At 47.4% G+C, this 922,746-nt stretch carries 887 protein-coding genes, 25 tRNA genes, 3 rRNA genes, 1 other RNA gene, 3 pseudogenes and 1 riboswitch (2 of these 920 running past the window's edge); of the genes and pseudogenes, 295 read left to right on the top strand and 624 right to left on the bottom strand.

Translation table 11 applies throughout. The features are described from left to right. A protein-coding gene (gene yejK, locus UM402_RS06255) for a nucleoid-associated protein YejK (RefSeq protein ID WP_053953579.1) crosses the window boundary here: on the bottom strand, nt 1-654 show its 5' portion. The gene continues 390 nt to the left of window position 1, outside the view; only the first 654 of its 1,044 coding nucleotides appear in the window; its start codon is at nt 652-654; its stop codon lies beyond the left edge, outside the window. A gap of 67 nt (nt 655-721) precedes the next feature. Between yejK and UM402_RS06250 the strand changes: the two genes are divergently transcribed. Continuing rightward, nucleotides 722-2,365: a DUF3413 domain-containing protein gene (locus UM402_RS06250; RefSeq protein ID WP_053953578.1), complete on the top strand. Its 1,644-nt coding sequence runs from the start codon at nt 722-724 to the stop codon at nt 2,363-2,365. Between the two features lie 82 nt (nt 2,366-2,447). Beyond that, nucleotides 2,448-2,524: transfer RNA gene (locus tag UM402_RS06245), tRNA-Pro, on the top strand. Between the two features lie 9 nt (nt 2,525-2,533). Here the strand turns inward: UM402_RS06245 and UM402_RS06240 are convergent. From UM402_RS06240 to UM402_RS06230, 3 genes are read right to left on the bottom strand one after another with little or no spacing between them, the layout of a single operon-like run. Continuing rightward, a complete protein-coding gene (locus tag UM402_RS06240) occupies nt 2,534-3,571 on the bottom strand; it encodes a Fic family protein (protein ID WP_053953577.1) in 1,038 nt (345 codons plus the stop codon). After that, nucleotides 3,571-3,705: a hypothetical protein gene (locus tag UM402_RS06235; protein WP_268762562.1), complete on the bottom strand. Its 135-nt coding sequence runs from the start codon at nt 3,703-3,705 to the stop codon at nt 3,571-3,573. Before UM402_RS06235 ends, UM402_RS06240 begins: the two co-directional genes overlap by 1 nt. Then, complete coding sequence (locus tag UM402_RS06230; protein WP_058579224.1) at nt 3,699-4,217, bottom strand: biliverdin-producing heme oxygenase; 519 nt, start codon at nt 4,215-4,217, stop codon at nt 3,699-3,701. Before UM402_RS06230 ends, UM402_RS06235 begins: the two co-directional genes overlap by 7 nt. Nucleotides 4,218-4,335: 118 nt before the next feature. Between UM402_RS06230 and UM402_RS06225 the strand changes: the two genes are divergently transcribed. Further along, on the top strand, nt 4,336-5,196 hold the full coding sequence (locus UM402_RS06225; protein ID WP_058579225.1) for a methyl-accepting chemotaxis protein: 861 nt from the start codon (nt 4,336-4,338) through the stop codon (nt 5,194-5,196). Here the strand turns inward: UM402_RS06225 and UM402_RS06220 are convergent. Together UM402_RS06220 and UM402_RS06215 are read right to left on the bottom strand one after the other, a co-directional pair. Beyond that, complete coding sequence (locus tag UM402_RS06220) at nt 5,186-5,593, bottom strand: HIT domain-containing protein (RefSeq protein WP_053953574.1); 408 nt, start codon at nt 5,591-5,593, stop codon at nt 5,186-5,188. The two genes, UM402_RS06225 and UM402_RS06220, sit on opposite strands and share 11 nt — an antisense overlap. A gap of 10 nt (nt 5,594-5,603) precedes the next feature. After that, a complete protein-coding gene (locus UM402_RS06215) occupies nt 5,604-6,113 on the bottom strand; it encodes an alpha/beta hydrolase (RefSeq protein ID WP_058579226.1) in 510 nt (169 codons plus the stop codon). Nucleotides 6,114-6,201: 88 nt separating this feature from the next. On the opposite strand from UM402_RS06215, the gene UM402_RS06210 reads away from it, so the two are divergent. Then, nucleotides 6,202-7,038: a hypothetical protein gene (locus UM402_RS06210; RefSeq protein ID WP_273269602.1), complete on the top strand. Its 837-nt coding sequence runs from the start codon at nt 6,202-6,204 to the stop codon at nt 7,036-7,038. Nucleotides 7,039-7,049: 11 nt separating this feature from the next. Here the strand turns inward: UM402_RS06210 and UM402_RS06205 are convergent, their stop codons facing one another. From UM402_RS06205 to asnA, 3 genes are all read right to left on the bottom strand, one after another. After that, a complete protein-coding gene (locus UM402_RS06205) occupies nt 7,050-7,436 on the bottom strand; it encodes a glutaredoxin family protein (RefSeq protein ID WP_058579227.1) in 387 nt (128 codons plus the stop codon). A 65-nt stretch (nt 7,437-7,501) separates the two neighbouring features. Further along, complete coding sequence (locus tag UM402_RS06200) at nt 7,502-8,485, bottom strand: LLM class flavin-dependent oxidoreductase (protein ID WP_058579228.1); 984 nt, start codon at nt 8,483-8,485, stop codon at nt 7,502-7,504. Nucleotides 8,486-8,514: 29 nt separating this feature from the next. Next, on the bottom strand, nt 8,515-9,531 hold the full coding sequence (gene asnA / locus UM402_RS06195) for an aspartate--ammonia ligase (protein WP_058579229.1): 1,017 nt from the start codon (nt 9,529-9,531) through the stop codon (nt 8,515-8,517). Between the two features lie 134 nt (nt 9,532-9,665). Between asnA and asnC the strand changes: the two genes are divergently transcribed. The 9 genes from asnC to UM402_RS06150 all read left to right on the top strand — a co-directional run bounded on the left by asnC (nt 9,666) and on the right by UM402_RS06150 (nt 21,787). Further along, nucleotides 9,666-10,136 carry a transcriptional regulator AsnC gene (asnC, locus tag UM402_RS06190; protein WP_058579230.1) on the top strand — a complete coding sequence of 157 codons (471 nt, stop codon included), beginning with the start codon at nt 9,666-9,668 and terminating at the stop codon, nt 10,134-10,136. 119 nt (nt 10,137-10,255) lie between these two features. Next, nucleotides 10,256-12,883 (top strand): M14 metallopeptidase family protein, encoded by a 2,628-nt coding sequence (locus UM402_RS06185; protein ID WP_058579231.1) that lies wholly within the window; start codon nt 10,256-10,258, stop codon nt 12,881-12,883. A 158-nt stretch (nt 12,884-13,041) separates the two neighbouring features. After that, nucleotides 13,042-13,212 (top strand): DUF1328 family protein, encoded by a 171-nt coding sequence (locus tag UM402_RS06180; RefSeq protein ID WP_074668909.1) that lies wholly within the window; start codon nt 13,042-13,044, stop codon nt 13,210-13,212. Nucleotides 13,213-13,332: 120 nt separating this feature from the next. Further along, nucleotides 13,333-15,015: a carbon starvation protein A gene (locus tag UM402_RS06175; protein WP_058579232.1), complete on the top strand. Its 1,683-nt coding sequence runs from the start codon at nt 13,333-13,335 to the stop codon at nt 15,013-15,015. An 11-nt stretch (nt 15,016-15,026) separates the two neighbouring features. Continuing rightward, on the top strand, nt 15,027-15,299 hold the full coding sequence (locus UM402_RS06170; protein WP_058579233.1) for a cory-CC-star protein: 273 nt from the start codon (nt 15,027-15,029) through the stop codon (nt 15,297-15,299). A 35-nt stretch (nt 15,300-15,334) separates the two neighbouring features. Continuing rightward, nucleotides 15,335-16,345: an ArsA family ATPase gene (locus UM402_RS06165; protein WP_058579234.1), complete on the top strand. Its 1,011-nt coding sequence runs from the start codon at nt 15,335-15,337 to the stop codon at nt 16,343-16,345. A gap of 90 nt (nt 16,346-16,435) precedes the next feature. After that, nucleotides 16,436-17,452: a zinc-binding alcohol dehydrogenase family protein gene (locus UM402_RS06160; RefSeq protein ID WP_058579235.1), complete on the top strand. Its 1,017-nt coding sequence runs from the start codon at nt 16,436-16,438 to the stop codon at nt 17,450-17,452. A gap of 70 nt (nt 17,453-17,522) precedes the next feature. Continuing rightward, nucleotides 17,523-18,674, top strand: a complete 1,152-nt coding sequence (locus UM402_RS06155; protein ID WP_058579581.1) for an efflux RND transporter periplasmic adaptor subunit — start codon at nt 17,523-17,525, stop codon at nt 18,672-18,674. Nucleotides 18,675-18,685: 11 nt separating this feature from the next. Continuing rightward, nucleotides 18,686-21,787 (top strand): efflux RND transporter permease subunit, encoded by a 3,102-nt coding sequence (locus UM402_RS06150; RefSeq protein ID WP_322295465.1) that lies wholly within the window; start codon nt 18,686-18,688, stop codon nt 21,785-21,787. A gap of 86 nt (nt 21,788-21,873) precedes the next feature. Here the strand turns inward: UM402_RS06150 and UM402_RS06145 are convergent, their stop codons facing one another. From UM402_RS06145 to UM402_RS06130, 4 genes are all read right to left on the bottom strand, one after another. Continuing rightward, complete coding sequence (locus tag UM402_RS06145) at nt 21,874-22,266, bottom strand: hypothetical protein (protein ID WP_058579237.1); 393 nt, start codon at nt 22,264-22,266, stop codon at nt 21,874-21,876. 73 nt (nt 22,267-22,339) lie between these two features. Continuing rightward, nucleotides 22,340-24,013, bottom strand: a complete 1,674-nt coding sequence (locus UM402_RS06140; protein WP_058579238.1) for a M28 family metallopeptidase — start codon at nt 24,011-24,013, stop codon at nt 22,340-22,342. A gap of 23 nt (nt 24,014-24,036) precedes the next feature. After that, nucleotides 24,037-24,558, bottom strand: a complete 522-nt coding sequence (locus UM402_RS06135; RefSeq protein WP_273269099.1) for a DUF192 domain-containing protein — start codon at nt 24,556-24,558, stop codon at nt 24,037-24,039. 75 nt (nt 24,559-24,633) lie between these two features. Then, on the bottom strand, nt 24,634-26,070 hold the full coding sequence (locus UM402_RS06130; protein WP_058579239.1) for a protein adenylyltransferase SelO: 1,437 nt from the start codon (nt 26,068-26,070) through the stop codon (nt 24,634-24,636). A gap of 118 nt (nt 26,071-26,188) precedes the next feature. Between UM402_RS06130 and UM402_RS06125 the strand changes: the two genes are divergently transcribed. Continuing rightward, nucleotides 26,189-27,085: a gluconeogenesis factor YvcK family protein gene (locus UM402_RS06125; RefSeq protein WP_058579240.1), complete on the top strand. Its 897-nt coding sequence runs from the start codon at nt 26,189-26,191 to the stop codon at nt 27,083-27,085. Here UM402_RS06125 and dcd read toward each other — a convergent pair. Both dcd and apbC read right to left on the bottom strand, forming a co-directional pair. Beyond that, complete coding sequence (gene dcd, locus UM402_RS06120; RefSeq protein WP_053953558.1) at nt 27,082-27,669, bottom strand: dCTP deaminase; 588 nt, start codon at nt 27,667-27,669, stop codon at nt 27,082-27,084. The genes UM402_RS06125 and dcd overlap by 4 nt on opposite strands. Nucleotides 27,670-27,715: 46 nt before the next feature. Next, nucleotides 27,716-28,699, bottom strand: a complete 984-nt coding sequence (apbC, locus tag UM402_RS06115; RefSeq protein ID WP_058579241.1) for an iron-sulfur cluster carrier protein ApbC — start codon at nt 28,697-28,699, stop codon at nt 27,716-27,718. Between the two features lie 108 nt (nt 28,700-28,807). On the opposite strand from apbC, the gene metG reads away from it, so the two are divergent. Further along, a complete protein-coding gene (gene metG, locus UM402_RS06110) occupies nt 28,808-30,844 on the top strand; it encodes a methionine--tRNA ligase (protein WP_322295464.1) in 2,037 nt (678 codons plus the stop codon). Nucleotides 30,845-30,857: 13 nt separating this feature from the next. Here metG and UM402_RS06105 read toward each other — a convergent pair whose 3' ends face one another. Continuing rightward, nucleotides 30,858-31,160, bottom strand: a complete 303-nt coding sequence (locus tag UM402_RS06105; protein WP_058579243.1) for a PilZ domain-containing protein — start codon at nt 31,158-31,160, stop codon at nt 30,858-30,860. 97 nt (nt 31,161-31,257) lie between these two features. On the opposite strand from UM402_RS06105, the gene hspQ reads away from it, so the two are divergent. Together hspQ and UM402_RS06095 are read left to right on the top strand one after the other, a co-directional pair. Beyond that, nucleotides 31,258-31,569, top strand: a complete 312-nt coding sequence (gene hspQ / locus UM402_RS06100) for a heat shock protein HspQ (RefSeq protein WP_053953554.1) — start codon at nt 31,258-31,260, stop codon at nt 31,567-31,569. A gap of 61 nt (nt 31,570-31,630) precedes the next feature. Then, the gene (locus UM402_RS06095; RefSeq protein WP_053953553.1) at nt 31,631-31,999 is read left to right on the top strand and encodes a histidine triad nucleotide-binding protein; all 369 of its coding nucleotides are present in this window, start codon (nt 31,631-31,633) and stop codon (nt 31,997-31,999) included. A 1-nt stretch (nt 32,000) separates the two neighbouring features. On the opposite strand, the gene UM402_RS06090 is transcribed toward UM402_RS06095, so the two are convergent. Together UM402_RS06090 and ggt (UM402_RS06085) are read right to left on the bottom strand one after the other, a co-directional pair. Beyond that, entirely contained in the window at nt 32,001-32,444 is a 444-nt protein-coding gene (locus UM402_RS06090; RefSeq protein ID WP_058579244.1) for a hypothetical protein, read from the bottom strand. Between the two features lies 1 nt (nt 32,445). Continuing rightward, the gene (ggt, locus tag UM402_RS06085; protein ID WP_058579245.1) at nt 32,446-34,185 is read right to left on the bottom strand and encodes a gamma-glutamyltransferase; all 1,740 of its coding nucleotides are present in this window, start codon (nt 34,183-34,185) and stop codon (nt 32,446-32,448) included. Between the two features lie 77 nt (nt 34,186-34,262). On the opposite strand from ggt (UM402_RS06085), the gene rrtA reads away from it, so the two are divergent. Further along, nucleotides 34,263-34,832: a rhombosortase gene (rrtA, locus tag UM402_RS06080; protein ID WP_058579246.1), complete on the top strand. Its 570-nt coding sequence runs from the start codon at nt 34,263-34,265 to the stop codon at nt 34,830-34,832. Nucleotides 34,833-34,842: 10 nt separating this feature from the next. On the opposite strand, the gene UM402_RS06075 is transcribed toward rrtA, so the two are convergent. The 14 genes from UM402_RS06075 to pspA all read right to left on the bottom strand — a co-directional run bounded on the left by UM402_RS06075 (nt 34,843) and on the right by pspA (nt 49,383). Beyond that, the gene (locus UM402_RS06075) at nt 34,843-37,335 is read right to left on the bottom strand and encodes a S9 family peptidase (protein ID WP_058579247.1); all 2,493 of its coding nucleotides are present in this window, start codon (nt 37,333-37,335) and stop codon (nt 34,843-34,845) included. Nucleotides 37,336-37,346: 11 nt separating this feature from the next. After that, complete coding sequence (gene maiA / locus UM402_RS06070; protein ID WP_058579583.1) at nt 37,347-37,985, bottom strand: maleylacetoacetate isomerase; 639 nt, start codon at nt 37,983-37,985, stop codon at nt 37,347-37,349. After that, nucleotides 37,985-39,010, bottom strand: coding sequence for a fumarylacetoacetate hydrolase family protein (locus tag UM402_RS06065; protein ID WP_058579248.1), 1,026 nt, complete (start codon nt 39,008-39,010; stop codon nt 37,985-37,987). Before UM402_RS06065 ends, maiA begins: the two co-directional genes overlap by 1 nt. Nucleotides 39,011-39,016: 6 nt before the next feature. Continuing rightward, entirely contained in the window at nt 39,017-40,147 is a 1,131-nt protein-coding gene (locus UM402_RS06060; protein WP_058579249.1) for a homogentisate 1,2-dioxygenase, read from the bottom strand. Then, nucleotides 40,140-41,213, bottom strand: a complete 1,074-nt coding sequence (hppD, locus tag UM402_RS06055) for a 4-hydroxyphenylpyruvate dioxygenase (protein ID WP_058579250.1) — start codon at nt 41,211-41,213, stop codon at nt 40,140-40,142. Before hppD ends, UM402_RS06060 begins: the two co-directional genes overlap by 8 nt. A 224-nt stretch (nt 41,214-41,437) precedes the next feature. Further along, nucleotides 41,438-43,009 (bottom strand): transcriptional regulator TyrR, encoded by a 1,572-nt coding sequence (gene tyrR / locus UM402_RS06050; RefSeq protein ID WP_058579251.1) that lies wholly within the window; start codon nt 43,007-43,009, stop codon nt 41,438-41,440. A gap of 120 nt (nt 43,010-43,129) precedes the next feature. Continuing rightward, nucleotides 43,130-43,471 (bottom strand): 4a-hydroxytetrahydrobiopterin dehydratase, encoded by a 342-nt coding sequence (locus UM402_RS06045; RefSeq protein WP_053953544.1) that lies wholly within the window; start codon nt 43,469-43,471, stop codon nt 43,130-43,132. Nucleotides 43,472-43,510: 39 nt separating this feature from the next. Then, complete coding sequence (gene phhA / locus UM402_RS06040) at nt 43,511-44,305, bottom strand: phenylalanine 4-monooxygenase (protein ID WP_053953543.1); 795 nt, start codon at nt 44,303-44,305, stop codon at nt 43,511-43,513. Nucleotides 44,306-44,365: 60 nt separating this feature from the next. Further along, on the bottom strand, nt 44,366-45,598 hold the full coding sequence (gene megL, locus UM402_RS06035) for a methionine gamma-lyase (RefSeq protein WP_058579252.1): 1,233 nt from the start codon (nt 45,596-45,598) through the stop codon (nt 44,366-44,368). Nucleotides 45,599-45,706: 108 nt separating this feature from the next. After that, nucleotides 45,707-46,702, bottom strand: a complete 996-nt coding sequence (locus tag UM402_RS06030) for a YcjF family protein (RefSeq protein ID WP_058579253.1) — start codon at nt 46,700-46,702, stop codon at nt 45,707-45,709. Continuing rightward, entirely contained in the window at nt 46,699-48,072 is a 1,374-nt protein-coding gene (locus tag UM402_RS06025; RefSeq protein ID WP_053953540.1) for a YcjX family protein, read from the bottom strand. Before UM402_RS06025 ends, UM402_RS06030 begins: the two co-directional genes overlap by 4 nt. Next, nucleotides 48,069-48,452 carry an envelope stress response membrane protein PspC gene (pspC, locus tag UM402_RS06020; RefSeq protein ID WP_058579254.1) on the bottom strand — a complete coding sequence of 128 codons (384 nt, stop codon included), beginning with the start codon at nt 48,450-48,452 and terminating at the stop codon, nt 48,069-48,071. Before pspC ends, UM402_RS06025 begins: the two co-directional genes overlap by 4 nt. Continuing rightward, a complete protein-coding gene (gene pspB / locus UM402_RS06015) occupies nt 48,449-48,691 on the bottom strand; it encodes an envelope stress response membrane protein PspB (RefSeq protein ID WP_053953538.1) in 243 nt (80 codons plus the stop codon). The genes pspC and pspB overlap by 4 nt, the downstream gene beginning before the upstream one ends. 14 nt (nt 48,692-48,705) lie before the next feature. Then, a complete protein-coding gene (pspA, locus tag UM402_RS06010) occupies nt 48,706-49,383 on the bottom strand; it encodes a phage shock protein PspA (protein WP_058579255.1) in 678 nt (225 codons plus the stop codon). A gap of 188 nt (nt 49,384-49,571) precedes the next feature. Here pspA and pspF point away from each other — a divergent pair, with 188 nt between their 5' ends. From pspF to ggt (UM402_RS05970), 8 genes are all read left to right on the top strand, one after another. Continuing rightward, on the top strand, nt 49,572-50,651 hold the full coding sequence (gene pspF / locus UM402_RS06005) for a phage shock protein operon transcriptional activator (RefSeq protein WP_058579256.1): 1,080 nt from the start codon (nt 49,572-49,574) through the stop codon (nt 50,649-50,651). Then, complete coding sequence (locus UM402_RS06000; protein WP_053953535.1) at nt 50,644-52,272, top strand: ABC transporter substrate-binding protein; 1,629 nt, start codon at nt 50,644-50,646, stop codon at nt 52,270-52,272. The genes pspF and UM402_RS06000 overlap by 8 nt, the downstream gene beginning before the upstream one ends. Next, nucleotides 52,269-53,282: an ABC transporter permease gene (locus UM402_RS05995; RefSeq protein WP_053953534.1), complete on the top strand. Its 1,014-nt coding sequence runs from the start codon at nt 52,269-52,271 to the stop codon at nt 53,280-53,282. Before UM402_RS06000 ends, UM402_RS05995 begins: the two co-directional genes overlap by 4 nt. Before the next feature lies 1 nt (nt 53,283). Further along, nucleotides 53,284-54,177, top strand: coding sequence for an ABC transporter permease subunit (locus tag UM402_RS05990; protein WP_063744332.1), 894 nt, complete (start codon nt 53,284-53,286; stop codon nt 54,175-54,177). Then, nucleotides 54,177-55,169 (top strand): oligopeptide/dipeptide ABC transporter ATP-binding protein, encoded by a 993-nt coding sequence (locus UM402_RS05985; RefSeq protein ID WP_058579257.1) that lies wholly within the window; start codon nt 54,177-54,179, stop codon nt 55,167-55,169. Before UM402_RS05990 ends, UM402_RS05985 begins: the two co-directional genes overlap by 1 nt. Further along, nucleotides 55,166-55,978, top strand: a complete 813-nt coding sequence (locus UM402_RS05980) for an ATP-binding cassette domain-containing protein (protein WP_058579258.1) — start codon at nt 55,166-55,168, stop codon at nt 55,976-55,978. Before UM402_RS05985 ends, UM402_RS05980 begins: the two co-directional genes overlap by 4 nt. Nucleotides 55,979-56,002: 24 nt before the next feature. Continuing rightward, nucleotides 56,003-57,532, top strand: a complete 1,530-nt coding sequence (gene putP, locus UM402_RS05975; RefSeq protein WP_286911196.1) for a sodium/proline symporter PutP — start codon at nt 56,003-56,005, stop codon at nt 57,530-57,532. Between the two features lie 108 nt (nt 57,533-57,640). Further along, the gene (gene ggt / locus UM402_RS05970) at nt 57,641-59,350 is read left to right on the top strand and encodes a gamma-glutamyltransferase (protein ID WP_058579260.1); all 1,710 of its coding nucleotides are present in this window, start codon (nt 57,641-57,643) and stop codon (nt 59,348-59,350) included. A gap of 28 nt (nt 59,351-59,378) precedes the next feature. On the opposite strand, the gene rssA is transcribed toward ggt (UM402_RS05970), so the two are convergent. Continuing rightward, on the bottom strand, nt 59,379-60,356 hold the full coding sequence (rssA, locus tag UM402_RS05965) for a patatin-like phospholipase RssA (RefSeq protein ID WP_053953529.1): 978 nt from the start codon (nt 60,354-60,356) through the stop codon (nt 59,379-59,381). Between the two features lie 79 nt (nt 60,357-60,435). Between rssA and UM402_RS05960 the strand changes: the two genes are divergently transcribed. Further along, nucleotides 60,436-61,746, top strand: coding sequence for an anti-phage deoxyguanosine triphosphatase (locus UM402_RS05960; RefSeq protein WP_058579261.1), 1,311 nt, complete (start codon nt 60,436-60,438; stop codon nt 61,744-61,746). 52 nt (nt 61,747-61,798) lie between these two features. Here the strand turns inward: UM402_RS05960 and recA are convergent, their stop codons facing one another. Continuing rightward, nucleotides 61,799-62,881 carry a recombinase RecA gene (recA, locus tag UM402_RS05955; protein ID WP_053953527.1) on the bottom strand — a complete coding sequence of 361 codons (1,083 nt, stop codon included), beginning with the start codon at nt 62,879-62,881 and terminating at the stop codon, nt 61,799-61,801. A gap of 98 nt (nt 62,882-62,979) precedes the next feature. Beyond that, nucleotides 62,980-63,486 (bottom strand): CinA family protein, encoded by a 507-nt coding sequence (locus UM402_RS05950; RefSeq protein WP_053953526.1) that lies wholly within the window; start codon nt 63,484-63,486, stop codon nt 62,980-62,982. A gap of 31 nt (nt 63,487-63,517) precedes the next feature. On the opposite strand from UM402_RS05950, the gene mutS reads away from it, so the two are divergent. After that, nucleotides 63,518-66,094, top strand: a complete 2,577-nt coding sequence (gene mutS, locus UM402_RS05945) for a DNA mismatch repair protein MutS (protein ID WP_058579584.1) — start codon at nt 63,518-63,520, stop codon at nt 66,092-66,094. 55 nt (nt 66,095-66,149) lie between these two features. Here mutS and rpoS read toward each other — a convergent pair whose 3' ends face one another. The 9 genes from rpoS to ftsB all read right to left on the bottom strand — a co-directional run bounded on the left by rpoS (nt 66,150) and on the right by ftsB (nt 72,667). After that, nucleotides 66,150-67,139 (bottom strand): RNA polymerase sigma factor RpoS, encoded by a 990-nt coding sequence (gene rpoS / locus UM402_RS05940; protein ID WP_053953525.1) that lies wholly within the window; start codon nt 67,137-67,139, stop codon nt 66,150-66,152. Nucleotides 67,140-67,217: 78 nt separating this feature from the next. Then, a complete protein-coding gene (locus UM402_RS05935) occupies nt 67,218-68,102 on the bottom strand; it encodes a peptidoglycan DD-metalloendopeptidase family protein (RefSeq protein ID WP_273267971.1) in 885 nt (294 codons plus the stop codon). A 20-nt stretch (nt 68,103-68,122) separates the two neighbouring features. Next, nucleotides 68,123-68,707 carry a YqaA family protein gene (locus UM402_RS05930; protein ID WP_053953523.1) on the bottom strand — a complete coding sequence of 195 codons (585 nt, stop codon included), beginning with the start codon at nt 68,705-68,707 and terminating at the stop codon, nt 68,123-68,125. Continuing rightward, nucleotides 68,704-69,339 (bottom strand): protein-L-isoaspartate(D-aspartate) O-methyltransferase, encoded by a 636-nt coding sequence (locus tag UM402_RS05925; protein WP_380299074.1) that lies wholly within the window; start codon nt 69,337-69,339, stop codon nt 68,704-68,706. The genes UM402_RS05930 and UM402_RS05925 overlap by 4 nt, the downstream gene beginning before the upstream one ends. An 8-nt stretch (nt 69,340-69,347) precedes the next feature. Further along, nucleotides 69,348-70,100 (bottom strand): 5'/3'-nucleotidase SurE, encoded by a 753-nt coding sequence (surE, locus tag UM402_RS05920; RefSeq protein WP_053953521.1) that lies wholly within the window; start codon nt 70,098-70,100, stop codon nt 69,348-69,350. Then, complete coding sequence (gene truD, locus UM402_RS05915; RefSeq protein WP_058579264.1) at nt 70,097-71,152, bottom strand: tRNA pseudouridine(13) synthase TruD; 1,056 nt, start codon at nt 71,150-71,152, stop codon at nt 70,097-70,099. The genes surE and truD overlap by 4 nt, the downstream gene beginning before the upstream one ends. Next, a complete protein-coding gene (ispF, locus tag UM402_RS05910; protein WP_058579265.1) occupies nt 71,152-71,631 on the bottom strand; it encodes a 2-C-methyl-D-erythritol 2,4-cyclodiphosphate synthase in 480 nt (159 codons plus the stop codon). The genes truD and ispF overlap by 1 nt, the downstream gene beginning before the upstream one ends. A 12-nt stretch (nt 71,632-71,643) precedes the next feature. Continuing rightward, the gene (gene ispD, locus UM402_RS05905) at nt 71,644-72,381 is read right to left on the bottom strand and encodes a 2-C-methyl-D-erythritol 4-phosphate cytidylyltransferase (RefSeq protein WP_058579266.1); all 738 of its coding nucleotides are present in this window, start codon (nt 72,379-72,381) and stop codon (nt 71,644-71,646) included. A 4-nt stretch (nt 72,382-72,385) separates the two neighbouring features. Next, nucleotides 72,386-72,667, bottom strand: coding sequence for a cell division protein FtsB (ftsB, locus tag UM402_RS05900; RefSeq protein ID WP_053953517.1), 282 nt, complete (start codon nt 72,665-72,667; stop codon nt 72,386-72,388). Between the two features lie 92 nt (nt 72,668-72,759). On the opposite strand from ftsB, the gene UM402_RS05895 reads away from it, so the two are divergent. Genes UM402_RS05895 through UM402_RS05885 form a run of 3 tightly spaced genes read left to right on the top strand, consistent with a single transcriptional unit; the run spans nt 72,760 to nt 74,273 of the window. Then, nucleotides 72,760-73,485: a sulfite exporter TauE/SafE family protein gene (locus UM402_RS05895; RefSeq protein WP_058579267.1), complete on the top strand. Its 726-nt coding sequence runs from the start codon at nt 72,760-72,762 to the stop codon at nt 73,483-73,485. Nucleotides 73,486-73,503: 18 nt separating this feature from the next. Further along, a complete protein-coding gene (locus UM402_RS05890; RefSeq protein ID WP_058579268.1) occupies nt 73,504-73,809 on the top strand; it encodes a DUF2007 domain-containing protein in 306 nt (101 codons plus the stop codon). Nucleotides 73,810-73,847: 38 nt separating this feature from the next. Continuing rightward, entirely contained in the window at nt 73,848-74,273 is a 426-nt protein-coding gene (locus UM402_RS05885) for an MAPEG family protein (protein ID WP_058579269.1), read from the top strand. A gap of 20 nt (nt 74,274-74,293) precedes the next feature. Here the strand turns inward: UM402_RS05885 and UM402_RS05880 are convergent, their stop codons facing one another. Beyond that, nucleotides 74,294-74,950 carry a Fe2+-dependent dioxygenase gene (locus UM402_RS05880; protein WP_053953513.1) on the bottom strand — a complete coding sequence of 219 codons (657 nt, stop codon included), beginning with the start codon at nt 74,948-74,950 and terminating at the stop codon, nt 74,294-74,296. 79 nt (nt 74,951-75,029) lie between these two features. Here UM402_RS05880 and UM402_RS05875 point away from each other — a divergent pair, with 79 nt between their 5' ends. From UM402_RS05875 to thiH, 11 genes are all read left to right on the top strand, one after another. Next, a complete protein-coding gene (locus UM402_RS05875) occupies nt 75,030-75,824 on the top strand; it encodes a hypothetical protein (RefSeq protein WP_058579270.1) in 795 nt (264 codons plus the stop codon). Nucleotides 75,825-75,981: 157 nt separating this feature from the next. Further along, the gene (locus UM402_RS05870; protein WP_058579271.1) at nt 75,982-76,374 is read left to right on the top strand and encodes a c-type cytochrome; all 393 of its coding nucleotides are present in this window, start codon (nt 75,982-75,984) and stop codon (nt 76,372-76,374) included. 33 nt (nt 76,375-76,407) lie between these two features. Continuing rightward, nucleotides 76,408-77,559: a multicopper oxidase domain-containing protein gene (locus UM402_RS05865; RefSeq protein WP_058579272.1), complete on the top strand. Its 1,152-nt coding sequence runs from the start codon at nt 76,408-76,410 to the stop codon at nt 77,557-77,559. 10 nt (nt 77,560-77,569) lie between these two features. Beyond that, nucleotides 77,570-78,355 (top strand): formylglycine-generating enzyme family protein, encoded by a 786-nt coding sequence (locus tag UM402_RS05860; RefSeq protein WP_058579273.1) that lies wholly within the window; start codon nt 77,570-77,572, stop codon nt 78,353-78,355. Next, on the top strand, nt 78,352-79,002 hold the full coding sequence (locus UM402_RS05855) for an SCO family protein (RefSeq protein WP_058579274.1): 651 nt from the start codon (nt 78,352-78,354) through the stop codon (nt 79,000-79,002). The genes UM402_RS05860 and UM402_RS05855 overlap by 4 nt, the downstream gene beginning before the upstream one ends. Nucleotides 79,003-79,054: 52 nt before the next feature. Beyond that, nucleotides 79,055-79,170, top strand: a riboswitch (TPP riboswitch). A 92-nt stretch (nt 79,171-79,262) separates the two neighbouring features. Continuing rightward, on the top strand, nt 79,263-80,972 hold the full coding sequence (gene thiC / locus UM402_RS05850) for a phosphomethylpyrimidine synthase ThiC (RefSeq protein WP_058579275.1): 1,710 nt from the start codon (nt 79,263-79,265) through the stop codon (nt 80,970-80,972). Next, the gene (gene thiE / locus UM402_RS05845; RefSeq protein WP_058579276.1) at nt 80,969-82,489 is read left to right on the top strand and encodes a thiamine phosphate synthase; all 1,521 of its coding nucleotides are present in this window, start codon (nt 80,969-80,971) and stop codon (nt 82,487-82,489) included. Before thiC ends, thiE begins: the two co-directional genes overlap by 4 nt. Beyond that, entirely contained in the window at nt 82,479-83,237 is a 759-nt protein-coding gene (locus UM402_RS05840; RefSeq protein ID WP_058579277.1) for a HesA/MoeB/ThiF family protein, read from the top strand. The genes thiE and UM402_RS05840 overlap by 11 nt, the downstream gene beginning before the upstream one ends. Further along, the gene (gene thiS, locus UM402_RS05835) at nt 83,221-83,421 is read left to right on the top strand and encodes a sulfur carrier protein ThiS (protein ID WP_058579278.1); all 201 of its coding nucleotides are present in this window, start codon (nt 83,221-83,223) and stop codon (nt 83,419-83,421) included. The genes UM402_RS05840 and thiS overlap by 17 nt, the downstream gene beginning before the upstream one ends. A gap of 1 nt (nt 83,422) precedes the next feature. Beyond that, nucleotides 83,423-84,211, top strand: coding sequence for a thiazole synthase (locus tag UM402_RS05830; protein WP_058579279.1), 789 nt, complete (start codon nt 83,423-83,425; stop codon nt 84,209-84,211). Then, nucleotides 84,208-85,356, top strand: coding sequence for a 2-iminoacetate synthase ThiH (gene thiH, locus UM402_RS05825; RefSeq protein ID WP_058579280.1), 1,149 nt, complete (start codon nt 84,208-84,210; stop codon nt 85,354-85,356). The genes UM402_RS05830 and thiH overlap by 4 nt, the downstream gene beginning before the upstream one ends. Here thiH and UM402_RS05820 read toward each other — a convergent pair. From UM402_RS05820 to UM402_RS05810, 3 genes are read right to left on the bottom strand one after another with little or no spacing between them, the layout of a single operon-like run. Then, entirely contained in the window at nt 85,307-85,984 is a 678-nt protein-coding gene (locus UM402_RS05820) for a hypothetical protein (protein ID WP_058579281.1), read from the bottom strand. The two genes, thiH and UM402_RS05820, sit on opposite strands and share 50 nt — an antisense overlap. Then, nucleotides 85,938-87,230, bottom strand: coding sequence for a phosphopyruvate hydratase (eno, locus tag UM402_RS05815; RefSeq protein ID WP_058579282.1), 1,293 nt, complete (start codon nt 87,228-87,230; stop codon nt 85,938-85,940). The genes UM402_RS05820 and eno overlap by 47 nt, the downstream gene beginning before the upstream one ends. Before the next feature lie 44 nt (nt 87,231-87,274). Further along, on the bottom strand, nt 87,275-88,912 hold the full coding sequence (locus UM402_RS05810) for a CTP synthase (protein WP_058579283.1): 1,638 nt from the start codon (nt 88,910-88,912) through the stop codon (nt 87,275-87,277). A gap of 162 nt (nt 88,913-89,074) precedes the next feature. Here UM402_RS05810 and UM402_RS05805 point away from each other — a divergent pair, with 162 nt between their 5' ends. Next, the gene (locus UM402_RS05805) at nt 89,075-89,719 is read left to right on the top strand and encodes a cation diffusion facilitator family transporter (protein WP_058579284.1); all 645 of its coding nucleotides are present in this window, start codon (nt 89,075-89,077) and stop codon (nt 89,717-89,719) included. A gap of 23 nt (nt 89,720-89,742) precedes the next feature. Here the strand turns inward: UM402_RS05805 and UM402_RS05800 are convergent, their stop codons facing one another. The 28 genes from UM402_RS05800 to rpoE all read right to left on the bottom strand — a co-directional run bounded on the left by UM402_RS05800 (nt 89,743) and on the right by rpoE (nt 108,900). After that, nucleotides 89,743-90,222: an RDD family protein gene (locus tag UM402_RS05800; RefSeq protein ID WP_058579285.1), complete on the bottom strand. Its 480-nt coding sequence runs from the start codon at nt 90,220-90,222 to the stop codon at nt 89,743-89,745. Nucleotides 90,223-90,259: 37 nt separating this feature from the next. Next, nucleotides 90,260-90,562: a type II toxin-antitoxin system RelE/ParE family toxin gene (locus UM402_RS05795; protein WP_058579286.1), complete on the bottom strand. Its 303-nt coding sequence runs from the start codon at nt 90,560-90,562 to the stop codon at nt 90,260-90,262. After that, complete coding sequence (locus tag UM402_RS05790; protein WP_058579287.1) at nt 90,550-90,807, bottom strand: type II toxin-antitoxin system Phd/YefM family antitoxin; 258 nt, start codon at nt 90,805-90,807, stop codon at nt 90,550-90,552. Before UM402_RS05790 ends, UM402_RS05795 begins: the two co-directional genes overlap by 13 nt. Before the next feature lie 193 nt (nt 90,808-91,000). Beyond that, a complete protein-coding gene (locus UM402_RS05785; protein ID WP_058579288.1) occupies nt 91,001-91,354 on the bottom strand; it encodes a DUF488 domain-containing protein in 354 nt (117 codons plus the stop codon). Nucleotides 91,355-91,361: 7 nt separating this feature from the next. Continuing rightward, nucleotides 91,362-91,604, bottom strand: coding sequence for a hypothetical protein (locus tag UM402_RS05780; RefSeq protein ID WP_058579289.1), 243 nt, complete (start codon nt 91,602-91,604; stop codon nt 91,362-91,364). A 254-nt stretch (nt 91,605-91,858) separates the two neighbouring features. Then, the gene (locus UM402_RS05775; RefSeq protein ID WP_322295463.1) at nt 91,859-92,215 is read right to left on the bottom strand and encodes a hypothetical protein; all 357 of its coding nucleotides are present in this window, start codon (nt 92,213-92,215) and stop codon (nt 91,859-91,861) included. Next, the gene (locus UM402_RS05770; protein WP_058579291.1) at nt 92,196-92,414 is read right to left on the bottom strand and encodes a type II toxin-antitoxin system prevent-host-death family antitoxin; all 219 of its coding nucleotides are present in this window, start codon (nt 92,412-92,414) and stop codon (nt 92,196-92,198) included. The genes UM402_RS05775 and UM402_RS05770 overlap by 20 nt, the downstream gene beginning before the upstream one ends. A 99-nt stretch (nt 92,415-92,513) precedes the next feature. After that, nucleotides 92,514-93,128, bottom strand: a complete 615-nt coding sequence (locus UM402_RS05765) for a DUF5610 domain-containing protein (protein ID WP_058579292.1) — start codon at nt 93,126-93,128, stop codon at nt 92,514-92,516. Nucleotides 93,129-93,224: 96 nt separating this feature from the next. Next, complete coding sequence (locus tag UM402_RS05760) at nt 93,225-93,527, bottom strand: monooxygenase (RefSeq protein ID WP_058579293.1); 303 nt, start codon at nt 93,525-93,527, stop codon at nt 93,225-93,227. Between the two features lie 24 nt (nt 93,528-93,551). After that, nucleotides 93,552-94,022: a CPBP family glutamic-type intramembrane protease gene (locus UM402_RS05755; protein ID WP_058579294.1), complete on the bottom strand. Its 471-nt coding sequence runs from the start codon at nt 94,020-94,022 to the stop codon at nt 93,552-93,554. Nucleotides 94,023-94,040: 18 nt separating this feature from the next. Next, on the bottom strand, nt 94,041-94,211 hold the full coding sequence (locus UM402_RS05750; protein WP_322295462.1) for a hypothetical protein: 171 nt from the start codon (nt 94,209-94,211) through the stop codon (nt 94,041-94,043). Continuing rightward, nucleotides 94,208-94,435 carry a hypothetical protein gene (locus tag UM402_RS05745; RefSeq protein WP_058579295.1) on the bottom strand — a complete coding sequence of 76 codons (228 nt, stop codon included), beginning with the start codon at nt 94,433-94,435 and terminating at the stop codon, nt 94,208-94,210. The genes UM402_RS05750 and UM402_RS05745 overlap by 4 nt, the downstream gene beginning before the upstream one ends. Before the next feature lie 12 nt (nt 94,436-94,447). Further along, a complete protein-coding gene (locus tag UM402_RS05740) occupies nt 94,448-94,951 on the bottom strand; it encodes a hypothetical protein (protein WP_058579296.1) in 504 nt (167 codons plus the stop codon). Nucleotides 94,952-95,232: 281 nt separating this feature from the next. Continuing rightward, complete coding sequence (locus UM402_RS05735; protein WP_058579298.1) at nt 95,233-95,682, bottom strand: GNAT family N-acetyltransferase; 450 nt, start codon at nt 95,680-95,682, stop codon at nt 95,233-95,235. Nucleotides 95,683-95,692: 10 nt separating this feature from the next. Continuing rightward, nucleotides 95,693-96,478: a nucleoside triphosphate pyrophosphohydrolase gene (gene mazG / locus UM402_RS05730; RefSeq protein WP_058579299.1), complete on the bottom strand. Its 786-nt coding sequence runs from the start codon at nt 96,476-96,478 to the stop codon at nt 95,693-95,695. A 19-nt stretch (nt 96,479-96,497) separates the two neighbouring features. Then, complete coding sequence (gene relA, locus UM402_RS05725; protein ID WP_058579300.1) at nt 96,498-98,675, bottom strand: GTP diphosphokinase; 2,178 nt, start codon at nt 98,673-98,675, stop codon at nt 96,498-96,500. A 3-nt stretch (nt 98,676-98,678) separates the two neighbouring features. Beyond that, nucleotides 98,679-100,052, bottom strand: coding sequence for a 23S rRNA (uracil(1939)-C(5))-methyltransferase RlmD (gene rlmD / locus UM402_RS05720; protein WP_058579301.1), 1,374 nt, complete (start codon nt 100,050-100,052; stop codon nt 98,679-98,681). Nucleotides 100,053-100,073: 21 nt separating this feature from the next. Continuing rightward, nucleotides 100,074-100,454 (bottom strand): holo-ACP synthase, encoded by a 381-nt coding sequence (gene acpS, locus UM402_RS05715; RefSeq protein WP_058579302.1) that lies wholly within the window; start codon nt 100,452-100,454, stop codon nt 100,074-100,076. Beyond that, nucleotides 100,454-101,182, bottom strand: a complete 729-nt coding sequence (pdxJ, locus tag UM402_RS05710; protein WP_058579303.1) for a pyridoxine 5'-phosphate synthase — start codon at nt 101,180-101,182, stop codon at nt 100,454-100,456. Before pdxJ ends, acpS begins: the two co-directional genes overlap by 1 nt. A gap of 2 nt (nt 101,183-101,184) precedes the next feature. Then, nucleotides 101,185-101,886, bottom strand: coding sequence for a DNA repair protein RecO (gene recO / locus UM402_RS05705; RefSeq protein ID WP_053952657.1), 702 nt, complete (start codon nt 101,884-101,886; stop codon nt 101,185-101,187). Nucleotides 101,887-101,889: 3 nt separating this feature from the next. Then, entirely contained in the window at nt 101,890-102,807 is a 918-nt protein-coding gene (gene era, locus UM402_RS05700; RefSeq protein ID WP_053952658.1) for a GTPase Era, read from the bottom strand. Further along, nucleotides 102,804-103,493: a ribonuclease III gene (gene rnc / locus UM402_RS05695; protein WP_058579304.1), complete on the bottom strand. Its 690-nt coding sequence runs from the start codon at nt 103,491-103,493 to the stop codon at nt 102,804-102,806. Before rnc ends, era begins: the two co-directional genes overlap by 4 nt. Beyond that, entirely contained in the window at nt 103,490-104,410 is a 921-nt protein-coding gene (gene lepB / locus UM402_RS05690; RefSeq protein WP_058579305.1) for a signal peptidase I, read from the bottom strand. Before lepB ends, rnc begins: the two co-directional genes overlap by 4 nt. Nucleotides 104,411-104,413: 3 nt before the next feature. Then, nucleotides 104,414-106,225, bottom strand: a complete 1,812-nt coding sequence (gene lepA, locus UM402_RS05685) for a translation elongation factor 4 (RefSeq protein WP_053952661.1) — start codon at nt 106,223-106,225, stop codon at nt 104,414-104,416. A 119-nt stretch (nt 106,226-106,344) separates the two neighbouring features. Next, the gene (locus UM402_RS05680; protein ID WP_053952662.1) at nt 106,345-106,770 is read right to left on the bottom strand and encodes a SoxR reducing system RseC family protein; all 426 of its coding nucleotides are present in this window, start codon (nt 106,768-106,770) and stop codon (nt 106,345-106,347) included. Beyond that, nucleotides 106,770-107,726, bottom strand: coding sequence for a MucB/RseB C-terminal domain-containing protein (locus UM402_RS05675; protein ID WP_058579306.1), 957 nt, complete (start codon nt 107,724-107,726; stop codon nt 106,770-106,772). The genes UM402_RS05680 and UM402_RS05675 overlap by 1 nt, the downstream gene beginning before the upstream one ends. A 4-nt stretch (nt 107,727-107,730) precedes the next feature. Next, the gene (locus UM402_RS05670; protein WP_058579307.1) at nt 107,731-108,306 is read right to left on the bottom strand and encodes a sigma-E factor negative regulatory protein; all 576 of its coding nucleotides are present in this window, start codon (nt 108,304-108,306) and stop codon (nt 107,731-107,733) included. Between the two features lie 15 nt (nt 108,307-108,321). Beyond that, nucleotides 108,322-108,900 carry an RNA polymerase sigma factor RpoE gene (gene rpoE, locus UM402_RS05665; RefSeq protein WP_058579308.1) on the bottom strand — a complete coding sequence of 193 codons (579 nt, stop codon included), beginning with the start codon at nt 108,898-108,900 and terminating at the stop codon, nt 108,322-108,324. A gap of 144 nt (nt 108,901-109,044) precedes the next feature. Between rpoE and nadB the strand changes: the two genes are divergently transcribed. After that, entirely contained in the window at nt 109,045-110,646 is a 1,602-nt protein-coding gene (gene nadB, locus UM402_RS05660) for an L-aspartate oxidase (protein ID WP_058579309.1), read from the top strand. Nucleotides 110,647-110,653: 7 nt separating this feature from the next. Here nadB and UM402_RS05655 read toward each other — a convergent pair whose 3' ends face one another. Together UM402_RS05655 and UM402_RS05650 are read right to left on the bottom strand one after the other, a co-directional pair. Beyond that, nucleotides 110,654-110,788 carry a hypothetical protein gene (locus UM402_RS05655; RefSeq protein WP_322295461.1) on the bottom strand — a complete coding sequence of 45 codons (135 nt, stop codon included), beginning with the start codon at nt 110,786-110,788 and terminating at the stop codon, nt 110,654-110,656. A gap of 123 nt (nt 110,789-110,911) precedes the next feature. Further along, nucleotides 110,912-111,181: a succinate dehydrogenase assembly factor 2 gene (locus UM402_RS05650; protein WP_058579310.1), complete on the bottom strand. Its 270-nt coding sequence runs from the start codon at nt 111,179-111,181 to the stop codon at nt 110,912-110,914. Between the two features lie 80 nt (nt 111,182-111,261). Between UM402_RS05650 and UM402_RS05645 the strand changes: the two genes are divergently transcribed. Continuing rightward, on the top strand, nt 111,262-112,152 hold the full coding sequence (locus UM402_RS05645) for a YgfZ/GcvT domain-containing protein (RefSeq protein WP_058579311.1): 891 nt from the start codon (nt 111,262-111,264) through the stop codon (nt 112,150-112,152). Between the two features lie 5 nt (nt 112,153-112,157). Next, nucleotides 112,158-112,640 carry an FKBP-type peptidyl-prolyl cis-trans isomerase gene (locus UM402_RS05640; protein WP_053952670.1) on the top strand — a complete coding sequence of 161 codons (483 nt, stop codon included), beginning with the start codon at nt 112,158-112,160 and terminating at the stop codon, nt 112,638-112,640. A 49-nt stretch (nt 112,641-112,689) separates the two neighbouring features. On the opposite strand, the gene UM402_RS05635 is transcribed toward UM402_RS05640, so the two are convergent. The 7 genes from UM402_RS05635 to UM402_RS05605 form a co-directional block, all read right to left on the bottom strand. Then, nucleotides 112,690-113,178 carry a methylated-DNA--[protein]-cysteine S-methyltransferase gene (locus tag UM402_RS05635; protein WP_058579312.1) on the bottom strand — a complete coding sequence of 163 codons (489 nt, stop codon included), beginning with the start codon at nt 113,176-113,178 and terminating at the stop codon, nt 112,690-112,692. Nucleotides 113,179-113,268: 90 nt separating this feature from the next. Beyond that, on the bottom strand, nt 113,269-114,780 hold the full coding sequence (gene lysS, locus UM402_RS05630) for a lysine--tRNA ligase (protein WP_058579313.1): 1,512 nt from the start codon (nt 114,778-114,780) through the stop codon (nt 113,269-113,271). 36 nt (nt 114,781-114,816) lie between these two features. Next, nucleotides 114,817-115,915, bottom strand: a protein-coding gene (prfB, locus tag UM402_RS05625; protein WP_290609215.1) for a peptide chain release factor 2 whose coding sequence is annotated in 2 segments (ribosomal slippage) — nt 114,817-115,839 and nt 115,841-115,915 — 1,098 coding nt in all. Because the reading frame shifts where the segments join, the coding sequence is not laid out codon by codon here. A 39-nt stretch (nt 115,916-115,954) separates the two neighbouring features. Continuing rightward, nucleotides 115,955-117,661, bottom strand: coding sequence for a single-stranded-DNA-specific exonuclease RecJ (recJ, locus tag UM402_RS05620; protein ID WP_058579314.1), 1,707 nt, complete (start codon nt 117,659-117,661; stop codon nt 115,955-115,957). A gap of 13 nt (nt 117,662-117,674) precedes the next feature. Next, a complete protein-coding gene (locus UM402_RS05615; protein ID WP_058579315.1) occupies nt 117,675-118,385 on the bottom strand; it encodes a thioredoxin fold domain-containing protein in 711 nt (236 codons plus the stop codon). A 55-nt stretch (nt 118,386-118,440) separates the two neighbouring features. Continuing rightward, the gene (gene xerD, locus UM402_RS05610) at nt 118,441-119,343 is read right to left on the bottom strand and encodes a site-specific tyrosine recombinase XerD (protein WP_058579316.1); all 903 of its coding nucleotides are present in this window, start codon (nt 119,341-119,343) and stop codon (nt 118,441-118,443) included. Between the two features lie 69 nt (nt 119,344-119,412). Further along, nucleotides 119,413-119,889, bottom strand: coding sequence for a VC2046/SO_2500 family protein (locus UM402_RS05605; protein WP_053952676.1), 477 nt, complete (start codon nt 119,887-119,889; stop codon nt 119,413-119,415). Between the two features lie 111 nt (nt 119,890-120,000). Here UM402_RS05605 and UM402_RS05600 point away from each other — a divergent pair. Continuing rightward, a tRNA-Tyr gene (locus tag UM402_RS05600) sits at nt 120,001-120,085 on the top strand. Nucleotides 120,086-120,097: 12 nt separating this feature from the next. Here the strand turns inward: UM402_RS05600 and UM402_RS05595 are convergent. After that, nucleotides 120,098-121,063: an NAD(P)H-quinone oxidoreductase gene (locus UM402_RS05595; protein ID WP_058579317.1), complete on the bottom strand. Its 966-nt coding sequence runs from the start codon at nt 121,061-121,063 to the stop codon at nt 120,098-120,100. 86 nt (nt 121,064-121,149) lie between these two features. On the opposite strand from UM402_RS05595, the gene UM402_RS05590 reads away from it, so the two are divergent. Next, nucleotides 121,150-122,796: a response regulator gene (locus UM402_RS05590; RefSeq protein WP_322295460.1), complete on the top strand. Its 1,647-nt coding sequence runs from the start codon at nt 121,150-121,152 to the stop codon at nt 122,794-122,796. On the opposite strand, the gene UM402_RS05585 is transcribed toward UM402_RS05590, so the two are convergent. The 16 genes from UM402_RS05585 to rpsB form a co-directional block, all read right to left on the bottom strand. Continuing rightward, on the bottom strand, nt 122,793-123,623 hold the full coding sequence (locus UM402_RS05585; RefSeq protein ID WP_058579318.1) for a pirin family protein: 831 nt from the start codon (nt 123,621-123,623) through the stop codon (nt 122,793-122,795). The two genes, UM402_RS05590 and UM402_RS05585, sit on opposite strands and share 4 nt — an antisense overlap. Beyond that, nucleotides 123,620-124,570, bottom strand: coding sequence for a glutathione S-transferase family protein (locus UM402_RS05580; RefSeq protein ID WP_058579319.1), 951 nt, complete (start codon nt 124,568-124,570; stop codon nt 123,620-123,622). Before UM402_RS05580 ends, UM402_RS05585 begins: the two co-directional genes overlap by 4 nt. 87 nt (nt 124,571-124,657) lie before the next feature. Further along, a complete protein-coding gene (gene lpxB / locus UM402_RS05575) occupies nt 124,658-125,791 on the bottom strand; it encodes a lipid-A-disaccharide synthase (protein ID WP_058579320.1) in 1,134 nt (377 codons plus the stop codon). 38 nt (nt 125,792-125,829) lie between these two features. Continuing rightward, nucleotides 125,830-126,597, bottom strand: coding sequence for an acyl-ACP--UDP-N-acetylglucosamine O-acyltransferase (gene lpxA, locus UM402_RS05570; protein WP_058579321.1), 768 nt, complete (start codon nt 126,595-126,597; stop codon nt 125,830-125,832). Then, nucleotides 126,597-127,052, bottom strand: a complete 456-nt coding sequence (fabZ, locus tag UM402_RS05565; protein ID WP_058579586.1) for a 3-hydroxyacyl-ACP dehydratase FabZ — start codon at nt 127,050-127,052, stop codon at nt 126,597-126,599. The genes lpxA and fabZ overlap by 1 nt, the downstream gene beginning before the upstream one ends. A gap of 17 nt (nt 127,053-127,069) precedes the next feature. Next, on the bottom strand, nt 127,070-128,086 hold the full coding sequence (gene lpxD / locus UM402_RS05560) for a UDP-3-O-(3-hydroxymyristoyl)glucosamine N-acyltransferase (RefSeq protein WP_058579322.1): 1,017 nt from the start codon (nt 128,084-128,086) through the stop codon (nt 127,070-127,072). A 1-nt stretch (nt 128,087) separates the two neighbouring features. Beyond that, the gene (locus UM402_RS05555) at nt 128,088-128,603 is read right to left on the bottom strand and encodes an OmpH family outer membrane protein (RefSeq protein ID WP_322295459.1); all 516 of its coding nucleotides are present in this window, start codon (nt 128,601-128,603) and stop codon (nt 128,088-128,090) included. Nucleotides 128,604-128,640: 37 nt separating this feature from the next. Further along, nucleotides 128,641-131,124: an outer membrane protein assembly factor BamA gene (gene bamA / locus UM402_RS05550; protein ID WP_058579323.1), complete on the bottom strand. Its 2,484-nt coding sequence runs from the start codon at nt 131,122-131,124 to the stop codon at nt 128,641-128,643. A 32-nt stretch (nt 131,125-131,156) separates the two neighbouring features. Further along, a complete protein-coding gene (gene rseP / locus UM402_RS05545; protein WP_053952686.1) occupies nt 131,157-132,512 on the bottom strand; it encodes a sigma E protease regulator RseP in 1,356 nt (451 codons plus the stop codon). Continuing rightward, nucleotides 132,506-133,702, bottom strand: coding sequence for a 1-deoxy-D-xylulose-5-phosphate reductoisomerase (ispC, locus tag UM402_RS05540; protein WP_058579324.1), 1,197 nt, complete (start codon nt 133,700-133,702; stop codon nt 132,506-132,508). The genes rseP and ispC overlap by 7 nt, the downstream gene beginning before the upstream one ends. A 4-nt stretch (nt 133,703-133,706) precedes the next feature. After that, complete coding sequence (locus UM402_RS05535) at nt 133,707-134,573, bottom strand: phosphatidate cytidylyltransferase (protein ID WP_058579325.1); 867 nt, start codon at nt 134,571-134,573, stop codon at nt 133,707-133,709. A 3-nt stretch (nt 134,574-134,576) separates the two neighbouring features. Next, on the bottom strand, nt 134,577-135,350 hold the full coding sequence (gene uppS / locus UM402_RS05530) for a polyprenyl diphosphate synthase (protein ID WP_058579326.1): 774 nt from the start codon (nt 135,348-135,350) through the stop codon (nt 134,577-134,579). Between the two features lie 81 nt (nt 135,351-135,431). After that, nucleotides 135,432-135,989 carry a ribosome recycling factor gene (frr, locus tag UM402_RS05525; protein ID WP_053952690.1) on the bottom strand — a complete coding sequence of 186 codons (558 nt, stop codon included), beginning with the start codon at nt 135,987-135,989 and terminating at the stop codon, nt 135,432-135,434. A gap of 31 nt (nt 135,990-136,020) precedes the next feature. Then, nucleotides 136,021-136,755 carry a UMP kinase gene (gene pyrH, locus UM402_RS05520; RefSeq protein WP_053952691.1) on the bottom strand — a complete coding sequence of 245 codons (735 nt, stop codon included), beginning with the start codon at nt 136,753-136,755 and terminating at the stop codon, nt 136,021-136,023. 98 nt (nt 136,756-136,853) lie between these two features. After that, nucleotides 136,854-137,732, bottom strand: a complete 879-nt coding sequence (gene tsf, locus UM402_RS05515; protein WP_053952692.1) for a translation elongation factor Ts — start codon at nt 137,730-137,732, stop codon at nt 136,854-136,856. Nucleotides 137,733-137,747: 15 nt separating this feature from the next. After that, a complete protein-coding gene (gene rpsB / locus UM402_RS05510; protein ID WP_058579327.1) occupies nt 137,748-138,476 on the bottom strand; it encodes a 30S ribosomal protein S2 in 729 nt (242 codons plus the stop codon). A 317-nt stretch (nt 138,477-138,793) separates the two neighbouring features. Here rpsB and map point away from each other — a divergent pair, with 317 nt between their 5' ends. From map to dapD, 3 genes are read left to right on the top strand one after another with little or no spacing between them, the layout of a single operon-like run. Next, on the top strand, nt 138,794-139,585 hold the full coding sequence (gene map / locus UM402_RS05505; RefSeq protein WP_058579328.1) for a type I methionyl aminopeptidase: 792 nt from the start codon (nt 138,794-138,796) through the stop codon (nt 139,583-139,585). A 12-nt stretch (nt 139,586-139,597) separates the two neighbouring features. After that, complete coding sequence (gene glnD, locus UM402_RS05500) at nt 139,598-142,234, top strand: [protein-PII] uridylyltransferase (RefSeq protein ID WP_058579329.1); 2,637 nt, start codon at nt 139,598-139,600, stop codon at nt 142,232-142,234. A gap of 9 nt (nt 142,235-142,243) precedes the next feature. Further along, nucleotides 142,244-143,068 carry a 2,3,4,5-tetrahydropyridine-2,6-dicarboxylate N-succinyltransferase gene (gene dapD / locus UM402_RS05495; protein ID WP_058579330.1) on the top strand — a complete coding sequence of 275 codons (825 nt, stop codon included), beginning with the start codon at nt 142,244-142,246 and terminating at the stop codon, nt 143,066-143,068. Nucleotides 143,069-143,080: 12 nt separating this feature from the next. Here dapD and truC read toward each other — a convergent pair whose 3' ends face one another. Continuing rightward, on the bottom strand, nt 143,081-143,797 hold the full coding sequence (truC, locus tag UM402_RS05490; protein WP_058579331.1) for a tRNA pseudouridine(65) synthase TruC: 717 nt from the start codon (nt 143,795-143,797) through the stop codon (nt 143,081-143,083). Continuing rightward, on the bottom strand, nt 143,797-144,141 hold the full coding sequence (locus UM402_RS05485; protein WP_053952698.1) for a YqcC family protein: 345 nt from the start codon (nt 144,139-144,141) through the stop codon (nt 143,797-143,799). Before UM402_RS05485 ends, truC begins: the two co-directional genes overlap by 1 nt. 92 nt (nt 144,142-144,233) lie before the next feature. Here UM402_RS05485 and UM402_RS05480 point away from each other — a divergent pair, with 92 nt between their 5' ends. Further along, nucleotides 144,234-145,259, top strand: a complete 1,026-nt coding sequence (locus tag UM402_RS05480) for a DUF3549 family protein (RefSeq protein ID WP_058579332.1) — start codon at nt 144,234-144,236, stop codon at nt 145,257-145,259. A gap of 4 nt (nt 145,260-145,263) precedes the next feature. Continuing rightward, nucleotides 145,264-145,575 carry a DUF3301 domain-containing protein gene (locus tag UM402_RS05475; protein ID WP_053952700.1) on the top strand — a complete coding sequence of 104 codons (312 nt, stop codon included), beginning with the start codon at nt 145,264-145,266 and terminating at the stop codon, nt 145,573-145,575. Here UM402_RS05475 and UM402_RS05470 read toward each other — a convergent pair. From UM402_RS05470 to syd, 3 genes are all read right to left on the bottom strand, one after another. Further along, nucleotides 145,546-145,860: a DUF962 domain-containing protein gene (locus UM402_RS05470; protein ID WP_058579333.1), complete on the bottom strand. Its 315-nt coding sequence runs from the start codon at nt 145,858-145,860 to the stop codon at nt 145,546-145,548. The genes UM402_RS05475 and UM402_RS05470 overlap by 30 nt on opposite strands. Continuing rightward, nucleotides 145,860-146,543, bottom strand: coding sequence for a GNAT family N-acetyltransferase (locus UM402_RS05465; protein WP_058579334.1), 684 nt, complete (start codon nt 146,541-146,543; stop codon nt 145,860-145,862). Before UM402_RS05465 ends, UM402_RS05470 begins: the two co-directional genes overlap by 1 nt. Nucleotides 146,544-146,608: 65 nt before the next feature. After that, nucleotides 146,609-147,160 (bottom strand): SecY-interacting protein, encoded by a 552-nt coding sequence (syd, locus tag UM402_RS05460; protein ID WP_053952703.1) that lies wholly within the window; start codon nt 147,158-147,160, stop codon nt 146,609-146,611. A 59-nt stretch (nt 147,161-147,219) separates the two neighbouring features. On the opposite strand from syd, the gene queF reads away from it, so the two are divergent. After that, entirely contained in the window at nt 147,220-148,050 is an 831-nt protein-coding gene (gene queF / locus UM402_RS05455) for an NADPH-dependent 7-cyano-7-deazaguanine reductase QueF (protein ID WP_058579335.1), read from the top strand. Nucleotides 148,051-148,062: 12 nt separating this feature from the next. Here queF and UM402_RS05450 read toward each other — a convergent pair whose 3' ends face one another. Beyond that, a complete protein-coding gene (locus tag UM402_RS05450; RefSeq protein ID WP_058579336.1) occupies nt 148,063-149,844 on the bottom strand; it encodes a M61 family metallopeptidase in 1,782 nt (593 codons plus the stop codon). A gap of 146 nt (nt 149,845-149,990) precedes the next feature. Between UM402_RS05450 and UM402_RS05445 the strand changes: the two genes are divergently transcribed. The 5 genes from UM402_RS05445 to UM402_RS05425 all read left to right on the top strand — a co-directional run bounded on the left by UM402_RS05445 (nt 149,991) and on the right by UM402_RS05425 (nt 155,974). Further along, nucleotides 149,991-151,538, top strand: a complete 1,548-nt coding sequence (locus UM402_RS05445; RefSeq protein ID WP_058579337.1) for a GGDEF domain-containing protein — start codon at nt 149,991-149,993, stop codon at nt 151,536-151,538. 59 nt (nt 151,539-151,597) lie between these two features. Next, on the top strand, nt 151,598-152,953 hold the full coding sequence (ppnN, locus tag UM402_RS05440) for a nucleotide 5'-monophosphate nucleosidase PpnN (protein ID WP_053952707.1): 1,356 nt from the start codon (nt 151,598-151,600) through the stop codon (nt 152,951-152,953). Between the two features lie 7 nt (nt 152,954-152,960). Continuing rightward, the gene (locus UM402_RS05435) at nt 152,961-153,347 is read left to right on the top strand and encodes a DUF3192 domain-containing protein (RefSeq protein ID WP_053952708.1); all 387 of its coding nucleotides are present in this window, start codon (nt 152,961-152,963) and stop codon (nt 153,345-153,347) included. After that, entirely contained in the window at nt 153,344-154,864 is a 1,521-nt protein-coding gene (locus UM402_RS05430; protein WP_058579338.1) for a hypothetical protein, read from the top strand. The genes UM402_RS05435 and UM402_RS05430 overlap by 4 nt, the downstream gene beginning before the upstream one ends. Before the next feature lie 105 nt (nt 154,865-154,969). Then, on the top strand, nt 154,970-155,974 hold the full coding sequence (locus tag UM402_RS05425) for an isocitrate dehydrogenase (protein WP_058579339.1): 1,005 nt from the start codon (nt 154,970-154,972) through the stop codon (nt 155,972-155,974). Between the two features lie 43 nt (nt 155,975-156,017). Here UM402_RS05425 and rlmM read toward each other — a convergent pair whose 3' ends face one another. The 9 genes from rlmM to UM402_RS05380 form a co-directional block, all read right to left on the bottom strand. After that, complete coding sequence (gene rlmM / locus UM402_RS05420; protein WP_058579340.1) at nt 156,018-157,103, bottom strand: 23S rRNA (cytidine(2498)-2'-O)-methyltransferase RlmM; 1,086 nt, start codon at nt 157,101-157,103, stop codon at nt 156,018-156,020. After that, a complete protein-coding gene (locus UM402_RS05415) occupies nt 157,103-157,483 on the bottom strand; it encodes a DUF423 domain-containing protein (protein WP_053952712.1) in 381 nt (126 codons plus the stop codon). Before UM402_RS05415 ends, rlmM begins: the two co-directional genes overlap by 1 nt. Continuing rightward, complete coding sequence (locus UM402_RS05410; RefSeq protein ID WP_273267552.1) at nt 157,483-158,070, bottom strand: alpha/beta fold hydrolase; 588 nt, start codon at nt 158,068-158,070, stop codon at nt 157,483-157,485. Before UM402_RS05410 ends, UM402_RS05415 begins: the two co-directional genes overlap by 1 nt. A gap of 32 nt (nt 158,071-158,102) precedes the next feature. After that, a complete protein-coding gene (locus UM402_RS05405; protein ID WP_058579342.1) occupies nt 158,103-159,002 on the bottom strand; it encodes a transcriptional regulator GcvA in 900 nt (299 codons plus the stop codon). A 95-nt stretch (nt 159,003-159,097) separates the two neighbouring features. Continuing rightward, nucleotides 159,098-159,862 carry an SDR family oxidoreductase gene (locus UM402_RS05400; protein ID WP_053952715.1) on the bottom strand — a complete coding sequence of 255 codons (765 nt, stop codon included), beginning with the start codon at nt 159,860-159,862 and terminating at the stop codon, nt 159,098-159,100. Between the two features lie 20 nt (nt 159,863-159,882). Next, entirely contained in the window at nt 159,883-160,779 is an 897-nt protein-coding gene (mmsB, locus tag UM402_RS05395) for a 3-hydroxyisobutyrate dehydrogenase (RefSeq protein WP_058579343.1), read from the bottom strand. A gap of 27 nt (nt 160,780-160,806) precedes the next feature. After that, nucleotides 160,807-161,928 (bottom strand): enoyl-CoA hydratase/isomerase family protein, encoded by a 1,122-nt coding sequence (locus UM402_RS05390; protein WP_058579344.1) that lies wholly within the window; start codon nt 161,926-161,928, stop codon nt 160,807-160,809. Between the two features lie 9 nt (nt 161,929-161,937). Then, a complete protein-coding gene (locus UM402_RS05385) occupies nt 161,938-163,095 on the bottom strand; it encodes an acyl-CoA dehydrogenase family protein (RefSeq protein ID WP_053952718.1) in 1,158 nt (385 codons plus the stop codon). 12 nt (nt 163,096-163,107) lie between these two features. Further along, nucleotides 163,108-164,607, bottom strand: coding sequence for a CoA-acylating methylmalonate-semialdehyde dehydrogenase (locus UM402_RS05380; RefSeq protein ID WP_053952719.1), 1,500 nt, complete (start codon nt 164,605-164,607; stop codon nt 163,108-163,110). A 69-nt stretch (nt 164,608-164,676) separates the two neighbouring features. Here UM402_RS05380 and UM402_RS05375 point away from each other — a divergent pair, with 69 nt between their 5' ends. Beyond that, nucleotides 164,677-165,555 carry an EamA family transporter gene (locus UM402_RS05375; RefSeq protein ID WP_058579345.1) on the top strand — a complete coding sequence of 293 codons (879 nt, stop codon included), beginning with the start codon at nt 164,677-164,679 and terminating at the stop codon, nt 165,553-165,555. Between the two features lie 20 nt (nt 165,556-165,575). Here UM402_RS05375 and UM402_RS05370 read toward each other — a convergent pair whose 3' ends face one another. Then, entirely contained in the window at nt 165,576-166,757 is a 1,182-nt protein-coding gene (locus tag UM402_RS05370; RefSeq protein WP_053952721.1) for an acetyl-CoA C-acyltransferase, read from the bottom strand. A gap of 78 nt (nt 166,758-166,835) precedes the next feature. Here UM402_RS05370 and UM402_RS05365 point away from each other — a divergent pair, with 78 nt between their 5' ends. From UM402_RS05365 to rcsF, 12 genes are all read left to right on the top strand, one after another. Continuing rightward, nucleotides 166,836-167,255, top strand: coding sequence for a MerR family transcriptional regulator (locus tag UM402_RS05365; RefSeq protein WP_053952722.1), 420 nt, complete (start codon nt 166,836-166,838; stop codon nt 167,253-167,255). After that, nucleotides 167,252-168,421, top strand: coding sequence for an isovaleryl-CoA dehydrogenase (locus tag UM402_RS05360; protein WP_058579346.1), 1,170 nt, complete (start codon nt 167,252-167,254; stop codon nt 168,419-168,421). The genes UM402_RS05365 and UM402_RS05360 overlap by 4 nt, the downstream gene beginning before the upstream one ends. 14 nt (nt 168,422-168,435) lie before the next feature. Next, nucleotides 168,436-170,043: a carboxyl transferase domain-containing protein gene (locus tag UM402_RS05355; RefSeq protein WP_058579347.1), complete on the top strand. Its 1,608-nt coding sequence runs from the start codon at nt 168,436-168,438 to the stop codon at nt 170,041-170,043. Between the two features lie 16 nt (nt 170,044-170,059). Continuing rightward, nucleotides 170,060-170,845: an enoyl-CoA hydratase-related protein gene (locus tag UM402_RS05350; RefSeq protein WP_058579348.1), complete on the top strand. Its 786-nt coding sequence runs from the start codon at nt 170,060-170,062 to the stop codon at nt 170,843-170,845. A gap of 14 nt (nt 170,846-170,859) precedes the next feature. Next, nucleotides 170,860-172,830, top strand: a complete 1,971-nt coding sequence (locus UM402_RS05345) for an acetyl/propionyl/methylcrotonyl-CoA carboxylase subunit alpha (RefSeq protein ID WP_058579349.1) — start codon at nt 170,860-170,862, stop codon at nt 172,828-172,830. 2 nt (nt 172,831-172,832) lie between these two features. Further along, nucleotides 172,833-173,738 (top strand): hydroxymethylglutaryl-CoA lyase, encoded by a 906-nt coding sequence (locus tag UM402_RS05340; RefSeq protein WP_053952727.1) that lies wholly within the window; start codon nt 172,833-172,835, stop codon nt 173,736-173,738. A 1-nt stretch (nt 173,739) separates the two neighbouring features. Further along, a complete protein-coding gene (locus UM402_RS05335; RefSeq protein WP_058579350.1) occupies nt 173,740-175,683 on the top strand; it encodes an acetoacetate--CoA ligase in 1,944 nt (647 codons plus the stop codon). 3 nt (nt 175,684-175,686) lie between these two features. Then, entirely contained in the window at nt 175,687-177,903 is a 2,217-nt protein-coding gene (locus tag UM402_RS05330; protein WP_058579351.1) for a putative bifunctional diguanylate cyclase/phosphodiesterase, read from the top strand. A gap of 17 nt (nt 177,904-177,920) precedes the next feature. After that, nucleotides 177,921-179,567 (top strand): electron transfer flavoprotein-ubiquinone oxidoreductase, encoded by a 1,647-nt coding sequence (locus UM402_RS05325; RefSeq protein ID WP_322295458.1) that lies wholly within the window; start codon nt 177,921-177,923, stop codon nt 179,565-179,567. A gap of 130 nt (nt 179,568-179,697) precedes the next feature. Further along, nucleotides 179,698-180,153, top strand: a complete 456-nt coding sequence (locus tag UM402_RS05320; protein ID WP_058579353.1) for a hypothetical protein — start codon at nt 179,698-179,700, stop codon at nt 180,151-180,153. A 133-nt stretch (nt 180,154-180,286) separates the two neighbouring features. Then, nucleotides 180,287-180,700, top strand: coding sequence for an H-NS family nucleoid-associated regulatory protein (locus UM402_RS05315; RefSeq protein ID WP_053952732.1), 414 nt, complete (start codon nt 180,287-180,289; stop codon nt 180,698-180,700). 148 nt (nt 180,701-180,848) lie between these two features. Continuing rightward, complete coding sequence (gene rcsF, locus UM402_RS05310; protein ID WP_058579354.1) at nt 180,849-181,130, top strand: Rcs stress response system protein RcsF; 282 nt, start codon at nt 180,849-180,851, stop codon at nt 181,128-181,130. A 4-nt stretch (nt 181,131-181,134) separates the two neighbouring features. Here rcsF and UM402_RS05305 read toward each other — a convergent pair whose 3' ends face one another. Beyond that, nucleotides 181,135-181,773, bottom strand: a complete 639-nt coding sequence (locus UM402_RS05305; protein ID WP_058579355.1) for a hypothetical protein — start codon at nt 181,771-181,773, stop codon at nt 181,135-181,137. Between the two features lie 199 nt (nt 181,774-181,972). On the opposite strand from UM402_RS05305, the gene tsaA reads away from it, so the two are divergent. After that, complete coding sequence (gene tsaA, locus UM402_RS05300) at nt 181,973-182,677, top strand: tRNA (N6-threonylcarbamoyladenosine(37)-N6)-methyltransferase TrmO (protein WP_058579356.1); 705 nt, start codon at nt 181,973-181,975, stop codon at nt 182,675-182,677. Nucleotides 182,678-182,757: 80 nt separating this feature from the next. After that, on the top strand, nt 182,758-184,464 hold the full coding sequence (locus UM402_RS05295; RefSeq protein WP_058579357.1) for a proline--tRNA ligase: 1,707 nt from the start codon (nt 182,758-182,760) through the stop codon (nt 184,462-184,464). A gap of 79 nt (nt 184,465-184,543) precedes the next feature. Here UM402_RS05295 and gpt read toward each other — a convergent pair whose 3' ends face one another. Both gpt and UM402_RS05285 read right to left on the bottom strand, forming a co-directional pair. Next, on the bottom strand, nt 184,544-185,029 hold the full coding sequence (gpt, locus tag UM402_RS05290) for a xanthine phosphoribosyltransferase (protein ID WP_053952736.1): 486 nt from the start codon (nt 185,027-185,029) through the stop codon (nt 184,544-184,546). 7 nt (nt 185,030-185,036) lie between these two features. Next, nucleotides 185,037-186,329 (bottom strand): NCS2 family permease, encoded by a 1,293-nt coding sequence (locus UM402_RS05285; protein ID WP_058579358.1) that lies wholly within the window; start codon nt 186,327-186,329, stop codon nt 185,037-185,039. 108 nt (nt 186,330-186,437) lie between these two features. On the opposite strand from UM402_RS05285, the gene UM402_RS05280 reads away from it, so the two are divergent. Beyond that, nucleotides 186,438-186,758 (top strand): 2Fe-2S iron-sulfur cluster-binding protein, encoded by a 321-nt coding sequence (locus UM402_RS05280; protein ID WP_053952997.1) that lies wholly within the window; start codon nt 186,438-186,440, stop codon nt 186,756-186,758. A 1-nt stretch (nt 186,759) separates the two neighbouring features. On the opposite strand, the gene UM402_RS05275 is transcribed toward UM402_RS05280, so the two are convergent. Genes UM402_RS05275 through prmB form a run of 5 tightly spaced genes read right to left on the bottom strand, consistent with a single transcriptional unit; the run spans nt 186,760 to nt 190,630 of the window. Further along, nucleotides 186,760-187,899 (bottom strand): ATP-NAD kinase family protein, encoded by a 1,140-nt coding sequence (locus UM402_RS05275; protein ID WP_058579359.1) that lies wholly within the window; start codon nt 187,897-187,899, stop codon nt 186,760-186,762. Nucleotides 187,900-187,901: 2 nt separating this feature from the next. Further along, nucleotides 187,902-188,030 carry an entericidin A/B family lipoprotein gene (locus UM402_RS05270; protein WP_074668867.1) on the bottom strand — a complete coding sequence of 43 codons (129 nt, stop codon included), beginning with the start codon at nt 188,028-188,030 and terminating at the stop codon, nt 187,902-187,904. Nucleotides 188,031-188,043: 13 nt separating this feature from the next. Continuing rightward, nucleotides 188,044-188,580, bottom strand: coding sequence for an elongation factor P hydroxylase (locus UM402_RS05265; protein ID WP_058579360.1), 537 nt, complete (start codon nt 188,578-188,580; stop codon nt 188,044-188,046). A gap of 19 nt (nt 188,581-188,599) precedes the next feature. Next, nucleotides 188,600-189,688, bottom strand: a complete 1,089-nt coding sequence (gene aroC, locus UM402_RS05260; RefSeq protein WP_058579361.1) for a chorismate synthase — start codon at nt 189,686-189,688, stop codon at nt 188,600-188,602. 9 nt (nt 189,689-189,697) lie between these two features. Then, nucleotides 189,698-190,630: a 50S ribosomal protein L3 N(5)-glutamine methyltransferase gene (prmB, locus tag UM402_RS05255; RefSeq protein ID WP_058579362.1), complete on the bottom strand. Its 933-nt coding sequence runs from the start codon at nt 190,628-190,630 to the stop codon at nt 189,698-189,700. 87 nt (nt 190,631-190,717) lie between these two features. Between prmB and smrB the strand changes: the two genes are divergently transcribed. Then, entirely contained in the window at nt 190,718-191,284 is a 567-nt protein-coding gene (gene smrB, locus UM402_RS05250) for an endonuclease SmrB (protein WP_058579363.1), read from the top strand. On the opposite strand, the gene sixA is transcribed toward smrB, so the two are convergent. From sixA to UM402_RS05235, 3 genes are read right to left on the bottom strand one after another with little or no spacing between them, the layout of a single operon-like run. After that, the gene (sixA, locus tag UM402_RS05245; protein WP_058579364.1) at nt 191,281-191,763 is read right to left on the bottom strand and encodes a phosphohistidine phosphatase SixA; all 483 of its coding nucleotides are present in this window, start codon (nt 191,761-191,763) and stop codon (nt 191,281-191,283) included. The genes smrB and sixA overlap by 4 nt on opposite strands. Then, on the bottom strand, nt 191,760-192,119 hold the full coding sequence (locus UM402_RS05240; protein WP_053952744.1) for an RnfH family protein: 360 nt from the start codon (nt 192,117-192,119) through the stop codon (nt 191,760-191,762). The genes sixA and UM402_RS05240 overlap by 4 nt, the downstream gene beginning before the upstream one ends. Before the next feature lies 1 nt (nt 192,120). After that, nucleotides 192,121-192,555 (bottom strand): type II toxin-antitoxin system RatA family toxin, encoded by a 435-nt coding sequence (locus UM402_RS05235; protein WP_058579365.1) that lies wholly within the window; start codon nt 192,553-192,555, stop codon nt 192,121-192,123. Nucleotides 192,556-192,663: 108 nt separating this feature from the next. On the opposite strand from UM402_RS05235, the gene smpB reads away from it, so the two are divergent. After that, the gene (gene smpB / locus UM402_RS05230) at nt 192,664-193,143 is read left to right on the top strand and encodes an SsrA-binding protein SmpB (protein WP_053952746.1); all 480 of its coding nucleotides are present in this window, start codon (nt 192,664-192,666) and stop codon (nt 193,141-193,143) included. Between the two features lie 31 nt (nt 193,144-193,174). Here the strand turns inward: smpB and UM402_RS05225 are convergent, their stop codons facing one another. The 13 genes from UM402_RS05225 to queE form a co-directional block, all read right to left on the bottom strand. Then, nucleotides 193,175-193,621: a hypothetical protein gene (locus UM402_RS05225; protein WP_058579366.1), complete on the bottom strand. Its 447-nt coding sequence runs from the start codon at nt 193,619-193,621 to the stop codon at nt 193,175-193,177. Continuing rightward, a complete protein-coding gene (locus UM402_RS05220; RefSeq protein ID WP_058579367.1) occupies nt 193,578-193,967 on the bottom strand; it encodes a DUF192 domain-containing protein in 390 nt (129 codons plus the stop codon). The genes UM402_RS05225 and UM402_RS05220 overlap by 44 nt, the downstream gene beginning before the upstream one ends. Next, on the bottom strand, nt 193,964-194,755 hold the full coding sequence (locus tag UM402_RS05215) for a type II secretion system F family protein (RefSeq protein WP_058579368.1): 792 nt from the start codon (nt 194,753-194,755) through the stop codon (nt 193,964-193,966). Before UM402_RS05215 ends, UM402_RS05220 begins: the two co-directional genes overlap by 4 nt. Further along, nucleotides 194,755-195,603, bottom strand: a complete 849-nt coding sequence (locus UM402_RS05210; protein WP_058579369.1) for a type II secretion system F family protein — start codon at nt 195,601-195,603, stop codon at nt 194,755-194,757. The genes UM402_RS05215 and UM402_RS05210 overlap by 1 nt, the downstream gene beginning before the upstream one ends. Then, nucleotides 195,585-196,808 carry a CpaF family protein gene (locus tag UM402_RS05205; RefSeq protein ID WP_058579370.1) on the bottom strand — a complete coding sequence of 408 codons (1,224 nt, stop codon included), beginning with the start codon at nt 196,806-196,808 and terminating at the stop codon, nt 195,585-195,587. Before UM402_RS05205 ends, UM402_RS05210 begins: the two co-directional genes overlap by 19 nt. Continuing rightward, nucleotides 196,786-198,015, bottom strand: a complete 1,230-nt coding sequence (locus tag UM402_RS05200; protein WP_058579371.1) for a type II and III secretion system protein family protein — start codon at nt 198,013-198,015, stop codon at nt 196,786-196,788. Before UM402_RS05200 ends, UM402_RS05205 begins: the two co-directional genes overlap by 23 nt. Further along, nucleotides 198,000-198,707 carry a Flp pilus assembly protein CpaB gene (gene cpaB, locus UM402_RS05195; RefSeq protein WP_058579372.1) on the bottom strand — a complete coding sequence of 236 codons (708 nt, stop codon included), beginning with the start codon at nt 198,705-198,707 and terminating at the stop codon, nt 198,000-198,002. Before cpaB ends, UM402_RS05200 begins: the two co-directional genes overlap by 16 nt. 184 nt (nt 198,708-198,891) lie before the next feature. Next, the gene (locus UM402_RS05190; RefSeq protein WP_058579373.1) at nt 198,892-199,398 is read right to left on the bottom strand and encodes a hypothetical protein; all 507 of its coding nucleotides are present in this window, start codon (nt 199,396-199,398) and stop codon (nt 198,892-198,894) included. A 38-nt stretch (nt 199,399-199,436) separates the two neighbouring features. Then, a complete protein-coding gene (locus tag UM402_RS05185; RefSeq protein WP_058579374.1) occupies nt 199,437-200,504 on the bottom strand; it encodes a hypothetical protein in 1,068 nt (355 codons plus the stop codon). Nucleotides 200,505-200,506: 2 nt separating this feature from the next. Then, a complete protein-coding gene (locus UM402_RS05180) occupies nt 200,507-201,049 on the bottom strand; it encodes a hypothetical protein (protein ID WP_053952757.1) in 543 nt (180 codons plus the stop codon). Then, nucleotides 201,030-202,202, bottom strand: a complete 1,173-nt coding sequence (locus tag UM402_RS05175) for a Tad domain-containing protein (RefSeq protein ID WP_322295457.1) — start codon at nt 202,200-202,202, stop codon at nt 201,030-201,032. Before UM402_RS05175 ends, UM402_RS05180 begins: the two co-directional genes overlap by 20 nt. Before the next feature lie 43 nt (nt 202,203-202,245). Continuing rightward, complete coding sequence (locus tag UM402_RS05170) at nt 202,246-202,521, bottom strand: Flp family type IVb pilin (RefSeq protein ID WP_058579376.1); 276 nt, start codon at nt 202,519-202,521, stop codon at nt 202,246-202,248. Between the two features lie 92 nt (nt 202,522-202,613). After that, entirely contained in the window at nt 202,614-203,285 is a 672-nt protein-coding gene (gene queE, locus UM402_RS05165) for a 7-carboxy-7-deazaguanine synthase QueE (protein ID WP_058579377.1), read from the bottom strand. A 63-nt stretch (nt 203,286-203,348) separates the two neighbouring features. Here queE and queC point away from each other — a divergent pair, with 63 nt between their 5' ends. Beyond that, the gene (queC, locus tag UM402_RS05160; RefSeq protein WP_058579378.1) at nt 203,349-204,008 is read left to right on the top strand and encodes a 7-cyano-7-deazaguanine synthase QueC; all 660 of its coding nucleotides are present in this window, start codon (nt 203,349-203,351) and stop codon (nt 204,006-204,008) included. Here the strand turns inward: queC and nagZ are convergent. Then, nucleotides 204,005-205,009: a beta-N-acetylhexosaminidase gene (gene nagZ / locus UM402_RS05155; RefSeq protein ID WP_058579379.1), complete on the bottom strand. Its 1,005-nt coding sequence runs from the start codon at nt 205,007-205,009 to the stop codon at nt 204,005-204,007. The two genes, queC and nagZ, sit on opposite strands and share 4 nt — an antisense overlap. A gap of 150 nt (nt 205,010-205,159) precedes the next feature. On the opposite strand from nagZ, the gene UM402_RS05150 reads away from it, so the two are divergent. Further along, a complete protein-coding gene (locus UM402_RS05150) occupies nt 205,160-206,476 on the top strand; it encodes a S41 family peptidase (RefSeq protein ID WP_058579380.1) in 1,317 nt (438 codons plus the stop codon). Between the two features lie 19 nt (nt 206,477-206,495). Here UM402_RS05150 and UM402_RS05145 read toward each other — a convergent pair whose 3' ends face one another. The 10 genes from UM402_RS05145 to hemA all read right to left on the bottom strand — a co-directional run bounded on the left by UM402_RS05145 (nt 206,496) and on the right by hemA (nt 218,336). Then, on the bottom strand, nt 206,496-208,835 hold the full coding sequence (locus UM402_RS05145; protein ID WP_058579381.1) for an acyl-CoA dehydrogenase: 2,340 nt from the start codon (nt 208,833-208,835) through the stop codon (nt 206,496-206,498). A gap of 63 nt (nt 208,836-208,898) precedes the next feature. Further along, the gene (locus tag UM402_RS05140; RefSeq protein ID WP_053952765.1) at nt 208,899-209,525 is read right to left on the bottom strand and encodes a TetR/AcrR family transcriptional regulator; all 627 of its coding nucleotides are present in this window, start codon (nt 209,523-209,525) and stop codon (nt 208,899-208,901) included. Between the two features lie 82 nt (nt 209,526-209,607). Next, a complete protein-coding gene (locus UM402_RS05135) occupies nt 209,608-211,101 on the bottom strand; it encodes a TrkH family potassium uptake protein (RefSeq protein WP_053952766.1) in 1,494 nt (497 codons plus the stop codon). 2 nt (nt 211,102-211,103) lie between these two features. After that, nucleotides 211,104-211,946, bottom strand: a complete 843-nt coding sequence (kdsA, locus tag UM402_RS05130; protein ID WP_053952767.1) for a 3-deoxy-8-phosphooctulonate synthase — start codon at nt 211,944-211,946, stop codon at nt 211,104-211,106. A 15-nt stretch (nt 211,947-211,961) separates the two neighbouring features. Continuing rightward, a complete protein-coding gene (locus UM402_RS05125; protein WP_053952768.1) occupies nt 211,962-213,233 on the bottom strand; it encodes a DUF819 domain-containing protein in 1,272 nt (423 codons plus the stop codon). A 16-nt stretch (nt 213,234-213,249) separates the two neighbouring features. Then, nucleotides 213,250-213,624 (bottom strand): SirB2 family protein, encoded by a 375-nt coding sequence (locus tag UM402_RS05120; protein WP_053952769.1) that lies wholly within the window; start codon nt 213,622-213,624, stop codon nt 213,250-213,252. Nucleotides 213,625-213,646: 22 nt separating this feature from the next. After that, the gene (locus UM402_RS05115) at nt 213,647-215,119 is read right to left on the bottom strand and encodes a DUF3369 domain-containing protein (RefSeq protein WP_058579382.1); all 1,473 of its coding nucleotides are present in this window, start codon (nt 215,117-215,119) and stop codon (nt 213,647-213,649) included. Next, nucleotides 215,119-215,967, bottom strand: coding sequence for a peptide chain release factor N(5)-glutamine methyltransferase (gene prmC, locus UM402_RS05110; RefSeq protein ID WP_058579383.1), 849 nt, complete (start codon nt 215,965-215,967; stop codon nt 215,119-215,121). Before prmC ends, UM402_RS05115 begins: the two co-directional genes overlap by 1 nt. Next, the gene (prfA, locus tag UM402_RS05105) at nt 215,964-217,058 is read right to left on the bottom strand and encodes a peptide chain release factor 1 (protein WP_058579384.1); all 1,095 of its coding nucleotides are present in this window, start codon (nt 217,056-217,058) and stop codon (nt 215,964-215,966) included. Before prfA ends, prmC begins: the two co-directional genes overlap by 4 nt. A gap of 6 nt (nt 217,059-217,064) precedes the next feature. After that, entirely contained in the window at nt 217,065-218,336 is a 1,272-nt protein-coding gene (hemA, locus tag UM402_RS05100) for a glutamyl-tRNA reductase (protein WP_058579385.1), read from the bottom strand. A gap of 134 nt (nt 218,337-218,470) precedes the next feature. Here hemA and lolB point away from each other — a divergent pair, with 134 nt between their 5' ends. The 6 genes from lolB to ychF all read left to right on the top strand — a co-directional run bounded on the left by lolB (nt 218,471) and on the right by ychF (nt 223,435). Next, nucleotides 218,471-219,106 (top strand): lipoprotein insertase outer membrane protein LolB, encoded by a 636-nt coding sequence (gene lolB, locus UM402_RS05095; RefSeq protein WP_053952774.1) that lies wholly within the window; start codon nt 218,471-218,473, stop codon nt 219,104-219,106. After that, nucleotides 219,088-219,948 (top strand): 4-(cytidine 5'-diphospho)-2-C-methyl-D-erythritol kinase, encoded by an 861-nt coding sequence (ispE, locus tag UM402_RS05090; protein WP_058579386.1) that lies wholly within the window; start codon nt 219,088-219,090, stop codon nt 219,946-219,948. The genes lolB and ispE overlap by 19 nt, the downstream gene beginning before the upstream one ends. A gap of 15 nt (nt 219,949-219,963) precedes the next feature. Next, nucleotides 219,964-220,911: a ribose-phosphate pyrophosphokinase gene (locus tag UM402_RS05085; RefSeq protein ID WP_053952776.1), complete on the top strand. Its 948-nt coding sequence runs from the start codon at nt 219,964-219,966 to the stop codon at nt 220,909-220,911. Between the two features lie 142 nt (nt 220,912-221,053). Beyond that, on the top strand, nt 221,054-221,725 hold the full coding sequence (locus UM402_RS05080; protein WP_053952777.1) for a 50S ribosomal protein L25/general stress protein Ctc: 672 nt from the start codon (nt 221,054-221,056) through the stop codon (nt 221,723-221,725). A gap of 15 nt (nt 221,726-221,740) precedes the next feature. Next, a complete protein-coding gene (pth, locus tag UM402_RS05075) occupies nt 221,741-222,337 on the top strand; it encodes an aminoacyl-tRNA hydrolase (RefSeq protein WP_053952778.1) in 597 nt (198 codons plus the stop codon). A gap of 6 nt (nt 222,338-222,343) precedes the next feature. Continuing rightward, nucleotides 222,344-223,435: a redox-regulated ATPase YchF gene (gene ychF / locus UM402_RS05070; protein WP_058579387.1), complete on the top strand. Its 1,092-nt coding sequence runs from the start codon at nt 222,344-222,346 to the stop codon at nt 223,433-223,435. A 44-nt stretch (nt 223,436-223,479) separates the two neighbouring features. Here ychF and UM402_RS05065 read toward each other — a convergent pair whose 3' ends face one another. Genes UM402_RS05065 through UM402_RS05050 form a run of 4 tightly spaced genes read right to left on the bottom strand, consistent with a single transcriptional unit; the run spans nt 223,480 to nt 227,669 of the window. Continuing rightward, entirely contained in the window at nt 223,480-223,887 is a 408-nt protein-coding gene (locus UM402_RS05065) for a group I truncated hemoglobin (RefSeq protein WP_058579388.1), read from the bottom strand. 11 nt (nt 223,888-223,898) lie between these two features. Further along, nucleotides 223,899-224,747 (bottom strand): DUF3034 family protein, encoded by an 849-nt coding sequence (locus UM402_RS05060; protein WP_289116700.1) that lies wholly within the window; start codon nt 224,745-224,747, stop codon nt 223,899-223,901. Beyond that, nucleotides 224,740-227,001: a putative bifunctional diguanylate cyclase/phosphodiesterase gene (locus tag UM402_RS05055; protein ID WP_058579389.1), complete on the bottom strand. Its 2,262-nt coding sequence runs from the start codon at nt 226,999-227,001 to the stop codon at nt 224,740-224,742. Before UM402_RS05055 ends, UM402_RS05060 begins: the two co-directional genes overlap by 8 nt. After that, a complete protein-coding gene (locus tag UM402_RS05050; RefSeq protein WP_058579390.1) occupies nt 226,998-227,669 on the bottom strand; it encodes a hypothetical protein in 672 nt (223 codons plus the stop codon). Before UM402_RS05050 ends, UM402_RS05055 begins: the two co-directional genes overlap by 4 nt. Nucleotides 227,670-227,831: 162 nt before the next feature. Here UM402_RS05050 and UM402_RS05045 point away from each other — a divergent pair, with 162 nt between their 5' ends. The 7 genes from UM402_RS05045 (at nt 227,832) to UM402_RS05015 (ending at nt 230,544) form a co-directional block, all read left to right on the top strand. Then, a complete protein-coding gene (locus UM402_RS05045; protein WP_058579391.1) occupies nt 227,832-229,214 on the top strand; it encodes a class II fumarate hydratase in 1,383 nt (460 codons plus the stop codon). A 20-nt stretch (nt 229,215-229,234) separates the two neighbouring features. Further along, nucleotides 229,235-229,903: an SDR family oxidoreductase gene (locus tag UM402_RS05040; protein WP_058579392.1), complete on the top strand. Its 669-nt coding sequence runs from the start codon at nt 229,235-229,237 to the stop codon at nt 229,901-229,903. A 144-nt stretch (nt 229,904-230,047) separates the two neighbouring features. After that, nucleotides 230,048-230,124 (top strand) — tRNA-Met (locus UM402_RS05035). 17 nt (nt 230,125-230,141) lie between these two features. Further along, nucleotides 230,142-230,226 (top strand) — tRNA-Leu (locus UM402_RS05030). Nucleotides 230,227-230,250: 24 nt separating this feature from the next. Then, nucleotides 230,251-230,325, top strand: a tRNA-Gln gene (locus UM402_RS05025). A 43-nt stretch (nt 230,326-230,368) separates the two neighbouring features. Continuing rightward, nucleotides 230,369-230,443: transfer RNA gene (locus UM402_RS05020), tRNA-Gln, on the top strand. 14 nt (nt 230,444-230,457) lie between these two features. Beyond that, nucleotides 230,458-230,544, top strand: a tRNA-Leu gene (locus UM402_RS05015). Between the two features lie 68 nt (nt 230,545-230,612). Here UM402_RS05015 and UM402_RS05010 read toward each other — a convergent pair. Beyond that, entirely contained in the window at nt 230,613-231,752 is a 1,140-nt protein-coding gene (locus UM402_RS05010; RefSeq protein WP_058579393.1) for an FAD-dependent monooxygenase, read from the bottom strand. Nucleotides 231,753-231,868: 116 nt separating this feature from the next. Between UM402_RS05010 and UM402_RS05005 the strand changes: the two genes are divergently transcribed. From UM402_RS05005 to UM402_RS04900, 22 genes are all read left to right on the top strand, one after another. Further along, nucleotides 231,869-232,738, top strand: a complete 870-nt coding sequence (locus tag UM402_RS05005) for a DMT family transporter (protein ID WP_058579394.1) — start codon at nt 231,869-231,871, stop codon at nt 232,736-232,738. A gap of 82 nt (nt 232,739-232,820) precedes the next feature. Beyond that, the gene (gene miaB, locus UM402_RS05000; protein ID WP_058579395.1) at nt 232,821-234,260 is read left to right on the top strand and encodes a tRNA (N6-isopentenyl adenosine(37)-C2)-methylthiotransferase MiaB; all 1,440 of its coding nucleotides are present in this window, start codon (nt 232,821-232,823) and stop codon (nt 234,258-234,260) included. 11 nt (nt 234,261-234,271) lie between these two features. Continuing rightward, entirely contained in the window at nt 234,272-235,264 is a 993-nt protein-coding gene (locus tag UM402_RS04995) for a PhoH family protein (protein ID WP_058579396.1), read from the top strand. Next, nucleotides 235,261-235,746: an rRNA maturation RNase YbeY gene (gene ybeY / locus UM402_RS04990; RefSeq protein ID WP_058579397.1), complete on the top strand. Its 486-nt coding sequence runs from the start codon at nt 235,261-235,263 to the stop codon at nt 235,744-235,746. The genes UM402_RS04995 and ybeY overlap by 4 nt, the downstream gene beginning before the upstream one ends. Next, nucleotides 235,746-236,627, top strand: coding sequence for a CNNM family magnesium/cobalt transport protein CorC (gene corC, locus UM402_RS04985; protein ID WP_058579398.1), 882 nt, complete (start codon nt 235,746-235,748; stop codon nt 236,625-236,627). The genes ybeY and corC overlap by 1 nt, the downstream gene beginning before the upstream one ends. Beyond that, nucleotides 236,627-238,138, top strand: a complete 1,512-nt coding sequence (lnt, locus tag UM402_RS04980; RefSeq protein WP_058579399.1) for an apolipoprotein N-acyltransferase — start codon at nt 236,627-236,629, stop codon at nt 238,136-238,138. Before corC ends, lnt begins: the two co-directional genes overlap by 1 nt. Before the next feature lie 102 nt (nt 238,139-238,240). Next, nucleotides 238,241-238,438, top strand: coding sequence for a hypothetical protein (locus tag UM402_RS04975; RefSeq protein WP_053952792.1), 198 nt, complete (start codon nt 238,241-238,243; stop codon nt 238,436-238,438). Between the two features lie 35 nt (nt 238,439-238,473). Beyond that, entirely contained in the window at nt 238,474-241,050 is a 2,577-nt protein-coding gene (leuS, locus tag UM402_RS04970) for a leucine--tRNA ligase (protein ID WP_058579400.1), read from the top strand. 41 nt (nt 241,051-241,091) lie between these two features. Then, complete coding sequence (lptE, locus tag UM402_RS04965; RefSeq protein ID WP_273267852.1) at nt 241,092-241,541, top strand: LPS assembly lipoprotein LptE; 450 nt, start codon at nt 241,092-241,094, stop codon at nt 241,539-241,541. A gap of 11 nt (nt 241,542-241,552) precedes the next feature. Then, on the top strand, nt 241,553-242,635 hold the full coding sequence (gene holA, locus UM402_RS04960; RefSeq protein ID WP_058579401.1) for a DNA polymerase III subunit delta: 1,083 nt from the start codon (nt 241,553-241,555) through the stop codon (nt 242,633-242,635). Next, nucleotides 242,632-243,261, top strand: a complete 630-nt coding sequence (nadD, locus tag UM402_RS04955; RefSeq protein WP_058579402.1) for a nicotinate-nucleotide adenylyltransferase — start codon at nt 242,632-242,634, stop codon at nt 243,259-243,261. Before holA ends, nadD begins: the two co-directional genes overlap by 4 nt. A gap of 72 nt (nt 243,262-243,333) precedes the next feature. Continuing rightward, nucleotides 243,334-243,654 (top strand): ribosome silencing factor, encoded by a 321-nt coding sequence (gene rsfS, locus UM402_RS04950; protein WP_053952796.1) that lies wholly within the window; start codon nt 243,334-243,336, stop codon nt 243,652-243,654. Further along, entirely contained in the window at nt 243,655-244,125 is a 471-nt protein-coding gene (gene rlmH / locus UM402_RS04945) for a 23S rRNA (pseudouridine(1915)-N(3))-methyltransferase RlmH (RefSeq protein ID WP_053952797.1), read from the top strand. A gap of 11 nt (nt 244,126-244,136) precedes the next feature. Further along, complete coding sequence (gene mrdA / locus UM402_RS04940) at nt 244,137-246,032, top strand: penicillin-binding protein 2 (protein WP_058579403.1); 1,896 nt, start codon at nt 244,137-244,139, stop codon at nt 246,030-246,032. Continuing rightward, nucleotides 246,019-247,134 carry a rod shape-determining protein RodA gene (rodA, locus tag UM402_RS04935; protein WP_058579404.1) on the top strand — a complete coding sequence of 372 codons (1,116 nt, stop codon included), beginning with the start codon at nt 246,019-246,021 and terminating at the stop codon, nt 247,132-247,134. The genes mrdA and rodA overlap by 14 nt, the downstream gene beginning before the upstream one ends. 15 nt (nt 247,135-247,149) lie before the next feature. Further along, on the top strand, nt 247,150-248,115 hold the full coding sequence (gene mltB, locus UM402_RS04930; RefSeq protein WP_058579405.1) for a lytic murein transglycosylase B: 966 nt from the start codon (nt 247,150-247,152) through the stop codon (nt 248,113-248,115). Beyond that, complete coding sequence (locus UM402_RS04925; RefSeq protein WP_058579406.1) at nt 248,102-248,923, top strand: septal ring lytic transglycosylase RlpA family protein; 822 nt, start codon at nt 248,102-248,104, stop codon at nt 248,921-248,923. The genes mltB and UM402_RS04925 overlap by 14 nt, the downstream gene beginning before the upstream one ends. A gap of 68 nt (nt 248,924-248,991) precedes the next feature. Then, on the top strand, nt 248,992-250,152 hold the full coding sequence (locus tag UM402_RS04920; RefSeq protein ID WP_053952802.1) for a D-alanyl-D-alanine carboxypeptidase family protein: 1,161 nt from the start codon (nt 248,992-248,994) through the stop codon (nt 250,150-250,152). Nucleotides 250,153-250,163: 11 nt separating this feature from the next. Then, complete coding sequence (gene ybeD / locus UM402_RS04915; protein ID WP_053952803.1) at nt 250,164-250,430, top strand: DUF493 family protein YbeD; 267 nt, start codon at nt 250,164-250,166, stop codon at nt 250,428-250,430. Nucleotides 250,431-250,474: 44 nt separating this feature from the next. Beyond that, nucleotides 250,475-251,140 (top strand): lipoyl(octanoyl) transferase LipB, encoded by a 666-nt coding sequence (gene lipB / locus UM402_RS04910; protein ID WP_058579407.1) that lies wholly within the window; start codon nt 250,475-250,477, stop codon nt 251,138-251,140. Next, nucleotides 251,124-252,092, top strand: a complete 969-nt coding sequence (lipA, locus tag UM402_RS04905; RefSeq protein WP_053952805.1) for a lipoyl synthase — start codon at nt 251,124-251,126, stop codon at nt 252,090-252,092. Before lipB ends, lipA begins: the two co-directional genes overlap by 17 nt. A gap of 26 nt (nt 252,093-252,118) precedes the next feature. Then, nucleotides 252,119-252,511, top strand: coding sequence for an MAPEG family protein (locus tag UM402_RS04900; RefSeq protein ID WP_053952806.1), 393 nt, complete (start codon nt 252,119-252,121; stop codon nt 252,509-252,511). On the opposite strand, the gene UM402_RS04895 is transcribed toward UM402_RS04900, so the two are convergent. The 17 genes from UM402_RS04895 to rlmE form a co-directional block, all read right to left on the bottom strand. Continuing rightward, nucleotides 252,490-253,620 carry a hypothetical protein gene (locus UM402_RS04895; protein ID WP_058579408.1) on the bottom strand — a complete coding sequence of 377 codons (1,131 nt, stop codon included), beginning with the start codon at nt 253,618-253,620 and terminating at the stop codon, nt 252,490-252,492. The genes UM402_RS04900 and UM402_RS04895 overlap by 22 nt on opposite strands. Continuing rightward, nucleotides 253,617-254,504, bottom strand: a complete 888-nt coding sequence (nlpI, locus tag UM402_RS04890; RefSeq protein WP_058579409.1) for a lipoprotein NlpI — start codon at nt 254,502-254,504, stop codon at nt 253,617-253,619. Before nlpI ends, UM402_RS04895 begins: the two co-directional genes overlap by 4 nt. Before the next feature lie 105 nt (nt 254,505-254,609). Continuing rightward, the gene (gene pnp, locus UM402_RS04885) at nt 254,610-256,760 is read right to left on the bottom strand and encodes a polyribonucleotide nucleotidyltransferase (protein WP_053952809.1); all 2,151 of its coding nucleotides are present in this window, start codon (nt 256,758-256,760) and stop codon (nt 254,610-254,612) included. Nucleotides 256,761-256,949: 189 nt separating this feature from the next. Further along, the gene (gene rpsO, locus UM402_RS04880) at nt 256,950-257,219 is read right to left on the bottom strand and encodes a 30S ribosomal protein S15 (protein ID WP_053952810.1); all 270 of its coding nucleotides are present in this window, start codon (nt 257,217-257,219) and stop codon (nt 256,950-256,952) included. 95 nt (nt 257,220-257,314) lie between these two features. Next, nucleotides 257,315-258,277 carry a tRNA pseudouridine(55) synthase TruB gene (truB, locus tag UM402_RS04875; RefSeq protein ID WP_058579410.1) on the bottom strand — a complete coding sequence of 321 codons (963 nt, stop codon included), beginning with the start codon at nt 258,275-258,277 and terminating at the stop codon, nt 257,315-257,317. Between the two features lie 3 nt (nt 258,278-258,280). After that, the gene (gene rbfA / locus UM402_RS04870) at nt 258,281-258,664 is read right to left on the bottom strand and encodes a 30S ribosome-binding factor RbfA (RefSeq protein ID WP_053952812.1); all 384 of its coding nucleotides are present in this window, start codon (nt 258,662-258,664) and stop codon (nt 258,281-258,283) included. Nucleotides 258,665-258,672: 8 nt separating this feature from the next. Beyond that, nucleotides 258,673-261,360 carry a translation initiation factor IF-2 gene (infB, locus tag UM402_RS04865; RefSeq protein ID WP_058579411.1) on the bottom strand — a complete coding sequence of 896 codons (2,688 nt, stop codon included), beginning with the start codon at nt 261,358-261,360 and terminating at the stop codon, nt 258,673-258,675. Between the two features lie 26 nt (nt 261,361-261,386). Beyond that, on the bottom strand, nt 261,387-262,886 hold the full coding sequence (nusA, locus tag UM402_RS04860) for a transcription termination factor NusA (protein ID WP_058579412.1): 1,500 nt from the start codon (nt 262,884-262,886) through the stop codon (nt 261,387-261,389). Nucleotides 262,887-262,909: 23 nt separating this feature from the next. Continuing rightward, entirely contained in the window at nt 262,910-263,368 is a 459-nt protein-coding gene (gene rimP / locus UM402_RS04855) for a ribosome maturation factor RimP (RefSeq protein WP_053952815.1), read from the bottom strand. Between the two features lie 171 nt (nt 263,369-263,539). Then, a tRNA-Met gene (locus UM402_RS04850) sits at nt 263,540-263,616 on the bottom strand. Nucleotides 263,617-263,692: 76 nt separating this feature from the next. Beyond that, nucleotides 263,693-263,779 (bottom strand) — tRNA-Leu (locus UM402_RS04845). Nucleotides 263,780-263,786: 7 nt separating this feature from the next. Next, complete coding sequence (gene secG, locus UM402_RS04840; RefSeq protein WP_058579413.1) at nt 263,787-264,128, bottom strand: preprotein translocase subunit SecG; 342 nt, start codon at nt 264,126-264,128, stop codon at nt 263,787-263,789. A 7-nt stretch (nt 264,129-264,135) separates the two neighbouring features. Next, nucleotides 264,136-264,894 carry a triose-phosphate isomerase gene (tpiA, locus tag UM402_RS04835; protein WP_058579414.1) on the bottom strand — a complete coding sequence of 253 codons (759 nt, stop codon included), beginning with the start codon at nt 264,892-264,894 and terminating at the stop codon, nt 264,136-264,138. A gap of 86 nt (nt 264,895-264,980) precedes the next feature. Continuing rightward, a complete protein-coding gene (glmM, locus tag UM402_RS04830; protein ID WP_053952818.1) occupies nt 264,981-266,321 on the bottom strand; it encodes a phosphoglucosamine mutase in 1,341 nt (446 codons plus the stop codon). Beyond that, entirely contained in the window at nt 266,318-267,133 is an 816-nt protein-coding gene (gene folP, locus UM402_RS04825) for a dihydropteroate synthase (RefSeq protein WP_058579415.1), read from the bottom strand. The genes glmM and folP overlap by 4 nt, the downstream gene beginning before the upstream one ends. A 70-nt stretch (nt 267,134-267,203) precedes the next feature. Beyond that, entirely contained in the window at nt 267,204-269,150 is a 1,947-nt protein-coding gene (gene ftsH / locus UM402_RS04820) for an ATP-dependent zinc metalloprotease FtsH (RefSeq protein WP_058579416.1), read from the bottom strand. 39 nt (nt 269,151-269,189) lie between these two features. After that, complete coding sequence (gene rlmE, locus UM402_RS04815; RefSeq protein WP_053952821.1) at nt 269,190-269,816, bottom strand: 23S rRNA (uridine(2552)-2'-O)-methyltransferase RlmE; 627 nt, start codon at nt 269,814-269,816, stop codon at nt 269,190-269,192. 92 nt (nt 269,817-269,908) lie between these two features. Here rlmE and yhbY point away from each other — a divergent pair, with 92 nt between their 5' ends. After that, entirely contained in the window at nt 269,909-270,205 is a 297-nt protein-coding gene (gene yhbY / locus UM402_RS04810; protein WP_053952822.1) for a ribosome assembly RNA-binding protein YhbY, read from the top strand. A gap of 1 nt (nt 270,206) precedes the next feature. On the opposite strand, the gene UM402_RS04805 is transcribed toward yhbY, so the two are convergent. The 10 genes from UM402_RS04805 to grpE form a co-directional block, all read right to left on the bottom strand. Next, complete coding sequence (locus UM402_RS04805; protein WP_058579417.1) at nt 270,207-270,737, bottom strand: hypothetical protein; 531 nt, start codon at nt 270,735-270,737, stop codon at nt 270,207-270,209. 158 nt (nt 270,738-270,895) lie between these two features. Next, nucleotides 270,896-271,372, bottom strand: a complete 477-nt coding sequence (gene greA / locus UM402_RS04800) for a transcription elongation factor GreA (protein ID WP_053952824.1) — start codon at nt 271,370-271,372, stop codon at nt 270,896-270,898. Then, nucleotides 271,369-274,593 carry a carbamoyl-phosphate synthase large subunit gene (gene carB / locus UM402_RS04795; RefSeq protein ID WP_058579418.1) on the bottom strand — a complete coding sequence of 1,075 codons (3,225 nt, stop codon included), beginning with the start codon at nt 274,591-274,593 and terminating at the stop codon, nt 271,369-271,371. Before carB ends, greA begins: the two co-directional genes overlap by 4 nt. 52 nt (nt 274,594-274,645) lie before the next feature. After that, complete coding sequence (gene carA, locus UM402_RS04790) at nt 274,646-275,791, bottom strand: glutamine-hydrolyzing carbamoyl-phosphate synthase small subunit (protein WP_322295456.1); 1,146 nt, start codon at nt 275,789-275,791, stop codon at nt 274,646-274,648. A 185-nt stretch (nt 275,792-275,976) separates the two neighbouring features. Beyond that, on the bottom strand, nt 275,977-276,777 hold the full coding sequence (dapB, locus tag UM402_RS04785; protein ID WP_058579419.1) for a 4-hydroxy-tetrahydrodipicolinate reductase: 801 nt from the start codon (nt 276,775-276,777) through the stop codon (nt 275,977-275,979). A gap of 2 nt (nt 276,778-276,779) precedes the next feature. After that, complete coding sequence (locus UM402_RS04780) at nt 276,780-278,009, bottom strand: dicarboxylate/amino acid:cation symporter (RefSeq protein ID WP_058579420.1); 1,230 nt, start codon at nt 278,007-278,009, stop codon at nt 276,780-276,782. A gap of 147 nt (nt 278,010-278,156) precedes the next feature. Next, nucleotides 278,157-278,993 (bottom strand): M48 family metallopeptidase, encoded by an 837-nt coding sequence (locus tag UM402_RS04775; protein WP_058579421.1) that lies wholly within the window; start codon nt 278,991-278,993, stop codon nt 278,157-278,159. Between the two features lie 45 nt (nt 278,994-279,038). Continuing rightward, on the bottom strand, nt 279,039-280,193 hold the full coding sequence (gene dnaJ / locus UM402_RS04770; RefSeq protein WP_058579422.1) for a molecular chaperone DnaJ: 1,155 nt from the start codon (nt 280,191-280,193) through the stop codon (nt 279,039-279,041). 90 nt (nt 280,194-280,283) lie between these two features. Continuing rightward, entirely contained in the window at nt 280,284-282,212 is a 1,929-nt protein-coding gene (gene dnaK, locus UM402_RS04765) for a molecular chaperone DnaK (protein WP_058579423.1), read from the bottom strand. Between the two features lie 104 nt (nt 282,213-282,316). Beyond that, a complete protein-coding gene (gene grpE / locus UM402_RS04760) occupies nt 282,317-282,976 on the bottom strand; it encodes a nucleotide exchange factor GrpE (RefSeq protein WP_058579424.1) in 660 nt (219 codons plus the stop codon). Between the two features lie 142 nt (nt 282,977-283,118). Here grpE and nadK point away from each other — a divergent pair, with 142 nt between their 5' ends. The 5 genes from nadK to UM402_RS04735 all read left to right on the top strand — a co-directional run bounded on the left by nadK (nt 283,119) and on the right by UM402_RS04735 (nt 292,923). Further along, nucleotides 283,119-284,009, top strand: coding sequence for an NAD(+) kinase (gene nadK, locus UM402_RS04755; RefSeq protein WP_082343116.1), 891 nt, complete (start codon nt 283,119-283,121; stop codon nt 284,007-284,009). A 108-nt stretch (nt 284,010-284,117) separates the two neighbouring features. Continuing rightward, nucleotides 284,118-285,782 carry a DNA repair protein RecN gene (gene recN / locus UM402_RS04750; RefSeq protein ID WP_058579425.1) on the top strand — a complete coding sequence of 555 codons (1,665 nt, stop codon included), beginning with the start codon at nt 284,118-284,120 and terminating at the stop codon, nt 285,780-285,782. Nucleotides 285,783-285,869: 87 nt separating this feature from the next. Next, the gene (locus UM402_RS04745) at nt 285,870-286,220 is read left to right on the top strand and encodes an outer membrane protein assembly factor BamE (protein WP_058579426.1); all 351 of its coding nucleotides are present in this window, start codon (nt 285,870-285,872) and stop codon (nt 286,218-286,220) included. A 26-nt stretch (nt 286,221-286,246) separates the two neighbouring features. Continuing rightward, a complete protein-coding gene (locus UM402_RS04740) occupies nt 286,247-288,958 on the top strand; it encodes an insulinase family protein (protein WP_058579427.1) in 2,712 nt (903 codons plus the stop codon). A gap of 173 nt (nt 288,959-289,131) precedes the next feature. After that, nucleotides 289,132-292,923 carry an EAL domain-containing protein gene (locus UM402_RS04735; protein WP_322295455.1) on the top strand — a complete coding sequence of 1,264 codons (3,792 nt, stop codon included), beginning with the start codon at nt 289,132-289,134 and terminating at the stop codon, nt 292,921-292,923. Between the two features lie 8 nt (nt 292,924-292,931). Here UM402_RS04735 and fadJ read toward each other — a convergent pair whose 3' ends face one another. After that, nucleotides 292,932-295,058, bottom strand: a complete 2,127-nt coding sequence (fadJ, locus tag UM402_RS04730; RefSeq protein ID WP_058579428.1) for a fatty acid oxidation complex subunit alpha FadJ — start codon at nt 295,056-295,058, stop codon at nt 292,932-292,934. After that, nucleotides 295,058-296,368 carry an acetyl-CoA C-acyltransferase FadI gene (fadI, locus tag UM402_RS04725; protein WP_058579429.1) on the bottom strand — a complete coding sequence of 437 codons (1,311 nt, stop codon included), beginning with the start codon at nt 296,366-296,368 and terminating at the stop codon, nt 295,058-295,060. The genes fadJ and fadI overlap by 1 nt, the downstream gene beginning before the upstream one ends. Before the next feature lie 211 nt (nt 296,369-296,579). Between fadI and UM402_RS04720 the strand changes: the two genes are divergently transcribed. Genes UM402_RS04720 through UM402_RS04695 form a run of 6 tightly spaced genes read left to right on the top strand, consistent with a single transcriptional unit; the run spans nt 296,580 to nt 303,503 of the window. Next, a complete protein-coding gene (locus tag UM402_RS04720) occupies nt 296,580-297,536 on the top strand; it encodes an AAA family ATPase (RefSeq protein WP_058579430.1) in 957 nt (318 codons plus the stop codon). Then, nucleotides 297,536-298,495 (top strand): DUF58 domain-containing protein, encoded by a 960-nt coding sequence (locus UM402_RS04715; RefSeq protein WP_058579431.1) that lies wholly within the window; start codon nt 297,536-297,538, stop codon nt 298,493-298,495. Before UM402_RS04720 ends, UM402_RS04715 begins: the two co-directional genes overlap by 1 nt. Beyond that, nucleotides 298,492-298,977 (top strand): DUF4381 domain-containing protein, encoded by a 486-nt coding sequence (locus tag UM402_RS04710; protein ID WP_058579432.1) that lies wholly within the window; start codon nt 298,492-298,494, stop codon nt 298,975-298,977. The genes UM402_RS04715 and UM402_RS04710 overlap by 4 nt, the downstream gene beginning before the upstream one ends. Further along, nucleotides 298,970-299,953, top strand: a complete 984-nt coding sequence (locus UM402_RS04705; RefSeq protein ID WP_058579433.1) for a vWA domain-containing protein — start codon at nt 298,970-298,972, stop codon at nt 299,951-299,953. The genes UM402_RS04710 and UM402_RS04705 overlap by 8 nt, the downstream gene beginning before the upstream one ends. Beyond that, the gene (locus UM402_RS04700; RefSeq protein ID WP_058579434.1) at nt 299,950-301,794 is read left to right on the top strand and encodes a vWA domain-containing protein; all 1,845 of its coding nucleotides are present in this window, start codon (nt 299,950-299,952) and stop codon (nt 301,792-301,794) included. The genes UM402_RS04705 and UM402_RS04700 overlap by 4 nt, the downstream gene beginning before the upstream one ends. After that, a complete protein-coding gene (locus tag UM402_RS04695; protein ID WP_058579435.1) occupies nt 301,788-303,503 on the top strand; it encodes a BatD family protein in 1,716 nt (571 codons plus the stop codon). Before UM402_RS04700 ends, UM402_RS04695 begins: the two co-directional genes overlap by 7 nt. Nucleotides 303,504-303,561: 58 nt before the next feature. Here UM402_RS04695 and UM402_RS04690 read toward each other — a convergent pair whose 3' ends face one another. The 11 genes from UM402_RS04690 to UM402_RS04640 all read right to left on the bottom strand — a co-directional run bounded on the left by UM402_RS04690 (nt 303,562) and on the right by UM402_RS04640 (nt 312,814). Beyond that, nucleotides 303,562-305,430, bottom strand: a complete 1,869-nt coding sequence (locus UM402_RS04690; protein ID WP_058579436.1) for a SurA N-terminal domain-containing protein — start codon at nt 305,428-305,430, stop codon at nt 303,562-303,564. Between the two features lie 146 nt (nt 305,431-305,576). Then, the gene (gene hupB, locus UM402_RS04685) at nt 305,577-305,849 is read right to left on the bottom strand and encodes a nucleoid-associated protein HU-beta (RefSeq protein WP_011234253.1); all 273 of its coding nucleotides are present in this window, start codon (nt 305,847-305,849) and stop codon (nt 305,577-305,579) included. Between the two features lie 303 nt (nt 305,850-306,152). After that, nucleotides 306,153-308,477, bottom strand: a complete 2,325-nt coding sequence (gene lon / locus UM402_RS04680; RefSeq protein ID WP_053952846.1) for an endopeptidase La — start codon at nt 308,475-308,477, stop codon at nt 306,153-306,155. 123 nt (nt 308,478-308,600) lie between these two features. Further along, nucleotides 308,601-309,878, bottom strand: coding sequence for an ATP-dependent protease ATP-binding subunit ClpX (clpX, locus tag UM402_RS04675; protein ID WP_053952847.1), 1,278 nt, complete (start codon nt 309,876-309,878; stop codon nt 308,601-308,603). 25 nt (nt 309,879-309,903) lie between these two features. Continuing rightward, nucleotides 309,904-310,524, bottom strand: coding sequence for an ATP-dependent Clp endopeptidase proteolytic subunit ClpP (gene clpP, locus UM402_RS04670; RefSeq protein WP_053952848.1), 621 nt, complete (start codon nt 310,522-310,524; stop codon nt 309,904-309,906). A 96-nt stretch (nt 310,525-310,620) separates the two neighbouring features. Beyond that, complete coding sequence (tig, locus tag UM402_RS04665; RefSeq protein ID WP_058579437.1) at nt 310,621-311,922, bottom strand: trigger factor; 1,302 nt, start codon at nt 311,920-311,922, stop codon at nt 310,621-310,623. A gap of 187 nt (nt 311,923-312,109) precedes the next feature. Continuing rightward, the gene (locus tag UM402_RS04660; RefSeq protein WP_058579438.1) at nt 312,110-312,334 is read right to left on the bottom strand and encodes a hypothetical protein; all 225 of its coding nucleotides are present in this window, start codon (nt 312,332-312,334) and stop codon (nt 312,110-312,112) included. A gap of 92 nt (nt 312,335-312,426) precedes the next feature. Beyond that, nucleotides 312,427-312,503: transfer RNA gene (locus UM402_RS04655), tRNA-Pro, on the bottom strand. Nucleotides 312,504-312,527: 24 nt separating this feature from the next. After that, nucleotides 312,528-312,603: transfer RNA gene (locus UM402_RS04650), tRNA-His, on the bottom strand. 27 nt (nt 312,604-312,630) lie between these two features. Further along, nucleotides 312,631-312,707 (bottom strand) — tRNA-Arg (locus tag UM402_RS04645). A 30-nt stretch (nt 312,708-312,737) separates the two neighbouring features. Further along, nucleotides 312,738-312,814: transfer RNA gene (locus UM402_RS04640), tRNA-Pro, on the bottom strand. Nucleotides 312,815-313,051: 237 nt separating this feature from the next. On the opposite strand from UM402_RS04640, the gene folD reads away from it, so the two are divergent. Further along, nucleotides 313,052-313,915 carry a bifunctional methylenetetrahydrofolate dehydrogenase/methenyltetrahydrofolate cyclohydrolase FolD gene (gene folD / locus UM402_RS04635; RefSeq protein ID WP_058579439.1) on the top strand — a complete coding sequence of 288 codons (864 nt, stop codon included), beginning with the start codon at nt 313,052-313,054 and terminating at the stop codon, nt 313,913-313,915. 8 nt (nt 313,916-313,923) lie between these two features. Here the strand turns inward: folD and UM402_RS04630 are convergent, their stop codons facing one another. Both UM402_RS04630 and topA read right to left on the bottom strand, forming a co-directional pair. Beyond that, nucleotides 313,924-314,652 carry a TadE family protein gene (locus tag UM402_RS04630; RefSeq protein ID WP_053952852.1) on the bottom strand — a complete coding sequence of 243 codons (729 nt, stop codon included), beginning with the start codon at nt 314,650-314,652 and terminating at the stop codon, nt 313,924-313,926. Between the two features lie 111 nt (nt 314,653-314,763). Further along, entirely contained in the window at nt 314,764-317,379 is a 2,616-nt protein-coding gene (gene topA, locus UM402_RS04625) for a type I DNA topoisomerase (protein WP_058579440.1), read from the bottom strand. A 295-nt stretch (nt 317,380-317,674) separates the two neighbouring features. On the opposite strand from topA, the gene astB reads away from it, so the two are divergent. After that, nucleotides 317,675-319,018 (top strand): N-succinylarginine dihydrolase, encoded by a 1,344-nt coding sequence (gene astB / locus UM402_RS04620; protein ID WP_058579441.1) that lies wholly within the window; start codon nt 317,675-317,677, stop codon nt 319,016-319,018. Between the two features lie 85 nt (nt 319,019-319,103). Here astB and purF read toward each other — a convergent pair whose 3' ends face one another. The 10 genes from purF to fabB all read right to left on the bottom strand — a co-directional run bounded on the left by purF (nt 319,104) and on the right by fabB (nt 330,724). Then, nucleotides 319,104-320,621, bottom strand: coding sequence for an amidophosphoribosyltransferase (gene purF, locus UM402_RS04615; RefSeq protein ID WP_058579442.1), 1,518 nt, complete (start codon nt 320,619-320,621; stop codon nt 319,104-319,106). Between the two features lie 14 nt (nt 320,622-320,635). After that, nucleotides 320,636-321,130, bottom strand: coding sequence for a CvpA family protein (locus UM402_RS04610; protein ID WP_053952856.1), 495 nt, complete (start codon nt 321,128-321,130; stop codon nt 320,636-320,638). A 90-nt stretch (nt 321,131-321,220) separates the two neighbouring features. After that, nucleotides 321,221-321,772: an SPOR domain-containing protein gene (locus tag UM402_RS04605; RefSeq protein WP_322295454.1), complete on the bottom strand. Its 552-nt coding sequence runs from the start codon at nt 321,770-321,772 to the stop codon at nt 321,221-321,223. Continuing rightward, a complete protein-coding gene (gene folC / locus UM402_RS04600) occupies nt 321,769-323,049 on the bottom strand; it encodes a bifunctional tetrahydrofolate synthase/dihydrofolate synthase (protein ID WP_058579444.1) in 1,281 nt (426 codons plus the stop codon). Before folC ends, UM402_RS04605 begins: the two co-directional genes overlap by 4 nt. Continuing rightward, entirely contained in the window at nt 323,046-323,930 is an 885-nt protein-coding gene (gene accD, locus UM402_RS04595; protein WP_053952858.1) for an acetyl-CoA carboxylase, carboxyltransferase subunit beta, read from the bottom strand. Before accD ends, folC begins: the two co-directional genes overlap by 4 nt. Before the next feature lie 83 nt (nt 323,931-324,013). Then, nucleotides 324,014-324,796, bottom strand: a complete 783-nt coding sequence (gene truA, locus UM402_RS04590; RefSeq protein WP_058579445.1) for a tRNA pseudouridine(38-40) synthase TruA — start codon at nt 324,794-324,796, stop codon at nt 324,014-324,016. Between the two features lie 11 nt (nt 324,797-324,807). After that, nucleotides 324,808-327,237: a FimV/HubP family polar landmark protein gene (locus UM402_RS04585; protein ID WP_058579446.1), complete on the bottom strand. Its 2,430-nt coding sequence runs from the start codon at nt 327,235-327,237 to the stop codon at nt 324,808-324,810. Nucleotides 327,238-327,316: 79 nt separating this feature from the next. Continuing rightward, nucleotides 327,317-328,333 carry an aspartate-semialdehyde dehydrogenase gene (locus UM402_RS04580; protein WP_053952861.1) on the bottom strand — a complete coding sequence of 339 codons (1,017 nt, stop codon included), beginning with the start codon at nt 328,331-328,333 and terminating at the stop codon, nt 327,317-327,319. Between the two features lie 9 nt (nt 328,334-328,342). Beyond that, on the bottom strand, nt 328,343-329,488 hold the full coding sequence (locus UM402_RS04575; protein ID WP_058579447.1) for a 4-phosphoerythronate dehydrogenase: 1,146 nt from the start codon (nt 329,486-329,488) through the stop codon (nt 328,343-328,345). 21 nt (nt 329,489-329,509) lie between these two features. Next, entirely contained in the window at nt 329,510-330,724 is a 1,215-nt protein-coding gene (fabB, locus tag UM402_RS04570) for a beta-ketoacyl-ACP synthase I (protein WP_058579448.1), read from the bottom strand. A gap of 134 nt (nt 330,725-330,858) precedes the next feature. On the opposite strand from fabB, the gene mnmC reads away from it, so the two are divergent. Continuing rightward, nucleotides 330,859-332,691, top strand: coding sequence for a bifunctional tRNA (5-methylaminomethyl-2-thiouridine)(34)-methyltransferase MnmD/FAD-dependent 5-carboxymethylaminomethyl-2-thiouridine(34) oxidoreductase MnmC (gene mnmC, locus UM402_RS04565; RefSeq protein WP_058579449.1), 1,833 nt, complete (start codon nt 330,859-330,861; stop codon nt 332,689-332,691). On the opposite strand, the gene UM402_RS04560 is transcribed toward mnmC, so the two are convergent. Then, entirely contained in the window at nt 332,665-332,961 is a 297-nt protein-coding gene (locus UM402_RS04560; RefSeq protein WP_053952865.1) for a YfcL family protein, read from the bottom strand. The genes mnmC and UM402_RS04560 overlap by 27 nt on opposite strands. A gap of 94 nt (nt 332,962-333,055) precedes the next feature. On the opposite strand from UM402_RS04560, the gene fldB reads away from it, so the two are divergent. Together fldB and UM402_RS04550 are read left to right on the top strand one after the other, a co-directional pair. Next, entirely contained in the window at nt 333,056-333,577 is a 522-nt protein-coding gene (gene fldB, locus UM402_RS04555) for a flavodoxin FldB (RefSeq protein ID WP_058579591.1), read from the top strand. Between the two features lie 3 nt (nt 333,578-333,580). Next, nucleotides 333,581-335,986 carry a zinc-dependent metalloprotease gene (locus UM402_RS04550; protein WP_058579450.1) on the top strand — a complete coding sequence of 802 codons (2,406 nt, stop codon included), beginning with the start codon at nt 333,581-333,583 and terminating at the stop codon, nt 335,984-335,986. Between the two features lie 20 nt (nt 335,987-336,006). Here the strand turns inward: UM402_RS04550 and UM402_RS04545 are convergent, their stop codons facing one another. From UM402_RS04545 to UM402_RS04535, 3 genes are all read right to left on the bottom strand, one after another. Beyond that, nucleotides 336,007-336,399, bottom strand: coding sequence for an acyl-CoA thioesterase (locus UM402_RS04545; protein WP_053952867.1), 393 nt, complete (start codon nt 336,397-336,399; stop codon nt 336,007-336,009). Nucleotides 336,400-336,451: 52 nt separating this feature from the next. Then, entirely contained in the window at nt 336,452-338,680 is a 2,229-nt protein-coding gene (locus UM402_RS04540; RefSeq protein WP_322295453.1) for a S9 family peptidase, read from the bottom strand. A 134-nt stretch (nt 338,681-338,814) separates the two neighbouring features. After that, nucleotides 338,815-340,962: a TonB-dependent receptor gene (locus tag UM402_RS04535; protein ID WP_058579451.1), complete on the bottom strand. Its 2,148-nt coding sequence runs from the start codon at nt 340,960-340,962 to the stop codon at nt 338,815-338,817. Nucleotides 340,963-341,116: 154 nt separating this feature from the next. On the opposite strand from UM402_RS04535, the gene UM402_RS04530 reads away from it, so the two are divergent. Both UM402_RS04530 and UM402_RS04525 read left to right on the top strand, forming a co-directional pair. Then, on the top strand, nt 341,117-342,763 hold the full coding sequence (locus tag UM402_RS04530) for a M28 family metallopeptidase (protein WP_058579452.1): 1,647 nt from the start codon (nt 341,117-341,119) through the stop codon (nt 342,761-342,763). A gap of 117 nt (nt 342,764-342,880) precedes the next feature. After that, complete coding sequence (locus UM402_RS04525) at nt 342,881-344,584, top strand: GNAT family N-acyltransferase (RefSeq protein ID WP_058579453.1); 1,704 nt, start codon at nt 342,881-342,883, stop codon at nt 344,582-344,584. Here UM402_RS04525 and UM402_RS04520 read toward each other — a convergent pair. Both UM402_RS04520 and UM402_RS04515 read right to left on the bottom strand, forming a co-directional pair. Next, nucleotides 344,566-345,267 carry a UDP-2,3-diacylglucosamine diphosphatase gene (locus tag UM402_RS04520; protein ID WP_058579454.1) on the bottom strand — a complete coding sequence of 234 codons (702 nt, stop codon included), beginning with the start codon at nt 345,265-345,267 and terminating at the stop codon, nt 344,566-344,568. The two genes, UM402_RS04525 and UM402_RS04520, sit on opposite strands and share 19 nt — an antisense overlap. A 2-nt stretch (nt 345,268-345,269) precedes the next feature. After that, complete coding sequence (locus UM402_RS04515) at nt 345,270-345,767, bottom strand: peptidylprolyl isomerase (protein WP_058579455.1); 498 nt, start codon at nt 345,765-345,767, stop codon at nt 345,270-345,272. 116 nt (nt 345,768-345,883) lie between these two features. On the opposite strand from UM402_RS04515, the gene cysS reads away from it, so the two are divergent. Then, a complete protein-coding gene (cysS, locus tag UM402_RS04510) occupies nt 345,884-347,263 on the top strand; it encodes a cysteine--tRNA ligase (protein WP_058579456.1) in 1,380 nt (459 codons plus the stop codon). 21 nt (nt 347,264-347,284) lie between these two features. Continuing rightward, entirely contained in the window at nt 347,285-348,829 is a 1,545-nt protein-coding gene (locus tag UM402_RS04505) for a M17 family metallopeptidase (RefSeq protein WP_058579457.1), read from the top strand. 79 nt (nt 348,830-348,908) lie between these two features. On the opposite strand, the gene UM402_RS04500 is transcribed toward UM402_RS04505, so the two are convergent. Further along, nucleotides 348,909-349,511 carry a Yip1 family protein gene (locus tag UM402_RS04500; protein WP_053952874.1) on the bottom strand — a complete coding sequence of 201 codons (603 nt, stop codon included), beginning with the start codon at nt 349,509-349,511 and terminating at the stop codon, nt 348,909-348,911. 197 nt (nt 349,512-349,708) lie between these two features. Between UM402_RS04500 and miaE the strand changes: the two genes are divergently transcribed. Then, nucleotides 349,709-350,491 carry a tRNA isopentenyl-2-thiomethyl-A-37 hydroxylase MiaE gene (gene miaE / locus UM402_RS04495; protein WP_063744343.1) on the top strand — a complete coding sequence of 261 codons (783 nt, stop codon included), beginning with the start codon at nt 349,709-349,711 and terminating at the stop codon, nt 350,489-350,491. Nucleotides 350,492-350,509: 18 nt separating this feature from the next. On the opposite strand, the gene UM402_RS04490 is transcribed toward miaE, so the two are convergent. The 3 genes from UM402_RS04490 to UM402_RS04480 all read right to left on the bottom strand — a co-directional run bounded on the left by UM402_RS04490 (nt 350,510) and on the right by UM402_RS04480 (nt 355,362). Then, entirely contained in the window at nt 350,510-351,793 is a 1,284-nt protein-coding gene (locus UM402_RS04490; protein ID WP_058579459.1) for a dicarboxylate/amino acid:cation symporter, read from the bottom strand. A 96-nt stretch (nt 351,794-351,889) separates the two neighbouring features. After that, nucleotides 351,890-352,888, bottom strand: a complete 999-nt coding sequence (gene sohB, locus UM402_RS04485) for a protease SohB (protein WP_058579593.1) — start codon at nt 352,886-352,888, stop codon at nt 351,890-351,892. Between the two features lie 71 nt (nt 352,889-352,959). After that, nucleotides 352,960-355,362 carry a VolA/Pla-1 family phospholipase gene (locus tag UM402_RS04480; protein ID WP_058579460.1) on the bottom strand — a complete coding sequence of 801 codons (2,403 nt, stop codon included), beginning with the start codon at nt 355,360-355,362 and terminating at the stop codon, nt 352,960-352,962. Nucleotides 355,363-355,548: 186 nt separating this feature from the next. Here UM402_RS04480 and UM402_RS04475 point away from each other — a divergent pair, with 186 nt between their 5' ends. Together UM402_RS04475 and UM402_RS04470 are read left to right on the top strand one after the other, a co-directional pair. Further along, nucleotides 355,549-356,301, top strand: coding sequence for a YciK family oxidoreductase (locus UM402_RS04475; protein ID WP_058579461.1), 753 nt, complete (start codon nt 355,549-355,551; stop codon nt 356,299-356,301). A gap of 73 nt (nt 356,302-356,374) precedes the next feature. Beyond that, the gene (locus tag UM402_RS04470; protein WP_290609332.1) at nt 356,375-357,451 is read left to right on the top strand and encodes a WD40/YVTN/BNR-like repeat-containing protein; all 1,077 of its coding nucleotides are present in this window, start codon (nt 356,375-356,377) and stop codon (nt 357,449-357,451) included. Here UM402_RS04470 and UM402_RS04465 read toward each other — a convergent pair. The 12 genes from UM402_RS04465 to UM402_RS04410 form a co-directional block, all read right to left on the bottom strand. After that, nucleotides 357,402-359,513: an aminotransferase class V-fold PLP-dependent enzyme gene (locus tag UM402_RS04465; RefSeq protein WP_058579462.1), complete on the bottom strand. Its 2,112-nt coding sequence runs from the start codon at nt 359,511-359,513 to the stop codon at nt 357,402-357,404. The two genes, UM402_RS04470 and UM402_RS04465, sit on opposite strands and share 50 nt — an antisense overlap. A gap of 62 nt (nt 359,514-359,575) precedes the next feature. Next, entirely contained in the window at nt 359,576-359,788 is a 213-nt protein-coding gene (nqrM, locus tag UM402_RS04460; RefSeq protein ID WP_053952880.1) for a (Na+)-NQR maturation NqrM, read from the bottom strand. An 8-nt stretch (nt 359,789-359,796) separates the two neighbouring features. Beyond that, nucleotides 359,797-360,717: an FAD:protein FMN transferase gene (locus UM402_RS04455; protein WP_322295452.1), complete on the bottom strand. Its 921-nt coding sequence runs from the start codon at nt 360,715-360,717 to the stop codon at nt 359,797-359,799. A 114-nt stretch (nt 360,718-360,831) separates the two neighbouring features. Then, nucleotides 360,832-362,064, bottom strand: coding sequence for an NADH:ubiquinone reductase (Na(+)-transporting) subunit F (gene nqrF, locus UM402_RS04450; RefSeq protein ID WP_053952881.1), 1,233 nt, complete (start codon nt 362,062-362,064; stop codon nt 360,832-360,834). A gap of 40 nt (nt 362,065-362,104) precedes the next feature. After that, nucleotides 362,105-362,713, bottom strand: a complete 609-nt coding sequence (nqrE, locus tag UM402_RS04445; RefSeq protein WP_053952882.1) for an NADH:ubiquinone reductase (Na(+)-transporting) subunit E — start codon at nt 362,711-362,713, stop codon at nt 362,105-362,107. 5 nt (nt 362,714-362,718) lie between these two features. Next, entirely contained in the window at nt 362,719-363,351 is a 633-nt protein-coding gene (locus tag UM402_RS04440; protein ID WP_053952883.1) for an NADH:ubiquinone reductase (Na(+)-transporting) subunit D, read from the bottom strand. After that, complete coding sequence (locus UM402_RS04435; RefSeq protein WP_053952884.1) at nt 363,344-364,120, bottom strand: Na(+)-translocating NADH-quinone reductase subunit C; 777 nt, start codon at nt 364,118-364,120, stop codon at nt 363,344-363,346. Before UM402_RS04435 ends, UM402_RS04440 begins: the two co-directional genes overlap by 8 nt. Continuing rightward, the gene (locus UM402_RS04430; protein ID WP_053952885.1) at nt 364,113-365,315 is read right to left on the bottom strand and encodes an NADH:ubiquinone reductase (Na(+)-transporting) subunit B; all 1,203 of its coding nucleotides are present in this window, start codon (nt 365,313-365,315) and stop codon (nt 364,113-364,115) included. Before UM402_RS04430 ends, UM402_RS04435 begins: the two co-directional genes overlap by 8 nt. 2 nt (nt 365,316-365,317) lie before the next feature. Next, nucleotides 365,318-366,658, bottom strand: coding sequence for a Na(+)-translocating NADH-quinone reductase subunit A (locus tag UM402_RS04425; protein WP_053952886.1), 1,341 nt, complete (start codon nt 366,656-366,658; stop codon nt 365,318-365,320). A 174-nt stretch (nt 366,659-366,832) separates the two neighbouring features. Next, nucleotides 366,833-368,011, bottom strand: coding sequence for an enoyl-ACP reductase FabV (fabV, locus tag UM402_RS04420; protein WP_053952887.1), 1,179 nt, complete (start codon nt 368,009-368,011; stop codon nt 366,833-366,835). Between the two features lie 85 nt (nt 368,012-368,096). Then, nucleotides 368,097-368,420: a BolA family protein gene (locus tag UM402_RS04415; protein ID WP_053952888.1), complete on the bottom strand. Its 324-nt coding sequence runs from the start codon at nt 368,418-368,420 to the stop codon at nt 368,097-368,099. A 125-nt stretch (nt 368,421-368,545) separates the two neighbouring features. Further along, the gene (locus tag UM402_RS04410; RefSeq protein ID WP_053952889.1) at nt 368,546-369,013 is read right to left on the bottom strand and encodes a hypothetical protein; all 468 of its coding nucleotides are present in this window, start codon (nt 369,011-369,013) and stop codon (nt 368,546-368,548) included. A gap of 119 nt (nt 369,014-369,132) precedes the next feature. Here UM402_RS04410 and UM402_RS04405 point away from each other — a divergent pair, with 119 nt between their 5' ends. Next, nucleotides 369,133-370,431, top strand: a complete 1,299-nt coding sequence (locus tag UM402_RS04405; protein WP_058579463.1) for a capsule assembly Wzi family protein — start codon at nt 369,133-369,135, stop codon at nt 370,429-370,431. On the opposite strand, the gene UM402_RS04400 is transcribed toward UM402_RS04405, so the two are convergent. From UM402_RS04400 to UM402_RS04385, 4 genes are read right to left on the bottom strand one after another with little or no spacing between them, the layout of a single operon-like run. Then, the gene (locus UM402_RS04400; protein WP_058579464.1) at nt 370,428-370,967 is read right to left on the bottom strand and encodes a PqiC family protein; all 540 of its coding nucleotides are present in this window, start codon (nt 370,965-370,967) and stop codon (nt 370,428-370,430) included. The two genes, UM402_RS04405 and UM402_RS04400, sit on opposite strands and share 4 nt — an antisense overlap. Further along, nucleotides 370,957-372,600, bottom strand: coding sequence for an intermembrane transport protein PqiB (gene pqiB / locus UM402_RS04395; protein WP_058579465.1), 1,644 nt, complete (start codon nt 372,598-372,600; stop codon nt 370,957-370,959). The genes UM402_RS04400 and pqiB overlap by 11 nt, the downstream gene beginning before the upstream one ends. After that, the gene (locus UM402_RS04390; protein ID WP_286875488.1) at nt 372,597-373,850 is read right to left on the bottom strand and encodes a paraquat-inducible protein A; all 1,254 of its coding nucleotides are present in this window, start codon (nt 373,848-373,850) and stop codon (nt 372,597-372,599) included. Before UM402_RS04390 ends, pqiB begins: the two co-directional genes overlap by 4 nt. After that, on the bottom strand, nt 373,816-375,636 hold the full coding sequence (locus UM402_RS04385) for a cation:proton antiporter (protein ID WP_058579466.1): 1,821 nt from the start codon (nt 375,634-375,636) through the stop codon (nt 373,816-373,818). Before UM402_RS04385 ends, UM402_RS04390 begins: the two co-directional genes overlap by 35 nt. A 171-nt stretch (nt 375,637-375,807) precedes the next feature. Here UM402_RS04385 and UM402_RS04380 point away from each other — a divergent pair, with 171 nt between their 5' ends. The 9 genes from UM402_RS04380 to bfr (UM402_RS04340) all read left to right on the top strand — a co-directional run bounded on the left by UM402_RS04380 (nt 375,808) and on the right by bfr (UM402_RS04340) (nt 384,779). After that, a complete protein-coding gene (locus UM402_RS04380) occupies nt 375,808-376,833 on the top strand; it encodes a Fe(3+) ABC transporter substrate-binding protein (RefSeq protein WP_058579467.1) in 1,026 nt (341 codons plus the stop codon). A 21-nt stretch (nt 376,834-376,854) separates the two neighbouring features. Continuing rightward, a complete protein-coding gene (locus tag UM402_RS04375; RefSeq protein ID WP_058579468.1) occupies nt 376,855-378,483 on the top strand; it encodes an ABC transporter permease in 1,629 nt (542 codons plus the stop codon). Beyond that, a complete protein-coding gene (locus UM402_RS04370; RefSeq protein WP_053952896.1) occupies nt 378,484-379,542 on the top strand; it encodes an ABC transporter ATP-binding protein in 1,059 nt (352 codons plus the stop codon). A gap of 12 nt (nt 379,543-379,554) precedes the next feature. Further along, nucleotides 379,555-380,496: a CorA family divalent cation transporter gene (locus UM402_RS04365; RefSeq protein ID WP_053952897.1), complete on the top strand. Its 942-nt coding sequence runs from the start codon at nt 379,555-379,557 to the stop codon at nt 380,494-380,496. Nucleotides 380,497-380,598: 102 nt separating this feature from the next. Next, entirely contained in the window at nt 380,599-382,473 is a 1,875-nt protein-coding gene (locus UM402_RS04360) for an acetate--CoA ligase (RefSeq protein WP_053952898.1), read from the top strand. 43 nt (nt 382,474-382,516) lie between these two features. Continuing rightward, the gene (locus UM402_RS04355) at nt 382,517-383,491 is read left to right on the top strand and encodes a calcium/sodium antiporter (RefSeq protein ID WP_053952899.1); all 975 of its coding nucleotides are present in this window, start codon (nt 382,517-382,519) and stop codon (nt 383,489-383,491) included. A gap of 85 nt (nt 383,492-383,576) precedes the next feature. After that, nucleotides 383,577-383,801 carry a bacterioferritin-associated ferredoxin gene (locus UM402_RS04350; RefSeq protein ID WP_074668873.1) on the top strand — a complete coding sequence of 75 codons (225 nt, stop codon included), beginning with the start codon at nt 383,577-383,579 and terminating at the stop codon, nt 383,799-383,801. A 34-nt stretch (nt 383,802-383,835) separates the two neighbouring features. After that, entirely contained in the window at nt 383,836-384,312 is a 477-nt protein-coding gene (gene bfr, locus UM402_RS04345) for a bacterioferritin (RefSeq protein ID WP_053952900.1), read from the top strand. Then, nucleotides 384,312-384,779 (top strand): bacterioferritin, encoded by a 468-nt coding sequence (bfr, locus tag UM402_RS04340; RefSeq protein WP_053952901.1) that lies wholly within the window; start codon nt 384,312-384,314, stop codon nt 384,777-384,779. The genes bfr (UM402_RS04345) and bfr (UM402_RS04340) overlap by 1 nt, the downstream gene beginning before the upstream one ends. A gap of 53 nt (nt 384,780-384,832) precedes the next feature. Here bfr (UM402_RS04340) and UM402_RS04335 read toward each other — a convergent pair whose 3' ends face one another. From UM402_RS04335 to UM402_RS04310, 6 genes are all read right to left on the bottom strand, one after another. Further along, complete coding sequence (locus tag UM402_RS04335; RefSeq protein WP_058579469.1) at nt 384,833-385,171, bottom strand: hypothetical protein; 339 nt, start codon at nt 385,169-385,171, stop codon at nt 384,833-384,835. 181 nt (nt 385,172-385,352) lie between these two features. Continuing rightward, nucleotides 385,353-385,440, bottom strand: a tRNA-Ser gene (locus UM402_RS04330). Between the two features lie 46 nt (nt 385,441-385,486). After that, nucleotides 385,487-387,118: a methyl-accepting chemotaxis protein gene (locus UM402_RS04325; RefSeq protein WP_058579470.1), complete on the bottom strand. Its 1,632-nt coding sequence runs from the start codon at nt 387,116-387,118 to the stop codon at nt 385,487-385,489. Between the two features lie 126 nt (nt 387,119-387,244). Beyond that, nucleotides 387,245-387,907, bottom strand: a complete 663-nt coding sequence (locus tag UM402_RS04320; RefSeq protein ID WP_058579471.1) for a gamma-glutamyl-gamma-aminobutyrate hydrolase family protein — start codon at nt 387,905-387,907, stop codon at nt 387,245-387,247. Further along, nucleotides 387,880-388,857 (bottom strand): amidoligase family protein, encoded by a 978-nt coding sequence (locus tag UM402_RS04315; protein WP_058579472.1) that lies wholly within the window; start codon nt 388,855-388,857, stop codon nt 387,880-387,882. The genes UM402_RS04320 and UM402_RS04315 overlap by 28 nt, the downstream gene beginning before the upstream one ends. Next, complete coding sequence (locus UM402_RS04310; RefSeq protein WP_058579473.1) at nt 388,850-390,235, bottom strand: M28 family metallopeptidase; 1,386 nt, start codon at nt 390,233-390,235, stop codon at nt 388,850-388,852. The genes UM402_RS04315 and UM402_RS04310 overlap by 8 nt, the downstream gene beginning before the upstream one ends. Nucleotides 390,236-390,416: 181 nt before the next feature. Between UM402_RS04310 and UM402_RS04305 the strand changes: the two genes are divergently transcribed. Then, nucleotides 390,417-391,259, top strand: a complete 843-nt coding sequence (locus UM402_RS04305) for an SDR family oxidoreductase (protein WP_058579474.1) — start codon at nt 390,417-390,419, stop codon at nt 391,257-391,259. On the opposite strand, the gene UM402_RS04300 is transcribed toward UM402_RS04305, so the two are convergent. The 18 genes from UM402_RS04300 to UM402_RS04215 form a co-directional block, all read right to left on the bottom strand. After that, nucleotides 391,226-392,662, bottom strand: a complete 1,437-nt coding sequence (locus tag UM402_RS04300; protein WP_058579475.1) for an FAD-dependent oxidoreductase — start codon at nt 392,660-392,662, stop codon at nt 391,226-391,228. The genes UM402_RS04305 and UM402_RS04300 overlap by 34 nt on opposite strands. Then, entirely contained in the window at nt 392,662-397,128 is a 4,467-nt protein-coding gene (gene gltB / locus UM402_RS04295) for a glutamate synthase large subunit (protein ID WP_058579476.1), read from the bottom strand. The genes UM402_RS04300 and gltB overlap by 1 nt, the downstream gene beginning before the upstream one ends. Before the next feature lie 134 nt (nt 397,129-397,262). After that, nucleotides 397,263-398,303: a quinolinate synthase NadA gene (gene nadA / locus UM402_RS04290; protein WP_058579477.1), complete on the bottom strand. Its 1,041-nt coding sequence runs from the start codon at nt 398,301-398,303 to the stop codon at nt 397,263-397,265. A gap of 96 nt (nt 398,304-398,399) precedes the next feature. Next, nucleotides 398,400-398,475 (bottom strand) — tRNA-Lys (locus tag UM402_RS04285). A 29-nt stretch (nt 398,476-398,504) separates the two neighbouring features. Next, nucleotides 398,505-398,580: transfer RNA gene (locus UM402_RS04280), tRNA-Lys, on the bottom strand. Between the two features lie 134 nt (nt 398,581-398,714). After that, nucleotides 398,715-399,473 (bottom strand): tol-pal system protein YbgF, encoded by a 759-nt coding sequence (ybgF, locus tag UM402_RS04275; protein ID WP_058579478.1) that lies wholly within the window; start codon nt 399,471-399,473, stop codon nt 398,715-398,717. 23 nt (nt 399,474-399,496) lie between these two features. Further along, on the bottom strand, nt 399,497-400,033 hold the full coding sequence (pal, locus tag UM402_RS04270) for a peptidoglycan-associated lipoprotein Pal (protein ID WP_058579479.1): 537 nt from the start codon (nt 400,031-400,033) through the stop codon (nt 399,497-399,499). Between the two features lie 47 nt (nt 400,034-400,080). Further along, nucleotides 400,081-401,430 carry a Tol-Pal system beta propeller repeat protein TolB gene (gene tolB, locus UM402_RS04265; protein ID WP_058579480.1) on the bottom strand — a complete coding sequence of 450 codons (1,350 nt, stop codon included), beginning with the start codon at nt 401,428-401,430 and terminating at the stop codon, nt 400,081-400,083. A 12-nt stretch (nt 401,431-401,442) separates the two neighbouring features. Next, nucleotides 401,443-402,339 carry a cell envelope integrity protein TolA gene (tolA, locus tag UM402_RS04260; RefSeq protein WP_273268193.1) on the bottom strand — a complete coding sequence of 299 codons (897 nt, stop codon included), beginning with the start codon at nt 402,337-402,339 and terminating at the stop codon, nt 401,443-401,445. A gap of 2 nt (nt 402,340-402,341) precedes the next feature. Further along, on the bottom strand, nt 402,342-402,770 hold the full coding sequence (tolR, locus tag UM402_RS04255; protein WP_053952916.1) for a protein TolR: 429 nt from the start codon (nt 402,768-402,770) through the stop codon (nt 402,342-402,344). Beyond that, nucleotides 402,767-403,477 carry a protein TolQ gene (tolQ, locus tag UM402_RS04250; RefSeq protein ID WP_053952917.1) on the bottom strand — a complete coding sequence of 237 codons (711 nt, stop codon included), beginning with the start codon at nt 403,475-403,477 and terminating at the stop codon, nt 402,767-402,769. The genes tolR and tolQ overlap by 4 nt, the downstream gene beginning before the upstream one ends. Before the next feature lie 3 nt (nt 403,478-403,480). After that, nucleotides 403,481-403,891: a tol-pal system-associated acyl-CoA thioesterase gene (gene ybgC, locus UM402_RS04245; RefSeq protein ID WP_053952918.1), complete on the bottom strand. Its 411-nt coding sequence runs from the start codon at nt 403,889-403,891 to the stop codon at nt 403,481-403,483. Between the two features lie 397 nt (nt 403,892-404,288). Beyond that, nucleotides 404,289-405,308, bottom strand: a complete 1,020-nt coding sequence (gene ruvB, locus UM402_RS04240) for a Holliday junction branch migration DNA helicase RuvB (RefSeq protein WP_058579481.1) — start codon at nt 405,306-405,308, stop codon at nt 404,289-404,291. A 9-nt stretch (nt 405,309-405,317) separates the two neighbouring features. After that, nucleotides 405,318-405,935 (bottom strand): Holliday junction branch migration protein RuvA, encoded by a 618-nt coding sequence (gene ruvA, locus UM402_RS04235; protein WP_058579482.1) that lies wholly within the window; start codon nt 405,933-405,935, stop codon nt 405,318-405,320. Between the two features lie 21 nt (nt 405,936-405,956). Beyond that, nucleotides 405,957-406,493, bottom strand: a complete 537-nt coding sequence (gene ruvC, locus UM402_RS04230; RefSeq protein WP_058579483.1) for a crossover junction endodeoxyribonuclease RuvC — start codon at nt 406,491-406,493, stop codon at nt 405,957-405,959. A gap of 6 nt (nt 406,494-406,499) precedes the next feature. Further along, nucleotides 406,500-407,249 (bottom strand): YebC/PmpR family DNA-binding transcriptional regulator, encoded by a 750-nt coding sequence (locus UM402_RS04225; RefSeq protein ID WP_058579484.1) that lies wholly within the window; start codon nt 407,247-407,249, stop codon nt 406,500-406,502. Nucleotides 407,250-407,283: 34 nt separating this feature from the next. Next, complete coding sequence (gene aspS, locus UM402_RS04220) at nt 407,284-409,053, bottom strand: aspartate--tRNA ligase (RefSeq protein WP_058579485.1); 1,770 nt, start codon at nt 409,051-409,053, stop codon at nt 407,284-407,286. 56 nt (nt 409,054-409,109) lie between these two features. Then, nucleotides 409,110-410,519 carry a diguanylate cyclase domain-containing protein gene (locus tag UM402_RS04215; RefSeq protein WP_273268188.1) on the bottom strand — a complete coding sequence of 470 codons (1,410 nt, stop codon included), beginning with the start codon at nt 410,517-410,519 and terminating at the stop codon, nt 409,110-409,112. A 165-nt stretch (nt 410,520-410,684) separates the two neighbouring features. Between UM402_RS04215 and cmoA the strand changes: the two genes are divergently transcribed. Beyond that, nucleotides 410,685-411,416: a carboxy-S-adenosyl-L-methionine synthase CmoA gene (cmoA, locus tag UM402_RS04210; protein ID WP_058579486.1), complete on the top strand. Its 732-nt coding sequence runs from the start codon at nt 410,685-410,687 to the stop codon at nt 411,414-411,416. Nucleotides 411,417-411,433: 17 nt separating this feature from the next. Then, entirely contained in the window at nt 411,434-412,405 is a 972-nt protein-coding gene (cmoB, locus tag UM402_RS04205; protein WP_058579487.1) for a tRNA 5-methoxyuridine(34)/uridine 5-oxyacetic acid(34) synthase CmoB, read from the top strand. A 13-nt stretch (nt 412,406-412,418) separates the two neighbouring features. Here the strand turns inward: cmoB and galU are convergent, their stop codons facing one another. After that, nucleotides 412,419-413,309 (bottom strand): UTP--glucose-1-phosphate uridylyltransferase GalU, encoded by an 891-nt coding sequence (galU, locus tag UM402_RS04200; RefSeq protein WP_058579488.1) that lies wholly within the window; start codon nt 413,307-413,309, stop codon nt 412,419-412,421. A 68-nt stretch (nt 413,310-413,377) separates the two neighbouring features. Here galU and UM402_RS04195 point away from each other — a divergent pair, with 68 nt between their 5' ends. Further along, nucleotides 413,378-413,725 (top strand): DUF6170 family protein, encoded by a 348-nt coding sequence (locus UM402_RS04195; protein WP_273268183.1) that lies wholly within the window; start codon nt 413,378-413,380, stop codon nt 413,723-413,725. On the opposite strand, the gene UM402_RS04190 is transcribed toward UM402_RS04195, so the two are convergent. From UM402_RS04190 to ccmA, 11 genes are read right to left on the bottom strand one after another with little or no spacing between them, the layout of a single operon-like run. Beyond that, nucleotides 413,694-414,683 (bottom strand): response regulator, encoded by a 990-nt coding sequence (locus UM402_RS04190; protein ID WP_058579600.1) that lies wholly within the window; start codon nt 414,681-414,683, stop codon nt 413,694-413,696. The two genes, UM402_RS04195 and UM402_RS04190, sit on opposite strands and share 32 nt — an antisense overlap. Before the next feature lie 55 nt (nt 414,684-414,738). Continuing rightward, nucleotides 414,739-415,488: a VacJ family lipoprotein gene (locus UM402_RS04185; RefSeq protein WP_058579489.1), complete on the bottom strand. Its 750-nt coding sequence runs from the start codon at nt 415,486-415,488 to the stop codon at nt 414,739-414,741. Continuing rightward, entirely contained in the window at nt 415,485-416,693 is a 1,209-nt protein-coding gene (ccmI, locus tag UM402_RS04180) for a c-type cytochrome biogenesis protein CcmI (RefSeq protein ID WP_058579490.1), read from the bottom strand. The genes UM402_RS04185 and ccmI overlap by 4 nt, the downstream gene beginning before the upstream one ends. Then, nucleotides 416,686-417,144, bottom strand: a complete 459-nt coding sequence (locus UM402_RS04175; RefSeq protein ID WP_058579491.1) for a cytochrome c-type biogenesis protein CcmH — start codon at nt 417,142-417,144, stop codon at nt 416,686-416,688. The genes ccmI and UM402_RS04175 overlap by 8 nt, the downstream gene beginning before the upstream one ends. Continuing rightward, on the bottom strand, nt 417,141-417,692 hold the full coding sequence (locus tag UM402_RS04170) for a DsbE family thiol:disulfide interchange protein (protein WP_058579492.1): 552 nt from the start codon (nt 417,690-417,692) through the stop codon (nt 417,141-417,143). Before UM402_RS04170 ends, UM402_RS04175 begins: the two co-directional genes overlap by 4 nt. Next, a complete protein-coding gene (locus UM402_RS04165) occupies nt 417,685-419,637 on the bottom strand; it encodes a heme lyase CcmF/NrfE family subunit (protein ID WP_058579493.1) in 1,953 nt (650 codons plus the stop codon). Before UM402_RS04165 ends, UM402_RS04170 begins: the two co-directional genes overlap by 8 nt. Next, nucleotides 419,634-420,116 carry a cytochrome c maturation protein CcmE gene (ccmE, locus tag UM402_RS04160; protein WP_058579494.1) on the bottom strand — a complete coding sequence of 161 codons (483 nt, stop codon included), beginning with the start codon at nt 420,114-420,116 and terminating at the stop codon, nt 419,634-419,636. Before ccmE ends, UM402_RS04165 begins: the two co-directional genes overlap by 4 nt. A 9-nt stretch (nt 420,117-420,125) precedes the next feature. After that, nucleotides 420,126-420,329 carry a heme exporter protein CcmD gene (gene ccmD, locus UM402_RS04155; protein ID WP_058579495.1) on the bottom strand — a complete coding sequence of 68 codons (204 nt, stop codon included), beginning with the start codon at nt 420,327-420,329 and terminating at the stop codon, nt 420,126-420,128. Further along, complete coding sequence (locus UM402_RS04150; RefSeq protein ID WP_058579496.1) at nt 420,329-421,066, bottom strand: heme ABC transporter permease; 738 nt, start codon at nt 421,064-421,066, stop codon at nt 420,329-420,331. The genes ccmD and UM402_RS04150 overlap by 1 nt, the downstream gene beginning before the upstream one ends. A 1-nt stretch (nt 421,067) precedes the next feature. After that, on the bottom strand, nt 421,068-421,751 hold the full coding sequence (gene ccmB, locus UM402_RS04145; RefSeq protein WP_058579497.1) for a heme exporter protein CcmB: 684 nt from the start codon (nt 421,749-421,751) through the stop codon (nt 421,068-421,070). Continuing rightward, nucleotides 421,744-422,418, bottom strand: a complete 675-nt coding sequence (gene ccmA, locus UM402_RS04140; protein ID WP_058579498.1) for a cytochrome c biogenesis heme-transporting ATPase CcmA — start codon at nt 422,416-422,418, stop codon at nt 421,744-421,746. The genes ccmB and ccmA overlap by 8 nt, the downstream gene beginning before the upstream one ends. Nucleotides 422,419-422,496: 78 nt before the next feature. Here ccmA and UM402_RS04135 point away from each other — a divergent pair, with 78 nt between their 5' ends. Both UM402_RS04135 and UM402_RS04130 read left to right on the top strand, forming a co-directional pair. Further along, nucleotides 422,497-424,281, top strand: a complete 1,785-nt coding sequence (locus tag UM402_RS04135; RefSeq protein WP_058579499.1) for a flagellar hook-length control protein FliK — start codon at nt 422,497-422,499, stop codon at nt 424,279-424,281. Beyond that, the gene (locus UM402_RS04130; protein WP_058579500.1) at nt 424,278-424,559 is read left to right on the top strand and encodes an EscU/YscU/HrcU family type III secretion system export apparatus switch protein; all 282 of its coding nucleotides are present in this window, start codon (nt 424,278-424,280) and stop codon (nt 424,557-424,559) included. The genes UM402_RS04135 and UM402_RS04130 overlap by 4 nt, the downstream gene beginning before the upstream one ends. Here the strand turns inward: UM402_RS04130 and UM402_RS04125 are convergent. Genes UM402_RS04125 through flhA form a run of 12 tightly spaced genes read right to left on the bottom strand, consistent with a single transcriptional unit; the run spans nt 424,556 to nt 436,818 of the window. Further along, on the bottom strand, nt 424,556-424,993 hold the full coding sequence (locus UM402_RS04125) for a DUF2802 domain-containing protein (protein WP_053952939.1): 438 nt from the start codon (nt 424,991-424,993) through the stop codon (nt 424,556-424,558). The two genes, UM402_RS04130 and UM402_RS04125, sit on opposite strands and share 4 nt — an antisense overlap. Before the next feature lie 21 nt (nt 424,994-425,014). Further along, complete coding sequence (locus tag UM402_RS04120; protein ID WP_053952940.1) at nt 425,015-425,518, bottom strand: chemotaxis protein CheW; 504 nt, start codon at nt 425,516-425,518, stop codon at nt 425,015-425,017. Nucleotides 425,519-425,539: 21 nt separating this feature from the next. After that, complete coding sequence (locus tag UM402_RS04115) at nt 425,540-426,310, bottom strand: chemotaxis protein CheW (protein ID WP_058579501.1); 771 nt, start codon at nt 426,308-426,310, stop codon at nt 425,540-425,542. Between the two features lie 3 nt (nt 426,311-426,313). Continuing rightward, nucleotides 426,314-427,090, bottom strand: a complete 777-nt coding sequence (locus UM402_RS04110) for a ParA family protein (RefSeq protein ID WP_058579502.1) — start codon at nt 427,088-427,090, stop codon at nt 426,314-426,316. A gap of 12 nt (nt 427,091-427,102) precedes the next feature. Further along, nucleotides 427,103-428,269, bottom strand: a complete 1,167-nt coding sequence (locus UM402_RS04105) for a protein-glutamate methylesterase/protein-glutamine glutaminase (RefSeq protein ID WP_058579503.1) — start codon at nt 428,267-428,269, stop codon at nt 427,103-427,105. Nucleotides 428,270-428,284: 15 nt separating this feature from the next. Beyond that, complete coding sequence (locus UM402_RS04100; protein WP_058579504.1) at nt 428,285-430,450, bottom strand: chemotaxis protein CheA; 2,166 nt, start codon at nt 430,448-430,450, stop codon at nt 428,285-428,287. A gap of 13 nt (nt 430,451-430,463) precedes the next feature. Next, nucleotides 430,464-431,213 carry a protein phosphatase CheZ gene (locus UM402_RS04095; RefSeq protein WP_053952945.1) on the bottom strand — a complete coding sequence of 250 codons (750 nt, stop codon included), beginning with the start codon at nt 431,211-431,213 and terminating at the stop codon, nt 430,464-430,466. A gap of 14 nt (nt 431,214-431,227) precedes the next feature. Further along, nucleotides 431,228-431,611 carry a chemotaxis response regulator CheY gene (gene cheY / locus UM402_RS04090; protein WP_053953012.1) on the bottom strand — a complete coding sequence of 128 codons (384 nt, stop codon included), beginning with the start codon at nt 431,609-431,611 and terminating at the stop codon, nt 431,228-431,230. Between the two features lie 36 nt (nt 431,612-431,647). Next, the gene (locus tag UM402_RS04085; RefSeq protein ID WP_058579601.1) at nt 431,648-432,373 is read right to left on the bottom strand and encodes an RNA polymerase sigma factor FliA; all 726 of its coding nucleotides are present in this window, start codon (nt 432,371-432,373) and stop codon (nt 431,648-431,650) included. Next, nucleotides 432,366-433,238: a MinD/ParA family protein gene (locus tag UM402_RS04080; RefSeq protein WP_058579505.1), complete on the bottom strand. Its 873-nt coding sequence runs from the start codon at nt 433,236-433,238 to the stop codon at nt 432,366-432,368. Before UM402_RS04080 ends, UM402_RS04085 begins: the two co-directional genes overlap by 8 nt. Before the next feature lie 56 nt (nt 433,239-433,294). Beyond that, on the bottom strand, nt 433,295-434,653 hold the full coding sequence (gene flhF, locus UM402_RS04075) for a flagellar biosynthesis protein FlhF (protein WP_058579506.1): 1,359 nt from the start codon (nt 434,651-434,653) through the stop codon (nt 433,295-433,297). Nucleotides 434,654-434,670: 17 nt separating this feature from the next. Beyond that, complete coding sequence (gene flhA, locus UM402_RS04070) at nt 434,671-436,818, bottom strand: flagellar biosynthesis protein FlhA (protein WP_058579507.1); 2,148 nt, start codon at nt 436,816-436,818, stop codon at nt 434,671-434,673. A gap of 157 nt (nt 436,819-436,975) precedes the next feature. Between flhA and UM402_RS04065 the strand changes: the two genes are divergently transcribed. The 6 genes from UM402_RS04065 to UM402_RS04045 are packed head-to-tail and all read left to right on the top strand — an operon-like array spanning nt 436,976 to nt 439,047. Next, complete coding sequence (locus UM402_RS04065) at nt 436,976-437,392, top strand: prepilin-type N-terminal cleavage/methylation domain-containing protein (RefSeq protein ID WP_322295451.1); 417 nt, start codon at nt 436,976-436,978, stop codon at nt 437,390-437,392. Then, the gene (locus UM402_RS04060) at nt 437,386-437,910 is read left to right on the top strand and encodes a prepilin-type N-terminal cleavage/methylation domain-containing protein (protein WP_058579508.1); all 525 of its coding nucleotides are present in this window, start codon (nt 437,386-437,388) and stop codon (nt 437,908-437,910) included. Before UM402_RS04065 ends, UM402_RS04060 begins: the two co-directional genes overlap by 7 nt. An 18-nt stretch (nt 437,911-437,928) precedes the next feature. Further along, nucleotides 437,929-438,123, top strand: coding sequence for a hypothetical protein (locus UM402_RS04055; RefSeq protein ID WP_058579509.1), 195 nt, complete (start codon nt 437,929-437,931; stop codon nt 438,121-438,123). Then, nucleotides 438,104-438,448 carry a PulJ/GspJ family protein gene (locus UM402_RS04050; RefSeq protein WP_058579510.1) on the top strand — a complete coding sequence of 115 codons (345 nt, stop codon included), beginning with the start codon at nt 438,104-438,106 and terminating at the stop codon, nt 438,446-438,448. Before UM402_RS04055 ends, UM402_RS04050 begins: the two co-directional genes overlap by 20 nt. 28 nt (nt 438,449-438,476) lie before the next feature. Continuing rightward, the gene (locus tag UM402_RS12740; protein ID WP_416182884.1) at nt 438,477-438,731 is read left to right on the top strand and encodes a type II toxin-antitoxin system RelE family toxin; all 255 of its coding nucleotides are present in this window, start codon (nt 438,477-438,479) and stop codon (nt 438,729-438,731) included. Further along, nucleotides 438,715-439,047: a helix-turn-helix domain-containing protein gene (locus UM402_RS04045; protein WP_058579511.1), complete on the top strand. Its 333-nt coding sequence runs from the start codon at nt 438,715-438,717 to the stop codon at nt 439,045-439,047. The genes UM402_RS12740 and UM402_RS04045 overlap by 17 nt, the downstream gene beginning before the upstream one ends. Nucleotides 439,048-439,059: 12 nt before the next feature. Here the strand turns inward: UM402_RS04045 and ispH are convergent, their stop codons facing one another. From ispH to UM402_RS04005, 8 genes are all read right to left on the bottom strand, one after another. Further along, nucleotides 439,060-440,004 carry a 4-hydroxy-3-methylbut-2-enyl diphosphate reductase gene (gene ispH / locus UM402_RS04040; RefSeq protein WP_058579512.1) on the bottom strand — a complete coding sequence of 315 codons (945 nt, stop codon included), beginning with the start codon at nt 440,002-440,004 and terminating at the stop codon, nt 439,060-439,062. A gap of 31 nt (nt 440,005-440,035) precedes the next feature. Continuing rightward, complete coding sequence (gene fkpB, locus UM402_RS04035; RefSeq protein ID WP_058579513.1) at nt 440,036-440,476, bottom strand: FKBP-type peptidyl-prolyl cis-trans isomerase; 441 nt, start codon at nt 440,474-440,476, stop codon at nt 440,036-440,038. A 9-nt stretch (nt 440,477-440,485) separates the two neighbouring features. Further along, nucleotides 440,486-441,010, bottom strand: coding sequence for a signal peptidase II (lspA, locus tag UM402_RS04030; RefSeq protein WP_053952955.1), 525 nt, complete (start codon nt 441,008-441,010; stop codon nt 440,486-440,488). After that, nucleotides 441,003-443,837 carry an isoleucine--tRNA ligase gene (gene ileS, locus UM402_RS04025; protein ID WP_058579514.1) on the bottom strand — a complete coding sequence of 945 codons (2,835 nt, stop codon included), beginning with the start codon at nt 443,835-443,837 and terminating at the stop codon, nt 441,003-441,005. The genes lspA and ileS overlap by 8 nt, the downstream gene beginning before the upstream one ends. Nucleotides 443,838-443,863: 26 nt before the next feature. After that, nucleotides 443,864-444,802 (bottom strand): bifunctional riboflavin kinase/FAD synthetase, encoded by a 939-nt coding sequence (gene ribF / locus UM402_RS04020; protein ID WP_058579515.1) that lies wholly within the window; start codon nt 444,800-444,802, stop codon nt 443,864-443,866. Nucleotides 444,803-444,863: 61 nt separating this feature from the next. Further along, the gene (murJ, locus tag UM402_RS04015) at nt 444,864-446,426 is read right to left on the bottom strand and encodes a murein biosynthesis integral membrane protein MurJ (protein WP_058579516.1); all 1,563 of its coding nucleotides are present in this window, start codon (nt 446,424-446,426) and stop codon (nt 444,864-444,866) included. Between the two features lie 36 nt (nt 446,427-446,462). Continuing rightward, nucleotides 446,463-446,588 carry a DUF86 domain-containing protein gene (locus UM402_RS04010; RefSeq protein ID WP_322295450.1) on the bottom strand — a complete coding sequence of 42 codons (126 nt, stop codon included), beginning with the start codon at nt 446,586-446,588 and terminating at the stop codon, nt 446,463-446,465. A 14-nt stretch (nt 446,589-446,602) separates the two neighbouring features. Beyond that, on the bottom strand, nt 446,603-446,902 hold the full coding sequence (locus tag UM402_RS04005) for a nucleotidyltransferase family protein (protein ID WP_058579517.1): 300 nt from the start codon (nt 446,900-446,902) through the stop codon (nt 446,603-446,605). Nucleotides 446,903-447,088: 186 nt separating this feature from the next. Between UM402_RS04005 and rpsT the strand changes: the two genes are divergently transcribed. After that, entirely contained in the window at nt 447,089-447,349 is a 261-nt protein-coding gene (rpsT, locus tag UM402_RS04000) for a 30S ribosomal protein S20 (protein ID WP_053952959.1), read from the top strand. Between the two features lie 79 nt (nt 447,350-447,428). Here the strand turns inward: rpsT and UM402_RS03995 are convergent, their stop codons facing one another. The 21 genes and pseudogenes from UM402_RS03995 to UM402_RS03895 all read right to left on the bottom strand — a co-directional run bounded on the left by UM402_RS03995 (nt 447,429) and on the right by UM402_RS03895 (nt 465,471). Then, complete coding sequence (locus UM402_RS03995) at nt 447,429-447,965, bottom strand: helix-turn-helix transcriptional regulator (protein WP_058579518.1); 537 nt, start codon at nt 447,963-447,965, stop codon at nt 447,429-447,431. After that, nucleotides 447,962-448,195, bottom strand: a complete 234-nt coding sequence (locus UM402_RS03990; RefSeq protein ID WP_322295449.1) for a hypothetical protein — start codon at nt 448,193-448,195, stop codon at nt 447,962-447,964. The genes UM402_RS03995 and UM402_RS03990 overlap by 4 nt, the downstream gene beginning before the upstream one ends. A 106-nt stretch (nt 448,196-448,301) precedes the next feature. After that, nucleotides 448,302-448,598 (bottom strand): hypothetical protein, encoded by a 297-nt coding sequence (locus UM402_RS03985; protein ID WP_058579519.1) that lies wholly within the window; start codon nt 448,596-448,598, stop codon nt 448,302-448,304. A gap of 1 nt (nt 448,599) precedes the next feature. Then, nucleotides 448,600-449,022, bottom strand: a complete 423-nt coding sequence (gene fliS, locus UM402_RS03980) for a flagellar export chaperone FliS (RefSeq protein ID WP_058579520.1) — start codon at nt 449,020-449,022, stop codon at nt 448,600-448,602. 19 nt (nt 449,023-449,041) lie between these two features. Next, a complete protein-coding gene (gene fliD / locus UM402_RS03975; RefSeq protein ID WP_058579521.1) occupies nt 449,042-450,433 on the bottom strand; it encodes a flagellar filament capping protein FliD in 1,392 nt (463 codons plus the stop codon). 13 nt (nt 450,434-450,446) lie between these two features. Then, complete coding sequence (locus tag UM402_RS03970; RefSeq protein ID WP_058579604.1) at nt 450,447-450,848, bottom strand: flagellar protein FlaG; 402 nt, start codon at nt 450,846-450,848, stop codon at nt 450,447-450,449. A 208-nt stretch (nt 450,849-451,056) separates the two neighbouring features. After that, nucleotides 451,057-451,293: pseudogene (locus tag UM402_RS03965) on the bottom strand (flagellin); the annotation flags it as partial. A gap of 816 nt (nt 451,294-452,109) precedes the next feature. After that, nucleotides 452,110-452,478, bottom strand: a pseudogene (locus UM402_RS12735) (flagellin); the annotation flags it as partial. 222 nt (nt 452,479-452,700) lie between these two features. Then, nucleotides 452,701-453,921 (bottom strand): flagellar hook-associated protein FlgL, encoded by a 1,221-nt coding sequence (flgL, locus tag UM402_RS03955; protein WP_058579523.1) that lies wholly within the window; start codon nt 453,919-453,921, stop codon nt 452,701-452,703. Nucleotides 453,922-453,942: 21 nt separating this feature from the next. Then, a complete protein-coding gene (flgK, locus tag UM402_RS03950) occupies nt 453,943-455,976 on the bottom strand; it encodes a flagellar hook-associated protein FlgK (protein ID WP_058579524.1) in 2,034 nt (677 codons plus the stop codon). A 93-nt stretch (nt 455,977-456,069) separates the two neighbouring features. Beyond that, nucleotides 456,070-457,029, bottom strand: coding sequence for a flagellar assembly peptidoglycan hydrolase FlgJ (gene flgJ, locus UM402_RS03945; RefSeq protein ID WP_058579525.1), 960 nt, complete (start codon nt 457,027-457,029; stop codon nt 456,070-456,072). Nucleotides 457,030-457,041: 12 nt separating this feature from the next. Further along, a complete protein-coding gene (locus tag UM402_RS03940; RefSeq protein ID WP_416182885.1) occupies nt 457,042-458,097 on the bottom strand; it encodes a flagellar basal body P-ring protein FlgI in 1,056 nt (351 codons plus the stop codon). A 55-nt stretch (nt 458,098-458,152) separates the two neighbouring features. Further along, the gene (gene flgH / locus UM402_RS03935) at nt 458,153-458,827 is read right to left on the bottom strand and encodes a flagellar basal body L-ring protein FlgH (protein ID WP_053952969.1); all 675 of its coding nucleotides are present in this window, start codon (nt 458,825-458,827) and stop codon (nt 458,153-458,155) included. A gap of 22 nt (nt 458,828-458,849) precedes the next feature. Continuing rightward, entirely contained in the window at nt 458,850-459,638 is a 789-nt protein-coding gene (gene flgG, locus UM402_RS03930; RefSeq protein ID WP_053952970.1) for a flagellar basal-body rod protein FlgG, read from the bottom strand. A gap of 37 nt (nt 459,639-459,675) precedes the next feature. Continuing rightward, nucleotides 459,676-460,419, bottom strand: a complete 744-nt coding sequence (gene flgF / locus UM402_RS03925; RefSeq protein WP_053952971.1) for a flagellar basal-body rod protein FlgF — start codon at nt 460,417-460,419, stop codon at nt 459,676-459,678. Between the two features lie 123 nt (nt 460,420-460,542). Next, on the bottom strand, nt 460,543-462,003 hold the full coding sequence (gene flgE / locus UM402_RS03920; RefSeq protein WP_058579527.1) for a flagellar hook protein FlgE: 1,461 nt from the start codon (nt 462,001-462,003) through the stop codon (nt 460,543-460,545). A 15-nt stretch (nt 462,004-462,018) separates the two neighbouring features. After that, nucleotides 462,019-462,702 (bottom strand): flagellar hook assembly protein FlgD, encoded by a 684-nt coding sequence (gene flgD / locus UM402_RS03915; protein WP_053952973.1) that lies wholly within the window; start codon nt 462,700-462,702, stop codon nt 462,019-462,021. A 14-nt stretch (nt 462,703-462,716) separates the two neighbouring features. Then, nucleotides 462,717-463,169, bottom strand: a complete 453-nt coding sequence (gene flgC, locus UM402_RS03910; RefSeq protein WP_058579528.1) for a flagellar basal body rod protein FlgC — start codon at nt 463,167-463,169, stop codon at nt 462,717-462,719. A 15-nt stretch (nt 463,170-463,184) separates the two neighbouring features. Then, on the bottom strand, nt 463,185-463,586 hold the full coding sequence (gene flgB, locus UM402_RS03905; protein WP_058579529.1) for a flagellar basal body rod protein FlgB: 402 nt from the start codon (nt 463,584-463,586) through the stop codon (nt 463,185-463,187). A 95-nt stretch (nt 463,587-463,681) separates the two neighbouring features. Further along, a complete protein-coding gene (locus UM402_RS03900) occupies nt 463,682-464,515 on the bottom strand; it encodes a CheR family methyltransferase (protein ID WP_058579530.1) in 834 nt (277 codons plus the stop codon). 20 nt (nt 464,516-464,535) lie between these two features. After that, nucleotides 464,536-465,471, bottom strand: a complete 936-nt coding sequence (locus UM402_RS03895; RefSeq protein ID WP_058579531.1) for a chemotaxis protein CheV — start codon at nt 465,469-465,471, stop codon at nt 464,536-464,538. A 162-nt stretch (nt 465,472-465,633) separates the two neighbouring features. Between UM402_RS03895 and flgA the strand changes: the two genes are divergently transcribed. The 6 genes from flgA (at nt 465,634) to UM402_RS03865 (ending at nt 469,098) form a co-directional block, all read left to right on the top strand. Beyond that, the gene (flgA, locus tag UM402_RS03890; protein WP_058579532.1) at nt 465,634-466,359 is read left to right on the top strand and encodes a flagellar basal body P-ring formation chaperone FlgA; all 726 of its coding nucleotides are present in this window, start codon (nt 465,634-465,636) and stop codon (nt 466,357-466,359) included. Between the two features lie 90 nt (nt 466,360-466,449). Then, nucleotides 466,450-466,773 carry a flagellar biosynthesis anti-sigma factor FlgM gene (gene flgM, locus UM402_RS03885; protein ID WP_058579533.1) on the top strand — a complete coding sequence of 108 codons (324 nt, stop codon included), beginning with the start codon at nt 466,450-466,452 and terminating at the stop codon, nt 466,771-466,773. Then, nucleotides 466,773-467,174, top strand: coding sequence for a flagellar protein FlgN (locus UM402_RS03880; RefSeq protein WP_058579534.1), 402 nt, complete (start codon nt 466,773-466,775; stop codon nt 467,172-467,174). Before flgM ends, UM402_RS03880 begins: the two co-directional genes overlap by 1 nt. 58 nt (nt 467,175-467,232) lie before the next feature. Beyond that, nucleotides 467,233-467,712, top strand: a complete 480-nt coding sequence (locus UM402_RS03875; protein WP_058579535.1) for an LPP20 family lipoprotein — start codon at nt 467,233-467,235, stop codon at nt 467,710-467,712. Between the two features lie 107 nt (nt 467,713-467,819). Then, entirely contained in the window at nt 467,820-468,983 is a 1,164-nt protein-coding gene (locus UM402_RS03870) for a flagellar assembly protein FlgT (protein ID WP_058579536.1), read from the top strand. A gap of 41 nt (nt 468,984-469,024) precedes the next feature. Next, nucleotides 469,025-469,098, top strand: a tRNA-Arg gene (locus UM402_RS03865). Nucleotides 469,099-469,107: 9 nt separating this feature from the next. On the opposite strand, the gene UM402_RS03860 is transcribed toward UM402_RS03865, so the two are convergent. The 9 genes from UM402_RS03860 to UM402_RS03820 all read right to left on the bottom strand — a co-directional run bounded on the left by UM402_RS03860 (nt 469,108) and on the right by UM402_RS03820 (nt 479,143). Further along, on the bottom strand, nt 469,108-469,905 hold the full coding sequence (locus UM402_RS03860) for a sterol desaturase family protein (protein WP_058579537.1): 798 nt from the start codon (nt 469,903-469,905) through the stop codon (nt 469,108-469,110). Between the two features lie 2 nt (nt 469,906-469,907). Then, entirely contained in the window at nt 469,908-470,525 is a 618-nt protein-coding gene (locus UM402_RS03855; protein ID WP_058579538.1) for a CDP-alcohol phosphatidyltransferase family protein, read from the bottom strand. Then, on the bottom strand, nt 470,518-471,180 hold the full coding sequence (locus tag UM402_RS03850) for an ATP-binding cassette domain-containing protein (protein WP_058579539.1): 663 nt from the start codon (nt 471,178-471,180) through the stop codon (nt 470,518-470,520). Before UM402_RS03850 ends, UM402_RS03855 begins: the two co-directional genes overlap by 8 nt. Next, the gene (locus UM402_RS03845) at nt 471,164-472,819 is read right to left on the bottom strand and encodes an ABC transporter permease (protein WP_058579540.1); all 1,656 of its coding nucleotides are present in this window, start codon (nt 472,817-472,819) and stop codon (nt 471,164-471,166) included. Before UM402_RS03845 ends, UM402_RS03850 begins: the two co-directional genes overlap by 17 nt. Continuing rightward, a complete protein-coding gene (locus tag UM402_RS03840) occupies nt 472,798-473,904 on the bottom strand; it encodes an ABC transporter substrate-binding protein (protein ID WP_058579541.1) in 1,107 nt (368 codons plus the stop codon). Before UM402_RS03840 ends, UM402_RS03845 begins: the two co-directional genes overlap by 22 nt. A 1-nt stretch (nt 473,905) precedes the next feature. Beyond that, the gene (gene lpdA / locus UM402_RS03835; protein ID WP_058579542.1) at nt 473,906-476,047 is read right to left on the bottom strand and encodes a dihydrolipoyl dehydrogenase; all 2,142 of its coding nucleotides are present in this window, start codon (nt 476,045-476,047) and stop codon (nt 473,906-473,908) included. A 9-nt stretch (nt 476,048-476,056) separates the two neighbouring features. Further along, complete coding sequence (locus UM402_RS03830; RefSeq protein ID WP_058579543.1) at nt 476,057-478,372, bottom strand: TonB-dependent receptor; 2,316 nt, start codon at nt 478,370-478,372, stop codon at nt 476,057-476,059. A 113-nt stretch (nt 478,373-478,485) separates the two neighbouring features. Beyond that, complete coding sequence (locus UM402_RS03825; protein ID WP_058579544.1) at nt 478,486-478,788, bottom strand: helix-turn-helix domain-containing protein; 303 nt, start codon at nt 478,786-478,788, stop codon at nt 478,486-478,488. 1 nt (nt 478,789) lies between these two features. After that, nucleotides 478,790-479,143, bottom strand: coding sequence for a type II toxin-antitoxin system RelE/ParE family toxin (locus UM402_RS03820; RefSeq protein WP_058579545.1), 354 nt, complete (start codon nt 479,141-479,143; stop codon nt 478,790-478,792). Nucleotides 479,144-479,326: 183 nt separating this feature from the next. On the opposite strand from UM402_RS03820, the gene UM402_RS03815 reads away from it, so the two are divergent. Then, a complete protein-coding gene (locus UM402_RS03815) occupies nt 479,327-480,049 on the top strand; it encodes a DUF1499 domain-containing protein (protein ID WP_058579546.1) in 723 nt (240 codons plus the stop codon). A gap of 11 nt (nt 480,050-480,060) precedes the next feature. Here the strand turns inward: UM402_RS03815 and UM402_RS03810 are convergent, their stop codons facing one another. From UM402_RS03810 to UM402_RS03740, 15 genes are all read right to left on the bottom strand, one after another. Further along, nucleotides 480,061-480,645: a FlgO family outer membrane protein gene (locus UM402_RS03810; protein WP_058579547.1), complete on the bottom strand. Its 585-nt coding sequence runs from the start codon at nt 480,643-480,645 to the stop codon at nt 480,061-480,063. A 24-nt stretch (nt 480,646-480,669) separates the two neighbouring features. Then, complete coding sequence (locus tag UM402_RS03805) at nt 480,670-481,230, bottom strand: FlgO family outer membrane protein (RefSeq protein ID WP_058579548.1); 561 nt, start codon at nt 481,228-481,230, stop codon at nt 480,670-480,672. 143 nt (nt 481,231-481,373) lie between these two features. After that, complete coding sequence (locus UM402_RS03800; protein ID WP_058579549.1) at nt 481,374-482,351, bottom strand: class I SAM-dependent methyltransferase; 978 nt, start codon at nt 482,349-482,351, stop codon at nt 481,374-481,376. Nucleotides 482,352-482,417: 66 nt separating this feature from the next. Then, entirely contained in the window at nt 482,418-485,150 is a 2,733-nt protein-coding gene (locus UM402_RS03795) for a TonB-dependent receptor plug domain-containing protein (RefSeq protein ID WP_058579550.1), read from the bottom strand. Between the two features lie 169 nt (nt 485,151-485,319). Continuing rightward, nucleotides 485,320-486,234 carry a hypothetical protein gene (locus UM402_RS03790; protein WP_058579551.1) on the bottom strand — a complete coding sequence of 305 codons (915 nt, stop codon included), beginning with the start codon at nt 486,232-486,234 and terminating at the stop codon, nt 485,320-485,322. 102 nt (nt 486,235-486,336) lie between these two features. After that, complete coding sequence (locus UM402_RS03785) at nt 486,337-489,147, bottom strand: TonB-dependent receptor domain-containing protein (protein ID WP_058579552.1); 2,811 nt, start codon at nt 489,145-489,147, stop codon at nt 486,337-486,339. Nucleotides 489,148-489,357: 210 nt separating this feature from the next. Continuing rightward, a complete protein-coding gene (locus UM402_RS03780; RefSeq protein WP_058579553.1) occupies nt 489,358-489,999 on the bottom strand; it encodes a 3'-5' exonuclease in 642 nt (213 codons plus the stop codon). Next, nucleotides 489,999-491,831, bottom strand: coding sequence for a DUF294 nucleotidyltransferase-like domain-containing protein (locus UM402_RS03775; RefSeq protein WP_058579554.1), 1,833 nt, complete (start codon nt 491,829-491,831; stop codon nt 489,999-490,001). Before UM402_RS03775 ends, UM402_RS03780 begins: the two co-directional genes overlap by 1 nt. 72 nt (nt 491,832-491,903) lie before the next feature. After that, nucleotides 491,904-493,619 (bottom strand): sodium:solute symporter family protein, encoded by a 1,716-nt coding sequence (locus UM402_RS03770; protein WP_058579555.1) that lies wholly within the window; start codon nt 493,617-493,619, stop codon nt 491,904-491,906. 6 nt (nt 493,620-493,625) lie between these two features. Then, nucleotides 493,626-493,892: a DUF4212 domain-containing protein gene (locus tag UM402_RS03765; protein WP_058579556.1), complete on the bottom strand. Its 267-nt coding sequence runs from the start codon at nt 493,890-493,892 to the stop codon at nt 493,626-493,628. Nucleotides 493,893-494,046: 154 nt separating this feature from the next. Beyond that, nucleotides 494,047-494,162, bottom strand: a 5S ribosomal RNA gene (rrf, locus tag UM402_RS03760). A 108-nt stretch (nt 494,163-494,270) separates the two neighbouring features. Beyond that, nucleotides 494,271-497,154: ribosomal RNA gene (locus tag UM402_RS03755) — 23S ribosomal RNA — on the bottom strand. Between the two features lie 218 nt (nt 497,155-497,372). Beyond that, nucleotides 497,373-497,448, bottom strand: a tRNA-Ala gene (locus UM402_RS03750). A 115-nt stretch (nt 497,449-497,563) separates the two neighbouring features. Next, nucleotides 497,564-497,640, bottom strand: a tRNA-Ile gene (locus UM402_RS03745). Nucleotides 497,641-497,762: 122 nt separating this feature from the next. Continuing rightward, nucleotides 497,763-499,305: ribosomal RNA gene (locus UM402_RS03740) — 16S ribosomal RNA — on the bottom strand. Together the 16S, 23S and 5S rRNA genes with 2 tRNA genes alongside form the textbook arrangement of a ribosomal RNA operon. A 475-nt stretch (nt 499,306-499,780) precedes the next feature. On the opposite strand from UM402_RS03740, the gene UM402_RS03735 reads away from it, so the two are divergent. After that, complete coding sequence (locus tag UM402_RS03735; protein WP_058576151.1) at nt 499,781-500,566, top strand: hypothetical protein; 786 nt, start codon at nt 499,781-499,783, stop codon at nt 500,564-500,566. Nucleotides 500,567-500,618: 52 nt separating this feature from the next. Here UM402_RS03735 and rplQ read toward each other — a convergent pair whose 3' ends face one another. From rplQ to rplN, 17 genes are all read right to left on the bottom strand, one after another. Continuing rightward, nucleotides 500,619-501,020: a 50S ribosomal protein L17 gene (gene rplQ / locus UM402_RS03730; RefSeq protein WP_053954229.1), complete on the bottom strand. Its 402-nt coding sequence runs from the start codon at nt 501,018-501,020 to the stop codon at nt 500,619-500,621. Between the two features lie 39 nt (nt 501,021-501,059). Next, on the bottom strand, nt 501,060-502,049 hold the full coding sequence (locus tag UM402_RS03725) for a DNA-directed RNA polymerase subunit alpha (RefSeq protein WP_053954228.1): 990 nt from the start codon (nt 502,047-502,049) through the stop codon (nt 501,060-501,062). Nucleotides 502,050-502,074: 25 nt separating this feature from the next. Next, entirely contained in the window at nt 502,075-502,695 is a 621-nt protein-coding gene (gene rpsD, locus UM402_RS03720) for a 30S ribosomal protein S4 (protein ID WP_053954227.1), read from the bottom strand. A 28-nt stretch (nt 502,696-502,723) separates the two neighbouring features. Continuing rightward, nucleotides 502,724-503,113 carry a 30S ribosomal protein S11 gene (gene rpsK / locus UM402_RS03715; RefSeq protein WP_053954226.1) on the bottom strand — a complete coding sequence of 130 codons (390 nt, stop codon included), beginning with the start codon at nt 503,111-503,113 and terminating at the stop codon, nt 502,724-502,726. A 14-nt stretch (nt 503,114-503,127) separates the two neighbouring features. Continuing rightward, nucleotides 503,128-503,484 carry a 30S ribosomal protein S13 gene (gene rpsM, locus UM402_RS03710; protein WP_053954225.1) on the bottom strand — a complete coding sequence of 119 codons (357 nt, stop codon included), beginning with the start codon at nt 503,482-503,484 and terminating at the stop codon, nt 503,128-503,130. A 118-nt stretch (nt 503,485-503,602) separates the two neighbouring features. Further along, nucleotides 503,603-503,716, bottom strand: coding sequence for a 50S ribosomal protein L36 (gene rpmJ, locus UM402_RS03705; protein ID WP_074668972.1), 114 nt, complete (start codon nt 503,714-503,716; stop codon nt 503,603-503,605). Between the two features lie 24 nt (nt 503,717-503,740). Then, complete coding sequence (gene secY, locus UM402_RS03700; protein WP_053954224.1) at nt 503,741-505,069, bottom strand: preprotein translocase subunit SecY; 1,329 nt, start codon at nt 505,067-505,069, stop codon at nt 503,741-503,743. Nucleotides 505,070-505,074: 5 nt separating this feature from the next. Continuing rightward, nucleotides 505,075-505,509: a 50S ribosomal protein L15 gene (gene rplO, locus UM402_RS03695; RefSeq protein ID WP_053954223.1), complete on the bottom strand. Its 435-nt coding sequence runs from the start codon at nt 505,507-505,509 to the stop codon at nt 505,075-505,077. Nucleotides 505,510-505,512: 3 nt separating this feature from the next. Beyond that, complete coding sequence (gene rpmD, locus UM402_RS03690; protein ID WP_053954222.1) at nt 505,513-505,695, bottom strand: 50S ribosomal protein L30; 183 nt, start codon at nt 505,693-505,695, stop codon at nt 505,513-505,515. 6 nt (nt 505,696-505,701) lie between these two features. Beyond that, the gene (rpsE, locus tag UM402_RS03685; RefSeq protein ID WP_053954221.1) at nt 505,702-506,202 is read right to left on the bottom strand and encodes a 30S ribosomal protein S5; all 501 of its coding nucleotides are present in this window, start codon (nt 506,200-506,202) and stop codon (nt 505,702-505,704) included. Nucleotides 506,203-506,211: 9 nt separating this feature from the next. Continuing rightward, nucleotides 506,212-506,565, bottom strand: a complete 354-nt coding sequence (rplR, locus tag UM402_RS03680) for a 50S ribosomal protein L18 (protein ID WP_053954220.1) — start codon at nt 506,563-506,565, stop codon at nt 506,212-506,214. A gap of 9 nt (nt 506,566-506,574) precedes the next feature. Continuing rightward, nucleotides 506,575-507,108, bottom strand: coding sequence for a 50S ribosomal protein L6 (gene rplF, locus UM402_RS03675; RefSeq protein ID WP_053954219.1), 534 nt, complete (start codon nt 507,106-507,108; stop codon nt 506,575-506,577). Nucleotides 507,109-507,122: 14 nt separating this feature from the next. Next, entirely contained in the window at nt 507,123-507,515 is a 393-nt protein-coding gene (gene rpsH / locus UM402_RS03670) for a 30S ribosomal protein S8 (RefSeq protein ID WP_058576150.1), read from the bottom strand. Nucleotides 507,516-507,541: 26 nt separating this feature from the next. Further along, nucleotides 507,542-507,847 (bottom strand): 30S ribosomal protein S14, encoded by a 306-nt coding sequence (gene rpsN, locus UM402_RS03665; RefSeq protein WP_053954217.1) that lies wholly within the window; start codon nt 507,845-507,847, stop codon nt 507,542-507,544. A gap of 11 nt (nt 507,848-507,858) precedes the next feature. Then, nucleotides 507,859-508,398 carry a 50S ribosomal protein L5 gene (gene rplE / locus UM402_RS03660; protein ID WP_053954216.1) on the bottom strand — a complete coding sequence of 180 codons (540 nt, stop codon included), beginning with the start codon at nt 508,396-508,398 and terminating at the stop codon, nt 507,859-507,861. A 20-nt stretch (nt 508,399-508,418) separates the two neighbouring features. After that, complete coding sequence (rplX, locus tag UM402_RS03655; protein ID WP_058576149.1) at nt 508,419-508,733, bottom strand: 50S ribosomal protein L24; 315 nt, start codon at nt 508,731-508,733, stop codon at nt 508,419-508,421. A gap of 10 nt (nt 508,734-508,743) precedes the next feature. Beyond that, nucleotides 508,744-509,112 (bottom strand): 50S ribosomal protein L14, encoded by a 369-nt coding sequence (gene rplN / locus UM402_RS03650; RefSeq protein WP_053954214.1) that lies wholly within the window; start codon nt 509,110-509,112, stop codon nt 508,744-508,746. 276 nt (nt 509,113-509,388) lie between these two features. On the opposite strand from rplN, the gene UM402_RS03645 reads away from it, so the two are divergent. From UM402_RS03645 to UM402_RS03620, 6 genes are read left to right on the top strand one after another with little or no spacing between them, the layout of a single operon-like run. After that, nucleotides 509,389-512,178 (top strand): monovalent cation/H+ antiporter subunit A, encoded by a 2,790-nt coding sequence (locus tag UM402_RS03645; RefSeq protein WP_058576148.1) that lies wholly within the window; start codon nt 509,389-509,391, stop codon nt 512,176-512,178. After that, nucleotides 512,178-512,513: a Na+/H+ antiporter subunit C gene (locus tag UM402_RS03640; RefSeq protein ID WP_058576147.1), complete on the top strand. Its 336-nt coding sequence runs from the start codon at nt 512,178-512,180 to the stop codon at nt 512,511-512,513. Before UM402_RS03645 ends, UM402_RS03640 begins: the two co-directional genes overlap by 1 nt. After that, entirely contained in the window at nt 512,513-514,036 is a 1,524-nt protein-coding gene (locus UM402_RS03635) for a monovalent cation/H+ antiporter subunit D (RefSeq protein WP_058576146.1), read from the top strand. Before UM402_RS03640 ends, UM402_RS03635 begins: the two co-directional genes overlap by 1 nt. After that, complete coding sequence (locus UM402_RS03630; RefSeq protein ID WP_058576145.1) at nt 514,029-514,517, top strand: Na+/H+ antiporter subunit E; 489 nt, start codon at nt 514,029-514,031, stop codon at nt 514,515-514,517. Before UM402_RS03635 ends, UM402_RS03630 begins: the two co-directional genes overlap by 8 nt. Next, a complete protein-coding gene (locus UM402_RS03625; RefSeq protein ID WP_058576144.1) occupies nt 514,511-514,780 on the top strand; it encodes a K+/H+ antiporter subunit F in 270 nt (89 codons plus the stop codon). The genes UM402_RS03630 and UM402_RS03625 overlap by 7 nt, the downstream gene beginning before the upstream one ends. Nucleotides 514,781-514,792: 12 nt before the next feature. Further along, complete coding sequence (locus UM402_RS03620; protein WP_058576143.1) at nt 514,793-515,170, top strand: Na+/H+ antiporter subunit G; 378 nt, start codon at nt 514,793-514,795, stop codon at nt 515,168-515,170. A gap of 34 nt (nt 515,171-515,204) precedes the next feature. Here the strand turns inward: UM402_RS03620 and UM402_RS03615 are convergent, their stop codons facing one another. From UM402_RS03615 to dusA, 15 genes are all read right to left on the bottom strand, one after another. Beyond that, nucleotides 515,205-516,611 (bottom strand): hypothetical protein, encoded by a 1,407-nt coding sequence (locus UM402_RS03615; RefSeq protein ID WP_058576142.1) that lies wholly within the window; start codon nt 516,609-516,611, stop codon nt 515,205-515,207. A 156-nt stretch (nt 516,612-516,767) separates the two neighbouring features. Further along, nucleotides 516,768-517,031 (bottom strand): 30S ribosomal protein S17, encoded by a 264-nt coding sequence (gene rpsQ, locus UM402_RS03610; protein ID WP_058576141.1) that lies wholly within the window; start codon nt 517,029-517,031, stop codon nt 516,768-516,770. Next, nucleotides 517,031-517,222 (bottom strand): 50S ribosomal protein L29, encoded by a 192-nt coding sequence (gene rpmC, locus UM402_RS03605; protein ID WP_053954206.1) that lies wholly within the window; start codon nt 517,220-517,222, stop codon nt 517,031-517,033. The genes rpsQ and rpmC overlap by 1 nt, the downstream gene beginning before the upstream one ends. Next, on the bottom strand, nt 517,222-517,635 hold the full coding sequence (gene rplP / locus UM402_RS03600; protein WP_053954205.1) for a 50S ribosomal protein L16: 414 nt from the start codon (nt 517,633-517,635) through the stop codon (nt 517,222-517,224). Before rplP ends, rpmC begins: the two co-directional genes overlap by 1 nt. A gap of 11 nt (nt 517,636-517,646) precedes the next feature. Beyond that, nucleotides 517,647-518,327: a 30S ribosomal protein S3 gene (gene rpsC / locus UM402_RS03595; RefSeq protein WP_053954204.1), complete on the bottom strand. Its 681-nt coding sequence runs from the start codon at nt 518,325-518,327 to the stop codon at nt 517,647-517,649. Nucleotides 518,328-518,337: 10 nt separating this feature from the next. Continuing rightward, nucleotides 518,338-518,670: a 50S ribosomal protein L22 gene (gene rplV, locus UM402_RS03590; RefSeq protein ID WP_053954203.1), complete on the bottom strand. Its 333-nt coding sequence runs from the start codon at nt 518,668-518,670 to the stop codon at nt 518,338-518,340. 13 nt (nt 518,671-518,683) lie between these two features. Then, nucleotides 518,684-518,962, bottom strand: coding sequence for a 30S ribosomal protein S19 (gene rpsS / locus UM402_RS03585; RefSeq protein ID WP_026860408.1), 279 nt, complete (start codon nt 518,960-518,962; stop codon nt 518,684-518,686). Nucleotides 518,963-518,978: 16 nt separating this feature from the next. Beyond that, complete coding sequence (gene rplB / locus UM402_RS03580) at nt 518,979-519,803, bottom strand: 50S ribosomal protein L2 (protein ID WP_053954202.1); 825 nt, start codon at nt 519,801-519,803, stop codon at nt 518,979-518,981. Between the two features lie 14 nt (nt 519,804-519,817). Continuing rightward, entirely contained in the window at nt 519,818-520,120 is a 303-nt protein-coding gene (gene rplW / locus UM402_RS03575; RefSeq protein WP_053954201.1) for a 50S ribosomal protein L23, read from the bottom strand. Then, nucleotides 520,117-520,722: a 50S ribosomal protein L4 gene (gene rplD / locus UM402_RS03570; RefSeq protein WP_053954200.1), complete on the bottom strand. Its 606-nt coding sequence runs from the start codon at nt 520,720-520,722 to the stop codon at nt 520,117-520,119. The genes rplW and rplD overlap by 4 nt, the downstream gene beginning before the upstream one ends. A gap of 18 nt (nt 520,723-520,740) precedes the next feature. Continuing rightward, nucleotides 520,741-521,379, bottom strand: a complete 639-nt coding sequence (gene rplC / locus UM402_RS03565; protein WP_053954199.1) for a 50S ribosomal protein L3 — start codon at nt 521,377-521,379, stop codon at nt 520,741-520,743. A 38-nt stretch (nt 521,380-521,417) separates the two neighbouring features. Further along, complete coding sequence (rpsJ, locus tag UM402_RS03560) at nt 521,418-521,729, bottom strand: 30S ribosomal protein S10 (RefSeq protein ID WP_053954198.1); 312 nt, start codon at nt 521,727-521,729, stop codon at nt 521,418-521,420. 223 nt (nt 521,730-521,952) lie between these two features. Next, the gene (locus UM402_RS03555; protein ID WP_058576140.1) at nt 521,953-523,173 is read right to left on the bottom strand and encodes a dipeptidase; all 1,221 of its coding nucleotides are present in this window, start codon (nt 523,171-523,173) and stop codon (nt 521,953-521,955) included. A 168-nt stretch (nt 523,174-523,341) separates the two neighbouring features. Then, complete coding sequence (locus UM402_RS03550) at nt 523,342-523,611, bottom strand: hypothetical protein (protein ID WP_053954196.1); 270 nt, start codon at nt 523,609-523,611, stop codon at nt 523,342-523,344. Nucleotides 523,612-523,790: 179 nt separating this feature from the next. Beyond that, on the bottom strand, nt 523,791-524,750 hold the full coding sequence (gene dusA / locus UM402_RS03545) for a tRNA dihydrouridine(20/20a) synthase DusA (RefSeq protein WP_053954233.1): 960 nt from the start codon (nt 524,748-524,750) through the stop codon (nt 523,791-523,793). Nucleotides 524,751-524,966: 216 nt separating this feature from the next. Here dusA and zur point away from each other — a divergent pair, with 216 nt between their 5' ends. The 4 genes from zur to UM402_RS03525 are packed head-to-tail and all read left to right on the top strand — an operon-like array spanning nt 524,967 to nt 528,733. Then, entirely contained in the window at nt 524,967-525,407 is a 441-nt protein-coding gene (zur, locus tag UM402_RS03540; protein ID WP_058576139.1) for a zinc uptake transcriptional repressor Zur, read from the top strand. A gap of 25 nt (nt 525,408-525,432) precedes the next feature. Further along, nucleotides 525,433-527,763: a M1 family metallopeptidase gene (locus tag UM402_RS03535; RefSeq protein ID WP_058576160.1), complete on the top strand. Its 2,331-nt coding sequence runs from the start codon at nt 525,433-525,435 to the stop codon at nt 527,761-527,763. Beyond that, complete coding sequence (locus UM402_RS03530) at nt 527,753-528,259, top strand: DUF6702 family protein (protein ID WP_053954194.1); 507 nt, start codon at nt 527,753-527,755, stop codon at nt 528,257-528,259. Before UM402_RS03535 ends, UM402_RS03530 begins: the two co-directional genes overlap by 11 nt. 3 nt (nt 528,260-528,262) lie before the next feature. After that, nucleotides 528,263-528,733: a chemotaxis protein CheX gene (locus UM402_RS03525; RefSeq protein ID WP_053954193.1), complete on the top strand. Its 471-nt coding sequence runs from the start codon at nt 528,263-528,265 to the stop codon at nt 528,731-528,733. A 13-nt stretch (nt 528,734-528,746) separates the two neighbouring features. Here the strand turns inward: UM402_RS03525 and dnaB are convergent, their stop codons facing one another. The 18 genes from dnaB to UM402_RS03435 form a co-directional block, all read right to left on the bottom strand. Next, complete coding sequence (gene dnaB, locus UM402_RS03520; RefSeq protein ID WP_053954192.1) at nt 528,747-530,141, bottom strand: replicative DNA helicase; 1,395 nt, start codon at nt 530,139-530,141, stop codon at nt 528,747-528,749. An 84-nt stretch (nt 530,142-530,225) separates the two neighbouring features. Next, nucleotides 530,226-531,188, bottom strand: a complete 963-nt coding sequence (locus UM402_RS03515) for a DUF4097 family beta strand repeat-containing protein (protein ID WP_058576138.1) — start codon at nt 531,186-531,188, stop codon at nt 530,226-530,228. 160 nt (nt 531,189-531,348) lie between these two features. Then, a complete protein-coding gene (gene rplI, locus UM402_RS03510; protein WP_053954190.1) occupies nt 531,349-531,801 on the bottom strand; it encodes a 50S ribosomal protein L9 in 453 nt (150 codons plus the stop codon). A 41-nt stretch (nt 531,802-531,842) separates the two neighbouring features. Beyond that, a complete protein-coding gene (gene rpsR / locus UM402_RS03505) occupies nt 531,843-532,070 on the bottom strand; it encodes a 30S ribosomal protein S18 (RefSeq protein ID WP_011235166.1) in 228 nt (75 codons plus the stop codon). Between the two features lie 10 nt (nt 532,071-532,080). Beyond that, nucleotides 532,081-532,380 carry a primosomal replication protein N gene (priB, locus tag UM402_RS03500; RefSeq protein ID WP_053954189.1) on the bottom strand — a complete coding sequence of 100 codons (300 nt, stop codon included), beginning with the start codon at nt 532,378-532,380 and terminating at the stop codon, nt 532,081-532,083. Between the two features lie 19 nt (nt 532,381-532,399). Then, nucleotides 532,400-532,750, bottom strand: coding sequence for a 30S ribosomal protein S6 (gene rpsF / locus UM402_RS03495; RefSeq protein WP_053954188.1), 351 nt, complete (start codon nt 532,748-532,750; stop codon nt 532,400-532,402). 136 nt (nt 532,751-532,886) lie between these two features. Beyond that, nucleotides 532,887-533,318 (bottom strand): hypothetical protein, encoded by a 432-nt coding sequence (locus UM402_RS03490; RefSeq protein ID WP_053954187.1) that lies wholly within the window; start codon nt 533,316-533,318, stop codon nt 532,887-532,889. Beyond that, a complete protein-coding gene (rlmB, locus tag UM402_RS03485; RefSeq protein WP_058576137.1) occupies nt 533,308-534,054 on the bottom strand; it encodes a 23S rRNA (guanosine(2251)-2'-O)-methyltransferase RlmB in 747 nt (248 codons plus the stop codon). Before rlmB ends, UM402_RS03490 begins: the two co-directional genes overlap by 11 nt. A gap of 3 nt (nt 534,055-534,057) precedes the next feature. Next, nucleotides 534,058-536,349, bottom strand: coding sequence for a ribonuclease R (gene rnr / locus UM402_RS03480; RefSeq protein ID WP_058576136.1), 2,292 nt, complete (start codon nt 536,347-536,349; stop codon nt 534,058-534,060). Between the two features lie 140 nt (nt 536,350-536,489). Then, nucleotides 536,490-537,098 carry a hypothetical protein gene (locus UM402_RS03475; protein ID WP_058576135.1) on the bottom strand — a complete coding sequence of 203 codons (609 nt, stop codon included), beginning with the start codon at nt 537,096-537,098 and terminating at the stop codon, nt 536,490-536,492. Between the two features lie 2 nt (nt 537,099-537,100). Beyond that, nucleotides 537,101-538,228, bottom strand: coding sequence for a murein transglycosylase domain-containing protein (locus tag UM402_RS03470; RefSeq protein WP_058576134.1), 1,128 nt, complete (start codon nt 538,226-538,228; stop codon nt 537,101-537,103). After that, nucleotides 538,191-538,904 carry a hypothetical protein gene (locus UM402_RS03465; protein WP_058576133.1) on the bottom strand — a complete coding sequence of 238 codons (714 nt, stop codon included), beginning with the start codon at nt 538,902-538,904 and terminating at the stop codon, nt 538,191-538,193. The genes UM402_RS03470 and UM402_RS03465 overlap by 38 nt, the downstream gene beginning before the upstream one ends. Next, on the bottom strand, nt 538,904-540,187 hold the full coding sequence (locus tag UM402_RS03460; protein WP_058576132.1) for a hypothetical protein: 1,284 nt from the start codon (nt 540,185-540,187) through the stop codon (nt 538,904-538,906). The genes UM402_RS03465 and UM402_RS03460 overlap by 1 nt, the downstream gene beginning before the upstream one ends. Before the next feature lie 12 nt (nt 540,188-540,199). After that, entirely contained in the window at nt 540,200-541,585 is a 1,386-nt protein-coding gene (locus UM402_RS03455; RefSeq protein WP_058576131.1) for a hypothetical protein, read from the bottom strand. Next, nucleotides 541,582-542,709 (bottom strand): hypothetical protein, encoded by a 1,128-nt coding sequence (locus UM402_RS03450; protein ID WP_058576130.1) that lies wholly within the window; start codon nt 542,707-542,709, stop codon nt 541,582-541,584. Before UM402_RS03450 ends, UM402_RS03455 begins: the two co-directional genes overlap by 4 nt. After that, nucleotides 542,706-543,605 carry an LPP20 family lipoprotein gene (locus tag UM402_RS03445; RefSeq protein WP_303732674.1) on the bottom strand — a complete coding sequence of 300 codons (900 nt, stop codon included), beginning with the start codon at nt 543,603-543,605 and terminating at the stop codon, nt 542,706-542,708. Before UM402_RS03445 ends, UM402_RS03450 begins: the two co-directional genes overlap by 4 nt. 29 nt (nt 543,606-543,634) lie before the next feature. After that, a complete protein-coding gene (locus UM402_RS03440; protein WP_058576128.1) occupies nt 543,635-544,321 on the bottom strand; it encodes a hypothetical protein in 687 nt (228 codons plus the stop codon). A gap of 187 nt (nt 544,322-544,508) precedes the next feature. Next, a tRNA-Leu gene (locus UM402_RS03435) sits at nt 544,509-544,593 on the bottom strand. A 206-nt stretch (nt 544,594-544,799) separates the two neighbouring features. On the opposite strand from UM402_RS03435, the gene UM402_RS03430 reads away from it, so the two are divergent. After that, entirely contained in the window at nt 544,800-545,309 is a 510-nt protein-coding gene (locus tag UM402_RS03430) for an RDD family protein (RefSeq protein WP_058576127.1), read from the top strand. Between the two features lie 20 nt (nt 545,310-545,329). On the opposite strand, the gene lptG is transcribed toward UM402_RS03430, so the two are convergent. Next, a complete protein-coding gene (gene lptG, locus UM402_RS03425; protein ID WP_058576126.1) occupies nt 545,330-546,400 on the bottom strand; it encodes an LPS export ABC transporter permease LptG in 1,071 nt (356 codons plus the stop codon). 2 nt (nt 546,401-546,402) lie between these two features. After that, on the bottom strand, nt 546,403-547,509 hold the full coding sequence (gene lptF / locus UM402_RS03420) for an LPS export ABC transporter permease LptF (protein WP_058576125.1): 1,107 nt from the start codon (nt 547,507-547,509) through the stop codon (nt 546,403-546,405). 135 nt (nt 547,510-547,644) lie between these two features. On the opposite strand from lptF, the gene pepA reads away from it, so the two are divergent. Genes pepA through UM402_RS03405 form a run of 3 tightly spaced genes read left to right on the top strand, consistent with a single transcriptional unit; the run spans nt 547,645 to nt 552,458 of the window. Next, a complete protein-coding gene (gene pepA / locus UM402_RS03415) occupies nt 547,645-549,150 on the top strand; it encodes a leucyl aminopeptidase (RefSeq protein ID WP_058576124.1) in 1,506 nt (501 codons plus the stop codon). Between the two features lies 1 nt (nt 549,151). Beyond that, a complete protein-coding gene (locus UM402_RS03410; RefSeq protein WP_058576123.1) occupies nt 549,152-549,601 on the top strand; it encodes a DNA polymerase III subunit chi in 450 nt (149 codons plus the stop codon). Between the two features lie 7 nt (nt 549,602-549,608). Next, a complete protein-coding gene (locus UM402_RS03405; protein WP_058576122.1) occupies nt 549,609-552,458 on the top strand; it encodes a valine--tRNA ligase in 2,850 nt (949 codons plus the stop codon). A 19-nt stretch (nt 552,459-552,477) separates the two neighbouring features. Here UM402_RS03405 and rraB read toward each other — a convergent pair whose 3' ends face one another. From rraB to UM402_RS03375, 6 genes are all read right to left on the bottom strand, one after another. Continuing rightward, the gene (rraB, locus tag UM402_RS03400; RefSeq protein ID WP_058576121.1) at nt 552,478-552,861 is read right to left on the bottom strand and encodes a ribonuclease E inhibitor RraB; all 384 of its coding nucleotides are present in this window, start codon (nt 552,859-552,861) and stop codon (nt 552,478-552,480) included. Continuing rightward, complete coding sequence (locus tag UM402_RS03395) at nt 552,858-553,583, bottom strand: 1-acylglycerol-3-phosphate O-acyltransferase (protein ID WP_058576120.1); 726 nt, start codon at nt 553,581-553,583, stop codon at nt 552,858-552,860. The genes rraB and UM402_RS03395 overlap by 4 nt, the downstream gene beginning before the upstream one ends. A 15-nt stretch (nt 553,584-553,598) precedes the next feature. Then, a complete protein-coding gene (gene parC / locus UM402_RS03390; RefSeq protein WP_058576119.1) occupies nt 553,599-555,839 on the bottom strand; it encodes a DNA topoisomerase IV subunit A in 2,241 nt (746 codons plus the stop codon). A gap of 24 nt (nt 555,840-555,863) precedes the next feature. After that, nucleotides 555,864-557,756: a DNA topoisomerase IV subunit B gene (parE, locus tag UM402_RS03385; protein WP_058576118.1), complete on the bottom strand. Its 1,893-nt coding sequence runs from the start codon at nt 557,754-557,756 to the stop codon at nt 555,864-555,866. 65 nt (nt 557,757-557,821) lie between these two features. After that, nucleotides 557,822-558,289, bottom strand: a complete 468-nt coding sequence (locus UM402_RS03380) for a DUF1249 domain-containing protein (RefSeq protein ID WP_058576117.1) — start codon at nt 558,287-558,289, stop codon at nt 557,822-557,824. Nucleotides 558,290-558,297: 8 nt separating this feature from the next. Continuing rightward, complete coding sequence (locus UM402_RS03375; protein ID WP_058576116.1) at nt 558,298-558,915, bottom strand: NUDIX domain-containing protein; 618 nt, start codon at nt 558,913-558,915, stop codon at nt 558,298-558,300. Nucleotides 558,916-559,138: 223 nt separating this feature from the next. On the opposite strand from UM402_RS03375, the gene tolC reads away from it, so the two are divergent. Beyond that, the gene (gene tolC, locus UM402_RS03370; RefSeq protein WP_058576159.1) at nt 559,139-560,512 is read left to right on the top strand and encodes an outer membrane channel protein TolC; all 1,374 of its coding nucleotides are present in this window, start codon (nt 559,139-559,141) and stop codon (nt 560,510-560,512) included. 100 nt (nt 560,513-560,612) lie between these two features. Further along, on the top strand, nt 560,613-561,539 hold the full coding sequence (gene lpxL, locus UM402_RS03365) for an LpxL/LpxP family Kdo(2)-lipid IV(A) lauroyl/palmitoleoyl acyltransferase (protein ID WP_058576115.1): 927 nt from the start codon (nt 560,613-560,615) through the stop codon (nt 561,537-561,539). On the opposite strand, the gene glnE is transcribed toward lpxL, so the two are convergent. Further along, on the bottom strand, nt 561,523-564,387 hold the full coding sequence (gene glnE / locus UM402_RS03360; protein ID WP_058576114.1) for a bifunctional [glutamate--ammonia ligase]-adenylyl-L-tyrosine phosphorylase/[glutamate--ammonia-ligase] adenylyltransferase: 2,865 nt from the start codon (nt 564,385-564,387) through the stop codon (nt 561,523-561,525). The genes lpxL and glnE overlap by 17 nt on opposite strands. Beyond that, complete coding sequence (locus tag UM402_RS03355; RefSeq protein WP_322295448.1) at nt 564,387-565,961, bottom strand: inorganic triphosphatase; 1,575 nt, start codon at nt 565,959-565,961, stop codon at nt 564,387-564,389. Before UM402_RS03355 ends, glnE begins: the two co-directional genes overlap by 1 nt. A gap of 151 nt (nt 565,962-566,112) precedes the next feature. Between UM402_RS03355 and putA the strand changes: the two genes are divergently transcribed. After that, the gene (putA, locus tag UM402_RS03350; protein WP_058576112.1) at nt 566,113-569,280 is read left to right on the top strand and encodes a bifunctional proline dehydrogenase/L-glutamate gamma-semialdehyde dehydrogenase PutA; all 3,168 of its coding nucleotides are present in this window, start codon (nt 566,113-566,115) and stop codon (nt 569,278-569,280) included. A gap of 83 nt (nt 569,281-569,363) precedes the next feature. On the opposite strand, the gene UM402_RS03345 is transcribed toward putA, so the two are convergent. The 4 genes from UM402_RS03345 to UM402_RS03330 all read right to left on the bottom strand — a co-directional run bounded on the left by UM402_RS03345 (nt 569,364) and on the right by UM402_RS03330 (nt 573,758). Continuing rightward, complete coding sequence (locus UM402_RS03345; RefSeq protein WP_058576111.1) at nt 569,364-569,786, bottom strand: hypothetical protein; 423 nt, start codon at nt 569,784-569,786, stop codon at nt 569,364-569,366. Next, nucleotides 569,767-571,551 carry an acyl-CoA dehydrogenase C-terminal domain-containing protein gene (locus tag UM402_RS03340; protein WP_058576110.1) on the bottom strand — a complete coding sequence of 595 codons (1,785 nt, stop codon included), beginning with the start codon at nt 571,549-571,551 and terminating at the stop codon, nt 569,767-569,769. Before UM402_RS03340 ends, UM402_RS03345 begins: the two co-directional genes overlap by 20 nt. 111 nt (nt 571,552-571,662) lie before the next feature. Beyond that, a complete protein-coding gene (locus UM402_RS03335) occupies nt 571,663-572,349 on the bottom strand; it encodes a general secretion pathway protein GspB (protein WP_058576109.1) in 687 nt (228 codons plus the stop codon). A gap of 2 nt (nt 572,350-572,351) precedes the next feature. Beyond that, nucleotides 572,352-573,758: an ExeA family protein gene (locus UM402_RS03330; RefSeq protein WP_053954155.1), complete on the bottom strand. Its 1,407-nt coding sequence runs from the start codon at nt 573,756-573,758 to the stop codon at nt 572,352-572,354. Between the two features lie 118 nt (nt 573,759-573,876). On the opposite strand from UM402_RS03330, the gene UM402_RS03325 reads away from it, so the two are divergent. Then, on the top strand, nt 573,877-575,013 hold the full coding sequence (locus UM402_RS03325; protein ID WP_058576108.1) for a multifunctional CCA tRNA nucleotidyl transferase/2'3'-cyclic phosphodiesterase/2'nucleotidase/phosphatase: 1,137 nt from the start codon (nt 573,877-573,879) through the stop codon (nt 575,011-575,013). Here the strand turns inward: UM402_RS03325 and folK are convergent. Continuing rightward, the gene (folK, locus tag UM402_RS03320; protein ID WP_058576107.1) at nt 574,997-575,506 is read right to left on the bottom strand and encodes a 2-amino-4-hydroxy-6-hydroxymethyldihydropteridine diphosphokinase; all 510 of its coding nucleotides are present in this window, start codon (nt 575,504-575,506) and stop codon (nt 574,997-574,999) included. The genes UM402_RS03325 and folK overlap by 17 nt on opposite strands. 9 nt (nt 575,507-575,515) lie before the next feature. Next, nucleotides 575,516-575,899 carry a dihydroneopterin aldolase gene (folB, locus tag UM402_RS03315; protein ID WP_058576106.1) on the bottom strand — a complete coding sequence of 128 codons (384 nt, stop codon included), beginning with the start codon at nt 575,897-575,899 and terminating at the stop codon, nt 575,516-575,518. Between the two features lie 98 nt (nt 575,900-575,997). Here folB and plsY point away from each other — a divergent pair, with 98 nt between their 5' ends. After that, a complete protein-coding gene (plsY, locus tag UM402_RS03310) occupies nt 575,998-576,588 on the top strand; it encodes a glycerol-3-phosphate 1-O-acyltransferase PlsY (RefSeq protein ID WP_053954151.1) in 591 nt (196 codons plus the stop codon). Here the strand turns inward: plsY and tsaD are convergent. The 3 genes from tsaD to UM402_RS03295 form a co-directional block, all read right to left on the bottom strand. Beyond that, nucleotides 576,572-577,621, bottom strand: coding sequence for a tRNA (adenosine(37)-N6)-threonylcarbamoyltransferase complex transferase subunit TsaD (gene tsaD / locus UM402_RS03305; protein ID WP_058576105.1), 1,050 nt, complete (start codon nt 577,619-577,621; stop codon nt 576,572-576,574). The two genes, plsY and tsaD, sit on opposite strands and share 17 nt — an antisense overlap. 103 nt (nt 577,622-577,724) lie before the next feature. Next, complete coding sequence (locus tag UM402_RS03300) at nt 577,725-578,798, bottom strand: phosphodiesterase (RefSeq protein WP_322295447.1); 1,074 nt, start codon at nt 578,796-578,798, stop codon at nt 577,725-577,727. Further along, nucleotides 578,798-579,832 (bottom strand): type IV pilus twitching motility protein PilT, encoded by a 1,035-nt coding sequence (locus UM402_RS03295; protein ID WP_053954008.1) that lies wholly within the window; start codon nt 579,830-579,832, stop codon nt 578,798-578,800. Before UM402_RS03295 ends, UM402_RS03300 begins: the two co-directional genes overlap by 1 nt. A 34-nt stretch (nt 579,833-579,866) precedes the next feature. Here UM402_RS03295 and UM402_RS03290 point away from each other — a divergent pair, with 34 nt between their 5' ends. Genes UM402_RS03290 through UM402_RS03275 form a run of 4 tightly spaced genes read left to right on the top strand, consistent with a single transcriptional unit; the run spans nt 579,867 to nt 582,399 of the window. Beyond that, complete coding sequence (locus UM402_RS03290) at nt 579,867-580,577, top strand: YggS family pyridoxal phosphate-dependent enzyme (protein WP_058576104.1); 711 nt, start codon at nt 579,867-579,869, stop codon at nt 580,575-580,577. Next, a complete protein-coding gene (gene proC / locus UM402_RS03285) occupies nt 580,577-581,401 on the top strand; it encodes a pyrroline-5-carboxylate reductase (protein ID WP_058576103.1) in 825 nt (274 codons plus the stop codon). The genes UM402_RS03290 and proC overlap by 1 nt, the downstream gene beginning before the upstream one ends. An 8-nt stretch (nt 581,402-581,409) precedes the next feature. Next, nucleotides 581,410-581,937, top strand: a complete 528-nt coding sequence (locus tag UM402_RS03280; protein WP_058576102.1) for a YggT family protein — start codon at nt 581,410-581,412, stop codon at nt 581,935-581,937. A gap of 36 nt (nt 581,938-581,973) precedes the next feature. Further along, nucleotides 581,974-582,399 (top strand): DUF4426 domain-containing protein, encoded by a 426-nt coding sequence (locus tag UM402_RS03275; RefSeq protein WP_058576101.1) that lies wholly within the window; start codon nt 581,974-581,976, stop codon nt 582,397-582,399. Nucleotides 582,400-582,407: 8 nt separating this feature from the next. On the opposite strand, the gene UM402_RS03270 is transcribed toward UM402_RS03275, so the two are convergent. Continuing rightward, complete coding sequence (locus tag UM402_RS03270; RefSeq protein WP_058576100.1) at nt 582,408-584,138, bottom strand: potassium/proton antiporter; 1,731 nt, start codon at nt 584,136-584,138, stop codon at nt 582,408-582,410. Between the two features lie 126 nt (nt 584,139-584,264). Between UM402_RS03270 and rdgB the strand changes: the two genes are divergently transcribed. Further along, nucleotides 584,265-584,873: an RdgB/HAM1 family non-canonical purine NTP pyrophosphatase gene (rdgB, locus tag UM402_RS03265; protein WP_058576099.1), complete on the top strand. Its 609-nt coding sequence runs from the start codon at nt 584,265-584,267 to the stop codon at nt 584,871-584,873. Next, a complete protein-coding gene (gene hemW / locus UM402_RS03260) occupies nt 584,873-586,027 on the top strand; it encodes a radical SAM family heme chaperone HemW (RefSeq protein ID WP_058576098.1) in 1,155 nt (384 codons plus the stop codon). The genes rdgB and hemW overlap by 1 nt, the downstream gene beginning before the upstream one ends. On the opposite strand, the gene trmB is transcribed toward hemW, so the two are convergent. Continuing rightward, nucleotides 586,024-586,743 carry a tRNA (guanosine(46)-N7)-methyltransferase TrmB gene (trmB, locus tag UM402_RS03255; protein ID WP_058576097.1) on the bottom strand — a complete coding sequence of 240 codons (720 nt, stop codon included), beginning with the start codon at nt 586,741-586,743 and terminating at the stop codon, nt 586,024-586,026. The two genes, hemW and trmB, sit on opposite strands and share 4 nt — an antisense overlap. A 112-nt stretch (nt 586,744-586,855) precedes the next feature. Beyond that, the gene (locus tag UM402_RS03250; protein WP_058576096.1) at nt 586,856-587,950 is read right to left on the bottom strand and encodes an OmpA family protein; all 1,095 of its coding nucleotides are present in this window, start codon (nt 587,948-587,950) and stop codon (nt 586,856-586,858) included. Nucleotides 587,951-588,065: 115 nt separating this feature from the next. On the opposite strand from UM402_RS03250, the gene mutY reads away from it, so the two are divergent. The 4 genes from mutY to UM402_RS03230 all read left to right on the top strand — a co-directional run bounded on the left by mutY (nt 588,066) and on the right by UM402_RS03230 (nt 591,931). After that, on the top strand, nt 588,066-589,106 hold the full coding sequence (gene mutY / locus UM402_RS03245; protein WP_058576095.1) for an A/G-specific adenine glycosylase: 1,041 nt from the start codon (nt 588,066-588,068) through the stop codon (nt 589,104-589,106). Nucleotides 589,107-589,117: 11 nt separating this feature from the next. Then, nucleotides 589,118-589,390, top strand: a complete 273-nt coding sequence (locus UM402_RS03240) for an oxidative damage protection protein (RefSeq protein WP_053953997.1) — start codon at nt 589,118-589,120, stop codon at nt 589,388-589,390. A gap of 175 nt (nt 589,391-589,565) precedes the next feature. Beyond that, nucleotides 589,566-590,681: a glutamate 5-kinase gene (gene proB, locus UM402_RS03235; protein ID WP_058576094.1), complete on the top strand. Its 1,116-nt coding sequence runs from the start codon at nt 589,566-589,568 to the stop codon at nt 590,679-590,681. After that, nucleotides 590,678-591,931: a glutamate-5-semialdehyde dehydrogenase gene (locus UM402_RS03230; protein WP_053953995.1), complete on the top strand. Its 1,254-nt coding sequence runs from the start codon at nt 590,678-590,680 to the stop codon at nt 591,929-591,931. The genes proB and UM402_RS03230 overlap by 4 nt, the downstream gene beginning before the upstream one ends. 83 nt (nt 591,932-592,014) lie before the next feature. Here UM402_RS03230 and UM402_RS03225 read toward each other — a convergent pair whose 3' ends face one another. Together UM402_RS03225 and UM402_RS03220 are read right to left on the bottom strand one after the other, a co-directional pair. Continuing rightward, nucleotides 592,015-594,000, bottom strand: a complete 1,986-nt coding sequence (locus UM402_RS03225; protein WP_058576093.1) for a 3-deoxy-D-manno-octulosonic acid kinase — start codon at nt 593,998-594,000, stop codon at nt 592,015-592,017. A 5-nt stretch (nt 594,001-594,005) separates the two neighbouring features. After that, the gene (locus tag UM402_RS03220; RefSeq protein WP_058576092.1) at nt 594,006-594,782 is read right to left on the bottom strand and encodes a hypothetical protein; all 777 of its coding nucleotides are present in this window, start codon (nt 594,780-594,782) and stop codon (nt 594,006-594,008) included. A gap of 121 nt (nt 594,783-594,903) precedes the next feature. On the opposite strand from UM402_RS03220, the gene UM402_RS03215 reads away from it, so the two are divergent. Next, nucleotides 594,904-596,460 (top strand): cryptochrome/photolyase family protein, encoded by a 1,557-nt coding sequence (locus UM402_RS03215; protein WP_058576091.1) that lies wholly within the window; start codon nt 594,904-594,906, stop codon nt 596,458-596,460. 12 nt (nt 596,461-596,472) lie between these two features. Continuing rightward, on the top strand, nt 596,473-597,009 hold the full coding sequence (locus UM402_RS03210) for a lipocalin family protein (protein WP_058576090.1): 537 nt from the start codon (nt 596,473-596,475) through the stop codon (nt 597,007-597,009). Here the strand turns inward: UM402_RS03210 and UM402_RS03205 are convergent. After that, complete coding sequence (locus UM402_RS03205; RefSeq protein WP_058576089.1) at nt 597,006-598,772, bottom strand: DEAD/DEAH box helicase; 1,767 nt, start codon at nt 598,770-598,772, stop codon at nt 597,006-597,008. The two genes, UM402_RS03210 and UM402_RS03205, sit on opposite strands and share 4 nt — an antisense overlap. Nucleotides 598,773-599,121: 349 nt before the next feature. Between UM402_RS03205 and UM402_RS03200 the strand changes: the two genes are divergently transcribed. The 9 genes from UM402_RS03200 (at nt 599,122) to nspC (ending at nt 612,244) form a co-directional block, all read left to right on the top strand. After that, on the top strand, nt 599,122-600,564 hold the full coding sequence (locus UM402_RS03200; RefSeq protein WP_058576157.1) for an NAD-dependent succinate-semialdehyde dehydrogenase: 1,443 nt from the start codon (nt 599,122-599,124) through the stop codon (nt 600,562-600,564). Then, a complete protein-coding gene (locus UM402_RS03195) occupies nt 600,561-601,934 on the top strand; it encodes an aldehyde dehydrogenase family protein (protein ID WP_058576088.1) in 1,374 nt (457 codons plus the stop codon). The genes UM402_RS03200 and UM402_RS03195 overlap by 4 nt, the downstream gene beginning before the upstream one ends. A 75-nt stretch (nt 601,935-602,009) precedes the next feature. After that, nucleotides 602,010-602,861 carry a thioredoxin gene (trxA, locus tag UM402_RS03190; protein WP_058576087.1) on the top strand — a complete coding sequence of 284 codons (852 nt, stop codon included), beginning with the start codon at nt 602,010-602,012 and terminating at the stop codon, nt 602,859-602,861. Between the two features lie 71 nt (nt 602,862-602,932). Then, a complete protein-coding gene (zapE, locus tag UM402_RS03185) occupies nt 602,933-604,018 on the top strand; it encodes a cell division protein ZapE (protein WP_058576086.1) in 1,086 nt (361 codons plus the stop codon). Between the two features lie 297 nt (nt 604,019-604,315). Continuing rightward, complete coding sequence (locus UM402_RS03180; RefSeq protein WP_058576085.1) at nt 604,316-605,734, top strand: sodium-dependent transporter; 1,419 nt, start codon at nt 604,316-604,318, stop codon at nt 605,732-605,734. A 19-nt stretch (nt 605,735-605,753) separates the two neighbouring features. Then, nucleotides 605,754-607,583, top strand: a complete 1,830-nt coding sequence (locus UM402_RS03175; RefSeq protein ID WP_058576084.1) for a GNAT family N-acetyltransferase — start codon at nt 605,754-605,756, stop codon at nt 607,581-607,583. 63 nt (nt 607,584-607,646) lie between these two features. Continuing rightward, entirely contained in the window at nt 607,647-609,815 is a 2,169-nt protein-coding gene (locus tag UM402_RS03170; RefSeq protein WP_058576083.1) for a prolyl oligopeptidase family serine peptidase, read from the top strand. Nucleotides 609,816-609,899: 84 nt separating this feature from the next. After that, the gene (locus UM402_RS03165; protein WP_053953982.1) at nt 609,900-611,099 is read left to right on the top strand and encodes a saccharopine dehydrogenase family protein; all 1,200 of its coding nucleotides are present in this window, start codon (nt 609,900-609,902) and stop codon (nt 611,097-611,099) included. An 11-nt stretch (nt 611,100-611,110) separates the two neighbouring features. Then, nucleotides 611,111-612,244 (top strand): carboxynorspermidine decarboxylase, encoded by a 1,134-nt coding sequence (gene nspC, locus UM402_RS03160; protein WP_058576082.1) that lies wholly within the window; start codon nt 611,111-611,113, stop codon nt 612,242-612,244. Between the two features lie 26 nt (nt 612,245-612,270). On the opposite strand, the gene UM402_RS03155 is transcribed toward nspC, so the two are convergent. From UM402_RS03155 to acs, 7 genes are read right to left on the bottom strand one after another with little or no spacing between them, the layout of a single operon-like run. Further along, nucleotides 612,271-612,903 carry a tetratricopeptide repeat protein gene (locus UM402_RS03155; protein ID WP_058576081.1) on the bottom strand — a complete coding sequence of 211 codons (633 nt, stop codon included), beginning with the start codon at nt 612,901-612,903 and terminating at the stop codon, nt 612,271-612,273. A 28-nt stretch (nt 612,904-612,931) separates the two neighbouring features. After that, nucleotides 612,932-613,717 carry a type III pantothenate kinase gene (locus UM402_RS03150; protein WP_058576080.1) on the bottom strand — a complete coding sequence of 262 codons (786 nt, stop codon included), beginning with the start codon at nt 613,715-613,717 and terminating at the stop codon, nt 612,932-612,934. A 9-nt stretch (nt 613,718-613,726) separates the two neighbouring features. Further along, nucleotides 613,727-614,710, bottom strand: coding sequence for a bifunctional biotin--[acetyl-CoA-carboxylase] ligase/biotin operon repressor BirA (gene birA / locus UM402_RS03145; RefSeq protein WP_058576079.1), 984 nt, complete (start codon nt 614,708-614,710; stop codon nt 613,727-613,729). A 28-nt stretch (nt 614,711-614,738) separates the two neighbouring features. Then, entirely contained in the window at nt 614,739-615,728 is a 990-nt protein-coding gene (gene murB / locus UM402_RS03140) for a UDP-N-acetylmuramate dehydrogenase (protein WP_058576078.1), read from the bottom strand. Between the two features lie 23 nt (nt 615,729-615,751). After that, nucleotides 615,752-619,207, bottom strand: a complete 3,456-nt coding sequence (locus UM402_RS03135) for a PAS-domain containing protein (protein WP_058576077.1) — start codon at nt 619,205-619,207, stop codon at nt 615,752-615,754. Continuing rightward, nucleotides 619,204-619,836 carry a response regulator transcription factor gene (locus UM402_RS03130; protein ID WP_058576076.1) on the bottom strand — a complete coding sequence of 211 codons (633 nt, stop codon included), beginning with the start codon at nt 619,834-619,836 and terminating at the stop codon, nt 619,204-619,206. Before UM402_RS03130 ends, UM402_RS03135 begins: the two co-directional genes overlap by 4 nt. Nucleotides 619,837-619,857: 21 nt before the next feature. Next, nucleotides 619,858-621,798, bottom strand: a complete 1,941-nt coding sequence (gene acs, locus UM402_RS03125; protein WP_058576075.1) for an acetate--CoA ligase — start codon at nt 621,796-621,798, stop codon at nt 619,858-619,860. 182 nt (nt 621,799-621,980) lie between these two features. Between acs and UM402_RS03120 the strand changes: the two genes are divergently transcribed. Further along, nucleotides 621,981-623,153 carry a DcaP family trimeric outer membrane transporter gene (locus tag UM402_RS03120; RefSeq protein WP_053953973.1) on the top strand — a complete coding sequence of 391 codons (1,173 nt, stop codon included), beginning with the start codon at nt 621,981-621,983 and terminating at the stop codon, nt 623,151-623,153. Between the two features lie 84 nt (nt 623,154-623,237). Here UM402_RS03120 and UM402_RS03115 read toward each other — a convergent pair whose 3' ends face one another. Together UM402_RS03115 and xseA are read right to left on the bottom strand one after the other, a co-directional pair. Next, nucleotides 623,238-624,545, bottom strand: a complete 1,308-nt coding sequence (locus UM402_RS03115; RefSeq protein WP_058576074.1) for an alkaline phosphatase — start codon at nt 624,543-624,545, stop codon at nt 623,238-623,240. Between the two features lie 89 nt (nt 624,546-624,634). Then, a complete protein-coding gene (gene xseA, locus UM402_RS03110) occupies nt 624,635-625,945 on the bottom strand; it encodes an exodeoxyribonuclease VII large subunit (RefSeq protein ID WP_058576156.1) in 1,311 nt (436 codons plus the stop codon). 146 nt (nt 625,946-626,091) lie between these two features. On the opposite strand from xseA, the gene UM402_RS03105 reads away from it, so the two are divergent. Continuing rightward, nucleotides 626,092-627,006, top strand: a complete 915-nt coding sequence (locus tag UM402_RS03105; RefSeq protein ID WP_058576073.1) for an alpha/beta fold hydrolase — start codon at nt 626,092-626,094, stop codon at nt 627,004-627,006. Next, a complete protein-coding gene (locus UM402_RS03100; protein ID WP_058576072.1) occupies nt 627,003-628,274 on the top strand; it encodes an O-acetylhomoserine aminocarboxypropyltransferase/cysteine synthase family protein in 1,272 nt (423 codons plus the stop codon). Before UM402_RS03105 ends, UM402_RS03100 begins: the two co-directional genes overlap by 4 nt. A gap of 62 nt (nt 628,275-628,336) precedes the next feature. Here the strand turns inward: UM402_RS03100 and mscS are convergent, their stop codons facing one another. The 13 genes from mscS to gspC all read right to left on the bottom strand — a co-directional run bounded on the left by mscS (nt 628,337) and on the right by gspC (nt 640,364). Next, complete coding sequence (gene mscS / locus UM402_RS03095) at nt 628,337-629,158, bottom strand: small-conductance mechanosensitive channel MscS (protein ID WP_058576071.1); 822 nt, start codon at nt 629,156-629,158, stop codon at nt 628,337-628,339. A gap of 76 nt (nt 629,159-629,234) precedes the next feature. Continuing rightward, nucleotides 629,235-629,981, bottom strand: a complete 747-nt coding sequence (locus tag UM402_RS03090) for a type II secretion system protein N (RefSeq protein WP_058576070.1) — start codon at nt 629,979-629,981, stop codon at nt 629,235-629,237. After that, nucleotides 629,978-630,496, bottom strand: a complete 519-nt coding sequence (gene gspM / locus UM402_RS03085) for a type II secretion system protein GspM (RefSeq protein ID WP_053953967.1) — start codon at nt 630,494-630,496, stop codon at nt 629,978-629,980. Before gspM ends, UM402_RS03090 begins: the two co-directional genes overlap by 4 nt. 4 nt (nt 630,497-630,500) lie before the next feature. Continuing rightward, nucleotides 630,501-631,706: a type II secretion system protein GspL gene (gene gspL, locus UM402_RS03080; RefSeq protein ID WP_058576069.1), complete on the bottom strand. Its 1,206-nt coding sequence runs from the start codon at nt 631,704-631,706 to the stop codon at nt 630,501-630,503. A 3-nt stretch (nt 631,707-631,709) separates the two neighbouring features. Continuing rightward, nucleotides 631,710-632,690 (bottom strand): type II secretion system minor pseudopilin GspK, encoded by a 981-nt coding sequence (gspK, locus tag UM402_RS03075; protein WP_058576068.1) that lies wholly within the window; start codon nt 632,688-632,690, stop codon nt 631,710-631,712. Next, the gene (gspJ, locus tag UM402_RS03070) at nt 632,680-633,363 is read right to left on the bottom strand and encodes a type II secretion system minor pseudopilin GspJ (RefSeq protein WP_058576067.1); all 684 of its coding nucleotides are present in this window, start codon (nt 633,361-633,363) and stop codon (nt 632,680-632,682) included. Before gspJ ends, gspK begins: the two co-directional genes overlap by 11 nt. Then, nucleotides 633,353-633,745, bottom strand: coding sequence for a type II secretion system minor pseudopilin GspI (gene gspI / locus UM402_RS03065; RefSeq protein ID WP_058576066.1), 393 nt, complete (start codon nt 633,743-633,745; stop codon nt 633,353-633,355). Before gspI ends, gspJ begins: the two co-directional genes overlap by 11 nt. Further along, nucleotides 633,742-634,329, bottom strand: coding sequence for a type II secretion system minor pseudopilin GspH (gene gspH / locus UM402_RS03060; protein ID WP_322295446.1), 588 nt, complete (start codon nt 634,327-634,329; stop codon nt 633,742-633,744). The genes gspI and gspH overlap by 4 nt, the downstream gene beginning before the upstream one ends. Continuing rightward, a complete protein-coding gene (gene gspG, locus UM402_RS03055; protein WP_058576064.1) occupies nt 634,304-634,741 on the bottom strand; it encodes a type II secretion system major pseudopilin GspG in 438 nt (145 codons plus the stop codon). Before gspG ends, gspH begins: the two co-directional genes overlap by 26 nt. Before the next feature lie 2 nt (nt 634,742-634,743). Next, nucleotides 634,744-635,970, bottom strand: coding sequence for a type II secretion system inner membrane protein GspF (gene gspF / locus UM402_RS03050; RefSeq protein WP_058576063.1), 1,227 nt, complete (start codon nt 635,968-635,970; stop codon nt 634,744-634,746). A 3-nt stretch (nt 635,971-635,973) separates the two neighbouring features. Further along, entirely contained in the window at nt 635,974-637,458 is a 1,485-nt protein-coding gene (gspE, locus tag UM402_RS03045; protein ID WP_058576062.1) for a type II secretion system ATPase GspE, read from the bottom strand. Next, complete coding sequence (gspD, locus tag UM402_RS03040) at nt 637,451-639,514, bottom strand: type II secretion system secretin GspD (protein ID WP_058576061.1); 2,064 nt, start codon at nt 639,512-639,514, stop codon at nt 637,451-637,453. Before gspD ends, gspE begins: the two co-directional genes overlap by 8 nt. 1 nt (nt 639,515) lies before the next feature. Then, a complete protein-coding gene (gene gspC, locus UM402_RS03035) occupies nt 639,516-640,364 on the bottom strand; it encodes a type II secretion system protein GspC (RefSeq protein ID WP_058576060.1) in 849 nt (282 codons plus the stop codon). 164 nt (nt 640,365-640,528) lie between these two features. Here gspC and hslR point away from each other — a divergent pair, with 164 nt between their 5' ends. Beyond that, nucleotides 640,529-640,936, top strand: a complete 408-nt coding sequence (gene hslR, locus UM402_RS03030) for a ribosome-associated heat shock protein Hsp15 (RefSeq protein WP_053953957.1) — start codon at nt 640,529-640,531, stop codon at nt 640,934-640,936. Nucleotides 640,937-640,938: 2 nt separating this feature from the next. After that, the gene (gene hslO / locus UM402_RS03025) at nt 640,939-641,763 is read left to right on the top strand and encodes an Hsp33 family molecular chaperone HslO (RefSeq protein WP_053953956.1); all 825 of its coding nucleotides are present in this window, start codon (nt 640,939-640,941) and stop codon (nt 641,761-641,763) included. 60 nt (nt 641,764-641,823) lie between these two features. Here hslO and der read toward each other — a convergent pair whose 3' ends face one another. The 9 genes from der to ndk form a co-directional block, all read right to left on the bottom strand. Then, a complete protein-coding gene (gene der, locus UM402_RS03020) occupies nt 641,824-643,263 on the bottom strand; it encodes a ribosome biogenesis GTPase Der (protein ID WP_058576059.1) in 1,440 nt (479 codons plus the stop codon). Between the two features lie 6 nt (nt 643,264-643,269). Further along, nucleotides 643,270-644,499: an outer membrane protein assembly factor BamB gene (gene bamB, locus UM402_RS03015; RefSeq protein ID WP_058576058.1), complete on the bottom strand. Its 1,230-nt coding sequence runs from the start codon at nt 644,497-644,499 to the stop codon at nt 643,270-643,272. Then, a complete protein-coding gene (locus UM402_RS03010) occupies nt 644,499-645,110 on the bottom strand; it encodes a YfgM family protein (protein WP_273268126.1) in 612 nt (203 codons plus the stop codon). Before UM402_RS03010 ends, bamB begins: the two co-directional genes overlap by 1 nt. A 4-nt stretch (nt 645,111-645,114) precedes the next feature. Then, a complete protein-coding gene (gene hisS, locus UM402_RS03005; RefSeq protein ID WP_273268124.1) occupies nt 645,115-646,392 on the bottom strand; it encodes a histidine--tRNA ligase in 1,278 nt (425 codons plus the stop codon). Between the two features lie 72 nt (nt 646,393-646,464). Continuing rightward, on the bottom strand, nt 646,465-647,583 hold the full coding sequence (gene ispG / locus UM402_RS03000) for a flavodoxin-dependent (E)-4-hydroxy-3-methylbut-2-enyl-diphosphate synthase (RefSeq protein WP_053953952.1): 1,119 nt from the start codon (nt 647,581-647,583) through the stop codon (nt 646,465-646,467). A gap of 48 nt (nt 647,584-647,631) precedes the next feature. After that, a complete protein-coding gene (locus UM402_RS02995; protein ID WP_058576056.1) occupies nt 647,632-648,741 on the bottom strand; it encodes a RodZ domain-containing protein in 1,110 nt (369 codons plus the stop codon). Between the two features lie 20 nt (nt 648,742-648,761). Further along, a complete protein-coding gene (locus tag UM402_RS02990) occupies nt 648,762-649,217 on the bottom strand; it encodes a tetratricopeptide repeat protein (protein WP_058576055.1) in 456 nt (151 codons plus the stop codon). Between the two features lie 33 nt (nt 649,218-649,250). Then, nucleotides 649,251-650,387, bottom strand: coding sequence for a bifunctional tRNA (adenosine(37)-C2)-methyltransferase TrmG/ribosomal RNA large subunit methyltransferase RlmN (locus tag UM402_RS02985; RefSeq protein WP_058576054.1), 1,137 nt, complete (start codon nt 650,385-650,387; stop codon nt 649,251-649,253). Nucleotides 650,388-650,399: 12 nt separating this feature from the next. Beyond that, a complete protein-coding gene (gene ndk / locus UM402_RS02980; RefSeq protein WP_053953948.1) occupies nt 650,400-650,831 on the bottom strand; it encodes a nucleoside-diphosphate kinase in 432 nt (143 codons plus the stop codon). A 174-nt stretch (nt 650,832-651,005) separates the two neighbouring features. Between ndk and msrA the strand changes: the two genes are divergently transcribed. Then, nucleotides 651,006-651,551, top strand: coding sequence for a peptide-methionine (S)-S-oxide reductase MsrA (gene msrA, locus UM402_RS02975; RefSeq protein ID WP_058576053.1), 546 nt, complete (start codon nt 651,006-651,008; stop codon nt 651,549-651,551). Here msrA and UM402_RS02970 read toward each other — a convergent pair. From UM402_RS02970 to trmJ, 3 genes are read right to left on the bottom strand one after another with little or no spacing between them, the layout of a single operon-like run. Next, nucleotides 651,548-652,681, bottom strand: coding sequence for an IscS subfamily cysteine desulfurase (locus UM402_RS02970; protein WP_322295475.1), 1,134 nt, complete (start codon nt 652,679-652,681; stop codon nt 651,548-651,550). The two genes, msrA and UM402_RS02970, sit on opposite strands and share 4 nt — an antisense overlap. Before the next feature lie 44 nt (nt 652,682-652,725). Continuing rightward, the gene (iscR, locus tag UM402_RS02965) at nt 652,726-653,202 is read right to left on the bottom strand and encodes a Fe-S cluster assembly transcriptional regulator IscR (protein ID WP_053953946.1); all 477 of its coding nucleotides are present in this window, start codon (nt 653,200-653,202) and stop codon (nt 652,726-652,728) included. Between the two features lie 60 nt (nt 653,203-653,262). Beyond that, nucleotides 653,263-653,985 (bottom strand): tRNA (cytosine(32)/uridine(32)-2'-O)-methyltransferase TrmJ, encoded by a 723-nt coding sequence (gene trmJ / locus UM402_RS02960; RefSeq protein WP_058576051.1) that lies wholly within the window; start codon nt 653,983-653,985, stop codon nt 653,263-653,265. A gap of 131 nt (nt 653,986-654,116) precedes the next feature. On the opposite strand from trmJ, the gene suhB reads away from it, so the two are divergent. Beyond that, complete coding sequence (suhB, locus tag UM402_RS02955) at nt 654,117-654,893, top strand: inositol-1-monophosphatase (protein ID WP_058576050.1); 777 nt, start codon at nt 654,117-654,119, stop codon at nt 654,891-654,893. A 41-nt stretch (nt 654,894-654,934) separates the two neighbouring features. Here suhB and UM402_RS02950 read toward each other — a convergent pair whose 3' ends face one another. The 4 genes from UM402_RS02950 to UM402_RS02935 form a co-directional block, all read right to left on the bottom strand. Continuing rightward, entirely contained in the window at nt 654,935-655,105 is a 171-nt protein-coding gene (locus tag UM402_RS02950) for a DUF3545 family protein (protein ID WP_074668965.1), read from the bottom strand. 188 nt (nt 655,106-655,293) lie between these two features. Then, nucleotides 655,294-656,001, bottom strand: coding sequence for a nuclease-related domain-containing protein (locus UM402_RS02945; RefSeq protein WP_058576049.1), 708 nt, complete (start codon nt 655,999-656,001; stop codon nt 655,294-655,296). Nucleotides 656,002-656,068: 67 nt separating this feature from the next. Continuing rightward, nucleotides 656,069-657,067, bottom strand: coding sequence for a virulence protein RhuM/Fic/DOC family protein (gene rhuM / locus UM402_RS02940; RefSeq protein WP_058576048.1), 999 nt, complete (start codon nt 657,065-657,067; stop codon nt 656,069-656,071). 181 nt (nt 657,068-657,248) lie between these two features. Then, nucleotides 657,249-657,647 carry a thiol-disulfide oxidoreductase DCC family protein gene (locus UM402_RS02935; protein WP_058576046.1) on the bottom strand — a complete coding sequence of 133 codons (399 nt, stop codon included), beginning with the start codon at nt 657,645-657,647 and terminating at the stop codon, nt 657,249-657,251. A 193-nt stretch (nt 657,648-657,840) separates the two neighbouring features. Between UM402_RS02935 and UM402_RS02930 the strand changes: the two genes are divergently transcribed. Then, nucleotides 657,841-658,716 (top strand): DNA ligase, encoded by an 876-nt coding sequence (locus UM402_RS02930; RefSeq protein ID WP_058576045.1) that lies wholly within the window; start codon nt 657,841-657,843, stop codon nt 658,714-658,716. A gap of 103 nt (nt 658,717-658,819) precedes the next feature. Then, nucleotides 658,820-659,116: a HigA family addiction module antitoxin gene (locus tag UM402_RS02925; protein ID WP_290610048.1), complete on the top strand. Its 297-nt coding sequence runs from the start codon at nt 658,820-658,822 to the stop codon at nt 659,114-659,116. 74 nt (nt 659,117-659,190) lie between these two features. Here UM402_RS02925 and UM402_RS02920 read toward each other — a convergent pair whose 3' ends face one another. From UM402_RS02920 to UM402_RS02910, 3 genes are all read right to left on the bottom strand, one after another. Then, on the bottom strand, nt 659,191-659,529 hold the full coding sequence (locus UM402_RS02920) for a thioredoxin family protein (protein WP_058576044.1): 339 nt from the start codon (nt 659,527-659,529) through the stop codon (nt 659,191-659,193). Between the two features lie 97 nt (nt 659,530-659,626). Continuing rightward, nucleotides 659,627-660,196 carry a hypothetical protein gene (locus tag UM402_RS02915; RefSeq protein WP_058576043.1) on the bottom strand — a complete coding sequence of 190 codons (570 nt, stop codon included), beginning with the start codon at nt 660,194-660,196 and terminating at the stop codon, nt 659,627-659,629. A gap of 41 nt (nt 660,197-660,237) precedes the next feature. Then, nucleotides 660,238-660,651 carry a GFA family protein gene (locus UM402_RS02910; protein ID WP_058576042.1) on the bottom strand — a complete coding sequence of 138 codons (414 nt, stop codon included), beginning with the start codon at nt 660,649-660,651 and terminating at the stop codon, nt 660,238-660,240. Between the two features lie 228 nt (nt 660,652-660,879). Between UM402_RS02910 and UM402_RS02905 the strand changes: the two genes are divergently transcribed. From UM402_RS02905 to UM402_RS02890, 4 genes are read left to right on the top strand one after another with little or no spacing between them, the layout of a single operon-like run. Further along, nucleotides 660,880-661,227, top strand: a complete 348-nt coding sequence (locus tag UM402_RS02905) for a VOC family protein (protein ID WP_058576041.1) — start codon at nt 660,880-660,882, stop codon at nt 661,225-661,227. A 25-nt stretch (nt 661,228-661,252) separates the two neighbouring features. Next, the gene (locus UM402_RS02900; protein WP_058576040.1) at nt 661,253-661,468 is read left to right on the top strand and encodes a DUF4177 domain-containing protein; all 216 of its coding nucleotides are present in this window, start codon (nt 661,253-661,255) and stop codon (nt 661,466-661,468) included. A gap of 8 nt (nt 661,469-661,476) precedes the next feature. Next, nucleotides 661,477-661,701 carry a membrane protein insertion efficiency factor YidD gene (yidD, locus tag UM402_RS02895; protein ID WP_058576039.1) on the top strand — a complete coding sequence of 75 codons (225 nt, stop codon included), beginning with the start codon at nt 661,477-661,479 and terminating at the stop codon, nt 661,699-661,701. A 14-nt stretch (nt 661,702-661,715) separates the two neighbouring features. Further along, complete coding sequence (locus UM402_RS02890; RefSeq protein ID WP_290610043.1) at nt 661,716-662,111, top strand: TM2 domain-containing protein; 396 nt, start codon at nt 661,716-661,718, stop codon at nt 662,109-662,111. A 7-nt stretch (nt 662,112-662,118) separates the two neighbouring features. On the opposite strand, the gene UM402_RS02885 is transcribed toward UM402_RS02890, so the two are convergent. From UM402_RS02885 to UM402_RS02865, 5 genes are all read right to left on the bottom strand, one after another. After that, entirely contained in the window at nt 662,119-663,444 is a 1,326-nt protein-coding gene (locus UM402_RS02885) for a type II toxin-antitoxin system HipA family toxin (RefSeq protein ID WP_058576038.1), read from the bottom strand. After that, on the bottom strand, nt 663,441-663,761 hold the full coding sequence (locus UM402_RS02880; protein WP_058576037.1) for a helix-turn-helix domain-containing protein: 321 nt from the start codon (nt 663,759-663,761) through the stop codon (nt 663,441-663,443). Before UM402_RS02880 ends, UM402_RS02885 begins: the two co-directional genes overlap by 4 nt. Nucleotides 663,762-663,984: 223 nt before the next feature. Continuing rightward, complete coding sequence (locus UM402_RS02875) at nt 663,985-664,200, bottom strand: GDCCVxC domain-containing (seleno)protein (RefSeq protein WP_072243337.1); 216 nt, start codon at nt 664,198-664,200, stop codon at nt 663,985-663,987. Further along, a complete protein-coding gene (gene merC, locus UM402_RS02870; RefSeq protein WP_034823179.1) occupies nt 664,188-664,577 on the bottom strand; it encodes an organomercurial transporter MerC in 390 nt (129 codons plus the stop codon). Before merC ends, UM402_RS02875 begins: the two co-directional genes overlap by 13 nt. Before the next feature lie 65 nt (nt 664,578-664,642). Beyond that, nucleotides 664,643-665,020, bottom strand: coding sequence for a MerR family transcriptional regulator (locus UM402_RS02865; protein ID WP_008950466.1), 378 nt, complete (start codon nt 665,018-665,020; stop codon nt 664,643-664,645). 190 nt (nt 665,021-665,210) lie between these two features. On the opposite strand from UM402_RS02865, the gene UM402_RS02860 reads away from it, so the two are divergent. Further along, nucleotides 665,211-666,104, top strand: coding sequence for an alpha/beta hydrolase (locus UM402_RS02860; protein ID WP_058576036.1), 894 nt, complete (start codon nt 665,211-665,213; stop codon nt 666,102-666,104). 116 nt (nt 666,105-666,220) lie between these two features. Next, the gene (locus tag UM402_RS02855) at nt 666,221-666,787 is read left to right on the top strand and encodes a DUF7010 family protein (protein ID WP_290610031.1); all 567 of its coding nucleotides are present in this window, start codon (nt 666,221-666,223) and stop codon (nt 666,785-666,787) included. A 77-nt stretch (nt 666,788-666,864) separates the two neighbouring features. Here the strand turns inward: UM402_RS02855 and UM402_RS02850 are convergent. The 4 genes and pseudogenes from UM402_RS02850 to gcvT form a co-directional block, all read right to left on the bottom strand. After that, nucleotides 666,865-667,273 (bottom strand): annotated as a pseudogene (locus UM402_RS02850) (hypothetical protein). 128 nt (nt 667,274-667,401) lie between these two features. After that, entirely contained in the window at nt 667,402-670,290 is a 2,889-nt protein-coding gene (gcvP, locus tag UM402_RS02845; RefSeq protein ID WP_058576035.1) for an aminomethyl-transferring glycine dehydrogenase, read from the bottom strand. A gap of 99 nt (nt 670,291-670,389) precedes the next feature. Continuing rightward, the gene (gcvH, locus tag UM402_RS02840; RefSeq protein ID WP_058576034.1) at nt 670,390-670,779 is read right to left on the bottom strand and encodes a glycine cleavage system protein GcvH; all 390 of its coding nucleotides are present in this window, start codon (nt 670,777-670,779) and stop codon (nt 670,390-670,392) included. Between the two features lie 45 nt (nt 670,780-670,824). Continuing rightward, entirely contained in the window at nt 670,825-671,904 is a 1,080-nt protein-coding gene (gene gcvT / locus UM402_RS02835) for a glycine cleavage system aminomethyltransferase GcvT (protein ID WP_058576033.1), read from the bottom strand. A gap of 141 nt (nt 671,905-672,045) precedes the next feature. Between gcvT and UM402_RS02830 the strand changes: the two genes are divergently transcribed. After that, nucleotides 672,046-672,888 carry a LysR family transcriptional regulator gene (locus UM402_RS02830; protein ID WP_058576032.1) on the top strand — a complete coding sequence of 281 codons (843 nt, stop codon included), beginning with the start codon at nt 672,046-672,048 and terminating at the stop codon, nt 672,886-672,888. Here UM402_RS02830 and UM402_RS02825 read toward each other — a convergent pair. Genes UM402_RS02825 through UM402_RS02815 form a run of 3 tightly spaced genes read right to left on the bottom strand, consistent with a single transcriptional unit; the run spans nt 672,885 to nt 676,674 of the window. Beyond that, complete coding sequence (locus tag UM402_RS02825; protein WP_058576031.1) at nt 672,885-673,112, bottom strand: hypothetical protein; 228 nt, start codon at nt 673,110-673,112, stop codon at nt 672,885-672,887. The two genes, UM402_RS02830 and UM402_RS02825, sit on opposite strands and share 4 nt — an antisense overlap. Beyond that, a complete protein-coding gene (locus UM402_RS02820) occupies nt 673,094-675,349 on the bottom strand; it encodes a putative inorganic carbon transporter subunit DabA (RefSeq protein ID WP_058576030.1) in 2,256 nt (751 codons plus the stop codon). Before UM402_RS02820 ends, UM402_RS02825 begins: the two co-directional genes overlap by 19 nt. Continuing rightward, nucleotides 675,346-676,674 carry an NADH-quinone oxidoreductase subunit L gene (locus UM402_RS02815; protein ID WP_290610025.1) on the bottom strand — a complete coding sequence of 443 codons (1,329 nt, stop codon included), beginning with the start codon at nt 676,672-676,674 and terminating at the stop codon, nt 675,346-675,348. Before UM402_RS02815 ends, UM402_RS02820 begins: the two co-directional genes overlap by 4 nt. A gap of 121 nt (nt 676,675-676,795) precedes the next feature. Here UM402_RS02815 and UM402_RS02810 point away from each other — a divergent pair, with 121 nt between their 5' ends. Next, nucleotides 676,796-677,662, top strand: coding sequence for a LysR family transcriptional regulator (locus UM402_RS02810; RefSeq protein ID WP_058576029.1), 867 nt, complete (start codon nt 676,796-676,798; stop codon nt 677,660-677,662). A 15-nt stretch (nt 677,663-677,677) separates the two neighbouring features. On the opposite strand, the gene purL is transcribed toward UM402_RS02810, so the two are convergent. The 3 genes from purL to UM402_RS02795 all read right to left on the bottom strand — a co-directional run bounded on the left by purL (nt 677,678) and on the right by UM402_RS02795 (nt 682,312). Beyond that, entirely contained in the window at nt 677,678-681,580 is a 3,903-nt protein-coding gene (purL, locus tag UM402_RS02805; protein ID WP_058576028.1) for a phosphoribosylformylglycinamidine synthase, read from the bottom strand. A 71-nt stretch (nt 681,581-681,651) separates the two neighbouring features. Then, nucleotides 681,652-681,789, bottom strand: coding sequence for a hypothetical protein (locus UM402_RS02800; protein ID WP_289116971.1), 138 nt, complete (start codon nt 681,787-681,789; stop codon nt 681,652-681,654). A gap of 70 nt (nt 681,790-681,859) precedes the next feature. After that, entirely contained in the window at nt 681,860-682,312 is a 453-nt protein-coding gene (locus UM402_RS02795; protein WP_058576027.1) for an RDD family protein, read from the bottom strand. Nucleotides 682,313-682,432: 120 nt separating this feature from the next. Between UM402_RS02795 and rfaH the strand changes: the two genes are divergently transcribed. After that, nucleotides 682,433-682,930, top strand: a complete 498-nt coding sequence (gene rfaH, locus UM402_RS02790; protein ID WP_053954460.1) for a transcription/translation regulatory transformer protein RfaH — start codon at nt 682,433-682,435, stop codon at nt 682,928-682,930. Here rfaH and UM402_RS02785 read toward each other — a convergent pair. Genes UM402_RS02785 through UM402_RS02775 form a run of 3 tightly spaced genes read right to left on the bottom strand, consistent with a single transcriptional unit; the run spans nt 682,923 to nt 688,163 of the window. Further along, nucleotides 682,923-685,484, bottom strand: coding sequence for a zinc-dependent metalloprotease family protein (locus UM402_RS02785; RefSeq protein WP_058576026.1), 2,562 nt, complete (start codon nt 685,482-685,484; stop codon nt 682,923-682,925). The two genes, rfaH and UM402_RS02785, sit on opposite strands and share 8 nt — an antisense overlap. Continuing rightward, entirely contained in the window at nt 685,484-686,851 is a 1,368-nt protein-coding gene (mltF, locus tag UM402_RS02780) for a membrane-bound lytic murein transglycosylase MltF (protein ID WP_058576025.1), read from the bottom strand. The genes UM402_RS02785 and mltF overlap by 1 nt, the downstream gene beginning before the upstream one ends. Nucleotide 686,852: 1 nt before the next feature. Next, nucleotides 686,853-688,163, bottom strand: a complete 1,311-nt coding sequence (locus UM402_RS02775) for an amidohydrolase (RefSeq protein ID WP_058576024.1) — start codon at nt 688,161-688,163, stop codon at nt 686,853-686,855. Between the two features lie 113 nt (nt 688,164-688,276). Between UM402_RS02775 and tadA the strand changes: the two genes are divergently transcribed. Then, on the top strand, nt 688,277-688,732 hold the full coding sequence (gene tadA, locus UM402_RS02770) for a tRNA adenosine(34) deaminase TadA (RefSeq protein WP_058576153.1): 456 nt from the start codon (nt 688,277-688,279) through the stop codon (nt 688,730-688,732). A gap of 26 nt (nt 688,733-688,758) precedes the next feature. Here the strand turns inward: tadA and UM402_RS02765 are convergent, their stop codons facing one another. From UM402_RS02765 to UM402_RS02755, 3 genes are all read right to left on the bottom strand, one after another. Continuing rightward, on the bottom strand, nt 688,759-690,147 hold the full coding sequence (locus UM402_RS02765) for a Na+/H+ antiporter NhaC family protein (protein WP_058576023.1): 1,389 nt from the start codon (nt 690,145-690,147) through the stop codon (nt 688,759-688,761). A gap of 96 nt (nt 690,148-690,243) precedes the next feature. Then, complete coding sequence (locus UM402_RS02760) at nt 690,244-693,390, bottom strand: TonB-dependent receptor (RefSeq protein WP_058576152.1); 3,147 nt, start codon at nt 693,388-693,390, stop codon at nt 690,244-690,246. Nucleotides 693,391-693,511: 121 nt separating this feature from the next. After that, the gene (locus UM402_RS02755) at nt 693,512-696,712 is read right to left on the bottom strand and encodes a carboxypeptidase regulatory-like domain-containing protein (RefSeq protein WP_058576022.1); all 3,201 of its coding nucleotides are present in this window, start codon (nt 696,710-696,712) and stop codon (nt 693,512-693,514) included. A gap of 452 nt (nt 696,713-697,164) precedes the next feature. Here UM402_RS02755 and UM402_RS02750 point away from each other — a divergent pair, with 452 nt between their 5' ends. Further along, complete coding sequence (locus tag UM402_RS02750) at nt 697,165-698,325, top strand: endonuclease/exonuclease/phosphatase family protein (protein WP_286911284.1); 1,161 nt, start codon at nt 697,165-697,167, stop codon at nt 698,323-698,325. Nucleotides 698,326-698,332: 7 nt separating this feature from the next. Here the strand turns inward: UM402_RS02750 and ung are convergent, their stop codons facing one another. Beyond that, complete coding sequence (ung, locus tag UM402_RS02745; RefSeq protein ID WP_058576020.1) at nt 698,333-698,983, bottom strand: uracil-DNA glycosylase; 651 nt, start codon at nt 698,981-698,983, stop codon at nt 698,333-698,335. Nucleotides 698,984-699,067: 84 nt separating this feature from the next. On the opposite strand from ung, the gene UM402_RS02740 reads away from it, so the two are divergent. Further along, nucleotides 699,068-699,862: a glycosyltransferase family 2 protein gene (locus UM402_RS02740; protein ID WP_058576019.1), complete on the top strand. Its 795-nt coding sequence runs from the start codon at nt 699,068-699,070 to the stop codon at nt 699,860-699,862. Between the two features lies 1 nt (nt 699,863). Next, nucleotides 699,864-700,613, top strand: coding sequence for a glycosyltransferase family 25 protein (locus UM402_RS02735; RefSeq protein ID WP_058576018.1), 750 nt, complete (start codon nt 699,864-699,866; stop codon nt 700,611-700,613). Here the strand turns inward: UM402_RS02735 and UM402_RS02730 are convergent. The 4 genes from UM402_RS02730 to UM402_RS02715 form a co-directional block, all read right to left on the bottom strand. Continuing rightward, a complete protein-coding gene (locus tag UM402_RS02730) occupies nt 700,610-702,631 on the bottom strand; it encodes a S9 family peptidase (RefSeq protein ID WP_058576017.1) in 2,022 nt (673 codons plus the stop codon). The two genes, UM402_RS02735 and UM402_RS02730, sit on opposite strands and share 4 nt — an antisense overlap. An 84-nt stretch (nt 702,632-702,715) precedes the next feature. Beyond that, a complete protein-coding gene (locus tag UM402_RS02725) occupies nt 702,716-704,551 on the bottom strand; it encodes a DUF1302 domain-containing protein (RefSeq protein WP_058576016.1) in 1,836 nt (611 codons plus the stop codon). 192 nt (nt 704,552-704,743) lie between these two features. Beyond that, nucleotides 704,744-705,673 (bottom strand): electron transfer flavoprotein subunit alpha/FixB family protein, encoded by a 930-nt coding sequence (locus UM402_RS02720; protein WP_058576015.1) that lies wholly within the window; start codon nt 705,671-705,673, stop codon nt 704,744-704,746. Then, complete coding sequence (locus tag UM402_RS02715) at nt 705,670-706,419, bottom strand: electron transfer flavoprotein subunit beta/FixA family protein (protein ID WP_058576014.1); 750 nt, start codon at nt 706,417-706,419, stop codon at nt 705,670-705,672. Before UM402_RS02715 ends, UM402_RS02720 begins: the two co-directional genes overlap by 4 nt. A 125-nt stretch (nt 706,420-706,544) precedes the next feature. On the opposite strand from UM402_RS02715, the gene UM402_RS02710 reads away from it, so the two are divergent. Continuing rightward, entirely contained in the window at nt 706,545-706,910 is a 366-nt protein-coding gene (locus tag UM402_RS02710; RefSeq protein WP_058576013.1) for a SufE family protein, read from the top strand. Between the two features lie 124 nt (nt 706,911-707,034). Here the strand turns inward: UM402_RS02710 and UM402_RS02705 are convergent, their stop codons facing one another. The 5 genes from UM402_RS02705 to UM402_RS02685 form a co-directional block, all read right to left on the bottom strand. Then, complete coding sequence (locus tag UM402_RS02705; RefSeq protein WP_058576012.1) at nt 707,035-707,346, bottom strand: helix-turn-helix domain-containing protein; 312 nt, start codon at nt 707,344-707,346, stop codon at nt 707,035-707,037. After that, nucleotides 707,343-708,689 (bottom strand): type II toxin-antitoxin system HipA family toxin, encoded by a 1,347-nt coding sequence (locus UM402_RS02700; protein ID WP_058576011.1) that lies wholly within the window; start codon nt 708,687-708,689, stop codon nt 707,343-707,345. The genes UM402_RS02705 and UM402_RS02700 overlap by 4 nt, the downstream gene beginning before the upstream one ends. 78 nt (nt 708,690-708,767) lie before the next feature. After that, on the bottom strand, nt 708,768-709,556 hold the full coding sequence (gene tcdA / locus UM402_RS02695) for a tRNA cyclic N6-threonylcarbamoyladenosine(37) synthase TcdA (RefSeq protein ID WP_058576010.1): 789 nt from the start codon (nt 709,554-709,556) through the stop codon (nt 708,768-708,770). Continuing rightward, nucleotides 709,549-709,968, bottom strand: a complete 420-nt coding sequence (locus UM402_RS02690) for a PAS domain-containing protein (protein ID WP_053954532.1) — start codon at nt 709,966-709,968, stop codon at nt 709,549-709,551. The genes tcdA and UM402_RS02690 overlap by 8 nt, the downstream gene beginning before the upstream one ends. Next, nucleotides 709,965-710,993 carry a response regulator gene (locus UM402_RS02685; protein WP_058576009.1) on the bottom strand — a complete coding sequence of 343 codons (1,029 nt, stop codon included), beginning with the start codon at nt 710,991-710,993 and terminating at the stop codon, nt 709,965-709,967. The genes UM402_RS02690 and UM402_RS02685 overlap by 4 nt, the downstream gene beginning before the upstream one ends. Before the next feature lie 142 nt (nt 710,994-711,135). Here UM402_RS02685 and UM402_RS02680 point away from each other — a divergent pair, with 142 nt between their 5' ends. Beyond that, complete coding sequence (locus UM402_RS02680) at nt 711,136-712,167, top strand: IS110 family transposase (RefSeq protein WP_058576008.1); 1,032 nt, start codon at nt 711,136-711,138, stop codon at nt 712,165-712,167. Between the two features lie 332 nt (nt 712,168-712,499). Here the strand turns inward: UM402_RS02680 and UM402_RS02675 are convergent, their stop codons facing one another. From UM402_RS02675 to rppH, 5 genes are all read right to left on the bottom strand, one after another. After that, nucleotides 712,500-713,351 (bottom strand): thymidylate synthase, encoded by an 852-nt coding sequence (locus UM402_RS02675; RefSeq protein ID WP_058576007.1) that lies wholly within the window; start codon nt 713,349-713,351, stop codon nt 712,500-712,502. 182 nt (nt 713,352-713,533) lie between these two features. After that, nucleotides 713,534-714,325, bottom strand: a complete 792-nt coding sequence (lgt, locus tag UM402_RS02670; protein ID WP_058576006.1) for a prolipoprotein diacylglyceryl transferase — start codon at nt 714,323-714,325, stop codon at nt 713,534-713,536. A 21-nt stretch (nt 714,326-714,346) separates the two neighbouring features. Beyond that, nucleotides 714,347-715,135, bottom strand: a complete 789-nt coding sequence (locus tag UM402_RS02665; RefSeq protein ID WP_058576005.1) for a sulfite exporter TauE/SafE family protein — start codon at nt 715,133-715,135, stop codon at nt 714,347-714,349. Nucleotides 715,136-715,137: 2 nt separating this feature from the next. Continuing rightward, nucleotides 715,138-717,408: a phosphoenolpyruvate--protein phosphotransferase gene (gene ptsP / locus UM402_RS02660; RefSeq protein ID WP_058576004.1), complete on the bottom strand. Its 2,271-nt coding sequence runs from the start codon at nt 717,406-717,408 to the stop codon at nt 715,138-715,140. Between the two features lie 2 nt (nt 717,409-717,410). Next, complete coding sequence (gene rppH, locus UM402_RS02655; protein WP_053954528.1) at nt 717,411-717,923, bottom strand: RNA pyrophosphohydrolase; 513 nt, start codon at nt 717,921-717,923, stop codon at nt 717,411-717,413. A 94-nt stretch (nt 717,924-718,017) separates the two neighbouring features. Between rppH and mutH the strand changes: the two genes are divergently transcribed. The 3 genes from mutH to UM402_RS02640 all read left to right on the top strand — a co-directional run bounded on the left by mutH (nt 718,018) and on the right by UM402_RS02640 (nt 719,852). Next, the gene (mutH, locus tag UM402_RS02650; protein ID WP_058576003.1) at nt 718,018-718,692 is read left to right on the top strand and encodes a DNA mismatch repair endonuclease MutH; all 675 of its coding nucleotides are present in this window, start codon (nt 718,018-718,020) and stop codon (nt 718,690-718,692) included. Nucleotides 718,693-718,803: 111 nt separating this feature from the next. Next, a complete protein-coding gene (locus UM402_RS02645) occupies nt 718,804-719,622 on the top strand; it encodes an IS110 family transposase (protein WP_322295445.1) in 819 nt (272 codons plus the stop codon). A gap of 44 nt (nt 719,623-719,666) precedes the next feature. Next, nucleotides 719,667-719,852 (top strand): hypothetical protein, encoded by a 186-nt coding sequence (locus tag UM402_RS02640; protein WP_322295444.1) that lies wholly within the window; start codon nt 719,667-719,669, stop codon nt 719,850-719,852. Nucleotides 719,853-720,144: 292 nt separating this feature from the next. Here the strand turns inward: UM402_RS02640 and UM402_RS02635 are convergent, their stop codons facing one another. Both UM402_RS02635 and UM402_RS02630 read right to left on the bottom strand, forming a co-directional pair. After that, on the bottom strand, nt 720,145-720,804 hold the full coding sequence (locus UM402_RS02635) for a DUF2982 domain-containing protein (RefSeq protein ID WP_058576002.1): 660 nt from the start codon (nt 720,802-720,804) through the stop codon (nt 720,145-720,147). Between the two features lie 127 nt (nt 720,805-720,931). Further along, nucleotides 720,932-721,666, bottom strand: a complete 735-nt coding sequence (locus tag UM402_RS02630) for an EAL domain-containing protein (RefSeq protein WP_058576001.1) — start codon at nt 721,664-721,666, stop codon at nt 720,932-720,934. A 126-nt stretch (nt 721,667-721,792) separates the two neighbouring features. Between UM402_RS02630 and UM402_RS02625 the strand changes: the two genes are divergently transcribed. The 8 genes from UM402_RS02625 to arcA all read left to right on the top strand — a co-directional run bounded on the left by UM402_RS02625 (nt 721,793) and on the right by arcA (nt 729,824). After that, nucleotides 721,793-722,215: an ATP-dependent zinc protease gene (locus tag UM402_RS02625; protein ID WP_053954524.1), complete on the top strand. Its 423-nt coding sequence runs from the start codon at nt 721,793-721,795 to the stop codon at nt 722,213-722,215. Next, nucleotides 722,212-723,117, top strand: a complete 906-nt coding sequence (rimK, locus tag UM402_RS02620) for a 30S ribosomal protein S6--L-glutamate ligase (RefSeq protein WP_053954523.1) — start codon at nt 722,212-722,214, stop codon at nt 723,115-723,117. The genes UM402_RS02625 and rimK overlap by 4 nt, the downstream gene beginning before the upstream one ends. Nucleotide 723,118: 1 nt before the next feature. Then, nucleotides 723,119-724,135, top strand: a complete 1,017-nt coding sequence (locus UM402_RS02615) for a succinylglutamate desuccinylase/aspartoacylase family protein (protein ID WP_058576000.1) — start codon at nt 723,119-723,121, stop codon at nt 724,133-724,135. Further along, on the top strand, nt 724,132-724,488 hold the full coding sequence (locus tag UM402_RS02610) for an Hpt domain-containing protein (protein WP_058575999.1): 357 nt from the start codon (nt 724,132-724,134) through the stop codon (nt 724,486-724,488). The genes UM402_RS02615 and UM402_RS02610 overlap by 4 nt, the downstream gene beginning before the upstream one ends. A gap of 77 nt (nt 724,489-724,565) precedes the next feature. After that, nucleotides 724,566-726,272, top strand: coding sequence for a DUF342 domain-containing protein (locus UM402_RS02605; protein WP_058575998.1), 1,707 nt, complete (start codon nt 724,566-724,568; stop codon nt 726,270-726,272). A 12-nt stretch (nt 726,273-726,284) separates the two neighbouring features. After that, nucleotides 726,285-727,289 (top strand): class I SAM-dependent methyltransferase, encoded by a 1,005-nt coding sequence (locus tag UM402_RS02600; RefSeq protein ID WP_058575997.1) that lies wholly within the window; start codon nt 726,285-726,287, stop codon nt 727,287-727,289. 94 nt (nt 727,290-727,383) lie between these two features. Beyond that, nucleotides 727,384-729,003 (top strand): ATP-binding protein, encoded by a 1,620-nt coding sequence (locus tag UM402_RS02595; protein ID WP_058575996.1) that lies wholly within the window; start codon nt 727,384-727,386, stop codon nt 729,001-729,003. 98 nt (nt 729,004-729,101) lie between these two features. After that, complete coding sequence (gene arcA / locus UM402_RS02590) at nt 729,102-729,824, top strand: two-component system response regulator ArcA (RefSeq protein WP_053954517.1); 723 nt, start codon at nt 729,102-729,104, stop codon at nt 729,822-729,824. Here arcA and UM402_RS02585 read toward each other — a convergent pair. Further along, nucleotides 729,818-730,168: an Hpt domain-containing protein gene (locus UM402_RS02585; protein ID WP_058575995.1), complete on the bottom strand. Its 351-nt coding sequence runs from the start codon at nt 730,166-730,168 to the stop codon at nt 729,818-729,820. The two genes, arcA and UM402_RS02585, sit on opposite strands and share 7 nt — an antisense overlap. A gap of 210 nt (nt 730,169-730,378) precedes the next feature. Between UM402_RS02585 and folE2 the strand changes: the two genes are divergently transcribed. The 7 genes from folE2 to UM402_RS02550 all read left to right on the top strand — a co-directional run bounded on the left by folE2 (nt 730,379) and on the right by UM402_RS02550 (nt 737,688). Beyond that, nucleotides 730,379-731,305 carry a GTP cyclohydrolase FolE2 gene (folE2, locus tag UM402_RS02580; protein ID WP_058575994.1) on the top strand — a complete coding sequence of 309 codons (927 nt, stop codon included), beginning with the start codon at nt 730,379-730,381 and terminating at the stop codon, nt 731,303-731,305. An 81-nt stretch (nt 731,306-731,386) separates the two neighbouring features. Continuing rightward, on the top strand, nt 731,387-731,938 hold the full coding sequence (locus UM402_RS02575) for a DUF2726 domain-containing protein (RefSeq protein ID WP_058575993.1): 552 nt from the start codon (nt 731,387-731,389) through the stop codon (nt 731,936-731,938). 3 nt (nt 731,939-731,941) lie between these two features. Further along, on the top strand, nt 731,942-732,919 hold the full coding sequence (locus UM402_RS02570) for a cobalamin biosynthesis protein CobD/CbiB (RefSeq protein WP_322295442.1): 978 nt from the start codon (nt 731,942-731,944) through the stop codon (nt 732,917-732,919). Nucleotides 732,920-732,969: 50 nt separating this feature from the next. Continuing rightward, nucleotides 732,970-733,980, top strand: a complete 1,011-nt coding sequence (locus tag UM402_RS02565; protein ID WP_058575991.1) for an adenosine kinase — start codon at nt 732,970-732,972, stop codon at nt 733,978-733,980. 32 nt (nt 733,981-734,012) lie between these two features. Further along, nucleotides 734,013-735,392, top strand: a complete 1,380-nt coding sequence (ahcY, locus tag UM402_RS02560) for an adenosylhomocysteinase (RefSeq protein WP_058575990.1) — start codon at nt 734,013-734,015, stop codon at nt 735,390-735,392. Then, nucleotides 735,392-735,961: a GNAT family N-acetyltransferase gene (locus tag UM402_RS02555; protein ID WP_058575989.1), complete on the top strand. Its 570-nt coding sequence runs from the start codon at nt 735,392-735,394 to the stop codon at nt 735,959-735,961. Before ahcY ends, UM402_RS02555 begins: the two co-directional genes overlap by 1 nt. Before the next feature lie 407 nt (nt 735,962-736,368). Then, on the top strand, nt 736,369-737,688 hold the full coding sequence (locus UM402_RS02550; RefSeq protein WP_058575988.1) for an NAD(P)/FAD-dependent oxidoreductase: 1,320 nt from the start codon (nt 736,369-736,371) through the stop codon (nt 737,686-737,688). A gap of 337 nt (nt 737,689-738,025) precedes the next feature. Here UM402_RS02550 and UM402_RS02545 read toward each other — a convergent pair whose 3' ends face one another. The 8 genes from UM402_RS02545 to rplU all read right to left on the bottom strand — a co-directional run bounded on the left by UM402_RS02545 (nt 738,026) and on the right by rplU (nt 744,376). Next, on the bottom strand, nt 738,026-739,171 hold the full coding sequence (locus tag UM402_RS02545; protein ID WP_058575987.1) for an ABC transporter permease: 1,146 nt from the start codon (nt 739,169-739,171) through the stop codon (nt 738,026-738,028). Next, a complete protein-coding gene (locus UM402_RS02540) occupies nt 739,171-739,905 on the bottom strand; it encodes an ATP-binding cassette domain-containing protein (RefSeq protein ID WP_058575986.1) in 735 nt (244 codons plus the stop codon). Before UM402_RS02540 ends, UM402_RS02545 begins: the two co-directional genes overlap by 1 nt. 1 nt (nt 739,906) lies before the next feature. Next, the gene (locus UM402_RS02535; RefSeq protein WP_058575985.1) at nt 739,907-741,367 is read right to left on the bottom strand and encodes an alpha/beta hydrolase; all 1,461 of its coding nucleotides are present in this window, start codon (nt 741,365-741,367) and stop codon (nt 739,907-739,909) included. Nucleotides 741,368-741,517: 150 nt separating this feature from the next. Further along, nucleotides 741,518-741,892 carry a DUF3718 domain-containing protein gene (locus UM402_RS02530; RefSeq protein ID WP_053954616.1) on the bottom strand — a complete coding sequence of 125 codons (375 nt, stop codon included), beginning with the start codon at nt 741,890-741,892 and terminating at the stop codon, nt 741,518-741,520. 110 nt (nt 741,893-742,002) lie between these two features. Then, nucleotides 742,003-742,503 carry a type 3 dihydrofolate reductase gene (gene folA / locus UM402_RS02525; RefSeq protein WP_058575984.1) on the bottom strand — a complete coding sequence of 167 codons (501 nt, stop codon included), beginning with the start codon at nt 742,501-742,503 and terminating at the stop codon, nt 742,003-742,005. A gap of 14 nt (nt 742,504-742,517) precedes the next feature. Next, a complete protein-coding gene (cgtA, locus tag UM402_RS02520; protein WP_058575983.1) occupies nt 742,518-743,675 on the bottom strand; it encodes an Obg family GTPase CgtA in 1,158 nt (385 codons plus the stop codon). Nucleotides 743,676-743,791: 116 nt separating this feature from the next. Next, nucleotides 743,792-744,049, bottom strand: a complete 258-nt coding sequence (gene rpmA / locus UM402_RS02515) for a 50S ribosomal protein L27 (protein ID WP_053954619.1) — start codon at nt 744,047-744,049, stop codon at nt 743,792-743,794. Between the two features lie 15 nt (nt 744,050-744,064). Continuing rightward, nucleotides 744,065-744,376, bottom strand: coding sequence for a 50S ribosomal protein L21 (gene rplU, locus UM402_RS02510; RefSeq protein WP_058575982.1), 312 nt, complete (start codon nt 744,374-744,376; stop codon nt 744,065-744,067). Nucleotides 744,377-744,545: 169 nt separating this feature from the next. Here rplU and ispB point away from each other — a divergent pair, with 169 nt between their 5' ends. Beyond that, nucleotides 744,546-745,517 carry an octaprenyl diphosphate synthase gene (gene ispB / locus UM402_RS02505; protein ID WP_058575981.1) on the top strand — a complete coding sequence of 324 codons (972 nt, stop codon included), beginning with the start codon at nt 744,546-744,548 and terminating at the stop codon, nt 745,515-745,517. A 429-nt stretch (nt 745,518-745,946) separates the two neighbouring features. On the opposite strand, the gene mdh is transcribed toward ispB, so the two are convergent. After that, on the bottom strand, nt 745,947-746,879 hold the full coding sequence (mdh, locus tag UM402_RS02500) for a malate dehydrogenase (RefSeq protein WP_058575980.1): 933 nt from the start codon (nt 746,877-746,879) through the stop codon (nt 745,947-745,949). Between the two features lie 185 nt (nt 746,880-747,064). Between mdh and argR the strand changes: the two genes are divergently transcribed. After that, a complete protein-coding gene (argR, locus tag UM402_RS02495; protein WP_058575979.1) occupies nt 747,065-747,538 on the top strand; it encodes a transcriptional regulator ArgR in 474 nt (157 codons plus the stop codon). Here argR and UM402_RS02490 read toward each other — a convergent pair. Further along, nucleotides 747,514-748,470 (bottom strand): Dyp-type peroxidase, encoded by a 957-nt coding sequence (locus tag UM402_RS02490; RefSeq protein WP_058575978.1) that lies wholly within the window; start codon nt 748,468-748,470, stop codon nt 747,514-747,516. The two genes, argR and UM402_RS02490, sit on opposite strands and share 25 nt — an antisense overlap. An 80-nt stretch (nt 748,471-748,550) precedes the next feature. Between UM402_RS02490 and UM402_RS02485 the strand changes: the two genes are divergently transcribed. Next, the gene (locus UM402_RS02485) at nt 748,551-750,329 is read left to right on the top strand and encodes a DUF885 domain-containing protein (protein ID WP_322295441.1); all 1,779 of its coding nucleotides are present in this window, start codon (nt 748,551-748,553) and stop codon (nt 750,327-750,329) included. Nucleotides 750,330-750,677: 348 nt separating this feature from the next. Here the strand turns inward: UM402_RS02485 and UM402_RS02480 are convergent, their stop codons facing one another. From UM402_RS02480 to UM402_RS02460, 5 genes are all read right to left on the bottom strand, one after another. Beyond that, complete coding sequence (locus UM402_RS02480) at nt 750,678-750,947, bottom strand: type II toxin-antitoxin system RelE/ParE family toxin (protein WP_322295440.1); 270 nt, start codon at nt 750,945-750,947, stop codon at nt 750,678-750,680. Nucleotides 750,948-751,019: 72 nt separating this feature from the next. Then, nucleotides 751,020-751,280 carry a type II toxin-antitoxin system Phd/YefM family antitoxin gene (locus tag UM402_RS02475; RefSeq protein WP_058575975.1) on the bottom strand — a complete coding sequence of 87 codons (261 nt, stop codon included), beginning with the start codon at nt 751,278-751,280 and terminating at the stop codon, nt 751,020-751,022. A gap of 265 nt (nt 751,281-751,545) precedes the next feature. Further along, nucleotides 751,546-754,134 (bottom strand): bifunctional aconitate hydratase 2/2-methylisocitrate dehydratase, encoded by a 2,589-nt coding sequence (gene acnB / locus UM402_RS02470; protein ID WP_058575974.1) that lies wholly within the window; start codon nt 754,132-754,134, stop codon nt 751,546-751,548. A gap of 154 nt (nt 754,135-754,288) precedes the next feature. Continuing rightward, nucleotides 754,289-757,336 carry an efflux RND transporter permease subunit gene (locus UM402_RS02465; RefSeq protein ID WP_058575973.1) on the bottom strand — a complete coding sequence of 1,016 codons (3,048 nt, stop codon included), beginning with the start codon at nt 757,334-757,336 and terminating at the stop codon, nt 754,289-754,291. Continuing rightward, entirely contained in the window at nt 757,336-758,409 is a 1,074-nt protein-coding gene (locus UM402_RS02460; RefSeq protein WP_058575972.1) for an efflux RND transporter periplasmic adaptor subunit, read from the bottom strand. Before UM402_RS02460 ends, UM402_RS02465 begins: the two co-directional genes overlap by 1 nt. 102 nt (nt 758,410-758,511) lie before the next feature. On the opposite strand from UM402_RS02460, the gene UM402_RS02455 reads away from it, so the two are divergent. Together UM402_RS02455 and UM402_RS02450 are read left to right on the top strand one after the other, a co-directional pair. Continuing rightward, nucleotides 758,512-759,390, top strand: a complete 879-nt coding sequence (locus tag UM402_RS02455) for a LysR family transcriptional regulator (RefSeq protein ID WP_058575971.1) — start codon at nt 758,512-758,514, stop codon at nt 759,388-759,390. Nucleotides 759,391-759,510: 120 nt separating this feature from the next. After that, nucleotides 759,511-760,293, top strand: a complete 783-nt coding sequence (locus UM402_RS02450; RefSeq protein ID WP_322295439.1) for a hypothetical protein — start codon at nt 759,511-759,513, stop codon at nt 760,291-760,293. Between the two features lie 10 nt (nt 760,294-760,303). On the opposite strand, the gene UM402_RS02445 is transcribed toward UM402_RS02450, so the two are convergent. Next, nucleotides 760,304-761,379 (bottom strand): IS3-like element ISIba1 family transposase gene (locus UM402_RS02445; protein WP_322295294.1). Its coding sequence is split into 2 segments (ribosomal slippage): nt 760,304-761,130 and nt 761,130-761,379, totalling 1,077 coding nucleotides; the frame shifts between segments, so codons are not numbered across the junction. 103 nt (nt 761,380-761,482) lie between these two features. Here UM402_RS02445 and UM402_RS02440 point away from each other — a divergent pair. After that, nucleotides 761,483-762,001, top strand: coding sequence for a polymorphic toxin type 44 domain-containing protein (locus UM402_RS02440; RefSeq protein WP_322295438.1), 519 nt, complete (start codon nt 761,483-761,485; stop codon nt 761,999-762,001). A 12-nt stretch (nt 762,002-762,013) separates the two neighbouring features. Continuing rightward, nucleotides 762,014-762,580 carry a hypothetical protein gene (locus tag UM402_RS02435; protein ID WP_058576826.1) on the top strand — a complete coding sequence of 189 codons (567 nt, stop codon included), beginning with the start codon at nt 762,014-762,016 and terminating at the stop codon, nt 762,578-762,580. 169 nt (nt 762,581-762,749) lie between these two features. Here UM402_RS02435 and UM402_RS02430 read toward each other — a convergent pair whose 3' ends face one another. From UM402_RS02430 to ampD, 10 genes are all read right to left on the bottom strand, one after another. Beyond that, the gene (locus UM402_RS02430) at nt 762,750-765,848 is read right to left on the bottom strand and encodes an efflux RND transporter permease subunit (RefSeq protein ID WP_058576825.1); all 3,099 of its coding nucleotides are present in this window, start codon (nt 765,846-765,848) and stop codon (nt 762,750-762,752) included. Next, entirely contained in the window at nt 765,848-767,167 is a 1,320-nt protein-coding gene (locus UM402_RS02425) for an efflux RND transporter periplasmic adaptor subunit (RefSeq protein WP_322295437.1), read from the bottom strand. The genes UM402_RS02430 and UM402_RS02425 overlap by 1 nt, the downstream gene beginning before the upstream one ends. A gap of 59 nt (nt 767,168-767,226) precedes the next feature. Beyond that, nucleotides 767,227-767,541, bottom strand: a complete 315-nt coding sequence (locus tag UM402_RS02420; protein ID WP_322295436.1) for a hypothetical protein — start codon at nt 767,539-767,541, stop codon at nt 767,227-767,229. Nucleotides 767,542-767,617: 76 nt separating this feature from the next. Continuing rightward, nucleotides 767,618-769,687 (bottom strand): M13 family metallopeptidase, encoded by a 2,070-nt coding sequence (locus UM402_RS02415; protein ID WP_058576823.1) that lies wholly within the window; start codon nt 769,685-769,687, stop codon nt 767,618-767,620. A 133-nt stretch (nt 769,688-769,820) separates the two neighbouring features. Continuing rightward, nucleotides 769,821-771,248 (bottom strand): dihydrolipoyl dehydrogenase, encoded by a 1,428-nt coding sequence (lpdA, locus tag UM402_RS02410; RefSeq protein WP_058576822.1) that lies wholly within the window; start codon nt 771,246-771,248, stop codon nt 769,821-769,823. Between the two features lie 111 nt (nt 771,249-771,359). Continuing rightward, nucleotides 771,360-773,108, bottom strand: a complete 1,749-nt coding sequence (gene aceF, locus UM402_RS02405) for a dihydrolipoyllysine-residue acetyltransferase (RefSeq protein WP_058576821.1) — start codon at nt 773,106-773,108, stop codon at nt 771,360-771,362. A 12-nt stretch (nt 773,109-773,120) separates the two neighbouring features. Continuing rightward, nucleotides 773,121-775,793, bottom strand: coding sequence for a pyruvate dehydrogenase (acetyl-transferring), homodimeric type (gene aceE / locus UM402_RS02400; protein WP_058576820.1), 2,673 nt, complete (start codon nt 775,791-775,793; stop codon nt 773,121-773,123). A gap of 25 nt (nt 775,794-775,818) precedes the next feature. Next, nucleotides 775,819-776,565 carry a pyruvate dehydrogenase complex transcriptional repressor PdhR gene (gene pdhR / locus UM402_RS02395; RefSeq protein WP_053954575.1) on the bottom strand — a complete coding sequence of 249 codons (747 nt, stop codon included), beginning with the start codon at nt 776,563-776,565 and terminating at the stop codon, nt 775,819-775,821. 88 nt (nt 776,566-776,653) lie between these two features. Continuing rightward, the gene (gene ampE, locus UM402_RS02390; RefSeq protein ID WP_058576819.1) at nt 776,654-777,490 is read right to left on the bottom strand and encodes a beta-lactamase regulator AmpE; all 837 of its coding nucleotides are present in this window, start codon (nt 777,488-777,490) and stop codon (nt 776,654-776,656) included. Between the two features lie 10 nt (nt 777,491-777,500). Beyond that, a complete protein-coding gene (ampD, locus tag UM402_RS02385) occupies nt 777,501-778,049 on the bottom strand; it encodes a 1,6-anhydro-N-acetylmuramyl-L-alanine amidase AmpD (RefSeq protein ID WP_058576818.1) in 549 nt (182 codons plus the stop codon). Between the two features lie 66 nt (nt 778,050-778,115). Between ampD and nadC the strand changes: the two genes are divergently transcribed. The 8 genes from nadC (at nt 778,116) to yacG (ending at nt 784,453) form a co-directional block, all read left to right on the top strand. Next, entirely contained in the window at nt 778,116-778,973 is an 858-nt protein-coding gene (gene nadC / locus UM402_RS02380) for a carboxylating nicotinate-nucleotide diphosphorylase (protein WP_058576817.1), read from the top strand. A gap of 86 nt (nt 778,974-779,059) precedes the next feature. Further along, nucleotides 779,060-779,518: a pilin gene (locus UM402_RS02375; RefSeq protein ID WP_058576816.1), complete on the top strand. Its 459-nt coding sequence runs from the start codon at nt 779,060-779,062 to the stop codon at nt 779,516-779,518. Further along, nucleotides 779,518-780,801: a GspE/PulE family protein gene (locus UM402_RS02370; protein WP_322295435.1), complete on the top strand. Its 1,284-nt coding sequence runs from the start codon at nt 779,518-779,520 to the stop codon at nt 780,799-780,801. The genes UM402_RS02375 and UM402_RS02370 overlap by 1 nt, the downstream gene beginning before the upstream one ends. Then, complete coding sequence (locus UM402_RS02365) at nt 780,794-781,966, top strand: type II secretion system F family protein (protein WP_058576815.1); 1,173 nt, start codon at nt 780,794-780,796, stop codon at nt 781,964-781,966. Before UM402_RS02370 ends, UM402_RS02365 begins: the two co-directional genes overlap by 8 nt. 19 nt (nt 781,967-781,985) lie before the next feature. Beyond that, nucleotides 781,986-782,846, top strand: coding sequence for a prepilin peptidase (locus tag UM402_RS02360; RefSeq protein ID WP_058576814.1), 861 nt, complete (start codon nt 781,986-781,988; stop codon nt 782,844-782,846). Nucleotides 782,847-782,848: 2 nt separating this feature from the next. Continuing rightward, nucleotides 782,849-783,457 (top strand): dephospho-CoA kinase, encoded by a 609-nt coding sequence (gene coaE / locus UM402_RS02355; RefSeq protein WP_058576813.1) that lies wholly within the window; start codon nt 782,849-782,851, stop codon nt 783,455-783,457. Nucleotides 783,458-783,497: 40 nt separating this feature from the next. Beyond that, complete coding sequence (gene zapD / locus UM402_RS02350; RefSeq protein ID WP_058576812.1) at nt 783,498-784,262, top strand: cell division protein ZapD; 765 nt, start codon at nt 783,498-783,500, stop codon at nt 784,260-784,262. After that, nucleotides 784,259-784,453 carry a DNA gyrase inhibitor YacG gene (gene yacG / locus UM402_RS02345; protein WP_058576811.1) on the top strand — a complete coding sequence of 65 codons (195 nt, stop codon included), beginning with the start codon at nt 784,259-784,261 and terminating at the stop codon, nt 784,451-784,453. Before zapD ends, yacG begins: the two co-directional genes overlap by 4 nt. 9 nt (nt 784,454-784,462) lie before the next feature. On the opposite strand, the gene mutT is transcribed toward yacG, so the two are convergent. From mutT to UM402_RS02330, 3 genes are all read right to left on the bottom strand, one after another. Next, complete coding sequence (mutT, locus tag UM402_RS02340) at nt 784,463-784,879, bottom strand: 8-oxo-dGTP diphosphatase MutT (protein WP_058576810.1); 417 nt, start codon at nt 784,877-784,879, stop codon at nt 784,463-784,465. Between the two features lie 6 nt (nt 784,880-784,885). Then, nucleotides 784,886-787,600, bottom strand: coding sequence for a preprotein translocase subunit SecA (secA, locus tag UM402_RS02335; RefSeq protein WP_058576809.1), 2,715 nt, complete (start codon nt 787,598-787,600; stop codon nt 784,886-784,888). A gap of 85 nt (nt 787,601-787,685) precedes the next feature. Beyond that, nucleotides 787,686-788,612, bottom strand: a complete 927-nt coding sequence (locus tag UM402_RS02330) for a M23 family metallopeptidase (protein WP_058576808.1) — start codon at nt 788,610-788,612, stop codon at nt 787,686-787,688. A gap of 35 nt (nt 788,613-788,647) precedes the next feature. Between UM402_RS02330 and UM402_RS02325 the strand changes: the two genes are divergently transcribed. Beyond that, nucleotides 788,648-789,088 (top strand): DUF721 domain-containing protein, encoded by a 441-nt coding sequence (locus UM402_RS02325; protein WP_058576807.1) that lies wholly within the window; start codon nt 788,648-788,650, stop codon nt 789,086-789,088. Here UM402_RS02325 and lpxC read toward each other — a convergent pair whose 3' ends face one another. The 16 genes from lpxC to mraZ form a co-directional block, all read right to left on the bottom strand. Next, entirely contained in the window at nt 789,089-790,009 is a 921-nt protein-coding gene (gene lpxC / locus UM402_RS02320; RefSeq protein ID WP_058576806.1) for a UDP-3-O-acyl-N-acetylglucosamine deacetylase, read from the bottom strand. Nucleotides 790,010-790,159: 150 nt separating this feature from the next. Beyond that, nucleotides 790,160-791,353: a cell division protein FtsZ gene (gene ftsZ / locus UM402_RS02315; protein WP_053953033.1), complete on the bottom strand. Its 1,194-nt coding sequence runs from the start codon at nt 791,351-791,353 to the stop codon at nt 790,160-790,162. 37 nt (nt 791,354-791,390) lie between these two features. Continuing rightward, nucleotides 791,391-792,623 (bottom strand): cell division protein FtsA, encoded by a 1,233-nt coding sequence (gene ftsA, locus UM402_RS02310; protein WP_058576805.1) that lies wholly within the window; start codon nt 792,621-792,623, stop codon nt 791,391-791,393. Nucleotides 792,624-792,629: 6 nt separating this feature from the next. Beyond that, the gene (locus UM402_RS02305) at nt 792,630-793,376 is read right to left on the bottom strand and encodes a cell division protein FtsQ/DivIB (RefSeq protein WP_053953035.1); all 747 of its coding nucleotides are present in this window, start codon (nt 793,374-793,376) and stop codon (nt 792,630-792,632) included. A 2-nt stretch (nt 793,377-793,378) separates the two neighbouring features. Beyond that, nucleotides 793,379-794,308, bottom strand: a complete 930-nt coding sequence (locus UM402_RS02300) for a D-alanine--D-alanine ligase (RefSeq protein ID WP_058576804.1) — start codon at nt 794,306-794,308, stop codon at nt 793,379-793,381. Further along, nucleotides 794,298-795,764, bottom strand: coding sequence for a UDP-N-acetylmuramate--L-alanine ligase (gene murC, locus UM402_RS02295; RefSeq protein WP_058576803.1), 1,467 nt, complete (start codon nt 795,762-795,764; stop codon nt 794,298-794,300). Before murC ends, UM402_RS02300 begins: the two co-directional genes overlap by 11 nt. Beyond that, on the bottom strand, nt 795,757-796,845 hold the full coding sequence (gene murG, locus UM402_RS02290; protein ID WP_058576802.1) for an undecaprenyldiphospho-muramoylpentapeptide beta-N-acetylglucosaminyltransferase: 1,089 nt from the start codon (nt 796,843-796,845) through the stop codon (nt 795,757-795,759). The genes murC and murG overlap by 8 nt, the downstream gene beginning before the upstream one ends. Next, a complete protein-coding gene (gene ftsW, locus UM402_RS02285; protein ID WP_058576801.1) occupies nt 796,842-798,068 on the bottom strand; it encodes a cell division protein FtsW in 1,227 nt (408 codons plus the stop codon). The genes murG and ftsW overlap by 4 nt, the downstream gene beginning before the upstream one ends. Then, on the bottom strand, nt 798,052-799,428 hold the full coding sequence (gene murD, locus UM402_RS02280; protein WP_058576800.1) for a UDP-N-acetylmuramoyl-L-alanine--D-glutamate ligase: 1,377 nt from the start codon (nt 799,426-799,428) through the stop codon (nt 798,052-798,054). Before murD ends, ftsW begins: the two co-directional genes overlap by 17 nt. A 5-nt stretch (nt 799,429-799,433) precedes the next feature. Then, nucleotides 799,434-800,516, bottom strand: a complete 1,083-nt coding sequence (mraY, locus tag UM402_RS02275) for a phospho-N-acetylmuramoyl-pentapeptide-transferase (protein ID WP_053953041.1) — start codon at nt 800,514-800,516, stop codon at nt 799,434-799,436. Further along, nucleotides 800,510-801,913 (bottom strand): UDP-N-acetylmuramoyl-tripeptide--D-alanyl-D-alanine ligase, encoded by a 1,404-nt coding sequence (locus UM402_RS02270; protein ID WP_058576799.1) that lies wholly within the window; start codon nt 801,911-801,913, stop codon nt 800,510-800,512. Before UM402_RS02270 ends, mraY begins: the two co-directional genes overlap by 7 nt. Further along, nucleotides 801,910-803,376, bottom strand: a complete 1,467-nt coding sequence (murE, locus tag UM402_RS02265) for a UDP-N-acetylmuramoyl-L-alanyl-D-glutamate--2,6-diaminopimelate ligase (RefSeq protein ID WP_058576798.1) — start codon at nt 803,374-803,376, stop codon at nt 801,910-801,912. Before murE ends, UM402_RS02270 begins: the two co-directional genes overlap by 4 nt. Continuing rightward, nucleotides 803,373-805,106, bottom strand: a complete 1,734-nt coding sequence (locus tag UM402_RS02260) for a peptidoglycan D,D-transpeptidase FtsI family protein (protein ID WP_058576797.1) — start codon at nt 805,104-805,106, stop codon at nt 803,373-803,375. Before UM402_RS02260 ends, murE begins: the two co-directional genes overlap by 4 nt. Next, nucleotides 805,100-805,414 (bottom strand): cell division protein FtsL, encoded by a 315-nt coding sequence (ftsL, locus tag UM402_RS02255; RefSeq protein WP_058576796.1) that lies wholly within the window; start codon nt 805,412-805,414, stop codon nt 805,100-805,102. The genes UM402_RS02260 and ftsL overlap by 7 nt, the downstream gene beginning before the upstream one ends. After that, a complete protein-coding gene (gene rsmH / locus UM402_RS02250; RefSeq protein WP_058576795.1) occupies nt 805,407-806,354 on the bottom strand; it encodes a 16S rRNA (cytosine(1402)-N(4))-methyltransferase RsmH in 948 nt (315 codons plus the stop codon). The genes ftsL and rsmH overlap by 8 nt, the downstream gene beginning before the upstream one ends. Beyond that, on the bottom strand, nt 806,354-806,812 hold the full coding sequence (mraZ, locus tag UM402_RS02245; protein ID WP_053953047.1) for a division/cell wall cluster transcriptional repressor MraZ: 459 nt from the start codon (nt 806,810-806,812) through the stop codon (nt 806,354-806,356). The genes rsmH and mraZ overlap by 1 nt, the downstream gene beginning before the upstream one ends. Before the next feature lie 222 nt (nt 806,813-807,034). On the opposite strand from mraZ, the gene UM402_RS02240 reads away from it, so the two are divergent. Then, on the top strand, nt 807,035-809,176 hold the full coding sequence (locus UM402_RS02240) for a putative bifunctional diguanylate cyclase/phosphodiesterase (RefSeq protein ID WP_058576794.1): 2,142 nt from the start codon (nt 807,035-807,037) through the stop codon (nt 809,174-809,176). Nucleotides 809,177-809,181: 5 nt separating this feature from the next. On the opposite strand, the gene rnpB is transcribed toward UM402_RS02240, so the two are convergent. Together rnpB and rsmI are read right to left on the bottom strand one after the other, a co-directional pair. Next, nucleotides 809,182-809,531: RNase P RNA component class A (rnpB, locus tag UM402_RS02235), an RNA gene on the bottom strand. Between the two features lie 35 nt (nt 809,532-809,566). Next, complete coding sequence (gene rsmI / locus UM402_RS02230) at nt 809,567-810,418, bottom strand: 16S rRNA (cytidine(1402)-2'-O)-methyltransferase (protein ID WP_053953243.1); 852 nt, start codon at nt 810,416-810,418, stop codon at nt 809,567-809,569. A gap of 76 nt (nt 810,419-810,494) precedes the next feature. On the opposite strand from rsmI, the gene UM402_RS02225 reads away from it, so the two are divergent. Genes UM402_RS02225 through dolP form a run of 4 tightly spaced genes read left to right on the top strand, consistent with a single transcriptional unit; the run spans nt 810,495 to nt 813,813 of the window. Beyond that, nucleotides 810,495-812,360 (top strand): penicillin-binding protein activator, encoded by a 1,866-nt coding sequence (locus UM402_RS02225; protein WP_058576793.1) that lies wholly within the window; start codon nt 810,495-810,497, stop codon nt 812,358-812,360. Further along, a complete protein-coding gene (locus UM402_RS02220; protein WP_053953050.1) occupies nt 812,338-812,688 on the top strand; it encodes a YraN family protein in 351 nt (116 codons plus the stop codon). The genes UM402_RS02225 and UM402_RS02220 overlap by 23 nt, the downstream gene beginning before the upstream one ends. A gap of 2 nt (nt 812,689-812,690) precedes the next feature. Further along, a complete protein-coding gene (locus UM402_RS02215) occupies nt 812,691-813,233 on the top strand; it encodes an SIS domain-containing protein (RefSeq protein ID WP_235443953.1) in 543 nt (180 codons plus the stop codon). Between the two features lies 1 nt (nt 813,234). Next, nucleotides 813,235-813,813 carry a division/outer membrane stress-associated lipid-binding lipoprotein gene (gene dolP / locus UM402_RS02210; protein WP_235443954.1) on the top strand — a complete coding sequence of 193 codons (579 nt, stop codon included), beginning with the start codon at nt 813,235-813,237 and terminating at the stop codon, nt 813,811-813,813. A gap of 14 nt (nt 813,814-813,827) precedes the next feature. Here dolP and UM402_RS02205 read toward each other — a convergent pair whose 3' ends face one another. The 8 genes from UM402_RS02205 to zapE (UM402_RS02170) form a co-directional block, all read right to left on the bottom strand. Beyond that, on the bottom strand, nt 813,828-814,259 hold the full coding sequence (locus UM402_RS02205; protein WP_053953246.1) for a ClpXP protease specificity-enhancing factor: 432 nt from the start codon (nt 814,257-814,259) through the stop codon (nt 813,828-813,830). A 37-nt stretch (nt 814,260-814,296) separates the two neighbouring features. Then, complete coding sequence (gene sspA / locus UM402_RS02200) at nt 814,297-814,920, bottom strand: stringent starvation protein SspA (RefSeq protein ID WP_053953051.1); 624 nt, start codon at nt 814,918-814,920, stop codon at nt 814,297-814,299. A gap of 81 nt (nt 814,921-815,001) precedes the next feature. Then, nucleotides 815,002-815,736 (bottom strand): cytochrome c1, encoded by a 735-nt coding sequence (locus tag UM402_RS02195; protein ID WP_053953052.1) that lies wholly within the window; start codon nt 815,734-815,736, stop codon nt 815,002-815,004. Then, nucleotides 815,733-817,001 (bottom strand): cytochrome b, encoded by a 1,269-nt coding sequence (locus tag UM402_RS02190; protein ID WP_058576792.1) that lies wholly within the window; start codon nt 816,999-817,001, stop codon nt 815,733-815,735. The genes UM402_RS02195 and UM402_RS02190 overlap by 4 nt, the downstream gene beginning before the upstream one ends. Then, entirely contained in the window at nt 817,001-817,591 is a 591-nt protein-coding gene (gene petA / locus UM402_RS02185) for a ubiquinol-cytochrome c reductase iron-sulfur subunit (protein ID WP_053953054.1), read from the bottom strand. Before petA ends, UM402_RS02190 begins: the two co-directional genes overlap by 1 nt. A 225-nt stretch (nt 817,592-817,816) precedes the next feature. Further along, nucleotides 817,817-818,209: a 30S ribosomal protein S9 gene (rpsI, locus tag UM402_RS02180; protein ID WP_058576791.1), complete on the bottom strand. Its 393-nt coding sequence runs from the start codon at nt 818,207-818,209 to the stop codon at nt 817,817-817,819. A gap of 17 nt (nt 818,210-818,226) precedes the next feature. Next, nucleotides 818,227-818,655 (bottom strand): 50S ribosomal protein L13, encoded by a 429-nt coding sequence (gene rplM / locus UM402_RS02175; protein WP_053953056.1) that lies wholly within the window; start codon nt 818,653-818,655, stop codon nt 818,227-818,229. A gap of 197 nt (nt 818,656-818,852) precedes the next feature. After that, nucleotides 818,853-819,947: a cell division protein ZapE gene (zapE, locus tag UM402_RS02170; RefSeq protein WP_058576832.1), complete on the bottom strand. Its 1,095-nt coding sequence runs from the start codon at nt 819,945-819,947 to the stop codon at nt 818,853-818,855. 119 nt (nt 819,948-820,066) lie between these two features. Here zapE (UM402_RS02170) and UM402_RS02165 point away from each other — a divergent pair, with 119 nt between their 5' ends. From UM402_RS02165 to UM402_RS02155, 3 genes are all read left to right on the top strand, one after another. After that, nucleotides 820,067-820,528 (top strand): YhcB family protein, encoded by a 462-nt coding sequence (locus UM402_RS02165; protein ID WP_058576790.1) that lies wholly within the window; start codon nt 820,067-820,069, stop codon nt 820,526-820,528. Between the two features lie 87 nt (nt 820,529-820,615). Continuing rightward, entirely contained in the window at nt 820,616-821,977 is a 1,362-nt protein-coding gene (locus tag UM402_RS02160; protein ID WP_058576789.1) for a DegQ family serine endoprotease, read from the top strand. Between the two features lie 72 nt (nt 821,978-822,049). Next, nucleotides 822,050-823,090: a trypsin-like peptidase domain-containing protein gene (locus UM402_RS02155; protein ID WP_058576788.1), complete on the top strand. Its 1,041-nt coding sequence runs from the start codon at nt 822,050-822,052 to the stop codon at nt 823,088-823,090. Between the two features lies 1 nt (nt 823,091). Here the strand turns inward: UM402_RS02155 and murA are convergent, their stop codons facing one another. The 8 genes from murA to UM402_RS02115 form a co-directional block, all read right to left on the bottom strand. Further along, nucleotides 823,092-824,354: a UDP-N-acetylglucosamine 1-carboxyvinyltransferase gene (gene murA, locus UM402_RS02150; RefSeq protein ID WP_058576787.1), complete on the bottom strand. Its 1,263-nt coding sequence runs from the start codon at nt 824,352-824,354 to the stop codon at nt 823,092-823,094. A 13-nt stretch (nt 824,355-824,367) separates the two neighbouring features. After that, nucleotides 824,368-824,622 (bottom strand): BolA family protein, encoded by a 255-nt coding sequence (locus UM402_RS02145; RefSeq protein ID WP_053953061.1) that lies wholly within the window; start codon nt 824,620-824,622, stop codon nt 824,368-824,370. 35 nt (nt 824,623-824,657) lie between these two features. Next, entirely contained in the window at nt 824,658-824,960 is a 303-nt protein-coding gene (locus UM402_RS02140) for an STAS domain-containing protein (protein WP_058576786.1), read from the bottom strand. Continuing rightward, nucleotides 824,960-825,631: an ABC transporter substrate-binding protein gene (locus UM402_RS02135; protein ID WP_058576785.1), complete on the bottom strand. Its 672-nt coding sequence runs from the start codon at nt 825,629-825,631 to the stop codon at nt 824,960-824,962. The genes UM402_RS02140 and UM402_RS02135 overlap by 1 nt, the downstream gene beginning before the upstream one ends. Before the next feature lie 16 nt (nt 825,632-825,647). Then, nucleotides 825,648-826,115, bottom strand: a complete 468-nt coding sequence (gene mlaD / locus UM402_RS02130) for an outer membrane lipid asymmetry maintenance protein MlaD (RefSeq protein WP_053953064.1) — start codon at nt 826,113-826,115, stop codon at nt 825,648-825,650. A 2-nt stretch (nt 826,116-826,117) separates the two neighbouring features. After that, the gene (gene mlaE, locus UM402_RS02125; protein WP_058576784.1) at nt 826,118-826,897 is read right to left on the bottom strand and encodes a lipid asymmetry maintenance ABC transporter permease subunit MlaE; all 780 of its coding nucleotides are present in this window, start codon (nt 826,895-826,897) and stop codon (nt 826,118-826,120) included. Continuing rightward, a complete protein-coding gene (gene mlaF, locus UM402_RS02120) occupies nt 826,894-827,694 on the bottom strand; it encodes a phospholipid ABC transporter ATP-binding protein MlaF (protein ID WP_053953066.1) in 801 nt (266 codons plus the stop codon). The genes mlaE and mlaF overlap by 4 nt, the downstream gene beginning before the upstream one ends. Nucleotides 827,695-827,793: 99 nt before the next feature. Further along, nucleotides 827,794-828,381 (bottom strand): TetR/AcrR family transcriptional regulator, encoded by a 588-nt coding sequence (locus UM402_RS02115; protein WP_273267305.1) that lies wholly within the window; start codon nt 828,379-828,381, stop codon nt 827,794-827,796. Nucleotides 828,382-828,521: 140 nt separating this feature from the next. On the opposite strand from UM402_RS02115, the gene UM402_RS02110 reads away from it, so the two are divergent. From UM402_RS02110 to mgtE, 11 genes are read left to right on the top strand one after another with little or no spacing between them, the layout of a single operon-like run. Further along, nucleotides 828,522-829,499 carry a KpsF/GutQ family sugar-phosphate isomerase gene (locus tag UM402_RS02110; protein ID WP_058576783.1) on the top strand — a complete coding sequence of 326 codons (978 nt, stop codon included), beginning with the start codon at nt 828,522-828,524 and terminating at the stop codon, nt 829,497-829,499. A 1-nt stretch (nt 829,500) separates the two neighbouring features. Continuing rightward, nucleotides 829,501-830,055, top strand: coding sequence for a 3-deoxy-manno-octulosonate-8-phosphatase KdsC (gene kdsC / locus UM402_RS02105; RefSeq protein WP_058576782.1), 555 nt, complete (start codon nt 829,501-829,503; stop codon nt 830,053-830,055). Next, nucleotides 830,052-830,615 (top strand): LPS export ABC transporter periplasmic protein LptC, encoded by a 564-nt coding sequence (gene lptC, locus UM402_RS02100; RefSeq protein ID WP_053953069.1) that lies wholly within the window; start codon nt 830,052-830,054, stop codon nt 830,613-830,615. The genes kdsC and lptC overlap by 4 nt, the downstream gene beginning before the upstream one ends. Further along, complete coding sequence (gene lptA / locus UM402_RS02095) at nt 830,584-831,120, top strand: lipopolysaccharide transport periplasmic protein LptA (RefSeq protein ID WP_058576781.1); 537 nt, start codon at nt 830,584-830,586, stop codon at nt 831,118-831,120. The genes lptC and lptA overlap by 32 nt, the downstream gene beginning before the upstream one ends. A 1-nt stretch (nt 831,121) precedes the next feature. Beyond that, nucleotides 831,122-831,847, top strand: a complete 726-nt coding sequence (gene lptB / locus UM402_RS02090; protein WP_053953071.1) for an LPS export ABC transporter ATP-binding protein — start codon at nt 831,122-831,124, stop codon at nt 831,845-831,847. A gap of 21 nt (nt 831,848-831,868) precedes the next feature. Beyond that, complete coding sequence (locus UM402_RS02085) at nt 831,869-833,329, top strand: RNA polymerase factor sigma-54 (protein ID WP_058576780.1); 1,461 nt, start codon at nt 831,869-831,871, stop codon at nt 833,327-833,329. A gap of 26 nt (nt 833,330-833,355) precedes the next feature. Then, complete coding sequence (gene hpf, locus UM402_RS02080; protein WP_053953073.1) at nt 833,356-833,643, top strand: ribosome hibernation promoting factor; 288 nt, start codon at nt 833,356-833,358, stop codon at nt 833,641-833,643. 3 nt (nt 833,644-833,646) lie between these two features. Continuing rightward, entirely contained in the window at nt 833,647-834,117 is a 471-nt protein-coding gene (gene ptsN, locus UM402_RS02075; protein WP_058576779.1) for a PTS IIA-like nitrogen regulatory protein PtsN, read from the top strand. After that, nucleotides 834,108-834,959, top strand: coding sequence for an RNase adapter RapZ (rapZ, locus tag UM402_RS02070; RefSeq protein WP_058576778.1), 852 nt, complete (start codon nt 834,108-834,110; stop codon nt 834,957-834,959). Before ptsN ends, rapZ begins: the two co-directional genes overlap by 10 nt. Next, entirely contained in the window at nt 834,952-835,227 is a 276-nt protein-coding gene (locus UM402_RS02065; RefSeq protein ID WP_058576777.1) for an HPr family phosphocarrier protein, read from the top strand. The genes rapZ and UM402_RS02065 overlap by 8 nt, the downstream gene beginning before the upstream one ends. 3 nt (nt 835,228-835,230) lie before the next feature. After that, nucleotides 835,231-836,592, top strand: coding sequence for a magnesium transporter (mgtE, locus tag UM402_RS02060; RefSeq protein WP_053953077.1), 1,362 nt, complete (start codon nt 835,231-835,233; stop codon nt 836,590-836,592). A 25-nt stretch (nt 836,593-836,617) separates the two neighbouring features. Here the strand turns inward: mgtE and pmbA are convergent, their stop codons facing one another. Then, a complete protein-coding gene (pmbA, locus tag UM402_RS02055) occupies nt 836,618-837,931 on the bottom strand; it encodes a metalloprotease PmbA (protein WP_058576830.1) in 1,314 nt (437 codons plus the stop codon). Nucleotides 837,932-838,017: 86 nt separating this feature from the next. On the opposite strand from pmbA, the gene yjgA reads away from it, so the two are divergent. Then, nucleotides 838,018-838,551, top strand: coding sequence for a ribosome biogenesis factor YjgA (yjgA, locus tag UM402_RS02050; RefSeq protein WP_058576776.1), 534 nt, complete (start codon nt 838,018-838,020; stop codon nt 838,549-838,551). Here the strand turns inward: yjgA and tldD are convergent, their stop codons facing one another. From tldD to UM402_RS01910, 28 genes are all read right to left on the bottom strand, one after another. After that, nucleotides 838,552-839,973, bottom strand: a complete 1,422-nt coding sequence (gene tldD, locus UM402_RS02045) for a metalloprotease TldD (RefSeq protein WP_322295434.1) — start codon at nt 839,971-839,973, stop codon at nt 838,552-838,554. Continuing rightward, nucleotides 839,960-840,802 carry a carbon-nitrogen hydrolase family protein gene (locus tag UM402_RS02040; protein WP_322295433.1) on the bottom strand — a complete coding sequence of 281 codons (843 nt, stop codon included), beginning with the start codon at nt 840,800-840,802 and terminating at the stop codon, nt 839,960-839,962. The genes tldD and UM402_RS02040 overlap by 14 nt, the downstream gene beginning before the upstream one ends. After that, the gene (locus UM402_RS02035) at nt 840,753-844,643 is read right to left on the bottom strand and encodes a YhdP family protein (RefSeq protein ID WP_058576774.1); all 3,891 of its coding nucleotides are present in this window, start codon (nt 844,641-844,643) and stop codon (nt 840,753-840,755) included. Before UM402_RS02035 ends, UM402_RS02040 begins: the two co-directional genes overlap by 50 nt. Nucleotides 844,644-844,647: 4 nt before the next feature. After that, complete coding sequence (gene rng / locus UM402_RS02030; protein ID WP_058576773.1) at nt 844,648-846,114, bottom strand: ribonuclease G; 1,467 nt, start codon at nt 846,112-846,114, stop codon at nt 844,648-844,650. 1 nt (nt 846,115) lies between these two features. Then, nucleotides 846,116-846,700, bottom strand: coding sequence for a Maf family protein (locus tag UM402_RS02025; protein WP_053953082.1), 585 nt, complete (start codon nt 846,698-846,700; stop codon nt 846,116-846,118). Next, nucleotides 846,700-847,185, bottom strand: a complete 486-nt coding sequence (gene mreD, locus UM402_RS02020; protein ID WP_058576772.1) for a rod shape-determining protein MreD — start codon at nt 847,183-847,185, stop codon at nt 846,700-846,702. The genes UM402_RS02025 and mreD overlap by 1 nt, the downstream gene beginning before the upstream one ends. Continuing rightward, entirely contained in the window at nt 847,182-848,036 is an 855-nt protein-coding gene (mreC, locus tag UM402_RS02015; protein ID WP_058576771.1) for a rod shape-determining protein MreC, read from the bottom strand. The genes mreD and mreC overlap by 4 nt, the downstream gene beginning before the upstream one ends. A 3-nt stretch (nt 848,037-848,039) precedes the next feature. Beyond that, nucleotides 848,040-849,083, bottom strand: coding sequence for a rod shape-determining protein (locus UM402_RS02010; RefSeq protein ID WP_058576770.1), 1,044 nt, complete (start codon nt 849,081-849,083; stop codon nt 848,040-848,042). A gap of 60 nt (nt 849,084-849,143) precedes the next feature. After that, on the bottom strand, nt 849,144-851,003 hold the full coding sequence (locus UM402_RS02005; protein ID WP_058576769.1) for a formylglycine-generating enzyme family protein: 1,860 nt from the start codon (nt 851,001-851,003) through the stop codon (nt 849,144-849,146). A gap of 197 nt (nt 851,004-851,200) precedes the next feature. Beyond that, nucleotides 851,201-855,127 carry a DUF6701 domain-containing protein gene (locus UM402_RS02000; RefSeq protein WP_058576768.1) on the bottom strand — a complete coding sequence of 1,309 codons (3,927 nt, stop codon included), beginning with the start codon at nt 855,125-855,127 and terminating at the stop codon, nt 851,201-851,203. Continuing rightward, complete coding sequence (locus UM402_RS01995; protein ID WP_058576767.1) at nt 855,128-855,574, bottom strand: hypothetical protein; 447 nt, start codon at nt 855,572-855,574, stop codon at nt 855,128-855,130. Further along, nucleotides 855,564-856,349 (bottom strand): PilW family protein, encoded by a 786-nt coding sequence (locus tag UM402_RS01990; RefSeq protein ID WP_058576766.1) that lies wholly within the window; start codon nt 856,347-856,349, stop codon nt 855,564-855,566. The genes UM402_RS01995 and UM402_RS01990 overlap by 11 nt, the downstream gene beginning before the upstream one ends. Then, the gene (locus UM402_RS01985) at nt 856,349-856,867 is read right to left on the bottom strand and encodes a type IV pilus modification PilV family protein (RefSeq protein ID WP_058576828.1); all 519 of its coding nucleotides are present in this window, start codon (nt 856,865-856,867) and stop codon (nt 856,349-856,351) included. Before UM402_RS01985 ends, UM402_RS01990 begins: the two co-directional genes overlap by 1 nt. Next, a complete protein-coding gene (locus UM402_RS01980) occupies nt 856,857-857,282 on the bottom strand; it encodes a prepilin-type N-terminal cleavage/methylation domain-containing protein (protein WP_058576765.1) in 426 nt (141 codons plus the stop codon). Before UM402_RS01980 ends, UM402_RS01985 begins: the two co-directional genes overlap by 11 nt. A 55-nt stretch (nt 857,283-857,337) precedes the next feature. Further along, nucleotides 857,338-857,832 carry a type II secretion system protein gene (locus UM402_RS01975; protein WP_058576764.1) on the bottom strand — a complete coding sequence of 165 codons (495 nt, stop codon included), beginning with the start codon at nt 857,830-857,832 and terminating at the stop codon, nt 857,338-857,340. A 31-nt stretch (nt 857,833-857,863) separates the two neighbouring features. Next, complete coding sequence (locus UM402_RS01970; RefSeq protein ID WP_322295432.1) at nt 857,864-858,478, bottom strand: prepilin-type N-terminal cleavage/methylation domain-containing protein; 615 nt, start codon at nt 858,476-858,478, stop codon at nt 857,864-857,866. 45 nt (nt 858,479-858,523) lie between these two features. Continuing rightward, a complete protein-coding gene (locus UM402_RS01965) occupies nt 858,524-858,982 on the bottom strand; it encodes a hypothetical protein (protein WP_058576762.1) in 459 nt (152 codons plus the stop codon). 2 nt (nt 858,983-858,984) lie between these two features. Beyond that, nucleotides 858,985-860,226, bottom strand: coding sequence for a type II secretion system F family protein (locus tag UM402_RS01960; protein WP_058576761.1), 1,242 nt, complete (start codon nt 860,224-860,226; stop codon nt 858,985-858,987). Continuing rightward, a complete protein-coding gene (locus UM402_RS01955; protein ID WP_058576760.1) occupies nt 860,226-861,941 on the bottom strand; it encodes a GspE/PulE family protein in 1,716 nt (571 codons plus the stop codon). The genes UM402_RS01960 and UM402_RS01955 overlap by 1 nt, the downstream gene beginning before the upstream one ends. Next, a complete protein-coding gene (locus UM402_RS01950; protein ID WP_058576759.1) occupies nt 861,938-863,059 on the bottom strand; it encodes a tetratricopeptide repeat protein in 1,122 nt (373 codons plus the stop codon). Before UM402_RS01950 ends, UM402_RS01955 begins: the two co-directional genes overlap by 4 nt. Beyond that, the gene (locus UM402_RS01945; protein WP_053953097.1) at nt 863,056-863,967 is read right to left on the bottom strand and encodes an ExeA family protein; all 912 of its coding nucleotides are present in this window, start codon (nt 863,965-863,967) and stop codon (nt 863,056-863,058) included. Before UM402_RS01945 ends, UM402_RS01950 begins: the two co-directional genes overlap by 4 nt. A gap of 5 nt (nt 863,968-863,972) precedes the next feature. Next, nucleotides 863,973-865,652: a pilus (MSHA type) biogenesis protein MshL gene (gene mshL, locus UM402_RS01940; RefSeq protein WP_058576758.1), complete on the bottom strand. Its 1,680-nt coding sequence runs from the start codon at nt 865,650-865,652 to the stop codon at nt 863,973-863,975. Continuing rightward, the gene (locus UM402_RS01935; RefSeq protein ID WP_058576757.1) at nt 865,649-865,984 is read right to left on the bottom strand and encodes a general secretion pathway protein GspB; all 336 of its coding nucleotides are present in this window, start codon (nt 865,982-865,984) and stop codon (nt 865,649-865,651) included. The genes mshL and UM402_RS01935 overlap by 4 nt, the downstream gene beginning before the upstream one ends. Next, nucleotides 865,977-866,609, bottom strand: a complete 633-nt coding sequence (locus UM402_RS01930) for a hypothetical protein (RefSeq protein WP_058576756.1) — start codon at nt 866,607-866,609, stop codon at nt 865,977-865,979. Before UM402_RS01930 ends, UM402_RS01935 begins: the two co-directional genes overlap by 8 nt. Further along, entirely contained in the window at nt 866,606-867,208 is a 603-nt protein-coding gene (locus UM402_RS01925) for a PilN domain-containing protein (protein WP_058576755.1), read from the bottom strand. Before UM402_RS01925 ends, UM402_RS01930 begins: the two co-directional genes overlap by 4 nt. Next, nucleotides 867,205-868,002 carry a Type II secretory pathway component gene (locus UM402_RS01920; RefSeq protein WP_322295431.1) on the bottom strand — a complete coding sequence of 266 codons (798 nt, stop codon included), beginning with the start codon at nt 868,000-868,002 and terminating at the stop codon, nt 867,205-867,207. Before UM402_RS01920 ends, UM402_RS01925 begins: the two co-directional genes overlap by 4 nt. A 242-nt stretch (nt 868,003-868,244) precedes the next feature. Next, the gene (pyrC, locus tag UM402_RS01915) at nt 868,245-869,279 is read right to left on the bottom strand and encodes a dihydroorotase (protein WP_058576753.1); all 1,035 of its coding nucleotides are present in this window, start codon (nt 869,277-869,279) and stop codon (nt 868,245-868,247) included. Between the two features lie 55 nt (nt 869,280-869,334). Beyond that, nucleotides 869,335-869,916 carry a thymidine kinase gene (locus UM402_RS01910; RefSeq protein ID WP_058576752.1) on the bottom strand — a complete coding sequence of 194 codons (582 nt, stop codon included), beginning with the start codon at nt 869,914-869,916 and terminating at the stop codon, nt 869,335-869,337. Nucleotides 869,917-870,016: 100 nt separating this feature from the next. On the opposite strand from UM402_RS01910, the gene UM402_RS01905 reads away from it, so the two are divergent. After that, complete coding sequence (locus tag UM402_RS01905; RefSeq protein WP_058576751.1) at nt 870,017-871,243, top strand: adenosine deaminase family protein; 1,227 nt, start codon at nt 870,017-870,019, stop codon at nt 871,241-871,243. Nucleotides 871,244-871,247: 4 nt separating this feature from the next. On the opposite strand, the gene UM402_RS01900 is transcribed toward UM402_RS01905, so the two are convergent. The 3 genes from UM402_RS01900 to UM402_RS01890 all read right to left on the bottom strand — a co-directional run bounded on the left by UM402_RS01900 (nt 871,248) and on the right by UM402_RS01890 (nt 875,280). Next, nucleotides 871,248-873,236: a GGDEF domain-containing protein gene (locus UM402_RS01900; RefSeq protein WP_058576750.1), complete on the bottom strand. Its 1,989-nt coding sequence runs from the start codon at nt 873,234-873,236 to the stop codon at nt 871,248-871,250. A gap of 120 nt (nt 873,237-873,356) precedes the next feature. Then, entirely contained in the window at nt 873,357-873,899 is a 543-nt protein-coding gene (ssb, locus tag UM402_RS01895) for a single-stranded DNA-binding protein (RefSeq protein ID WP_053953107.1), read from the bottom strand. 1 nt (nt 873,900) lies between these two features. Then, a complete protein-coding gene (locus tag UM402_RS01890) occupies nt 873,901-875,280 on the bottom strand; it encodes an MFS transporter (RefSeq protein WP_058576749.1) in 1,380 nt (459 codons plus the stop codon). 131 nt (nt 875,281-875,411) lie between these two features. On the opposite strand from UM402_RS01890, the gene uvrA reads away from it, so the two are divergent. Genes uvrA through glsA form a run of 3 tightly spaced genes read left to right on the top strand, consistent with a single transcriptional unit; the run spans nt 875,412 to nt 879,596 of the window. Then, nucleotides 875,412-878,231 carry an excinuclease ABC subunit UvrA gene (uvrA, locus tag UM402_RS01885; protein ID WP_058576748.1) on the top strand — a complete coding sequence of 940 codons (2,820 nt, stop codon included), beginning with the start codon at nt 875,412-875,414 and terminating at the stop codon, nt 878,229-878,231. Between the two features lie 11 nt (nt 878,232-878,242). Further along, nucleotides 878,243-878,650 (top strand): acyl-CoA thioesterase, encoded by a 408-nt coding sequence (locus tag UM402_RS01880; RefSeq protein ID WP_058576747.1) that lies wholly within the window; start codon nt 878,243-878,245, stop codon nt 878,648-878,650. Beyond that, the gene (glsA, locus tag UM402_RS01875; protein ID WP_058576746.1) at nt 878,640-879,596 is read left to right on the top strand and encodes a glutaminase A; all 957 of its coding nucleotides are present in this window, start codon (nt 878,640-878,642) and stop codon (nt 879,594-879,596) included. Before UM402_RS01880 ends, glsA begins: the two co-directional genes overlap by 11 nt. Nucleotides 879,597-879,599: 3 nt before the next feature. On the opposite strand, the gene UM402_RS01870 is transcribed toward glsA, so the two are convergent. The 29 genes from UM402_RS01870 to UM402_RS01730 all read right to left on the bottom strand — a co-directional run bounded on the left by UM402_RS01870 (nt 879,600) and on the right by UM402_RS01730 (nt 910,319). Further along, nucleotides 879,600-880,385 (bottom strand): amino acid ABC transporter substrate-binding protein, encoded by a 786-nt coding sequence (locus UM402_RS01870; protein WP_416182883.1) that lies wholly within the window; start codon nt 880,383-880,385, stop codon nt 879,600-879,602. A gap of 152 nt (nt 880,386-880,537) precedes the next feature. Beyond that, entirely contained in the window at nt 880,538-881,722 is a 1,185-nt protein-coding gene (tuf, locus tag UM402_RS01865; protein WP_053953113.1) for an elongation factor Tu, read from the bottom strand. Nucleotides 881,723-881,782: 60 nt separating this feature from the next. Next, the gene (gene fusA, locus UM402_RS01860) at nt 881,783-883,909 is read right to left on the bottom strand and encodes an elongation factor G (protein ID WP_058576744.1); all 2,127 of its coding nucleotides are present in this window, start codon (nt 883,907-883,909) and stop codon (nt 881,783-881,785) included. Nucleotides 883,910-883,939: 30 nt separating this feature from the next. Further along, nucleotides 883,940-884,410 carry a 30S ribosomal protein S7 gene (gene rpsG / locus UM402_RS01855; RefSeq protein ID WP_053953115.1) on the bottom strand — a complete coding sequence of 157 codons (471 nt, stop codon included), beginning with the start codon at nt 884,408-884,410 and terminating at the stop codon, nt 883,940-883,942. Between the two features lie 76 nt (nt 884,411-884,486). Next, the gene (rpsL, locus tag UM402_RS01850; protein WP_006956845.1) at nt 884,487-884,861 is read right to left on the bottom strand and encodes a 30S ribosomal protein S12; all 375 of its coding nucleotides are present in this window, start codon (nt 884,859-884,861) and stop codon (nt 884,487-884,489) included. 206 nt (nt 884,862-885,067) lie between these two features. After that, nucleotides 885,068-889,303 (bottom strand): DNA-directed RNA polymerase subunit beta', encoded by a 4,236-nt coding sequence (gene rpoC, locus UM402_RS01845; RefSeq protein WP_058576743.1) that lies wholly within the window; start codon nt 889,301-889,303, stop codon nt 885,068-885,070. 72 nt (nt 889,304-889,375) lie between these two features. Continuing rightward, nucleotides 889,376-893,404, bottom strand: coding sequence for a DNA-directed RNA polymerase subunit beta (gene rpoB / locus UM402_RS01840; RefSeq protein ID WP_058576742.1), 4,029 nt, complete (start codon nt 893,402-893,404; stop codon nt 889,376-889,378). Nucleotides 893,405-893,620: 216 nt separating this feature from the next. Continuing rightward, nucleotides 893,621-893,998: a 50S ribosomal protein L7/L12 gene (gene rplL, locus UM402_RS01835; protein WP_058576741.1), complete on the bottom strand. Its 378-nt coding sequence runs from the start codon at nt 893,996-893,998 to the stop codon at nt 893,621-893,623. 53 nt (nt 893,999-894,051) lie between these two features. Continuing rightward, a complete protein-coding gene (gene rplJ, locus UM402_RS01830) occupies nt 894,052-894,570 on the bottom strand; it encodes a 50S ribosomal protein L10 (protein WP_058576827.1) in 519 nt (172 codons plus the stop codon). Nucleotides 894,571-894,818: 248 nt separating this feature from the next. Further along, nucleotides 894,819-895,514 (bottom strand): 50S ribosomal protein L1, encoded by a 696-nt coding sequence (gene rplA / locus UM402_RS01825; protein ID WP_053953120.1) that lies wholly within the window; start codon nt 895,512-895,514, stop codon nt 894,819-894,821. Between the two features lie 3 nt (nt 895,515-895,517). Beyond that, complete coding sequence (gene rplK / locus UM402_RS01820; protein WP_011233603.1) at nt 895,518-895,946, bottom strand: 50S ribosomal protein L11; 429 nt, start codon at nt 895,944-895,946, stop codon at nt 895,518-895,520. A 137-nt stretch (nt 895,947-896,083) separates the two neighbouring features. Next, entirely contained in the window at nt 896,084-896,623 is a 540-nt protein-coding gene (gene nusG / locus UM402_RS01815) for a transcription termination/antitermination protein NusG (protein WP_053953121.1), read from the bottom strand. Between the two features lie 3 nt (nt 896,624-896,626). Next, the gene (gene secE / locus UM402_RS01810; protein ID WP_053953122.1) at nt 896,627-897,007 is read right to left on the bottom strand and encodes a preprotein translocase subunit SecE; all 381 of its coding nucleotides are present in this window, start codon (nt 897,005-897,007) and stop codon (nt 896,627-896,629) included. Between the two features lie 45 nt (nt 897,008-897,052). After that, nucleotides 897,053-897,129 (bottom strand) — tRNA-Trp (locus UM402_RS01805). Between the two features lie 133 nt (nt 897,130-897,262). Beyond that, the gene (tuf, locus tag UM402_RS01800) at nt 897,263-898,447 is read right to left on the bottom strand and encodes an elongation factor Tu (protein ID WP_053953123.1); all 1,185 of its coding nucleotides are present in this window, start codon (nt 898,445-898,447) and stop codon (nt 897,263-897,265) included. An 87-nt stretch (nt 898,448-898,534) separates the two neighbouring features. Then, nucleotides 898,535-898,610, bottom strand: a tRNA-Thr gene (locus UM402_RS01795). Between the two features lie 12 nt (nt 898,611-898,622). Then, a tRNA-Gly gene (locus UM402_RS01790) sits at nt 898,623-898,697 on the bottom strand. A 45-nt stretch (nt 898,698-898,742) separates the two neighbouring features. After that, nucleotides 898,743-898,827, bottom strand: a tRNA-Tyr gene (locus tag UM402_RS01785). Nucleotides 898,828-898,846: 19 nt separating this feature from the next. Then, nucleotides 898,847-898,922, bottom strand: a tRNA-Thr gene (locus UM402_RS01780). A gap of 133 nt (nt 898,923-899,055) precedes the next feature. Beyond that, nucleotides 899,056-900,351 (bottom strand): adenylosuccinate synthase, encoded by a 1,296-nt coding sequence (locus UM402_RS01775; RefSeq protein WP_058576668.1) that lies wholly within the window; start codon nt 900,349-900,351, stop codon nt 899,056-899,058. A 104-nt stretch (nt 900,352-900,455) separates the two neighbouring features. Beyond that, on the bottom strand, nt 900,456-901,349 hold the full coding sequence (hflC, locus tag UM402_RS01770) for a protease modulator HflC (protein ID WP_053953125.1): 894 nt from the start codon (nt 901,347-901,349) through the stop codon (nt 900,456-900,458). Then, nucleotides 901,349-902,500 (bottom strand): FtsH protease activity modulator HflK, encoded by a 1,152-nt coding sequence (gene hflK / locus UM402_RS01765; RefSeq protein WP_058576667.1) that lies wholly within the window; start codon nt 902,498-902,500, stop codon nt 901,349-901,351. The genes hflC and hflK overlap by 1 nt, the downstream gene beginning before the upstream one ends. A gap of 30 nt (nt 902,501-902,530) precedes the next feature. Beyond that, the gene (hflX, locus tag UM402_RS01760; RefSeq protein ID WP_053953127.1) at nt 902,531-903,823 is read right to left on the bottom strand and encodes a ribosome rescue GTPase HflX; all 1,293 of its coding nucleotides are present in this window, start codon (nt 903,821-903,823) and stop codon (nt 902,531-902,533) included. A 28-nt stretch (nt 903,824-903,851) separates the two neighbouring features. After that, nucleotides 903,852-904,109, bottom strand: a complete 258-nt coding sequence (gene hfq, locus UM402_RS01755; protein WP_053953128.1) for an RNA chaperone Hfq — start codon at nt 904,107-904,109, stop codon at nt 903,852-903,854. A 180-nt stretch (nt 904,110-904,289) separates the two neighbouring features. Continuing rightward, nucleotides 904,290-905,240, bottom strand: coding sequence for a tRNA (adenosine(37)-N6)-dimethylallyltransferase MiaA (gene miaA, locus UM402_RS01750; protein ID WP_053953129.1), 951 nt, complete (start codon nt 905,238-905,240; stop codon nt 904,290-904,292). Continuing rightward, the gene (mutL, locus tag UM402_RS01745) at nt 905,227-907,020 is read right to left on the bottom strand and encodes a DNA mismatch repair endonuclease MutL (protein WP_053953130.1); all 1,794 of its coding nucleotides are present in this window, start codon (nt 907,018-907,020) and stop codon (nt 905,227-905,229) included. Before mutL ends, miaA begins: the two co-directional genes overlap by 14 nt. Continuing rightward, nucleotides 907,020-908,330 (bottom strand): N-acetylmuramoyl-L-alanine amidase, encoded by a 1,311-nt coding sequence (locus UM402_RS01740; protein WP_053953131.1) that lies wholly within the window; start codon nt 908,328-908,330, stop codon nt 907,020-907,022. The genes mutL and UM402_RS01740 overlap by 1 nt, the downstream gene beginning before the upstream one ends. Then, on the bottom strand, nt 908,327-908,785 hold the full coding sequence (gene tsaE, locus UM402_RS01735; RefSeq protein WP_053953132.1) for a tRNA (adenosine(37)-N6)-threonylcarbamoyltransferase complex ATPase subunit type 1 TsaE: 459 nt from the start codon (nt 908,783-908,785) through the stop codon (nt 908,327-908,329). The genes UM402_RS01740 and tsaE overlap by 4 nt, the downstream gene beginning before the upstream one ends. Nucleotide 908,786: 1 nt before the next feature. After that, complete coding sequence (locus tag UM402_RS01730; RefSeq protein WP_058576666.1) at nt 908,787-910,319, bottom strand: bifunctional ADP-dependent NAD(P)H-hydrate dehydratase/NAD(P)H-hydrate epimerase; 1,533 nt, start codon at nt 910,317-910,319, stop codon at nt 908,787-908,789. A gap of 14 nt (nt 910,320-910,333) precedes the next feature. Between UM402_RS01730 and queG the strand changes: the two genes are divergently transcribed. Next, entirely contained in the window at nt 910,334-911,461 is a 1,128-nt protein-coding gene (queG, locus tag UM402_RS01725; RefSeq protein ID WP_058576665.1) for a tRNA epoxyqueuosine(34) reductase QueG, read from the top strand. Here queG and UM402_RS01720 read toward each other — a convergent pair. Continuing rightward, nucleotides 911,458-911,661 carry a YheV family putative zinc ribbon protein gene (locus UM402_RS01720; RefSeq protein WP_053953135.1) on the bottom strand — a complete coding sequence of 68 codons (204 nt, stop codon included), beginning with the start codon at nt 911,659-911,661 and terminating at the stop codon, nt 911,458-911,460. The two genes, queG and UM402_RS01720, sit on opposite strands and share 4 nt — an antisense overlap. Before the next feature lie 57 nt (nt 911,662-911,718). Here UM402_RS01720 and UM402_RS01715 point away from each other — a divergent pair, with 57 nt between their 5' ends. Together UM402_RS01715 and UM402_RS01710 are read left to right on the top strand one after the other, a co-directional pair. After that, nucleotides 911,719-913,632: an ATP-binding cassette domain-containing protein gene (locus UM402_RS01715; RefSeq protein WP_058576664.1), complete on the top strand. Its 1,914-nt coding sequence runs from the start codon at nt 911,719-911,721 to the stop codon at nt 913,630-913,632. A gap of 12 nt (nt 913,633-913,644) precedes the next feature. Continuing rightward, complete coding sequence (locus UM402_RS01710; RefSeq protein ID WP_053953137.1) at nt 913,645-913,881, top strand: YheU family protein; 237 nt, start codon at nt 913,645-913,647, stop codon at nt 913,879-913,881. Here the strand turns inward: UM402_RS01710 and cysQ are convergent. Both cysQ and nudE read right to left on the bottom strand, forming a co-directional pair. Further along, complete coding sequence (cysQ, locus tag UM402_RS01705; protein WP_058576663.1) at nt 913,853-914,665, bottom strand: 3'(2'),5'-bisphosphate nucleotidase CysQ; 813 nt, start codon at nt 914,663-914,665, stop codon at nt 913,853-913,855. The genes UM402_RS01710 and cysQ overlap by 29 nt on opposite strands. After that, complete coding sequence (gene nudE / locus UM402_RS01700) at nt 914,658-915,218, bottom strand: ADP compounds hydrolase NudE (RefSeq protein WP_053953139.1); 561 nt, start codon at nt 915,216-915,218, stop codon at nt 914,658-914,660. The genes cysQ and nudE overlap by 8 nt, the downstream gene beginning before the upstream one ends. 126 nt (nt 915,219-915,344) lie before the next feature. Between nudE and sthA the strand changes: the two genes are divergently transcribed. Further along, nucleotides 915,345-916,763 (top strand): Si-specific NAD(P)(+) transhydrogenase, encoded by a 1,419-nt coding sequence (sthA, locus tag UM402_RS01695; protein WP_058576683.1) that lies wholly within the window; start codon nt 915,345-915,347, stop codon nt 916,761-916,763. Here the strand turns inward: sthA and envZ are convergent. The 5 genes from envZ to UM402_RS01670 all read right to left on the bottom strand — a co-directional run. After that, complete coding sequence (gene envZ, locus UM402_RS01690; RefSeq protein WP_058576662.1) at nt 916,744-918,069, bottom strand: two-component system sensor histidine kinase EnvZ; 1,326 nt, start codon at nt 918,067-918,069, stop codon at nt 916,744-916,746. The two genes, sthA and envZ, sit on opposite strands and share 20 nt — an antisense overlap. Then, a complete protein-coding gene (gene ompR, locus UM402_RS01685) occupies nt 918,069-918,794 on the bottom strand; it encodes a two-component system response regulator OmpR (RefSeq protein WP_322295430.1) in 726 nt (241 codons plus the stop codon). Before ompR ends, envZ begins: the two co-directional genes overlap by 1 nt. 103 nt (nt 918,795-918,897) lie before the next feature. After that, nucleotides 918,898-919,320 (bottom strand): potassium channel family protein, encoded by a 423-nt coding sequence (locus UM402_RS01680; RefSeq protein ID WP_058576661.1) that lies wholly within the window; start codon nt 919,318-919,320, stop codon nt 918,898-918,900. After that, a complete protein-coding gene (locus tag UM402_RS01675; RefSeq protein WP_058576660.1) occupies nt 919,320-921,878 on the bottom strand; it encodes an EAL domain-containing protein in 2,559 nt (852 codons plus the stop codon). Before UM402_RS01675 ends, UM402_RS01680 begins: the two co-directional genes overlap by 1 nt. Nucleotides 921,879-921,988: 110 nt before the next feature. Further along, nucleotides 921,989-922,746 carry the 3' portion of an SDR family NAD(P)-dependent oxidoreductase gene (locus UM402_RS01670; RefSeq protein ID WP_058576659.1) on the bottom strand. The gene runs 13 nt beyond the window's last position, so the window shows 758 of its 771 coding nt (coding positions 14-771); the start codon falls outside the window, past its right edge; its stop codon occupies nt 921,989-921,991.

Genomic DNA, 922,746 nt, shown 5'->3' with positions numbered 1-922,746 from the left:
TGACTGCTTCGCGTATTCCTGAACAGTATCAACCAACTGCTGAGTTTGCTCTTTGGTATTCACACGCTCGGTACACCCCAGAAAGTCCAGGAAAAAGTCTGAGACTTTGCGACCCGCACGTCCTTTAATAAAGGAAATATAGCGCTCAGCATCGGGCGCCGTGCGCCACTCGGTTAAATCAATACGCGCAGCCAGCTGCACTTTACTAATGTCCAGCTGTGATGAACGGTCAACCGCTAAATCCGGGCTTATCGTGACGCCTTCTTTTACCGGTAAGAAGCATACCAACAGGTATTCTGAACTTAAGTGTTGATAACGGGTTATCAGTAAAAAGCCAGCTTCCAATAAGTTATAACTTTGCAACTGCTCTAATAATAGCTTGGCCGACTGCTGACTGAACTCAACAAAGTCGAGCTCTTTGTCATACCAGGACTTCAGTTGCTCCGGAAACGGGCTGGCATCACCTTCGTCGGTTTCGGTCAGAAAACTGGCGTAACCTTTAGCCGGTTTACTGGTATAAACGTCCGTTAACTCAACCAGTAAATCATGCAATTGCTCGTCTTCATTCAATGCTGAAGGGGCTAATCGTAAGCCAACCTGACCATCGTTTTGGTAAAACTGGTGAATAATACTTTCTTCAATTCGCAATTGCATATCAGGGACTATCCTTGCTGTTTTGCTGTGTTACTATAAGCGGATTGTAACACGAGACTGGTAGACAATGGGAAAGGACCAACGCGGAAAATACCAACGCCGGGACAAAATAGCACGGCTAATTAGCTGGGGGCATTGGTTTACGTTTGCCAACATTATTCTGTGTTTATTCATTGGTTTGCTCTATGTTGAGGCATCGCCAGAGTCACCGAGTGCTATTGGCACCTTATATATGCTGGTGAGTTGGCTTGGGCATTTTGCCTTTTTGCCCTTCGTGTTCTTCATTATTCTTATATTCCCGCTCTGTCTTATTGTGCCCTACTCAAAGGTTCTGCGCGGCTTAGCGGCGTTAGTCGCCTCGTTTGGGCTTATCGCTCTTATTGCCGACGCCTTATTTTTTAGACAGTACGGCTACCACTTAAACACCTATTCTCTGGCTCAAATGACTAAAGACGCTGAAGCCGTATTTACCGGGGCTAGCTTCGTTATAATTTCAGCAGTGCTGTTAGGGTTCTTGTTAATTGTCGGTATCGAGTTGCTACTTGCTAACCTTGCCTGGAAACGCTTGAGTGACTTGCAGCGTAAAAAAATAGGTGCACCGGCAACAGCAGTATTTGTCCTGTGCTTTTTTGTGAGTCATAGCGTCCACGTTTGGGCAGACGCGTCTTTATATACCCCCATTACCCAACAGGACGATATGTTCCCATTGTCCTACCCGACCACAGCAAAAACGCTTATGGCGAAACACGGGGTTATTGATGTTGAGAGTTATCAGGCTCGTCAACAGATGCTTATGGCGACCGATAAAATTAAACTGAAGTACCCTAAGCAGCCGCTTTTATGCTCGAAGAAAGACTTTGAACAGCCTGCGACAATTATTCTGTTTAATGAATATAGCGAGAACATCAATGCTGCTCTGGCAGGCTCAGGCTTAACTCAAACACAGGTAACTATGCTTGCCCACCCCCGGCAGGAAGGCGGCTTGTTTCAGTTTCTATACGGACTTCCCGATTTTTATCAGGATACAATTGAACGTCAGAAAGTAATGCCTGCTTATTTGAAACCTTTGAACGACTTTAATATTGAAATGAACTGGTACCTCAGTGAACAGTGGAATACTGATGAGCTCAGCCTGTCACAGTTTACTGATGAAATTAGTACAGAGAGTCTTCAAAGCTTTACGGGCCGCAATAATCAGCGCATTAATGTCATACTGCTGACAGAAGACAATACTGATCAGTTATCAGGCATTCTCACTAAAGCGCGACAACATCAAGTTTTGGTCAGTTATTTGTCGCCTAAGGAGCAGTCCGGATTGTTAGGCAAGGAGCAGTTTGCACTTGCAAACATGACTGTCCCCTTGTGGCAATCGAACCTAGAGCTTCCTAAGCAACCTATTGCCGGTTTAATGGATATTATTCCGACTGTTATGGATGATCGCATTGCCTGCGCAGGGTCTTTTAAAAACTACACCAACGGTGAAAGTTTACACTCTCAGAAGCCTCGTTGGCCGCTTATCGAAACCTACAGTCCTTATATTGTTATTTATGACGAAGCGGAAATAACGATTTTGGATAATAGTGGCCAGTTTAACGTCTACAGCAGCCCTGAATTTACTTTGAAAAAAGGCTCTGAACCACCGGTTCCGGTTTTAATAGACGCATTAAAAGACCTTAAACGCTTTACCGAAACTCAAGAGTCAGGTAATTGATGAAAATAGAAGCACTTGAGCAGCTAAAAGGCTTCTGAGGCTTGCGTAATACGTCAAATACAGTAAGATAGCTTCCCTCGGTCGGCGTGTAGCGCAGCCTGGTAGCGCACTGTCATGGGGTGTCAGGGGTCGGAGGTTCAAATCCTCTCACGCCGACCAATTCTTCCTTTAACTATCTCCCTGAAGCAAACCTAACTGTTCATTCAACGGCGCAACAACTCGCCAGTATCCGCCTCTTGCTGAGCCAACACGTTTTAATTGCCCGCGAGACTTTAATTTGGAAATGTGCTTTTCGACAGCACGGTCAGAAATTCCGAGCACTTCTGATAATCGTGCGGCACTCCACTCTGGATGTTCCTGTAATAACGCAAGAATGTTCTCACGAGTGGTAAAGTAAGGCCTAATTTCGTGAAAACGCCCTTTCTCCGAATTTATATCCGAACTTATTACCGAAGCTTTCATCGAATTTACAGGTTTATCGTGTTCCGTTAGTGTCTTTTTAACGCTATCCAGAAGTTCATCGAAAGCCTCATCCAAACGGTTCAGTACAAACTCAACCATGACACTCAGGTCATTATTGCCAATAGACAACCTTAAGCAGTCATAATATTCGCTACGCTTTTCTTTTAACTTAGTTTCAAAGTTAAGCCAACGCAGCAAACCATGCCACTGCTCAAGAATTAGGCTGACCCACAAATGGCCAATACTGCTATTCCCAATAGAAAAAGGCTGAATGAATTCGTATTGACGCAAAAATATGACGGCTTTAACTAGCGGATGCTCGTCCGCTTGCTCCACCCACTCAAGTAATGAGCGGAGTTGCTTAGGCACTTGCCCGGCGGGCGCGGTGGTATGAACCAGCTTGTTATATTGGTAAATACCCATGCCCGTGGAACGATAACTGCCGGCTTCCGGCGTCACGGCAGCGAAAGTTTGTCTATGAGCATCCCGAAGACTCTCATCAGAGCCTATGCGCCAGCGCGAATGCGACTCATAAGCTTCGCTTAAAGACACGCCGTTAAGCTGCGTTGCGTTTAAGTCCATACCAATAGAGGCATTTAGCTTTTTCTGACGCGAAACGTCACTAAGCCCAACTTGTTCAGACTGAGCATCTTCAAGCAAACACTCCAAATAGCCGAGCTTTTTACTAACATCAGCAACCAGGTTAATGCTTTGTGTCGACAACGCGCCCTCGGTATTTATCATTATTCTGCGGTCACCACCCTGTTTCGCCCATTTTCTTTCGCATCGTACAGCGCATCATCAACACGTTTTATCAGTTGAGTGCGAGTTTCATCTTCAGCTAAGTTAATAGCCGCTTTTCTTTCACTATCTAGCACTTATTGCCCCTGCACATATCCCAGCGTATTCTGCATGGCTGCAGTGACTGCTTTTCCAACCAATTAATGTAATCTGACCAAGTATTTTCCTTATAAAAGCTAAAGTAGCTCAGGGCGTTAGCATTAGCAATGAAATCCTGTTTTTGCAGTCTTTTATGAAGTATTTTTCCGCCCAGAGTCGAGCCTTCAATAACATATGCAGCCCCTATAGCCTCAGTGTCAGTCATTGTTCGTCGGGGTGTGTCCAATACTGGAGGGTGGCCCAAAGCCTCTAGGTCGCTCTGAACGCACCAAAGTCGTGGCTTATACACATAGTCACTCTTTGTTAAATAAGCTTCTATAGCAGGCTCAAGTGTTGCCAGAAAAGTATTCAGGCTATTTAACGCCGCAACATACTGTCCACAGCTAATATCGGCTTTCATCAAGTCAGCAAAACAAGACTCTCGCTCAAGTTTACTGTGCAGTTCTTGAGTCTTTGTTCTAAGCTCATTTAATAAAGGAAAGGACGTCAAAAACTTCTCCTAATTATTTCGCTGTATTAACCGATAGCAATAATAGCTACGGCACAGTCACGCAAATAGTTTGTATTAATTAGGTAAGCATGAATTTGCAAAAGGCTTCAATGCGTTTGTGGCCAACCTCGGCAGTATTATTACGCATGTGCGCAATACCGCTTATGAGGTTAACGAGAAAGTGACATCAATTGATAAGTCCATGACGCAAATTGATGGCCTCTCCAACGAGCAGGAGAATAAAACAGACCAGGTTGCGGTCGCTATGAACGAAATGGAAACCACCGTTCGTGAAATTGCCGAAAATGCCAACCAAACGGCCAGCCATGCGTCAGAGTCACGCTCAACCACAGAGCAAAACCAAGAGCAGTTACGACAAGCCGTCAATACCATGCACCAATTGTCTGACTCGATGCAAAGTGCGGCACAGTCTGTTGAAAGCTTAGCAAACGACGTCGAAAGTATTGTTACTGTTATTGATACCATTGAAGGTATTTCAGAGCAGACCAACTTGCTTGCGTTAAACGCAGCCATTGAGTCAGCCCGCGCCGGTGAAGCCGGTCGAGGCTTTGCCGTAGTTGCCGATGAAGTCAGAACGCTGTCACAGCGTACCGGTCAGTCAACCGAAGAAATTCGTCAGAAAATAACTCGCCTGCAAGAGGGCTCTCGCAATGCGGTTTCCGCTATGGAGCATAACCGTAAGCAAGCGCAAAGCACCAGTGAAAAACTGAGCGATGCTGACAATAAGTTGAATGAGTTAGTTAACCTCATTCAGGAAACTGCGGATATGAGTACTCAAATCGCAACCGCAACAGAAGAGCAAGCGTCGGTTAGTCAGGATGTTGCCGCCAACATTCAGTCTATTGCTGACTTTGCGACGCAGGTGTCGACAGCGGTTCGCGAAAGTCACAGCGAGTGTGAACAAATGTCCTCACTCGCTGACAGCCTTCGTAAGCAATTAGAGCAATTTAAAACGTAATATCGGCAAATAACTCTTGCAGCCGTGCAACTTCCTTGTCTGAAAGGGGTTGCATTGGCTGCTTACCCCACACTGGATCCGGCCATGCCGCATCACTCATAAACCGGGCAATATGGTGCACATGCAACTGAGGCACTCGGTTTCCCAACGCAGCGACGTTGAGTTTATCGGGCTTATACTCTGCCTTTAGCCAGTGACTTAAAAAGGAGCTTTCATGCAAAAATTGAATTTGCTGCTCTTCGGTTAAGTCACAGAGTTCCCGCACGTCATCGACTCGCGGAATCAGCACAAACCAAGGGTACTGCGCATCGTCCATCACACGCACCTGGCATAACGGCCAGTCGGATAAAAAGTAACTGTCTTCTAGCAGTGCCTTCGCAACCGGGAATTCACTCATTATTGACTCCTTAATTAGCGTCCTGCGTTTCAAGCTGGCTTAAAAACTGAGAGAACAACGTACTTATTTTAGGTAACGTACTTATCAGTCGGTGATCATCATCCAGTATATGCAATTCTGCTGAGTGTTGCTTGGCAAAGCGCCAGCTGTTTTCTACTGGCACAATATCATCACGCCAACCATGCACAATAGCCGTCGACTCGGGAAGAGCCACAGTATCGAAGTTAACCGAGCCCCCCAAATAAAAGGCCGGCGCCAACACAAATAAGCCCTTACACGCGGGTTCTCCGGCGCAGGCTGTTGCCACGTAACCGCCCATGCTTGAGCCCACCAATACAACCGGCCCTTCTATAAATGTTAATTTTTCTCGAAGTTTAAGAGCGCGTTCATCAACATTGTCGATCCCCTGATAATCGACACTATCAACCTCAAAGCCTTTTTCTTCAGCTTTTTTAGCGAGTTCTTTGATCTTGGTTCCCCAAGGTCCGCTTTCTTTTCCGTGACTAAAAACAACATTCATGTATCAAAACCCTATATTTTTTGTTTAACTTGCGCTAAAACTACAGTATAGATTGAGTTAACAAACATAATGCACACAGGAGGACGTTATGCCGCTAAAAAATGGTGTATCGCTACTTGTAATGGTGGCTGCTTCAATGGGCTCATTCCTGTCTGCAAAAGCAGTGGCTAACGATGACATTACCTGGGGCGTTAACTCGGCACCGCCTTTTCATATTTACGATGGCGAATATAAAGACGCCGGTGTTTGCGATGCTCTGGTCAGTGCGTTCCAGCAAGAGCTGCCGCAAAACATTCATAACATTAGAAAGCTGCCGTCAAAACGCATTACAATGATAATGAAACGCAGTAAAAACCTGTGCTTTCCCTGTGTCATTAAAAATAGCCCCTATAACGACACCTTTCTTTACAGCGATACAACCCACAAGTATGCGCCACATGGGGTAATAACCAACCGAGATACCGCCCAGTATATCACTGCCAAATATGGCTACCCTGTTCGGTTCGAAGAGCTCGCGAAAGACACCGACTTACGCTTTGGACAACCCGATGAACGCCGTTACGGCAAATTACAGCCTTTTATCGATGACTACCTGCTTAACTCAAGTAACTTTAGCTTTATCAGTGGACAGAAGTCACACGTAAGCGTGCTTGCTATGATACTGAATGATCGTATTGACTACACTGTCGACTACGAAATGATAAAAAACTATTACCAGCGCACTCATGATGACGGTGCCAAACTGAGTTTTATTCCTATTGCAGAATACGACGGTCAGGTTATTGAAGGTGCGGTTGGTTGTACACGAAACGAATGGGGCAAACGCACCATAGAAACCCTGAACAGCGCGATAAGCTCCGTACAAAGCAATTCAGAGTTTCAGCGAGCGTTAGACCGGTGGTTGGGACCAAACCGGCCACGTTAATGTCGGTAGAGTTAACCGAAACGCTTTTCTAAGTATTGATTAATATCATCGGACTCGTACATCCAGGTGGCAGAGCCGTCTTCTTCGCTTATACGTAAGCATGGAACTTTCACTCGACCGCCACCCTGCTCTAACTCATTTCTATGAGTTTGGTTGTGTTGCGCATCACGCAGTTCGATAGGCAACGACAAACGCGCAATGGTTTTGCGAACCTTTATACAAAACGGACAGGTTTTAAATTGATATAACGCCAGGTTCTTACACTGTTCATCCACCTTGCTTTGCTCTTCAGTACTGCGTTCAACACCTTTCGGGGTTGTCAGCTTTTCACCAATAATCATAAATGGCATTAAAATAAGACGAACTAAGCGGAAGAAATAACGAATCACAATGCGCATAAAGCAAAAACTCAACTATTAATAACAAAGAAAGGCCGATAGCCTAGCACATATCGGCCTATTGCTTAACGCTCGTTTAATACCTCGCTAGCAATTTCAAAACTCCTCAAGCGCGCGTCGTGATCATACCCATGGCAGGTTAAAATCAATTCATCGATACCGGTGTCATCAATAAACTGATTGATATGACGACTCACGGTATCTTTTGTGCCAACTGCGGTATAAGTCAGTGCGTGATTCGCACCTGCAATTTCCTGCGGTGAGCCCACCCGGCTAATATCCTCAACCGGCGCTTTTAATTTACCCGGCATGCCTCGTCTAAGCGCAATGAACTGCTGTTGCATTGAGCTCATCATGTATCGGGCATCGGTTTCAGAGTCTGCGGCAAACACATTCATTGCTGTCGCAACATAAGGCTTATCCAAATATTGTGAAGGCTTAAAATTGTCCCGATACGCTTTTAGTGCATGGTGCAGATAGTCCGGTGCAAAATGCGAGGCGAAGGCGTAAGGTAGACCCAGGTGAGCTGCAAGCTGCGCCCCAAAGGTACTGGACCCCAGCAACCAAACCGGTATTTTTTGCCCATAGCCAGGTACCGCTTTAATGACATCAGCAGGCTGAGCTTCTGCCAGATAGCCAAGTAACTCTTGCACGTCACGCGGGAAGTTCTCTGCGTCATTCGGAGTACGGCGCAATGCCCGTAATGTTGCACCATCAGTGCCTGGCGCCCTGCCCAGCCCTAAATCGACTCGGCCCGGGTATAACGCATCTAAGGTTCCGAATTGCTCCGCCACTACGAAAGGCGCATGATTTGGCAACATAATACCGGCTGAACCCACTCGTATGTGCTCGGTTTTGCTAGCCACATAACCCAATGCTACCGCCGTTGCGGCCGAGGCTATGCCTTCCATATTATGATGCTCTGCCATCCAGAAGCGAGAGTAGCCCCACTTTTCTGCGTGCTTAGCAATGTCTGCTGCATTATGCAACGCGGTTGCAGCTGTTCCCTCTTCGGTCACCGGAGCCAGGTCTAATAATGAATATTTCATAACAACTCAAAAACAGTGATTGATACTCTCTATATTGGCATGGCTTCTTTATTTTCAAGGTCTGATTGCAATGACTGCGTAACCTCCTCGGGCCAGACACTCGCCTGCACCTTCGCAATATGGCTGTCCTGCATAAGGAACATAACCACTCGCGACTGGCCTATACCACCACCAATTGTTAAGGGCATTTTCCCACCGATAAGCGATTTATGCCAAGGTAAGCATGCTTTAGATTGCTGCTGACTCAATTCGAGTTGACGTTTTAGTGCAGCCTTATCAACTCTAATCCCCATAGAGGATAGCTCTAACGCATCGTCGATAGCCTCGTGCCAGACGAGTAAATCACCGTTTAATCCGGTTTCACCGGTTTCTGACACCGTGCTCCAGTCGTCGTAGTCGGGCGCGCGTGCATCATGCGCTTGTCCATCACTTAAGCGCGCACCAATACCAATAATAAAAACGGCGCCGTACGCTTTAGTTATTTCCCGCTCGCGTTGTTTCGAGCTCAGTTCGGGGTACTGCTGCGCGAGAGTTTCACTGTGAATAAAGTAAATGTCGTCTGGCAGTTCTAACCCTCTCGCTCTAATTTCAGGAATGCACTCAACAGTGCGAAGCAACGCCGCATAGATGCGCCTGACAGTGCACTTTAAGTAAGCCACGCTGCGATCATGCTCGGCAATGACCTTTTCCCAGTCCCATTGGTCGACATACACCGAATGCTTGTGACCTAAGCTTTCTTCATCGGGCCGTAACGCGGTCATGTGGGTTAAAATGCCCTCTCCCTCGCTGAATCCATACTCACCGAGTAATTGTCGCTTCCATTTCGCTAACGAGTGAACGACTTCATAGGTCTTGTTGGGTATCGCCTTTATTGACACTTTAACCGATTGCTCTTTACCAGACAGGTCATCCTGCACGCCAGTTCCACATTCGCTCAGTAGCGGTGCCTGAACCTCAATAAGGTTTAATGCCGATGCAAGTTCCTGAGTAAATTGTGTTTTAATTTGTCGAATCAGTTGCTGTCGTTTTATAAATGAATGTTTCATAAGTCTCTCCTACTTTCTGTTAACTCATTAACACCAAATAAGAAGAAACATTCAATAGATAAAAACAAAATTAGCTTTTCACTGTAATTAATTTAAAATAAAACCCGATAAATTCACAAAAACATTAAATAACCATGAAAAAATCAGCGCAAAATTATCAAATCGACAATTTGGATAAAAACATACTGTCAGAGCTTATGAACGACGCTCGCAAAGCTTATAGCGAAATTGCCAAACGCTACAAAGTGAGCCCGGCAACCATTCATGTTCGTGTCGAAAAAATGCGCGCTGCGGGGATTATTAAAGGCACCCACTTAGCCGTTAATCCTAAAGCTCTAGGCTATGAAGTCTGCTGTTTTATTGGCATTACCTTGCGTCAGGCGGGTGATTACCCCTCGGCTATTGCTAAGCTGGAAAAATTAGAGGAAGTCATTGAAGCACACTACACCACCGGTCAGTACAACGTGTTCATCAAAATACTGACTCGTTCAATAGAGGACTTACAAAACATTCTTATTAACCGCATTCAGGCCATACCGGAAATACAATCAACTGAAACACTTATTTCTTTGCAGCAGCCTATAAAGCGAGACTTGCAACCTTAACCTGTCCGGTCATTTACCTCAGGAATGAAACGAAACACCGAAAAAGAAGCGCTTATACACCAGTATCTGTTAGGGTAAAGTCACTGATAATAGTAACTAGAATAAAGAAGGAAGCCCGTATGTTACGAAAGTGCATTCGTTACGTCAGTGCGCTTACGGTCGCTATCGTTGCTGTGCCCTCGATTGCTGCCGCTGAGAACCTGTCGTACTACTTACCTGCAGATGTCAGTTATGACGAAAGCATAACCAAGCCTAAAGAAGCGCTGGGTTATAACGTTGGCGACTGGCACGCGCGCCCAGAGCAAATTGTTAACTACATGAAGCAACTGGCAAAAGAGTCTGATCGCATTACCTTTGAAGAAACTGGCCGCACTCACGAACAGCGCCCGTTGGTTTTGCTGACAGTCACTTCGCCTGACAACCATAAAAATATTGATGACGTCCGCGAGCGCCACTTAGCGGCGGCTGACACTTCGCGTGATGCCGACCCTGACGATACACCATTAGTGCTTTACATGGGTTACAGTATTCACGGTGATGAGTCCAGTGGCAGTAACGCCGCTATTTTATTGGCTTATTACCTGGCGGCAGCGCAAGGTGAAGAAATAGAGGCCGTTCTAAAAGACTCAGTAGTACTTTTAGACCCTGCGTTTAACCCTGACGGCTTGGCGCGTTTTGCACAATGGGCAAATCAGCATAAAAGCCAAAACCTGGTCGCAGACCCGCAAAGTCGTGAACACGTACAACCCTTTATACGCGGTCGCGTTAACCATTATTGGTTTGATATGAACCGTGACTGGTTGCTGTTGCAACACCCTGAGTCACGCGCTCGTATTGCTAACTTCCAGAAGTGGAAGCCAAACGTGCTCACCGATTACCACGAGATGGGAACCAACAGTACGTTTTTCTTCCAGCCGGGTATCCCGTCGCGCAAAAATCCGCTGACGCCCGATGAAAATGTGCGTTTAACTGAGATTTTAGCGGCTGAGCATGCGGACTCGTTGGATGATATTGGCAGCCTTTACTACACCGAAGAGTCATTCGATGACTTTTATTACGGCAAAGGTTCTACTTACCCTGATATCCAGGGCGCCGTTGGTATTTTGTTTGAGCAGGCGTCAAGCCGTGGTCACTTGCAAGACTCCGTAAACGGTGAAGTTGCCTTCCCATTTACTATTCGCAATCAGTTTGTGGCGTCACTTAGCACCATTTATGGCGCTCATAAAAACAAAGCGCGTTTTATAAGCTTCCAGGAACAGGCTTATGACAACGCATTAGAAGCAGCGGCTAGCCAGAACTTCGACGGCTACCTTGTCGGCGATGCTACCGATGCGTCTCGCCTGCAAGGCTTTATCGATATTCTTCAACAACATGGTATTGAAGGCTATCGCGTTGAAAAAGATATCGAAAAAGACGGACAAGTCTACAAAGCAGGTAAAAGCTATTATATTCCGGCTGAGCAAGACCAGTTTGGCCTTATTCAGGGTATCTTTAGCACTCGTAAAGACTTCCCGGATAATACTTTCTACGATGTTTCAGGCTGGACCTTAGCTCACGCTTTTAACCTGCCGTTTACAACACACCGTGGACGTATTCAAATTGCTGATGCAGCCTGGGATGCTCCGGTTAAGCAACAAACGACACTGGAAGACGCCTACGCTTATGCCTTTAGCTGGGACGACTACAAAGCCCCGGCGTTATTGCAAAGCCTGCTGGAGAACGACATTCACGCGCGCCAGTCAACCAAGTCTTTCGCAGTTAAAGCTCAGGGCGAACGCAAAACCTTTGAACCGGGTGCCGTTGTTGTACCAAAAGCTTACCAAAATAAAGACTGGCATCAGGTACAACGCATTTTAGCCACTCTGGCTAAAGAGCAAAACGTACAAGTTACATCTATTGGCACGGGGCTTACCCCTGAAGGTGTCGACTTAGGTAGCCGTAATATTCAGCCGGTAGAAGAGCCTAAGGTGATGATGCTAACCGGCGACGGTGTGAACCTGTACGAAGCTGGTGAAACCTGGTACTACCTCGATCGCCACGTGGGTGTTCCTCTGTCCATGGTTGACACAGACCGGTTATCGCGCGTTGATTTAACTCGTTATTCTCACATTATTATGGTCGATGGCTGGTACAACAGTTACCTGTCTGACGACGTCAAAGAGAAACTGAAACACTGGGTACAGCAAGGCGGTGTCATTATTGGTCAGCGTGGTGGCGCTGAATGGCTTTCAAACAATGGATTGTTGCACGCTCGTTACGTCGGTGAAGAGGTCTATCAAAATGCGTTTGCAAAAGAAGGCCTGACGTATGAAGAGCGCGACGACTTCTATGCCGAACAACGCATTGCCGGAGCTATTTTCTCAATGGATGTAGACACTTCGCATCCGTTGTTCTATGGCTTCCCGCGCTCAACCATGCCGGTATTCAAAAGCTCGTTAGAGGCCTTTGAAACACCAGAGTCGCCGTTTGTCTCCGTTGCTAAATACAGCGACACCCCACTATTAAGTGGCTACGCCGACAAACGTAACCGCGACATTCTTAAAGGCAAAACCAACATCGCCGCCCACCGCTTTGGTGACGGTCATGTTATAGCCTTTACCGATAACGTAAACTTCCGCGCTTATTTCTGGGGCACGGCAAAACTGTTGAGTAACGCTATTTACTTAGGCGACCGCATCAACGTTTATGCGAAGCCTCTTAAAGACAAAGCCGCCGCCGATGAAGAAGCGGCTGAGCAAGCTCACTAAGGCTATTTAAGCCCTTTAAGCCTGTCACTGCCTGTCCTCAACGGGCAGTGACTTTTCTCTCAATCGCCTTTATCTTTACATTTCCTTTTCTGGCAAAGCCGAAAATCCTGGTCTACCTTAACTAGTGACACTTAAAATCTCATAAAAAAGAGGTGCTTATGTTACGTTGGGTACTAATATTCTTAATTGTCGCTGTAATCGCTGCCGTATTTGGTTTTGGTGGAATAGCAGGTGCCGCCGCTGAAATTGCCAAAATCATTTTCTACATATTCATCATTCTGTTTGCGATATCTCTTGTCGTTCGACTGGTTAAAGGCCCGGGTAGGTAGTTAAGAGGTTAGACAAACAATTAGACATTGGTCGAATGCACAGTATTATTGAATATGCGCTACACTAGCGTGTGATGTTCGATCAATGTCTTTCTAACCTATAACAACGAGGCTAACGCCATGAACGCTATCGTCATGATGCTTTTGGGTTTGGGCGCCATGTTTCTCGGTTATGTTTTTTATTCAAAATTCATTGCCGAAAAAATCTTTAAGCTCGATCCAAATTTTAAAACTCCTGCTCACGAACTCGAAGACGGCGTCGACTTTGTTCCGACCAATAAATATGTTCTTTGGGGACACCATTTTACTTCTGTTGCAGGTGCCGCTCCTATTATCGGCCCGGCTATCGCTGTAATTTGGGGCTGGGTACCCGCTTTCCTTTGGGTGGTTTTCGGTACTATTTTCTTCGCAGGTGTTCATGACGCTGGCGCTATTTGGGCAAGTAACCGTAACAAAGCTAAGTCTATTGGTAACTTGACCGGTGATGTTGTCGGCAAGCGCTCTCAAACGCTATTCATGATAGTCATCTTCTTGGTCTTATTGATGGTTAACGCCGTATTCGCGACTGCTATCTCAGGTTTGCTCATTAAGTTCTCGAGTTCAGTGGTGCCGGTCTGGGGGGCTATTTTTGTGGCGCTGATTATCGGCCAAATCATTTTCCGTAAATGGATGGGACTTGGAGCGATATCGGTCATAGGCGTTGTTGCTTTATACATTCTTATTTTCGTTGGTCCTTCAGTGCCGCTGGCGTTGCCTGAAACCTTCATGGGTGTCAGCGATAACGCACAATGGGTACTGATTCTGTTCGGCTACGCAGCTATTGCTTCGTTACTGCCAGTTTGGGTGCTGTTACAACCGCGTGACTACATTAACGGTCTGCAGCTGTTTATTGGCCTGATTCTTCTTTACGGCGCTACCTTGTTATTAGGGCCAGAGATTTCGGCTCCGGCATTTAACACCAATACGCCTGAAGGCACGCCGTCCATGTTGCCATTGCTCTTTGTCACCATTGCCTGTGGCGCAATTTCCGGCTTCCACGGTTTGGTTGCATCAGGAACCACCGCTAAGCAGCTGGACAAAGAGACTGACGCCCGCTTTGTTGGTTATTTTGGCGCCATTGGCGAAGGCTCGCTGTCACTGGCAACCATTATTGCTGCGACCGCTGGTTTTGCGACACTGGCTGACTGGGAGGCCGTATACTCCTCATTCGGTCAAGGTGGTGTGGCAGCCTTTGTCGAAGGCGGCGCAAACATCATTAGCCAGGGCATTGGCCTGGAGGCGAATATTGCCGAAACCTTGCTGACGGTAATGGCTGTCCTCTTTGCCGGTACAACCATGGACACCGGCCTGCGCTTGCAGCGTTACATATTCCAGGAATGGGGTGGCTTATATAATATCCGCTGGATGCAGAAAGCCTTACCGGCAACCCTGCTGGCGGTAGGCTCATGCTTAATCTTGGCATTTGGTGCTGGCGGCGCTGACGGCTCTGGCGGTCTGTTAATTTGGCCTCTGTTTGGTACGACTAACCAGCTGCTTGCCGGCCTGACACTGTTGGTTATTACCGTGATGCTGGTACGCTTAGGTCGTCCAATGTACTACACGTTATTACCGCTTATTTTCTTATTAATAATGACGGTATTCGCTCTTATCGTTCAGCTTAAAGGCTTCTACGATAAAGGCGACTGGTTCCTGTTAACGCTTGACCTTGTGGTTCTTGTGGCAGCTATCTGGATAGCTCTGGAAGCAAGTGCCAGCTTGTCAAAAATTAAAAAGGAACAAAAAGCGGAGAAAACGAAAGGGTAAAGAATATGAGCATGAACATTCATTCGGTAAAACGTTGGTTCAGCCGTGCAGGCGAGTTGGTAAACGAGTTTTATAACGCGCCCTACCGCTCTGCCATTGCTCGCGCTAAACGCGACGAAGATGACTTGTTCATGCTCTTGGTTTACTCCGAGATAATGGGCGTGCCGAATCCGGCCGCCTATTACACATTAGAATTACAACCCTTAATGCTCGAACGCTTTCATGAATGGCACAAAAGAATGGGGATGGAGCACTCACCGCTTGATCACTTCCGTTGCTGCTAGTCGATTTTTTCACCCTCCACTAAAGAGCTCGTTGTATGCAGTTATCCAGTAAAAAAATCTTACTTGTTGGCGGTAAAGGTGGTGTTGGCAAGACAACAGTCTCGTCCGCACTTTCCATGTTAGCTGCCAAGAACGGTAAAAAGGTGCTACTGGTATCCACTGACCCGGCTCACAGCCTGTCCGATGTCTTCAATATGGACATTGGTGATCGTTTGCACCACGTTTCTGACAACCTCACGGTTATGGAGATTGATCCCGATAAAGAAGTGAAAGAGCACATTGCTCGTGTTAGCTCGCAAATGAAGCGTTTTACTAACCCCGACCTATTTCCGGAAATTGAACGGCAAATGCGACTGACACAACAGTCACCAGGCGCGCAAGAAGCAGCTATGCTCGAACGCATTTGCAAAATTATTGACCAGGCCGAGCAAGACTACGATTTGCTCATATTTGATACTGCGCCGACCGGCCACACATTACGTTTATTATCGCTCCCTGAAGCGATGGCAGCCTGGACACAAGGAATGCTGCGTTCGCAAAAACGCTCCGAGGAATTCGATAGTGTCTTGGAACACTTATCACCTAAAGCCGGTAAGGATATTAATAACCCTATGGCGGATCCGTCTGACAACGCCAGCGATGGCATGTCAGATAAAACCAAAGCTATTACCGAACAGTTACTCAATCGGCAACGTCTGTTTCAACGTACTCGTCGACTGTTACAAGACCCGAACTACACCGGCATTTTGTTCGTGCTAACGCCTGAACGTTTGCCAATTAACGAAACTCAACGTGCATTACAGTCTCTCACTGAAGAAAAGCTACCGGTTTCAGGAGTGGTCGTGAATCGTATATTACCTGAGTCAGCAGATGGTGGTTTTCTGGCGAAGCGCAAAGAACAAGAGCGAGCCTATCTAGAGACTATTGAGCAGACCTTTGCTCAGTGGCCAAACTTCAGGCTTTATCTGCAAGAAGAAGATATTCAAGGTGTCGATGCCCTTTCAGCATTTGCCCAAGAGCTGGAAAAAAGTGGCTTCTCTGCCTAATCCTTTCTAATTTCTTTCATCGCAGAGTCATCGTTTTGACCTAAACTGCGTATATATAAAACATTTAACGTCCGAAATAAGGAGTAGACGATGCGCGCTGTCGGATACCAACGCTCTCTTCCCATTGATGACCCTAAGTCTTTGGAAGATATTGAAATTGACAAACCCACTGCCGGTGACCATGACTTACTAGTTAAAGTTAAAGCCATTGCGGTTAATCCGGTGGATACCAAAATCAGAATGCGTGCCGAGCCCGATTCGGGTCATAAAGTCATTGGTTGGGACGCCGTTGGCGAAGTGGTTGAAACAGGAAGCAAGGTGAAAGGCTTTAGCGCCGGTGACCGTGTCTGGTATGCCGGTGATTTAACACGCCCCGGCTGTAACGCAGAGTATCAAGCCGTTGATTACCGCATTGCCTCACACGCGCCCAGTACTTTAGATGATACTCAAGCGGCAGCTATGCCACTGACGACTATCACGGCCTGGGAACTGCTCTTTGACCGTTTGCAGATTGATGCGCCCTCACCTCACGAGAAGCGTAACTTGCTCATTATAGGTGGTGCCGGCGGTGTTGGTTCAATACTCACGCAACTTGCGGTACAACTAACAAACGCTACTGTTATCGCAACCGCTTCACGCCCTGAGTCTCAACAGTGGGTCAAGGCCTTAGGTGCACACCATGTTATCGATCACAGCAAGCCATTGGGTGAGCAAATTGAAAACCTCGGTATTGGTCAGGTAACTGATGTCGCTTGCCTCACGCACAGCGAGCAGTACTTCGAACAAAGCATGGCATTTATGGCACCGCAAGGCCGGTTTAGCTTAGTTGATGATCCGGCCGAATCTCTCGATATTCGACTGATGAAACAAAAAAGCATTAGCCTGCATTGGGAGTTCATGTATACCCGCTCAATGTTTACTACCGACGATATGATTAAGCAGCAAGAGCTACTGCAATCCGTTGCAAATTTAGTCGACAACCATCAGGTACGCTCGACGTTGGGTCAGAATTTTGGACCCATGAATGCCGAGAATCTGAGAAAGGCGCATTCGGCGTTAGAAACGCATAAAACGATTGGCAAAATCGTCTTAACTGTCGAGGAATAGTTTTACAAACATACATGAATGTATGTATAATTCTGCGGTATTTAAAAATGGACAAGCTAGAGGTATTTTGATGAAAAAGCGCTTTCAAATTGCGCCGTTATTCGCAGCGGGAATTTTAGCAACCACAGTCTTAACCGGCTGTGGTGACGCACCGCAGCAAGGTCAGCAACAACAAGCTCCGCAGGTCGATGTTATAACGGTAAAACCTGAAACACTCGAGCTAAGCACCGAACTCCCCGGCCGTACTGCAGCATTTCGCGTTGCTGAGGTTCGCCCGCAAGTCAGTGGTGTACTTTTAGAACGAACGTTCGAAGAAGGTACTTTCGTCGAGAAAGGTCAACAGTTGTATCAAATTAACCCGGCAACTTACGAAGCAGAATTAGCCAGTGCAGAGGCTGAAGTACAGCGCGCAAAAGCCGTTTTACGCAGCTCAGAACTTCGCTATAACCGCTTCAAGGAGCTCATTGAAGAAAACGCGGTCAGTCAGGACGAATTCGACAGTGCCGAAGCGACTTATTTTCAAAATAAAGCAGCGGTCGCAGTGGCGGAAGCTCAACTTAAAAACGCACGAATCAACCTTGAGTACACGAAAGTTAATGCGCCTATCAATGGTATTATTGGTCGCTCCAACTTTACCGAGGGCGCCTTGGTTACGGCTTCTCAGCAGGAACCTTTAGTGACTATCAACCAGCTTGATCCTATTTATGTTGATATCAGCCAATCCAGCAAACAATTTATGCAGCTGCAGGCCGATATTCAGTCAGGTCGTATCGAAGCGAATGAGTCAGGCAATGCGCCGGTTCGTTTAAAACTGAACGGTTTAGACTTTGACCAGCAAGGCGAATTGCTGTTTTCAGAGGTAAGCGTTGAAGAAGATACCGGCGCTATTTTGTTAAGAGCCGTTTTCCCTAATCCGGATAAAACTCTGTATCCAGGCATGTTTGTTAGAGCCGCTGTCAGTGAAGGCACTATCAACACTGCCCTGTTACTGCCGCAAAAAGCAGTGACTCGTGATCCGCGAGGTCGCCCTTATGTCATGGTCGTCAACAGTGAAAACAAAGTTGAACAACGCATGATTACTACCGAGCGAGCCATTGGCAGTGACTGGTTAGTCAGTGACGGCGTTCAAGAAGGTGACAAAGTTATCACCTCAGGCCTTCAAAAAGTTCGTCCGGGCGCGACGGTCCAAATTTCGAACTCTGCCTCTAATGAACAGCAGTAAAGGATTCATCAATGGCTAAGTTTTTTATTAATCGACCCATATTTGCCTGGGTTATCGCACTGTTAGTTATGATGGCTGGTGCCATTGCGACCATACAGTTACCGGTAGCTCAGTACCCGACCATTGCGCCACCGGCAGTTGAAATACAAGTCAACTACCCTGGCGCGAACGCGGAAACCGTGTCTGATACTGTAACCAAAGTTATTGAGCAGAATATGACAGGTATCGACAACCTGCTCTACTTCTCCTCGCAAAGTAACTTTGGTAACGCGACTATCAGCCTGACCTTTGCGTCCGGTACAGATCCTGACATTGCGCAAGTACAGGTGCAGAATAAGCTTTCCCAGGCAACGCCACAGCTACCTCAGGAAGTACAGGCACAGGGAATTACCGTCAGTAAGTCCAGTAGCTCTTTCTTAATGGTTTTGGCGCTGGTCGCAAAAGATGATCGCTTTACCCAAACCGATTTAAGTGACTACATTGCCTCCAATATTCAGGACCCTATTGCGCGGACAACCGGTGTTGGTAACGTCCAGTTGTTTGGTGCGCCTTACGCCATGCGTATTTGGGTTGACCCTTCAGCTCTGGTTAACTACGGCATGACCATGGACGATCTTAAGTCGTCGATACGTGCACAGAACGCTCAGGTCGCTGCTGGTGAACTCGGTGGTACACCAGCTGTTGAAGGCCAGCAACTGAATGCGACGATTATTGCGCAAACTCGCCTGTCAGAGGTGTCTGAGTTTGAAAACATTACTCTGAAAGTTATGCCTGACGGTTCTCAGGTACGCTTAAAAGACGTAGCTCGTGTTGAAAAAGGTGCTGAAAACTACTCAATTGAAGCCAATTACAATGGTAAACCAGCAACTGGTCTTGCTATTAACCTGCAAACGGGAGCTAATGCGCTTGAGACAGCTGAAGCCGTTAATGCGCGCATAGAGGAATTGCAAGAGTTTTTCCCTGACGGCATGGAAATGGTGACCGCTTATGACACCACGCCGTTTATCAAAATTTCGATTTCAGAGGTTGCGCAGGTACTAATAGAAGCCATTATTCTGGTGTTCCTGCTCATGTTTATCTTCTTGCAGAACCTGCGGGCGACACTCATTCCTACCCTGGCAATACCTGTTGTTATTCTCGGTACCATGGGTGTTATGGCGCTAGCCGGCTTCTCGATAAACACGCTAACTATGTTCGGCATGGTGCTATCGATAGGCCTCCTGGTGGATGACGCCATCGTTGTTGTCGAGAACGTTGAACGGCTTATGTCTGAGGAGGGCTTGTCACCAAAACAAGCCACCATTAAGTCGATGGGACAAATTACCGGCGCGCTGATTGCTATCGGCGTGGTTATGGCGGCCGTATTTGCACCAATGGCATTCTTCCCCGGCTCAACCGGTGCCGTTTACCGACAGTTCTCACTGACAATTATTACCTCTATGGGTCTGTCTGTACTTGTCGCAATTATTTTCTCACCAGCCTTGTGTGCGACACTATTAAAGCCGGTCAAACACGACAAAAACGACGGCTGGGGTCCGCTAGGTTGGTTTAACCGTACTTTGGAAAAGTGGACAGTTAAGTACACCAACTCTGTCGGTTATATATTACGCCGAACCATGCGTTTCGGGCTTATTTATTTAGGTATTATTGGCGTATTAATTTTCTTATTCACGCGCCTGCCGGCCGCATTCCTACCGGATGAAGACCGTGGTGTTTTCTTAACGCAAATGCAGCTTCCTGTTGGATCAACGCTGCAGCAATCAGTAGACACCATGGACAAAATTGAGAACTACTATCTCAATCAGGAAGACGCCGTTCAGTCGGTATTCTCTGTGGTTGGTTTTAGTTTCTCTGGCCGTAGTCAGGCCAATGGTATCGCGTTTGTTCGCTTGAAAGATTGGAGCGAGCGTGACGAGAGCCAGAGCGTCGAAGCTGTGATTGGACGGGCTTTTGGGTTCTTCGCTGGTATTAAAGAAGCCATGATCTTCGCTTTTAACCTTCCACCAATTCCGGAACTTGGTGTAGCCAGTGGTTTCAACTTGTTCTTACAAGATCGCGGCAACATTGGTCACGCAGGTCTTATTGAAGCGCGTAATCAATTACTAGGCATGGCCTCTCAAAGCGATAAATTAGTACAGGTTCGTCCTAACGGTCTGCCTGACGCGCCACAGTTGCGCATTGATATCGACTTTGAAAAAGCACAAGCGCTGGGCTTAACGATTGCCAGTATTAACGACACTTTAAGTACGGCCTGGGGCTCTGCCTATGTCAACGACTTTATCGACCGAGGTCGAGTGAAAAAAGTTTACATACAAGGCGAAGCGGATGATCGCATGCTACCTGAGGATATCAACGAATGGTACGTGCGCAACAACCAGGGCGATATGGTGCCGTTTAGCTCTTTCGCAAGTTGGGAATGGACGTATGGTCCACAACGTGTCGAAAGTTATAACGGTGTCGCAGCACTTGAAATACAAGGTCAGGCGGCGCCTGGTATCAGTACCGGTGAAGCCATGACCGAAATTGAGAACCTTATTGCTCAATTGCCACCAGGTCTTGGCTTTGAATGGACGGGTATCTCATTGCAGGAGCGTCAATCTGGTAACTTTGCGCCGATACTCTACACCGTCTCTATTGTCGTGGTATTCCTGTTCCTGGCTGCACTGTACGAGAGTTGGTCAATTCCGTTCTCCGTCATGCTGGTTGTGCCTTTGGGGATCTTAGGGGCGGTAATCGCCGTGATGCTGCGTGGCATTTCCAACGACGTATACTTCCAGGTGGGTCTATTGACAACTGTCGGGGTATCGGCACGTAATGCCATACTCATTGTCGAGTTCGCCAAAGACCTACAAGCTCAGGGCAAAGAGCTGCTCGACGCTACAATGGAAGCGGTCAGATTGCGTCTACGCCCTATTTTAATGACCTCACTGGCGTTTATCTTCGGTGTTATGCCATTAGCGTTAAGTGATGGTGCCGGCGCTGCCAGTCGTAATGCCATTGGTACTGGGGTTATCGGCGGTATGATAGGCGGAACGGTACTGGCAATATTTTTTGTACCGTTATTCTTCTATGTGGTGAGAAAAATCTTCCCACCGAAAGAAGTGGAAGAATAGCCTAAGTCAGGCGACCAGCAATAAACTGCCATAAAAAAACCGGAGCACTAGCAGCTCCGGTTTTCTTTTATGCGAGACAAATTGAACTAACGCTTTGTTTCGTCTTCATCTTTTACTTCATATTCACCGTCAATAACCGAACCGTCTGAATAATCACTTTGATGATTCCTCTGCTGACGATAACTTTCCTGCTGTTCATATTGACGTTGTTGGTTTTGATAGTGTTGTTTGGCTTGTTTACGCATACGCCACACTTGCTTGATGGTATGACGCTGACGCCAAAGCACAGGAATCATTAACAACACTAAAATTCCGGCAATCACTAAACCGAAAGCTAACCCTAAGCCAACAATAACAATCAGCAGTAATAACCCAAGAATTCGGGTAAGCCAGTTTCCTGAGGTCGGTGAACCTCCGGTTCGGCTGTTTTGTCCGCCTTGGCTGAAACGTATATAAAGCTTATCTCGTTTATCTGTCATAACGACTCCTACAACTCTCCATCAGTTAAGACAACAAGACAGAATATCTGTTCCAGCCAAGTCATCTACGATTTTACTTGCGCATATCTTGTGTCGCTTTACGGGCAGCTTCAAACTCATTACCTGGTGCCCATTTAGGCCACTCGCGAGAGTTCGCTAACTCTTCACCTACCGCATAAAATAGCGACATGTCTTGCTGTACGCCTCGTAAATCCCAGTTTTCATCAAACTCGTCAGCAGGCTTATGGTAAGCATCGCGATTAAAAATAGCACGCTGCTCTTCGCCCCATTCACGTCCTTTCGTGAAGTGATCATTCCCGCCTTTTGCATACAGCATTGGCACACCTTTCTTCGCGAGATTGAAATGATCAGAGCGATAGAAAAAGCCTTTTTCCGGTGTCGGCTCTGGTGATATATATCTATCTTGGGCCTCAACGTAAGGTTTCAAGTATTCATCCATATTTGAATTACCATAACCGACAACCACCATGTCTTTCATAGGGCCATAGACATTCATTACGTCCATATTAATTCCGCCAACAGCTTTACCCAGAGGTAACAGCGGATTATCGGCATACCAGGCCGAGCCCAGCAGCCCGCTTTCTTCTGCGCCTACCGCAGCAAAGACAATAGAACGCTCAGGACGCGGTTGTTTTGAGAACTCTTCAGCCATGGCCATCAAGGCTGCAGTACCCGAGGCATTGTCTTGAGCCCCATTGTAGATAGGGTCGTCTTCGCGTACCGGATCCATACCTAAATGGTCATGGTGAGCCATATAAATAACGTGCTCTTCCGGATACTTAGTGCCTTCGATATAGCCAATAACGTTATTGGTATCTAAGTATTCGTACTTGTTATTGATGGTCATTGCGGCCTGAATATCAAGCGACTGAGGCTTGAACTCACCACTTACTGCCTGCTCTTTCATCTCCTCCAGACTTTTACCCACAGAGGCAAATAGTGCGTTGGCACTTTTCTCAGTAATCCAGCCTTCAACAGCAGCGCGATCCATGTTTTTGTTGTCACGCTTCAAGTCGAATTTCACTGGTGAGCCTCCAGCAACGACACCCCAGCCATAGCCGGCAGGGCCTGTTTCGTGAATAACAAAGGCTGCTTTTGCGCCTTGGCGAGCCGCTTCTTCATATTTGTACGTCCAGCGACCGTAGTACGTCATTGCATTACCGTTGAAAAGCTCCGGATCGCTCGTTGCGTAACCCGGATCATTGACGAACATAACGACCGTCTTCCCTTCAACGTCCAGACCTTCGTAGTCATTCCAGTCATACTCTGGCGCTACTATGCCATAGCCCACAAAGACCACATCACTGTCGTTTAGATTAACTTCTTCAACAACCCGTGGTGTCCACGCCATCATCTCAGTACGATACTCCATCGACTCCGGTGCTGACTCACCCGAAAAGCTCAACGAACTGACTTTGTAAGGCATTAACTTCACCAAAGGCAGCGGTTGACGGTATGAGTTATTTTCTTCGTCATACGGCTTTAAGCCCCACTCACGGAAATGGTTTTCAATAAAGCTAACCGCTTTCTCTCCGCCTTCTGACGCGGGCGCACGTCCCTCAAATTCGTCCGACGCCAACGTTTTTAAGTAGTTTTTATAATTTGGGTTAAACGCGGAATCTTTAATATCGGCGGCAGCCTTCTCAGTCGGCTTCGCTTCTTCGCTTGCCGGACCGCAGCCGGTTAATACGGTAAGCCCAATTAGGCCTGCTAGTGCGTATTTCATTTCATCTCCTTTTTGTTATATCGTTATTTTTGTTCGTTTTTATTGTTCGTTATGCACGAACCATTCTCGCTCGCTAAAGACACTTTATCGCCCAGTCGAACATCATGCTCTGAAAAGAACCCCGCGTTCACTTCCAAAACGCTCCAGTAAGGTTTACCTGGTGAGTAACTTTTACACTGGCTCGGATCGGTACTTCGGCAAGGGCGCATCGTGAATGTCTTAACAATTTCCCCGTGTTTATTGAGGTAAGCGATATCCAGCGGAATTAAGGTCTGATACATCCAAAAACCACTGTACCCAGGGCGCTCATGGTTATAGCGAAACCACATGCCTTCGTACTCACCCAGTGACTCTCGCTGCATAAGCCCACGGGCTTGTTGAGGCTGAGTATCAGCCAGCTCAACCGACAAAGGCGAGTCAACACCATCCATACATATCGTTGTTTTTTCGAACTCTTGCGGTGCCGGCACAGACCATTGCTGGGCTGCTGCACTCATTGACAGCATAGTGGCAGATACCAGCAAACACCCTTTTATTAGTCGCATTATCGGCTTCCTTTCTTATAGTAAGTCTTAGTTATGACTGATTTTGTCCTATCCCGGCACTAACCGCAATGCTCATTAACTGGAGCATGACAGCTCAGCCGGCGCTTGGCCCGGCTCTGGTGGTAATACCCAGCGAGTATTATTATGGGTTTCATCAAAGGGTGTCATCAGTGCGCTGACATAATCAGTCAGCGGTTTATCGTCGCCCTGTTCAGCCTGCTCAATAACATATTGCGCATGATGAGTGCGTAAAATAACCAGCGGATTCACTTGCTGCATTGTTGCCGTGTCAGGCTTATTGGCAACTGCCTTGCTGTAATCACTCAACCAGCTCTGTCCCTTACTTTTTATTTCTGTCGCTGTCTTTTCTAACGAGCTATTAAGCGCTTGCGAATCGTTATCGAACAGCGCGCCCAACGCCCTGTAACTTAGGTTGTAATCGAGCTGATAAGTTTCCAGAAGCATCAGCCAGCCACTAATTAGCGACCAGCAAGTATCATCATCATCATCGACATGAGTTAACCCAAGCCGTTGCTTCATAACCTTTAGGAATTCTTGCCTTAACACCGGTTCATAGTCGTCCAATACGTCATCAACAGGCGCGTCACCGGCAAATAAACCCAACGCATGAGCAAGTCGTTTTAAGTTCCATAAACCCACACCGGGCTGTTGCATAAAGCCGTACCGACCGGCGTGATCAGTATGATTAAAAATATGGTTAGGCTTATAGGCGTCGAAAAAGGCATAGGGACCATAGTCGAAGGTTTCTCCAGCCAGGCTCATGTTGTCTGTATTCATAACTCCATGCACAAAACCGTACGCCTGCCATTTTGCTATCATCTCAGCGGTCGCGTTAACGACATAGCGGAATTGTTCAGACACAGTTTTGTCCGCCGCACTAGGCCAGAGTTCTTCAATGCTGTGCCGCCAGAGTCGCTTAGCACTGTCTTCTAAGTTTCGGTACAAACAGTGTTCAAAATGACCAAAGCGAATGTGTGTGCGGGCCACTCGAACCAGCATTGCTCCTGTCTCTATCGTTTCCCGTTGAATTCGCCCTTCTGTCGATACCAAGGCCAACGCACGTGTCGTTGGAATACCCAGTGCTTGAAACGCCTCACTGGCTAACAGCTCACGAATAGATGAGCGCAGCACCGCACGACCATCACCACCTCGACTGTAAGGTGTTGGCCCCGCACCTTTTACGTGCAGATCATAACGCTCGTTAGCCGTTATTACCTGACCCACCAACAAACCGCGACCATCACCTAAGTATGGATTAAAATGTCCGAACTGATGCCCTGCGTATTTCTGTGCTACCGGCTCAGTACCCAGCCAGTCGCGGTTGCCGGCAATCCAGTCCGCCAGTTCTTTCGGAGGAAAGTCATGACTGAGTGACTTCCACAAAGCGTCATTGACCCATCGCAATTTTGCCTGACCATCAGGTTGTATTTTTTGTGCGTGACAAAGTTCCGGGAACTTATTAGCAAACTGATTATCGAAAATTAGTGGCATACGTCCTCCTGCGACATCTATTGTTACACAGTCGACGAGGCTTGCATAACTAACAAAAAATCGGCTAAGGTGCGCTAAAAGACACAAACAGCACGGCCTTGGCAGAAAAAGGAGCCACATGCAACTGCAATCACTAAGATGTATCACCGCGATTGGCGGCGGACACGGTCTGGGTCGTGTACTTTCGACGTTGTCGTTTATGAAACATAAGCTGGTTGGAATTGTGGCTACAACCGATAACGGCGGCGCAACCGGTCTTCTTAGAGCTTCTCAGCACTGCATAGCCTGGGGTGATATCCGAAACTGCCTGTCCCAACTGGTAGAGCAGCCGTTAGCGGCTGAAGTTTTGAATTATCGCTTTGACTCAGATTCAGCATTAAAAGGCCACAACTTCGGAAATTTGTTGCTTTATACGCTGGATCAACTCAGCGCCCGTCCACTTGATGGCATTCAGCTTCTAAGCCGCTTACTTAACGTCGACAACCGTATTCTTCCCATGTCGGAATGCCCGACCGATCTTATCGCAACAACCAGTGACGGCATTCAGTGCCACGGTGAAATTCATATCGATAAACTGCCCAACATGCCGCACAAGCTGGAGCTTTCTGGTCAGGTCGAAGCAACTCCTGAGGCCGTTCGCCATATTAAGAACAGTCAACTTATTCTTATAGGTCCGGGCAGCTTTATGACGTCTGTCATGCCGCCCTTATTGGTTCCGGGTATTTGTGATGCGCTGAAAAGCACCCGAGCCAAGGTCGTATTTATTGATAACCTGGTCGACGAGCATGGCCCCGCTGGTGAGTTGTCACTGGCAGAAAAGCTGGAGTTTATGAAGTACGAACTGGGCCAACAAGTTGTCGACCTTATTTTGAGTAACAAGAAAGAGAAAGGGGTGCCAGTGCCTGTTATTGGTGGACTCACCAGCGACACTGACGTTCATTATCGCCACAATACCAGCAGCCTGCTAACAACCTTAGAGCAAGCTGCGCATCAACTGTTGGTTGAAAGCGCTTAACCGCCGTCCGCCGAAATACGTGATGCAACAGCGCCGTGTTGATCTTTATACTTCGCATCATCGCGCTTGTTATAAGGTCGCGCACATTCCTGCCCCAGCGGCTCAAAGCTGATAGCCCCTATTTTCATACCTGGGCGCAGCGCTAAAGGTAACTTTCCGCTGTTATAAAATTCCAGCACAATTTGCCCGGACCAACCCGGATCAATTCGGTGAGCGGTAACGTGCACCATTAACCCTAAACGTGCTAACGACGAGCGACCATCAAGCCAACCGACCATGTCCGCAGGCAGCTGAATAGACTCATGAGTTACCGCTAACGCAAACTCCCCTGGATGAATGAAAAACGCCTGACCATCTTTGAGTTTGATTTCATCACTCATCACTTCATGAATAGCCGCTTCTATCGCCTCGCGCGAACCGCTTATGTCGATAAACGGCGCTGCGTGGTCTTGCAAAACCCGAAACTCATTACCGAGGTGAATATCCAGAGTAACACCTGAAATATCCGTCGCCTTAGGCGCCGGTGTTACCCCTATTTTTCCTTCCGCTAAATGTTGTTCTATTTCGGTATCGGTTAAGCGCATTCTTATTCACCTGTGACTGTTGTCATTATCCTTTCTATAGCGCGTACTATAGCGAATTTTTCTGCTGATAATAGAGGTTGGCAGCAACATATTGTGCTGACTCCAGAATTAATTGACTCAACTTGTGCTCTGGCTGTTTTAACAGTAATGGTTCATTACCGTCCAGACTGTCGCGTAGCTCTGTCGACAGCGGCCACTGTCCCAGCACCGGCAGCTTATTTTCCTTGGCGATAGCGAGTCCGCCGCCCTGCCCGAATACAGGATCCTCATGCCCACAGCTCGGACACTGATAATAACTCATGTTTTCCAGCACGCCTATCATCGGAATGTTCAGTTTATTAAACATAGCAATGCCTTTTTCGGCGTCTCGCAATGCCACCGACTGAGGCGTTGTTACCACAATAGCGCCTGTTACCGGCAGTTTCTGCGCCATGGTTAATTGAATATCGCCGGTACCCGGAGGCATATCGACAATCAGATAATCGAGATTGGGCCATGCAGTGTCTTTGTAGAGCTGCTGCAAGGCGCCACTGGCCATTGGACCACGCCAAATTGTGGCGTCTTTTTCATCCACCAAATAGCCCAGTGAATGCACGTAAATACCATGGCGCTCCATGGGAACCATCTTGTTATTTGCAGTTAGCTCAGGTTCTTTATGAGCTTTACCCAGCATGGTTGGTATAGACGGTCCGTAAATATCGGCATCTAACAAGCCCACTTTGGCTCCCAGCTGACTGAGTGCTAACGCCAAATTCACGCTAACAGACGACTTACCAACACCGCCTTTGCCCGACGAAACCACAATGACATTACCGGTCGTTAACGGCAAATCGGGCTGCGAGTTTTTAAGCTTTTCAATTTGGCTGTTTATTTCCCAGTCAAACCCGGCCAGCTCGTCTTGCTCTTTTAATGACGTTAACAGCGGCTCACCAGCAGCGAAAGGCACATTCAGTACTCGCGTATTACCAGAGCCTGTTACCCACTCATTTGGTATGCCGTTCGGAAATATTTTGTCGAAAAAAGTTGCCATTGGACGTCCTGTTGTAGCTGTGTATCGAGCATAGGCTATGGTAACATGAGTCATAGTAACTTTGGGTTTGACTTAAATTAATTAACGAATACGGAAGCATAATTTCGCATGAGCCAATCCGCACGAAAAATTCTAGTGACCAATGCATTACCATACGCTAACGGACCTATTCATATAGGCCACATGTTGGGCTACATTCAGGCCGATATCTGGGTACGTTTCCAGAAGCTAAGAGGTCATGAATGCCATTTCATGTGCGCCGATGACGCACACGGCACCCCCATTATGCTAAAAGCTCAGCAGCTGGGTATTACGCCGGAACAAATGATAGGCGATATGCAGCGCTCACACGAAGCGGACTTCAGCGACTTTTTAGTGGGCTTTGACCACTACTACAGCACGCACAGTGACGAAAACAAAGAGCTGGCCGAAACCATTTATAACCGTCTCGACAAAGCAGGACATATAAAAACCGAGGTTATCGAGCAGCTGTATGACCCGCAAAAAGAAATGTTTCTGCCCGACCGTTTTGTTAAAGGGGACTGCCCTGACTGCGGTGCGGAAGATCAATACGGCGACAACTGCGATGTTTGTGGCGCAACTTACGCCCCTACAGACTTAAAGAATCCGAAGTCTGTTGTCTCTGGTGCAGAACCCGAACTTCGTAAGTCAGAACACTACTTCTTCGATTTACCCGCTTTTGGCGACATGCTAAAAAGCTGGACGCGCTCTGGTTCGTTGCAAAACGAAATGGCCAATAAGCTTAATGAATGGTTTGAGCAAGGCCTACAGCGTTGGGATATTTCCCGCGACGCACCCTATTTTGGCTTTAAAATTCCGGGTACCGAAAACAAGTATTTCTACGTTTGGCTGGATGCGCCAATTGGCTACATGAGCAGCTTTAAAAACTACTGCGATACTACCGGCAAGGCTGACTGGGACACTTACTGGCAAGCCAACAGCGAGGCAGAGCTGTATCACTTTATTGGCAAAGACATTATCTATTTCCATAGCTTATTCTGGCCAGCCATGCTCAAAGGCGCAGACTTCCGCCAACCGACTAATGTATGGGCGCACGGTTTCATTACCGTTAACGGCACTAAAATGTCTAAGTCTAAAGGTACCTTTATAAAAGCAAGAACCTACCTGGATCACTTAGACCCGGAGTATTTGCGCTATTATTTTGCTGCCAAATTAACGAGCCGCATTGATGATTTAGACCTGAATCTGACAGACTTCGCGCAACGCGTTAACTCTGACTTAGTGGGTAAAGTCATTAATATCGCCAGTCGTTGCGCCGGCTTTATTCAGAAAAAGTTTGACGGCAAATTGTCCTCAAATGTGGCTGACTCAGCATTATTGGAAGACTTCCAGTCAGCGGGAGCAGACATTGCTGAACAGTATGAGAAACGCGAATTCTCTCGAGCCATGCGTGACATAATGGCACTGGCGGATCGCGCCAACCAATACATTGCGGACAAAGAACCCTGGCAGCTTATTAAAAAAGAAGGTGCCGAGCAGGAAGTTCACGAAATTTGCTCATTAGGTATTAACTTGTTCCGTGTACTTATGGTCTATCTGACCCCAGTGCTTCCAAAGCTGTCAGCAGACGTTCAGCACTTCCTGAACGACACTTTCAGTTGGGAAAGTCACAAAACCGCATTGACTGACCACCCAATTAACAAGTTTAAAGCGCTAATGCAGCGCATTGACATGAAAGACATTGACGCCATGATTGAAGATTCTAAACAGCAGCAACCACAAGCGACAGAGCAGCCGGCAGTGGCAAACGATGAATTAAAGAAAGAGCCTATCGCCGATGAAATTTCGTTTGATGAGTTTGCCAAAGTTGACCTGCGTGTGGCGCTTATTGCAAACGCTGAACACGTTGAAGGTGCGGACAAGCTACTTAAGTTAACGCTGGATCTCGGTGGCGAGCAGCGTCAGGTTTTTGCGGGCATTAAATCGGCTTATAAGCCTGAAGAGCTGATTGGTCAGCACACAGTGATGGTTGCCAACCTGGCACCACGGAAAATGCGCTTCGGCATGTCAGAAGGTATGGTGTTAGCCGCAGGCCCCGGGAAGGATGAAATCTATATCCTGAACCCTCACGATGGTGCAAAACCAGGCATGCGAGTCATGTAACCAGAGGTCGAAATTAGTCCATTGAGATAATTCGACAACCCAGTATGTAATCGCCGCTGTTGTCTTCCAGCCTTTGGCTGTGAACGACTTCAGCGGTTGCTTTTAACGATGGCACGCCACTCGCTGAAACAATTTCCGCTGTTAACTGCTGCCCTTTCTCAAGTTCCACCGGTACTTTCAACGACAGCCCTTCTGCACTTAAATCCAGACAAACCGCATTAAAAGACTGTGTCTCACCAGATTTATGAAAAGTCACCTTGGCGTCTGCGTTTATCGACATTCGCATAAAGTTTCGATTGTCATTCGACTCAAGCATGCGTTTTTCCAACTGTTATTAAAGTGTAAATGTCACTTCAGTTTTAGCACGCTTTGGCCGATAAAAAAACATTGTTAGATAACAAGGAACCGTCATCATGGTTGAAGCCAAATTTTCAATAGGACAACTTGTCACTCATTCAATATATGGATACCGCGGAGTGATTATTGATGCTGACCCGGAGTTTACACTATCCGACAGCTGGTATGACAAAATGGCGACGACGAAACCATCAAAAAATCAGCCCTGGTATCATATTCTGGTGAACAACTCGTCTATTCAAACATACGTTAGCGAAAGTAGCCTCGAAATGGACTTATCAGAGCAGGAAATTCAACACCCAATGGTTGATTTGGTTTTCTGTGGCAAGTCTCATGGTCAATATAAGCTTGCTGAAAACCTTAACTAAAGTTGCCCCGTAGAGCTGCTGTGGTTACCATTGAGTGACACTAAGATACAAGGAATTGGGCATGGCAGAAGAAACCATATTTTCTAAAATTATCAATCGTGAAATTCCGGCGGATATTGTTTACGAAGACGAAAAAGCACTCGCGTTTAAAGACATTAACCCGCAAGCGCCTGTGCATTTGCTGATTATTCCGAAAGAGCCCATAGCGACCGTTAATGACGTTGACGAAGAAAATGCCCATTTAGTGGGTCACTTATACGTCGTTGCTTCAAAGCTCGCCGTTCAGTATGGCTTTGCAAAAGACGGGTACCGCTTAGTCATGAACTGCAATGAGCACGGCGGCCAAACCGTTTATCATATTCACCTGCACTTGCTAGCAGGTAAGCCTCTTGGCTGGCCTCCGTACACAGACACCCTAAAACAGGGGTAACTTAAGGACGGTATCTGGGGTCGAGAATTCTGTCGACTAACCAACTGTCCCCATTTTGGATGAGTACAACATCGCGGCTGTCCTTGTTGTACTCGCCTTTATACTCTCCCTCAAACAAAACAGTTGCCCGGAGTTCATCCGAGTGATTTAAATAGTCACCCAGCGAATCACTAACCACTTCCAGCTCTACTTTGTCGTAATAGCGGCCAAGCACATAGCGTTGAACCGAGCTTACCGCCGCATAATGGCTGATAAGGTCAACCATTCGCGGTGATGAAAAACGTTTGGCTTTTTCGAGATCTTTCTCTTCATAAACGGCCTGATAAAACCCCTGAATGACCTCCGTTGGCGTTGCTGTATTCAGATCAACGGCCTCGTCATCGCTACAGCCACTTAGCCCAATTAGAGCAGCGACCATTAATAAACCACTTAACAGTTTTTTCATTTTATTCCCCTTTCGCGACACCTTCCCTGCGCGGGTCAGCTGCTCCAATTAATTTGCCACTGTCAGTTAGGGTTATACCATGTAAACCACTATTTAAATCAAGCACTTTGACATTGTGACCGCGTTTTTCAAGAACACTCTTTAATTGGCTGATATCCCGCCCTTTTTCAAGCGAGGTATAGTCATTCCGGTTAGTAACATGCCCCAGGTTTATAGCGTCCTGAATATCCATGTTCCAGTCCAGAAGTGCCACCAGGCTTTGAGTCACATAGTTAATAATGCGACTGCCGCCGGGAGAGCCAATAGCATGAAGAACCTGTTCTCCGCTCTCATTAAGCACAATAGCCGGTGCCATAGAGCTGCGCGGCCGTTTACCCGGTTCAACTCTATTGGCGTATTTGTGCTCTCCGTCATCTGGCGCTAATGAAAAGTCAGTTAACTGGTTATTCAGTAAAAAGCCTCTCGCCATAACGGTAGAACCGAAGCCCATTTCAATGCTGGTGGTCATTGACACCACATTGCCCTCGTCATCGACAATAGAAACATGACTCGTATTCGGCCGCTCATAAGCGATATCTTGCTGGTACTTCGGCAATAGCTCAGTACCGGGTTGCGCTTTACCTAAATCTTTATCGCTAATCAGCTCAGCTCGTTTGGCTAAGTAGTTCTTATTTAACATAGCCTCTACCGGCACATCGACAAAGTCGCTGTCGGCTATCCATTGGTTTCTGTCCGCAAAAGCTAACTTAGATGCCTGCGCAAACAGATGAACAAACTCTTCACTGTTAGGCTCTAAATGACCAATGTCAAAGCTCTCCAGAATGCCTAAGGTTTGCTGCGTAGTAATGCCACCGGAGCTAGGCGGCCCCATACCACATACCTGATACACCCGATATTCACTACATACGGGTTCACGCAGTTTCGCTTCGTAATTTGCCAGGTCTTCTAAGGCTAAAACGCCCGGCTCAATTGGGCTATTTTGTACGGCTTCGACAATGTCTTTCGCAATTTCGCCTTCGTAAAAGACATCAACGCCTTGCGAGGCTATCAAACTGAGGCTATTGGCGTATTCTTCATTTTGCAAAAGCTGCCCCGCTTTTAGCGGCTCGCCGTTTGGAAAAAAGTAATCACTGGCTGCCGGCATTTTCTTAACACCCGGGTTAATTTCAAGCTCGACCAGTTTGGCGAGTCGGGGAGATACCTCAAAGCCTTGTTCCGCCAGCTTAATAGTGTCGTCAAACAAACTGCCCCACTCTTTTTCGCCCCACTTAGAATGGGCTAACTCAAGCCCTCTCAAAATACCCGGGGTACCGACAGAGCGCCCACCAACGACTGCATCTATCCACTTAGGTGGCTTACCGTTTTCATCTAAGAACAGTTCTTCTGTCGCTGCCATTGGCGCCGTTTCGCGAGCATCAATGGAGTACAGTTTTTTTGCTTCATTGTCCCAATATAAAATAAAGGCACCACCACCAATACCGGACGACTGCGGTTCAACCAGCCCCAACATTGCCTGAACGGCTATGGCCGCATCTACTGCTGAACCACCTGTTTTTAAGACGTTATAACCCGCATCAACCGCATGAGGGTTTGCCGCTGCAACCATAAAGTCATCGGCTTTTACTGACTGTTTTTGTTGAAAACCAGTCGCCGCTTCAGGCTCTCGTACTTCTTGCTGCTGTGGCTGACAAGCGCTAACGGCAAGTACCGCCGCAACCAGTGTGGTAATGCGATATTTCATATAACCTCATTCATATTCACATTTAATTCCCCTATCATACGAAGCTGAGTTTGCGCACGCAATGAAAAGGACGCTAGATGCACTATTTAAATCGGTACTGGGTTGGTCTTGTTTTTATTCTGGCCACTTGCTGTGTTTTGCAGCTATTGCCACAGTGGCACCAGCAGTTAAGTTTTCACAGTGAAACCGTTATGTCACAAGGCTGGCCGCTAATTACCACCCACTTTATTCATTTAAACTGGACTCATGCACTGTTTAATCTTGCAGGCCTGACGTTCATTGTGGTTATTTGGCGGGAATACTGGAATACGCGCTGGCTCGTCAACGCATTACTATTAAGTTCAGCAGCGACGTCTCTTATTTTGTGGTTACTGCCTATTACCATTATTTTTGTCGGTTTGTCCGGCGTTCTGCATGGGCTGCTTGGCTATTGTTTAATAAAAGATATTAAGGCCGGCAAAAAGTGGATGTGGCTAATTCTTGTTGCGCTTATTGGCAAAGTCGTAGTTGAGTTATTGGGGTGGCAGCCTGACCATTTCGTTGGTCAGCACGTAAGCTACATACATGCAGCCGGTTTATTAACCGCCTTATTGCTTTATAAACTAGAACGGCGCCGTTTGAGCGACGCCGTTCCCCATAAAGACTAAGCGTAGTTGCTTACTTTAGGTTTTCCTCGAACAGTTTGAAGATACGACGGTATTCATTCAGCCAGCTTGCTGGCTGACGGAAACCGTGCGGTTCAACCGGGTAAATAGCGGTTTCCCAATCTTCTTTCTTCAGCTCGATTAAACGCTGTACCAAACGGACACTGTCCTGGAAAAATACGTTGTCATCAATCATTGGTGAATTGATCAGCAGCGCATCGTCTAAGCCCTCAGCAAAGTAGATAGGCGAGCTTTGGCGGTACGCAATGGTATCGTCCTGAGGCAGGTTCAGAATGTTCGACGTATAACCGACATTGTAGTGTGCCCAGTCAGTGACCGGGCGCAATGCAGAGCCGGCCTCAAACAGTCCAGGCTCTTTAAACAGCGCCATAAAGGTTAGGAAGCCACCATAAGAGCCACCATAGGTACCCAGGCGGTCACCATCGACATTCAGGTTGCTTTCCAAATAGCTCGCCACATCGACTAAATCTTCTACTTCCGGCGTGCCCATTTGACGATAAATCGCCGTACGCCAGTCGCGGCCGTAACCTTTGGAGCCACGGTAATCAAGATCCGCGACCACGTAGCCGTGCTTGTTCAGCAGGCTATGGAACATAAATTCACGGAAGTAACCAGACCAGCCCATGTGCGCATTTTGCAAATAACCCGCACCGTGGATAAACACCACTGCCGGGTATTCTTCTGCACGCTCGGCATCAAAACCTTCCGGCGTGTATATACGCGTGTAAACAGGCTCATCAACATGGCTCGACTCAACGCCGACAACATCCGGCGCTGTCCAGTCTATGCTAAGGAACTTCTCTGACACTGTATGCGTCATCCGTTCAGGCGCATCGCTGACGTTAGCCTCTTTATGATAAAGCTCTGGTGGCATAAGCGGCGTTGAATGCGTAAGAATCAGCTCGTCTGCTTGCGGGCTCAACTCAAACGCAGTCATACCGTCTAAATCCGTCATTGCTTCTGGCTCACCGCTACCGTCAGTTTTGACACGGTAAACTTCGTAAATACCCGGGTGCTCAATGTTGGCCTGAAAATACAGGTACTCAGCGTCGTTGCTTAACTCAGCGGTTTCGACAACATAGTTGCCTTCAGTGAGCTGCTGAGTGTCACCGTTTAGCGGCTTCACATACAAATGCGAATAACCATCGGCTTCCGACATGAACCACAGGCTGTCGTCGTTTAACCAACCAAATTCGTTATGGGTATAGTTAATCCAGGCATCATCGTGCAGGCGATCCTGTGGCACTAATTTTTTGCCGGAGAAATCAACGGTCGCAATCCAGCGATCTTTGTTGTCCCAGGCTTCCAGCATAACCGCCAGCTCAGTGCCGTTGTCATTCCACTGAATCGCCCCATTTTCCCAGCCCCAATCGGCCATTAAATGGATGGGACGTGGCTTTTCTTCTGATTCATAGTCTTCGCCACGCGCTTCGTGGTTCTCACGCTTAACATCAGCCAGAACGTCTTCATTCCAGCCCGGCAACGTATTGTAAGTCAGTGCTGTGTCAGTGTGGTTTTCCAAATCCAGAATCACTAACTGATCTTCATCCGGCTGCGCATCAGCAACACGGCGACGTACCTGTTCGCTGGATATACGACCGTCTTCGTTAATATAGTTTGGCATGATATCGCCGTCTTCACGCCATTTGTTGGGTTCGCTAATCGCCGCAACAATTTTATCGCCGCGAGGTGATAAGCGTGCCTGAACTAACTGCTTCGACTTATCCAGATAGAAAGGCTTAGGAGCCAGGCTTGCGTTTTGAGACTGCAGCTGCTGTTGACGTTCAAAACGCTCTTCCGCTGCTTTGCGCTCTTTTTGCACGTACTGAATAAGCTGTTGTTCTTCTTTGGCTAAGTAATCTTTTGGCTCTTCATTGGCTTTTGGCGCATCTTCAAACTTAATGGAGGCAACCTGACGGGTCAGGCCAGAGTTAATATCAACCACATAAAAGTCATTGCCCTGCTGATAGCTTAAAGAGCCGTCGGTCATGGCTTGTAAGTTATGCTGGCGGGCTTCGTCACGGGTCAATTGCTTAACGCTGCCATCGCCAAAGCGGGCAAACACATTGCCCTCAAAGGTGTAGGCCAGCCAATTACCAGCAACTGACTGCTCTTTTTCATCCGCCACGTAAAGGTGATAGTCCGACAGTGCCACTTTGGAGGCTTCGCCTTCAGCATTATTGATAATCATCAGGTCACGAATATCACTGCCTTCGCGCTTCTGATAAAACAGAATATGCTCACCATCCATGCTCCAAAAAGCATTTTCCGGGAAGCGACCCATCCAGTCAGGGTCAGCCATAATCTGTTCTATGGTAAGTTCCGCAGTGCCTTGCGCTGAAGCTAACGGGTCAGCACTGAGAGTCTGTACCTGTGGCGCCGTTACATTGGTTTTATTTGTATTTTCATTTGCAGGGGTTGTAGATGCGCAAGAGGCGGCCATTAATGCCGCCCCTATTGCCATCACTAGACGTGATTTAACCATTTAGTTATTCCTTATTGTGCGTCTGGCTGATTCTCTGGGCGTGCCTGTTGAACCGCAGTTAATTGCTGTAAACGGTCATGCACTGCCACAAGCGTTGGGTAATTATCTAACGATACCTTAAAACGCTCGGCATTGTAGACCTGCGGTAACAAGCAGATGTCCGCTAATGTTACCGAATCTCCATAGGAATAATCACCTGCGGTTTCGGTCAGGCGCTGCTCAAATGCGGTGAAACTCTGATGAACCCAATGATGAATCCAGTCATTGCGTTGTTCGTCACTGCAATTAAGTTCACCAGTAAGGTATTTCAGTACCCGCAAGTTTGTGATCGGCTGTAATTCGCATGCGAGATCATAAGCCAAAGCTCTTACCCGCGCCTTATCAACGGTAGCACTTGGCAATAGCGGATGCTGCTTATAGCGTTCATCCAAATACTCAATAATGGCTAACGATTGATTCAGCGTGACTTCGTCATCGACAAAAGTCGGCACTAATCCGGCCGGGTTTAATTTTCGGTATTCAGGAGTGTGTTGTTCACCACCATCCTTGACCAGATGCACTGGATGGTATTCAAATTCTAATTCTTTTAAATAAAGCGCCAGTCTGACACGAAAACTGGCGCTAGAGCGCCAGTATCCATAGAGCTTCATCATGCTGAAGGTCCTTTGTATTCAACCACTTTCTGATCGATCGCACCGAATATAGACTCACCGTCGGCATCTTTCATTTCCATATGAATAGTGTCGCCAAACTTCATGAACTCAGTCGTTGGCTTGCCATCACGGATGGTTTCTATCATTCGAACTTCAGCGATACAGCTATAACCAACACCACCTTCAGCAATCGACGTGCCGTGGTCTGTGCCTTGTTTATTCGACACCGTACCCGAACCAATGATAGCGCCCGCACCCAAGTTACGAGTTTTAGCCGCATGAGCAACTAACTGACCAAAGTCAAAGGTCATGTCCTCGCCCGCGTTTGGCTTGCCAAACGGCTTGCCGTTATATTCTGACAACAGCGGTAAGTGAACTTTACTGTCTTTCCAGGCACTGCCCAACTCGTCCGGTGTTACCGCCACAGGCGAGAACGCAGACGATGGTTTACTCTGGAAAAAGCCAAAGCCTTTGCCCAGTTCGCCCGGAATAAGGCCTCGCAATGACACATCGTTAACCAACATAAGTAGTTTAATGTGACTTGCAGCCGACTTCGCATCGACACCCATAGGTACGTCGTCAGTAACTACAGCAATTTCGCCTTCAAAATCAATACCCCACTCGGTGCTGCCCATTTGAATTTCGTCGTGTGGACCTAAGAAGTCATCCGAGCCACCTTGATACATCAGTGGATCTTCCCAGAAGCTTGGTGGCATTTCGGCACCACGCGCTTTACGCACCAGTTCAACGTGGTTGACATAGGCACTGCCGTCGGCCCACTGGTACGCGCGAGGTAATGGCGACTCACACATGACTTGCTCAAAAGTCACTTCACCATCAACGCTAGCTTTATTCAGTTGCGTGTAAACGTCATTAAGCTTTGACTCAACATCGTCCCAGTTATCAATTGCTTCTTGCATACAGGAAGCAATAGCAGGTACTGCAACTGCTCGAGTTAAGTCTTTGCTGACTACCATTAACTGGCCGTCACGCGTTCCATTTCTATAAGTGGCTAATTTCATAAGTTGTTATTTCTCCTGCCAGCTGTAGACATAATCTGGATTTTCGACTTTCATCGCCGCGTCGCTCATTTCCAGCGAATCGCGAGTATCCAGCATGACTGCTACTTCGTCAGTGAATTTCTTTTTGTGTTCCCGACCCGCCTTGAAAGCTTTCGGGTGTGGGCCATGGGTAAACCCTGCGGGATGGAAGGTTACCATACCACGGTCGATATTATCGCGACTAAAGAAGTCGCCCTCGTGGTAGAACAATACTTCGTCGTAATCATCGTTATTGTGATAGAACGGCACTTTAAGTGCGCCAGGGTCAGACTCAATAGGTCTTGGCACAAAAGTACACACCACAAAACGCTCAGCAACAAACGTTGTGTGTGCTGACGGCGGTAAGTGGTACCGGTGACTCATAAGTGGCCGTATGTCACGCCAGTTCAAACGCACAGGTGCTAAATCACCGTGCCAGCCAATGGCATCCAACGGGTTATAAGGATAAGTAATAACGCTGACTTGCTGATGACGCTTAACGTACACTTTCCAGCTGTCTTCGCTGTACTGTGCTTTAAACTCGTCATCAATGGCAGGCGTATCCAGAACCGCTGGGTCGAATACCGCATGGTTACCGACAATGCCCTTCTCCGGCAGCTGATACGAACCATTGGTGGTTTCAATCATCAGCAGCTCCATTTTTTCATCAGGTTCAAGACGCCAATTGGTCGAACGCGGCACTAAGAAATAGTCCCCCTTAACCAGATGAATATGGCCATAGTCACAATACAAATGACCGCTGCCTTCATGCACAAACAACAGGTCGTCGCCGTCGGCATTGCGCACCAAATACGGCATATTCTCAGTACAGTGCCAAATACGGAACTTACAACTGCTGTTTGACAGCAAATCCGGCGTCAACCACGGATTTTCCGGCGCTTGTTCGGTAAGCTGATTAAAGTCGAAGGCACGCGGTTTCAGCGGACCTTCCCATTCCGACCAACCGGTCGGCGCATGTTGATGATGGAAGTGTGTCGCAGGGCCAAAAAAGCCGCTGCGACCCGCTTCGCGCTCATAAATGGCCTGCTCCGGAAAGTCAGCATGGGCTTGTCGTGACGACGTCCCTTCCTGCTTCGGGAAGCTGATCCATTTACGCATCGTCTAGTACTCCTCGGCGAATTTGGTCTTCTTCAATGCTCTCAAACAGCGCTTTAAAGTTACCTTCACCAAAGCCTTCGTTACCTTTACGCTGAATAATTTCAAAGAATACCGGACCGATCACGGTTTGCGTGAAGATTTGCAGCAAAATACCGTCTTTCATTGGCGCACCGTCAATAAGAATACGCTGCTTACGCAGAGCATCGACGTCTTCCTCATGGCCTTCAACACGTTCGTTGATTTTCTCGTAATAGGTGTCTGGCGTGTCCATGAATTCCATGCCAATTGAGCGCAGGTCTTCAACGGTTTTGTAGATGTTGTCTGAGGTGAGTGCAATGTGCTGAATGCCCTCGCCTTTGTATTCGCGCAGGTATTCTTCAATTTGTGACTTGTCGTCGTGCGACTCGTTAATTGGAATACGGATTTTGCCACAAGGTGCAGTCATTGCACGGCTTAGCAGACCTGTTAGCTTACCTTCAATGTCGAAGTAACGGATTTCGCGGAAGTTACCAATGCGCTCATAAAAGCCTGCCCAGGTATCCATGTTGCCGCGGAACACGTTGTGCGTCAGGTGGTCAATTTCGTACAGACCGGCCGCGTGGTCTTTCATTTTGTTTTCCCAGCTATCGTAGAAATCAAAATGTTGCTGGTAGATTTCGTTATTTTGATAGTTGTCGACAAAGTACAGCGCACTTTCACCAATGCCGAAAACCGCAGGAATATTTTCAATAACACCTTTGTCGTCTGGAAACGCTTTCGCGCCATTCTCTAATGAATGCTTTAATGCATGGCTAGCATCTTTAACACGCCAAGCCATACCACAAACACTGGGACCGTGGTCTTTAGCAAACTCTTCTGCCTGACCACCTGGCTCGGCATTTACCACAAAGTTAATGTCATTTTGTTTGAACAACCAAGCTTGCTTTGACTTGTGCTTAGCTACTTCAGTAAAGCCCAGTTTATCGAACAGATCTTTTAACGCATCGATGCCTTTTTGATCCGGAGCCGTGTACTCAACGAACTCAAAACCATCGGTATTTAAGGGATTCATGACTTGCTCTGACATTATTACTTCCTCTTGTTATTCGTTTATTAACACTAAGACTGTAGCCTTAAAGGTGTTAACAATGCGAATTCAAACCGGAAATAGTGCCGAGCGCGGGGAAGCGTATTATTGTAAAGTAATTGTTACAGGATAAACCTTTGCTCTATATCAAGGTTTATCCTGCTATTTTTGTAAATTAAAATTTACAAGGGTGTTTTTTTGGCAGGTTAAGTTTACGACGGCTCTTAGTCTTTGGGCTTACGTGGCCGCCCTTTGCGTTGTTTTCCAATACCATAGTCTCTTAATTTGTTCGCAACGGCCGTATGCGACAGCCCTAACCGCTTGGCTAATTGACGCGTACTCGGGTAGTTTGGATACAGCCGTTTCATAATATGACTTTCGAACTGCCTCAACGCCTCTTCCAGCGTAATATCTTCAATATCAACCGCCAGGCGCTCGTCGTTTCGCTCCAGTTCCGGTAACCGAATGTCTGCCGGCTCCAGTGTCTGCCCTTCCAACATAGAGACGGAACGGAACATCGTATTCTCTAACTGACGTACGTTGCCCGGCCAATGATAATTTTTGAGCCTGTCTTTCGCCGTGCGGCTTAATTGAACCTGGCTACGTCCCAGTTTTTTGCAGGCCTGAGTAACAAAATGCTCAGCCAATAAAATAATATCCGCTTTGCGCTCGCGCAGCGGCGGAACGGTCAAAGCCAATACGTTTAAGCGATAATAGAGATCTTCACGGAACTCACCATTTTCAACCAATTCGAATAGGTTTCCTTGCGCTGTACAAATCACCCGAACATCGACACTCACTTCCTGCTCTTCGCCAATGCGGCGAAATACACCGTCTTCCAGGAAGCGCAGTAGCTTGGCTTGCAGACCAATCGACATTTCCCCAACAGAGTCGAGCAACACGGTTCCACCGGCAGCCTGTTCAAGAACACCTGTCTTCTTCGCGCTTTGCGCACTTAAGCTGCCCTCACCATGACCAAAAAGTTCGCTCTCAGCGACGTTGTCAGGCAACGCTGCGCAGTTTATGGCGAGAAACGGCTTTTCATGTCGTGGGCTGGCCAAATGGCAAGCTTTCGCAAGTAGTTCTTTACCAACTCCCGTTTCGCCTTCTAATAGCAGAGGCGCATCAAGTTCGGCCATACGTTGCGCATCGCTGATAACACGTTTCATTATCGGCGTTTCCGTTAGTAAGCGATCAAACGCAGCTTTATTACTGGCTTGCTGCCAGTTCTCGGTAACAGGCTCTGACTTACAGGTCATTACGGCACCCGCAAAGACTTCTGAGCCCTCTTCGTCCTTGACCCAAATAGGCAATAGCTGAGCGTAGTATTGATCACTACCTATGGTCACAGCTTCATAAATCGGCATTTTCGGCTGTTTATCCAGCCAGCGCTGTAGCGCAATGCCCTGCACAAATTGTGACAGAGGCTCACCTTTAAGCACGTCATGACTGTCCGAAAGGAGTTTTAAACCTGCGTCGTTAATAATATCGATAACGCCTTTGGTATCTATGGACAGAACCAGATCCGGTAACGTAGAAAGCAGCAGATTAAACTCGTAATGCTCACGCTCGAACGGCATGTAAGGAATGGTTTTTACGTCTTTGACGTTAGGAATACGACGAATTTGCGGCATTAAATGACGAAAATCATCAAAGTCTAACTCTGGGAAATTCAGAAAAATTTTCCCTTTAGGGTCAACTTCAATGCCACGTAGGTCAATTTCGTGATCGCGAAGAATTTGCAGGACATCCTGACAAATACCAAGCCTGTCATCACAGATAATTTCTAGCCGCATAACACCTTGCTTCACCGTCTAAATGTAAAGCAAATGATACACTAAAGGTGGGCATTTAAAAACAAAAAACCCCGGACATTTTCACCAGGGTTTTATTCGCATTTTAGTGGAAGCGATTACCTAGGCGTCCAGTACCTTGTCGGTCTTCGCAGCCATAATAAAGTCGTTCTTATGCAAGCCGTTAATAGCGTGCGTCCACCACGTTACTGTCACTTTGCCCCACTCGGTAATTAGCTCTGGGTGGTGCTTTTCTTCTTCAGCAATATCACCAACACGGTTAGTAAATGCCAGTGCCTGCTTAAAGTTTTTAAACTTGTATTCACGTTGTAACATCATAACGTTGTCTTTGGTGACCGGCGTCCAGTCCGGAATTTCACGCATTAACTCTTTTAGCTCGTCGTCACTCACTTTGGGTGCGTCAGCGTGACAAGCTTCACAACGTTCCTGATCTAATTGTGCCATGTAACTTTACTCCTCGTTGTTCTTTATCGTTGGCAAAAGCTAAGCTGCATCTTTCGGCGGAAACTTCGGTTCAAACAAGCCGAGCTCCATCGCTTCATGTACAAGTGACATGATATCCATGTCAGAAATTTCAAACAGCTCATCAACACTCTCTATGGTGTAGTAAATGGGCTGAATAATATCAATGCGGTACGGCGTTCTCAGTGCATCAAGGGCTTTTAATGGTTTGCGCTCTGGCTTGTCGCTGTTAACCGCGTACTCTGTTTCCGCCGGCGACGATAATATACCACCACCGTATATCCGTGTGCCCTCTTTGGTTTGCAGCAGCCCAAACTCAACCGTAAACCAGTACAAACGAGCTAAATAGACACGTTCTTTAGGTGTTGCCGCATACCCCAGTTTACCGTATTGGTGGGTAAAGTGAGCGAACGCCGGGTTAGTTAATAACGGACAGTGTCCAAATATCTCGTGGAAGATATCCGGCTCCTGCAAGTAATCAAACTCTTCGCGAGTTCGAATAAAGGTGGCGACCGGGAACTGTTTATTCGCCAGTAAGCGGAAGAATTCGTCAAACGGAATAAGAGCTGGCACAGCTGCGACTTGCCAGCCAGTTTCACGCTCTAACACCTCGTTCAACTCATGCAACTGTGGCAGACGATCTTTTGGTAAGTTGAGTAATTCAAGTCCCTTCATATACTCGTCACAAGCCTTACCCGGAATGCATTCTAACTGACGCTCAACGAGATCTTTCCATATCGCGTTCTCTTCGTCAGTCCAGTGAATAATACCGTTCTCGTCCGGTTGCTTCGATACGTATTGACTTTCTTTACCCATAATTCAACCTTGTTGCTTCCTCATTAAATTTTGATAGTTATTGTTATTATTAGTTCAGAATTACGCTGACTGTTGCCATTGCGCTTTACACGCATCCAGCGCTTGCTCGATGTCAGCGATAATGTCTTCTGCGGCCTCTAGGCCGACAGCAATGCGAATGAGCGTATCTGAAATGCCTGCTTTGGCCCGTGCTTCCGGTGTATACGGCGAATGCGTCATCGAAGCCGGGTGCTGAATTAACGTTTCAGCGTCCCCTAAACTCACGGCCAGCTTTATCATGCGTAGTTGATCCAGAAAGTAACGCGCCATAGCTTCATCGCCGTCAAGCTCAAACGCAATAACGGCGCCATTGGCCTTCATCTGCTGCCCCATCAGCTTCTGAGCGCTATGGTCAGGCGCACCAGGGAAATAGATGGTTTTAACGTCACTGCGCTGAGTTAAAAATTCATAAACCTTATTGGCGTTTTCGCAGTGACGCTGCATACGCACATCCAGGGTTTTTAAGCCACGCAAAATAAGCCAGGCATCGTGCGGGCTAATGGTCGCTCCCATATCTTTTAATGTCGTGCCTTTAATAGTGGCTATGTCTTCCGCGCTACCACACACAACACCGGCAACCACGTCACCATGGCCGTTCAAAAACTTAGTAGCGCTATGCACGACTATGTCCGCACCATGCTGCTTGGGCTGCTGTAATAGCGGCGTCATAAAGGTGTTGTCGACAATCAGCCGAATGTCTTTGTTCTTAATAACAGCGTGTACGGCGTCAATGTCGACCGTTTTTAAATGCGGATTCGCGGGTGTTTCTAAAAACACCAGACGCGTGTTTTCTTTAATGGTAGACGCTAAGAGCTCGGTATCCGTTAAGTCGATAAAGTCAGCATGAACACCGAAGCGTTCAAACAGTTCGCTGAATAACGCAAAACTACAACCGTAAATGGCGTCAGAAACGACAATGTGGTCGCCCGCTTTAACGAACGCCATAGTCGTTGCCGCTATCGCCCCCATACCGGTTGCTGCAGCGGCGGCCGCCTCATAGCCTTCTAACTGAGCCATGCGTTGCTCAAGTTCGTTCGTGGTTGGGTTACCTAAACGACTATAAATATAGCCCTCTTCCTCGCCGGCAAACCGACGCGAACCCTGTTCAGACGATGAAAAAGCAAACGTCGATGTTTGATACAACGGACTGCTCAGCGCCCCATGCGGATCATCATGGTTAGCGCCAGCGTGAATCACCTGAGTTGCAGGTTGCCACTTATTATTAGAATTGTTGTGGTTGCTCTTGGCAGACATACAAATTTCACTCGTTTGTCAGTAAAATGTTAACGAGCAACAGAGTGCAACGAGCAACCCAATATTGGCAATCTTTGCGCTATCTCAAACCTTTTTTAAAGTGTAACGCTAGTTTTCCACTTTAGTGTCTGAGCTCTTCGCAGCCTTTGTAAAACGGGCTTTATATAAGGATGGTAAAACACCTTTTAACTGACTGAGTAAATCTTTTTGCAGGCGACCGTACCCTGGTTTTTTGGTGTGTTGAAATGGCATTGGTCGACAAAGTGATATGACCTGATAGCCTAAACGTGCCGTTAATAAGCCGGCGCCTAGCCCTTGTCCGGCGCGGGCAGACAGTTTGGTAATAAGCTCTGCACTGACCCATTGTGTGCCTAGATCAACGGCCGCTTCACTAAGCCCCGAATAAGCGATATTTGCCAGCACTTGCCGCCACAAACGCAGCCTTGCCAAATAGCCCAGCTTCACGCCGTAAAGTGCGGCAATACAATGAATCATTCGTTGGTTGCGCCATAAAATAATCAGCATATCTAAGACCGCAAAGGGGCTAACGGCTATCATAGCGGCAGCTTCCGCTGACCAGCGACTGACCAAGCGACTGGCTTGTTGGTCGACCCGACGGAGAATATCGCACTCAAAACGTTCGCGTTTCTCACTATCAGACCAGTATGGCTGGTAAATTTGCGCCCAACGCTCCTCTAAGTCTGGGTGGTCAAGCAGTTTTAACTGCTGCTCAACACTTTCTATTCCATGGCTTTGCGCATGCCAGCGGCGTTTTAGTTGCCGTAGTTGCCAAAACTCTTTGACGATAAACGCTGAGAAAATCCCTACTATTAATGCGAAACCAAGGCTCCATAGCCCACCTAATACCCAACTTTGCTGCCAGGATTCGATAACGGCTAATACAATCTCGGCAATACCGGCGACTACCGCTAACACCAGGCCAAACAGCAGCCAACGCCCCCAACGGCGAGGCTTCCGGTCATAGTGTGTGCGCCAGTCGGTATTGTTTTCTATCGTATCTTGCTCATCGAAAGGCTCTGGGGAGACCTGAGGCTGTGCCTCTTCCTCGACAGAATAATAGGTGAGTTCGCGATGCTTACTCATCGTAATTTGTCTCCAATGACTGAATTCAGCAACTTGTCTAAGCGAATATGCGGCAACGGGGAATCTGCAAGCGTAAAGTTTGGCTGAAAATGCGGATAAACATAGCCTTGTTGCCAGTCTTCTCGCGTTGGCAAACGACCCGGCACATGGGGAGCGCCAACCCGGACTAACTCGCCGGACTGATCAATTCCCTCCAGCACATTCGTACCGTTTTTCAGTTGCTTCCATTGGCTGGTCGCAACACCTGCCACGCTGAATAAATCAAAAGGAATACGCTCAAATTGCAGTTGCTGACGACCCTCGAGGGTCAGTGCATTAATAAGCCCGGTGAGCTTGGCATGATCAGACGGTACAACGCTATCAGCCTTCGTAACGACGAATGAGACTTTATCAATTTGCGGCGAAAACAGGCGCCTTAGCAAACTGTTTTGACCATAATTAAAGCTCTGCATAATTTCGTTCAGCGCCAGCTTAAGTTCGTCAAAATAAGACTCGCCACCTTCTAAGGCACTTAACACATCCACCAGAATGAGCTGGCGGTTAAAATGGCGAAAATAGTTCTGATAAAAAGGCTTAACCACCTGCTCTTTATAATACTCAAACTTACGCTCAAGTAAGCTTTGCCAGGCATCAGGCACGGGCTGCTCTAAAGGCCACGGAAAGAAGTCGAGAGAAGGCGTTCCCGCTAACTCGCCGGGCAGCACTAAGCGCCCGGGCTGCAGCAACTTTAAGCCCTGCTCTTTACAGTCTGCCAAATACTGGCGATATGCCTTGGCGACAACTTTTATCTGCTTCTCGGCGTTATCATCAGTAGCAACGGCTGTCAGATCGTTTAATTGATGAAGCCATGCTTCTGCCAGCTCTTTACGTGGTTCAGTGGAAAACAAGGTGCGCTGTTTTTTAGACCATTGCTCGTAAGTCAGCGACAACAGCGGTAAGTCGAGTAGCCACTCGCCGGGGTAATCAATAATATCTACGGTAAGTCGACGCTCATCAAGAACTTTACCCGCTAGCCCCCGCTCCGGATGGTATTTCAGCTCCAACCGAATTTCACTGACATCGCGGGTAGACTCCGGCCACTGTCCCGGTGTACCCGTTAAGCGCTCAATGGCTTTTTCATAGTCGAAACGCGGTGTGTCCCAGTTAGGGCTGGTATGCAGACGGCAGCCTATAAGCCGCTGGTGTTGACGCACATTAAAATAAGGCAGGTTTTGCGATTCATTCGCATACAGTAGCTGCTCCAGCACGCCGGTAATTAATGCGGTCTTACCCGCACCGCTTAGCCCTGTTACTGCCAGCTTAATATGACGATCAAACCCGCGATGGATGAGATCGCGGGTTTGGCTTTTAAACTGCTTAATACGACTCACAGACGATTAAATTCTCGCTGAAGATTATAATGATTGGAGGTTACGTATTTCTCCATAGATTGCAACTGAGCTTCCAGCTCATCGAACTCGCGCTTTATGTCGTGAATGGCTTCTCTTGGCGGTTCGCCGCCTTGCCAAACTTTGGTTTTAACGTCGACGCGATGCGAGTTCAAATCGGGCTTTTTTTTGTCGAGAATCAACCACCCTGCCAAATACAATACAAAGAAAAAGCCAGATGCGAAAATCAACCCTGTGAAAAATACGACTCGTACCAACCAAGGCTCAACGTTCAGGTAGTCTCCCAGGCCGGCGCAAACACCGGCTATTTTGCCTTTTTCTGAGTCGCGGGTCAGCTCTCTGCGTGCTTTTGAAATACTCATTGTCTGTCCCTCCAACCGGGTGAGTCAGCGTCCAGAATACGCTCCAGCGTCTGCACGCGCTCACGAATACGTTTTGCCTGGTCGGCCAAGAGCGCAAGCGACTCACGCTCTTCCTCATTCAACCCCTGATTCATTTGTCGTTTGCTTCGGTAATGTAAAATTATCCAAATGGGTGCAACAACCAATACAAACAGAATCAGCGGCGCCATCAACATCCCTAAAATAGCTTCAATATCCATGTTGCGTTGCCTATTTATTCAGAGTCTTTAGATGACTTTGACTTCATACGAGCGCGCAGAGCTTCTAACTCTTCATCGACCTTGCCTTCGTTTTCTAATTCGGCAAACTCGTCACGCAAAGTGCGTTTACCCATATCGTAGGATTCAACTTGCGCTTCTAAGTCATCGATTTTTGCTTCGTAGCGATCAAAGCGCTGCATTGCATCATCTACTTTAGAACTATCCACCTGCTTTTTCACCTGTAATCGGCTACTTGCGGTTTTCTGGCGCATCAAAATCGCTTTTTGACGAGACTTCGCGTCCGCCAGCTTTTCCTGTAGCTGTGCAATTTCGTCATTCAGTTTGTCGAGTGACTCATCAACACGCTGCATCTCACTTTGCAAAGCATCGACATTGTCTTGCGCCCGGCTCTTTTCTATAAGTGCCTGTCGAGCTAAGTCTTCACGCTCTTTGCTCAGCGCTAATTCAGCTTTTGCTTCCCAGTCGGCAACTTCTTTTTCCATGCGCTGCTGCTGACGCTGAATGTCTTTTTTCTCCGCTAATAAACGCGCAGACGTTGAGCGTACTTCCACCAATGTGTCTTCCATTTCCTGGATAATCAGACGCACCATTTTTTGCGGATCTTCGGCTTTATCTAATAACGAATTGATATTAGAGTTCACGATATCGCTAAAACGTGAAAAAATACCCATAATAAATACCTCTTACATAGCTAATGATTTATTCGCTCATACATTATTCAAGTATCGAGCCAACTTTTTATATTTAGCTAGAGCACTGATTAATAAGGTTTTTATATTTTGTGACATAACCAGGCATTGTCACAGTTCGTGAAATAGACTAATAATTAGCAAAAATAACTATAATTAAGGCTCAGTCGATGAGTAATTCGCGTCCATCAGACAATTTAATTGGTCAGTCCAACAGCTTTGTTGAAGTTCTGGAACAGATTTCACAAATAGCCCCTTTAAATAAGCCCGTCCTTATTATTGGTGAGCGTGGTACCGGTAAAGAGCTTATTGCTGCGCGCTGCCATTACCTGTCACAACGCTGGCAGCAGCAGTATTTAACTCTCAACTGCGCCGCTTTAAATGAAAATCTGCTAGACAGCGAACTCTTCGGACACGAGGCTGGAGCATTTACCGGCGCGGCGAAGCGTCACGAAGGTCGTTTTGAGCGCGCCGATGGTGGCTCGTTATTTTTAGATGAACTGGCCAACACATCATTACGGGTTCAGGAAAAGCTGCTCCGCGTCATTGAATACGGTGAATTTGAGCGTGTCGGTGGCCGCCAGCCGGTTAAAGTCGACACCCGCTTAATTGCAGCAACAAATGAGGACTTACCAACTCTTGCAGAAAAAGGTAAGTTTCGCTCCGACTTACTCGACCGTTTAGCCTTCGACGTTATAACGCTGCCTCCCCTTCGGGAAAGACGAGAAGATATTATGGTGCTGGCAGAACACTTTGCTGTATCAATGGCTCGGGAAATGGAGCTTGAACTCTTTAGTGGCTTTACCGAAAAAGCTCGTAAAATTCTTTTAAGCTATGACTGGCCGGGCAATGTTCGTGAGCTTAAAAACACCGTTGAGCGCAGCCTGTACCGGCTAGGCAATGGCCACGTTCCCATTAATGATATTATTCTTGATCCGTTCGACAGTCCTTTCCGTCCCGGTATCTCAACAGCAACGCAGGCAAGCCCTCAGGTCTCAGAAAACGCACCGCCGGAGCCAGCGTCAGACAACGGTCATTCAAAAGTAACCTCGACTTTGAAGCCCGATGAGCCTGTCGAATTTAAACAGCTCTCACAGGACTACGAGAAAGAACTGCTAAAACAAGCGCTTCGGTTATCGCAATTTAATCAAAAAAAGACAGCATCTTATCTCGGTTTGACCTATCATCAGCTCAGAGGATACTTAAAGAAATACCAACTGCTGGACGGAGCGGCCGCGAATAATGACTAAAGCGTTTTCTTTACTCATTTCAGCAACAACCATACTACTGAGCGGCTGTGAACCCGGCACAGAAGAAGTGACGCCGCTGTCCGAAGGTATTATCTACTGTTCAGAGGGCAACCCCGATACCTTCAACCCGCAACTGGTTACCTCAGGCACAACCGTCGACGCTACCGCAGCCCAGCTTTATGACCGTTTAATTGACTACGACGCTGAAAAGCAGGCCTTTGTGCCAGCGCTCGCCGAAAGCTGGGAGCCTCTCGATAACGGTACGCGCTATCGCTTTTATTTACGCGAAGGTGTCGAGTTTCACTCAACAGACTATTTCACACCAACGAGAGAGTTCAATGCAGAAGACGTGCGCTTTAGTTTTAATCGCTGGCTTGATGAAACCAGTCTGTATCATAACGTTGGCGGCAGTTACCCATTCTTCAGCGCCACCGGGCTCGATAAACTCATTCAAAAGGTAGTGAAAGTCGACGAGATGACCGTCGACATTGTGTTGAATAATGCTGACAGTTCTTTTCTTGCAAATTTAGCGACCGACTTCGCCATTGTTCTGTCAGCAGAGTACGCCCAATTACTGTCGGTTAAGGACATGCCCTACTTAATCGATCAAAAACCCATAGGCACTGGCCCTTACCGCTTTGAAAGCTTCCGCAAAGACGTGCTAATACGGTATACAAAGCACCCTGATTATTGGCGTGAAGGCCCCGGAATTAAACAGCTAGTCTACTCCATTACTCCCAATGCCAATAAACGCATGTTAAAACTTGTTACCGGTGAATGCGATATTATTCCTTACCCACTTATTAGCGAACTTCAGGCTTTGAATCGCGATGACATAATGGTCACTAACGAGGTTAGCCCTAATGTCTCGTTTTGGGCGTTTAATACAAAGAAGCCACCGTTTGATGATCCACTGGTTCGCCAGGCGCTCAGCCATGCCATAAATCGCCAGGCCATTATTGATACAATTTACTACGGTAACGCGGAGTTGGCACGCTCAATACTACCACCAACGTCCTGGGCTTACGATAATCAGGGAATTCAATATGACTACAACCCTGAGAAAGCCCGCAAACTGCTTGAAGAAGCTGGCAACAGTGAACTCAGCATTAATATCTGGGCAATGCCAGTCCAGCGTGTCTACAACCCTAATGCACGCAGAATGGCAGAGCTTATGCAGTCGGACCTTGCACAAGTCGGTGTGAATGCCCGTATTGTTTCTTATGAGTGGAATACCTTTAGACGACGCTTGTCGCGCGGCGAACACGACACTGTTTTAATAGGTTGGTATGCAGACAATGCTGACCCGGATAACTTCTTCCGGCCTTTATTAAGCTGCGCTGCGGTAGCAACCGGCGGTAACCGCGCTAACTGGTGTCACCCTGGGTTTGACCAGCTGTTGTACGAAGCCATTGCGACAACTAACGCAAATGAACGCAAGGCGCTCTATCAAAGCGCTCAGCACATACTCAACCAGCAGCTACCGCTATTACCTATTGCTCATTCACGACGCTACCAGGCTCAGAAAAAATCGGTACGAGGCGTTCAGTTACCGCCTTATGGGGGAATCAACTTCCGCCTGGCAACCAAAGTGACAACAGCTGAGGAGAGCGAACAATGATCCGTTACCTCAGCAGCCGTTTGTTTGTTTTTATTATTGCGTTCTTTTTATTAACTGTATTCACTTTTTCGCTTAACTTTTTCTTTCCCGGCGACCCTGTCACCAATATGACTGGGGTGCGCACTTTTAGCGACTATTACCCGGTTATTTCAGAAATACGAGGTGCCGATAAAAACATCGCATTTCAGTACATTAACTATATGCAGAACTTGTTGTCAGGCAACTGGGGAGCTTCTCTAAGCTCCGGCGACTATGTTTTCGAACATACCTATCAACACCTCTTCGCTTCTCTGGAGCTTATTGTCGGCGCATTAGTTCTTGCGGTACTTATTGGTGTACCCAGCGGTATCTTTGCTGCCACCCAGTTTCGTGGGCCCATTGATAAAGGCGTTATTAGCCTGGCCATGGCAGGTTACTCCATTCCGGTGTTCTGGTTAGCTCAGCTACTTATTCTGTTTTTTGCAGTAAAACTAGACTGGCTGCCTATTACCGGGCAAATCAATCCGTTGTACGGTATTGCCCCTCAGTCCGGGTCAATTTTAATTGATATTGTAATAAGCGACTCAGACTATAAAGCGGCAGCACTTCAGGATGCACTTAATCACCTTATTCTGCCGGTGATTATTCTCTCCATCATGCCAATGATGCTGCTGCTTAGACTAATGCGTAACGCCACTCAGGACATGCTGCAAAAGCCATACGTCAAAGCGGCAAGAGCCCGCGGTCTTAACGAGTTTCAAGTGTTAATAAAACACGCTGTGCCAAATGCCACGCAGTCAGTCTTGCAGCAAGTGCCACTTATTTTCAGCTTGTTACTCAGCAATAGCATTGTTATCGAGTCTATATTCAACTGGCCGGGCATTGGTAACTGGCTGGTACGCGCTATTTTCGAGCGCGACTTTCCTGTCATTCAGGCTTGTGTACTTATTATCGCCCTGACTATTTTACTGTTTAACTTAGTGGTGGATCTCTATCGTGGATGGCGATTCCCTATTGTGAGGCAGGAATAACATGCCGCATATTAACCTGTATTACAAAGACGAAAACCCCAGCCCGTTAACGCTGGTATGGCGGCGCTTTAATCAGCGCCTGCTGTCCATGACGGCGTTGTACATACTGCTGGCTATGATTCTGGTTGTTATTTTTTCACCCATACTTGCTCCCTACAGCACGTCGATGCAATTTGCCGACGCCGTTTCATTACCTCCTTCGTGGACGGAACAAGGCAACATTCAATTTCTAATGGGAACGGACGACCTTGGCAGGGACATGTTGTCGCGATTGCTTATCGGCAGCATCTACAGCCTGGGTCTGCCTATTCTTATGGTCGCTGTTTCGTCCATTATTGGCATGGTTGTCGGGGCAGTTTTGGGCATTGACCGCACCATTAAATATCAAACGTTTTCACGCGTATTCGACACTTTGCTCTCTATTCCCTCATTTTTAATGGCACTGATTATTATTGCCATATTAGGGACGGGGTTATTTAATGTTGCGTTGGCTATTACCCTGTCACTGATACCTCAATTTATTTTTGTCACTCGTAACGCGGTTCATCAGGAGTGGCACAAAGACTATGTCACCGCGTCGCGACTTAATGGTTGTTCCAAACCTTACCTGCTGTACCGAGTCATTCTACCAAACATTACCCCTATACTGGTTATGCAACTGACCGTGTCTTTATCCGTCGCTATTATGGATATTGCTGCGTTAAGCTTCCTGGGGCTTGGCATACAGTCACCAACACCTGAGTGGGGAAGCATGCTGGCACGCAGCCTTGACGAAGTGTATTTGTCACCTTGGTCAATGGTGTTGCCGGGCGTGACCTTATTCGTCACCATAATGTCGATTAATATTGTCGGCGACAGTCTGCGCCGTGCACTCAGCGAAAGGGTGAACAGCTAATGCAGTTACTGGATATTCGCAATTTAACGGTTGAAATGAAAACACCGCACGGCATGGTCCGGGTGTTGGATAAGGTGAACCTACAACTCGGGAAAGGGGAAATTCATAGCCTGGTTGGTGAGTCTGGCTCCGGTAAGAGTCTTTTGGCAAAGGCCATTGTTGGTTTTGCTAACCCTAACTGGGAGGTAACCGCTGACCGACTGTGGTGGAATGGCCAGGACTTATTAGCCATGAACACCAAACAACGCCGCGCCGTGACCGGCCGGGATATGGCCATGATATTTCAGGATCCATACTCTTATCTGGATCCAAACAGCACGATTGAGCAACAAATTGTAGAAGCCATCCCGGAAGGCGACGTACGTGGTACGTTCATGCGGCGCCGTGTGGACAGGAAAACCCGGGTTAAGCGGTTATTGCACCGGGTAGGTATTCGCGATCACGAGTCGGTCATAGACAGTTATCCATTCGAGCTCTCGCAAGGGGTTGCTCAAAAAGTCAGTATTGCCATAGCCATTGCTCACCGCCCTCGTCTGCTTATTGCCGATGAACCAACAACCGCAATGGAGCCATCGACAAAGCTACAAATTCATCGGCTTTTGGCGCGACTGGCTGCCAGTCAGGAAATGTCTGTGCTGCTGATTTCTCAAGACTTAACCTCAATTTTGCCAGAGACCAAACAACTGACTTTATTGTACTGTGGTCAGCTTATGGAAACAGGGCCTGCGGAGGAAGTTATTAACCATCCGGCCCACCCTTATACCGACTCAATGCTCAGAATGTCGCTGCAAACACAACAAGAGCTACCGCATAAAGCACGCCTGCCGACCTTGCCGGGAGCAATTCCGACACTGCGTCATATGCCAATTGGCTGCCGCCTTGGCCCTCGCTGCCCCTATGCGCAAAAGCAGTGTGTAAAAGCACCACTGGCCACCCAGAAGCAGCAACGAGTCTTTCATTGCCACTTCCCGCTTTTGGAGCTTGAGTCATGAGCCATTTACTGGAAGTAAAAAACCTCGGTAAAACGTATCGTCCCCGTAAGGCGTGGCCCTGGAGTCAAAAGTCAGTGGCGATAGAGCCAATATCCTTTCATATCGATGCTGGTGAAACACTGGCGGTTATGGGCGAAACAGGCTCCGGTAAATCAACGCTGGCAAAAATCATTGCCGGCGTCGATAACCCCAGCTCTGGTGAATTGTGGTTAAACGGCCAAAAGCTACATAACCAGCATTACCAGCAACGTTGTAACAATATCCGAATGATATTTCAGGACAGCGAGAACTCCCTGAATACTCACCTTACTCTCCGTAAACAGCTCGAAGAGCCTTTAAAGTTCAATACCAACTTAACAGCGCAAGAGCGTAACGAAAAAGTCGATATCGCTCTGAGGCGAGTGGGTATGCTAACGGAGCATGGAGAGTTTTACCCGCATATGCTGTCCAGTGGACAAAAACAGCGTGTTTGTATTGCACGGGCTATCATCCTGGAGCCACAGATTGTCGTTGCCGATGAAGCCTTGGTTGGGCTCGACCCATCAGTTAGAGCTCAAATCATTAACCTTATGCTCGATCTCCAGCAAGATATGGGTATTTCGTACATTTTAGTTACTCATTCGCCGCAAATCGTGAAACACATTGCTGATAAGATATTAATTTTATATCGTGGTAAAATGATCGTGTTTGACAAAACAGACATAGTACTAGGTGATAATCAGCAACCTTATGTTCATCAGTTGCTGCATGACCACTTAAATAAGCAGATTAAATTCAAAAGCGACAAAGCAAAAAAGATCGCTGACTAAAAACCAAAACAACAGGAGTTTAATGTGGAAACAGGTACTCTGATATCACTAGCAGCGTATTTTATCGTCATGCTAGGTATTGGTCTTTACGCCTACAAGAAGTCAACTGACTCAGTATCAGGTTACATGCTAGGTGGTCGAGGCCTCGGTCCTGGCGTTACCGCGTTATCTGCGGGTGCATCTGACATGAGTGGTTGGATGCTGATGGGCTTACCCGGTGCAATTTATGTCTCAGGTGTCTCGCAGCTGTGGATTGCAGTGGGTCTGGTCATTGGTGCGTATCTTAACTACGTCATTGTGGCGCCACGCTTGAGAACTTACACCGAGGTTGCAAACGACTCCATCACAATTCCGGACTACTTTGCGAACCGCTTTAATGATAAAGGCCGTAGACTGCGTATATTCTCGTCTGTGGTTATTATTATCTTCTTTACGCTTTACACCTCAGCCAGCCTGGTTGCCGGCGGTAAGCTGTTCGACAGCTCATTTGGCATGGACTACACCACGGGCCTCTGGGTAACTGCCGGTGTGGTATGTGCTTACACCCTGTTCGGTGGTTTCTTAGCGGTAAGCATGACGGACTTTGTTCAAGGCTGCATTATGTTCGTGGCTCTGGTTCTGGTGCCTATTGTCGCCTTTTCTGAGCTCGGTGGGTACAGCAGTGTCGTTGGCCAAGTCGGTGAGATTAATCCTGACTTCCTGGCATTCTTTAAGGATGGAGCCACCGGTGAAATACTGGGCACCTTAGGTATTATTTCTTTGCTTGCCTGGGGTCTTGGCTATTTTGGTCAGCCACACATCATTGTTCGTTTCATGGCGATTCGCTCTGTCAGTGACGTGAAAGCGGCACGCCGCATTGGTATTTCATGGATGACAGTATCTATCATTGGCGCTATGGCGACCGGTTTTGTGGGTATTGCCTATGTTGCGGAAACCAAAATGAGCTTGCCGGATGCTGAAACTATTTTCATCATTTTCTCGCAGTTCCTATTCCACCCATTAATTGGTGGCTTCCTGCTGGCGGCAATTCTGGCAGCCATTATGAGTACAATTTCTTCGCAACTACTGGTTAGCTCGAGCTCGCTGACGGAAGACTTTTATAAAGCCTTCTTACGTAAAGACGCGAGTGAAAAAGAGCTAGTATTCGTCGGTCGTATGTCAGTATTGGCAGTTTCGTTAGTGGCTATTTGGTTAGCATGGAACCCAGAGAACACCATTTTAAGTCTGGTCAGTAACGCATGGGCCGGCTTCGGCGCCGCATTTGGCCCTGTGGTTATTCTGAGCCTGTTCTGGAAACGTATGAACCGTCATGGTGCTCTTGCCGGTATGTTGGCAGGCGCTGTTACAGTGCTGTTCTGGATTTACGGCCCAACTTTCGGTGGCGAACAGCTATCTGCTTACGTCTACGAAATTGTGCCAGGCTTCATCTTATCTACACTGGCTATCATCATTTTCAGCAAAGTCACTGCTGAACCAGAGAAAGAGCTACAAGATAAGTTCGAAGAAATGGAAAGCGTTATCGATGATTACTATCACGGTGACAAAAAAGGCTAAATAACAACACGCCTTAAACCTATAAAAAGACCAGCCTATCGTGCTGGTCTTTTTTGTTTCTAACTGTCGGTCTATAGTGAATACAACACAGTTAACAAGGTAAACACTATGGCACGATTGAATATTATCGCTTCAGCCGCTCTCGCTTTTACATGCGCGGCGTCTACCCTACCCGCTGCGGCCAGTGACCGTATAACAGGTCATCACTTTGCTACTCGCTCGGAAGCTATGGCTCCAAACGCCATGGCAGCGACAAGCCAACCGCTTGCCACACAAGTCGCGCTGGACGTTATGCAGGAAGGCGGCAATGCGATTGATGCGGTCATTGCTGCAAACGCAGTGTTAGGCTTAGTTGAACCGACAGGCAACGGTATTGGTGGCGATTTATTTGCCATTGTATGGGACGCCGAGTCAGAAAAGCTCTATGGACTTAATGCCTCAGGCCGTTCGCCGAAAAGTTTGTCGCTGGAATATTTTAAAGAAAACGGCTATGAGTCAATTCCCCCTCGTGGCGTATTACCGCTGTCTGTTCCCGGTGCGGTCGATGGCTGGTTTGAACTTCATGACCGTTTCGGTCAGTTAGACATGGAAAACGTGCTTCAACCGGCTATTAACTATGCAGAGTCAGGCTTTCCGGTGACTGAAGTTATTGCCTACTACATGGGTCGAAACGCCGCAGTGCTGGCCGACCAACCCGGGTTCGCTGATGTTTTTATGAAAGACGGCGACGTTCCTGAAAAAGGTGAGCGTTTTAAAAACCCCGACTTGGCCAATACCTATAAGCTCTTAGCTAATGAAGGCCGCGATGCTTTCTATAAAGGCAAAATTGCACGCACAATAGATGCCTTTGTCGAAAAACACGGTGGCTTTTTATCTTACGAGGACTTAGCGGAGCATGAGTCGACTTGGGTTAACCCGGTTTCGACCAACTATCGTGATTATGACCTCTGGGAGCTGCCACCGAGCACCCAGGGAATAGCGGCTCAGCAAATACTCAATATACTTGAGCAGTACGACATTAGCAGTATGGGCTTTGACAGCCCTGAGTACATTCATCACTTCGTCGAGGCTAAAAAGCTAGCATTCGAAGATCGTGCGAAATACTACTCTGACCCGGCATTTAATGATGTGCCTGTCGAAGGGCTACTGGACAAAGGTTACGCTAGGGAGCGCGCAAAACTCATTAACCCGAAGAAAGCCGGTCGTTCATACGAGCCAGGTAACCCGCCGACAGAGGGCGACACCATTTACTTAACAACCGCTGACAAAGACGGCAACATGGTATCGCTTATTCAAAGTAACTACCGCGGCATGGGCTCAGGAGTAACACCGACAGGTTTAGGGTTTGTTTTGCAGAACCGTGGTGAACTGTTTGCGCTGGATGCGAATCATCGCAATGTGTTTGAACCAGGTAAACGCCCTTTCCACACTATAATTCCCGCATTTGTGACCAAAGACGGTAAACCATTAATGAGTTACGGCGTTATGGGCGGCGCCACACAACCTCAAATGCATGCACAAATTCTCATTAACATGATTGATTTTAGTATGAACCTACAAGAAGCCGGCGATGCCCCTCGTATTCTGCATACAGGTTCAAGCCAGCCAACTGGTTCTGTCATGTCCGACGGCGGTGTTGTCAGTCTGGAAAACGGCTTCTCTAAGAACACTCGTCGCGAACTGATAAAAATGGGACATACGCTGCAGGAAGCTGTCGGTCCTTATGGCGGCTATCAGGCTATTTGGAAAGACCACGAACAGGATGTTTACATTGGCGCTTCTGAAAGCCGCAAAGACGGACACGCAGCCGGCTACTAAAGGATACGTTTGAAAGTTTGGGCGCCGCTTAACCGCGGCGCTCTCTGTATAACTCAATTTCATCCATGATCAAATCACGCATCCGCGTGGTGGTGTCATAACCAATATCAATAGCTTCCTGCCCACGATAAAACTCCATAATGCCGATATGGCCAAGTTTGGGCTGCACTAAAATATCCGGCGGATCGCCCGCCATACGTGCCTTAGTAATACGCTCCTGCATGATATCAATAGAACTTGCCATGACACTGAACATACCCGGCGCTTTATGACCATTGCTTTTAAAACGCTCTTTAAAGCTGTCTAAGTACTCTTTACTGCCCGACCACAGGTTATCGAAAAAGCCATTATCGTCTTCCGCATGTCTTTCTATTTCTGCTTTTTCCTTCTCGAGTTGTTCAGCCTCTGTTTGCGGCGGAATACTGCGACCTCTTCTCTCTACCGCCCGGGAGTTCAACTGAGAATTCAAATGCACGGCTATAACAAAGTCAGCACCCAGGGCCCGACACAGCGACACGGGAACAGGGTTAACCAGTCCACCATCAATTAACCAGCGTCCGTCAAATGCTTTAGGTGAGAGAACCCCAGGCATGGCGCAGGAAGCTCTCGATGCGTCGTATAAATCCCCTTTCCGTAACCAAATCTCACGGCCACTGTAGAGGTCTGTTGCCACAGCGCCATAAGTAATAGGTAGGTCTTCAATATTTCTTTGCCCGAACTCTTCCCGAGCATGGTTAAATACTTTTTCGCCGCCGATAATGCCGCCTTGGTTAAACCCAAAGTCCAGTAGGTTGAACACTTCCCAGCGACTCATTCCCTGCACCCATTGCTCTATTTCAGCCAGGCGACCAGACGCATAACCCGCTCCAACTAGTGAGCCAATGGAAGTGCCTGCCACCATATTAATGCGCACACCCATTTCTTCGAGGGCTTTAATAACACCAATATGTGACCAACCACGAGCCGCTCCAGAGCCTAGAGCTAATGCAACTTTCACTTCCGACATGTGATTTTTCCCACTTTTTTAATTTGTTTAAGTATCGTACTATGATTACTGAGTTTTCAACAACCTACCTGAGCTATCTATGCCCTGGACTGACCGTCAAGTTAACACATTAAGTAATCGACCCAATGACACCCGTACCCCATTCCAGCGAGATAAAGCCAGAATATTGCATAGCGCCGCATTTAGACGGCTGCAGGCAAAGACTCAGGTTATGTACGTGGGTATGCACGACTTTCCAAGAACTCGTTTAACCCACTCATTGGAGGCTAGCCAAATTGGCGCAAGCCTTATCGTTCATTTAAGTCACCGGCACCCTGAGCTTTCAAAGTCACTTGAGTTTTCTGAGCCTCTGCTAGAGTCATTATGTTTGGCACATGACATTGGTCATCCGCCCTTTGGTCATGGCGGAGAAATTGCGCTCAATTACATGATGCGCAATAACGGTGGTTTTGAAGGTAACGGCCAGACCTTTCGTATCGTTACCAAGCTCGAAGCCTACACGCCAGAGCATGGCATGAATTTAACCCGTCGCACTTTACTCGGGTTACTGAAATACCCTGTTCTAGCCAGCCAGGTTCGCCGCGAACAGTTACCTGAAGATGTCAGTAACTTTAAGCATTTACCGACGCGGCAATGGTTGCCCCCTAAAGCCTTATATAACGATGACACAGCCCAATTAGACTGGGTGCTTGCCCCATTATCGACTAGTGACAAACAAGCCTTTCAGGCACTTTCAGCAGAGCCACAAACCACTAAACACGGCCGCAGCGCTTTAAAAAGCGTTGATGCGTCTATTATGGAAGCGGCCGATGATATTGCCTATGGTGTACATGACCTAGAAGACGCCATAGTTGTTGGTCTTATTCAGCGTGAGCACTGGATGAAGTATATGTTTGACAGGTTGCAGTCTTTAGAAAGCGCTCTGCCTGACTTTAACGCTGAATCACTGACTCATGCACTGTTTTCCGATGATCATTATGAGCGCAAAGGAGCCATTGGTAGCTTGGTCAACCGCCTGGTTACTTCTGCAACCTTGATAAAAACAGACAACGACTTTGAATGCCCGTTGTTACAGTACCAAGTTGCACTTGGAGATGCCGAGAAGCAGTTGCTTAATGCATTAAAAGAATTCATTTTTAAGTGGGTTATTCGCAAACCTGAAATGCAGGCGCAAGAGTTTAAAGGGCAGCAAATAGTTATGGAGCTGTTTGATGTGCTTTCTGTAGAGCCAGAAAGATTGCTTCCGGAAAATACTCGCTTACGCTACCTGCACGAACAAGAGCATGGAAACAATGCCCCTCGGGTTATTTCAGATTACTTATCCGGCATGACCGACGCTTATGCGGCAAAGCTCTACCAACAACTCTTTGCAATAAATCCCTCAATTTAAAAGGCCCCGGATAAATCCAGGGCCTTTGTACTTTCATTATTAACGACGCAACTTACAACACGTTGTCATCGCTTGACTCTGTAGAGTTTTCAGCTTCTTTTGCAGCTGCTCTCTCCGCTTCACGATCTTCTTTGGTTCTCTTTTCAGGCTTTGACAGCAAGAGTTCACGTATTCTGCTTTCCAATTCGTCCGCTATTTTGGGGTTTTCTTGCAAGAACTTCATTGAGTTTGCTTTGCCCTGGCCAATTTTATCGCCTTTATAGCTATACCAAGCGCCCGCTTTATCAACCATCTTGTGCTTAACACCCAGGTCAATCAGCTCGCCTTCTTTAGAAATGCCCTTACCATACAAAATTTGGAAGTTTGCTTCTTTAAACGGAGGCGCAACCTTGTTCTTAACCACTTTCACACGAGTTTCGTTACCGACAACTTCATCGCCTTCTTTCAAGGCACCCGTACGGCGAATATCCAAACGAACAGAGGAATAGAACTTCAGTGCGTTACCACCCGTTGTGGTTTCGGGGTTACCGAACATTACACCAATTTTCATACGAATCTGGTTGATGAAAATACACATGGTGTTCGATTTTTTAATATTTGACGTTAATTTACGAAGCGCTTGTGACATTAAACGCGCCTGCAAGCCAACATGGCTATCGCCCATTTCGCCTTCTATCTCGGCCTTAGGTGTTAAGGCAGCTACAGAGTCAACAATTACAACGTCAACAGCACCGGAACGAACCAACATATCGCAAATTTCCAGTGCTTGCTCTCCCGTATCAGGCTGAGACACAAGTAAGTCATCTACGTTAACGCCTAGAGCTTCAGCGTAGATAGGATCGAGAGCGTGCTCAGCGTCAACAAAGGCGCAGGTTTTCCCCATTTTTTGGGCTTCAGCAATAACTTCTAAAGTCATTGTCGTTTTACCACTGGACTCCGGTCCATAAATTTCTATCACTCGTCCAAAGGGTAAACCACCAATGCCAAGAGCAATATCTAGCCCTAACGAACCTGTTGAAACAGAGGCAATATCCAACGTCTGGTTGTCACCCAACCGCATGATAGATCCTTTACCAAATTGACGTTCGATTTGCCCGAGCGCTGCATCCAACGCTTTTTGACGATCATTGCTCATTTTAAGCTCCGCATTAATTACTGGTTTTATACACAGTATACTGTACGTTTTTACAGTATCAAGTATTCATTAAAAAGTTTTATGAAATGACAGCTAAGTTACTGTAATAAAAACTGATTTATTGCTTTCCCCAAGACTTCGTCGATGGTTTGGCTTCTCACCTTCTGTCTATTCCCCGTGAAAGTTTGCGACCAAACTTCCTCGCAATCGGGTCCAACTAAAGCCATCCAAACCAGTCCCACCGGCTTTTCGGCGGTACCACCGCCGGGCCCTGCCACACCACTAACCGCAATAGCCCACGACGTATTGCATTGAGCCTGGGCGCCAAGCGCCATTTGTTTCACACACTCAGCCGATACAGCCCCATCTTGTTCAAGCGTTTTCTGACTCACATTCAGTAGCTGTCGCTTAAGGTCGTTAGTATAGGTGATTAATCCGCCATTAAACCAAGCAGAACTTCCCGCCACTTCCGTAATAGCGTATCCTATTCCTCCTCCGGTACAGGATTCAGCAGTGGCAATTGTTTGCTGTTTTTCTAACAAGCACTGACCAAGCTGTTCCGCGAGTTCTAAGGTTTGCGGCGTAATAACTGTGGTTGTTACCATAACATTGGCTCCAGATAAAAATAACTCAACTATGCCTGATTTTTCTGAAAAACATATCCAATCACATACCCCAATGATGCAGCAATACTTACGTATAAAAGCGCAACATGCAGACATGCTTTTATTCTATCGTATGGGAGATTTCTATGAGCTATTTTTTGACGACGCAAAACGTTCAGCAGAACTTCTCGATATTTCATTGACCGCACGCGGACAAAGTAACGGCGAGCCCATTCCAATGGCCGGTGTTCCCTACCACGCGGTCGAAAACTATTTAGCGCGACTCGTCAATTTAGGCGAATCTGTCGCTATTTGTGAACAAGTTGGCGACCCTGCTACGAGCAAAGGACCTGTCGAACGCAAGGTCGTTCGCATTGTCACGCCGGGAACAGTAACCGACGAGTCGCTACTGGCCGAACGACAACAAAAACTGTTAGTCGCTATATCGGCCTTGAAAGACGACCTGTATGCAATTTCTAGTCTAGAGCTTAGCAGCGGACGTTTTTGGTTAACGCAAGCTAACTCCCACGAGCAACTTGCCGCAGAAATGCAACGTCTGGAGCCAGCAGAGCTTCTCTACCCAGACACTCTGTCATTAGCAGGCTTGCCGCTGGCCAAAGCAAACTGTAAACGCCGTCCAGCCTGGGAATTTGAACAACAAACCGCATTTGAATTACTAACTCGACAGTTTGCTACGCAGCATTTGGAAGGCTTTGGACTTAAAGCCGACGAACCAACATTAGGAGCGGCGGGCGCTATTCTTCACTATGTTAAAGAAACTCAGCGCTCGGCGCTGCCGCATATTCAATCTATTGTTACAGAGCACCCTAATGACGCCCTTATTCTGGATGCTGCTACTCGCCGTAACCTCGAATTACAACAAAGCCTGGGCGACGCTAACACGCATTTATCGGCAGTATTGGATAAAACAGCCTCGGCCATGGGCAGCCGCCAGTTTCAACGTTGGTTACAGCGCCCGATTCGAAACCAGCAAGCCTTAAATAAACGCTACGATGCGGTTTCAGCTCTATTGGAAAATAACGCTTACGAGCCTTTGCAAACCAGCCTGAAGTCGCTCTCAGACATTGAGCGTATCGTTGCGCGGGTTGGCTTAAGAACCGCCCGTCCCAAAGACTTTGCCCGCTTAAGAGACAGTCTGAAACAGCTGCCTGATATTAAAAGCCAATTACAGCACCAGAGTCTCAACCAACTGAACGAGGCTATTTTGCTTTTCCCTGAAGTGGTTGATCGCTTAGAGCGCGCTATTATCGATAACCCGCCTTTACTGATAAGGGACGGCGGCGTTATTGCCGAAGGCTACGACAGTGAGCTGGACGACCTACGCGATCTAGCCACCGGTGCCACTGACTACCTGCATCAACTAGAGCAGCGGGAACGCCAACAAACCGGTATTGCGACCTTGAAAGTTGGCTATAACAAGGTGCATGGTTACTTTATTGAAGTTAGCCGACAAAATGCAGACTCAGTCCCTGATCACTACCAGCGTCGCCAAACATTAAAAAACACAGAACGCTATATTGTTCCTGAGCTGAAAGAGCACGAAGACAAAGTACTCAATGCGCAGGCGCGCTCGTTGGCTCGAGAAAAGTGGTTATACGATCAGCTCTTTGAGCAGCTTATGCCGCACGTCGCTGACTTACAAAGAACCGCCTCGGCGTTAGCTCAGCTAGATACGCTCAGCTGCTTCGCGCAACTAGCGAACAACTGGAACTATTGCCGCCCAGAGCTGACGGATGAGTCGAGCCTGATAGAACTTGAGCAAGCCCGCCACCCGGTTATTGAGCAGCTCAGCGAGACTCCTTTTATAGCCAACGACGTTGCCTTAAACGATACACAGCGCATGTTAATGATTACCGGACCCAACATGGGGGGTAAGTCTACCTTTATGCGTCAGGCAGCGCTGATTGTTATTCTGGCGCACATGGGTTGTTACGTTCCTGCAAGCGCCGCTCGCATTGGCCGCATCGATCGAATTTTTACGCGTATTGGTGCATCTGATGACCTCGCTTCTGGTCGCTCGACCTTTATGGTAGAAATGACAGAAACGGCAAACATTCTGCACAATGCGACGCCAAATAGTCTGGTGCTTATGGATGAAATTGGTCGAGGCACGTCAACCTACGATGGCTTGTCGCTTGCGTGGTCCTGTGCTGACTATCTGGCTCAAAAGCTGCAATGCCTAACTCTGTTTGCCACACACTATTTTGAGTTAACAGAACTGGCAGATGAACTCCCCGCAACCAGTAATGTGCACGTCAATGCCAAAGAGCACGGCGATACCATCGCCTTCCTGCACACGGTTACTGAAGGTGCTGCAAACCAAAGTTTTGGTTTACAGGTTGCGAAATTAGCGGGGGTTCCGGAGAACGTTATTCAACAAGCTAAACGTAAACTAAAAGAGCTGGAGACGGCCCATCATGGGAGCCACAATTCAGTTCCGGCTGAGACCAACGAAAAGCAGCCCAGTTTGCCGCTTGAACCCACACAGCCAAACCCCATTTTAGAGCAGCTGAAAACAACCGACTTAAATAACTTAAGCCCGAGACAAGCACTCGATTTACTCTTTAGTTGGCAAAACAAACTCTAGAAACAAAAAGGGCTCGGTTTTATCCGAGCCCTCTCTTTAAAACAGTTATGCCAAATTATTGCCCGGAAAAAAGGGCATCCAGCGTCAGTCCCTGCTGCTTCAGAGAGTCTCTTAGCTTTCTTAGTGCTTCCACCTGAATTTGGCGAACCCGTTCCCGAGTTAAACCTATTTCACGACCAACGTCTTCAAGCGTTGAAGCTTCGTATCCTAATAAACCAAAACGACGCGCCAGAACTTCTTTCTGCTTAGAGTTCAACGAATCCAGCCAGTCGGTAATGTTAGCTTTCAAGTTCTCGTCTTGCAGTACACCCTCTGGGCCGTGGTCATCCTCGTCAGCGAGAATATCCAGCAGAGCTTTATCGTTTTCACCGCCAACCGGAGTATCAACAGATGCAATGCGCTCGTTCAAACGCAGCATCTTAGTAATGTCACCCACAGGCTTATTCAGACTTTTTGCAATGTCTTCCGCTGTCGGCTCATGGTCGAGCTTGTGCGCCAGCTCGCGCGCTGCGCGTAAGTAAATATTGAGCTCTTTAACCACATGAATTGGCAAACGAATAGTTCGCGTTTGATTCATAATTGCCCGTTCTATTGTCTGGCGTATCCACCAAGTCGCGTAGGTTGAAAAACGGAAGCCGCGCTCTGGATCAAACTTTTCAACGGCGCGGATAAGACCCAGGTTACCTTCTTCAACCAGATCTAATAGCGCTAAACCTCTGTTTGAGTACCGGCGGGCAATTTTAACCACCAAGCGAAGGTTGCTTTCAATCATGCGTCGGCGGGCGGCTTTATCACCTTTTAACGCACGACGTGAATAAAAGACCTCTTCTTGGGCGGTCAATAATGGGGAGAAGCCTATCTCACCTAAATAAAGCTGAGTGGCATCCATTTTCTTTTGGTACTGACTTGAGGACGATGACAGCGCCTCTTCTAACGCCTCGTCAGAGCTCGTTGCGGACTGCTGCGCCTCGTCTGCGTTTTCAAGTAGCGCTTCTTCCTCGCTGATTTCGATAGTGTCGACTGCTTCTTCCTTTATCTGGCTCATAACAAGCTCCTGTTAATCTGAAAACCGTGTTACTGCACACGTCGACCTCCATATCTTGTTATTATTATTTCCACGTCACTAGCGAGAGCTCGGTAAATAATGCTCAGGATTCACCGACTTACCTCTGAAACGAACCTCAAAATGCAACTTCACTTGTTTAGCACCTGAGTCGCCCATGCGAGCTATCGTTTCACCCATGTCCACCCATTCCTTTTCTTTCACCAGAATGTCCTCATTGTGGGCATAGGCTGTAATGTAATCATCGTTATGTTTCAAAATGATTAAATTACCAAAACCTCTAAGCGCACTTCCGACATAAACTACTTTACCGGCCGCCGCAGCTTTTACAGGATCGCCCCTGTCACCGGCGAAATCGAGACCTTTATTACCTCGATCTTTCAGTGAAAAACGTTCAATAACCTTACCTGTCGACGGCCATTGCCAGGCTAACTCAGCGTTACTTGGCATTGCCGCTTCAGACCTCACCCGCACCGGCTTTTGACGGTTCTGTTTGCGAGTATCGGCTTGTTTTTTCACTGTTTTTTTCGTGTCTACTTTTTGACCATACTCTTTCTTCTGAGTCTTGGCAACGGGCGTTTTTATATTATTTTGTGCGTTATTTGCTCTTTCTTTATTACTTTGAGGTCTTTGAGTCGGTTCACTGGTGCCGGTACTTTTTGCACTGCCCACTAAGTCCAGTGTCTGCCCCGGGTAAATCGTGTAAGGCCGGCTTAAGTTATTCAGGCGGGCTATGTCATCGACATCCATATTGGCGCGAAAAGCAATTGAGTAAAGTGTTTCACCTTTTTGTACTTCGTACTTTTTCGCATTCAAAGAGTTGGGCTGAAAGTCGCGATAGGTTTTGCCTGTATATAAGGTGTCAACGGGAGCTGGTTGAGAGCGACTGCTGCAGCCTTGCAGCACAATTGGCAGCAAGGCAAGCACTATAAGACTCTGTAACATCCCGTTTTTCAATCGCATCCCTAAACCAATTGCACCACTATGTAGGCTACTATCAATAGTATTACCAGTGACCAGCCTATTCGATCAACATATTCACGAAGTTTCACAGCCATTTTAGGGCCACCCGTTTTGAGCAACCATGCCACCAGATAAAAGCGCAAACCGCGACTAATAACCGAGGCTAATAAAAATGGGAAAAACGCAATTTGCATAACGCCCGCTGTCACCGTAAATAATTTATAGGGAATAGGCGAAAAGCCGGCAATAAAAACTATCCAAAAGCCCCAGGTTGCAAACCAGCTTTTGACAGTGTCCAGCTTGCTTTCATACCCCATAGTCTCTACAGCGGGTAAAACAACAGTTTCAAACGCCCAGAACCCAAGGAAGTAACCCAGCACCCCACCAGCAGCTGAGCTCACCGTGGTTAAAAATGCCAAGCGCCAGGCTTTGTCCGGTTGCGTCATTGCCATTGGCGCCAGCATCACATCCGGAGGAATGGGGAAAATCACCGACTCGGAAAAACTGAGTAAGGCCAAAATTGTTTTAGCCCGAGGGTGTTCGGACCAACTTAATACTTTGTCATAAAGCGCAGAAAACAACTTCAACTGAGCTCTCCTTTCACCAAAGGTACAAACCGAACATCACCAATTTGCTGTTGTTCAACGCTATCGCCGAAACGACGAATAACCGTCAGGCTTTGTGCTTCATCCTTATCGCCAACAGGGATAATCATGACCCCACCGTCGGCTAATTGTGCCACTAAGTCAGAAGGTACTTCGCTGGCGGCTGCTGTGACAATAATACCGTCAAAAGGCGCTTTACTGCTCCAGCCTTTCCAACCGTCACCATGACGCATTGACACATTATGTAGGTCTAACTGGCGTAAACGGCGCTTTGCCTGATACTGCAATTGAGCAATGCGCTCCACACTAAACACCTTATCCACCAACTGCGCCAGTATTGCCGTTTGATAACCAGAACCCGTGCCTATTTCCAGTACATTATGGCAATTGTGTTGCATCAGTAACTGGGTCATGGTCGCTACCATCAATGGTTGCGATATCGTTTGTCCATTACCAATGGGTAACGCTGTATTTTCATAGGCTTTATGCGCCAACGACTCCGGCATAAACACATGGCGCGGTGTTTCAGCAATAACCCGTAACACCTCCTGGTTAGTAATGCCCAGGTCACTCAGTTGCTGTATAAGTTTTTTGGCTCTTGCCTGGCCACTCATTGTATTCATCATTTTTTCTGATCTAACCACTCCGTTAGCGTGTCAGTATGGCGTTGAGCTGTCATATCCAGACTCAAAGGCGTAATGGAAACATACCCCTCGTTAATGGCAGCAAAATCCGTTTGCGGTTCGTCGCTGGTGTGGTGCCCAATAGGCCCGTACCAGAAAATCTCATTACCGAACGGGTCACGGTCATGAACCATGGTATCGGCGCGGTGACGACGACCTAACTTGGTCACTTTTGTACCTTTCAACTTGTCGTAAGTGGTATAGGGTACATTAATGTTCAGCACGGTATCTAAACGCAGCGGCGCTTTTTCCATATCAGCGACAATATCAGCAACAACTTTTGCCGCAGTTTCATAGTAGTCGTGCCCTCGTCCCCCCATCGACACAGCAATGGATGGCAGTCCCATAAAGCGCCCTTCCATAGCGGCAGCGACGGTGCCGGAATAAAGAACATCGTCGCCCATATTTGGGCTGTCATTAATGCCAGAAACGACAATATCGACATCTTCCGCTATTGGCGAGTTAGTGCCTAAGTGAACACAATCTGTTGGCGTACCATTGACCGAGTAAAAGCCATTGTCGAGTTTGCGAATGCGCAGCGGGTTATGCAGCGTTAACGAGTTACTAGCACCGGAACAGTTTCTGTCAGGTGCTATTACCCGTACTTCTGCAACCTCTTTGAGCGCTAAATAAAGCGCGCGAATTCCCGGAGCATGTACACCATCATCATTACTCAATAGAATTTTCATCATTTGTGTTCACCACTTATCGTCGCAATTTCATTCAAAATCGTTGTCGCATAGGCGCCAGATGGTAGGGTAAAGCTAAGCTCAACGGTGCTTCCGTCAAGTTCTTTTAGCTCTGGTTCACCCGGGATGACTTTCCACGCGCGTCGCCCCTCATCAACCCGAAGCTTAGCAAGTGCCTCTACCCAGCTCTGGTAAGGCTCGAGCTGCTTGTCCTCAAAGTCAGCCGACTCACCCGCGCTCATTGACTTATTGGCAGACCCCGGCAGCGGCAGCGCTATTTCAATATCCTTACTGGCAAGTCTTTGTTTAAGCTCATGGTCCCACTGCTCAACAGTAAACATCGAGTTAGAGCCAGCTAACATTGCGCAATCGCCCTCTAATAAGGAATCTGCGCCCAGCTGTTTTGCACGCTCTGAAGCTATTAAATTAAATAAGAAACTCCGTAAGGCCGACAAATAAAGTCCGCGCTTGGCTTTTGATAAACGTTTTGGACGACTGGCCATAATCCAACGCTCAGCCGCAGCCACATTGTCACCGTTGCGTCCAAAGCGCTGTTCGCCAAAGTAATTAATGGCGCCGTTTTGCGTGACCTGCTTCCAGCGCTCTTTTAACAGCGCCATGTCGCTAACACTGTGCAAGCGAATGACAAACCTATTGCCACTATGCAAACCGCTACGCAGCTTTTTCGTGCGTCTTATGACCTTCTCAATCGTCATTTCGTCATCGTTCAGCGACTGCCAGTCCAACGTGTCTTTACCGGGTAGCTGTATCGAAAACCATTGCCAGGTGACCGCTTGTCGGTCTTTCAGACCAGAGTAGCTCACTTGTTTTGGTGACACGCCGGCAAAACGGGCAATTTTTTCAGCACAAAAGACAGTATTGGCCCCTCGCTTTCTAACCCAAAGCCACTGATGCTCTCCGTCGTGTTCGTCTTCGACAGTCAGTTGCTCTATAACCTGAAAGTCTTCAGGGCTCGCTTTGAAAGTTGCGCTCGGCTTCTCACCGGCATTAAGAGTGGCTAGTTCCTGACAGTTAACCGTTTCGGGAGCAAGCATTAAAACGACTCCATCAGTACCACTGCGTGACAGGCAATACCTTCTTCACGCCCCACAAAGCCCAGCTTTTCGGTTGTGGTTGCTTTTACATTGACGTTATCAACGCAGGTTTTTAAGCAGCCTGCAATGCGTGCGCGCATATCATCTATGTGCGGAGCCATTTTTGGCGCTTGAGCAACAATGGTTACGTCAATATTGCCCACCTGAAACTCTTTCTGCTGACACAAGTTCACGGCATGCTCAAGAAGTTGTGCGCTGTCAGCACCTTTGTATTGTTCATCGGTATCCGGGAAATGCTGACCAATATCGCCTAATGCCAGAGCCCCCAGCAGTGCGTCAGTCACTGCATGAAGAATAACATCGCCATCTGAATGTGCTTCCAGCCCCTGCGAGTGAGGAACCTCAATACCGCCTAAAATCAGCGGCTTATCAGCCCCCCACCGATGCACGTCGTAACCATGACCCACTCGAATCTTCATTGAGTTATTTCCTTACTCCATCGTTGTAGGTGCCAGCAGCCAGCTGGCAACACATTCAAAGTCTTCTGGGTGCGTAACTTTTACGTTTTTAAAAGCCCCTTCCACTAACACCGGTTGGTAACCCAGCCATTGCATCGCTGATGCTTCATCCGTCAGTTGCGGATTATGAGCCCCCATGTGTTTAATACCATTTAACAGTGCCTGTGCCTGGAACACTTGCGGCGTCTGTGCCTGCCATAAGTGTTCACGATCAACACTTTCTTCAATGTGGGCTGCCATGCCACTCGATGTCATTGCACGTTTTAAAGAGTCGCGAACCGGAATCGCTAAAATAGCACCATGCTGACTGGCTGTTCCGCTATCAATGACTCGCACTAACGCCTCTTTGGGCAAGCAAGGACGTGCAGCATCGTGAACCAGTGTATGAGTTGCTCCCTGTGCCACAGCGTACTCAACACCTCTACAAACTGACTCAGCACGAGTATCACCACCACTGATATAAGTAACGGGTTGTGCCACGTGAAATTCAGAGGCATTCGGCAAGTCGCTTGAGTCAGGATCTGACACGGCCACGATCACTTCCGTCACGCGAGGGTCAGCGCATACCGCTTCGATGCTGTACTGTAATAAGGTTTTACCGCCAACGGTTAAAAACTGTTTAGGAATATTGCTTTGCATTCGGCTGCCATGGCCGGCTGCCGGTATAACCGCTTTAATGTTGCAGTGTTCGGTGGGCTCTGTACTTTTCATATCATTATTGTGCTCTGTCCGGAACCAGACGGAAGAATACTTCGTCCTTTTTAATCATTCCCAGTTCATTGCGAGCACGCTCTTCAAGCGCATCTTCACCGTCACGCAGGTCTTCAATGTCTGCGTAAATCAGTTGATTGCGCCGTTCGAGATTTTCATTGGTTACTTTTTGGTTGCTGACTTCCTGTTGCAAACGCCAATAATCTGGCAAACTGTTTTTCCCAAACCAGAGACGGTATTGTAGTGCCAGGAATAAGGTCAACAACACGACCAGAGTCACCCGCATGCTCAGCTCCGTTGTTATTATTGTTATCATTATGAAGACTATTGCAGCGACTGAAAAGCCGTTTTCAAACATTAGCAATAAAAGAGGTTAAATTGGAGTATTTTGCCGCCGCATTAGTATTCTTTTTTGCCGCTATGCTGCAAGGCATTAGTGGTTTTGGCTCCGGCTTGCTCGCCGTTCCTATTCTGGCTTTATGGTTCCCTATTAGCGTTCTTACGCCTGCATTATCCGTTATTAACATCATTGTTGGTGCCTGGATATACTGGAAAAACCGTGAAGCCGCACGTCCGTCGCAATGGAAGTGGCTAATTATATCCGGCGTTATCACATCAATTATTGCGGGCTCCTTATTACTCGCTATTGATGACCAACTAATTAAACTGGTGCTTGGCTGTGTGATTTTGGCGGTGGCACTTGCACTTGCCAGCGGTAAACAGTTTCCAACAGCTGAGCACGCGCCGGGACACATTGCGGTAGGCAGTAGCTCCGGTATTTTAAATGGCTTAATGACACTCGGCGGTCCACCCATAGTTCTGTTTTTGGCAAACGCTCGTATTCCTAAGCAGCAGTTCAGAGCCACTTTAAGTCTGTTTTTTTGTTGTATCGCTATTGCTAACGTGTTTAATTTTTCGCGGCAGGCCATCTACGCAGAAGCACACTTTTACCTTATTTTGAGCCTATTGCCGGGCGCGCTCATTGGCGCAACAGTCGGTCACAGGCTCCAGCATCATGTTTCGGAATATCGCTTTCGTCAATTAACGCTAGTATTAATGGTGCTGTCCGGTGTTAGTGTATTGGCTCAAAGTATTAGCTCGTAAAATGACTTGAAGGTAGCTATGACGTTAATTTATACCCGTGAAAACAAACTTTTAGTGGAAAATGCGCGTAATGTATTGCGCATGAACGGCATAGAAACCGTTATGAAAAATGAGTTTTCCAGCGGTGCGGCCGGAGACTTAGCACCATTGGACACCTGGCCAGAGCTTTGGTTGGTTGATGACACGCAACTCCATACTGCTCAGAAACTTATTCAGCAACTGGAAGAACAGGCACGTGGTGACGACTGGCGCTGTAACCAATGTCAGGAGCTCAACGGGTCAGCTTTTGAAGTTTGTTGGAATTGTGGCGCAGCTGCGAGCTAGCCGAGCGCACCTTAAAAATAATAACGAAGGAGATAACAATGAACGGATCTGAAACCTATTTATTAGCTTACTGGGGCGCTTTTGCAGCTCTGGTTATTTTATTGGTTCAGTGGCTGGTCGCTAGTGGTCGCAAAGCCAAACAACCAGGCGCCGTTCCGGGAAAAATTAATGAGTCACTCAGTCACGACTCATTCGTTTTTCGTGCGCACCGGACATTTATGAACTCACTTGAAAACTACCCTCTTATGCTGGGCACTACCTTTCTGGCGTTTTTTGTGGGGGCAAGTGCATTCTGGACGGCGCTGCTGATTTGGGTATTTGTGGGAGCACGCCTTATTCACATGGTGCTTTATTACGCTATTGCCACCGAAAAGAACCCTAGCCCACGTAGCTATTTCTTTATGATTGGTCTATTCGCTAATATCGCCTTACTGGTCGTTTGCGGTTCAACACTAGCCAGCTAAGCATTCAACGTGGGCGGTATTTAAATATCCGCCCACTCTCTCATTAGGTTATGAAACACTTTTGTTAACCGATCAAAGTTCTCAGACTTACCATTAGCATCAAATTCCACTTTCAACGATTGCTCAACGTCAAACAAAAGCTCCCGGTGGCTAGGGTGTTTTATCACGCTTTGAATCCAGCCTATCATTGCCAGACGAGCTCCCTGGGTCACCTCATTAACCCTATGGAGGTAATGGCTTGGGTATATCAATATATCCCCTTTTCCCAGACGCCAGCTTCTCTCACTGCTGGTATCTTCAATAACCAGTTCACCGCCCTCGAACGTATCAAGCTCTGATAAACCCAGCGTAAACGAAATGTCGGTGCGTACACCGTTCATCAGGGAGTCGTCCATGTGAGTACCATAGTACTGACCCACTTCATAACGATTAATACTACAACGAGCCACATGCTTTGGTCGCATAGCCGACTGAACCAGAGGGTTTGTGTGAAGCTTCTCTAATAATAGATCGGTTGCTGCTTTTGCTTTTTTTCCAGTCAATTGCTGGTTGTTCTTAACCTCTTTTGCAGCCCAGCCTGCCGTCGCTTTGCCGTCACCGAATTGCTCTGCCGATAAACCTGCCACCAGGCTGTCAATAACAGCTTCATCCACCGCTTTTTGAATATGAAGTATCATAGTTTTAACTTGCGAATAGTTATCATTTCTGCAAATATACACGAGTTCCGTCACTCAAAAAAGCACATAAGGTTTTTCTATGTTTGAGAAGAAAAAAGTTTGGGTTGGTGTTGGCAGCGTTTTAGCGACAACGATGGCAGCCTCAACCGCTAATGCAGCGCCTTTGACTCAGCCAAACGCTGCACCTGCGTCTTTTATGGCAGCGCCAATGGCTGAAGGCGAAATGGCTGCGCCTGAAATCGATCTAAGCACCAATGACACTGCGTTTTTAGCGCAACTTGGGTTTATTCGTGGTCATCTTTGGGTTGGTATGAAGCTTTATGAGCAAGGTCATATTGAAATGGCGAAAACTCACATGAAGCACCCAGGGGATGAGCTCTACGCGGGGCTAACTGAAGCCTTTAACGACCGTGGTCAGCCTGGCTTTGCCGATGAGCTTGAAGCATTAGCTGATAGCGTTATCAACGACAACAGTAAAGACGTTGTCATGAACAATTACAAGGTACTGCTTGATGCTATCAGCGCGCACGAGCCTATCGCCGATATGACGGCAAAAGGTGTGCTGTTAAGCGTCGCTACTATGCTAATGGCAACCGCCGACGAGTACGCTGTGGGCATTCAGGAAGGTAAAGTTGCACAAGTGCATGAGTATCAAGACGCACTCGGCTTTAAAGAAATTGCGCTCAATCGCTTAGAGAGAATTAATAGCGAAGAAGCAGAAAAAGCCTCATCAGCTATTGATGAAACTCGCAGTGTTCTGAAGTCATTAACAGACCTTTGGCCGACCATTACACCGGAAGGTGAATTGCAAGGTGATGCCAGCAAGATCTATGGTGCGGCGTCACGAATTGAACTCGAAGCTCGCAGTATTTAAACAACTTTCTATCCCCTCGCTTACCCCTGGGTATACTCCCTCATATACCCACTCTATACCCCAGGGAGTAAGCGACTTTTACCTCTTCGTTTCACTCGTAAAAACCCATTAAAACAGTATTCTAGAGGCATCTTAAGTCAGTCACTGAGGTGTCATTATGAACATTCAATCCACTTTAAAAATAGCTGTAGTCGCAGCCTCTGTTTTCGCATTCTTCTTCGCACAACCTGCTGAAGCTGCAGACGGAAAAAATGCCTACAAAAAATACTGTCAAGCATGCCACCAACCAGCAGGTAAAGGGTTGGCAGGCGTATTCCCGCCACTTGCAGATAACCCAAATATTAAAGACAAACCCGATTACATCGCCCAAACCATTGTAAAAGGTAAATCGGGTGCAGTCACTGTCAACGGCACTACTTACAACGGCTCAATGCCTCCCATGGCGTACCTGAAAGACGCAGACATTGCCGCCATTGTGAATTACGTCAATACCGAACTGGCTAACGGCAGCAGCACAATTCAAGCAGACGCTGTCGCAGGCTCTCGTTAATTTTAAATATCATATAAACAAGGAAGAGCAGTTATGAAATCTCTCAGTCTCTCAGTTATTAGCGCTTCTATTCTAGCAGCCGCAGCCTCTGTTTCAGCCCCTGTTGCTTTCGCTGACACTGAACTTAAGCACGACAGTGAATATGTCATTGACGGCAAAGTTTATGGTTTACCTGAAGCTAAAGTCTACCCCGAAGACTACAGTGGCCCCGCAGTTGTTGGTGACTATCTGACTCAAGTGCCTAATTTGGCAAAACTCGACTATGAAGGCAACAAAACGCACAACGTTCGCATGGACGTATTTTCACAAAAAGTGGAAGTTGCACCAGGCGTGAGCTACTCAGCATGGACATTTGGCGGCTCAGTACCCGGTCCGGTTTTGCATGTTCGTGAGGGTGACCGCGTTATTTTCAAAATGAAGAACCGCTCTGACGAAGAAGTAACTATTACTAAGCCAGTCAAAAATGGCTCGCCATTCTTGCAGCAGGTTCAGGCAAATACTTATCAGAACAACCAGCCTGTGGTTAACCCAATGCCTCACTCAATGGACTTCCACAGTGGCACTGTCGCGGCTGAAGACAAATGGCGCACTATTTCACCAAGCGAAACTATTGAGTTTGAATGGATTGCCAACTATGCCGGTACTTACATGTACCACTGTGGTACTTCCAGCGTGTTAATGCACACTGCAATGGGTCAGTACGGGGCAGTCGTTGTATCACCCAAAGACGGCTACCCGACAGAGCCGGACAAAGAGTACGTGTTAGTCCAGTCCGAACATTACTTAGAGGAAGTCGCTGAAGGTCAGTTCATATACAACCACGATGCAGCACTGAATCGCCAGCCTAGCCACGTTACTTTTAATGGTCACGTCGGTGCACTGAGTGACTCACCATTACGTGCTGATGAAGGCGACCGTGTGCGCTTACACGTATTAAACGCAGGACCTTCAGGCACTTCAAGCTTCCACGTTATTGGCGCTATCTTTGACCGAGTTTGGTACGAGGGCGACCCACGTAACGAATGGTATGGCATGCAGACTGTTCTGCTGGGCGCAAGCAACAGCGCAACTATCGACTTCATTGTGCCGGAAGAAGGCATTTACAAGCTGGTTGATCACGAATTTGCTGACGCAGAGCTTGGAGCGGCCGGCGCACTTATTGCCGGCCCACGTAAAGACAAATAAGGAGACGGTTATGGTTAAGTGGCTTGGAGTTGCGGGACTTATGTTCTCGACGCTAACAGCGTCACCGCTAGTACTCTCAGACCCAGTCCGTATTAACGGTGGCGAGTTTGAACCTCCAGTTCTGTTGGACAAGGAACGTCTTAGCATCGAAATTAATAGTTTCATGCTTGACGCAACTCCGGTCACTAACCAACTTTTTCTCGATTTTGTTAAAAATCATCCTAAGTGGCAGCGAGATAACATCGCTGCCCTGTTTCACGACGGAAATTACTTAAAGCACTGGCCGCAAAACAACGTCTACCCTGACGGTCAAGCTGAGCATCCGGTGACTTATGTGTCCTGGTTTGCTGCACGCGAGTATTGCGCCGCACAAGGCGGTCGTTTGCCCAGCCTCAATGAATGGGAATACGCTTCCGTTCAGTATCGTCAGCAACAAAATATAAGCGACGATGACTATGCGCGCGATTTATTCGCCTGGTACAGCCAGCCTCAAAGCGATGAACAAAGGGTGAACGTTAATGCCACTGAACTCAGCCACATGTATGACCGGGTCAACGAATGGGTCGAAGACTACCAGTTGCTGTTAACTAACGGCGATGACGTTGATTTATTGTCAGGCTCTTGTGGCGACGGGGCTCGCTTCTTATCGAGCTTTACCAAAGCCAATTACGCCACTTTCTTTCGGTATCAGTCTCGTAGCGACTACGCACCTCAGAGCTCAACCAGCACTATGGGTTTTCGCTGCGCTTACGACATTTCTTCTGACACTATTGCCAGTAACGGAGACCAATTATGAATAACCTATTTAAACCAGCCGCTTATGCCGCATTGGTTCTATCAAGCGCCCTGCTTGCATTGGCTCCGGCTGTAGCACAAGACCATTCTCAGCATAAGCCCGGGCATGAGAATCATAAAAACCACACCTCGATGAAAGCCGCAAAAGTATCGCATTCTTCATCGGTGTATCAGGTTGATGCGCACTGGATAACACACAAAGGTGAGCATATGACACTGGCCGACTTGCAAGGCCAACCGGTTATTGTCTCAATGATATACGGCAGCTGCACCACCGCCTGCCCCGTTCTTGTCAATGACGCTAAACGTCTTTACACCAGTTTAAGTGACAAAGCCAAAGAGCAGGTTAAGTTGGTTATGGTCAGCTTCGACAACTCTCGCGACACACCTAAAGCTTTGGCTGACTATGTTAAACAGTACAACTTGAACAGCGATAGTTGGGTCTTTTTACATGGTGAAGACCAGGACATTCGGACCTTAGCGACTGTCCTTGGAGTTCGCTACAGAAAGCGTCCTGACGGCGACTTCGACCATAGTAATTTAATTACCGTTTTGGACAAAAACGGTGTTATTGAACACCGCGTTGAAGGCTTAGGTCAGCCAATGGATAAAGCCGCAAAAGTCGTTGATACATTGATACAGCAGTAACAGTTCACGCTTTCGCTGTTGCATTAAGCTGAGTATTTTGTTCCACTAAAAAGGAATCTTGTCGGAGTGCCTCGTTACTCAAAAAGTAACAGGCTGAGACCGCAAAAAGCGGGATCCGTTGAACCTGATCAGGCTAATACCTGCGAAGGGAACAAGAGAGCAACAGCCAGGGATTCTCCCTTTTTCAGCGCTGTTGTTCCTTTCAACACTCCTGACAAGCATCTCTAAACCCTGTTATTTTTTTAGCTGGAGAGAATGCTATGTCATCAACAAACCGTCAAAACCGCCAACAGGCAGAGTCCTTTTTATCGTCTGTTTCAGGCCGTTACTTTCCTAACTCTACGCGCGAATTTATTCAAGGCAGCCAGCCTGACATTCATGTGCCATTTCGCCGTATTCATTTAAGCGAAACTTTGCATCAGCCAACACCAGGCGTAACACCACCACCCAATTTACCCGTCGACGTTTATGATACATCCAGTGTCTACGGTGACCCTAACTCAGTCGTCAATGTAAAAACCGGACTCAAACCACTGCGATCAGGCTGGATAAGCGCGAGGGCTAAAAATGCCGACAAAAGCGGCGTGACACAGCTAGCCTATGCGCGCCGTGGCATTGTGACTCCCGAAATGGAATTTATTGCGTTGCGGGAAAACATGGGTCGGGAGCATTTAGACAACCCGGTAACCCCGGAATTTGTTCGTGATGAGGTTGCCAAAGGTCGCGCCATTATTCCGGCCAATGTGAACCACCCGGAATCTGAGCCTATGATCATAGGTCGTAACTTTTTGGTGAAAGTGAACGCCAATATCGGCAACTCGTCGGTTAGTTCTTCCATTGAAGAAGAAGTGGAAAAGCTCATTTGGGCAACACGCTGGGGAGCCGACACAGTCATGGACTTATCCACTGGCCGCAACATTCACCAAACTCGTGAGTGGATCCTCCGAAACAGCCCTGTTCCCATTGGAACTGTTCCTATCTATCAAGCTTTGGAACGGGTTAACGGCATTGCTGAAGATTTAACCTGGCCGGTGTTTAAGGACGTGCTTTTGGAGCAAGCCGAACAAGGCGTTGACTACTTCACTATTCATGCCGGCGTACTGCATGACTTTATTGAGCTGACTGCTAACCGAGTGACAGGGATTGTCTCACGCGGTGGTTCAATTATGGCCAAATGGTGCATGGCGCACCGTCAGGAAAGTTTCCTGTATGAACATTTCCGCGATATTTGTGAAATATGCGCAAAATATGACGTATCGCTGTCACTGGGTGACGGCTTACGCCCAGGTTCCATTGCCGATGCCAATGACGATGCCCAATTCGCTGAACTGCGTGTTTTAGGCGAACTGACTCAAATAGCCTGGGAATATGACGTACAAGTCATGATTGAAGGCCCAGGACATGTGCCCATGCACAAAATTCAGGAAAACATGGACGAGCAGCTTAAGCATTGCCATGAAGCGCCTTTTTATACACTGGGACCATTAACCACCGACATTGCCCCCGGCTATGACCATATTACCTCCGGCATCGGTGCCGCCATGATAGGCGCCTTTGGCTGCGCCATGTTGTGCTACGTCACGCCTAAAGAACACTTGGGACTCCCCAACAAAGAGGACGTTAAACAAGGACTCATTGCCTACAAAATTGCGGCGCATGCGGCTGACTTGGCAAAAGGACACCCAGGCGCTCAGGCAAGGGACGATGCTATGTCTAAAGCCCGCTTTGAGTTTCGCTGGGAGGACCAATTTAACTTAGCTTTGGACCCAGTCACCGCGCGCAATTATCACGATGAAACCTTGCCGCAAGAGTCCAATAAAACAGCGCAATTCTGCTCAATGTGTGGCCCTAAATTCTGCTCCATGAAAATTTCTCACGAGGTTAGACAGTACTCTGGGCACTTAGGGAATGAACGCATCGATGTCACCTTTAAAGATGCCACGGCTGACGAAGTTGGAGCGGAGTCATGACTGACGCACCTTCTGAAAAACCTGTGGTTTGGACTATCGCAGGCTCTGACAGCGGCGGTGGCGCCGGCATTCAGGCCGACTTAAATACGTTTAGAAGCTTTAAATGTCATGGTTGCAGCATTATTACCACCGTAACGGCACAAAACTCTCTAACAGTAACGGGTTTGTATGAGTTAAGTGGCAATGCGATTGACGAGCAACTCAACTGCCTACTTAACGACTTGCCACCCGCGGCCATAAAAATTGGCTTACTCAGTAACCGTGAACAATTGGATGCGGTTGTCGATTTTCTAAGCCGCTGGCCCGACACAATAGAACGTCCTTTTGTGGTGTGGGATCCCGTTATGATCACCAGCCACAATGATACGTTATCAACGCTGACACTCGCGCAAAGTCACAGACTATTAACTCTAGTCGATTTACTCACGCCAAATACTGACGAACTGTCGTGGTTGGCCGACACTGAGGTAACCGATAAAAGAAGTGCGTTGAATGCGGCGGCGGCAGTTATTGAAAAAGGGGCGAACAGTGTTCTGGTAACCGGCCTTGAAACTGAGCAATACGGTAAAAATAAGATAGTCGATATTTACCTGTCTAAACGCCCTCTTCTCGGTGAGCCCTATCTTGTTTACTCGCAAGAGAAAGTCTTTACCAATAATAACCACGGTACCGGCTGCACGCTTTCTTCCGCCGTTGCTGCCGCAGCAGCGCAGGGATATCCGACAGAAGACGCTATCACACTGGCCAATACCTATGTTCATCACGGTTTATTGAGGGCAACCAGAATTGGTAAAGGCCCCGGGCCGGTTGCTCATACCCTTTGGCCAAACAACCTAAAACACTTTCCACATATAGAGGCTACTAACCTGCCTGCGCCAGGTTCAGAATTTCCCAGACTTAATAAGTCACCGGGTCTATATCCCGTTGTCGACTCTTTCAAATGGGTGCAGCACTTATTGCAGCTTGGCGTTAGAACACTGCAGTTAAGAATAAAAGGCAAACCCTCAGACTCTATAGAGCTGGAGATAAAGCGCAGTATTGAACTGGCCCGGTCGTATCAGGCACGACTGTTTATTAATGACCATTGGCAGCTTGCCATAAAACACGGTGCCTACGGCGTTCACCTGGGTCAGGAAGACTTACAAACGGCTGACTTGCAAGCGCTTCATTCAAACGGCCTTCGGCTGGGTATTTCCACTCACAGTTACACCGAAATACTCATCGCTTTGCGATATACGCCCTCTTACATAGCATTAGGGCATATTTTTGCAACGCAAACCAAAGAGATGCCATCAAAGCCGCAAGGGCTGGAGCGTTTGACGAGCTATGTTTCTTTATTAAAACCCACGGGCATACCCACTGTGGCTATTGGCGGCATCTCTAAAGAGCGCATTACGCACGTCAAACAAACCGGTGTTAACGGCATTGCTTTAGTTAGCGCCATTACGAAAGCCACTAACATCGAAGCCGCCGTTATCGAGCTTAATCAGGAGTTGGAGGCTGCCTATGCTGACTGACCAACAAGCTCTGCGCTACAGCAGCAACCTGCTTATCGATTCCATTGGTGAGCCGGGCCAACAACGTTTACTCGACAGCCAAGTGCTAATTATTGGGTTAGGAGGTTTAGGAACTCCTGCCAGCCAATATCTGGCTTCATCCGGCGTTGGTCAGCTCACGTTAATGGATCATGACCATGTGTCACTGAGTAACCTACAGCGGCAAACCTTATACGGTAGTAATGATGTTGGCTCGCTCAAGGTGACGCAAGCTGCACAGCGCCTAAGCGAGATTAACCCAGACGTCGATATAACGGCGTTATCGCAGGCTGCTTCTAAGGACACACTAAGAGACCACATTGGCACATCCGATATCGTGCTTGACTGCACCGATAACCGCGACACTCGGTACCTTATTAACCGTTACTGCTACTGGTTGAAAAAACCACTTGTTTCAGGCGCGGCACGGGGGTTCAACGGGCAAGTATTGGCATTAAAGCCAAGCGCCGACCATGGTTGTTATCAGTGTCTGTACCCAGCCTCGGTTAAAGAGCCGCTTAACTGCACTAATGCCGGCATTGCTGCTCCTATCGTTGGCATTATAGGAGCCATGCAGGCACTACTCGCTATTCAATACCTAACGCTACACGAGATGCCCTGGGGTCGGCTGCAGTCGTTTGACGGCCTTATTCACCGCTGGCAGCAAGCCGAGTTGCCAAAGTCTACAACATGCCCAATTTGCGGAGGTGAACATGCAAATAACCGTTAATGGCAAATCAATGCGATTCGATGGCCCTTTGCGTTTATCGGAATTTTTTGAGCATCAACAAATTAACACTGCGGCTATTGCTGTTGCCGTCAACGGCGTTGTTATCCATCGTGAGAATTGGCATGAACATAGGCTGGATCACGATGACTCACTGACCATTATTCAAGCGGTTGCAGGAGGTTAAAATGCTTACTATTGCGGATAAAAACTTTAGCTCCAGGCTGTTCATTGGCAGCGGCAAATACAGTAGCGCAGATATAATGAAAGCCTCTATTCATGCGTCAGGCAGTGAGCTGATCACACTGGCCTTAAAGCGCGTCGACTTTAACCAACCGACAGATGATATTGTCACGCCGATTAAAGAGTTGGGCCTCAGCTTATTACCTAACACCTCCGGTGCAAAAACCGCTGACGAAGCCATTTACGCTGCCAGATTGGCGCGCGAGGCACTGCAAACCCACTGGTTGAAGTTGGAGATACATCCTGATCCCAACTACCTCCTACCCGACCCTATCGAAACCTTAAAAGCTGCCGAGCAGCTGGTTAAAGAAGGTTTTATTGTTATGCCCTACTGTGGCGCCGATCCGGTATTGTGCAAACGTTTGGAAGAAGTAGGCTGCGCAGCGGTAATGCCGCTGGGGTCACCTATTGGATCAAACAAAGGCCTTATTACCCGTGACTTCCTGCACATTATTGTCGAGCAAGCATCGGTCCCTGTCGTGGTGGATGCTGGTATTGGTGCTCCCAGCCACGCTGCTGAAGCCATGGAAATGGGAGCTGACGCCGTGCTGGTTAATACCGCCATTGCAACAGCACATGACCCGGTAGCAATGGCAAATGCATTTCGCCAGAGTGTTTGCGCAGGCAGAATAGCTTTTGAAGCGGGTCTTTCAGGTAAAACACCCGGTACTCGCGACTGCTCAATGAACGCCAGCGCTTCAAGTCCACTGACCGAGTTTCTAGAGGGCTTATGAGTAAGAGTTTTTATGATATTTGGCAGCAACTTAGCTGGGATGACATTAGGCTTAAGCTTTACAGCACAAGTGCCACCGATGTCGAACGTGCGTTGAGTAAAAGCACGCTGACCAGCGACGACTTTATGTCTTTGTTATCACCGGCAGCAGAGAGCTACCTTCCTGCTTTAGCTGAACGCTCACGCATGCTAACGCGACAACGCTTCGGAAATACGTTACAGCTCTTTATTCCGTTGTATCTGTCGAATTTGTGCGCCAACGATTGCAGCTACTGCGGTTTTTCAATGAGCAACCGCTTAAAAAGAAAGACCTTGTCACTGGATGAAATTGAGCAGGAGTGCCGCGCGATAAAAGCGAAGGGTTTTGACACGGTTCTCATTGTTACCGGAGAGCACGAAACGAAAGTCGGTATTCATTACTTTCAGCAAGCTATGCCAATTATAAAACGCTATTTTAGTTACGTGATGTTTGAAGTTCAGCCGCTGGCTTCTGATGAATACGCCCAGCTTCGACAACACGGGTTAGACGCGGTAATGGTGTACCAGGAAACCTATAGCTCCCTAACCTACTCTCAACACCATTTAAAAGGCAAAAAACGCGACTTCCGCTGGCGTCTTGAAACACCGGATAGGCTCGGTGCATGTGGCATGGACAAAATAGGTCTTGGATCGTTGATTGGACTGGAAGACTGGCGTATCGACAGTAGCTTCACGGCAATACACCTCGACTATATGCGTAAACGCTACTGGCGCAGTCGGTATTCTTTGTCGTTTCCTCGTTTGCGCCCGTGTACTGGTGGCGTTTCAGGTGTAAAAGACATGACCAACAAACAGCTGGTACAGCTTATTTGCGCCTATCGATTACGGTTCCCCGATGTCGAGCTTAGCCTCTCAACCCGCGAGCAGCAAAATTTACGAGATGGTCTGTTCAGTTTAGGGGTGACTTCCGTCAGCGCAGAGTCCAAAACTCAGCCTGGTGGGTATGCTAATGAAAATGAGGAGCTAGAGCAGTTTTCTATCGACGATGAGCGTTCAGTTAATGAGGTGGCTAATGCGATAAAGGCAAAAGGATTACAGCCTGTTTGGACCGACTGGCTTAATGAGCTATCCGCAACGCCATCTGAAACTTTTTCCAGTCCAGAGTAGCAACCAATAACAGCTCGCGCAGCATGAGAGTGCGCGGGTTAATTCGACCTTTGTGATTCCACTGATGTCCACAGCAAGCAGCTGTCATAATGCGTTTATTGGGTTTGAGTAAGGTGTCTTCTGCGTGCTCGCCCTGCCCGGCAAAGTCTAGCCAGCCTCGGTAGTTCAACCGCAAACGCTGCTTGTCTGTATCCACTCTATCAATGCTGTCGAGCATGATAGTCGTAAATTCCGGGGTTCTATAAAGTACCGGCACCACCAGACCTAACGCGGCATGCTTTGAGAACCAGGAGACTTGTTTTTCAGCTGAGGTCCCCGATGAAGGGACTTTCGTTGGCTGCGGTGCTTGCCAACTGGCATTTTGCACGTCCAGCTTAAGAGGAGACTGCTTAGCGGCATTCAAACAGCCGTGAGCGGCATGGCGAATATAGTGCGGAAGACTGGCTAATCGGCGTTGCAGTGCGGCAACTGGCATGTCATCGACTTGCGACAGTTGCTGCAATTCACGCTCATACAGCGCTGAGCACAGCTCGGCAAAATCGCCTTGCTGTGCCAGCGGCTGAAATATGTCAGCTTGTTGATTAGCCAGCGTTGACTTCCTGTCGTCCGCGGTAAGGCGCTTGGCCATTCAAATCGCCCTCTATACGCAATAGTTGGTTGTATTTAGCAACCCGGTCAGAGCGGCACAGTGAACCCGTTTTAATTTGTCCGGCGGCTGTACCCACTGCTAAGTCTGCAATAGTGGCGTCTTCGGTTTCACCAGAGCGATGAGAAATAACCGCCGTGTAACCTGCTTCACGTGCCATTGCAATCGCTGCTAAGGTTTCTGTCAGGCTACCAATCTGATTAAATTTAATCAAAATTGAATTAGCAATCGACTTGTCGATGCCTTCTTTCAGAATACGCGTATTGGTCACAAACAGGTCATCACCGACCAACTGAACTTTGCTGCCCAGTTTTTCGGTTAAGACTTTCCAGCCGTCCCAGTCACTTTCGTCCAGGCCATCTTCAATAGAGATGATTGGGTAACGGTCGCAAAGCTCTGCCAGGTAGTCGGCAAACTCTTCCGCAGTAAATGATTTGCCTTCACCAGACAACTCATATTTACCATCACGGTAGAATTCTGAGGCTGCACAGTCTAATGCCAACGTAATGTCGCTGCCCATTTTGTAGCCCGCGTTTTCAACCGCTTCAACAATAACCTGCAAAGCTTCTTCGTTCGATGCCAGGTTTGGTGCGAAGCCGCCTTCGTCACCCACCGCCGTGCTTAAACCACGCTTCTGCAGAACCTTTTTCAGAGCATGGAACACTTCAGCACCCATACGCAGGCCTTCTTTAAAGCTGTTAGCGCCAACCGGCTGAATCATAAACTCTTGAATGTCGACGTTATTGTCTGCGTGCTCACCACCATTAAGAATATTCATCATAGGCAATGGCATGCTGTATTTGCCGCTGGTGTGGTTCAGGTTCGCAATGTGCTCATAAAGCTCAACGCCCTGACTCAAGGCTGCTGCTTTCGCTACCGCCAAAGACACCGCCAAAATCGCGTTTGCGCCCAGCTTTTCTTTATTGTCAGTACCGTCTAACTTCAACATAATGTTGTCGATAGCGTCCTGGCTGTCAGCGTCTTTACCCATTAAAGCTTCAGCAATAGCGCCATTAATATTAGCGACAGCGGTTTGCACGCCTTTACCGAGGTAACGCGACTTATCACCGTCACGTAGCTCTAACGCCTCACGTGAACCAGTTGACGCGCCGCTTGGTGCTGCAGCGCGTCCCATGTGACCAGACTCTAAATAAACATCGGCTTCTACGGTTGGGTTACCGCGAGAATCCATAATTTCGCGACCAACAACTTTAACAATCTTGCTCATGCTTCAATCCTGTTTAATGCGTAACGTTTCGTTAAGTGACTCAATTAAGCCATGCGCTCTTTACGGAATTTACCCGCGGCTTCGATAAAGCCTTTAAATAACGGATGTCCATCGCGCGGCGTTGATGTGAATTCCGGATGGAACTGCACCGCCACAAACCATGGGTGTTTCGGGTTTTCCAGAATTTCAACTAACTGCTTGTCGTGCGAGTAACCGGTAATTTTTAAGCCCGCTTTTTCCAGCGGCTCAATGTAATGGTTATTCACTTCGTAGCGATGACGGTGGCGCTCTTCAATCACCTCTTTACCGTACATATCAAGCGCTTTTGAGCCTTTTTCCAAGTGGCACTCCTGTGACCCAAGGCGCATGGTGCCACCCAAATCGGAATGCTTGTCTCGCAGCTCTTTCTGACCGTTAGCATCCATCCACTCTGTGATAAGACCCACAACAGGATCGCTGCAATTCTCGTCAAACTCAGTACTGTTCGCGCCTGTTAAGCCCGCAACGTTACGAGCAAACTCAATCATGGCCACTTGCATACCTAAACAAATGCCTAAGTATGGAATGTTGTTCTCACGTGCGTATTTCGCCGCAATAAGCTTGCCTTCAATACCACGATCACCAAAACCGCCTGGGACTAAAATAGCGTCCACATCTTCTAACTTGGACGTACCTTTGGTTTCTAAGTCTTGTGAGTCGATGTAACGAATATTAACGGTTAAGCGGTTTTTAAGCCCAGCATGCGCCAGCGCTTCGTTTACCGACTTGTAAGCATCCGGCAGCTCAACATACTTACCGACAAAACCAACCGTTACTTCACCATTCGGGTTCGACTCTTGATACAGAACCTCTTCCCACTCGTGCAAGTCGGCTTCAGGGCAGTCTAAACGGAAACGATGAGTAACAATTTCATCCAGCCCCTGCGCTTTTAACATAGACGGGATTTTGTAAATGCTGTCAACGTCGCGTAATCCGATAACTGCACGCTCTTCTACATTAGTAAACAAGGCGATTTTCGAGCGTTCAGACGCCGGCAATGAGCGGTCAGAACGACACACCAGAACGTCAGGCTGGATACCAATAGAACGCAGTTCTTTTACAGAGTGCTGAGTTGGCTTGGTTTTCACCTCACCTGCTGCGCCTAAGAACGGCACTAAGGTCAGGTGCATAAATAAAGTATGGTCGCGGCCAATTTCCGTGCCTAACTGGCGAATAGCTTCCAGGAAAGGTTGCGACTCTATGTCACCGACGGTGCCACCAATTTCAATAATGGCAATATCGAAACCTTCGCTGCCTTCAATGACACGGCGCTTAATTTCGTTGGTAATGTGAGGAATGACCTGAATGGTCGCCCCTAAAAACTCACCTTTACGCTCACGGCGAATAATGTCTTCATAGACACGGCCGGTGGTAAAGTTGTTGTTGCTGGTCATGCGAGTGCGAATGAAGCGCTCGTAATGACCAAGGTCAAGGTCGGTCTCAGCCCCGTCTACGGTAACGAATACTTCACCGTGCTGAGTCGGGCTCATGGTCCCTGGATCTACGTTAATGTAGGGGTCCAGTTTCATGATAGTTACGTTTAAGCCCCGTGCTTCAAGAATTGCCGCCAAGGAGGCTGCAGCAATGCCTTTACCCAGCGAGGATACAACTCCGCCGGTTACGAAAATATAGTTTGTCGCCATGTGATACCCAGTTGGTCAGGTCGAATTTGGGATTGCTTTAAGACGGGAAAGTAGTATACCGAAAGTCAGTCATGACGACAAATGAAAAAGCACGCAACCTAGTCTTTAACTACGTCGATTTGCTAGTATAGCGCCAGCAAAAGTCTATTTAGGAGTTCGTTTATGTCATCCTGCTGCGGCAGTTCATGTGCTACCACACAAGCTCATATCGATAAATCACAGCGAAAACTGCTTTGGACGGTGCTAGTCCTTAACGGGGTTATGTTTTTCGTGGAGTTCATTGCCGGTTGGTTAGCACAGTCCAGTGGACTTATTGCCGATTCGCTTGACATGCTGGCCGATACACTCGTTTATGCCGTGAGTTTGTACGCGGTTGGTAAAGCCATTAAATACAAAGCCAACGCAGCTATTTTTAACGGTACGCTGCAAACCTTATTGGCGTTATTAGTGTTAGCTGACGTACTCCAGCGTTTACTTTTTGGCAGCCAACCGAATGCCAACATGATGTTATGGATTGCCGGTTTGGCGTTGGTGGTTAACATCGCTTGCTTTGCTCTTTTATATAGCTCCAGAAACGGCGATATTAATATTCGCGCCAGCTGGATATGCTCTCGCAACGACATGCTCATGAACACCGGTGTCATTATTTCTGCGCTTTTGGTCGCTCAGCTCAATATGGCGTGGCCAGACTTAGTGATAGCAACAGTAATTGCCTTGGTTGTGTTGCGTTCTGCAATACGCATTATTCGCGATGCGCGAGCCGTTAAGGCGGGAGAGAAAGCAGATATATCGGGGTGTTGTGGTTAAAACCGCAATACCCCGATTGCGCACTAACTGGATTGATCGTTTGGTTGTTCCATATCTTCGAACTTAAACGGCCCTTTTGTTTCACTTCTCACAACGACACTGCCCGCTAAAAGATCATGCCACCCTTGTTTGCGCTTTGCCCAACCTATCCAGAAAAAGCCAAGAAATAGCGGAATAGCCGCTGGAATATACGCAAAGTAACGGCCAATTGCCTTACCTACGCTCAGCTTGTCACCCGTTTTTTCGTCAACAACGCGCAGCTTCAGTAACATTTTCCCCGGCGTACCTAGATATTTCACCCAGAAGAAAATAGTGAGGACTACCGGCAAAATATAATTTAATAGTAAGTCCCAGAAGCCGTAAATCATTTCATTGCCTTCCCAATAAACCTGGCCGTATATAAATGACGTTGGTAAAGCGAAAACTATGAGCATAATGATTGAGTCAATGATAAGCGCTAGTAGACGAATCCAAAAGCCAGCGTATTGTGCGTGTTGTTCCATTGTTTCCTTCCTTTGTTTTTATTGTTAGCACGTTTTTTTAATTTTCATTTAAAAGGTAGGCTCTAAACTCTCGTTCTTCTCTGAACACAAATAGAATATTAACTGTGCCATCTTGTTCGCGATAAATAATGCGACAGGGAGAAGCGATGACTTCTCTGTATACCGAGCTTTGAAGTTCAGGGGGAACCCTACCTGAAAGAGGAAATTCACTTAGCCTATCTGTTTTATTAAATACAGACTTCACTAACTTTTCAGCAGCTGCCTCATTATCTAACGCAATATACTCTGCAATATCAGTGAGATCTTGTAATGCTGAATGTGTCCATATTACTTCAGCCATTTACTCATTTTCTCCTTGGCCTCATTCTGACTATACGTTCTTCCGTGAAGTAAGTCCCGCTCTCCTCTTGAGAGCCCCTCTAAAAGCGCTAAACGCTGTTGCATTAATTCATAATCTTTAATGTCCACCAAATAAGCCGATGGTTGTCCGTGTTCCGTTATCAAGACCGGCTCTTTCGATGAATGTAAATCAGCCAAAATTTTTGTCGCCTGACGCTTTAGACTTGTAACAAGCTCTACTTTCATAGCATACCGCCTAGTCATCTATCTCATAGTGATACTATAGTAGCACTTATGACGATTTTCTATTCAAATTTATAAACATGCTTTCTATGAGCCACTTTCAACCTCAACGCGCTGTGCAATTGAGGGCAAAGTAAATCGTTGACCGTTTTGTTGTCTCGCTCATGATACTAACCTACATAAGAGCACCATGACGTTATAACGTTAATTTTTCTAAATACTCTTTCAACACCACGGCATTGTTGTGCTCAGTATCTTTAGAGGAATACAGCAGTGTAACTTTTTCACTACTAACCTTGCTTGCTAAGTCGCGTAAGGCTTCTTTATGTTTTTTTAATTCAGATAGGTAGCGATTGCGAAACTCACCCCACTCAGAGCGATTACTGTGAAACCATTTACGAAGCTCATCGGAAGGCGCTATGTCTTTTATCCATTCATCAAGGTTGGCTGCATCTTTTGAAATGCCACGAGGCCAGAGTTTATCCACCAAAACTCGGTAACCGTCGTCAGATGATGCATCGTCATAGATGCGTTTGAGCTGGATAGTCATATTCTAACTATTCCTTGTTCGTAGTTTTTCTTCGCAGCAACTTAAATACTCGCTGATATAACCATGAAGCGGCCACTGCGATTGTTACAAACACGCCTAAATCAATTAGGAAGTTCGCGATATCAAAGTCATCACTTAGTGGGTTGTACTTTGAACCTAAGCTATACATAAGTGCTTCAGTCAGAATCACAGCGACAATAATAGGTACAACAGTAGACCCAAATGGTTGTCGAGCAGTTGACTCACTCATGACTATGCTCCCGAATATCCGTTAGCACGTTCTTCACTAAATTTGCACATGCGCCAACAGATATAAACCTGACGTATTCATAATCTCCACTAAGAACTCTCCGCTTCAAGTGCTTTACGTTTTCGATAAGGCTGGATTAAAAGCCTCCAAACCCAATAGCCAGTAGCAATTGCATAAAGCTACGATAATTTCTTTAACCGAGAAAAGCAAATCAGTGGCGGTAGGAGCGTGGCTAGCTAATTGTTTATAACTATCTAAATCAACAGGTTTACTTCGAAGAGCAGCTTCCGGATATTTTGCTTAGTCGACATTAATAACAAGAGTTCGACTTTTTGATTAGCTTCATCAACTTTATAAAATACAAGGTTATAGTCATCAACCAACCACTGCCTATAATCAGCGACTCCAAGACTAAGAAGCCGCTCGCTAATGGGGCCTATTTTAGGGTTAATTGGCAGTTGTTCTTTAATCCTGTTTTTTATGTTGGTGATCACATTATCAGCAATCGACTCTGAATAATTGTGTTCTATGAAACTACGGAAGCGTCTGGTAGACAACTTAAAGACACGAGAGGCTTCTACTCTATAAAACTCACTCGAATGCTTCATCAAAGCTCAACCTTTCGTCACCCAACGACTTTTCGGATAGCTTGAGAAGCTTCAGAAGTGCCAGAGTTTCTTGTTGAAACTCATAATCGGAAAAAGACTGAACCACGTACGCGGGTTTGCCCTTTTTGGTAACAAGCAACTCTTCATTGAGCTCGAGAGAGTTAGCGTTTTCTTTTAGATAAGTAACCGTTTCAGTTTTCACAAAAGGCCTCAAAAAGACTTTTTAAAGACTGTCGATAACTATAACACTACTTCTACAGTGCGCAACTCTTTATGTTCCAGTTAACCGAGCTTGCCGTCTTTAGTCGCTTTCAGGGGCGCGCTCAGTTTCACTGTCAGAATCACTTTGCTGCTTGGATTCTTCAAGTACTCGCTCACGGAAGCTTTCAAGACCTTGCTCTATTAGCTTGTAGGTTTCATCAGCATCGCTTTCCACTTTGCCTTCGTAGACCTGTAGGCCTTGCAAAATAGTAACCGCGTCTTTAAAACCTTTGTCGATGCCGCCTTTTATGAGCTCCAGAAAGTTATTCAGCGTCTCTTCTTCTGAGTCGCCAGGGTTTAACTCTTTATAACGGCTGTAAAAATTAGTGGCAAAGGAGACAATGCGATCAGCCGTGGCTTTAGGGGAAGTGTCGACGCCAGACTCGTAAATTTTCTTCGCTGCGTTCTTTCCCATGACAGGCTCAAGCTCGGCATTAATGCCTTCGAGTGCGGTCTTGTACAGCAAGCTTAATGACTCATTGTTACTATTTAATGAGACCTTTTCATGCGCGGCGAGAATAGCGGCATTATATGCCTTCTTCGACTCTGTTTTTGCGTCTTTAACATCACGGTTATCGGCGTTAGATTCAGCTCTTACGCTATTAGAATTAGGCTTGCCAGAGCCTGTTGCGAAATTGGTTGGATTAATAGGCATGATGGTATTCCTGCAAAATCGGCTATCACTGACTTTCAGTATAGTCCGTCACTGTATTATCGGCAGGTTTTGATTAAAGTTTAACCTATTTATCGATCAGCCAAGGCTTTTATTGATCTTAGATAGAGGTTCATTCACATCAAATATCTTCGCATTGATATTATCGACACCAAACTCTTTTAATCGAGCAGAGTGCTTTTCCAAATAGGACTGCGCAGTCTCTTCTGACTTAAACAAATAAATGCCCCCTGCTTCTCCTTGCTCAGCGTTTTCTGTCCAAATTTTGGAAATAAAGCCAGGCTCATCATTGATGGAAACAGCCAATTCTCGCATGGCTTCTGTCATTTGTTCACCAAACGGCCCTTGAAATGGAAAGTCAATTTGTAGAAGTTTAGCCATGGTTCATTTTCCTGTTGAATTATTTTAAGTGAGCAGTATTGCAGAGAAAAGTGCAATCAGGTTTCTAAGCGCATGGGCTAAATAGCCCACTTTTATTGCCCTAAAAACAGTATCCTCACGCACTTTTAAGTAAACATAGGTATATACAGCAAAACCACCAACTGCAAGAATAAAGCTTGCCACATAGTCAGTGAGGTGAAGAAAACCAAAAAATATGGCTACCACTGCTGTAATAACCACTCTACTCACTTTTATTTTTACGCCTAGTTCAGTTAACGCAGCAAGTAGTAAAGTCTCTAACAACGGTCCGATAACCACTGCCCCTAAAAAAAACACAAGAATGCCTAATTCCTTAACCTGGGATTCAGGAAAGCGTTGACCAAGAAGACCAAGTCCGGCCCCTAATAAAAAAGCTACGATAAGCAACAGAGAGACTGTTTTTATAACGAGCAAGAAGTCTGAATTTGAGTTGTCGGGAAGTATCTTTTTAAGCATGGTGTTTATTATAACTTCTTAACTCTCACTTTTAGGTTTCAGAGAGTTATAAACCGCAAAAATGACCGTGCAAAATACACCAACAAAAATAGCGCGATAAAAGTCAGCGCCAGAGAGCCCATTCGTCGATACTTCATAAATAGCCATACCAGCACCAATTCCCAAGCCGGTGAGTAATGCGTTTTTCATTTTTCTTCCTCGACTTCGTCTTTAACCAAGAGATCGACCAACACTTTTTGGAAAACATATAAACATGCCCCAATGGCAAGCAATATAATCCATATTGGCGATAGCAGATCGCCGTGAAAAAAATAGATATCTAAGAATTCAGCAATTAACGTTATTAAAACAACAGCGATGACGGTTTTTATACTGTGCTTATTAATTGTTTTTATTATGTCTTTTTCTGTCATCGGGTTACCCTTTTATACTTCAAAACCTTTATCTTTAAGTAATCTTTTCAGTTCACCATGACCATTTAAGAGCGGTGTTACCCGGACTTTTTTTCCTGATTCAAATTCCAGTACAAACCAATACATAAGAGCGTTGAAGTTTGCCGAAACAAGGTTTTCCCAACGCTCTTCTTTTCTACCCGTCCAGGAGCTATAAAACGTTATTATGTCTGAATCGAACTGCCCTTTTACCTTGAAGTATTCAGCAAGTGACGCGTAAGCGGATAGTCCAAAGCTACAAATTAAAATTAAGCCATAAATTGCATCAGCGGAATTATTGAAAAGCTCTTCACCGAACAGAAACTTCCAGCCCAGAGAAGCAGTAAAAAGAAGGCAGACTAAGCCAAGAAGAAATAACCAGCTCCCATAATAAAGTCTACCATTCGTCTGCTTTGCTGCAGCGCTTCTGGTAATTACAGGCCCCAGTAAGACAGCTACCGCTCCACCAAGCAATCCAAAAGTAATACTTGAGTCCAACTTTTAACTCCCTACCGATTTTTTTCTAAGGAGTTTTTTGTTTGATCGAAGCCTTCCTGAATACCCGAAGAAAGACTAGGCAAAGCGGTGGCTAACACTAAGCAAAGAGACGCAACCAGCATCATATTTCGGTTATTTTTCTTATACCCAACCGCTAACAGTATAACGAACAAAACAAGCAATAAAATTTCTATGTAAAACACTTAACTATCCCTTTATCAATGCATTTGAAGCAGCTTATTGAAGCTTGTGTGAATACTCAATAATAGCTTTTATAGCTTCTATGACTTTTTGATTACATCTAACTCCATATAATAAAACCGGTCATCCTCGTTAGTCAGCGTGAAGCCGAACTTGTCATATAAGCGATATGCAGGACTAATTTTGAATACCTTCAACATTAGCCTGTAAGCTCCAGACTCTTCAACTCTTCGTTTTGCTTCGGCCAACACCGCCCCGCCAATACCTTTGTTCTGAAAGTCCTTGATAATTTGAAGATCTCTTAACCAGCAAGAGTCACCATCAAATGAAAGGCGCAACGCTCCAATTAGCTGACCGTCACACAAAATATCCCAATTATCTAAGTCGACAATTTGTTCCAGTATTTTAGATTCTTGCCAACCAACTCCGTAATGTTCGTAATACGAGCGCATATTGTCGTAAGTGATTGCGGCTGATTTAGACAAGTCTTGCGTCAGTCTAAAAGAAATAGCTTCGGTTAGTTTAGACATGAGAGCTCAGTCAGGCATTCTTAGCTTGTTGCCACAAAGCTTCAAGCTCATCTAAATTGCAATCAGTGGGATGTTTGCCCTGCTCGCTTAGGCGTTGCTCTATGTTTTGGAAGCGGCTCTTGAATTTTTCGTTAGCGCGTTGCAGCGCAGCTTCGGGGTTCACTTGTTTGTGACGTGCAAGGTTAACAACAGCGAACAGCAGGTCACCAATTTCTTCTTCAATGTGCTCTTGGTCTGTTGCTTCTTTTACTTCTTGTATTTCTTCTTCAATTTTGTCGTATACCGGTTCAGCTTCTGGCCAGTCGAAACCGACGGAGGCCGCACGCTTTTGCAGTTTGGCGGCTTTTAAAATGCTCGGCAACTGACTGGGTATGTCGTCAAATACAGAGCCACGGGCATTTTTCTCGGTACGCTCTTGCTGCTTTATCTGTTCCCACTGGGCTTTAATTTCGGCATCGGACAAGTTGCGTTCAGCATCACTGCCAAATACATGAGGGTGACGACTAATCAACTTATTGGCGGTATGCGCAGCAATGTCGTCAAACACAAAGTCGCCCTGCTCTTTCGCCAGCTGTGCATAAAACACCACCTGGAACAGCAAGTCACCCAGCTCGTCTTTTATCGCGGCCATGTCACCCGATTGAATCGCGTCAACCACTTCGTAAGTTTCTTCTATGGTATACGGCAGAAGTGACTCAAAGCTTTGCTTTAAGTCCCAGGGGCAACCGCCCTCGGGGTCGCGCAACCGACGCATGACATCTGTTAATTCGGCGACACCGTTAAATTCACTCTTCATTTATAAAAACCTTTAGGGCTTACACCCGTTGTACCTGTTCAACTCCGTTAATTTGCCGCAAGCGCTGACTAATTCGCTGTAGGCTCTCGTTATCTTTTACAGCCAAAGCCAATACTACTGTGGCGGTTTGAGACTGGCTGTCAGCATCACTATCCATGTGCATGACGGCGGCTTTTTCATTCGCCAACACGCTGGTAATGTCGTGCAGTAACCCACTGCGGTCTAGCGCTGAAATGCGTAGCTCCGCTCGATAGTCCTGATGCGTCTGACGGGGCCAACTGACTTCAATGCCCCGTTCAGGGTGCTGGTTCAGCAAATGCGCTAACTGCTCACAGTCACGTCTGTGTACCGAAACACCACGCCCTTGCGTAATAAAGCCTCGTATTGGCTCGCCCGGTAATGGCTCGCAACACTTCGCAAATTGCATCATGAGGTTACCAATACCCTCGATCACCACTTCCGAGGTGCTACCAACTTTGCGCTTGGTGACTTTAGTGCGCTTCTTAATTTGCTCAACTTTTTCAGCTTCGGTTGTTTCCGGCTTGAGCTGGTTAACAACCTGATGCAAGCGCACATCACCGGCACCAATGGCAGCTAATAGGTCGTCTAGATTACTGACATTAAAGCGGGCTAAAACGTCTGTGGCTTTATGCAGCGGAATACCGTACTTCTGTAGCTCGTTTTCTAGCAGCTCTTTGCCCGCGTGTAGGTTTTTATCCCGGTCTTCTTTTTTAAAGTAGGTATGAACCTTGGCTCTTGCCCGTGAGGAATGTAGGTACCCCAGCTGCGGGTTTAGCCAGTCGCGACGCGGTTGTGCGTTTTTCTGAGTCAGAATTTCAACGCGATCGCCGTTTTGCAATTGATAGGTAAAGGGCACAATGCGGCCATCAATTTTGGCGCCAATGCACTTATGTCCAACCTGGCTATGAATGTAATACGCAAAGTCGAGCGGCGTTGAGCCCATAGGTAAGTCCATAACCTCACCTTTCGGCGTAAACACGTAGACACGGTCCTCAAAGACTTGCGAGCGAATTTCATCGACCAAGCCTTCGCTACCGGCCATGTCTTCATGCCAGGCCAACAGCTTACGCAGCCAGGCAATTTTATCCTCAAAACCGTGACGTTTGCCGGTTGCCGGGCCTTCTTTGTACATCCAGTGCGCGGCGACACCCAGTTCAGCGTCATCGTGCATATCATGCGAGCGAATTTGAATTTCGACACTTTTGTCTTCGGGCCCGACCACCACCGTATGAATAGACTGATAACCATTAGGTTTGGGCGTAGCTATGTAGTCGTCAAATTCTGAAGCAATATGTCGCCACCGCGAATGCACAACGCCCAGCGCAGCATAACAATCTTTTAGGTTGTGCGTGAGTATACGAACTGCCCGTATGTCGAACAGTTGCTCAAACTGCAGATGCTTTTTCTGCATTTTGCGCCAAATAGAGTAAATATGTTTGGGGCGGCCATAAACGTCGGCTTGTATTTGCTGCTCGTCCAACGCGTTTTGCAAGTCGGCAACAAAGTTCTCTATGTATTGCTCTCGGTCTGTACGACGCTCATGCAAGCGCTTGGCAATGGTTTTGTAGGTATTCGGGTGCAAATACCGAAAAGCTATGTCTTCCAGTTCCCATTTAAGCTGACCTATGCCCAAACGGTTGGCTAAAGGCGCGTATATTTCCGAACACTCTTTGGCTGCTAAGACCCGTGTCTCTTCGTCGGCGTTTTTCACTTCACGCAGGTAACAAATACGTTCTGCAAGCTTAATGAGCACCGCACGCACGTCTTCCACCATAGACAGCAACATACGTCGTACATTGTCTATTTGAGTACCGTCAGGCTGGCCGTGCTGAAAATGTTGTAAGTCACTAATGCTCTGCATTTGCTGTACGTTACGCAACAGTACAATGAGCGTTTTTGACTGCTTGCCGGTGAGCTTTTCGAGGTCGAGCTTGCCAGCTTCCAGCAGTGGTACGTACAAAGCCGCCAGTAGCGATTCCGCGTCAAGCTTCAGTGGCGCCAGAATCTCTACCATTTCCTGGCCTTTTAGCAGTGCGGCTTCTTCTTTTGGAAATTGTTGTTTTAGCTGCTCTAAGGTAGTTTCCAGTGGCTCAGGATCACTCACAGCGTTCAGCCAATGCTGTTCGCTGTCTTTATACTTGGGATCATCCACGTGGGTACTGCGTACATGGACCATGACTTACGACGCTCGCTCCAGACAAACCATGGTTTCAATGTGATGCGTTTGCGGGAACATGTCAACTGTGCAGAGCTTACTAATACGGTAGTCGGAGGTCTTTTTATTGCTTTTTAGACCAACAATAGCAGCAACGTCTCGCGCGAGTGTGTCCGGCGCGCAGGAAACGTACACAATTCGCTTAGGTCGTTGCTCGGGTTTGAGCTTTTTAAGTAACGTCATCACCCCTTCTGCTCCGGGCCGAGCCGGGTCTAAACACCATAAGTCAGCCGGTTCACCTAATTCAGACGCGGTAATATCATTTAGTTCAGCCGCTAAGGAACTCAAGTTAGTAAGACTATTGGTTTCAGCGTTATTGCGCGTTTGTTCCGCCATGCGATATACACCTTCCACTGCCAGTGCCGACTTGGCTCGACGCGCTAACGGGATGCTGAAGTTACCAATACCTGCGAAAAAGTCGTACACGCGTTGCGTTTTTTCTGGCGCAAGCCAGTCTATAGCCTGCTGAACCATACGTTCATTAATACCGCCGTTAACCTGCAAAAAGTCTCCGGGCTGAAAGTAAAGCTTGTCACCGTCTATGGAAGTATCAAAAGGTAAACTTGCGTTGTTCAGAGGCGTTAATTCATTGTCGCTTTGCAGCCAAATATCGATATTCTGCTCTGCCTGCCACTTCTCAAGTGACTGTATAGCGTCCTTTGGCAAGCTGTCCGTTATACGCAGTAAAATAACTGGCCTATTAGTGTGAATGGCTTCTAAATGCCCCAGCTTAGTCGCAATACTTGAGGTGTTTAGCACTGGATACAGCCTATTCACCGCTTGCAATAAGCTTTCTTCAGCCACTAAGCAGTCTTCAACCGGCACAATCTGATGGCTTTGCGCTTCCCGAAAACCAATAAGTAATTTTTGTTCTTTACCGAGCCAGCGGGTGGCCAGGCGGACACGCCGACGATATCGAGTCGGCTCACTGACTAATGGTGCCTGCCAGGGCAAGCTTTCAGTCGCAGCGTCAAACACACCGAACTTCTGAAACAGCTCTTCTACCACTTGTTGTTTGTGGCGCAGCTGGTAGCTTTCATCGACATGCTGAAAGTCGCAACCACCGCATTGCTCATAATATTTGCAGGGAGCATCGCGACGGTCTGCGCTTGGCTCCAGAATGCGTTCAAGCGTACCACTGTGTTTGCCGGTGGTTTTGTACTGAATGACCTCACCGGGTAATGCGCCAATAATGAAACGTGTTTGAGGCTTTCGACCCGCTTGTTTATCAGAGCCACGAACAACCGCTCGCGCCTGATGATCAAGCCCAGAGACTTGAGCTTTGAGAGTTTTACTAACGGCTTTGCCACGCTTTTGCGGCTTAAAAAATTGCGCCATTTGGGTTGTGTTTAACCTATTTTATTCAGACTCTAAAATAACCGTTGCCACGGCGTAATGCTTTTCGTCACTGATGGATAAATGGCTGGCAACAACCCCCATTTCTTTAATCCACTCGGCAGCGGTATCGGTAAAGTGCCAGCTGGGTTTTCCGTAGTCGTCATGGACAACCTGCATATGCTGAAAAGATAGTCCCGCAGAAATACCGCGTCCAAAGGCTTTAGCACAAGCTTCTTTAGCGGCAAATCGCTTCGCCAAATACGCAGCCTCGTCAACCGATGCGCTCATTTCTTCCTGCTCTTTGGGAGTCAGCACACGCTTAGTTAAGCTGTCGCCACGCGCTAACGACTTCTCGATACGGGACACTTCAATAATGTCCGTACCCAGTCCTACTATTGCCATTATCTTGCCTTATCGAGTATTTCCCGCATATCGCGGACAGCTTTATCCAAACCATCTAAAACTGCCCGGGCAATAATAGAGTGACCAATATTCAGTTCGACCATTTGCGGAATTTGCGCGACGTCCAAGGTGTTGTGGTAGTGAAGGCCATGACCCGCATTAACCTGCAAACCAATAGAGTGCGCATATTCTGCCGCTTCCATTAAGCGGGCCAATTCTTTTTTCTGTTCTTCTTCAGTGTCAGCTTCAGCGTATTGGCCTGTATGCAATTCAATTATAGGCGCTCCGGCTTCTTTTGCTGCATCAATTTGCTTGCGATCAGCATCAATAAATAGCGACACCTGGATGCCTGCATCCGTTAAACGTTTGGTCGCATTGGCAATATTTTCGACTTGTCCGGCAACATCTAGACCGCCTTCAGTGGTCAGCTCTTCACGCTTTTCCGGTACCAGGCAACTGAACGTTGGCTGTGTTTTTACTGCAATGTCGATCATTTCATCGGTCACGGCCATTTCTAAATTCATTGGCACGTTCAGAGTTTGCTTCAGCATTGCCACGTCGCGATCGGTAATGTGCCGGCGGTCTTCACGCAAATGAATGGTGATACCGTCAGCTCCTGCACGTTCAGCAATGCTGGCCGCAGCTACCGGGTCTGGGTAACGCACGCCACGCGCATTTCGAAGTGTTGCGACGTGGTCAATGTTTACCCCTAAGCGTAATTCTCTCATGGTTACTTCCTTCTTTGCTGAAACAGTTCACGGCTGCGCAGCGGTTTATCACCCAAATACACGTGAAGCGCCTCGCGCATTATCCACTTTAACTGTTTTAAGCGGTGTTCATCACTTATATCCCAGTCTGCTATTCGTTCAATATCATTGACTGGGTAAGCTTTGTCGTCTTTATGCCGGGGCGTCGACACTAACCCATGATCAGGCACAAAGTAACAGTACTCAAGATCTTTTAGCGGCTGTCCAGTGTCAGCATCATGATACCAGTCAAAGGCTGCCCCCAAATGTTCAAGTAGCTGCCACTCGAAGCGTCTGAGTGCTGGTTCTACATGTTTCGCTTCGGACAACGCAGCTATCGCCGACCAGTAATGCTGGAACAGCTCCTGTGCTTCAGCTTCTGCCGGCAGCAGGCGTTGCAACAGTTCATTGAGGTAGAAGCCGCTATAAAGTGCGTTGCCGGTAAGTCTTATTTGGGCTGATTGGGTGTCTTGTTCAAGTAGTGTCAGCGTTTTTAAGTCGCTGCGCCCTTTGTACTCTATTTTCACTGGTACAAAAGGCTGAGCTAATCCACGCCACGGGCTTTTGGACCGTTTAGCGCCTTTAGCAATAAGCCGGACGCGCCCGTTTTGCTCTGTGAACACATCCAGCAGCAGACTGGTTTCCTGAAAATCCCAGCGATGCAACACTAAGGCTCGCTGAATCACGATTTAGTCCTCGCGGTACCCTAAACTTTTTAAGGCTCGTTCGTCATTAGACCAACCCGACTTCACTTTCACCCATAGTTTAAGGAGTACTTTGTTGTCGAGCAAACGCTCTAAGTCGCGACGAGCTTCTGTGCCTATCGTTTTCAAGCGTTCACCACCCTTTCCGATGATCATTCGCTTCTGTGCTTCGCGCTCAACCAAAATAAGTGCGTGTATATGCGTCGTACCTTTTTCTGAGTGACCGAACTGCTCAATTTCCACTGTGGTTTCATACGGCAGCTCATCACCGGTAAAGCGCATCAACTTTTCACGTATAATTTCAGCGGTCATAAAGCGCACTGAACGATCAGTGACATAGTCTTCCGGAAAGTAATGAAAACCAGGCTGTAAGTGACCACGCACAATTTTGCGCAGCTCGTCGAGGTTGTCACCATGGGTGGCTGATATCGGCAATATTTCTGCAAAGTCGTGCTGTGTACTCAACCACTGCAAATGCGGCAGTAACTTCTCTTTGTTTTTAACCTGATCGACTTTATTGACCAGTAAGACCACCGGTACCTTGCTGCGCTGCACTTTCTCAAGCACCATTTTGTCGTCTTCCAGCCATTTCAAACTATCGACAACAAACAGGACCAAATCGACGTCTTTTAACGCGGAAGATGCCGTCTGATTCATTACTCGATTAATTGCCCGCGGCTCTTCAATATGCATACCCGGCGTGTCAACATAAACCGCCTGGCAGTCACCGTCGGTGTCTACGCCCAGAATGCGGTGGCGTGTTGTTTGTGGTTTATTCGAGGTAATGCTGATTTTCTGACCGAGTATACGGTTAATCAGCGTCGACTTACCCACGTTTGGGCGTCCAACAATAGCGACGAAGCCGCTGTGTTTGTTGTCGTCGAGTTCTATATCAAGCGTCATTTACGCTCCTGCAAATGTTCTAATGCCGAGGTCGCTGCAGCTTGTTCTGCTTTGCGACGGCTTGTGCCACTGCCTATGAATGGCTCTTGTTGCCCTTCAATAACACAGTGAACTGTAAATTGTTGATTATGCGCCTGCCCTTGTGTAGCAATCACATCGTATTCTGGCAGCGGTTGCTGTCTTGCCTGTAACCATTCCTGCAGGCGTGTTTTCGGGTCTTTCTGGCTGGCACCCGGCTTAATGTCATCGAGCTGTGGTTCAAACCACTTCAAAATGACTTCTCTAACTGTGTCCATGTCACTGTCGAGGTAAATGGCACCGATAATGGCTTCTACTGCATCCGCCAATATCGATTCCCGACGGTAGCCGCCACTTTTTAGCTCGCCCTGACCTAACGACAGGAAGTCACCCAGCCCCATTTTTTTTCCCAGCTTCGCCAACGAACGGCCGCAAACAATAGCGGCCCGCATGCGGCTTAAATCGCCCTCAGCGACTTTTGGAAACTGCTTGAATAAAGCTTCAGCAATTACCAGCCCTAAAATAGAATCGCCCAGAAATTCCAGGCGTTCGTTATGGGTCGATGAGGCACTACGGTGCGTGAGAGCTTGCCGCAGCACATCTTGTTTTTGAAAATGATGTCCGACAATTTTTTCTAGTTCAGTTAACGGTGGTTTGGGTAAACTCACTCGATACTCCCCAGCCTTTCAAATCGAATCCCTGTTGGTACCCACGACGGTAACCAACTGTCTTGTCCACGGTCCATTTCAAAGCTCATCCAAATGAATACAGCTTTGCCGACCAACAGTTCTTCATCGACGAAGCCCCAGTAGCGACTGTCTCGTGAGTTATCGCGATTATCACCCATGGCAAAATATTGGCCTTCAGGTACGACCCACTCGTCTCTTTGGGTACCGGGCTGGTCGTAGAAAAAATCACGGCGCGACGCAACTCTAGGGTCAACTAAAATGTCATGCTTTACATCGCCCAAGGTTTCTTCATAGGTTTTAAGCGGCGAAGAGCCAGAAAAGTAAGCACCATCGTCTTTCAGTTGCGTTTTAATGACTTCCATCTCCGGGCAATCTCTGCGCCCTTCTTCACAAGCAGGCTGAATGTATAAGGTTTTATTGCGATAAACAATACGATCACCAGGCAAACCGACAATACGTTTGATGTAATCAATATTTGGTTCTACTGGATATTTGAAAACTGCGATATCACCACGTTTGGGCTCGGTTGTTTCAATAATGGTGTTTTGAAATAACGGCTCTTTAATACCGTAGTCAAATTTCTGCACCAGTATAAAGTCACCGCGTAGCAGCGTTGGCATCATTGAGCCCGACGGAATTTGAAATGGCTCATACAATATTGTTCTAACGATCAACACCAAAGCGATAACCGGGAATATCGACTGCCCCAGCTCCATTAGCTTGGGTTGCGGTGCTAACTGTTCTACTTGCTCTTCTGTCAGCGGGCTGGTGGTCTTTTTTTCAACCTCAGCAACTATTGCCTGACGTTTAGGTTTTAAAAACTTCGCATCGTATAGCCAAAGCAGCCCCGATACGATAGTAACTACCGTTAAAATTAATGAAAAATAATTGGCCATTTCCTATTTGCCTACTTTTAAAACCGCAAGGAAAGCTTCCTGAGGTACTTCAACGTTACCCAGGTTCTTCATGCGTTTTTTACCTTCTTTTTGTTTTTGTAAGAGTTTCTTCTTACGGCTTATGTCGCCACCGTAACACTTAGCGGTTACGTTTTTACGTAGCTGTTTTACCGTAGAACGCGCAATAACGTGGTTTCCGATAGTGGCCTGAATAGCAATATCAAACATTTGTCGTGGAATCAGTTCTCTCATTTTATCCACCAACATGCGACCACGCCCTTCCGCATGATCGCGGTGCGTGATCATTGCCAACGCATCCACTCGGTCACCATTAATCAGTATATCGACCCTAACCATGTCCGCAGGTTCAAACTTTTTGAACTGATAGTCGAGCGACGCATAACCACGACTGCACGATTTCAGGCGGTCAAAGAAGTCCATCACCACTTCAGCCATCGGGATTTCATAAGTTACGGAGACTTGCTTGCCATGGTAGGTCATGCCTGTCTGCACACCACGTTTATCAACGCAGAGCGTGATGACATTACCTAAAAACTCCTGTGGAACCAGGATGCTGGCTTCCACGATAGGCTCGTAAATTGTTTCAATATCGTTGACTGGCGGTAGATTTACCGGATTGTCGACTTTGACGATTTCGCCGTCTGTTTTTTCAACTTCATAGACTACTGTTGGTGCGGTAGTAATAAGGTCAATGTTGTACTCGCGTTCGAGTCGCTCCTGAATGATTTCCATGTGCAGCATGCCAAGGAAACCACAACGGAAACCAAAACCCAGTGCTGCTGAGTTTTCAGGCTCATAGAATAACGAAGCGTCATTCAATGCCAATTTACCCAGAGCGTCACGAAAAGCTTCGTAATCGTCTGAACTAATTGGGAACATACCCGCATAAACCTGTGGTTTCACTTTTTGGAAACCGGGGACGGGCTCTTTGGCCGGAGCTCGGGTATTTGTTAGCGTATCGCCCACTGGCGCACCCAAAATATCTTTAATTCCCGCAATAACATAGCCCACTTCGCCAGTGTGCAATATGCCGGTTTCATGCGGTTTGGGATCAAAGTAACCCACTTTATCGATTTGGAACGACTGACCGGTCGACATCACCGTCATTTTTTCGCCCGCTCGCAATGTGCCATTACGCACACGAACCAAAGACACAACGCCCTGATAGTTATCAAACCATGAGTCAATAATAAGGGCTTGCAAAGGCTCTTCTTCGCTACCTTTTGGTGGCGGTATTTGACGAACAATGCGCTCTAGTACGTCGTCAATGCCAATTCCTGTTTTTGCTGAACATTGAACAGCATCGACAGCTTCAATACCCACAATGTCTTCAATTTCCTGCGCTACAGCCATTGGATCAGCCTGAGGCAAGTCAATTTTGTTCAGAACCGGCACCACTTCCAGGTCCATCTCAATAGCGGTGTAACAGTTCGCCAGTGTCTGTGCTTCAACGCCTTGCGCCGCGTCGACAACCAGTAGCGCACCTTCACAACCTGCCAGAGAACGCGAGACTTCGTATGAGAAGTCGACGTGTCCCGGGGTATCGATGAAGTTAAGCTGATAGGTCTCACCGTCCTGTGCCGTATAATAAAGCGTGACGCTTTGCGCCTTAATGGTAATACCGCGCTCGCGCTCAAGATCCATGGAATCAAGGACTTGCTCGGCCATTTCGCGGTCGGTTAACCCCCCGCAATGCTGTATGAGCCGGTCAGACAGCGTGGACTTCCCGTGGTCGATATGAGCGATAATAGAAAAGTTGCGAATATTACTTTGCTTGAACGCCTTATCCGGCATTGATGATACCTCTGTAAAACTTAAATTCTGACTTTCAAAAATTAGCCCCGATCATACTCATGTTAGGCGCAAGAACAAAGGTTTTTATGGTTTATTTGGCGAGAATTGAAAAAGCCACGTTATACGGTTTTTATTCGTACCAATTGGTTTATTTTAATGTCTCGGCGCCGAAACCACGCCCGCAAGCCTAAAAACGTCAGCGCAAAGCCTGCAAAAGACAATAAAATGGTAATACCTTCATGAACAGCCTCGGAACTTTGTAGCGCAATAGCAATAATCAACAAGGCTAAAATTGGCAAGCCATAAAGCATGAGAGCGAATTGAGTAACGGCTTGCTCTGGCACATCGAGTTCTACTCGGTCACCAACGGTAACAGACTCGTCTGTCACCACATGAAACTGGGCGTTTCTGTCGGCAAACACTTTACTAAGAATACCCGCACCGCAGGTAGAAACCTGGGCACAGCCTGAGCAAGCGGTTTTTAATTGCGTGGTTACTGTGACTCGGTTACCGTCAACGGCAACCACTTCTGCCAATTCTTTCATTATCTCACTTCTTGCGCTATTCGCTGGGCGATGCTGAGTGGCACCTGCCCGACAACAGTAATTAAGTAGTCATTATAACGCATTGTGAATAAGGTTTGTGAGGAAGACAGCGCCACATCGGTTTCCATATCATCGGTAAGCCTTGCAATGTAAACCGAATACTCCGTCAAACCATCTGAAAATAAATAATGGTCAACCAGTGTCGATTCAGCAACCAGGTTATGGCTTTGTTTGGTAATAAGTTCAAAGCCCTGAGGCTGCCAGCCGGGTTTTACGGGAAACCCCGGTTTGTTCAATATGCGAAGGTCACTTAGTAATGGTGGCATTTCCAAATCTGACACTTCTTTTAAAACGCCGGGAGAGTCCTCACGAATAGAGAGACTGGTCAACTGCATTTGTTCAACAATGTCACCGCGTTGATCATGCATCATCATTTTGAGCAACATGCCGGACGATCTGTCGACCCAAAGCGAATAGCTGTAGCGCTGATTATCGCGACTAATAACTCGCAGGTGTTGAGCGTTACGACCCAATACTCTCGCCCCGCCACCAATTGTAACTTGATACGTATCTTTTAAATTCGCGAAAGGCTTGGTGAACGCTTCGGGCAATATTGCTGAAACAGAGTCAGCCCTTAACGAGTAATTACTGGCTGAAGTGTGGAAATGGGCAACACGACTGCCCACTCTTAAAATACGGAAGTCAGGCCCGTTCATGCGCATGAGCAGTTCTTGACTTTGTGTCTCACCGGCAGCCTGGAACCACTGATAGGGTTCTATTTGGTCACCGTGAACATGAACTAGAGAGGCTTCAAAATTGAGGGATGTCAGTGCCTTTGACATACGGTCAAACCAGCCCTCACCGTCAATTTCCTTTTGCGTTTCCTGAGCACTTGCTGCCGACATAAATAACACAGCGGCAGCGGCTATCAGTGACTGGTACAACCGAGTTATCATCGAATTAATTACCTTTGTTGAGCTCCTGCTCTTCTTTATCATCGCTTTCTTTTTGCTGCAGCATTAACTGCTGCTGATGGTCGATTAAATACGACTGCACCTGGCGACGACGCTGCTGGTCGCTCACTTGAGACATTGGCTCGACATGATTCAGGCTTACTGGCTCACGCCCACCAATTGGATTCGTTAATAATGCGGGCTCGGCACTGGCTCCGTCCGCTCCGGCTGGCTGTTGGTAAACCTGAACCGTCATAACAGCCACTACAGCAACACTCGCTGCTACTGCTACCTTCGCCAAAGGCTGGAACCATTTCGACGCTGCTTTATTCTGGCTTTTCGACTGTCCGAACCCAGGTTTAATAACGTTAGAGCCTTCACTTTCAATAGCAGCACTAACGCGCTGGCTAATATCCAGGTCGACACTTGCGCCTAATTCATTTTTCAAAGCAGCCCGCGCCACACTGTAGCGATGCCAGGTTTGAGCTGACTGCTCATCATTTAATACTTCATCAAGCTCTTTTGCGTCGACATCCTGACTGTCAAACAAAGCTGATGTAACTTTTGATAATTTTCGAGACATAAGCCCCTCTTCGACTTACCGTTCCAGCAACGGTCTCAGTTGGTTATCTATGGCTTCTCGGGCGCGAAAAATACGTGAACGAACAGTACCTATTGGACAGTCCATTTCGAGCGCTATTTCCTCGTAGCCAAGCCCCTCAATTTCTCTTAACGTGATAGCCTGCCTTAAGTCATCCGGCAGCCCCTCAATTGTTTTTATCACCACATTTCTGATTTCGTCCGTCAGCATATGGCTTTCCGGTGATGCACCATCTTTTAAAGCAGCGGCACCTTCGTAATATTCAGCTTCTTCAGCGTCGATATCTGACGCGGGTGGTTTTCTGCCCTGAGAAACCAAATGGTTTTTCGCCGTATTAACCGCTATTCGGTACAACCAAGTATAAAAAGCGCTATCTCCGCGGAAGTTAGGCAACGCACGATACGCTTTAATAAATGCTTCCTGTGCGACGTCTGCAACATCTCCCGGTTGCTTTACATACCTGGATATCAAACTCATGACTTTGTGCTGATACTTCTTTACCAGCAGATCAAAAGCCCGGTTGTCACCTTGTTGTACTTTTTTGACCAGTTGCTGGTCGTTCACCTGTTCGCTCATCCGAGCCTGTTCTCCCTTTACCCAGGAACTGCTGGAACTGGCGGCCCGTCCTGTTTGTACAGACTGTGACCAGACCGCTTGTAAAAAGTTCGCAAATATTTCAGCAAATGCGTAAAATCATCCAAAATTCTTAATGAGTACTTTATGGAACCTGCAGCAAATTATCAATGCGATGTGCTGGTTGTTGGCTCAGGAGCTGCTGGCTTAACCACCGCCCTGCAACTTGCCGACACATTAAAAGTCACGGTATTAAGTAAAAGCGCCTTAACTGAAGGCTCGACATTTTATGCTCAAGGCGGCATTGCCGCTGTGTTTGATAAAAACGACAGCATTGAAAGCCATATTGAGGACACCCTAGTCGCTGGCGCAGGCCTTTGTGACCCAGAAGCTGTTAAGTTTACCACAGAAAATGCGCGCGACAGCCTACAATGGCTGATTGACGCAGGAGTCGGCTTCGACAAAGTTGAGAGCGACGGACAGTCCCCTACGTATCACTTAAACCGTGAAGGTGGGCATAGCCATCGGCGTATTCTGCATGCCGCCGATGCGACAGGTCGTGCGGTACAGACCACATTACAAGAACAAGTTCTGAAGCACCCAAATATTACCGTATTAGAGCGCTACAACGCCGTCGACTTAATTACCGGGCAACATATTGACGCAGATCCTGGCTGTTACGGTGCCTATATATGGAACCGCATGGAAGAACAGGTAGAGACCATTGCCGCAAACTTCGTGGTTTTGGCAACCGGTGGCGCCAGTAAAGTGTATCAATACACCAGTAACCCGGATATCGCTAGTGGTGACGGTATTGCCATGGCATGGCGCGCCGGTTGCAGTGTTGCCAATATGGAGTTTAATCAGTTCCACCCAACGTGTTTATTTCACCCAAATGCGCAAAGCTTTTTGCTGACAGAAGCGTTGCGTGGTGAGGGGGCTGTTCTAAAACGTCCGGACGGCTCCCGTTTTATGCCAGACTTTCATGAGCTAGCAGAATTGGCGCCCCGTGATGTTGTTGCCCGCGCCATTGACTATGAAATGAAGCGCTTGGGCGCCGATTGCATGTTCCTGGACATTTCTCACAAGCCGAAAGAGTTTATCGAACAGCACTTCCCTACCATTATGGATAAGTGTTTATCGCTCGGTATCGATATGAGTAGCGAACCTATTCCGGTCGTACCGGCTGCACACTATACCTGTGGTGGCGTGCGCACTGACTTACATGCCCAAACAGACGTACCCAATTTATACGCTGTTGGTGAAGTCGCTTGTACTGGTTTACACGGCGCTAACCGAATGGCCAGCAATTCGCTGTTGGAATGTCTGGTTTTTGCCCGGGCTGCGGCGAAGGATATTTTAGCTAAGCAGTCTTCGAAAGCACCACAAACACACTTACCAAGTTGGGATGAAAGCCAGGTAAGTAACTCAGACGAAGAAGTCGTCATTCAGCATAACTGGCACGAACTGCGTTTGTTTATGTGGGACTATGTTGGCATCGTGCGCACCACAAAGCGTTTAGAGCGCGCCCTGCATCGAATTGAACTACTACAACGGGAAATTCATGACTATTATGCAAACTTCCGGGTAAGTAATAATCTTCTGGAATTGCGTAACTTAGTGCAAGTGGCCGAGCTTATTGTCAGAAGCGCTTTAGAGCGCAAGGAAAGCCGTGGGCTTCATTACACGTTGGATTATCCGAATACCATGGAAAAAGCCGAACCAACCGTACTAACACCTTCGCATTAGCGGGTTACTAACTGACTTGAGAAAGTTGCCGTCTGAGCTGTGCTTGCTGCTCGGGCGGCAGACGAAACCACCAGATCCACACCCAGGACTTAATTTGAACGCCTGAGTCAGGTAATGACTCCAACGGTAATAATGTCAGCATGTTGCCAATAACCAGTGGTTTACTGAACAGTTTGCATGCTGCCTCCTGCCACCACCAGTTATATCCGCAAGGCGACCCGGACAATGGCTGTTGGGGTCGCTTGAGTAAATAGAACTCCAGCGTTTATACCTTTACGCGTGACAGCATAAAGTCAACCATGCCCTGAAGCTCTTCGTCCGGACACTTTTTATGCCCCATAAACCAAGCAAATAGGTCTGGGTCATCACAGGTCACCAAGCGACGAAATACCGCTTTTTGTTCGTCGCTAAGCTCGTCGTAAGCCTCTTTCACAAAAGGTTCAAAAAGTACGTCAAGCTCCAGCATGCCCCGGCGGCAGGCCCATATTAAACGACGTTTGTCCTTTAAAACTTCTTCAGACTGTTTCGGGAACATAAGATCTCCGCAGCAATTGCCCTTGTAATTTCAATCAGTGCCCTAATATTAGCATGTAAGCTATCCAATAAGGAGTCATTGTGGTCGAGTTAAAACAAGCTTTAATGGATTCGAATGAGGATTGCCTTTCCGTTCAACTAGCGGACTATGGTATCCTGTCGGTTTCTGGCGAAGACACTGACAGCTTTTTACAAGGACAGCTGACATGCGATGTGCGCAAACTCGACCAAGAAGATTGGTTATATGGCGCACATTGTGACCCTACGGGGAAGGCATTCAGTAATTTTTGGTTGTTTCGTCATGACAATGCAGCATTATTTGTTATGCATAAAAGTGCCCTTGAAGGCTCTTTAACGCAACTGAAAAAGTACGGTGTTTTTAGTAAAGTCGACATTGAGGACGTCAGCACGGACTGGCACGTCGCCGGCTTTATAGGCAATAAGGCAAAAGACGCTTTGCCTGCTGACAGTCTGACATTGCACGTTGGTCAACAACCTGATCAATTTATTGTGCTGAGTCGGCAAGCAGTTTCTACGGACTATCCGCAGCCCTTTTGGGATGCGCTGGAAATTGAACGAGTTCGTCCACAATTGACGGTAGAAAACTGTCAAGCGTTTGTACCGCAAATGCTGAATATACAAGCGTGGGACGGAGTCAGTTTCGACAAAGGATGTTATATCGGCCAGGAGACTATTGCCCGGATGAAGTATTTGGGCAAACAGAAACGGGCACTCTTTCGATTGTCAGGTAACGTAGCGCAAGCTGTGGAGCCGGGGCAGCAACTAGAGAAAGCCATTGGTGAAAACTGGCGTCGTGCAGGTACGGTCATTATGGCAGTGAACCGCACCGACACACAAACGGACTTATTAGCGGTTTTACCCAGCGACATTGACGCTGACACCGCTATTCGAGTTCAGGGTGACGACGCAAGTCTACTGGAAATACACTCACTGCCTTATCAATTAGGTTAAATTTTATGAGCGAAACCATTGCACAGAACAAAGTCGTGGCTATCCATTACACTGTGAAAACAGAAGATGGCCAGACCCTGGACCAGTCTAAAGAAGGCAATCCGCTTAGCTTTATTCACGGCCGCGGAATGCTAATTCCTGGTCTTGAAAATGCACTGGAAGGCAAAGCAACTGGCGATAGCTTCACTGCTGAAGTTAAGCCAGAAGAAGCGTACGGCGAACGTCACGACGGTTTAATCCAGACCGTTCCACGTAACTTATTCGGCGAAAACGAAGTACAGCCTGGTATGCAGTTCCGCGCAAGCACTGACCAAGGCGAACAGTCTGTTGTTATCGTTGACGTAAAAGACGACGAAGTCACTGTAGACGGTAACCACCCATTAGCGGGTGTTAACCTTAACTTTGACGTAGAAGTTGTTGAAGTTCGTGAAGCGACTGAACAAGAGCTTGAGCACGGTCACGTGCACACTGACGGCGAAGATCACTAAGTCGCTGACTGCATTGTAAAAAACCCGGCTTTTGCCGGGTTTTTTCGTTTTAGGCCGCTGTTTTCCGACTCGCCTTTTCTCTATCCAGTAATGCTTGCTTACGCTCTAACCCTGCCGCAAAACCTCTTAATGAACCATCCTGCCCAATAACACGATGACAAGGAATGGCGATAATAACCGGGTTCTTTGCAATAGCGCTGGCTACCGCTCTGGTTGCGGTTGGTTTACCAAGCTTCGAGGCCACCTGCTGATAGCTCAGCGTCTCCCCTGAAGGAATTTGTTGAAGTACATCCAGGACACTCTTTTGAAACGATGTGACTTTAGGGTTAAGCGGAAGATCAAACTCGTAATCCGGCTGCGAAAAGTAATGATGAATTTGCCGCGTAGCAGCTTCTAATAACCATTGCTCCGGCGCATACTGGTACTGTTGCATGTCTGGGCAGTGTTTTTGCCCTTGATAGTAAAGACCAAGAATATGCTGGCTGTCGGCCACTGCGTACATAGTGCCCAACGGGGTTGAAAACTCAGAGTAGTACATACAAGCCGCCCATTAAAAAAACGCATTAACTGACTATAGAAAATGACTATAGCAGCCAATGCGCTTTTCGAGCAATTTTTAAGCTATTGCTTAATCTGCTTTTGGACGCATATGCGGGAACAGTAAGACGTCTCGAATCGATGCAGAGTCGGTTAACAACATAACTAAGCGGTCAATACCAATGCCCTCACCCGCCGTTGGCGGCATGCCGTGCTCTAGTGCGGTAACATAGTCTTCGTCATAGAACATGGCTTCGTCGTCACCTGCTTCCTTCTGCTCGACCTGCTCACGAAAACGCTGAGCCTGATCTTCTGCGTCGTTAAGCTCGGAGAACCCATTCGCCAGTTCGCGACCGCCAGCAAAAAATTCAAAGCGATCAGTCACAAACGGGTCATCATCGTTACGACGCGCCAGCGGCGATACTTCCGCCGGATATGCAGTAATAAAAGTAGGCTGAATCAAACGGTGTTCGGCAACAGTTTCGAAAATTTCGATTTGAACCTTACCTAAACCCCATGAAGACTGCACATTTACACCAACCTGCTCAGCAATCTCCACCGCACTATCCATGTGCTTCAGCTGTTCTTCCTTCACTTCCGGCATATACTTCAAAATAGCTTCCAGCACGGTCATGCGTTCAAACGGCTTACCAAAGTCGTAATCAACGCCTTGACTGGTAAACTGAGCAGAGCCAAGTACCGCTTCTGCCGCACCACGCAGCATTTGCTCGGTTAAATCCATAAGGTCGTGATAGTCCGCATAGCCCCAGTAAAACTCCAGCATAGTGAACTCTGGGTTATGGCGAGTCGACAAGCCTTCATTACGGAAGTTACGATTAATTTCGAAGACTTTTTCGAACCCCCCCACAACCAAACGTTTTAAGTAAAGCTCAGGTGCAATACGCAGGAACAGCTCCATGTCTAACGCGTTGTGATGCGTACTGAATGGGCGCGCCGAAGCTCCGCCGGGAATTGCCTGCATCATTGGCGTTTCAACTTCCAGGAACTGGCGTTCACTTAAGAAGCGGCGAATGTAATCAATGACTTTAGAACGAACGACAAAGGTATTACGCGACTCGTCGTTAGTAATCAGGTCTAAATAGCGTTGGCGATAACGCGTTTCCTGGTCGGCCAAACCATGGAATTTGTCCGGCAGCGGACGCAGTGCTTTGGTTAACAGACGAATATCGTCAACCTGCACACTTAGCTCACCGGTACCTGTAATGAACAGAGTTCCCGACGCACCAATAATGTCGCCTAAGTCCCATTTCTTAAATTCGCTGTTATAAAAGCCTTCAGGTAAGTTGTCTCGAGCAACGTACAATTGAATTTTGCCACTCATATCCTGAATGGTGGCAAAGCTAGCTTTACCCATAATACGACGGGTCATCATACGACCGGCAACTTTTACACGAATACCTTTCTCTGCCAGCTCATCTTTGCTGACGTTGTCGTAGTCTGCGTGTAAATCTGCTGCCAGCGAGTCCCGACGGAAATCGTTCGGGAATGCGATACCCTTATCGCGAAGCGCCGACAGTTTCGCCTTTCGTTGCGCGATCTGTTCGTTTACATCTACTTCGGGTGCTTGCGATTTATCAGTCATTATCGATTTTCCTCTGTCGGGATACTTAAATTAAACTTACAGCCCGCTTTTTAAGCTGGCTTCAATAAATGGGTCTAAAGCGCCGTCTAACACGGCTTGTGTATTACGATTTTCAACGCCGGTGCGTAAGTCTTTAATACGTGCGTCGTCTAATACATACGAGCGAATTTGGCTGCCCCAGCCAATGTCCGCTTTAGAGTCTTCCAGCGCTTGTTTCTCTTCGTTTTGTTTCTGCAACTCAAACTCATACAACTTCGCTTTTAGTTGCTTCATTGCTGAGTCACGGTTCTTGTGTTGCGAACGGTCACTTTGACATTGCACCACAATGCCTGTCGGTTCGTGTGTTAAGCGAACCGCAGAATCGGTCCGGTTAACGTGCTGACCACCTGCGCCAGAAGCCCGATAGGTATCAACGCGTAAATCTGACGGATCAATTTCAATATCGATGTCGTCGTCGACTTCCGGATAAACAAACACAGAAGCGAACGATGTATGACGACGGTTTCCCGAGTCAAACGGAGACTTACGAACCAGACGGTGTACGCCTGTTTCGGTACGTAACCAGCCGTAAGCATACTCACCTGCCACGCGCACCGTCGCTGATTTTATTCCTGCAACATCACCTTCTGACAGCTCGGTAATTTCTGCTTTAAAGTCATGAGCTTCTGCCCAGCGCAGATACATCCGCAATAACATATTGGCCCAATCCTGAGCCTCAGTGCCGCCAGAGCCCGACTGTATATCCAGGTAGCAGTCAGCACTGTCATTATCTTTCGAGAACATCCGGCGGAATTCTAAGGTTTCCAACTGCTTTAACAGGCCAGACAATTCATCCTGAGCTTCATTGAAGGTGTCTTCGTCTTCAGCTTCTACCGCTAAATCGACTAAGCCTTCTACGTCATCCAGACCTTGCTGTAACTTGTCTAAGGTTTCGACCACTTGTTCAAGACTGGCTCGCTCTTTCCCCAGAGCTTGCGCTTTTTGCGGATCATCCCAGACATCGGGCTGCTCCATTTCACGAGTAACTTCTTCCAGACGCTCTACTTTAGCATCATAGTCAAAGATACCCCCTAAGCGCATCGCTGCGCTCACGCATTTCTTTTATGTTGTTGTAGGTTGCGTTGGTCTCAAACATTCGACTACCTAATTCTTTGAATTTTTAAAGGGACGTAGTTTAACGTATTGCGCGAATTTGCTCTACCAGCAACTGCACAGAAGTTTTACCGCGAAAGTGATTTAATTGCGGCTTGTATAACAACTCAACCCGCTGAGCGCTATTATTTGGCCATTCGTTGGTATCAACATTAAATGCAATAGCATCTAACACATCGCCCTGTGGGTGCCTAAGCACACATTTTAAGTGTTTCTCGCCAACAATACGCTGGTCGACAATGTCAAACTCACCGTCAAACATCGGCTCCGGAAAATGCTGTCCCCAAGGACCTGCGTTTTGCAGCATCTCGACGTGACTTATCGATAGCTCCGGTAAGGTCAGTTCGCCATCAGACCAATAGACACGTTGCTTTTGCTCTTCCGTCAGCCACTCCTCGGCAACTTGTTGAGCCAGCTCTGAAAACCGTTCTAAATTAGCCTTCTTTAAGGTTAAGCCTGCTGCCATCGCGTGGCCACCAAAGCGTTCCATAATATTAGGCTCGAGGGTATGAACGCGTTCAAGCAAATCTCGCATGTGTAAACCACTGACAGAGCGTGCAGAACCTTTCAATATGTCGTCATCTTCATGCGCCAGCGCAATAACCGGACGATTCACCTGTTCTTTCACCCGACCTGCTACAATACCGATAACCCCGGCATGCCAGTCGGATTGGTACAGGGTCACTAAGTCTGGAACCTGGCCAGTATCGAACTGCAATTTTGCAACGGCAGCCTCAGCGTGTTCGCGCATATCAGACTCGATATTTCTACGTTGCAGGTTCAGCTCGTTCAATTGCTGCGCCAGCCTCTGTGCGTGCTCTTTCTCAGCGAGCAGACACTCAATGCCTAAGCTTATGTCATCCAGTCGCCCAGCCGCATTAATTCGGGGAGCCAGGGCAAACCCCAAATCACTGGCATTAAGCTGCGCGGCATTGCGGTTAGACACGTCCAGCAGAGCCTGAATGCCCGGACGGCAGAGACCTTGCTTTATTCGTGCGAGCCCCTGATGAACCAAAATTCGGTTGTTGTAGTCCAGTGGCACAACATCTGCCACGGTGCCGAGCGCAACTAAATCAAGCCAGTCAGCTAAATTCGGTGTGGGTTGCTTTTCTCTTAAATGGGCGCGCAAAGCCAGCAGTACGTAAAAGGCAACGCCAACACCGGCTAAGTTTTTGCTGGGAAACGAGCAGTCGGGCTGGTTTGGGTTCACAATAGCGTCTGCATTAGGCAGAGTCTGCGCAGGTAAATGGTGATCGGTAACAATCACTTTGATATTCAGTTCATTGGCTCGTTCAATGGCCTCGTGAGCCGCTATGCCATTATCAACAGTGACAATCACTTTAATGTCTTTAGCGGCGAGCTCTTCTACCATAGATACCGACAACCCATAGCCGTCAGTCATTCTATTGGGAACACGATACCCGACATTCGAGAAACCGAAAGCCGTTAAGGCCGACACCATAAGCGCTGAACTAGTCGCACCGTCTGCGTCGAAGTCGCCGCAAATACACACAGACCGCTGCTTTTCCAGAGCATCCGCCAGTATTTCGACCGCACCGTCAATATCTTTTAAACTTGAGAAGTGTGTCAGACCGGCCGCTTTTAAGGACAGTTCTCGTTCATCACTGACACCACGACGCGCATAAATTTGCCGCAACAATGGCGGAACATTTTGCGGCAAAAACTCGTCACTGACCGTTGGGTAGCGGCGTATTGTATAATCTGTCATTGCAGCTGCTGAACTACTTTCTTAATTCAGACAACAGGCGACGTGCCGGAACCGCCCCCGGAATTAAACGACCATCGGGTAAAATAATTGCGGGCGTTCCGGTAACACCGAACGACTTACCCAGCGAGTAATGTTGCTCGACGGGGTTGCTGCACGAACTGTTGCCACGATAGCTTTCTTCGTCTTTAAAAGCACTTATCGCAGCTTTTTTGTCGTCTGCACACCAAACTGCTTGCAGCTCCTGTCCGCCTTTACTATCCAGACCGCCACGCGGGAATGCTAAGTACCGAATAGTAATACCGGCACTTAAGTAGCTGTCGAGGTTTTCATGCAGACGTTGGCAGTAACCACAAGTCGTGTCCGTGAATACAGTGACTTTGTACTTTTCATCGTCCGCTGTATAGACAATCATATCGTCCGTATAGTCCATCAGCATTTCTTTGCGAACCGCTGCCATACCCATTTCTGTCAGGTTCTCGGGCGCTGAATTTGTAATATCAAAGACATTACCGCTAATCAGTTTTTTGCCGTCTTCTGACACATAAAACATACCCTGATTAGTGACCGCACGAACATAGCCGTCAATTTCGCCCGGCTCGGTTGAAATTACCTCAATACCTATTCTGTTCAAGTGCTTGGTATTCAGTTCGTCAGCGGAAATGGGCGCTGAAAATAGCGAAAAACCTATAGCCGATACGGCCAATAACGTCGTCAAATACTGCATAAATACCTCTTATTATTGATGAGCGAACCCTACCCTGTTACCGCTTAAAATGCAATTATCCGCGAGGGTGGTGCTGGGCATGCAGGGCCTGTAACCGCTCTCTTGCGACCTGCGTATAAATTTGCGTAGTCGATAAGTCACTGTGACCTAAAAGTAGCTGTAAGACTCTTAAATCGGCGCCATGGTTCAGTAGGTGAGTAGCAAACGCATGTCGTAACGTATGTGGCGATAAATGAGCGTATATACCTGCGGTTTCTGCGTAATGTCGTAACCGATACCAAAACGCCTGCCGGGTCAGTAATGAGCCTCGCTTAGTCACAAACACCCAGGGGCTTTGTTTGTCAGTCAATACAGGGCGCCCATGCTTTAAGTAATGCTCCAGCCATTCCAACGCCTCCTCACCTAACGGAACCAGTCGCTCTTTATCGCCTTTACCAACCACTCGCACCAGGCCCTGTTGCCGGCTAACTTGGTCATATTGCAAACGAACCAGCTCCGTGACACGCAAACCAGTTGCGTACAGTACTTCCAGCATGGTGCGATCACGCAGGCCAATTGGAGTGTCAGTTTCCGGAGCTTGCAGCAGGTTTTCAACATCGGCTTCGCTTAATGAGTGCGGAATGCTTTGCGGGAGCTTCGGACGCTTCAGCTTGGCGGTGGGGTCATGAGCAAGCCACTGCTGTTTCACTGCAAACTGGAAAAATTTTTTGGCCGAACTTAAAAAGCGAGAGGTACTTCGAGGAGACAAACCCTGAGTCCGGCGCCACAGTAGGTAGTCTTGAAGAATTAACTCATCAACCTCAAGTAACGGAGTTTTTTTGGGAAGCAGGTACTCACAGAATCGACGTAAGTCACTACGGTACGCCGCCTGGGTATTTTCACTGGAGCCATGGTGCAGCCATAAATGCTCAGTAAACGCATCAATACGCTCTTCATCTTCTGGAGGTAATTGCTTCATGTGGCTGCAAGACTATTGGTTGCGAAACATCAAGGCCATTATGCCCGAAGCGGAGAAACGATGAAATGCTTAGTGCGTAATACCTAATTTTTGTAACACATCGTAAAGCCCCGCCGGACCTCGTTTACGGTAATCATTAAGCTCTGGCTCTTCTTGCTTCGATTTTTTCTTTTCGACACGTTGACGTACACGCCAGTCTAAATTATGAAGCAACTCAATAGGCAAGCGGTCGGGACTTGCATCAGGCACGAGCGGTTGAGGGTGTGTAGCATCTTGCAGCTTAAAGTCAGACAGTTGGCTGACTGACTTATAAACACCGCTCGCTAAAACAACATTTTCTGCCGGTTCTAACGGTCGAGCTCTTGCAGCGCCTATAGCTCTTTGCCAATTAGTTTGGTCATATTGGTTATCATCAATAACCGGATCAGCACCCAGTGCTGACACCCAATAAGCAAACTCACCCGCGAAGCCATGATTAACGGCTTCACTCGCGTGCTGCTCAAAAATGTCTGATGCTCTTTGCTGAACCGACTGAACTTGGCTCATACCGACCCTGGAAAATAACCTTAGATATTCTTGTTATCGTCCAAAGTCAGGAAAGTTTAAGTTTTCTCTTTACAGCTCAGTTCTGACTGTTATTATACGCGCCTCTTGAGTGGAGGGGTTCCCGAGTGGCCAAAGGGATCAGACTGTAAATCTGACGGCTCAGCCTTCGCAGGTTCGAATCCTGCCCCCTCCACCACTTTTCTTGACGTTACCCGTCAATTTTCACAACGACTTTCCCTTGCGTTTTATTAGCAGCAACATAATCGAATGCCTGCTGAATATCTTCCTGCTCAAAGATTTTATCAATAATGGGTTGTATGGCGCTGCTCGAAAACTGAGAGCCAAACTGCTGCCACATTTGTGTGAGTATTTCGCCTTTACGCTCCGCCACTAAAGAGCGTAGCGTAGAACCAATAATGCGTTGGCGCTTCATAAGCATGCGTCCAAAGTCGACCGTGCCCTCGCGGCCACCCATTAGGCCGATAAGAATAATACGACCGTCTTGGTTTAAATAGTGCTGATCTTTTCCTATAGAGTCACCTGCTACCGGGTTAAGCACCACATCAACACCACCAATACCTTTCATCGTTTCAACAATATCCTGCTGATAACGATTAATGGTGTCCGTGGCGCCAAGCTCTTTACAAAAACTCTCCTTGTCAGAGCTGCCGACAATAGCCGTTATTGGATTGCCACTTTCCCGACATAGCTGAATAAGTGAAGACCCCACCCCGCTGGCCCCTGCATGTGTAAGAACGGACTCCTGCGGCTGCAGGTTTGCCAGCATAAATACATTTAAATAAGCCGTAGCGAAGGTTTCTAACCACCCTGCAGCCATTTCATCATTCCAGTTATCAGGTACAGGGAGTACTTGTTCAGCCGGCACATTTACGTATTCGGCAAAGCCTCCGCCCGCCAACAAGGCAGCAACTCGTTGCCCTTTTTGCGGACCAGCCACACCGCTGCCAACCTCTGCGACAATGCCTGCTACTTCTAAACCGGGTATGTCAGATGCACCGGGTGGCGGTGGATACTTGCCGGCTATTTGCATTAAGTCTGCCCGGTTCACACCGGCGGCCGACACTTTTACGGTAACCTCATTGGCAGAGGGATTTGGCAATGAGTTGATTTCAGACCAGTGCACTTTTCCTTCAGACAGTTGTAAAGCTTGCATATATCACCCTGTTGCTGCTTAACATTATTGAATTTAAACAGTATGCTGTTGCTAAGTCGTTAATTAAAGGGTGTTTGGCCGCAAGAATGGATAAAACTCTGGAGCTCAATAATAAGCGTGTGCTACTGATTGATGATCAGAAGCCCTTTCAAGTAATGCTTAAAGGCTCCCTGCTCAATTTGGGCGCAAAAGAGGTTCAGGTAAAAAGCACTGGTGAGGCGGGTATTGCCGCCTACGTGAAGAATCCTCACGATATTCTGTTGGTTGACTATAATCTCGGCTCCGGTAAAAACGGCCGTCAGGTTTTAGAAGAGCTGCAAGTGCGCGGGCTGATGAAACCGCATACTCTGTTTTTTATTATTACCGGCGACAATTCACGCCCAATGGTGCTGAGTGCTCTCGAGCTTCAGCCCGATGACTATTTAATGAAGCCATTCTCGCATCGGGTGCTCCGCTCGCGCCTTACTCGCGCCTACAAGCGCCGAATGTGGCTAAAAGATGTGTTTCAGGCACTCACCTCTCATAATTACGAAGACTGCATTAAGGCGTGTGAGAAACACATTGCGACGAACAGCCGGTACAGTAACTACTGCCGCAAGCTGCAAATAGAGCTCTACAATAAGACTGGCCAGCTGCACGAAGCAGAGAAAGCGATAAAGGAACTGTTGGAAGATAACTCACACAGCTGGGTATTTTTGAAGCTAGCCGAAACCCGACTGTTGCAAAATTCGCCGGAAGAAGCACTGAATATTATTAATCATATTCTCAAACGCATGCCCCATGCGATAGAAGCTCAGGATTTAAAAACCGAGTGCTATTTACAACAGCAGCAGCTTGAAGAAGCGTTAAACAGCGCTCGCGACGCAATTACTATGGCGCCATTTTCAATCGACAGACAAACTCGACTGGCTCACATTGCTCGCGACAACGGCGACTTTGACTTAGCAAAGCAAGCCATGAATAACGTGTTACAAATAGCGCGTAAGTCAGTATTTCGTAATGCAGAGCACCTGTGTAACTACCTGCGCAGTATTCTCGATGCCGCTGAAAACAGCGATACCCCGCAACAAATTAGTAAGTATCAAACTGAAGCCACCATGGAGCTTCAACGCGCGCGCTACGACGAGCACTTACTGCACGCCGACATTTCCTTTGAAGATCTCGAGGCTATTCTCCTGTCTCGCATTGATTCATTTAACGGGCGGCTGCGAGAAGCCCAACACCGCTTGAATGAAGTGGTCGGCGATGACTTAGCCAACAACCGTGAAATCGATCGGAACCTATTACCGGACGTTATTGCCGTTTTACTGGATGTTGGTGAATACGAAAAAGCGAATATGCTTGCCGGCCAACAAGCAGAAAAAGTGAAACTTGACAGTTACACGCTGAAAATCCTCAAATCCCGCATGGCGGCTGCTCAAAAACAGCAGGACGAATTCTTTAAAATTCATCGACAAGGTGCTGAAGCGTATCAAGCAGGCATTTACCAACAGGCATTAAATGACTTTCGTCAGTCGATGGAGCTGGCACCGCTAAACAGTGGCGCTGCCTTGAACTTCATTCAGGCTGCCGTTCGTTATACAGAAGAAAACCCTAAAGCCACCAATACAAACTCTCTGAAAAAAGAATGCGAGCAATGCTTTAAGGTACTTGAAGGATTGCAGCTCTCCGATAGCCACACACAACGCTACGAACAGTTGTTAGAGGAAACCGAAGAGCTAGGTCTGCGCTAAAGCTTCTGATTCGCTGCCAGCGTTCCGCTTTGATAATCTTTGATTGCCGTATCCAGTTCCTCAGACGTGTTCATCACAAATGGACCATACTGTGCGATAGGCTCATTAATAGGTTTTGCGGCCAACACAATAACCCCTGCACCTGCATCGCTTTTAAGCGCTAAATCTGTGGCACTGTCGAGTTGCAGCAGCTCACCTCGAGACACCACTTCACCGTTTAATTCCAGCTCTCCCTCGTAGACGTAGGCTAAACGCTTTTCCTGTTGCTGTGACTTTAACTCAAATTCGCCATGCAGCTTTACATCGGCCATGAAAAAATCGCGTCTGGGTAAAGATACCGGTCCCGTTTCCTGAGCGTAGTTTCCCGCAATTAAGCGAAGTGTTGTGTTACCGGCTTGCACTTCGGGTATTTTCGCTGAAGGAAAGTCATACCACTCAGGGTCGGTCATTTTTTCCGAGGCAGGTAAGTTGACCCACAGCTGAAAACCCCACATAAGGCCTTCTACCTGTTTTGGCATTTCGGCATGAATAATACCCTTTGCCGCCCTCATCCATTGTACGCCACCGGCTTCCACTTCCCCCGTATTCCCCACTGAGTCCTTATGCTCCATAGTACCCGCCAACATGTAGGTCAGCGTGCAAAAACCACGATGCGGATGCGGAGGAAAGCCGGCAATGTAATCGTCCGGGTTGTCTGACCTAAATTCATCCAGCATCAGGAATGGGTCCTGATGCCGCAAGCCTGGCTGGTTAATGACCCGAGTCAGCTTAACGCCGGCGCCATCCTGAGCCGCCATGCCGCGATGTCTGCTCTTAATAACACTCATTTTAAAGCCTCCCGGTTATGTGGCTGTTCAAAGTCGATATCCGGGCCCTTGGGCACAACCTGTGTTGGGTTAATGGTTTTATGGCTGGCATAGTAATGCGTTTTAATATGGTCCATGACCACTGTCTCTTTAACGCCCGGATACTGATATAACTCCAGCAGGTAATTCCACATAGCCGGATAGTCAACAATGCGTTGTTTATTGGTTTTAAAATGCCCAAAATAGACCGCATCAAAACGCACTAATGTGGTAAATAATCGCCAATCGGCTTCTGTGAGTTGGTTTCCTGCCAGGTAGCGTTGTTTAGATAGAATACGTTCAACGCGATCAAGCGCGGTGAAAAGCTCATCGAAAGCTTCTTCGTAGGCATCTTGCGTCGTTGCGAAACCGCTCTTATATACGCCATTATTAATGCTGTTATACACCCATTCGTTAACATCATCGATTTCGCTACGTAAGTCTTGTGGGTAAAAGTCCTCTGTATTACCGGTCAATTCATTAAAGCTTGAATTGAAGATGCGGATAATTTCCGCAGACTCGTTATTTACAATGGTTTGCGTCTTTTTGTCCCACAACACAGGCACTGTGACACGACCACTGTAGTTGCTATCCGCTTTCAAATACAGCTCGTACATAAAGTCGAGTCCATACAAAGGCTCATTCAGCGGTGCTTCGCCAAACTCCCAACCATTTTCCACCATCAGTGGCTTAACCACAGATACGTCAATATGAGGCTCCAGGCCTTTTAATTTGCGAAAAATGAGTGCTCGATGCGCCCACGGGCACGCATAAGATACATAAAGGTGATAACGCCCTGATTCAGGCTCAAACTCACCGCCCTTCTCTATGGTCGAGCGAAACTGTGACTTACTACGAACAAAACGACCACCATGTTTTTTGGTGTCGTACCACTTATCGTGCCACTGGCCATCGACTAATAAACCCATAATAAACTCCTTTAAAAAGCGATACGCTAATAATAGAAGTTATTACGACAAAAGAAGAGTTTAGATTATCGACGCTAAGATTCTAAATTATAGAAAGGAGTCAACAACGTCTGCGGCTTTTTCGCTGGCGGTAACTTTAAGCTGCTGATGTATTTGAGTGAACTGCTCTAAAAGCGCATGATTGTCCGATTCGATAAGAACAGACAACTCTTGCTCAATGTTATTCTCTGACGCCTGTGCTTGAGCCAGTTCAGGAACAATTTTACGACCTGCCAATAAATTAGGCAGTGAGAAAAATGGTGCGTGGAAAAGACGTTTAATAATTTGGTAGCTCAACCAATGAAAGCGGTAAGCAACGACCATAGGCCGTTTTATTAATAACGCTTCTAATGCAACAGTGCCGGAGGTCAACAGCAAGTAGTCGGATGCTGCCATAGTCAATCGACTATTACCGATAGGTGTATTAATTGTCAGCTCCGGCGCATGCTGCTTCACCAGGTGATTAAACTGCTCTGCTCTTTGTTCGCTTATCATCGGGGCGACGAACTTAAGCTCTGGGAATTTTGCAAAGAGGCGCTTAGCCACATTTAGAAATAGCGGAGCCATGCGCTCAATTTCGCCAGAACGGCTCCCCGGTAAAATAGCTAAGTACTTTCCGTGTGGCTCTATGTTCAGCTCATTTCTTGCGTCGTTTTTGCTCCATTCAAGAGGAATATCATCAGCCAGGGGGTGACCAACAAAGGTGGCCGGCAATTGATGCTTATCGTAAAACTCTTTTTCGAACGGTAGCAAACACAATACATGGTTAACCGACTGCTTAATGCCTTTTATACGGTTTTCACGCCAGGCCCAAACCGACGGACTAACGTAATGTATGGTAGGAATACCAGCTTTCTTTAAGCGTTTCTCGACCGTAAGGTTAAAATCTGGTGCGTCTATTCCCACCATGACATCGGGCTGTTCACCAATAAGGTACTGAACCAGCTGCTTTCGGTGTTTAAGCAGTTTAGGAAGCTGCTTAAGCACTTCTGCAATGCCCATAACGGCAAGATCATCCATTGGAAAAAATGACTTGAGCCCCTGCTCTTGCATGAGCGGCCCTCCAACACCGATGAACTCGATGTTGGTGTGGCGCTGTTTTAGCGCTTTGATAAGGCCGGCGCCCAATAAGTCGCCAGAATGCTCGCCGGCAACCAAGGCAACTTTTATGCTTTTTGTCATTACGGGCTCGCTAACTAAGGACTATTCAACGGGACTGTTTAGCCGCGAATAATGCCACGGCTGCTATGGCGAACAAAGTCAGTAAAGCCATCCAACGCAGGTTCGCTCAACGCTGCAATATGCTCTAACGCTTCTTCAGTTGTGTGTCCGGCGCGGTACAGCAGCTTATAAGCCCGGCGGATGTTTTGAATTTGCTCCGGAGTAAAGCCGCGGCGCTTTAGCCCTTCTGCATTGATAGTACGGGGGCGGGCGTTATGCCCCTGCGCCATAACAAAAGGAGGAATATCTTGAACAACGATGGAGTTTACTGCCGCAAAAGCATGAGAACCAATATGGCAGAACTGATGTACGCCTGTCATACCGCCAAGAATAACCCAGTCACCAATATGCACATGCCCCGCTAAACTCACCTGGTTAGCAAAAATATTGTTGTCGCCAATCATGCAGTCGTGCGCCACATGCACATAGGCCATGAACAAGTTATTGTCGCCAATTTTAGTCAGAGAGTTATCCTGAACGGTACCTCTGTGAATAGTGACCGATTCACGAATAACATTGTTATCACCAATGATTAACTCAGTCGGCTCACCTGCGTACTTTTTATCCTGGCAGTCCTCTCCGACGGACGCGAACTGATAGATAGTATTGCCTTTCCCTATCGTCGTCGGGCCTTTAACGACAACATGCGAGCGAATATCGCAGTTGTCGCCAATAACAACATCAGGACCAATAACCGTCCACGGACCAACACTGACGTTCTCGCCAATACGTGCTTTCGGATCGATAATTGCTGTTTCGTGAATCACTACACTTCTCTTCTTGCGCAGATAATTTCAGCCGTACACGCAACTTCACCATCTACTTCTGCACGACCACTAAATTTCCAAATACCGCGACGTTCTTTCTCAAAAGTAACGTAAAAATCGATTGTATCACCGGGCACGACCTGGCGTTTAAACCGCGCGTTATCAATACCGGCAAAAAGGTATAAATCGTTGGCGTTTTTCTTACTTTCGGTAATTTTGAACCCCAGTAGACCACAGGCTTGCGCTATTGCTTCTAACAGCAAAACGCCCGGGAAAATTGGTTTTTCCGGGAAGTGTCCATTAAACATTGGCTCGTTAAAGCTGACATTTTTTATAGCATGTAACGAGTCTTTTGAGTTCGTTTCAATAACTCTGTCAATGAGCAAAAATGGATAGCGATGCGGGAGTAACTCAAGTACGCCCTGAATATCAAATCCTGAGTCCTTTATTTTCAAATCATTCACCTTGAAAGTTAATCTGCTTTTTTCTCGAGCTCTTTTACACGCTTGAATAAGTCATCAAGCTGTCTAAAGCGAGCACCGTTGCGCCGCCACTCACGGTGGCTGGCAGCCGGTATGCCTGACGCATAAACACCCGGTTCAGTGATTTCTTTTATCACCATAGCAAAGCCCATTATCTGCACATCATCACAAATACTGATATGTCCGTTAATCGCCGAAGCTCCACCAATCATGCAGCGCTTACCGATACGGCAACTTCCTGCCAATACTGTACAACCAGCAATGGCCGTATCTTCATCAATAAAGACATTATGAGCAATTTGACACTGGTTATCGATAATACAGCCAGAGCTTATGACGGTATCGTCTAACGCACCTCTATCAATAGTTGTACTGGCACCAATATCGACGTTATTTTTAATGACCACACGGCCTAGCTGCGGTATTTTAACCCACTTCCCGTCTTCTGGCGCCCAACCAAAGCCATCGGCACCAATAACGGCTCCGGAATGGAATAAACAATTGTTACCAATGACGCACTGGTGGTATATCTTCACTCCGGACCACAAAGTACAGTCCGAGCCAACTATGGTCTCGCGTCCTACATAACAGTGTGGTCCAATACTGGTGTTATCACCAATATGAGCTCCTTCTTCAATTACTGCATACTCACCAATACTCACGTTTTTGCCAATATGAGCAGAGTCTGCGATGACGGCTGTTTTCGCAATACCTTCTGCCGGTTTTGGGGTGGTATCGAGTAATTGAGCTATGTGAGCAAATGCCGCATACGGATTATTAACGATAATGGCGTTATCCACCTCGTCGCTGTCATCTTTCGGACTGACTAAAACCGCCCCGGCCTGCGTGGTTTCTAACTGTTTTTTATAGCGGCTGTTTGCCAAAAACGCTATGGCATCGGAGCTCGCTGATTGCAAGGTTGCCACGCGCAAAATGGGGAGCTGCGAGTTTCCTCGCACCTCCCCACCCACATGGTCAGCCAACTGCTGCAATATGTATTCGGACATATTAATTTCCTGAAGACATTTTCTCGACAACTTCGTCTGACAAGTCGTTACCAGCTTTCATGTATGCAACAGCGTTGCGTTGTAAGACAACGTCATAGCCTTCTTCTTCTGCAATGTCAGTAATAACGCCCTCAACTTTGGCTAGCAGCTTGTTACGCTCTTCGTTTTGACGAGCGCGCGTGTCTTCCTGCAGCGCTTTGCTCTTAAGCTGCGCTTGAGAAATTGTTTGCTCAAGCTCGCGAGCCAGCTGAGTTTTTTCTGCTTCTGACATAATTGAAGCATCACGCTCTTGCTTCTGACGAAGCTCCTGAACTTTTTGCTCTAGCTGACGCATTTCTTCAAAGCGATCCTGAAACTCATTTTGCAGTTTTTCAGAAATTTGCTCACGCTGTGGCAGTTGCTGAAACACGTTCATCATGTCAACAACACCAATTTTCTGCTGCGCTTGAGCGGCACCAGCAAACAGTGCGGTTGAAATAGCGACAGCTGCTGCTGTTGATTTCATTAACTTTTTCAAAATATTACTCCTTCAAATTGCTATTTTAGCTTTATTATTAGAATGTCGTACCAATGTTAAATGAGAACACCTGAGTTTCATCACCTGCCACTTCTTTAAGCGCTCGACCTAACGAGAACGTTAATGGCCCCATAGGTGAAATCCACTGTACTGAAACACCAGCAGAAGCTCGGAAGTCTCCCGGTGAGCTATAATCACTTAATTCATAGCGACTGTTTGGGCTCATCGGTAGATCTTTATAGGTATCGTAATTGAATTCTGTATCCCAAACCATACCAAAGTCAACAAAGACGCTGGTTCTTACACTATTACGCATACCTTCGTCGATAAACGGTGTCGGTACAATAAGCTCCAGACCACCGACAACTTTTGCGTTACCGCCCACAGCATATTGACTGACAAAAACACTCTCATTCGTCGACGGAATACCACCGGGACTACCATCGACACCTGGAGGCGTCGCCATGCCGCCGCCAAGCTGAACGGCTCTAGGGCCTACTGTGTTAGGTTCAAAGCCTCGTAAGTCACCTTGACCTGCTACACGGAAATTTTCCCAGAAAGGCAGTAAAAATTCGTTACCGTCATCACTTTCGCCATAACCATTACCATAGCCTAAATTCAGGCGAGTTAGGAATGTCCATTGCTGGTCGCGGGTAATTGGAAAGTAATGTTTATAATCGTAATTAAAGCGGAAGTACTGCACATCACTCAATGGCGTTGCAACTTCTACACCAAAGCGTTGCGATGAACCGCTGGTTGGGAAAGTACCTCGGTTCAGAGTCACTCGTGACCAACCGGCATTCACTTCATAAATGTCAAAGCCAACGGCTTCATCCGGCGCTGTTGGGTCTAAAAACGGTTGGAAAAAATTACTAATTTGTTCGTAAGAGTCGGTATTCGCTGCCGCCACTTCTTGGTTCTTATAACCAACACCAAAGTTCAGACGGTTAATTTCGTCAATTGGGAAGCTTAAGCCCGACGACACACCATAGGTCTTCTGGTTGTATTGAACCAAGTTTTCCGCACGACCTGCATCAAACTCACTCATGTAAATCTGACCAGACAGGCTAACGCCGTTAATTGTAAAATACGGGTCTGTATAGGAAACACTTGCATTTTTATTAAAACGGCTGGTACTGATATTAAAGCCAACCCGGTTACCCGTTCCCAAGAAGTTATTCTGTTGAACACCAGCGTTTAACTGAAGTCCCGAGTAGTCTCCATAACCAATGCCAGCATTAAATGAGCCTGAAGGCTGCTCTTTAACTTTATAAGTAATATCTACTTCGTCGTCGCTGCCCTCGACCCGTTCGGTAGAGGTCTCGACAGTTTCAAAAAAACCTAAGCGCTCAAGGCGCACTTTACCCTGCTCTACGTTACTGTCTGACAGCCAGGCACCTTCTAATTGACGCATTTCACGACGCAGTACGCGGTCTTGGGTTGCGCTATTGCCTTCAAACTTAATACGGCGCACGTAAACACGCTTACCCGGATTCACTGAAAACGTGATTTTTACCGTTTTATCGTCTTCGTTATGTTCGGGAATAGCACGTACTTCAGGGTAAGCATAACCGTAGCGACCGTAAAAGCGGCTTATCATGTCTTCAATGTAAGTCACTTGTGCGGCGTTATAAAGCGTTCCCTCTTCAATTTGGGCGATACGCGTAATCATCTCTTCGTGACCCTTTAAGTCACCGATAACATCCGTTTCGCTGACATTGTATTTGTCACCTTCATTGACGTTAAGAGTGATGTATACACCCTCACGATCCGGTGTCATTGACACTTGTACAGACTCGACCTGAAAGCGCAGGTAACCGCGGTCACGATAAAAGGACTCAAGGGTTTCAAGGTCGCCGCTAAGTTGCTGCTTCTGATAACGTTTTTCACCAATAACGTTCCACCAGGGCAAATCATCGCGTAACTCGAAAGTATCCAGGAGCTGAGCGTCAGAGAACGCTTTATTACCGACGATATTAATTTGGGCAATTTCTGCGGCATCCCCTTCTTCAAAGGTCATACGTAGCTCAACCCGATTACGCGGCAAGTCCACCACCTGAACTTCGACAGACGCATTGTATTTACCCACGCTGTGGTAAAAGTCTTCAAGACCTTTTTCAATGCCTGCAATGGTCGTTCTGTCGAGCGGCTCGCCAACAATAATGTTGTTGTCGGTTAAGCTACCTTGCAGCTGTTCGTCTTTTATGTCGCTGTTACCGTCAAAGGTAATATCTGCAATAGTGGGCCGCTCACTGACGGAAAAGATAAGCGTATTATCGTCACGTCGAGCATCGATATAATCAAAGTGCGTGGAGGAATACAGTGAACGAATTGCGCTGCGAATTTGCAGCTCGCTGACTTCATCACCGACCCGAACCGGAATATAGGTTAACGCAGCCCCTAAAGCGACACGCTGTAACCCTTTAACTTCAATATCTTCTACAACAAATTCGTCTTGTGCATAAGCCGGAGCAACAGCGCTCGCTATCATTGCACTTACTAACAGCTTTTTAAACGTCATTATCACTAGCTACTTATTGTTTAATTCGTGATTTAGAATGCAAAACGGATGATATCATTTGATATTGCCAACGCCATCAGCGCGAATACCAACACCCCGCCTATCCTATAGCAAATATCTTGCACTCTTTCGGATACCGGCTTCCCTTTAAACCATTCAATGCAATAAAACATCAAATGACCACCGTCGAGAACCGGCAACGGTAATAAATTTATAATCCCCAAATTGACACTGAGCAGAGCTAAAAAACTCAAAAAGTAAACAAATCCGTTGCTCGCACTAACGCCAGCCCCTTCAGCAATACTTAATGGCCCTGCTAAATTTTTAACTGACACATCACCGGTCAGCAGTTTACCTATCATTTTGACGCTAACAACCATTAACTCCCAAGTTTTTTCAATACCCTTAGAGAGTCCGCTAAACAAGCCGTACTGGTGGTTGTATATATACCCGTCCGGCAATGGGTCCGTTTTTGGAGCAACGCCAAGATAGCCTATGACACCATTTTCAGTATCACGTTCCCCAATTTTGACGGGGATGGTTGTTTTTTCCCCGTTTCGTAGAATCAGCATATCCAGCGATGTTCCCGGAGACTCGGCAATTTGCTGCTGCAACGACCGCCAGTTATCAATCGCTCGACCATCAATTTCAAGAATCTCATCGCCTTCCTGCAACCCTGCCCTAGACGCCGGAGAGTCCGCTTCGACCCGAGCTAAAGCGGTATACACTTCTGGTTGATAGACCGAAATACCTAAGCTTCCAAAAGTCGATTCAGTCTCCGGATCGAATGTCCAGTTTTCAATATTTAAGGTTCGGCTAACTTCCTGCTGATCACTCGTGCGCAACTTTATGGTTGCCTGCTCATTACCTATCGCCGACATCAGGCCTAACTGAACCTGCTGCCAGTCATAAGCTTCGACGTCATCGACATAGAGTATTTCACTGCCTGACTGAATGCCAGCCTCGGCCGCTATCGAACCTGGTTCAACCTCACCCACGACAGGCTTAACAGTTGGCACTCCCATACCAAACATTAACCACAATACAGCCACAGCTAAGACAAAGTTAGCAATGGGGCCCGCCGCCACAATAGCAAATCGCTTATAAACCGACTGGGCATTAAAACTCACACTTTTTAAAGCGTCCGGGACGTCATCGACACGCTCATCAAGCATGCGAACATAACCCCCTAACGGTATGACACTTACCTGATAAACGGTCCCATCTTTCGCTTGTCTCTGCCAAAGAGGACGCCCGAAACCGATAGAGAATGTAAGGACCTTCACACCACAGCGCCGAGCGACCCAAAAGTGTCCAAACTCATGAAAAGCAACAAGAATTCCAAGCGTAACAACGAAGGATAAGGCATACCACAAAATATCTAACATAAACCGTACTCCTTCACCCACTGTGACGCTTTCTCACGAGACTGGGTATCTAAATTGAAAAGCACTTCAAGGCTGTCAGCAGAAACTGGAGTGCTGTTCTGCAATACCGAGTCACACACTTTGGCGATATCCGTAAATTGAATATGTCCATCTAAAAACGCCTGTACAGCAATTTCATTAGCTGCATTTAACGTTGTGGTCGCCCACTGACCGTCCCAGCACGCCTGAATAGCCAACTTCAAGCAAGGATAACGAGCATAGTCTGGCTGCCTGAAAGTAAGCTCATTAAGCGTTGCAAAATCTAAACCGCCGACGCCGCTTTTGAGACGCTCTGGATACCCGAGAGTATGCGCAATGGGTGTACGCATATCCGGTTGTCCCATTTGTGCTAAAACCGAACCGTCGGTGAACTGAACCATTGAGTGAATCACGCTTTGCGGATGAATAACCACCTTTAACTCTGGCTCGGTACAATTGAATAGCCAGCGTGCTTCAATATATTCAAGCCCTTTGTTCAGCATGGTTGCCGAGTCCACAGATATTTTCTGTCCCATTGACCAGTTTGGATGGTTACACGCCGCTTTTGGTGTCTGCTGCTCCAGCTTATCGACGGGTAAATCACGGAAGGGCCCCCCCGAGCCGGTCAATAATAAGTAGTCAACACCGTGCTCGTTAAGACTCATTGAGCCTACATGCTCCTGAGCGGCTTTAGGCAGACATTGAAAAATAGCGTTGTGTTCGCTATCGACCGGCAGTATTTTAGCGCCAGAGCGCTGCGCGTGGTCAATAAACAGCTGCCCGCTCATAACTAAGGCTTCTTTGTTGGCTAAGAGAACGGTTTTACCCGCATCTATGGCTGCTAAGGTTGGTTTCAAGCCAGCAGCACCGACAATAGCAGCCATTACCGTGTCAACATCGCTGCTTTGACTGACTTCAATTAGAGCTTCTAGTCCGTGTAAAACAACGGTTGAAACTTTACCGCTAAGTTGTTCTTTCAAGTCATTAGCAGCCTGACTGGACCCCATTACAGCGTACTTGGGTTGGTGAGTAAGGCACAATTCAGCCATAGCAGAAACCTGACTGTGCGCCGTCAGTGCGTATACCGAAAAGTCTCCCGGATGCCGCGACAAAACGTCCAGCGTGTTCTGACCGATAGAGCCGGTTGCTCCAAGTATGGTTATTGTGCGCATAGAATTAGTGCAAAAACTCCAGGTAAGCTAAAGTAAATACAGGAACCGCAGCGGTAAGACTGTCTATTCGGTCTAAAATTCCACCGTGTCCGGGTAAAATTGAGCCACTATCTTTCACACCGGCACTACGTTTGAACATACTTTCATTTAAGTCACCAAACACTGAGGCAACCACAGTAAAAAGTCCCGTGAGGTAATAGCCCGTAAACTGATCAGCCGGCACTTTTGTCCAATGCGCAACAACCATCATGACGACAAAAGCTAAAGTCACGCCACCGCAAAGGCCTTCCATTGTCTTGCCTGGGCTGACCGCGGGCATCATCTTATTACGACCATAACGCACACCGGCAAAATAAGCGCCTACGTCAGCCGCCCACACCAGTAAGAGAATAAACAGAACGACCCAACCACCAAAATAAGGATTGTCTTCAAAGTTAATTGAGCGAACAGTCATTAAGGCTGCCCAGGTCGGAATGAAAATAAGCACTCCAAACACGCCAACAATTGCACGAGTTCGGGACCAGACACGACGACTTGATGGGTAGTTAACGATTAACGCCAGTGCTATCACCCACCAAACACCGCCAAATACTATCGTGTAATAAGTCACGGTGTTTAATGCGCCGTCATCTCCCCATAAATCGCCTAAGGGAACCAGCCAAGACAACACACCAATTATGGCCCCTATAAAGGCAACATACGCAATTCTTGCCGATTTACGACGTACCCCCATTAGCGGAGACCATTCCCAGGCGCCCATCATAATGACGGCCTGAATAAACAATGAAAAGCCCCAAAGCGGGAGCAAAAAGACGCAATAAAGCGCAATTGGAATGAGTAATAATGCCGTTATAATTCGTTGTTTTAGCAAGTGTTATTCCTCTGTTCGAGTATCTATGTCTTGCATTAGCATAGTTAGCTGTTCACTTGTCAGCCCAAACCGACGTTCACGCTGCGCAAAATCGTTAATGGCCTCTGCAAAGGTTGTATCGTCAAAATCTGGCCATAATACCGGCGTAAAGAACAGCTCTGCATACGCCAGTTGCCATAACAGAAAATTGCTGATGCGGTGCTCGCCACCTGTGCGAATCAATAAGTCAGGTGTGGCTTGGTCAGACAACATTAAATTATCTGCCAGCGCCTCTTCTGTTACTTCTTCTGCGGTTAAGTCGCCATCTTCAACTTTTTTGGCCAATGTCCTGCAGGCTTGGGTAATATCCCATTGCCCGCCGTAGTTGGCGGCAATGTTCAGAGTTAATTGGTCGTTCCCTGCTGTTTTTTCTTCTGCTTGCGCAATTTGCTTTTGCAACCTTTTCGAGAAGCGGCTTTTATCACCAATGATGCGCAGCTGAATATTATTCTCGTCCAGCTTCACCACTTCTTTTTTGAGCACCGACATAAACAACTCCATTAACAGAGAAACTTCTGTCGCAGGTCTGTTCCAGTTCTCACTACTGAATGCAAAAAGCGTCAACGACTCTATGCCATTACGCCTTGCAAAGGCAACCGCGCGACGCACCGCTTCAGCTCCGGCCTTGTGACCCGATGTCCGTGCTTTGCCACGTTGTTTCGCCCAACGCCCATTACCGTCCATTATAATAGCGACGTGTTTGGGTACTAACTGTTTTATTGACGGTAGCTCTTTCATGTATCAGCCATGAACATTAAAAAACGCCGTGCGAGTATACCTGACACGGCGTCATACACCAATGAAGTCATCACCTGATGATTATATTTCCATCAAGTCTTCTTCTTTCGCTTTCAGTGCTTCGTCAATTTGCTTCACGTATTTATCAGTCAGCTTTTGAATTTCATCTTCCGCCTGACGCTCTTCGTCTTCTGTTATTTCTTTTTCTTTCAGCAAATCTTTAATATCGCCGTTTGCGTCACGGCGAATGTTACGTACCGCTACACGCCCTTGTTCAGCTTCAGCGCGCACAATTTTCACTAGATCCTTACGGCGCTCTTCTGTTAGCGGCGGCAACGGAATGCGAATGACAGCGCCAGCCGAGGCTGGGTTCAAGCCTAAATCTGAATCCATAATCGCTTTTTCTACGGCCTGCGATGATGATTTATCAAATACAGTCAAAGCCAGAGTTCTAGAGTCTTCAGTCGTGATATTTGCCAACTGTTTAAGCGGCGTGTCAGTACCGTAATAATTAACCATGACACTATCAAGAATACTTGGGTGAGCACGACCAGTGCGTACTTTTGACATTTGACTGCGCAGCGATTCTACACTCTTCTCCATGCGCGATTTTGCATCTTCAATAATTTCTTTTATCACTGTTTATACCCTTTAATCTTAGAATCTGTCTTCATTCTGCATCGTGACTGATCAGTGTACCTTCTTCTTCACCAAGAATCACTGATCGTAAAGAGCCCGGCTTATTCATGTTGAATACCCGAATTGGCAAGCCGTGGTCCCTGGCTAGCGTAAATGCCGCTAAATCCATGACTTTCAGTTGTTTTTCCAGCACATCATTGTAGCTTATGTGCTTATATAGTGTGGCATCCGGGTTACTCACCGGATCATCTGAATAGACACCATCAACTTTGGTTCCCTTAAGAACCATTTCAGCTTCTATTTCGATACCGCGTAAACATGCTGCGGAATCTGTGGTGAAAAACGGATTTCCCGTACCCGCCGAGAAAATAACAACGCGGCCTGATTTAAGCAAACTAATGGCTTCTGCCCAGTTGTAGCTATCGCATACGCCAGTCAATTCAATTGCTGACATAAGGCGAGCGTTAACGAAAGCTCGGTGCAATGCATCACGCATAGCAAGACCATTCATGACCGTTGCCAACATACCCATGTGGTCGCCGACAACCCGGTTCATACCGGCTTTAGCCAGGCCTTCTCCGCGGAATAGATTACCACCACCAATGACCAAACCGACCTGAACCCCAAGTTCAACCAGTTCTTTAATTTCTTGCGCCATACGGTCTAAGACCTTGGCGTCAATACCGAATGGCTCATCGCCCATAAGCGCTTCACCACTGAGCTTTAACAATATGCGTCGATAACTGGGTTTAGGATGGGTAGTCATTATTGCCTCTACTCTTTTTTTAGGTTAAAAAAAACCGCGTCCTGAACGCTCAAGACGCGGTTGTATTTTATGTTATCAAGTTGGTCGAAACCACTAGATTAACCTTTGTTCGCTGCTGCCACTTGAGCCTGAACTTCAGAAGCAAAGTCTTCTTCTTTACGCTCAATGCCTTCGCCCACTTCAAAGCGTACGAAAGTAACAACGTCAGCGCCAGCTTTCTTCAATAATTCACCAACAGTCATTGATGGATCTTTAACGAAAGGCTGACCCGTCAGGCTGATTTCGCCGGTAAACTTACGCATACGGCCTTCAACCATTTTCTCAGCGATTTCTTTAGGTTTACCGCTTTGCATAGCGATATCAACCTGAATAGAACGCTCTTTTTCAACAACTTCTGCGTCTACGTCTTCAGGCTTAACAAACTGAGGGCTGCTTGCTGCAACGTGCATACACAGGTCACGAGCTAAGTCTTCGTCGCCGCCGGTTAATGCAACAGCAACACCGATGCGAGCACCGTGCGTGTAAGTTGCAACAACGTCGCCAGCTTCAATCGTTTGAACGCGACGAACATTCATGTTCTCGCCGATTTTAGCCACTAAGTCTTCGCGAGTTTTCTCAACTGTTTCGCCACCAATGTCGGTTGCTTTCAGTTTTTCAACGTCGTTTTCTTTGTTTGCAAACGCAGCGTTGATAACTTTCTCACCAAAGCCTAAGAAGTTTTCGTCACGAGCAACGAAATCAGTTTCACAGTTCAGTTCAACTAATGTCGCCTGGCTGCCTTCAGACTTAACTAAAATAACACCTTCAGCGGCAACACGGCCCGCTTTCTTAGCGGCTTTAGCCTGACCACTTTTACGCATCAGTTCAATTGCGGCTTCCATATCGCCGTCGACTTCCTGCAATGCTTTTTTGCAGTCCATCATGCCAGCGCCAGTGCGCTCGCGCAGTTCTTTAACTTGAGCTGCTGTAATTGCCATGATCTCTATCCTCGATTATTCACTTGCTTCGACGAAGTCGTCAGAGTCTTTCGCTTCAACCTGTGCTACGCGCGCTTCTTTAATCGCATCAGCAGCTGAGTTCAGGTATAACTGTACCGCGCGGATTGCGTCATCGTTACCTGGAACAATGTAGTCAACGCCGTCTGGATCTGAGTTGGAATCAACAACAGAAACAACAGGAATACCCAGGTTGTTCGCTTCTTTAATTGCAATGTGCTCGTGGTCAGCATCGATAACGAAAAGAACGTCAGGCAAACCGCCCATGTTCTTGATACCGCCTAAACCTTTCTCAAGCTTTTCCATTTCGCGGGTGTTAACCAACGCTTCTTTCTTAGTCAGCTTGTCGAAAGTGCCGTCTTGGCTCATTGTTTCAAGGTCTTTCAAACGCTTGATAGACTGACGTACTGTTTTCCAGTTAGTCAGCATACCGCCTAACCAACGGTGGTTTACGTAGTACTGACCACAGTTGTTAGCCGCTTCTTTAACCGCTTCAGACGCTGCGCGCTTAGTACCAACAAACAGGATTTTACCTTTGTTTGAAGCAACGTGCTGCATGTAGCTCAACGCATCGTTGAACATTGGCACAGTCTTTTCGAGGTTAATGATATGAATCTTGTTACGAGCGCCGAAAATGTAAGGTTTCATTTTCGGGTTCCAGAAACGAGTTTGGTGACCGAAGTGGACACCTGCTTTCAGCATGTCACGCATTGACACGTTAGCCATAATATTTTCCTTTTGTAAGGGGTTAAGCCTCCATACACCCCATAAGCCGACTTAGTCTAGCTAAGCACCCCGCCTTATGTGCCGGTGTATGTGTGGATTATACAATTGTTTATTGAGTTGCTATTTGCGGCGACCATTTATTAAGAGAATATCCGACCAACCGAAAAAGCGTGCGTTTTATACCATAAAGCCGCGGCAACAACAACTAAAAACCACTTAAATCGTGTTTTTAGAAGCCCTTAGTGAGTGAACATAGCGAAGTTTTGCTGCGGCTGTTAAACTGTCGTTTTTTATGAGCGGTATGGACGAATAACAAAATGAGCATATCTATTAAGACTCCGGAAGAAATTGAAAAGATGCGCGCAGCGGGCAAGCTCGCCGCCAGTGTACTGGAAATGATAGGTGAGCATGTAAAGCCTGGCGTAACCACTGAAGAGCTTGATGATATTTGCCACAAATACATTACCGACCACGGCGCCTACCCTGCACCGCTTAATTATCATGGGTTTCCTAAGTCTATTTGTACATCAGTTAACCATTGTGTCTGCCATGGTATTCCGGGACCGAAGAAGCTTAAAGACGGCGATATCATGAATATCGATGTCACAGTGAAACTCGATGGCTATCACGGTGATACATCAAAAATGTTCGTCGTTGGTAAACCTTCCATTTTAGCTGAGCGCCTTATTCGAGTAACCCAGGAGTCTCTGTATAAAGCCATTGAAATGGTTAAGCCTGGTATTCGTCTTGGTGACTTTGCTGAAGTCATTCAGAAGCACGCTGAAGGCCACGGCTATTCAATCGTTCGCGAATATTGCGGACACGGCATTGGTGCGGTTTTCCACGAAGATCCTCAAGTTCTGCATTACGGCAAAGCAGGTACTGGTGAGGAGTTAAAACCCGGCATGTGCTTTACTATTGAGCCTATGGTCAACGTCGGAAAACGCCAAACAAAGCTTATGAAAGACGGCTGGACAGTATTAACGAAAGATCGCAGTTTAAGCGCGCAGTGGGAACATACATTACTAGTAACTGATAACGGCGTTGAAGTACTTACTTTGCGTAACGACGAGACTGATTTACAACGCGTCATTGAACACAACGACTAAAGGTATACGCTTATGGCCAATGCTGACAATGATAAAGACTTTCACGGCCATTGGCCCAGCCGTAACAGCCCTCCGCAAACAAAAGACTATAAAGAGTTACTGACCAGTTACCAAAACTGGTCAGCCACTCGTTTTGTTACCGCTGACATTGACGAACTGGTTCATCACCGAGCCAACTTTTTTGATCAGTTACTCGAACAATTGTGGTCGCAATTTGAACTGAATGAGGAATCCGCCACGTTAATTGCAGTAGGCGGCTATGGTCGGGAAACTCTGCATCCCGGCTCTGATATTGACCTACTGATACTGGTTGACCCAAAAAGCGATAGCCTTCGCATGGTTGAAGACAAACTCAGCCGGCTCATTACTTTTCTATGGGATTTGCACCTGGATATCGGCCATTCTGTTCGCTCCATAGATGAATGCTTTCAACAAGCCGCTGACGATATTACCGTTGCAACCAATCTCATTGAAAGCCGTTTCCTCACTGGCTCAGAGGATCTATTCAATGAATTTCAGCAGCACTTAATAAATGATTTCCCCTGGAGCAGCCGTGATTTTTATCAGGCAAAGTTGGATGAGCAGCGACAGCGGCATCAGCAATATCACAGTACATCCTATAACCTCGAACCCAATATTAAGTCGAGCCCGGGCGGACTGCGTGATATTCAGACCATAGGCTGGATTGCTAAGCGTCATTTTCAGACTCATTCAGATGAAAACTTGGTTGAGTATGGCTATATGACCGCCGATGAATTCGTTGAGTTAAGGGACTGTATGAACTGGCTTTGGCGGATACGCTTTGCACTGCATATAGAAGCCGGAAAACGTGAAGATAGACTACTTTTCGACTTCCAGCCCGGTGTAGCGGTACGGTTAGGGTACGGAAACGAAGGGAAGTCGTCCGTCGAAACAATGATGAAGGACTACTTCAAGGTGGTTCTTCGAGTCAGTGAGCTCAACCAAATGTTATTGCAGTTCTTTCATCAGGCTATTTTAGGCACGCAAGACCTTCAGGACGCTGAGCTCATTGACCGTGACTTTGCTATCTCGAATACACTACTAACCGCACGTCATGATGAAGTTTTTGACAACCCGGTTAACTTAATTCGAGCCTTTGTTTGTATTGCCGAGTACCCACAGATAACCGGCATTCATTCGAACACTATCAGGCTGATTCGTAACGCCCGTGCTCAATTGACCGAGCCGCTTAGTCACAACCCAGACTGTCGAAATAAGTTTAATCAGCTTATTCAGCATGAGCGGGGATGCGGTTTGGCATTTTCGTTAATGCATCATCACAGTGTATTGGCCAGCTACTTGCCACAGTGGCAGCAAATTGTCGGACAAATGCAGTTCGATCTTTTTCATGCTTACACGGTAGACGAGCACACCTTCCGCTTAGTAAGGAACTTGTATCGCTATAGCGACGAGAAATACGCCGAACAATTTCCGCTGTGCGAAAAAATTGTGCAGCAAATGGAACGTAAGTACTGCCTATATTTAGCCGGTATCTTTCACGATATTGCCAAAGGCCGCGGTGGCGACCATTCAGAGCTGGGTGAAATGGATGCTCGCAACTTCTGTCACCAACACGGTTATTCCGAAGAAGACGCTGAGCTCGTTGCCTGGTTGGTTCGACACCACTTGACCATGTCAGTCACCGCACAAAAGCGAGACATTCACGACCCGGAAGTGATTCAGGAATTCGCTAATCAGGTACAAACGGTAGAACGGTTAGACTTTCTCTATTGCCTGACGGTTGCTGATATTCGAGCCACCAATCAATCGCTTTGGAACAACTGGAAAGCGACGCTGCTAGAAGAACTCTACAATGCGACCGCTTATTTGCTGCAACAAGACAGCAGCCAACCCACACTGGATGTGCGGGAGAAAATAAAAGAAAACAAAGCTAATGCTATGGCGCTTTTATTAAGCGCCGGCTTTGATAAAAGCGACATTAACGCCCTTTGGGGACGCTTTACAGCAGATTACTTCTTTCGCCATACCGCTGAGCAAATTAGCTGGCATTCGCAGCACATTCTGAATTTGCCGACCGACCAGCTGCCGCTTATTCTGATTGGCGATGAAAACAACTATGGCACCACCGAGTTGTTTATCTATCATCATGAGGAAAGCCATTTATTTGCATCTGTTGCCGGCGTTCTGGACAGTCAGCAACTCAGCATTCTGGATGCACAAATACTGGCAACACGCGACGGCTTTGTCATGGATACCTTCATTGTTTTGCAGCGAGACGGCAAACCGTTAACTGAGCCGCAACGCATTGAAGAAGTGAAGCAGCAGTTACTGGACGTACTGCATAAACGCGTTCCTGTCCCTAAAACCAATCGCCCGTTGTCCCGCCGCATGAAAAATTTCTCGGTAAAAACCGAAGTGTCTTTTATACCAAGCAAGCATCAGGGACGAACGACTTTTGAGCTGATAACACTAGACAGACCGGGACTTATTGCTAAACTGGCGGCTATTTTACAACAGCAAAACGTCACCTTGTTGGCCGCAAAAATCACCACCATTGGTGAGCAGGCAGAAGATTTGTTCATTGTAACCTCGGAAGACAACACGTCGCTGGGTGAGCAACAAAAACAAGCGCTTAAACAACAGATTATCGAAGACTTGGAGTTTTAAATTAGAACCATGGAACACATTAAACAATTAATTACTGATGCTTTCGACAACCGCGACCAAATCAACGCCAACACAGACGACGATGAGCTGCGTGAAGCTGTACGCTACGTCATTGACGAAATTGATCGCGGTGAACTGCGCGTTGCCGAAAAAGTGTCAGGCGAATGGGTCGTACACCAATGGCTTAAAAAGGCGGTTCTGTTGTCTTTTCGCTTGAACGACAACGACTTAATTGAAGGCGGCGAAACTCGCTTCTGGGACAAGGTGCCTGCGAAGTTTGCTGACTACGACAGTGCCCGCTTCCGTGCTGAGGGTATGCGTGTCGTGCCGCCCGCTATGGTGCGCAAAGGCGCTTATATCGGTCGCAACGTTGTTGTCATGCCATCTTATGTCAACATCGGTGCCTACGTTGGTGAAGGCAGCATGGTTGATACCTGGGCTACCGTCGGCTCTTGTGCGCAAATCGGTAAAAACGTGCATTTGTCGGGTGGCGTCGGCATTGGTGGTGTATTAGAGCCATTACAGGCAAACCCAACCATTATTGAAGACAACTGCTTTATTGGTGCGCGCTCTGAGATCGTTGAAGGCGTTATCGTGGAAGAAGGTGCGGTTATTTCAATGGGAGTTTACATTGGCCAAAGCACCCGCATTTATGACCGGGAGAATGACCGTATTCTGTACGGCCGTGTTCCAGCCGGTGCCGTTGTTGTACCGGGCTCACTGCCTGCAGCAGATGGGACTCATAGTCTTTATGCCGCTATTATCGTTAAGCGTGTTGATGCGAAAACGCGCGCCAAAGTGGGTATCAACGCCCTACTTCGAGGCGCTGAATAAACAACAATAGGCTTAATCTGCCTGAAAGGCCTTAAGAAACTCATCCGGAAGTGGCACTGTTAATGAAATGGTTTCGCCACTTACCGGGTGTTTAAATTCCACTCCCGTTGCCGCTAACAGCAACCTATGGCTGTCAAAATGTTCCCGAAAGAACCGGTTATGGCGACCGTCACCATGGTTCGTGTCACCAATAATAGGATGACGAAGGTGCGCCATGTGCCTACGGAGCTGATGCTTGCGGCCTGTTTCAGGCGTTAACTCAACTAACGAATAACGCGTTGTATCGTGCTTTTTGCTGACTTTAAAGGGTAATTCCACTTTTTCCAGGCAGCGAAAATGCGTCACAGCCTCCTGTGCCTCTTTGTCTTTATCCGCCTTTGCGTCAGCAATTTTATCAAGCTCTTCTTTTAGCGGATAATCGACAGTTCCTTCCTCAGGTAAATAGCCGCGCACAACCGCGTGGTATTGTTTTTTTACCTGGCTAGTGGCAAAGCTTTCCGACATTTTGGTCGCAATTTCGCTGCTGAGCGCAAAGATTAAAAGTCCGGAGGTAGGCCTGTCGAGGCGGTGTACAGGGTAAACATGCTGGCCAATTTGGTCGCGCAGCATTTGCATGGCAAATTCCCGGGCCTCACTAGCAATGCGGCTACGGTGAACCAATAAGCCACTGGGCTTGTTAATAACGGCTAAATCATCGTCCTGATAAACAATATCCAGAGGTGGTCGCATTAAAGATCATCCTGCAAAGGGTCAGTGCCACTTAGCAGAACATCGAACTCGCGAATAAGCCCTATGAGTTGCTCATATTGTTCGAGTTCATTACGGTAGGTGTGAGCCGCCATGGGGCTTATAGAAGTACCTTCCGGGAGCGGCCGCTGCCCGTCAATGAGTGACCACATTTTCGGTATCATGATAAATTGCAGCCACTGATGAAATTCCAGGGTATCAACCGCAAAAGGTTGCTGACTTTCGAGTGCCTGAACCGGCGGTTGGTGAGACTGCCAAAGACCTAAACTATTGAGCTCGCGTTCAATCCTATCTAATAATCGAGCCGCTTTCTGATACTGCTCCATATCAGACTCCGTTACCACATGAGGTTATTAATCGTTATAATGGCGCAATAGTGGTTTAATACGTTCCAAAATTCAAGTGAAATGGAGTTTTTGTGTCAGAGCAGAGCATTACAACCCTGGGTGATTTTCTAAAAGCAGGCCAAACCGAGTATCAGGTTTTTGACATTGGCCGTTGCTTAACCGAGCTCTCTCAGGAGCAATTCGACGCTGTTGAGCATCAGCAACAGCCATATCCTTATCCAATTGCCCGTCAGGCTCAAATTGCCGTTCTGTTCCAACACAAAAGCGCTAAACAACCACCCTATTTATGGTTTCTTCAGTTTCCATTAGATGAGCGTGGTCTACTTAACCTGGCAGCACGAAATCAATACCTCGAGTATGTGATTAACGCGCTGGGGCACGAGATTACCGGCGAGCTCACTGAGGAACAGCAAGAGCAGTTGCAGCAGAACCCCTATTTGCTAACACCGTCAGAAACACAGCGAGCAGCTTTGCACGCTCATGTTCAATGCCAACATAATTTATCACCGTCTATCCACTTTGAAGCGGCTGAAGCTTATTTGCTAAAACCAAATGGCAGTCAGAATTGGCAAAATATCGGCTTACAAGGGCTTCATGATGTAGCTGCACGTTTAATGCAGCGCAACGATATTAGCACGGCCATTGCTGAACACTTTGCGAGCTACCCCAACGGTGTGCGTTCGCCTCTGGCCGCAGCGCTCGAGCATCAGTCTATACCGGCGCACTTACGCAACGCGTTACTGGAGCTGATAAACACAGCAGATTCAGAGCTCACAACAGACGCGTTGAGAGCATTGGCAAGCGCGTCAGATGAGCCAAGAGTGCAAAAACAAGTTGCGTCACTGATTGAGACCGCCAATGCGGACCAACTGGTCGTTATTGCGGCTCGTTTATGGCGTGTGTTGGCAGAGCCGACAATCCTAAATAGCTACCTCAACGCTATTGCTAAACTGGACGTCACCTTATTCGATGCGCTTTTCCAGGACATCATCGCACTGCCAACTGTGCGTCCACAGTTACTGTCTCTCATTGCGCAGCAGCAACTTTCAGAGCCGGTACAACAGGCACTGAACCGTTTAAAGTCGCAGGTGAAGTAACCGCATGAATTTACTCGATGTCATAGTCTTTCTGGTTTTACTGCTTGCGGTTTGGGTGTTTTGGCAACACCGGCAGCAATCGGAAAGCGCCCAAAAACACGCCATTTATTACTGTAAGCAACAAGGTTTGCAGTTCTTAGACATTCGGCGAGATAAAACGCACTGGTCGTTTAAAGGCAGTCAACCAGGTTGGCGCAGTACCTTTAAACTGGGCTTTTCCAGTGACGGTGAAACCCGCTACGAGGGCGATTTAACACTACACAATCAGCGGTTAATTGGTGTGGAGTTACCGCCCTTTAGAGTGCCCGGTCAGTAAGTTAACCCAAGCATCTTTGTACATAACCCAGTCGCCCATCAGGCTGTACAGTGGGTATTTGAAGGTCGCCGGTTTGTTTTTCTCGAAAATAAAATGCCCAAGCCAGGCAAAGCCATAACCAATAACAGGCACAGCCAGCAACCACCAGTAGCTTTGAGTGAACAGCGCATAGGCAAGTACAATGAGTACCAGAGTGCTGCCGATATAATGTAAGGCTCGGCAACGCGTGTCGGAATGCTCCTGTAAGTAGTAAGGGTAAGACTCTTTAAAACTGGAGTAGCTCATTATTCAGCCTCCTCCTTTGGATAAAACAGCAGCTCACCGGACAGTGTTTCAAATTCGATTTGCGCTTGCAGACGATACCCACGCTTTTTGAAAAAGGCCTGATAGTCTGCACGAGTCACAAAGACTGCAATTCCCTGAGACTCCGGGTCTTCCTGAAAAGCTGACTTAGCAGCCTCCACCAATAAATGACCAATGCCCTGCTGTTGATACTGTGGCGCCACCGCAATAAACGCCAGCATATGGTACGGAACATCGGGCATCGCTTCCTGAATACGGCGCTCTTTTTCCATGACTTGTTTAGTACTTAAAAAGCCCGCCGTCAACAACATGCTTATGCGCCAATGCCAAAAGCGCCCGGGGCCAAAGCTTTTTCCCGGTCGGGTCAGGCAGGCTACGCCCAGTAAGGTACCACCATCTCTAATGCCGATAATTGACTGCCCGCTTTCCCAAAATGAGGTGAGATATTCCCGAATAGCGGCTCTTAACCGTTTATCATAGTCCGCTTTGTCGGCGCGGAAAATCTTTTGCAACAGCTCGTCGTCATAGTAAGTCTGAAAAAGTAACGAGGCTGCAACCTTCAGGTCTTCAGCAACCAGATAGGTCAACTCCCCCTGCACCTCGCCACTGCTTTGTTCACTGGCGTGTTGTATTTCCTGCTCTGTAGCCTCTGTTAGCCCCTGCATCCCGGACAACCTCTTTGTTATTCTTGATAAACATCAAGCTAACCTTTTTTTAACAGACTGTCGAGTCACTCAATTGCAGAAGAAGGGTCCTTTGGTTGGCACTTTATCAGCCAGTCTTCCAGAGAGTCAGCAAGGCACTCATGTTGCTCTTTGCCAACCCACTCTAAACCAACTTGCCCGGTCGAATTATCGATAGACACCAACAAGTCATCATTCTCAACACCTAAACCAATAAACACCGTTTCAGGTTGTTTTAAACGACGCTTCATAAGGATATGACCGGTCAGATTTGCCAATAGTCGCTCACCGTCCTCAGGGCTTTGCACTTGTAATAAAGTTACCGGATGCCCGTCGTATTCCAGCGCTAAATCACCGGCAAACCAACGTCCAAAGACGGTTTTTATACTGTCATGGAAAGTTGTTTCAAGAGCCTTTTCTAAGTCCTCAAAAGACAACGGCGACGCCTGCTTAACGGGACTCCACTCTACCGTGTCATCATCTATTACAGTGCCATAAATAGGACTATCCCACTCCGAAACATACTCGGTATAACGAACCGGCAATTTCTCGACGTAGCTTTCTATGAGGTTATCTAACACACTTTCTAAATTCTGCATCTGGTACTGCTCACTCAGACATTTTACAATGGCCTCATTGTACGTACGGAGTGACACAAATGCCAAAAAAGGATGCACTCGGCCATTTAAGCCTTGGCCAGCAAACCGAATACCCAAGCCAATACGACTCAAGTCAGTTACAGGCTGTTCCGCGCTCGTTGAACCGGGAGCCAATAGGCATTTCAGGTGAACTGCCCTTTAGCGGAGTTGATCAATGGACCGGTTATGAACTTTCATGGCTAAATGCCAAAGGCTTACCGCAAGTAGCTATCGGTTATTTTGAAGTGCCTGCTGCCAGCCCTAACCTGGTCGAATCAAAGTCTTTCAAGTTATACCTGAACAGTTTTAATGAAAGCCGTTTCGACACTTGGGGCGACGTTCAAAGCATTATGAAAAAAGATTTGTCAGCCTGTGCAGGCGACTCCGTGTCTGTCCAGCTGACCCCATTAAGTCGTGTGGCTCATGAAACTATTGCTGACTTTCAGGGGGAATGCATAGACTCGCAGGATATCGATATTGAACATTATGATTATCGCCCGGAGCTGTTGAAGCTTGAAGACAAGGCTGAAGAGGTCGAAGAAAAGCTGCACAGCCACCTACTAAAATCAAACTGCTTAATCACCAACCAGCCTGACTGGGGCTCAGTCTTCATTCATTATCAAGGGCCTAAAATCAACAAAGCGGCCTTGTTAGCTTACTTGGTGTCTTTTCGCGGCCACAATGAGTTTCATGAGCAATGTGTCGAGCGAATTTTTCAGGACATACTCGCTCTTGGTGTTAAGAAGCTGAGTGTATACGCACGTTACACACGACGAGGTGGGCTGGACATCAACCCATTTCGCTCCAACTTCGAGCCAGCGCCGCAAATGCAACGCTTGGCCCGTCAGTAAATTCTCAGCAAATTACGCGTTTGGGTGCGGAATTTGCAACCACTGTAAGAAGCGCGCTTTCTGTTGTGCAGTAGGCGCGTCTACTGGCTTAATCGAGGCATCAGTTGCCGGTGCCTGCTCGAGCTTCAGCGTTTTCTCATGCAATTGATTGCGGCGGAAGAAAGTGACCTTAACTTCGTCACCCGCTTCATACTCCTGAAGCGCTTCCTTAAAACGACCCTGCATAACCGTATAGCCGTCGTACGCAACAATGACATCATCCGGTCTAAAACCGGCTTCCCATGCCGGGCTACCGCGGCTGACTTGAGTCAACTCCATGCCACCGTCTACTTTCGATGCACGCCAACCTGTCCAGTTTTCTGGCTCATCATTTTCTTCGTAGACCAGCTCTAAGCCCGCATCGTTCAGCATTTTCTCAAATGGAATATCGGCTGCTGGTGCTTCAACATTGTTCTGCCACCATTGCTGCCACGAGTCACCAGTTAAGTCATTAAGAATTGCGAGCACATCGCTGGCCTTAAAGCCCTTTTCGTCGGCATCAAAGCGCTTGTAAAGTTCGTTGTGTACATCGCGATAACTAACTTCACCGTCCGTTGCCTCAAGTAACGCATTATCGAGCATCCAGGAGACTAACGCACCTTCCGAATAAATACTTACTGAGTCGTTGTGAGCACGGTCGCCATACTGATCAATCCAGGCTTCAAAAGAAGCCTCTGCCACTGACATCACCTTGCGGCCAGGCTTAGCTTTATAACGGTCAATACCACTAGCCAAGCGCTCGAAGTATTCGTCAGGTTCCATAACTCCCGCATGTAGCAGTAAGTGGTTTTGGAAGTAGCTTGTTGAGCCTTCGGCTATCCAGAATAAATCTGTATAGTTCTCTTTTTGGTAGTCGTAAGGCACCAGACCGTCTGGTCGATAAGCCTTCACGTTCCAGGTATGTACAAATTCGTGAGAGGCTGTCGACATAAACGACAAATAGTCATCTCGACTGGCAAAGCTATAACGTGGGCGTTGAATAACCGTGGAGTTTTTGTGTTCCGTTGCACCACCGGCCCCGGAGGTTGCGTGAATCATAAAAACGTAGCGCTCATAAGGGTAACTGCTCCAAATAGAGTCACCGGTAGCTACTAATTTTTCCAGGTCTGCAACTGTCTGTTCAGCGTCGTAGTTGCCTTCGCCCCAAAACACCACTTCGTAGTCACGCCCGCCCTGCTCAAAGGCAAAGTGCTTATTAATACCCGTTTCTATTGGCGAGTCGACCAATACATCCCAGTTATCGGCGACAAATCTGTGATCACCCTCGCGCTCCATACCGGAATAGCTGCGCCAGTTGTCAGGCACATTTAGCGATACCGTTACTGGTTCGTTACGCCATTGGTCGGCGTACATAAACACCGCAGAGGCGTCTAAATAGGCGTGGCTGTCGTCAATATGACGGCTTCTGCGGCCCAGCTGGTCAGCGTAGATTTCATAATTCACCGTCACTTCACCCGCGTTTTTCGGTAAGTGGATACGCCAGGTACTTTTATCCACTTTTTCCCAGCGTAGGTTCTGGCCATTAGTTTTCGCGGTAAAGTCCCTAATCCCATTGGCCAAATTTAAAATACGGTAATATCCCGTGCGCCAGGCAGGCATTTTAATGTCCAGAAACTGCTCATTAGTTTCAGGAAACGTGATACTAACGTCCCCTCGCTGGTGCTCCGGTTGAGTCAGATCAATTTTATACTCAGTATCTGCCCAGGCCGCTGAAGATGTTAATAGAATCGATAATGCTAATACGCTTTTACGCACAGTACGTCCCCGCTATTTTCGACTTTTTTGTTAGGAAATAAATGCAAAGACTACCACAATCTGTGAATAGTATTTAATGCAGAAACCGATAAACTTTGTCACCCTAAGACTCGTACTAGTATGAGTTGTCAGTAAGAAGGTGAGTAGTGTCAATACCTGAAACGCCGCAAGAGCAGGTACAGCATCTAAGCAAGAAGTTGCAGCAAAGCATTCAGTCCAGAAAGCAGATTGAGGACGATTATCGTCGGGACTCAGAACGTTACTCTGAGTTTGTTAATCAGTTGTGTCTGGCACTTAATGGTGTTGACAACGATTTAGACTCCATTATTCACCAACTTCGTAGCCAAATTCAGCAAAATGCATCGGCGGCAATACTTGACCCGCTGATTGAAAAACTCAGTGACGCCATTGCTAATTACACCATTAAATTTCAGCAGCAAACTAAGCAAACCACTGACACTATCTCAAACGCTTTGGCGAAACTCGAACCCTCAACAAAGCAAGCTGAAAAAGAACTGGCCAGCATTGAAAAAGCGTTTGAAAAACCGACCATGGCGCTTACCCACTATTTGCCGCTGGTTAATCGCTTATTGAATTTATCACACCAATGCGCTGTCACTAAAAACGACCCCAAAGCAGATGCCGTTGCTACTGAGACCTATCAAGCTCAATTATTTGATCTGTTAAGCGAAGTTGAATTTAGCGGTAACTCCGCAGAAGCATTACAACAAGTTAAAACAGCGCTGCAAAAACCTCAAAGCCTCGACACCCTGATGACCATCAGCCTCAAAGTTATGCGACTTATTTTCAACAGCGTGAATGAAGAACGTAAGTCGGCTCAGAGCTTTTTACAGCAACTCAATGCGTCACTCGAATCAGTCAATAACATACTGGGCAATACGGTAGGCGCGTCGGGCTATTTTGCAGAACAGCGCGACGTCCTTAATGAAAAGCTAAAGTTGGGCGTATCTGATATTTCTGACTGTGTTCATGGTGCTTCAGAAGTTTTCGAGCTGAAGGAAACGGTTGGCAGCAAGTTAAAGCAACTAGGTGCTACGTTGGAGCAGCATATTTTGCTGCAAAACCATGAGCGTGAAAATTTCACTAAAAATACTAGTGAGCTTGAAGATAAATTACGCCAGACAGAAGCGGAAGTTGAGCGTTACAAGCGGGAGCTGGCACAACAAAAATTCCGCAGTTTACAGGATGCGTTAACAAAGTTGCCTAACCGCTCTGCGTTTGAAGAACGACTGAATATGGAGTTTGCACGTTGGCAAAAAGGGCAAACCGTCCTCACCATCGCCATTGCTGATGTCGACTTTTTTAAAGACGTCAATGACAACTTCGGACATATTGCGGGTGATAAAACTCTACAGGTCATTGCCGGCACCTTAAACAAAACACTAAAAAATGATGGTTTTGTGTGTCGCTATGGCGGTGAAGAATTTGCTATTATCTTTTGTCTTGATGAAAATCAAGTGAAAGAGAAGATGGAATTAGCCCGAGAAAAAGTCGCTAATATCCCATTTAAGTTTAAAACTGACGATATTCGCATTACTGTATCGGCAGGCGTGGCGTCTTTTAAAAATAACAACGACACCACAGTGTCTGTTTTTGAACGTGCTGACAAAGCACTGTATCAAGCAAAAGAAAACGGACGAAACAACATTATTCTGGCACCGGACGGATACTAATGATGAGGTGCCATATAAGGTGACAAGGGTCACCCTTTGTAAAGGAGTATTAAATAATAATGAGAGCAAGTATTTCTCCCAGAGGCACAATGTCTCTGTTGTCACAACTAGAAATAGAACGACTAAAAAAATCTTCAAACAGCCAACTCTATAAGCTTTTCAGAAACTGCTGCCTTGCCGTACTGAATGCCGGTAGTAAAACCGACAGCAGCGCAGAAATTTACGACAAGTACCAAGATTTCTCCGTTAATATCATTCGCAAAGAGCGCGGCATAAAAATCGAACTTATTGAGCCGCCGGAAGAGGCGTTTGTCGACGGTGAGCTTATTGTTGGTATTCGCGAGTTACTGGAGTCTGTGCTTCGGGACATTCTATTTACCGGCGAGCGTTATTCAGAAGAAGAGCTTAAAGACGCAGATAGCGCCACCCTAACCCATGTCGTTTTCGATATTCTGCGCAACGCTCGTACCGTTCAGGCCATGCAAGAGCCTGACATGGTGGTATGCTGGGGTGGTCACTCAATTAGTGAAGAAGAGTACAAGTATACTAAGGAAGTAGGTTATCAGCTGGGCCTTCGTGGTTTGAATATCTGTACAGGTTGCGGCCCCGGCGCTATGAAAGGTCCTATGAAAGGCGCGACTATTGGCCACGCTAAGCAGCGCATCAGTGGCGGTCGGTATTTAGGGTTAACAGAGCCAGGCATCATTGCCGCTGAGCCACCTAACCCTATTGTCAACGAACTCGTCATTTTACCGGACATTGAAAAGCGTCTGGAAGCCTTTATTCGTTGCGCACACGGCATTGTTATATTCCCCGGTGGCGCAGGCACTGCCGAAGAGCTGCTTTATTTACTGGGCATTTTAATGCACCCGAAAAACCAGCAGCAAAGCTTACCGGTCATTTTAACCGGGCCTGAAAGTTCACGTGACTATTTCGAAGCCTTAGATGAATTCATTATCGAGACATTGGGTGAAGAAGCTCGTCAACTGTACCGAATTATTATTGCAGACCCGGCCAGTGTCGCTCAGCATATGAGTGCCGGTATGGCTTCGGTGAAGCAGTATCGCCGCGACTCGGGCGATGCCTATTACTTCAACTGGACACTGTTTATTGACGACAATTTCCAGCGTCCATTTGTACCAACACACGACAATGTGGCCGCGTTGAACTTGCACCCTGACCAGCCAAAAGAAGAGTTAGCCGCTGACTTGCGTCGCGCCTTCTCATCTATTGTTGCCGGTAATGTGAAAGACGACGGTATTCGCCGCATTCGTGAAAAAGGCGTATTCACCATTCACGGTGAAACCCAGTTAATGAAGCGACTGGACGTATTATTGCAAGCGTTCGTCGAACAAGGCCGTATGAAGTTACCGGGTTCGGTGTACTATCCTTGCTATAAAGTCGTTACTGATTAAGCGGGTTATGAAGAACAAGGTTTTTGTCATTTTAGCCATAGGCGCTGTTAGCTACTTGGCAATTGTCGGATTAGTCCTGATGTTGTATCAGGCTGATCCGGCCGATCTTAAATGGCAGGAACGTGAAACCTATAATGCACGTCAAATTGGTCAACTCGACTTAGGCATGTCGAAAGACAGTGTTATTCGAATATTGGGCTCTCCCGATATCAACGAAGCTAAATCGTCTGAGCAAGGCGACATGCAAGTCCTGTTTTACCGTACCCATCATGTTACTTCTGACGGCATTACAACCAAAGACGAATGCACCCCTTTGGTGTTCAAAGATAATGAACTTATTGCCTGGGGTAATGACTCTTACCAAGACTACCAGAACACTCAGAGGCGACAATGAACAAGCTCGCTAACTGTTGTGCTAAAGCTTACGGGCTAATGGACAAGCATGACATTCGCCAGCTGTATCAATTTGTGAAGTCGCTTGATGAAGAGTTTCAAGAGTATCGCTGGCCTGAATTACTTCCCTGCTACGCTCAGGCCCGTTTCGAAAATAACGATAAGCTCGTTGAGTTCCTTGCTCAGGCTGTTAACGCATTAAAGTTAGGAAAAACTCTGGCTTTGCACACCCATTACCGGCGGGTGTTAGCAGCCGCTTGTCTGAGTGCCTGTATTAATGAGAGTGTGGATTACTGGCGCTCTAAGCAACTGCGCCAGGCGCTTTGGTTAGAAGCATTGAAGCCCTTGAGTTTTAACTCACATGATATTGCGTTTTATCGGCATTGGGTGGCGCTCATATCGCGGGTTCAGCAACAGCGTGTGCCTCCGGAAGTTGAGTTCGCACCTCAACTAAACAGTGTTTTCCGATACAAGTTCTGGCCATTAATGAAGCAAAGCGCCGGCTTTTGTCGTTATTTCACGGGCCAACGCTTTAAGCACACTAAAAAGTCGCGTTCCGCACTACTGATGGATTATCAGAAAGGTCAGTTTTTATTGGCATTTCCTCATAAGCTGCATACGCCATTTTATGTGAGTGCAGAGCAGCTAGAGCAGTGGCAGCCAACTAACGAACCAACAGCCTCAGACATTCTCGAGTCATTGGTGAAACACCGGGACTTTTTACTTGAGGCCAGACCCTCTACTTTGCAAACACCGAAAGCATTGCTTACAGCCATTAATCGATACGCTAATGCGTCTGGTTCACTCAATGCGGTGATACAGCAAATTAGAAAAGTCCCCTATTTAAGCGAGTCGGTGCATCAGTCCGTCATAGAAAATGAACGCATCAACAACGATGAAGCCGCTAAAATGGATATTAAGCAGGCCTATCTATGGTTGGGCGCCAAGCGCGCTTCCGTCATTCTTGCGACGGCTTTTTTGCAGCACCAATTTTCGCTAAATAGCATACCGTTGCATAAAGCGCTCATGCAACGCATTAACCTGCTGTGTACCTTACTGGAAAAGCTCAGCCAAAGTAGCGGTATTAAACTTCCCACGCCCGCTCCGCTATTAGCATTATTGTCAGGTGCCGACCTGTTCCGCCATCCGGATTTATTAAAGTCATCTAAATGGCCAAAAGTATCGGTTATCGAGCACTTTTATTGCAGTAGCTGGGTCGGCTCAGCGTTAGATCCGGCTGACTTTAGACGCAGTCGTCAGTTGGTTGCTCGCTGGCAACTGCCCGAGAAGACAAACTTACTACTTGATCCAGAACAAACAACTGACAAAAAGTTAACCGCCCTATTCTACGTTGCCCATTTTCTGGCGGTTAAGGTGTATCACCCACAAGCAGAATTAAGCGATTCGGCTCAGAAGCTGCTAGACTCTTGCTATGAAGCATTAGGCGCAACACCAACGAGTGCTCAAAAAGTGCAGCAGATAGCAGCGTTTGAGAGTCATTGTCACTCTCCCTTATAGCACCTATTCACTTGGTGAATAATGCTTTTCTAGTCACATAAACTGTAGGGGTGGTAGAATTACTGCCTGTATTTAGTTGTAACACGGTTTGAAGGAACTCTTTAAATGAGCAAGACAATCACAGTTATTCCAGGCGATGGTATTGGTCCCGATATTGTTAAGTCGGCAACAGCCATTCTCGACAAAGCAGGTTGCGACTTTGAATACGAATATGTAGAAGCCGGTTTAACCGCTTTAGAAAAAACTGGCGAGCTTCTGCCACAGAATACACTTGATGCTATCGCTCGTAACGGTGTTACTTTAAAAGGTCCATTAACGACCCCCGTTGGCGAAGGTTTTACCTCGATTAATGTCAGCCTTCGCAAGCACTTCGGGCTATACGCAAATATGCGTCCCGTATTGTCGTTCAAAGGCACTCAGGCACGCTACGAAAATATTGATATCATTACTATCCGCGAGAACACCGAAGGCATGTACTCAGGTCTTGGTCAGAAAGTCTCAGAAGACGGTAACGAAGCCGAGGCTATGAGCAAAATCACGCGTGAAGGTGCTGAGCGTATCGTGCGTTTTGCTTACGAAACAGCCCGTCGCGAAGGCCGTAAAAAAGTAACGGCAGTACATAAAGCCAATATTTTGAAATCCACTTCTGGTTTATTCCTGAAAGTAGCTCGCGAAATTGCCGAAGAATACCCAGATATCGAATCTGCTGAGATGATTGTCGATGCGGCGTGTATGCGCTTAGTTATGAACCCGGAAGAGTTCGACGTTATTGTCACTACCAATCTGTTTGGTGATATTTTGTCAGACTTATGTGCCGGCCTGGTCGGTGGTTTGGGCATGGCGCCAGGCGCTAACATTGGTAAAGACTGCGCCATTTTTGAAGCAGTTCACGGCTCTGCACCAGACATTGCGGGTAAAAACCTGGCCAACCCAAGCTCTGTTATTCTGGCTTCTATTCAAATGCTGGAATACTTAGGCATGGCCGACAAAGCGGAAAAAATCACCAAAGCTCTGGCGGACGTTATTGAGTCCGGCGATCGCACCACCCGCGATCTCGGTGGTTCGCACGGCACAACAGACTTTACTCAAGCGGTTATCGACCGCCTGTAATCAGTTTACAGCAGGCTTTCCCGGTGAAAGCCTGCTCGTCCCTTTACTGCTTCGGTAGCCAGCGCAAGTGAACTGTTATTTCTTCACGATCGTGATACAGGTGCTTGGCCTGAATTTCGAATGGCTTCGTGCCCTGTGTCTGTAGCTGGTCTTTTATTTGCTCCAGATACTCTTTCACCGCAGCATAGCGCTGACGCATGGGTAACTTCAGGTTAAAGATAGCTTCCTGACAGTCGCCTTCAAGCAACCAGCTTGTCATTAACTCACCGACTCGTGCTGGCTTTTCAACCATGTCACAAACTAGCCAGTGAATGTTTTTGCGTTTTGGGCGAAACTTAAAGCCATCTTCTTTTATATGCTGAACCTGCCCGGTTTCCATTAACGCCTCAGCCATAGGGCCGTTATCAACAGCCTGTACCATCATACCCCGACGCACTAACTGATACGTCCAGCCACCCGGCGCAGCACCTAAGTCGACGGCCTTCATACCGGGATGTATGCGTTTTTCCTGCTCACTTTCAGGAACAAACACTTGAAAAGCCTCATCGAGCTTCAACGTCGAACGGCTAGGCCCGTCTTTTGGCATTCTTAGACGCAAAATACCGCCGTCATAAGGTGTCTGGTTATAACTGTATGAATACCCGGTCAGGGCATGTGCTGAATTAACAAAGAGTACATGCAGTAAAGGACGCTTTGCCAACGGTTTATTACTTAACAGCTCTTCTTTTCGCAAAGCCTGACGAAGCGGAACACTGAACTTCCGACAAAACTTTGATAACTGATTAGCTTCGTTTGTATCAGGTGTTTCCACCCGGAGCTCGCCGGCCAAGCCGAAGGTTTCCTGATGCGGCTTTAACGCTTTTATCACCTCACTGGCTCGGTCTTCAACGCCAGCCAGTTTAATTGGGCTAAGCAAAGCGAACATTTCGCGTGCGAACACCAAGTCTTTCAACGAAAGCTTTCTGGCAATATGCTCCGCTTCTTCAGCCTGACAATTATAAGTGACATAAGCCTGATTAGGCTGTGTCTGGCAGTATCCGTAAATACCAAGCTCGGTCGCTTTATCCTGAATTTCAGCGGCACAGTCGCCTTCAAAACCAGCGCGACACAATAAAATAATTCCGCTCATTAACTCACTGCTCCTAACTTTATTGCGCCAATAAGCAAGCTTATCCAGCCTGCGATAAATAGCAAACCACCTAAGGGAGTTATAGGCCCGAACCACTTAATACCGGTAAGCGCTAATGCGTATAAACTACCAGAAAACAAAATAACGCCAGCTATCCATAAATAACCGCTTGCCACAAACCATCCAGACGTTGTCTGTTTAAGCCATAAGGCTAACGCTAGTAGCGCTAGTGTATGGTAAAACTGATAGGTTACACCGGTCTCAAAAGCACTCAGCAAACTCTCACTCAATTTCGACTTAAGACCATGCGCAGCAAAGGCGCCTAACATAACACCCGTTGCGCCTAAAAATGCCGCAACGATTAAAAATAACTGACTCACTAAATAAACTCCTTAATTGCCGTAGCCGCTTGCTGCCAAATAACGGGCGTGTCTGCCGATTTTGCTTTAGTTGCTTCAAAGCCGTGATCAGCCCCTTCCAGCCAACGCAATGACCAGTTGTCAGGTAACGTTACACATTCACCCTGCTCTTTCTTCTTCATTAACGGTTTACTAAAGGGGTCTCGAGTTCCCTGTAAAATAAGCCCCGGAGCCCGGCTCATTGCTAACTCATCCAACCGCGAGTTTTCTGGTTTTTGCGGAGGGTGGAACGGAAAACCTAATGCAATAGACGCTTGAGCATTGAACTTGTCCGCCACGCGCAACATCACTCGGCTGCCCAGCGACTTCCCCATTAAAACTAACGGTTTGTTGTCCTGCTGCAGGTCTTGCAATAGAGACTCAACTGCCTCAACAAGGGCTGGCATTCTATTGGGTGGCCTGGGCTTACCGGTTTCTCTTACTTTTTCCCAGTACGGAAAGTCCGGGCGAACCACTTCAGCGCCAAAGGCCACACATTGCTCAGCAAAATAATTCATAAACGCAGTGTCGGGACCTCCACCAGAGCCATGAAAAAATACAACTCTCATCGCGCCCTCTGGGTGTTGCCGCTGATAACGCATCACTCTTTAAATTCCCGTTCTTCCTGCTGCACTATGTCCAGCAGCCATTGCCGAAAGGTCGCGATTTTACCGATTTCGGCCTGGTTGTCACGACAAACCAAATAAAAGGCTTTATTCCGCTGCAACGCTTGCGGAAATATTCTCACCAAATGACCACTGTCAATTTCAGGCTTTACTAACACGTTATTGGCTAAGGCCACCCCTTGCCCATGCACCGCTGCTTGCAGCGCCAGGCTCGAGTGACTGAACACCGGGCCGTTATCGCCTTTATATTGTGGCAAACCAACTAACTGAAACCAGTCTTTCCAGGCATTACGCGTTTCATCATGTAACAGTGTTTGTTTAAATAAATCTGCCGGCTCTGTTATGTCGGCTTTATTCAACAATAAAGGCGAACACACTGGCCATAAGTATTCTTCATGAAGCTGATAGGATTTGACTCCGGGCCAGCGACCGTCACCGTAATAAATGGCTACGTCGACATCATCAGTCAGTGAACCGCTAATTTCATCAACTGCTTTTATACGAATATCCATGTCTGGGTGAGCTTCACGGAAACTACTTAATCTGGGTACAAACCATAAAATGGCGAAACTAGGAGGCACCGATACAGTCAGAGCTCCGCGCTCTGATACCAGTCGCAGTTTATCGGTAGCTTGAGCCAACTGCTCAAAAATATCCCGAAGCTCTAAATAGTACTCCTGACCTTCTTCAGTCAGCAATAACGAACGGTTTCGACGAATAAACAGCTTAAGTTCGAGGAAGTCTTCTAACGCTTTAACCTGATGACTCACTGCCGCCTGGGTAACAAACAGCTCTTCGGCTGCTTTGGTGAAGCTAAGGTGGCGTGCGGCCACTTCAAAAGATTTTAGTGCATTTAAGGGAGGTAATTTGCGCATGCCGATACAAAAAAGCGTCTCTGTTTTTTAGTTCCTCACTACTATAACAGAGACGCCCTTCATTCGGCTATTTACATTACTTTATCTAATGCGACTTACAGTCGTACGCCACCGTCAATTTCGACGACTCGACCGCTGAAAAAGTCATTTTCAATAATGTAACGTGCGCTGTGGGCAATTTCATTGGGCTGTCCCCAGCGCTTCAACGGCACCATAGACAACGCACGCTCGACCGCTTCGGGTTTCATTTGAGCTGTCATTGGCGTTTCAATAAAGCCAGGGGCAATAGCACCACAGCGAATGCCATAACGACCAAGCTCCCGCGCCCAGGTGACTGTCATTGCAACCACACCGGCTTTCGTTGCGGAATAGTTGGTCTGACCCATGTTGCCAGCTCGAGCTACACTAGAAATGTTAATAATGACGCCCTTTTTACCGGCTTTCACCATTTGTGCTGCCGCCTCACGACCGCACAAGAAGGTTCCGGTTAGGTTAACGTCCAGCACTGACTGAAACTGTTGCAGAGGCATTTTCTGCTTCAGTTCTCCGTCTTTGTACTTAATCAATAAACCGTCGCGCAGTAAGCCGGCATTATTGACTAATACATCAATGCCGTTAAATTCCTGCTGAATTTGCTCAAACACGGTTTCTACTGACTCTTCGTCAGTAATATCGACTTCATAGCCAATAACCTTGGCTGCGCCTAGTTTTTCGCACTGTTCTTGAGCGTCACCTAACACGTCACCGTTAATGTCGATAAGCGCTAACTGAGCGCCCTGCTTGGCAAAGTCTTCTGCCATTGCAAGGCCCAGCCCCTGAGCGCCACCGGTAATTACAATCACACTGTCTTTAATTTGCATGTGTTTCCTCAATTCTTAAGTTACTTCTGTGACTTAGGCGCCACATAGTTAAAGATACTGGAAAAGTCCTGACGACCATGGCCTTGTTCAGACCAACTGTGGTATAGATTACGCGTCAGCGAGCCCATTGGCGTTGCGGCACCACTTTCCAGGGCCGTTTGCTGGGCTAAACCTAAATCCTTCGCCATTAGGTCCACCAAAAAGCCACCTTGATAATCGTTACTGGAAGGCACGTTTTCCATAACCCCTGGGCATGGGTTATACACTTCCAGCGTCCAGTTGCGACCTGAACTTGCCAGCATTATTTCGGATAAAATTTTCGGGTCAAGACCATTTGCCTTGCCCAATTGCAGAGCTTCTGACGTGCCAACCATCAATACAGAAAGCAGCATGTTGTTACAAATTTTAGCAATTTGCCCGGCTCCGACATCGCCTGCACGGAACACATTTTTGCCCATGTCGTTCAATACAGTGCGTGCACGGTCTACATTGCTTTCAGTACCACCGCAAATAAAGGTTAAGGTACCGGCTTTCGCGCCACCCACGCCACCAGACACAGGTGCATCAATGAAAGCGATACCCGCTTTCTCAAGTTCTTCACCCACAAACATCGCTGTATCTGAAGAAATGGTGCTGCAATCGATAACTAATTGGTCTTTAGACAGTTTGTTAATAAGTCCGTTGTCACCTAAATAAACACCTTTAACGTGACGGTCTGCCGGTAACATTGAAACCACAAACTCAGCGCCATCAATAGCTTCTTCGGCGGTTTTCGCGGCTTGCGCACCATCTGCGACAACGGCTTTTAGCGCCTCTTCTGACAAGTCGAACGCTTTAACTTTGTGCCCTGCTTTAGCCAGGTTGCTGGCCATTGGGCCACCCATGTTACCCAGTCCAATAAATCCTACGGTTGCCATGTCGGCACTCCTTCTTGTTCATTCGTTTTATTTATCGAGATCGGCCAGCGGATGCGTTCTGTCACCCCACGGAGGTAAAAAGAATGCATCAACCTCTTCTGCGGGTACGTCCGCCACTGAACTGTGCTGCCATTGTGGATTTTTATCTTTATCAATCAGCAAAGCTCGAATGCCTTCAGCAAAGTCACCGCGAACCGCGCAGTTACACGACAGCGTCAACTCTAACCGGAAGCAGTCAGCTAACGACAGGTCAGAGCCTTGCTGTAACTGGTTCCAGACCAAATGAGAGGTGAACGGGCAACCGTTCGCCAGGTTTTTCCGTGCCCGGCTTAACCATTTGTCATCAGTTTCATCCTTAACAATGCGCTCAGCAATGTCACCAATGTCATTACCTGCTGTGAGCTCAGAAATAAGAGACTGATGCGGTTCTACCTGAGGCGCTGGCAGTGCCGTTGTGTCGTCACTCGCTACTGCGCTCAGTAAGTCAGTCACTTTTTGTTTATTAAGCGCGGCTGTATTGCCCCACTCAGTCTCTTTGAGACGAGTCAGTATAACGTCTTTACTCTCGTGACCAACGAAGTGATCGGCCAAGTTCAAATAAAGCGCGTCATTGGCATTGATGGTGGCGCCGGTAATTCCAAGGAATAACCCACAACCTTCCGGCATACGGTTCAGGAAGTAAGTCGCGCCAACGTCTGGATACAAGCCAATAGTGACTTCCGGCATAGCCAATAACGAGCGCTCGGTCACAATACGGTGGCTGGCTCCATTCATTAAGCCCATACCGCCGCCCATCACTATGCCGTCACCCCAGCAAATGAAAGGCTTCGGATAGGTCTGAATGAGATAGTCCAGCTTGTATTCCTGAGTAAAGAAGTTTTCAACCTCTTCCACTAACTTGCCTGGCTCGGCCTGCATAGCTTTGTACATAGCGACAATGTCACCACCGGCACAGAAGGCTTTTTCACCAGAGCCCTGCAACCAGACACAAGCCACTTTGTCGTCATCTGCCCATTTCTTGAGCTGTGGCAGCAGCTTTTCAGCCATTGCCAAACTTAAGGCATTCAACGATTTCTCGGAATTTAATGTAGCAACGCCGATGACTTTGTCACCGGCGCTCAGTTCTTCAAAAAGTACAACGTCTTGCATGGAATCTCCTTACAAGATTTCGCGATCGTTATCCGCCAGCATACGGCGGCCGATAATCATACGCATGACTTCATTCGTGCCTTCTAAAATTTGGTGTACACGAACGTCACGCACATGGCGCTCTAACGGATACTCTTTAATGTAACCATAGCCACCATGCAGTTGTAGCGCATCGTTACATACTTTAAAGCCAACGTCTGTCGCAAACTGCTTAGCCATTGCACAGTACGTCGTTTTATCCGCATCATTGTTATCGACTTTGCTTGCCGCTAAACGCACCATTTGACGTGCTGCTACCAGCTCAGTGGCCATATCAGCTAACTTAAACTGTAGCGCCTGAAAGGCTGCCAGAGGCTTACCAAACTGAGTACGTTCCTGCATATAAGCTTTAGCCGTATTCAGCGCCGCTTGTGCGGTACCGACAGAGCAAACCGCAATGTTAATACGTCCGCCGTCTAAGCCCATCATGGCAAACTTAAAGCCTTCGCCTTCTTTACCCAGCAAATTCTCTGCCGGAATGCGAACGTCTTCAAAGGTCACTAAGCGAGTCGGCTGGGCATTCCAGCCCATTTTGTCTTCAGCTTTACCATAGACAATACCTTCTGCGTCGGCCGGCACTGCAAAGGCAGAAATGCCTTTAGGACCATCTTCGCCAGTGCGTGCCATAACGACCAGTACGTCGGTTTCACCGGCGCCGGAAATAAACATTTTAGAGCCATTCAGAACGTATTCGTCACCGTCTTTCTTCGCACTGGTGCGCAAGCTAGCAGCGTCTGAACCCGAGCCCGGTTCTGTCAGGCAGTAAGAGCCCAACTTCTCACCGGTAACCAACTCTGGTACCCACTGGTCAATTACAGACTGTTGGCCGAACGAGCCAATCATCCAGGTGACCATGTTGTGAATGGTCATCATTGCAGTTGTTGCGGTACAACCGCCAGCCAGTTGTTCAAAAATTAACGCTGAATCTAAACGGCTCATTCCAAAGCCGCCAGCTTCTTCCGGCGTGTACATGCCCATAAAGCCCATTTCACCGGCTTTACGAAACACTTCTATTGGGAAATGATGCTCTTCATCCCATTTTGCCGCATTCGGCGCCAGCTCTTTTTCAGCAAACGCCTTTGCCGTGTCGACAAAGGCTTGTTGATCTTCTGTCAGTTCAAAGTTCATCGTTGTCCCCTACTACCTAAGGTTAATCGACATATTTGGACCGGCGACTTCATCAATGTCGCTCTCGAACCAGCGCGCCGTCACAGTTTTCGTTTCGCTATAAAAACGCACCGCTTGCTTACCATAAGCGTGGAGATCACCGAAGAATGAACGCTTCCAACCAGTAAACGAGAAGAATGGCAGAGGTACCGGAATTGGAATGTTAATACCCACCTGACCGACTTCAACTTCGTGTTGGTATTTACGAGCAGCCGCACCGCTGGCAGTAAAGATAGACGTACCGTTACCGTAAGGGTTGTTATTAACCAGCTCTAACGCGTCATCCAGGCTATCGACTTCTGTCGTACATAAAACCGGACCAAAAATCTCAGTTTTATAAACTTCCATATCCGGTGTGACACTAGAAAACACAGTCGGCCCTACCCAGTTACCTTTTGGTAAGCCGTCAACTTCACAGTTGCGTCCGTCGACTAAAAGCTTTGCGCCTTCTTTTTCACCTTGAGTAATTAAGGCTTCAACACGCTCTTTCGCCTGTGGGCTAATAACCGGACCATAGGCTGCATTCTCGTCATTCCAGGCGCCCGGGCGAACTTTTGCGATAGCTTCAGCCACTTCTGGAATCCACTCTTTCGCAGCGCCAACAAACACGGCGACAGAAATTGCCATACAACGCTGACCGGCTGCGCCAACCGACGAACCAACCAAGTTATTGATAACTTGCTGTTTGTTAGCATCCGGCATAATAACGCAGTGATTTTTCGCACCCGCAAACGCCTGAACGCGCTTACCGTTTTCCGTACCACGGCGGTAAATGTATTCAGCAACAGGTACCGAACCAACAAATGACAATGCACGGACATCGGGGTGATCAAGCAAGAAGTCGACTTGCTCTTTATTACCATGTAAGACCTGCAGAACGCCCTTTGGAGCACCCGCTTCTTCAAACAGCTCGACCAAACGCGTTGGTGTTAAAGGATCTTGCTCAGACGGCTTAAGAATAAAGGTATTGCCACAGGCAATTGCCAACGGGAACATCCAAAGCGGAATCATTGCCGGAAAGTTAAACGGTGTAATACCAGCGCAAACGCCTAGCGGCTGCGTGTAGCTGTATGAGTCAATTTTGCGAGCAACGTTCTCAACCGTTTCGCCCATTAATAACGAAGGGATATTAGCTGCGTGTTCAACCACTTCAATACCGCGCCAGACATCGCCTTTTGCGTCTTCAAATGTCTTGCCGGTTTCCTGAGCCAGGATTTCAGCAATTTCTTCCTGATGCTCTTTAAGCAGTGCTTGATAACGCATCATTACGCGAGCACGCTCTGATACAGGTACTTCTTTCCAGGTTTTAAACGCTTCGCGCGCGCTCTCAACCGCTGCTTCCATTTCACTTTGAGTGGCAACGGGCGCTTCGGCGATAACTTCCTGTGTCGCTGGATTGGTGACAGGAATCCACTGTTCCGACTTCGAGGCGACAAATTCGCCATCTATGTACAGAGGCACTTTCTTAGACATAATTCACCTTCTTGTTGTGTTATTTTGTTCACATCATAATGAACGAATTTAGTTAAGTGAGCCTTTAACGTGACCCTCTTAATTCTGATTACTTTGCTTTGGGCCGCCAGTTTTTCTCTCATTGGCGTTTACCTTGCCGGACAAGTTGACGGTTATATTGTTGTTTTTGTGCGCATGATTTTAGCACTGTTAACCGTTCTACCCTTGTTCCGTTGGCGGCATTTATCGCCCAAAAGTGGGCAGCTACCTCAACTGACTAAGCTGGCCATTATTGGCGCCGTGCAAATTGGCGCCATGTATTTATTTTTGTATCACGCATTTTTGTATTTGAGCGTCGCTGAAGTGCTTTTGTTCACTATTTTTACGCCGCTCTATATAACCCTCATTGACGAACTCATACTCAACCGCAAGCATTTACCTCTTTTATGGTGGATTGCTGCGGCAGTATCCGTTTGCGGCGCTGCCATTATTCGCTATCAACCATTGTCCGATGACTTCATCACTGGCTTCTTTTTAATTCAAGCCGCCAATGCGTGCTTTGCCTTAGGTCAAGTTGCTTACAAACGTCTACCCACAGGTAAAACCCTCGCCCAAGGTCAGCAGTTTGCCGCCTTTTTCTTTGGCGCCAGTGTCATTGCCGGGCTTGGCGTATTATTTTTCGCCGACTTTAACCTATTGCCAACCACTAAGCTTCAGTGGGGTATCTTGCTCTGGTTGGGCATTATTGCCTCCGGTCTCGGCTACCTTGGCTGGAATCTGGCCAGCAAATGGGTTAACACCGGGCAACTTGCCACCATGAACAATGCGCTCATTCCTGCCGGAATTCTAGTTAATGTCTTATTTTGGGAGCAGTCTTTCGACTATACCCGACTTATTAGTGGCGCTTTAATTATCGTACTTGCTGTTTGGTTAGCCGGGCGCGCTCACAAATTGAAGCCCGCCGGCTAACTCATATAGGCATACGCCAGTTACATCATTTCGACTGCCAGAGCGACGGCTTCGCCACCACCAATACACAGCGAGGTGATGCCGCGCTTCTGGCCTTTTTGCTTCAACGCATGCAGCAAAGTTACTAATAAGCGAGCACCACTTGCACCAATTGGGTGCCCTAATGCACAAGCGCCGCCATGCACGTTGACTTTAGCTGGGTCTAATTTCATTTCCTGAATAGCCAACATAGTGACCATGGCAAAGGCTTCGTTAATTTCCCATAAGTCGACATCGTCTTTTGTCCAGTCTAACTTGCCAAGCAGAGAGTTCATTGCGCCAATAGGAGCGACAGTAAACTCAGACGGAGCTTGCGAGTGCGTCGTGTGGCCCATAACTCGCGCCAGCGGTTGCAGGCCTTTGGCTTTAGCTTCACTTTCACGCATTAAAATAAGTGCAGCCGCACCATCGGAAATAGAACTGGAGTTAGCCGCAGTAATAGTGCCGTCTTTTTTGAAAGCTGCGCGAAGCTGTGGAATTTTATCCAGGCGCGCTTTACCAGGTTGTTCATCAGTGTCTACCGTGACTTCGCCTTTGCGAGTCGAATAAGTCACCGGCGTAATTTCACCGTCAAATAGTCCATCTTTAATAGCTGCCTGTGCCTTGGTTAATGAATTAATGGCAAACTCATCCATTGCTTCACGGTCAAGGCCGTATTCATCAGCAGTACCCTGAGCATAAACGCCCATTGCTTTATGCTCATAAGCGTCTTCCAACCCATCAAGCATCATATGATCAAGAACCTGCCCATGCCCCATTCGGTAACCGCTACGACCTTTTGGTAGCATATAAGGTGCGTTTGACATACTTTCCATGCCACCTGCAACAACGACATCGGCCGAACCAGCCTTGATTAAGTCGTGCGCCATCATTGCCGCTTTCAAGCCCGAGCCACACACCTTGTTAATGGTAGTCGCGCCTGTAGAGCGAGGTAAATCTGCGTATAGCATCGCCTGGCGAGCCGGAGCCTGACCTAAGCCAGCGGGTAATACATTACCCATGATAACTTCTGAAATATCATCGGCAGTTAAACCGCTGTTACTAAGAGCTGCTTTTATCGCTGTCGCGCCCAAGTTGGGTGCTGACACATCACTCAAACTGCCCTGAAAACCGCCCATTGGCGTGCGGTTGGCCGCCACAATAACGATGGAATCGCTTGACATCTTTCCTCCAAATGCACTTTACGTTAACGTAAACTTCCTCTAAGCTTAGATCCCAGAGCAACCAAAAAGCAAGTACCGATGAACAATAAAATTACCTACAGTATTGGTGAACTGGCAAAGCAATTTGACATTACCACTCGTAGCATCCGCTTTTACGAGGACGAAGGCCTGCTTTCACCAAAGCGACAGGGCCAGCAGCGCATCTATACCAATAAAGACAGAGTCCGTTTAAAACTCATTTTACGGGGCAAACGTTTAGGCTTTTCTTTGGCTGAAACGCGTCGCTTATTTGAGCTTTATGACGCAGACAACAGCAGCGCTGCGCAGTTACAAAAGGTACTTGAGCTTATCAGTGAGAAGAAAGTCTCACTCAAACAACAAATGGAAGATATTAATGTATTGCTGACGGAACTCAGTGGTCTGGAACAACGTTGCCAGGACGAACTTGAAGCCATTCAGCAGTCAACATCCAAAGTTCACTCTCAGGAGTCGTTATGATTAGTCAATACACCACTTTTAATTTTGGCCTCGGCGAAACGGCCGACATGATCCGTGAGCAAGTTAATGCTTTCGCTCGTGATGAAATTGCACCACGCGCTGCAGACATTGACGAAAAAAATGAATTTCCAAGCGATTTATGGCGTAAGCTTGGCGACATGGGTCTACTTGGCTTAACCGTTGCTGAAGAGTACGGTGGTTCGGGTATGGGCTATCTTGAGCACGTTATCGCTATGGAAGAAATTAGCCGTGCTTCAGCGTCAGTAGGTCTGAGTTACGGTGCACATTCAAACCTTTGTGTGAACCAAATTCACCGTAATGGTAACGAAGAGCAGAAGAAAAAATACTTACCAAAGCTGTGTACCGGTGAACATGTTGGTGCTCTTGCTATGAGCGAACCTAACGCCGGCTCGGATGTTGTCAGCATGAAGCTGCGTGCTGAGAAAAAAGGTGACAAATACGTTCTTAATGGCAACAAAATGTGGATCACTAACGGTCCGGATGCCGATGTTTTCGTCATTTACGCAAAAACGGAACCTGAGAAAAACTCTCGGGGTATTACTGCGTTTATCGTTGAAAAAGACACCCCTGGATTCAGCCAGGCGCAAAAGCTCGACAAACTTGGTATGCGCGGTTCAAACACCTGTGAGCTGGTATTCGAAAACGCTGAAGTTCCTGAAAAGAACATTTTGGGTGAGCTTAACGAAGGTGTCGCTGTACTAATGAGCGGTCTGGACTACGAGCGCGCAGTTCTTGCAGCAGGGCCATTAGGCATTATGCAAGCATGCTTAGACGCTTGCGTCCCTTATATTCACGACCGTAAGCAGTTCGGCAAAGAAATTGGCGAGTTCCAATTAGTGCAGGGTAAAGTTGCTGATATGTACACTCGTACTAATGCAGCTCGCGCTTACGTTTACGCAGTAGCCCAGTCTTGCGATCGTGGTGAAACCACTCGTAAAGACGCAGCCGGCGCAATTTTATACGCCGCTGAGTTAGCCACTCAATTAGCCTTAGACGCCATTCAATTATTAGGCGGTAACGGTTACATTAATGAGTACCCAACAGGTCGTTTGTTACGTGACGCAAAACTGTACGAAATAGGCGCGGGCACATCAGAAATTCGCCGCATGCTGATAGGTCGTGAAATCTTCAGCGAATCCAAATAACGGGAGGCTGCGCTGTGGCAATTTTATCGAGTAAAGTAAACACTCGTGATGAGCAGTACACTGCAAATTACGAGTCGATGCAGGTTGTGGTTGACGACTTGCACGAAAAAGCAGCACAAATACACCAAGGCGGTGGCCCTAAGTATCAAGAGCGCCACTTATCTCGCGGTAAATTACTGCCTCGTGACCGTATTAATAAGTTGCTGGACGCTGGCTCGCCATTTTTAGAAATTGGCCAGTTTGCCGCCTGGGAATGCTATGAAGATTACGTTCCTGCTGCCGGCGTTGTCGCTGGCATTGGTCAGGTTGAAGGCACTGAGTGCATGATCATCGCCAACGATGCCACCGTGAAAGGCGGCACCTACTACCCACTGACCGTGAAAAAGCACTTGCGCGCTCAGGAAATTGCCGAGCGCTGTCACCTACCTTGCATTTACTTGGTAGACTCTGGTGGCGCTAACCTGCCCCGCCAGGATGAAGTATTCCCTGACAAAGAACATTTTGGGCGTATTTTCTTTAATCAGGCCAACATGTCAGCCAAAGGCATTCCGCAAATTGCAGTGGTTATGGGCCTGTGTACCGCCGGCGGCGCGTACGTACCCGCAATGGCCGATGAAAGCGTTATTGTTAAAGAGCAAGGTACTATTTTCTTAGCCGGTCCCCCGCTAGTTAAAGCGGCAACGGGTGAAGAAGTTTCCGCCGAAGAGCTTGGCGGCGCCGACGTGCACACTCGCATTTCCGGTGTTGCCGACCATTTTGCTCACAACGATGAGCATGCTTTAGCTTTAGCTCGCCGCTCGGTAGCACGCCTTAACCGAGGTGAGCCAACTCAGCTGGACCGTCAACCATCAAAACCACCGCGTTACGACGCCAAAGAGCTGTACGGCATTGTTGGTACCGATTTGCGTAAGCCTTATGACGTTCACGAAGTCATTGCGCGCATTGTTGATGATTCTGACTTTGATGAATTTAAAGCCAACTACGGTAATACGCTGGTGACGGGTTTTGCCCGTATTGATGGCTACCCTGTTGGTATTGTCGCGAATAACGGTATTTTGTTCTCCGAGTCGGCGCAAAAAGGTGCCCACTTCATTGAGCTTTGTGCACAGCGTAAAATTCCACTGGTGTTCTTACAAAACATTACCGGCTTTATGGTCGGTAAAAAGTACGAAGCCGAAGGCATTGCCAAACACGGCGCGAAAATGGTTATGGCCGTTTCCTGTGCGAAAGTTCCTAAGTTTACCGTCTTAATTGGTGGTAGCTATGGCGCCGGTAACTACGGCATGTGTGGTCGCGCTTATGACCCAACCATGATGTTCATGTGGCCAAATGCGCGTATCTCGGTCATGGGTGGTGAGCAAGCTGCAGGCGTTATGGCGCAGGTCACCAAAGACAATTTAGCCCGTAAAGGCGAAAGTCTGAGTGAAGAGAAAGAACAAGCGCTGAAAAAGCCAATTGTTGAGCAGTACGAGAAACAAGGTCATCCGTATTATGCGTCTGCTCGATTATGGGACGACGGTATTATCGACCCGGCACAAACGCGCGAAGTTCTGGCACTAAGCCTTGCCGCTTCATTAAATGCACCGATTGAAGACAGCCGCTTCGGCGTCTTCCGCATGTAATCGGAGGTTATGAACCATGGCAAAATACACTAGCCTCAACATTGACGACAAAGGCATTGCAACCCTGACGCTAAACCGCCCGGATGTTCACAACGCTTTTGACGATGTGATGATTGCGGAACTGTTGCAGGCGTTAAAGGAAGTTGAAGAGAATGCTAGCGCCAGAGTGCTTGTACTTCGTTCTGAAGGTAAAAACTTCTCGGCTGGTGCGGACCTGAACTGGATGCGCTCTATGGCGGATAAAAACTACCAACAAAACGTTGAAGACGCCGGTGAGCTTGGGCTGTTAATGGAGCGTTTAGATTTGCTCAGCAAGCCAAGTATTGCGTTAGTCCAGGGTGCCGCTTTCGGCGGTGCCGTCGGTTTAGCAGCTTGTTGTGACATTGTACTGGCGCAACCACGCAGCAGCTTTTGCTTAAGTGAAGTCAAAATTGGACTCATACCAGCGGTTATTAGCCCTTATGTTGTCCGCACTATTGGTGAAAGACAGTCTCGTCGTTACATGCTAACAGCAGAGCGCTTTTTCGCTGACGAAGCACAGAAACTCGGCTTAGTGAATGACGTTGTCGACGACTTTGAAGAGCCACTAAATAATTTACTCGATGCGCTGTTAGCCAACAGTCCTCTAGCCGTCACGGCCTGTAAGGAACTTATTCGCAACGTTGGTTCGCGTCCTATTAATAAAGACGTACGCGAACATACTATTAAAGCCATTGCGGAAATTCGCGTATCGGATGAAGGTCAGGAAGGCTTAAGTGCGTTTTTAGAAAAACGCCCTGCTGCCTGGCTCAATAAGAATTAAAAACAGGTCCCATTATGATCAACACATTACTGATTGCGAACCGTGGTGAAATCGCTTGCCGTATTATTTCAACGGCAAAGAAAATGGGCATTCGAACAGTCGCCGTTTATTCCGATGCCGACCGCAACGCCCGCCACGTTAAGTTAGCTGACAATGCCGTTCACATTGGCCCTGCCGCTAGCACAGAAAGTTACCTGCGCAGCGACAAAATTATTGCCGCAGCTAAACAAACCGGTGCCGAGGCTATACACCCCGGTTATGGCTTCTTATCAGAAAACGAAGACTTTGCTGACGCATGTCAGGCAAATGACATCATCTTTGTTGGGCCTCCGGTTGCTTCTATCGCCGCAATGGGCTCGAAAAGTGCTGCCAAAGCCATAATGCAAGACGCCGGAGTGCCCTTAGTTCCGGGCTATCATGGTAGCGAGCAAGACACCGATATTCTCAAGGCTGAAGCCGAAAAAGTAGGCTTTCCACTGCTTTTGAAAGCCGCATACGGTGGCGGCGGTAAAGGCATGCGCGTCGTCGAAAACATGGGTGAGTTTGACGAAGCCTTAAGCTCAGCTAAGCGCGAAGCCAAATCCTCTTTCGGTAACGACAAAGTACTGTTGGAGCGCTTTATTCGAAATCCACGCCACGTGGAAATTCAGGTGTTTACTGACGAACACGGCAACGCCGTTTATCTGGCTGAGCGTGACTGCTCTGTACAACGCCGCCACCAAAAGGTACTTGAAGAGGCACCGGCACCTGCGCTTACGGAAAAGACTCGTAAGGACATGGGCGAAGCTGCCATTCGTGCGGCTCAGGCGATTGATTATGTTGGCGCCGGCACCGTGGAGTTCTTGTTTGATCAAAGCGGCGAATTCTACTTTATGGAAATGAATACCCGGCTTCAGGTTGAACACCCTGTTACAGAAATGATCACTGGGCAAGACTTAGTAGAATGGCAGTTATTGGTCGCTTCAGGTCAACCGTTACCGCTTGCTCAAAACGATATTCAGGTTAACGGCCATGCGTTCGAAGCACGTATTTACGCGGAAGATCCGGACAACGACTTCTTACCGTGCACCGGCACCATCAACCATTTGCGCACACCCGCTGAAATAAACGGCGTACGTATCGATACCGGCATTGAAGAAGGCGATGAAATTTCAGCTTTCTACGATCCCATGATTGCCAAACTGATTGTCTGGGATACAGACAGAAGCCGTGCCCTACTTCGTCTGCAGAAAGCATTGCGCGAATACCGGTTAACGGGGCTGACAACCAATGTCGACTTCTTGCACCGTTTAGCATCGCACCCGGAATTTGTGAATACGAACTTGACCACTGAGTTTATTCAGCAGCACCAGGACGCCCTGGCACCGGACAGCTCAGTGAATTATCAGCAAATTGCGACGGAAGCTGCGCTGTTCGATATTGTTCAACGCCAGCAGCAACGTGGCAGCTCTCCGTGGCAAAGTGGTAACGCATTTAGAATGAATTCAGCAGCTACGCACAGCATCCCGTTGCAATTCAATGATGACAATTACACCATTGCGCTGGTAGAGACTGGGAAGGGTGAGTTTACTCAACACATCGATGAAGAGAGTATTCATTGGCAAGTATCTCTGACCGATGACAAACTGACCTTAACGGCGGGTGATATGCGTTATTCACGCTATGTCAGTGCAGACGACCAACAAATTACCGTCTTTACCGACAATGGCCCTGTCACTTTCCATCGTCACCGTGTCGCTGATACCCTTTCTGATGATACAGCGCATGGCGGACACGTTGCGCCGATGAACGGCACTATTATGGAAGTCCTGGTGACTAAAGGTGATACCGTCGAAAAAGATCAAGCGCTTGTCATTATGGAAGCCATGAAAATGGAGTACACCATACGCGCTGGCCACGATGGCGAAGTCACAGATATATTCTTTGCCGCCGGTGACCTTGTCAGCGACGGTGATGAACTCATCGCAGTTAGCGAAGCGGAGTAGTTATGGCTATTGCAGAGCAGATTAAAATTGTTGAAGTGGGTCCTCGAGACGGCTTACAGAATGAATCCGCTGTTTCTGTAGACGCTAAAGTCACTCTTATCGAAGCTCTGGCGGATGCGGGTCTTTCGTATATTGAGAGTGCAAGTTTCGTCAGTCCAAAATGGGTTCCACAGATGGCTGACAGCACAGCGGTTATGGAAAAAGTGACCCGCCGCTCGGGAATCACCTACGCGGGCCTCACCCCAAATCTAAAAGGCTTCGAGGCTGCAGTGGCAGCTAATATGGATGAGGTAGCTGTATTTGGAGCTGCCTCTGAAGCCTTTACACAAAAGAATATTAACTGCAGCATTGACGAGTCGCTGGAGCGATTCAAACCTGTCATTGCAGCGGCAAAAGATAAAGGCATTCCTGTTCGTGGTTACGTTTCTTGCGTGCTGGGCTGCCCATACCAAGGTGAAGTGCCACTCGATAATGTGGTTAAAGTCGCAAAAGCCCTGTATGACATGGGATGTTATGAAGTGTCTCTGGGTGACACCATAGGCGTAGGCACCCCGCTTAAAGCTCAGAAAATGTTGGCAGCGGTAGCTGAGCAAATACCCATGGAAAAACTCGCTCTGCATTTCCATAATACTTACGGACAAGCATTAGCCAATATCATGGCCTGCCTGCCCTTAGGTGTTGCGACTATTGACTCTGCCGTTGCTGGCCTTGGTGGCTGCCCTTATGCTAAAGGCGCAAGTGGTAATGTTGCCACCGAAGATGTGGTCTACATGCTGAACGGTATGGGTGTAGAAACTGGCATTGATTTGAATAAGCTAATCGCAGCGGGCGCAGGTATTTGTGAACACTTAAGTCACGGGCCTCGCTCACAGGTAGCCATTGCAGAATTAGCAAAACGAGGGGAATAAAATGACTTCAGAAGCATTGTGGCAACCGTCAGCGGACACTATTGCCAACGCCCGCATGACCGACTTCCTGCAACAGGTAAACACGGAAAAAGGTTTAGCGTTGGCGAATTATCACGACCTTTATCAGTGGTCTGTTGATAATGATGAAAGCTTCTGGTCAATGATTTGGGACTATTTTGATGTTATTGGCAAAAAAGGCTCTACCGTTGTCACCGATAAAGAAAAAATGCCTGGCGCCAAATGGTTTCCCGAAGCAAAGCTTAATTTTGCAGAAAACTTGCTGCGACATAAAGATAATAAAATTGCGTTAATTTTCCGCGGTGAGAACGGTGCCCGACAGCAACTTACGTATGCAGAGCTGTATAAAAGAGTTGCAGGCCTTGCTGCGGGGCTTCGTAAGCAAGGCGTAACAGCTGGCGACCGCGTTGCGGCTATGATGCCAAACTGCATAGAAACCATTATTGGCATGTTGGCAACCACCAGCATAGGAGCTATTTGGTCGTCCTGCTCTCCCGACTTTGGTGTGCAAGGCGTGCTGGATCGCTTTGGTCAAATAGAGCCGAAAGTCTTAATTACCGTCGACGGCTATTTCTACAACGGTAAAAACCTCAATATTAAAGACAAAACCGCCGATATCGTTGAAAAAATCCCGAGCATTGAAAGAACTGTCATTGTTAACTTCAGTGACCAACAAGAAACCTTCACCGGCGATAACGTCGTTTCATGGGACGATTTTTCCGACAGTAGCGCTACCCAAATTGAGTTTGTCGAGCGCAACTTTAACGATCCGCTCTATATTATGTTCTCATCCGGTACAACCGGGGTTCCTAAATGCATTGTGCATGGCACCGGAGGAACATTACTACAACATCTGAAAGAGCACGGTTTACACACTGACCTCGATACCGAAGACAACCTCTTCTATTTCACGACCTGCGGTTGGATGATGTGGAACTGGTTGGTCAGCGGGTTAGCCGTTGGTGCAACCTTAACCTTATTTGACGGCTCTCCGTTCGCGCCAGAGCCTGAGTTCTTATGGGACGTTGCTGACGAAGAAGGTATTACTGTTTTTGGAACCAGTGCTAAATACCTTGCGGCACTTGAAAAAGCCGGTGTGAAACCCAGAGAAAGTCACCAACTGGAAAAACTAAGAAGCATTCTGACCACGGGTTCAGTATTACCCCCTGAAAGCTTTGACTACGTTTATCGGGACATCAAAAAAGATCTTTGCTTGTCTTCTATTTCCGGTGGTACTGACATCATTTCATGTTTTGCGCTCGGCTGCCCTATTCTGCCGGTTTATCGCGGTGAGCTTCAGTGCCGGGGTCTCGGTCTGGCGGTCAATATCTATGACGACAACGGCGCCCCCATACGCGGCGAAAAAGGCGAGCTGGTTTGCGAGAAATCATTCCCTTGTATGCCCGTAAGCTTTTGGGGCGATGACAACGGGGAACGTTACTTTAACGCTTACTTTGCTCGCTTTGACAACACATGGGCGCATGGTGACTTCGCTGAGTTAACCGAGCACAATGGCGTTATAATCCACGGCCGTTCAGACGCTGTGCTTAACCCTGGCGGTGTTCGTATCGGTACAGCCGAAATTTATCGCCAAGTGGAAAAAGTAGACCAAGTCCTTGAAAGTATCGCTATTGGCCAACAATACGATGGCGACGAACGCGTCGTTCTTTTTGTTAGATTACGCGAAGGTATTGAGCTTACCGACGAGCTCAAGCAAACTATTGCCAAAACCATTCGTGCAAATGCAACGCCGCGGCATGTGCCAGCCGTTATTTTGCAGGTTGACGATATACCCCGTACTATAAGTGGTAAAATTGTCGAATTGGCTGTGCGTAACGTGGTTCATGGTGAGCCCGTTAAGAATACAGACGCATTAGCGAACCCTGAAGCACTCGAATATTTCAGGGACAGAGAGGAGTTACGCTAAGCAATGATGTTTATTCAGGGGTCGCGGCAAGCCGTTATCGCGGCAGTTGTGGGGGTGGCAGTCACTCTCACAGCGTTTTTCTATCTGCGATACACTGAAAACGAAAAAGCACATGAGGCTTTGGAAGCTGAGGCTTATAGCCTGCAGCGCGATATCCGCCAAAGTCTTGTGTCACACCTATTCGTTGCAGAGTTACTTGCGCGGGAATGGGAACGCAGCGAAATAAGCTTAAACTCTCGCCGCGACTCAGACGCCGACATTGTCACGCTTTATTACCCCAACGTGCAAAACGTAGTTTGGCTGAATGCCGACCAAAAAATACAGTTTTTGTATCCTAAAAATCAGAAAAATGAACTCATAGGAACACCGTTTTCTGACAGTCCGTTGCGCGCGCAACTAGGTCAGTCTCAAAACAACCGTCATGCGATGATGGGGCCCGCTGGAAACCTTGGTCGCCTCAGTAGCGACATTGCCATTTTTGTTCGCGTTCAGCGTTCTGATACTCCGGGCTTTATCGGCTTTGTTATCAGCCTTCAAAGTATGTTCAACAATGTCATTCGAACCAATATCAGCGAAGGTTTTCAGGTTAGCATTAGTAATGGCACTGGCATACTTTATGAATTTGCCGGAGACCCATCTCTAAAAGCGAACTGGACGCACAACCGCCGCTTACAGCTTGTCGGGAATAGCTGGGAGTTGGCTGTTTGGCCAACCGCTGAACACATGAGTGATCTTAGAGGTTCCGTTTCTACTGCGGTTTTACTGGCCGGACTATTCATTACTGCGGCTCTTACTTTTGTGCTTTATATTCTCGGTCAAAGTCGATTCAAAGCGCAGCAACTCGCTGACGCTAACATCGAGCTTTACAGCGAAATAGATGAGCGCGAACGCGTTGAAAAACAAATGGCTTATTTGGCAGAACACGATGCACTCACGGGCCTTATTAATCGCAATGCGTTAAAACGTATTTTGGGTGAATGGCTTGAGAAGAGTGATGCTAAAAACAACTCTGCCCTGCTGTTTATCGACCTCGACCGCTTTAAAGAAGTGAACGATGCTCTGGGACACACTGTAGGCGATGAACTGCTCAGGCGTGTTGCTCGCCGTATTAATAAACTGGCGCCTAACAGCAGTCAGCTCGCTCGTGTTGGCGGTGATGAATTCTTGCTTGCAATTGAGTGCACAGAAAATCGACAGCAAGTTGTTGCTCTGGCAGAACGCTTATTGCAGGCGTTAGATGCGCACTTCTTTGTTGATGTTTATGAGCTCTTCATAAGCGCTTCGATTGGCATCACCTTTGCTGAAGACGCCGACTTCAACGCTGAATACTTTATTCGTAACGCTGATACCGCACTTTACCAAGCAAAAGAACAAGGTCGTAACACCTATAAAATATACGACAAAGCCATACACAAGGACTTAACCAAAAAACTAGAACTGGTTAAACGCTTGAGACATGCCGTAAATAAGCAGCAGCTCACCGTTTACTATCAACCGAAAGTTGAGTTAAGTAGCCGCCGTATCACAGGCTTTGAAGCCTTGGTTCGCTGGGTCGACGAAGATGGCTCTATTATTCCGCCAGACCAATTCATTCCACTGGCTGAAGATACCGGCTTAATTATTCCTATTTCCGAATACGTTATGCGCGAGTCCTTCTTGCAGCTAAAGCAGTGGCATGAGCTTGGTTTTACCGAATTAAGTATTGCTATCAACATTTCGGGTAAGCAATTGCATTTGCCCGACTTTGCCGACGATGTCATTGAAAAAGTTAACGAAGCCAAAGTACCACCGAATAAAGTCGAACTGGAGCTTACCGAACAAGTCTTTATTGAAAACATACAATCGCACACAAGGTTCATGCATTCCGTGCGCGAGTACGGTATGTCTTTAGCCATTGATGACTTTGGTGTAGGTTACTCGTCACTTTCTTATCTGAAGAACTTTCCGGTAACGTCGCTGAAAATTGACCGCTCATTCGTGAAAGACTTACCAGATAATGAAGATGATGCGACAATTACCCAAACAATTATAAGTTTAGCGCGCAACCTAAATATCCAGTTGGTTGCTGAAGGTATTGAAACAGAAGAGCAAGTTGAATTTCTGCTGCATAGAGAGTGTGCAACGGGACAAGGTTTCTTATTCAGTAAGCCGGTTCCAGCGCAACAAGTCACTCAATTATTACAGCAGTACAACGGGCTAATACCAATACAAATAGCCTGAATAAAGTGGAGGTTCACGTGGAACGCGAAAGCATGGAATTTGATGTCGTCATTGTTGGTGCAGGTCCTGCGGGCTTAGCAACTGCGTGTCGACTCGGTCAGCTGGCTCAGGAGAACGAGCAAGAGCTGATGATTTGTGTCGTTGAAAAAGGTGCTGATATTGGTGCCCATATCTTATCGGGTGCAGTATTTGAGCCTCGTGCATTAAATGAATTATTCCCAGACTGGAAAGATCGCGGAGCCCCACTTAACACAGAGGTTACCGGTGACGATATTCTGTTACTAAAAGACGAAGAAAACTTCAGTCGCTTACCCAACTTTTCGGTTCCTAAAACCTTTCACAATAAAGGTAACTATATTGCCAGCATGGGCAACCTGTGTCGCTGGATGGCTGAGCAAGCAGAACAGCTAGGCATTGAAATTTTCCCGGGCTTCTCAGCTGCCGAGCTACTATACAACGAAGACGGTTCAGTAGCAGGCGTACAAACCGGTGATATGGGTGTTGCCAAAGACGGTAGTGAAAAAGACGGTTATATGCCCGGCATGGAGCTGCGAGCAAAATATACCGTATTTGCTGAAGGTTGCCGCGGACACTTGGGCAAGCAACTGATTAGCCAATTCGAACTGGACAAAGACGCCACACCACAACACTACGGCCTTGGCTTTAAAGAAATATGGGATATTCCCGAAGAGTTACATGAGCCGGGTAAAGTGGTTCATACCGCGGGCTGGCCTTTAGAAGGCAATGCCAAAGGTGGTGGTTACCTTTATCACGCAGAAGACGGCCAGGTGTACCTGGGGCTTATTGTCGACCTGAACTATGAAAATCCATACATGAACCCTTTCCAGGAGTTTCAGCGTTTCAAAACCCACCCTGCCATTAAACAAATTATTGAAAATGGCAAACGTGTTTCTTATGGCGCTCGGGCTATTGCTAAAGGCGGTTATTACTCATTACCGAAAATGACCTTCCCTGGCGGATTAATCGTTGGCTGTAATGCCGGCACATTGAACTTCTCTAAAATTAAGGGCAACCATACGGCAATGAAGTCTGGCATGATTGCCGCTGAAACGCTTTTTGACGAACTAAAAGCCGGTAATGCAAACACTGAGGCGAAGCAATACACCGAACGTTTTGAATCGTCGTGGGTGTACGACGAGCTTTATCGTTCACGAAACTTCGGTGGCGCGGTTCATAAGCTCGGCACAATGCTTGGTGGCGCCTATAATATGGTTGACCAGAATTGGTTTGGCGGAAAACTACCGTTTAAATTTAAAGAGTGGACACCAGACTATAAAGCAACAGGTAAAGCCGATAACTTTAAGCCTATTGAGTATCCTAAAGCCGATAACAAACTCACTTTTGATCGCCTGTCTTCAGTATTTTTATCCAATACGAACCATGCAGAAGATCAGCCATGTCATCTAAAACTCAAAGATGACGATATTCCGCTTAAGGTTAATTTGCCGGAGTTCGCCGAGCCTGCGCAACGTTATTGCCCTGCCGGAGTTTATGAAGTTGTTGAGGAAGACGGAAAACAAGTTTTCCAAATAAATGCTCAAAACTGCATACATTGTAAAACCTGTGACATTAAAGACCCCAGTCAAAATATTACCTGGGTGGTTCCAGAAGGTGGCGGCGGCCCAACTTACCCTAATATGTAATTGTTTTGTAAAGACACCAGATAGAAACACCCAGGCATGCTATATGTCTGGGTGTTTTATTTTTTATGGCTTGTAGAAACAAATTTTCTGAACTAAACCTAATACAAAGAAATGCAATGAGGTGACTTTTATGAAACACATCAATTTAGGAATAACATCACTGGTGGCTGCTTTATTAATCTTCAACGGAACTGCTTTTGCTCAGCAAAAGTCTGAAGAAGCAAAAGAAATGAAGCAGGACAAGAAAGAGATGAAAGCTGACATGGAAGCAATGAAGGAAGAGCGCAAAGCCGAGATGGAAGCTATGCGCGAAGAGCACAAGGCTGAGATGATGCAGCGTAAGGAAGAGCATAAAGCCGAAATGCAAGAACGCAAGGAAGAACGGAAATATGAGAAAGAAGAACATAAATTAGAAAAGGAAAAAAGAAAGCACGATAAAAAAGACAGAAAAGAAAAGTGGAAAGCTGAAAAAGAAAAGCGCAAAGCCGAAATGAAAGAGAAGCGTCAGTCTCTGAAAGATAAAAAAGACGACTCTGACGATGACTCTGATGACGATGACAACAACGACGGCAATAATATCTCTTAAGCAACACAGATATTAAATAGAGAAAAAAGAGCGACTATCGCTCTTTTTCTGTTTTTAGCCGTATTTTATTGCTGTTATTTTAATCAAGCGTTATTATTCCCAGCAATTAAATATAGGAATTAGGGAAATTAATATGAGTGAGTTTTTAAATATTATTCGTCACGAAAGACGTTTAAAGTCGGCATTAAAGTCTCTTTCAATTGAAGAGTTAGAATCAATAAAAGAAAAGTTCGATTCGGTTGTCGCAAAACGCAGAGAAGAAGAAGCCGAAAAGCTTCGTGAACAACAAGAGAAAGCGAAAAAAATAAAAGAATTCAAAGCTGCAATGGCCGATGCTGGCATTGAACTGTCAGATATTCTCGAACAAGAACTGGGTGGCGAACCTATCGTCAAAACTACAAAGAAACGGGCGCCCAAGCCTCCTAAATACGAATACACTGACGACGAAGGTAATCGGCAAACCTGGACTGGCCAAGGCAGAATGCCAAAGCCAATGAAAACAGCTTTAGATAACGGTAAGCCATTAGAGTCTTTTCTAATTAAGTAGCGCTTTTTGTTGAACAAACTCTAAAGCTTGATTAGGCTATAAAAAAACAAAAACGCAAGGACACAAATTGCGCTTTCCATTATTTATAGCTTTACCACTACTCGCACTGACGGGCTGCTCGATACTTCCGGGCGGCTCAGGTTCGCCTATGAGTTGGTCATCACACTCTGCCGATATTTACCGTCAGGGCAACTTACCAAGGTCAAATTATAAGGTAGTTAGTGTTGTTAATGGCGAAAGCTGCCAACGGGAATATAAGGCTGCCCCTGCGTCAGAGTCAGACGCTTTAAAGGCCTTAAGAGCAGATGCGGCTCGCTTTGAAGCCGATGCGGTTATTGAAACTCAATGCTTTAATTTAAAACCCGACGCAGGCTCCATTTGCTATAGCGAAGTCAGTTGCGTCGGGCGAGCCATTCGGTGGGTCGACTAAGCGCTTAGTTACTCAATTTACTCAAGCGCACGTCACCCACACCTACTTCTACATCAACACGAACTGACCCTGTGCCTTCATAGGTAGACTCTGAAGTTACCATCATGCGCTCGTTATTGCTGTTATCAAAATTATCCAAACGAGTATCGCCGACACCAACTGACGCCGTTACCTCTTTGTAGTCTCCAGCGGCCAAATCTAAATCCAGGTCTCCTACGCCGAGCTCAATATCGCTGTTAATAAAAGGCAATACACCGCTGATTTCACCAACGCCTAACTCTAAGTCCAGATGGTTAATCTTTGGAACTCTAATGACCCAATGCTGAACCATATCGTCCGCCGGTGTTGCCGATACTACGAGTTTATTTCCTTTCCTTTCGCCTTTTATTAAAACAGCGTCAATATCGCCGCCACTGGTAAACCAACTGTCTCCGTCTGATTCAACTCGCAATTCTATTTCTACCGCGTCATTGTCTGACGGCATTAGTTCAACTGTCCCAACCGTTGCTTCCACATGAATCTCTGTTTTTGAGTCAACAATATAACTCTCGGTTAATTCCTTTTCTTTTGCAAAGGCCGCTGTACTTAGGGTCACCAAACCAATAAAAGCCAGTGTTAACGGCCAAATTTTATGCTTCATCATTTTGCTTTTCCTTTTTTGATAGCACCAGTTCATGATTAGTCAGTAATAACCTCAAATGGTTACGGTTAGACAGCAATCGGCGTGCCAAAATAATTACTCTTTAAATTTCAAATAGTTAAAAAACTAACAAATCTCAGGTTAGGCAAAATCGCAATAATGTGGTCAAATTGGCTATTATCGCCAGGTAAAAGTGTGAACCATGAAAAGCCAACAAAAACTGACACCTATCGCATATATCAAAACGCCCTACCCTGAGAAATTCAGCGTGCCCAGACAAAGCCGGCTTACGCCTAACGTTTATGCGACAGTTGAGTTAGCTGGCGATTATGATCATGCCCAGGCAATAAAAGGCATTGAGCAATTCTCACACCTGTGGCTTGTTTTTGAGTTTCACCAACATTCAGACTGGCAGGAAAAAGTGCGCCCACCGAGACTCGGAGGCAATGAATCTGTCGGTGTTTTCGCATCACGATCCCCTTTTCGCCCCAACCAGTTGGGTCTGTCTGTCGTCGAGCTTGTTGGCGTTGAAACAACGCCCTGCGTGTGCTTAAAAGTGCGTGGTGCCGATATTGTCGACGGCACGCCCATAGTCGACATTAAACCTTACATACCTTATGTCGACGCCATAGACGATGCTAAAGGAGGTTTTGCCGACAATCAGCCAGAGCAACTTAGCGTTGAGTTTTCACAAGAAGCTGCGCGGCAATTAGAGCAACTGTCCGGCCAGAATAAAGAACTACGCGAAGCCATTATTGACGTACTGCAGCAAGACCCCCGCCCTGCCTACCATAAGGCGAAAACTGCCAGGAGAATCTACGGAACTGCGCTTTTTGACTATAATATTCGCTGGTACGTTGAAGAAAATACGGTTTTTGTGGAAGAAATTGCACAAAATACTCTGTAAAAGACTTTTGACCTTCAACAGACACTGCTAAACTTCGCCCTAATTTTTGACCACTACAACTTGCAGAGAATTGCCAGACTATGCGCAGTAGCCAATATTTATTATCAACGCTAAAAGAAACTCCGTCTGACGCTGAAATTGTGAGCCACAAGTTGATGCTTAGAGCCGGTATGATACGAAAAGTCGCTGCCGGGCTTTATAACTGGACACCAACAGGCTTGCGCGTTTTACGTAAAGTTGAAGCGGTTGTTCGCGAAGAAATGGAAGCCATTAATGCGTTAGAAATACTAATGCCAATGGTTCAGCCTGCTGATCTCTGGCAAGAGTCTGGTCGTTGGGATGACTACGGCCCTGAGCTACTGCGCCTTAAAGACCGTAACCAACGTGACTTTTTACTGGGCCCAACTCATGAAGAAATAATTAGTGAATTGGTGCGCAAGGAAGTCAGCAGTTACAAGCAACTGCCGTTGACTCTGTTCCAAATACAAACAAAGTTCCGTGACGAAATTCGACCTCGCTTTGGGGTTATGCGTGCGCGTGAATTCATCATGAAAGACGCTTATTCGTTCCACTTAAGTCAGGAGTCGCTGCAAGCAACTTATGACGCTATGTACCAAGCGTATAGTCGTATATTTGAGCGTTTAGGCTTAGATTTCCGTCCAGTTATTGCCGATACTGGTTCTATTGGTGGTAATAGCTCTCACGAGTTTCACGTGTTAGCAAGCTCGGGCGAAGACGCTATCGCCTTCTCGGACGGTTCAGACTACGCTGCAAACGTGGAAATGGCAGAAGCTTTGGCGCCAGCAGGCGAACGCCCTGCAGCAACTCAAGACATGGCTAAACACGAAGTGCACGGCGATGAATTAGCCGCTGTGTTGCAACCTCTGTCAGTCGAGAGCCAGCAAGCCGTTAAGTCCGTCATTGTTAAAGCGTCTGACGAAATTGACGCCGAGTACGTTCAATTAGTGTTGCGCGCGGACCATGAATTCAACAGTGTGAAAGCAGAAAAACTACCTCAGGTAGCAACCCCCATAGAAGTGTTAACTCAAACCGATGAAGCAACGGGTGTAGAAGCTGCCTTCGTTGGAGTGGTAGCTAGCAAGCTACCGCTGCTAGTCGACAGAAGTGCCGCACAGCTGGCGGACTTTGCCTGCGGAGCCAACGAGAATGGCCAGTGGTTAACCGGCGTCAACTGGGAACGCGATGTTAGTGATTTTGATGTCGTTGATATCCGGAACGTGGTTGAAGGCGACCCCAGCCCGTGTGGCAAAGGCACGTTGAAAATTGCGCGCGGTATAGAAGTTGGCCATATTTTCCAGTTAGGCAAAAAATACAGCGATGCAATGAAAGTCGGTGTGTTGTCTGAAACAGGCAAGCACGAAACTCTGACCATGGGTTGTTACGGTATTGGTGTTTCGCGAATTGTTGCTGCGGCTATTGAGCAACATAACGATGACCGAGGCATTCGCTGGCCAGACGCATTAGCGCCGTTCCAGGTTGCTATTGTGCCAATGAACATGCACAAATCTGCACGCGTTCAGGCGGCCGCTGAGAAGCTTTACGAAGAATTAAAGTCTAAAGGCGTCGATGTATTATTTGATGACCGTAAAGAGCGCCCTGGGGTCATGTTTACCGACATGGAGCTTATTGGCGTACCCCATCAAGTCGTTGTTGGTGAGCGTAACCTTGATGAAAACCAGGTTGAATACCAGTCACGAGCCGGTGGCGAGAAGCAAAAAATCGATCTTGATCAGTGCGTTGACTTCGTCCTTAAGCAATTCGATTAGTCTCAACCACAAGCTCCTGACACTAAAAAGGCCTGATTCAATCAGGCCTTTTTGTTTCTTAACGATTTATAAACGCTAATTAAGATTCTTGCCCTGCCAATGGCTCAACATAGTGCAGGTGCATATCCCACGGGAAGTGAATCCAGGTATCTTGCTCTAAGTCCGCAACAAAGTCGTCGACTAAGTCCATGCCGGCTGGTTTTGCATAAACGGTAACGAACTTGGCTTTTGGCAAGCGATCACGCAGGAACTTCAATGTGTTGCCGGTATCGACAAGGTCATCAACAACCAGGAAGCCTTCACCGTCCCCTGTGGCTGTAACGTCTTTCAATAGTTGCAAGTCGTCACGCTGTTCGTCATGGTCGTACGAGCTGACAGCAACACAGTCAACCACACGAATATTCAATTCACGAGCCACAATAGCGGCCGGAACCAAACCACCACGGCTTACCGCGATAATGCCTTTATACTGTTCAGCTGGCAATTGCCGACGCGCTAACTCGCGTGTCGCGCGGTGCAATTCTTCCCAAGAAACAAAAAATTCGCGATTTGAATGCCATCCCATAATGTTACTACCCTAACCAAATGAATTTTGCGATAAATAAAGCACCTAAAAGCACCACACTCGGCGTTAAGTCACTGTATTTGCCACCTAAAAGCTTCACGACCACATAACTGATGAAGCCTAAAGCAATACCGTCCGCTATTGAAAACGTTAACGGCGTCATTAATAAAACCACAGCTACTGGGGCTGCTTCAGTAATGTCGTCCCACTTCACGTCTTTTAGCGTGAAGAGCATTAATACAGCTACGTAAATAATAGCCCCAGCGGTTGCATAGGCTGGAATCATTCCAGCCAATGGCGCAAAAAACATCGCCAACAAGAATAAGACACCAACCACAACCGCCGCTAAGCCCGTCTTACCACCAGAGGCAACTCCAGCCGCAGATTCAATGTAGCTCGTGGTGGTCGACGTACCCAGCATTGAACCGGCTACCGTTGCTGTACTGTCTGCCATAAGTGCTTTGTTTAAGCGAGGCATATGACCGTCGGCTTTCGCCAGACCGGCCTTCTGTGCAACAGCCAACAACGTGCCAGATGTATCGAATAAGTCGACAAATAAAAAGGCAAAAATAACCGACAACATCCCTAAGTCAAAAGCGGCAGCTAAGTCCATTTGCAGGAACGTTGGCGCTAAGCTCGGCGGTGCAGAAACAATGCCATTATAGTCAACTAACCCTGTCAACCAGGCAATAAAAGTGACCGCTAAAATACTAATTAGAGCAGCACCCTGAACTCCGCGTGCAACCAAACCAATAATTAAAAAGAAACCCGCCGCAGCAAGTAATACTGACGGTTCACCTAATTCACCTAAGGCCACCATAGTCGCATCATTAGCGACAATGATATTGGCGTTTTGCAAACCAATTAATGCCAAAAATGCACCAATACCAGCCGCTATCGCTAAGCGAAGCGTTGGTGGAATGGACTTAATAATCCACTCTCTAACGCGAAACGCCGACAATAAAAAGAAAATACAGCCTGAGAAGAACACTGCACCTAACGCCGTTTGCCAGGTATACCCCATGCTGAAAACAACGGTATAGGTGAAAAACGCATTCAGACCCATACCTGGTGCTAGTGCGACGGGGTAGTTTGCCCAGAAGCCCATTATTAGACAGCCAATAGCCGCAGCTAAACAAGTCGCCACGAAGACCGCACCGTAATCCATTCCGGTTTCACTTAAAATGGAGGGGTTTACAAAAATAATGTAAGCCATGGTCAGGAAGGTCGTGAAGCCACCAATGACTTCCGACTTTATGGAGCTGCCATTGGCTTTTATCGAAAACAGTTTTTCCAACATGAGAAACCTTGAAGTTTGGCGTTGTGGTTAAAAGGCAGGTATTTTATCCTAATTGGCACAAAATTTGTTGTTCACTTTTTAAATAATTTACAGGAAACCCAATTAACCATGCCTACAGTTTATTTTGTTGATGCCGACGGAAACCAATTTGAAGCTGATGTCGAAGCCGGAACCAACGTCATGGAAGCCGCTGTCGATAATTTTATCGATGGTATTGTTGGTGAGTGTGGTGGGGTTATGTCATGCGCCACTTGCCACTGCTACATTCCAAAAGAGTGGCAGGATAAAATTCCTGAGCCATCTGAGCAGGAAGAAGACATGATAGATATGGTCATGGAGCCTCAGGATAACAGCCGTCTGAGCTGCCAAATTGAAGTCACTGACGAGCTAGACGGCTTAGTCGTTCATTTACCTAAGTCACAGTTTTAAACTAACTGACGGCTGCCACGGGCATAAGCACTTCGTCGTGGTAGCCGGTAATGACCCGAATTGTTCCCGACAATTCGTTGTCGAGCTCACTGTCTCCTGTGTCGACTCGAAGCGGTTGGTTATTTAATGACTTCAGCTTTGCCTTAGTCGCGACAACCCAAATGTTGTCTTTACCAATTGCCCGAATAACACGCGGACTCAGTTGTTGATTACCACGGCCAAACAAGTGCCCCTGTCCGCCAATAAGCGTAATAATCAGTTTGACTGAGCCTACAGACTTAGAGACGGCTTCAAACAACTCTTTCTCGGTAATATCGCTTTTTATTAAGGCGTCGTCCTGAACAAGATCAACACCTAATAACGTGTTTTCAATACCCATATCGTCCATGATGGCGGCAACGGTCGAACCCGATCCCATGACCAGCAGTTCGTCGTCCACTCGTTCAATAATTTCCGCCGCTATGTCATCAAGCACCAACTCATCGCTCTCTTTACCGCCCATTTTCACGGCTTGAACATATTCAAGCTCGGCCGGTACCGACATTTCACCATAACGTCGTGCTTTGACGATGCCTTCTCTAAAGGCGCTTTCATCAATATCCATTACATCAGACTCGTGAATACTCGAAAGCTCACCTTTGAGAATTTTCTCAATAACACGCCCCGCTGCCGTTGGGCTAATAGCGTAAACACCCGAGTGAATTTTCACTCCGGCCGGAATACCTAATACTAATTGGTTATCAGGAACCACTGAGTAAACATCACGAGCGGTGCCATCACCACCAGCAAACAGCAGGATATCGACGTTTTTATCAATAATCGCTTTTACGGCTTGTTTGGTGTCGTCCGATGACGTTTCCTGAGTATTCGGGTTAAATACGGTTTGGTAAGAAAACCCTAGAGACTTCAATACATTTTCGCCCATTTCGCCACCACAAGTGACAAAGTCGAGCTGTTTTTGATAATTCTGGAGGATTTTTAACGCGGTTTCTGCACGCTGCATTGCTTTGCGCTCTGCACCGGCTTTTAATGCCTTTTCACGAATATCAGCGCCATCACTTCCTTTTAAAGCAATGGCGCCGCCAATACCTGCGTACGGATTAACCACCAGGCCAACCGTTAAACGGTTTACTGCTGTCATTGTTACTCTTCGTTTGCTTCGTCCTGAATGGCTTCACCGGCTTTTTCTAAGTCTTGGCCTGCGCCTTCAATCGTCTCACAAGCGCTAAGCCCTAAAATAGCAACAGTAACCAATAGTGCTCTTAAAAACATAAGTAACTCCTTGTTAATCCTGAATCATTTGGCAACTTGGCCACTCACAATTAAACGCCTTACACAGCGCTTTTGCAAATATCTTTGCTCTGGGCGGCAAGGTGTCGGTTGCCAGATAGCTCTCTAACTGTTTGGCGACAGCCTCACGAAATGCATGCCTGTCGACCTCAACACCACTTAAGTTGTCGACGCTCACATCAAACTTAAAACCTGCACACAGTGAAAATAGCCACTCCAGCGCCTGAGGCTTTCGTTCAACCTGTTCAAATTCGCGCTGTTGCTGTTCATTGCGGCCATCGGGTTCGTACCAGTAGCCGTAATCGAACTGTTGCCGGCGCTTTTCACCGGCAATGCACCAGTGCGCGGTCTCATGCAACGCTGACGCAAAAAAGCCATGAGCAAATACAATCTTATTAGGCTCGCCGCCCTTCCCCGGTTCGTAATACGGCTCGTCATCACCCGCCACCAACACCGTGTTATAACGGGTACGAAAGCAGTCGTTAAATATCTCAATTAAACGAGAATAATGATGTGTCAATTCGTTTGGCATACGTCTTAAATGCTACTGGTTAACGACTGATATCGGGTGTTTCTGTTTTTACCTGCGCGTTCTGAGCCCGCTGTCGCAACCAATGGTCGACCAATACCAGTGATGTCATCGCCTCAACAATGGGTACCGCCCGAATCCCCACACAAGGGTCATGACGCCCTTTTGTGACAACGGGTTGATCATTGCCCCATTTGTCTATGGTTTGCCCACTGATTGAAATGCTTGACGTTGGTTTCAACGCAATGTCTGCGATAACGGGCTGACCACTGGAAATACCCCCCAGAACACCGCCACTATGGTTCGACAAAAAGCCCTTCTTAGTCATTTCATCTCTGTGCTCAGAGCCTTTTTGGGTCACCACATCAAAGCCGTCACCGACACTTACCGCTTTTACGGCATTAATGCTCATAAGCGCCTTAGCTAAGTCGGCATCTAATCGGTCAAACACTGGCTCTCCCCAGCCCGGCGGCACCCCGGTTGCCTGCACTCGAATGCGAGCACCCACGGAGTCACCTTCTTTTAATAGCTGTTTAATAAGCGCTTGCATAGGCTCGATGGCATTAACGTCACCACAAAACAGCTCGTTATTTCTCACTTCCTGCCAGTCTGTGTCTTTCGCTTTAATATCGCCCATTTGCGTCAACGCGGCCTGAATCTTAATGCCCTGCTGCGCTAACAGTTTTTCTGCAATAGCACCGGCCGCCACACGCATTGCCGTTTCACGCGCTGACGAACGCCCACCGCCACGGTAGTCCCGAATGCCATATTTATGCTCATAGGTATAGTCTGCGTGCCCGGGACGGAAGGCATCTTTAATTTTCGAATAGTCCTGGCTGCGTTGGTCTGTATTTTCAATAAGCAAGCCAATAGGAGTACCTGTGGTTTTGCCTTCAAACACACCGGAAAGAATACGTACTTCATCGGCTTCGCGACGCGCTGTTGTATAACGACTTTGCCCCGGGCGACGTCTGTCCAACGCTTCTTGCAAGTCCGCTTCAGACAGCTCAAGACCCGGCGGGCAGCCATCAACCACCGCGCCTAATGACGGACCATGGCTTTCACCAAAGGTTGTAACTTTAAACAGTTGTCCAAACGAATTTCCCGGCATGCGCTAGCCCTACTTTGAGTTATTTAGTTGACGCTGCTTATGTTCTTCAAGCTGCTCTTTGGTCAGCAAAAATACGCCATCACCGCCATGTTGAAACTCTATCCAGGTAAATGGCGTACGTGGATATTTTTGCGCCAGCGCTGGCATTGAATTTCCCACTTCGCAAACAAAGAGTCCGTTATCGTTCAGCTTGTCCGCCGCTTCCATAAGCATTTTATCGACCAAAATGAGACCGTCCTCGCCTGCTGCCAGACCTAGTTCAGGCTCGTGATGATATTCATCCGGCAAGTCGGCCATGTCTTCTGCATCGACATACGGCGGGTTCGTCACAATAAGGTCGTACTTTTCATTTTGTACAGCCTCAAATAAGTCTGACTGAATAGGCGTGACCTGATGCAACAAACCATGCTGTTCAATGTTGAATTCAGCCACTTCCAGCGCTTCTGTCGACACGTCGAGTGCATCTACTTCTGCGTCCGGAAATGCAAAAGCGCACGCAATAGCAATACAACCACCGCCCGTACACAAGTCCAGTACACGCTTAGGTTGCTCGGTTAACCAAGGCTGGAAGCCGTTCTCAATAAGTTCGGCTATGGGTGAACGTGGCACCAACACTCGCTCGTCCACGTAAAACGGCAACCCCGCAAAATACGCTTGGTGGGTTAAATACGCAGCTGGCATTTTGTGCTCAATACGCTGGTTTAACAGCTCAATGAATTCATGCTTTTCGCTTGTCAGCACACGACAGTGTCCCATAGCGGCCAACTGCTCAGTAGTCAGTTGCAAGGCATAGCTTAAAAGCGCGCGAGTCTCATCAATAGGATTGTCCGTGCCATGCCCGTAATACACGTCAGACTGGTTAAGTTGGCTGACACTCCAGCGTATCAAATCATCGATACTATGAAGTTCTTCAATGGCTTGTTCCCGATTTCGAACGTGCAAGGGCTGTCTCCTGAACAACGAATGTTTTATACTGATGGTCTTTATTGGTGTTAAAGATACCTTAATTTCACTCGGTTTTCATTAGTCATGGTCGCAAAGAAAAGCTCTTCATCCTCACTGTCAGAAGACGACATCGCGCTTTTTCGCGAGGCAGCTCAGGGTGCAGCTCCTATTGAGCAGGACAAGCGACCACCAGAGCCACCCAAAGTTTCTGAATTAAAGCGACGGAATACACAAAGGCAAGGCAACAGTCCTCAGGATATAGCCGCAGCCAGCCGCGAAGCCAGCCAGTACTTTTCAGACGGTTTTGAAGCGCATTTCAGTGAAGGTGCTATGCAATTTACTGCTGAGGGTGAGTCAACGTACTTGACCAAGCAACTACGGCGCGGCGACTACACGCCTGAATTACTACTGGACTTACATGGCATGACCTTAGCAACCGCCCGCCAGGAGCTCGCCGCTTTGCTTATTGCCTGTGAAAAAGAACGTATTGACTGTTGCTGCATTATGCATGGACACGGCAGCGGCAAATTAAAACAACAGGTGCCACACTGGTTAGTGCAACACCCGTTAGTCAGAGCCTTTCATCAGGCTCCTCGTGAATGGGGCGGCGACGCGTCGTTACTGGTGTTACTTCGCGTTAATGACAATTAACCCGCACATTTTTCAGCAATCATTAACTGCTGAAACTTACCCGTTAAGGTTTCTGGCGAAAATTCAATAACCGCAATGCCTGCCGTTGGGAAAATAGGTGGTTGTACACTGGCATCAAGCTCATGCACCAGGTAGCTAACCAGTGGCATGTGAGACACCAACACTACAGTTTCATAGCCGTGGGTTTCTATTTCCGCCGCTAACCAGCTAACTACAGCCGCCGCGTGACCGTCAGGCGTAATTGCGTCACAATTCTCTCGGTGTTTAGTTTTCAGCTCTGAAAACAAAACCGTTGCTGTTTGTTGCGCTCGTAAATACGGGCTCACAAACACACAGTCTACGTCACGGTGACGCTCAACCAGCCATCGCGTTGTAGTGAGTACCTCACGCTCGCCTTCCGGAGTTAGGCGACGCTCTCTGTCTGAGTAGCTTCCTTTCGGGTAGTGAGCCTCTCCATGACGCATTATGTACAGCTTCATTCGGGTTTCGACTCCTGCGCTTTGCGCTTAGCATCCGGTCTGCCACCGGTTACTTTGTCAGCTCGTCCAGACTGTTTTGCTTCTTCCGCGCGGCGTTTACGTACCGCTTTCGGGTCAGCAATAAGTGGGCGATAAATTTCAATGCGGTCGCCGTCTCGCGGCGTGGCATCTAACTTTGACGCCTTATTCCAGATACCGACTTTCTGAGTGCTAAGATCAATCTCCGGAAAGTGCTCTTTAATACCCGACTGTAAAATACACTCTTCTACCGTTGCGCCCTCTTGCGGATGCACTGTCAGAATAAGCTGCTTTTCAGGTGTGGCATAAGCCACTTCTATCGTCAGAGTGTTCGCCATGTTAGCTTCCGTATACTTGGTCTGCACGCTTCACAAAGGCATCGACCATTTTTGACGTAACTTCACTAAAGATTTTGCCAAATGCCATGCCTAACAACCGGCTGGAGAACTCAAAGTCCAACTTGAGCTCTACCTTACATGCGTCGTCTGACAATGGTTTAAACACCCAACCGCCGGTCAGCTTTTTAAACGGACCGTCAACCAGCTCCATGTCGATGCGCTCTGGCTTTACTAACCGATTACGCGTGGTGAAAGTTTTTTGAATGCCTGCTTTGCTTATTTGCAACGACGCTACTTTATAGTCGCTATTTTGTTCAACCACACGCGAGTCGGCGCACCCGGGAACAAACTCCGGATACGAGTCAATGTCGTTGACCAAGTTGAACATTTGCTCTGCACTGTATGAAACTAACGCACTTTTTTCGATACTGGGCATGTTTTTCTCTACCGCTAAAATTTGACTGCGCAATAATAACGCAACCAGATATGCTTTGAAGCCCTTAAAGCAATTTTCTTTTCAGTGTGCATAGGTATAATAGCCCTTATGAGCAAAAAGAAACTAAAACAATCGTCTAATACCATTGCGCTGAACAAAAAAGCCCGCCATGAATATTTCCTCGAAGACAAGTTCGAGGCAGGCATTAGTCTGCAAGGCTGGGAAATTAAAAGTATACGCGCCGGTAAAGCGAACATAAGCGACAGCTACGTCATTATTAAAGACGGCGAAGCCTATTTACTGGGTGCGGAAATACAACCGCTGAACCAGGCGTCTTCGCACGTTTATTGCGAGCCCGACCGTAGCCGTAAACTGCTACTAAAACGCCGGGAGCTCGACAAACTCATTGGCGCCGCCGAGCGCGAAGGCTACTCCATTGTGGCAACCGCCATGTATTGGAAAGGCCCTTGGGCCAAGCTGGAAATACACCTGGCCAAAGGTAAGAAGTCTCACGACAAACGCGACACAGTGAAAGAACGTGACTGGCAACGCCAGAAGTCACGGATACTGAAGCATTCGGTGCGTTAAGGTTTTCGATAATAGGCGAGCTTATACTCGCCTATTTTATATCCTCGATAGACAGCTTTTGTAGAGCTAAAAGATCTTTCAGAAGTCCATCCAATTGACCATCAGTTTCTTTAAGCTGGACCCGGGCATCCATTAACGTGTTGGTTGTCTGCCTAAGCTGGTTCAGTGCAAGGTTAAACCAGATATCGTTATTTGATGAATCAAACTCAAGTGAACGCAAATATGCCTGCTCACTGGCTTCAAAGCGGTATTGCCTAAAGTAGATATTTCCTAGTAAAGCCCAACTCTGGGAACTAGCCAGCCCTTTACTGTGAAGCCACTGTAAATGATGCTCAGCTGAATCGAGATCACCAGATAAATACCAGCTTTTAGCGTTCTCAAAGCTTTTTAAGCTTTGCTTTTGCTCTGCAACAGTTGCGCTGCAACCACTGAGGCTAACAATTAAGGTTAATACTGCAATCGAAGTGATAATTTTCACGAGGCGCTCCTTGCTTTTTATTAAATATGACAGGCTTTCCTAGCCAGGACTCTAACGGCCAGTAACTACTGGCCACCGTTTCTATTAGACTGTGTGCTCCTTTAAACCAATGAACTTCGTTGGGACAGATGAAGCGTCTTACTTCCATTATGCATTGCTGTTTATCTAACGCGATAACGTCTATAGGCTCTTTCATCCCCCAGGTATGAATCGATTTGCAATAAGGGAACCAGTAAGCCATATCCGACGTTGGCTGGTCCTCTCCTAACATCCCGATTAACCTCTGGTGAAATTTCGACATTTTTCGAACATCAGTCCATAAAATGACTGGTTGCTCTTTCGTCATGTGAACCCTCCCTGGCTCATTTGTAAAATAATAGGTCCTAAGATGACCAAAAAGTTAACCGGAAAAAAGCAGGTTACTAATGGAAACAAGAGCTTTACCGGTGCTTCCTGAGCTCTCTTTTCAGCGCTATTAAGCAGCTCCTGACGTAGCTGGTGCGCAAAAAACCTTAAGGGTTTAGTAAGACTGGCTCCCTGCTGATGCCCTTTAACCAACATTGTTACCCATTCTTTAATCGGTTTAGCATCACAACCATCAGATAAAGCCTTCATTGAGGCATCAAACCCATTGCCGCGACGTAACCTCTGTACAACAGCGTTTATTTCAGAGGCTAAAAGTCTTTCATTGCATGAGTCTGCAACTTTTTCCAACGCAAGAATTAACGGAACTCCAGATGCCATCATCATAGAAATAAGGTCGCAAAAGTCAGGTAACTCCTTCACTAAGGTTTTATTTCGTTTTAGCCATAACGTTCGTCTTTTGTTGAAGACCATCAATAAAACGAGAGCAAAAAACATAAACACCAAAGGCTCTCTATTTATGATAGAAGTAGCTGCACTTATAGTAGCCAGGAGTAACCACACAAAAAATGATAAGTGTGCTTTATTACCCGCAAACTTAAGAACCAAATAACGTTCGACAACGACTTTCAGTTTATCCGGTGCTCTTTGCCATAAGTGGTTTATTTCTCTGTCCAGAACAGAACTTAATTGAAGGTAACTCCATAATTTATAGGTACCGAAGAACACCACTGTACTGACAAAAAATATCAATATAAAAAGTAACAACATTAGTCATCATCCGGGTTCATTATTTTCTTAACCATCCACCCGCCTAAAATCATCAATAACAAACTGGCAGCGAGCATTCCCATACCAATAAACGACTCAGTAAAAACAGCAGTGTGATTAGGCTTTATCCATCCTAATAAAAAATACAAACCAGCTGGCATTAACACGAGTATCTTCGCCTGCATTCTTGCTTGTGACGTTAATGTCAGTTGCCGCTCTTTTATATGTTGTTGCTGTTGAATATTTTCCGCCAGCCTCAGGAATATATCGGATTGCTGTCCGCCACTTTTCAGCCCCAGCTTTAATGCTTGAGCAACCAGTTTGACAGAAAAGACCGGGACCCGGCGTTGCCAGTCATCAAGACACTCTATGAAAGGCCGCCCAACTTTTTCCTGACGAAGCATTTCATCAATTTCTTGCCCAAGCGGAGGCTGCATACTGCCTTTAAAGCTTTTAAAAGCAGTGCTGACACTGGCACCGCTGCGGATTTGGTTGCTCAAGCTAATGAGCATACCGGGCAATTGTTTCTCTAACTTCTCGAACCGTTTCTTTTTAAGAAAGCGATACATGAAAGGCGGTGCAATTAGCGTAAGAACAAAACTACAAATAGCCCACAAGACCGGGGAAGTAAGCCAAACAATAACTGGCAGAATAACTAACAATAGCAAGTAACCACGAACCAGCCAGCTAACCGGAAGGTTAAGAAAAAAGTCTTCCAGAGAGCGAACGGTTGATAGCTTTAACTTGTTCTCGAACTCCTGATACTTGTCTGGTGTCGCATGTGAAAATAGCCAAAACCAACAAGATACAGTCAGAGTAAGAAACAGTACTAAAAAGACGATATACATGATTCATCACCCATCAGGGTTTTAAACAGGCTTTCTCGAATATCATCCGACTGCTGCTCTGCAAAGCGACACAACGTTTGATTACTGGTCAGGGAATGTTCTGCGCTTTCCCGACTAAACAACGGCGACATTTGTAAAACGTCGTCATCAATACCCGTGAGCTCATCAATGCTTACAACTAACCGTCGTCCATCGGGTGCTCGGGCAATTTGCACGATAATATCTACAGCACTTGATATTTGTTGCCTCAAAGCGCTGACTGGTAGCTCTATTCCCCCCATTAAAACCATAACTTCCAGCCGTCTGAGCGCATCACGTGCACTATTTGCATGAACTGTGGAAAGAGAGCCAGCATGACCGGTATTCATTGCCTGTAACATATCTAAGGCTTCTGCACCTCGACACTCACCAACCACTAATCTATCTGGCCTCATTCGCAACGCGTTGATCACCAGTTCTCGAATACCCACATCGCCGGTGCCTTCCTGGTTCTTAGGGCGAGACTCCAGGCCAATTAAATTGTCATGATTTAACTGTAGCTCCGCAGCATCCTCAATGGTTAAGACGCGCTCCCCTTCAGGAATTTCGTGCGACAGAATATTGAGCAACGTCGTTTTACCAGTTCCCGTGCCCCCGGACACTATAATGTTTTGCCTGCAACGTACCGCCAGCTTTAAGAAGTCAGCCGCTTGCTGAGTCAAAGAGCCGCTGTTTACCAAATCGTTAATTCCTAATGACTGTTTAGAAAACTTACGAACAGTAAGACAAGCACCTTTTGTCGCCAGGGGTGATATAACTGCATTAACGCGAGACCCATCAGGCAAACGGGCATCGACCATAGGAGAGGCATCATCAATATGTCGGCCTAACGGCAAAACAATGCGATCAATTGCTCTTCTTAGTGCATCTTCTGAGGTAAATACTTCAGCCGCTTTTTGTAATTTACCGCTACGCTCAACAAAGATTTTATCGTAACGATTGACCATTATTTCACTGACGGAATCATCGGCTAAAAGCCTTTCTATAGGCCCTAAACCAATAACTTCAGCAATAGCGTCTTCAATGACTCTGGGGGCGAAGTCAGAGACTTCTTGTAGAAAGCGATGCGCATACTCACGCAGCCCTGTTTCGTCCAATGCTTCAATTTGACTGTCGCGAACATCAAGACGGTTTCGCAGCGTTTCAATGGCTTGTTGTATTTTCATGAACCAGTTCCCTTAGTTGTAACACTGACTCGTCCTTGAACCAGTTATTTCTTTCTTCCCGTTTTTTCTCTTTATCTAAACGTTGTTTCTCAGCCGATGACATTTTTTCAGCAGTAACCATAACCACAAGCTCTGTTGTTTGCTCTCGGTGTTGCTGACTCCCGAACACTCGATTCAACCCCGGTAGCTCTCCTAAACCCGGCATTTCATCCGACTGGTTAGATTTATCCACATTTAATAAGCCAGACAAAACCATAGTGTCGCCGTCTTCAGAGAGAAACACAGATTCGGTACGTCGGGTCAAAATACCGGGGACTCCCGCCACAGAAACCGCAGGATCAATATTACTCAGTTCAGCACTTAACTTTGTTTTAATACGCCCATCCTTTAAAACAACAGGCTCAACTATGAGTCGAATGCCATACTCACGGAAAGTCACATCTTGCATACCCTGGGCAACGACTTGAGGAATGGGAAGCTCACCCCCGGCCAAAAAACTGGCTTTCTCACCACTCTGAGTAGAAAGCGTTGGATTGGCCAAAAGTTTCGCTAGACCATGGCGTTTCATAAACATGAGCTGGGAGGCGATATCAAGCTCCCAGTCAAATAAACCAGAGACTGCGCTTGATATAGATGGCCCCTCTGATGCACCTTGCCAGCGAATACCAATATCTTCCAAAGCTTGTCGCTTTGTTTCGAGTATATTTACTCGCAACGTCAGCATCGGCTCTTCACTCTCTTGCATAGAGGTCAAATTCATTATATTCGAATCACCCTGAGCTAACGCCTTAATGAGATTATTGGCTTTGGAAGAAACCGAGCCTGACAGGACCATAAGACCATTGCGCTCTTCTAGATGAAGTCCATCTTCAACCGCAGACAATGCTTTGACTCGCTCTTTCAGTACCCCTTTATTCGACGGTGCGACAGTTACTAAAACCTTTTTGCTTTCGGCGCCATGCTTAAGCCAAACATCTGTACTGCCTACACTCACCGCTTTAAGAATAATTTTCTCATTACTGAGAAGTTTCGCTTTTATGATATTTTCATCGCTAACGAGCACGTTAGTCCCTGGCGAAATATTAATTGATGTCGAGCCACCTAACTCAATAACATGGTTATCAATATCACTGGCTAAAACATTAAAAGCCGATAAAACTAAAAGCAGAAAAATAATCGGTCGTGTGTACCTTAATATGTCGTCCATGACATCACCTTTGAAGTTAAACTTTCCGTGTTCCAAACATCTTCTCTCGAACTCGACGAACTTCTTGCCCAGACCAGCATTCCACTGCTCATAGCCCGGGTAAATTCATCAACATCGTCAGGCTTAATAAGTAAAGTCAACGCGTAGCTTCCATAGCCATCGTTGAGCCCATGAATATCGAACACCTCAATATTCTCAAACGACTCGGTCGCGATACCACTTTCAAAGTGTTCACCCACAAATGCGATATCAACAACATCTCCAGGCTTCAATAAAGCATTGTGATGCCCCAGGTTATCGGTACTAACGGTAATTGCGTAATGACCATCAGGGAGCTGACGCGACAAACCGGTATTTTGCTGGTTTAATAAACCTCGCTTTGATACAGGCTCTCCTTTACTTCCATCTACTCTAAGTTCCTGACCAATAATGAGACCAGCTTCGTTTTGTAAGAACCAATTATGATTAATTAGATGGCTAGGGTATTGTCGCACCAACAAATCTTTTGCCGATACAATTGTTCCTGCAGTTAAATCGTTAGCGAAAACCACAACAGAGTGGGTATCAGCTGACGCTTGCTCCACCCGGCGTTGAGTTTCCGTATTGAGGTATTCATTAATCATGAAAACAGTAATTAATGAAATAATTAAACTAAAAATGACTGCAAATATCCCTTTTGCTTTTTTACTCACGAACCCCCTCCTGGAATGAGCACTAAATGACGCCAGATAAAATCGTAAAACTCCCTGACTCTATTCCCTGTCTCTATTAAATAATCAATAACTGACCAGTTATCTTCTACAACAACCAGCGCTAACATGACGAGTATCGAAAGAAGCATCCATTCAACCGATGCCTGGCCGCGTTGGTACGCCGTCATATCACATGAACCATAACGACATATTCGCCTTGCTGAGAAAATACCAACCGGCCTAAGCCGTCCTTAAACTCCCACAGATCATTCGGCATCTCTATGGAGCGAAAAGAACGTATCTTCTGGCTGTATTTAAGCTTTAAGATCTTTTGTACATCACCCAGACTGTAGTGCGATACATAAACCCAAACTTCCTTGCCATTTTGTTCGGTTTGCGACAACACGAAAAATGGGCCAACTAACTTAGCTCCTTCGATATCCGTAGTAATAATTTTACTAAGAACCCATGTGTCATCTATTCCTTTAAAAAAGGTCCAGTTTTTATTCTCAATTTGGCATAACCAAAAATCGAACTTATTGCGGTCGCAATATGGATAAAAGTCTTTTAGAAGTTCCCAGTCTGGTATTTTCGGATTTTGTAAAAAGTAGGCTTTCGCACCGGTATTATTTGCTACCGGCATTTGCGTCCACTGCCACTGATCAAACCCTGTTGGAATATCAGCAATCATAAGTTCCCTCTTAGTTTGCTCGTTATTTTATCGCTAAGTTAATTCGCTGTTTTTGGAACGCTATGAACAACTACCACAAACTTTCCAGCTGGGGTAAAAGTTACTCTTCCCAAGTTATTCCGCAAATTCCACACATCGTTATCTACTTTAAAAGATTCGAAAGACTCAATTTTTTGATTATTCACAAAAAGCAGTCCTTGTTGAGAAAGCTCCATATCTCCAGGGGATAAGTACACTCGGATATCTTCTTTTTCATTCGATTCTTGGTATATCCTCATGTTCGGCATTTCTACTACGTCAGGCCCTATATAGTCGTTATTAGCAACTAACACCCACTGACCATTTTTTCCTTCGTAGAAAGTCCACTCCACACCGTCGATGTCGCAAATCCAAGGAACAACATCACCACCTACACACCATGGATAGTCTTTTCTAATTTCTTCCCAATCTGGATATTGAGGATTATCTAGGTGGTACCCCATTATTTCTTCGTGAGCACTTATCGATTTTTGAGACCATGACCAGTCATCAAAAAAGGACGGCCGCTTGTCTCTTTTAACGTCTGTTTGTTCATCACGAAGGTTCTCAGAGTAAACTGTTGAATCAGCTGACACGGTATGCGTAACAATTACTAACTCGCCTTGCTGCGAGAAGGTAAGCTTGCCCAAATCACCTTTAAGCAACCAAATATCTTCCTCTGTTTCAGATGATTTGACAGACTCGACATTTTTACCGTGCTCAAAGCGCATAAACGATTTAGTGCCTTGCATATTAAAAAGGGAGTAATAGGCCCATACTTTCTCATCGTCACGCTCCACAAAGTGCAGCGGCATCATTGGCCCTTCTATAGAGTTTTCTTTGAAAACTAATGGCACTGAAGCCAATATCCAGCGTCCCTCAGTCGGCTCGAATAATGTCAGATGGGAATCTTCTTGAAGGCACATCCACATGGAAGTTTCTGCACCTATGCAGCCAGGATATTCTGCCTCAATTTTATCCCAGTTAGGTTCACTTGGAGCCTCAAGATGGTAAGCAACTATACTTTCAAGGGAACTGATTGACTGTTGGCTCCACGACCAATCATCAAATACATCTGGTAAATCCATAACTACCTCTCTCTTATCGAGCTTTCCGGAACCACATCTGGATCGATGTGACCAAATATTAACGAGTCAGACTCTAACTCTTTTGCTAAAAAGGCTCTTCCAAGACCGTCTTGAATTGTTTCCATAACCTCTCCAGAAAGTACGTTGTTAATTACTAGTGAAGCAGGACGCTTTACTAGGCCATCTCGATGTTTAGGCTCCCAACTATCAGTCAGTCGAACCATCCCGAACTTCGGAATATAGTTTGTCTTTGTCATTCTTAAGTTTGTACCTTCTAGTTCAACTGGAACTAAGTCATCAATAAGTCCAATAACACTGCCCAAGTAGTTGTTTAGTCGATAGTTCCCGCTTACTTGAGTTTTTTCACGATCTCTAACTTTCTCCCACACAACCTGCCTGGATAGTTTTAACAACTTCTCACTGTCTTCTGATGCTGGAACTAATAAACCACTAAGCGATCCTAAAATAACGACAAGTAAACTAAGAGCCACTAAGCATTCTGTAGCACTTTGGCCAAATACATATCTAGATAAACTCTTGTCCACCAAACACCACCTTATCTATGCTACTCAGAGGCTTCAAGCTAGCTTCCCAAAGTGAGTTAAATAAGTTATCCATTTCGACTCTTGAGTCGGAGCGAGGAAATATATGCTTAGGCCTAGTGAATTTGGTCATCGCCTTGGCATAAGCAGTTTGCTCTCCGTTATCGATTTTCACTATCACCGAATCCATGCTAGAAACTAGTAAATTATTTAACCTCATGTAGCCAAAACTATCCTGCTCCACGTTAAGAGATCCCATTTGAGAGAGCCCAAAACTGGAGGACATAGAGTTAACCGAAAAAGCTCCGCCATAATTTGACCGACGGTATCTGCGCTGATCTTGGGCTTTTGCTCCCCACCCCATAGGAAGCGTTTCACGGAAGCCACCAATTAACCACCGTCTCGTATGAAGCGACACCGAATCAAGTCCATGCCAATCCCAACCACCGTTATTATTTCTGGTTACTTCTGTTCCACCGCTTTTAGCTACTTTAAAGCTATATAAATCGACCCAGTCATAACTTCTGGTTAGGCTAAAAGGGTCTAAGCTTTTTATAGTCAGGCGTTCAAAGAACTGAGAATTTTCTTCATTTTCAGTAGACTTATAGTCTGCTTTTAACGACCACAAACTGGGAAAGGGTAGAACTCCTCCACCATGGAAAGCATTCCAATTTAATTCTTCGGAGTGCTCTGAAACCACATCATTTATCAGTAAAGGTAGCTGTATAACAAAATTTGCATCCAGTGCTCTTTGGGCAAACGATATACCCCGAATGACAAAAGTTTGAAACGCGACCAACCGACTAGCCACTTCCGCAAAGCTCTCCTCAATGCGTTCAACAATCATCGATATAGCTCGGGTTATTTGAGCTACGTAAGGAATAAACGAGGTAATGGTTTCAAGGTTTTCTGCGGTGCGATCCAACATGGCCAGATAACTTGCCAGGCCAACCCACTGGGCAATTGCAACTTGGTTGCCTATGAGCGCTCGGTTGGTAAGAGCCATGAAGTTCATCTGCCTCGACATGGCTACTGCGGCACTATATGCAGCGTTGTCAGCGACGCTTTGCAGGTAAAACTGTTGGCGTGCGTGTTTGCCCATATCGGTCACAGCAAATAGTAAACTTGCGACCAAGAGCAAAACGCCGGTCATCATGACCAACGTTTGCCCTGTTTGCTTCTTTCGAAAGCCCAACATTTTAGTTGTCGCCCTGTTCGGTCGCCTCGTCATAATTGCCGAGGTTTACATCAGTGTCAGCAACAGTTCCTGCACGGCGGGACGACTGTCTGGCTCTGTTGAGTTGTTGACTAGATGACTGCCCGGTCATTTCCTGAGCCAGGCCAGCAACTTGGTTACGTATAGCTTTGCCGAACAGTGAATAGACGCCAATTGCAGCTACTGCAATAAGCGCAACAATAATAATGTATTCGGTCATTCCCTGACCGCGACTGCGTGAAATGGACTTCCGTTTCATAAAACCTCCTGTCAAAATTTGCCTTACTTGGCGAGTTAGGACAGGAAGTATAGATCGACTTTCAGAGGGTCAGAGCACGAGTAGTCAATGTCTTACTCAATATTGAGATATTTATGCATCTGCACGGACAAGCGCCAGTTGCGTTCAATACAGGTTTGCATAGCAAGCTCGGTGGCGCGTGGGCGCTGGCTTATGGGTTGCAGGCAAATAATAGCGTCGGCTTTGGGGGGGCAACGTTTTAGCAGTGAATCTAAAGCATCTATGTGTTTTTGCATGGCAACCGGGTGTTTTATTTCGTTAGCGCGCGCCATGCAGTCTGGGCGCACCAGGTAGCCGCCCGGCATATCTAACTTAGGCGACACTGTTACCCATGTGTTGTTGGTCACTTTTAGCTCGAAGGTGCCGCTGGTTTCTATTTGCAGCTGGTAGCCTTTGGCTTCTAGAGCTTCACCTAGTGGCAGCAAGTCGAACATAGCGGGCTCGCCGCCGGTTATGACCACGTGTTTGGCGGCGTAACCTTCTTGTTCAAAGCGTTTCACTATGTCTTCGGCAGTCATTTCTGCCCATTTGGAGGAGGCTGCGGTTTTTGCCATCATCTCGTCGACGCTAACTTTGTCGCTGTCGTTGGTTTCCCAGGTATGTTGGGTGTCGCACCACGGACAACCCACTGGGCAGCCTTGCAAGCGCACAAATATGGATGGCACACCGGTAAAGGTGCCCTCGCCCTGCAGGGTCTCGAAAATTTCGTTGATGCGGTAAGACATAGCTTTCGTTAAAATAGCTTCTATTAAGGTGGATAGACCGCAGATTATACGGAGAGTTACAGCATGTCGCAAAAGGTCGTTGTTATTTATTCAGGTGGAATGGACTCGTTTACGGTGTTGCACAAAGCATTGCAGGAAGGTAATGAGGTGTTGGCACTGTCGTTTAACTACGGTCAGCGCCATGTGAAAGAGCTAGAACTTGCCGCTAACGTCTGTAAACAGCATGGAATTCCGCATAAAGTAGTCGATATTACTGCCATTAACCAACTACTGTCCGGCAGTTCATTAACCGACGACATTGATATTCCCGAGGGACACTACGAAGAAGAGTCGATGAAGTCGACGGTGGTACCCAACCGCAATATGATTTTGTTGTCGCTAGCCATTGGTTATGCGGTGTCTCAGGAAGCTTCTGCGGTGTATTACGGCGCTCACTCAGGCGACCACGCTATTTACCCGGACTGTCGCCCGGAGTTTGTGCGCCAAATGGATGTGGTCAGTAAAATGGCCAATTACGAACCGGTAGCTGTTCATGCGCCTTATTTAGACGTCGATAAAAACGCAATTTTAGCCGATGGCCTGAAAATGGGCCTGGACTACAGCCAAACCTGGACGTGCTATAACGGTCGTGACAAAGCTTGTGGTAAGTGTGGTGCCTGTGTGGAGCGTTTAGAGGCCTTCGCTGCCAACGGCGTTGAAGACCCCATTCCTTACGAAGCTTAATTAGCCACTGAAAGCCAGCGCTGTGCTTGTTGCCAGCGCTCGGTGCGCTTCAACTCTTCCAGACCAACAGCAGACTCGCTCATCAGCATACGTTGAACGCGCTGAGCACTTTCTGGCTCGGTTGCCGGAAACTCTGCGTCAAGTACCTGTAAGGCCCCTGCTCTGTCATTACAAACCAGTATCATATCGCAGCCTGCATTCAATGCGGCTAACGCCCTTTGCTGCATGTCGCCCGCGACAGTCGCACCCTGCATCGACAAGTCATCACTGAAAATGGTGCCGTTAAATTGCAGTTCATTACGCAATATTTGTTGCAGCCAAAACTCACTAAAACCAGCGGGCTGTGGGTCAATTTTCGGGTAAATAACGTGTGCCGGCATTATGCCATCAAGCTTTTGGCTTAATGACAAAAACGGCTTTAAGTCATGTGCCCGAATTTGCTCCAGTGTGCGGTCGTCTTCTGGAATGGCAATGTGAGAGTCAGCCTGCACCGAGCCATGCCCCGGGAAATGCTTGCCGGTAGAGGCCATACCGGCTTCATGCATGCCCTCAATAAACGCAGAGGCGAGCTCAGAAATCTCTGAGGGGGTATCAGAGAACGCGCGGTCGCCAATCACTTCGCTGCAGTCATCGACATCTAACACCGGCGCAAAGCTAATATCTATGCCGACAGCCTGTACTTCTGCTGCCATTAACCAACCTAAGTCTCGTGCCGCACGATGGTGCTCATCGGCGCTTTCAATGCGACGCAGTGAGCCCATTGCCGGAATAGCGCTGAAGCCATCCCGGAAACGCTGTACACGTCCGCCTTCGTGGTCTACAGCAATAAGTAGAGGTTTAGCGGCAGCCATACGAGCTTCCTGAGTTAAACGAACCAACTGCTCGACCGACTCAAAATTGCGTGTAAACAGTATCAGTCCATTAACAGAGGGTTGTGCCAACAGCTTTTTGTCTTCTGGCGTTAGCTCGGTGCCCTTAATGTCTATCATGACTTGTGCCATAACGTCGTTGTTCTCCGTCTGAGTTTAACGGTAAATAGTCAGTGTCGGCAGTGTGCCACGATGCGGTAAAAAGCGCCACGCTGGGTGTTCATCTTTTCGTTTTCCGTGCTAAATTGTGAGTTAACATTTTTACAACACTCGAGACGCAGTATGACCTTTAAAAAATCCTTATTGCTTATTGGCATAGCCGCAACGCTTTCCGCTTGTGGTGGCTCTGATGACTCAAACTACGCCACCTGCTCTGTCGAAGACCAAAACCAACGCTTTTTCAATTACATGAAAGAGGACTATTTTTGGGCAGACCAACTGCAGGACAGTATTGATCCGGAAGCCTTTGACAGTATTGATGCTCTTCTCGAAGAGTTGCGTGTTCCCGAAGACCGCTATAGCTACATTTTAACGGAAGAAGAATACGAACAGTTGTACGTTAACGCCACCTACTTTGGCTTCGGCTTTTCGATGGAGCAAATAAGCGATACTCGCGTGAAAATTCGCTTTGTTTATAACGGCTCTCCTGCTGATACAGCGGGCATAGAACGTGCTGACGAGCTAATTGCCATTGACGATGTGCCAGTTGCTGAGCTAATCGCCGCCGGTGAATTTGATGATGCTTTAGGCCCAAACGAAGAAGGTTTAAGCAGGAAACTCACTTGGAAAAAGACTGATGGCACCGAGCAAACCGATGTTCTGAGCAAAGTTGAAGTTGAAACCAACACTGTGATGGGCGCGCAAACCACAGCGCTCGATAACGGAGACACTGCCGGCTACTTTACTCTCGATTCCTTCATTAATCGTACTGGCAGCGACTTAAACGAAGCTTTTGACTTGTTCGCTAACGAAGGCGTTGATCATTTAATTATCGATGTGCGTTACAACGGTGGTGGGTTAATTCGTTACGCCAATCAAACCTCCAGTCAGGCTGCGGGCAATAACGTACTGGGCGAAACCTTTTTAACTTACCGCTTTAATGAGCAAAACAGCGATAAAAACGAAACCCTTCCGTTCCGCTTAGTCGATGGCACGCAGCAGCTCGACTTAGATACGGTCTATGTTTTAACGACTGGCAGCAGCTGCTCTTCTTCGGAAATTATCATTAACTCTTTAAAACCTTACGTGAATGTTGTCACTATTGGCGAAAATACGTGTGGTAAACCTGTCGGCCAGCAGCCCAATTTTGAGGTTCTCTGTAATAAGGTGACTTTCGCTATTAATTTTGAAACAGTAAACGCTGAGGGTGAGGGTCAGTATTACGACGGCTTGGCTCCTACCTGTGAGGTTGAGGATCAAATTATTGCGGATTGGGGAAGCGAGCAAGATCCGCTGACCGGTGCTGCATACAACTATATTGAAACAGGCAGTTGTCCGGCAACAGCAAGTGCGAGCGCAGAAACGAAAAAGAGCGCTCAACAGCGCTCTTTTGTGGACCCAGTGTTCAACTTAAAAGACAAACGTCGAACACTTTATTAAGTTGAAATGAATGCGGTGGTCAGTCTCTGACCGCCGCTTTTCTCAAGTCACCTTTTGCCGTGTAAAACTGATTGTTTTCCAGAATGCCCGGCGCGAAACTGTCTACGCCAATAGCAAGCAGTCTCAGCTCTTCTGTTTCTGCCAGTTTCTCAGCAGTGTCTTTATCCACTAAGCCCTTTTCTAAAGCGGCATCGGCAAGTTCCTGACCGTTTAGGTTAGACGACAATTCACCGCGTTTCTGAGCCTTGCGAAGCGTTTTGTAAACCGACTTCATTTCCAGCATTGATAAAAACGCTTTTTCCATGTGACCGGTCGGGTCGTTCTTGTCGTCTTTCCAGTAACACAGGAAGGTGTGGCGATCTCGCGTGACGCCCGGCTCCATCATGCTTAGGCTAATTTCCTGCAAGGTGTTATCTTTTGGCTTCTTAAAGTGATTACCTAGCGGGAATATCACTAAACGCATCATCCAGGCGACGGCACGGTTCGGGAAGTTGTCGAAGAAACCATAGAAAGCTTCAGCAATACTATGCAGGTGATGTTGCAATGCATAGTGCACATACGGCAAGTCAGCCACCTGACGGCCTTCGTCTTCAAAGCGCTTCAACACCGCAGAGCCCATGTATAAATGACTTAAAACGTCACCCAGACGCGCTGAAATCATTTCTTTACGCTTCAAGTCACCGCCCATCATCAGCATTGAAATATCTGACGCTAATGCTAAACCACGACTCATACGACCCAGTTTACGGTAATACTGAGCCGTTTCACCGCTAACCGGAGACTCGCCAAAACGCGCCCCTGTCAGACCCAGCCATAAGCTGCCAAATACGTTGCTGGCGGCAAAGCCAATGTGTTTCATTAGCAAGCCGTCAAACTCGCGCATACCCTCGTCTTCATTCGGGTTGGCGGCAGCTTGCATTTCTTTGAGCACATAAGGGTGACAACGAGTCGCCCCCTGACCAAAAATCATCAGGTTACGGGTTAGAATGTTAGCCCCTTCTACCGTAATAGAAACCGGCGTTGCCATGTAATTGTGGCCCAGGTAGTTATGTGGCCCCAACTGAATGCCCTTACCGGCATGAATATCCATAGCGTGCTCGATAACCTCACGACCCATTTCTGTCATGTGGTATTTAGTCATTGCGGTTACTACCGATGGGCTCATACCCTGGCACAGCGATGAAATTGTTAAGCGGCGCATTGATTCGAGAATATAGTTCGTACCGCCAATTTTACCCATTGATGACTGTACGCCTTCAAACATACCAATAGGCAGACCAAACTGTTGGCGTACATAGGCGTATGCGCCCGTCATTCGCTGAGTAACATGACCCGATGCCGTTGCCAGCGCCGGCAGTGAAATGCCTCGACCAGCTGACAGACATTCAACCAGCATACGCCAGCCTTTACCGGCGTAGTCTTCACCACCGATAATCCATTTCAGCGGAATAAATACGTCTTTACCGTAAGTGGTACCGTTTAAAAACGCCTGATTCAACGGGAAATGGCGGTCACCAATTTCGACGCCTTTGTGACTGGTTGGAATAAGCGCACAAGTAATGCCTATGTCTTTTTTGTCGCCCATTAAACCTTCCGGATCGTACAGTTTAAACGCAAGACCCAGAACCGTAGCTGAAGGAGCCAGAGTAATGTAACGCTTTGACCAGTTCAGACGAATACCAACAACTTCTTCGCCCTCGTGCTCACCTTTGCAGATAATGCCTTCGTCCGGAATAGAGCCTGCATCAGACCCGGCTTCAGGGCCTGTTAAGGCAAAGCATGGAATATCGGTACCATCAGCTAAACGAGGCAACCAATACTCTTTTTGTTCTTTAGTGCCATAATGCGTCAGCAATTCGCCCGGGCCTAATGAGTTAGGCACCATAACCGACACTGCGGCGCTAATTGAACGGCTGGCAATACGCGACACAATGTACGAATTAGCCGCTGGAGAAAAGTCTAAACCACCATGCTCTTTACCAATAATCATGGCAAAGAAACGTTCTTTTCTCAGAAAGTCCCATACTTGTTTTGGCAAGTCTCTGTCTTGCTGCACAATTTTGAAGTCATCGATCATATCCAGCAACGTATTCAGCTGGTTATCGATAAAGTCCTGCTCTTCCTGAGTAAGCTTCGGCTGAGGCATATCCAGCAGCTTCTGCCAGTCCGGGCGGCCTTTAAACAGCTCGCCGTCCCACCATACGTCACCAGCTTCCATAGCCTCTCGCTCGGTGTCCGACATTGGTGGCAAAATACGCTTAAAGATAGCAAAAACAGGTTTTGTAATAAGGCTGCGACGGATATCTCCGACTGCAAATACCAGTACTACTAAAACCAACAACAAAATGAGAATTTCCATGGTTATCTCCAGTGCACCATCACAATGAAAGTGTAGTAAAATCTCAGTCTTACGACAGTTTATTTACGAATTTTCGAGCCCGCCAGACACAAACGGAATAAGTTGGTCAATAACATCTTGTGCGCCAATTTGCTGATTAAACTCAGCCTGCGCTATTTCTATAAGCGCTTGCCCGGATACCTGAGCAAAGACCACAGAGCCCAACACAAAGTGCAGACGCCAAAACATTTGTTGCTCATCTAAATGCGGATTAGTGCGCTTTAAAAGCTGCAGCAAGTGTTGTAATACATTGCCGTACTCTTGCTGAGTGTACTTACGCAAATGCCCCTGTATTTCAGAATAAGCAAAGCCCAGTAATCGTAAAAAAGTATCGGGACCGCGCTTGTTGATTTGAGTCAACTTAGCAAGCGGAAGTTTGAAACGCTCAAATAACGCCTGTGTTTTTAAGTCTTTTTGGGCTTCAGCTTCGTTTAGCTGTTCCTCTAAAGCAGGCATAAAAACACTTAGGTAACGGGCAATGACTGCCTGTATCAGCGCCTTTTTTGAGCCGAAATGATAGTTTACGGAAGCCAGATTCACTCCCGCCTCGTGGGTGATCTGCCGTAAAGAGGTCTGTTCAAAGCCGTCTCGCGCAAACAACGCTTCAGCGGCGTTGAGTATTTTCTGTTGAGTGGTAATGCGTGCTGCCATGATATAAATAAACGCATGATTTAAACATGCGTTTAATTTAATTCATGTGGTTTCAGCGTGCAAGTGTTCGCTGAAATTTATTTTAGTGCTTCCAGTAATGTCTGTGAAATAAAATAAGCACCGTCATAATTTCCAGACGCCCCGCTAACATAGCAAATATCAGCAATAGTTTGGCACCACCGTCCAGGCTTGAAAAGTTACCTGCAGGTCCAATAATTTCGCCAAGCCCCGGACCAACGTTCCCCACAGCTGATGCAGCACCAGAAATAGCGGTTAGAAAATCGAGATCAAACAATGACAGACCTAACGCAATAACCGCTATAAGTAAAAAGTACATAAAGCAGAACGCCACCATAGAGCCAAGCAAAGAGTCGTTAACTCTTCGTTCCTGGTAGGTCTCTACTCTGACTAAATTTGGATGAATAAGCTGACTAAACTGCTTTTTGAGCAGTAATTGTGACAACTGGAAACGGAATATCTTCATGCCTCCGGCCGTAGAGCCGGTACACCCTCCAATGAACATAAGGTAGAAGAAAACCATCAGAGACCAACTGCCCCAGTTGCCATAATCTTCCGTCGCATACCCTGTTGTGGTAACCACAGATACAACATTAAATGCGGTGTGCATGAGGGCGTCACCAAACTCTCGGCCTTTCACCACCTGAACTAGAGTGATAAGGGCAATAGCAATCATTAGAAAGGTCACGAAGGCACGTACCTGCGTATCTTTCCAAAGTGGTTCATAATCGCCCTTCAGCGCTCGAATGTAGAGAACAAAAGGCAATGCCCCCGCGACCATAAATAGTGTGCCCGTTATGACCAAAAATGGCGTGTCAGAAAAGTGACCGAAAGAGGCGTCATAATTAGAGAAACCGGCTGTGCCTATGGTTGTCATACCATGAACAAAGGCATCAAAGCTTTTCATACCGCCTAAAAGATATAAGGCAATAACAGCAACAGTCAGTATTAAATAAACACGGCCTATGGCTAAAACCATGTGGCTTGAGCGAGGCATAAACTTGCCCGACATGTCGGAAGATTCAGCTTGGAACAGACGCATACCACCAACCTGCAAAAACGGTAGTATGGCCATGGCCATAACGATGATTCCAATACCGCCTAACCACTGCAGCATGGCTCGCCACAACAGTACACTGGATGGCAGGTCATCAAGCCCCGAAATAACGGTAGCTCCCGTTGTGGTAATTGCTGACATGGCCTCAAACCATGCGCTGGAAAAATCGAGATAAGGTTGGGCAAAAATAAAAGGCAGCGTGGCAAAAAGGCTCGCCGACACCCAACACAAGGTGGTTAATAGAAAGACTTGCCGGGCCCGAAGCTTCGCGTCGCCAACCGGCTGCAGGAAAAGTGCAACGCCAATCACAAAACCTATGATAGCCAATGTTAAATACGTCCACTGCTCTTTTTCCGCATTAATAACGGCCATAACAAATGGCGCCAGTAATGCCAAAGACAGCAGCGCCAGCAATCCGCCTACGGCTTTTAATAGAAGCTTTATCGCCTGACGTTTATCAAGCGGCGTTTGCTTAAGCGAGCTGCTGGCCTGAAGCGACATGACTAATTAGACGTATCCAATTCGCTGAATGACTTCACCAAGTCGTCAACGGCTTTCATTTGCTTTAAGTAATCTTCTAATGCGCGTAGTGGCAAAGCGCATGGCCCGTCACACTTGGCTTCATCGGGGTTAGGGTGTGCTTCAATAAACAAGCCCGCAATACCCAAAGCCATGCCAGAGCGCGCTAGTTGTGCTGCTTGAGCACGGCGTCCGTCAGCTGAGTCGCTGCGGCCACCCGGGCGCTGTAACGCGTGAGTCGCATCGAAAATGACCGGGGCCATGGTCTTCATTTCATCCATACCCAGCATATCAACCACCAGGTTGTTATAACCAAAACACGAGCCTCGTTCGCACAGCATGATATTTTGATTACCGGCTTCTGCGAACTTGCTAATAATATGCTTCATTTCATGTGGCGCTAAAAATTGAGGCTTTTTCACGTTAATCATGGCGCCCGTTTCAGCCATAGCAACAACCAGGTCTGTTTGACGCGCTAAAAACGCCGGTAGTTGAAGGATATCGACAACTTCAGACACTGGCTTAGCCTGATGAGGCTCGTGCACGTCGGTTATAAGCGGCACATTGAATTGCTGCTTTACTTCCTCAAAAATGCGCAGCCCTTCTTCCAGTCCAGGGCCACGAAAGGAATGCACCGATGAACGGTTTGCTTTGTCAAAAGACGCTTTAAAAACGTAAGGAATACCAAGCTTGTCCGTTACTTCAACATAATGTTCTGCGATTCGCAGTGCCAAGTCTCTAGACTCCAGCACATTCATTCCACCAAACAGAACAAAGGGACTGTCATTGGCTATTTCAATATCATTTAACGCTAACTTTGAAATCATGGTCATTCCTTTTAATTAACTGCCAACAACACGCAGTACTTGACCCGAGAAATACGCCATATAGGTACCGAGGGCATAGCCCATGACTGCCAGCAAGACCCCAACCGGAGCCAACGATGGGTGAAAGGCTGATGCAACCACCGGAGCCGAAGCGGCTCCGCCAACGTTAGCCTGGCTGCCAACTGCCATATAAAAAACAGGGGCGCGTAAAAGTTTAGCAACAAACAGCATTAATGACGCATGAATAATCATCCAGATAGCGCCAATAAGGAAATATTTGGGTGCTTCCACAATTTTAGTCACATCCATGTGTAGCCCAATGCTGGCTACTAGTACATAGACGAAAACAGAACCAATTTTAGAGGCCCCTGCCGCTTCCAACGAGCGTGCCCGAGTAAAAGACAGCGCGATACCACCTGCGGTTGCAAGCACGATAACCCAGAAGAACAAGCTATCTAAACTGAACTTGCTCAGCGCGGGGTAATGTTCACCAATAGCGGGGGCAATCCAGTCAGCTAACAAGTGAGCTATGCCAGCCACGCCAAAACCAATAGCTAAGATAAGCATTAGGTCTCTCAAACTAGGATTTCGAACGTGTTCAGCCTCGTACTTTTCAACTTTATGGCGAATAGCATCAATTGCCGAGGTATCCGCCCCTGTACGCTCGTCAATTTTCTTGGAATTGGCCGCCATATATAGCAATACCGCCATCCACAAGTTAGCGACAATAATATCCACCGTCACCATAGCAGAGAAAATATCACCACCGACTTCATACACTTCTTTCATTGCGGCTTGGTTTGCACCGCCGCCTATCCAGCTGCCGGCAATGGTTGTCATGCCGCGCCAAACAGCGTCTGGCCCTGCACCACCCAACATTTCAGGAAATATGAGCGACACCAAAAGCAGCGCAATCGGGCCGCCAATCACGATACCGAAAGTACCGGTTAGAAACAGTATTAGCGCTTTCGACCCCAGCCCCAGAATCGCTTTTAAATCCAGGCTTAAGGTTAGCAGCACCATACAGGCCGGCAGTAAGTAGTCCATTGTTATATCAGTTACTGCTGTCGCATTACCGTCAACAATTCCAAACGTATTGAGTAACGACGGCAGGAAGTAACAAAGTAACAGCGCAGGAACAAAGCGATAAAACTTTTTAAACGCCGGGTGGTCGCTATTATTGGTATAAAAAACGAACCCCAAAATAGCCATTAATAAACCGACGATAACGCCGTCGTTGGTAATAAGCGCGCTAGTCTCTGTTACTGCAGTTTCCGGTGCTAACATACAAACTCCCTTTCAATTAGCCGGCAATTAATGGTGTTTTAGACATAGCCACATGCAATAAAAACGCTATCCAGCCGCAAGCACCAACAAAACCAACCCAGCGCGTCACAGCAGACTGGCCTTTCATGGCGAAAATACCAAAAATAATGTAGCCAATAACACCAATGACTTTATCGGTTAACCAAGGCACTTCTATTGGATACATACCGACAGTCACCATAATGCCAATAGCACTCGCCAGTAGAAGTGTGTCGTTAACGTGAGGAACTATTTTTAGCCATTTTTTCTGTAATGCAGGAGAATCTAACAACCGCAAGACAAAGCGGAATAGAAATAAAATAATAGAAATGAAAACAAATAAAACATGCAGGTGTTTAAAAACAACGTACACAGTATAACCCCTTTATAATAAATTAAAGATTTCTAAGTTCGGGTAGTAGCTTCAGAGCCTGCTCGAGAAATTCCGGTGAGTAGTAACGGCCTTTTTCATCATCGAGTCGTGTTTTGATATCCGCATCGCTGGTTTCTTCTTCAAACCAGTCCACAAGCTGCTCGGTCAGTAACAACACCTGAGTGCTTAATGCAATATCGCTACCTTGCTTCCCTTCAGGAAGACCTAAGCCGTCCCAGCGCTCTAACCGTTCCATTAACGCACGATGTGCTTTTTGGGTAGCGTCATGTTGACCATGAGTCAGTGCTTTTAATGAACGAGCAACACGCTGCTGGCAAGTCGTTTCGTTAGCAGCAACAGCCGTCGAAGCACAATCTAACAACGGCCGAGCTTGTGCAAATAACGACCAGGCTAAAGCTGTTGCTTCCGCCTCGTCAGCATTAACCGCTTGTGACAACCGGTAAGCTATGCGCCCTTCTCTGCTTCCATCCAGCACATTATTAAAATGATTCGCATTGTGCAGCATCAACTGGTCGGCTAAGCGCGCCAAGAAATGATCAGAGTCTTCTAAACAAACAACATTGTCCTGCGCCAGCTGCACGTTTTCCGCAAACAATTGCAATACGTGATGATCATCGGCTGTTAACGTACGAGAACGGCCACCAATAAATAAAACCGAACCATGTGCTCGGCAATGACTGCGGCAATACAGCAGTACAAAGTCATCACCGTAAAACGAGCCATGGTTAGCAATCACGTTTTCTAGCTCGGCTAAGGCTTTTGAGGGAATAACCGACCGCAGAGTTTGCCCGACACTAACCTGAGAGTCTTCACCATGCGCGGCTAACACTTTATAAGACGTTCCTTCTTCATTGGCCGTCGCATAAAGGGTTTGCTTCGCCCCCCCAATAACCCAGCTTAACTGCTGAACTAAGCCATCAACAAAACTATTCATAGGCTGCAGTGCGTATAAGTTTGTTGATGCTGAAATAATTTTTTCCAAGCCATGACGGCTTTGATCTATAGACATAATATCGCGGTAGGAACGCAACGAGGACATCACTGCCGTAAAGAGTTTTTGCGCGGTTAATTCAGTCTTCGATTTGTAGTCGTTGATATCGTAATTAACAATAACGGTGCGCTCAGGGGCCTGGCCTGGCTGGCCTGTTCGCAAAATAATGCGGGTAAAATGATTATCCGCTTTCTCACGAATATAACGAGCAACCTGAAGCCCCGCGTCATCGGTTTCCATAACAACGTCCAGCAAGAGAATTGCCGCATCTGGATGCTCGTCGATAAGTTTTTTCGCTTCCTCCCCGGAAAAAGCACTATAAAACTTCAGACCTCGCCCCAGGAAATTAAAGTCGTTCAACGCCAATTTAGTGACCGCATGCACCTCTGGCTCGTCATCGACAATTAGAATTTTCCAGTATTCTGTCGGTAATTTTGTATTTTGCTGGCTGGCTTCATCAGCAAACATGAACTGGTTGCTCATTACTTGTCTCTCTCCGCCGTGACGTATTGTCCACCTGATACTCGCTCTACACTAGCATAATCCTGCCAGCGGTTAACCTTTTTATAACCATTTTTTGTGAGTAGCTCAATGACACTATCGGCCTGCTGCCATCCCTGCTCAAGTAATAGCCAACCGCCATTTACAAGATATGATGATGCACCAACAACAATGTTCTTAATATCGTCTAAACCATCACCGTTTGCTACCAAAGCACTTAACGGCTCAAACCGCACATCGCCCTGCACCAGGTGCGGGTCGGCTTCTTCAATATAAGGAGGGTTAGACACAATTAAGTCGAATGGCTTATCTGTTGACACGTTAGAGAACCAATCGCTTTGAAAAAACTCAACATCGAGGCTGTTACGTGTAGCATTGCGAGATGCCAAAGCCACTGCGTCGCCGTTCTTATCGCAACCAAGCACCTGCCAATTCGGCTTTTCTGACTTTAACGCCAAAGCAATAGCACCAGTCCCGGTGCCTAAGTCCAGCACTCTTGCGTTCTCGGGTAGGTTTAAACTCAAGGCTGCTTCTACCAGAGTTTCTGTGTCTCCCCTGGGTATTAATGTGCTTTCATTGGTTTCAAGTTCTAACGACCAAAACTCTTTACGCCCAGTAATATAGGCTATCGGCTTACCTTTCACCCTCTCACTAACCAAGGCTTGAAAGCGTTCCCATTGCACTTCTGTTAAGGCTTTCTCTGGCCATGTCATTATGTAAGTTTTGTTTTTGTCCAACACAAAGCTCAACAACGCAAAAACGTCAGCCCTAACGTCATCACTATGCGCTAGCTGCTGACGCGCCCACTGTTGCGCTTCTTCTATGGTCATTCTTGTCCTTCAGACAATGCCGCCAGCTGATCCGCCTGATGCTCAGTAATAATCGGATCCATAATCAAATCCAAGTCGCCCTGCAACACTTCATCCAGCCGATATAAGGTTAAGTTAATACGGTGGTCAGTGACACGACTTTGCGGGTAATTATAAGTTCGAATACGCTCTGAACGATCCCCGCTGCCCACTAAGTTACGACGGGTGCTTGCTTCTTCCTGCTGACGTTTTTCGTCCTCGATTTTCTGTAATCGAGCTTGCAGAACTGACATCGCTTTGGCGCGGTTTTTATGTTGTGAACGCTCTTCCTGACATTCAACAACAACGCCTGACGGCAAGTGCGTAATACGAATGGCCGAGTCCGTTCGGTTAACGTGCTGACCACCGGCGCCCGATGCGCGGAAAGTATCGACACGTAAGTCTGCCGGATTAATTTCTATGGCTTCGGCTTCCGGAATTTCTGGCAAAATAGCCACCGTACAGGCCGATGTATGGATACGGCCTTGTGACTCAGTTTCTGGTACGCGCTGCACACGATGACCACCGGACTCAAATTTCATACGGCCATAAGCGCCATCGCCATTCATTTGTGCAATAACTTCTTTATAGCCGCCGTGGTCACCTTCATTCGCACTTACTACAGAGATATTCCAGCCATGCTTTTCTGCGTAGCGGCTGTACATACGAAACAGGTCACCAGCAAAAATTGAGGCTTCATCACCACCAGCACCCGCTCGAATTTCCAGGTAGCAATTGCGATCATCGTTAGGATCTTTAGGCAGCAATAAAATTTGCAGTTGCTGTTCCAACTCAGTTTCGTTTTCTTTCGCCTGCTTTAGCTCTTCCTGAGCCATTTCCCGCATTTCCGGGTCGTCTTCTTCGGCCATGTCTTTAGCAGCGACCTGGTCTTCCTGGTTTTGCTTATATTTCTCAAAGCAGTCCACGACTTCCTCAAGCTGTGAATACTCTTTCGATAGCCCGCGAAAACGGTTCTGATCGGAAATAACATCCGGTTCACCCAGCAGCGCCTGAACTTCCTGGTAACGCTCAAGCAAACCTTCAAGTTTTCGTTCAATGGATGGATTCAACATATTCTTTTATTTGCCTTCTAAAGGGTCAGAACCGTCGCCTGACCACAATTGCTGTAACACCGCAAGTGTATACTGATCGTTGTTCTCACCTGCTGATTTTAACAAACTGGTAGGTTGGTGCGTCAGTTGCTGCACCAGTTTATGGCTAAATTGCTTCAGCACCTCTTCCGGCGCTTTACCTTGCTGCAGTTGAGCCAAGGCTCGTTCTAAATGAGTATCGGCGACAGCTTTCGTGTGTTGTCTGTATGACCGAACCAACTCCACACTGTTGAGCGACTGCAACCAGTCAGTAAACTCCTGCGCCTGCTGACGGATAATTACCTGCGCTTCTTTTGCTGCCTGCTCTCGGTTTCTTATGTTTTCACTAATAATGCTTTGTAAGTCGTCAACCGTATACAAATAGGCATCATCAAGCTCATTCACTTGCTCTTCTATATCCCTGGGCACGGCTAAATCAATCAGTAGCATCGGCTTATGGCGACGTTTCTTCAATGCCTTTTCAACCGTGCCTTTACCCACTATTGGTAAGGTACTGGCAGTTGAGCTCACCACAATATCAGCGTCAGGGAGAAGTTCAGACAGTTCTGACAAACTGTGCGCGGCACCATCCACTTTCTCAGCCAGCTCTCGTGCGCGTTGCAAGGTTCTGTTAGCGACTGTTATTTCCGTCACCCCTTGCTGCTTTAAGTGTTGGGCGACAAGTTCAGAAGTATCTCCAGCCCCAATTAATAACACTTTAGACTTGGCTAAGTTCGAAAAGATATGTCGCGCCATAGACACTGCGGCGTAAGCCACTGACACGGCATTTTGCCCAACGGCGGTTTCATTACGGACAGTTTTTGCGACACGGAATGTTTGCTGAAACAAACGCTCTAAAATACCGCCGACAGCCTCCTGCCGTTTCGCTATTTGATACGCCTGTTTTACTTGCCCGAGTATTTGCGGCTCCCCAAGCACAAGCGAGTCTAAGCCACTGGCAACAGACATTAAATGACTGATAGCCTGATCATTTTTAAACAGATAATGATGATTTTGCAGAGCGTCGGGAGGTAAGCTGTGAAAGCCTGTGAACCAACCGAGCAATAAATCGTCTGATACATCACCACGGCAATAAAGTTCGGTACGGTTACACGTCGAGACAATGACCGCTTCCTGCACGCCTTGTAAACCACGCACAGCCTGCAATGCAGCGTCGAGCTGCTCGGCATTGAAAGCAACTTGCTCACGCAAATCAACGGGGGCTGTTTTGTGGTTTATTCCCAGAGCTGAAATGGTCATCGGATTGTGTAACTCGTTATCTCAACGCGGTCATGATATTAAGTGGCAGTGATTGTACGTGAAAGCCCTAATCATTGAAAGTCACAGCGCTTTCTGGTCAACTAACGATCCATCGATTACGCCAATAGAAAAATATGATTCAATACCTAACTCGATTTGCGGTTTTGCTGGCTGTGTTGCTTTCCGCAGGCTGCTCAATACCAACACCGTCACACCAGGACAGTAGCCGACAAGTCAATGTTGAGCTTGTCAAAGCACACCAAAATAAGCTGAACACGTTAAATAGCTGGTCGATGTCAGGTCGCATGGCGCTTATTCAGAAAGAGCTCGACAAGCGTGACTCATTTTATGTTAATTGGCAATATCAACCGACTTATCAGGAACTTCGCTTTTCACATCCGTTAAAAGGTCAACTGGCAAGGCTGACCGTTAGCAACCAACAGGCAACGTTAGTAGACTCTAACGGAGCCATGCGCTCGGCGTTAAGTGCCCCTGCTCTTCTGGCGGATGTATTGCCGGTTTATATTCCTTTTGAGCATCTGCATCAATGGGTTGTCGGTCAAAAAACGTCACAACTGAAAAAACTCACGTATTACAACGACGGTACGCTAGCCAGTGCTTCAGTTATTCAAAATGATGAACAGTGGCGTATTCGATGGTTCTATAAGTTAGAAGCAGAAACAAAGCTCCCTCTCCCCGAGCAGGTGCACATTGAAAGCCCGACATTAAAAATAAAGGTACAAATGAACGAATGGCAGACCAGCAACTAACGCTACCAGCGCCGGCAAAACTGAACCTGTTTTTGCACATAACCGGACGCAGGAATGACGGCTATCACGAACTACAAACTGTTTTTCAATTTTTGGACTACGGCGACACCATAAGTTTTCAACCAGCGCCGGACGACCAGTTCGATTTCATAGATAGCAAGTCTCAAATTGCCAAAGAAGACAATTTAATTTGGAAAGCTTTAGAGCGGCTGCGCCAGGAGTATCTAAATAAAGGCATTAGTCAGTTGCCTGGCGTTACCATTGAAGTTACGAAACGTTTACCTCAAGGCGCAGGCTTAGGCGGCGGCTCATCGGACGCTGCCACAACGCTCGTTGGTCTTAATTACCTATGGGGAGAACGCTTGTCGAACAAGCAGCTTCAACAAATAGGCCTCGAGTTAGGCGCCGACGTTCCCGTATTTATCCATGGAAAGTCATGTTTCGCAGAAGGCATTGGTGAGCAGTTCACGGATGTTGAGCCGCCTACTCCCTGGTACTTGGTTGTTAAACCCAACGTCCATATTTCCACCGCTGAACTTTTTAATCACCCGGACCTAAGGCGAGACTGTAAATCGGTTGAAGCCGCTGACTGGGAACAAAGCCACCATGAAAATGTGTTCGAGCCAGTGGTCTGTGCTCTGCATCCTGAAGTTGCTAAATTACGCGATGCCTTGCTAGAATACGCTCCGACTCGGCTTACTGGCAGTGGAGCATGTCTATTTTCGACGTTCGAGAGCAGACAAGCGGCAGAGGAAGCACAAAAACAGGTTCCGCAAGGGCTGTTTTCATTTATCGCTCAAGGCCAGAACCGTTCACCACTATTCCAAACATTAACCCAATAAAAGTCGAGGTATGTTGTGCCTGACATGAAACTTTTCGCTGGCAACGCTACCCCCGAGCTAGCGCAGAAAATCGCCGATCGTTTATACATTAAACTGGGTGAAGCGTCTGTTGGACGTTTCAGTGATGGCGAAATCAGTGTCGCTATTAATGAAAATGTCCGCGGTTCCGATGTCTTTATTTTGCAATCCACCTGCGCACCTACCAACGATAACCTCATGGAACTTATCGTCATGGTTGATGCACTGCGTCGCGCATCTGCAGGTCGTATTACCGCTGTAATGCCTTATTTTGGCTACGCTCGCCAGGATCGCCGCGTTCGTTCTGCTCGTGTTCCTATTACTGCGAAAGTCGTTGCTGACTTTTTATCAAGCGTTGGTGTTGACCGCGTTCTGACCGTTGACTTGCATGCTGAGCAAATTCAAGGGTTCTTCGATGTTCCGGTTGATAACGTATTTGGCACACCTGTACTACTTGAGCACATGCGCCAACAGCAATTCGACAACCCTGTGGTTGTTTCTCCAGATATCGGTGGTGTTGTTCGCGCCCGCGCGTTTGCCAAGTTAATGGACGACACCGACTTAGCTATTATCGATAAGCGCCGCCCTTCTGCTAACGTTTCTCAGGTCATGCACATTATTGGGGATGTTAAAGGACGTGACTGTATTATTGTCGATGACATGATTGATACTGGCGGTACACTTTGTAAAGCAGCGGAAGCGCTGAAAAGCCATGGGGCTAAGCGCGTTTTTGCTTATGCAACACACCCGGTATTTTCCGGTAACGCTGTTAAGAATATAGAAGAGTCGGCGATTGACGAACTGGTAGTTACTGACAGTATTCCACTTAGCGAAGAAATGAAGGCGACAGGAAAAGTGAGCCAACTGACACTTTCCGGCATGTTGTCTGAAGCACTTCGTCGCGTCAGTAATGAAGAGTCTATCTCTGCAATGTTTGAGTACTGATAAAGTTGTTTTTTTGAGACTTCAGTGCTAGTATTGCGCGCCCTTGGAAACCGGCCTCGTCGTCGGTTTCTGAGTATCTGGGTCAGCAGCTTGGTCGCGAGTGCTGACAAATTAAAACATTTAACAATGAGAGCCCAATATCATGGCTGAATTAGATTTCACAATTAAAGCAAGTGTCCGTGGGGACAAGGGGAAAGGTGCGAGCCGCCGCCTGCGTCATGCGGATAAAGTACCTGCCATCCTATATGGTGGTAAAGGTGAGCCAGTAGCGTTAGAAATGGATCACAACAAAGTGAACAACATGGCTGACTACGAAGCCTTCTATTCACACATTCTGACGTTAGACATCGATGGCAAAAAAGAACAATGCATCTTAAAAGATATGCAGCGTCACCCATACAAGCCTAAGCTGACTCACTTGGACTTCCAACGTGTTGAGAAAGGCCAGAAGCTGCACACTAACGTACCTCTTCACTTCTTGAATGAAACAACGGCGAAAGGCGTTAAAGAAGAAGGTGGCGTTGTTGTTCACCACGTCAATGACGTTGAAATCCTGGTTCTTCCGAAAGACTTACCAGAGTACCTGGAAGTTGACATCGCAGAACTGAGCGTTGGTGACACTATTCACCTAACTGACTTGAACCTTCCTAAAGGTGTTGAGCTGGTAGAGTTGACTAAAGGTGAAGACCACGACCAGGCGGTTGTTTCTATCTCAGCTCCTCGCGTAGAGAAAGAAGAAGACGAAGAAGAAACAGTAGCACCGGATGAAGTTCCTGCAGAGAAGAGCAAAGACGACGCTGCTGACGAAGAGTAAGCACTAGTCCTAGCTATGGGAACAAGCATTAAGCTGTTAGTGGGCCTGGGGAATCCAGGCCCCGAATACGAAAAAACCCGCCATAACGCGGGTTTTTGGTTAGTTGAAGACTTTTGTCGACGACACGGCGTTACATTATCCGCCGATACCAAATCAAAAGCACTAATAGGCCGTTATCAGCAAGGCGCTCACGATCTGCGCATTGTGCTACCCCAGAATTACATGAACCGCAGCGGCTTTTCTGTCGCACATATCGCCAATTTCTATAAAATTCCGCCAGAGTCGATACTCGTCGCATACGATGAACTCGACCTACCTCCTGGCATAGCGAAATTTAAAAAAGGCGGCGGCGCGGGTGGCCATAACGGCATTAAAGATATTATCGCGCAAATTGGCAGCCAGGACTTCCTGCGACTGCGAATTGGCATTGGGCATCCTGGGCACAAATCGAAAGTAACAGGTTTTGTGCTGGGTAAAGCGCCAGCAACTGAACAGCGACTCATTGATGACTGTATCGATGAAGCCAGTCGCAGTATTGACACATTAATGGAACAAGGCTGGACGGATGCGCTTCAACGCCTCCACAGCTACCGTCCTCAACAGAAAGGTTAACTCATCATGGGATTTCGGTGTGGTATTGTTGGTTTACCCAACGTCGGTAAATCCACTTTGTTCAATGCACTGACTAAAGCAGGCATTGAAGCAGCAAACTTTCCTTTTTGTACAATTGAACCTAATACCGGTGTGGTTCCGGTTCCGGATACTCGCCTGGACAAACTAGCTTCAATTGTTAACCCAGAGAAAGTACTGCCAACGACCATGGAGTTCGTTGACATTGCAGGCCTGGTAAAAGGTGCCTCCAAAGGTGAAGGCTTAGGTAACCAGTTCCTGGCTAATATTCGTGAAACTGACGCTATTGGACATGTCGTCCGTTGTTTCGAAGATGACAACATTGTCCACGTTAGCGGCGGAATTAACCCTGCTGATGACATTGACACAATTAACACCGAATTAGCATTAGCCGATTTAGACTCCGTCGAAAAAGCTTTGCACCGTTTAGGCAAGAAAGCCAAAGGTGGCGACGCTCAGGCTAAGGCTGAAATTGCCGTACTGGAAAAGCTAAAGCCTGCACTGGATGAAGGCCATATGGCTCGTTCAGTAGAGTTGACGAAAGAAGACCGGGCAACCATTCGCTCATACAACTTACTGACATTGAAGCCAACTATGTACATTGCCAACGTCATTGAAGATGGCTTTGAAAATAACCCCCACCTGGACACAGTTCGCAAAATAGCGGCAACCGAGAATGCCGTTGTTGTGCCGGTTTGTGCGGCCATTGAATCAGAAATTGCTGAGCTGGACGACGCCGACAAAGAAGAGTTCCTGTCGGAGATTGGTCAGGAAGAGCCTGGACTTAACCGTGTTATTCGTTCTGGTTACGAGCTTCTGAACCTGCAAACATACTTTACGGCCGGTCCTAAAGAAGTTCGCGCATGGACGGTAAAAGTCGGTTCTACAGCGCCACAAGCCGCGGGTCGTATTCATACCGATTTTGAAAAAGGCTTTATCCGTGCTGAAGTCGTCGGCTATGACGACTACATTGAACATAACGGCGAGCAAGGTGCAAAAGACGCCGGTAAGTGGCGCCTGGAAGGTAAAGACTACATTGTTAAAGACGGTGACGTCATACACTTCCGCTTTAACGTCTAAGAATCTAATACTGCTTCAAAGCCGCTCCTTTTGAGCGGCTTTTTTTATTTTTCTGCTATATCTCCGTACATTGGAGCAAGTTTTGCCAGTAACTGGTTTTGAGCCGAAACAGGAATATTGTGCTTTTCCATTGCAATGATCAAATGTTCTACCAACGCGTTAAAATCGGCATGAGTTACTCCCATGCCTTCATGGGATACTTTCATGGTATCCCCACTGTAGTCGCATGGCCCACCAACCACATCGCAAACCTGTTCAGTAATGAGTTTATGAACGCGCACAATATCAACGCCATCGAAATGATGCACAATACGCTCATCACCACCAACCCGGTATAACATCTCCTCAACTATTGAAGAAATTCCTTCTTTTTCTCCTAATTGCTGATAAAGACTTTGCCCCAAGACTACAGGCGATAACAGAAGAAGAAACACGAAGCTTAATATTCTCATAGCTATTTCCTTTAAAACGCTGCTTGCAATGACAGATACCAGCCATTTTGGTCATCTAGACCTGCAATAGAACCTAAGTCGGTGTATGCGCCTACGACAGAAACCGCCTTTGATGGAAAGTACGCCACAAAAACATCTTTCCATGCGTTCTCTTTAGCGAAACTCAGGTTATCGGGCTTTTCCCGGAACTCAACACCGACAGCCCAATACCGGTTTAAAAATGCGACCACAGAAGCTTCAGCCACCCACTTGGCATTCTGCTCATTATCGCCGCCAAAGCCCAATAAACCAATCTGGTTTGCGCGCGTGCGACGTACCGTTAAGTTAGCAACCCAAGTTCGATGAAATGGCCCATCCAACCAAGCTTTAGCAGCACTGACATACCAGTCAGTATCACTGTCATCTAACGCGCCAACCGCGCTAGGTAGAGCAAATTTCTGATTTTTCTTATATTGTGCTCCAACACTTAATTGAGGCCAGTCACCGTAAACCAGATTTCCAAATAGACGAACTTTCGCACCCACTACCTTCTGCTCGAGCTCTCCCCCTATCGTCGATAGGTCGAATGTCTGCTGAGCATAAGACAGTTCGACACGATTGCTCCAGGAGAAGCTGGCTCCCTGAACGCTAAGTCGAAAATCATCAACAGAGACTTCACTGATATTAACGGTCGCTCCCCACTCTCCAGTATCTGCATAGGAGCTGAGCGTCGCCCAGGGAACAATACCACCACCTCCGGCTCCCTCAATAGTCGACGCACCGCCTGTCGCTAGTAACTTTGACCCAGTATCGGCAAAAGTTGTTAACGGAGACACTGCAAGCACCAAAGCAGCTGCACTCAATAATCCTCGTTTAATCACAAGACTCTCCCTGTAGTCTGTTATTAAAATCATTAAAAGAAATTGGCTTGCTAAAGTAGAACCCCTGAAGAACATCACACTTCTGTTTTTTCAGCCATTCCCAGCTTTCAGTGTCTTCAACTCCTTCCGCAACGACTCTTAACCCAAGTTCATGGGCAAGCTGAATTGTTGACCGAACAATTGACTGATCAACCGGGCTGCTCACTAGATATTGAACAAAAGCCCTATCTATTTTTAATTCAGTTACCGGCAAACGTCGCATTTGTTCCAGTGACGAATAACCCGTTCCGTAGTCATCAATAGAAACCTGATAACCTTTCTCCCTAAGCCAGTTTAATCGTTCAATCGCCGCATCCGGATCACTCACAATGGCACTTTCGGTCACTTCAAGGACCAAGTGTCTATTCAGTGCAGGCATATCTTCTTCAAGCTCAGCGATAACAGAAAGAATTTCGTCACTAAGCAAATCAATGGCAGAAAGGTTAATACTTAAACTAAAACCGTCTGGCGCATTAAGATGCCGTAGGTAATCCGCAGACTGCCTGAATACCCATTGCGTCAGCTTTTTTATTAGCCCTGACTGTTCAGCCAGTGGAATAAATTCATCAGGCCCGACAAAACCAAGCTTTTCACTGTTCCATCTTAATAGGGCTTCCGCGCCTATGGTTTTTCCGCTTTGTGTTTCTATTTTTGGCTGAAGAAGCAAAGTTAGTTCATCATTTTCAGCCGCGTAGTCCAGGTGTTCCAGGATATCAAGCTTCCGCAAGTGCTGCTCATCAAGCCCTTCAGTGTAAAAGAACACAAAGTCATGTTGTCGTTTAGCTTCCTGCGCACTCACCTGCGCTCGGCGTAACAACGTATCGAAGGCTTTGCCTTGTCGAGGAAACTCGACAGCACCAACATTAAAAGACACCGGATAATCACTCTCACCTACTTTTACGGGCTTTTCAAGGAATGAGTAAAGTTTCTGAATAAGCTTATGTTTCTCTGATAACTCCTGCTCAAAAACCAAGGCAAACTCATCACCGCCGATACGAGCTGATAGGCACTGTTCATCAAAATCTATAATCCGCTGAGCAACTTGTTTTAACACAAGATCCCCGACCTCTTGGCCGAGAGTATCGTTCAATGTTCGGAATTTACGGATATTGACCAACAGTAATGTTCCTACTGAGCCGGCCTTAAGCAACCCTTCTAAATCGGCGGCAAACTGGGTTCTATTCGGCAGCCGAGTCAGTTGATCGTGCGTCGCTTGAAAAGATATACGTCGTTCACGCTCAGACACAGCCCCTTTCATTGACTCAAAGGTTATTGCTAATTCACCAAATTCATCGGCACGCTTCTCAAGATTCAAGTCGCCATAGTCACCTTTTTGCAGTTGTTTAGCCGCTTCCGTCAGTCTTGAAAGCGGCCTTGAGACACTGCGTGCCATCAGTAAAGCAACCCCACCAGCTATTAACACAGCAAGCCCGCCAATCAACAACATTTGCAGCTGAACACGGTGAAAGTCGGCCATAGCTTCTTCAAGTGACGACGACAACAGTACGTGCACTTGTTCCCCCTGCGAAGCATCAAGCAATGCCTCTTTCCCAACTAACGCTTGTTGCTCGAGCCAGTTAGGTAGAGCGCTTTGACGTTTCAGCGCACTCTGCAAGTTAACCTGGACACCCGGCTCAAGGCTGGATGCTATTAACTTTTTTGAGGACTCATTCCAAAGCGTTATATCAGCATTCGCCAAATTTTGTAGCTCTGTCGCCAACTGAGAATCTATCTGAAAACCTAGAGTAGCCCAGGCAATAAGTTGCGGAGCCTTCACCGGAACCGTTATCAACTGAAACAGCTCACCATCAACAATGGCCAGCTGCTGACCACTTGAGTTATTAGTAATTTCATCACCAATTGGGTGGGTGGCAGCAATCTCTTCTCCTGTCGGCGTTCGTAGCACCATCAATTCAGTATTGATGCGCTCTCCGTGATTCACTAATACGGACACGATAGTGTCTTTATCGCCGCTAGCCACTGCTCGCTTGAAGCCAAAGTCATCGGTCAACACTTGTGCCGCTTGCAGCAACAACTCACTGCGGCTATTCAGAAGTTCGCGAAAAACTCGTTCACTGACATTCAGCTCTTGAGCGATGGAGCGTTCAGCTTGTTGTTTTACACTAAAGCCCATTGCTGTCAGAGACAGTGCAATAGCCCCTGAAACAAGCAGCAATAGAATAACAACCAGTCTGGTGCGAAAGCGCCGAATCATAAATTACCTGTTCGGTTGAATCGTTGCTCTAGACGTGACTTTGGTTCCTTGTCTTCCTCTTCGTTTATCACATTTAACGACAGCGTTCTGTTTTCTCCATTCACCAAAGACACCTCTTTTGCCAACGTTAGATCCGAACCTATCAGCGGATGCCATAGACGAGCCTTTACTGATGACTCGCTCTGGATATTTATATCGAGAGTCACTTTGCCTTCTTCATCGGTTACCCAGGCGGTTTCTCGGTCAGTAATAATGATATGGGCTATCATTTGGTCATGAATATTGCAGCCTAATGTCACCAAACCCGGTTTATTAAAGCTTAATGTCGGCTTTTCTTCATTCGCGTATAACTTAAGCTCAAAAGGCTTAGGCTTCGAGAACGAATAGACATGATGACGAATATTGTCGCTGTTTGGGAAAGTGACTTCACTTCCGGCTTTTATAGCCGTCATAAAGGGGGTGAACTGACGATCAACCTGATCAATGATCGTTTTCTCGATTTTGAGCTCTGCATTGTCAGTCACATATTCGTTATCAACAATGACCACTGCATTTGGCAATGGCTTGTCCTTTGCGTCAACAATAGTCAGCGTCAGCTCTTCTGCATTAACCGTCATGACCGACTGAAAACACACGAAAGTGACCAAAAGGTAATTAAGCGCTCTCAAATGAAACTCCATTTTAGATTAATAATTCTAGATTACCCCACATCACAAATTCCGCAACTTTAGCTTACCTAATAAACTGATCTTCATCTCGCTCAGCTCGTAATGTGTTATACCTATTAAAGTTAACTTTGAATAAACACTTTGCCGCAGGAGGTTTACTTTATGACTCAAGGATATCGCACTGAAAGCGACAGTATGGGTGAAGTTCAGGTTCCTGAAGACGCGCTCTACGCGGCACAGACACAACGCGCGGTCGACAACTTCGCAATAAGCGGGTTAACGATGCCAACCGATATGATTCAGGCTATAGCCAGAGTCAAAGCGGCAGCAGCTAAAGCCAATACCAAAGTGGGCAGTTTAGAAGAAAAGCAGCGAGACGCAATTGTCAAAGCCGCCGAACAAATTATAAACGGTGAGCACCAAGCCCATTTCCCTATCGACATTTTTCAAACGGGCTCGGGCACCAGCTCTAATATGAACGTCAATGAAGTTATCGCTAACTTGTGCAAACAGGACGGCGTTGACGTTCACCCCAATGACCACGTCAACCAGAGTCAATCGAGCAATGATGTCATACCTACGTCCATTCAAGTTGCCAGCGTGTTGGCCGTGGAGGAACAATTGCAGCCAGCCATTAAACATTTAATGGAGGTTATTCGGAGTAAAGCTGTCGAGCTTCGGGACGTCGTAAAAACCGGACGAACCCACTTAATGGACGCAATGCCAATGACATTGGCGCAAGAGCTGGAAGCATGGGCTGGACAGCTTAGCCATTCGGCAGAACAGCTACCACAATTGCTTCAGCACAGCCGTATTCTGCCCCAGGGCGGTACAGCGATAGGTACCGGAATTAATGCCCCAGAGGGCTTCGCAGAAGCCTTTGCAAAAGAACTCAGCGACTTTACCGGTACTGAATTTAAGGCATCCCCAAATCCATTTACAGGCATTGCGGGACAAGAATTGAATCTGCAGTTACACGGCCAATTGAATACCCTGGCCACGACGCTGTTAAAAATAAGCAATGACTTACGCTGGATGAACAGTGGTCCACTAGCTGGCCTGGGGGAAATTCAGTTAACGGCACTTCAACCCGGCAGCAGCATAATGCCCGGTAAAGTAAACCCGGTAATACCGGAAGCCGTGGCTATGGTGGCTGCACAAGTTAACGGCAACCACACCACTATTACAACTGCGGCTCAGCAAGGAAACTTTCAGCTGAACGTTATGCTGCCCGTTGTGGCCTATAATTTACTACAGTCGATAGAGCTTCTGACAAACGGCTGTCATGCCTTAGCTGATAAAGCCATTAAAGATTTTGAAGTCAACGAAGAGCGCCTTAATGAAGCCTTGGCTAAAAACCCTATTTTAGTGACCGCGCTTAATCCTGTTATTGGTTACAGTAAAGCCGCTGAGATAGCGAAAAGGGCTTACCAAAACGGTCGCCCTATTATCGATGTTGCGGACGAAATGACCGATTTAGGACGTGAGCGCCTGGAACAACTATTAAACCCTAAAAAGTTAACAGAAGGTGGCGTCAGCCAATAACGGATTAAAGGAGTCGTACAATGAGTCAACCTCATGTCGTTATAACAGGAGCAAACCGGGGCATTGGTTTTGAATTTGCAAAGCAATATGCCGAAAAAGGCTACAAAGTGACGGCTGTTTGCCGTAATAACTCTAAGCAGTTAACCGAATTGGATGTCGACATTATAGAAGGTGTTGACGTTACCAAAGCTTCAGACTTGTTGCGCTTAAAAGAAACATTGGCCGACAAGAAAGTGGACATTTTGATCAATAACGCAGGGCTACTACACAAGGATGTTTTAGGTGAGCTGGACGCTGGTACCATTCGGGCGCAATTTGAGGTCAATGCATTAGCGCCCTTGCGGGTAACCGAGGCGTTACTGGATAACTTATCAAAAGGCAGCAAAATTGCGTTGATTACGAGCCGGATGGGCTCAATTTCAGACAACGGCTCGGGCAGCCGCTATGGCTACAGAATGTCTAAAGCCGCGTTAAATGCAGCGGGCAAGTCTCTTTCTATTGATCTAAAAGACAAAGGCATTGCTGTCGCGATACTGCATCCAGGCTTCGTCCAGACCGACATGGTCAATCATGCGGGGGATATTCCGGCAGAAACGGCGGCCGAACGACTCATGCAACGAATCGACGAACTTTCAATGGAGTCGACGGGCGAGTTTTACCACAGCAATGGTGACCCTCTCCCGTGGTAATCTGACTTCTTTTTAATCAAATGACTGTTTTTTTGCACAAACGCGCTGCTTTATCGTATTTTTTCTCAAAAATAGGTTGACGGGTTGCGGAGCGATTTGCATAATACGCGCCGCACTCACAGAGAGCGGAAAGTTAAAAAAGTTGGCTACGTAGCTCAGCTGGTTAGAGCACAGCACTCATAATGCTGGGGTCGCAAGTTCGAATCTCGCCGTAGCCACCAACTTAACTGAGAAATGTGCGGACGTGGTGGAATTGGTAGACACGCTGGATTTAGGTTCCAGTGCCTCACGGCGTGAGAGTTCAAGTCTCTCCGTCCGCACCAACTCTCTCTCAGGGTAGCTAAAATTGGGGCATAGCCAAGCGGTAAGGCAGCGGGTTTTGATCCCGCGATTCCCAGGTTCGATCCCTGGTGCCCCAGCCATTAGCTTCTTTAATTTATTTTGTGATTGCTGTCCTTAGTTGGATGGGGCATAGCCAAGCGGTAAGGCAGCGGGTTTTGATCCCGCGATTCCCAGGTTCGATCCCTGGTGCCCCAGCCATACTAACTACTGTTGCGGTGGTGGCGGAATTGGTAGACGCGCTAGCTTCAGGTGCTAGTGTCCGAAAGGACGTGAGGGTTCAAGTCCCTCCCTCCGCACCACAACAGACAATGGCCACCTCAGGGTGGTTTTTTTGTGCCTGTTTTTAGTCTCACTTCCCTGTACTCACCTAATCTCCAATAGCTTGCTTTATTAAGAAGTTTTTCAGCAACGGCGCTTTTGCCGCGGTTAGCGAGACATCAGCAATGAACCGCGCTAGTGGATGAGTACTGCGCCAGCTTATTTGAAGCGCATCCATTAACCGCATCATTTTAGCATTCTCAAATTTTCGTTGTTTTTCGTATACGTTAAGCGCCTGAGCCACTGGCTTGTTAGATAATTCGTTGAGCAAGCACTGAATATCGGCGAAACCCAGGTTAACCCCCTGCCCCGCCATAGGATGAATACTGTGTGCCGAGTCCCCTAAAAGCGCAATACAACCATTAGAGGTATAATATAATGCGTGCTTACGTTGCAAAGGAAAGCTAGCCGCTTTTATGACGCGAAATTTTCCGACACGAGGCTCGAACACAGAATACAAATGTTTCTGAAGCGCCGACTCATCGTGCTGAAGCGCCCTAATGCTGGCTCTTTCATCGTAGTCAATGAGGCAGGCTTTTGTATCAGACAACGGCAGTAACGCGTAAGGTCCCTGCGGTCTGAATACTTCCCAGGTCTCCGGCTCTATAGGTTGTTCTAGCTCAACATTCGCAAGCAAACAGCGTTGATCGTAGTCCCAACCGCGATAGGCAATATTACTGAGTTTGGCAATAACGGAGTTCGCGCCATCACACCCCAGCAGTAAATCGAAAGGTATGTGTTCGTTGTTCGTCAGCCTAACCGTTTTCTGCTGACTGTCTAACGAGTCAATACGTTGCTCAGTAACGAAATCGACATTGTCATAGTCGCGTAAACACTGCCAAAGCGAAGACTGTAACGCATTGTTTTCTACCATAACTCCCAGCGATGTCAGGCCCACTTCACTAGCATCAAAGGTTAAGCTCTGCCCTGACTGAGTAGTCACGGTTAATCGTTGGTAATCTTTTACTTTGCCTGGGTCAATAACACCATGAATGCCAAGTGATAAAAGCCACTGCCAGTTAGCGGCATTCACAGATGAAATTCTGAGGTCCCAATTATTGCCTTGGTTGTCGAGTGACGGTGGGTTGCTCTCAAATAATTTAACGTGGGCCCCAGCTTTCGCGAACGCAAGCGCCGAAGCCGCACCAACCATACCACCACCATTTATGACAACTGTTAAATCTTGCATAGAACCGCAAAAGCCTGTGATTTTAAGTTCTCTATAAATAACACATTTTTAGTGTCTTTTCCGTTATCATGGGCAGATTCAGCGGTAGAAATATCACATTTTTTAAGAGCACACGAATGCCAACAACAGACACCTCTCAAAAAGCTGTTATTCTCGCCTCGTTTTTAATTTTAAGCGCGGAAGCGAGCTTTGCTGGTGTGAGTGCTCTGGTAAAATTCATCAGCCAGGATCAACCCTTCGAGCAACTGGTCTTTTTTCGCAACTTAACCGCATTTTTAGTGTTACTGCCATGGCTTTGGCGAAAAGGTACCTGCTCTTTAAAAACAACACGACTCAGCTTGCACTTAGTCAGAGCGGCTGCCGGCATCACTGCGATGTATCTCTTCTTTTATGCCATTGCCACCATACCGCTTGCTCAAGCCACATTGGTACTACTGTTATCGCCATTTCTAATTCCCGTGATTGGCTGGCTTTGGTTAAAGGATTATGTCGCCCGTCAAACCTGGCTGGCTATTGCCCTTGGTTTTGTTGGCGTGTTTATTTTCCTAGACCCAATGAACAGTGAACTGTCTCCGGTCATTGCTGTGGCATTTTTAGCAGCGGCTTTAGCCGCATTTACTAAGACCGTAATACGTCGTATGTCCAGCACAGAATCGGCCAGCAAAATTGTGTTTTACTTTTCGGCATTAGCCACAATTGCGTCAGGCATTCCTTTACTTTGGTTATGGGAGCCTATTCCGAGCCATCATTGGTTTGGTGTTTTAGCGATGGGTTTACTGGCCGTATACGGTCAGTTAGCTATGACCAAAGCCTTTTCAATTGCCCCTCCGGCAAAAGTCGGCGTATTTACTTACAGCTCTGTTATTTTCGCCGCACTACTGGGCTTTTGGCTGTTTAATGAAGCACTTGCCTGGCACATGTTATGGGGCGCTCTCATCATATTTGTGGCGGGTTATTTTGCAATACGATCGCGTCGTAAAAGCTAGCAAATTCGTGTTTGGCAATTTGCCCCAATAAACGATAAAATACGCGGTCTTAATTCTAGAACCTATCAACCATCGAGTCGTCATGAGCAAGAAGTTATATATCAAAACATGGGGTTGTCAGATGAACGAGTACGATTCAGCAAAAATGGCTGACTTACTCAAATCGACGCACGGGTACGATGTGGCAGAAGAAGCAGAAGACGCTGATCTGATCTTACTGAATACCTGCTCCATTCGCGAAAAAGCTCAGGAAAAGGTTTTCCATCAGCTGGGGCGTTGGAAAAACCTTAAGCAGAAAAAGCCAGACTTACTCATTGGCGTGGGTGGCTGCGTGGCTTCGCAAGAAGGCGATGAAATACGTTCACGCGCGCCTTTCGTCGACATTATATTTGGGCCGCAGACATTGCACCGTTTACCGGAAATGGTTAACCAAGTCAGCGAAACCCACGCACCGATGGTTGATGTATCTTTCCCTGAAATAGAGAAATTCGACCGTTTACCGGAGCCCAAAGCAGACGGCGCTAGTGCATTCGTATCTATTATGGAAGGTTGCAGCAAATACTGTTCGTTCTGCGTGGTTCCTTATACTCGTGGTGAAGAAGTCAGCCGCCCTGTTGACGATGTTATTTATGAAATCGCTCAGCTGGCAGATCAAGGTGTACGCGAAGTTAATTTGCTTGGTCAAAACGTAAATGCCTACTTAGGTGAACACTTTGACGGCACTCAATGTCGCTTTGCTGAGTTACTTCACCTGGTTGCAGCCATTGATGGTATTGACCGTATTCGTTACACCACGTCGCATCCGGTTGAATTTACAGACGATATTATTGAAGCCTACACAACGATCCCTGAACTGGTCAGTCACCTGCACTTACCGGTGCAAAGTGGTTCAGACCGCGTACTAACAATGATGAAACGCGGCCATACTGCGCTTGAATACAAATCCAAAATGCGTGCATTAAAGAAAGCACGTCCAGACATTGCCCTGTCATCTGACTTTATTATTGGCTTTCCGGGTGAGTCCGATGCCGATTTTCAGGCTACGATGGATTTGATCCAGGCAGTTGATTTTGACATGAGTTTCAGCTTTATTTATAGCGCACGTCCGGGCACTCCGGCTGCAGACTTACCTGACGATGTTTCAGAAGAAACGAAAAAGCAGCGCTTGCAAATTTTACAGCAGCGACTGAACCAACAGTCTATGGCGCACGCGCGACGTATGTTGGACACCGAGCAGAGAATTCTGGTCACCGGACCATCGAAGAAAAACCCGATGGAACTGTCAGGCAGAACGGAAAATAACCGGGTTGTAAACTTTGTTGGGCAACCCCATATGATAGATCAGTTCGTTGATGTTCGTATCACCGAAGTGTTACCGAACAGCTTACGTGGTGAGCTTATTCGCGAAGAAGCTGACATGGGACTGCGTGTCGACACCGCGCCCGAAACTATTTTACAAAGAGGCAAAGTCAACGAACCCGATGAATTGGGTGTTGTGAAAATGCCTCCCCAAGCGAGTTAAAGAGGAATCGATTGAGTCCACAAACGCAAACGCTAGATTTTGAATTGGAGCCGACGGATTCTCGTCGGCTTTCTAACCTCTGCGGGCCTTTAGATGAGAACCTGCAGCATATAGAGCGCCGCCTGGGCGTTGAAATTACCCATCGTGGTCACCAGTTCCGTCTAATTGGCAATGCCAAAACCGTTTCTTCGGTACATCAGCTGCTGCTGGATTTATATGTCGATACTGCGCCAATGAAAGGTCGTGACGGCCAAATTGAACCAGAGCAGGTACACCTTGCCATTCAACAAGCCAAGGTACTTGAACAAGATGGCGACAAAGGCGACCCAGCCGCGGAAAAGATGACACATATTAAGACCAAACGAGGTCTTATTAAGCCACGCAACCATAACCAGGCTGAGTACGTCAGGGCCATTTTGGCACACGATGTGAACTTTGGTATTGGGCCTGCCGGAACGGGTAAAACATACCTAGCCGTTGCTTGTGCCGTTGACGCGCTTGAGCGACAGGAAGTTCGCCGTATTTTACTCACCCGTCCTGCAGTCGAGGCGGGTGAAAAGCTCGGGTTCTTACCCGGTGACTTAGCGCAAAAGGTAGACCCCTATTTAAGACCGCTTTATGACGCTCTATTTGAAATGCTTGGCTTTGAAAAAGTTGAAAAGCTCATTGAAAGAAACGTCATTGAAGTGGCACCACTGGCTTATATGCGCGGTCGTACTCTAAACGACGCCTTTATCATTCTGGATGAAAGTCAAAACACCACCTGCGAACAAATGAAAATGTTCCTGACACGTATTGGCTTTAATTCACGAGCGGTAATTACCGGCGATATTACACAGGTCGACTTGCCACGTGGACAACGCTCTGGCTTAAGACACGCCATTGAGGTTCTAAATAAAGTGTCCGATGTGAGCTTTACGTTCTTCCAGGCCGGCGATGTCGTCAGGCATCCGGTTGTTCAGCGTATTGTTCAGGCCTACGACGAGTTCGATAAACGTTCATGAGTAAAGTCACGGTCGATTACCAAATAGCAGAAGGTATAGAGTCTGCCCCGGAAGAGTCGATTATAGTAACCGCAATTAACGCGGTTGCTGACATACTTGCGCTCGACAAGCCTTTAGAAATGACGGTTAGAGTTGTAGCCGATAAAGAGGCCGCACAACTCAATCATCAATTCCGAGAGAAAGACTACCCCACGAATGTGCTTTCATTTCCGTTTGCAAGTCCTGTGGAGCTGCCAGTGCAATTACTGGGCGATTTGGTCATCTGTCAAAGCGTGGTTGAACGTGAGGCAAAAGAGCAGCATAAGTCATCCATCGCCCACTGGACGCACATGGTAATACACGGTACTCTGCACCTCTTAGGTTACGACCATATACAAGAAGAAGATGCGGTCGAAATGGAAGCTTTAGAGCAGAAAGTTATGGCCTCTCTCGACTATCCAGACCCATACGAAATTACAAGCAACACGGAGCAAACACTTTAATGAGCGACGACAACCCCCACTCAGCCAACGGCTCGTCGGGTAAATCTTGGGCAGCCAAGTTATTACAAATATTCACCGGTGAGCCGAAAAGCAGAGAAGAACTCGTCGATTTAATACAGGACGCCGAAGAACGCGACCTGATTGATAACGATACCAAGGAAATGATTGAAGGTGTCCTGGACGTTGCTGAACTCAAAGTTCGCGACATTATGATCCCGCGCTCACAAATGGTCACCATCGATGTGCACCAAAGCGTTGAAGAGTTTCTGCCTATCGTTATCGAATCACAGCACAGCCGCTACCCTGTTGTCACTGATAACAAAGACCAGGTAGAGGGCATTCTTCTGGCAAAAGACTTGCTCAGCTATGGCTTTAACGCCACTGACGAAGAGTTTTCGCTAGACAAAGTTATGCGCCCTGCTGTTATTGTTCCAGAAAGCAAACGTGTTGACGTTTTACTGAAAGACTTTCGCTCAAACCGCTACCATATGGCTATTGTTGTCGATGAGTACGGCGGTGTCTCAGGGCTTGTTACGATAGAAGATATTCTCGAAGAAATTGTCGGCGAAATTGAAGATGAAACCGATATCAATGAGAATGACGACAAACAAAACATTCGTCGCTTAAGCCCGACTCGATACTCAGTTAAAGCATTAACCACTATTGAAGACTTTAACGAGTACTTTAAGTCAGAATTCAGCGACGAAGAGCACGACACAGTAGGCGGCTTAATCGCCCATGGCTTTGGGCATCTTCCACAAGCTGGAGAAGAAATTACCTTAGGCAATTTCACTTTCCGTATTACTAACGCCGACAAACGACGGATTCAACAACTTCAAGTAAGCATTCAAGAAGTCGAGTCTTCGGAGAACGCCGAATAATGAAGAAACGCTGGGGGAGTAAACTTAACTCTCTGTTCTTGCTTTTGTCTGGAGCATCTTTAACTCTGGCATACTCCCCTTTCAACTGGCATTGGTTGCCTTTTATTATTTTACCTTTGGTCCTGAAAGTCATTTGGCCAATGGCTCCGAAGCGAGCTTTTTATGCGGGGTTAACCTTTGGCTTTGGCTGGTTTACCGCAGGGTTGAGTTGGATTTACGTTAGTATTGACCAGTATGGTGGTTTACCAATTTACGCCACCCTTCTTATTCTCCTGCTGCTGTTTCTTTACTTGTCCTTATTTCCTGCACTTGCATTCGGGCTTTGGCAAAAATTGTCACACCGAAGCATACAGTGGCGTTTCTCACTTCCTCTTATTTGGCTGGGCTTTGAGTTACTTCGGGGCTGGCTGTTCACAGGCTTTCCATGGCTTAGTCTTGGCTACACGCAAACCGACGGTGTATTTGCCAATTTAGCCCCTCTGGTTGGCGAATCTGGCATTACTGTCGCCTTATGGCTAACAGCACTGTCTATTTTAATGGCTGTAAAATATCATCGTCCACTACTCTTAATTGTGCCACTTGTATTACTCACGGTTTCAAACTTAAGTTACAAATTGCAGCCTACCTGGCGAAGTACCGAGTTAACCAGTGTACTGTTGGTACAAGGCAACATTCAGCAGTCACTGAAATGGCAAGCCGAACAGCAGTGGCCAAATATTCTGCGTTATCTCGACTTAACGCGACCTAAATTCAATCATGATATTGTGATTTGGCCTGAGTCTGCGGTAACCGCTTTAGAGCCCTATGCGCAGGACGTTCTGAACACGATGGAACAATCTGCGTCGGTTAACGACTCAGCGTTAATTACTGGCATTATCGATTACGACAGACTCAATGACGCCTTTTATAACAGTGTTATTGTGCTTGATGATGACACCTACCAATATGGTGGCGAAAACCGTTATCAAAAACACCACTTGCTCCCAATTGGTGAATTCGTGCCTTTTGAAGACATTTTGCGTCCAATAGCTCCGCTGTTTAATTTACCCATGTCCTCTTTTAGCCGGGGCGGCTATCAGCAGCCTAACCTGGAAGCAAATAACAGAAAGCTGTCTATGGCCATTTGCTACGAAATAGCCTTTCCGCAGCAGGTTCGGGACAATACCTTTGAAGACACTGACTTTTTGGTCACTATAAGTAATGACACTTGGTTTGGCGACTCTCACGGGCCTTGGCAACACATGCAAATATCCCGAATGCGAGCGCTTGAATTGCAGCGCCCTCTTTTACGGGCAACGAATAACGGTGTCACTGCTATTGTCGATGAGTTTGGTCAGTTTATCGAAAAAGCTCCGCAATTTAAGGCTGCAACCGTTTCAGCCGAGCTTTACCCAGTTAATGGCGATACTTGGTACAAGCGGTTTGGTTTATGGGGCGCTTTTATACTTGCGCTTTTAGGACTGCTTCCCGCGGGATTGACAAAAGCCCGTAATAAGCGATCTCAAGCGTAGTCATAACGCCCTAAAATCAGTACACTAGTAGGCTGTGTGTTCAGTGTGTCAGCAGAGCCTATATCTGCAGTTATTATTTGTACTTTCTACAGGAATATCATTATGGAAAATATTTTCGATGCTATTTTGTTTGCCGTTCTGGTTGCCGCTGGTGGTTTAGGCCTAAGCAGCTGGTTGATGCTATTTGGTATCGATAAGTCTGCCCCTGCAGAAGTGAAACAACGTTCTGTATTTGAGTATGGCTTTTTTGGTTTAGCAGGCATCGTTGTCATGCTTGTCATGTGGTACGCCATCAGTTAATTCACTTTATTGCACCAACGGAAGTAAGCAGGACTATGCAAGAACAATATAACCCCAACAAAATTGAAACTGCTATGCAAAAACGCTGGCAGGAGCAAGACGTTTTTACCGCAAAAGAAGAACCGGGCAAAGACAAGTTCTACTGTTTATCAATGTTTCCTTACCCCAGCGGTAAGTTACACATGGGACACGTCCGTAATTACACGCTCGGCGACGTCATTAGCCGTCACCAGCGTATGTTAGGTAAAAATGTGCTACAGCCAATGGGTTGGGATGCGTTCGGCCTGCCTGCTGAAAATGCCGCTATCCAAAACAAAACGGCTCCCGCTAAATGGACCTATCAGAACATCGACTACATGCGCGACCAGCTGAAAAGCTTAGGCTTTGGCTATGACTGGAACCGCGAAGTAGCAACCTGCTCGCCCGACTACTACCGTTGGGAGCAATGGTTCTTTACCAAGCTTTATGAAAAAGGTTTGGTTTATAAAAAGAACGCCACTGTGAACTGGGACCCTGTCGATCAAACGGTTTTAGCAAATGAGCAAGTTATTGACGGAAAAGGCTGGCGCTCCGGTGCGACCGTAGAGCAAAAGGAAATTCCACAGTGGTTTATAAAAATCACTGACTACGCAGAAGAGTTGCTAGACGATCTTGACCAACTCGACGGTTGGCCAGAGCAAGTTAAAGCAATGCAACGTAACTGGATTGGACGCTCAGAAGGTGTCGAAGTCGACTTTTCTGTCAATGGTTATGAGCAACCTCTCAAAGTCTATACCACCCGTCCTGACACTATTTATGGCGTCACTTATATGGGCGTTGCCGCTGGTCACCCGCTGGCAAAAGAAGCCGCCAAAAACAATAGCGAGCTGGCTGCCTTCATAGAAGACTGCAAGAACAATAAGGTCGCTGAAGCTGATATCGCTACCATGGACAAGCTGGGCATGGATACTGGCTTTAAAGCAGTGCACCCTATGACAGGCGAGGAAATTCCAGTATGGGTCGCTAACTTCGTGCTGATGGATTATGGCTCAGGCGCTGTAATGGCAGTACCAGCCCACGACCAACGCGACTGGGAATTCGCAACCAAATATGACTTGCCGATAAAACCAGTTATTGAGCCTTTATCCGGCGATAATGACATTGCTAAAGCGGCTATTACGGAAAAAGGCACAGTCATCAATTCTGATCGTTTCAACGGGTTAAGCTCAGCAAATGCTTTTGACGCCATAGCGAAAGAACTCAATGAGAAAGGAATCGGCGAGAAAAAAGTGAATTATCGCCTAAGAGACTGGGGAGTTTCGCGCCAGCGTTACTGGGGCACACCCATTCCTATGCTGAACCTGGAAAATGGTGAGTCTGTACCTGTTCCTGAAGAACAACTGCCGGTGAAATTACCAGAAGATGTCGTTATGGATGGTGTTAACTCACCAATCAAGTCTGATCCCCAATGGCGTAAAACTGAATATAACGGTATGCCGGCTGAGCACGAAACCGATACCTTTGATACCTTTATGGAGTCATCCTGGTATTACGCTCGCTATTGCAGTGCGCAAACTCATGACGCGATGTTAGATCCTGAGAAAGCAAACTACTGGCTGCCGGTGGATCAATATATTGGCGGTATTGAGCATGCGATACTGCATTTACTGTACGCTCGCTTTTTCCACAAACTGCTTCGTGATACCGGCTTAGTCGAGTCTGACGAGCCGTTTAAGCGCTTGCTGTGTCAGGGTATGGTGTTAGCAGACAGCTATTACCGTGATACCGAAAAAGGTGGTAAAGAATGGTTCTCGCCGCTGGATGTTGATGTTCAACGCGACGAAAAAGGCGCTATTTCAGGGGCTACATTAAAAGCGGACGGTAAACCCGTTGAAGTCGCCGGCATGAGTAAAATGTCGAAGTCTAAGAATAACGGTATTGACCCGCAAACCATGGTAGAACGATACGGTGCTGACACCGTGCGCTTGTTTATGATGTTTGCGGCACCACCAGAAATGACATTGGAATGGTCTGATTCTGGTGTTGAAGGCGCTCAGCGTTTCCTACGTCGTTTGTGGAAACTCACTTTCGATTTTATTAACGCCGGTGGCTATGTCTCTGGTGAAACGTTGAATTCTCAGCAAAAGAACTTACGCCGTGAGCTGCACAAAGCTATAGCCAAAGTCAGTGATGATATGGGTCGCCGCCAGCATTTTAATACGGCTATTGCGGCTATTATGGAGTTACTGAATCACCTTCAGAAAGCCCCCATGGAAACATCTGCCGACCGTCAGGTGCTAGGTGAAGCCATTGATGCTGTCGTTCGTATGCTAGCCCCTATTACACCACACATTTGTGAACAGCTTTGGATTGAGCTCGGTCATGAAGAACCATTGTCGTTTACTGCATGGCCAGATGTCGACGAAAGCGCTTTGGTTGAAGATGAAAAGCTTATCGTGGTTCAAATAAATGGGAAGGTTCGCGCCAAGCTGACCGTTCCTGCTGACGCTTCTGCCGAGCAAGTCGAACAACAAGCATTCGACGATGAGTCAGTGCAAAAGCACATTGAAGGGAAAGACATACGTAAGAAAATCTACGTTCCCGGCAAAATTCTCAATATTGTTGTTGGTTAATGACGATGAGAATAATGAGCCGGCTACTACTGAGTCTAACAATGTTAGCCACACTCTCAGGGTGTGGCTTTCAGTTGCGTGGTGACTACCAGTTGCCTCCCAACCTGGACTCAATGGCATTACACTCTAATGTGTCAAAAGAGCTAGCCTCGCAAATGGAACAGCGATTAGTACACTCGGGTATTAACGTCGTAGAAAGCGGCAGTAGTTATCAGTTAGCTCTACTTTCTGACAAGCTCGAACGCCGCACCCTGTCATTATTCGAAAGCGGACAGGTGGCAGAATACGAGTTACTTTACCAAGTGAACTATCAGCTCTTAAAAGACGACCAAGTATTAGTCGAAAGAACTGCTGAAGTTGCCCGCGACTACCAGGACGACCCAAACTTTGCCCTGGCAAAAACCCGTGAGCGTGAAATGTTGGTTAACGAAATGCGGGCTGAAGCATCGCGAATTATCCTTCAGCAAATTGTCTCTGAACTGTCGCAATAACGGAGCGTTAAGTGCAGACCTTGTATCCCGAACAACTCAACCAGTACCTTGAACGCTCGGGCGTTCCTCCCGTACTGCTGCTGTTCGGCGATGACTTACTGCTGCGCATGGATGCTATAGATTCTATCCGCCAGCACTTTGGTCAGGATGCTGAAAAGTACCATTGGATACAATCAAAAGACTTTGACTGGAAGCAACTCAGTGAGCTTGAACAGTCAATGAGTTTGTTCGGTAGTAACACACTCATCGAACTCGAACTCCCTGAAAACAAACCCGGTAAAGAGGGCTCAAACGCTTTACACAGCTATGCAAGCCAGCTTCCGGAAAACCATACTCTTGTGGTCATTGGCAGTTATTTAAAAAAAGAACATCAAAACAGTCGTTGGTTTAAGTCGTTATCTCAGCATGGGCCTTTAATAAGAACGCAAAGCCCCGATAAAGGCCGACTCCCCGCCTTTATTCATAAGCGAGCTCAAAAATACCAGTTACAGCTAGCAAACGGTGTTCCTGAGTTATTGTCGGATTGGTTCGAGGGGAATCTACTAGCACTCGATCAGGAACTTCGTAAATGGCAACTGCTCAGTGACTCGGGCATTATCACTCAAGATTTTCTGACCGATGCCAGCAGTGATTCCAGCCGCTTTAATGTATTCGCCTTACAAGAAAGTATTCAGGCCGGTAATTATAAAGAAGCTCTGCACAGACTTACGCGTTTACTTGATGAAGAAAACGACTTTCACCGTTTTGCCTGGATTTTGCAAAGAGAAGTGCAACTGCTGACTACCCTTAAAAACAGTGGTAACAACCTTGATGTCTCTGCTGTTTTTCGCCGTAATATGATTTGGTCCAACCAACAACCTGGCTATATGAAGCGCGCAGAATCTTTGTCTATAGACGCTTTGCATCAGTTACACTACCTAATCGAACGCTTAGAAATGGCATTAAAACAGGACAGCGGTGAATCTCCGCTAATATTAACTGTTCATTTGCTCGGGCTGCTTTGCCAGCAAGGCGCGAACCACTTAAACACTACCGAGTATTTAAACACTTTCTCTCAACCATTTCAGACTGAACGTTCTTTTATTTCACTATGATTCGGGCATTCTTCGGTGGCACTTTTGACCCTATCCATAACGGTCATTTAAAAACTTCCAGCGCACTGATGAAAGAACTCGGAATAGACCGGCTTGCGTTTATGCCTAGTGCTATTCCCCCACATCGTACGCAGCCAGAAGCTTCAGCTGAACAGAGACTCGACATGGTTAAGCTTGCTTGCAAAGACTATCCCGGTTTTGAGGCTGAAGACTGGGAGTTACAACAATCACGCCCTTCCTATACTACAGCCACACTCGCTGAGTTTTCTGAACGCTTTCCTAACGATACACTTGTTTTTGTTATGGGAATGGACTCGCTGATGAGCCTGAATCGTTGGCACAAATGGCGGGAAATCGTTCAATATGCGCATATCGTAGTGATGCCTCGCAGTGGTGTGCCTTTCGCGCCACAAGGTAACGAGCTTGAAACTTTTATAGCTCAACACAGAGTTAACCAACCGAGCGACTTAGAAAGTGCCAAAAACGGCAAGCTTTATATTGCCCAAACTCCTCTTATCGACATTTCCGCAACCGAACTTCGCGAACAGTTACACAAACGCCCTGCGTCGCCGCCAATTCCTGAATCTGTTTACAAGTACATTAAAGAAAACAAACTGTATTTGTAGCTGAACAGAGCCGCGATAATCTGTTAAACTTAGCGGTTGAAACAAAACTTAAAATCGAATGGAGACCCTCCTTTGCAGGCAGAAGAATTACGCGATTTTGTCATTGATAAAATTGAAGATATAAAAGCTCGTGACATACAAGTTCTTGATGTGCACGATAAAACCGACGTTGCTGATTTTATGGTCATTTGCTCGGGTAGCTCTAAAACACACGTTAAGAGCATTGCCGAGTACCTGGCAACGGAAGCCAAGCATGCTGGCTTCCCACCTATTGGAATTGAAGGTGGTGAGCAGTCGGAATGGGTCTTAGTTGACCTGGGTGATGTGGTTTTACATGTTATGCAGGAAACCATCCGCGACTTTTACCAATTAGAAAAACTTTGGGGTCAGTAAGTGCACATTCAATTACTTGCGGTTGGCACCAAAATGCCAACCTGGGTAAAAGAAGGTTTTGACCAATACCAGAAGCGTTTCCCAAATGACTGTAAGCTTGTTTTGACCGAAATTGCGGCTCACAAACGCACCAAAAAGGCCGATGTGAACCGAATAATGCAAGAAGAAGGCAAGGCGCTTATTCAGGCTATCCCCAAAGGCAATAAAGTCATTACACTAGAAGTTAACGGAAAAGCCTGGGACACACCTAAGCTGGCAAAGCAACTCTCGGCCTGGCAAATGGATGGTCGCGATGTTACGTTGCTGGTTGGTGGTCCTGAAGGTTTATCAGATGAATGTCTGTCATTGGCAGAGCAGCGTTGGTCGTTATCGAATTTAACTTTGCCGCACCCAATGGTTCGATTAATTGTTGCGGAAAGCCTTTACCGGGCATGGAGTTTGAATAATAATCACCCTTATCACAGAGAATAATAACGATAATAATGCGCCAGCGCACAACCATACGTGATCACGAAGCCGAATCTGCTATTTTTGCCCGCCGTGCGATGGTCGCTATCGTTATTGTTGTGGCCGTCTTTGTGCTGTTGGCTTCCAACATGTTCCACTTGCAAGTCAGTGAGCACAACGAACTGCAAACCCGCTCTAACGACAACCGCATAAAGCTTGTGCCTTTAGCCCCTAATCGAGGGCTTATTTACGACAGAAATGGCGTTCTTCTGGCTGAGAACAAACCCATATACAGCATTGATGTGACCCCGGAAGAAGTCAATGATCTCAATGCAACACTTTCGCAATTACAAAGTTTACTGGGCTTTTCAGATGATGTGCTCCAACAGTTCGAACAAAACCTAAAGAGTCAACGTCGCTTTAATAATGTCCCGCTTCTGGATAACGTCAGTGAAACAGACCTGGCAATTTTCGCCGCACACCAACATAAATTCCCCGGGGTTAGCCTGGAAGCCCGACTTATTCGAAGTTACCCGTATGCAGACTTGTTGACTCATGCCGTTGGTTACGTCGCAAAAATTAATCAGCAAGACGTTAACCGCCTTAAAGAGCAAGGGGAGCTTGCAAATTATGCTGCCAGCCGAACCATCGGCAAACTGGGCATTGAGAAATATTATGAAAAACAACTACACGGCACGGTCGGTTTCCAGAGTGTTGAGGTCAATAACCGCGGACGAGCTGTTCGCACGTTAAGTACTGAGGCACCCGAGCCTGGTATTGATGTTATTCTTGAACTCGATATTGAACTACAGAAAAAAGCGGTTGAACTACTGGGAGAAAATCGAGGCTCTATTGTTCTCATGGACAATGAAACTGGTGGAATACTAGCTATGGCAAGCACTCCAAGTTACAACCCTAACTGGTTCGTCAATGGTATTTCTGTTAAACAGTATCGCTCTTTATTAACCTCAAAAAACAGCCCTTTATTAAACCGTGCGACTCAAGGAGCTTACCCTCCTGCCTCCACGGTAAAGCCACAAATTGCATTATTAGGTCTTGAGGACGGTACTATCACCAAAGATACCCGAATTTGGGATCCGGGCTGGTTTGAAATTAAAGGTGTGGATAGACGCTATCGAGATTGGCTGGCCTGGGGTCACGGCTGGGTTGATGTTACCACGGCCATAACCGAAAGCTGCGATACCTTCTACTATGATATGTCACTGAAGTTAGGCATCGATAAAATGTCAGATTTTATGACTAAATTTGGCTTTGGAGAGATTACCGGGCTCGATATTCACGAAGAAGTGCCTGCCCTCATGCCGTCTCGCGGTTGGAAAAGAGCCCGTTTTGGCCAGCCATGGTATGCTGGTGAAACATTATCTGTCGGAATTGGCCAAAGTTACTGGACCGCAACGCCCATGCAGCTAGCGGTTGCTACAGCTATTGTCGCCAATGAAGGTGAGTACGTCATTCCCCGCTTGCTGCGCGGCACCATAGACGAAGGGCAAGTGTCTGAAGCATTAATTACTCATAATAAACCGATAGAGCTTAACAATACGTCGAACTGGACAGTCATTAAAAACGCCATGAAAATGGTCAATATGGATGACACCGGTACCGCCCGTTCAGCCTTTAAAGACGCTGAATACAGCTCAGCCGGGAAAACAGGTACGGCGCAGGTTCGAAGCCTCGGAGAAGACGAAGAATATAACGCAGAAGACATCGCAGAGCGCTATCGCGATAACGCCATGTATGTCGGCTACGCCCCCGCAACTGACCCTAAAGTGACTATTGTTGTTGCTATTGAAAACTCACTCGGCGGTGGCGGTAGTGTTGCAGCTCCCGTTGCGCGGAGAATGCTCGATGAATGGCATTCACGTTACATGATAAACGACAACGATCAGGCAAATCATAATGCTGACAACTGAAGAGAGACAGCGGAACCCGCTGCTGAAAAAAATTCACATTGACGGACCATTGTTTCTGGCTCTTGTTGCCCTTTCTGTTGTCAGCTTGTTCGTAATTTTTAGTGCGTCAGGCCAGGACATGGCCATGATGCAACGCCAATCTATTCGAATTCTGGCGTCTTTTGTTGTCCTTTTCGTTCTGGCGCAAATTCCGCCCCGGGCATTAAGCCGCCTGGCGGTTCCATTATTTATTGCTGCTGTGCTTCTACTCGTTGCCGTTCTTGCTTTTGGAGAAATGGGCAAAGGTGCACAGCGCTGGCTTGATGTTGGCCCCGTAACGATACAACCTTCAGAAATTATGAAACTGGCAATGCCGTTAATGCTTGCCTGGTATATGGATAGACGGCAAATCCCCCCCACTCTGACACACTTGTTTGGTGGTCTCATTCTGGTATTGGTTCCCACCCTACTAATAGCTAAACAACCCGATTTGGGGACCTCTTTAATTGTTGCCAGTGCAGGCCTTTTTGCCATTTTTCTGGCCGGTCTCAGTTGGCGGTTGGTGATGACCGCCGGCGTTGCCGCTGCGGCTTTTGCTCCGGTACTCTGGTTTTATCTCATGCATGACTACCAGCGTGAACGTGTCCTGACCTTTTTAAATCCGGAGCGTGATCCTCTGGGGAGCGGTTATCATATTATTCAGTCACAGATAGCAATAGGCTCTGGCGGAATTGACGGTAAAGGATGGCTGCAGGGAACGCAGTCGCAGCTCGAGTTTCTTCCCGAGCGACACACCGACTTTATCTTTTCAGTATTCAGTGAGGAGTTCGGCCTGACAGGTGTCGTTTTACTCTTAGCTCTCTACGGCTTTGTTATTTTGCGCGGGCTTATCCTCGCTATGCGTGCTCAGGATATATTCAGCAAGTTATTAGCAGGCTCTATAACGCTTACCTTCTTTGTGTATGTTTTTGTAAATATTGGTATGGTTTCAGGACTCTTACCCGTTGTTGGGGTACCATTACCGTTAATTAGTTACGGTGGCACCTCAATGGTGACGCTAATGGCAGGCTTTGGCATATTAATGTCGATAGCCACTCACCATAGGCTCATCATTAATAATTAAAACAAGAGGCAGGTTATGCGTTTATTAGCAGGTATTGCGTTATCTATTTTCAGCATGAGTCTGGCAGCACAAGACAACATTCCAAGTGTCGATGAGTTTATTGAAGAGCAGGCTCAGCAACACAATTTAGATAAAGCCCAACTAAAGCAATGGCTGGCAAAAGCTAAGGTAAACGACGATGTTCTTGAGGCCATTCAGCGCCCCTGGGAAGCAAAACCCTGGTATCAGTATTACCCAATATTTTTAACCGAGAAGCGACTCAAAGCCGGTTTGAAGTTTTGGAAAAAACACGAAGCTACCCTGCAAAAAGCAGAGCAAAAGTATGGCGTTCCGGCGCAAATTATTGTCGCTATTATTGGCGTAGAAACCTTTTACGGTAACTACATGGGGAAATACTCCGTACTGGACTCTTTATATACTCTGGGTTTTCATTATCCTCCTCGGGCCAAATTCTTTCGTTCGGAGCTTGGTGAGTTTTTCCAACTGGCTTCTGAAGAAGGCTGGGATATTAACTCAGCCAAAGGTTCTTATGCCGGCGCAATGGGTTATGGTCAGTTTATTTCGTCCAGTTACCGTTATTACGCAGTTGACTTTGACGGCGACGGTGAACGCAACTTATTAACCAACCCAGTCGATGCAATAGGCAGTGTTGCAAATTACTTTGCCAAGCATAAATGGCAAGCCGGACAACCCGTTGCTCAACCGCTTAGTGATGATGGCAACTGGTCAACAGTAGCCAGTGAAGGTATGAAGCCAAACACGTCTCGCAAGGAGCTGGTTGATAAGGGGTTTGATTTACCAAATCATGAAGCAGTAAGCCCGGAAACAAACGTCCGTGTCTTTGAGTTTGAAACGGAAGAGTCTGCAGAGTATTGGCTAGGGTACGATAACTTTTATGTCATTACTCGCTATAACCATAGCCCTCTTTACGCTATGGCGGTTTACCAATTTAGTGAACAGCTTCGCAATGCGCGCCAATAAGTTACTCTTCAGCTCGTTAATAGTAATTCTGGTTGCCGGGTGTAGCTCTTCGCCTTCAGGGCGATACAGTCAGCATCACGACAGCGCACCAACCCGGCTTCCAACACAAGCCGAGCTTCGAAATGCGGTGCCTGTACCGGAGCCGCACAGTCCTCAAGGTAATCGGGACTATGAGGTATTTGGTAAGCAATATCAGGTTATGGATAGCGCTCAAGGGTTTGCTGAAGAAGGCTATGCCTCTTGGTATGGCAACAAATTTCATGGTCACCTGACATCGAACGGTGAATATTACGATATGTACAGTATGACAGCTGCTCATACTCGGTTGCCTTTGCCCACTTATGTCAAAGTGACCAACTTAACCAACAACCGCAGTGTCATTGTCAGGGTCAATGACCGCGGTCCTTTCCACCCCGAACGGGTTATTGATTTATCGTTTGCGGCGGCTTATAAACTCGACATGCTGGATTCCGGCACCGCCCCTGTGCGAGTCGAAGCCATCAACCTGGAAACACCGCTCGCTAGTGCCGGTGAGCAAGCTAAAGCATCGTCCTATCACATTCAACTCGTGGCTTCCTCGGATAAACAACGCCTGTCGCAGATAAAAGACCATTTACCGACACAGTTTAAAGAAATTGCAACTACTGAACAAAATAATGGTCTATACAAATTAGTATTAGGGCCAGTGCCTGAGCATGAAAGCCATGATTTGCTCGAGCAAGTCCGAGCCAATGGCTACCCAAAGGCGTTTCGTGTAAAAGCACTGCAAAACAGTGCTGCTGCGCCTGACGGAACAGCTCAGAACTGATATAATCCAGCGCTATTTAAAACTCGTGTTTCACATTTTGTTTCACACTGACTAATAAGATAATTCCAATGAAAAAGATTTGTCGTTTTTTTGCTATCGTTGCCATTACCTTTAGTACAGCTAGCTTTGCAGCTGCTCAGTCGCTAGTGCCAAATGCACCGTCTGTTAATGCAAAAGCTTATATTTTAATTGATCACACAACGGGCAAAGTATTGGCTCAAGGCAATGCTGACGAAAGTTTACCACCAGCCAGCCTGACAAAAATGATGACAAGTTACATCATTGGTAAAGAAATTCTCTCGGGTCGTATATCCCCGAATGATCAGGTCACGATTAGTGAAAATGCCTGGGCGAAGAACTTCCCAGAGTCGTCCAAAATGTTTATAGAAGTTGGTAAGCAAATTTCTGTAGAGCAGTTAAACAAAGGTATTATCATTTCTTCAGGAAACGACGCCTGTGTAGCAATGGCGGAACACATTGCTGGTAGTGAAGACGCATTTGCTGACCTTATGAACAACTACGCTCAGCAGCTTGGTATGTCGAACAGTCATTTTGCAAACAGCCATGGGTTACCAGACCCGGACCAGTATGTGTCAGCAAGAGACATGGCAACCCTGGCGAGTGCGTTAATTGAAGAAACGCCAGAAGAATACGAGTTATACGCACAGAAATCATTTACGTTTAACAACATTAAGCAATACAACCGCAACTCTTTACTTTGGGACAGAAGCTTAAACGTCGATGGCATTAAGACCGGTCATACAAATGAAGCAGGTTACAGCCTGGTCTCTTCTGCTGTCGAAGACGGAACCCGTCTTATCGCAGTTGTAATGGGAACCAATAGCGAACAAGCACGCAAAGTAGAAAGCAAAAAGCTTCTGAACTACGGCTTCCGTTACTACGAAACCGTAAAAGCGTATGAGGCCGGTGAGAGCTTTGTCGCGCATCGAATTTGGGGCGGCGACATTGATGAAGTACCGCTTGGTATTAGCGAAGATGTGGTTGTTACTTTACCGCGTGGTCAAAAAGACGAGTTAAAAGCTAACTTCGAATTGGACCAAAAGCTACAAGCACCACTAAGCAAAGGTCAGAAAGTTGGCACTGTATATTTACAGCTTAATGGCGAAGATGTTGCATCATTCCCGTTAGTTACCTTACAAGCTGTTGAGGAAGGCGGCTTTTTCAAAAAAATCATGGACTATATTAAGCAACAGTTTAGTGAAGAATAAAGGTTTACGTCATGCAAAAAACGCGCTTTGATAAACTGGTAGACTTTCCGACGCGCTTCACGTTTAAAGTGATGGGCGTCGCTACTGAGAGCTTGCCAGATCAAGTAGTAGCCGTACTCCAGGAGCATGCCCCAGGAGATTACACCCCATCTGTTAAACCGAGCAGCAAGGGGAATTATCACTCAGTTTCTGTTTCCGTCCGTGTGGAAAGTCAGGAACATATTGAAGTACTGTACCGCTCACTGTCCGATATTGATGACGTTCGCTACGTACTTTGATGTAACGACTAGCCGTTAAGCTTTACAAACGTTATAATTGCGGCATGAACGATACTCTTATTATACGTAACTTTGGCAGGCAACCATACGAACCTGTATGGCATGCTATGCAAGCGTTTACAGACAAACGTGATGAAACCACTGCCGATGAACTCTGGGTGGTTGAGCACGATCCTGTCTTTACCCAGGGGCAAGCAGGTAAGGAAGAACACCTTCTCGCCCCCGGCAGTATTCCCGTTATACAAGTCGATCGTGGTGGTCAGGTGACCTACCACGGCCCGGGTCAAGTCGTTATCTACTTCCTGTTAGACATTCGCCGTTTAAAATACGGTGTTAGACAGTTAGTCAACCGCATAGAACAAACCGTTGTTGATATGCTCGCCGACTACCAGGTAGAAGCAGCCGCAAGGCGCGATGCACCTGGAGTCTATGTTAGCGGAGACAAGGTGTGCTCTTTAGGTTTACGTATTCGCAAGGGCTGCTCGTTTCACGGTCTTGCACTGAATGTTAATATGGATATGGAGCCGTTTGCGCGAATTAACCCTTGTGGTTTAACCGGCATTAAAATGGTCCAAACAAAAGACATGAATGGCCCGCAAACCTTTGATGAAGCAGCCAATGCTATCATCAATCACTTTACTGATGCGCTGTCGTACAGCAACATTCTTCAACAAACAGGACTCGCTCAAGATTATGTCAAAGCCAGTTAGAGTTGAACCTGGCGTCAAAATGCGCGACGCCGACAAAATGGCACTTATTCCCGTGCAGGTTATTCCAACCGAGCGCGATGAAATGTTGCGTAAGCCCTCATGGTTGAAAGTGAAGCTTCCCTCTTCAACCGAGCGAATTGATGAGATAAAACAAGCCATGCGTAGCCATGGACTGCATTCTGTTTGTGAGGAAGCGTCATGTCCAAACTTACCAGAATGCTTTAATCATGGGACTGCAAGTTTCATGATTCTCGGTGATATATGTACTCGCCGCTGCCCTTTCTGTGACGTTGCTCATGGTCGTCCTTTACCTCCTGACGCGGAAGAGCCAGAGAAGCTAGGCAAAACCATTCGCGACATGAAAGTGAAATACGTAGTCATTACCTCAGTCGACCGTGATGACTTACGCGATGGCGGTGCTCAGCACTTTGCTGACTGTATTCGTGAAATTCGCCACCATTGTAATGGTGATATTCAGGTTGAAGTGTTAGTGCCTGACTTCCGTGGCCGTATGCAGGTGGCTTTGGATATTCTTAAAGAAGAAGCGCCCGATGTTTTCAACCATAACCTGGAAACCGTGCCACGCCTATACAAAGCAGCACGCCCTGGTGCCAACTATCAGTGGTCGTTGGACTTGTTGAAGAAATACAAAGAAGCACGCCCTGATATTCGAACCAAGTCTGGCTTGATGGTTGGTTTGGGTGAAACCAAAGAAGAAATACTTGAGGTTATGCGCGACTTGAGAGCGCATGATGTTGATATGCTGACTATTGGTCAGTACCTTCAGCCAAGTCGTCATCACTTGCCAGTCGCTCGCTACGTCCACCCGGATGAATTTGAAGAGCTACGAGTAGCCGGTGTAGAAATGGGCTTTTCACACATTGCCAGTGGCCCATTAGTACGTTCTTCTTATCATGCAGACTTGCAAGCTGCAGGTGAAACAGTACGTTAATCGACTAAAAACAACAGGAGTGCTTTGTGAGCTTACTTTTATGGTGTTTACTCATTGCCGGGCTGCTACCAATTCTAGCCAAAGCCCCTGTTGTTTATTTCCAAAACCGTGATAACGGTTACGATAATAAACACCCAAGAGCCCAGCAGCAGCGTCTCATTGGTCGCGGAGCACGCGCCGTTGCAGGACACTATAACGCTTATGAAGCATTCCCTTTATACGCAGTAGCGTTGCTCGCAGCAATAGCAACAAACACTGTCACTGAGCGCATTGAGTTCCTTGCCATTGCGTTTATCGTGTTACGAGTGCTCTACCACATTACTTACTTGGCGAACTATGACAAACTGCGCTCTTTGCTGTGGTTTATGGCAACATTTTGTCCAGTTATTATCTTGGCTCAATTAGCCGTTTCGCTTTGAGACTCTATTAGCTGCAGGTAAATTTCAGGCCAGTATTCGGTTGCATGCTGCTCCATAGCTGTAGTTTCCTTCACAGGCTTCCACGCCTGAAACTGCCTTTCTGCATTACAGGTATCTGCTTTAAACAACCCAATGTCATGTTGTTTTTTGTCTGAGCCTAGCACCCAGTAGCGACCATTATGCTGCGCTATATCTCGCCATGAGTCCAAACTACTCTTCCATGGAAGACGCTCGTAAAGAGCCTTTATATCACTTTCATAGAGCTTATTGTTACTGGCGTCGGTAATCACAATATTTAAGCTTTTATGTACGTACAGCCCTTGGCAGAAGCTCTCCGCCAAAACTTCCGACATCGGATACTCATCGGCCAACCCTAACCAGTGAGCAACTTCATGAAGAATAACAGCTCTGGAACTATGTTCGGTTAAAAAAATTTGTCGGTCAGAAGCACTCGCAATACCCGATTCAGCGAAAATAATCTCATAATCAGCTGACTCGTTTGCGCTACAACTCGCCCGTTTCCTCTCCCCTTGTAAAGTGCATTCGAGCTCTGAGTCGACAACCCATTGAGAGCACCAATTCACTTCAAAGGCACTTTCCTCCAGTGCCCTCAACACTTTAAGATAGCCAGACTTCTGGGAATTACTGTGACCAATAACAGCTAGAGTCGTTTTGCACTGAGGATTATTTTCAAAGGAATTTAGTGCGTCGAATTGTTTCTCAAGCCAAGCCGTCTGCTCATGTTGCCAACGTGCCACCCAGCGCTTTAAAGAAAAGCTTGAACTGACAAGCTGCCGTTTGGCAACTTCATCTATTGCTGAGGAGATTCCAGCATTTGCGGCCAGCCTCAGCCATTTATCGGAATTCTGTGGAAAATGCGTCATTAGGCGGTTAATTGACTTAACGCTACCGCTATTAGCAGCCCTCTCCCACCAATAATACGCTGACGTTTTCTTACCTTGCTGCCAGTATGAATAAGCAAGCTCAAATTGAGCATGAATATAGCCACTTTCAGCATGAAGAAAACGCTCTTGAATGCTTGTCAGGTGCTGATGACCAATGCTTCCAAATAACAGAGCAATGAAAGCAATAAGCGACTTATTTATCATCGATTAATAAGCGACTGCCGAACTCTGTCTAACTCGACTGACGCATAACGGTGCTCAACAAATTCGTATACGTTTGTTGAAAGAGCCAGCTTAAAGTAGTTCATGGCATCCAGCGGCTTATTGTTCAGCTGCATATACTTACCCAAGTAGAAATAAGCTTCACATAGCCGTTCCGTTAACTGTTCGTCTTCACCCAATTGCTGAGTCATGCGTTTTCTAAACTCATCCACGTCCAGATTGCCAAGAAACAGCTGTACTATCTGATACCCCCACTCCGACTTGTCCAGCTCACGAACGTTTTCACTGAGTGCTTTTTTCGCTTGTTCATTGCTGATATCAACACTGGTGAGATATAACCAAATAACTCGATAGGGATCAGAAGGCTCACGCTCTAAATGATATTCTAGGTCTTCTTTAGAAAGTTCAAAGCGCGAGTCATAATATTCCGCGATACCTCGATTCAAATACGCGTAGTTGTGCTTAGGCTCAAGCTCTATCGCTGAGTCAAAGGCTTCATAGGCGTAATCAAACTCTTGCAACTGAGTATATTGGATACCAAGAAAATTGTATGCGTCAGCAAGCCGTGGGTTGTATTCAAGCGCTCGAGTGAAATCCATTCTCGCTAATGTGCTAAGGCCTACAGCGTCATATAACGCTCCTCGGCGGTAATAAAGCTCAGCGCGTTGTTCAGTGCTTAAGTCTTCCGTGAGAATTTGGTCAAGCCGTGCCAGCTCAATTTCATAACGAAACTCAGCGCGCTCGGGCTCTGCAAGGACTATTTGGCTTATTGCCGAAGGTTGTTGTCCCGTTAACGAGGCACAGCCAGACAAAAACATTGAAGCAATAGCAAAACAAAGAATGGCATAGGAACGAACCAACTGCATAATAGTACCTTTAATTTAACGATAACCTACATTACAGCACATTCAGCGCCTTTCAGGCAAAAAAAAGCCCCGCTAAAACTGCGGGGCTTTCGCGCATATCGAAGATTACTCTTCTGTTGAGTTCTCTTCAGAAGCTTTGCTTTCGTCACTTGCTGTGTCGTTAGCCTCTTCTTTTTTCTCAACCGCTTCTTTCATGCTTAGACGAACACGGCCCTGACGGTCAATTTCCAATACTTTAACCGGCACTACGTCGCCGACTTTCAAGTATTCGTTAACGTCATTTACACGCTCTTCAGCGATTTGAGAAATATGAACAAGACCATCTTTACCCGGCAGCACAGTAACAAAGGCACCGAAGTCTACGATGCGTGCTACTTTACCTTGGTAAATCTTGCCAACTTCAACATTAGCCGTCAGCTGCTTGATTTTCTCAATAGCGGCGTCGGCATCAGCCTGGTCACTAGCAGCTACTTTAATAGTGCCGTCGTCACCAATTTCGATGTTGGTATTAGTCGACTCAGTGAGTTCACGGATAACCGCACCGCCTTTACCGATGACATCTTTGATCTTGTCCTGATCAATTTTGATGGTGGTAAAGCGTGGTGCATAAGCAGATAGCTCTTGGCGGTGACCACCAATAGCCTCATCCATCACTTTCAGGATGTGTAAACGAGCTGACTTAGCCTGTGCCAGTGCACTTTCCATGATATCGCGAGTGATACCGTCGATTTTGATGTCCATTTGCAGCGCAGTAATGCCGTCGTTGTTACCCGCTACTTTAAAGTCCATATCGCCTAAGTGATCTTCGTCGCCCAGGATATCTGAAAGAACGACATGCTTGTCGCCTTCTTTTACCAGACCCATAGCGATACCCGCTACAGACGATTTAATAGGAACACCAGCATCCATAAGTGCCAATGAAGAACCACAAACTGACGCCATTGAACTTGAACCATTAGATTCAGTAATTTCTGACACCACACGAATGGTGTAAGGGAATTCATCGTGGCTTGGCATAACTGCCTGAATACCGCGTTTAGCTAGGCGGCCATGACCAATCTCACGACGCTTAGGTGAGCCCATCATGCCAGTTTCGCCAACACAGTATGGAGGGAAGTTATAATGCAGCATGAAGCGGCTGGTATTAGTACCGGTAAGCTCGTCGATCATCTGAGCGTCGCGGTCAGTACCTAAAGTTGCAGTAACCAGGGCCTGAGTCTCACCACGAGTAAACAATGAAGAGCCGTGAGTGCGCGGTAACACGCCTGTCGCTGCGCTAATAGCACGAACCATGTCTGGGTCACGACCATCGATACGTTTTTCGCCCGCAATGATACGGCTACGAACAATGTCACTTTCAAGGTCATGGAAGATGTCGCCGGCTTCTTCTAAGTCAGCATTTTCATCTTCTGCAGTTAGCTTTTCAGCCATCTGCTGTTTAACTTCGTCAAGCTTGCCTTTACGTTCGGCTTTGTCAGTAATGCGGTAAGCTTCACCAATACCTTGTTCAGCCAATTCACGAACTTTCTGCTGTAAGGTTTCGTTTTTCTCAGGCGCTTTCCAGTCCCACTTTTCTTTACCCGCTTCTGCAGTAAATTCTTCAATGGCTTTGATAACGTCCTGCATGGCTTCATGGCCGTACATGACAGCGCCCAGCATTTGGTCTTCTGACAGCAGCTCGGCTTCAGACTCAACCATTAATACTGCGTTTTCTGTACCTGCAACCACAAGATCGAGCTTAGACTGCTCTAGCTCATCCATGGTTGGGTTCAATACATATTCGTCGTTTACTACACCAACACGCGCAGCACCGATTGGGCCTGCGAATGGTACACCTGAAATTGACAGCGCAGCTGATGCACCTATTAGTGCAACAATATCAGGGTTAATTTGTGGGTTAACTGACACTACCGTAGCAACTACCTGAACTTCATTCATGAAACCTTCAGGGAATAAAGGACGGATTGGACGGTCGATAAGACGCGATGTCAGCGTCTCGTTTTCACTTGGACGACCTTCACGTTTGAAGAAGCCACCCGGAATTTTACCTGCTGCGTAAGTTTTTTCTTGATAGTTAACTGTCAGCGGGAAAAAGCTTTGTCCTTCACGGACGTCTTTTTTTGCAACAACAGTTACCAGAACTGTTGTGTCATCCATACTGACCAATACGGAGCCAGTGGCCTGACGTGCAATAACGCCAGTTTCTAAAGTGACTGTATGCTGACCGTACTGAAATTGTTTCGTAATTGGATTCACGTTGTCTTTCCTTTACCTAATAAATATAGAACATCCGGATTGATGTTCGTCTTCTCTCTTTATTTGTCTCGCCGCATAGTATAAGGGAATTGTGACAAAATTAAGACCCATAAGACTAAAAAGAACAAAAAAAGGGCTGAATTTTTCAATTCAGCCCTTTCTTACAGAATTTTTGCTTTGCTCAGCGTCTTAGCGACGGATTCCTAAACGCTCAACAACTGATAAATAACGCTTTTCGTCTTTACGCTTAAGGTAGTCAAGCAATTTACGACGACGGCTAACCATGCGTAACAAGCCACGACGTGAGTGGTGGTCTTTTTTGTGCGATTTAAAGTGGTCTTGAAGCTCTGCCAGGTTTTTAGTCAACAAAGCGATTTGTACTTCTGGAGAACCTGTGTCGTTCTCGCCTTGACCAAACTCTTTTACGATTTCAGCTTTCTGTTCAACAGTTAGTGACATAATAACTCCTAATTATGTGAAATATCCGCCTCCGATCACTAATTCAGGGGCGGGAGAAGCGCGTATTATATAGAGACAGCGCCCAAAATCAATGATTATTTCAAATCATCCAGCGAGAACTCGCAGAACTCAAGCGCTAACACGCGCTTTGGCCAAAAGCGGTTATCATCTCTTAAAGCACCGACACCAATAAATTCTTTTCCGTCGTCAATACGTTCACTCCACATACGGCATTGATCGCCAACAGCCACCTCTCGGTCTAAGTAATTATTTACCGGCTGGCCATGCAGTAAGTCTCGTGCTTCAGCGCGACTTATTTTTTGCTCTGGTAACGCATGTAGCAGACAATCAACAGAGTGAAGCTGCGCGTCCAGCTCTCCGGCTTCAGCTACTTGTTCCAGCTGTTCTATAGTCAACATATTGTCCGCGTTTAAGTCCGCCACACCATTTCTATGAAGTAACGAAACATGTGCTCCGCATCCTAATGCCTGACCCAAATCATCGATTAATGTGCGTATATAAGTGCCTTTGCTGCAGCTGACCTGTAACTCCAGTACATTTCCGTTGAATTGGATAAACTCTATAGAGTGAATGTTTATCTCACGTACCTTCTGTGGCACTTCAATACCGCGACGTGCGTAGTAATACAGGGGGCGACCTTCATGCTTCAGTGCTGAGTATATTGACGGAGTTTGTTGCTGTTTCCCGGTAAACTCAGGAAGCTTTTCACGAATGTCATCTTCAGTGATGTTCACCGCTTTTCGTTCGACTTCCTCACCTTCAGCGTCACTCGTTGTTGTACGCACACCAAGTGTCGCTTCAACCCTGTAGCTTTTATCCGCATCCAGAAGGTATTGAGAAAATTTAGTGGCTTCCCCTAAGCAGACAGGCAAAAGGCCTGTTGCTAAAGGGTCAAGAGCGCCGGTATGACCCGCTTTTTGAGCATTGTAGAGGCGTTTAACACGTTGAAGGGCATGGTTTGAACTCATGCCCTTCGGTTTATCCAGAAACACTACGCCACAGACAGGACGCCCTTTGCGGGGACGAGCTTTGCCCATTGCTTAGTCCTCTGAATCGTTCTGATTTTTATTGTCGCGTGCGCGAGCTTCCGCCACTAACTTACTCATTCGAATGCCTTCGTTTAATGAGGTGTCGTGATGGAACTTCAATTCCGGCACAATACGAGCTTTAATGCGCTTACCCAAAAGCGAGCGAATAAAACCAGCAGCCTGGTTTAAAATTTTAAGCGCTGTTTTGGTTTCTGCTTCGTCATCATTAAAAAAGGTAACGAATACTTTGGCGTACGCTAAATCTCTTGATACTTCTACATCGGAAACCGTCACCATACTAACGCGAGGATCTTTCACCTCACGCTGTATGATAAGTGCAATTTCACGTTGTAACTGATGCCGCACTCTTTCGGTGCGGCTAAAGTCTTGTGGCATACCTTTCCTTACAACTTACGTTCAATTTGAACCGTCTCGAAGACTTCGATTTGGTCGCCTTCTTTAACGTCATTGTAGTTCTTAACACCGATACCACATTCCATACCGTTACGAACTTCCTGAACGTCGTCTTTGAAGCGACGCAACGATTCAAGCTCACCTTCGTAAATAACTACGTTGTCACGCAAGACACGAATTGGTGCAGAGCGCTTCACGATACCTTCGGTAACCATACAGCCGGCGATAGCACCAAGCTTCGGCGACTTAAAGACATCACGAACTTCTGCAAGACCAATAATTTCTTGCTTGAATTCTGGTTGCAGCATGCCGCTCATGGCAGCCTTCACTTCATCTATCAGGTCGTATATGACGCTGTAATAACGAAGATCTACGCTTTCTTGCTCTACCAGTTTTCTAGCCGCTGCTTCCGCACGGACGTTAAAGCCAACAACGATAGCGTTTGAGGCACTCGCCAGAGAAATATCTGTTTCGGTGATACCACCAACACCGCTGCCGATAATATTCACTTTCACTTCATCGGTAGACAGTTTGGTCAATGCATCAGAAATTGCCTCCAGTGAACCTTGAACGTCTGACTTAAGAACAATATTCAGCTCTGAAACATCGCCTTCTTCCATGTTCGCAAACATGTTTTCCAGCTTCGCTTTTTGCTGCTTAGCCAGCTTCACTTCACGGTATTTGCCTTGGCGGTAATTCGCTACTTCGCGCGCTTTGCGTTCGTCTTTTACAACGGTTGCTTCATCACCGGCTTGAGGCACACCAGACAGACCCAGTATTTCCACTGGAATTGAAGGGCCTGCTTCTTTAATTTCCTGGCCATTTTCGTCACGCATCGCGCGAATTTTGCCGTATTCCAAGCCACAAAGAACCACGTCACCTTGCTTCAGCAAACCACGCTGTACAAGAATTGTCGCTACAGGACCACGACCTCGGTCAAGACGCGATTCAACCACGATACCTGACGCCATGCCTGTTTTTTCCGCTTTAAGGTCAAGTACTTCAGACTGAAGTAAGATACCCTCCAGAAGCTCATCAATACCCAAGCCGCTGTGAGCAGATACAGGGATAAACATAGTATCGCCACCCCAGTCTTCAGGGATAACGTCCAACTGTGACAACTCGTTCTTAACACGGTCTGGATCAGCTTCTTCTTTATCCATTTTGTTGATAGCAACGATAAGTGGTACACCCGCTGCTTTCGCGTGCTGTACAGCTTCTTTCGTTTGCGGCATGACACCATCATCGGCTGCGACAACGAGAATAACCACGTCAGTTGCGCCGGCACCACGTGCTCGCATCGATGTAAAGGCTGCGTGTCCCGGTGTATCCAGGAAAGTCACCATGCCTTGATCAGTCTCTACATGGTAAGCACCAATATGCTGTGTAATACCACCGGCCTCACCCGACGCCACTTTCGCTTTACGAATGTAGTCGAGTAACGATGTTTTACCGTGGTCAACATGACCCATAACAGTAACAACCGGTGCACGTGGCGCTTCTTCACCACCTTCGTGGCGATCAGACAGCACTTCTTCTTCGAGCGCATTGTCTTTAACCAACGCTGGTTTATGACCAAGCTCTTCAACAACCAGAGCGGCTGTATCCTGATCCAGAATCTGGTTAATAGTGACCATTTCGCCCATTTTCATCATGGTCTTAATGAGGTCGCCTGCCTTTACCGCCATACGGTTTGCAAGCTCACCTACTGTAATGGTCTCACCAATTTTTACTTCACGCTCAACAGGTTGAGCGGGTTTATTAAAGCCTTGTTGCAAAGAAGCTCCTCTTCGAGCGCCCTTACGACGCTTCTCGCGGCGCGGTGCATCTTCATTTTCTTCATCTTTACGACGACGTTTTTTATTACGACGGCGACTTTTGCGTTCTTCGTCGAAGTCCTGAGCGTCTTCAGCTTCCTGAGCTGTAGAAGACGTAGTAAAGTGCACATCTTCCTGCTCTTGCTGCTTACGTTTCTGCTCTTCTTCTTCCCAGCGCTTTGCGTTTTCTTCTGCTAGTTTACGAGCTTCTTCCGCTTGAGCTTCCGCTTCTTTTTCCGCTTTTTTACGGGCTTCTTCTTCCTGCTGACGTTTCAGCTTTTCAGCTTCTTCTTTCGCTTTGTCAGCGGCTTCACGCTCTTCAGGGGTCATTGCTGCACGTTTTTCAGCTTCTGCCTTCTGGCGTGCTTTTTCTTTCTCTTTACGAGCTTTTTCCTTTTCAGCCTTTTCTTTTTCAGCTTTCTCGCGCTCAGCTTTCGCCTTCGCTTCCGCTTCCTTACGCTGCTCTTCTTCGCGCTTCTGCTCTTCTTCGCGACGCTTCGCTTCTTCAGCTTCTTTCTCTTTTGCTAAGCGCTCTTGTTCTTCACGCTCGGCTTCGTCTGCTGCTGAGCGTTTAACGTAAGTCCGCTTTTTACGAACTTCAACTTGTACCGATTTAGAATCACGACCACCGCCAACACTCAGCGTGCTCTTGGTTTTTCGTTTCAGTGTCATTTTGCTGGGTTCAGAGCTGCCGCCACCGCCATGTTGACGATTTAAGTGAGCCAGCAACTTTTGTTTTTCTTCTTCATTAACTGAGTCGCCAGCTTTCTTGTTCATGCCCGCTTCAGCGAACTGCTGAACCAGACGATCAACTGTTGTACCGACATCTTTGGCCAGCTTTTCGAGCGTTACTTCTTCCATAGTCTGTTGTACCTCCGCTGATCGTTTTACTGTTCTTCACTGAACCAGCAAATATTGCGGGCTTTCATTATTAAATCGCCAGCCTGCTGTTCATCAAGTTCTTCAATATCGGCTAAGTCATCAATGCCCTGCTCTGCTAATTCTTCCAGAGTGGTCACGCCTTTACTTGCTAATACGTAAGCAAGGTGGCGATCCATTCCTTCCAAGTTTAACAAGGTTTCATCAGGCTCCGCCGACTCCAAAGACTCTTCATTAGCCAATGCTTTCGTTGTTAAATAAGCGCGTGCACGGCTACGAAGTTCTTCAACGATATCTTCATCCATACCTTCAATTTCAAGGAATTCTGCAACAGGTACGTAAGCCACCTCTTCTAATGATGAGAAGCCCTCTTCAACCAGCACTGTTGCGAAATCTTCATCGATATCCAGGCTTGAGATAAACAAGTTTAACAAGCGTTGCGTTTCTGCTTCATTCTTCTCATTAAACTCTTCTTCAGTCATTACGTTTAGTGTCCAGCCTGTTAACTGACTCGCCAAACGAACGTTTTGACCGCCTTTACCGATAGCTTGTGCCAGGTTGTCATCCGCCACAGCGATATCCATAGTGTGAGCATCTTCATCAACAACAATAGAGGCAACTTCTGCCGGCGCCATTGCGTTGATAACAAACTGTGCCGGGTTGTCATCCCAAAGAACGATATCAACTCGTTCGCCGCCAAGCTCACCGGATACCGCCTGAACGCGCGCTCCTCGCATGCCGACACAAGCCCCGACAGGGTCTATACGCTTATCATTACTTTTAACAGCTATTTTAGCACGTGAACCCGGGTCGCGTGCAGCGCCACGAAGCTCTATCATTTCTTCGCCAATTTCAGGCACTTCAATACGGAACAACTCAAGCAAGAACTCTGGGTGTGTTCTGCTAACAAAGAGTTGAGCGCCACGAGCTTCAGGCTTCACGTCATAAAGCAAACCACGAATACGGTCGCCAGGACGAACCGACTCGCGTGGCAGCATTTCATCACGATAAATAATTGCCTCTGCGTTGTTACCCAAATCCAGAATGACATGCTCACGGTTAGCACGCTTTACGATACCGCTCACCATTTCACCCACCTGGTCACGGTATTCGTCAACAACTTGAGCTCGTTCTGCTTCACGAACCTTTTGTACAATAACTTGTTTCGCCGTTTGCGTCGTTATACGGTCAAACTGAATTGAATCAATTTGCTCTTCAACGTAATCGCCTAATTGCAACGACGGGTCTTCGTATTGCGCTGCTGACAAGCTAATTTCACGGTACGGATGCTCCAAACCTTCGTCGGTATCGTCAACCACTAACCAGCGACGGTAAGTATCAAATTCGCCTGTCTGACGATCGATATCGATGCGAACGTCAATATCACCTTCGTACTTCTTTTTAGTCGCATGCGCCAGAGCTGACTCTAACGCTTCAAAAATCTTTTCTCTTGGTACGGCTTTTTCATTTGAAACCGCTTCTGCGACTAACAGTATTTCTTTACTCATGAGTGCTGCCTCGCCAACGCAATCTAATCAAATCTTGGAACCAGATGAATGCTTTTAATATCGCGCATTTTCACCTGAAGCGTATCGTCATCGACAGTTAAAGTCAGTGTGTCGTCTTCAACTGCTTCCAATAATGCCTGAAATTTTCTTTTGTTTTTCTGGGCTGCAACTAGGTTCACAGCGACAGTTTCATTGATATAAGGCACCATTTGCTCGGTATTAAAAAACGGTCTTTCCATGCCCGGGGAAGAAACTTCCAGGTTATATTCAGCGTTTATCGGGTCTTCGACATCTAATAACGAACTGACCTGATAGCTCACATCTGCACAGTCATCCACACTGATACCTTCAGGGTGATCAATGTAGACGCGCAACGTTGAAAATTTACCCGCTCGAACAAACTCAACACCCCATAGCTCATACTCCAGAGCCTCTACTGCGGGTCGAATAATGTCCGTCAACCGTTCTTGCAAATTTGCCAATTACTGCCTCCTAAAAACAAAAAAAGGGCGCAAGCGCCCAGTGTTCTGGCTATCTTAAGATAGCTAAGGTCACATAGCAAAAAGCCCCGAGCTGCTGCGGGGCTTTTTAAACACTGGACCCTTTGTCAGTTATTCAACGAAGCCTATTACTATGTCCTGCTTCATTGAATTTGGTTGCGGGGGCAGGATTTGAACCTACGACCTTCGGGTTATGAGCCCGACGAGCTACCAGACTGCTCCACCCCGCGTCCGAAACTTGCTGCACATTATACGTTTTTTTCTTTTATTTTCAAGCTCTGAAGCAACAATCAGAGAGAAATTAATTGGTGCAGAAGGCGGGACTTGAACCCGCACGCCCGTAAGAGCACTACCCCCTCAAGGTAGCGTGTCTACCAATTCCACCACTTCTGCAAATTCTTTAGTTAACAGGCGGTACGTCTGACGATTCGTCTTCGTTATTTTCCGCAGGCGGTAACTGCTCTTCTTGTTCTGGAACGGCTAAGTCAGAAAAATCATCCGTTGCTTCACCCGTTGAAGTCGACAAGTTACCTAAAGCCAAGCTCAAAACAAAGAACACAACTGCCAAAACAGCAGTGGTTCTGCTCAAAAAGTTACCTGAGCCTGACGAACCAAATACCGTGTTTGATGCACCCGCACCAAACGATGCGCCCATGTCTGCGCCTTTACCTTGTTGAATCATGATAGATCCAACCAGGATAATGGCGACGACCAAAAATGCGATCATTAAAAATTCATACATAATTAAATTACCCTTGTGCTGCCTGGCAGATGCTTAGGAAGTCGTCAGTTTTTAAACTTGCACCACCTATCAGGCCACCATCAATGTCTTTTTGTGAAAACAGTTCTTTTGCGTTACCTGGCTTGACTGAACCGCCATATAACAATGGCAATTTATTGCCAATTTCACCGAACAGCTCGACAACCAGTGCTCTTAATTTTTCATGCACTTCCTGAGCCTGTTCCGGTGTTGCTGTTTCACCTGTTCCTATTGCCCAAACAGGTTCATAAGCAACGATAATCTTTCCTGTACTTTCAGGTGCGATACCCTGCAATGCGTTTTTCACTTGCTGCGATACCACATCCCAGGTTTCGCCAGCGTCTCTTTGTGATTTGTTTTCACCAACACAAAGAACCGCTTTTAAATTTGCGCTCAATGTCGCTTTTACTTTCTGGTTAATTTGCTCATCGCTCTCAGCAAATAACTGACGTCGTTCTGAGTGACCAACTAACACATAGCTAACGCCTGCTTCTTTCAACTGAGACGTTGATACCTCTCCAGTGTAAGCGCCGCTTTCATGCTCTGATACAGTTTGCGCCCCGACAGCGATGTCGTCGTAATAACACTCTCGTGTTAAATCAGAGATGAGAGTAAAGGGAGGACAAACGACAACGTCAACAGCACGAAACTGCTCTTGGTTATCTCTTAAAGACGTTACCATTTCTTTGGCTAACGCTTTATTTCCGTTCATTTTCCAGTTTGCAATCACTAATGATGCATTTGGCATAATTTGTCCTCTACTTCAGAGCGCGGGAATAGTAGCGAAACCCGCTCAAAGATACAAGCAACATTTTCAGCAAAGCCGCTAAGTGTTTAATTTGTAGCCGCTTCAACTTCGTTGGCGATTTGTTGGGCATAAGCCCGCACATTCCCCTCATCCTCGCCTTCTACCATGACTCGGATAAGCGGCTCAGTACCTGACTTACGCAACAACACTCGGCCTTTATCACCGAGAGCCGACTCAACTTCTTTAACGACACTTTTCACTGCCGAAGACTCAAGTGGCTGTTGGCCCTTTTCAAAACGAACATTGACCAGTACCTGAGGCATTTTCTTAAAGTCGCAACTAAGCTGCTCTAATGACTTTCCTTCCTGATACATAGCCGCTAACACTTGCAGACCAGCGATAATACCGTCGCCTGTTGTATGGTGTTGACGGTTGATCAAATGCCCAGAATTCTCACCGCCTAAATACCAGTCACGCTTAACGAGTTCTTCAATAACGTAACGGTCGCCCACTTTTGCTCTCACAAAAGGTATATTGCGCTTGTTCAGTTCACGTTCAAGAGCGAAATTAGTCATTAAGGTGCCGACAATACCACCTTGCAATTGCCCTTGCTGCTGCGCAGTCACTGCTAACATGTAAAGAATTTCATCACCGTCAATCGCACGGCCATTTTCGGTGACCATCATAATGCGATCGCCATCACCGTCTAAAGCAATGCCTAAATCGGCTTTCTCTTTAATCACCGCTTTTTGCAGCGAATCGAGGTGTGTCGCACCACACTCATGATTAATATTTAAACCGTTCGGGTCTGTACCAATTTCAGTCACTTTTGCGCCTAACTCCCGAAATACATTAGGGGCAATGTGATAGGTTGCGCCGTTGGCACAGTCAACAACAATATGCAGACCTTCGAGGGTCATCTCATTAGGGAACACGCTTTTACAAAACTCAATGTAACGACCTGCTGCATCATTAATTCTACGAGCACGACCAAGCTCTTCCGAAATAACACAGTCCATCGGCTCATCAATAAGACGCTCTATTTCGAGCTCAGTAGCATCAGGCAGTTTGTGACCATTGTCGGCAAAGAACTTGATACCGTTGTCATAATAAGGGTTATGTGAAGCACTAATCACAATACCTGCAGCAGCTCGGAACGTTCTTGTTAAATAAGCAATTCCGGGGGTTGGCATAGGCCCTAAAAAATCAACGCCAACACCTGCAGCAGCCAAGCCCGCTTCAAGCGCTGATTCCAGCATATAGCCTGACACGCGAGTATCTTTACCTACCAATACCCGACTTGCGCCTTTCGCGGCTAAGGCTCGACCAGCGGCCCAGCCTAATTTCACTGCAAAGTCAGGGGTTATGGGGTAGTCTCCAACTCTGCCACGGACACCGTCAGTGCCGAAATACTTACGCTCGCTCAAATGTGCTCTCCTTCTAATGTTGCCGCGATGACTTTCATCGCATCAACCGTTTCCTTTACATCGTGAACGCGAATTATACGTGCTCCTTTCATTGCTGCAATGGTTGCACCGGCTAAACTTCCTGCTAATCGTTCACTGACGTCTCGTCCAGTCACATGACCAATCATACTTTTCCGTGACAAACCGATGAGCAATGGCAGCTGCAACTCATGAAATGCCTGCAGTCGTTGTAGTAGTTGGTAATTGTGCCGAGGTGTTTTGCCAAAACCAAAGCCAGGGTCGAGCCAAATATTCTCACGTGCTATGCCTGCCTCCGTGCAAACATCGATTCTCTCTTGAAAAAAGCGTTTAACATCGCAGACAACATCGTCATAGTGTGGATACTCTTGCATGGTACGAGGCTGCCCCTGCATATGCATAAGGCAAACTTCAACGCCAGCCTTAGCAGCGGCTTCAACAGCGCCCTCCTCTCTCAGTGCATTCACATCGTTAATTAAACTAGCGCCGGCATTGACACTTTCAGTCATGACTTTCGCTTTCGTCGTGTCAATGGAAACCGGTATGTCAAAACGTTGTTTTATTGCTTCTATAACGGGGATAACTCGATCGAGCTCCTCAGCCTCACTGACTGCGTCCGAACCCGGCCGGGTCGACTCTCCGCCAATATCCAAAATATCAGCACCATGCTCTATTAACTGACTGGCTCTACTTATCGCTTCGTCTAGCTGGTTATAACGACCACCATCAGAAAATGAATCAGGTGTTACATTAAGAATACCCATCACTTGCAGAGGTTTCGGATTCTTAGGCATAGCAGCTCCCAATTTGCTTCCCCATTACTAAAAAGCCACCTTGCGGTGGCTTTTTAAAGCTTAGCTGTTTTTACGACGTCGCGTCACCAGGCTTATCAACATTGATAGGTCTCTGTGGACGCTCTTCAGTGTCGTCTGCCTTAGCAGCGCCACCGTTAGTGCCGTCACCGTCGTTATTGTTATCCGTCCAGCCTTTAGGCTGGCGAACTTCACGACGATTCATTAAGTCATCGATTTGGTCTGCATCGATAGTTTCATATTTTACCAACGCGTCCTTCATCGCATGAAGAATATCGACGTTTTCTTCAAGAATCTGCTTAGCTCGTTGATAGTTTTTATCGATAACAGACTTCACTTCTTCATCGATAGCTCGGGCTGTGTCATCAGACATATGCTTATGCTGTGTCACCTGACGACCAAGGAACACCTCGTTTTCATCTTCAGCATAAAGCAGTGGCCCCATTTTGTCCGATAAGCCCCACTGAGTTACCATTTTACGAGCAATTTCGGTTGCTCTCTCAATGTCATTAGAAGCGCCGGTTGTGACTTTTTCATCGCCATAAATAATGGCTTCGGCCAAGCGACCACCAAACAAGCTTGAAATCATGCTTTCCAAGTGTTGCTTGCTGTGACTGACACGGTCTTGTTCCGGCAAGTACATAGTCACACCCAACGCACGACCGCGTGGAATGATAGATACTTTATAAACAGGGTCGTGCTCCGGCACTAAACGACCGACAATCGCATGACCTGCTTCGTGATATGCAGTCATCGCTTTTTCATCATCGGTCATGACCATTGAGCGACGTTCCGCGCCCATCATGATTTTGTCTTTTGCTTTATCGAACTCTTCCATTGCAACGACACGCTTATTACCACGTGCAGCAAACAAGGCAGCTTCGTTCACTAAGTTCGCTAAATCTGCGCCTGAGAAGCCTGGTGTACCGCGAGCGATTAGCTCTGGTTTAACATCATCACCTAAAGGTACTTTGCGCATATGTACTTTCAGAATTTGTTCACGGCCGCGAACGTCTGGTAGCCCCACCACAACCTGACGGTCAAAACGTCCAGGTCGGAGTAATGCAGGGTCAAGTACGTCCGGACGGTTAGTAGCGGCAATAACAATAATACCTTCGTTACCCTCAAAACCGTCCATTTCAACCAGCATTTGGTTCAGTGTTTGCTCGCGCTCGTCATGACCGCCGCCCAGGCCTGCGCCACGTTGACGGCCGACCGCATCTATCTCATCAATAAAGATGATGCATGGTGCTGACTTTTTCGCTTGCTCGAACATATCGCGAACACGCGAGGCACCAACACCGACAAACATTTCAACGAAGTCAGAACCCGAAATACTAAAGAATGGTACTTTGGCTTCGCCTGAAATCGCCTTCGCCAGCAAGGTTTTACCGGTACCAGGAGGGCCAACCATTAACACGCCTTTCGGGATTTTGCCGCCCAATCGTTGAAACTTCGATGGATCTTTTAAGTAGTCAACCAACTCGGTTACTTCTTCTTTGGCTTCGTCGCAACCAGCCACGTCTTTGAACGTCGTTTTTATTTGCTCGTCGCTCATTAAACGGGCTTTGCTCTTACCGAACGACATGGCGCCTTTGCCACCACCGCCTTGCATTTGACGCATGAAGAATATCCACACACCAATAAGCAGCAACATTGGGAACCATGAGATGAAAATTGACGCAAGAATACTTTGCTCCTCAGGAGGAGTACCTTGTGTTTGAACGTCGTTCGCCAATAAATCGTCCAGGATTTTTGGATCGTACTGGGTTGGAACAACCGTTTTATAAGATTGTCCGTTTCGAGTTACCCCTGAAATCGTGCGTCCGTCATCACCAAATTCAGCCTTGCGAATGTTGCCATTGTTAACCTGACTTACAAACTCGTTGTACGCCATGGTTGAAGACGACGATTCGCTTGGACTGAAGCTCTGAAAAACGCTCATCAGCACAACGGCTATTACCAGCCACAAGATGAGATTCTTTGCCATATCGCTCAAAGCCTATTACCTCTATTAAAATCACTACCCAACAGGGTACTATACTTTATAATGTGTCGCTACCAAGTAGACTTCTCTGGAACGAGCCCGAGAAGAATCTGGTTTACGTGTTTTGACCGTTTTGAAAGCGGCTCTTGCATCTTTCAGGAACTCTTCGAACCCTTGCCCCTGAAATACTTTGACGACAAAATGGCCGCCAGGTTTCAATACTTGGTGACACATATCCAAAGCCAGCTCTACTAAGTACATAGAGCGTGCTTGATCAACCGTGCCATTACCACTCATATTTGGCGCCATATCCGACAATATAACATCGACGTTCTTGCCACCAATTCTTTCGGTTAACGCCTCCAGTACAGATTCTTCACGAAAATCGCCCTGAAGGAAATCGACACCAGCGATTGGGTCCATCGGTAAAATGTCGCAGGCAATAATTTGCCCGTCGCCATTGAAATAGTCAGCAACGTATTGTGACCAACCGCCGGGAGCAGCCCCTAGATCAACGACAGTTTGGCCTTTTTTGATCAACTTATCTTTCTGCTGAATTTCTTCCAGTTTGAAAACCGCCCGAGAACGCAGGCCTTTTTTTTGCGCTTTTTGCACAAAATGGTCATCAAAATGCTCTTTCAGCCAACGCTGACTACTGACACTGCGCTTTTTTCCCATGATTTACCGAAGTTTCCTCAATTAACTGGCTAGAACACCTTATCTGGCGTTACAATACCAAAAATTCAAGTCGTAAACCGGAATATTAGCAAATGTCATTAACAAATAAACAAAAGCAGTTTTTGAAAGGACTGGCTCACCCGTTAAAGCCTGTTGTGTTATTAGGCGCAAACGGATTAACCGAAGGTGTTATTGCCGAAATAGAGCAAGCACTTGAACACCATGAGCTCATTAAGATAAAGGTGCCAGAGGAAGACAAAGAGTTACGCCAGCAAATTATGGCAACTATTGTTCAGCATACCGACGCTGAGCAAGTGCAAATTATTGGTAAAACTCAAATTCTGTATAAGCAGGCCGAAGAACCTCAGATAAAACTACCTCGCCGTTAAGTTAACTCAGTTCCTCCGTCTTGGGTGGGTCCATGGCCAGTGCGCGAGCAATAAGCTCGACCGCCTGTTCTTTATTCAGAAAGTTGTCTTTAGACAATAGGTAGCACTCCAGCAGAAAGGCTTCGGCTTTTCTGCTGCTCTCTAGTTGGTATTTTTCCAATAATGGCCTGACTCTTCGGTGAGCATTCAGAAAGTTAAATCTTTGCCATTGCTCGTGCTCCCGGACACTTGCTTTGGTGTAGTCGGCAGAACTATAGACATACTGTGGTTTACTTAAGTCTTGCCCAGGCGCGAAGAACCAGTCCAGCGATATGCCTTCTCTGAGTAACGCCCTAATAATCTCAAACCAAGGCAGCTTGCCACTGCGACGCCAATTATTGTAGTCCATCTGTGTTTTGCCGAGCCAAATAGCCACATCTTTATAGGTAGACTTGTTTGAAACCAATTTCAGCCTTTCAAAACATTCTGTAACGGATAAGTCGTCAACTTGAGTATAGGAGAGAGGGTCAAACCCCGGGGCTTCCGTGTCCATCGTTTAGCTTCTTTGTTTTATTTATGTTAACAGTTAGTGATGGGTGCGGAAATATACAGCAAGACGGTGAAAAAACAACCAAAAACAAGGCTAAAAAATAAAAAAGGCTGGTAAACTTAAGTTTCCAGCCTTTTAAAAATATCAATAAATTTAAGGAGTTACTTGTACTCTACTGCAACAACCTCGTACTCAACTTCACCATTAGGTGTCGTTACTGTTGCAACATCATCGATTTCCTTACCAATTAAGGCACGAGAAATTGGAGAGTTAACGGAAATAAGGTTCGACTTAATATCCGCTTCATCATCACCAACAATTTTATAAGTAACCTCTTCATCAGTCTTGGTGTTATACACTGTAACTGTTGCACCAAAAATCACTTTACCGTTATTAGGTACTTTGGTGACATCAATGATTTGTGCGTTAGAAAGCTTCGATTCAATTTCTTGAATTCGACCTTCACAAAAACCTTGTTGCTCACGCGCAGCGTGGTACTCAGCATTCTCTTTTAAGTCACCGTGCTCACGTGCATCGGCAATCGCCTCGACAATGCGAGGTCGCTCTACCGTTTTTAAACGCTTCAGCTCATCTCTTAACAACTGAGCGCCCCGTTCCGTCATTGGAATCTGGTTCATACTAACGATACCCTTTTATGTAATTCTTGTACTGAGCTAACCCGAGCTCTGTCGTCCGCGGTGTTTGCTTTAACTGTTGCGAACGCTGCATTTAATGTGGTGGTGTAAATCACTTTATTCAACAGCGCTTCTCGACGAATGTAAACAGAGTCTTCAATCGCCTGACGACCTTCTACCGTGTTGATAATATAACTGTACTCGCCATTCTTTATAGCATCAACAATATTTGGTCGACCTTCCTGAAGCTTATTGACGATAGAGCAGTCAATACCTTCTTCTGCGAGCATCTTCGCCGTACCGCGTGTTGCTTCAAGGCTAAACCCTAGAGCCAGCAAGCCACGAGCAAGATCCATAAGACGCTGTTTATCGCTGTCTTTCACTGAAATAAGCGCTTTACCTTTTTTCGCCAGCGCTTCACCAGCCCCTAAATTAGCTTTGGCGTAGGCTTCTTCAAAGCTTTCACCGACGCCCATAACCTCACCCGTTGAGCGCATTTCCGGACCGCGAATAGGATCCACACCCTGGAACTTAGCAAAAGGAATAACCACTTCTTTAACCGAGTAATACGGTGGAATAATCTCTTTCACATAGCCCTGCTCTTCAAGGCTGCGCCCGACCATAACTCGTGCTGCGACTTTCGCCAGTGGTACACCGGTTGCTTTAGATACAAAAGGTACGGTACGAGCCGCACGAGGGTTCACTTCTATTAAGTAAATCTCGTCGTCTTTTACGGCAAACTGTGCATTCATTAAGCCGTTTACATTGAGCTCAAACGCCAATTTACGCATTTGTTCACGTAGCTGCGCCTGAATGATATCGCTTAAAGAATAAGGAGGTAATGAACACGCCGAGTCACCTGAGTGAACGCCAGCTTCTTCAATGTGCTGCATAATGCCGCCAATAAGGACGTCCTTGCCGTCACAAATAGCATCGACATCGACCTCAATCGCATTATCAAGGAACTTGTCCAACAATACAGGGGCATCGTTTGACACTTTTACGGCATCAGTCAGATAACGCTGCAAATCTGTCTCGTCGTAGACAATTTCCATAGCACGGCCACCCAGAACGTATGACGGACGAACGACCAACGGATAGCCAATACGTTTCGCTTCAGTCAGAGCCTCGTTAAAGCCTGTGACTGTGGCGTTTTCCGGCTGCTTAAGGCCTAAACGACGAACCGCCGTTTGAAAGCGCTCACGATCTTCCGCCCGGTCAATAGCATCTGGCGACGTACCAATAATAGGTACACCATTCGCTTCTAGCTCACGCGCCAGTTTCAGAGGAGTCTGGCCACCGTACTGAACAATAACGCCTTTGGGTTTCTCAATACGCACAATTTCCAGTACATCTTCCAGAGTAATAGGCTCGAAATACAAGCGGTCAGACGTATCGTAGTCGGTTGATACGGTTTCGGGGTTACAGTTCACCATAATGGTTTCATAGCCATCATCGCGAAGCGCTAGCGCTGCGTGAACACAGCAATAATCGAACTCAATACCTTGCCCGATGCGATTAGGACCGCCGCCAATAACCATGATTTTCTCTTTATCAGACGGCTCTGCTTCACACTCTTCATCGTAACTCGAGTACATGTATGCAGTGCTTGAAGCAAACTCCGCTGCACACGTATCAACGCGCTTGTAAACCGGGTGAATATTGTATTGCTGACGTTTTTTCCGAACTTCAGCCTCACTTACGTGCAGAACATCTGCAATGCGCGCATCGGCAAAGCCGCGACGCTTAAGCACAGACATAACGTCTTCGGTCAGTCCGGCCAGGCCAAGTTCATCGACTTCTTTTTCTAAGTTAATAAGCTCTTCAATTTGAATCAGGTACCACTCGTCTATGCGTGTTAATTCAAACACTTCGCGAACAGTCATGCCTAAACGAAACGCATCCGCAATGTACCAAATACGTTCAGCGCCCGGCTCTTTCAATTCACGAATGACCTTCGAGCACGCATCTTCTGCCTGCAGGTCGACCACAGGGTCAAAGCCGGCAGCCCCAAGTTCCAAGCCACGCAACGCTTTTTGCATCGATTCCTGGAAGTTACGGCCAATAGCCATAACCTCTCCCACCGACTTCATTTGTGTGGTTAAACGGTCATTACAGTTTGCAAACTTCTCAAAGTTAAAGCGAGGAATCTTAGTGACCACGTAGTCTAACGCAGGCTCAAACGACGCTGGTGTGACACCACCGGTAATTTCGTTCTCAAGCTCGTCTAGCGTATAACCAACTGCCAGCTTCGCCGCTACCTTCGCAATTGGGAAGCCCGTTGCTTTCGATGCCAGAGCCGAGGAGCGAGAAACTCGCGGGTTCATCTCAATGATAACCATACGCCCTGTGTCTGGGTTAACACCGAACTGTACGTTTGAGCCACCGGTTTCAACACCAATTTCACGCAGCACGGCCATCGCCGCATCACGCATTATCTGAAACTCTTTGTCGGTCAATGTTTGTGCCGGAGCAACCGTAATGGAGTCACCGGTATGAATACCCATAGCATCGAAGTTTTCGATGGTACACACGATAATGCAGTTGTCGCTCTTATCGCGCACCACTTCCATTTCGTATTCTTTCCAACCAAGCAGCGACTCATCGATAAGGAGCTCGTTTGTCGGTGACAAGTCTAAGCCGCGGCGACAAATTTCTTCAAATTCTTCTCGGTTGTACGCGATACCACCGCCGCTTCCACCCATAGTGAAAGACGGACGAATAATGCACGGAAAGCCTAAACGGTCCAGCACATCGAACGCTTCTTCCATACTATGCGCCATTTCCGCATTCGGTGTTTCCATACCAATAGCTTTCATGGCTTTGTCGAAACGGTCACGGTTTTCTGCTTTATCAATGGCATCAGCATTGGCACCGATCATTTCTACTTTATAGCGCTCAAGTACACCATGACGATCAAGGTCTAGCGCGCAGTTCAGTGCCGTTTGGCCACCCATTGTTGGCAAAATGGCATCAGGACGCTCGCGCTCAATAATTTTTTCTAAAACTTCCCAGTGAATTGGCTCAATATAAGTGGCATCGGCCATTTCCGGGTCAGTCATAATGGTTGCCGGATTCGAGTTTACCAATATAACTCGGTAACCTTCTTCACGCAGGGCTTTGCAAGCTTGGGCTCCAGAGTAATCAAACTCACACGCCTGACCGATAACAATCGGACCTGCGCCTAAAATCAAAATGCTTTTAATGTCGGTACGTTTTGGCATAAGTCGCTCTGTCTATCCTCTCGCTATACGTAATTGCTTATTGAGCAACGAATTACGCATTAGCCTGCATTAATTCAATAAAATGGTCGAAAAGCTCACTGGCGTCATGTGGACCCGGACTCGCTTCAGGGTGCCCCTGGAAACTAAACGCGGGCTTATCGTTACGGTGAACGCCCTGCAAAGTGCCATCGAACAATGAGCGATGCGTGACATCAAGACACGCCGGCAGGTTTTCTTCATCAACCGCAAAACCGTGGTTCTGGCTCGTTATCATGACCTGCTTAGTTTTAAGGTCTTGAACTGGATGGTTTGCGCCGTGGTGACCAAATTTCATTTTTACGGACTGCGCTCCGCTGGCAATTGACAGCAGTTGGTGACCTAAACAAATACCGAAAATAGGAACATCTTTGTCCAGGAAGGTTTTTATGGCTTCAATTGCGTAGTCACATGGCTCTGGGTCGCCCGGGCCATTGGATAAAAAGATGCCATCAGGGTTCATTGCCAGAACATCTTCCGCCGGTGTCTGTGCCGGTACGACGGTTATTTTACAGTTACGGTCAGCCAACAGCCTTAAAATATTTTGTTTGCAGCCATAATCGTATGCGACAACATGGTACTTTGACTGTTCAGGTTGAGTGAAGCCTTCGCCAAGTTGCCAGCTTCCGCCTTTCCACTCATGCGGTTTGTCACAGCAAACCTCTTTCGCAAGGTCCATACCCTTAAGCCCGGGGAATTCCTGCGCTAATTTCAGCGCTTTCTGCTCGTCAAGCTCACCGACAATAATACAGCCATTCTGAGCGCCCTTTTCTCGTAGTATTCGAGTCAAACGACGCGTATCGATATCAGCAATACCCACCACATTATGACGCTGCAAATAGGCACTGAGTGTTTCTTCTTTTCGAAAGTTACTGGCCTTCATAGCCAGATCACGAATGATTAATCCTTTCGCCCACACATTATCAGATTCTTGATCTTCTGAGTTAGTGCCTGTATTGCCAATGTGGGGATAAGTGAGGGTAACAATTTGTTCGGTGTAAGATGGGTCGGTAAGAATTTCCTGATAGCCTGTCATTGCCGTATTAAAGACAACTTCACCGACGGCGGAGCCTTCCGCTCCTATTGCGGTTCCGCGAAAAACGGACCCGTCGGCAAGCACCAGAATCGCTCGTTTAGCGGATTGACTCGCTAGAATACTCAAGGGCAACCTCCGTACATAAAAAAACGGGTGAATCAAATAATTTGACTTCGCCCGCCTTGCGTCCTGAACCGCGCATTTTGCCTGTTACATCCAAAAGCACGTTAACTGACTGAATTAACTGCCCGAATTGACTTAGGCAAATTGCACTTATTCTACGAAATTTTACGGAAATCGTCCAGTTATATTTACTGCTCGAGCAGTTGACTGAACACCTTGTTTAGCTCGAGTATGTCCTGCATACCATAGTTGCCGGGCTTTTGCCCTTGTAACCATAAGCCAGCATTGATAGCGCCTTGAGCAAAGGTGTTTCTATTACTGACTTTGTGGCCTAACTCTATACGCTCACCTTCTGTGGCAAGGGTAACCTGATGCTCACCAATAATATCGCCCGCCCGCATCACCGAAAAGCCGATACTGTCATCTTGCCTGACGCCATCACCACGAACGCCGCCGTCCACTTCATTCCAGTTTTGACGACGCCCACTTGCGGCGGCCTCCCCAAGTGCTATAGCCGTACCTGAGGGTGCATCTTTTTTGTGTTTATGGTGGGCTTCAAATATCTCAATGTCAGCTGTTGATAAAGCTGCACTCGCTAATGCAACTAACTGCTCTAATAAAGCCACTCCCACACTGGTATTGCGTGCGTAGAGTACAGGAATCTGCTCAGAGGCGATTGCCAGCATGCGTTGTTGCTCATCCGTAAGCCCTGTCGTGCACACCACAATAGGAAGTTGGTTTTTCGAAGCATAGGTTAAATTCTCTTCCAGTGCTTCGGGCAGCGAAAAGTCAATAAGCACATCAATGTTCTGTGCATTGGTGTTTTGCAATGACGTGTACTTGAGGCCGGTATCTAGCTCTTTTCCAAAAACACTACTGGTTGAGCGGACAATTGCAGCCGTCAATTCTGCCTTTTTACTTTGCCCAAGCGCAGTAACAACCGCTTGCCCCATGCGCCCGGACGCACCCAAAACACCCACTTTCAACATTGTTAAGACTCCGTTTTTACTGTGCTGTCATCCTGCAACAGGTTTTCACTACGTGCAACCACTCGTGACACCATCATATCACCAGTCACATTTGTGAGCGTGCGCGCCATATCGATAATGCGGTCAATGGCAGCAATAAAGGCGATACCTTCCAGCGGCAAGCCAATAACGTTCAAGGTGACCGTCAACATAACCAATGCGGTACCGGGAACCCCGGCTGTACCTACTGACGCCAGTGTTGCGGTAAGCATGATAAGTCCGTAATCCATCCATTCTAACGGAATACCATAAAGCTGAGCGATAAAAATGGATGCCACAGCGGGGTAAATACCACCGCAACCGTCCATATTTATAGTAGCCCCCAGAGGCAACACAAAGCTTGCGTAGTCTTTTGAGACTTTAAGGCGTTCTGTTACCGCTCTGTGAGCTGCCGGTAAAGAACCGAACGAGCTACAGGTCGTAAATGCAACTATCTGAGCATCAAATACGGCTTTAAAAAATTCCCGGACACTCATACCGCCGGCTGTTCTCACCAAGCCCCCGTAAACAACAACGATATGAATAAGGCACGCAAGGTAAATAACCCCAACAAACTTAGCCAGTGGCAGCAATGTTGAAAAGCCATATTCACCAATAACCCAGGACATAAGGCCAAATACGCCAACAGGCGTCAGTTGTAAAACCATGCGAGTGATTTCATACATAACCTCAGCGCCGGACTTTATCGTCTTACGTAACGGCTCTGCCTTCTGACTGAGTCGCTGAATGGCAATGCCAACTAACGCCGCAAAAACCACTATTTGCAGAACATTACCTTCTGTCAGCGACGCAAATGGGTTATCAGGAACAAAGTTGAGAAAAACTTCTGACACACTCGGAATGGTTTTTTCATTTTGTTCAGTTGGGGTCAAAACGGTTTCCGGGCTAATGTCGATAACGGTCGCCAGTGTCAAACCTATTGCACTGGCAATAACCGCTGTGAACATGAATAAACCAATGGTTTTTACACCCAGTCGCCCTAATTTTTTGCCATCGTTTAGATCAGTAATAGCGCTGACAATGGCACAGAATATTAATGGAGCCACGAGCATTTTTATGGCTTTAATAAAAAGGTCACCCAATGGCTTTAAGGCAACACCTACTTCCGGCGCTAAGCCACCAATCAGCATACCAGCAGCAAATGCTCCTAACACGCGCTGCCAAAACGGAATTGCGAACCACACTTTCAACATACTACTGCCCGTTGTTCTGATAAATGGGCGCTAGATTAGTGTGTCACTTTACAAAGGGAAAGAACCGGTTGATATACCTTATAACCGTTTAAACAAAAAGCGCGGCATAATAGACCGCGCTTGTTTGCTGACTTTAGGACCTGGTCATTACTCAGCCTGTTTATCGAGCGATGCAGGTCGTTGACAGTTAGGCGTGTTACCTGCAGCAACTGCTTGCTGGTACCGACTTTGAAGTGAGGGTATTTGTGCTTCTAAGTCCTGAATACGAGTGTCCGGATTCGGGTGAGTTGATAATAACTCCGGTGGAGCGGCTCCGCCAGACGCGGCTTTCATATTGCGCCATAACTCCGGCGCTTGGTCGAGCTGAAAACCGGCGTCAGCCATATACTCTAGACCTAACTCATCTGACTCAGACTCATGCGTTCTAGAGTACGGCAAAAGTACACCGACTTGAGCACCAATCCCCAATGCCGCCATTAACAGGCCAGCTTCATCACTGTCCATTTGAGTGCTGGCGATAACACCACCAATCTGTAATCCTAAGCCGACTAGCATATTACTGGAAATGCGTTCATTGCTGTGTTCAGCAATGACATGACCAATTTCGTGTCCAATAACCGCCGCTAACTGATGCTGATTTTCCGCAGTTTCCAGCAAGCCGTTATAAACACCTATATAACCACCAGGTAGTGCAAAAGCATTGACCGTTGGTTCATCAAACACAGTGACTTCCCAGTCCATCTGCGCATAGTCACCCGGCAAAGTCTCAACCAAAGCATCGGTAACACAACGCACGTATGCGTTAACCTGTTCATCTTGGTTGATTTTACCTTCTTTACGCATTTCCTCGTAGGAGGCAGCACCCATCTTGTTCAACTCACTGCTCGGATAGAGCTGCAACTGTGAACGTCCGGTTGGTGACTGTGCACAACTGGCCAGAGTCACTGCTGCTGTTATACCTAACAAAACTGTTTTAAGCTGCATCCGCTGCCTCCAATCATTAGCTAATACACTATAGTGATAGCCAATTTATCCGCGTAAGTCATCAAAAAACTGTTTTACGCCGTCGAAAAACCCTTTTTCTTTGGGTCTAAACTTGGCAGCTTCGTCCCCAGTTCCCATAGACTCTTCCAGTTCTTCAAGCATTTCACGCTGCTTTGCCGAAAGGTTCACAGGTGTCTCTATAACCACCTTACAAATAAGATCACCAACGGCACCAGTTCTTACCGATTTCACGCCTTTGCCACGCATGCGGAAATGTTTTCCGGTCTGCGTTTCTTTTGGAACTTTTAGCTTCACTTTGCCATCCAGCGTTGGCACTTCAATGTCTCCACCTAACGCGGCTTTTGTAAAGCTTACCGGCACTTCGCAGTACAGGTTATTACCGTCGCGAGAAAAAATTGGGTGTTCACGGACATGTACTTGAACATATAAGTCCCCTGCTGGAGCGCCGTTCTCACCCGCTTCACCTTCATTGGCTAAGCGAATACGGTCGCCAGTATCCACGCCGGCCGGAATCTTAACCGACAAGGTCTTAGTTTCTTCTTTGCGACCCTGTCCGTGACACGTGCGGCATGGATCGCTGATAATAGTACCTTTACCGCGGCATTGTGGGCAGGTTTGCTGGACAGCAAAAAAGCCCTGGCGCATCTGAATTTGACCCGCTCCGTGACAATGACCACAGGTTTGCGGTTTGCTGCCTTTCTTGGCACCGCTACCGTCACAGTCTTCACATTCAACCAAGGTTGGAATTTTTAACTCAACGGTTTTACCACGTACGGCTTCTTCCAACGACATATCCAGGTTGTAGCGTAAATCCGCGCCACGCTGCGCACGTGCCTGCTGACGGCGACCACCGCCACCAAAAATATCACCGAATACATCACCAAAAATATCAGCAAAATCGGCACCACCGCCGAATCCGCCGGCGCCCGGGCCGCCACCGCCCTGACGTGCCTGTTCGAAGGCTTCGTGCCCATATTGGTCATACATCTGGCGCTTCTGCGGGTCAGATAAGACCTCGTAGGCTTGCTTTATCTCTTTAAACTTTAACTCGAGGTCTTTATCGCCTTTGGTGCGATCTGGGTGATATTTCATCGCCATACGTTTGTATGCTTTTTTAATATCACGATCGCTGGCGTCTTTTGAGACCCCAAGAATTTGATAGAAATCTTGTGTCGCCATAATGTTACGTCTTCTGTCCTACTCTGATACGAATACACGGGCATTACCTTGCGGCAACACCCGTGTTGATTAGCGAAGTTGCCTTAGTGCTTACTTCTTATCGTCGTCTTTGACTTCTTCAAATTCAGCATCGACAACGTCGTCATCTGCTTTTGACGAAGACTGCTCACCACCGGCTGCGCCTTCAGCACCTTGCTGAGCTTGCTGCTGTTGAGCGGCTTCCATCAATTTTTGAGACGCTTCCATCAGAGCTTGAGACTTCGCATCGATGGCTTCTTTGTCGCCTTCTTTGGCTGCTTGCTCAAGTTCTTCACACGCTTTCTCGATGGCGTCTTTGTCTTCTTGAGACAGAGCGTCACCAACTTCTTTCAGCTGGTTACGAGTTGCGTGAACTAAGCCGTCAGCTTGGTTACGCGCCTGCACCATCTCTTCGAACTTCTTATCTTCTTCAGCGTGGGCTTCTGCGTCTTTCACCATTTTATCGACTTCAGACTCATCCAGACCAGAAGACGCTTTAATGGTGATCTTCTGCTCTTTACCCGTGTCTTTGTCTTTCGCCGATACGTGCAAGATACCGTCTGCATCAATATCGAACGTGACTTCGATTTGCGGTACGCCACGCGCTGCCGGGCGGATACCTTCTAAGTTAAACTGACCCAGTGACTTGTTATCGGCTGAGCGCTTACGTTCACCCTGGATAACGTGGATAGTTACCGCAGACTGGTTGTCTTCAGCTGTTGAGAACGTTTGCGATTCTTTAGTCGGAATCGTGGTGTTCTTCTCAATCAACTTAGTCATTACACCGCCCATGGTTTCGATACCCAGTGACAGCGGACATACATCCAATAACAGTACGTCTTTTACATCACCTGACAAGACACCACCTTGAACCGCAGCACCCACTGCAACAGCTTCATCCGGGTTCACGTCACGACGTGGCTCTTTGCCAAAGAAGTCAGTAACCGCAGCGCTCACTTTCGGCATACGAGTCTGACCACCGACCATAATAATGTCGTTAATGTCGCTTACTGACAGGTCTGCATCTGCCAATGCCTGCTTAACCGGCTCTAGTGACTTAGTAATTAAGTCTTCAACCAGTGACTCAAGCTTCGCACGAGTTACTTTAATTGCCATGTGCTTAGGACCGGTATTGTCTGCCGTAATATAAGGCAGGTTCACTTCGGTCTGCTGTGCCGATGACAGTTCAATTTTTGCTTTCTCTGCCGCTTCTTTTAAGCGCTGCATTGCTAATGGATCTTTACGCAGATCAATGCCCTGGTCTTTTTCAAACTGCTCAACTAAGTAGTTGATTAAGCGGTTATCAAAGTCCTCACCACCTAAGTGCGTGTCACCGTTAGTCGCTAATACTTCAAACGTGTGCTCGCCTTCAACTTCATCAATTTCGATGATAGAGATATCGAAGGTACCACCACCTAAGTCATAAACCGCAATGACATTGTCGCCAGACTTCTTGTCCATACCGTAGGCTAATGCAGCAGCGGTCGGCTCGTTGATGATACGTTTAACTTCTAAGCCTGCGATTTTACCTGCGTCTTTCGTTGCCTGACGCTGAGCGTCATTAAAGTATGCAGGTACAGTAATAACGGCGTCTGTTACTTTCTCGCCCAGGAACTCTTCTGCGGTTTTCTTCATTTTCTTCAGAACTTCTGCAGAAATTTGTGGTGGTGCCTTTTTATCACCATCCACTTCTACCCAAGCGTCGCCATTGTCTGCTTTAACGATTTTATAAGGCATAATGCCAATATCGCGCTGGACTTCGTCGTCCTGAAAACGACGGCCAATTAAACGCTTAATTGCGAATAAAGTTTTGTTCGGGTTAGTTACTGCTTGGCGTTTTGCTGGTGAACCCACCAAAATCTCGCCGTCGTCAGTAAATGCAACCACTGAAGGGGTTGTGCGGTCACCTTCACCGTTTTCGATAACGCGTGCTTTGCCACCGTCTAGTACAGCAACACAAGAGTTTGTTGTACCTAAGTCAATACCAATTGTTTTGCCCATGATTCGTCTCCAACTCCAGATTCATGAAATTTGTTTCGTTACCCCTTATTTGGGGTCTCTTCATTTTGATTTCAACACCCTATGTAAGGATATTTGATTAATCTTTATGCTTTCGTATCGACGCCCGAGTCTGAATTACGCGCAACCATAACCATAGCGGGACGCAGCAAGCGGCCATTTAGTTCGTAGCCTTTCTGCATGACAGCCATAATAGTGTTATTTGAGTGCTCGCTAGACTCTTGCATCGACATGGCCTGGTGCAAATCAGGGTTAAAGGCTTCGCCTTCTTCTCCTACCGCTTTCACACCAAACTTTTCCAGGGTTGAGGTCAGACTCTTGTAAGTCAGCTCAATACCTTCAATAAAATTGCGGCTCGACTCGTCTTGCTGGTCGGCTAGCTGTAGTGCTCTTTCCAGGTTATCCACGGACGTTAGCAATTCATTGGCGAACTTCTCTAGCGCGAACTTATGCGCTTTTTCCACGTCCTGGCTTGCACGACGTCGTACGTTTTCCATTTCAGCCTGCGTACGCAACACCGACTCACGCTGGTCTTTCGCCTGTGCTTCAGCTTTACTCAGTGCCAACTCAAGCTCGGCAATTTTGTCGGTTTGGTCGGCAGATGTGCCTGCTGTTTCTGCTTCCGCAGCTGTTGTGTCCTGTTGCATTGCTTCTTCTGCCGCTTGCGCAGCCTGCTGCTCTGCTTGCTGTTGCTCGACCGTCTGGTCAACATTCTGTTCAGTCTGTTGGTCTTTTTTATTCGCCATATTTGACTCTCTTCAGTCCGGTTTAAATTGAGGTTGCCAAGTTAATGGGGGCAAGTTTTTTACTTTCAAGGGGCTTTCTATGACTTGATAAATTTTCCACCTGATCGTAGCGTAAACAGCCTAAACCACAGGAACTGTCATTATGAGCGCATTTCAGAGAATTGGCTTACTCGGCAAGGTCAATGACCGCGGCACACAACTCACTTTAGAAACGGTAACGACGACACTAAACGAACGTGGCTATGACATAGCACTTGAGTCCCGCACTGCTGAACAGTTACCTCAAAAACTGCTTGAGTCCGGTAAAATCAAAACCATAAACTTAGCAGAGCTTGGAGAGTGGGCTGACATTGCCGTTGTTGTTGGTGGTGATGGCAATATGTTAGGTGCGGCAAGGGCGCTCTGCGAACATGACATTGGGGTCATTGGTGTGAATCGGGGTAATTTAGGCTTTTTGACTGACCTGGACCCTGACGAAGTAATGACTCACTTGCTTAACGTTTTAGAAGGCGAATACCACGTTGAAAAGCGTTTTCTACTTTCTGCTGAAGTGATTAGCAACGGATCTCCAGCAGGTGCAGGACGCGCCATTAACGAAATTGTTCTGCATTCTGACAAAGTCGCTCACATGATAGAGTTCGAGCTCTACATTGATGATCACTTTGTTTTTAGTCAGCGCTCTGACGGGTTAATTTGCGCTACGCCTACGGGCTCCACCGCCTATTCTCTGTCTGGAGGCGGCCCCATATTACACCCTAACCTCAATGCGATGACTCTGGTTCCTATGTTTCCTCACACATTAAGTAGCCGCCCTATTGTTGTTGATGGCGAAAGCCATATTCGACTACGCGCAGCTTACGACAACGATCTATTACAAATTAGTTGTGACGGTCACGTACGTATGGCAGTGCACCCGGGCGACGACATTGTGCTTAAAAAGCATGACCATACGCTGAAAATGATTCACCCGGTTGATCACAATTATTACCACGTATTGCGTAACAAACTTGGCTGGGGCAGCCGACTTTTTTAGAAGAAATTTCATACTGAGCTTGCAATAACAAAATAGTACTGTATAAATACTGTATAAACTGTACAAAACAACAGTGCTTTTATACGTACATGTCAATAAGGTGCATTTATGTTAGCTCAGTTACACATCCGCAATTTTGCTGTCGTTAAATCTCTGGATATCGACTTCTCAAAAGGCATGACCGCTATCACTGGTGAGACCGGTGCAGGTAAATCTATTGCTTTAGACGCTTTAAGCTTATGTTTAGGTGCCAGGGCTGATGCTAACTGGGTACGACCAGGCGAGGACAAAGCGGAAATAAGCGCTGTTTTTACCGTAGAGCCAAACAGCCCTGCAGCCCAGTGGCTTAACCACAATGACTTTGATGCAGAAGAAGACTGTATTCTACGACGTGTCATTCAGCGTGACGGTCGTTCAAAAGCCTGGATAAACGGCACGCCTGTTGCGCTGAACCAACAGAAATTATTAGCACCACTATTAGTTAATATCCACGGGCAGCATGAACACCAACTATTATTGAAAGAAGAGCACCAGTTAGAACTGCTCGACAACTACGCAAGACACACAGGGTTACTGTCAGAGGTTGCAACGCAATACCGTCAATGGTTCGAGCTTGAAAAAGAATATAAACACTATGTTCAACAACAAGACGAACTCGAAGCTCAGCGACAATTGCTCGAATACCAAGTCGAAGAATTGAATGACTTTGCTATTGCCGAAGGTGAATTTGAAGAGCTCGAACAACGCCATAAAAAGTTAAGTCACAGTAAGTACCTCATGGAAGCCAGTGCTTTTTCACTCAGTGCGCTTTACGAGGGTGAGCATAACAATGCAACAGGGCTGGTTTCTTCGGCGAATCAGCGACTAGAGGAAGCTGCGGATATCGATGAGCAGTTAAAGCCTGTTTGCCAACTCTTAGAACAAGCCAAAGTCCATATTGAGGAAGCTGCGCTCGAGCTAAGGCATTATCAGGATGAACTCGAGCTTGACCCCGCTGAGCTCGACATTGTTGAAGAGCGGTTAAGCAAAGCTATTAGCTTAGCGAAAAAGCATCAGGTTGCAGCTGCTGACTTATGGCAACACCATCAAAAGCTGAACGCCGAACTCGATAATATTGTGAATGCTGATAAAAACCTTGAGCAGCTTGATTCTGATCGCCAACAGGCGGAAGCCGATTACCGGGAGTTAGCACAAAAACTCTCTAGCAGCCGTGAAAAGGCGGCAGATGAACTCAGTAAGAAAATTACACAATCAATGCATGAGCTCAATATGCCTCATGGCCGATTTATTATTAATGTCGAGCATGACACGGATAAAAAAGCGTCTCGTCTGGGTACCGATGATATTCAGTTCGAAGTAACAACTAACCCTGGCCAGCCACTGCAGTCTCTCAGTAAAGTTGCATCGGGCGGTGAACTTTCACGTATTAGCCTTGCCATACAGGTCATGACAGCAACCCAAAAGTCAGTACCAACAATGATGTTCGACGAAGTCGATGTTGGTGTCAGTGGCCCAACTGCCGCTATTGTTGGAAAAATGCTGCGCGAGCTTGGGCAAACAGCTCAAGTTATTTGCGTTACGCATTTGCCACAGGTTGCTGCAAAAGCTGACAACCAGTTCCAGGTCAGTAAATATAGTGACAATGACGAAACAGAAACTATGGTGACAGCGCTAAGTCACAATGAACGTGTCACAGAGCTTGCCCGCTTACTGGGTGGGGATAGTGTAACGGACATGGCTAAAGCTAACGCGAAAGAGCTTTTAGCGAGTTAGTCGCTGACTGTGCTGGTGTTCAGCGGCTGCTTTGTTTATCATCGTCAAAAGTTAAATACAGTTATAAAAAAGAGAAATAGGTATTTCATGACCAAATTTGCAGTTTGTATCGCCGCATTGCTGAGCTTAGGTGGTTGCTCTGTGCTCGATAGCATGGTTTACAGAATAGATATTCCTCAAGGCAATTACCTTGAGCAAGACGATGTTGATAAGCTTCGTGTCGGAATGACTGAAGAGCAGGTTATTTACGTATTAGGCAAGCCTGTCGCTGAAAACAGCTTCGACTCAGATCGCTGGGTGTACTTGTACAATATGAACCCGAACGAAGGTAAAGTTTACCGTAAAGAACTGATCTTAACTTTCAATAATAAACGTTTAAGTGATTTAAGCGGCGACTTTGCTAAGTCAGATCAGTTTGATCAGCCTCTCGATCAATAAAAACCTAATATGAACTAAGGAGCATTATGGCGAACTCCTCAAAGACTGATGAGCTCGTCCGTGTTGTCCGAAGTCCCAGTGACAAGCGTGACTATCAGCACTTGGTTTTAGATAACCAACTTAAAGTGCTGTTAGTCCATTGTCCTGATAGCGTGAAAGCGGCAAGCTCCATAGCCGTCAGTGCAGGTCACTTTGACGATCCGCCGCATACCCAAGGTCTCGCTCACTTTCTAGAGCACATGTTTTTCATGGGCAGCCAGTCTTACCCTGAGCCCAGCGCCTTCAATGATTTTCTTAGCGCTCATGGCGGTCAGCACAACGCCTGGACAGGCACTGAATTTACTAATTTCCACTTTGACTGTAATGCAAACGCACTTGAAGCCGCATTTGAGCGTTTTGCATCAATTTTAAAAGAGCCTCTTTTTTCCGATAAGTGGATTCAAAAAGAAAAACAGTCCATTGAGTCTGAGTTTCGTTTAAAACAAAAAGATGAGTTACGTCGCCTGTATCAGGTTCATAAAGTGACGGCTAATCAGGATCATCCCTTTTCTCTGTTTTCTGTTGGAAACTTAAATACCTTAAAAGATGATGAGCACGGTACTTTACAACAGAAGCTTAAGCGCTTTTATGAGTCTCATTTCAGCGCAAATCGAATGCAGCTGGTACTTGCTGGTCCACAATCGTTGACAGAACTAGAGGCTATCGCGACTCGTCATTTTTCTGACTTTCAAAATCATGCACAACCAAAAACGGCCATAACTGAACCTCTGTATACTGAGGAACAAAAAGGCCTTTTCATTCAGGTAAAACCATTAAAAGATGCCTACCGCCTTATTCTCACCTTTCCGTTACCAGGCATTGACCAGGATTACCGAAACAAAACCACCAGTTTTATTGCGCATATTGTCGGGTACGAAGGTCCCGGCAGTTTATTTAACTGCTTACGCGACAAAGGCTGGATAAACTCTTTATCTGCTGGCGGAGGGATTAGCGGTAGCAACTTTAAAGACTTTAATGTCAACATTCAGCTAACCCTATCGGGTCGAAAAAATATCGACACCATACTGCAATGGGTTTTTGCTTACTTGCGAAAGGTGAAAACCGAGGGAATAGTAGACTGGCGTTATCAAGAAAGAAAAATTACGTCTGAGTTAAGCTTTCTTTATCAGGAGCCAACGCCCGTCGGTGAATTAGCCAGCCAATTAAGCATCAACGCTTTTCATTATAGTTTGGAAGACACCATTTACGGTGACTACCGAATGGATGAGCTTAATAATGCTTACGCTGAAAAATTACTGACGCTAATGACGCCAAAACACAGTCGTATTACGTTAATCGCTCCTGATGTCAAAACCGATCGGGAAGCGCCTATTTACAATACTCAATACAGCGTAGAAAAACTCACTGAGTCGCAATTAACGAAGCTTAGTCAAACACCCGCAGAGTTCATCGCCAAACTGCCCGAGCGCAACCGTTTTATAAATGACCGGTTACACCCGCAACCACTAGAAAACGAGACGTTACTGCCGGAATGCATTTCAAGTTCCGATTTGATGGAGCTGTGGCACTTGCAAGATACCGAGTTCCGCGTACCTAAGGGGCATATTTATTTAGCATTGAAATTACCTGCAGTAACCAGTTCAGCTTATTACTTCGCAATTGCCCGACTTTGGTCTGAACTCATTATAGACGCCTTAAATGATGATCTTTATGACGCTGAAGTTGCCGGGCTGCATTTTAATATTTACCCCACTCAGCAAGGTATTGTTATTCACACAACGGGATTGTCAGAGGGGCAACTTCCGTTAATGTCACATTTAATGAAACGCGCCTTAGTGCTTAAATTTGCGCACCGTCGTTTCCGAGATATAAAGCAAACCCTAGTTGCCAACTGGCAATCTGCGCATCAAAATCAACCATTAAACAAGCTTTTCGCAGAGCTCAATCAGCAATTACAACCTGGACTTTTTAGGCTGCCCGAGCTTGCCAACCAGCTCTCTGCTTTATCTTTTCGTGAGTTTACTCAAGCATTAGAGAGAATGTTCGAGCCAGTGTATATAAAAGCCTTTATGCACGGAGACTGGCAAACGCGTCAAGCGCACGAACTTGCTGAACTTATTCAGGCAAACTTGCCCACTGAGCGCCCGGCACAAAAAGACAGAGATTCGGTTAAAAAAGTCAGCGAATTTTCTAACCAAGAACTTGAGGTTCCCTGCTCTCATCCTGATAACGCTATTTTACTTTATCAGCAAGGCAACAATGACAGTGAGCGAGAGCAAATTTGCTATATGTTACTTCAGCAGTTAGTACATCAAGCGTTCTTTCATGATATCCGCACCGAGAAACAGTTAGGTTATGCGGCGGGTAGTCAATACTTTCCTGTTCAGCGTCTACCCGGCATTTTATTTTTTGTTCAATCCAATAGTGCACCAACCGACACCTTATTTGACGAAGTTTCAGATAGCCTTGAAAAGCTGTTCAGTCGACTAGATACAACCACGCTGAAAGTTTGGCACCACACCAAAGCGGTTCTTCAACAACAAATACGCACACGCGACAGAAGCCTTCGGGTTAAGAGTCAACGCTTATGGGGTGCTATTCAATTGGGCGACACGTCATTTAACCGCCAGCTCAGATTACTGGACGCACTTGATAATTATCAATTAACCGACTGGCTGACTGACATACGACAAAAATTGTCACAAAATTCAGGTTGGTTGAGGCTTCAAACAAGCTAGCAAGCCAAGTAAAATAGGCTTTGACAGCGGGTTATCAAACCGATAACTTAACAGCATATTAACAAAAAGAGCCGTTTTAGCGGCCTCCTGGGTACTCTGTGACATTTACTTTGTATACGAGGGCGTGGGCCAACGCCGCAGTATTCTTTTTGCTTTCATTCACGAGTCAGCTAATGGCTCAACCTACGTCTACGCTGGGCCTTCAACCAGAGGGCGTTAGGTTCCTGTCATCTGCCAATGGTCTACCCAGCAATTATATTCGCGACATCGAAATAGGTCCTCAAGGCTTTCTATGGCTCTCAACCGCTAAGGGTTTAGCCCGGTATGACGGTGTTGACCTAAACAATATCAATAGCCTGAACATCGATGCAGTTAACCATGCCGGTTCAGGCACCCTATTAACTATTGGCAATTCTTTATGGACGACTACAGATCATCGTTTATGGCGTCTTCAAAAAAACGCTGAATGGACTTCAACCCTTTTTCCAAAGCATGACACAACCGCTTTCAAAGTGAACACCTTCACTAAAGGACAGGATGGCCTGTTATTTATCGGAACCTCTGAGAGCCTGCTCACATTCAATCCGCAAACTCAGCACTTTAAAGAAAAAGCGCTTAACTATAACGGGCAACCAGTAACGAATATCCACTTTATTGAGTTTCACGGTGGCTGGTTTTGGTTGAGCAGCGGCTCCGGAGGTATCTATGTATGGGATGGTTACTCCGATAACGTTTTCTCAGTAACAAAGCGCAACCCCATATCGGACACTGTAAATGCCTCTGAAGTTAAAGCAATAACATGGTTTGAAAGCGCATTTTGGCTAGCGACCAATAGCGGGTTGAGGTTACTTAATAATGAGCTTCGCAGCGTTCAAACCCCACAACCAATTAATGAGCTAAAAGCGGTCGTTACCGATATTGAAAGGCACGACAACCAATTATTCATAGCCACCGAACAAGGGCTCTACAGTTACAGTAACAAACAGTTAGCGCAATTAACGCAAAGCCCAGCCACGGGGAAAATTGAGTTTTCTAATAACGGTGACCTGTTTCTGGCAACCTCGTCGAATGGGCTAGTCGAAATACCAAATTCTTATGCGCCAGCGATATTAAAACACTACACTGTCCCTAACCATTTGCCTGATAGTATCAAATCTCATTTACCAGAATCGTTAAAGAGAACGGGTAGCTATACTCAGACAAGCGAACATCAGTACTGGATACAGTCTGACTTGGGAATGGTTAATTACGACTTTATAAAAAAAGAAATTATAACTATCGCAGAGTCGCCGGTAAGCATTGAAAACGTTGCTGATATCAAAGCCTACTCTGACGATATCTTCTTGTTGACGAAAACACACCAGCTGTATAAATACAATACGGTGGAAAGCGAATGGCAACGCCTTGACTACGGCCTAAACTTAAATGATTCATTTTGGCTCACTCGTTTAGGCGAGACATTGTGGCTACATTCAGAAAACAATGCTTATGCCATTAATCCGTTTTCTGAAATATCTGAAAGAAAAAAAATAAACCCGGCGCTGCCGCTAAAAAACGCCTCCCTTGCCATAGATATTAAACCTTCGGGCAGTGCGGCAGAAGCTTGGTTTTCGTTACCATTTTCCAGAGTCGGTAACACACTCACCTATCGCTACAAGCTCGATAAGAATCAAACTGCATGGTCTTACATTCAACATAGCGAACTGCCATTACAACTGAACCAGCCATTTCCAGGCACCTATCAGCTTACTGCTCAGGCCTCTTTAAACGGGGAGAACTGGTACGCACAGAATGAAACAAGCTATAGCATCACTCATTCTTTTTGGACAACTCCCTACGCAATTTTGGGGTATAGCATTGTCGCTTTACTCGCTCTTGGTATTACCATTGTCCTCTATCGTTTTAAGCTCAAGCAACTAACGAACCTTACTACGTCACTGAATGGTCAGGCAAAAGCGCTTCAGTTCAGTCGCAGCCAGTATTGGCAGTGGAACCTCTCTACAGGTGAACTATTGAGGCAGTATATTTGGCCAGACTGTCCCGCGTTTCCGGTCGATGGTCGTCGCCTTAAGTCACCGGAAAGCACTTCGTCAAATATTCACCCAGGTGACGTTAACCGCTTACAAGAGGCAATAGATAACCATGTAAATGGGCAAACGGAATATTACGAGTGTTCCTATCGAATAAACAATAACGGCGCCTGGCTTTGGGTATTGGATCAGGGCAGAATTGAGAAGCAAAACGGCGTCGATGTCATGCATGGCACGCTCAGCGACGTTAGCAGCTTAGTTAGCTCGCAAGACCGAATTGATATGTTGGCAGCTTCTATTACCAATATTTCCGATGGCATTTGTATTTTCGACCGCTTTTTCAAGAAGGTAGAAGTCAACAAGGCTTTTGAGCGCATTTTAGGCTACCCCCGTGAGCAAGCTTTGGGAAAAAGCTTCCACCTTGATCTTTATTCTGAAGAGTTTACTAACCAAATTAAACGCACGGTCATAAAAGAAGGTACCTGGCGTGGAGAGTTAACCGACATTAAAGCTGACGGTAGTGAGTTCTTAATGGAGCTTACCCTGGATGCCGTTCATGATGACGAAGGCGCTTTGTCTTTCATCGTCGCCAGCTTTTCTGATATTACGGAGCGCCAGCGCACCGAGAGCGAGCTAAGACGCCTTTCCAATACGGATACCTTAACCGGTCTGCCAAACCGCTCTTACTTTCAGGTGAGTCACTCAAACTTAGTGCGTAAGAAAGTCTCTCACGCCCTGTTACTATTTGACTTAGACGACTTTAAAAAGGTCAACGACTCTCTTGGTCATGAGCTTGGCGATGACTTACTGTGTCTAGTTGCAGAACGACTGATGGATATTAGCCGACGTCAGGATACGCTGTATCGGTTAGGCGGTGACGAGTTCGGCTTGCTGATTGAAGACAGCACCGACTTGCACCTTATCGGTGACTTAGCGCACAAGATAAACAGAACCATCGCTGAGCCCTATTCCGTTAATAATCAAGATATTGTTATTGGTAGTTCCATTGGTATTGTTCTGTTCCCACACGACGGCATTACCTCGCAAGAGCTCCTACAAAAGGCCGATATGGCCATGTACCACGCCAAGCAGCGCGGTGGAAACTGCTATCAATTTTTCAGTCAGTCAATGAACGAAAATGCTGTGCAACGGCTGAAACTGGAAAACCAACTGCGTGCAGCTTTGAAAAATAATGGCGTTGAAGTTTACTATCAACCAAAGATCGAGGTTCATACCGGGCACATTGCCGGTATAGAGTCGCTGGCAAGAATAAAAAGTGATGATGGCTCTCAAATAAGTCCAGCTGACTTTATTCCTCTGGCTGAAGAAACAGGCCTGATTATTGAACTTGGCGAACAAGTACTGCGCCAGTCATGTCAAGATATGAGGGTCTTTATGCAGTACCCGGGAGCGCCCAAAACCATTGCTATTAACCTGTCAGCTCGTCAGTTTATGCAATCTGGACTGGCTTTGCAGATAGAATGTATATTGCGCCAGGAGTCATTGCCCCCACGCCACGTTGAGTTTGAAATAACCGAAGGCATGGTCATGAGTGACCCCGAGAGAGCCATTATTATGATGGAAAACCTATCCGATATGGGCGTTAAACTGGCTCTTGATGACTTCGGAACGGGTTATTCGTCACTGGCTTACCTTAAGCGCTTCCCTATGGACAGCTTAAAAATAGACAAAGCCTTTATCGATGACATCACGACAAGCTCAAAAGACCGCAGTATGGTGGCGTCGATTATTGGTATGGCTCATAACCTGGGCCTGAAAGTCATTGCAGAAGGGGTTGAATCTGAAGCTCAGCTTGAGCAATTAAAAAGCCTTGAATGCGAATACATCCAAGGCTTTTATTACGCGAAACCAATGCCTGCTGATAGTTTTATTGAATTTATCAAGCAACATACAGCAGACGTGGTTGACGTTTAAACGTTTACTTAAGAGTAAAAGCGCTCGCCGTTTTTTGCCATTTCTTTTAGCAATGGTGCTGGTGTGTAGCGCTCGCCTCTTTCTGACGCTAAAGCTTCCAGTTTAGCGACAATGCTACCGATACCCTGGCTGTCCATATAGCGGAACGGTCCACCTAAGAATGGCGGAAAACCAATACCGAAAATAGCACCTATGTCACCGTCACGCGGGCTACGAATAATGCCTTCCTGCAAGCAGTAAACAGCTTCATTCAACATCGGTAACAAGCAAATATCGACAATATCTTCTGCTGATTTACACTCGTTAGGATCAACACCCAATAGCGAATAAACGGATGTATCAACCGGCTTACCTTTAACGCCTTTACCGTACTTGTAGAAACCCTTCTGGTTCTTCTTACCTTTACGGTCGTCATCAATCAGCTTTTCGAAGGCTTGCGGCGCTTCGAATCTGTCGCCCAATTCGTTAACCAAAATTGGTGCAACTTTTGCCGCGACATCAATACCCACTTCATCTAAAAGAGTCATGGGCCCGACTGGGAAGCCGAATTTAACTAAGGTTTTATCCAGTTTTTCAATAGGCTCACCGGCCAGCATCAGACGCGCCGCTTCATTCATGTATGGCGCCAGAATACGGTTTACGTAAAAGCCAGCACCATCTTTTACCACAATAGGTGTCTTACCTTGTTTTTTCGCCAATGCCACCGTGGTTGCAATGGTTTTATCAGAGGTCCCCTCGTGGGTAATAATTTCTGCCAGCGGCATTTTGTCGACTGGAGAGAAGTAATGCAGACCAATAACCTGTTCCGGACGCTTCGCTTTGGCCGCAATTTGGGTAATAGGCAGCGAACTGGTGTTGGTAGCAAAAATTGTCGACTCACTTGCGTGCTCTTCAATGTCAGCAACCATTTTTTGCTTAAGATCCAAGTCTTCAAAGACCGCTTCTATAACCACATCGGTGCGCTCAAAACCGCTATAGTCCAGCGTACCGCTTAGCATCAGCATGGTTTTCTCATACTCAGCTCGGCGCATATGTTTACGCTTCACTTTCTTGATTAAGCGCTCATAGCTGTAATGCAGTGCGTGGCGAACACCATCTTCAGCAATATCTTTAATGCGCGCAGGTATATTCGCCTTTGCTGCCGTAACATAAGCAATACCACCGCCCATCAATCCACCACCAAGAACGCCAACGCGCTTTATTGGGTCTGGTTCAACGCCATCAGCACCGGTCTCTTTCTTCATTTCAGTGGTTGCAAAGAATATCTGACGAAGCTGATACGACTCGGGTGTCATGGCTAACTCGCCAAAACTGCGCGCTTCTTTATCTAACCCGGCTTCGTGCCCTCGTTCAACACCTTCGCGCACCGTCTGAATAATTTTATCAATAGCCGGATAATTTCCATGCGCTTTTTTCTGCGCCTGCTCACCCGCTTTTTTGAAGATAATATCGCGACCAAACTTCGTGCCTTCCAGAACCTTACTAAAGCCTTTTAGAGGCGGCTTACTGGCTTTCGGCTTGCGCTTCAGTGCGTGTTCAACTGCTACATCCAGTAAAATACTTTGCGGCACAACTTCTGTCACTAAGCCCGCTTTCTTAGCTTGCTTTGCGCGCAGTTGCTTGCCGGTCAACATCATGGTTAAACCCTGCTGAATACCCACCAGACGCGGCAGACGCTGTGTGCCACCACTGCCCGGCAGAAGGCCTAACTGCACTTCCGGCAAACCAAGCACGGTTTTCGGGTTATCCGTACAGACACGTACATGACACGCCATCGCCAGCTCAAGCCCGCCACCAAGGCACGCACCATTAATGGCGGCTACGACCGGCACATCCAACTGCTCAATACGGTCAAACATGGCTTGTCCTTTACGAGCCAGACTTTCTGTATCTGCAGCAGTTTCGCAGTCGTTAATCATATTAATATCGGCACCGGCAATGAACGAACCGGGTTTACCACTGATAAAAACAACGCCCTTAATCGAGCTGTCGCTTTCCAACTTGTTCAGCAACGAGCCAACCTCGTCTGCAAATGAGTCTTTTAAGGTGTTCATCGACTCACCCGGAACATCAATTGTGACAACAGCTACACCGTCGTCGCGTATATCCATCGTGAATGCTTTATCCTGACTCATTATTCTGTCTCCACAATCATTGCAGCACCTAAACCACCAGCAGCACAGGCTGTTGTCAGACCGACACCACCGCCGCGACGATGCAATTCGTTCAGCGTTTGCGTGATCATACGCGTTCCTGTCGCTGCAAACGGATGCCCGTAGGCAATTGAGCCGCCCAGTACGTTAAACTTGTCCATATCAATATCGCCAATGGCTTTATCGCGCCCCAGCTTGTCTTTCGCAAATTTGTCGCTGGCAAACATTTTCATATTGGCTAGCGTTTGCGCCGCAAAAGCTTCGTGCATGTCAATTAAATCGAGATCATTTAACGTCATGCCTGCTCTGTCCAACGCTACTGGCGTAGAGTAAGACGGTCCCATCAGCATATCTTCTTCGACCTGCAATGCTGCAAATGCGTAGCTGCGTAAATAGCCCAACACAGGTAGACCTAATTCTTTTGCCCGGCTTTCTGTCATCATCAATACCGCAGAAGCACCATCGGTTAACGGCGTACTATTGGCCGCTGTAACCGAGCCGTGTTTGCGGTCAAACACCGGTTTCAACCTAGAGAGTTTGTCGACCTGGCTGTCACCACGAATGTTGTTGTCGCGGCTTAAGTGTTTGTTATACGGCTCCGGATAAGCTGTCATCACTTCGCTGTCCAGCCACCCTGCTTCCCACGCTGCGTGTGCCTTTTGATGCGAGCGTACGGTCAGCTCGTCCTGGTCAGCACGACTAATACTGTGGGTTTTAGCCATTTGCTCTGCAGTCTGCCCCATGCTCAAACCGGTTGAGTACTCAGCAACGGCCGGTGGCACTGGTAATAAGTCTTTAAACTTAAGACGTTTTAAAATGGATAAACGCTGACCTAAGGTCTTGGCTTTATTTAAGTCAACTAACGCACGACCCAAGCGTTTGCTGACACCAATAGGCAGTACCGATGAAGAGTCGGCACCGCCGGCAATACCACCGCGAATATGTCCGGCAATCATTGCTTCTGCAATATTAACCGCAGACTGAAAGCTCGTTGCACACGCGCGTGACACACTGTAGGCGTCGGTGTTCACCGGCAAGCTGGTTCCTAACACTATTTCGCGGGCAATATTTGGCGCTTCCGGCATTTGAACCACTTGCCCAAATACCAGCTGCTCGACCCACTCGCCTTCAATACCGGTTTTATTCACCAGCTCCTGAACGACCATTTTGCCAAGATCAACGGCGGGCACGCCGTGAAACTCTGTTGCCTGCTTAGCAAACGGCGTTCGTAAGCCCGCAACAAAAGCGATACGCTCGCCGTTAACTGTGCGCACTTGATGTGCTTCTGACATAACTTTTCCTCGCTTAATCAACCATTACTGGTCTGACCACAAAATATGTTACAAATTCTAGCGCTTAATAGAGCAGATTAAAACCTTCGTTTTCGGTACAGTATGGCAATACAATTGAAAATTCGGAACAAAGACAGCATTGTTACTGTCATTGCATAACGGTACTGACAGCATAGTCATTTTTCACCGGATTCGACAGCCTGGAGTCAAGATGTCATCGACAGCATTTCAACAATTACAAGACTACCTGAATCAGCAGGTTCTGGGACAACCCGACTTTACCCGTAATTTATTAATCGCGGTATTAGCCGATGGGCACTTATTGGTGGAAGGACCGCCAGGCCTTGCCAAAACTCGCGCAGTGCAGAGCTTAGCGAATGGCATTGAGGGCGATTTTCACCGTATTCAGTTTACTCCCGACTTACTACCCGCTGACTTGACCGGTACGGATATTTACCGTCCCGAGACCGGGACTTTTGAGTTCCAACAAGGTCCTTTGTTCCATAACTTGATTTTAGCGGATGAGATTAACCGGGCTCCGGCCAAGGTTCAGTCAGCGTTGCTGGAGGCTATGGCCGAACGCCAAATTACCGTGGGGCAACGCAGTTATCCGTTGTCTGACTTATTTATGGTGCTGGCAACACAAAACCCGTTAGAGCAGGAAGGCACCTATCCTCTCCCAGAAGCGCAGTTAGACCGCTTCTTAATGCATTTAAAACTGGACTATCCTGACGCAGAAACCGAGCAAAAAATTCTCAGGCTTACCCGTGGTGAAGCATTAAACGAGCAAATGCCAGCTCCAAAACCGCTGACGCAGGCAGACTTATTCAATGCTCGTAAAGAAGTTCTGGAAGTGTACCTGGACGACGCGGTAGAAAATTATTTAGTTCAGTTAATTATCGCCACTCGCCAACCTCAGCATTATGACGCCAACCTGGCTTCATGGATTGGTTATGGCGCCAGCCCGCGCGCCACTATTTCATTAGAGCGCTGCGCACGCGCTCAAGCTTGGTTGGCAGGTCGTGACTTTGTCACGCCAGACGATGTTATGTCCATTTGCCATAACGTATTACGCCATCGAATCATACTGAGCTACCAGGCTGAAGCTGACGGCGTCACACACGATCAAGTTATCGACACCATACTGAAACTGGTGCCAGCACCATAATGCCTCAACTGGACGTGTCACAATGGCTAAAACAACTGCATACCGACGGCATTTCGCTGGGTATGCAGGAGCTAATGTATTATCGCAGTAAAATTGCCGCTTTTGCTAAGCATAAAAAAACACTGCCGCGAACAACGGTGTCCGGCCCTTTACTCAGTAAAGTCCGGGGGCGTGGTATGGAGTTTGACGAAGTAAGGCATTATCAAGCCGGCGACGATATTCGTGCCATTGACTGGCGCGTGACAGCCAGAACCGGTAAAGCTCATACCAAGCTGTACCGGGAAGAAAAAGAAAAGCCCGTGTTCATTTGGGTCGATTTGTCATTATCTCAGCTATTTGGCAGTGAGTTTGTATTTAAGTCAGTCCAGGCTGCGCACCTTGCTGCGGCTATTGCCTGGCAGGCGCAGCACAAAGGTGACCGTGTCGGCGGGCTAATAAGCAACGGCTGGCTTCATAACGAATTTAAACCTGCGGCGCGCCAACAAGGTGTGTTACGGCTACTGCATGGTCTTGTTGACGTCAGCAAAGACAGTTTAGCGCGCTGGCAGAAACAGGCATCGACACCCGCAGAACCTATGTCTGAGTCGCTGAAAAGATTACGTCAACTGGTTAAGCCCGGCAGTATTATTCATGTTATTAGTGACTTTCATAGCGCCGACAAAAGCATTATTGATGGGCTGCAGGTGTTATCGAAACATAACCTAGTGCGTTGCTATGGTGTTTATGACCCGATGGAAAAGTCGCTTCCTCAGGGGCATTCCATCCAGCCTTTAGCCGTATCTAATGGCCAACAACAAGTCGATATCGACTTAACCAATAAACGTCAGACAGACACGTACGCAAACGCAGCCCAGAGCCACTGGCAAGCGCTTGAAAAAAGTTTTGCAAACCGACAGCTGCTGTTTACACCCGTTAGCAGCGCACAACCTATTGAAGTACAGTGGAGCGATATTTCATGATACAGCAGGCATCGCTCAGTCAGCTCAATGACATTGTTCCGCCAGCTGATGCCAGTTGGTGGCCACCGACCTGGTGGAGCCTTGGTAGCGTCTTATTATTCATCGCAATTGTAGCGTTCATTAGTTATTGGCTGGTTCAACGGCGATTAAAGGCGAGGGCTCGCCGTGAAGCCTACAAACAGTTACAAGCATTAACGCCGACCACCACAGAGCAAGTCACCCTACTTCTTAAACAAGTGGCTCTCGCGTATTACCCACAGCAGAGGGTTTCTAACTTACACGGCCAACAATGGCTCACGTTTTTACTCTCAGGTATGAGCGAAAAGTCGCAGCAACACTTTAATGCGGAATTACAGCAATACGACATTAATAGCGAGTTATACGGACAAGCAAGTAATGCATTTTGTGAGCTATACAAAGCAGTTGGCTGCCAATGGTTGCAGTTAGACCTGAGTAAAATGCCGGGAGAGCACAATGTTTGAGTTTGCCTGGCCCTGGATGTTTCTTTTATTACCACTGCCGGCGTTGGTCTGGTGGTTAATACCCGCTCGCAAAAACACCCGCTCGGCTATTCGGCTGCCCAATTTATATGGACTGTCCAGTGAACAACAGACCATAAAGAATCAGTGGTTTTTCTTAACGGTGCTAGCCATTGCATGGGTGTCGCTCGTTTCAGCGACAGCTCGTCCGCAATGGTTAGGTGAGCCGGTTGCCACCCGCTCTGAAGGTCGGGAAATGATGCTGGCAGTAGACTTGTCGGGCAGTATGGAAATTGCCGATATGGAAATTAACGGCCAGTCGGTCGACCGGCTGTCGATGGTCAAACATGTGCTTAGCGACTTTATTACACGTCGCGAAGGCGACCGCCTGGGGTTAATCTTATTTGGCGATACCGCTTATTTACAGGCACCAATGACGTATGACCGACAGACTATTGCACAAATGCTGAATGAGTCGGTACTTGGGCTGGTTGGTGAAAGAACAGCCATTGGCGATGCGATAGCCCTGGCGGTTAAGCGCTTTCAGCAAGACGAAGAAACCAACCGCGTACTCATTTTATTAACCGATGGTCAAAGTACAGCGGGCAACCTGACGCCAGAGCAAGCGCTAGAGCTGGCTAAAAGTTATGACGTTACTATTTACCCAATTGCAGTTGGAGCAGAAGAAGTTGTCGTTGATAGCTTTTTCGGACAACGACGCGTCAATCCAAGCCGAGATTTAGACATACCTTTAATGCAAAAGTTAGCGCGTGAAACCGGCGGCGAATATTTCCGCGCCAGAAGTACCGAAGAGCTCGAGAATATATATACTTTGCTGGATGAATTGGAGCCCGTGGACGACGATCCTCAACAGCTTCGGCCCAGAGCCAGTTTATTCCACTGGCCGCTTTCATTGTGCTTTATTGCCTTAATTGCACTTGCCCTAAGTCGGTACAAGCCATGGAGGTTGTCACAATGAGCGACTTTCATTTTATTCGCCCCTGGTGGCTTATTGCCTTGCTCCCTGTTGCCCTTATGTACTGGCGACTGCTTAGACAAAATAAACATGAAGCCGGATGGAATCAGTTTCTTCCTGGTCATTTAGCAAAGGTGCTGGTCAATTCAGGAGGCAAAGCATCCAGCTGGCCGATTCACCGACTCGCATTAATGCTAATTATTGCCAGTGCGGCTCTTGCCGGACCCACTTGGGAAAAGCTGCCGCAACCGGTTTATCAGTTAGAGTCCGGTCAGGTGGTTATTATGGACATGTCACCTTCACTGTTAGCCGAAGACGTTACGCCTAACCGACTGACCCAGTTGCGTTTTAAAGCCATTGATCTAGTGCGCTCCGGTCTTGACGGAGATACGGGCTTAATTGCCTATGCCGATGACGCGTTTACCATTAGCCCGTTAACCGCGGACAACCGAAACTTAATCAACTTAATACCCTCATTGTCGCCGGAAATAATGCCATTGGAAGGGAGTGAGCCCTTGCGCGCTCTGAAGCTTGCTAACGAACTTCTGGCAAACGCTGGATATCCTCAGGGCGATATTTACTGGTTAACAGATGGTATCAGCAGCCGCGACTTGCAACCTTTAACAGACTACTTGCGCGATATTGAACACAGAGTATCAATTTTAGGGGTCGGCACAGAAGACGGTGCCCCGGTGCGAAACACTAATGGCAGCCTGGTAAAAGAAAACGGTAGAGTCGTCATAGCGAAGCTGTTTCCAGATCGACTAAGCGACTTAGCACAAATAACCAACGGCGTTTTTGTGCAGGCGACATCAACTAACGATGACATTGATACACTCACTGCTCTGCCGCCACTTAGCCGTGAAGGTAAAGACAACCAGCAACAACAGCGGGGAGATGCCTGGAAAGATATGGGTCGTTATGTAGCACTGTTCATTTTGCCTTTATTACTGGCAAGCTGGCGTAAAGGCGCCCTTTTGACACCACTTGTACTGGCATTAACTATCCCAATGTCGTTATCCAGCCCCAAGGCCTATGCTCAGGAGGCTGAACCGAATAACTCTGAAGGCGTACTGAGTTCGCTATTTTTAAACAACGAGCAGCGTGCCCAACAGCTTTACCAGAACAAGCAGTTTGAGCGAGCATCCGAGCTAAGTTCTGACCCGCTTCGAAAAGGCGCTGCACTTTACAAACAAGGCCAGTATGCTGAAGCAGCAGATTCTTTTGCCAAAAATAACTCGGCCGAAGCCCACTTCAACCGGGGTAATGCACTTGCTCAGGAACAACAATTTGAGCAAGCGTCAGAAGCTTACCAGCAAGCGTTAGAGCAACGACCGGACTGGCCACAAGCCAAAGAGAATTTGGACGTTGTGAAAAAGCTACAAGAAAAGCAGCAACAAGAGCAGTCTGGTGAATCAGGCGATGAAAACTCCGAGTCAGATAAAGACTCTGAGCAATCGAATGATAAGCAGGGGAATAACCAAAACAACAACCAAGGACAAAACCAACAAGGCGACAACTCAGATTCTCAGTCACAGCCCCAGAATAGAGACTCTCAACAACAGCAGAAGCAAGATAAACAAGAGCCGGGTCAGCAAGAGAAAGCTGAGAAAGAGCAGGCAAGAAAGCAACAAGAAGACAACGCTGAAGGTCAAGCAGAGCAACAAAATGCTCAGTTTAAAGAAGGCGAGATTGATCCTGAAAAAGCGCGTCAATTAGAGCAATGGATGAACCGTGTACCGGATGATCCAAGCATACTGCTAAGAAATAAGATGTTATTGGAAAGCCAGCGCCGCAACCAGCGTAGAGCTTCTCAGCCACAAGGAGAGAAGAAAAAATGGTAAGAGCCGTAAACTTGCTCGTTGTTTTACTCATGTTATTCAGTATGACCGCAAGTGCTGATGTAACTGAGGTAACAGCAACGGTCGACAGAAACCCAGTAACCGCAAACGAGTCTTTTGTGCTGACTGTTACGGTTAATGATGACGTATCAAATAATGCATTTGAGGCGTCTAAGCTGCTGCAGGACTTTGTCGTCGGTCGCACTTCTGTCAGCCGTCAAACCTCAATGATAAACGGTAGCCTGAGCAAACAAACACGCTTTACCACGGTGCTTATTCCACAGTCTCCCGGCGAGTACACCATTCCGGAAATTACTATTAAGGGGGTGTCATCTAAGCCAATTAATTTGCAGGTACTTAAACAAGGCACAGACAGTGACACCGAACAGAGAATTGCCTTTATCGAAGCCCAGGTAGATTCAACCAATGTCTATTTCCAGCAGCCAATTACCTATATTGCCCGACTGTTTCTGGCTGCCGACTTAAATAAAGGTAACCTAGTGCCGCCTCAGGTCGACAATGCCGATGTGCAACAGATAGGCCGCGACGAAGAAAGCACACAAATGGTCAACGGTCGCCGTTATAAAATTTACCAGCGCGTTTATCAAATCACGCCTAACAAGTCAGGCTCTATAACCATACCTGGCGCTCGTTTTGACGGTGAAGTCTTTACTCAGGGACAGCGCTCAATCTTTTCCTCTTTTTCAAACACCCAGCCGGTTAGTGCAATAGCCGAAGGCATTGACGTTAATGTGCTACCCGTACCGGACTCATGGACCGGGCACTGGTTACCCAGCGAGTTGGTCAGCTTATCGGCGTCAATAAGTCCGGAGCAAGACGAGTATAAAGCAGGAGAGCCTATTACATTGTCTTATATGCTGACGGCTGTAGGGGTTAAACCTGAGCAATTGCCAGAAATAGCTCCGGACTTTCCGAGCAGTTTCAGGGTATATCCAGACAACGATGAAACCGACAGTTTCACTCGAAATGGTGTGGTTATTTCTCAAAAAACCGTCAGTTTTGCGCTCGTACCGGAACAAGCCGGGGATTTAGTCATTCCTGAGTTTACACTGCCCTGGTTTAACACCAAGACTCAGCAACGGACAATCGCTAAAACGGATAATATGACACTGCCTGTGATCATGCCTGCCGGTATGACGCAAAGCGATATCGCTGAGGCTGCGCCGACTGACAGCAGGCCAGACACTGCAAACGAGAAAGCTGCGAACACCTCCGCGAAGCAGGACATCAATACTGTTGCCTCTAAACCATTAGTACCCGTTTGGGTCATTATTGCCTTAACTGCCGGCTTAACTATTTCGTTGCTGCTTAACCTGTACCTGCTAATTAAACGCAAAAGCGTTAAAAGCCAGGAGAAAACCGTTAAGCCTGAAAGCGCAGATAATTTGAACCGCAGTAGGTCATGGCAGGACTTCCAGAAAGCCTGCAAAAACAACGATGCGAAAGCAGCACAAGAGAGCCTTATCAACTGGGCTAAAACGCATTTGGATGGTTCTTTTAATAGTCTTGCTGAGGTTGCTAAGCGTTTAAATATTGAGGAAGAAATAAAGCCGCTACAGGCTTCTCTTTATAACGCTAGTAGCTCTAAATGGACTGAAGGTAAAACGCTTTATCAGAAAGTCAGAAAGCAAATAGCTAGCATGAACGTAAAACAACAAAGCTCGACTTTACCGCAACTATACCCATCTTAAGCAATAAAAAAGCCCGGCGCTATTACGCCGGGCCTTTATTTCTCAATACATTCGTAATTTACTGAAGACGCATTCTGCGAATGTCGGCATCCGCTTTTAACGTATCAATAAATGACTGCAGCATTACCTGAGCCTTACGGTTTTGTAACTGCTCTTTTAAACCGTCCATTTGAGCTTCGTCTGGGTTACCCGCTGTTACCGAAGTTAATGCAACAATTGCTGCATCCCCATTAGGTAATGTGACAGCCTCATAAGTCGGTTTACCATCGGCATTAGGGGTTAGTTTGAATAACTCCTGAACTAATGTACTTGAGTAGTCGCGATTATTACGCTGAATACTATCAACAAGAGTTACTTGTTCACCCGGCTCTGCCCCTGCGCGCCACTCCTCTGCTTGCTCCTGAGCCTGCTGTAACGCTAACTGCTGAGCTTTCTCAACACGCAATTGTTCAACAATTTGCTCACGAACTTCAGCCATGTCTTTCACGCGCTCTGGCTGATGCTCTGTAACGCGGACGACAAGTGAGCGATCGTCGGTGGTTTCTATAATCTCACTGTTCAACTTCTCTTCAATCAGCTGTTCAGAGAAAATATTGTTTAGCACAACATCGTCACTCAGCGGTGTCGGCGCGCGATCACGAGTAAATAAGTCGGTACGCTTCACCTCAACACCCAACTCATCAGCTGCTGGCTCTAGCGTGTCAGGCTGCTCAAACGAAATTTCCGCTAGCTGTTGCTGTAACTCGAAATAACGATCTTCCGCTTGTTGAGCCAATAGCCGCTGCTCTACTTCGTCTTTGACGTCTTCAAAAGGTGTCACAGAACCTGCACGTAAGTCCGTCAGCTTAATAATGTGGTAGCCGAAGCTGGTCTCAACAACACCTGAAGTATCACCAACGTTCTCAAGCGCAAATGCAGCGTTGTCAAAGTCTTCATCCATTACGCCTCTCTCTATCCAGTCAAGGTCACCACCTTGTTCAGCAGAGAAAGTATCGTCTGAATATGACTCAGCAACTTCAGCAAAGTCCGCCCCGTTTTCCAGTTCCTGAAGTGCGTCCTCAGCTTTTTGTTGCGCATTTTCAGTATCATGCTCAACTAAAATATGAGAAACACGACGCTCTTCTTCAGTCGTATACTGTTGTTGGCGCTGTTCATAATATTCGCGCACTTCTTCTTCAGCAATGTCGACTGACTGCTCAATGTCGGCCAGCGACAATTCAACATAAGCAACACTCAGCTGTTCCTCTGTACGGAACATATCCTGATTTTGTTGATAAAAGCTTTCTACATCAGCGTCAGTCACTTCAACTGAGTCAGCAAAGTCTTCGTTGTTAAGTACCAGGAAGCCACCTGAGCGCGTTTGGCTTTGCAGGCGCATAAAGGCTAAAGCTTCAGGCGTAAGCACGAACTCACTGCCGGCAAGCCCACGCAGCAGTTGGTTACGCGTCATGTCCTGTTGCATTAGGTTGGCAAAAGACTCCGGCGTATACCCCGCATTTCGTAGTGACATTAAGTAAATGTCATTATCGAACTGCCCGGCTGTACGGAACTGGGGAATATCTCGAATAGCAGCTTTTACCTGGTCTGCACCAACGCGCATTCCCTGAGACTCTGCGTACTGTCTCATTAACTCCTGGTCGATAAGCTGCTCCAGCACACCACTTCGTACGTTGTTCATGTAGTTGGGGTCTGAAGTGATAGCGGAAAACATATCGCCGAACTGCTCTTGTAAGCGGCTCCGCTCATTTTCATAGGCTCTGTCATAAGCACTTTGAGGAATTTCTTCCCCGTTAACTTCTGCTACAGCGTCTTCTGTGCCGCTGGTAATATAGCCACCAACGCCTGCCAGAGCAAAAGTTAGAATGATTAATACCAGAATGGCTTTGGCAGTAAAGCTCTGCGAACCTTCCCGAATCCTCTCTAACATAATAAGGCTTTCCTAATTTACCGGTAAAACGACGAGACATTATAAGTAGATTCGTCGCAAAACTCACCCTTCAGATAAAAAATAACCCGAGGTTTTTAACCCCGGGTTACTATTTAATTCAATAAAAAAGCGCTAACGCGCCTTTCTTAGTTTACTGCGTCTTTCAGTGCTTTACCTGCTTTGAAAGAAGGTACTTTAGCTGCAGCGATCTGAATGGTCTCACCAGTTTGTGGGTTACGACCAGTGCGAGCAGAACGCTCACGTACACTAAATGTACCGAAGCCAACTAATGCGACTTGGTCATCTTTTTTCAGAGCATCAGTTACTGCATCGATCATTGAGTCCAGAGCACGACCAGCAGCAGCCTTAGAAATATCTGCACCCGCCGCGATTTTGTCAATAAGCTGAGACTTGTTCACAGTATCATCCCCTTAGATTGTTATTATCAAGTTTCCGTGGTTCCATTCGGTTTTAAATGGGCCGACAACGTTTATATCAAGGTTGATCTTATTGTTCAAGCACCTTTATTACCGAACGTCTTTCTTTCCCAGCACCTCTGAGAGTCCCCTCAGAAGTAGCTATGAACCCTAGGCTACCACAGTCTTACAGATTGAAAACCCTTTTTACGCACTTTTTAACGAAAAAATGCGGCCTGAGAGCTAAATTCGCATCTGCAGGCCGCATTCTACCGTTCGAATATGACTTTAGTATTAAGGCTTAAATTAGTCCTTCACCAAAGCCACATCAAGTACTTCGTCTATCCACTTGACCGGCTGGATAACCAAGTCCTCTTTGACGTTGTCAGCTATTTCTTTTAAATCACGCTCATTATCTTTTGGAATCAAAACGTGTTTAATACCACCCCGATGCGCTGCTAACAGCTTTTCTTTTAAACCACCGATAGCCAATACTTCGCCACGTAGTGTAATTTCACCGGTCATAGCCACATCAGAGCGTACAGGTTTACCCGTTAGCGATGACACCATAGCCGTTACCATGGCAATACCAGCGCTTGGTCCATCTTTAGGTGTTGCTCCTTCAGGCACGTGAACGTGAATATCGCGTTTTTCATGGAAATCCTCGGCAATACCCAGCTTGTCTGCACGACTCCGCACAACGGTCAATGCTGTTTGTATGGACTCCTGCATAACATCACCCAATGAACCGGTACTGGTGGTTTTGCCTTTACCCGCTACGTTAGTAGCCTCAATGGTCAGCAAGTCACCACCGACTTCTGTCCACGCGAGACCTGTAACTTGACCCACTTGATTAGCCTCTTCTGCTTTTCCGTAGTCGAAGCGCTGCACACCTAAGTAGTCACTTAGGTTATCGCCGTTAATTTCAACATGGGTTATCGACTTGTCGAGCAGGATCGTTTTGACCGCTTTGCGGCACAGACGCGACAGTTCTCGCTCAAGGTTACGAACACCCGCTTCGCGTGTGTAATAACGAATAATGCCAATAATCGCACTATCCTCAACGGTAATTTCTTTTTTCTTAAGTCCGTTACGCTCAATTTGTTTCGGCAGTAAATGACGTTTTGCGATATTCAGCTTTTCGTCTTCGGTATAGCCCGATAAGCGAATAACTTCCATGCGATCCAGTAACGGCGCAGGAATGTTCATACTGTTTGACGTGGCCACAAACATAACGTCTGAAAGATCGTAATCAACTTCCAGATAATGGTCGTTAAAGTTCACGTTTTGCTCTGGATCCAGCACTTCCAACAAGGCTGAAGCTGGGTCGCCACGCATATCCGCAGACATTTTATCAATTTCGTCCAGCAGGAATAACGGGTTGCGAACCCCTACCTTCGACATTTTCTGAATGAGTTTGCCTGGCATCGAACCAATATACGTACGGCGGTGGCCACGAATTTCGGCTTCGTCACGGACGCCACCTAAAGCCATACGAACATACTGACGACCTGTTGCTTTCGCTATCGACTGCCCTAAAGACGTCTTGCCAACCCCCGGAGGACCGACTAAGCACAATATTGCGCCTTTCACTTTAGTCGTGCGCTGCTGAACCGCCAGGTATTCAATGATGCGCTCTTTAACCTTTTCCAGACCATAATGATCGGCATCGAGAATTTTCTCAGCATTCGCCAAATCTTTCTTAATACGCGAGCGTTTTTTCCAGGGTACTGACACCATCCAGTCAATATAGCCACGCACTACTGTCGCTTCGGCAGACATTGGTGACATCATTTTAAGCTTTTGCAACTCGGCTTCGGTCTTCTTCTTCGCCTCCGCCGGCATCTGAGCATCGTCTATTTTCTGTTGTAGCTGCTCAAATTCATCAACGCCGTCTTCGCTTTCACCCAACTCTTTCTGAATGGCTTTCATTTGCTCATTCAAATAATACTCGCGCTGGCTCTTCTCCATTTGTTTTTTCACGCGACTGCGAATGCGCTTTTCAACCTGGAGAATATCAATTTCGCCTTCCATCAGAGCCATTAGGTGCTCGATGCGTTCACGCACGTCGGTAATTTCCAGCACCGCTTGCTTTTCTGCTAGCTTCAGCGGCATATGCGCAGCCATGGTATCAGCCAGGCGATCTAAATCTTCAATACCGGACAGCGATGTCAGCACTTCCGGCGGAATTTTCTTGTTAAGTTTGACGTAGCCTTCAAACTGATTCAGTGCTGAACGAATCAGCACCTCTTCTTCTTTCTCAGACAAAGCTTCAGCGGCCAGATAATGAATATTCGCTTCGAAGTATTCTTCACTGTCTTTCAATTCATCTAACTGAGCGCGCTGTTTACCCTCTACCAGCACCTTCACGGTACCGTCAGGCAGCTTCAGCAGCTGCAAAATGGTTGCAACGGTGCCAACCTGATATATGTCGTCTTTTTCCGGCTCGTCTATTGAGGCGTCTTTTTGTGCGGCCAAAAAGACCTGCTTATCTGCGTCCATGGCAGCTTGCAGGCAGCGGATTGATTTTTCCCTGCCCACAAAAAGTGGAATTACCATATGCGGGTAAACCACTACATCTCGCAACGGCAGAACTGGCATCGTTAATTGTTCGGTGCGTTCTTCGCTCATTAATCTTTTCTCCCGACCTTGGTTTACTCTGTTATATGCGGTCTTTCGGCTAAAGTTCAATCCTTAACAGAAAAAAAGGGCCAAACGGCCCTTTTTTTTTGATTACTTTTAACGCAATTTAAGCTATTCGCCCGATGCTTGCTTGTCCTTCTTCTGATTCGCGTAAATCAGAATAGGATCAGACTCACCGGCAATAACCGACTCATCGACGACCACTTTGACAACACCCTCAATTGACGGCAAATCGTACATTGTACTTAGCAGTACGCTTTCAACAATTGAACGCAAGCCGCGAGCACCTGTTTTACGGGCCATTGCTTTCTTAGCAATCGCTCTTAGTGCGTCGTCACGGAATTCTAGCTCAACGTCTTCCATGTCGAACAACGCCGCGTATTGCTTCGTTAGTGCGTTTTTAGGCTCTTTAAGTATTTCAACCAACGCAGCTTCGTCCAGCTCATCAAGCGTAGCAACGACTGGCAGGCGACCAATAAACTCAGGAATCAAGCCATAACGAACCAGATCTTCCGGCTCTACCTGAGCAATAATTTCACCTTCTTTACTCTGCTCTTTGCTTTTAACTTCCGCACCGAAGCCAATACCTGTCCCGGTCGACAAGCGTTGTTCGATAACTTTGTTTAGGCCTGCAAATGCGCCACCACAAATAAACAAGATTTTTGAGGTGTCGACCTGCAAAAACTCCTGTTGTGGATGCTTACGTCCGCCTTGTGGTGGTACCGACGCCACGGTGCCCTCAATTAGCTTAAGCAATGCCTGTTGCACGCCTTCACCACTGACATCACGAGTAATAGACGGGTTCTCAGACTTACGCGAAATTTTGTCAATTTCGTCAATGTAAACAATACCGCGCTCAGCTTTCTCGACGTCATAGTCGCATTTTTGCAGCAGCTTCTGGATGATGTTTTCAACATCTTCACCCACATAACCGGCTTCTGTCAGCGTGGTTGCATCCGCCATGGTAAATGGCACATCCAAATAACGAGCTAACGTCTCCGCGAGGAAAGTTTTACCCGACCCCGTCGGACCTATCAGCAAAATATTACTCTTGCCTAGTTCAACCTGGTCTTTCCCTTTGCCCGAGTTGCGCAAGCGTTTGTAATGGTTGTAAACGGCAACCGATAACACTTTCTTGGCGCGGTCCTGACCAATAACGTAGTCGTCCAAATGCTTTCTTATCGCTTTCGGAACCGGTAGTTCTTCCTGATCGGGTACCGGAGCAAGCTGATGAATTTCTTCTTTGAGAATATCGTTACAAAGCTCTACGCATTCATCACAAATAAACACAGACGGTCCGGCAATCAGCTTTTTCACTTCATGCTGGCTTTTACCGCAGAATGTGCAATATAGCGGCTTATCTTCGTCGCCTTTGGACTTATCCGTCATTCTACTCTCCTACCACAAATACAACTTAGGCTTCTTCGCCGCGTTGACTTAAAATGCCATCAACCAGGCCATAATCAACAGCTTCTTCAGCTGCTAAGAAGTGGTCACGATCAGTGTCTCTTGCCACTTTTTCGTAATCTTGCCCGGTGTTCTCAGCTAACATACGGTTCAAACGCTCTTTCAGATCCAAAATTTGCTTCGCATGAATTTCGAAGTCTGATGCCTGCCCCTGGAAACCACCAAGAGGTTGGTGAATCATAACGCGAGAGTTAGGTAGGCAGTAACGCTTACCTTTCGCCCCGCCAGCAAGCAAAAATGCGCCCATACTGGCCGCTTGTCCCATGCAAACTGTGCTCACGTCAGGCTTGATAAAACGCATTGTGTCGTAAATCGCCATACCCGCCGTTACAACACCACCGGGTGAGTTGATATAAAGGTAAATATCTTTATCCGGGTTGTCAGATTCTAAGAATAAAAGCTGAGCCACAATAAGATTAGCCATGTGGTCTTCTACCTGACCACAACAAAAAATAACGCGCTCTTTTAGTAAGCGCGAATAAATATCATAAGAGCGCTCCCCTTTTGATGTCTGCTCGACAACCATAGGGACTAGCTGTGCCATAGGATCCTGAATATCGCTCGACATGTTTTATAAAGCTCCTGAAATAAAAATGGCTCGTATGAGGTCATACGAGCCATTAAACCAAGCTGTAGCGTGCCCCGTCAAGGACTCACGCTGACATTATTGTTGTTTTGGATTCATAATGTCGTCAAAGCTTGCTTTTTTCTCTTTGACCGACGCTTTTTCCAAAACTAAATCGATAGCTTGCTCTTCTAACGCTAAGTTACGAACTTGCTGCATCATATCGTTATTAGACTTGTAGTACTCAATAACTTCCTGCGGATCTTCATACGCTGATGCTGCAGTAGCAATAATTTCGTCCACTTTCTCATCGTCAGCTTTAAGTTCGTTTGAACGAATAACTTCGCCTAACAACAAGCCAACTTTAACACGCTCTTTCGCCTGCTCTTCGAACAGCTCTGCCGGAAGTTCAGGCATTTGGTCTGCATTACCGCCAAAGCGCTGTGCAGCCTGCTTACGCAGTTGATCAATTTCCTGATCAATCATTGCTTTTGGCATGTCAACGTCGTTGGTTTCAACAAGGCCTTTCAGCACTTGCTCTTTGACCTTAGACTTAACTGCATTTTTCAGTTCGCGTTCCATGTTTTTACGAACTTCTTCTTTCAATGCTTCTACGCCACCTTCTTTCACACCGAACATAGCGACGAATTCGTCGTTCAGTTCAGGCAGTTCACGCTCTTCAACTTTCTTAGCAGTAACCACGAACTGAGCGTCTTTACCTTTTAAGTTTTCTGCGTGGTAGTCTTCCGGGAAAGTGACTTCAATGGTCTTTTCTTCGCCAGCTTTAATACCTTTAATTTGGTCTTCAAAGCCTGGAATCATACGGCCTTCGCCTAATTCCAAAGCGAAGTCGTCAGCTTTACCGCCTTCGAATTCTTCACCGTCGATTGAGCCAACGAAGTCCATAGTGACTTGGTCACTCTTCTTAGACTTACGCTTAACTTCTTTCCAGCTTGCGTGTTGCTTTTGCAACGTTTCAAGCATGTTATCAACGTCTTTGTCAGTTACTTCAACCGCAGGCTTTTCGACTTTAACTTTGTCTAAGTCTTTCACTTCAACTTCTGGGTAGACTTCAAAAGTTGCGGTAAATTCAAGATCTTTACCTGGCTCATTGACTTTAGGTTCAATTGCAGGCGCGCCGGCAGGGTTTAACTTTTCCTGCATTACCGCTTCAAAATATTTGCTCTGCATGACGCTTGAAGCTGCGCGTGAACGCGCTTCACGACCAAACATTTTTTGTAAAACATTTGGTGGAATTTTGCCCTTACGGAAACCGTTCACACGGCGGTGACGGTATTCTTCTTTTAATAAGCGTTTTACTTCGCTATCAATTGCATCTGCCGGGACAGTGATTGTCACGCGGCGTTCTAAACCTTGAGTTGTCTCTACAGAAACCTGCATTGCTTCATTACCTCGGTTTCAATCAATGAATGTCACTCGCATCTGTTTATCATTATAAAAATGAGATACGGCAACGGCGTTGACCTTTAAAAATGACGCAGCATTATAGCGAGGTGGCAGCTAAGAGTCGAGAGGGTATTGTTAAAAAACGAGGAGAACGCACGCAACTGCGCGCGTTCTTAATAAATTACTCTTCTAATTGTAGAATTAAGTTATTAATTTCGCCCAGTTTGTCTGGTTTGTCACCACCCATGTTTTCCTGGTCAGCCACTTCGGTTTCGTATTCATCGTAACGCCACTGCTTCAAAATTTTTAATTTCTGCTCTTTGCTAAAGTCAGTGCGGTTGATCACATCTTCTGGTTGGCCGAAAGTGCCTGCTGGATTGCGCATACAGGTTTCAAAGTCTGCCATGGTAATGCCCTCCATTTATAGCAACGATACTAATAAGCTTAGTCTTATTGACGCATTACGCAACTATCTGGAGATATGATCAAGGGAAATGATGGTCGGCGAGACTGGATTCGAACCAGCGACCCCTTGGACCCAAACCAAGTGCGCTACCAAACTGCGCTACTCGCCGAACTAACTAAGGGAAAATAAGAAATGGGGTGGATGATGGGACTTGAACCCACGACAACCGGAATCACAATCCGGGGCTCTACCAACTGAGCTACACCCACCACTGAGTGATTTTCTTTGGCGCGTTCTGGCGCACCCGGCAGGATTCGAACCTGCGACCGACGGCTTAGAAGGCCGTTGCTCTATCCAGCTGAGCTACGGGCGCACTTCGAACCTTACGCTGCCGTCAAGAGAATGGTCGGCGAGACTGGATTCGAACCAGCGACCCCTTGGACCCAAACCAAGTGCGCTACCAAACTGCGCTACTCGCCGAACTCTCTGAAAGCCCTGTCACAACCAGCGTGTAAATAGTTATTGCTAGCTGACAACGGGGGCGAATATTACCTGCTGATTATGCCAGCGTCAAACTTTTTTTCCGGAATAGCGCTCGACTGGCTACTTTTAAAACAACCTGTTGAGTTATCCAACAATCGGTGACATTAACGATGAAATAACGTTACAATAAACAGCCTATATCGTCTTGAATTCTCTCAGGTTTGGAATCTCGTTATGTCAGCTCAAATTATTGATGGAAAAGCAATCGCCAGTGCCGTGCGCCAGTCGGTCAAACAGCAAGTTCAGGAAAGACTTCAGTCCGGTCTAAGAGCACCAGGTTTAGCCGTTGTATTGGTCGGCGCTGACCCGGCTTCGGAAGTTTACGTTGGCAATAAGCGACGTGCTTGCGAAGAGGTTGGTTTCCGTTCATTTGCTTATGACTTACCAGCGACAACCACTCAGGAAAAGCTTGAGGCTTTAATAGACCAACTGAACGACGACAACGACATCGACGGTATTCTGGTTCAATTACCGTTACCTGCGGGCCTTGATGCAACACCTATTTTAGAGAGAATTCGCCCCGATAAAGACGTCGATGGTTTTCACCCTTTCAATGTAGGTCGTCTGTCACAACGCATTCCCGCATTACGTCCGTGCACACCCAAAGGCATTATAACTTTGCTAGAGCATACGCAAGTTGACTTGCATGGGCTCAATGCGGTTGTTGTCGGTGCCTCTAACATTGTCGGCCGTCCAATGAGCCTGGAGTTATTATTAGCGGGTGCAACAACCACTGTTTGTCACCGCTTCACCAATGATTTATCGGAACATGTTAAGCGTGCGGACATTCTGGTTGTTGCCGTTGGTAAGCCGGACTTCATTCCGGGAGAGTGGGTGAAACCGGGCGCTATAGTTATTGATGTGGGTATGAACCGCTTACCCGACGGACGTTTAACTGGCGATATCGAATTTGAACCTGCGGCAGAGCGCGCCGGTTGGATCACCCCTGTGCCTGGTGGCGTCGGACCAATGACGGTGGCTTCGCTCATCCAGAATACACTCCAGGCCTGTGTCGACTATCACGACAAACGAGATTAGTTCAACCACTAACGACGGAAGCCGCTCTGCAAAGAGTGCTGGGCGGTATCCGTTAACGCCCATAAAGGGTAGTCACTCATACCTTCCCTCAGCTTGCAGTAACGAACGGCCGTTGAATTATCTAAGAAACCTTGTGCAGAGCTCAGCATTTCAGCGACAAAAGGAATTTTTAATGGCAGGCACCAGTCTGTCCGTATTTTTAACACCCTCGCCTCGTGCCATTCAGCCGGTGTGTTTTCGTCGTACCGAGCATGATAATGATCCACCGCTATTTCCGTAACATCCCGCTCTAAATCGTAGTCCCAGCGCTCTTCCGAATACTCGCGAAAATCCTGTGGTGTCGGAGATAAAATGTCTAGCTGAGCAAAGCGTGTGAAGTGGAAACGCTGCTTAGCAATAGCCAGAGTTGTTGCGTACGCAAGGTTGTCTTGGTCGAGCTGAGGCTCTAAACCTGCCATTCCTGACACGAGTGTCGTCACCATGGTTTGATAGTCTCCATGGTTAATCGCTCCCGCTCGAACCGTATATTGATTAGCAACGGTTAAGGTCTGCTGAGACCACCAAATAATAAGCGCCTGAACAACCAAAAAGACAAAGGTAACAAGTATCGGCCAAACAACAATGAGTTCGATACTCGCCTGCCCCAAGCTGCGCTTTTGCTCTGTGTGTTCTGGAAAAGAAAAACCCGCTGCTGAGGAAGCAGCGGGAAGTGCTATGTCTGACTTAGACGATAACATGGGACCTCCGTGTCCAACGTGCGGTGTCTTACCTTTGACACCCGCGCATTATACGAGAGGTTAACTCAGTAAGGCTATTAGCCAACTGAGTATCCGCTTGTCAGTGTTTAACTACTTAGCGTCAACGACCCACTTACCGTCGCGATAAAAGGCTTTCCAGCCCGTTTGCTTCTTGTTCACCTCAGTGACTACGTATTGCTCTTTATTCTTACGTGAGAAGCGAACAATGGCATCATTACCGTCGTCATCCTCTTGCGGTGCCTCAGCAAGATACAGAAACTTCTTAGGCAAGCGCTCTTTAAAGCGAGCTAACTCTTTTACCGTTACCGCACGAGTTTCGCGCGACTTCGGAAAGGTATTTGCCGATAAGAAAATACCCGAGGCTCCGTCTCGCAAAACAAAATATGCGTCGGAGTCTTCGCAAGGTAATTCGGGTAACGGTACCGGGTCTTCTTTTGGTGGTGCAGGCTCGCCATTTCTAAGTAACTTACGTGTGTTCTTGCACTCACTATTGGTACAACCGAAGTACTTACCAAAACGACCATTTTTAAGCTGCATTTCAGAGCCGCACTTATCGCATTCAATAGTCGGACCGTCATACCCTTTAATGCGGAATTTTCCGCGTTCGAGTAACTGCCCGTCGCAGGTTGGGTTGTTACCACACACATGCAACTTGCGTTGTTCATCAATTAAATAGCTGTCCATAGCGGTACCGCATTTCGGGCAGCGCTTCTTAGCACGCAGAGCTTCTGTTTCCCGCTCTTCTTCGTCGCTGACTTCTATGGCTTCTTCACCAGGTGTCAGATTAATTGTCTTAGTGCAGCGTTCTTTCGGTGGCAGGTTATAACCAGAGCAACCAAGAAACACACCCGTTGATGCGGTACGAATGCCCATTTTGCGTCCACATTCCGGGCAATCAATATCGGTCAGCACCACACTGTTTGCGCGCATGCCTCCTTCTTCGGGGTCAAGCTCCGCCTTTTCCAGTCGCTGCTTGAAGTCTTCATAAAAACTGTCCAGCGTTTCTTTCCAATTACGTTTACCGGCCGCAATGTCATCAAGCGCCTGTTCCATTTCGGCAGTAAAATTGTAATTCATCAGCTCAGTGAAGTTTTCTATCAAGCGGTCATTGACAATTTCCCCCATCTTCTCAGCAAAGAAGCGACGGTTTTCCACGCGCACGTAACCGCGGTCCTGAATGGTCGAAATAATAGACGCGTAGGTTGAAGGTCGGCCAATGCCGCGCTTTTCTAACTCTTTAACCAAAGATGCTTCACTGTACCGTGCCGGAGGCTTCGTGAAGTGCTGTTCTGGCTCTAAGTGCTCAAGTGTCAGTGAGTCACCTTTTTTCAAGTCCGGTAAGTTCGTATCACCGTCCTTTTTCGATGAAGGTGGCATCACCTTTGTCCAGCCAGGGAAGCGCATAACCCGACCACGAGCTTTCAATTCAAAATCCCCGGCGGTAGCGATTAATGTCGTGCTGTCGTACTTAGCTGGCGTCATCTGACAAGCGACAAACTGGCGCCAAATCAACTCGTAAAGGCGCTGAGCATCGCGTTCCATTGACGACAAAGACGACGCTTTAATAGCAACATCTGATGGGCGTATCGCTTCGTGGGCTTCCTGTGCGTTACTTTTTGCACCATAACGATTAGGCGACTCCGGCAAATACTTTTTGCCGAACTCACTTTCAATAAGCCCCCGACATGCATTAACTGCTTCTGAGCTTAGGTTCGTCGAGTCGGTACGCATATAGGTGATATGCCCCGCTTCATACAACCGCTGAGCCATCATCATTGTCTTTTTAACGCCAAACCCTAGCCGCGTACTAGCCGCCTGTTGCAAGGTCGACGTAATAAAAGGCGCACCAGGCTTGCTGGAAGTCGGCTTATCTTCACGAGAAGTTATCTCGTAATCCGCACCTTTTAGTAAGTTTAATGCTTTATTGGTTTCTTCTTCATTAACCGGGCGGAAGTTTTTGCCGGCTTCTTTAATAACCTGCATACGTAGCTTATCGCTTGCAGTGCTGGCTAAATCAGCATAAACGTCCCAGTATTCTTCCGGTACAAAGGCTTTAATTTCGCGCTCGCGCTCAACCACTAAACGCACAGCGACTGACTGTACGCGTCCGGCGGACAAACCTCTTGCAACCTTTTTCCACAATAGCGGCGACACCATAAAACCAACGACACGGTCAAGGAAGCGCCGTGTCTGTTGAGCATTCACACGATCAGTATTTAATTGTGCCGGGTGTTTAAACGCTTCCTGAATGGCGTTTTTGGTAATTTCGTTAAATACCACACGCTTAAAGCGGTCGTCCTCGCCACCAATTAATTCCCGCAAGTGCCAGGCAATTGCCTCCCCTTCTCGGTCCAAATCCGTTGCGAGAATAATTTCGTCTGACTTTTTCGCCAGTTGCTTGAGCTCTTTAACGACTTTCTCTTTTCCCTGAAGTACTTCGTAATGGGCTTCCCAGTCATTCTCCGGATCGATACCCATGCGAGCTATCAAGCGTTTATAGTCACGCCCTTTCTGATACTTCGCTTTTGCTTCAGGCGACATTTTGCGAACTTCTGCCGCCGGCTTGCTTTTAACCGTTTCAGTCGCACGCGTTGGCAGATCACGTACGTGACCAACGCTGGACTTAACCACAAAGTCCTTACCCAGATACTTATTAATGGTTTTGGCTTTTGCCGGAGACTCGACAATGACGAGCGATTTAGCCATAGAATAATCGTTCTCTTGTTATAGATGACCGTGTATATACGTGCTAAAGATATAAATTACAAGGGCAATTGTTCTTCAGCGGCCTTTTTTAGGTATATCGGTTATCGTTACGAGAAACAACCATGATTGGTGCTTTTTGATAAAAATTCGCACAAATTAAATATTCAGTCAAAACAAGCGGGGCCTTAGCAAAGGCTTTAAAATAAAGGCTTTCAAGGGCATTTTAAAACAGTATAATGTGTCACAAATTCAATGAGCAGGTGCACACAACGTGCAGGAGTAATCCCTAGTGAGCATGGAACACTTTGAAGTCAACTACGACGGCTTAGTCGGCCCAACCCATAATTACGCCGGACTGTCTTTTGGTAATGTCGCGTCTTTAGCAAATGCTAAAGCGTCATCGAGTCCAAAAGATGCGGCATTGCAAGGCTTGAAAAAAATGAAGGCGTTGCACGATATGGGTATGAAACAAGGTGTTCTTGCGCCACAAGAGCGTCCTGACACGCACGCATTGCGTCGCTTAGGGTTTACTGGAACTGACGCTGAAGTGCTTTATAAAGCCGCCTCTGAAGCTCCCGCTATTTTTCAGGCGGTGTGCTCGGCGTCTAGTATGTGGACGGCCAACGCAGCAACGGTATCGCCAAGCGCTGATACTGCTAACGGCAAAGTTCACTTTACACCGGCTAATTTAACCAACAAATATCACCGTTCATTAGAGCCTGAAACCAGCGGCCGCATACTACAAGCCATGTTCGAAAATTCTCGCTACTTCGAACACCATAAGCACTTGCCTGATAACGAACATTTTGGTGATGAAGGTGCAGCAAACCACACTCGTTTATGTAATGAGTACGGCCATGCCGGCGTCGAGGTATTTGTTTATGGTCGCCATGCATTTGACAGCTCGAAGCCTGCGCCTAAACGCTATCCGGCACGTCAAACTCTGGAAGCATCTCAAGCTATTGCCCGCCTGCACGGCCTGAGCGAAGACAACACCGTATTTATGCAGCAAAACCCCGATGTTATTGACCAAGGGGTTTTCCATAATGACGTCATTGCTGTCGGTAACCAGAATGTCCTTTTCTACCACGAACAAGCTTTCGCAGATACCGACACTAAACTGGCTGAAATTCAGAAAAAATTCGGCAACGAAGGCGAGCTACACTTTATTAAAGTAGCAACTGACGATGTAAGCGTAGAGGATGCCGTAAGCACTTACCTGTTTAACACTCAGCTCATCACGCCGCCTAACGGCGAAATGACAATTATTGCGCCAACAGAATGTGAAGAGAACCCACGTGTAAAAAGTTACCTGGAAGGTCTTGTCAGCCAAGGCGGTCCTATTAAGCACGTGAAGTTCTTTGACGTAAAGCAGAGTATGCGCAACGGTGGTGGCCCAGCATGTCTGCGCCTACGTGTAGCCATGAACGACGAAGAAATTGCGGCAGCAAATCAGAATTGCTTAATGTCGGACGCGCTGTTTGACCGTTTGAACCAATGGGTTAATAAACACTATCGCGATGAATTAGCGGTCGATGACTTAAAAGATCCAGCCTTATTAGAAGAATCTCGCGCCGCTTTGGATGAGTTAACTCAAATTATGAAGTTAGGTTCAGTCTACGCGTTCCAACGTGACTAGTTCACATTGAACTTCCATACAAAAGGGCGCTGGGAGTATTCCTCAGCGCCCTTTTTAATTGCGTTAAATGCTCTAAGCAGCCAAATTAGTCGTTATCGTTATGCAACTCTAAGTTCGCATCTTCAGAGCCTTCTCGCTCCGCTCTTGCCGTATCATTGCGAGCAGCATGTAACTTGTCCAGATACTCTTGGTTTACATCACCCGTGACATACTCACCACTAAATACCGAGGTTTCAAAACGTTTAATTGACGTATTTTCTTCACCTACTGCGGCGACTAAGTCATCAAGGTCTTGATAAATTAAACCGTCAGCCTTAATCATGTCGCGAATTTCGATAGCTTCACGACCATGCCCAATTAGCTCGTTTGCGCTCGGCATATCAATACCATAAACATTCGGGAAACGAATTTCAGGCGCTGCTGATGCAAAATACACCTTTTTAGCTCCCGCCTCACGAGCCATTTCAATAATCTGCTCAGAGGTTGTGCCACGCACGATAGAGTCATCTACTAACAAGACGTTCTTGCCTTTAAACTCAGCACTAATTGCGTTGAGTTTACGACGAACAGACTTACGTCGCTGCGTTTGTCCCGGCATAATGAATGTGCGGCCAATATAGCGGTTTTTCACAAAACCCTGGCGATACGGCAAATCAAGCACACTGGCAATTTCCAGAGCAATATCACAGCTTGTTTCCGGAATAGGAATAACCACATCGATATCTAAGTCGGCATAATCGCGTTTCAGTTTTTCACCCAGTTTACGGCCCATATTGACACGGCTGGCATAAACCGAAATACCGTCGATGAACGAGTCAGGGCGAGCAAAGTAGACGTATTCGAAAATACATGGACAATGCATTGGCTTGTCCGCGCATTGACGCGAATAGAGCTTACCGTCGTTAGTTATAAAAATAGCTTCGCCTGGCTCAACGTCACGCACGTACTTAAACCCCGTACCGTCAATAGCGACGCTTTCAGAGGCTACAATGTACTCTTCTCCCTCATCTGTATCGCGCTTACCCAGCGCCAGAGGTCGAATGCCCCATGGGTCACGGAAGGCAACCAAACCATGTCCAATGATCATTGCAACGACCGCATACGCGCCACGAACTTTTCGGTGAACAGCAGTAACCGTTCTGAAAATATCATCATCGTTTAGCGTTAAGCTATCGTTTTTATCCAGTTCGTTAGCAAAGACGTTCAGTAAAATCTCTGAATCTGACGTGGTATTAATGTGGCGACGGGCGGTTTTAAACAAATGCTCGTGAACATCGGCTGCGTTTGTCAGGTTACCGTTATGTGCCATAGCAATACCAAACGGCGAGTTCACATAAAATGGTTGAGCCTCTGCAGAGCTTGAGCTTCCTGCCGTTGGGTAGCGAACATGACCGATACCAACAGTACCGGATAAACGGTGCATATGACGGGTATGAAAAACATCCCGAACCAAACCGTTTGCCTTGCGCAAACGTAATGTATTGTGCTCATCAACGGTCATTATGCCTGCGGCATCCTGCCCCCGATGCTGAAGCATGGTTAAACCATCATAAAGTGCTTGGTTAACCGGTTGCTTACCAACAATACCAACAATACCACACATGTCTTTTCACCATTCTATACAGGTTGAGGGACTAAAAAACTCGAGCTGTTCTCCAGGTAACTGAAGAACCATTGAATAAAGAGTCCAAAATGAGGAATGAGTAACGAATTTTGCCACCACTCGCTGGACGATAGCGGCGTAAATGAGTCGATAAAAAACAATAATGCGCTAACAATGAGCAAACCTCTGAGCGCACCAAAAACCAGCCCCAGCACCCTGTCTGTTCCAGATAACCCAGTGTGTTGAACCAGTTTTGAAATAATGTAGTTAAGAATTGCGCCAATAATCAGCGTCGCAACAAACAAAGCGGCTATGGCGGCGGCGTTTCTGAGCATAGGCTGCTCAATGCCAGTGAAGTAAACAGCTAAGTCTTGGTAAAAATAACTGGCGATGAAAAATGCAGATATCCAAATTGCCAGGGACACTGCTTCTTTGACAAAGCCCCTAACCAAGCTAATTACTGAGGACAGGCCAATAACGATGATAATGGCATAGTCAATCCAGACCATAAGCACTCACATTTGCTGCGCAAAAGACGGCGTGGATTTTAACAGAACAGGTGCATAATTGTGAGTCTTTTACACACATATTGCACTTTTTTACGGCTTGTACGTCATTATTTTGCCGTCCAGTCCCGTCAATTCTTTCAACGGTGCCAGTTGCTTTTTCAGCTCGGCCTCAGAAGTATCAGGGCCTACAAGCAACCGAGTTATTTTACCACTGGCTGACTTTTCTGAGTAAGCTGCGTAGCCTCTATCTCTGAGCTGGTCGACGAGTTTTTTGACACTGTCTTCTTTACTAAAAGCCCCCAGTTGAATAACCCAGGCTTTACCGTCAATTTCGGCTTCAACCGGCTCTCTTGGTGGTGCTTTAAGCCCTTTATCTTCGGTGATAGGCTCGGCGGACTCTGCTGTCACCTCAGTGTCTTCTTGCTGTGACACTTCTTCTACAGGTTCCGCAATCAAGTCGTCAGACATTGCGTTAGGCTGCTTCAAAGCCTCTTCAGACTCAGGCTTCAAAGGTATGGTTTCGATGGGGTCGACCGGCTGCTCTTTTTTACCATCCAGTACTTCAGGAATAATAATTACCGCTAAAGCGACAAGTATTAAGGTACCGACAAGACGGTTTTGCAAAGGACTGGCCAAGGTCACGCTCCCACTATTAATTGATTAACGCTGGACACAGTGTAAAACGAGCCGAACACGAAAACCAGTGGCTTCTCGTCACATTGACTGGCTTTTTCTATTGCACTCTCAAAAGCCGCGTTCACACTGTCAAAGGTTCGATAGTTATCTGTCAGTGCCATAACTTCCGCTAATTTGTCGGCTTGCTCACCGCGAGGCTCTTTTAACGTACCGACAAACCACTGTGTAATGATTTGCTGTAACGCCGCTTTGACCCCGACATGATCTTTATCCGACAGCATGCCAATAACAGCATAAATCGGCCTACTCTTGTAGTTCGATGCAATGTACCTTGAAGCATAAGCAGCGGCCTGAGGATTATGAGCAACATCTAAGAGCACGTCGACATTATTATACTGCGCGACCTGCATTCGACCTGGCAAAGCAGCGGAAATTAAGCCCATTTTAATCGCGTCGAGGCTAACAGGAAGTGGCAGATGCTCAATAGCCGCAATAGCTGTTGATGCGTTAATGAGCGGCAACTTAGGTTTGGGGAGGTGGCGAGCATAGACCCTATGGCTGCGATATTCCCAGTCCTTTTCAAGCTCTTTTCTGAAAAAGTCTTTCCCTACTTGGATAAGTTTGGCGCCAATAGTATCAGCCGACTCCTTTATTGACTCAGGCGCATTTTCATCACCACAAATCAGCGGTTTGTTATTACGCGCTATGCCCGCTTTTTCGCGACCTATTTGTTCGCGGTTATCACCAAGGAAAGCAATATGGTCAATACCGATGCTGGTAATGACTGACACATCAGGTTCAACACAGTTAACTGCATCGAGACGCCCTCCTAAGCCTACTTCAAGTATGGCTACGTCAACGTCCGCCTGCTTAATAAGATGTAAAGCAGCCAAAGTACCAAATTCAAAATAGGTAAGGGAAGTTTGCTGCCGCGCCTCATTGATAACCGAAAACGCTTTCGCATGACTTTGTTCAGGCAGCATTTTTCGGTTAATACGTACCCTCTCTTCATATTTGACGATATGCGGAGAAGTATACACTGCGGTTTTATAGCCAGCGGCCGACAACATTTCTTCTAAGTAACAAACTGTCGAGCCTTTTCCATTAGTTCCGCCAACCGTGATGACGTATGGTGCAGGTGTCAATACACCTGCATTTGCAGCTACCTGAGACACACGCTCCAACCCCATATCAATCTCGGTAGGGTGAAGCTTTTCCAGATAGTCGAGCCATACCTGCAGCTTGTCAGAAGCGACAGGTATGTATGAAGGAGTGTCACTCATTCTGTTTCAGGTTGGGTATCAACAGCCGTTTCGGGGGAAGGCAGGTGTTGCATTTTTGCCAGCAAGCGCGCCACTGTGTCACGCATGTCGCGTCTGTCCACGATCATGTCGATAGCACCGTGCTCAAGCAAAAACTCAGCACGCTGGAAGCCTTCCGGAAGAGTCTGACGCACAGTTTGCTCAATAACCCGAGGACCGGCAAAGCCAATAAGCGCTTTAGGTTCAGCAATATGGATATCACCGAGCATTGCTAAACTGGCCGATACCCCACCCATGGTCGGGTCAGTCAATACAGAAATAAACGGAATACCTTCTTCACTCATACGAGCCAGCGCCGCAGACGTTTTAGCCATTTGCATCAATGACATTAAGGCTTCCTGCATACGAGCGCCGCCCGATGCTGAGAAGCAAACCAGAGGTATGCGTTTTTCCAGGCAAACTTCAGCGGCTTTTACAAACTTAGCGCCAACCACTGAGGCCATTGACCCGCCCATAAAATTAAAATCAAAAGCAACGGCGACCAGAGGAACACCTTTTACCATACCTTTTTGCGCAATAAGCGCGTCGTTTTCGCCGGTACTTTTCTGCGCCGCAGCAATACGGTCTTTATACTTTTTAGAGTCTTTAAACTTTAGGACATCTTTCGGCTCAAGGTCGGTACCTATTTCCTCTCGGTTACCTTCATCTAAAAAGATATCCAGCCGGCGTCGACCGGTCACACGCATGTGATGATCGCATTTAGGACAAACATCCAGACTGCGCTCTAAGTCAGCACGATAAATAATGTTGTCACAAGAGGTACATTTGCTCCAAACCCCTTCAGGAACACCGCGTCTTTTGTTTATTTTTGGCTTTGCGAGAATTCTTTCAATCCAGCTCATAATATTCGGCTTACAGCTCTAATCAGTTTATTGGAATAGCTTACATGGTAGCACAATTCAATCAAGAAAAGAGGTCATAACAGTCACTCTAACCAGAGTGGCCCTGGCGTTACCACAGGAATTTCATAGTCGTCAGGATAAGTCACCGCAACCAAATATAAACCACCTGGCTTGGCCGTCGCCGCTGCCTGCGTCCTATCTTTTAATTCGAGTAACTCTTTAAGCCAGGATGTAGGCTGTTGCTCCTGCCCTATAACAATAAGACTACCGACAATATTGCGCACCATGTGGTGAAGAAACGCGTTCGCGCTGATATCAACAATGACAAAGTCACCTTTTCGCGTTACCTCTAATCGAGTGACATTACGGTTAGCCGAATGTGACTGGCACTGAGCCGCCCGAAAGGAGGTAAAATCGTGCTCTCCAATTAGCGCCTGAGCAGCTTCATGCATTAATTGCTCATTCAAGGGTTGGTGATAATGACTGACGCCAGATGAATGTATGCCAGGCCGTAAGCGCGTATTGGCAATAATATAGCGATAACGTCTGGCTGTTGCGCTGAAGCGCGCACTGAAATCATCTGCTACAGGCTTTGCCCAGCGTACCGCTATTCCATCGGGTAGGTTACTATTAACACCCAGCGTCCAGGCTGCACTTTTTCGTTGGCTTACTACATCAAAATGCACAACTTGCGCTGTCGCATGAACACCAGCATCGGTTCGGCCTGCACAGGTGACCTCAACGGTTTCATTGGCGACTTTACTTAATGCCTCTTCCAGGTGTTGCTGGACACTAATGACTTCACGTTGTCGCTGCCAGCCATAGTACTGACTGCCGTCATACTCCAGCCCCAGGGCTATTCGCATACTACTTAACCTTACGAATCTAAACGGTTTTTAAGGGTTTTTGCTTCTTCAGCAAGCGCTTCGTCGTCGCCATCAATCAGCTGTTGAAGTATTTCCCGCGCTTCGTCTTTCTCATCCATCTCAATATAAGCACGAGCTAAATCGAGCTGCCCAGCTGGATCATCATCCGCCGGCGCATCGCCTTCCTGGCCCGCATCTTCGTCCGGCAATACGTCTTTGACTGCTGACGACTCGTAGCGGTCATCATCTTCGTCTTCTTCGTCAGCTTCCGCCATCAGCGAATCGATATCGACGTAATCTTCGTCATCGTTTGCCGTAAATGAATCTTCATCATCTTGGCTTTCTGCTTCAGTTTCAGCCTCAGTAGACGTTTCTTCCGTTTCGGGCGATTCTTCGTCCGTCTCCGGCGCACCGCCAAACAGTGATTCTAAATCTTCATCGGCCTGACTTTCTGCTTCATCTAACGCTTCATCGTCTTCCGGAACTTCTTCTTCAATATCATCAAAGTCATCAAGTGCCTGAGTCACTTCATCCGATTCTTTCAGAAGTTGCTCAAGATCATCACTCTCGTCTTCACCTTCAAGCGTTTCATCATGTTCGGAGTCATCACCGCTCGCAACTTCAGTCTCAGCACCGTTCTCAGTGTCATCAGTGGTACTTTCTTCGAACTGGGCAAGAATGTCATCCGGATCTACCGCTTCTTCTGTCTCGCTCACTTCAGAAGGCGCCTCGTCAGAGCTTGGTGTGTCTTCTAATACGTCCTCGCTCGATGCTTCTTCGGTGCTTTCATCAGCTCCTAATTCGTCACCTAGCCCTAAATCTGCCAGCACATCATCGACTTCACTGTCGTCAAAGTCATCCGGGAGTAAATCATCCGACTCGTCCTTGTCATTTTCGGCTTCTTCATCAGACGCCTCGGCATTCTCCTCCTGAGGCTCCTCTACTTGATCATCTTCAGAAGTTTCGCCTTCACTCTCTGAAGACTCAGATTCGGCTTCCTCAGGCACTTCATTGTCTTCATCATTTTGTGGCTGCGCCTCAGAGTCTAACTCTTCGTCTGAGCTCTCTGTATCTGAGCTATCTGCAGCTGGCTCGTCATCAGTGACTTCATCGTCACCAACAGACAAGTCTATGGCTTCTTCATCATCGTCCGACTCGCCAAATAGTCTATCCAGCTCTTCCTGAGACAACTCCCCTGCATCGTCATCGTCGTCAGGTAACACGGCTTTGTCGTCTTCATCAATATCATCAGCAGCATCATCAGTGGCTGACAGCGCTTCCTGCTGACTTGACTTGTCATCTTCATCATCGTCCAGCTGTATACTGAAGTCTTCTTCCGGTTCGGCTTTGCCTGAGCCACTAAGCTCAGCCTCGAGAGCACTTAAATCGTCACCCTCATCTTCTTCATCGTCTTCGGCTTGTTGGCTGTCATCGATATCAAAAATACCATCACCAGTATCATTTTGCGGAGCGCCCCCCATTAACTCTTTGTCGAGTTCTGCGGCGGCTTCTTCCTCACTTAACTCTTTTTTACTAGCGACTTCTGGCTCTTCATCTTTATTCTTCGAAGAGCGCTTCATTAAGAATAAAACAATACCGCCAATAATCAGTAACGCAGGTAATATCGAAACTAAGAGCATATTGATGGGGTTTTGCAGCCAATTAATAAAGCCAGACTCTTCTTCTGCCTGACGCATTGCCGACTGCTGCTCTATCAGCTCCTGCTGCTGAGCAAGAACTTGTTGAAATTGGGTTTCTAATTCATCCGTTTTGGTCGCACTTTGTGCCAGCTCATCCAATCGCTCGGCTAAAGAATCAATACGTTGCTGTAACGACTGATTCTCGTCATACATTTGCTGAACCGTTTGCATGGAATTGCGAACTTCATTGCGCAGGTCTTCAAAGTTCTGTTCCTGACGTTGTTCAACCTCTTGCACAGCCTGTTCTGCACGCGTTTTCGCTTCTTCAAGCAGCTGCGTTTGCTCTTCTCGTGTTCGTTGAGTGCTTTGTTCTACTTCAGAGAGCTGTTGTGATTTTTCCTTTAACTGACCGTCAACCACTACCTGTCGACGTGCAGCCTCAGGGTTAACCATTTGAATTTCCTGCAATGACGGTATGCGCAGGTAAAAACCGTCAAGCATACGGTTCATATTGCCATCGACAAAGGCGTCATCATTTGCCTGAACAATGGCAACCATCGTTTGATACTGAGTCACACTGGAGTGCGGTTTGTAGCGACGAGCAATGTCCCACAGGGTGTCGTTAGAGGTGATGGGTCCATAACGCTCCTGACCAATACGAACGTCTTCAGCTTCAGAACCTTTAGGGCCTTTAATAACCGTGCCATCCTGCCACGGCAAAGCACTACTACTGATGCTCACCAGTAACAGTGCTGCCAATGAAAGATGTTTATACACTTGCCCTGTAATCGTTTTTTTCATCCCTTGTTCTCTGCCCGCGCTTTGCTCTTATCTTTAACGGCGTCAGTAATAAAAACTTTATGACATACAGCCGCTTAAATTACCAGTATTCGCGAATTAAAGTTTCTGCAATTTGAATACTGTTGGTTGCAGCACCTTTGCGAATGTTGTCAGACACCACCCATAAATTTAAACCTTGAGGGTGACTAATATCTTCACGTACACGCCCGACGAACACGTCGTCTTTACCGGCAGCATCGCTTACTTGCGTAGGGAACTCTTCACGTTGTTCCATAAGCGTTACGCCAGGTGCTTCGCTTAATAACTGCTTGGCATGCTCTGCTGTTATTGGCTGACGAGTTTCAATATGTATGGCTTCAGCGTGACCATAAAAAACCGGCACACGCACCGCTGTCGCATTAACGCGCACGCTCGGATCATTAAATATTTTTTGCGTTTCCCACACCATTTTCATTTCTTCTTTGGTGTAGTCGTTATCCTGGAACACATCGATTTGCGGAATGCAGTTAAACGCAATTTGACGACTGAAGTTTTCAACCGTTGGCTGCTTTGCATTCAACAGTTCGGCTGTCTGCTTTGCCAATTCTTCCATTGCTTCTTTGCCCGCACCAGACACCGACTGATAAGTGGCAACGTTAATGCGCTCAATACCCACAGCATCATGTATCGGCTTTAGCGCAACCAGCATTTGAATAGTTGAGCAGTTCGGGTTCGCAATAATATTTCGGTTACGAAAATCAGCCAGAGCCCAGGCATTGACCTCTGGCACAACCAAAGGAATGTCAGGCTCGTAACGAAACTCCGACGTGTTATCAATAACCACACACCCCGCTTCCGCAGCTTTAGGTGCAAACTCCCGTGAAATAGAGCCGCCGGCAGAAAAGAACGCAATATCGGCATTTGACCAGTCAAAGTCATCGGCCACTAAGACTTCTGTTTCTTCACCGTTAAAGTTGACTGTCGCCCCTGCTGAACGGGCGCTTGCTAACGGGTATAGTTCGGCAACCGGAAATTTTCGCTCAGCTAGAATATCAATCATTTGTTGACCCACTAAGCCTGTTGCACCAAGAACTGCTATGCGAAACCCGTCTGCCATAAGTACTCCTTAACGGTTGACTTGTCGGGCACTAAAGCCCAACTGTAAAAATTGGATATATTGCTCGCTATTATGGCATGTAACACCCTGGTTTATGAACTCTCTGCGAGGGCTTTCTTTGCGATATTTTTTTCGTAAAGTATCAAAGCCTTCCTGTGTCTGTGCATCACGGCGGAAAAGCGCATCGTCTTCCATAATGTCGTAGTGCTGCTTGACCCAATGTGACAGCGAACTTAATGGCCATAGTTGTTTTGCGTTCAGCGCAGGCCATGTAGGGTTAGGCAACACCGCGCTTTTGTCATAATTAGTTTCAAGCTGAAAGTGCTGCAACAGAGCATTAGCAACCATTATGGCACCACCCACTTTACCTTCCAGGCTATGACCGGCAATGTGAGGAGTGGCAATGTCAACGTAGTCAACCAAAGGCTTTAAAACCTCAGGCTCTCCTTCCCACACATCGAGCACAATAAAAGGCCTTTCACCCTGCTGAGCTCTTTCCAGCAATGCGACGTTATCTATCACCGAGCCACGGCTGGCATTAATCAGCAACTGGTTTTCATGTAGCGACTGTAGTGCCGTATGCTCAAACAAATGGTGAGTCGGGTACTCGCCGCCCCGCGTCAAGGGCACATGGCAGGAAATAATATCGGCTGTAATAACGCGTTGCCAGTGGTCGTGAACTGCCTTTTCGCCTTTTTTACTCAATGGCGGGTCGTAATAATGCACGTTCATGCCAAGCGCTTGTAAGCGTTGGCCCGCAGCTTGTCCAGTATGGCCAGCACCAACAATAGCAACGTCTAAGTCAGCTAGCGAATCAATGTTTTGTCCGTTTAACCACTGCAAAACAGCACATAGTACATACTCACCGACAGAGGCAGCGTTAGCCCCCGGAGCATGTGCAAAGGCAATACCTTTTTCAGCCAGGGCTTGTGAGTCGATGTGCTCGGTACCAATAGTTGCAGAGGCCACAAAGGTTAACTTTGGGGCTTTTTCCAATAGCTCTTTATTGACTTGAGTAATAGAGCGAACCAGCAATGCATCCGCATTTGCCAGTAACTCTGGGGGAGGTTCTCTTTCTGAGAAAAAATGAAGGTTTCCTGCGCCTGACAACAACGTCGACAGCGCAGGAATGTTTCTATCGGCGACGATATTCATCGTACCAACCGATGACACAGCTTACTCTGCGTATTGGCGCATAACCAATGACGCGTTTGTGCCACCAAAACCAAAGCTATTAGACATAACCGTACGTAATGGTGCATCGGTTGTTTGACGGATGATATTCATACCATCAGCTTGTTCATCCAGCTTTTCAATGTTGATAGACGGTGTGACAAAACCGTGCTTCAACATAAGCAGTGAATAAATCGCTTCATGCACACCAGCCGCGCCTAGCGCGTGACCGGTCATAGCTTTAGTTGCGCTAATCATTGGTGTCTTTTCAGGGAACACCTCACGAATGGCTTCTAGTTCTTTCACATCGCCCACTGGCGTGCTGGTTCCGTGGGTATTCAGATAGTCAATTGAGCTGTCGACGGTTTCCATTGCCATTTTCATGCAACGAACCGCACCTTCACCCGACGGTGCAACCATGTCATAGCCGTCTGAAGTTGCGCCGTAGCCAACTATTTCACCGTAAATTTTTGCACCACGAGCTTTGGCCGCTTCTAGTTCTTCAATGACTAAAATACCGCCACCGCCGGCTGGGACAAAGCCATCGCGATCCTGGTCATAGGTCCGCGATGCTTTCTCAGGCGTATCATTGTATTTGGTACTTAACGCGCCCATGGCGTCGAACTCCATGCCCAAAGTCCAGTGAAGCTCTTCACCACCACCGGCAAAGACACGGTCTTGCTTACCAAATTGAATAAGCTCTAGAGCGTGACCAATACAGTGCGCTGACGTCGCACACGCTGAACTAATTGAATAGTTCACACCTTTTATTTTGAAAGGCGTCGCAAGACACGCTGATGTCGTGGATGCCATGCAACGAGGTACCATATAAGGCCCTACGCGCTTCACACCGCGCTCACGCAGAATATCTGCCGCAGCAACTTGATGCTCACCAGAAGCGCCACCAGAGCCAACAACCAAGCCTGTACGCGGGTTAGAAATTTCATCTTCGCTTAAGCCTGCGTCTTCAATTGCCTGAGACATAGCAATATAAGCATAAGCCGCTGAGTCACCCATAAAGCGCAATGCTTTACGATCGATATGGTCTTTAGGGTCAAGCTTTACCGGTCCCCAAACCTGACAGCGAAGTCCCATCTCCGCAAAAGATTCAGAGCGGCTAATGCCTGACTTGCCTTCACGCAAGCTGTCCAGTACTTCTTCTTGATTGTTACCGATACTTGATACGATACCAAGGCCGGTTATCACTGCTCTTCTCATTCTAAAATCCTGTCTGACATTTATACGTCGGTATAGTAACTAACGTGCTCTAAGAATGTGGTCTGCTTTGTGCACTGTTTTTAGTAATCTTGTTATTATAGCGAGCATCTGCCAATAAATCATGGGGCAAACACTTGAATTCTAAAGCGTCGGTCAAGTTTAACGAGTATGGCGTACCTGTTTCCACCACTTTCGATGATATTTATTTTTCAATAGAAAGTGGCATTGACGAAAGCCAATACGTATTTCTTAAGCACAACGGATTACCAGAACGTTGGCAAGACCTTACACACCAGCAATGCTTTACAATTGCAGAAACAGGTTTTGGTACCGGCCTTAACTTTTTACTGGCCTGGCAACAGTTTCTTGAGCATGCGCCAACTAACGGTCGCCTGCACTTTATCAGCTTTGAAAAGTTTCCCTTAACTGTTCAGCAACTGCAACAAGCTTACGCCTTACTACCAGAGGTGGAGAGTATCAGCTCGCAGTTTCTGTCTCATTACCCGTCGCCCGAAGCGGGATGTCACCGCCTGACCTTTGCCGAAGGAAGAGTTACATTAGATTTGTGGATAGGAGACGTTAACGAGCTTTTTCCTCACTGGCAGACACAAGCCAAACGTAGAGTCGATGCATGGTTCTTAGATGGCTTTGCCCCATCCAAAAATCCGGATATGTGGCAAAATCAGCTATTCGAAACCATGGCGATGACAGCTCATGAAGGAACGACTTATGCCACGTTTACGGCCGCGGGAGTGGTTCGCCGCGGACTTAACGACGTAGGGTTTGCGGTCCACAAAGTTCCCGGCTACGGCCGCAAACGGGAAATGGTGTGTGGTCAGTATCAAGGGCAAGTCGTTAAGCCCGAAACACAGAGCGTCGACCCACAGACCGATAGTGTCGTTATTATTGGCGGCGGAATAAGCGCAGCTTGCTGTGCCTTGTCGTTACATAAGCACGGCGTTACCACTAAGGTAATTGCGCCAAATTTAGCCGACGGCGCATCAGGCAATCCGCAAGGGGCCGTTTACCCTTTACTGCACGCTGAGCATACTCCCCTTAGTCGCTTTTACTGGCAAGCGTTTAGCACTGCGCTGAATACTTACCGTCAATACGTGCCCGAGCACTGGCAAGCCAGCGGCGTTTTGCAACCCGCATTCAATGAACAACGAGAGCAGCGCTTTCAAAAAGTAGCTAGTGACTTATATAACGAAACAACGGTTCGCTATTTAAACGCGGAAGAGACGAACAAAGCCGCTGGAATTGCTATCGATACCCCTGCTCTGTTTTATCCTCAAGCGGGCTGGTTAAAACCTGAGCCAGTCGTTAAGTCGTTATTCTGGCAAGCCGGTAGCGACGTCCTCAACCATAAAGCACAAAGCATTAGCCGAATGACCAACGGCGGCTGGCGTGTTTCACTGAGCAACGGAGAAAGTATTCAGGCTAAGCGTGTGGTGCTCGCCACGGGGCATAACTTTAATGAGCTGCTACCAGCAGACGTTGAACCTTTGCCGATAAAGCCGGTGCGCGGGCAAATAACTCAAGTTAAAACGACCAAAAGCCTCGCTCCTTTAAAAATGGTGCTCTGCTATAAAGGCTATTTAGTGCCTGAATCTGAAGGCATACATTGTCTGGGGGCTACGTTTAATCGTGGTGAAAAAGATTTAGCGACACGCTTGGAAGATAACGAAGACAACCTTAAGAAACTCTGCGACAACGCAAAGCAACCCTGGGCAAATGGGCTTGATGTCCATACACAACGAGCGTCGGTAAGGGCTACCACACCAGACCATCAACCTGTTGTCGGTCAACTGTGCTCAGGGCTTTACGGAATAACCGGGTTGGGTTCCAGAGGTTTTACGTCGGCGCCTTTGCTAGGCGAAATTCTGGCGGGACTAATAAGCAACGATACCCTACCGCTGACCGACGATGCTCTGGCGAGATTATCTCCCGCCCGCTTTCGCCGCTAACTTATCCATTAAGTTTTTAATGTGCGCTTGATCAGCAGGTGCAAGTTCATGGCGTGTGTCATGAACCGCCTGCTCGAGCGACGGCATTAGCTTGTCGGTATCAGCATTTCCGGACATTTCCAACTGTGCTACCACCAAGTCGAAGTGACCACGCAAATAACCGCTGGCAAATAACTCATCGTCATTACCTGAAACCACGGCCTCATCGAACACCGTTTCAAGTTGCTCGACCTGTTGATCAAAGTCCATACTGCCCTCTTCTTGATTCATACTGCGTCACAAAGGTGGGTCATTCTATCGGTCTTTTTGGTACAATGCATCCACATCCAATCGTTAACTGAAGGTCAAGGTGTAATCTATGTCACTGCAAATTGGTTTGTTTTACGGTTCTACCACCTGCTACACGGAAATAGCTGCCGAGAAAATACAGCAAGCCATTGGCGAAGACATCGTAACGTTGTTTAATATTCAGGACACTCCCCTTAAAGACGTCGAACAGTTCGACATTCTTATTTTCGGTATTTCCACCTGGGACTTTGGCGAGCTACAGGAAGACTGGGAAAGTCACTGGGATGATATTAACGATGTTGACCTCAGCGGAAAAATCGTTGCGCTTTACGGTATGGGAGACCAGGAAGGCTATACCGACTGGTTCCAAGATGCGCTCGGAATGCTACATGACGCTATTGCTGATCATGGTTGTAAACGCATTGGCTTTTGGCCCAACCAAGGTTACGACTTCGCCGCTTCTAAAGCATTAACCGCAGATAACTCGCAGTTCGTCGGCTTATCACTGGATGAAGACTCACAATATGAGTTATCTGATGAACGTATTGAGCAGTGGACAACACAAATATTAGAAGAAATAGCAGAACAACTGGGATAAACCATGCGACATATACTCTTAATTTGCCTGCTTGTATTAAGCAGCTTTACCTCGTTCAGCCATGCGGCTGAGCATAAGCCTCCGGCAACCATTGACGCTTTTACCGAGTCCTTTTCGAAACAGGACGGTTTTTTTACGTTTTATCATGATCAGACAAACGGCGATTACTACCTGCAAGTGCCTAAAAATAGTCAACCGTTTATTTTCCAGACCAGCCTTCCCTGGGGGTTGGGCTCTAACGACATCGGTTTGGACAGAGGTCAGTTAGGCGAAACCCGCTTATCGTCTTTTCATATTGAAGGCGACAAAGCGTTACTGATGCAGCACAACACCAATTATCGTGCGCAAACCGAGAACATCGCGGAACGTCAAAGTGTGAATGAAGCTTTCGCAGACGCGGTACTTTACGGTTTTAACATTGTTGCCAGTAGTGACTCGCATGTGCTCATCGACTACACACCCTACTTATTCAGCGACGTACACGGCGTAACCCAACGCTTGGCGGGCACCGAACAAGGGCAGTTTAAAGTCGATACTCAACGCTCTGTCGTTTACCCAGAGCGCAGCAAAGCCTTTCCTGAAAATACCGAACTGGAAGCAAAAGTGACCTTTGTTGGTGAAGGTAAAGGTCGCTGGGTACGCGAAACCGCTGCAAATGCAGACGCTTTAACCCTGCACTTGCACCACTCTTTTATTCAACTTCCGGATGCCGGCTACTTACCAAGAGAGTTTCATACCAACAGCGGCTTCTGGTCACACAGTTTTAAAGACTATGCAGCCCCGCTTGGCGAGTCGATGACAGTGCAATACATACCGCGTCACCGCTTACAAAAGAAAGACCCTATCGCTTCTGAGAGTGAGGCGCGCCAGCCAATCATTTACTATTTAGATCCAGGTGCGCCCGAGCCAGTTCGCTCTGCTTTATTAGAAGGTGCTAAGTGGTGGCAAGCGGGTTTTGAAGCCATTGGTTATGACAATGCGTTTCAGGTGAAAATGTTGCCAGCAGACGCTGACCCTATGGATGTTCGTTACAACGTCATTCAATGGGTTCACCGAGCCACCCGCGGCTGGTCTTACGGCTCTTCAATTATTGACCCTCGTACTGGTGAGATTCTTAAAGGTCATGTCACCTTAGGCTCACTGCGTGTGCGTCAGGATATGAAAATTGCGACAGCCTTATTAACGCCTTTCGTTGACGACAAACAAGAGTTAAAAAGCGCTGTCGAGAAAATGGCTTTAGCCCGTATCCGTCAATTGAGTGCTCACGAAATTGGTCATACATTAGGTATTGCTCATAACTTTGCAGCAAGCCCTTCTGACCGTGCGTCGGTTATGGACTACCCTCACCCATTGGTCAACTTAACCACCGACGGCACGCTGACACTCAACGACGCCTACGATGTCGGTTTGGGAGTGTGGGATAAGCAAGTCATTGCTTATGGGTACAGCGACTTCGGTGGTATGCCATCAGCAACTGACCAGTTAGCTCGCATTTTGGATAAAAACGACTCCTTAGGATTAAGCTTCATTTCTGACAGAGATGCGCGACCCGCCGGCGGTGCACACCCAACAGCACATTTATGGGATAACGGCAGTAATCCGGTTACCGAACTGGAGCGTTTACTGACAGTTAGAGCGCAAGTTCTGAATAACTTCAGCAAAGCTTTTTTAAATGACAATGAACCGCTGAGCCGACTACAGGAGTATTTCGTTCCCGTTTATCTGCTGCATCGTTATCAGGCAGAAGCGGCGGTCAAATGGCTTGGCGGCGTCAATTATGAGTATTACCTGGCCAGTGATAATACGGACGGGTACAAAGCAATTGGCGGCTCGCGCCAGCAATCTGCTTTATCTCAGTTACTCAGAACCATCAGTGCAGAAACGTTGGAAGTACCGACGCAGGTACAACAATGGTTAGTACCTCTGGCCTATGGTGAGAGCGGCTCACGCGAGCGTTTTAACGGCAACACAGGGTTAATTCCTGACCCTGTCAGCATGGCCGCCAGTGCCGCGAACCACTCACTGCAATTAATGCTAAACCCTCAGCGTTTAAACCGTTTAGCGCAGCAACATAACGCTGATGCTAATGTGCCTTCACCAGCGCAGTTGAGCTCGCAAATTTTTAAGCAGGTCTTTAACGACTGGAATGAAAACAATGCCAGCCCACTGCACCAGCGACTGGTAGCCACAGCGGTAAATGCGCTTATTAAGGCAGTTCAGCGCGCAGAATTAGCGCCCGAAAGCCGTTTACCGATGATGTCGGAAATACAGCGTATGAAAGACACGCTAGCTGCCAGCAATAACAACTTTGCGAAACAACTTGCGGCCGATATTGACGGTTTTATAGAAGATGGTGAATGGCCGAAAAACTATGAGCCTGAAGCACTTCCTCCAGGCTCACCTATCTAATTAATAACTTGCAGGGTTGCTTATAGCGACCCTGCAAAATCGTCCAGTTCGTCCTTCGTTTTACCGTGAGCCGTTGGTTTACGAGTCTCAGGGTCAATATGAACAAAGACAATATCGTCAGCTGTACAGATATTTTGCTTGGTATGCTTGTTACGCACTAAGCAAGTAATGGCTAACGAAGTGCGCCCTACCGTTTTCACTTCCAGACCAAACTCAACGACGTCGCCCTGAAATGCTGAAGTTTCAAAAGTAATAGCACCAATGTGTTTCGTTACCAGGCTTTTAGCGCCTAACTGGCAGCTGGCAAAAATGTAAGCCTCTTCGTCAATCCACTCCAGAATACGGCCACCAAACAGCGAACCTGCGAAGTTAAGATCATTAGGCATTACTAAACGGCGAGATAAAAAGCGCATAACCACTCCTTTGTTGAGAACTCTTTCGAGAAGGATATGCGCATATTATAACCTATTGTTCGCCAATGGTTTGTTGAAAAAATTGGGCGATCATCGAGTAGAGATGAATTTTTGTATGACGTCCGTTAATGGAGTGCTTTTTGCCCGGGTAGTTCATCATTTCAAATGGCTGCTCATTGTCCTGCAATTGCTTATAGAGTTTGGTGCTGTGCGTGAATAATACATTGTCATCGGCCATTCCGTGGTACATCAACAAGTCACCTTTAAGACCATCTGCGTATGGAAACACCGACGAAGCCTCATAGTTTTCACCTTCATCCGGCATGCCCATAAAACGCTCAGTGTAATGGGTATCGTACAAGCGCCAGTCTGTTACCGGCGCTCCTGAAACCCCCGCTTTAAAGTGTTCAGGCGCTTTAAACATGGTCATAAGAGTCATGTAACCGCCATAGCTGTGCCCGTATATGCCAATGCGATCCTCATTAACGTAAGGCAGAGACTTAAGGAACGTCGCTCCCGTTACCTGATCTGTTACTTCCGGCGAGCCCATGTTTTTATAAATAGGCGCTTCAAACGCTTTTCCACGGTTATCAGACCCTCTATTGTCTAACGTAAAAACAATAAAGCCCTGTTGTGTCATGTATTGAACAAAATGGTTTCCCCAACTTTTGGTTACACGCTGCGCCCCGGGACCACCATAAACGTACACCATAACGGGGTATTTCTTGGCTTTATCAAAGTCCGACGGCTTGGTCATTTTGTAATATAACGTCTGTCCATCTTCAGCGGTTAACTGACCAAATTCTGGATAATTCCAGTCGCGCAGGTAGTTAGCAAGCGGATGGCCTTTATCAATTTTATTTTCCAGTAGCCAAGCCTGTCGTTCGCCCGTAGGCCCATGCAGACTGACTTGTACGGGCTGCTCTGGCGATGAAAATGTGTCGATATAGCGGTGGAACGTCGAGGAGAACTCAACATCGTGCATACCCTCACGTTGCGTGATCTGCGTTGGGTTGTTACTTGAGCCACTATTTAATTGAGCACGATATAAATGACGTTCAAGCGGACTTTTGCGACGGGCAGTGAAATACAAAATACCGGTACTCTCGTCAATAGCTTCCAGCTCATCAACCATCCAGTCACCTGATGTCAGCTGGCGAATTAATGAGCCATCGAGTCTATAAAGATACAAATGCTTGTATCCACTGCGCTCTGACGCCCAAATAAAATGGTTATTGTCTTCCAGAAAGTAGAGGTCATTATGAAGGTTTATCCAGGTATCTGAGGTTTCTTCAACCAACACCTGTTGCTGTTGGGTATTTACATCAAAAAGACGTAAGTCCAGACGTTGCTGATCTCGACTTTGCCACTGGTAACTCAACCTCTCGCTGTCATTCAGCCAATTGACCCGGGTTAAATACCCGTCACCCAATTCATCTAAACCAAGCCATTGCGTGGAAGCATCAGCAAGTTGGTATACTCCCAAGTCAATATTGACATTATCCGCACCGGCAAACGGATAACGCTGTTTAATCACCTTAACGGTATCAGCGTATATTTCAGTTCGGGTCGCTACTGGCACAGGGCTTTCGTCGACGCGCGTTAAGGCAATAGCTGACTCGTCAGGCGCCCACCAGTAACCGGTCATACGCTTCATTTCTTCCTGCGCAACAAACTCCGCCATGCCGTATTTAACTAACCCACCACCTGCAGTAGTTACTGCCGTCTCTTTTCCGCTCGCTAAATCGATATAGAAAAGGTTTTGATTTCTAATAAAAGAGACGAAATTTCCTTTTGGGGACAAACGAGCATCGGTTTCAAAAGCTTCCGTTTCAGTCAACTGAGTCACTTCAGTATTTTTTACTGAATAATAGAAAATATCGCCGTTGTAAGGAAACAATATGGCATCACCACTTTTTGACCAACTGTACTCAATAATACCGGATCCGCTAATACGCTGACGCTCTCTACGTGCTTTCTCTTCTTCCGATAACTCCTGTGAGCTGGAAGTGAGCTCATCCGCTGCAACCAGTCGTGTGTGCTCTGCTTTTTTAATGTCGTATAGCCACAAGTCATAACGGTCCGGGTTCGATTCACTGCCCTTTAAGTACGACAAATAATTATCGCCGGGCGCAAAACGCAATGACCGCGGCTTTTCACCAACCAACGACGGCGCGCTAAACAAACGCTCTATGGTTAACTTCTCTGCGTACACAGACGAACTAAAGACAACAATACAGGCACCAACAAAAGTGGTGAGAAAACGAGATGCGAGAGACAAAACAGCTACCTTAAAGTGGTTTGTTAAACAACTGTTAACAATGATAGCAAACTCACTATAAAATGTCGGTGACTGTGCGATGAATTGACGGGAAAACACCGCCACTGAATGCCAGTAGCGGTGTATTAATTTGATTAAAATGTAATAGATACACCTACCTGGAACCGACGGCCCATTACCGGGGCGTCTTCTTTCAGGTATGAGCTGTGCACTAAGCCAAGCTGGTTCGTTAAATTTTCACCTTTCAAGTAAAGGGTTGCACCGTAATTCGCTAACCAGTTTGGATACATATTTACGCGTGCATTTAACAGCCCGTAAGCATCCGTTTCTGATTCATTTATAGCCACATTGTCCTGAGAAAAGTAACGGGTATAACCTAAAGAGCCATCCCAACTTTGTGCCTGATACCGCACTTCAGCTCCCAGACGTTGAGCCGGAATTCGAGCTAAATTACCACCGTCACGCTGTTTCGCACGTGTGTAGTCACTGAAACTATGGACTGACCAAGCGTCACTTAATTGCCAATCTAGCTCAAGCTCATAACCGTAAAGCTCCGCATCTAACTGATTAAACTGAACTACCTGTAAGGCTTCGGCATGAGCGTGATCTTCTTCAGAGTGTTCTTCTCCCTGATGTTCATCGTGATCGTCATCGCCATGAATCTGCTCACTAGTTATGCCAACAAAGTCATCATAAATAAAGTCATCAACACGGTTATAGAACACATTAAAATTCGCATGGAATGTATCTGTTTCATAATGCACACCAAGGTCCAGGTTATTTGAGCGCTCGGTTTCGATACGATGTTCAGCGGCTTCTATATGATACTCACCCGACTCTTCTTCATGCAGTTCATAGCCAAGTCCTAACTCATAGGTTCGAGTCGCAAAGTGGTTACCATTGGAAAACACTTCAGTGCCACTGGGTGCCCGTTCAGCATGACTTAAATTAACGGATACAGACGTATGCTTATCAAAGTGGTACAAGTAGCCCGCCGATGCCGAAACCGCGCTGAAAGTATTGAGTTGCCAATCTTCGCTGGCTAACGACGTACGTTCATAACGTGCACCCAAGTCAACATGATGCTCACCAAATTCCTGCTCAACCACCCAGAAAAGCCCTTGCGTTCTGCGGGAAGTATCCGGTGTGAAAGCTTCTTCACCAATCGCTGACTTGTCACTAATGTCCCACTGCCAACCGACAGCACCAGACCAGCCCGCTAGTTCCTGGTGACGTGCCGTTAAACGAACTTCTTTTTGCTGATTTTCAAACTGGGTTGCGACGAAATTTTCTTCGATTTCCTGGTGTTGATAGTCGGTAATAGCGCCTCGGAAATCCACTTGCTCAATACCGCTGAAAGGACTTCTCCATTGACCCGCAAGCTGAATGCGATCCTGCTCTAAATTTGCATAAGGACCATGAGCTTCGTGAGACTCTTCTTCATGAACTTCATCAGAGTGCTCTTCTTCGTCCCCTTCCTCATGATGACCATGTCCCGGAATACCATAGTCCTGCGACAGTCCTTGATAAGACAGTCCAACAAAGCCATTATCAAACTGATAGCTCACACCCAAGGTGCCGCCCTGTGCCTCAACGAAACTGTTTTCAATGGAGTCAACACGTTCGCCTTCATCATTAATAAACGAGGCCGTTTCATAGTCTTCGGCGTCTCTAATAAATGCATCGGTATATAATGCCCAGGTGCCATTACCTACTTGTAGGTCGTACGATGCTTCTTTGTTGTCGTTATTTGACGACAGTGAGCCATTCACATTACCTTGCAGCCCATAAACCGGTTCGCTCGGAATACGATTATCGACAACGTTGATAACCCCGCCAATAGCACCACTACCGTATAGAAGTGTTGCCGGGCCACGCAGAACCTCTATTTGCTCCGCAGTACTGGTTTCGGTTGTCACTGCGTGGTCGGGGCTTCCGCGCGAGACATCACCGGTATCTAAACCGTTTTGCGTTATTTTGACGCGTGGACCACCAAGCCCACGCACAATAGGGCTACCCGCCACATTAGCAAAGTGCGTGTTATTAATTCCTGGCTCAGAAGATAAGGTCTCCCCTAAGCTGTGCGAATGTTTTTGCTTTAGCTCATCACCAGAAATAATACTGACCGGCTGAGTCGACTCTAATGCCGTTTTTCCCAACGGGTTAGCTGTTATGGTGATAACCTCGGTGGGATCCGGGTGCTCATGCTCATGCTCCTGGTCTTGCGCTAATGCCGTCGATGAAACAGCGAGAATAGCTAAAGTTAATGTATTCAGCTTCATGACAAATCGCCCTTCTTGATTGTGTTACATTATAACATTACGTAAACCAACAACATTTTGCAACACTCTTTTAGCTGTAATCTATGGTTGAATGCTGTTGGCTCAGGTACAATCGATTAGATTCTCGAGAACAATTAAAACCAGAGGACAACTCATGAAATTCTCTCGTATCCTTGCACCAGTAGCGTTCAGCGTATTCGTTGCCGCTTGTGGTGCACCTGAGACTCAGTCTCAGACAGTTAGTGTCAGCGCTAAAGAAGCCAACATTCGTTCACACCTTGAGTTTTTAGCTGACGATGATCTTAAAGGCCGCCAAACCGGCAGCGAAGGCCATGAAATTGCATCGAACTATATAGTTTCTGAATTTAAACGCCTGGGTTTAGAACCAGCCGGCGATGACGGCACCTACTATCAGCGTATTCCCTTTCGTAAAAGCACCTTAAAAGAAAATAGTGCGTCAATGACTTACGAAGTAAATGGTGAAGCCGTCGAATTCGAATTCCCGAAAGAGTTTATTACCGGCCCAAGCCATTACAGCGAGCAAGACCAGGTATCTGCACCTTTGGTATTCGTTGGTTATGGTATGGAAGCGCCAGAGTTTGGTCTTAACGATTACGAAGGCTTAAACGTTGAAGGCAAAATTGTCGTCATGTTAACAGGGCGCCCTGAGTTTTTACCCAGTGAAGAAGGCGCTCACCTGTCTAACATTAAGTCTGACATCGCTCGCGAAAAAGGCGCTATCGGTATTATTACCTTGCATACGCCTGTGCGCGAAGAAGTCCGCAAATACGAAACCAGTGTTTATTATACGAAAACACCTCGTATGACCTGGTTAGGACCAAACGGACTTCCTAAAGGTCAGGAGCAGCAAATTAGTGGGTCTGCTTATTTAGATGACGAGCCAGCCAAACGTTTGTTTGCGAACGCGCCAACAGAATTAGATGCTATTTTCACAAAGATTCAGGAAGACCCGGACTTTTCACCAAAAGGTTTTGAATTAGACGGGAAAGTGACTCTAAAACGTGAATCTCGCCATGAAGAAATTAGCAGCCCGAACGTTGCCGCTGTTTTACCAGGCTCTGATGAAAAGCTTAAAGACGAGTATGTTGTTTACACTGCCCACTCCGATCATATTGGTGTCATTAAAGACATGAGCCGCGAAGACAACATTAATAACGGTGCTATGGATAACGCCAGTGGCGTGTCTGTCATGCTCGAAACAGCCCATTTATTCGTCGAGTCAGACAAAGAGTTCAAACGTTCTATTATGTTCTTGTCAGTAACTGCTGAAGAGAAAGGCTTATTAGGCGCTGATTACTTTGCCAATAATCCAACCGTTCCGTTAAACAGCATCGTCGCTAACGTGAACCTGGATATGCCGGTATTGCTTTATGACTTTGCTGACGTTGTTGCCTTTGGTGCATCGCATTCAACGCTTGGAGAAACAGTTAGCAAAGCGGCTAAAAAATACGATACTGCGCAAAGCCCGGATCCTATGCCAGAGCAAGCAATTTTCACACGCTCAGATCACTACACATTGGTTAAGAAAGGCATACCTGCCGTATTCTTAATGACTGGCTTTAACTCTCGTACCGAGGGTGAAGACGGCGGCGAAGTTTGGGGTACGTTCTTCGCTGAACATTACCATAAGCCGAGTGACGGACTTAACCTCGATATTAACTATGAAGCAGGTGCGCGCTTTACTAATATCAACTTCGCTATTGGTGAGGAAATTGCGAACGCAGCGCAACGCCCACAGTGGTTGGAAGATTCTTTCTTTGGAAAGCAGTTTAACGACTAATATTTTTCAAGTGATAGGTAAGAGGGAGCTATTTAGCTCCCTTTTCTTTTTAGAATTCACAAAACTGTCACTCAACCAATTTACAGTCAGGCTTACAGGTAATACTTGGAGCTTGCTATGTTATCCGTCGAACAGGTTGTCAATAATAAACTCCCCCAGCTAAAAAGAACGCCTTGGCTAGAAAAGCCAGCAACTTGGTTGTTACGCCACCTATTACATGAAAAAGACATACAGCAGTTCGCTAATAGTCTACCGCCTCTCGACGGTATCGACTTTGTTGAGCACGTACTCGACTATTTTAATTTTAGCTATTCTTATGCCTCGAAAGATCTCGACAACATTCCCTCTATGGGTCGCCTCGTCATTATCGCCAATCACCCTATTGGCTCTCTTGACGGTCTGGCACTGTTAAAGCTGGTTAGTGAGGTACGTGGCGACGTAAAAATTGTGGCGAACGACTGGTTAACAGAACTTGAACCTCTCAAGCCTATGTTACTGCCGGTCAACGTATTTAGCGAAAAGCCAAAACCCAGTGATCTTAGAAATATTCGTGAACAGTTGCATAACGAAGGCTGTGTTATTATTTTTCCCGCTGGTGAGGTGTCGCGTATGAGACCTAACGGCATCAGAGACACTCGTTGGGCCACAGGCTTTCTCAAAATAGCTAAGTCAACACAAAGTGATATTTTACCGATTCGTTTAAATGCTCATAACTCAGCCTGGTTTTATACAGCCTCTATGGTTTATAAACCACTGGCAACAGCCTTGTTAGTTAAAGAAATGTTCCGGCAACAAAAAAAGCAGGTTCATTGTGACATTGGAGAAAGAATTCCTCTCTCCGCTTTTAATCAGCCAAATATAAACTTGAATCAGCAAGTAAAATTATTCAAAAAACACCTTTACCGTCTCGGCTCTGAAAAACCGTCTATTTACCCCACTCAAACTGCAATCTCACGGCCGGAACCAAGACAGCCACTAAAAGCGGCGATTGAATCATGTGAGCTTTTAGGCGAAACCCACTGCGGGAAAAAGATTTACTTATATGAATTCAACGGTAGCTCTCCCATTTTGAGAGAAATAGGTCGTTTACGAGAATTTGCTTTTCGAACCGTTGGCGAGGGCACCTGGAGTCGACGCGATCTTGATGAATACGACACTTGGTACATGCATTTAATCTTATGGGATCCAGATGATTTAGAAATTGCCGGGGCTTATCGTCTTGGTGACTGTCGGAAGATCATTCAAAGTAAAGGTCGTGACGGCTTATACACCAATAGCTTTTATCGTTTTGAAGAGAGTATAAAATCTATTTTCGAAGAGGGGCTAGAGCTAGGGCGCTCCTTTGTTCAGCCTCGCTACTGGGGCAAGCGCAGCTTAGAATACTTATGGGTTGGTATAGGCGCCCTGCTTCGCAATCACCCTCATTATCGTTACCTGTTTGGCTCGGTTAGTATCAGTAATGCGCTACCTAAAGATGCCCAAGCGGCTTTGGTTCAGTTCTACTCGGCACACTTTCCTCCAGTTAAGCCATTAGCAACAGCCAACCTCCCTTATCAGTCAACTCAGGAGTCAACAACGCCCACGTTCTCTGGCTCCAACTATTCAGAAGAGTTTTCACAACTCAAAACGTACTTGGCGAATATCGGGGTTTCCATACCTACGATGTACAAGCAGTACTCTGAATTATGTGAAAAAGGTGGGGTTCAGTTTTTGACCTTTGGTATTGACCCGGACTTTAATAATTCCATAGACGGACTTGTTCTAGTAGACATACATAAATTGAAAGAGAAAAAGCGAAAACGCTATTTAGAAGCTCGATAAACACTGGCCTGAGTATACCAGTCGCCCAGAACAACACGTTTTGCCGGTGTGCCGTCACTCAACTTAAAACAATGTATGGCAGGTCGGTGGGTATGTCCGTGGATAAGTTGATTCACCTGGTGTTTTTCCATCACCTGCAGCACCGCGGGGTGTTGAGCATCCATCTGATACAGCTGCTCAGACGTTAATTGAGGCCGCTGGCTGTTTGAGCTTTGCCTTAGTTTATTGGCAATACGCATACGCCATGACAACGGTAAGTTTCGTAAAACTCCGGTAACTACCGGGTTTTGAATGACTCGCCGGTAACGCAAATAGCCTTTATCTAAGGTACACAGCGTATCACCGTGCATCAGTAAAACCCGTTCACCATAAAGGTTAATAACGGTTTCGTCTGGCAGTAAGGTGATACCGGTTTCAGTGGCAAATCGCTCGCCAACCATAAAGTCTCTATTGCCTGCCATGAAATAGATTTTTACACCCGAGTCACTGAGACGCTTAATTTGAGACTTTATTTGAAAGGCAAAATCACTGCTGTCATCATCGCCAAGCCAGGCATCGAACAAGTCCCCCAGAATATAGAGAGCATCTAAACCAGTGCTTTGCTCACAAAAGTTCGCGAAGGCGTCCAGAATGTCCGGACGCCCAGGACTTAAATGTAAGTCAGCGATGAACGCAGTTGTCATAGCTAGTCGTTAACAGAGACTTTTTCGATAACAACGTCTTCAACCGGCACGTCCTGATGGAAACCTGCCGAGCCTGTTTTCACATCTTTAATGGTATTTACAACATCCATACCGTCAGTAACTTCGGCAAACACGCAATAGCCATAACCGTTTGGTGTTTCATTCTGGAAGTTCAAAAAGTCGTTGTTATTCACGTTAATGAAGAATTGCGAAGACGCAGAGTGAGGATCTGGCGTGCGGGCCATTGCCACCGAGCCAACAACGTTAGGTTTTGCAGTTGGTGCTTCGTTCTCAATATTGTCACGAGTGTCTTTTTGTTTCATACCCGGCTCAAAACCACCGCCCTGCACCATGAAATTACTAATCACACGGTGGAAAATGGTGCCGTCGTAAAAACCGTCACGCGCGTATTGCAAAAAGTTATCGACTGTTTTTGGAGCCGTATCTTCATGCATTGCTAAGGTAATATCGCCAAAATTTGTGTGTAAAATGACCTGCATTTTTTCTACCTGTTTCCTGTAACAAACCAGCCGATAGTGTACCAGAGCCAAGGCATCGGTGGTATCATAGGCGCTTTATTTTCATTCGTATCGGCAGAGAATTAAGAGATTTCATTATGGCAATCACCCTTTTTAATACCCTGACACGCAAGAAAGAGTCATTCGAGCCTATTCAGCCGGGGCACGTTGGCATGTATGTTTGCGGGGTCACAACATACGATTATTGCCATATTGGTCACGCCCGCACTTACGTTGCTTTTGATATTGTCGTGCGCTATTTGCGCAAGCTGGGTTATAACGTCAGCTATGTCCGTAACATTACTGATCTCGACGACAAAATCATCAAACGGGCAGCGGAGAACGGCGAAGACTTTCACGCATTAACATCACGCTTTATCGATGCGATGCATGAAGACTTCGATGCGTTAAATCTGCTGCGTCCGGACATTGAACCCAAAGTTACTGAACACATGGATGAGATTCTAAAAATGATCCAGGATCTTATCGACAGTGGTAATGCCTATAAAACCGACAGTGGCGACGTTTTGTTTGATGTGTCGACGTTCAAAGAGTACGGCAAGCTCAGTCGTCAGGACTTAGAACAACTGCAGTCTGGTGCTCGAGTCGATGTCGATGAAGAAAAAGACGACCCGCTTGACTTTGTCTTGTGGAAAGCAGCGAAAGCCGGCGAACCTGCTTGGTCATCGCCTTGGGGTGAGGGTCGTCCGGGTTGGCATATTGAGTGTTCGGCCATGAACAAAAAACACCTAGGCACCACCTTCGATATTCATGGTGGCGGGTCAGACTTGGCCTTTCCTCACCACGAAAATGAAATTGCGCAAAGCTGCTGCGCCAACCATTCGGACTATGTGAAGTACTGGATGCATAGTGGCATGGTGCAGGTGGACGACGAAAAAATGTCGAAATCTTTAGGCAATTTCTTCACTATCCGCGAAGTGTTAAAAGCCTATGATGCGGAAACTGTGCGTTATTTCCTTCTGTCGAGCCACTACCGTTCACAATTGAATTATACCGAAGAGAACCTGAACCAAGCGCACTCGGCACTTGAGCGTTTGTATACCGCATTGCGGGATATTGAGCCGAAAGAGGCTTCTGAAGCGTTAAGACGTGACTACTGGCAGAACTTCCAGAGCGCCATGGATGACGACTTTAACGCACCGGAAGCCATGAGTGTGCTATTTGACATTGCTCGTGACATTAACCGTCACCGCGATAGTGACTCAGATAAAACAGCACAGCTTGCGTACATTTTAAAAGAATTTGCAGAGGTTATGGGATTACTGCAGCGTGATCCAAACCAGTTTCTTCAAGGCGACGATGACGACGTTGCCAAAATTGAAGCGCTTATCGCCAAGCGAAACAATGCGCGTGCAGAAAAAAACTGGGCCGTAGCAGACGAAGCTCGTGACGAGCTAACTGCCATGGGTATTGAATTAGAAGACGGTCCTGAAGGCACTCGCTGGCGTCGCGCTTAACCATTTAGAAATGAGGTATTTATGGCATTTCCAAAATTAGACGTAGTCAGCTCACTTGCTGACGCTTATTCAAAAGACGGCACTGACGCACTGATTGTCATCGGTCATTTTGACACTATTGATGACTCAGCATTAGCTGAAAAAATTCAACAAGCGAAAACAACCGATCAGCGCGTTGGTAGCGATGTATTATTGCTCCAGGCTGAAGGTGTTCCTGGCCAACGCTTAGTAACGGCGCCAACAGGCCCACTTAACCGAGACTTCGACGACGTTCGCCAAGTCTTCGATGCGGCACATAAAGCGGCAAAAATTGCCCAAGACGCCGGTGCTCGCCATCCGGTTATTGCCTTAAATAATGTTGATATCAATGATACCCGCTACCAGCAGGCTTTCTTAGCCGCCTACTTGGGTGTCTGTCAGTCACTATATCAACCGTTAGAAGCGCGTGAAGCACATGGCGAAGAAGCGATTGAGCCAACAGAAAACGTGACTTTGGTTGGTGAACTCGATGCTGACTGGGCCATGGCTGTTGAAGCAGGCAAGCGTGTTGCCCGCGACTTAGCAGGTACGGAGCCTGAGCGCATGGCGCCACCTCGCTTTGCAGAATACTGCCGTCAGGCATTCGCACATACACCGGTGAAAGTCAGCGTTATCGACGACTCTCAGCAGTTACAACATGAGTACCCGTTACTGGCAGCTGTTGGCCGTTCATCGATGGCTGTTGAGCGCCATCGTCCCTGCGTCATTCGTTTGGAATATCATGGCAGTCAGCCTGAACGCACAGTTATGTTTGCCGGTAAAGGCATTGTCTATGACACCGGTGGTGCAGATTTAAAAACCGGTGGTCACATGGCAGGTATGAGTCGTGACAAAGGCGGTGCTGCGGGTGTTGCCGGCTTTATGAAAACCGTTGCTGAGTTGCAGCCTGAGCATTTAAATGTCATTGCCGAGATTGGTGCTGTCCGCAACAGTATTGGCTCTGACGCTTTTGTCGCCGACGAAATTATTACCGGCCACAGCGGCAAACGTGTTCGTATCGGTAATACTGACGCTGAAGGTCGCTTAATAATGGCTGACTTGCTGTCTCATTTACGTGAAGAGGCTGCGCAAACAGACGGTGAACACGAACTCTATACCGTCGCTACATTAACTGGGCATGCAGCGCTGGCCAAAGGACCATACAGTGCATTGGTTCCTAACGGTCATGCACGCCGTCAAAAATTACCGGACGCGTTATTTGACGCCGGTGAAACCTATGGCGATCCAACTGAAATTTCCTGGTCGCGTCGTGAAGATTTTGACTTTGTGAAGGGCCGTACCTTATGTGATGACTTGTTGTCATCCAATAATGGTCCGTCAGCAACAACGCCACGAGGCCACCAGTTCCCAATGGCATTTCTGGTTGGTGTTTCCGGCCTGGATAACCACGGCATTGATAGCTCACGCCCACTTAGTTATATCCATATCGACATTGCTGGCAGCGGTGTTGAAGGTGGTGACTGGCAACACGGTAAGCCAACTGCTGCGCCGGTAACTTGTCTGGCAGGCCATTACCTTAAGAAGTAAAAGTCTGTCCTTAAATACAAAAAAGCTCGGGCCATGCTTCATGGTATCCGAGCTTTTTTATTGAACTTAAATGCTTCTATTAACCTGACACAAACTCCGGCCCGAAGCCATTTGTCCAGAGAATAGCGGTTGTTACCATCAGTACCACCATGGCAATTAAGCCGGCAGTAACGACTGAACTCGCGTATATAAAGCCGCGCTCTTCAGGAATATGCATAATAACCGGCAAACCTGAATAAAGTAGATAAACTGAATACGCGACACCACCCAGGAACACCAAGGCCACAAACCAAAGTTCAGGGTACAGTGCTGCAACCCCCGACATAATAACCGGTGTTGCTGCATAAGCGGCAAGCTCCAGCGACTTGGTATAGCTAGGATCCGCTCCAAAGGTTTTTGCCATCCAGTAAATTAAATACGCTAATGCAAAAGTTGCAGCAATAATGCCTACATACATTGCGACAGCGAGCATTACCGCACTGTTTTCGGCAAGGTAAATAGACTCTCGAGCTCCCACGCTCCAACCAATTTTTGCCGAGGCATAAAACGCAGCCAGGCATGGCAATATAGCCACTAACAGAGTATGTGAACACGAATACATAAAGCTTTCGCGTTTACTGTCTATTGTCTTCCACTCTTGAACCGGGTGTGCGTACAAACCCCAAATATGATTCAGTATCATAACTTCACCTTCCCCGTAACACGCGGTCATACCGCCCAATTCGTAAATACGTTATAATTATTAGATTCAGGTACTGCTGAAAAATTCACCCATACGACTAATATTCAGCACTAAACTAACACTGTCAAGTACTTTTGATATAAGTTTAGTTCACTTTTGTTAACATTTTTAATCAATTTAACTGGGGAATGTCCGTTTTGAATACCGCTGTTGTTTCGCCCTATTTACCGCTTCTTGAACCCATTAATGAGTTTTTACTATGCACAACTCCCGATGAGTGGATACAAGAAGCTGCGAAAGCAGAAAACTTGCCCATCATTTTGCTCGATCACCTCCATTGTGAGCTAAAAGCAGCTCAGAGCGCCGCTTTGTTATTGCGACGCTATGCGGTGTCAGACAGTCATGGACAGTTGATTCTGGATGCACTACAGCCATATGAAGATCTCGTCTACAGAGGTATTGGTAACTTAAACGATGTGCAGAAAAGCAAGCAGTTATCTCATGCGTTAAAAGCGGCAGAGTCACAACCTTTTGCTGACGACATTATTGATCGCATGTCGCGTTTAATACGCGAGGAGCTTCACCACTTTCAGCAGGTTTATGAAATTATGGAAGCTCGGAACATTCCGTTGCAGAAGCTCACGGCATCACGCTATGCAAAACAGTTGCTGCAAAAGGTTAGAACTTACGAGCCTGAAGCACTTATTGACAAGCTGATTATCGGTGCACTCATTGAGGCTCGCTCGTGCGAGCGCTTTGCGGCCTTGGCACCGTACCTGGACGAAGACATAGCCCGTTTTTACGTGTCATTACTGCGTTCAGAAGCTCGCCACTATCAAGACTACCTGGAGCTTGCACAAAAGCTCAGTGAAACCGATATTAGTGACAGAGTTAACCAGTTCAGAGAGTGGGAGGCTGAGTTGATTCGTTCGAAAGACGCTGAGTTACGCTTCCATTCAGGAGTTCCGGCGTACGCCTAATGCGCACGCCGGCTTTACTTAAAGCTCTTCTAATTTCTTACCGGCATTCTCGTCATAGTAGACTTCTTCATCAAAGTCCCCTTCTGAGCGAGCAACAACGGTACTGACCATAGCGTCACCAGTGACGTTAACCGCAGTTCGGGTCATATCAAGTAGGCGATCAACACCGATAATTAAGCCAATACCCTCTACCGGCAGGCCAACTTGCTGTAGCACCATAGCCAGCATAATTAAGCCAACACCCGGTACACCAGCGGTACCAACAGACGCCAGAGTCGCCGTCATAATAACCATTAAATACTCTGCAATACCTAAGTCTAAACCGTAGACCTGAGCAATGAATACTGTCGCCACGCCTTGCATTATCGCAGTACCATCCATGTTAATGGTGGCACCTAATGGCACAGTAAACGAACCAACGCTATTGCTGACACCTAAACGGCGGGTCACTGTTTCCAGCGTAATCGGCATAGTCGCATTACTGCTGGCTGTACTAAAACCAAACAGTTGTGCATCGCGCATTTTCTTAAGGAATATACCCGGTTTGACACGAGCCAGTACACGCATAAACAGTGGGTATACAATAAGACCATGAGCAATCAGCACAAAGAGTACTAACAGGAAGTATTTGGCCAGACTGCCTATCATTTCTACGCCAATTTCGGTGAATAGCTTCGCCATTAGCGCAAACACACCATAAGGAGCAACCGCCATAAGTATGACAACCAACTTCATGATCACGGCGTTTAAGTCGTCAAAGAAGCCTTTCAGACGCTCACCAGGCTTACCGACTAACGCCATAGAAATACCGAATAACAGCGCAAATACAATAATTTGCAGCATGTTACCTTCTGCCATGGCATTAATTGGGTTATCCGGGAATAGATTAATAATCACTTCACTAATAGATGGCGCTTCATTGGCTTCAAAAGACGCCTCTGAAGAGCGCTCAATACCAGAGCCCGGCTGCACTACCACCGCCGAGAATATGGCAAAGCTTATGGCGATAGCGGTCGTTATCATGTACATGCCCACGGCTTTACCGCCTAAGCGCCCAAGTTTACTCGGGTCGCTCAACGAGCAAGTTCCCACCACCAGTGAAACAAACACTAATGGCACGACCAACATTTTCAGTGACGTGATAAATATTTGGCCGACAACATCGAATAAGCCATTGGTTAAATACAGTGACACCCAAGCATTGTCGCCAGCCACGTAACGAATGATTGTACCGAGAATGATCCCAGCGACCATGCCGATAACAATGCGGCTTGTCAGGCTGAGTTTTTTCTTTTCGCTCATAAGCGTCCTTTATTATTCATTCTTAAAAACTGCGTTAGACTACCAAAAAGTTGTTAGCTGCGCAGCTTTGTTATTGTAAGCGGCGTTTAACAGCTCTTATTGTGCGATATCTGAACGCGTCAACGACGACTTTAACGTCTGAATGACCGTTGAAAGGCCTTTTGCGAAACGTTCACTCATGGGTTTACGCACCACATAATTAAGTTGCAATACATTGAACGCTTTATGTTGCTCAAGTAACCAGGAGTCGCTGGTTGTTACCTCGTCTACCAGACCAAGTTCTTTTGCTTCCTGACCTGACCAAACTTCGCCAGTGGCAACCTTATCAATATCGAGCTCAGGGCGGTTCTCTTGAACGAATGCCTTAAACTGGCGGTGAATTGCCTCTAAGTCCTGCTTAAATTTACGGCGGCCTTCGTCGGTGTTCTCACCAAATAACGTCAAGGTGCGCTTATATTCACCGGCTGTTAATTGCTCAAAATCGACATCATGCTTTTTCAGGAAACGGTGGAAGTTCGGTATTTGTGCCACCACACCAATAGAGCCAATGAAGGAAAACGGCGCGGCTAACAGTTTGTGACCGACACAAGCCATCATGTAACCACCACTTGCGGCCACTTTATCAATGGCAACGTTAAGCGTAAGCCCGTGAGACTTAATGCGCTGCAACTGTGCAGCAGCTAACCCATAACCATTCACAACGCCACCACCGCTTTCTAAACGGACGAGAACTTCATCTTTCTCGGTTGCTAACTGCAAAATGGCATTCACTTCCTGACGCAAGTTATCGACTTCTTTAGCGTCCATGCTGCCTTTAAAGTCCAGCACAAAAAGGCGCCGCTTTTTTTCGTCTGCTGGCTTTTTCTTCTTCAGCGCCTTCATCGCTTTCTTGCGAGCTTTTTTGTCCATTAACTCTAACTTGAGATGCTCGCTAAGGTCCTTTAGCTCTTTCGACAGGTCTGTTACCTGTAAGTCACCTTTACTTTTCTTCTGCTTTTGAGCCGCTTGTGCCAGCAAACCAATAATAAAGCCTACAGCAATAACAATAATGGCCACCTTTAATAAAAACGAACCAATATCTACCAGAAACTCCATATACTTCTCCAATACGAAAAAGGCCAGCATAACTGCCGGCCTTTGAATAACGAGTTTTCAATAACCTGAGGTTATTCTACCAAATCTTCGTTACTGATTGGTAACTGCATCATGTCCGATGCGAACCAGAACGCGATTTGTTGTTGCATTTCAGCGGTAACTGCAGCAGATGGGCCGGCGTCAACCAGCGAGCCGTGCCCTGCGTCACCACCAAAGCGAACGATACCACGCACCGGTGTACCATCTTCAGACGTTGTCGTGGTTGAGATGCCTTCTAAACCTAGCAGCGCAGCCAAAGGCTCTGTGCCCGCAAGCGGCTTGTTCTCCACTGCATTAGGAATAACCGCATCACCAATTGCTTCAATCATAAATACAGGCGTCTCTGAAGCGACGACATCACTTGCGTAGTTAACAGGGTCGCCCGAGTCAACGACGGTTTGTGCCGCGAAAGCAAACTGCTCGAAAGTTGCGTTAATTTGAGCCACTTGCTCAGCTGGAGCTTGCTCCATGAAGCCAGCATAGAACTGTTCAAGCGTTGCACCACCGGCAATAGCTTGATCAGCGGCAGCTTTAAACTCCGCATTCGATGAGTAAAGCAGGCTTGCTTTAATTGTTGGACCGAAGCTCTCAGAGGCTAGCAGGAAGTTTGCTAAGCTACCGCCTGGCATGCCTAAGCTAGAGGCCTGAACGCTAAACATACCGTCAATCGCTGACAGTGGATGCCCTTCGCCAAATGAGGTGTTAGCTAAAGCTGTAAAACCAGTTCCGGCAATTGCACCTAGAGAGTGACCAATAAAGTGGACATCTGTGCCATCAATCTGCTCGCCGTCTGCTGCCATAAAGTTATTTAGGCTTACACGCAGCGAGACTAAGTCAGTAATTGACTGACGCAGGTTATCGCGAGTAGTAAGCAAACTGCTTAGGTTCATATACGTGGTTGCGTTTGCCGGGCCTGTCGCTGTGATATCAAGTTCACCGTCGCCATTCACGTCAAAACCACGTTCACCGTGTAATGGGTGGTCAATTGCCACTGTCGCATAACCCGCTACCGCCAACGTACCTGCAATAGCGGCAGCACTACTTTTATCGCTTGTAATACCGTGCTGGAAAATAACTACAGGCCAGCCATTAGCCGGTTCTTCAAGTGCTGGAAGACCTTGCTGTCCTCGTACCGCATTTGCTCTTGCCAGGTCAGGGATAGTCACGAACGCATTAACTGTTTCAGTGTCCTGAACTTCTGGCACTGGATTGTATTTTGTTAAGTGACGCTCTTCATCAACCCCCGGTAAATCAATACCGTTCTCTGAGGCAACACATGCCTCTACAATTGAACGAATAACACCTGCTTTGTCAGCAGCAATAGCATCTTGAGTGATACCCAAACCTAAAGCCCCTTCAGGAATTTGACCACTCTCAATGCCGCCAACAATGGTAACAGGGCTGTCACACTTCGCCGTCCAACGACCAGTAACTGGTGCAGTAGGGTTTTCTGCACTTGGAACAGTCAAATAGTAAGGAAGATCAACCTGGCCCCCATATACTTTTGCAGCCGATGCAACGGCTAACGTTGTTGGGTCAGTAATACCCGCACCAGAAAGAACTACATCTAAAGTAACTCCCTGCGGCGCAGCTTGCATTACTGGCGGCGCACCGGCAGCAATTTGTTGACCTAACAAGGTTTTAGTCATTCCCAAAACATCACCGACAGACTGAGTGGTAAAGTTTGAGCTGTAAATGACGTCTTCAGGGTCTACACCGAACTGTGCCAACGCGCCTTCATAACTATTAACCAGCGCTTGCAAGCTTCTGCCCGACTCCGTATCAGAAGCTGGAGCTTCATCAACAGGCTCTTTCATCAGCGTGTAGGTTTGTGACGCCTTTACACGGCGGCCTAAAGAATCCTGAATATTATCAGTTAATACAACTAGATAACCGGTCGCCGACTCCAAAGGACGAAGAGGCAATACCGCTAGGCTGCCTGCACCGGTCGCTTTAACCGTGAAGTCAGTACCGTGCTGTAACTCTTCAGTTACCGCACAAACAGCGGCTGGATTAGCTGCAGCGCAACCTTCAGAGACGGGCGTTCCACCTTGAACCGTTTTGAATACCCGAACAGCTCCCTGGGCTTCCACACTGGCTGGATCAACAGATACCTGCTCGCCGTTTTGATCAACAGGTAAAGAAAAATTAAACGCCAGAGTTGAGTGCGTTCCCCAACCGTCTAAACCGTTAATAGCAACCTGCGGGTTAGCTGTATCACTTGGGTCAGCGACCGGAATATTTAACGTGCCATCAACACTACCGCTCAATAAAATATTCGTCGGCGCTGGTATTTCACCGTTCGACGGGTCGAACACAACACGTGTTGCAGCGACATTCACTTCGTTTTCCGTAATAGGTGCTTCGTCACCGCTTCCGCAACCTACAAGGCTCAGAGCCGAACCGATTGCCAATGGGAGTAGTAATTTCTTCATGAGGTATCCCCAATCCTTTTTTATGTTTTGTTATTCTGTACCTTCTCTTAACGAAATTTATACACCTGTATTAAATAAGATTAAAGGCTTTTTAACGATTTTTCGTTCGTTTGCTGAGAAGTTATTCGAATATCGTTACAATAGCCTACTCACCCGACCACAGTCCAATGGTATTAAAAAACAGTTATGAAAATTAAAACCGTACACGAATACAAAGCCGCCCCGGACCTTCTAAAAGACAAAGTTATTTTAGTCACAGGCGCAGGCGACGGCATTGGTAAAGAGGCGTCAATAACCTTCGCGAAACACGGCGCTACTGTCATATTGCTCGGTCGCACTGTTGAAAAACTGGAGGCTGTTTATGACTCGATTGTCGAAGCAGGATACCCTCAGCCGGCTATTATCCCATTAGATTTAAAAGGCGCCACACCGTCTCATTACCGAGACATGGCTGCTACTATTCAAGAACAGTTTGGTCAGCTCGACGGTGTACTGCATAACGCAGGCTTGCTTGGCATTTTATCGCCGTTTACTCACATTGAAAAAGACAGCTGGGATGACATTATGCAGGTCAATGTGACGGGTCAGTTTGCAATGACTCAGGCGCTGATACCGGTTATGGAGAAAGCACCGAATGCATCTCTGGTGTTTACGTCTTCAGGTGTTGGACGCAAAGGTAGAGCTTATTGGGGCGCATACTCTATCAGCAAGTTTGCGACTGAGGGCATGGCTGAGGTTATAGCCGACGAATACGAGGGAACAAAACTGCGTACGAATGTCATTAATCCAGGAGCAACACGAACCAGCATGCGGTCAAAAGCTTACCCTGCTGAGGACCCTAAGAGCCTGAAAACACCCGCCGAAATTATGCCAACGTACCTTTATTTAATGGGTGATGACAGCAAACACGACAATGGCATTTGCTTTGACGCGCAGTAAGTCGCTTTGATGTAGCTCTGGGTTCATTACGCGTGCTACACTCGCTAGCAACTGTTAATAACGGGTTATAACAATGGCGATGACGAAGCTAGTACGAAACGCATGCTGCGCCGCGGCATTATTGAGCGGAGCTTCAACTTTTGGCTCCGCAGCCGCACCGCCAGAGCTGGAAATACTCGATACAATTAAAGAGCAACACTGGATTGGCATAAGCCCGGTCAGCCGCAACACCATTTGGGTCGCTGGTGAAAACGGAACCGTTGCTCGCTCAACCGACGCCGGAAAAAGCTGGCAGTACTTCCAGCCCGGCCCGGACGATCTTCAATTTCGGGACATTGAGGCTATTGATGACCGCCGGGCTTATGCGATGAGTGTCGGTGACGGCGGTCAGTCAAGAATCTACTACACCGAAAATGGCGGCAATAGCTGGCGTTTACGCTATCGTGGTGAAGGTGACTCATTTTTCAATTGCATGGCATTAGCACCTAGCGGTGAAGCTTGGGTGTATGGTGACAGTGTTGGTGACGAGTGGCGCATGGTCAGAAGCGCCGACGGCCGCAATTGGATGCAGGTTCGTTCCGCTGTTGCTGAGCCGCCGCAATCGAACGAAGGTGGCTTTGCTTCTAGTGGTAGCTGCGCACGTTTTAACAATGACACCTGGATGATAGCAACCGGTAATGCCGACAAAGCGCGCGTATTAGTTAAAGGCTCTTTCGGTATTCGCTTTAAGGTTATCGATGCACCTATGCAGGCAGGTCCTATGGCAGGTATCACCAGCGTTTGGCCTGACGATGAAGACAACTTTTATATTGCCGGCGGCTCACTGAGTGAAGAAAGCGACGAACAAGAGGCTCCACGCTTGTGGCACTATTCCAACGAAGAGTTCAAGGCGTTACCCGAGCCTCCTCTTAGCGGTGCGCTATACAGCCTCAGTAAAGTCTCACACGAAGGAAACTGGCTGCTAACCTCTAACCCACAAGGCGCCACAGCATTAAACGTTGGTTCCGGCCAGTGGTATCCATTATCTGATAAAAACATTTGGAATGTGCAGTGCCACGGCGATATTAGTTGTTGGTTCGTCGGCAAAGACGGCTTTATTGCTAGACTGCTTTGGCAGCCGGCGAGCTCAAAAGAGCAAGCCCTCCCATAAGGTGACGCGTTCGTTTGAATCCATGGCGCTGTAAAACATTAGCAACCACAGCGCTGCGGTTTCCCGAACGGCAGACACAGATAATATCGCGCTCTTTGAGTGTCTGGTGGTCATGAATAAATTGTATGACTTCAGTCACCGGCACATTAATAACGTCAGCTGTGCATGGAATGTCAGACACAACATGCTCCTGACGCTCTCGTACGTCAATCACGACAAGATCATCCCGATACCAAAATTCGTCAGTTTCACCAATTGGAATATTCACATCCTCGGACGGGTCGCATTGACCAAAAGTCTCACATAACGAATAGACAATACGATGCTCGGGATCATCTTTCGGGCAAACCAGTGCATCACCAGACACCGCTTTTTCATAATTGTGAAGCGGTGCAGCCCCCGGGAATACGAAGTCGGTCTTAACCTGACTTTTTAAGCCGGCCGGCTCACTCAACGCAAACACCGGGTGCTCACTATTGACACGAAAGAGTCGTCTTTCACCAATCGCAACACAGCCGTCTACATCAACTTCAGAGTCAGCAGGAACAGCGTCCCAGCTACGGTTATTGCTCTGAGGCCATCCAATGGCATCATGATTGCTGGACTCTCTTAGTAAAATACCTCTTAACAACTCTGCAGCTTCTGTAATATCTGTATCTGAGCCTGTACTTAAAACCGCCTTTACTTTATAGTCTCGGCAAGTAACGATGTTCTCAATACGAGCTGACAAAGCCGGGTGAGGGTCTATAACAACCAGTTCCTTTGCGCCCTTATCAATAATTAAATAACAGCAGTGCGCATCATATTTTAATTGGACGACGCCATCTAACGCAGCATCGTTATCATTATTTGTATCCGCAATGAGTAGACATGAATGTTTAAGTGCATCACCGGCCTGTCGTATTCGATAACACGCCTCATCAATCTCCTGCTGCGTGGTCGCCGGACCAAATGACATGCGAATGGCGGCTTGGCTTTGCCAGTCGTTGAGTCCCATTGCTCTTAGCACAAAACTACCTACTACTTTAGAGCTGCAGGCTGAACCGCCGCTGACACGAATTCCGCACGCGTCAAAAACATCCATAATGTCTCTTGAAGCAACGCCTCGAACAGAAAAGTTCAGTGTTGTCGGTACACTCAGTTCAAAATCGTGGTTAAACACAAGTGTTGGAAATGCCGTTTGTAAGCTTTCCGCAAGCTGCCGACGGTACTCTAGCAGCCTGGAGTCCGACTGTAGCACCCCGTTTTCAGTCACAAGTAACTCAAACAATGCGTTAAGTGCCGCGATACCCGGCAGGTTCTCTGTCCCTGAACGCTGGCCCGACTCTTGACCACCGCCAATAAGTAACGGCGTGAATGGCGCCTGCTCGCGGACCGCCATAAAGCCTATCCCTTTGGGACCATATAGTTTATGCCCACTAAAAGGCGCGTAATCTATGGTTGTTTCATCAAGCGTCAGAGGCAATTTACCGAGCGCCTGAACGCAATCCACCATCCAGGGTATCGAAGGATTATTGTTCCTTATAGCCTCTTCCAGAGCTTTAATATCCTGTTTAACGCCCGTTTCATTATTTACCGCCATTGTGCATATCATTGCGGCATCACTGACATGTCTCGCTATAAACTCAAGGTCTAAACGCCCCTCACGGTCGACCGGAATCGCTTTCAATTCAGCGTGGAGACCAAGCAGTTCATTCCAGTGCTCTAACGCTTGCGGAACAGCTTTATGCTCTGTCGCCCCATATAAAAGGTACTTAGAGCTGGGCCGAGTTTTCATTGCATGAGAGATGGCGGAAACAACTGCGGTTTGAATGCCTTCGGTAGCGCCGCTGGTAAATATAAGTCGCCCACGTTCTAAGCCAACTATTTTACGGGCAAGTTGCCTGGTAGTATCCAAAATATAACGAGCTTTAAGGCCAGTGATATGGCTACTGGATGGGTTTCCAAATACAGTTTCCATAGTGTGAGAAACTGCTTTGGCGATTTGAGGGAGAACCGGCGTTGTTGCGTTACAATCGAGATACAACTCATTACCGTTAGTCTGAATGTCTATCGGCTTCATTTCTCCCCCATTCGCTTGTAAAATTAAAAGTTATATCGTTATAACCTGTATGGGGTTTTTGATCAATTAATCTGGTTTTCTTTCCACTGCTGTTCTTTTTTCATACGTGCTTTGCGCTTATCGCAAGGATCATCGCAATCGCAAGCTTTGTCCATGCCCAGTGAGCTAATACCACCACAGCTACCTGAAATTGACTTTCTCTGTACCATATAACCAATGGCCATTGCCAAAACGACTAAGATAAATAAGGCAAATACCATTAAAAAGGTTTGCATGACTACTCCTATTTATTGCTCACTAATAAAGGTTTAAACCACTGACTGGTATACTCTTCAAAACCTTCATCAGTTTTATAAATCAGCATAACAGCAAGCTGATTTGCATCTGCAAACGCCTTTGCTTTCTCGGTGCCCATCACCAATAAAGCCGTTGCATAAGCGTCTACTGACATTGCATCATCCGCAAAGACTGACACAGATACCAAGTTGTGCTGTATTGGTTCTGCCGTTGCGGGATCAATAATATGTGAATATCGACGACCATTCTCTTCAAAATAGTTTCGATAGTCACCTGAAGTCGCTAAGGCGCCTTCTTTAAATTCGACAATTTCCTGAACAGCTCGTTCCGTAGAAACCGGTTTTTCAACAGCTAATTTCCACTTTTCATCGGCTGGCTTCCCACCTTTGGCCAAAATTTCACCGCCGATTTCAATAAGGTATTGTTTAATACCCAGCTGGTCCATTAAGTTTCCAACTTTATCTACACCATAGCCTTTGGCAATAGTCGATAAGTCCACATACATTTCAGGGTGCGCTTTTATCAGCTGATGGTTACTAACACTCAGCTTTTCATATCCAACTCGTTTAGAAATCGCTGACAGCTCTTCTGCTGTTGGCTGCTGTTCAGGCTTGCCGTTTGGTCCAAAACCCCATAGGTTCACCAGAGGACCAACGGTTATATCTAAAGCACCATCGGTTTCACGAGCAATAGTTAAAGCCCGGCTAACCACTCTTTCCAAATCACGACTAATAACCACCGGCTCGGAGCTCTCAAGCTGGTTAAACTGTGACAGTTCAGAGTTCGGATCGTAAGTCGACATTTGCGCGTTTACGCGCTCTAACACGGTATCGACTTTCGTTTGAATTTTGTCCGCCGAATGGCGCGGATCTTTACTAAATAGAACAACACTGTAGGTTGTTCCCATAGTCCCTCCGCTAAACTCGATACGCTCAGGCGCATCGGAGCAAGAGACTAAAAAGGCTAGCCCTAAAAGAGCTAGCCATAGTTTTACAATCGATAATTTCGACAGCATCACCAATTAACCACCAAAGTCATCTAACATGATGTTTTCGTCTTCGACCCCTAGGTCTTTCAACATATTGATTACTGCTGCGTTCATAACCGGTGGTCCACACATATAGAACTCACAATCTTCAGGCGCTTCATGGTCCTTCAGGTAACGTTCAAATAACACGTTATGAATGAATCCTGTGTCGCCGTCCCAGTTATCTTCTGGTTGCGGGTCTGACAAGGCAACATGCCATTCGAAGTTGTCATTCTCTTCTTGCAGCATGTCGAAGTCTTCAACATAGAACATTTCACGCAGTGAACGAGCGCCATACCAGAACGTAATTTTACGATCTGTATTTAAGCGACGTAACTGGTCAAAAATGTGCGAGCGCATTGGCGCCATACCTGCACCACCACCAATGAAGACCATTTCTGCATCTGTCTCTTTAGCGAAGAACTCACCAAATGGACCAGAAATAGTAACTTCATCACCTGGCTTAAGGCTGAAGATATACGAAGACATTTTACCTGCTGGCAAGCTCAAGTCGTTCGGTGGCGGTGTCGCACAACGAACGTTCAGCATAATGATGCCTTTTTCTTCAGGATAGTTTGCCATTGAGTATGCGCGAACAACTTCTTCATCAACTTTAGATTCAACATCTAAGAATCCGAAGCGTTCCCAGTCACCACGATACTCCGGGGCAATATCAAAGTCTTTATACTTAACGTGGTGCGGTGGAGCTTCAATCTGAATGTAACCACCGGCCCGGAATGGTACTTCTTCACCTTCCGGCAACTGTACAACGAACTCTTTGATGAAGGTTGCTACGTTGTCGTTAGACTTAACAGTACAATCCCACTTTTTGATACCAAAGATTTCTTCAGGCAGTTCAATTTTCATGTCCTGCTTTACGTTAACCTGACATGACAAGCGAACACCTTCGCGTGCTTCACGTTTAGTAATGTGATCAAGCTCGGTTGGCAGAATATCCCCGCCACCTTCTTTAATGGTGACACGACACTGTCCACATGAACCACCGCCACCACAAGCAGACGATACGAAGATGCCCGCGTTCGCCAATGCGCCCAATAGCTTGGTGCCCGGCTGGGTCACAATCTTCTTGTCTTCGTCTTCGTTAATCAGGATTTCTACATCGCCCTGCGGTACTAACTTTGATTTAGCGAACATAATTATCGCCACCAAAATCAGTACGATGATGGTAAACATCCCTACACCGAGCGCTATCAGAGTAATATCCATCGATTCGTACCTTTAACGTTTACTGATTCAACACACTGGATTAAAGAGATACGCCGGAGAACGACATAAAGCCTAAACCAATCAAACCTACTGACATGAAAGTTGCGCCTAATCCACGCAAACCATCAGGTACATCGGCATATTTGAGTTTTTCACGCACAGCTGCAAGCGCTACGATAGCTAAACACCAGCCAACGCCACTACCAATACCGTAAACCACTGACTCACCAAAGTTGTAGTCACGTTCAACCATGAACGAAACACCACCGAAAATGGCACAGTTAACGGTAATTAGCGGTAGGAAAATACCCAACGCGTTATAAAGTGCAGGCACGTATTTGTCCAAAGTCATTTCCAGAATTTGAACCAGTGCCGCTATCACACCGATAAAGGTTAAGAAACGCAGGAAACTTAGATCCGCGTCTGGAAAGCCAGCCCATTCTAATGCGCCTGGCGCCAGTATGTTGTGATAAACCAAGTTATTAACCGGCACCGAAATACCCAGTACGACGATAACCGCAACACCCAGACCAAAGGCCGTTTTAACTTTCTTAGAAACCGCAAGAAACGTACACATTCCTAAGAAGAAAGACAGTGCCAGGTTTTCGATAAAAATCGCTCGAATAAACAAGTTAATATACTGTTCCATGGCCCTTACTCCTTAGGTTCGACTTGTTCTGTACGGAAAGTACGAAGTACCCAAATGAATCCGCCAATAATGAAGAACGCACTTGGTGGCATTAGCAACAAACCGACTGGTTCGTACCAACCGCCTTCTGATGCTAGTGGCAGAATTTGTACATCGAACAAGCTACCTGAGCCGAACAGCTCTCGTATGAAACCAACCACCAACAGCACAACCGAGTAACCTAGACCATTACCGATACCATCCAGTAACGACATGAATGGAGTGCTCTTCATCGCATACGCTTCAGCACGCCCCATGACGATACAGTTGGTGATAATAAGACCCACGAATACCGACAGCTCACGAGAAATTTCATAAGCATAAGCTCTCAACACTTGGTCAACCACAATAACCAAGCTCGCAATGATGGTCATTTGTACGATAATCCGCACACTCGAAGGAATGTGATTACGGATAATCGAGATAAAGAAGTTAGATGCAGCAACAACCGCAGTTAGTGCGATACACATAACCAAGGTGTTGCTCATTTTTGACGTCACCGCCAATGCAGAGCAAATACCCAGTATTTGCAACGCAATGGGGTTATTCGCGAAGATTGGCCCGAACAATACGGACTTCATTTCTTTTGCACTAGCCATTTGTCAGCTCCCCTTTGCGAAGTTTATCAAGCAATGGGCCGTAAGCTTTGTCGCTCATCCAAAAATCGATAAGTGCATCTACGCCATTGCTGGTTAAAGTAGCGCCAGAAAGCGCATCAACTTCGTGCTCACCTGAAGCACCACCTTTAACCAAATCAAACTTCACTTTTCCATCGTCACCGTAAAGCTCTTTGCCTTCCCAGGTTTTAACCCAGCTAGGATTAGTGATTTCGCCACCTAAGCCCGGTGTCTCTGAGTGTTCATAGAAGTGAACGCCACGTACGGTGCTCATGTCGTCTTCTAACGAGATAAGACCGTACATTGTGCCCCACAGGCCTTGCCCGCGGATGTGCAGCACCGCACCGTTACGGTTGCCACTTTCGTCCATAACTAAGTAAACTTCGGTCATGGTTTCCATGGTACCTAAACCAGCAATGTCCTCACTTTTGTCAAGTTTGGTACTGGTTTCGGGGTCGCCGGCGGCTTTGCGGTTATCAAAGTCCTTCGGATCTTTGTCCTGCACCACTTGATAATCTTCCAAGCTAACAACGTGCGCTTTAATACGCTCGTCGTAGACAGAGGGAATATCCATACCGGCTTCTAAGATGCCTGCCGCGTTCAGGATGTGACGCTGCATCGCCAGCGCCGCGTTCTTTTCCTGCATTGGTTTAAGCGCTACCGCTGAACCAGCAACCAGAATTGAACACACCAAACAAAGCGCCAGCACAACACCTATCGTTTTGCCTAAGCTTTCGTTCTTATTAGACATTGCGTGCTAACCTCCGTTTAATGTTTGCCTGTGCTACAAAGTAGTCAAACAGCGGTGCAAAAACGTTCGCGAACAAGATAGCCAGCATAATACCTTCCGGGAATGCCGGGTTAATGACACGAATCATCACCGTCATGAAGCCAATTAACAGACCGTATGCGAACTTACCTTTGTTCGTAAATGACGCTGACACCGGGTCAGTTGCCATAAACATCATTGCAAAGGCAAAGCCACCTAATACTAAGTGCCAGTACCAAGGCATTGCGAACATTGGGTTTGAGTCGCTACCAATAAGGTTAAGCAAGCCTGAGAACAGTACCATTCCCACAAAAACACCGGAAACAATACGCCATGATGCAATGCGGAAGTAAATTAATGCCAGACCACCGATAAGAATCATCAGTGTTGAGACTTCACCGACTGAGCCCTGAATGTTACCTAAGAAGGCATTCCACCAGAGTTCAGTATCAGCGTAGTTCAGGTTGCCAAGCGCAGCCGCACCTAAGTTGGTTGCACCTGAGAAACCGTCTACCGCTGTCCAGATAGAGTCACCTGACATACTTGCTGGATACGCAAAGTATAAGAATGCGCGACCGGTTAATGCTGGGTTCAGGAAGTTACGGCCTGTACCACCAAAGATTTCCTTACCAATAACGACACCAAAGGTGATACCCAGAGCAACCTGCCAAAGCGGTGTTGTTGCTGGCAAAATCAGCGAGAACAGAACCGAAGTAACGAAGAAGCCTTCATTAACTTCGTGCTTGCGAACGGTCGCAAACAGAACTTCCCAGAAACCGCCGACAATAAAGGTTACCGCATAAATGGGTAGATACCAGCAGGCGCCATACCACATTTTAGTAAGCCAGCCAGCGTCGGCTCCAAGATCACCACCGAGTAACTGGAATAAGCCCACTTGCCATGCGTCTGATAACGCATAACCGTCAGCTAATGCTATAGCTGCCTGGTTACCGACGTTATACATTCCCCAAAACATTGCCGGGAATGTCATCATCCACACCAAAATCATGATGCGCTTCAGGTCGATGCGATCACGCACGTGCGTACTCGACTTAGTCACAGTACCCGGTGTGTATAAAACTGTGGCTACCGCTTCGTAAAGCGCATACCACTTCTCGTATTTACCGCCTTTCTCAAACTGCGGCTCAATACGTTCAAGAGTATCTTTCAAGCTCATGGTTAGCCTTCTTTCTCAATCTTAGTGAGACAATCACGCAACACCGGTCCATACTCGTATTTACCGGGGCAAACATAGGTGCACAGTGCCAGATCTTCTTCATCTAACTCTAAGCAGCCCAGTTGTTGACCTTCGTCTGTATCGCCAGACAGTAAGTCGCGCAGTAATAAGGTTGGCAAAATATCCAAAGGCATGACGCGTTCATAGTTACCAATAGGCACCATTGAACGTGACGAACCATTTGTCGAGGTTGTCATGCTGAATAATTTCTTCGGATTAAAATGCCCCGCATAAGCTCGGGTAACTGAGTGCAAGTCTGAACCCGGGCGCAGCCAACCAAGAAACTCTTTGTGATCGCCTTCTGGAATCACGCTTACTTGGTTATGGAAACGACCTAACCACGCATGAGCATCATCGGCTGTGTGTCCGTGTAAGACAGAACCAGAAATAATACGCTGGTTGTCACCCGCTAACTCGCCGTCTGTCAACTGGTGCAAGTTAGCCCCCATGCGAGTACGCAATAAGCGAGGCTCTTTAACGCCTTCGCCGCCTAAAGCCACCATGCGGTCAGTAAAGATTTCACCGGTCGTGAACAACTTGCCGTAAGCAATAACGTCCTGATAGCCAATGTGCCAAACCGGACGCTGCAAGCTAGCAGGCTGCAGGAAGTGAATGTGAGTACCGACTAACCCTGCCGGGTGCGGCCCCTGGAAAGACTCCAAAGTGACCTCTGCATCACCAGTATCAACTTCAGCGTCGCCCGCTTTAGCGACAAACAGTTTACCTTCAGTCAGGTTCGATAATACTTTCAAACCATCGATAAAGGCTTGCTTGTTTTCACTAATGAAAGCCGTTGGGTCGCCAGCTAATGGATTCGTATCCATAGCATTAACGAAAATAGCGGTTGCTTCTGCATCCAGAGCAGGAGCTTTACTGTAAGGACGAGTGCGAAGTGCCGGCCATTGGCCTGACTCAACCAATATTTCCTGCACTTTTTCACGACCTAGCGAGGTCAGTTTATCGCTATCGAACTTATCGAAGGTGACTTGCTCTTCACCATCCAGCTCAATAACTACCGCTTGTAAAACACGACGCTCACCACGCAGAATGTCTTTAACAACACCAGCTCCGGGAGCTGTGTATTTGACACCAGGGTTTTTCTTATCCTCGAAAATCAATTGACCTTTTTTAACGCGGTCATCGACTTTCACGTGCATGGTTGGGCGCATACCCACGTATTCTTCACCTAAGGTAGCAACCGTTGTTACGGCCTTACCGTCGGATAACTTTTGCTGGGGCGCCCCTTTAATAGGGATGTCCAGCCCTTTTTTGATCGTAATCATATGCGTTTGCACTACTCGTTAAGGGAAGATTCATCACAACCAGTCATAAAAGACTGAAACCTGAAAAATCAAAAAGTTACCGGCATAACTTTCCCCGGCTAGGGGTATTTTTGCCGGTAACTCGAAACGTTTTCCACACTTATCGTCGGAATTTTAGCATTTTTCCTACAACGCTTACCAGTTTACTTTTGGATTTACATCAGCATCGTAGTCGACGTTGTCAAAACCAAAGCCAAACAGTTTCAAAAAGTCGTTGTGGTAACCTTCATAGTCCGCTAAATCGTGGAAATTCTCTTGGGTGACTTTATCCCAAAGCGCTTCAACTTTAGCTTGTGTTTTATCATTGGTTTCATAGCCATCCATGTGCAGGCGCCCTGCATCGTCAAGCTCTGGGGTTTCAGCATAAAGCCCTTCAGTAAACAGGCGATAAATTTGCTCAATACAACCTTCGTGCGTTCCTTCCTCTTTCATTACGCCGTAAATCAGCGAAATATAAAGCGGCATCACAGGAATAGCGGAGCTGGCTTGTGTTACCAAGGCTTTTAGTGAAGACACATAAGCTTTCAGATTAACATCTTTATAAGTGTCATCTAGCGCAGATGAGGCTCTGTCGAGATCTTCTTTTGCCCGACCAATGGTTGCATGACCATAAATAGGCCAGGTCAGTTTCTTACCGATATACGTATAAGCCGTTGTCTGACAGTCATTCGCCAGAAGGTCGGCATCGTGCAGAGCTTTAATCCAACGCTCCCAGTCTTCACCGCCCATGACTTTAACCGTGTTTGCAATGTCGTCATCAGTCGCAGGGTCAAGTGTCACTTCGTGCACCTGATCTTTATCGGTATTATAGGTCTTCGTCGTGTATTGCTTACCAATTGGCTTAAGCACAGAGCTATAAAGCTCGCCGCTTTCAGGGTCTTTGCGCTTAGGTGACGCTAAGCTATAAACAACAAGGTCAATTTTGCCCATGTTATTTTTGATGTAGTCGATACTTTCCTGTTTTATTTCATCAGAAAATGCATCGCCATTTATTGAGTGGAATTTAAGACCTTCGCTTTCCGCTTCCTGGTGAAACGCAGCGGTATTGTACCAGCCTGCAGTGGCTGTTTTCTTTTCTGTTGGCTCTTTCTCAAAGCAAACGCCCAGTGTATGCGCTTGTCCACCAAAGGCGGCGGTAATACGTGAAGCTAAGCCGTAACCGGTAGAGCATCCAATAACAAGAACGTTTTTCGGTGCATTTTCGATAGGAGGTTGCTGCTTGACGTAACTTATTTGACGTTTAACGTTTTCGGCGCAACCGACCGGATGTGCGTTTGTACAAATAAACCCTCTGATTTTAGGCTTAATAACCATGTCGATATGTTCCCTTTTTCCGGATTATTTCCCCCATTGTAACCAATGAAAGCGCAGGAACACATCAGACATGCTTAATTTTTCTTTAATGCGCCGCGACTTTCGAGCCGCCCATACAATTCGGTGAACGTGGTGCTGTTCCGGAAACCTGTTCCCACTCGCCTTCAGTGTAGGTATGTAGCGCCAGCGCATGAATATCATTCATTAGCTCATCGGCTAAAATTTTATTGACTGCTCGATGCCGGTTAATCAGTCTCTCACCACTAAATTTAGGCGTTACCAAAACAACTTTAAAGTGCGACTCGGCATTAGGTCCGCCTGAGTGCATATGGCTCTCATCCTGCACTTCAAGGTGCACCGGCGCGAATGCGTCGCGAAGTTTATTTTCAATTTTTAAGCTTACTGACATGACGTTATCTCCTGCACTCAATGCCATAGTATTTAGTCTAGTAGACTCCTGTTCATTCGCAGGAGTTTTTTCTATTCATTACCCTAACTCTACGAAAAATCGGCAAATAAAGTTTGCTGCTTTGTTCAGTACGAATCATCCACCGCAACGTGACACACTTGTTCCGATGACGACAGAAACGCCACTAGGGGAAACACAGCGTCTTCCAGTTCGCCTTTTGATACGTTTGCAGGCATAGCCACATGGTAACGCTGAGCGCTGATATTCCCTTCTTTTTGCCACAGCAACCTTTGTTGGTCAGAAAGCAGTTCTGCAAGCTTCTCAAGCCCCTCATCACGATAAGGCGGAAACGCAGTAGGTTCACCGGAACCACGCCAACCTCTTAACTCACTCTCAGACGCGAGAAGGTCCTCGTTGACCCTGTCACGACAGAAACTCAATTCAATAACAGAACGGCTTAGTTGCCACTCGCTGTTTGGCAGCAACTGCTGGTCCAGCGACATAATTTCACTCTCTTTTAAGGTGTTTGTTGTTTGCTGCTCACAACCAACTAGCGCTAACAAGGCAACTAATGCGAATACCCAGTTTTTCATTCTTCAGCCCTCTCTTATTTGCGAGCGTATTATAACGTATTCACACCAACAAACCGTTGTCTTCGTGTTAAAAAGTCTGGCACTATATAATGCAATTCTAATAACGAAATTATCTGTGAATGCGCTTCATTAAACACACATATTTAGCGGCAGCCTTGTGCGTCGCCGCTGCGTCACCCTCATACGCTTCTGTCTGGATTGAAGCGAGCGATGTCGAGTTACGTAATAGCCTTATTGTTCTTGCAGAGTCAGGTTTAATAGAAACACCTATTCAGCAGTACCCGGTAGCCTGGAAAAGCATATTACCGCAATTGGACGCGCTAGACCCAAGCGAACTTTCAAATACTCAAAAGTTGGCACTTCAACACGTTCGACACAGTTTGTCACAGGCACAAAGTGGACCAAAAACACGTTGGTATGTTGCGGCTACAGACACTGAAAATGCAGTTCTTGATTACGGTGACGACACCTATGAAGAAGGCAAAATCAGTCTAAGTCGCACCATGCATGGTGAACGCTGGGCAGCTCGTTTACAAATCAATTACCGGCAGGATCCGTTCGAAGGCGACCATAAAAAGACATTAGACGGCAGCTATCTCGCCTACAACCTTAATGACTGGAGTTTTAGTGTCGATGCATTACCACTACGTTGGGGGCCGGCCGAGCACAGTAGCCTGCTCTTTTCTAATAATGCCCGACCTATTCCAAAAGTTCGCGTTGACTATGCCCCTGACTATCCTCCGGCAGGCATGGCTCCGTTCAAAATCAGTTTATTTAGCGGTTACCAGGACGACGGCTACAGCCAACATTATCAAGTTCACGGCATTCGCTTTTCCAGCCAGTTTCTAAGTAAGCTTTGGTTCGGCATTAGCGCCATAGAACAGCAAGAAGATACTATCAGTAACCGAATGCTGACCGCTGACGCCAGAACCGGCTTTAACTGGGGCAAACACCAATTTTCCGCTTATGCTGAAATTGGTATCGATAAGCAATTAGAAAGTGATGATAAGCCGGCTTACACCCTTGGTGGCCAGTGGATGATGGGCTCTGACAGCGTTCGTCATAGCGTTACGGTCGAATACAGTCAGTTAGACGGCGGCAATGAGCATGACTTTTATTCGACGAACAACGCAGGAAGGCAATACTTTTTAAGTCACCAGCGGAACCCGGGCTCACCTTTTCCCAAAGGGAGTCAAACTGCGTCGTTTAGTTACCGTCAGTTTTCAAATGATGGTTCCGCCTGGACCGTGTTAGTCAGTCGCAGCAATAACGACGGAGCCGACAGCACATCGCGCGCTTTAATTCGTCGTACACAGCCAGTTTGGGACAGTTTAGTCAGGTTATCGGTTCAATACCTTGACTCACCTGTGATTGATCAAGACGTTGGCGTTCAATTCAGCTGGGAGTGGCGGTTTTAATCGCCACTCATCGAGTTAACAGACAAGCTAATAGTGTCCATACTGTGCAACCAGGCTTCATCTAACGCATTGACTAAAGCTGAGTAACCGTCGGCTTTTAATGGCACTTTTTCAGTAAATGCACCACTGACTGTATTGGCGCTGTTCTCCATCTCGTATTGCCAATGACCGGCAATGACCGCATGCGAATTATAACTCCCATAAAAATCTTCAATGGTGACAGTTAAGAGTCCAGTGCAGTCATCGTTCAGCATTAGCCGCTGAATGCTGCGTTGTAACTGGTTCGACAAAGGCGTGCTCCAGCGGTGCTGTTTTGCCGTATGCCAACGCGTTTCATCCTGCTGAATTTGTATTCCCATTTTAGACGCCGCTTCACCTACGACAATGCTTCGCTGCGATGCGGGACAAATGGCGTCAACCGACTGGCTTAAATGCGGTAAACGATACTGCGTAATATTGTAACTTTGGCTAGAACAGCCCGCTAAAAACAATGCCGCTAAGCTTACCGAGCCGGCTAATACGTTTTTAATTTTCATAGGCTTTTGGCTCCGGATCTGGTGTCACTGATGGGCTAAAAATCAGTGAGTTAGGTTGCTGCTGAAGCTGCTCAATAACTGGCTGTAAATCTCTTGAGAGCTTTTCAACTTCATTTAAGGTCTGGTTTAACTGCCGGCGCGTCGGCGAATCATCACTTAAGCTACCGGTTAATTCTTGCAGCTGTTGTAAGTTTTGCTTCAGTAATTTTGGAAGCTGGTTTATCTCTGGTTGCTCAAGCACTTGCGCCAGCGATTTTGATATGCCATTTAACGTGTTAGCCGTATCATCAACCGACTGCATCGCTTGAGAGAAGTCCGACAAACTATTCTCTAGCGGCAGTTTATTAAACTTATCCATCAGCTGCGTTAGCTTTTCCTCCAGGCGTGTGAAATCACTAGCCATCGCCGGCATAACCGGGTAGCCGGCGAACTTCTGGTCACCCTCAACCGGCTCTGCATCAGAGTAGAAACTGACATCGACAAACAGTGTATTTGTCAGCAAGTTTGACGCCCGTATATTAGCTCGCAGCCCCTGCTCAAAAAGCTCCGGTAAACGTTTTCCCCAACTATTAATATTGGTGTCAGCCACTAACCCCCGTAATCGCTCGGGTTCAAAACGAATTAGAATAGGAATGCGTTTTAGAGGTGCCTCGTCGTCCTCATCCGGGAACCAGCGCAACGGAACCTCTCTAACCGTGCCGACACGCACACCTTTAAACTGCACAGGAGCTCCTTTCTCAAGTCCTGCTATGGACTCGTCAAGCAACACCACATAGTCAATGCCATGAATAAAGCCTTGTTGCTTAGCTTCTTCTAAACTATTAAATAGCTCAAAGCTTGTTGACTGTTGCAGCGTATCGCCCCGCGGCTGGCCTTCCGGCACTCCAAAAGTAATAGCAGCACCGAGCAAAGAGTCTATTGAGCCAAGGGCAAGATCAATGCCCTGAGAGTTCCACTGAACCGATACGCCACGTTGTAACCAGAAACGCGTATTTTCTGTCAGTAATTCATCATAAGGGGCTTTCACAAAAACTTGATAGCGGCTCTCACGCTTATCCACCAAAAACTCCGTTTGCTCAACTTGGCCAACCGTGAAGCCCTGGTACTGAACGGAGTCTCCGACAGACACCTGACTTTGACCGTCACTTACTAGCGTGAGTCGCTTGCCGGGCGTTTCCTGAGGTGTCACCGGCGGATTTTCGAGCGCCGTGAAATGCGATTGAAAATCGCCACCATCACCCGGCTGTAATTGAATATAAGCACCTGACAGCAAGGTACCCAGGCCGCTCACGCCACGACGCCCAATTCTGGGTTTCACAACCCATACTTCAGTGTCGCTATTCAGCATGCGATCAGTGTCCTCATTCATTGACACTTCAATCACCGCTTCTTTAAAGTCGTCAGACAAGCGTACTCCTGTGACCTGCCCAACATCGACATTACGCACTTTTATCCGTGTTTTTCCCGGCTCTATACCCTCTGCATCTGACACCGATATGGTAATTGTCGGGCCAGCGCCACTTGTGTCCTGCCAAACCATCCAGCCCGCAACAAGAAATGCGACGATAGGCACTATCCATACCGGCGACAGTACTTTTAAACGGCTGACTTTCGCGACATCGGGTTCTGTCATTTCTCTGCCTCACGCCAAAATAAACGAGTATCAAAGCTCATTGCCGCTAACATGGTCAATACTACAGCAGCGCCAAAGGCGATAGCTGCAGCGCCCGGGTAAACCGACATTACGGTACCGCTTCTTACTAACGCAACCAAAATAGCCACAACAAAAATATCTATCATCGACCAACGGCCAATCCAGTCAGTAACTTTATACAGAACCAACCTATGATTGACTGCTTGCGGCGTTTGCCAACGTGCCAACGCCATCAATCCCAACAAAGCGAGTATCTTAGCAACAGGAATAACTAAACTGGCAATAAATACAATAGCAGCAATAGGTGCATCGCCGGACTGCCATAGCTCGATAACGCCCCCAATAATGGTCGATGGCTGGGCGGCACCAAAACGTACTGTTTCCATTATCGGTAACCAATGAGCAGGAATCAGTAAAAGCGTAGCTGCGACAATTAATGCCAACGTTGCCTGTGGAGAGCGCCACCAGTGTCGGTCAATATCGTCCCCGCAACACGGACAATCTGACACGCCAAAAGACACTAATCGGTGACACACTTCACACACCTTATAACCTTGTTCGTGTGCGGTGATTCCAGCTTTTGCATTGTTGAGCGTTTTTGTTTGCTTCCCAACGACCGACCATAAGTTCATCGTATTCACTAAGTAATAGGTCACCAATAAAAACGCAACAAACCCGCAAAACAGCCAAAAGCCCAACTTTAATTGAACATTAGCAAGCCCAGAAATTTTTATCAGCGAAATTAGCGTCCCCAACAAAAACACATCGACCATAAGCCAGGGTTTAACGTGCGAACTTAATCGCAAGAAATAACGCGCCAAGGCTGACGCTCTTGCTTTTATGGCGACAAACACAGCGATAAGACTGAACAAATACAGTAAGGGATACAAAATAACGGTAAGCAAAACAATGACAGCCAATAACTTTTCATGAAAGTACGATAGTTGCCAGGCGGCATCCAGAAGCGTCATTGACTGAGTCAGTCCAGAGCTATCGTATTGAATAAAGTCTAGAGTTAACGCAAAAATAAGTAAGACAACAGCGGTAACAGAATAAGCCAGTAACTTGTCTGCCCGGTACTCTGATTTGCCAAGCAGCCTGTAGCCACACCTTGGGCACTCAGCTTTCTGACCTATTTCAACAGCCCCGATGCGGCTAATTAAGTCGCATCGGGGGCAGCCTAAAATATCAGGCTCAGTTGGCGTTAGGTTTCTCACTTTCTGACTCATCGCTTTCCGTCGAAATCATCGCTATAACCGTCCAGCCTGGTTGCGGTATTAACTCACGCTCAGTCGTGAAAATATGCAATTTCTCTGCTTCATCAATTGCAAACATTGGCAGTGCTCGTGTGCCGTATTTTTGCTGATAATCCGCAAAGCTGAAGCTGTCGGTAATAGGTGTCGATTTAATTTTAGCCCCCTGAAAGTGAAGGCTCGCTAACTTCGAATACGTCACACTTTCACCGAATAAGTTCAGGGTCTTACGGTAGCTTTCCGTCAGCTGGTGGCTTGCCCGATAGTCCTGCTCACCGCCATTTAGACCATGCACTTTTCTGGAACCAAACCAGTCTTGATAATACATCGAAACTAACGGGTTTAACTGTTTATAAGGCGACATCACCAACAAGCGGCCCAGGCCTGTTAAGTCGATATTATTGGACGCATGCTCAGAAGCTGGATTACCGAAGTACACTGGCAGGTTATCCATACGCGCCAGCTTAATATTTTCCCAGTTGGTATCAGCAAGGCGTACATTCACGCCACTTTCCTGCAAGGCTTTACCCACGGCCCGCGCCATTTGGTTAGCTCCGAATATCAAGAAGCCTTTTGCCGCCGGCTCCAGCAGCCCTAACATTCTCGCCAGCGGTTTAGCCGTTAAGCTCTGCAGAACCACCGTAGTCATAATTACAAGAAACACCAACGGCACTACCGCTGCAGCCTCTTCCCAACCGGACTCTTCCATTTTTAATGCGAATAACGCTGAAACAGCTGCTGCTACAATACCCCGAGGGGCAATCCAGGACAGTAGCACCTTATCTTTAAACCTAAGCTCTGTGCCTATAGCAGACAGCCAAACCGCTAACGGACGCACGGCGAACAAGATAATTGCGATAAGAATGACCGCAGGCATACCCAGAGCATCGAATTCAGCAAAGTCGAGACGAGCAGCCAGAATAATAAAGAGCGCAGAAATAAGGAGTACACTCAGTGTTTCTTTGAACTCCAGTATTTCTTCCATGTTCAGGTTTCGGGTATTTGCCATAACCATACCCATGACAGTCACCGTTAACAGACCTGATTCATGCTGAATAGCGTTCGACAACGCAAATACACCCAACACTATGGTTAATGTCGCAACGTTTTGCAGGTAATGAGGGAACCACCCGCGTCCAAGCGCCAGTCCCAACAAACGCGCGGCGCCCCAACCTAAAGCAAAGCCAATAGCTACCGTTGTGGCAAACGCTTGCAGTGCATGTAAAAAGGCAACGTCCTGACTGGCAATAATGAATTCATAAACCAGAACTGCGAGCAATGCGCCCAACGGGTCAATAATAATGCCTTCCCAGCGGAGAATGTTCGCAAGCTTATTAATAGGGCGAATGGAACGTATCATTGGTTGAATAACAGTAGGCCCTGTCACAACCACCAACGCCCCAAACAACGCGGATATTTCCCAGCCGTACCCCATTATAAAGTGGGTAAGAACGGCAATAACCAAAAAGGTCACTAACATGCCAACGCTAACCAGGTTGGTCACCATTCGGCCGTGCCCTCTTATTTCCTCAAACTTTAGCGTTAGACTGCCTTCAAACAGAATGACAGCAACGGCTAAGGACACAAAAGGAAACAACAAATCATCGAATAACGCATCAGGGTCTAGCCACCCTAATGTTGGCCCAAGTACCAAGCCGCAGATAAGCAGCGGCAGTATGGCTGGTAGCTTAATACGCCACGCTAACCACTGGCAGCTAATGGACAGCACACCAATTAACGCTAGCAATGATAATTCCGACATAAATTCTCCGCATGTAGGCAGTCGTTTGTAGAATAGCAGAAGCTAAGTTATTGACTACCCACAAATTGAAAATTTGGATGACATTTTCAAATGAGAATGGCTATCATTATTCATTTACTCTGATATAATCGAGCGAAATTCATCGAACGTTCGTATAGAGGTCAAAAAGATATGCGCAAGTTAAATCGCTTATTAACGGTTATTGCTGCGACTTCTGCGACACTGGTGTCATTCACTAGCGCCGCTGCTGAAGTCAATATTTACTCAGCACGTAAAGAAGCCCTAATCAAACCTGTTTTAGAGCAGTTCACGGAAAAAACGGGAATTGAAGTCAACTTGCTGACAGGTAAAGCCGATGCGTTATTGGCTCGATTAGGCTCAGAAGGCGAAAATACGCCAGCAGACCTATTCTTAACGGTTGACGCTGGAGCGCTCTATCGCGCCGTTGAAGCAGACGCATTTCAGCCTTTAAACTCCGAAATTGTCGAGTCGGCCGTGCCGGAGCATTTCCGCTCAGAAGACAATCTGTGGTTTGGTTTAAGCCTGCGAGCTCGCCCTATTTTCTACTCTCCCGAGCGCGTTGACCCAGAGCAGCTTGAGTCTTACCTAAGCCTGGCTGACGAGCAATGGAATGACAGAATCTGCATTCGTTCGTCCAACAACCTATATAACCAGTCACTGGTGGCCGCACTGCTTGATCACCATGGCGCAGAAAAAACCGAAGCCTGGGCTGAGGACTTTGTTTCAAACTTTGCTCGTAACCCGGTAGGCGGCGACAGAGACCAAATTAAAGGTGTGGCTTACGGCGTTTGTGACGTCGCTATTGCAAACACTTACTACTTTGGCCACATGCTGAACTCAGACGACGCGGACGAGCGCGAAGCTGCCCAGAAAGTGAAAATTTTCTGGCCGGCTCAAGATGCTCAGGGCACTCACGTTAATGTGTCTGGTATCGGTATTACCAAGCACGCCCAAAATATTGACGAAGCTCAAAAACTTATCGAGTTTTTAGTCTCTGAGGAATCTCAGAAATGGTATGCTCAAGCCAATTACGAATACCCCGTACGAGACGGTGTTGAGTGGAGTGAAACACTTCAACAGTGGGGTGAGTTCAAACAGGACGACATTTCAATGGACGTTCTGGGTGAAAACAACGGTGAAGCCGTACGTTTAATGAACCGTGCCGGCTGGCGTTAATTTAAACATGGAGTGTACTGCATGAGCCGTGGCACGCTGTTACTTTTTGCCGTGGCGGTATTAATAGGGCTGCCACTTATTGTGGTGGCCCTATCCTTATTAAACCCGCAATGGGATATCCTTGCCCACCTTTGGCAAACGGTTATTCCTGAGTACATTAGCCACTCTCTTATTTTATTGGTTTGCGTTGGTCTGGGCGTAACCGTGCTGGGAGTGAGTACCGCTTGGTGCATCAGTCAGTACGACTTTCCCGGTTGGCGATATTTAAGCTGGGGCTTGCTGTTGCCGCTGGCCATGCCCGCGTACATAACCGCCTACACCTACACCGGCTTGCTTGACTATGCTGGACCTGTGCAGCAACTCCTTCGCGATCTCTTCAACGTATCCATTGGCGATTACTGGTTCCCGAATATTCGCAGTTTGGGCGGCGCCGTATTTGTTCTTTGCGTTGTTTTATACCCCTATGTTTATTTAATTACCCGTGCCGCTTTTATGCAGCAGTCGACAGCAGCCTTTGAAAGTGCAAGAACACTGGGGGCGGGCTCACTGAAAAGTTTCTGGCGAGTTGCCATGCCATTAGCACGCCCAGCCATTGCCACGGGTGTCACATTGGCGCTAATGGAAACACTGGCTGACTACGGCACCATGGAATACTTCGGTGTTACTGTTTTTACCACCGGTATTTTCAGAACCTGGTATGGCATTGGCGACGCCCAGGGTGCACTGCAGCTATCGGCTCTGCTACTGATATTCGTCATTGTATTAATCATGATTGAGCGCTACTCGCGACGCAGGGCCCGCTTTTACCAACAGCGCTCGTCAAACCGCACACCACAACGACGTCCACTCAAAGGCTGGCGAGCTGGGCTGGCTTCTTTTACCTGTTGGCTACCCGTTGTTTTAGGCTTTCTCATTCCTGCCTCGCAACTGCTTTGGTGGTCGGTAGAAAAATCGGATGTTTGGTTTGAATCTTCATTCTGGGTGTTAACCGGTAACACGCTTTGGTTAGGCCTATTAGCCGCATGTATTACTGTTTTGCTGGCATTGTGGTTGGCCTATGGTCGCCGTCGCCACCCGACTCGCCCCTTACGCGCTGCAATTACGCTGGCAGGCATGGGATACGCTATTCCGGGAATTGTTATTGCAGTTGGGCTACTGTCGCCGCTGGCCTGGTTAGATCACCAGCTTATCGCAGCCAGTAAGTGGCTTTTTGGTATGAACCCAGGGCTGATATTCTCGGGTACCGTTATCGCCTTGCTCTTTGCCTATAGCGTTCGTTTTCTGTCGGTATCGCTACAAACGGTAAGCTCAGGGCTTGAGCAGATTACCCCGCAAATGGATGACAGTGCCAGAACTTTGGGGGCCAGCGGCCGCCGTATTTTATGGAAGGTTCATTTACCGCTGTTAAAAAGCCCGCTACTGGCTGCGTTAATCTTAGTCCTGGTCGATGTTATGAAAGAGCTGCCGGCAACGTTAGTGCTACGACCTTTTGATTTCAATACACTGGCCGTTCGCGCATTTGAAATGGCTTCTGACGAGCGCTTAGCCGATGCTGGTCCACCGGCACTGATGATAGTTGCGGTTGGGCTTATTCCGGTTATGATGCTGTCCCGGGCGCTGCGTAATAAATCCATTAAAACAGGAGATTAAATGAGTACTTTACTGAATCTCGAATCGGTCAGTATCGAGCTTTCTGGCAACCGTATTGTTGATCAGCTCAGTTTATCTCTTGCGCCCGGCGACATTGGTTGCCTACTAGGTCCTAGTGGTTGTGGGAAAACCACGTTGCTGCGCGCCATTGCCGGTTTTAATCCAGTATCGTCTGGTAAAATCTCATTACACAATAAGGTTGTTTCGAGCAATTCAATGCAGTTAGCGACAGAAAAGCGGAATATCGGCATGATGTTTCAGGACTTTTCACTGTTTCCCCACTTAACTGTTGAGCAAAACATTCGCTTTGGTATTGAAGACTGGAGTCAGTCAGAGCAAGAGCAACGCGTTAAAGAGCTGCTCCTGCGTATTGATCTTAACGGTTATCAGAAGCGGTACCCTCATGAACTTTCAGGTGGACAGCAACAACGTATCGCTCTGGCCAGAGCATTAGCACCACGGCCTCAATTAATGCTTCTGGACGAACCATTTTCCAGCCTGGACGCCGAGTTGCGTGAAATTCTGGCGCACGACGTTCGTCACTTATTAAAAGAAGAGAATATAACGGCGCTGCTGGTCACACACGACCAACAGGAAGCCTTTGCTATGGCTGACAAAGCCGGCGTTATGTACTCAGGTCAACTCTTGCAGTGGGAAACCCCGTACGAGTTATATCACGAGCCCACACACGAGCTGGTTGCTGACTTTATTGGCCGCGGTGTTTTGCTGCAAGGCGAAGTGAAAGAGCACAAACTGCACAGCGCCTTTGGTGTTATCGAGCACGACGACATTAAAAACCACCCGAATATGCAAGTGAACTTCCTGGTTCGCCCGGACGACATTGTCCTGAATAAAAACAGTGCTATGAAAGCTATTGTCGTTGGTAAAGGCTTTCGCGGTTCCCACTATCTCTACACACTCGAGTTATCCGATACCAGCCGTGTGCTTGCCGTAGGTCCTTCACACCAGCCTCTCAACGATGGCGCAACCGTAGGAATAGACGTAGACTTTGACCATTTAGTGGTTTTTGACGCATCATTGTGTGAGTTACCCGACTAAAACGAGGCTCAAATGGACTTTCTGATTGATAGCTGGGACTTTTCAACAAGTCCCGCCACCGCCTGCGCGTCGCCAACGACTCATCAGCCGAATTGCTGGTTTCACTTCCAACGGGACGCTGAGGGGCTTAGCGGTTGGCTAACTCAGGCCGGTATTCCGGAGCCTCTCATTGACGCCGTACTGGAAGAAGACACCCGCCCTCGTTTTCAACGCTTACCCGACGGCTTTATTTTGCTGCTACGTGGCGTTAACCTAGCCAGCGGTGAACAACCGGAAGATATGTTGAGCCTACGCCTGCTCTATTACAAAGGCGCGCTCTATACCTTTAGAAAACGTCCGTTCAATGCCATTGCGCATTTGCGCGATCAGCTTAAACATCAATCCGGCCCGGACTCTTTGCACGACTTTATTGTCAGCCTTATTGAGCAAATTAATCTAAAAGTCGAAGACGTGGTGTCAGACGCTGAAGACGCTATTGAGAAAATTGAAGGGCAAGGCTTCGACGACACTGCATCTTTGCAGGTTCAGCTGACATCACTGCACCGCCGATTATTGCGTTTAAACCGTTTCATACGCCCGCAATTAGCGGCGTTAGAAAAGCTCACCACAGAAGCCGAGCGCATTATGCCAGGTGAGTTGCATCAATGGCTCATTAACGAGCGCGACACCACCCAACGACTGTTCGAGCAAATAGACTTGATGCTTGAGCAGATTTGGATGCAGCGCGAACAAATACAGCAAGCCATCGCCGAAAAAATGAATCGAAACACTTACTGGCTGTCGGTTATTGCCGGTGTTTTCCTGCCATTAAGCTTTCTGACGGGCGTTTTCGGCATTAATATTGGCGGTATGCCAGGGGTAGAAAGTGAGGATGCTTTCCTCATTTTCTGTGTTGCCCTAGTTGTTATTGCCGTTGTCGAGTTCTTACTACTACGGCGTCTCCGATTTTGGTAAAAATCTGTAAAAGTCACCTTAGTTAGACCTAAGTCGAATGGGAAATTGCGGGTAACAGAATAAGCTTGAAAGCATCAGTATTTAAGAAGTAAGGACAGTGCTATGCAAGCTTATAAGAAGCTTTATTCTGAAGCCCAGCAAGACCCGGAAGGATTCTGGCTTGAGCAGGCCAGTCGCCTAGACTGGTTTACCCCACCCAAAACCGCAGCCAATGTTCGAAAAAACGGCATGGCTGACTGGTTTCCGGACGGCAAAGTAAATGTCAGTCATTTAGCGTTAGACGCACAAATTAATGCAGGTCGTGGTGACCAGGTAGCACTGTATTACGACTCTCCCGTTACCAATACACAAAACCATTACACCTATAGCCAGCTTAGGGAAGAAGTGGCGGCTTTTGCCGGCGCCTTAAAGGCTCAGGGGGTTAACGTTGGTGACCGGGTGGTTATTTATTTACCAATGATTCCACAAGCTGCCATTGCCATGCTGGCCTGTGCCCGCATTGGTGCTATTCACTCTGTTGTGTTTGGCGGCTTTGCTGCGCATGAGTTGGCGGTTCGAATCGACGATGCTAAACCCAAGGCCATTGTCACCGCTTCTTGCGGTGTCGAGGTTAACAAAGTTCTTGAGTACAAGCCCATTGTCGATAAAGCCATAGAGGAAGCAACACACAAGCCCAGCTCAGTCATTGTTCACCAAAGACCGGAATGCACAGCCGAGCTGAACAATGACGGTGATATCGACTGGAAAGATGCCGTCGAAAAAGCGACACCCGCAGAGCCCGTTGCCGTACCTTCAACACACCCGCTGTACATTCTCTACACCTCAGGAACCACCGGTAAACCGAAAGGGGTGGTGCGCGACCACGGCGGTTACGCAACCGCTTTAAATTTCTCAATGAGCTATGTGTATGGCTTAAAACCCGGGGACACCTTTTTTACCGCCTCAGATGTCGGCTGGGTTGTCGGGCACTCGTACATTGTCTACGGTCCATTAATTTTTGGGTGCAGCACCGTTCTGTATGAAGGCAAGCCCGTTAACACGCCAGACGCGGGGGCGTTTTGGCGTATTATCGAGCAGTATAAAGCTAAAGCGGTATTCTCAGCACCAACCGCGTTCCGGGCTATTAAAAAAGAAGACCCCGACGGCAAGTTTTTGGAAAAGTACGATATTAGCTCATTAGAGCGAATTTATATGGCAGGCGAGCGTCTTGACCCGGCCACCTATGAGTGGACCACTGAGTTGACCGACAAACCGGTTTACGATCACTGGTGGCAAACCGAAAGCGGCTGGCCAATGTGTGCCAACCCGGTCGGCATTGAGGCGGCTAAAGTTAAACCCGGTTCATCAACATTTCCGGTACCCGGTTATGAAATATCGGTGCTCGACCCTCTGGGCAAGTCGGTCGACAACGGCGAGGAAGGTGCCATTTGTGTCAGGTTACCCCTGCCCCCTGGTTGCCTGACAACCGTCTGGGAAGACGAGGAGCGTTTGCACAACAGTTACCTGAAAGCCTTCCCGGGGTACTATTGCAGCGGCGACGGTGGCTACATCGACAAAGACGGCTATGTCTTCATTATGGGACGTACGGATGATGTTATTAATGTCGCCGGTCACCGACTTTCAACAGGCGAAATGGAAGAAATACTGGCCAGTCATCCCGCAGTGGCCGAATGTGCTGTTGTTGGACAGCCGGACGATCTTAAAGGTGAGTTACCCATCGGTTTTGTTATATTGAAAAACGCTGTCGATATTACTCAAGAGCAATTACAGGACGAGCTCATACAGCTCGTTCGCAGCAAAATTGGCGCCATTGCCTGTCTGAAAACCTTACACATTGTTCCGCGTTTACCCAAAACACGCTCGGGAAAAATTCTGCGCCGGATTATTCGACAGTTAGTACAAGGCAACGAGGTGTCTGTACCATCAACCATTGATGACCCAACAAGTATTGATGCTTTAAAACAAACACTGAGTTAAACTAGCGCCCATTGTTTATTCAGTGGGTAAAGCGTGAGTTTTTATGGTGTTATCAATAGTTGCAGTTATTATTGGCCTGGCGGTTCTGGTTTGGAGTGCTGACAAGTTCGTTGAAGGAGCCGCCGCCGTTGCTCGTCATTTAGGCATGGCGCCATTGGTTATCGGCATGGTGATCATTGGATTTGGCACTTCGGCCCCGGAAATGGTTGTCTCGGCCATTGCCTCTATTGATGGCAACCCTGCTCTAGCATTGGGTAACGCCTATGGCTCTAACATCACCAATATCGCTTTAGTGCTCGGTATAACCGCTGTATTAGCCCCTATTGCCGTGAAGTTAGTGGTTATTCGCCGCGAAATGCCGGTACTTATTGGTATTACGCTCCTCAGCGCTATTTTTTTACTGGATTATGAAATTACCCATCTGGAAGCGGCTATTCTTCTATTGGTTTTCTTTGCTTATATGGGCTGGTCCGTTTGGGTTGGTTCGAAAAGCGGTGACGACGCGCTCGCTGCTGAATACACTCAAGAGCTCGACGAGCATCCTCTGCCGATGAAACCCGCTATTATTTGGTTAATTGTTGGCTTATTACTGCTTATTGTAAGCTCAAGAGCATTGGTTTGGGGCGCAGTGAATATTGCAACAGCATTAGGTGTCAGTGACCTTGTTATTGGCCTGACCGTCGTTGCCATTGGCACCTCATTGCCGGAGCTGGCTTCTGCTATTGCGGCAACACGCAAAAATGAACATGACCTGGCATTGGGTAATGTAATTGGCTCAAATATGTTTAATACCTTGGCTGTCGTGGGTATTGCCGGTGCTATTAAGCCTATTACACTAGAGCCTCTGGTACTCAGCCGTGACTGGATTGCCATGGCCGTTCTGACATTGCTATTAATGGCCTTTAGCATACGTAAAGCTCGTCAGGGCCGCATTAACCGTGTCCACGGCGCTATTTTTATCGCTTTATACATTGCTTATACACTGTACCTGCTTAAAACTGGTTTTATTAACCCTTAGTAAGTACGGTAAGTACCACTCAAAAGCTATTGCAAATAGTTCGCATTTAAAATAGACTATCACTAACTCGTTGAGGTGATAGTCTATGTATGTATGTCTTTGTAAAGGAGTCAATGATAAAACCATCCACCAGGCCGTAAGCCGTGGAGAGGTTTCGTCAATGCGTGATCTCCGCCAGCAATATGGCGTAGCGTCGCAATGTGGCTGCTGTAAAGACTGTGCAAAAACCGTTCTTAACGAGGCGCTTCAGGAAAACTCCCCGAAAAAATCTCAAGAGACTTCGCTGCCAGTATCAGTGTGCTACACTTAATTCATACGTTGTGAATTAAGAGGTAGCTCGAACTATGAAAGGTGATGCAAAAGTTATTCAGCAGCTTAATAAGGTGCTGACCTTAAAGCTGACCGCTATCAACCAGTACTTTCTACACGCCCGCATGTACCAAAACTGGGGCTTCAACAGCCTTAACAAAGCTGTCTACAAAGCATCTATCGAAGAAATGAAACATGCCGACGTTATTATCGAACGCATTTTATTTCTTGAAGGTATTCCCAATTTACAAGAGCTAGGAAAGCTGTATGTTGGAGAAGAGCCTCGCGAAATGTTAGAGCTTGACCACAAGGTGCAGTTTGGTGACGTCAGCGCCATACGCGACGCCATAAAAGTCTGCGAAGAGCACAAAGACTATGTCAGTCGTAAAGCGTTACGGGATATTCTGGACGCTCAGGAAGAGCACCTGGACTGGCTGGAAACTCAAATTGATCTTATCTCCCGCCTTGGTAATGAGGTGTACTTACAAACAAAAATGGATGAGGCTGAGTAATGCGCAGAGATAACAATGTTGTTGAGCAATTAAACCGTTTGCTCGCGTTTGAACTGACATCAATTGACCAATACACCTCCCACTCACGTCAATACGAAGATTTTGGCTTAATGAAGCTTTATGAGCGCATTAACCATGAAATTGATGACGAACGCGGCCATGCAGACTTACTGATTCGTCGTATTCTATTTTTAGAAGGCGAGCCGGACATGAAAAGCCGTGAGCCGCACAATATTGGCTCTGACGTTCGTGAAATGCTGGAAAACGACTTACAGCTTGAGTACAACAATGCGAAAACATTGCGTGAAGTTATCGAGTACTGTGAAGAAGTCGACGATTACGTAACACGCGATATGTTGGTAGGCATTTTAAAAGACACCGAAGAAGACCACGCCTACTGGCTGAAAATTCAGTTGGGCTTAATGGACAAGCTGGGTGAACAACTTTACTTACAGAAAATGATGTAAGATTTGTTTATGAAAGCAAAAAGGCGCCAGAGAGCGCCTTTTTAGTATCTGGCTTATAAGCCGTAGACCGTGACATAAAACTCGTCAGCATCGTCGGTCGACTCAACGGTATACTCTACCGGCACATTGCTCTCACCACCCGGGCCAGACATAATTAAATCGGCCGCGCACTGGTAAGTATCCAGCTTTTCATCGTGCCCCTGCGTGCGAATAGCGTCTAATGACATATCAATTAAGTTCGCAAATTCAGTTCCAAACTGAGCAACTAACTCGTCATTGCTAATTTCTAACACTAAATCGACCGTTTCAGAGTCACTGCACGCCGGCGTTCCGCCGCTGCACGCCGATAACATAATTGCGCCTGCCACTACCGGTAAAACTCGCTTAAACATAACCTGTCCTTATTGGTTTTATTACTTGGCAGGAAAGCGCCAGAACAAAATGCAATGTCACACCTTCCCTGGTACTTACCTATTAAACGAATTTTTAAACTACCACCCGGGGGGATTATTGCAATAGAAACGAGTCTTGCAGACACAAAAAAACCGCCACAAGGGCGGTTCCTTTTGTATCTGGCGGAGAGAGAGGGATTCGAACCCTCGATACGTTGCCGTATACACACTTTCCAGGCGTGCGCCTTCAGCCACTCGGCCACCTCTCCAGAACGGCCGCTATGGTAGGGGTTTTGGCCGTTCTAATCAAGGGCTTTAAGCAATTTTAAAGCGCTTCATGCCATTATTTAACCGTTTTGCTAGCTCTTGCAGCTCGCGGCTGGCTTCACTAATTTGCTCTGAGCCCGCAGCGGCTTGCTCAGCTGCTTCGGTGATAGAGGTGAAGCTCTGGTTAATTTCTTCTGCAACAGCGGTTTGCTCTTCAGCGGCTGTTGCTATTTGTGCGTTCATGTCGCTCATTTTCGCAACCGAGGTGTTTACAGACTGCAATGACTCCCCTGCTCTGCGCGCTTGCTCGACGCTCTGTGCTGCTTTTTCGCGACCTTGCTCCATTACGTCAACGGCGTTGGTTGCACTGCCACGCATGGTTTCAATAAGACTTTGAATGCTACGTGTTGAGTCCTGAGTTCTGTTTGCCAGTGCCCGAACTTCGTCGGCGACTACTGAGAAACCTCGCCCATGTTCACCTGCGCGGGCTGCCTCTATGGCTGCGTTCAGCGCCAGCAAGTTGGTCTGGTCAGCAATGCCTTCAATAACCTCTAACACTTTATTAATTTCAGCGGTATTGTCAGACAGTTCACCAATAACCGCTGAAGCACTTTCAACCTGCTTAGCCAGCTCTTCAATAGAGCGCACCGTTGCTTCCACTTCACGGCTGCCATTGACGGTTTCCTTGTCGGTGTCATCGGCTAGCTGCGCCGCTTCTTCGGTATGCTGTGCAACTTCACGAACCGTTTGCGACATCTGGTGAATGGCTGTTGCACCTTGAGTAGTTTGCTCTTGTTGTTCAACCACAAGCTTCTGATTATTGCCAGCAGTTTCGGACAATTCAGAAGATGCGTCAACTAGGGTATTAGCCGACTCGTTCACTTCCTTCAACAAACCCTGTAAACGGCGCACCATGGTGTTTACATCATCCATCATGCTGCCTTTGTACTTAGACCGTGTCTCAACCGTTAAATCGCCATCCGCAATTTTCTGAAGCACCTCGGCTGCTTCTTCTGGCTCACCACCAATTTTATGTGTGAGTCGAACCACAATTCTCCAGGCAACCAAACCACCGGCAATAATTGCAAAGGCGGTTATCCACCACATTAACGTGGCAAAGTTTTCGCTTCGCTCCATAACACCCTGGGTGCCCTTAGAGATGCTCGCTTCCTGATAGTCGATAAAGTCGTTAATACGGTTAAGCCACTCAGCGTAAATAGGCCCCAGCTCACGAATAACGTAGTCCTGCGCTTGCTGACGTTGGTCCGACTGCAGCAAACGCTCAACTTCCGCAGCAGACTCTAAGCCTTGTTCACGTATTTGCGCTATTGCCGCTAATAGCGATTTTTCCTCGCTATTAACGAGCTGCTCGTCAGAAATAATTCGCTGCATACCCTGTTGAGACTCTGCGTAGTCATTTTTTAGCTTCGCAATAAGCTCTCTCAAAGGCGGCCGTTCGCTGGCACGCTCAACTAACACTAAGTCGCGTAAAGCAATGGCTCTGTCGTGCACACTGCCACGGTAATTGATAGCAAATCGTTGTTTTTCACTACCGACCTCGTTGACACGCACCAGAGTTTTATCAATTTCGCCTACTTGGTAGGTGCCGATAATGGTGGTTATTGCAAGCAATAACAGAATGAACGCAAAGCCTGCGTATAACCTATTTGCTATCGTCATCTTTCTCTTACCTCAAAACTGCCGGGGTTTATATTTAGTTGAATGTTTATACAGAATAACTGAAAGGAAAGATCAGAAATAACCAATAAAATGAGATGAAATTAATCGGTTTTAACGGTTAATTATTTAACCTGCTAATAACCAACGAAAAATTCTAAGTTGGCTGGGTACGTAAAACATATATTCCGGGTGCCACTGAACGCCAATAACAGCTTGTTCCCGACCATCACTCTCAGACGCCTGAATAAAGCCATCTAAGTCCCAGCCGGTAGCTCGTATGCCTACACCCACCCGTTTTACAATTTGAGAGTGCAGACTGTTCACGCGGAGCTTATTCTTCTTGCATACTTCAGACAGCAAACTGCCCTTTTCTAAAAACACTTGTTTTGTCGGCAATAAACCCGGACGGTTATAGGTCAGCTTTCTCAAATCTTTTATGTTCTGGTTCAGTTCACCACCAAGCACGACATTAATAAGTTGAGAGCCGCGACAAATGCCCAAAAGCGGCTTTCTATTCTCAAGCGCCCACTGTATCCAGCGAATTTCAATGTCATCGCGATCGGGGTCATATTCGCCATCGGGCTCGGGAGGCTGGTTGTAGTGAGACGGACTGATGTCATCGCCACCACCAATAATTACGGCATCCACGTTGGGGCTTTCACAGCGGTGCCTGACACTCACTCTTATGGGGTGAGCACCAAGTAGCCTGAGCGCCAGCCAGGTGCACCACCACGAGGGAGACCACTTGCGTGCGGCCCCTGTTACCACCACTCGCGGTCGCTGAGCCATTGCGTTAGCCTTTCTTTCCAGTCCGTTTCGGCGACGCCCATTATTGGCCTTTCCGCCTCGAGAAATGCATTGCGCCAATAAGCCAAAGCGTTTTGGTCACTTGCCAAAGCTTCTATCACCCACCATAAGTTCCATTCTTCACTAAGCTGCCAGCCGGGATGCTCAATTTGGCAATTCGGAAGACGGTAATGAAACGTTGGACGTGCTTTTATTTTTCCGTCATTAACAGCGTTCATGACCCTGTCTTCGTCAACCATGCTAAACAGCGGAAGCATATCAAGCGCTCGGTTTCGAGTTGCGTTAAACGACAGATAATCATCAATAAGTGTCGACATATCAGCCTCGTCCTGAGTCATCAGGCGGTGCAGATAGTCTTCGGGGTACTTATCAATATATGGGCTGATTTTGCGTGTGGTATCAACCTGATGCTTCTCGATTAGCCACCATTGCAGCAGACCATAGGCCTGCAAATATCGCAGCACGGTTGGCGCATCGAGTTTAGGAATTTCAGCATTGATATGAACCCCATAGGCGGCTATCCAGGACTCATCGGTACCTTTTGCGCCTGCGTTACGAAGCTTATCAACGAGCGTTGTCAGTACCTTGCACTGCTCTAGCGTTAACGGTGGGCAGACAATTTCAATCGGCACCCAACGCTCCGCTAAATTGCCCAGCTCTTTTAACAGGCTGGACTCGTCGGCGCCCTCTGCTTTCGCTTTTTTCTTAAGGTACGCCCAGTCAATTTCGACATTGAAAGTGCCTAAGTCGGACGTTTTAACTTTGTGCTCTGCTTTTGATTCACGAACACATTCGCCATCGACGACTGAGCACAAAATTGTCGATGTCTGTTCTAATGTTAAGCCACTGAACTCCAGCTCAAAACCAACAGTTCTTGGTTCGTCGCTGTCATTCAGTGGCACAGGTAGTTCTTTAAAGTACGTCTCACTCAATCGAAAACTGTCCTGCTGGTCCTGGGAAAACAACCGGGCTTTCAAAGCCGTCTTTGCTTACACTAGCTACACCAAAAATGTAGTTATCGATCACAATGTTTTCCAGCGTGTATTCATTCACGTTGCCAACATAACGGCTAAACTGCCACTGTGGTGCGTCGGTTAAACGCCAATACACTTTATAACCAGCAATGTTCTCTTCGTCTTCGCTTTGCGCACTCCAGCTTAACGTTGTATCTGGTTTAACCGCCCCTTCAATTTCAACGTTCGCCGGTGGTCGTGGAGCCCACGCCATGCTAGCCAATGATGCGGCGTTCAATGCGGTGAGTTTAGCGGCATATTCAAAGTTCACACCATCAATAGTGTCACCATACTTAATGCCATTTTCGGTACGCAAGTCCTGATGCTGACGGTTGTAGTTTTCATTCGTTTCCATAATACGAATGCCCGGATAGCCGAGGTCGTTAAAGGGTCTGTGGTGACCGCCTCGGCCAAAACGGTCTAAACGATAAATCACCATGGTATCTAAATTCGGCACATATCGGTCTGCCACCCAGTCTATGTAACGCGCTAAATTGCGAGACGGAGAGTCAACCTCCCCACCATAGTAACGACGCATAGTGGCTTCGCGGTCAGACTCGTTCATACGGGTGCCCTCAGCAAAAATGCGCGCTGTTGAATTGTTGATAACACCGTTAATGCCTTCAATGTTGCCAATCATGTCGTTATTCAACACGGCGGTTAGATGCCACTCTTCATCTTTCGCTTTCTTCGCTAAAATTTTACCGCCAAACAAGCCTTGTTCCTCGCCCGCCAAAGCGGCGTAAACGATAGAGCCATCAAACTCGTATTGACTCAGCACGCGTGCCGCTTCCAAGGTGCCTGCAACACCTGAGGCATTGTCATTTGCGCCGGGAGCGTCTGATGTGTAGTCCATAACGTCACTAACGCGAGAGTCGATATCGCCTGACATCATGACGTAGCGATTCGGATCGGTTGTTCCTTTTTGAATAGCAATAACGCTTTTTACTTCTACCGGGTCTGGAATGCGGTCTTCGCCAGACACAACGTCACTGACATACATAACTTCCAGACAACCACCGCAGGCTTGCGATATTTTCTCAAACTCCGAATAAATCCAGCGGCGCGCAGCACCAATACCACGAGTATCGGATTCAGTTTCTGACAAAGTATGACGGGTGCCAAAGCTGACTAACTTACGAATATCTTTTTCTATGTTGTCGGCTTCTACGGCTTTCACAATGTCGTGCAGTTCTTCTTTGTCTTCATAGCTGACAGCATTTTGAGCGTTGGCGCCAAATGAAAATGCGGCACCTAGCCCCAGTAACAGCGCAGGCGCTAACCATTGTTTAGTCATAAAACAACCCTTCTTAACTATTGAAGTAATGTCATTCGATTATGCGGTATGACAACCGTGATGAAAAGGCGCTTAACCCCGAACACTTTGCACTGTGCGTTAAGTAGCGGCTAATATAGGACAGTTTGTTCTGCGCTATTTTGCGGATACATTTTCTTGACGTTAACCTAAGGGGTTGATCATGCAAACGCTTTTACTCGGCTACGGAGATATCGCGCAACGCACTGCGCGCTTATTGGTTAAGGGTGGACATAGTGTCACCGGCCTTTGCCGACACCCCGACAGCAAGCCGGTTATTGATGGCGTGCAGCTTGTTGCTGGTAACTACGATAACGAGCAAGACTTACGGCAGTTATTCACCACTCAATGGGACGCTATTGTCGTTACTCTGACTCCATCGCGTTCAGGCTCGCAGCACTACCACGATGGTTATGTTGTGCCCTGTCGGCACTTGCAGCAAGTATTAGCACAAAGTGGGCAACAGCCTTACATTATTTATGTGTCCAGTACCGGCGTTTATGCTCAGCAAGATGGCGAATGGATAGATGAAACCAGTGAAACGGCTCCTACGTCTGAATCTGGTCAGGCGTTGTTACAGGCCGAGTCGCTAATTGACTCGCTACCAACACAAACCACGATTTTACGTTGTAGCGGTATTTACGGTGAAGGCAGAGACTATCTATTAAAGCAGCTGGTAGCCGGGGAAATGACGTTACGTGACAGCTGGACAAACCGAATTCATCAAGACGATGTCGCCGGTTTTATTCATGCGTTATTAACATCGATTAAAAGCCCGCAGCCGCTTTATCTTGTCAGTGACGATGAACCCGTTAAACAATACGACATGTATCAATGGTTAGCGGAGCAACTCGATGCCAGTATTACCTCTGACGTTGAGACTGGTCCAGGTCCCAGAGGTTCAAAGCGATGTGACAATAGCCGCCTGAAAAACAGCGGCTATAAGCTTAAATACCCCACCTTTGTCGAAGGCTATGAGGCTTTTATTGATAGCTGGTCAAAATAATCGAGCATTCCTTCAGCGGCGGAGCGACCTTCGGCTATAGCGGTAACAACCAAGTCTGCGCCGCGAACCATGTCACCACCGGCGAAGATCTTCGGGTGACTGGTTTGCATAGCGAACTCTCGATTCGAGTCGGTTAACACCGTGCCCCAGTCGCTCAGTTCAACATTATGCTTCTTCAGCCACTCAGGTGGGTTCGCCTGGTAACCAAAAGCAATGATCACTGCGCTTGCCGGTAAGGTAAACTCAGAGCCCGCAACAGGCTCAGGCCGGCGTCGGCCATCACTGTCGGGCTGTCCTAATGCCGTTTTCACCATTTTGACACCAGTCACCTGTCCAGACTCGTTTGCTTCTATTTCCACTGGCTGAACGTTAAATAAGAACTCACCACCTTCTTCTTTGGCATTTTCCACCTCGCGGCGCGAGCCAGGCATATTGCTTTCGTCGCGTCGGTAAGCGCAAGTCACCGACGTCGCACCTTGCCGAATCGAAGTGCGTACACAGTCCATAGCGGTATCACCACCACCCAGCACCACCACTTGTTGCCCGTTAAGGTCAATATGCGGGTATTGCGGCATGGGCTTATGCGCCATTAGGGTTTGTGTGTTACCAATAAGAAACGGTAATGCCGGATACACTCCGTTATGCTCTAACCCTTTTAAGCCGCCATCCAGTGCTTTGTAGGTGCCTAACGCCAGAAACACCGCGTCGTATTGCTCAAGCAGTTCCGAGAACTTGATATCCTCACCAACAGTAACGCCCAGTTCGAATCGCACGCCCATTTCAGTGAATATCTCGCGGCGTAACTTCATGACTGCCTTGTCGAGTTTGAATGGTGGAATACCGTAAGTCAGCAACCCACCAATTTCAGGGTAACGGTCATACACCGTTGCGGTAACACCATTACGCGCCAGTACATCGGCACAGGCTAAACCGGCCGGTCCTGCGCCAATAACAGCGACTCGCTCCACTCGCTGTGCGACCCCGCTTAAGTCGGGTCGCCAGCCGTTGGCAAAGGCTTCATCGACAATTTGCTTTTCAATACTGCCAATAGTGACAGCACCGAAGCCATCGTTAAGCGTGCAAGCACCCTCGCAGAGACGATCTTGCGGACACACACGACCACAGACCTCTGGCAGACTATTGGTTTTATGCATAAGCTCTGCGGCTTCCGTGACTCGCCCCTGATTCGCTAATTCCAACCATTGGGGAATATAGTTGTGAACCGGACACTTCCACTCGCAATACGGATTACCACAGTCCAGGCAACGATCAGCCTGCCCTTGCAGCTGTACACCCGACATCGGCTCATAAATTTCGGTAAATTCAATGCGACGCTCATCGGCAGCCTTTTTCGGCGGATCGATTCGCTGAACGTCTAGAAATTGATACACATTTTTATTCATTACATCACCTGTACCCGAAGTTCAGCAGTAGAGCGTGCGCGGTGCCCCAGTAAGTTGGACACGTCCTGAGATTTTGGCTTCACAATACGGAAGCTTTTTACCGTCTCGTCAAAGGATGCTAGTAGCTTTCTGGAGTATGCACTGCCGGTGGCCTCATGGTGTTCATGAATAAGCCCGCGCAAATGCTCTTTAATAATGGAGGTTTCTATTTCTAACGCTTCAACCAGCTCATGGTTTAAACGGCGGTGTAAGTCTCCGTCGATGTCTCGCAAATAGGCAAAACCGCCTGTCATGCCGGCGCCAAAGTTAATGCCGCAATCGCCTAATACTGCGACAATACCGCCTGTCATGTACTCACAGCCGTGATCACCAATAGACTCAACCACAGCGGTGGCCCCTGAATTACGTACGGCAAAACGTTCGCCAGCACCGCCCGCCACATAGAGCTTTCCTCCAGTGGCGCCGTACAAACAGGTATTTCCCATAATGGCTGCTTTATGACTTAGGTAGTTTGCATTTAGAGGCTGCTTTAAGACAATTTCGCCGCCAGCCATGCCTTTACCTACGTAGTCGTTGGCATCTCCGGTCAGTCTTAGTTTTAAGCCACCGGCGTTCCAGGCACCGAAGCTTTGGCCTGCCGTACCGTTAAAGTTCAAAGTGATAGGCGCTGTCGCCATACCCTGATTACCATGCCATTTAGCAATATGGCCCGATAAACTAGCTGCAACAGAGCGGTCGTTATTTTGAATGGAAAACGACCACTTGCCGCCTGACTTATTTTCCACGGCAGACTGAGCCGCTGATAATATTTGCTGATTCAAGTCGCCTTTATCGAAAGGCTCGTTCTTTTCTGTGCAATGCAATGGGTGTTCAGACTGAATGCCCGACGACGCAAGCAATTCGGTTAAGTCTACCGCTTGCTGACGTTTCGTTTCACCCGGTAAGCGCTCCAGCAAATCTGTGCGTCCAATCACGTCCGTAAGCTCTGTTACACCCAAGTAAGACAGAATGTCGCGCACTTCTTCCGCCATAAACTCAAACAATCGAATGACTTTTTCCGGCAAGCCAGAGAAGTGCTTCTTCCTGAGTAATTCGTCTTGCGTTGCAATACCGGTCGCGCAATTATTTAAGTGGCAAATTCTTAAGTATTTACAGCCCAGAGCGACCATCGGCGCAGTACCGAAACCAAAGCTTTCCGCACCTAAAATAGCGGCTTTGACAATGTCTTTACCGGTTTTCAGGCCACCATCTACCTGCAGCCGTATTTTGTGTCTTAGTTTGTTGGTAACCAAGGCTTCATGCACCTCAGCGAGCCCCAGCTCCCAGGGTGAGCCGGCATACTTCACTGAGGTTAACGGACTGGCACCGGTGCCACCGTCGTAGCCCGAGACGGTAATAAGGTCCGCATAGGCTTTTGCCACCCCCGTAGCGATGGTTCCAATACCCGGCGTAGAAACCAACTTCACTGATACCAGCGCTGTTGGATTTACCTGCTTAAGATCAAAAATAAGCTGGGCGAGATCTTCAATCGAATAAATATCATGATGCGGCGGCGGTGATATTAATGTCGTACCCGGCACTGCGTAGCGCAGCTGGGCAATTTCCGCAGTCACCTTCTCGCCGGGAAGTTGCCCTCCTTCTCCGGGTTTCGCGCCTTGAGCCACTTTAATTTGAATAACGTCAGCATTCACCAGGTAATGCGGTGTCACACCGAAACGCCCTGACGCGACTTGTTTAATACGAGAGTTCTTTTCAGTATTGAACCGTTTAGGGTCTTCACCCCCTTCTCCAGAGTTGGAGTGTCCGCCAATTCGGTTCATTGCTATCGCTAGTGCTTCATGGGCTTCTGAACTGAGCGCACCAATGGACATAGCGGCGGTGTCAAAGCGCTGGTACAAACGCTCTTTGGGTTCAACCTGTTTAATGTCGATAACGGGGGTTTCCGGCAGCTTCAAGTCCAGCAAGTCACGAATATGAGTCACTGGTCGTTCATTCACATGCTTGGCGTAAACCTTGTAAGCGCCTTCGTCTCCGGTATTAGCCGCTTCCTGTAAGGCCACTACAACATCGGGGTTATAAGCATGATACTCACTGCCATGAACGTACTTTAATAAACCACCCTGCGCTAAGGGTTTGCGCTTCAACCAGGCTTTCTGGAAACGCTGCAGTAAATCCTGCTGTATGTCGTCAAAACCTGTTCCGTTAATGCGCGCAGGCATATTGCAAAAAGACAGCTCTCTGACATCCTCATTAAGCCCAACGGCTTCAAACAGCGATGCGCCACGGTAGCCGGAGATTGTCGAAATGCCCATTTTCGAAAGTATTTTCAACAGCCCTTTATTCAGCCCTTTACGGTAATTCAGTAGTGCTTCTCGGACGGATAAGTCGACTTTTTGCTTTTCAACGAGCTGTTCAACCGTTTCGTACGCCAAAAATGGGTATATAGCCGTGGCACCCAGCCCCAGCAGAACCGCCATGTGATGCGAGTCACGCGCTGACGCAGTTTCGATGATAATATTTGAGTCGCAGCGCAGGTTTTCATGCACTAGCGCCTGTTGAACCGCGCCAACTGCCATTGGTGCCGGAATAGTAACATCGCCTTTTTCAAAGTGGCGGTCGCTAAGAATGGCAATGACCACGCGTTGCTGCCTTACCGCCTCAACCACGTTCTCAACAACTTCAGTGAGCGCCTGTTGTAACGGCTTATCTGCCGGGTTAAAGGCCAGTGAAAAATTCATACTACGATAGTGTTTTTCATCTAACTCCCGCAGTTGCTTAATGTCGGTATACATTAAAATAGGCGACTCAAAGACCACTCGGTCGGCATCGCCGGACGCTTCATTAAATACGTTATGCTCACGGCCAATGATGGTGCTTAATGACATAACGTGACGTTCCCGAATAGGGTCGATGGCGGGGTTAGTGACCTGCGCAAACTGCTGCCGGAAATAGTCATAAAGCAGTCGCGGTTGCTTTGACAAAAAGGCTTGCGGGGTATCGTCGCCCATGGAGCCAACCGCTTCCTGACCGTCTTTAGCAAGAACACTCATCACCTGCTGCAGTTCTTCTTCGGAGTAGAGAAACGCTTTATGAAATACCGCCATTGTCTCGTCGTCATACAGCCGCTGGCCTATTTTGTCGGCGTGGCTGCGTTCAAACGGCACTAAATGGCGACGGTTTTGTGACAACCATTGCTTGTAGGGGTGACGATCTTTAAGCTCGGTTTCTATGTCATCGTTATACCAAATTTTTCCGGTATAGGTGTCGACGGCCATCATCTGCCCCGGTCCCAGTCGACCTTTTTCTTTGACTTCAGCTTCGTCGTAATCCCAAATCCCCACCTCTGACGCAATAGTGAGAGTGCCAGATTCGGTCAACACGTAACGTGCAGGACGTAAGCCGTTTCTATCCAGACTGCAGGCCACATGGCGACCATTACTTAAGACAACACCGGCAGGACCGTCCCAGGGCTCCATATGAAGCGCGTTAAACTCGTAGAATGCACGCATATCTTCCGACATGGTTGCATCACCCTGCCAGGCAGGTGGAATTAACAAGCGCATTGCGCGGAATAAGTCCATACCACCGGCTAACAGTAACTCCAGCATATTGTCGAGAGAAGCAGAGTCTGAGCCGCTCATGCCAACTAACGGCGTTGCGTTTTGTAAGTCTGGCAGTAGCGGCGTGTGGAACTTATAGGCTCGGGCTCTTGCCCACTGTCGGTTTCCCCGTATGGTATTAATTTCACCATTATGGGCGAGAAAGCGAAATGGCTGTGCTAATGGCCAACGGGGTTGAGTATTCGTTGAAAAGCGTTGGTGAAACACACAAATAGTCGTCGTCAGTTTGTCGTTAGCGAGATCGTGATAATAACTAGCCAGATCTTTTGCTAACACCAGACCTTTATAAACAATGACTAAACTTGATAAAGAAGCGATATACAGTTCACTATTGTCGGCATAATGCTGCTCTATGCGGCGGCGCGCCATATATAGCCGACGTTCCAGGTCTTTTTTTCGCCAGCCGGGAGGTGCTGACACAATGACTTGCTCGATATCAGGCTCAGACAGTGCGGCTTGCTCACCTAAAATAGAAGGCTCTGTCGGAACCTTACGCCACCCGTTTACGGTTAAAGTTTCTTTTTGTAACTCTTGCTCTATAAGCTGGCGAGCGGCTTCCTTTTTGTCATGGTCTTTACTAAAAAACACCATACCAACAGCAAACTTTTTACTGAGCGACCAATTCTGAGACTTCGCGTAGTCCTTAAAAAATTGTTCGGGTAACTGCAATAAAAGACCACAGCCGTCGCCTGTTTTACCATCTGAACCAATACCGCCACGGTGCTGCATTCTGTCCAGGCCATGCAATGCAGTGGCTATTAACTCATGCCTGGCCTCACCATTGATATTAGCAATTAAGCCAAAGCCACAGTTGTCTCTTACATCTGCATTTTGATACAACCCCATGCAACGCCCCTGAATAAATAGTCAATTATTTTAGATTAGCATGCAGTTGTTAGGTTCGGAAGAGGTGCCGATTATTATCGTTATAAACAGGTTGTATAGATATAAAAAAAGGCCTCGGATTGAGGCCTTTGGGGTTATTTCAGCGTGGCGGCAAAGGCCAGCATTCTATCAAGAGGCACCATAGCTTGCTTACCGAGTTCCGGGTCAACATGAATTTCATGCTCTTTGCCACCGGTTTCTAGCGCTTGCTCTATGGCTTTAAGGCCGTTCATTGCCATCCAGGGACAATGTGCGCAGCTTCGACAGGTTGCACCATTACCGGCGGTAGGTGCTTCAATAAACGTCTTATTCGGCTGCAACTGCTGCATTTTATAAAAAATGCCTTTGTCGGTAGCCACAATAAAGGTGTCGTTCGGAAGCTCCTGGCTGGCTTTTATGAGCTGCGAGGTTGAACCGACAGCATCGGCCATTGCAACAATGTTTTCAGGCGACTCAGGGTGAACCAGAATGGCTGCGTCAGGGTGTAACGCTTTCATGTCGTTTAGAGCTTTCGCTTTAAACTCGTCGTGTACAACACAAGCGCCCTGCCATAACAGCATGTCTGCACCTGTTTCACGGGCAATATAACCGCCTAAATGTTTATCGGGTGCCCATAGTATTTTTTCGCCTTTCGCATCGAGATGATCAACCAGCTCTAGTGCCATACTGGATGTTACTACCCAGTCAGCACGTGCTTTAACCGCTGCTGAGGTATTTGCATAAACCACAACGGTCCGGTCAGGGTGTTGGTCACAAAACTCCGCAAACTTATCTGGAGGACAACCTAAATCCAAAGAGCATTCGGCATCGAGGGTCGGCATTAACACCTGTTTATTGGGCGTGAGTATTTTTGCTGTCTCTCCCATGAAGCGAACACCGGCAACAATTAGCTTCTTCGCCGGATGGTCACGACCAAAGCGCGCCATTTCCAAAGAGTCAGCAACACAGCCACCTGTTTCTTCAGCCAGAGCCTGAATGTCAGGGTCAGTATAGTAGTGAGCCACTAACACTGCGTCTTTCTCTTTTAAGAGCTCTTTTATACGCGCGACAGTTTCCTGCTTTTCTTCAGGCGTCAAAGGCTTAGGTTTTGGCGGAAACCGGTAATCAAGGGTATCCAGCGTTTGAATCTCAGTCATGGTATTACAGCTTATGTCCAAGTGTTCTGTATAACGTGGCGGCTAGTATAATCGAATTCAAGAGGGGGTTGTAGTTAAGTTATCAGAAAGAGGAAATGGTGGGTTGTGCAGGATTCGAACCTGCGACCAATTGATTAAAAGTCAACTGCTCTACCAACTGAGCTAACAACCCATATTTCTGATTTTCTTAGCGTTAGCGAGTGGTGGGTTGTGCAGGATTCGAACCTGCGACCAATTGATTAAAAGTCAACTGCTCTACCAACTGAGCTAACAACCCAACGCTAACTATTCGTTACCAGTTCTGCTTGGCAACGGCGGCATAGTTTACTGAAATAACGCGCTTATGCAACTTAAAATTGAAAAAAACTGTCTGACTGATTAATTCACGAACACATGTTGCGCTCGTGTTAGTTAATTCAGTCTCTGCTTGGCTAAATTTGCTTCAGTACTGTCTGGATACTCGCTAATAACTTTTTCGTAATAGCGCTTAGCATCAGCAGTATTACCTTGGTCATTTGCGATAGCACCAAGCTTCAATAAACAGTCGCCACGCTTATTACTATCCGGATAGTCTTCAACTACCGTCATGAACTGCTGTTCGGCCTTATCATACTCTTGCTGAGCAAAATAAAGCTGTCCCAGCCAGTAATGGGCGTTTGGCACGTAAGTAGAGTTAGGAAAGCTCTCCAGGAAGGACTGGAAAGCCGGAATGGCAGCGTCATAACGCTTGTCTTCCAAAACCAAAGCAATGGCTTTGTCATAGGCGTCATTTTCGCTCAAGCTCGCTGAATAACTGCTGCTATCAGTTTGCGTTGGTACCTGCTGCATATCGGAATAACCCGAGCCAGCATTATTACTCTGGCTATTGTTGTCCTTTAGCTGGCTAAAGCGACGATCAATTTCCTGATACAGCTCGCGCTGGCGTTGTAAAAGTTGTTCCAATTGGTAGGCGTGCTCTTCAGTTATACCTCTTAATTCTGCAACGTCTTGTTGCACAGAATTAAGTTGATCCATCATGTTAAGTTGCGCACTAGAACGAGCTTCGAGCATACGCTCAATTTGTTCTAGGCGTTTCTCAACATCACCTGAAGAAGACAAACCTGAAACAGGCGCCTGGGCTAATGCAAGCCCAGGCACTAACAAACTGACAGCTAACAGCGTTTTTTTCATGAACTACCCGTTTAAGTCTGGGATTAGTACACTAAAACCGCACGACGGTTCTTCGCGTATGCACTTTCAGTTGACGCATCAACTAAAGGCTTCTCTTCACCGTAAGATACGGTAGAAGTCTGAGAGTCCTGAACACCTAAGTTGTGCAGGTAGTCTTCAACCGCTTGTGCACGGCGCTCGCCAAGTGCAATGTTGTATTCAGGTGTACCGCGCTCATCAGCATGGCCTTCGATAACAACCTTCACTGACGGGTTTTTAACTAAGTAATCAGCATGTGCTGCTAATAGCTCAGCGTACTCAGATTGTACGTTTGATTTATCAAAAGCAAAGTAAACAATGTGTTCTTTGCGCAATGCTTCCATTTTTTCTTGACGCTGTTCTTCAAGAGTTTGTTGACGCTCTGCTGCACCAACCTCAACACCAGAGTCTTGCTCTGCTTGTTGATTCGTTTCCTGACCTGCGCCCGCACCTGAATCGGTTTCCTGGTTTGAGCTACAAGCGGCCAGAGTTGCCATTGGTACAACGATTGCCAGAGCTTTAAAAAGTTTATTAAGCTGCATCCTTTTCGTCCTTATCGTTTAATCGAACATTCAACCATTCAGGCTATTTACATAAATGGCGACCAAGAGGGAGATTTCACTTCCCCATCAGAAGCCGGTAACCTTGCTTTAAAACGTCCATCGGTAGAGACCAGTGCCAGTACTTGCTTGTTATTATGCGTTGTACTGTATATCACCATACTGCCATTCGGCGCGATACTTGGTGACTCATCCAAAGACGTTTTTGTTAAAACCTGCATTGTTCCTCGTGGGAACTCCTGCTTAGCTATATGATAGTTCCCTCTGGTACGGTTTACCAGAATCATGTTTTCACCAGACGGCGCTACCGTACCACCTAAGTTCTGTTCACCTTCGAACGTCAAACGCCGAACCTGACCAGAAGACAGCTCTACACTGTAAAGCTGAGGTCTGCCACCACGTTCAGACGTAAATACTAGCGACTTTCCGTCTGGTGTCCAACTCGGTTCTGTATCAATCGTACGATTCCGCGTAACTCGTTGCAAGCTTTTCGTTTTTATATCGAAAACATAGAGTTCCGGGTTGCCATCTTTTGAGAGCACCATCGCTAATTTTGAACCATCCGGTGAAAACACCGGGTTACCATTTATGCCCGGGAATGACGTTAGCTTTTCACGGCGCGTGGTATAAATATCCTGCATGAAGATCTCTGCAGTTTTATTTTCAAAACTCACGTAAGCCAACTTGTTACCGTCTGGTGACCAAGACGGAGACATCAGCGGCTCAGGACTGCGCAGCAAGATCTTTTCATTAGCGCCGTCGTAATCAGCTACGGCAAGTTTATAGGGGTAACGGTCGTCATGGTTCACCGTCACATAAGCAATCTTGGTCATGAACGCGCCTTTTTCACCGGTCAGTGCTTCATAAACAACATCGGAGATACGGTGAGAGTAGCTACGGAACTGATCCCCATCTATGACACTTGAACGTGAATCCAGTACGTGGTCATTACTCTGCACTAATTCACCATCGCGCAACATTTGAGCGTTACCACCGGTAATTTGCCCGCGCAATACATCAACCAACTCAAACTTAACCATATAACGGTCAACAGAGTACGGTTCTACGGACCCGACCAACACCGCTTCAACGCCCATCTTCGCCCAGGCAGAGTAGTCAATATCGCCGTCTTTAGTCGGACGTTGGGGCATTGCTGTTGTCGGAATCGGGTTAAATCGGCCGCTTCGTCTTAAGTCGGCAGCGATAACCTCAGTTAAATTTCCTGGTGGCTGCCCTTCGCCTTTCCACTCAAAAGGAACCACAGCAATAGGTCGTGCCGTATCGATACCTTCGGTAATGACAATTTCTAACACACCTGCACGGGCAGAGCTCATCACAACAAATAGCAGAGCCAGGGCTTGAAATACGATTTTTCTCATTGGTCACCTTAATTACAACTGTGGCTTAACAGTCAATTTGATTGTACTCATCTGCTGGTAAATTTCCGGATCTTCCGACACCGGTAGCGTATTTGCTTTTAAAACAGCATTACGCGCTGAGCGACACACACTGGCATCACCGTTACCGGTATCTACCGATTTAACAAATCCACTTGGCGCAACGCTAATGGTTAACTCACATGACTTTCCTTGCATAGAGTCATCAACGGTCCAGTTACGCTGAATGGTCTGCCGTATTAATGCCTGATACTTTTCAACTTCACTCAACACTTGTTGACGTCTTGCTGCCTGACGGCGAGCTCGCTCTTCTTCCATTTCTTTTTTCAATTGTGCTTCTCGCTCAGCGGCCCGACGCTCAGCTTCTTCGCGTTTACGTCTCTCTTCTGCGGCTCTGCGTTCAGCTTCTTCCGCTTCTTTTTTGCGGCGCTCAGCCTCTTTAGCCGCCGCTTCAGCCTTAGCTCTCTCTTCGGCTAAACGCTGCGCTTCTTTCTTTGCCTGCTCAGCTTCTTTACGCGCTTGAGCCGCTTCCTGGCGTTCAATTTCTTGCTGACGTTCAATCTCTTTTTGACGTTGCTCTTCGCGCTCTCGAGCTTTACGTGCTTCTTCAGCTCGGCGCTCTAAACGTTCAATTCGTCGCTGCTCAGCAGCCTCTGCTTCGGCTTTTTGTCGCTTCATTCTATCGACTTGTTCCTGCACCTTAGCTTTATCAACGGAAACTGCGCTGACAATTTCTTCCGCAGGTTCAATGTCGCTTTGGTTCAAGTTAACTTCCATCGCTTCTGGTGTCGATGGCGTAAACTCAAAGCTAATGAGCAATACACCCGCTATAACAGCGTGTATTGCTATAGAATATATGAGCGGTAACGTTAAGCTCTCCGATTTATCCACAACTACTCTTCCGACGAATCTGTCATTAACCCAACCGATGGTACACCAGCTCTTTGCAATAGCACCATCAATTGAACAATTTGGTTATAAGATACCGCACCATCACCGTTCACCATAACCGGCGTATCAGGCTCGACTTGCAAATGCGCCGCCACTAAAGTCGCAAGCTCATCCGCCTGCATTGGCGTGTCTTGGCTATCACCCTGGTTCAGGTAATAGCGGCCTTCGGCATCAACAGAGGCAACCAGCGGGGGCTTACTGTCTTCAGACAATGGCTCTGCCGTTGCTTTAGGTAAATCGACCTTTACGCCTTGAGTAATTAAGGGTGCCGTTACCATAAAAATAATAAGAAGAACGAGCATCACATCGATGTATGGCACCACGTTTATCTCAGCAACCGGCTTACGCCGTTTGCGCGGCATGACCATCATAGTGACTCACCTTCCACTTTTTCTTTAGATGACTTCGCCAGTGCCTGACGCTGCAGTATAGAAGTGAACTCATCAATAAAGTTCATGTACTGACCATCTATTTTTTCCGCGCGTGTCGTAAAGCGGTTAAACGCAATCACCGCTGGTATCGCTGCAAATAAGCCCAAAGCGGTTGCGATAAGTGCTTCGGCGATACCCGGCGCAACCATAGCCAACGTTGCCTGTTGCACGGCACCTAATGCGATAAACGCGTTCATAATACCCCATACGGTACCGAAAAGGCCGATATAAGGGCTAATAGAACCAATGGTTGCCAGCGTACCCAAATGGCTATCTAGCTTCTCCATTTCACGGGCGTGAGCAACACGCATCGCACGGAACGCCCCTTCAAGCATTGATTGGTTGCTCCCGGCGGACTGGTTACGAAGCCTTGCAAACTCTTTAAATCCAGCATGAAACATTAACTCCATGCCACGAGCATTTTTTGCACGCGCAGATATCTCCTGATAAAGACGGGCTAAATCCACACCCGACCAAAAGCGATCTTCAAACTTTAACGCGTCTTTTTGCGCTTGGTTAAGTACTTTCCGACGTTGGAATATCAATACCCAGCCCCAAACAGACATAGCGAGAAGGATGATCATAACCAGCTTTACCAATAAGCTGGCCTGCAAAAATAAATCAATAAACGATAGCTCTGCTTGCACGCTCTAAACCTCTGTCTCAATACGCGATAAAATAGATGCCGGAATAGCAACAGGTTTCATTACTGAGTTATCAACACATGCAGCAGTAACAACTGCCGAGCAATGAACACTGCCATCTTTTCCCAAAACATTCTGTTCAAACATTAACGACGCCTTTTTCTTTTTTATAACGTCGACAGTTACTGTTAGCTCTTCGTTGAATCGGGCTGCCTTTTTTAAATCAAGCTCAACCTTACGTACAACAAAGGCTATATTGTGAGCCAACCAAGTGTCCTGTTCAATCCCTAATGAGCGTAACCACTCCGTCCTGGCCCGCTCAAGGAATTTGAGATAATTGGCGTAATAAACAATACCACCTGCATCTGTATCCTCGTAGTACACGCGGATAGGCCATTCAAACTGATAGTGAGACATTAGCACCTCGGGTAAAGTTCTGAAAAGTTACCGTAATGTAATAATTTGTAAAGAGACCGCCAAAAGTATCGCTGGTTAAATTATCAGCAGAGTTTTTTTTATGACAGAACTGAAACATAAAAACAAGAACTCTTTGTTTTAATTGCTCTTTTTGTTTTTGTTATAATTTTGTTGAGCTTTTTTTGAACAACTTCACCTTATAACGGATTAGTTTTTCTTATGCGAGAAAGCAATTTTTCTTGTTTGATCAAGCGCATATTATACTTATAATACCCCACATATCAGAGACGAAGAGATTGGTTGTCACTTCTTCTTAGATTGTTTGAAGATTGTTCCCTGGATTTAACTTCCTTCTTGTTGTTCTATTTGCCCGTACTTTTGTGCGGGCTTTTTTTTCCTATTTCTCAGGTTTTAATCCAAAGTGGTGATACGCTCTTGGAGTGGCTAAACGGCCTCTCGGTGTTCTTTGCAAAAAGCCCTGCTGAATAAGGTAAGGCTCAAGCACATCTTCAATGGTGTCTTTTTCTTCACCAATAGCCGCTGCAAGGTTATCAAGCCCCACAGGACCGCCCATAAACTTCTCCATAATGGCTAATAAAAGCTTACGGTCCATGTAGTCAAAGCCGGCATGATCAACATCAACCATAGTTAATGCTGCATTTGCGGTTTCCTGATCGATTTCGCCGTTACCTTTAACTTCTGCATAGTCTCTTACCCGACGTAACAAGCGATTTGCAATACGCGGCGTTCCTCGCGAGCGTCGTGCAATTTCTTTGGCGCCGCCCTCTTTCATTGTCACGTTCATAAAATGAGCGGAACGCGACACAATATCGGTTAACTCTTCTACATCATAAAATTCTAGTCGTTGCACAATGCCAAAACGGTCACGCAATGGAGAGGTTAAGGCTCCGGCGCGGGTGGTTGCCCCAACTAAAGTGAAAGGCGGTAAGTCGAGCTTTATCGAGCGCGCGGCCGGCCCTTCTCCTATCATGATATCCAACTGGTAGTCTTCCATGGCCGGATACAAAATCTCTTCTACAACTGGGCTCAAACGATGAATTTCGTCAATAAACAAAACATCGTGCTCATCTAAGTTCGTTAATAGTGCGGCTAAGTCGCCCGCTTTTTCCAGAACCGGCCCTGAAGTGGTTTTAATATTGACGTCCAGCTCATTAGCTACAATATTTGCCAGGGTGGTTTTACCAAGACCCGGAGGACCAAAAATCAGCAGATGATCGAGCGCTTCCTGTCTTTTTCGTGCCGCCTCAATGAAAATCGCCATTTGCTCAACAACATGCTTCTGCCCGGTATACTCATCGAGCTTCTTCGGGCGAATAGCACGATCTATGGCTTCATCGTCGCCCTGCACATCGGCTTCAACAATTCGGTCAGTTGGAATGTGGTCGGCTTCTATCATTGTTTTACCTTAAGACAGCTCTTTTAGCGCTAGTCGTATCAGAACTTCACTACTATGTTCAGCAGAGTACACTTTCTGAATGGCTTTTTCAGCCTGATTTTCTTTGTACCCAAGTGCAACCAGAGCACTAACAGCATCAGAGCGAGTATCAGCTGGGTGGACCCGAGCATCACCGCCTTTATTATCCACGGGCATAGCATCGGTAAACGGCGTTGCTGAGTTCCAGTCTTTCAGTCGGTCGCGCATTTCAATGACTAAACGCTCCGCGGTTTTCTTGCCAACGCCCGGCAGTTTCACTAAGCGGCTCACGTCATTCTGATTCACAGCAAACACGAATTCGTCCGCAGACATGCCTGACAAAATGCCTAGTGCTAGCTTTGGTCCTACACCTTGGGTTTTTATTAATAACCGGAACAGTGAGCGCTCCGACAATGAGTTAAAGCCATACAAGAGTTGTGCATCTTCACGGACAACAAAGTGCGTTACCAGCGTTACAGGCTGTCCTGTCGCAGGTAAGTCGTAAAAGCAAGTCATGGGTAATTGCACCTCATACCCGACGCCATTCACATCGACCAATACTTCCGGTGGCTGTTTGGCTAATAATGTGCCTTGAATTTGTCCTATCACAACGGCTTTCTCCCTATTAAATTAACGTAGCCTACCGCGAACGGTTTTCCTCGCTGCCCCTGACATTTTTAGCAGGCTTTCTGCGCTTTGCGCGTGGCATAGCGCTACCGCCAACGCATCAGCTGCATCGGCTTGCGGTGTCTTTTGTAAATTAAGCAGCGCGACGACCATATGTTGCACCTGTCCTTTTTCTGCGCCGCCGTTACCGACAACGGCTTGTTTTATCTGGCGCGCCGAATACTCAGCCACTGGCAGCCCGGCTCTTGCTGCAGCTACTATGGCCGCTCCCCGCGCTTGTCCCAGCTTCAAGGCTGAGTCAGGGTTTTTCGCCATAAACACTTGTTCAATAGCAAACTCTGTAGGGCTAAACTGAGTGATTAACTCGCTGACACTGTCATGAATCAGCCGTAGTTTTTCGGCGAGCGACAGTGGTTTTGCCGACGTTCCTGTCGCGCGAATGCAACCACTGCCTAAATAGTGAAATTTACGGCCATGTTTTTGAATAACGCCATATCCGGTTAACCGTGAGCCTGGGTCAATACCTAATATGACGCTCATAATTCCTTAATCGTCCAGCTTCGCCAATACGTCATCAGAGATATCAGCATTATGGTACGCGTTCTGAACGTCGTCTAAGTCTTCCAGTGCGTCCAACAATTTCAAAAATGAACGGGCACTGTCTTCGTCCAAGTCAACTTTGGTGTCTGGCACCTGAGTCACTTCCGCATTGGACGATTCCAGCCCTTTGGCGTCTAGGGCATCTTTCACAGGACCAAAGTTTTCCGGTGACGTCATAACATCCAGACCGCTTCGCGGATACTTCACGATGTCCTCAGCACCCGCTTCAAGTGCTGGCTCCATAACGTCTTCTTCGGTAACGTCCGTTCCGTAGCTAATGACACCCATTTTATTGAATAAGTAAGCCACCGAGCCGTCTGTACCTAAGTTCCCGCCGTGCTTACTGAAGGCATAACGCACTTCAGACACCGTCCGGTTTTTGTTGTCCGTCATGCACTCCAGAAGAATGGCCACGCCATTAGGACCATAACCCTCGTAGGTCAGCTCCTCAACATTGTCCCCTTCCATCTCACCGGTGCCACGCTTTATTGCGGTATCGATGGTATCTCGCTTCATGTTATTGGACAGCGCTTTGTCGATTGCTGCGCGCAGACGCGGATTCGTTTCAGGATCGCCACCGCCTTCACGGGCGGCGACGTTAATTTCGCGAATCAATTTTGTGAAAATTTTGCCGCGCTTAGCATCCTGCGCGGCCTTTCGGTGCTTTATGTTCGACCACTTCGAGTGACCTGCCATGTTTCACCCCACAAACTTTAATCGTTGAATGTACTTACTCTGTGTCTTCGACGGTGCTCTTAACGCCAAGTTCATTCAGCGCTTCGGGGTTGGCTAACCCTGGAGCGTCCGTTAGCACGCAAGCTGCTGTGGTTGTTTTCGGGAACGCAATAACGTCACGAATTGAGTTCGCTCCCACCATCAACATCACCAGTCGGTCCAAGCCGAAAGCCAAACCTGCGTGCGGAGGAGTACCGTACTTGAGCGCCTCAAGCAAGAAACCAAACTTCTCTTGTGCTTCTTCTTTACCAATGCCCAGAACTTCAAATACGGCTTGCTGCATTTCGTTTTCGAAAATACGTGTTGAACCACCGCCGACTTCAACACCGTTTAAAACCATATCGTAAGCATTAGACAGTGCCTGAGCCGGGTTAGCGCGTAACTCGTCCGGTGTTACATTAACGGGTGCTGTAAACGGGTGGTGCAAGGCCGCTAGCGAGCCGTCATCGTCTTCTTCGAACATTGGGAAGTCAACAACCCACAATGGTTTCCACTCGTCACTGACAAGGTCAAACTCCTCACCCAACTTAAGGCGCAGCGCCCCCATAGCTTCAGCAACGGTGTTGGCTTTGTCTGAGCCAAAGAACAAAATGTCACCAGTAGCGGCTTCTGTACGTTCAAGAATTGCGTTCAATGCATCGTCTGGCAGGAATTTCAAAATTGGCGACTGCAAGCCATCGCGGCCTTGAGCCAAATCGTTCACTTTTATCCAGGCAAGGCCTTTCGCGCCGTAAATACCCACAAAATTGGTGTATTCATCTATCATCTTACGCGACACATTTTCCGCCTGACCAGGCAGACGAATAACGGCTACACGCCCTTTTTCATCGTTCGCCGGACCGGAAAACACTTTAAACTCAACGTCTTTTAATAAGTCCGCGACGTCTACTAATTCTAATGGGTTACGTAAATCTGGCTTGTCTGAACCATAACGCTTCATGGCTTCATGCCAGGTCATGCTCGGGAACTCGCCCAGCTCAATACCCAGTAACTTGTCGAACAACTCACGAGTCATATTTTCAGTCACTTCCATAACTTGTTCAGCGGTCATGAAAGAGGTTTCGATATCGATTTGAGTAAATTCAGGCTGGCGGTCAGCGCGTAAGTCTTCGTCGCGGAAGCATTTTACAATTTGGTAGTAACGGTCAAAACCCGACATCATCAGCAGTTGCTTAAACAATTGCGGGCTTTGTGGTAACGCGAAAAAACGACCTTTATGTGTACGGCTTGGCACTAAATAATCACGCGCTCCTTCCGGAGTGGCACGCGTTAACATTGGAGTTTCTATATCTAGGAAACCGTTGTCGTCCAGAAAGCGTCTTACTGCACTAGTAACTTTAGCGCGGAATTGAAGCTTTTCGTTCATTTGCGGACGGCGCAGGTCCAGATAGCGATAACGCAAACGCGCTTCTTCACTGACCTGGCTGTTAAAGTCGATAGGCAGCGGCTCAGAGCGGCTTAAAATATTAAGTTCAGAAGCCAGCAGCTCAACTTCTCCCGTCTTCATGCTGGCGTTTACCTGGCTTTCAGGGCGACGGTTTACTGTGCCGGTAATTTGTACACAGAATTCCTGACGTAACTTCTCAGCCTGCTCGAACAACGCTTTTTGGTCTGGGTCAAAAACAACCTGAATAAGACCTTCTCTGTCGCGTAAATCGATGAAAATCAGGCCGCCTAAGTCACGACGTTTATTAACCCAGCCACATAAAGTAACTTGTTGCTCTGCGAGTTCTGCGTTTACTTGTCCACAATAATGCGTGCGCATGTACTTTTCCTACTACCGACGAATTCGTTAAAAGTGAAGCGCTACATTATAGCTAACTAGGGCTGAATGTCATCCTCGGTACTGGCTAAGCGCACATCATTTTTACCCGCTGCTTTAGCGGCGTACATGGCCTTATCGGCGGAGCGCAATAACTTTTGTACATCGGTGCCATGAGCAGGGTACATAGCGACACCAATAGATACGCTCACTTCCAGTTGCTGTTTTTTGACTTTGTAGGGCTTGGCTAGCTGCACTACCAACTTACGGGCTACCGCAAGTGCTGACCCCACGGCCACGGCGGTTGGTAGTATCACCACAAACTCGTCGCCACCGTGACGGCAGACGGTATCGGAGCGGCGCAATAAATTCTTCATGCTCTGTGCGGCCTGGACAAGTAACTCGTCACCATAATTGTGACCGAAATCGTCATTTATCTGCTTAAAACCGTCGAGATCCAAAAACAGCACTGCGAACGGCTTTTGCGTTCTTTCGCTCTGATGTAGCGACTGCTCGAGACGGTCCTGCATTAAGTTTCTGTTCGGCAGTCCTGTTAATTCGTCATGAGTGGCAATGTGCCGAATACGGCGCTCAGCGGCTTTACGCGCTTTTATCTCTTTACGAAGCCGGCTGTTCCAAATACCGAAACCGACAATAACCAACAGCACAACCGAGCCCACTTTCATGACTAATTCGAACAGTTCTTCGTCGGTCCAGCCCTGCTCTAATTCGTAACCGTACCATTTGCGCTTTAACGACTCTTGCTCCTGCTGAGTCAGCTTATCGATTCCGCGATTAAGTAATGTCACCAAAGGCTGCCAATCGTCACGTACTGCTATGTACAAGGCTTCGCCCTGAGTCGCATCAAGTACTGACAGCTTTGACCCCGGGAGCGGGTATTCCTGAAGTTCGTACACCAGAATTGGTAAACTATCGACATAAGAGTCAACCATTCGATTACGTAACCGCTCAATACCTTCGTCGATAGTAGAAACACCAACCACTTCAATGCGGCCTGTATCAATAAGCTGGGACTCAATGCTGTAGCCTTCAACAACAGCAACCCGCTGACCGTGCAGCTCGCTCGTTCTCAAACTACTGCCAGCACGCATGGTAGAGTCCATAGTCAGCGCAGCCCAGGGCATAGACCAGTAACTTTGAGTAAAGTCCATGCTCTGGTTACGCTCAACGGAATAAGAGACACTGGTTAAAACATCAATGTCTTTATTGGAGATAGCGTCTAAACACTCTTGCCACTGTCCGCACGGCTTCCAGACTAACTCGACGTCCATCGTCGCGGTAAATTGCTTAAGTAAGTCGACATCGAGCCCGGCGGCACCGTTTTCTGTCTCGTAAATCAGTGGTTGTAATTGGTTCGGCACACCCACGCGAATGGTTGAATGTTGCTCTAACCATTCGTCTGGAGCATAGGCATAAGTCGGCGCCGGCAATAATGTCAAAAGCGACATAGCCAGACTCATTACCGAAGAAAAATACAATGTTTTATGCCAAATACTTATCAACAACAGGTTCCTCCGAATAAGAAGGCGATATATTAATCAAAACGCGACTGTCCGTCAGTACTAATTATCGGTAAAATACACAATATGTTTATTTATTTTGTAAGTTGACCCATGAGCCAACACGACACTATTTTTTCTAAACCTCTGCCGAGTGTGTCTGACTTCTGCTTTGACCAGCAAGTTGTTGAAGTGTTTCCCGATATGATTAATCGCTCGGTGCCCGGCTACTCGAGTATTCTGCAAACCTTGCCCCAGTTGGTAAGTCGTTATGCGCAGAAGAATACCCAGTTGTTCGACTTAGGCTGTTCGTTAGGTGCTGCGACACTGGCTATGCGCAAGGGCTGCGAAAACTCTGACGGTTGTAAAATTGTCGCGGTTGATAACTCAGAGCCTATGATTGAGCGTGCAGGTTTGCATTTAGGCGGCTTTAAAAGTCAGGTTCCCGTGGAGCTGCGTTGTGAGGACATTACCGACACTGTCATTGAAAACGCATCGGTGGTGGTTTTGAACTTTACCTTACAATTTGTGCCACCAGAAAAACGCGAAGCCATGATTCAGCGTATTTACGACGGATTAACTGACGGTGGAGTGTTGCTCATTGCCGAGAAGTTTCGTCATGCGGATGAAACTATGAACAACATGCTGGTCGATTTACATCACGACTTTAAACGCGCTAACGGTTACAGCGAACTTGAGATTAGCCAAAAGCGCGCAGCTATCGAAAACGTCATGAAAATTGATACCTTAGAGGCACACGAGCAGCGTTTTCAAAAAGTCGGTTTTAAGCATCAGACTGTATGGTTCCAGTGTTTTAATTTCGCAGCCATGCTAGCGGTTAAATAAAGGATTATAACTCAACAATGATTGACTTTAGCAACGACCTGAAAGCGCTAATCGACAGTCCGCACGAACAATGGCTGGATACGTTAGCGCCGCAGCTGACGGCCTTTAACAACAACCCTCACGGCAATTTAAAACGCTGGCAACGCGTAATTGAGCAGTTACCCCACATTCCGACCGAAAACTGCCAGTTAGGTGACACCGTCACCGTAGGCTCTCCGGAAGAGGCTTCCGATTCAGATCGCGCTCGCATTACCGGCCTGCTTCAGCAGTTACAGCCCTGGCGTAAAGGGCCGTTTGACCTATTTGGAGTGTTCATTGATACCGAATGGCGCTCAGACTGGAAATGGCAACGTGTAAAACCTCATATCGATGATTTAACAGGTAAGCAGGTGTTAGATGTCGGCTGCGGTAGTGGGTATCATTTATGGCGCATGCTGGAAGCGGGTGCCAAAAGAGTCTGGGGCATAGACCCGGGCGAACTGTTTTTAATGCAGTTCCAGGCTATTCGAAACATGATGCCGGCAAGATACCAGAGCAAAGCACACTTTTTCCCAGTCGGCATTGAGCACATGCCGGAGTTAAGGAGCTTTGATACCGTATTCAGCATGGGCGTTTTGTATCATCGTCGCTCGCCTCTGGCGTTTTTGCAGGAGCTTAAGTCGCTCATAAAACCGGGGGGCCAGCTCGTATTAGAAACCATTGTCGTTGAAGGCGACGAAACAACGGTTATGCTGCCCGGCGAGCGTTATGCTCAAATGCGAAACGTTTGGTTTTTACCCAGTGCAAAAGCCTTGTCGGTATGGCTAGAGCGGTTAGGCTTTAAAGACATTGCAATTGTTGATCACAACACAACCTCGCTTGAAGAGCAAAGGTGCACAGACTGGATGACGGGTGAGTCTTTAGCCGACTTTTTGGATGCTAAGAATCCGGAACTAACCGTGGAAGGTTATAAAGCGCCAATTCGGGCCGTATTAACAGCCCGAGTTTAGCGCTTTTTGCAATTTAAGCGCTTTTTAACGACTTAATATACTGCTTCATGTCGCTGCCCAGCTCCGGGTGGCGCATTGCGTGTTCAATAAAGGCTTGTGCATAGCCAAGCTTATTACCACAGTCAAGGCTTTTGCCTTTCATGTAGTAAGCATTTACCGACTGCTTTTCAAGCAACATGGCCATTGCATCAGTTAATTGTATTTCATTACCCGCACCAACCGGTGTTTTTTCCAGCAATGGCCATAGGTCAGCCGAGAATACATAACGACCGACTACAGCCAAGTCAGATGGCGCTTCTTCTTTGGACGGTTTCTCAACCAACTGGGTAATTGGAGATTGCTCGCCCGGCTTCAACTCTTCGCCACCAATATCCGCAATACCGTATTTGCTAACATCTTCCTGAGGCACTTTCTCAACCATTACCTGAGAGTGACCCGTTTCATCAAAGTTTCTAACCATTTCCGCTAAGTTGTCACGGTTTAAATTGCAGCTTGCTTCATCCACTAGAACGTCTGGCAATACTACGGCAAACGGCTCGTTACCAACGAGTGGCTGTGCGCACAACACAGCGTGACCCAGACCTTTAGCCTGACCCTGACGCACATGCATAATAGTGGTATTTTCCGGACAAATAGCCTGAACTTCCGCTAGCAATTGTCGCTTAACACGCTGCTCAAGCGTGGTTTCGAGTTCGAAGCTGGTATCAAAATGGTTTTCAATTGAGTTCTTACTCGAATGCGTTACCAAAATAACATCGGTAAGGCCTGCTGCCGCGCACTCTTCGACAATGTATTGAATAAGCGGTCTGTCGACCAGTGGTAACATTTCCTTTGGAATGGCTTTGGTTGCCGGTAGCATCCGGGTGCCGAGTCCTGCGACCGGTATTACAACTTTTTTGACCATAGCAGCTGTCCTTACAATAAATTCATTCTAATAAAGAGGGCAAGTTTATACCCGCTAAGCGTGTTACAATGCAAGTCATTGTGCAAAATTCAATAAAACAAATTATGGCGTTATATTTTTCTTCCCGCAAAATTCCACAGCTTGACTCATACAGTTTTACTGAGCGTGCGATGATTCTATCAATCGCCCAGGAGAAAATGCCAGTCCCCCGCCGACTTATTTGTAACTTAGCGAAGCTGGTTCCTATCTGCGTTATCTTTTTCTTGGTGGTTGAAGTAGAAGGATGGTGGAAGCTGCTCGCGCTACTCGCGGCAGGTATTGGCTATCCGTTATTCACCCAGCCTATTAATATCAATATGTCGATGCCCTATATCGACAAAGCTATTAAGCAATTTGAGGCTCAGCGCTCACAATAAGTTCTTTGCCATAACTGCGACAATGCAGGCGGTGCAAGGACTCTAGTTGATGCGTACGATAATTCGCATGTTTCCAAATACCCAGCGCTAAGTCCGGTTTCGCACTGGGTGAAGGCTCTAATTTATCGCCCGCCTGCGCCCATTGCCATTGTCCAGTTTCTGTATCCAGCACACCCGCCAGAATATCGAAGGCAGTTCTGACCTGAGAGTGGCACAGCTCAATATTCAAATGCTCTAATAACGACCCCGGCAGCACCAGGGTGTTATCCATACCGGATAAATACTGTCGTATCACGGGGTCAACCAAGGTTTTAAGCATTAATAATGGCACCAGGTTCTGCTCCGTTGCATTTTGCGCCGCCGCCATAACCACCAGTGCTTTGCCGTTTCCTAAAGAGCGATAGTCAACCCAGGTAGGCGTTGTATCGGCAGGGTCTGTCACACATTCGAAATTGTACGCTCCAACCCTGAGAGGGCTTTTTGGCAAAAGCTCTTCTGTCAGCTTGCCGGCTATCATGTCGTCCTGATAAATGACATCAATATGAGCATCTAGCTCCCAAATATCGTGTAAATAAGAGGTTTCGAGCTCATGACGCTCGAGGCAATGACCTATGGCACTGTCTAATACATCGAGACTTTGTAGTGGTTTAACGAGGTAATCCCAGGCACCGAGGCGCACCGCTTCACGGATATCTGACATTTTTTCAGATGCGGAAATCACAATAATAGGCAGGTGGGCACAAACTTTTAATAGCCTTTCAATAACTTCCAAACCATTAATATCAGGTAAGTTTAAGTCACAAAGAACCACATCAGGGCACTGTTGCTCGCACAGTTCAAGACCTTGCTTCCCAGCGCCGGCACAGCGAACATCATAGCCATGCTGACAGAGGTACTCTTTCAGCATGGACTGGAACACTAAGTCATCTTCAATAACCGCAACGTGCGCTTTCGACATGGTCTCATTCTCTTCGCTCACCATGTTTTAAGCATTGTTCAGGAATAGAGATCCGTCAACGTGACTCGTCGTCAAAATCCTCAAAATCATCGTCGAAGTCATCAAAGTCTTCAAAATCGTCTTCTGGTAATGGTGGGTTGCCGTCGTAAACTTGATCTTGCCAGCGCTGATAATAAACGTCTTTGACAAAAGAGTAAGGATCCAGGGAGTTTTCCAGAACCTGTTCCTGGTCGCGCAAACGTATGCGCATTTCCAAACCTTTCACGGTATAACGAAGAACATCGACCGGCCAGGTCAGTGACGGATATGGAAAGTATTGTCCATCAGCGTAGTCGCCACCGCGATCAACAATCACCGTTGGTCCCATTAACGGCAGCATCACATAAGGTCCTTCAGGCACACCCCAGACTGCGAGAGTCTGTCCAAAGCTTTCTTCTTTTTTCTCCAGACCTATTGGCGTGGCCACATCAAAAAGACCAACAAGCCCAACTGTTGAGTTAATTAAAAAGCGCCCTAACGATATACCGGCATCGCCTAACTTCCACTGTAGAATATTATTCACAAAAGATGACGGCTCTTCTAAGTTCTCAACAGCGTTATACAGTGACGTGCGAATAGGCTTTGGTACGTCATCATAAACATTGGCTGCCGGTTGAATAACGGTCTCATCAACGTCGCGGTTAAATTCCCACATACCCCGGTTAAAATCCTCAAACGGGTCGCGCGGGTCGGCATAAGGGTCTTCCGGAGTCGATGAGCATCCTACTAACAATACTGAGAAAAGTAACAATCCGTATTTTTTCATTCTGGAATCCGTGTTGATAAAGTCACTGTCGCTGTTTGATTCGCTTTAGCTTTAATAGTCACTGTTGGCGCTTCCAGATCACCAGGTTCCGCTTCAATGTTCTCGTCTTGCGAAACACGAGCACGAACGGTCCACTCGTCTAAGTCAGACAATTTATGGTCCGGCAACATGGCATTAGCATTAGATAAGGTATAAGTCACAGGAAAGCCTTCTACCGGCTCGCGAACCACGGCCGCTGGCATGGGTGCACCATTTCCGGTGACATAAACAAACAGCGTCGCACCTTCGGGTAGAAATTCCTGAACCGCGTTATCGATGTTCACCGTAACGGTTAATGTCATGCCAGCGTTGGCCTGTTGCTGTTTCGCGTCTGCTAACGCATTCTGAACAGCCACATAACGCTCCGAGCCTGGCGATAACTGCTGCTGTAACAGCGTCCAAGCCTGAATTGCCTGCTCCCAGTCCTGTTGTTCATAAGCCACAAAGCCCAGTAGCGAAAGTGCCTCTATATTGGCTGGGTTTAGCTTCAATGCCCGGGCTAACAAATTCGCAGCTTTCGCTTTATTTTGAGCTGAGCCTGACATTAATAAGAAACGACTGTAGCTGACCAGGGTATTAAGCCGCTCAGGCTCTAAATCCAGTGACTTCTGGAAAGCCTCGTCCGCTTCTTCCGGTGCGCCAATATCCACCATTAGCCCCGCATATATCCACCATGCAATGGCATCATTAGGGTCACTCATAAGCTTTTGGCGAAGCCCCAAAGCGAACAGGTTAAGCTCTTCCGGATCGGCCGCCTGAGTCTGTTCGCTCAGTAACTTTTTGCCAAGTTCTGGTAAACGTTCACGAGCATCTGCCGCTTGCTCCTGCAATTGCCAGCTACCAAAGCTCCAGTACAAAGCAACCGATATAATCACAACAATGACAGCCGGTAATACGACGGGCGCCGGGCGCCATTCTATAGCTTCTTCAATGTCCTTACTGTCATTAACAAAGGTTTTATCGAGCTCCTGCTTTGAATACTCGTATTCTTCATCAGACAACCCGTGCAAAGAGCGCTCTTCTTCTAGCTCCGTTAAACGTTGCTCGTACCAGCGCTTATTTTCATCCTGTCTTTTTAGAATGCGTCGCTGTTTTCCTGTCGCTAACAGAATAAAAACGACAGCAACTAACAGCATCAACAACATTACGATGATTAAACTAGTCATTGTCGTTTTTCCTTAGCTGCTCTAACTGAGCGCGCTCTTCAGGGGTCAAAGCTGTTTGCTCTTTTTTCTTGCGTGTCAGCAAAACAGCAACACCAATACCGATAATCAAAATAACCACAGGGCCGAACCAAAGTACTGCTGTCGCGGCCGTAAACGGCGGTTTGTAATGCACAAAGTTACCGTATCGATCGACCATAAATTCGATGATTTCCTGCTTGGACTTACCCGCTTTCAGCATCTCGTAGCTTTTGTCTCGCATGTCTTCAGCAAGCGGAGCATTAGAGTCGGCTATATTTTGATTTTGACATTTCGGGCAGCGCAGCTCTTTAATCAACTGTTGATACACTTCTCGTTGCTGTTCGTTGTCAAACGAGCGTTGTGTTGCATCTTGCGCTACCGCACTAAAAGCAAAAGCACTGAACAGGAAAAGCATTGGGAGTAACCGACTCATTGTGCCCCCTGTTGCAGCTGTTCATAAATTGGTTTTAAGGTATTTTGCCAATTTCGGGCATTCACATCGCCGACATGGCGATACCGAATAACGCCTTTTTCATCAATAAAGTACGTTTCCGGCGCGCCGTAGACGCCAAACTCAAATGCAATATCACCCTCGGGATCAAACAAATTGATCGTATATGGGTCGCCTAATGTATTCAGCCAGTTCACCGCTTTCTCGCGCGAGTCATCTTTGTAATTTAAGCCGACAATGGGTATACCTTCTGACGCCAGCTGGTTCAAAAACTCATGCTCTGCACGACACGTCGGACACCAGGTTGCCCATACATTCAGCAACATGGGTTCACCTTTTAACACTGACTCATCATAAGCAATGCTGGTGTCATAAAGATCAACAGTCTTAAACGCCGGCACCGGTTCATTAATTAAAGCCGAATCGAGCTTAGTCGGGTCACTGCCCAGCCCTTTTAGTAAAAAGGCCGCTAATGCGATAAATAAAACGAGCGGCGCAAATAAAACTATCCAGCGAAGGTTCTTATTCATTTTCCCCTCCGTTTTTGCGCTTACGATAGCGTTTATCAGCCATAGCAAAGACACCGCCTATTGCCATAATAATCGCACCAAGCCATATCCAGCGAACAAATGGCTTAACGTAAAAGCGTATCGCCCATGCGCCGTCTTCCAGAGGTTCGCCCATGGCAATATAGATATCTCTTAATAGGCTTGCATCGAGACCGACTTCCGTCATGCTGGTTCGCTGCACTCGGTAAAAGCGCTTTTCACTGGTCACCTCAGTAACAAGTTCACCATTTTTTGTGACGGTGAACTCCCCCGCATCGGAGTCGTAGTTAGGCCCTTCGCGGTGGTCTAAGGAATCAAAGCTGACGTTGTAGCCGATAATTTCAACCGACTGTCCCGGCGCCAATGCAATATCTCGTTCTTGTTCATAATGTGACACTAGAGTGATGCCAATTAAGGTTACTGCAAAGCCTATATGACCCAGCACCATGCCCCAGTGGCTGCCCGACAGGCGGGTAATACCATGCCAGCCTTGTTTACGCTGTTTCACCGTCTGCTGCACTTCGGTCACTGTTGCCAGACCAACCCAAAACGCTAAGAACAAGCCTATAACCACCATTGCAGGCAATTCGTCGGCCCAAATTTTTGGTAGCGTATAAGCCAGTACCACGGCAAGGCTAAGTGCCAATGCAATAGGCTTCAGTAGAGGCTTAATTGCCTGTCGACGCCAGCGCAATAGAGGTCCCAGGCCAACCATCAGTGCGAATGGAATGACCAACCAACTGTAGACGCTGTTGAAGAAGGGCTCACCGACTGAAATGCTGCCCAAGCCAATTTCTTTATGCACTAACGGCAGCATAGTGCCAAGGAAGACCACAACCATTGCAGCCATCAGCAAGACGTTGTTACCCAGCAGCATGACTTCGCGGGAAAACAGCTCGTACCGGCTGTAGCTCTGCATTTGTCCGGCACGCATGCCGTACAGTATTAAAGACCCACCAATAACCAATGCGAGTAAGACCAAAATAAATAAACCACGGGTTGGGTCTGACGCAAAGGCATGCACCGACACCAAAACCCCCGACCGAACCAGGAAAGTCCCCAATAGGCTCAAACTAAAGGCTGCTATTGCCAGTAATACTGTCCAGGATTTGAAACTGCCCCGCTTTTCAGTAACCGCTAACGAGTGCAGCAAAGCCGTTCCAACCAGCCATGGCATAAAGCTAGCATTTTCGACCGGATCCCAGAACCACCAGCCACCCCAGCCAAGTTCGTAATAGGCCCACCAACTGCCGATTGCGATACCCAGAGTCAGGAAGATCCAGGCCGCTAATGTCCACGGTCGTGACCACCGTGCCCAGGCCGCATCTAGCTTACCCGACATAAGCGCAGCAATAGCAAACGCAAAGGCTACCGAGAAGCCTACATACCCCATATACAATAACGGTGGGTGAATGATCATGCCCGGGTCTTGTAACAGTGGGTTTAAGTCACGCCCGTCGACAGGAATTAACGGTAACGCGCGGTCGAACGGGTTGGACACCGTTAACATAAATAAGTAGAAGCCAATACTGATTAAACCAAGAATGGCTAAAACCCGCGCCACCATGGGCAAAGGCATAGAACGTGAAAACAGCGCAACCGCGGCTATCCAGCCTGCCTGCATCAACATCCATAAAAGAAAAGAACCTTCATGGGAGCCCCATACCGCTGTTACCCGATAGGCAACCGGTAAGTCTGAGTTAGAATTTGCAGCGACATAGGCAATGCTAAAGTCATTACTGACGAATCCCCAAACTAATAACCCAAAAGCCACAGCGGTGAAGAAAAACTGGCCTAGGGCAAAAGGCCTTGCCAGTGACATCATGCCACCATGGCCTTTGGCTGCCCCCCAAAGGGGGTAAAACGCCAACAAACAAGAGAATGCCAGCGCTATGGCTATAGCGAGGTGGCCTGCTTCAGCAATCATTGATCACCATCCTCATAGGATTTGTTGGGGTTAACGTGCTTAATGCCTTTCATTTTCTCCGCCAGCTCTGGTGGCATATATTCTTCGTCGTGTTTAGCCAGCACTTCCGTTGCTTTCAAAACGGTAGGCTCTACCAACTCACCCTGAGCAACAATGCCCTGACCTTCGCGGAATAAGTCCGGCAAAATACCTTGATAAAGCACCGTGATTTCAGGGCCTGTGTCGGTAATATTAAAAGACACTTCCAGGGTTTTCGGGTCGCGTTTAACCGAGCCTTCAACCACCATGCCGCCAACGCGCATACGCTGACCAACCTGTGGCTTTTGCTTGTCTTCGCCCTTACCTTCCACCAGCTCACTCGGCGTGTAAAACAAGTCGATACTTTGACTCAATGCGTACAACATTAGTCCTGTCGCTACAGACACCCCGAACACTAAAATAAGCACCCAGGTAAGTCGTTGTTTACGTCTCGGATTCATACTTCTCTCCTACTGCGACACTGACCGTTGTCGCTTGGCTAAGCGCTGCTGACGATTCTGCAACTGCTGGCTTTTCTTCCGCAAGGACTTACGAGCGATAGCCGTTTCCAGCGCGACTAACGCAATCACGACAAAGCTCAAGAAAAAAGACAACCAAACATATAAGCCATAGCCGCCCATAATGATAAAGTCCTGAAAACTGTCGAATGGCATTAGTTTTTCTCCAGTTCCTGCTGCGCCCACGGGCGACCTAATTCATGTCGTAGTATCTCATTTTTTAACCGCATCATCACCAGTGAAATGGTTAAAAATAGGAAGCCTGCCAGGCATATTAATAATGGAATAAGCATACTGGTTGCTATCGATGGTCTCTCAAATTTGGTAATAGTCGCCCCCTGGTGCAGGGTATTCCACCACTCAACGGAGTAATGAATAATAGGCAGGTTAATAACCCCCACAAGCGAGAGTATGGCAGCGGCTTTAGCGCCTGTTCTGGCGTCGTCGAAAGCAAAATAAAGCGCCATAACGCCAATGTATAAGAATAAGAGAATCAGCTCGGAAGTAAGGCGTGCATCCCAAACCCACCAAGTGCCCCACATGGGCTTACCCCAAATGGCCCCGGTCAACAGGGCGACAACCGTCAGCGCAGCTCCGACAGGAGCTATGGCCGGTATCGACCACTCCGCTGTTTTAATTTGCCAAATAAGTGCTACGCCACCCATTATTGCCATACCGGCATACGCGCCCATTGAAAAAATAGCCGCCGGTACATGCAAGAATATAATTCGGTAACTGTCGCCCTGTTGGTAGTCTGCCGGCGCGAATGCCAGCCCCCAAACCACACCGACGGCCAACGAAATAAAGGTTAATGCCGCAAACCACGGAAGTAACTTTTCGACAAGTCGATAGGTTGCTTCAGGCTTCGCGTAAGGGTGTAACCATCGCCACATATTAATTCACACTCATTTTTATGCCCGCAGCTATCGCCAGCGGAGACAATGTTATGGTCAAAACAGAAATAGCCGCAAGAATAGCCAATTGTCCGTGCACTGCAAGCCCCATAGAGGCATTTTCAACAGCGGCGGTGGCAAAAATCAGCAGCGGAATAAACAAAGGAATAAGGATAAGGCTAATTAGCGAGCTGCCGCGCTGAACCTGGAGGGTTAGCGCCGCTCCAATAGCGCCGAGTGCACTCAAAGCTGGTGTGCCAAGTAGCAAACTGAGCGCTAACGCCCACCAACCTTGCACCGGCAAGCTTAGCAGTAGCGCCAGCAGCGGCGACAATATGACTAAGGGCAGCCCCGTTAACAGCCAGTGAGCCATCACTTTGGCGGTTGTAGTGAACGCCAGCGGCTGTGGCAGTAAGCACAACTGCTCCAGCGTGCCGTCCTGAAAGTCATCTTTAAATAAACGCTCGAGCCCTAGCAGGCTGGCTAAAAGTGCGGCGACCCAAATAATCCCGGGCGCTATACGTGCAAGAATATCAGGCCCTGGTCCGACGCCCAACGGAAATAGAGTGACGACCATCAGTAAAAACAATAGTGGGTTTAAGGCGTCACTGCGTCGACGCGCGGCAATGCGTAAGTCACGTTTCAGTACTGCCAGCCAAACCTGTCTCATGGAAGCGTTAATCATAAGCCGCCTCACAATGAACCTGGGCAGCCTGACTTAAATCGATAAGTTTGGGCGATAACTCGGACAAGGTCAGCGACTGATGCGAAGTAAAAATAATACAGCCTTCGTCGGCTAAGTGTTCAGCAAAGCGCTTTTGTAGCAGAGCAACCCCTTGCACATCTAACGAAGTAAAGGGTTCATCCAGAATCCACAGCTTGGCCTTATTCGCCCACAACCGGGTTAAAGCGACACGTCGCTGTTGGCCTGCTGATAGGCGGCCTGTGAGCTCATCTTCTAACCCCAGCAAACCGAGTTTTTCCAATAAGTCCCAGCCATCGGTATTAGGGCTTGCGGTAAGCTGCTGTTGCCAATAGAAATTTTCTAATGCGGTAAGTTCGCCTTTTACAGCGGCTTTATGACCAATAAACAGCAGTTGCTGACAGTAGCTTTGCCAGTTGTCGTGCAAGCTTGTGCCGTTAAACTGAATACGCCCTTCATTAGGCTCTAAAAGCCCGGCCAGCATTCTCAGCAACGTCGACTTGCCCGCCCCATTAGGACCGGTTACCTGCCATAACTCACCAGGGTGTAACTGGAAGCTCAGCTCATCAAACAGTACTCGACCACCACGCGTTGAGCTAAGCTGCTCGGCGTGCAATAGTGGCACTTTGGCGGTAGTTTCTTGTGTCATGCGGATTTTACAACTGAGCCCTTACTGGTAAGCTGACGCAAATGCCACCGAGTCTACCATAAAATTTGAGTAAAGCGCATGGCTGATATCACGCAACTGCTACAACAAATGCTGAACGCTCCAGAGCGCTCTATGGCTCGTATTGATAAGCAAAACGTAGCAACCCTTGCGCGCATTTTAACCAGCCCAAATACCGGTGCTGGAAATACTCCTTCCGGGCCGCGTCAGCCAACGTTACAAATTCCGGCCGCGGTACTTTTGCCGCAAGCCAGTGGAAGCTCCGGCGGTAATACGCAACAAGCCCCCAAAATACAAGGAGCCGGGTGGCAATGGCCCAACCCACCGAAAGCGCTTATGGCACAGTTGCCACCAAAACTTTCCTCAGGAGCGCAATTGCAGCTGCAGGTATCGATGACACCGGGGAACAAACCTGTAGTGCAACTGCTGATTACCCAAGTGCCAGGCAAACTGCCGCCCGGAGGCAATACTCAACAAGGTCAGCCGATACCTCAAACTCAGACAGGGCAACCTCAGTCAACCTCACCGCAGGCTGGGGCGCCAAAAACGCAGGTTGCAAAGGTCGATATACCAATAACACAGTTGCCACCCAAGCTTGTTAAAGCGTTGGTTGAAAGTTCTCAGGCGACACAATTGTTAAAGGCCACTGGTGCAAGTAAAGCGGCTTCTATACAGGCACCTATAGCCAACAGCCTGACGCCACCGACCGACAAAGCGCCGATCAGCACAGAAGGCCCTGTTCAGTTCTCGCGAGGTATTGCTATTAAACAAGCGCACCAGTTAAGTCCGCAGCAATTTCAGCAAGCCTTGCAAACACTGGTCGCACAAATAAAAACACAACTTTCGGCGCAACCGGCAGTGCCACCCAATAATGCGGCAAATACTTCATTAAAAATCCCCGAGCTGTCTGCGCTTATCGCCAAAATAAACACCAGTGTAAAAGCAGTGCCAACGCCAAGTACAAGTACAACCAGCACAACGTCAGGGACTCAGGCGGCACAGACAGCCGCAACCTTAACTGCAGCGTTACGTTCCCCCTTTAATGCCATTGAGCAGTTAGTTAAAGTCGTACTGCAACAACAACCCTCGGGCGAATCCATGCAACGCCCGGAAGCGCTACAACGTTGGGTAAGCGACTGGTTTTCTGCGCGTCCAGTCAGTGTTCAGTCAAGCCAGCAAATGGGCTCTCTCGGTCAAATGCTGATGATGCTGCTGGGGTTGAACTTGCAACAAAATAACCAACAAAGCAGCACGCAAGCTAATACACAAGCTCTTCCTAAACAATTCACTCAAGCGCTGATACAACAGGTGCTGAATCCGTCACCAGAAGTGGCTGGCGATGTGCGTGAGCGCATTAATCAACTGCTGCTTCAGCTTCCGCAGCAACAATTGCAACGACTATTACAGTTATTCACTGGCGTATTAAATTCAGCACAAAGTGCACAGGCCAGGCTTCAGGACTCGCCAATGCAGCAACCTGAATATTTCATTTTACTACCGACAGATCCGCAAAAAAATGGGCAAAATGAGTTGCTTATTCGTCCGGAGCGCGAGCCTGACACGCCCGAGCAAGAGGGTCGTACATTGTGGCTTTTCACCTTACGCTTTGAGTTGGAAGCCACAGGTCCTCTGCTGGTAAAAGGCCGGTACCACCCGCAAGGGTCGTCAGTCGACTTTTATGCCGAGTCGCCTGCAGCGCAAAAAACCATCGAAAAGCACCTGGAGCAACTGGAAAAGCGACTGTCTGACTTAGAGGTCAATAGTGTGAAGTTCCGAGTTCAGCAAGGGCAAATTCCGGAAAGCTTAGCAACACAACAAAGTGGCATTATTCGGGTGAAGGTATGACAGAAAGAAAAGAAAAACAGGCCATTGGACTGTCTTACGACGGCTTTAACGCCCCTAAAGTTATTGCCCGCGGGTTTGACGAGTTAGCCGAAGAGATTATTGCCGTTGCCAAAGAGCATGGAGTGCTAGTTCATGAAGACCCGCTGTTGTCGGACTCACTGGCGAAACTCAACGTGGGCGACGAAATTCCGCGCGAACTTTATATCATTATTGCTGAAATTATTGCTTTCGCTTATCTACTGGATGGCAAGTTCCCACGGCAGTGGGAAGAAGGTTAACCTTTACGTTGGTGCAGCGAGACTAACAGTTCTGCTTCCGCTTGCGGTAATTCGCATTCATGCATAAGCTCTTCAACGGTTGCTCCACTTGCTACCAACTTACTCGCCCGGTGGTAAAGCTTCGAGCCAGGATCCTGCTCAGCTAATTCCTGTAGTTTTTCCTGAAGTCGACGCTGCTCGTCATTAAGTGTTGAGACTTGCTGTTCTAACTGCGCCAACAGCTGCTTTTCCGCGAAGTTAGAATCTGGCTTAGGCTCATTCAATTGTTCTTTTAAAGAAAGCACTTCGGTCGCCGTTTCTGTGAGCATTAATAGTCGCTGCTGTTGGCGCTCAATAAGCTCAGCCTGACGCCGCGATGTCATAATAACCGCAACCAACGCAATCAGCGCCAGCCCAAGAGCCAGCGCTGATAAAGCAATAAGCCAAAGCGTCATGGTTAAACCACCTGCCCGCAATTAACCCAGACGAGAAATTTCATCCCACTCGTCATCGGTTAGCATTTTATCCAGATCAACCAGAATCAGCAGTTCGTCATCTCGGTTGCTCACGCCCTGAATGAAACGAGCACTCTCGTCTGTACCCACATTCGGCGCGCTGTCAATTTCAGACGTTTTCAGGTAAACCACTTCGGCGACGCTGTCGACCAAAATGCCAATAACCTGTTTTTCTGATTCAATGATAACAATACGTGTATTGTCGGTTACTTCGGTCGTTTGCAAACCAAAGCGCAGACGAGTATCAATAACGGTGACAACGTTGCCACGCAAGTTAATAATACCCAACACATAGTTCGGAGCTCCGGGTACGGGTGCTATTTCGCTGTAGCGAAGCACTTCCTGAACCTGCATGACATTAATGCCATAGGTTTCATCGTCAAGCTGAAACGTCACCCACTGTAGCACTTCGTCGTTACTGTCAGCGTCCGTCTCATTTTTTAGAGCGCGATTATCTTTACTCATGTTTCACTCCGCCATGCGTTATTAGTCTTGCTGGATATGTCCCAGACCGTTATCCAGAAGTGTAATCAATGCGTTTACATCGAGCAATGCACACATTCTGTCACGAACCACTCCAGCCAACCAGGGACGTTTATTGTTACCCGCCTTACGCCATTGAATTGCTTCTGGTTGCAGTGGCTCACTGGTTACCAATTCTTCACATAACAGCCCCCAGGGACTGTCATTTAACGTTATAAGATACTGATAGTCTAACGACTCTTCCAGCTCTTCCGTGTACTTCTCCGGCATAACCCAGCGAGCGGTATCAACCACCTGTAGCTTGTCTTCCCGCTCTGTCATTATGCCTTTAAACCATTTTGGTTTACCCATCAGCGGGCTTATTTTCCCTACCTGATGAATACCACCTAAACTTTTCAGCGGCACAGCCAATGTTAAACCCGCCACCTTAAAGAACAGCGCCTGAAAGTCGTCCTCCATATACTCAGACATAGCGTCTGGCTGAGGCTCTTCTTCCGGCTCAACCTGAGTATCCGTTTCCACTACGGCCTCAGTCTCAGCAAGCGCTTCTCTAATATCAGTATCGTCCGCTTTTACAGAAACTAAAGGTAATAAATCTTCATCTCGGTTCAGTGTCACCGACTCTTGCTGAGTCACTTGCTGTATTTTTGGGGCCGCCTGCTCCAGCAATTTCTTAACCGGCTCGTTATCGAACTCAACCACTTCATCCTCGAGCAACAATGCATCGAGGTACTCCGTCATTGCCTGTTCACTATTGGAATGTTTGCTATTCATAACTTAGCCTAACTCCAATTGCTGCAGGTGAATCAATAACGACTGATACGCCAGCACACCACGTGACTTAGGCGCATAAAGCGACGGCGGTGTTTGCTCGTTCGACGCATCCCGGAATTTGGTGTCGATAGGTATCATGCCGTTCCACACCGACTTACCATAACGACCAACGAGCTTCTTATACGTCTGCAATGACGCATTGGTTCGTTTATCGTACAAGGTTGGAATAATAGTATATGGTCGCTCTTCGCCACGAGACTTTTGAATGAGCATAAGCGTACGCATCATTCTGTCGAGGCCTTTCAACGCCAAGAATTCAGTTTGAACGGGTATGAGCACACGGTTGCAACAGGCTAATGCGTTAACCATTAGTACGCCAAGTACCGGCGGCACATCGATAAGCACGTAGTCGTAGTCATTTTTAACCGATGCTAACCCTCTTTTTAACACCAGCCCCATACCGCCCTGTGTGCCCAGCTTTCGGTCAAGCGTGGCTAAAGCCATGGTTGCCGGCATAACACTCAAGCTCTCAAATTCGGTGGGCAGTATGCACTCACGCATGAGTTCGCGATTAACATTTTTACCCGCACTGAAGACATCAAAAACGCTGTGAGTCAGCTCTTCAGAGTCGAAGCCAAAGTAATACGTCAGTGAGGCATGAGGGTCAGTGTCAATACATAACACCCGCTTACCCTGCTCGGCCAATAGCCCTGCCAGAGCGACTGTTGTGGTGGTCTTCCCCACGCCGCCTTTCTGGTTAGCTACCGTCCAAACAATCATATAAGCACCCTATTAAACTCCGCTGTAACCGACTTCTTTCATGATTGAGCGCGCCATATTATCCAAACTAATACTTTTCGTTGAAATACCCGCTGACGCCACCGCTTGAGGCATTCCATAAACAACACAGCTGTCCTGATCCTGAGCCCAGATAGTAGCGCCCTGCTGTTTTAACATACGAGAGCCTTCGCGGCCGTCAGCACCCATGCCGGTTAAAATAACACCCAGAACTTTGCCCATATAGGCTTTCGATAAACTGGCAAAAGTTAAATCGACACTTGGCTTGTACGTAACACGCCCGCTGGTGTCCTCTTTGACCCGCAGCCTGGCACTGCCGGAGCGGCCTTCTACGACTAACTGCTTACCGCCCGGAGCCAAGTAAGCCGTGCCTGGGATCAATACATCACCGTCTTCAGCTTCTTTCACACGCACTTTACACAAGCCATCTAAACGTTGTGAAAAGGCCTTAGTGAAAGCCGCTGGCATGTGCTGCACCATAACAATGGGGTACGGAAAATTACCCGGTAATTGCGTTAGTATTTTCTGCAAGGCAACGGGGCCACCGGTTGAAGTGCCAATCGCCAAAATTTGATACGCACGATTAATGCTTAAAGAGCCTGCTGCATCCGCTAGCCGCGACGATGCTTCACGCTGACTCTGACGTTCTTCGTTGCGTTGACGAATACGCTCGAGTGCTGATGTTGGCTCTTTCGGCTTTGCTGGCTCTGTGGTTCTGCTTGAAGGCGGCGGAGTGCGGGTAATTGTTGGCGTTCGCGCTGCAGGCTGATTAGCAATAGCCAAAACTCGATCTTGCAGCGTTTTTACGGCTTCGTCGCGGTTACGAGCAATATCTTCAAATTTCTTAGGTAAGAAATCGGCAGCGCCGGCCTCTAACGCATTTAACGTTGCGGTCGCGCCTTCGTGAGTCAGTGACGAGAACATTAAAATGGGGCAAGGGTTGCTGCCCATAATGGTTTTCACCGCATCAATGCCGTTCATCACTGGCATTTCAATGTCCATGGTTATAACGTCAGGCCTTAAGGCTTTTGCTTGCGCCACAGCTTCTTCGCCGTTATTAGCGGAGCCAATAACTTGTATATTTGAGTGTGCTTCCAGAATCTCGGTAACTCGGCGTCTAAAAAACGCCGAGTCGTCCACTACGAGAACTTTAACTGTCATGAACGGTGTGTCCCGTTATCGTTTAGCGTAATACTTCAGCATGCTTGGTACGTCGACAATCAGCGCAATACCACCATCACTAGTGATAGTTGCCCCCGCCATACCCGGCGTGCCCTGTAACAGTTTATCCAATGGTTTAATGACCACTTCTTCCTGACCAATAAGGGCATCAACTACAAAGCCAACTTGTTGGTTACCTATTTGAACGACCACAACATGACCATTCTCATTTCGGCTTGAGCGGTCTGGGTTTCTCACCAGCCAGTGCTCAAGGAAGAACAGCGGTATCGCGCGCTCACGAACAATAAGCGTTAACTGACCATCGACGGTGTTGGTGCGCTTCATGTCCAGATCAATGATTTCGCTGACAACCGCTAGTGGTAATGCAAAGGTTTGATCTTTTACAGCCACCATTAAGGTCGGCAAAATAGCCAAAGTGAGCGGCACTTTTATCAATAGTTCGGTACCTTTACCCAGTTCTGACTGAATTTTGACACTACCGTTTAATTGGCTGATTTTAGTTTTTACGACATCCATGCCGACACCACGGCCGGAGATATCAGACACTTCTTCTTTGGTCGAAAAGCCAGCCGCAAAAATCAGGTTATAGGCATCTTCGTCACTCAAACGCGCCGCTGCATCGGTATCCAAAATACCTTTACTAATGGCTATACCTTTCAGCTTTTCAGCATCCATACCCGCGCCGTCGTCTTTTATCGACAGCATAATATGGTCGCCTTCCTGAGAGGCTGATAAGGTGACCGTACCTGCCCGTGGTTTACCTTTTGCTTCACGGTCGTCTGGCATTTCAATACCATGGTCGACGGAGTTACGCACCAAGTGAACTAACGGATCGGCCAAAGCTTCGACGAGGTTTTTATCCAAATCGGTATCTTCACCGAACATTTCTAAGTTAATTTCTTTTTTCAGGCTACGCGCCAAATCACGAACCACCCGAGGGAAGCGGCCAAACACTTTCTTAATTGGCTGCATACGGGTTTTCATGACTGCGCCTTGTAAGTCACCTGTCACCACATCTAGGTTAGAAATGGCTTTACCCATTTCATCGCTGTCAGCGTCGTCTGAGTTACTCAGGCTCAGCAAGCGGTTACGCACAAGTACCAACTCGCCTACCATGTTCATTATGTCATCGAGACGCTTGGTATCGACCCGAACAGTGGTTTCTGCTGCTGGCTGCTGTGGTGCTGCAGGTTTCTTATCAGCCGGCTTATCCGCCGCTTTCGGTTTATCGTCTTTAGCGGCTGGTTTAGCTGCAGGCTTGGCTTTTGGCTCAGATTTAGGCTTAGCTTCAGCTTTTTTCTCTGGCTTAGGTTTCTCTTTCGGCTTATCGTCTTTGCCGTTATCCGCACTCTTTGTTGGTGCCTTACCTGAACCATGTAACTCGTCCAGCAGTGACTCAAACTCATCGTCGGTAATTTCGTCGCTGTCTGCCGGCTTTTCTTGTTTTTTCTCGGCACTTACCGGTGCTTTACCCGAGCCATGCAACTCATCTAACAACGACTCAAACTCGTCGTCGGTAATTTCATCATTGTCACTCTGGGTAGAATCAGCAGACGCTTTTGGCTTTTCTGACGGCTGTTCCGACTGACCGGCGCCAGGACCTTTGCCTTCGCCGTGTAACTCGTCCAACAACGCTTCAAATTCATCGTCCTGAATTTCGTCTATGCCGCCATCACCTGAGCTTTCAGTTGCTTCTTCTTTAGGTGCTTCTGGCTCTGGTTCCGGCTCAGCTTCTTCAGCCTGTGCTTCGATAGGCGCCTCGTCTTCAGACTCTGGCTGGCTAAGCTTATGCAATAACTCAAGTAATTTGTCATCGGCTGGGCTAATGTCTTCACGAGCTTGCACCTGTGCAAACTGAGCATTGATAGTGTCCAGCGCCTGCAAAATCACATCCATCAAGTCGGACGTAACTGTGCGTTGACCATTACGCAAAGTATCAAACACGTTTTCAGCACCGTGACAGGTATCCACTAAGGCGGTTAGCGACAGGAAGCCTGCGCCACCTTTCACGGTATGGAAACCACGGAAAATCGCGTTTAATAAATCTTTGTTTTCTGGGTCGTTTTCTAGCTCAACTAACTGCTCAGACAACTGCTCGAGGATTTCTCCCGCCTCGATCAAAAAGTCCTGCAGTATGTCTTCATCCATATCAAAGCTCATGCGACTGATGCTCCTAGAAACCTAAACTGGACAATAAATCGTCCACTTCGTCTTGCCCACCAACAACGTCATCACGTTTATCGGCATCAATAATTGGGCCTTCTGCCTCACTGGCACTTTTCTGCTTTGAAGATTCGGCCTTTTCCGCTTCTCTGCGCGCTTCTTCTTTGCCGAATATTTTTAACAGTTCAATGAGGTTTTTCTCGACGTCTTCAACCAGTTGAATAACCCGTCGAATGACCTGTCCGGTAATGTCTTGATAATCCTGAGCCATAAGTACTTCGGTCATAAGCCCATGCACTTGTGGCATATTTTCACCACAGCGCTTAAGTACATCATCGACCTCATGGCACAAAGACTTGAATTCATTTAACTGAATATCGTTGCTCATCAGTCGATTCCAGACCGGCATTACGCTCTCAACGCGCTGATGCATGTCGTCTGCCATCGGCAAACAAGCCTCTACCGCGTCCATTGTCCGGTTAGCGGCGTCTTCTGTTTTTTGAATGACGTACTGTAAACGGTTTTGCGCGTCAGGAAGATCATCTTCTGTCATTTGCACAATGCGAGGATCCAGCTGGAAGTCCTGCAGAGCTTCGTGGAGGTCACGCGTCAACTGACCCACTGAAGTAAACAGTTTGTCGTTGCGGCGGTTATAAACGTCTTCCAGAAGTTGATTGGCTTGTTGCTGCTTCCCCTCTTCCAGCAAAGACACGAGCTCTTTAGCCTGCTCGAGGGAAATATCGTGGGCTTTATCAGACATGGTAATAGCCCTTTTTAGCTAATGCGTTCGAAAATCTTGTCGAGCTTTTCTTTTAACGTCACAGCTGTAAACGGTTTAACGATATAGCCGTTAACCCCTGCTTGTGCAGCAGCGATGATTTGTTCGCGTTTGGCTTCCGCCGTTACCATTAATACCGGCAAATGCGACAAGTTATCGTCTTTACGAATCTCTTTAAGCAGGTCGATACCCTGCATGCCCGGCATATTCCAGTCGGTCACGACAAAGTCGAAGTCGCCGTTCTGCAACATTGGCAAAGCCGTGTTGCCGTCATCGGCTTCCTGAATATTCGTAAAACCAAGATCACGAAGTAAGTTCTTAATGATTCGTCTCATTGTAGAAAAGTCATCTACAACGAGAATTTTCATATTTTTATCCAAAGCACCCTCCACTGAGGCTCTCGATTACCACCAAAATTATTCAACCCAATTCTGCATTCGCGACTTGAGCCGCACCATTGCCTGACTGTGAATTTGGCTGACGCGAGATTCACTCACACTCAGCACTTCACCTATCTCTTTCAAATTCAATTCTTCATCATAATACAATGAAAGCACTAAAGCTTCACGCTCTGGTAACGAAGAAATTGTCGATACCAGGGCTTTATGAAACGCTACGTTTTCGACATCGCGCTGCGGTTCGTATGCTGAGCCTGTCACTTGCTCGGGCATTAACGCATCTTCTGAAACGCCTAAGTCTTCAATACCTATAATGCGTCCCGAACTCACATCTCTTAAAATGGCGTGATATTCATCCAGGTTCATGCCCAGCTTACTGGCAACTTCTGTATCTTTTGCGTCACGGCCGGTGTCATTCTCGACCTGCCGTATGGCCTCTAGTACGCGGCGATGATTTCTGTGAACTGAGCGCGGAGCCCAGTCACCACGTCGAATTTCATCCAACATGGCACCACGAATACGTATTCCGGCAAAGGTTTCAAAGCTGGCCCCTTTGCTGTTATCAAAATTCCGCGCCGCTTCTAATAAGCCTATCATGCCCGCTTGAATTAAGTCATCGACTTGCACACTCGCTGGCAACCTCGCCATCATGTGGTGTGCAATTCGCTTAACCAGCCCCGTATGCTGCTCAATAATGGCGTTACGGTTGTCGGCTGTTGCGGCATAAGCGGCGGCTTTATTCATTGGCAACATCCCGCTTACTCCCGTTATCGGCAGAAGTTATCAATTGCTCAAGGAAAAATTCTAAATGCCCTCCTGCCTGAGCAGGAATTGGCCAATCCAGAGCTTTCTTCGCTAATGCTTTAAACGCCAGTGACGCCGGAGATTTAGGATACGCCAACACCATCGGTTGTTGCTTCCTAACCGCCAAGCGCAGGTTTTCATCGTGAGGAACAATTGCCGCTAACTCAAGCGCTACGTCAAGAAAGCGATCGGTGACCTTAGTCAATTTATTGAACAGTACTTGCCCTTCGCGCATATTGCGCACCATATTGGCAACCACTTTGAACTTGAAGAGTCCCTGCTCGCGACTTAACACTTTTATCAGTGCGTAAGCATCGGTAATTGAGGTTGGTTCATCGCAGACAACCACAAGGACATCCTGCGAAGCGCGGGCAAAGCTGACGACGGTGTTACCGATACCGGCAGCCGTATCGACAATAAGAGTGTCGTAATTTCCCTGCAGCTGGCTAAATGCACGAATAAGGCCTGCGTGCTCAGACTCGCTTAAATCAACCATCGAGCGAGTACCCGATGTCGCGGGAACGATTTTTATGCCGCCCGGGCCTTCAATTAAAATATCTTCCAGCTCGCATTGGCCGCTCAGTACATGGGACAAATTGCGCTCGACACGCAAGCCCAGCATGACATCAACATTGGCCAGGCCAAGGTCGGCATCAAGTACCAGTACTCGTTTCCCTTGCTTCGCCATAGCAATGGCCATATTTAGTGACACGTTGGTTTTACCCACGCCACCCTTACCACCTGTGACAGCTATGACTTTTACTTTTGACTGTTTCATTCTTCGCAGACCGCTTGCTTGATCCATCGGGCGTATCTCTTATTTTACTTCTTCGACAACAGCGTCATTTTATAACGGCTCACTCAGCGAGAAAACGCCGCATTCCAGTACGATTTTGGCACGTCTGATACCGAGGAACAAATGCTTTTGTCCATTAATCGCTCGGCTTCAGACACCAGATAATTTGCGTCGGCAACTTTAATGTCTTCAGGCACTTGCTGACCATTGGTCACATAACCAACAGGCAGGCCGTTTTCAATTGCCACACTGATACTTTCTCCTAAACTTAAGCATTCGTCCAGTTTGGTAAAAATACAACCCGACAAAGGTAGTGTTTTAAACTGCTTAACTGCGTCATCTAACACTTGATTTTGTGAGGTTGCCGACAATACCAGGTAAGGTCGAATTCTCAGGCGTGTATTCTGGATAAGCTGCCCCAGTTGCTCGCTTAAGCGTTTATCGCGCTGACCCATACCCGCTGTATCAATTAAAATCAGGCTCTTATCGCGCAGCGACAACAAAGAGTCGGCTAATTCTTTCGCATCTTTTGCTACTTTCACTGGACAGCCAATAATACGTCCGTAGGTCTGTAATTGTTCACTGGCACCAATTCTGAAGGTGTCAGTAGTAATCAATGCGACTTTATCCGCGCCATGACGTTGCGCATAACGCGCCGCCAACTTAGCAATAGTGGTGGTTTTACCCACGCCGGTAGGACCGACAAGAGCAACAGCCCCGCCGCGTGTCAAAATATCGTCGTTGGTGGTATTCAACTGACCTTCCAACAAATGCATGGTTTGCTCCCAGGCATCTTCGTCTGAGCTGCTTTCAGGAATAAAGCAGGCAATTTGGTCAGCAATACGTTCGCTAAGACCCATTGTCATGAGTCGCTGCATTAACATGGCACGCACCGGCTCTTCGCGCTCCATTTCCTGCTTCATGAGGCCGCTTAACTGATGCTCTAACAACTGACGAATACCGTTAACCTGTGAGCGCAGCTCTGCTATCGCTTCCGAGTCGTTACTGTCAGGTGTATTCATTTGCTCAGGGAAAATATCTGCTTGTGGTTGCTCCGGTTGAGCTGACGCAGATTGGTGCGCCATTTGCTGATAACCGCCATGGTCTTCTTGAGTCGCTGCTTGCGGTTCAGGTTGCTGAGGCGCAGACGCAGACGTCGCATTTTGGCGCTGCAACAGTTCCGCCAGAGATTGAGCCGGAGCTTCCGACTCTTGCTGTGCTTGCCGCGGCTGTGGCGCATGTGAATTTGCAGGCATTTCCGGAGCCGCTTCCGGCGCACGCGCGTCAGGGTCAACAGCCGCCACTAGCTCGATACCACCGTTAACCTTTTTGTTTGAAAGAATGATTGCATCAGCACCTAAGGTTTCTTTAACCTGCTGTAAGCCCCGACGCATATCTTCTGCAAAAAAGCGTTTAATTTTCACAAGCGACTCCCGTTGTCTTAGGTAGCGGTTTGTTCACCACTGTTTTGTTGTCCACCAATTGAGCTGACAATGCGAATTTGTTTGTCATCCGGAATTTCCTGATACGACAACACACGCATACCGTCGGTAGCGTGGCGCGCAAATCGCGCCATAGTTGAGCGTAGTAGCCCGGATGTCAGCAACACTGACGGTTCCCCGTTCATTTCCTGCTGCTGATGCGTTTCGCGTAACGACTGTTGCAAGCGTTCGGCTAAACCTGGTTCAATACCGGCGCCTTGCTGATTTCCGTCGTTACCAGCCATCTGTAGTGACTGATGCAACATCTGTTCCAACTCTGGCGCCAAAGTTATGACAGGCAGTTCTGCTTCACCTTCTGAAATGTCCTGAACAATTAAGCGACGCAGAGAAATTCGAACGGCGGCCGTTAATACATCAGGATCCTGACTGCGGCCGGCATACTCAACCAGCGTTTGCACAATGGTGCGCATATCGCGTATAGCAATGCCTTCATCCAGTAAGTTCTGTAACACTTTGACAAAGTTACCCAGGGACAATAAGTCAGGAATAAGTCCTTCTACCAACTTGGGATGCGTACGCCCAAGGCGATCAAGCAGCTCTTGAGCTTCTTCATGACCCAGCAATTGCGACGCATGGTTAGTAACAATTTGACTTAAGTGAGTGGCCACTACCGTCGCAGCATCCACTACGGTGTAACCCAGAGTTTGTGCGTGCTCTTTTTGCTCTGGACGGATCCATACTGCGTCCAGACCGAAAGCAGGGTCAGTGGTTTTTTCGCCTTCAAGTTCTCCGAAGACCTGACCCGGATTAATAGCAAGCTCCCAATCGTGGCGAATTTCCGCTTCACCCATGGTCACACCCATTAATGTAATACGGTAGCTGTTAGGCCCTAAGTCGAGGTTATCCCGAATATGCACCGCGGGTACCAGGAAGCCGAATTCCTGCGACTGCTTCTTACGCACCCCTTTAATACGGGAAAGGAGCTCGCCGCCCTGCTGTTTGTCAACCAATGGAATAAGGCGATACCCCACTTCCAGGCCAATGGTGTCAACATGTCGAACATCGTCCCAGGACAGTTCTTTTTGCTGTGCCTGCTGAACTTGCTGCTCTTGTTCTTTTTCAACCAGCTCGCCTTGCTCGGTCTTGTTCTTTTTAAGTTTGAAATACGCAGCGCCCGCAAGAATTGCCGACATGCTGAGGAACGCTAAATGAGGCATACCCGGAATCACACCCATAGCGAACAATACCGAGCTGGAAATAACCAATACTTTCGGGTTGTCGAGCAACTGCAGAACAACCGCGTCACCCATGTCTTTACTGTCATTCTCGCGGGTAATAATAATTGCGGTTGCAACAGACAGTAACAGTGCTGGAATTTGGGCGACCAAGCCGTCACCAATGGTCAGAAGCGTGTACACTTCTACCGCTTCACCGAAGGTCAAGCCGTACTGGATCATACCAATGAGCAAGCCACCAACAATGTTGATAAGAAGAATAAGAATACCGGCGATGGCGTCGCCTTTAACAAACTTACTGGCACCATCCATTGAGCCGTAGAAGTCAGCTTCCCGAGTGACGTCACTGCGTCGCTGTTTGGCTTCTTCCTGGTTAATAAGGCCGGCGTTCAAGTCCGCGTCAATGGCCATTTGTTTACCTGGCATGGCGTCCAACGTAAAGCGAGCGGTTACTTCGGATATACGCCCCGCACCTTTAGTAATAACCACGAAGTTAATAATAACGAGAATGGCGAAGACCACTAAACCAACGGTGTAGTTACCGCCGATGACAACACTACCAAAGGCTTCAATGACGCTACCTGCTGCGCCCGGCCCATTGTGGCCCTCGAGTAAAACGATACGTGTCGATGCCACGTTTAAGCTAAGCCGCAGTACTGTGGCGATAAGCAGAACTGTCGGAAAGGCAGCGAAATCCAGTGGTCGTTGGGTATAAACCGCAACCAGCATAACCACTAGCGATAGTGTAATAGAGAACGAAAACAGAATATCCAGCACCATCGCCGGAATAGGCAGCACCACCATCGCCAAAATGGCCATAATGGCTAAAGGTGTACCAAAGCCTTTAATTAAATGGGCATTGTTTTGCGTGAAATTTCTTAAACTTACTAACTTTTCGGCACCGCTCGCCATACGTCTTCCTGTTGCGTCAAAAAGTTGAACCTGCGGTGTTTTATTCAAGAATCGAGCCAGCTTTTTAAATAGTTGCTGACAATACGGTGCGAGCTAGCTTACAGACATTTTTTGGCTTGCGGCTAAACTATCTGCACTTCGAATAACAGGGGGCTCTGTGCGCGGTTACTCCTTAATTGAATTGCTGATTGCATTGGCTATAACGGCTGGGTTAGGTGCCTTGTCGATGCCTTTGTTCAAACAGCAGACTGAAAGTTTATTACTGCAACAGGCGAGCTCTCGGTGGCTGTCGTATTTACACCAAGTCAAAGCAAAAGCACAACGAGCGGAAGACAATATAATGGCAGATCTCGCGCCTCTCGAAGGTCGTTCAAATGTGTTTGAGCTGGCAACGGAGTCGACTTATAGCTCAACAAGCCCGTTAGTATTCTACGGTGTTTCTGGCGGTGCTGCGCCCGGGCATATTCGCATTATGAACAATAGCAATACCGTGAAAGTCATTATTAGCAGCAAGGGTCGAGTTCGCTCCTGTGTCAGTCATGGGCCAGCTTTGCCTGGTTTGTCCTCATGCTAGACAGAAAGCACGCTCAAAAAAGTAATGGATACAGCTTAATTGAAGTGCTTGTTGCTGCGTCACTGGGAGCCATTATTGTCATGACTGCACAACAGCTATTGCAATGGCAGAAAGGCGCTCAACATAGCTCCGTTTCAAAGGCACGGTTTACGTTGAACGGGCAAGCGGTTGCAGAGGAGTTTTTTAGCAGTTTAAACAGTGCGGTGGTTGAAGGCCTGCAAAACCCAGAGCGTGGTTGCTATGTCTTTCCGACACAAAACGGAGGCTCTGTCGGTTTTAGGGTTAGAGGTTATCAGTTACAGAATAACCCGATGACGCTGGACTGCGCGGGTTATGGTTGGCAGTCGTTAACCGATAGAGCGCAATTTTACGTTCAGGAATTACAGGTTGAAGCTGATGCCTCCTTAAATTCAGAAAACAGCTCGAAGCTGTTTATTACATTGTTGATTTCGCGAGAGACAACCCAAGGCGTTCAGGAACAACAATTTAAGCGGACAATTACCGTTTTCCCTCAGTAACAGAAATGGATGTTCATTATGAAAGCGAAAGGATTCGCGTTGATACTGACGTTAGTCACACTCATAAGCCTTAGCTCCGCGAGCTTGGCTGCTCTGTTGTTTTACGCGCAAATGCTGGAGGCTCAGCAAGCTCATCAGTGGCAAGTGTTTTCTGAACAACTTGCGGCTGACTTTAACCAACAAAAAACGCTTTATGAGTCATCACAGCAGTAAAGGCTTTTCGCTGGTTGAGACATTAGTGGCTTCCGCACTTGTGGCTATGTGGGCTGTAAGCAGCCAGCAACTGCTTCAGATAGGATTAACTGCTATTGAAAGAGCTGAACGCAGAGCTCAGGCTGTGGAAGCTTTAAATAGCTATATACAAGATGCCCATATTGCTTGGAGAAGTGGATCTCCTCCTCCACCTGAAACCGAGATTAACGGATTTCTTATCAACTCCATTATTAACTTAATAGACGAGAGCAATGCTTCAGTTGATACCGAAGTTACCTGGGGCGAAGACAACTCTTACTCGTTACAAATCTGGTTATCTCGATAAATTAGCAATAACTTATTTATAATATATAATGAATAAAATAGAATGGACAAGGAAAGCCGTTAAGCAACTTCATAAAATATCTGAAGTTGATAAGGAGCCCGTCGTTGAGAAAATCTCGACATTGAAGAGGTTTCCTAATTGCTTGCATGTAAAAAAGCTAAAGGGAGCAACACATTTATATCGGTTAAGAGTTGGACGTTACAGAGTTCTGTTCGCCCATCTCGACACAGTCAGAATTGTTCGAATAAACGAGGTGAAAAAGAGAGATGAACGCACCTACTGACGTACAAATTATTGAGAAAAATGGGCAGCCCGAGTATGCCGTTATTCCCTACGAAGATTATATCGCCCTGCTCCACTCTCAGAATAGCAATGAATTTATTCCTCACGAGGTATTAGAGCTCAGCCTATCGACAGGGGGCAATATGATCGCAGCCTGGAGAAAGTTTAAGACAATCAGTCAGACAGAGTTAGCAGATAAGCTTGGTATTTCACAGTCAGCCGTCGCACAGATGGAACGCCCTGGGTATAACCCAAGAAGCGATACGTTAAAACGCATCGCTATTGCGTTGGATATTAGTCCGGAACAGTTATTTTAACAGCCACTAAAACTAAGCCGCTGGATGAGGTCTTAACTCTGGTGGAATAGAGAAAGTGATGTTTTCTTCGCGGCCACTGAGTTCTACAGCCGTTTTTCCACCCCAGGACTGCAACTTGGCAATAACTTCCTGCACTAATACTTCAGGTGCTGATGCGCCTGCGGTGACAGCGACTTTTTCTTTGCCTTCAAGCCATGTTTTATCAATACAGTTGGCGTCATCAATTAAATAAGCCGGTGTGCCCATCTTTTCTGACAGTTCACGCAAACGGTTTGAGTTCGAGCTATTGCGCGCTCCGACAACCAACATTATATCCGCGTCACTAGCCAATTCACGCACTGCGTCCTGACGGTTTTGGGTGGCATAGCAAATATCGTCTTTTCGTGGGCCGTTAATATCTGGGAATTTCTGACGCAGGGCTTCAATAACGTCGGCAGTGTCATCAACCGACAACGTTGTTTGGCTCATATAATGAAGGTTTTTCGGGTCTTTAACTTCTAGCTTTTCGACGTCTTCCGGCGACTCAACCAGATAAATGCCGCCTTCTTCGTTTTTATACTGGCCCATTGTGCCTTCAACTTCCGGGTGGCCGGCATGACCAATGAGCACACACTCGTGGCCTTTTCGGCTGGCACGGGTGACTTCCATATGTACCTTAGTCACTAGCGGACAAGTGGCATCAAACACTTTCAAGCCGCGATCTTTTGCTTCCTGACGTACCGCCTGAGATACACCGTGAGCACTGAAAATCACGATATGATCGTCTGGCACTTCATGCAGTTCTTCAACAAAAATAGCGCCTGCATCACGCAATTTATTGACGACATATTTGTTGTGAACCACTTCATGACGCACATAAATTGGCGGCTCAAAAATCTCCAAAGCACGCTCAACAATGGTTATGGCTCTATCAACACCTGCACAAAAGCCACGTGGGTTCGCCAACAAAATCTGCATAGTTCCTCCTGCGTTCAACCGACTCAGTAAGTTACGGCTCAACGCTGATAATTTCTACTTCAAAAATCACCGTCTGGCCTGCCAGCGGGTGATTAAAATCGATCGTCACTGTTGGACCTTCAATTTTTCGAACAATTCCCGGTAAATCGGTTCCGTCGGGCTGAGTAAACGCCAAAATAGCGCCAACCTCTGGCTTAGTGTCATCACTAAACTTAGCTGAATCAACGTAGTAATAATTGTCCGGGTTCGGCTCTCCAAAAGCGTCCTTAGGCTCCAACGTGAATTCACGCTCAGCGCCTTCACGAAGCCCTACTAAACAGGCTTCAAAATTTTCCGTTAAGCTACCGTCGCCCATACGGAACTTGGCCGGTTTACCCGACATTTTCGTACTGTCTGCAACCGACCCATCGGTCAGCTTAATGGTAAAGTGCATGACCACTTCGCGGCCATGCTCAATTGGTAAACGACTCAAAACGTACCCCTACGACTTGTCACCCTCGTCCAGTTTGTCACGACGGTTATCAAAAAAGGCTTCCAGCAACATCAAAGCGGCGCCTATCGTTATTGCCATATCAGCAACGTTAAACGCTGGCCAATGCCAACCTTGATAATGCACATCGAAAAAGTCGATGACATAACCGTACATCAAGCGATCGGCAACATTGCCTATCGCGCCGGCTAAAATCAGTGCAAAAGCCAGGTTCTGACGCCATAAACCCACTGGATTACGGCGCATCCAAATAAGCAGCACCACACTAATGGCAATCGCGATAGCCGTAAACAGCCAACGCTGCCAGCCGCCACTGTCACTTAAAAAGCTAAATGCGGCACCGTAGTTATGGACATAGGTGAAGTTGAACAAGCCCTCTATGACCACGCGACTTTCATACAGCTCGAACTCACCAGCCACCCAAATTTTGGTGACTTGGTCGATCACGAACAGCAACAGCGTCAGCCACAAAAAGCGTAAGCCAGTGGCTCTTTTTGAGTGTGCAAAATCAGGCAAAACGACGCTCCTCACCTTCACCATCAATATTAGTTACACAGCGCTGACACAAGTCATCGTGCTCTGACAAAGTGCCAACTTCTTCACGATGATGCCAGCAGCGCTCACATTTTTTATAAGTACTCTGCTTAACTTCCACCGCCAGTGCCAGTTTCTCCGCTTTAACCGCGTTAGCTGGAGCGTTATCCAATGCTTCAACACGAGCTTCAGAGGTCAGCAATGCAAAACGCAGCTCTTCACCTAAACGGTTCAGAGAGGTCGCCAGCTTATCATCGGCATATAAGGTTACTTCTGCCTGCAGCGAGCCGCCAATCACATCGTCACGACGCGACTGCTCCAGCGCTTGGTTAACGGTGTCACGTACGTCCAGCAGCTGCATCCAAAATTCGTTTTCGGTGTCACTCACACCGGCAAAGTCGCTAAAGCCTTCATACCAACTTTCGGTAAAGACATACTCGCCACGCTCGCCCGGCAATAAGCCCCAAATTTCCTGAGCCGTAAAGCTACAAATTGGCGCCATCCAGCGAACTAAGGCTTCGGCAATATGATGCAATGCTGTTTGACAAGAGCGACGCGCCAAACCATCGGACTTAGCCGTGTACTGGCGGTCTTTAATGATATCCAGATAAAAACTGCCCAGTTCAATCGAGCAGAAGTGCATTAATTTTTGCACCACGCTGTGGAACTGATAGTTGTCGTACGCTTCCAGTAACTGCTTCTGTAAATCTGCGGCACGACCGACAATCCAGCGATCCAGCTCGACCATATCGTTCATCGCAACGGTATCTTTTTTCGGGTCGAAACCACTTAAATTCGCTAACAAGAAGCGTGACGTATTACGAATACGGCGGTACGCATCGGCAGAGCGCTTCAGAATTTCATCGGATACCGTCATTTCGCCCGAGTAATCCGCAGAAGCGACCCACAAGCGCAGAATGTCGCCACCCAGCTTGTTCATCACGTCCTGAGGCGCAACCACGTTACCCACTGACTTCGACATCTTGCGGCCTTGCGCATCAACGGTAAAACCATGTGTCAGAACCTGATGGTAAGGCGCTTCCTCATACATGGCGACGCCTGTCACTAATGAGCTCTGGAACCAGCCACGGTGCTGATCCGATCCTTCCAGGTACAAATCCGCCGGCCATTGCAAGCCATCAAACTCGCGGAGTACGCAGTGGTGCGTCACACCCGAGTCAAACCAAACGTCCAACGTGTCAGTAACCTTACGGTATTGATCCGCTTCATCGCCCAACAACGTCTCCGGCTCTAAATCGAACCACGCCTGCACACCCTCTTTTTCAATCAGCTGTGCGACTTTTTCCATGAGCTCCAACGTGTTCGGGTGCAGCTCATCGGTTTCGCGGTTCACGAAAACAGCAATAGGGTTGCCCCAAGTGCGCTGGCGGGAAATACACCAGTCCGGACGCCCTTCAACCATCGATTCAATACGGCTTTGCCCCCACTCAGGGAACCAGCCCACTTTCTTAATTTGATCTAATGCGCCGGCACGCAAGCCTTTCTTGTCCATGCTAATAAACCACTGCGGCGTCGCACGGAAAATAATCGGCGTCTTATGGCGCCAGCAATGCGGGTACGAGTGGTTGTAACTTTCTGCATGCATCAGGTTGCCAACTTCGCGCAGCTTATCCACGATAGGCTCGTTCGCTTTGAAGACATGCTGACCAGCAAATAATGGCGTATCGTCTTTATACACACCGTTATCGCCCACTGGGTTATACACTTCCAGTCCGTATTTCTGACCGACCAAAAAGTCGTCAACACCATGGCCCGGTGCCGTGTGGACACAGCCTGTACCGCTTTCAGTCGTAACGTGGTCGCCCAAAATAATCGGCACCTGTAAGTCAAACAACGGATGCTGAAGCTGCAGGCCTTCTAAGTCTTTGCCTTTGCAGAAGCCAAGCTTATGGTAATGCGCAATATTCCAGCGCTCCATGCAATCTGTTACCAAATCATCCGCCAGAATGACCCGCTCTGCCGGCTGTTCACCGTCAGCTTCAATTTGTACCAGCGTGTACTCGAGGCCTTCGGCCAAAGTTACCGCACGGTTTGCCGGAATGGTCCACGGAGTGGTGGTCCAGATAACCATGCTGACATCGCCGTCACCCACATGCCCTTCTGGCGTGCTAAAGCGTTCAACGGTTTCGGCTGTCGCCGCAACAGGCATACGGACATCAATGGCTGGCGAGTTTTTGTCTTTATACTCAACTTCCGCTTCGGCCAGAGCCGAGCCACAGTCTGTACACCAATGCACCGGCTTGAAACCTTGGTGCAAGTGGCCTTTATCAATAATTTTTGCTAATGCACGAACGCTGTCCGCTTCCTGCTTGAAGTTCATGGTCAGGTACGGGTTATCCCAGTCGCCTAGTACCCCCAGGCGTTTAAAGTCAGTGCGTTGCTGATCAATTTGGGTTTGCGCGTATTCACGGCATTTCTCACGAAACTGAGCTAAGTCGAGCTTTTTACCCGGTTTACCGTGCTTTTTCTCTACCTGTAGCTCAATAGGCAGTCCGTGGCAGTCCCAACCAGGCACATACGGCGCGTCAAAGTCGCTTAATGTTTTCGCTTTAACAATAACGTCTTTCAGAATTTTATTTACGGCGTGACCAATGTGAATTTGCCCGTTTGCGTAAGGAGGGCCGTCGTGCAGAATAAATTTCGGCTTGCCGCTTTTGGCTTCACGAATTTGACCGTAAAGGTCATCTTCATACCATTGCTCCAGCATTTTCGGCTCGCGCTGAGCCAAGTTGCCGCGCATTGGGAACGCTGTTTCTGGCAAGTTTAAGGTGTGTTTGTAATCACTCATTAGTCACTGTTTCCATTTCCGCATAGTTACTGACTCCGGCAAGCTAAAGCATCGCGTGCGCGGGCGGCATCTTTTTCAATTTGTTCTTGTAAATGCTGTAACGACGCAAAGCGTTGCTCGTTACGCAATTTAGCCACCGGAGTGACCGTTAAATTCTGACCGTACAGATTGCCTGAAAACTCAAACAAATGCACCTCTAGCTGCACTTCGTCGCCATTTAATGTGGGCCGTGTGCCTAAATTGGCGACACCGGAATAAGTTTGTCCACTTTTCTCGTGTGTCGCTGTTACCGCAAATACCCCATGTAGCGGGCTTTTAAGACGCTTTAATGGCACATTTGCCGTAGGAAAACCAATAGTTCGACCATTCTTGCGGCCATGAACCACTTTTCCCATCATTTGGTATGGTCGGCCCAGCATTTGTTCGGCAAGCTCAAAATCACCGTTATCCAGCGCCTGGCGAATGGCCGTGCTACTAACACGCTGCTGTTGTTGACGATAGCTGCGCGTATCGACCACTTCAAAGCCCAGCTTGTCGCCTTCTTTTTTCAGGAGCTCAAAGTCGCCCTCTCGCTTATAGCCAAAACGAAAGTCGTCTCCCACTACTAGGAATTTTACGCCCAGCTTTTTAACCAGGGTTTGCTCAATGAATTCCTGAGCCGGCTGGCTGGCAAACTTTTTATTAAACTCAATGACGATATGACGGTCGATATTCTGAGCTTTTAACGCCGTATACTTCTCGCGCCAATTGGTCAGGCGTGCCGGTGCTTGTTCAGGCTGAAACAACTCCTGCGGCTGCGGCTCAAAGGTCATAACTGCTGACGGAACGCCAAGCTGCTTCGCTTTCTCACGAACCTGAGCCAATACCGCCTGATGGCCCAAATGCACACCATCGAAGTTACCAATGGTTAGTACGCAGCCATTATGCTCGTCTCGTAAATTGTGAGTACCGCGAATCAGTTCCATACCCGAACAGTCTTAAGGTCGTTTGAGAAAGTCGCGATTATAACCGATAACCGTGTGATAATCAGTACTCGCGAGCACGGAAATGTCGCGGTCGCATACCCGTGACAAGCAAGGTCACTAAATAGGCTACCACGCCAGCGCCAATCATTTGCGCCAGTAGCCACGGCCGCTCTACTAAACTACTTTGTTGCCATGCTGTCTCGTCTGGGTTTAGCCATAGAATGACGCTTATCATGACTGCCGTTGCCAAAATTACCTGAACAATAAAGCGCCACGTGCCTGGCTGCGCCTTTAGTACACCTTCTTTGTATAAGGTAAAGCCCAACAGGCATGCGTTAATAGCTGCGGACGCCGCCGTTGCCATTGCCAAGCCTACATAACTAAAGGGGATAGCCAGCGCTACGTTAAACACCATATTCGAAACCATAGCAATAATGCCAAATTTGACCGGGCGCTTGGTGTCCTGCCGCGAGTAAAAGCCCGTTGCCAGTACTTTTACCAACATAAAGCTGACTAAACCTGTCGCATAAGCCATTAAGCTATAAGACGCCATGCGCGCATCTTCCGGGCTAAAGGCCCCGTGCATAAAGAGCACCATTAACATAGGCTCGGCGAGTACAAATAAGCCAGCCATAGCCGGTACGCCCAAAAGCAGCACCATGCGTACTCCCCAGTCCAAAGTGGAGCTGAAGTTTTGTGTGGACTTATCAACATGGCGCGAAGATAAAGCCGGCAGTATGACCGTTGCTATGGCGATACCGAAGAGTCCTAGCGGAAACTCCAGAAGCCGGTCTGAGTAATACAGCCAACTGATAGAGCCGGTCATTAAGAAACTGGCTATGAGCGTATCGAGTAACAGATTAATTTGGCTCACCGAAACCCCAAAAATAGCCGGCAGCATCAGCTTGCGAATTTTGGTGACGCCCGGGTCTTTCCAGCCCCACTTGGGCTTCACCAACAGCCCGGCTTTTTTCAAAAACGGAATTTGGAACAGTAACTGAATTAAGCCACCGAAGAATACGCCCCACGCAAGCCCGTATTCCGGTTGCTCCATATTGGGTGCTAGCCAGATAGCGGCAGAGATAATCGCGATGTTTAAAAACACCGGGGTAAATGCCGCGACCGCGAATTTCCCAAGCGTGTTGAGAATGGCACCCGCCATGGCGGTAAAGGTAATGAACCATAAATAAGGGAAGGTAATGCGCAGCAAGTCACTGGCCAGCACAAACTTATGCCCCTGCGGGCCGTCGTGCCACCAGTCCAAAAACCACCCCATGCCAAATAGCGCCGTGACAATGGGCGAAGCTATAACGCCGAATAACGTGACCACGGTAATAATAGTGCCCAGCGTACCCGACACCCTCGCTATTAAGAGTTGTTGTTCTGGCAGCTCTTTGCCCTGCTTGTATTCTGTAAGTACCGGCACAAAGGCTTGCGCAAACGCGCCTTCGGCAAATAAACGCCGGAGGAAATTAGGGATTTTATTGGCGAAAAAGAACACGTCTGCTGCCGCGCCCGCACCCATTAGGTTAGCAATGACCACATCGCGCACTAAGCCCAAAACCCGCGAAATGAGGGTCATGAAACTTACGATGAAACCGGATTTAAGTAACGACTTAGACACAGGTAGTCCTTTGATTCCCTAAGCGTGCTGTAATTATTATTTTGCGATTTTTTCTAGTGCTTCTTTCACTTGTTCATGCATTGTTGGAAGCTCACGTTCTATGGTACGCCATACCAATTCGTAATCAATTTTAAAGTAGCCATGAGCAATCGCATTTCGCATTTGGTATGCAGAGGTTAAGGGGATATCAAACGAGCTTCTTGCTCAACTTTTTCTTTAAAATGCATAGGCAAGCTATTAGGTGTCAGCACATCCACTTCAACGCCCAGTAGCTCATTCAACTCAAACTTGATAGCTCCAATATCAAACATTGTTGTTTCTGGCGTTGTCTCAATAAGTAAGTCTAGATCGCTATCTGCAGAGTCATCTTGTCGCACAGCAGAGCCGAACACCTTCACGTTTTTCGCATGGTGCTTTTCTACAATTTGCTGAATTTCCTGACGGTGCTTTTTCAACAGCGATGATAAACGAGACATATTTCCTCCAACAGTGTTACCCGAAATATAACCTATCAACATTGTTTTCGCCATGCGAAATAGCAAAACCTAAAGGTCAATTATCTCTTATTTTTATCGCTCCAGCTGTTGACTTTTGCGGCAAAAACGGCATAATCGCCAACCTTTATAAGAGAAGCGTTCTGTTAATGAATTTAGGAGTTCACCTTGGCTAACATTAAGTCTGCTAAAAAGCGTGCGATTCAGGCCGAGAAAAATCGCCGCCACAATGCAAGCCGTCGTTCAATGATGCGTACTTACCTTAAACGTGTAAACGCAGCAATTGAAAGCAAAGATAAAGAAGCAGCAAACGCTGCAATGAAAGACGTAACCCCAATGCTGGATCGTTACGCGACTAAAGGTCTTATCAGCAAAAACAAAGCGGCACGTCATAAGAGCCGTTTAAACGCTAAGATCCAAGCACTGTAAAGAAATTTACTGACCTAGGCTTTTAGCGTAGGGAAAGAAAAGCCGACCATGATTCGTTCATTGGTCGGTTTTTTTATATCTAGTGTTTATTAGGTAAAGCTTCCATTAGCTCACCGACCTTTGCACGCACGGTTTTGTCTCTTAACTGCAACGCTAAGTTCAGGTTACTGACAAGCTCCGCATGTGCGGCTAACTGTTTTGGAATTTTCTCGTAACTGGCTAACCACTCAGCCACTTCACTCCATTGCCATAAAGGCTGTTTTCCCGTTAACCGATACAAAGGAGACGGAAAGTTACCATTGCCCCTTTTACCCTCTTTTAACAAAGATATAGACTGCTTAGTTAAGCCAGTTCGCTCCGCAATGTCACTAATACCGACGTAGCCTCCCGCATCAACAGAAGTTACTTGGCAACCTTTCAGTGACTCTACCTGTTGAATAGCGGAAAGCACAGCGTGCTGAAAGCCTGCAGCTTCCCGATCGAACTGTAAATAAACCGTTGAACCATAAAAGCAAATCAATGCGTCATCACAGCCTGCGTTATAAAGCTTGTCTTCCAATAACGGCGTTCGACTGGAAATACCGCCCAGGACAAGAGAAAAGTTGTAGGTGTTCATTTCATTAACTCCTCGCAGGCAATGACTTGTCGAACTATTTGCTTGGCGTGGTTATATGGGTTTCGTGGCGTTGACCAAACACTAATTTGGTGTTGCCGATGCCCCTTCCCACACTTTAAGCGTCCAAAGGCATGACCTTTACTCAGCTTAAACGTCCAGCCATAGACCAAAGCGAAGTCAATGGCTGCCTGAATTTCCTTATTCGGGTGTTTTTTGATACCAGACTCCATATTAACCAACCGTTGACAATTGTCAACACTCTAAAAACAGTTAATAGTCTAGTTCACATTCAAGGAGTGGGGAGTAAATTGTGAAATGGCTTACGCCTATATGTGGCTATTTGGTATACGCCCGAACGCCTTTCTTGCTTTTACCGATTTTGGTAATAGCTGCGCTGGTTTCTTCGAGGACTTTTTCTAGCTCTGGTTTTACTTCATTGAGGTAGCTATCAACCGCAGCAACTGCAGTTACCCATTTGCTAGACTCTGTCCAGCCATCAGGTAACTGCTCTAGAAAGGAAAGTATTTTAGGGAGAGTGTCAGCGGCAGACTCATACTCTGAGTCTGCTACTTGTTGTTTTAGCTGCTCGTGGAGCTCACTTAATTGTTCAGGTGAGCGCGTCTCTTCAGACAAGTTAAGCTCCAGCTGCCTGCTGCATTTGGTTCATAGCAACGTCACGCTGGTCGGCAGGAATTTGATCCCATGCACCTTTAATGTCCAGCATTAAACGAGCCACCTCGTCAATTGCATCAACATCCATATCAATAGAGGCGTCGGCAATACGCGTGCTCATGTACATGTAAAGCTCGCGTAAATTGCCGGTCGCTTCAGCGCCCGCGGTATCATCCAGGCTGTATCGTAGTGAATCAACAATCGCTTGCGCTTTACTCAGGTGATGGCTCTTTTTCTCGAGATCTTTACGCTGAATCGCGCCCTTGGCGTAGTTCAGGTTCTCCAACACACCCGCCATCAGCATTTGTACAAGCTGATAAGGGTCTGCGCCCGCAACACGAGTTTCCAGTGAGCCTTTAGTGTAGCCTTTAAGTTTCATATTCATAGTAAAACGACTCCGTTAACTAGTCATCACCGTTGTTACGAGTGAAGCCGGGTAAATTGGATAACTGAGAACTGACATAATTGCCACGGTCACGTAACTGACCGACCAACGAGTCCAATGCCTGGTATTTTGAACGCAAGGTTTCTTCTAAGCCACTCAAACGACGTTGCAATGCCTCGCGGCTCTCGCCAACACGGTCAATGCTTTCGCGGATTGAATCACGTCTTGCGTCCAGCGAGCCGCCTGACTGCACATAAGTCTGTAGCGCGGTATCAAAACGTCCTGCTAACCCGTTGTCACCGCTCAGTACAGATTCAAATAGGTCGGGGTTCTGTTCTAACTGTTCAGACACCGATGTTACCGGATTCTCCTGGGTTAACTTACCCTCGTTGTCCAGGCCGAAGCCCAAATCAAACAACGAACGGCCGCCGCCCATCGATGACATAATCATGTCATTTAGCTGACCCTGCAATGCACGTACCGTGGCGTCACCCTGCAACGAACTACCTTCTGCAGCCATTTCACTTAGGGAGCTAACCACGCCATTGTAAGCTTTTACAAAGGCATCAATTTGCTTTTTCACGCCGCCATCATCACGGGCAATGCTCAAGGATGCCGTCTCAGTACCTTCAGATGTTTTTACCGCTGTAATGGTCGAACCCTGAATCACGTCAGTGAAGGTGTTGGTATCCGAACTGGCTTGTATGCCATCGACAGTGATAACAGCATCGGTTGCCTGGTCCTTGGCCGCAATCGTCATGCCGGCTGTCGCGCCAGTCGCAACCGTCGAAATGCTGTCTAATTCCGCGTTATCGTTGGATACCACTAAATCGTTACCGGCGCCACTAACCTCAGAACTAAACACCAGCTTGGATTCTGAGCCCGTATTGATGATATTCGCGGTTACGCCAAAGTTATCTTCAGACTCGTTGATTGCGTTACGGATTTCTTGCAGCGTTGCGCCTGCGTCAACCTGAAGATCAAAACTCTCTTCGCCTGCGCCGAACGTCAATGTTCCGCCAGCCGCGCTAACAACCGCCTGCGAGTCTGCGAACGCGCCATCAGCCGAGACAGCACGGCTGCCCTGAGCTAACTGCGAAACAAAAATATCGAAGGTGCCCTTTGACGCAGTCTCAGAACTTTCCACGGTAGCAATTTTGCCGGACTCCGGCTGCGTTACCGTTGCCTTCATGCTGTTATACAGCGAGGTGTCTTTAAGAGACTCCGCAGCATCCTGCAACTTAGACAGTGTCGATTTCATTTCGCCAACGGCAGATAGCTCTACCTGAAGCCGACCTTCCTGTTGATCCAAGCGGTTTTGCTTCGGAATACGGGTTGCATCCAAAGTAGCTTTGATTATACCTTCAAGATCGAGACCGGAACGCGCGCCGGTTGACGTAACGAGTGGCATAACATCACCTCAGTTAAATTTGATTGTCGAACAAAAATCCCATCCGACTATCTTTGTTATCGGCCATTTCTTCTAAAGCTTTAGACAGCTTAACTACCAATTCTGACGGAATTTGCCGAATCGTTTCACCGTTGTCTTTATCAATCACTTTGACAATCGGGGGCTCGCCCTTCTCATCAAAAACAAACTGCAAACTGGTATTGCGAATGACGGTCGACTGGTTCATCTGCTCCACCTGTTCAGCAACACCCTCATTGCTCGCCTGCTGTTCTAGTTTATCAGCGGTGCGCTGCTGAACTTGATTGACAGTGTCCATAACCTTTTGATCTTCAGGACGCTGTGCTTTGTTCATCGACTCACTCGCTGTACTACGCAAAGAACCTAACGCACGGCTTTCAACTGACATATCTGCCATAATACTCACCATTTCCTTTAATAACGTGCAGTTTAGCACTTAATAGACTACTCCATGTACGTTATCGGCGATCCCAGCTAAAAACTTTAGCATTTAATTGAAGTTTTTTTGAGCAAAATGAATTGATTTGTTAAGCCATTGAATAATAGACATAAAAAAACCGGAGCGAATGCTCCGGTTTTTAGCAGGTTGGTTGTTATGTCGAGTATTAGCCCAACAGTGACAACGCTGCCTGAGGACGCTGGTTTGCCTGCGCCAGGATAGTCTGTGAAGCCTGCTGCAGGATCTGCGCCTGAGTCAGTTTCGCAGTCTCTGCCGCAAAGTCCGCGTCTTTAATACGAGACTGTGCTTCTGACAGGTTCTCAGAGATGTTTGCCTGGTTACGGATTGTAGCCTGGAAACGGTTCTGAGCGGCACCTAAGTCAGCACGGAAGCTGTCGATTTGGGCAATGGCACCATCGATAGCTCCAATGGCACTTTGACCACCGCCTTCCTTTGTTAAATCGATTTCAGCAATAGTTGCTTGGTCAGCAGCACCAGTAGACAATCCTCCTGGAGCGGCTGTGACATCAAAATCTTGCCCAGATGACAACTCCACCTGTCCCTTTATGTATGCTGCTGTATTGGTCCCACCATTTTCCAACTCGACAGCTGCAGTGTCTTCAGAACCTTGGATGCTGATTTTAGGATTGGTGGTCGAGTTACCTGATAAAGCTGTTAGGTTTATGTCAGCCCCATCTATTCCTGTTAGCTCGATTTTATCGCCAACCAATTTGGCGGTTACGTTAGTTTCTCCACTAACTGCGTTAATTTTGTCTGCGAAATCAGATATATCGTCTGTTGTTGCAATATCAATTTCAGTTCCATTCAACTCAACAGTTTCCGCCGCACTATCACCTGCTGAAAAAGCTGTAATTGTTGCACTGTTAAACGCTCGCGCAGTGACATCAATATTACTCAAACTGTTGATTGATTCAGCAATTTCACTAGCGTCAGCACCAGCTGCAGGACTAAACGTTTCAGTCTGATCGCCCTGACTGAAGGTCAATGCAGCATTTGTGACAGGGTCTGAAGAGAGCACCTTACCTGCTGTCGCACTATCGACCAAATCAAAAGAGTATCCGCCCAAATCAGACGCTTTCGTACTTTGTAAATCAAACGAAATTGTCTCATTAGCATTCGCACCAACTTGGAATGTCTTGGTCTTAGCACCATCAAGCAGGTTTTCACCACCAAAGCTGGTAGTTTCAGCGATACGTGTCAACTCATCTTGTAACACACCGATCTCTTTCTGGATCGCTGCTTTATCTTCAGATGAATTCAAACCGTTTTCAGACTGGATAGCCAGGGTACGCATACGCTGCAGGATTGAGCTTGATTCCTGCAAAGCACCTTCTGCGGTTTGCGCAACCGAGATGCCGTCGTTTGCGTTACGGTTACCTTGGTTAAGGCCTTCGATTTGCGAACCTAAACGGTTTGAGATTTGTAAGCCTGCAGCATCATCTGCAGCGCTGTTGATACGGAAGCCTGACGACAAACGCTCGAATGCTTGGTCAAGCTGGTTTCCTGAGTTAATCAGCTGACGCTGTGCGTTCAGTGAGCTGACGTTAGTGTTTACATATAATGGCATAATAATGCTCCTCAGTTATCTAGCCTAAGCTTGGATTCAATCGTTGTTGCCAAGCTGGAGGAAGAATCGGCTTCGTGTTTCGCCTGGTTAAAATTTCCTCTCACAAAGGGTATCGGCAGGGATCGGGGGAGCTTTAGGATTTTTTTGAAAAAAATTTAATACGGTATAAAGGAGTGGAGGAATAGGTAGTTCGCACCTTCGGCACGAACTACGGTTTAGGAGTTATAGGTAGTCGAATAAACTTAGGCGGCTTACGCGGCTAAAGATTTGTTGTGAAGCCGAGTAGATGGTTTCGTTTTTCAGCAAGTCGGTTATGGCCGTTGAGTAATCGACGTCCGCAATATCTGCACGGGCTTTTTTATTGACGATAGTAAAGTCTTCGTTGCTTAAGCGTGCATCCTGCAATACGTTAAGACGCGATCCGACCCCAGCCTGCACATCCGTAAGCTGGCCAATGCCTTTGTCCAAATCTTCTAACGCAAAGCTTAATTCACTTTCATAAAGCCCTTTGTCATCGCCGGAGTTTTCCAGTGCGTCGGCTAAATCACTAATTTGCGTTAACAGATTTCGTGATACCGGCTCCTGCAAAGAATATTCAATGGTTTCTCCCGCTACCGGCGTTTGGTTTACCGCTGTGTTAAAAGTTACTCCGTTAAAGGTGATATCGTCACCCGGAGTAAAAGCCGTGGCGCCTTGCAGCACATTACCGTCACCGTCTTCAATTTGATACTCGTCAGCTGCGGTAAAGTTTACGATCATGTCGGTGCTGTCACCCGCATCAAACCGAGTCTGCGCGAACTGCGTTAAGTCATCGCGATTAGAAATAGTGATTTTATCAACCAGTGCATTATCACCCGTTACGTCAATATCCGCGCGCTGCGATAACGTCCCAAATAATTTTGAGCCGGGGTCACCGGCAGGCAAATAAAGCGTCGGCGATAATTGCAACTCCCGCTGACCGTCATCGCTTACATATTCATACGAATCGGTTGCGCTATTAAATACCATCGGCTGTTCACGGTTTTGATATCCGGCAAAGATAAATTCACCTGATTCATCTTTTGCGACAGCCAAATCGAATACCGCATCTTCGATATCACGCAATTCATCGGCAATGGCCTGGCGGCTGGACTGATCATAACTGCCGTTACCTGCCTGCACAGCGAGCGCGCGCACTCGTTGTACTGTGTCGACAATGTTCTGGATAACACTCTCTTCCCGCGCTAAGTTATTCTCCAGCGTCACCGAGTTACGCTTAAACTGTTCGTTCTGGGCGATTTTTTCGTCCAGCGCGATCACCTGGGAATTGCCGATCGGGTCATCCGCCGGGCTCAGGATTTTAGTCTGCTTGGTTAATTGCAGTTGTATTTTGTCCAACCGCGCCTGAGAAGTTTGTAAGCTGTCCAGGCCGCGCTGGTAAAATAAATTAGTACTTAAACGCATGGTCTAACTCCTGACTTCTCATTAACCCAATGACCGCAGCAGCGTGTCAAAGATGGTTTGCGAGGTACTGATAATTCGGGCCGAGGCGGTGTAGGCCTGCTGATACTGGATCAGGTTGGCGGCTTCTTCCTCTAAATTAACCCCGGACTTGGATTCGTACAAAGCTTCGGTTTGGCCTTTTACGGCTTCTGCCGAGTCGCGCAATACACGGTTTTGGCTGACGCGGCTACCAACGTCGGACACCAGGCGACCGTAACTTTCGTTAAAGGTCATAGTCGGTTCAGCTTCTTCACCGCCATCGCGACGCACTAATTGCTGACGCTGCAGTTCGGTTAAGCGTTGGCCGTTACTGTTATCGTCAAAGCCGTTGCGGTTGTATTCAATACGGAATGAATCGCCGGCTGCCGGTTCGCCGACCACGTTAATGTCGTAGTCCGGCTCGGTAGTGATTGCCGGCCCGGTATTATCGTATACCTGCTGAATAATATTATCTAAATTGGTGGTGGTTAGGGTGTCACCAATTTGGTTGCCGTTCGCATCGTTCAGTCGCAACTCATACTGATCACCGGTAACATTCAATACTTCAATTTCTGCCGGCGAGGTCACCAGCAAGCCATCATTAGATGCATTGTAATAATCATCCGGCACGTTAACCTGGCTTAACTCAATACTCGACGCACCCTCGTTATCAATGTCATTGATTACGCGAACCGGACTCGCCAGTGCCAAATCTTCCGGGCGGCGAATGACAAGTTCAATTTCTGAAGCAGCGCTTTCGGCCGGCTTCACCAAGAAAGTGTCACCGTCTTGCATGGTGCCACTGCCCATATTCACGGTAATGCCCAGTTCAACGATATCGGTACTGGTATTAGGGCCGCCGGCAAAAAACACCTTATCAGCACCATCAGCCTGGGTACCGTCAGTTTCCAGCGGCACGGCATAATACTGGCCGTCTTCAAAACCAATTTCGATATTCTCGGACGGGAACGAGGCGCTGTTGCCTTCCAGAATACCGACTGTCACGCTCTGGTTACCGGTATTTTTATTATTCGGGAAGCCACTGGCTTCGGTGCGGCTTAAATCAAACAGCTTCTGACCCAGCTGGTTGTCCAGATCCATGCCCTTGGTGTTTTGTGTATTCAGCGAATCGGCGATACGCACCGCTAACTGGCCCAGGCGTTGCTGGGTCGGCATTAAAACCTTATCGCGGTAATCCAGGTAACCCCCAACTGAGCCGCCAACCTCGTCAGTTTTGACAAAGAACTCGCTAACGTTACCGGTACTGTTACGTTTTTGCAGCGCTAGCTCCAGGCGTTCGGTATTGGGGTTTGATTTTACCGCCACGGCGTTAAAACGACCGTTTTCCAGCACTAGTGGTTGGCCGTTTTGTAGGTTAACAGTAACCGCTCCATTTTTAGCTTCCACAGTCTGAAACTCGACAAGCTCGGATAATTGCAATAATTGATCGTCACGCTTATTTAATAATGCGTTAACGTCGCCGTTATCCAAGTTACGCGTCGAGGTAGTGGCGATACGCTTGTTTAACTCGCCAATATTCTGAGCAATTGAGTTAATACGGTCGGTTGATAGCGTCAGCCTATCGTTGATGATTGCTTTTTGATCATCCAGGTACGACGAAAAATCGTCGAATTTGGTGACCATGGCGTCGGCTTCAGCAATCACCAATTGGCGTGCGGTAACAGAGCCCGGATCGTTATTAGCGTCTTGAAGAGTGTTGAAAAAGCTCTCGATTGTCGAGGCTATATTAGTCGTACTATCACCCAATAGAGTGTCCAGTTGCTCTGCCTGTTCTAAGTTAGCTTCATAAAAGGCGACGTTCGAGGTGTCGGTACGTAACTGACGCGTGGTAAATTGGTCAATCATACGCTCGACACGTACGCGCTCAAGACCACCAAACTGGCTTTCGACGTACTCAGTACGCTCGCGCACATAGCTGGGAGTATTGGCATTATTAATATTTTTACTGGTTGTCTGCAGACTCTGCTGATGGGACAGTATGCCGTTTTTACCAATGTTTAATAAGTCAAAACTCATCGATGTTTCTCCAGTCACTCTGTGCCCTTTATCGGCACTGAGTGAATAATGTTTAGTTCAAGCGGCAATTTTTTGCCGCCTACTGCAGCCGCCTTAAATAGACTTATCTGCAAATGCCGGGTTATTTAACACCGACTGAATTTTCTGTGCGTACTGTGGATCTGTCGCATAGCCTGCTGATTGCAGGGCTTCGGCGTACTGCGCCGGGTCATCAGCCACTTTTAGTGCCTGCTGATAACGCGGATGCCCTTTTATGAAATCAACATAGTCCTGCAAGCTCTGTTCCACGTTAGGGTATGAGCGAAAAGCAGCACGCTCTTTGCTGGCAACATCACCGTCAAACTCCAATGTACTGACATGAGATTTATCCCCTGCCCAGCGCTGGTCGGCTTTTATATTGAATAAGTTATTGCTTGAGCCGCCATGCTGGCCCGGCACTAACCGTTGACCCCACCCGGTTTCCAGGGCTGCTTGAGCAATAAGCGCATTCGGGTTCAGTCCATGATGTTTCGCTATTTTCTCAGCATGCGGCTTAAGCGCTGCGACAAAGCTTTCTGGACTGGTAAACTTCGCTTCACCGTCGCTTAACTTAGCGGTATTAACGCGCTTACTGCCGTAATAAAGTCCGGCATCGACACCACCGTGCTCACTCAGGCGCTCCGCTCTGTTTTTCATACGCGGGTCATCTAAGTTCGCTCCGGAGCGGTTCTGATGCCCATGCTGGTAGCTGTCGTCACCGCCGAGCTGCTTCACCATCAGTTCAGCCAAGCCTAATGACCCCTGATTGGACAATTCCGACGTCAGCTGTTGGTCGTACATATCGCGGTACATTTTGGTGTAGCGGCTGTCCAGCATGTTGCCTTCTTCAAACACGGCGTTGGCTTTACGCATACTGCCCATGACCATATTCAGGAAAATGGCTTCGAACTGCTGCGCCGCCTCCATTAAGGCTTGCTTGTCATCCGGGTTAAACGCACGCTCACGCAAGCCATTCAGGCTGTGCGTGTCCATGGCTAATTCAGCTTGTTTGAATTGTGCGTTTGAGCTTGTCATATCAGCCTCGGCTTAAATAACAATGAGTTCGCCGCTAAGCGCGCCAGCTTGCTTCAGAGCTTCCAGCACGGCAATGATGTCGCCTGGTGCCGCACCAATTTGATTCACAGCACGAACCAGATCATTCAGCGTTGTGCCGGGCTGGAATACAAACATACGAGCGTCGTCTTGGTTCACATCAATAATCGACTGCGGCGTCACTACAGTTTCACCGCCACCAAACGGATTCGGTTGATCGACGTTCACGTTTTCGGAAATAGTCACCTGCATGTTGCCGTGCGCAACAGCGGCTGGTCGTAGCTCAACATTCTGACCGACCACAATAGTGCCAGTGCGAGAATTCACAATAACTTTAGCCGATGCAGACGCTTGCTGAACTTCTAAATTTTCCAGCGTGGACATATAACTCACGCGCTGATTCATATCACGCGGTGCACGAACACGAACCGAAGTTGCATCCACAGCCTGCGCAGCGCCTTCGCCTACTAAACTATTAATGGTCTGAGCCATACGCTTGGCGGTGGTAAAATCGGACTGATGCAAATTAAAGGTAAAATAGTCTGACGAACCAAAAGACGTACGCACTTCTCGCTCAACAATACCGCCGCCGGGAATGCGGCCAACGGTTGGTGTGTTTATCACAATGCGCGAGCCATCATTACCTTCAGCCCCCAGGCCACCAACAATCAGGTTGCCTTGAGCGACAGCATAGACTTCACCATTCGCACCTTTTAAGAAGGTTTGAAGCAGGGTACCCCCGGTTAAACTGTCGGCACTGCCCACGGAGGACACCGTCACATCAATTTTCTGACCGGGTTTCGCGAAGGCCGGCAAGTCAGCATGCACCGCAACGGCCGCCACATTATCAATTTTGGGTCGCTCATTAGCGGGGACATTAATACCAAAGTTACCCAGCATAGTGCGGAAAGTTTGGTCAGTAAACGGGGTTTGCTCGCCCGTTCCCGGCAAACCAACAACTAAACCATAACCTATTAGCTGGTTGTCACGAATACCCTGCACCGATGCAATGTCTTTAATACGAGATGCCTGCACGGGTGCTACCAACATCGAGACTAAGCACAGGGTTAAGGTAATTAGTTTTGCTACTTTCATGCCCAACTCCTTAGAACGGCCAAATTGGACTGTTGAAGAAACGTGTTAACCAGCCCTGCTCCTGCACTTGGGCAAGGCTGCCCGTGCCTGAGTATTCAATACGTGCATTGGCAACACGAGTCGATGGAATTTGGTTAGCTGCAGTTATGTCCCGTGGCCGGATCATGCCGGTTAAACGAATGTACTCGTCGCCGGTATTAATGCGCATCCACTTCTCACCACGCACTATTAAGTTGCCATTCGGCAGTACTTTTATCACCGTCACAGTAATTTCACCGGTAAGTTGATTGCTTTGATCCGAACTGGCGTCGCCATTAAAGTCCCGCGTTCCGTTAATGCCAGCAGACAACGGGTTGCCTCCAACGGTAATATCCCGTCCAAACATTGTTGGCGCACCAAGCTCTGCCGTGCTTTCTTTAGAGGTTTCAGTCGTTGCCGTTTTACTGGCGGTTGTCTGCTCCTGCAGGGTCACCGTAATAATGTCGCCTAAGCGACGCGCTTTTATGTCTGAGTACAGGTTGTCTGCGTACGCATCCTGAAATAGAGACCCCGTTGGCACGACCGGCTGTGCACGCTCTTCCGGCAATACCGGTGCGTAGTAAGGGTCATCCGGCATTGGCTTATGCGGTGAGCTTGCACAGCCCGTCACCGCTAAAATTGCTAAAGTTGCTAATAAGTAACGCATCACAGCCACCTGTTATTGATTATTAAAGTTGCTGGGTGACGAAGCTCAGCATTTGGTCAACCGAGGAAATCACTTTTGAGTTCATCTCGTAACCACGCTGACTCTCAATCAGGTTGACCAGCTCTTCAGTCACGTTGACGTTAGAGGTTTCCAGAGCCCCCTGAATGGTGTTACCCATACCATCAACACCTGGCACAGCCTCAAGTGGTGCGCCGCTGACCGCTGTCTCGCGATACAGGTTTTGACCCATAGGCTCTAAACCCGCTGGGTTAATGAAGTTGACCAGGTTAATTTGGCCGACCACAACGTTGTCCGGGTTACCGGGCTGAGTTACCGTCACTTCACCTTCCTGAGAAATGCTGACTGACATAGCGTCTTCAGGAATTTGAATAGCCGGCTCTAACGTATAACCGTTACCCGAAGTCACCATCTCCCCCTCTTCGTTCAGTGAAAACTGACCGTTACGCGTGTAGGAGATAGTTCCGTCCGGCATCAAAATCTGGAAGAAACCTTTGCCGTCAATCATCACATCCAGCGAGTTGTCGGTCGTTTGCACATTACCTTGAGTGTGCGATTTTTGCGTCGCAACAACTTTGGTACCGGCGCCGACCATAAGGCCATTCGGTAACTCGGTGTCCTGAGCAGACTGGCCGCCCGGCTGGTTAATGTTTTGATACAGCAAGTCTTCAAACACCGCGCGACTTTTCTTGAAACCAACGGTGCTTGAGTTCGCCAGGTTATTTGAAATGACCGAGATATCGCGTTGCTGCGCATCCAGTCCGGTTTTACTGATCCATAATGCTGGGTTCATGTTATGTCTCCTCTATACGCCATTAATGAAAGTTCGACTAACTGATGCGCATCAGCGACTCTGAGCGCTGCGCATTTTCATCGGCGGTTTTCATTAATTTGACGTTCATTTCGTATTGGCGCTGCAGAGCAATCATGCTTGTCATTTCTTCGACGCTGTTGACGTTGCTGCTTTCCAGAGCACCAATTTGTAATTTAACGTTGGCATCGGCTAGCGCGACTTGGTCATCTTTCAGCTTGAATAAACCATCCGTGCCTTTCTCGATATTGCCATTTGGCGGGTTCACCAACTTGATACGGCCTATCACTTCCATAACATTTTCCGGTGCGCCCATAGGACGAATGGACACATTACCGTTAGAGCCTATTGTCAGCTTGTCGACAGGTTGCGGCACAAAAATAGGACCGTTGTCACCAATAATGGTGTTGCCTTTTGAGTTTTTAAGAAGGCCGTCGGTACCCACTTCCAGGCTGCCATTTCGGGTGTAGCGCTCATTGCCGTTTTGATCCTGAACGGCTATCCAGCCCTGGTCTTTTATGGCAACATCCATATTGCGGCCGGTGGTTTGCAGCGCACCTGCGGCAAAGTTCTGCCCAGGGCTTTCCGTCATGGCAAACACCCGGGTTGGCAAGCCTTCGCCAAACGCCTGCATAGATCGCGCTTGTTCCAAATCCGCCTTAAAACCGTCAGTGTTTGCGTTGGCAAGGTTATTTGCCCGCACCGACACCGCATTCATGTTTTCTTTGGCGCCGCTCATGGCTATCCAGAGCATTTTGTCCATAGCTGACCTCCAGCCAAAATTTTGTCGTTTTCGATCGTTATCTTAGATAATGCAGATTCCGTGCCAAGAACGAAAAAAGACGCCCGAAGGCGTCTTTTGTTTTACATTTCCCAGTTAACTCAATTATCGAATCTGTAGGATAGTCTGGTTAATCGTGTTATTCACTTCCAACGAACGCGAGTTTGCCTGGAAGTTACGTTGCGCGGTAATCAGATCCACCAGCTCTTTAGTGAGGTTTACGTTAGAGTTCTCCAGTGCTGACGATTCAATCGCACCAAAGGTTCCTGAATTCGCCTGGCCTGCTAATGCTTCACCTGATGCACTGCTTTCCTTCCATGACGTACCGCTAACCTGCGTTAGACCTTGCTCATTGGCAAAACGTACCAAGGCTACCTGGCCTAAATAGCGAGTTTCGCCGTTAGAGTAGGTCGCGGCAATACGGCCATCTTCTGCAGTATCTACTTGTGTCAGTCGACCAACAGTGCTGCCATCTTGCTCAAGAAAGTTCACTTCAAAGTCTGAGGCGTATTGAGTTGGAGTTAAGTCACCCTCCGGGCTATTAAAGTTAATGTCTACCGACTGGTTGGCACTAGCCCCATTCGTATAGGTACTGCCGACCTTAATTGTCGCATCCCCAAAAGTTCCCAACGTTGGATCAAAGGATGCAGATGCATTGCTTGGACTACCATCCGAACCAAAAGCAACACGAATTCCGTTATAAGGGCCACCACCTCCAAAAGCAGCTGTAGGCTCTGCTTGTGAGCCGGGAATAACAAATCCAGCATCATTTAACTGTTCAACATCAACTCCATTTCCGTCAACAGTCGCATAAATATCCCAGTAACTATTGCCGTCACTAGGCACTTGTGCTGCAGGAGGGTTCTGCCCGCCCTCACCTGCATTCCGTTTTACATAATAAGTCGTCATCACGTGAGATTCACCTAATGAATCATATATCGTTGTGGAGGTAGACGAAGTAAAACTGTTAGGGTCTTCTGGGTTAAATTCTCTTCCTTCTATGTAGCTTGGATCACCGACAAAATTCGTTTCAGCTGAAATACCCTCGCTTCTTGAATCTACATTAAATGAGACATTAACATTTTCTGTTAAATTTGGAGCTCCCGCAGTATCAGGAATGCGAATGGGCTTTGCGGTAGCCAAGCTGGTTGACTGGTTGGAGCCAGTAGTTTCGTTTACTGGAAATCCCATTAAATAATTTCCATTATTATCAACCATATAACTATCATTATTTAATTTAAAAGCACCAGAGCGAGTAAAGTTAAAGTCTTGGTCTCCAACTTGTGATGCAGTAGCAAAAAATCCGTTTCCGCTAATAGCTAAATCGAGCGCATTTTCTGTAAATTCCAATGTCCCCTGACTGAACTGCTGTGCAACGGATGCGGTTAGGACACCATCGCCCACCTTGGCTTTACCTGAGTTAAAGATGCTTGTCGCATAAACGTCAGCGAATTCAGCTCTAGATTGTTTAAAACCCGACGTCTTGACGTTTGAAATATTATTAGCAGTTACATCTAAATCTTTTTGAGATGCATTGATACCGCTGAGTGCAATACTAAATGACATAAGTCACCTCACTTGTTAACTAATTTCAGAGACATCGGAAAGCTTGATGCCACCTAATCCTTTAAGGTTCAGAACAACGCCTCGCTCACCGCCCGTACTGACGCTCTGGACACGCGCATGCATTTGTAATGGAAGCTCTTCGGTTTGTCCGCCAACGGTCGCGTTCACCGAAAATGAGTAATTACCGGCCGGCGCTTGTTCGCCGGTTGTCGTGGTTCCGTCCCACTCAAACTCTTTGGTGCCTTCCGGCATATCGCCCAGGTTAAGGGTTTTCACCACCGCACCGGTCGAGTCCTTAATGTTAATTTTCACATTCTGAGCGGTTTGCGGCGTGGCTATCATCCCCGACACACCTGCACCTTCTTCCAGGTTTGCCTGATCAGTCGGAACCAATACTTTGCGCCCAACCATAGTCGAAGCCTGCAATGCCTGGTTTGATGTCATGTCTTCCGCAAACTGGTCAAAACGCTCAGACATTCCGGTAATACCTTCCGCCATGGTGAAGCTGGTCATTTGAGCAATCATCTGATCATTCTCAACCGGCTTGGACGGATCCTGCATATTTAACTGCTGCGTCAACAACTTGAAGAAGTCTTCCTGCTCAAGCTTTTGCTGCTCGTCAGGGTCAGCGTATTTCGCGCCTTCGTCCTTCTTCCATTTCATGCTGTCGATGTAGGAGTTATTGCTTACGCCTTCCATTTGTTATCTCCTGCTTACCCTTGACCCAAGCGTAGTAAACGCTGCGTCATTGTTTTGGCTGTATCCGCTACCTGAACGTTGGTCTGATATGAGCGGGATGCCGAAATCATGTTCGCCATTTCTTCCATGGTGTTAACGTTCGGCTTATAGATGTAGCCATTTTCGTCCGCCATGGGGTGGTTTGGTGCGTACTCAACCTGCAAAGGGTCATTACTTTCAACAATGCCCAGTACCTTGACGCCTGCCGCTTGTCCAGCCTGCGTCTGGTTGGTCAGGCTGTTACCACGGTAGTCGCCCTGCGCGTCGGCCAGCGCCGTAGCAAAGACCGGGTTACGGGCACGGTAAGTTTCATCGATACTGCTGCTGACCGAGTTCGCGTTCGCCAAATTACTGGCAGTGGTGTTCAGTCGCACTGACTGAGCACTCATTGCCGAACCGGTCACGTTAAAAATATTAAATAGGCTCATTGTTTTTCACCTCACCTACTGTCCGCCGCCGAGGGCTTTCTTCACACCGCTAATGCGTCCGTCAAGAAAGTTCATGGTCATTTCGTATTCCAGTGCATTCTGTGCATACAAGTTTTGTTCCAACTGTACATCAACGGTATTACCGTCACCGGTATCAGGTTGATTCGGCACGCGAAACTTCTCTGTGCCCTGCGGCTTTATTTCAACGTTGAAGTGCTTTTCGTGGGTGCGCGCCATTTTGTGCGTTTCAATGCCGCGCTGTGCCTGTTGCAGAGCTTGCTGAAAATCCAGCCCTTTGGCCTTGTAGCCGGGGGTGTCTGCGTTTGCAATGTTATTGGCAATAAGCTCCGCACGCTGGGTACGTATACCCAACGTGTGTTGCTGTATTCCCATAATTTTATCCATGGAAAGTGCCATTTTTTTGTCTCCACAGTGTTCGATGGTGAAGACAATGCAGATATCGTGCCAGAATTTCCGACAGATATTTTTGAAAAGTAGGCTAAGGGGCGTCGTTACTTACGACGATAGATAATACCGGGGTTGCAGCGAATCATCTCGAAGTCATCGGTTAAGCCTGAAATAGACTCCGATGCGCCAAGAATGAGATAGCCGCCCGGGTTTAATGATTGCCGGAATTGGGCAATAATTTTCCGCTTTACTTCCGGGGAGAAGTAAATAAGCACATTGCGGCAAAAAATAACATCGAACTTGCCGAGTAATGAATAGCTGTCCAATAAGTTCAGGTGACGAAAGTGGATATGTGTTTTTAAGTTATCTCTGACCTTCATCGAACCTGGCTTACTGCCGTCAGTGAAATACTTTTGACGACGCTCTGCGGATAAGCCACGCGCTAGTGCCAAACTGTCGTATTCACCAATACCACACTGCTCTAATACCTTATTGGAAATATCCGTGGCGGTCACTTTAATGCCACCTTTTAGAGCACCCGGATTTTTGGCCTTAAATTCGTCATAAGTAATGGCAATAGAGTACGGCTCTTGCCCAGACGAACAAGCCGCTGACCATATTTTTAAAGGCCCGGTGTGGTTTTTGTATTCAGCAAAAATACGATCGTGCAGAATTTGAAATGGGTAAGTGTCGCGAAACCATAAGGTTTCATTAGTGGTCATGGCGTCAATAACCGCCGCCCTCAGTGCGCGTTCACTAATTTTCATAGAGCGCTTTACCAACTCTGACAACGAGTCAATATTAAAGCGCCCCATTAACGGGCTGAGCCGGCTTTTAACCAAGTACAGTTTACTCTCGCCCAGTACAATACCGCACTGGTGCTCCAGGAACTGACGAAACTCTTGGTATTCCGATAAACTTAATTCGCGATTCGACACGTTATATTAACTGCTACTCTTTAAATGGTTACTTCGGTATTAAGCCATTTTTGAACGGCTGTCGCCAGCTCATCGGGATGAAATTTTGCAATAAAATCATCGGCGCCGACTTTCTTCACCATAGCCTGATTAAAGACGCCACTCAATGATGTATGCAAAATAACATGAATATCGCGTAAATCGGGGGCAGCTTTTACCTCAGCGGTTAATGTATAGCCATCCATCACCGGCATCTCTACGTCGGACACCATAACAGGTACGTGGGTATGTACATTGCCGCCCAGCTCTTTTGCTTTCTCTTTTAAATACTCAAGCGCTTCTTTACCGTTTTTCTTCACTTCCAGGTTAATACCCAGCGACTGAAGCGCGCGCTTAATTTGGTTGCGTGCTACTGAAGAGTCATCGGTAATAAGAATAGTGAGGTCTTCTTTGGCCACATTGACTTCTGCATTGGCCACTTCTTCACTAACGTCCGAGTTAACCGGCACTATGTCAGCCAAAATACGTTCAACGTCAATTATTTCAACCAATTCATTTTCGATTTCGGTGACCGCTGTCAGGTAAGCGTCGCGCCCGGCCCCTTTCGGCGGTGGCATTACGTCTTCCCAATTAATATTCATAATGCGATCAACACCACCCACCAGGAAGCCCTGAACGGTTCTGTTGTATTCAGAAATAATGACGAAGCGGTTTTCAATGTCGGTGATAGCCGGCCCACCGGTTGCCATACTCAAATCGATAATGGAAATAGCCTGGCCACGAATATGTGCAACACCTCTGACTAACGGGTTGCGCTGCGGCATTGCCGTTAACTTTGGACAAGGTAGAACTTCTCTTACCTTAAACACGTTAATACCGAAACGTTGTTTACCCGTTAATCTGAACAACAATAATTCCAGCCGGTTTTGTCCGACCATTTGTGTGCGCTGATTCACTGAATCGAGAATACTGGCCATGCTTCACTCCTGTAATATGGCAGGCTACCTTACTTCGGCACGGTATTTGCTTAAACCACTACCAGCAAATATTTATTGGTGACGCCGCCGAACTTTTGACGTTATACCGTTTTTTTCGGCAGGCAGCCAGATAACCTTAGTAGATAACGTCAGGATATTTTTATGATAGTACGTAAATCGCTGCTGATCAGTTCGATTTTTGCAATAACGACCTTATTTATTGGTCTGAGCCCAAATCACGCACAAGCGCAAGGTAATGACGTACGCCTGGATTATAAGGCATTACAGACTCTGGCGCATGACTTTGTGCGCTCAAGAGTCAGAGCGCCTGAAAATGGTCGCATTGATGTTGTTGCCAATAATCTCGACCCAAGAATGACGCCTAAACGCTGCTCAGCAGCACCAGATGTTGGCTTGGCGAGCAACGCGCGCTTAGACGGCTACACAACCGTTGAAATTAAATGTGCGACGGCAAATGGGTGGCGTACTTATGTACCGGTCAGAATTTACCGTTACAAAAATGTCGTGACGGCGTCCGGCCCCATGACTCCGGGTCAAATGATTAGCGAAAGCGATTTAACGTTTGCCGAAGTGGACTTAAACCAAATACGCTCTAATGTTTACACCGAGAAGGAACTATTGGTTGGCGCTCGCGTCAAAAAGCGCATTGGTGCGGGACAGGCCATTCGAGCGACTGACACCTGCCTTGTTTGTGAGGACCAAACGGTTACAATAGTAGCTCAAAACAAGGCGTTGAGAATTACCGCTGACGGAAAAGCGTTAGCTGACGGTTTAAAAGGCGAGTCAGTTGTTGTAAAAAATGCCCGCTCAGGCAAATCGATAGAGGCTGTTGTGACAGGGCTTAACGAGGTTACCGTCAACCTTTAAAATACTTTACAAAAAAGTGAATTTTTTAGTTAAGTTTTTTCGGATATGGTCGATAAGTAACCGAGACTTACTATCTAGCGAGGCAACACAATGGCTATTAACATCAATAATGCTGGATTGAAAAACACCAGTATCGATAACAAATCAAGCAATCGCCAGGTTCAAAACGGCCAGGCGGGTAATTCTGCATCGGTTTCTCAAAAAGGCGGTGACGCGGTTTCCTTGACCAGCGAAGCCCAACAACTGGGTGGATTGCAGGAAAAGGCCATGAACAGCAGTGGTATCGACCAAGCTAAAGTGGACAGAATTAAAGCAGAAATTGAAAACGGCTCATACAAAATTAATGTTGAGCAGTTAGCGTCCAAGCTGGCTCAGTTTGAGTCAGACCTGTTTGCAGGCGGTAACGACGAGTAATGACGGAAGTAGCGTCGGTAAACCAATTGCTTGATGACATGGCGGAGTCGCTAGATAGGCTGGCTTTGCTGCAACAGCGCGAGCTAAATGCCATTGTCGAACGCGAGCATGCCGACGTTCCTGCTATTACTTCAGAAAAAGAAAAAGCTCTGGCCGAAGTGACACGCCTCGACACTTTGTTGTCAGAGCACCCCGACAAAGACACTTTGAAAGAAGACGCGCAGTTAGCCGCTGCGGTTGAGTCCATTAAGCAAACCCTCGCCAATGTTCAACACCAAAACCAAGTCAATGAACGCGTAGTTCAGTCGACGCTGAACAGCATTGACCAACTCAAGCAAAGTATTTTACAGTCAGCCCGCAAAGACTCTCTTACCTACAACAGTAAAGGCAAAATTCGTTAAAGAATTCTGCGTTTCAGCCGTTATAACGATTAGTACGTTTTAGTCCGTAGGGGTCGTTATGACAAAGCAAATTTTGACACTGGGTATTGTCCTTTCATCAATGGTTTTAAGTGGCTGTGCGGCTTATAACAACTTGGTGTACGATCAAAAGCACGTCGAATGGGAAACTCAAACGCCTGACACCTTTCCGGTATTAAACGCGGTTGGCTATGCGCCTATTGAAAAGCAATCAGGTGATTCGGCTCAAGTGAAAGACCTAAACGCGATGCGCGCCTCTAAGCTGGCTGCGTATCGCGAACTTGCGGAACAAGTGTATGGGCAACGAATTGCCGGCAGCAGCTCGGTGGAAGACTGGGCGTTGAATAACGATAGCTTTCAGGCATCGGTTGACGGTGTTATTCGCGGGGCCGAAGTCGTGAAAACCTACACCGTTGGCGAGTATTACGCGACGGAATTGCGTTTAGACTTTGAGAAAGTACACCGCTTGTATCAAAGCACCAACCGCCAGCAAAAAGTAAAACGTGTTGTTTATTATTAAGCAAAGCTTTTAAGTTAAAATTTGGCAGGGTTCTTGCATTTTATTTCAGAGAAAGCCTCAAAGACCGACAATAAATCGACACTTTGGATAAGACTGGGATACAACACATGAACTGGAAGACCTTGCTTTTACTCGCGTCACTTATTTTTCTTGCGTTTCCAAGCGACGCTCGCTGGATTGAAGCTCAAGGTACGGCGCGTATTGTGAATGGTGATGTCGAAAAGGCGCGCCAGCAAGCCATTGAAAACGCCCTTCAACAAGCTCTCCTCTCTTCTGGTGGCAGTATCAGCAGCATTCAGCAGGTGGTTGATGGCGTCCTGAGTAACACAGAAACCCAGTGGACCAGTCGTGGCGATGTCGATCAAGTTTCTATCGTGCGAGAGGAAGTTCGGGACGATCGTGTCGTGGTTTTACTACGCGCAGACATTTGGAACCGCGAGGGCGAATGCGCCCGCAGTAGCTATAAAAACTCCGTCACTATTGTGCCGTTTGAGCTGCGCGACCGCGCCCATGGTACCTGGGGCCAAATTTGGGATATCGGCGAAGTGTCTGCTGAGCGCTTTTCGCGCACACTAGGTGGCGTCGGCAGTCAAATTCATATTGCCCACACCTTACAACGTCACGCGGGCCTAAACGACGCATTAAGTGGCCTGAATCTGGAAGAACTGGGGCGTATGGCACGTAGTTTAGGACTGGCTAACGACAGTCAGTTCGTCGTGTTTGGCTTGTTTGACGACTTAGCTATGATGAATACCGACTCCGGCTGGCTATGGTCTTCAACGCCCGATCGCCACTATGCATTGACCCTATATTTAATGGATGCCAGCACAGGGCAACTTGTAACTCGCGCTCGAGTCGAAGACACTCAGCCCTGGACATTTGATCGCTCCGCCACCGTCGACGTGGCAACCGCAAACTTCTGGGACGAACCTTTTGGCGCCGCTCTCGACAGTGGCTTAGAAGACCTGGCCGGTGGCGTGAAAGAAAAACTGGTTTGTAAGCCAGTGCGCGGCCGCGTTATTGCCGTTGATGAGAAGACCGTACAGTTTAATTTAGGTCAGCAACATGGCGTTAAAGTAGGCGACAAATTAAAGGTCCTGCACCCAAGCCACTTTACCGATGACCAAGGTCGTTTTCGCCAAAAATGGGAAGTCAGCCAGTTTGAAGTGGAAGTGCAACAAGTTCAGCAAAGCACAGCAGTGGCTCAGTTAACCGGCAGCAATATGTTGCATAATGTACAAGTCAGAGACTGGGTTGTTCCCATTGACTAGGGGATGAAACCGCTCGCCGGTTCTGGCATAATTCGCGGCACGTCCCCGTAGCTCAGCTGGATAGAGCAATTGCCTCCTAAGCAATAGGTCGCAGGTTCGACTCCTGCCGGGGACGCAAGCCAACTCAGCCACGAATAAAAGGTATTTTCAGTAGGCCCCAAATTTTAGTTGTCACTGTCTGGTCTCGGTATTCCTTCAGACCAATATCAATGTTGTCTGAGCCCGCTTTAGGTGCGGGAGTGAAACTTTTGAAGAGGTGGTCCCACCAAGTCACACTAAACCCGTAATTGCTGTTGGTTTCTTCTTTTTCGACACTGTGGTGAATGCGATGCAATTCTTGAGTAATTAAAACTTTTCGCACTGTTTTTTCTAAAGGCTTGGGCAGGGCCACATTGCCATGGTTAAACAACGAACAGGCATTCAGAATAATCTCAAACACAATAACAGCAACACCCGGTGCACCTAGAGCGATAACCGCAGCGGCTTTAATAAAAAAGCTCAAAACAATTTCTACCGGATGGAAGCGCAAACCGGTCGTCACATCGAAGTCAGGGTCCGCATGATGTACCCGATGCAGTCGCCATAACAAAGGCACCCGGTGAAACAGCCGGTGCTGCCAGTAAATAGCAATATCGAGCGCAAGAATGCTTAATGTCACAACCAGCCAAAACGGCGCACCGCTTGCTATTGCACTATGAAACAAACCCCAACCATTGCTCGCAGCCCATACCGCTACGCCAGTTAAACCAATGGGGGCGATAACTCTTAAAAGCACGGTATCAATAACCACAATGCCTAAGTTTGCCGGCCAGCGCTGCTTACGGCTGTAACGCGACCGGCGTTTAGGCGACGCATATTCCCACAACACCATGAGAATAAGCACAACCACAAATACGCTAAGTCGCCAGGCTGTCTCAGACATTGTCAGCCGCTCCCTTTTTTTAAGGTTCGGTAACCCGCCACAATGCGGGTTATTGCTGTTATCCAACAGGCCGCGGCAAATATATACGCCAACACAGCAAAATGCTGAGGCCACAGACAAAATGAGACAAACGCCAGTATGGTTTCAAAACCTTCCGTTAAACCGCCCATATAGTGCAGTGACTTATTGGGGTAGGAAGGGTTCTCGATTCCCCGCTTCCCCGCCACGCTGGCAAATGCCAAAAACGTAGACCCCGTGCCCATAAAGGTCACCAGTAGCACTCCGGCTGCTACGGCGTGCTGCTCCGGAGATGCCAGTAAAAAACCAAACACCACCGCACTATAGAAAATAAAGTCGAGCACAATATCGATATAACCACCGGCATCGGTCAGTTGCGTTCGTCTGGCGACGGCCCCGTCGAGACCGTCGGCCAGCCGGTTCAGTAAAATAGCAATCAGCGCTGCCGTATAGTGTTCCAAAGCCAATAGCGGCACAGCCAGTAACCCAACCACAAACCCGGCCACCGTGACTTGGTCAGCCGTTACGCCCAGCCGCACCAGTAGTCGGGCTGGAACATCCAGTACAGCACGAGTTACGGGTAATAATTTAGGATCAATCATCCACTATCTCTTTGTCTTCATTCACCGTTAAAATACGCCCATGAGCGTCAGTGCGATCATGCGTGACCAACAGCGTGGGTATCTTGTTTTCGTTCAACTGTTTGAAGGTCCAGTCTCTTACTTCTTCTTTCAAGTTAGCATCAAGTGCCGAAAACGGCTCGTCCAACAACATGGCTTTTGGCTCTGCCAGTAACGCGCAAAGTAACGAAATTCGGGAATACTGGCCGCCACTTAAGCTATGCGGGTAGTGGTTCCATTTGTCGTTTAACCCCAGCGTGCTCAGCATGGACATTGCTTTTTCAGCTTGCGCTTTGCGATTGAGGGTTGAGCGAGGCTTTTGTGCGAACAGGCAATTCTCGGCCACTGTCATATGCGGAAACAAGCCGCCTTTTTGAAACATCATACCAATTCGTCGTTGCGCTACTGAAAGCTGACCAATGTCATTGTTGTTTAGCGTCAGTTCACCCTTTACGCTAAAGTCCGCTAACGGCTCACCGAGAACCCAGCGCAGTAAGGTCGATTTACCCACGCCGCTGGGACCCATTAAGGTCACCACTTCTCCGGGTTTTATGTCCAGGCTATTGAGTCGAAGCAACAGCCTGTTTGAGGAGCCTGTCATTTCGGAGAAAATAACCAAATTACGAATAGTCAGCATAGCGTTCCGCTTTTGTTTTTTTGCCTTTTAAACCTGTATTCAGCAGGCCTACACTCATAAACACAATAAGTGGCACTATAGTTTGCAACAACGCATAAAGGCTGCCAATACGCCAGTCACCGCCACTGGCAACGCTGACGGCTTCTGTCGTTAATGTCGGTGTCAGCCCCTGCCCCAGCCATTGAGTCGGCAAATACTGCGCAATGCTCACCGAAAAAGCGATCGCAAACGCCGTTGCCAACGGAGTTTTCAACATAGGTAGCATAACTTTCCACCAAGCTTGCCGCGCGGAATACCCTAAGCTTTGGGCTTTTATCAACCATTGCTCGTCAAACTGAGTATAGGCACCGTGTAACACTAAATACGCATAAGGCACTGTGTATACCGTATGTGACCAAGCGACCCACATAACATTCCAGCCCTGCGTAAGGTGCTCACCAAGCATCATCTGCCAGCCAAGAACTAACGGCACTTGTGGAACGAATAACGCAATTAGAACCCAGGCGTTTAAAGAGCGCTTCTGTTTTTGTTCGCGTTGATGTTGAAGCAGCACGACCGCAAAAATAACACCCAATAAAGCACTGGTTAAGGCCAGCCAAATACTATTGAACGAGGGCTCCGTGAGGTAATGCCATTCGCTCTGCCAGCGGTTCAAACTCAGAGCTTCTGGCATGAGTGTCGGATAAAACCAACTTGACGCTGCACTTTGCAGTATGAGCACAACAATTATCGCGAGTGACAAAAAACCAAAGGCTATCCAAGTGATTTTTGCGGCTTTATCGGAAAATGTCGTTTTCGACCATTGTTTTCTTAACGCTTTGGTAAGCGCCCACTTACGATACAAACCAGAATGTAAGCTATTAAGAAACAGCAGCAGTACCGCGATAACCATAAGGGCCCAGGCACCGGTTACGGCCTTACTTTGACTTTCCGGTGAAAACTGGAACGTCCATTCATAGACGCGCTGCACCAGCAATGCTTCGGTGTTACTGCCCACCAGCAGTGGAATATCGACCACCGACAACGAGTAAATAATAACGGCAGCCATAGGCAAGGTTAAGCGCTTTAACAGCTCTGGCGTAACAACCCGCCACCACGCCTGCCGCTGACTGTAGCCGTAGCTTTGTGCCTGAGTCAGCCAGGAGCTGGCAGGCACTTGTTTTAACTGGGCGGCTATCATCAGCAGCAAAAATGGCAGCTCTTTTAATACCAGGACTACCATAACGGTAATCACGGACTTTTCCGGTAAGGGCCAGCCTTGCGGTGGAAACGGTAACAGGCCGGTGATACCCTCAACTACGCGAATAAGCCATCCGGAAGGACTGAATAGCAGCATAAGTCCAACGGCAAACGCCACATGAGGTACCGACAATACCGGTGAAAGCAACTGTTGCAGCCTGGGGCGCTTTAATAACCCAGGCGCCAGCCACAACGCCAAATAGCAAGCCATTAACGGAGCCACAATAGCGACCAGCAGTGTCGACACTAACGTCGCGCGCTCACTCAAAATAGTATAAACAGCGTTGTTGGTTATGCCCGAGTCTGTGCTAAAAGACGAAAGCAACAGCAGCATTAAGCCACCGCCGACAGGTAACACAATGAAGGCAAACTTAATGGCTACTGATAGCGCTCGGACCATTGCTGCTCCAAATACGACTGCCAACTGGCGTGAAAGTCATCGGTTGACGGTAACAGCTCTGTTTGCTGACTGGTTTCGTAAGTTTTCAGTAACTGCGGCGCTAAAACGGAAGGATCTCCCCAGCGGTTAGTATCTGCTTTGCGACGCTGCGCTTGCACAGACAATAAAAACTCAATGACTTGTTTCGCGAGCTTTGGATTCTGTGCTGTTTTGGGAACGGCTAAATAATGCGTGTTGGTCATAGCTCGATCAGATAAAGTGTACCGCTGAACTCCGGCTGGCAAGCGTCCCTGGTTGACTAAGGTTCTGTAGTCATTGGGATTAAAGCTTACCGCCATAACCAGCTGCCCATTAGCTAAATAAGACACTTGTTCGCCGGCGGATGACGGAAAGTTGTCCCCCTGTTGCCATAATAGCGGATGAAGTTTGTCGAGGTAGTCCCAGAGCGGTTGAGTGATCTCTTCTGCATTAACGGACGCTACCGGTTGCTGAAATACTGACCGCCTCTCGGGGTAGAGCGATAATAATAAAGACTTCAGAAATGTTGTACCATGAAATTCCGGCGGTTTTGGGTAACTGATTCGGCCTTTATTATCCTGTGCGGCACGCAATAGTTCTTGTGCACTCACGGCTTCTGTTTCAAACACTCCGGGCCGAGCTATGAGGTTAAACTGACCTACCCCCCAGGGAACTTCCAGTCCATTCACCGGCTCTCCAAAGTCGGTTTGCCAATTGAGCTCCGGGTTAATGTGCTGCATACCTTTAATATCTTCAACAATGGGCAGCAGAGCATTAGCTTTTTTTAGGGCGTGGAAATTCTCACCGTTAATCCAAATAATATCAGCATTGGAATAACCATTAATTAACTGCTTAACCACTTCTGAGGCGTCAGCAATTTTGTTGTGTCTAAGCTGAATACCTTCGGCTTCTAACTCCTGTTGCGCCCAGCGTAAGTAACTATTCACTTGCGGTGAACCGCCCCAGGCATAAAAGTTCACTACTTCGGCTTTTGCCTTGGATGTGCCAAATAGAGTTGTGCCAAATAAAGTCAAAAGAACAAGAGTAGTTAAAGCGAGTACCCGCATATTAACTCCGGCGCCAGCGATGGAACTTCTCCACCCATGCTAACAGCTTCTGCGGCGCATTGGCGCGTTTCCATTCGCCCGCCACATACTTATTAGCTTCGGCCAGTGTCGGGTAACTGTGAATGGTACCCAGTATTTTATTCAGCCCAATACCATGTTTCATAGCCAATACGTATTCCGCTAAAAGTTCACCTGCCTGAGGACCAACAATGTTTACACCTAATATCTCATCTTTACCCGGTTTGGTTAGTACCTTCACTCGACCATAAGCACTGTCATCAGCTATGGCGCGATCGAGCTCACCAATATCGTACTCGGTAACTTCATACTCTTTATTCGCTTTTTTAGCCTGCTGTTCGGTTAACCCAACGTTAGCAACTTGCGGCGACGTATAAGTCACCCAGGGAATAACGGAATAGTCAGCTCTGAAGGTTTTGAACGGGTCAAACAGCGCATTAACTGACGCATACCAGGCTTGGTGCGACGCAACATGAGTAAACTGGTACGGCCCGGCGACATCGCCACAGGCATAGATATTCGGAAAGTTCGTTTGCAGCAATTGATTGGTTCCAACCGTTTTATTGGTTTGCACGCCCAGCTCTTCAAGCCCGAAACCGGAAATGTTTGGTTGCCGGCCTAATGCTATTAGCACCTTATCGAAGGCTATAGCCACCTCTTTATCGTTATGTTCAGCAATAAGAACAGATTCATTCCCTTTCTTCTCAAAACGAATGGCCTTGTGGTTTAACTTGATATCAATGCCTTCATGAACCAGACGTTGCATTAATAACTCAGCCGTGTCTTCATCTTCCGGTCCCATTAAGCGATCAGTCATTTCCACCTGCGTTACCTGGCTGCCTAGCCGTTGAAAAGCTTGGGAAAGCTCACAACCAATAGGGCCTCCGCCCAATACCAGCAAGCGTTTAGGCAGCTCTTCTAAGTCCCACAAGGTATCCGACGTTAAATAGCTGACTTTATCCAAGCCCTCAAAGTTAGGGACTAACGGCTTGGCCCCAGTAGCAATAATAATGCTGCGAGTGGTTATGCGCTTGGTTTCACCGTCAGCCGTTACTTCAACCTCCCACGGCGAAAGGATTTTTGCAGTGCCTTGTTCGACACTCACCCCAAGCTTGGTATAGCGCTCGACTGAGTCATGCGGTTCTATGTCGTTAATAACTGACTGCACCTGATGCATCACCTGCTTAAAGTCGACACTCACCTCACCCACACTGACCCCCGCATTGCCTGCATTGCGGGCGTTATGCGCCAGCTCTGCAACGTGCAATAACGCTTTAGATGGCACACACCCTGTATTTAAACAGTCGCCCCCCATTTTATGCTTTTCAATAAGGGTCACTTTGGCTTTTACCGCCGCCGCTATGTAAGCACTGACTAACCCAGCCGAGCCCGCACCAATAATCACCAAGTTATTGTCGAATGACTTCGGCTTTTTGTAGCCTTTAAACGCTTTACGACGCTTAAGCAAACTGAGAATAAATTTAGCAAGAATAGGCATTATGCCTAGGAGCACAAAAGCACCAATTAAGTCAGCCGATACCACATCGCCTAAACTGTTGATTTGCGCTAACTGCGTACCGGCATTGATGTAGACTGCCGCGCCTAGCAACATTCCCACCTGACTGACCCAGTAGTAAGTCCAGGCTTTTATCGGGGTAAGTCCCATAACCAGGTTAATGACAAAAAACGGGAAAATAGGCACTAGTCGTAGACTCAGAAGATAAAACGCCCCGTCGCGCTCAATACCGCGGTTTATGGCGTCAAGGCGCTCACCAAACTTATCCTGCACCCAGTCCCGGAGAATAAAGCGAGCACTTAAAAACGACAGAAAAGCACCGAGCGAAGCGGCAAAGCTAGCCAACAACAGGCCCCAGCCAAAACCGAAAATAGCTCCTGCCCCCAAAGTTAAAACGGTCGCCCCCGGCAGAGAAAGCGCCGTAGAAATAACGTAAATGGCGAAGTAAATGGCAAATACTTTGAACGGGTGCTCTGCAAAAAGTTGATTCAGTTGTTGCTGCTTTTCTTTAAGCACATCAAGCGATAAATACTGGGTTAAATCGAACGCAAATGCACTAATAAACAGCGCAACAATAACCAACAGCAACAACAGCTTTTTCAATGACATTTGTCTTCCTTAAAACTCGTAATTAACACTCAAACGTGCATGTGCCGGTTGTGACGGAAAGGCCAGCGTTGCGCCAAAATAACCACCTTCAAATACTGGTGACCAGTTGTCTTGATCGGTCGCATTAAATACATCCAGGCGGAGGTTCAGTTGCTCATTAAAGCGGTAGCGAGTATTCAGATTTAATGTGTGCTGATCGCGAATAAAAACGGTCTGTAAGTAATCTAACGGATAATGTTTGGTATAGCTTAAATCGCCGCCAACCGACCACTTATCCGTAATACTCCAGCCCGCAACAATCGATGCCTGCACTTCTGGTATTCCCTGCAACTGCTGGTTCGACGCCGGGAATAACGTAAAGTTTGGCGAGCCTACGCCTGTACCTTCAATAATATCGGGACGCGAATTGTCAAACGCATCCGCCACCTGCCGGGTTCCCTGCGACGCTGTGGAGTTATCCCAACGAGCATCGATATAACTGGCTGCTAAAGTTACCCAATAGCCAGTTTCACTCGCGTAATGCCACTGAGTTTCCAGCCCCTCGGTTCGAATACCACTGTTCGACCCATCGCGGTTACGCAAGCTTCGTTTCTGGTCGAATAATACCGCGTCTGCATACCAGCGCGCTCCGTCTGGTGCGTACTTAACGCCAACTTCGTAAAGCGTGTTTTCAGTCGCGAAGTTCCGCGCATCAATTTCACCGGCAGCGTTTAATGCCGTACCGCCGGCCATAGAATTCGAGGTTGAGTCACTTTCATAAGCCGTTGCGTATAGCGTTAGCTCCGGCGTCCAGTCGTATTGCGTGGACAAACTTATGGCGCTTAACCAGTCATTGTAGGTATCGCTTTTAGCTTTTACACCTTGCGGGGCAATAGGGTCCTCAGCTTTAACATCATAATAGTCAGCTCTTACACCGCCGGTTACACGCCACTTGTCGGTCAGTTCCAGTTCATGCTGTGCGAAAACGCCCCACTGATTAGTCGTTGAGTCAGTAGTGTCTGACAAATTAAAGTCACCCGCCCCGTCACCGTCTAAATCGTACTGTGCACCGGGCGACACAAACAACCCCGGACGCAATTCTATCAGTCGCGCTTGTTGGCTTTGGTTTAACGGAATTCGGCGGTTGTCCAGCGGACCTGTGAGGTCAATAGGGTTGTCCGCTTCGGTGGTAAACTGACTGTATCCCAGCACGTCGTTTATACGCAGGTTAACACCAACTACCGTCTTCTTGTTTATGTGCAGCTCGGTGCGGTTTTCAAAGGTATGCGCATCGTCAATAATTTCAACAAAGCTGTTTTGGTTAATACCCTCGCGGGTTAAATACTGATAATAAGTACGGTTCACCAAAACCAGTTCGTCATTTAGCCAATGCTGAAATTTCGCATGCAGAAGCGCGGTTTCTGCAGTGTTGGTATCAAGCGGATCGGTTAAGGTCGTACTACGGTCTATGCGTACTTCACCGGTTGGGCTAATAACCGCACCAGCCCCCGGAACGCGTGAACCATTCGGTTGCTCGCCCTGTCCGGTAATGTATAAGTTATTATCAATCAAATTTTGAGTCGGGCGGTTAATACCAGCGTTATCTGTCCATTCGACATCGTAATACTCCAGAGAAACATCCAGCTGTGTGTCGTCGTTTGGCGCAAACGTGTAAGCTAACAAAACATCGTCACTACGATGATGGTGGTAATCGTAGAAACTGTCTTCGTCAACGTATTCGGCGCTAATTCTTAAACCCTGCTCGTTTTCTTTTAATATCCAATTATGGTCAACCTGAAAACGATACTGACTCCACTGGCCTAGCTGCGCTTTTACCTGGGTTTCCATGTCATTCAGGCGCGCTGTTTTCGGCTGTAAATTAACAAAGCCACCCACTCGCTGCGACGTACCAAGCATAACCGGCGGAGCGCCTTTAACAACCGCCATGCCCTCTATGGCATTAAATGACATAGGAATACCCAAGCCGTTATTACCTGCCTGACGGCGCATACCTGCTTCATACAGCTCACCTAGCTGACCGCGCAACGTTGGCAATGAGGGATTCCCAAACCCCGCCGCCGCAAAGCTGTTTGGAGCGAACCGCGCAATGTCGTTTAAGTCATTAATCGCAGCCTCTTCCATTAACGACTTATTAATGACGGTAGCCGCACGCGGAATTTCCTGCAGACTTTCTGCCAGACCGAAAAGGCCTTCCGTCGAGTCCTCAGAAGGCAGCACAACCGATGAGGTATCGCGGCCAATAACCTCTATGATTTCGATTGGCTTTTCCTGAGCTGACGCCTGAAAGGCAACTAGAGGTAATACGGCGTACCACCATGTTTTCATCGGCTTTGTCCTTGTTTTTTATTATTAGCCAGATACTACGTAGTTGAGTCTGATTTTGATTAGCCTAAACAAAAAAAGCGCCTGAACAGGCGCCTTTTTAACCAAACTCATTATTATAACTGAAACCTATGATGTTGGCCGTCAGGAAGCTCGATATCCAGTCGAACCTTGCCGCCACCTGCTTCAATATAACGTTTCAAACTCGAAAGCTTTACATCGCGCCCCGGACGTTCCATTTTCGCAATAGTTGGCTGTTTAACACCTAGTGCTTTAGCCATATCATTCTGCGTCTTTTTCATAAGCGCACGAACTTCAGCTAAATGGATATCAAGCAGCATAGCCTCTGCTTTAGCTTCTGCATTGACTACAATATCCTCATTTTCTGTTTCAAGTATTTGCTCTAATGTTCTCGCCATTTCAATTACCTCTCATTAAATCGTCCAAGTGCTTTGAAAACTCTTTGTCAGCTACCGGTATCATTTCTTTATAAAATCGCTTTTCGTTACCTGTCTTTTCACCTGCACATAGCAAAACGGCATCTCGGACAGGATCAAATGCAAAAAACACTCTTATCGGATTACCTTTGCTCTGAACCCGAAGCTCTTTCATATTATGGTGGCAAGAGCCTTTCACCTTATCAGCATAAGGGCGGTTAAGCATTGGCCCCTTTGTTCTCAGCAATATCATGTATGCCAGTACATTTTCCCGATCAATACTATCTAAAGACTCATACCAGTCATCGAACAGATCCGTTGTTCGCACTTGCCACATAAGTATCCTTACTTATTCAACTTTAACCAATAATAGCCTTAATGCTATATTCATTTTAGACTATAGTCAACTTTGACTTTAAACTGCCGCTAGTTCAGGGGAAAGATCACACCGCTAAATTACATTGACCCAAACCGTGGTTAGTGACGTAATAGCAGGCAACATTATTAAGAGGGTGTCGTTATGAAAGCGTTACACGGTTTGTTTATTCTTTTTGGTTTTCTGTCAGTTATATTACTGGCTGTGTCCGGACCTTTATATAAAAGTGGTACCGCTGATTTAGGTACCGCATTCTTAATGCTACGCTGGGCGCTTTATATTGGTGCTGCGACGTTTGTACTGAATATTATTTGGTATTTTATTCGTCGGCCTAAGGGGTTAGTCGCAGGTCTGAGCGGTTTAGCCATTGTAGCCGGGGGGATTTCCGTTTACATGCCATTTAGCCAATATTTGAAGGCCCAAAGCGTGCCCCCTATTCACGACATTACCACCGACACACAAAACCCACCGGAGTTTGTTGCTATTGCTCCACTTCGCGCCGAAGCGTCCAACCCTGTTGAATACGCCGGCGAAGAAACCGCAATACAACAACTGAAAGCTTACCCTGAACTGACCACTTACGAAGCATTAGTGTCACCTGCACAATTGTTCGAAGCAGCCTTGGAAGCTTCTAAAAGCATGGGTTGGGAGATGGTTGAAAGTTCCGAGCAGGACGGTCGCATTGAAGCTACCGCAACAACCACTTGGTTTGGTTTTAAGGACGACGTAGTAATACGCATACGCCCCACCGCAGACGGCAGTGAATTAGATATTCGCAGCAAGTCTCGCGTCGGTCGTAGCGACGTTGGTAAAAACGCGGAGCGTATTCGGGAGTTTATGAGTGAGTTGGAAGCTCAATTGAAGTAGCGCCTTGTGAGTTAAGGCGCTTTTCTAATAACCGGCTTGCCGTGGTCTTCGCTTAATTGATGAACCACGTGAGCCGGAATAAATACCTGAGCCACACTAGCAACATCTTTGGTGTTGATGTCGACCAAGCGAGCGTTTGCCATAATACCATCACGATGATGCGACAAAGTCCCCACCATCACGTGCGTTATTGGCATGATCTCGTCAAGTTCCATATAGTCACGCGTTAATGCAAAATCACCGTTCGATGTAACGCGAATAAAGTCCGTTGTTTTGAAGTCCAATACACTCAGTTCACGGCGATGCAACTCTTGCACTAACTGCTCAGACAGCACCTGGCTGAGAGCGGAGCTTTGATTGTACTGACCCGTTACACCGACAAGATTGGTAATACCCACTTTAACACCACTGAGTCGAATACTGGCGTTATCAACCAGTTGTTCCGCAAGTTGAACACTGTATTGTGCGCTGTAGGGCTGCGAATAAGTTTCGGGTGGCTGCTCTTTTGCGACCTGCTGTTTTGCCGGCAAGACGGTACAGGCTGAGAGCAGACTTAACGCAGCAGCCGATGCAAATACTTTACTTAATACATTCATAATGACTGTCCTATTCCTGCGTTTTTAATGGCGTTGTAGCCGACCATCAACCATTTCTGTTTGCTTATTTGGCCAATACAAGTGCTTTGGCACGTAACGATTTGCCGCTGCCAGCACTTCTTGACTGCGGCGGTCAATAATACGCAAGTTCACAACTGCGCCATCATCTTTGCGCGAAAGAGTCCCTACCAGCACCCAGTCTAGCTTTGGTTGTGCTTCTAGTTCATCGACGTTACGCGTCATATTAGTAGAGCCTTCAGCTGTCAGTGTCACATAGTCCTGCGCTCGGAACTCAACTAAGTCCAGATTACGCTCTTTCATATGTGCGTAGAGGCTTTCACTAAGCTGATGGCTGAGCTTATGCATGGAGTCGCCTTGCTCTGGAAGCTCTAACGTTTCAGCTAGCACCCAGCGCGTAACACCAATATTGGAATAACCGTAATGCTGGTTAACTCGCTGTAGTTGACTTACAAGCTGTGCAGCTAAATCATCGCCAATTTTTTCATGAGGATTGCTGACGTGAGCTAATGCAGAGCTACTGAAAAGCAACGCCATTATTGCAAAAAGAGTCGAGCGAAGAGCCATAAACGCACCTGTATTTAAAACGCTGATGCTTTTGTATCGGCAGGTGTTGGGGAAGGTTTAGGGGGGGAATGAAAAGCTCAAATAAAAAGCTTGATAAAACTAAAAGAAAATTTCCGCCCGACCATTCAGCATTTTAAAAAATTTTAGTCTTTACGTAAAACTAAACACCAACCAACGTTCTCTCCATCGACATAGAGCACTGATGATGTATCAACAGCAAATCCTAAGTTGGCTGCTAAGTTTTTAAACTTACTTTTTTCTAAAGTAGTGAAAGATGCTGAAACTTGATCTATTAATCTTTCGTTATGATATATTAAACGCTCTTTTAAGCCAGTGAGCTCTTCCAATACAGCATCGGCGCTTTTATTAACTGAAGTTCTCATTATTTCAGCAAAAGCAACGACGATAGACTCAATCCAGGCCCTTTCATAATTTTTTGAAAATAGGTTCATCAGATTTTCAACTACAAGCCGCAAATGATTATTAAAGTCTGAAAAGAGCTGAGATTCGGCCCATCCCTTAGCTCCTCCCCTCTTTACTACTTGCTTCTTCTGTTCAAACATTTCTATAGCTTTAGAAAAAAGCTCCGACGAAAATACTTTTTCATTTACTTTAATGCCGACCTTTGATTGCAAAACAATCTCACTTTCTTCGGTGTGCATTACTAAACATACCAGCCCATGAGGTTTAAGTGTCCTATAAACACGCTCTAAAGCAATTTCTTTATCACTATACTCAAACCCGAACTGAGAAATAAAAGCTGAAATACTATTATCTGGATATTCCATCGACTCAATAAAAGTAGATCCTAGAAACTCTATTTTGTCTAAAAGACTTTTTGTGTACTCTTCTAAACCCTGTATCGAAAGAGGAGAAATTTCGGCTGCATCCACTCCGGAAACATGCCAGTCTAAACTATTATGCTCTGCATACTCTTGGGCAAGAATAGCCAAAGCGCCATTCCCAGTGCCTAGATCAACAATTTCCCCTTGCGTTGGAAACAAAGAAAACTTGTCATCCCAGAATTTCTTCACATCACCGTCGTAACCTTTAGCAACACGACCTTCAGCAAAGCTATTGAGAGCCCCACTATTCCGCCAGTAATTAGTCCAATGTTTCATTAAATTAAACCCATAAAAAAACGCTAGGTGATTTACCTAGCGTTTTTAATTAGTTAACTATAACACTTAGAAGGTTTGTGTTACGCGGAAGTATGCAATACGACCATACGCGTCATACAAATTGAAGTTATAGTTACGACCACCGTAACCGATTAATTGAGGTTCCTTCTCAAAAACGTTACGGGCACCAATAACAAACTTAGTACCAAAATCAGTAGTATAACCAGCTTGAACATCGTGAGTTGTCCAGCTTGCTACTAAGTCATTTTCACCTGAAGGTCCATCAACACTAGCAATGTGGTTAATGTTCCAAGCAAAGTCAAAATTGTTGATTCTGTACACGTTGCTCAGGTTTGCACGGTACTCAGGAAGATCCTGATCTCCAACAAAGTTACGACCATCGTCGAAACGGTACTCATTCACCCAACTTGCTTGCAGGTTCTGTACGAGTGAACCAGCTGAGCCAAAGTCAAAGTTTGAACGAATATTGAAGTCTACACCGTTAGTAGTCAAAGTACCTTCGTTGACACTTCCACGAACCACTCCGGTGATACCGTTAGTAGCAGGATCACGTGTTACTGAGAATGCTGCTGGGATTGGGTCACCTTGAGCCGCTCGGTTGATCAGAGTCTGTGCACCCAGAGTAGAGATACGCTCTTCAATCTCGATGTCATAGTAATCTACCGAGAAATCTAGGTAGTCAGTCGCTTGATATGCAAGACCAAATGCCATTTGCTCAGATTGCTCAGACTGTAGATCCGGATTAGAGATTACAGTTGACTGAACCTGAACTTGACAATTTGGTTCCTGACCAAAGGCTACACACGTGTCTTCATCACTGATTGAGTCAGCAGATAAAGATGGTTGAGCAGTCAAGATATCAAGAGAAGGAGCACGGAAGCCTTGTCCCCACGAACCACGTAAAACTAAATCTTCGTTTACTGACCAACGAGCAGATAGTTTTGGAGAGAAGTCACTACCGTAATCTGAGTAATCATCATAACGACCAGCTAAAGTTACTTCAAAGTCCATAGTGATCGGGAATAAAGTTTCAAAGTAACCAGCTCGCACATAACGTTCGCCAGCAGCACTTGAACCAGAAGAACCACCTACAGAACCTGACTCAGATAGTGAATCGTATTTATCTGCATAGATTTCCTTACGGTAATCAGCGCCGACTACCATTTGAATCATACCACCGTTGATTTCATACACGTCGAAACCAGCAGAGACGTAAGCTTCTTCTTGGTCAAACTTACCGCGACGAGAAGTCGTTACATTAATACCTCGAAGAGTATCTTGGTAGGTGCGCCCGTAAGTTTCTAAGTATTCTTCCGCCAACTCAGGGTTGCCTTCGAAGCGCGTACCAAGAGGATCTCTAAGATCGTACGAACCATCGTTTACATAGTTTCTAGCCTGAGAGCTTAGCAAATAGTTTTCACCGATTTCAGTTGTGCGTGTCGTGTTACGACGAACACCAAAATCGATATCGAACATACCGACATACCCTTGAGCACCAAACAACAAGTCGTTAACTTTCATTTCAACATTGTTGTCACGGTTTCCTAGAGCGGCAAAACGATGCCAATAGTTTACTTGACGTGGTTGAGGATTTCCGTCCGCATCTGCAGTACGTGGGTCATAAACATTGCCATCTGGATTAGTTGGGTTGTTCGGACTATCTGCTGATATTGTTCTGTTGGTATCATTTAACGATGGAGCATAACGACCAAAAGATTTGGTCTGTGCATTTGAACCACTGAAGTAAATGTTCCAATCATCATTAATCTGATAATCACCACGAAGGAAAATTGACTTGTTACCGGTTGAAGCTTCATTTGCGTTAGTTGCGTTGAAGTTATAACCACAAGCTTGAGCACCTTCACCATTAATAGTCTGGCCGTTTGAACCTAAGCGATAGTTTGGAATATCACAAGCGCCAGGAATTGCATTAAAGCCAGGCATGTAGCCAGGTATTAAATCACGAATAGTTGTATCTTCATCATCTGGATTATTTTCCGCAAAATCAGCAACAACATCATTTTGAGCTGGTGTCAGGATATCGGTAAAGTTATTACCGTAAACTGAAAAGCCTGGCTCATTCCAAGGGTAAGCGTTTTCAAAAATAATGTCGCGGTTATTCCACGAAACACCACCTAACACTTGAATTTTATCGCTCGAAGAACCGAATACGATTGAGCCTTCTTCACGGTCACCGCCGTCAGAAGGAAGGCTTACGTCCGCTGAACCCAGTTTTAATTCAACACCATTAAAGTCATCACGTAAAACTACGTTGATAACACCACCAATCGCATCAGAACCATAAACAGCTGAGGCACCGTCAGACAGAATTTCAATTCTTTCTACCGCAGCAAGTGGGATAGAGTTCAAATCTTGAGTACTACCAGTCGCAGGTGACTTTGGAAGTCTCCGGCCGTCGATCAGTACCAATGTCCGGTTCGCGCCCAAACCACGCATATCAACACTAGATACACCTTGCGCAGAAGAGCCTGACTGAGGTCGGAACGAACCCGCTGAGTTGAAAGTGGTACCACGAATAACGTCTGCTACAGAGATATCACCTGAAAGCTCTAAAGATTCACGGTCAATAACCGTTACTGGAAGGTCACCCTCTAAATCAGTACGCTTAATACGCGAACCCGTAACCTGGATGCGCTCAACTTCTTCTTCCATATTCACGTCAGATTGCGCATCTTGTGCAATTGCTAACGCTGGAAAACCTAAAGACGCAGCTACTGCTGCTGCCGTTAAGCTTTTACGAAATGTAATATTTTTCATGAGTAAAAACTCCCTGGAACGTTTTTATTATTTCGCTTCTTTTATAGAAGCTGCTTAGAATCTAACAGGAAGTTAAGGAGTTGTAAACTTTTCGTGTTAATTTTGTTGATAGTGTTTTAAAGCTGTTAAAAAGCCGCCTAATGCGGCTTTGCAAGGAAAGGTTGTATACTTATTTTGACGCTTGGATACATTGACCAAAAATGCCACTTTCTGGAAATTCTACTTCCTGAATTACAACATTTTTAAAGCCTGCTGACTCTAATTGCTTCTTGGCTTCTTCCATGCCTTCTAACTGTTCTACTGCTTTCAGCAGAGTCTGAGTTCTCGCCTTATTTGAATTTATTGAGTTTAAGTACCCTGCATACACTTGACGGGACTCAACTTCGTTACCTTTTGCCGCAGCTTGCAACACATGCTTTGTTGCCGGTACAAAGTTCATTGCATGAAAAGCTGGGTTACGCTCATGTTTCCGCGCAAATTGATTAAGTGCCTGTTGTGCCTGCAGTGCTGAACGTGGCAAATTGTTGGGTCCGTGTTTCAGTAACGCATCTTGCAGTGGAGCTACGGACTTCTTCAAGTGCTTTACTGCCGAAGGGATTAAGTCATAAATAGCTTGGCTTTTCTTATAAATTACTGACGATTCAGAATGCACCAGTGCTATTAATACCCCACCTCTTTTTAGCTGAGTATGCAAATTCTTCAACCCATCAGCCATGTCACCGTATTCAAGACCATAATGTGACACGAACATACCCACTTTTTTATTGGAGGGCAGTTTGAAAGTTTCATAGGGAGTATTACCAGAAAGCTTAAGCGCTTTGTTTGGCGGATTTATCTCAGCGGAGTCGATGCCCTGAACATCTAACTTTTTGCCCTTTTCTTCTGAGTATTCCGTCAGCCATTGCACAACAGCACCATTGCCGGTGCCAATATCAACTACCGGTTGTTTTATATCGGCTTCGTCGAAACGCTCAAACCAGAATTTACGCATTTGGTAGGCTTGCAGGCGCGACTTTTCATCTAGGAAGCTTGCTTTCGCACCGCGTTGCCAATACTCAGTCCATGGATTTTTTGTTGTTTTCATTATTGTTCACTCCAGTACTACTACGACAGTATTTTCATGCTACCACAAAAAAGCCCGACTCAAAGAGCCGGGCTTTTATATCTAACGCTTTAAGAAACGTGCTTAGAAGCGCATTGTTACGCCAGCAAAGTAATAACGACCTGTAACATCGTATGCTTCAGAAGCAGTATTGATACCTGTCCCACCACTTACTGTACCCTGAGGCAACATTGGAGGCTTCTTGTCAAACGCATTACGAACGCCAAAAGTGAACTCGTAGTTATCGTTCATGACATAACCAGCAGAAATATCGTGGTAAGTCACTGAGCCTACGTTGTTGAACTCTTCTAATGGTGCAAAGTTCGTAAAGTTATAGTTGTAGCCATTTGTTGAGTCTTTAGCGCTGTCCCAATAACGCATTCTCCAAGAGAATGTCAGATCATTGAGAGCATAGCTCAAGTTTAAGTTTGCACGATGATTTGGCGTTGTAATTGAACCTTCATAAGTTTCAACGCTTCCGTCGTAAATTGACTCAATTGAATACTCGTCAATGTAGTTCCAAATTAAATCCGCAGCAAACTGACCATCCGCAACTTGAGTGCGATAGTTCAACTCAAGGTCAACACCTGAAGTGCTAATGATGTTTTCATTTGATGAGCTGCTATCTACGTCTACAAGCACACCATCAGAGCTACGGAATACTTGATCGTTACAGCTAGCATCAAAGTTTTCAGGACTAACTGAGTAGCAACGCTGAAGGACAGTTGAGCGACCCGTAATGGCAATCGCGTCTTCTACTTTTATGTCATAGTAGTCAACAGTTGCTGAAAGGTCGTCAGTAATCTGCCAGATAGCACCTACGCTGTAAGTATCTGCTGTCTCTTCCTGTACATTAGGGTTGCCGCCGATCATACCTCCGGTACCTTGCGCTTCAGCTTGCGTAAGCGTAAACGAGCCATCTGCCTGAACACGGTTATTTACTGAAGCAATTGAGCGACAGTTTTCTGCGATATTGCCCGTTGTCGTTGCAGTTACGTCAACACACGGATCTGTAACACCCGCAAATGTTTCGCCGGCTCCAGAGTATAAATCCGAAATGTTTGGCGTACGGATAGCAGTTGCCGCTGATGCACGTAATTTAACGCCATCGATTGGCTCATATTCAGTACCAAGGTTCCAGGTCGTCGCAGAACCAGAAGCTGAGTGATCAGAGTAACGCGCAGCCAAATCTACAGACAGATCCATTAGTACTGGAAGACGTGTTTCAAAGAAAATATCTTTAGTATCGAAACGGCCATCAGTTGGCTCAGAGCGGTTTGTGCTAGAAGCGCCAGTTTGAGCTAAATCGCCTGGACTATAAGTACCTTTTTCTTCACGGTACTCAAGACCACCCGCTAAACCTACAAAGCCGCCAGCTAGTTCAATTGGCAGATCACCTGAAACAACACTCTGCACAACGAATTGCTCTGCGGTACCGGTTGCTTTTGCTGGAGTTGAAATATAATCAACTGCAGCTGCTGAAACACTGTTTTCTCCAAACAAGTTCAGAGGCGCACAGCCTTGCATACGAGCAATAGGATCGGCACAAACTAAGTTCCCATTTGCGTCTTCCACTACATCCAGAGCCAAACGTGCGCGGTCAGTATTGATTTGACCACCATTTAACTGCTCTTGGTTAGTACGACCCCAGGTCATGTATGTGTCCCAAGTCCAGTTGTAGTTAATGTCGTAAGTGAAGCCAGAAGCAATACGTAGTGTGTCGCGCGTAACGTCTGTAGAACGCGTTCCGAACTCGCTCATACGGCGCACAAACGTAGTTTCATTTAGGTTATCAATACCTTCAGCTAATAAGTTCTGACGCAATAACTCAGGTACTAGCGGAGAGTATACGCTCATTCCATCAATAGGCTGTTCGACACGATGGTTCATCCAAAGGTCTTCGCCAATATTAAATGGTGTTGGCTCAATTGTAGAACCTTGAGTTTCTGCAGAGTTCCAATGCACAGAGCCGAACACACTAAAGTCACTTGCCAGACTCTGACGAATTTCAGCAGCAACATAACGGCGTTCTAGTGGAGTTACTAACTGTCGAGCGCTTGCGCGATTAAAACCGCCTGAATACTCAGTTCCGTCACCGTTGTAACTATTATTTGCTGTTGTGATGCGGCCTTGAGGAGGATATGAAGAAAGCACTTCGCCAACATATTCACTTCCGTTTTCATCCAAGAGGATTGCACGGTCTACCGCTGAGAATTCACGATCCGTAGACTTCAAGCCTTCGTCGTTGTCAATACCGAATGAGAACCAAGCGTTACCACCGTTCCAATCCTTACCCGTTGTGAAGTTGATATTCTGAGTTTGGCGATCATGCTCACCTGAAATACCGGCTTGAGCGTTAACCTCAACACCTTCGAAATCTTTACGGGTAATAATGTTCACAACACCAGCAACGGCATCAGAACCATAAACTGCCGAAGACGCACTTTTCAGGATTTCAATACGCTCTATCATCGCTGTTGGAATTGCATTCAAGTCAACTGCGTAACCTGTTGACGGATCAACGCCCGAAACAAAACGCTGACCATTTACAAGAACTAGAGTTCGCGCAGCACCCATGTTACGCAGTTCAGTTGTGTTCAAGCCAACGGTTGTTGTACTAAACGCGGAGTTAGACTGATCTGAGCCAGCAATGGCTACTGGCGACATATTCAAAACCTGTGCTACGTTGATAGCGCCCGTTTGAACAATGTCATCGCGACCAATAACCGTTACCGGAACCGGAGTTTCCATATTGGTTCGGCTTAAGCGCGAGCCTGTTACTTCTATTTTTTCAATATTATTTTCAGATGCGTTGTCTTGCGCTACCGCAGGAAACGATAACGTAGACGCAACCGCAAGCGCAGTCATGCTGCGACGAAACAGTTTGTTATTCATGAGATTACTCCCTGGAACATTTATTTTTTTAACGTTGCTTGATTGGCGAAAAGCAACCTGATCCCTTAACAGGGGGTTAACCTTTTAACTCTCAGGGGGAATCTTTTCAAGGGCTTTACAGAGGTTTTATTGAGGAGGTTTGTTTGTTCGATTGTTAAACAAACAGAATGTTTATTAATCAGTCTAATATATTAATAGATTTAACATTGGTTACCTTTTTAGTAACAGATGTTTCGCAGTTAATTCGCTTTCATTAACAGAGTACCCCTGCGCCAAAAACAACTCGCCACAGGCGACTGCATCGGTGAGTGCATGATGTGAGCGATAGTCAGGCAGTCCATAGCGTCCGCGGCAAGCTGACAGCGTGAGGGAGCCTTTTCGTACAGCACCTTCCGTTTTTTCAAGCTGCTTTTTCTCGAATGCCAAAGTATCAAATACAGCGAGCGGTTTCATAGGAATACCGTACACTTTTTCAACTTGCTTTAAGAACCCCCAATCCATGCCTTTGTGGTGACACACCATAACCGCATCGTTTAGCGCGCGGCTTAACATTGCAAAGGTCTGTTTCGGGTCTGAGCTGTGAATAAAGTCGTCTTTTGTCAGACCGTGAATGATTGGGCTCTGTCCTAAATCGATGTCCTGTCCATGGGCAAATACATGATACTGAGCGTTACCAAGTTGTATTGCCGGTGGCTGAATGCTGACCCAGGCAATTGACAATATGTCATGCTTAGTCGGACTCAAGCCTGTACTTTCAATGTCCAAAGCAACATATCTAAGCTGCTGCCAAGGCTGCTTCAATTGTTGTCGACGGTCATACCAATTCGCGAGGTGTTGTAACCAACTGGCCATTAATAGCCCTGCCTACTGAACTTTAATCCAACGCCTTGCTGTGCTTCTTTTATAATACGAAACGCGCTTTTCAGTTGCCGTCTTGAAAGCGTGCTGAGTTTATCAGGATCAATAGCGTTTTTAGGCTTGTCGGTTCCCCACACTTTCAGTTGATGATTGAGTCGTAGCTGGGTCAAAAACTCCCATGCTTCTAGCAGTGATTGGTTGTCTTTTGAATTTAGCAGACGACTTTTTTGCAAGGCTTTTAAACGCGCTACAGTACCTGGAACTATCAGTCCTTCTTTTAATGAATAAATTCTCGCAATATCGTTAATTAACGCAATTCCATAGCGTTTTATATCAATGGTGTCTTCACCATCGGCATCAGAAGTCCGTAGTCGGTTAAACAGACCTAAGGGCACTTGTATCTTATTGACTAAAATAGCAAGGTTTCCTAAGAACATATCGTTATTGGCCAACTTGGCTATTTCTTCTCTGTAAGTTTGATAAAAGCGACCTTCACCCATAACTGGTCGACTATCGAAGAATATTTGGCAGTACATGAGCGCTTTGGGAGTTGGGCTATTTATCCAACCGTTGAATTTTTCCTTCCACTCATCAATGGTACCTCGGCACTCGGGGTTAGATGCCATAATATTGCCTGGACATAAAGGAATACCGCACTCTCCCAAGCCTTCACACACATATTCGCCCAGGCCGGCAAACCACTCTTTTTGCGATTTTGAGAGACCGTTACTTAGCAATAAACCGTTGTCCTGATCGGAGCTTAACGTTTGATCTTCTCTCCCCTGAGAACCGAATGCCAGCCAGCTGTATGCGGCAGGCGCAGCACCGTGCTCTTGCTCGTACAATTTGATCAGTTGACGCGTCATTCCGTCTGCCACTGAAGCCATCAGCCGGCCTAATACCGAGGTTTGTTTTACTCGGCTGGCAAAAGTTTGCAGGTAATCGGGTAACTTCGCAGCTTCCTCTATTAACTGCTTTTTGCTTGTCGCCTTGCGAATAGCGCTTATCAGAAAAACAGGATCACTACGCTGCTGACGTATTAAGTCAGTTGCGGTTATCATTCCAACCGGCTGATTATTGTCATTTACCACCGGTAGATGGTGGATATTACTCGACGTCATAACCGTCAGTGCATCCATTAAGGAACGGTTTTCGTTTACTGACTCAGGTAATTGAGTCATAACTGCTGAAACTCTTATGTCTAAAGGCAGCCCCTCTGCAATAACACGGTTTCGTAAATCCCTGTCGGTTAAAATTCCAACCAGTTGATTATCGTCTACAACCAGGACGGACGAAATTCCGCTTTGCGACATGAGTTTAGCGGCATCCTGGACGGGGGTTTCACTGCTTAAACTAATCGGCGCTTTGGAAACAATAGAGCGCACCGTTTGTTGACTCCAGTCTGAGTCAGAGGTGGTGTTCGCTTTTCGTTCAGTTAATAAACGTTGCCCATGGGCTTTGATAAAATACTGCTCAAATGGTTTTGAGGTTTTTCGAAGACGATCGAACGCGTGCTCTGGTAATACGTAAACTATTCCGTCTTTTAATGTCTTTAGACGGTTAGTAATTTCTCGACCAGTTAACAACGATGGGTAACCAAATAAGTCCCCACTTTCCAGACGCTCGATAAGTTCACCGTCGGCATCACGCAGATCAAAAATTCCCGACCGCACTATAAATAATGCAGGTCTCATTGAGGTCATAACGTCATTGCAGTTCTCTTCGTTCAAATAAACCGACTGCAGCTGCGAAATAACCCAACTCAGGTGCTCGCCTTTTAACTCATCAAATGGTGGGCATTGCTTTAAAAATTCAGACGCTTCCATAATGGTTTTCGTCCTTACTTACAGTTAAAAAAGCCCAGCACTTAGGCTGGGCTTATCTTAGTCAAAAAGCACTTAGTGAGACTGAGCTTCACCGGATCCTTTCGGATACCGTATTGACTCAACCAATTCCTGAATGTCTTCAGGAGCGTCACCTGTTGCTTTGTGTACGATTGTTGCAACTACAAAGTTGATAATCATACCCAGAGTACCTATGCCTTCTGGCGAGATACCAAACAGCCAGTATTCAGGCGTGTTCAGTTCTGGCGATACAAACTTAAAGAATACAATGTAGCAGAAGGTGAATAGAATACCCACAACCATACCTGCAACAGCACCTTGACGGTTCATGCGCTTATGGAAGATACCCAGAATTATCGCAGGGAAGAAGCTTGCTGCGGCTAAGCCGAACGCAAAGGCGACCACCTGCGCCACGAAGCCGGGCGGGTAAATACCAAAGTAAACAGAGATAATAATAGCTGTTGCAGCCGCAACCCTCGCATAGAGGAGCTCTTTCTTATCGGTAATGTTTGGCATCAAATTTCGCTTCAATAAGTCATGCGAAACCGATGTCGATATTACCAACAATAAGCCTGCGGAGGTCGATAGAGCTGCAGCCACACCACCAGCGGCTACGAGCGCCACAACCCATGCCGGTAAGTCTGCAATTTCCGGGTTAGCCAAAACCATAATGTCACGGTCGATAGTCATCTCGTTGCGTTCATCGCCCGAGTAGAACATCTTGCCATCTTCATTTTTGTCTTCCCAGGTAATTAGACCGGTTTTTTCCCAATTCTTAACCCAGCTTGGTGCGTTTTCATACTCAACACCTTGTAAGTCAGGTCCGTTGACTGTGTTGAAGATATTCACTTTCGCAAAAGATGCGATAGCAGGAGCTGTTAGGTAAACAATTGAGATGAAAGTCAGAGCCCAAAATGCTGAACGACGTGCATCGCGTACCTTTGGTACTGTGAAGAAACGAACGATCACGTGTGGCAAGCCTGCGGTACCAACCATTAATGCTGCTGTAATAAAGAATACGTCTATTTTACTGCGTACACCTTCTGTATATGCAGCAAAACCCAGCTCTTGGGAGAGACCGTCTAGCCTTTCCAGAAGATATTGCCCTTCTCCGGGAACACCTCCGGCTATTGTTCCTCCGAAACCTGTTTGAGGTAAGAAATGGTCGGTCATTAATAGTGAAATAAATACCGCCGGTACAACATAAGCGAACATCAATACAACGTATTGAGCAACCTGTGTATAGGTAATACCTTTCATTCCACCTAAAACGGTGTAAAAGAACACAATGATCGCACCAATAATAACGCCAGTCGCGATATCAACTTCCAGGAAGCGTGAAAATACGACTCCAACGCCACGCATCTGACCTGCGATATAAGTGAAGCAGATAAGAATAGCGCACAATACCGCAATAGTACGTGCAGTTTGTGAGTAGTAACGATCACCAATAAAATCCGGGACAGTGAACTTACCGAATTTACGTAGGTATGGAGCAAGACACATTGCAAGCAGTACATAACCGCCTGTCCAACCCATTAAATAGACTGAGCCATCGTAACCTGCGAAGGCGACAATACCAGCCATTGATATGAAAGATGCTGCTGACATCCAGTCAGCGGCTGTTGCCATGCCGTTAGCAACAGGGTGTACACCACCGCTTGCAACGTAAAAGTCGTTTGTCGATCCGGCACGAGACCAAATTGCGATACCGATATATAACGCGAAGGTCAGGCCGACAATAATAAATGTTAGCGTTTGAATATCCATAGCGCACTAGTCCTCGTGAACTGCGTATTTGTTATCGAGTTTGGCCATGCCTCTTACATAAATGAAGATAAGCACGATGAAGGTAAGAATGGAGCCTTGCTGAGCGAACCAGAATCCAAGCTTAAAGCCGAAAAAGGTTATCTCGTTAAGCACATCCACCAATATGATTCCAAAGCCGTAAGAAACGATAAACCAGACCACTAATAGCTTTAACATTAAGCCTAGGTTTTCTTTCCAGTACGCTTTGGCATGATCTTCACTTTCAAATGCCATAAACGTCCCCTCCAGTTGTTCAAATTAATATTGTTATTGGGTCGCTAACAAATGTAGGAGGGTTTGTTAAATGAGGGAATTGGACTTTGGTCGTAGCTTGAAATTTAAATACAAAAAAACCCCGATGCATTTGCACCGGGGTTATTTATTTGAAGTCTGGCGGTGTCCTACTCTCGCATGGGGAGACCCCACACTACCATCGGCGCTGGTGTGTTTCACTGCTGAGTTCGGGATGGATTCAGGTGGTGCCACACCGCTATGGCCGCCAGACATAAACTGTCACAACATAAAAAACTGATTCTAAGTAATCTGCCACTCTCTTGCCGCTTAGCAGAGTCGCTCGCTTGTGCGTAACGTCTCAAACAACTTCGGTGTTGTATGGTTAAGTCTCACGGGCAATTAGTACGGGTTAGCTCAACGCATTACTACGCTTCCACACCCCGCCTATCAACGTCGTCGTCTTCAACAACCCTTCAGAGCACTCAAAGTGCTAGTGAGAGCTCATCTCGAGGCTCGCTTCCCGCTTAGATGCTTTCAGCGGTTATCGATTCCGAACATAGCTACCGGGCAGTGCCATTGGCATGACAACCCGAACACCAGAGGTTCGTCCACTCCGGTCCTCTCGTACTAGGAGCAGCTCCTCTCAACTCTCAAACGCCCACGGCAGATAGGGACCGAACTGTCTCACGACGTTCTAAACCCAGCTCGCGTACCACTTTAAATGGCGAACAGCCATACCCTTGGGACCGACTTCAGCCCCAGGATGTGATGAGCCGACATCGAGGTGCCAAACACCGCCGTCGATATGAACTCTTGGGCGGTATCAGCCTGTTATCCCCGGAGTACCTTTTATCCGTTGAGCGATGGCCCTTCCATTCAGAACCACCGGATCACTATGACCTACTTTCGTATCTGCTCGACGTGTCTGTCTCGCAGTTAAGCTGGCTTCTGCCATTGCACTAACCGTACGATGTCCGACCGTACTTAGCCAACCTTCGTGCTCCTCCGTTACTCTTTGGGAGGAGACCGCCCCAGTCAAACTACCCACCAGGCACTGTCCACAACCCCGATTAGGGGCCAATGTTAGAACATCAAACATACAAGGGTGGTATTTCAAGGATGGCTCCACACCAACTAGCGCCAGTGCTTCAAAGCCTCCCACCTATCCTACACATGTAGGTTCAATGTTCAGTGCCAAGCTGTAGTAAAGGTTCACGGGGTCTTTCCGTCTAGCCGCGGGTACACAGCATCTTCACTGCGATTTCAATTTCACTGAGTCTCGGGTGGAGACAGCGTGGCCATGGTTACACCATTCGTGCAGGTCGGAACTTACCCGACAAGGAATTTCGCTACCTTAGGACCGTTATAGTTACGGCCGCCGTTTACCGGGGCTTCGATCAAGAGCTTCGCATACGCTAACCCCATCAATTAACCTTCCGGCACCGGGCAGGTGTCACACCGTATACGTCCACTTTCGTGTTAGCACAGTGCTGTGTTTTTAATAAACAGTCCCAGCCACCTGGTCACTGCGACCGCCAACAGCTCATGACGAAAAGTCAATCACCATCAGCGGCGTACCTTCTCCCGAAGTTACGGTACTATTTTGCCTAGTTCCTTCACCCGAGTTCTCTCAAGCGCCTTAGTATTCTCTACCTGACCACCTGTGTCGGTTTGGGGTACGGTCAATGTTCATCTGAAGCTTAGAGGCTTTTCCCGGAAGCAGGGCATCAATGACTTCGCATCCGTAGATGCTCGTCTCGTGTCTCGGCCTTAAGGGTCCGGATTTTCCTAAACCCTCAGCCTACGCACTTTCACGCGGACTACCAACGCCGCGCTCACCTAGCCTTCTCCGTCCCCCCATCGCAATGAACATCGGTACAGGAATATTAACCTGTTTTCCATCGACTACGCGTTTCCGCCTCGCCTTAGGGGCCGACTTACCCTACCCTGATTAGCATGGGATAGGAAACCTTGGTCTTCCGGCGTGGGAGTTTTTCACTCCCATTATCGTTACTCATGTCAGCATTCGCACTTCTGATACGTCCAGCAGTCCTCTCGAACCACCTTCATCCGCTTACAGAACGCTCCCCTACCCAGCAACAAGTTGCTGCCGCAGCTTCGGTGTATGGCTTAGCCCCGTTACATCTTCCGCGCAGGCCGACTCGACTAGTGAGCTATTACGCTTTCTTTAAAGGGTGGCTGCTTCTAAGCCAACCTCCTAGCTGTCTGTGCCTTCCCACATCGTTTCCCACTGAGCCATAACTTTGGGACCTTAGCTGGCGGTCTGGGTTGTTTCCCTCTCCACGACGGACGTTAGCACCCGCCGTGTGTCTCCCGGATAGTACTCATTGGTATTCGGAGTTTGCATGGGGTTGGTAAGTCGGGATGACCCCCTAGCCCAAACAGTGCTCTACCCCCAATGGTATTCGTCCGAGGCTCTACCTAAATAGATTTCGGGGAGAACCAGCTATCTCCGGGCTTGATTAGCCTTTCACTCCTAGCCACAAGTCATCCCCTCATTTTTCAACATAAGTGGGTTCGGTCCTCCAATTGATGTTACTCAATCTTCAACCTGCTCATGGTTAGATCGCCCGGTTTCGGGTCTATACCTTGCAACTGAGCGCCCAGTTAAGACTCGGTTTCCCTACGGCTACCCTATACGGTTAACCTTGCTACAAAATATAAGTCGCTGACCCATTATACAAAAGGTACGCAGTCACGGAACACGTCCGCTCCTACTGCTTGTACGTACACGGTTTCAGGTTCTATTTCACTCCCCTCGCCGGGGTTCTTTTCGCCTTTCCCTCACGGTACTGGTTCACTATCGGTCAGTTGGGAGTATTTAGCCTTGGAGGATGGTCCCCCCATATTCAGTCAAGATAACACGTGTCCCGACCTACTCGTTTTCACGTTTCATGCGCCTTCACATACCGGGCTATCACCGTCTATGGCTCTGCTTCCCAACAGATTCTGTTAGCACATGTAACGCTTAAGGGCTGCTTCCCGTTCGCTCGCCGCTACTAGGGAAATCTCGGTTGATTTCTTTTCCTCCGGGTACTTAGATGTTTCAGTTCTCCGGGTTCGCCTCCTGGCACCTATTTTATTCAGTGCCGGATACTGAGCAAGCTCAGTGGGTTGCCCCATTCGGAAATCCATGACTCAAGTGGCTCTTACTGCCTCGTCATGGCTTATCGCAAGTTAGTACGTCCTTCATCGCCTCCAACTGCCTAGGCATCCACCGTGTACGCTTAGTCACTTAACCATACAACCCGAAGGTGTCTGGACTACATGACCAAGATTGTTTGTTCTCGCTGTACACAAGTTCGATACGCCTCTACCTTACGGTTTGTTCAAGTAGAGTGGCATTTCTTACTTTATTTACAATCAGCTTTCCATGTTGTTAAAGAGCGTGTAACACGAAGTTACCGGTAAATGTTCTTGACCAAGAACACTTAACGCTAACGGTTACCAGAGAAGAAGTGGTGGAGCCAAGCGGGATCGAACCGCTGACCTCCTGCGTGCAAGGCAGGCGCTCTCCCAGCTGAGCTATGGCCCCAATTATCGGCCTTTCGACCACCCCCGACAAGGGTATTTCAAGCTGTGGCAAGGCCGCAAGGAGGACGCATACACCAGTATGCGACGACGCAGCAACGCAGTTCACAGCGCAGAAATGGTGGGTCTGGGCAGACTTGAACTGCCGACCTCACCCTTATCAGGGGTGCGCTCTAACCAGCTGAGCTACAGACCCAGTTTTCTTCTCTTTCTAATATCAAGCCTGCAAACTGTGTGGACACTTACTCACACGGATGTGAGGTATGCAAAAAATGCAGGACGCAATTTTTTGCCTACTCAAAAGTTAGCGCAATAATGTAAGGAGGTGATCCAGCCGCAGGTTCCCCTACGGCTACCTTGTTACGACTTCACCCCAGTCATGAACCACACCGTGGTGATCGTTCTCCCGAAGGTTAAACTAACCACTTCTGGTGCAGCCCACTCCCATGGTGTGACGGGCGGTGTGTACAAGGCCCGGGAACGTATTCACCGTGGCATTCTGATCCACGATTACTAGCGATTCCGACTTCATGGAGTCGAGTTGCAGACTCCAATCCGGACTACGACGCACTTTATGAGATTCGCTTACCTTCGCAGGTTCGCTGCCCTTTGTATGCGCCATTGTAGCACGTGTGTAGCCCATCCCGTAAGGGCCATGATGACTTGACGTCGTCCCCACCTTCCTCCGGTTTATCACCGGCAGTCTCCCCAGAGTTCCCACCATTATGTGCTGGCAACTAAGGATAAGGGTTGCGCTCGTTGCGGGACTTAACCCAACATCTCACAACACGAGCTGACGACAGCCATGCAGCACCTGTCTCAGTGTTCCCGAAGGCACTAATCCATCTCTGGAAAATTCACTGGATGTCAAGGGATGGTAAGGTTCTTCGCGTTGCATCGAATTAAACCACATGCTCCACCGCTTGTGCGGGCCCCCGTCAATTCATTTGAGTTTTAACCTTGCGGCCGTACTCCCCAGGCGGTCAACTTAGTGCGTTAGCTGCGTTACTCACGTCTTAATGACACGAACAACTAGTTGACATCGTTTACGGCGTGGACTACCAGGGTATCTAATCCTGTTTGCTCCCCACGCTTTCGTACCTCAGCGTCAGTCTCTGACCAGGTGGCCGCCTTCGCCACCGGTATTCCTTCCAATATCTACGCATTTCACCGCTACACTGGAAATTCTACCACCCTCTTCAGGACTCTAGCGTGCCAGTTCTAAATGCTATTCCCAGGTTGAGCCCGGGGCTTTCACATCTAGCTTAACACACCGCCTACGTACGCTTTACGCCCAGTAATTCCGATTAACGCTTGCACCCTCCGTATTACCGCGGCTGCTGGCACGGAGTTAGCCGGTGCTTCTTCTGTGGCTAACGTCAACTGTGATAGCTATTAACTATCACCCTTTCCTCACCACTGAAAGTGCTTTACAACCCGAAGGCCTTCTTCACACACGCGGCATGGCTGCATCAGGGTTTCCCCCATTGTGCAATATTCCCCACTGCTGCCTCCCGTAGGAGTCTGGGCCGTGTCTCAGTCCCAGTGTGGCTGATCATCCTCTCAGAACAGCTAGGGATCGTCGCCTTGGTGAGCCTTTACCCCACCAACTAGCTAATCCCGCTTGGGCTCATCTTTAGGTGTGAGGCCCGAAGGTCCCCCACTTTGGTCCGTAGACATTATGCGGTATTAGCCACCGTTTCCAGTGGTTGTCCCCCGCCTAAAGGCAAATTCCCAAGTCTTACTCACCCGTCCGCCGCTCGTCAGCAGAGAAGCAAGCTTCTCTCTGTTACCGCTCGACTTGCATGTGTTAGGCCTGCCGCCAGCGTTCAATCTGAGCCATGATCAAACTCTTCAATTAAAAGTAGTTCAATCAACTCAATGAATTACGCGTTTTTGCTTAGCTTCATTAATGAAACCTTGCTGAACACTCATTCAAAAGTTGCAATACATATTTCTGTTTTGCGTAACTTCTGCAAGTGCCCACACAGTTTGCTTGGCTTGATATAGTTGTTAAAGAGCGTTGCTTCTTCCGAAGCAGGGAGGCGTATTCTACACGTCCCGATGATTTCGTCAACCTCTTTTTCTGGACTTTTTGTCCGACTGACAAAACCGCCGTTGCCCGACTCAACTCAGTGAGTATCTCGTGACAACGGCGGCGAATTATAGCGATCTTTTGTGCCCTTTCAAGATCTTTTTTTTAGAAAGGAGAAAAAAGATAAAAAAGGTGATTTTTTAAACATCTATGTTAAGTTAGTGTATCTTTACTTGAACTGTCATTACACTTATTACTCAAACATTAGGTCTGTAAATGAATTAAAGGGGAATAACTAACTATGCGCCGTAACTACTATAATTATATTTTAGCGCTAAGTGTATTGGGTATATCCCTAACAGGCTTGCCGTCAGTATCATTTGCCGAGCCCAATTCAGCGCAAATGTCATCAACAAAAGAAGCAAAGCTTTTAAAGACTTATACCTCGATAATTGAAAATCACTTAAACAAAAACTTATCAATAATGCGAACCGTGCGAATACTTGTTAATAACTATCCAGAACACGCTAGTTATATTGTATCCGCTGCTTTCGATTTAACGCCGAATAAGAAGAAAGCCATTATAATGGCAGCTATCCAAGCTGAACCTGCTGTCACTTATAGTGTCGTCGAAACTGCTTTAACCTACTTCCCTGGCAATGCAGAAATGATAGTTCAAACAGCTATCGAAACTGAGCCAGCTTACATTGATGATATTTTATCTCTCGCTATTGCTCACTCACCGGAAAAGGCGGATAGCTTAATAACTGTTACCCTGCAAAACCATCCTTCATATTCTGAGTCAATAATGAGGACAACCCATCAAAGTGCTTCCGGTAACTTATTATCGTCGGTTATAGGTACGTTAAAACTTATCCCTGAATCGGCTGATTATGTCCTAAATGGTATAAAGGACTTTTTCACAAGTCTGGGGGGAACAGAATCTGAAGCTTACATTTCTAAAGAACAGTGGAAACTGCTAGCCGTTGAAGCTAAAAACTCTGGATTAGACAAAGATAGACTACAGTGGCTTGTTGATAAGGGGCATTTGGAACAAAAAGAGTTAGCCGCTGTTTATAACAAATAATTGAAAAATGCATAATAAAAAGGCCAGCTTTAAGCTGGCCTTTTTAATCCGTTTACTCAGCAGTTTCTTCAACTACTTCTTCAACTTCTTCTACTTCTGGTCTATCAACTAATTCAATGTAAGCCATAGGTGCGTTATCACCTGCACGGAAGCCACACTTCATAATACGAGTGTAACCGCCTGCGCGCTCTTCATAACGCGGGCCTAATTCATTAAACAGTTTACCAACGACTTCTTTGTCACGCGTACGTGCGAAAGCTAATCGGCGATTAGCAACGCTGTCTTGTTTAGCCAATGTAATCAATGGCTCCACCACGCGACGCAGCTCTTTAGCTTTTGGCAACGTCGTTTTGATAATCTCATGGCGAACTAGCGAACTTGCCATGTTACGGAACATCGCCTGACGATGGCTACTGTTTCGATTTAGTTGACGACCACTCTTACGATGGCGCATACCTATACCCTTCTCAGTAAATCTTTTACTAAGGTGACCTTAGTCGTTTTCAATTAAGCTAGCAGGTGGCCAGTTTTCCAGGCGCATACCCAGAGACAAACCACGTGATGCCAACACATCTTTAATTTCAGTCAACGACTTCTTACCTAAGTTAGGCGTTTTTAACAGCTCAACTTCGGTACGTTGTACTAAGTCACCAATGTACTGAATCGCTTCTGCCTTCAAGCAGTTCGCAGACCGAACAGTCAATTCCAAGTCGTCAACCGGACGAAGAAGAATCGGATCGAATTCCGGTTTCTCTTCTTTTTCTTCCGGCTCGCTGATATCACGAAGTTCTACGAAAGCATCTAGCTGTTCTGCCAAAATCGTAGCAGAACGTCTAATCGCTTCTTCTGGATCCAACGTACCATTGGTTTCCATTTCGATAACCAGCTTGTCTAAGTCAGTACGCTGTTCAACACGAGCCGCATCTACAGAGTATGCGATGCGTTCTACCGGGCTGAACGAAGCGTCAACTAACAGACGACCGATTGGACGCTCATCATCGTCAGCTGACTGACGTGATGCTGCAGGAACGTATCCACGACCACGCTCGACCTTAACACGCATGTTAAGCTCGTAATCACCAGTAAGGTGACAAATAACGTGCTCTGGATTAACAATTTCTACATCACCATCGTGAGTGAAATCGCCTGCGGTTACAGGACCTGCTCCGGATTTATTCAAGGTCAACGTAGCTTCGTCTTTACCTTCGATGCTGACTGCCAGCCCTTTCAGGTTCAACAAAATTTCGATGACATCTTCTTGAACACCCTCTTTACTGCTGTATTCATGCAGCACGCCGTCGATTTCAACTTCAGTCACTGCGCAACCTGGCATTGACGATAGTAAAATGCGACGTAACGCATTACCCAGTGTATAACCAAAGCCGCGTTCTAGAGGCTCCAGTGTAACCTTGGCATGAGTCGGGCTAATTTGCTCGATGTCGACTAACCTCGGCTTTAGGAATTCGGTAACAGAACCCTGCATTGTGTCCTCTCTCTATGCTTAAGCCTTACTTAGAGTAAAGCTCTACGATCAACTGTTCGTTTATTTCAGCAGACAAGTCACTACGTTCTGGAAGACGCTTAAACTGACCTTCCATTTTGTTGTTGTCTACTTCTATCCAGACTGGTTTCTCACGTTGTTCCGCAAGTTCCAGTGCTGCTCCGATACGTGCCTGTTTTTTCGCTTTTTCGCGAACAGAAACGACATCTTCAGGACGAACCTTGAACGATGGAATATTCACTACTTGGCCATTCACAACAACTGCTTTGTGACTAACCAATTGACGAGCTTCAGCGCGTGTTGACGCAAAACCCATACGATACACTACGTTATCCAAGCGCTGTTCCAACAACTGCAACAGGTTCTCACCAGTATTGCCTTTCAGTCGAGCTGCTTCTTTGTAGTAGTTACGAAATTGCTTTTCCAGAACGCCATACATACGACGAACTTTCTGTTTCTCGCGCAACTGAACACCGTAGTCTGACAAACGACCGCGACGCGCGCCGTGTTGTCCTGGTGCAGTTTCGATCTTACATTTAGAATCGATTGCGCGAACGCCGCTCTTAAGGAACAAATCCGTTCCTTCGCGACGGCTCAGCTTGAGCTTAGGACCCAAATATCTTGCCATGATCTTTCTCCAACTATCGATTCACGCCTTAAACGCGACGTTTCTTAGGCGGACGACAACCGTTGTGAGGAATCGGTGTCACATCGGTAATATTTGTGATTTTGTAACCAACGGCGTTCAGGGCACGAATCGATGATTCACGACCTGGGCCTGGACCATTCACAAATACTTCCAGGTTTTTCAGTCCGTATTCCTTCGCCATTTCACCTGCACGTTCTGCTGCAACCTGTGCTGCAAACGGCGTTGATTTCCGTGAACCACGGAAGCCTGATCCACCTGCGGTAGCCCACGCTAATGCGTTACCCTGGCGATCAGTAATGGTGATGATGGTGTTGTTGAAAGATGCATGCACGTGAGCCATGCCATCGGCGACTTGCTTTTTAACGCGCTTGCGAGAACGAGTCGGTGCTTTAGCCATTACTCAATCCCCCCTTACTTCTTAATTGGTTTGCGCGGTCCTTTACGGGTGCGCGCATTTGTTTTAGTGCGCTGTCCACGTAGAGGAAGGCTGCGACGATGACGAAGTCCACGGAAACACCCGAGGTCCATCAAACGTTTAATGTTCATAGATACTTCACGACGCAAGTCACCTTCGACTGCGAATTTTGACACTGCGTCACGAAGCGCGTCCAGTTTGTCTTCTGACAATGAACCAATCGTAGTATCTTCAGCAATACCCGTTGCAGCTAAAATTTGCTGCGAGCGAGTACGCCCAATACCATAGATAGCAGTTAAGGCAATAACTGCATGTTTATTGTCAGGAACGTTAATGCCAGCGATACGGGCCACTAACACGTCTCCTTTAATTTGTAGGCATCAGTTGAAAAGCCCGTTAGGATACTCAACCGATTGCCGAATTGCAAATACTTCAAGGCGGCGACATGAAGCCGCCGACCTTTCCTTCGAATCAACCTTGTCGTTGTTTGTGCTTTGCATCAGAGCAAATAACGCGTACTACGCCATTACGCTTGATGATTTTACAGTTACGACAGATTTTCTTCACGGAAGCACGAACTTTCATTGCTACTCTCCGTTCTACCCAACCTTATCGACCGTAGCCTTTAAGGTTAGCTTTTTTAAGCACAGAGTCATATTGATTAGACATCATATGAGTCTGTACCTGTGCCATAAAGTCCATGATGACAACCACGATAATCAATAACGATGTACCGCCGAAGTAGAACTGAACGTTCCAAGCAATCATCATAAACTCAGGAACCAAACAGACAAAGGTAATGTACAGAGCACCTGCTAAAGTCAAGCGAGTCATTACTTTGTCAATATAACGCGACGTTTGTTCACCTGGGCGAATGCCCGGAATGAAAGCGCCGGATTTCTTCAAATTGTCTGCTGTCTCACGCGGGTTAAATACCAACGCAGTGTAGAAGAAACAGAAGAAAATAATTGCAGCCGCATACAATAGCACATAAAGCGGCTGACCGGGAGACAATGTCATTGAGACTTGTTGTAAAAAGTCAGCAACAACTCCTTCGCCTGAACCAAACCAGGTAGCGATGGTTCCCGGAAACAAAATAATACTCGATGCAAAGATTGGAGGTATAACGCCAGCCATGTTTACTTTCAATGGCAAATGCGTACTTTGAGCTGCAAATACCTTACGACCCTGTTGACGTTTTGCGTAGTTGACAACAATACGACGTTGACCACGCTCGACGAAAACAACAAAGTAAGTCACTGCAACAACAACAACACCAATCAATAACAGTAGTAACAAGTGTAAATCGCCTTGGCGTGCTTGCTCAAATGTTTGACCAATCGCCGATGGCAACCCTGCTACAATACCCACAAATATCAGGATAGAGATACCGTTACCAATACCTCGTTCAGTAATTTGCTCGCCTAGCCACATAAGGAACATTGTTCCAGTAACCAAGCTTACTACAGCTGTAAAGTAAAAGCCGAAACCAGGATCGATAACTAACCCTGGCATTAAGTTAGGTAAGCCAGTAGCTATACCTATCGACTGGAACGTAGCCAGTATTAAAGTACCCCAACGCGTATACTGGTTTATCTTACGACGACCAGACTCACCTTCTTTCTTAATTTCAGCTAAGCGAGGATGAACCACACTTGCAAGCTGCATAATAATTGAAGCCGAGATATACGGCATGATACCTAATGCAAATACTGATGCGCGTTCTAAGGCACCACCGCTGAACATGTTAAACATGGCAACGATGGTATCTTTTTGCTGTTCGAATAACTGAGCGAGTACAGCGGCATCAATACCAGGAATAGGCACAAAGGAGCCCGCTCGGAAAACGATAATCGCTCCTAACACAAACAACAGGCGACGCTTAAGTTCCGACAAGCCACCTTGCGCTCGATTTGATTCCAATCCTGGTTTAGCCATTTGCTCTATCCTTCGATTTTTCCGCCAGCAGCTTCAATAGCTTCGCGAGCGCCTTTGGTGACTTTAAGACCTTTAACAGTCACTTTACGACTAATTTCGCCTGACTTAATGACTTTAGCAGCCAAAATGTTCTTACGAATTAGTCCCGCAGCTTTTAACGTTGCTAAATCTACAACATCACCTTCGACTTTCGCGATTTCTGCCAAGTTCAATTCCGCAGTGGTCATAGCCTTGCGAGAAGTGAAACCAAATTTAGGCAGACGACGCTGGATTGGCATTTGACCGCCTTCGAAACCTGGTTTCACGCTGCCACCAGAGCGAGATTTCTGCCCTTTGTGACCACGACCACCGGTTTTACCCAGACCTGATCCAATACCGCGTCCAACGCGCTTTTTGCTGCTTTTTGCACCAGGTGCGGGAGAAAGATTATTTAATTCCATCGTTTATCCCTCCACCTTAATCATGTAATTTACTTGGTTCACCATACCGCGGACTGCAGCAGTGTCTTCCAACTCTACTGTGTGACCAATGCGGCGGAGACCCAAGCCACGTAGTGTAGCTTTATGCTTCGGTAAACGACCGATAGAGCTACGCGTCTGTGTTACTTTGATTGTCTTTTTCGCCATTGTTCACTACCCCAGTATCTCTTCAACGCGCAATCCACGCTTAGCCGCTACTTGTTCTGGCGACTTCATGTCGTTCAGAGCCTTAATAGTGGCACGAACAACGTTGATTGGGTTGGTTGAACCATATGCTTTTGACAGCACGTTATGAACACCTGCAACTTCTAGTACTGCACGCATCGCACCACCGGCGATGATACCCGTACCTTCAGACGCAGGCTGCATGTATACTTGTGAACCTGAGTGACGTCCTTTAACAGGATGCTGTAAAGTTTCGCCTTTCAGTTGAACGGTAACCATATTGCGACGTGCTTTTTCCATTGCTTTTTGAATAGCAGCAGGAACTTCACGCGCTTTACCATAACCAAAACCGATTTTTCCTTTACCGTCGCCAACTACAGTCAGTGCAGTGAAGCTAAAGATACGACCACCTTTAACAACTTTTGCTACACGGTTAACTGTAATCAACTTTTCAATCAGTTCACCATTTTGAGCTTCTACATTTGCCATGTTCGTCTCCTAGAACTGAAGTCCGGCTTCACGAGCTGCGTCAGCCAAAGCTGCTACGCGACCGTGGTATTTGAAACCACTACGATCAAAAGAAACGCTTTTAACGCCTTTTTCAATCGCTCGTTCAGCGATAGTTTTGCCCACGACTTTAGCTGCGTCTACGTTACCCGTAGATTTAAGCCCTTCGCGAACACTTTTCTCTGCAGTCGATGCGGCTGCCAGCACTTCAGAACCGTTAGGTGCGATCAACTGTGCGTAAATATGCCGTGGTGTACGGTGAACGACCAGGCGATTTGCACCCAACTCTTCAATTTGTTTACGTGCGCGAGTAGCACGACGTAAGCGAGCTGCTTTCTTGTCCATCGTATTACCCTACTTTTTCTTGGCTTCTTTACGGCGCACTTGCTCGTCAGCATAACGTACACCTTTACCTTTGTAAGGCTCTGGCTTACGGTATGCGCGAATGTTAGCGGCAACTTGACCAACTAACTGCTTATCTGCACCTTTAACGACGACTTCAGTCTGAGTCGGAGTTTCGATAGTAATTCCTTCAGGAATTTCGAACTCCACAGGATGCGAGAAGCCTAGTGTCAGGTTCAGTTTTTTACCTTGTGCTTGCGCACGGTAACCAACACCCATCAACTGTAACTTACGTTCGAATCCTTTAGTGACTCCGACCACCATGTTTTGCAACAATGCGCGAGCTGTACCAGCTTGAGCGGTTGAATTAGCAACACCCTCACGAGGGTTAGTGCGTAATTCACTCTCTTCTTTTACCAGTTCAACTGCATCGTTAACAACACGACTCAGTGAGCCTTGAGCACCTTTAATCGTGACTTCCTGGCCATTTAGCGTAACTTCAACGCCAGCAGGAATTTCAATAGGTGCTTTAGCAACACGTGACATTTCCTACCTCCTAATTACGCTACGTAACCAATGATTTCGCCACCAAGACCAGCTTGGCGAGCGGCACGATCGGTCATCAGGCCTTTAGACGTCGAAACAACTGCGATGCCAAGGCCACCCATTACGTTAGGCAGCTCGTTGCGCTTCTTATAGATGCGCAAACCAGGGCGACTAACGCGCTCGATTGATTCAATTACTGGCTTGCCTTCGAAATACTTCAATTCGATTTCAAGCTCAGGTTTAGCAGTGCTCTCAGCGCTGTAACCCGTAATAAAACCTTCTTCTTTCAGAACTTCAGCAATCGCCACTTTCTGCTTAGAAGACGGCATTTTTACCGTTACTTTATTAGCACCTTGAGCGTTGCGAATGCGTGTGAACATATCCGCAATTGGATCTTGCATGCTCATATTTGCTTTCTCCCGTGATTCGTGGCTTACCAGCTAGCTTTTTTCAAGCCAGGAATTTCACCGCGCATCGCCATCTCACGGACCTTAATACGGCTCATGCCGAATTTACGAAGGAAACCATGAGGACGACCAGTTATACGACAACGGTTACGTTGACGTGACGGACTGGCATCACGTGGGAGCTTCTGCAATTTCAGAACTGCTTCCCAACGCTCTTCGTCTGATGCATTTACGTCATTAATGACCGCTTTCAGTGCGTTGCGTTTTTCTGCGTATTTTGAAGCGATTTTAGCTCGCTTCACGTCACGCGCTTTCATTGACTGTTTTGCCATAACTCTACACCTTACTTTCTGAACGGGAAGTTAAAGGCAGCTAGCAAAGCACGAGCTTCGTCATCTGTGCCAGCATTAGTGGTAATGGTGATATCCAGACCACGTACCTTGTCGACTTTGTCATAGTCGATTTCCGGAAAGATGATCTGCTCACGAACACCCATGCTGTAGTTACCACGACCGTCAAACGATTTAGGGTTGAGGCCACGGAAGTCACGGATACGTGGGATTGCAATCGAGATTAAACGTTGCAAAAAGTCCCACATGCGCTCGCCGCGCAGAGTTACTTTACAGCCAATCGGGAAGCCTTCACGGACTTTGAAGCCGGCGACAGACTTGCGTGCAACAGTACGAACAGGCTTTTGACCAGAAATGGCCTCTAAGTCTGCGACTGCATTATCAAGTACTTTTTTGTCAGCCAGAGCTTCACCAACACCCATGTTAAGGGTGATTTTTTCAATCCGAGGGACTTGCATGACGCTGTTGTAGCTGAACTCTTTCATCAGTCCAGGAACTACCGATTCTCTATAAAAATCATGCAGTTTCGCCATCGTAAAACTCCAAGTTTGAATTAAATGATTGCGTTGTTCGATTTGAAGAAACGGACTTTTTTGCCGTCTTCAACACGAAAACCAACACGATCTGCTTTACCTGTCTCTGGATTAAAGATCGCAACGTTAGAAACATGAATTGGTGCTTCTTGTTCTACGATGCCGCCAGCTTCACCTAAAGCCGGATTTGGCTTCTGGTGTTTCTTGACTACGTTAACGCCTTCGACGATAACGCGATCTTTATCAGTAAGAACTTTCAGGACTTTGCCTTGCTTGCCCTTGTCCTTACCTGCCAGGACGACTACTTCGTCATCACGTTTAATTTTTGCCGCCATAATTGACTCCTTATAGTACTTCTGGTGCCAGCGAGATAATCTTCATAAACTGCTCTGAACGCAGCTCACGAGTTACCGGACCGAAGATACGAGTGCCAATGGGCTGTTGGTTGCTGTTCAACAACACAGCCGCGTTGCGGTCAAAACGGATGACCGACCCGTCTTGACGACGGACGCCTTTTCTGGTGCGAACGACCACCGCATTCACAACATCACCTTTCTTCACCTTACCGCGCGGAATTGCTTCCTTGACAGTAACTTTGATGATATCGCCGATGTTTGCGTAGCGACGGTGCGAACCACCTAGAACCTTAATACATTGTACGCTGCGCGCGCCGGAGTTATCGGCAACGTCCAGGGTAGTTTGCATTTGGATCATTTCAGTGCCCCGCTTAGTTAAAAAAACAGACCCTCTCGGGTCGTGCTGCCTTTGGTTTTTCCCTTATAAAAAGGGCGGCGAATTGTAACAGATAAAAATTAGATGTGGTAGGGCAATCTCACTTTTTTTCGTAAGACTGGATGAACAACGGATTATAACAGACGAGATTATATTGGCAGTCATCCGTTAGAATGGTAAATTCGTATATCGTTTACAGTTAATTTTCATTTAGTTAGTGGCTACAAAAGCGTTAGCAATGAGACAACGGATGAGCCTATGAATTTAGTCATTATCATCATGGCGCCACTATTTGGTGCATTACTACCTTTATTACTAAAACAAACGCCACGACTGATAAAAACCGGCGTCACACTGCTTATACCACTAACTGGCATAGCTATATTACTCAGCTATGCGCCACAGACTTTATCCGGAGATACTCCTAAACACTTTATAGAGTGGCTACCGTCTATTGGTCTCGACTTTGCTATTCGCCTCGACGGTCTCTCTCTTTTATTTTGTTCGTTGATACTAGGTATCGGTGTCCTTATTATTGGTTATGCCCACTATTACCTATCTTACGAAGACGACGACTCAAGATTCTATGCCTGCTTACTCCTTTTTATGGCTTCAATGCTCGGCATTGTCATGGCAGACAATATTTTGCTTATGTGGGCGTTTTGGGAACTGACCAGTATTTCTTCATTTCTCCTTATCGGCTATTGGTTTCACAGCAGCGATGCCCGCCGCGGTGCCCGCATGGCACTTGCAACAACAGGGGCTGGCGGACTGGCTCTGCTAGCCGGCTTGCTAATTATCGGGAATATTGCAGGAAGCTACCAATTTGACGATATCGTTGCCTCAGCAGAGGTTATAAAAAATCACGAATACTATACCGCGGCTCTTGTTCTTTTATTGCTGGGTGCCTTCACTAAGTCAGCACAGTTTCCATTCCAGTTCTGGTTGCCACACGCAATGGCAGCGCCAACGCCTGTCAGTGCGTACTTACACTCTGCTACCATGGTAAAAGCGGGTATATTTCTATTGGCAAGGTTCCACCCGGTCATGGCAGGCACAGAACTTTGGCTGACCATTGTTACCGTTACCGGGCTAATCACCATGTTAGTAGGCGCTTACTTTGCGTTACTTAAACATGATTTAAAGGGTTTGCTTGCATTTTCGACAGTCAGTCACCTTGGGTTAATTTGTATGCTGTTGGGCATCGGCACCCAAGCAGCCGTTATTGCGGCAATGTTTCATATTATTAACCACGCCTGCTTTAAAGCTGCATTATTTATGACGGCGGGTATTATTGATCATGAGTCAGGTACCCGTGATATGCGAAAGCTCCAGGGGTTAATGGGGCTCATGCCTTTAACAGCAACATTAGCTATGGTCGTCGCCGCTTCTATGGCGGGCATTCCGCCATTTAATGGTTTTATATCGAAAGAATTATTCCTTGACCAAACAGCACAGCAACATTTATTCGGTGGCCTCTCGTGGTTTATTCCTGTGTTAGCTACGGTTGGTGCTGCGCTTTCTGTCGCTTATTCTATTCGCTTTATTCACGATGTGTTTTTTAACGGTGAATATAAGGAGCTGCCGAAACAACCTCATGACCCTCCGCGAATGATGTCAGCGCCGGTTGCTTTATTAGCTCTACTTTGTATTGTCATCGGTCTTGCACCTATGCCAATAGTGTCGGAGATTTTAAACTCTGCCGTTACTGCCGTGACCCACTCACAAACAGAAGTTAAATTGTCTCTGTGGCATGGCTTTAATATTCCGTTACTAATGAGCGCAATAGCCGTTGTAGCGGGTATACTCATATATATTGCCCGAGACCAACTGTTTACTTTTAACAGACAGTTTGACGGCCAGGACGCAAAACATAACTTCGAACGACTGGTCCAAAAAGCCAGTGACGCTTCATCACGACTGTTCGACAAGCTAGATACCGGATCTTTACAGCGTTATATGGCGTTTGTCTTGATAAGTGTCATTGTCATATTACTGCCTTCGCTTATCGATATTAGTGCCATCACAGGAAGCTCTCCACAACAATCCATTGATACCGTTTCTATGGTTGGGGCCATCGTGTTAATTGGAGCTGCTTTTGGCACTGCAACACTACACCGCAACCGTTTTGTAATGCTAATGATGCTTTCTGTTGTGGGCTTGATGGTCTCTTTAGCATTTGCTCATTTTTCTGCGCCCGATTTAGCCATGACTCAATTAGTGGTCGAAGTTGTCAGCATTATTTTAATGATTCTGGCACTCTTTTTTATGCCACAGAAAACTAACCGGGCATCAAGTGGCCACCGAGTCTTTCGCGATATTATAATTGCGAGCTTTATTGGTGGAATTGTAGCAACCTTAAATTTCGCCATTCTAACCACACCGGCAGAATCAATTTCTGATTTCTTTATTGCTAACGCAAAAACCGGCGGTGGCGGCACCAATGTTGTAAACATTATTCTGGTCGACTTTCGTGGCTTTGATACATTAGGCGAGATAACGGTTTTAGCCATTGCTGCGGCAGGGATACATAAGCTACTTAATAAGCTTAAACCCTTTATGCCATCCAGCGATGTCGACGGCCGTCCATGGCATAGAATAAAGCACCCGCTCATGCTCACTAACGTCGCTAATTTGGTCTTACCCATGGCGATGGTCGTTGCAGCTTATATTTTCCTGCGTGGCCACAACTTGCCGGGTGGTGGCTTTATTGCCGGGCTTATCGCAGCGTCAGCCATGATTCTTCAGTATGTGGCAAACGGCGTTGACTGGGTCAAAGAGCGATTCAATGTAAATTACCAGTCGCTTATGTCTATAGGTGTCATGATTGCCGCCTTAACAGGTCTTGGAAGCTGGCTCTTTAACAAGCCATTTCTCACCAGCTGGTTTACATATTTAGACTGGCCTGTCGTTGGTAAGTGGGAGTTTGCAACGGCACTGCTATTCGACTTAGGCGTATTCCTCACCGTTATAGGTGCCACCATGATGATTCTCAGTAATTTTGGCAAAATGACGACACGCCATCGTCCAACTCACGAGGGCAACTAATGGAAACGTTATATTCAGTCACCGTCGGCATTCTTACAGCCTGTAGCGTCTTTCTTATTCTCAGAGGACGTTCTTTTCCTGTCGTGGTAGGAATTACTATGCTGTCTTACGCCGTTAACTTATTTCTATTTTCCACCGGCCGTTTAACCATAGATGGCGCTCCTATATTAGGCACATCTGACTCTTACGCAGATCCGTTGCCACAAGCGCTTGTTTTGACCGCCATTGTAATAGGTTTCGCAATGACTGCTTATTCCATTATTTTAGCCGTAAGAACGCGGGGCGAAGTCGGTACAGACGAAGTCAGTGACAGTAACTCGGAGGATAACCGCTGATGTGGCAGCAACACCTAGCGATACTCCCAATTCTTATTCCGTTATTTACTGCGTTACTGCAGTTGTTACCATGGGGTGACCGACCACAACCTAAACGGCGTGCGATTGGTCTTGCAGCAAGTATACTGACGCTTGTGGCAAGTGCGTTCCTGCTCATTGAAGTAAATTCACAAGAAATGTTGGTGTACTTGCTGGGTAACTGGGAGGCGCCCTTTGGCATCGTTCTTATGGTCGATAAGCTCAGTGCCATGATGATGCTGCTTACTGCCGTACTTGCATTTCCTGTGCTCGTTTACGGCTGCTATTCGGAAGATAATCTTGGCTCGCATTTCCATGCGCTGTTTCAGTTTCAAATTATGGGTATTATGGGGGCTTTCGCAACAGGCGACTTATTTAACCTGTTTGTTTTCTTCGAGGTGTTACTCATCTCCTCCTATGCCCTACTTATGCACGGCGGCGGTAAGTTTCGTGTAAGAGCTACCTTACACTACGTCTTGTTGAACCTTTTAGGCTCTGCACTTTTCTTAATCGCTATTGGCACCTTATATGGTGTAACCGGCACTCTGAACATGGCCGACATGGCTGTTAAAATACAAGCGTTAAGTGGCGATCAGGCCATGCTCGCAAAAGCCGGTGCTCTTATGTTGCTTATTGTGTTTGGGTTAAAAGCCGCGTTGCTGCCACTCCATTTTTGGCTACCTCAGGCATACTCAACAACCAGTGGTGTCGTTGCAGCTCTGTTTGCAATAATGACGAAAGTCGGGGTTTACTCAATAATTCGTGTCTATACGTTGATATTTGGTGCTGATGCCAACGAGCTAGCCCTTGTTGCCCACGACTGGTTATGGGTGATGGGGCTACTGACAATGTTAGCGGGCGCCTTAGGAATTCTAGCTGCACGCGACTTGCGCTTAATGGTCGCTTATTTGGTGGTTATCTCTGTGGGCACCATCTTAACGGCTTATAGCCTATTCTCCACTCAAACAACTGGTGCTGCACTTTTTTATCTAGTGCACTCAACATTTGTCACTGGTGCACTGTTCTTGCTTGCTGATGTTATGGCATTTGAAAGAGGCAAAACCGCTTCTCGCATCGTGTCAGGCAAACGAATGGCGAACCATTCAACCTATGCCGTTATGTTTCTGGTTGCGGCCGTTGCCGTTATCGGGCTTCCACCACTTTCTGGCTTTGTCAGTAAATTGATGATTCTGGAGTCGGCTAGTGCGAACGGACATAACTTTTGGTTATGGGCTGCCATTATAGGCGCCACTTTCATTATGCTGGTGGCCGTTACTCGAGCAGGCAGCAAAATGATTTGGCACACTTTGTCGGGTAAGCCGTCTGAACAGTCTGCTCCGCTAGGCAAACGCGCTGCGTTAGCCAGTCTGTTATTATTGTCGTTACTAATGACCGTATTCGCACACCCAATACAGCAATATACTCAGTCTGTTGCTGAGCAGCTCGAGCGTACGGAAGACTATCCTAAATGGGTTTTAAAAGCACCGGAGGTGTCAGATGAATAAACTGTTACCGGCACCTATGTTAAGCCTTTTCTTGCTGATTATTTGGCTTTTATTGTTTAACTCAGTAAGCCCGGGCGTTTTCTTACTTGGGATAATCTTCGCTTTGTTTATTCCCATTTTATTCAAACCAGCTTGGCCAAACTTCGCAAAAGTGAAGAAACCGCACCTTGCTGTTGTTTATTTCTTTATTCTGCTCTACGACATTATTATTGCCAACTTTAAAGTCGCAGTACTTATTGTCGGCAAACGGCGCTCTATCAAACCCGCTTTTTTTGTATTTCCACTGGATATGAAGGAAGAGCTACCGGTGACTATTCTCGCCAGTACCATAACGCTGACGCCAGGTACGGTTTCTTGTGAAATCACTCGTGGGAGAAAAGGCATTTTGATACACGCTTTTTCGGAGGAAGACCCCAATGAGGTAATTGAAACTATCCGTCACCGCTACGAGCGCAGATTAAAGGAGATATTCCAATGTTAGGTACATTACTGCAAATTGCTTTTTTGCTGTTTAGCCTGGCTATACTGATGAATTTCTGGCGACTCGTGAAAGGGCCTGATCTGCCGGATAGAATTCTGGCGCTAGATACCATTTACATAAATTCTCTGGCATTACTTTTATTGCTTGGGCTTTATCAGAATACTCAAACCTATTTCGAAGCCGCACTGCTCATTGCGATGTTTGGCTTTGTTGGCACTATTGCCGCAGGTAAATTTCTCCTACGCGGCGACCTCATCGAATAAAGGGCTCACATTATGGATGCATTAAACGAATTACCCGTATGGAGTCAGTGGCTGGTTGGATTCTTTATCTTACTAGGCGCAATCTTTGCGTTTATCGGCTCTTTAGGACTCGCGGTTCTGCCTGACTTCTTTACCCGACTTCATGCGCCAACAAAAAATACAACCTTGGGTATTGGTGGTATTGTTATCGCAACAATTATTGTAATGAGCCTGCAAAATGGACCGTCTTTGAGTGAGCTACTCATTGCTATCTTTCTATTCTTAACCGCACCTATTAGCGCTCATATAATGGCCAAAGCGGCTTTACATACAGAACTTAAGATGTTCCATAAAACCAGAGATTTTCGCAAAGAAGGTGATGCTTACGAGCATGAAAAAACCGACTCCTGAGAGTCGGTTTTTAATTTCTTCAAGTAGATTTCTTTTAGAAGTAATAACCAAAGTTGATATTAAAGCGGTTATTAACCTCACCACCATCGGTTGCAATGTTACCACCTATGAAAGGTTGGTTTTTCGCTCTAACAAAATCGACATAGGTGTAAAAACCGCCACCTGCTGCTACTGCGACACCCAGAACATTCATCCAAGTATCATCTTGATAGCCTGCTTTGTCGGTAATAATGCTATGGTCATTGTAGAATGTCAGGCTGGTAATTGGCCCTATTTCTACCGGTAATGTGTACGCAACGTTACCTGTGTAGATTTTCGCTTCAGTTGGAATTGCGTCGTAGTAGGCATAAGCCCCCATATAAACGCCTGTATTCTCAACCTCTAAGTCATACTCGTAATCGGCATATTGGAGTTGCACATTCCACGGGCCGTTATTGTAGTTACCATGTGCGCCCCATGCGAAGCGGTTACCAACATTTTGGTTTTCAAATTGCTGTAACGCAGAGAAACCGTCAGCAGCACTTCCGGAGTAATAATTGTTACCTTGAGCGGACAAACCGACTTCTAAATTATGATCGTCGCTGAAACTGAAAATATGCGCACCACGCAGCGCATAACTATTACTCTCGCCAATTGGTAGCGCCGGCGTATCATAAGCCCCCTGTCCCGGAGCTCGAACACCTACAGTGTCATAGTTATAACGAGCTGTACGGTCACTGGTAGAGCCATCAACGCCACCCTGCTCATCTGACTTATGATAAGCAATATCGAAGTGCCAGTCGTCACTACGGTAGCGCAAACGAATGCCGTTATCGTGCTCGTCTTCTAAGCCTACGTAGAATGTAGAGTTAAAGAAGTAACTGTGCGAGTTATAAGGCATATTACCGAAAGGTACTTTAACTACACCAACCTGGCCTTGCCAATTGTCGGTAAAGTTATAACCAAACCAAGCGTGCTTAACCACGTCCATATAAGGGAACCAACGGTATTCTGCTGAGAGAATCACGTCACCAATTTCGCCGTCAAAGTTAAGGCGGAAAATATCAAAGTCTAAGTCACCGCCCCTGTTTTCATTACCTGAGTTGTAGTCGTTGTATTCATATTGAAAACGCACCGCACCATGAATTTTAATAGGCCAGTTTTCGTTCTCTTCAGTTTTCTTCTCTAATTTATCTAATCGTGCGTGAACACCTGTATCATAGGCAACGGTGCGAGTTTCAGTTTTTTCGTCAACCGTAGCGTCTTCTGAGACCTTTCGTTTCTCTACAACAACGACTTTTTCCTTTTCCTCTTGTTCTTTCTCGGCCAGGCGTTGTTCAAGCTCAGCCAGACGCTCTTTTAAAGCTTGAATCTCATCTTTAACAGACCCTCCGTCTTGCGGAGCCGCAAGCACCGGAGACGCAGCAAGCATGGTAGCTGCGAAAAAAAGACTTTTTGACATACATGTCTCCTTACAGGTAAGGCGTAATGACTACGCAAATTATCTTAAATAATTCTAGTTTAAATTCAGATATTTGTACTCATTAAGTAAAGGTTTAGATCAAAAAAAAGGCCTCCGCAAGGGAGGCCTTTGTATTTTTTACTTCGTTATCTGCGTTTAGACAACAGTTGCACGTTCTACGATTTCAACCAATGTCCAAGATTTATTCTTAGACAGAGGACGACATTCGCGAACAATCACAGTATCGCCCTGTTTAACTTGGTTGTCTTCGTCATGCGCGTGTACTTTAGTTGTACGCGTGATGTACTTCCCGTATACCGGGTGCTTTACACGACGTTCAACAGCTACAGTGATGGTTTTATCCATCTTATCGCTGACAACTTTGCCTTGCAGAGTACGAACACGTTTTTCTTCAGCCATTACGCACCTGCCTTCTCATTTAAGATGGTTTTAACACGTGCGATATTACGACGCACTTGTTTCATCATGTGAGTCTGATTCAGCTGACCAGTTGCCGCCTGCATGCGCAGATTAAACTGCTCACGACGTAGGTTCAGCAATTCTTCTTGCAGCTGCTCAACGGTTTTTTCTTTCAGTTCACTTGCTTTCATCACATTACCGTCCGAGTCACAAAGGTTGTTTTGAAAGGCAGTTTACGTGCCGCTAAGCGGAACGCTTCACGTGCCAACTCTTCAGGAACACCGTCCATTTCATACAGAACGCGACCTGGTTGAATCTGAGCAACCCAGTATTCAACGTTACCTTTACCTTTACCCATACGAACTTCTAAAGGCTTTTTGGTAATAGGCTTGTCTGGGAATACACGGATCCAGATTTTACCTTGACGCTTAACGTGACGAGTCATTGCACGACGGCCTGCTTCGATTTGACGTGCAGTCATACGACCGCGGTCAGTTGCTTTTAAACCGTATGAACCGAAGCTGACTTTGTTACCAGACTGCGCCAGACCACGGTTGCGGCCTGTGTGAACCTTACGGAATTTTGTACGCTTAGGTTGTAACATATCGTCTCTCCTTACTTACGGTTTTTGCCGCGCTTAGGAGCTGGCTTTTCTTCTGTTGGCAGGCCACCTAAAACCTCGCCACGGAAAATCCAGACCTTCACACCGATGATACCGTAAGTGGTGTTCGCTTCTGAAGTCGAGTAATCAATATCCGCACGTAATGTGTGCAGAGGTACACGACCTTCACGATACCACTCAGTACGTGCGATTTCTGCGCCGCCTAAACGACCGCTAACTTCAACTTTGATACCTTTAGCACCTAAGCGAATAGCGTTCTGTACAGCACGCTTCATTGCACGACGGAACATAACACGACGCTCTAACTGACCAGCAATGTTATCAGCAACAAGCTGTGAATCCAGTTCAGGCTTACGTACTTCAGAAATATTGATTTGCGACGGTGCGCCAGTCAATTTCTGAACTTGTTTACGTAGCTTTTCTACGTCTTCGCCTTTTTTACCGATAACAACGCCTGGGCGTGCAGTGTGAATTGTCACACGAACACTTTTCGCAGGACGGTCGATAACGATACGAGATACTGATGCGTTACGCAGTTCTTTTGTCAGGAACTTACGTACCTGATGGTCACTGTGTAGGTTATCAGCAAACTCATTTGTATTCGCATACCAGGTTGCATTCCATGGTCTGGAGATACCTAGGCGAATACCATTAGGATGTACTTTCTGACCCATAATTTATCTCCTAGCTATCCGACACGACCACAGTAATGTGGCTGGTGCGCTTAAAGATACGATCGGCACGGCCTTTCGCACGTGGCTTGATGCGCTTCATTGTAGGACCTTCGTCTAAGAAGATCTTAGCAACTTTCAGCTCATCGATGTCCGCACCTTCGTTGTGCTCCGCGTTCGCGATTGCTGACTCTAAAACTTTCTTAATTAAGCCAGCAGCTGCTTTTGGGCTGTATGCCAGGATATCCAGTGCTTTTTCTACTGGAAGTCCACGGATTTGGTCTGCGACCAAACGGCCCTTTTGAGCAGAAACGCGGGCAAATTGGTGTTTAGCAATTGCTTCCATCACTCTCTACCTCTTACCGTTTCTTCGCTTTCTTATCAGCAGCATGGCCGCGATAAGTACGGGTTGGTGCGAATTCGCCCAGCTTATGACCGATCATTTCGTCTGAAACGAAAACCGGAACGTGTTGACGACCGTTGTGAACAGCGATAGTCAAACCGATCATATCAGGGATGATCATTGAACGACGGGACCAAGTTTTAATTGGCTTTTTATCCCCGGCTTCCAACGCTTTCTCCACCTTATTTAGCAGGTGAAGGTCTATAAATGGACCTTTTTTAAGAGAACGTGGCATGTTTAATCCTCAACTCTTATTTGTTGCGACGACGTACGATGAACTTATCAGTACGCTTGTTCTTACGGGTTTTGTAGCCCTTGGTCGGCGTGCCCCATGGACTTACTGGGTGACGACCACCAGAAGTACGGCCTTCACCACCACCATGTGGGTGATCAACTGGGTTCATCGCCACACCACGTACGGTAGGACGAATACCACGCCAGCGGTTTGCACCAGCTTTACCCAATTGACGCAGCATGTGTTCTGCGTTACCAACTTCACCAAGAGTAGCGCGGCCTTCAGCTTGAACGCGACGCATTTCACCAGAACGTAGGCGAATGGTTACGTAAGCACCATCGCGCGCCAAGATTTGGCAATATGCACCAGCTGAACGAGCCATCTGCGCACCTTTACCAGGTTGTAATTCAACAGCGTGCACAACACTACCCACTGGGATATTACGCATTGGCAAAGTGTTACCTGGTTTAATAGGCGCATCTGAACCAGATTGAATGCGGTCACCCACTTTCAAGTTCTTAGGCGCTAAAATGTAACGGCGTTCACCGTCTGCATACAGAACCAAAGCAATGTTTGCTGAACGGTTCGGATCGTATTCAATACGCTCCACTTTTGCAGGAATGCCGTCTTTATTACGTTTAAAGTCGATAATACGGTAATGGTGCTTGTGACCACCGCCGATATGACGAACCGTAATACGACCGTTATTGTTACGACCACCAGACTTGCTGTTCTTTTCCAGCAATGGTGCGTAAGGCTTGCCTTTGTACAGATCCTGACCAACGACTTTTATCTTGTGGCGTTGACCCGGAGACGTAGGCTTACTTTTAACTACAGCCATGTTTATTCCTCCTGTTACTCAGCGCCGCCAGCGAAGTCAATGTCAGCACCTTCTTTCAAGGCAACATACGCTTTTTTCCAGTCGTTACGCTTTCCGAAACGGAAACCGGTACGCTTGGTTTTACCTTTAACTTTGACGGTACGTACGTTTTTGACTTCAACTTCAAAAAGTTTTTCGACAGCTGCTTTGATTTCGGCTTTTGTCGCATCAACAGCAACTTTGAATACAACAGTGTTGTTGCCTTCAGCAGTCATTGTCGACTTTTCCGAAACGTGAGGTGCTACAATCACATTAAGCAAACGTTCTTCGCGCATCATGATAACACCTCCTCAAGCTGCTTGACGGCGTCTGCAGTCATCAATACTTTTTCGAAAGCAATCAGACTGACAGGGTCGATACCCTGAACGTCACGCACGTCGACTTTATGCAAGTTGCGAGACGCTAAGAATAGGTTCTCATCAACTTCTTTGGTCACGATTAAAACGTCATTCATATCCATTTCTTTAAGCTTCGCAGCCAGTTGCTTCGTTTTTGGCGCTTCAACACCAAACTTCTCAACAACGACCAAACGCTCTTGGCGAATGAGCTCTGAAAGGATGCTTTTAATCGCACCACGGTACATTTTCTTGTTAACTTTCTGGGTGTGATTTTGCGGTTTAGCCGCAAACGTTGCACCACCAGAACGCCAGATTGGACTACGGATAGTACCCGCACGAGCACGACCAGTCCCTTTTTGACGCCAAGGTTTCTTACCGCCACCTGCTACTTCAGAACGAGTCTTCTGAGCTTTAGTGCCCTGACGAGCACCTGCAGCGTATGCTACAACTACTTGATGGACAAGGGCTTCATTAAACTCACGTCCAAAGGTAGCTTCGGAAACCTCAAGACCGCCTTTTGCGTCTTTCAATGTTAATTCCATCACTATTCTCCTCAGACGTTATGCCTTGACCGCAGGTTTAACGATAACATCACCACCGGTTGCTCCCGGTACCGCACCTTTTATTAATAAAAGATTGCGCTCTGCATCAACTCGAACGAGTTCAAGTGATTGCGTAGTGACTTGTTCATTACCCATTTGGCCAGCCATTTTTTTGCCTTTGAATACTTTACCAGGCGACTGGTTTTGACCGATTGAACCCGGCGCACGGTGAGCCAATGAGTTACCGTGAGTAGCGTCCTGGGTACGGAAGTTCCAGCGCTTAACAGCACCAGCAAAACCTTTACCTTTTGAAGTACCAGTAACGTCTACTTTCTTAACTTCTGCCAAAACTTCAACAGTCAGTTCTGCGCCAACTGCGTAGTCTTCGCCTTCGCCATTTTCCAGGCGGAATTCCCAAAGACCACGACCTGCCTCAGTACCAGCTTTAGCGAAGTGACCCGCTAAAGGCTTGGTTACACGGCTTGCTTTCTTCTCGCCTGTGGTCACTTGAAGGGCACGATAACCGTCTGTTTCCTCAGATTTAATCTGAGTCACACGGTTCGCCAGCACTTCGATCACAGTAACAGGAACAGAAGCGCCGTCTTCCTGGAAGACACGCGTCATTCCTACTTTACGACCGACTAGACCTATAGCCATTGTTAAAACCTCTCGTGTGTAATCCTATTACTGCCCACTTAACCCAAGCTGATTTGTACATCAACACCAGCTGCCAAATCTAAACGCATAAGCGCGTCTACGGTTTTGTCAGTTGGGTCCATGATGTCAATCAGACGCTTGTGGGTGCGGATTTCGTACTGGTCACGCGCGTCTTTATTCACGTGTGGGGAAGTCAGCACGGTGAAGCGTTCTTTCCGTGTTGGCAGTGGGATAGGACCACGTACCTGAGCACCAGTGCGTTTTGCAGTTTCTACGATCTCTGCAGTCGACTGGTCGATCAGACGGTGATCGAACGCTTTCAAACGAATCCGAATTCTTTGATTAGCCATAAATAAATCAAAGCCTCAATAAAAAAGAGCATTTAAAAAAGAGCACAGAAAACCGCAACCTCCCTGGCACATACCGGGGGTGCGATATTCTACGTCAACCGTTCAGTCCCCAATCGGGACTGTTGTCGAACCCCAATAAATAAAAAGCTTTCGCTAAAAATTCATGGAGTGGCCGCGAATTATACGGATTCGCGGCCTTGTGTCAAGGCTTAAAAGCTCTTAATTAGTGTCCTTCAGCGTAATCTTCGACCGCTTTCCAAACACGCATTAAGTTTTCGCCGAGAATCATTTGTATTTCTTTCTCAGAGTAACCACGATCAAGCAGTCCCTGAACCAGGTTTGGGTAGTCTGAAACATCTTTTAATCCAACCGGGAGAGAGTCCCCTACTCCATCGTAATCAGAGCCCACCCCAATGTGTTCAACACCAATAAGCGCTTTTACATGGTCAATATGGTCCAGTACCGTTTCCAGTGTTGCGAACGGATACGGGTTATTTGCTTCAATGTCAGCGATGCGACGCTTCGCTTCTTCGCTATCGGCTCCATACTGCTCTTTCACGGCGCTAATACGTTTTTTCATCATGTCGCGGTAGCGGTTAGCCTGTTCCGCAAGAAATGACGAGCCAAAGTTAATTTGAATCACACCTTCATTTTCAGCCAAAGCTTTAAGCATGTCGTCGCTCATATTACGCTCAAAACCTGGTGTGTACTTACGTAACGATGAGTGAGAGGCAATAACAGGCACTTCACTAATTTCAACAGCCTGGTAAAACGCATCGTCTGAAATGTGAGAGACATCAACCATCACCCCCACTTTGTTCATTTCTTTGACGAGCTTCTTACCAAAAGGACTTAAACCATCCCATTGGCGGCGTATGTCGTACGATGAGTCTGAAATGTGGTTTGACAGCGAGTGAGCTAACGTAATGTAGCGAATACCACGCTCATAGAACATGTGTAGGTTATCCAAGTCACCTTCTATGGGGGTTCCGTTTTCCATGCCCAGCGCTATCGACATTAAGCCTTTTTCCTTATTCGCACGAATATCGTCAGTGCTATATGCCATCGCAAATTTATCAGGGGCACGCGCAACCAATGCTTCCATGCCATCGATCAATTCATGTGCCAACTGAACACTGCCACCACTTTCTTCATAAGAGGCTGGTATATAAATGGACATAAATGGCGCATCGAGGCCACCTTCTACCGCTCTTGGGTAATCGAAATCACCGTCCTTGGTTGCAACGGATACGTCGTCCCATTTGTCACGGATGCGATACGGAACATCAATATGCGTATCCACGAGCAAATACTCATGCGCTAAATTGATTGCTTTTTCAGAAGCTTGATATTGGGTTTCTTGTTCGTTCGATGATGATTGGCTGGCCGTTGCACAACCGGTTACAGCAACCAAAATGGATGCGGCAAGTAATGACTTTAACATGCGTATTCCTCATTATTGTTTTTAGAGATACACGCAGATTAGCAAAAGTCTAACCTTGTCGCATCATTGATGCGCTCAATCCCATTGCAGCTCCGATAATTAACGTACCTATTACCGGAGCTGCTAACCAGCCAACCCACCAGGGTTCAAAGATAATCATGCGTCACCCTACTGAATTTGCTTGGCTTTATTGTCTTCCGGAAGCTCTTCTTTAGATGACTCAGCAACCACAGTTGCCTCTAAAGAAAATACTTCTGCCGCCCACTCTTGTAGTGACGCTACCGCCGAGTTTTTAATTAACTGCAAACTCTCTACTGTCATTTGAGTGACTTGCGTTTGTATCTCTTCCGACAAAGACATCTCCTGCTTGTCTGAAGCAAAAGCTGATGAACTGAACAACATAACACCACTGACTGCACCGATAATTAACGCTTTCATGAGGTTCTCCTTTGATTTAGTCATTGCGTTAGTTAAGTCGCTAAAACTAATTCAAAGGTTGTGCCAAATTCATAAGATTTTGTTTTTAATTAGTTTATTTATATTTTGGCGCTTTAGAGATGAGAGGGAGTGGTGAGAATCACCACTTATTAGTGATTTTCCAAATGAGGTTTAAGATTTTATGTCATTAATTCGCTTATCGGTTTTTTGTGATCATTTTTAAAGTCCAGGGCGCCCTTTAAAAGGGACTCGCCGCTTTGTGCTTTGGGGCCTTTAATGCTCAAATACTGCCGCCAACGCTTGCCCCCGGGAAGCCCCTGAAAAAGCCCAAGCATATGCCTGACAACATGCCAAGCCCTACCGCCGCTGGCAATATGCTTGTTAACGTAAGGGATCATTGCTTCGACGACCTCCTCACGGGAAACTGAGTTCGCCACGCTACCGAGAGTTTCGTCAAAAGACGTTAATAGCCAAGGGTTCTGGTAAGCCGCTCTGCCAACCATCACGCCATGGACATTCCGTAAATGGTTAACAATGCTTTCCGTTGTTTTAATACCGCCATTTATTGCAACAGGAAAGCCTTTATAGCGCTCCTGGGCTTTATAAACCCGGTCATACTGCAGCTCTGGGATATCTCTGTTTTCTTTAGGGCTAAGTCCCTGAAGCCAGGCTTTTCGAGCATGCAGGGTCAGTTGGTCAACTCCAGCGTCCACAACAGAGTCAGTGAACGCATAAAGGAAGTCATCGCTGTCATGGTCGTCAATACCCAACCGAGTTTTGACGGTTACCGGAATATCGACTGCTTTTTTCATGGCTTTTACACAGTCTGCGACAGCTGCAGGCTCTGCCATTAAACAAGCACCAAAGCTACCATTTTGAACACGGTCAGATGGACAGCCCACATTAATATTAACTTCATTGTAGCCACGCTCTTGAGCTAAAGCTGCGCATCGAGCCATGTCTTCAGGATTACAGCCGCCAAGTTGCAGAGCCACAGGATTCTCTTCTTCGTTATAAGCTAAGAAGTCCTGTTTACCGTGTATAATTGCGCCTGTTGTCACCATTTCAGTATAAAGCAGGGTTTCTTTCGTGAGTAAACGATGAAAGTAACGGCAATGGCGATCGGTCCAATCCAGCATCGGGGCCACTGATAGTCTGTAATTGTAAGCTGTTGCCACTGCCGGTATTCCTTATTTACTACTGCCAAACTGAGCGCCCTATTCTATCGTAAACCAAGGCTTATATCAGCACAGAAATTAGGAAGGATGAGTCGTGTCCCGACTTAAGGTAAAAGCCTTTCACTTAACCACAAAACTCACTACAATGGCTTTAACTTTTTTTAAATATCCAGGCTAATGACTCGTCAAGAAGCGCAACGACTAATTCGAAAAGCTGAAGTTCTTTGTCAGAAACGAGGAGCAAGGCTAACCACCGCCCGACGTGAGGTTTTCACTATTTTAGCCGAACAGTCCGGAGCCATTGGTGCGTATGACTTACTCGACCAACTTCGGGAAGTGATGCCCAACGCCAAACCTCCAACCATTTACAGAGCGTTAGACTTTCTTCAGGAACAAGGTTTTGTTCACAAAATAACGTCGTCTAACAGCTTTGTTCTCTGTACGCATTTCGATCATCAACACCCAGTGCAAATGCTTATTTGTGACTCTTGCGGTGATGTTCAGGAAATTCAATCTGAAGGGGTCTACGACGAGCTAAAGCACCAGGCCGAAGCTCAAGGGTTTAAGGTTGAACAGCAAACAATAGAAGCACATGGCTTGTGCACTAAATGCCATTAAAATAAAAACTAAACAGGTCTTTACTATGAAGTTATATCAATATGCGCTAACGGCGACGGTTTTATTGGCGACTAGCCAAGCAAGCCATGCTCAGGCATTTGAAGATAAGTTTCGTCAGCTGAATGACGATAAATTTCGCAGTCCGAACGTTTATCGCACAGCTTCTGGTGCTCCGGGGCACGAGTATTGGCAGCAAGAAGCTGACTATCATATAAAAGTACAGTTGGATGATGAGAATCAGAGCATTACTGCTCAAAGTACCATCACCTACACCAATAACTCACCTGATACTTTACGCTATTTGTGGGTTCAGCTTGACCAAAACCGGTTCCGCAAAGACTCCATAGGCCCCCAGTCAGACAGCACCAGCAAGCCTGAGCGAATTAGCTTTTCCCGTATGGAAAGCATGATGACCCAGGAAAGTTTTCCAGCAGGGTACGAGCTGACAGAAATTAGCTATGACAACGGTGAGCCACTCTCTCATTATGTCAACGACACAATGCTACGTTTGGACTTAGAAGAGCCGTTAGAAAGTGGTGAAAGCGTCACTTTTAATATCAACTGGGCTTTTAACATCATCGAAGCCGACGTGCTCGGTGGTCGTGGTGGTTACGAGTATTTCGAAGACGATGGTAACTACCTGTATGAAATGGCACAGTGGTTCCCTCGCATGGCTGCTTACTACGATGTTGAAGGCTGGCAGAATAAACAATTTGTTGGCAACGGTGAGTTTGCACTAGAGTTTGGTGACTACCGTGTTGAAATTACCGTTCCTGCCGACCATGTTGTCGCATCAACCGGCGTTCTACAAAATCCGAATGAGGTGCTAACTTCGACCCAGCGTCAGCGTTTAGAGCTAGCCCGTAATTCAGGTGAGCCTGTCAAAATAGTTACTCAAGAAGAAGCTTTAGAGAACGAAAAGGAAGGCACAGACGACACCAAAACCTGGATTTTCGAAGCCGACAAAGTGCGCGACTTTGCCTGGGCTTCTTCTCGCAAATTTATTTGGGATGCACAGGGCTATAAAAAGAATGACACTGATGTCATGGCAATGTCATTTTATCCTGAAGAAGGGAACCCGCTTTGGGAGCGCTATTCGACAGCCTCGATTATTCATACCATTGAACATTACAACGACTATAGCTTTGACTATCCATACCCGGTCGCTATTTCTGTAAATGGACCAGTCGGTGGTATGGAGTACCCAATGATAACCTTCAACGGGCCTCGTCCTTACGTCGATGAAGAATCCGGAGAGAAATACTATTCAGCGCGTACTAAGTACGGGCTCATTTCAGTTATCATTCATGAAATTGGTCATATTTATTTCCCAATGATAGTGAATACCGACGAACGTCAGTGGACTTGGATGGACGAAGGTATTAATACTTACCTACAGTTCCTGGCTGAACAAAAGTGGGAAAAAGACTACCCGTCCTGGCGGGGTGAGCCGCGCAATATTACCCGTTATATGGCAAGCGCTAACCAAATGCCAATAATGACCAACTCAGAGTCGATACTCCAATTCGGCAATAACGCCTACGGTAAGCCTGCAACTGCTCTCAATATTTTGCGTGAAACCATTGTCGGCCGCGAGTTGTTTGATTTCGCATTCCGTGAGTACGCTCACCGTTGGAAGTTCAAACGCCCAACCCCAGAGGATTTATTCAGAACATTAGAAGATGCATCCGGCGTTGATTTAGACTGGTTCTGGCGGGGCTGGTTCTACTCGACAGAACATGTCGATATTTCACTGGATAAAGTGCATTTACTGACAATTAACGCGCAAGATCCTGAAGTAGAAAAAGCGTGGCAGCGTGAGCAAAAAGAACAAGAGCCAACTTCTTTGACGACTAAGCGTAATGCCGATGTCAATTATAAAATTCATCAACAGCCCCACTTGGCCGATTTCTATAACGAGAATGACGAGTTTACCGTCACAAATGCTGATAGAAACGAATACCAGGAACTGTTAAAAGGACTGAACGAAGAGCAAAAAGCAATGCTCGAAAATGGCAGTAACTTCTATGTGCTCGACTTTTCAAACAAAGGCGGCTTGGTTATGCCTATTTTGCTCGACTTGCACTATGAAGATGGCAGTAAAGAACATGTTCGCATTCCAGCGGAGATATGGCGCCGCTCTCCAGAGCAGGTTAGTAAGCTATTAATACGCGATAAAACCTTAACTCAGGTAGTCATTGACCCGAACTGGGAAACTGCCGACGTCGATACGACCAATAACTACTGGCCGGCACGTGCCGTTCCATCAAGAATTGAACTGTTCAAGCGCGACGACCGTAAAGACAGTTTAATGGAGCGTTATGATGAGAAGTTGAAGTCAGACGATGAAAGTTAAAGTTTTCGCCCTAGTAATCTGTGTTGTGCTGACGCTTCCTGCGTTAGCACATCGCTATTTTTTTGGACTAACCGAGATAAGCAGTAACCAAAACACCGGAGCCGTTGAGTTTGTTCATCAGTATACGTTACATGACGTTCAGCATGCGCTTAGCAAGTTAACAGGCGAGCGGTTTAGTCTAGATCAAGAAAACGCAGAGGCTGTGTTACAGCAATGGGTCACGGATAACTTCTCAGTCAAAAACACCAAAGGCGAAGAAGCGAGCCTGAAGTGGGTTGGTTTTGAAGCCGACTATCAGAAAATATGGGTCTACCAAGAGCTACCTAAGCAAAAAAATCTGTGCGGATGGGAAGTATCAAATACATTGTTATTCGACAGTTTTTCGGCTCAAGTAAACACTGTCAATGTTGTTGATAGTTACGGTAACCGCAGCCTGATATTAACGGATGAAAACAGAACTGATACCATTAACTGCCAGAAAGACAGTAAGGAATAAATAATGAATGCCGAGTTTGTAAACCCATTTCTTCAAGCGTTGCAAAATGTCTTGTCGATGATGGCTCAAATGGAATTGAAACCTGGGAAGGCTCAGTTAAAAAAAGATGAGTATGCCCGTGGCGATGTATCGGGGATTATCGGCATGGTCGGTCCTCAGGTTAAGGGATCTTTTTCGATTTCTTTTGAAGAGAACCTTGCTTGCGAAATCATGAATAAGATGCTTGGCGAACTGCCAGACAGCATTAATGAAGACGTTTGCGACATGGTAGGTGAAATTACCAATATGGTGACTGGAGGCGCTAAAAAAACTCTTGGGGAAAACGGTTATGACTTTGACATGGCCACACCAATAGTTGTCTCAGGAAAAGACCACACTATTTCACATAAGTCTGAAGGCTCGAAACTTATAATGCCTTTCAACCACGTTGCCGGCAAAGCCTACATCGAAATTTGCTTCGACAAAATAAAGTAACGCAGAACGACGACTAATATCGGTCGTCGTCTGCAGCACGGGCATAATTGTCGAACCTCGATAAGTGCCCGTGGAATTTCAAATCGACCTTCCCGATAGGTCCGTTACGCTGCTTACCAATAATAATTTCGGCCATACCTTTTTCAGCAGAATCAGGGTGATACACCTCATCTCGGTAAATAAACATAATAACGTCCGCATCCTGCTCTATTGAGCCGGACTCACGCAAGTCCGAATTAACCGGACGCTTATCTGAGCGTTGTTCTAGTGAGCGGTTTAGCTGTGACAATGCAACGACCGGTACCTCTAACTCTTTCGCTAAAGACTTTAATGACCTCGATATTTCCGCAATTTCAAGCGTTCGGTTTTCAGACATACCCGGGACAGTCATAAGCTGAAGGTAATCGACCATGATCATAGAAAGCCCTTTATGCTCCCTATGAACACGACGCGCACGAGACCTGACTTCCGTCGGCGTTAATCCCGATGAGTCATCAATATAGATATTATTTCTATCGTTAAGCATATTCATGACCGACGCTATTCTGGCCCAGTCATCATCTTCCAGTTTACCCGTTCTCACTTTGTTCTGATCAACGCGGCTTAACGACGCTAACATACGCATCATCAGCTGCTCTGCAGGCATCTCTAAGCTAAATACCAGTACTGGCTTATCGTCATTAAGTGCAATGTTCTCGGCCAAGTTCATGGCAAAGGTCGTTTTACCCATCGACGGGCGGGCAGCAACGATAACCAAGTCAGACGGCTGTAAACCTGCCGTCATTTGGTCCAAATCTGTAAAGCCAGTCGAAACACCGGTCACACCATTGTTGTTCTTGAGCTTACTGAGTTGCTCTATTTTTCCTACAGTACGCTCAAGAATCTGATTAATACCTTGTGGCCCTTCGCTTGAGCTTACTCGTTTTTCCGCAATTTTAAACACTTTAGATTCGGCGAGATCCAATAACTCGGCACTGCTTCTGCCCTGGGTGTCATAACCCGACTCGGCAATGTCGTTCGCCGCCCCTATCATTTCGCGCAGAATTGCGCGCTCTCTGACAATATTGGCATAAGCGAGTATGTTCGCAGCACTCGGAGTGTTCTTGGCGATTTCACCAAGATAGGCGAACCCCCCAATCTGCTCTAGCTCACCGGCTGTTTCTAAAGACTCAGAGACCGTTACAAGATCCATAGGCTGGCTGCGCTGTGCCAGCTCATTCATTGCTTTGAATATTAAGCGATGCGCGCGATGGTAGAAATCTTCCGAAATGACGCTGCCGGCAACACTGTCCCATGCGTCGTTATCAAGCATAAGGCCGCCTAAAACCGACTGCTCGGCCTCTATGGAATGAGGCGCAGAGCGCAGTGCTTCCACCGATGCATCACGTTTTCTTGCTGTTTCTGCCATCCGAAAAACCTAAGATAGGAATAAAAAAGAGGGGAGTACTATACAAAATCCCCTCTTAATTAGAAAGCAAGTTTGCCGATGAAACTAGTCTTTGCTTAACGTTATTTCACCGCTGACTGTTGTGGCAGAGACATCCGCCGTTGCATCGCCGAGTTTAAATTCTAATGTTGATGATGGACCCCATTCAGCTTTTTCTACTTTGTCATCGGTTAAACGATTAGTGATTTTTCCACCAGCGTTTGATTTGATGGAGAAATTAGCATGTAAGTCACCCCGCCATTCAAAGTCTAAGTCGCCACTGACTGACTTGGCTTCGACTCGAGCAGACTCTGCCAGTCCTGAGGTCAACTGTGCATCGCCGCTCACGGTTGTCATTTTAGCGTGACTTAAAATACCAAGTGTTGCGTTAATGTCACCCGATACAGACTGCATGGTAATATCTGACAGGCTATCAGATTCGACAATGATATCGCCGCTAACGGCCTGATAGGAGCCTTCAGCAGACGTATTTTCTGTATCCGTTATGTCTCCGCTGACTGTCTCGAAACTGCCGTTACCACTCGCTCGTTTTGAATTAATATTGCCACTCACCGTTTTCAGATGTATTAACCCACTAATGTCACTAACACTGATATTTCCACTCACCAGACGCACATCGAAATCGTTGGTAAAACCAGCAGCCAATACATCCATAGATACACCTTTAACATCGATATCCATTGACTCTGGTGCATACACTTTTAAATCTGATCCGTCTGAATCAGACGAAGAGAAACTAAAGCCTTTATTTTGAGGGGTTTTAACCTCTACATATAGGGTGTTTCCCCGTTTCTCAAAGATAAACTCCTCAGCTTCTTCATCAAGTGTTCCTACAACTCTTACACTATCAGTTTCAGAGGTAATGAGTTCCAGCTTTCCTCGCATATTATCAATAGACAGTCTACTGGCTGGCGAAACCTCAAGCTCCTTGTCGACTTTGTCTTGTGCCAGAGCCGATGACGTCATCAAAAGCAAAGCACTGGTTAATAGAGTTATTAATGTTTTCATGTCATTCTCCCGGTTAAATTTCTTGCAGTTGTTGGTTCTGAGGCTAATATGACTGGCTCAGTAAAATTAACTTCCTGCTGAAAAGCTTTACATAAGGTATACCGAAGGCAAAAAAAAAGCTGCCCGAAGGCAGCTTTTTTTAATCGGTTAGTTGCCGAAATTACTCAGCAGCAACAACTTTCAAAGTAATGTTCGCAAATACATCTGCATGCAGGTGCAATTCAATGTCAAATTCACCAACTTCACGGATAGTTCCGTGAGGCATTAACACTTCGCTCTTCTTCACTTCAACGCCTGCTGCAGTTACTGCATCAGCGATGTCGCGAGTACCGATAGAGCCGAATAGTTTGCCTTCATCACCCGCTTTAGATTCGATAACAACCGCATCTAACGCATTAACTTTTTCAGCACGCGCTTCAGCTTCTGCTAAGTGCTCAGCTAATTTGGCTTCGTACTCAGCACGGCGCTGTTCGAACAGCTCGATGTTGCTTTTAGTTGCAGGTACAGCTTTTCCTTGTGGGAAAAGGAAGTTACGTGCATAACCAGATTTTACGCTTACTTGATCGCCAAGGCTTCCCAAGTTAGCAATTTTGTCTAATAAAATGATATTCATTTTCTCGCTACCTCTACTTTTGGTAATCGAACCGCGCTAGCTTACTGATGTGAATCAGTATAAGGCAGCAGTGACAAATAACGAGCACGCTTGATAGCGCGCGCTAACTGACGCTGATACTTAGCAGATGTTCCAGTAATACGGCTAGGAACGATTTTACCGGTTTCGGTAATGTAGTTCTTAAGCGTAGCGATGTCTTTGTAATCAATTTCTTTTACGCCGTCTGCTTTAAAGCGGCAGAACTTACGGCGACGGAAAAAACGAGCCATGATGGTCTCCTTAAATCAATTCTAGATGCTGAGCGTGAAGTACGAGACGCGGCGTACCGCTATTGTCTTCGTGTCTGTGCAGAAAGCCTTCTGCTAAGACTTCACAACCCACCGTCAATTTTTGTAACCAGTGTTGTAACCCTTCACCACTTAAAACGACTTGAATTCGCACATAAGACTGGCGACTCATACCCGCTTCGGGTTGCATCGACCGATGCTCAATAACTAACTGCAAATGTTCTATGCCTGATGGGCTAGTTTCCAGCTTTGCAGCTTTGCTTAAAGTTCCGGTTAAATGCAGTCGATTCATAGTGAATAGTCAGCTTGCTTTACGCAGCTTCACTGTCACCTTTGCGATCTTCCTTCGGCTTAGTCAGCGGCGAAGGTTCAGTAATCGCTTCTTTCTTACGCATGATCATGTTGCGTAATACTGCATCGTTAAAACGGAATGCAGTTTCAAGCTCTTCCACAACCTCTGCAGACGCTTCAACGTTCAAAAGAACATAGTGCGCTTTGTGCAGTTTGTTGATTGGGTAAGCCAATTGACGACGGCCCCAGTCTTCTAAACGATGGATTTGACCACCACCTTGCTTGATCGTTTCGCTATAGCGCTCGATCATGCCAGGTACTTGCTCGCTTTGGTCCGGGTGGACCATAAATACGATTTCGTAATGACGCATTACAGTTTCCTTTTGGTTCGTATAGCCTCGGTTCAGCTCAGCCGCACTGACATAGAAGCAAGGAACTCAACTAGTAGTTAATACAATGGCTGATTTAAGCCGCGCGATACTATCAAAAAAAAGCGCTGACCGCAACTTAGTCAGCGTCTTTATGAGCTTTTTCAATACGCGAACTTAGGAGGGAGACGAGGCGGTCCGCTAATTCATTTGCAACGGCTTTCTCACCGCGAACGATTAAATGATCAACCGCGCTGCCTTCTTTAAATACCGAGGCATCCAATTGAATACTGGTGTCGTCTTCTGTGACTTTCGTTTGAACTTGCCACTGCGACTCTTTCTCTTTAACAACATGCCATTCGTGCCTTACCTTTAAGCGGTTTTTAATGTCGATAACCAACTCTTCTGCAGCACGACTGTCTGCCTGTTCTACATTAAATGAGAACGACACAAAAGGTTTTGTTGAGCGCATCCACTCAGGGCTATCCCAGTTTGGCGTCCAACTGATAAACAACACGGCAATCATTGCCAGAGCGATACCTACAGGTATCAGTTTTCGCTTAAGCTCCACTGCGCTGCCTCACCACTTCGAACAGGCAAACACCACTAGCCACTGAAACATTTAAGCTGCTGACACTACCACTTAACGGTATTGAAACAAGCTCGTCACAAGTTTCGCGAGTCATGCGTCGCATGCCTTTTCCCTCGGCTCCCATCACTAAAGCTACGGGGCCTCTGTAATCAATATCATATAAAGACTGGGTGGCTTCGCCAGCGGTGCCGTAAACCCAAACACCTTTTTCCTGAAGGTCCCGCATAGTTCTCGCCAAGTTAGTAACAACCACTAAAGGAACCTGCTCCGCAGCACCAGAGGCGACTTTTCTTACTGTCGGTGTAATTTGCGCTGATTTGTCCTTAGGCACAATCACCCCAGTAACACCTGCAGCATCAGCAGTTCTCAGGCACGCCCCTAAATTATGAGGATCTGTCACACCGTCCAGCACTAAAAATAGCGCTGGTGCTTCCGAGCCGTCCAGAAGCTGAGCCAGGTCATGCTCTGTTAATGTCGGTGGCGAATGTACCGTTGCAACAACACCTTGATGATTCCCACCTTCGGCACGCTTTTCCAACGCTTGCTTCGGCACCCATTGCGGTCGAATTCCAGCGGTATAACACTCATTAACAATTTCTTTAACCGACTCGTCCTGACGTTCTTTCGACACGTAAAGCTCGACTAATCGGTCGGGGTGGTTTTTCAAAATTGCCTTAACGGCATGCAAACCAAAAACAGTAACTTTCTGACTCATTGTTTATTTCCGGTTTTTATTGCGAGAGCCCTTTTTACGCTGGCCTCCGCGCTTATTTTTTGAAGGCCGACTGCCCTTAGGTTTACCAGCCCCTTTCTTAGGCATATCACGTTTTTTACCGCTTGGGCTTGTCGCTTCCAGTAAGCTCAAGTCAATTTTTCGATCGTCCAGATTCACGTCTTTCACTTTGACTTTAACACTGTCCCCCAAACGGAACACGCTATGACTATTTTCCCCTATCAGCATGCCTTTTTGCTGATCGAAGTGATAATAATCGTTGTCTAAGTTGCTTATGTGAACAAGACCATCAATTTGATAGTCGCTCAACCTAATAAACAGGCCAAAGTTTGTGACTGAGGATATTACGCCTTCAAACTCCATGCCTATGTGATCAAGCATGAACTCACACTTCAGCCACTCATCGACTTGACGGGTCGCATCATCAGCACGACGCTCGGTCATGGAAGTATGAACGCCCAGTTCATCTAACTGTGTTTCTGAATACGACCAAGCACCAACTAAGCCTTTATCACTGCCATTTTGCTTGCGAACTATCGACTTAATGGCTCGATGCAAAATTAGATCAGGGTAACGGCGAATTGGCGATGTAAAGTGTGCGTATGATTTCAGTGCTAAACCGAAGTGCCCTTTGTTTTCCGGTTGATACACCGCTTGCTGCATTGAGCGCAGTAGCATGGTTTCTATCAACTCGTGGTCCTGACGGTTTTTCACTTCTTCCAGCAGCTTCGCATAGTCTCTTGGGCTAGGTTCTTCTCCGCCCCCTAAGTTGAGACCGAGTTCACCAAGAAATGCTCGAAAGCTGGTTAGACGCTCGTCGCTCGGTGTCTCGTGAACACGGAATAAGGCGCCCACTTCCTTGTCAGATTCAATCAATTGAGCCGCAGCAACGTTCGCCATAATCATGCACTCTTCAATAATTTTATGTGCAACATGGCGTTTAACAGGCTCAATACGCTCAATTTTACGTTGAGCGTTGAATATGAAGCGCGTTTCCTGGGTATCAAACTCAATAGCAGAACGACGCTTACGTGCCGCGCTTAACGCGTTATAGAGTTTTCTAAGTTCCTCTATGTTTTCAAGAACCGGTTCATACTGCTCTCGTAATGCTTTGTCGCCATCGAGAATGTCTTTCACTTTGTCATAAGTGAGTCGCGCATGGCTTTTCATAACGGCAGGGTAAAACTTCGATGTTTTTAACTTACCACGCGGCCCTAGCTCCATTTCAGCGACCATGCATAAACGATCAACGTCAGGGTTTAAAGAACACAGGCCATTTGACAGCTTCTCCGGCAGCATCGGAATAACGTTATTCGGGAAGTAAACAGAATTGCCACGTTCTGTCGCAGATTTATCGAGTACCGTATCCGGACGAACATAATAAGAAACGTCAGCAATGGCGACCCACAAGCGCCAGCCTTTTTCTTCAGGTATACAGCAAACCGCGTCATCAAAGTCACGAGAGTCTGCGCCATCGATAGTAATTAATGGCAATTCACGTAAATCGACACGCCCTTCATAGGCTTCTTTCGGTACTTCTTCACTGTACTTAGACAGTTCACTGTCTATTTCCTGGGGCCACTCATTCGGGATATCGTGCTCACGTATGGCAACTTCAATTTCCATACCCGGTGCCATATGTTCACCCAATACTTCGGTAACATGGCCAATAGGGCTGGTACGACGACTGGGACGTCGGGTGATTTCAACAACCACTAACTGGCCATGGCGAGCGCCATTTTTGTCGGCATCTGGAATTAAAATATCCTGGCTAATGCGGTTATCGTCGGGAACAACTATGCCCAGATCATGCTCAATAAAGTAACGACCAACGATATTGCGATCCCTTGGTTCCGTTACCCGAACAATGCGCCCTTCTGTTTTTCCTCGGTTGTCTTTACCACTTTTTTTAACTAAAACCCGGTCACCATGCAGGACTGAATACATTTGATGGTGTGGTATAAATAAATCCGGCCCGCCTTCATCAGGCTGACAAAAGCCAAAACCATCTTTGTGGCCAATAATACGGCCTTTAATTAAGTCCATGCGCTCGGGTATTCCGTAGGCATTGGCCTTACTGTATATCAGCTGCCCATCGCGCTCCATAGCACGCAAGCGTCGCTTTAAGCCAACCGCCTGACGTTCGTCATCGAGTTTGAAAACACGGATAAATTCCTCAAAAGGCACCGGCTTGCGGTTGTCTTTCACTAACTGAAGTAGCTGCTCGCGGCTTGGAATTTCAACTTCGTATTCGGGCACTGTTTTATTGTCTGACATAGAATCCTATTTACTGTTGTTCGGTTAAATTACCGATGCCCAACAGTATACGTGCTGTGGAAAGGATTGTCAGTGTTGGAAGAAAATAACCCGATATGACAGCCGTCAGACCGGGCTATTTGAGTGTTTTTTAGGGGAAATTAAAGAGACTCTAGCTCTTTTTCCAGCTCTTTCATTGCTTTTTGAGTACGAAACTCTTCATAGAGCGCCGCCTTAGATTGTGGATCAAGCTGACGGTTTGACTCATCAACTAAAGTATCAAAAGTTTCACGAGTGTCTTCTTTAACAACTAAAGCACACAAATACTTTTTACCATCAATTTGCGCTAACGAAATTTCTTCCGGCGTTGAACCTTCCAAAGTTTCGCTGGAAACTTGTTTAGTGACCTGCTCAAATGTCGAACCAACATCACTTTTGCCTTCAGCCTGAAGCTTGCGGTTATATAACTTATCTAACACACTCGCCTTTATGCTGATTTGTTGCGCCATATCCGCTCGTGCAGCAGCCACAGCTTGTGGTCTATCTACGGCCATATTTCCTGACCAATCGACACACGCTGATGAAGCTAGCCCTTTGTCCGATTTAGGAAGAAACACCCAAGCAGGCGCTGAGTCTTGAGGATTTCCGGTCACAGACTGCATCTGCTGATTTGCCTGTGCCGACGACTTTTGCTCTTCTGTTTGTTTCGGTTGAGAGGCACAAGCAGCTAATGCAAAGCACACCCCTATAGTAATCAAATGTTTTTTCATAATTATAAACCCAATGTTTTTTGATAATGAGCTTCACGCTCAGTGACTTTTGTTAAATAATTCTTGGTTTCCGATGCCGGCAAATAAGTCATTAAATGCTCGTACACTTGCTTCGGTGACATTTGGTTCGCAGCTCTACTCGCTCTCGTCAATGAAGTGGTATTCGTCATTGCCCGCGCCACATTTCCCGGTCCAGTATTATAAGCCGCAATTGCCATATAAAAGCGAGACTGAGTATTGCGAACATCTTTAAAATAGCGGTTTATCAACAAATGAAAATAAACGCTGCCAGCCTGTATATTTCTATTCGGATCAAACAGGTATTCAGGCGTTAGCAAGCGTTGTTGACCATGCAAAAAGCCAGTGATGTCTTTTCCTGCTGACGTAGGAACTATCTGCATTAAGCCAAAAGCAGGAATGTGAGAACGGGCCAGCGGGTTAAAGCTAGATTCAGTATGGATAACAGCTATAACTAACTCGGTTGGGAGCCCCCATTGACGCGCGTAAGTCTCTGCTGCCGGTAGTACTCGTTTTACGCGATCTGATACCGCAGCGTCTGGCATCTTGATAGTCACTGAGGCTCGTTTACCGGAGCGCTGTACTTTTTGCTGAGACAAGTCCTGCGCCTCGACCTTTCTGCCTAGCAAAGACTCAGATTTCTGTGGTTGCTTTTGAGAGCGGCTATTAACACTCATGCCCGCATTGATTAAAACAGGATCGGACTCAACAGCTTCTTGCGCAGAGGTCTCATTCAACCGTTTAACTTCAGCTTTCGCAGTGTTTAATACATCCGCGTCGTCAGAGTCATCCAAAACTTCCACTGTAATAGTGTTGTTTTCATAATCGACGATGGTTCGACGACTTTTGTCGTCCGAATATTCAACCCAGCGTTTTTTATCAGGGAGCTTAGCGTCATCCCACTTTTCAGCAACTTCCTTACGATACGCTTGCTCGGCTTCCCGCCAACGCTCAACAAACGCCTGAAATTCCTGCTCACGTTTATCCTGGAACTCCTGAAACTCAGTCTGCTGCTCTTTAAGGTACTGCTCAAATTCAGCATCGTCCTGTGCAACCGTACTAAAAACGCTGAGACTAAAAATAGCTAGATAAATCGTCGGCTTTTTCAGCATCTTCCCGCTCCTTTTGTTCTTCAGCATTCAGCTTTAATTGACGGCACTCCACTGAGTCGCAGCTACTGGTTAAGTCAATCACTGATTGCCAACGGCCATCAGAAAACCAAATTGATGACACTGCGTATTTTGCAGCATTCATGATCAATGCACTGTCATTAAGGTTAGTGTCTAAATAGCCTAGACGTTGCTCCTCGGGCGCCAGCTTCGCGATTAACGCCACTGCATCGGCAGAAGAATACGAGTGTGATAAAGCTTCTTTAAGAAAAGGCTTTATCTGTTCAAGCTCGCCCTGTTCGACCAAAAACCATGCTGCTCTTACCGATAAGCCGGCGATATTCAATGACCAATCACTGACTTGTGACTCCCCCGTACAATGCAGCCACCCGGACTCATTCCATGAGTTAAACTTCTCAATGTCTGCTCGAAGAAATGAAACCTCACCAGGCACGCTAAGGCCAACACGTTCACTCAGACGTTCTCTAACTTCGGCTCTAAGAGGTAAAGTCAATGCTGACCGACAAGCTTTTTGCCAGGCCTGGCTTGGTAATTTCGAGTCAGTTCGCACTCTAGCTTCGCCGTCTGAAACCTCTTTTTCAAACCGACTCAGCTCTGGTGGCTCTGAAGCTATAGCAAGCTGGGACAAAAGCCCCAGCGATGCAATAAACCACTTCATTATAGGTTATCTTCGTCAGACACCTTACCTGACGCCCCTTGAGGGTTCGCCGCTTCGTCGTTTTGGCCACCATAAACTCGAATATTCCGACCTGAACTGCTTGGATTAGCTGTACCGCCGGCTTCCATTTCGCGTTTAGCTTCGCGAGACACCGCTTCTAAAGAAGGAGAATAAACGGATACGGTATACATCCAATGACCATCTTCGCTCGCAAAGCTCCGGTTACTGACGCCCGGAGGCAGTTGACCTTTAGTGACAGCGCCATATTCATCAGACATTTTCAATTGATTAAGGAAGACAGTACGTTCGCTATCCAGTTTTTTTGCAGTTGTCGGATCTTCTAAGCGCGGATCGCCGCCGTATTCAAACTGCTGATTTGACTCCACTTGATCTTCGCTGAAGCTGCCTTTCCAATAAACTTCATCGCCCTGCATAGTGCCAATAAGCGCGCTGTTTGCTCGGCTTTGTGACTGGCGTTTAGCCGCATCTTTCAGGCGTCTTGCAACACGCGGGTTATCGTTATCACGAATAATTGCAGAGCCATAACCCATTAAAATAATTTCGCCGGTGTCAGCGTGGGTTAGGATTTTCGCTCCCATTGGCGGCAAAACACCACTGTTAATATCTGCAACTACTTGCTTAAATACTTCATTCGGGTTTGTCGTTACGGCAATAGCGCCATGGCTGTCACGAATTTGCGCGCGTGTTTTAGGTGTTGAAATTAAGCTAACTCGAACTGTCTTTTCATCAACGTTGTCATAAACATCGAAAGTGACATAGCCAGATAAAGAACCAGATACAGAGTCAATGCAATTCTCTTGCATAGTCGTTGATTCATTAGTAACCGAGTCAGAACCCGTTTGGATATCATCCAATACCGTTTGAACAGCGTTCTCACATTCCTGTTGAATGCCATTCATATTTTCAATAAGCTGCTTCTTCGCAATTAGCGCGGCTTGGTTGTATGCGCCACGCTTCGATAACAGCGTCGCATTCATATTGTCGTAGGTGTTATAACTAGAACTACCGATAGACAAAATCCCGGTTCCGCTGCCAACCTGAACTAAACGAATACCATCCTGGTTTTCATCTACAAGCTGTTGGTGAGCTGCTTTTACAGCCGTTTTCTCGTCTTTACCGACAACCACATTACCTTTAGTAACGACGTCGGCAGACTCCACATTTTCGCCAGGTCGGGCCGGAGTCATATCTGTTAAGTCAAAGTCTTGTGCAAATGTTGGCAACGCAGCCAATAACGCTAAAGTTAAGAGTGAACGTTTCATTATTTATTTTCCTTAATCAAACCGAATAGTAAATTCATTGTTTATTTGAGCTTTGGGCAGGCTTTGTGCTGCTATTGGTCGTACCGACTGATGCAGAGCAGCAACAAGTTCACCGGTTGCTCCGGCATATCGCAAACTGGCTTTGTAATAGTCCCCCTGACTATTCACAACTACGTCTTTCACACCGCCCAGTGTCGACAAAATAGAAGACAGCTTATCGGGCTGAGACAAGTAACGCGTATGTATAAAAATATCGCGAACCATGCCACCTTGTGCGACCACCTGATTAAACGACTTTTTCAGCGTTTTGCGCAGTGACTGCTGCTGTTCGGGAGTAGCGAGGTGCACATCAATAAGGTCGTGTTCGACCTGAGCACTTGTTGGCAAAGACAATAAGCTTGGTTCATTTCGCCAAAGCCCGTATTGCTGACCCGATAAATCTTCTACCTTTACATTGAGCTGCAGTCGACTGTTAGCACCCCGTTCCCGAAGAACCGAGTCAGCTTTAATCACTAAATTAGCATGAGGGCTATATTCAATACCCTGCTCTGCAAGCCAATCTTTCAGCAGGCTACTCAGTGGTTCCGGTGCTTGAACATTCACTCGCGGCGAACCAATAGCCATCAACACATCATTCGCAGCCTGAGCAATAGGTTGCTTTTCCACCACAGCTTTAATTGTGACTTCCACGCCGTTATTAGGCAGTTCTCGACTGTTGAGCAAAGACCACTCTTTAACGAGTCCTTGCGACCTTGTATGCAATTGTTGAGAAATAACTTCGTTCACCGAAAACTCATCACCGCTCTCGCTCGAAGACTCCTCGGTCGTTGAAAACTGAGTATTTTGCTGAGTCAGCCACATACCAACGACTTGTGAAACCGCACGTTTCAAGGCATCCATTTCAGCTTGAGTACGTGCTGTGCGGCCGTTCTCGTTGTCAGGCCACCCTTCGCCTATAACCGTCACTAACACATTCTCGGCTGCAGCATCCCAGTCACCGCCATCCGATTGACCGTTCGATTTTGGCAAACTGCCTGTTTTTAAACGAACAGTGACACAAGTATCGCTGCCCTGAAGGCGAGGAGCCGAAATATCAACAGGCATTTGCTGAATACTCATACCCTGCTGCTGCATGTCGCTCAACTTACGAGCCCAGGATGACGTATCCGTGTCGATATCTTCGCTTGAGGTTTGTTGCGCCAGCAACTTAGGGGACGATAAGAATTGCGCAACCTGCGACAAGGCATCCATTTTTGCCGACTCTATCGCAGGCGTTCCGCGCCCATATGCGCAGGCTTCTGCTTCGATGCCGCGCATTGAGCTCAGAGAAACCTGAGCTAATGCGCTGCATGAAGCTACACTGGCTAGCACACCAAAACTAAGTGCTAGTTTCCTCATGTGCGAGACTCCAGGAATCCGGCCGGAGTACCAACTGAAACAGCGAAAATCTTAGTGCCATTTGACGGGCGGTAGATTCCGTTCGCCGCTGAACGTTCCACTTGTTCAGCCAGGTCGCTATTCTTCCATACCGCTATTTCACCCACTGCACTGTTGCGAGAAGGGTTCACATTGGCCACGCCAATTGGCTCAACAAAGCCAGCTTCGTATTGAAAAATAATCATTGTCTCGTTGGGTAGTACACCGGCGTTCTGACCGCGGTCCAAACTCACCTGATTTCCTTTAATACCAAGAACCTGGGCCGTTGCTGGCATTTCAGAAAGCATACGTGTCAGCAAAATATCAATGCCACGAGACGTCATATCGTTAATCACCGCATTAACGTGCGCAGGGTCGTGGTAACGAAAGCCTGTTTCATAACGGTTATTCACCATGACGTATTTCAGCTCGTTACGCTCACGCACATCTTCCGATTTAACACGAATCTTCCCTAAATTAGGGTAAGACATTAGCTCTCGTGTGAACGGGTTCAAAACAGCGGTTGTTAGCTCTAATGTGTAGTCCATCCAGCCGGTAATTGAGCCTTCACTTTTTACTGTGCGAAGAGTATCTAATTTGACAATAAAGTCAGGCTTTAGCACTTTCTGGCTGCCAGCTCTTTCTGCTAAGGCCCTGGCTCCCTGCTGCTCCATGAAAGTTTGTTTTTCTTGAGAAATAACATCGTCGTCACGCGTAATGATTCTGAAGCGGTTAATGCCCGCGAACTGATTCTCCAGCATAAATAGCAACTGCTTATCATCATACTCACGCAGAGCCTCTACGCCTTGACCTTCACCGCCCACATCGGTACCCGCAAAATACATACGAACGGTTGGTTTCTTAAGTGGACAGGCATCAGACTCAGTCGCTGGGTTAAACGTGCAGTTCTGCAGGCCTTGAGTATCGAAATACGCCGGTACTTTAATGTCTTCGCTATCAAAGTTATAAGCGCTACGTGCAACACTGGCATTTGACGCTCGGTTTGATACTTTCGCGGTTTGTGTTTGATCAGCTTGACGAGTCTGACAAGCACTTAGAGATAAAACAGCCAATGCTGTGATAGTGAGTTTCGTCACTAACTTCATAGTTCACTTCCTTTTTCAAAAAGCCAGTTTTGTATAGGGGTATCTAAAATAGCTCGCATTTGCTCCAGGGCATGGTTACGAGCTTGCTGGGTAGATGTTCCATTACCGACAACAGTAATATGCTCTTGCCGAAATACCCTAAAAGGTGAATGTGGTTGCGTTAATTCAACCATTAAGTCCAGTTTATGCTGGTGATTATTTTCTGATTGTCTTGTTCTGTGAGCAGGCTTCAGCTGCAACCATAAAACGGTTTCTGTCGCAGACGGTATTTGCTGATTAATAATTCCAACAAGGCTTTGCAAAGAGCTGTCAGCAATAACGCGAACACCATAGCGTTGCCATACCTTTGCAACAGCACTTAAATTCTCACGAAGTTTATTTTTAAGCGTGCCATTGGTAGCGCCTAAACCGGCCAAAGCTCTTTCAATCCTTAACCCGTAGGCATTCGCCTCCCGGTACTTTAATGCCCAAAGCACCTTATCAACAGCAGGTGACTGAGCAGGAAAACTAAGCGTCGCTATCGGTGTAAGCTCATCCTCAAGAAAGCGAATCAGTTGCCTTTTACTGATAGTTGCCTGTACGTAGGTTACGCCTGATTTTTTATCAACAAACTGCTCACTGACGTTAACTTTATTTACATCGATTGAGAGTGTGTTACTGACGACTGACTGTTTAAAGTATTGGGATGTTCCTGCTTGTGTTTTTTCAAGAACAGAAACGTTTTCAGCAGACATCGACTGACTAACCTGAGCAATAATTTCTGCTATTGCTGCGCGTTTTGCTTCAGAACTCGACGGACCGCTGCCAACAGCTGTCAGTTGCTCACTGGTATTTTCTGATTTGAAAATCCAGTCCGGCAGCTCTTGCGCGGTGATAGAAAAACTGAAGGTGGCCATAATTATGACCACCCAATAACGAATAGGCATTACCCTTTAGCTTCTAACTCGTCTTGAAGCGCATTAATGGCTTCAATGGTTTCTTGCTCTAGCGTAATAATTTCGTTGGCATCCGATGCTAAATCGATTTGATCTTTTGCGCGTAGAATAGCCAAGCCTAGGTTATTATCGGCGTTCTGTTCGTTACTGCTCATCCACCCTGACACCATACCTAAGCTGCCAGCTTTAGCGACAGTGGTAGAGTGCTCACTTAAAATGATAGCTGCTTGCGCTAATTGCACGGTGATGTCAGTCGCTAATTTAGTATTTTGCTCAGATACACCTTCGATTGCTGAATTGTAGGCTGCGAGCTTTGGACCAATTTTGTCATCTTCAGTCTCTGCTTTTTCGTCAAACGCAATAATCGCCGCTCTCAACTCTTCTTCAGACTTACCCTGATGAGCCGTCAAAAATGCTTGTACATCAACGTAGTTTTCCGTCTGAGTACGATACTCACCCATCACGTTGTATTGGCGCTCCAGGATAGAAGCACAGATATTTAAGAATTCATCGACACCCGGCTGAATTTCAACACGGTTAAACCCGAGCTCTTCCATTTGCACAGAAAGATCAGCAACGGCCTGGTTTCTGTCTAAAGTCGCGGCGTTTTCATTTGAAGTAGACATACACGCACTCAGTACAACAGCGGCTAGTGGTGCAACGATCCATTTTTTCATAATACTTTCCCTCAGAGGCTTTGAGCCAAATCAACATTTTTGTTACATAGGCTTAGTTAAGCCATAATGGTGAATGTAAAGAAAGCGTTAAGCAGGATCAATCAGTTTTTAAATTTTTTTTAAAACAGGATCGAGAAATCGACTCTCAAATGGCTGAAAGCGAGTAAGGGTAATAAGAGGTTTATTATGGTGGCGCTGGACGGACTTGAACCGTCACTCCCGAAGGAACCTGATTTTGAATCAGGCGTGTCTACCAATTCCACCACAGCGCCATTTTTTGCGAGGTGAAGTTACCAAGGAAGGTAACGGGTCGGGATTATACCCGCGATACTTAGCTAATCAAGCGAAAATTATCGAAAAGTGGTTTTCACCGCACTGACTGATGATTCATTAACCATATTGCTTGTAATCGGGAGTTAATGTCAGCCGGTATCCTCCGTGTTAATATAACGCCATCGATAACAGAGAACTCTCTACAATGACATTAAACGCTCAAGAATTACACGCCAGTTTTCCAAGCGCTGGTTTCCTCCGTCGCTTAGCCGCCTGGGTATACGATTTTTTAGTGGCTGTCGCTATTATCATGCTCTCCTCAGCGCTGGCGTTAGGCTTTGCGGCAACCTTAACTGCTCTGAATTGGGTCGAGCTCAGTGAAGAAATGGATCATGCCGGATGGCTTGCCCAGGGGCCCTGGTACAGCATCTACTTAATCAGTGTATTAGCTATCTTCTTTGGCTGGTTCTGGAAGCGCTCGGGTCAAACCATTGGTATGAGAGCCTGGCGTCTAAAGTTACAAAATCGTGATGGCAGTCGCTTAACATTAAAGCAAACCATTATTCGACTGCTGACTTGCTGTGCGGGGCTTGGGAACCTATGGGTTTTAGTTGACTTTAAAAATCGCCGAGCCTGGCATGACTATGCAGCAGGTACTGAAGTTGTGACCTTATCGAAAGAAGCTAATCAGCTATTTTACTGGAACGAGCTTTAGGGCTCGCTCCAGTGACTTTATTACCCTGCTTTCTTCTGCATAAAGTAAACAGCAAGAGCCGCAAATACAATACTGGGTAGTAACGCGCCAAGGAAAGCGGGCACTTGATAAACTTGTGCTAACGGCCCGAATATCTCATTACTGACATGAAAGCCGAAACCGGTAATAACCCCCATCAAAATACGGGCCCCCATAGTTGTTGAGCGAAGCGGTCCAAAAATAAAGGACAATGCAACCAATAACATAACCGCAACCGTTACTGGAGCAAGCAGCTTACGCCATAAAGCGAGCTCATAGCGCTTGGCAGATTGCTGATTAAGCTCCAGGTAATTCAGGTAATCCAACAAACCAGAAACCGACAAAGATTCAGGCTTAATAGTTACGACGCCTAACTTATCCGGCGTTAACGTCGACTGCCACTGCACACTGTTTTTTCGAGTTGAGCTGACACGACTTGCGCTCAATTCTGTAATAACAACATCCTGCATACGCCATGCGCCGTTAGTAAACAGCGCAGTTTGGGCGTAGGTTGCTTTTTGAAGTTCACGGTTGTCATCAAAGTCATAAATAATAACGTTATTAAGGCGCCCGGTGTCTTCCACTTCGCCAATATTTATAAAATCAGAACCGTCCTTTGCCCAAACACCCTGCTGAGCCGAAATTAAGCTACCACCAGAAATTTCCTGTGAGCGAATTGCACGACCTTTGGACTCCATAGGTGGGGCAACCCATTCACCAATCGCCATTACGGCAACCATCATAATAATGGCGACTTTCATAACGGCGGCGATAATATTCAGTCGTGAACGGCCGGCAGCAAGCATAACAACGAGCTCAGAGTTGCTCGCCAGCATACCGACACCAATCAAGCCGCCAAGTAGCGCCGCCATAGGGAAAAATAATTCCACGTCACGCGGTAAGCTGTAAAAAACAAATAACGCCGCATCCAGGGTATCGTAATTTCCCCGGCCAACGGCCTTTAACTGTTCAACAAAACGAATCAGCGAAGACAATCCGGTCAGTACCGCCAAACTCATTAATGAGGTTTTTAGTACCGTCAGGCCAATGTATTTATCCAGAATACTTAACATCGTTAACCCCGCTTATTCCGGACACTAAAACGTGACAAGAGCTTCAAGCCCAACGGTCGACCTTTACCGATTAAAATAAAGCCGAATATCAGCAAAATAAAATGGATCCACCAAAGGCCTACTACCGACGGTATCACGCCATCTCGCACTGCGGCCTTAGCGGCCATTAACACCAGAAAGTAGCCAAGGTAAATCAAGAAAGCCGGAGCCATGCGCGCAAATTTACCTTGTCTTGGATTTACGCGACTAAGCGGCACTGCAATTAACGTTAATAACGGCATTGCCAAAGGAATAGCAATACGCCACTGGAACTCTGCTACAGCCGCATTCCCCGGAGTTTCTAATAACTCCAGCGTAGAGTAATTTTCCAGTTTTCGTGCCTGACCGTCAGCTTCCTGCTCTTTTATTTGTAGGCGATAATTATCGAAGGTCATCGTCTGATAGCTACTTTGGTCACCGGCATAGCGGTTTCCCTCTCCCAGTTCCAGCCACTGAGAACCGCTGTCTTCGCTAATAACACGTCCAGTCTTCGCCATAACGACACTGCCCGCACGTAGCTCATTGCCTTCGTGACTATGTTGCGCAACAAAAACTTCTTGCAACTCGCCTTCTTCATTCACGTCTTGAACAAATATAACCGCCTTTTGGTTACTGGCTTGCTGGAAGCGCCCCGGCATTAACGCCGTCAAGCCGCTATCCGAACGAGCTTTTTCTTCAACTTGCTGCTCTTGCTCAAGCGCCCAGGGCACCGCCCATAAAGTCAGCGCCCCAGTCACCAATGCCAATACCAACGACAAGACCAAAGTCACCCTAGTAACATACCACTCGCTGACACCGCAGGCGTGCAAAATAGTCATTTCGTTGTCAGCGTAGATACGTCCGTGGGCCAGCAAAATCCCTAAAAATAAACTCAAAGGAAGAATTAAAGCGAGTAGTGCCGGTAAATTCAGCGACAACAATTGAAAAATAACACTGCCGGGAATATCTCCCTCAGAAGCATCGGACAACACACGTACAAACTTCTGACTGACAAAAATAGCCATCAGAATAAAGAGCACAGCAAGCTGCGACTTTAGTGTTTCACTGATTAAATACCGAAATATGCGCACTAATGTTCACTCATGTAACTTAGGTTTTTACTGGAATAGCTGCGATTTTTAAGTAAACTTGTTATTTTAACAACAAAATGTCTTAAGAGCTAAACTATAGCAGGCATTAAAGCCACCTGAAACAGGAGCACTGTCATGGAGTTCAGCGTCAAAAGTGGTAATCCGGAAAAACAACGTTCTGCGTGTATTGTCGTAGGTGTCTTTGAACCCCGCCGATTATCTGGTGTGGCTGAACAGCTGGACAAAGTCAGTGATGGCTATTTAAGCAATTTATTGCGCCGTGGTGATTTAGAAGGTAAGTCTGGACAAGTTCTTTTATTGCATCATGTTCCAAACATTTTAGCTGAACGGGTATTACTGGTTGGTTGCGGTAAAGAGCGTGAACTTGACGAGCGACAGTACCGCCAAATTATTGCGCGTACTATTAACACGTTAAATGAAACCGGCTCGATGGAAGCGGTATGCTTTCTAAGCGAGCTACACGTAAAAGGTCGCGATACCTACTGGAAAGTTAGACAGGCAGTTGAGGCTGCCCGGGCAACGCTATATAACTTTAACGAGCTCAAAAGTAAGAAAGAAGAGCCCCGCCGCCCTCTTCGCAAGTTAATCTTCAACGTTCCGAGCCGCAAAGAACTTACTTTGGGTGAACAAGCGGTTCAACATGGGCTAGCAGTATCAGCGGGAATGGATGTATGCCGAAATGTGGCAAATATGCCACCGAACATTTGTACACCTCGTTACCTGGCCGAGCAGGCCGCAAAAATGGCAGAGGGCTACGATAACCTGAGCGTCACGACGGTTGAAGAAGCCGAGATGGAAAAGCTCGGTATGAATGCTTATTTAGCCGTTGGTCGAGGTTCTGAACATGAGTCTGTGCTGACTCTAATGCATTATAAAGGTGCGCCCGATGATCAAGCACCCATTGTTCTTGTTGGTAAAGGCCTGACATTCGATTCCGGTGGTATTTCAATTAAGCCGTCCGCCAACATGGACGAAATGAAATACGATATGGGCGGTGCAGCCGGAGTATTAGGTGCTATGCAAGCTTTGGCGGAACTACAACTGCCTATTAATGTTATTGGTGCAGTCGCTGGATGTGAGAATATGCCGGACGGCAAGGCTTATCGCCCCGGCGACATTCTCACAACCATGAGCGGGCAAACCGTAGAGGTCCTCAATACTGACGCGGAAGGCCGACTGGTGTTGTGCGATACACTAACTTACGTTGAGCGTTTTGAGCCAGACTCTGTTATCGACTTGGCAACACTCACAGGCGCCTGCGTTATCGCTCTGGGCAGTCACGCTTCTGCGGTACTCAGTCAGCACAACCCACTGGCACACGAAGTGTTAAACGCAGCCCAGCAAAGCGGCGATAAAGCCTGGCGCATGCCATTATGGGACGAGTACCAACCGATGCTGGACAGTCCCTTTGCGGACATGGCGAACATAGGTGGCCGCGAAGCTGGCACTATCACTGCGGCTTGCTTCCTGTCGCGCTTCACCAAAAAGTACAACTGGGCTCACATGGATATCGCCGGCACAGCTTGGCAAGGTGGTAAAGAAAAAGGTTCAACGGGACGCCCGGTGCCTTTATTGACTCAGTTTTTAATTAACCGTTGCTCGAGCGAGGCTACCGAATAATATGCCCTCAGCTACGTTTTTTCTGATACCGAAAGCATCAGAGGATGAGCAAAATGCGTTAATTTGCGATAAGATCGCTGAACTGTACAGAAAACATAAGCGATTGCGTGTCTGGGCTCAAAGTCAAGCCCAGGCAGAAGCTCTGGATGAACTGCTATGGCAGCGTCCTGCTGATGCTTTCATTCCGCACAACTTAGTCGGCGAAGGCGCCTCTACCGGTGCTCCGGTTGAAATTGGTTGGCCACAAACGGAGCCTGGCTCAAGTAGACCAGGTTATGCGCTCTTCAACTTAGCCAATGAAGTACCTGTACAGGCGCAACAAAGTCAGCAACTGTACGACATTGTGCCAGTGTCAGATGACGGCAAAGCAGTTGCCAGAGAACGTTACAAACATTACCGGGCTCGCGGTTGCCAAATGCACACCGTACCCCTGATATCCGAACAGAAGTAAGGTCATTATGGATAAAACATATTCCCCTGCAGATATAGAGCAAAACCTTTACCAACAATGGGAAGAAAAAGGGTACTTCAAGCCTAGCGGCCAAGGTGACTCTTACTCCATTATGATCCCGCCACCCAATGTGACCGGCAGTCTGCATATGGGCCATGCGTTTCAACACACCATTATGGATACGCTTATTCGTTATCAGCGTATGGATGGTAAAAACACCTTGTGGCAGGTCGGCTCAGACCATGCGGGCATTGCTACACAAATGGTGGTGGAGCGCCAGCTGGCGGCCCAAAATCAAACACGGCAAGAGCTAGGTCGAGAAGCCTTCATTGATAAAATTTGGGAATGGAAACATCAGTCCGGCGGTACTATTACTCAGCAAATGCGTCGTTTAGGCGACTCTGTAGACTGGGATCGCGAGCGTTTTACCATGGACGAAGGCCTGTCCGACGCCGTTCGCGAAGTGTTTGTGAAGCTACATGAAGAAAACTTAATTTATCGCGGCAAACGACTGGTCAACTGGGATCCGGCATTGCAAACCGCCATTTCAGACCTGGAAGTCGAAAACAAAGAACAACAGGGCTCTATTTGGTACTTACGCTACCCACTTGCTGACGGTGAGAAAACCGAAGACGGCAAAGACCATTTAGTCGTCGCTACTACCCGACCGGAAACCATGCTGGGTGATGTTTGCGTTGCTGTTCACCCGGACGATGAGCGCTTTGGACATTTAGTCGGCAAGCACATTAATCTGCCTATCGTAAACCGTCGTATTCCTATCGTCGCCGACCATCATGTTGATAGCGAATTTGGTACCGGCTGCGTAAAAGTTACGCCAGCTCACGACTTTAACGATTACGAAATTGGCAAGCGCCACCAAACCGGCATGATATCAATTTTCGATGACACTGCTCACGTTATGGAAAAGGCCGGGTTATACACCAGCACTGGCGAAGCACTTAGTGAACTTGACGGATTTGACGGAACATTACCGAGCCAATACGCAGGCAAAGAGCGTTTTGAAGCCCGCAGACAACTGATTGCTGAATTTGACGAGCTGGGGTTATTGGAAAAGATTGAAAAACATACCAACAAAGTCCCTTATGGTGACCGTGGCGGTGTGCCTATTGAGCCTCACCTGACTGACCAATGGTATGTTCGTGTTGAGCCGTTGGCGAAACAGGCGACCGAAGCGGTAGAAGACGGCCGCATCGAGTTCGTTCCCAAGCAATATGAGAATATGTACTTCAGCTGGATGCGCGACATTCAGGACTGGTGTATATCCCGTCAACTTTGGTGGGGACATCGCATACCGGCTTGGTATGACGAAAACGGCAATGTTTATGTAGGTCGTACCGAAGAAGAAGTCCGTGAAAAGTATAACTTAGGTGACACAGCCCTTCAGCAGGACGAGGATGTTTTAGACACCTGGTTCTCGTCAGCACTTTGGACATTCTCTACGCTGGGCTGGCCGAAGAACACCGATGACTTAAAAACTTTCCACCCTACCGATGTGTTGGTGACTGGTTTTGACATTATTTTCTTCTGGGTTGCCCGCATGATAATGATGACCATGCACTTCATGAAAGACGATGAGGGTAAACCTCAAGTGCCTTTCAAAAAGGTGTATGTCACGGGTCTTATTCGCGACGAAGAAGGTCAAAAAATGTCTAAGTCCAAGGGGAATGTGTTGGATCCTCTGGACATGATTGACGGCATTAGCGCTGACGAATTAGTCGCCAAACGCACCGCTAATATGATGCAGCCGAAAATGCGCGAGAAGATTGAAAAGCGTACTCGTGCGGAATTCCCGGACGGCATTACAGCGCATGGCACCGATGCACTACGCTTCACGTTAACCGCTTTAGCGTCAACCGGTCGTGATATCAACTGGGACATGAAGCGCCTGGAAGGTTATCGTAACTTCTGCAACAAACTATGGAATGCCAGCCGCTTTGTGCTTATGAATACTGAAGAGCACGACTGCGGTCAAAGCGGCGATGAAATGACATTATCACTGGCTGACGAATGGATTATCGCGCGCTTTAACAGTACGGTGAAAGAATTCCGTCAGGCGTTGGAGAGCTACCGTTTTGACCAGGCCGCAGCCATTGCTTATGAGTTTACCTGGAACCAGTTCTGCGACTGGTACTTAGAGCTCACCAAACCGGTTCTGCAGAACGGCACAGAGGTTCAGCAACGCGGTACCCGCCATACTTTGGTCAGCATTTTGGAACAGCTTCTGCGTTTGCTTCATCCAATTATGCCATACATCACTGAAACCATTTGGCAAAGGGTCAAGCCACTAGCGGGCGTTGAAGGCGATACTATTATGCTGCAGCCGTTCCCGCAGGTACAAAGCTCGGTTAATGAGCAAGCCATGCTGGATATGGAATGGTTAAAGCGTGTTATTCTGGCTATCCGTAATATTCGTGGTGAAATGGACTTATCGCCAAATAAACCATTGCCGTTATTGTTGTCGAACGCCGACGCTATGGCTAAGGGACGTATCGAGAATAACGAAAGCTTCCTGAGTAGTCTGGCCAAGCTTGAATCTATTGAGTTTATTGATAGCGATGATGACGCACCTGCCAGCATGACGGCCCTGGTTGATAGCTTGAAGTTGCACATTCCAATGGCCGGTTTAATTGACAAGGACGCTGAGCTACAGCGCTTGCAGAAGGCTATTGAAAAGGCTGAGAAAGAATGGCAGCGCCTTAATGGTAAACTCAGCAACGAAAACTTCGTTAATAAAGCGCCTGAAGCTGTTATAGCAAAAGAGCGTGAAAAGCTTGCTGAAGCTGAGGCAACGCTAAGCCAGCTGAAAGAGCAGCAGGAAAAAATTAGCGCACTTTAATCAATGACGACGGAGAGGATTATTCCTCTCCGTCGTCATAATCTTCATCGAGCTCGTCGTCATCCAGCATAGTTCCCCAACCATCGTACTCAACATCACACTCGTCAGCAACATCCGCAATTTCTCTTACCTGACGCGCTAACACATTATTATCGAGTTCAGCATCCGTCGCAGCGATGAACGCAAACCAGCGCTTACCCTGTTCGTCGTCAAACTCATCGGCATCATCCACATGATATCCCAGCTTCACCAACTCCACTGCGGCCTTCTCTAGCTTGGTAAAGTCTGTAGAAGCAAGGTGGTGTTCAATCTCATAAAGAACGTCAGGCTCAGCACCGTCACTGATGAGTGCGTTAATCGTTTGTTCGCTTTGCTCAAGTAGCTCATTCAGAGACTGGCTCATTCGCTTTCCTTCTTCACTTGTTCGTTTAACTGATTAATTTTACTGTCCATAATGTCATGGCAGTGACGACTTAAGTCGCGCAAATTCTCTTTTTGATAATTGGCAATTCGTATCGGCTCAAGAAACGCCACTTTTAGAACACCGTTATTCCAGCGATTCATCTTAATTTTGCCATGTAGCTCTGATACGCAGACGGGAACCACATCTACCTGTGCCCGAAACGCCGTATGGAAAGCACCATTTTTAAACGGCAATAGTCCTCTGCCATAGCTTCGTGTGCCTTCCGGAAACATCCATACCGAGATATCTCGCTGATTTATCGCGTTCGCTGTTTGAGCAATTGTACCGTGTGCTTTACCCGCGTTTTTACGGTCAATCAAAATATTACCGGCCAACCAGTACAACCAGCCAAAAAACGGTATCCAACGCAGACTTTTCTTACCCAAAGTGACCGTATTTTTTGGCAGCATCGCCGCAATCGTGAAGATTTCCCAGCTATTCTGGTGGTTACAAACAAACACATAAGGCCCGCCACGTTCAATATCCGGGTGGCGTGTCACCTCAATTTTCAATCCCAAAACACGAGTCGCCCACCCAAAAATGTGAGCGAACCGATACGTGTTGTTTCGGTGAAAGGGTCGAATAATGCAAAACAGGCAGCCAACGATACCAAACACAACAATGAAGCCACCTAAAAACAACCACCTCAGCACCGCTAACATGACAACTCCCCGCCTTTACTCTTCATCTTCAACGACAATATCGTCGACTCGTTGAAGGCCTCTGGGCAGTTTGTTACCCCGGCGCCCTCGCTCGCCCAGATAGTGTTCAAGATCGGCCGGCTTCAAGGTCAGTTTGCGCTTTCCTGCCATTAGCGTTACTGCTTTGTCCGGTGCGGCTGTCGCCAGGGCAACTACATATTCCTCTCGCGACTGCGCTCTTAGCGCTGGAATGTTAATAATTTTATTCCCTTTGCCTTTGCTCAGTTGTGGTAAATCTGCCACCGGGAAGACCAACATACGGCCTTCATTGGATACAGCAATAACGCGGTCATTTTCAATACTGTTTACCTGAGTTGGCTCTAATATTTTAGCACCGGTCGGCAAGGTAATAATCGCCTTGCCGTTTTTATTACGGCTGACTAAATCATTAAACTGGCAAATAAAACCATAACCGGCATCGGATGCCAACAAGACACAGCTATCGTCTTTCCCCATTAACACATGTTCAACCGTTTCGCCTGAGACCAGACTAAAGCGCCCGGTTAATGGTTCTCCCTGGCTTCTTGCAGAGGGCAACAAGTGCGCTTCACACGAGAAGCTGCGCCCAGAGCTATCAATAAACACAACCGGTTGGTTACTCTTACCTTCAGCTGACCCAAGGAAACTGTCTCCGGATTTATAGCTAAGCTTTTCACCATCAATGTCATGACCTTTCGCGCTGCGCACCCAGCCTTTTTTAGAGAGCACGACAGTAACGGCTTCTGCAGGCGTTAAGTCACGCTCACTCAATGCTTTTGCTTCGTTACGCTCAACCAACGGCGAGCGACGTTCGTCACCATAAGTGTCAGCATCGGCAAGCAGCTCTTTGCGAATCAGTGTTTTCAAACGTCGGTCTGAGCCCAGAATTTTCTCAAGCTGCTCGCGCTCTTTATTTAATTCGTCCTGCTCACCTTTCAGCTTCTGCTCTTCCAGCTTCGCCAAGTGACGTAACTTCAACTCAAGAATGGCTTCGGCCTGTTTGTCTGACAGCTCGAAGCGCGACATTAAGACTTCTTTAGGCTTATCTTCTGTGCGAATAATCTCGATGACTTCATCAAGGTTAAGATACGCAATAAGCAAGCCTTCGAGAATATGAAGACGCGCCAGTACTTTGTCTAAACGGTATTGCAAACGGCGAGTAACCGTCTGCTGACGAAATTCTAGCCACTCTTTTAGCAGCCCCAGTAACGGCTTAACTTGAGGACGACCATCCAGCCCCAGAATATTCAGGTTAACGCGATACTGTTTTTCTAAGTCAGTTGTCGCGAATAAGTGGTTCATCAACTGCTCGGTATCAACGCGATTTGAGCGAGGCACAATAACCAATCGAGTTGGATTCTCGTGGTCGGACTCATCGCGCAAGTCAGATACCAACGGTAATTTTTTCGCCTGCATTTGTTGAGCAATTTGCTCTAACACTTTTGCGCCCGAGGCTTGGTGGGGTAACGCAGTAACAACGATTTCGCCATCGTCAACTTCATAAGAAGCACGCATTTTTATACTGCCGCGACCTGTTTCATACATTTTCTTAATGTCGTCGGCAGGCGTAATGACTTCTGCGTCGGTCGGATAGTCCGGCCCCTTTAACACGTCCATAATGTCTTCGAGCGTGCTGCTTGGCTTTTCCAGTAGCATCGCACAAGCATTAGCCACTTCGCGGGCATTGTGCGGTGGGATATCCGTGGCCATACCTACGGCAATACCCGTCACACCATTCAACAGGATATGAGGTAGCCTAGCGGGCAGTACTTTGGGCTCCTTCATGGTGCCATCAAAGTTGGGTATCCAGTCAGCGGTCCCCTGCCCTAATTCACTCAGCAGAACTTCACTAAACTTAGACAGTCGTGCTTCGGTATAACGCATCGCTGCGAACGACTTAGGGTCATCGGGAGAGCCCCAGTTACCCTGACCATCCACCAACGGATGTCGATACGAGAACGGCTGCGCCATGAGCACCATAGCTTCATAACACGCGCTGTCACCATGAGGGTGAAACTTACCCAGCACATCACCCACGGTACGGGCGGATTTTTTATACTTCGCTAAAGCTGATAAGCCCAGCTCCGACATTGCATAAACAATACGTCGCTGAACCGGCTTCAAACCATCACCAATATGTGGCAATGCCCGGTCCATAATGACGTACATGGAATAATTTAAGTAGGCCTCTTCAGTAAAGCGGCTGAGGGGGCGTGTTTCGGTAATCTCCGTCGACATTCTCACTTCTCCTTACTAAGCAGCCTACAGTTCAGCCAAATCGGCCATGTTGCCTTTACTCTCCAGCCAAGTGCGGCGATCACTCGCGCGCTTCTTCGCCAGCAACATATCCATTAGCTCTTCCATCATCTCTGCGTCATCTATTGTCAGCTGCACCAATCGACGTGTATTCGGGTCCATAGTCGTTTCACGAAGCGTCAGCGGGTTCATTTCACCCAAGCCTTTGAAACGCTGAACGTTAATTTTGCCTTTTTTCTTCTCAGCTTCAATACGGTCTAAGATGCCCTGTTTTTCGTCTTCATCGAGGGCATAAAACACCTCTTTGCCCACATCGATTCGATAAAGCGGCGGCATGGCAACAAAAATATGACCATTTTCAACCAACGGTCGGAAGTGCTTCACAAAGAGTGCACACAACAGGGTAGCTATATGAAGCCCATCGGAGTCGGCATCGGCCAGAATACAAATTTTTCCGTAACGCAGCTTGTCGAGGTCAACCGTATTCGGGTCAACCCCCACAGCAACGGATATATCGTGAATTTCCTGTGAGCCCAGAATTTGTTCCGGATCGACTTCCCAGGTGTTAAGAATCTTCCCGCGCAGCGGCATAACAGCCTGAAACTCCCGGTCACGGGCTTGTTTCGCTGAGCCACCTGCCGAGTCACCCTCGACCAAAAACAGTTCGCTGCTTGATGGATCCTGACTTGAGCAGTCGGTTAACTTACCCGGAAGCGCAGGCCCCTGAGTAACTTTCTTACGAACAACTTTTTTGCTTGCTCGTAAACGACGCTGAGCGTTGCTAATACACACATCGGCCAATAACTCGGCTTGCTCGGTGTGCTCATTCAGCCACAAACTGAATGCATCTTTTACCACCCCGGAAACAAAACTGGCAGACTGTCTCGATGACAGTCGTTCTTTAGTTTGACCGGCAAACTGGGGATCCTGCATCTTAGTCGATAAAATATAGGAGCAGCGCTCCCACACGTCATCAGGTGTCAGCTTAACTCCTCGTGGCAGCAAGTTACGGAACTCACAAAACTCACGCATAGCTTCTAACAGACCTTGCCGCAAGCCGTTAACATGCGTACCACCTAATGGCGTTGGAATAAGATTCACGTAACTTTCAGATACGCCTTCGCCACCTTCCGGCAACCAAGTTACCGCCCATTCAACGCCTTCGGTTTGCGAGCTAAAGGAGCCATTAAATGGGTCTTCCGGCAAGGTCGGTACGTCTTTCACCGCTTCAATAAGATAGTCGGTCAGGCCGTCCTCATAAAACCAAGTTTCCTCGGTGTCATCCACTTTATTTTTGAACGTGATACTTAACCCCGGACAAAGCACGGCTTTCGCACGGAGTATGTGTTTTAACTTGGTTACAGAGAATTTCGAAGAGTCAAAATACTGTGCGTCGGGCCAAAAATGAACTTTGGTTCCGGTGTTGCGCTTTCCAACAGTACCGGTAACTTCTAATTCAGAGACTTTATCGCCGTTCTCGAAGGCCATCTCATAGACCTGGCCGTCGCGCTTAATAGTAAGCTCAACACGCTTCGACAGTGCGTTAACAACAGAGATACCAACACCGTGCAAACCACCAGAGAACTGATAGTTTTTATTGGAAAACTTACCACCAGCGTGCAGTTTGCTCATAATGAGCTCGACACCAGGAACCCCTTCTTCAGGGTGAATATCCACGGGCATACCGCGACCGTCATCCATGACTTCTAAGGATTGGTCGGTGTGTAGAATAACCACTAAGCTTCTAGCGTGACCGGCAAGCGCCTCATCCACACTGTTATCAATAACTTCCTGACCTAAATGGTTGGGCCGTGTGGTATCGGTGTACATACCGGGGCGGCGCTGAACCGGCTCCAGGCCATTCAGCACCTCTATAGAATCGGATTTGTAGTCTGTCATGAGTCCCTGTTTTTTGTTGTAGCTCGCTCCGCAAAGTTGACTGACAATTTACCGCTAACCGTCGTCTATTTGAAGTAGTAAGGCATAAATTTCTGCACTGACTCGCTCAGCTCTGGTTGGATTCGACCTTGCTTACGACACAGTTGCAACCAGTCTGACAAAAATCGATTTGCTTGGTACTTTTCATCGCGGTGTCGCATGTCTTTATTCGGCTGACGATAATGCACTTCTAGCTTTGTAATACCCTGCGTTTTTAAGACTTCCGCCATACGCACGTCATGGTATAAGCGCACCGTCATTTTGGCGCGCAAATAATCCGCCCAGCTAGGCTTTAGTTGCTCGATCGAAATATCCGTTGTGTAACGCGAATTGTCGACACGTTTTACCACAAACATCAGTCCTTCGCCGGCCTGAATAATGACCTCATTTTTATCCGAGTCAGGTTCATCCGGAACAAAAGGCAATAGAGCTGCATAATTCAGCTCGTTCAGCCTGTGTAATTCTGCCACGTCGACAACATATCGCTGCTGCATACGGCTCCTTAAAAGCTCAGCTTATTTTTGAATACGCTATTGCGGTGCAATAACAACCATTGTAACCCAATAACGCTTGCCGCATTATTAATTTCCTCGCGCTCCAACATGCCGATGACTTCCTGCCTTGGCAGCACGTGCACCTTAATGTCTTCGTCTTCTTCCGGGAGCCCGCCAAAATCAGCCGCTAAACTCGTGTCGACTTCCGCAATATAAATTGTCAGTTTCTCATCGGTTCCGCCCGGGCTGGAGTAATAGCTGGTTGCATAAACCAACTGCTTAGCTTCCAGACCAGCCTCTTCTTTTAACTCTCTGGTTGCGACTTCTTCTGCACTCTCGTCTGCGTCAAACATGCCAGCGACGAACTCGAACAACCAAGGCCCGTTTGGATCATCTAATGCACCAACCCGAAACTGCTCCAGCACGACTAACTCATCGCGAACAGGGTCGTACGGTATCACTACCACTGCGTGCCCGCGCTCCATTAATTCACGCTCAATTGGCTGACTCCAACCGCCTTGAAACAAACGGTGCTTGAGTTTGTATTTATAAACCGACAAAAAACCTTCATAAAGCGGCTGTTTTTTATCGAGTTCAACATCTTTCCGAGTCAGTTTTGAGGTCATCGCATCTCCTTACCTATTCGACGTTTTGTTCTACGAAGTCGCATCCATTTTATGATCTACTATACAGCAAACATTCTGTTACACTTGAGCAGATTCTGAAACCATGTTTTGCTTAAATTATCAGCGTGAATCAATTACACTGGTAATCATTCAATACTGTATGTAAACTAACGCGCAATCATTTTAAGACTATTGCATGTCAAGTAACGGGACACTGACTACCATGAAAAAGCACCTCTTGTCAGCGGCTGTAGGAATTGCATTAACTACAGTCTCTTTTACGTCAAATGCGGAAGATTTAGCTCAAATTTATCGTTTAGCGGTTGATAACGACCCTACGTTGTTAAGAGCTGCGGCTGAACGTAATGCAACCCAAAAAGGCGTCGATATTGCCAAGTCAGGGTTCTTACCACAGGTTAACGGTGAAGCTGGTTATAGTGAGTCTACCAGTGACTCGCCACAGTTTGTTAACAATCAAATCCAGAAATTTGCAATAGATAGTAGTGGTTGGCAAGCAGGCGTTACTTTAAACCAAAGTATCTTTGACTGGAGCGTCTGGAAAAACGCTGACATTGCTGAAAAGCAAGCCTATCAAGCCGAGATTTCATACAGTAATGCTCAGCAGGAATTAATGCTGCGTGTTGTAAACGCTTACTTCCAGGCACTTCAGGCAAAAGACGACCTGTCATTTGCTGAAGCCGAGAAAAAAGCCATTAAACGTCAGCTTGAGCAAACCAAACAACGTTTCTCTGTTGGTTTAACCGCCATTACTGACGTGCACGAAGCACAAGCACAATATGACAGCGCCGTCGCCCGTGAAATTCAGGCTCGTAATGCCGTAGAAATTGCTTACGAAAGCATTCGTGAAATCACTGGGCAATACCCACAGACGCTGGCCGCATTAGACACCGAAACCTTTTCGCCCAGTGACCCTGCACCGGAAGATGTCATGAAATGGGTAAAGAAAGCGGAAAATAGTAATCTAAGCTTATTAGAGAGCATGGTGCAGGTTGAGATTGCTGAACAGCAAATTAAGCTTCAGCAAGCGGGTCACTACCCGACCGTGTCATTATCAGCGAACTATTCAGCCAATGATATCGATAGAACAATACAAGGTGAGCCATCCCCAGATACGGGCCGTCTTGATAGCCGTTCAATTGGTCTAAACGTCAGCGTACCTATTTTCTCAGGCTTCCGCACCTCAGCTGAAGTGTCTCAGGCGCGTGACAACTACGTAGCAAGTAGCCAGCAAATGGTTCAGACCCGTCGTCAAATTGAGCGTGAAGTGCGTAACGCTTACTACGAAGTATCTGCGTCAATTGCCAGTATTAGCGCATTCCAGCAGTCTGTAGTTTCAGCAGAAAGTGCCTTAAAAGCAACAGAGGCAGGTTTTGAAGTCGGTACCCGTACTATCGTTGACGTACTGAATAGCACTCAAAACCTGTATAACGCTAAGCGTAACTTATCAGAAGCTCGCTATGGCTATATTCGCCAAATGCTACGTTTAGAGCAAGCGGCAGGACAGCTTCAGGAAAACGACCTATTGGCAATTAACAGCAGTCTGTCAGAGGACGTTGAAGGAACTGCAGCGGACTAACTCCGCTGACCACAGGCACCACTGCCCGTTAGTGGTGCCTTATCCCCTTATTTCTATGTTACTATCCGCTCCAATTTTATAAACAACAACGGTTCTTGTTGTGATTGAACAACCCAAATTTAAATTCTACTTTTTGCACCCAAAGTTCTGGCTAACCTGGCTTGGCGTTCTTATCCTTTATACCGTTTCCTGGCTACCTTATCGTATGCAGCTAGCCATGGGGCGTGGGCTTGGCTTGTTGTTTAAAAAGGTCATGCCCCGCCGTGTCAATATAGCGCGCACCAACTTAAAGCTGTGCTTTCCCGAATACAGCGACGACAGCATTGAAGAACTGGTCACCGAGAACATGAAAAACACCGGCATTGCCTACTTTGAAGTTGGCATGGCTTGGTGGTGGCCGGACTGGCGCATTCGTCGCAAGCTTCATATTCACGGTGAGGAGAACTTGCGCAAAGCCCAGGAAGACGGCAGTGGCGTGTTATTGTTACTGTTTCATTTTCTCAGCCTGGAAGTGCATGCTCGCTTGCACGGGTTTATAGAGCCTGCTGTTGGTTTGTATCGCCCTCATAACAACGCAGTAATGGAGTTTCTGCAAACTCGCGGGCGTGCTCGCTCCAATAAATACATGATTCAGCGGAAAGACGTTAAAGGCATGCTTAAAGCTCTGTCTCAAGGCGATATTGCCGGTTACTTACCTGACCAGGATTACGGCCGCCGCCGTACTGAGTTCGTTAAATTCTTTGAGGTCCCTGACGCCTCAACCACCACTGGCACTATGTTGTTCGCCAACGCACCTAATTGCAAAGTGTTGGTATCTCGCTGTGTTCGCCGCAAAGACGGTACGGGCTATGACTTATATTACGAACCTGAGCTTCAAAACTTCCCGTCAGGCGACGACAAAGCGGACGCTCGCTACGTCAACACTCTAGTCGAAGAGGCTGTAAAAAAAGCTCCCGAGCAATACCTCTGGGTTCATCGCCGGTTTAAAACGCGGCCTGACCCCGATATGCCTAGTTATTATCAGTAGGTTCTATCTCAGTGTCGCCAAGCAGCTTATTCCAGCAACGAATAACAGCTTGGCGCTCTGCGTCTAAGTTGTGCTTTTCTAAAAGCTGCTCTCCCTGCAACGCCAGGGCGTGACTCTCACACCGAAATATCTGAAACGCGTTCACCAAATTCTGAGCATCAACATCGTCTAGCAAATGTTCTTGCTGAGCCTCTGTTAATAGTCGAATGTTATCGCTGTAGCGACACAAGCTGGGGTGCGTATGCGCATATTTAAGCACAAGGTACTGAGTAATAAACTCAATGTCTGCAATACCACCATCGTCCTGCTTCAAATCAAACGCATCCATGCGACTGGCCGACAAGTGATGTTTCATTTTACGTCGCATGGACACAATATCTTTTTTTAACGGTTCGTCATCTCGCGGCTGCATTAATGCGGCTCGCCGGATATCCATTAACGTATCTCTTATGCTGTTACTTCCATACACGGGGCGAGCTCGAACCAATGCCTGTAACTCCCATGTCCAGGCGTCGTCATGTAGGTAGCGCGCGTAAGACTTCACCCTTGTGACTAACAGCCCTGACTGCCCGGACGGTCGTAAACGAAGGTCAACATCGTATAACACCCCTGCAGTCGTTCGCGTCGTAAATAGGTGCAGTACGCGCTGCGCCAAACGCAAGTAGAACTGCTGAACCTCAATAGGCTTATTGCCGTCAGTAACCCCCTCGTAGGTCGAGTCTGTAACAAACACCAAGTCGAGATCGGACCCATAGCCAAGCTCTTCGCCACCCAGTTTGCCGTAAGCCATAACACCGAAGCCGGTATTTTCCACACTGGTTCCCTCGGGCTTGCCGTGCTTCTGGGTTAACTGGTACCAGGCCAGGCCAATCACTTCATGAATAATGGCTTCTGCCAGAGCACTCAGATGATCACTGACATTCATAAGCTCCAAAACATTACTAATATCAGCTGCGGCAATTTTAAGCTGTAGCGCTTGTTTTGCCTGCCTGAGAGCATCCATTTGCGTTTCTAAGTCCTGCTCTGGAATACGAACTAAATATTCACGCAGTAACGCATCGTAGTTCTTCGCTTCGGGCAGTGTATAGAGCTGTTGAGGGTCAATCAGTTCGTCGAGTAACAGTGGATGCTGCGCCAGCTGGTTCGAAATCCAGGGACTTGCCATACATAACTTACAAAGCTGCGCCCGTGCCCCAGGGTTTTCCGCCAGCAGCTCTATGTAGGCCGTACGGCTCATTATGGCTTTAATAATAGACAGCAGCCGCTCAAGAAGTCGTTCGGGATGCTGATGCTGAACCGCATGCCTGAGCATCATCGGCATTAGGCGTGCCATTGCCGCACGTCCTCTTGGCCCGGAACTTCGACGCCGACTCTCCTGCCGAAAGTCATTAATCAGCCGCCATAAACGCTCCGGTTCATCAACCCCTTCTGCTTCCAGAATCTCGATAGCCGCGTCGTCTTCCAGCATATCCTGCCAAAGCACCTGCAGCGACTGCTCTTCTTCATCGTCTTCGGACTGCTCGCCAACGACTTGCTGAAACTCTTCATGAATGCTCGCCATGCAGTCATCCACACGCGCTTGCACTGATGCCCAGTCGGCCTCGCCCAACATACACCGCAACCGTTCCTGACCCAGCTCGTCGTCGGGTAACTGCTGTGTTTGTGCATCATCGATTTGCTGCAAACGGTGCTCTATCGTGCGTAAAAACTCATAGTTCTTAATTAGCTTGTCCGCTCGTTCTTTCTCTATGAGCTCTAGTTCAACCAAGCCGTTAATTGCCTTATACAGGGAGCGTGTTTGTAGACTCTTTTCCTGACCGCCCCGAATAAGCTGGTGCGCCTGAACAATAAACTCCACCTCACGAATACCACCAGCTCCCAGCTTGATATTATTTTTAACGCCCCGTCGCCGCGTCTCTTGAGTAATAAGCAACTTCATTTTACGCAGAGCTTCTATGGCACTAAAGTCAATGTAACGACGATAAACAAAAGGTCGTATCAAATCATAGAAAGTTTTCTCGTCCACATCGCTTGCCCCAATCAGGCGGGCTTTTACCATTGCGTAGCGCTCCCAGTCGCGCCCTTGCTCCTGATAATAATGCTCTAACGCATTAATACTGGTAACCAACGGGCCAGACTGACCGAAAGGCCGTAAACGCATATCGACCCGAAAGACCTGACCATCGGCGGTTGTTTCATCGAGCAAGGCAATAAACAGCTGCGCTAATCGCTTGTAAAACACGCTGTGCTCTAAATTACGACCCGGTCCTTGAGTCTCGCCTTGCTCAGGGTACGCAAAAATAAGATCAATATCGGACGAGAAGTTAAGCTCTTTACCACCTAACTTACCCATACCAATAACCAGCATTGGCATGGTCTCGCCATTGCTGTCTCGGGGGGTACCATGCTTGGCTACTAATCGCTTATAGGCCCAGCTCAGGCTTTGCTCAATCGCAGCATCGGCGAAAATACTGAAGTGTTTTAATGCTTCAGTAATGGATAATTGACCAAGAATATCTGCTGCCGCCAGCTTCGCCATAACACAATGACGATACTCCCGCAGTTTATATTTGGCGCGGCGTTCGTCATCGCACTCGCTGAGTAGCTTGTTGAGCTCGCTTTCGTATACGCTGCTATCATCTATAGCAATAGCACCGTCGTTGACAAAAAAGTCAGCGAGCAACTGATTGGGGTATCGCTCAGCTACACGCGCAATAAAAGGGCTTACCGCAAAAAGTGCGCGCAAAACCTGCTGCTGAGACTCAGTGAGCGACACATCACTAGCTTCTTCGAAGCGCTCCCAGGCGGACTCACTATGTTGCTCTAAATAGGAGTTAAGCTTAAGCATTAAGCAAACCAGTACGGATCACGCTTTAACGCTGCCTTTCTTGAATACTCCAGCGCCTTTAATAAGGACTCTCGTTGCATTTTTTGCCATTCCAGCAAACGCTCAAGATCATCGTCGTCACGCTCTTTGATGCGCTCGTGCAAAATATGCAGCGCGGTAATTTCCCGAATGCCTCGCGCTAAATCCTGCCAGGGTAAACGGAATTTCTCGCGTACATCGTCGTCGAACAGCTCACCAAAACAAGTCCCCATCAGCAGACTGTTTTGCAATGGCTTCAATAACTTTAAGTAGCCTTCTTCATTTAATTTCTCATGCTCAGAAAAAGCCGTTTGCACGAGTTGCCAGTCGCTTTTAAGCAATTGACTGCACCAAGGCGATACTGGCTGAGACAACTCTTCTGTCATTTCCTGTTCAATTAAAAACTGTGACAGCTTCAGGACTGTTGTTTGATAACGCACAGACGCCACCACCTCTGCAACTTCATTTAACCGAATCACATCTTCCTGGCTGTTCTGTAAGCTTTCATACAGCTTTTCATAACGCTTTAAGGCTCTATGGTAGGCTCCATCTTCTGCCGTTAGCTCATCAAGCCCTTCAAAGTTTTTCAGCCACTGTAACTGCTCAGTGATTTTAGCTAAATTGTTCAATAATTGACGCTCGCCAACACCCAGTTCAATCAATTGTTCCAGAGCAACTCGCACTAATTGAATACCATCAGCAAGTCCTTGAACCGCGCGAACACTCGGATTAAAAAGCAAACAGGACTCATTGTGCTGCCAATGCCTTAACCCGTATTCAACAGCACGATACAAGGCCTGACCAATGGTAAAGTCACCTTCCAACGGCACATAATGCATTTGAGTAAAAGGCTCCAGCAAACTCTTACCAGCCAGCATATAGCCCCGCGCAGCTTTACTTAAAGAGCCGACTTTCGCCTCCACTTTACTCACCAGCTGATGTGCTAAATGATACGCATCATCTATCGAGCCACCCTGTAACTCCAGCTCAATTTCAGAAATAGTTTCTGAATTTTCGCCGGCTTGAATTTGTCCCTCATCCAGCACCATTTCAATCACGCCATCACCGCTAGGCAGGCGCCAGCGGGTGCGCGTAAAGTCAGTCACAAAAATAGTTTCTAAGTCACGCTGAATGTCGTAAACCGGAAAGTCGTCAGGCCAAATCTCACTATCAAACAATGTTAAATCGGGCTTTTCGCTCTCAACATTTACATTGTACTCCGGCCGTTGATGCATACCGCCCATAACCCGACCGGCTAACTTAATCGTTTGTTCTTTTTGATCTTTATGGCTGCGTATGCGTAATCCCATATCAAACTGACGCAAACGCAAATCGGATGTGTCGAAATAACTGTTTCTGAGTTCAAACTGTGTTTTTTGCGTGGTTCCTGAACGGGCATCAGCCAGTGATTGACACACTTTTAAAGCTTGATCTCGTTTTTCAGGAGCAATCAGTAATTTTAACTCAAGTTCTTGTGACATTGACGCATTCCGAAGCGGGTGAAAGTTAAAGTAAAGGTACTGGCTTGGCGGCTTAGGGTCAACAAACATAGGCATTTTGTTGGCTTGACAGTATCCCGAAAAAATAGCAACGTGACGACAGGCCTTTTTTAGGGTCTTTACCCGCGCAAAAATAAGCTTATACTTGCGCCGATTCCCGACGTTGGGGAAGCACGCCGAGCTTCGGCCTGGCTATACAGGAGATGCTATGTTCAAAGCGAGTGAGGTGCTATCCAAACAGCATCAGGCAGAAGACTTAAAGTCTCTGCAACAAGCGATAACCGACAACTATATTGTCGATGAAGATCAATATATGCGCGAGTTATTGCCGCTTGTTCCTGCCGATGAAGAGACGGTTAGCGCAGTAACCGAACGCGCAGCTAAGTTAGTTGAGCAAGTTCGAGAGCAAGCCGACAACGGTGTTGTCGATGCTTTCCTGCAAGAGTACAGCTTAGACACTAAAGAGGGCATTATCCTCATGTGTCTCGCCGAGGCCTTGCTTAGAATACCCGATGGCTACACTGCCGATGCACTTATCCAGGATAAACTGTCCGGCGGTGACTGGCAGAAACACATGGGGCAAAGTGCGTCCTGGCTGGTGAATTCCGGTACCTGGGCACTAGCGCTAACCAATAGCGTGACTAACCCTACCGGTAAAGCGATGGAAACCCCCAGAGGTGCTTTCAGACGCTTGGTTCGCAAAATGGGTAAACCCGTTATTCGCAAGGCGACTTATGCCGCCATGCAGATTATGGGTAAGCAATTTGTCTTAGGGCGCACTATTGAAGAAGCGCTTAAAGAGAGTCGCGATAACCGCGATAAAGGTTATACCCATGCCTACGACATGTTAGGTGAAGCGGCACTGACTGCGAAAGACGCAACTTATTATAAGCAGCAGTACGTCAACTCCATTAAGACTATTACCAAAGAGAAATTCAATAACCCGGACGCTCCTCGACCGACTATTTCAATTAAACTGTCGGCATTGCATCCGCGTTATGAAGCTTCTAACCATGAGCGTGTGCTAACCGAATTAGCAACTACTCTGACGGAGCTAGTCAAGCTGGCCAAGGAAGCGGACGTCGGCGTTACTATTGATGCCGAAGAAGCAGACCGTCATGAGTTATCGTTAGAGCTGTTTGAGAAAGTCTATCGCAGTGGTGTCTGTAAAGGCTGGCCACGTTTTGGTCTGGTCGTTCAAGCCTACTCGAAACGTGCTTTGCCAACCTTATGCTGGATTACTGCACTGGCTAAAGAGTGCGGTGATGAAATTCCGGTACGCCTGGTAAAAGGTGCTTACTGGGATAACGAAATTAAGTGGACTCAGGAAAATGGTCTGCCCGGGTATCCAGTCTTTACCCGCAAATCGCACAGTGATATTTCCTATCTCGCCTGCGCTCGCTATTTAGTCAGCGATGATACCGACGGTGCAATTTATCCGCAGTTTGCGACGCATAATGCTCAGACCATTATGAGCATCCAGCACATGAACGAAACTCACAAACGCCGTATTGAATATCAGCGTTTGCACGGTATGGGTGACAGTCTGTACGACACGCTTATGGAGCAAAATCCGGGCTTGGTCGTACGCATCTATGCGCCAGTGGGTCCACACAGAGACTTACTACCGTACTTGGTTCGCCGACTCTTAGAAAACGGCGCCAACTCGTCTTTCGTTCATAAGCTATTAGACGCCGACACGCCGGTTAATGACCTGGTCGAGCATCCGATGAAAACAGCATCGGGTTACGAGAAGTACGCTAATAGCAAGATTCCACTTCCTCCTCAAATTTATGGGGATCGCACAAATTCATTAGGATTGAATATGAATATTCACTCACAAGCAGATGATTTTATTGCAGCGGTTCAGCAATATCGTGACAAACAATGGCAAGGCGGTCCTATTGTCGATGGCAAGACCGTTGAAACCGATCACCACGTCAGCATTACCAGCCCACAGGAAACCGCAAAACAGGTCGGTAGTATTTACTGGGGCGATAAGAAACTCGCAGAGCAAGCGCTTGAAAGTGCTAACAAAGCTTACAAGCAATGGCGTGACGTTCCGACTGAAGAGCGAGCGAAATGCCTTGAGAAGTTTGCTGACTTAATGGAAGCCAACCGCAACGAGCTAATTGCATTGTGTTCTGTTGAAGCCGGTAAAGGCTTGCAGGACGGTATTGATGAGGTTCGGGAAGCAGTCGACTTCTGTCGTTACTACGCGAACCAAGCGCGTGAGTTGATGGGCTCGCCTATTCAGCTACCGGGGCCAACTGGCGAAGACAATGAACTGTTTGTGGAAGGTCGTGGCACCTTCATCTGTATTAGTCCATGGAACTTCCCGCTGGCCATTTTCGTTGGTCAGGTCGCCGCAGCATTGGTGACCGGTAACTCAGTTATCGCCAAACCGGCCGAGCAAACTGGTCTTATCGCTTACCGCGCAGTGCAACTTGCACTAGAAGCGGGTATTCCGGGTAATGTCTTGCATTACATGCCGGGTAGCGGTGCGGAAGTTGGTAGTTACCTGACATCACAAGAAGATATTGGCGGTGTCTGTTTTACTGGCTCTACTTACACAGCACAAGCTATTAACCGTGCGCTTGCGGCTCGCACAGGACCTATCGTGCCATTGGTTGCCGAAACAGGTGGCCAAAATGCCATGATGGTTGACTCAACAGCGCTTCCTGAGCAGGTTGTTACAGACGTTGTTGCCAGTGCATTCCAAAGTGCCGGTCAGCGCTGCTCTGCACTTCGTGTCTTGTTCGTTCAGGAAGACGTGGCTGACCGTGTTATCGACCTGCTACGTGGTGCCATGGAAGAGTTGCAAGTCGGTGACCCGTTACTGCATGAAACCGATGTTGGCCCAGTGATTGATGGCATTGCCAAGACGAACCTTGAGCAGCATATTACCGACATTCAGCAAGCGGGTCGCTTGATTGCACGCGCGCCAATGCCGGACTACACCATGGGTGGTACTTTTGTCGCACCAACGGCTATCGAAATTGACAGCATCAGTCAGCTGGTAAAAGAGAACTTTGGCCCAATTCTGCACGTTATCCGTTATTCAACCGACAACATTGAAGAAGTTATTGAGAGCATCAATAACACCGGCTTTGGTTTAACTTTCGGTATTCACAGCCGTAACGAAACCTTTGCCTATGATGTTGCCAGCAAAATTGATGTGGGTAACGTGTACATTAACCGTAACCAAATTGGTGCTATTGTTGGCGTACAACCATTCGGTGGTCGCGGCATGTCTGGTACAGGGCCGAAAGCCGGTGGTCCTCACTACCTTACTCGTTTTATTACCGAGAAAACACGCAGTGATAACATCACAGCCGTTGGCGGTAATGCCACACTGCTGTCACTGGATGACTAATTAAGTAACCCGTTATTGGGTATCAATAAAAACGCCGCTAACGTTAACCGTTGCGGCGTTTTTTGTTGGTTAGCGAAGTAAGTTTAGCGCTTATCAACAAGCTCGACATCGGTTCCGTTAACGCTTCCCTGTAAGTCCTCATCAAACACAACATAAACTTCATGAAGGTTATTCGACTCGTCTCTGAACTGCAGAGCAGCTATATCATCTTCATAACGCAGCAACTTCGGTGGGTTACTCAAGGTGTGCGTTCTGGGCGGCAAAATTAAACGCCGTTCTTCGAGCTGCTTGCCGTCCCAACTTGCGGCGACCTGTTTGGGCCGGAATTTAATCACTATCCCAGCCATGAGTGTCATGGTCAGTAAGGCGCCAACCGCAATAACCCATATCGGCACTACACCACCAATATAAATTGCCATCCACAACGCCAAAAAAAAGCCGCCCCAGGCTTGGGGGCGGCGGCTATCACGATAAAACTGAAGTGTTTCAGAATTGTTCGTCGTCATGTAAGTATAAACTCTCGCTGCCGTCTTTAATTGCACCCAATAACGCGTGAGTACGAGGCATAATGCGGGAAAAGTAAAAACGCGCTGTCTTAACTTTTGACGCCAGGTAAGGCTTCTCAGCTTGTTTTTGCTCAGCCGCAACGGCCATTCGTAACCACATGTAACCGTACGAAATATATCCCACCAAGTGCAAATATTCTACCGCGACACTGTTCACCAGGTTTTCATCGGTAGCCGCTTTTTGCAGTAACTCTTCGCTGATACTGGTTAAGTCCTGCAGTGATTTCTGCATAGTTTCAGCTTCTTTAGACCAGTTACTGTTGCCTGCAATCCCTTGTAGGAATGTTGCTATTTCTTCCACAAAAGGCTTCAGTAGTTCGCCGCGCGAGCCCCCTACTTTACGGCCCAGCAAGTCGAGTGCCTGAATACCGTTAGTACCTTCATAAATTTGTGCAATACGGGTATCGCGAACCAACTGCTCTTGCCCCCATTCGCGCACATAGCCGTGACCACCAAATACCTGCTGACCGTGAATAGTCGACTCAAGACCGGTATCGGTTAAAAACGCTTTAGCAACAGGCGTCAGTAATGCCACCATAGCATCGGCTTTTTCACGAACCGCATCATCTTGAGAGTATTTTGAGCGGTCTAGCTGCTGACCGACCCAAGTCGAAAATGCACGACCGCCTTCGGTCAACGCTTTCATGGTCAGCAGCATGCGACGCACGTCACCATGCACTAAAATGGAATCTGCCTCAGCGCTGTCATTTCGAGTCGCTTTGGCGCCGCGTCCCTGAATGCGATCTTTCGCGTACTCCAAAGCATTTTGATAAGAGCGCTCTGCTGCACCCAGTCCCTGAATACCAACGCCCAGACGTTCGTAGTTCATCATTGTGAACATAGCGGGCAAACCACGATGCGGCTCGCCAACCAACCAGCCTTTAGCGCCGTCAAAGTTCATCACACAGGTTGCTGAACCATGAATGCCCATTTTGTGCTCAATAGAGCCACAACTTACGGCATTACGCTCTGTTAAATTACCTTCGGCATCGGATAAAAATTTCGGAACCACAAACAGCGAAATACCTTTAGTACCCGCCGGTGCGTCAGGCAGTTTTGCCAGCACTAAGTGAACAATGTTGTCCGCTAAGTCATGCTCACCACCTGTGATGAAGATCTTCGTGCCGCTAATTTCAAAACTGCCATCCTCTGATGGAATAGCTTTGCTTTTGATAATGCCGAGATCGGTTCCGGCGTGAGGTTCGGTCAGACACATAGTACCTGTCCACTCACCTGAAACCATACGTGGTAAGTAATGATTTTTGAGTTCGTCACTGCCGTGGGAGTCAATGGCCATAATGGCCCCGGAAGTAAGACCCGGGTATAGTGAAAAAGCGATATCTGCACTGCACAGCATTTCTTCATACTGCGCCGATAACGACTTAGGCAGCCCCATACCGCCGAACTCAGGGTTAGCAGTAACACCAACCCAGCCACCTTCGGCTAACTGACGGAAGTTTTCTTTATAACCCTCAGGCGTTGTGACTACACCGTCTTCAAACTTAACGCCTTCTTCGTCAGCTTCGCGCGCCAGCGGAGCCACTAAGTTTTCGGCTACCTTAGCGCCTTCATCAAGAATCGCACCTGCGGTTTCAACATCCATCATTTCAGCCAGTTCAGGAGCCTGCTCCCAATCCGCTGCGACATTAAAAACGTCATGCAGGACAAAGTCCATATCATCACGTGGAGCTCTGTAATCCGCCATATCTTTTACCTCTTGTCTGAACCAAACAGGGAATTTAAACCCTTAATTTAAACACCTGTTTAAACTGTATCGCACAAGAGTATGAATCCCATTGCGGGATGTCAATAATTTCTATCGTTTCCAGTCTTCTAAAGCAGGGTGCGAAAAGGCTTTAGAGTCAAGCGCAAGTACCACCTGATGTGGCTCTATGCGAATGATATTTAAGCTTTGGTAGCTGTCACCTTCATACAAACGCTGTCCATTTAGCTCAATCCAACGGTCGCTTGAACTGCTCCGGTACATGTGGCTGTCATAGCTAAACTCCGGTACTTGTCGTTGGAATGCGCTCGACAAGTCAGACAAAGAAGGTACCACACTCACTTTACTTTCTGTCCCTCCTCCGGTTTGCTCAACGGCGTCCTGAAAGCGATTCAAAAGCTCAGGGGAGATACTTGATAAATCCAGGGCTTCTCGCTGGCTTTCCACTGGCTGCTGAGCCTGAGGTTCGACTTTATTACTCGTACTTGCCTGGGACGGTTCCGGCTCTGTCGGTGTCGCTTCCCAGCTCACCTCAGGAGGAGAAACGGCCTCTCCCCACGAGAAGTCGGAGGCCGTCACTTTAGCATCTGCGCCAGGCGCACCAGACCATAATGCGGCCGCATACCCCGTTGCACCGCCCAAAATAAGTGCCAACGGCCAAATCAGCCACAAGCGACTGGTCCGTTCTCTGTCTTGCGCAATAAGAGAGCTGTCTAATACACTTTTGTTTTTCAAAAGGGGAGACTGCTGCTGTTTTAGCGCTTTTAACAATGACGACATGACTATTCGCCCCCCTTTAATCTAGGACCGAAATTGGAAGCTCTCGATGCTAACCACGCTAACGTTGCAGCATCAAGCTCTCCGGTGACTTTTAACCCGTTGCTAAGTTGCAGCTCTCGAAACTGGCTGGACGAATCTGCATCGTGCAGCTTTTCCGGTAAATGACGTTCTAACTGCGCTCTAATCCACTCTTGCTTATCTTCCGCGGTTTCGGCCGGAGCTTGTTGGTAGAGCAGTAAAAATTCTCCCGTCCAGCCGTCAGTCGTTGTCGGCGTTTCGGTTGTCATTAATAATGGAGAAGAGTCCTTGCGATACAACAAGGCCGGATAATTAATACTTTTCAGCTGCTGCAAAGTTTGGTTCATGCGGGCACAGGCTAAGTCATACCGTTTAACCCACTGGCAAAATGGCTCTGACTCTGGTGGCTCGGGCAGTCCCCAAACGCTGGCAAGCTGTTGCGCCGACGCATAATCATTCGTAATTTTCACAGGTTTTGGTGAAGGAGAGCTGTACCAAAACGTCGCAACTGCCGCCACCGCAAAAAGTAATAAACTCCCTGCGACAGAAAGTGCCTTTGTCTTGTTCGGCCTTCCCCTTTTCGACGGACCGTCCAGTTCAATAGCCGCCTGGTTCAAATGGGCAGGCTTTACCTCTGGTGACGAATCGGTATAGGCAGCCAGCAGAGCGCGGTCACAATACAGGTTTAAAAGCCTCGGAATACCTTGTGTCAGCTGATGTGCTCTTTTGGCCGCAGCCGCTGTAAACAGTGGCCGGTTTGCCCCTGCCACTTGCAATCGATAGGCAATATAACGCTGTGTATCTTGTTCAGTAAGAGGCAATAAGTGATAGCGCGCCGTAATTCGCTGAGCTAACTGTCTTAACTCCTGACGACGCAGCAAATCCTGGAGCTCAGGTTGCCCAATGAGAATAACGCGTAATAGCTTTTTATTGTGTGTTTCCAGGTTGGTCAGCAGGCGCAACTGCTCTAACACCTGCGGTCTTAAGTGCTGCGCTTCATCAATGAGCACCACACATTGCTGTCCGTCTTCATTCGCTTTTAGCAAAAACTGGCTGAGTTTATCCGTCAAAACTTTTCGTGTTGCCGAGCGCTTTTGATAGCGAATACCAAACTCATCGCACAGACTCGCCAGCAGCTCATCTTCATTCAGCATGGGGTTCAGAATAAAGGCCGTTTCGGTCGACTCAGGTAACTGCTCAATAAGCGCCCGTGACACTGTTGTTTTGCCCGTGCCGACTTCGCCGGTTAATAAGATAAAACCGCCACTGCCCTGCAAGCCTTGAGTCAGATGAGCTAACGCCTCCTGATGCCGTTCACTCAGGTAAAGGTAATTAGGGTCTGGCGCTATGGAGAAGGGCTCTGCCTGCAAACCAAAATAGTTTTGATACATAAGCGTTGTGCGCAATTTATTATTATTTAACCAACAGTGTAACGACTTGCTTGCACATCCACCAGTGATTAGCGATGATCACTTTCACTAAGTATGGCGTTTAACCGGGGAGTCATGAGTGCAAACCTATTTAGTCGGCGGCGCAGTTCGCGATAAGTTACTGGGGTTAGCCGTTAAAGAGCGCGATTGGGTGGTTGTTGGCGCTACGCCACAACAAATGCTCGACCAGGGCTTCCAGCAAGTGGGAAAAGACTTCCCTGTATTTTTACACCCACTAACCCGAGAAGAATATGCCCTCGCCCGCACTGAGCGTAAAAATGGCAAAGGCTACAAAGGCTTTGATGTATTCGCTTCACCGGATGTCACTTTAGAAGATGATTTGGTGCGCCGCGACCTTACTATCAATGCCATAGCCGAAGACGAGCATGGCCAGCTGATAGATCCCTACGGTGGCCAGCGTGACATTGAACAGAAAAAGTTACGCCACGTGTCACCGGCGTTCGAAGAAGACCCGTTAAGAGTACTTCGCGTTGCTCGCTTTGCCGCCCGGTTTAAGCACTTAGGTTTTACCATTGCCGATGAAACGCATGAATTACTGGTCAAAATAGCTCACTCAGGCGAACTTGAAGCTTTGACGCCTGAGCGCGTTTGGCTGGAATGGGAAAAGTCATTAGGCACAGGTAACCCGGACGTATTTCTGAGTACCCTGGCTGATATTGGCGGTTTAAATCAGGTTCTTAAGCAGTTCAAAGCGAAGAGCAGCAATCTAAACCGCTTATACAAGTCGGCTCAATTCAGCGTATCTCACACTGAGCTTACCAAGCCGCTTATTTTTGCGAGTTTGTTTATTGGCGAGTCGCCTGTCGAAAATATACCCGGCTTTTGCAAAGTATTGGCAATACCCAATGAGTATCGTGATGCCGCTGTACTTGCTGAGCGAAATAGTGACTTCATTCTTTCAACAAAGCTGCCGAACGCCGAGCAATTTGCTGAGGCATTGCAGTCGATAGACTACTGGCGCCGCCCGGAAAAACTGCAACAGCTACTATTGCTGCGTCAGTTAGAGCATGAAGAAACCAAATTTTCAGAGCATATTGTTGAGCAAAACAAGCAACTGGCGCAAGCCGCGATAAAGGCTTCGGAAGTGAGCCCGCAGGCACTAATAAGTGAAGGCTTCACCGGCAAGCAACTTGGGCTTGCGATAAAAGAAAAACGACTGGAAACGCTTACGCACCAGCTTAAGCAAACTCTTTAAGCCAGTCCGTATTTTCCAGCGGAGTTAAATTTTGTTGTTCAGGCTGTTGGCAATATTGGCGCCACATTGCGCCGTAAGTTTTCTTCAAAATCGGGTGTTGTCTGTTTTCGGCTATTTCCGCCAAAGGCCAAAGCACAAACGCATTTTCAGTTATTTCGTGGCGTGGCAGCTGTGGTGCTTTTTCGCGCACCATATCGTCGTAAAGCAACACGTCGATGTCTAGCGAGCGGGGGCTGTACTTCGCACTGTCGGGCTTGCGTCCGTTTTCTTGCTCAATGCGCTTACAATGCGCTAACACCGTTTCAACCGGCTGAAAAGTAGTGACTTCCACGACAAGATTGTAAAAGTCGCTTCCCTTAAAGCCCACTGCCTCGCTCAAAAAAATACGTGAACGTTGCTGGTAGTTAAAGCTGTTCGCTAACGCCCTCAAACCCGATAAAATATGATGTTCTTTATCGATATTTGAGCCAAGTCCTAAAAAGACAACTGCCACACTGACCCCTTAGCCGAAAGGACTGTCGAAAACACTGCGACGAACAGTCACCGCGACATTAGCAGCATTGGGGACGGCACCGGGCTTCGACACCTTCACCTCGACATTCTGCACGCCAAATTCATTGAGAATTAAGCTGGCAACGCCTTCGGCTACCGTTTCAATTAACTGACGCGGCTTTTCAGCAACCCATTGAGTCACTTTTTCACTGACTAAGGCGTAATCCAGAGCGTCGTTCAAGTCATCGGACTTCGCGGCGGTTTGGTTATCCCAGCTCATTTGAATATCTAAAGTGAGTGTTTGCTTCTTCTCTTTCTCCCAGTCATACACGCCTATAATGGTGTCGACGCTGAGGCCTTCAATGCTAACCACATCGATATCCGCTTGTTCCATTTTCACTCACCCCATAGTAATTGCGGAAAAAACCGCTTATTCTATAAACCTGAATTTTAAACCGCAGTCTACCCTAACAAAAGAGGGATTCGTACCCTATGACAGCGTTAACCATACTGATGATTCTGACAGCCTACCTCTTAGGCTCTATCAGTAGCGCTGTGCTTATCTGTAAATTATGGGGGCTTCCTGATCCTCGAAAGGAGGGGTCTGGTAATCCGGGGGCGACTAATGTCTATCGGGTTGGTGGAAAAATTCCAGCCTTGCTCACACTCTGGTTTGATGTATTAAAAGGCATGGTGCCGGTTTGGGGCTCGTACTTTTTAGGTATAGAGCCCTTTTTCTTGGGGCTCATAGCGGTGGCTGCCTGTCTGGGTCACATTTTCCCGCTGTACTTTCATTTTCGCGGTGGCAAAGCTGTCGCTACGGCATTAGGCGCCATGTTCCCGGTCGCCTGGGAAATGGCGTTACTGCTGATTGCAACCTGGCTTGTGGTCTTCAAAATAAGCAAAGTGTCATCACTTGCGGCGCTTATCACTGTCTGTCTGGCGCCTTTTTATGCGTATTGGATAAAACCGCAGTACACCGTGCCGGTTATTATGATTTCGCTGTTAATTTTGTGGCGACACCAGTCAAACATCGTCCGCCTGACATCCGGCCAGGAAAAAGGCTTTAAACGCCGTCAGTAGCAGCTGTCGGCTTGGCCACCTGCATTGGCTCTAAGTCGGTCATTGGCCAGCGCGGATATGTCTTAACGCTCAATGCTTCGCGCTCTCCCGCCTGCAAACGCAAAGCGCCGGCAAGGGCAATCATGGCACCATTGTCAGTGCAAAATTCAGTGCGAGGATAAAACACGCGCCCGTTCACTTTTTTCATTAACGCCTCGAGCTCGGCCCTTAGATGTTTGTTAGCACTTACTCCACCAGCTATGACCAGTCGCTTATAGCCCGTTTGCTTTAACGCACGACGGCATTTAATAAGTAAGGTATCAACAACCGCATCCTCAAACGCCCGGGCAATATCCGCCAGTGTTTGCTCGCTGTTGTCATTCGCCGCTAATGTATTTGCCGCAAAGGTTTTTAAGCCACTGAATGAAAAGTTCAAACCGGGACGGTCTGTCATCGGTCTTGGGAACGTGAAGCGATCACTCCCCCCCTTTTCGGCAAGTGCTGCAAGCCTCGGTCCGCCCGGGTAGTCGAGTCCCATTAATTTAGCGGTTTTATCGAAAGCCTCACCGGCAGCATCATCAACAGACTCACCCAATAACTCGTAGTCGCCAATGCCTTTGACCTGAACCAGCTGCGTGTGTCCGCCTGATACGAGTAAGGCGACAAAAGGAAATTCAGGCTGGTCATCTTCCAGCATGGGCGCCAGCAAATGGCCTTCCATGTGGTGTACACCAACGGCCGGAAGACCCCATCCAAATGCCAGGCTTCGGCCTATGCAGGAGCCAACTAACAAAGCACCGACCAGGCCGGGACCTTTAGTATAAGCCACGCCATCCAAGTCTTTCGGTGTTAACCCTGCTTCTTGCAGTGCGGCTTTCACCAACGGCAAAGTTTTACGTACGTGATCTCGTGACGCCAACTCAGGCACCACACCACCGTAGTCAGCATGCAGCTTTACTTGCGAGTATAACTGATGAGCCAGCAGCCCTTTTTCAGTGTCATACACCGCAATACCTGTTTCATCACAAGACGTTTCTATACCTAATACCCGCATACTACTCACCGATGATGCTTTTTACCGACAATTCTCGGTATTTTACCTGATTTTTGCGGCTATGACTCGCCAGAGTCAAAAAGTTATGCCACTTTATGAGCCCCTAGTTTGACTGCAGTTCACTAAGGGTTAAGCGACGACTATCGAGCGGCCGACCATCAACGTCACGGAGCGTTAAAACAAGTTCCGGCTGCTCCTTCCAAATTACTTCAATTTGACCATAGCGGCTTTCTTCATAAGCTTGTCCATCTCTGTATACGGACGAATAGGGAGTGTCACTCCCTAAATTAATGCTGCCGGCAGTGACCTGCCAAAGCGGGTAAGACAAGTAATCATCAGCATTAGAAAATTCGCCAAACAAGCGGTCGCCGACTCCCAGTATGAGTCCCGAAGGCTGTAACTCTTGCAAAACAGACTTCAATCTGTCCTGCGCTTTAGGAAACATTGACCAGCTATCGTAACCGTTGGCCGGTGCAAGTACTGGCGTCGCACTGAGTAAAATTCTTACTTCAGCGGGCTTTTGCAGTTGCCCTTTCAGCCATTGCCATTGCTTGTCGCCAAGCAGGTCGCCCGCTCGATTCGGCTGATAAGGTCCCAGGTCAGCATTAAAGCGGCGCGTTTGTCGCTCCATCCAGCCGACTTGCTCTAACTCGTCACGATTCCAGCGACCATCGAGTACAATAACCTGCACTCGCTGCGGCTCATTGCCAAAAATAACGCTTTTCGCAATGCCATGTTCCTGAAACAGTCGCTCAGAGGTTGCTGGCTCCCGCCAAAAGGTCAAAAAATGATTTCGTACAGCATAGCGCTGAGGGTTGGTTTTACCGGCATGCCCATCAATGCTGTAATCGGTTTTATTCCAAACAGACATCACTGCTGAACCACGCCGCAGCACTCGAGGCCCGCGGAAGCGGTTAAAGACTTCATAAGCGTCAAGCAAGTCATCCATGTCATCCGCTTCAACATCTAATGTATTACCCAAAAACACGAAAACCTCTGGCTGCGCATGGTTAACTGCATCCCAAACCTCTTGCCGACTGCTGTGGTCCATGCAACAGCCAAAAGCCACACGAGTGCTCTGCTGAGCCTGAGTGGTTGCCGTCAAAAGCAGTAGTAAAGCCCCCAACAGTAGCTGGACAACAACCGATTTATTGTTAAATCGTTGGCAACAACGCATTAGAAGTCCTCTTTATTCGCAGCGCAGCGACGCGCCTCCTCTGCATCTATATCGCCACGTGACACTAATTTCTTAAGCGCTTGATCTAATGTTTGCATGCCTTTTTCAGCGCCGGTTTGAATGGCTGAGTACATTTGCGCCACTTTGTCTTCGCGAATCAGGTTTTTAATTGCCGGTGTCGATACCATGATTTCGTGTGCGGCAATACGTCCGCCACCAATGCGCTTCAACAAGGTTTGTGAAATAACCGCCCGCAAAGACTCCGATAACATTGAGCGAATCATCGGTTTGTCGTCGCCCGGGAACACATCAATAATGCGGTCTATGGTTTTCGGTGCTGACGTTGTATGTAAGGTGCCTAACACCAAATGCCCGGTTTCAGCGGCAGTCATCGCCAACCGAATGGTTTCCAGGTCACGCATTTCACCCACCAGAATCACATCGGGATCTTCCCGCAAAGCCGAGCGCAACGCCGCGCTAAAACTTCGGGTATCGCGATGCACTTCACGCTGACTCACCAGACTTTTCTGGTTGTCATGCACAAACTCAATGGGGTCTTCAATGGTTAAAATATGCTGCGAACGGGTTTGATTAATATGATTCACCATCGCTGCTAAAGTCGTAGACTTACCAGAGCCCGTTGGGCCGGTCACTAGTACTAAGCCTCGGGGCGCATCAATAATGTCCTTAAAGCTCGCAGGTGCCCCGAGCTCATCTAGTGTCGTGACATTGTTGGGAATCATCCGAAACGCGGCGGCAATGCCTTTTCGTTGCGTAAAAACATTGGCACGGAAACGCGCAACGCCCTCTATTTCAAAGGAGAAGTCACATTCAAAGCGCGAGTTAAACTCATCCCGCTGCGATTCGGTCATTATCGCGAACAAGTCGCTTTTTAATTCTTCAGCAGAGTGCATGGGTTGATTTAAGGCCCGAATGTCCCCATCAACTCTTATCATAGGCGGACTTCCTGACGACAAATGTAAGTCGGAAGCGTTTTGTTTCACACTAAAGGCGAGTAATTCGCTAACATTCATATCCTGTCCCTGAATCAATGAGATGACGATTGCTATGACTATTAAGGTATCAGAAAAAATACAAAATAACCTTGTTAACCTCCGTCAGCAATTAAAGATATTAGGCGAGGAGTCTAGTGACAAACAACCCGTTGAGTTGTTGGCTGTCAGCAAGAAGCATTCCATTGATGCTATTAAAGCAGCGGCAGAAGCAGACCAAGTACACTTTGGTGAAAACTACGTTCAAGAAGGCGTCGAAAAAACTCAGCAGCTAAAAGCCGAAGGCTTTAATCAGTTACAGTGGCACTTCATTGGTCCGTTGCAGTCCAATAAAACGAAAGACGTTGCTGAACATTTCGACTGGGTGCAAAGCATTGAGCGAGAAAAAATAGCCCGACGCCTGAACGAGCAGCGCCCCTCAGACAAACCGCCGTTAAACGTATTACTGCAAGTAAATATTGATGACGATGATAACAAATCGGGGTTGTCGGCAGATGATGTCGAGAACCTGGCACGCTTTGTCAGTAACTGCGAGAACTTGAAGCTCAGGGGGCTAATGACCATTTTAAAAGCTGGAACCTCAGAGCAGGAGCGTAGAGACAGCTTTTCGAAAATGCGCCAGCTTTATCAGCAGCTGCAAGCAGCTTACGGCGAACAAATAGACACACTCTCGATGGGAATGAGCGGCGATATGCGACAAGCCGTGCTCGAGGGTGCTAATATGGTACGTATTGGAACAGCAATTTTTGGACAACGGGAGTCATAATGAAAGACATTCGCAACATTGCGTTTATTGGTGCCGGTAATATGACACAAAGTATTGTCGGTGGTATGTGTAAAAGTGGTTACCCTGCTGACAAAGTCTGGGTCAGTAACCCAAGTGACGCAAAGCTTGAGAAAATGAAATCGGAGCTGGGCGTTAATACCAGCAATGACAACCTGGAAGTGGTCGAAAAAGCGGACGCTATCGTGCTTGCCGTGAAACCTCAGCTGATGTCTGAAGTGTGCACACACTTACGTGAAAACGTCAGCAATTTGAGTGATAAACTTATTATTACTATTGCGGCAGGTATCCGTATTCCGAAGTATCGCGAGTATCTGGGTGAGAGCATTCGCATTATTCGCGTCATGCCAAATACGCCATCGTTAGTTGGTCAGGGTATGTCAGGCTTAGTCACTGACGACTCAGTCGATCAGGCAGACAAAGACTTTGTCACTGAAGCGTTCAACGGTGTTGGTGAAACCCTGTGGGTTGCCGACGAAGACCAGTTAGATATTTTGGGTGCGGTCGCCGGTAGTGGTCCAGCGTACTTTTTCGAATTTATGGACAGCTTGGCAAAAGCAGCTACGGCACTTGGCTTTGATGCCGCCAAAGCTCGCGAGATGGTACAACAAACCTGTTTAGGTGCCGCGCAAATGGCGAAAGAAAGCGACTTGTCGCTGGAAGACTTACGTAAACAAGTCACCAGCAAAGGTGGTTCTACAGCGAAAGGTGTAGAAGCGTACCAAGAGTCCGACTTGCACGGTATTTCAGATAAAGCGGTCAAAGCCGCCGTTAACCGTAATCAGGAAATGGCGAAACTCTTCTAGGAGCCAGTATGAATAATGCGCTTACGTTTTTAGTCGCTACACTCATTGATCTTTACCTGATCATTGTTTTGCTGCGACTTTGGATGCAGCTGACCAAAGCGGATTTTTATAATCCGGTCAGTCAGTTCGTTTATAAGGCGACACAACCTATTGTTGGTCCGCTTAGAAGCTTTATGCCCAGTGTCGGTTCACTCGACACGGCAAGCCTGCTGCTCGCTTTGGCGCTAGGAATCCTCAAAGTCGCCGCCTTGGTGTGGCTGAACGGTCTCGCTGCAGGCGCTTTGGTTATTGTCATTCAAGGCGTACTGGCAACCATTAGCAGCTTCTTGTCGATGTTGTTCTGGGTGCTGATTATACGGGCGATTCTAAGCTGGTTCTCACAAGGGTATAACCCCGTTGAAGCCATGCTGCACCAAATAACTGAGCCAGTTTTAGCACCTATCCGCAAGGTTATACCGCCACTAGGCGGCCTCGACTTGTCGGTGCTTGTCGCCATTATTGCGTTGCAATTTTTGCGTATTTTAATTGGCGTATAAGCTCAGTTAATAAAACATAAGGTGGGAGTAAAAGTTATGTTGAAAAGTACCCTGTTTGCGTTAAGTGTTGCCTTTGTTGCCGTTTTTTCGAGCGCAACATACGCAGAACAAAAACAGACTTTAGGCAACTGGGACGTTCACTACAGTGCTTTTACTTCCACGTTTTTAGCACCTAAAGTCGCCACTACTTACGGTATTACACGAAGCGCATCAAAGGGTGTGCTGAACATATCCGTGCTTGATAAAAATACACAAGCGCCGCAAGAGCTGGAAGTTACGGGCCAGGTTGTGAATCCCCTTGGTCAGATTCAGTCATTGGAGTTTCAGAAAATTACTGAGGCAGAAGCGGTTTACTACATTACTCAGTTTGACTACACCAACGCCGAAACCTTGCGATTCACCATCAATATTGGCGACGAGCAAATCTTAAAATTTAATCAGGAGTTTTGGTTGAACGACTGACTTTTGGCTTAGTTGCTCACCGGTTTTACACCTATGGATTGAATATCACCGGTTTCACTCACACTTCTGACGGTTAGTACTACATCGCCCAATTTCACTTTGTCACCAATAACCACCCGACGGTGAAACTTCTGGGAAAAGTAATCGGCGATAGTCGTACTTAGCAAGCCCTCATCAAGGTTGCCTAAGGGGTAAAAGCTACCCACATCGGCCAGTGTCAGGTCCCCTCGTAGAGTGAAGTCACCAAAGAAGTCTTTTTCATTCACTTTCAAGCCCTCACCACCTGATGCGAGTATCCGGCTGACTTCATCAATGTCTTTCACCGTTGCTGCCACCAGTAAGCCGTCCCCCTCCTGCACCATCGGTTGGGTTTCCGGCTGTAACCACTCTCCTTCCCGTATAATTCCAACAAAGGTCGCTGGAGCCGTTAGTTTAAGATCTTTCCATGTTCGGTCACAGGCCGGCGATGTTTTATCAATACGATATAGCCATACTTCAAGCGACTCAGAGCTTGGCACCGACGATAAAGGCATACGCTGTTGTGGCTGAGCTTTTAACGGAACTTCAAGCCCAAGCCAGCGCGCAACTGGTGCAATCGTCCACCCCTGAATAATCAGCGATATCATCACCACCACGAACGCGATATCAAAGTACAGCTCCTGGTTCGGCACGCCACTTAACCATGGAAACAAAGCCAGGATAATAGGCACAGCCCCTCTAAGCCCGACCCAACTTATAAATACCTGTTCCCGCCACGGGAAACTGAACGGTAACAAACTCACAATAACCGCCAGCGGGCGGGCGATAAAGATAAGTGCCACCGCAATACCTATCGCGATAGGTGCGTTCGCCACCAGGTAAGACGGTACAACCAGTAGACCAAGAATAAGGAACATGGCCATTTGACTTAACCAAGCTAAACCATCCTGAACCTGCAGGATATGAACAAGCTGTGGTAAGCGCCCATTACCAATGACAAATCCCATTAGGTAAACAGCCAGAAAGCCACTAGCATGAAGTTTAGCTGTTAAAGCGTAGATGGATATCGCACAAGCAACGGCTAAAAGTGGGAAAAAACTAAAACTTAAAGGAAGCTTTCGAGCGGCGATAATAAACAGGCGCCCCCCTAACCAGCCAATTGCCAAACCACCGATAAGCTGCCAGATTATATCTAACGCCATCCAATGCCACTCGGTCATGGTTCCGCTGGCAACCGCTGCCGTCATAGTGAGAGTCAAAATAACAGCCATTGGGTCGTTACTGCCTGATTCTATTTCAAGCGTCGATGCCACCCGCTCTTTTATTTGCAAACCGCGAGACTGGAAAATACCAAAGACTGCTGCGGCGTCAGTAGAGCTTAAAATTGCGCCCATCAGTAAAGCTGCTGGCCAGGGCAAATTAAATAAATACACCGCAGACGTAGCCACAATAGTACAGGTTAATGCTACACCTATGGTTGCCAGACTTATTGCCGGCCAGAGCGCCACCCGGAAACGTTCTGGGTGAGTTCGCATACCGCCATCGAAGAGAATAATAACCAATGCCGCCGAGCCAATAAAAAAGGCAATGTCGGGATTATTGAATTCGACACCTAAAATACCCTGCTCACCGGCTAGCATTCCAACCAACAAGAAGGTCAGAAGTACCGGAGCGCCTAAACGATTCGATACAACGGCTGCCAGAATGCTAACAACTAACAGCAAGCCACATAGCAAAATCAGGGTATTCGCAGAGTCCAAATAACAGCTCCTTCTTATCGTTTTTCTGCTTTTATCATAACAGCTTTGTGCATTTTCTTTGTGAAGATTTCAAATTCCGCCAAAAACCGATATCCTGTGCGGCCGAACAGGCATGAGGTATTAATTATGGCAACGGCAAAAGAAATCGTACTAGCGACAGGAAACCCGGGCAAAGTCAAAGAATTACAGGCAATGCTGGCTGGCAATGCGAACACCTCAGACTGGCAAGTACTACCGCAGTCGAACTGGTCGTTTGACGAAGCCGAGGAAACTGGCACTACTTTTGTCGAAAACGCTATTATTAAAGCCCGTCACGCGTGTGAAAAAACTGGACTGCCTGCTATTGCCGATGACTCAGGTCTGGCAGTTGATGCCTTGAACGGAGCCCCGGGCGTTTACTCTGCACGATACGCCGGTGCAGACGCATCGGACAATGATAATATCGAAAAATTATTACAAGCACTGTCGGGCGTAGCAACTGAGAAGCGCCAGGCGCAATTCCATTGCGTTTTGGTTTATATGAAAAGCGCTCAAGACCCGACACCACTGATTTGCCACGGCATGTGGCACGGCTCTATCTTAACCTCACCGCAAGGCACAAATGGCTTTGGTTACGACCCCGTATTTTGGGTTGAGCAACACGGGTGCTCAGCGGCAGAGCTTGAACCGTCTGTAAAACAACAGCTCAGTCATCGCGGTCAGGCTTTACAACAACTACTGAGTCAGCTGAGTTAATGTCAGCACCTGAACTTAAGCTCCCGCCGCTATCGCTCTACGTTCATATCCCGTGGTGCATACAAAAGTGCCCGTATTGTGATTTCAATTCGCATAAGCTGTCGGGAGAAATTCCCGAGCGAGAGTACGTTGCCCGACTACTAGATGACTTACGAGCCGATTTAGGTTGGGTACAAGGCAGAGATATTACGTCGATCTTTATTGGTGGCGGCACGCCCAGTGTACTGAGTGCAGCCGCAATGCAGTCATTAATGGATGGCATTCGACAGCTACTTGTCTTGATCGATGACTGCGAAGTTACCATGGAAGCAAACCCTGGCACCTTTGAAACAGAAAAGTTTGCTGACTTTGTCAAAGCCGGCATCACTCGTTTGTCTATTGGTGTGCAAAGCTTACAATCAGAGCAGTTGTCCCGGTTAGGCCGCATACATGACCCTGAGCAGGCCCGCGAGGCCGCTGCACACGCGTCACAACTGCCGCTAAAAAGCTTTAATTTAGACTTAATGCATGGACTGCCTAATCAGTCTTTAGATGCCGCCATGGATGATTTAAAGCAAGTCATTGCGCTCAATCCGCCGCACATTTCCTGGTATCAGCTCACCATCGAGCCCAATACTCTGTTTGCAAGCTCTCCTCCCGAGCTCCCCAATGAAGAAACTCTCTGGGATATTTATCAAAAAGGGCATGAGCTTCTGGAGGCGGCGGGTTATAAGCAGTACGAAGTTAGCGCTTACTCTAAACCCGGCCACCAGAGTCGCCATAACCGCAATTACTGGCAGTTTGGTGACTACTTGGGCATTGGCTGCGGTGCTCACAGCAAAGTGACGCTTGCGCAGGAGCAACGCATCATTCGCTGTGAGAAAATTAAGCATCCAAAAGGCTACCTGGATTTAACCAAGCCGCTGCGTTATAAGCTCAATGAAGTGGCTAAAGACGACTTAACCTTTGAGTTTTTTATGAATCAGTTTCGCTTGCTGGAGTCTGTTTCCAAACAGCGTTTTGAAAGCACAACAGGATTGCCATCGTCGCAGGCGTCACAGCAACTCCACAAAGCAATAAGGCTGGAGCTACTGACCGAAAACGATGAAGCCTGGGAGCTCACTCCCAAAGGCCACCGTTTTCTGAACTCAGTGTTAGATACGCTTCTCGATTAATTAAGAACTTTAAATTGAAGGTCCCACACGCCATGCCCTTTTCCTTCACCACGGCGCTCAAACTTCGTCTTCGGGCGACTGTCCGGTCTTGGAATGTAACCACCCGACTCGGATAAGTTAGCCAGAGCGCTGCTGCCGTTTAGTACTTCAAGCATATGCTCTGCGTAGTTTTCCCAGTCGGTTGCTAAATGAATAATGCCGCCAGCTTCTAGTTTTTTAATAAGCAGTTCAACAAATTCAGGTTGGATAATTCTGCGTTTGTGATGACGCTTTTTGTGCCAGGGATCAGGGAAGAATACTTGCACACAATTAAGGCTGCTATCGGGTACGCACTGCTTAAGCACTTCTACGGCATCTTCATGAAACACGCGCAAATTCTTTAAATCAGCTTCCTCAGCCGCCATTAAACATGCGCCAACTCCGGGCTCATGTACTTCAATGCCAATAAAGTTGCGCTCAGGGTCATTCTCCGCCATTTCCACTAATGAATGCCCCATACCAAAGCCAATTTCTAAGGTAACAGGGGCTTTACGGTTAAAGACCTGCTCAAAGTTCAGCATTCCGTCGGTCAGTGATAGTCCCATTTTTGGCCATTGACGCTCTATCGCACCTGCCTGGCCTTTTGTTAAACGCCCTTCTCGCTTAACAAAGCTACGCACCGTCCTTACATATTTACCTGCCGCAGCAGCTTCTTCCGCACTTTTAAAATGACTCATTAGTCCCTAAACCATTGATAACAGCTAAACACCAAAAAAACAGGCCTGAATAATCAGGCCTGTTTATATCTCGTGCGATATTATCGCTGTTTCAACGTATCAATACAACGTACTATTCACGCTCTTTTGGTACGCGGTTAACCACTTTTAGAATCGCTTCTATACGGCGGTTAGCCTGGCGATCTGCCGCACTGTTTTCACGGACTTTTGGTTGAGACTCACCATGACCTTTTGAGTCTACACGGCTACTCTCAATGCCATAACGGTTAACCAATGCGTCAGCAACTGATTTAGCACGCTTCTCAGATAACCACTGGTTGTAGTCCGCTTCACCTGTGCTATCAGTGTGACCATGAATAGTGATATCCAACTGAGGATGCTCTTTCATGAACTCAGCCATTTCTTCAATGTCATCAAACGCATTGTCACGAATTTTCGAAGAGTTCAGGTCAAACTCTACTAGTAACTCTTCTGTGATGGTTTCATTTTCATACTGAATGCAGCCATCTTTATCAACTGAGTAGTCTTTTGGCGTATTCGCGCATTTATCATTCGCATCAATAACGCCATCACCGTCCGAGTCTACAGGTTTAGGCTCTGGCTTCGGTTCTGGTGTTGGTGCTGCTTTTTGAGGCTCTGGTCTTGGACGCGGTTCAGGGCTTGCGTCACGACCACCAAAGAACCACTGTAAGCCAATATTGGCAAACATCTCTGTGTAGTCTTCTTCCCAGCCGCGCTGGACACCACCTTCAATACGCCATGCTAAGTTGTCGTTAATGAAGCTGCGATGACCCACTGTGGCACGAGCAGCAACATCAGTCACATCACCAATCTCAGTATTGTTCACACCCAAGCCGGCATAAATACTGTTGTTGAAGTGGTAAAGAGCATCAACACCATAACTATCGCCGTATGCATCCCCACCACCGACTAAATCGGCTTCCATGTAATCGTAATAAATGCGGGCTTCCCAAGCTTCAGTCATCATGTAACCGGCTTCAATGCCTGACGTAAAGGTTTTAAAGCCGTCATCAACGAAGAATAACTGGTTATTGTCGACCGCAACGCGATCTTCGTCTGCAGAAAAGACACCCAAGCGTGCGCCTAAATAGAAGTCATCTTTGTCTGCTTCTGTTTGTTGCGCGAGTACCGGGGCTGTAAGGCCCGCAGCAATTAAAGATAAGGTAATTAAGTTTACTGCTTTCATTGCAAATCTCCTTTTCGATGCAATAACAAATCAGCTCTAAATATGAGAGACTGTTTATGATGTAAAGATTAGTACATTCCGTTGATAAGTCATTTTTATTTGCAGAGATTTACAGTTGACTCAGTCATTTAGTAGCAAAATCCTTGAGTGGTATCACAAATTTGGTCGAAAACACTTGCCGTGGCAATTAAATAAGACTCCATACAAGGTGTGGATCTCCGAAATTATGCTGCAGCAAACTCAAGTCACGACCGTAATCCCTTACTTTCAACGGTTTATGAATAGCTTTCCTGACATTCATACGTTGGCAAAGGCACAACAAGATCACGTCTTAAGCTTATGGACCGGGCTTGGCTATTACGCCAGAGCCCGAAATTTACACAAAACAGCGCAAATGATTAGTCAGGATTTCAACGGCAATTTTCCAAGTACCGTCGACGCTCTGGAGGAACTGCCCGGAATAGGCCGCTCGACGGCAGGTGCTATTCTGTCTTTGGGTCACGGCTTATACGCACCGATTCTCGACGGCAACGTCAAGCGAGTTTTAGCCAGGCACTTTGCGGTTGATGGTTGGCCCGGTAAAACAGCCGTGCAAAAACGTCTTTGGGAATTAAGTGATGAATTAACCCCCAGGGAAGAATGCGGCAACTATAACCAAGCGATGATGGATATTGGCGCCACCGTTTGTACGCGGACTAAGCCTGAGTGTCACCGATGCCCTATTGCTGCCACTTGCACAGCATTTGCCAGCAATACTATTGAACTTTACCCTGGCAAAAAGCCGAAAAGAGCCAAGCCCATAAAGTCGACACAACTACTGATTATTAAGTGTGACAATGAGGTGTTACTGCAAAAGAACCCCCAACAGGGTATTTGGGGTGGACTTTGGGGCTTCCCTCAAGCACAGGCTGATACGGAAATAGAGAGCATTCTGGACACATTCGGCATTGCTGCTGAATCGACTCAGTCATTAGCTGAGTTTCGTCACACTTTCAGTCACTTTCATTTAGACTGTTTTCCGGTCGTCATTAGAGCATCTAAGAAACCAGACTCTCTCAGCGAGTCTAATAATACCATGTGGGTTAACCTGGATTCAGAGCAACAGTTGGGCTTTGCCGCTCCAACCGTTAAACTACTTAAAGAACTGAACAAATAAGTGAGCGAATTATGAGCCGTACTGTATTTTGCGAATATTTACAAAAAGAAGCTGAAGGTCTCGACTTTCAGCTGTATCCCGGCGAGCTGGGTGAGCGTATTTTCAATCATATATCAAAGGAAGCCTGGGCTGAGTGGCAGAAAAAGCAGACCATGCTGATTAATGAGAAACGCTTAAATATGATGGATCCTAATGACCGCGAGTTTTTAGAAACACAAATGACTGATTTCCTGTTCGAGCGTAAGGATGTTCATATTGAAGGCTACACACCGCCAGAAAGCTAACACCTAAACGCCCTTAACTATGCCAGAGCCCCTTATTTAAAGGGGCTTTTTTATTTTTCTTGTCAATTTCTATGATTCTCTAATATATTGACAATAGTTATAACTTATGGGCGTTACTGGAGCTCATTCGGGCAATCTGTTAGACTACTAACGAATTCAACAAAAGGGAGTCTTTATGAAAGCGCCATCCTGGCGAAGAGCCGTACTGAAAGTGGGGAGTGCGCTCATCGCGCCAGATGAAACTGGGGTTAGTACCAAATACTTATTACCCATAGCTCGTTTCATTAACGAGTGTCACGAACGCGGACAAGAAGTCGTTTTAGTTTCTTCGGGCAGTGTTGCTGCCGGCCGCAAGCATATTCATTTCGAACATAAAAAAGTACCTGTCGCTGTTCGTAAAGCAATGTCGGCAGTTGGCCAAAATGAAATGATGGGATACTGGTCGCGCTTTTTTGATTTCCCCTGCGCTCAGCTACTCATGACGCACAGCGACTTACGCGACAGAGCTCGTTATGTCAGCATCAAAAACACACTCAACAGATTGTTAGAACACAACATTTTGCCTGTTGTGAATGAAAACGATGCGCTTGCCACTGACGAAATGAAAGTTGGCGACAACGACAACCTGTCTGCAATGGTCGCAACACTTGTCGACGCTGATGCGCTCTTTATTTGCTCAGACATTGATGGGTTGTTCGACGCTGATCCAAACCTCAACCCTGACGCTAAGAAAATACCAGTGGTTGAGCAAATAGATGAAAGTATCTATTCATTAGCTGGCGGTTCAGTGAGTGACGTAGGTACCGGTGGTATGCGCACGAAGATTGAAGCTGCTGAGAAAGCAACGTCGCATGGTATCGACACATATATTGTTAATGGTGGTAAAGGCGAAACGTTCGAATCTTTGCTGCAAGGCGAAATTCCGGGAACGCTTTTCCGCCGTCAGTCTGATCCAATTAGCAATAAAAAGCATTGGTTAAGACATACCCTGGTTGCACAGGGCGAGATATTGATTGATGACGGCGCAGAGAAAGCGCTGGTCGAGAACGGTGCATCGTTATTAAGTTCGGGCATCGTTGACGTACAAGGTGATTTTGATCGCGGTGATGCTGTGCTGGTGCGTAGTGCCAATGACACAGACGCTATAGCTAAGGGCATCTGCCAATACAGCTCACACGAGCTTATGCACATTAAAGGGCAGCAAACAGAAGATATCGCCGAACAATTTGGCTATAGCCCAATTACAGAAGTGATTCATCGCGACGATTTAATGATTTTGGAGGATTCATGAGCCAGCAATTAGCTAAAGAAATTTCACAACGTGCTGCCAAAGCGGCACGTGCCGTAGCAACGTTATCAGAAGCAGACAAAAACAAAGTTCTGCAAAAAATGGCTGACGCTATTCGCGCGCACCAAGACAAGATTATTGAAGTGAATAAGAAAGACTTGGTAGCAGGCAAAGAAAAAGGCCTAAGCGATGCCATGATGGATCGTCTGGAATTAACACCAGAACGTGTCGAAGGCATGGCATCTGCTATTGAAGAAATTATCAACCTGAAAGATCCCGTTGGTGATAGCTATATACTCGAAGAGCGTCCTAACGGTCTTAAGATTGAAAAGATGCGTATTCCTCTTGGCGTTATTGCCATGATTTACGAAGCGCGTCCTAACGTAACCGCAGACGCGGGTGCACTGTGCTTTAAGTCTGGTAACGCTGTCATTCTGCGTTGTGGTCGCGAAGCCATTGAAAGCAGTAAAGCCATTGCCGAAGCATTACATGAAGCTTTAGAGCAAAGTGGTTTGCCAAAAGATGTTATTACCGTGGTGCCAACACCCGATCGCGAATTAATGACCGAGCTGTTGCAGCAAAAAGACTACATTGATCTGGTCATTCCTCGCGGTGGTGAAGGTCTTATCCACTACGTGAGTGACACCAGTAAAATTCCAGTCATTCAGCATTACAAAGGTGTTTGCCACTTGTATGTCGATAAAGACGCTGATCTTGACAAAGCACTGGCTATTTTGCTGAACGGTAAGACACAACGTACTGGTGTGTGTAACGCACTTGAAGGCTTATTGGTACACCAAGACGTTGCCGATAAGTTCCTGCCGATGGCAGCTAAAGCACTAGGCGAAAAAGATGTAACTATTCACGCAGACAAGCGTTCAGTTGGTTACTTCGATGGTGCCGATGAAATTGCGGATGACCAGTTCGGTGAAGAGTATCTGGCACTGGAAATTGCCGTACGCACCGTTGATGATTTCGACGGAGCATTAGAGCACATTCAGCAGTTTGGCAGTGGTCACACTGAAGTTATCGTTACTGAGAACGATGACACAGCGAAGCGTTTCATCCGTGAAGTTGACTCAGCAGTCACCATGGCGAATGCGTCATCACGCTTCTCTGACGGTGGCCAGCTTGGTTTAGGTGCTGAAATAGGCATTTCTACCAGTAAACTGCACGCTTATGGCCCAATGGGCTTACAAGCACTGACTACTGAAAAATTCGTAGTTACCGGTAACGGCCAAATTCGCGAATAATAACGACAGACTCTCTGTCATAATAAAAGCCCCGGCGCCAAAAACGCCGGGGCTTTTTTATCGCTACTTATAAAAAGCCAGTTTTAACGACGATATCCCGTCAACAACTCAGGCCAGTCTCGAGACTCTTTCCAATAAAAGGTATCGTTCTTCTCTTTTTCTTTTCTCAGAGAGCGCAATAAACGCTGAATGTTAGCTTCTTTCCAGTCGCCCTCTTCACGGAAGTCACATTTATCAAAGTCGACTATCCAGGCTTTATCGTGGTCATCCAGCATCAGGTTATGGCAGTTTAAATCTGAGTGATAGACCCCTGCGTCATGCAGCTCTTTAATGACCGCACCAAGCTTTTGCCAAAGTTCAGCCGATAACTGCTTTTCACGCAATAAACGAAAAACATCAACCGCACCAGGAATCACTTCGACAAGAATATCGGCTCTGTAGCTAAATACCCCTGTTTTCTCCATGCGGGCAGCAACAGGTCTTGGAACCGGTAGCCCTTTTTCACGAAGCTTGAGTAACAAATCAAACTCATAAATTGCCCTGCTTTTCTCAGCGGGCTCTCTTAAAAATCGATCTTTATTAATCTTTCCAACTAAACCACCGCGGTAATAGTGACGTAGCAACAACCCCAAGTCACCCTGCTGAATAAACCAAACCGTTGCCCGGCCGGTTGAATTACCCGCAATGGCTTTCTGCTGTTGCCAGTACTGTGCTGTGAAGTGCTTATCTTCAATTGCTTCAATAATGTCGCTATCGTAGCGAATAAGCCCGCGGGGACTCTGCTCTGTTTTTATCATACCGCTTCCTGTCAGAGTATATTCCAGTGCTCTCGCTAACACGCGTTGCGTTGCACCCTGATGCGTCTTTAAGACACCTTTAGCAGCATCATGTTGTTGTTTCATGACAGCTGGCTGCTGCAGCTTATTGATTGTTTTGACAATATCGTCAACGCTTTCTACCCAGTTTACCGCGCTGGCTTTTGCCAGCTCCCCGTAAACTTGCGGGAAATTAAAAACATGTTTACCAGACATAACATTGGAGCCAGCAGCAATAACTTCAAGGGGGTTATGTCCTCCTCGTTCAATTAAACTGCCGCCAATAAAACTCACAGGTGCTAACTGCCCCCAGAGCATCATTTCGCCCATGCTGTCCGCTAAAAACACATCGCAGTCACTCGGTATCGTTTCACACTGGCTGCGCCTCGCCAGTGTCAGTGAGCTTTCTTCGACCAGTTTTGCAACCGTCTCAAACTGTTCAGGATGTCTGGGCGCGATAATAAGACAGGCTCCCGGCTCTTCATTAAGAATGGCTTTATGGGCCGCAAGTAACAGCTCGTGCTCGCCTGGATGAGTACTGCTGCCCAGCCAAACCAAGCGTCCGTTAGAATTCTCTTTCCATGACGCCGCTTTTAACTTGTCAGCCTGACTAAGCTCAATATCGTATTTGAGGTTTCCATCGACAAATAAATGCTCTTTCGGCACACCCAATACGCTCATTCGACGCGCTGTTTCTGTATTTTGTACCGAAACCAATGCTAACTGTTGCCAAACTGACTTCATTAAACAATGGAAACGTCTATACCCTGCAGCGGAACGCTCTGAAAGCCGCGCATTAAGCAAACACACCGGCGTGTTTTTCATGGCCAGTCGGTTGAGCATTTGGGGCCACAACTCGGTTTCCATAATCCAAACAGCTTTCGGTTTTAGCTTAGTCGCAAAGCGTTTTGCAGCACCTGGCGTATCTAATGGCCAATACCGGCAAGTTACCGCATTGCTAAAGTGCTTCTCTATAAGTGCTCGTGCCGTCGGCGTCATGCAGGTTATAACCACCTTTTCCCCGGGAAACTGGACAATAAACTGCTCAATTAAACGCTTCGCTGCCAGGGTTTCTCCAACTGACACACTATGAATAACCGTACAGCCTTCAAGCTCGCTACTGACAGTATCCAGTGCTAGACGCTCTGACCAATGCGAGCGATAGCGACGGTCTTTTTTTCCGCGCAACCACAGCCAGACAAAAACGGCTGGAGTCACCAGCCGTAGTATTAATCCGTAAAGCCAAAGCATCATGCCAGTTAACGCCAGTACTCAGCTATCCACTTAGTTGGCAACACCTTACGATACCACTTACCACTACGCCCTTCTAAAGCGTCATCGGGGTGCGGTTTACCGTGGAAAATAATGACTTTTGCTTCTTCCGGAATACGCGGCTCCTGAAAGAAGCTCAAGGGAAATGGGCGTAAGCAGTGGCGCTTAAAGCTTCGGCACCATTTTTCCGGCCAATATTTCAGCTTATTCTGGCGGTCAACAAAGTGCGTAATGTATTCCTGCTCATTACGAACATCCGCCGTGGCCGCGTCAGGATCTTTCTTTAAGTGCTCGAGAGCGTCATCGTGTGCACCAATATTAAAACGGAATACCGATGTATTACCTGTTGCATCGGATTTATCCCATTCCTTAATGACCATGAAGTCGCCTTCCGGCTCGAAAAACTCGTCCAGGCTGCCGACAATAATAATATCCAGGTCTAAAAACAGTGTTGGCCCCTCTAAGTCATAAAGAGGGTTTGCAAAGCAGGTTAACTTCAACCAGCCATGCGCTTTTGTCCAAGGTACTTGTTTGTCGAAGTCTTCAAAGCCAATTTTCGGAATTGCTTTAACTTCAATATCATCATTAATGCCATCGAAATCATCCGTAAAGCACACAAAACGAAACGGTCGGCTCAAATGGCGGCTCACCATTGAATGCAGTGTATTCACATAATCGGGGCCGTATTTTTTACCCCACTTTATGCAAATAACATTAACGGGCTTTTGCTGAGACTGACTCTCTGCACTTTCAACCTGGCTCATAAAAACTCCTGACTCTTAAACTAACGCGCATAATGCCATATTTTAGCGAATTTCGGTACGCCAATCTGAATTAACTCAAGCAACGTATTAAGCCTTAGTTAACTCTGGTTATGGACTCGTAATGAAGGCGAAGACAATAAGGCTGATATTAGGTGACCAATTAAATGCTCGCCACCGTTGGTTTAAAACAAAAAACTCAGAAACGCTTTACGTAATGATGGAGCTGGGGCAGGAAGCCGATTACGTGTTGCATCACCGGCAAAAGGTATTGGCGTTTTTTAAAGCCATGCGTAACTTTTCTAACGCATTAGAATCAGCGGGCCATCGCATCTTTTATCTCAGACTGGAGGATGCCCGTAACCAACAAAGCCTCACGAAGAACCTGCTTTGGTTGCTTGAAGAAACTGGCGCAAAACATATTGAGTGCCAGCAACCTGACGAATACCGACTCGGCCATCAACTAAAGAGCTGGGCAGGCGCCAACAATATCGTCATTAAGTGGTTTGATACTGAGCACTTCCTTACTGGCCGAAACGCTTTAAAAGACTACTTTCCAGATACCGACAATTATCTGATGGAAACCTTCTACCGCAAGGTGCGTAGTGAACACGAGATTTTAATGGAGGGTGGGAAACCAATCGGCGGGCGCTGGAACTTCGATAAAGAAAACCAAAAAAAACTGCCGAAAAACCAACACGTTCCCGAGCCTCTTGTATTTGCTAATGACGTTTCGGATATCGACAACATGCTCTCGAAGCAGAATATCAAAACAATGGGAAACGTTAATCCAAAGCAACTTATTTGGCCGGTAAACAGAAAGCAAGCGCAACAATTATTATCGTACTTCTGTGAGTTTGGCTTACCGAATTTCGGCCGTTACCAGGACACAATGACAACTGACAATATAACGCCCGGGGCACATTGGAGTCTCTTCCACTCTCGTCTGTCCTTCGCGTTGAACACCAAAATGCTGCATCCATTAGAAGTGGTTCACTCAGCCGTTGAGCATTGGTCCAACAACAAAGACACGATAAGCCTCGCGCAAATTGAAGGCTTTGTCCGTCAAGTTATCGGCTGGAGAGAGTTTGTCAGAGCCATTTACTGGAAGTTTATGCCCGACTACAAGAACACCAATGTGTTAAACCATACTCGAGCGCTTCCGAACTATTACTGGAATGCGGAAACAAAAATGTCGTGTATGCATCACTCTATCCAGCAGTCATTCGATTACGCTTACGCTCATCACATACAGAGACTCATGGTAACCGGTAACTTCGCACTGCTGGCAGGTGTCTCGCCAGACGCTCTCGATGACTGGTACTTAGGCATTTATATTGACGCTATTGAATGGGTGGAGCTACCCAATACTCGGGGCATGAGCCAATACGCAGACAATGGACTGATTGCGACTAAGCCTTACATTTCAAGTGCAAACTATATGAAGAAAATGGGTCACTATTGTAGCCAATGCCATTACGATCCGAACAAAAAAACCGGTGACAAAGCCTGCCCGTTTAATAGTCTATACTGGCACTTTATTAACCGTCATAAAGAACATTTTGAAAATAACCATAGAATGGGCATGATGTATCAAGTATGGAATAAAAAATCGGATGACGAGCAAAATGCGCTCATACAACAAGCTGAGCATTACCTGAAAACAATAAACGAGTTATAACAAGGACGCACAATGAACAAGTGGTTACCTGCATTTTTACTGATCTTATTACTGACTGCCTGTAAGTCTCAGCCTACACCGGTGGCTGATGTTGTTGATGAATTCGACGCCGACCGCTATTTAGGAAAGTGGTACGAAATTGCGCGAATGCCACACAGCTTTGAAGAGGGTCTGCAAGGCGTTACCGCTGAATACCGTTTAAATGGTGACGGCACATTAGAAGTGACCAATCGTGGCTTTCATGTTGGAAATCAGGAATGGCAAACCGCCATAGGCAAAGCAGAGCCAGTTGAAAATATGAAGGCAGCCTATCAAGTGACGTTTTTCTGGCCGTTTTACGGTGGTTATTACGTTAGCTGGTTAGATGATAACTACCAACAGGCAATTGTCACCAGCGATTCGCATGAGTATTTCTGGTTTTTGTCGCGGACACCGAATGTGTCTCAGTCGGACTTAGATTATGCGCTCGCAAAAGCGAATGAATGGGGATACGACATCGACCAGATGATCATTGTCGATCATCCGGCCGGTGTGAATCATTCTAATTAGTTAAAACGACGTGCTGCGCCCTTTCCTGCCTGACGGCGTTTAGGACCACGGGCGTCACGATCACGCGGTGGACGTGGCGCTCGTTTCACTTGCTCATCACTTAGCTCAAGGCCCATTGGCTGCTGACGAACACGCGCTTTTTTCAGTACGTGCATAACATCTTTCGGCATACCTTTTGGCAACTGAACCAGCGAGTGGTTATCGAACAACTGAATTTGACCGATGTATTTGCTGTCCATAGAGGCTTCGTTTGCAATCGCGCCAACGATGTCTCCGGGACGAGCACCATGCTCTTTACCCACTTGAATTTTATAGGTATCAAAGTCGATATCGGCTGCACGTCCGCCACGTTCAGCGCGAGGCTTACGTTTGTCACCACGCTCATTGCGTCCTGGGCGATCATTACGCATTTCACGCACTGGACGATCTTCTTTCAGGAACAATGGACGTTGTTTGTGCTGTTCAGTTAATAATGCCAAAGCAATATCTTCCGCTGACAACTCACCATTTTCCAGCCACTGCCCCAATAATTTCTTCAGTTTATCACTGTCAGCATGGGCGCTGTCAGCTTGCATTGATGCCTGAAGCTTTTCCAGTAATTGCTGTTGGCGATGCTGGCTCAGCTGGTTCGCATTTGGAACTTCGAAGAACTCTACTGGTGCGTTGGTTAAACGCTCGTAGTGACGCAATAAATGACGCTCTTTTGCACGGAAGAATAAGATAGCTTCACCTGAACGTCCCGCGCGACCTGTACGACCAATACGGTGAACATAAGACTCAGTGTCACTCGGTAAATCGTAGTTAATAACGTGGGTAATTTCAGGTACATCCAAACCACGTGCTACAACGTCTGTAGCAACCAGAATTTCGATATGACCACTGCGCAACTGACTGACCGTTTGCTCACGTTGAGCCTGGTTTAAGTCGCCGCTTAAAGGTGACGCTTTGAATCCTGAACGTTGTAATAACTCAGCGACATCCATAGTATCCTGACGGGTACGTACGAAAATCAAAGCTCGCTGATACGGAGTCACTTCTAATAATCGAGTCAGAGCGGTCATTTTCGTCATGCCCTGAACTTTCCAGGCTTTCTGCTTAATGGTCGCTTTTTCACGCGCAACTGCTTCAATCTGAATATTCAGTGGTTTATTCAGGAAAGTTTTCGCTAACTTGCGAATAGCATTTGGCATGGTTGCCGAGAACAGAGCACGCTGAGCGGTTTCAGGTACACCTTTTAAAATAGTTTCAATGTCTTCAATGAAGCCCATGTTCAACATTTCGTCGGCTTCATCTAATACCGCAACCTTCAAACCATCCAGTTGCAATACGTTTTTATTCAGTAAGTCGATAAGACGACCCGGCGTACCAACAACAATTGAGGTACCTTGTTTTAGCGCTTTTACCTGCGGGCCGAAAGCTGCACCGCCATAAACAGTAGCAACACCGACGCCACGCATCTGCTTAGAAAAGCCTTCTAAGGCTTCAGCAACCTGAATAGCCAGCTCACGCGTTGGTGTAACCACCAAAACTTGAGTCTGTTTCAGAGAAGGGTCTATTTTGGCCAGCGCGGGTAAACCAAATGCGGCTGTTTTACCGGTACCTGTCTGTGCTTCGCCCAGAACGTCGTTGCCTTCCAATAACGCAGGAATAGATTGCTGCTGGATAGGAGTTGGGGTTTCGAAACCCATAGCGTTCAGTTGTTCAAGCACAGCAGAAGGTAAAGCCATGTCGCTGAACGACAGGCTCGATTGAGTCTTTGACATAAATTGTGTCTCACTATATTCCCGTTTGCCTCATGGCAAACAAAACAAATATGGGGTTATGGCCCGGCAACAGGAATCAGTGGTCAGTCTCTAAACTGTCTGGACTGGAATCAGGCGCTGCAACCCCGCGAATCAAGGGTGACCGCTGCCTCATCAGTAATGCGGTGTTCCTTGAAGGAGCTGCGGATTATACGCATTTATTCAATAAAAGCAATGCAACTGGATACTTTTTCGACAAAAAGCAAAATATAGACTGAAATCATTGAAAAAGTTGAACCATTTGTGCATTTATTGCCTACATTAGTAGGGATAAACTTATTCAGTTGGAGGCTATATGTCAGCACATTCCATGTCATCACTTACCAAAAGCGATTGTTTCATCGAGGGTCACTGGGTACCGACAGAAAAACGTTTCAATGTTACTAACCCGGCAACCGGCGAGGTGTTGGCCGAAGTAGCCGATGCCGATGACGAACTTACACAGCGCGCTATTAACGTCGCCGAGACCGCCCTGGCGAAATGGCGCAAGAAAACCGCCCGCGAACGCGCCGTTCTTTTGCGCAAGTGGTATCAGTCTATGATGGACAACAAGCAGGCACTGGGCGAATTGATGAGTGCCGAGCAAGGTAAACCGATTCCTGAAGCGGTTGGCGAAGTCGAATATGGCGCCAGCTTTGTTGACTGGTTTGCCGGCGAAGCCGAACGCATAAACGGCGATATTCTGCCGCTAACTGACAGTAGTAAGCGCGTATTGGTAACAAAAGAGCCTGTCGGTGTCTGTGCAGCAATTACACCGTGGAACTTCCCGAATGCGATGATCACTCGCAAAATTGCACCAGCACTAGCTGCAGGTTGTACTATTGTTGTTAAGCCGCCGCAATTAACACCACTTTCAAGCCTGGCTTTAGCGCAGCTCGCCAGCGAAGTTGGTATACCGGACGGTGTTATTAATATCATTCCAACCAGCGATGCAAAAACTGTAGGTAAGCGTTTGGCAACTTCACCACAGGTTCGTAAGCTGTCATTCACCGGCTCTACCGGTGTTGGCAAAATTCTTATGCAGCAATGCTCGGAGCACGTATCAAAAGTATCATTAGAGCTTGGTGGTAACGCACCGTTTCTGGTGTTTGACGATGCCGACATTGAGCAAGCAGCCGAGCAACTTATTGCCTGTAAATTCCGCAACGGCGGACAAACCTGCGTTTCGGCAAACCGCGTATTAGTTCAGGAAAGTGTTGCCGAGAAATTCACTCAGGCTATTGTCAGCAAAGTCAAAGCCCTTAAAGTCGGCCCCGGCACTGAGGAAGGCGTCGACTTAGGCCCGCTTATTGATCAGGACGCCGTCGACAAAGTTCAGCGTCTGGTACTGTCTGCGAAGTCAGACGGCGCAACGATTGAGGCCGGCGGCTCAGTCATGACCGAACTGGGCGACTTATTCTACGCGCCAACGGTGGTTTCGGGTGTTACTGACGATATGGACATTACCAAAGAAGAGATTTTTGGCCCTGTAATTGCCATTAATACCTTTGAAACCGAAGAAGAAGGTATTAAGAAAGCCAATGACACCCCGTTTGGGCTTGCCTCTTACTTTGCCGCAAAAGACACGTCTCGTATTTTCCGAGTGAGTGAAGCACTTGAATACGGCATGGTAGGCGTTAATACCGGCGGTATTTCGCATGCTTACAATCCATTTGGCGGCATTAAAGAGTCCGGTATTGGACGTGAAGGGTCAAAATACGGTATTGATGAATACTTAGAATTGAAAACCGTAACCCTCGGCGGACTTGAATGAACCCACAACTTAAAACGTTAGAGCAACTTCAACACACCTTTGACAGCGGGCTTACACGTCCGCTGTCTTGGCGTCAGCAGCAGTTAAAACAGCTCGCCCGTTTTTTAGAAGACCACGAAAAGGACTTGCTGGACGCACTGCAGCAAGATTTAGGAAAGTGCCCCAGCGAGTCTCAACTGACTGAAATTCAGTTTTTAAAAACAGACATAAAGCATAGCCTCAAAGCACTCACTGGCTGGGTTAAACCGCGCAAAGTAAGTAACCCAATGCTTGCCTGGCCTGCCAAGAGTGTAATAGTGCCAGAGCCCTTAGGAAGCGTATTAGTCTTAGGAGCCTGGAATTACCCTGTTCAGCTAACCCTGGCGCCGGTTATTGCGGCCGTTGCTGCAGGTAACTGTGCACTGATTAAGCCATCAGAGCATGCTGAGGCAACCGCAAAAGTTTTTGAGAAACACCTGGTAAATTACCTGGACAGCGCAGCCTTTAAAGTCATTACTGGCGGCGTTGAAGTTTCTCAACAGCTGACCGAATTGCCGTTTGACCATATTTTTTACACCGGCGGCCCGCAAGCAGCCAAAGCCATTATGGCTGCGGCAGCTAAAAACCTGACACCTGTGACACTTGAGCTTGGCGGCAAAAGTCCTGCCGTTGTATTAAGCGACGCCGATATTACCGTAACGGCTCGCCGCATTGTCTGGGGCAAATACCTTAACGCTGGGCAAACCTGTATCGCGCCAGACTATTTGCTGGTTGAGGAGTCAATGAAAGATCGTTTAATTGACGCATTACGCGAGCAAATTGCGCAATTTTATGGGGATGATCCTCAGCAATCGAATGACTTTGGCCGTATTATTCACGAGCAACACTGGCAACGACTGACACAGATGCTGGACAGTGAAAACGTCGTTATTGGTGGAGATTTTGACAAGCGTGAGCGTTATATCGCACCAACAGTTATCGATGGAGTATCTGGTGACAGTCTGCTAATGCAGGAAGAAATATTTGGTCCGCTATTGCCGGTGATGAGCATGAAGTCAGCTTCTGAAGCTATTGAGTTTATCAACACCAAGCCTAAACCTTTGGCGCTTTATGTGTTTTCAAAAGATAAGCGAACGCTGAAACAGTTTACTCAACGAGTGTCCGCTGGCAATGTTTGCTACAACGACACCCTGATGTTTATGCTCAACGACAGACTGCCGTTTGGTGGTGTTGGGCAAAGTGGTATGGGTCGTTATCACGGAAAGTGGGGCTTTGATACTTTTAGTCATTTAAAACCCGTCATGACCCGCAGCTTCAGCTTCGACGTGGCATTGCGTTACCCTCCTTACAGCAAATTAAAAGACAAAGTCTTATCTTGGTTTGCTGGTTAACCTTGAAATTGGCGTTTAGCGTCAGCATATCCTGCGTTAAGACACGAATAAACTGACACAGGAGAACGGGCGCAAATGTCACAGTCCAACATTATTGATGTCACCCTGCAGAACTTTCAGCAGGTGCTCTTAGAAGGCTCAAAAGAGAAACTGGTTATTATCGACTTTTGGGCTGACTGGTGCGAGCCATGTAAGCAGCTCATGCCAGTGTTGGAAAAGTTGGCGGGCGAATACAGCGACCAGGTTATCCTGGCTAAAATAAACTGTGACGATCAACAAGAGTTGGCCATGCAGTTTGGTATCCGTAGCCTTCCAACTGTGGCTTTCTTCAAAAACGGTGAGCCGGTCGATAGCTTTGGTGGTGTTAAAACCGAAGGCGAAATTCGGGAAATATTGAGCAAACACCTACCCAGCCCGTCAGATAACCTGATTCAACAGGCACAAGTAGCCATGGGTGAAGGCGATGCAAACAAAGCCTATACCTTGGCTAAGCAAGCCTATGACCTCGACAATACCGATATGGCAGCCGTTAAGTTGCTCGCTGAAGCGGCGGTCGACGCCGGTCGATTAGACCAGGCGAAAGAGCTTGTCGCTGCAATTCCTATGGTTGAGCAAGACAGTGACTATCAGCGCATTAAAGGCAAGCTAGAATTAGCGGAAGACGCTGCCGACTCTCCGGAACTTCGCGCTTTGCAGGATCAAGCCGAGCAAAACCCAGATGACTTATCGCTGAAATTACAATTAGCCTTAAAGTTTCATGAAGCGAACCGCGATGAGGAAGCTCTGCAACTGGTGTTTACCGTGTTAACGAAAGACGTCAATTTTGAAGGTGCGAAAAAATACGCACTGGACATTATTAATTCGTTACCCGATGGTGATCCGCTCGCAGCGACCTATCGTAGAAAACTCTACAGCATGATGTATTAGGCTGTTCACTAGCAACGATCTTGGCCGGCTCCCTCAGCCGGCCCTTTTTTTGGTACTAACTGACTAACCCCATGCAGCAAATTTATCAGAGCCAGGTTAACTCCGGAAAACTGAACGAAGACTCATTTCAACGCGAAGCGGTCACCGCATTGCAGCAGCGTCTTGATGCTATTCGGAAGAACAGCCAGGCGCCCATAAAAAGCTTGTACTTCTACGGCCCTGTCGGTCGCGGAAAAACCATGCTAATGGATATGTTTTCCGAACAGCTACGCTCACTTTCAACAGCCAATTCATCGTTTATAAGGCTGCACTACCACCACTTTATGGCCAGAGTTCATGATGCACTTAATGGTTTGCAGGGCGAGGAAAACCCAATGCAACAAGTTGCAAAAGAGTGGGCCAACGAATATTCGATTATCTGCCTGGACGAATTTTTTGTAGAAGACATTGGCGACGCCATGATTCTGGCTCGCCTTTGGGAAAGCTTGTTTGCTGAGGGCGTGACATTAATTACAACGTCTAACGCGCCTCCTGCCGAACTGTATAAAGACGGCTTGGCTCGACACCGCTTTGAACCGACTATTGAGCTTTTAAACAGTCAGTGCGAACTCATTGACTTAGGTTTTGGCACTGATTACCGGCGAATTAACCATACTGACATGCCGCTTTATCTTATTGAGGGACAACCTGAAGAATTAAAAACTCTGGCCGAGACGCGCTTTGGCACGGTAAAGCCAGCCGAAAGCGTTTCAATAATGAACCGAAGTATCCCTTGCTTGTGGGGCAATAAAAAAATAATTGGCTTTGACTTCATGAGCTTATGCTCTGGCCCCAGAAGCCAGCGCGACTACATGGAACTGGCCGATAAATATTCCGCCATAGCCGTTCAAAATGTGCCTGCCTTTACCTACGTTCCCGACAAAGAGCTGGTGCATGGCGTCGAAGAAACCTACCAGCGGGAACACGACGCAAAATTTATCAGCAAATTCGATAATGAAGCTCGTCGTTTTATCGCACTCGTTGACGAATGCTACGACCGGGGCTGCGTATTGCTTATAACCGCAGAAGTCAGTGTTGAACAACTGTATCAGGCACGACAGCTTGCCTTCCCATTCAGGCGCTGTGTGTCGCGTCTTTTCGAAATGCAGCATTGGTAGGGGAAACACGCTGGTAAAAAGACGCCAATCTGTTCCAGAGAGTAGAATTCCCTGTATTTACCAGCGTGTTAAAACAGAGTTAGAAAAAGGTTACATGAGTTTTAACATTTTCCAATATCGCATTTGTAATGGATGTTAATAATTTTTTTTGGCGTTCAGGTCGGACTTGCCAATATTCACGACGTATTCACTCACCCGCTGCTTGCCGTTAACGTTACCCCTTGCTAGGATTGCTGGAATTTAATAAATGATGCTTAACAAGCACCTCAAGATAATAACGATAATAAGAAGGTCAGAATGAGCGAACAACGCGATCAATTCAGCTCTAAAATTGGATTTATACTAGCCGCGGCAGGCTCTGCTGTTGGCATCGGCAACTTAGTCGGCTTCCCTGTCGCTGCGACAAAAAACGGTGGCGGCGCATTTCTTATTATTTATGCTTTGTTCGTTGCCTTTATTTGTGTCCCGGTCATGCTCGCAGAAATGGGTCTTGGCCGCAGAGCTCAAAAAAGCCCACTAGGGTCCTATCAGGCATTATCACCAGACAATAAAGGCTGGCATATAGCAGGGCTACTGGCCGTTATTACGCCCTTTATGATTGCCGTATTCTATATGGTCATTACCGTATGGATATTCGGCTATTTATGGCACTCAGTAACCGGCAACCTGGCGATGTTAGCCGACCCGGAATACTTCGGGCAGTTTGTGAATGATTACGGTTTTGTTGGCTTCCTGGTGGCAGTTACCGTCATTATTAACGTGATTCTGGTAGGAGGCGTTCGCAAAGGCATCGAAAAAGCCGCCAAGTTCCTGATGCCAGCTCTTTTTATTATGCTGGTATTGCTGGTCATTTTCGTTTTATCACTGGACAACGCAGCATTGGGTGTTGAGTTTTACTTGGTCCCTGACTTCTCAAAAATTGACGGCTCCGTTATCAATGGTGCACTGGCACAAGCTTTCTTCTCATTATCTCTGGGTATGGGTATTCTGATTACTTACGGCTCTTATTTCAGCCGCCGCGACGATATTGTAACCTCAGGAAAGTTAGTTGCACTCACCGATACCGCTGTAGCATTTACCGCCGGCTTAATGACTCTGCCCGCTATTTTTGCGATAAACCCGAACACCAACCCGGACACGCTGAGCGACTCTTCAGTCAGTATGATTTTCTCCTTCTTCCCACAAATTTTTGTGGCATTAGAAGGTGTTGTCGGGTATTTCGGTGCTAGCTTAGCCGCGACTGTCTTCTTTTTGCTGACGTTTATTGCAGCTATTACGTCACTGGTATCGATACTGGAAGTACCAACGGCAGCCATTATTGAAAAAGCAAAGTTCAGCCGGAAAAAGACTCTGCTGGTTATGGGTTTTGCCGTTACAGTTCTCACACTCATAGCCGCAACCTCGTTTGGCTTCGTACCAGCATTTACTGAGTTCACATCATACGCCGGGCAAACAAAGTCGGTGTTTGACGTTATTTACGACGTATTTTATGACACCATATTGCCGTTAAATGGTCTGCTTATCTGCTTGTTTGTGACTCTACACTGGCGCAGAAAAGGGTTAGAAGACGAGCTGTCAGAAGGCAACCCGAATTATAGAAATACACTACTAGCCAAATATGTGCGTATTTCTATCAGCACCTTTATTCCGTTAATTCTGGCGGTGGTATTCATTAATACAGTACTGACAAAATTTGTCGGGTTTTCACTATTTTAATGGCAGAGTGTTGTAAGTAATGGAACGTGGCAGTTTTCGACAGCTAAAACTGCTGCAAACAGCGAGTCAATGGCAGCAAGCCTGCCAGACTCGCTCTTTTCAAAGTCTTCTTCTCTCCCCAGAGGATCCAGATGCTGATGCACACCTCAACCGATACAGAGACTACCTGGGTCATGAATTTGAAAGCGTCCTTCTCGATTGTCAGGCGGGCTTAAATGCCGATGCGATTTGTGCGCTGTGCGGCACTATCGTTGGTGGCGGAGAGTTAATCATTCTTTTGCCCAGTGACAATTCCGCTATGGTCGAACGGCTTCAGCGCTTTGCGAGTCAGTATTTTAGTAATAATGCACTGCCTGCGAACGCTTCTAAAAGTTTTAAAAAAGCCCAGACAGAACATCAGGTACTGACAGAAGCGCTGACCGGCGAGTTTATCAGTGGAACGTCTCCGCACACGCACATCCTTATTGCTGAACGAGGCCGGGGGAAAAGCACTCTGCTCGGTAAAGCATTAGCCGAAGTGAGTGCAACCTGCGCTGAAACTGAAATCATTGTTACTGCACCGAGAAAAGCCAATGCTCAGGTTTTACTGAAGCAAGCGCCAACCGCCACCTTTAAGGCCTGGGATAAGCTACTGGAACAACCCGGGGACTCGACTAAGCAGTTGATTATCGATGAAGCTGCCGGCATTCCTTTATGGGCTACCGAAAAGCTCTGCCAAAAGTTCACACCGTGGTTATTAGCCACTACGGTTTCGGGCTACGAGGGCTGCGGCCGAGGCTTTGCCATACACTTTCAGCAATGGGCAGAAAAACACTTGCCTAAAGTTAAGAACCATCGTTTATCAGTACCAATGCGGTGGCCTGAAAATGACCCTTTAGAGCATTGGTTAACTGACACGTTTCTAATGGATGAAACCGCCACTGCCTTAACACGAGAGTTGGCTGACGGGCAGTTTATTGAACATGCTTTGCAACTGCAGGAAAACACCTTACGTCAATGCTTCCAGCTGCTCTTAAATGCTCATTACCAAAGCAGCCCTAATGACCTTAATTTGCTACTGAGTGACCCGTTACATCGGCTGGCTTACACTCGCCAGAACGGAGAAGTAGTTGCTGTTGCCTGGCTTATTGAAGAAGGCCCTGTTCCAAAAGAGCTGCACACACCTATTTTACAGGGTAAACGACGCCCTAAAGGAAACCTGCTGCCACAAGCCATTGGCTATTTTTTACAACAGCCCTGGGCTCTAAGCGCGTCCTGGCTGAGAGTTGCTCGTATCGCTGTGCCTGCCGGCCTCCGTCATCAGGGATATGCCTCTGAGTTGCTCGGCTTTATTCAGCAACACCCTAGTTACAAACATATTAATAAAACAGGCACCAGCTTTGCGTGGGAGCCCGGAGTTGCGAAGTTTTGGGAAGCTAATGGTTTTGTACCATGGCGTACCAGCCACCGACTCGACAGTGTATCGGCACGCCCCGCCGCTATTTATGTCAGAGCCGACAGTATGGGTGATGACCCAAGCTCAAACACCTCTCTTACTGACGATATTAGTCGGTGGGCAAAGGCTGAACAGAATTGGCTTATAAACGCTCACTCTGAGATACCAGAAAACCTTATCACTAACCCTCTCCCCCATTTGTTGGTGAAGGCTTACGTGAACGAGCGCATTCCATTTGACGCAGCCCACTTTGCCTTGGCTGTTTACTACCAAAATAAACACCCGGCCGACGAACTGACTCAATATTTGAGCCGGCCATCATGCTCTCTGAAACAGCTAGCCCAGCTCTATGGTTGCGCCTCGAAACAACAAGCGAACGTAAAACTGCGTAAAGATACCGCTCCGCTTGTCTAATGTGACTTGTTGTTTTCACCACAACTTTCTATGATCAAGTCAGTCTTAACAAAGGGGAAGGCAATGACTCGTTATTCATCAATCCGTGTATTACTGGCTACGCTCTCTGGCGCTCTTATTCTAAGCGCATGCAGCTCTCAGCCAAAGCCTCAGCAGCAGTCGCCTTATGGGTTTCCGCAAACCAAAACGGTTGACCAAACAGACAACTATCACGGCACCACTGTTGCTGACCCATACCGCTGGCTGGAGGACCTCCGCTCAAAAGAGGTTTCCCAGTGGGTCAATAGTCAAAACGAGTTCTCAACACCTTATTTGCAGAAACTTCCCGCCTACAATGACCTGAAGCAACGATTAACCGAGCTTTGGAACTACAAAAAAATAGGCACGCCATTTCAATACGCGAATCGATACTTTTACTTTGCTAACGACGGTCTGCAAAGCCAGGACATTCTCTACACAATGACGGACTTAGAGAGCGCCCCGGAAGTATTAATTGACCCGAATAAACTCAGCGAAGACGGCACGTTATCACTAGCCAGAATACAAGTGTCCCCTAACGCAAAGTATATCGCTTACGCGGTTTCAGAAAAGGGTAGCGACTGGACTGAAATTCACATTAAAAACATTGAGTCTGGCAAGACTTTGTCCGATAAAATAAGTGGCGTTAAATTCTCCAATATCGCTTGGTTGCCAAACGAAAACGGCTTCTATTACAGCCGCTATCCTCAAAATGCTAATGGAAAATACGACGACTCAAAGCCAGTGAGTGTTTACTTTCACAGCTTGGGCCGCTCTCAAAGTGATGACGAATTGATCTTCGCGTTACAGAATCAACCTAGCTGGAACCCATATCCGGAGGTGACTCACGATGGTCGCTATTTATTAGTCAATGTGTCTTCCGGGTATGATGCTAACGCGGTTTTCAGCCGCCCATTAGCCGAGGACAGTGAGCCTTTTACCGGGCTATTGACCAAGTGGGATGGACAGTATGACTATGTAACCAGTCATGACGATAAGCTATATTTCCGGACTACCGCCCAGGCTCCAAGAGGCCGAGTCATCGCCGTCGATATGAACAACTCCGGTGATAACAACTGGTCTGAAATAATTCCTGAAAGTACACATACATTGACCTCAATGTCCGCGGTCAACGGCCAACTCTTTGCTCACTATTTGCAAAATGCACATTCTCGTGTTGGCATTTTTAACTATAAAGGACAGTTACTACAAGAGCTTGCTCTGCCCGGTATCGGCACCGTCTCAGGCTTTAACGGGTCACCGTCAGCTAAAGACACTTTCTTCAGTTTTTCAGGTTTTACCGAACCTGGAAAAATTTACCGATACCAAGTAGAGCAACAGCGCACAACGTTATGGCAGGAAGTCGAATTTCCGGCCGAACTTGAGTCATACGAAACGCATCAAGTGGTCTACGAGAGTAAAGACAGCACAGAAATCCCTATGTTTCTGGTGCACTCTCAAGACGTGGAACTGGACGGAAGTAACCCCACGCTGCTGTATGGTTATGGTGGTTTTAATATCTCTTTAACGCCCGAATTTAAAGCCGACCGTATTGCCTGGTTAGAAATGGGCGGAGTGCTGGCAATACCTAACTTGCGAGGCGGTGGCGAATTTGGCGAAACATGGCATCAGGCTGGCACAAAAGCTAACAAGCAAAGGGTATTTGATGACTTTATCGCCGCCGCAGAGTGGCTAATTAAGAACAACTATACCAACAAAGACCAGCTCGCTATCCATGGCCGCAGTAATGGAGGGTTATTGGTAGGCGCTACTCTGACACAACGACCAGAGTTATTCGCCGCAGCCGTACCAGCTGTTGGCGTATTGGACATGCTGCGTTATCACTTGCCCAATGCAAACGCACGCGGCTGGAGCAGTGAGTTTGGTCTGAGTGAAAACGCCGATGAGTTCACTGCTTTATATGAGTACTCTCCGGTTCATAACACGAAACAAGGCACTTGCTACCCAGCTACCCTCGTCACCACCGCGAATAACGACAACCGAGTCGCTCCATGGCACAGCTATAAGTTTGCGGCGGCACTTCAGGAGGACCAAGGGTGCAATAATCCAATACTTCTCAATGTTGAAACTCGTGCAGGTCATGGTGCAGGCACACCTACGTGGATGAAAATTGAATCAGCCGCTGAGAAGTGGGCTTTTTTAAACGAACAACTCGGCATCAATAAAGAACAGAGAAGCTCTGCTTCTCAATGATGATTTTCAAAAAATGTGCTATCTTTCGCGGCAATCTTATTCGTAAAATAAGTCCGTTAACGATTTCTGTGAAGGATAGCATTCATGTCTAAAGTTCTTATTATTGGCGCTGGCGGTGTTGCTGGTGTTGTTGTTCAAAAATGTGCGAAATTACCGGAAGTTTTTTCTGAAATACACTTAGCCAGCCGCACCTTGTCAAAGTGTCAGGCACTTCAGGAAAAAGCAGGCAAAGATCGCGTTGTTGGCGTGTATCAAGTTGATGCTGATGACGCAGCAGAAGTCGCCGAGCTTATTCGCGGCATTAACCCGTCGCTGGTTATTAATGTTGCCCTGCCTTACCAGGACTTGCCAATTATGGATGCGTGCTTAGAAACAGGCGTTCACTACTTAGATACCGCCAACTACGAGCCTAAAGACGAAGCAAAATTCGAATACTCGTGGCAGTGGGCGTATCAGGACAAATTTAAAGAAAAAGGCTTAATGGCGCTTTTAGGTGCTGGCTTTGATCCGGGCGTAACCAACGTATTTACCGCTTACGCCGCCAAGCATTACTTCGACGAAGTGCATTACTTAGACATTGTTGACTGCAACGGTGGTGATCACGGTCAGGCCTTTGCAACTAACTTTAACCCGGAAATTAACATCCGCGAAATTACTCAACGCGGCAAATACTGGGAAAATGGTGAGTGGCACGAAACAGACCCTATCAGTGTTCGTAAAGACTTAGACTACCCAAATGTTGGCGTGCGTCCTTCGTACTTGCTGTTCCACGAAGAGTTAGAGTCTCTGGTTAAACACTTCCCAACTATTAAGCGTGCGCGCTTCTGGATGACCTTCGGTGACCAATACCTGACGCATTTGCGTGTATTAGAAAACGTAGGCATGACCTCTATTGAACCTGTTGAGTTTGAAGGCAAGAAAATTGTGCCTCTGGAGTTTCTGAAAGCTGTATTGCCAAACCCTGGTTCATTAGCGGAAGGTTACACCGGCAAAACCTGTATCGGTACCTACGTTACCGGCATGAAAGACGGTAAAGAAAAGACCATCTTCATCTACAACAACTGTGACCACGCTGAAACCAATAAAGAAGTTGGCGCACAGGCTGTATCCTACACAACGGGCGTGCCTGCCATGATAGCAGCTTCATTAATGCTGCAAGGCGAGTGGATGAAACCCGGCGTATGGAATATGGAGCAGTTTGACCCGGATGAGTTCATGAACCGTCTGAATCAATACGGTTTACCATGGCACGTTCAAGAATGCGACAAGCCGTTTGAGAAGTAAGTGAGTCACTGATGAGCCATTATTTATCGCCGGATATTCCGTCGCCATGCTACGTGCTGGATGAGAAATTGCTACGCCGCAACCTCGAACTTATGCAATACGTTCAGGAAAAAAGCGGCGCAGATATTATTCTTGCACTGAAAGGCTACTCAATGTGGTCCGCGTTTCCGCTGATTAAGCAATATTTGAAAGGCTGTACAGCCAGCTCGGTATGGGAAGCCAAACTGGCCGCCTATGAGTTTGGTCGTGAAGTGCACGCTTATGCGCCGGCATACAAACAAGCCGATATTGATGAGCTCCTGCCATTAGTAAACCACTTGTCCTTTAATAGCGTGACGCAATGGCAGCGCTACCATGAACAAGTAGCTGAAGCTGGCGTTTCTATTGGCTTACGTATAAACCCGGAGCACCAGGAGGCAGACACTGAGCTGTACGATCCCAGTGCACCGGGATCACGCTTAGGAATTAGAGCCAGCGAGCTTAGCCAGCATGATTTAACGGGGGTTGAGGGCTTACACGTTCACAACTTGTGCGAGTGTGACTCTTTCGCTTTAGAACGTACGCTGGAAGCTGTAGAAAGCCGCTTCGGCGAACAGTTGAAACAGGTTAAATGGCTTAATTTAGGTGGTGGTCATTTAATGACTCGCGAAGGGTACGATGTCGAACACCTCATAAGCCAACTTAAACGCCTACGTGAGACCTATGACCTTCAGGTAATTCTGGAGCCGGGCTCTGCGGTTGCTTGGCAAACCGGTCCGTTAGTTTGCGAAGTGGTGGATATTGTTGACAACAATGGTCCTATCGCCTTGCTTGATATCTCAGCAACGGCTCATATGCCTGACGTATTAGAGATGCCTTATCGGCCAGCAATTACTGATGCCGGGCTGCCGGGAGAAAAAGCCTTCAGTTATCGCTTAGGGGGTAATAGTTGCCTGGCCGGTGATGTCATTGGTGAATACAGCTTTGATCAAGCATTGGCCGTTGGTGACCGCCTCATATTTGAAGACATGATGCATTACACCATGGTGAAAACGACATTTTTCAATGGTGTACAGCACCCGGCTATCGGAATACTGCATGAAGACGGGCGTTTTGACTGCATACGAGAGTTCAGTTACGAAGACTTTCGCAGTCGACTTTCATAGTCCTTAAGAAAACGTTAAAGCGGCCACTATTCCAGTGGCCGTTTTGCTTTTTCCACCACGGAAGGTGGCATGCGGTCTGACAGTTGCGCCAGTTGCTGCTGAATTTCCCGATGCTTACCAGAATCACCTGTTACTGAATTGTGCAGCCAATGGTAGGCATTTTCGTAGTCATAAGGGCTGCCATGATCATTCAGTAAAATACTGGCAAAACGCTGCTGAGCACGAAGGTTTCCTAAAGAAGCGGCCTCACGCAAGTATAAAATAGCGCGTTCAATATCCTGCTGTACGAGCCTTCCTTCATGATAGTAACGCCCCAGTTGCTCCAACGCCTCGACTAACCCCTGCTCTGCCGCTTTTTCCATATACAACAAACCAATTTTAGGGTCCCTGTCATAGCAAATACCCCATGCTTTCATATCGCCATAAAGAAATTGGTACGTCGGACGGCGTTCAAGCTCTGCCTGAGCCTCAATATCCTGGGCTAACTGACAACGGTCAACATCGCGAACCTGAGTAATGTGTTCATTTGTGGCAAACATTTCCACCAGCTCAGCATCAGAATATAGCTGAACCGCTTCTATGTCCTGAGACTTTGCAGGTAAGGCAAATAAGACACCGCTTAGTACGGCCGCGATTATCGCTGCTTTATGCCACGTCATGTTCTACTCCAGTACGCTTAATCAGTCACTACTGTTGGTTATCGGCACAAAGTCTCAAACCCTTAAAGGTTAAGTCATCAATGCGACAGATATTACCACTCAAATGGGAGGCCAGTTGTTCGCTGTCGCCGCCGGTGACAACAACAGTAAACGCCTCATCGTTAAATAACGAGGGAGAGAGTTTGGCCGCCTCGTAAACAACTCCAATTAAGCTAGCCTCAATGCCATGCAGCATGCCTTCGCGGGTACTGCCCCCGGGCTCTAGTCTTGCCTGAGCACTCTGCTCGATGGGCACGTTACCTAACTGCGCAGTGCCCTGTCCAAGCGCATTCAACATTAACTGCCGACCGGGTACTATCCAGCCACCCAAGTGTTGTCCGTCGCGGGTTAGCCAGTCCACAGTCAATGCCGTACCGGCATCAATAATAAGCGCATGCCCGGTAATCGCTTTATGACAGCCTAACAAAGCCAACCAACGGTCAGCGCCTAAAGCTTCAGGCTTCTCCCGGTACGCGTTCACCACCCCTAACTGAGTCGCGCGAGTACGTTGCCAGCGCACGTTAATTCCAAGTTCGGCCAGCGACTGATTCAATGTATCAACCACCTGCACAGACGCCACGCTCACCCCTAGAGCTTCTTTGGTGTCTTCGAGTTGTTCAGTATTAATAACACCCAGCAAAATATCCTTTAACGAGCGACTTAAATCATTCAACCAATGTTGATGCTCAATAGCCCCCAGCCACTGAATAGAGTCAGTATGCTTGTCCCACCAAGCGAACTTACACCGTGTGTTACCAGCGTCAATGAGTAGCATCTAATGTCCCTACTGTTGTAATCGTAAACTAATTTCACCGCCGAAGTAGCGCTTCACGCCGGTCTCGTCCTGCACCAGCAAGGCACCGTTTTCATCGATACCACGGCAGGTCCCGACACATTCGCGCTGCCCCATAACGAGACGTACCGGCTTATCGAGAAATTGGTCATAAGCACGCCAGCGTTCCTGGAATACACTGAGCCCTGCCGCATCATATTCCGACAAGCACGCAAGAACCGAATCTCTAACCCGTGCCGCTATCAGGTTGCGGGACATGATAGTGGGTATTTCACTGCTTATATCAGTCCATGCCTGGTCAATATGTTGCGCCACACTTTCCGGCATTTTCAGGTTAATCCCAATGCCAATAATGCTGTGCGCAGATCCGTCCGCCAGTGTTTCTAAGTCAACTAAAATACCAGACACTTTTTTGCCTTTTATATAGACATCATTCGGCCACTTTAGACCAACACCTTCAATTCCCAGGGACCCAAAACACTCGGCTAAGGCTACACCAACGGCCAGACTCAAGCCCATAGCACCGTGTATGCCCTCTGCCAGGGGCCAGTAAACACTAAAATATAAGTTACTTCCAAATGGCGATATCCAGCGCTTGCCGCGCCTTCCCCTGCCTGCTGTCTGAGCTTCTGCAAATACCGAGTACCCGGCCGCTAACTTTTGTTCCTGCGCCAGCAGTTTGAGCTCATCATTACTTGAGTCGACAACCGAATAAACCGCAAAATCAGGTTCGTTAGTGAAGTGCTCAGTGGCTTGTTTTATCTTTTCTTTGTCCAGCAGCTCTAGCTGCTGAGACAATTTGTACCCCTTGCCACTGACAGAGAATAACTCAAGGCCCAGTTCTTCAAGCTTATGAATGTGCTGATTCACCGCAGCTCGGGAAATATTCAACTGCTCACCCAACGACTGACCGGAATGAAACTCGCCATCCGATAGCTGCTGAATAAGCTGATCAAGTCGTTGTGACTGCTTCATGGCGTACGTCCCTTCTTATTTGAAGCATTTATAAGTTAATGAGCCCCTGAGCACCCACGAGACGAACTTCCGGCTCAAGCTCCACGCCCGTTACATCATACACACGGTCCTGTATCTCTTGTGCTAACGCCAATAGCTCAGCGCCCTGCGCCTGACCTTTATTAACCAGCACCAGAGCTTGCTTAGGGTTAACCCCAACATTGCCCACCGATAACGACTTTAAGCCCAGGTTGTCAATAAGCCACCCCGCTGCCAGCTTCACTGAGCTGTCAGAAACAGGATACGACACCACTCCCGGTAACTTTGATTCCAGCACTTTTAAATGCTCTATAGACACCACAGGATTCTTAAAGAAGCTTCCGGCATTCGGCGTCACCGTCGGGTCTGGTAACTTCTGGCGGCGAGTCTCAATGACTTTGTCGAAAATTGCCTGCGCAGTTACAGGTTCCGGAAGTTCATTTAATGGCGCGTAATGCGTCACTGGATGCCACTTTTTCGGCATTAGAAAACTGACTTCCGTGATAAACCAACGCCCCGGTGTTTGTTTGAAAACACTGTCACGATAACCAAATTCACAGTCCGAAGGCGTAAAATAAGCCCAATGGCGTTTTTCTACATCCCAGGCTGTCACCAGTTCAATAAACTGCGACACTTCCACGCCGTAAGCGCCAATATTCTGCACGGGTGCAGCACCGACAGACCCTGGTATCAAAGCCAGGTTTTCCAGCCCGTTAATATCCATTGAGCGCAACTGCGACACCAGTTCATGCCAGTTTTCCCCGCCAGCAACTGTTACCCTTGTGTATTCGGGCAACTCGTCAACCTGAACACCTTTCAGGGCGTTATGGATAACCGTCCCATGGAAGTCTTCAATAAACGCCGTATTACTGCCTTCGCCCAATAGATACCACGGCTCTTGCGGCTCTAGTGTCATAAGATTATCGGCGCTGGTCACCTCAACAAAGTCGCGACACTGTGACGGCAAACGAAATGTGTGTAAGTTCGATAAATCCCTCAAGCGAGGCCTCACGTTAATGCCAATTACTTTCGCATGCTAATATATTTCAAAAAGGCTTTTAACGCAGCCGGTTTTACGGGTTTTGGTAAAAACTGCAGGCCTAATTTTCGTGCGGATTGTTTCACCGCGTCATCACTCATGGCTGTCACTAACGCGGTGGGCACTTTACGCTGCCACTGTTCCCACAAAGTTTCAGCCAACGACAGGCCGTCCCCGTCGCCTAACTGATAATCAACCAGTATGCCGTGCGGCGGCTCATCAGGGGTGCTCTTAGCGTAATCAACCGCCTTAGCAAAACTATTGAAGGTTACCGCTTCGCAGTCCCATTTATTCAGCAATGCACTCACCGCATTCAGGTTTTCATTGTCGTCGTCCACAACCAATAAGCGTAATGACGCATTGGGTCCCTCATCGAGCTTACGTTTCGGTTTATCAATAACTTGAGCTGCATTGCCCAAAGGCACTCTAACCGAAAACCGCGAGCCTTTGCCTTCAACAGAGGTCACTTCCACGTCACAGCCCAGTTGCTCACCCATGCGCTGAGCTACACTTAAGCCTAATCCGACGCCTTCAACGTTCTGATTCTGAATACGGTAGAACGCATCAAAAACCTTATCTTGCTGTTGCGCGGCTATACCAGGGCCGGTATCCCAAACCGATATCTCCAGTTCATCGCCTTTTTTACGAACGCCCAATAAAACGCTGCCTTTTGGGGTGTACTTAATCGCATTAGAAAGGAAGTTTTGCACAATACGACGCAAGTACGTTGGGTCTGTTAACACCGGACGGTCAACATAAAAGGCTCTGAAATCCAAATATTTTTGATCGGCCAGCACCGCATACTCTTCCACCAACGGCTTCAAAACTGAGCTTAGTTGCACATGCCGGAATTTAGGCTGCAACGCTCCCTGGTCCATTTTGGCAATGGAAAGCAGTGTAGAAAGCAAATGTTCGGTTGAGCCAAGCGCCGTATCGAGCTTACCTAATAACTGCTGGTTTTTGTCAGACAGTTCTTTTTCATGTATCGCCGACAGATACAGGCGTGCAGCATTCAATGGCTGCAATATGTCGTGGCTGGCAAGTGCCAGAAAACGTGTTTTTGAGGCATTTGCGGCCTCGGCTTCCGCTTTGGCTTTCTTAAGTTCTTCTTCCACCTCGCGGCGTCGATCAATTTCCGCCGTTAACTCTTGGTTTATTTCTCGGATTTCTTGTGTGCGTACGTCGACGCGTTGTTCAAGGTCGATATTGGCATCTTCAAGCGCCTGCTGGGTTTCAACATGTTCAGTAATGTCCGTAAAGCTGGTCACAAAACCACCGGTTGGTAATGGGTTCCCAACCATTTCTATGACTCGACCGTCGGCACGGCGACGAATGAAACGATGTGCCGAGCCCATTTGCATATAGCGCAGTCGCTTATTAACCAGTTCATCGACGTCGCCTGGTCCGCATTCACCACGTTCGGCATTGTAGCGAATCAATGTCGCAATGGGCTGTCCCGGCTTTACCATGCCTTCAGGGTAGTCGAATAAGTCTAAATAGCGTTTATTCCAGGCAACCAACCTCAGGTCAGCGTCGACTACGCTAATACCCTGTGCCAGATTCTCAAGCGAACTAAACAAAATAGACTGCTGGGTTTGCAGTGCCTGTGTCGTGTCATCGAAAAAGTGCACCACTTCTTCTAAGTTAAGCTGTTTATCGCGTAATGCCGCATCGACCAACGAGCGCGCCGTTGCTGACCCAAGAACACCGGCAATGGCTCGCTCTACAAAACTAATAAAGGACTGGTCTGCCAGCTCTTCTGGCAATAACTCTTTATCTTCTGGCTGCTGAAAGTACTGCATGAGCTGTTGTGCACGTTGGCCACCTAAGAAGGTTTTCAGCAACAGCATCATATCTGCATTAGTTGCGTTATAGTCTTTATGCAGATGTTGCTGTTCCGGCAGTTGCGCTTTCGGTTTTACAAAAGCGGTTGCCTGAATGCGATCCACCAGTCTGGGTCGGGCCAACAACGAAAATGCGATAAAGCCAAACGCGTTCAGCGCCAGCGATACAACAGTGCCCCGGGTTATAATTTCAACGTCGGTGAGCTCGGGGTAAGAATACAGCGGAATTAGCACCGCTAGCACCCAACCAATAGACCCCGCACCAAGCCCCGCATAAACACCGCGAGCGTGCCCTTTTCGCCAATACAAAGCCCCCAGTAATGCCGGTAATAGCTGCAATACCAGCGAGAACGCCAGCAAGCCGATACTCACCAGGTTGGTTTGTGCCGCCCAGAAGTAGTAACAAAAGAACGACAGCACCATAGTAACGGCAATAGCGACTCGCCGAATGAGCAGTAGTGCCCGGTCATATTCCCGTTTACGCTGCTTTAACGGCAGCTTAGAGTCTCGTTGCAACAATACCGGCATGATAACGTCGTTGGTTATCATGGTACTTAACGTAACCGACGCAATAATCACCATGGCGGTAGCCGCAGAAATACCTCCGATAAAGATAATGAGCGACAACCACAGTTGGTCTTTAAGCAAAGGTAACTGCAATGAGAACGTTGAGCCGTCGCCGTTATTACCTAAGAAGAAACTGCCCGCAATGGCAATAGGAATAATAGCCGCAGCGGTCAGGCTAAGATAAAGAGGAAACCCCCAACGGGCAGTTTTTAAATGCCGAGTGTCGACGTTATCGACCACCGCCACATGAAACTGTCGGGGCAGACATAAAATCGCCCCCGCAGCCATTAGCGTTTGAACAATAAACTCAAACTCACCAAACTTGGCAAAAGACCACTGAGGAGCAGATACAGAAGTAAAGTTACTCAGTAACGACGGTGAAGGGTTCTCAGCAATAAGCGTCCAGGCAAACACTGCGGCAGCCATTAACGCCACCAGTTTTATCATCGACTCAACCGCAATAGCTAAAATCATGCCACTGCGATACTCAGTAACTTCCACGTGGCGTGTACCAAAGAGCATGGCAAATATGGCCATTAAAGCTGCTGCACCCAGCTCTTTAATTGAAAATTCAGACATGACACCGGTGCTCTCTGTCAGCACCGAAAAGCTCACACCCACCGCTTTTAGTTGCAAAGCGATATAAGGAATAATCGCAGTGGCAGCGATGGCTGTAACCGCAACGGCCAAACGCCTGCGTTTACCGAAACGAGATGAGATAAAATCGGCAATCGAGGTGATATTTTGCTGTTTACTGACCGAAACCAGTTTCTCTAAAACTCGAATGCCGAAGATAAAGAGTAAAATGGGCCCCAGTAGAATAGGGAAAAACGCCCAACCTTCGGTGGCAGCGTTACCCACAGCACCATAGTAAGTCCACGAAGTGCAATAAATAGCCAATGACATGGAGTAAACCATTGGCTTGTGGCTTATTTTATTCGCCCAGGAACCTAAACGGTCGCCCCAGGTCGCTACGGCAAACAGAAAAATGACATACGCCAGAGAGGCGAATACCAGCAACCAGGTCATAACTGTAGACGTTCAGCGACCAGTACGGCTTGAGTACGGCTGTAAACTCCGAGTTTACGGAATATGGCCGTGATGTGGGCTTTAACCGTCGCTTCAGTAATACTTAACTGATAAGCGATTTGTTTATTCAGAAGGCCTTCATGTAAAAAATGAAGTACGCGGTATTGCTGCGGTGTCAATTCAGACACTTTACGCGCCAACTCCTGGTCTTCGTCAGATATGACATCCAGGCGCTCGCGGGACTCTTTAGGCACCCAGGTTTCGCCTTGCAAAATGGTGTCTATCGCTTCTGCTATTTCCGCTGACGGCAATGACTTAGGAATAAACCCCAGCGCCCCAAAACCAATACATTTAGCAACAATTGACGCATCTTCACTGCCGGAAATGATAGCAACAGGCAATAACGGATAGTCTTCACGGACTCGAATAAGGCCATATAAATCACCGCTGCCGGGCATGTGCAAATCGAGCAGCAATAAGTCGACATCGTCGTCTTTGTTTAACGCCGCGAGTGTCGAGTCCAGGTCTTCGGCTTCGCGTAAGGTAAGCTCAGAAAAATGATTCGCGAGAGCGCCTTGCAGCGCCTCGCGAAACAGTGGGTGGTCATCTGCGATTAAAAATTTCGCCATGAGATTCCAAATTAAGTGACATTATTTATTCATTCGATTCTCTATCAATGAATCTACCACACTTGGATCAGCAAGCGTAGAGGTGTCACCCAGATTCTCATATTCATTGGCAGCAATCTTACGCAGAATACGACGCATGATTTTGCCCGAGCGAGTTTTCGGCAGCCCGGTTGTCCAATGAATGAGGTCAGGCGTCGCAATTGGGCTAAGTTCTGAACGCACCCAGTTACGCACTTCCTTAGTTAATTCATCGGTAACTTCCACACCTTCCACTGGGGTTATGTAGACATAAATACCCTGACCTTTTAAGTCGTGTGGATAACCCACAACCGCGGCTTCGGCCACTGACTTATGCGCTACCAATGCACTTTCAATTTCAGCGGTACCCAGGCGGTGTCCTGACACATTCAGAACGTCATCCATACGGCCGGTTATCCAATAGTAACCATCAGCGTCACGACGTGCGCCGTCGCCACTAAAGTAACGGTTTTTAAAGGTTGAGAAATAGGTTTGCTCGAAACGTTCGTGGTCACCCCACAAAGTCCGCATTTGTCCAGGCCAGGAGTCATTAATCACCAAACCACCTTCGGCTTCGCCTTCCTGCACATTGCCTTCACTGTCAACTAACGCAGGTTGAATACCAAAGAAAGGACGCGTTGCCGAGCCTGGTTTTAAATCGGTAGCACCCGGCAGTGGTGCAATTAAAATACCGCCGTTCTCGGTTTGCCACCAGGTATCCATAATTGGACATTTACCGTTACCAATAGCGCGGTGGTACCACTCCCAGGCTTCTGGGTTAATCGGTTCACCAACACTGCCCAAAATACGTAGGCTTTCGCGCGTCGAGGTTTTCGCTGCCTCGTCACCTTTTGCCATTAACGCACGAATTGCTGTTGGTGCCGTATAAAGAATATTTACTTTGTGTTTATCAACAATTTCACCAATACGACCAACGCCCGGGTAGGTAGGAACACCCTCAAACATCAGTGTGGTTGCACCGTTTGCCAGCGGCCCGTAAACAATGTACGAGTGACCAGTAATCCAGCCGACATCGGCTGCACACCAGTAAACATCGTCATCGTGATAGTCGAAGACATACTCATGCGTCATTGACGCATACACCATGTAACCACCGGTAGTATGCACAACCCCTTTCGGTTTTCCGGTCGAGCCGGACGTGTAAAGAATGAACAGCGGGTCTTCGGCGTTCATCACTTCTGCCTGGCATTCATCGCTGACATCGCCAATCAACTCATGCCACCAAACGTCACGACCTTCTGTCCATTCAACGTCACCTTCGGTAACACGACATACAATGCTGTGCTCTAATGAAGGACAAACGCCATCAGACAAGGCTTTATCCACATTGGCTTTCAAACCAATAGTGCTGCCGCCACGACGACCTTCGTCGGCGGTAATTATAGCCTTTGCCTGACAGTCGTTAATGCGGTCCGCAATAGCATTTGGTGAGAAACCGCCAAAGATAACGGTATGAACCGCGCCAATCCGGGCACAGGCCAACATCGCATAAGCCGCTTCCGGAACCATTGGCATGTAAATAGCGACCCGGTCACCTTTACCAATACCTAATTTTTTCAAGCCATTAGCAAAGCGAGATACCTCTTTATGTAACTCGCGGTAGGTGATGTGTTTGTCTACACTAGGGTCGTCGCCTTCCCAGATAATCGCTGTTTTATCGGCCTTATCAGCAAGGTGACGGTCGACACAGTTGTAACAGGCGTTTAGAGTGCCGTCTTCGTACCACTTAACACTGACTTTACCCGGTTCGAAACTGGTATTTTTAACTTTGGTGTAAGGTGTGAACCAAGTAATTCGCTGTCCGTGTTCACTCCAAAAACCTTCAGGATCGTCTACTGACTGTTGGTAAAGTTTCTTATAACCGTCATTATCGATTTTGGCTTTAGCTTTGATATGTTCAGGAACTGAATACAGTTGCGACATTACCTCTTCCTCCTTATTCGCAAGATGGTATCTGTTGTACGTTTTAAAGGGCTTAAACACTATTAGACCATAGTCTAGATTGATAAAAATTGACCAGTTAACGAGAATTAACAGCGTTTATCTTTGGCATAACAATAAAATGCACGATCAAAACGAACACTTGGCTTACAGGGGAGAACACCATGGCTAAAGCAAGTATCGCAAAGAAATTCACCGTATCAGCAGCAAGCGCTGCCGTACTCGGTGTTATGAGCTTAGGAGCTCAGGCAAACGAAACTGACATCGATTTTGGTGGTTTTGTTAAACTGGACATGATGGTATCGGACTACACCGATGGTCAGGCACCTTCAAGCGGCAGTATCGCTCGGCAACAGTATATTCCAAGCCTCACCCCTGTGGGTGGTGAAGGCGACGACATGGTCACCGATTTTCACGCACGTCAGTCGCGTTTTTTCCTTACCACCGACACTGAGTTAGATAATGGTGAAACGCTGACCGGCCATATCCAAATGGATTTTATGTTGACCCCTGACGGTGACCAACGTATTTCAAACTCTTATAGTCCGCGTCTACGTCACGCATTTTTAAAATATGGGAAATGGACTTTTGGTCAAACCTGGTCTAACTTTCAGGACCTAAACATTCTGGCTGAATCCGTCGACTTTATCGGCATCACCGATGGCATTATCTTCAACCGCCAGGCACAAATTCGTTACACCTCCGGTGGCTTTAGCGCCTCAATTGAAAACCCTGAAACCACAGTGACACCTGCTGGTGGGGGACGTATTGTTTCCAGTGATGGATTTATGCCAGATGTTACTTTTAAATATACCGGCAAGTCTGACAACCTGACCTGGCAGGCGTCTGCATTATTGCGTCAGCTCACTTATGACGTCACACAAACTGGTGACGATGAAACAACTTTCGGTTACGGTTTGAGCTTTGGTGCTAAATACACCTTTGGTATGGACGACATTCGTGCGTCTATTACAACCGGTTCGGGCTTAGGTCGCTATTTAGGTCTCAACACATGGAACGGCGCTTATATCGATGGTAACGGTGAGCTGGAAGCCATTGACTCAACCGGTATTTCTTTTGCTTACCGCCATTTCTGGACTGAGAAAGTTCGTTCAAACATCGTATATTCGCGTGGCTGGGCAGACAATGATGAAGAGCTGCTTGCACTCGCTGGTGACATGACTGAATACACACAGCGCCTCGCGTTTAACGTGATGTATTCACCAGCTTCCAACCTAACCTTTGGTGCGGAAATTTCACAAGCTAACCGTGAAACAGAAGCTAATGTAGACGGCGACTTAAACCGCCTACAGCTGATGGCAATGTATAAGTTTTAAACGATATTCCCAACCAAAAACGCCGGTAGCCACAAAAGGTTACCGGCGTTTTTTCTGTCTGGGCATTGTCTGCCCAAACAAGCTTTATTTCACAATATCAATTAACCGCTTACCAATGTCTGTGTTATCCATATACCCACGGAAATCTTCAGAGTAAGGTCCTTTAGCAAAAACCGGGACGTCTACTGCGGTGTGGCCACTGCCCGTCCAACCCGTACCGGTAATATCACCGGTAATATACACCAAAGCATCGTGTAGTGCGTCTTCACGCTCTTCACCTTCCTGCTCAGATGCAAGCGCCAGCTCGTCGATATAGTCCTGAGTCAGCTCGAAGTTCACTTTGTCAGCAACATACTCGGGCCATTTCTCAGCGTCCATGTCCAGAAGTTCACTGCGCATTGTCGCAATAGAGCTTTCAATAGCCATGACTCTGTCTGAATACCATGCGTACTCACCGTCACGCCCCAGAGTTAAACCGCCAGTAGAATGGTCAGCAGTCATCACCAGTAACGTATTGGGGTTATCTTGCATGAAGTCAGCAACAACCGTTAACGCTTTATTTAACGAGTCCATTTCATGCACCGCGCAAGCAATATCATTGGCATGACCACACCAGTCAATTTGGCTGCCTTCAATCATAAGCGCGAACGGTTTGTCGTCACCTGACAATAAACGCAGCGCAGTGCTGGTCATTTGTGCCAGCGAGTCTTTACCTTCATCAATTGCATGCGGCAGACCTTTTGGTGCAAACAAGCCCATAACCGGCGCCTGTTCAACTTGATCTAACATTTGCATGTCCTGAATAACCTTCAAGCCATGCTGCTCTAGCAGTTCGGCCCAGTTCTTGTCGTCACGAATAAAATACTGCTGACCACCGCCAAGCAAGACATCATAAGACGCTTCATCTTTTATATACTGCTGCGCCATAAGGTCAGCTATTTCGTTGTACTCGTAGCGAGACGGATGATGCGAGAAAAATGAAGCCGGCGTTGCATGGTTAATTTGCGAGGTCGATACGGAGCCTGTCATATAACCGCTATTTTTAGCGTACTCCATGACCGTTTTTAACGACGTTTTATCGTTATCTACGCCAATAGCGCCGTTATACGACTTTTCACCCGCTGACAAAGCGGTAGCGCCAGCTGCCGAATCCGTCACCCAGGTATCGTCTTCCGGATAAGTGGTTGCAGCACCGGTCAGGTAATGGTCAAACTGTGTTTCCGCAATCTCTTTGGTGTCTAAGTCAGACATTGCATAACGGTAAGCACTAATGAACTCAAAGCCCATACCATCACCAATAACATAAATAATATTGGGCTTCTGCTCTTCGGCCACCGCACCCGGTGCACTCAGCGCAAACCCGATGGCTGCGGCTGCTAAAGTTTTTTTCATACGACAACTCCGTTTAACTCTGTAACGCTCTTTGTATAGCCTGATTATACCAAGCCCTAAATGTCAGTGATATGACAACAAACCGCAATTTAATCGCGTCTCGCCGTGAATGAACCGTCGGCCAGTCGAACATCGACCGGTTCGCCACTAGCAACGTCATCCGCACGGCGCACAACCTCGCCATTATCTTTACGAACAATGGCGTAACCTCGCTCAAGCGTATTCAGCGGGCTGACCAGGTTCAATGACTGCATCAATTGCCCTTGTCGAGACTTTTTGTCTTTCAGTAAACGCGTCATGACTTGCGGCAAACGTTGCTGAAGCATTGTCAGCTGCTGTTGGTATTGTGCCAGTCGTTTTTCCGGATGTACGGATTGCAAGCGCCTGACTAAATGCGTGTGCTGCTGGCGCTGACGCATAAGTTGCTGAGTCAGCGCCCGACTCGCACGCGCCTGTAACTCGTCAGCCAGTTGCGACTGTTGTTGTAGCAGTCGTTGTGGATGCTGCTGTTGCAGGCGAGTCTGCAGAAATTGCCATTGTTGTTTGAGGCGTTGTATATGCCTTAACTGAGCCTGTTGCAGCCGCTGCATTAACGCCTGAGCACGCTGCAGTTGCTGTTGCTGGTCTCGCGTGACCAACTCTGCTGCAGCCGATGGTGTGGGTGCTCGCATATCGGCAACAAAGTCGGCAATGGTGAAATCGATTTCGTGACCGACCGCACTAATCACCGGCATCGGAGCGGTAGTCAGCAGCCGGGCAAAACCTTCATCGTTAAAACACCACAAGTCTTCCAGTGAGCCACCGCCGCGCGACACTAGCAGCACATCCACTTCATTACGCTCAAACGCCGTTTGCGCCATAGATTGAAGTTGAGCTACTGCGGCTTCTCCCTGAACCGACGTCGGATAGATAATCACTTCAACGCTGGGGTCCCGCCGTTTCATAACCGCTAATATGTCTTTTATTGCCGCCCCGGTTGGTGAGGTCAGCACACCCACTTTGCGAATGTGCTCCGGTAATGGTCGTTTGCGATCGGCCGCGAATAGTCCTTCAGCACCGAGTTTTGCTTTCAATTGCTCGTAGCGCTGTTGTAATAAGCCCTGTCCGGCGTCTTCCAGGTGCTCGACAATTAGCTGATAGTCACCGCGCGGCTCGTACAAGGTCACTTTGGCTTTCACCAGGACTTGTGAACCGTTTTGCGGGCGCATAGCCGCTCGCTGATTGGCGCCTCGGAACATGGCGCAACGTACTTGTGAGCGTTCATCTTTCAGCGTGAAATACCAATGCCCAGAGCCCGGCGCGGCAAAATTAGAAATTTCACCCACCAGGCTTATTTGGCGAAAACCCTGCTCAAGTAACTGGCGGATTTCACCATTCAGCTGACTGACCGAGTAAACCATCGACATATTCGACCTCCATTCAATGCGCTGATACTACCACAGAATTCAAAACAATAATTTCGCATTTGGACGTCTAAATGTCTTGACGGCTTTATATCCATTTATTATTGTCGCTGTATTGTCGTTTCAAATTGACGGAGGCCGCTATGGTTCTTCCTATTGCTCGTTCATTTCATACGCAAACGCCTTATGGCCGCTTAAAAGGGTATCGGTATGGCTTTCCCGATGCCCCGGCTATTGTTGTACAGGGCGGTATCAGCGCAACCGGAAAGCTTTGGACACCGTCCGGCGATGGTTGGTGGCAATCGCTGCATCGGCTCTTCGCAGACACTGACGATTACCAATTTATTAGCTTTGACTACTTCGGCGGGTTAGGCGGCTCTGATTGTCCCGACACTCCGCTGTCCGTACGAGAACACAGCAATGCTATTCATCACGCATTGCAAGCGGTATTGCCGGACGAGTCCCTGCACGGCTGGATTGGCGGCTCATTCGGAGGTGTTTTAGGCCTCCAGTACGCACTGGATAACCCAGAGTCGCTTGAGCGGCTAAGCGTTATTGGAGCGGCCCATAAACCATCGGTGCACTCGTCTTTATTGCGTTATTTCCAACAAGCGCTCATACAACGCTGCAACGATTCACAATTGGGTATTGTATTAGCCAGAGCACTGGCCATGCTCAGCTACCGCAGTGCGGAAGAGTTTGAATCGCGCTTTAGTAGCAGCGATGACGCTTTCGAGTACCTACTTTATAAAGGTGAACGACTGCTTAAGGAAAACGGTAACAGCTCACGCAGCCTGTTCACTCATCTCACACCCGTGTTGAACGAATACAGCATTAATCCTGAGCCTATCGAAACGCCAGTGCATTTAGTTGACTTCACCAGTGACACCATTGCGCCACCAAGCCTAGTCACGGAGCTTGAAACCCTGCTACCCAACTGTACGTCACATGTGTCCGTTCAAAGCGAATACGGGCACGACGGATTTATAAAGAACGTGCCTCAATACGGCACGTCGCTGACACATTTTTTATTTGAAACGCATTTGGAGACCACATGAAAGACGAAACCTTATCCATTCATCATGGCTACGACACCGACCCAACCACCAAGTCAGTAGCTACGCCGATTTATCAAACGGCATCGTACGAGTTTGACAGCGCTCAGCACGGAGCTGATCTCTTCGACTTAGCGGTTGAAGGCAATATCTATTCACGCATTATGAACCCCACCAATGACGTGCTGGAAAAACGGGTTGCTGCCCTTGAAGGGGGTGTTGCCGGCCTCGCAGTCGCTTCAGGTATGGCGGCCATTGAATACACCCTAATTACTTTGGCAAGCCAGGGCGACAATATCGTTACCACCCCACAGCTTTATGGAGGCACCTATACACTGTTTCGCCATATGCTGCCGTCGCTCGGTATCGAGGTTCGCTTTGCCGAATCAGACAATGCGAAAGACATTGAAGCACTTATTGATGAGCACACCAAAGCGGTTTACTGCGAAAGCATTGGTAACCCCGCAGGAAACATTGCCGACTTAGAAGCACTGGCGGGAGTTGCCCACACTCATGGCGTACCGCTCGTCGTTGATAATACCGTCGCTACGCCTATTCTTTGTAAGCCCATTGAGCATGGCGCTGACATCGTCGTTCATTCATTGACGAAATACATTGGTGGTCACGGTAATTCAATTGGTGGACTTATAGTCGACTCAGGCAAATTTGACTGGCTGTCACAAAAGGCGCGTTTCCCACAGTTTAGTAATCCCGAACCGGCTTATCACGGTGTGGTTTATACCGACGCATTCGGACCCGCCGCTTTTATCGCAAGAGTCAGAACCGTGGCTCTGCGTAATACGGGCGCCTGTTTGTCGCCCTTTAATGCCTTTTTATTGTTGCAGGGACTGGAAACTCTGACTTTGCGTATTGAGCGACACTGCGAAAACGCAAAGGCTGTCGCCGACTATCTACTACAACATCCGAATGTTGAATGGGTGAATTACGCAGGTTTGGCTCAGCACCCACACTATGAACTTGCTGCCAAATATGTGACTGGCGGGTTACCTGCATCATTGCTTACCTTTGGCATAAAAGGCGGTTACGAGGCAGGAGTTAAATTTTACGACAAGCTTGGCTTGTTTAAACGATTAGTGAATATAGGCGATGCAAAGTCGCTTGCCTGCCACCCTGCCTCTACCACTCACCGTCAGCTGTCGGAACAAGAACAAGTCGCAGTTGGAGTTAAACCAGAAGCCATCCGCTTGTGTGTCGGCATAGAGCACATTAGCGATATTATTGCTGACTTAGAGCAGGCATTAAGCATTTAATATACCGAAAAAAGAAAAGCCACCGGGCGGTGGCTTTCTCATTTCTAACAGGCGCATGAACTTTACGCGTCGTCCTTTTTCAAATGAACGTCCATTTGAGGAAAGGGAATACCAATGCCTTCCTCGTCTAAACGGTCTTTAATACGCTCTAATAAGTCCCAGCGCGTTGGCCAGTAGTCTTCATTTTTGGTCCACGGACGTACATTAAAGTCGACAGAAGAAGCGCCAAGCTCCGTCACCGTCACCACAGGCTCAGGATCTTTCAAAACCCGTTCGTCACTGGTAATAACATCCATAAGTACTTGCTTCGTTTTTTGCAAGTTCGCGCTATAACTCACACCAATGACCAAATCGATGCGACGCAGTTCTTCACGGTTGTAGTTGGTAATTGGGCCACCGATAATTTCCGAATTCGGCACAAAGATAATTTTACGGTCCGGCGTTTTCAAAACCGTCTGGAAGATATTGATTTGTTCAACCGTGCCGGAAACCCCGCCAGCGTCAACGTACTCGCCCGCACGGAACGGACGGAACATAATAAGTAATACGCCCGATGCAATGTTCGACAGTGACCCTTGCAGTGCAAGGCCAATGGCCAAACCTGCCGCACCCAAAATAGCAATAAAGGACGTAGTTTCGACCCCGACATGCGACAGCGCCATCATAATGGCGGCAATGAAGATAACGGTTTTTACAATAGCGCTGACGAAGCTAATAACTGCGCCGTCCACTTCGCGTTTTTGCATGCCTTTGGACATGACCCGGGTAACGCCATTCGCCACTATTTTACCAATAATCAAAATGGCAATCGCAATAATAAACTTAATCGAAAACTCGATAAGCATATCCTGATTGTCGTTTATCCACTGAACGATGCTTTCCATAATATTTCCTTATTTAGCAATAACTAAACTATGATTTTCCCAAAATAGCGCTTATTACGCCTATTCGCAAACGCATTTACAGGCGGAACGAGTAGCGCCCCTGCGCGTCTGGCTGACCCATGTATTGAATAAACTTTGCCAGGCCTTCTGGCGTTCGCGGTGTTGGTTTTACGGTACCTGACGCTTTAATATCCTGACTATTGATACTTGCATCAACTTCCAGACTTAAATCGTTGTCGCCTTTCATGATTAATGCGACGGAATTATCGTCATGACACCCTAGCTCGACCGGAAAGCTCCCTAGTGACTGCCATTGTCCATTGACCAGCACCTGAATATTGTCGCCGCTGGCACTACCTTCTAAGTTATCACACCAACGCACAGGTCCCGGCGCTGTCACCACGTATTCACTCACATCCAGTTCCCAGCGACCTTTCGTTTGCAATGGTAGTTTCGTTTGAGCAATATCCAATAACGCGCCTAAGCTACCGCTGGCCTTTATATTTTGCGCACCAATACGGGTCGAGCTAGCTAATAAACGTCCCTGCAACGAAAATGGATTATTCTGTTTTGGCACTTTGACATCAACAACCAGATCGCCGAGGAAAATCGATGACACTTGCCAGTCCCAGCTAAGATCGTTAATGACATTACCATCGACCACGACTTGTCCGGCAGCTCCTTGCCATAAGGTTCCAGACACTTGCGTCAATTGAATGTTATTCGGCAATGGCATCCAATAAATAACGCGTGCCGGCAACAATACCAACAAGGTTATTAAATAAGCCAAAACAAGCCAGGGCAGCCAGCGCTTTAATTTCATGAGACGTCTTTCACCAATAGTTTTCGTAATCGGACACTACCTGGTTGTTCAAGCCGGGCAATATCAGCACCGGTTAGCTGTAAACCAAAGTCACTTTCCAGCGCATTCATAAACTGAAGCAGTTGATTAAATGGTACTGTGTCCACTGTGACCAGATACTCTTCACCTTGCGGCTGAATACGCGCCAGCTCAATGTCATACTGCGCCGCAGCCTGGTTAATACGCTGGCTGAGGGAGCCCTTCACGGTTGAGCTTTTGGCGCTTCTACCTTCCATGCTTTTATATCGCGCTATCGCCTGTTGTACCCATTGATACTGGTCTTGCTGAGATTTCAAACGGTTCTCCGCCTGAATCACTGACTGAGAACTTGGCAACCAAATAATGAAATATAAAAAAGCAATGGCCAATACAATGGCTAATGCGCTTAGCAGGCGCTGCTCACGGCTATTAAACTGCTGCCAACGGTTATAAGCAAGCTGACGATAAGGCTCAAAAATTGCTTTAAGTTTATCCATAACGTTACCCCTGAAGCTCTATAGTCAGTGCGCCGGAAACCTGGCTTCCGCGGTTACTCATCGACCCAGCCTCTATGGCTACACCGTTATTTTGAGCCGCCCGCTGAAAAGCTTCCAATTGTGAAAAGCTCTCAGCTGTTGCCTGCAGTCGCAATTCATTATTTTGAAAACGCAGCAATTCTAGCTTCACCGCCGGTTCGGCCTGAAATGCTGGTTGCAAGCTATCCAGGGCTGCTATAACCGAGCTTTCAGTATTTCCGGCACCGCCCAGTCGTTCAATTTTCTGCTGCAACTGTGCTCTTAAATTGACAATACGGCTTTCGCCAGGAAATGCCTCACGATAAAGCTGCTCTGCCTTTACCTGCAAAGACGCTCGCTGCTGCTCAAGTTGCCAGTATTTTATGCCATTGAGAGTGATAGCCAACACAAATAATACACTGGCAGCAATAGCCAAAGGTTTCCATGGCAAACTTGACGACTGTCGCTGCTTTCTCGCACGAAAAGCTCCTTGCCTGAGGTTGATTTCAGCATTGCTTTGTAAAGCCGCGACAGCAATTGTCATGGGCACTTCAATATCGGCAGACTCTAATACGCTAGGCGGCTGAGGCCAGTCTATAGCACCATAGTGAATGATTTTTTCAGGCGGCTCATATTCGCTGCTTAATATGGGAGCAAGTTCAGAAAATGCGGCTCGCTCGACCGCAAAGCCTTGCCAGACCGAGGTTCTTACCAGAACACTATGACCCAATTCAATAGCGTGCCATTCATTTTCGTGAGCCGGCAGTAGGAAAATATCAGGCAACCAACGGTTAGACTCAATTCCTGACTCTGACAGAACGCCCAACCACTGTTGCATATGTGCTTTTTCTACAACGGCCACCGGTATTGTCGAGGCTTTTGTTTCCGGCCAGGCAAAATGCAGCGTTTCTATGTCTGCCGCAAGTTCTTCTTCCAACGCATACGGAATAACTTTATCCAAATGCTTTTTACTCCCCGTAGGAAGGGTAACCTGAGTTAAAAAGACATCTTGACCCGGAACAGCAATAACCACATCACTGCGTGACGCTTTATCCGCCAACTGTGACAGCTCTTCGGTTGATTCCAGCTCGCCGCTGGCAATAAGCTCCTGTTGCTGGTTATGCCACAACAACCAGGGAATGCTTTCTGTTGTTCCAAAAGCAGGCAGTCGTATTATTAGCGTTTCCTGCATGTTTTATTCTCCCATCGCACGGTACAAGGTGGCTACTTCGCCGTTGTTAACGTGCAGTACTGAACGGGCTTTCATTTCAACATCGCCCCATTGTATATATGCGGTTAGCTGAAAGTATTCACTTTCAACATCAAGTTCTGACAGTTCGCCGTTAAGCTCTGATTTCACATTGGCAATAGCTTCAACTTCATCGACCTCTTCATTCGACTCATAGCCTGCTTCCGGCCTGTTCGACAAGAAGGATTGCGCATCTTGTAACGACATTTTACCTTCTGTCACTGCTGTCAGTAATGCAGCTTGCTCTTCTTTAAGCGTATTCACGTTAATCATTAATGCCGTTTCATTCGGTATTACGCAGACATAAGGACGCAGTTTGCGAACGACTTCCCGACTGTATCCCCTAATCATGCGCAGCTCGCTAACGTCCAGTAGTAAGCTGTTTGCCGCTAAGTATGGCTTAGGCAGTCCCTGGTAATCAGGATCTTCAGCACCATTTGAACCCGACAGCTGAGTGTCACCGTCTATCCAGTCAACCAGGCTATCGGTTAACCCCTGCGCCTGATATTCATCGAGTTCAACACTTTGCAATAGCACTTTATACTGGCGCTTACGTCGTTCCAGCGTGCCAGGGTCTTCCTCATCCGTCACCATACTGTTCAAATTAAAACAACTGGATAAGTCTCTCACACGAGCCGCTATCTGCCCACCTTCAACCGGGAACGGACCGGTTCGGCTGGCCCAGCTTTGTTGGTTATTCGCGACACCATCATTTTCGTTTAACTCGCGCTTTAACGCTTCTTTTAAAACATCCTCAGCGCTTAGCCACATCCAGTAACTTTGTTCAGCTTGCTGCAAGTTGCCCATGCGGGTTATTTGCATTTGCAGTTTACTACCGAGGTTCACTGCTATCACCGAAACCAAAGCAATAACCAGCATGACCGTTATGAGTGCGGCGCCTTTTTGACGAGAGTTTTTAGTCTGCATTCGACCCTCCCGAACTTTGCACCTCCGCTTGACCTGCACCAGCAACCAAAAATACACGCTTAATTTCGCCATATTGTTCGGTCTGCAAAGTCACCTCAATGGCTTTCGGTAAATCGCCTTCGCTGCGCCACTCTGCGTTCCAGCCCTTATCCAATCCACGATTACCATCGCTTTGACCTGCTGCTCTATAAAAGCGAAACGACAAGTCTGTCACACCGCTCAACAACGTCTGTACAGTTGGTTCGTTACTCCTATCATTCACAAACGAATAACTAACCCGTTGTAACTGGCCATCCATAACTCGATAAATAACCGGCTGTAACTCGGCTCGCGGCAGAACATCACCCGGGTTATCAAAGCCGCTGCGCACAAAAGCTAAAACGCCGCGCTCTGAATCAAAGTAGCCAACATCATTACTTAGATACTGGTGTGTTACTTCAGTGTCATTGGGCCGCGTCGGCTTAGCGACTAACTGACGAATGTCTTGTTGCATTAACAGTTGGCTAAATTGCAGCTGCTCCAGCGACTCTCGCCGCTCGCTCGACTGCTGTTCGGTACTGACCATTTGGCTTAGCACCTGGTAACTGGCTATACCAATTACCGCAAATATGGCCATAGTCACCAACACTTCAACTAAGGTGAACCCCGACTGTCGGTTGCCGTTAACGTGCATTCCGGTCACCTTTAGCGGCTGAGTCAGGCTTTCTCAAGTAGCGCGTTAACCGATAATGCTCCCGCCCACCTTCTGTTTTTGACACTATCACTGTGACAGCGACAACGTTAGGAGTTACCGTTTCAACCACCTGCTGCTGCCAATGCCAGGTGGTGCCTGCTTGCTCAGCCGTGCCTTTCTTATTGTCTTTTACCGGCCATTCCTGGGCCAGGGACACTTCTGCTATCCGGTTTGACGCCACATACTGTGCAAAGGTTTTACTTTGTAAGTCGCTTAAACTGGTCAGGTGACTACTGGCCGCTTGTAATGCGGCCAAAGCCGCTAACCCAAAAATCGATAGCGCGACCATGACTTCAATAAGTGTAAAACCTTTTACCCTCATTGCTCAGGCGCCTCATTTAAAACAACCAATTGCCAACTGTTTTCAGTTTTCACCCAACGCTCAGCGGCAATATCATTCGCATTTTCAATTTTTAAGGTAAAAGCTGTCATCTCGCCACTTGGCAAAATAAGTACATCCGGACGCTTTATTTCAGAGTCGTCATCCTGTTCTGAATCATCCCCGCTGCCAAAAACACCGTCGTTAAGTTCTTCATTTTGAGCCAGCTCAGCCATGTCCTGGTTTAATAACTGCCAGCTTAATGGCCACTCAGTTTGCTGAGATTTAAGCCCACGAGTGTTAAAAGATTGCCAGCTTTCGTCCTGCCAAACCAGAAACTCATAACCATTGTCGTTAAACGCAAGCGCGAGGGGTTGCTGCCGCACCATCGCATACTCACGTGCATATTGAAGTTGCTGCTGTAGCGTTATTGCTGAGTCTTGAGCAGAGTTTTGCTGACGGTTACTGCCCGGTAACGTCAACATAACTGAGCTGACAATAAGGCCAAGAATGGCCATGACCAGCATCAGTTCAATCAGAGTGAATCCTTGTTGCTGGCGCCTATTGGTCACGGTTGTTGTTGCCAATCATCCAACTACCGAAGTCATCTTCAGTACCCGGTTGACCGTCTGGGCCTGCTGAAAAAATATCAATATCGTCGTACTGTCCCGGGTTCAACAACAGGTAGTCGTTGCCGTAAGGGTCTTGCGGTAAACGACGAATATAGCCACCGCTGCGATAGCTTCGCGGCTCTGGATCAATATTTGGCTCATCAACGAGCGCTTCTAAACCTTGCTCAGTGGTAGGAAACATACCGTTATCAAGGTGATACTGATCTAATGCACTCTCTAATGACACAATGTCGGCAACAACTTTTTGCTGCGCCGCTCTTTCCTGGTTACCCAGCACGTTAGGTAAAACCATGGTCGCCAAAATACCAATAATGGCAATAACCACCATAACTTCAACGAGTGAAAAACCGGATTGATTACGTCTCATAACTAAAGTCCTACACTATTATTTAACTGCAATATGGGCTGAATTATCGACAATACAATAAAGAAGACGATGCCCGCCATGGTGACAATCAGCACAGGTTCAAACACCTTTAAGCTGACGGTTACTAAGTTTTCAAATTCTTTGTCCTGGTTGTCGGCACAACGCTTTAGCATCTGTTCAAGCTCACCTGACTTTTCACCCGCTGCTATCATGTGCAGCATCATGGGTGGGAATAGCCCGGTTTCCTGCAATGCTGCCCTTAACGACGAACCTTCTCTTACCCTGTCAGCGGCTTCATCGACCGCTTCTCTTATCGCTAAATTACCAATAACCGATGAGGTAATGCGCAGGCCATCGAGTAATGGCACCGCCGATGACGTTAAAATACTCAGCGTTCTTGCAAAGCGCGCTGTACTAATCCCTCGTATGACTTTCCCCAGCATGGGAAGTTTCAGCAAACGATAGTGATATTTTAAGCGATTCGTGTCCTTTCTTAGCCACTGACCGAACAGTAATAATAAAACAGCCAGACCAACAAGTAGCCAAAGCCCCCAGTTTTGCAAAAACTCACTAATGGCTATCATAGCCAACGTGGTGGGAGGTAGCTCTTGCCCCATAGTGGCAAAGTTCTCGACAATTTGAGGCACTATTGAAACCAAGAGAAATACGACAATACCGATAGCCACCAGAGTCAGCATAAGCGGATAAATAAGCGCCTGCGTCAACTGACTCTTCATGTGCTGTCGCTGTTCCGTGTAATCGGCCAACTCCTCGAGAACCTGGTCCAGATGCCCGGACTTCTCACCCGCAGCCACCATTGCCGTATACAGCGAGTCAAACACCCCAGGGAATTCCGCCATTGCCTCAGCCAGACCATAACCTTCAACGACTTTGCTTCGTACTGACATAACCAGCTTTTTCATGCGTGGCTTTTCAGTTTGATCAGCAACGGCCAGTAACGCTTGCTCAATAGGCAAAGCAGAGCCTACTAAGGTCGAAAGCTGACGAGTAATAAGGGCAAGGTCCTGCGCTTTGACTTTTCGAAATGTGAAGCCCCAGCGATTCTGCGCACTCTGCTTCTTCTCTTTTTCCGCCGCAGCAGAAATAGCAACAGGCATAAGGCCTTGTTCACGAAGCATCTGCCGAACCTGACGTTCAGTATCGGCCTCAAGCACGCCTTTTTTCTTACGTCCATTATTGGCTATTGCCTGATACTCAAATGCTGCCACGTATTACTCCTCGCGAGTGACTCGCAAGACTTCCTCTAGTGTGGTTTTCCCTTCCAGCACCTTTTGCAGGCCGTCTTGTCGTATGCTTGGGGTTGACTGGCGTATGTACTTTTCAATCGCCTGTTCACCGTGGCCGTTATGCACAAGTTCGCGCACATGATCATCGACCTGGAGAAGTTCGTGAATCCCCGTTCGCCCTCTATAACCGGTATGGTTACATCCCTCACAGCTGCCAGCGCGGTAAATAATATGTTCCGAACTTTCACTCAGCCCTAGTATCTGGCGCTCTTCCGCATCGGGCGTATGAGGCTCACGACAGCTACTACATAAAGTCCGAACTAAGCGCTGAGACAACACCGCCAATAAACTGGAGGACAGCAGGAATGGTTCAACCCCCATATCCTCAAGGCGTGTGATAGCACCCGCAGCTGTATTAGTGTGTAACGTCGACAAAACCAAGTGCCCCGTCAATGATGCCTGCACAGCAATTTGGGCGGTCTCTACGTCTCGTATTTCCCCAACCATAACAACGTCAGGATCTTGCCGCAGAATCGCTCGCAAACCACGCGCGAAGGTCATATCAACACGCTGATTCACCTGCGTTTGTCCAATACCGTCGATGGCATACTCGATGGGATCTTCTACTGTCAGAATATTACGGTCTTTCGAATTAATTTCGCTCAGCCCGGCATACAAGGTCGTACTTTTACCGGAACCGGTTGGGCCAGTCACAAGAATAATACCATGAGGCTTATGAATCAGCTGCTGGAAGATATTGCGGTTTTCCTGCGTCATTCCCAGCTGCATTAGGTTCAAACGTGCATTATTTTTATCAAGCAAGCGCAGAACAACGCGCTCGCCATGGTTCGACGGCATAGTCGACACCCTTACGTCGACCGCTCTACCAGCGATAAGCAAAGAAATACGACCGTCTTGCGGTATACGTTTTTCAGCAATGTCCAGCTGTGCCATGACTTTAATTCGGGAAACTAAAAGAGAAGACAGTTTACGATTCGGCTTTAAGACTTCACGCAATACGCCATCGATGCGGAAGCGAATCAGTAGTGACTTTTCGAACGTCTCTATGTGAATATCCGATGCCCCTTCTTTTATCGCCTCACTTAACATGGCGTTAATGAGTTTGATAATAGGTGCATCGTCTTCACTTTCTAATAGATCTTCGGTTTGCGGTAACTCGTCCGCCAGTGAGAACAAGTCAGACTCATTCCCAATGTCTTCCATTAGCTGTTTCGCTTCCGACGAGTCACGTTGATAAGCTTGTGTTAAAAGCGTTTCAAAGTCGTTTGCCGGATGCTCTTGCAAGGTAAAAGGCTGACCCAGCTTACGTCGCACTTCCCTGAGCGCTTGTGCAGAGACGCCAGTTCGGCAGTGCACAACCATAGGTTCGCCCGACTCAACCACCACACCAAAGCGTTTGGCAAAGCTAAAAGGTAACCGTGTTGTCGCAATAGCACTCGCGTCAGTCATTCTCTTTCTCTGGCTGTTTATTATCCAGGTACTCTTCGAAGCCGGGCGGCAAGGTTAACTCAGTGTCCCATTCATTCATTACCGGAGACTCTTCCATTGGCATCAAGGAAATACCGCGTGAACGCTCGTCCAGTTGCAGTGCGCGCATGTAGTTGTATTTTGCCGAGCTGATTTCTCGCATGCGCTTTCCATTGCGAACTATCGTCGGCCGAATAAACACCATTAAGTTGCGCTTTTGCTTGGACGTTGAGGTAGAGCTAAACAGTCTTCCTAACACCGGAATGTCGCCCAGCAGCGGTATCTTAGACACCGACTCCTGTACGTCTTCGTCGATAAGGCCGCCCAGAACAATGGTTTCGCCATCGTCCGCCATGACGGTTGTTTTCATTTCACGCTTATTAATAATAACGTCTACTGAGGTTGCGCCACTTAAACTTGAGACTTCCTGCTCAATAGTCATTTGCACGGCATCACCTTCATTAATTTGTGGCGTCACTTTCAGTTTTATGCCCACTTCAGTTCGGTCTACGGTCTGGAAAGGGTTATCGTTGTTATCACCGGTAGTTGACCCCGTAATGGTTGGCACTTCCTGACCGACCAAAAAGCTCGCTTCCTCGTTATCAACCGTAACAATGCTGGGTGTTGCTAAGATGTTTGAGTTAGTATCCTGAGTCACTGCCTGAACTACCGCAGCCCAGTCATTCTGAATAGTACCGAACATCATGCCATTGACTGAACCGAGTAAATTAGCCAGCAGCGATATGTCACCGGGCTCGTCCGGCTCAGTTGTTGTTACCTCAACGCCACCGTCGGTAATACGCGTTGTTGTTGTGCCTGGCTGTTCCCTAGCCTGATAAGCCCCAGCAGCCAAGCTACCGATAGGCACTTGGCTACCATCATTATATTGCACCATACCGCCGTCTTCGCTTATCCACTGGACACCAAAGTTGACGTTATCGCCTTCCATAATTTCGACAATAATAGCCTCTACCTGCACCTGGGCACGGCGAATATCCAGGTCATGAATGACTTTCTCCAGAGAAGCCATCATGTCCTGCTGAGCCGTTATAACAACTGAGTTAGTCGGCTCATGCGGGCTAATACTGACAGATTCATTGTTGCTGCGTCGACGTGTTGTGTTGGTATTAGAGGTTTGCTGTTCGCTTTCTGCCTGTATTGAACGACTGACATCATTTAAAACTTCAACCACTTCGGGCGCTTTTGCGTATTTCAAATAAAATACACGCGTATTACCTTCCGACTTTAAGTCTTGGTCAAGTTGCTTAATAAGCTTAACAACTCGAGCTCTGGCTCGCGGTTCACCACTGACAATAACCGAGTTACTGCGCTCGTCGGCAACGATTTTAGGAATCAGCAGAGGTGGTGTTCCGTCGTTATTGCTTTTTTCATACAGTGACTGCGCAATACGCACAATTTCACTGGCCGACGCATACTCGAGGTGAATCATATCAACGTCTTGGTCGCCTGCCCTGTCGACCCGCTCGATAATCTCAACCAAGCGCTGCACAGTTTCTGAGCGACCTGTCATCATAATAACGTTTGAAGGGTCGTAGCTAACCACCATGCCACCACCACTTTGGTCATTAAGCTGGCGCAATAAAGGCGCTAATTCACGTACAGAAACATTTTCAACGGGAACAACACGCGTGACCATTGCATCGCCAGAGCCTCGGCTGTCGGCGTCCATAACGGGTAATGACGATGTCTTAGCATCGCGGTCTCGAATGACTTTAAGTACGCCAGATTCCATCTCAACCACAGCAAAGCCGTAAACTTCTAAGACGTTAAGGAAGAACTGATAGTACTGCTCTTCATTCATCACGTCATAGCTACGCACATCGATTTTGCCACGCACATTTGGGTCAATAATAATGGTTTTGCCCAAGTTGCGGCCTACCACCTGAATAAATTCGTTGATGTCGGTATTTTTAAAGCTGGCCGCATATTCTTCCGCTGTTAATGGCGTACTCATTACACTTACAGCCAACCCCAGGGCTCCGAGCCAATTTCTTAAGCCTCTTTTTGCCACTGACATATTAATTTTCCTGTTGTTCCGGTAGCTCAAACGACAGCTCCATCCGTTCACCATCGCGCTCTATTTCGATTGATACTTGTTTTTGGTTAGCCAGCTCCTCACTGGCTAACATGGCTTGTTCCATATCGGTTAAGTCGTAGCCATTGATAGCGACCGCTAAGTCGCCATTTTGAAACCCTGCTTGCTGAAAAAGTTCGGGATTTTTTGCCGCCTTTAGTCGATAACCAACAAGCGACCCTCCTTCCATAGCAGGAGAAATGCTCACATACTCCATAATGGACGACGGATCGTCCGCTATATTACTAAGCTGAGTTTCGACAAATTCCGTTCGGCTGTTCTCGGCTGGCTCATCTGTATTATTTTGTTCTGCCGTAGCCTCATCTACCGTCAGCGATAATGCCGGACGGTCTTCACCGACATCTTCCATCACCAGGGTTTCGAGTCGGCCGTTGTTGTCGAGAATAACGCGATCAGCGTATATTTCTTCAACCGTCACCCGGGAACTGCCAATGCTTTCGCCAATAATATAGGTGCGCTGTTGGCTACCCTGCTGAATAATAGCGGCAGAACGCTCTGGGTTGGAGCTTGCAGATACCCCGATAAGACGCACATTCAGTGTCGTTTTCGGCGCATTGCGCGAGTTTCTCGGCCCCTGCTTTTCTGACTGACCAAACAGGTGAAGCGCCTCGATACGGCTTATGTCGACGGAATTAGCAGACGAAGACGTTGAGTTAAACTTAGGAACAGTCGGCTGTGTGCTCTCCGGTTCATCGGGCGACAGCAATGACCAGGTAAAATCAGCAAGCAGCACCGCAACACAAAACCACAGGAATGCCGTAAGCGCGAGCATAAGTCCGCGCCAATGGGCTGAATTCGTAAAATACTGTTGAAGTCTGGCAGTCACTTTATTCTTATTCTTGTTACACTGACAAAAGAGATTCATGCATTCTAGCGCAGCCAACATGAGTCAACAATCGCTTAACACAAACTTTATAACGAAATGATTGCGGTTTTATGACAAAGAAGCAAAAGAATACAACATCTGACACCGGTGTTCGTCTGGATAAATGGCTCTGGGCAGCACGTTTTTATAAAACCCGGGCACTTGCCAGAGAAATGGTCCAGTCAGGTAAAGTACACTACGACGGCCAACGCAGTAAACCCTCTAAAGTCGTTCAGGTCGGTGCCATTATTAAGTTACGTCAGGGCTTCGATAGTAAGGAAGTCGAAGTACTGGAGTTAAGTGAGCAGCGGCGCGGCGCGCCCGAAGCGCAGCTTTTGTATCGAGAGACAGAAGAAAGTCTGGCAAAACGCGAAGAAAACGCTGAAGCAAGAAAGCTTAATGCATTGTATAATCCACACCCTGACGGACGTCCGGATAAAAAGCAGCGACGTCAGCTAATTCGCTTTAAAAAGGAGTGACCATGGAGTACCCAACGGATCAATTATCACGGTATACATTTAACGACCATGACGTGCGTGGTGAGCTTGTCCAGCTAACCAGTAGCTATCAAACGTTAATCCGTGGTCATGACTACCCTGCTCCTGTTCAGGAAGTGTTAGGACATATGATGGCCGCTGTTTCATTGCTGACTGCGACATTGAAATTTGAAGGACATATCGCCGTTCAGTTACAAGGCGACGGCCCTCTGAACTTTGTTGCTGTCAACGGTAACCACAAGCAAGAGCTTCGCGGCATAGCTCGTTTACGAGCTGAGTTAAGCGATACAGATTTGCGTTCGATGATTGGTAAAGGTCAATTAATTATCACATTAACGCCTGAAAGCGGGGAACGGTATCAGGGTGTTGTCAGTGGAGACGCCGACTCCATTGCCGAAATGCTTGAAAACTACTTTGAGCAGTCAGAGCAATTACACACGAAGGTTTGGCTGCATGCTGACGGTGAACACGCAGCGGGAATGTTATTGCAACGGCTACCGTCTTCCGGTCAAGACCTAACGGGCTTCGAACATTTGGCCACACTGACAGACACTATTACCGCCAAAGAGCTCTACACTGTGCCGGCAGAAGAGCTACTGCACCGTTTATATCATGAAGAAACCGTGCATTTATATCCAAGCCAACCTGTCAGTTTTGTCTGTGGTTGCTCTCGCGACAAAACGCTGAATGCATTAGCGTCAGTTAAACCTGAAGAGTTGAAAGAGATACTGGATAGAGACGGCGAAATCGTCATGACTTGTGACTATTGCCTGACAGAGTATGTTTTTAAACCTTCTGACTTTAACTAAACTTATTACCTGACGCAAAAAAGCCCGACATTTATCGATATCGGGCTTTTTATTTTCTGTTTACTTCTTCTTTTTCAAAAACTTCATTAGACGCTTTCGCTTGCGCTGCTGCGACAGCGTTAATTGGTTTTTCTTGCCGGCAAATGGGTTTTTCGGCTCTTTGAATTCAATTTTTATTGGTGTGCCCATAATACCTAATGCTTTTCTAAAGTAGTTCATTAGGTAGCGTTTATAAGAGCCTGGTAAGTCAGTCACCTGGTTGCCGTGAATAACAACTCTTGGTGGGTTATAGCCACCAGCGTGTGCGTATTTTAGCTTCACTCGACGCCCACCCACTAATGGGGGCTGATGCTCTTCTTGTGCCATTTCCATTATTTTGGTCAGTTTAGACGTACCCACGCGTTGCGTTGCACTGGCATAAGCCTCTTCAACTGACTCAAATAGATGACCAACCCCCGTTCCATGTAACGCAGAAATGAAATGCAAGCGCGCAAAATCAACAAAACCTAAGCGACGATCAAGCTCACGCTTTATTTCTTCTTTATGGTCAGTTTCTAAGCCGTCCCACTTATTCACTGCAATAACGATAGAGCGACCCGCATTAAGCGCGAACCCAATTAGGTTCAAGTCTTGATCCGTAATGGTTTCTCTCGCATCGATGACAATAAGCACCACGTTAGCGTCTTCAATTGCCTGTAGGGTTTTAACCACAGAGAACTTCTCAATGGCTTCTCCAATACGACCTCGCCGACGAACGCCTGCAGTATCAATTAAGATGTACTCGCGATCGTCACGCTGCATCGGAATATAGACCGAATCTCGGGTAGTGCCTGGCATATCGTAAACGACAACCCGCTCTTCACCCAGAATTCGGTTAGTCAGCGTTGATTTTCCCACGTTAGGTCGACCGACAATCGCCAACTTAAGTGGCAAGGCCTCATAATCGATCTCATCGTGTTCGAGATCTTCAGAGTCCTCTTTCGTCGATGCAATAACATCGGGGTAATCATCAGCCAACGGCTTAAAGCAGGTTGTTAGCAATTGCTCAACACCACGCCCATGAGCAGCGGCAATACCGTATAGCTCACCCAGAGAAAGAGAATAGAAGTCTGCCATTGCGGAAGTGGCATCAATGCCGTCAATTTTATTACAGACTAAATAAACTTTTTTGTCTTGTTTGCGCAGATGAGTCGCTATGGCTTGATCACCAACTGTGACACCGTCACGTGCATCCACCATAAACAAAACGACATCGGCCTCTTCGACAGCCAGCAGTGATTGCTTAGCCATCTCTTCATCGATACCCTCTTCATCGCCATGGATACCGCCGGTATCAACAACTATGAATTGATAGCCGTCGTAGTTTGCTTGTCCGTATTTTCTGTCTCGGGTTAACCCGGGAAAGTCCGCTACCAACGCATCGCGAGTGCGTGTTAACCGATTAAACAAGGTGGATTTCCCAACATTTGGGCGCCCCACGAGCGCAACAACTGGTAGCATTATCTATTAATTTCCTGAGTTTATATCGAGGGCGATTATCTCGCCATCGCGTGTTTGTACATAAGCAACGTTGTCACTTACCACAGGCGCTGCATAAACGCCGTCACCACCAACATGGTAACGCCCTTTTATCTCACCTGAGTCGTCATTTAACCAATGTAAGTAACCTTCGAAGTCACCGACCAGTATATGGCCACGGTGTCTTGCCGGAGCTGACAATTCACGACCAAACAAGCGTGTATTACTCCAACGCTCAATACCACCGTTTTGGTCAAGTGCGTAAATATGGCTATTTACGTCCGTTAAAAAGATTCGACCTGCTGTTACCAACATGTTTTCGAACGACTTATAATCGCGCTTCCAGCGGACTTCGCCACTCATTAACTCAAGCGCGACCAATTCGCCGTTATAAGCAACCATATACAGAGTGGTTCCTTGTGAAGCTGGCGCAGCGTCAACGTCGGCTAAACGCTCAAGCTCTGTACCACCACTGGCTTCACCAATCGTTTGAGTCCAGGCTTGCTGACCACTTTCAGAAATAAGCACCATGCCATTACCGTTACTGTCGCCAACAATGACACCACCACTAATAATTGCCGGAGCTGAAGCACCTCGAACCGACAACATTGGTGTTTGGTACTCATACTCCCACTGCTGTTCGCCCGTTGAAGCATCAAGGCTAATGACTTTACCGCCACCCGTGTGAACAACGACTCGACCTTCACCGACGGCCGGGTCAGACATTACTTCGTTACCCACTTCGGTATGCCAAACCAGCTCACCGGTTTCCGCATCTAACGCAATGACATCACCATTTTCCGTGCCCAGAAAAACCGTGTCGTACTGCGCAACTAAGCCACCTGAAATTCTTGCGGGAAATGGGCTGGCGAACAGGCCGTCAAACCAACCTTCATCACGAGCTTCATCAAAGGTGATGAGGTTGCGTAAGTCAATTTGCCAAACTTTATCGCCATTGGTCTTGTCCATTGCACGAACAATACCTGCGCGGTCAGCGGCGTACACATTGCCGTATTCAACAACAGGGTTTAACCGAGAGAAATATTCACCAATACCGCTGCCGACTGACTCGCTCCAAAGTACCTTTGGAGTGACTTCAGCATTAATCGGCTGCAAGGTCGCAAACTTTGGCTCTTCGTCTGAGCTAGAGCAACCAACAGCAATGAGCGCTGCTGATAATAACGCGACACTTTTTACCAGAGATTTAATAGACTGCATTATGATTTAGCCAAACTGTTGATTTTCATTTGCAGCGCAGGAGTCAGAGACTCATCCGCTTCTAAAGCGCGCTGATAGGCTGCACGAGCGTCTTCGTTCTGACCTTTATCGGCCAATATGTCACCTTCAATTTCAGCTGCGTACCCTTGGTAAGCCTCGGGGTAGGAGCCACGAACCAATTCAAGTGCGGTATCCGCCTGGTCTTGAGCAACTAGAACACGCGCCAAGCGAATGCTTGCTAACGCTTTAATATTGTTGTCTTCAGCGTTATCTACCACCAGCTGCAGTGACGTTACTGCCGTTGCAAGATCGTCTTTACTGACGGCTTCTTTCGCCAACTGCAGAGCCACTAAATGAGCATAGGTATTGTCGGAGTTGTCCGATACGAAGCTCTGAGCTTCTACCAACGCATTCTCGCTACCTTCAGACAACGCTGTGGTTAATTGTTCATACTTTGCTGAGGCGAGTTGCTGTTGTTCCATGGTGTGCTGATCGTAAAAACGCCAGCCATAAAACAAACCAAAACCAATGACCGCACCGGCAACAATACCCTTGCCGTGCTCTTTCCAAAACTCTTTAATTCGTTCGACTTGTTGTTCTTCTGTATCCACCAGACTACCCTCTTGTCAGTGGCTGCAAACGTTCTATAAGCGCTTGCCAGCTCAAGGTTTCTTGCTGCTCATCAGTACGCAACGGTTTAACCGTTACTTGCTGTTGAGCGATTTCATCCGCACCAATAATCAAAGCGACTTCAGCACCCGATTTATCCGCTTTCTTCATTTGTTTTTTCATTGCGCCACCACCGCAATGCGTCACCAGCCTCAAGTCCGGTAACTCGTTTCTCAGCTGTTCGGCAATACGTGGTGCATTAAGTTCCGCTTCTTCACCTAAAGGCATTAAGTAAGCATCTACAGTGCGACGTGGCGTGAGCTTATTTTGCTCCTGAAGCAATAGCACCAGACGCTCCATACCCATAGCAAAACCGACTGCAGGCGTTGCCTTACCGCCTAGCTGTTCAACTAACCCGTCGTAACGGCCACCTGCACATACCGTACCCTGAGCGCCCAACGCTGTTGTCACCCATTCAAATACAGTTCGGTTGTAATAATCAAGCCCACGCACCAAACGCTCGTTTAAAGTGTACTTAACGCCCGCATTCTCTAACCGCATTGTCAGCTGTTTGAAGTGCTCCCGAGACTCGTCATCCCAGTAGTCAGACAACTTAGGTGCATTCTCAAGAAGCTTTTGTGTATTTGCGTCTTTACTATCAAGTATGCGTAATGGGTTTGTTTCCAGGCGACGCTGGCTGTCTTCATCCAACTCGCTTGCATAGTCACTTAAATAACTCCTCAACGCATCGCGATAATTCGCGCGTGCCTCGTTAGAGCCTAATGAGTTAAGTTGCAACTCTACCTGGTCAGCTATACCAAAAGCTTGCCACAAGCGTGCCGACAGCAAAATAACCTCGGCGTCGGCGTCAGCACTATCAATGCCAAAAGTTTCGATACCAAACTGATGAAACTGACGATAACGACCTTTTTGTGGGCGTTCGTAGCGGAACATCGGTCCCATATACCAAAGGCGCTGTATTTGGTTATACAACAAACCGTGCTGATTACCAGCACGGACGCAACTTGCCGTACCTTCCGGTCGCAACGTCACGCTCTCGCCGTTTCTGTCATCAAAGGTATACATTTCTTTTTCGACGATATCCGTTACTTCGCCGATAGAACGTTTGAAAAGCTGAGTGCTTTCCAGCACAGGCATACGGATTTCGCTATAGCCATAGCTGGCTGCGACATTGCGGATAATTGACTCAACTTGCTGCCAGGCTGGACTTTGATCGGGCAGCAAGTCGTTCATGCCACGAATTGCTTGTATTGTATTCGCCACGGAACCTTCTCGTTTTGGTTATCGCTACAAAAATAAGCGGCTATTATAAGGATTTTCGGGGTGCGGGTAAAATTAACCGTTAATTTCTTTTACGTCGATTTTATTAGCTTCTGCCGCTTTCACTTGTGCTCTAATTTGCGCTTCCAGCTCATCAACCAAATTCGAGTTGTCTAACCGCTGCTTTTGACGTTGACCGTCGATATACAGGCCGCTTTTATTCTTGGCGCCAGCTAAACCCACTTTAGAAACTAAAGCCTCACCTGGGCCATTCACAACGCAACCAATAACCGACACGTCCATTGGGGTCGTAATATCTTCGAGACGTTGCTCTAACTGATTCACGGTATCAATAACATCGAATTCCTGACGCGAGCAGCTGGGGCAAGCAATAAAGTTAATTCCGCGCGAACGAATGCGCAGAGACTTAAGAATGTCAAAGCCCACTTTAATTTCTTCGACCGGGTCTGCAGCAAGTGAGACTCTTAATGTGTCACCAATACCCTCGGCTAATAGCATGCCTAAACCAACGGCAGACTTAACGGAACCACTACGTTTGCCGCCCGCTTCAGTGATGCCCAAATGCAATGGCTGATCAATTTTCTTCGCCAGCAGTCGGTATGATTCTACGGCTAAGAAAACATCAGATGCTTTGACACTCACTTTAAAATCGTGAAAGTCGAGTCTGTCGAGAATATCGACGTGTCTCATCGCCGACTCAACTAAAGCCTCCGCGGTTGGCTCACCATACTTTTCCTGTATGTCTTTTTCTAACGAGCCACCATTAACACCAATGCGGATAGGAATATTTTTTTCTCGAGCCGCATCAACTACCGCACGAATGCGATCTTCTTTGCCAATATTACCTGGATTAATTCGTAGACAATCGGCACCGTACTCCGCAACTTTCAGCGCTATACGGTAATCAAAGTGAATATCCGTAACCAGCGGCACGGAACTACGCTGTTTTATTTCTCTGAATGCTTCAGCAGCGTCCATGGTTGGTACAGAAACCCGAACAATATCAGCGCCGGCGCTCGCTAAAGCTTCTATTTGCGCAACCGTCGCATCGACATCGGTTGTTTCCGTGTTCGTCATAGATTGCACGGCAATCGGCGCGCCATCACCAATAGGTACATTACCTACGTATAAACGGCGTGAAGGACGGCGCTTAATTGGACTTTCGTGCATCATATTACTTACTTAACCTCTACAACTATTCAGGTTCTATTATTTTAGCCATTACTCTGACATTGGCACAGTAAATCGTGCAACCCGTTCACGACGGAATTGGCTCATATCAACTTCATTACCGTCAAAGGTAATGACTGCCGCTTCCGGTTTGCACATTGTAATCGAAAACGGAGGCTCACCCGGAACCGCCATTGTATAACCAGCAGCTTTTACACCAACGGCCTGAGTTTCACCCTCAGCATCATCGACTTTCACCCAGCATTCCTGGCTGAATTCGAAGACTAAACGACTGACAGCAGCGTCCTCGGCAACCGCCTCTTGAGCAGGCGCTTCTTCCGCTGTCGGAGCGGCGTCAGTCACTTCGCTTGCTGGCTCTGTACTCTCTTCCGAAGCGTCTTCTGTCTGCGCAACTGAAGACTCTACCGTTGTTTCAGAAGCACTTTGCTCAGAGTTTTGTTCATTGTTTTCTTCTGCACCACTCTGTTCAGGACCCTGCTCAGAATTGCTCGACGCAAAGTTTGACTCGTTTATCGAGATATTTGTATCCGCTGACGATACGTCTGACTCTAGCACCGCCTCTTCAGTATTTGGCTCTATTTCTGGTTGTCTTGGCTCGGAGTCTATTTCAACTGCACTAACGTCAGCTTCATTATTACTTTGTGTTGCACTTTCAACGGTTGATGACTGTGCTGGCTCATCTGAACTCATACCTGAGTCCTGCCACCACCAAATCACTAAACCTACGACAATAATAATGACAGCGTAGGTAATCAGCATTAAACGGTTATCGCTTTCTTGATGCTTCTTGCGACGCGAAAAGCTCTGCATTTGTGTGCTTTGGACTTCCTGGTAACCTTTTGCTTTATAAGCAGCAAAAAGCTTCTCTTCATCAACGTCCAAAAGCTTAGCGTATGCACGCAAATAACCTTTTATGAAGGTAGGAGTAGAAAACGTTTCGTAATCATCCGCTTCCAAAAGCTCGATGATCTGTTTTCGCAAGCGCAGCTCATCAGCAACTTCTCGCTGACTCAGCCCTTTGGCCTCGCGCGCTTTTCTTAGAATTTCACCTGGTCCCTGAACTGGCTGTTGTTTTGTTTCTTGTGCCGCATCAGAGTCCGTTGAATTATTCTCTTTATTTGGTTCGTTTTCAGCAGTCATGATTGTTAGGGTGTTCCCTGTTAAGGCTGACTTGCGTAGTGGCCTTTGTTCTTTTCACACCGAGCCCTGTTTTGTTGGCTCTTTGTCTGAAAGGGATACTGAGTATCAAGTCTTACTTTATCGAAATACCCGAGCGCTTTTTCCCATTCTCCAGCCATACACAATGCAACCGCATAGTTGTTATACAATGCACCGCTCATAGGTTGCCATGATAATGCCTGTTGGTAAAGTGACAAAGCAGAATCTGTCTCATTTGCCGCTAAATGCCACTGCGCCAACGCAAATAAGGCATTTAACGAACGGGGATTACGTTTCATTGCTGCTTGCAAGTGCGGTTTCGCGAGCTCGAGTCTACCCTTGTTAAGGTAAGCTACACCAAGCTGTAACCGTACGTCTTTACTTACAGGCAATGGGTCATTGGAACTGGCGGTACAACCCATCAACGCCAGTGCTATCAATAGCAAAGCGGCTCGCATTATCACACTCCTTGTGGTTGCGATTCAGTGTTTTTACGAAGTCTTTACGGCAATAGCGTCGCCGCCGCGCTGCATTTGCTGACGCTTAAGAATACGTTTGGTCCGGTCTATGACATCACCAACTAGCTGACCGCAGGCGGCGTCAATGTCGTCACCACGCGTTTTACGAACCATAACGGTAAAGCCGTATTCCATAAGCACTTTAGCAAAGCGGTCAATACGCGAATTGCTTGAACGCCCGTAATCTGACCCCGGGAACGGATTAAACGGAATTAAGTTTATTTTACTCGGGGTATCTTTTAGTGTTTTTGCCAGCTCATGTGCTTGATCTGTTGAGTCATTCACATGGTCCAGCATGACGTACTCAACCGTGACTTTATGCTGAGCTTTGGACTGTTCAACATAACGCCGGCTAGACGCCAGAAATTCTTCAATATCGTATTTTTTATTGATGGGTACTATTTCATTACGCAGCTCGTCGTTTGGTGCGTGCAGAGAAATAGCCAACATCACATCAATGCGTTCGCGCAGTTTTTCAAGCGCAGGAACCACACCCGATGTACTTAACGTCACACGGCGCTTTGACAGGCCAAAACCAAAGTCATCCAGCATTAACTCCATTGCCGGAACAACATTGTTTAAGTTCAGCAGAGGTTCACCCATGCCCATCATGACAACGTTAGTAACAGGTTTAATACCCGTTTTACCGTAAGCACCCAGTAACTGGTTTACTCGCCATACCTGGCCAATAATTTCCGCGACCGTCAGGTTACGGTTAAAACCTTGTGCGCCGGTAGAGCAGAAAGTGCACTCAAGAGCACAACCGACCTGAGAGGACACACAAAGGGTTGCGCGATCGCGCTCCGGAATCCAGACCGTTTCTACGTCCTGGCCGTCAAACAGCGTCATTGCAAACTTTATAGTTCCGTCTGACGACTGCTGTTGTTCGCGAATTTCCGGAGCACGTATTTCTGCAACTTGCTTGAGCTTTTCACGCAATTTCTTGTTGAGGTTCGACATTTCGTCGAAGTCATCAACACAAAAATGATACAGCCACTTCATGACCTGATCGGCACGAAACGGCTTCTCTCCCATCTCGCGGAAGAACTCTCTCATTCCTTCGCGATTTAGGTCGAGTAAATTCACTTTTTTATCAATTGCGTTGGTCATAAAGCTCCGTTCTTAGCGTGTACGTGGGCAGATTTCTTCGTCGCTGAAGAAGTATGCGATTTCGCGCGCAGCTGTTTCAGTTGCGTCTGAACCGTGTACCGCATTTTCGTCGATAGTTTCAGCATAGTCGGCACGTAGAGTTCCTGCCAGTGCTTCAGCTGGGTTTGTTGCGCCCATGATTTCACGGTTTTTCAATACTGCATTTTCGCCTTCAAGTACTTGAACAACGATAGGGCCAGATGTCATGAACTCAACCAAAGCGCCAAAGAAAGGACGTTCTTTATGTTCAGCATAAAAGCCTTCTGCTTGTTCTTTGCTTAAGTGCATCATTTTTGACGCTACAATGCGAAGACCAGCAGACTCAAAACGGTTGTAGATAGCGCCGATAAGGTTTTTAGCAACCGCATCAGGCTTGATGATTGATAAAGTGCGCTCTAAAGCCATGTGTATTCACTCCAATAAAGATAGGAAAAATTAGTCGCGCGGATTATACGTGAGAATGCGTTTGAGATCGAATCCATAATGATTGTTTTTTCGTTCATTCTGATTTAGCATGACAAAACAAATTAGCCATATAGACGTCTATTTAGCTTTCAAATAGACAAAGAGGAGTAAATCATGGCAGCGAACAAAACTGAGCAAGCAACTCTCGGCGGCGGGTGTTTCTGGTGCGTGGAATCCGCCTTCTTACAAGTAAAAGGGATTGAATCGGTGAAATCCGGCTATACCGGTGGTCACACCGAAAACCCAACCTATGAACAGGTTTGTACCGGTGACACGGGTCATGCCGAAGTCGCGCAACTCACCTATGATCCTGAGCAAATCTCTTACCGCCAAATCTTAGAAATCTTTTTTACGCTGCACGATCCTACGCAGGTGAACCGTCAAGGTAACGACGTTGGTACTCAGTATCGAACTTCGATTTTCTATCATAACGATGACCAAAAGCAGGAAGCCGAGAGCATTATTGCGGAATTAGAAAACGACGGTGCCTTCGCTGACCCAATAGTCACCGAAGTAACCGAGCTGGATACCTTTTACCCAGCCGAGGACTATCACGAAAACTACTACGCAAGAAATCCGGAAAACCCATATTGCCAAGCGGTTATTTCACCGAAGCTGGCGAAATTCCGGAAAACCTTTTCAGGATTATTAAAAGACTAACGCTGCGCCAGGGTTTTATAGGTCGTCAAAATATGCTCAACCGCATGCTCAATATCGGCTGCGGTTGTGCTACGACCAAAACTAAAACGCAGTGAAGCATGAGCCAGCTCATCGCTGACACCAATAGCCCGCAGAACATACGAAGGCTCAACACTGGCCGAGGTGCACGCCGAGCCTGAGGATACAGCCAAGTCTTTAAGCGACATGAGCAGCAACTCGCCTTCAACATTAGCGAATTGCAAGTTCACAATATGAGGTACTCGTTGCGTGTCGCTGCCATTAAGCTTAATGCCCTCTTCCGCCAGTAACGGCGATAAAAACTGCTGACGCATACTCTCAAAGCGCTCAATGTCGCTGCTTAGGTTTTCAGCCGCAAGCTCTGCCGCCACACCCATACCTACAATTTGGTGCGTTGCCAAAGTGCCTGAGCGCATTCCCCGCTCATGTCCACCGCCGTGCATTTGTGCGGCAATACGAACACGCGGCTGACGACGCACGTACAATGCGCCAATGCCTTTAGGACCATACATTTTATGCGCAGAAATCGACATTAAATCGACCGGTGCGCTGGACATATCAATAGGTAACTTACCAGCTGCTTGTGCTGCATCAACATGAAACAAGGTGCCGCTCTCACGACAAATGGAGCCAATAGCGTTTATATCCTGAATAACACCAATCTCGTTATTGACCCACATAACACTGGCCAGAATAGTGTCTTCGCGCAGTGCCGAACGAAGCTCATCCAAGTCGATAAGACCGTCTTCTTTAACGTCTAAATAAGTGACTTCGAAGCCTTCTTTTTCAAGCTGTGCACAAGGGTCCAGCACGGCTTTGTGTTCAGTTCTCACCGAAACAATGTGCTTACCTGTGTCGGCATGAAAATGCGCAACACCTTTCAAAGCCAGGTTATCCGACTCGGTTGCGCCTGAGGTAAAAACAATTTCGCGGGCATCGGCATGAATTAAGTCGGCGACTTGATGCCGTGCAATATCCACAAGCTCTTCCGCTTGCCAGCCATATTTATGAGAACGCGAGGCAGGGTTTCCAAACACCCCGTCCATGGTTAAGCAAGTTGCCATTTTTTCTGCCGCTTTAGGCGCTACTGGCGTAGTGGCGGCATAATCCATGTAGATGGGTTGTTTAGGCACGAAGGTCCTCCTGGTAAGTGCCGTTACAGTTGGCAGTTAACTTTTATGTCTTCGTCCGATGCATGGCGTAAATGCTGGCGTTGCATAACGTCGCCTACATCTGAGTTTTTCATTAGCTCGGCAAGGGTAATTCCGTCTAAAAAATCGGAAATACGGTCACTCAAACCTTCCCATAGTGAATGCGTCAAACAGCGCTCGCCGCCCTGGCAGTTCGCTTTGCCCTGACACCGCGTTGCATCAATTGACTCATCGACCGCATGAATAACCGAACCCACCGATATATCAGCTGGCTCACGTCCCAGCCGGTAACCACCGCCAGGACCCCGAACACTGTCAACCAAACCGTGCTTACGCAAACGTGCAAACAATTGCTCTAAATACGACAAGGAAATGCCCTGACGTTCTGAAATATCCGCCAGTGGAATGGGACCTTTTGCTGCAAATAAAGCCACATCAAGCATTGCGGTTACCGCGTATCGGCCTTTTGATGTCAGACGCATAGCAATTTCCTCGGGAAGTGTTATTCGTAAGTTGAAATTCTACATTCCCGACTATTTTAGTCAAGTATTGTCAATCGATTTATCCACAGAGGCTAACATTCCACGCAAAATATTGATCTCGCTCTCTTCCGGTCGCGCCCGATTATAAAGGCGTCGCAATTTAGTCATAACCTGCCCCGGATGCTTCGGATTAATGAAGCCGGTATTCGTCAATGTCGCTTCTAAATGTTCATAAAAACGCTCTAAGTCATCAACACGCGGATACTCCGGAATATCGGCTTCAACTTTTTCACCCGCTTCCAGCCACTGCATACGAACTTCGTAACACACTGACTGAACGGCCATTGCCAAGTTTAGAGAGCCATATTCGGGGTTTGTCGGAATATGTAAATGAAAGTGACTTTGTTGCAGCTCTTCGTTTGTTAAACCACTACTTTCACGACCAAATACCAACGCAACTTTATGCTGAGTGGACTCTTGCAACACTTTCGCAGCCGACTCACGAGGGTCGAGTAACGGCCAGTCTAGCGTTCGGTTCCGTGCACTTGTCGCAACCACGAGTCCACAGTCTGAAATTGCATCGTGCAAGTTATCAACAATAGTCGCGTTAGCCAGAATATCCGTTGCACCGGCGGCTAATGCCGATGCATGGCTGTCCGGTTCCTGCACAGGATCAACCAAGGCTAAGTCGGAGAGCCCCATAGTTTTCATAGCACGGGCAACTGACCCGATATTCCCGGTATGAGAGGTGTTCACCAACACAATGCGTATATTGTCGAGCATGAGTATTTCCTTTGCTTTGCGCGTTAACTTCTCGGCTTATTCTGCGAGGTTGTCGAAAAGTTTGGCATGATACCCCAACACTGGTATGATCCGCGACCGAAAATTGTTCTTTTACAGCACAGGTAATTGGTATGCATCCGATGTTAAATATTGCGGTGCGCGCAGCGCGTGCGGCCGGCAAAATTTTAGTTAAAAATTTCGATCAGGGACACCCCGTAGAAGCTGAATCAAAAGGCTTAAACGACTGGGTAACTGACATGGATAAAGCCGCTGAACAGGCTATTATCAACACAATTAAAAAGTCTTACCCCGATCACGGCATTATTGCAGAGGAAAGCGGCACTCAGGCTGGTAAAGAAAACGACTTCCAGTGGGTAATTGACCCGCTAGACGGCACGACCAATTACATGCGCGGTATTCCCCACTTTTGTATTTCTATTGCTTTACTTCACAAGGGCTCTGTTCAGCAGGCCGTTGTGTATGATCCTATGCGTGAAGAGCTTTTCACTGCTTCTCGCGGCGCGGGCGCTCAGCTGAATGGTCGCCGTTTACGCATTTCACCTAAAGTTGAATTGAAAGGTGCCATTTTATCAACGGGCTTTCCGTTCAAAATGAAGAGCCGATTACCTGAGTACCTGGAAATGTTCAACAAGCTGTTCGAGCACTGTGCAGATGTGCGCAGAGCCGGTGCAGCAGCACTAGACTTAGCCTACGTTGCAGCCGGACGCCACGACGCATTCTGGGAAATGGGCTTAAAACCCTGGGATATACTCGCCGGCGAATTATTGGTTCGCGAAGCCGGAGGCATTGTCAGTGACTTCCAGGGCGGCCATAACTATGTACAGTCAGGCAACATTGCCGCGGGTGCACCAAAAGCCCTCAAGCAAATGCTCGCACAAATTCGCTAAAGCAAAAACGCCGCTTGAAATGAATCAAGCGGCGTTTCTTTTTAGAGTTCGATTTCTTCTAAGTCGAGGTCTAACGAGTAGTCCATTTCGGCAAGCTCTTCCCGCAGCCGATACTTTTCTTTTAGTTGTTCTATTTCACGCCATTTACGTTTCGCAGCGCGACCCTTGCCAGACTTGTCATTTACCTTTTGCAGTTCTTCTGAATGATCCATGGTAAGACCTCCTGCTTTTTATACGACTTTATTCTTATGTTTTTTGCGATGGTGTTAGCGCACTTGTTAACAAAAACACCACAACTCATAAGTACCACACACTTTGATACTTTAAAAGCCTTTTGTTGCAGTTTTGTTAATTAAAAATGGCAAAGCTGTGAAGAATTAGGTGATGAGTAAAATAGCAACTAACTAGAGTTTTTCTTAAGATTGACTAATTGTCGGATAACTTTTTCCGTATTTACCGGTGACCGTTTAGGCTGATAATTCAATATATACTCGACCAGCCCTTTACGTTCAAAAACGGGCACGCTGGGTGGTGAAGACAATTTAACTCGTGCGCTGCGGTGCGAGAAAAACACAACGCCGTCTATCCAGGTTGATGCTCGGTTTTTCTTCAGGTGCTCAGCTAAAACATGAACCTGTTTTTTTAGCTGTTTTATTGGATTGCGAACTTTAGCGGTATAACGACCACCTTTGCGCCCTACTTTATGAGCTATCCAATTAGGAGACTGCTCATCTCCCGTTACTTTTGAATTGTTGTTTTTCACTTCCACAACAAACACACCGTTAGGGCCCACCACAATTAAGTCCAGCTCCGTAAAGCCGCGTTTTGCTCGCGAGTTGGGCACATCAACCTGATTAAACAGAACATAGCTATCGGGGAGTTTTTCTAACAGTTTCAGTGTTTTTAATTCACCCTTAGCACCTGAACGCTTAGTGGATGCTGCTCCAATAACACTGAATAAGTAGGCTAGCCCAACAATCCACCAGAAATTTGGCAGGTTATACATTAAAAAGCCCGCAATAGGCGCGCCAATAATAGCGACCCATACGCGGGCTGTATTCACTTCCTGAGAAAGACGATTTTTAGTTATATACTGCGTGTCGGCCATGACAAGTTGACTGCTTCCCTTATTACTGATGGCCCTATTAAACCACCAAAGCGGTCAGTCGTCAGCTTTAATTCTTACTATCCGCTGGCTCCTTAAGGAGAATAAAATGTTCAATCAGCCTAATCATTAACTCTTTTTGATTCGGCAAGCTCTCAGCTACCAATAGTGCCAGAGCCACAAGTGTGTTGTCGTTAATCAACCGGTCAACAGGTTTAGCCAACAAGTGTTGATTAAGGCGTAGGTACCACAAGAATAGAAACGAGCCGGAGCGCTTATTGCCGTCGGCCAGTGGATGGTTTTTAATTACAAAGTACAATAAATGGGCAGCGCGGCTGGCTATGTTGGGGTAAAACAACTCATCTGCAAAACCTTGTTCTATCGTCGCTAATGCCGAGGAAAGCCCATTACCACGGATCTGTCCAAATAGTTCAGTAGCTTCCCCTTTAGCGATAAGTGTTTTTCTAAGTTGTTGAATAGCATTGATTGCATTTTCAGGGTCTAACACCTGCATGCCATTTTGCCTAGCACCAACTTCTGCTAAAACTTGTTCATCATAACCTTGCAGCAGTGACCAGGACCGAGCGTAGTCACTGATAACCTGCGCAACGGCTTCACCTTCCTCAGATACTAAACCTTGATTGCTAAGAGTACGACTGAGTAAGTTTAGAGCTTGCTCAAATTCAATGCCTCGTTCTTTTAGTCGCAATTCATTTAAAGTATAGCCCCGTACTAAATGCTCCTGGAGTATACGAGTAGCCCACTTCCGGAACTGCACTCCTCGCGCAGACTTAACCCGATAACCAACAGATATGATAACGTCTAGATTATAAAAGTTTGTAGGCTTTGTAGAAAATTCGGAATTTCCGAATTTTCTTATCGATTCATTTTCTTCAAGCTCCCCGTCTTTGAATACGTTCTTTATGTGCTCGTTTATCGTCGATTTTGCTTTATCAAACAACTCAGCCATCTGCTCTTGGGAAAGCCAGACAGTTTCTTTGTCTAAGGCCACTTCCAGTTGCGCTTGCCCATCCTGGCTTTCAAATATCTGAACTTGCGTATTTTTCATGTTTTACCCCTCATCCCTGAGTATCCTGCTCTCAAATAAATGCTCTAGCATAGTCAGGATTTCTGGTTTTAGCCATACTGGTTTTATAAAACCATCAAAGCAGTCAATTATCAGCCAGCCGTGCAACTCCCAGAATACGGCATAGCAAACAACAAATAGAGCAGCCAGTGAAAAGCCTTTATCAGTCAATTGAACACTGCGCGCAGCGCTCTTTACCTGTCAGTAGTTTGGAAACACGGTTACGGTTGCGCGCAAAAAATAGGTAAGCTTTATCCGCAAACCAGCGGATAACCGGCCAGCGCAGAGGGGCAATCATCCAGCCTTTACCTACTAACGACCAAGCCGCGTGGGTAACATCTAAGCCATAGATCATTTCACCGGAGCTGACTTGCCCGTGTAAATACTGGTTGGCCTTAGCAACGTCAACTTGAGGGTACCGCTGGTTAAAGTCCGGCTCATTAATATTCTCGAACGTTATTTGTCGTTTCTCATCAAGCTTTCTTAAGTGCCGCATTTCCTTAACGCACAATGGGCATCCGCCATCAAAGAAAATAATAAGTTTCGAACTGTGCTCTGACATTAGTACCACCTTTTGCAAACTTCACTTTCTTATACGCCGTTTTCGCGAATTTGACTCATAACGTAATGCGAAAATCGGTTTGCTTAGCTCATAATACGACATCGCCACGCTGCCAACTTTAGCAACCGATGCTAGTCTCTTTATGACACTTGGCGCAAACGCGCTGCAACTCAACCCAAAATAAGAGGCAAGGATGCCAACACTCTATAAAATTCGTTTCATTCACTTAGCGGCACTTTTTATCGCTGCCTTTTGTACCTTCCCCGCAGCCGCGTTGCAGACAGCAACGCAAACCCAACTGGCAAAAGTGTATGAAGAAAACACGAGCATTCCCATTAGCGACTACTTGGTCAGTGAAAAGTACGACGGTATACGAGCCATTTGGACGGGTTCCGAACTACTGACCCGGCAAGGCAACCCAATATCAGCTCCTGAGTGGTTTACTGCACCACTACCTGACGTCTGGCTTGATGGTGAGCTATGGACAAAGCGTCAGAACTTTGAGGACTTGAGTTCTATTGTCAGAACGCAAATACCAGAAGAAGAACGTTGGCACGAAGTCCAATATATGGTGTTTGATATGCCTGACGCTCAGCTGCCTTTCGAAGAACGATACAAAAACTATTCGAACTTAATTGAGCAAATAAACACTGAACATATTAAAGCGGTTAAGCAGCAACGGTTTCATTCCAACCATGAGTTAAGCAAACACCTGCAAGCGCTGGTCGAGCAAGGCGCAGAAGGCCTGATGCTGCACTTAGCAACGGCGCATCATCAGTCGGGCAGGAGCGATGCTTTATTAAAGTTAAAACCCTATTTCGACGATGAGGCCGAGGTTATCGCCCATTTACCGGGTAAAGGCAAATATACCGACATGCTCGGTGCGCTGCGTGTGCGCAATCAACAAGGCATTGAATTTTCTATTGGCACTGGATTCACCGACGCCGAACGCGCTAACCCGCCACCTGTCGGGAGTATCATTACCTACAAGTACCACGGCTACACCAATAATGGCGTGCCGCGCTTTGCCAGCTTTTTACGAATTAGGGAAAACGTAGAAGATGAATAGAACCCAGTACATAACGCATATGCCGAAAATAGAAGTAGATTACAAATTGACACCGTTGCGCAACACGCTACACTGATATTTCCATGATCAAAACTTATCACTAATGTCTATTATGCATAACCCTGTCCATCCTGGTGAATTTATTCTAGTAACCTATATGCAGCCTTTTGGCTTGAGCTGTCGGTATTTAGCGACAAAACTTAATGTTTCCCCTTCCACTTTAAACAGAGTTTTGAAATGCCAAAGTGGCATAAGCCCTGAAATGGCGCTACGTTTATCGAAAGCTTTGGGCAGAAGCCCGGAGAGTTGGCTAGCGATGCAGGATTCATACGACTTATGGCATGCTGGAAAAAACTTAAGTTTAGATAAGGTTCAGAAGCTTGATCTTACCGTTGCATAGCAAAATCGTTTTCCAAAAGGCCTTAAGCGAGACAAACGCGTAACCGGTGAATACTTATCGCTTGTTGGCAGATCTTAGTCGAGTTTCGAAATGAATTCGCGAACCTCGTCAGACCTTAATGGCCTTACTAGGCGAGCCACTTCATTGCCATTGTGCAGGAGTATCAAAGTCGGCCAAAGCTTTACCTTGAACGCGCGCCCCAGTGGTTTGCCCTTTCCGTCATATATTTTAATATGACGTAGTCCTGAACGTTCAGTTACTGCTTCTTTTATCGGGGAACTTGCAGCCTGACAGTGTCCACACCAAGGCGCACCAAACTCAAGTACAACGTCACCAGATAACTCGCCAACTTGTTCAAACGTAAATGATTCTTCTGCGTAATCGGAGTTAGAGCCAATATCATCGGTTTTCATCACATTTACCCCTCACTAAAATTTATAGTAATGCCCAATGCTGAAAGTAATGGACCGCTTTGGAACGAGCGGAAAGACGTTCTCGTTCACCGCACGGTTATGTGCGATGCACAACGAGAGGCTTGTGATATGCGAAGTACCGCTCACGGTCTTTCGATCTATTATTAAACAATGCGCTCTCAACAATTTGAGAGGCCTCTATTTCACTCTTAAGGATTTTGCACAAAGTATCCCACTCTTTTGTCTGTGGCTCGAGTGATTCCCACGAAATCATGAAGTCAAAATTTTCCCCATGCCTCAAGACTCTGGCCGGAACTCCTGCAGCTCTCATGTTTCCCATAAACATGCCATATCGTAGGAAAGGGTGGACTGCACGGTGGTTATGAGCTTTCTTGCTGTACGTAATTGCATCATGGGTTGTAACACCACCGATCTTTGTCTCTATGACAACTCTGGGCTTCCAAACTTCATCATCCATCCATTCATACAAAAGAATGTCAGTTTCGAAGTTGACCTCTTGGCATTCGGCTACTTCGTTTCTGTACTGACGGACTTCGTTTGCATAGCAAAGTTTTTGACCAACATCAGCTGCATATTTATCAGATAATGTTTTAACATACGCATGGATTCTCTCTGTTACTGATCTCGCCCAATCTACTTCTCGCATGAAATTCCCTCTGGCCGTGCCATGATGACCACATAGGCTGGTTATGTGCTTTTTCTATCTGCAGGGTGATTGACTCCGTCATATGCAGGCACACCATCAATCTTTAAAGGATTTACGCCCTTTAAGCAGGCGACATTGAAGCCGTACTGCGAAGGATTAGACCTCCTTTGATGGTGGGTGTAAATTCCGCAGTTGCTACAGAAATAGTGTTTCGCCGTTTTCGTATTGAATTGGTAGAGCTTTAGCGCATCTCCTCCTTTTACTATCCGGATACCGGAAAGTGGAACTGACGCCACTATCGCTCCCCGGCGTCGGCAGAGCGAGCAGTCGCACCTACGAATATCAACTAGTCCGTCCGGCAGGTCCAGCTCGATTTCGACTGACCCGCAATGGCAAGTAGCTTGGTGCTTGGCCTTGATGGGGACACCATCGACTTCGCTTAAATTTATCGCCATTCGTTAATCCTTGGGATGCACATAACATTTATATACTACGCATGCTCAATTACGCTCTAACCCGTGCGTAATATCTAACTTTAATTATTTATTATGTATCTGACATTAAACGAGTTAATTAGCCAATACAACAATAAACTAAGCTATAGTACTGATAAAAATGAGCGTTAGGTTAAACTAGAACTAAAGGCAAAGCCGTTTTCCAAAAAGCCCTAAGCGAGGCACACAATGAACTCAACTAAAATTAACTACATTGAACTACCGGCGCGGAGCCTTGAAGCAACCAAGCGCTTTTTTCAACAGGCCTTTGGCTGGGAGTTTGTAGACTATGGTCCGGAATACGCGGCTATTCAAAATGCAGGACTCGATGGCGGGTTTTACCAATCTGATTTGGTTGCAAAAACGTCAACGGGCAGCGCCTTGGTGGTGTTATATAGCAAAGATCTTGAGCAAAGCCTGAAAAGCGTTGAGGACGCGGGCGGTAAAATCCTTAAGCCTATATTTGATTTTCCCGGTGGTCGACGCTTTCAATTTACTTGCCCTAGCGGCAACGAATACGCAGTATGGTCAGAATAGCCAAAATAAAAATCAGGAAGAAAGCATGTCTAAGTTTACGGAATACAAAGTCATTCATATAGCCGAAGGTGGCTGCGGCACTCTGCTACTGGGCTCAAGTGGTCTGCCGTTAAAGAAAATTGAATCTACTTTGAACCAGGAAGCGGCCGACGGCTGGCAAATGGTGTTTCAGGTACTGGAGCAAAAACGCTTTTGGCTGTTCTGGACACGTGAAGCCGCAATTTTAACTCTGGCCCGATAGAACCGACCATGATAAAGCGGTTCATTTTAGCTTCAATTCGTTGGTATCAGAGTCGTGGCGGTTCGCGCCACTTCTTTAATACCGACTGTAATTTTGAGCCGTCCTGTTCGCACTATACTTACCAGGCCATTAGCCAATACGGTACCTGGCGAGGTATAAAGCTTGGTGTAGCGCGTATTAAGCGTTGTAACGACCCTGACTGCGTGCACAAAAAACACGACCCAGTTTCTTAAATAAGGTAGCCCTTATGTCTTACGAAATGTCTTCTGAACAGTTGCGAGATGAAGAAGAAGCCCTGCGTAACCAAATACGCGAGCTAACGCCTGAGCAGCGAAAAGAATATTACCGTCTTGAAGGCCAGAAGATTAAAGACCCTGACACCTACGCGGTACTGAACTGGTTCATTATGACCGGTTTACATCACTTTTATTTAGGCAACACGCAGCGTGGTGTTATCAATCTTTGTGTCATGCTGGTAGGGCTGTTTTTCTTACCTTTCTTACCCATAGTCGGGGTTATTATTATTGTCGGTATTGTTATTGTCGAGCTGCCGCAGTTGTTTAAGTCACAACAAATTGTCCATGCTTACAACAATAACGTTATGCGCGAGCTCATTCATAAAGTTAAATCAGATAACGCCTAAGCGCCGCTTAGGCAAAATCTTTCAACTTGAGGTGCCTCTCTATTGAATCCACCAGGCTTTCCGGAACCTCATGTTCAGTGGCTAATTCCCGCCACTGAGACACCGCGTTTATCACGCCATCAATAATCGCATCTATTTCTTTGCGCTCTACCTTTGGTAACTGAACGTCCGCAAGCGCGTAAAAGTCAGCGCGGGTATGGCCGCTGCGTTTGCCATTTAAGGACATCCAGTGCTGCTCTACCCAGGGGTTTCCGGGTTTGTAGCTAAAGGCAACGTCGTAAGCAGGGCTTAGCCGCCATTGCTTGTCCTCCAGCATAAAGCCAAAGTTCTTGGAGTGATCATCATGGTTGGTTGCTACGTGGTTAAAGACCATACGGCGAAATAAGTCTATAGCATCCGCCCGTGGCAACCTTAGCTGGCGGGCAACCTGGAACAGCTCTTCATAAGAAAACGCGCCAATGTCGTGATAGTTCACGTGCTTAATAGCGGTAAGCGTTTGAATATGCTTTTTCTCATTGCCTATTCTGTCAAAGCGTTTGGTCACAAAATGACGACGGTTGCCTTCATCCAGTAAGTGGCACGGCATCATATGAATGCCCGCTTTTGTGGCCATTAAGTAATACACATACTCCATGGCACCGTAGCCTAGCGGGTCGCCAAAGGTTTGCTGAGACGGGTCGCGCTCTTTTACGCCGTCAAACTTCAGCAGATAATGCTCAAAGCCCTCGGGCACAAGCCCCTGCCCTGAACGAACCTGGCTAAAGTCCTTATTAAATGCCAGTACCGCTTTTGGTCTTGCGCCACCGGCGCTGGTGCCAACCGCTAATAAGGCCTGCATCATTTCTTTGTCTGCCGCGTCGTCAAAGTGCGTGCGTTGGCGAAAGCCAGTCCGAGCATCGAGCACGTCCTGCGCTAACTTCATTAAGCTCTCAAGCTCAATGTCTTTGTTTTTGGCATTGGTTTGATTCTTACGCGCGGGGTGATACTCAAGAGCGCCCATGCCCCGCTCACCGGTATACTGAAGCCGCTCAAGCGGGCTCAGAGGCTCGGTGCGGTCTGGTTGTTGCGCAACCCATTGGTTCAGCACCGCATTACCGAAGTCGTCGGGTAAGGAGTCTGCCAGCATGCCCGGCAGGCCTCTGAAGGTATCCCAATTTAACCCCGGAAAGGAGTAAATGCGCCCCTTTTCGGCAGGCATGGTTAAAGGCGCAAGCGGAATGTTTTTTTCGACAAATTCAGATAAGTACTCGAACCGCGCAGCCGTGTCGCCTTTGTTATAGCTTAAGGCACCGACAGGCTCACCTTTGTAGCGAACTTCAATGGTATTAATCACCAGTCCAGCTCCTCATTGTCAGCAGGTTTCACACGCGTTTTACCGCTCGCTCTTTTCTTCTGTTTGGTGCTACTTTTGAGTAGTTGCACAGGAGAAACGCCCTCGTCCGGGAATGCAGCCAGTAAATTGTCGATATGGCCCAAAGCCTTAAGAATAGCGACATAAGTCGGTAAGGTGCTTTTACCCCCCTCTGCAGATTTAACCGCATTCAGTGAGACATTAGCTAAGGTAGCTAAGTCCTCCTGAGTTAAATCCTGGTTCAGCCGATACTGTCTGACTCGCTGACCAATGATTGCTGGAACACGATCAGAATCCATATAAAGAACCTTAAATAGGCTTTAAACCGATAATTAGAGTGTAGCAGACTATTTAAGGTACGCAATTATATTTATATAAAAATCTTTATATGGACTATAAAGTGATTTAATTATTTTAAAAGCCTTTTTAAGGGCTATAAAATATTATTTAAAGAGGGTTGTTAATAACACTTGATTTGAGTATGAATCGATAGTCCGCTTCGTGCCATTAAGAGACATTCACTTAGCTCTTACAACAACTTTGGCCTTCTTGAATTGGTGGGCATTTCACTGTTCCATAAGAGCAGTATACACAACAATCGCCCTTCAAAGGCTTTAGGAGAACTTTGCAAGATTCACATTCATAATACCACTGGCAAGCGTTGGTTGACATTTCTTCGGTTTTACTGAAACCGCACTCAGGGCAAGTAATGGTAGAATTTAACTCTATACCTCGCATGTTTGCTCCTTCAAAGGTTTAACAATGTCCAATACGGACATTACAATCATCAAACAAATACCCACATAGAACAAATAAGTGCTCCAGTCATATTGCCATAGTGGATAGAGGGTTAACAAAACAGCTATAGGCCCAATAACTCCAAGAGTACCTCTCGTATGATTTTGGTTTTTATACCAGTTATACAAATTTACCAACAACGCCAAAGTTGCAAATATAGGTAACAAGGTATTTACAGCAATCCCCTCAAAGTGAGAGAGAAAGCCTAATCCCAATGCTGATGCTAATGAACCGAGAGCAGGGAAACACCCCGTACAACTGAGGGCTGCAAGCCAAACACCACCTGAGCCAACTTTATCTAAAATCTTATTAATCATTTTTAACGTCTAACATTATTTGAATGACTTGAGTGTAAACTCCGTAGATAGGTACGGAGTCAATGCTATTTTAGCGAATCGATTATTGGGCAGTGAGATTGGTCGTTATTGTTGCGGCATGAATTAGTCATTTCTTTTATGACGACTTCTAAGCGTTGAAGGTCAGCTATCTTACTTTGAATTAAGCTCAGTTTCTGCAAACCTAGAGATTCAACTTTGGCACAATCGCCATCCATTGACATCAAAGACGCTACTTCCTTTAGAGTAAAGCCAAGTGCTTTAGCCTTACAAATGAATTGTAATTGCTTGGTGATTGAGTCGTCATACACACGATAACCATTTTGAGGTTTTTGAGGTTGTTTTATCAAGCCTTCTCGCTCATAAAAGCGTATAGTTTCTACGCCTAAACCAAGTTCTTTAGCCAACTTGCCTATTGTTTTCATCGTATAACCACAAAATCAGCCTACTTCATGACATTAGTATATCAATACGATGTAAAATTTCTCGAACTAATAATGACCGCTTCTCGCTCAAAGCGGACTACTTGTCTATTGCTAATAGCGACTGGGGTGTATGAACTTTTTCTTTCTAATCGCAACTAAATAGCTTTATTAGAAAACAGTTGAAAGCGTAATGAAGCCCTATTTACTAATTTTAGCGTTAAGTTTTTTAGCCATGTCCGCAGCCTATGCAGATGAAAAGTATTACCGCAATGATGGAACTGAAATTCGTTATTATTTAGATAACGCGGAGGCCGAAAACTTGCTTGTCGTATTTCAAGGATCGGACTGCAACAGTGTCCGTCACATGGAGTCGGTAAATAAAATATGGCAAGAGTTTGCTCCGGGTTCAGCGCTTTTGACCATCGAAAAATATGGCATCGATAATAGCTTATCCTACTCCTCCGGAGAACGAGATGACTGCCCCACCAAATATCTAAAGCACGATACTATGGCGCAACGAATTAGCGATGGGGTTCAAGTTATCGAGGCTCTGAAGAATTCTTACGGCAAAATCACTCTAGCTGGCGGCAGTGAAGGTGGCTCCATTGCGTTAGGAGTAGCCGCACAAATTTCAGACTTGCACGCTGTATTGGCATTGAACTCGGGGGCATCCAGCTTTCAGCATGATGTGGAATTCAGCATTCAGCAAACTGTTCCTGCCAAGCAACTTGATAAGGTTTTGAATGGTTTCAGACAATTTGTAATGCAGATTAAGGAGAGTAATGAGCCGTTTCCGGTTGAAGTAAGTGGTCATGGCTATGCTTTCTGGAAGGACGCTTTGGAGCGAGACTTGCTCCAACCGCTCAAAAAAATCGACGCGCCTGTGCTTATAGTACAATCAACTGGAGATAAAAGCGTGGATCCCGATAGAACCAAGCATGAGGTTGAAAATATTATTGCTGAGGGCGCATCTAACATCACTTTATTAATGATACCGAAGCTTGATCATGGCTTTCGTGACGAAAGTGGCGTCTCGAAGCTTAAAGAGGTTATTGAAAGCGCGGCTGGTATTCTTAAGATTTAATTTTTCGACGTGCGCTTTGGGAAATTAGCGGCTCAAATTTAAAGCTCCGCTGTGAGCGATGGGCGGACCGTTTATCTCTTCGCGCGACTCGGCTATCATCGAAGACACTCAGTCAGATGTTAAAAAAGCGGATTGCAAAGAAAATGGATTTCAATGAATCACAAAAAGATATGTCTCGTGCTTACTATGGCGGTGCAACCGGAGCGTTGGCTTCTGGAATAGTTTGGTTATCAGCTGGACTGATTGGCCTTTATTCGTCTCCCTTTAACAGCATGCTAGCATTGCTTATTGGGGGTATGTTTATATTTCCCATATCCCTTTTACTTTCAAGATTATTAGGGGCCACCGGTAAACATGGGGCGACTAATGTGCTTGGTAAACTGGCTATAGAAAATCTGGGTATTTTATTCGGTGGCCTATTTATTGCTGTCATTGTGGCACAGCTTAATGGCTTACTGTTTTATCCAATCATGTTAGTGATTATTGGTGCCAGGTACTTAACCTTTCAAACACTTTATGGTTTGAAAGTGTACTGGGCTCTGGGTAGTGTACTTATGATTTCTGGATTTTATCTTGCTATTTTCCCCTCGGCTTTTACTCTTGCAGCTTTTGTGGGCGGGTTTATTGAGATAGCGTTTGCACTAATTATTTATAGGAAAAGTAAAGAATGCTCGGCTAGTTGAGAACAAATGCAAGCGTCTGAGATGCTCACTTTTGCGTCCGCTCTTGGCACAGGGCTGCCGTAGCAGCCCCCTAACAGTCAAACCTCAATTGACTCGGAAATATCAAGTGCGTCATCGACTTCAATTCCAAGGTAACGCACCGTGCTTTCCAACTTCTTGTGGCCTAATAAAAGTTGGATAACTCTGAGATTCTTAGTTTTCTTATAGATAAGATATGGCTTGGTTCTTCGCATTGAATGAGTGCTGTACAGCGAACGGTCTAAGCCTAGCTTCTCGATCCAACCGCGAAATATCCGATACTTTTAGTTTTACTAAATCACAACCTCTAAGCTTGCTATCTAAAGCGAGGTTGAAAAGAGCCAAATCTCTTGCCTTTCCTTCAAGTTCAAGGCGTATGCGAATGCCCCAGATATGGGATATCTGGAGTGGCTTTTTCTGTCCTATAATTCGATTTTTATTCCACGGATATGCTTGTTGAACTGCCATGAGTAATCTCCAGTTAGTACGGAGACTTAAGTATGGCCTTTAAAAAGAGTAAAAAGCCCGCTAAAAAGCGGGCTCCAGATTCATGTCAATGAGGCATCTCACCTGACGTGGAACGTCAGGCTACTCACTTACCGATACTCTTCAATGCTCGGGCATGAGCACATCAGGTTACGGTCACCGAAAACGTCGTCTACGCGGTTTACGGTTGGCCAGAACTTGTCGTAACCAACGGCTTCAACCGGGTAGGTTGCCGTTTTTCTATCGTATGGGCGGTCCCACTCTGCATCGGTAATGTCGGCTAATGTATGCGGTGCGTTAACCAATGGGTTGTTGTCTTTTGGCCATTCACCGGATGCTACTTTATCGGCTTCGGCTTTAATGCTAACCAGGGCTTCAATAAAGCGGTCCAGCTCAGCTTTAGACTCAGACTCGGTCGGCTCAACCATAATGGTACCCGCTACCGGGAAGCTCATGGTTGGCGAATGGAAGCCGTAGTCCTGCAGGCGCTTAGCCACGTCAATTTCGGCAATACCGGCGGCGTCTTTCATTGGACGCAGGTCGATAATGCACTCGTGCGCGACACGGTTGTTGCGGCCACGATACAGAATTTTGAAGTGCTTGCTCAGCTTCTCAGCAACGTAGTTGGCGTTCAAAATAGCGGTTTCTGAGGCTTCACGTAAGCCGCGTCCGCCCATCATGGCAATGTACATCCATGAAATGGTCAGAATGCTGGCACTACCAAACTGCGCAGCAGATACCGCGCCATTACCTGCTTTAGGGCCTTCGATATTAATCACCGAGTGGTTCGGCAAAAACTCAGCCAAATGCTGCTTCACACCAATAGGACCCATACCAGGGCCGCCGCCACCGTGCGGAATACAGAAAGTTTTGTGCAGGTTCAGGTGCGATACGTCCGAGCCAATGTAACCCGGTGAGGTTACACCAACTTGCGCGTTCATGTTGGCACCGTCCATATAAACCTGACCACCGTAGCTGTGTACAATGTCGCAAATTTCCTTGATGCCTTCTTCGTACACACCGTGGGTAGACGGGTACGTCACCATAATGCACGATAGGTTATCGCCCGCTTCTTCTGCTTTGGCTTTTAAGTCGTCCATATCCACGTTGCCGTGCTTGTCACAGTCGACCACAACCACTTTCATGTTGATCATTTGCGCAGAAGCCGGGTTAGTACCGTGCGCAGAGCTTGGAATTAAGCAGATATTGCGGTGCCCTTCGTTGCGGCTTTCATGGTACTTCTGAATAGCCAGTAAGCCTGCGTATTCGCCTTGCGCACCCGAGTTCGGCTGCATCGACATGGCGTCATAACCGGTAATATCCAATAGCCACTCAGACAAGGTGCCGACCAATTCCTGGTAGCCTTGTGCCTGTTCTACCGGGCAGAACGGATGCAACTGACCAAACTCAGGCCAAGTGACTGGAATCATTTCAGCGGTCGCATTCAGTTTCATGGTGCAAGAGCCCAATGAAATCATGGAATGGTTCAGGGCTAAGTCTTTGTTTTCCAGTTTCTTAATGTAACGCAGCATTTCGGTTTCTGAGTGATACTCGTTGAATACCGGGTGCTGTAAGTAGTCTGACTGACGTACCAACGCCGCAGGAATCGACTCGACATCTCCGCCGGCAACACGGCTGTCCAGTACGTCAATGTCCAAACCGTGGTTATCACCAAACAACACGTTAAACAACGTTTCAACATCGTCACGCGTTTTCGCTTCATCTAAGCTGACGCCAAATACGCCTTCGCCGTCAACGCGCAGGTTAATGCCAGCAGCTTTAGAGCGCGCTAACACGTCGGTCGCGTTGTCTTTCATTTCAAAGGTTAGAGTGTCAAACCAATGGCTGTTGACCAGCTTCACGCCTTTGTCCTGCATACCTAAGGCAACAATGTCAGTCAGGCGGTGAATGCGGTTGGCAATACGGCGCAGGCCTTGTGGACCGTGATACACAGCATAGAAAGACGCCATGTTCGCCAGCAGAACCTGCGCAGTACAGATGTTCGAGTTCGCTTTTTCGCGGCGTATGTGCTGCTCACGAGTCTGCATAGCCATACGCAACGCAGGGCGTCCACGAGAGTCTTTAGAAACACCAATAATACGACCTGGCAACGAACGCTTAAACTTGTCACGAGTGGCGAAAAACGCTGCATGGGGACCACCGTAGCCCATCGGCACGCCGAAACGCTGAGCGTTACCGAAGACCATGTCCGCACCCATTTCGCCCGGCGACTTCAGCATTAACAAGCTCATTAAGTCAGACGCAACGGCGACAATGGCTTTTTTCTCCTGCAACTCACCAATTAACTGCTCAATGTTGTGCAACTGGCCTTGTTTGTCTGGGTATTGCAGTAACGCACCGAAAACATCATGGTCGGACGCTTCGCGCGCAGGACCAACGATGATTTCAAAGCCGTAATACTCGGCACGAGTTTTCACTACGTCGATGGTTTGCGGGTAAACATTGTCCGCAATAAAGAACGCATTGGCTTTTTTATTCTTCGACACGCGCTTAGCCATAGCCATGGCTTCGGCTGCCGCTGTTGCTTCATCAAGCAATGACGCGCTGGCTAAATCCAGGCCGGTTAAGTCCATGGTCATTTGCTGGAAGTTAAGCAGTGCTTCTAAACGGCCCTGCGCAATTTCCGGCTGATACGGGGTATACGCGGTATACCAACCCGGGTTTTCCAACACGTTACGTAAAATAACGTTCGGTACAACGGTGTCGTAGTAACCCATACCAATGTACGAGGTGAAAATTTCGTTTTTCTGAGCAATGGTTTTCAGACGAGCCAACGCCTCACGTTCCGTTTGCGGTTCACCAACCTGCAAGAACGGTTCGCGCAATATTGCGCCAGGCACCGTGTCTTTGGTTAAAGCTTCTAAAGAATCCACACCCAGTTCTGCCAACATGGCTTTTTGCTCTTCAGCACTTGGGCCAATGTGGCGACCGATGAACTCATCGTGGTGTTCTAATTGCGTCAGGGTAGTACTGCTCATTTAACTCAGCCTCGTACATTTATCGATAGTAAGAAACAACGAACCCCGGTTAATTTCCGGGGCTCAGGACGCTTAGACATTGGTGCAAAGTCCAATGGCTTAGTCTTCGTCTATTGAAGCCTCGTAAGCGTTTGCGTCCAATAAATTTTCCAGTTCACTGCTGTCATCCGCTTTAATACGGAATAACCAGCCGTCGCCATAAGAGTCGTTGTTGACTGTTTCAGGCGCGTCTTCTAAGTCTTCGTTAATAGCGACAATTTCGCCCGTCATTGGTGCGTAAATGTCTGATGCCGCTTTTACAGATTCAGCGACCGCAATGTCGTCGCCTGTTTCAACTTTGTCACCAACGTCTGGTAACTCAACGAACACCATGTCTCCTAACAACTCTTGCGCGTGTTCAGAGATACCAACGGTAAAGGTGCCATCACCTTCGTCGCGCACCCACTCGTGAGTTGACGCGTATTTCAGATCGGCTGGAATATTGCTCATAATGACTTCCTGTAGTTCAAAATCGTTTATTGTGATGAAACAGAATTATAAAACAGATTGACCGTTTCGCACGAAGCCCGGCTTGACGACCTTCACCGGTACTTGTTTCTTACGCATTTCAACGTCCGCGGTATCACCCACTGAAGCAGGAACACGCGCCATTGCGACCGAGAAACCAAGTGTAGGCGAGAATGTACCAGAAGTGATGATACCTTCGCCACCCTCAACGGTCACTTTTTGACCATGACGAAGTACACCCTTCTCTTCCATCACTAAGCCTACCAGCTTATCGTGACCTTCCGCTTTTTTCTGCTCTAATGCTTTGCGACCAATAAAGTCTCGGTCTGCCGGTTCAAATGCGACGCTCCAGCCCATATTAGCTTCCAGCGGCGTGATATTCTCGTCCATGTCCTGACCATACAGGTTCATGCCAGCTTCTAAGCGTAGAGTATCACGTGCGCCCAGTCCACAAGGAGCAACGTCTGCTTCTAACAATTGATTCCACAAGGTTTCTAGTTGGCTTGCCGGTACGACAATTTCGTAGCCTTTTTCGCCGGTGTAACCTGTGGTTGCAATAAAGTAATCGCCAACGTCTTTACCCACGAAAGGCTTCATGCCGTCAATTTCAGCGTATTGTTCGCTTGAGAGTACTTTCTGAATTTTCTCAGCCGCGTTAGGACCTTGCAGCGCAAGCATGCCCATATCGTCACGCTCTTTCGTGGTGACATCAAAATCGGCAGCGACTTTTTCAATCCATGCTAAGTCACGGTCACGAGTGGCTGAGTTCACAACCATGCGGTAAGACGTTTCTGAGAAGTGATACACGATAAGGTCATCAATAACGCCGCCGTTTTCATTCAGCATGCTGGTGTATTGTGCTTTACCTTCGGTTTTTAGCTTAGCCACATCGTTAGCAAGCAAGTAACGCAAAAACGCCTGAGCTTGTGGACCGTCGACGTCAACAATGGTCATGTGAGACACGTCGAAAACACCGCAATCACGGCGTACCGCGTGGTGCTCTTCAATCTGTGAGCCATAGTTCAACGGCATATCCCAGCCGTGAAAGTCGACCATTTTCGCACCGGCTTTTACGTGTGCATCGTACAGTGGCGTTTTGCTACCCATAACGCGTTCCTTATCTGTTCACTTTATGTGCGTGTTTATGGGCGCAAATTATAGGCGTGATTCACTTAAACTTAAAATCAATAATGCTTATAATGGTATTAATTTTTTAAATATTGAACACTGAGTTTATAAAGTGAGCCAATGAAACATTTATCCTTAGAGGCCCTGCGTAGTTTCAGTGCTGTTATAGAGCTAGGCAGCATGACTCTTGCCGGCGAGCGCATGGGTCGTTCCCAGCCTGCTATCAGTCTGCAACTGAAAAAGCTCGAACAGCAACTCGGCGTCGAGCTTTTAACCCGAGAAGGCAATGGCTTTGCGCTAACCCCCGACGGCGATGTGCTATTTGATTACGCACAGAGAATGTTGGCGTTGAATGATCAAGCCTGGGCGCAGTTCGAACCTCAACAAGTCAGTGGTAAAGTTCGGTTGGGTATTACCAGCGAGTTCGCCTCAAGCCTGTTACCCAAAGTTCTGGGCCAGTTTGCCCAGGTATACCCACAGGTCACATTGCAAGTAACCTCTGCGCTAAGTAAAGACTTACTGTCAGGGCTGGGGCAGCAGTTCGATATTATTTTGGCACTGCGCGAGCAAACCAATAAAAGCGACGTGTTAATTCAACGCGAAGAGTTAGTTTGGGTAGGGTCTTCAGCGTTAATAGAGCAAACCAGTCTACCGTTGGTTGTTGCACCGGAAGGCTGTATTTATCGACGTCGTGCCGAGCAAAGCTTGCAGCGCATACGCCAACCTTATCGAATTACCTACACCAACACGGACTTTTCCGGCTTGACTGCGGCGTTAAACAGCGGGCTTGGCTTAACTGTTCTGGCGAAAAGCACGGTGCCTGACAATGTATCTATTATTGACACACTCGCTAACGGGCAAAGTTTACCAACGCCGGGCTCTGTTAATGTCATTATGCGGCTGGCAGGTGGTGCGTCCAGCGCGGCTTCTCAACTGGCAGATTACTTAAAAGCGAGAATTTAGCCGCGCTCAACAACCACGTCTACGGGCTCTTTCAAATAGGCGTTGCCATTACGACGTAGGCTAGCCTTCAAGTCTTCCTCGGAATTAAGGCCGGTGTCAGTGCGCCCGTCCTGGTAATGCACGGAAAAAGGCTGGTTGAATGGCCTTGCGCGTACAACGTCGTACAGCTCTTTCAGTGTGCAGCAGGTGACTGCTTGGGCGGTATTCACTTGGTTACTGGACATAACTCACCTCGTTCATCGAGTCGGTACAGGTTTATCCAGTCGTGCTGGAACAGTTGATTAAAGTCACTAGCGCCTGCCAGTGCTTTTTGAATGATGTCTTCGGTAGCTTCAACAATAACTTGCAAGCGCATAGGTCGGTGAACAAAGTCTTTTCCGTCGTGCACCGATTGCCAGGCTAAGCCTTGCCGCAAGTCGCCGCCGTTACCCTCAAACACGCCAATGTCGTTAGCCACACGGTTATGCAGCAGCTTGTTGCCGCTGCCTAACTGCTTCGGGTCGGTGACAGAACAGTAGTACTGCCAGTTTATCCAATTAGCGACCAGGCCCGGCGCGCTAAATAATTGACTCAACAAAGCACCGTTCAGATCATTGTCGCTGTAATAGTCATGCAAAAAGTTGCTGCCTGAGGTGTCGGCAGATGCCAAACGTTCAGAGCGCCCGAAAAATAACGTATTATTGTCGGCAAGCCCCCACTCCGGACGTAATTCAGCCCAGTGACTGGAGCGCTTTTTACGGGCTTTAAACGGCTCGCTGCTGTTATTTGCGAGTGACTCACTGGCGGCATTGAAGGTTCGTTTTACCTCTCCCGGAACGGCGTCGGACAGCCAGACAATGCGATCTGTCACCGTTTCATGCAGGGCTGAATAGAATCTCGTTTTGGCTGGAATATCGAAGCCTCGCTCACGTAAATGCTCGCGAATAGCGGTGTCATTGAGCAAACGTGTTAACACGCGAGCACTCAAAGCCCCTGTCTGGCCACCGCACGCACCACAGTTAAGACCGGCACGCTGCGCGTTATTGCTGTGGTGCGAACCGTGCCCAACTAATACTACATGCTGACCAAATGCCTGAAATTGCATACCAGCTAAGGCTTGTTCACAAATAGCAACTAATGCGTCGGTCGACACCTCTCCATCGTCATTACACACCGTTGCTTTGGCATGTGCATCGGCGGTTGCTATCTTGCCGGGCACACCCGTCAATAAAGACTTGAGTTTACTTAAACCCAGGGCTTCAACCCCACTAAACATAGACACCGGTGTATTAAATAAATTTGCCAGCAGCGACGTCACGCTTTGCTTTTGTTCCGGCGCCTTTATGTAATACGACGGCTGCAGCAGTCCCGGTACATGCGGCGTGCTGCCACTTCTGGTTTTTAACGCCAGCGGCACACCGAAAAATCCGGCAAAACCTTTCGTCTGCGTGTTTATGCTAAGCGCCTGCCCCGCTTTTTCCAGCGCCCGGCGGTAACGCTCTGAGCGCACATCAATACAAAATACAGCCTGAATTTCAGGTGTTTTTAACGGCTTATCACCCTCTGCGCTAGTAAACGTAAGACGAGTCACCTGCGAGCGTTCGTATGCGCCCTGCCACTTCCAAAGTAGTTCGTTGTATTGTTGAGCGTATCCCACCCAGCCTAAGCAATGCTCAAGTTGTTCGTTAAAGCTGCTTTTTAACTGCTCATGTACGGATGTATTCGTGCGCTCAGCCAAGTGCCACAAAAGATATTCCCAAGCTAAACGGATGCATAGCAGATCAAACACCCACTGGCTGTCCTGACGAGCGTCCTGATAGGAAAGTGCAGCCGCCCAACCCCACAAGTCACTGATAAGCGCCTGGCAATAACACTGCAACGCATAATCGGATGCGTCAGTCAGAAAACTCGCCTGACATACTTTAATTAACTCGTGAGGATCATCGGGGAGTTCCGCAAACAGCTCGTTCAGGTCAGCCTCGTCCATCAACGTTTCGATACCACGGTCAGCCCGCGAAATGGTCAGCCAATGACTGTATAAAGAGCTGTCGCTGCCCTCTTCCTGAAAGCGCTTGGGGAACTGCATAAACAAGCCACAGGTTTGGCTAATTTGCAGAACAACCTCTTCGTTCCATCGCATTTTGCGACTGCGCTGTTGGTATTTGTCGACTAGACGACTGAGGTTCTGCCACTGTGGAATGGGCGTGATAATACTAACGCGCTGTTGCAGCTGCTCGACCATTTTGTCGGTCACGTGCTGTTTGTCTATTTCATTCTGTTGCCACTTTTGCCAATAAAATTCAGGGCTCATCAGTAAGCGGCTACCGGCGCTGTAACGCCAGTGCGCAGCAACGTCCTCTACCGGTTTATTGCGGTACTGCCAGAATGGGTTCACTGCTATCCATTGAGATAGCGGCCACTGAGGAGCAACAGACTGGCTCACTTGCTCTGCTATGGACACAAAACGGCTGACTGAAATCATGATAGCCCCTCTTTTTTACTGCGGCGCTGATAATACTCAATGGGGTGACTTGGCCATAGCCACAACACAAAGCGAGTAAGCCACTCATCCAGGTACAAACCTGCGTTCAGGGTAATAAACCAACGTTGACTTAGGCTGTGCGACGGCGTGTGGTGAACCAGCCAATAAGTAAAAGCGAAGGCATTGAAAAGTAGTGCAATGAAAGGCTCCAGCCAGACGCTAGTAAGCTGTTGAGGCTCTATTATTTGTTGCGCCAGCGCGCCAAGAACAATATATGTCGCGATAGTAAGCGCTGACACACCGAGTCGCAGTAGCGGTTGATAAAGATTCATCCATATTGTGGTAAGCGCCATGGCGAGTAATGCCGACGGCAGCCATTTCGGGTCGTTGAGCCACCACCAACACGCCGCCGCAACAATGGCCTGAAACGCGATAAAAATTAAACCAACACGCCATAATGAGCGAGCTTGCGGCTGTTTTATTATGGCAACTTCGCTGACTGACAGAAATGCGTGCGCTTTGTAGACCGAGTGCGCGATTAAATGCAGTAATGCTAAGTCGTAATAACCCAGACCAATTTCCAGCAGCATGAGTCCCATTTGTGCGCAGGTAGACCAGGCTAAACGGACTTTGATGCTAATGCGTGTGGCCATAATAAGAGCGGCGAAACAGCAGGATGCGGCAGAAACTATGCAGAGTAACCAAACTGCGGGGGCGCTATTGCTCCAAATGGGGGTTGTTGTGAGTAGCAAAAAACCACCAAGGTTAATGATACCGGCGTGCAGTAACGCGGATACCGGTGTCGGCGCTTCTACCACTTGAATGAGCCAACCATGCAATGGCAGCTGGGCGCATTTTATAAGTGCTGCCATGACCAGACAAAGCCCCGCAATGTGTTGAATCAGCTCGGGCGCTGCGTTGGTTGCGGTGACGCTTTGTAAAATGGTGTCGAGTTGCAAACTGCCGGTGTGCAGGTACATAAGTAACAACCCGGTGCCGAGAAAGGACTCCGAACAGCGAGCCAAAATGAATTTTTTATGCGCGGCAAGCACAGCGCGGTCACGTTCTGGATAGAACATCAGCAGGCTGTGCAATTGGAGACTGATTGCCATCCAGGCGGCGAAGAAGACGATGATGTTATTGCTAACAATAAGGATAAGAACAGCAGACAAGCAGCCAATAAGTTTGGTGATAAAAGCACGCCGGCGCGGATCGAGTCTGAAGTTGGTTCTGGCATAGTTGGTGACCACTAGGGCTAACACACCAACCAGTACAAGTAGCACCGGGCGTATGCCTGAAACTGTGAGCCATTCTGTCAATAACACGTCGTTGGTACCTCGTTTGGAGGGTTTTATGTTGTAACGAATTATCGACGGTTTATTGATGTTAAGTAAAATAGATATATATTATTATTTCGTTCTGTTTTTATGAATGATGGTTTGCGATATGAACTACAAACATTTGTTTTATTTTTGGCACGTGGCGGAAAGCGGTCACTTGACGCAAACGGCGCAAAAGCTGCATGTGTCGCAGTCGGCGTTATCGGCGCAAATTAAGCAGTTAGAAGAGTGGTTTGGTACCCCCTTGTTTGAGCGTCAGGGCCGCCAGCTAGTGCTGACTGAGGCCGGTTATATTGCACGCCAATACGCCAGTCGGATTTTTCACGAAGGCGAAAGTCTGATAAAGCAGTTGAAGCATGGTCAGACCGGTGATGATGTGGTCATTCGTATTGGTCATGCATCGACGATGTCGCGCAACTTCGTTGAAGCCTTTATTAATGATTTAGTGCATCAGCAGAAGGTAAATTACCGATTGCACTCGATGACACCCGACCAGTTGTTTAATGAATTGGCGAATCATCAAATCGATATTGCGTTAGCAAATACGAACGTGCGGGGCAGTGACAAACAACTTTGGCAAAGTCGGTTATTAGCCCGGCAGCCGGTGTCGGTTATTGGTCCTGTCGGCCGGGATATTGAACGGCTAACGTCAGAGGCTTTGGTGGGGCAAAATTGGGTGCTTCCTCCTGAAAATATGCCACTTCGCTCAGCATTTGACATGCTCAGTGCGGAGTACAATTGGCAGCCTCGAGTGCTTGCGGAAGCTGATGATATGGCGATGCTGCGTCTGCTTGCCCGTGACACCGGCGCCTTGGCGGTCATTCCAGACGTTGTTGTACGCGACGAGCTGACTGGCGGTCAGCTGAAGCGCTACCTGACGTTACCTAACGTCTTCGAGCACTTCTACGCTATTACCCTCAAACGCCCCTTCGAACACCCCATGGTCGCTCAACTGCTGCAGCGATTTGGGTGATTCGAAGGGCACTCCTTACCCAAAGTGTTTGCGGGCGTTGCGGAACATGCGCATCCATGGGCTGTCTTCGCCCCACTCGTCGGGGTGCCAGCTGTTGGCGACGGTGCGGAAGACTCGTTCAGGGTGCGGCATCATGGCGGTAACGCGACCGTCTTCGCTGGTGACTGCGGTGATACCTTGTGGTGACCCATTCGGGTTTGCCGGATATTGCTCGGCAACTTCGCCCCAGTTGTCGATGTAACGCAGTGCAACCTGAGCGTTTTGCTCTAACTGGCTTTGTTGCTGTGCATTAGCAAACTCGGTGCGGCCCTCACCGTGTGATACGGCAATTGGCATACGAGATCCGGCCATGTCACCAAGGAACACCGACGCAGATTTTTGTACTTCTACCAAGCTGAAGCGTGCTTCAAAACGTTCGCTGCGGTTGGTGACAAAGCGTGGCCAGTGGTCGGTGCCCGGAATGAGTGACTTTAACGTCGACAACATTTGGCAACCGTTACATACGCCCAGCGCTAGCGTGTCGTTACGCCCAAAGAAGGCTTCAAACTGTTCGCGAGCACGGTCATTAAACAGAATAGACTTTGCCCACCCCTCACCGGCGCCTAACACGTCACCGTATGAGAAGCCGCCGCAAGCTGCCAGCGCTTGCATGTCTTCTAACGACACGCGACCGGCTAAAATGTCACTCATATGAACATCTACCGCTTCGAAACCGGCACGGTCAAAAGCAGCCGCCATTTCATAATGCGAGTTCACACCCTGCTCGCGCAGAATCGCCACTTTAGGCGCCACACCTTTGGCAATATAAGGCGCCGCAATGTCTTCTGCTGGATCAAAGGTTAAATCAGCCTGTAACCCGGGGTTATCAGCACGCTGTTTCAGACGGAACTCTTCGTCGGCACACACAGGGTTGTCACGCAGACGCTGCATTTGATGCGTGGTCTCAGCCCACACCGTGCGCCAGTGCGTGCGACTTTGCGCCAGTACTTTTTGACCGTCGCGGGTAAAGACAATAGCGTCTTCATTGGTTGGCTCACCAATGCGTTTTACACAGTCGCCTAAACCGGCTGCTGCATAGGCATCCATGACGTTCTGATACTGCTCGTCGCTCACTTGAATAACTGCGCCCAGCTCTTCGTTAAAGAGCGCCGCCAGGTTATCCGTACTTGAGTCATCAGAGCTCAGCTCGTCGAGAGTGACATTCACACCACAATTACCGGCAAATGCCATTTCAGCCACAGTGCCAAACAAACCGCCGTCGGAGCGGTCGTGGTAAGCCAGTAAACGCCCTTCGGTCACCAACTGCTGCGTGGTGTTGAAAAACGCTTTGAATAAATCAGTGTCGTCGAGATCTGGCGTCTCTTTACCCAGTTGCTGATAAACTTGCGCCAATGCCGAGCCACCCAGACGGTTCTTTCCACGACCTAAATCAATAAGCACCAGATGCGACTGACCTTTGTCGGTGCGCAACTGCGGCGTTAATGTTGCGCGAATATCATTAACGCGGCCAAAGGCTGTAATAATTAAGCTTAACGGTGCTGTAACGGCCTTGTCTTCGCCGTCTTCCTGCCACTGGGTTTTCATCGACATGGAGTCTTTACCCACCGGAATGGTAATGCCCAGTTCAGGACACAACTCTTCACCCACCGCTTTTACCGCTTCGTATAGCCCGGCGTCCTCACCCGGGTGACCCGCTGCTGACATCCAGTTCGCCGACAACTTAATGCGTTTCAAGTCGCCGATGTCAGCCGCAGCAATATTTGTTAGTGATTCAGCCACCGCCATACGTGCTGAAGCGCCAAAGTTCAATAAAGCCAGCGGTGTGCGTTCGCCCATGGCCATGGCTTCACCGTGATAGCTGTCATAACTCGCGGCGGTTACCGCAACATCCGCTACCGGAATTTGCCAGGGGCCTACCATTTGGTCACGAGCGACCAAGCCAGTAACACTACGGTCACCAATGGTAATTAAGAAGGTTTTCTCAGCAATAGCCGGTAATCGCAATAAGCGGTCTGCAGCGTCATTAATATCGACACCTTCTAAGTGCAAATCGACACCGTTAGCTTGTTTAGTCTCGACGTCGCGATGCATTTTCGGCGGCTTGCCGAGTAGAATATCCAGCGACAGGTCGATAGGTTGATTTGAAAACTTAGCGTCATTGAGCAGCACTGTAAGCTCTTCGGTGGCTTCGCCTATAACCGCATATTCAGCGCGTTCACGTTCACAAATGGCTTCAAAACGCGCAAGGTTTTCCGGCGCAATGGCAATAACGTAGCGCTCCTGCGACTCGTTACACCAAATTTCCAGTGGCGTCATACCCGGCTCGTCATTCGGAATGTCACGCAGCTCAAACTTACCGCCACGACCACCGTCGCTGACGAGTTCCGGCATAGCGTTCGACAAACCACCAGCGCCCACATCATGAATAAACGCGATAGGGTTTTCAGCGCCTAGCTGCCAGCAGCGATCGATAACTTCCTGGCAACGGCGTTCCATTTCCGGGTTTTCACGCTGAACGGAAGCAAAGTCTAAGTCTTCGGTCGACTCACCTGATGCCATTGAAGAGGCTGCGCCACCGCCCAAGCCAATATTCATTGCCGGGCCGCCTAGCACGACTAACTTAGCACCTACCGGAATATCGCCTTTTTGGACGTGCGCTTCACGGATGTTACCCATACCACCGGCTATCATGATGGGCTTGTGGTAACCGCGCATTTCCCGGCCATTATGGCTGTCGACGGTTTGTTCGTAGGTACGGAAATAACCTGTCAGAGCCGGACGACCAAATTCATTATTAAAGGCTGCGCCGCCTAATGGGCCTTCCAGCATGATATCTAACGCAGAGACAATACGCGCGGGCTTACCGTAGTTTTCTTCCCACGGCTGCTTGAAACCCGGAATATTCAGGTTAGAAACACTAAAACCAACAAGCCCTGCTTTAGGTTTCGAGCCCACGCCGGTAGCGCCCTCGTCACGAATTTCACCACCAGAGCCTGTCGCGGCCCCGGGGTAAGGAGAAATAGCCGTTGGGTGGTTGTGCGTTTCCACTTTCATGAGAATGTGCACCGGCTCGTGGCTGTAGCCATAACTCATGCTGTCCGGTTGCGGATAAAAGCGACCAGCTTCGTGACCTTCCATAACCGCAGCATTGTCTTTGTATGCTGAGAGTACGTAGTCCGGTGTCGTTTCGAAAGTGTTTTTAATCATTTTGAACAGCGATTTCGGCTGTTCTTTACCGTCGATAGTCCAGTCGGCATTGAAAATTTTGTGGCGGCAATGCTCTGAGTTTGCCTGAGCAAACATATAAAGCTCGATATCGTTTGGGTTACGCTCAAGCTTTTCAAAATTCTCGACAAGGTAATCAATTTCATCGTCGGCTAATGCCAGGCCCAAGCTGATGTTGGCTTGTGCTAAGGCTTCGCGACCGCCCGCTAAAATGTCTACTGAAGACAGTGGCTGCGGCTCCTGGGTGCGGAATAGCTGGGACGCGTCATCCATGTCGTACAGCACGCTTTCAGTCATGCGGTCGTGTAACAATGCCGCGGCTTGTTTTAATTCCGCCGCCGATAAATCGCCTTTTAGATAGTACGCCGTGCCGCGTTCGACTCTGTGGATGCTTTTTAAACCGCAATTGTGGGCAATGTCGGTGGCTTTCGAAGCCCAGGGGGAGATAGTGCCTATACGCGGAGTAACCAGAATAAGTGCGCCTTCTGGCTCATGCGCTGGTAGTTCCGGACCGTATTTAAGCAGTTGCACCAGGACCGAGCGATGTTCTTCGGTTAGGTCGTTGTGCAAATCAACGAAGTGTTGATACTCGGCGTAGAGCTCTTCAACCGGTAAACCGGCCTGTTTCAGTTGCTCGAGTTGCTTCGTTGTTTTAAAGGCTGATAAGGCTGGTGCACCGCGGTAGATTTCCACAAGCAAGGTCTCCAAAGCTGGGCGATTTTTGCTGGCGGATTATACAGTAAAATACCGGGGGTTGCACCTCGTTACTCGACCTTTGGGCTGCCTTCTTTTTGTACTATGCGGAACCATTTTTCGCGACGTTCAATGATGCGCTGGCGACGCTTGCGAATGACGGCACGGCGGCGGGAGTTGTTTTCACGTCTGAGGCGGTTGGCTCGCATAGACTTAGGCCTTTATTGCGTTGAAAGACCTTTTCAGCTTACCTTGCCGCCCCAGTTTTTTGCAATAATTTTATGCAGACGGTTTCTTAATAACTAAGGTACCCGCCATAATGTCATGTAAACCTTGCTTTTTATCAGTGAAAGCTATCATGATGAAACCAATCATCAGAATAAGCGCTGACACAATTTTCCCCCAATAACGACCATTGGCGCGTCCGAAGCCAATCTGCTGGCCATTCAGGTCGGTGACTTGTAAGCCCAGAATTTTCTTGCCTGGTGTTGCCATCCAACCGGATATTTCGAAAATAGTGAAGTACAGCCATTGGCCAATAATGCCGATAGCGTAGCCGATGCCGCCAGCGACCATTTCAATATCGCCCATGGGTGAGCCAGCTGCGCCCATAAAAATACCCACGAAAATGCCAATAATAACGCCAATAATGGTTAAGCCTAGCTGTGTGATAATAGTGTCTATAATAGCTGCCGCTAAGCGCAGCCAGAAACCGCCGTGATTGAATTCCATTTGTTGCTCCATATTGTTAATTTTGCGTTAAGATGCCTTGAATTAACACTCAAGTCAATACGCTTGCGTCGTATAGGCTAATATGGAAAGATCCGCCGCCAACAAAGGAAAGGATGTGTTATGAACGAGCTCGACAGTGATGTTTGGTACGTTATTCGGACAAAGCCTAAACAGGAAGAACGTGCAGCATTAAACCTTGAAAACCAGGGGTTTGAAGTATTTGCGCCTAAGTTAACGGTGAAAAAAATTCGCCGTGGCGTTCGCACGTCGGTTGTTGAGCCTATGTTCCCGAATTATTTATTTGTGAAGCTAGACGATATTATCGAGCAGTTTTACAAAATACGCAGTACCTATGGTGTGGCTGGCGTCTTGAGGTTTGGTAACAATATTCCCAAAATTCCACAGCAGTGGGTCGATGAAATGAAAGGCGTTGACGAACTGACCGATGAACAAGCCCCGAAAGTGGGTGACAGCGTCGAAATTCAGCAAGGGCCGTTCCGTGGCTTCCTTGCCAAAATTGTTCAGCTTGACGGCGAGTCACGATGCTTCGTCATGCTCGAGTGGATGCAAAAAGAAGTTAAAGCCAACTTCAGTTACAAAGAGCTTCAGTTTAAGTAACGCTTTTGCGTCGCACCAACCAAGCTATTGGAGCCAATAACAGTAACCAGGCGGCATTACCGCCGCTACTTCCTGACGAAGCTTCTGTAACGGTGAAGCTGGTTGTTGCGGTTTCGCTGTTCCCTTCGGTGTCGCTTGCGGTCAGTCGGTATTCATAATCGCCGGTTGACAGACTACCTAATGACGCGGAGACAGTATCACCTTCATAATTGACGTTAGAAACACTGGTTTCACTACCGTCACTGTTTAGCCTAACGACCTCAATGCTGGATGCATCTAAGTTTCCGTCAGCATCAGTCACAGTTGCAGTTAGCGACACAGTCTGTCCAGCGATAGTATTGCTTGCGCGGAAGCTTCGTATAGTGGGCGCTATGGCTCTTGGTTCCACTGTAAAAGACACATTAATGCTGCCACTCCCGTCGCTAAAGTTCACTTGTAGCGGTACGGACAACGCCTGGTCGACGGCCGGTGTTTCACCAGTTAATTGAATACGACGCTCGCCTTCAACGGCCGGATCAATTTCTGCTGCGGTAAAGTTTTGAATAACGCCGTCGGTGTCGTCCACCGTAATAGCAACGTTCTCAGGTACATTATAAACGCTAATCGCAGAGTCCAGCGTCATGACCTCTCCAACACGCTCACCCTGACTAATAAATGCTTGTGCGGCACCACCTGTCATGCTGTCAGGATCAATCCATAAACCGCTGGACACGGAGAAGTCCGGCACCTCAGTATTCACTACTTTTAACGGCAGATGATATGGATTGTGAACATTGTCTTTGTCCAGACCGGCACTAATATCAGCCACTGACTGTTTAAGGGTTACTGTCATTGTTCGAGTAGTGCCTGAGCCGGTTACTTCCCAGCTGAACCATTCAGCCGCATTGTCGATGCCTATTTGCTGACTGACGTCGGTGCCGCTGGCTGTTACCAGCAGAGCCAACTGAAGAGAGGCGTTGGTAGTGGCTTCATCAGACAACTCGATAGTAACCTGCGCCTGATCACCGGCTTCAACCAGACTGAGAACATTATTATTCAGTAAGAGATAATTAGCCGCTGCGTCGGTGTAGTCACCACTAAAGCTGGCATTGCTAACAAAGCGCCAGCGGGCTGTGTCAGGATTGATTTGCTCGACGGCGATAATACAAATCGCGTCAGGTAACGAGGCTGCCTGATAAGCTACTGCGTTATTAGTTACGCCTTCTTCCGCCAGTAAAGCTGCTTGTGACAATCCCGTATACTGCTCACACGCACCACCCGCCACAACGTATTTGTCAGCGTTTTCAACACGACGCCAGCTGAAAGTTAGAACGTCATTGCCGGTACGAGCTGTTTGCATCCCAGCTAAATTCATTCTCGAGCTGTTATTCGTCCAAATAACGCTGCTACGCTGAGCGGCTAAGCTGGCATTGGCGGCATCTAGTTCAGATTCCGCTTTGCCTAACGGTAAGCCATAGTTATTGTCTACGATATCAGGGCTTGAGAACGCCGCTTCGCTGAAGCACTCACCAGAGCTAAACTCACTACGGCAAACCGAGCCGTATGACATAGTTGTGAAAAAACGGCCTTCATCGTCAATAAAGCCGTAAGGAATATGGAAGTCTTCCTGATCTCCCTCACCACCGCTTGAATTATCAGCAAGCGTATAGCGGTCATGACGCAAACCAAAATTGTGCCCAACTTCATGTGCAACAGTACCGCTCCCCATACAGTCTATAGCGGTATAACCGGCGTTTGAGCCACCACTAACAAAATTCACTCTGTTGTCAGTCGTATTAAAGTCTGACGCTCGAAACGCAATGCCACAAAGATCAGGGTTTTCAGCACCGACAAAATGCACCACGTCAGCTTTGTAGCGATCTATCAGTCTTATTACCCGCTGATCATCGATAAGCTCATCCAGTATGGTATCTGGGGTTTCATTAGGAAAGTCAGTTGTGCTTTCCGGTCTGAAAGGCTCCAAGCCAGCCACAGTCATAGAGATAGGAAGGTTTGATCGCTCAAATATCTCGTTACTTGTATCTACCGCACTTTGGACAGCCAGCTCTAAATCGTAATTGTTCTCCTCGGCGTACCCTAGCAGCCGGTCATCATAGATAAACAAAACATCGAGTGAGCTATCAAATAACTGAACTTCATCCGCTGGAGCGGCCGATTTTTTGGTGGAGTAAGACTTCTGAGGCAGGGCTTGTGCCTTCACGCTCGTTGGAGTCTTTCTCTCAATTTTAGGTTGTTTAGGCTCTGCCGGCGGTAAATTGGTGGTTTCTACTACCGTTTTACCCTTTACCGTGCGAATAATCACGGAGCCCGCCTTTGGGTGAGTGATTGAAATAAGCTGGTTCTCACCTCGTTTGTGCATAAAGCCAAGGTGTTGCGTGTCGCCGCTGCTGGTTTCAAAGGTCAGACGATAGCTGTTCGGAGACGACAGTTGTTCCGCAAGCGTCGCTTCAATAGACTCGCCGTTGACATCCAACTGGATAGTATCCCCCAAGCTTTGAGCCCAGGTAAATATTGGTGTTAGAGCGACGATTACCGCAGCAGCTATTTTTTTCATTAAAGTCGGCCTTGTTCGTCTAAATACTTAAGGGTGTCGTAAAAGCGGCGAATGTTACCAACGTAAGTGACAGGCTCGTCGCCTCGTGCGAAACCAAACCGCGTTTGTCGGTAGAATTGCTTCTGTCGCAATAAAGGCAGACGCTTCTTAACATCGACCCAGCGGTCTGGGTTGCCGCCCTGCTTTTCAGTCAGAATGCGTGCATCTTCCAAATGCCCGAAGCCAATATTATACGCCGCTAATGCAAACCAGGTGCGGTCTGGCTGAGGAATTCGATCAGGCACCCGCTCTAACATGCGCTCTAAGTAACGTGCTCCGCCGCGAATACTCTGCTCTGCATTCAAGCGACTTTTCACGCCCATGGCTTTTGCTGTCGGTAGTGTTAGCATCATCATGCCTCGCACTCCGGTTGGTGACACTGCCCGTGGGTTCCACAACGACTCTTGATACGAAATAGCCGCCAGTAAGCGCCAGTCCAGAGTGCCTGAGTGCTCTCTAAACAGGTTCTTGTATTTAGGTAGTATGGTGTCCACCGCCTCAATAAACAGGCTGGTCGTTACATAGTTAAACTGTTTTACGTGTCCGAAGTGTTGCTCTTTTATGTGCGCCAACCGCCCACTACTGCGAATTTCACCAAAGTATTCAATGACGGCTGCATACAAAGAATCATCATCGCTTTGTGGTAGCGCCCAGCCAATATCCTGGTCGTGCTTGACCGTAAATGCCACGCTTAAATCTGGATGAAAGCGGCGCTGAATATCTAGCGCTGTGCTGTCTGTAATGGTGTAGTCAATTTCTTCATTGATAACCATACGCAATAGTTCAACAGCATCGTGGTCTGAGGTTGCGCGCCACTTTAGCGTGGGAATACTGTCTCCTAAGCTCTTCAAGAACTCATGGTGCGAGCTGCCTTCTACCACAACAATTTCACCGTCAGTAATTTGTTGTAAGTCTCGCGGCCGTTGCCGAGAGCCCTGTTTGAACACAACTTTTTGGCTAATAACGTCGTAAGGAGGGCTAAAACGGAACAACTGTGACCGCGTTGAGGTGCGGTCAATACCTGCAGCCACAATATCGACTTCGCCACGGCGCAGCATAGTGAATAAGTCATTCACGTCGAACCGGGGCACCATTTCCAGTTCAACGCCTAAACGGTCGGCAAAGCGTTTCGCTAAATCATATTCAAAGCCCTGCTCTCGGTCATGGTCGAAGTAATAACTGGTTGGGTTCATTAATGTCCCAACACGAAGTACCTGACGCTCCTGCACAACCGTCATGGCATTTGGTCGGGTTTGAGGGGTACAGGCCGTCAATGTAGTGACGGCCAGAAACACGGTTACTAAAAAATATACAGCAGACTTCGGCATATTAGAGTGATTCCAGCGCCCAATTCACGTAAAGCTCCGTACCTGTTTTCAGCGCATCTTCGTCCGCATAGAAGTAAGGCGAATGGTTGCTGGGCTCTTTGCTCATGTCTCGCTCAGGTGGTGTTACACCCAAGAAGACAAACATACCGGGTACTTCCAGTGCGTAGTAAGAGAAGTCTTCTGCTCCTGTCACTAAAGGCACTTCTTTGACTTTGTCTGCACCGGCAATGGCTTTTGTTATTGGCAGCATTTGCTCAACCAGTTCCGGATCGTTTTTTGTTACCGGGTAGCCTAGGTCAACATGTACATGGGCTTCAGCACCATTAGCTTCCGCCGTTTTCTCAGCTGTGCGCTTTAACTTAGCGTGAATGTCGCTGCGAATGTCCATGTCAAAGTTACGGATAGTACCAATAAGCGTCACATCGTCAGGAATAATGTTGTTACGAACACCGCCTTCAACGATACCAAATGAGAGAACGGCTGGTGCTTTGGTAATGTTCGTTTGACGACTAATAATGGTCTGTGCGTTATTGATGATTTGCGCTGAAGTTACGATTGGATCAACACCGCCCCATGGGGTTGAGCCATGAGTTTGTTTACCTTTCACCGTAATTTCAAATTTGTCAGACGAGGCCATTAAGGGCCCTTTCCGATAACCAATATGACCCGTTGGAAAGCCGGCCCAAACGTGAATGCCGAATACTTTCTCTGGCTTATTTTCAGCAATAAGGTCGCCAAACAAACCTTCTTTTAGCATCAGCTCTGCTCCGCCTTCCTCACCTTCTGGCGCGCCCTCTTCTGCTGGCTGGAAGATAAACATAACGTTACCTTCCAACTGATCTTTCATTTCTGCCAGTTTGGTCGCTGCGCCCATGAGCATGGCAACGTGAGTATCATGGCCACAGGCATGCATAACGCCAACCTCTTTGCCCCGGTATTCAGAGGTAACTGTCGACTTGAACGGCACATCGGTTTTTTCTGTTACCGGCAAAGCGTCCATGTCGGCACGAAGTGCGACAGTGGGTCCTGATTTACCACCTTTTAACAGTCCCACGACACCGGTATGAGCAACGCCTGTCGCCACTTCCATCCCCAATGACCGTAAGTGTTTTTCCACCATTTTGGCAGTTTCAAACTCCCGGTTACTCAATTCAGGGTTCGCATGGATATGACGGCGCCATTCAATGACTTGCTGCTCTAAGTCATTGCTGACAGTCACTGGCGACTGCTGCGCCATAGCCTGACTGGGGAGGCCAAAGGCTCCCAAAGTGGCGCTACTGGCCAACAGTACACTGATAGCAAGCTTTTTCATAAATGCTCTCCTGTGCTCCCAAATTGAACTCGTCAAACCGGGAGGAATTGTTGTTCTGGTACTGGCTAATATCCTGCGCTAAAATCGCCGCCATGACAACCGATGAAATTTATATGCAGCGAGCATTAGAGCTTGCCGAAAAAGCGCAACAAGCGGACGAAGTACCGGTTGGTGCGGTGCTGGTGCTAAACGACGAGATTATTGGCGAGGGCTATAATCAGGTTATTAGCCTATCTGATCCGTCCGCCCATGCAGAAGCACAAGCCATTCGTGCCGCTGGGCAGTCTATTGAAAACTATCGGCTAGTCGACTCCACTCTGTACGTCACCTTAGAACCCTGTGCCATGTGTGCCGGGCTCATTACTCATGCTCGGGTTAAGCGCTTAGTGTTTGGCGCCAGCGACCCACGAACGGGTGCGACTGGCACCGCCATTGAAGTGCTGAACCATGCGTCGATGAACCACAAAGTTGAGATTGAAAGCGGCGTATTAGCGGACGAATGTGGCGACATTTTGCGGCGTTTTTTCCGGGCGCGTCGTAAGTCGTCGACCAAGCCGGCCAGTTCTTAGCCAACTCACACTAAATAAAACCCGGACTACATCAGTAGCCCGGTTGCCGCATAAGCCAGAGTCGCGCCAACACCTGCAATTAAAGCGTACGGCAATTGTGTTCTGACGTGATCGATATGCTCAACGCCTGAGGCCATAGAGGCAATAATGGTGGTATCCGATATCGGCGATGCATGGTCGCCGAAAATACCTCCCGAAATGGCAGCGGCAATAAACGGCGCGGGCGGCAAACCGAGTGTCATTGCCAAAGGAATGGCTAGCGGCAACATTATGGCAAAGGTGCCCCAGCTGGAGCCTATGGAAAAACCGGTAATTGCCGACAGTACAAAAATAAGCGGTAACAGCATCCATAGCGACACCGAGCCGTCCAGAACAGACGCCAGGAACTCACCTGTGCCCAAGTCTCGTGTCAGTCCGCCAAGCGCTATCGACAACCATAAAATGACAGCCAACGGCAAAATATTCCAGGCACCTTTTAGTATGTACTCGACGATATCTTTAATGTTGACCGACTGCGTCAGCAAGGTACCGATACTCGCAATGCCCAATGCTATGTATATGGCGATAAAGACACTCAGCGTGCCGTCACCTTCAACCAAGACTCCGTTCCCGGTGATAAGCAACATAACCGGTACCATAACGACCAGGGAAATAAGGCTGGTCAGCACCACTGCGGTACCTTTGCCGAAAGTCGCTGTTTCGTCAGGGCCATCCCCCCACGGGTTTTTAGAGACTTGATCGGGCACGGCATTTTTCTCAAACGCTTTCATAGGACCAATATTCCAGTCGAATAAGGCCACGAACAACGCTAGCAAAACGGCAAATATGGCGTAGAAATTAAAAGCAATAGATTGAATAAACACCATGAGTGGCTGATCAACGCCCTGCTTTGAAATAAGCGTTAAGTTAAATGCTCCCCAGGCGTTCAGCGGAATAAGAATACAAATTGCTGCGCAGGTCGAGTCGACGATGTAAGCGAGTTTTTCACGAGAAATGCCCAGTCGATCATAAATAGGCCGTGAGGTAGTGCCTGAAATCATGATAGTCACGTTGGACTCAATGAAGACAATGACACCGAGAAACCAAGTCATAAAACGCGCTCGGCGCTTGCTTTCTATCCACTGCTTACTCTCAAGTTTGAGAACAAACTGTTTAAACGTACCGCCCTTTTCTAATACACCAAATAATGCACCAATACCCAGCGTAAAAAACCAAACCAGCATGTTGCCCGGGTCAATAAGTGTTTCCCAGGTACTGTCGAGTGTGCCATAGGCAATATTTGCCGGAGCAGGCCAGAACAGTAGAACATTCGCCAGAATAATGCCGCCAATAAGGGCTAGCAACACTTTTCGGGTAACAATGGCAAAGACAATTGCCAGCAGGGAAGGTAAAAGGCTCGTCCAGCTCAGTTCCATGTGGGTACGTTAGTTTGTGTTTGATATAGGGAGGTTAAAATAATAAACCGCCGCGGGCAATACCAGCGGCGGTTTATTCGGAGGTGTTAAACCTGTTTAGAACTTGTATTCAACACCTAAACGGACAGACCATAGTGACGGTGCGCCCGCACGAGCTTGTACGTTACTCACATCACGGAATGAGTTGTACTGGTATTGACCAGCATCATTGATCTCAACGTCAGCAATAGTGACTGCTCGAGGGAAGCTTGCTTCATAAAGCACACCCCAGTCGTCGTTAATCATGTTGCCTAAGTTTTCAATCACGAAGAATGCTGAAGCTTTATGTCCTTCCATGAAGCCAGGCAGTTCTTGCTCTAAGCGCAAGTCAACTTTCGTCCACCATTTACTGTTGAACTCGTTGCGTGGTGCAATACCACCAGCGTACTTGTTCAAGCCAGACTCTTCTAAGAACTCAAAGAAGTCAGCAGTCGCAAACGGCGTACCGTCGTCTGAACCAACAGCGAAGTTCGGATCATCGATACCGGTAGGAACATACAGCAAGCTACGTCCTTGATATGCAATATCACCAAACGCACCGTCAGTCATCGTGTAAGAGAACGGACGACCTTTGTTGCGAGTTGCAAATAGCGTAACGGTTGTATCATAGCCATCAAAGAACTCTTTAGTGTAGTTAGCTTTGAACGTAAAGCGATGTGGAATTTCATAGTTTGACGTTGCCACACCTGGGTTTTGAGCATTTGCGGTTGCCAGGTTAGTGTAGTTTGAGAACGACACTGAGCTAGTCATTGGGTTAACGTCTTCTGCTTTATTGTAAGCGTAACCTAATGTCCAATCTAACCCGAAATCATGCGACTTGTTTAACGCTAAAGATAACGTAGTTTGAGAGCCTGAGTCACCATCCACATTTGTCAGCATAAAGTCGTCGCCTTGATCACGACCGTCAGTTGACATTTCATTGAAAATTGGACGGCCATCCGGCGCTGTATCAACTTGCTCAAGACCTAAGTTATAAATAACGGCTGCATCTTTCTTATCCGTATATAGGAAATCTGCCATCAAAATATAGTCATCAGGCAATGTGAAAGTTGCACCTAAAGCATATTTCCATTCTTTAGGTAGTTCGAAGTCAGGATCCATTGTATTAATCGGACCTTGGCCACCTGCATTAGCAACTTCATCAAACATTTCCTGAGGAATATCGTAAATTGGGTTTCCTTCACCAGTATGCGGCACATCGAACAATGACTGTCCTGAGAAGTCGCGGAATGCTTCGTATTGAGTCACACCGTTGTTCGAGTAGTTATTAGAAATCCAAACGTTCGGGTTACCACCTGAGTACAACCCAATACCACCACGTACTTCAATATCAGGATTCACGAACCAGTTAAAGCCAAAACGCGGCTGCAGTAAGTCCTGATCGCCCATGTTTTGCTGGTTTGAGAAACCATAAAGCTCTTCATTTAACGGGTTGTAAGTTGGGTAGTCATCACTTGTGTACCAGTCATAACGTAAACCGTAAGTGAACGTGATATCCATTGGCGCATAATAATACTCGTCCTGGATATAAGCGGTATTCACTGCATAAGCAAACTCAGCAGCAGCATCTTGTGGGTTGTTTGTACCTGCTGCACTTTCATAAATTGCTGCGTAAGGTGTTCCTGCCTCAAAGTCATCGATAGAACCAAAGCGATACTCACCTTCGGCTTCCTGCACGAACAAGTTGAAAACGTCGTACTCTTCACGCTCGATACCGGCAGAAATAACATGGTCACCTAGCAAGTACGTACCTTTCATTTTAAAGAAAGTGGTATCGTACTTCAGTTTGTTCGCGTGACGAGAGTCGTCAGCACCTAAGTAAACTGTTGCATCGTTCACACTAATTTGTACTTCACCAAAGTCGGTTCCGCCAAGAGGATTAACTCGTGCATCAAGCTCTGAGTAACCAACACGTACTTCACTTGAGAAGTTATCACTCCAGTCTGAATATAACTCACCGACATAGGAGGTAAACTTAGAACCACGCTCGTAGAAGTGATTAGAAAACTCAAGCTCATCTGAATCACCATCAGATTCAGCGATAGAGTAACCATCGTTATAGTTGTAAGTTAGTGAAGCACGGTGTGCGTCACTTATGTACCAATCTAACTTGGCCAGGAACTTTTCGTCTTCAACAGGCAGGCTAGACGGGAAGCCACCTGGATTATAGCCATAGATATCTTGAGCAATAGTCGCAATTCTCTCAACATCTGCAGTAGTAACTCCCGCCACCTCGGTAGCAGCGCCAGAGCCCTCTGCTCCGCGATCAAAAGTGTCTGAACCTTCGAGCTTTTCATAAGAGGTAAAGAAAAACAGTTTGTCTTCTAAAATTGCGCCACCAAGGTTGAAGCCATAACGCTTTTCACTGAAGTCACCAACGTTAATTTTGTCGCCTTCTAACTCGTCGCCCTGCAAAGAGTCATTCGTATAGTCATAGAACACACCGCCAAACATTTCGTTGTCACCAGACTTAGTTACAGCGTTAATGTTACAAGCAGTGAAACCGCCGTACTGAACATCGAATGGCGCAAATTCAACAGCGACTTGTTCAATCGCGTCATAAGAAAACGGCATACGTTCGGTCGGATAACCACTGCTGTTCAGACCGAAGTTATCATTCATGCGAACGCCATCAACAGTCAAACTGTTGAAGCGCGGATTAGCACCACCACACTGAATATCTCCAGCGTTGGTTTCATTAATATAGATACGTGGGTCAATGCGAACGACATCTTTTAAATCACGATTTGCTGAAGGTGCATTTTCTAAGTCTTGCAAGTTAAAGTTCGCTGCCGGACTGTTGCTACCGTATAGCGCGTTACTGGTCATAGAGCCTGTCACACTCAGGGTTTCCATGACTTCTTGTTCTAAACGCACATTCACATTCTGTGAGTCACCCAGGGTAAGGTAAACATCTTCAACAACTTGGTTTCTACCTTCAGGACCTTCTACAACAATAGTGTATGGACCGCCTACTGGCATACCACGTGATGAAAACGTTCCTTGTTCATTCGAGCGCAGCGTTTTCACACTGCCGGTACGTTCGTCACGAATTTGGACGGTAGCACCAGACACCATTTGCCCAGATTCCGTTGTGACCACACCACGGATGCTGGATGATGTTTCCTGAGCAATAGCAGCACCGCTAAGGCCCATAGCAATAGCAGCCGCAAGAGCTGTACGCTTGAAAGTAGAGTTAAACATAGTTTCGTTCTTCCCAGTTTTGTTTTGGTTTTTAGCACAAATAAGGGTATAGCTCATTTGTGACATTTGTGTGAAATTTATCCAAAAAAAAGCCCCGCAACGAGTTGCGAGGCTGTTTAATTTAGAAGGTGTAACGAACACCTAATTTGGCACTCCAGGAGGAGCTCATGTCGACAGTACTGTAGTTATTCGGATAGTAGCCTCTATAAACAGGGTCAATTTGATACTGACCTTCGTCATTAACGCCACCCAAGTCATACAAGTTAACCTGCGGATACTGAAGACGGCGCTCGATGCCCCAATCATCGTTCAGCAAGTTAGCAAAGTTGTCGATGGTTAAGTATAAGATTCCTTTGTGACCATCCATAAACCCTGGAATTTCTTGCTGAATGCTTAGATCCAAGTCGGTAACCCAAGGCTGGTTGTGAGTGTTTCTGTCAAGTATATAACCTTCACCGCCGTAAGAGATGCCCGCATTATCTAGCAGCATTTGCATTTCTTCCCAGCTAATTGAGTTTTCCCAGTCTACGTTAGGATCATCGGCACCTGACGGGATGTACGGCAGGTAAGCTGATTGACTGAAGAACTCTGGCGTATCCCCAAAGTCGCCATCTTGATACATGCCGATAGCATAGCTAAACGGACGACCTGAACGGCGTTCAAAGAACAGGTTAAAACGGGTTTCATAGTCCGCGAAGAACTCTTTCTTATAGCCCAAAGTAATTTTTAAGCTGTGTTCAGTTTCAAAGTTACCCGTTGCTGAAAATGCTTGGTTACGGTTTTTAGCAACATAGTGCTTATAGTTACTTGCTGCCTGTGAAGAAGAACCAGCGCCATTATCTTCAACATCTTGGTAAGTATAACTTGCTGTAAAGCTTACCCCGTTATTCCATTGTTTTGCTAAAGACTGCGAGAAAATGTAAGCGCGACCGTCTTCCGGTGCATTTCTTAACATGATATCTGAGTTTTGAGAGCGATCCCCCTCATAACGAGACTCATGAATAATACGTTCACCGTCAGCCATTACTTCGGCTTCTACTATCGCAGTATTATACCAAACAGGCTGGTCTTTCATGCGTTTGTACATCAATGACGTAGTCGCATTAAACATATCACCTAAGTAAGGAATATCCAGCTCGTAGTCTAGAGCCAGTTGAGCTCGCCAGTCATTCGGTAACTCGAAGTTTGGATCCGTATAGTTGGTACTACCGTCACCTTGCTGCATCGCGTCCTGAATTTCTTGTGGTACACCATCGAAACTTGTAACGGTGTTGTTCGAATAATAATCCACAACTGCGCTTCTCGGCGCTTGTACAAGTGTTACACCGTCTTTTGTGAATGGGTTGGTGTACCAAACGTTAGGAACACCGCCGTAGAAACGGCCAATACCGCCACGAACCACTAAACTGCTGTCGGTATAATACTTAAAGCTGATACGCGGAAGGAAGATATCCAAACCGTCCAAGTTTTCCTGGTTGGTCATGCCATCATACGCTTCCTGGAAGTTTTCGTTTAATGTTGGCTTGTCGTCAGAACTTAAACGCTCGTAACGCAAACCAGCATTAATCTCCAAGTTTGGCGTTGCATAGAACGTATCACCAACATATAGCGCTAACGTAGTTCTATCAACTTCATAGGCCGCGTCTTCCGGATTGTTGGTATAAGCATTCTGGTAGCTGAAGTCCCAGTTGCCATTATAGTTGCCAACAATACCGTTTTCGAAACCATAGAAGTTATCAAACTCCCACGACCCTAAAGCATTAGGAACAAATTTGTTGTAAAGGCTTAACTGCTCAACTTGGGTACCAAAAACAATTTCATGCTCACCCATTAAGTAAGTTGCATCGAAATTGAAGGTCAAATTGTCATTCTTAGCAACGTTGCTGTGGCGGTATTCGTCGGTACCAAACGCAAAGCTAGGCCCGTTGAAGAACATGTCTACTTGAACCGAACCAATGTCTGAGTTAGTTAAAGAGTTAGCTTCCACATCTTTGTAGGTGATACCCATTTCAGTAATGAAATTTGAAGACCAGTCACTGTATAAACGAGCGCTGATGTTGTTCATGCGCGTATGGTATGTGTATCGGCGCGAAGCCAACTGAACAAAATCTCCACCGGTAGAGAAGTTACGCTCATCGGAGTTATCCTGCCACTGGTAGGTCACATCTAAACGGTGAGCTTGGTTAATATTCCAACTTAGCTTAGTTAACCACTTACGATCTTTACTCTCTGGGTCCCCACCTAGAGAATCCTGAATACCATAACGCTCGTCTAATATACGAAGAAATTCATTATAGTCTGCTTCAGAAACGTAGAACTCGTTAGTAGCGCCGCTGCCTTCAAAGCCGTAGTCTAAATCGATTTCACGGCTCCATTCTTCATAACTGGTGAAGAAAAATAACTCATCTTTAATAATAGGGCCGCCGAAAGACAGGCCAAAAGTCGACATTGACTGATTAGGCTCAATGTCTTCATTACGGTATGTACGATAGCCGTTTTCGTCCAGGTCACCATAATTCTCTCGAACCGCCTGTACGTCACCTTTTAAGTCGGCGTCAGAAAACTCGTAAAATAACTCGCCTTCGAACTCGTTAGTACCTGACTTAGTTACCGCGTTAATAGTACCGCCTGAGAAGTCGCCTTTTTTCACAGAAAACGGCGCGGCATCCACTGATATTTGCTCAATAGCACTTAACGATACGGGAGGCTGTTCAGTTGGGTAGCCACCATAATTCAGACCAAAGTCATCATTCTGGCCAATACCATCAACCGTGACGCTGTTCATGCGTGGGTCACCGCCAGCAATAGTCATTTCACCTGAGCCGTTGATGGTTACTAGCGGGTTAATGCGAGCGACGTCTTTCAGATCACGATTGAAGCTTGGCATATTATCAATGGTATCTTCACCAAAGCTGCTGCTCGCACCACCGCTTTCCATCATGATAGCCGAGCCGCTAACAACTAAGCGCTCCATGTCTGCTGACTCTAACTGACGACTAACACGGAAAGTGTCTCCAAGATCAAGGTAAACGCCTTCTAAAACGGCATCGCGATATTTATCAGAGTCCAGAATTACCTGGTAAGGACCACCAACACGAAGACCTTTAGCGGAGAAAACACCGTCTTCGTTAGTTGTAAACTCATTAACCGTGCCTGTTGGTTGGTGAATGATGACAACTTTTGTATTTGCAGCCGGGTTACCCTGAGGGCCAGTAATAACACCGCGCATAGATGATGATGTTTCCTGAGCGAAAGCAGCACCGCTAAGGCCCATAGCAATAGCAGCCGCAAGAGCTGTACGCTTGAAAGTAGAGTTAAACATAGTTTTGTTCTTCCCGGTTTTGGTTTTGGGTTTTTAAGCACAAATAAGGGTATAGCTTATTTGTGACAATTCTGTGAAAGAAAAAGGAAAAAGTTAACGAAGCGAAAGCTTTGGAGGGAGGGAGCAGTGAATAATAAAAAGAAGAAAAGTTAGACGTTTGTTTATTATTCGATGATGCCCCACGGCATAACAGCTGATTCATCACAGGGAAGCTCATGACTTGATAAGCCTCGAGACTGTGGTTGGTGGTCGGAGCTGTTGGGTATGCCGCTTGATTCATTACGCTTCTAAGACATTTATGTGTCAGATATGTGACATATTTTAATCAAAATATTCGCCCTTGCCTAGCGCTTTGGGAACCTTTATTCTTCTTAATTGTCATAGGCGTTTCTCAAACAGGCATTCCCATGGGCTTTATGCGGTTTTCAATATACTCAACATTTGTACTTTTTATGATCACTTCTCTTTCTGCGTTCGCAGGTTCTGGCAAAAGCGAACCTGAGACGGTTCGTATTGCAACTTTTAATGTCAGTATGGACGCGTCTAATTATCTGCCGGAAAACGAACTCCCTACGCTGAAGAGCTCTCCTCTTCCTGGTGTTCTGGAGCAAAACCATGAGCAAATTCGTGGTATTGCAGAAATACTTCAACGCGTACGTCCCGATGTGGTCCTACTGAACGAGTTTGACTACGTTGATAAAGCCGTAGGTATTGATGTTTTCCGCAGTGATTATTTAGAAGTGTCTCAAAACGGCCAGGCAGCTATTGACTACCCTTATGCCTACACCGCCCCTGTTAACACCGGTGTGCCTTCACCTTTCGATTTAAACCGCGATGGCAAAGCCAGTGGCTCTGGTGACGATGCCTGGGCTTTTGGTTGGTACCCGGGTCAATACGGCATGGTTATTTTGTCAAAATACCCTCTGGCAGCCGAGGACGCGCGTACCTTCCAGCATTTCCTATGGAAAGATATGCCGGGCCGCCACATTCCTTATGTACATGACTCCGATAAGCAGCCAACATCTGAGCCCTGGTTCTCTGAAGACGCTATGGCCCAATATCCATTGAGCTCGAAATCTCACTGGGATGTGCCGGTAAAAATTGGGGACCGTGTTATTCACCTATTAGCGGCGCACCCGGTACCGCCTGTCTTTGACGGTCCTGAGAACCGTAACGGAATGCGCAACTATGATGAAATCCGCTTGTTTGCTGATTATTTAACACCTGGTCGCGATAACTATCTTTATGACGATAACGGTGTTCGTGGCGGGCTAGGTGAAGACGCTAGCTTTGTAATTCTGGGAGACATGAATGCACAAGCAGGCGCAGGTGGTGTTGACGGTGCAATTGAGCAGCTCCTCGAGCACCCGCGCGTCAACGACGTTAAGCCACAAAGCGAGGGTGGTAAATTGCATTCGCCGGATATTGAGGGTTCTCAATTTCACACAGCGGCTTGGCGCAAGCGCGTTGACTACGCCCTACCGTCTGATGACTTAGTGGTCAAAAATGCAGGGGTTTTCTGGCCCGTTAACGATGAGCCAGGTGCCGACATGATGAAAAAGCGCCAGGCTTCTTCTGACCACCGCTTGGTGTGGATAGATATTGTGAAGTAAACGCCCTTTACGCCCATTTAATGGGCTGCCGTCCGTGCTGCTGCAGATAATCGTTGGCTTTTTTGAAATGGTTAGCGTCAAAAAAGCCGCGATGCGCAGATAAGGGCGATGGGTGTGGCGCGGTCAGAATGTAATGCTTAGTGCCATCAATCAGCGGGATCTTTTTCTGAGCATGTGAACCCCATAATAAAAACACGACATGCTCTGTCGCTTCCGACACTTTTTTAATAACGGTATCGGTGAAGGTTTCCCAACCCCAGCTTGCATGACTGTGCGCTTTTCCCTGCTCAACCGTAAGCACTGTATTTAATAAGAGCACGCCTTGCTGCGCCCATGCGGTCAAGTCTCCATGTTGAGGGAGTACGGTGTCTGGGTAGTCCAGAGCAATTGCCTTAAACATATTGCGCAGTGACGGCGGAAACTTCACGCCTTCTTTAACAGAAAAACTCAGCCCATGCGCCTGACCTGGCCCGTGATAAGGGTCCTGCCCCAGAATAACCACTTTCACCTGCTCGGGCTCGGTCAACTTCAGTGCATTAAATACTTCTTCCTTTGGAGGGTAAACGACCGTCTGCTGACGTGCCAACTCAACACGTTGCCACAATTCTTTGAAGTACGGCTTTTGTTTTTCTTCGGCAAGTAAGTCGCTCCAGGGCATTGGAATTCCTTTAGTTCAGGCTACACCTTTGTATCATAAAACGATATGATCCCACTTCTCAACTGAATGATTTCAAGGTTTAGCATGACAGAGCGAAATAGCTTACCGAAAGTAAGTGTTTACTTAATAACACTCAATGAGGGCCGTCATTTAGATGAAGTTCTCAGCAGTGTCAAAGGCGCCGACGAGATAGTGTTAGTCGACTCAGGTTCCACCGACGATACACTCGAAATTGCCGAAACCCACGGTGCACGAATTATTCACCAATCGTGGCTAGGCTATGCAAAACAAAAAGCCTTTGCTCTAGAGCAATGCAAAAACGACTGGGTCATCAACTTAGATGGGGACGAGGTTCTGCCTGAGGGCGCTTTTGAAACCATTCAACATCGCATCGCGCAGAATGATATCAATGGTATCTATTTAGCTCACGACGATATCTTTATGGGGCACTCTCTGCCCGGTCATCGCCACCACCGTTTCCGCCGAGTCTACCGAAAATCTAAGTCTCACTGGAACACATCAACCAAAGTTCATGAGCATATCGAGGTAGAGCCGCCTCTGACTCATTTGCCGATCGATGTTAAACATTATGGCTACGATTCGGCACATGGGTACATGGATAAGCTGAACAAATATTCGCTGCTGAAGGCTAAACAGCGAGAAGAGAGAGGTCGTCACTGCAGCTTAGCTCGGGTATTACTTATATTCCCGCTGATGTTCATCAAGTTTTACTTTATACGCCGGATGTTTTTAGCCGGTTGGCGAGGCTTTATTAAAGCAAACATCGATGCTTTTCACTTCTTTCTCACTGAAGCTAAACTTTATGAGCGCGCCTACAGACGTAAGCGCGGTGACGATGTAGAGAAGTCCGAGCAATAATATGTCTTTTTTGCCGATATTTTTAATTAACCTTGACCGATCTCGTCATCGCCTTGAGGATGTCGATAAATCGATGAAGCAGCTCGGTCTTGATTATGAACGAGTCCCAGCCATTGATGGGCGAGTAATATCCACTTCAGATATAAACGCAGTGTATAGCCATAAACTAAACTCAGAACGCTATAATTATGATTTAACGCAAGGGGAAATTGCTTGCTATATGAGCCACCGTAAGGCATGGCAAAAATTATTAGATAGCGATCATCAGGCAGCCATTATCCTCGAGGATGACATTGTGCTTAGTCCGGCATTTGCTCATTTGCACCATGCAACTGCCGAAATTGAGAACAGTGCTTACTCTGAATGGGATATTATTAAGCTAGCTCAACCATTCAAGCCCAAAGAGTCCAGACAGTTGGAGGCTATTGGTGATTTTCAATTAGTCGACTATATTAAACCGCCGATGGGTGCTTGTGGCTATTTAATAAGTCGAAAAGGCGCAAAGAAAATGTTGTCTCGTACACCTTTTTTTCGCCCGGTCGATGTTGATATGCAATGGCAATGGGAAACAGGCGCTCATGTTCTCGGCTTGCTTCCTTACACGGTTGATAACAGCCATACGCACGAAAGTGATATCTTCAGTGTTGCCAATAGGCACGATGTAAGCCGCAGAGGCTGGGTGCGTTTGAGAGAACAATGGCGGTTCTTTTGGCAGAACCGCCGTTACCATAAAAACAGAGAAGGAAGTTAATCTTCTTTCCCTTGGTACTTCTCAAACCAATGTAAGATATAAGCAACTTTGTTCATCAGGTTGCTTGGTCTTGCATAAATGCCATGGCCTGAGTCCTGAATACGCACCATTGCGGTGTCGACGCCTTTCAGCTTTAACGCCTGATAGTACTGTTCGGTTTCCGACATGGGTGTTCTGTAGTCATTCTCACCGGTTAATAGCATGGTTGGCGTTGTCACGTTACCCACGTAACTGATTGGCGAGCGCTCCATGTAATGTTCCATATTATCCCATGGTAGACCCGGGAACCAATATTGATAGAAAAAGTTATACATATCGGCAGTTAGCACGAAGCTGTACCAATTAATCACCGGCTTAGCCACAACAGCGGCTTTAAAACGGTCAGTGTGACCCACTATCCAGGCAGTTAGTACGCCGCCGCCACTACCGCCTGTGACAAATAACTCATCTTGGTCAATGAAGCCTTTTTCAATAACCGCATCAACACCGTCCATGAGGTCGTTGTAATCTTCACCGGGATAGTTATGATGAATTTCATTGGCGAAATCAGCACCATAGCTAGTACTGCCTCGAGGATTGGTATACAGCACGACATAACCGGCAGCTGCAAAGAGCTGAACTTCAGCCGCAAAACGCGGACCATAATTAGTATGTGGACCACCGTGAATTTCCAACATCAATGGGTATTTTTTGTCTTTATCGAAGTTTGGCGGATAGGCAATCCACCCCTGTAAGTCTTTACCATCGACGCTCGACTTATAGCGAATCTCTTCTACTTTTGCGAGTTTCTTGTGAGCTAAAGCGTCTTCATTCAGACGAGTCACTTGTTGGACATTATCGTCTTCCCACAACGCTAATTCAGCCGGGCGCATTGGGTTTGAAATGGTAAAAGCAATTTTGTCCCCTTTTGCAACACTGAAGTCGCCTCCACCATAAGGTCGGCTGTAGGAAAGGCCGCCCACGCGGTCAGTTAAGTGGGTGTGCTCGCCGCTTAAGTCCGTACGTGCAAGCTGCCCGACTCCGTTGTCGTCATAAGTGAAATAGATACCACGGCTGTCAGAGTCCCACTCAAAGCCAGTAACGCTGCGATCTAAGTCTGGCGTTAACACTTCGATATCAGTACCATCGGTATTCATGACGTAGAGCTTAGTAATCTGATAGCTCATTTTTTCATCGTCATAACCGGTATACGCTATTTTCTCACCGTTTGGTGACACTTTAGGTGAACCGTCTGGCCCATCTCTGTCAGTAATTGGCGATATCTCTTTGCTAGCAACAGTCAACCGGTAAATTTCACTGTTGACTGGTTGGCGAAACGCGTCTTCTCGACGATTCGCTGAGAAGAAAATATGCTTTCCGTCAGCCGACCAAGTCAAGTTACCGCCATGGTTGAACTCGTCTTCGGTTAACTGGCGTGGCGAGCCCCCCGTGGCAGGCACAACATAAACTTGCTGATATCCGTCTTCTGCATAGCCGCCACCGTCATAACGGTAATTGCCTTTATCGATATATTTTGGTGGTGTTGTCCAATTTGCTCCCTCGGGTTTACCCGGCAAGCTTACCGGAGCAGGTTCTGGCTTTGGCGTAAACATTGAAAACGCGATTTGGCTACCATCAGGCGACCAACTCAGTCCTGACGGCGCTTTCGTTAATTGAGTAATGGCTGCGCTTTCGCCAGAGTCCGCCCAATAGATATGAATTTGCGGGCTTCCGGTTTCCGTTGAAACATAGGCTAGCCGCTTGCCGTCTGGCGACCATACTGGTTGGCTTTCACTGCCTTGCTCGCCGGTTAACGGGCGTATATCTCCGTCTGGTAATACACTCCATAAGCGCCCAACTTTGCGGTCGTTTTGTATGTCCATAGACTGGCGGACAAATACGCTCCACTCACCACTTGGGTGAATTGTCGGTGACGATGCATACTCTAGAGTGAAAACGTCTTCTAGCTCCAGTTTCTCCTGCGCTACCGCAGAACCTGATACGGCCAGAGCCGCTGCTGCAATTATCCACTTTTTCATTGTTATTCTCCCAACTAAAAACGGGCATAAAAAAACCGCCTCATAGAGACGGTTTTATCGTGATCTACTTCATGAATCAATGCATTAGAACGCGTATGAGAAGCTAACGGACGCAAAGTCTCGGTCAGCTAACGGGTCTAAGTCGCTGTCTGAATACATGGTGTAGCCAAGAGTCACTTTATAAGTTGACAGGTAGTCAGCCATTAAATTCAGACCCAGTGATTTGCGATCTTCAATAAAGTTACTGTTCGGCGAATAACCATTAACGTCATGATTAAACTGAACCGTTGGGTTTAAACCCCAGCCTTGCCAGACGTTTGAATATTCAAACTGGAAGCGCGTGCGATAACCCCAAGATGTTGAAGTAACAAAACCTTCGCAGTTGCCGTTAGCGAATGGACCTGCGTCTTGTGCCGTCAAACACTTACCAAATAACGGCAAACGACCGTAGCGTTGCTCTTGAATGCCCGGCATGTCATGAACACTGTTCATGGCTACTTCACCAACAAAGGTCATGCGATCTGAGCCCAAGAAACGGTCGAAGAAACGAACAAAGCTGACTTGAGCCTGGCTGACATCTAAACGGTCATAACCATTAGCTTTTCCAACGTTAGGATTACCATCTTCACGTAGAGGGGTATTATTAACGCGGTCAGCGAACGTACTTGGTGTATTCGGGCGTAAACCTGCGGTCAAAATTTCAGTAGTGTTTATTTGTACTGGCATACCATCGCGATAGCTGTACTCACCAGAAACAGACCACATGCCTAAGTTTGTGCTGAAACTTAAACCATAAACTTCAGTATCTTCCGGATACTCTAACACTAGTCTAGGACCATCGATTGGATAGCCGTTTGGCGTTGCCCACGCATAGTCTACATCTTGTCCATTTTCAGATGCCGCTTGGTACGGACGCGGGTCAACACTCCAGTTGTACGCAGAAATAATTGGCGTGTTATTGTGTAAGTTCAGGTAGTACACACCAAACTCAGCGCCAAGGTCCATAGAGTAGTAGCGCAAGTTTGCACCCCACTGACCACTGTCAGAGGCTTCAATCATTGGGTTACTGCCAATGTAGGCGCCCGCTTCAATCGATTGGCGGTCACTCAGAGTTGTGCCATTACCAATAGCAGGGTTCAGCGTTACTAAACCACAACCTGGACCACCAATGATATCAACGCTTGAGAAGTAAGTACCACAACCGTCCAGTTTAGTGTTATCCCACTCGTATTGGTAGAAGGCTTCTAAGTTCATCACGTCGGTTAAACCGATGTTGGTGCTTATCATGCCTACGGGTAGCAACGCCTCTTTAATTTCCGCACCCGGACGGCGAGCCGCGTTAACGTCTAACGGGTTAATGTCGTTAATACCGTTGAAAACAAAGGTGCTTTCACCCCAGCTTAATACCTGACGACCCACACGGACGTTTGCTGGCATGTCACCGATATCAAAGTTTGCATAAACAAATGCGTCTAGCAACTCAACACCATGCCCCTGCGAATAATCGTCAAAAGCGTCATCGTTCAGCGTAGTATTTGGATAATACAGGTTTGCTGTATGACCATGGCGCATTTCCTCTTCAGAAATCACATAGTCGTACCAATAGTTAAAGCGCACAAAAGCACCGTGGTTATCACCGTCAATGCTTAAATCGTGAACGCCTTTAAAAACCGATGATACTAAGTCGCCTTTATCGAAGTTCAGGTTACCATCATCGCCGACACTTGAACCTGCCGTGCCTCCTGCGCGGTTGCCTGGGTGAACCAGGTGGTTGGCCTGATCTTCCATACGCCACGATGCGCCATAGGAAAGAATAGAGTCGAATTTGATTTCATAGTCGCCGACTTCAAAGTCAGCAGCCTGGCCTGTAGCCGCAAAGCTCAGTGCAATGGCCGTAGCCAGAGGAAGTTTTTTTAGCATAGTTGTTCTTCTTTTCATTGTGAGCCACCTAATCCTTTAAACTTGTTTGGCGGTTATAGATGAATCATGTCCGATGAGTTAAAAATATGCAAGTGTATGAACACGAAAAGATAACAAGTTGTTGGAAAAAGTGCGGGAAAATGTCGTTACCAGCGTCTAAATAGGCGCTGGTAACGAGTCTTTAAAAGTAATTTATAACTTTTCTTTGAGTTCAGGAAGAACATCAAATAAATCGGCTACTAAGCCGTAATCAGCCACCTGGAAGATTGGGGCTTCTTCATCTTTGTTAATAGCAACAATGACTTTAGAGTCTTTCATACCGGCTAAGTGCTGGATAGCACCACTAATACCAACAGCAACATAAAGCTGAGGCGCAACAATTTTACCGGTTTGACCCACCTGCATGTCGTTTGGTACGAAACCAGCATCAACAGCGGCACGTGACGCACCAACCGCCGCACCTAATTTATCAGCAATGTCTTCCAGCATGTGGAAGTTTTCGCCGTTCTGCATACCGCGACCACCGGAAATAACAATTTCCGCTGTGGTAAGATCCGGGCGCTCAGACTCTGCCAGCTGCTCGCCAACAAATTCAGACTTGTCGTTGTTAAATACGGAGTCGATATTTTCAACGTCGCCACTACCGCCTTCTGCTGCAACTGCATCAAATGCGGTTGCACGAACGGTAATGACTTTAATGTTGTCTTCTGACTGCACAGTAGCAATGGCGTTACCAGCATAGATAGGACGCTTAAAGGTGTCGTCGCTTTCTACCGAGATAATGTCAGATACCTGTGCTACGTCTAATAACGCAGCAACGCGTGGCATGAAGTTTTTGCCGGTGGTTGTTGCCGGAGCCAGAATGTGGCTGTAGTTTTTGCCTAAGTCAGCAACCAGTTCACTGATGTTTTCAGCCAGCTGATGCTCGTATGCGTCGTTGTCTGCCAGCATGACTTTTTTCACGCCGTCAGCTTTTGCCACATTTTCAGCAACGGTTGAGCACCCTTTACCAGCAACCAATACCTCGATGTCACCACCGATTTTCTGTGCAGCGGCTAACGTTTTCAGCGTTGAAGGGTCAACCGCGTTATTGTCGTGTTCTGCTACCACTAAGATGCTCATAATACTTTCGCCTCGTTTTTCAGTTTGTCGACAAGCTCATCTACGTCAGCTACTTTCACACCGGCGCTACGTTCGGCAGGCGTTTCAACTTTCAGCAGCTTAATAGTGCGCTTAACTTCCACACCCAGCTCGTCCGGGCTTATGGTTTCCAGCGGCTTACGCTTGGCTTTCATGATGTTTGGCAGCGACGCGTAACGCGGCTCGTTCAAACGCAGGTCAGTAGTGACAATAGCCGGCAGGTTCAATTTAACGGTTTGCAGACCACCGTCAATTTCACGGGTGACGTTCACAAAGCCGTCGCCAACTTCCACTTTAGACGCGAAAGTACCTTGTGGCATACCGGTTAAGGCGCCCAGCATTTGACCGGTCTGGTTGTTGTCTGAGTCGATAGACTGTTTACCCAGAATGACCATGTCCGGTCCTTCTTTCTCTACCACACCTTTTAGAATTTTAGCGGCAGATAAAGAGTCTGGCATGTCGTCGGTTTCAACCTGAATAGCGCGGTCTGCACCTAATGCTAGCGCAGTACGTAACTGCTCCTGTACCGCTTTAGGGCCAATAGAAACTACAACGACTTCGTCTGCTGTGCCGGCTTCTTTTAAGCGTACGGCTTCTTCTACGGCAATTTCGCAGAATGGGTTAAGTGCCATTTTGACGTTCGCCAAATCGACATCGGACTGATCTGGTTTAACACGCACCTTGACGTTGTAGTCAATGACGCGCTTAACCGCGACAAGTATCTTCATGTTGTACTTCCTTTTGCTGGAATGTTCTGAATGTTGGTGTTTATTATGCTGCCATTATCCTAGACTGGCGTCGATCTCACAAGTTGTGGGAGAATAAAACTCTATTACCGTAAGGGAGAGTTTACATGGCCAGCTGGGAACAGCTTTTTCGTCACTTAGTTCAACAAGCCAAAAGTCTACCAGAATATCCGGCAGAATGTCGTGATGACGATCATCTGGTGGGTGGCTGCGAGGCGAAGGTATGGCTGTGGCTGGATACTTCTGATGTAGAGGCGGTAGTGATTCGTTTTGATTCTGAATCGCGCATTGTGCGCGGACTACTGGCGCTACTGCAACAACGGCTGGACGGCTGCTCAGTAGCGGAAATAGCCGCCTTTGACATTGACGCCTTTTATCGCGCCGAAGGTTTAGATAACGCCCTAAGTCCCTCACGCAGCAACGGCCTGTATCAGGTCGCCAAAACCCTGAAGTTGCGGGTTATTGAGGCGTGAGTGAGCGCTGAGGTTATAGGAGCTACTGCGGAGGACGCCCGTGAATACATCCCTGTAGGGCTTGGGCAGCGCCATCCTTGGCGCTGCACACCTCCGCAGTAGCTCCCATAACCACCGGGCGCGCTCACGATACCTTCAATGTACGGCGCTTTAACCGAGCGGATGCCGGAACCAGGCCGACTTTTAACCCAAAGGGCTTAAACAGTCTATTAATTATGTCGCTAGAATAATTGCCTAGATCATTTTCAACTTCTGAAACGGTCTTTCGGGAAGTTCTTGTGAGCTTGGCATAATCGCTTTGATTCAACCCAGTAATTTTTTTCCTGAACTCCTGCAACGCTTGTCCCTGGCTTATGTCACCCTGTAATAGTTGTAGCGCAATACGTTCAATAAGAGCTTCTCGCTCTTCGACGCTAAGCTGGTTACTCTTAATCATAGCAGCCCCCAGCGTTTCAGTTTTTCTGGAATATTTGCCAGTCCGACTTTAGGCATCGTCATAATGCTGTCTGGAACGCCTCGTTCTCTTAATCTACTTTCCAAACCAATAAGTTGCTCAGCCGATGTATTCAGGTCACCGAGCAATTGTTCGGGTTCAATTAAATCAGAAAGCTCCTCGCAGATGGCGCCAAAGTTATATTCGCCACCACTTTCCATGGGCTCTCCCCAAACAGTTGATCTTGGCACTCCTTCGGGGTCAGCTCGCATCGGCGCAAAATCATAAATTGGCGTGAGCTTTATACCACTTTCATCTCTGAAAAATGCCGTATTACGACCGTGATTATCCGAGTTACCAAAAGCAATATTCAATAAGTCCCGACGTACCCATTCGGTTACAAACGCCTCTGCATTAAAGGGAGCGCCTTGTTCTTTTACTGTATACGAGTTCTCAATTTTGCTGACTAAATTACGTATTACATCAGCATGACGAAGACGCACACCGGGCGCTCGCTTTAATATTGAGTAAACAGACTCCATTGCCTTGCGAGTAACGACACCATTAACAACTTCAACGTCAAAACGCGGAAGCCAAAGTGAGGGAAAGTTTTCACCCTCTTCAAGCCGCATCGGTGCGGTTGCTATGGTATTAAACCCCATACTGTCAAGCTCGCGATAAAAGTGATATTCCGTGCGCAGGATATCGCAGTCAATTGGCTTGCGCTGACCCCGGGGAAACTTCACCAGATAAAATGCGTCCTGAGTATTGGTATCCTCTTGAAAGGTATCTATCCAAACCTCGTCATTATTGTTGCATCGCAGCAACAGTTTTGGCGCTTCCCCGCCCGCTCCGGTGGCTCCCCCGGCAATGGCTCCTCGCTGTTGAGCATATTCAAGAAAACTTGCGTTTCTCTCTACAACGTCTTTGACTTTAAACTGAGGAGGGTTTGTAGATTTGTTCTGGTTTTCGACAGCTTCTTTTATTCTCAAATGTCCAACAGGTGCAATTGCGGCCTTTTCTAATAAAACCAAATTTTGTTCGCTTAGTGGCAAGTTGGGTATTTCAAGCTGATCCACCCAAAACCGTCGAGCTGCACCACTTGGAATAATATCATCAAGAAAGCGAAGCCAACCGAGTTGATCGTCGTCATCGAAATAAAGCTGAACGGGATGGTTTAAGGAAACAGCATGGTGATCATCCTGCTCCAGGTGCTCAATAGCGTAGTCCGTTTTATACTGCACTTGTACGTCGGGTTCATTCTGCCCGGCTCGTTCAGTAAAAGTTAACATGGCTATGTCCTGCCATTGGTTTTGCAGGTAAGCCTGTACCGTTAGACTATTCATGACGCACCTAAAATTGAGTGGTATTACTCTCAAAATAGACAAATAAATCTATTTTTGCAACCTATACCACGCAAAATGTTATTTTGGGGGTGCCATTCGCTTCAATAACGTAGCAGTGGCTTGCATGGCAAAGCTGCAGGTGACCACCATAGCGGCGCCAAAGCCGGAGCTGCAATCCATGCGCATGGAGCCGGAGCCTGGTTTTTGCAGTGTGACTTCACCTTCCAGCTCACCGGAAATAACTGGGTAGCGCAGTTGCTCTTCGGAATAGACGCAGTCAACGCCCCATTTACGTTTAGGGTTCTTGGAAAAGCCGTAGTCGCGACGCAGTTGTGAGCGCACTTTAGCAAGTAACGGGTCCTGCTTGGCTTTGGCTAAGTCGCCAACACGGATCATGCCCGGGTCTATTTGCCCACCAGCACCGCCGCACACCACCAGGCGTAGCTTGCGCCGTTTGCACCAGGCGACCAGCGCGGCCTTGGTGTTCACGCTGTCGATGGCGTCCAGCACCGCATCAGCGCCAGCTAGGTACTCTTCGAAGTTTTCCGGCAATAAAAAGTCATCAATAACCTTAACTTCGCAGTTTGGGTTAATGCTTTTCACGCGCTGTGCCAGCACCTCGGTTTTTAGTTGCCCAATGGTGTCATCGGTGGCCGGTAGCTGACGGTTAATATTGGTGATGCACACATCGTCTAAGTCAATAAGTGTCAGCTTGCCAATGCCGGTACGCGCCAGTGCCTCCACCGCCCAGGAACCAACGCCGCCAAGCCCGGCGACCACTATGTGTAACTGTTGAAAATGGTTGAGTGCCTGTTGTCCGTAAACACGGCTGACACCACCAAAACGCTGATCGGGTACTTCACTCATGACTGGGTTGTTCACTCACATCGTAGATAATAATGCCCACCTGGTGCACTTCACCACGCGGGTTCTTAAGCGGAATTAGGGTGACGTTTTGATACATCCATTCGCTCTGCCCGCTTATGGGGCGGCTGTGGCGAAACCGGAACACGTAAGGACGCTGTTGCCAGGTAATAAACACTCTCGAGTTTAATTGCCGCACGCGGTCAATTTTACGCTGAAACCAGACCTGGTCGATACCCGGACAACAGCGGAATAAATTTTTATCGCGCACTTCGCTGGGTCTCAGGCCGCTGTGATTCTGCATAAACTCGTTCCACATCTGGATGTTGTTGTCGTTATCGACCACCACAATGCCTACATCAATGGCGCCCAGAATGCTCAGCTTGCTGTGCAGCTCGTCCATATCGTCTATCATTGGTCATCCTCTTCGTTTTGCAGCCAGTGCGCCAGCTGCTGGTCGAGAATTTTCACGGCATCGGCCGGGAACAGCAGCAAAAGGTCAAACGCCAGCTTATGCTCCGGCAACTGATAGCCTATTTCTATAGCCAGAATTTTCTGCCAGCGCTGTTCGCCGTGTTGCAGTAACTCTTGCATGGACTGGTTTTCGCCCAGTAATACCGGCTGTGACGCCGCGAACTCCACATGCAACTGCTGACCTAAACCATTTAAGCAGGCAGAGGATAAAATAGAGGCCACGTCCATTAATGACTCAATGCGCTGCTGTTTCACCGAGCCGCTTTCGCCCAACTTTGCACCTAACAGCTTACCAATGTCGTCAATAGCCGCCTCATTAAAGAGCGTTAAAGCCTCGCCTAAAATACCGCTGCCGGAAAACCCCTGACTGACTGCCGCCACTTGCTGCTTGGCGTCAATAGACTCTATGGCCATGTGCAATTCAGAAGGCGCAATGAAATTGACGTTCGGCACGGGTAACTCAATAAAGGTATCCAGCACCCGGGCTAAGTGATCACCCGCCTGACCCATGGCAACGTTTGAAACCTCGCGGTATACATCGAGCGGATTAGACGGAGCCTGAGTTTGCTGGTCGGCGACTTTTAGTTGTCCACCGGCGGGCTGGTAAAGGCCGAACTGCTGCAACAGAGTTTGTACGTCTTCGGCTTTCATAGGCTTTTTCACGAAGGCCATGGCACCTAATGACTGCACGCGCTTTTGCGCCTCGGGCTGTATATCACCCGACACCACAATAACCAAGGTTTCTAACTGCTCGTCTTTGATTGCCTGCAGAGTTTCATAGCCGTCTTTTACCGGCATGTTCAAATCCAGAAACAGGATTTCAGCACGCCCTTCACGTACACAAGTCAGCGCTTGCTCACCGTGCTCAGCCTGGTGTACCTCGGCATCCCAGTCATCGGGTAGCGTGCGCAACAGCTGTTTCCGCGCCATTTTCGAGTCATCGCACAGCGTGACTTTTAGCGTCATAGATTGAAATTCCCGGCCGTTGTTTAGTGCCCTTATTCTAGCGCAGGCAGTAGCCTGATGAGATGGTCCCCTCCCTCTTACGGCATCGCAATGTGCCAATATAGAGGTTCAAGCTTCTATAGAAACAGAGTGGAGAGGACCAATGGCTATTGTAAACAGAATTGCACTGGATTTGGCAAAGGATTTTATTCAGGTTTTGGCGCTGGATGAAAATGAGCAGGAAGTGTTTAATAAAAAGCTGCGCAGCAACAAGGTGTTAGCGAAGCTGGCAACATTGAAACGTACAGATGACTGTGAAGTGGCGGTTGAGTCCTGCGGCATGAGTCATTACTGGCGCCGCGAATGTGAAAAACTGGGTTATAAAACGGTGGCGCTGCCACCACGCTTCGTCAAAGCGTATTTGCAGGGTGAGAAGAACGATGCAAATGACGCCCGGGCGATAGCCGAGGCGGCATCACGGCCTAATCGTCAGACGGTCAGGCTGAAAAGCATTGAGCAGCAGGATTTAGCGCTGATGGTGAATCAGCGGGAAGGCTTCGTGCAGACGAGAACGCAGTTCTCGAACCGGCTAAGAGGTCAGTTGGCTGAGTACGGCATTATTTTACCCAAGCGGGTGAGTACCATACTGCAGAAAGTGCCGGAGATACTGGAAGAGGACAGCAATGCGCTGACGCTTCAGTCCCGGGACCTCATCAACCGGTTGTATCAGATGCTGCGAGCGGTCGATGAAGAAGTAAAAGCACTGGATAAGCGCTTAGCGGCACAGGCTGATAACAACGAAGACAGCCGCAGGCTGATGACGATACCGGGCATCGGCCCGATAACAGCAACATCGTTGTTGGCTCTGATAGGCGATGTGAATGAATTTAAGCGCGGCCGTAACCTGTCGGAATATCTGGGGCTGGTACCACGGCAAAACAGCAGCGGCGGCAAAGACCGTTTAGGTGGTATTACCAAAAAAGGCAATACCAAGCTGAGGACACTGCTGGTGCACGGAGCGCGCTCTGCGCTGCGGGTAGCGCAACAACGTGATGACCGACTGAGCCTCTGGGCACAGGATGTTGCCAAACGCCGGGGCAACAATGTTGCCGCAGTGGCACTGGCCAATAAGCACGCCCGGATAATCTGGGCGATGTTAAAGAATAAAGAAGATTACCGAATGGCTGCTGCTTAACAGCAACAGCGTTTAGTAAAAGAGCAAAGCGAAGGTTCATTCCTTCCGGGAGTTGCAAACGTAAGCAGGATGGTAAAATAGGGTAAACCGACGGCAACTGAGACTGGATAGCCTCAGTACACTCAGTACGTTAGCCTGATAAGCCAGTTGCCGTGCGGAGTTCATCCAGGCCAGGTGCGCAAAGCGCACCATAAACAGGCCGTATATATGCGAGCGCCCCGACATTTACCACAGGCTCACGTTGCAAAAACGGGAGGGGACCATATATGATGCTATTCGTGTAGTCTGACATTCATGTCAGGTGAGATACCGCTCCTGACATGAATGTCAGGCTACACGGCGAATGGGTATTTAATGGGTTCATGGCACTGATAACCGCTGACGGTGAAGTCGTCTTTGCTCACCCAGGTTTCAACATCTTCAAGAGATTTAATCTCAGGGTTAATGTGTAACTGAGGCGACGGAAAAGGTTCGCGTTTCAGCTGTACATCACGCATGAGTTCCAACTGGTTTTCATAAATGTGAGCGTTTACTATCTTGTGGTACGCCTTGCCCGGCTTGTGTCCGGTAATTTGTGCCACCAAAGCTAAAAGAACGAAGCACTGAATTTGGTTAAAATTAAGCCCCAGCGGTACGTCGCAGCTGCGTTGGTACGAGGTTAAATAAAGCGTGTCGCCTAACAGTGAAAAGTTGTGGGTATGCATGCACGGACGCAAACAGCCTAACTCAAATTCCCCGGGATTATAGAAGGTCACTATTTCACCGCGATCATCAATACCTTTTGATAGGTTATTAATCACTTTTTTCAACTGATCTAAGTGGCTGCCGTCCGGCTTTTGCCACGAGCGGCCCTGTACCCCATACACCCGGCCCATATCATCTTCGCCTTTGCGGTTCGGGTTGTTTAGCCAAGCCTGGTTTTCATTGGCATTGGCGTCCCAGGTTTTGCAGCCAATCTCACGAAACTGAGCCGCGCTGTCGTAGCCACGCAAATAGCCTAAAAGCTCAGCAATAGCTGACTTATAATAACTTTTGCGAGTGGTAATGAGCGGGAATTGGTTGTTTGCAACATCGTACTCTAAGTCGGCGTTTATAACCGTTAGGCAGTTAATGCCTGTACGTTCGTTTTTAACCCAAACACCTTCGTCGACAATGCGTTGGCACAGCTCTAAGTATTGTTTCATTTTTTCTACAAATTATGTTGTGCGTAATATTTTATATCGTACCTGATGCCGTTGCCTGATGCTATTGCATCAGGTGGGATCTTGTCCGTTGAAATCACGTACGAATAATAGATGTAGTAGCCCGACTTTTATGTGAGCGGCGGCATCTCACCTGACATGAATGTCAGGCTACAACCACTGCCCTACGCCGTCCGGGGCTTGGCACGAACCATCAGGAGAACACCTAAAATGATCATTGGCAGGGTCAGCCATTGACCCATGGACATACCCAGAGACAGTAGACCTAAGTGAGCGTCCGGTTCGCGGAAAAACTCAACTATGAAACGAGCCACGCCGTAACCTAACAAGAACAGACCGCTGACTGCACCAACGCCGCGCGGTTTACGCTGGAACCACAAAATAAGCAAGAACAGCAGCAAGCCTTCTAATAGCGCTTCGTAAAGCTGCGACGGATGCCTTGGCACCGGGCCACCGCTGGGGAAGTACATTGCCCAGGGTACTTCTGCCGCACGGCCCCAAAGCTCGCCATTGATAAAGTTACCTATACGTCCGAAGAATAAGCCCATAGGCACTAGTGGTGCTACAAAATCCCCCACTTGAAGGAAGTCGCGCTTTTTCTTCTTTGCGTATAAAAACATCGCAGCTATAACACCCAATAAGCCGCCATGAAAAGACATACCACCTTCGTGGACATAGAAAATATAGAGGGGGTCGGCAAGGAAGTAGTCAAAATGGTAGAACAAGGTATAACCGACACGCCCTCCAACAAAAACACCGATGAAACACCAGAACAGTAAGTCACTAAACTGTTCTTTGCTCCAGTTTTCATCTGTTTTGGTTTGGCGAACACCCCAGAAATAGGCAAATGCAAAGGCGACAAGATAACTGATACCGTACCAATGCACATCAATAGGGCCAATGCTAAAGGCCACTGGATCTATCGCTGGAAACTGCCAGTATTCGTTCGAAGGCACTGAGGACACTCCCTTGTTCTATTAAAAAATAAGTTGTACAGCAACAATAATTAAAAATGCAGCAAACACGCGCTGCAACTGCTTAACCGGTAATTTGTGGGCGAGTTTAGCACCTAAAGGCGCCATTAAAACCGACGCTACGGAAATACCTATCCACGCCGGTATATGAATTAACCCGAAAGCCCCGGTGGCTTTACCCGACAGCCAGCCATTAGCAATAAACATAACGACGGAACTACAGCCAATAATAAAACTACCGAGCGACGATATTGCAATAGCCTGACGCACAGGCAGTCGCATTTTCGTTAAAAACGGCACAGTTAAGGCCCCGCCGCCAATTCCAACTAAGCCCGATATGGTGCCAATAATATAACTCCCTAAGGCAACCAACCGTTTTGACACCGATGTCATCGGCTCACCGGTTTTCTGAGGCAGAACCATTCGAGCAGCCAAGGCTATTAATACAATGGAAAAAATACGTTTCAGCCAGTCGGGGTCGATAACGGTAACCAGATACGCTCCGGTCATTGCCCCGATAGACAAGCCAGGCAAAACACGAACTAACCAAAACTTTTCCATTAAGCCGTGCTTAGCATGAGAACGCGAAGCGCTAGCGGTTGTCATGCAAACGGTAGCCAAACTGGTTGCTATAGCACTCGGAACCACCAGTTCAGGAGGCACACCTATTATCGGCAACAAATAAATAAGTAGCGGCACAATAACTAAACCACCACCAATACCAAGCATGCCAGCCAACAAGCCGGCAACAGCACCGCCACCTAAACAAAGAAGCCAAGTGCTTAATAACATAATTATTTACCTGCTCGCACGAAGCCACCCAAGCCCATACTTTCCATTTTGTCCGCTATCATACTGCGTATTTGCTCCGGGTTACGTGCCTGTAACGCTTTTGCCAGCATGACGTTAAGCGTACTTGAACGTACGTTGCGGAGAATCCAACGCACTCTGTCAACGTTATAACTGTTCATACTGAGCTGCCGATACCCCATTGCAACCAAAAGCAACGCGCCGCCAGGGTCACCGGCTAATTCACCACATACGCTAACAGGCTTACCCAGTTCCTCACAGCGCCGGGCAATCTCATCCAAACTCGCTAAAACTGCCGGGTGGTAGGCGTCATAAAGGCTGGCAACGCGTCGATTATTGCGGTCAACCGCCAATAAGTACTGTGTTAAATCGTTACTACCTACTGAGAAAAAGTCGACTTTACTGGCCATGGCCGGTAATTGATAAATAGCCGCAGGAACTTCTATCATCACCCCTAATTGCGGCTGGAATAAGTTTACGCCAACTTCGCACCCCTGCTCTTCTGCAACCTCAAAGTACGCCTGTTTAATGAGCCGTGATGCTTCGTCTACCTCACTGGTGCTCGTGATCATAGGCAATAAAATACGTAGATTACTTTTACCAATACTGGCTCTTAGCATTGCCCGAATTTGTATCAGAAAAATCTCAGGATGGTCGAGCGTCAGTCGTATACCGCGCCAACCTAAGAAAGGGTTGTCTTCCTGCAGCGGAAAATACGGTAAAGGTTTATCGCCGCCCACATCGAGTGTCCGCATAACCACCGGACGATCAGGAAACTGTTCAAGCACCTCCTGGTACATTTCCGTTTGCTCGTCTTCTGTCGGTAGTTGGTCGCGCATCATAAACGGAATTTCAGAGCGATAAAGCCCAACACCGTCAATATTCAAGGACTGTAAATAATCGTGAGCAACATCCAAGCCCAGATTTAGATGTAAGCTAACCCGCTGACCGTCTTGAGTTTCAGCTGGCAAATGGCTGTGCTCAGAGACAATATCCTTGAGTTCCTGCTCTTCTTCTGCCAACTGATGAAACTGACTAAGCACCTGTGGTGGCGGGTCAATATAAACTTCACCGGTATAACCGTCGACTGCAAGCTGGCGGTCAGAGAAAAAATGGAGATCAATATCATCAATACCCAATACCGCCGGAATACCCATACTGCGCGCCATAATGGCTGCGTGCGAGTTACTTGAACCATTTAATGAAATAATACCGGCGATATGGTCCTGCGGTAACTCTGCAAGCATGGAAGCCGTGACTTCATCCGCCACCAATATGAAACTATCCGGCAGAGGTTTACGTTGCCGTTGACGGTTCTGCAGGTGCATAAGCACACGTTGACCAATGTCCCGAACGTCTGTCGCACGCTCCTTAAGGTAGGAGTCCTCTAGCGCTTCAAACTGCGAAACGAACTGTTCAACCACGTATTTTAATGCGGTCTGCGCGCGCCAGCCTTCTTTAATCATGTTTTCGACGGCATCACCAAGGCTGGCGGCATCAAGCATGCCTTGATACACGTCGAAAATAGCCAGCGTATCGTCAGGAACCTGCCCGGCCATGCGTCGGGACAGTTCTTTTAGGTCAGCTCGTGTGCGCGCAACGGCCTGCCGAAACTTACGTATTTCATGAACCGGTTTATCGGATCGCTTTGGGGTAACTTCATCCAGCCTTGCCTCAGGCCGGGACACATAAGCATCACCAATAGCGACGCCGGGAGAACCAGGAAGTCCGCGAAGACTGTGAATCCACGGCGAGTGGTCACTCATTAACAGGCCTTTCGCATCGGCATGGGCAATGACCACCGCTAACTGCGCCGCCAACGTTACAATGAAGGCTTCTTCTTCGCGAGTAAACTGCCGGGCAACGCTTTGGTGAACAACAACGATACCCAATACTTTTCTGCGGTGAATAATAGGCGCAGCCAATAACCCACGATAAATATTTTCGTTGGTGTCGACCAGCTTCTTGTTGGCAGGGTGCTGACTGGCATCAGCAATATTCAATGGCTCTTCCCGCTGTGCAGCGAGACTGATTATACCTTCACCAAAGTCGACGCGAATTGACGAGCCGTCTTCTGTTCGCAGGCCATCACTGGCGGCCATAACGAATTGGCGTTGATCGTTATCAGCAATAAACACACTGCAACTGTCTGTTTCTAGCGCTTCGCGTACCTGACCGACCATGGTATTTAGTGCCATGTTAAAGTCAGGCGCTTTATTCACGCCTTCAACAATTCTTTGCAGTGTGACTAACATCATTATCTTCTACGTCGGTGGTGACGCCCTCCGGACGAGCGAAATGGCATAGCATGCGGGGCAAATTCTTTCATAACCCGGCGATACACATCGCGTTTAAACGATACGACTTGTCGTACAGGGTACCAGTAACTTACCCAGCGCCAGCCATCAAATTCGGGATGACCTGAATGCAAGACATCGACGTCTTCTTCCCGACACTTCAGGCGCAGTAAAAACCACTTTTGTTTTTGTCCAACACACATGGGCCGTTGTTCACGTCGAATCAGTCGTTTTGGCAACCGATAACGCAACCAGTGACGGCTGGTGTACAGAATTTCGACCTGCTCAGGCTTTAAACCGACCTCCTCATAAAGTTCTCGGTACATTGCCTGTTCAGGAGTCTCGCCGTCGTGAATGCCTCCTTGTGGAAACTGCCAGCTCTGCTGGTTAATTCGACGAGCCCAAAATACCTGCCCATGCCCGTTACAGATGACGATTCCTACGTTGGGTCGGAATCCTTCAGCATCTATCACGCGAGCATCCTCAATTATTCTCTGTTACAGTGGATTCTTCCATAAAGCCCGGTTTCGGGCAAATACTCATTTTGGATTTGCGCAGATTTACGACATGACAGACAAGCCTTCTCGTCCGACATCCGTTGACGAACTGTTTGAACGCGCAGCCGCACTTGCCGGTAAGCGCTTTTCGGAATTAGCCGAACAGGTGGGTTTAACTGCCCCAGAAAACCTACGCCGCGACAAAGGCTGGGTGGGACAACTTCTGGAACTGCACCTTGGCGCTACTGCAGGCTCTAAGCCCACTCAGGACTTCCCTGAGTTGGGGGTTGAATTAAAAACGCTACCGGTCACTCCAGAAGGAGAGCCATTGGAAACGACTTTTGTTTGCAGCGCCCCGCTGACGAGTATTGAAGGGGTGCAGTGGGCTACATCGAACGTGCGCAACAAACTTCAGCATGTACTCTGGTTGCCTATCGATGGCCGCCGCGAGATACCCGTTCCTGACCGGGTGGTTGGCAGCGCTTTCCTTTGGGCACCCAATGAGAAAGAGGAAGCTCAACTTCGTGCCGACTGGGAAGAGCACATGGATAGAATCGCGTTAGGACAGGTCGAGAACATTACTGCCCGACAAGGTGAAGTTATGCAAATACGGCCCAAAGCTGCTGACGGCTCAGTTCTGACTGACGCCATTGGCCCTGAAGGCGCCATCATTAAAGTTCGTCCCCGCGGGTTCTACCTCAAAAAAGACTTCACCCGGGCCATCCTTCAGCGCGTTTTTGCTTAATCAGAGGCGCACCTCGACGTAGCCTGATGAGATGGTCCCCTCCCTCTTACGGCATCGCAATGTGCCAATATAGAGGTTCAAGCTTCTATAGAAACAGAGTGGAGAGGACCAATGGCTATTGTAAACAGAATTGCCCTGGATTTGGCAAAGGATTTTATTCAGGTTTTGGCGCTGGATGAAAATGAGCAGGAAGTGTTTAATAAAAAGCTGCGCAGCAACAAGGTGTTAGCGAAGCTGGCAACACTGAAACGTACAGATGACTGTGAAGTAGCGGTTGAGTCCTGCGGCATGAGTCATTACTGGCGCCGCGAATGTGAAAAACTGGGTTATAAAACGGTGGCGCTGCCACCACGCTTCGTCAAAGCGTATTTGCAGGGTGAGAAGAACGATGCGAATGACGCCCGGGCGATAGCCGAGGCGGCATCACGGCCTAATCGTCAGACGGTCAGGCTGAAAAGCATTGAGCAGCAGGATTTAGCGCTGATGGTGAATCAGCGGGAAGGCTTCGTGCAGACGAGAACGCAGTTCTCGAACCGGCTAAGAGGTCAGTTGGCTGAGTACGGCATTATTTTACCCAAGCGGGTGAGTACCATACTGCAGAGAGTGCCGGAGATACTGGAAGACGACAGCAATGCGCTGACGCTTCAGTCCCGGGACTTAATCAACCGCCTGTATCAAATGCTTCGCACGGTGGACGAAGAGGTTAAAGCACTGGATAAGCGCTTAGCGGCACAGGCTGATAACAACGAAGACAGCCGCAGGCTGATGACGATACCGGGCATCGGCCCGATAACAGCAACATCGTTGTTGGCTCTGATAGGCGATGTGAATGAATTTAAGCGCGGCCGTAACCTGTCGGAATATCTGGGGCTGGTACCACGGCAAAACAGCAGCGGCGGCAAAGACCGTTTGGCGGCAAAGACCGTTTAGGTGGTATTACCAAAAAAGGCAATACCAAGCTCAGGACACTGCTGGTGCACGGAGCGCGCTCTGCGCTGCGGGTAGCGCAACAACGTGATGACCGACTGAGCCTCTGGGCACAGGATATTGCCAAACGCCGGGGCAACAATGTTGCCGCAGTGGCACTGGCCAATAAGCACGCCCGGATAATCTGGGCGATGTTAAAGAATCAAGAAGATTACCGAATGACTGCTGCTTAACAGCAACAGCGTTCAGTAAAAGAGCAAAGCGAAGGTTCATTCCTTCCGGGAGTTGCAAACGTAAGCAGGATGGTAAAATAGGGTAAACCGACGGCAACTGAGACTGGATAGCCTCAGTACACTCAGTACGTTAGCCTGATAAGCCAGTTGCCGTGCGGAGTTCATCCAGGCCAGGTGCGCAAAGCGCACCATAAACAGGCCGTATATATGCGAGCGCCCCGACATTTACCACAGGCTCACGTTGCAAAAACGGGAGGGGACCATATATGATGCTATTGCATCAGGTGCGATCTTAACGGCTCGCCTGCAAACGTTGGAGGTGAGCTTTAAATTCGTAGATATCTCTATCAAGTGCATTAGCACTAACATAAAGGTCGTAACCAAGAAGCTCGCGCATTTGTTCCATTCGCTTGCCAAAAACGCCAATAAGTCCTTTATAAACTTTACCATTGGGGCTTGTATAACTGTCTGGAATGTCGAAGTATGGCGTATAGTCCTCCCGGTCGGGAGCTTGATGCCTTAGTGCCATTGTCAAGAGTTGGCGCTGCTCAAACAATAGTGCGGAAGCTAAGCGCGGCGATATCTCGTCTAACACCTCTTCTACGTTATGTAGACGGAAACCGATAAAGGGCGCATCTTCAAGATCGAGTACTCGGTTTACTCTGGGTACGTCAAAGCGAATGATATTTTCCCACCGAATATGCCACTCGCCGCGCCGGTGTAGATATTGAATACCTTCCGGGGTAATTACCAGTGAGACTGGAGGTTCTATTAACTTTCCTATGCCAAGCAACATGAATATGCCCGAGGCCGCTCCGAGAACAACTGAAACGCCAATTGGAATGTCATCCCTAATCAGATGCAGAAAAACTAGTAGCATCAATATAAGCAGCGCGATACCGCAAAAGCTTATGGCATTGCGTCTGGCTTGTGGGCTTACAGTGAATTGCATGGCGTTCCTTTATTCCTGCAAACTGGTTTATGTAGCCCGACGTGATTTACGTCAGGTGCGATTTTAAATTCACAGGCTAATGATGGTTCACCATCGCACCTGATGCAATAGCAATCAGGCTACGTCGTTACCGGAACACGACAGGTTGTATGGCTTCGAGCATTGGCTTTTGAAAGAAGTAACCTTGCATAAGAGAGACACCAGCATCTTGCAAGTACTTAAACTCGTTTTCGGTCTCTATGCCTTCGGCAATAATTCGTATGCCAAGCTGCTCTGCAATATCCAAAATACCTTTAACCAGTACCTGATTCACTTTATTAGAATCGATATCACGAATAAGCTTCATATCTATCTTAATGATGTCAGGCTGAAAGTCCGACAGTAGGTTCAGTCCTGAATAACCCGACCCAAAGTCGTCAATGGCGGTCAAAAAACCTTCTTTGCGATAGGCTTTAAAAACGTCCACCAAGAAATCCTGACTGACCACCTTTTCCTGCTCGGTTACCTCAAAAATAATATTTTGCTTATCGAACCCTGTCTTACGCGCAGTCGATAAGGTTTTGGCCAGACAGGTTTCCGGCTCATAGATGGCATTTGGCATAAAGTTAATGCTTAGCTTTGACGGCAACTCAATTCTTGAGGCCGTTTCTATGGCTTTTACCCGACAGCTTTGATCAAAGGTATACTTTGTATCTTCCGTGATTCGCCCTAATACTTCTCCGGCGCCTTCACCATTTTCTCCGCGCACGAGCGCTTCGTAGGCAAACACATTTTTTTGGCTGGCATCAACAATGGGTTGAAAAGCCATTTTAATACCGAAGTTTAGTGGCGTTCGGCAATCGCATCCTGGACATGCAGACATAAAGTTTCCTTGCTTACTTTTTCATCGTCTTCAAACGAAAAAATTTTTTCAAATGATCACTAAAAAAATTGCCTTTTTTGAAAAATACTGTATTAAGCATTCAGCATTATATTACAAGGTAGCACAATGATAACAATTGGTTGGAGAGAATGGGGTCACCTCCCCGCGCTCGGCATTAGTAACATTCACATGAAAGTCGATACTGGCGCAAAAACGTCGTGTTTGCACGCTTTTCAACTCGAACCGTTTATGAAAGAAGGCGAGGAATGGCTGCGCATTTTCGTTCACCCTAAACAAGAATCACTGGAAGAGCACATTTGCGAAGCAAGAGTATATGACAAAAGAGAAGTGACCGACTCTGGAGGCCATACTGAAGTACGCTACGTGATAAAAACTCGTTTCGTGCTCGGCTCATTTGACCAGGAGGTCGAACTGACCTTAACTAACAGAGACACTATGAAATTCAGAATGTTATTGGGACGCCAGGCCATGCGAGGTCATTTTCTGGTCAACCCTGATGCCTCTCACTTACTTGGAGATGTAAAATGAGAATAGCGATTTTATCGCGAAACTCTTCGCTGTATTCGACTCGCCGACTGATTGAAGCCGCTCGTGACCGAGGCCACGAGGTTGATGTATTAAACCCACTCAGCTGCTACATGAATATCAACGCGCGAGAAAATTCAATTCACCGGCACGGTAAAGAGTTACCGTACTACGATTGCGTCATTCCGCGTATTGGCGCATCTGTAACCTTTTACGGTACCGCCGTATTGCGCCAATTCGAGATGATGGGCACTTACCCGTTAAACGAGTCGGTCGCTATCTCACGCAGCCGCGACAAGTTACGCTCATTGCAGCTACTCTCGCGCAAAGGTATTGGTTTGCCAACCACCGGTTTTGCCGACCAACCACAAGACATTCCCGATTTAATCGATATGGTGGGTGGTGCGCCGTTAGTTATTAAGTTACTCGAGGGAACACAAGGCATCGGTGTGGTGTTAGCCGAAACGGCACAAGCGGCTGAGAGCGTGATAGAGGCCTTTATGGGCATGAAATCCAATATCATGGTGCAGGAATACATTCGCGAAGCCGGTGGGGCAGACATCCGTTGTTTTGTCCTTGGCGACAAAGTCATAGCCGCTATGAAACGCCAGGCCAAACCCGGAGAATTCCGCTCGAACCTTCACCGTGGAGGTAGCGCATCCTTAGTAAAACTGACTCCGGCAGAGCGAGCCACAGCTGTGAAGGCTGCTAAAACGATGGGGTTAAATGTGGCCGGCGTCGATATCTTACGCTCGAACCACGGCCCATTAGTGATGGAAGTGAATTCATCGCCAGGTCTTGAAGGCATTGAGCAGGCAACAGAAAAAGACGTTGCCTCGCAAATTATTACGTTCTTAGAAAAGAATGCAAAGGCGCATAAAACACGTACGAAAGGAAAAGGCTAAAATGAAGCGGTTTGAGCTTGCCGGGCAAAGTATTGAGTCCGGTTCACATCAGCATATTACGTTGCCGGCGGTTCGCCTTTATAACGATGCACCGCTGGACTTACGTATTGATGTATTCCACGGTACCAAGCCGGGACCGGTTCTGTTGGTATCTGCCGCTATTCACGGCGACGAGCTCAACGGCATAGAAATATGCCGCCGCTTAATTAACGAAACCGACGCCCGCAACCTTGCCGGAACGCTGGTTGTCGTACCTATCGTAAATTTATTTGGGTTTATCCAACAGTCTCGGTACCTGCCGGACAGACGTGACTTAAACCGTTGTTTCCCGGGGTCTGAACGTGGTGCATTAGGCAGTCGCATGGCCTTTTTATTCAGTGAAGAGCTGGTAAAAAAATCCACCCATATTATCGACTTACACACCGGCGCTATTCACCGCAGTAACCTACCGCAAATTCGCGCGGACGTTGATAACGACAAGTCTCTCGAAATGGCTAAATCATTCAGTACGCCAGTTATTTTGCATTCCAAAGAGAGGGACGGTTCACTCCGGGCTTTAGCGACTGAATTAGGTATTCCGCTCATTCTTTATGAAGCAGGCGAAGCGTTGCGCTTTGACGAGGCTTCAATAAGTGCCGGGGTTATTGGTGTTCAGAATGTCATGAAGCACCTGAAAATGCTTAAAGGTCGCCGTAAAGGACGCCGTATTACACCAGTTATATCGCACCGCTCCACTTGGGTTCGTTCCGAGCGGGACGGTCTAATACTTCGTAAAGTAGAATTGGGACAAACCATTCAGAAAGGTCAAATACTGGCGTTAAGTGTGAACCCTCACGGCGGTGCAGACGACCCTATTGAGTCACCGGTTCGCGGCATTATTATTGGCTGCAGCAATATTCCGGTTGCGAACGAAGGCGAGGCGTTGTTCAATGTGGCTCAGTTTGACAAAGATGTCATATCCGATGCCACAGAAAGTGTGGATTCATTTACCGAGGTGTATGAGAACAAGCCCTTATGACGATGAAGCTGTCAACTGTCGACTTTGAGAAAGGTCTGCACCATTGCGACGATGTACCGTCGCTTTATCGTGAAGTCCTTCAATGTTACCTGGAGGAGTTTTCACCGCTGATAGACGAAGACGCCCTGCTTGCTAGCGACAATGAAGCAAAAATTAAGATACATACATTAAAAAGTTTAACGGCAACAATTGGTGCGTATACGTTTAGTGAGTTTGTTGGACAAGTATTCAATAAGTGGCCCAGCTTAACTGACAGTGAAAAGCGCCAAGAGATTAGACAACTGAACCACTTCCTTTTTGAAGTGAATCAAAAAGTCCAACACTATTGCAACGAAAACCCGCAAACCGACTAAAAACAATACAAAAACTTATCAAACTTCGTTAAGATTGGTCGATAAAATTATAACAACAGTTAGACAGTAGGCGCGCAATGTCCAGTCCGGTGAGTTTCCGGGTTTCTGAACGCGATGTATACATAAGTATTGATGCCGGTACATCGCCGTCAGACGTTAAAGCAGAAGCATTACAGAAAGCCTGGCAGGCTTCTGAGTTTTCGGCTGCCAAACTGTTGGATCCTCAAATGTTGACGCAAACGGCAACAAAATACGCGCAGCACTACTCCAAAGACAGCAACAAGAGCATTCCTTTTCAAGTCACTATTGCTGAAATCTTTGACGCTGAGCTTAAGTTGCAAATCAGTGACGACTCTATGAGAGTGACAGCCACTGCCATTGTTGGCTTTGGCGGCAAGCCTTTAACGCAAGAGATGATCATTGCTGCGCTTCGGGAAAAAGATATTACCTCGGGCATTAAGCGTAAAGGCATAGAAGCTCTGGTAGAGCATACCAACGAAGCGCCTCCCGGGGCGGAAATGTCAGTAACTATCGCTAAAGGAAAGCATCCGATTAACGGCAGTAATGCACGTTTTAAACCCTTGGCCGATGACGCTCGCAAGCGAGTTTTGCGCCCTCAACTTCGAGAAGACGGTACTGCCGATATGCGTGACTTAGGTGCGCAAGTCACTGTCGACCCAGGTCAGCCACTGCTACAGAAAATACCACTGAGTAAAGGTCGCCCGGGTTTTACCGTGTTTGGCCAGGAACTCGAAGCAATGGATGGAGAAGATCGTGACTTTGCCCCCGGTGAGGGCACGAAAATAAGTGATGATGATCCGAATGTTATTATCGCTGACCGCACCGGTTTACCCAGTTTTAATGGTAATAGCGTACAAGTCGACGACGTTATGCAGTTAAATAACGTTGATGTTTCCACCGGTCACGTCAAGTTCAAAGGCAGCGTGATAGTCACCGGTAACGTAAGCGAAGGTATGAAAGTAACCTGCAGCGGCGATATTACCGTTGGTGGTTATGTCGACTCTGCCGAGCTCTATGCCGACGGTAACATTACCGTTCAAAAAGGCTGTATTGGCCGACTTCTGAATGCTTCCGAAACCGGCGAACACGATGAAGATGCTGACGACTGGATTCCCGAAGTATCGACAAAATTGGTTGCCGGCGGCTCAGTCTGGTGTGCTTATGCTCAATACTCCTTTTTCGATGCGCAAAACGGTGTGCATACAACCAAACAGCTAACCCACTGCCACGTAGTCACTAAAGGCCCTTTAGCTATTGGTGGTGAGGGGAAAGCAGCACGCGGCAAGCTTATTGGTGGCACCATAGAAACCTGTGACCACATTTATTGCGGTCAATTAGGCGCACCAGCTGGCACAAAAACTCGAGTTTACTGGTCGCTACCGCCGGCAGACCCTCAGTCAGTTAATCATTTAAACCATTTACGCAGCTCCCTCGCTAAACTTATTGCGCGTGCTAAAACGTTGCAGCAAGGCTTGGAGCGATGCAAGTTACTTGAAGATGAGGCCAAACGGGTTCAATACCAGCAAAAACTGCATGGTGAGCTGAAGAAAATAAAGTCTCGAATTAGTACTACGCGCACTAGCATTGACTCCGTGCTGGAGGCCTTTGAAAATCACCCTACTTTGCGCACAATGGTTAGTCGCGAAGTATTCCCCGGTATACTCTTCATATTTAAAGAAAAAAGCCTGCGCATTAAAGAGCATCGCAATGGTACAATGTTCTTACTTGAAGACAAACAACTGCGCGTAGACAGTCTACTGTAACGATTCAATATAATGTCATCTGCTATTTTCTCTTTATTAGAACGCCAACACGAGCAGCCCTGGCGCGATGCTCCTTTACTGGTAATTAACCCCCTGGACGACGCTTTAGCAACACTCAAGAATGCAGAAGCCTGGTGCTTTCATGCGGGCACGGCGAGCCAGTGGCAAGCAAAAGGTAGCGTCGCCTATTGTCAGGCTTCAGCTCCTGACATAAGCCAGTACACACAAGTCATGCTGGTGGTTGCCAAAGAAAAAGCGCTGAATCAGTATATTCTAGAGCAACTCACTGCTTTACCTACGGACGCGATTGTCTGGCTGGTTGGAGAGAAGCGCTCCGGCGTTCAGTCCCTCGCTAAAAAATTGCCTGAGAGCTTTTCAAAAGCGCGTAAGGTCGCATCGGGAAATCATTGCCAATTATTTAGCTTGAGTCATATTGAAGCAGCGACTGACCCCAGGCCTTTAACGGATTACGCAACCCATGTCCATTATGAGTTAAATGGGCACACTGAGAGTTTCACCACATTACCAGGCGTATTCAGTCAAACTCATATTGACCCTGCCACCCAATTGCTATTGAACACCCTGAGCGAAAAACCACTGGGGCAAGTGTTAGACTTTGCTTGTGGTGCCGGTGTGATAACCAGCGCATTACGTCAGTCAGCCGAGCATTTAACCGCCTGTGATGTTAACCCTATGGCCATCGCTGCCAGCACAATGACGTTTGCTCAGCAGGGTATTGAGGTTGATTTGCGCTTAGCCGACGGTTTACCTGATAATTTAGAGGTGTTTGACACTATTGTCAGTAACCCGCCATTTCACACAGGCCAAAAAACGGACTATGCCATTGCTCGTAAATTTTTGAGTAGTGCTCGCAAACATTTGAAGAAAAATGGCGCTTTGTATATCGTTGCGAATCGCTTTTTACCTTGGCCAGAGGTTATCGAAGAACACTTTGGACACTGTGAAACGCTTGTTGATGATGGCCGTTACCGAGTTTACGAAGCCATTCGTCGATAAAATAAGCGTTTTATCGTTTAGGCGATTACTCTTTTGTTAACGATTTGCTAACATCAATAAACATAAACAATAATTAAGTTGAGCTGTTAACTGAATGCATACGATTTCACTGAAGCGCATACTCATTTATCTGGTGCTACTGGTCACCAGTTTTGCGCTGCTCATTGGCTTTACAATAAATATTGTCAGTCAGGTTGGACAGTTCGAAAAGTCGCTTCAGGAACAAGCACTCTCTTACACGCGAATTATCGCCAGTAATGCTGCACGAACTATCGTATTCGACGACTCTGCTTCTGAAAAACAGAGGCTGGGCACTTTTCAGAATACGCCTTTTATTGAGCATATTCATGTTTATAAAATGGACGAAACAAGTGGGCAACTGACTTTTTTTTCCAGTTATAACAAGCAAGGCTTAGCGCCTATTCCAGCCCGCTTTTCCAAGTTAGAGCGTTTAACGTCACCTAAAGTTAACGACTCCAATATAGAGGTTTCTCAACCGGTCACCCTGGACGGTGAGGTTATAGGTTATGTCTACCTGAGAGGCTCCCTCGAGCAAGTTCGATTGTTCATGTGGCGCTCGATAGCGGTAGCGATTGTAGTGGCCCTAGTGACATTACTCGCATGCTGGCTAGCAACCCTAAGACTGCGTAAAGCCATCGTTCAACCTCTCGACTCCGTCGTTGATGTTGTTTCACAAGTTGCCCGGGACAAAAACTATTCACTGCGTTTGCCCTCGTCACAATTAGCTGAGTTTGACATGATGGCTCAAGCTTTCAACACCATGCTTGACCGAGTGCAGCAACACATTACTCGCCAGCGCCGTGCCGAAGAAGAAGCCAGCCAGTTAAACACTCAACTAGAGCAACAAGTCACACAACGAACTCAAGCGCTGAAAGAGTCAAATAGTGAACTTTTGAAAACCTTAGAGCAATTGCACCAGTATCAAGGGCAGCTAGTAGAGTCGGAAAAAATGGCGTCACTAGGTGACATGGTCGCCGGTATTGCTCACGAAGTGAATACACCAATTGGACTGTCGGTTACTGCATCCACTTTGCTGCAAGACAAACTTGCCATCATGCAAGAGAAGTTTGATGCTAAACGCATTTCTACCAACGAATTTGAGCGTTTCCTGAATGATTGCGACGAAAATCTGCAAATTATTTACCGCAACTTAAACAGAGCAGCCGACTTAGTCACCAGCTTCAAGCAAGTTGCTGTAGACCAGTCATCGGAAGTTGACCGTGACATTGAAATAAACAGTTTCATGAATGACGTACTGATGTCCGTGAAGCCACGTCGTTTAAACCCTGAACGCTTCCCCATTAATATTCACTGCGAAGGTGACATACAGGTGCGGGCGAAAGCAGGTCCACTGAACCAAATACTCATGAACCTTATTATTAATTCTATGGTTCATGCGTTCGATGGCCGTGACCAGGGACAAGTAGACATAAGCTTTCAGTTAATGAACGATAACGAACTGGAAATTGTCTACACCGATAACGGCTGTGGCGTTGACGCTGACATTAGCCGTAAGATATTTGATCCTTTTGTGACAACAAAGCGTGGTTCCGGCGGCAGTGGTTTAGGTCTGCATTTAGTTTACAACCTTGTTACGCAGGTACTGGGTGGAAACATCCACTTTTTCAGTGAAGAGGATAACGGCGTTGAATTTATTATTCGCTTTCCGGTCACCGTGCTCAGCAATGCTTGAAAAATTTGAAACAAAAGTCATAATGTAACGTCATAACTTTTATAATTTGACGCTAACTTTCACGTCAAGCGACGAACTTTCCGGGAAAATCAACGCTTATGAATGCCAGAATACTGATTGTTGAAGATGAAGTCGTTACCCGCCAGACTCTAACTCGTTTATTCCAACAGGAAGGCTATGAAGTATTTGACGCGGCGGACGGTCTGCAAATGGAAAACATTATGCGCCAGGAGCGTGTGGATGTTGTCATTATGGACGTCAATTTACCGGGAAAAAACGGCTTAGAGCTTGCCGAGTCACTGCGTGAAAGAGACAACATTGGTCTTATTTTCCTGACAGGCCGCGATAGCGAAGATGATCGTCTACTTGCTCTTGAGCTCGGTGCTGACGACTACCTTATTAAGCCTTACAACCCGAAAGAGTTAACCATTCGAGTTCGTAACTTATGCCGTCGTATTGAAGCATCACGCTCAAGCAATCCAGTGGAAAGTAACAGCGTTGAATTCCGTTTCCACGGCTGGCGTTTGAATAGTGACAGTCGCTGCCTGTACTCACCAGACAACCAAATGTTCCGTTTGCCGAAAAGTGAGTACCGCGCGCTAGAGCTGTTTTTAACTCATCCGGGTCGTATTTTAGATCGTGAGACTCTGGTCAAGCGTATGTTAGACCGAGAATTACGTCCTAATGATCGTACCGTTGACGTTGCTATTCGTCGCATTCGCCGTCATTTCGAATCACACCCGGAAACACCAAACCTAATAACCACCATCCATGGTGAAGGCTATCGGTTTATTGGTGAGGTTGATCAGCAAGCTCAGTGATGAGTTGCTAACCAAGCGTCAATTTGTTGCCGATGCGGGATAACCGCGTCGGCCCACTCTATCAGCCAGCGCTCTACCTGCGGCCATTCCCATTTTTCTTTCTCTACTCGCTTCATCATTTCAGCAAGTTCAGTAAGTCCAACAGAACTGCATGCACCCTTTACTTTATGCGCTTGTTTGCGGAGCTCTTCTTCTTTTCGCTCTTTGGCAGCTGTATGAATAAGCTTCGCGTACTCCTGAATGACACCGTCAAAGGTGGCTAACGTTGTTTTCAGGCCGTCAACCCCCAGTGAGTCAACGTACTGCTGCAATAATTCGGTATCGATAACCGATTTTTCTGACATTTTGTTACTCCGTCAATCCAAAACTCTATCCTCGGCGTAATTACTGTTTTAGTCAACTCCCCGGCCTGTTTGTCAGGGAGAATCGATTAGGGCAATCGGTGTCACCCGATCGAATTCTGCGCTATAATGCCCGACTTTAAGACTGAGCCAAATTGATAGAGATCAACTCGGCCCTGACAATATTCACAAAATTTTTGGAGTTCACAACGAATGCCAACAGTTATGCCCGACGTAGCCAACCAAACACAGGCCCAGACAGAGGGAACCCTGGATTGGGTTGGCATGAGCAATATTGAAGTTCCATTGATGGTGGCAGCGGCCGGCGCTTCTGAACGCCCTGTAGCAGCTCATGTGGAAGCTTTTGTTAACTTAAAAGATCCAAAGACCAAAGGCATTCACATGTCGCGTCTTTATTTACTGTTGGACGAGTTATCAACCAACGGTGAGCTCAGTCACGAATCATTAAAGCAGTTGCTGAATGACTTTATTGAGAGTCATAAAGACATCAGTAACCAAGCGTTTATTAAGTTCGACTTCGACTATCATCTGCGTCGCAAATCGTTAATCAGCAAAAAGCAGGGCTGGAAAGCATACCCAGTCAGCCTAACCGGTCGTTATGACGCGGGCACCCTGAACCTCGAGCTGTCTGTTGATGTCCCTTACTCATCAACTTGTCCGTGCTCTGCAGCGCTTGCACGCCAACTAATACAGGACGCATTCAGTGAGAAATTCGCCGGGCAGGACACCGTCGACTCAGCAACGATGCACGAATGGCTTGGCTCTACCGAAGGTATTGTGGCAACGCCTCACAGCCAGCGTTCGGTTGCTGAAGTCAAAGTTCAGCTCAGTGAAAATGTCACCGACTTCCCAATTGTCGAATTAATTGATGCTGTGGAAGGTGCTTTGAAGACCCCGGTTCAGGCCGCGGTTAAACGAGAAGACGAGCAGGAATTTGCTCGCTTGAACGGACAAAACCTAATGTTCTGCGAAGATGCTTCTCGCCGCTTGCAGCACACACTGAACCAAATGCCGAATTTCCGCGACTTCTGGCTGCGCGTGAACCATTATGAGTCTCTGCACGCACACGACGCGGTCAGTGTTACCACTAAAGGTGTTCCCGGCGGCTATAAAGCCTAAAGAATTAAGCTGTGTCATAAAGTATGGCACAGCTTTTGCTTCATACCTCATGTAGCGTCAATTTTCTGATGAGGTGTGAAAATGGAAATTATCCTGTTGTTGTTTGTTGTAGTTCTTATTGCGGTCGCTGTTATTGCAAGCCGTATGTCGGAGAACTACGTGCCCTACCCTTATAAACTCAAAGACGTGTCATTGTGCACGGCCCAGGAAGACCAGTTTTTGACACTTCTGGAAAAGTCTGTCGGTAATGAGTTTCGTATTTTCACAAAAGTACGCTTAAGCGACATTGTTACCGTTCGCTCTGGACTATCGGCTTCGGCACGCAAAGATGCCCAGCAAAAAGCCAGTCAACGAATTCTGGACTATGTTCTGTGTGATATCGACACTATGCAAGTGAAGGCAGCTATTGAGCTTGAACCGAATCAGTCATCGTTGCAGCAACAAAAACGCAATTTGTTCCTGAAAAACACGTTAGCTGCAGCAGGCTTACCCTTCCTTCGCTTTAAAGCCAAGCCAGGATACCGAGTTGCCGAATTACATGACTATATTCATGGAAAAATTCGCCAGGCTGAACATGTTCGAGCTGCAGTTCCGACCAATAAAGATAAGAATAACCAGCCAATTGCCGCTTAAGCCTTGCCGTGGCAATATGACGGCATGACCGTCGAACTGTTTAAAGAATTACTATTTTCACCTTTTGGCCTCGCTCTGCTGGCTTTGTTGGCAGAGCGATGGTTTCCCTGGCCTGAGCAATGGCACCCTTTTGCCGTGTTGCGGCTAATGGCCGCCTACATGAGCGGCAAAGTGAACAAGCCAGACCGCCCTTCCAGCCAGCAAAAAATTGCCGGTTTTTTAGCATTACTGACCATGCTTCTACTGGTTCTATTACCAGCCGCTATCGTTTTCGCCGGCGCTGAAGTGTCTTTAGCCATAGGTTGGCTGATTCTTTTAGTCAGCCTACGCCAACAAACAGTCCGGCAAGCCACTCATCTGTCCGAACAGCATTTATCAAAAGGTCGCAAAAATGCGGCACGCGCTTGGTTAACGCGGGTAACCTGGCGCGATTGCGACCTACTCAGTGAACACGGCATTGCTAAAACCAGTATTGAGTTACGGGCGACTAGCATTCTAGAAAGCCGCTTTGCTCCCTTGTTATTCTGGTGTCTCGGCGGACCGTTAGCCGCCCTTGGCGTACGTGTTTTGGCCGAACTTAAAGAGGTTTGGCCTACCGCACAGGCTCGCTACCGAAACTTTGGTCAGGCAACCGGCTGGTTGTACGCTATTACGCATTTTTTACCCTCATTTGTTCTGTCGTTATTCGCCCGGACGGTTGGGCTATTTCGTCGCAATACACCGAAAATTGAATCACTCAAGCGTAACCCGGTGTTTCCGATAATATTACTCAGTTGGCTGCAAAGCTTCAGTTATTGCCATAAGGTCACTCTGGGCGGCCCTATACAAGCGGCCGGCATTCGTATTAGTCGACAACGTTTTGGCGGTCGGCCGGCGGAGTTGTTATTGCCTTACGCCGCCCACTGGCAAAGGCTATGGCAAGGTTTCTTTATTGCTTGTCTGTTAATTGGACTTTTTACGTTGTTCATTTATCGACCCTGACAGACTCATCGGGTATACTACGCGCCCTAATAAGGCAACCATTTGAAACTATGAAAACCATTGATGTAATCGGCATTGGCAACGCGCTGGTGGATCAGGAATTTGAAGTCACTGACGACTTCCTGCAAAAACATAATCTTAAAAAAGGCATGATGGAGTTAATTGACGAAGACGCTCAAAATACTCTCATAGCCGAACTTTCTGAACTTGGCGAATTAAAAAAGCAGTGTGGTGGTGGCTCAGCCGCTAATTCACTGGTTGCTTTTGCCCAGTTTGGCGGTAACGCCTACTACTGCTGCAAGGTCGCAGACGACGAAGCGGGCATGTTCTATCGCCAGGACTTAGAAGACGTCGGCATTGAAACCAGCCTTAAGAATCAGCAAAACCCGGGTATTACCGGACGTTGCCTGGTGATGGTCACTCCCGACGCAGAGCGCACCATGCGCACGCATTTAGGGATTACAGCGGACCTGTCGACGACAGAAATCGATGATCACGCGATTGCTGCCGCCAACTACTTGTATATTGAAGGGTATCTGATTACCTCCGATATCGCCCGTGGCGCTATTCAGCATGCGAAAAAAGTCGCCCGTGAAAACAATACCAAACTGGTCATGACCTGCTCAGATCCGGCCATGGTTAAGTTTTTCCGAGACGGCATTGACGAGATTCTGGACGGCGGTGTCGATTTAATGTTCTGTAATCGCGAAGAAGCGGAATTACTGACGGGTAAAGAAGATCCTCAAGCAGCATTGAGCGTATTATTAGAGAAAGCTGAAACCGTCGCTATAACACTGGGCAAAGACGGCGCCATTATTGCCAATAAAGAACGCCAGGTTCATATACCCGGTGTGCCTGTTAAAGCCATTGATACCAATGGTGCCGGCGATATGTTTGCAGGTGCTATGCTGTACGGGTTGACTCAAGGTATGTCATTAGAGAACGCTGGCCGTTTAGCAAGCCATGCGGCGGCCGAGCTGGTCACTGAATTTGGCGCACGCTTAGATAAAGCACGCCAGCAGCAGTTGATTGAACGCGTTATGAATGCTGAAACCGCATAGAATTCACGAAAATTACTGAAAAGAGAGTCGTTATGAGTGTAGAAAATTCGCAAGACTATAAAGTCGCTGACATTAGCCTCGCCGAATGGGGCCGCAAAGAAATTGCTATCGCTGAGTCGGAAATGCCGGCATTAATGACTATTCGTCGTAAATATGCGGCCAGCAAGCCTTTGGCGGGCGCGCGTATTATCGGCTGTATTCATATGACGATTCAAACAGCGGTGTTAATTGAGACATTGCTTGAGCTGGGCGCAGAAGTGCGTTGGTCTTCTTGCAATATTTTCTCGACTCAGGACCACGCAGCTGCCGCTATGGCTGCCGCTGGCGTTCCGGTTTTCGCCTGGAAAGGTGAAACAGAAGAAGAATACGAGTGGTGTCTGAAGCAAACCTGTCATAAAGACGGCGAACTTTGGGATGCGAACATGATTTTGGACGACGGCGGCGACTTGACGCTGATGATCCACGACGAATTCCCGCAAATGCTAGAGAAGATTCACGGTATTACCGAAGAAACCACCACGGGTGTTCACCGCCTGCTGGATATGCTGGAAAAAGGCACATTGAAGGTTCCGGCTATTAACGTGAACGACGCCGTCACTAAGTCAAAAAATGACAACAAATACGGTTGCCGCCACTCGCTGAACGACGCCATTAAGCGCTCGACCGACCACTTATTGTCGGGTAAAAAGGCGCTGGTTGTTGGCTATGGCGATGTGGGTAAAGGTTCTGCCGCAAGTCTTCGTCAGGAAGGCATGATTGTTAAAATCAGTGAGATTGACCCAATCTGTGCGATGCAAGCATGCATGGACGGTTTTGAAGTGGTTTCGCCATATATTGACGGTAAAAACAAAGGCAACGGCGAAAACATTAATAAAGACTTGCTGGGTAATACCGACCTTATTGTGACCACCACCGGTAATATGGATGTCTGCGACCGTTATATGCTGGCAGCGCTTAAGCCTACGGCTCTGGTTTGCAACATCGGTCACTTCGATAACGAAATTGACACAGCCTTTATGCGCAAGAACTGGCGCTGGGAAGAAATTAAGCCGCAGGTACATAAAATTTATCGTTCAGACGATGATAACGACTACCTGATTTTGTTAGCCGAAGGTCGTTTGGTGAATTTAGGTAACGCAACTGGTCACCCAAGTCGCATTATGGATGGCTCATTTGCTAACCAAGTACTGGCTCAAATTCACTTGTTTGAGCAGAAGTTCGCTGACATGGAAATTAAGCAGCAGGAAGAATATCTGCGAGTTGAAGTTCTGCCGAAACAACTGGACGAAGAAGTGGCTCGTTATATGGTGCAAGGCTTCGGTGGTGTCATGACTCAGTTGACGCCAGAGCAAGCCAATTACATCCATGTTAATGTTGAAGGTCCATTTAAAACTGACGAGTATCGTTACTAATGAGCGAAGTAATATATCGTCAAATAACGGCTGCCGATGAGGCGGCCGTTATTGATCTAGCCAACGAAGTTCATGGCGACAACTACTTATCGCCAGAGAGCTTTCAGCATTACTTACAAGCAGGTACCGTTGAAGATGTTCAGTTGAACTGGCTGGCTCTGAAAGACGGACAAATGCTAGGTGTTCGCCTGACATTGGCCCCTGGTCAATGGCCCATAGATAGTTTTTGTACACCATCCGAGTGGCCTTTCCCCGCAGAAGAGTTGTGCTACTTTAAATGCGCCGCCGTCTCAGAAAAAGCACGCGGTTTAGGCATAGGTAAAACCTTACTGCAACGCAGTATTGACAGCGCTAAAGAACTCGGCTGCAAAGGCGGTCTGGCACACATTTGGATGCAAAGCCCAAAAAACAGCGCTTTCGAGTATTTCACACGATGCGGTGGCGAAATGATTAAACAGCATGAAAAGCGCTGGTATAAAGCCTCAGTAGAAGACGGCTACTACTGCCCAGTGTGTGACGGCACCTGCTACTGCAACGCCGGCGAAATGCTGCTGAAATTCGATACGTAAGGCAGCAGTGAAAGAGCGCTGAGGTTGCATGGGGCCGGGACAGACTGCTCACTTGTTTCGCTTGAGCATTGAAGGCCTCTGTGGCGGAGACGCGACAAGCTCATCCATGAGGGCTTGACGAAGGCCATCCATGGCCTTTGACACTCCACCACAGAGGCCTTCAATACTCGTAACGCTCACAAGTGAACAATCTGCCCCTTTTGCTTCTTCTATAACGGCTAAGTTTGCTTTTTATCTGAGACTGGGAGAGTGAGCGCGCTAACGGTTTCATAGGACTATTATGGAGGTGTGCAGCGCCATGGATGGCGCTGCCCAAGCCCTACAGGGACGTATTCACAGGCGTCCTCCATAATAGTCCTTGTAACCTCAGCGCTCACTACCTTCTTTCTCTGCTATAGGTGGTGATTATGTATGATCCTTTGGTTAATGCGCCTCCGGGGCCTCATGATGCTCCTGGAGCTAGTTATTGGCAGTTGCATACTCAGGCTGAATTTCCGCAATGCACTGATGCGCCAGAGGACGTGGACTTTGCGGTAATTGGCGGCGGTTATACGGGTTTTAACGCGGCTCGGACGTTGGCTGAAAACGGACATTCTGTTGCTGTCTTTGAAGCAAACAACCTGGCTTGGGGCTGTTCATCACGCAACGCCGGTTTTGTCATGAAAAGTACGGGCAGGCTGGGACTTTCAGCTTGGGCTGAGCGTTTTGGTGAGGACGTTGCTAAGGGTATAGCCCAAGAGCATGGGTTAGGTTTGAGGCTTATTGAAAAAACCATTGAAGAGTGCCCTGAGCATTGCCAACGTCAAAGCGGCGGCTATTTAAAAGTTGCTCATAAGCTAGCGTCAGTAACCCCCTTACAACAGCAATACGACAGTCTTAGACAATTTGAACAACCTGTTGAGTGGTTAGATAACAGCGCTTTAAGTCAAGTTATCGATAGTCCTCAAGCGCACGCAGCCCTTCGCTTTACTGACTGTTTTGCCGTTAACCCATTATTACTAGCCGCAGCAACAGCCCGCCGAGCCGCTAAAGCCGGAGCGCAACTAGTTGAACACTGCCCGGTCACTTCAGCGGCTTCTTTAGGTAAAAAAGGCGTTTATCTGGAAACAGCCAAAGGCAATGTGCGGGCTCGTAAGCTATTGGTTTGTTCGAATGGCTATACCTCCCAACAATTACTTCCCAAGCTCGCTAGCCGCTCTTTACCGGTTCTCTCGAGCATCATTACCACACCACCGTTGTCACAAGAGCAAGCTGATAGTATTCGTTTATCACCAGAGTATGCCATCATGGATACGCGGATTCTGAAGTATTACTTCCGCCTACTGCCTGACAACCGTTTATTGTTTGGCGGCCGAGGAGCAATTCAGGGAAAAAATGCGGAAGACCCAGTTTTCGCCAAGCGATTATTACAAGCAATGCACCAAACATTCCCTCAGCTGAGAGGGGTTACCCAATGGGACAACTTTTGGAGCGGCTGGGTCAGCGTATCACTTGACGATTACCCTCGCGTCGGCAAATTCAGCGACAACATATACGCCAGCATGGGGTACTGCGGCGCCGGTGTTAGTTTCAGCGCATTAGCCGGCCAACGGTTAGCCGAATGCGCCATGGGAGCAGCTCTACCCAAACTACCCTATTATCAGTCGCAACTAAAACCATTCCCCCTCCCCAAATTCCGCCGGTTAGCCCAATGGCTCTATTACCATTACGGCCGCCTACTCGACTGAAGGTGAGGATGGCAGATAGAGAGCGCTGAGGCTATAGGGGCTACTATGGAGGACGCCCGTGAATACATCCCTGTAGGGCTTGGGCAGCGCCATCCATGGCGCTGCACACCTCCATAGCAGCCCACTCTAACCGTCGGGCGCGCTCTCTATCCGCCATCTCCCCCGTATAAAAGGCAGGCTAGTCGCTTGCAAGCGTTATGAGTGTTGAGTCCTTCTGTGGCGGAGTGTCGAAGGCCATGGATGGCCTTCGTCAAGCCCTCATGGATGAGCTCGTCGCGTCTCCGCCACAGAAGGACTCAATGCTCAAGCGAAGCAAGGTGAGTAGCCTGCCCTGGAGCTACAGGCCGAAGACTATTTTCTCGCTTTTGAGGAGGCGTGCTATGTATTTTATGAGCAATAAAGCGGCGACTAAGGTAGCTATGGCGCTTATTACCGTACCCATGACGTTAATAGACTCTCCGCGAATGAGTGACAAAAAAGCCTGATGCTGTCCGGTGAGAGGCAAGTAATAGAGTATTGGGTTTTTAAGTCGGGCAAACTCTACGCCAAACGATGCCGCCATTGGAATAATCAACAGGAAGCTAATATAAGTCTGTGCTTCTTTGAAGTTTTTCGCCCGAAAAGAAACGAACAGCTGTAATGCGGTTGCAAATAGCGCTAGCGGCACAAGCAATACGAACATGAGTAGCATCATGCCAACGCTAAAATTCACGTTCATACCAATTTCGTGAAGCGGCACGTAAGCAAAAATAATAGGAATAATAATCAGCGACAGTGCGGCACCAAACAGCGAGAAGGTAGAGGCTGTCAGAGCCTTCCCTGTCACTATGTCCCAAGTGCTTAATGGCTGGCTCAACAAGAACTCAAGTGAGTTTCGCTCTCGCTCCCCGGCACTAATATCAATAGCCACGTTCATGCCTGACCAAAACACTGACAAAATAATAAATACCAAAACGGAGCCCATAATCAGCGCTGCTTTCGAGCCCTTTGTGGCAACGTCCTGCTTTTGCAGCTGAATAGGCTGCACTACGCGTGGGTCAACTCCACGAAGAATGAGCCTATAACTGGCAATTTGACTGCTATAGGCTTGTACCGCCTTTTCGACACGCTTGATATCAGTTTGCTGCTTTTGAGAAGACCAATCTGCTTTTAACTCAACTTCAACAGGCTCGGCGTCAGCAATTTTGGTCGACCAGTTTTCTGGTAGTCGCAAAATAATAGGGACTTCGTTTTCCGACCAATCGCCTTGCTTTTCAACAATACCGTTCTCGTTCAAAAACTCGACCAATTGCGGTGCGTATTCTTTACCTTCTATCTCGATACCGACGTCGGCTTGGTCAGTCAGCTGTGAAATCAAGAAGAAAAACGCCACTGCCATAAGCATAGGGCCAAAAAACGCATAAGACATTGCCGCAAATACTGAACGCTTATCGCGTATTGCGTCGCGGAACTCTTTTTTCCATACGGTAGTTAATCCACTCATTACGCCGCAATTCCTTCGTCCGTTCCGATAATTTTAACGAAAGCATCTTCGAGCTGCTCTTCACCTGTCATCTGACACAACTCTTCCGGTGTGCCTTCTGCCGCTACTTTTCCTGCGGCCATCACAACAACACGATCACACAGTGCAGCGACTTCCTGCATAACGTGACTGGAGAATAATATACAGGTTCCCTGTGCCCGTTGTTCTCTAAGCACATCGCGCAAAATGCGAGTACTCATCACATCCAGCCCGCGACTTGGCTCATCCAAAATAAGGTGTTTAGGGCTGTGTACCAAAGCCTGAGCCAGTGCCACTTTCATGCGTTGCCCTTGAGAAAAGCCACCTGTACGGCGGTCAGCCAGCTCTTCAATATCCAATTTTTTTATGACTTGAGACACCGCTTCTTTTAGCTTGCTACCACTTAGTCCATGCAGCTCAGCAAAGTACGCCACCTGCTCACGCACGGTCAAACGTTCATAAAGCCCGAATTTATCCGGAAAGATACCTAAATTTTTGCGCGCGCCCATTGGGTTTACGTTAGCGTCAACGCCTTCTATTTCCGCCTTCCCTTCATCTGCTTGTAGTAAGCCGTAAATAATGCGAAGGCAGGTGGTTTTTCCTGCGCCGTTGGGGCCCAGCAAGCCTGTGATTTCTCCGTCTTTTGCCTGAAAACTCAGCGAGTTCAGGGCCTGCACACTCTCAAAGGTTTTACTCAGTTCATCGACATTAATCATCTTACAGCCCCTCTCCGTTTTGATTTAACACAAAGGGCTTCAGCCGTTGCTGCTGCAAACAGCTACCGTCAAGAGCACTGACGTCTGCGGTTTCAATAAACTCAGCGATGAGAGAGTTGGCGCAGGTATGGCTTGCAATGGTATGGCTTGCATTTGGCGCCACTAAGTGCCTACTGTTGGGTAATGTGTCGGCAGCTAACTCTCCCCACGAAGGCGGCGTTACCGGATCCAACTCTCCCGACAACAGTAATACTGGCTTATCGCTAACGACCGGCTCTGCCCAATAAGATGGCACCGGCGCCGACTTCCAGCCCCTGCACATGTCAAGGAATGCATCTCCGGTGCGGGCACCAATAAATTGGTTGTCTCCGTCTTCTGCTAGCAGCTGCTCGGTCGCACGAGGTAAGTCCTCGCTGCACACTACCGATAACATTAGACCGAGATAAATACTGCTTTGTGACATTGTGCCGCCCATTAACCCCAATACAGCGTTGTAGTTTTTCTCCGAAGCCGAATGAATCGCATAAGGCAAAAGCTGACGTGTATTTGGGTGATATAACGCCATACGCACAATAGAACTAAAACGCCCGGGTGTTAAGTTTATGGTAATAGGTTCAAAAGACAGAGGATCATGGGTATCCAGCAGTACGTCCTGTTTTTCTAAAGCGGACATAACATCAAAATAGTCTTGCTCTAAATTGGGAAACTGTTCCTGACAAGCAGCTTGCTCTTCGCAGTTCTTCAGCATAGCGTCAAATGCTTGTGCCCCATGTTGACCAAACGGACCAATTACCACTTGAGGCGGAGCTACGGCATCTAAGGTAGCAGTACGCACAGATTCCGGCGCTTCTCGTAAGTAGGTTAACCCAACCCGAGTTCCATAAGACCCACCGTATAAATTCAGTCGCTGAACACCTAAATGCTCACGAACGTTCTCAAAGTCCTTAACAGCATTCACCGTGTGATACTGAGTTGTGTCGGTGTCTGGGTATTTTAATAAACAGTCTGCTGTTAACTCAGCTAAATCCTGGTCATCGTCGCTTCGTATCAGTTCATCCGGACGACTGATATCACATTCAAGAGGATGACTTTTCCCTGTGCCACGCTGATCGATCAACAAGATATCTCGTTTTTGGCGAACCTTATCGAACATTCGGGAAATCATCGGCGCCAACTCGGTGGCTGCCTGACCTGGGCCGCCCGCTAAAATCAGCATTGGGTCGGGCTTTGCGCCTTCCTGAATTGCTGGAAGCACCGCGTAATGCAAGCCTATTTGCTTACCTTGTGGTTTCTCATAGTTTTCAGGAACTTGAACAATCCCGCATTCCAAGCGTTCCTGAATTCCCGGCAGGTAGCACTCATTATCGATTGTGTCCGTATTTTCTTGTTGTTGTGCTTGGGCGTTACTATTAAACGCGCCCAACACTAACAAGGGTATGGAAACCAGCATCCACTGTTTCATAATCAGTCCAATTGAATTGAATCACAGTGAGTTATTGTCGTTGAGAAGTGGAAAAAATAAAAGGTAAGTAACTGAAAGAATTGTTAGAAGATGTAAAAAAACCCGCAGGCTAAGCTTGCGGGTTTTTAGTAATTCATTTTAGCTTTGTAATTAAAGGCCTGCGCGCTCTTTAATTGCTGCAGCAATCGGCGAGCCGCCGTGACCGTTAGACTGTGCCCATTCGTAGTCACCGGAGCTTTTCAGTTCGTCTACTGATAAACGTCCAACAATAAACTCGCCAATGTCTTGCGAGCCATTTGCCATTGCGAACTGCAATAAGCTTTGACCATTACACTGGATGCCTGAATAGATGTCACGGACACGCACGCGTGAGTCACGTAACTTTTTACGCATACGCATGGTGTCGTCACCCTGAACGTAGGTGCAAAGGCTTAACGCCAATTCGTTCGCTTCTGCGTTTTTTGAAAAAGTTGCGCCAGTTACTGCAACCGCAGCCATCAAGGTGCCTAATACAATCGCTTTCATCTAAAACCCCATCACAAGATTGTTCAAAAATTCATCAGGATGATACTACGATATGAGTCGCTCTGCAATGGGCTGCAAGTCACGTAAGTGACTGAAATTATAACGTCTTATTAACGTTTCCTATCGAAAATAAGGGTAGTAAAATCGTTGGAGTTTCGGTCGTTTGCGGCAAAGTTTTGCCGCTCTATCTCTTGCCAATCAGCGACTTCCTCGTAATCAGGAAAGAAAGTGTCGCCGTCAACATTTAGGTCTATTTTAGTAACATATAAGCGGTCTGCCAGGGGTAAAAATTTTTCATAAATTTTTCCGCCCCCAATGACCATAACTTCTTCAACGGGTCCTGCCGCTGCAATGGCTTGTTGCGGGCCATTAACCCAAAGCACTTGGCCGTCATGGGTTTCACGACTTTCAGAAGTTCTGCTTAGGACGATATTTTTACGACCAGGTAATGGGCGGCCAATTGACTCAAAGGTATTCCGACCCATAACAATTGGCTTACCCAAGGTAATTTTTTTGAAATATTGGAGCTCGTCGGGCAAGTGCCAAGGCATTTTATTGTCTTTTCCAATGACTCTATTGTCTGCCATTGCAACCACAAGCGATATTTTCATTTAGAATTACCTTTTTACTTCTGATAAATAACTTCGACGCCATGGTCGTCGTCATCATCGTCGTCCTCGTCATCTTCGAAGTGCTCTTCCATGACATCTTCGTGATAACTGTCCCACTTGAACTCGACCGGATCCGCTTCTTCTTTCTCTTCCATATGCGGTACGGGCAAAGTTTCAATATAGTTCATGACTTCGCGACAAAGTTCTTGGGAACCTCTCCCCTCCAGCGCTGCAATCTGAAACACAGGGCCATCCCAATCCAACTCTTTCACTAACGCGTCAACTTGCTCCTGGACTTCTTCATCCAATACCAAGTCAACTTTATTAATGACAAGCCAACGTGGTTTTTCAGCCAGCTTAGGACTGTATTTTTCAAGCTCGTCAATAATGATGCGAGCCTGTTCAGCGGGGTCTGTCTCGTCAAATGGTGCTAAGTCAACTAAGTGCAAGAGCAGTCGACAACGCTCCAGGTGTTTTAAGAAGCGGATACCCAAACCGGCCCCTTCCGCGGCCCCTTCGATTAACCCCGGAATGTCCGCTATAACAAAACTTTGGCCAGGTGCAGGTGTCACTACACCAAGGTTTGGAACCAAGGTAGTGAACGGGTAATCTGCTACCTTGGGTTTAGCCGCAGATACCGAGCGTATAAACGTTGATTTACCCGCGTTAGGCATACCCAGAAGCCCAACATCAGCCAGCAACATCAGTTCCAGCTTTAAGTTGCGAACTTCACCAGGAGTACCGTCCGTCTTTTGGCGCGGAGCACGGTTCACACTGCTTTTAAAGCGCGTGTTACCAAGTCCATGAAAGCCGCCTTTAGCAACCAACAGCTTTTGACCGTGCTTGGTCAAGTCGCCCATGACTTCGCCAGTATCAATATCGGTCGCGCGAGTTCCCGGAGGGACAGGTAAAGTAATGTCGCTGCCCCGCTTACCAGTGCAGTTTTTACCCATACCATTTTGGCCACGCTCTGCACGGTGAAAACGCTCAAATCGATAATCGATAAGCGTATTCAAGTTTTCATCGGCTTGCAGGTAGACATCACCACCATCGCCACCGTCACCACCGTCAGGACCGCCTTTGGGTATGTATTTTTCGCGGCGAAAACTAATACAGCCATTACCACCGTCGCCAGCGTCGACACGAATTTCTACTTCATCAACGAATTTCATCGCAATCTGCTACTTATCACTTATTAAATATTGTGCAAAATTCTAGCACATAAGAAAAAGCCCCGCCGTAATGGCAGGGCTTTCGAACCGAAACTTTTCAGTTTATGTCGAGGTTATTAGTCAGTAATAACGCTCACATACTTACGGTTGTTCTTACCTTTCGTTTCGAAAGATACCTTGCCTTCTGAAGTCGCGAACAACGTGTGATCTTTACCGATGCCAACGTTGCTACCAGCGTGGAATCGAGTACCGCGCTGACGAACCAGGATATTACCTGCAAGAACCGATTCACCACCGAAGCGCTTAACACCTAAGCGTTTACTCTCTGAATCGCGACCGTTTTTAGTAGAACCACCAGCCTTTTTATGTGCCATGTCGTTACTCCTTAATTAGCTATTGATACCAGTGATTTTCACTTCAGTGAACCACTGACGATGGCCTTGTTGGCGACGAGAGTGCTTACGACGACGGAACTTAACGATGTTAACTTTATCGCCGCGACCGTGATCAATCACTTCTGCTTTCACTTTACCACCGGATACGAACGGAGCGCCGATGTTTACATCGTTACCGTCAGAAACCATCAAAACCTGGTCGAATTCAACTACATCACCGGTAGCTGCTTCCAGTTTTTCCAGGCGGACGATTTGGCCTTCAGACACACGGTGCTGCTTACCGCCACTTTGGAATACTGCGTACATATTATTCTCCACAACCCAATTGGGTATCCAAATTCAAATCAGGGCGCGAATTGTACGTAATCCCGTCAACGATCGCAAGCCCTAATTTGCCGCCTTTAGAGTTTCCGAGCCCGTTGAATTAGTGTACCATCTGGTTTCCGTTAAATTTTGTAAATTTCAGATATCTATGATGGATATGCAGTCCATTAACGCATTAGCCAAAAACGACATGTTGGGTGTGAATGCGCTTATTGGTGAACAACTAAAATCCGACGTTGCGTTAATCAACCAGCTGGGTATTTATATCGTCAATAGCGGCGGTAAACGCCTACGCCCCCTGCTGACGGTGATAACCGCCCGAGCCTTGGGCTATGACGGCAAAGACCACCAAAAACTCGCCACCATTATAGAGTTTATTCATACCGCAACACTACTACATGACGATGTTGTCGATGAATCTGATTTACGCCGTGGCCGCAAAACTGCAAACGCCGTATTCGGTAATGAAGCCGCAGTATTAGTGGGTGACTTTCTCTACACCCGCGCATTCCAGCTTATGGTCGACTTGGACTCCTTGCGTATCTTGCGCATTTTAGCCGATGCCACCAATATTATTTCTGAAGGCGAAGTCTTACAGTTGATGAACTGTAATGACCCGGATACCTCTGAAGAAAGTTACTTTGACGTAATTTACGGTAAAACAGCCAAGCTGTTTGAAGCTGCGACTGAGCTGGCAGGCGTACTTACAGGGCAGGACGAAAAGCTTACGGCTCAATTGGCGGACTACGGCCGCTATTTAGGTACTGCTTTTCAACTTGTAGATGATTTACTGGATTACACAGCTGACAGCGACTCAATGGGCAAGAATGCCGGCGATGATTTAGCCGAAGGTAAACCAACGCTACCGTTGTTGTACGCCATGTGGAATGGCAACGATGTAGAGCAGAAACTGATTCGCGAAGCGATAGAGCAAGGCGACGGACGTGAGCACTTACAAACCGTGCTAACTGCTATGGAACGCACTGGAGCACTGCAATACACTCGCGAGAAAGCATTAGAAGCCGCCGAACAAGCACGCCAGTCCTTAAGCGAACTCCCGGACTCCGACTACAAACAAGCCCTACTATCCCTAACCCATCTGGCTGTCGACCGAGTGGCTTAAGAAATGCCTTGGGGGATCGGGTTCTGTTTCGGAGGACGCCCGTGAATACATCCCTGTAGGGCTTGGGTAGCGCCATCCATGGCGCTACACACCTCCGAAACAGAACCCTTCCCGCTTTAGGCATTTCTAATAAGCATCCATGGCCTTCGACACTCCGCCATAGAAACCTTCAACACTCGTAACGCTCGCAACCCAACAGCCTGCCCCTTTTAGGCTACATACCTTTCAGCAAGTAGCGTGGAAATGTTGGGGTAGGTCAGTATTGGCGAAAAGTCATTGCAAGGTTATCTGGAGAAAGTGTGCAGCGCCAAGGATGGCGCTGCCCAAGCCTTACAGGGACGTACTTGCAGGCGTCTTTCGGAAGATAACCTGCAATGGCCAGCCAATGCTGGCCCGCCCCAATATTTTCAAGAGCGGATAGCTGAAAGCTTAGCTGGCGAAGTCGATGCCTTTTTGGATATCGCCCTTCAGGCCGTCAAGCATGTCGTCCATGCATTTTTGTTCGTATGCACTTAGCTTGCCGTAAGACAGGATTTCTTCGGCACCATTTTTGCCTAAGCGTACTGGCTGTGCGAAGAACTTAGCATTGTCGCCTGGGCCTTCTACGTAAGTGCACTCAATAGTGTCCTGACCTTGCAGGCCTTTTAGCAATGACAATGCAAAGCGTGCTGCTGCCTGACCCATAGACAGGGTTGCTGAACCGCCGCCGGCTTTTGCTTCAACGACTTCAGTACCTGCATTCTGGATACGGTGAGTTAAGTCTTTGATTTCTTGCTCAGTAAACTCAACACCTTCAACTTGAGACAGTAATGGCAGAATCGTTGTACCGCTGTGCCCACCAATAACTGGCACGTTTACGTTTTCAGGGTTAAGACCACGCAGTTCGCCAACGAATGCTTCTGAGCGGATAACGTCCAGAGTGGTAACGCCGAACAGCTTACGCTTGTCGTAGCAACCTGCTTTTTTCAAAACTTCAGCAGCAATTGGAACGGTGGTGTTGACCGGGTTGGTGATGATACCGACACAAGCGTCAGGACAGTTGTCGGCAACACCTTGTACTAAGTTTTTAACGATACCCGCGTTCATGTTGAACAGGTCAGAGCGATCCATACCTGGCTTACGTGGTACGCCGGCTGGAATTAATACGATGTCGCTGCCAACTAATGCTGACGCAAGGTCGTCTTTACCGAAGCCTGTGACTTTTACGTCGGTAGGGATATGGCTTAGATCAACCGCAACACCTGGAACTACTGGCGCAACGTCATACAAAGATAACTCTGAACCTGCTGGAAGTTGTGTTTTCAAAAGTAATGACAATGCCTGGCCGATACCACCGGCCGCACCTAATACGGCTACTTTCATCTCAGACTCCGTTTTGTTTGTCGATTAGAACTGCATAAACATGCAGAATTTGGTGCAAAACTGTACTTGAATACGCTGTTAAATACAACTGACGAGCCTTTTATAACAAAGCTCGAATAGCGTCACAGAATGCAGTAAACTGGTCGCATTATAGCATAAAATGACAGTCAGGAAGCGGCACGATAATGGTGAAAGATCAATTAATTGACGCCTTCAAAACGTTACTTCGTGAAGAACGTTACGGTTCGCAAGGCGAGATAGTTAACGTACTGAAAGAGCAAGGCTTTGAGAACATTAGCCAGTCGAAAGTGTCGCGTATGCTTAGTAAGTACGGTGCAGTCAGAACCCGTAACGCAAAGCAGGAAATGGTTTACTGTCTGCCTCCTGATTTAGCCGTTCCTTCAACTAAGGCGCCATTAAGCCAGCTTGTACTGGATATTCAGCATAATGATGTCATGGTCATTATTCGGACCAGCCCTGGTGCCGCTCAGCTTATCGCCCGTTTACTCGACTCAGTTGGCAAAAAAGAAGGCGTGTTGGGGACTATTGCCGGCGACGATACTATTTTTATTGCACCGGTAAAAGTACAGGACATTGACTTTACGCTGCGAAAAGTCAAAGAGTTGTTTGCCAATCAGTCAGTACTGCCGTCTTCCTGATTAACGGGTAGCTCTCTGTTTTCTAAGAGAAAACGCGTTGACGGAACAAAAAAGCTGGAATTCAAAACTGCTTGAGAGTAATCGAGTATTGGATCGTATTGCCCCTGCTCATCGGCGTAATAACGTGCCTTTAACCACTCGACAACACTTTTAGGCGCATGAGAAAAGTACATCCCTAATAACCCTTGCTCGCGCAAGTCGCCCCAAGGCATGTTTTGCCGTAACAAAGGTATTGGCTGTTCATTCTTATCCATTAGTTTCGCTTTAGCAGCATGAGTGACGCCGTCGATCATTGCCTCTGGTAAACGCTCGCCGGAGACTTTCTCTCGTCCCATAATCTGCTCCTGCTTTTCCGGGCCTAAATAATCCCAACGCCGTAAGTCATAGCGAATTTTCTGAACAAACAAATAACTACCGTCAACAAAGGCAGTGTCGTCAGTTGCGTTTATTAGCGAGGCTTCGCGTTTGCGCATACCTCTTGGGTTATCAGGGGCATCAATAAAGCCCAGCAGGTCGCGGCCGTCTAAATAGCGAAAGGAACGGATTTGCTCTGCCACTTCAATGTCATAACCAAACCACTCCATAATGGTTCTGCCCGCTAAATAATTGGCATCGAATCGGTCGCAGCGTATATGTAAGACTAAGTCAAAAGGATGACGAGGCGCTTCCCGGTCTGCGTCGCTTAGCTCGGGGAATGCCTGCAGGTGAAGCGGTCGTTTATGCGGGTAAAGGATATCCCAATATTCAGCACCAATGCCGACAAAGCCGGTCAGCATGGCTTCAGAAAAGCGTGCATCTAAGTCCTGAATGATAGCCGGGAATCGAGACAGTTTACGGCGTAAACTCTCGACATCGTCACTCATGACATGACAAAACAAGGTTAAGCCGTGCAAATTTGGCTCGGCGTATATCCCTGATTGCGCTTTATCCACCCTTTTCTCCCGTTTAACTATTATTATTGTGAGTTCGCTGCATTGCTTTTTACATTAACTCATGCAAAAGGCATTATAGAATGCCTGTATTCGTTATGACACCGCAAGGAAAAATCATGCGTAATCTGATTCTTATTGGAAGTTTATTAGGGTTAACCGCCTGTGCGACGACAACGTCACAACAGCCGACCCAACAAAACGTTGCACAACAGAGTGTTGCTGAGCAATTTCACCAGTTGGCAGACACCATTTGGGAAGGTATGAATGAGTCCAGCGATACCGAGCTAACGGACATGTCACCGGAAGCCTTGAAAGCTCGCTATGAAAAACAGTCAAAATGGCTGGAGCAATTGGACGCGATAAAACTGAACCAGCTGAGCGACGAAGATAAAATTAATCACGCTATGATTCGCTACTCGCTGAAAAACCGTGTCGACGAATACCGTTTTAATGCGCATTACATGCCACTAACGGCCGAGGGTAGCTTCCACAGTTCGTTGGCCTTTATGCCGTCGTATACCTCATTTAACTCGGTTGAAGATTATCAAAACTATATTTCGAAGTTGCGCAGCATTCCGCGCTACATGGAGCAACAAACCCATTGGCTCAGAAAAGCCATTGAGGAAGGTTACACACAGCCCGCTGCGGCTATGGCGGGCTTCGAAGAAAGTATTCTGGCTTATCTTGTTCAGGACGCCAGTGAAAGTGTTTACTTCTCTCCTTTTGCCAAGCAGCCTGCTTTTGCCAATGACACTGAGTGGGAAGCGCTAAAAGCAGACGCAATGACAGCGATTGACGAGCAAGTCATGCCTGCGTACGACGATTACTTCACCTTTATGGTAACAGAGTACTTACCGAATGCTCGCGAAAGCGTTGGCGCTAGTGAACTACCTAACGGCGATGCGTTTTACCAAAACCGTATTAAGCATTACACCACGCTGGATATGACCGCTGACGAAATTCATGAAATTGGCTTGCAGGAAGTCGCTCGTATTCGCGGCGAAATGCTGGAAGCCATTGAAGCAACCGGCTTTGATGGAGACTTTGACGAATTCGTTGAGTTCTTGCGTACTGACGACCAGTTTTACCCGGAAACGGCAGAAGAATTACTGCAATACGCCGCCTGGATAGCCAAGAAAATGGATGGTGAACTGCCGAAGCTGTTCAAAACCTTACCACGTAAGCCTTATGGTATAGCGCCGGTTCCCGAAGAAATTGCGCCTAAGTACACAACCGGCCGTTATTCAGGAACCAACCGAGATGATCGTGCGGGTTTTTATTGGGTGAATACCTACGCGTTAGACCGTCGTCCTTTATACCAGATGGAAGCGCTGACGCTGCACGAAGCGGTACCGGGTCATCACTTACAAAACGCCATTGCGGGTGAGTTAGAAAACTTACCGGAATACCGTCAGCAAACTTATATTTCCGCGTTTGGCGAGGGCTGGGGGTTGTACTCTGAATACTTAGGTCTGGAAGCAGGCTTTTATAAAGACCCTTACAGTAACTTTGGTCGTTTAAGCTATGAAATGTGGCGTGCAGCACGCTTAGTGGTGGACACCGGTATGCATGCTAAAGGCTGGAGCCGCGAGCGCGCGATGGACTTTATGGCCAACAATACCGCATTGTCACTGCATAACGTGAAAACCGAAATTGACCGTTACATTACCTGGCCTGCGCAAGCGCTTTCATACAAGCTCGGCGAGTTGACTATTAAGCGTTTACGCCGCGAAGCAGAACAGCAATTAGGTGATAAGTTCGACATTCGTGAGTTCCACGATGCGGTACTGGAAAACGGCAGCGTGCCACTGAAAGTACTCGAGCAACACATCAACAACTGGATTGCTGGGCAGAAATAGAACAGAAACCCCGCTATCAGGAAGACGCCTGCAAGTACGTCCCTGTAAGGCTTGACTGGCGCCATCCATGGCGCCAGACACTTCCTGATAGCGGGGATTCTATTTGTTTATTTCTGCCGCCTGAATCCATCCGTGGCGCTGCACAACTCCACATGAGGCCCTGTAACCATTGGACGCGCTCACGAGTATTTCTCCCAGTATGTACGCTCCATGACCTTCGACACTCCGCCACAGAAGTACTCAACACTCATAACGCTCATAAGTGAAGAACCTGCCCTATCGACTTACGAACACACCGCTGACCAACACATAACGATGACGTATCAGTTTTATTGCGCAGAGATCTCGCTACCAAAGCGTTATCTGATAAAGCAGCTCTTGGGTATTCTGTTTCTGTCGTAGAAAGGCCATGACGTAACTCGTTTTATCTTTCTCATCCAGACGAAATAAGATCTTATAATTATCTACTAGCATTACTCGATAGTCAGTGATACCTAACGTCTCAAGTTCATGAGAAATGGTTAATTGCAAAGGGTTATCGCCGAGTTTATTGATGGCGAAATCAAGAAGTTGATGACCTAACCTAATAGCTTCTTCCTGACCCAGAAAGGATTCCATATAGCGGGTTAAAGCAGCCAGAGTCTTATAACTGAGCTCGGTAAAATTAACATCGTAGTTCATAACTGAGAACTAAAGCTCAAACTTCTTTGTTCTGATTTCACGCTCTAGCCTTTCTTTTGCTTCGCTAAGAGATAGAAGATTTTGATTTCGAATATCCCTTTCAGCCAAATTCATCAGCTTAAGTGTCGCAATAGCTTCGTCCCGTTGTCTAGCGCTAGCTTCCGACTCAATACGATATACCGGATTTCCACCTTGAGTGACCACAATAGGCTCTTCGACATTCAGTGACGCCGCATTTTGCTTAATGTAACTAATGGTTTTTATCTGCATAGCTCCCTCCCGACTGAACAGTCTAAATATAGACTATAAATAGACCACCTACAAGCTAGAATATCTCACCTGATGTGAACATCAGGCTACTGAACATCGGGCACAAAAAAACCGCCGAAGCGGTTTTATAAGTGGCTAATGAGTGCGCTCAACGGTTGCGAGGACTCTTAACGAGGTGTGCAGCGCCATGGATGGCGCTGCCCAAGCCCTACAGGGAAGTACTTGCGGGCGTCCTCGTAAAGAGTCCTTGCAACCTAAGCACTCATTAAGCCACGTTGATGGTTGGGATGATGTTTTCCTTGGCCGCTTTTTCTGCGTCGCGGAAGGCATCCATTTGGTCGAAGTTCAGGTATTTATAAACTTCACCAGCCATCGAGTTAATGTCTTGTGCGTACTCCAGGTACTCTTCCGGCGTTGGCAAGCGGCCTACAATAGCACCAACAGCTGCCAGCTCTGCCGACGTCAGGTAAACGTTGGCGCCGTCACCTAAGCGGTTCGGGAAGTTACGAGTCGACGTTGACAATACGGTTGCGCCAGCTTCAACGCGGGCCTGGTTACCCATACACAGTGAACAACCCGGCATTTCGGTGCGCACACCGTTACGCTCGTAAATGTCGTAATAGCCTTCGGTTTCCAGCTGGGCTTTGTCCATCTTCGTTGGTGGTGCAATCCACAAACGCGTGTTTAGCGGGTCAGAGTTTTTCTCTAACAGTTTACCTGCGGCACGGAAGTGACCAATGTTGGTCATGCACGAACCAATGAACACTTCGTCAACTTTGTCGCCGGCAACTTCGCTTAAGAACTTAGCGTCGTCCGGGTCGTTCGGGCAGCAGACGATTGGCTCTTTAATTTCGTCCAAATCGATTTCGATAACTTCTGCGTATTCCGCATCTTTATCGGCACGCGTCAGTGATGGGTTCTCAAGCCATTCTTCCATCTTACGAGCACGACGCTCAAGCGTACGCGCATCGCCGTAGCCTTCGTTGATCATCCAACGCAACATGGTGATGTTAGAGCGCAAGTATTCACTGACTGAATCTTCTGACAAGTTGATAGTACAACCCGCTGCAGAGCGCTCTGCTGATGCGTCTGACAATTCGAACGCTTGCTCTACGGTTAAGTGCTCAAGACCTTCGATTTCCAGGATGCGACCTGAGAACGCGTTTTTCTTACCGCGTTTTTCTACGGTCAATAAGCCGTCTTTAATAGCAAACGCAGGAATTGCGTGAACCAAGTCACGCAGAGTAATACCCGGCTGCATTTTACCTTTGAAACGCACCAGTACTGACTCTGGCATATCCAACGGCATAACACCGGTTGCAGCTGCGAAGGCAACCAAACCAGAGCCTGCCGGGAACGAAATACCCAGCGGGAAACGTGTATGCGAGTCACCACCAGTACCGACGGTATCCGGCAACAACATACGGTTCAGCCAACTGTGAATAATACCGTCGTTCGGGCGCAACGAAACGCCGCCACGGTTCATGATGAAGTCTGGCAGTGTATGCTGAGTTTCAACGTCAACTGGCTTCGGATAGGCTGACGTATGGCAGAAAGACTGCATAACCAGGTCAGCGTTAAAGCCAAGACAAGCCAGGTCTTTCAGTTCGTCACGGGTCATTGGACCGGTGGTGTCCTGCGAGCCCACGGTAGTCATTTTCGGCTCAACGTAAGTGCCAGGACGCACGCCTTCCATACCACAAGCTTTACCCACTAACTTCTGTGCCAGGCTGTAGCCTTTAGCACTGTCTTCTGGCTGCTCTGGGGTCAGGAATAAGTCAGAGTGACCTAAGCCCAGTGATTCACGCGCTTTGGTGGTTAAACCACGACCAATGATCAGGTTGATACGGCCACCGGCACGCACTTCGTCAAGAATAACCCGTGACGCATAGTCGTATTCAGCGATAACGTCGCCCGCTTCATTTTCAATTTTGCCTTCGTATGGGTAAATGGTAATGACATCACCCATATTCATTTTTTCGACGTCGGCTTCAAATACCAACGCACCAGCGTCTTTCATGGTGTTGAAGAAGATAGGTGCGACTTTGCCGCCAATACAGATACCGCCCGCACGCTTGTTCGGCGTACCCGGCATGTCTTCACCAATGTTCCACAGGACAGAGTTGGTTGCTGATTTACGTGAAGAGCCTGTACCTACGACGTCACCTACGAAAGCAACCGGGTGACCTTTTTCTTTCAACTCTTCAATCTGCTTGCCTGCATCAGTGATGCCTTCGCGAGGCATTTTGTACATGGCTTTGGCATGCAGTGGAATGTCAGGACGTGACCAGGCGTCAGGTGCTGGTGACAGGTCGTCGGTGTTGGTTTCGCCGGTAACCTTAAAGACAGTCGCTTTAATCTGGTCTGCCATTTTGTCACGGCTGGTGAACCACTCACCTTCGGCCCATGACTCAACCACTTCTTTAGCCAGCGCATTACCGGCTTTCATTTTCTCTTCAACGTCGTGGAAGGCGTCAAACATTAAGATTGTGTGCTTTAATTCTTCTGCCGCTAAGCGACCTAGATCAGCGCTGTCCAATAACTCAACCAAAGTCACGATGTTGTAACCACCGTGCATATTGCCAAGCAATTTAACGGCGTCTTCTTTGCTGATAACCGGGCTTTGTATTTCGCCTTTTACCAGTGCGCTTAAAAAGCCAGCTTTTACATAAGCAGCTTCATCAACACCTGGTGGTACACGCTCAGACAATAACTCTACTAAGAATTCTTCTTCACCTGCTGGTGGGTTCTTCAGTAGTTCAACAAGATCGGCTACTTGTTCTGCCGTTAGTGGTTTCGGAGGGATACCCTCTGCGGCACGCTCTTCCACGTGCTGACGATATTCTTTAAGCACTCGTATTACCTCTCATTTGCTTGCATGAATTCAAGACGGTTCACTAGTGCGGCGCATTATACGGATTTTGCGCTTAAATTCCCATGCGAGAGGACTATAAATCAGATAATTCAGGGTATAAATAAGATGAATGCGCTGGCTGATTGCGCCCTGATTAAGGGCGCTCCACTTTTTGCACAATGGCATACATAACCGGTACCACAAACAGCGTCAGTACCGTGGCAAAACCAAGGCCGAACATGATAACCGTCGCCATGCTCGCAAAAAAGTCATCAAACAGCAGCGGCAACATACCCAGAATGGTTGTCGCTGCCGCCATGCCCACCGGCCTTACACGGCTAACAGCGGCATCGACCAGCGCATCAATGCGAGATTTACCAGACTCGAGCTCGACATTGACCTGCTCCAAAAGCACAACCCCGTTCTTAATCAGCATGCCTGACAAGCTTAAGAAACCCAGTAGTGCCATAAATCCAAAGGGCTTGTTCAGCAGCAAGAGGCCAACCGTCACCCCAATTATCGACAGCGGTACCGTTGTCCAAAGCACAGCGGCATGACGAATACTATTAAACAACAGCACGGTAATAATAAACATCACCAAAAAGCCCAGCGGCAATGCCCCAAATAACGCCTTCTGAGCCTTGTTTGATGCTTCATGCTCACCACCCCAGCTGAGCTCGTAGCCCAACGGCAATTCGATAGCTTCTACTTTCGGGCGCACACGTTCAAATACCTGAGCTGCGGTTTCGCTACCCAAAATATCGTGGTCAGCCATGACCGTCAGTGTGCGCTTTCTATCGCGACGCAGTATTAACGGGTCTTCCCAGGTGGTATCAATACTTCTAACCACTTGCGCCAGCGGTATAAACCTATCGAGTACCGGACTATAGATTTGCAGTTCCTGCCAATTGTTAAGATCAACACGCTCTGCCGCCGGCGCTCGCTTCACTATTGGTAAAAGGTCGGTTCCGTCGCGATAAACCCCAATTTGCTGGCCGACAAAGTTACCCAGCAAAACGTTATTCACGTCTTCTTTAGTAATGCCCGCACGTCGTCCGGCCGCTTCGTCATATTCCGGCTGCAATAACTTAGTGCGCTGTCGCCAGTCAGAACGAATATTGACGGCACCTGCATCGTCACGCATTATCGCCTGCGCTTTTTCGCTCAACTGACGTAACACCTGAATATCCGCTCCTGAAAAGCGTGCCTCAATTTTCGCCGGCGTTGCAGGTCCTATTTCGACCCTAATCAGCTTGTCTTCAACGTCAGGGTGAGCGTTTTTTATACGTTCCCGAATATCCGCCATAAGTGGCGACATCGCCTCTTTGTCGTTTACACGCACCAGCAACTGAGCGTAGCTTTCATAGCTTTTTTCGACCAAATAAGTCAGTGTGAAGCGCGGTGCTCCCTGGCCGACGGTTGTTGCGACCGAAACCACCTCCTGTTTGTCCAGCAAGTAGTCTTCGAGGCGTTTTGAATCCTGTTCGGTATGACGAATGTCCGTGCCTTGTGGATACCATAAGTCCACATAAAACAGTGGCGTAGTAGATGGCGGGAAAAAGGCCTGTTTTACCTGACCAAAACCGACAACAGCTAAAACCAACATAATGACCATGGCCAGCATGCTAATCACGCGATGTCTCAGGCAAACACGCAACGCACTGCGGTACTTTACATAAAGTGGGTGCTTAAAGGCATCGTCGTTTTCATCGCCAATGTCTTTTTCCGAATATAGCCTATCAGCTAAAAAAGGAATCAAGGTTAGAGCCGTCACCCAACTAAGCAGCAAGGAAATCAGCAAGACCCAGAACAAGCTACCAGCGAACTCGCCAGTGGCGTCAGACGAAAGACCAATTGGTGCAAAAGCGATAATGCCAATGACAGTAGCCCCTAACAGCGGCCATTGATTTTGTTTGACCACCTGAGTTGCGGCTTGCACTTTGCTCTGCCCACGACGCATGCCGACCATAATGCCGTCAGCAATAACAATGGCATTATCGACCAACATACCCAGAGCGATAATCAGTGCGCCTAGCGACACCCGCTGCAGGTTAATATCGCCAAGACGCATAAAAATAAAGGTACCAAGCACCGTTAATAACAGCACAGAGCCAATCAGCAGGCCACTTCTAAAACCCATAGACAGCAGCAGCGCTACAACGACAATAGCGACCGCTTCGACTAAATTCAGCAAAAAGGTATTAACGGAGTTTTCAACTTCGTGGGGCTGATCGTAAATACGCTCAACGTTCATACCAATTGGCTGAGCATAGGAAAGCTCATTCAAACGTTGCTCAAGACGCTCACCAACTTCCACGACGTTCACATCATCGGCGAACGACAATGCTAACCAAAGCGCAGGTTCACCATTGTAGCGAACAACATGATCAGGAATATCTTTTGTCTCACGATAAATGTTGGCGACATCGCGCAAGTAAATACGCTCACTTGCTCCGGGGTTACTAATGACCAACTTTTCCATGTCTTCGACAGAGGAGAACTCGCCACTGGTAGCAATGCGCATCGATTCTTCATTAATAGTCACACGCCCTGCATTTGCGACGGCATTTTGTGTTTGCAGTAAATTGGCGACTTGCTGTGGCGGTATACCAAAATTGCTCAACTGCGCCCGAGAGACCTCAACAATAACCTGCTCCTGGCGCTCTCCTGACAGCAAGACCTTGCCAACGCCTTCAACGAGAACCAGTTCTCTTCGCAAAAAGTCGGCGTAGTGCTCGATATCTTTGTAGGAATAGTCAGGCCCAGTGATAGCCAGCATCACGCCATAAACGTCGGAAAAGTCATCACGAACAATAGGCTCGCCTGTGCCTGGAGGAAGCTGACGCTTAGTGTCATTCACTTTGCGTCGAAGTTCATCCCAAATCTGCTCCAGGTCATCCGCTCTATAAATGCTCTTCATCTCCACCGTAATTTGCGACAGCCCGGGCTTAGATATCGAACGGATATTATCCACGTAGCTCAGTTCCTGAATTGCATTTTCCAGGCGGTACGTCACTTCCTCTTCCACTTGTTGAGCCGACGCGCCCGAGTACGGTGTTATGACCATCGCTTGTTTTATGGTGAACTCAGGGTCTTCCAGGCGACCCAACTGAGTTAATGCGACAATTCCTCCAACCAACAACAGCAGAAGAAACATCCAGCTGGTTGTTTTGCGGGTCATGCTATAGCGAGCGATATCCATTACAGCCCCCGTTCGCGTTGCCATTCACGAACTTTCTGGCCTTCACGAAGTTGATGGACTCCCGCAATAACAATGGTTTCGCCTTCTTTTAGTCCACTGACAATTGTCAGGCCATCATTGGTCGCGGTACCGACAACCACTTTGCGCTTTTCAACGGACATGTCTTCCGCCACTACCCACACATAAGACGGCGGCTGCTCTGTATTACTGCCATTAGTAAACACCGCTTTTGTTGGCACCAACATACCGGTAATTGTTGAGCGCAGAACTTGAGCCATATCCACAATGACCGTTGCAGTCATGCCCGGAAGAACATTCAGGTTGTCGGGTTTAGGCAGAGTAAAAACCACCTCATACGTATTGGTTGCTGGGTCGGCTTGCGAGTCCCATTCCTTCAAGTGAGCCCTGAATTGGAACTCAGGTGCTGCGTCAAAGCGAATCATTGGTTCATAGTCAGTTTGCTTTTTGACTCTGGCAAACAGTTTCTCCGGTACCTGAATACTGACATCAATCGCGTTATTAATTTGCAAGGTGACTATGGGTTGTTTCGGTTGAATATTTTCATAAGCTTCAACCGCTAAACTCGCTATCACGCCATCGAAGGGGGCCCGTAACTCAGTGTATTTCAGGTTTGCTTTAGCCGTTTCATAGTTCGACTTAGCCACCGCCCGTTGTGACTCAATTTGGTCAAATTGCGCTTCTGACATCACGCCCTCATTGACCAACACCTTATTCCTTTCATACTGAGATGCCGCCAGCTCATATTGAGCTTTCGCCTGATCCACAGCAAGTTGGTAATCGGTCGGGTCAAGACGAGCAATAAGATCGCCCTGCTTAACTTCGGCACCCGGTCTTACCGGGAGTTCGGTAATTTCACCGGCAACCCGAAACGTCAACTGCGCCACTTTTGCGGCTTCCACAACACCGGGAAATTCACGCAGTTTGGCGCCGTTATTTTCGGTCACTGTAAGTAGCTTAACCGGACGAGCCTCATCAGTTTTCTCTGCTTCTGCTGGTGCTTCGCTACAAGCAACCATTAATAACACAAGGGATGTGACAACAAACCAACGCATGCGTATTTTCCTAATGACGAACTATGAATTGATAATTAGTTTACTGCACGTACAGTTACAATTATATTGAATTAAAATTAAAAACTTAATCAGTATAATTTAATGAATTTATCGCACCTAAAAATGCTTATCACTGTCGCCGAGCTAGGAAGCTTACAAAAGTCAGCTGATCACTTAAGCCGTACCCAATCTGCTGTCAGTATGGCGCTGAAAAAGCTGGAAGACAGTGCCGGCTTTGCGTTGTTTAATCGAAGCGGATATCGCCTGCAGCTTACCGAGCAAGGCCAGCATTTTTTAAGACAGGCGGAAGAAGTTGTGCGTCAGCAAGAGCGTCTGCAGTCACTGACCGAACAACTGAAATACGGTGCCGAGCCTTTATTGACCCTTTGCTATGACCACACCTGCGACAGTAAGTTATGGCTGCCAAGTATTGAGCATATACAACAGCACTACCCCGCCACCGAAGTTCACATTGACGGCGAGTCGCAAATGCGGGCCCTCAAGCGTATTGATAATGGATCGGCAGACTTAGCGCTGTGCCCCTGGCTGCCCTTATTTCGTCAGTACGGCGACTTTGAAACTCTACCTGTCGCACCATTTGAGCTTACTGTCGCCATTGCATCTTCTTTAGTGGATGACTTCGGACGTATGCCATCCAGCCGACAGGACTTGCTTGAGCTGCCAATGCTAGTCCCTCAAAATTTAGAGATTGGCATTAATTTAGATGCGGTACTACGTTTACCCAGTCAGCAGCGCATAAGAGTGAATGAAGTGAATACTCAATTTGAACTGTTAAAGGCAGGCTTTGGTTGGGGAATTATTCCAAAACACATTGCACATAATGCCATTAAGCAGGGCAAACTGGTTGAAATTACCATTCCCGGATTCATCCAACAGGTAAGTCTGGAGATACACCTGGTGCGCTCTGCGAACCGTACTTTAGGCCCTGCTGCCAATGCCATCTGGGAAAGTTTTGCCTGACGATGTCTGCATGACATTCACACCAGAATACTGAGGGTAAGATTAAGAAAACTGCGAGTTTGCAGAAGATAATAAGTCATGATTCAATGTTAACTAAAAGTTAATTATGAGGATTATCTTATGCACCAAAAAATCCGTATATTCAGCTTAATTGTATTTTCATTTTTATTCTATCTACCCTCTTCGGAGGCCTCAGCTCAACCGAATAATTGCACTGTTGTCAATGAAAACTCCGAAAGTGCAGCTACGTCGCTCAATGAAGCTAGTGATCGCTCTGTCTGCTTCCGTCTAAATGGTTTGGTAAGCAATAACGTCAACATTTTGGCAGCTTCGCTAACAAACACGGACAGTAGCGCCGCGACCAGAGGTTATGATTATGAGGTGCGATTAATTGACGGAACCGTTATCCACTCAAGTTTTTCGGATGATACTGGAGAAATAAATAACTTTGATTTGGGAGACGAAACTGCAGTTACTATTAAACTAACCCCTAAGGTCGGTACTTACGGTCGAGACTTTAACTTTTCAGTGTTAAATGGTAATGAAAATAATCAATTCAGTTTTATATACATAGGAGGCAATACTTCTCCAAGCCAAACTTCCGCCCCTCCAACAGGTGGCGAGTGCGATCCCAAAACAGGGATATGCTACGATCCTTTATCTTCGAATGTTGAAACCCAATCTGATGGCTTTGACATCCAGGATGCCTCGACGTGTAATGATGGAAACCGCCCTCCAAGTAAGTTACCTCATAAAAGTGGAAATCCGGATGAAGTATTTAATTTAAATGCAGTTTTAAGGGAAGCCAGGAACTTTAATAATACCCGAGGGTTTTCTAGTCTATCAGGCGCTCCTCATATTCCTATTGACCTTTCCCCTGAACTAACACCATCTTATCGATGAAATTTCAGTTTTAAGCTACCTGTTTTGCAAACTCCACAGGCGGTAAATAATTTAACGAGCTATGCGGGCGTTCGTAATTATAATGACGCTGCCACTGCTCTATTTCATACCTCGCCTCGTCGAGCGTTCTAAACCAGTTCTGATCAAGACATTCATTCCTAAACTTACCATTCAAACTCTCAACAAAAGCGTTCTGTGTTGGTTTTCCTGGCTGAATAAAGCTCAACCTTACATCGTTGCTTTTGCTCCAGAAAAACATGGCTTTACTGGTAAATTCGGTGCCATTATCGCAGACAATATGCTCTGGCTTGCTGCGCTCGTCGATAAGCTGAGACAAAAAGCGCGATACTTGCTGTCCTGAAATCGATACTGAGACAAGTTGCCCAACCATTTCCCGGCTAAAGTCATCGACAACGTTCAAGACTCTGAAACGTCGGCCACTTGCCAGCTGGTCAGACACAAAGTCCATCGACCATCGCTCATTAACACGCTGCGGTGCGTCCATAACGACACGCGGTCGTGTCAGCTTTTTACGTTTCTTGGTCCGAACCTGAAGCCCTTGTTCGGTATAAAGGCGATAGGTTCGCTTCTTATTCTTTACAAGCCCCTCGCGCTTAAGCAACCCATGCAGCAGTAAATAGCCATACCGTGGATATTCCACGGCAAGCTCCTTTAGGCGAGTCGTTACCCGTTCGTCATCTCGCTGCTTTGGCTTATATCGGTAAGCTGTTCGACTCAGCCCGACCAGTTTGCACGCAAGGCGCTCGCTTAGCTTATACGCAGAGATTAAATGCTCTACGACACGCTTCTTGCTGGCGGGCTTCACCACTTTTTTGAGACGACATCCTTTAAGGCTTCTGTCTCAAGCATCTTCTCCGCCAACAGCTTTTTAAGCTTGTTATTCTCAGACTCAAGCTCTTTTAGACGCTTGGCCTCATTCACTTCCATTCCGGCATATTTACTACGCCAGTTATAAAACGTGCCGCTGGAAATTCCCATTCGACGACAAATTTCGTCAACTTTTGCACCGGCCTCATGCTCTTTGATGGCCTTGATGATTTGCTCTTCGCTGTAACGTTTTTTCATATCGAGATCTCCACTTGACCCATTTTAATGGAAATCTCATCGATGTCATGGTCCTATTTTTGGGGGAGAGGTCACTATCAGGACAGTTGCCAGTATTTATCATATGTATGTGAAGTTCAATAACAACACTGCATATAATGTTAAAAGTGCCGACAGCTCCTGGGTAGGTAATGAAGAGTTTGGTAACTTTTTATACGGTGCCTACATGAACCAGATGGGCTTTTCTCTTAATGAGTCACTTAGATTCAGTGCTGGATATCAGGGAATACAAGATAATGACGGTGGATTCAGCTTCGATTCCATAACAGACGGACTCTACAATTTTATCACTAATACTGGAGATGGTGAACAAGATGTGCTCGATGTGAAAAGTGGATGGAAGTACGGTGAAGAAGTCTTTTCTGAAAATCCACTTACAAGCTCATTTTCATCTTGTGTCGATTCCGAATCTATAGACTCTTTTAACCATAGCGGAGGCGGCACAGGAGGCAGCCCAGGCAGCGGTTCGGGAGGCAGTTCCGGTGGGACAATATATTATTCGCAGACCTGTTGGGATGTATGTACCGGCGGTGGCTGTGTCACTTACCAATGCGAAGTCAGTGTTTATTGGGCAGTTCCGTAAGAAGGATCTATTATGAAAAAATTCACAATATTAAGTACGTTATTATTTCTATCTACTTTACTTGCAGGCTGTGATTCTCCTCCCTCTGACCGGGAATCGATTGAGCTTTTTAAAGAACACAGAGCTTTACTAAAACAACTGCGGCAAGAAGGCTGTTCTTTCCTACAGGATCCAGGTTTCAAACGATTAAGAATTCATGCAAATGAAATTGAATCTAGCGTTACCGGAAAGACATCTGGCTATGAAGAACAGTTTTATTCTAGCAATTCTGTAAAAGAACGAATCGACAAAGTAAAAGGACTTTTAAACGCTTTAGACGCCAAGTATTTTTTGATAATGAGAGGCAACGGTGAAAACTACGTTACAAATTCAAATTGTAGTTTGAGCATAGCTTTAACAGCCTTTGGTATGCCAGCGGACACGGTAATTTCAGGTTTCGCCTTTAATCCTAAAAATGAGCACACCTTTAACCGACTAGAAGAGTTACCTAAAAGAAAAGGCCAAGAGTCACTCTTGTACCGTTTTCGCTTAACAGAAGATGAAGCAGAGCCCTGGTATTTTTACTTTGAAAAGACTTAAAGTGAGCATACTATATTATTGAAATTAGAAAGGATATTAGGACACAAACATCAGCTGCGGGGCACTTATGACCGTTACGAGTGATGAAAGGCTTTATGACAGAGTGTCGAAGGCCATGGATGGCCTTCGTCAAGCGAAACATCCCCCTCAGCGGCGGGCGCTCCCTAAGCTACTTCCTGCCGAGGTAAAATACAGCAGGAATAAGCAGCATAGACACCAATGGAGCCAGAATCATGCCACCGACCATAGGTGCGGCGATGCGCTGCATAACCTCGTTACCAATTCCGCTACCCAACATAATCGGCAGTAAGCCAATCACAATGGTAGCCACCGTCATCGCTTTCGGCCGCACACGTAATACGGCTCCTTCAATAATCGCTGACTCCAGCTGCTCGCGTTTTTCACCAACGCCTTTCCAGGCATTGTTTAAGTAAAGCAGCATCACGACGCCAAATTCAGCGGCAACGCCAGCAAGGGCGATCATACCCACTATAACCGCCAGTGACAGGTTGTAGTCCAGCCAGTACAGCAGCCACAAGCTGCCTGTTAACGCCAGAGGCAAAGTGGCGATAACCAGCAAGGCCTGGCTCATGGATCGGAAGGTCAAATACAGCAGTATCAGAATCAGCGCTAATGTCAGCGGAATAATCTCCTTCAGGTCTGCTTCGACTTGCTGCATGGCCTGGTACTGCCCAGTCCAACTCCAGTTATAACCGGTTGGCATTTTCAGTTGGCTAAGCTCATCGCTGACTGCAGCGATATACTCACTGACCGTCACGCCGGCTGCAGGCTCAATGAATACCCAACTGCTTAAACGGGCATTTTCACTTTTTAGCACTGCAGGTCCTGAACTTAGCTCAACCGTTGCCACATCCGCTAACGTTAACCAGCGCCCATCGCCCCGGATAGGCAGCTCACGCAATTTATCAATATGGTCACGAGCATCACGCGGATAACGCAAGTTAATCGAAAAACGCTCATTACCCTGCACTGAAGTCGCTATATTTGCCCCGCCAATGGCCTGAGTCAGATGCTTTTGTATGTCAGCTTGTGTTAAACCGAAACGAGCGGCCTCACGCAGTTTTGGAGTCACTTCAATATAGCGTCCGTCCGCGGCGCGCTCCGCAATAACCGATGCCGTTTCTTCTCGCGTTGAAAGCCGCTTTTCGATTTGCGTCGCTAAGCTTTGTATTTCACTAAACTCGGCGCCGCTGACCTTTATCGCCAATGGTGTTTTAACCCCCGTCGCCAGCATTTCGATGCGAGTCCGAATGGGCATGACCCAGGCGTTTGTCAGCCCCGGAATCTGAACGGCGTCATCCAGTTCCGCAATGATGTCATCCACTGTTCTCCCCTCAGGCCATTGCGACTCCGGCGTTAGGGTAATACTGGTTTCAATCATGGTTAACGGTGCCGGATCCGTCGCGGTATCAGCGCGTCCGATTTTGCCAAAGACACGTTCAACTTGCGGATGCTGGGCTATCAACTCGTCGGTTTGTTGAAGCAGCTCTCCTGCTTCGTTAACGCTAATACCCGGCAAGCTTGTCGGCATATACATTAAGTCGCCTTCATACAACGGCGGCATGAGTTCATAATCGAGCTTCTGCCAGGGGTACCATGCCGTTGCGGTGACAGCAACACACAGAATAATAAGCAACTTTGGCCAGCGCAGCGTAAAATTTAAAAACGGTCGATAAAGCCAAATAAGCCCTCGCGTTAACGGGTTGGCGTTTTCCGACGGAATTTTGCCCCTGACGAGTAACGCAATCAGAACGGGGATAAGTGTTACCGCGAGAACAGATGCGGCCCCCATCGCTAGAGTTTTTGTGTAAGCCAAAGGTTCAAACAATCTGCCTTGTTGACCTTGCAACGCAAATACCGGAATAAAGCTCACGGTGATAACCAACAACGAAAAGAACAAAGAGGGGCCAACTTCGCTGCAGGCGTCAGTAATGAGTCGCCAACGCTGGGCACCTTTTGCCGGCTGTTTATGCTGCTCCTGGTACGAATACAAATGCTTGTGCGCATTTTCTATCATGACAATAGCTGCATCGACCAAAGCGCCAATAGCTATCGCAATACCGCCCAAACTCATAATATTGGCGCTAATACCCAGCCCATTCATTATCCAAATAGCGAGAAGAACCGACAGTGGCAAGCTAATAACTGCAACCAACGCTGAGCGCGCGTGCCATAAAAACAGCACACACACGATAGCCACCAATGCCATTTCTTCAATCAGCTTTGAGGTAAGGTTGTCGACCGACGCCTGAATCAGCTGTGAGCGATCGTAGGTCGTGACAAGATCAACACCTTCGGGTAACCCCTGTTTTAATTCATCAAGTTTAGCTTTGACGTTATCAATGGTCTGCAATGCGTTAGCGCCGTAGCGCATCACCACAATACCGCCAACCACTTCACCTTCGCCATCTAAGTCAGCAACGCCCCGGCGTACCTGCGGCCCTAAACGAACGTCCGCTACATCTTCCAGTAGCAGTACGCCGTCGTTTTCCGAGCGCTTCATTAGCGGCAGTTTGCGTAAGTCCTCAATAGACTGAATATAACCAAGCCCCCGCACCATATACTCAGCTTCTGCCATTTCCACGACAGAGCCGCCGACTTCGGCATTGGCTTGTTGAATAGCACGCTCAATGTCAGTCAGTGTTAATTCATACTGATGCAGTTTGCCGGGTTCAACAACGACCTGGTAAGTCTCCACCATGCCGCCGACTCGTGCGACTTCAGCGACGCCTTCCACACTTTGCAGTTCTTGCTGAAGGAACCAGTTTTGCAGTCGCGTGAGTTCACCGAGGTTATGTTCATCGCTTTTATCAACCAATGCGTACTGGTAAATCCAACCAACACCAGTGGCATCAGGGCCCAGGCTTGGCTGAACGTCCGCAGGCAGCTGACTTTTCGCCTGGTCTAAATATTCAATAACCCGGCTTCTGGCCCAGTAAGGGTCAGTTCCTTCTTCAAAAATGACGTATACATAAGAATCGCCAAAAAAAGAAAAGCCACGTACAGACTTTGTGTTGGGCACCGACAACATGACGCTGGACAGCGGATAGGTCACTTGCTCTTCGACCACCGCAGGCGCTTGTCCCGGGTAGTTCGTTTTTACAATAACCTGTACATCAGACAAGTCAGGTATCGCATCCAGTTTCGTTTCCTGGAGCGACTGCCAGGCCAGATAACTGAGTGATGCAAATAACAACAAAACCAACAAGGGGTTACGCAATGATGCCTGTATGATTCGGGTAAGCATTAGTGACCTCCATGTTCATGAGACATGGCAGGTGCTTTTTCGCCGCTTGGCTGTAGCCCTCGTAGTGAGGCCTCAGAGTCTAAAAGGAACTGGCCGTTAGTAACCACTTGCTCACCGTCAGAAAGACCCGATTTAACCACAACCTCATCACCCACGCGCAAGCCGGTCTTAACTTCTTTGACAGCAAACTCCTGGTCAGCAACCTGCACTAACACGCGGCTATTTTGCGCGGTGGTAATTAAGCTTTTGACCGGAATCACCAGGGCATTTTTTACTGGTGACAGCTCTACATGACCGGTTGCCCATAGTCCCTCTCGAAGGCTATCTATAGAGCTATCAATAGGCACACGCGCAGTCAATGTTTGAGTCTGAGGGTCTATTTGCGGGTAAATGTAGTCAATGTTATTCATCCAGTGACCACTCACCTGATCAGAACTTAAATGAACCATTTGACCAACGCTAAGTTGATCAGCGTAGCGTGCCGGTATATCCAGCATAAACCAGAGCTGCTTGTCGTCAGTAATGGTCATTAATTCCAACCCGGGATTCACATACATGCCCTGCTGAATATTGAGCTCGGTAATGTAACCCGATTGCGGCGCATAATAATCCACCTGGTAGGACGCTTGTTTCGTTTTTTCCAGCTCGCTAATTTGCTGCTCATTCATACCAAGTAGCAGTAAACGCTGTTTACCACGACGCTTAAATTGTCGCTGGCTCTCGGCGTTACCTACCTCGTTAATTGAATTCAGAAGCTGGAGGTAATCATCTTGAGCGACAACTAAGTCAGGTGCATACACTCGGTAAAGCTTTTCACCCTTTTCCACCCACTGACCTTCAACATCAGCATAAAGCTCTTCCACCCAACCCTCGGCACGAGAGTGCACATGATACTTCGCAGATTGTTGCCAGCGCACCTGCGCTTGTGCCTTAAGCATGGGTTGTAGATCTTTACGGGTTGCTGTGGCCGTGGTGACTCGTATCGCCTGTTGCTGCGCTTTAGGCACATGAAAACTCTTTTCTGAGGACGTTTCGCTCATGTCGTGTTCACTATGAGCGTCCTCTGTCGGTTGAGGAGCCTGCTTTTTCTCTCGCTCAACCAGATCCATACCGCATATCGGGCAAGTGCCAGGTTCATCTTTCACAATTTGGCTATGCATTGGGCACACGTATTCCGTTTGAGCATCAAACAGGTTCTCATCATTTTCGTGCTGACTCTGGTGCTGATGTTCGCTGTGATCTTGCAACGTAAGCGCCGGTGAGCTAAACGCAGAGGTACTAAAAACCAGCGCAATAAGCGCTAACAATAAAACTCGCATGGGTTACCACCTAATCATTCTGACAACAAATTCTGCTTCTTATGAAGCGGGCATAAAGCTTATACCGTTGTCAGTTTAGGCGGCCTGATTAAGCGTTCGGTGCGTTGCCACAAGGACAACTCGCTCATTGAGTAGTTTTGAGTAGGATGTGTACTGCCAATAAAATTAAAGACATTCGTTAAGCCAATTTGGCCAGCACAGTGTTGTTCACAATGCTGGCAAAATGAGCTTTCCTCGTCGCAGTTTTTTTGCTGCTCGGCCATATCCATATCAGCGTCATCACAACAGTCATGTTGCTGCATGCTATGTTCCGGCAACATAGTGTCCTCTGAAGAAGCGCTAACGGCATCCGACATTGGCATAGCATGTGCCATTGGTGAGGAATAGTTCCCCACCAAAAGCACAGTTATTAATGTCAAAATTACCGTTAGCGTTTTCATAAAGCGAATATTACCAGATAGTCACTCTATTTTCCGGTGCTACATACAGCTCATCACCTTCTTTTACTTCAAAGGCTTCGTAAAACGCAGGTACGTTAACAACAGTACCGTTTACACGATATTCAGCCGGCGAGTGAGGGTCACTCATAACTTGCTGACGAATAGCGTCTTCGCGGTATTTACCACGCCATACTTGTGCCCAGCCAATGAACACGCGCTGGCTGCCGGTGAAACCGTCCAAGACTGGCGCTTTTTCACCGTCTAGTGACATTTTGTAGGCTTCATAAGCAATTGTCAGACCCGCTAAGTCACCAATGTTTTCACCCAGCGTCAGGTCACCATTCACGTTCAAACCTTCAATAGGTTCGTACTGACTGAATTGCTCAGACAATTTCTGACCACGCTCATCAAACGCTTTTCGGTCAGCTTCGGTCCACCAGCTTTGCAGGTTGCCGTCACCGTCGTATTTAGAGCCCTGGTCGTCGAAACCATGACCCATTTCGTGACCAATAACCGCACCGATACCACCGTAATTCACGGCCATTTCAGCGTCCATATCAAAGAATGGAGGCTGTAAAATACCCGCCGGGAATACGATTTCGTTACGTACCGGGCTGTAGTAAGCATTGACTGTCTGTGGTGTCATACCCCAGTCTTCTTCGTCAACTGGGCCACCAATTTTGGCAATTTCTTCCTGGTAGTTGAACTCAGCGTAAGCTTTGTAGTTGCTGACCAGGTCAGTCGCTGAGATGTCTAACTCACTGTAATCACGCCACTCGTTTGGATAACCCACTTTCGGGTCAAACTTAGCGAGTTTTTCTAACGCTTTCTCTTTGGTTTCTTCGGTCATCCACTCAAGGTTCTTGATGGACTCGCCGTACGCATCACGCAGGTTTTCAATAAGACCTTCCATTTTCTCTTTCGCTTCTGGCGGGAAGTATTCCTTAACGTAAACCTGACCTAAAACTTCGCCAAGAACACTGTTGGTAGCATCAACCGCACGTTTCCAGCGAGGCTCTTGCTCTGGTGTACCCCGTAAAACCGTGCCGTAGAAATCAAAGCGACGCTGGCTGATTTCTTCGCTAAGAGCCGACGCATATTCGTTAACCAAACGCAGACTTAAGTAGTCCTGCCAGGTTTGTAAATCGACGTCAGCAAACATATTGCCAAAGTCTTCGAAGAATGACGGCTGACGGATGACCATTTCTTCAACATGTGACAACTCAGACGTTTCTATAAAACGTTTGAAGTCAAAGTTGGCGAACATTCCTGCCACTTCGTCTGCTGTTTTCTTGTTATAGGTTTTATCGGCATTGCGGCTTTCAACACGGCTCCACTGAACTTCAGCAAGCTTAGTTTCCAAATCCAGGATACGTTCCGCGGCTTCATCCGTGTTCTCTAAACCAACCATTCCCAGAATATCGGTAATGTAGCTGACGTATTCAGAACGAATGTCTTCAAACTTCTCTTCGTCTTTTAAGTAGTAGTCACGGTCTGGCAAGCCAAGACCTGCTTGGTACATGTACATTGCGTTCGTTTGCGGGTCTTTCGCATCTGGGTACACATAGAAACCAAATGGAATAGAAACACCGCTACGGAACATGCGCGCCATATGCTCAGCAACAGCTTCATGGCTATCCAGTGCCTGAATTGCATCCAAGTCGCTTGCAATTGGCTTAGCACCAAGCTCGTTCAGCGTTTCGGTGTCCATATAAGCATTAAAGAAGTCACCAATTTTACGCTCAGGAGTACCTGGCTCTGGGTTCGCTGCTGCAGCACCTTCAATAATGTCACGCAAACGCTTCTGGTTCATTTCACGCAAATCGTAAAACGCACCGATAGAAGAGCGATCTGAAGGGATTTCAGTTTTCTCAATCCAGCTGCCGTTTACATAGCGGAACAAGTCATTTTGTGGTTTCGCGCTATGATCAAAGTTTTCAAGAATAACGCCCGACGTCAGTTGCTGTTGGGTTTCTTCTGCTTGTTGAGACTGCTGGTTATTTTGCTCTTGCTGCGGTGAGCAGGCTCCCAGAGTCAGTGCCATAGATACGCCTAGCGCTACAGCGGTCAATTTTTTCATTGGTCGTCACCTTTTTATAGTGTTCATTATTTTAGCCCCATTAAACTAGCGCATTGTGAAATTCAGCGCAAAAAAAACGGCCACATTCGCGGTGAATGCAGCCGTTTTACCGATGATTTATCGTAACAAAATGTTACTTCTTCTTTTTCGCCTTAGGGTTCGGCATATCGGTAATTGACCCTTCCTGAATTTCTGCGGCTAAGCCAACAGACTCATGCAAGGTTGGGTGAGCGTGAACCGTCAACGCGATGTCTTCTGCATCACAGCCCATTTCAATCGCTAAGCAAACTTCGCCCAACAACTCACCTGCATTGCTACCACACATAGCACCACCAATAATACGGTTGTTCTTATCGAAGATAAGCTTAGTCATGCCCTGTTGTGCGTTTGAAGCAATAGCTCGGCCAGATGCAGACCATGGGAAAGTCACAACATCATATTCAATACCTTGCTCTTTCGCTTCTTTCTCAGTAACACCAGCCCATGCAACTTCTGGATCTGTGTACATGATAGAAGGGATAACTTTTGGTTCGAAGAAGTGCTTCTTACCAGAGATAACTTCTGCCGCAACGTGAGACTCATGTACCGCCTTATGCGCCAGCATTGGTTGACCAACGATATCGCCAATAGCGAAGATGTGATCAACGTTAGTACGCATTTGGCTGTCGACTTTAATAAAGCCGCGGTCATCAACGTTAACACCCGCTTTGTCCGCATCCAGCTTGTTACCATTTGGCGCACGGCCAACAGCAACCAAGACGGCGTCATATTTAACGGGCTCTTTCGGCGCTTTGTCACCTTCAAAAGTCACGTAAACGCCGTCTTTCTTCGCTTCAACGTTCGTTGCTTTAGTGCTCAGCATGACATTTTCGAACTTGCCTTTCATTTGCTTGTTGAAGTTCTTAATAATGTCTTTGTCTGCTGGTGGCACAAGCTGATCAGTCATTTCTACGACATCAACTTTAGAACCTAAAGCGCTGTATACCGTCCCCATTTCCAGAGCAATGATACCGCCGCCTAACAGCAACATTTTCTCAGGAACTTCTTTCAGTTCAAGGGCGTCAGTCGAGTCCCAGATGCGCTCGTCATCATGAGGAATAAACGGCAGTTTAATAGCTTGAGAACCCGCTGCGATAATCGCGTTATCGAATTCAATTTCAGTAGCGCCGTCATCACCTTCAACTTTCAAGGTGTTGCTACCGGTAAACTTACCTAAGCCATTAACCACTTTTACTTTACGCATCTTCGACATTTGTCCAAGACCGCCCGTTAATTGACCCACTACTTTCTCTTTGTGTTTACGGATTTTATCCAGGTCGATTTTAGGCTTACCGAAATCTATGCCTTCGTCAGCCAAGTGCTTTGCATCTTCAATGTGCTTAGCTAAGTGCAATAGTGCTTTTGATGGAATACAGCCAACGTTCAGGCAAACACCGCCCAAAGTGTTGTAACGTTCAACTAGAACTACATCCATACCCAGGTCAGCAGCACGGAAAGCAGCTGAATAGCCGCCCGGTCCTGCACCCAACACTACTACTTGCGTTTTAATTTTGTCGCTCATGTTAACCCCTTCTTTGTCACGGCCGGTTGAGCCACCAGCCGAGGTCAATCAACGCTAAATGTGGCGCTATTGTAGCGCGAATTAATTCGTATTTCCTGCCCAAATTGGTGCTTAAAGCACCAATTTGCGTATATCTCCCAACACGCCGCTTAAGTAGGCGGTGAAGCGCGCTGCTTCGGCGCCGTCAATAACACGGTGGTCGTAAGACAATGACAATGGCAAGGTTAAGCGTGGTTCAAACTCCTGACCATTCCATTTAGGCTTCATCTCGTTTCGAGAGACCCCAAGAATAGCCACATCCGGCGCATTTACAATTGGCGTAAAGGCTGTACCGCCAATGCCGCCCAGACTTGAAATCGAGAAGCAGCCACCCTGCATATCCGATGCTTTCAGCTTACCGTCGCGAGCTTTCGAACTAATTTCAACCAGCTCTTCAGACAGCTCGTAGATGCCTTTTTTATCAACGTCACGAATAACTGGAACCACTAAGCCGTTAGGTGTATCTACCGCAATACCAATGTGCACATATTTTTTCATGTACAACGACTCACCAGACTCAGAAAGTGATGAGTTAAAGGTTGGGAATTCACGCAGCGCTTTCGCACAAGCTTTCATGATGAACACCAACGGCGTTATCTTGAAGCCTAAATCCTGCTTTTTCGCCACTTCATTTTCGGCTTTACGGAATTTTTCCAGTTCGGTTATATCCGCCTCGTCAAATTGTGTCACGTGCGGAATGGTCACCCAGTTGCGGTGCAGGTTAGGTCCAGACTTACGCTGAATGCGCGACAGTTGAACTTCTTCCACTTCACCGAACTTGCTGAAATCGACCTTAGGAGGATCGATGACTTGCAAGCCACCGCCGCCCTGGCCAGTTGCGCCTGCAACCGCTTTCGGACGTGACAGTTCGTATTTAACGAAGTCCTGTACATCTTCTTTCAGGATACGATTTTTCGGGCCTGAGCCTTTGACTTGTGACAAGTCAACGCCAAATTCGCGAGCCACACGACGTACTGCTGGTGACGCATGCAATACCCCTTCTTTGCGATCGCTGCGCTGACTTGGATGGTCAGGCACGGGCGGCTGGCGTTCACCACTTGGCTTCGCACTGCTACCACTGTCGCTTTTTGACTTCTGTTTATCGGCGTCATCGGATTTGCTTTCTTCTTTTGGCGCCGCTTCTTTTTCTGACTCATCACTCGAGTCATCACTGTCGTCAGCACCCTCGGATACTTTCAACTTAGCAATAACAGAACCTTGTGACACTTTGTCACCGACACTGACCAGCATTTCTTCAATTTCGCCGTCTTGCGGACACGGCACATCCATTGTCGCTTTGTCGGTTTCTAAGGTGATAAGGCCGTCTTCTTCAGCAACCGAGTCACCTTTTGACACCAACACTTCAATAATTTCGACATCTTCTTCGTCACCAATGTCCGGTACTTCTACATCAATGACTTTGCTGCCGCCTGACGACTTTTTCTTCGGCTCAGAAGACTCTTCTTTCTCTTCTTTACCGTCGTCTTTCGACTCAGACTTTTCTTCGTCTTTATCATCAGACTTGTCATCATTTTGTTTCGGCTCAGCTTCTTTTTCTTCTTCATCAGAAGCGTCGGAGTCGCCAGCTGCTTCAACAATAGCGAGCACATCGCCTTCGCTGATGGTGTCGCCTTCTTTGACTTTCAGCTCAACAATTTTGCCGCCTGAAGACGCCGGAATATCCATTGACGCTTTGTCACTTTCAACCGTCACGATACCGTCTTCTTGTTCAACGGTATCGCCTTCACTAACGAGAATTTCAATGACTTCTACTTCTTCACCGCCCACGTCGGGGACTTTGAGTTCGATTTGATCGGCCATCTCAGTACCTCCTTACGCCAAACGTGGGTTAAGTTTGTCAGTGTCGATACCGTAATCTTTGATAGCTTTCGCTACCACTTTCTTATCGATATCACCTTGGTCTGCCAGCTCTTTTAACGCTGCAACAACAATGTATTGCGGGTCAATTTCAAAGTGCTTACGCAAGTTCGCACGGCTGTCAGAACGACCATAGCCGTCGGTGCCCAGCACGCGGTACGACGTTGGTACCCATGCACGGACCTGATCAGCATACAACTTCACATAGTCGGTTGCTGCGACCGCAGGACCTTTGGCCTTTTTCATCACTTGCGTAATGTAAGCTTCTTTCTCTTTTTTCTCAGGATGCAGCATGTTCCAACGGTCGGTGTCTAAACCATCACGCGCCAACTCGTTAAACGAGGTTACGCTGTATACCGTTGAGTTAATGTCGTAGTCCTCAGCAAGAATATCAGCCGCTTTGCGCACCTGCTGTAAAATAGTACCACTACCCAAGAGCTGCACATCGCCTTTGGCTTTCTTCTTAGCTTTTACGTTATCAAGCTCGTAAATACCTTTCAGAATTCCCTCTTCTACACCTTCGGGCATTTCTGGCTGATGATAGTTCTCGTTCATGACAGTAATGTAGTAGAACACGTTTTCCTGATCGCCAAACATGCGTTTCAGACCGTCCTGAACAATGACAGCAATTTCGTAACCGTAGGTTGGGTCGTAGCTGATGCAGTTTGGCACTGTACCAAAGTGCACTAAGCTGTGTCCGTCTTGGTGCTGTAGGCCCTCGCCATTCAGCGTTGTGCGCCCGGCCGTACCACCGACCAGAAATCCGCGAGTTTGGCTATCGCCTGCTGCCCAGACTAAGTCGCCGACACGCTGGAAGCCGAACATCGAGTAATAAATGTAGAACGGAATCATCGGCTCGTTGTTTAACGAGTAGCTGGTACCCGCTGCCACCCATGACGCCATTGCGCCCAATTCGTTAATGCCTTCCTGAATAACCTGGCCTTTTTTATCTTCGCGATAATAGGCAACCTGGTCTTTATCCTGCGGCGTGTACTTCTGACCATGGTGGGCATAAATACCAACCTGACGGAACAAGCCTTCCATACCGAAGGTACGAGCCTCATCCGGGATAATAGGAACAATGCGTTTACCAATTTTCTTGTCTTTCAGCAACGCTGTAAGAACACGAACAAAAGCCATCGTTGACGAAATTTCACGGTCGCCAGAGCCTTTCAATACCGCATCAAATGCTTTCAGCGATGGCAGCTCAAGTTCAACGTCCGATTCAGGACGACGCACTGGCATGTAGCCATTTAGACTTTCACGACGTTCGTTCATGTACTTCATTTCGTCGCTGTCGTCTTCAAACTTGTAGTACGGTAAGTCTTCTAATTCTTCGTCTTTAAACGGAATGTTGAAGCGGTCGCGCAGATGCTTAATGGCATCCATGTCCATTTTCTTAACCTGGTGAGCAATGTTTTTCCCTTCACCAGCGGCGCCCATGCCATAACCTTTAACGGTTTTCGCCAAAATAACCTGCGGACGACCTTTGGTGTTCGCGGCTTTATGGTAGGCCGAGTACACTTTTACCGGGTCGTGACCACCACGGTTCAGACGCCAGATGTCTTCGTCTGACAGGTTAGCAACCATTTCTTCGGTTTCAGGGTGCTTACCAAAGAAGTTCTCACGAGTGTACGCGCCACCTTTGGCTTTAAAGTTCTGGTAGTCGCCGTCGACGGTTTCTTCCATAAGCTGCTGCAACTTACCTTCGGTGTCGCGATACAGCAGAGGATCCCAATAACGACCCCAGATAACTTTAATCACTTCCCAGCCTGCGCCGTGGAACGTGCCTTCCAGTTCCTGAATGATTTTACCATTACCGCGGACCGGGCCGTCTAAGCGCTGCAGGTTACAGTTAATGACAAAGGTTAGGTTGTCTAACTCTTCACGCGCGGCCAGGCCAATAGCACCCAAGCTTTCTGGCTCATCGGTCTCACCGTCACCCATAAAGCAGTAAACACGCTGATTTGAGCAATCTTTAATGCCACGGTCTGTCAGGTATTTCAGGAAACGGGCTAAGTAAATTGCCTGAATTGGCCCTAAGCCCATTGATACTGTCGGGAATTGCCAGAAGTCAGGCATTAAATTCGGGTGTGGATACGAAGGTAAACCTTTACCTTCAACTTCCTGACGGAAGTTATTTAGCTGCTCTTCCGTCAAACGGCCCTCTAAGAAAGCACGTCCGTATATACCCGGTGACGCATGTCCCTGAATAAATAAGAAGTCACCACCATCTTTGTCGTTTGGTGCACGGAAAAAGTGGTTAAAACCGACGTCATACAGCATTGCTGAAGACGCAAAGCTGGCAATGTGCCCGCCAAGCTCTTCACCTTTTTGTGATGCACGCAATACCATCATGACCGCATTCCAGCGAATAGCTGAACGAATGCGGGCTTCCATGGTTTGGTTACCCGGCATGGTCGGTTCCTGACTTGCAGGAATCGTATTTAAGTAAGCCGTCGTCGGCTTATAAGGCAGGTAGGCCCCGTTTCGGCGAGCCTTATCGACTAACTGCTCTAACAGGAAGTGGGCGCGCTCCGGACCTTCGGCATCCAGCACACCTTCAAGAGCGTCTAACCACTCCTGAGTTTCCTGTGTGTCGACATCTTGTGTTAATTGATCACTCATAGCAATTCCTTACCTTCTTATCAATTCAGGAACGTCGCAGCGAACGCTGAATACGAGATTGTTCTTTGCCCAACTCTAACAATATCTGTTCAATATAGGTCAAATGTTGGTGACACGCATCCCGCGCTTGCTCCGGTTGACCATCAACAATGGCGCTAACCAGTTGCTGACGGTGTTGATTCAGTTTTTCCAGCAGCTCTTTGCGGCTACCGATTATTTCCAGGTTCTGTCGAATATTCTCAGCCAATAGCTCTTGCATGCCCTGCACAACGTGCACAAGAATGACGTTATGAGAGGCTTCTGCTATGCGGTGGTAAAATTCGACCAAAGCGTCTACTTGTTCATTTATTTCAGCGCTTTGGCTTTGCACTATTCCTTTTATACTCTCTTCTATGCGTTCTAGATCGGCTTTGGTACCTCTCAATGCCGCATAAAACGACGAAATGCCTTCCAGTGCATGTCGAAATTCCAGCAAATCAAACTGCGACTCAGGGTGTTTTGCCAATAACTCAAATAAAGGCTGGGTCAGTTGCTCATTAACCGTATTCACCACATAAGTGCCACCGCCTTGCCGACGCTCAACAACGCCTTTCGCTTCCAGTTTTTGAATGGCCTCGCGCAACGACGGGCGCGACACATTAAACTGCTGCGCCAGCTGCCGTTCCGACGGTAGTTTTTGCCCCGCACGCAAGCGCCCGTCCACGATCATTTGCTCAAAATGAGCAACGATAGTATCCGACAGCTTCGTTTGTTTTATGGGCAACTCAGACATAGTATCGGTAAATTGGTCAGACCAAAAGATGCGATCATTCTAAATCATTTATAGCACCAGCCCAAATTTTTCTGGGCTGGTACAACCACTACAGAACGGCACCCGATAATGTCAGAACTGCGATAACGGCCACCCAGAATATTTGCTGTCGACGCATCAGTTTTAGTTGGCAAGTAGCGTGCTCGGTCTTATCATCCGGGTGCTGTGGCGTGTCTTCAGCATTTTCCGCCACCTCAAACAGTAGGGTTTTCGGCTCGCAGTGTGGTGTCGTTGTTAGACGAATCCACACAGGTAGCGCCCGTGAAAAGTGTCCAACAATTAATAACCCAAAAGCAGTCAAACGAGCCGGTACCCAATCAGCGAACCATAGCAACCTTGACCAGTAAGACTTTGAATTATCTTGTGATTCTGAGTTATTTTCAGTGTCAGCGGCTATTCGAAACGTCGCGTAAAGCAGCGCGCCAAAACTTCCAAATAACACAAAGTAAAACATCACCGCTAAATAATGCCGGTAATTGATCCAAATCAGAGACTGATTAACGGATGTCTTTTCACCCAGTCCCGCATATTGCGATAACGCACGCTGGTGTTGCTGACACATTTCATCGTCACCTCGATTTGCGGCTTTTAAATAGGTTTTATAGGAAACTCGGGCAGGCTCACAGTTTATCGCTAACAATAAAGCGGCAATGCTCACTAAAAAGGTGACCAACAAATTATCGAGCAACTGTATTAACAGCCCTACAAAAAGTGCCGGTGCTATGGTTCTCAAAAAGGTTGCCGGAGCACTTTGCCATTTTTCATCGCTCAGCTTTGAAGCACTCCAATGCTGCCAACGACTCAGGTAAAACTGCCAATGCAAAGCGTCAGGGCTGTGGTAAAGCCGTTCAATACTCAATGCAATTAGCAACGCGATGAGAACCATCAAATGCTCCTTATAATTGATTCAAATATTTTGGCCAGTCAAAGCCGCTGCCCGGGTCTGTCTTTCTGCCGGGCGCTATGTGTTCATGTCCAATAATGCGTCGCCGGTTCAGTTTTGGATAGTGCGTCAATAAAAGCTCCGTCACCTCCACCAAACACTGATATTGCTTATCAGTATAGGCACTCTGGTCGGTGCCTTCTAGTTCAATGCCAATACTGAAGTCATTGCAGCGTTTGCGACCACAGTAACGTGATTGTCCGGCATGCCAGGCGCGCTTATCGAAAGGTACATATTGCTCTAACGTGCCGTCCCGGCGAATGACACAATGCGCTGACACCCGCAGCCCTTCTAAAGGCGCAAAGTCTGGGTGAGCATTACTCTGTAACTCACCCATAAACAGGTCTTTGATATAAGGCGTACCATACTCACCCTCGGGTAAGCTGATACAATGAATCACCAGCAGACTGATGTCAGATTCGTCAGGCCGCTCGTCAAAATGCGGCGACGCATGCTGTATAGCGTGAGTTATTTTGTGGTTTTTCAGTTGTTCGCTTTTCACAGGCTCAACAAAACGGTAAAGTTTGACCCCTAGTATCCGTATTGTCTGTAAAAAGGTAAAGCCAATATGAGTCAGCATGAATTGCAACTCGCCATTCAGGAAGGTGTTCGTAACGCACTGGTTGAAGATTTGTCGGAAAAAGATGCCAGCCTGGACATTACCGCCCAGTTAATTAGCCCTACCAGCCATTCTAAAGCGACCATTATCACTCGCGACAAAGCGGTTATATGTGGTGTGGAATGGGTCAACGAGGTGTTTAGACAACTCGGTCAAGAAGTGTCTCTGAGCTGGCATGTTAAAGATGGTGACTTGGTCGAGCCGAATACGACTCTGTGTGACTTAGAAGGCCCAAGCCGTGTGTTACTCACTGGCGAACGTACTGCCTTGAACTTTTTGCAGACTTTGTCAGCAACCGCAACGTTAACGCACCAATACAGCCGACTTCTGGAAGGCACCAATACGAGACTGCTGGATACCCGTAAAACGCTTCCTGGCATGCGTCTGGCACAGAAGTTTGCGGTTCGCTGTGGTGGCGGGGCAAACCATCGTATTGGCTTGTACGACGCTTATTTAATTAAAGAAAACCATATTTTTGCCTGCGGCGGTATCGAGCAGGCAGTCAAAAAAGCCAAGCAGCTTAACCCCGGAAAAACCGTTGAGGTGGAAGTTGAAAACTTAGACGAGTTTGAGCAAGCACTGACAGCAGAAGCTGACATTATTATGCTGGACAACTTCAGTTTAGCCGATATTGAGTCGGCAGTTGCGACCAATAATAAGGCTGAACATAAAGCCAAGCTGGAAGTATCCGGTAACATTACTGACGAACGTTTGGCTGAGTTAGCTACCACCGGCGTCGATTTTATTTCCTCTGGCGCACTGACCAAAAACATTCAAGCTATTGATCTTTCAATGCGAATTTCCTAAATTCGTCAATAACTTACAAAAAAATACACTCGACAAATTCTGCTTAATAGACGACAGTTTCCTGACTTTTTATCAGGAGCTGTCTTATGCAGGATGCAAATACTCAGTACAACGGTTTTAGTCTTATAGAAATGATGGTAGTGGTCGCTATCATAGCGATATTGTCGGCCATTGCTGTCCCTTCCTACACCCACTACACACAGCAAGCGAAAGTCACTAAAGCGTTAGCACATGCTCAACCGTTCCAGCTATCCATTGCGCTATGCTGGCAAACCGAAGGGCAACTTTCAGGCTGTGCCCAACCAGGACAAAACGGCCTGCCCAATGTGCCGTCGCCGTTACCGGATGACGTAGCTAGCCTCAGCATTGGTGAGGACGCTCGTATTAGCCTTCAATTAGCCTCAGTAACCATAGATGAACAGCCATTGTCCGTTGAATTGACCCCAGTTCCGTCGAACACCCATTTGGAATGGAGCATTGGCTGCTCTGACTATCAGCAAAGCCGAAGTGTTGTTAGCGGCTGCCAGCAAGGTATCGGTGAATAATGAGTTACATTGCAACCTGCCTTACCGCTGAAATTGATATAGCTTTGTTAGCAAACAGCGAGCTAACAGAGACGAACCAGAATGAGGGCTTTTTAAAACAACACGGGCTAACACGGCTTGCTGAAGATGAGCAGTGGGTATTACTGTCGCAGGATCCTCAGTGCAAACCGGTTGAGCCCGTTCTGTTAAGCCTGTTCAGTGACAAAAAGGTGCTTGTTGTTAGAAACTCTCACCCGCTTTCAGGCTATAAGCCTTTACAAAACTCCGCTGTCGATTACGTCGAGCAGCTCTTGTGTGAATGCGCACTTAACGGAGGCTCAGATATTCATATAGAGCCTTACCAGAGCAGCTATCGAGTGAGGACGCGTTCAGGAGGCGATTTAGACACCAAAGACGCTCTTCAGGTGTCTTTTGCCAAGCAAGTTATTGCTCGAATAAAAGTACTGGCTGATCTCGATCTGACCGAACAACCAATACCGCAAGATGGCCGCTTAACGGTCGCACACAAAGCGACCCATCAGAACTTTGAATTTCGGTTGAATTGCTGTTCAGCCCTCGGTGGTGAAAAATTGGTACTGCGCTGCCTAAAATCTTCAGAACACATTTTACCGTTGGCAGATACAGGACTGTTAGAGTGCCAGTATCAATGCTTCGAGCAGGCATTATCAAGGACTCAGGGGCTTATTATTGTCACAGGGCCAACCGGGAGCGGAAAGACATCGACGTTATACAGCGTACTTCAGTCCATTAATGTTCAAAAGCTCAACGTCTGCACGGTGGAAGACCCCATTGAAGCTCCTTTAGCCGGGTGCACACAACTCATGGTAAATGAGCGCAAAGGACTGTCGTTTGCCTCGCTGTTGCGAGCCCTGCTAAGACAAGACCCCGATGTCATTATGATTGGAGAAATTCGCGATGCAGAGACCGCTAAAATAGCCCTGCAAGCCGCTCAAACGGGTCACCTTGTTTTAACTACTATGCACACCAATGGGTCGTTGGAAACACTCGCTCGTTTAAAGTCGCTCGGCGTTAATCCGCTAGATATTGCTAGCGCGCTCACTCTAATTGTTAGTCAGCGCTTACTTCCGGCGTTTGACAATAACTTCCAGCCTCATAGACAGGCGATTTTTGAGGTGCTGCCCTGGGGACAGGAGGCCAGCCCGCTGCTTAACTCCAGAGCATCCGGTACCGATAAAGCCAACTATTTAGAGCACCTAAAACTGCCAACTTTTGAGCAGACAAGAGCCTATTACGAAAGACACAAGGTCAGCATTAATGACTGAGCAAAAAGTAACTCGTTGGCGCTGGAAAAGTGCCGGACAGACTGGGTTAATACATGCCACCGGTCAATTGCACGCCATTCGACTTTTGTCGGAAAGAGGGTTTAGTCGTATTTCAGTGCAGCGCGAACACCTTATAAAAACACCTAAGCCCGCTGATAAAGAATGGCTGCAAACTATAGAGCAGTGGCTTGAACTGCTGGAGTGCGGTCTGCCTTTACCTGACGCATTAAAGCATAGTGTTAATCAACACTCTTCAAAGGCAATGACTTGGCTAGTGAATGACTGCCTTGCGACAATAAAGTTGGGACGCCCACTTTCGAGTGCGCTTAAGCAATACTCAGATTGGCTGCCCGCTGCTGACATACAAACCATTGAATGGGCGGAGTCGAGCGGTCATTTGGTCAGTGGCTTGCACAATATTTTGACGTTAAAGCAGCAGCAAATAGCACTAAAGGAACAACTCACCAAAGCACTTCGCTACCCGCTTATTATTGCGGCATTTGCCTGTGTCGTTGCTTTACTCATGATGACTTGGGTACTTCCCCAGTTTCAGAAGCTTTTTGGGAATGCCAACTTACCGCTGTTGACTCAAAAGGTTATCGCAATTTCAGAATTCGTAAGCCAACACGCTGTGTTTATCGGTGGCGCTTTTTGCCTAATCTACCTTTCCTGCCGGCTGATTAGACACCGATTTCCTGCGTTTTGGCGACACTGCACGCTAAAGCTACCGGTTTATAGGCAATTAGTCATTGGTTCGCGCGAACAACAAATTTATTATCAGCTTGGGCTCTCGCTTGAAGCAGGCATTGATGCCGTTCATGCCCTAAAGCTTACGACAAATAACCTGAGCTGTCCGGTCTATAAAAGCCGACTTCACCTTATTAGTTACCATTTAGAAAAAGGCTTAGGCTGGTCTAAGGCGTTCAGATCGTCGGCATTGAATACGCCGAAAACCATGAGTTTTATTCAGTCAGCAGAGAAGTCCGGCCGTATGGCACAAGCATTTAAGCAGTTGGCGTTGTACCAACAAAAGCAGCTCACTCTTTATTCTGAGCACATTTCAAGTTACTCACAGCCCTTGCTGATGCTTATTTTAGGCGGCATTATAGGCACTCTTTTAGTGGCTATGTACTTGCCTTTATTCTCATTGGGCGAGCAATTTTAATTAAGCAGGACGCTATCGAATGACCGAATTATTCGCAGCTCACACAATCGCAATGCTGATCTTATCAGTCATACTGGGGGCTGTTATTGGCAGTTTTTTGAATGTTGTTATTCATCGCCTGCCTATTCAATTGCAGCGACAGTGGCAACTGGAATGTGCCGAGGCAAACGGCACACCTGCAAATCAAGTCGAACCCTTTAATCTCGCTTTCCCGGCGTCTCATTGCCCGAAATGTCAGTCCGCTATTGCCTGGTATGACAATATCCCACTGTTGAGCTTCCTGTTTTTAAGAGCTCGCTGCCGCCATTGCAAAGCACCGATTTCAATCAGCTACTGGGCGGTAGAAATTATCGCAGCCATCAGTTTCGGGCTAATTGGCTGGCAATATGGCATCACTGTGCCAGCACTGTTTTACGCCGTAGTCACAAGCTTATTAATTTGCCTTTTTGTCATCGATTTACATCACAAACTATTGCCCGACGTGCTCAATTACTCCCTACTCTGGCTCGGTTTACTCTGGTCGTTGTCCGAGTACAGTTCCATAACCACAGAGCAGGCGCTCATCGGTGCGGTCGTGGGCTACCTCAGCTTATGGTCAGTCTATTGGGTGTTTAAACTTCTGACCAAAAAAGAAGGGATGGGCTATGGCGACTTTAAATTGCTGGCGGCACTAACTGCGTTTACCGGTGCAACAGTATTGCCAGTGACCGTATTGGCCGCGTCACTGTGTGGCGCTGTTGTTGGTGTTGTTTACATTAAACTCAGCGGCCGGGCTCAGCCGATTCCATTTGGCCCCTTTCTAATTGGAGGAGGGATCATAAGCTACTTTTGGGGGCACGAGTTGCTATACGCTTATTGGTCCTGGCTAGGAGGGGCGTAAGCATGACTTATGTTGTTGGTGTAACCGGTGGTATCGGCAGCGGTAAAACCGCCGCCACAGACGAGTTTCAACGTCTAGGCATTGACGTGATAGATGCAGATGTTGTTGCTCGCGAAGTTGTGGAGCCAGGCTCTGTGTGCCTAAAAGAAATTCAACACCACTTTGGCCCAGAAGTGATTCAAAGTGACGGCCACTTAGACCGTAAAGCGCTGCGTGAAAAAGTCTTTAGTAATAACGACGAAAAGGAATGGCTGAACCAGTTATTGCATCCTGAAATTCGTCGACAAATACTCGCTCAGTTAAATAATGCGTCTTCCAGGTATGTGATTTTATCCGCTCCATTACTGCTGGAAAATGGATTGGATAAATACTGTGACCAAGTATTGGTTATAGACGTACCAGAATCATTACAAGTTGAACGCACGGTTACTCGTGACAACACGTCTGAAGAACAGGTTGCAGCCATTTTAAATGCTCAAATGACTCGTGAAGAGCGACGCCGAAAAGCGGATGATATTATTGTTAATGACACCACTTTAGACGCACTTCACACTCAGGTTCAGGAATTACACAAAAGGTATCTGGAAGCAGCCATTGCACACCCATCTTAATGCGCTATTATAGGCGCATTACCCTTTAACTACTGACATTATGGCGTTCACGGATAACCAGCACATTATTTATGAATACCCGCTTCAGGAGCGTGTCCGCACATATTTACGACTTGAACACGGCTTCGAGCAGCTCAACGTCAATAGAGAGTTGTTTCAACAACAGCCTGATGCTTTTTTCCAGTCTCTGTTTTCACTCAGCGATCTCCTTGAAAGGGTCGACATTCGCACTGAGCTTTCAAAAGATCTCGATGCACAGCAACAGCGCCTGAAACAATGGGAGCAGCACCCGCAAGTCGATAGACAGGCGTTGCGGACCACTATTGAAGAAATTGGCGACTGCCAACAATTTTTACCGGACATTCCTAAGGTATTGCGAGAAATTAAAGACGATGCACTACTGGCGAGTATAAGACAACGTTTTAGCCAACCGGGTATTAGTGGCCTTTTCGAACTGCCGCAACTGCAACTCTGGTTAAGTCAGGAGAATGAGCTCCAACAGAAACAATGCGATGCGTGGTGTCAGTTATTTCAGCCTATCGAAAAAGCAGTGCAACTAAAGCTCACCTTAATGCGTGAACAGTCCTCTTTCTCCGATATGACATTGACCAGTGGGTTTATGCAGGGAAGCTCTGAACAGCCGTTAGCTATGCTACGAATTAAAGTCCCTAAAGAGTCTTCCGTTTACCCGGTTATTAGTGGGCATAGACAACGCTTTACGGTAAGATTCATGCCGTTACCGGGTGTCAGTAACACTCAATCAATCCAGTCAGTTCAATTAGAAATAGCCAGGTGTGCACAATGAGTTTAACGGTCAACTGTCCAACATGTGAAGCCGAAGTCGAATGGAAAGAGACCTCGAAATTTCGCCCGTTTTGCAGTGAGCGCTGCAAACTCATTGACTTGGGCGAGTGGGCAAATGAAGAAAAAAGTATTCCAGGCGAGCCTGCCCCTGTTGCCAACGATGACTACATTAACGAGGGCGACGGCTTTTAAGCCTTACATTCAGTAAGTATTCATTGACTGCATAATACAGTCGACAATGGGTTGGTTTGCATCAGGAAACTGAAAGGCATCTAACTGATTTTTATCAACCCAACACCATTTTTGTCCTTCCAGCTGAGTAGCTTCGCCTTGATAAGACAAAATCCACCAAACATCCAATAATACGCGTTTGTCCGAATATTGATGTTCAATAACCGTCAGTGGCGCCATGTCAGTAACATCTATGCCACACTCTTCTTTGAGCTCTCTGACTAAGGCTTCCTGAACATTTTCACCTGACTCAACTTTACCACCGGGAAACTCCCATTTGCCGCCTTGATGCTGTTCTGGCAGACGTTGCGCGATAAAGATTTCGCCATTCGTGTTTTCAATAACTCCCACTGCAACATGTACAGCGGGAGGTTTTTGGGTGGTCATATTAACCTACAGTTTACCGTGACAATGTTTGTATTTTTTACCTGAGCCGCATGGACAAGGCTCATTACGACCGACTTTCTTTTCAGTTCTGGCCGGCTGCGGCTGCCCTTGCTCTCGCGGTTGCTCTTCTTGAGTCGCTGGCTTTGTCTGCTCGTGTTTAAACTCACGAGGTGCGCTGTCGGCAGCTTTACGCTGTTGGTCAACGGCATCGACATCTTCCTGAGCGCGCACTTTGACGCGACTTAAAATAGTCACAACATCCAACTTCAAGTTCTCAAGCATTTCGCTGAACAACTCAAACGCTTCGCGCTTATATTCCTGCTTAGGGTTTTTCTGTGCATAACCGCGTAAGTGAATGCCCTGACGTAAATGATCCATTGCTGCCAAGTGCTCTTTCCAGTGCTGATCAAGGCTTTGCAACATAATCGACTTTTCAAAGCGGCGCAGAACTTCCGGCCCTACCAACTCTTCTTTTTCCTGGTAAGTCTTAACCAGCTCTTCCAATACACGTTCGCGAAGAACTTCTTCGTGGAAGTGCTCTTCATCTTCAAGCCACTGTTGTAAAGGTAGCTCAATATGGAAATCAGCGCGCAAGCGTTCTTCCAGTGACTTTAAGTCCCAAAGTTCAGCGAGCGACTGTGGCGGCACATATTCGTCAATAACTGCATTAACAACGTCTTCGCGAATTGCAGTAATGGTTTCAGAGATATCGCCTTCATCAAGCAGCTCGTTTCGCTGTTCATAAACCACCGAGCGCTGGTCATTCGCCACATCATCGTATTCAAGCAGTTGCTTACGGATATCGAAATTACGCCCTTCAACCTTACGTTGTGCGTTTTCGATGGCGCGTGTCACCCAAGGGTGCTCAATAGCTTCCCCTTCTTTCATACCAAGGCGTTTCATCATGGTACCGATACGATCCGATGCGAAAATACGCATTAGTGGATCTTCCAGTGATAGATAGAAACGAGACGAACCCGGGTCACCCTGACGACCAGCACGACCACGAAGCTGATTATCAATACGGCGAGATTCATGACGCTCCGTACCAATAATGTGCAAGCCACCCGCTTCGATGACTTTGTCATGCACTTTCTGCCATTCTTCTTTAATAGCATCTATTTTGTCGTTAGATGGTTCTTCCAGTTTCTCTACTTCGACCATCCAATTGCCGCCTAACACGATGTCAGTACCGCGCCCGGCCATGTTGGTCGCAATAGTTACAGCGCCTGGACGGCCCGCCTGAGCGATAATATCGGCTTCTTGTTCGTGGAACTTAGCGTTCAACACCGCATGCGGTATTTTCTTCTTCTTCAGAAGGCTCGACAACAACTCCGAGTTTTCGATAGATACCGTACCAACCAGCGCTGGGCGTCCTTGTTTACGGCACTCTTCGATATCTTCAGCAATAGCTTCGTATTTTTCTTTTGCCGTTAGGTAAATCAAGTCAGCGCGATCATCACGAACCATTGGTTTATTAGTTGGAATAACAACGGTTTCAAGCCCGTAAATTGACTGGAACTCAAAGGCTTCGGTGTCGGCTGTACCTGTCATACCCGCCAATTTGTCATACAAACGGAAATAGTTCTGGAAGGTAATGGAAGCAAGCGTTTGGTTTTCATTTTGAATTGGCACACCTTCTTTGGCTTCTACCGCCTGGTGCAGACCTTCAGACCAACGGCGCCCTTCCATCGTACGACCTGTGTGCTCATCAACAATAATGATCTGGTCATCTTTAACAATGTAATCGACATCTTTCTGGAATAGGTGATGTGCTCTTAGCGCCGCATTAATGTGGTGCAGCAAGCTAATATTGGCTGCGGAATACAGTGAGTCATCATCAGCCAGCATGCCTTTTTCTTTGAGTAGCAACTCTATATGCTCTTGACCATTTTCAGTCAGGTGAAGCTGCTTTGCCTTTTCATCAATGGTGAAATGGCCGTCGCCTTTCTCTTCCTCGGTATCTTCTTTTTCCTGACGCACTAAGTGCGGCACCAGCTCGTTCATCTTGCGATACATTTCTGAGCTGTCTTCAGCCGGCCCAGAGATAATCAGTGGTGTTCTGGCTTCGTCAATAAGAATGGAGTCAACCTCATCGACTAGCGCATAGTAAAGGTCGCGCTGCACGCGATCCTGTGGCGAAAAGGCCATGTTGTCGCGTAAATAGTCGAAACCAAACTCATTATTAGTACCGTAAGTAATATCTGCCTGATAGGCCGCTTTTTTGTCTTCCGGATTCATACCCGGAATGTTGAACGCTACACTTAGGCCTAAGTATTCGAATAAGGGACGGTTAAACTCTGCGTCACGCTTTGCCAAGTAGTCGTTCACGGTAATAATATGCACGCCTTTTCCCGGCAAGGCATTTAAATAGGCAGTTAGGGTTGCGGTTAAGGTTTTACCTTCACCTGTCTTCATTTCCGCAATACGGTTTTCATTCAAAACCATACCGCCGATAAGCTGGACGTCAAAGTGACGCATTTTAAATACGCGTTTACTGGCTTCACGGACCGTGGCAAAGGCTTCAACAAGTAACTTATCGAGCTTTTCACCTTCGTTCAGACGCTTACGAAACTCGGCGGTCTTTTCCTTTAATTCCGCATCACTCAATGCTTCAAATTCGGGTTCTAACGCATTAATCCGATCAACATCTTTTTGCATGTTTTTGAGTATGCGATCGTTGCGACTTCCAAAAACTTTTCGAAACAGACTGCCTAGCATGAGTTTGATATATCCTGTGTTACTTTTTAACAACAAAAGCGGTACTCAGTACCGCTTGCGTTTATTCTCTTAATGTTCAGATGTATTAGTCGGCTTTTCGGTACACAAATTGGTTTGGGTCAATCTGCTTACCATTACGTAAAACTTCGTAATGCACATGCGGTCCGGTTGAACGACCACTGCTACCCATCTCTGCAATTTGCTGGCCTCGTGTTACCACGTCGCCGACGTTTACTAATAATTCGTGATTGTGCCCATAGCGAGTTTTTAAGCCACCACCGTGGTCAATCTCAACCAACTGACCATAGCCGTACCGGTCACCTGCCCAAGTGACAACACCGGCACCGGTCGCGACCACTTGCACATCTTCGTTATAACTCGCAAAGTCTAAACCCTTGTGCATGGCCGGAGTGCCATTGAAAGGGTCTTTACGAATACCATATTGCGAAGAGAGCCAACCATCGGAGATAGGGCGCCCAGCAATATATGCATCATTATTAAGTTGGTGATTCATCATCACAGATTCAAGGAGAGATAGCTGTTTTTGTTTGTCCGATATCTTCGACAACATGTCTTCAATGTCGGTAAGTACATCGGATCCTGAGGCCTGAGGTAACTCAGCGACTTCAATTTCCGGTCCGCCGATGGGCATTTCCTGCTGGAAATTGAACTCGCCATTGTCCAAGTTCGCCACACCCGCTAAACGCTCACCTAAGGCATCTAAACGACGCATTTGTGCCCGCAACTCACCTAAATAAACCTTCATAGCACCCAATTGCTTTTGGGTATCTTCTTTCAACGCTTTGACGGCTTTTTGCTGAAGAATAAGGTTTTTTTGCTCTTCGGTGATTTGTGCCTGCGCGAACTCTGGGTCAACTCCCCGGTATTCCCAAGGTTGCCAGGTAACAAGCCCAATAAAGGTCGCTATACCGGCGAAAGACAACATCCGTCTACGACTTAAATTAACGCGAAAACGAATTTTGGAGCCTCGATAAAAGACTGATAAACTCATCTGAACTCTCTTATTATTTGTTGACTACACCACTTATGTCCCGACAACCGAAAACGCCATCTGAATTGCTACGTACTGGCCAGCAACCTATGGCTGAAACGTTGCGACATTATGCACAGTTTGCCGCTCAACTCTCTCAATGGCAACAGTTGTTTAAAAACTGCGTGGACAAAGCAACCGCTCAACATTGTCAGCTTGTGAATATTCGCGACGGCGAGCTTATTGTAAAGGCTGGCAGCGGCAGCTGGTCAACAAAACTTAAATTCCAACAAGCGGCCATTATAACGTATTTTCAAAACAATGCGACGGTGCCGGTCAACAAGCTGAGCGTGAAAGTGTCACCGAATGTAAACACCACAAATGACAACGCACAAAGGCTAAGGAATATGGCGGAGGGTTGCAGCGAGCCGCTGCGACTTCAGTTAGAAGCATTAGCGGCGAAGTTTGATAACGACGCCGCCAACAATAAAGGCTAATTAAGCCGTAGTATTAGCTGGTGACCAAAATGCGATAGGCTCTTTTGCCTGCTCATCTTCAAAGGTCACGAACTCCCAGGCAGACTCAGTTTCCAATACCGCCTGAAGTAATTGGTTATTTAACGCATGGCCTGACTTGTATGCACGCAGGTGGCCCAAAATGCTATGACCGCCCATGTAGAGATCGCCCACAGCGTCCAGCATTTTGTGTTTCACAAACTCGTCGTCATAACGCAGGCCGTCATTATTTAACACGCGGAAGTCATCCAAAACCACAGCGTTATCAAAACTGCCACCAAGTGCCAGGTTATTTTTGCGCAAGTACTCAATGTCTTTCATAAAGCCAAAGGTACGCGCACGGCTAATGTCTTTAATGAAGGCATTAGCACTGAAGTCCATGCTGACAATTTGCCCTGTGTCTGCGATAGCCGGATGGTCAAAGTCGATAGCAAAGTCGATACGGAAACCATCGTGGGGTAGCAGTTCCGCCCACTTGTCACCGTCTTCAACACGCACCGGCTCTTTGATTCGGATAAACTTCTTCGCTGCTGACTGCTCTTCAATGCCCGCACTTTGTAGCAGGTAAACAAACGGGTGAGAGCTACCGTCCATAATAGGTATTTCGTGAGAGTCGACTTCGATAATAGCGTTATCAATGCCAACTCCTGCAAGCGCAGCGAGTAAGTGTTCGACTGTCGATATGCGAATATTTTCTTCATTAATTAAGCACGTACACAACTGCGTATCACGAACCCAGTCAGCACGCGCAGGGATATCCACTGCCGGCTCTAAGTCAGTACGGCGAAAGATCAACCCAGTATTAGCCGGCGCCGGACGCAAAGTTAAGTTCACTTTGTTGCCCTTGTGCAAGCCAATTCCTGTTGCTGATATCGCTTGTTGCAATGTACGTTGCTTAATCATGAGTTTTATTCACCTACCTTATAAAATCGGTTCGCTTTATACGGTCAATGGTCAAAAAACGACCATTCAAACCGAAGCGGCCGCATATTATACGACATTTGTCATGGTCCGATCAAATTTTACGCATAATTACACTGGCTTAGCGGTAATTTAGTCCGCTTGTTTGCGCAAAAAAGCCGGAATATCCAAATAATCCAGTTCTTTGTCCTGCTTTGGCTTCGCCGCCGCCTGACGCTTCGCTTCTGGTTTCGGCTCTGCCTGAGCCTCTTCCTGCTCTTCGTAACGAGGAGCTGTAGCGCCGCGGTCAATGTCCGCACGATACGTAGGTTGCGGTTCACGCTTAGGTGCATTTTGCGCATTGTTGACCAGAGAAATATCTGGTTTACGCTCTGCGCCGATACCTGTCGCAACAACGGTTACTCTTAATTCATCAGACATTTCAGTATCGATAACGGTTCCCACAATTACGGTCGCATTATCTGACGCAAACGCCTTCACGGTGTTACCTACCGTTTCGAACTCGTCAATGCTCATGTCCATGCCAGCGGTTACATTAACCAACACACCGCGCGCGCCAGACAGATCGATGTCTTCCAGAAGCGGGCTGTTGATAGCCATTTCCGCCGCTTCCTGCGCGCGATCTTCACCGCTTGCGGCTCCAGTACCCATCATCGCGGTACCCATTTCTTTCATCACTGCACGAACGTCGGCAAAGTCAACGTTGATAAGACCCGGACGGGTAATCAGCTCGGCAATGCCCTGTACCGCACCTAATAGCACGTTGTTGGCTGCGCTGAAGGCATCTAACAACGAAGTGCCTTTGCCCATAACCTTCAACAGTTTCTCGTTAGGAATAGTAATAAGCGAGTCCACACTTTGCTCTAGCGCGTGAATACCTTCATCGGCAACGGCCATGCGCTTCTTACCTTCAAACGGGAAGGGTTTAGTAACAACCGCAACTGTCAGAATACCCAGCTCTTTGGCGACTTCAGCAACCACAGGTGCTGCACCGGTTCCAGTGCCGCCACCCATGCCGGCTGCAATAAAGACCATATCCGCGCCTTCTAATTGAATACGGATATTTTCGCGGTCTTCTTCCGCTGATTGGCGACCCACTTCCGGGTTAGCGCCAGCACCAAGCCCCTTCGTGATGTCCTGACCTAATTGAACGGTCACGTCTGCGGTGTGATTACGCAATGCCTGCGCATCGGTGTTCGCCGCAATAAACTGCACGCCTTCAATTGACTCTTTTACCATGTGCTGAACAGCGTTACCGCCGCCACCACCGACGCCTATCACCTTAATGACGGCTTCGCTTTCGTAATTATCCATCAGTTCGAACATAATAATTCTCCCTACCTGCTTTTTTTGCTACCCCAAGTTAAAACTCACCTTTAAACCAGCTCTGCACTTTTTGCCAGAGCCCGATAACGTCAGTTTTAGAGCTTTCTTTTTGTGATACAGCGGCGTCTTCCTGTCCATACCGTAACAGTCCGACCGCTGTCGCATAAACCGGGTCTTCTACGTAGTCCCGTAAACCTTTCATACCAAGCGGCACACCTACGCGCACCGGCATTTGAAATATCTCTTCCGCAAAGTCAACGCAGCCTTCCATTTTCGCGCTACCACCTGTGATAACCACACCAGCAGCTATTTGTTCGTCCAGACCGCTTTGCTGAATTTCATCTCTGATTAACTCAAACAGTTCCTGGTAACGCGGCTCCACCACTTCTGCGAGGGTATGTCGAGACATAACACGCGAAGGGCGACCACCCACTGACGGCACCTCAATGGTGTCTTCCATGCTGACCATTTGCCGCAACGCACAAGCGTGCTTGGTCTTAATTTCTTCCGCGTGATTCGTTGGTGTGCGGAATATTTTTGCAATATCACTGGTGACCTGATTACCCGCCGCCGGGATCACAGCGGTGTGACGCAGCACTCCGCCTGCATAGATGCAGATATCAATAGTACCGCCGCCTAAGTCAACCAACGCCACGCCTAAGTCTTTTTCGTCATCGGTTAGTACCGAGATGCTGGATGCCAGCGCTGAAAAAATCAGTTTGTCGACAGACAAACCACAGCGTTCCACCGCTTTGGTAATGTTCTTGGCCATGTCATTAGCGCAAGTAATAATGTGGACTTTTGACTCCATCCGCACGCCCGACATACCAATAGGACTGCGAATGCTTTCCTGAGAGTCAATCACATACTCTTGCGGTAGCACATGCAAAATGCGGCGCTCTTTCGCAATAGGCACCGACTGCGCTGCATGAATCACACTGTCGACATCGTCCTGTGTCACTTCCGCTTCATTAATCGGCACCATGCCGCTTTCGTTCTGGCACGAGATGTGGCGACCAGAGATATTCAAGTAAACAGATGCAACTCGGCAGTCAGCCATCAATTCGGCTTCGTCCACAGCTCGTTGAACCGACTGAACGACCAAATTCAGGTCATTAACGCCGCCTTTGTCCATACCACGAGCAACCGCAGTACCAACGCCTACAACGCTGATTTCATTGTCCGGCAACAACTCACCGATAAGAGCGGTCACTTTGCTCGTACCTATGTCCAGACCTACTACCATATTGCGTTCCGATGTTTTCGACATATCTGTCTAACTCTCACTTTTTGCTTCACGCCAGGCTACTGCAGCCCCGGTATCGTATCGTAAATCCACTGTGTCGACTTTGTTCTCTTTACTGTTTTCGTGGTTCATCATACTTGGAAACAAGTCGATAAACCGTTTAATGCGTTCCAGGGTGGCTTCCCGCCCTAACTTAATTTCAATACCTTGCTCCAGCACCAAACTGACAGCAAAGCGGTCGGTTAAACGTAAGGCTCTTATCGAAAAGCCATTCACCGACAACATCTTTTGTAATCGGTAGAACTCGCTTAGCGTGTCCTCGACCGCGTGCTCAGGCCCAAAAAGTTGGGGTAGCTGCGCACTCACTTTTGTCACGTCAGCCCGAAACACTTCATCTTGTTCGTTGATCAGCCGGTCCGCATTCCAAAGCGCTTGCGGCTGATGCTCCGAAACAAATACCGATAAACGGTCGGGCCATACTTTCCGTATGGATACTTTTTGTACCCACGGCAGCGCTTCCACTCGCTGCCTTAAACTGTCGACGTCGGCCGTAAAAAAACTGCCTAACGGCTTTGACAAAAGTGCCTGTCTTATCTCACTTTTGTCGGTATAAATAAGCTCGCCCTGCACACTCAAACTGGCTATAGGCACTTGCTGTTCATCTGTCAGTACTTCATTTAACTGATAAATACCGACGCCTAAACCTATCAAAGTCAGGCAAAACACGATGACGCCAGACCAAAAGTTAACCAACTTAAGGCGCTGCTCAGCGGCCATATCTACTGCTCCAGCGTCTGCGCCAATATGCGCTGCACCAGCTCACCAAAATCAATACCTGATGCTTTCGCTGCCATTGGCACCAGGCTTTTTTCTGTCATGCCCGGTACTGTATTCGCTTCTAAAAAATACCAATGCCCATCGCTCGATCGCATGACATCAATGCGTCCCCACCCTTTACCATCAACCGCTTTAAAAGCGTCTTCAGCCAAGTTTTTTAGGTAGGCTTCATCGTCATTGTCTAAACCGGACGGACAATGATACAGGGTGTCGTTTGCCTGGTACTTTGCTTCAAAATCATAAAACTCATGCGGTGTTTCCAGACGAATAACCGGCAACGCGTTATTATCCAACAAAGCAATGGTGTATTCTTTACCTTTTATCCACTTTTCGACTAAAACTTGTTCATCAAATTGAACGGCATGTTTTAACGCCGAGGTTAAACGCTCAGCAGTATCAGCAATACTCATACCTATTGATGAGCCTTCCCTTGCTGGTTTAACAATAACCCGTCCACCGAGCTCTTCTAATAAGATTTCGCTGTCTACCTTGTCGAGTTCCGACGCCCGAACCACCCGCCATGGCGCTGTCGGGAGCTGTAGTGCGTGCCAAATCTGTTTGCAACGCACTTTATCCATTGCTAAGGCACAGCCTAAAACACCACTGCCGGTGTAGGGCATTTCCAGCACTTCCAGTGCGCCCTGCATACTGCCGTCTTCACCTCCGCGACCATGCAAAGCAATAAACACTCGCTCGTAACGCTCTTCAATTAACTCATGTAAGTCATGGGCTGCCGGGTCAAATGCATGTGCATCAATACCTTTAGCCACTAACGCCTTTAACACCGCCATTCCGGACTTAAGCGACACTTCACGCTCGGCAGAATAACCGCCAAGCATAACCGCGACTTTTCCGAAGGCCTCAGGCGTCATTATTCAATACCTCTGAAGCTATTTGTTTCGCCAGAGCGCCGACATTACCGGCTCCCTGGGTCAGTAATAAGTCGTTCCCCGCCAGTACCGATTTCAACACTTGTGGTACTTCTTCCGGCGAACCCACAAAAACCGGATCAATTTGCCCGCGCTGACGAATTGATCGGCACAGTGAACGACTGTCTGCACCGGAAACGACTGCTTCACCTGCGCTATATACTTCCAGCATTATCAATACATCGACCTGCGACAACACATTGACGAAGTCTTCATACAAGTCCCGGGTGCGCGAATAACGGTGCGGCTGAAACACCATGACCAGACGCTTTTCAGGCCAACCTTCGCGTGCGGCTTTTATCGTCGCAGCGACCTCCGACGGGTGGTGTCCATAGTCGTCCACCAACATGACTTCACCCTCTTGCGCCGAGTCAGAAGGTACGGGAAAGTTTCCATAATGCTGGAAGCGACGGCCAATACCTTCAAATTTTGTCAGGGCTCGTTTAATAGACTCGTCGTCTATACCTTCATCCGTTGCAACGGCCACAGCCGCCAGTGCATTCAGTGCGTTATGTTTCCCTGGCATATTCAGGCAGACACGGAACGGCTCCCGGTCTTTACGTAAGATGGTAAAGCAGCTTTGACTTGCTGTTTGTTCATAGTCAACGGCACGCACATCAGCCGATTCACTAAAGCCGTAGGTTATTGCCTGACGCCCAACCCGTGGAATAAGCTCTGACACAACGTCATCATCAGCACACATAACTGCTAATCCGTAAAACGGTAAGTTGTGCAGAAACTCCACATAAGTATCCAGCAATTTATTAAAGTCACCTTCATAGGTGTCCATGTGGTCCGCTTCAATATTCGTCACTATTGCGACCATAGGCTGCAAATGAAGGAAGGAGGCATCGCTCTCATCCGCTTCTGCAATTAAATACTTGCTGCTGCCCAGACGAGCATTGGAACCTGCGCTATTCAGCAAGCCACCAATAACGAAAGTTGGATCTCTCTCGGCTTCGGCAAAAATACTCGCCACCAATGAAGTGGTGGTGGTTTTACCATGGGTTCCTGCCACCGCAATTCCATGTCGAAAGCGCATTAATTCGGCCAGCATTTCCGCCCGACGCACAACGGGGACCCGCAACTCATGTGCCGCTAATAATTCAGCATTGTCCTGCTTTATAGCGCTTGAAACCACAACCACGCTGGCACCTTCGATATTGTTCGCCATGTGACCTAACACAATAGTCGCGCCTAGCACTCTTAGGCGTTCCGTATTGGTGTTTTCAGCAATATCAGAGCCCGATATTTGATAGCCTTGATTCAGCAACACTTCTGCTATTCCGGCCATGCCGGCGCCCCCAATACCGACAAAGTGAATGCGCTGCACCCGACGCATTTCAGGTACATTCACTATGGTAAAGGGCTGTGCTTTGGTTGCGGTCATGCTAGTCATCGCTCTTCTCAAATCTTTTACATTCATTCGCTAAGCGTTGGGTCGCTTCTGGCATCCCACGCTCGCGGGCGAAACGCGCCATTGTCCACAGTTGTTGCCTGTCATGCAATAAACGTTTTAAGTGGATGGCTAAAGCCCCATTTTCTAACTCTTTTTGCGGCATTAATAGTGCCGCACCACAACTTTCCAAAACCTTTGCATTCGCTGTTTGATGATCATCCACTGCATGCGGCAATGGCACCAAAATAGAAGCGACACCAACGGCTGCTAGCTCCGACACAGTTAACGCTCCAGCGCGGCAAATAACCAGGTCTGCTTTTGCAAATTCCGATGCCATATCGTCAATAAATTCATGTACGGCAAGCGAGCTTATGACTTCAGCCCCGGCATACGCTGCTTTAGTACTGGCTTCGTTACCCTGACCACATTGATGAACCACATTGAGCTCTACATCCACTAACTGCTGAACCGCTTGTGGCACTTGCTCATTCAATACTTTTGCGCCCAGGCTTCCGCCGACAACTAATATCGTTATAGGCCCTGCAATGCTCTTATCTTCCTGATGCGTTTTTACAACCTCAGTAAAAGCCTGACGCAGCGGGTTGCCAACCACCGAGTATCGGCGCCATTGAGGCGTCGCCACCGGCAAACCTAAAAATACATTGGTTGCCCGAGGCGCCAGTAAGCGGGTTGTCATACCCGGTACTGCATTCTGTTCATGCACTAACAGTGGAATGCCCATCATTTTTGCGGCAATGCCCATCGGGGCGCAGACATAACCGCCAAAGGTCACAACAACGTTCGGCTGTAAATGCTTTAATAATCGACGACACTGCAGGACAGCTTTGGCCAGCACCAGCGGCATCTTCAATTTGCGCAGTAATCCGTGTCCACGCACTCCGGTCATGCTAATGCTATGCAAGCTAAAACCTGCGGCCGGAATAACTCTGGACTCAAGGCGCCCTTCCTGGGTTCCCAGCCAGTCAATCTGCCAGCCGTCATTTCGTAAGTTTTCAGCCACTGCCAGTGCCGGGAAAATATGGCCGCCGGTACCTGCTGCCGCAATCAATGCACGGTTCATTCAGCACCTCCGCGCGGCGCAACTTTGCGGCCGCTCATTCGGCGTTCATGATCAATGCGCAGCAATAATCCGATAGCCAGTGCTGACACAACTAAGCTAGTACCACCGTAACTCACTAACGGTAGCGTTAAGCCTTTTGTCGGCAACGCACCAGATGCCACACCGATATTCACAAAGGCCTGGATACTGAACCAAACGCCAATTCCATAGGCCAAATACCCGCCGTAGCGTTGATCGACCATTAGGCAGCGACGTCCAATAATTAAAGCGCGCCAAACCAGCATTAATACAACCGCTATCACGCCCATCACGCCTACAAAGCCGAGCTCTTCGGCAACAACGGCCATGATAAAGTCGGTATGAGCCTCGGGCAGGTACTGCAATTTTTGGATGCTATTCCCTAAACCCGCACCGCTAAATTGCCCCTGTCCAAAGGCAATAAGCGACTGCATTAGCTGGTACCCTGCGCCAAATGGGTCTTTCTCGGGCTCAAGGAAGGTCAAAAAGCGCTGCATTCGATAAGGCTCAACAATAATCAGCAGTATCATTGCCAGCACACAAGTAATGAATACCGCGAAAAACTGCCAAAGTTTAGCTCCTGCCAGAAAAAGCATGGCAACAGTCGTCGCGGACAACACAACGACGGTTCCAAAGTCGGGCTGCATCAGCAGCAATACCGCTGCGATAAACAACAAGGCCAAAGGTTTGATGAAACCTTTAATAGCTTCCCGGACTTCGTCTTCACGACGCGCCAGATAACTGGCCATGTACACGTAGAAAAACAACTTAGCCATTTCCGCTACTTGCACGGTAATGGGGCCGACTTTTATCCAACGCTGCGAGCCGTTCACTTCGTGCCCAACAACGAGAACAACCAGCAACATGGCCAATCCAACCAACAAGAGCTTACCGCTATGTTCATTCCATAACGTGGTAGGAATCCGCAAGGACGCCAGCATTACCAATAAGCTGATAACAATATAAATGCCATGTCGAATTGCAAAGTGAAATGGGTTTCCGGTCAGCCGGTCAGCCGTTGGTAATGACGCTGAAGACACCATAATAAATCCAAAGGCTAACAATGCGAGTGACACCGTTAGCAGCACGCGGTCGTAAAGAGCCTGACTGGTTGGCGGTTTAAACCATTCAACCAGTTGCTGCCAGAGCGGAGCTTTGGCGGCTGGCATTTCAAGCGCTAATTGTTCTTCACGCACTGTTGCCATTGGCTGCCTCCACCGCTTGACAAAATACGTCACCGCGATGCTCAAAGTTATTAAACTGGTCAAAACTTGCACATGCTGGCGATAACAACACCATGTCGCCGGGCTGCACCAGTGACTTAGCAAGCTCTACGGCCTGCTCCAGGCTGTTAACCTGTCTTGAGCCATTAAACAGCTTGCCAATTTTCGGACCGTCTTTACCTATTGTCAGCAGTATGTCGACTTTATCTAAAGTCTCTGCTAACTCTTTAAAGTCCGCACCTTTGCCGTCGCCACCTGCAATGAGGAGTAATCTACCGGTAATTGCCGGTCGCAGCCCCTCCACCGCCGCAGCGGTTGCACCAATATTGGTGGCTTTTGAGTCATTTACCCATAACACGCCTGATTCCTGACTCACTAACTGGCAACGGTGCGCTAAACCGGTGAAGTTTTTAGCTGCTTCTACTGCATCTTCTATTGAAATGCCGAGCGACACAGCCAGTCCCAGTGCAGCTTGGGCGTTCAATAAGTTATGAACACCCTGTAACTGCAGCTGATCTGCCCGCAGAACTACTTCACCGGCATAAGTAATGGCAACGGGACCGCTTGATTTATCAACATTACCTCCTAGCAAGCCAAAATCATTGGGATGAGCGTCTTTGCCAACGCTTAGTACCTTCCCGGTGATAGGGTGAGGCCAGGTATCCTGCTGCTGACGGTTCAACACCCAGGTATCGGCGTTATTAAATATACGCTGCTTAGCAGCAATATAATCCTCAAGCGCATTATAACGGTCGAGGTGATCAGCGCTAATATTCAGCAACGCTGCGGCTTTCAGTTTTAACTTTTCAGTTAGCTCCAGCTGAAAACTCGATAATTCAAGCACGACAGCGTCTGGCTTGTTATCCAGCTGCAGCAGGTCTAATACAGGTAAACCAATATTTCCCGCAGCAACCACATTCTTTCCGACCTGCTGACCAATAAACTCGACCAGTCGGGTTACTGTCGACTTACCGTTTGAACCGGTCACAGCCACCAGTGGAAAATCGACGTTTTGAGCAAAAATTTCAATATCCCCAACGACGGGTATACCCGCATCGCGAGCTAGCGTCAGCGGCTCTTCACGTAAATCGATACCGGGGCTTGTAATAATCAAATCGGCGGCTAACGTGTCCTCTATTTCCCAGTGGCGAGTGTTGAACTCAGCGCGTGGCATTATCGCTTTCGCGTCTTCAAGACCCGGCGGGTTTTCACGCGAATCAAACACTCGCACATCAGCAATTAACGACGGCTTGTTTGCCAGAAAACGCACAACCGATACCCCGGTCTTACCCAGACCAAGCACCATGATGTGTTTTATTTTCTGCCAGTTTATCGTTGTCATTGTTATTACCGAAGTTTCAGTGTCGCTAAACCAATTAGCACGAAAATTAAAGACAATATCCAAAAGCGCACGATAACTCGTGGCTCTGGCCACCCTTTTAGCTCGTAATGGTGGTGAATAGGTGCCATACGGAAGACTCGTTTGCCTCTAAGCTTGTATGAGCCAACCTGAAGCATGACCGACACGGTTTCCATGACGAACACACCACCCATAATGAACAGCACCAGCTCCTGACGAACCAAAATGGCAATGATGCCAAGTGCAGCTCCAAGCGCCAGCGAGCCAACATCGCCCATAAATACCAGTGCCGGATAGGTGTTAAACCAAAGGAAGCCAAGACCGGCTCCCACAATAGCGGCACAAACAACCAGTAATTCTGCGGTTAGTGGTAAATAAGGAATTTGTAAGTAATCGGCGAAGTTCACATTACCGGAGGCGTAAGCAAAAATACCCAGCGCCGCTGCCACCATAACGGTTGGCATGATGGCCAAGCCGTCCAGGCCATCGGTTAAGTTCACCGCATTACTGGTACCCACCATGACAAAGTAGGCCATAAGGATGTAAAGCATGCCCAGCTGCGGCATGACATCTTTAAAGAACGGTACTAGCAGGGCAGTTTCAGCCCCCATGGTGCTGCTCCAATACAGGTATACCGCCGCTGCACTGGCAATAACGGATTGCCAGAAGTACTTCCACTTGGCAATGAGGCCTTTTGGATCTTTACGCACAACTTTACGGTAGTCGTCGATGAAGCCAATAATGCCAAAACCTGTTATGACCAGTAGCACAACCCAGACATAACGGTTTTCTAAGTCAGCCCAGAGTAATGAAGAGCCAAGCACTGCCGCCAAAATTAAGACTCCCCCCATGGTTGGGGTTCCGCTCTTACTTAAATGACTTTGTGGGCCGTCATCTCTTACGGTCTGCCCAATTTGCAGAAGCTGCAGACGACGAATTAATGTTGGACCTAACCAGAGCGATAGTACCAATGCCGTTAAGATGCTTAATATTGCTCTCAACGTTAGGTAAGAAAACACGTTAAACGCGCTTTCAAATTGCATTAGGTACTCAGCCAACCAAACTAACATGCGTGTTTATCCCCTATACTGCTGTGGCTCGCTACAGCGCTTTGCAACGCCGCTACGACGCGCTCCATGTGCGCAGACCGTGAGCCTTTAACCAGCACTGTGACCGGCTGCTTACCCTGTTGTTCTGTAAGTCTTTGTAAAATCGCCTGCACTAGGGCATCCAGTTGACTGAAATGCTTGCCTCCGTGACCATTAAACACTTCACTCGCGCTTTGGCTGAGTACGCCCAGGCTGTATAAATTATCAATGCCCGTACCTATAGCATGCTCGCCTATTTCTTCATGATAAGCGCGGGCATCAGCCCCAAGCTCTCCCATGTCGCCCAGGACAAAAATTCGATAACCACTGTAGCTACCCAGTAAATCCAGCGCAGCTTTTGTTGAGGCAACGCTCGCATTATAGGTGTCGTCAATAATACGTAAGTGCTCACTAACTTTGATGGTGGTTAGACGACCTTTAGCAGGAGTTACCAGCTCTAAGCCGCTAATAATGTCAGTCAGAGGAACGCCTAGCTGATAAGCCGCTGCTGAGGCTGACAGCGCATTAAGCACATTGTGGCGGCCACTTAACTGTAAAGTCACTGCCTCGGCTTGGCCGTCAATATGTAAGGAAAAGGTTGGGTTGCCTTCATCGTTGAGTTGAATGTCTGTTGCATACACATCAGCTTGCTCAGATAAACCGAACGTCTGCCAGTGGTAGTTAGCGCACACTGACTCCCAACTCGAACTGTAATCAGACTCTAGTGGGGTAATCGCCACTCCCTGGCTCCCCAGACCACGGAAAATCTCAGTTTTAGCGCGCGCAACACCGTGCACACTGCCAAAACCTTCAACATGCGCAGCGCTGACATTATTCAGTATTGCTACATCAGGCTTAGTTAAGTTAGTGGTGTAACCAATCTCTCCGGGATGATTCGCGCCCAACTCAATAACCGCGTATTTATGCTGCTTTCCAAGGCGTAACAATGTCAGCGGCACACCAATGTCATTATTGAAGTTACCGGCTGTTGCCAGAGTACTGTCCTTAAGCGACAGAATGGAAGACAGCATTTCTTTAACTGTGGTTTTTCCGTTACTACCGGTAATAGCAACGGTTTTTGGAGCCACTTCTGCTTTCACTGCCGCACCGAGTAGTCCCAATGAATAGCGCGTATCCTCAACGACAATTTGGCTTAATTCGGTTTGTTGCGGCTTCTCAACAAGCAAGGCTTCAGCACCACCTTGTCGAGCTTGCTCGGTAAATCGATGCGCATCGAAATTAGGCCCCTTTAACGCAATAAATAGCGCCCCGGTTAAGTCGTCACGCGTATCCGTTGATACCTTACTGATTGTTTTGTCTTCACCGACAAGACGCCCACCGACTTTCTCTGCTATCCAGGTTAAGGTTACAGAAATCATGCGCAGTCTCCTTGCAGCCAGTCGCTGACAACCGCTCGTTCGTTGTAATCAACACGCTGTGTGCCTATTACTTGATAATCTTCATGCCCCTTGCCAGCCAGAAGTACGACATCATCCTGCTGGGCTTCTTGCATGGCCCGAATCACGGCTTTCCGGCGACCCGGCCATACTTTCACTTTGTCCTTTTCAGCAATGCCGGCAAGAATGTCATCAATAATCTGTTCACTGGGTTCTGTACGCGGGTTGTCGTCGGTAACAACGACAACATCGGCTGAATCCGCCGCGACTTTCCCCATTTGCGGGCGTTTGCCCCGGTCTCTGTCACCACCACACCCAAATACACACCATAGTTTGCCTTTGCAATGCAGCCGCAGCGCTCTTAGCACTTGGTCCAAAGCGTCCGGTGTGTGAGCGTAATCAACGACAACCAATGGCGAATGCTGATTGTGGAAAGCCTCCATACGACCCGGCACTGGCATTAACTGTTTGCAGGCATTGGCTAAGTCGCCTGGCTTGTACCCAAGAGAAAGCAACGTCGCTATTGCAGTTAACACGTTGTAGATATTGAAGCGCCCTAATAGCGGCGTTTCTATTGCGTAAGACTGTCCCTGCCAGCTCAATTCAAACGTCGAGCCCTCTTCATGGAATTGCAGTCCTGAGGCTTTTAGGCTTGGCTCCAACGATGAGTCGTTTAATGTCACCCAAAGTTCAGCACCATGTTCTTTGTACCAGTTCGCCAATACCGTATCGTCGGCATTCACAATTCGGTGCTGAACACCAAAGTCCGTAAATAGGCGCTGTTTTGCAGCAACATAATCGTCCATCGTGCCGTGGTAATCCAGGTGGTCACGACTAATATTGGTAATAGCGGCAGCTGCAAATTGAAGGGCGTCTACCCGGCGCTGCACTAACGCATGGGACGACACTTCCATAGCCACCAACTCAGCACCTTCCGCTTTCAACGTAGCCAGCCGTTGTTGAATAGTAACCGCATCTGGTGTGGTATGGCGCTCTGGTAACAGCCGTCCAATTAAGCCGCTTCCTGTTGTGCCAATAACGGCTGACTCCTGACCCAAGCGTTGAGCAAGTTGCGCAATAATATGAGTGACCGATGTTTTGCCGTTAGTACCGGTAACGCCGATAACGGTCATACCTTTTGACGGGTGCTCGAAGAAGTTTCCGGCAATTTCAGACAAATGCTCACGAACCCCACTAAAGCCGACAACAACGGCACCTCGACGCTGCTCTACCGCTAAGCCCGGAGACTCAGCAATCACCGCAACAGCGCCTTGGTCGATAGCCGCGTCGATATAAGCACGACCATCGGTTTCATACCCGGGTATTGCAATGAATAAATCACCATTAGCGACCTGACGGCTATCCAGTTTTACGCCCGAGACGGTCACATCTGGAATATTTAATGATGCAGGCAACATATTTAGAAGTTCAGAAAGCATTTTCATTGCTGACCTCCGAAGCCTGCTGCGCGAATTTCTGTGTCATCCGGGTTATCCGGCGGCACGTTCAACAAGCGCATGGTTTGCGCGACGATATTTGAGAATACAGGGGCAGCTGCGGTGCCACCGTAATAGTCATCCGTTCCCGGCTCGTTTATTGTCACAACAACCACTACTTCTGGGTTGCTCACTGGCGCAATGCCGGCAAACAACGCGACATATTCATCACCATAACCACCCGTTGCTTTCGTTTTCCGAGTGGTACCGGTTTTCCCGGCAATTCGGTATCCCGGTACCTGAGCCTGTTTTGCTGTGCCGTCACGCACTACTTCTTCCATCATGTGCATAACGGCAAGCGTATTATCAGGATTAAAGACTTGCTCGCCTGGTAGCGGTGATTCTTGACGGAATATGGTCAGCGGTCGCTTCACACCACCGGAGGCTATAATACTGTAAGCTTTAGCTAGCTGTAGGGTCGTAACAGACAAGCCATAACCATAGGACAATGTGGCTATTTCAAACTCAGACCAACGACGCCGATCGCTCAGCAGCCCCATACCCTCGCCCAGTAAGGCAACTCCTGTATCACTACCAAAGCCAGCATCCGCGTAGGTTTGCAGTAATGGGTCGACACCTAAGTCCAGTGCCATTTTCGTCACACCCACATTTGACGAGTGCTTAAGAACTTCCGTCAGGGTAAGTTCTCCCCGGTTACGTGGATCGCTCACACGACGTCCACCCAGGCGCAGCCAACCAGGACTAGTATCAATAATGTCACCGGCTTTATGACGGCCGTTTTCCAGCGCACTCAGCACCACCAAAGGCTTGACCGTCGAGCCTGGCTCGTAGCTGTCGGTAATCGCCCGATTTCGCATTCTGAATGACTGCAAATCGGCACGATTGTTAGGGTTAAAGGACGGGCTGTTGACCATTGCCAGGATTTCACCAGTATCAACATCGAGTACAATAGCGGAGCCAGACGTTGCCTGGTTGTAGCGCACGGCTTTTTTAAGCTCTGTATAGGCAGTCGCCTGAATCCGCTGATCGATACTCAAGGTTAATTGTTTTGGTTGTTGCGCCTCTGTCTGGCTAATTTCCTCAACAACCCGCCCTTGCGCGTCCTTGCGGTAAACTCGCTTGCCCGGTTGTCCGGTCAAGTGTTCGTCATACAGTAACTCGAGTCCTTCCTGACCCTCACCATCAATATTTGTCAGACCCACTAAATGGGCAGCAATTTCACCGGTTGGGTAATAACGGCGAGACTCTGTTTTTAAATAAACGCCCGGAATTTTTAGCTGCTTGACGTAATCCGCTTCCGACGGGGTGACTTTTCGCTGCAAATAAACAAAGCGTTTGCTTGGATCATCGACTTTATCAACCAAGGCTTCGCGGTTCATTCGAAAGGTTTCTGCCAATGCCTGCCAGCGCCGGTTATCTGCCAACGCATTATGTTCATCAATACGTTTAGGGTCAGCCCAGACAGTTTCTACCGGGACGCTAACAGCAAGCTCGCGGCCGTGACGGTCGACAATACTGCCTCGCTGCACTGGCAAGCTATCAGAGCGTAAACTACGCATATCGCCTTGCAAGGAGAAGCGTTCAGGGCTAACAACTTGTATATAAGCTGCTCGCGCAACCAGAACGGAGAAAACACCGAACAGCACGGTCACTGCGATATAAAAACGCCAGCGAGTACCAGCCGGTTCAGTCCGTTTTTTACGCTTCGCCATTACCATGAGACCATAACCTCCGTTTCGGATGTTACGTCACGCATTCCAAGCTGCTGTTGAGCAATACGTTCAACCCGGCTGTGCTCTGTCAGTGCATTCTGCTCAATCACTAAATGTCGCCACTCGCGGTCAAGCGTGTCGCGGTAAGACAACAGATCATCACGTTCAGCTGTCAGCTGACGGTTCAAGTGAGCCACATAAACAATGCTTAGTGCGTTAAAAACGACCACCACACCCAGTAGCACAATCCACTTGTGCTGCACTAAATCTTGCAGCACCATTTTGGTTAAGCTGGGATAGCGTTGTTTAGTCATGGTAAACCCTCCTTGCTATACGCAGCACTGAACTGCGTGCCCGAGGGTTTAGTGAGACTTCGTGTTTGCCTGGTTTTATGGCTTTACCCACTTTTTCTAATGACTTGTCTTTATTTATCTCGGCATCAGTAACAGGTAATCCGGCTGGTACCTGCTTGCCTTCGCTGTGTTTGCGAATAAAACGTTTAACCAATCGGTCTTCCAGGCTATGGAAACTAATAACGACTAGACGTCCGTCTTGCTTCAGTGCCGACAGCGAGGCTTCAAGCGCCTGCTCTATTTGTTCCAGCTCTTTATTGACGTGAATTCGAATAGCCTGGAATGTCCGCGTTGCCGGGTGCTTATGCTTTTCTTTTACCGGACTGACACGGGCAATCATATCCGCCAGTTGTTTCGTGCGCACAAAAGGCTCTTTCTCGCGATCCATAACAATGGCGCTGGCAATTTTTCGCGCAAAACGCTCTTCGCCGTATTCTTTAAGTACCCAGCTTATCTCATCTTTTTCAGCTCGGTTCAGCCATTCGGCGGCTGTTTCACCGCGCGTGGTATCCATTCTCATATCGAGTGGTCCGTCGCGCATGAAGCTAAAACCTCTCTCGGCATCATCGAGTTGTGGGGACGACACGCCAAGGTCGAATAAAATACCGGTAACTTTTCCGGTTAATTGCCGCTGTTCAAGTACCTGTTGCAGGTTTGAGAAAGGAGTGTGGATAATGTCAAAACGTGGGTCGTCTTGCAGTGTTTTAGCGGCTTCAATAGCTTGTGGGTCTTGGTCTAACGCAATAACCTGAGCGTCATTGCCTAGCTTTTCTAACAACGCACGCGTGTGACCACCACGTCCAAATGTGGCGTCAATATAGGTGCCTGCTGTATCAGTCACTAAAGCGTTGATGGACTCTTCCAGTAGCACCGAAACGTGTTGCGGTGACGTTGTTATCATTATAGAGAGAAGTCTTCCAGTCTTTCGTTTAGGGTGAAGTCGCCCTCGCGCTCAACGTCCATATCCTGAGCCACTTGGTCATGCCAAGCGTCTTCATCCCACAGTTCAAATTTGTTCAGCTGACCAACCAACATAAGCTTCTTCTCGAGCCCTGCATGTTGTCTTAAAGGTGCTGATATCAGTAAACGACCGTTTTTATCCATTTCACAGTCGTCTGCATGGCCGAGTAACAACCGCTGCAAGCGGCGTTCTGCGGGGTTCATACTCGATAAACGGGTGAGTTTCTGCTCAATGATTTGCCACTCGGGAAGCGGGTACAACAACAGGCACGGTTGTTTAATATCAATCGTGCATACCATTTTCCCTTCACAGTCTAAAGACAAGGCTTGGCGATACTTAGCTGGGATTGCTAAGCGCCCTTTGCTGTCAAGACTGAGTGTTGTTGCTCCTCGGAACATGATCCCACCTGATCATTAAGATCCACTATTATCCACAAATCCCCACAATGTTACAGTCTAGGTTCCACTGTTTCCCACTGTCAAGAAAAAAACCGTTCTATTTGTCAGGGTTTCTGGCCGATAACAACTAAGCTATTGAAGAAACGTATGAAATAGCAGTGTTAGAGCCTGGGATTAATTTGTGTAATACTCAGGTGAGTCACATTTGAGGTAAATTCGCGCATGAAGCGTTTTTGGCTTTTCATTATTTTTAGCTTTGCTGTTGCCTGTACCGGTGTTATTTGGTTTGCCGAAAACCAACACGCTCAAACCGTAGAAGCCCGAAAGCGCACAGCAACCGAGCGCCTTGGCAAATTGCGTGCTGCGTTAGAGGGACAACTGAATTCCTCCTTAGTCACTGTGCGCGCTTTGCGAGCTGAAATTAAACTGTCTCCCAATATTTCTAATGCTCGGTTTAACGCGTTGATGACCGAGTTAATCACCCAAGATGTCCCCATCCGCCATGTTGCCTTAGCACCTGACCTGGTTATTCAATTTGTGCACCCATTGAAGGGGAACGAACAAGCTCTTGGTTTTAATTACAGAGAGTCGCAAGCCCAGCTTGAGGGCGTACAAAAGGCCATTACAAACGGCGACGTTGTTATAGATGGCCCCGTCGAGTTAGTACAAGGCGGTTTAGCTTTAATTGCGCGAGCGCCCGTTGTTTTAGAAAACGACTTATGGGGTGTCATTGCAGTTGTTATTCAAATTGATGAGCTTATGTCTAACAGTGGCTTAAGCTCTGAACAAGGAGTTTACGCAACAGCATTAGCTAAACTCAATACGGTCGGCGACCGGGAATTTCAATTCGGCGATCCGTCTGTTTGGAAGAAAGATCATGTCTCTAGCGACGTCTCACTTTCCGCTGGGCAGTGGCTACTGGCAACAGCGCCGGTTGATGGAAATTGGGTTCCCAAAGGTTTCGTCTACTGGAGCATTGTCGTTTTTGGTCTCATATTGGCAGCCTTAATGAATGCCTTTATGTATTACCTTTTTTATACGCAAATGCGACTGCGCAAAGCCCTTACCATTATTGATGAACAAGCCAGCTTTGACTCACTCACACAGTTGCACAATCGACGCTCCTTTATTAGACACCTCAACCGTTTAACTGGCAAAGCGGCTAAATACAATCATTTCGCAATTCTATTTATCGACTTAGATCACTTCAAAGAGGTGAATGACAGCCTCGGGCATGACTCTGGTGATGAGTTATTAAAGGTGGCGGGCTCACGTTTAAGAAAAGAGCTTAGGCCGGAAGACTTTATCGCTCGTTTGGGCGGCGACGAGTTTGTTGTTGTCATTAACCGGCTGAAATCAAAAGACGTTATTGACCAATTAGCTCTGAAACTAAATAACGCGTTGAATAAACCCTTTGCGTTAAGTCATAGCCAAGTGCAAACCTCATGCAGTATCGGCGTTGCACTTTACCCAGACGATGGCCTGACTACCGAGCAGTTACTTAAAAATGCCGATTTGGCGATGTATGCAGCGAAAGAAGCTGGGCGACGCACGCACTACTTCTTCAATGAAGAGCTTCGCAGGCGTTCGGAGCACCAGAGCTCAATACATAACCGTATGCGAGCAGGGTTAAAAAACCGTGAGTTTCGTTTGGTGTATCAGCCTATCGTTAATTTTGGTAACGGCAAAGTTGAAAAGTGTGAAGCTCTGCTGCGATGGACAGACGACAACGGTAATGTCATATCCCCTGCGGAATTTATCCCGGTTGCCGAAAGTACCGGTTTAATACACGAACTTGGTCAGTTTGTTTTAGAGCAAGCCTGCGCTGATTGGAATTTACTGCAGAGCAACGACATTCATATAGGCTTGTCCATTAACCGCTCCGAACGGGAGCTTAATGATTTAAATGCCGCCAAACAATGGCTTGAATGTATTAGTCAGCACCAGTTACCGGCGGACAAAGTGACCTTTGAAATTACTGAGTCACTGCTAATGAGCAATAAACAGCGACAGATTCACATTCTGCATTACTTGCGTTCAAACGGCGTTAAAATTGCGATTGATGACTTTGGGACTGGCTACTCCAGTATCAATTACCTTCAGCGTTACCCGGTTGATTACCTGAAAATTGATCGGAGCTTTCTGAACCACGCACCTGGCGATAGAATACAAGTTGCCTTGACTGAGGCATTGCTGCGAGTGGCCCGCGCATTAGATATTGATGTGATTGCCGAAGGCGTTGAAAACAAAGAGCAATGGGAGTTTCTCCAACACCAGAAATGCGACTTTGCACAGGGCTACTACATTAGTCCCGGCCTGGGTATTGAAGAGCTCACACGTTTCTTAAAACAGTGGCAATTTTAAAATAAGGGGAGAGTCGGCCGATAAGCCGGGTTCTGTCGTGGACAATCATTCATCTAGTGATCAGGTTGCCCTGATCCTCAAGCAGTCTACCCGGGTTCAACGCGGGCCGCGCCAATGAACCCCTATTTGACCTTGCTCCGGGTGGAGTTTACCGTGCCGCGAACTGTTACCAGCCGCGCGGTGCGCTCTTACCGCACCCTTTCACCCTTACCTGTGCTGCAAGCAGCCATCGGCGGTTTGCTCTCTGTTGCACTAGTCGTCGGCTTACGCCGCCCAGACGTTATCTGGCACCCTGCCCTATGGAGTCCGGACTTTCCTCCCCCTGTAAACAGGCAGCGATTGTCTGGCCAACTCTCCGGCGACGGATTCTACGCTGTGTGGCGCACTAACTCAATCGTTGTTTTTCTGACTTAACGCCCACTGGTACAATTCATTTTTTCGCTCACCATGAAGCTTCGCACTTAACGCCGCGGCTTTTTTCAAAGGCAGTTCTTCAAGCAGTATTTGCAACGTGCGTTTCGCATCTTCACCTGGACCAGAGGTGTCCTTAGGTGCCTGAAACGGCTCAACCAACAGAACCATTTCTCCGCGCTGCTGGTTTGGATCCTCGTTTAAGCGTGTTATGAGCTCCCCAGCCGAGCCTGTTAAATAAGTCTCGAATTGTTTGGTAAGCTCGCGCGCTAACACCACTTGCCGCTCGTCCTCGAAAATATCCGCCATCGCTTCCAGAGTGTGCAGTATTCGGTGTGGGCTTTCATAAAACACTAAAGTACGCGGTGTGTTCACCAAGCTCTCCAGCTTTGCTCGACGTTGTGCCGGCTTAGACGGTAAAAAGCCCTCGAATTGAAAACTGTCGGTCGGCAAACCGGCCCCTGAAAGCGCCACTGTCAGCGCACAAGCTCCTGGCAACGAAGTGACTTTCACATTCTGTTTCCGACACAAACTTACAAGCGCATAGCCCGGATCACTAATTAACGGCGTGCCCGCATCAGAAACCAAAGCTATCGACTCACCATTTATCACCCGCTCAATCAGTTGTTCAGCTTTTGCTTTTTCATTGTGATCGTGAAATGCAAAGACAGGAACCTGTACGCCATAATGTTCCAGTAATTTACGAGTATGACGTGTGTCTTCCGCTGCAATTGCGTCCACTTCCTTAAACACCGTGAGTGCTCGTTCGGTAATATCCGAGAGGTTTCCAATTGGCGTAGGTACTATATAAAGGGTGCCTGGTTCCGACATAAAAGCGCCTTCGTTTGTGTCCATGTTCAATGCGGTTTATAGTATCACCGAATAGTCGTCAATGCGGAATCTTACTGTGTTTAAAGCGTATCGTTTTGTTTTTATCGCCATTATTGCCTGCTTTGCTCTGACACAATGTACGTCAGCGCCAAAACGCACCCAAACGCCACAAGAGCGACCGGATGTTCAGCAGCAGACGCTCGATTTAGAAGACGCAAAAAGCTCTGCTGACTGGCTGGAAGAAGCATGGCAGGCCCCCAATGATATCGCCAAGAACTCAGCATTAGTGCAGGCGGCGCTGACTCTTCAGGACGAGAAAGAATGGCAGAAATCGGCAGCGATACTTGCGCGCCTGGACAAAAACCAGCTGACTAATGACGCTAACCGTTATTTCCGACTGGCCAAAGGCCGTTGGTATGCACACAATCAACAGTGGCCTCAAGTTTACAAAACGCTAGAAGGGCTACCTGAGCAGTTCACTCAAAAAGAATATAAACGCCTAACTCTGGAATTACTTGCCTTTGCTGCTGGAGAACGGCATCAGTATTGGCAGGCACTGGCGTGGCAAGTAGAAGCTCAACGCTACTCCGACGAACCATCGCCTAATGCATTATGGCAAACAGCCAGTCAGGTGACACAATCGCAGTTGCCAGCGGAACGCCCTAGAGATCTCGTTTTAGCCGGTTGGTGGCGCCTAATCGATAACCATCATCAGGCAATGACGTCACCAAGCGCTTTTTCAGCGTTGTTAGACAATTGGCAAAACAGTTTTCCGAATCACCCTGCGCGTGAACTCGTCAACTCCTGGGTTAGCTCCGATAGCCAAAGCAATGAAGTCGACAAAAGTACAAATACAATCATTGCTGTTTTACTGCCATTATCCGGTCAATACGAAGCGCAGGGTCTAGCGGTGCGTGACGGCATTATTGCCAAAGTTAGTGAAACCAAGAGCTATGAGCTGGTTTTTATCGATACTCACCAGCTAAGCTTCGAAGAACAGCAGTCCAAGCTAGAAGAGTTAAAGCCAGCGGGAGTTATTGGTCCTCTGTTAAAAGGCTCTGTTACCGAATGGGTTCGACAGACAAGTTTAAATACTCCTCAGGTCTTTCTTAACCAAATTGATGCAGATACCTCAGAGGCGACGGCAAATAGCCACTCCATTTTCTTTGCGCTAAACCCTGAAACAGAAGCAGAGCAAGCGTCTGAGTTTATGAGCTCTGCATCGAGCCGAACGAAGCGTCCGCTGGTTTTGGCAGCGAATACCCCTGGTTCGCAACGCATGGTTGAGCGCTATAAAGAAAGCTGGTCAGGTATTAACGAGCCTTCGGTGAGCTTATTCAGCCAAAGGGACGACATGAAGTCGGCGGTGGAAGCATCGTTGGGACTCGTGGGCAGTAAAGAGCGAATTCGGGCAGTAAAAATTGCTGCAGGCAAAATCATCGTTGATGAGCAAGAGCGTAGCCGGCGTGATATAAGTGGTATTTATTTGCCCGGAAACCTCCAACAAGTTCGTCTGTTAAAACCCTTTATTGATGTCAGCATTTCACCTTTTGCTGAACGTATTCCTGTTTATGGAACCTCGTCTGCACACGAGCTTACGAATCAACTTGGCGACAACGATCTCAACGGTCTTATATTTTCTGAAACACCTTGGTTAGTCCAGAACGGCGGCCAAAATGTTTTGCTAAACCAATGGCTTGACGCTCGTTCAGGGTGGGAGCTCTCACAAGCTCGTTTAGCCGCTATGGGTTACGATAGCGTCGACTTGTTACAACGTTTACCCATAATGCAACGTATGCCAGGAACACAGTGGAAAGGTTTAAGTGGCGTTCTGAGTGTAGAAAACCAAGTCGTGAATAGACAGTTACAATGGGCTGCATTTAAAAACGGGAGTATCACCGTGCTAGAGGAGCAGCCCAATGCAGGAAAAAACAACCGGTAATAAAGCGGAGTCCATAGCGTCCGAGTTTCTGGCCAAGCATCAGATTAGCATTGTCGAGCGGAATTATCGTATTGACGGTGGAGAGGTCGACCTAATAGCCAGAGATAAAGACGTTTGGATATTTGTAGAAGTAAAGTATCGTGCAAATGAAAAGTTTGCGTCAATACTGGAACAAATAACGCCCCAACAATGTCGTAGAATTCGCTATACTGCGCGCCATTATTTAATGACTCATAATATAGATGAACATACCGCAGCAATAAGATTTGATGTTATTGGCATTAGCGGAGGTTCGCTTAACATAGAATGGATTAAGGACGCCTTTTAATAATGATGACTGACGAGTCTATTAAAGCGCTTTTTACACAGAGCATTCAAACCCAAATATCGGCTGTCGAAAGCCTCTCTGAGGACATGCTGGCAACCGTTGAGCTACTCGTTGGACATCTTCTGAACGGTCAGCGTGTTTTTATTTCCGGAACGGACACAAGTAGCTCACTGGCTGGTCATTTTGTCCACCTAATGACGGAAGGCATGAAATTAGAGCGTCCGCCTTTTCCGGTAATAAGTCTGACATCGAGCCCCAAAAAACAGCTTGCGGCACTCGGCCAGTCCGGCGATATCTTGCTCGTTATTGCGGATAGAGACTCCGATCAACTGACGGGTGTAATGGAAAGCGCAATTAGCCGGGAAATGATTATTATCGCACTGACCAGTGAAGGAAATGAGCTAGTGTCGGGCTTGCTGGGGCCAAATGACGTTGAATTGCGAGTGCCCAGTTTAAATGCAGCCCGAGTGCTGGAAACACAATTATTTATACTGCACAGCCTGTGCGAGCAAATTGAATCGACTATTTTTCCTGAGGAGCATTAAAATGATGAACCAAAGTCGTCATATTCTCATTGTAACAGCGCTTTGTTTAGCGTTTCTTCAGGGCTGTGCGGCCGTAGCAGTGGGAGCTGCTGCCGTGGGCGTTAGCTCCGCCAGCGACCCTCGCACTATCGGCACGCAAATCGATGATCAAACCATTGAAATGAAAGCTAACGCCAAATTAGGCAATCAGAAAAAGCTTAACGAAGCTCGCGTCATTGCAGTTAGCTACAACAACAATGTGCTTCTTATAGGACAAGCTCCAACAGAAGCGCTAAAGCGCCTCGCAGAAGACACTATTCGCGATACCAATGGCATTAATAATATATTTAATCAGATCCGTATTGGCTCTAAGGCTAGCCCAGGGGTTTTAGCTGGGGACAGCTGGATAACCAGCAAGATAAAACTTAAATTCGCCAGCAATGATGCTGTGCCAGCTACTAGCATTAAAGTAGTTACAGAAAATGGTGAAGTTTTCTTGTTAGGAAATGTCACTCAACAACAAGCAAATGCGGCTATCGACATTGCCAGAAATGTTGACGGTGTCGAGAGAGTCATCAAGGCATTAACGATTAAAGGTTAATGCCTTAGCTTACACTATTTGACGACTTTAAGATGGCCGCGTTTTTTCGGCTTATCTGAAGTGCTCTCACCGCCCTCTTTTGAAGCACTGTTTGACTCTTCGGCTTCATCATCAAGGTCAGGCATCTTATCAAGCTCTGGTTCCGCTTCGAACATGGCTCCAGCACCATTTTCACGAGCATAAATAGCCAATGCAGCTGTCATAGGAACAACAACCTGCATTGGTTTGCCACCAAAGCGAGCATTAAACCTGACTTCAGCGTCGGCTAACTGCAGCCCTTGTACAGCCGATGGTGATATGTTGAGAACAATCTGGCCATCGCTGACAAAGTTCTGAGGGACGACGGTACCTACTATGGTTGCATCAACCACCAAATGAGGAGTGAGCTCGTTGTCAACGATCCACTCATAGAGTGCTCGCAGTAAATAGGGACGTTTAGGTGTCATCATTACTTCCTCCACCTTTGAAGCGATTAGGCATTAATTAGCCGCGTGCAAGTTCTCTTTCAGCTTCGGTTAACGAGTCCTGGAAAGTCTTCCGTTCGAATAAACGAACCATATATTGCTTAATCTCTTTTGCGCCCTGACCGTCTAACTCAATACCATAAGCTGGTAAACGCCAAAGTAGCGGTGCCAGGTAGCAATCAACCAAGCTAAACTCTTCACTCATGAAATAAGGCGCGTCGGCAAAAACAGGCGCCAAAGAGAGAATGCCTTCTTTCAATTCCTGTTTCGCTTGTGCGTCGCCTTTGGCAATTTTATCTGCCAACGAGTACCAATCTCTCTCGATACGGTACATCATTAAGCGGCTAGTGCCTCGTGCGACAGGATAAACAGGCATAAGCGGCGGATGTGGGAAACGCTCATCCAAATACTCCATGATGATTTGTGCGTTATATAGCACTAAGTCACGGTCAACAAGCGTTGGTGCCGCTTCAGGATAAGGGTTAAGCTGCAATAGATCTTCCGGGGTGTAGTCTTCCGTCACGAATGTGATTTCAACACCGACACCTTTTTCAGCTAAAACCAAACGCACCTGATGACTTTTTAAATCATCTTTTCCTGAATATAACGTCATTACTGAGCGTTTATTTGCTGTTACAGCCATTCCTTTCTCCAGATAATATCAACGGCAAAAGGGTGGCAAGCCACCCTTTTAAACTCCGCTTTTGCGGACAAACAGACCTAATTACTTAAGATCTTTCCAAAACTCTTTTTTCAAGAACCAGGCTAAAAGCGTAAATATAAGTAGGAATCCGAATACAAACCATCCAATACGACGTTGCTCTAATAGCATTGGCTCGCCCATGTAAACCAGGAACGAGGTCAAATCAAGCGCCGCCTGATCATATTCGCTCTCTGATAAGCGACCGCTACCATCGGTTTTAATTCCTACATAAACGTCCTTCATCTTCCCGTCGATCATACGTTCTTCGTATGTTTTCTCCGGTACACCTTGAAGCTCTTGCAATACGTGCGGCATGCCCACATTCGGGAACACGGCATTATTCACACCAAACGGACGGCTGTCGTCTGTATAGAACGAACGCAGATACGTATATATCCAATCCGCTCCACGTACACGAGCCACGTTGGTTAAATCCGGTGCTGCAGTGCCGAACCAGTTAGATGCTGCTTCGGTGCTCATATTATTGGTAATACGATCACCCGCTTTTTGACCAGTAAACTGCAGGTTTTCTTCACCCAGCTCCTGTGGAATGCCAAGATCTTCAAAGGTTCGGTTATAACGATGATACTGCAATTGGTGACAACCCAAGCAGTAGTTCATGTATAACTGTGCGCCACGTTGCAGTGATGCTTTATCGTGCAGGTCAACCTCAGCTTCGTCCAAAGGTACGGTTGGACCCGCCGCGAAAACCAGCGACGGGACCAAAGTCATAAGAGCGATTAACAATTTTTTCATTTCGACGTCACCCTTTCTGGAACCGGTTTCGTCTTCTCACGTTTACTGTAAAACCACAGTAACCCGAAGAAAGCGAAGTATAGGAACGTAAATATTTGCGCAAAAATAGTCGCTACAGGCGTCGCTGGCTGAGTACCTAAATAGCCAAGCACAATGAAGCTAATCGCAAATACGGTTAAGTTCAGTTTGTGCAATACGCTACGGAAGCGAATTGAGCGAACTTTACCACGATCTATCCATGGCAACAGCGCCAGGAAAACAATCGCTGCGAACATTAAAATAACGCCGAATAACTTGTCGGGTACCGCACGCAAAATTGCGTAGAACGGAGTGAAATACCAAACAGGCGCAATATGCTCTGGTGTCTTCAGAGGGTTCGCTGGCTCAAAGTTTGGTGGTTCCAGGAAAAATCCGCCCATTTCCGGATTAAAGAAAATGACGTAGCAGAAAACAAACAGAAACACACCGAAACCGAACATATCCTTAATGATGTAGTAAGGGAAGAACGGTATTGAGTCGACAATGTCTTTTTTGCTTGTAAAGCGCTCGTGAAATTTGAACTTCGGCTTTTCTTCATCTGGCACTGTGCCTTTTGGCTTTTTGGTATCAACACCGTCGGGGTTGTTCGAACCAACCTCGTGCAGCGCAACAATGTGTAAAAACACCAAAATAACCAACACTAAAGGCAAGGCTATAACGTGCAGTGCAAAGAATCGGTTCAGGGTTGCGCCGGAAATAACGTAGTCACCACGAATCCATAATGTCAGGTCATCACCAATAACCGGAATAGCACCAAACAATGAAATGATTACCTGTGCGCCCCAGTAGGACATTTGTCCCCAAGGCAGCAAGTAGCCCATGAAGGCTTCCGCCATTAGCACCAAGAAGATAAACATACCGAACAGCCAGATAAGCTCACGTGGCTTCTGGTAAGAACCGTACATCATGCCGCGGAACATGTGCAGATAGACCACGACAAAGAATGCGGAAGCACCGGTTGAATGCATGTAACGCAATAACCAACCGTATTCGACGTCACGCATAATGTATTCAACTGACGCAAAAGCACCTTCAGCACTTGGCACGTAATTCATGGTCAGCCAAACACCGGTCAGTATTTGGTTAATAAGAACTATCGTCGCCAAAAAACCAAATACGTACCACATATTGAAGTTTTTTGGAGCTGGGTACTGCGCCAGGTGGATGTTCCAAGTTTTTGTCATCGGGATGCGAGCATCCATCCACTCTACGAATCGCTTAAACATTATGCTTGCCCCTTATCTTCACCCACCAAGATGGTGTTCTCGTCGACAAAGTAATGCGGCGGTACAACCAAGTTTAATGGTGCAGGAACGCTCTCGAATACACGTCCAGCGATATCAAACTTAGAGCCGTGGCATGGGCAGAAAAAGCCGGATTCCACGCCTTCTACGTGTTCGCCCATTCCGCTCGGCAGATAAGATGGAGAACAGCCAAGGTGAGTACAAATACCGACCGCAACAAAGAACTCTTCTTTTATTGAACGGTATTTATTCTGTGCGTAAGGAGGCTGTTGTGGCTCTTCTGAATTTGGGTCGCGAAGGTTGTCTTCAATTTTTGACAGCCCATCGAGCATTTCAGGTGTGCGGCGAACAACCCATACAGGTTTACCACGCCACTTCACACGAATTAGCTGACCCGGCTCAGCTTTACGAATATTCACTTCTACAGGTGCGCCCGCGTTTTTCGCTTTCGCACTCGGGTTCCACGACGCTATGAAAGGAACGGCGACACCCACCGCACCAGCGCCGCCAACCACTGAGGTTGCGACAGTCAAAAAACGACGGCGACCTTTATCTACAGGCGCATTGCTCATCCATCTATTCTCCAGTTTTGGACGCTTCACGGTTCATTGCCGCGAAGTCGGAATTAGCTGCTGCTTTTGTCCGCTTTAGCGGATCACAGAAAATGCTTTGAGATAATAAAGAAAAGACACACTTTTTACAAGAGTAATGCGTCGAGAACTGAGGTATAACTCTATTGGAATAGGCATAAAAAAACCCAGCCGAAGCTGGGTTTTTGACACCACACAAAAAGCGAATTAACGCTTCGAGAATTGTGGGCGTTTACGTGCTTTATGCAAGCCGATTTTCTTACGTTCAACCTGACGTGCGTCACGAGTAACGTAACCTTCTTTACGCAGCGTAGGACGCAGCGCTTCGTCGTATTGCATTAATGCACGCGTGATACCGTGACGAATAGCACCAGCCTGACCGGTAGTACCACCACCGCTTACAGTGATGTAAAGGTCAAACTTCTCAGTCATCTCTACAGCTTCCAATGGTTGACGAACAACCATTTGTGCCGTTTCACGACCGAAGTATTCGTTCAGTTCACGTTGATTAATTTTGATGTTGCCGCTACCCGGACGCAAGAATACGCGAGCCGTGGAATTTTTGCGACGACCAGTACCGTAGTATTGATTATCTGCCATAGTGTTCTTGCTCCGTATTATATATCCAGTTGTTTCGGCTGTTGAGCATTATGATTATGCTCAGCACCTGCGTACACTTTCAGTTTACGGAACATGGCACGACCCAATGGACCACGGGGTAACATACCTTTAACCGCTTTCTGAATGACCATTTCTGGTTTCTTAGCAATCAGTTTTTCAAAGCTGATTGATTTGATACCACCCGGAAATCCAGTGTGCGAGTAGTACATCTTGTCCTGAGCTTTGTTACCAGTTACAGCAACTTTCTCAGCGTTAACAACAACGATGTAATCGCCAGTGTCTACGTGAGGAGTGTACTCAGGCTTGTGCTTGCCGCGCAGGCGACGAGCGATTTCAGTAGCTAAACGACCTAAAGTTTTGCCTTCAGCGTCTACTACGTACCAGTCGCGTTTTACCGTTTCTGGCTTGGCTACAAATGTTTTCATTGTATAAAACCTACATTTTAAAAGTTCACGGACAGTAATTCCGGGCTTCCCCGCGAATCACAACAATAAAATAATGAATAAAATCATTAGTTTACTTGCTGCAACCATTACTCAACCGAAGTTAACGTAATGGACTGTAACGTGGGCTGCGCGGATTATAGGAAAAATGCGGTCAAAGATCACGCATTTTTTGAAATTTATGCTTTGTGTTCCATCGCTAAATATTCACGGCTTTGCATTTCCTGCAAGCGACTCACGCAGCGGCGGAACTCAAAACTCAGCTGCCCTTCGGTATAAAGGGACTCGATGGGTACTTCCGCAGACAAAATAAGCTTCACTTTGCGTTCATAAAATTCATCCATTAACGCGATAAAGCGTCGAGCAATATCGTCTTTACCTGCCCCCATTTGCTCGACATTGCTGACTAAAACCGCATGATAAAGCTGCGCTATTTCCATATAGTCATTTTGGCTGCGGGCCGTTTTACAGATATCTCTGAAGTCAAAGAAAACAACGTCATCACATTCGGCCCTCACGGCAATTTTCCGACCTTCAATGTCAATGCTGTCAGATTCATACTGGTCACGACACTCTGGTGCTAAATCTTTAAAGTACTGCCACAAGTTTTCATCCGCTTGAGGGTCTAACGGCGAGTGGAAAATCTCGGCCTGTGTCAGTGTACGCAGGCGATAGTCGATTCCGCTATCGACATTCACTACCTCACAGTTGGCCTTTATCAGTTTTATTGCCGGAATAAAGCGGGCTCTTTGTAGGCCGTTTTTATAGAGATCATCTGGGACGATATTTGATGTTGCGACTAAAATGACACCTCGCTCAAATAAATATTCAAATAATCGCCCAAGCAACATTGCATCAGTTATGTCCTGCACAAAAAACTCATCAAAACAAACAATTTGAGTTTCGTCTGCAATTTTATCGGCAATAATTTTTAGCGGATCGCTTTTCTGGTCTAACTGCTTTAATTCATTGTGGACACGATGCATAAAGCGATGAAAGTGAATACGCCATTTTTCATCAAATGGCAGGCTTTCAAAAAAAGTGTCCACCAAATAGGTTTTGCCACGCCCGACACCGCCCCAGAAATACAGTCCCTTAGGTTTAACAGGAGCCTTTGATAACCAGCGTTTAAGTGCTGGAAGCTGCTGATAGTTATTCCAGGCAATGAGTTCTTCGTAAAGTCTTTGTAAATGCTCGACAGCGTTAAGCTGTGCCGCATCCTCTGAAAAACCATTGTGCTCCATGTCATAACGATAACGATCAATTGGCGACATTTGCTGTTGCGGCACTACCACTTCACCTCAGTTGCGATTATCCTAATAAATAATATGTTATCATGAAGGCGTTTTGCAGCAATCAAGAAAAGCTGTCGCCATTTGCTGAGGAGTCAATTATGAGCTGGATTATTGGGGTTTTATTAGTGATAGCAGGAGCCATTATCGGCTTTTTTGTTGCACGTTATACTCAAACAAACGGCCAGTCCGGCAACCTTGAAGAGCAAGTAGAGAAAAGTCAGCAGCAGTTGAGCGAGTACCAGCGTGAAGTTGCGGAACATTTTGCTACCGCTAACGCAATGATGGAGCAACTGTCTGACACTCAGCAGAAGTTGCAAAGCTACCTGAATCAGAGCGCGGAACTTCTCCAACAGCCAGGTTCTCAAGGTGACCTTCCCTTCTTCTCGGAAGATACCATTAAGCAATTACGGGTTGCTAACTCATTAAATCAAGATCACCGCTCAGGTCGAGATGGCCGTGAGGCTGAACAAATTCCGCGTGACTATACGGAAGGTTCAAGCGGTCTTTTCTCTGATGATCGCCGTGAGTCCGACAAAAAAGATACGTCCAACATATCTTGAAACATTTTTAGAGTGAACTCATATCACTGACAAGCGGTCATAAACACGAACCGTTTGTTGGTGATTATTTAAGGAGTTACTCTAATCATGAAACGAGTCTTAGCCTTATTCAGCGCTCTTGTTATTGTTACATCGGCAACCTTGAGCTCTCCCGTAAGTGCAGGTATTCCATTTTTCGGTAAAAATGACGAGCAGCCAACACTTGCTCCCATGCTTGAAGAAGTCACACCTGCCGTTGTTAATATTTCCGTAAAAGGTAAACGCGAAGTAAGACAGCGCCTGCCCGATGCCTTGCGCTTTTTCTTCGGTCCCAACGCACCACGTGAACAAGTTCGCGAGCACCCTTTTCAAGGACTAGGCTCGGGCGTCATTATTGATGCTGAAAACGGCTACGTTGTCACTAACAATCACGTTATTGATGACGCAACAGAGATTTTGGTGACTTTAAAAGACGGCCGCGAATTGGATGCTAAGGTGATAGGTACCGATGAGCGTTCAGACGTTGCGTTATTAAAAATCGAAAACGCTGAAGGTCTCAGCGAAATTGAACTGGGCAAGTCATCAGAACTTCGTGTTGGAGACTTTGTTGTCGCTATCGGTAATCCATTTGGATTAGGCCAGACCGTCACTTCAGGCATTGTCAGTGCGTTAGGTCGCGGTGGTTTAGGCATTGAAGAGTTAGAAAACTTCATTCAAACCGACGCTGCTATTAACAGCGGTAACTCTGGCGGCGCTCTGGTGACATTAGACGGCAAGCTGATAGGAATTAACACCGCTATTTTAGGACCGAATGGAGGCAATATCGGTATTGGCTTTGCCATTCCTTCGGACATGATGAATAACTTGGTTCAACAACTTATTGAATTCGGTGAAGTGCGTCGAGGGGTGCTTGGCGTACGCGGTAACGACCTCACTCACGATGTTGCGCAGGCGCTGAATATTCCTGTTAACCGAGGCGCTTTTGTGTCTCAAGTAATTCCGGGTAGCGCCGCAGCAGAGGCTGGTATTGAATCCGGTGACGTTATTATTGAAGTCAACGGTCAGGCGATTCGCTCGTTCTCTGAGTTAGGCGCCTTAGTCGGATCCATTGGTTCTGGCCAGGACATAGAACTTGGTATTATCCGCGACGGCAAAGAGATGACCGTTGATGTAACCTTGGGCTCGCAAGATACCGCTGTTACTGCTGCCGCCATACACCCTGCCCTTGATGGAGCAACCCTTGCGGTGGCCAGTGGTCAGCAGGGCATTGAAATAACCGAGCTCGAGGAGCGTTCACCCGCTGCCCGCATAGGTCTTGAAGAAGGCGATATTATTCAAGGTGTTAACCGCAAACGAGTCACTAGTGTGGCAGACCTAAGAGCAGCAATAGAAGACAAGCAAGGGGTCATAGCCCTCAACGTTAAGCGTGGCGACAGTTCACTCTTTATTGTACTGCGTAACACAAACTGAGGTTGTGACATTTCAGTGGCATCAGTGCTATGCTGATGCCACCTAATAATAAATATAAAAGGCGAGTAACGCGTGTCTCCAATACTACGGTTTTTGTTTCAATCGGTTGGTTTAGGTCTTGTCGTTGCCGCCATTGTTTTACTGACTCAACCCCTTTGGGGACAAAGCAACTCTTTCCGCCAGTCACAAAACGACGTTATTTCTTTTAGCCAGGCCGTCAAAAAGGCCGCGCCAGCCGTCGTCAACATTTACAGCATGGGTGAAATTCAAGGCTCTTACTACCAGCCTCAGTCATCGCGCGTTTGGCGATTGGGCTCGGGCGTTATCATGGACTCTAACGGCTACATTCTTACCGCTCATCACGTTGTCGATAGCGTCGATAAGATAGAAGTCGCACTACAGGACGGCCGTCGATACGCAGCGCAACTCATTGGTAGTGACAGATATACCGATCTTGCAGTGCTTAAAATAGACGCTAATAACTTGCCAGTCATTCCTGTGCAGTCAAGCCGCCGTGTGCAAGTGGGTGATATCGTTTTAGCCATTGGTAACCCCTACAATATTGGCCAGACCATTACTCAGGGCATCATTAGCGCAACCGGCGGACGCGTGGGCGTGAGCAACTCCTATTCCGACCTTATTCAGATGGACGCAGTTATCAATCAAGGAGCCTCGGGTGGTGCTTTAGTAAATACCGCTGGTGAACTTATTGGTATTAATAACGCGCGATACAACTCGTCAATGGATGACGGAGGTGAAGGCATTTATTTTGCAGTGCCGTATGCAACCGCACAATCGGTAATGGATACGTTAATCCGTGAAGGCGAAGTGGTTCGGGGCTACATTGGTATAACTGTAAACCCCAACTTTAGTGAGCAGCAGTCTTTGTCAGGTATTTATGTCACCGGTGTAGAAAGAGGCAGTCCTGCCGCTTTAGCCGGGCTAAGACGTAATGACTTTATTGTCTCTATTGGTGGCCAGCCGGTTCGCTCTGCTCCAGAAGGACTGGATAAAGTGGCGAGCACCCCGCCAGGCGAAGAACTTGAAGTCGAGTTTTACCGGGGAGAACAAAAAATGGCAACAACCGTCACCGTTTCTGAACTCCCTCGATAATTTACTTCTCGCTAACGCGGACAATGTCCGCACCAAGCGCTTGTAGTTTTTTCTCAATAGACTCATAACCACGGTCGATATGGTAAATCCGTTCAACGGTGGTCTCGCCTGTCGCAACAAGCCCTGCAATAACCAGTGAGGCAGATGCACGCAAGTCGGTACACATAACTTCGGCGCCAGTTAACTTATCAACGCCATGACAAATAGCGGTGTTACCTTCTGAGTCGACATTGGCCCCCATGCGTCTCAGCTCAGGGATATGCATGAAACGGTTCTCAAATATCGTTTCACGAATATTGGCGGTTCCTTCAGCAATGGCATTGAGCGTGCAAAATTGCGCTTGCATATCTGTCGGGAACCCTGGGTGAGGTGCTGTAATAATGTTAACCGCTTTAGGTCGTTTAGTGCTTTTCAAAGACAGCCAGTTATCGCCTTTTTCAATCTCAGCTCCGGCTTCTTCAAGCTTTTTAATAACGGCATCTAAAGCGGAAGGGTCCGTATTCTCACAGCGAACTGAGCCCCCTGTGGCCAATGCCGCAACGAGAAAAGTCCCGGTTTCTATACGATCTGGCATTACGCTGTATTCACCGCCAGACAAAGATTCAACGCCATTAATATAAATAGTGTCGTTGCCTGCGCCTTTGACATCTGCGCCCAGTGCATTCAGAAAGTTCGCTAAATCAACAATTTCCGGCTCGCGAGCAGCATTCTCAATGACCGTTTGTCCATCAGCTAACACCGCCGCCATCATTAGGTTTTCAGTACCTGTGACGCTGACGGTATCAAGAAGAATCTCGGCACCTTTAAGGCGTCCATTGACCGATGCTTTTATATAGCCATTTTCGACATCAATGTGAGCGCCCATTTTTCTCAGGCCCTCAATGTGCAAGTTAACAGGCCGCGCACCTATTGCGCACCCACCAGGTAATGACACTTCAGCTTTACCTGTTTTAGCCAGCAGAGGACCTAACACCAAAATGGACGCACGCATTGTTTTTACGAGCTCATAAGGCGCCTTAAAGTGGTTCAAGGTGGTTGGGTCGATACATACTGCAGTCTCGCCGACACGGCGGTGTGTTACGCCAAGGCAATCTAACAGTTCCAGAGTAGTATCGACGTCGTGCAGATTCGGCACGTTCGATAACGTCACTTTATCGGATGGCAAAACCGTTGCCATAAGAATAGGTAATGCGGCGTTTTTAGCACCAGAAATAGTCACGGTGCCGGACAACGCCTGTCCACCTCTAATTTTAAACTTATCCATCAACAATCAGGCCTTAAGGCATCATCAGTTTTTTATCACGCGCCCAGTCATCCGGCGTGTACGCTTTTATTGATACCGCATGGATTTCACCGCTTGAAATATGAGGATTCAGCGGTGCGTAGATAGCTTGCTGACGCTTCACTTTGCTCATACTTTCAAAGTCATCACTGACCGCGATAATATCAACATTAGCACCGTCAACTTTCACGTAGAGTTCACTCAGGTTTAATGCGTCATTGAGCAATGTTTTTAACTGTTCTTCATTCATATCTAATAAACCGCTTATGTTCCGTTCAAAGGCGACTAGCTTAACGAAAGCAGCGACTCAACGCCACTTACTGACGCAATTTGCTTCAACTGGTCAGAAGCACCAATACACTTGAGGGGAGTTTTCGTGCCCTGCGTTGCTTTCATAATTTCCAACAGGAAAGCAACGCCGGCGGTATCAATAACTTCCACTTGGCTTACATCAACAGACACTGGCTCGTCACCAAGCCACTGTTTTCGTGTTTTCCATAAAGTCGGGACACTGTTACGCGTCAGCGAGCCTTTAAAGGCAATAACACTGTCTTCTGTTCGACTCACCGATGCCTGTGCCGTGCTCATTATATTCCCTCAGCTGGATTATCAATTTCTTCGTCAGCTTTGATAGGCTCTTGAGCTTTTTGTTCAATAAGCTCAATCGTTTTATCAATACCGTTTGAACGAATCACAGCAGAAATTTCACTTTGTTTGCTATTTAACAAACTAATGCCTTCAACCACTAAGTCATAAGCCTTCCAAAGGTCTTCATCCCGGTCATAACGAATACGAAAGTCCAGGCGTATCTCAGGGCGTCCAGTTTCCTTGACTCGTGTTTTTACAACCGCCGTCCGCGCGTCGTCCGGAAGCTCAGCTGCCGGCTCAAAAGAAACGGTATGTTTACTCTCGTCGTACTGTGTAAATGCGCGTGCATATGTCGCCACTAGATAATCATAAAAAGCACGGTAAAAAGCTTCACGCTGTTCTTTTGTTGTATCTCTTAAGTAACGACCAAGCACCTTTTTAGATGCATACAAGCTATCCACATAAGGCATAAGCTCGTCTTTAACGATGACTTTTAAATGGTTTGGGTCTTCGTCAATTTTGCTTCGCTCGTTCTCAATACGCTCAAAAGTGACTTCGGCTACTTCTTTTAGCAGCTCGTATGGGTCGTCATTGCGAATAAGTTCCGCATTTGCTGCTGAGCTCACAACGACCATCGCGACAAGCGCTAGCAGCCACTTTTTAAATGACATGATTGACTCCTTTAAACTAATCATTGCCCTGACTAAATAAGAATTGACCAATTAGATTCTCTAACACCAACGCCGACTTCGTGTCCGTGATTGAATCGCCGTCTTCAAGCATGCTGACACTGTCGTCAATAAAGCCCGGTTGCAAGCCTAAGTACTGCTCTCCAAGCAAGCCCGATGTCAGGACAGAAACCGAACTGGTCTCGGAAAACTCGTCATACTCTTTACTGATAGACATTTCTACCAACGGTTCGTAGTAGTCACCAGCCAACGAAATATCGGTAACACGACCAACAACGACACCACCTACTTTCACTGGTGAACGTACTTTCAAGCTACCAATATTGTCGAATTTTGCGTAAAGCGTGTAGGTTTCACCTGATGTGGTCATGGTGCCGCTGGCCGCTCGCAAAGCGATAAAGGACAGCGCCAACACGCCCAGTACAACAAAAATACCTACCCATAACTGTGTTTTTCTTGATTCCATGGTTACCCACCAAACATGATAGCTGTAAGAATAAAGTCTAGACCTAAAACGGCTAACGATGCAGTGACAACGGTTGAAGTTGTTGCCGCACTGATACCCGCAGATGTCGGCACTGCCCGATACCCTTTGTAGAGGGCTATCCAGGTGACTACAAATGCAAAAACAATAGATTTTATGACACCGTTTAATAGGTCATCCTGCCAGTCGACAGCCGATTGCATGACGGACCAAAATGCTCCTTCATCAACACCTAGCCAGCCAGAGCCTACTAAGTAACCGCCATAAATACCCACTGCTGAAAACATCAGCGCCAACAGCGGCATACTGATTAAACCAGCCCAGAAACGCGGTGCAATAACCCGTCTTAACGGGTCAACAGCCATCATTTCCAGGCTTGATAACTGCTCGGTTGCTTTCATTAACCCAATTTCTGCTGTGAGCGCTGAACCGGCTCGGCCCGCAAACAATAAGCCTGTGACAACGGGCCCTAGTTCACGTAAAAGTGACAATGCGACCATTGGCCCTAAGCTCTGCTCAGCCCCGTAGTCCACCAATATCGTGTAACCTTGCAACCCTAAGACCATGCCAATGAACAAGCCACTGACAACAATGATGACCATTGATAAAACGCCAACAACGTACATTTGCTTAATAAACAATGGCCATGATTTACGTGGCTGGGGCTTGCCAATAATGGCACTGACAAACATGGCTAACGCAAAACCTATACCTGCCACGCTATCGAGCACACGACGGCCGACATTTTCGAAAAACTGACTCATTTTTCGCCTCCGAGTAAGTCCGTCGTGAAGTCGTCATTAGAATAATGGAACGCCACAGGACCGTCCGCATTCCCCTGTAAGAACTGCTTAATAATATCGGTGTCGTTATTTCTGAGCTCGTCGGGCGTGCCTTCACCAACCACTTTTTTGTCTGCTATAACGTACGCATAGTCAGCAATAGAAAGCACCTCTTTTACATCGTGAGAAACCACTATAGAGGTTAAGCCCAGCGATTGATTCAGTGATTTAATCAGTTTAACGATAACGCCCATTGAGATGGGATCCTGCCCGGCAAAGGGCTCGTCATACATAATTATGTCGGGGTCCAGTGCAATAGCTCTTGCCAGAGCAGCGCGCCGAGCCATACCACCGGATAATTCAGAGGGCATTAAGTCTCTCGCACCACGAAGTCCTACCGCTTCCAGCTTCATCAGTACAACACTGCGAATAATGTCTTCGGAAAGCTCGGTGTGCTCGCGCAACGGGAACGCCACATTGTCAAAAACAGACATGTCGGTAAACAGCGCACCACTTTGAAACAGCATGCTCATACGCTTCCTTAACTCATAGAGCTTATCTCTATTGAGTTTCGGAACCTCTTCCCCTGCAACTTTAATGCTGCCTTTGTTTGGTTTTAGTTGCCCACCAATAAGTTTTAGCAATGTGGTCTTCCCGATACCACTGGGGCCCATCACCGCTATCACTTTTCCTTTAGGCACAGTCAATGACAAACCGTTATATAAAGGCCTGTCACCATGCGCAAAATGAACGTCTTTTAACTCAACTAACTGTGTCACACGCTGTCCTGTTTCTCTCAACCGCCAAGCTTCATAAAAGCTGAAGAGTATAACGGTTTCCGGTTACATCCTGCACCGCAATAATTGTTGCAAAGTTTATCAGCTACCGGAGTTTGTTTCCGTTAATTTATCGATTTGATTCAGTAAATATTCCGCAAATTGCTCTCGTTCGGTCACGCATTGCTCGCACAAGTTCAGTTGCTCGAACAAACGCGCTCCATGCACCGAGTAAAACAGCATTCGCCCTACTTGTTCACCGAGGTGCCGCTCCATTTGCTTTATGGTGTCATTGACATGCCGTTTTAAAGGCTCGAGCAAATCTGGATTGCTCGCCGCGGCTGCCAACATCCCGCTACCCAATCGAGCACACTCAGCATCAGTATCTAAAGCCGCCAGTAATATACTCTTAGGTTCTTTATTTGGGTCATTTTCCAAACGTTCTAAATGCTCTTGCTTCAAACGCTCAAAACGCTCAACACGCCGCTGCAACATAGCTTGCAGCAATGCATCCTTATTAGAAAAATGATAAAGCAGGCCGCCTTTGCTAATTCCGGTCTGTTGGCTGAGCGCATCAAAGGTCAGGTGTAAAGCGCCTTCGCTTGCCACCAAGCTGTCCGCAGCATCGAGAATCAGCTCTTTATTGCTAGGCCGCCCCACCTTATTTTTATGCTGCATATTGTCGTGCATAAAGAACTCACTTTATAAACCGTCTGGTTGGTATAGTAATTAAATTCCGGCAAAATCGCAAGATTTCTCCCTACGCGGTAGGCATAACCTAAGTGAATAACGTATTATACCCCCAGTATAGTTAAGATTGGGAAAAAGCTATGAAGCAAGTGACCCAGAACTTCCGCCAATTAGGCCAACAAGTCCTGGATATTGAGAAACAGGCCATTGAAGGGCTGTATGAGTACCTTGATGACAACTTCGATGCTGCCTGCCAGACATTATTTAACTGCAAAGGCCGGGTTATCGTTACCGGCATGGGTAAATCAGGACACATTGGCGGGAAAATTGCGGCGACACTCGCCTCAACCGGAACACCATCGTTCTTCGTTCACCCGGGTGAAGCCAGCCACGGCGATCTGGGCATGGTCGCTGCTCAAGACGTTGTCATCGCTATTTCAAACAGCGGTGAAACATCAGAAGTTCTCAATATTTTGCCAGTTATAAAGCGCCTTGGTGTGCCGCTGATAGCCATGACAGGCAAGCCCGAGTCGACACTTGCCCGACTGGCTGATACACACGTTTGCATTGCAGTAGCACAGGAAGCCTGTCCGTTAGGTTTGGCGCCAACAGCCTCGACTACAGCAACCCTGGTGATGGGTGATGCGTTAGCCGTGGCCCTGTTAAACGCCCGTGGCTTTACGGCGGACGATTTTGCATTGTCACATCCTGGCGGTTCTTTAGGTAAGCGTTTGCTGCTTCGTTTGCAAGACATTATGCACACCGGCGAACGTATTCCGTTAGTGTCAGAAAGTGCCATTATTCGCGATGCATTGCTGGAAATGTCGCGTAAAGGTCTTGGTATGACGGCAATTACCGACGCACAAGGTCGACTGGCCGGTATTTTCACCGATGGCGATTTACGCCGCATTCTCGATAACCAAGTCGATGTACACACAACTTCTATTGCCGATGTTATGACTCGTTCTTGCACGACAGCAAATGCTGATATGCTGGCCGCAGAAGCCTTAAAACTTATGCAAGACCGCAAGATAAACGGCCTTATCATTACTGACCAGGAAGGCCGTCCTTGTGGCGCGATGAATATGCATGACTTACTGCAAGCAGGAGTTCTGTAACATGGAATGCATTAATACTTGGTATGGCGACATCGAAAAGCCATTGTTCGAGCGTTTTTCTCAAGTTCGACTGTTAGTGCTTGATATCGACGGTGTTTTTTCCGATGGTCGCATTTACCTCGGTAACGACGGAGAGGAACTAAAAGCTTTTCACACTCGTGACGGCTTTGGTATGAAAGCACTAAAGAATGCCGGTATAGAAACAGCCGTTATAACTGGCCGTCAATCGGACATCGTTCAGCAGCGCATGCAGCACTTGGATGTGTCTCACATTTATCAGGGACAAACGGATAAAACCCAGGCGTTCAACGAGGTTCTGTCTCAACACAACTTAAGTGCGGAACAAACCGCTTATGTGGGTGACGACACGCCGGATCTTGCACTAATACAACAGGCAGGCATTGGCGTAGCGGTGAAAGACGCACACCCGTCTGTTCAGCAACAGGCACAATATATTACCCGGTGCGCTGGCGGTTTTGGTGCCGTACGTGAAGTATGCGATTTAATTATGTTGAGCCAGGGGCTTTTGCATGACGCCAAAGGAGCCAGTGTGTGAATTGGCGTATCGTCGGTATTATTGTCCTTTTGTTTGGCTTAGGACTCTTACTTGTGCTGCGTCCTTTTAGTGATGACGGCGAAGAAGGCGCTGCTACTGCGACAAAGTTGATGCAGCCGGACTTTACGGCCTACGGCCTTGAGACCAAGATATTTGAGAGTGATGGTGCTTTGGCGCACCAAATTCGCTCTGAAGAAATGGCACACTACAACCAAATTGGTTTGACCGAACTGAAACAGCCAAAGTATTCCGTTTTTTCACAAGACGGTACTGAAACCTGGCAAGTCAGTGCGGAGCAAGGTACCTTTTACGATGACAAAACGCTGATTCTGGAGCGCAGTGTCGAGATACAGGCTTTGCAGGAAAGTTCACCAATACAACGCATCATGACAGAATACCTGGTTATAGACTTAGCCAATGAGTCCATGAGTACTGAATACCCAGTAATAATGCGAGGGCCACAAGTGGTCGTTCGTGGTGATGGTTTAAGCGCCGACATGAGCGCAGAAATAATGGAGTTAAAACGACATGTTAAAACGGTTTTCCAGCCAAAGTCTTAGCTTCCTGGCGCTATTAGTGCTTCCTTTGGCTGTTATGGCACAAGGAAAAGCTGATTTTAAAAAGCCAATGGAAGTCGAGTCGAGCCACGAGCAGTTCGACATCAAGAATAATAAGCTAGTACTGACTGACAACGTTATCATTCGGCAAGGTACCTTGCTTATTAAAGCTGACCGACTTGAAGCCTCCGCCAGTGAAAGCGGTGAACAAGCAGACACCTTTATTGCAGAAGGCTCTCCGGCAACCTATACACAAACGCTGGAAAACGGAAATGAAATTAGTGCTCAAGCCAATAAGATAACCTACTTCCAGACTGAGCAGCGGCTTGAACTCAGTGGCGATGCAAAAATTTCGCAAGGTACCAGTAGTTCAAGTGGCGATACTATTGTTTATGACTTGGCTGAGCAAACCATCTCGGCAAGCAGTTCTGATACCGATAACGGACGCGTGATTACGATATTTACGCCGAAAACAAAAGACGACAAAAACGATAACGAGAACCCTTAATATGGCAACCTTACGAGTTAAACATCTCGCCAAAAGCTTTAAGCGTCGTCAGGTTGTAAAAGACGTTAGTCTGGAAGTCAGTCAGGGCCAAATTATTGGGCTGTTAGGCCCAAATGGCGCAGGGAAGACAACAACCTTCTATATGATTGTCGGCTTGATCAACAGCGACAAAGGCCAGATTTTACTGGATAAAGACGACTTAACCGCTCTACCTATGCACGAGCGCGCTCGGCGCGGAATTGGCTACTTACCGCAAGAGGCGTCTATTTTCAGAAAATTGACCGTGCGTGATAACTTGATGGCTATTTTAGAAACTCGCAAAGAGCTCTCTGCAAACGAGCGCGAAGAGCAGCTCGACTCGCTGCTGGAGGAGTTTAATATTGGGCATATCGCTAATAGCCTGGGCATGAGTTTATCCGGCGGCGAAAGGCGCCGCGTTGAAATCGCACGCGCACTGGCTGCTGAACCCACGTTCATTCTGTTAGATGAACCTTTCGCAGGCGTTGACCCTATTTCGGTTATCGATATTAAGAAAATTGTTGAACATTTGAAGCAGCGTGGTATTGGTGTACTTATTACCGATCATAATGTCAGAGAAACGCTGTCCGTTTGTGAACACGCGTATATTGTTAGCCACGGAGAACTTATTGCCAGCGGAGATGCAGAAAGTATATTATCGAATCAACAGGTTAAAGACGTTTACCTCGGTGAGCAGTTCACCCTTTAATGTGATACCGGGACGATAACCATGAGACAAAGTCTGCAGCTAAAAATTGGTCAGCAACTGACCATGACGCCTCAGTTACAACAAGCTATACGCTTGCTGCAGCTCTCTTCGCTCGACTTACAGGCAGAGATTCAAGACGCTCTGGACAATAACCCATTGTTAGAAGTCGAGAGTGAGCAGTCCCAGGACAGCGACAGCGCGGATCATGTAAACTCCTTACATAAAGACGACAGCCAACGAGAAACATCCGACGTTATTAAAACTCAGGAAATGCCGGAAGATCTGCCTGTCGACAGTACCTGGGACGATACTTATTCGTCATCTACGCCAGTCAATGGCGCAGCATCGAGCAGTAAGTCGTACGACGGCGACTACGAGGTTTACCAAGGCTCAACCAGCGAATCTCTGCAGGATCATCTCATTTGGCAAATGCAGCTCTCACACTTTTCTGAGGAAGACACCGCCATTGGCGAAGCCATTATTGAGGCTATTGACGACAACGGTTATTTAACCGCAGATATCGACGACATTATAGAGTCTGTGCGCCTACCCGAGGTTGGCGAGGAAGAAGTTTGCATGGTACTCAAGCGCATTCAACATTTCGACCCTGTCGGAGTTGGTGCGCGCACAGTCAGTGAGTGTCTCGCCATTCAGTTAAGACAACTGGATGACCGCACGCCCTTCAAATATGACGCCCTAACCCTTGTTTGCGATCATATGGACTTGTTAGGCAACCGCGACTTTCGCAATATTCAGCGCAAACTAAAGCTAACAGAAGGCGACTTGCGGGAAGTGATGCGCCTGATTCAGCAAATGCACCCGCATCCGGGCGAGCAAATTGCTCAGCAAGAAGTCGAGTACGTTATTCCTGACGTTGCAGTCATGAAAAAGAATGGCCGCTGGGTGGTCGAATTAAACCCCGATAGCGTACCTAAATTAAAGGTCAATGAAGAATACGCGGCACTGAGTAAAGCGGCGAAGTCCTCGGCAGACAGTCAGTATATTAAAAACCATACGCAAGAAGCTCGTTGGTTTATTAAAAGCCTCGAAAGCCGTAATGAAACACTGCTGAAAGTTGCCAACTGCATTGTCCAGCGCCAGCAAGGCTTTTTTGAGTACGGCGAAGAGGCAATGAAGCCTATGGTACTCAACGATGTCGCCGAAGCGGTAGAAATGCATGAAAGTACTATTTCACGGGTAACGACGCAGAAGTTTCTGCACTGCCCAAGAGGTATATTTGAGCTGAAATACTTTTTCTCAAGCCATGTCAGTACAGAAGGTGGAGGTGAGTGTTCAAGTACCGCAATACGTGCTTTAATTAAGAAGTTAGTCGCTGCAGAAAATCGTAGCAAACCATTAAGCGACAGCAAAATCGCTGAACTGATAGCCGAGCAAGGCATCAAAGTAGCGAGGAGGACAATTGCGAAGTACCGGGAATCATTGAATATTCCCTCATCGAGTCAACGCAAGAGTCTTTTATAACTTGTAAACTGCAGAAGGAAGACGTTATGCAAATTAATCTTACTGGTCATCATATCGATATCACTGAGTCTCTGCGTGAGTATGTGGATACAAAATTTGCTAAGTTAGAGCGCCATTTTGACCATATAACCAACGTTCACGTCATCCTTAATGTTGAAAAAACGAATCAAAAAGCAGAAGCTACCGTGCATTTGAACGGCGGTGAAATTTTTGCTGACTCTGTTCACGATGATATGTACGCAGCCATTGATGGTTTAATCGATAAGCTTGACCGTCAGGTTATTAAACACAAAGAAAAAATGAAAAAGCATTAGTCCATGCAAATAAGTGAGTTGTTAAGCCCCGACTGCACCAAGTGTGCAGTCGAGGGTGCAAGTAAAAAGCGGGTATTAGAAACCATTAGCCAAATTGTCGCGCCGAAACTGTCAGGCATTACCCGTCATGACATTTTTGAAAGCCTTATAAATCGCGAGCGCTTGGGAAGTACCGGCATTGGTTTAGGTATTGCGATACCCCATGGACGACTCGCTAAAGCCAGCCATCCGGTTGCCGTATTATTGACGTTGGATGAGCCGATTGAATTTGACGCTATTGATAACCAGCCGGTTGATATTATTTTTGCGCTGTTAGTGCCTGAGTCAGAGCATGAAAACCATTTACAAACACTGGCCGCAGTTGCACGTCGTATGAACGACAAAGATTGCACCAGAGCACTTCGCAACGCTGATACAGACAACGCACTTTATCAACTATTTATTGGGGAAGGTGAAGATAAGCCATGCAACTGATTATTGTCAGTGGTCGCTCGGGATCGGGTAAAACTATCGCCCTTCGAGTACTCGAGGATCTTGGCTTTTACTGTGTCGACAACTTACCCATTAGCCTACTACCAACACTGGTCCATGCGGTCATGGAACAGTATTCTAAAATCGCCATAAGCATTGACGTTCGCAACTTGCCAGAGCATTCAGAAGAGCTGCTCGATTCACTTAATTTTTTACCCAAAGGGGTTGAACCCGAAGTTCTATTTATTGATGCCGACGACAACACCCTGCTTAAGCGATTTGGTGAAACACGCCGATTGCACCCGCTGTCGCAAAAAGAGTTACCTTTGGTTGATGCGTTACAAGCTGAACTGAAGTTGCTAGAGCCTATTATGGAACGCGCCACCTGGCGCCTCGACAGCAGCGACTTGTCATTGCATCAACTGAGCGAAGAGGTGCGAGAGCGTGTATTAGGCAGAGCAGATAAAAAACTGATTATCGTTTTTCAGTCATTTGGGTTTAAGTATGGACTGCCGAAAGACGCCGACTTTGTGTTTGACGCTCGCATATTGCCTAATCCGCACTGGCAACCCGAGCTCAAATTGCTCACGGGGTTAGACCCGGATGTGCAGCATTATTTCCGACAACAGCCGTTAGTGACTAAGTTTATTTATCAGCTCGAAAACTTTTTGGGAACCTGGCTGCCACACTTTCAGCGCAGCAACCGCAGCTACTTAACGATTGCTACAGGCTGTACTGGCGGGCAGCATCGCTCCGTTTATATTTCTCAGCAGTTAGCAGAGCGTTTTGAACAAAAATCGGTGAAAGTTCAAGTCCGTCATCGGGAGTTAAAGCAGCATGACTAAAGCTTGCAAGACACTTGTTATACGCAATAAACTAGGACTTCATGCTCGGGCAGCCACTAAACTTGCGCAGCTCACGCAGTCATTCAAATCTGAAATTACCGTTCAGCAAGGCGAGCAGTGTGTTAACGCAGCAAGTGTTATGTGTTTAATGCTACTTGCCAGTCAACAGGGCAAGTCGGTTGAGGTTTGTGCTGAAGGCGATGACGCAGAAGACGCATTAGTAGCAGTAAGTGAATTGTTCGAAGATCGCTTTGAGGAAAACGAGTAACACATGATAGCCGAGCTGTCCGATAAAGAATATGCCATGCAAAGAATTCAGGAGGTTAACTCAGCGTTAGCCGATGGTATGTTCGTGGCCGCTCGACGCATGCTTCACAACATGCCTGCCTGCGACGTTGCCTTACTTCTGGAGTCGTCGCCACCGAAAAGCCGTTCGAAAATCTGGAAGCTTGTCGACATTGACGAGCACGGCGAAATTCTTGAAGAACTGAACGAAGAGGTTCAGAAAGACATTATTCGTCAGATGGCGCCTGAAAATCTGGCCGCCGCGACTGAAGGCATGGATACCGATGACCTGGCTTACGTGTTACGGGGTTTGCCCGAGCCAGTGTATCAGGAAGTCTTAAAGTCGATGGACGAAGGCGATCGGGAGAGGGCTGAAACCGCTCTTTCCTACGCCGAAGACAGCGCTGGTGGTATCATGAATACCGATACCATTACGGTGCGCTCAGACGTCACCATCGACGTTGTATTGCGTTATCTGCGCCTTAAAGGGGAGTTACCGGAAGCAACAGACAAGCTCTATGTTGTCGACCGTAATGAAAAAGTCACCGGTGAAATATCTCTAACGCAATTACTGACCGTTGATCCCAGCCGCCGTATCGATGAAATTATGTCGTCAGATATTACGACCATACCCGTCGATATGGACGAAACCGAAGTTGCTAAGCTCTTCGAGCGTCATGACTGGGTCTCCGCACCGGTTGTGGACAGTGATCAGCAGCTCGTTGGTCGTATCACTATCGACGATGTGGTGGATATTATTCGCGAAGATGCTCAGCACTCTATGCTGAGTATGGCAGGTTTGGAAGACGACGAAGATACCTTCGCGCCCGTACTGAAAAGTACCCGTCGCCGCACGGTTTGGCTAGCCGTCAACTTAGTTACCGCCTTGCTCGCCGCTATGGTGAGTTCATTATTCGAAGATATTTTAGCGCAAATGGCGGTGCTGGCTATTCTCAATACCATAGTTCCAAGTATGGGCGGAATTGCCGGTAGTCAGACTCTGACGCTGGTGATTCGGGGCATGGCGCTCGGCCATATAGGCTCCAGTAACTCTCGCTGGTTAATCGGTAAAGAGCTCGCAATAGGCTTTCTGAACGGCGTTATTTGGTCGGTACTTATAGCGGCTGTTGTCGCGCTCTGGAAGCAGGATTTACTGGTCGGCGGTATTATCGCCTTTGCCATGATGATGAACTTACTGGCAGCAGCACTGGCCGGTGCAACCGTACCGCTGATACTGAAACGCTTTAACATTGACCCGGCTCTTGCCGGCGGTGTTATTCTGACGACGGTCACCGATGTAGTGGGTATTTTCGCCTTCCTTGGCTCAGCAACCCTGTTACTCTCTTAACCGCCCTAGGTGCGTAAAGGCAGGCTTAGTGACCTGCCACACTCATTTGCTCTAACAGTACAGAGCCGGTGTGCAACGCATGGCGATCATCCGTATCGTTACCAATAGCAACTATATTCGCCAGCATATCTTTTAAGTTTCCGGCGATAGTCACCTCCTCTACAGGGTATTGAATTTCACCATTTTCTACCCAAAAACCAGCGGCACCACGTGAGTAGTCACCATTGACCAGATTAACACCCTGCCCCATAACCTCGGTTACAAGAAGCCCTGTACCCATTTGCTGACAGAGTTGCTGCAACGAGTTGTCTTGCTGACTTACACGCCAGTTATGTATGCCGCCTGCATGGCCGGTCGGCTGCATATCCATTTTACGAGCCGCGTAACTCGTCAACAGGTAGGTTTCGAGTATTCCCTTATCAACAATGGTTCTGTCCTTGGTTTTTAGACCTTCCGCATCAAAGGGTGAGCTTGCCAGGCCTCCCACAATATGTGGGCGCTCTTGAATAGTCAGCCACTCTGGCAACACCTGTTTGCCGAGGTGGTCGAGTAAAAAGCTCGACTTACGATACAAATTGCCGCCACTAATGGCTGACACTAAATGCCCAAACAAGCTGCCGGCAATATCGGCGCGGAAAATGACCGGGACTTTGGCGGTTGGTACCTGTCTGGCTCCCAGACGAGACAAAGTTTCGCTGACGGCGTCTGCCGCCACTTTCTCAGGACTCCACAAGTCCGAGGTTTTTCTTGCTACCGTGTAGCTCATGTCTCGCTGCATTTTGTCGCCTTCACGGGCAATTAGCGCACAGCCCAGGTTGTGGCGCGACTGTAGAAAGCCACCGATAAAGTCGTGTGTGTTTCCATAAACACGAAAGCCGGTATGACTACCGTAGTGCGCACCGTCAGAATTCACAATACGGTCATCGAGATTCAGCGCGTGCTTCTCGCACGCCAGCGCTTGCTCTATAGCATATTCGGCGCTTTGGTCCCCCGGATGACACAAATCTAAGTCCGCAATTTCGGTTGCCATGAGCTCTGCCGGGGCCAAGCCATTGTATGGGTCTGGCGACGTGAAACGGGCAATGTCACAGGCTTTCTCGACCGCCGCTTCAATAGCGTGCTTTGACAGGTCCGTAGTCGAAGCAGAGCCCTTCTGATTCCCCCGGTATACTGTGATACCTAATGCGCCGTCCTGATTAAACTCGACAGTCTCGACCTCACCCAAACGAGTCCCCACAGAAATACCTGAAGTTTGGCTAATAGAACATTCCGCATCACTGGCTCCTTTTTGCTTCGCCAGTGACAAGGCTTCTTTTACCGCAGCCTCAACCTGCCCCATCTCTTTATTAAGGTCATCCAGTTGTACTATCAAAAAACTCTCCTCACTGCTAAACTAGCGGCTTTAGCGCTAATCGAGTTGTAATTATGTCGAAACGAAAATCACAAAAACCATCCTCTGATGTCGACGCTCATGACAATGACGATTTCGTCAGTAAGTCACAAAAAAAGCGCGAAATGGCAGAGCGACAAAAGGTCGGTACCGACTTAGTCGAGCTCAGTGATGCTCAGTTAAAGAGCATGCCATTAGACGATGAGCTTCGTGACGCCGTATTACTGGCTCGTAAAATTCGTAATAAACACGAAGGCTACCGACGCCAGCTTCAATTCATTGGTAAACTGATGCGCTCTCGGGACATTGAGCCCATTGAACAAGCGCTGTCAGACCTTCGTAATGCGCACCAGCAGGAAACCACTAAGTTTCACGCTGTCGAAGACGCCCGGGACTCTCTCCTCAACGGTGGAGACGAGGCCTTGCAAAGCTTTATCGAGAACTACCCTCAGGCCGATCGTCAAAAAATCCGACAACTTATGCGCTTAGCTGAGCAGCAAAAAGCCCAGGAAAAACCACCTAAGGCGGCCCGCGAGCTTTTTGTTTATCTGCGCAGCGTTATTCTTTAATTACTCCGTACCACCAACGGTCATTGAATCCAGTTTCAAGGTTGGTTGTCCGACACCAACAGGAACACTTTGACCGTCCTTACCACAAACACCAACGCCGGCGTCCAGTTCCAGGTCATTGCCGACCATAGAAACCTGTGACATAGCATCAGGTCCGTTACCAATTAAGGTAGCCCCTTTTATTGGCGCGGTAATTTTACCGTCTTCAATTAAGTAAGCCTCTGACGCTGAAAACACAAATTGCCCTGAGGTTATGTCGACTTGTCCGCCGGCAAACTGAGGCGCATAAATGCCCTTTTTGACACTGCTGATAATCTCATCCGGCGTACTTTCGCCCGGCAACATATAAGTATTCGTCATACGAGGCATGGGTAAATGAGCAAAGCTTTCCCGGCGACCATTACCGGTTACGCTTTGCTTCATTAGACGCGCGTTCATTTTATCCTGCATATAACCACGTAGGCGGCCATTCTCAATCAGAACATTATAACCACTCGGTGTTCCTTCATCGTCTATGGTCATAGAACCGCGACGGTCATTCATGGTGCCGTCATCGACAATAGTACACAGCTCTGACGCCACTTTTTCACCCACGCGACCAGAGTAAGCTGACGAGCCTTTACGGTTAAAGTCTCCCTCCAGCCCATGACCAACCGCCTCATGCAGTAACACTCCAGGCCAACCCGCTCCTAAAACGACAGGCATGTTACCGGCGGGCGCCGGACGTGCTTCTAAATTCACCAATGCCTGGCGAACCGCCTCTTCGGCGAAGTGCTTCCAACGGGTACTACCGTTTGTGTCTTCAATAAAAAATTCGTAACCAACGCGTGCACCACCACCGGCGCTACCGCGCTCACGACGACCGTTTTGCTCCGCAATGACCGAACAGTTCAAACGAATAAGCGGACGTTTATCGGTAGCGAAGGTGCCATCTGTCGCAGCAACCAACACGTCATCATAGCTGCCACTTAAACTGACAACCACTTGTGTCACCCGGCTGTCCTGCGCACGCGCATGAGCATCAGTCTGTTTTAACAGCTCAATTTTTTCATCTTCGGATAGCGTACTTAACGGGTTGATGCCTTCATATCGTGATGTGGCCTGAACAGACTGTAACGCCGCTACGGATTTACTCTGTCCCTGACGGGCAATACCGCGGGCTGCTTCACTGGTGCGCTTAAGTGCTTCCAGAGTAATTTCATCGGCGTAGGCAAAGCCAGTTTTCTCGCCCTGCACCGCTCGAACGCCCATACCGGTTTCAATATGGAATGCCCCATTTTTAATGATGCCGTCTTCCAGCACCCAGGATTCATTGACACTGTGTTGCAGATAAATGTCTGCAAAATCAATTGTACCGCTGTATAACGTTGCCAGCGCTTTACTAATATCGCTCTCAGACAACGAATAATCATTTAGTGTCATGTATATTTACTACCTCAAATTGGTTTTGTTTGGCGACCGGCATTTGTTCGCGTATTTCTTCGGTTCTATCTAAGTCGACTTCGACCGAAATAATGCCTTCACCTTTTGCCTGTTCCGCTAAAATTTCACCCCAGGGGCTGACAATAATGGAGTGCCCATAAGTCTCGCGTCCGTTATCATGCACGCCAACCTGATTTGGCGCTACCACGTAGGCTTGTTGTTCAATTGCCCTCGCTCTAACCAATGCATGCCAATGTGCTTCACCCGTCACTTGAGTAAACCCGGACGGCAAAGCAATAATATTGGCACCTGCCTGGCGCAACGCTCTGAACAATTCCGGAAAGCGAAGATCATAACACACTGACATACCGACAACACCACAGTCAGTGTCTACAGCGACCACATCCCTGCCCGGTTGAGTCCATTTTGATTCGCGGTATTGCTTAGTATTGTCCGCCACATCTACGTCGAACAAATGTATTTTGTCGTAGCGTGCAACAAGTTCTCCCGTTGGCGAATACATTAACGATGCAGCTGAAAATCGTTCACCTGCATCAATAGGGATGGTACCGCCAATCAAATACACGCCGTGCTGCTTCGCAAGCGAAGAGAGCTTCCTTTGTACATCGCCGTCTTTGTATTTTTCAGCCATATCCAGTTGCGCTCGGTCACCTGCGCCAAAGCAAACAAAAGCTTCAGGAAGGACCACTAAATGAGGCTGGTTGGAAGACGGGAGATTGTTGAGAAGCTTTTTGACAATGTCGAGGTTGTCTTCAGGTTTAGGGCGGCTGCTCATTTGCACTGCGGTCAGTTGCACCTTCTTCATCATTCACCTCTGAGTCAGTTGAGTCTTCCTCCAATTCTGGCAAATCAACAGGGCGACTGTCACGCTCTATTTCCTGAACAACCGGATTCTCTATGGTTCCAGTTACTTCATAGCGTAATTTCGAAATGACTTTGGCGTCATGCAGTACTTTATCGATAAGCAACGCGGCTAAGCCGCTGGGTGGGTTGACCATCCAGGCAAGAATAACAGGCAAACTTGAAGTCACTTTCGGGGCGTACGTTAGGTTGTAATTCAACTCACCACTTGCCATGTCTGTCCAGCCACGAATGTCCATATCACCAGCGGAGCCAAGTAGCTGGGCGTCATCAGTTTGAGCCACGCCGTCTTCGATAGCGGCATTGCCCGATAATTCGGTAAAGAACATGCCCTGAGAGAATATGTCACGGAAGTCCAAAGTGAGCTTGCGTAAAATACTGTCCAAGCTGAGTATCGAGAATATTCGAGCACCGCCGTCGCTTACTTCGGCAAGATACCCTTTACCTAACGACCAGGAAATTTCGCCATCTAGCGACGGCCAGCTTGGTTGATGCAGGTGGTCATCCCAGCTTAAATCAAATTCAATATTCGCAGAGCTATCGCGTATTGCGGTTTCTATGCCAAATTGGCGCAATAGTTCACCTAAATCACTGGTATTCAAGCGGCCATTTAACTCGCTATATGCCTGCTCATTTTCATAACGCCAAACTCCGTTTGCCTGAATGCTATCTCCATTTCGGGTCACATTTAGACGGTCAATGCTAAAGCCTTTAACCTGCGGCGTAGCCTCGATTGGAGAGATGGCTAAATCGACTTCCCCCAGGTTATGCTCGTTAATCCTGCAGCTTCGGCAGTTGACCGTTACCGGTGGCACTTTTCCAAGCCAGTTCCACTTAGATTCGTCGTCGCCCTCCGAGTCTGGCAGTTCAATATCAGTCGATAGCACCAGGTAGTCTGCTCTGACATCAATACCGTCGTTCATAAACTCTTTAGGAATACCAACGTTCAGCACCGCTTTGTCAGAGTTCACCTGAACCTGCCATTTATTCTGCTCAGGCCAACTGCGTACATCCGCCGCGCCAAAGCTTTGTTCTGCCCATTTCAGATTAGGGGTCGAAACGTGTATTGAGTCGGGTAACCAAGGGTTGCTTGCAGAACTGGCAGGCTCGGAGGACGACTCTCCACCCGCCAATGCATAAATAAGAGAATACCAGCGACCGATATCCGCCTCATCCAACTGAGCTAACACAGCAAAGCCACGACCTATATCGTCCGTTTCATTGTCATTGCCAACCGTTAACGTGGCCTTCTGCCAGCCTGCGTTATCGAGTTGCCACTCCCCTTCAAAATTTGCTCGATCGTCAATGTTACCCGTTATCGCATAGTCGTCATTCTGTCCGTTTAAAGAGAAACGGAACTGCCAACCTTCGCCAAAGCTCTTTTGTAAGGGTGCCGGTAAATAGGTTTCTAAGCCGGTTAAGTCGTATTGGCCATCGGCCTCCACATTGAAGTTATCACCAGCGAAACGCAAAACCACGCGGCTTTCACCATTGACGGCTCCATAGAAAAACTCTTCCCACTGGTCATAAGGAAATTGCTTAAACAGTGGCTCTGTTTGCCAGTCTAACGCCGTGTCAATGGTCAGCTCATAACCCTGGCTACTCTCATCTCCATTAACAGACGCCGTCACCGGCATGCCATACCAATTCATGACTAAGTCAGAGGTGCTGACGTTGGCGTTGTTAATCGTTAAAACGCCCTGTTTAACGTTAAATTCTTGCTTTATTGCATCAATTGTTACCTGAACACCGGAAAGCGGTGCTTCCACAAAGACTCCAACCTCACGCGACTCATCGAACGGAATGTCGAGCTCCATACGACCCGTGACCTTACCCTCCGGATTCAGCTGATTAAAGGTTTCAGTTACTGAGTCCAACGGAGAGTTTTGGAAAACCTCATAAACTTGCTGGGCTTCTCCCGACGCTTGCGCTTGTATTTGTAAACCAACACTGCCATCAGTTAGGTTTGGAATCTGTGCAGAAACATTATCGACACGAGCTGAACCAATACTTCCCGTCTTGGCGTGCATGAATAAGCTGTTCTGATAAAAGTCTAAATGAATAGGAGTATTCTCAAGCGCTAACCAGTCGGACTGGAACTTAAAATTTAATGATTCAAAGCCCATCCGGGCATTAAACACTGATTCAAAACCGTCACTGGCGAAGCTATCAATATCGCCACGCCACACAGCTTCAAGTCCTTCTAATTGCCCTTTTTGCAAGGCTTCGGACAAGTAACTTTGTACACCTTTACCCATTGCCTGAGGCAATAGCTCACGGGCAGTTTCGACTGAAAACGGTGCTGTCGAGTAAAAAAATGAGTTGATATGTGGTTTGCCTGAAGCGCTACTTGACGATAACTGAGCATTTCCAGCGAGTTTTAAATCATTTATTTGTGCCAGTGTTTTCGTTAACGAAATAGACCATCCATTATCATCCGCCACCCATGACCCGGACAAGTCCAGCTCATTGATGGTCCACGCCTGTTCAGGGGACAGATGCCTACTCGCCAAAGAAACATCCGTGCCATACAAACGCCATTGGGCTTTATTACTTATTTGGCTCACACTCATACGTAAACCGCTTACGCTGGGCGTGTTATTACCGCCTTCAATAGATAATCCTTTACCATCAACACGCCACTGGCTGCCTACAATAGGGTGCAATCGATATTGGCCGTCAACCTGACCACTAATACCCGTTCTGTTAATCCATTGACCCGCTTCTTCCGAGGTAAACGGGAGTAGCGTTAATAATGACGTGGCGTCATCTAAGTCCACATTCGACACACTAATATCATGGATACTATTTTGATTCTGCCAGGCAATTCTCGGAACCCGAATACTGCCAGCCGAAGAGTCCAGAGTCATTGGCAGGCTATTCATTAACCAACCGTTCTCAAGAGGCCTTAAAATGACCTTACCGCCCGGAATGTCCAACCAATGCGATTGCTCGGCGTCTTTATACTGCCAAGTAATACGATTTTGACGAAGCTGCAACAGCCCTTCAAAAAGCTCACCGTTTTGCATATCCAGCCAGCCCGTAAAATTGACATCGGATTGCTGTACATCGATATCACCCAACCGCTCCTCTAACCAAGGGCTGATATCGATGTTTTGTGCATTAACATAAAACTGACCGGTTAAGTCCGACCACGTATCCCCCTTAAGGTCGACAATGATATCCAATGCATTTGTCGCAAAGTCATCCATTCTCAGACTGCCAACCGCGCGGTGCCTGGCCCCTTCGTTGACCCAAGACAAACGCTCAAGATCAATACGTCGAGTAACCCCTCGTAAGTTCGTTAAAAACACCTGTCCCTGATGAATCGAGAATTTTTCAAGCTGATGTAGGAAAAGCTCACTAAGGTTATCGATATCGAAGGTGTCATCACCCGAAACATCGTTTAACTGGCGAAGATCAATAGCAACATTGGCGTTGTCCAGAATAAACTCATCAGCCACAAATTGCTGTTGAACAATGCTTTGCCAAAAATTCAAAACCACATGCACTTCGGCAACTTTGAACTTCACTTTGGCGTTGTCGTCTGCTGACAACGATAAATTCTCGAGCACAACAGATGGACCTTGCTGCGTCCAGGCCATGGACAAGTCACTGATACTAACGGGTTGCTGGAAACGCGCTTCCAGCTCGTTCTCAAGAGGTTGAGTTAAATCGGGAAGATAGGGCAGACTGTAACGGAGCAAGCTCAGAGCAACAGCAACCAATACCAGCGCAATAGCCAGTAGGAGCCACAGTTTTTTTAATACCCAGGACAGTGCTCGCATTAACCTACATCATTACCACGTCAAATTGCTCTTGATTATACAGAGGTTCAGTCTGTACTGTAATTTGACGTGAAACAAACAGTTCAAGTTCAGCCAATGCATGAGATTCTTCGTTGACTAAGGCATCGCTGACTTTAGCTGACGCGTACACAACGAACTTATCGGCCTCATAGGCTTTATGTACCCGGACAATCTCTCGCATAATTTCATAGCAGACGGTTTCTACTGTTTTCATGGTGCCGCGCCCCTGGCAAACCGGGCATTCCGAGCACAGCACATGCTCGAGACTCTCGCGGGTGCGCTTACGAGTCATCTCAACAAGCCCCAGCGTGGTAAAACCGTTAATAGTGGTTTTTGCCCGGTCTTTAGACAAGGCAAGCTCAAGGCTATGTAAAACCCGACGTTTATGCTCTTCGTCGCGCATATCGATGAAATCGATAATGATAATACCGCCCAAATTACGCAGTCGTAGCTGCCGGGCAATTGCCTGCGTTGCTTCTATGTTGGTGTTGAATATGGTTTCTTCGAGGTTTCTGTGACCAACAAAAGCACCGGTATTGATATCAATAGTGGTCATCGCCTCGGTTTGATCAATAATCAACGATCCGCCGGATTTTAAATCAACACGGCGATCGAGCGCGCGCTGCATTTCATTTTCAATATCGAACAAATCGAAAATAGGCCGGTCACCAGTGTAGTACTCAAGTACACTGGTTAATTCTGGAATAAAGTCTTTCGTAAAGGTTTTGAGAGTGTCAAAAGTGACTTTTGAGTCGACCCTAATGCGCTCTATTTCTTCACCGACAAAGTCTCGTAACACACGGCATGACAGGTTCAGGTCTTCGTACAGCATGCCAACTTTACGCTGACTTTTCTTGCGCGTTTTAATTTTTTCCCAAAGCCGAAAAAGGAAGTCTGCGTCGCTTTTTAATGACTGTTCGGACGCGCCTTCCGCCGCAGTACGAACGATAAACTTACCGTCGTCAGTGCTGACCGATTCCGCAATTTCCTTGAGGCGATCTCGTTCTTCACCTTCTTCAATACGCTGTGAAACACCCACATGGTCACTTTTCGGCATAAACACCAGGTAACGGGACGGTAATGTAATGTCCGTCGTTAGCCGCGCCCCTTTCGTGCCTAAGGGGTCTTTGACAACCTGCACCATAATTTGCTGGCCCTGATGAACCAGCTCGGTAATGCTTCTTTCCGGGCGGTCAGGCTGAGGTATGTCGTCACCATCAACTTGCACGACAATGTCGGATGCGTGTAAGAAGGCGGCTTTATCTAAACCAATATCGATGAACGCCGCCTGCATGCCCGGCAAAACACGAGACACCTTGCCCATGTAGATATTACCCACCAGACCACGTTTCGCCTGTCGCTCAATATGAACTTCCTGCAAAATACCGTTTTCAACAAGAACCACCCGCGTTTCTGTCGGGGTGACGTTCATAAGAACTTCAACGCTCATCTCAACCACCTGTTACTTCGAACATGCGAAGTAATTGCTCTGTTTCATATAAGGGTAAGCCAACCACCGCAAAGTAGCTACCTTCAATGCGCTTTACGTATTTGCCGCCGTAGCCCTGAATACCATAACCACCGGCTTTATCTTGTGGCTCGCCAGTTGCCCAATAACTCTCTATATCGTCGTCTGCCAATGCGGCGAACTCAACTTTCGTGGTAATAAGTGCTGACTCACTCGCCACTAAACACTGCCCACTCCAGTGACAAACAGCAACCGATGTCAGCACATCGTGGGTACGTCCAGACAATTGACGCATCATCTTTTGGAAATGCTCAAAATCCAACGGCTTTTCCATGACGTCTTGGTCGCATCGAATCAGTGTGTCTGAGCCAATGACCAAGCATTCATCGGGCTGTCGTTTGGCTACGGCTAACGCTTTGTCGTTGGCTAGCCGCAATACATAGTCCTCGGGGTCTTCACCGTTAGTGCGACTTTCTTCTATATCGGGCACATCGCAGTCGAATGGGCGATGCAGAAAGTGTAAGAGTTCACGTCGGCGGGGGGACGAAGACGCCAGTACAATGCGCATTATGACACTCCAAACTGACGGCGTACTTTTCGTAATAACGGGAATACCCAGAGCCAAAAAACCGCCGAGGTAGGTACCGGCCAAAAATAGGATAAAGTGAACTCTGCGTCATGTAGGAATACATTAGCTTCAAAGACAATGAACCGCTTTAACAGTATAAGAACCGCAATAACAACAGCTTGCTGAATCAATGCAAAATTTCTAAGGCGTTGAAAGTTTCTGGCCGCAAGATAGGCAACAACGACCATGCCAAGTGCGTGAACACCAACAATAGAACCAAGCAATACATCGCTTAATACGCCAAGAATAAGCGCGGTTCCTATGCTGACGCGGTGTGGCAAAGCAATAATCCAGTAAAGCATGACCAAAGTCACCCAGTCTGGACGGAACACGTCAAAAGTCGCCGGCATGGGCATGACCATTAATGTTAGCGCAATGACATAGGTGACGAGTAAAGTCACTATTCCTGGCTTCACAACCTTCATTCATCGTCCTCGTAAATCGGTTGCAGCTCGCTTTCACTCGGCCATAACAGTAAGACATTTCTGACTCTGTCCAAGGCGCTCACCGGATCAGCAAAAACAGTAGCGAACGGCAGTGACTCATCTCTCACTATGCTGGCAATACGCGCTACGGGGTACCCCTCCGGAAACACGCCACCTAATCCTGAAGACATCAGTAAGTCGCCTTCTCGCAGCTCTGTACTATGAGGTATAAACATGAGTTCTAACCGACCTATGTCGCCGGTACCCTGAGCCAGAGCACGAATATCGTTTCTTTCTGATCGTAATGAAATAGCATGGCTTTGATCGGAGATAAGCAGAACCCTGGCAGTATTTCCGCCAACATCTTGTACTTGTCCAATAATACCGCTGCTGTCGAGCACTGGTTGGCCTTCGTAGACACCGCTTAAAGTGCCTTTGTTAATAACCAGCTGCTGAGAAAATGGTTCGGACGCCACTGCAATGACCTCAGCAACCATGCGGCGAGCAGACTCCCGCGCGTCCGAGCCCAGTAGCTCTCTAAGGCGGCGGTTTTCATTCTGTAGAAACTGCAGCTGTTGCTGTTGGCCTTGAAGTTTTAATATCCGCTGTTTTAACGCTTTGTTTTCCGCGCTTAACTGGTCGGTGGTTTTTACTGACTCAGAAAAGTTATCCAACAGTTGCTCGGGAAGTATCGCTAAATACTGGACGGGAGCAACTAATGAATTCAGAAACACGCGAACAGGCTGCATGGCTTGCAACCGGTGATCAATAAATATGAGCAGAAACGAACAGGCTAGTGCGAGCACTAGCCTGGAGAGTAAAGACGGGCCGCGGACAAACAGCGTTTTCATGATTTACTCATAACTGAATAAATCACCGCCGTGCATGTCGATCATTTCTAATGCTTTACCACCACCACGCGCTACACAGGTAAGCGGGTCATCAGCAATAATTACCGGAATGCCTGTTTCTTCGACAAGCAGGCGATCTAAATCTTTTAATAGCGCGCCACCACCGGTTAACACCATACCGCGCTCTGAAATATCAGACGCGAGCTCTGGCGGTGACTGCTCTAGCGCGACCATAACCGCACTCACAATACCCATGAGCGGCTCTTGTAACGCTTCTAGAATTTCATTGCTGTTCAGTGTAAAGGAGCGTGGTACACCTTCAGCTAGGTTACGACCCCGCACTTCAATTTCCTTCAGCTCTTCGCCCGGGAACGCTGAACCAATTTCATGTTTAATGCGCTCTGCGGTAGCATCACCAATCAGTGCGCCAAAGTTGCGACGGACATAACTGATAATAGCTTCGTCGAACTTATCACCACCAATGCGAACAGATGACGAATAAACCACACCGTTCAGTGAGATAATAGCGACTTCGGTTGTACCGCCACCAATATCAACCACCATGGAACCGGTTGCCTCGGATACAGGCAAACCAGCACCAATCGCTGCCGCCATTGGTTCATCAATTAAGTACACTTCACGTGCGCCCGCGCCCAACGCTGATTCACGAATCGCACGGCGTTCTACCTGGGTTGAACCACACGGAACACACACTAAAACTCGCGGGCTTGGACGGAAGTAATGGCTGTCGTGGACTTGCTTAATAAAGAACTGAAGCATTTTTTCGCATACATAAAAGTCTGCGATAACACCGTCTTTCATTGGGCGAATAGCACGAATATTGCCTGGAGTACGACCTAACATTTGCTTAGCGGCTGAACCAACTGCAGCAATCGATTTGGGGCCGCCTGAGCGCTCCTGTCGAATAGCGACAACCGAAGGCTCATTCAAGACAATACCTTCGTCTTTAACGTAAATAAGAGTGTTGGCGGTACCAAGGTCAATTGATAAATCGTTTGAAAAAAGGCCGCGAATTTTTTTAAACATGAAGCGGTATATCCCTACTTATAAAGCTAACAGAGTGACAGCAAAGAACACAGTAAGTACTTACTGCGCTCTTACAACACGGAATCCAATGTAGTTAGAGTTAAAATCTGCCGGAAGTTCCATTTTTGTAGAAACTCGGGCAAGACTTGGCGTAAAGTTCCACGCACCGCCTTTCACAACGACACCATCGTCAGTTTGCGCCCACTCCCAGACATTACCAACGGTATCAAATAATCCCCAAGGATTACGGTGGAAACTGGCCACTGGCGCAGGACGTTGATTAGACCAGTCAGAGCCACAGTTGCGGCAGTTTGCCTTACCAAAACCAACATCGTTACCCCACCAAAAGTCCGTCTCAGTTCCGGCACGAGCGGCATATTCCCACTCTGCTTCGGTTGGTACGCTGTATTTAAAACCGCTTTTCGTTGTCAGCCAGTCAGCATAAGCTTTCGCATCGTTGTAGCTTACGCATACAACCGGTGAGTTATCAGACTGTTTGTAGCCAGGGTTCTTCCAGCTGAGCTTTTCGTTAAACTCAGGACGCCCATTTTTAAGTGTTGCACAAGTTCCGCGTTTCTCAGCATCGGTTACATAGGCAGTGTCTTCAACAAAGTCTCTAAAATGCTTAACAGTAATTTCCGTATCTGAAATACCTAATGCATTGGGAATTTCACGGGTTTCCGCTGGGCGCTCATTGGGTAAACCATTGCCAATTAAATCACCCATCTTGAACTTACCGGCCGGCACCACAACAAGTTCCGGGCCTCGAACGTCACGATATAAAATATCCTGGATTTTCTCGCCGCGAGTAAATGAGTACTCAGACTTTTCCAAGTCCGCTCGAATAGACATAGCGTCTTTTAGGCGAATTTTTTCTGCATAAGCTGAGTAGCCATATTTCAGAACTTCAACTTCATGCTCGCCACCTGGCAACATAACTTCGATAGGTGTCGAACCATAACTAACACCATCAATGATAACTTCATCGTCGTATACGTTTGAGCGTATGGTTAACGGGTGCATGACGGAGCTATCAACCGTTTCTTCATCACCCGCCTGCAACTCCCCCGGCCGTTGCTCCGTTGCACAATAACGCATGTCTACGCCAAGCAGTGTACATGCCTGACTTTGAGGTAACTGACCACGAAGTTCTACCGCTAACTTAACACCGTAATTACCAGCACCGCTAAAGCCGTTGCTAATAGTTTTTGAACCTAAAATTTGAACATTCGGGCTGGCTTTTTCTAAGTTCTCACGTGCAAGTGAAGACTCACTCAGGCTTGCCAGAATCTCATCAAGGTATTGCTTAGACGCTTTCTGCTTTGCCATTAACTTACCGCGATTCTCACACTGCCCCAGCGTTTCATTTCTGTCACAGCTAATCGACTGGCTGACTTCAAGGTCACCTGAACGATTGAACTCGTCTTCAAGGCGGTCAACACGTGCAATATTACGTTGCTCTTTTAACGTTTCAATTTCGTTAATTAGGCTATGTTTACTAACTCGAGCCTCTTCCACTTCTTTTGATTTTTGGTTCACCAAGCTGACTTGTTGTTTTATGTCTTCTTTATTTTGCTGATGAGCCATAACCGCTTGCTTATACGCTTCCTGAGCGCCAGCGATATCAATGGTAGGATCTTCCACTAAGCGTTGATAGCGGTCATTCATTTCCGCCAGTGCAGACTCTCTTTTCTGCTCAAGTTCGTTATTTCGCTCGCGCAGACTCTGCAGCTTTTCCCTAAGCTCCCGTTCTTCTTGCTGAAGTTGATTCACGGTACCGGAAAAGTTTTCAAAGTCGCTCTCTAGCGTCGAAATTTGATTTGTAATTTCTTCGACGGTCATCTCTTGCTGAGCAAGAGCCGTCGAGGCGAGAGTCAATGTAGAGGCCATAATTAAGGCCAGTCGAGCCAATCGCATCATGTTTCCATTCCAAGCTTGAAAAAATAACAAAGCGGCGTAAAAGCCAAAGCCGTCATCGCGCTATCGTTATTGTAATAATAATGAACGTTCGTCAACGTCGCGCATTTTTTGTTTAAACTCTGCTTTATGCTATTTGCTTGTTAACAAAAGAGCAAGAGGCATTGTCACCGAATTGTCGATTATTCGTTAAAAGAATACTACCATCCTAACTCACGCCAGTAAATCTGGCGATCGCGGCCTCGGTAAATACCGAAGGTTCCTTCAGCTCTTGGGTTGTCAGTATAGTCACTACCGTCTTCAACCTCGCCATCATTATATGGCCAGTCATATTTTAGATAACTTGGGACCTCTAACTCAAAAGTAAAACTGTAGGGCTCATCAGTAATGGCCGCATCCCAGCGTAATAAATTGTTGATATTAGCTGAGGAAGGGCTTACGTTTCCATTTTCTGCGCTGGCTGTTGAAATTGGGATAATTTTCGTCGGTTCCAATGGCCCCTCAACAAAGCTATGCGCATCATTAGCAAGTGTCTCACAATTATCTTTTCGGTTTTGAACGAAGGCAGCCCCATCCCAATATTCTAGAGAACCAGCAATTGGCATGACATCATCCATCGCCGCGTAAGTGTCCTGAAGGTTTAATCGACCATAGTAAAGGTTTGCTGAGTCTAACTCCGCCGCTCCGTTCGATGCTGGCAAAATACTATTTTGAAGCGTTGAGTAAAAGTTTCCATCTTCTTGGTCATCCAGCTGCCACCCCAGAATGTAATCTTTAAATGGGCCATCGGGTTCTCCTGAACTTAAGCGGGACACGGTTACCGAAGCAGTCCCTGTAAACTGACCTACACCCTCGCCCCACTCCCAGACACCGTTATAACTGACGGCGTGATCAACGAGTTGGTTCCCAGACGAGTCATAGGCGTAAAATAGCGGCTCGGCTTTTGCTAATGACCCATTGTAATTCCGAGTTGGATCTCCGGATGCATTAACCGCTCGAGCTGACAGCTCTATAGGTTGCGCCTGCCCCATGTAGTAAAAATCAGTGCATGAGCCGGTAAACTTAGTTGTGATGGGCTCAAATTCATAGGGGATAAAACGCCCGATAATATGTTCTGTTGTTACTGAGCCCGTACCTAAATAATCTCCGTCAACAAGTATCGCTTTAACCTTAGCGCTTCCGACTTCGGAATAGGTGATGGAGTCATTTTCAAAGCGTATGCTGCCGATATTTTGCCTTAAAAAGTCAGCTGAATTAGTTAATTTTCCTGGCTCTGTTGCGGGCAGTACTGCCGGAACGGTATCTTCGTCGTCAGGCCCGTCTTCAATTCCTAGCGACTCTTGAGGTGTTTCACGCCCAAAATTTGGCGTAACCTGATCACCAGTATTTAATGCCTGCAGTGCCACAAAGAACGGTTCTCCGGCTTTCGCTAAGATATCACCACTATAGCTACTCACTGTTTCCATACCGATGCTAGCAGGCTTATAAACAAACTCGTTCGATACGCCTTCAATCACCTTGCCGTTTGGTAGTTGCGCTTTTGCGCGCAGGTTCACTTTACCCGCATCACCATACTGAACCTCTAGCGCTTGCTGGCCAGCCTGAAAATCGGCGGTTACTGGAGTCCAGCCAGTAAATCCACCGGCGCCATCGTCCTGTAGCTCATTAAGAAGCGTATATTCTTCATTGGGCGTTTTCGCGGACATTTGCGCATACGGAAACTCATTAAAGTCGCTGCAACTGCCTGGGTTAACACAGTGCATGCCCATCTCTACCTGGTTAACTTGCTCAGCAACGACCTCACACGCTTGTGTGTTGTCGTTGGTACGCACAACCGACAGATTGGCAGGGAAACTATCTCCTGATGTCTGTGTGTCTATAAAATCAAATTTCAGACCAGTGTCATTAAAGGTAATTGAACAGTCCGAGCTAAAGTTCCCGTTTATATAACACTGAGTCGGATTCAACGCTCCCGGTGTGGTTTGTATGTCGTCTATAGCAAGAGTGTAAGTGCCTGCTTCGGTCTGACTTAACTGCGTGGTGGCTGCCGGTGATGCTGCTACCGGATTTTGACTCCAGTCTCCGGCACTATCCGACAAGAAGACAGAACTTGAGACTGGGGAGTAACTTGAGCAGGAGGCGTCGGCGCAAGATTCAACGGTTACCTCTGCCGCTTCACAGGTCAGTGCTGGACTTGAATAGGACAAACGATAATGATGGGGCGCAACTACCGGTGGGTCGACGTCTCCGGCTTCACAGAAGTTACCGCCATCGAGCGGCTCGGCGGGTGAACGATACTCAATGCTAGGCGCAAAAAAACCAAAGGAACCATATGCGGAGGCTTGTCCATCAAGACTTAAGCCGCCTTCTACTACTGTCCTGAACCAAGGCAAGATACTGCGTTCAAAGTACAGGTTACCACTTACGTATAGAAACCCGTTTATTTCAACATCGCGTTCTAGATACAAGTCACCTGTGACAATCAAAATCAGCTCATTTGCGTTGCCATTGGTATTAATTCTGCGTCCAGATTGAATAGTTAAGTCGCCATCAATATAAACTCGGGAGGTTTGGCCGTTCGTCGAGTAGTTAGCGCCAACGTCCCCGAAGTCACCAACACGCAAGTAATCTGTTGGCTGCAGAATCTCAGGTAACTGAGAGTTAAGCGCTCGATCGGGTAAGTCAAACGGAAGCGGTGAGTTATTAATAGGACTAAAGCCTTGCGGCCACACCTCGGAACATTGTGGTCTAGTGTCGGCGCAAGGACGCGTCGTCAACATTAAGTTCAAGACATCGTCAGTAGACATGACTCCATCGCTAATAAACACTTCATCTAACTCACCGTAAAAACTGTTAGATGCAGTTGATTGTCCACCTATAAATAAATTATTACTAACGCTATTTAAGTTACGATTCCCATTAAATGAGCGTTGACCTATCAGGTTCCCATCGATAAAAATTTGAAGTCGCCTATCATCTCGACTGTAGGTTGCCGCTACGTGATGCCACGTATCATCCAGCAGCTGCGTGCCGCCCTCTGACTGATTTCCTGCTTCGACATTCACAATAGCGCCATTACGTAAGCGAATTTCGAAATAGATACCGCCGCCGTCTGACGTGTCCTGTCTATAAACTTCAAAACGCCCAGCAGAAGATTCAGTCGGCCCATCGCCAACCATTAGCAATGTTTGATAACTTTCACTTTGGTTCTGTAAGCTCGCATCACCTTTAAACCAAAAAGCTATGGATATTGAGTCAGCTTGAGTTATTTCTGTCGCGTTTGGCACTTGAACAACGTTATCGCCACTAAACTTGCCATAACGGCAGGTGCCAAGTTCAGCATCGATAGCGGGGGCGAACCCAGAAGTTGACGCATTACGAAGCGCCTGACCATTATAGTTATTACCTGATTGATCGATGACTTCGCCAGTACTACCAGTCCAGTTCAACTCATCAAAATACCAATAACCTATAGGCTCTATTGTGGGAGTTCCCGGAGAGCCAGAGCAAGGGCCTATATTGTCGTTTATATCGCAGGTTTCGCCTTGAACACTTCCGTCACCAGAAACATCTGGCGCGTTCACATATCCTGTAACAACACTGTCTTCATCGATCTCAACTTTCGCGTCAGCATTAATGTTTCCGTCTATTGTCACATTTTCATCAATGCTTACTTTTTTACCAGCTATTATATTTCCAGTGAGCTGTGAGTCCTCATCTATAGTTACTTTTCCACCTGCCGTTAAGTTGCCGGTTATTTCACTGCTTTCTTCAAAAGTAATATGTCCATCACTGTCAATACTGCCGTTAAAAATGACACTCTCATCGGCTTTGAAGTTTCCAGTCACATCAAATATTAAATTTAATGGGTTTCCCCCCTTATTAATTTCGACGTCTTCATCTAGTGATACGTTCCCGGTCACGTTTACAACGACCTGAACTCCGCCAGATATGACAAGCTTATCGTCCTCATCAAAAGAGAGGTTGCCAGAGCATGTGTAGTTATTACCGCTTTTCGTACAGTTTGGTAAGTCATCACCGGGTAACTGATAATTCCTGGCACTCACGTCCGTAGTGAATAACACCAAGATACCGAAAACCAAAAAAAACACTCGCTTTAGCATCATTTAGTTCTCTAACCTGGTTTCAATTTGTAATTGACGTGACGCTTGTTGTGAACCTGTCGTACACATACCATCTGCGGTGATAACAACATGGGTGTACGTAGTATTGGATTCGTCGGTATAATCCTCACTGTCACAACTAATAGTGGCGCTACACTGTTCAAGGCCTTTATTCCCTGCAAAGCTATATACGGTGCCATCAACGCCGCAGCTAGTATCAGGCGAGCTATCTAAAGGATAAACCGTCATCATCCCTTGTTCCAAACCTGACTGAGCAGCTAAATAGCTGCGCGCACCGAGCACTTCGATGACTACACTCTCAGAGGAGGTTCTCAGCAAGCTTGCCAGCGCCGCAACCAGTCCTCCGAGCACGACAATCACAAACACCGCGATAACTAAGGTGTTGCCTCGTTGTCTATTTATAGGGTTTAAAGGGTTGTTATGGCGCATTGGGAATGTGCACCTCGCGATAATAGAAAACTTGTTCTTCTGCATTTTCACCAAACTGAAGCTCTATGGTGACAATATTATTACTTTGCTGATTATTAGCGGTTACGTCAAAGGGTTCGTCAGAGCTCACCCCTGTCGCCATCAAGTATCCGCTCGTCCACTCGGTTTGAGCTTGACTCCATCCGTAATCACTGACTCTAAATAGATTCCCTGCACTTAAACAAAAACTCACTGGCGTGCTGCCAATGTAGGCTCGCTTTAAAGGAGACTCTTTAGCGAATTGACTGTCTGCCTCCAATGTTAATAGGCTTTCGACACTATTAAAGGAATTGATACCAGCAATATTCACGTATCGCTGAGGGTTGTTCGCATAGATAAAATTAGGCTGCGTTGCGTATATAAATACGCGCTCATTACCGTCGAGAGTCCAGTTAATATTGCCAACATCAGGGCTCCCTGCAAAAGTGACCAATGTCATTTCATTAGATGAGTCTGGGCGAATCGGTGTGTCGTAGTAGGTTCCCGCAACCTTCGCAGGAACGAACTCAATGCAGTCACCACTCACACGCACACTATTGGGGACCGCCCCTCGAACTTCCCGGGTCAGGCGTTCAATAGCAAAGCGGCTTTTCTCTATGGTCTGCAAGCGTTCAGAGCCCGTGCTGAACATTTGTGCGCCAATCCCCACAAATTGAAAGCTAAAACCAGCAACTATCGCCAGTAAGACAATGACGATGACGAGCTCTATTAAAGTGAAGCCTCTTTGCGCGCTCATCACCAGTTTCCTTTAATAGCGCTGAACTCAATACTTTCGTCCTGCGGTGTCGTTACTGTGACCGTAATGCTTTTTAATTCATTTGCAGCCTTTTCGGTAACACATACCAAGGCTTCAAAGCCGTTATAACGGTTGGGTGATGAACCGCTAAGCTCTGCACCAGTCAACTTCAAACCATTGTAGTCATCGACATCGTCAAACTGTTTACGTTGAGCTTCTTCTGCATTAGGTGTGCTTCCGTCACTGGGGCATGGTGCTGGTGTTGTACAACTTCCAGAGCCTTCAAAGCAACGTACATATTGGTTCCCGACATTGGAGTTTTCATCGAAGCGGCGCGCCATTATTTCATTCATCAAGCTTTGACCAACTTCAGTCGCTCTCACTTGTTGCCAGGGGTCAACACTTTGCCGAAACAGTTGACCTAAACCCGTTGTGACAACCAGCGTCACAATAGCGATGACGACAATGCCCGCAATAAGCTCAATGAGGGTGAAGCCTTGCTGCTGTTTATTGCGCACCAATAAAGCCCTCTTTATTAATGCCGATGGTGCGGCTGATGCCTGAGCTTTCAGTAATGGTTACTGTGCAACCACCATCGCAATCAAGCGTTGGTTGTCCGAGTGCATTAAAGCCTATAGTTATACCCGCAGGAGAAAACGCAATGTCATCTAAGTTGCTGAGTTGAAGGTTGTTATCTTCATTGTAAGGTGGGTTCCCTAACGTATTTTCTGTCACCGTCACGCTATAATCATTCGCCGTATCTTGCATAGCTTGCTGCTGCAAGGCTCGCAAAATACTCATAGCCTGTAAGCGAACGCTTTGGCTTTTCGTACCGGAGTCACTAATAAAAATGGGGCTGGCTGATACGGCTAGAATACCGATAATAACCAGTATGATGATGAGCTCGATGAGAGTGAAGCCTTGGGACTTCATAGTTGGCCTTAATTTGAAAGCTCGCAGCAGTTAGCTGCGAGCTCCTAAGATCGAATTAGCAGCCAGTCGTTACAGTACCAATAACTGGTTTTGTATCTTCATCCGCTGCAGCTGTGTAATACAGGTAGCACTCTGAATCCGTGCTACCGTCAGCGCTTGTTGTTAAATCTGCAGGAAAAATCACTAGGTCGCCATCTGTAACCGCAGTATTGCCACTCCAGCTAGCAGCAACTACATTTCCCCAATCTGCACTATCAACGTCAAGCGCGGCGTAAATTCCTGCAGCTGTAGCAGCTGGATAACCATATACCGTATCCACCGCAGGGTCAGTAATAGAGCCGCTAGCTTCATCGTCTGTGCCTGCAACTAAAGATTTGGCGTAAACCGTTTGGCTTGCTCCCTTAGCTGCTCCTTTTAACCCTTCGATAGTAGAAGTACGAGCATCTGTTGAAAAATTAATAAACTGAGGTGCGGCGGTTACGGCCAAAATCCCCAAAACTACAATGACAATGATCAGTTCGATCAGAGTAAAACCTTTTTGATTGCGCATAATTAAAACTCTCAGTTGTGATTTAAAAAAATTATTGGTTGTTGCTGTGAATACTCACGCCGCCATTACGTGGATTATAAACGAAAGCGTTGCCCAGTGTCAGATAATCATCACCAGATGGCGCATTCGCTTCATTTTTTATGGTGTTCGCCAAATAGTAAACACACATATCATTGCCCGTTGTGGAGTCTTGCGTTACATAGGTGAAGTAACGTGTTTCTTCCAGATTAGCAAAGTCTTCTGACACTGTCGGTGCGCCCTGCAAGATCGATTGCATGATACTCGCACAGTCAGCTGCCTGAATATTTTCATCGTGCGCAGCGTTATTATCGCCACTAACGGGGTACCCGGTATTGCCGTCGACATACAGCAATACCTGGTCCATAGACACTTCGGCGCCAGCGCCGTTAGAGGCCGCTCCTTTAGGACGCCCGCTCAGCTCCCATTCTCCACGCACAATACCAACGGCACTGGCAAAACCACCAGCTACGCCTTCTAGGGCGGCGTCTTCGGCATCGGAAGAAACATCTGTAAAGCGCGGAATAGCCGCCGCGGCCAATAAGCCGAGAATCACCACGACAATAATCAACTCTATAATGGTGAAACCCTGTTGTTTCTTCTGTCTATTGTGCATGTATCCACTCATAATTAGCCTCTGTAAATCCATTTTATAACAAGTTGTCAACAATGCCTACCGGCGTTTTTCTCGCTGTATGCGTCCTTGATCTGCATCAAACCGAAACCATGGTTTCTCATTAATGGCAAAGTAACAGCGATTTTCATCTTTTCTCGCACTTAGCGCACTAGCGGGTATTTCGCCACCTAACTTACGCCACAAGCCCAAGCAATCATTATCAACCGACGGCCATCCTTTATCATTCACCTTAATAAAACCTGCCGGCGAATCAGCATGTTCAAATAAAGCCACTGTCTTGGGCTTTCCTTGGCGCAACCATTCTGCCCGAACCAAACTGACGGCTTCTGAAAATGTCGACAGCGCGACGTCTTTCTCTGTTTCCCGCCAGTGCTGTGGCTCGTCAATAAGCAGCATTCTCACAGCAACCGCTGACAGAACCAAAAACACCGCTACGACCAGCACATTTTGCAGTCGCCGCAGACCTTTCCGCTCTTCAACGTCGTTTGCCGTCATTATTAACGCCCCTGGTAGGCACTCATCATGTCCCACATTGGCGTGAAAATACCTAGTGCCAGTATCAGCACCATCACCGCTACAACGGCTATCATCAGCGGCTCAATACGCGCTGTTAAGGTCTTCAGATCATAGTCTGTTTCGCGCTCATAATACTCAGCGACTTCCAACAGCAAAGTATCCACACGCCCGGTTTCTTCACCGACCGAAATCATCTGCAAGATCAAGGGCGTAAACAAGTTTGACTGTTTAGCCACCCGCGACAAATTCTCACCGCGCTCAATACCTCGACGCATTTCAATCACTCGATTTTCCATCCAGGCATTATCAACAGCTTCCGCAACCAACGACAGAGCTTGTGTTAGTGGTACGCCCGCTCCCAGCATGACAGAAAAGCTTCGTGCAAAACGTCCGAGCATGGCGCGGCGTAAAATAGACCCAATAACCGGCACTTTCAGTTTTAACGTGTCCCACATAAGTCGTCCGGGCGGGGTTTCTTTGTAATACCGCAAACCGAAAAAAGCGCCGACCATAAGCGCCAGCAACAATGGCCAATAGGCAACAAAAAACTGGGAGGACCCTAGCAGGGCTCGAGTTGCCCAGGGCAGCTCCACATTAAAACGTTCAAACATAGACGCAAACGTGGGGATAACGAAAATGTTCAATACAAACATTGCCACCACCAAAGCGATAAGCACAAAGCTGGGATAACGCGTTGCTGCTTTAATACGCTTACGGGTGTCTTGCTCGTTTTCTAAATAGACCGCTAACTGCTGAAACGACTCTTCCAATTGGCCAGTGTTTTCACCGACATGGACAATAGCAATAATAAGCCTTGGGAAAATGCCTTTATGCTTAGCCATGGCTGCCGACAAATTTCGGCCACGCTCGAGCTGTTCGTGAATGTCTTTCAGTGCCTTTCGCAAACGTTTATTTTGCGTGGTGTCTCCCAGCCCCTCTATAGCACGAAGCATGGGAATGCCCGCCTGCGTCAACGAGTACATTTGTCGACAAAATATAATAAGCTCTTCGAGTGAAACTTTAGGTTGCAAGGTATCAGCAACCTTTGCCTTTATGTTGTCCCAGCCCGGAAGCGCCGCGCTCGTTGGCGCACTTCGGTCTATGGCTATTGGCGTTAAGCCGCGTTTCATTAACGTATCGGCTGCACTGCGCTCGTCACCGGCTTCCACCGCGCCAGTTTGCAACTGACCTTGTTTGTCGCGGGCTCGGTAACGAAACTGCATTAAATGTTGTCCTCAACACTTTCCGCCAGGAACAAGACTTCCTCGACGGTAGTCACGCCCTGGCGCGCGTATTCTAATGCAACAGACGCCATCGACTGATACCCCGGATGCTTTTTAGCCGCGTGGGCAAAGGCTCTGGTGTCGTTGTCGCGCAGCGCATCCATCATTTCGCCATTCATCTCGAGAAGCTCAAACACACCAATACGTCCGTGATAGCCGGTATGGTTACAGTTCTGACAGCCTACGCCATGCTTAAACTCAAACTCGCTACTACCTTCAAGAAGGTGCTCCAACCACTGTTGTTCAGCCTCATCCGGCTGATAGCTTTGCTCACACTTTTCGCAGACTCGACGCACCAAACGCTGTGCTAATATGCCGCGTAGCGCTGCGGCTACCAGGTAAGACGGGGCTCCCATATCAATTAATCGCATGGCACTGGTTATGGCGTCATTGGTGTGCAACGTCGATAGAACCAAGTGCCCGGTGATAGAGCCTCGCAGCCCTATTTCTACGGTTTCATGGTCGCGCATCTCACCCACCATGATAATGTCGGGGTCCTGACGCAAGGTGGTTCTTAGCACTCGTGCAAAGTCGAGGCCTATCTTGTTGTTCACCTGAACCTGTGAAATACGGGGCAACCGATACTCCACCGGGTCTTCGACCGTAATGACTTTTTTCGCTTCCGTATTCAGCTCGCTGAGCGCACCATAAAGCGTGGTTGTTTTACCCGAGCCTGTAGGCCCAGTCACCAGCAACATGCCGTGGGGACGCTTAATTAACGACCGTACCCGCTTCAAGATATTGTCTGGCATACCGGTTTGCTCCAGCGACAACAATCCCGCGGACTGATCCAACAAACGCATGACGCATGACTCACCATATTGAGTCGGCATGGTCGACACACGCACATCAATATTGTGCTTGCGAATTTTCATGTTGAAGCGACCGTCCTGAGGCAAACGACGTTCGGAAATATCCAGCCCCGCCATCAGTTTTAACCGCAGCACCAGCGCATTGGCTATATTCGTTTCATCAAGTACGTTTTCCTGCAGCACACCGTCTATACGCTGGCGGATACGCAATTTGTTTTCATCGGGTTCTATATGAATATCCGATGCCCGAACCTGAACTGCATCTTCAAAAACAGACTGCAATAGCTTGGCTACGGTTGCTTCTTCACCCTCTTCGTCCAGGCTGAGTTGGCCTAGTTCAAACTCAGAGGTTTCTTCGTACTCATCCTGCAGCTGGCTGGCAAAGGTTTCTATTTCTTTTGTGCGGCGATAAAGGTTATCGAACGCGGTTAACAGTTCACCTTCAGGCACAACAGCCAACTCAACCTGCCGCGGTGCCAACAATTGGTTTATAGCATCAATAGACGATAAGTCCGCCGGATCACTCATTCCGACTAGGGCTTCACTGTCGTCTGCTTCAATAACTAACGCACGGTGGCGACGAGCCTGCACTTCCGGTAAAAGCTTAAAAGCCTCTGGGGGAATACGTCGCTCGGTAATACTCAACAACGGCAGTTTTAACTGTTGCGCCAGAAACTCCAACAGTTGCTGCTCGGTAATATAGCCAAGGTCGATTAGCGTCGCACCGAGCTTACGCCCGGTTTCGCGTTGCTTCTCCAGTGCTGTCTCCAGCTCTTTCTCGCTGATGATTTGCTCATGAACGAGTAAATCACCCAACCGCATTTTGAGGCGAGGACGTTTCATGGCTTACCTGCTGAATTTGCTTGTGCTGACAACGCAGCTATTTTTTGTTCGATAAATTGCCGGGTCGGCTCATGAGTCACGCGTTGAAGCGCCTGCTGGTAAGTACTTAAAGCGGCGTTACTCCCCTGTTGCTCTTGTGCGAGCGCCTTACCAACATACCAACGGCCTTCAGTGGGCTGCGCTTCTATCAGCCGTGTATAGGCTGTTTCTGCCACTTCATAATTACCTGTGTCTTGCGCCAACAAAGCAATTTTTTGCGAGTAGCCTGGCTTTTTATCCGCGCTAGGCCAGCTCTTTAACAAGACGTTTAGCGCCGCACCAGGTCTTGCTTCACGCTCCAAAATACGCGCACTCAGCATCCTAAAATCGGTATCTGTTCTGTCGCGCTGAAAACCGACTTCCAACGTTGCCAACGCATCAGTCACCTTATTACGACCGTATTGTAAAGCCGCCAATTGCTTACGCACTCGCTTATTGTCCGGTGTTACCGCTAGCGCTTGACGCCAGTATTCTTCCGCTTGGGTCAAACGCCCCTGCTGCTGTGCTTTTTCCGCTTTTTCAATGTTTTGTTGTGCGATCTCTTCAGGCGCTAATTCAACGGACTTCTTCACAAAGACGCCGTCATTGTCCGTATTACTTTTCTCTGCCTGCGCCGGCTCTTTTTCTATTGGTGCTTCTGCTAATTGTTTGGTTTGCTTAGGCGCAGGTTCTTTAACCTCATTCGCTTTATCCACTGAACTTGTTTCATCTGGGGTGACTGTTCGGCTCGCTAAAGCCCGACTCTCACCGCTAACCCTTTCAGGCTCACCGAGATTAGGGTTAACCTTGTCCTCACGTGGGCTGGTTTCAGCTAGCTGGCTTTGCGACTGCGTCGACTTCTGTTGAGCCGCTTCAGGCTGAGGCGATTGCACCCCTTCATAAACCGTCATTGTCTGGTTATCGTTCGCTGGCCAAAATGCAGCCCCGAGCGATATCCCCCCAATAGCAAGTGCAAGTATGACCCAAGGCAACTTCGATTTCGGCTCCGAGCGTTCAACAGCAGTACCGCCTGCGTCACGGTCGAATGGTTCCTGCCCGCGCTTATCGAGGTCTTTCAGGACTTTATTAATTAAACTCATAGCCCACCCTCAGTAATTTGCCAGTAGCCCATGACCGCGATTAACAGGCAAATTGCCGCAATACCAATACTTAAAGGCAGCCAACGCCCGGACTCTAGACGAGTGTCTTCCGTGTCTTTCACAGCGAACCTAAGGTCACGACTTGTCAATTTATGACGCCCCTCGCCGTAGGCCAGTAGCATCATTTTATGGCACAACATATTCACTAACCGTGGCACTCCGCGGCTACACCGATGAATGTGTTTAATTAAGTTCCAGTTAAAAATTGGCGTACCTTTGTAGCCCGCAACCTGCATGCGGTGCGCAATATAGTCCGCTGTTTCATCCGCGTTCATCGCCGTTAGCTTATGGGAAAAGCTGATACGTTGACGCAGTTGCCGAAAAGCTTTTTGAGATAAGCGTTCGTCGAGTTCCGGCTGACCTAATAAAACAATATGTACCAGTTTCCGGCGCTCTGTTTCTAAGTTCGACAATAGCCTTAATGCTTCGAGGCTTTCTTCCGGCAGTGCCTGCGCTTCGTCGATAATGATAACCACTGACTGGTCACTTTTGCTGATATCCAATAACCGCTGCTGTAATGCTCTGGCTAACTGCTGCTGATTACCGAGCTTGTCGGTCTCTACATCGAGCTCTTGTGCAATTGCCAACCTAAGCTCGGCAGGGTCAAGGTACGAGTCCGGAACATAAGCGGCTTTGAAGAAGTCCGGCATTTCATTAAGCAAGCGCCGACACAATAAGGTTTTTCCGGTGCCCACTTCGCCGGTGATTTTTATAAATCCCTCACCGGTTTTGAGCGCAGTTAAAACCACCTCAAAAGCCTCATGGTGACTTTTGAGATCGTAATAGAACTGCGTGTTCGGCGTTATAGTAAAAGGCAGTTCACGTAAGCCGTAGTGGTAAAGGTACATACTCGCTATTGCTCAATATCCGGGAACCATTCATTCAACAGTTCTCGGGAACGTTTTAGCTCATCACGCCAAGTGTCAACGCCAACAACAGTTGGCTTCAACAGAATAACCAACTCTTTTTTCTCCTGACGATTACGACGATTCGTGAAAAGCTCACCCAACAGCGGGATATCGCCCAGAAGTGGCACTTTTCCGACTTCTTCCGAGTTCACGGTTTGCATTAATCCACCCAGTACAACAATTTCGCCATTACGCGCCTTAACGATAGTATCCGACTCGCGAATATTACTACGCGCCAGCGGCAATACGAGTTCTCCGTCTGTTAAAGTAATGACCTTTTGCTGCTCTTCTGTTTCAACAACCGATGGATGCACATGAAGAATGACTTCGCCGTCATCACTAATTTGCGGGGTGACATCTAACGAGATCCCTGAAAAGAACGGTGTTAAGTCGACATTGGAGTTGGACACAGCTGCACCGGTTCCGCCAGCAAGATTCGTCGTGGAATCTACGTTGGTTACGTAATACTCATCTTCACCAATTTTAATAACCGCTTTTTGGTTGTTCGATGCACTTACACGGGGATTAGACAGTACTTGTACAGTTCCCTGAGTTTGCAGCATTTCTATCATGCCGTTAAAGCCATTCGCTTCGTCACTGTAGCTAAGACCAAACAAACCACCGATAGCTGCCGACGTTGCATTACTTGGAGTAACACCATTAAATTCAACGTCAAAACCTGCATTCCCTGAAGCCAAATCACTCCAATTAATGCCCTGCTGATAACCGTCATTAAGGGTTACTTCAATAATGCGAGCTTCCAATATCACCTGGCGTTGTAAGCGGCTTTCAAGGGTTTCAATAAAGTCACCCACCGCTCGTAATTTATCCGGCGACGCCGTAACACTGACGATGCCCGCCTGCGGTGATAAAACAACATTGCCACCACCAATAATACCCTCTATCACTTCTTTCAAGTCGCCCCATAAGTCTGTTTCAGACTGGGTATTGATGCTAGAGCCGTTACCTTGTAGCTGCTGACTTGTTCGGTTGTAATTCCCGTTTTCGTCACCGAATAGTGGTGTTCCGTTAGAATTTACGGCGCTTGAATTATTACGGTTGTTTCCTCCGAAGCGATTATTGTCACGCTCTTCGCTCACGCCGCCGCCTGAAATTTCGGTCTGCGACATACCAAAGCGTTTTAGCGATAAGTAATCAAGAGAGAATGTTTTGGTTCGCACACCCGCCGGGTACACCTGAATAGTTCGTCCCTGACGGCGAATTTCAAAGCCGTAAATATCCTGAACGGCGCTCAGCGCTTCATTCAGTGTTACGTCTTTTAGACTCAGTGAAATGCTGCCCGAAACGTCCGGGTGCACCAGCATGTTATAAGGCGTGTCAGCTGCTAATCCATAAAAGAACTGTTTCGCATCAATGTCTTCCGCCTGCAGTACAAAGCGGTCTTCTTCTAAAAGCTCAATACCCTGCTGCTCTTGTGCGCTAACGTCCTGACGCAAGTAATCACTGACAGCTGCAGGCATACCTCCGGATCGTTCAGGCGCAGCTTCATTCGTTGCATTGTCGGGGGTCATTGCTTCTTTTTCTTTATTCGGAGTATAACCGGGTTGATACGCACACCCCGTTAAGACAACTCCCAGCACCACTACCAGCAATAGTATTCTCATTGTTCAGCTCCCGACTTCAATTCCGTTAGCGGCTGAAAAACACTTAAAGTAATACGCTCACCACTTCGGTTTAAATACACTTTATTCGGTAAAATTTCTGACACCGTAAAACCACCCACTCTATCGCCTTCTTTTACGCGTTTATCATTTATTAACGCCAGCTTCTTCAAGTCCGAGTAAATTATCTGCGACAGCTGAATATCAGCAGCTTCAGCCGATGACACAGGCGTTACCGCATCCACAGGCGGTCGTGTTGGATCGTTTTCCTGAGCAAACGCACTAGCAGTTGCGCCCACGGTCAAGGTCAAAATAACGCATAACCATCTAACCACTGATAAACTCCTTATCAGTACTGAGCAAATGCCATTCCAGAGTCACTTGTCCCTGCGGATAGCTTTGCACCTGATAATCAAAATGTGCCCAAATGACATTGGGATGCTTGTTCTGCAGTTCTCTGACAAACGCCAGGGTTTCAAAGTAAGTACCTGCGAACGTCGCTTCAACGGCGTGCTCATATAAAGCAATGCTGCCCGTTTCAAAGACTTTACGCGGCTCTTTGGCTGTTAAAGTCTGCATTTTTAAAGACTTTGACGTATTTAAAACCGTATTTAAAAACGCCTTTCTCTGTGCAACTTCTTGCAGTGCTTCGCTACGCTCAATGGACTGTTGTGCGTCATTAGCAGACACACGAAGCTGCTTTATTTCCTGGCGCAAAGGTTCGTTAATATCTTTATCGAACTCCGCTTTCAGCTCTTCTACAGCGGCATTGACCTGCTCAATTTGTTGAGTTAAACGCTGGTTTTCAGTGTTCAGTGCCGATGCATTCTCTAAGTCAGGCATAATCACATAACTGAACATTGGCAGCACAATAATCAGAACCGCCGCAATAGCTATCATCACCCGCTGCCGCGCCGGAAGTGCTCCAAAATTATCTTCAAACTGCTGCCAACGACTCATTCTTCTGAAGTTTCCTCAAGTCTTTCTGTGCGTAACTGAAAAGACTGATAGCCTTCTTCACTACGTGACAGTTCAACGACCGCAAAACGTTTACTGGCCAATAGCTCAGACTGTTCAAATTTATCCATCCACCACACTAACTTTTCTGTGTCGGTTGCGTAACCTTGCAAGTAAATCTTTTCGCCATTAAGTCCGAAGTTTTCCAGCCAAATACCCTGCGGAGTGATTTCTGACAACTCTCTCAATAAAGAAGCCACCGCAGACGAAGCCGACGTTTCAAAGTCACTAATACTTTGTCGAAACGTTCTTGCGTCTTGAATATAGGTTTGTAATTCCGTTTTCTTAGCAACCAAATCGGGGCTTTGTTTACGGTTACTTAAACGGTCTCGCAACGACGTTAATTGGTTATTGGCGGTGTTTAACTGCTCGGTCAGCCTTTCATTCTTAGCTTGAGCCTGGCTTTGTTGCCACCCCGCAATAGTCGCTAAAGCAAGAATCACTACCGCAATAACCACTAACCCCACGGTTAACTTACCCAGGGTTAGGCGCTGATTAACAGGGACTAAGTCACCACGATATAAGTTAACGCTTTGCTTCATTGCGGTAACTCCTCGAATACAGCTAAACCTGGCAAGTCAGTAAAGTCACCCTCTATTAATTCTTGTGACCACTGTGGATAATGATAAACACTGCACTCTACGGCCAGCATTTGCGCCAAACTCATTGCTACGACATCTTGTTTCACGTGCTCAATAGCAATATGGATATGTTTTATTGGCGCTTGTCGTAAATGACTTTCAAAGTAGTCGACTGACCGCTGTAACTCCGTCGCTAATGGCTCCAGCGCGCCTGCTTCTATTTCTTCTTCGGTGTACCTATCTATTGCGGCAACGCCGCGCAAAATACGGGTAAACAGCAGTCCTTTCGAGGTGTAAATTTGAGCCAAATACTGCTTTTCCTGAGTTTGGTAAATGACCATTTCAGGATAAGAGGCCGGCTTAATCAGGCTCGGTAATGTCAGCTCAGATACAGTAATAGCCGCCAATGACAAGTCATTGTCTTCCAAAAAGTCGACCCATGGTTTGAGCAACTGCTTACTCGCCGCCACCGCCACGACTTTATCCTGTCCCGTTGGTTGTTCCGGAAACTCGTAGTAGTCCGCGATAATATCGTCTGCTGATAAAGACACGAGATCATCTAAACTATATTTCAGGCTCTCTGCAATTTCTTCCGGGTCGACCATGGGGCGGTCAACTAGCACAGATTCATAACAGTCAGTTCCCAATACCAGTGTCACGGAGGCATCTTTCAATGACAGCCGTTTGTATTTTTTTAGAATATGAGCCGCTTTTTCAATGAGGTTGCCGGGCTGCGCGTCTTCTTGATCGTTCACAATGAGCTCACACTTTCCAGCGTAACTCTTTGCGACTAATAAACGCACACTTTTTTGCGTAATTTGGAAGCAAACGTGATGAGCATTTTTTTTCTGTTGCTTAAATCCAAACACCCGGCAACACCTTTTTATTATTTTTAAAGCATCTTATCAGAATCTTTGCAAAGCACATTATAAAATGCGCTTTAAACACTCAAATATAACTAATATCATAACCCATATTTCTATGGGCTCTTTCACTCTTAGCGCTGAACCTTCCAGTTAAGTGGTTCACCCGACCAATACGGCACCATAGGTCCGTTTGCAGTATCTACCGTTGCTGGCACCTGCCAAGGCTCTTTCACAAGAGTCAATTCGCTGGTATTTCTTGGCATACGGTAAAAGTCTGCACCAAAACCACTGGCGAAATCGGCCAGTTTATCCAGCGCACCATGCGCATCGAAAAACTCAGCGTAGAGCTCAATAGCCGCAGGTGCGGAATAACAGCCCGCACAACCACATGCTGTTTCTTTTTTGTCTTGTGTATGTGGCGCAGAGTCGGTTCCTAAAAAAAACTTCGGATTACCCGACAGGGCGGCTCTTTGCAGCTCCATTTGATGAGAGCGACGTTTTAAAATGGGCAGGCAATAATTGTGAGGGCGCACGCCTCCAACCAATAAGTCGTTGCGGTTCATCAGCAAGTGCTGTGGTGTCATTGTCGCAGCCACATACTCAGAGGACTCTTCAACAAAGGCAACAGCGTCTGCCGTTGTTATATGCTCGAGTACCAAACGCAAAGTCGGGAATTTTTCCGTAATAGGACGTAAGTGGCGGTCAATAAAGACTTTCTCACGGTCGAAAATATCCACGTCAGCGTCTGTTACCTCTCCGTGCACCAGCAGCGGCACCTCGTGTTGCTGCATGGCTTCTAGCACTGGCGCCAGCGCATCAACCGACTTAACTCCGGCTGCGGAGTTTGTTGTTGCCCCGGACGGATACAGTTTAAAGCCAATGATATGCTCGTTGGCAGCCGCTTCGGCAACCAGTTCAGGTGTAGTGTCAGCGGTAAGGTATAGCGCCATCATCGGCTGAAAACGGTAGGTTTCAGGTAGCTGCTGTAAAATGCGCTGGCGGTACGCCATAGCTGCTTCGACAGTGGTTACCGGCGGAACCAAGTTCGGCATAATAACCGCGCGGTTAAATACCGCCGCAGAAGCCGGTACCGTTGTTGCTAACATCGCCTCGTCACGTAGGTGCAAGTGCCAGTCATCGGGGGTTGGAATTGTGAAAGTTTGCATAGTCATACGCCACTGAAAAATGATGCCCTATTGTAGCGTATTATTCAGTCGCTTGTTAGCGCAGCTGCATAGCCTCTTTCCAATGTTTTCGGCAACAAGACACATAGCGGTCGTTACCGCCTATGGCTATTTGCTGCCCCATGCGCACTGCATTTCCCTGTTCGTCGACGCGCAACGACATCGTAGCTTTGCGCCCACAATGGCAAATGGTTTTCATCTCCACAAGCTTGTCGGCAACGGCCAACAACACAGCACTGCCCGGAAATGCGCTGCCAAAGGCATCGGTACGGATGCCATAACACATAACTGGAATGTCGTCGGTATCAGTCAGAGTCGTCAACTGCCAAACTTGTTGCTCGGTTAAAAACTGGGCTTCGTCAATCAAGACGCAATCAATAGCTTTACGCTTATGCTCCTGCCGAACAAGCTCGGTTAAGTCGCACTTGTGGGTAAAAGACAGTGCTTTGCGGTCGATGCCTAAGCGCGATGCAATTTTGCCATGCCCCGCGCGATCATCGACTGCCGGCGTCATTAGCAACACATGCTGCTCACGCTCTTCGTAATTATGCGCAACCTGCAGTAAGGATGTACTTTTGCCCGCATTCATAGCGGAATAGGTGAAATAAAGTGAAGCCATTTCTGTTCTTGTTATTTTTAAAGCAGTAGTAATTGATGCAGAGATTACCACGATTTTATGCCAAAATGGGACAAAGCAACGCAATTCAGGAGTTCTCCCAATGCACTATTCCCCCGAATTTATCAAAGCGATTCCAAAGGCCGACTTACACTTGCACTTAGACGGCAGCTTGCGCGCCAATAGCCTGATAGATATGGCCAAACGTGCCGACATTGAACTCCCTAGCTACACCGAAGAAGGTCTGTTCGAAAAAGTCTTTAAGTCGCACTACAACAATTTGGGCGAATACCTCAATGGCTTTCAGTACACCTGCGCGGTACTGCGTGACCTCGAAAACTTAGAGCAAGCCTCTTATGAATTGGCGGTTGATAATCAGGAAGAAGGCGTTAATTACATAGAGGTTCGGTTTGCGCCGCAGCTACTGATGGATCCGAGTAAGGGCGTTACCTTCGATACCATTATGCACGTAGTTAATGACGGCTTATCGCGGGCGAAGAAAGAGTACAACAATCGTTCGGACGTTAAAAACGGCGATAAGCCTCCGTTTGACTACGGCATTATTAACTGCGCCATGCGCATGTTCGGCAAAAAGGGATTTTCGCCCTATTACACACAAATATTTCAGTTGATGCGCGACTTTGAACCGATGCAAGTGATTAAAACGGCAGCAATGGATTTAGTGCGCGCCAGCGTTCGCATGCGCGACGAAGAAGGTATGCCGATAGTTGGACTGGACATTGCCGGTCAGGAAATTGGTTACCCCGCCGGTGAATTTAAAGAGGTGTATGAATACGCGCACGAGAACTTTTTACTGAAAACCGTGCATGCGGGTGAAGCTTATGGCGCGGAGAGTATCTTTGAAGCGTTAACCAAATGTCATGCAGACCGATTGGGGCACGGATATTCATTGTTCTCGCCAGAAATGACCGAGGATCCGACCATTGAGGACCCCAAAGCCTACGGTGAGAGTTTGGCATCTTATATTGCTGATCGACGCATTGCGGTTGAGGTTTGCCTGACCAGTAACCTGCAGACAAACCCAGCAATTGGCGATATCAAAAACCACAACTTCAAGCACATGCTGGATAATCGCTTAGCCACCATTATTTGTACCGACAACCGTTTGGTGTCACGCACAACAGTGACTAACGAGTACCAACTAGCACTGGATAACTTCGATATTTCGTTAAAACGCTTAAAGGATATTGTCGCTTACGGCTTTAAAAAGAACTTTTTCCCAGGCCGTTATGTTGAGAAGCGTAAATACGCCAAGCAGAACCTGGCGTATTTTGACAAGGTGGTCGAGCAGTTTGGTTTAAACGATTAACGAGTTACTGGTCGTTTGATGTTTTCAGTTTCACACCCTGGTGCTTATCAAGGCTTTTGAATCCTTCGTTAAGCACCTTTTCTTCCACCTCTTTCGTGGGTATTTCGTTAATGCAAACCCACCTATTACGACCTTGTGACTTGCCATAATACATAGCTGTATCAGCCAATTGCACCAGGGTTCGCCAATGCGGTACCTGGTCAATATCGGTCAAGTACGGACAAATGACCCCACCGACCGTACAAGTAACAGGTAACTCTAAACCATTTGGCAGAATAAACGGCTTTTGCGTAACTGCCTTGTGAATGCGCTGAGCAATATTGTGAAAGTCATCCTCGTCATCGACTTTTGCAACCACAAGGAACTCTTCTCCACCCCAGCGTACAAGCATATCCCGCTCTCTTAGTGCGTGCGTGACGCGGCGGGCAAATTCTTTTAACACCTCATCGCCAATGTCATGACCATAAGAGTCATTCAGCTTTTTGAAGTAATCAATATCGAACAGATACACCGCAAGGCGCTTATTGTCTTCTTCGCGATTCGCTAAGTTAACAGCGTCTAGCTCGCGCTGTATACGGCCTTCGAAATAAAGCCGATTATGTAGTCCGGTAAGAGAGTCCCTCTGGCTGAGCGCTTTAAACCGTTTGGCCTGGCGCAGCTTCTGCCGTATCTGCAATAAACCGAAAACCACCACTAGTATAAAAATAGCGATAATGGCATACATAAGATTCGACTGGGTCTCACGTCGTTCGCGCTCTGCATCTTTTAAGAGCTCTTCTTTTTCCAGCAAATCTTTCTGTAACTCTGACTCGAGCTGCAAGCGACTGAGCTCTGCACTCGACGCCATAGCGCTACTGCTTTGCTTTAACTGATTTTGCAGTGTGCTTTTGTACAACTGGTAAAAATTCTCATGCCCTTCAATCCGAAGATCTGAGCTTTCCAACTCGGACATCCGCTTATAGACATCCAGCTTCACTTCTAATTGAGTGTCCGGGTGCAGGTTATGGCAGGCGGGCACGTCATCTTGATTATTCAACTTATGATTGACCAACTGTTGATAACAAGCCAGGTACCGTTCAACAACGGGGTCTTGATCTTCAAGCTGTGCGGATTGGTCAAGGTAATTAGCCGCTAATTCTGCCTTACCTAATTCAACTGCGGATAACGCAGAAAAAACCAAAGCAGACTTCGCCTGTACAGCTTGTTCCAAATTAACTTTTCCAAGCCAGTCTAAGGCTTTTTCATAGTCTCGTTCATGCAATGCATTGGCTACACCGAGGTTAAAGTACGTTAAATCAATGGTGTTTTGTGCGTGCTCAGGCGGTAGCTGGTTATCGTCCCTTAATGCCTTTGTCCGCTCCAGGATATGCTTGTGCAGTTGCATACCTTTTTGCCGATAGTTCGCGTCACCGTACATAATATAAAGCGTAGCGGTATCCTGCATGACACCGTTTAACACGAGCCAAGGTACACGTTGGTCTTTCGCAAGTGATAATGCTTGTTCAAAACTCTGAAAGGCTTGCTTAATATTACCGCTACTCGACTGCATCCAACCAATTTCAGCTAGAACTGACACCGCAAATTCCACCCATCCTTCTTCAAGAAGCTTTTCGTGCAGCTCAAATAGTTTGGAAATTCGTTGCTCGTAACTAAGGTCGTCTACCGCTAAACAAGTATAGCGATAATAAAAGTCAAAGCTTTGAGGTGGATGAGACTCACAAATTGAATTGGTTAACGTTGGCTCGCCGTTGTCGTCATATTCAAATGCGAGCATACGTTGCAATCGGTATTCTTCTACAACATTGATGTCTTCATTCAGTCGTTCATTCAGCCAGTTGACTTTTTCAAGGTAACTCAGCGTACCGTACTCAGCCGGAATAGGCGGCAACTGCTCTAGTTCTTCTAAAGAGATAGAGTTGTCCTGCGCATAAACGCCTGTCGTCAATGCGAGTGATATAACTAAGGTAAGCAGAAGTTGTATTGTCAGTTTCATACTGACAAATTTAGAGGGAAAACAATGCGCTGACAAGGAAAGCGTAATAAAACCTTAACAAAAAGGCTCCGCAGGGAGCCTTTCTTTATTAGATGTCTACCTATTAATTTTTGTTTCCCGTTAGAATGGAATGTCATCGTCAAAGTCGGTGTCCGGTGAGAACGGTGCCGGCTCAGCCGGTTTCTGTTGCGGCTGCTGACTCTGTTGAGACGGCTGTGGTGCCGGACGTTGTTGTTGCTGTTGGCCGCCATAGTTACCTTGTTGACCACCGCCATAACCCTGACCTTGAGCAGGTCCGCCTTGAGGGCCACCTTGAGGACCTCCGCGTGAGTCAAGCATCTGCATTTCGTTTATAACGATTTCAGTCGTGTAACGCTCTACATTGTCCTGTCCAGTCCACTTGCGTGTCTGCAAGCGCCCTTCAACATAAACTTTAGAACCTTTCTTAAGGTACTCACCAGCAATTTCTGCCAAACGGCGATACGCCACACAACGGTGCCATTCGGTTTGCTCGCGTGGCTCTCCGGTTTGCTTGTCTTTCCAGGTTTCACTGGTCGCAATCGATAAATTGGCTATCGCCGTGCTGTTCTGGGTATAACGCACTTCGGGATCTGCACCCAGATTACCAATCAAAATAACTTTATTCACACCGCGGCTGGCCATTTCACTCTCCTGTTCTTAATGCACTAAGCAGTTCATTCACTGCTTTTTCATCGTACGCTTTTTTATCGACTTTTAAATAAGTTGCCTGATCGTCTTCGACCCAGCGAGCTTCTTTTACACCCGTAATGGTTAGTAACTGCTCACTTAAACGTATCGCTTTGTCTTTCGTCAAGTTTGGGGTTGCTACCGACAAGCTGGTGACGCTTTCCGGGTTCTTCATCAGGAAGCTGATAACAAACCAACATAGTAGCAAGATCAAACAGAATATCACAATGCCCGATGTCTGATAGTTTTGTAAGACCCAACCGCCTGCAACACCACCAACAAACGCCCCTAAAAACTGGCTGGTTGAATAAATGCCACTGGCGCTACCCTTGCTACCTGCGGGAGCTATGCGGGTTAACAAAGAAGGTAAGCTAGCTTCAATAAAATTAAAGCCTGTAAAAAATACGACTAACGCTGCGACCAACCAAACGGCTGACTCACCGGCGTAAAAAAACGTCGCCAGCGAAATAATGAGTATAGCGATAGATGCTCGTAACCACTGGACTGAGCTATTATTTCGGGCACTTCGAATAATCATAGGCACCATTAATACAACCGATGCAGCAAGCGTTGGTAAATAAAACCAAGCGTGTGTTTGACTCTCAAACCCTGCGCTTTGCAGTTGTGTGGGAATAGTCACAAACCAAGCTGTTAAAATAGCGTGCAGAACAAAAATACCCGTGTTCAGACACCAAAGCTGTTTATGCTTTAAGAGCTTTTTCAGCTCGGAAGCCACCGGCAGAGACTCCCGTCTCGCTGAGGTTGTTACCACTTTAGGCACACTCATAACCAGCACAACAATACCCAACACTCCGGTTGCAGCGGTAAACCAGAAAAGCCCTGACAAACCAATAACACCGCCGAGCAGCGGCCCGACAACCAAAGAAACGGCAAACGCCAAACCAATACACATACCAATAATAGCCATGACTTTCGGCCGTTGCTCGTCACGCGATAAGTCCGCCGCCAACGCCAAAATAGCAGCAGCTATCGCACCAACGCCCTGCAGCGCTCGACCAACACTCACCATTACCAGGCTATCGGCTAATGCTGCAACAATACTACCCAGCACGAACACCACTAAACCGCCAATAATAATGGGCTTTCGGCCGATACGGTCGGACGCCATACCTAATGGAATTTGCAGCAGCGCTTGGGTCAGACCATAAGCACCTAATGCAACACCAACAAGCAATGGTGAATAATCCGGGTAGGCTTGTGCGTAAACCGCCAATACCGGCATGATCAAAAACAGCCCTAACATCCGTATACCAAATACGGATGCCAGTGAGAATGCGGCTTTACGTTCGGTCTTATTTAACGAGTGTTGCGTCATGTTACTGCGTTTGCGCTAGTATCAGAATGAATCATGCTGATATTGTACCAGAAGGCATACACTGTGCGATAATAGCGTTTTGTCGTCGACTTCCTACAAGTTGAAGATTTGCTGAAAAACAGACGGGAATTATGGATAACATTGAAGTACGCGGTGCGCGAACGCACAACCTGAAAAATTTCAATCTGACGATACCCCGTGACAAGCTTATTGTCATCACCGGCTTATCCGGCTCTGGTAAGTCGTCGTTAGCTTTCGATACACTCTATGCAGAGGGTCAGCGCCGTTACGTCGAGTCATTGTCGGCCTACGCGCGCCAGTTCTTATCGCTAATGGAAAAACCCGATGTAGACAGCATTGAAGGTCTGTCTCCTGCTATTTCCATCGAGCAAAAGTCGACGTCTCATAACCCGCGCTCAACTGTGGGTACTATTACCGAAATTTATGACTATTTGCGCTTAATGTACGCACGCGTAGGTGAGCCTCGCTGTCCAACGCATGACGTGGCACTGGCTGCACAAACGGTCTCGCAAATGGTCGACAAAGTGCTTGATGCGCCAGAAGGCGAGAAGCGCATGTTATTAGCGCCCATTATTCAAAACCGCAAAGGCGAGCATTTAAAGGTCTTAGAAAACCTGGCGTTACAGGGCTTTATCCGCGCACGTATTGACGGTGAAATTTGCGACTTAAGTGATCCACCGCCGTTAGAACTGCAGAAAAAGCATACCATAGAAGTGGTTGTTGACCGCTTTAAAGTTCGCGAAGGTTTAGAGCAGCGCTTAGCCGAGTCTTTTGAAACCGCTTTAGAGTTAAGTGGTGGTACTGCGCTGGTTGCCCCTATGGAAGGCGACGGAGACACCTTAGTGTTCTCAGCAAACTTCGCCTGTCCGCATTGCGGATACAGTATGCAGGAGTTGGAACCTCGCCTGTTCTCATTCAATAACCCAGCGGGGGCTTGTACCACTTGTGACGGTTTAGGCGTTGAACAGTTTTTTGACCCGAAAAAGGTCATTGTTAACGACGAGATTTCCTTAACCGGTGGTGCTATTCGTGGCTGGGACAAACGTAACTTTTATTACTACCAAATGCTGCAGTCACTGGCTAAGCATTATGGATTTAAGCTATCTGAGCCCTTTAAAGACTTACCGGAAGATATTCGGAATATCATTCTGTTCGGCAGCGGAAAAGAAGAGATAAAATTTACTTATATGAATGACCGCGGCGATAAAGTCGTCCGCGAACATGCCTTCGAAGGCATTATTCCAAACATGCAGCGCCGCTATCGCGAAACTGAGTCTCAAGCAGTTCGTGAAGAGTTGTCGAAGTACGTTGCAACACAACCTTGTAAAAGTTGTCATGGCACGCGCCTACGCACCGAAGCTCGCCACGTATTTATTAACAATGTGACCTTACCAGAAGTGGTCGAGCAGTCCATTGGTGACGCTATGAGCTTCTTCCAACAGTTAGACTTGGAAGGTCAGCGTGCTCAAATAGCTGAGAAAATTCTTAAAGAAATTAACGACCGCCTGCGCTTTTTGGTGAACGTAGGCCTTAATTACCTGAGCTTGTCGCGCAGTGCGGAAACCTTATCTGGTGGTGAAGCTCAACGTATCCGTCTGGCCAGCCAAATTGGTGCCGGCTTAGTCGGTGTTATGTATGTTCTTGATGAGCCCAGTATTGGGTTGCATCAGCGCGACAATGAACGCTTGTTAAATACCCTGACACACCTGCGGGACTTAGGTAACACGGTTATTGTCGTAGAACACGATGAAGACGCGATTCGTCAGTCTGATCATGTCATTGATATAGGTCCGGGCGCCGGTGTTCATGGTGGTGAGATTATCGCTCAGGGCAACGTTGACGACATTATTGAAAGTAAGGACTCGCTAACCGGGGACTACTTGTCTGGTCGTAAAGTGATTGATGTGCCTGCTGAGCGACATAAGCCAGATGATCGCCAACTGGTGATAAAAGGTGCCAGTGGCAATAACCTAAAAAACGTCACTATGACATTGCCGCTGGGCGTTATGACGTGTGTGACTGGGGTCTCAGGCTCAGGTAAATCAACACTGGTCAATGACACCTTATTTAAAATTGCGCACCGGGAACTCAATGGCGCAACAGCCGATGTTCCGTCACCTTATGAAAGTGTCGATGGGTTCCAGTATTTAGATAAGGTTGTCGATATCGATCAAAGCCCGATTGGTCGGACACCACGCTCTAACCCGGCAACTTATACCGGCATATTCACGCCTATTCGCGAGCTTTTCGCTGGTGTTCCTGAAGCGCGGGCTCGTGGCTACAAACCAGGCCGTTTTAGCTTTAACGTCCGCGGTGGTCGTTGTGAGGCATGCCAAGGCGATGGTGTCATTAAAGTTGAAATGCACTTCTTGCCGGATGTCTACGTACCTTGCGATATTTGTAAAGGCAAACGCTACAACCGTGAAACGCTGGAAATTCAGTACAAAGGCAAAAACATTCATGAAGTGCTGGAAATGACCATAGAAGACGCTCGTGAGTTCTTCGACCCAATTCCGGCAATAGCACGTAAACTACAAACACTCATGGATGTTGGTTTGTCTTACGTACGCTTAGGCCAGTCGGCAACGACGCTCTCCGGCGGTGAAGCGCAACGCGTCAAACTGTCGCGTGAGCTGTCCAAGCGAGACACTGGTAAAACATTGTATATTCTGGATGAGCCAACGACCGGTCTGCATTTCCACGATATTAAACAGTTATTAGCCGTGATTCATCGCTTACGCGACCATGGCAATACCGTTGTTGTTATTGAGCATAACTTAGATGTTATTAAGACCGCCGACTGGATTATTGATCTTGGTCCCGAAGGTGGCTCAGGTGGTGGTGAAATACTCTGCGAAGGCACGCCAGAAGCTATTTGTGAGAATAAACAATCGCATACGGCACGTTTTCTAAAGCCGATGCTAAACTAAAAGGAAGCAGTATGTTAACGGAAGACTTTAAAGTTCGATTTTATGAAACCGATGCGCTAGGCCATGTGAATAACACGGTCATACCCGGCTGGATTGAAACCGGCCGGCTGCCGATATTCGAGTTTTTCGGTGAAATGTCGCCGGAAACCCAAAGTTTAATCGTGGCGCGACTGGAAGTGGACTATTTGTTTCCCATTTACTTTGGTAGCCCAGTTACAGTAAATACTTATGTCACCAGAATGGGCGGCAGTTCGTTTGATATTACCACCGAAGTTTGGCAAAAAGACAAACTGTGCGCTAAAGGTAAGTCGGTGTTAGTTTATTTCGATTATCAGAAGGAGTGTTCAGTGAAGCTACCTCAGGATATACGAGAAAGACTTGCAACAATAACGCATCCGGAGCACCCTCTTGACGCGTGATATAGTCAGCGGCGGGCAGCACATACATGCGCCTGACGACTTAACCCGCCTGTTACAGGACATTTACGAGCAGGCGATGACAATAAAAACCGGCAAGGTGGCGGATTATATTCCCGCTCTTGCTGCGGTTGACCCTGAGCAGTGCGCCCTGACGCTGGCAACGCTTGACGGTGAGACTTTCACTGTTGGCGATACCCAAACCCAATTTTCTATTCAATCCGTTTCAAAAATTTTCGGTCTTATGCTGGCCATGGAGCGACTTGGAGATGACTTATGGGATCGTGTGAAAATGGAGCCTTCGGGTCAGGCTTTTAATTCAATTGTGCAGCTTGAATGGGAAAAAGGCATACCTCGTAACCCAATGATTAACGCCGGTGCTATTTTAATCAGCGACGTACTTGTCAGCCACTATTCTGCGAGTAAGAATGCAGTCCTTAGCTTGGTGCGCAGTCTCTGTGGTAACGAAGACGTCTATGCGGATCACGAAGTTCACGAGTCGGAGAAAGATCACGGACACCGTAATGCCGCTTTAGCCCACCTGATGAAAAGCTTTGGCAATATCGACTCAGATGTCGAAGAGCTGCTCGATCACTATTTCTGGCAATGTGCGCTGTCGATGTCGTGTGAAAATTTGGCACGATCATTTACTTTTTTAGCAAATGACGGCGTTTGCCCGTTTTCTAAAAAAGAAATTATGTCCAAGCGTGATTCTCAACGAATTAATGCCTTACTTTCCACCAGCGGTATGTACGATCAAAGTGGTGAGTTTGCATTTACTGTTGGCGTGCCAGCGAAAAGTGGTGTTGGCGGTGGTATAGTCGCTATTGTGCCTGACTTTGGGGTTATTTCAGCCTGGAGTCCGCGCTTAAACGAGTTTGGCAACAGCGCTCGCGGTATGTTTATGGTGCGAGAAGTTGCGAATAAACTGGGTTTAAGCGTTTATTAAGCTTTAGCGAATTGTGGACGGTCGATATAATTGAAAGCGTTCCATATTGAAACGTCGAAAAAGCCGGTCAATTTCCCCTTTTCTGCCTAACTCACTTAAAAGCCTCTGTAAGGTTGAGGCTTCAATTTTCCCGGTGTTACCGACCAATAAATGCAGTTCATACGTGAAGTCTGATTTTTCCGAAAGTAATAAGTTATCAATATTGATTTGACGTGAACCTTCCAAAGCAGCAAGCAACTCATCATTGACCGTTGTTAAGTCAACCCGTCCACCTAGAACCATTCGAATATTTGTTATTCTTGAGTCCGCTAGATAAACAGTATAATCATCTTTTAGCTCATTAGAGGCTTTGAGTTCTCCGGCTATAAGATAGTGATAACCTTTTACCCCGGCAAGGCTTTTACCCTTAAAGTTATTAAAAAATTCTTGTGAACGCCCCTCTTTTTGCGCTGTAACTAGCCGCTCTTTCCCTCTCACTAAAGGGAAAGTTGCGTCAACTTCTATTTCTCGGCCTTGCCAGCCCCAACTCGGTGACTCGAAAAATATAACATCGCAACAACCGCCCTTACTTAGCGCTTCATAACGCGCAGAAGGTGGTATCACTTCAATCACAAATTCGTAATTGCTCTGATGATTATTAAGGCGGTTAATTAGCTCGCGGGTTAAGTCGGTTTCCAGAACATCAGAAAAATAAGGCGGGTAGTCGTAAGCGGCAACATAGACCTTTGTCTGTGCTGCTATAGGAAAACTACAGAGTAATGCTGCGAAAAGCAGTAAAAAACGACTCAAAAGCCCCACACTTTACTGTTATTGATGAAAATCATGACATTTCATCTTTCACTTTTGAGGCTTGAATGTCAAGAACTGTAAAGACAAGCCGTTCAACAGCCATAAAAAAGCCCGGCATAAAGCCGGGCTTTGTATACGATACTTAAACCGTATTAGTCTAGGATCTTAGATACAACGCCTGCACCTACAGTACGACCACCTTCACGGATTGCGAAACGCAAACCTTCGTCCATTGCGATTGGAGCAATCAGCTCTACAACGAATTTCAGGTTGTCGCCTGGCATAACCATTTCTACGCCTTCCGGCAATTCTACTGCACCCGTTACGTCAGTCGTACGGAAGTAGAACTGTGGACGATAGCCTTTGAAGAATGGCGTGTGACGGCCACCTTCGTCTTTGCTCAGTACGTAAACTTCCGCTTCGAACTTAGTATGCGGAGTAATTGTACCTGGCTTCGCCAATACCTGGCCACGCTCAACTTCGTCACGCTTAGTACCACGCAACAAGGCGCCAATGTTCTCACCTGCACGACCTTCGTCAAGCAGCTTACGGAACATTTCAACACCAGTCACAGTCGTCTTAGTCGTTTCTTTCATACCAACGATTTCACACTCGTCGCCAGTGTTGATGATACCGCGCTCTACACGACCGGTAACAACTGTACCACGACCTGAAATCGAGAATACGTCTTCGATTGGCATGATGAATGGCTTATCGATGTCACGCTCTGGCTCTGGGATGTAGTTATCAAGCGCATCTGCTAGCTCAACAATTTTCTTCGCCCACTCTTCGTCGCCTTCCAGCGCTTTCAGTGCTGAGCCCTGGATAACTGGCAGGTCGTCGCCCGGGAAGTCATACTCTGACAACAACTCACGAACTTCCATTTCTACCAGCTCTAACAGCTCTTCATCGTCTACCATGTCACATTTGTTCATGAAGACAACGATGTAAGGTACGCCAACCTGACGTGAAAGCAGGATATGCTCACGCGTTTGTGGCATTGGGCCGTCAGTTGCCGCTACTACCAGAATTGCGCCGTCCATCTGTGCAGCACCAGTGATCATGTTTTTAACATAGTCAGCGTGCCCTGGGCAGTCTACGTGTGCGTAGTGGCGAGTTGGAGTGTCATACTCAACGTGAGAAGTTGAGATAGTGATACCACGCTCTTTCTCTTCTGGCGCGTTATCGATGGCTGCGAAGTCTTTCGCCGCACCACCGTATACTTTTGCCAAAACAGTTGTAATAGCAGCGGTCAGGGTAGTTTTACCGTGGTCAACGTGACCAATGGTGCCGACGTTTACGTGCGGCTTCGAACGTTCAAATTTTTCTTTAGACATGATATATCCTCAAATTTAAGTTGAAAGTCCGGTCCTGTGTAAGACCGGACCAGACCTTACTTAACCTTTAGCGTTACGCTCAGCCATCACTTTTTCAGCGATGTTGTTTGGTGCTTCACCATACTTCAGGAATTCCATCGAGTAAGATGCACGACCCTGAGTTTGTGAACGCAAATCAGTTGCGTAACCAAACATCTCAGACAGTGGAACTTGAGCGTTAACCGCTTTCAAGCCACCTGGCGCTTCTTCCATACCTTCGATGAGACCACGACGACGGTTCAAGTCGCCAACAACATCACCCATCGACTCTTCTGGAGTAATAACTTCGACTTTCATCATTGGTTCAAGCAGAACTGGGTCAGCTTGCATTGCACCTTTTTTGAAAGCCATGCTACCAGCGATCTTAAACGCCATTTCTGACGAGTCAACGTCGTGGTAAGAGCCATCATATAGGGTTGCTTTAACACCCAATACTGGGTAGCCAGCTAATACACCTTGCTCCATTTGCTCTTTAATACCACGATCAACTGCTGGGATGTACTCTTTTGGTACCACACCACCAACAATTTCGTTAACGAATTCGTAAGTAATGTCTTCGCCTTCATCGTCTTCTTCGATGGTCATTGGCTCAAGTTTCAGCCATACGTGACCGAACTGACCACGACCACCTGATTGACGTACGAATTTACCTTCGACTTCAACCGGCTTACGAATGGCTTCACGATATGCAACCTGAGGTTGACCAACGTTACATTCAACTTTGAACTCACGCTTCATACGGTCAACGATGATGTCCAGGTGAAGCTCGCCCATACCAGAGATAATAGTTTGGCCAGATTCTTCGTCCGTTTTAACACGGAACGATGGATCTTCTGCTGCCAATTTACCTAAAGCGATACCCATTTTCTCTTGGTCAGCTTTAGTTTTCGGCTCTACCGCAACAGAGATTACCGGCTCTGGGAATTCCATACGCTCAAGAATGATCTTGTTGTTTGGATCACACAGCGTGTCACCAGTAGTTACGTCTTTAAGACCAATTAGTGCCGCGATGTCACCAGCGCGAACTTCTTTGATCTCTTCACGGCTGTTAGAGTGCATCTGTACCATACGGCCAACACGTTCTTTCTTATTCTTAACAGGGTTAACGACACCGTCACCTTGATTAAGAACACCAGAGTAAACGCGTACGAAGGTCAAAGTACCAACGAATGGGTCTGTTGCAATTTTGAATGCCAATGCTGAGAAAGGCTCATCATCAGATGATTTACGCACACCTTCTGATTCATCATCCAAAATACCAGTGATTGGCTTAACTTCTGTAGGAGACGGCAAATATTCAATAACCGCATCCAGTACTGCTTGAACACCTTTGTTTTTGAACGCTGAGCCAGCAGCTACCAAGCAGATTTCGTTCGCCAATGTACGAGCGCGAAGACCTTCTTTGATTTCAGCTTCTGTTAACTCACCTTCTTCAAGGTATTTATTCATCAGGTCTTCGTTAGCTTCAGCCGCAGCTTCAACCAACTCAGCGTGATACTCTTCACACTGGTCAACCATATCAGCAGGGATGTCTTCATAAGTGAAAGACGTACCCATGTCTTCGTCATTCCAGTTGACGAATTTCATTTTGATCAAGTCAACAACACCACGGAAGTTATCTTCCGAACCTACTGGCAGTTGCATTGGTACAGCAACTGCGTTCAAGCGTGTTTTCATCTGATCAACAACTGACAAGAAGTCCGCACCTGCGCGGTCCATCTTGTTGACAAATACCATACGTGGTACTTCATATTTATTCGCCTGACGCCAAACAGTTTCTGTTTGAGGCTGAACACCTGAAGACGCACACAAAACAACGACAGCACCGTCAAGAACACGCAGAGAACGTTCAACTTCAATGGTGAAGTCAACGTGTCCAGGAGTATCGATGATGTTTACACGATGCTCAGGGAACTGCTTATCCATACCCTGCCAGAAACAGGTCGTTGCTGCTGAGGTGATAGTAATACCACGCTCTTGTTCTTGCTCCATCCAGTCCATGGTGGCTGCACCATCGTGCACCTCACCAAGTTTATGAGACAGGCCAGTGTAGAACAACACACGTTCTGTCGTGGTTGTCTTACCAGCGTCTACGTGAGCACAGATACCGATATTACGATAGCGCTCAATGGAAGTTTTACGAGCCACAATAAACTCCTTTCTAGGTTAACTGTGAATTTACCAGCGATAGTGAGCAAACGCTTTGTTTGCTTCAGCCATGCGGTGAACGTCTTCACGTTTCTTCACAGCTGACCCTTTGTTTTCTGATGCATCTAGCATTTCAGCTGCCAGACGCTGCGACATTGATTTTTCACCACGGGTGCGCGCTGCATCAACTAACCAGCGCATAGCCAGTGCGTTACGACGTACCGGACGAACTTCAACTGGAACTTGGTAGGTAGAACCACCAACGCGACGAGATTTAACCTCGACGGTAGGACGCACGTTTTCTAGTGCATCATCAAAAACGTCCAGATGACCTTTGCCTGACTTCTCTGCCAGGATGTCCAGTGCACCGTAGATAATCTTTTCAGCGACTGCTTTTTTGCCGTCAACCATGACGACATTGATAAACTTAGCCAACAACTCTGATCCGAACTTAGGATCCGGTAGGATTTTACGTTGACCTATGACGCGTCTTCTTGGCATCTCAATATTCTCCGATTAATTCAGGGTATTACCCAAAACTTATGAATTACAGTTTGGCCTTACTAACGGAGAACCGTTAAGACTTAGGCCGCTTCGCGCCGTACTTAGAACGGCCTTGTTTACGATCGTTAACACCTGAACAGTCAAGTGCACCACGAACGGTGTGGTAACGAACACCTGGCAAGTCTTTTACACGACCGCCACGAATCAGTACGACTGAGTGTTCTTGTAAATTATGTCCCTCACCGCCGATGTACGAAGATACTTCGTAACCGTTGGTTAAACGAACACGGCAAACTTTACGCATTGCAGAGTTCGGTTTCTTAGGGGTTGTGGTGTAAACACGGGTACATACTCCGCGTTTTTGAGGGCACGCTTCAAGAGCCGGAACGTTGCTTTTCACAACGGGCTTTTGACGGCCTTTACGCACCAGCTGATTAACTGTTGCCATTCATTACTCCTAGTTTAGTTGATGTCGCTTTTTAGCGCGCACAATGTGCGTGAAAAATCGCTTTTTTCCGACCATACAAAGTCGGATCCCGAAAATCGGGAGCCGAAATTCTAATGGTCATATTTTCACCTGTCAAGGTTATAAAAAAGAAGCCAGCACTATTATTAGTACTGGCTTCTGTACAAATAGGCTAAAAGCGTATTTGTTTATTCAGCAGAGTCGTCTTTTGGTGACTCGTTTCCTGCATTAAGAGCGTCCGCTAATTGTTGCTCAGCTTGCTCTGCAGTCATTGATGGCTCTTCATCAACTTGTAACTCGTCGAGGCGACGCTGCATACGTTCTTTGTGATACGAGTAACCGGTACCTGCCGGAATTAATCGACCCACAATAACGTTTTCTTTCAGGCCGCGTAAGCTGTCTTTACGTCCGCCTACCGCTGCTTCGGTCAGGACACGAGTTGTTTCCTGGAACGACGCCGCAGAAATGAACGATTCTGTCGACAGTGACGCTTTAGTGATACCTAATAGCTGACGCTCGAAAGATGCTGGCGTTTTGCCTTCAGCTTCTGCTTTTGCATTCGCTGCAAGCACTTCCGCCATTTCAACCATTTCGCCTTCCAGCAGGTTAGTATCATTCGCACGAAGAATTAACGCTTTACGCAACATCTGACGAACAATCGTTTCGATGTGCTTATCGTTAATCTTAACACCCTGTAGTCGGTAAACTTCCTGAACTTCGTTCACGATGTAGTTTGCTACAGCGCTTACGCCACGCAGACGCAGGATATCGTGTGGTGCTTCCGGACCATCGGCGATAACCTCACCTTTCTCAACCTGTTCACCTTCGAACACGTTAAGCTGACGCCACTTCGGAATCATTTCTTCGTGCTGCTCAGCACCATCGTTTGGTGTGATGATTAAGCGACGCTTACCTTTGGTTTCCTTACCAAATGACACCGTACCTGTCTTCTCTGCCAGAATTGCAGGCTCTTTCGGACGACGCGCTTCGAATAAGTCAGCAACACGCGGAAGACCACCGGTAATATCACGAGTCTTCGAACCTTCTTGCGGAATACGCGCCAAGGTATCACCGACTTTAACTTCGGCGTTATCTTCCAGGTTGATGATAGCGTTACCTGGCAAGAAGTATTGCGCTGGAATATCGGTACCGGCGATGTTCACGTCGTTACCTTTACCGTCAACCAATTTAACCATTGGGCGCATGTCTTTACCGGCACTGGTACGTTGACCAGTTTCCAGTACTACAATGCTTGAAAGACCTGTCAGCTCGTCGGTTTGACGCGTCATAGTAACGCCGTCAATTAAGTCGACAAACTTGATACGACCTTCCACCTCGGTAATGATTGGGTGAGTATGCGGGTCCCAGTTAGCGACAGTCTCGCCGCCTTCAACTGCATCACCTTCACCTTTTTTCAATACCGCACCGTAAGGTACTTTATAACGCTCACGCTCACGGCCGTATTCATCGATAAGCGTCAACTCAGTCGAGCGAGAAGTAATTACATGCTCTTTATCGCTGTTTACAACCCACTTCGCGTTGTGCAGCTTGATAGTACCTGAGTTCTTAACTTGTACGCTGTTCTCAGCCGTTGCACGCGATGCCGCACCACCAATGTGGAAGGTACGCATGGTCAGCTGTGTACCCGGCTCACCGATTGACTGTGCTGCGATAACACCAACCGCTTCACCTTGGTTAACCATGTGGCCACGAGCCAAGTCACGACCGTAACAGTGTGCACAAACACCAAAATCTGTGTCACAGGTAATAACCGAACGAACTTTAACATCATCGATAGAGTTTTCTTCGAGAATGTCACAGTTCTTTTCGTCAAGCAGCGTGTTGCGAGGTAACAGAACGTCTTCGCTACCCGGCTTCAGAACGTCATCACAAAGAACACGACCTAGCACGCGCTCACGCAATGGCTCTACAACGTCACCACCTTCAATTAATGGCTTCATTGTCAGTCCATCGTGTGTACCACAGTCTTCTTCCATGATAACGACGTCTTGAGAAACATCGACCAGACGGCGAGTCAGATAACCTGAGTTCGCTGTTTTCAGTGCCGTATCCGCAAGACCTTTACGAGCACCGTGAGTCGAGATGAAGTACTGAAGTACGTTCAAACCTTCACGGAAGTTCGCAACGATAGGCGTTTCGATGATTGAGCCATCTGGCTTCGCCATCAGACCACGCATACCAGCCAACTGACGAATCTGCGCAGGGCTACCACGAGCGCCTGAGTCAGCCATCATGAAGATAGAGTTAAAGGATGCTTGCTCTTCGTCTTTACCGTCTTTATTGGTGACAATTTCTTTCGACAAGTTATCCATCATCGCTTTCGAGACTTTCTCGTTCGCAGTTGACCAGATATCGATAACTTTGTTGTATTTCTCACCAGCGGTTACCAGGCCAGACTCAAACTGTTCCTGAATTTCAGCAACTTCTTCTTCCGCCGCTGCGACGATTTCTTTCTTCGCTTCAGGAATAACCATGTCGTTGATACCAACCGACGCACCTGAAACCATCGCGTAGTGGAAACCGGTGTACATGATTTGATCGGCAAAAATAACCGTGTCTTTCAAGCCCAGATTACGGTAAGCCTGGTTAAGCATACGAGCGATAGGCTTTTTGCCCATAGCCTGATCGATAAGCTCAAACGGCAAACCTTCTGGCATAATTAATGACAATAATGCACGGCCTACGGTTGTATCACGTACCGCAGTTTTAGTCGTACGGTTACCGTCTTCGTCAGCGGTTGTGTCCGTAATACGCACTTTAACGCGTGAATGCAGTTCTACATCACCATTACGGTAAGCTTTTTCAGCTTCAGACGGGCTTTTGAAAATCATGCCTTCGCCTTTACCGTTAATTTTCTCTTTGGTCATGTAGTAAAGACCCAATACAACGTCCTGTGAAGGTACGATGATTGGATCACCACTTGCTGGTGACAGTACGTTGTTGGTTGACATCATCAACGCACGAGCTTCTAACTGAGCTTCCAAAGTCAGCGGCAAGTGCACAGCCATTTGGTCACCATCAAAGTCGGCGTTATATGCCGCACAGACCAATGGGTGTAACTGAATCGCTTTACCTTCAATCAGTACTGGTTCAAACGCCTGAATACCTAAGCGGTGAAGTGTCGGTGCGCGGTTCAGAAGTACTGGGTGCTCTTTGATGACTTCATCCAGAACGTCCCAAACTTCCGCGGTTTCGCGCTCAACCATTTTCTTAGCTGCTTTAATGGTTGTTGCTAAACCACGACGCTCCAATTTTCCGTAAATAAACGGCTTGAACAGCTCCAGAGCCATCTTCTTCGGAAGACCACACTGGTGCAAGCGTAACTTAGGACCAACGGTGATAACCGAACGGCCTGAGTAGTCAACACGTTTACCCAACAAGTTCTGACGGAAACGACCCTGTTTACCTTTGATCATATCTGCCAAAGATTTCAGAGGACGCTTGTTAGAACCTGTAATAGCACGACCACGACGACCATTATCTAATAAGGCATCAACCGCTTCCTGAAGCATACGCTTCTCGTTGCGCACAATAATATCCGGAGCCGCCAAATCTAACAGGCGCTTCAGACGGTTATTACGGTTAATAACGCGGCGATACAGGTCGTTCAAGTCTGATGTTGCGAATCGGCCACCATCCAGCGGTACCAACGGACGTAAGTCTGGTGGTAGTACTGGTAATACTTTCAGAATCATCCACTCTGGCTTGTTGCCAGACATTTGGAAAGCTTCTAACAACTTCAGGCGCTTGCTGATTTTCTTACGTTTTGTTTCAGAGTTGGTTTCAGGTAACTCTTCGCGCAACGTTTGAATTTCAGCGTCAATGTCGACAGCACGCAATAAATCAAGCACCGCTTCGGCACCCATTTTTGCGTCGAACTCATCGCCATGTTCTTCTAAAGCGTCTAAATATTCTTCTTCTGTCAGAATCTGACCTTGTTCTAAAGACGTTAAGCCGCCTTCAGTAACTACGTAAGATTCAAAATACAATACACGCTCAATATCACGCAGAGTCATGTCGAGCATAAGACCGATACGTGATGGCAGTGATTTTAAGAACCAGATATGCGCAACAGGGCTCGCCAGTTCAATGTGACCCATACGCTCACGGCGCACTTTGGTTAAGGTGACTTCGACGCCACACTTCTCACAAATAACACCGCGGTGCTTCAAACGTTTGTACTTACCGCACAAACATTCATAGTCTTTTACCGGACCAAAGATACGCGCACAGAACAAACCGTCACGCTCTGGTTTGAACGTACGATAGTTAATAGTTTCCGGCTTTTTGACTTCACCATATGACCAACTGCGGATCATATCTGGCGAAGACAAAGCAATACGAATTCCGTCAAATTCGTCTGCTTGATTCGTCGGCTTTAAAAGCTTCAACAAGTCTTTCACGATTTATCTCCTGTCGGAGTTCAACCTATGGGGAGTGAACATCACTCCCCCAGTAATTCCAGCAACAGACGCTTAGTTCTGTTCCAGCTCGATATTGATGCCCAGAGAGCGAATTTCTTTCAACAATACGTTGAACGACTCTGGCATACCCGCTTCCATTTGCAGGTTATTGTCGACGATGTTTTTGTACATCTTCGTACGACCGTTTACGTCGTCCGACTTAACCGTCAACATTTCTTGCAAGGTGTATGCAGCACCGTATGCTTCTAATGCCCAGACTTCCATCTCACCGAAGCGCTGACCACCAAACTGTGCTTTACCACCCAATGGCTGCTGAGTTACCAAGCTGTAAGAGCCGGTAGAACGAGCGTGCATCTTGTCGTCGACCAAGTGGTTTAGTTTCAGCATGTACATGTAACCAACAGTCACATCACGCTCAAACTTATCACCCGTGCGACCGTCAAACAGTGGTATCTGACCCGATTCAGGTAAATCTGCTAGTTTCAGAAGCTCTTTAATTTCTTCTTCAACCGCACCATCAAATACTGGTGTTGCTGTTGGCAGACCTGCTTTTAGGTTACCTGCTAAGCGCATCACTTCGTCATCAGAAAACTCACTGATATCGACTTTCTGGCGGCACTCACCCAGGTCATAAACTTGCTGTAAGAAGTCGCGCAGCTCTTTCATTGCTCGCTGCTGCTTCAGCATCTTGTCTATTTTGCTACCAATTCCGCGAGCAGCCATACCCAAGTGTGTTTCCAACACCTGACCGATGTTCATCCGCGACGGTACACCCAATGGGTTCAATACGATATCTACCGGGTTACCTTCATCATCGTGAGGCATGTCCTCAACTGGGATGATAGTAGAGATAACACCTTTGTTACCGTGACGACCAGCCAATTTATCACCAGGCTGAATGCTACGTTTGACCGCTAAGTAGACTTTTACGATTTTCAGTACGCCAGGCGCTAAATCATCACCTTGAGTGATTTTACGACGCTTGTTTTCGTACTTCGTATCGAAATCGTCACTAATTTGCTGGTACTGCTCGGCAATTTGTTCTAATTGCGCTTGAGCGTCTTCAGAACCTAAGTCCTGAGTTAACCAGTTTTTACGGTCCATGCTTGCTAATTTAGCTTCATCGAAGCCATTAGCTAATAGCAAGTTGCGCGCACGGTTGTAGATACCTTCTTCAAGAATCTTAAATTCTTCTGTCAGGTCTTTCTTAACCTTCGCCAGTTGCATCTCTTCGATAGCAACGGCACGTTTATCTTTTTCAACGCCATCGCGAGTAAAGACTTGCACGTCAATAACAGTACCGTTAACACCGTTAGGAACACGCAGCGAGCTATCTTTAACGTCTGACGCTTTTTCACCGAAGATAGCTCTCAAAAGCTTCTCTTCTGGCGTTAACTGTGTTTCGCCTTTAGGTGTCACTTTACCGACCAGTATGTCGCCGCCATTAACTTCAGCACCAACATAAACAACACCGGCTTCATCAAGTTTGCCCAGCGCTGACTCACCAACATTCGGAATATCTGAAGTAATTTCTTCAGCGCCCAATTTGGTGTCACGAGCAACACAGTTCAGTTCTTGAATGTGAATAGTGGTTAAACGGTCTTCTTGCGCAACACGCTCGGAGATAAGGATTGAATCCTCAAAGTTATAACCATTCCAAGGCATGAACGCGACACGTAGGTTTTGGCCAAGAGCCAATTCACCTAAGTCTGTCGACGGGCCATCTGCCAATACATCGCCACGCGTTACCGGCTCACCAGGATTAACCGTTGGTTTCTGGTTAATACAGGTGTTTTGGTTAGAGCGTGTGTACTTAGTTAAGTTGTAAATGTCGATACCTGCTTCACCCGGCACCATTTCTTCTTCATTTACTTTAACTACGATGCGGCTCGCATCGACGTAATCAACGACACCACCACGTTTAGCAACAACGGTAACACCCGAGTCGACCGCGATAGTGCGTTCAATACCAGTACCAACTAACGGCTTATCTGCACGTAGTGTTGGTACCGCCTGGCGTTGCATGTTTGATCCCATCAAAGCACGGTTAGCATCGTCGTGCTCAAGGAATGGAATCATGCTTGCTGCAATTGACACGATTTGCTGAGGAGCAACGTCCATATACTGAACTTGCTCTTTACTCATCAATGTAAATTCGTTTTTGTGTCGGCAAGGCACTAAGTCTTCGGTTAACTCACCTTTGTCATTAAGCCCTACGTTCGCCTGAGCGATAACATAGTTGCCCTCTTCAATGGCTGACAAGTAGTCGACATCGTCAGTAACGACACCATTTTCAATACGGCGGTAAGGCGTCTCAAGGAAACCGTACTCGTTCGTTCTTGAGAAGCTCGACAGCGAGTTAATAAGACCGATGTTCGGACCTTCCGGCGTCTCGATTGGACACAAGCGACCATAGTGGGTCGGGTGTACGTCTCGAACTTCGAAACCTGCACGTTCACGCGTCAAACCACCCGGACCTAATGCAGAAATACGACGCTTGTGCGTGACTTCTGACAGCGGGTTGTTTTGGTCCATGAACTGAGACAATTGGCTTGAGCCAAAGAACTCTTTCACGGCAGCGCTGATTGGCTTCGCGTTAATCAGGTCTTGTGGCATGGTGTTGTCTAAATCGCCAAGAGATAAACGCTCTTTAACGGCACGCTCAACACGTACAAGACCTACACGGAATTGGTTTTCCGCCATTTCACCAACCGAACGAATACGGCGGTTACCCAAGTGATCGATATCATCCACTTCATCAAGACCGTTACGAATCTCGATAAGCTTCTTCATGACATCGATAATGTCTTCTTTCGACAACGTGTTATCACCACTTAAGTCATCACGACCTAAACGGCGGTTAAACTTCATGCGACCAACGGTCGATAAGTCGTAACGCTCTTCGCTGAAGAATAAGTTATCGAATAATGCTTCTGCTGCTTCGCGAGTCGGTGGTTCGCCTGGGCGCATCATACGATAGATTTCAACCAACGCTTCCAAACGGTTTGTGGTTGAATCTACGCGCAGCGTTTCGCTCATGTAAGGACCGTGGTCCAAATCATTCACAAACAGCGTTTCAATTTTCTTAATACCGGCTTCGCTCAATGCCGCAATTAACTCAAGCGTTAATACGTCATTTGCGTGGCCAATAACTTCGCCTGTTTTCTTATCGGCGTAGTCTTTTGCTAATACTTTTCCGACCATGTATTCAGTCGGCACGTCCATTTCTTTAATGTCCAGTTTCTCTAACTGACGAATATGGCGTGCGGTAATACGACGGCCTTTTTCAACCAATACTTCACCATCAGCACCTTTGATGTCGAACTTCGCAGTTTCGCCGCGAAGACGTTCAGGCACCAACTCCATCTTGACTTTGGTTTTCAAGATTTCGAAGTAGGTTGTTTCGAAGAACATATCGAGCATTTCTTCGGTGCTGTAGTCTAGTGCACGAAGAATAATAGACGCCGGTAATTTACGGCGACGGTCGATACGAACGAACACGTTGTCTTTAGGATCAAACTCAAAGTCTAACCACGAGCCACGGTATGGGATAACTCGTGCGTTATACAGAACTTTACCTGACGAATGTGATTTACCTTTGTCATGGTCAAAAAAGACACCTGGAGAGCGGTGAAGCTGAGAAACGATAACTCGTTCTGTACCATTGATAACGAAGGTTCCGTTTTCTGTCATTAACGGAATTTCGCCCATGTACACTTCTTGCTCTTTAATGTCTTTAACCGTGCCGGCTGCTGCTTCTTTATCAAACAGGACCAGACGCAGTTTCACACGCAGAGGTGCTGAGTAGGTAATACCACGAATTTGACATTCTTCAACGTCAAACGCCGGCTCACCCATGTGATAACTGACGTACTGCAGTTCCGCATTACCTGAGTAGCTGGCAATGGGAAAAACCGAACGAAAAGCCGCTTCCAAGCCGTTATTGGCATCTGGATCGACTTCAATAAATTTCTTAAATGAATCAAGCTGCATAGACAGCAAATAAGGTACTTCTAAGACCTGCGGTCGTTTACCAAAGTCCTTACGAATACGTTTTTTCTCAGAGTAGGAGTACGCCATGGGGTTCCTCAGCTAGCTGATTGATGACCCTAACCAACGAGTGGTTCGATGGTTAAGACAGATGAATCTTTTATCTGTCGATCCCGTGTTGTTTTTGCAAAACTTGTATCCCAACCTCGGGCAAAAATGATACAAGCAATACAGCGCAAAAAGGCTGGTGGTTATTTAACCACCAGCCCAAGGCCCTAAAGAGCCATATTTTGTACAAAAGTCGACTTACTTAACTTCAACTTCCGCACCAGCTTCTTCAAGCTGCTTTTTCAGCTCTTCAGCTTCGTCTTTGCTAACACCTTCTTTGACTGCAACTGGTGCAGACTCAACCATAGCTTTAGCTTCTTTCAAGCCAAGGCCAGTTGCGCCGCGAACAGCTTTGATAGCAGCTACTTTGTTGCTACCAGCGCCTTTCAGCATTACGTCAAATTCAGTTTGTTCTTCAGCTGCTGCTTCGCCGCCTGCTGCTGGACCAGCTGCTACTGCAACTGCTGCAGATGCGTCAACGCCGAATTTTTCTTCAGCTGCTTCGATCAGTTCAACCAGTTCCATTACTGGCATTTCAGCGATCGCGTTTAAGATATCGTCTTTAGTCAGAGCCATTACTCTAAACTCCTGGGTTGATAATTACAAAAAATGGTTAAAAAACCAACGTATTATTTAGCGTCTTTAATTGCTGCCAACGTTCTAACGAACTTGCTAGGCACTTCGTTAACTGTTTTAACGAACTTGCTAACAGGTTCTTTGAAGGTGGCGAGCAATTTAGCCAATGCTTCGTCACGAGTCGGAAGTGAAGCAACTGCGTCCAATTTCTCAGGACCCATGATGCCATTACCGATTGACAGAGCTGTAACCTGCAGGTTCTTGTTCTCTTTGGCAAAATCTTTGAACAAACGAGCTGAAGCGCCCGGTGCGTCCATAGAAAAACCATAAACAAGAGGTCCTTTCAGTACATCGCTCATGTCGTCGAACTGAGTGCCTTCAAAAGCGCGTTTTGCAAGAGTATTTCGAACAACTTTCAGAAATACGCCTTGCTCACGTGCTTTTTTACGAAGCTCAGTCATATCGGCAACTTCGATGCCTCGATATTCAGCAACGGTGACGGCTAGCGCATTCGAAGCAACGTCGTTAACTTCCTTAACGATGGCTTTCTTTCCGGCTAAACCAATTGCCACTGATATCACCTCGTTTTCAATTTGGAGCCGAAGCTCCACGTTACAATTAGGTGGAGTTACCTCCACCGCGTTGTCACGGTGATTCTCTACCCAGAGAGCCTGAGTCGGATATCACCATCTGCGTAGGAAATTAAGTGCCGCTATTCGATACTACTGAAATTCTCGCGGTACACCTACGGTCTTGGACGGGAGCCTTGCTTGTTGCCTTTTGAGCATTACAAACGGCAGCTCCAACCCATAAACCTTAATTAACCAGCGCTAACAGTACCCTGGTCAATACTTACACCAGCGCCCATCGTTGTAGATAAGCTGATGCGTTTAAAGTAAACACCTTTTGCAGAAGAAGGCTTAGCTTTCTTAAGCGCACCTAATAATGCATCAAGGTTTTCTTTCAATTTCGCGTCATCGAAATCAACACGGCCGATTGTTGCGTGAACAATACCGTTTTTGTCGTTGCGATAACGAACCTGACCCGCTTTAGCATTTTTAACAGCTGTTGCTACGTCAGGAGTTACAGTACCTGTTTTCGGGTTAGGCATCAGGCCTCGAGGACCTAAGATTTGACCTAATTGACCAACAACACGCATTGCGTCAGGTGATGCTACGACAACGTCGAAGTTCATTTCACCTTTCTTAACTTGTTCAGCCAAGTCTTCCATACCAACAATGTCAGCACCCGCTTCTTTCGCTTTGTCTGCATTGTCGCCAGAAGTAAAGACTGCAACGCGAACGTCACGACCTGTACCATTTGGTAATACAGTCGCGCCACGAACGTTTTGGTCAGATTTACGAGCATCGATGCCAAGGTTTACTGCAACATCAACGCTTTCAGTGAATTTTGCTGTTGCTAGTTCTTTCAACAGTGCAATTGCTTCATTCACGTCGTAATCGCGGGCTTCAACTTTCTCTGCGATCATGCGAGCGCGTTTTGTTAATTTAGCCATCGATTAGCCCTCCACGTTCAAGCCCATCGCGCGAGCAGAGCCGGCGATAGTGCGTACAGCTGCGTCCATGTCGGCAGCAGTAAGGTCTGGTTCTTTAGTTTTTGCAATTTCTTCTAATTGCGCACGAGTCACAGTACCAACTTTTTTGGTATTAGGCTCGCCAGAACCGCTCTTGATACCCGCTGCTTTCTTAAGCAAGAAAGACGCAGGAGGCGTTTTCGTGATGAACGTGAATGAACGATCTTCAAATACTGTAATTTCAACAGGAACAGGCGCGCCTTTTTCCAGGCTATCTGTTTGCGCGTTGAATGCTTTACAGAATTCCATGATGTTTACACCGTGCTGACCCAAAGCAGGACCAACTGGCGGTGACGGGTTAGCTGAACCAGCAGCTACCTGTAATTTGATAATGGCTGATACTTTCTTCGCCATGATTATTTCCTCTGTTGTGGGTTTAACGCCTCGTAACTTTTCAGAGTAAAGTTACTCAATCGGCTCCCCGTTAAAAAAGGACGCGAATTATAAGTGAATTCGCGCCGTTGATCAATGCTAGATTGATGATTTTTTGATCACGACTTCTCGATTTGACCAAACTCTAAATCGACAGGTGTTGCACGACCAAAGATAGAGACGGAAACCGTTACGCGACTTTTCTCGTAATCAACTTCTTCAACAGTTCCGTTAAAGTCAGCAAACGGACCGTCGGTAACACGAACCACTTCACCCGGCTCAAACAATGTTTTCGGCTTCGGCTTGTCCGCAGAGTCCTGCAAGCGGTCAAGAATAGCGTCCGCTTCTTTTTTAGAAATAGGCGTTGGACGGTCGCTTGTACCACCAATAAAGCCAAGGACACGCGGAACGCTCTTAATTAAATGCCATGAATCTTCGTCCATGGTCATTTCAACTAGCACGTAGCCAGGAAAGAATTTACGTTCGCTTTTGCGACGTACACCGCCACGCATTTCTACGACTTCTTCCTTCGGTACTAATATTTCACCGAATTTGTCTTCCATGCCATGCAGCTTGATATGTTCTTTTAGAGATTCAGCAACACGAGCTTCGTAACCGGAAAATGCCTGTACGACGTACCAACGTTTCTTATCGCTCATAGATTAAATCTCCAATCCGGTTAAGAAGCCAACGACACGCACAAGGATGCCATCAAGACCCCAGAGAATTAACGCAACAATAACGGTCGCGACAACAACGATAAGCGTTGTTTGAGTTGCTTCCTGACGAGAAGGCCAAACGACTTTGCGAACCTCAGTGCGACTTTCTTTAGCGAAAGACACAAACTTTCTGCCCTTAATTGTGGTGCTAGCGAAAAAGCCAGCCAGTCCCACTAATACGACAACGCCTATAGCGCGATAGAGTACTGAGATTTCTTCTGCGTAGTAGTGATTACCGCCGATAGCTACAACTAGCAAGGCGATAGTGATTATCCATTTCAAGCTGTTTAATGAACTGCTCTGCGTCTCGTTATTTGCGCTCATTCTTTAATCCTAATTGCGACCGGTCTTCGCTTTGAACTTAAAATCTGGCAGGGGCGGAGGGATTCGAACCCCCAACCGTCGGTTTTGGAGACCGCTGTTCTGCCAATTGGAACTACGCCCCTAAATAATGTCCTTCACTCTTATCTTAATTGGTGCAGGATTGGACGCGGTATTATACCTAAGACAGCGCTTGGCGCAAGCCATAAAAAAGCCCGGCGCGAAGCCGGGCTCTCTCTATACGATACTTAAACCGTATTAGTCGATGATCTTAGATACAACACCTGCACCTACAGTACGACCACCTTCACGGATTGCGAAACGCAAACCTTCGTCCATTGCGATTGGAGCAATCAGCTCTACAACGAATTTCAGGTTGTCGCCTGGCATAACCATTTCTACGCCTTCCGGCAATTCTACTGCACCCGTTACGTCAGTCGTACGGAAGTAGAACTGTGGACGATAGCCTTTGAAGAATGGCGTGTGACGGCCACCTTCGTCTTTGCTCAGTACGTAAACTTCCGCTTCAAACTTAGTGTGCGGAGTAATTGTACCTGGCTTCGCCAATACCTGACCACGCTCAACTTCGTCACGCTTAGTACCACGCAACAACGCGCCGATGTTCTCACCTGCACGACCTTCGTCAAGCAGTTTACGGAACATTTCAACACCAGTAACAGTAGTCTTAGTAGTGTCTTTCATACCAACGATTTCACACTCGTCGCCAGTGTTGATGATACCGCGCTCTACACGACCGGTAACAACAGTACCACGACCTGAAATCGAGAATACGTCTTCGATTGGCATGATGAATGGCTTATCGATGTCACGCTCTGGCTCTGGGATGTATTGGTCAAGCGCGTCTGCTAGCTCAACAATTTTCTTAGCCCACTCTTCGTCGCCTTCCAGCGCTTTCAGTGCTGAACCTTGAACTACCGGCAGGTCGTCGCCCGGGAAGTCGTACTCTGACAACAACTCACGAACTTCCATTTCTACCAGCTCTAACAGCTCTTCATCGTCGACCATGTCACATTTGTTCATGAAGACAACGATGTAAGGTACGCCTACCTGACGTGAAAGCAGGATGTGCTCACGTGTTTGTGGCATTGGGCCGTCAGTTGCCGCTACTACCAGGATTGCGCCGTCCATCTGTGCAGCACCGGTGATCATGTTTTTAACATAGTCAGCGTGCCCTGGGCAGTCTACGTGTGCGTAGTGGCGAGTTGGAGTGTCATACTCAACGTGAGAAGTTGAGATAGTGATACCACGCTCTTTCTCTTCTGGCGCGTTATCGATGGCTGCGAAGTCTTTCGCCGCACCACCGTATACTTTTGCCAAAACAGTTGTAATAGCAGCGGTCAGGGTAGTTTTACCGTGGTCAACGTGACCAATGGTGCCGACGTTTACGTGCGGCTTCGAACGTTCAAATTTTTCTTTAGACATTGCAGCCTCTCTAACAAAATTCTTTTGGTGTTTTACCTAAACTTACGTTTGCATACCAAGGTTTCGTTAGAATGGCCTAAAAAGAAATGGTGCTGATAGGCGGATTCGAACCGCCGACCTCACCCTTACCAAGGGTGCGCTCTACCAACTGAGCTATATCAGCACGACTTGAATTTGGAGCGGGTGGCGGGAATCGAACCCGCGTCATCAGCTTGGAAGGCTGAGGTAATAGCCACTATACGACACCCGCAAATTCACAATTTTGTGAGGCCACCTCAAAACCAAGGAAATTGCGTGGTGGAGGGGGCAGGATTCGAACCTGCGAAGGCGGAGCCGTCAGATTTACAGTCTGATCCCTTTGGCCACTCGGGAACCCCTCCCGCATTTTGCAATTTGAATTGGTGCCGGCAGAGAGAGTCGAACTCCCGACCTACTGATTACAAGTCAGTTGCTCTACCAGCTGAGCTATGCCGGCACCCCGGTTAGGTGGAGCGCATTCTATGGTACTAAATTTGATAGTGCAATAGCTTTGCGCAAAAAATTTAAAAATTCGCGACCAAGTGGTCAGTTTTTAACTCCTTTGAGTAAAAACCGACCGAAACAGTCATTTATTCAAACGGATGACGAAGTACAATAGTTTCGTTACGGTCAGGGCCCGTTGAGATGATATCAACCGGTACGCCTGTCAGCGCTTCAATTCTGGATATGTACGCTAATGCTTGCGGCGGTAACTGGTTATGCTCCGTCACGCCAACCGTACTTTCCTGCCAGCCTTCTAAGGTCTCATAAACAGGCTCGACCAAGTCATAGTCTTCAGCTGCCAATGGCGGATACTCACTGATTGTGCCATCAGCCAACTTATAACCCGTACAAATTTTTAACTCATCCAGACCATCAAGCACATCTAGTTTGGTTAAGCAAAAGCCACTGACTGAGTTAATTTGCACCGCACGACGCATTGCCACTGCATCTAACCAACCTGTGCGGCGTTTACGACCAGTTGTTGCACCAAACTCATGACCTTTAACGCCTAAGTGCTGGCCAACATCGCAGCCGAGCTCTGTTGGGAATGGACCACTACCGACACGAGTCGTATAGGCCTTCACGATACCTAATACATACTCAATATAACGAGGACCAAAGCCGGCACCTGTCGCTACCCCACCTGCCGTAGTGTTAGATGATGTCACATAAGGGTAAGTACCGTGATCAATGTCCAACAATGTGCCTTGAGCACCTTCGAACATGACTTTGTCGCCGTTCTTACGAGCCTGATCAAGCATTGCCGGTACATCGGCAACCATTGGCTTCAGCAATTTAGCAAACTCTTTGCATTGCTTAAGAACCGTATCGTAGTCGATGGCATCGGTTTTATAATATTCAGTCAGGGCAAAGTTGTGGTAATCGACAAGCTCTTTTAGTTTGCCTTCAAAACGTTCAGCATTAAATAAATCGCCAACCCGCAGACCACGACGTGCGACTTTGTCTTCATACGCAGGGCCGATACCTCGACCGGTAGTTCCAATAGCTTCTTTACCTCGTGCTTTTTCACGAGCCTGGTCTAGAGCAATATGGAAAGGCAAAATTAACGGGCAAGCTTCACTCACTCGCAAGCGCTCTTTAACAGGCACGCCTCGCGCTTCAAGCATATCAATTTCTTCAATCAATGCTTCCGGCGATAGCACTACGCCATTACCAATAACACACTGAACATTTGAGCGCAGAATACCTGATGGGATAAGGTGTAAAACCGTTTTCTCACCGTCAATAACCAGTGTATGACCTGCGTTATGACCACCTTGATAACGAACAACTAAGCTCGCTTTGTCGGTCAACAGATCGACGATTTTACCTTTACCTTCGTCACCCCATTGGGTGCCTAAAATAACAACGTTCTGACTCATGATTGCCCCGCGTAAAAAAAAAGCGTGGCGATCTTACCTTGTATCGGGGAGTTTGTACATGAGGGAAAAGTGCCCAATAGAGTCATTGGGCACTGGTTGGACTTTTAGTCTTCTTTCGAACCCATCATATTTTGCAGATAACGGAAGAAGTCACTGTTCGCATCCAGGACTAGCATGTCATTACCGTTACCAAAGGAGTTGGTATAAGCTTCCATACTGCGGATGAATGCAAAAAACTCAGCGTCTTTTTCATACGCTTCAGCATAAATACGAGCGGCTTCTGCGTCACCTTCACCACGCAGTTCACGCGACTGACGCTTAGCATCAGCGAGCATAACGGTCACTCGGGCATCGACGTCGGCACGGATAAACTCAGCCTGCTCTTTACCTTCTGACCGGTGCTCTGTTGCAACCGCTTGACGCTCAGCACGCATACGCTGATAAATCGATTGGCTGACCTCGGTCGGCAAGTTAATTTGCATAACCCGTACGTCAAGCACTTCAATACCTAAATCTGAAGCACTCTTAGCGCCCTGAAGCAACGCTTCACGCATAAGCTCGTCACGCTCACCAGAAACAATATCTGAAATGGTGCGATTACCAAACTCACTACGCAAGCCACTGTTAATTCGACGAGTAAGTAAAGCTTCTGCTTGCAGAATATTACCGCCGTTTGTACTCAGATAGAACGTCGAGAAATCATTAATACGCCACATGACATAGGTATCAACAATTAAGTCTTTTTTCTCACTGGTTACAAAGCGGTCTGGGTCACCGTCCAAAGTTTGCAGGCGCGCATCCAGCTTTTTAACTTGCTCGATAAAGGGTATTTTAAAGTGTAAGCCTGGCTCGAATACCATCGCTTCACCCGTTTGGGCGTTACGTTCAACCTTACCAAATTGAATCAAAATGGCTCGCTCACCCTCTTTCACCACGTAGATGGAGGACAAACCCAGCGCGACCAGGACCACAACTATTATTGCGATTAGGTTTTTCATTAGTTTCGACCTCCGCTACGGTTGCTGTTGCGAGTGTTTTGCGGTTCCGAGTTAAAAGACGTTCCTGCGCCTTGCTCTGGAACTCGCGGAGGCGAGAAGGTTTCAGTATTACGACCTTGCTTCTCTAATAGTTTTTCAAGCGGCAAGTACATCATGTTGTTGCCACCTTCGACATCCACCAGGACTTTTGGTGTCTTCGCATAAAGGTCTTGGAGTGTGTCTAAGTAAATACGCTCACGCGTCACTTCCGGTGCTCGCTCGTACTGAGGTAATAGCTCGTTAAAGCGTGCAACCTCACCCTGAGCTTCCAGAATAATTTGTTCACGATACGCTTGAGCTTCTTGCAACATACGGCGAACTTGACCACGTGCTAACGGCTCAACTTCACGCGCATAGGCTTCGGCTTCACGAATGTAACGCTCTTCGTCCTCTTGCGCAGCTATAGCGTCATCAAACGCGTCTTTAACCGCTTCTGGTGGACGTGCCGGCAGTAAGTTGATATCGACAACTTGCAGGCCAACTGTGTAAGGATTCATTGTCGACTCAAGCATTTCCAGTGTATCTGCACGGACTTGCTCACGACCACGAGTCAGCACTTCGTCCATTGTTGTATGACCAACAACATAACGTAACGCACTGTCAGTTGCGCGCGATAATACGCCGTCTGCGTCCTGAACATTGAATAAGTAAGCGCGGGGGTCGACCACACGGTACTGAACATCAAGCTCGACACGAACAACGTTTTCATCTTGAGTCAGCATGTAACCCTCGGTTTTATCCGAACGAACGTTGTTAACGTCGACATGTTCAACGGTATCGACAAAAACAGGGCGCCAATGCAGACCTGACTCAACCATTGTGTGGAACTGACCAAAACGAAGCACGACGCCACGGTCAGCTTCTTTTACGGTATAAAAGCCCGCAATGAACCAAACAATAAGGGCGATAATAGCAATAATGCCAATACCTTTACTTGGAATGCCTGAGCTACCGCCAGAGCCTCCACCTTTATTGCCGCCAAAGCCGAACTTTGAAAAGAGTTTACGGACTGCTTCGTCAAGATCAGGTGGTCCCTGATCTTTACCGCCCTGATTTTTCCATGGGTCACGGTCGTTGTTGTTACCGCCGTTCCCCGGTTGATTCCAAGCCATGGACTGCTCCAATTTATGGTTTAACTTATATTAATTGTTCTTTTGGACAATTAACTCATCCAAATTACTATCAAATCGTTTTTTCAGGCGCTGCCAGTCTACCGATGATAAACGCACATGCAACGCCAGTTGTCCGTTTTCGTCGACATCTTCCGATGTCACACTGTTGAGTTCGTACAATGTACCACGTAATTTACCCATAGACGGCGGTATTTTTAGTGTGGCGTCCATCATTTGAGGGCCCAGTAACTGGGTTAATGCCTCTAAGATAAGCTCGACACCAATACCTTCCTGAGCCGATACCCAGACTCTTACTGGCTTGCCATCCTCGTAATCGATACGTGGTTTTGCGCCATCTATCTGATCTATTTTATTACAAATAATCAGTTGTGGCACATCCCCAGCGTCAATTTCTTCGAGTACTTCTGTCACCTGGTCAATATTACTTTGCTGCTGGTCATCAGCGACGTCAACCACATGCAAAAGTAAGTCGGCTTCCTGGGTTTCCTGAAGCGTCGCCTTGAAAGCAGCGACTAAGTCATGCGGCAAATGCCGGATAAAACCAACAGTATCCGCCAGAATCAAGTCGCCAACATCTTCAATAGTGAGCTTACGAAGAGTGGGGTCCAACGTCGCAAACAATTGGTCTGCTGCGTAAACGCCCGCTTCCGTTAACTGATTAAACAGCGTTGATTTACCGGCGTTGGTATAGCCCACTAACGAAACTGTAGGAATTTCGGCTTTCTGACGGGCACGCCGTCCTTGCTCGCGTTGCTTTTGAACTTTTTCCAGACGCCGCAGAATATTCTTAATACGTCCGCGAATTAACCGTCGGTCGGTCTCAAGCTGCGTTTCACCCGGGCCGCGCAAACCGATACCACCTTTTTGGCGCTCCAAGTGAGTCCAGCCTCGTACCAAACGCGTTGAGATATGACGTAATTGTGCCAGCTCTACCTGCAGTTTACCTTCGTGAGTACGCGCTCGCTGAGCGAAGATATCAAGAATAAGCCCAGTTCTGTCCAGAACCCGGCATTTACAGATAGCTTCCAGGTTACGCTCTTGCGTTGGGGATAACGCATGATTAAAGATAACAATATTGGCATCCAGCGCCTTCACTTGCTCGGCTATTTCTTCTGCTTTACCACTGCCAACAAAGTATTTCGGCGTCGGTGAACCGCGGCTTGTTGTTATAACGCCGCGAGTCTCAACACCAGAAGAGTTTGCTAAAAGTTTAAGTTCAGAGAGATCTTCTCGGTTTACTTCAGTGGGAAAGTCCACATGAACCAAAATTGCGTAGTCGCCACCTTCATACCTATCGAACAAGTTGTATCAGACCTCTCTTTTCTTAAAATTAATCGTCGAACTCAGCCACGCCTTCAGCCGCTTGCTGAGGCAAGTAGTTTTGCGGGATTCTAGCCGGGACGACAGTCGAAATAGCGTGCTTATAAACCATTTGGCTCACAGTGTTTTTCAGCAATACAACAAATTGGTCAAACGACTCAATTTGCCCCTGTAGCTTAATACCGTTGACCAAATAAATGGATACCGGGATGCGCTCGCGGCGCAATGCATTTAAAAACGGGTCTTGTAGAGTTTGCCCCTTGGCCATCTTGGATTCCTTTTTTTATCGTTATTCATTATCCAATGCGAAATACAAAAAGTGACAGCACCGCCAATTTGCTATCACCTGTAAACACACACTAGACCAGTAAAGAATTTTTGCAACCAGAAAAACGTTAAAAATTACTCATTTATTTGCTAATCGGATCTGTGGGCGGTACTGAAAATTTCAATCCTTGGGAGGGAATTTTTGCGCCGATTGAGCTAAAGCCGCCTCAACTTTGTCGTTCATTTGCGGGTCATCAGTTTCCAGCCAAGTCACACCTGGCCAGCCGTTCAGCCAGGTTAGTTGGCGTTTTGCAAGCTGCCGGGTAGCGATAATGCCGCGCTCTCGCATTTCCTCATACGACAGTTCGCCATTTAGGTATTGCCACATTTGCCGGTAGCCGACGCTACGAATGGACGGTAAGTCTTCATGTAAGTCGCCACGTTCAAACAGCTTGCTAACTTCGTCTTCGAATGGCTCTGACAACATTTGATCAAAGCGCTGCTCAATGCGCTGGTGCAGTACTGAGCGCTCCTTTGGCGCAATCGCAAACTGATAAACGGGTTTATTCAGTTGGCCAAAGCGCTCTTTCGTCAGTTCAGTCAGTGTTTTTCCACTAACCTCATAAACTTCCAGCGCGCGCATAGTTCGCTGAGGATCATTCGGGTGTATTCGTTTGGCACTGACGGGGTCAACCGTTTTCAACCGGTCATGCAAAGCGGCAAGCCCACTTGCTTCCATTTCTTGGGTAAGTTTTTGTCTAACCGACGCATCAGACTCAGGCAACTGCGACAAGCCTTCGAGCAAAGCTTTGAAATACAACATAGTGCCACCAACCAGCAAAGGGACCTTCCCCCGCGACTGAATGTCCTCAATTAAACGTAGTGCATCGCGTTGAAAATCGGCCGCTGAATACGTCTCTGACGGGTCGCAAATATCAATAAGATGGTGTGGTACTTTGGCTTGCTCTTCCGGTGTTGGTTTTGCGGTGCCAATATCCATTCCGCGGTAAATAAGCGCCGAGTCGACAGAAATAATTTCACAGTCCAGCTTGTCGCACAGTGCCAGCGACAGGGCTGTTTTTCCGGCAGCTGTTGGACCGTAAATGTTAATAACCGCATTAGTGGTTTGCATTATAAGCCTCCGGCACTTCAATAAACTGGAGGTAGTCGGCAGGCTCGTGTAGTTGATCGCGCCACTGTTTCACCCAATGTTCGGCCTCCGTTGTACTGTATTCACCTTTAGCAACAAAAGTAGTCAGCCATTTTAACAGTTGGGTATCGGAGTTCTCTGACACTTGCTCAAGTAATTGCTTAAATAACAGTGCGACATTGCCTTTACGAAGCATTTCCGGCATTTGCTCGATAACCACCATATCTTTCTGACGATAGTACATGACCCCTAAGCGGTTCAGTTGTTGCTCTGGCCATTGGCTAACCGGCGTTTTAAACTCTTTTGCTGATACCGTTACGGGAACCAACAATGGCTGTCCAGACAAGCCGTCCTCAAGCTGCTGAGAGAGCTTCTCCTGTGCGCAAACTGCATGCACCTGTCGTACATTCAGCCAGGCCAACCGGTTTGAGTGTCTAACTAAAGCCTGATGCCCGTTAAACAGTGACAGTAAGCGCCAGCTTTCGCTCGGGGAACTTGCTTCTTGTCTACTTACAGAAGCCGATGCGGAGAATGCCGATGCATTCCCTGTTGATGCAGGCTGACTCTCAGAACTTCCTGCTGAACTTGTTACCGCGTTAGGCAGTAACGACCCCATAGCTTTTCTTGGCGCTGTTGAGTAACGACTGCTCTCCCTCATGGTTGACGTATCGTTCGACTGATACTGATGGCGGTGGGCACTTTCGTAAGGCTCGCCTTTAAAATCAACCGATGCGTCTTCGGCGCCAGCGCTTACTGACATTTCAGTCAGTGAGCGTAATACGCGTTCAACCTGAGTAAGAATAAAGTCGTGCACTTGCCGCTGATAATGAAAGCGCACTTCATGCTTGGCCGGATGCACGTTTACATCGACCTGCTCAGCAGGTAGCTCAAAATAAAGAATGTAAGTCGGCACGCGGTCAGTCGGTAAGTACTTTTCGTAAGCCTGCCGCACGGCGTGCGCTAGAAGCTTGTCACGCATCATACGGCCGTTAACAAAAAAATGCTGAACATCGCCCTGGTACCGACAGTGCTCCGGTGCCACCATCCAGCCTTTTAATTTGTAATCACCTTCCGGGCTTTGTAACTGATACGCCTGCTCAGCGAACTGGCCGCCACAAATTTTTGCCACGCGCTGCAACTGCTGCTTTTCTGAATCCGCCCTGGGATAGCGCCGCAACGTTTTGCCGTTATGGCTGAGTTGAAATGCCACATCAAACCGACTTAACGCAATACGCTTTATAACCTCATCAATGTGGCTAAACTCGGTTTTTTCTGTACGTAAAAACTTACGCCGGGCTGGCGTGTTAAAAAATAAATCCTGAATATCAACGGTTGTGCCATTAGGGTGAGCCGCAGGTTCGACATTAACCTGCATGTCGCGACCTTCTGTCCACGCCTGCCAAGCCTCGCTTTGCTCCGCCGGTTTTGAGGTTAAGCGCAATCGTGATACCGAGCTAATACTGGCTAAAGCTTCTCCCCGAAAACCTAAACTACCAATACGTTCCAAGTCTTCTAATGACTGAACTTTACTGGTTGCATGACGACTCAGCGCCAACGTCAGTTCGTCTCGAGAAATACCACAGCCATTGTCGCGAATGCGAATACGTTTACTGCCACCTTTCTCAATATCTAAAACAAGCTCGTCTGCACCGGCGTCTAAGGCATTTTCTACCAGCTCTTTTACGACCGATGATGGGCGCTCGACCACCTCACCGGCGGCAATTTGGTTAGCAAGTTCTATAGGCAGTTGTTGAATCGGCATTAGCGGCTCGGAATAGTGATTTTTTGTCCAATTTTAAGGACATTACTTCTTAAATTGTTTTCCGTTTTTATCGCTTTCACTGTCGTATTGTAACGCTGTGCTAGAACAGACAATGAGTCGCCCGACTTCACCGTATAAGTAAAGCTGTTCTGATTGGCTAGGTAGGTGTTGTCTATCGGGTTACTGACAAAATACCGACGAATACCGTTATACAGCGCCCGCGCCATTTTTTGCTGATGCGCATTACTGGTCAATAAGCGTTCTTCGTCCGGGTTAGAAATAAACCCAGTTTCGACCAAAAGCGACGGCTTATCCGGTGACTTTAATACTGCCAAACTGGCCGCCTGAGGTTTTGTCTTGTGCATTTTAGTAACGGATGACATTTCATCAATAATGTGTCGCGCTGCACTGTAGGCGCCGGCAATAGAGCTGTCCATCGACATATCAAGCAAGGTTTCGGCCAAATAAGGCTCGTGACTGTTTTTACTTAAAATATCGGTAACACCGCCAAGTAACTCAGACTCTTGCTCTCTATTCTCTAACCAACGACCCACTTCTGAGTCCGCCCGTCGCTTAGACAAGACCCAAACCGATCCGCCCCGAGGTTGAGGCGTTCTAAACGCATCAGCGTGAATCGATACGAAGAAGTCGGCTTTAGCATCCCAGGCTTTTTGCGGACGCTCATTCAAGCCCAAATAATAGTCGCCTGTGCGCACTAAAAACGCCTGCATGCCCGGGTCATCATTAATCATCTTTGCCAAAGCACGCGCTATTTTTATCACCACGTTTTTTTCGTAAGTACCACGTGGCCCTATTGAGCCGGGGTCATCCCCGCCATGACCAGCATCTATTGCAATAGTGACTTTGCGATCTTTGAGTTCGTCAATCGACTTTGCCGGACCGCTGCGTTCAACTGACTTACCCGGTAGGTCGACCACCAGGCGGTCTTTGTATGACTCATTCGCGGGGAGTACAAATAGGTTTGGTTCTGTTTTCGAGTTCAGTTCAATGACAATGCGGCTACTGCGATTATTCTTAGGGCTGCTGGTACGCACTTTGCGCACAAGTAAGGAGTCTTTACCCAGGTTGGTTAAGCCAGTGTTTAACTTAGTGTTGTTAAAGTCTATGACTAAGCGGTACGGCTTCTGCTGGTTCAGCATAAAGTAGGAGTACTCTGGCGTCTCCGATAAATCAAAAACCACACGCGTCTTGTCCGGCGACGGCCAAACCCTGACACTCTCAATACTGTTATCTGCCCATACGCTGAACGAGCATAAGGCAAGAAGCACGACCCAAAACTTTTTTATCATAATGACTGAACGATAGTTGTCCCGGTGTTAGTTAGCGCATTTATAATTATTTTTCTGCCCTGCTCATAATAGCTTAAGGCAATTTCAATGTCTGCGTCCGGAAGCCAGCCTGCACCTTTTTCCGGCCATTCAATAAAATTTAGAGTGTCTTCGGCAAAGTAATCACGAATACCCATATACTCAAGCTCTTCCGGGTCAGCCAGGCGATACAAGTCGAAATGATGAATACGCCAGCCACTTAACTGATAAGGCTCTACCAGGGTGTACGTTGGGCTTTTTACTGCGCCTTCGTGACCCATAGCCTGAATCACCCCTCGACAAAACGCTGTTTTACCCGCGCCCAGTTCTCCTTCCAGATAAACCACCACCGGCTCTTTAATACTTTCTGCAAAACGCTTCGCCAAAGCTAACGTAGCTTCCTCATTCGGCAACTCTTGCTCGAAAACCACACTCATTTTACGTTATTTTTCCATTCACTAATTGACGTATGTATGGCAACAAATCTGAAGCTAAGGTTCCCCGTTCACCTTCGTTGCCCGCTAATTCTCCGGCTCTGCCATGCCATATACCTGCCGCAACTACGGCTTCGGCTTCAGGCATACCTTGTGCAACTAAGCCGCTTACCAGACCAGTCAGCAAGTCGCCCATACCACCACTGGCCATTGCCGGACTGCCGGCATCCAGAATAAACTGCCCTGCGTCGCTGGTCACTAGCGAACCGGCGCCTTTTAATAAAATTTGCGCTTCGTAGTTATCACGCAGCGCATTTAATGCCGAAAAGCGGTCAGATTCTACCTTATTTGAGTCAATATTTAATAATCGAGCGGCTTCACCTGGATGCGGGGTCAATATCACTCGCGAGCCAAGCCTTTCTTTTTGTTCATGAGCGGCCAAAATATTCAGCCCGTCGGCATCAATAACCCAAGCTTTGTTAGTGTTAATGCAATGGTCTGCCACCCAGCTGAAAACCTCTCGCGACCATTCGCTTTGCCCAAGTCCCGGGCCTAAGGCTATAACGTTCGCCAGCTCCATCATTGCCTGTAAGTCTTTCTGAGAGCTTACGGCGCGCACCATAGCTTCAGGTTGGGCAGAAGCAACCATCGCCTGAACCTCAGGGTGGCAGGCCACCGACACCTTACCGGCACCGCAGCGCAGTGCCGCTTGCATTGCCAGCACAACAGCCCCGGACATGCCCGGCTGACCACCAACGATAAGGACATGACCATTATCGCCTTTGTGTTCACAGGGGGGTCTTCTTGGCAGCCAATTTTGAATGTAATCTGTCGTCACTCTCGCATAGGTGGCTTTGTTTTGTTTCGCAAACGCATCTCCAATACCCAGGTCTTCCAGCACTAACTGCCCGACATGGTTCTTTGCTTTACCCGTTAACAGCCCTCGTTTATAAGCAACTAAACACACCGTTTTGTAGGCGTGAGCGGCGACTCCCGGCACTGAGCCCGTATCCGCATTCAGACCTGAAGGGACATCCACCGCCAGAACCTTGGCGGAAGCCTCATTTAAGGTCTGGACAAGCGCAGCCGCAGCGCCTTCCAGGGCGCGGTTAAGGCCCACACCGAAAAGCGCATCGACAACTATATCGTAACGCTGCGGTTCACAGTCATTAACCGCTTTTTCCTGACCTCCACTGTCACGCCAGGCCAAACGCGCGCGCTCCGCATTATTGTCCGTTTTGGACGAGATATTCTTGTTCGGTGACAGGGCAAACACGTCTACCTGATACCCAGCTTCCTGTGCCAGCCGGGCAATAATGTAACCATCGCCGCCATTATTGCCCTCACCACAGCATACCGCTATTTTCGCCGGTGCTTTTACATCCTGCTGTAAGTGTTTAAACACAGCTGCTCCGGCAGCAGACATCAGTTGCATCATGCTTATTGAGCACGCTTCAGCCGCTGGTTTTTCGCCTTTTTGTACCTGTTCCACGGTGTACACGCGTTGTGCTAAACTGACGTTATCAATTGCCGTCATAGCTACTCCTGACCATGTCCAATTCCATTAACTATCAACAGCTGGCCGATGATATTAAGCGTTGGGGCGCCGAGCTGGGTTTTCAAAAAGTGGGTATTACTGACTTAGATCTTAGTAAACATGAAGCCACTTTACAGCAGTGGTTGGACAAAGGCTATCATGGCGAAATGAGCTTTATGGAGCGTCACGGCATGCTGCGCGCACGTCCGGCGGAGCTGCATCCGGGCTCGGTCAGAGCTATTTCCGTGCGTATGAACTACCTACCCGTTGAAGCCGGCTTTGCAAAGACGCTAAAAGATGGCAGCAAAGGCTATATTTCCCGTTATGCATTAGGGCGGGACTACCACAAACTCATGCGTAAACGCTTAAAACAACTGGGTGACCGAATACAGTCAGAGTTTGACGGCGCCGACTTTCGCCCCTTTGTTGACTCAGCCCCCATTATGGAAAGACCGCTAGCGGAAAAGGCCGGTTTAGGCTGGACCGGTAAACACACACTCATTTTAGACAGAGACAGTGGCTCCTGGTTTTTCTTAGGTGAGCTGTTGATTAACCTACCACTACCGGTCGATGAGCCTGTTAAGGAAGGTTGCGGCAGCTGCACCGCTTGTATGACCATCTGTCCGACTCAAGCCATTGTCGCTCCCTATGAGCTGGACGCACGGCGTTGTATTTCTTATTTAACCATTGAGCTGCGCGGCGCCATTCCTGAAGAGTTTCGCCCGCTTATTGGTAATCGTATTTACGGCTGTGACGACTGTCAGCTCATTTGCCCGTGGAACCGCTACGCCCAACTCACCGACGAGAACGACTTTAGCCCCAGACAAGAACTGCACTCGCCACAGTTACTCGAGCTTTGGGCCTGGACCGAACAGCAGTTTCTGGACAATTTACAAGGCTCCCCCATTCGTCGCATAGGCTACGAGTGTTGGTTGCGGAACCTGGCCGTGGCTTTAGGCAACGCGCCCTCAGATGCCGCCATTATAGAAGCGCTTGAGAATAAAACCGAAGGTGTCACCGACATGGTGCGAGAACACATCGACTGGGCACTGGAGCGTCAGCGCACCGGTGTTGCAGAGGTTACTAAACAGCTGAAACGATTGGTGCGTGCGGTAGAAAAAGGCTTACCCCGCGACGCCTAATCGGGTTTGAAAACACCAATAACCTGATCAAACTGGCGCTCGCTGCCACCGCCCTGCTCTTTAGGCTCGCTAAAGCGGTGCTTGCACTGCACGCATTCCACCTGCTCAATATCGTTTTCAATAAACAACATGAGTGTGTCCATGGCCTCACATTTTGGGCACACTGCGCCAGCGATAAATCGTTTCTTTTGTCTAGCCACGACAACTCCTGTGTTAGAATTGGCTGCAACGTAACTAATGATAACGCAGAGTGATTTATGATTCGAGCGCAAAGCATCAGCCTAATGCGTGGTGGCGATGTTTTATTTGAGGACAGTGACTTACAAGTTTTCCCCGGCCACAAAGTGGGTCTGGTGGGCCGCAACGGCTGCGGTAAGTCGTCACTGTTTTCAATGTTGCGGGGCGAGCTGCATGCTGACACGGGCGACTTACACGTACCCGCAGAGTGGCGCATAGCCAGCGTCGCACAGGATACTCCTGCACTCGAGAAGTCCGCGATTGATTATGTCATGGACGGGGACACAGAGTTTCGCGCGTTGGAAGAACAACTGGCCACCGCGGAAGCTTCTAACAACGGCGAACAAATTGCGCACTGCCACGACAAACTCGCAGCTATTGGTGCTTACGACATACAAGCTCGCACGGCCTCGCTAATGGCAGGACTGGGATTTACTCAGTCGCAACTGCAACAACCAGTGAAAGCCTTTTCCGGTGGCTGGCGTATGCGTTTAAACCTGGCGCAAGCACTGATAGCCCGAGCTGATTTAATGCTGCTCGATGAGCCTACCAACCACCTCGACGTCGATGCTATTTTCTGGCTGGAAGGCTGGCTGAAACAGTACGAAGGAACGCTGATTCTTATTTCGCACGACCGTGACTTTCTCGACTCTGTCACCACGGATATTGTGCATATTGAACATAACAAGCTGAATGCCTATAAAGGCAACTACTCTCAATTTGAACGCCAGCGCGCTGAGCATTTAGCCCAACAACAAAGTGAATTCGAAAAAGCACAGGTCATGCGCCAGCACTTGCAAAAGTACGTTGACCGCTTTCGCTATAAAGCCAGTAAAGCTAAGCAAGCACAAAGCCGTTTGAAGGCTATTGAAAAGTTACCTACACAGGCGCCGTTGCGCGCTGAAAGTGGTGTCGACTTTCACTTTTTAGAGCCGGAAAAGCTGCCGAACCCATTACTGACACTCCGCGATGCAAAAGCCGGTTACGGCGACACCACCATTCTGGAACATATTAAGCTGAACTTGGTGCCCGGCACGCGCTTAGGACTTCTCGGCCGTAATGGTGCGGGTAAGTCGACCTTAATTAAACTCCTTGCCGGAGAGCTTGAGCCCATGGCCGGCGAACGTATTGCGAACCCGGGCTTGCGTATTGGTTATTTTGCACAGCATCAGCTGGAAACTCTGGATATGTCAGCATCGGCGCTGTTGCATTTGCAACGTATGGACAGCGCCGCCAGCGAACAAAAACTACGGGACTTTTTGGGTGGTTTCGGGTTTTCCGGTGACCATGCAACTCGCTCGGTTGAACCTATGTCCGGGGGTGAAAAAGCGCGTTTAGCGTTGGCGCTCATTATTTATCAGCGACCTAATTTATTGCTGCTCGATGAGCCTACCAACCATTTAGATTTAGGACTTCGCGACGCTCTGGTTGCGGCCTTACAGGAATACGAAGGCGCTTTAATTGTGGTGTCGCACGATCGTCACCTGCTACGCACGACGGTCGATGAGTTTTGTCTGGTGGCCGATAAAAAGGCGGAGACCTTCGATGGCGATTTGGATGCCTATCATGCCTGGTTGCAGGAGCGTGCCGCCAGTGACAAACGCTCAGAGCAAACAGCGCCTAGTCGTCAGCGGGATAACCGCAAAGAACAAAAGCGCAAAGAAGCGGAAATGCGTCAAAAGACTAAGCCCCTGCGCCAGACCATTGAAAAAGCCGAAAAGCGCATACAAATCTTAGAAAACGAGTTAGCAGAGCTTCATGACCAGCTGTCCGATAACAGTCTTTATAACGACGACCGCAAAGCCGACTTACAGGCGTTGTTAGACAAACAAACGGCGGCACAAAAAGAGCTGAGTGAATTAGAAGAAACCTGGATGGAAGCAGAAGAGTCACTGGCCGAGTTGACCGAAGAGCTTCAGTCAGAGAACGACTAAACAGGAGAGCTTATGATTATTCCATGGCAAGAAGTGGACACTGAAACCTTGAACAACCTGCTTGAGTCCGTGGTGCTGCGTGAAGGCACCGACTACGGCTCGCAGGAAATGTCGTTTGACGCCAAAGTCGAGCAACTCCGAAAGCAGGTGAAAAGTGGAGAAGCCGTTATTGTCTTCTCAGAGCTACACGAAAGCGTCGACGTAGTGCCCAAAGACAGCGTCACCGGAAACGCGGACGACGAGCAATAAAAACCTCTTCCCAGGGAACATTTTGGTCACCCAACACTAAAAAATTTGGGTTCAGCAAACTGACCGTTCGGTTGTAAGTTATCGGCTCAAAGTTCTCATTTACAATGCGACCTCCCGCCTCACCAACAATCACTTGCGAGGCGGCTGTGTCCCACTCTCCGGTCGGCCCTAGTCGTAAAAAGCAATCAGCTTTGCCCTCGGCAATAAAGCACGACTTTAAGGAGCAGCTGCCTGTCGGTAGTGGCTGAATATCGCGTTGAGTTTGCATACGGCTCAGCACCGGCTCTCTTGCCTGACGACGACTTATGGCAATAATCAAAGGGTCAGATTCTGGGTTTTGGAGTTTACGCACCGAAATTTTCTGCTTCTCGACAGCATCTTCTTTATAAGCGCCCCGGCCTTTTTCTGCGTAATAGATTGCCTCGCCAACCGGCCAAAAAATGACGCCCATTTCAGGCTCATTATTAGACACGTAGGCAATGTTAACGGCGAAGTCACCAGAGCGCGCGATAAACTCTTGCGTACCGTCAATAGGGTCAATGAGGAAATACGACGACCATTTTCGCCGTTCGTTGTAATTCTCGTGGTCACTTTCCTCCGACAACACCGGAATATGAGGAAAATGCTGCTTTAACCGGTCTTCAATCAGTTCACTGGCGATGATATCCGCGGTCGTCACCGGAGAGTCATCGTGTTTTTCCGAGGTTTTGTAGTCGCGGCGCTCGTACATGGTCATAATGACTTCGCCGGCTTCTTTCGCGATAGCTTTGAGTGTCTCAAGCATTGGCTGACTGCCCTCGCTTTCTCAGTAGCATTAATAGTGCTGCCACACTTCGAGCTTCAGTAAAATCCGGCTGAGTTAATAAGTTGTCTGCGTCATCTACCGCCCAGGTGACTTTTTCCAAGGGCTCCGGCTCATCGCCGGGCAAACTTTCAGGATAAAGGTCGGTTGCCACGAATATATGCATTTTTGCTGAGAAGAACTGCGGGGCCATCGATACTTCCGTTAAAAACTCCAGATTATGGCTACCATAGCCCACTTCTTCTTTTAACTCTCGCTGCGCCGCTTCTTCCGGCGTTTCTCCCGGGTCAATCAGCCCTTTTGGGAAGCCCAGTTGGTAATCGTGTGAGCCAGCTGCGTATTCACGAATAAGCAACAACGTATTTTCGTCGAGACAAGGCACAATCATAACGGCACCACGACCGCTGCCTTTCATGCGCTCAAACTGGCGCAGTTCTCCGTTGCTGAACTTTAAATCAACCGCTTCAATGCGCAAAAGCCGACTTTGCGCCACCACGCGACGGGATAAAATTTGAGGGACTTGCTTCTTTGTCATACAACCATCCAAGTCATTGTCTCTCTTTACTATAACGACTCTGCGTACAGAAAACAGTCTGAATTTACGGTTTTTAGAATGAGTGCTAGTATTCAAGCCATTGTAGCGAATATAGAAGTGAGCATTATGACAGGCCAAAAACCCGAGACGGAAACTGAATTTGATGTTGTTGTAATAGGTACGGGGCCCGGCGGTGAAGGCGCCGCAATGCAACTTGCCAAAAGTGGTTATAACGTCGCCATTGTCGAGCGTCATAAAGCGCTGGGCGGCGGCTGTACTCACTGGGGAACCATTCCTTCTAAAGCATTGCGTCACTCGGTTAGCCGACTCATTGAATACAACAATAACCCACTGTTCTCAGGCCCGGGCTGGCAAAGCGGCATGACCTTTAGTCATATTCTGCACTACGCAGAGTCTGTTATTCGCAAGCAAGTGAAATTGCGCAGCTCTTTTTATGACCGTAACGGGGTTACTGTTGTACACGGTACGGCGTCATTTTTAGACAAAAACCGTATTCGTGTGACAAAACTCGACGGCTCCGTTGACGATCTGATTACGCAGCACGTGGTTATTGCGTCAGGCTCGCGCCCGTATCACCCGGCAGATATCGACTTTGATCACCCTCGTATTTATGACTCTGACAAAGTCTTGTCACTGTCGCACGAACCAAAAACCATTTTAATTTATGGTGCCGGTGTTGTCGGTAGTGAGTACGCCAGTATTTTCCGCGGCATGGGCGTTAAAGTCGACCTGATAAACCAACGCGACCGACTACTTTCGTTCTTAGATGCGGAGATATCCGACGCGCTAAGTTATCACTTGCGTAACAGCGGCGTCGTTATTCGCCATAACGAAGAGTATGAAAGCATTACCGGCTACGACGACAAGGTCGTACTGAAAACCAAATCAGGTAAAACCATGGCCGCAGACTGCTTACTATTCGCCAACGGCCGCTCGGGTAATATTGAGGATCTGGACTGTGATGTTGTTGGACTGGAGCCAAACTATCGCGGCCAACTGGAGGTCGATGAAAACTACCAAACCTCGGTCGACAACATTTATGCCGTGGGCGACATTATTGGCTACCCAAGCTTAGCCAGCGCGGCTTATGATCAAGGACGTATTTGCGCATCCGCAATTATTAATGGCGAAAGCGACAAAGCCCTAGTCAGTGATATACCCACGGGCATTTACACCATTCCTGAAATTAGCTCAGTCGGTAAAACCGAAGAAGAATTAACAGAAATGAAAGTGCCTTATGAAGTCGGTCGGGCTCAATTCAAACACCTGGCTCGTGCGCAAATCTCCGGAGCTGACGTCGGTTGCCTGAAGCTACTCTTTCATCGTGAGACTCGTGAGTTATTGGGGCTGCACTGCTTTGGTGAACGAGCATCGGAAATTGTTCACATTGGTCAGGCTATTATGGAGCAGAAAAACGGTGGTAACACTATCGACTACTTTGTGAATACTACGTTTAACTACCCAACCATGGCCGAAGCTTATCGGGTCGCAGCCCTGAATGGTATTAACCGGCTTGCGTTGTAGGTTTTGAGACAGCCTGAAGAGGTAACTCAATACGCACACACAAACCGCCTTCCGGGCGGTTTTTTAATGTTATACAACCATCGTGACGGTCAACGATACGCTTAATAATTGCCAAGCCCAGCCCGGAGCCTACGCCACCACGAGCTTTATCGCCCTGCATAAACGGCTGAAATAACTTCGCTTGTTGCTCTTCGGGAATGCCAGGGCCATCATCACTGACGCTAAACCATACGCTTTTTTGTTTTTTATTGTATCCGGAGCTGACTAATACGTTTTGTTTACCGTAACGCTCTGCGTTTTCCAGCAAGTTCACAATGACGCGCTTCATAGACAAAGGCCGCAGCCAAACTAACGGTAAGTTACCCAACGCCAGTTCAAAGTTCTTTTCCCAACTGTCAGGTACATTGGCAACGGTTTGCTCTATCAGCTCATTCAATGACTCTCGGCTGCTTTTCTCTTGTTGGTCAAGGCGAACATAATCAATGAATTGATCAATAATGTCGTTCATATCATCGATGTCTTCAACAATGCCCTGCGCCAGCGTATCGTCTTCCGGCATCATTTCTGCCGCCAGTCGAATGCGTGTCAGCGGCGTGCGTAAATCGTGGGAAACCCCGGCCATCAGAAGGTTGCGATCGTTTTCCAGCTCACGAATGCCTTTTGACATATGATTAAACGCCCGGGTCACAGCCATCACCTCGCTAGCACCTTTCTCTTGCAGCTGTTCAGGAAACTCGCCTCTACCAACTTTACGTGCCGACTCTTCCAGAGCTTTTAACGGCCGGTTTAACCAGTTCGCAAACAGCATGCCCCCTAAAACACTCGACACGCCAATAAGCAGCAAATACATAATCAACGGCGAAAATTGCCCTTTTTGCATACTTTCTAAAGGCACCCGTATCCAAAAGTCCGGAGCTTTTGGCGGCTTCACCCAGATAAAAAACTCATTGCCCTGAGATACGCGCACAATAGCTTCGCCGCCTAACATCAAGCTCATATCGTCTGACAAATAACCGTAATAGGTTGAGTTAATCAGACCATTTTCTCTGGCTTGCGAATCATTGAATATCTCAATACCTGTTTCTTCGCGGTAACGCTCGATAAGCTCGCGCTCGGTTTCAGGCGAGTGCTGGCGAGGAATAAACATAGTTCGAATATGCTTGGCAACAAGTTCGTTAATTTGCTCAATGGAAGGCTTAACCACATAGTTGCTGACCATGACGTAAGAAACGACCTGGTTTATCAGCAAAATTAGTGCAAGCAGCGCAACCGTTCTGGCAAACGCTGACTTTGGAAACAGCTTCATTAGCTTTTCAGTTTACCGTCGGGAACAAAGACATAGCCCAGTCCCCACACCGTTTGAATATAGCGTGGCTTAGTCGGGTCTTCTTCTAACATGCGGCGTAGGCGTGATACCTGCACATCGATAGAACGCTCAAGGGCGCTGTAGTCACGGCCGCGCGCCAAGTGCATGAGTTTGTCACGAGACAACGGCTGGCGGGCATGAGTCACTAAGGCTTTAAGTACCGCGAATTCACCACTGGTCAACGGCATGGGTGTATCGCCATGAAACATTTCGCGAGTGCCCAGGTTAAGCCGAAACTCACCAAACTCGACTTCTTGATCTTCCTGCGACGGAGCGCCAGGGGCCTCTGAGCCACGACGGCGCAATACTGCTCGAATACGTGCTAATAATTCACGCGGGTTAAAGGGCTTAGCAAGGTAGTCATCCGCTCCCAATTCCAAACCAATAATGCGATCAACTTCGTCGCCTTTGGCTGTCAGCATAATGACGGGAATATTATTACCTTCGTTACGCAAACGCTTACAAATAGAAAGGCCATCTTCTCCGGGCAGCATGAGGTCAAGCACCATCAAATGGAAGTTTTCACGCGTCAGTAAACGGTCCATCTGGTCAGAGTCCTGCGCAACGCGAACGATAAAGTTTTGCTCCGTTAAATAGCGCTCAAGCAAGCTACGAAGCCGTGCGTCGTCATCAACTACCAGAACTTTTAATGTTTCCTGCATCATAATTTTAGTATCTCAAGCTGCCATGCCTACCCATAAAGATACACCGCTTTACATACCGAGAGAAGCCAGCTTCTGTTAACAAATGTTTCAGTTATCTTTTCGGCTATCGATGCCAGTAGCGCTGCATTTCAACGTACAGGAAAGATGCCGTCCAGGTAATAAGAACAAGGCCCGTTAAACTTTCAATGCCAGTTAAAAAGCGTAACGCTCCGTTTGGCTCTATGTCACCGAAGCCGACAGTAGTAAAAACCGTAAAGGAAAAATACAGCGAGTCCAAAAAGCTGCCGTCAAAATTGCCTGTTAAATCGCCAAAGCCATCTCGATGGTGCATCAGGTAATAAGCGACCGCAAAAATAGCGACCTCAACGGTATGGGCAATAAGTGCGAGAAAGACACCAAACATGATGCGGATTTGCGTGAAAAGTCGTATATGAGTGATTAGCCAACCAATACGATTTAACGCCTCATAATGAAACAGTACCGCTAACCCCACAATGATTGAGTTGCAAAGAAAAGACACCAACATTATGTCGTTTCCTTTGCATTCGTTAATGCATCCAAGGGCTCGGGGAGAGAAAAATAAAACCCCTGGAATTGCGAACAGCCAAGCTTTTCAAGTGTTACTAACTGCTCTTCGGTTTCAATACCTTCGGCAATGACTTCCATTTCAAGACTTCGGCCCAAGGCTAAAATCGTTTGTACTATTGCAGTATCGTTTCTGTCTTGTGTGAGATCCTGCACAAACGACTGATCGATTTTAAGGCGGTTCAACGGTAGCTCTTTTAAATAGCCGAGTGACGCATAGCCGGTTCCGAAGTCGTCCAGCGCGAAGGTGATGCCTGATTCTTTCAGCTCGTGCATGGTTTTAGCCGTTTGCTCAATATCATCAATGAGTAAACTCTCTGTAATTTCCAACTCAATGGCAGACCCTGATACCCCGGCAACTTTCATTTGTTGGTTCATGTCATCAACGAACTTACTGTGCTTAAACTGACTAGCACTCACGTTAATAGCTACTCGCACTGGTTTCTCTGGGTTCAAAGTTTGCAACGTTGGTGTATCCGCTAGTACCTTTTTTACTACGAGCTTATGCACACTGCGCATTAACCCCTCACTTTCCGCCAGCGGAATAAACTCACCCGGCGATATCCAGCCTAATTCGTCATCATGCCAGCGCACTAACGCTTCGTAACCCATGCACGTTATTTGATTCGAGCCGCTCATACGTTCGTACTGAGGTTGATAATAGACTTGCAGCGCTTCCTCAGTTATCGCTTTTCTTAATGCAGACAACAATGCCTGCTGGTGCGCAAAACGTCTCTGCAAACCAGCATTAAAGAACTGCAAGTGCGGCCCGCTTGCTTCTTTTGCCTGAGTTAATGCCAAGTCAACGGCTTGTAATATCTCTTTCTCGGAAGCGGCATCTGACAACAACACAACGCCCATGCTGACAGACACTTGCTCTTCTTCCCCATCCAGTACATAAGGTGCAGTCAACTTATTCAACAAGGTCGTGAGGCGTTCTCTCAGCTCTTCCACCATGACATAATTGCCATTACGGGGTTGCTGTAAAAACACCATAAACTCATCAGAATTCAAACGCCCCGCGTCATCTTGCTGCCGTAACTCTTGTTCCAAACGTTGTCCAAATTGAATCAACAGTTCGTCGCCAATTCCGTGACCTCGCCTATCATTCAACTGCTTAAAGTGATCGATATCGAGCAGAATTAACGCGCCGTCACTTTGCTCTTTCGCATAACGCTTTAACCCCTGGCGTAGCCTATCTAGCATAAAGCGTCTATTGCCAAGCCCTGTAAGCGGGTCAAAATACGCCAAAGAATCCAGCTCTTCTTTCATTTGCTTGTATTCGGAGACATCGGTGGAAATACCGCAAATACCCACCAACTCATCTTTAGCGTTGTATAAAGGCACTTTCACCGACCAATAATGGTGTGGCGTTTTATCACCCGGTAGATAATTCACCTCGGCCTGCGCGGAACGTTCGCGGGTAGAGAGTACTTTTTTGTCCAATTCGACAAGCTCGTCGGCTGTCATTTTATCAAATAAATCGTAATCATCCTTTCCGATAATATCGGCCGCGTCCATGCCAAACAGATCAATCACTCGCTGATTCACGTATTCGTAGCGTAGTTCGGTGTTTTTAATAAAAATATACGCATCGACGCTACTTAAAATAATGTCCAGTCGCTGTTTATTCTCTTTTAACTCAGACGTTTTCTCACGGACCTTTTTGCGCAATTCGTAATTAAATAGCAGACCAATACATAGTGCCAGCACTAACAGCCCAAGTAACCACCAGAAATAAGTCGGAATACGGAGGGGCTGTTGCTTCGAGCTCCAGTTTTTAATGATTTGGTAGTAGTCAGATTGATTATTGGCTTTTAGCTGGCGAATATCACGATCGATAATATCCAGCACCGCGCTCCCTTTACCTTGACGCATAGCAAAGTACAACTTATTAGGTAAAAACATAATGGGCGTCATTTCAATTTTTCGGGTGGCAACTTGCTGATTCCCAAAAAACTGGTTCGTTGCTACCGCATCAGCTTCTTGGTTATTAACGGCTTCAAAACCTTCAGTAAAGGAGTTAACTGGCAGCAGTTCCGTCGATAACTCAAAACTTGCGATAATATCGCGCAGGTATTCTTCCTGAACGGAGCCTTTCAGCACCGCGACCTTTTTTTCGTCTAAGTCGAGAACGCTGGTGATGCCTTCTTTTTCATCGGCATAAATTTGTGACCAACTGAGCAGCGCGTGCTCACTATGAAAGGACATCCATTCGTCGCGTGCAGGTGTTTTGGCAACGTCCGGCATGATATCGATATCGCCGTTTTTCAGTTTATGCAAACACTCATCCCACTCACACTCAACCGGAATAAGCTGCCAGCCATGACGCTCCGCAATAACCGTCAGTAAGTCAGCATGAATACCACTTAAGTCGCCATCTTCATCGAACATGATTTTCGGCGGGTTATGGTATAACCCAACCTTCAAGACAACGTCTTGCGCAGTGGCTGGCATTACAAGCAGCAGTAGTAAGACAAAGGGAATGAAGTTTCGCAAATAAGCGCCTTAGTTTTATAACTTGTATAGCCCTAGAATAAGGCAGAACCAAATATTTACAAGATAGCTTTTAAGTTTCAGCCAGACGCCTATTTCTAACCCGAGCAATGTTACTGCGCGGTATAACCGCCATCTATCACTAACTCCGTTCCGGTCACAAACTTGGACTCGTCAGACGCCAAATACAACACACCGTAAGCAATGTCTTCAGACTCACCGACATGGCCAATCGGGTGTAAGCTATCCAACTGTTTTCTAAACGCATCGACTCCTTCAGCTGACTCTTTACCCAGCTGCTCAACAAGTGGCGTCCAAATAAAGCCCGGGTGTATTGAATTCACTCGGATTTTATCTTTGGCGTAAATGAGTGCGTCGTTTTTACTCATTAACCTGACCGCACCTTTAGAGGCATGGTAAGGCGGTAAGTCAGCAGCGCCTATCATTCCATAAATGGATGAGAGGTTAATAATGCTCCCTGCACCGGCTTTTTTCATGGCCGGAATAGCGTGTTTCGTGCAATAGAAAACACCACTGACGTTTACGTTAATGACTTTGTCCCATTCGTCTTTGGTAATTTCGTGGGTGGGCTTATTAACCCCAGCAATGCCCGCGTTATTGACTAAAACATCGATTGACCCGAATTCCTTCGCGACCTCTACAAACGCCTGACTTACTTCGTCTTCACTGGCAGTATCGACATGCCAGTATTTAGCAGTGCCGCCAAGACCTTTAATTTCATCAACGACTTTTTGCCCTTCGGCGTCCGCAATGTCAGTTACAGCCACTTTGGCGCCTTCTTTTGCTAATTCCAGGCAGGCCGCGCGGCCAATACCCAACGCGCCACCGGTAACAATAGCAACTTTACCTT

Origin of the sequence: Idiomarina sp. OXR-189 (assembly GCF_034373425.1) — a bacterium.
Classification (GTDB): domain Bacteria; phylum Pseudomonadota; class Gammaproteobacteria; order Enterobacterales; family Alteromonadaceae; genus Idiomarina; species Idiomarina zobellii.
Note: the sequence above shows the minus strand (reverse complement) of the source record. Positions and strands in the feature narration are given on the sequence as shown.

What these genes read in the sequence shown, in the direction of transcription:
- UM402_RS06145 (WP_058579237.1), bottom strand. Translation starts at nt 22,266, where the DNA reads ATGACAGATAAACGAGATAAGCTTTATATACGTTTCAGCCAAGGCGGA.
- recA (WP_053953527.1), bottom strand. Translation starts at nt 62,881, where the DNA reads ATGAGCAATGATCGTCAAAAAGCGTTGGATGCAGCGCTCGGGCAAATC.
- ftsB (WP_053953517.1), bottom strand. Translation starts at nt 72,667, where the DNA reads ATGCGGGTGACTCTGGTCGTGTTGTTGACCTTATTCCTGGCACTACAA.
- ileS (WP_058579514.1), bottom strand. Translation starts at nt 443,837, where the DNA reads ATGAGTGATTACAAACACACCTTAAACTTGCCAGAAACAGCGTTCCCA.
- flgB (WP_058579529.1), bottom strand. Translation starts at nt 463,586, where the DNA reads ATGGCACTTTCCATGGATAAAATTATGGGAATACAGCAACACACGTTG.
- ftsW (WP_058576801.1), bottom strand. Translation starts at nt 798,068, where the DNA reads ATGGCAACAGTGCGTGAAGAACAATTAGCGCTTGAAATGCCAGCCGCC.
- UM402_RS04700 (WP_058579434.1), top strand. Translation starts at nt 299,950, where the DNA reads ATGAGCGACTTTCATTTTATTCGCCCCTGGTGGCTTATTGCCTTGCTC.
- UM402_RS02485 (WP_322295441.1), top strand. Translation starts at nt 748,551, where the DNA reads ATGCCTGTATTCGTTATGACACCGCAAGGAAAAATCATGCGTAATCTG.
- zur (WP_058576139.1), top strand. Translation starts at nt 524,967, where the DNA reads ATGACTCGTCAAGAAGCGCAACGACTAATTCGAAAAGCTGAAGTTCTT.
- UM402_RS05655 (WP_322295461.1), bottom strand. Translation starts at nt 110,788, where the DNA reads ATGCTGACATTATTACCGTTGGAGTCATTACCTGACTCAGGCGTTCAA.
- UM402_RS03850 (WP_058579539.1), bottom strand. Translation starts at nt 471,180, where the DNA reads ATGCTGACTATTCGTAATTTGGTTATTTTCTCCGAAATGACAGGCTCC.
- UM402_RS04690 (WP_058579436.1), bottom strand. Translation starts at nt 305,430, where the DNA reads ATGTTAGAGAGGATTCGGGAAGGTTCGCAGAGCTTTACTGCCAAAGCC.
- UM402_RS06150 (WP_322295465.1), top strand. Translation starts at nt 18,686, where the DNA reads ATGGCTAAGTTTTTTATTAATCGACCCATATTTGCCTGGGTTATCGCA.
- UM402_RS04805 (WP_058579417.1), bottom strand. Translation starts at nt 270,737, where the DNA reads ATGGACACGGAAGCCCCGGGGTTTGACCCTCTCTCCTATACTCAAGTT.
- UM402_RS03830 (WP_058579543.1), bottom strand. Translation starts at nt 478,372, where the DNA reads ATGAAAACATGGTGGTACGCCGTATTACCTCTAGTTGCCTTTCAGGCG.
- folA (WP_058575984.1), bottom strand. Translation starts at nt 742,503, where the DNA reads ATGAAAATATCGCTTGTGGTTGCAATGGCAGACAATAGAGTCATTGGA.
- UM402_RS02360 (WP_058576814.1), top strand. Translation starts at nt 781,986, where the DNA reads ATGACCGAATTATTCGCAGCTCACACAATCGCAATGCTGATCTTATCA.
- ftsZ (WP_053953033.1), bottom strand. Translation starts at nt 791,353, where the DNA reads ATGTTCGAACTGATGGATAATTACGAAAGCGAAGCCGTCATTAAGGTG.
- UM402_RS03105 (WP_058576073.1), top strand. Translation starts at nt 626,092, where the DNA reads ATGGTTCTTCCTATTGCTCGTTCATTTCATACGCAAACGCCTTATGGC.
- rpsC (WP_053954204.1), bottom strand. Translation starts at nt 518,327, where the DNA reads ATGGGTCAGAAAGTACATCCTAATGGTATTCGCCTAGGTATCTCCAGA.
- UM402_RS02750 (WP_286911284.1), top strand. Translation starts at nt 697,165, where the DNA reads ATGATCACTTCTCTTTCTGCGTTCGCAGGTTCTGGCAAAAGCGAACCT.
- UM402_RS05830 (WP_058579279.1), top strand. Translation starts at nt 83,423, where the DNA reads ATGCTTACTATTGCGGATAAAAACTTTAGCTCCAGGCTGTTCATTGGC.
- UM402_RS04165 (WP_058579493.1), bottom strand. Translation starts at nt 419,637, where the DNA reads ATGATTGCTGAAGCAGGCCACCTCGCTATAGCCATAGCGCTGGCATTC.
- UM402_RS05410 (WP_273267552.1), bottom strand. Translation starts at nt 158,070, where the DNA reads ATGAGAGTTGTATTTTTTCATGGCTCTGGTGGAGGTCCCGACACTGCG.
- UM402_RS02415 (WP_058576823.1), bottom strand. Translation starts at nt 769,687, where the DNA reads ATGAAAAAATTGACCGCTGTAGCGCTAGGCGTATCTATGGCACTGACT.
- UM402_RS05425 (WP_058579339.1), top strand. Translation starts at nt 154,970, where the DNA reads ATGAGCAAGACAATCACAGTTATTCCAGGCGATGGTATTGGTCCCGAT.
- UM402_RS03395 (WP_058576120.1), bottom strand. Translation starts at nt 553,583, where the DNA reads ATGTTAGCGGTGCTGAGGTGGTTGTTTTTAGGTGGCTTCATTGTTGTG.
- lolB (WP_053952774.1), top strand. Translation starts at nt 218,471, where the DNA reads ATGATTCAATACCTAACTCGATTTGCGGTTTTGCTGGCTGTGTTGCTT.
- ruvC (WP_058579483.1), bottom strand. Translation starts at nt 406,493, where the DNA reads ATGAGCGTCATATTAGGTATTGACCCAGGCTCACGGTTAACCGGATAT.
- UM402_RS02305 (WP_053953035.1), bottom strand. Translation starts at nt 793,376, where the DNA reads ATGGCCGCTGAGCAGCGCCTTAAGTTGGTTAACTTTTGGTCTGGCGTC.
- nadA (WP_058579477.1), bottom strand. Translation starts at nt 398,303, where the DNA reads ATGACTGAGATTCAAACGCTGGATACCCTTGATTACCGGTTTCCGCCA.
- lptE (WP_273267852.1), top strand. Translation starts at nt 241,092, where the DNA reads ATGTTAGCCACACTCTCAGGGTGTGGCTTTCAGTTGCGTGGTGACTAC.
- mutT (WP_058576810.1), bottom strand. Translation starts at nt 784,879, where the DNA reads ATGACCACCCAAAAACCTCCCGCTGTACATGTTGCAGTGGGAGTTATT.
- UM402_RS03470 (WP_058576134.1), bottom strand. Translation starts at nt 538,228, where the DNA reads ATGCTGAAAAAGCCGACGATTTATCTAGCTATTTTTAGTCTCAGCGTT.
- merC (WP_034823179.1), bottom strand. Translation starts at nt 664,577, where the DNA reads ATGATTAATAAGATTTTAGATAAAGTTGGCTCAGGTGGTGTTTGGCTT.
- UM402_RS04385 (WP_058579466.1), bottom strand. Translation starts at nt 375,636, where the DNA reads ATGTCGGAATTATCATTGCTAGCGTTAATTGGTGTGCTGTCCATTAGC.
- gcvH (WP_058576034.1), bottom strand. Translation starts at nt 670,779, where the DNA reads ATGAGCAATATTCCAGCCGATCTGAAATACGCGTCAACTCACGAGTGG.
- rsmI (WP_053953243.1), bottom strand. Translation starts at nt 810,418, where the DNA reads ATGTCGGAACCAGGCACCCTTTATATAGTACCTACGCCAATTGGAAAC.
- UM402_RS03640 (WP_058576147.1), top strand. Translation starts at nt 512,178, where the DNA reads ATGGAAACGTTATATTCAGTCACCGTCGGCATTCTTACAGCCTGTAGC.
- UM402_RS03475 (WP_058576135.1), bottom strand. Translation starts at nt 537,098, where the DNA reads ATGAAAAAACATTTGATTACTATAGGGGTGTGCTTTGCATTAGCTGCT.
- murD (WP_058576800.1), bottom strand. Translation starts at nt 799,428, where the DNA reads ATGACAACGATAAACTGGCAGAAAATAAAACACATCATGGTGCTTGGT.
- UM402_RS03120 (WP_053953973.1), top strand. Translation starts at nt 621,981, where the DNA reads ATGGCTAAAGCAAGTATCGCAAAGAAATTCACCGTATCAGCAGCAAGC.
- UM402_RS04740 (WP_058579427.1), top strand. Translation starts at nt 286,247, where the DNA reads ATGGCGAACTCCTCAAAGACTGATGAGCTCGTCCGTGTTGTCCGAAGT.
- UM402_RS05320 (WP_058579353.1), top strand. Translation starts at nt 179,698, where the DNA reads ATGAAACACATCAATTTAGGAATAACATCACTGGTGGCTGCTTTATTA.
- murE (WP_058576798.1), bottom strand. Translation starts at nt 803,376, where the DNA reads ATGAAAATGCTTTCTGAACTTCTAAATATGTTGCCTGCATCATTAAAT.
- UM402_RS02680 (WP_058576008.1), top strand. Translation starts at nt 711,136, where the DNA reads ATGGCTATTGTAAACAGAATTGCACTGGATTTGGCAAAGGATTTTATT.
- pth (WP_053952778.1), top strand. Translation starts at nt 221,741, where the DNA reads ATGGGAACAAGCATTAAGCTGTTAGTGGGCCTGGGGAATCCAGGCCCC.
- rng (WP_058576773.1), bottom strand. Translation starts at nt 846,114, where the DNA reads ATGAGCGTTGAAGTTCTTATGAACGTCACCCCGACAGAAACGCGGGTG.
- glnD (WP_058579329.1), top strand. Translation starts at nt 139,598, where the DNA reads ATGGCCAATGCTGACAATGATAAAGACTTTCACGGCCATTGGCCCAGC.
- UM402_RS02760 (WP_058576152.1), bottom strand. Translation starts at nt 693,390, where the DNA reads ATGTTTAACTCTACTTTCAAGCGTACAGCTCTTGCGGCTGCTATTGCT.
- hpf (WP_053953073.1), top strand. Translation starts at nt 833,356, where the DNA reads ATGCAAATTAATCTTACTGGTCATCATATCGATATCACTGAGTCTCTG.
- UM402_RS06180 (WP_074668909.1), top strand. Translation starts at nt 13,042, where the DNA reads ATGTTACGTTGGGTACTAATATTCTTAATTGTCGCTGTAATCGCTGCC.
- sthA (WP_058576683.1), top strand. Translation starts at nt 915,345, where the DNA reads ATGACAGGCCAAAAACCCGAGACGGAAACTGAATTTGATGTTGTTGTA.
- pspB (WP_053953538.1), bottom strand. Translation starts at nt 48,691, where the DNA reads ATGGATATTGAAGCTATTTTAGGGATGTTGATGGCGCCGCTGATTCTG.
- UM402_RS04190 (WP_058579600.1), bottom strand. Translation starts at nt 414,683, where the DNA reads ATGTCGAAAGCGCACGTTGCGGTTATTGAAGATGACTTAGTGTTCCAG.
- rpsO (WP_053952810.1), bottom strand. Translation starts at nt 257,219, where the DNA reads ATGTCACTAACTGTTGAACAGAAAGCTGAAATCGTAAAAGAGTTTGGT.
- UM402_RS04125 (WP_053952939.1), bottom strand. Translation starts at nt 424,993, where the DNA reads ATGACGCTTTGGCTTATTGCTTTATCAGCGCTGGCTCTTGGGCTGGCG.
- parE (WP_058576118.1), bottom strand. Translation starts at nt 557,756, where the DNA reads ATGACAGACTACAAATCCGATTCTATAGAGGTGCTGAATGGCCTGGAG.
- gcvP (WP_058576035.1), bottom strand. Translation starts at nt 670,290, where the DNA reads ATGAGCAGTACTACCCTGACGCAATTAGAACACCACGATGAGTTCATC.
- UM402_RS04115 (WP_058579501.1), bottom strand. Translation starts at nt 426,310, where the DNA reads ATGAATAGCAAACATTCCAATAGTGAACAGGCAATGACGGAGTACCTC.
- UM402_RS05285 (WP_058579358.1), bottom strand. Translation starts at nt 186,329, where the DNA reads ATGTTGGAAAAACTGTTTTCGATAAAAGCCAATGGCAGCTCCATAAAG.
- UM402_RS04130 (WP_058579500.1), top strand. Translation starts at nt 424,278, where the DNA reads ATGACAGAAAGAAAAGAAAAACAGGCCATTGGACTGTCTTACGACGGC.
- UM402_RS02110 (WP_058576783.1), top strand. Translation starts at nt 828,522, where the DNA reads ATGAAGCAAGTGACCCAGAACTTCCGCCAATTAGGCCAACAAGTCCTG.
- purF (WP_058579442.1), bottom strand. Translation starts at nt 320,621, where the DNA reads ATGTGTGGTATTGTTGGTATTGTTGGTAAGCAACCGGTTAACCAAGCA.
- UM402_RS03135 (WP_058576077.1), bottom strand. Translation starts at nt 619,207, where the DNA reads ATGACCTGGTTGCTGGTATTCGCCTCTCTGGCGTATGTCATTTTTCTG.
- UM402_RS05800 (WP_058579285.1), bottom strand. Translation starts at nt 90,222, where the DNA reads ATGGAACAACACGCACAATACGCTGGCTTTTGGATTCGTCTACTAGCG.
- UM402_RS01680 (WP_058576661.1), bottom strand. Translation starts at nt 919,320, where the DNA reads ATGTTGGTGTCTTTTCTTTGCAACTCAATCATTGTGGGGTTAGCGGTA.
- mlaD (WP_053953064.1), bottom strand. Translation starts at nt 826,115, where the DNA reads ATGGAATCAAGAAAAACACAGTTATGGGTAGGTATTTTTGTTGTACTG.
- UM402_RS02435 (WP_058576826.1), top strand. Translation starts at nt 762,014, where the DNA reads ATGAAAAAATTCACAATATTAAGTACGTTATTATTTCTATCTACTTTA.
- rpoS (WP_053953525.1), bottom strand. Translation starts at nt 67,139, where the DNA reads ATGAGCCAGATAAAGGAAGAAGCAGTCGACACTATCGAAATCAGCGAG.
- rdgB (WP_058576099.1), top strand. Translation starts at nt 584,265, where the DNA reads ATGGCAACGGCAAAAGAAATCGTACTAGCGACAGGAAACCCGGGCAAA.
- accD (WP_053952858.1), bottom strand. Translation starts at nt 323,930, where the DNA reads ATGAGCTGGATTGAAAGAATTCTCGCAAAGCCAAAAATAAACAAAAGA.
- UM402_RS03785 (WP_058579552.1), bottom strand. Translation starts at nt 489,147, where the DNA reads ATGAATAACAAACTGTTTCGTCGCAGCATGACTGCGCTTGCGGTTGCG.
- UM402_RS03825 (WP_058579544.1), bottom strand. Translation starts at nt 478,788, where the DNA reads ATGGCGAGAACATTAGAGCAAATACTTGAAACAGAAAATGAGGATATT.
- UM402_RS02715 (WP_058576014.1), bottom strand. Translation starts at nt 706,419, where the DNA reads ATGAAGATACTTGTCGCGGTTAAGCGCGTCATTGACTACAACGTCAAG.
- UM402_RS01925 (WP_058576755.1), bottom strand. Translation starts at nt 867,208, where the DNA reads ATGAAGCAAAGCGTTAACTTATATCGTGGTGACTTAGTCCCTGTTAAT.
- rraB (WP_058576121.1), bottom strand. Translation starts at nt 552,861, where the DNA reads ATGAGCCAGTCTCTGAATGAGCTACTTGAGCAAAGCGAACAAACGATT.
- lpxC (WP_058576806.1), bottom strand. Translation starts at nt 790,009, where the DNA reads ATGATTAAGCAACGTACATTGCAACAAGCGATATCAGCAACAGGAATT.
- UM402_RS04310 (WP_058579473.1), bottom strand. Translation starts at nt 390,235, where the DNA reads ATGACTAAACAATGGTTAGCGCCTGCGCTGTTACTGGGGCTAGGTGCC.
- UM402_RS04560 (WP_053952865.1), bottom strand. Translation starts at nt 332,961, where the DNA reads ATGAATCAAGAAGAGGGCAGTATGGACTTTGATCAACAGGTCGAGCAA.
- UM402_RS06130 (WP_058579239.1), bottom strand. Translation starts at nt 26,070, where the DNA reads ATGCCACTAATTTTCGATAATCAGTTTGCTAATAAGTTCCCGGAACTT.
- ampE (WP_058576819.1), bottom strand. Translation starts at nt 777,490, where the DNA reads ATGGTTCTCATCGCGTTGCTAATTGCATTGAGTATTGAACGGCTTTAC.
- UM402_RS03815 (WP_058579546.1), top strand. Translation starts at nt 479,327, where the DNA reads ATGAAAGCGTTACACGGTTTGTTTATTCTTTTTGGTTTTCTGTCAGTT.
- UM402_RS06075 (WP_058579247.1), bottom strand. Translation starts at nt 37,335, where the DNA reads ATGGTTAAATCACGTCTAGTGATGGCAATAGGGGCGGCATTAATGGCC.
- UM402_RS06105 (WP_058579243.1), bottom strand. Translation starts at nt 31,160, where the DNA reads ATGCTTGAGTCGAATGACAATCGAAACTTTATGCGAATGTCGATAAAC.
- UM402_RS03940 (WP_416182885.1), bottom strand. Translation starts at nt 458,097, where the DNA reads ATGTTGGTAGCACCCGTGCAGGCATCTCGTATTAAAGACATTGCATCG.
- UM402_RS03990 (WP_322295449.1), bottom strand. Translation starts at nt 448,195, where the DNA reads ATGGAGTCTGGTATCAAAAAACACCCGAATAAGGAAATTCAGGCAGCC.
- UM402_RS05935 (WP_273267971.1), bottom strand. Translation starts at nt 68,102, where the DNA reads ATGTTACAGAGTCTTATAGTGCTTGCCTTGCTGCCAATTGTGCTGCAA.
- mscS (WP_058576071.1), bottom strand. Translation starts at nt 629,158, where the DNA reads ATGGAAAGCATCGTTCAGTGGATAAACGACAATCAGGATATGCTTATC.
- UM402_RS12740 (WP_416182884.1), top strand. Translation starts at nt 438,477, where the DNA reads ATGAATAAAATAGAATGGACAAGGAAAGCCGTTAAGCAACTTCATAAA.
- UM402_RS02325 (WP_058576807.1), top strand. Translation starts at nt 788,648, where the DNA reads ATGTCCCGACAACCGAAAACGCCATCTGAATTGCTACGTACTGGCCAG.
- UM402_RS04410 (WP_053952889.1), bottom strand. Translation starts at nt 369,013, where the DNA reads ATGAAAAACTGGGTATTCGCATTAGTTGCCTTGTTAGCGCTAGTTGGT.
- ppnN (WP_053952707.1), top strand. Translation starts at nt 151,598, where the DNA reads ATGAGAGCAAGTATTTCTCCCAGAGGCACAATGTCTCTGTTGTCACAA.
- nadD (WP_058579402.1), top strand. Translation starts at nt 242,632, where the DNA reads ATGATTCGGGCATTCTTCGGTGGCACTTTTGACCCTATCCATAACGGT.
- argR (WP_058575979.1), top strand. Translation starts at nt 747,065, where the DNA reads ATGGTGAAAGATCAATTAATTGACGCCTTCAAAACGTTACTTCGTGAA.
- uppS (WP_058579326.1), bottom strand. Translation starts at nt 135,350, where the DNA reads ATGAAAGAGCTACCGTCAATAAAACAGTTAGTACCCAAACACGTCGCT.
- priB (WP_053954189.1), bottom strand. Translation starts at nt 532,380, where the DNA reads ATGAATCGACTGCATTTAACCGGAACTTTAAGCAAAGCTGCAAAGCTG.
- tuf (WP_053953123.1), bottom strand. Translation starts at nt 898,447, where the DNA reads ATGTCTAAAGAAAAATTTGAACGTTCGAAGCCGCACGTAAACGTCGGC.
- UM402_RS05780 (WP_058579289.1), bottom strand. Translation starts at nt 91,604, where the DNA reads ATGAGTGAGTCAACTGCTCGACAACCATTTGGGTCTACTGTTGTACCT.
- UM402_RS02630 (WP_058576001.1), bottom strand. Translation starts at nt 721,666, where the DNA reads ATGTCTGCATGTCCAGGATGCGATTGCCGAACGCCACTAAACTTCGGT.
- UM402_RS04355 (WP_053952899.1), top strand. Translation starts at nt 382,517, where the DNA reads ATGGTGTTATCAATAGTTGCAGTTATTATTGGCCTGGCGGTTCTGGTT.
- hfq (WP_053953128.1), bottom strand. Translation starts at nt 904,109, where the DNA reads ATGGCCAAGGGGCAAACTCTACAAGACCCGTTTTTAAATGCATTGCGC.
- hslO (WP_053953956.1), top strand. Translation starts at nt 640,939, where the DNA reads ATGGAGTACCCAACGGATCAATTATCACGGTATACATTTAACGACCAT.
- UM402_RS05670 (WP_058579307.1), bottom strand. Translation starts at nt 108,306, where the DNA reads ATGTCTCGAAAATTATCAAAAGTTACATCAGCTTTGTTTGACAGTCAG.
- UM402_RS03250 (WP_058576096.1), bottom strand. Translation starts at nt 587,950, where the DNA reads ATGAAAGCAGTAAACTTAATTACCTTATCTTTAATTGCTGCGGGCCTT.
- miaA (WP_053953129.1), bottom strand. Translation starts at nt 905,240, where the DNA reads ATGCAAACCACTAATGCGGTTATTAACATTTACGGTCCAACAGCTGCC.
- UM402_RS04925 (WP_058579406.1), top strand. Translation starts at nt 248,102, where the DNA reads ATGCGCGCCAATAAGTTACTCTTCAGCTCGTTAATAGTAATTCTGGTT.
- trmB (WP_058576097.1), bottom strand. Translation starts at nt 586,743, where the DNA reads ATGAGTCATTTTAAAAGTGCGGAAGAAGCTGCTGCGGCAGGTAAATAT.
- UM402_RS02010 (WP_058576770.1), bottom strand. Translation starts at nt 849,083, where the DNA reads ATGTTTAAAAAAATTCGCGGCCTTTTTTCAAACGATTTATCAATTGAC.
- nqrM (WP_053952880.1), bottom strand. Translation starts at nt 359,788, where the DNA reads ATGCAAACCTTTTTAATGGTATTTGCCTTATTTATCTTAGTCGTTTTG.
- murA (WP_058576787.1), bottom strand. Translation starts at nt 824,354, where the DNA reads ATGGATAAGTTTAAAATTAGAGGTGGACAGGCGTTGTCCGGCACCGTG.
- UM402_RS03515 (WP_058576138.1), bottom strand. Translation starts at nt 531,188, where the DNA reads ATGAAAACATTAATAACTCTATTAACCAGTGCTTTGCTTTTGATGACG.
- UM402_RS02040 (WP_322295433.1), bottom strand. Translation starts at nt 840,802, where the DNA reads ATGATGAAGAAGGTGCAACTGACCGCAGTGCAAATGAGCAGCCGCCCT.
- UM402_RS05125 (WP_053952768.1), bottom strand. Translation starts at nt 213,233, where the DNA reads ATGTTAGCACCGGAAACTGCAGTAACAGAGACTAGCGCGCTTATTACC.
- UM402_RS04060 (WP_058579508.1), top strand. Translation starts at nt 437,386, where the DNA reads ATGCTAGACAGAAAGCACGCTCAAAAAAGTAATGGATACAGCTTAATT.
- UM402_RS02685 (WP_058576009.1), bottom strand. Translation starts at nt 710,993, where the DNA reads ATGACGCTAAAAGTCACGCTGTGCGATGACTCGAAAATGGCGCGGAAA.
- UM402_RS05295 (WP_058579357.1), top strand. Translation starts at nt 182,758, where the DNA reads ATGCGCAGTAGCCAATATTTATTATCAACGCTAAAAGAAACTCCGTCT.
- UM402_RS03215 (WP_058576091.1), top strand. Translation starts at nt 594,904, where the DNA reads ATGAAGGCGAAGACAATAAGGCTGATATTAGGTGACCAATTAAATGCT.
- UM402_RS05885 (WP_058579269.1), top strand. Translation starts at nt 73,848, where the DNA reads ATGAACGGATCTGAAACCTATTTATTAGCTTACTGGGGCGCTTTTGCA.
- rplP (WP_053954205.1), bottom strand. Translation starts at nt 517,635, where the DNA reads ATGTTACAACCTAAGCGTACAAAATTCCGTAAGGTTCACACAGGCCGC.
- UM402_RS04895 (WP_058579408.1), bottom strand. Translation starts at nt 253,620, where the DNA reads ATGATAAATAAGTCGCTTATTGCTTTCATTGCTCTGTTATTTGGAAGC.
- rpsF (WP_053954188.1), bottom strand. Translation starts at nt 532,750, where the DNA reads ATGCGTCATTACGAAATCGTATTTATGGTCCACCCGGACCAAAGCGAG.
- UM402_RS04100 (WP_058579504.1), bottom strand. Translation starts at nt 430,450, where the DNA reads ATGAGCTTTGATATGGATGAAGACATACTGCAGGACTTTTTGATCGAG.
- pdhR (WP_053954575.1), bottom strand. Translation starts at nt 776,565, where the DNA reads ATGTCTGAGTTGCCCATAAAACAAACGAAGCTGTCGGATACTATCGTT.
- UM402_RS01715 (WP_058576664.1), top strand. Translation starts at nt 911,719, where the DNA reads ATGATTCGAGCGCAAAGCATCAGCCTAATGCGTGGTGGCGATGTTTTA.
- UM402_RS05795 (WP_058579286.1), bottom strand. Translation starts at nt 90,562, where the DNA reads ATGGCTGAAGTAATATGGACACATTCAGCATTACAAGATCTCACTGAT.
- UM402_RS04305 (WP_058579474.1), top strand. Translation starts at nt 390,417, where the DNA reads ATGCAAACGCTTTTACTCGGCTACGGAGATATCGCGCAACGCACTGCG.
- UM402_RS03330 (WP_053954155.1), bottom strand. Translation starts at nt 573,758, where the DNA reads ATGTATCAAAACTATTTTGGTTTGCAGGCAGAGCCCTTCTCCATAGCG.
- UM402_RS03180 (WP_058576085.1), top strand. Translation starts at nt 604,316, where the DNA reads ATGAGCGAACAACGCGATCAATTCAGCTCTAAAATTGGATTTATACTA.
- UM402_RS02605 (WP_058575998.1), top strand. Translation starts at nt 724,566, where the DNA reads ATGTCCAGTCCGGTGAGTTTCCGGGTTTCTGAACGCGATGTATACATA.
- UM402_RS05760 (WP_058579293.1), bottom strand. Translation starts at nt 93,527, where the DNA reads ATGGCTAAACTTCTACAAATTGACTTTCCATTTCAAGGGCCGTTTGGT.
- UM402_RS02025 (WP_053953082.1), bottom strand. Translation starts at nt 846,700, where the DNA reads ATGCGCATTGTACTGGCGTCTTCGTCCCCCCGCCGACGTGAACTCTTA.
- ftsL (WP_058576796.1), bottom strand. Translation starts at nt 805,414, where the DNA reads ATGACTAAACAACGCTATCCCAGCTTAACCAAAATGGTGCTGCAAGAT.
- fabV (WP_053952887.1), bottom strand. Translation starts at nt 368,011, where the DNA reads ATGGTTATTAAGCCTAAAATCAGAGGGTTTATTTGTACAAACGCACAT.
- rpsR (WP_011235166.1), bottom strand. Translation starts at nt 532,070, where the DNA reads ATGGCTCGTTTTTTCCGTCGCCGTAAGTTCTGCCGCTTTAAAGCAGAC.
- mraZ (WP_053953047.1), bottom strand. Translation starts at nt 806,812, where the DNA reads ATGTTCCGAGGAGCAACAACACTCAGTCTTGACAGCAAAGGGCGCTTA.
- UM402_RS05405 (WP_058579342.1), bottom strand. Translation starts at nt 159,002, where the DNA reads ATGCGCAAATTACCTCCCTTAAATGCACTAAAATCTTTTGAAGTGGCC.
- lptG (WP_058576126.1), bottom strand. Translation starts at nt 546,400, where the DNA reads ATGTTAAGTATTCTGGATAAATACATTGGCCTGACGGTACTAAAAACC.
- petA (WP_053953054.1), bottom strand. Translation starts at nt 817,591, where the DNA reads ATGAGCAATGCGCCTGTAGATAAAGGTCGCCGTCGTTTTTTGACTGTC.
- UM402_RS02915 (WP_058576043.1), bottom strand. Translation starts at nt 660,196, where the DNA reads ATGCGAGAAGTAGATTGGGCGAGATCAGTAACAGAGAGAATCCATGCG.
- UM402_RS04080 (WP_058579505.1), bottom strand. Translation starts at nt 433,238, where the DNA reads ATGGATCAAGCAAGCGGTCTGCGAAGAATGAAACAGTCAAAAGTAAAA.
- UM402_RS03345 (WP_058576111.1), bottom strand. Translation starts at nt 569,786, where the DNA reads ATGACGACGAACAATTCTGAAACACTTCAGTTTTATCGTGATAGCCGC.
- ispH (WP_058579512.1), bottom strand. Translation starts at nt 440,004, where the DNA reads ATGCAGATTTTGTTGGCGAACCCACGTGGCTTTTGTGCAGGTGTTGAT.
- UM402_RS03635 (WP_058576146.1), top strand. Translation starts at nt 512,513, where the DNA reads ATGTGGCAGCAACACCTAGCGATACTCCCAATTCTTATTCCGTTATTT.
- UM402_RS05340 (WP_053952727.1), top strand. Translation starts at nt 172,833, where the DNA reads ATGGCTATTGCAGAGCAGATTAAAATTGTTGAAGTGGGTCCTCGAGAC.
- ung (WP_058576020.1), bottom strand. Translation starts at nt 698,983, where the DNA reads ATGCCCTGGAGCGACTTACTTGCCGAAGAAAAACAAAAGCCGTACTTC.
- metG (WP_322295464.1), top strand. Translation starts at nt 28,808, where the DNA reads ATGAGCCAATCCGCACGAAAAATTCTAGTGACCAATGCATTACCATAC.
- truA (WP_058579445.1), bottom strand. Translation starts at nt 324,796, where the DNA reads ATGCGAATAGCCCTGGGGCTGGAGTATGACGGCAGTCAGTACTATGGC.
- rapZ (WP_058576778.1), top strand. Translation starts at nt 834,108, where the DNA reads ATGCAACTGATTATTGTCAGTGGTCGCTCGGGATCGGGTAAAACTATC.
- UM402_RS02995 (WP_058576056.1), bottom strand. Translation starts at nt 648,741, where the DNA reads ATGACTGCTGAAAACGAACCAAATAAAGAGAATAATTCAACGGACTCT.
- flgJ (WP_058579525.1), bottom strand. Translation starts at nt 457,029, where the DNA reads ATGACAAGCTCAAACGCACAATTCAAACAAGCTGAATTAGCCATGGAC.
- UM402_RS02300 (WP_058576804.1), bottom strand. Translation starts at nt 794,308, where the DNA reads ATGACGCCTGAGGCCTTCGGAAAAGTCGCGGTTATGCTTGGCGGTTAT.
- UM402_RS02550 (WP_058575988.1), top strand. Translation starts at nt 736,369, where the DNA reads ATGTATGATCCTTTGGTTAATGCGCCTCCGGGGCCTCATGATGCTCCT.
- UM402_RS05675 (WP_058579306.1), bottom strand. Translation starts at nt 107,726, where the DNA reads ATGATAACTCGGTTGTACCAGTCACTGATAGCCGCTGCCGCTGTGTTA.
- UM402_RS02145 (WP_053953061.1), bottom strand. Translation starts at nt 824,622, where the DNA reads ATGAATGAAGAACAGTTAAAAACATTGCTCAATGACGCATTAAACCTG.
- UM402_RS05170 (WP_058579376.1), bottom strand. Translation starts at nt 202,521, where the DNA reads ATGAAACGGAAGTCCATTTCACGCAGTCGCGGTCAGGGAATGACCGAA.
- UM402_RS02950 (WP_074668965.1), bottom strand. Translation starts at nt 655,105, where the DNA reads ATGGATCATTCAGAAGAACTGCAAAAGGTAAATGACAAGTCTGGCAAG.
- secY (WP_053954224.1), bottom strand. Translation starts at nt 505,069, where the DNA reads ATGGCTAAACCAGGATTGGAATCAAATCGAGCGCAAGGTGGCTTGTCG.
- UM402_RS05585 (WP_058579318.1), bottom strand. Translation starts at nt 123,623, where the DNA reads ATGAGTGTTATTAAGAGCAGACATCGCGGCATGGCGGCTCAGGATGGC.
- asnC (WP_058579230.1), top strand. Translation starts at nt 9,666, where the DNA reads ATGAAAAAATCAGCGCAAAATTATCAAATCGACAATTTGGATAAAAAC.
- sohB (WP_058579593.1), bottom strand. Translation starts at nt 352,888, where the DNA reads ATGGAGTTTCTGGTAGATATTGGTTCGTTTTTATTAAAGGTGGCCATT.
- UM402_RS04720 (WP_058579430.1), top strand. Translation starts at nt 296,580, where the DNA reads ATGTCATCGACAGCATTTCAACAATTACAAGACTACCTGAATCAGCAG.
- UM402_RS04010 (WP_322295450.1), bottom strand. Translation starts at nt 446,588, where the DNA reads ATGCGAAATGCGATTGCTCATGGCTACTTTAAAATTGATTACGAATTG.
- truC (WP_058579331.1), bottom strand. Translation starts at nt 143,797, where the DNA reads ATGCGACCACCTCTGGATATTGTTTATCAGGACGATGATTTAGCCGTT.
- UM402_RS04715 (WP_058579431.1), top strand. Translation starts at nt 297,536, where the DNA reads ATGCCTCAACTGGACGTGTCACAATGGCTAAAACAACTGCATACCGAC.
- UM402_RS02000 (WP_058576768.1), bottom strand. Translation starts at nt 855,127, where the DNA reads ATGATGCTAAAGCGAGTGTTTTTTTTGGTTTTCGGTATCTTGGTGTTA.
- tadA (WP_058576153.1), top strand. Translation starts at nt 688,277, where the DNA reads ATGCAGCGAGCATTAGAGCTTGCCGAAAAAGCGCAACAAGCGGACGAA.
- UM402_RS02635 (WP_058576002.1), bottom strand. Translation starts at nt 720,804, where the DNA reads ATGCAATTCACTGTAAGCCCACAAGCCAGACGCAATGCCATAAGCTTT.
- UM402_RS06200 (WP_058579228.1), bottom strand. Translation starts at nt 8,485, where the DNA reads ATGAAATATTCATTATTAGACCTGGCTCCGGTGACCGAAGAGGGAACA.
- UM402_RS02905 (WP_058576041.1), top strand. Translation starts at nt 660,880, where the DNA reads ATGAACTCAACTAAAATTAACTACATTGAACTACCGGCGCGGAGCCTT.
- rplO (WP_053954223.1), bottom strand. Translation starts at nt 505,509, where the DNA reads ATGGAATTAAATAATCTTTCTCCCGCACCTGGTGCAAAAAGCAGCAAA.
- zapD (WP_058576812.1), top strand. Translation starts at nt 783,498, where the DNA reads ATGGCGTTCACGGATAACCAGCACATTATTTATGAATACCCGCTTCAG.
- ruvB (WP_058579481.1), bottom strand. Translation starts at nt 405,308, where the DNA reads ATGATAGAAGCCGACCACATTCCAACTGACCGAATTGTTGAAGCCGAT.
- UM402_RS05990 (WP_063744332.1), top strand. Translation starts at nt 53,284, where the DNA reads ATGCCGCATATTAACCTGTATTACAAAGACGAAAACCCCAGCCCGTTA.
- pyrC (WP_058576753.1), bottom strand. Translation starts at nt 869,279, where the DNA reads ATGCAAACTTTCACAATTCCAACCCCCGATGACTGGCACTTGCACCTA.
- cmoA (WP_058579486.1), top strand. Translation starts at nt 410,685, where the DNA reads ATGAGCCAACACGACACTATTTTTTCTAAACCTCTGCCGAGTGTGTCT.
- fliS (WP_058579520.1), bottom strand. Translation starts at nt 449,022, where the DNA reads ATGAATATGAAACTTAAAGGCTACACTAAAGGCTCACTGGAAACTCGT.
- UM402_RS06210 (WP_273269602.1), top strand. Translation starts at nt 6,202, where the DNA reads ATGCCGCTAAAAAATGGTGTATCGCTACTTGTAATGGTGGCTGCTTCA.
- UM402_RS04120 (WP_053952940.1), bottom strand. Translation starts at nt 425,518, where the DNA reads ATGAGTAAAGATAATCGCGCTCTAAAAAATGAGACGGACGCTGACAGT.
- UM402_RS04415 (WP_053952888.1), bottom strand. Translation starts at nt 368,420, where the DNA reads ATGTCAGTAAGCTTAAAAATTGAAAATAAACTTCGCGACGCATTCGCG.
- relA (WP_058579300.1), bottom strand. Translation starts at nt 98,675, where the DNA reads ATGGTCCATGTACGCAGTACCCACGTGGATGATCCCAAGTATAAAGAC.
- UM402_RS06000 (WP_053953535.1), top strand. Translation starts at nt 50,644, where the DNA reads ATGACTAAAGCGTTTTCTTTACTCATTTCAGCAACAACCATACTACTG.
- lysS (WP_058579313.1), bottom strand. Translation starts at nt 114,780, where the DNA reads ATGACTGATAAATCGCAAGCACCCGAAGTAGATGTAAACGAACAGATC.
- UM402_RS05055 (WP_058579389.1), bottom strand. Translation starts at nt 227,001, where the DNA reads ATGATTCGGCGCTTTCGCACCAGACTGGTTGTTATTCTATTGCTGCTT.
- UM402_RS05350 (WP_058579348.1), top strand. Translation starts at nt 170,060, where the DNA reads ATGGCAAAATACACTAGCCTCAACATTGACGACAAAGGCATTGCAACC.
- ggt (WP_058579245.1), bottom strand. Translation starts at nt 34,185, where the DNA reads ATGAAATATCGCATTACCACACTGGTTGCGGCGGTACTTGCCGTTAGC.
- aceE (WP_058576820.1), bottom strand. Translation starts at nt 775,793, where the DNA reads ATGAGTGATCAATTAACACAAGATGTCGACACACAGGAAACTCAGGAG.
- dcd (WP_053953558.1), bottom strand. Translation starts at nt 27,669, where the DNA reads ATGCGCTTAACCGATACCGAAATAGAACAACATTTAGCGGAAGGAAAA.
- UM402_RS05205 (WP_058579370.1), bottom strand. Translation starts at nt 196,808, where the DNA reads ATGAAAATACAACAAGCCATTGAAACGCTGCGAAACCGTCTTGATGTT.
- UM402_RS02880 (WP_058576037.1), bottom strand. Translation starts at nt 663,761, where the DNA reads ATGGATTCTGATCGTGTTCCAGCAATCATTGGTCAGCGAGTCAGACAG.
- UM402_RS03465 (WP_058576133.1), bottom strand. Translation starts at nt 538,904, where the DNA reads ATGAAGTGGTTTATTGCATCGCTGGGGCTTTTGTCCCAGCTTGCTATA.
- UM402_RS05145 (WP_058579381.1), bottom strand. Translation starts at nt 208,835, where the DNA reads ATGGAAATTCTCATTTTGTTGTTGGTTTTAGTAGTACTGGTATTTGCA.
- uvrA (WP_058576748.1), top strand. Translation starts at nt 875,412, where the DNA reads ATGGATAACATTGAAGTACGCGGTGCGCGAACGCACAACCTGAAAAAT.
- UM402_RS05240 (WP_053952744.1), bottom strand. Translation starts at nt 192,119, where the DNA reads ATGGCGAACACTCTGACGATAGAAGTGGCTTATGCCACACCTGAAAAG.
- UM402_RS01955 (WP_058576760.1), bottom strand. Translation starts at nt 861,941, where the DNA reads ATGAAACGTCCTCGCCTCAAAATGCGGTTGGGTGATTTACTCGTTCAT.
- rrtA (WP_058579246.1), top strand. Translation starts at nt 34,263, where the DNA reads ATGCACTATTTAAATCGGTACTGGGTTGGTCTTGTTTTTATTCTGGCC.
- fadI (WP_058579429.1), bottom strand. Translation starts at nt 296,368, where the DNA reads ATGTCAGAAGCACATCAAGTGCGCACAGTTAACGGCGAGCGTATCGCT.
- UM402_RS05605 (WP_053952676.1), bottom strand. Translation starts at nt 119,889, where the DNA reads ATGAGCCAAGTTCAGTCGGTTCAGCAAAGAGCATCAGACATTTTTGAG.
- nlpI (WP_058579409.1), bottom strand. Translation starts at nt 254,504, where the DNA reads ATGCAGTTGGTTCGTTCCTATGCCATTCTTTGTTTTGCTATTGCTTCA.
- dolP (WP_235443954.1), top strand. Translation starts at nt 813,235, where the DNA reads ATGATGAACCAAAGTCGTCATATTCTCATTGTAACAGCGCTTTGTTTA.
- prfA (WP_058579384.1), bottom strand. Translation starts at nt 217,058, where the DNA reads ATGTTGAATCCATCCATTGAACGAAAACTTGAAGGTTTGCTTGAGCGT.
- mazG (WP_058579299.1), bottom strand. Translation starts at nt 96,478, where the DNA reads ATGAAGAGTGAATTTAACGGTGTCGCCGAATTAACAGATGTCATGCGT.
- mutL (WP_053953130.1), bottom strand. Translation starts at nt 907,020, where the DNA reads ATGCCGATTCAACAACTGCCTATAGAACTTGCTAACCAAATTGCCGCC.
- yjgA (WP_058576776.1), top strand. Translation starts at nt 838,018, where the DNA reads ATGTCGAAACGAAAATCACAAAAACCATCCTCTGATGTCGACGCTCAT.
- glnE (WP_058576114.1), bottom strand. Translation starts at nt 564,387, where the DNA reads ATGCTTAAGCTTAACTCCTATTTAGAGCAACATAGTGAGTCCGCCTGG.
- UM402_RS05360 (WP_058579346.1), top strand. Translation starts at nt 167,252, where the DNA reads ATGATTAGTCAATACACCACTTTTAATTTTGGCCTCGGCGAAACGGCC.
- xerD (WP_058579316.1), bottom strand. Translation starts at nt 119,343, where the DNA reads ATGAAGCAATTACCTCCAGAAGATGAAGAGCGTATTGATGCGTTTACT.
- UM402_RS02615 (WP_058576000.1), top strand. Translation starts at nt 723,119, where the DNA reads ATGAAGCGGTTTGAGCTTGCCGGGCAAAGTATTGAGTCCGGTTCACAT.
- UM402_RS05925 (WP_380299074.1), bottom strand. Translation starts at nt 69,339, where the DNA reads ATGAGTGGCCAGGCAAGAGCCAAAAAACTTATACAGCAACTGAGTGAC.
- UM402_RS02610 (WP_058575999.1), top strand. Translation starts at nt 724,132, where the DNA reads ATGACGATGAAGCTGTCAACTGTCGACTTTGAGAAAGGTCTGCACCAT.
- UM402_RS03525 (WP_053954193.1), top strand. Translation starts at nt 528,263, where the DNA reads ATGAATGCCGAGTTTGTAAACCCATTTCTTCAAGCGTTGCAAAATGTC.
- rplL (WP_058576741.1), bottom strand. Translation starts at nt 893,998, where the DNA reads ATGGCTCTGACTAAAGACGATATCTTAAACGCGATCGCTGAAATGCCA.
- UM402_RS01905 (WP_058576751.1), top strand. Translation starts at nt 870,017, where the DNA reads ATGCACTATTCCCCCGAATTTATCAAAGCGATTCCAAAGGCCGACTTA.
- UM402_RS02875 (WP_072243337.1), bottom strand. Translation starts at nt 664,200, where the DNA reads ATGCGAGGTATAGAGTTAAATTCTACCATTACTTGCCCTGAGTGCGGT.
- UM402_RS03860 (WP_058579537.1), bottom strand. Translation starts at nt 469,905, where the DNA reads ATGTCTGAGACAGCCTGGCGACTTAGCGTATTTGTGGTTGTGCTTATT.
- UM402_RS03150 (WP_058576080.1), bottom strand. Translation starts at nt 613,717, where the DNA reads ATGCTACTCATTGACGCTGGTAACACACGGTGTAAGTTCGCTTGGTGG.
- UM402_RS03455 (WP_058576131.1), bottom strand. Translation starts at nt 541,585, where the DNA reads ATGAGGAAACTAGCACTTAGTTTTGGTGTGCTAGCCAGTGTAGCTTCA.
- rpmC (WP_053954206.1), bottom strand. Translation starts at nt 517,222, where the DNA reads ATGAAAGCAAGTGAACTGAAAGAAAAAACCGTTGAGCAGCTGCAAGAA.
- UM402_RS03555 (WP_058576140.1), bottom strand. Translation starts at nt 523,173, where the DNA reads ATGTTAAAGTCATTACTTGCCGCATCCATTTTGGTTGCTGTAACCGGT.
- UM402_RS05390 (WP_058579344.1), bottom strand. Translation starts at nt 161,928, where the DNA reads ATGCAAGACGTTGTACTTTTTGAAGAACTGAGCGCCGGTGACAAAGTC.
- infB (WP_058579411.1), bottom strand. Translation starts at nt 261,360, where the DNA reads ATGGAAGAAGTAACGCTCGAAAAGCTGGCCAAAGATGTCGGTACAACA.
- UM402_RS03620 (WP_058576143.1), top strand. Translation starts at nt 514,793, where the DNA reads ATGGATGCATTAAACGAATTACCCGTATGGAGTCAGTGGCTGGTTGGA.
- UM402_RS05590 (WP_322295460.1), top strand. Translation starts at nt 121,150, where the DNA reads ATGGATAAAACTCTGGAGCTCAATAATAAGCGTGTGCTACTGATTGAT.
- UM402_RS05185 (WP_058579374.1), bottom strand. Translation starts at nt 200,504, where the DNA reads ATGGATTTACCAGATGTATTTGATGATTGGTCGTGGAGCCAACAGTCA.
- UM402_RS06065 (WP_058579248.1), bottom strand. Translation starts at nt 39,010, where the DNA reads ATGAAATTAGCCACTTATAGAAATGGAACGCGTGACGGCCAGTTAATG.
- ybgF (WP_058579478.1), bottom strand. Translation starts at nt 399,473, where the DNA reads ATGAAAAAAACGCTGTTAGCTGTCAGTTTGTTAGTGCCTGGGCTTGCA.
- UM402_RS02165 (WP_058576790.1), top strand. Translation starts at nt 820,067, where the DNA reads ATGAGCTGGATTATTGGGGTTTTATTAGTGATAGCAGGAGCCATTATC.
- UM402_RS05045 (WP_058579391.1), top strand. Translation starts at nt 227,832, where the DNA reads ATGACTCAAGGATATCGCACTGAAAGCGACAGTATGGGTGAAGTTCAG.
- trmJ (WP_058576051.1), bottom strand. Translation starts at nt 653,985, where the DNA reads ATGCTCGACAATATACGCATTGTGTTGGTGAACACCTCTCATACCGGG.
- ftsA (WP_058576805.1), bottom strand. Translation starts at nt 792,623, where the DNA reads ATGTCGAAAACATCGGAACGCAATATGGTAGTAGGTCTGGACATAGGT.
- UM402_RS04920 (WP_053952802.1), top strand. Translation starts at nt 248,992, where the DNA reads ATGAAAAAGATTTGTCGTTTTTTTGCTATCGTTGCCATTACCTTTAGT.
- UM402_RS02240 (WP_058576794.1), top strand. Translation starts at nt 807,035, where the DNA reads ATGAAGCGTTTTTGGCTTTTCATTATTTTTAGCTTTGCTGTTGCCTGT.
- tpiA (WP_058579414.1), bottom strand. Translation starts at nt 264,894, where the DNA reads ATGCCAAATGCATCATTAGTGATTGCAAACTGGAAAATGAACGGAAAT.
- UM402_RS05750 (WP_322295462.1), bottom strand. Translation starts at nt 94,211, where the DNA reads ATGAAAAACGCATTACTCACCGGCTTGGGAATTGGTGCTGGTATGGCT.
- rpmJ (WP_074668972.1), bottom strand. Translation starts at nt 503,716, where the DNA reads ATGAAAGTTCGTGCTTCCGTGAAGAAAATCTGTCGTAACTGTAAAATC.
- UM402_RS06165 (WP_058579234.1), top strand. Translation starts at nt 15,335, where the DNA reads ATGCAGTTATCCAGTAAAAAAATCTTACTTGTTGGCGGTAAAGGTGGT.
- UM402_RS03440 (WP_058576128.1), bottom strand. Translation starts at nt 544,321, where the DNA reads ATGAAAAAATGGATCGTTGCACCACTAGCCGCTGTTGTACTGAGTGCG.
- folP (WP_058579415.1), bottom strand. Translation starts at nt 267,133, where the DNA reads ATGCCTAAGAATCCGAAACCTCTGCAAGTGATGGGTATTCTTAATGTA.
- UM402_RS03770 (WP_058579555.1), bottom strand. Translation starts at nt 493,619, where the DNA reads ATGGATATTCAAACGCTAACATTTATTATTGTCGGCCTGACCTTCGCG.
- UM402_RS02710 (WP_058576013.1), top strand. Translation starts at nt 706,545, where the DNA reads ATGGCCAGCTGGGAACAGCTTTTTCGTCACTTAGTTCAACAAGCCAAA.
- sixA (WP_058579364.1), bottom strand. Translation starts at nt 191,763, where the DNA reads ATGAAGCTGTACATAATGCGTCATGGAGAGGCTCACTACCCGAAAGGA.
- UM402_RS03225 (WP_058576093.1), bottom strand. Translation starts at nt 594,000, where the DNA reads ATGATGCTTTGGCTTTACGGATTAATACTACGGCTGGTGACTCCAGCC.
- UM402_RS03805 (WP_058579548.1), bottom strand. Translation starts at nt 481,230, where the DNA reads ATGGCTCTTCGCTCGACTCTTTTTGCAATAATGGCGTTGCTTTTCAGT.
- rbfA (WP_053952812.1), bottom strand. Translation starts at nt 258,664, where the DNA reads ATGCCACAAGACTTTAGCCGCACCGAAAGAGTGCGGCATCAGTTACAA.
- UM402_RS05040 (WP_058579392.1), top strand. Translation starts at nt 229,235, where the DNA reads ATGAGTCAACCTCATGTCGTTATAACAGGAGCAAACCGGGGCATTGGT.
- lipB (WP_058579407.1), top strand. Translation starts at nt 250,475, where the DNA reads ATGAACGATACTCTTATTATACGTAACTTTGGCAGGCAACCATACGAA.
- UM402_RS05365 (WP_053952722.1), top strand. Translation starts at nt 166,836, where the DNA reads ATGAACAATAAAATTACCTACAGTATTGGTGAACTGGCAAAGCAATTT.
- envZ (WP_058576662.1), bottom strand. Translation starts at nt 918,069, where the DNA reads ATGAAGCTGTTTCCAAAGTCAGCGTTTGCCAGAACGGTTGCGCTGCTT.
- rplF (WP_053954219.1), bottom strand. Translation starts at nt 507,108, where the DNA reads ATGTCACGTGTTGCTAAAGCACCTATTGAAATTCCTGCTGGCGTTGAA.
- UM402_RS06030 (WP_058579253.1), bottom strand. Translation starts at nt 46,702, where the DNA reads ATGAGTAAGCATCGCGAACTCACCTATTATTCTGTCGAGGAAGAGGCA.
- UM402_RS02220 (WP_053953050.1), top strand. Translation starts at nt 812,338, where the DNA reads ATGCAGGAAAAAACAACCGGTAATAAAGCGGAGTCCATAGCGTCCGAG.
- UM402_RS02665 (WP_058576005.1), bottom strand. Translation starts at nt 715,135, where the DNA reads ATGTTATTAAGCACTTGGCTTCTTTGTTTAGGTGGCGGTGCTGTTGCC.
- mmsB (WP_058579343.1), bottom strand. Translation starts at nt 160,779, where the DNA reads ATGGCAACCGTAGGATTTATTGGACTGGGTAACATGGGTGGCCCAATG.
- UM402_RS01990 (WP_058576766.1), bottom strand. Translation starts at nt 856,349, where the DNA reads ATGAGCGCGCAAAGAGGCTTCACTTTAATAGAGCTCGTCATCGTCATT.
- UM402_RS03405 (WP_058576122.1), top strand. Translation starts at nt 549,609, where the DNA reads ATGGATAAAACATATTCCCCTGCAGATATAGAGCAAAACCTTTACCAA.
- tolR (WP_053952916.1), bottom strand. Translation starts at nt 402,770, where the DNA reads ATGATGGTCATGCCGCGCAAACGGCGTAAGCCGGTTGCTGAGATAAAC.
- rplV (WP_053954203.1), bottom strand. Translation starts at nt 518,670, where the DNA reads ATGGAAGCAATTGCTAAACACCAATTTGCCCGCGTTTCTGCTCAAAAG.
- ispB (WP_058575981.1), top strand. Translation starts at nt 744,546, where the DNA reads ATGGATATGCAGTCCATTAACGCATTAGCCAAAAACGACATGTTGGGT.
- UM402_RS04375 (WP_058579468.1), top strand. Translation starts at nt 376,855, where the DNA reads ATGAGCCGTGGCACGCTGTTACTTTTTGCCGTGGCGGTATTAATAGGG.
- UM402_RS02575 (WP_058575993.1), top strand. Translation starts at nt 731,387, where the DNA reads ATGGAAATTATCCTGTTGTTGTTTGTTGTAGTTCTTATTGCGGTCGCT.
- UM402_RS01980 (WP_058576765.1), bottom strand. Translation starts at nt 857,282, where the DNA reads ATGAAGTCCCAAGGCTTCACTCTCATCGAGCTCATCATCATACTGGTT.
- UM402_RS03630 (WP_058576145.1), top strand. Translation starts at nt 514,029, where the DNA reads ATGAATAAACTGTTACCGGCACCTATGTTAAGCCTTTTCTTGCTGATT.
- folD (WP_058579439.1), top strand. Translation starts at nt 313,052, where the DNA reads ATGTCAGCTCAAATTATTGATGGAAAAGCAATCGCCAGTGCCGTGCGC.
- UM402_RS04365 (WP_053952897.1), top strand. Translation starts at nt 379,555, where the DNA reads ATGGACTTTCTGATTGATAGCTGGGACTTTTCAACAAGTCCCGCCACC.
- UM402_RS03130 (WP_058576076.1), bottom strand. Translation starts at nt 619,836, where the DNA reads ATGGCGAAATTTTTAATCGCAGATGACCACCCACTGTTTCGCGAGGCG.
- rpmD (WP_053954222.1), bottom strand. Translation starts at nt 505,695, where the DNA reads ATGGCGAAAAAGACAATCAAAGTAACACAGACGCGTAGCTCTATCGGT.
- pmbA (WP_058576830.1), bottom strand. Translation starts at nt 837,931, where the DNA reads ATGGGGCAGGTTGAGGCTGCGGTAAAAGAAGCCTTGTCACTGGCGAAG.
- nadC (WP_058576817.1), top strand. Translation starts at nt 778,116, where the DNA reads ATGAGTCAGCATGAATTGCAACTCGCCATTCAGGAAGGTGTTCGTAAC.
- ccmD (WP_058579495.1), bottom strand. Translation starts at nt 420,329, where the DNA reads ATGCCATTCGACAGTTTTCAGGACTTTATCATTATGGGCGGCTATGGC.
- fliD (WP_058579521.1), bottom strand. Translation starts at nt 450,433, where the DNA reads ATGCCACTCGTTACGTCAACCGGCGCGCGTTCCGGTCTCGATCTTGAA.
- UM402_RS01740 (WP_053953131.1), bottom strand. Translation starts at nt 908,330, where the DNA reads ATGATAAAAAAGTTTTGGGTCGTGCTTCTTGCCTTATGCTCGTTCAGC.
- zapE (WP_058576832.1), bottom strand. Translation starts at nt 819,947, where the DNA reads ATGTCGCCAATTGATCGTTATCGTTATGACATGGAGCACAATGGTTTT.
- lipA (WP_053952805.1), top strand. Translation starts at nt 251,124, where the DNA reads ATGTCAAAGCCAGTTAGAGTTGAACCTGGCGTCAAAATGCGCGACGCC.
- UM402_RS04780 (WP_058579420.1), bottom strand. Translation starts at nt 278,009, where the DNA reads ATGTTGAAAGTGTGGTTCGCAATTCCGTTTTGGCAGCGCGTGTTAGGA.
- rlmD (WP_058579301.1), bottom strand. Translation starts at nt 100,052, where the DNA reads ATGGCGCAATTTTTTAAGCCGCAAAAGCGTGGCAAAGCCGTTAGTAAA.
- nadB (WP_058579309.1), top strand. Translation starts at nt 109,045, where the DNA reads ATGGAACCTGCAGCAAATTATCAATGCGATGTGCTGGTTGTTGGCTCA.
- cysQ (WP_058576663.1), bottom strand. Translation starts at nt 914,665, where the DNA reads ATGCTTGAGACACTCAAAGCTATCGCGAAAGAAGCCGGCGAAGTCATT.
- pyrH (WP_053952691.1), bottom strand. Translation starts at nt 136,755, where the DNA reads ATGACTACCCATCCTAAACCCAGTTATCGACGCATATTGTTAAAGCTC.
- miaB (WP_058579395.1), top strand. Translation starts at nt 232,821, where the DNA reads ATGAGCAAGAAGTTATATATCAAAACATGGGGTTGTCAGATGAACGAG.
- UM402_RS05010 (WP_058579393.1), bottom strand. Translation starts at nt 231,752, where the DNA reads ATGCAAGATTTAACAGTTGTCATAAATGGTGGTGGTATGGTTGGTGCG.
- UM402_RS04745 (WP_058579426.1), top strand. Translation starts at nt 285,870, where the DNA reads ATGACCAAATTTGCAGTTTGTATCGCCGCATTGCTGAGCTTAGGTGGT.
- UM402_RS02085 (WP_058576780.1), top strand. Translation starts at nt 831,869, where the DNA reads ATGAGACAAAGTCTGCAGCTAAAAATTGGTCAGCAACTGACCATGACG.
- UM402_RS02775 (WP_058576024.1), bottom strand. Translation starts at nt 688,163, where the DNA reads ATGAAAAAGCTTGCTATCAGTGTACTGTTGGCCAGTAGCGCCACTTTG.
- lnt (WP_058579399.1), top strand. Translation starts at nt 236,627, where the DNA reads ATGAAGAAACGCTGGGGGAGTAAACTTAACTCTCTGTTCTTGCTTTTG.
- UM402_RS02860 (WP_058576036.1), top strand. Translation starts at nt 665,211, where the DNA reads ATGAAGCCCTATTTACTAATTTTAGCGTTAAGTTTTTTAGCCATGTCC.
- UM402_RS03810 (WP_058579547.1), bottom strand. Translation starts at nt 480,645, where the DNA reads ATGAATGTATTAAGTAAAGTATTTGCATCGGCTGCTGCGTTAAGTCTG.
- UM402_RS03645 (WP_058576148.1), top strand. Translation starts at nt 509,389, where the DNA reads ATGAATTTAGTCATTATCATCATGGCGCCACTATTTGGTGCATTACTA.
- rpsD (WP_053954227.1), bottom strand. Translation starts at nt 502,695, where the DNA reads ATGGCAAGATATTTGGGTCCTAAGCTCAAGCTGAGCCGTCGCGAAGGA.
- UM402_RS04195 (WP_273268183.1), top strand. Translation starts at nt 413,378, where the DNA reads ATGCAAGTCATTGTGCAAAATTCAATAAAACAAATTATGGCGTTATAT.
- UM402_RS01730 (WP_058576666.1), bottom strand. Translation starts at nt 910,319, where the DNA reads ATGACGGCAATTGATAACGTCAGTTTAGCACAACGCGTGTACACCGTG.
- corC (WP_058579398.1), top strand. Translation starts at nt 235,746, where the DNA reads ATGAGCGACGACAACCCCCACTCAGCCAACGGCTCGTCGGGTAAATCT.
- pspF (WP_058579256.1), top strand. Translation starts at nt 49,572, where the DNA reads ATGAGTAATTCGCGTCCATCAGACAATTTAATTGGTCAGTCCAACAGC.
- UM402_RS05790 (WP_058579287.1), bottom strand. Translation starts at nt 90,807, where the DNA reads ATGAAAGTAGAGCTTGTTACAAGTCTAAAGCGTCAGGCGACAAAAATT.
- truD (WP_058579264.1), bottom strand. Translation starts at nt 71,152, where the DNA reads ATGCTTGCTCCCGAAACGGTTAACTGTCAGGAACTAGCCACTCTTAAT.
- rplX (WP_058576149.1), bottom strand. Translation starts at nt 508,733, where the DNA reads ATGGCGGCAAAAATTAAACGTGATGACGAAGTAGTCGTCCTGGCAGGT.
- UM402_RS04550 (WP_058579450.1), top strand. Translation starts at nt 333,581, where the DNA reads ATGCGACATATACTCTTAATTTGCCTGCTTGTATTAAGCAGCTTTACC.
- UM402_RS02600 (WP_058575997.1), top strand. Translation starts at nt 726,285, where the DNA reads ATGTCATCTGCTATTTTCTCTTTATTAGAACGCCAACACGAGCAGCCC.
- UM402_RS03280 (WP_058576102.1), top strand. Translation starts at nt 581,410, where the DNA reads ATGAATAATGCGCTTACGTTTTTAGTCGCTACACTCATTGATCTTTAC.
- UM402_RS02480 (WP_322295440.1), bottom strand. Translation starts at nt 750,947, where the DNA reads ATGGAATCCTTTCTGGGTCAGGAAGAAGCTATTAGGTTAGGTCATCAA.
- UM402_RS05330 (WP_058579351.1), top strand. Translation starts at nt 175,687, where the DNA reads ATGATGTTTATTCAGGGGTCGCGGCAAGCCGTTATCGCGGCAGTTGTG.
- gspI (WP_058576066.1), bottom strand. Translation starts at nt 633,745, where the DNA reads ATGAGGGTAAAAGGTTTTACACTTATTGAAGTCATGGTCGCGCTATCG.
- UM402_RS03765 (WP_058579556.1), bottom strand. Translation starts at nt 493,892, where the DNA reads ATGGCATTTGAAAGTGAAGATCATGCCAAAGCGTACTGGAAAGAAAAC.
- smrB (WP_058579363.1), top strand. Translation starts at nt 190,718, where the DNA reads ATGGTCGCAAAGAAAAGCTCTTCATCCTCACTGTCAGAAGACGACATC.
- UM402_RS02540 (WP_058575986.1), bottom strand. Translation starts at nt 739,905, where the DNA reads ATGATTAATGTCGATGAACTGAGTAAAACCTTTGAGAGTGTGCAGGCC.
- cgtA (WP_058575983.1), bottom strand. Translation starts at nt 743,675, where the DNA reads ATGAAATTCGTTGATGAAGTAGAAATTCGTGTCGACGCTGGCGACGGT.
- UM402_RS05005 (WP_058579394.1), top strand. Translation starts at nt 231,869, where the DNA reads ATGCCAACAACAGACACCTCTCAAAAAGCTGTTATTCTCGCCTCGTTT.
- UM402_RS02190 (WP_058576792.1), bottom strand. Translation starts at nt 817,001, where the DNA reads ATGTTTAAGCGATTCGTAGAGTGGATGGATGCTCGCATCCCGATGACA.
- UM402_RS02370 (WP_322295435.1), top strand. Translation starts at nt 779,518, where the DNA reads ATGAGTTACATTGCAACCTGCCTTACCGCTGAAATTGATATAGCTTTG.
- msrA (WP_058576053.1), top strand. Translation starts at nt 651,006, where the DNA reads ATGGCAGCGAACAAAACTGAGCAAGCAACTCTCGGCGGCGGGTGTTTC.
- UM402_RS05235 (WP_058579365.1), bottom strand. Translation starts at nt 192,555, where the DNA reads ATGCCCAGTATCGAAAAAAGTGCGTTAGTTTCATACAGTGCAGAGCAA.
- folB (WP_058576106.1), bottom strand. Translation starts at nt 575,899, where the DNA reads ATGGAACAAGCGGATATCGATGTGGTTAGCATTGAAGGCCTCAGCGTC.
- UM402_RS05305 (WP_058579355.1), bottom strand. Translation starts at nt 181,773, where the DNA reads ATGATGAAGCATAAAATTTGGCCGTTAACACTGGCTTTTATTGGTTTG.
- UM402_RS02990 (WP_058576055.1), bottom strand. Translation starts at nt 649,217, where the DNA reads ATGCGAGCCGCTTTGCTATTGATAGCACTGGCGTTGATGGGTTGTACC.
- UM402_RS05810 (WP_058579283.1), bottom strand. Translation starts at nt 88,912, where the DNA reads ATGGCGACAAACTATATTTTCGTAACCGGCGGAGTTGTATCCTCGCTG.
- UM402_RS03380 (WP_058576117.1), bottom strand. Translation starts at nt 558,289, where the DNA reads ATGCAGCAGCGATATGTTGTCGACGTGGCAGAATTACACAGGCTGAAC.
- maiA (WP_058579583.1), bottom strand. Translation starts at nt 37,985, where the DNA reads ATGAAGCTCTATGGATACTGGCGCTCTAGCGCCAGTTTTCGTGTCAGA.
- UM402_RS06140 (WP_058579238.1), bottom strand. Translation starts at nt 24,013, where the DNA reads ATGAAATACGCACTAGCAGGCCTAATTGGGCTTACCGTATTAACCGGC.
- UM402_RS06160 (WP_058579235.1), top strand. Translation starts at nt 16,436, where the DNA reads ATGCGCGCTGTCGGATACCAACGCTCTCTTCCCATTGATGACCCTAAG.
- clpP (WP_053952848.1), bottom strand. Translation starts at nt 310,524, where the DNA reads ATGTCGAGCGATATTCAGGATCCTATGGCACAGCTAGTCCCTATGGTT.
- UM402_RS02645 (WP_322295445.1), top strand. Translation starts at nt 718,804, where the DNA reads ATGGCTATTGTAAACAGAATTGCCCTGGATTTGGCAAAGGATTTTATT.
- UM402_RS06095 (WP_053953553.1), top strand. Translation starts at nt 31,631, where the DNA reads ATGGCAGAAGAAACCATATTTTCTAAAATTATCAATCGTGAAATTCCG.
- UM402_RS02430 (WP_058576825.1), bottom strand. Translation starts at nt 765,848, where the DNA reads ATGCTTACCCGAATCATACAGGCATCATTGCGTAACCCCTTGTTGGTT.
- mgtE (WP_053953077.1), top strand. Translation starts at nt 835,231, where the DNA reads ATGATAGCCGAGCTGTCCGATAAAGAATATGCCATGCAAAGAATTCAG.
- rplR (WP_053954220.1), bottom strand. Translation starts at nt 506,565, where the DNA reads ATGGACAAGAAAGCAGCTCGCTTACGTCGTGCTACTCGCGCACGTAAA.
- parC (WP_058576119.1), bottom strand. Translation starts at nt 555,839, where the DNA reads ATGTCGACGGAGATTACCGAAACACGCCCCCTCAGCCGCTTTACTGAA.
- mltF (WP_058576025.1), bottom strand. Translation starts at nt 686,851, where the DNA reads ATGCCGAAGTCTGCTGTATATTTTTTAGTAACCGTGTTTCTGGCCGTC.
- UM402_RS05385 (WP_053952718.1), bottom strand. Translation starts at nt 163,095, where the DNA reads ATGAACTTTGAACTGACAGAAGATCAACAAGCCTTTGTCGACACGGCA.
- UM402_RS02270 (WP_058576799.1), bottom strand. Translation starts at nt 801,913, where the DNA reads ATGATTTCTGTAACCTTAACCTGGATAGCAGAGAAAGTCGGTGGGCGT.
- UM402_RS04630 (WP_053952852.1), bottom strand. Translation starts at nt 314,652, where the DNA reads ATGTTATCGTCTAAGTCAGACATAGCACTTCCCGCTGCTTCCTCAGCA.
- ispD (WP_058579266.1), bottom strand. Translation starts at nt 72,381, where the DNA reads ATGAAAAGTACAGAGCCCACCGAACACTGCAACATTAAAGCGGTTATA.
- nspC (WP_058576082.1), top strand. Translation starts at nt 611,111, where the DNA reads ATGAGCCATTATTTATCGCCGGATATTCCGTCGCCATGCTACGTGCTG.
- flgG (WP_053952970.1), bottom strand. Translation starts at nt 459,638, where the DNA reads ATGAACCCAGCATTATGGATCAGTAAAACCGGACTGGATGCGCAGCAA.
- UM402_RS03460 (WP_058576132.1), bottom strand. Translation starts at nt 540,187, where the DNA reads ATGAAACGTTCACTCTTAACTTTAGCGTTATTGGCTGCGTTGCCAACA.
- flgF (WP_053952971.1), bottom strand. Translation starts at nt 460,419, where the DNA reads ATGGACAAAATGCTCTGGATAGCCATGAGCGGCGCCAAAGAAAACATG.
- gspC (WP_058576060.1), bottom strand. Translation starts at nt 640,364, where the DNA reads ATGCTCGCGCTTACGGCATTCCTGTGGTTTTGTGTTGCGGTGCTGCTT.
- ybgC (WP_053952918.1), bottom strand. Translation starts at nt 403,891, where the DNA reads ATGTCTCACTATCAGTTTGAATGGCCTATCCGCGTGTACTACGAGGAT.
- UM402_RS02330 (WP_058576808.1), bottom strand. Translation starts at nt 788,612, where the DNA reads ATGAGTTTATCAGTCTTTTATCGAGGCTCCAAAATTCGTTTTCGCGTT.
- dapB (WP_058579419.1), bottom strand. Translation starts at nt 276,777, where the DNA reads ATGTTGAAAGTGGGTGTTTTGGGTGCGTCCGGGCGCATGGGGCAAGCG.
- UM402_RS05210 (WP_058579369.1), bottom strand. Translation starts at nt 195,603, where the DNA reads ATGTATATCGTCTTTTTAGTACTGTTTCTTACTCTGACTGTATCTTGT.
- UM402_RS04525 (WP_058579453.1), top strand. Translation starts at nt 342,881, where the DNA reads ATGTTATCCGTCGAACAGGTTGTCAATAATAAACTCCCCCAGCTAAAA.
- gspK (WP_058576068.1), bottom strand. Translation starts at nt 632,690, where the DNA reads ATGCAGACTAAAAACTCTCGTCAAAAAGGCGCCGCACTCATAACGGTC.
- UM402_RS03375 (WP_058576116.1), bottom strand. Translation starts at nt 558,915, where the DNA reads ATGACCTCAAAACTGACTCGGAAAGATGTTGAACTCGATAAAAAACAG.
- UM402_RS05615 (WP_058579315.1), bottom strand. Translation starts at nt 118,385, where the DNA reads ATGCAGTATTTGACGACGTTATTGGCCGTATCGGCTATAGGTTTTTCG.
- rplB (WP_053954202.1), bottom strand. Translation starts at nt 519,803, where the DNA reads ATGGCTGTAGTTAAAAGTAAGCCTACGTCTCCGGGTCAACGCCACAAG.
- UM402_RS01910 (WP_058576752.1), bottom strand. Translation starts at nt 869,916, where the DNA reads ATGGCTTCACTTTATTTCACCTATTCCGCTATGAATGCGGGCAAAAGT.
- UM402_RS05995 (WP_053953534.1), top strand. Translation starts at nt 52,269, where the DNA reads ATGATCCGTTACCTCAGCAGCCGTTTGTTTGTTTTTATTATTGCGTTC.
- gltB (WP_058579476.1), bottom strand. Translation starts at nt 397,128, where the DNA reads ATGGGGTTGTATCAAAATGCAGATGTAAGAGACAACTGTGGCTTTGGC.
- UM402_RS02115 (WP_273267305.1), bottom strand. Translation starts at nt 828,381, where the DNA reads ATGCACGACAATATGCAGCATAAAAATAAGGTGGGGCGGCCTAGCAAT.
- lpxB (WP_058579320.1), bottom strand. Translation starts at nt 125,791, where the DNA reads ATGACAAAAAGCATAAAAGTTGCCTTGGTTGCCGGCGAGCATTCTGGC.
- UM402_RS03100 (WP_058576072.1), top strand. Translation starts at nt 627,003, where the DNA reads ATGAAAGACGAAACCTTATCCATTCATCATGGCTACGACACCGACCCA.
- UM402_RS04170 (WP_058579492.1), bottom strand. Translation starts at nt 417,692, where the DNA reads ATGAATAAGAACCTTCGCTGGATAGTTTTATTTGCGCCGCTCGTTTTA.
- UM402_RS05200 (WP_058579371.1), bottom strand. Translation starts at nt 198,015, where the DNA reads ATGGACGACATATTAAGGTACACACGACCGATTATTTTTCTGCTTTTA.
- clpX (WP_053952847.1), bottom strand. Translation starts at nt 309,878, where the DNA reads ATGACGGATAAGTCCAAAGGCGACGAAGATAAGCCGCTATATTGCACA.
- topA (WP_058579440.1), bottom strand. Translation starts at nt 317,379, where the DNA reads ATGGCTAAATCGCTCGTCATTGTCGAGTCTCCGGCAAAAGCCAAAACC.
- UM402_RS03230 (WP_053953995.1), top strand. Translation starts at nt 590,678, where the DNA reads ATGAGCCAGCAATTAGCTAAAGAAATTTCACAACGTGCTGCCAAAGCG.
- fabB (WP_058579448.1), bottom strand. Translation starts at nt 330,724, where the DNA reads ATGAGAAGAGCAGTGATAACCGGCCTTGGTATCGTATCAAGTATCGGT.
- xseA (WP_058576156.1), bottom strand. Translation starts at nt 625,945, where the DNA reads ATGGTTTACTCGGTCAGTCAGCTGAATGGTGAAATCCGCCAGTTACTT.
- ribF (WP_058579515.1), bottom strand. Translation starts at nt 444,802, where the DNA reads ATGGAACTGATTCGCGGTACTCACAATTTACGAGACGAGCATAATGGC.
- UM402_RS06090 (WP_058579244.1), bottom strand. Translation starts at nt 32,444, where the DNA reads ATGAAAAAACTGTTAAGTGGTTTATTAATGGTCGCTGCTCTAATTGGG.
- UM402_RS02690 (WP_053954532.1), bottom strand. Translation starts at nt 709,968, where the DNA reads ATGATAGACGATATGGACGAGCTGCACAGCAAGCTGAGCATTCTGGGC.
- thiE (WP_058579276.1), top strand. Translation starts at nt 80,969, where the DNA reads ATGACTGACGCACCTTCTGAAAAACCTGTGGTTTGGACTATCGCAGGC.
- UM402_RS04150 (WP_058579496.1), bottom strand. Translation starts at nt 421,066, where the DNA reads ATGTGGCGATGGTTACACCCTTACGCGAAGCCTGAAGCAACCTATCGA.
- UM402_RS02800 (WP_289116971.1), bottom strand. Translation starts at nt 681,789, where the DNA reads ATGCGAGCCAACCGCCTCAGACGTGAAAACAACTCCCGCCGCCGTGCC.
- UM402_RS05860 (WP_058579273.1), top strand. Translation starts at nt 77,570, where the DNA reads ATGGTTAAGTGGCTTGGAGTTGCGGGACTTATGTTCTCGACGCTAACA.
- UM402_RS03340 (WP_058576110.1), bottom strand. Translation starts at nt 571,551, where the DNA reads ATGGCGGATTACAGAGCTCCACGTGATGATATGGACTTTGTCCTGCAT.
- rpoE (WP_058579308.1), bottom strand. Translation starts at nt 108,900, where the DNA reads ATGAGCGAACAGGTGAACGACCAGCAACTGGTCAAAAAAGTACAACAA.
- UM402_RS04175 (WP_058579491.1), bottom strand. Translation starts at nt 417,144, where the DNA reads ATGAGTCGGTTACTCCCAATGCTTTTCCTGTTCAGTGCTTTTGCTTTT.
- UM402_RS03445 (WP_303732674.1), bottom strand. Translation starts at nt 543,605, where the DNA reads ATGGCCACCTTCAGTTTTTCTATCACCGCGCAAGAGCTGCCGGACTGG.
- UM402_RS05840 (WP_058579277.1), top strand. Translation starts at nt 82,479, where the DNA reads ATGCTGACTGACCAACAAGCTCTGCGCTACAGCAGCAACCTGCTTATC.
- putA (WP_058576112.1), top strand. Translation starts at nt 566,113, where the DNA reads ATGTTCAAAGCGAGTGAGGTGCTATCCAAACAGCATCAGGCAGAAGAC.
- UM402_RS05890 (WP_058579268.1), top strand. Translation starts at nt 73,504, where the DNA reads ATGACGTTAATTTATACCCGTGAAAACAAACTTTTAGTGGAAAATGCG.
- UM402_RS04705 (WP_058579433.1), top strand. Translation starts at nt 298,970, where the DNA reads ATGTTTGAGTTTGCCTGGCCCTGGATGTTTCTTTTATTACCACTGCCG.
- apbC (WP_058579241.1), bottom strand. Translation starts at nt 28,699, where the DNA reads ATGGCAACTTTTTTCGACAAAATATTTCCGAACGGCATACCAAATGAG.
- map (WP_058579328.1), top strand. Translation starts at nt 138,794, where the DNA reads ATGAGCATATCTATTAAGACTCCGGAAGAAATTGAAAAGATGCGCGCA.
- UM402_RS04535 (WP_058579451.1), bottom strand. Translation starts at nt 340,962, where the DNA reads ATGAAGCTGAATACATTAACTTTAGCTATTCTCGCTGTTTCATCGACG.
- zapE (WP_058576086.1), top strand. Translation starts at nt 602,933, where the DNA reads ATGCAGCAAATTTATCAGAGCCAGGTTAACTCCGGAAAACTGAACGAA.
- nadK (WP_082343116.1), top strand. Translation starts at nt 283,119, where the DNA reads ATGAGCGCATTTCAGAGAATTGGCTTACTCGGCAAGGTCAATGACCGC.
- sspA (WP_053953051.1), bottom strand. Translation starts at nt 814,920, where the DNA reads ATGGCTGTAACAGCAAATAAACGCTCAGTAATGACGTTATATTCAGGA.
- flgC (WP_058579528.1), bottom strand. Translation starts at nt 463,169, where the DNA reads ATGAGCCTATTTAATATTTTTAACGTGACCGGTTCGGCAATGAGTGCT.
- UM402_RS02945 (WP_058576049.1), bottom strand. Translation starts at nt 656,001, where the DNA reads ATGGCCGACACGCAGTATATAACTAAAAATCGTCTTTCTCAGGAAGTG.
- syd (WP_053952703.1), bottom strand. Translation starts at nt 147,160, where the DNA reads ATGCAGAATTTAGAAAGTGTGTTAGATAACCTCATAGAAAGCTACGTC.
- UM402_RS05400 (WP_053952715.1), bottom strand. Translation starts at nt 159,862, where the DNA reads ATGCAAATTAAAGACAGTGTGATTGTAATTACCGGTGGCGCTCAGGGG.
- UM402_RS02595 (WP_058575996.1), top strand. Translation starts at nt 727,384, where the DNA reads ATGCATACGATTTCACTGAAGCGCATACTCATTTATCTGGTGCTACTG.
- UM402_RS06135 (WP_273269099.1), bottom strand. Translation starts at nt 24,558, where the DNA reads ATGCGACTAATAAAAGGGTGTTTGCTGGTATCTGCCACTATGCTGTCA.
- UM402_RS02935 (WP_058576046.1), bottom strand. Translation starts at nt 657,647, where the DNA reads ATGTCAGAGCACAGTTCGAAACTTATTATTTTCTTTGATGGCGGATGC.
- UM402_RS02920 (WP_058576044.1), bottom strand. Translation starts at nt 659,529, where the DNA reads ATGAAAACCGATGATATTGGCTCTAACTCCGATTACGCAGAAGAATCA.
- UM402_RS01775 (WP_058576668.1), bottom strand. Translation starts at nt 900,351, where the DNA reads ATGAGTCAGAACGTTGTTATTTTAGGCACCCAATGGGGTGACGAAGGT.
- UM402_RS04490 (WP_058579459.1), bottom strand. Translation starts at nt 351,793, where the DNA reads ATGAGCGAAAAGAAAAAACTCAGCCTGACAAGCCGCATTGTTATCGGC.
- recN (WP_058579425.1), top strand. Translation starts at nt 284,118, where the DNA reads ATGTTAGCTCAGTTACACATCCGCAATTTTGCTGTCGTTAAATCTCTG.
- der (WP_058576059.1), bottom strand. Translation starts at nt 643,263, where the DNA reads ATGCTACCAGTTGTTGCGCTCGTGGGGCGCCCAAATGTTGGGAAATCC.
- UM402_RS06185 (WP_058579231.1), top strand. Translation starts at nt 10,256, where the DNA reads ATGTTACGAAAGTGCATTCGTTACGTCAGTGCGCTTACGGTCGCTATC.
- proC (WP_058576103.1), top strand. Translation starts at nt 580,577, where the DNA reads ATGAAAGACATTCGCAACATTGCGTTTATTGGTGCCGGTAATATGACA.
- tyrR (WP_058579251.1), bottom strand. Translation starts at nt 43,009, where the DNA reads ATGCGGCTAGAAATTATCTGTGATGACAGGCTTGGTATTTGTCAGGAT.
- UM402_RS03530 (WP_053954194.1), top strand. Translation starts at nt 527,753, where the DNA reads ATGAAAGTTAAAGTTTTCGCCCTAGTAATCTGTGTTGTGCTGACGCTT.
- rpsL (WP_006956845.1), bottom strand. Translation starts at nt 884,861, where the DNA reads ATGGCAACAGTTAATCAGCTGGTGCGTAAAGGCCGTCAAAAGCCCGTT.
- bamA (WP_058579323.1), bottom strand. Translation starts at nt 131,124, where the DNA reads ATGACGTTTAAAAAGCTGTTAGTAAGTGCAATGATAGCGAGCGCTGTT.
- murC (WP_058576803.1), bottom strand. Translation starts at nt 795,764, where the DNA reads ATGACTAGCATGACCGCAACCAAAGCACAGCCCTTTACCATAGTGAAT.
- UM402_RS02565 (WP_058575991.1), top strand. Translation starts at nt 732,970, where the DNA reads ATGAAAACCATTGATGTAATCGGCATTGGCAACGCGCTGGTGGATCAG.
- folC (WP_058579444.1), bottom strand. Translation starts at nt 323,049, where the DNA reads ATGAGTGACACTCCTTCATACATACCTGTCGCTTCTGACAAGCTGCAG.
- UM402_RS06215 (WP_058579226.1), bottom strand. Translation starts at nt 6,113, where the DNA reads ATGAATGTTGTTTTTAGTCACGGAAAAGAAAGCGGACCTTGGGGAACC.
- leuS (WP_058579400.1), top strand. Translation starts at nt 238,474, where the DNA reads ATGCAAGAACAATATAACCCCAACAAAATTGAAACTGCTATGCAAAAA.
- lptA (WP_058576781.1), top strand. Translation starts at nt 830,584, where the DNA reads ATGTTAAAACGGTTTTCCAGCCAAAGTCTTAGCTTCCTGGCGCTATTA.
- rssA (WP_053953529.1), bottom strand. Translation starts at nt 60,356, where the DNA reads ATGTCGGAAGTGAAAGTTGCATTAGCTCTAGGCTCTGGAGCGGCTCGT.
- UM402_RS05595 (WP_058579317.1), bottom strand. Translation starts at nt 121,063, where the DNA reads ATGCAAGCTTTACAACTGTCTGAAGGAAAAGTGCACTGGTCTGAAATC.
- UM402_RS01880 (WP_058576747.1), top strand. Translation starts at nt 878,243, where the DNA reads ATGTTAACGGAAGACTTTAAAGTTCGATTTTATGAAACCGATGCGCTA.
- UM402_RS05650 (WP_058579310.1), bottom strand. Translation starts at nt 111,181, where the DNA reads ATGTTCCCGAAACAGTCTGAAGAAGTTTTAAAGGACAAACGTCGTTTA.
- UM402_RS04710 (WP_058579432.1), top strand. Translation starts at nt 298,492, where the DNA reads ATGATACAGCAGGCATCGCTCAGTCAGCTCAATGACATTGTTCCGCCA.
- UM402_RS01890 (WP_058576749.1), bottom strand. Translation starts at nt 875,280, where the DNA reads ATGACGCAACACTCGTTAAATAAGACCGAACGTAAAGCCGCATTCTCA.
- UM402_RS05335 (WP_058579350.1), top strand. Translation starts at nt 173,740, where the DNA reads ATGACTTCAGAAGCATTGTGGCAACCGTCAGCGGACACTATTGCCAAC.
- lpdA (WP_058576822.1), bottom strand. Translation starts at nt 771,248, where the DNA reads ATGAGCGACAAAATTAAAACGCAAGTAGTAGTGTTGGGTGCAGGACCG.
- UM402_RS04610 (WP_053952856.1), bottom strand. Translation starts at nt 321,130, where the DNA reads ATGGTCTGGATTGACTATGCCATTATCATCGTTATTGGCCTGTCCTCA.
- UM402_RS04545 (WP_053952867.1), bottom strand. Translation starts at nt 336,399, where the DNA reads ATGCGCTTTTTATCTCGCCGTTTAGTAATGCCTAATGATCTTAACTTC.
- rpsG (WP_053953115.1), bottom strand. Translation starts at nt 884,410, where the DNA reads ATGCCAAGAAGACGCGTCATAGGTCAACGTAAAATCCTACCGGATCCT.
- rpsE (WP_053954221.1), bottom strand. Translation starts at nt 506,202, where the DNA reads ATGGCAAATGTAGAAGCTCAAAATGGTGAACTGATTGAAAAGTTGATT.
- rlmE (WP_053952821.1), bottom strand. Translation starts at nt 269,816, where the DNA reads ATGGGAAAAAAGCGCAGTGTCAGTAGTCAGCGTTGGCTGAAAGAGCAT.
- ptsN (WP_058576779.1), top strand. Translation starts at nt 833,647, where the DNA reads ATGCAAATAAGTGAGTTGTTAAGCCCCGACTGCACCAAGTGTGCAGTC.
- recJ (WP_058579314.1), bottom strand. Translation starts at nt 117,661, where the DNA reads ATGACAGATTATACAATACGCCGCTACCCAACGGTCAGTGACGAGTTT.
- UM402_RS02215 (WP_235443953.1), top strand. Translation starts at nt 812,691, where the DNA reads ATGATGACTGACGAGTCTATTAAAGCGCTTTTTACACAGAGCATTCAA.
- UM402_RS05680 (WP_053952662.1), bottom strand. Translation starts at nt 106,770, where the DNA reads ATGAAAGAATTGGCAGAAGTGGTTGCCGTTGACGGTAACCGAGTCACA.
- UM402_RS02795 (WP_058576027.1), bottom strand. Translation starts at nt 682,312, where the DNA reads ATGGAATTCAATCACGGCGGTTTCTGGCTGCGCTTAGCGGCAGCTATT.
- UM402_RS05805 (WP_058579284.1), top strand. Translation starts at nt 89,075, where the DNA reads ATGTCATCCTGCTGCGGCAGTTCATGTGCTACCACACAAGCTCATATC.
- UM402_RS05865 (WP_058579272.1), top strand. Translation starts at nt 76,408, where the DNA reads ATGAAATCTCTCAGTCTCTCAGTTATTAGCGCTTCTATTCTAGCAGCC.
- UM402_RS04005 (WP_058579517.1), bottom strand. Translation starts at nt 446,902, where the DNA reads ATGTCTCGTTTATCATCGCTGTTGAAAAAGCACCGTCAGGAAATTCAG.
- lon (WP_053952846.1), bottom strand. Translation starts at nt 308,477, where the DNA reads ATGAGCGAAGAACGCACCGAACAATTAACGATGCCAGTTCTGCCGTTG.
- UM402_RS03240 (WP_053953997.1), top strand. Translation starts at nt 589,118, where the DNA reads ATGAGCCGTACTGTATTTTGCGAATATTTACAAAAAGAAGCTGAAGGT.
- UM402_RS03800 (WP_058579549.1), bottom strand. Translation starts at nt 482,351, where the DNA reads ATGAAACATTGGACTAATTACTGGCGGAATAGTGGGGCTCTCAATAGC.
- UM402_RS05755 (WP_058579294.1), bottom strand. Translation starts at nt 94,022, where the DNA reads ATGCTTAAAAAGATACTTCCCGACAACTCAAATTCAGACTTCTTGCTC.
- UM402_RS02785 (WP_058576026.1), bottom strand. Translation starts at nt 685,484, where the DNA reads ATGAAAAAAATAGCTGCTGCGGTAATCGTCGCTCTAACACCAATATTT.
- dnaK (WP_058579423.1), bottom strand. Translation starts at nt 282,212, where the DNA reads ATGGGCAAAACAATTGGTATTGACTTAGGTACAACAAACTCTTGTGTT.
- tldD (WP_322295434.1), bottom strand. Translation starts at nt 839,973, where the DNA reads ATGACACTAAATGATTATTCGTTGTCTGAGAGCGATATTAGTAAAGCG.
- UM402_RS05745 (WP_058579295.1), bottom strand. Translation starts at nt 94,435, where the DNA reads ATGACAGAAAAAGACATAATAAAAACAATTAATAAGCACAGTATAAAA.
- rpsH (WP_058576150.1), bottom strand. Translation starts at nt 507,515, where the DNA reads ATGAGCATGCAAGATCCAATTGCGGATATGTTCACACGCATTCGCAAC.
- UM402_RS04335 (WP_058579469.1), bottom strand. Translation starts at nt 385,171, where the DNA reads ATGTTTAAGCGAGTTTTACCGGTAGTGGCAGGCGCAATTATGTTATCG.
- UM402_RS05635 (WP_058579312.1), bottom strand. Translation starts at nt 113,178, where the DNA reads ATGTACTACTCTGAGTTTTCAACCCCGTTGGGCACTATGTACGCAGTG.
- flgA (WP_058579532.1), top strand. Translation starts at nt 465,634, where the DNA reads ATGATAGTACGTAAATCGCTGCTGATCAGTTCGATTTTTGCAATAACG.
- rpsN (WP_053954217.1), bottom strand. Translation starts at nt 507,847, where the DNA reads ATGGCAAAACAGTCAATGAAAGCGCGTGACGTGAAGCGAGCTAAAATC.
- grpE (WP_058579424.1), bottom strand. Translation starts at nt 282,976, where the DNA reads ATGGCGAATAAAAAAGACCAACAGACTGAACAGAATGTTGACCAGACG.
- UM402_RS06250 (WP_053953578.1), top strand. Translation starts at nt 722, where the DNA reads ATGGGAAAGGACCAACGCGGAAAATACCAACGCCGGGACAAAATAGCA.
- ispF (WP_058579265.1), bottom strand. Translation starts at nt 71,631, where the DNA reads ATGAAGATTCGAGTGGGTCATGGTTACGACGTGCATCGGTGGGGGGCT.
- mrdA (WP_058579403.1), top strand. Translation starts at nt 244,137, where the DNA reads ATGCGCCAGCGCACAACCATACGTGATCACGAAGCCGAATCTGCTATT.
- plsY (WP_053954151.1), top strand. Translation starts at nt 575,998, where the DNA reads ATGACAGCGTTAACCATACTGATGATTCTGACAGCCTACCTCTTAGGC.
- flhA (WP_058579507.1), bottom strand. Translation starts at nt 436,818, where the DNA reads ATGGCGAGCGGTGCCGAAAAGTTAGTAAGTTTAAGAAATTTCACGCAA.
- UM402_RS04370 (WP_053952896.1), top strand. Translation starts at nt 378,484, where the DNA reads ATGAGTACTTTACTGAATCTCGAATCGGTCAGTATCGAGCTTTCTGGC.
- tsaD (WP_058576105.1), bottom strand. Translation starts at nt 577,621, where the DNA reads ATGCGGGTATTAGGTATAGAAACGTCTTGTGATGAAACAGGTATTGCG.
- UM402_RS05380 (WP_053952719.1), bottom strand. Translation starts at nt 164,607, where the DNA reads ATGTCTAAGAAAGTGCCTCTGTACATAGATGGCGAATTTGTCGCCTCG.
- UM402_RS04055 (WP_058579509.1), top strand. Translation starts at nt 437,929, where the DNA reads ATGAAAGCGAAAGGATTCGCGTTGATACTGACGTTAGTCACACTCATA.
- pal (WP_058579479.1), bottom strand. Translation starts at nt 400,033, where the DNA reads ATGCAGCTTAATAAACTTTTTAAAGCTCTGGCAATCGTTGTACCAATG.
- UM402_RS05275 (WP_058579359.1), bottom strand. Translation starts at nt 187,899, where the DNA reads ATGACAGCAGTAAACCGTTTAACGGTTGGCCTGGTGGTTAATCCGTAC.
- UM402_RS02205 (WP_053953246.1), bottom strand. Translation starts at nt 814,259, where the DNA reads ATGACACCTAAACGTCCCTATTTACTGCGAGCACTCTATGAGTGGATC.
- UM402_RS02900 (WP_058576040.1), top strand. Translation starts at nt 661,253, where the DNA reads ATGTCTAAGTTTACGGAATACAAAGTCATTCATATAGCCGAAGGTGGC.
- UM402_RS02545 (WP_058575987.1), bottom strand. Translation starts at nt 739,171, where the DNA reads ATGAGTGGATTAACTACCGTATGGAAAAAAGAGTTCCGCGACGCAATA.
- rplN (WP_053954214.1), bottom strand. Translation starts at nt 509,112, where the DNA reads ATGATCCAAATGCAAACTACCCTGGACGTTGCCGATAACTCCGGCGCG.
- rpsQ (WP_058576141.1), bottom strand. Translation starts at nt 517,031, where the DNA reads ATGGCTGAAGAAAAACGTGTTCGTACTCTGCAAGGCAAAGTTGTCAGC.
- UM402_RS02910 (WP_058576042.1), bottom strand. Translation starts at nt 660,651, where the DNA reads ATGGCGATAAATTTAAGCGAAGTCGATGGTGTCCCCATCAAGGCCAAG.
- UM402_RS03170 (WP_058576083.1), top strand. Translation starts at nt 607,647, where the DNA reads ATGACTCGTTATTCATCAATCCGTGTATTACTGGCTACGCTCTCTGGC.
- galU (WP_058579488.1), bottom strand. Translation starts at nt 413,309, where the DNA reads ATGGTCAAAAAAGTTGTAATACCGGTCGCAGGACTCGGCACCCGGATG.
- rplW (WP_053954201.1), bottom strand. Translation starts at nt 520,120, where the DNA reads ATGATGCGCGAAGAACGTTTGCTTAATGTGATTGTAGCACCTCACGTT.
- gspL (WP_058576069.1), bottom strand. Translation starts at nt 631,706, where the DNA reads ATGCAGGAAACGCTAATAATACGACTGCCTGCTTTTGGAACAACAGAA.
- UM402_RS05980 (WP_058579258.1), top strand. Translation starts at nt 55,166, where the DNA reads ATGAGCCATTTACTGGAAGTAAAAAACCTCGGTAAAACGTATCGTCCC.
- rimK (WP_053954523.1), top strand. Translation starts at nt 722,212, where the DNA reads ATGAGAATAGCGATTTTATCGCGAAACTCTTCGCTGTATTCGACTCGC.
- mdh (WP_058575980.1), bottom strand. Translation starts at nt 746,879, where the DNA reads ATGAAAGTAGCCGTATTAGGTGCGGCCGGTGGTATCGGCCAGGCATTG.
- UM402_RS02890 (WP_290610043.1), top strand. Translation starts at nt 661,716, where the DNA reads ATGTCTTACGAAATGTCTTCTGAACAGTTGCGAGATGAAGAAGAAGCC.
- queE (WP_058579377.1), bottom strand. Translation starts at nt 203,285, where the DNA reads ATGTCTTACCGCATCAACGAAATTTTCGAGACCCTGCAGGGCGAGGGC.
- lepB (WP_058579305.1), bottom strand. Translation starts at nt 104,410, where the DNA reads ATGGCCAATTATTTTTCATTAATTTTAACGGTAGTTACTATCGTATCG.
- ndk (WP_053953948.1), bottom strand. Translation starts at nt 650,831, where the DNA reads ATGGCTTTAGAGCGCACTTTATCAATCATCAAGCCTGATGCGGTTGCT.
- UM402_RS03290 (WP_058576104.1), top strand. Translation starts at nt 579,867, where the DNA reads ATGACTATTAAGGTATCAGAAAAAATACAAAATAACCTTGTTAACCTC.
- nagZ (WP_058579379.1), bottom strand. Translation starts at nt 205,009, where the DNA reads ATGGCACAAGTCATGATAGACATTAAGGGCACCGAGCTAACGCCAGAA.
- UM402_RS05345 (WP_058579349.1), top strand. Translation starts at nt 170,860, where the DNA reads ATGATCAACACATTACTGATTGCGAACCGTGGTGAAATCGCTTGCCGT.
- UM402_RS02555 (WP_058575989.1), top strand. Translation starts at nt 735,392, where the DNA reads ATGAGCGAAGTAATATATCGTCAAATAACGGCTGCCGATGAGGCGGCC.
- UM402_RS04775 (WP_058579421.1), bottom strand. Translation starts at nt 278,993, where the DNA reads ATGCAGCTTAAAACAGTTTTGTTAGGTATAACAGCAGCAGTGACTCTG.
- UM402_RS05080 (WP_053952777.1), top strand. Translation starts at nt 221,054, where the DNA reads ATGGCTGAATTAGATTTCACAATTAAAGCAAGTGTCCGTGGGGACAAG.
- hemW (WP_058576098.1), top strand. Translation starts at nt 584,873, where the DNA reads ATGTCAGCACCTGAACTTAAGCTCCCGCCGCTATCGCTCTACGTTCAT.
- UM402_RS03795 (WP_058579550.1), bottom strand. Translation starts at nt 485,150, where the DNA reads ATGAAAAATATTACATTTCGTAAAAGCTTAACGGCAGCAGCAGTAGCT.
- UM402_RS03995 (WP_058579518.1), bottom strand. Translation starts at nt 447,965, where the DNA reads ATGAACACCTACAACTTTTCTCTTGTCCTGGGCGGTATTTCCAGTCGA.
- tcdA (WP_058576010.1), bottom strand. Translation starts at nt 709,556, where the DNA reads ATGAGTGAAGTACCCGATCAGCGTTTTGGTGGTGTCAGCCGTGTTTAC.
- gcvT (WP_058576033.1), bottom strand. Translation starts at nt 671,904, where the DNA reads ATGGGTAGCAAAACGCCACTGTACGATGCACACGTAAAAGCCGGTGCG.
- UM402_RS05150 (WP_058579380.1), top strand. Translation starts at nt 205,160, where the DNA reads ATGACCTTTAAAAAATCCTTATTGCTTATTGGCATAGCCGCAACGCTT.
- UM402_RS03355 (WP_322295448.1), bottom strand. Translation starts at nt 565,961, where the DNA reads ATGCCTATGTTTGTTGACCCTAAGCCGCCAAGCCAGTACCTTTACTTT.
- UM402_RS05875 (WP_058579270.1), top strand. Translation starts at nt 75,030, where the DNA reads ATGTTTGAGAAGAAAAAAGTTTGGGTTGGTGTTGGCAGCGTTTTAGCG.
- UM402_RS04660 (WP_058579438.1), bottom strand. Translation starts at nt 312,334, where the DNA reads ATGGCAGACTTTGAAACCTGTATGCGCAATCCAGCAGGCACTTTCGGC.
- UM402_RS02740 (WP_058576019.1), top strand. Translation starts at nt 699,068, where the DNA reads ATGACAGAGCGAAATAGCTTACCGAAAGTAAGTGTTTACTTAATAACA.
- UM402_RS03820 (WP_058579545.1), bottom strand. Translation starts at nt 479,143, where the DNA reads ATGTGGCAAGTGCGAACAACGGATCTGTTCGATGACTGGTATGAGTCT.
- UM402_RS03115 (WP_058576074.1), bottom strand. Translation starts at nt 624,545, where the DNA reads ATGAAAAAAACTTTAGCAGCCGCAGCCATCGGGTTTGCGCTGAGTGCA.
- UM402_RS05855 (WP_058579274.1), top strand. Translation starts at nt 78,352, where the DNA reads ATGAATAACCTATTTAAACCAGCCGCTTATGCCGCATTGGTTCTATCA.
- ggt (WP_058579260.1), top strand. Translation starts at nt 57,641, where the DNA reads ATGGCACGATTGAATATTATCGCTTCAGCCGCTCTCGCTTTTACATGC.
- UM402_RS04095 (WP_053952945.1), bottom strand. Translation starts at nt 431,213, where the DNA reads ATGTCTGATAAAGCCCACGATATTTCCCTCGAGCAGGCTAAAGAGCTC.
- UM402_RS04515 (WP_058579455.1), bottom strand. Translation starts at nt 345,767, where the DNA reads ATGCAGGTCATTTTACACACAAATTTTGGCGATATTACCTTAGCAATG.
- UM402_RS02420 (WP_322295436.1), bottom strand. Translation starts at nt 767,541, where the DNA reads ATGGCACATGCTATGCCAATGTCGGATGCCGTTAGCGCTTCTTCAGAG.
- UM402_RS04585 (WP_058579446.1), bottom strand. Translation starts at nt 327,237, where the DNA reads ATGAAAAAAACGATTACAGGGCAAGTGTATAAACATCTTTCATTGGCA.
- mraY (WP_053953041.1), bottom strand. Translation starts at nt 800,516, where the DNA reads ATGTTAGTTTGGTTGGCTGAGTACCTAATGCAATTTGAAAGCGCGTTT.
- pspA (WP_058579255.1), bottom strand. Translation starts at nt 49,383, where the DNA reads ATGGGTATTTTTTCACGTTTTAGCGATATCGTGAACTCTAATATCAAT.
- UM402_RS06205 (WP_058579227.1), bottom strand. Translation starts at nt 7,436, where the DNA reads ATGCGCATTGTGATTCGTTATTTCTTCCGCTTAGTTCGTCTTATTTTA.
- ispC (WP_058579324.1), bottom strand. Translation starts at nt 133,702, where the DNA reads ATGCGCACAATAACCATACTTGGAGCAACCGGCTCTATCGGTCAGAAC.
- hflK (WP_058576667.1), bottom strand. Translation starts at nt 902,500, where the DNA reads ATGGCTTGGAATCAACCGGGGAACGGCGGTAACAACAACGACCGTGAC.
- tuf (WP_053953113.1), bottom strand. Translation starts at nt 881,722, where the DNA reads ATGTCTAAAGAAAAATTTGAACGTTCGAAGCCGCACGTAAACGTCGGC.
- rplI (WP_053954190.1), bottom strand. Translation starts at nt 531,801, where the DNA reads ATGAATATCATTTTATTAGACAAAATTGCTAACTTGGGAAGCCTTGGC.
- gspE (WP_058576062.1), bottom strand. Translation starts at nt 637,458, where the DNA reads ATGACTGACGCGAGTGCTATTGCGACAACACGGTTACCTTTTAGCTTT.
- UM402_RS05765 (WP_058579292.1), bottom strand. Translation starts at nt 93,128, where the DNA reads ATGCCTATTAATCCAACCAATTTCGCAACAGGCTCTGGCAAGCCTAAT.
- dapD (WP_058579330.1), top strand. Translation starts at nt 142,244, where the DNA reads ATGGAACACATTAAACAATTAATTACTGATGCTTTCGACAACCGCGAC.
- UM402_RS06170 (WP_058579233.1), top strand. Translation starts at nt 15,027, where the DNA reads ATGAACATTCATTCGGTAAAACGTTGGTTCAGCCGTGCAGGCGAGTTG.
- UM402_RS02065 (WP_058576777.1), top strand. Translation starts at nt 834,952, where the DNA reads ATGACTAAAGCTTGCAAGACACTTGTTATACGCAATAAACTAGGACTT.
- UM402_RS05985 (WP_058579257.1), top strand. Translation starts at nt 54,177, where the DNA reads ATGCAGTTACTGGATATTCGCAATTTAACGGTTGAAATGAAAACACCG.
- rsmH (WP_058576795.1), bottom strand. Translation starts at nt 806,354, where the DNA reads ATGATAACAACGTCACCGCAACACGTTTCGGTGCTACTGGAAGAGTCC.
- UM402_RS03855 (WP_058579538.1), bottom strand. Translation starts at nt 470,525, where the DNA reads ATGATTGATCCTAAATTATTACCCGTAACTCGTGCTGTACTGGATGTT.
- UM402_RS04530 (WP_058579452.1), top strand. Translation starts at nt 341,117, where the DNA reads ATGAAATTCTCTCGTATCCTTGCACCAGTAGCGTTCAGCGTATTCGTT.
- UM402_RS04465 (WP_058579462.1), bottom strand. Translation starts at nt 359,513, where the DNA reads ATGAAGCCGATAGACATTCAGACTAACGGTAATGAGTTGTATCTCGAT.
- birA (WP_058576079.1), bottom strand. Translation starts at nt 614,710, where the DNA reads ATGAAGCAGTCACAACGACTTGATCAGCTTATTCAGCAGCTATCGGAT.
- nqrF (WP_053952881.1), bottom strand. Translation starts at nt 362,064, where the DNA reads ATGGATATTACTCTGATAGCGCTCGGTGTAGGGATGTTTACCATCATC.
- UM402_RS02140 (WP_058576786.1), bottom strand. Translation starts at nt 824,960, where the DNA reads ATGAGCACGGCACAGGCATCGGTGAGTCGAACAGAAGACAGTGTTATT.
- ccmE (WP_058579494.1), bottom strand. Translation starts at nt 420,116, where the DNA reads ATGAATCCGAGACGTAAACAACGACTTACCTGGGTGCTTATTTTAGTG.
- UM402_RS05065 (WP_058579388.1), bottom strand. Translation starts at nt 223,887, where the DNA reads ATGAGAATATTAAGCTTCGTGTTTCTTCTTCTGTTATCGCCTGTAGTC.
- UM402_RS04185 (WP_058579489.1), bottom strand. Translation starts at nt 415,488, where the DNA reads ATGAAAAAATACGGATTGTTACTTTTCTCAGTATTGTTAGTAGGATGC.
- UM402_RS04350 (WP_074668873.1), top strand. Translation starts at nt 383,577, where the DNA reads ATGTATGTATGTCTTTGTAAAGGAGTCAATGATAAAACCATCCACCAG.
- rpsB (WP_058579327.1), bottom strand. Translation starts at nt 138,476, where the DNA reads ATGGCTAACGTGTCAATGCGTGACATGCTGAAAGCAGGTGTCCACTTC.
- rhuM (WP_058576048.1), bottom strand. Translation starts at nt 657,067, where the DNA reads ATGAAAAATACGCAAGTTCAGATATTTGAAAGCCAGGATGGGCAAGCG.
- UM402_RS01945 (WP_053953097.1), bottom strand. Translation starts at nt 863,967, where the DNA reads ATGTACCTTTACCACTACGGCTTACGTGAACTGCCTTTTACTATAACG.
- UM402_RS02440 (WP_322295438.1), top strand. Translation starts at nt 761,483, where the DNA reads ATGTATGTGAAGTTCAATAACAACACTGCATATAATGTTAAAAGTGCC.
- nusA (WP_058579412.1), bottom strand. Translation starts at nt 262,886, where the DNA reads ATGAGTAAAGAAATACTGTTAGTCGCAGAAGCGGTTTCAAATGAAAAA.
- UM402_RS04045 (WP_058579511.1), top strand. Translation starts at nt 438,715, where the DNA reads ATGAACGCACCTACTGACGTACAAATTATTGAGAAAAATGGGCAGCCC.
- UM402_RS03735 (WP_058576151.1), top strand. Translation starts at nt 499,781, where the DNA reads ATGCGCCGTAACTACTATAATTATATTTTAGCGCTAAGTGTATTGGGT.
- UM402_RS05870 (WP_058579271.1), top strand. Translation starts at nt 75,982, where the DNA reads ATGAACATTCAATCCACTTTAAAAATAGCTGTAGTCGCAGCCTCTGTT.
- mutS (WP_058579584.1), top strand. Translation starts at nt 63,518, where the DNA reads ATGCCTGATTTTTCTGAAAAACATATCCAATCACATACCCCAATGATG.
- lpxD (WP_058579322.1), bottom strand. Translation starts at nt 128,086, where the DNA reads ATGTCCGAATACATATTGCAGCAGTTGGCTGACCATGTGGGTGGGGAG.
- trxA (WP_058576087.1), top strand. Translation starts at nt 602,010, where the DNA reads ATGTCACAGTCCAACATTATTGATGTCACCCTGCAGAACTTTCAGCAG.
- UM402_RS02925 (WP_290610048.1), top strand. Translation starts at nt 658,820, where the DNA reads ATGTCTATTATGCATAACCCTGTCCATCCTGGTGAATTTATTCTAGTA.
- ychF (WP_058579387.1), top strand. Translation starts at nt 222,344, where the DNA reads ATGGGATTTCGGTGTGGTATTGTTGGTTTACCCAACGTCGGTAAATCC.
- UM402_RS03870 (WP_058579536.1), top strand. Translation starts at nt 467,820, where the DNA reads ATGAACTGGAAGACCTTGCTTTTACTCGCGTCACTTATTTTTCTTGCG.
- flgE (WP_058579527.1), bottom strand. Translation starts at nt 462,003, where the DNA reads ATGTCATTTAGTATTGCACTCAGCGGTATCAATGCATCTCAAAAAGAT.
- UM402_RS01965 (WP_058576762.1), bottom strand. Translation starts at nt 858,982, where the DNA reads ATGACGGCAAACGACGTTGAAGAGCGGAAAGGTCTGCGGCGACTGCAA.
- UM402_RS04735 (WP_322295455.1), top strand. Translation starts at nt 289,132, where the DNA reads ATGGCTCAACCTACGTCTACGCTGGGCCTTCAACCAGAGGGCGTTAGG.
- queC (WP_058579378.1), top strand. Translation starts at nt 203,349, where the DNA reads ATGTCGCAAAAGGTCGTTGTTATTTATTCAGGTGGAATGGACTCGTTT.
- rpoB (WP_058576742.1), bottom strand. Translation starts at nt 893,404, where the DNA reads ATGGCGTACTCCTACTCTGAGAAAAAACGTATTCGTAAGGACTTTGGT.
- UM402_RS06175 (WP_058579232.1), top strand. Translation starts at nt 13,333, where the DNA reads ATGAACGCTATCGTCATGATGCTTTTGGGTTTGGGCGCCATGTTTCTC.
- UM402_RS04430 (WP_053952885.1), bottom strand. Translation starts at nt 365,315, where the DNA reads ATGAGCTTGAAAGATACTCTTGAACGTATTGAGCCGCAGTTTGAGAAA.
- rnr (WP_058576136.1), bottom strand. Translation starts at nt 536,349, where the DNA reads ATGTCAGACAATAAAACAGTGCCCGAATACGAAGTTGAAATTCCAAGC.
- UM402_RS05175 (WP_322295457.1), bottom strand. Translation starts at nt 202,202, where the DNA reads ATGATGACCGGCGTTTTGCTCTTGGTCGCAAGTTTACTATTTGCTGTG.
- mlaE (WP_058576784.1), bottom strand. Translation starts at nt 826,897, where the DNA reads ATGAGTCAGTTTTTCGAAAATGTCGGCCGTCGTGTGCTCGATAGCGTG.
- UM402_RS04480 (WP_058579460.1), bottom strand. Translation starts at nt 355,362, where the DNA reads ATGAAGAAATTACTACTCCCATTGGCAATCGGTTCGGCTCTGAGCCTT.
- UM402_RS04085 (WP_058579601.1), bottom strand. Translation starts at nt 432,373, where the DNA reads ATGAATAAAGCCGCCGCTTATGCCGCAACAGCCGACAACCGTAACGCC.
- kdsC (WP_058576782.1), top strand. Translation starts at nt 829,501, where the DNA reads ATGGAATGCATTAATACTTGGTATGGCGACATCGAAAAGCCATTGTTC.
- ptsP (WP_058576004.1), bottom strand. Translation starts at nt 717,408, where the DNA reads ATGTTAGTCACACTGCAAAGAATTGTTGAAGGCGTGAATAAAGCGCCT.
- UM402_RS02735 (WP_058576018.1), top strand. Translation starts at nt 699,864, where the DNA reads ATGTCTTTTTTGCCGATATTTTTAATTAACCTTGACCGATCTCGTCAT.
- UM402_RS02375 (WP_058576816.1), top strand. Translation starts at nt 779,060, where the DNA reads ATGCAGGATGCAAATACTCAGTACAACGGTTTTAGTCTTATAGAAATG.
- UM402_RS01970 (WP_322295432.1), bottom strand. Translation starts at nt 858,478, where the DNA reads ATGAGTGGATACATGCACAATAGACAGAAGAAACAACAGGGTTTCACC.
- nqrE (WP_053952882.1), bottom strand. Translation starts at nt 362,713, where the DNA reads ATGGAACAGTATATTAACTTGTTTATTCGAGCGATTTTTATCGAAAAC.
- UM402_RS04435 (WP_053952884.1), bottom strand. Translation starts at nt 364,120, where the DNA reads ATGTCTAATAAGAACGAAAGCTTAGGCAAAACGATAGGTGTTGTGCTG.
- rpsJ (WP_053954198.1), bottom strand. Translation starts at nt 521,729, where the DNA reads ATGGCTAATCAAAGAATTCGGATTCGTTTGAAAGCGTTCGATCACCGT.
- rplM (WP_053953056.1), bottom strand. Translation starts at nt 818,655, where the DNA reads ATGAAAACATTTGTAGCCAAGCCAGAAACGGTAAAACGCGACTGGTAC.
- rplQ (WP_053954229.1), bottom strand. Translation starts at nt 501,020, where the DNA reads ATGCGCCATCGTAAGAGTGGTCGTCAACTAAATCGAAACAGTAGCCAT.
- cysS (WP_058579456.1), top strand. Translation starts at nt 345,884, where the DNA reads ATGGCAATCACCCTTTTTAATACCCTGACACGCAAGAAAGAGTCATTC.
- UM402_RS03775 (WP_058579554.1), bottom strand. Translation starts at nt 491,831, where the DNA reads ATGGAAGCGTCTGAATTTTTAAAGCAATGCCCACCATTTGATGAGTTA.
- UM402_RS05135 (WP_053952766.1), bottom strand. Translation starts at nt 211,101, where the DNA reads ATGTCGCTTCAGGCCAGCAGCTCGCTTAAGCAAACGCCGCTTGATAAA.
- bfr (WP_053952900.1), top strand. Translation starts at nt 383,836, where the DNA reads ATGAAAGGTGATGCAAAAGTTATTCAGCAGCTTAATAAGGTGCTGACC.
- ispE (WP_058579386.1), top strand. Translation starts at nt 219,088, where the DNA reads ATGGCAGACCAGCAACTAACGCTACCAGCGCCGGCAAAACTGAACCTG.
- UM402_RS05140 (WP_053952765.1), bottom strand. Translation starts at nt 209,525, where the DNA reads ATGGCAGCACGCATTACCACTCAACAGAAAATACTCAACGCCGCTGAA.
- UM402_RS01950 (WP_058576759.1), bottom strand. Translation starts at nt 863,059, where the DNA reads ATGAGTTTAATTAATAAAGTCCTGAAAGACCTCGATAAGCGCGGGCAG.
- UM402_RS02830 (WP_058576032.1), top strand. Translation starts at nt 672,046, where the DNA reads ATGAAACATTTATCCTTAGAGGCCCTGCGTAGTTTCAGTGCTGTTATA.
- greA (WP_053952824.1), bottom strand. Translation starts at nt 271,372, where the DNA reads ATGAACCAGATTCCAATGACGGAACGGGGCGCTCAGTTGTTAAGAGAT.
- rpsK (WP_053954226.1), bottom strand. Translation starts at nt 503,113, where the DNA reads ATGGCTAAAGCACCGACTCGTTCTCGCAAGCGCGTTAAAAAGCAAGTC.
- ccmA (WP_058579498.1), bottom strand. Translation starts at nt 422,418, where the DNA reads ATGACACAAGAAACTACCGCCAAAGTGCCACTATTGCACGCCGAGCAG.
- UM402_RS04320 (WP_058579471.1), bottom strand. Translation starts at nt 387,907, where the DNA reads ATGGCTCAGCGACCGCGAGTGGTGGTAACAGGGGCCGCACGCAAGTGG.
- UM402_RS04325 (WP_058579470.1), bottom strand. Translation starts at nt 387,118, where the DNA reads ATGACGATAGCAAATAGGTTATACGCAGGCTTTGCGTTCATTCTGTTA.
- ahcY (WP_058575990.1), top strand. Translation starts at nt 734,013, where the DNA reads ATGAGTGTAGAAAATTCGCAAGACTATAAAGTCGCTGACATTAGCCTC.
- UM402_RS04135 (WP_058579499.1), top strand. Translation starts at nt 422,497, where the DNA reads ATGGCTGATATCACGCAACTGCTACAACAAATGCTGAACGCTCCAGAG.
- UM402_RS05950 (WP_053953526.1), bottom strand. Translation starts at nt 63,486, where the DNA reads ATGGTAACAACCACAGTTATTACGCCGCAAACCTTAGAACTCGCGGAA.
- UM402_RS02005 (WP_058576769.1), bottom strand. Translation starts at nt 851,003, where the DNA reads ATGATGCGATTGGCTCGACTGGCCTTAATTATGGCCTCTACATTGACT.
- UM402_RS02810 (WP_058576029.1), top strand. Translation starts at nt 676,796, where the DNA reads ATGAACTACAAACATTTGTTTTATTTTTGGCACGTGGCGGAAAGCGGT.
- tig (WP_058579437.1), bottom strand. Translation starts at nt 311,922, where the DNA reads ATGCAGGTTTCTGTAGAGACAACTCAAGGTTTAGAACGCCGCGTGACA.
- UM402_RS05215 (WP_058579368.1), bottom strand. Translation starts at nt 194,755, where the DNA reads ATGTTGTTACTTTTTATATTGATATTTTTTGTCAGTACAGTGGTGTTC.
- UM402_RS03205 (WP_058576089.1), bottom strand. Translation starts at nt 598,772, where the DNA reads ATGTCAAAGACTCAATCGAGCCTGTCGTTCAGCGACATGGCTTTACCT.
- tsaE (WP_053953132.1), bottom strand. Translation starts at nt 908,785, where the DNA reads ATGAGTGTGGTTTTCGAGCAAGAGTTGCCGAATGAGGAAGCTACGTTA.
- rpsI (WP_058576791.1), bottom strand. Translation starts at nt 818,209, where the DNA reads ATGGCAGATAATCAATACTACGGTACTGGTCGTCGCAAAAATTCCACG.
- dnaB (WP_053954192.1), bottom strand. Translation starts at nt 530,141, where the DNA reads ATGGCAGAAACAGCAAGAAAACGTGATGCATCGGTGGAAGCACTGCGC.
- UM402_RS03195 (WP_058576088.1), top strand. Translation starts at nt 600,561, where the DNA reads ATGAACCCACAACTTAAAACGTTAGAGCAACTTCAACACACCTTTGAC.
- pqiB (WP_058579465.1), bottom strand. Translation starts at nt 372,600, where the DNA reads ATGACAGAACCCGATGTCGCGAAAGTCAGCCGTTTAAAAGTACTGTCG.
- UM402_RS05115 (WP_058579382.1), bottom strand. Translation starts at nt 215,119, where the DNA reads ATGAGCAACCAGTTCATGTTTGCTGATGAAGCCAGCCAGCAAAATACA.
- UM402_RS02725 (WP_058576016.1), bottom strand. Translation starts at nt 704,551, where the DNA reads ATGCTAAAAAAACTTCCTCTGGCTACGGCCATTGCACTGAGCTTTGCG.
- UM402_RS04470 (WP_290609332.1), top strand. Translation starts at nt 356,375, where the DNA reads ATGGCGATGACGAAGCTAGTACGAAACGCATGCTGCGCCGCGGCATTA.
- UM402_RS06220 (WP_053953574.1), bottom strand. Translation starts at nt 5,593, where the DNA reads ATGAGTGAATTCCCGGTTGCGAAGGCACTGCTAGAAGACAGTTACTTT.
- smpB (WP_053952746.1), top strand. Translation starts at nt 192,664, where the DNA reads ATGAGCAAAAAGAAACTAAAACAATCGTCTAATACCATTGCGCTGAAC.
- arcA (WP_053954517.1), top strand. Translation starts at nt 729,102, where the DNA reads ATGAATGCCAGAATACTGATTGTTGAAGATGAAGTCGTTACCCGCCAG.
- UM402_RS03165 (WP_053953982.1), top strand. Translation starts at nt 609,900, where the DNA reads ATGTCTAAAGTTCTTATTATTGGCGCTGGCGGTGTTGCTGGTGTTGTT.
- UM402_RS03295 (WP_053954008.1), bottom strand. Translation starts at nt 579,832, where the DNA reads ATGAATGTTAGCGAATTACTCGCCTTTAGTGTGAAACAAAACGCTTCC.
- UM402_RS05435 (WP_053952708.1), top strand. Translation starts at nt 152,961, where the DNA reads ATGAAGAACAAGGTTTTTGTCATTTTAGCCATAGGCGCTGTTAGCTAC.
- UM402_RS06155 (WP_058579581.1), top strand. Translation starts at nt 17,523, where the DNA reads ATGAAAAAGCGCTTTCAAATTGCGCCGTTATTCGCAGCGGGAATTTTA.
- ccmI (WP_058579490.1), bottom strand. Translation starts at nt 416,693, where the DNA reads ATGACTAGTTTAATCATCGTAATGTTGTTGATGCTGTTAGTTGCTGTC.
- thiS (WP_058579278.1), top strand. Translation starts at nt 83,221, where the DNA reads ATGCAAATAACCGTTAATGGCAAATCAATGCGATTCGATGGCCCTTTG.
- pdxJ (WP_058579303.1), bottom strand. Translation starts at nt 101,182, where the DNA reads ATGAGAGAATTACGCTTAGGGGTAAACATTGACCACGTCGCAACACTT.
- UM402_RS03615 (WP_058576142.1), bottom strand. Translation starts at nt 516,611, where the DNA reads ATGTCAAAAAGTCTTTTTTTCGCAGCTACCATGCTTGCTGCGTCTCCG.
- UM402_RS02705 (WP_058576012.1), bottom strand. Translation starts at nt 707,346, where the DNA reads ATGATTAAGAGTAACCAGCTTAGCGTCGAAGAGCGAGAAGCTCTTATT.
- mltB (WP_058579405.1), top strand. Translation starts at nt 247,150, where the DNA reads ATGCGTTTATTAGCAGGTATTGCGTTATCTATTTTCAGCATGAGTCTG.
- ompR (WP_322295430.1), bottom strand. Translation starts at nt 918,794, where the DNA reads ATGATGCAGGAAACATTAAAAGTTCTGGTAGTTGATGACGACGCACGG.
- flgD (WP_053952973.1), bottom strand. Translation starts at nt 462,702, where the DNA reads ATGGAAGGCGTAAGCAATAACTCCTACATCGACAGCATGAAATGGAAG.
- rplD (WP_053954200.1), bottom strand. Translation starts at nt 520,722, where the DNA reads ATGGAATTAACATTGAAAGACGCAAAAGGCGGTCTTGAGGTTTCCGAA.
- UM402_RS02365 (WP_058576815.1), top strand. Translation starts at nt 780,794, where the DNA reads ATGACTGAGCAAAAAGTAACTCGTTGGCGCTGGAAAAGTGCCGGACAG.
- yacG (WP_058576811.1), top strand. Translation starts at nt 784,259, where the DNA reads ATGAGTTTAACGGTCAACTGTCCAACATGTGAAGCCGAAGTCGAATGG.
- UM402_RS03845 (WP_058579540.1), bottom strand. Translation starts at nt 472,819, where the DNA reads ATGGTCCGAGCGCTATCAGTAGCCATTAAGTTTGCCTTCATTGTGTTA.
- UM402_RS06125 (WP_058579240.1), top strand. Translation starts at nt 26,189, where the DNA reads ATGCAACTGCAATCACTAAGATGTATCACCGCGATTGGCGGCGGACAC.
- UM402_RS02585 (WP_058575995.1), bottom strand. Translation starts at nt 730,168, where the DNA reads ATGTCAGAAAAATCGGTTATCGATACCGAATTATTGCAGCAGTACGTT.
- UM402_RS05465 (WP_058579334.1), bottom strand. Translation starts at nt 146,543, where the DNA reads ATGCAGGGGCTAACAGAGGCTACAGAGCAGGAAATACAACACGCCAGT.
- UM402_RS02755 (WP_058576022.1), bottom strand. Translation starts at nt 696,712, where the DNA reads ATGTTTAACTCTACTTTCAAGCGTACAGCTCTTGCGGCTGCTATTGCT.
- megL (WP_058579252.1), bottom strand. Translation starts at nt 45,598, where the DNA reads ATGTCTGCCAAGAGCAACCACAACAATTCTAATAATAAGTGGCAACCT.
- UM402_RS03450 (WP_058576130.1), bottom strand. Translation starts at nt 542,709, where the DNA reads ATGAAGTTAGTGACGAAACTCACTATCACAGCATTGGCTGTTTTATCT.
- fadJ (WP_058579428.1), bottom strand. Translation starts at nt 295,058, where the DNA reads ATGAGTCAGGATAAAGCATTCACGATGGATATACGCGACGACGGTGTA.
- UM402_RS05640 (WP_053952670.1), top strand. Translation starts at nt 112,158, where the DNA reads ATGAGCGAAACCATTGCACAGAACAAAGTCGTGGCTATCCATTACACT.
- UM402_RS02535 (WP_058575985.1), bottom strand. Translation starts at nt 741,367, where the DNA reads ATGAAACAGTGGATGCTGGTTTCCATACCCTTGTTAGTGTTGGGCGCG.
- UM402_RS04110 (WP_058579502.1), bottom strand. Translation starts at nt 427,090, where the DNA reads ATGATTGTTTGGACGGTAGCTAACCAGAAAGGCGGCGTGGGGAAGACC.
- UM402_RS05960 (WP_058579261.1), top strand. Translation starts at nt 60,436, where the DNA reads ATGCCCTGGACTGACCGTCAAGTTAACACATTAAGTAATCGACCCAAT.
- UM402_RS02135 (WP_058576785.1), bottom strand. Translation starts at nt 825,631, where the DNA reads ATGTCATTTAAAAAGTGGCTGCTAGCGCTTGTCGCGATGGTCGTTGTG.
- lpdA (WP_058579542.1), bottom strand. Translation starts at nt 476,047, where the DNA reads ATGTCATTGAAAAAGCTGTTGTTGCTGTTGGTTATTGTTGCGCTGTTT.
- UM402_RS03155 (WP_058576081.1), bottom strand. Translation starts at nt 612,903, where the DNA reads ATGACGTGGCATAAAGCAGCGATAATCGCGGCCGTACTAAGCGGTGTC.
- UM402_RS02035 (WP_058576774.1), bottom strand. Translation starts at nt 844,643, where the DNA reads ATGCGAGCACTGTCCTGGGTATTAAAAAAACTGTGGCTCCTACTGGCT.
- flgH (WP_053952969.1), bottom strand. Translation starts at nt 458,827, where the DNA reads ATGCGTTACTTATTAGCAACTTTAGCAATTTTAGCGGTGACGGGCTGT.
- mreC (WP_058576771.1), bottom strand. Translation starts at nt 848,036, where the DNA reads ATGAAAACGCTGTTTGTCCGCGGCCCGTCTTTACTCTCCAGGCTAGTG.
- UM402_RS04975 (WP_053952792.1), top strand. Translation starts at nt 238,241, where the DNA reads ATGGAAAATATTTTCGATGCTATTTTGTTTGCCGTTCTGGTTGCCGCT.
- UM402_RS04500 (WP_053952874.1), bottom strand. Translation starts at nt 349,511, where the DNA reads ATGATACTGAATCATATTTGGGGTTTGTACGCACACCCGGTTCAAGAG.
- pspC (WP_058579254.1), bottom strand. Translation starts at nt 48,452, where the DNA reads ATGAGTATTTCAAAAGCACGCAGAGAGCTGACCCGCGACTCAGAAAAA.
- bamB (WP_058576058.1), bottom strand. Translation starts at nt 644,499, where the DNA reads ATGCAGTCTATTAAATCTCTGGTAAAAAGTGTCGCGTTATTATCAGCA.
- hflC (WP_053953125.1), bottom strand. Translation starts at nt 901,349, where the DNA reads ATGAAAAACCTAATCGCAATAATAGTTGTGGTCCTGGTCGCGCTGGGT.
- flgK (WP_058579524.1), bottom strand. Translation starts at nt 455,976, where the DNA reads ATGAGTTTTGACTTATTAAACATTGGTAAAAACGGCATACTGTCCCAT.
- gpt (WP_053952736.1), bottom strand. Translation starts at nt 185,029, where the DNA reads ATGGGATGGCATTCAAATCGCGAATTTTTTGTTTCTTGGGAAGAATTG.
- rplE (WP_053954216.1), bottom strand. Translation starts at nt 508,398, where the DNA reads ATGGCGAAACTGCATGATTTTTATAGAGAATCGGTAGTTCCTGGACTG.
- UM402_RS04405 (WP_058579463.1), top strand. Translation starts at nt 369,133, where the DNA reads ATGCGCTTCATTAAACACACATATTTAGCGGCAGCCTTGTGCGTCGCC.
- surE (WP_053953521.1), bottom strand. Translation starts at nt 70,100, where the DNA reads ATGATGAAAATTCTATTGAGTAATGATGATGGTGTACATGCTCCGGGA.
- nusG (WP_053953121.1), bottom strand. Translation starts at nt 896,623, where the DNA reads ATGAGCGATAAGAAACGTTGGTACGTCGTACAGGCATTTTCCGGTTAC.
- dusA (WP_053954233.1), bottom strand. Translation starts at nt 524,750, where the DNA reads ATGCTGGATTGGACCGATCGCCATTGCCGTTACTTTCATCGTTTACTC.
- tsaA (WP_058579356.1), top strand. Translation starts at nt 181,973, where the DNA reads ATGAAAAGCCAACAAAAACTGACACCTATCGCATATATCAAAACGCCC.
- UM402_RS02625 (WP_053954524.1), top strand. Translation starts at nt 721,793, where the DNA reads ATGATAACAATTGGTTGGAGAGAATGGGGTCACCTCCCCGCGCTCGGC.
- UM402_RS05270 (WP_074668867.1), bottom strand. Translation starts at nt 188,030, where the DNA reads ATGTTTTTAAGAGCACTATTGGTTACTGTTGCTATTTTAGGGCTTAGC.
- UM402_RS05280 (WP_053952997.1), top strand. Translation starts at nt 186,438, where the DNA reads ATGCCTACAGTTTATTTTGTTGATGCCGACGGAAACCAATTTGAAGCT.
- flgL (WP_058579523.1), bottom strand. Translation starts at nt 453,921, where the DNA reads ATGCGTTTAAGTACTAATTTATTTTACCAGCGCGGCCTGGACAGCTTA.
- hslR (WP_053953957.1), top strand. Translation starts at nt 640,529, where the DNA reads ATGACAAAGAAGCAAAAGAATACAACATCTGACACCGGTGTTCGTCTG.
- UM402_RS02455 (WP_058575971.1), top strand. Translation starts at nt 758,512, where the DNA reads ATGAATTTATCGCACCTAAAAATGCTTATCACTGTCGCCGAGCTAGGA.
- UM402_RS03090 (WP_058576070.1), bottom strand. Translation starts at nt 629,981, where the DNA reads ATGAAATTAAAGCGCTGGCTGCCCTGGCTTGTTTTGGCTTATTTAATA.
- UM402_RS04475 (WP_058579461.1), top strand. Translation starts at nt 355,549, where the DNA reads ATGAAAATTAAAACCGTACACGAATACAAAGCCGCCCCGGACCTTCTA.
- UM402_RS06045 (WP_053953544.1), bottom strand. Translation starts at nt 43,471, where the DNA reads ATGGCACAATTAGATCAGGAACGTTGTGAAGCTTGTCACGCTGACGCA.
- lepA (WP_053952661.1), bottom strand. Translation starts at nt 106,225, where the DNA reads ATGCCGGATAAGGCGTTCAAGCAAAGTAATATTCGCAACTTTTCTATT.
- UM402_RS04390 (WP_286875488.1), bottom strand. Translation starts at nt 373,850, where the DNA reads ATGAGTCAGAAAGTGAGAAACCTAACGCCAACTGAGCCTGATATTTTA.
- rplU (WP_058575982.1), bottom strand. Translation starts at nt 744,376, where the DNA reads ATGTACGCAGTATTCCAAAGTGGCGGTAAGCAGCACCGTGTGTCTGAA.
- UM402_RS02825 (WP_058576031.1), bottom strand. Translation starts at nt 673,112, where the DNA reads ATGTCCAGTAACCAAGTGAATACCGCCCAAGCAGTCACCTGCTGCACA.
- UM402_RS02820 (WP_058576030.1), bottom strand. Translation starts at nt 675,349, where the DNA reads ATGATTTCAGTCAGCCGTTTTGTGTCCATAGCAGAGCAAGTGAGCCAG.
- UM402_RS02530 (WP_053954616.1), bottom strand. Translation starts at nt 741,892, where the DNA reads ATGAAAGCGATTGTATTAGGCACCTTGATGGCTGCGGTTGCAGTAACT.
- asnA (WP_058579229.1), bottom strand. Translation starts at nt 9,531, where the DNA reads ATGAAACATTCATTTATAAAACGACAGCAACTGATTCGACAAATTAAA.
- UM402_RS04215 (WP_273268188.1), bottom strand. Translation starts at nt 410,519, where the DNA reads ATGTCGCTTTTGACATTATTGCCGGCGCCGACTTATGCCTATGCTCCA.
- rlmM (WP_058579340.1), bottom strand. Translation starts at nt 157,103, where the DNA reads ATGAGCGGAATTATTTTATTGTGTCGCGCTGGTTTTGAAGGCGACTGT.
- UM402_RS04505 (WP_058579457.1), top strand. Translation starts at nt 347,285, where the DNA reads ATGGCATTTCCAAAATTAGACGTAGTCAGCTCACTTGCTGACGCTTAT.
- UM402_RS03550 (WP_053954196.1), bottom strand. Translation starts at nt 523,611, where the DNA reads ATGAAAGCGTTAATTATCGGTGCAGTCAGTGGTGTTATGTTGTTCAGT.
- rfaH (WP_053954460.1), top strand. Translation starts at nt 682,433, where the DNA reads ATGAACGAGCTCGACAGTGATGTTTGGTACGTTATTCGGACAAAGCCT.
- hppD (WP_058579250.1), bottom strand. Translation starts at nt 41,213, where the DNA reads ATGTCAGAGCAAGTCATGAATCCCTTAAATACCGATGGTTTTGAGTTC.
- UM402_RS03790 (WP_058579551.1), bottom strand. Translation starts at nt 486,234, where the DNA reads ATGAAAACAACAAAAAATCCATGGACTGAGTATTGGCAACGCGGTGCG.
- UM402_RS05470 (WP_058579333.1), bottom strand. Translation starts at nt 145,860, where the DNA reads ATGAGCTACTCCAGTTTTAAAGAGTCTTACCCTTACTACTTACAGGAG.
- rplC (WP_053954199.1), bottom strand. Translation starts at nt 521,379, where the DNA reads ATGGCTATAGGTCTAGTCGGTCGTAAAGTAGGAATGACGCGTGTCTTC.
- pepA (WP_058576124.1), top strand. Translation starts at nt 547,645, where the DNA reads ATGGAGTTCAGCGTCAAAAGTGGTAATCCGGAAAAACAACGTTCTGCG.
- ssb (WP_053953107.1), bottom strand. Translation starts at nt 873,899, where the DNA reads ATGGCCAGCCGCGGTGTGAATAAAGTTATTTTGATTGGTAATCTGGGT.
- iscR (WP_053953946.1), bottom strand. Translation starts at nt 653,202, where the DNA reads ATGCGTCTGACATCAAAAGGCCGATACGCGGTAACCGCAATGCTTGAT.
- thiC (WP_058579275.1), top strand. Translation starts at nt 79,263, where the DNA reads ATGTCATCAACAAACCGTCAAAACCGCCAACAGGCAGAGTCCTTTTTA.
- flgM (WP_058579533.1), top strand. Translation starts at nt 466,450, where the DNA reads ATGGCTATTAACATCAATAATGCTGGATTGAAAAACACCAGTATCGAT.
- UM402_RS01975 (WP_058576764.1), bottom strand. Translation starts at nt 857,832, where the DNA reads ATGCGCAATCAAAAAGGTTTTACTCTGATCGAACTGATCATTGTCATT.
- UM402_RS05430 (WP_058579338.1), top strand. Translation starts at nt 153,344, where the DNA reads ATGAACAAGCTCGCTAACTGTTGTGCTAAAGCTTACGGGCTAATGGAC.
- eno (WP_058579282.1), bottom strand. Translation starts at nt 87,230, where the DNA reads ATGAGCAAGATTGTTAAAGTTGTTGGTCGCGAAATTATGGATTCTCGC.
- ccmB (WP_058579497.1), bottom strand. Translation starts at nt 421,751, where the DNA reads ATGATTAACGCTTCCATGAGACAGGTTTGGCTGGCAGTACTGAAACGT.
- UM402_RS04575 (WP_058579447.1), bottom strand. Translation starts at nt 329,488, where the DNA reads ATGAATATCGTCGCCGATAGAAACATTCCTGCGCTGTCGACGTTGTTG.
- UM402_RS05880 (WP_053953513.1), bottom strand. Translation starts at nt 74,950, where the DNA reads ATGATACTTCATATTCAAAAAGCGGTGGATGAAGCTGTTATTGACAGC.
- UM402_RS03175 (WP_058576084.1), top strand. Translation starts at nt 605,754, where the DNA reads ATGGAACGTGGCAGTTTTCGACAGCTAAAACTGCTGCAAACAGCGAGT.
- aspS (WP_058579485.1), bottom strand. Translation starts at nt 409,053, where the DNA reads ATGCGCACGCATTATTGTGGACAAGTAAACGCAGAACTCGCAGAGCAA.
- UM402_RS04380 (WP_058579467.1), top strand. Translation starts at nt 375,808, where the DNA reads ATGCGCAAGTTAAATCGCTTATTAACGGTTATTGCTGCGACTTCTGCG.
- UM402_RS05220 (WP_058579367.1), bottom strand. Translation starts at nt 193,967, where the DNA reads ATGACGAAAGAGCAACCAGTCATTTTATGGACTGATGTTCGAAAAATG.
- era (WP_053952658.1), bottom strand. Translation starts at nt 102,807, where the DNA reads ATGACGCTTGATATAGAACTCGACGACAACAAACACAGCGGCTTCGTC.
- UM402_RS04455 (WP_322295452.1), bottom strand. Translation starts at nt 360,717, where the DNA reads ATGGGAACAACCTACAGTGTTGTTCTATTTAGTAAAGATCCGCGCCAT.
- truB (WP_058579410.1), bottom strand. Translation starts at nt 258,277, where the DNA reads ATGGGCAAAGCTCGTCCCCGCAAAGGGCGTCCTGTCTGTGGCGTAGTG.
- UM402_RS02160 (WP_058576789.1), top strand. Translation starts at nt 820,616, where the DNA reads ATGAAACGAGTCTTAGCCTTATTCAGCGCTCTTGTTATTGTTACATCG.
- carB (WP_058579418.1), bottom strand. Translation starts at nt 274,593, where the DNA reads ATGCCAAAACGTACCGACATTAAAAGCATTTTGATTTTAGGCGCAGGT.
- gspJ (WP_058576067.1), bottom strand. Translation starts at nt 633,363, where the DNA reads ATGCACGTTAACGGCAACCGACAGTCGGGGTTCACCTTAGTTGAAGTG.
- UM402_RS03780 (WP_058579553.1), bottom strand. Translation starts at nt 489,999, where the DNA reads ATGGCCAGTTGGTTACAACACCTCGCGAATTGGTATGACCGTCGACAA.
- UM402_RS05475 (WP_053952700.1), top strand. Translation starts at nt 145,264, where the DNA reads ATGAATTTACTCGATGTCATAGTCTTTCTGGTTTTACTGCTTGCGGTT.
- UM402_RS03840 (WP_058579541.1), bottom strand. Translation starts at nt 473,904, where the DNA reads ATGCGGGTACTCGCTTTAACTACTCTTGTTCTTTTGACTTTATTTGGC.
- UM402_RS03880 (WP_058579534.1), top strand. Translation starts at nt 466,773, where the DNA reads ATGACGGAAGTAGCGTCGGTAAACCAATTGCTTGATGACATGGCGGAG.
- UM402_RS03430 (WP_058576127.1), top strand. Translation starts at nt 544,800, where the DNA reads ATGACATTAAACGCTCAAGAATTACACGCCAGTTTTCCAAGCGCTGGT.
- acs (WP_058576075.1), bottom strand. Translation starts at nt 621,798, where the DNA reads ATGTCGCAACTGTATTCAGTTCCTGAACATATCAAAGCTAAAGCCAAA.
- UM402_RS03210 (WP_058576090.1), top strand. Translation starts at nt 596,473, where the DNA reads ATGAACAAGTGGTTACCTGCATTTTTACTGATCTTATTACTGACTGCC.
- rodA (WP_058579404.1), top strand. Translation starts at nt 246,019, where the DNA reads ATGCTGACAACTGAAGAGAGACAGCGGAACCCGCTGCTGAAAAAAATT.
- UM402_RS02930 (WP_058576045.1), top strand. Translation starts at nt 657,841, where the DNA reads ATGCCAACACTCTATAAAATTCGTTTCATTCACTTAGCGGCACTTTTT.
- kdsA (WP_053952767.1), bottom strand. Translation starts at nt 211,946, where the DNA reads ATGATTTCAAAGTTAGCGTTAAATGATATTGAAATAGCCAATGACAGT.
- UM402_RS04425 (WP_053952886.1), bottom strand. Translation starts at nt 366,658, where the DNA reads ATGATTACGATCAAAAAAGGGCTGGACATCCCTATTAAAGGGGCGCCC.
- UM402_RS05265 (WP_058579360.1), bottom strand. Translation starts at nt 188,580, where the DNA reads ATGCCAAACGAATTGACACATCATTATTCTCGTTTAATTGAGATATTT.
- rplK (WP_011233603.1), bottom strand. Translation starts at nt 895,946, where the DNA reads ATGGCGAAGAAAGTATCAGCCATTATCAAATTACAGGTAGCTGCTGGT.
- UM402_RS04105 (WP_058579503.1), bottom strand. Translation starts at nt 428,269, where the DNA reads ATGACAGTTAAAGTTCTCGTAGTGGACGACTCGGCGTTTTTTAGACGC.
- prmC (WP_058579383.1), bottom strand. Translation starts at nt 215,967, where the DNA reads ATGACCATAGAAGAAGCGCAACAGTGGGCGCGTCAGCAGCTAGCGCAT.
- UM402_RS01710 (WP_053953137.1), top strand. Translation starts at nt 913,645, where the DNA reads ATGATTATTCCATGGCAAGAAGTGGACACTGAAACCTTGAACAACCTG.
- rcsF (WP_058579354.1), top strand. Translation starts at nt 180,849, where the DNA reads ATGAGTTGGTCATCACACTCTGCCGATATTTACCGTCAGGGCAACTTA.
- UM402_RS04695 (WP_058579435.1), top strand. Translation starts at nt 301,788, where the DNA reads ATGGTAAGAGCCGTAAACTTGCTCGTTGTTTTACTCATGTTATTCAGT.
- UM402_RS06240 (WP_053953577.1), bottom strand. Translation starts at nt 3,571, where the DNA reads ATGATAAATACCGAGGGCGCGTTGTCGACACAAAGCATTAACCTGGTT.
- UM402_RS04300 (WP_058579475.1), bottom strand. Translation starts at nt 392,662, where the DNA reads ATGAATAAAAATGTGTATCAATTTCTAGACGTTCAGCGAATCGATCCG.
- dnaJ (WP_058579422.1), bottom strand. Translation starts at nt 280,193, where the DNA reads ATGGCGACACAAGATTTCTATCAAATTCTTGGGGTCTCAAAAGACGCC.
- ybeD (WP_053952803.1), top strand. Translation starts at nt 250,164, where the DNA reads ATGCAAAAAACGCGCTTTGATAAACTGGTAGACTTTCCGACGCGCTTC.
- aceF (WP_058576821.1), bottom strand. Translation starts at nt 773,108, where the DNA reads ATGGCCGATCAAATCGAACTCAAAGTCCCCGACGTGGGCGGTGAAGAA.
- UM402_RS03275 (WP_058576101.1), top strand. Translation starts at nt 581,974, where the DNA reads ATGTTGAAAAGTACCCTGTTTGCGTTAAGTGTTGCCTTTGTTGCCGTT.
- UM402_RS02475 (WP_058575975.1), bottom strand. Translation starts at nt 751,280, where the DNA reads ATGCAGATAAAAACCATTAGTTACATTAAGCAAAATGCGGCGTCACTG.
- queF (WP_058579335.1), top strand. Translation starts at nt 147,220, where the DNA reads ATGCCAAAAAAGGATGCACTCGGCCATTTAAGCCTTGGCCAGCAAACC.
- UM402_RS02450 (WP_322295439.1), top strand. Translation starts at nt 759,511, where the DNA reads ATGCACCAAAAAATCCGTATATTCAGCTTAATTGTATTTTCATTTTTA.
- lptB (WP_053953071.1), top strand. Translation starts at nt 831,122, where the DNA reads ATGGCAACCTTACGAGTTAAACATCTCGCCAAAAGCTTTAAGCGTCGT.
- rpmA (WP_053954619.1), bottom strand. Translation starts at nt 744,049, where the DNA reads ATGGCACATAAAAAGGCTGGTGGTTCTACTAAAAACGGTCGCGATTCA.
- UM402_RS04050 (WP_058579510.1), top strand. Translation starts at nt 438,104, where the DNA reads ATGAGTCATCACAGCAGTAAAGGCTTTTCGCTGGTTGAGACATTAGTG.
- proB (WP_058576094.1), top strand. Translation starts at nt 589,566, where the DNA reads ATGAAAGCGCCATCCTGGCGAAGAGCCGTACTGAAAGTGGGGAGTGCG.
- UM402_RS03895 (WP_058579531.1), bottom strand. Translation starts at nt 465,471, where the DNA reads ATGGCCAGTATTCTCGATTCAGTGAATCAGCGCACACAAATGGTCGGA.
- UM402_RS03410 (WP_058576123.1), top strand. Translation starts at nt 549,152, where the DNA reads ATGCCCTCAGCTACGTTTTTTCTGATACCGAAAGCATCAGAGGATGAG.
- secA (WP_058576809.1), bottom strand. Translation starts at nt 787,600, where the DNA reads ATGCTAGGCAGTCTGTTTCGAAAAGTTTTTGGAAGTCGCAACGATCGC.
- UM402_RS02465 (WP_058575973.1), bottom strand. Translation starts at nt 757,336, where the DNA reads ATGGATATCGCTCGCTATAGCATGACCCGCAAAACAACCAGCTGGATG.
- rpsS (WP_026860408.1), bottom strand. Translation starts at nt 518,962, where the DNA reads ATGCCACGTTCTCTTAAAAAAGGTCCATTTATAGACCTTCACCTGCTA.
- UM402_RS03970 (WP_058579604.1), bottom strand. Translation starts at nt 450,848, where the DNA reads ATGGCAGATATGTCAGTTGAAAGCCGTGCGTTAGGTTCTTTGCGTAGT.
- gspM (WP_053953967.1), bottom strand. Translation starts at nt 630,496, where the DNA reads ATGGATAAACTTAAAGCAATTTTTGAGCCTTATCGTCAGCTTGCTTAT.
- UM402_RS04580 (WP_053952861.1), bottom strand. Translation starts at nt 328,333, where the DNA reads ATGGCAGACGGGTTTCGCATAGCAGTTCTTGGTGCAACAGGCTTAGTG.
- UM402_RS05785 (WP_058579288.1), bottom strand. Translation starts at nt 91,354, where the DNA reads ATGACTATCCAGCTCAAACGCATCTATGACGATGCATCATCTGACGAC.
- UM402_RS02460 (WP_058575972.1), bottom strand. Translation starts at nt 758,409, where the DNA reads ATGCGTTGGTTTGTTGTCACATCCCTTGTGTTATTAATGGTTGCTTGT.
- UM402_RS03725 (WP_053954228.1), bottom strand. Translation starts at nt 502,049, where the DNA reads ATGCAGGGTTCTGTTACCGAATTCCTAAAGCCGAGGTTAGTCGACATC.
- gspG (WP_058576064.1), bottom strand. Translation starts at nt 634,741, where the DNA reads ATGAGACGTAATCAATCCGGTTTTTCACTCGTTGAAGTTATGGTGGTT.
- acpS (WP_058579302.1), bottom strand. Translation starts at nt 100,454, where the DNA reads ATGGCAATAGTAGGACTGGGTACGGACATTATTGAAGTGTCCCGTATC.
- yidD (WP_058576039.1), top strand. Translation starts at nt 661,477, where the DNA reads ATGATAAAGCGGTTCATTTTAGCTTCAATTCGTTGGTATCAGAGTCGT.
- UM402_RS02260 (WP_058576797.1), bottom strand. Translation starts at nt 805,106, where the DNA reads ATGGTAATGGCGAAGCGTAAAAAACGGACTGAACCGGCTGGTACTCGC.
- UM402_RS03200 (WP_058576157.1), top strand. Translation starts at nt 599,122, where the DNA reads ATGTCATCACTTACCAAAAGCGATTGTTTCATCGAGGGTCACTGGGTA.
- UM402_RS04520 (WP_058579454.1), bottom strand. Translation starts at nt 345,267, where the DNA reads ATGACAACTGCGTTCATCGCTGACTTACATTTAAGTCCTGGGCGTCCG.
- hemA (WP_058579385.1), bottom strand. Translation starts at nt 218,336, where the DNA reads ATGACCATTTCAGCTCTGGGAATAAACCACAAAACAGCCCCCGTTGAT.
- UM402_RS02970 (WP_322295475.1), bottom strand. Translation starts at nt 652,681, where the DNA reads ATGGATTATGCCGCCACTACGCCAGTAGCGCCTAAAGCGGCAGAAAAA.
- mshL (WP_058576758.1), bottom strand. Translation starts at nt 865,652, where the DNA reads ATGAGAATACTATTGCTGGTAGTGGTGCTGGGAGTTGTCTTAACGGGG.
- tsf (WP_053952692.1), bottom strand. Translation starts at nt 137,732, where the DNA reads ATGGCAATTACAGCAGCTCAAGTTAAAGAACTGCGCGAGCGCACTGGC.
- hspQ (WP_053953554.1), top strand. Translation starts at nt 31,258, where the DNA reads ATGGTTGAAGCCAAATTTTCAATAGGACAACTTGTCACTCATTCAATA.
- nudE (WP_053953139.1), bottom strand. Translation starts at nt 915,218, where the DNA reads ATGACAAAGAAGCAAGTCCCTCAAATTTTATCCCGTCGCGTGGTGGCG.
- bfr (WP_053952901.1), top strand. Translation starts at nt 384,312, where the DNA reads ATGCGCAGAGATAACAATGTTGTTGAGCAATTAAACCGTTTGCTCGCG.
- mreD (WP_058576772.1), bottom strand. Translation starts at nt 847,185, where the DNA reads ATGAAGGTTGTGAAGCCAGGAATAGTGACTTTACTCGTCACCTATGTC.
- UM402_RS05190 (WP_058579373.1), bottom strand. Translation starts at nt 199,398, where the DNA reads ATGATTGCTGATATTCCAACAGGGTTTGATCAGTGGCAGTGGACGCAA.
- thiH (WP_058579280.1), top strand. Translation starts at nt 84,208, where the DNA reads ATGAGTAAGAGTTTTTATGATATTTGGCAGCAACTTAGCTGGGATGAC.
- UM402_RS04225 (WP_058579484.1), bottom strand. Translation starts at nt 407,249, where the DNA reads ATGGCAGGTCACTCGAAGTGGTCGAACATAAAGCACCGAAAGGCCGCG.
- UM402_RS02865 (WP_008950466.1), bottom strand. Translation starts at nt 665,020, where the DNA reads ATGAAAACAATAGGCAAGTTGGCTAAAGAACTTGGTTTAGGCGTAGAA.
- UM402_RS02720 (WP_058576015.1), bottom strand. Translation starts at nt 705,673, where the DNA reads ATGAGCATCTTAGTGGTAGCAGAACACGACAATAACGCGGTTGACCCT.
- UM402_RS02425 (WP_322295437.1), bottom strand. Translation starts at nt 767,167, where the DNA reads ATGCGAGTTTTATTGTTAGCGCTTATTGCGCTGGTTTTTAGTACCTCT.
- UM402_RS03875 (WP_058579535.1), top strand. Translation starts at nt 467,233, where the DNA reads ATGACAAAGCAAATTTTGACACTGGGTATTGTCCTTTCATCAATGGTT.
- suhB (WP_058576050.1), top strand. Translation starts at nt 654,117, where the DNA reads ATGCATCCGATGTTAAATATTGCGGTGCGCGCAGCGCGTGCGGCCGGC.
- ybeY (WP_058579397.1), top strand. Translation starts at nt 235,261, where the DNA reads ATGAGTAAAGTCACGGTCGATTACCAAATAGCAGAAGGTATAGAGTCT.
- UM402_RS03220 (WP_058576092.1), bottom strand. Translation starts at nt 594,782, where the DNA reads ATGAGCCAGGTTGAAAGTGCAGAGAGTCAGTCTCAGCAAAAGCCCGTT.
- UM402_RS03535 (WP_058576160.1), top strand. Translation starts at nt 525,433, where the DNA reads ATGAAGTTATATCAATATGCGCTAACGGCGACGGTTTTATTGGCGACT.
- gspD (WP_058576061.1), bottom strand. Translation starts at nt 639,514, where the DNA reads ATGTCAGTGGCAAAAAGAGGCTTAAGAAATTGGCTCGGAGCCCTGGGG.
- UM402_RS05580 (WP_058579319.1), bottom strand. Translation starts at nt 124,570, where the DNA reads ATGGGTTTATTAGTCGATGGCCAGTGGCACGATAAGTGGTACGACACC.
- UM402_RS04400 (WP_058579464.1), bottom strand. Translation starts at nt 370,967, where the DNA reads ATGAAAATTAAAAACGTATTAGCCGGCTCGGTAAGCTTAGCGGCATTG.
- rplA (WP_053953120.1), bottom strand. Translation starts at nt 895,514, where the DNA reads ATGGCTAAATTAACAAAACGCGCTCGCATGATCGCAGAGAAAGTTGAA.
- UM402_RS02765 (WP_058576023.1), bottom strand. Translation starts at nt 690,147, where the DNA reads ATGGAACTGAGCTGGACGAGCCTTTTACCTTCCCTGCTGGCAATTGTC.
- secE (WP_053953122.1), bottom strand. Translation starts at nt 897,007, where the DNA reads ATGAGCGCAAATAACGAGACGCAGAGCAGTTCATTAAACAGCTTGAAA.
- UM402_RS01995 (WP_058576767.1), bottom strand. Translation starts at nt 855,574, where the DNA reads ATGCGCCATAACAACCCTTTAAACCCTATAAATAGACAACGAGGCAAC.
- yhbY (WP_053952822.1), top strand. Translation starts at nt 269,909, where the DNA reads ATGTCATTAACAAATAAACAAAAGCAGTTTTTGAAAGGACTGGCTCAC.
- UM402_RS03335 (WP_058576109.1), bottom strand. Translation starts at nt 572,349, where the DNA reads ATGTCGTCATTGTTAAAAGCGCTAAAACAGCAGCAGTCTCCCCTTTTG.
- UM402_RS01930 (WP_058576756.1), bottom strand. Translation starts at nt 866,609, where the DNA reads ATGAGTCGTTGGCAGCAGTTTGAAGATAATTTTGGAGCACTTCCGGCG.
- UM402_RS02195 (WP_053953052.1), bottom strand. Translation starts at nt 815,736, where the DNA reads ATGAAAAAATTGTTAATCGCTCTTATGACTTTGGTCCCGTCGCTGGTT.
- UM402_RS05370 (WP_053952721.1), bottom strand. Translation starts at nt 166,757, where the DNA reads ATGTCAAGCGATTCCATCGTTATTGTGGCGGCCAACCGCACGCCAATG.
- folE2 (WP_058575994.1), top strand. Translation starts at nt 730,379, where the DNA reads ATGCCAACAGTTATGCCCGACGTAGCCAACCAAACACAGGCCCAGACA.
- UM402_RS02700 (WP_058576011.1), bottom strand. Translation starts at nt 708,689, where the DNA reads ATGAATAGTCTAACGGTACAGGCTTACCTGCAAAACCAATGGCAGGAC.
- UM402_RS01960 (WP_058576761.1), bottom strand. Translation starts at nt 860,226, where the DNA reads ATGCAGTTTCGTTACCGAGCCCGCGACAAACAAGGTCAGTTGCAAACT.
- ispG (WP_053953952.1), bottom strand. Translation starts at nt 647,583, where the DNA reads ATGATGCACGAAAGTCCAATTAAGCGCCGTCCTTCACGCCGTTTATAC.
- UM402_RS05820 (WP_058579281.1), bottom strand. Translation starts at nt 85,984, where the DNA reads ATGGCCAAGCGCCTTACCGCGGACGACAGGAAGTCAACGCTGGCTAAT.
- UM402_RS03300 (WP_322295447.1), bottom strand. Translation starts at nt 578,798, where the DNA reads ATGCGTTGTTGCCAACGATTTAACAATAAATCGGTTGTTGTCCAGCTA.
- rseP (WP_053952686.1), bottom strand. Translation starts at nt 132,512, where the DNA reads ATGTTAGATATTTTGTGGTATGCCTTATCCTTCGTTGTTACGCTTGGA.
- aroC (WP_058579361.1), bottom strand. Translation starts at nt 189,688, where the DNA reads ATGCCGGGAAATTCGTTTGGACAACTGTTTAAAGTTACAACCTTTGGT.
- UM402_RS04440 (WP_053952883.1), bottom strand. Translation starts at nt 363,351, where the DNA reads ATGGCTAGTGCAAAAGAAATGAAGTCCGTATTGTTCGGGCCAATCTTC.
- UM402_RS05485 (WP_053952698.1), bottom strand. Translation starts at nt 144,141, where the DNA reads ATGGAGCAGTATCAGAAAGCGGCTCGATTATTAGATAGGATTGAACGC.
- secG (WP_058579413.1), bottom strand. Translation starts at nt 264,128, where the DNA reads ATGTATGAATTTTTAATGATCGCATTTTTGGTCGTCGCCATTATCCTG.
- rlmB (WP_058576137.1), bottom strand. Translation starts at nt 534,054, where the DNA reads ATGAGTCAGAAAGTTACTGTTTTTGGTTTGCATGCCGTTAAGGCAATT.
- UM402_RS06060 (WP_058579249.1), bottom strand. Translation starts at nt 40,147, where the DNA reads ATGCGTAAATGGATCAGCTTCCCGAAGCAGGAAGGGACGTCGTCACGA.
- queG (WP_058576665.1), top strand. Translation starts at nt 910,334, where the DNA reads ATGTCCAATTCCATTAACTATCAACAGCTGGCCGATGATATTAAGCGT.
- phhA (WP_053953543.1), bottom strand. Translation starts at nt 44,305, where the DNA reads ATGGGTAAAGAAAGTCAATACGTATCGAAGCAACCGGACGAGAACGGT.
- UM402_RS02675 (WP_058576007.1), bottom strand. Translation starts at nt 713,351, where the DNA reads ATGAAACAATACTTAGAGCTGTGCCAACGCATTGTCGACGAAGGTGTT.
- mutH (WP_058576003.1), top strand. Translation starts at nt 718,018, where the DNA reads ATGACAGACAAGCCTTCTCGTCCGACATCCGTTGACGAACTGTTTGAA.
- UM402_RS04360 (WP_053952898.1), top strand. Translation starts at nt 380,599, where the DNA reads ATGCAAGCTTATAAGAAGCTTTATTCTGAAGCCCAGCAAGACCCGGAA.
- UM402_RS02985 (WP_058576054.1), bottom strand. Translation starts at nt 650,387, where the DNA reads ATGACCAACGCAATTGATAAAAAAGTGAATTTACTCGACCTAAATCGC.
- tolC (WP_058576159.1), top strand. Translation starts at nt 559,139, where the DNA reads ATGAAAAAGCACCTCTTGTCAGCGGCTGTAGGAATTGCATTAACTACA.
- UM402_RS01900 (WP_058576750.1), bottom strand. Translation starts at nt 873,236, where the DNA reads ATGAAACTGACAATACAACTTCTGCTTACCTTAGTTATATCACTCGCA.
- coaE (WP_058576813.1), top strand. Translation starts at nt 782,849, where the DNA reads ATGACTTATGTTGTTGGTGTAACCGGTGGTATCGGCAGCGGTAAAACC.
- UM402_RS05315 (WP_053952732.1), top strand. Translation starts at nt 180,287, where the DNA reads ATGAGTGAGTTTTTAAATATTATTCGTCACGAAAGACGTTTAAAGTCG.
- astB (WP_058579441.1), top strand. Translation starts at nt 317,675, where the DNA reads ATGGAACACTTTGAAGTCAACTACGACGGCTTAGTCGGCCCAACCCAT.
- UM402_RS02730 (WP_058576017.1), bottom strand. Translation starts at nt 702,631, where the DNA reads ATGAAAAAGTGGATAATTGCAGCAGCGGCTCTGGCCGTATCAGGTTCT.
- UM402_RS03625 (WP_058576144.1), top strand. Translation starts at nt 514,511, where the DNA reads ATGTTAGGTACATTACTGCAAATTGCTTTTTTGCTGTTTAGCCTGGCT.
- tolB (WP_058579480.1), bottom strand. Translation starts at nt 401,430, where the DNA reads ATGAGAAAAATCGTATTTCAAGCCCTGGCTCTGCTATTTGTTGTGATG.
- UM402_RS02855 (WP_290610031.1), top strand. Translation starts at nt 666,221, where the DNA reads ATGTTAAAAAAGCGGATTGCAAAGAAAATGGATTTCAATGAATCACAA.
- murG (WP_058576802.1), bottom strand. Translation starts at nt 796,845, where the DNA reads ATGAACCGTGCATTGATTGCGGCAGCAGGTACCGGCGGCCATATTTTC.
- UM402_RS05735 (WP_058579298.1), bottom strand. Translation starts at nt 95,682, where the DNA reads ATGTCTAAACTAACCGAAGCTATTTCTTTTAGACTGACGCAAGACTTG.
- cmoB (WP_058579487.1), top strand. Translation starts at nt 411,434, where the DNA reads ATGATTGACTTTAGCAACGACCTGAAAGCGCTAATCGACAGTCCGCAC.